The following is a 706,075-nucleotide window of genomic DNA, read 5'->3' on the forward strand; positions in this document are numbered from 1 at the left end:
ATGGAAGAAAGAATCAAAGAAATCATCGAAGATTATCGTCCTGAAGAATATCAGGATGAGTGCATCGCCGCTTTCCAACGCATCAAAACCCGGATGCCACAGGATGTCTCGAAACAGATTGAAGAGGATCTGGAAACAGGTGAATTTGCTTCTGCTGTGCGTCTGTTGCTGGAGTTTTATTACGATTCCCGCTACAAGCACACCGGCCTTCAATATCCGGACCAGCAAAAGAAAGTACTTCAGGTCCGTAACCTGGAAGAAGCGATCGAAGCGATAAAAGAGCAGATTCCCGAACCTGAAAAGTCTTCGGTAAGCTGAGTCCTATCAAAATTGTAAGCGGGCTGTCCCATAAGGTCATGAAAAATGGCTTTTAGTGGGCAGCCCTTTTTTGCATACAAAAAAGGGCGATTGTCCATTTCGACGGACGCTTTCCGCGGGCACGGCCTCAGCCGGTTGCACCGTCTTCACCACGCGCTGTTCCCGCAGGAGTCGCCGTCTCCATTTCCATCCGCCAGAAAGCATCCGCCTAGCGCGCAGAATCTGGTTAAAAATAATGAAATTTATAATCATGCGCTAAAGCATATAAGTATTTTTTAGGTGAATCACAAGTGCAAACTAAAAGTAAGCTGAGTTGATTCACTCCAGGCAGTCAGTGATAATGAAGAGAACAGCAAAATTCTACAACTGTTTCCGGTATTCGGACATATACAGGAAGGAACTGGCCTTATGAACTTCTCACTTAATGAAACAAAAATAAAAAAATTATGCGGTCAGGCTGCTTTCAAAAAGGGCCGGGCTTTTATTCAGGCAGGCAAAATCCAGTTATCGCCGGATCCGAATGAAGATCGGCTGATGAAAGGGGTCGTCAGCGGACGCAATGAATTTTACGTCAGCGTTAAACAGGAAGCAGACGGGGAAATCCTGGCTTCCTGCAGCTGTCCGCCAGTCGGGTTTGTGTCGACTTATTGCCATCATATTGCCGGCGTCTTGTTGGCGATTGAGGACATGCAGCAGCGTGAGAATCCGGCTATGAAAATGCTCAGTGTATTCATGCGGCAAACAGCCGGCACAAAAGGAAGACGGCAGTATTTCGACAAACGGCAAACGCTTCAAATTGAATTCAGCATCCTGCCGGTTTTAATGGGAAAATCGGGTTATATGCTGGGTCTGCGGATTGCTGGGGGAATAACGAACCTGGAACCGATTCGTGATATAGGAGGGTTCTTGGCTGCGGTAAGGACGGAAGAAGCGTATAGTGAATCACCGGGCTTTTCTTACGCACCACCGGACCACCGCCTTGAAGATGACACTGAAAAAGTCCTCGATTATTTGGCGAAAACCCGAATGGCCGGAGTTGGAAATCTTGAGCAAACTGATTTATTGGTGATGGCTGCATCGGATTGGGAGCGGCTGCTGCCTTTAATGCAAGCCGCACCTAACGTCAAACTTATAGGGGCAGGACGGATTATCGAAGGCATCCGTATCGAAAAGGAAATGCCGCTATCTTTCCATTTCGATAAAAACCGATCAGGTGGATTTCGGCTGGATGTAGAAGGGCTGGAAGAAGTGCTGATTCTGAAGGCTTACGACATGGCAATTGCGGATGGCGCTCTATACCATTTGGCTGAAGAAGATGCCAGGCGCCTTGCGGAACTGAAGGAAATGCTGCCTGGCTCAATCGACCAGCTGATCATTCCATCACAGGAAATGGATCGATTTATGGCGACGGTTGCCCCTGGGTTGGAGCGTTTAGGAAAAGTGCATATTTCAGATGCCGTAGCAGAGCGGCTGGTGGAAACCCCTCTACGCGCCAAACTGTTTCTCGACCGCATCAAACACCGGCTGCTGGCCGGAGTGGAATTCCATTACGGACATTTGGTCATCAATCCATGTGAAGAGCCGGAAGACGAATTCCGCCATTACCCGGGAGTCCGCAGACAGCGAGAGCAGGAACAGGAAATCCTGCGAATCATGAAAGACAGTGCATTTACACAAACTGAAGGCGGCTTCTACATGCAGGATGAAGAAGCGGAATACCAGTTTCTTTATCATGTCATTCCAGTACTGGAAGAATTGATGCAAATTTACGCAACGACAGCTGTGAAGCTGCGAGTCCAAAAAAATTATGGCGGCCCTAAAGTGAAAGTTGAAATCAGTGAACGCACTGATTGGCTGGAGTTCCGTTTCGACCTTCAGGATATACCGGAAGCAGAAATCAAAAAGATTCTAAAGACATTGGAGGAAAAGCGGCCCTATTACCGCATCCCTAACGGAACGTTAATGTCTTTGGAGACGGCAGAATTCCTTGATTTAAGTGAATTTCTGCGTGAATTGGATATCACCGCAGCCAATTTTGGCAGAGAAGAGATCCGGATTCCATTGGTTCATGGGCTGCATTTGGCCGCATCATTGGATGAGGGACAGCTTCTTGATCCCGGAGCCGGCTTTGCGCACCTTCTGCAAAATTTGAATCGTCCGGAAGAGCTCGATTCAGACATACCGGAAAGTTTGAACGGTGTACTCCGCGATTACCAGGAAGCGGGTTTCCGTTGGCTCAAGCTGTTGGCCAAGTATAAATTCGGCGGAATCTTGGCTGATGACATGGGACTCGGCAAAACCTTGCAGAGCATCGCTTTCATCGTATCGATGCTGTCGGATATCCGTAAGCGTCAGCAGCCTGTGCTTGTGGTTGCGCCTTCATCGCTCGTTTATAACTGGTTGAACGAACTGACGAAGTTCGCACCAGCTGTAAAAGCCAAGATCATCGATGGCAATAAAACACAGCGGGCATCTTTGGTTAAAAACTCACAAGAGATGGATGTCATCATCACTTCCTATCCTTCCTTGCGCATGGATCAAGTACTGTACCGGGATCAACATTTTCATACGGTATTTTTTGATGAAGCACAGGCGTTTAAGAATCCTGTGACACAAACGGCGAAGGCCGTCAGAGGGATTCAGGCGGATTATCGCTTTGCGCTTACCGGTACGCCGATTGAAAATTCGCTCGACGAGTTATGGTCCATTTTCAATGTGGTGTTTCCGGAGTTGTTGCCAAACCGCAGGCTGTTCAGCGAGATGAGACGTGACAGCATCAAAAAGCGGGTGCGGCCATTCATTCTGCGCCGCATCAAGACGGAGGTTTTAACGGAACTTCCGGATAAAGTAGAGACAATCCAATTTTCGGATCTTCAGAAAGAGCAGAAGAAATTATACGCGGCTTATTTAGCTGAGTTGAAACAGGATGCACTGAAACATTTGAACAAAGACAGCTTCCAAAAGAACCGCATCCGAATTTTGGCCGGATTGACCAGGCTGCGCCAACTTTGTTGCCATCCCGCATTATTTGTGGAAGGTTATGAAGGAGGTTCCGCCAAATTTGATCAGTTGATGGAGATTGTAGAGGAATGCCGTCTTTCCGGAAGGCGTGTGCTGGTATTTTCGCAATTTACTCAAATGCTGGGCCTCATTGGCCGTCAATTGGCAAAAGAAGGGGTGCCTTATTTTTACTTGGATGGCCAAACGCCGCCTATGGAGCGGGTGGACTTATGCAGCCGCTTCAATGAAGGGGAAGGCGATTTGTTTTTGATTTCCCTGAAAGCCGGAGGGACAGGCCTGAATCTGACGGGCGCTGACACAGTCATTCTTTACGACTTGTGGTGGAATCCGGCTGTCGAACAGCAAGCTGCTGACCGGGCACATCGCATGGGACAGAAAAAGGAAGTGCAAGTGGTTCGGCTTGTCGCGAAAGGCACCATCGAAGAAAAGATCAATGAGTTGCAGATGAAAAAGAAAAACCTGATCGATGATGTCATCCAGTCAGGAGAAGAACCGCTGAAAGCCATGTCAGCTGATGATATCCGGGAAATTTTGACGATGTAATCCTATGAGTGTTGCTTATTTATGCCGTTTCAACGGTCAGTGTTATGAAAAATCCCCGCTGACCGAATTTTTTATGGATTCAACTAAAGAGCTTCTTCGAAAAGGAATTATTGTGTGGGTTTTGGTAAAATGGTTGAAAGAGAGCCGAGGTGTTGATATGGATCCGAAAAGCATGCTGGAAAAAGTGAAAAACCGGGTTCCTGATGTATTAGGGAATAAGGATTTTTCTAAATACGCCATTCTTTTGCCCCTTATCGAAAAAGAGGGAGAAATTCATGTCCTCTTTGAAGTCCGCTCATACGATTTAAGAAACCAGCCAGGCGAGATTTGTTTTCCAGGCGGCAAAATCGATTTCCAGGATCAGACCGAAGAAGACACGGCGGTCCGGGAAACGATTGAAGAACTGGGAATCAAAAGAGAAGAAATTTCGAATATCTTTCCATTGGACTACATCGTTTCGCCTTTTGGCATGATTGTCTACACATTTGCGGGCATTATCGATCCTGAAGCCGAATTCAGCCCGAATCCGCCGGAAGTAGATAGCATCTTTACGGTGCCGCTGTCTTTTTTCCTGGAAAAAGAACCGAAAGTGTACAGCATCAACTTTGATATCCAGCCGGAAGAAAGCTTTCCCTATGATTTGATTGCCGGAGGAGAAAATTACAATTGGCGGACGCGCCAGGTTGATGAGTTTTTTTATATTTATGACGACAAAGTTATTTGGGGATTGACCGCAAAAATACTTGCCCACTTTATTGAGATCATTCGCTGAATGGTCTTTTTGTTTTGGAAGAAAACGGGTCTTTTATCGTAATTTTTGAATTATGGCTGCCGAAGCTTTTAAAGGGCGGCAAGAACGTGTATAATTATTCATATTACTGATAATTATAATTATTTTCACAAAAGGAGTCCTGACGATGACTACATATCAGCTTGAGGTTATTGAAAATACCAGCAAAAAAGAAAAACCAGTGAAAGATCAAGTACCATTCGGGACTACGTTCACAGATCATATGTATATCTTGGAATACGAAACTGAAAAAGGCTGGTATGATCCAAAAATCGTTCCGTACGGCCCGATCAGCCTGGATCCGGCAGCGATGATTTTCCATTATGGCCAAACAGTCTTTGAAGGAATGAAAGCTTACCGTACAGAAGATGGCCGTATTTTATTGTTCCGTCCGGAAAAGAACTTTGAGCGTCTGAATCTTTCAAGCGAGCGCTTGAGCATTCCGCCAATTGATGAACAACAAGCTTTGGAGCATTTGACGCAATTGATCAAGCTTGAAAAGGAATGGGTACCGAAAACACCCGGAACTTCCCTGTATATCCGCCCTTATATCATTTCAACAGACGCCAACCTGGCAGTCGGACCGTCTCAAACCTATAAATACATGGTGATCTTGTCACCGGTCGGATCTTACTTCCCAGGTGGCCTTCAGCCGGTTGTCATCCATGTGGAAGACAAGTTCACCCGTGCTGTAAAAGGCGGCACCGGTATGGCCAAAACCGCCGGAAACTATTCATCGGGTTACCAGGCTCAAGCGAATGCCAAGAAAGAAGGCAACGCGGATGTCCTGTGGCTGGACGGCGTCGAGAAAAAATACATTGAAGAAGTCGGCAGCATGAACATTTTCTTCAAGATCAACGGCGAAGTGGTGACGCCTGAATTGAACGGCAGTATCTTGAAAGGCATCACGCGCATGTCCATTATCGAGTTGCTTGGCACATGGGGAATTAACGTAACAGAAAAACGCATTTCCATTGATGAACTGTATGAAGCCTATGAAGCAGGCCAAGTAGAGGAAGTCTTCGGCACCGGAACAGCTGCTGTTATTTCTCCGGTTGGAGAATTAAACTGGAAAGGCCAAAAAATGATCATCAACAACCATGAAATCGGTGAACTGTCGCAAAAACTATATGACACGATCACAGGCATCCAGACTGGGAAAGTTGAAGATACACTCGGTTGGACCGTAGAAGTAAAATAACAGCGAAAAAGTAAATCTGAAGCCCGTCGCTGCCCGGTTATCCTTCGTGATAACTTGGCAACGACGGGCTTTTTATTGTGTTGAGCCAACAGCGATTCATAAATTAATGAAAATCAGCACATCATTGAAGAAAGACAGGAATTATTATGATATGGTAGAAAACAGCAATTTACCCTTGAGCCGGAAATCCAAACTTGGATCGACCTGCTTATTTTGACAGGAAAAGGAGTGTGTAAAGCAGTGAAAAGCATAACCGGTTTAAAGCGCGTCCATTTTATTTTGCTGATGGGCGCGTTAACATCCTTGATTCCGTTCACGATTGATATGTATTTGCCGGCATTTCCAATCTTAGCCGACGTCTATGAAACGAATGCCACTTCTGTTCAATTGAGCTTGACCGCTTGCCTGCTTGGGCTGGCACTCGGCCAATTGATCGCCGGCGCACTCAGTGATATGCAGGGGAGACGCAAGCCGTTGCTAATTTCCCTGGTTGCTTATGCAATAGCGTCGGTAGCCTGCATTTTTGCTCCGAACATCTACATATTTATTCTTTTGCGCTTTGTACAGGGATTTGCGGCTTCAGGCGGGCTGGTTATTTCACGGGCAATCGTACGGGATGTCAGCAGTGGAGCGGAATTGACCAGATTGTTCGCTTTACTGATGGTCGTAAACAACCTGGTGCCATTACTGGCGCCTTCTGTCGGCAGCGGAGTGCTGTTGTTTGCCGACTGGCGCGGAATTTTCCTGGTGCTGACCGTATTGGGGATCGTCTTGCTGCTGATTTCGGCTTTCCGCTTAAAGGAAAGTCTGCCTCCCGAAAAGCGCGTCCCGAGCAACTTAAAATCGACGTTCAGCAATTTCGCGGGAATTCTGAAGAACCGCCAGTTTACCGGTTACGCATTGGCGCAAGGCTTTCTGATCGGAGGTGTTTTCGCCTATGTGTCTGGAACGCCTTTCATCTATCAAAATATTTACGGCGTTTCACCTCAGGTGTTCAGCCTGTTGTTTGGTATGAATGGCATCGGTTTGATCATCGGAAGTTACGCTGTCGGCCGGTTCTCGCATGTCTGGTCTGAGAAACGCTTTCTGGAAACAGCTCTATACGGCGCAACTGCCGCTGGTGCGGTTCTGCTGGCCGTTGTTTTACTGGACGGGCCTTTGTGGGCAGTTGTCATTCCGATTTTCTTTTTCGTCATGTCGATCGGTGTGGTCGGAACGGCCGCATTCACACTCGCTATGGAAAGCCAGGGCCATGTAGCTGGAAGTGCTTCTGCGCTATTGGGGCTGTTGCCTTTCGTTTTAGGGGCTGCGACAGCTCCACTTGTAGGGATTGCTGGAGAAAATACCGCAGTGCCAATGGGACTCGTCATTTTCTCTATGTGTGCTATCGCCTTATTGGCTTATCTCCTATTGGTGAAAAATTCAACTTCAACGATTTAAACTCACGAAAGCCCAGAGATTTCTGGGCTTTTTGTAATGCGTTTAAATGCCTATTTTAGGGAATTTACAGAAGCTAAACATGAGCTTCATGAAGGCTTAATATTCAGACCCTACACTGAACTTGTTCATCAAATGACTGGAGGGAAAAAAATGATACATAGAAACTTGAAGATGAAAGTACTTCCGATTGCTTTAGCTTCAGCAGTAGCTTTAACAGGAGTAAGCTCCTTCTCGTTATCAGCAGAAGCGCATGGCCCCGGCAACAATCAAGGAAAAGCTCCCGAGCACAGTCAAGGGAAGGGCAAAGGCGGCCATAAAAAAGATAAAGTAAAAAACGTCATTTTCCTGATCGGTGATGGTGTTGGGACATCGTATACATCTGCTCACCGGTATTTGAATGACGATCCTTCTACTAAGATGGTCGAAGCTATGTCGTTTGATCCGTATTTGGTTGGACAGCAATCGACTTATCCGGAAGACCCGGCGCAAAATATCACCGATTCGGCTTCAGCTGCAACCGCCATGTCTGCCGGCATCAAAACGTATAACAACGCCATTGCTGTCGATAACGATGAAAGTGAAGTGAAAACAGTCCTCGAGGCAGCCAAAGAAAAAGGCAAAGCGACAGGATTGGTTGCAACTTCTGAAATCACGCACGCCACACCGGCATCATTCGGTGCACATGATATTGCCCGGAAAAACATGAACGCTATTGCCGACGATTATTACGATGAATTGATCAATGGCGAGCATAAAGTCGATGTATTGCTGGGTGGAGGCGTCGATTTATTCGATCGTCCGGACCGTAACCTTACGGAAGAGTTCCAGAAAGACGGCTATAGCTACGTGACAGACCGCGACGAATTGCTGAGCAACGATGCAGAGCAGGTACTTGGGTTGTTTGCGCCGGCTGGCCTTCCGAAACTGATTGACCGTGATGACAGCACGCCATCATTGGCGGAAATGACAACGTCTGCAATCGACCGATTGTCTGAAGATGAAGACGGCTTCTTCCTGATGGTCGAGGGAAGCCAAGTAGATTGGGCAGGGCATGACAATGACATTGTGGCTGCTATGAGTGAGATGGAAGACTATGATCGAGCATTCCAGGAAGCGATCAAATTTGCTGAAGAAGACGGCAATACATTGGTCGTCGCGACTGCCGACCATTCGACTGGCGGCTTCTCCATTGGCGCAGACGGCATCTACAACTGGTTCGCTGAGCCGATCAAAGCAGCAAAGCGCACTCCGGATTTCATGGCTGAACAAATCGTCAGCGGAGCGGATGCAGAAGCAACTTTAAAGGAGTTTATCGACCTTGAACTGACAACTGATGAAATTGCTGCTGTGAAAAAAGCAGCGGCTGGCGGCAAGTATACGGATGTCGACAATGCCATTGAAAAGATTTTCGATAAGCGCTCGCATACCGGCTGGACAACTGGCGGCCACACTGGGGAAGATGTTCCGGTTTATGCATACGGCCCCGCAAGCGATAAATTTGCTGGACAGCTCGACAATACCGATCACGCAAAAATCATCTTTGATTTGCTGAAAGCGAAAGTGGAGATCAACGATAAATAATGTTCTTGAAATAAAGGATGGAATGGGGAACTGACATGAAAAAAACCGTTTATTTATTGGCGCTCTCCGCGCTATTGCTGGGAGGATGTTCAGAATCGGATGATTCGACAATGATCGCTTCGGCAGCCGATCAGACAAACGATATTCCGGGTTATTATGATGGTTATGTTCTGAGCCCGCAGGTGACAGATGACCGTCTGCTGCAGGAAACCGGCCAAAACAAGCGGGATGCCAAAGGAGAGGCAACAGTGAAGGCGGTGAACATGGACAGTGAAACCTATAAGGCGGGTCCGGTGGAGCTGATTGTGGCAGAATCGAAAATCCTTCAGCTCGAACCGGATTATAACCTGATTGATTTTTTTCATTCCTATACACATGAACAGGAATTTGAAGTCGTGAAGATGTTTGTGGAAATCACCAATACCTCCGATGAACCTATCCATTTTGCACCGGTAGCGTTACTCGAAACTGCTGAAGAAGAATTGAAGCTGTGGGAAGATGATATTTATCTGGAAGAATTGAATGGTGAATTGGCTCCAGGTGAAACCAAGACAGGCAATGTCGGATTTATTATCGAAAAAGGTGGAATTGAATCGATAAATATCACCACCAGTGATGTCTTCGACAGCAAGGACAAACAAATCGCCAAAGCAGTAGAATTCAATACGCAGTTCGAATAATATCGGGTTTTTGTAAAATTTTTTTAGAAAAAAAGTAATTATTAAAGTTTGGCAGGCTCTATTCCAGAGCCTGTTTTTCTATTTTTAAAATTGACGGAAAATAAAGAAAATATGTTTTTAAACAGATTGGAACAGTGTATGATAGAAGCAATTAAAACGGACGGAATAGGAAATTTCTTTACTAAAAGGAGAGGTTCGCCATGAAGCTGGTGGAACTGTATATCAGGGAAGTAACAAGAAGGCTGCCGGAAAAAAAGCGTGCTGAAGTTGAAGAAGAGCTGCGGACGATTATTGCGGAGAAGCTGCCGGTTGACTGCATGGAACAGGATGTGAAAAATGTGCTTGCCGAATTGGGCCATCCAGCAGTTTTGGCGAGCCGATATGCGGATCGGCCCATGTATTTGATCGGTCCAAGGTATTATGATCTTTATCTTCAGCTGTTGAAGCTTGTCTTGCCGATTGCCATCACTGTAACGACCATTGTCATTTTGATTGTCACGATTGTTTCAGGGGCAGGAGAGGAACCGGTCTTCACCATCATCGGAGAATTGATTGGACGAATCATTTCCGGAATCATCAATGCAGTGGTTCAAGCGGTCTTCTGGCTGACACTGGTTTTGGCATTTGTGGAACGCGCAGAGCATTCGAAATCGCAAAGGCCGTTGGGATTGAATTTTGAAGAATGGACACCGGATGACTTAAGGGAATTCCCAGAGCGTCCGCACATTTCCAAAGAAAAACGGATTCCCCGAAGCCAAATATTCGGCAGCCTGATTTGGACGGCTATTTGGACGACCGTTTATTTTAATGCAGATAAGCTGCTTGGAATTTACCAGCAAGGGCGGCAAGGCGGACTGGAATTTACCACACCCATCTTCAATCAGGCTGTTCTTGTTTCCTATTGGCCCCTGATTATCCTGGTCGTCGTACTGGAAATCACTTTGGCAGTCTATCAATGGCGGGCTGTACAATGGACCAATAAACTGGCGCTGTTCAATGCTTTTGTCCAAACGACTTCCGTATTGGTATTTGTTCTGGTATTCACCAATTCCAATTTAGTCAATGAAGCATTCCGCCAATGGCTTACTGATCTCTTTGGCGGGACGGCCTTCCTTACTTGGCTTATTGGCAGTATTTTAGTGGTGGTCATCATTTCTTCTGCTATAGATGCCATTCAAGGCATCCGAAAAGCCAGGATCCGTTCCCGATAGCAGTGGGCTGCACTGAATTCAACCACAAGGAAATCAACGATGGCGCAGGGAACTTTTCCCTGCGTTTTTTTGATGGAACAACCAAGGACTTTAATAAAGACATAATGATTTTGTAAACGCATTCTTTAATATACTATTCAATTCTTATGAAAATATTCCTAGTAAACGCCGATAAATAAGGGAATGTAAATTATTTTGATGAAAAATAGTTATTTTACAGTAAATTTGTTTTTTTCTAAATATTATGTTTATATATTTAAAAAACATGGTATCATAATTTATGCTTTTAACCACGACATCAGGAGGAACGTTCATATGATTACATTTTTTGCTGCTTTGGCATTACTTATTTTAGGATATGTTTTTTATTCGAAATTTATTGAGCGTGTTTTTGGCGTCGATGACAATACACCAACTCCGGCCTATGCCAAAACAGACAAACTGGATTATATGCCAATGAGCTGGTGGAAAGGCAATCTGATCCAACTGTTGAATATCGCTGGCCTTGGTCCGATTTATGGAGCAGTTGCCGGAGCGTTATATGGTCCAGTCGCTTTTGTCTGGATTGTGCTTGGCTCTATTTTCGCAGGAGGCGTGCATGATTACTTTTCGGGCGTCATGTCCATGCGCCATGGCGGTGCCCAATTTCCGACATTGGTAGGGAAGTACCTGGGTAAGAACGCCAAAGTATTTATCAATGGCCTGTCTTTAGTTTTGATGCTGCTGGTGACTGCAGCGTTTACTGCAGGACCTGCCCAGTTAATTGCCCAAATTACGCCAATTAACTTTATGACTGCTTTAATCATCATTTTCTTCTACTTTATCCTGGCGACGATTTTGCCGATAAATAAAATAATTGGCCGTATTTACCCCCTGTTGGGCGCCATTTTATTGTTTATGGCGGTAGCTGTAGCGGTAGCATTGGTCTTCTCGGGAAAACCGATGCCAAACTTGACATTTGCCAACCTGCATCCGGGTGATCTGCCGATTTGGCCATTGCTGATGGTGACCATTTCATGTGGCGCCATATCAGGATTTCACTCTACACAAAGCCCGATCATTGCACGCACGATGAAAAAAGAAACCGATGGCCGAAAGATTTTTTATGGTGCTATGATCATTGAGGGAGTTATCGCCTTAATATGGGCAGCAGCGGGCATGACATTCTTCAATGGTACGGAAGGCTTGGGAGCAGCGCTTGCTGCTGGAGGGCCATCAGGCGTTGTCAACGAAATCTCCATTTCCCTATTGGGTACGATGGGTGGACTGCTGGCGATTTTCGGTGTCATCATCCTGCCTGTAACGACTGGTGATACGGCGTTACGGTCTTCACGAATGATCTTGACGGACATCCTTTCGAAATTTGTAAACATGGAAGGCAAAGTGAAGGTCCTGCTGGTGACGATTCCACTGGCGATTCCAACCTTCTATATGGCAACAATCGATTATACTTTCTTGTGGAGATATGTCGGCTGGACGAATCAGCTGGTGGCGACATTCATGTTGTGGACAGCTGCAGTTTACCTGATGAAGAACTATAAGTTCCACTGGGTGGCTGGAGTGCCTGCCATGTTCATGACCGCCGTAGTCTCTATGTATATCTTCTATGCACCGGAAGGCTTGAACATGGATTATCAAATTTCCGCCATTATTGGCGCCTGCATCACTTTGGTGGTGTTGCTATGGTATGTGGCACAAATTATCAAATACAGAAGCTTGAAACAGCTACAGGCGGATTATCGCCCACTATAACCAAAACTCCCACAGGGCCTGGCTCTGTGGGAGTTTTTCTGTCTATGAGGGAATCATGTGAACATAGAATTTATTTACAGTATAGTAAAATAAGAAGCATTTTTGATATTCAAGGAGGAGAAATGGATGGTTGCATTGATAAAAGGACAAAAAGTGGATTTAACGAAAACACATCCACGCTTGAAGAATTTAAAGATTGGATTAGGATGGGATGTCAGCCAGACGGCTTCATCGATTGATTTGGATGCAGTGGCGTTGCTTGTGGATGCGGAAGGCAAAGTCGCTGGAAAAGAACATCTGGTCTACTACAATAACCTGTCGGACACAGCCTCTGCGGTCAAGCTTACAAACGATAATCAGACAGGAGCTGGGGATGGAGACGACGAACAAATCACTGTTCAATTGGATAAAATTCCAGGCGGAATCAAGAAAATTGCCGTAGCGATCAGTATTTATGAAGGAAAGGCAAAAAAACAGGATTTTGGCCAGGTGGCAAATGCTTATGTCCGGATTGAAGACGCCGACAGCCAAAAAGAATTGTGCCGTTACGATTTGGGCAGGGACTTCAACCAGGACCTGACGTTATTGACAGGAGAAGTGTATTTGCATAATGGAGAATGGAAGTTTTCCGCGATCGGCCAAAGCGTTTCCGGTGATCTTGGGGAACTGTGCAGGCAATTCAATCTGGAGCTGCCAGCGGAAGCATTCCTGAAAAAGGCTCAGGCTGTGAAAACAGAGACACCGAGCGCTAAATCTGCTCCGGTGAACTTAAAAAAAGTGGAGCTTAAAAAGACCGGCGACAAAATCAATTTGAACAAAACCGAATCGCCTTTAGGTGAAATAGTGGTTAATTTAAATTGGACGCAAAAAACGGGCGGAGGATTTTTGTCATCGGTTCTCAACGCCGGCAAATCAGTGGATTTGGATTTGGGCTGTCTGTTTGAGTTGGAGGATGGTTCCAAGGGTGCTGTCCAGGCGTTAGGCAATGCTTTTGGAAACTTGAAGCAACAGCCCTATATCGCGCTTGACCATGACGATCGGACAGGTACGTCCAAAAGTGGAGAAAACCTTCGCATTAATGGAGATCAGCTCAAGAAATTCAAACGTATACTGGTTTATGCTTTTATCTATGAAGGAGCGGCGAATTGGGCAGAAGTGGACGGGGTAGTGACTTTGAAGCAAAAAAATGGCCCGGACGTCGAAGTCCGCTTGGATGAACACCGCAAAGGCAAGCGGATGTGCGCCATCGCTTTGATCGAAAATGAGAAAAACCAAACCTTGAGCGTCAAGAAAGTGGTCGAGTACTTTGCCGGCCACAGGGAAGTGGACAAAGCTTTTAATTGGGGCATGACCTGGAGCGCAGGATCTAAATAAAAAGGGGAAAAGAGCATGGAACCATTCCATGCTCTTTTGTTTTGGCCGAAATCGTTCTGATTTGTCGGACTGATCGCGGGTTAATTTAAATAATTGCTTGTTGAATCCTGCTGTAAAAAGATCAGTGAAACCTTGTTTAAACTCTCTGCTTGTCTTTCAGTCGGCCCGTTCCGTCAAAAGTGCCGTTTGCGGATGGTGGGATTTGTGATAGACTGGCATTTCAACTTAAAATTAAAATTTTCAATTTAGTTTGAATAAATAATCCTTTTGAGTTCTTAAAGCTTGTTGCATAAGGAAATAAGAGATTTAAACTTTCATTAAAGTGAATAAATATTCAACTTTGTTGCATATTTAGATTGAGGAAATGTATTTATAGAGGAAAAAACATTTTATAACATTGACTTAAAATGCAAAACAGTGCATAATAACTCTATTAAATAGATTCGGGAAAGAAATGTTGGAAACAATGTCACGGAGGCAAGGTTCTTCCGTTTTTAGATGAAATGGAAGAATTTTTTTTATTTATCAAAATCGGGTGGTGACTGCACGTGGAGAAGAAAAGAATTGTTGTGAAGATTGGCAGCAGTTCATTGACAGATGAACGTGGCAAGCTGTCGATTGAAAAATTACGTGAGCACGTGGATGCGCTGGCTCGCTTAAAAGAATATGGGCACGAAGTCATTCTGATATCGTCGGGAGCAGTGGCGGCAGGGTGCACAAGCATGGGTTATTTATCGCGCCCTGATACGGTGGTCGATAAGCAATCAGCCGCCGCGGTCGGACAAAGCCTGTTGTTGCAGGCTTATGCTGATGAATGCAAAAAACATGAGATCGTGGCAGCTCAGCTGCTGTTGACGAAAGATTTGTATAAAAATGCCAATGCGACCATTTCAAAATTACTGGAAAGAAACGTCATGCCGATTATCAATGAAAATGACTCTGTTTCTGTAAAAGAGCTGACATTTGGAGACAATGATATGCTGTCGGCATTGGTCAGCGGGCTTGTCCATGCGGACTTCCTAGTGATTCTGACAGATATTAACGGCATTTATCAAGACAACCCAAGAACCAACCCACAGGCTCAAAAATACCTCCATCTTCAGGAAATCCCCGATGAATTAATAGAAGCTACCTCCTCGGAAGGCTCTGAAGTCGGAACAGGGGGCATGAAGTCAAAAGTTGAAGCCGCAAGAACGGCTTTGGCTTTAGGCGTCCAAGTGTTCATCGGTTCCGGGACAGGCAGCGAAAAGTTAGTCGACATTTTCCAGGGCAGAGGCGACGGAACCTACATCGGTGTCAAAACAGAACTGAGTGTTTAAGCAAAGGGAAATCGAAAGGGGCATCAGGAATGACCGAACTTCTACAGGAACAGCAAACTGAAAGCGAACTTCTCCAAAAGGCTAAGCAAGCGAAACAAGCTGCAGCCACATTGGCGAAATTGACGACCAAGCAAAAAAATAACGCCTTGCGTTTGATTTCAGCTCAATTGCTGGAAGAACAGGTCTATATCTTGGAAGAAAACAGCAAGGATGTTGAACAAGGACGCCAAAACAGAATGAGTGACTCCTTGGTCGACCGTCTTCAACTGGATCAATCCCGCTTGAAAGACATGGCGGATGCGCTGGTTCAATTGACAAAGCTGGCAGATCCCATAGGAGAAGTGCTGGAAAAATGGGAACGGCCAAACGGTTTGACGATGTCTAAAATCCGCGTGCCTTTGGGCGTTGTCGGAATGATTTATGAAGCGCGTCCGAATGTCACGGTTGATGCGTCCAGCTTATGTCTGAAAACCGGGAATTCTGTCGTGCTGCGCGGCAGCTCCACAGCAATCCACTCCAATAAAGCCATTGTTGCCGTTATTCATCGGGCACTCCAGAAAAGTGAAGTTCCAGTCGAATCCGTGCAATTATTGGAAGATACGAGCAGAGAAGCAGCTTCCCATATGTTTAAATTGAATCAATACCTGGATGTCCTCATCCCGCGAGGCGGTGCAAAACTCATTCAGACGGTCGTCCAAAACTCCACGGTTCCCGTCTTGGAAACAGGTGCAGGAAACTGCCATATATATATTGATGAGACAGCGGATGTAAAAATGGCGATTGAAATTGCGTTGAATGCCAAAACGCAGCGCCCTTCAGTGTGCAACTCCTGCGAAAGCATTTTGGTCCACAAAACTTGGGCAGACAAGCATTTAGCGGAGTTGTTTTCCGCTTTGCAGAACAAGCAGGTTGAAATCCATGGGGATGAGTCTATCCAACAACTCTCTCCTACGGTCATACCTGCAGAAAATGCAGATTGGGGAACGGAATACTTGGGTCTGGAAGTGGCAATGAAGACGGTCACTGGTGTGGATGAAGCGATTCAGCACATCAATACTTACGGAACCAAGCATTCTGAAGCGATCATTTCTTCCAATTCTGCAAATGTCGATCAATTCTTCATGGAAATTGATGCAGCAGCAGTCTACCATAACGCTTCTACGCGCTTCACAGACGGCTTTGAATTTGGGTTTGGCGCCGAGATTGGCATCAGTACACAAAAGCTTCATGCGCGGGGGCCTATGGGCTTGCCTGCATTAACTTCAACAAAATACATCATCCGCGGCAGCGGCCAGATAAAGTAAACTATAGAAAAAAGACCGGAGGCATTTGCTTCCGGTCTTTTTTGTGTCAGGCCTGTGCTTTTGTTCGGTTATGCTTCCACATCAGGTAACGGTAGCGGACAGTGCAGCCGATGCAATAGCCCATCAATGCAACTCCTGCTGCAAGTATGACCATAATGCTGAAGGCATAAGCAGCCAGTTGGATGCCTAAAGAGAAGAAAAGGAGTGACAGCCCCAGGCAAATCGTTGCAATCCATTGATTGAACAATTGCTGGTCTTTGTCTTCCTGCTGGTAGCTCGCTGACGGCTTTTTCAGAAAGCGGCGGCTAAAGTGGATGACAGGATTTTTCTTGGTGATCAATGTATAGGCTCCAACCGCAAACGGCAACAGCAAAATGGCTGGATGGAACAACAATGCTGCCAATACGGTGACGACGATGAAAGCTTGGTTTATTTGGACAAGGGGTTTGGGAATGGTCATGAACTCTCCTCCTTCAATTAAAACTTATTATACCTAGTAAATTACTAGGAACAAACCTAATTGCTCAGAAAGAGAGTCATTCGATTCGTTTTCTACATCAGCTGGGTAATGAACAATGTAGCCATGCCAAAATAGATCAATAAGGACAAGATGTCATTGATTGTCGTAATTAGCGGACCGGAAGCCACAGCCGGGTCAATATTGAATCGATAAAGAATCAAGGGAATGATTGTTCCGGCTAAGGTCCCGATAATCAAAGTCATCAGTAGCGAACCGCCGACCACAATGCCCAGCACAAAATTGCCTTGCCATACATAAGCAATCAATAAAATGAGAACAGAGCAGATGGCTCCGATGATGATGCCGACCCATAATTCCCTGATGACCAGCTGGACGGTCTGTTTAAAATTCAGCTTCTGGGAAGCCAATCCACGGACCACAACGGACAGCGACTGCGTACCCGTATTTCCGGTCATGCCGGCAATCATCGGCATAAAGAACGTCAGCGCTACAACAGTCTGAAGCGTTTCTTCGAATCGGCTGATGATGCCGCCGGAAAACAAGCCGATAAACAACAGGAGAATCAGCCAAGGCAGACGGCGATAAGCCGCAATCAAAGCAGGCGTATTAAAGTCGATTGACTTACCGGAAGCCGACAATTTTTCAATGTCTTCATTCGCTTCCTGCATGACGACATCGATGACATCGTCCACCGTGATGACCCCGGCAAGCGTATTGTCTTTTTCAACAATCGGCAACGTGACGAAATCATAGCGGCTGATCAATTGGGCGGCCTCTTCCTGGTCGGTCAGGACGTCGGCTTTGATGACGCGGTTGTACATGACTTCTTCGATTTTGTCCTCAAGGTTTCCAAGAATCAAATCCTTATAAGAAAGAACGCCAAGCAGCTTTTTGTCTTCGTCCACTACATAGAGGTAGTTGAGGTATTCCGCTAATTCGGCAAATTGCTTGATCTTATCGATAGCTTGCCGAATCGTGTAATGCCGTGGAATCCATACATAGCGGTTATTCATTAAGCGTCCCGCTGTTTCAGGTGGATACGTCATCGTATTGTGGACAAATCGGGAGTCGTCCTGATTGATCTGCGACAACAGCTCTTCAATGCGTTCCGGTTCCAAGTCGGCCAGCAACAAAGCCAAGTCGTCGTTGTCCATACGATCGAGGACCTTTGCCGATTTTTCTATACCCAGCTTATGAAGAATATCAATTTGTTCATTTTTCGGAAGTTCCTGCATCAGTTCCGTCAGTTGGCGGATCGTCAAATAGAGGAGAAACTTATTGCGGTGTTTGTCCGGCAGATGCCGGTACTGGATCGCCATATCATACGGCTGGAGCTCATCCAGGATGTCCTGGAATTCAATTATTTTTCCTTCTTTCATGGCCTTGATCAACGCCAATGTAATTTCGTCTTCAAGCAATGCTACAGTCATGGGGCTCACTCCTTCTATGCGGAAAATCCAGAAACTCTATTGTTGATTATTGCCTTAAATGCATGATTTGAAAAGGGGAGAAAAAAAGATAGCAGAATTGAATTAATTGACATATAATAATGAAAATCTGAAAAGGCAAACTTCACCGAAAGGGAAGGACGCAAAGCCATGAGCCTAACCGTTGAAAAACGCAAGGTTGTCAGGTTGCCTGGGTCTCGTTCTGTGAGCCACGGCCAGCAGAATGGGAGGAATAGAGATATGAAAAAATTAATGATGGCAGGTGTGTGGTTATTGTTTATGCTGACACAAACCGGTTTTCAGGCTCAAGCGGCTGAAGTGGATGTCAAAGCCACTTGGTTGTGGAATCCGTGGATGATCTACGAAGATGAAGCGGGTACGATCGCTTTTCTCGAAAGCAAAAATGTAAACAAAGTATATGTCCAGATTGATGCGGATATTCCGGCTGGTGTATACCAGAGCTTCATCGAAAAAGCTGGAGCTGCGGGCATGGCCATTTACGCGTTGGATGGAGCGCCTGACTGGGTGGCAGCAAAAGGATTTACCAAACAGGACCGGTTGATGTCTTGGTTGTCAGCCTATCAACAAAAGGCTGCCTTGACGCAGAAGTTCGCCGGTGTCCATTTGGATGTGGAACCTTATTTATACAGCGGTTGGAACACCAATCGTGCAGCAACAGTCAAAGCTTATCAAGCCTTGCTGATGAAAGCCGTATCCAGCACAACCGCGTTGAACTTGCCTCTGGAAGCCGATCTTCCTTTCTGGTTCGACGAAATTCCATATAAAAACACTTACGGTAGTGGCATACTTGCCGAATGGGTCATCGCCAATACGCACAGTGTCACGCTTATGGCTTACCGGGACTCAGCAACCATGATAACAGAACTGGTAAGAAATGAAGTGGCCTATGGAGTGAAATACGGAAAAACGGTTGTGGTGGGAGTTGAAACAGGCCAAACCGATGAAGGTGAAGCTATCTCCTTCTATGAAGAAGGCGAGGCTTTCATGAACAATGAGTTAGCTGCTGTTTCTTCTCATTATGCCTTTTCCAAAGGCTTTGGAGGAATCGCAGTTCATCACGTGGACAGCTGGAAGACGATGGCTCCGTAAAAATTAGTCCACAACGATTTCTTTATTTTCCTAACAAGGAAACAGCAGACTCAGTTTAAATAGCTGAATCTGCTGTTTTTTTCGTAGAGTTAAGTCAAGTGAAATATGGTACACTATCCATAAATTATGAAACAATAAGGTTTTTAATAGAAATATTTTACTTTAAAAACGATGGCTTCAAAAAAGGGGACTGGCAAATGATTGAGTTATTTATATGGGCGGTTTTGGGTTTATTGGGAATTCAGTTGCTGATTCTAGCTTTGCTGATCGGTTGGAAAAGAAGGAATTTAGCCGATGAAAGAGTGATAGAAGAAGCATTAGCTACGTTACAGCCACAATTCCGAGAATATATAGAAGGTACTAGGGAAATGGAACCTGCGTTGCCGCCCGGAAAAAAACATCGTTTTAAATTGATGGAAACGATGCTGGATGAGTTTTCAGCTGAAGATTTTTCGGAGATGCAGTTTTTGAAAATGCACAGGCTAGCGGAAAAGTATTTGGCAGAGCCTTACCGCCTTGTTTTGAAAAAAGGCCAATGGGCAGAACGTGTCAATGCGTTGTATTTTATTGAAGACTTCCGGCTTTTTTCGTTGAAAGAAGATGTCTATCAGCATTTCCTGAGAATCAATAAACGTGACGAAGAGTACCGCCAGTGCATCCGCGTCTGCGCTACACTGCAGGAAGTACGGCTGATGGATGCAGCTATTGAAAACAGGAGCTTGTCATTCGGAATGATCAAAGAATTGCTGCACCGGCTGGAAGATGATTTATTGAAGGTGACAGCGGAACGGATGCAGGCTAAAGAGGATATTTCCGAGAACATGCTTAATGCCTTTATTACATTCAGTGGGGAACGCCGGATGGCCATGTTATTTCCTTTTGTCGAACAGAAGTTGCGCGATGAACGAAAGGAAGTGCGTCTGAAAGCCATGAGCAGCCTATGCCATTACGGAAAGATGACGGATCCTTCAATTCTTCTGGAATTTTATGATTCCGAGCATTGGCAGGAACGGATGTATGCGGCAAAACTGACGGGTGCCTGCCGTTTTGAGCAGTACAAACAAAACCTGGTTGACCTGCTGTCGGACAATGTCTGGTGGGTCCGCTTTGCAGGTGCTGAGAATATAAAAGTCTTTAAAGGCGGCAATGCCATTCTTGAGCAGGTATCAATCGAACACACGGATGCCTATGCACGAGATATTGCCAAACATATGCTGACAAGAGAAGGCGGGGAGCTCGCATGAATGGAGCTGGAATTACAGTAGTCATTGAAATCATTTCCTGGGCAATAATAGCTTATATGTTGGCTGCCGGCGCGATTTACTTGATCCTTTTCTTTGTCGCTAGCCCAAAGATAAGCAAAGAGAAGAAATTGAACCGCCAGGAGCAGATAGAAGAACTGTCGATCAATAAAGATACGTACCCCATTTCTATTCTGGTCCCTGCTTACAATGAAGAAGCAGGTGTGGTCAGCACTGTCCGATCATTGTTGAACCTGAACTACCCTCAGTATGAAATCATCGTAGTGAATGATGGTTCCACAGACAGAACCAGTGAAAAAGTGCTTGCCCAATTTGGAATGGAGCCGATTGAACTGGCGATCCGGACATATTTTAAAACAGGGGAGATCAAGCGGGCTTATCGATCGACACTTCACCCCAATCTTTTTCTAATCGAAAAAGAAAACGGCGGGAAGGCAGATGCTTTGAATGCAGGCGTCAATTTCTCGAGATATCCGTACTTTGCGGCGATTGACGGAGATTCGATTTTGGAACAGGACGCTTTGCTGAAAACCATGAAACCGATTGTGGATTCGAGTGGCCTGGTCACAGCTACAGGCGGGACTGTGAGAATCGCCAATGGCTGCAAAATAAACCGGGGTGTCATCGAACAGGTGGCATTGCCTAAGAAACCGCTGGAAATTATGCAGATTATCGAATACTTCCGCGCGTTTCTTATTGGGCGCCTCGGTTTTAGCCGGGTCAATATCCTGCTGATCATTTCAGGCGCGTTTGGCGTCTTTGAAAAAAGCCGTGTCATCAAAGTGGGTGGCTATAAAACCGATACGGTCGGGGAAGACATGGAACTCATTGTCCGATTGCACCGTTCCATCAAAGATGAAAAGTCGAAACAACGGATCGAATACATCCAGGACCCTGTTTGCTGGACAGAAGCACCCAGTACTGTGGCTTCCCTGCGGGCGCAACGGATCCGCTGGCAACGAGGTCTGGCGGAAACGCTGTGGACTCACCGGGGAATGATGTTCAATCCGAAGTACAGAGGGATTGGTTTGTTTTCGATGCCTTATTATGTGTTTATTGAATTGTTGAGCGCAGTTTTTGAAGTGATGGGGTATTTTATCATTATCGGCGGCTTTGCGTTCTCCTTCATTGAAACCGATATTGCGGTAGTGATGCTGCTGGTAATGGTCCTGTATGGCTCCTTGCTGTCCGCGCTTGCTGTGCTGCTGGAGGAATGGACCTATCACAAGTATCCGACCGTCAAAAGCATTCTTGTGCTTTATATTTATGCATTGACTGAGACATTCTGGTACCGCATCCTAATGAACTTTTGGCGCGTACAGGGTCTGTTCTACGCCTTCAAGAAAAAATCAGTATGGGGAGACATGGAGCGAAAAGGTGTGTTCTCTGATGAAGAAGCAGAAGAAGGAAGCCTGTAAAAGGCTTCCTTCTTTTGGTTTCTATTTAATTTTTCTCGCCGAAGGTCTTTTGAAGAATGTAATAAGATTGCTTCAGCCGCTCTTCGGATTGCGGCAGCCCCCAAGTTTCCCATGAGTACCGGGCCGCTTGAGAGGCTTCAAAAGTTTCAACAGCCTTTCCGTCGCTATCGGTCAGGCTGGCGGCGATGTCCAGCCCTTTGATCGTTTCGGAGGATTCGATGCCATCTTTCCAGAGATCACCGATGAATTCGCGCTTAGCCGGATCTTTAGCGTTCAACAACATCCACGGAATACGGATTTCCATGATTCCCGTCTTCTTGTCGTAATAATAATCGTTCAAGGAATCGTAATCCTCGTGCTCAGGATTGGCAATGCCAAAACGGAAGACGCCAGTTTCATAGGCATCGAACGGATAAGTTTCGCCTGTATCCGGGCGTACGAATTCTTTGTTCAACGCAAGGCGGATCGGGTGGAATGTCGACTCGATATCCTCTTCTGCCGGAATCATCTCTAGGCGTTCATGGTAATCATAATAGAAGCTGTCGTAATCGCCCGCTACCTGGAGCTGTGCTTTCTCCAATCCTTCCACCTTCAAGTGGAAGTCTGCCAGAAACTCTGTTTTCTCCAAGGCATCGACCGCGATGCCTTGGCCTTCACGGATGCTGAAGTAAAGGTTGAAATCCTGGTTGTCCCACCAGTTTTTATTGGCTGGGTCGAATTGGGCTTTGATGTAGACATAACGTTCGTCCGAATCCATGGTTAAGGTTCTGAGTGCTCCATCCTCTTTTTCATAAAGGGTTTCGTCCTCTGTCCAATCATCTTCACCATCCACTTTGACTTTGTGGCGATCAAAACTCAGCAAGCCAAATTGCTGCTCGTTGGTTTGGGCGTTGGACCAAAATGGACGCTCGTCCGGATTGTCATAATCCATCGTATTCCAAGTACGTTTAAACCACTCATCCTGCCAGGTGAAGACCATACCGCCCAGCATGCCTTCTTCAAGAATGTCTTCATACATATGGGTGACGATTTCCCCTTGCTGCCGTTCAGAAATGAATCCTTGATTCCAGCCGAATGGATTTTCGTGAGTCATGCCGCGGGAGGCCGGAACCCCGAATTCGGCGATGACGATCGGCATGTCGTGCGAATCATTCAAGTCCTTCAAGTAACCGGCATAGTTATTGAATTCGCCGCGGTGATCAACAAATTCAGTATAGCGTTCCTCCAGATTCAGAAAATCGGGATAGTACGGATAGACATGGTAGGAGGCGAACATGCCGACCGTATCTGTGATGCCTTTGGTCTTGATGTGATTCGGATCGACGGTGGCCATGTCTTCCTGTTCACTCGGTTCTGCAGGCTGATCGATGTTGTCTGTCGTTACCCAGTTGGTGAAGCTGAGAGGGCGCATGCTTTGGTATTCGTCCAACTCGTAGGCGGCCAAAAAGTCCAATTGCTGTGCCAGCCAATGCTCCATTGGATTTGCCTCTTCTGTATAGACATAGGTGCCTTCAAAATCACCCAAGTCCGGATAATCCTGCTCCATTTGATCGACTGTTAAAGGAAACCATTCAATGCCAATCATCCAACCGATGACATAGGGAGAAATATCAGACTTATAAGTTCCGTAAGCGTGGCCCGGTTCCTGTTCAACTACAGCATCGCCGTGGATCACATCGACAATTTTCTCGACTTCAGTTTGAAACCGTTCTGTGATTTCAGGAGTAAAAGCGTCCAATGTCTCCACCAGCGGCTCTTCGTCAATCCAAACCCCGTGATACAAGTAAAGCGGCTCGTCAGCGCTGGCATTGTAAGCAGCGAATGCTTCGTAGAAAGCCGGCGGATGGAGCGTATAGACACGGATTGCATTGGCATTCATCTCGCCGATTGCCTTGAACCACCGGTCGTATTCTTCGCGGGTGATGGCCGCTTCTCCTGGAAACGTTCCGGGTTTGGCCATTCCCATATTGACGCCTTTAATAGTGAAGGGCTGCCACTCGCCATCCTCATAAACTTCAAACGCTTGCCCATTAATGCGGGAAGGATATGCGATCCCCTCTTTCGTGGCGGCAGTAGCTTTAACTGTTTCAACTTGTTTTTTCTTCTGTTCTGCATTCGCCAAAATCGTTTCCATCATAGGTACGTAAGTCTGCCAATAAAAACTCTTTTCGCCATCAAGCGATTCCATGGAAAGGAATGAACGCAGCTTCGAGAATCCTGAATAGCGGTAGAAGTTTGGCGTGTCATCCATATCGACAAAATCCCCTGCAAAGTAATAAAGATCCGCTCCGTGTTTCGATTGATGAAAGACAGCTGGAAAATCCAACGGAATATCTGCTGCTTTCAATTTGTCGCTGCCTTTAGTTTCCAGGTTCCATTGGTAGTCTGCTAAGACCTCGGTGCCTGACTGCGCTTGGTTGATATCAAACCAATAATCAAAAGAAGGGCTTTTCTTCAACTCGAATTGAGCTGTACCTTGTTCAGTGAAGGCAAGGCGAAGCCCGTCAGTACCGACTTCTCCGGCATCTTCAGAAAGGACCACGATTTCACCTTCAGCATCATTGACCAAGACAAATCCGGCCCCTTCAAAATTCCATTCTCCATCATTTCTTTCATAGTTCTCAATAATCCATTGAGGTACTTCGCCGTCAGTAGAATGGAGGTCTGCGAAATGGCGTCCACTCCAGCCGCTCCATTCCAATCCTAGGAATTCGTTCATGTCCTGGGTGACTTCTTCCGTAGTTGGGGAGGCGAAGGTATTGAATTCTACAACCAAGTCCGTGCCTTGGGACTGCACCTGCTTTTTGATGGTTTGCCATTCAGCCATTTCAAGCCCACCGGAAAGCATGGATGAAGTGCCCGGCTTTTTCTCTGCAGACTGCCAAGGAAGATCTTCTTCATAGACTCCATAAGAATCCGCTAAATAAATCAAGTCCGTTCCAGATAGATCTTGAGGCAACTCACGGGTTGTATAGCTTTCCGCTTGTTCATCCGGAACAAAGCCGTAATAATCGGACTCTGCCTGATAGGGCTCCTGGGATTCTGTTACATAGCGATGGTGATTCAACAGCCAGGTCAGTCCTTTATGTTCCCGGTAGCTTTCAGTCGGTACTGTTTTATCGAGTATGGCTATGTTTACTATTTTTTCTTCTTTAAAGAACCAGACAAGAACGGGCAGCAAAAGCAGAATAATAATTGCTGTTATAGATAGAAGCGTTTTCTTCATTCATATCACTCATTTCTATTTACAAAATATAACTCAAAAGACATTATAGCTTAAAAGACATTAAAAATAGAAAAAAATTACCTGTTTTTCAAAATAAAAAAGACTCGATTACTCGAGTCTTTTTGAAAAATTATTAGCTTTGTACACTGCCTTCTTCCTGGTAAACCGGTACCCATCCTTCAGTCGTTACAAAAATACGGATAGCTACGACTTTGCGGTCGTCAGCAAGTGTAAAGTAATGGGTGATGTTTTCAGGAACCGAGATTAAGTCGCCTGGCGTCAAGTGAACTTCAAAAAAACGTTCGTCTTTTCCTTGGATGATGAAGACGCCGTGTCCGCTGACGATGTAACGGACTTCGTCATCTGTGTGAATATGCTTGCGCTGGAAGTTTTTCAGGAGCTCATCCAATTTCGGATTAGAGTCAGACAGGGAAATGATATCCGCTGCCTGGTAGCCGCGGCGCTCGGAGATGTCATCGATTTCTGTTTTGAATGCCTGAAGGATTTCGTCTTTGTCAGCATCGCTCAAATCAAATTTTTCGCGCAGGTTCTCCGGCAATTTAGTGTTGTCCCAATGCTCATAAACGACTTCCTGCTGCTCCAGAAATGCCGCTACTTCGTTTTGTGCCTCGATTGTTTCGTTTGTTCCTTGAATTTTAATGATCGCCATTTAAATCTTCCTCTCTTATTTTAACTGTAGTTGTAACGCTAATTGGTATTGAAATAAAAATTCGCTGGCTTCAAGCAGCTTCTTTGCTTCAAAGCCGTCTTTTCCCCAAACGGTGATGCCGTGGTTGCGGATCAGCACCGCTCCTTTATCGGCAGTGATATAAGGTTCAAAGGCTGCGGCAAGCGTCGGGATATCGGCGTGATTTGGAATGATCGGAATGGTCAATACAGCATCTTCTTCCCATAATCCAAAGGCCTTGATCAATTCCTGTCCCTGGAAATCGATTTTTCCGGCATCTCCGTATAATTCGGAAATGACGTTATTGGCTACCGTGTGGACGTGGAGGCTGCAGCCGGCCCCTGTCTTTCCATATATCGCACAGTGCAACAAAGTTTCTGCAGAAGGCTTCAATAGAGTCCCGGCAGCCGGCTGTCCATCGGCATCCACAAGAAGGAAGTCTTCGTCAGTGCGTTTTTTCTTGTCTTTGCCGCTGGCGGTAACCAGAAATTCAAGTGGCTCGTCCGCCACTTTGATGGCGAGATTTCCGCTGGTTCCCATAAACCAGTCACGAATAGCCAGTTCATCTTTGACATCGGCCAGTTCCAGCCATTTATCGTGCAATGCCGTCATGACTTCACCCCTGTATAGTCATCCACAATGGCGATGACTTCATGGAAAGTTTCAAACGGTTTATAATCGATGTCCGCTTCCTGGCATTTTTCAGCCAGCAGATCCCGGGCAATGACAAAATCAGCTTGTTTGGCGGCTTCCCAGTCACTGATGGAATCGCCGATGACGATACTTTTGGCGCTGCTGCCTAGAAGATCCCGAATGACGGATGGTTTGCAGCAGCCACAGCCTTGGCTGGTACAGGTTTCGTCACAGCCATGTGGAAATACCAGTTTGATGGTGTCTCCTGAAAAATCGGCGCTGTTGCAATAAATGCCGTCAAAAGGTCCAAATGGTTCAAGCAGCGGGTAAACAAAGAAATCGATGCCGCCGCTGACGATGTACAAAGGAAGTTGCTGTTGCTTTGTATAAGCGACAAAATCGCTGAAGCCTTCGCGTATTTCCGCCTGCTCCAGCACATATGAAATGATGTCGTCTTTTGCCTCGACCGGAAGGAGGGAGAACATTTTCGCAACACCCTCACGTATCGAAATGGATTGGTCAAGAATCTGGTCTTTGACGGTTTCCCAGCCCGGCGGATTAAATTTCTTCATAATGGCAATGATGTTGTCATTGGCTGTAACGGTGCCGTCAAAATCGCAAAAAATAATCGGTTTACTCAAGTTGTTCACCCCCATAGCTCAAGTGCTGTTTGTAGTTCTTGATGTTGTTTGCCTGCCGCCTGCAGAGTTTCCCCCTGCAGGACCGCATCGATGGCCTGCCTGAAAGCCTGTCCGCCGCCAGCTGCACCAGCGGGATGTCCATGGACACCGCCGCCGGCATTGATGACACTGTCGATTCCATAATCAGCCATCAGCAATGGCACAAGACCAGGGTGGATGCCTGCAGATGGAACGGGGAAGCTGCGCTTCAGAGGGCTGTCTATCGTCAGTTCTTTGCCGAGCGCAAGGGCCGCTGTTTTCTCCAACGCAACACTGCCGTAAGGAGAAGGAAACAGGGAGAAGTCAGCTCCTGCATAGCGGATCAATTTCCCGAGTGCGAGCGGTGTAGCGAGACCATAGAAAGCGGAAGAAGTGAAAGCGCCGCTGAAAGCCGGATGTGCCATGAGCGGCAAAGCAATTTCATCATCTTCAGCCAGTTCCTGCAGTACATCGAGCCCATACGCATGAACATTGAACAGTAAAGCATCCGCTCCAAGTTCACGTGCTTTTCGTGCTTTTCCTCTCAGTTCGGAAGTTCGCCCTGACAAGTTCACCGCATAAAGTGTACGATGGCCTGTTTCTTCATAAACGCTTGTCAGTACGTCTTTGCCAGTGGTGATTCGTTTTTCAAATGGAGTCAGTGGATTGTCGAATAAAATTTCATCGTCTTTGACCAAGTCCACACCACCCAATGCCTGTTCACGCAATTGAGCAGACAGAAAATCCAGATCGCGGCCGATGACGCCTTTGAATATGCTCATCAGAAGCGGTCGTCCGGCTACGCCAAGTGTGTTGCGGATTTCTTCAATGCCGAAGCGTGGGCCGGGAAAATGGCTGAGCAAGTCGTGGCTGAAATCCAAATCCACTAACTTCACTTCTCCGTCCAATGACAATTTTCCGAAAACCGTGGTCAAGATGGCCGGAAGGTCAGCAGAGAAATTGGCGGACGGATAAGCGACAGCAACTTCCGCTTTGACCAGTTCGGGTTTCAATGGATGGTTGATTTCTTCAAATTCCTTAACGGAAACGACGTTTCCTTTATGGTGTTTCAGCTGCTCCTGTTCGAGGAGCGGCAAATCGGTCCAGGAGCCGATCGTCAGACCCAAAGCGATGCCTTCCGCCTTTTTCTCAAAAGAACCAGGCTTTCCGTATAATTGATAAGTAGCAGTCAAGATGCTCATGTATTCAACACTCCCATGCAATTTTAAAAAATAAAAAACCTCTTCAAATAAGAAGAGGTTAAGGGCTTTAACAACTTCTTATTTCTCAGCCATCGGTTCTGGCTGCAAGAATTAGCACCGTGTCCACTATTGGACCGGTTGCCGGGTATCGTAGGGCTTGTCCCTCCACCTGCTCTGAATAAGAAAGATATGAAATTGGGTAAGTTTTTTGGGCTGGTCCTACTTATAGAATCTCAGCGTAAAAAGAAATGATCGTTCGAAATGATAGAACTGCTTTAATAGAGTAAAGTAATTCTGATTATTTCATGCGCACCGAAATCTGTCAACAGCATTGTTGCAAAATTGTTTTTATTTAAAAAATGTGATTGACAGTCAATTCTGAATCGTGATAGGATTCATTTCAGAACTTAATAGCACGACAAGCAGTACTCTTATCAAGAGCTGGCAGAGGGATTTTGGCCCGATGACGCCCAGCAACCGACCGTAATACCGTTGTGAGACGGGGCGCTTTGGCGCCAGGATGAATATCCTGTAAGGCACGGTGCTAATTCCATCAGAAATTTATTTTCTGAAAGATAAGAGGCATGGGATCTCTTATTCTGGCCTCTTTCTTTTGGAAAGAGGCTTTTTATATTGCAGAGAAAGGGAGATTGACCATGACACTTACGGCTCCAACCACCTATAAATCATTAACCGAAGAAGCTGCCATCGAATTGGCGAAAACTATTCAAGCATTTGATCATAAAGCTCAATTGACGTGCCGGGAAATCGGCGACGGCAATTTAAATTATGTTTTTCAAATTGAAGAGGCAGCCACAGGCAAGAGGCTGATCATCAAGCAGGCTTTGCCATATGCCAAAGTCATCGGCGAAAGTTGGCCGCTGACATTGAAGCGTGCGACGATCGAAGCCAATGTTCTGAAGAAGCACGGCGAGTTTGTGCCGTCTTTGGTGCCGGCCGTCCATGCAACGGACGAAGCATTGGCTATAACGGTGATGGAAGATTTATCGCATCTCGAAATTGCGCGGGAAGGCTTGATCAACGGCCGGCAATTTCCAAGGCTGTCACAGGATATCGGCGAATACCTGGCACAGACTTTGTTCCACACTTCTGATTATGGGCTGCATCCTTTTGAGAAAAAACGCTTGGCTGCTGAGTTTTCCAATCCGGAACTATGCAAAATCACAGAAGACCTGATTTTTACCGATCCATTTTTTGATGTTGACACCAATGATTACGAACCACAGCTGCAGGCAGCAGCAGAAGCGATTTGGAACGACCGCAAACTGCAGCTGGAAGTGGCGAAATTGAAGAAGAGTTTCTTGACTGAAGCGGAAGCGCTGCTTCACGGAGACCTTCATACCGGCAGTATTTTTGCGGGGCCGGCCGAAACGAAAGTCATTGACCCGGAGTTCGGCTTTTACGGCCCGATCGGCTTTGATGTCGGATTGTTTCTGGCCAACCTGATTTTCCAAACGATTACACGGGAAGGCGAGGAGCGCCAGGAAATCGTAGCTCACATTGAAAAAACATGGGAAGTATTCGCTTCTTCATTCACGGAACTGTGGCAAACGCAGAGCGTTGAATCGTTCAAGGAGACCGAAGGATATCTTGAATATGTCCTCGGCAAAGTACTGGCCGATGCCGTCGGTTTCGCCGGCTGCGAATTGATCCGCCGGACGATTGGCCTGGCGCATGTCAAAGACCTGGACAGCATCGAAGACAACGATAAGAGAATTTCCTTCAAGAAGCAGGCATTGCAGAGTGGGCGGGAATTAATCCTGAAGCGTGAACAAACTGCTTCGATCAAAGACTTGGTGGAAATTCTGAAGGAGGCACGCATATGAGCATTCCGTTATCCATCAAATGGGACGGAGAGCAGCTGACCATCCTGGATCAGCAGAAACTGCCGCATGAGATTGACTATTTAACGCTTGAAACGGTAGAAGATGTATATAACGCGATTTTCTTCTTGAAGGTGCGCGGAGCTCCGGCCATCGGCATCACGGCTGCATATGGCTTAGCGATAGGAGCACAGCGGCACGATGCCGTTTCCTTGGAAGCTTTTCAGCAATATGTCGAAAAAGATGCGGCGTACCTGAATTCTTCACGGCCGACTGCCGTTAACCTCGGCTGGGCACTCAGCCGCTTGAAAGACAAGGTGCAAGAAGCAGAGAACGTGCAGCAGGCGAAATTGCTGCTGCTTGCGGAAGCTGTGAAGATCCATAAAGAAGACGAAGAGTCCTGCCGCAGCATTGGTGAACACGCTTTGGTATTGCTGCAAGGAAAGACGAAAGTCATGACCATCTGCAACGCCGGTTCAATCGCTACGGCTAAATACGGTACGGCTTTAGCGCCATTCCATCTTGGCAGCGAACGCGGCCGTGAGTTTGAAGTGTTTGCCTGTGAAACCCGTCCGGTTTATCAAGGCGCACGTCTGACAGCTTGGGAGCTTCAGCAGTCAGGGGTTGATGTCACATTGATCACCGACAGCATGGCGGCGCACACCATTGGAGCCAAAGGAATTGAAGCCATCATTGTAGGCGCGGACCGCATTGCAGCCAACGGCGATACGGCCAATAAAATCGGGACGTATAACTTAGCTTTGTTGGCCAATGCTTTCAGCATCCCATTTTATGTAGCGGCGCCGGCATCAACATTCGATTTGTCGATTGAGGACGGAACCGTGATTCCGATCGAAGAACGAAACCCGGAGGAGATTACCCATACGAACGGACAGCCGGTCGCACCTCTTGGCACGAAAGTGTTTAATCCGGCATTCGACGTGACGCCGGCACATCTCATCACCGCCATCATCACCGAAAAAGGTATCATCACTGCAGAATACAAAAAAAACATCCCTGACTTGCTTGGTGCATTTACAGGAAAAGGAGAAACACGATGAAAAAACAATCTATTTGGCTGCTTGCCGCACTTTTATTTATCAGTATTTTATTAACCGCTTGCCAACCAAAAGGGAACGTCAGCGAAGAAGAAACTTCTTCAGATACGAAGGCTGAGGCTTCAGACCATCCACTTGCCGGCAAAGAAATTGCCTTGATTATGCAAATCAATTTAGGGACATTCAGCGCCCAATACATAGCGGGTGTGGAAGAACAGGTTGAGAAATTCGGAGGCAAGGCAACTGTTTTCACTTCTGAAGGGGATTTGGCGAAAATGGCCTCTAACCTGGATGCAGCCATCAATCAAGGTGTCGATGGCATTTTGATTGACCATGGAACAAAAGAAGCATTGAACCAAGGTGTTGAAAAAGCGCTTGAAGCCGGAATTCCGGTTGTGGCGTTTGATGCAGGCATCGATGTTGAAGGTGTGGTTTCTTTGGAGCAAGGCGATCAGCAGATGGCCGAGATGAGCTTGGAAAAACTGGCGGAAGACAATAACGGCGAAGCCAATATCGTTAAAATATGGACAGCGGGCTTTGCACCGATGGAAAGACGCCAGATAGCTTATGAAAAATTCCTATCCGACAACCCCGGCATCAAGGAAGTGACAGCATTCGGTGCCGCTACCAATAATACGGCACTGGACACGCAATCACAGATGGAAGCAGTTTTGAAACAATACCCGAACGAAGGGGAAATCACTGCAGTATGGGCCGCGTGGGATGAGTTTGCGAAAGGTGCTGTCCGTGCCATTGAACAAGCAGGGCGTACAGATATTAAAGTATACGGCATCGATATGAGCGATGAGGATCTGCAATTGATGCAAAAAGAAAACAGCCCATGGCTCGCTTCGGCAGCAGTGGATCCGACGGATATCGGACGCATTCAAGTTCGTTACTTATATCAGTTGTTGAATGGCGAACAGCCGGAAGAAAAAGTGATTTTGGAGCCGGTTTTTGTTGAGGCGGAAAGTTTGCCGGAAGAAACGGTGACAACTGATAAGTTAAGCGAATACGTAGAAGGCTGGGGCGCAAGCGAACAGGGCTACACGGATGAATTGCGCGAATTGGAAGGACAATAATCTTCATCATTTCGAGCTGTCCTGAAAGATGGGGCAGCTCTTTTATCAGAAAGGAGGCGTTTCTATGGCACAAGCTTTACTTTCGATGACCGCGATCGGCAAAACTTTCGGTGCAGTGAAGGCGTTGCAAAAAGCCGAGTTCCATTTGGAAAAAGGAGAAGTCCATGCCATTCTAGGCGTCAATGGCGCCGGGAAAAGCACATTGATCAAAATCCTGTCGGGCGTTTACCAGCAGGATGAAGGAACGATTAAATTGGATGGCTCCGACATCCGGCTGGAATCGCCGAAGGCAGCCAAAGAACAGGGGATTTACTGTGTTTATCAAGAAGTGGATACAGCCATTGTTGCTGAGCTGACTGTGGCAGAAAATATCCTCCTCGACACATTCGCAGGGAAAGGCAATTTATTCGTTTCCAGACAAAAAATCAATGAACGCGCACGTCTTGCTTTGCGCGAGCTGCAGGCAGACAACATCAATGTCCAGCAGAAAGCGGCGAGACTGACTTTGGCGGAAAAGCAGATGGTGCTGATTGCCAGAGCCTTGGTCCATTCGGCGAAAATCATTATATTTGATGAACCGACAGCTCCGCTGTCTATCCATGAATCAGAGAAACTATATACTGTCATTGCAAAGTTAAAAGCACAGGGCGTCGGCTGCGTCTTTATTTCCCATCGCCTGCCGGAAGTATTTGAAATCAGCGACCGGATTACAGTGATGAGGGAAGGGACGCTGGTCAAAACCTACGATACGGCAGAAGCCGATCAGGATAGAGTGATTGAAGCGATGCTCGGTGCAGCGCTGAGCCATGAATTGGAGCCGAGGGTGCATGCGATTGGAGCCCCTTTGCTGGAAGTGGCGAATTTATCGGATGGCCAGAAGCTCAAAGATCTGTCGCTCGCGGTTGCAGCAGGTGAAGTAGTGGGTGTCGTCGGATTGGTCGGCGCCGGTAAAACGGAGCTTGCCAAAGCCTTGTTTGGAGGAACGCCTTTAACATCGGGTACGGTGAAGCTTTCGGGGAAAACAGCTAAAATCAACCATCCGGCAGACGCCATCAAAGCAGGAATGGCGTTGATTCCGGAAGAACGCCGAAAAGAAGGGTTATTTGTCCAGGAATCACTGGAAACCAATGCATCATTCCCTAACCTGAAAAAGTTTTCTAAGAATTTGTTGATGGACCGGAAAGCCGAAAAGCGCTTTGCTGATGAAATCATCGAGCGTTTGCGCATCAAAACCGACAGTACAGAAACGCCTCTCGTTCATTTGAGCGGAGGAAACCAGCAGAAAGTGGCGATCGGCAAATGGATCTCCCTCGATTCGGCCTTGTACCTCTTCGATGAACCGACAAAAGGCGTCGACATCGGAGCCAAAGTGGATATTTTTAAATTGATCCGCCAATTGGCTGAAAGCGGCAAAGGCTGTCTGTATTTTTCAAGTGAAATTCATGAAGCCATCGGAATTTCCGATCGGATTCTCGTTATGTACAACGGTCAAATCGTGAAGGAATTATCACGACAAGAAGCGACCCAGGAAAGGATTTTATTGTATGCAAGTGGTGGAAAAGAAGAACTTGGGGAAACACAAAAGCTCGGTGAAAGACAACGCGATTCAGTTTCTGTTTAAATATGGCGCCATCGCATTACTTATTTTCATCATTTTTTACTTCAGCACAATCAGCGATGCTTTTTTCGCATACGGTAACTTCACAGACATCCTGCGTTCCATTTCCATTGTCACGTTACTCGCTTTGGGTGTCACGTTCACGCTGGTAGTGGATGGTTTCGATTTATCGGTAGGTTCGACGATGTCTTTATCGACAGTCGTTTCCGCATCTCTGATGGTTTGGTACGATATGCCGCTATGGCTCGTCCTTCTCCTGCCGCTATTGATCGGGGTGCTGGTCGGAGCGGTCAACAGCTTTCTTATTGTGGTCATCGGCATTCCGGATTTGCTGGCGACGCTGAGCATGATGTACATTGTTGCCGGTTTGCACCGTACGTACACAGAAGGCTACTCGATCTACAACAATATGCCATTGACTTCAGGAGGAACCGCACCGGGGCAATTGTCGGAAGCGTTTCTGTGGATTGGGCAAGGACAGATGCTGGGCTTGCCGGTTCCGGTTTGGATCATGCTGGTGATGGTCCTGGCTTCCTATGTAATTTTAAACCATACACGCTGGGGCCGGGTGCTTTACATGACCGGCGGGAACGCCGAAGCCGCGACACTGTCGGGCGTCAGCGTCAAAAAAGTGAAATTTGCCGCTTATGTAGTATCGGGTATTTTTGCTTCAATGGCTGGTATTTTGTTTACTGCACGCGTAGGTTCCGGACAAATTGATGCAGGGGCTCCGTTGATGATGGAGGCAGTTGCGGCAGTATTTGTCGGTTACTCGGTGTTAGGGGCGGGCAAACCGAATGCGCTGGGCACATTTTTTGGAGCTGCAGTTATCGGCATTTTGTTGAACGGCTTAACGATTCAGAATCTCCCTTATTATGCTTTTGATATTATCAAAGGAGGCGTACTGGTTGCTGCACTGGCAGTCACTTATGTTTACGCCAAAAAGAAATTCAGCAAAAACTAAGCACAAAAAAGAAAGCCTCCCGTTGCAGGAGGCTTTCTTTTTCTGTTTTATTTGTCTGGTGTATAACTGGCAATGAGCACACCTGAATCTGTTGAACGGATGTCCTGTAAGTTGAACATTTTCTGATCAGCATTTTCCTTGAAAAGCCGTTTGCCTTCTCCCAAAACGAGCGGAAATGTCATCAAATGAAGTTCGTCGACCAAATCATGTTTCAGCAAAGTTTCAATGAGTTCAGCGCTGCCATAAACCAACAGACGTTGTCCGGTTTTTTTCAGTTTGGCGACTTCCTGCGCTACATTGCTGGTAATCAGGCGGGCATTCCATTCCGTGCGCTTCAGAGTGGTGGAAGCTACATACTTGGGTATTTTATTCATCCGGTCAGCAAACCCTTCTTCATCTTCAGCAGCGGGCCAAGCGGCTGCAAACCCTTCATATGTCACCCTTCCAAGCAGCAATGCGTCACTGCCGAACAGCAGATCCAGCTGGAACTTCGCGATTTCGTTATCCCAGTAAGGGGCAGTCCATGACGGTTCTTCCATAACCCCATCAAGCGTCAAATACATCGCAACAACGATTTTTCCCATGATCATTCTCCTTTGTGAATGAAATAACAGCGGGCCGTTCTTTTGAGATGGACAACAATTCGGATAACCTAGAGCAGTTTCTTTTGCCTGTTAAACGATGAACGGCAAGTTAATGTATACATTCTTCACCGTCGAAAAAAAACCTCTTTTTCCGACGGTTAAATCATCATGTAACAGATGCTTCAGTTGTGCTAATAAAACAAGAACAACTCTTTTCCCATTAGCGATTTTTTATTTTTTGTATAAAATTGTTAACTATTAACTAGTGAAATAAAGTAAAATGGAACTACCAAAATTAAGGAGGAAATGGACTTGCAATGCAATAATTGCTCCGTAACGGAGTTGAAGTTTGAGATCAAAATAGAAGGCAACTCCAATATGTTGGCATTGCCGCAAATTTATAGCCATTTGAATAGAAGAGACATTGACATAGTGACGACAGAAAATGGACTGATTGTAGATGAAGCAGGAGCCAAAGAGCTGATGGATTTTTGCCGTCATTTTATGGATTTGGAACAAGTCGTTTTCCGAATAAACCGTGAAGCGTGGAAGCCGTTTTCTGAAATTGAAACCGTGTTGGATATGCAATGGATTGATAAAGTGATTCAAAAAGAGCTGATTTCCTGCCATTATCAGCCAATTGTGAATGGAAATGAAGAGATTTTTGCATATGAAATGCTGGCGCGTTTCCAAAATGAAGACGGATCGATGATCTACCCGAATGAAATTTTTCCAGCTGCCAAAATCCGCGGGCGCCTGTATGCATTGGATCGGGTATGCAGAATGACAGCTGTAAGGTATGCAGCCAAACTTAAAGGAGAGAAAGCGTTCATCAATTTCATTCCGACTTCAATTTATTCCCCTGAATTTTGCTTGCGTTCGACAATTTCTTTATCAGAACAGCTAGGGGTGGATCCAAAATCCTTAGTATTTGAAGTGGTGGAAACGGAAAAAGTGGATGATTTGGATCATTTGAAGAAAATCTTGGCTTACTACAAGGAAAAAGGATTCGATTACGCGTTGGATGACGTGGGTGAAGGTTACAGTACGATTGAAATGCTGGCAGACCTGAAGCCGAAATACATGAAGTTGGATATGCAATATGTCCAAGGGGTGGCAATGGATCCGGCAAAGCAGAAAGTGGCGGAAAATTTTTTGAAGAAAGCGCTGGAAATCGGCTCCATTCCTTTGGCCGAAGGCGTTGAAACACGCGAAGACTTTAAATGGCTTAAGCAGCGGGGGTACCAATTATTCCAGGGTTATTATTTCGGGAAGCCGGCGGCAATGCCTCTGTATAAGAAGAAAATCGAAGTATGAAGAAGAAGGAAAAGTAACTGGAAAAAACGTTGAGGATATGAATCCTCAACGTTTTTTTAATGATTGATTGGTTTGCCGCATTTATTTAATGAAACTTAAAATATGCTCCACGAACGGTTCGGTCTTCTCGATCTGCGTCCAATGACCGCATTCGTTGAAGACGTGCAGTTCGGCGTGCGGCAACATTTCGATCAGGCGGTAACTCGTTCGCTCGATCGGAATGACCTGATCATTCAGGCCGTGGAACAGCAGCGCCGGGATTTGGATGTTGCGAATGGCGTCGTCCGACAGCGCAAGTTCATCCAGTTTTTGCTGGCGCGGTTCGGGGAACATCGCTTCGAAGGACTGTTTGACATCCGGACGCATGCTCGCTTCATAGCGCAGGCGGACCAGTTCTTCGTTGTTGGCAGCTTCCTGGTTGTACGAGAACAGTTTGATCAGTTCGCGCATTTCTTCCAAGCTCGCTTCGTAGCCCCAAATCCGGTCCAGTGCTTCCGAAATCTCGTGGTGGTTGCCGACAGCCCCCATCAGGACCAGTTTTTTCACGAGGTCCGGCCGTCGGGACGCGACATGCATCGATAACGCGCCGCCCATCGAATTACCCACCAGGTAAACAGGGCCGTCCGCTACTGCTTCGATAAAGCCAATCAAATGCTCCACCCACAATTCCACCGGATAGTCGCCGTTTTCCCGTTTGTCCGTTTCGCCGAAGCCGATGATGTCGGGGGCGAAGACATGGTAGTTCTCGCTGAGTGGCGGGATGATCAACCGCCAATTGGCATAGGCGGAAACGCCGGGACCGGATCCATGAATCAGGATAATCGTTTCTTCCCCGGTTCCTTCCTCGTGGTAGTGCGTGTTGATGCCGTTAACTTCCATAAATTTTGAAGAGATGTTTGCAGTTGTTGTCATCATTATTCTCCTTTCATTCTGGGAAAGAAGCCAGAAGAACCTATTACGGGTTTCCTCCAGCCCCTATCAGCCTATCCTCGAAAATTTAGCTTCGTTTCGTTATTAGACATTTTCCACGGGTGATTTAGCACGCACCGGCGTAGCGTATTCAAAGAATTCTGCTGGCAGGTTCGAGCCGTGCCAGATGATGGCATGCTCCAGGTCGGCGCCTTTCCACTCGACAGTTTTCCATGCCGGATCAAAGATTTGATAGCCGGAATCACCGAACAATTCCACGCGGTTGCCGCCTGGTTCTAAAACATACAGGAAGTTGCCTTGGGTCACGCCGTGCTTGCCGGGGCCCGCTTCAATTTGGAATCCGCCTTCAACCAACAGGTCGGCCACATCCATCAAGTGCTGCGGATAGCCATACCAATAGCAGATATGGTGCAAGCGGCCTTTTTCGCCTAACGCATCGCCCATAATAGCCACGTCGTGCACCAGGTTGGAGACGCTCATCCAAGCCGCAATGTCCTTGTTGTCTTCATCCAGAATGCGCTCGCGCACTTTAAAGCCCAACGCTTCTTCCAGAAATTCCACGTTTTTGTTGGTTTCGCTGGCCATCAAGTTGACGTGGTCAATGCGGCGTACCGGCACGCCGCGGTTTGGACGTTTTTGAGGACGGTTCAATAGCGGTGTTTTCTGGTCTTCCGGCGCTTCGTAGTACTCGACATCCCATAGGATTTCCATCTTGTGGCCGTCAGGTGTCTTGAACTGATACGCGCGGCCATGCCCGACATCGCCGTCAATCCAGCCAATCCCGTAGCCGAGTTCTTCCAGTGCCTGGACACGGCGCTCTAACGCTTGCGGAGAGGTAGCCCGCCAGCCGATATGGCCGAGACCTGCTTCATCGCTTGCCGTAATGATCAAGGTATTGTGATAAAAATCTTCATATGCACGCATGTAGACGGAATTGCCTTCGCGTTGTGATTCTTCCATCCCCAGGATTTCCCGGAAAAATTTTACCGAACCTTCCAAGTCTGTGCTGTAAATTTCTACATGGGCTAATTGTGCAACGTCTAAAATCGGTTCTTTTGTCATTTTATTTGCCTCCTCAGATTTTTTTACCACGTTGGGTTTCCTTCAAAGCCGAAAATGGATTTTCCGTAAGCTGCTAGAGAATCTTCGTAAAGATGTGTCGGGTGGACAGCAGCTGTAATCAGGTCACGAACAAACATCTCTGTTGGATCTGTTTTATAAACGGAGTTTCCGCCGAGTGTCAGCATGACGCGCAACGCCATTTCTGCGGCGCTTTTCGCAACGTATCCCCGAATGGCGAATAGCTTCTCGCGCTCTTCTTCTTCCAAAGTAACCATGCTGTTTTTTTGGTAATACGTTAGCTTCTCAACATATTCATTCGATAACCCTTTTAGTGCACTCAACTGGATCTTCAATTCTGCCAAAACGCGCTGGCTGCTGGCTGCCTGTTTTTCATTTTGTCCCTTGTTGAAAATACGGATGCGATTTTCTGTTTTGTCCTGGAAAATCTGCATCAAGCGTTCGATTCCGCCGATTTGGATAAACTGGAAGCCCATCAAGAAGAATTGCATATAAGGGACATTCGCGATTTGATAGTCCGGATCGTAATTGTCTTCCCCAAGCCCTTCTCCGGCCATAACGCGGGCCATTTTGAACACGCGGTTCGGTTCGATGTAGACATTATCCACGAGAACGCCGTTGCTGCCTGTGCCTCGCAGCCCTAACGTATCCCAATTGTTGACGATCTCAACTTCGTCTTTGTGGACGATGAACATGCTGTATTCCGGTTCTGAACGGTCTTTTAATTTCGCGACAGCGCCGAGTGCAATCCAGTCGCTCCATAAAACGCCGCTGCAGAAGTTCCATTGTCCGGATAGGCGGTAACCTTCACCGTCATCTGTAACTTTTCCGACAGGAGCAAAGACATCGGCCATCAAGCCGCCTTGATTGAAGAGTAAATCCCGGCTTTCTTTTGGCAGGAAAGCGGGCCATGTTTCATGTATAACGAAGAAATAGCTTAACCAGGCTGCTGGCACACTATGGTAAGCGATCGTGCGAATCATTTCTCCGAATGTGAAATAATCCAGATCCTGGCCACCATATTCTTTCGGGCGCAGCAATTTATGGAATTGAGCCTCTTTGATTTTTTCGATAACCTCATCGGAAAGCTTGGCATTTTTTTCTGCTTCAGAAGCATACTTTTCAGCAATCAGTCCAATCGCTTTCGCCTTTTCGAGTAGTTCCTCCCGATTGAGCGTAGTTTGTTGAACTTCCAATTGATTGATTGACATTTCCATTCCTCCTTTTGGTAAGCGTTTTCAAAACCCGTTTGTCAGCGGTTTGGAATTAAATGAATCATAACAAACAGAAAAATCTGAAAGTAGGTATGAAAGCTATGGAAAATATAGAGGTTTTGAAACGTATTCATCTAAATGGTTTTTTAATATATAAATTAAAATTATTAAAGCCGAAAAAAACTTAATTAAATAGGTTTTTAAAGATTTTGATGAAAAATTATACTTTATTGATATAATTATATTATCAGATAATTTAGAATAAAGATGATGGTAACATAAAAAAAACCTTGCCCCGAGTGTTATCTGGGGCAAGGCTTAGGGGTTTAAATACGGATATTCCCTTTAGATTTTAGAATATTGATGGCTAAGTAAATCGAAAACACAGCCTGGGTGTCAGTCAGGTCCTGTTGAAGGATTTCACTGATTTTGGCTAGCCGGTAACGCAATCCGCTGATGGACATCGATAATTTTTTGGCAGTGTTGTTGATGCTGTTGCCATTGTCGATGTATGCGTAAAGCGTCCGGATCAAATCGAACTCAACGTCTATCGATAACAGTTTTCCGATATGCTGATCTACAAACCGGTCAATCAATACTTCGTCCTGTATTTGGAACAGGACACTTTCGATGCCTAATTGCTTAAAGTATGAAATAGTGGATTGTTCATTGGTGGAGCGCAGAGCAGCCAAGGTTTCTTTATAGAGCATAGTGATGTCCATGAAATCCTGAATCACTGTGCTGACGCCAATGCAGAAACGGTAGCTGGCAAATCGGCGCAGACAGTGTTTCAATAATTGGTCGATGAATTTCTCCTGGCTCATATTCAAATTCTCAAAGGATGGATACTCAATCAGCACAATGATCTTATCGAGCTTCTGCGAAACAATCGTATTGATATTCCGCTCATTCAAAAACAAATTGATATAACGGATCAGTTCTTCGTTAAACTCAATTTCATTTTCCTGATCTTTTTTGTTTCGATCAATCGCCAACATCCAATAGGAGGAAGAGGAATCGAAATTCAGGTAATAGGAAACTTTGTACATTTCTTCTTCCGTTAACCGGCTTTCCAAAAGATCATTCAAAAAGCTTCGTTTGATGTTTTGTTCCGTATTGATCTTGATATTTTCATTCAGCAGAATAATCGAAGAGGTCAATCCTGCTTTCTCGATAATCAGATAATCGAGGTCGTTCGGCTTCTCTTCATTTGGATATACAAATGAACAATAGCCTTTTATCTGCTGCTCGTAGAAAATAGGTGTCCGCAATAAGGAAAAATCTTTTGAATAAGGAGAGAAGGTGGTCTGCTTTGAAGCAAACTTCTGCAAATCAAGCGGTTCCTCCAGATGGCCGGCATGGACAAGGACATGGTGATTTTCATTTTCAATAAATGCCGTCAAACCCGTAGTTTCAAATAGAATATCAACAATCTTTTGGATGCCTTGCTTGGATAGCAATTCCTCGATCAATTGTTGATGGATATCGTTGGCTTTGTTCAAGTGGTCGCGTTCAGTTTTAAGTTTTTCCGTCATTTCATCGAGTTCATTGATCATGCTGGTAGCCTGATAATAATCCTGTTCACTGGAGATTTCGTCTCCCCATTTTTCAATTGGCATGCAAATACATTTGCATTGTTCATGCCCCATAGCGCGGCATTCAATCTCTTTTACTAATACTGGCTGGCCAAGAACTGTCGACAGATAGCCACTCGCATAGCCACATAACGTATGGCAGACCGGCACCTCACTTGTTGGATGCGCTTTCAAATGTTGTTCTGCTTCGAATGTATTGACCCACAGTACTTCAATAAACTCCAGTTGTTCCTTGTCGATGCGCATCTCCAGAATTTCCACTTTATCCAGATAACCGTGCAGCTTATGGAATTTTGGGCCGGCATATACGGCTTCCCAGACGTTTTCCCATTTGAATAGCTTGGATTTTTCTCCATCACCTACCCCGCAATGCCACCCGTAGCGGGTAAAAACGCCTTTCGTCCGATCTTTCCCGATGACGGCAAAGAGTTCTTTTTTCAAGGCGGTTCTGGCTTCGATCGGAATGGTGATGACCCGATCATATAATTCCGTGATAATGGTTTCTTTAGTTGAATCAAAGACATCTTTCAAGTGCAGTTCTTTAGGATTCATAGTAATTTCCCCCTCATCAGATGCAAATTCATTTACCGGGACATAGAAATAAGAATCGGAGTTTGTGGCTGGACATCAACTTCCGATTTTCAGATAAATAACTATACTAAAAAACCTTTTAAACATTTTAAACTAAAATTCAGCAAAAATTGCTATTAGTTGATTGTATTTTCAGATTTTTTTAAATGCTATTCTCAAGGTGTAAGATTTTCAATTCAGTAAATACTAAATTCTATGGAGTGTCAACACCCAGAAATAAGAAGTAAGCGGTTACAAGAATGTAGCCACGTTACCATATCACAGTATAAAGGAGAATGTAAAATGGACGATTTGTTATTCAGACAAGCAATGGGCAAATTCGCAACTGGGGTGACAGTGCTGACCACAGCTCACGAAGGGGACGTTCATGGAATGACGGCAAATGCTTTTATGTCGGTATCTCTGGATCCTAAATTAGTAGTCATTTCAGTCGGACATCGTGCACGCTTTTTGGAGAAAGTAACACAATCTCAGCGTTTTGCAGTCAATATCTTAGCCGAGGATCAGGAACTGATGTCCAAACATTTTGCTGGGAAGCCGCAAGGTGAAGTCCAGTTTGCTTCTTTGGATGGACTGCCGGTGATTGAAGGTGCGGTGGCGCAAGTAACATGTGATGTGGCTTCAGTTTATGAAGAAGGCGACCATACTTTATTCATTGGAAGAGTGACAGACATCAAATTACAGGATAAAAATCCATTGCTCTTCTTCAGCGGGCAGTATTGTGAAGTAAAAACACTAGAAGCAAATAAATTATAAGCAGGTGAGCTAATGGAAATTCAGACAATCGCACGAAAGTTGCTGGATGCAGAGCTGTTCAAACAGCCCATTGCTCCATTAACTGAAAGCGAAGCACAGATAACAGCTGATGATGCTTATCGCATCCAGCTGCATCAAATACAGCAAAAAGTAAGTGAAGGAGCCATTGTCAAAGGGCTGAAAATCGGCTTAACGAGTAAAGTGATGCAGGAAATGCTGAACGTCCACACGCCGGATTACGGATTTATTCTGGACAGCATGGTTTTTCCGGAAGCGGATAGAGTGGATCCCGAGCGATTTATCCAACCTAAAGTGGAATTTGAAATCGCATTTGTCTTCAAAAAAACCTTGAAAGGTCCGAATGTGACAGTAGAGGATGTCATTGAGGCGACGGATTACGTGGTTCCGTCCATTGAAATCATCGACAGCCGGATAGCAGATTGGCGCATTAAATTCGAAGACACCGTAGCAGACAACGGCTCGTCGGCAGGCGCAGTATTGGGTTCGCAACGAACATCCCTGTCAGAGATTGATATCGCCAACGTCGGGATGTCGGTATACAAAAACGATGACTGCATCGACACGGCAAACAGCGATGCGGTATTGGGAAATCCGTTGAACGCTGTCGTCTGGTTGGCCAATGAAGTGAGCCGCTATGACATCAGCATTCAGCCTGGCATGTTCGTCTTATCGGGAGCCTTGTCAAAAGCGCTGCCATTCACAAACGGCGACAGCTTCAAGGCGGATTTTGGTGAACTGGGCGAAGTCAGCATTTCATTTCAACCGGCAGAGGTGAAAAAATGAGTAAATTAAAAGTGGGCATCATCGGTTCCGGAAATATCGGGACGGATTTGATGTATAAAATCGAACGGTGCGACTCTTTGGAAATGAGCGTCATGGTTGGTATCGACCCGGATTCTGAAGGGCTGAAACGTGCCAAGGATGCAGGCTATACGACAATTTCCACAGGCATTGACGGACTGATGGAGCAGATCGATTTGGTGGATATCGTTTTTGATGCGACAAGTGCATATGCGCATCAGGCACATAGCGATCGGCTGACCGCAGCCGGCAAGAAAGTCATTGATTTGACGCCGGCGGCAATCGGACCATTTACCGTTCCTCCTGTGAATCTAAAAGCGAACTTTGCATCAGAAAACGTCAACATGGTGACATGCGGCGGGCAGGCAACGATTCCGATGGTTTACGCCATCAGCCGTGTAGCGCCTGTAGAATACGCTGAAATCGTGGCGACAGTTGCCAGCAAGAGTGCAGGTCCCGGAACACGGGCCAATATTGATGAGTTTACGCATACGACAGCCCGTGCCATTGAAGCGGTTGGCGGAGCAGCGAAAGGAAAAGCCATCATTATCTTAAATCCGGCAGAACCCCCAGTAATCATGCGGGATACAGTCAATGCTTTGATTAAAGATAAAGGTTTTGAAGAGGCGGAAGTTGTAGCTTCGATCGAGAAGATGGTGAAAGAGGTTCAGGAATATGTTCCCGGCTATCGCTTGCGCGGCACACCGCAATTTGATGGACAGCGGGTATCGGTCTTCTTGGAAGTGGAAGGAGCAGGGGATTTCTTCCCGGCCTATTCGGGCAACTTGGATATCATGACGGCTGCAGCTGCCAAAGTAGCCAATGAAATGGCAAGAGAGTTAATAGCGGCAAACGCGTAAGGAGAGGAACAAATGGACAAGAAATCATTTGAACTATTAGACGTAACACTCCGTGATGGAAGCCATGCGATGTCTCATGCCTTTACTCCAACACAAGTGCGTGAAACGGCCCGTGGGCTGGATGCAGCGGGCATCCGCTATTTTGAAGTATCCCATGGCGACGGGCTCGGCGGCTCGTCTTTGCAGTACGGCTTGTCTGCACATGATGAATTGAAGTTGATCGAAGCAGCGGCAGATGAATGCACACAGGCTGAGGTATCGGTCCTGCTGATTCCAGGCATCGGCGTTAAAGGCGACCTGCAGAATGCGGTCAAAGCTGGTGCGAAAATGGTCCGGGTGGCGACTCACGTCACAGAGGCGGACGTTGCGGCTCAGCATATTGCTTTAGGGCGTGAGCTGGGTTTGAAAACAGTCGGGTTCCTGATGATGGCGCATATGGCGAGTGTCGAAAAAATTGTGGAACAGGCAAAACTATTTGAAAGCTACGGCGCCGAAGTCATTTACGTAACCGATTCCGCCGGTTACATGCTTCCTCAAGATGTCACCGATCGCATTTCGGCATTAAAGCAATCCGTCGGCTGCGAAATCGGTTTCCATGGACACAACAACCTGTCGATGGCCATGGCGAATACCGTTGCGGCAGTCAAGGCGGGTGCCACTTATATCGATGGCAGCCTGCGGGCTTTGGGGGCCGGCAGCGGAAATACGCAGACGGAAGTAATGGTTGCGGTTCTGGAGCGACTCGGTTACCAAACGGGCATTGATCTCTATAAAATCATGGATGTGGCAAACGATACAGTGGCGCCGTTCATGCCACGGCCGCAGGAAATCACCGGGGCGAGCCTGGTGATGGGTTATTCCGGCGTCTACTCCAGTTTTCTGCTGCATACCAACGTTGCCGCCAAGCGCTTTGGCGTCGATGAACGCGACATTCTGGTGGAGCTGGGCCGCATGAAGGCAGTGGGCGGACAGGAAGACTTAATCTATGATGTAGCGCAAGGGCTGGCAGTAAAAAATTAAGCGGGAGGGTTTTTTATGCAAACAATTCATTTAACAAGTCAAAACATGGCACAATGGCAAAATCAATTTCAGCAGCAAGTGTTTGCAATTGGCTTTTTTGATGGTTTGCATAAAGGCCATTTATCCGTGATTGAAAGAGCGAAACAGCTGGCTGGCAAAAACGGAGTGCCGACAGCGGTCATGAGTTTTTTCCCTCATCCGAAAACGGTTATTGGAGATCCGGATAAGCCGTTTCAATATTTGATGCCGCTTGAAGAAAAGCAGGCGGTGCTTGAAGAGCTTGGTGTCGATACTTTATTCCTGGTTCATTTTGACCGTGACATTGCAGGTTTGGCGTCTGCTGATTTTGTCCAACGTTTTTTGATTGGTTTGAATGCTATCCACGTGGTTTGCGGTGTGGATTTCCATTATGGCTCCAAAGGAAGCGGCTGCACGAATACATTGCAGAAGCAGGGCGAAGGGCATTTCGGCGTATCTGTCATCGAACTGATGGAATACAATGGAGAGAAAATCAGTTCCACCCGTATTCGCCAGGCGTTGGCGAAAGGAAATATTTCGGTCCTCCAGAAATTACTGGGGAAATTCTATGCAGTCAATTGGTGTCCCAAAAACGGGCTTCTGCCATTCTACTCTTTGCCGGCGCCCGGCCGGTACGAAGTGAAGTTGCATATAAACAACGAAACCGTGGTCTGCAATGCACAAGTGTTAAATGAAAAAGAAGCCAGCTTTACACATAATTTCAACAACTGGACAAACGCTATTAAAATAGAATGGATTCGCTCAGTGGAAAGCGCGTAATTTCTGCTTCTGGGCAAATAAAAACACAGTCAGCTCCGTGAAGAGGCTGACTGTGTTTTTGTCTGTTATTTTTTCAACAGCAAGTAAATGAAATATGGAGCTCCGATCAATGCAGCCATGATGCCTGCTGGGATTCCGGAAGGCTCGAGCAGGTTTCGGCCGACGGTATCCGCCAGCAGCAGCAGCCAGCCGCCGATCAGGATGGCTAGCGGCAAGAACAGCTGATGGCGCGGACCTACGATGGATTTAGCGATATGAGGAGCCATCAGGCCAATGAAGGCGATTCCTCCGGTAACTGACACAGCGGAAGCCGCCAGCGCGACAGCTGCAAGCAACAGGACGACCCGCTCTTTCTCAATGGATACGCCGATGCCGACAGCAACAGGATCGCTGAGGCCGAGGACGTTCATTCGATTGGCTTTATACAAAGTGAACGGAATGAGCACCAGCAGCCAAGGAAGGATGGCTACAATAAATGGCCAATCGGCTCCCCAAATATTACCGGCCAGCCAATTGGCGATGAAATCGACTTTTTCCGGTTCCGCTGAAGAAATCAAGACAATCATGACTCCTGACAAGGCCATGGAAAACCCGATTCCGACAAGCACGAGGCGGATCGGCTGCAAGCCTGTGATGCGGGAGTAAGAAAAGGCATAGATCAATGCAGCGGTCGCAAGTGCTCCACAAAATGCCACAATTGGCATCAAATAGACAAAAGATCCGGCCTCTACCGGAATGAACAAGAAGAAAACTGCAATGGCGACGCCGGCACCGGAATTGATGCCGATGATTCCCGGGTCTGCCAGGTCATTTCGCGTTACGCTCTGCAAAATCGCACCCGACAAAGCCAGTGCCATCCCGGCGAGAAGCGTGATCAAAATGCGCGGCAGCCGGATGGAAAACAGAATAAATTCTTCTTTAAATGTGCCTTGGCCAAGAATAGCCGGCACCAATCGATCATAGGAGATAGGGGAGTAGCCAAGCCCCATGCTGGCAATTGCTGTCACTAAAATCAATGCCAGCAATGAATAATACGAAATTCGTTGTTTTTTACGTAAGCTTGGGTGCATCATGCGAATGCTTTGCCTCCTTTACGGACAATGATCAGGAAGAACGGCAAACCGATGATTGCAATAATCGCTGCTACCGGTGTTTCAAACGGTGCATTGATCGTCCGGCCAATCAGGTCAGCCAGCAGCATGAAAATCGCTCCTGCCACTGCCGACATCGGGATGATGAAACGGTAATCGGTCCCGACGATTGCCCGTACCACATGCGGAATCATTAAGCCGATAAACGCCATATTGCCGGCAAGCGCAACGGCAGCACCCGCAAGGAGCGTAATGACGACAAAGAGAATCGCCTTGACCTGAGCCGTTTTCTGGCCGAGGCCGATGGCGGCTTCTTCACTTAAGCTGAGGATGGTCAGCTGGCGAGACAGCAGCAGCGCAATCACCAAGGACACGGCGATAAACGGAACCACTACCTGCAGCTGGCCCCAAGAAGTGCCGATCAATCCGCCGGCTGTCCATTGGGAAACATTTTTGGAGATATTGAAATACAGGCCGATTCCTTCAGCAATCGCTGTCAGGAAGGCAGATATGGCTGCACCGGCAAGAACAATCCGGAAAGGCGAAAATCCGCCTTTTTTTGCGGCACCAATACCGAACACTAAAGCAGCACCGGCTGCAGCTCCGATAAAGCAGGCAATCATGATGCCGAAATAATTGGCAGCCGGAATGAAAGCCAACGTGAAGGCTAACGCCGCGTTAGCACCTGCGGTCAAACCGAGAAGACCCGGGTCAGCCAGCGGATTGCGGGTCATGCCCTGCATCATCGCACCAGATACAGCAAGAGCAGCGCCGACAAAGATGGCGGCAATTTCGCGCGGCAGCCGGATCTCCCGAATGACCCCAATGCCGTCACTGGAGCTAGTTGAAAATAACGCCAGCCCTACTTCTTTCAGACTGATATCCGCCGCTCCAAAAATCAAGGAAATGACCAGTGTCAGCACTAGCAGGAGCAGGCTTAAAATAAATTTAATGGGAAAGGAAACTTTAGGGCTCATTCATCATCATCTTTTCCTGAGAATAAAAGAGGAATTCTAAAATCAGAATTCCTCTTCTTTGGTATAGAAGTTTAGTTTTTGTTAGGTTTACTCCTTTTAAATCCGATTCTAAAGGAGTTGCAAACCAGATTTAACGTAAAGCAGCTGGTTACTCGCCTAAAAAGTTTTCAATGAAGAATTCCAATTGGTATTCCAATGTAATCGGGTCATTGAAGTAGAACTCTTTAGCATTGGCTTCAAAAATTTGGCCGTTTTTAGCTGCGGGTGTGTTTTTGTACAGGTCGGTTTCCTGGAATGAGTTGTCCTGTGTGCTGTCTTTGCTGAAGATGACATAGTCACCCATATATTCCGGCAAGACTTCCTGGGACAGCATATAATAACCGTCTGCTAAAGCCATTTGTTCCACTTTTGCAGGCATTTTCAATTTCATTTCCTGGTAAAGGATTTCAGTTCCGCGTCCCCAGTTGTCTCCGAATACATACAATTGCTTGTCGAAGTTCTCAATAACCGAAACGGTTGCGTCTTCACCGATTTTCGCACGGATATCTTCACCGGCTTGCTGTGAGCGTTCCTGGAAATCTGTAATCCATGCCTGTGCTTCTTTTTCTTTGTTCAACACTTTACCAATTTCCAAGTGTTGGTCCAAGTAGCCCAATTTGCCGTAAGTGAACGTGACAGTTGGTGCGATTTCTTTCAATTTGTCGATGTTGTTGATGGTTGAACCGCCAAGGATCAAGTCAGGTTCCAATTCGATGATTTTTTCAAGATCTGTATCTGCTACTTCTTCCACGTCTTTCAATTGTTCTTCAAAACGCGGGTTGTTTTTGGACCATGAATCGACGCCCACTAAAGGAACGTCCAAGGACATGACGTCACCGCCATAAGTAGAAAGAACGATGACGCGCTGTGGATCTGCAGGCACTTCAACAGGTCCGTTTTCAGATTCGTATGTAATGGTTTCAGGTGCTTTGTCAGCTTCTGCAGCGTCTGCTTCTTCAGTGGTTGACTCAGAATTGCAGGCACCCAGGATCAGCAGCAAAGTTAATAGGAAGAAAGGCAAGAATAATTTTTTCATGTCGGTTAGACTCCTCTGATTAAGTTGTAGGTTGTGCACATCGGTTTTTGTGTACGCGGATCCAAGCCGATTTCTGCATCGATCCGGAAAACTTCTTTTAATACGGGTTGTGTAATGACTTCGTGGCAATTGCCGGCTTTGACGATCTGGCCGTCTTTCATGGCGATGATATGATCGGCAAAACGTGCTGCCTGGTTCAGGTCGTGAAGCACCATGATGATGGTCCGTTCCTGTTCCCGGTTCAGTTGCTGCAGCAGTTCTAAAATCTCCAGCTGGTGAGCCATATCCAGGTAGGTCGTCGGTTCATCCAGAAAAATCATTTCCGTTTCCTGTGCCAATGCCATCGCAATCCAAACACGTTGGCGCTGACCGCCGGATAATGCGTCAACCGGGTGGTATTTAAAGAATTGCGTCCCCGTAACATCAAGTGCCCAGTTGATGATTTCGTAATCTTTCTTGGACAATCGCCCAAAGCCTTTCTGATAAGGGAAGCGGCCGTAGGAAACCAGTTCACCGACCGTCAATCCGGCGGCGCTGTCAGGTGTTTGTGGAAGGATGGCCATTTTTTTCGCCAGCGATTTCGTGTTTTCCTGGGCAATATTGCTGCCATCCAATACCACGGATCCGGATTGATGCGAGATCACCCGAGTAATCGCTTTTAACAGAGTCGATTTGCCACAGCCGTTGGAACCGATGATCGTTGTAATTTTCTTGTCCGGAATTTGGACCGTCAAATCTTTGACAATCAGCCTGTCTCCATAACTGATATTCAGCTCCTCGGTGAATAAACGCACCATTCAAAAACCTCCTTTTCAAAATTAATACTTTTTATCATTGATAATGATTATCATTTTCAGTACAATCAACACTATAAGACTAATTATTTTTATTGTCAATAAAAATATGGATGGGCAGGAGTGAAGATAGATGGGGGAAAAAGAACTTTTTGATGTAACAATTATAGGTGGGGGCCCAGCAGGATTGTATTCAGCTTTTTATAGTGGTTTACGTGAAATGAAAACGAAAATTATCGAATTTCAGCCGGAATTGGGCGGCAAAATTCATGTCTACCCGGAAAAAATGATTTGGGACGTTGGGGGACAGCCGCCGATTCAAGGAGCTAAGCTCATCGACCAATTGGTTGCACAAGGGCTGACATTCCACCCGAAAGTCGTATTGAATGAAAAAGTTGAGTCCATCGCAAAAAATGAAAAAGGCATCTTTGAAATGATCGGTTCTTCCGGTGAAGTGCATTTATCAAAAACGGTGATTGTCGCAGTCGGTGGAGGCATCCTGAATCCGCAAAAATTGCAGATTGAAGGAGCGGAGCGTTTCGAAGTGTCGAATCTGAATTACACCGTCAAATCATTGGAACGATTCAAAGACAAAACGGTCTTGATTTCAGGTGGCGGAAATTCTGCTATCGACTGGGCAAATGAGCTGGAACCGATCGCTAAGCAAGTATACGTCACCTACCGCAAGCCTGAGCTTGCAGGACATGAAGCGCAGGTTACGCAACTAATGAATGGATCTGCCATCTGCTGCCTCCATACGAATATCACGCGTTTGATCGCTTCGGATGGCCGGGATGCCATCGAGTTTGTTGAATTGACGCATCAGGAAACGAATGAAAAACAAGTTCTGCCGATTGATGAGATGATCATCAACCACGGCTACGAGCGCGACATCAGTCTGCTTGGAAACAGTCCGTTGAATATTGAAATTGCCGACGATTACTACATCGCGGGCACGCCAAGCAGCGAATCATCAGTTGAAGGCCTCTATGCAGCGGGTGACATTCTGCAGCACGAAGGCAAATTGAATCTGATTGCCGGAACATTCCAGGATGCAGCGAACGCAGTCAATAAAGCCAAGCACTACATCCAGCCGGACGCGAATAAAATCGCCATGGTGTCTTCTCATAATGAAGTGTTCAAAAAGCGCAATAAGGAATTGGTCAAGCAGTTATTGGTATAGCAAAGAACCTTTCCGGATAGTTTGAGACGGCTGAGACTGAGGTATAGAAGGCTGTGAAGATAATTCGGAGGAGGAATTGGCTATGGAACTAAAAGATTATGGAGCAGAATCGTTTGTAGTGAATATCGAAGAGGCGACCAAGCAAAATGACACTTTCCGTACTGCTATATGGACAGGCAAGAACCTGCAGGTTACCGTCATGAGCATTGAAGTGGGGGATGACATCGGCCTGGAAGTCCATGAAGGCGACCAATTTCTGCGGATTGAAGCCGGAAAAGGCTTTGTCCAAATGGGGGACAGCGAAGACAACCTGACCTTTGAAGAAAATGCTGAAGACGATTACGCCATCATGATTCCAGCAGGAAAGTGGCATAACGTCACAAACAAAGGCGATCAACCGTTAAAAATATACTCCATTTACGCGCCGCCGGAACATCCTCATGGCACCGTGCATGAGACCAAGGCGATTGCTGAGAAAGCTGAAGAAGAAGAGGAGTAACTGATCCGATAAATAAGCCGGATTATTAGCAGTGTGCAATGGTAAAATAGGATATAGAAATGGCCATCAATTCGTAAGTGAATTGATGGCCATTTTTTATTTCTAAACCAATGCCGCTGCTTCTGCACGTTCTTTTTTGCCGTGCATCAAATAATACAAGACGGCAGTTGCAAGCACCGCAAAGCCCAGGATGCCGTAAAGTGAACTGTAACCAATCAGGGGGATGACAAAGCCCAGCAAGTACGGGCCGAAGCCGAGCCCGGCATCCATTGAGATAAAGAATGTCGAAGTGGCAAGGCCCATACGGTGAGGCGGCGTCAGCTTGACCGCGACTGCTTGCGTCGTCGATTGCATATTGCCGAAGCCCAAACCAATCAAAGCACCGGCAACCAATAACCCTGTACTGCTGCTGGTGACGCTTAACAGGAAAAGTCCTGCTGCAAAAATGGCGAAAGCAGGATACATGACGAAGTTTGCGCCTTTCAGGTCCATCAGTCTTCCGGTGAACGGCCGGGAAACTAATATCGCAATGGCGTAAACAAGGAAAAAGTAGCTGGCTGCCTGCACTAAATCTTCCTCCATCGCAAAGAAGTTGATAAATGACAGAACGCTGGAATAGCAAAGGGCGATGGCCAGACAAACGAGTGCAATCGGTACAGCTTTCGGTTCGATGTAATCTGAAATCTTAAACCCTTTCGTTTCGTCAGTTGCAGGTGGCGCAACGACTGGCGGTACATAAACAAATAAAGATACGGCCAAGCTGACCACGCCGAGCGCCAAGCATACCGAAAAAATCATTTCATAGCTGCTGTACTGGCTCATCATCAACCCGATGAAGGGGCCAAAAGCCGTCGCTAAAGTCGAACTGAGGCTGAAATAACCGATCCCTTCGCCTTTTCGTCTCATTGGAATAATTTGAGCAACGATGGTTCCGGCTGCCGTGCTGGCCATTCCCAACGTCATCCCGTGAAGAAAGCGATTGAGCATGAGGAAAGGAAGTCCGAAATTCAGGAAATAGAAGAATGTAGTCAAAGTGAATAGCGCAAGGCCGATGACCAAGGTCTGTTTGCGGCCAATTTTGTCGATTGTACGGCCGATGACCAGCCTTCCCGCTAAAGCGCCCAGAATGAAAATTCCGGTAACCAGGCCGGCTTCGCTTGTTGAAGCCCCATATTCCTCAACAGCATAGACGGCGATTGTGACCATCAGTAGATAGAAGATAAGAACTAAGAAAAAATTCACTAAAGCAGTGACGATAAAGTCTTTTGTCCATAAAGGAGGATTGTTTTTATTCATTTGGAATTCTCCCTGCTGATTAAATTCATGCGTATGGTTTTCATCATCTCAATCCCTGCAAGCTGATCTTCTTCCGGGATATGAGCCAGAATTTCTTTTTCAAATTGATCGATAGTGACACGAACATCCTCGTATACTTTTTTCCCGTGGGTAGTAAGCTGCATCCGTTTTTCACGTCTGTCTTTGCCGGGGATGTGCTCTAAGTAACCTTGCTCTTCCAATCGGGTTACGGTGCGTGTCACGGTCGGTTTTTCAATCCGTTGATAATGGGCAAGCTCAACTAACGTTGCGGAGTCATTATTGGCTATATAATACAAAATTGACCATTGAGCCCGGTAGAGCCCATGCTTGCCAAGTTCGTTATTCAAATGATGTTCAAAAGGCCTGGACAGTAAAAGAAACTGATGGAAAAACTCTTGAAAAGCTTTAATGAAAAACACCTCTTTATAATGTTGATGACGTTTGTTATCAAGGGTAACCATATCAAAAGATAGAGACTGAAACAATGTTTTAAATCATAAAGAAAGTGAAAGCTTCTGTACTTTTGTTAAAAACCCTGTATAATAATTAGTTATCTTGGGTAACTAATTTACTTCTGTAATGGATAGTAATTGTCTAGAAATCATATGGAGGCAGGTGAGTAAGAAAAATGGAACAGAAAAAAGAACCATTATGGACAAAAGATTTTCTGCTTGTTTTTGGCGTGAACTTCTTATTGTTTTTAAGTTTTTATTTATTGGTAGTCATCATTCCGGTTTATGCAAAAGGGGAGTTTAATGCCTCCACCAGTATGGCCGGTTTGGCTTCCAGTATTTTTGTGGTCGGTGCATTGATGGGCCGGCTGTTCGGAGGATCAGCTATTGAACGGATAGGAAGAAAAAAACTGTTGTTTATCGGCTTGGCTGCGTTTCTCGTACTGACGCTATTGTATTTCATCATCAACAGTTTGGCCGTGCTCTTGTTTATCCGCCTCTTCCACGGTATCGCGTTTGCGCTGGCTTCTACAGCTACAGGCACGATAGCCGCTAGCCTGATTCCCAATTCCAGACGTGGGGAAGGGACGGGGTATTACGGCGTCAGCATTATCATCGCCTCTGCGATCGGACCGTTTATTGGTCTACTGATTACGGACCGTATTTCGGCAGAAGCCAATTTCATTATTTGTAGTGTGCTGGCGCTTGTCACTTTGCTTGCTGCATTGTTCATGAATATTCCGCGTCTTGTATTGACCGCTGAACAAATGAAAGAAATGAAAGGACTTAAATTGTCCAATTTTCTGGAACCAAAAGCTGTCCCAATTTCAATCATCAGTTTTGTCATGGCCTTGGGCTATTCAAGTGTACTCTCCTATCTGACCTTTTATGCCAAGGAAATAGATCTTGTCGAAGCCGCAAGCCTATTTTTTATTGTCTACGCTGTGGTGGTAATCCTGTCCAGACCGTTTACGGGCCGCTTATTTGACGTTAAAGGCGTCAATATTGTGATGTATCCGGCAATCATCGCTTATGCCATTGGCATGGTACTATTGAGCCAAGCACATAGCGGGATCATTCTGCTCCTTGCAGGCGTATTTATTGGTCTTGGATACGGTACATTGCAGTCCAGTTCTCAAGCCTTGGCGATTAAGCTATCGCCCGCACATCGAATGGGGCTGGCAACCTCCACTTTCTATATTTTTGTGGACATCGGCATCGGTTTTGGACCGTTTGCACTCGGGTTCATCACGCCGCTTGTCGGATTTAGGGGAATGTATTTATTGATAGCGGCCATGCTTGCTGCCAGCGTGGTTTTATACCATCTGCTGGTTGGCAGACAACAAAAGAACGGCTGGGAAAAAGCCGAAGGCGTCTCGGTCGAATAAAAAAAGATCAATTGAACACTGTCTCATTTTAAAAGTGAACATCAAAACAGGCACTTTCCCGATAACGGGAAAAGTGCCTGTTTTTACATTAAAGTTTAAAGCAATTCATTTCTTATGCTTGCTTTTTCGGTGTAGCTTCGATAGTAGAAGCCACTTTAGCGATGACCAATTCACTGCCAAGCATTGGAGATTCTTTTGGTGGTTCATTGGAGTTTTCTTCCGGACGCTTATGGGATTGTTTGAAAGCGTCACTTGATTTCCAAGCTTCAAAGCTCTCAAGGTTCTCCCAATACATATTGACGTTCAATTCATCGTGTTCTTCCAAGTTCTGAGTGATGGTCGCTTCAACTTTAACGAAGCCTTCCATTTCCTGCAAAGCACCTGGACGAGTGAAGTTAGGAGCCATCTTTTCTGCAAATCCTTTTTTCATTTTAATGCGGTTGGTTACGATATACATCAAGAATCTCTCCTTTGGGGTTAGGTTTTTTGTCATTCATTGATATTAACTTTACCACATTCTTCAAATCGATGTGTGTACTGCGGGTGTCATACAAGATTTTCTGTCCAATCTGATAGGTGTCCATTATAATTGTGAGAATATCGGGGAAGGGGTTTTTACATGACAAAACAAAGAGCGTCGTTCAGTTGGTTCGGCAGTGAGCGTCGCTGCCTTACTTATCCAAAATCCAAAAAAACCACGTCCGTGACAGCACGACAGTGGTTTTCTGGAAAGTAAATATAGAGGAAGCAGCTAGTAAGGCCAGTAATCAATAGCTTTCACTTTTCTGCAAATGGATGGTGCAATTATACAATGAGCAATTCCACTGGCTTTCGGCATTTTTTAAAATCGTGATGGACGTATTGTCCATGGAAGTTTCCTGGAACTTCTCCGGCATAAGTTTTTTTAACGTCAAGCCGATCAACGCTCCGTGGCTGACAATCAGTACACGCTGTCCGCTGAAATTTTCCAGTATATCTTCAATGCACGCCAGTCCGCGATCGGCTGCCTCTTCTCGGCTTTCCATCGCCAAATCAAGTTCGCGCCAATCAGCTCCCCATTTTTCCAGACGTTCTTTTTCCGTCGTGCCTTCGATTTTGCCGCCGCTTCGTTCACGCAGCCGCGTGTCAAAATGGCTGACCGGCAAATGAAGCTTTTTGCCGATGATTTCCGCTGTCTCTTTGGCGCGGGACAAATCACTGGAGATGATCAGATCCCAATCCTCTTCTCTCGAAAGCCGTTCTGCAAGCGCATCGGCTTGCTGTCTGCCGGTTTCATTCAATGGAATATCCGCCGACCCTTGCGCGATGCCTTGTATGTTCCAATCCGTGATGCCATGCCGTACCAACCCAATTGTCGTCAATAAAGCCATCTCCTTTGGTGTGTTACTTAACAGGATAGCGAAATGCGTTTGTCAGAACAAGTTGAAAGAATAATAGGCCCTAAAAAAGGCTGCCGGAAGGGCAGCGTTTTTCGGAGTCATGCAGTTTTTCGTTTCTTTTCATTTTTATCAATTACAGTGGTTCCTACCAAGTCACCGGTTACGTTCAATGCCGTACAGCCCATCCCAACCAGTGCATCGATGGCCGTCAGCAACGCGACAGCTTCCATCGGCAAGCCCAGTTGGACGAAAACAGTGGCAATCATGACAATCCCAGCTCCCGGGACGCCGGCGGTTCCAATGGAAGCCAAAGTACCGACCAGCACAACCAGCAACATCTCGGAAAGACTTAAAGGATCTCCGACGAGGTTCGCGGCGAAAACAGCTGAAACGGCAATGCGGATGGCGGCTCCGTCCATATTGATGGTTGAGCCGAGCGGCAGGCTGAAGCCGTACAGACTCTTCGACAGACGGAGATTTTTAGCGGCAGTCAACGTCAGCGGCAGCGTTCCAGAGCTGCTTTGAGTAACAAAAGCGGTCAGCATCGGTGTGCGCGCCTGCTTGAAAAATTGTCCCGGTTTGACTTTGAACAGTACCAAGATCAAGGTATACAACAAAATCTGGACGATCAAGGCAACGTAGAGGACGAGCACCATTTCACCAAGGGACAACAGTGTATCGAAGCCCTGGTTGCCGACAGTCTCTGCCATGATGGCAAAAATTCCAATCGGCACATACTGGAGAACGGCTTTTAAAACCAACAAAGTCAGTTCATTCAAGGCAGTGACGGTTTTATACAAATGATCGCCGAGACTTTCAAATTCACTGGATTGGCGCATATAGGACAGCGCGATGCCAAAAGCGAAAGCAGTGAAAATGATGCCAAGCAGATTAAGTTCCGTAAAAGCGGTGAAGATGTTGGAAGGGACGATGTTCAACAGAACACTGACAAGCCCTGGATTTTCCGGAACATCGAAAGTTTCATTGCTCTGCAGCTGCATGCCGGTTCCAGGCTGAAAGAAGCTGGCGACGGCCAAACCGACAATAATGGCAAACGCGGAACTGAGGGTATAGTAAATGAACACTTTACCGCCCATACGTCCGAGATCCCCAATCGAGGATTGGTTGATTCCGACCATCATGGTAAAAAGAATCAAAGGGATGATCAGAAAGGTCAGCAGATTCAGCAATAAGTCACCGAAGGGCGCTAACACAGCAGCCTGCTCTCCAAAGATAAGGCCGACAGCGATGCCGAGAATGAGTGCAATCGTGATTTTTAAAATTAATGAGGCATCGAGATACCGTTTCCATAAAGTTTTCATTTTCTCTCTCCTTTTCCAAGAAATAATAATTCTTATAAAATCTATCGGAATTGACTTCATTAACTTATACCAGGAGAAGGAGAGGTGTCAAAACCCCTGCTTCGCTTTCTGATAAAACGTTGCAGGTTCAATTCGGCCGTTTCAATCCGTTTTCCGATTTATCGAAGCAGCAGTAAAAGCAGGCAGCCTTGATGGAGGGCTGCCTGCTTGAGGTTAAAAATTAAAATTGTCCGGGTCTGGTCCAATACGCTTGTTTTCATTCAATGCCGAAATTCGTTCCATGTCTTCGTCTGTCAGTTCAAAATCAAAGACCTGTGAGTTTTGAATGATTCGGGCTTCTTTGATGGATTTTGGGATGGTCACCACGCCATTCTGCAGGTCCCAGCGAAGAATGACCTGTGCGACTGTTTTTTCAGTTTTCGCAGCGATCTCCACGAGCACCGGGTGATCCAGCAGCTTGCCTTGCATCAATGGGGACCAGGCTTCCAGTTGAATGTCATGAGCTTTGCAGAATGTATGCAATTCCGCTTGCGTCAGGAAAGGGTGGTACTCCACTTGATCAACCATCGGGGTGATTTCCGCATCTTTCAGCAATTCCTCTAAATGATGGATATGAAAATTGCTGACGCCGATCGCTTTAACACGATTTTCTTTATACAAGGTTTCGAGTGCGCGCCATGCTTCTTTGTATTTCCCTTCAACTGGCCAATGGATCAAATAAAGATCCAAGTAATCCAAGCCCAGATTTTTCAGGCTGGTTTCATAGGCGGCAAGGGTCGACTCGTAGCCAAGATCGGAATTCCATACTTTTGAAGTGATAAAAAGTTCTTCTCTGGTAATGCCGGCTTCCGCCAATCCTTCACGGATGCCTTGGCCAACGCCTTCTTCATTGCCATAAGCGGCAGCTGTATCGATGCTGCGGTAGCCATTGATGATCGCGGTTCGGACTGCATCGATAACTTCTCCTCCTTCGCTGACTTTGAATACACCCAGACCGAACCAGGGCATGTTAACTCCGTTATGCAAAGTGGTGGTGTCTTGTAAGGTTTTCATTATTCTCATCCTCCATAAAATTAGTTGATTGATGTTTCATGTAAATTTCGTAAAATGGTTTTGCTGCTGGTTTCTTTGTTCTCAAGATGCCGGCTCCAGCCGCTCAATAAGACCGCACCGAACACCATGAGGGCGCCAATCCATGAAGTATGGATAAGCCCTATCGAATCGGCGACAACTCCACCGACAAATGCGCCGATGGCAATTCCTGCGTTAAATGCTGAAATGTTGATGGCTGATGCAACATCCACGGCAGTTGGTACATACCGTTCTGCCAGCATCACTGCATAAACTTGAAGGCCCGGAACATTCATGAAGGCGAAGAGGCCCATGACGATGATAGTGATTAACCCTGCAATTTTGAATGGAGCAGTGAAAGCTAAAATCAATAAAATGCCGGATTGGATCAAAAACATATAAAACAGTGCTTTGATCGGGTTCTGATTGGCCAGCTTTCCGCCAATTGTATTGCCGACGGCTATGGCAATGCCGTAGGCCACTAATATGAGAGTGACAGTTCCCGCCTGAAATCCTGTCACTTCCTGCAATAATGGCGACAGATAGGTGAATACTACAAAAGTTCCTCCATAACCAAGGGCTGTAATGCTGAAAACCAGCAACAGCCTGCCGTTCGTCACCAGTTTGGCTTGATCCCGGAAAGAAGTACGGACAGCTTTTTTTAAGTCAGAAGGAATCCATATACTGTTTCCGATAAATGCAATGATGCCGATAACGACAATGGCCATAAAAGCAGCACGCCAGCCAAATTGCTGCCCAAGAAATGTACCAAAAGGAACACCGGTGACAGTAGCAACAGTCAAACCCGTAAACATAATCGCAATAGCACTGGCCCGCTTGTTATCAGGAACCAAATCTGCGGCGATAGTAGCACCGATAGCCATAAATACCCCATGGGCAAGAGCTGAAACTACCCTTGCTATCAATAATACGCTTACGGTAGTGGCAGTCGCTGCAAGTACATTGCCGATGATAAAGACCACCATAATCCATAGCAGCAAGGATTTTCTGGACATATTGGCAGTAACTGAAGTCAAGACAGGAGCACCGAACATTACGCCTAAGGCATACAGAGATACCGTCAGTCCGGCTGTCGTTACACTGATGGTTAAATCCTCCGCGATCATCGGCAACAGGCCGACACTGATGAATTCGGTGGTGCCGATGGCAAAGGCGCTGAGTGCCAGCGCCAATAAGGCTAAGTTGCTTCTTTTTTTATCTAGAGACATATTTTTCTCCTCCAACTAGTTTTTCTATCGATCAATTCCAATCGATAAATGTTAGTATGTGTTATGGAGTAAATTAAGGGAAGTACGCACTTTAAAGTGCTGTAGGTACTTTTTAGTACCTATAGAAAGGGGAGAAGGCCGTTGGACAAGAAATACAATATATCCGTAGAAGCGACACTGGAGGTCATCGGCGGGAAGTGGAAAACCGTCATTCTTTGCCATTTGATGCGCGGCAAAAAGCGGACCAGTGAATTAAAACGGCTCATGCCTGACATCACCCAAAAAATGCTGACCCAGCAATTGCGCGAATTGGAAGCAGACGGTGTCATCAACCGCATTGTCTATAACCAGGTCCCGCCAAAAGTGGAGTATGAGCTCAGTGAATACGGCATCAGTCTGGAAGGTATCCTAAATTCCCTTTGTTCTTGGGGAGATATGCACCTCACGAAAGTCTATGGAGACAAATCTGCAGTGTTGCAGGAAGGCATTTTGAACGAATAAACACTAAAATAATATGTACAAGCATTGGGGAAAAATGCTAGGATATAAAAAACAAAATGCCTTGAAGAGAAGAGTAGATTAATCCATTCTTTCCAGAGAGTTCCGGCAGCTGAAAAGGAACAGGTATGGCTGATTGAAGCAAAACTCTGAGCAGCACATCGGAACCGGACTAAGGGGATGGTGTGACAGGAGCTCCTGTTATCGAGCTGAAGTATACGCAGGTACCTCTGCCGTACTTGATGAGTTCGATATGGTGACATGTCGAAACAACTGGAGTGGCACCGCGAAACCGATTCTCGCCTCCAAGACAATGGTCTTGGAGGTGGGATTTTTTTATTTTCCAAATAAAAAGGGGAGCGGGGAATGAAGGATGAAAAACTGGAGAGCGCCAGTGATTATGCTGATGGCCATTGGAATAGCGAATATCGGGGCTTGGATTTACCTGATTGCCATGAACCTGCTGGTGCTGGAGATGACAGGAGGATCGGCCTTGGCGGTAGCTGGCCTTTACTTGATGCACCCGGCAGCGGCATTGCTGACAAATTTATGGGGAGGAACGTTAATCGATCGAATGAACAAAAGATCGATTCTCGTGGCTCTTGATGTTTTGCGGGCCGTGTTAATCGGTGCATTGCCTTTTTTTACATCACTGCCTGCAATTTACTTGATGGTTTTTCTGATTGGAATGGGAAGCTCAATCTTTCAGCCGGCTTCAACGACTTATATCACGATGCTCTTGGACCCGTCACAACGAAAAAGGTTCAATTCTTTCAGAAGCCTGATGGATTCAGGCGCTTTTCTGGTGGGACCCGCTGCAGCCGGGCTGCTGTTCCTGATTGGAACACCAAGCTTTGCCCTCTATATCAATGCGGCCGCCTTGTTGATTTCAGCGCTGCTTACCTTGTTGCTGCCGAATCTGGAGAAAGGACAGCCTGTCAAAGAATCTTTTTCCATCCGTTTACTGCTCGCGGACTGGCAAATCGTCAAGGAGTTTAGCCGTCAGAACCTTAGCGTTATGGCAGTATATCTTGTTTTCAGCAGTTTTCTCGTGATGACAGCAGCACTGGATTCGTTGGAAGCTGCTTTTTCCATTACCGTTTTGGGGCTATCCGAACAGCAATACGGACTGTTGGTCAGCTTGGCCGGGCTTGGCATCATTGCCGGTTCAATCATCGTTTGGATAGGAGCAAATCAATTCTCAGCCGCTTTTCTGATGGCCAGCGGTGCTGTGCTTACTGCAGTGGGCTACTTGCTTTATGCCGTTTCCAGCAGTTTTGAAGGAGCAGCATCTGGATTCCTGGTTCTGGCATTTTTCTTGGCTTTCGCCAATACCGGATTCCAGACGTATATTCAGGACAATATCCCGGTTTCCGTAATGGGCAGAGTCATCAGTGTGTACGGCTTGCTGGAGGCAGTATTTCTGATTGTCCTGACTGTGCTTGCGGGAGCGGCGGCGGAGCTTTTTTCCATACGGCCCGTGATCATTTGCGGATCTGTCGGCATGCTGTTCATTGGTGCGCTGGTTGTTTATATATTATTGGACAAAGGAAGAACACAACTCGGACATCTGGGTGAAGCTAATAGATAGCAGATTTCAGAGAGGGTGAGTGGACTGTACTCTGCTTTGGGGTAGTGTGAGGTGTCTAAAGAATAGATAGATAAAAAAGCTCGTTCCTTTATAGTAGGAACGAGCTTTTTCACGGCTATAACCGCTTGCGCGACATCGCTTCACGCATATCCTGAAGGGATTTTTTGCCTTCATTGCCACGGGCGATCATCAGATTGGTATAGAGCGCATCAATCAAACTTAATTGCGCAATGCGGGATGACAAGGCTTCAGAACGGAAATCGGTTTCTTCTGACAGCGTGTATAGGGCGATATCCGCTTCTTTGGACAAAGGGGATTTGGCGAAATTGGTGACGCAAATGATGGTGACGCCTTTTTCTTTCAGAATCCGCAGCACATCCAGAACATCAGTGGTAGAGCCGGAATGGGAGATGACAATCGCTACATCGTCCGACTGGAGCTGGGAAGCGGCCATCAGCTGCACATGAGAATCAAGATTCATGGAAACATGAAGGCCCAAGCGGATGAATTTATGGTATCCGTCCATGGCCACCATGGCTGAACCGCCATTTCCGTAAAAATCGATTTTCCGGGCGCTCATCAATTTTTCAATTGCCGAATTCATCGCTTCTGCATCAACAATCTGAAGAGTGTCCTCAAGCGTTTTGATATTGGAGCGGAATACTTTTTCAGTGACAGCACTGATGCTGTCGCCTTCTTCAATTTTCTCATGAATGTCCTTTAAAGGAGCCACAACTTCTGCGGCGAGCGAAATCTTAAAAGCCTGGAAGCCCTTAAAACCAATCCGTTGGCAAAAGCGGAAGATGGTTGATTCAGCCAGCCCCAGCTCATCGGCAATCTGGTTAATGGTCAAATGAATGATATTTTTTGGATCGTTCAAAACATAATCGGCGATCTTTTTTTCTTTTTCACTGAAATGGCGGTAACTACCGCGTATGGCAGCCAGCGCAAATTGCTGTTCTTTCATGATGCGCGCCTCGTTTCTAGGGAAGTATTTTCATCTATTATACTTTAACATGTTGCGTACGGAAAAATATTTGATACAATGTACGAAATAAGGAAAAAAATTCTTTTATTCTGAAGGAGGATTCCACAATGGAAATTGGAATTATTGGGTTAGGCAAAATGGGATTGAACTTGGCACTGAATTTAACGGATCACGGCCATAAAGTTATCGGTTACGACAGCTACGCAGCAATCGAAGAAAGCGGTTTTACGCAAGCTTCTTCTATTGAAAAAATGGTGAAAGAGATGAAAGCTCCCCGTACGCTTTGGCTGATGGTGCCGGCTGGCGAAATCACCGAATCGGTTATCGGACAATTAATGCCTTTGCTTGAAGAAGGAGATACCATCATTGATGGCGGAAATTCGAACTACAAAGACACAGTGCGACGGGCGGCGACTTTGAAAGAGCACGGCCTCTTCTTTTTTGACTGCGGAACGAGCGGAGGAACTGAAGGAGCCCGCCACGGGATTTGTGCAATGATCGGCGGCGATAAAGAAAAGTTCAAAACCATCGAACCGCTATTGAAGGATATTTCTGTACCGGATGGCTATTTGTATACAGGCGAAGCGGGCAGCGGACATTTCCTGAAAATGATCCACAACGGCATTGAATACGGCATGATGCAGTCGATTGCAGAAGGGTTTGACATCCTCAACAAAAGCCCGTTCGACTTTGATTACGAAAAAGTGGCTGACGTTTGGAACCACGGATCCATCATCAGTTCGTATTTGATGGAAATGACGAAAAACGCATTTTCAAAAGACGCCAAACTGGAAAGCATCAAAGGCGTCATGAATTCTTCAGGTGAAGGCAAATGGACTGTAGAGACGGCGCTTGACTTGAATGTTCCGGCACCGGTCATCACTTTGTCGCTCATGATGCGCTATCGCTCATTGGAAGAGGATACCTTTGCAGGGAAAGTCGTGGCAGCACAGCGCAATGAATTCGGCGGCCATGCAGTAGAGAAAAAATAATACCGGTTTAATCAGCAATTAGTCATTGCCAAAAATAGTTTGCGCAGACATACGCTGGCGCATCCGGGGGATGAACGCCAGCCAGGCTAAAAGCGAAGGAAAAAATTTCTGATTCAGCTGAATAGGCTGGAGCTACATAATAAGGGGGAGAAGATTTGTCAGGTTCAATGTTGATCATGGTCGCACTTGCAGGTATATTCTTATTATTATTTTTGGTCATCCGAACTAAATTGCATGCCTTTGTGGCTTTGCTGCTCGTCAGTTTGCTGGTGGGGATAGCCGCTGGCATGCCGCTTGGCGAAGTGATTAATTCCATCCAAAACGGCATGGGCGGCACACTCGGCTTTGTTGCGGTAGTGGTCGGCCTGGGTGCCATGTTCGGTAAAATGCTGGAAGTGTCGGGTGGTGCGGAGCGTTTAGCTGCTACGATGATCAGCAAATTCGGTGAAGACAAAGCGCAATGGGCGTTGGGCGTCACCGGCTTTATCGTGGCGATTCCAGTATTTTTCGATGTCGGTTTCATTATTTTGGTGCCGATCGTTTATGGTTTGGCAAGAAAAACGGGCAAGTCGCTGTTGCATTACGGGATTCCGCTGTTGGCAGGATTGGCCGTTACACACAGTTTTATTCCGCCGACTCCGGGACCGATTGCGGTTGCGGAACTGGTCGGGGCAGAACTTGGATGGGTCATTCTGTTTGGGGTGCTTGCGGGGATTCCGGCGATGATTTTAGCTGGACCGGTATTCGGGCGTTTCATCGGCAAAAAGATTCATATTGCGATTCCGGATTACATGGAGTTGGAAGAAAAAGAATACGATAAAGAGTTGCCGAGCTTTGGCATGATCACGTCGTTGATCCTGATTCCTCTGATTCTGATCCTATTGAATACTTTATCCGGTGTTTTGCTGGATGAAGGGAATATGATACGTGAAATCCTGACATTCCTCGGGCATCCTTTCGTTGCATTGACGATTGCGACGATGTTGACGTTCTATTTGCTCGGAACAAAGCGCGGCTATTCGCGTCAGGAAGTGCAGGATATCGCGACCAAAGCGCTTGAACCTGCCGGGATCATCATTCTGGTAACAGGCGCAGGCGGTGTTTTCAAGCAAGTGCTGATCGACTCTGGAGTCGGCGATGTATTGGGTGAAATGATGGGGGATTCGGCTTTGCCGCCAATCGTTCTGGCATTTTTGATTGCGACTGCTGTACGTGTAGCGCAAGGTTCCGCAACGGTTGCCATGGTGACTGCGGCCGGTTTGATCACACCGCTTCTTGAAATGGTCGGAATGACCGGACCGGCGTTGGGCTTGATCGTTATTGCCATTGCTTCAGGCGCAACGGTCTTATCCCACGTCAATGACTCAGGCTTCTGGCTCGTTAACCGTTACTTCGGCATGGACGTCAAGGATACCTTGAAATCCTGGACCGTCATGGAAACCATTATCGGTCTCACCGGGTTCGTGGTAGTGTTAATCATAAGCTTTTTTATCTAAATTAAACCTGAAGAGAAAAAGGAAAGATTCCTTTTTCTTTTTCTGCTATATAGAGGAGGGCTCTTATGCCTGAACAGTCATATTATTTGGGAGTAGACATCGGTACCACTTCCACAAAAGCCGTTTTGTTCAATAAAGCGGGCGCAGTATTAGAAGCCGACACCGTTTTTTATGCACTGGAAACGCCAAGTCCACTGATTGCGGAACAAGATCCGGAAGAAATTTTTCGTGCAGTATTGACCGCTGTGCGCAAAACCATCCGCCAAAGCGGCATTGATGCGCAACAGCTGAAACTGGTGTCATTCAGTTCAGCGATGCACAGCCTGATTGCGGTGGACGCAGCAGGAAATCTGCTGACACAAAGCATCACCTGGGCTGACACAAGAAGCTCGAAGCATGCCAAGCACATAAAAGAACAGCTGAACGGCCATGAAATCTACTTGCGTACAGGGACACCGATCCATGCGATGTCGCCGCTCTCAAAGTTGGTCTGGCTGAAAGAGGACAAGCCGGAAGTATATGCGCAGGCAGCGAAATTCATTGGCATCAAGGAATTTGTATTCCACCACTTATTCGGCGAATACGTCATCGACCATTCCATTGCTTCTGCAACCGGGCTCTTCCACCTCCAAGAACTGGATTGGGACGAAGAAGCGTTGGCGGTCGCTGGTGTTGCGCCTGCACAATTATCGCGGCCGGTTCCGACAACACACCAATTGAGAGGACTCGCTCCGGAACATGCCTTGTTTATGGGAATTCCGGAAGAGATTCCGTTTATCATCGGCGCAAGCGATGGCGTCTTGGCGAACCTTGGCGTTGATGCCATTGAACCAGGTGTACTGGCCGTCACAATCGGCACGAGCGGCGCTATCCGCACCGTGACTTCGGAACCGAAAACGGATCCGAAAGGGCGGACTTTCTGCTATGCATTGACTGAAAACCACTGGGTGGTCGGCGGGCCTGTCAACAATGGCGGCATCGTCCTGCGCTGGCTGCGGGATGAGTTCGCTTCATCCGAAGTGGAAACGGCGAAACGCCTCGGCATCGATTCCTATGACGTGCTGACGAAAATTGCCGAGGGCGTCAATCCTGGAGCAGACGGCTTGTTGTTCCATCCGTATTTGACTGGGGAACGGGCGCCATTATGGGACTCGAATGCCCGCGGATCGTTTTTCGGGCTCAGCATCCATCACAAAAAACAGCATATGATCCGTTCTGTGCTGGAAGGCATTGTCTTTAACTTGTATACAGTGCTGCTGGCTGTCGAAGAACTTACCGGGGAACCGGTGCGCATCCAGGCATCAGGCGGCTTTGCCCGTTCGGAAATGTGGCGCCAATTGCTTGCCGACGTGTTCGGCAAGCCGGTGGTCATTCCGGAGAGCTTCGAGAGCTCCTGCCTCGGCGCTGTTGTTCTCGGCATGTACGCCACAGGGGAAATCGAGGATTTCAGCATCGTTTCCGAAATGATCGGTCAGACGCATACGCATGAGCCGGATGAAGCGGCGGCGAGTGTCTATCGGGAACTGTTGCCGATTTATATCCGTTTATCGCGCCTGCTGACAGAAGAATACGAAAGCATTTCAGACTTCCAGCGGAAGCATTTGGAATGAGACGCAACACCCGGGACCAGAAAGCTGGTTTCGGGTGTTTTTTAGGTTGATTGGTTGGAAATATTTTCTTTATTTATTCTAATAGAATCGGAAAATTGCTTTTGCCTAATCTTATGCACGCTCAGTAAATTATATGCACGTTCAACATAAAATGCGAATGCTTGGCAATCTTTACGCACGTTTAAAATAAAATACGCACGCTCTGCAGAATATATTCCTGTAATAAATCAAACAATCAGAAAACAACTAAAAATATCTATAATTTTCCAAACCCGCATGATACGATAAAGACAAACTTCAAACTATGGGGAGTTACTCCTCAAGATGGAACAACAGTGCTTAATCATTCAACATCAAGGGGGATGTACGGATGGAATTTGATGCGATTATTGTGGGGGCAGGCCTTGCGGGGCTTGTGGCGGCAGCGGAAATCGCTGACGCAGGCAAAACAGTATTGCTGTTGGATCAGGAGCCGGAAGCGTCTTTTGGCGGACAGGCGTGGTGGTCGTTTGGCGGCCTGTTTTTAATCGATTCGCCTGAACAGCGGCGCATGGGCATCAACGATTCAAAAGAATTGGCTTGGCAGGATTGGCTTGGGGCAGCCGGTTTCGACCGGGAGCAGGATGAAGATTACTGGGGTAAGAAATGGGCGGAGGCTTATGTGGATTTTGCAGCAAATGAAAAGCGGAGCTGGCTCGCCGGAATGGGCGTCAGATTCTTTCCAGTCGTTGGCTGGGCTGAACGCGGCGGTTATTTGGCGGAAGGGCACGGCAATTCGGTGCCGCGCTTCCATATCGTCTGGGGAACAGGACCGGGAATCGTTGAGCCGTTTGAACGGCGGGTACGCGAACATATGAAGAACGGACTGATTGATTATCGGCCGAGACATCAAGTGGATGAATTGCTCACCAAAGATGGAGTGGTGACCGGTGTAGTGGGGTCGCTGCTGGAGCCTAGCGATGCCAAGCGGGGAGAAGCCAGTTCGCGGCAAGTAGTCGCCAATTTCCGATGCGAAGCAAAGGCCGTCGTCGTAACAAGCGGCGGCATCGGAGGCAACCATGACTTGATCCGGAAAAACTGGCCGAGCCGCATGGGGAAAGCGCCGGAAGCCATGTTGTCTGGAGTACCCGAGCATGTCGATGGCAGGATGCTCGCCATTACGGAAAAAGCCGGCGGGCGCATCGTCAACCGGGACCGGATGTGGCATTATACCGAAGGCATCAAGAATTGGAATCCGGTCTGGAGCAAACACGGCATCCGGATTCTGCCGGGGCCATCTTCCATGTGGTTCGATGCCACAGGGGAACGTTTTCCTTCACCGAATTTTCCAGGGTTCGATACGCTTGGAACACTCGAGACCATCCAGAAGACCGGCTATAGCTATTCCTGGTTCATTTTGACGCAAAAAATCATCGAAAAGGAATTTGCGCTATCAGGTTCGGAACAAAATCCGGATTTGACGGGCAAAAGCATTCCACAGGTATTATCGCGTGTCCGTGCCGGAGCGACGGCACCGGTGCAGGCCTTTATGGACAAAGGAGAAGATTTTATTGTAGCGGATACACTCGAGGAACTGGTCAAAGGAATGAACAGCCTGACTGGGGAAGAGCTATTGGATTTTGAACGAATCAAAGAACAGATCGAAGCGCGTGACCGCCAGCTCGACAATCCCTTCTCCAAAGATTTGCAGATCACAGCGATGCGCGGCGCACGGAACTACCGGGGAGACCGGCTGATCCGCGTAGCGGCACCTCATAAATTGCTGGACCGTAAAAAAGGGCCGCTTATTGCGGTTCGCCTGAATATTGTCAGCCGCAAAACCTTGGGCGGCTTGCAGACGGACTTATCCGCTCGTGTGTTGAATGAAGCCGGAGAGCCGGTGTCTGGTCTGTATGCCGCTGGAGAAGTGGCGGGATTCGGCGGTGGCGGTGTCCACGGCTACCGGTCATTGGAAGGGACTTTTCTTGGCGGATGCCTGTTTTCGGGCAGAGTAGCAGGCAGAGCTGTGGCTCAAAGGGGAGGTTCTTGAAGTGTTGTTTGAAGGCATAGGATGGCGCGTGATTCTTTTTATAATGGGAGTCGGAGCCAGTACTTTCTTAGTGAATTCAGTCTTGCGAAGAATTTTCGGGGTGGAGAGAAAACCGTTCTTTTCCAAAGATGAAGAGTATGAGGGCCAGAAAAAGTGGGACAGGATATTTAACGGGCTATCCGCGGTTGCGGCGTTTTCCGTGCCGTTGCTGGTCTACGAATACGGCGCTGCCAGCCTTTATGTTTTGTCGATTTCGATTGTCATCGGCGCAGTCCAGCTGATAATCCGCGCAGCATTTCAGAAAAAGCATGCAGAAAACCCGCATGAGTATATGTATACCTTATTGGAATCGCTTACGGGTGCCGTTATTTTCGTTACTTTTGGGTTAAGTTTATTCCCTGAGTTTTTGGAATACGTCTACAATATCTAAACGGATTGGAGGAGAGAAGAATGGGAGATATAATCGCCGCAATCTTTATTTTAGTACCCGCTTTTATTGCTGCATTCGCATTGAGATGGATCAGAATCATGCGCATCAATTCAGAAAAACAGGTGGAGCAGAATGAAGAAATCATTAGCTTGCTGAAAGCGGGCGCACGGGAAGGCAACCGTTAAAGCCGCAAACTTGTTTCACGTGGAACTTTGTCACGCAAAGGAGTGATCCAGTGAAAGGCGAAAAGGTGTACGTCAGGTTTTTGCGTTCCTCCGATGCAGCGGAAAAGCTAAAACTTGAGATAGAAAACAGGGGGTTTTTCGAGGCGTACGCGATGACCCGTTACCCTGACTTTTATACGCTTCCGCTTCAGCGGGAATTGATTGAAATTTATGCGGAGCAGAAAGAAGATGACCAGGCTTACAGCTTTGGAATCTTCGAAAATGAAACAGATCGATTGGTTGGAACCATCAGTCTCGTGCAGGTGATGCGGGGGCCGCTTCAAAGTGCAGTTCTCGGATATGCCCTCGATCAGAAACATAATAATAAAGGCTATACCACGGAAGCGGTAGAGCTGGTTGTAGGCTATGCTTTTCGGAAGCTGGCGCTGCACCGCATTGAAGCGGGTGTCATGCCGGGAAATGATGCATCTATTCGGGTTCTGGAAAAAGCTGGTTTCCACAAGGAAGGAATTGCGTTGCAGAACGTCCAGATAAACGGTGAATGGCAGGATCATCAAGTGCTGGCCATCATCAATCCGCGGGATCTCTGAAAGACAGAAGTGAGAGAAGGGTGGTTCTATGCACATTCAATCGGATAGGCTCCAGTTCCGAAATTATACAGATGAAGATTTCCAGTTTTTATGGTCGCTGTTAGCCGATCCGGAAATGATCCGCTATATCGGCAAAGGGCAGACGCGAAATAAAAGCGAAGCTCTCGAATTCCTCTACTGGATTTATCGTTCCTATAAAGAAAATCCGAAGAGTGGCTTAATGCTGCTGGTACGGAAAGAAGACGGCAAGCGAATCGGCCATGCCGGACTGGTGGCTCAGACCATCGAAGGAATTGATGAATTGGAGGTTGGCTATTGGATAGCTAAGGAATTTTGGGGCCAGGGTTACGCCAAAGAAGCGGCAGAGGCTTTGCGCGACTATGGGCTGCATCAGTTAGGAGAAAAACGCCTCATTTCTTTGATTCAGCCAGGGAACACCGCTTCACACAAAGTGGCACAGCATATCGGCATGACAATAGAGAAAGAAGTTATCCTGTCCGGACAAAACGTCTGTGTCTACGCAATTGAAAAGGAGGGACAAAATGGACTTCCCGCAATTGGAAACGGAAAGGCTGTTGTTAAACAGGATTGAGGAACGTGACGCTGAAAGGTTCTTTGATATCATGTCGCGCGATGAAGTAACAATTTATTGCGGCATGGATAGTCTGGTCCACTCCGAAGAGGCTGTTGAAATGATCCGTTCCTTCCAAACCAGTTTCAATTTAAAAAGAGGAATGCGTTGGGCAATCCGTCTGAAGGAGACTGGCGATTTTATCGGAACTATCGGTTTGAACAATTTGTATCTGGGCTCCAAAAAAGCGGAAATCGGCTATGAACTGCATCCGGATTATTGGCGCCAGGGGTTCACGCAAGAAGCGATTCGCGGCGTATTAAGCTACGCTTTTGGAGAACTTGGCCTGTACCGGATCGGAGCTGTGACCTTTCCGGAAAACAAGTCATCAAACCGGCTGTTGGAAAAGCTCGGCTTTACGTGGGAAGGGCGATTGCGCGGCTATCTGCATCAGCGCAAGCAATCCCATGACGCTTTTATTTTCTCAATTCTCAACAGGGAATGGATAGGGGAAGAAAAAGTTGAATGATGAATAGGGAATTTTAAGGAAGGAGGAAAGAGCTTGATCGTTGAAGCACTCCTATTATGTTTGGGTTATATTGTCGTCAACTTTTTTATAAGGCGTTATGTAAGAAAACGCTGGGACATTACAGAGCGCAAAGAATGGTTGTATTGGCCCTTGAACCGGATTCATGCATTGGTTGAAGCATTCTTGATGATTGCTTTCCTGGTCGGGGCATTCACGTTGGGGAATCAATTAATGGGGACCATCAATTGGGTGTATTACCTTTTTCTCTTTTTCTTCATCAGTCTGGTCAGCCGCGCTTTTATGGAATGGAAATACGCTAAAAGCGATAATATGTGGATCAGCCAATTATCGGAAGCAGGTATTGTGGCAATCCTGTTGCTCAGTTTCTTTGTACTCCCCTAAAGGGGAATCAATTTCGGCCTCTTTTTTGAACGGCTGTAGAGGGTTTAATGCCCGAGGATAGGGGAATAGCATCTTCAATATGCTCCATCCCACCGAAAGGAGAGAGGCCGTTATGAAGAAAGAAAAGACTACTGAATCAGAAGTAAGTGGTTATATTTCAGGGTTATTCCGGACGCATTTCGGGAAAGGCCCAGCCTCCGTATTCGTTGCGATCCGTAAACCGTTCGTTGTCATTCATTTGCGTGAATTCCTGGCTCCGACTGAAAAAGTACTGATGAGCTAAAAAGAATCGGTCAGAGTACAAGAAATCAGGGATTTGCTTATGAGAGATTTGAAAGAACAAATTAAGCTGGATTTGCTGAAGTCAGCAGAACTGGAAATCAAAGAAATTCATGTGGATTGGAATTTGGAGAATAAAACGGGATTATTGATTCTGGTGTTGAATGGAGAAGCTGAAGAAAAAGCGCAGGAATGGCCGAAAGACATCGACAAAAAAGCTTTTTATCAGGAAGTGGCGGATGCCAGCAAGAAAGCTCAAAAAGAACCGGATAAGACAGAAGTCGTTTGGCTGAATGAGCGGACGGTATTGATCCGAAGAGAAGGAATTTTGATTGAGATTGAAAAGGAATTGATCAGGAATAACTTCACGGAACAATTGAAATTGGCCAAGCGCCCACTGGAAGCAAAACTCATCTATAATTCCTCGTTGGAGCAGCTGCTAAACAGGAAAATAACCGAGGCCTTTACCGATTGGGATTTTAAAGACGATATCGGTTACATGGTGCTGCTGATTGAAGCGAAAAAGTGAACAAGAAATCCTGAATAATAAAAAGAGAAGCGCCGCATTAGGCGCTTTTCGCGTAGGTTCACTCGATTTCGATCATTTTTTTCATCAGTGGCATAATCTGTTCTTTATCTTTTACTTGTTCTTCCATCCAAAGGTATTCTTGTCTCAACAGCTGTCGGATCTGCGAAGCGGCTTGTGCATGATCTGCCGGGGTCATCTTACTGGAAATCTGTTCGATTTCTGAAAAGACAGCTGCCGGCAATGAACGGCTCACTGCTTTCAAGCCTAATTGCGTCCGTTCTGGGGCGTATCGGTACAATAAGACCCGCGCCAAATGTTCCAGCACATGCGACAGCATCTTCACTGCCCACACCCCGTTTCCTCTGGCACCCGCTTTTCGGTACTGAAATAAAAACCACGCGACATCAATGACATGATCTTTATACTCGGCTGGAGTGATTTCCAGACTCTGCGATTCTGTGAATTGTTCCAGCAGGTTTTCAGGGTCATAAACGACTCTAAAGAAATCTTTTGCCGTAAATGATTCCGCTGTCACCGTAAACAGGTCGACGTGCAGCAAATTATCAAAGACCGCTATAAGCTGCGGAGCAATGATGAAAATGTCATCCTGAAAAAGCACCGGCCGGTATGCTTGAAGATGCGCGAGGCGCTCAGCCAGGAAAGCTTCTTCCTGCTCTTTTTCGACAAGGCAATACAAATCAATATCTGAATGTTCGTCGTGTTCATTTCTGCCCATGGAGCCTTTTAGGAAAACAGCTCGAACATGAGGGCTTTGTATCAAACTGGCTGTGATTTTTTCTACCGCGACTTCCTGTACAAGCATAAGAATCCCCCGATGGCTGATTTTTTTTCTTATTACTATAGCATAGAAGGATAAACCTTCCAATTTGAAGAATAAAGAGAAAAAGAAACAAAGAAAGGTGAGAAATATGCGTCAAATTATTGCTATGGGCGGTGGAGGGTTCTCGATGGAACCTGATAATCCATTACTTGACCGATACATATTGAAGCAAGCCAATAAACCCTGCCCAAAAATCTGCTTTATTCCGACAGCGAGCGGAGATGCAGACAGCTATATCGGAAAGTTCTATGATTTTTTCAACCAGCAGAACTGCGTGCCAAGCCACCTGTCTTTGTTTAAACCGCCGACACGGGATTTGGAACAGTATGTACTGGACCAGGACATCATTTATGTAGGCGGCGGCAATACCAAAAACCTGTTGGTGCTCTGGAAAGAATGGGGATTGGACAAAATGTTAAGAAAAGCCTGGGAGCAGGGAATCGTCTTAGCTGGCCTCAGTGCCGGCTCGATCTGCTGGTACGAAGAAGGTGTTACGGACTCCTATGGAGATACACTCGAACCGCTCCAGGCATTGGGGTTCCTGAAAGGCAGCCATTGCCCGCATTATGACGGAGAAGCCGATAGAAGGCCGGCGTACCGCGAGTTCATCACTCGAGGAAACATGAAGGCAGGTATGGCGGCGGATGATGGAGCCGCTATCCACTATATCGGCCAAAATATCAAACGGGTCGTCAGTTCAAGGCCAAAAGCCAAAGCTTATTGGGTGAGTACGGACGGGGAAGAAGCGTTGGCAGTGGAGTATTTGGGGCAATAATAGAAATAAAAGAGAAAGTGGTGCCCCTATGAAAATAAGATTGGAAAAAGCGACTGCCTTGGATGCTCCCGCTATTCTGGCCATGCAAAAAGCGGCTTTTCTGCCGTTGTTGGAGCAGTACCAGGATCATGACACCAATCCAGTAAACGAAACACTGGAACAGGTACTCGGCAGAATCAATGATCCTGTTTCAATTTACTACAAGATTGTCGCGAAGGAATACATGGTCGGAGCAATCCGGATCAAATGGGAGGAAGAATGCCGGTTTTGGGTCAGCCCGTTATTTGTGAACCCTCTTTATCAAGGGCTTGGCATTGCACAGAAAGCGATGGAACAGGCAGAACTTCTGCATGCGGAAGCGGAAACTTGGGAACTGGCCACAATTTTAGAGGAGGAAGGGAATTGCCGGTTCTATGAAAAATTGGGTTACCGGCCAACTGGTGTCACTAATCAGCTAAACGATAACGCCACTCTGGGTTATTTCAAAAAAACAGCAAAGGACGTCGTCTAAATGAAACTGACCGCAGAGCTTTCGCGATTCAAAGTCAAACAAGGGAAAATGGAATCCGTCGAACAATGGATGGCTTTTTTGAATGAGCATATGGGCCATGTGCTGCTGACACTTGATGATGAAAAGATGTTCGTCGAAACCATCTTCAAAGAAGAACGGGACGGTGAAACTTATTTATACTGGTATTCGGTGCAGGGAGAAGGCGGAACCGAATTGGAGAACTCCAGCCACGAAGTGGATAAAAAACACATGGCGTTCTGGAATGAATGCATTGATTCTGCCTATGGTTCAGTGGACATGGAGCCCCAGGTTGTCATGATTCAAGAAAAAGTAAGGGCAGCTATGGAATAGATCCGTTTGTATGGAATTGGCCGCAACTTCGTACATAAACCATATCCCAACATCCAAGCTTCTGCTATAGTGGCAATAAGGGCGGTATCATTGTTGAACTGCACCCGTATAAAGACACTCAACAATTGCATAGTTCTGCCTTGATCTTACATCGACAGGGACGGAGAAAACCACTGATACTTATTCTGCCCGTCTGTCCAGTTTTGGAATGGATGGGCTTTATTTCGGTTTTCCTCCCAAAAGGAGAGAAAAAAATGAAAAATACAGCCTCACTCATCAAAATGAAAGCACAAAACGAAAAAATCGCCATGCTCACCGCTTATGATTACCCGTCAGCCAAACTTGCTGAACAGGCCGGCGTGGATGTGATTCTGGTCGGCGATTCTCTTGGAATGGTCGTCCTGGGATACGATTCCACTGTGAAAGTGACGGTCGATGACATGATCCATCACGGCAAAGCAGCCCGTCGCGGTGCTCCCGATACGTTCTTGGTGGTGGATATGCCTTTCGCTTCATTTCATGGCAGCCTGGAACGCACACTGGATAACGCAGTCCGTATTTTCCAGGAAACCGGAGCGGAAGCAGTAAAGCTTGAAGGGGCAGATGAGGTCGTGGAGGTAGTGAAATTACTGACACGCACCGGCATTCCGGTTGTCGCGCACCTTGGTCTGCTTCCACAGACAGCGGGTGTGCTGGGCGGCTATAAAGTACAGGGGAAAACAGCAGACGCCGCGCAAAAGCTGATCGATGATGCACGGGCATGTGAAGCGGCAGGAGCCTGCATGCTCGTTCTCGAATGCATTCCTTACCAATTGGCGCAAAAAGTCACCGCAGCATTGACGATACCGGTAATCGGCATTGGAGCCGGCAGTGAAACAGACGGACAAGTCTTGGTTTATCACGACGTCCTGAAGTACGGAACCCATCATTTGCCGAAATTCGTGCATTCTTACGCGGAAACCGGGGACTTGATGAAAGACGGCCTGACCCAGTACGTCGACGAAGTAAAAACCGGCGCTTTTCCTGCAGAAGAACACCGCTTTACAATGAAAGAAGAAGAACTTCAACAATTGTACGGAGGAAAAGAATAGAAAGAAGAATACCCGGCATCTTGAAAAAGATGCCGGGTTTTCATGTGTTTTTATTGAAGAACCATATACGGATTCTTATGTAATAATAGCAAGAAATAAAAATATTATTTTATTAAGTATAAGTTTACTTTACTTTTATAAAGAATTGATTTATTATATTTTCTAAGAGGTGATGATCATGAAGAAAGATTTTGGGGACTCGATATCCAATAAGGTTTATGAATATCGGGTGCTCGCCAGAATGTCCCAGCAAGAATTAGCGGAAAAAGTGGGAGTTTCCAAACAAACCATCTTTGTTATGGAAAAAGGGAATTATGTTCCAACCTTGCTGTTAGCTTTCCGAATTGCCGACTTTTTTAAGGTTGATGTAAACGATGTTTTTACTTATTTAAAAGGAAATGGTCAAAATGAATGATTTTTTCGCGAATATCCATCACGCTATTTTCGATCCTTTTAGGGCTTGGGCTGAACAATCTACTGGGAATTGGAATATTCTCATCGGGATTGGGTTTTTACTGCTCATGGGCAGTCTGATTCTTCTTTATGTGTCTTATAAGAAGATGGGGGAAAGCGATGAACGGACAAATCAATTGTCTTTAAAGAGCTGCTACTGGATGCTGTTGGCCATCATTTTATGTGACATCATCTTTCCGAAAGAGTATATGTGGACAATCTTTTTCCTGTTTAAATATTCGTTGGCATTTTTAGCTGGCGGTATCTGTCTGACTGTCCAGTATAAAAGGGATTTTGCATAAAAACTATTAGACATGGATAGAGGGGAGAAGATGTGGATCGACTACATTCTCTCTTTTTTTTGTTTCTTAAAGGCCATCCTTTACTAGTTTTGATTTTAATTAAAAAAATATTCATAGAACTAAAGATGGGAAAAATCTATGGAATGATAAGGGAAAGAAAATTTATTAAAGGATTTTGTAACGAAATAGATGGTGGCGGTATTAATACTAAGAACAGCAAGAAAGCGAGGGCAGTGATGAATAAGCTTAATGAAGAATACGAAAAACTTCACCCAAAAATCTATGCGTTTTTCTATGCGAAGACCGGCAATCAGGCGACGGCTCAAGACCTTTGCCACGATACCTTTTATGAAGCGTGTAAAAGTATTGCGTCTTTTAATAACCATTCTACACTGTCCACGTGGATCTTCTCGATTGCGAATAACTTACTGAAAAAATATTATCGAAAAAACAAGTATCAGCAAAGCTTAATGCAAAAATTCGCAGAGATTCCAGAGGCTGAAATTCATTCGCTAGAAGAGTTGGTAGAAATCAATGAAGACACAAAACTACTGTTGCATCACATTTCAAAACTGGATGATGCTTCAAGAGAAATCGTGTTGCTTCGGATATATGGAGAGCTGAGTTTTGCAGATATCGGTGTCTTAATCGGCAAATCAGAAAATTATGCGCGTGTAACATTTCACCGTTTGAAATTAAAAATTCAAAAACTGCTGGAGGTGACGTTATGAAGAATGAATGTGCAATTGTGCAAGATCTTCTGCCTTTATACGAAGAAGAGTTATTGCAGGTAGAGACCAAACAATTTATCGAAGAACATTTGAAAAGCTGCAAAGAGTGCCGTCTTCTTGCGGAACAATCACAAATTCCGTTGCCCGCCAAAGTAGAACCGGGAGAGCCTTCGAAAAAGATGATCCGTAAAATAACCTTACGGCTGACCACAATTCAGATTTTCTTTGTGGCGATTGCCTTTATGTTCGCGATGGGTACAACCATTATGAATGACAATGCGGGTTTTATTCTGACCTACACTATCTTGGGGCTGGTCACGTATCTCTTTTACCGGTCGGTCCTTATTGCTGTTCTCCTTGCAGGCGTGCCGAACTTCATCTGGAATTGCCTGTTGTACATGACGGATCTGCTCGGTGAGTTCTATGCGGAAAGTTTTTGGGAAGCACTTCAATTAGCGCTGTTTTCACTAACCATCCATCTAGTGTTTACGATGATCGGCATCGTCATCGGTTTCTGTATTCTTAAAATAATGGAGGAAAACTAATATGAAAAAGAAAATAATATACGGTGTGATCGCGATTTTATTGATTGCTGGGGTCGTGTTTGCTTATATACAAATGAGCGGGAATCCATTCGAAAAAAACAGAGCGCAAGAGAGCTTGGAAACGTTTTTAGACCAAACGTATCCGGACATGGACTACAAGATCAAGCGGTCGGCAGATTATGGATGGACCGATGCCACTTTTCGTTTTACCGTAATGGAAACGGAAGCGATAGGAGTGGAAACGGCTTATGAATACGATGTCTCTGCTATCGAACCGTATGAAATTCTGGGTGATACCATTCACTTCTCAAAGATCGACAAAGAAGCTTCGAAAAAATTAAATACCGAGGCAGAGCAATACATTCTGGCGCTTCTTCAGAAAAAAGTTCCAGAAGTCGGCGATGTGGCCACAGACGTAGAGGTTTACGACAAACAAGCAGAAGAATGGACACCCCAAACGAAAACACCCAAACCAATTTTGATTATGCTGGAAATTGAAAAAAGGAATTTGTCTAAAGAGCAAATGCTGCAACAGAGTCGGGAAATACAAAAGCAATTGAACAGTGAATCCATCGATTATTATCTAGCTGAAGTAGGATATCACCGCGTTGTTGAGGGCGAAGAAATTTATGACTACACCAGCTTTACGCCAGAGCAGGAATTAACGATAGACGATGTAAAGTAAAAAGCTGCCAACATATTGAAAAAGAGGAGGTTGAAAAACTTCTTCTCTTTTTTTGCAGTTCTTCTTCAAAATAAAAAAACTTCTCTAAAATAGAGCAATTCCTCTTTTAAATGGGTATAATAAGAACAAATGTTCTTATTCAAGGGAGTGTAAGATATGGAGCAAAGAAGCATTACCGGCAAAACAAATGAAAGAAGACAAACAAGGTGGGATGGCCTTTTCGTATCGGAACATGCATGGAATTCCATTAATGATCCGCAGCCGATGCTCAGCGCCGATGAACAAGGGGCTATCATTGATATGTTGATAGTAGCCTGCGAACGGCAGTGCACGGTATTTATCCAATCCTGGCAGGACCGTCATTTCCACTATCACCGTTGCATAATTCAAAAGCTGGACCAAGAGCAGTGGACCATCACCTATGAAGATGCGTTCGGCGAGTGGCGACTGCCAATCGGTATGATTATATCTATACATATGCTTGATTGAATGATAAATTCTTTAAATCTATATAAGTTGAACTAAAGAAATAACATTTTATATACCACTTCGACTCTGAGAAAAAACTCTAAAGATATGGAGTAAAACAGCGAAGACTCCTGCGGCTTAGCGAGACGACCGATACACCGCAGGGAGCGCAGCGGACGAGGAGGATTGGGCGCGAGCCCGCTGGAAAGCGTAGCTGTTTTACGGAATATCGGCTCCTACAAATCATTAGTTCAACTTATATAGAACTTATTAGCGTAATGAAAAGATGCAGTTAAAGTAAAACTTACAGTAAAGTAACCTTGAATTTTAGGAGGAGAAAAATGCATAGAATCAGCAAACAGGAAGAAAACGAATTTCCGCTATTTACTACTCATGAAGAAGCGATAACTTATTTTGAAGAAAAGTATGGAGAGAAGTTTGTATTTGAAGAGTCTTCGGATACCAGTGATGAATTGTGTTTCTTCTATCGGTTAATTACAGACGAAGAGGCCTATATAAAAGGGATATCAGAATTGAATTCTACTGGATACATAGGAATTGAGTTTAAAAATAGCTATCAACCGATCCAAATTATGGAGAACGGCAGTATACAAATCGATCATTAAGAAAAATTGTTCGATTAAAACATCCATCCAAAATGCTTAGGCTATCCGATAAAGAAAATTGAAAGAAAAAACCGGCATCTCCTGAGAGAAGCCGGTTTTTTAGCATGTTATCGAACGTAAGGAGCAGGGTTGACCGCATTTGAACGTGCGCCATTCCAAGGTCCTACGTGAATTTCAAAGTGAAGATGTGTGCCTGTAGAACGGCCTGTGTTACCCATGCCGCCTACTTGCTGACCTTGTCCAACTGATTGTCCAACAGATACGTTGATCGAGCTCATATGGCCATAAACGGTAGCGTGTGTCTGGCCGTTGATGGAATGTGTAAGGATGACAACATTCCCGTATCCGCCCATATTGCCGGCGTAGGACACCATACCGCTCGCTGCGGCAACAATTGGTGTTCCAGGTGAGTTCGCGATATCCATTCCAAGGTGTGATTCTGCTCCGGCTCCGATGTCACGGCCGCCGAATCCAGAAGTGAAGCGTCCTGTTGAAGGAAGGATGAACGTTGAGCTTCCGGCTTTTGAAGACACAGAAGCTTGTGTAACGGTTGCAGCAGGTGCTGATGCAGAAGCTGCTGCCTGGCGTTGAGCTTCCGCTTTACGTGCAGCGGCTTCTTTAGCCAATCGTTCCTGCTCTGCTTTTCTGGCAATTTCCGCAAGACGTGCTTGTTCTGCGCCAATTTTCTTCTCGAGGTCTGCATTGATGTTCATCGTTTTCGCATGTTCTGCTTGCAGCGATGATTTTTCGTTAGCTAAGCGTGCCTGCTCTGCTTTCAAATCTTTCTCAAGCTGAGCCTGTTCGTTTTTCTGTGCATCAAGTGAATTTTTCAAGTTGACCAATTCGGCTTTTTTAGCTTCCTGTTCCGCTAGTTTTGTTTCCACTTCCGCTTTTTGTTCAGCCAAAAGTTTTTTGTCGGCTGCTTGCTCACGCATGATTTCGCGATCTGCTTCGATTAAGATGTTGACGGCTGAAAAACGGTCAATGAAATCTACAAAACTGTTTGCTCCAAGAAGTACATCTATGTAATCAACTGAACCTCCGCTCAACTGAATAGCACGTGCGCGTTCTTTCAAAAGCTCTTCACGTTCTGCAATTTTTCTTTCCAATTCTTCAATAGACTTTCTCAATTCATCGATTTCGATTTTGGTTTGGTCGATTTCTGCTTGAGCAACGTCGATTTTGGTTTGTGTTTCGATGATTTGGTTATCTAACTCGCGGATTTTTGCGATGATTTTTTCGAGTGTGGATTGGTTTTGAGAGATTTCGTTTGTTTTCTGTTGAATCCCGGAATTCAATTCACTTTGTTTCTGTTGGATTTCTTGTTGCTTTTTCTCTAAATCGCTTAGTTTATCAGCGCTTGCAGTTGGTAAGAACATGGTTAGCGCCAGTAAAGCCGATAATGCGATCATCAGACATTTAGCTAATGGTTTCAAACTCTTGTGCTCCTTTCGATTTCCGTGGCTATTTATAATTATCGTGAAAAATTATTATGAGTCGATTGATTTTTCTTGGCGGTTGCCAAATGAAAAATCCAGCAGACCCATTGTAACACCACATAAACGTCTTTATTATTACAGTTTCTTATCATTTTGACTGCTAAAATGACAAAGTGTCTGATAAAGGGCGCCAAAACAATGATTTTTAATATAAATATGACATTTTGGTGAAATATTAATTTAAGGCGATAAAACTTTGGTGATTATTTGCTTTTTTTTGGTAGTAGATTTACTGGAGGAAGGAAGTAGCGGAAGGTAAAGTAGGAAAAAAGAACATAAAAAAACCTTTCCCTTATTATCTTTTAGGGAAAGGTTGCTGTTTAGTTTTCAGTAAATAAGTCTTCCTGGTCTCTGCGGACAACCAATACGTCGCATTTTGCTGTGCGGACAATTCGTTCGGAGACACTGCCCATGATAAAGCGTTCAGCTGCGTTCAGACCAGTAGCGCCACAAATGATGACATCGACATTCAATTTAGGAGCCAACTCTTTAGGGATGGCAACTTTAGGGACACCGTATTCAATGATGACGTTTACATTTTCAACACCTGCTGCTTCTGCTTCTTGCTTGTACTTGGAGAGCAATTCCTCAGAATTTTTCATCGTGCGATCAGCAATTGTGCGGTCATAGGCTTCAATTGAACCGAACGACCGGTTGTCGATAATATGTGCCAAGTGCAAAGTTGCATTGTTGCGGACCGCTGCGGCCGCCCCTTTTTTAAAAGCTAATTCTGATTCTTTGGAACCGTCTACCGCTACCAGTATGTTGGAATATTTTAAAGTCATTTAGCATTCCTCCTCAATCTCTATACTAGGAACTTCTCTACCGGAGAATAAAGTTCCTTCTTATTTGATATATTCTTTTGGCAACAAGTGTCGGAATGATGAATTTGTACCTTTCTAGAAAGAAATTCATGGTAAAATCATTTTAATAGGAATGATTGTATAACGGGAAGGCGGTTGCACTTTGAAAATGGGTACCGGGAACGCAGAGGCATTGATGGATATGAAAGAGTTATTGTCTGTACGCCATCAAGTTAAGGAATTAAAGAAAGACAATTATTTGTTTCGTGAAGGTGATGCCATCGGCGGTGTTTACATCATCCGGTCCGGTAAAATCCAAATTGAAAAAGTGACGCCGAACGGCCGTGAACTTACGTTGAAAATTTGTGGTCCAGGGCAGCTTGTTGGAGAAGTGACCCTTTTTTCTGATAGGCCCAAATACATGCTGGATGCACGTGCGGTCGAAGATGCAGTATGCCTGCATATTTCAATTGATGATCTGGAAGAGGCCTTGTTATCGAACGCCCGATTGTCTGTCGCTTTTATGAAATGGATGGGAATCGATCAGCAGAAAACCCAGACGAAATTCCGTGATTTAATGCTTCATGGCAAAAAAGGGGCACTGTATTCAACCTTGATCAGGCTTTCCAATAGCTATGGGGTGAAAAAAGAGAATGGGGTGTTGATTGATCTCGTATTGACCAATCAGGATCTTGCTAATTTCTGTGGAATGACACGGGAAGTGGTGAACCGGATGCTGGCTGAGTTGAAAAAACGCGGCGTTCTGACATTGAGTGAAGGAAAAATACTGCTTCATGATATTCAGCATTTAAAGGAAGAAACCAATTGTGAAGACTGTCCAATTTATTTATGCAAAATCGATTAACAGGAGAACTTGCCCATGGGGCAGGTTCTTTTTTTGTCTAAAATTTGTCATTTCATTAAAAAAAGACCTTGAGTGTGAGAAATGTCACAGTGCGGGAGAGGCCGATAGAATAGGCTGAAAGTAAGAACAAAACGCGTAAGAGGTGAGAGGAAATGGGTCAAGAGAACCGGGAGCCGGAGACCAATCTGAAAGGTACATTAGTCAGTGTTTTTGTAGTGGGGCTGATCATTATTGTCATGTGGGTCGCCGTTTATTTATTGTATGTAGCCCGTTAAGGCGGAATGAGAGGAGAAGACTAAAATGCATCTTCATAAATATGAAAAAATTTGGCTGGTGTTCGGTATTGCATCGCTGATTGTATTTTTAAGCGTTGTTGGGGTAAGCGCATTTTCACAGGACCATACCCCTGCAGGAGGAATGGAAACAATCGATCCCAAAAAAGTAAGTGAAACGGCACCTTTTGATAATCCGGGAGTCACGCAATTGGACGACGATACATACCAGGCGACGATTGTGGCTATGGCATTCGGATATCAGGCACCGGAATTGAAAGTTCCGGTTGGAAAAGAAATTATTTTTAAAGTAACCAGTACCGATGTAGTCCACAGTCTGACGATCGATAATACAAAAGTCAATATGATGGTCGTTCCAGGCCGGATCACGACAAAATCCTACACGTTTGAAGAACCGGGCACATATTTGATTCTTTGCAATGAATACTGTGGAACGGGCCACCATATGATGTATACAGAGATAGAGGTGTATGAACAATGATTGCTGTGCAAGATCGAAAAATTGCTTTATGGAATATCGGCGTGGCGTATACCGCCTTTTTAATCGGCACCTTATGTGGGCTGCTGCAAGTTTTTATCCGCAATGACGCGCTTCAATTACCGGCTTGGCTGGACTATTACCAAATTCTGACCGCACACGGCGTTTTACTCGCACTTGTATTTACGACATTTTTTATTTTCGGCTTCTTTATTACCGGTATGAGCAAGAGCCTTGGAAGTTTCGGTCCGAAAGTCCGTTTGTTTTCGTGGATCGGCTTTTGGGTGACCTTGCTTGGAACAGTTATGGCAACAGCGATGATCGTGGCCGGAGAAGCTTCAGTGCTGTACACCTTTTATGCACCGCTGAAGGCAAGTGGCTTTTATTATGTAGGTCTTGCTTTGGTGATTATCGGTACGTGGATCAGCAGTTTTGCGCTGGTCGGACATTACAGAGTATGGCGGAAAAATAATAAAGGGCAGTTGAGCCCACTTTTCGCTTTCATGACCATCACGACCATCATCATGTGGATCATTGCATGTCTGGGCGTCGTGGCAACGGTCCTTTTCCAATACATCCCTTGGGCATTCGGCTGGACCGATACCATTGATGTAGAACTCAGCCGCACCTTGTTCTGGTTTTTTGGCCACCCATTGGTGTATTTCTGGCTGCTGCCGGCATACATGGCCTGGTACGTTATCGTACCGAAAATCCTGGGTGTAAAAGTATTCAGTGATTCATTGGCACGTCTGTCTTTTGTTCTTTTCATCCTGTTTTCCATTCCTGTCGGTTTCCATCACCAGCTGACAGAACCGGGGATTTCGAACTTCTGGAAATTCCTGCAGGTGGTCTTGACGTTTATGGTCATCGTACCTTCCTTGATGACGGCATTCTCGATGTTCGCGACATTTGAAATTGCCGGACGCAAAAATGGCGGGAAAGGCCTGTTTGGCTGGTTTACAAAATTGCCTTGGAAAGATATCCGCTTCACTTCTATTTTCATTGCCATGGCGTTCTTTATCCCCGGTGGAGCTGGGGGAATCATTAACGCAAGTTTCCAATTGAATGAAGTGGTCCACAATACCTTATGGATTGTCGGGCATTTTCACATCACTGTCGGCACTCCGGTAGCGATGACGTTCATGGGCTTGACGTTCTGGCTGATTCCATATTTAACAGGCAGAAAATTCACCAAATCCATGAAAGTGCTTGGGCTTGTCCAAATCATTACTTGGTCGTTCGGCATGCTGCTGATGTCAACAGCGCAGCATCTGCTGGGCCTTCTCGGAGCGCCAAGAAGAACCGCTTATTCCGGCTACAACGATCACCCCGCTGCATTGGAATGGTTTGACGGAATTCTGACCAACCATGTGACGATGGCCATCGGCGGCAGCATCCTGTTCGTCTCGGCAATGATTCTGATCTATATCGTCGTCATGACGATGTTCCTTTCGCCTAAAGCGGTTGAACCGAAAGACATCGTAGATTTCCCGCTGGCGGAAAGCGACATGTCCCGTACCCCGAAATGGCTTGAAAACTGGTGGATTTGGATCGGGCTTGCACTGGCGCTCATTGTCATCGCCTATGCGATTCCAATTAGCCAGATGATTCACCATGCACCACCAGGTTCAGAAGGATTCAAAACGTGGTAGGAGTTGAAGGATAATGTTCACAATGGTGCTCTCGTTAATGGTTGTTTTCATCGCATTCACTGCGATGCTGGTCGAAATCTCTTCCATTGAAGATTAAATGGGAAGCTAAGCGGGGGAATTTGATGTAAAGACGCCCTGCAGCTACAGTTTTCACCTTTTTAAAGAAAAGATATAGATAAAATGTAGTGAAGGAGTGCTTTGCCAGGTGGGCAAAGCGCTCTTTTCTGGTTTCACGCTAGTCGTCCAAGTTTATTTGGCAAGGGGTAGAAATTGTATTGTTTCGAAATGTTCTATATATTGGAAGGAAAAGAACAGGAAGTTGAGGCCTCTTTTATGACGATGATTGAATGGATTTTTACAGCAATAAGCTTGTTTTGGCTCAGTGAATTTCTGATTTTCCGAAATCGCGGCATCGGCCAAGGTGACCCATTGGAAAAACGGACATTCTTCACCATCTTTGCAGTTTTGATCGCGACCATTCTTATCGCGGCGGTTTTGCAGGAATTGATGGCGTTCGAGACGATAGCTAGGATCAGTCAAGCAGTGGGAGTTATTTTGCTGGCTTCAGGGGTTTTCCTGCGGTTTTGGGGAATCGTCCATTTGAAATCACAATTCACACGTTACGTGACCGTTCGTGAAGGTGATGAAATCGTCAGCACCGGACCTTACCGAAAACTTCGCCACCCGCTTTACACCGGGTTGTTGTTCATTACTCTCGGAATGGCCTTGTTTTTCACCAGTGCAATTGCTGCCGTTCTTGGTGGCCTGGCAATGGTATGGGCTTTGCTGAAGCGAATAAACTATGAAGAGCAGCTGCTGATTGAGAAGTTCGGACCGGATTATCAGCAATGGATGAAAAAGCGTGCACGCTTGATTCCTTTTCTTTATTAGAATCGATCTTTCCCAAAAGACTTTATTCGCCAGGACGGTGAATAAAGTCTTTTTTCGTGTGAGCATATGTATTTACATCGCGTACGATTCAGTTTAAAGTAGATCGTGTAAGATATATATGGACGGAGGAAAACACATAATGAAAACACTATTCGAAACAACAATGATCAATACAGGCGGAAGAGACGGTGCGGTTTATTCACCGGACAATATTTTTTATTTGGATGTAGCAAAACCACAGGCTCTTGGAGGTTCAGCAACAACGGCAACAAATCCGGAACAGCTATTTGCTGCAGGTTACAGCGCATGCTTCAACAGTGCATTGGAATTGGTGCTGGAAGCTGGTAAAGTGGAAATTGAAAAGAGTGAAGTAACAGCAACTGTTGCCTTGATTGGAGATAAAGACAACGGCGGCGTTAAATTGGCGGTGAAACTTGTCGTCGATATCACAGGCATCGATGAAGAATTGAAACACGAATACGTAGAGAAAGCGCATCAGTATTGCCCATATTCCAAAGCAATCAAAGGATCTGTGGATGTGGAAATCAGCGTTCTATAATAATTAGCATAGGTGAGATGCAAATGGAAAAACCAACGAAACTCGAACAACAACTGTGCTTCGAAGTCTATAAAGCCTCCAGCAATTTTTCAAAAATGTATGCAAAAGCGCTGGAGCCTTTCAATCTGACGTTTCCACAGTATCTGGTGCTTCTTGTCTTGTGGGAAGAAGACGGACTGTTGACTAAAAATATCGGTGAACGGCTGGGGCTTGGAACCGGAACTTTGAATCCGATCATCAATCGTATGATCGAACAGGGGCGACTGGTTAAAGAACAATCCCAATCAGATAAACGTGCTTTTACGATTTCATTGACGGAAAAAGCCAAAAGCGAACAGGCGGCAGTCGAACAGGCTGTCCTCGACAAACTCATCAGCTGTGACTTTATGGGAGTCAACGCCATCACCTTGATGAAAAACTTGAAAGAGCTAAATGCTTCTTTTAAAAACATGAATTTGTAATAGAAGAATAAATAAGGAGAGATGCCGCATGAATATTTACGATATTGCCGTACCAAAGCCGAACGGGGAAGAATACCACTTAAGCGAATACAAGGGCAAAGCCATGCTGATAGTCAACACAGCGACAAAATGCGGTTTGAGAGATCAATTCGACAGTTTGGAAAAAATGTACGAAGAATACAAGGAACAGGGATTAGTGGTTCTGGGCTTCCCGTCTGATCAATTCGGCCAGGAAAAAGGCAGTGGAGCAGAAGCACAGGAAGCTTGCCGCATGACGTATGGCGTTACTTTCCCTATGCACGACCTGGTCAAAGTTAACGGCAAAGAGGCACATCCACTGTTCAACTATTTGACCACTAACACAAAAGGATTTTTATCAAGCGCCATCAAGTGGAACTTCACAAAATTCCTGATTGATCAAAATGGCAATATCGTTTCACGGTTCTCTCCAAAAGATAAACCCGAATCATTTGAAAAAGACATTCAGAAAGTACTTGGCAAGTAAGGGCAGGAGAGCGAGCGAAACCTCAAACACAGAGGTTTTGCTCTTTTTTTATGGTTTGATGTGACAGCGCGTCGCTTCCCAGTGGACATGTGACACAGTGTCATGTTAAGCTTGCTTTACGAAATGTGACACGGTGTCATTCGAAGATTATAAGCAATAAATAAGTGAACGTTATGAAAAAAGGGGACGACGAGATGGAAGCCGGTTTTACCGATGATCTACGGAAGATGAAGGGCTTAAAAAAAGAGATGATGCGATTTATGATGGGCTATAAATTCGCTCTGGAAGAAATCAATACAAAAATCAGTATACTGCAACAGGAATTCCACTATATTCATGACTATAACCCGATCGAAAATGTCAGTTCCCGTTTGAAATCTCCTGAAAGCATCATGAAAAAAGCCGGCAAAAAAGGAGTCGGCCTTTCTTTAGTGAATATTAAAGAAAATGTTAGAGACATTGCGGGTGTTCGAATCACTTGTTCATTTGAAGCTGATATCTACCGATTAAGCGCCATGCTGCAGAACCAGGATGATTTGAAGGTTCTTGAAGTGAAGGATTATATCCAGAATCCCAAGCCGAATGGTTACCGCAGTTTGCATTTATTGCTGGTGGTGCCGATTTTTATGTCGGACCGTGTAGAAGAGATTTGCGTGGAAGTACAGATTCGTACCATCGCCATGGATTTCTGGGCAAGCCTTGAACACAAAATCTACTATAAATACAACAAAGAAGTGCCCGCTGACATTATCCTTGAACTGAAGGAAGCAGCGGATTCTGCGACCGAATTGGACCGGAAAATGGAAAAGATCCAATTGCGGATGAACAGGCTCAAGGATCAGGTGAGTGCTGACGAAGATTTCTCTGAAATCTTGATTGATAAAGAACGTTTTCATTTGCCGAATAACTTTATCCTAAGTGGACCTGATAGCACAGACCGATTGAGAGGAAGAGAAAAGTGCCAAAACTGACCTTTTATAATTTGCCAAAAGAAAAACAACAGCTATTGATCGAAGCGGCACAGCAGGAATTTTCGAATGCCTCTTTGTCTGAAGCCTCCATAGCCAATATCGTCAAAACAGCCGGAATTTCCCGTGGAAGTTTCTATCAATATTTTGAAGGAAAAGAAGATTTGTACTTCTACTTGTTGAATCGCTATACTGCCAGGCGCAAACGGCTCTTTAAGGCGACGCTGGAAAAAAACAGCGGAGATTTATTCCAGACGATCAGGGAGTTTTATATTTCCACTGTGAACGAAGATGAGCTTCTAGACTTTAAACGGAATGTCCTATTGAATATGACAGAACAAGTCGAAACAAAATTCATCAAAATCGTCAATGAAGAAGAGTCTGAAGAGGAATTCAACACAATCAGCAGACTTATTGATGTGGACAAGCTGAATGTGTCAGGGAATAAGGAATTGTACCATTTGCTGAAAATCCTTATGACCGTAACTATCAGAAATTGGATCGAACATTTCGCCAGAAACTTGGCTGTGGAAGAGTCGATTGCAAACTATGAACTGGAACTGGAGCTATTGAAAAAAGGGCTTGCCCGTTCGTAAACGAACATTTCTGTTTCACTCTGAGCCTTGATGTGATAAGCTGTACATCATCGTAGCAGTAATGGAGTGATTATAATGAGCAAAGCAAAAGCAAAAGCGAAAAGCGGTACAGGCCAGGGAACCGGCAAAAAAGGATGGACGCGCTGGAAAGCAGGAGCCAATAAAGCCAATAGTTTTAAGCCTTACACCAGCAAAACCAATAAAAAAGCCGACGAACCAAAAACAGAGAAAGAAATAGCTTCTCAATGGGTCGATGCATAAATAGCAAGGTAAAGGTTGTCCAAATGGGCAACCTTTTTTTTGCCCTTTATTCCTTTTTGAAAAAACCCTTTACTCCGCGAGTAATGGGTTTTCTGCAGGTCCTTCTATTTCTTTGGCAACGGGTTGTTGGATGGAAGCTTCTTTTTTCGGCGGGTCTGCCAGCAAAGCTGCCACGATACCGAAAATCGGGAAAATCATCAATGCCCAGAGGATTTCGGTATAGCCGCCGAATAAATCGAAAGCGATGCCGAGCGGCAACGGACCGAGCGCAGATCCCGTGACGACCATCGCCATCGAGATGCCGCTGATGCTGCCGATGTGCTTACGGCCGAAATAATTGGGCCAGACAACAGCCATGACAATCCGTTCGATTCCCATGCTGACGCCCCAGACCAATCCGAAGACCATGGCAGTCGCCAAAAAATCAGCTTTCTGCAGAAGAAATAACGACACTAGCTCGCCTGCAAATACCAGTGTCAGCATATACTGGACTTTTACTTTTTCCAGCAGAATTCCTGTGATGAAAGTGACTGGCAAGCCGATCAATGCCGTTAAACTTAAAATGCCGGCTGCAGTTTCAAGAGACAGGGACTTTTCAGCGAAAATGGAGACCAGGTGGAAGGTCAAACCGGTATTGACGATGCCCGGGATGGCTGCACATAGCAGCAACAGCCAGAAAGCACGGGTTTTTGAAGCTTCTTTCACTGACCAACTGACTTCTTTTATGAGTTTCTTTTCAGGCTCCGCCTTAAGCGCAGCGCCGTTATCCGGCAGCAAGCCCATTTCTTCAGGAGAGTTTTGAATGAGGAAAAGAGCAAGCGGCGTAAAGCAAACAATGATGATGATTCCTAAAATCAGCCATGAACTGCGCCAGCCGAATGACTCGATCAGCCAAACGTTCAGCAGGGGAAAAGCGGCAGAACTGACTAAGCCGCCGATTGCGGCAATGCTGATGGCGCGGCCCCGTTTTTTGACAAACCATTGCGGAATGAGTGAGCTTGATATAAGTGCCATAGAGCCTTGGCCCAACAAGCGAATAAAAAAGAAGCCGATAAACAGCATGACGAGACTTGTTACGAAGCTGTTGAAAAAGCAGGCGACGGCAAGGGCGACGGATACGGCAACGGCCATTTTACGTGAGCCGTTTCGGTCAATCAGGCGCCCGACGAAAAACAACAGGAATCCTGCCGTCAATGTCGCAGCCGAGTAGATACCGGAAACCGTGGAACGGCTCCAGCCAAAATCTTCTATATAATAATCGATAAAAATTGAATTCGAATAAGTTTGTCCGGGACCAGAGAAAAATTGAGACAAGGCCGCGATCGCGATAATGACCCAGCCGTAGTGAAAAGCGTTTCCTGTTACTTGTTTCATCGTGCATCTCCAATAACTCTAACCTTAAGGTAGCGTATTTCCAAAAACGGCATCTAAAAATATGTTAAAATCACAGCTTATTATCATAACATAATATTTTTCCTTTACAAGATTTGAAATAGAACTGTAAAGAAAAGAATCATTCAGAAATCTTGAGGCTTTTGCCGCGACTGAAAGTTTTTCTGAAAAAGTGTAGAATAGAGGAACTGGCAGTTTCTTAGTCAAAAGGAGTGAAAGAAAATGCTAAATGCAGTACCTGAAAGACCCTTGGGCATTAAAGAAAAAGAAGAAATTTACCAACAAATCACGGAGTATTCCGATGAAACAACCATTATTCATTCGAATCAGAAAGTCTTATATATAAATCAGCCCGGATCGGAATTCTTCAAAGCCGATAAGGATACGCTTATCGGTGCAAACATCGTGGATGTGTTTACGGATGATTACAAAGAATTCATTGCGAAACGCATCCGTACAGGCATGGAGGATCGCACCATTGGAGAATTGGTTGAGACTACTGTTAAGCGTTTTGACGGAACTCAAGCCGATGTCGAACTGTATTGCTACCCGGTCCAATATGGAGAAACGGTCGCAATCCAGTCCACTATCCGCGACATTACGACGCAGAAGAAAACTGAACGAGATCTAATGCAATTAAAAAATGAGATATCAACTCCCATCGTGCCGATTATTGATGGCTTGGCAGTTTTGCCGCTCGTAGGTTCAGTAGATGGGGATCGCAGCCATCTGCTTCTTGATATCATTCCGCAAAAAATTCAAGGAGAAAATCTGCATTGCCTTATTATTGACGTGTCCGGCATCTACAATATTGATAATGTCGTGGCAGAATTTCTTTATAGAATCGACCACATTATGCGCTTGCTCGGAATCAAACTGATTTTCACGGGAATCCGTCCCGAACTCGCATTAAAAGCGATTGAAGCGCGTGTGGACTTTAGCCAATTGACGACGATGGGCACGGTGAAACAAGCCTTGAAGCGTTATTTGACGACTGACTGAAACTTTGACTTAACGGCAGGAATGAAGAAGTTCTTGTCAAAGGCAATAAAGTGATTTATAGTGTATGAATACAATATTTAGTGATTGATTAAAATTATTCACTATATATAGTAGAACCGATAACGAAGGTGCCTGAAAAGGCTTAATAGGGAATCCGGTGAAATTCCGGAGCTGTTCCCGCAACTGTAAGTGCAGACGAACTATCGCAATCCACTGTCCAACGGACGGGAAGGAGATAGCAGAGGATGACGCACAAGCCAGGAGACCTGCCTTCGTTATGAGTTTATGATCTTCTCCGGGAGCTGAGAGGGATAACGAAGGTATTATGCATGGGATAGCTGTATTCTGCTTCCCATCCGATATTCTGCGTATCTAAACCCCATCCTCCCTGAGAGGATGGGGTTTTTTCTTGTATATCAGAGATGGAGGAATGGATACTCATGACAAAACCATTAGCAGCAGGGGTGGCCAGAACCATTCAGACACGATTGGTCCTACCCCCGGACACCAACCACATGGGGACCATATTCGGCGGCACCGTATTGGCGTACATAGATGAAATCGCCGCCATTACAGCCATGAGGCATAGCGGAAAAGCAGTTGTGACCGCTTCGATCGATACGGTGAATTTCCTATCTTCGGCAAAAGTTGGGGATATCCTTATTTTGGAGGGAGTGGTGATCTCAACAGGCAGAACATCTATGGAAGTGTATGTTAAAGCTGAATGCCAACAAATCGAAACAGGCACAAGGAGTTTGACGACTACAGCCATTCTGACAATGGTGGCAGTCGACAGCGATGGCAAGCCGACACCGGTGAGCGGTGTAGTTCCGGAAACGGCTGCCGAAGAAAAACTATTTAAAAGCGCCCAAGATCGCAAAGAGCGCCGCATGAAAGTGAACGAATACGCAAAGGAGTTGTGTTGATATGAACATGAAAATCGAAGAAACAGAAATAAAGACAGTGGAAAGAGCGCTGCAGCGGGCAACAGATGTATATGGACTAGATACGCGAGAACTATTGGAGCGGACAGCGAACTTAGCTGAGCAGGCAAAAGGAGAGCAGTCCTTGTTGTATGCGCTGAACCGTATCACGATGGACGAGCCTGATTGGACGTACACCGCAGCAGAATTGTATGCTGGCGACTTATACAAAAAAGCTGGAGACAGCCGCAACTTTTCCGCTTCCCAGAAATATGGCGACTTCTATCGCCTTATTGAAAAGCTGACAGGGATCGGCATTTATTCAGGAGAGCTTCTTGCGGCTTATTCGAAAGAGGAAATCATCTTATTGGGTGAGGACATCGAACCGGAACGGGATCTTTTGTTCAACTACATCGGCTTGTTCCTGTTGGCTGACCGCTACTTAGCAAAAGACTATGAAGGAAGATTATATGAGCTTCCGCAGGAGCGTTTTCTTGTCATTGCGATGACGTTGATGCAAAACGAACCAAAAGAGCATCGCCTCGAGTTGGTGAAAGAAGCTTACTGGGCAATGAGCCAGCTGTATATGACAGTAGCCACGCCGACTTTATCGAATGCCGGTAAAAGTTTCGGACAATTGTCCTCCTGTTTTATTGATACTGTCGATGATTCACTGGACGGCATCTATCTGAACAACTGGGATATCGCACGCCTCAGCAAAGACGGCGGTGGCATCGGGATCTATTACGGGAAAGTTCGGGCTTTAGGATCGGATATCAAAAAATTCAAAGGCAATTCTTCAGGAGTTGTGCCATGGATCCGTTTGGTCAACGATACAGCGGTCAGTGTCGATCAGCTCGGACAGCGCCAAGGTGCAGTGGCGATTTATTTGGATGTCTTCCACAAAGACATCATGAACGGATTCCTGGATTTGAAAACCAATAATGGCGACGAGCGCCGCAAAGCGCACGATATTTTCACCGGCGTGTCGATTCCGGACCTGTTTATGGAGCGGCTGCAGGAAAAAGACGAAAACGGCCGCAGCATCGGCGAATGGCATACGTTCTGTCCGCATCAGATTAAGCAAGTGATGGGCTGGACAGATAAAAACGGCAATGCGCTTGGGCTTGAAGATTTTTACGATGAAACCGGTGAAAAATACTTCAGCGACAAATACCAGGAAGCTGTGGATCATCCATTATTGCCGCGCAAAACCTACCGCGCGATGGAAATCATGGCACGCATCATGGTGTCGCAGCTGGAAACCGGCACACCTTATATGTTCTACCGGGACGAGGTCAACCGCCAGAACCCGAACAAGCACACAAGAGGAAGAGGGCTGACGTCGATTTACTGCAGTAATTTGTGTACGGAAATCATGCAGAACATGTCAGCGACAACCATCATGAAAGAATATACGGATGAAGACGGCAACCTTGTCATGGTCCGCAAACCGGGTGATTTCGTTGTCTGTAATTTGTCTTCCATCAACTTGCCAAGAGCGGTCAAGGCGGACGTGTTGGAGCGGGTGATACGGGTTCAGGTGCGCATGCTGGATAACGTCATCGACCTAAATACGATTTCCGTCGGACAGGCCGATGCCACGAATAAAAAATATCGCGCCATTGAGTATCCAGTGGCTTAAGGGGGTAACCCTTTAAGAAAACCCTGTTAAACGGGGAAACTCTCAGACGAGACAATCCCGTGCTAAATTATCTCAATTGAATCTAAAGGAAAGGAGGACAAAATAATGAAGGGAATTTATTCGATTTTAAATAACGTAACGGGTAAGTATTATATCGGAGAAACTGTAAATTTAAATAGGCGGAAAATTTGTCACTTTTCTGAACTAAGAAAAAATAGACACAAAAACGATCACCTTCAAAAAAGTTTTAATAAGTACGGAGAAGAAGCTTTTGTTTTCACTGTAATAGAAGAAAATGAAAAGTTCACCCAAGAAGAACTTTATACTCTTGAGGCATATTATGTCATGAAATATAACAGTTTTGCTCACGGATATAACTTAACTTTAGGTGGTACAGGAACAAAAGGTCGGCTATTTTCTGAAGCAGAGCGAAGACTCAAATCAGAAAAAATGACAGGAAGTGGAAACCATTTTTATGGGAGAAGCCACTCTGAGGAAGTTAAAAAGCTACTCTCAGAAAAAGCTTCTTTAAAAACAGGAGAAAAAAATTCTTTTTTCGGGAGAACTCATGTAAGTAACTGGAAAGAAATAAGAAGGCAGCTGTATAAAGAAAAAAGTATAAGCGGATGGGTTTCAAGTAATAAAGGAGTTCCTAAGCCTAAGTTGGCTGTGGAAAGTATGAAAAAAAATATGCCTCATAGAAAAGAAATCTTAGTTGATGGAATTTGCTATCTAAGCATATCTGAATGTACAAAATTAACCGAGATTAAGCGTACTACTATCCGAGCTAGACTAAAAAACGATAATTTCCCAAATTATTTATATAAAACAGTTGAGGTATAAAAGCCTAACGACTATCGAAACCACTCCTCATAGGAGATAAGGGAGTAGAGTACACTATAAGTTTATGATAGTGGAAAAGCAGGGGTTCCTTAAAAAAGGAACGTGATATAGTCTAATCTGCATGGTGACATGCAGCAGTTCATAAGAGAACGGATAAAGGCTTACGACCTTTATTGAATAGAAATGAGGATTAGGAACTTTCGGTTGGCACCATCTCTTGGCACTTGAAGGCATCCATTGGGAAACGGAAAAAGCCGTCGAGTTTGGGGATACGCTGTACGAGGAAATTGCCTACCAGACCATCCGCGCTTCGATGGAGCTAGCTAAAGAAAAAGGAGCCTTCAGTCAATTTGCAGAATCTGAATGGCATACAGGCGAGTACTTTGAACGCCGGAACTACAGCAGTGAACGCTGGAACAAGCTGCAGCAGGAAGTTGCATCGACCGGTGTCCGCAACGGTTGGATGATGGCGGTCGCACCAAACTCATCGACCGCCAAAATCGGCGGTTCGACAGATGGCATCGATCCCCTTTACGCCGTTGAATATGCGGAAGAGAAGAAGAACTTCAAATTTAAGGTGACAGCGCCTGACCTGGACCACAACACGTACGATTATTACCGCCGTGCACGCCACGTGCTGGACCAGAAATGGAGCATCCGCCAAAACGCGGCGCGTCAGCGGCATATCGATCAGTCCATCAGCTTCAATTTTTATGTGCCGCATACCATCAAAGCAAAAGAATTGCTGGAGCTTCATTTGGAAGCATGGAAGCAACACTTGAAAACGACTTATTACGTCCGCAGCACATCACAGGCGGAAATCGAAGAATGCGAAGCATGCCAAAGCTAAAGGAGGATTTTCATGACCATACATGAACCGCTGACAAAGATTAAATTACTGAATCCGGAACATCCGAACAAATCGACTGGCGTCTTGAACGGCCAGTCTTCGGGCTTGTTGAACTGGAACGATATTGCTTACCCGCAAATGTACGATTTGTATCAGGCGCTATTGGCCAACTTTTGGAAAGCCCAGGAAATCAATATGCAGGACGACATCAAGCAATGGGACAGCTTGAGTGATGCCGAGAAGGATGTCTTTTTGCGCATCAACACGCAGTTGGCATCGCTTGACAGCCTGCAGACCCCGACAATGAGCCAAGCGATGGATTACGTCACCGATTCCAGCTTTAAAGCTATTTTTGCGGTCATTTCCCAGCAGGAAGCGGTCCATACGGAGTCGTATTCCTATATTTTGAGTTCGCTGGTCTCGGTGAGCGAACAGAATGCGCGCTTCGATCAGGCGAAAAGCGATCCGGTTGTGCAAAAAAGAAACGGCCTGATTTTGGATGCTTATGAAGCGTTCCGGCAAAATCCGACGCCGCAGAACCTGTTCAAACTGAGCGTCAATTCCATTAACCTGGAAGGCATTTATTTCTATGCCGGATTTGCTTTTTTCTATCATTTGGCGCGTCAGCAGAAAATGCTGAAGACCAGTACGATGATCAGTTATATCCAGCGCGATGAAATGCAGCATGCGTATTTTATTGCCCAGTTTATCCGGATCATGCTGACGGAAAATCCGGAGTTGAATACGAATGAAAATATTCAATACATCTACACGACCGTCGATCAGGCTGTGCAGCTTGAAAAAGAATGGGCGCATTACATTCTGGCGGATATCGATGGGCTGGATCTTGAGGAGTTTGCCGGTTATGTGGAATATTTGGCCAACAAGCGCTTGCGCCAGCTTGGATTGGATAATCTATACGAAGAACGCAACAATCCAATGCCATGGATCCAAGTATTTGGAGACGACATGATGAACGAAACGAAATCCGACTTTTTCGAACAGAAATCCCGGACCTATACAAAAGTGTCGCAGTCCAATGGCTTTGACGAACTCTAACCCCAGACTGGCGATTGTCTATTCCTCGGTTACCGGCAATACAGAACAATTGGCGGAAATGGTGCAGGAAGCTGCACAGAATCAAGGCATAACTATTGAGCTGTATCCAGTTGACGAATTTCCATTGTCCCAATTACAATGGTTGGACGTAGTAATGATCGGCACCTACACGTGGGGGAGCGGCGAAATTCCGGAAGAAATGCATTCCTTGTATCAAGCCATCGAAAAGTTGGGCCGAAAAGAGCTTCGGACAGCCGTTTTCGGAACCGGAGACAGCTTTTTCGCAGAATTCTGCGGCGCTGTCGACCGGTTCCGGGACATGTTGTATACCCAAACTAAATTGGTGGCGACTTTGAAAGTGGAATTGATGCCGCAGCCAAGTGATGAGGCACGCTGTGAAAAGCTGATCGAGCTGATGCACTCTCAATGATGTTTTTCCTGAAAAGCAAAGGGTATAGAAGGAAGGCGAAACGATGTGCTGAGGAGGAATAGAGATGATACAGGCAAAATGGCTGAAAACTGGAGCTGCATTATTTTTATCTGTAGGCATGCTTGCAGCCTGCGGAAATGAAGAACCAAACGAAGAAGATAATGGCGATTCGGAAATGCAGAATGAAGAGGATTCGAATTCAAATGATACGGATTCTGAAAATGATTCCTCCAACGATGAAGACGACGATGAGGAAGATGATTCCGAAGAAGATTGAGGGTCAGGTACTTACAAAAGTGAAAATGAGTTTTTTTAAAAATCGCCGAAAGGCGGTTTTTTTTTAAGTTTTTAATTCTGAAAAAGAGGTATATAAAGGCTAAGAACAAAATTTGATTTTGTGTTTTCTGCTTGGTGAATGCGCTTCAATGGTTTTACAACTTCTCCAAAAGGTGTTAAGTTGGAAACGAACGAAAAACGACTGAGTTTTCGTTAAAATCCATTTTGTACGTAATTGATCGCTTAAAAATAGATAAACAATCGAATAACCATTTGGCTGGATGCAACAGACAATTAGGGCTGTAAACAACGCCGAAAAGAATTCAACGATTCTTTTCGGCGTTTTTGTATGCCAGCTAACTTATTTATCCATTTTCCGGAAGTGTTCTGGAAAAAAAAGAAAGGATGAGAAGGATGGAACAATTAGAGCAGTTGGCTGAACAAGTGGGCATGCTCATGAACTCGAAGGTTGAACTACAAGCAGGTGAATGTTTAATCAAGAGAAAAAGAACCATTGACATATCCTCCCACGGCAAAAATTTCAGTTGTACGTTGGATCACGATATTTCTTTTAAAAACTTAAAAGATAATGGAAAAGCCATGAACCGAGCGGAAATATTTCTATTGCCGAGTGAACTGGCATCCTTTATGGATGCGCTTCACTGGCATCCGATTCCTTTGCCGACCAATTACCAACAACGGATGGACGTCAATCCGGATATCATTTGTGTTTATTTGGCGTCAGAAGAAGCACCAGAAGATTTCGCCGGAAGATTGTCTGCCGCTTTTAATGCCATCGAACAGAATACGCTGGTTTGAACAGCTGCTGAAGGAAAGGAGATTCCAATGCTGACCAGATATAAACGCTCGCACGAAAAAATCGCAATGGGCCTGTTGTCATTCATGCCTAGAGAGCGGGATGTAAAACAATTGAAAAAAACCATGGAGCTATATAATGAACGTCCGGACTGGCAACTTTTTCTCTGGAAAGCCGGCGATGATTATATCGGCGCTATCGGCATTCATATAGAAGATGATGAAAGTTTCACGGTTCAGCACATTTCCGTAATTCCTTCGTATCGCGGAGAAGGGATCGGGCATAGAATGGTCGAACGTGTTGAACGGCTGATGAATGGCAGGAGACCCAAGCCAAGTGAAGAAACCATGCCATTCCTGATGAAGTGCAGGGTTTAAAATACAGATTAAACTATTAAATCAACTAACGATTCAGTTTATAAAAAGGCAGAAACCCGACTTCTCGGTATTTCTGCCTTTTTTCGTATTTTATACATTTACGTTCTCAATAATTGTAGCAATGCCCATGCCTCCAGCGATACACAACGTGACCAAACCATATTTCTTTCCGGTACGTTCCAGCTCATGTGTTAATTTCGTTAAGAGAATCGCGCCTGTTGCACCGATAGGGTGGCCCATCGCAATCGCACCGCCATTTGGATTGACCTTGTTGCGGTCCAGTCCTAGTTCATTGATACAGGCAACGGATTGGGAAGCAAAGGCTTCATTCAATTCGACGATATCGATGTCTTCCACCTTTAAGCCCGCTTGTTTCAAAGCCTTGAAACTTGCTTGAACGGGACCCATTCCCATCAGTTCAGGAGAACAGCCGACCGAGGCTTGGGCAAGAACGCGAGCTTTTGGCTGATAGCCACGCTTGGCAGCTTCATCTTCCGACATGACCAATAATGCTGCAGCTCCGTCATTCCGTCCGCTGGCATTTCCTGCGGTAACAGTACCGCCTTCTTTAAAGACGGGCTTTAAGAGCGATAATTTCTCTAGCGTAGTTTCACGTGGATGTTCATCCGTTTTGAACTCAATGGTTCCTTTTCTCGTTTTTACCGGATACGGTGCAATTTGCGCTTCAAAATATCCTTTTGAAATGGCATTCGCTGCTTTTTGCTGACTTTCCAAAGCGAATTCGTCTTGTTCCTGGCGGGAAATACCGTATTTTTCTGCAACATTCTCTGCCGTGATGCCCATGTTCAGTTCGCCGTAAGTTTCACGGGGCTGTGAACCCGGTTGGCTTGCCGTATTAGGATCTTTCAACAGGACATCTCCGGATTTCGTACCGAATCGCACACTGTTCACATAATAAGGAGCAGTGCTCATTGATTCGGCACCTCCGGCGATGATGATGTCGCTGTGGCCGGTCTGAATCTGCTGGGTTGCTGAGTTCAATGCCTGTACACCCGATCCGCATTGGCGGTGGATGGTATAGCCAGGCACTTCAATGGGGATGCCTGCGCGCAGCATGGAGACTCTCGCCAAGTTGGAAACATCCGCACTTTGCTTAGCCTGACCCAAAATGACTTCTTCAACTGCGGAAGGTTCGACTTGTGTCCGGCGAAGCAATTCTTCAATGACGTGGGAACCCAGAAAATCGACTGTCTCATTTCCGATGCCGCCGCCTAACTTGCCGATTGCCGTCCGGACTGAATCTACTATCACTACGTTTTTCAAATCGTCATCTCCGTTTCTGATTGGAACTTGCGTGCGTAATGCTTCACTTTTTCTTTGTCGATTTCCATTCCGAAACCCGGACCATCCGGAACAATCACTTCAAAGTTTTCAAAGCGGATATCGTTGAGCGTAAGGTTGTCTTTAAAAAGCAAAGGGCCGAATATTTCGGTTCCAAATTTCATTTCAGGAAGAGTGGCATATAATTGGGCACACATGGCTGTCCCGAGGCTTGATTCAATCATTGTGCCGCCATAGAGGCCAAGTCCAGCTGCTTCCGCAATGCCGGCTACTTTTTTCGTTTGCGTCAATCCGCCATGCTTGCAAGGCTTCAAAGCGATGGAATTTCCGGCGCGGTATTTGGCTATCCGGAAAACGTCCTGGATGCTGGTTGCCGCTTCATCTGCCATGATCGGCACTGTGAATTTAGAAGTCAAACGGGACATGCCTTCAAAGTCCCATGCCTGCAGTGGCTGTTCTACCATTGAAACACCGGCATCCTGCAGGGAAGCGATGCAGTAATTCGATGTATCCTCGTCCCACGCCTGATTGACGTCGACAGTCAAGCGTACCTGGTCTCCAAGTGCTTGCTTGATTTTCCGGACATGCTCCACGTTTTGGTATGGATCGCCTTTGCCGATTTTCAGCTTGAAGATGTTGTGCCGTTTCTTCTCTAGCATCTCTTTAGCTTCTTCGATATCCGTTTCCGTATTTCCGCTTGCCAGCGTCCAAGCAATGGGCAATGATTTATGAATTTGCCCGCCGAACAATTCAAAAGCAGGAATGTTTTTGGATTTGGCTGCCAAATCGACAATGGCACCTTCGACCAAGGCTTTCGCAAAGTAATTGCCGCGAACCAGTTTTGATACGTCGTTCATGATTTTATTAAAATGGATGGGGTTTTGCCCAAGTACCAGTGGTGTGATGTAAGCATCGATATTGGCTTTGATCGCTTCAGGGGTAGATTCTCCATAGGAAGCTCCACCGATTGTCGCAACTTCTGCCCAGCCTTCGCGTCCATCTTCGTCTGTAACACAGCCAAGCAGTATTGTTTGCGAGACAATGGTATGCATGGCTAATTGATGTGGACGGATCGTGGGAAGATCTACTATATAAACGTCAAACGAATGAATTTTCATGCGTATAAACCCTCTTTCTTTTTACTCAGTAAAAGCGGCTTCAGTTTTTTCGCGGACTTCTTCGATTGTCACGCCAGGCATCAGGTCAACTAACTTTAACTGGCCGTCTGTTACTTTGAATACCGCGAGTTCTGTAAAAATCATGTCAACTTGGCGCGTTGACGTAATTGGATAGGTGCATTTTTTCAATAGTTTGGAACTGCCGTCTTTGGATGTATGGCTCATCGTCACAAATACTTTTTTTGCACCGACCAGTAAATCCATTGCACCACCGACACCCATGATGTTCTTGCCAGGTACGGCCCAGTTGGCGATCACTCCGTTTTCGTCTGTCTGAAGAGCACCGAGAATGGCTACATCCACATGCCCGCCGCGAATCATGGCAAATGAATCCGAGCTGTTAAAAAAGGATGCGCCAACTGCTTCGCCGACCGGCATTTTGCCGGCGTTGACCAGGTTCGGATCGATTGCTTCATCGTCTACATCCGTTACTCCGAGCAACCCGTTTTCCGTGTGGAGGTAAATATTGTCCTCTGTCATATACTCCGCCACCAACGTCGGAATTCCGATTCCCAGATTGACGATGCACGGCCCTTCCAATTCCTGTGCCACGCGTTCGGCAATGGCATGCTGCATTTCTGATTTGTTTAGTTGGACAGTCATACAGTTACCACTCCTTCTTTCGTCAGCACTTGTTGGGCTTTGACGATTGTATCGATATAGATAAAGGGTGTTACCACTTCTTCCGGGTTCAATTCGCCCGCTTCAACGATTTCATCGACTTCCACAATGACGGTTTTCGCTGCGGTAGCCATTAACGGGTTGAAATTGCGTGCCGTTTTGTAATAAACCAAATTCCCCAGAGTGTCCGCTTTATGGGCGCGAATCAATGCAACGTCTGCACGAATCGCTTTTTCGAGAATATAAGAGATGCCGTCGATTTCGCGTTCTTCTTTGCCAATCGCCAAATCTGTGCCGACACCTGTCGTTGTATAGTAGCCACCAAGGCCAGCGCCGCCTGCGCGGAGTGATTCAGCAAGTGTGCCTTGTGGAAGCAGCTCCAATTCAATTTCGCCGTTCTGGTATTTATCGCCGACATCGCGGTTGCTGGTGAAATAAGAACCGATCCCTTTTTTGATTTTATTTTGATTCAGCAGAATCCCCAACCCTTTGCCTGACTCCCCCAGGTTATTGCTGACGATGGTCAATTCGTTGACATCACGTTCAGTCAAGCCGTCGATCAAGGTAAGCGGAGCTCCGATTAAGCCGAACCCTCCGACTAAAACCGTGTCTCCAGATTTGATGCAGTCCAGAGCTTGCGTAATATCTTGCTGTATTTTTGACATCTGTAATCCTCCATTCGGTGATTATTCGGTTGTTTTCAGTGAGTCACTCAATTCGAACCATGCGGGAATGCCGGCAGTCAAAATACAGATGTAGCCGATATCCGCCAGGTCCGCTTCCGATGCGCCGGCTATCCGCGCTTTCTCTATCCAAGGGCCAGCGCCTTTGCCGTTCAGTTCAACGATGAAGTTGCCTGCCATGTTCAAATGTTTTAAGCGGGAAGACAGCAGTCCATCTTGCAAAATTCGGGCTTGCACATCCTCGGCATTCCCTGAGAGGAGGAGTGCCAGAATTTCTTCCAGGTAAGTTGTGTCTTCGGCGTCGAGCCAGTCAATGATCAGCTTCAGTGAATCAGTCGCCAGTTCCGGAGCTTGTGCTGGCTGGACAGCCGATTTCCCCTGCAATTCAAGTGCATAGGAAACCGCTTCAAGTGCCAATTTCAAGGCGGCATCGCCTTTGTATAAATAGGAAGTCAGGAAAAACTCAACGAGCTCCGGTGTTGTGTATCCAAAGTCGATGGCTCCTTTTGTATGAAACAGCATGCTTCGGGAATACAAGCGGGCTGCGTTCATACTAGCGATCAGTGCATCCTTTTCCTGACGGGACAAAGCACCGTTCTGCATAATTTCACCGCGTATTCCTGTGTAGGTGTCCAAGACAGCTGGACTGTAATCGTGCATCTTCTGGACCCATCCAGGCACCTCATCGTACACTTCTTTGAAATAATCTAACGCTTTACTCATATTCTCACTCCTGTTTTTTATTTTAAACTGTCCGGATATTCGTGCTGGTTAATGCCGAATACGACAGGAAGGATGAAGTAGACAAATACAACAATCAGAATGAAAGCCAGTACCGTCAGTCCTGAGCCTTTTCTCAACATGTCAATCATCGTAATTTTTCCGGTCGCAAAGATGATGGCGTTGGATGGAGTACCAATCGGAAGCATGAACGCAAAACCGGCACCCATTGCAACAGCGGTCATCAATGGCAATGGATGGACATCGATCGCCAGGGCAAGTGCAGCAGTAATCGGTACAAGAATCGTTACTGTCGCCGTATTGGGCGTCACTTGCGTCATAGCGATGCCAAGCAAAGTCGTTACAGCGAGAATCAGCAGGTAGGAAGTGCCTTCAAGCAACAGCAATTGGCTGCCGATCCAAGAAGCCAGGTCCGTGCCATTAAAGCCGGATGCCAGTGCAAGACCGCCACCGACCAACAGCAGAACGCCCCAAGGCATATTTTTCAGTGAATCTCCATTTAGAATCCGTTCACCCGAATCGCCTGAGGCGGGAATCAAGTGAAGAAGAATGGCCGCAACCATTGCAATCATGGTGTCGCTCAAACCTGGAATAATGTCGCTCCAGATAAAGGTTCTTGTCATCCACATAAAAGCAGTAAAGCTGAAAATGGCTAAGACAATTTTTTCTTCGTAGCCCATTTTGCCAAGCTCTTTCTTGCGTTCAACGACAAATTGTTTGCCGTTTCTGATGTTTTTAACTTTCATCGGATAGGCGATTTTTGTAATATAGAAAATCGAAACGATCATCAACAATGTTACAAGTGGAAAGGCGAAAATGAAGAACTGTGCGAAAGAAATTTCAATACCGAGCAGTTCACTCGCTAATCCGGCAAGCACCAGGTTTGTAGGAGTTCCAATCAAAGTAGCACTGCCGCCGATCGTTCCGCCAAAACCGATGGCAAAAATAATGGACTTGGTGAATTTTGTTTCTTCTTCTTTCGTGTAGACGTCATCTTCTTTCATTAACGTGACGACTTTCGCGATAATGGCCAAGCCGATTGGAATCATCAGCATGACCGTAGCCATATTGGAAACCCACATCGACAGGAAGCCGGTTGCCAGCATAAAGCCGAGTACCAGGCCTGACGTGCTGGCGCCCACTGCGCTGATGATGGACAAAGCGATTCGTTCATGGAGATTCCAGCGTTCCAGCGCCAAAGCGAGAGCGAATCCGCCGATGAACAGGAAAATCAGGTTATCGCCATAGCTGGAAGCGACAACACCGGCTTCTACTGTCTGAAGCAAGGGAAGAAGCACCAGCGGCATCAAAGACGTAATTCCAAGCGGCATCGCTTCAAGAATCCACCAGACTGCCATCCAGGCAGTTACGGCCAATACTGCTCGGCCTTCTGTGCTGAGTCCGGGAAGAGGCAGTAAGAACAAAATCAGCAAAAATAAAGCGGGTCCTAAGAAAAGGCCGATTTTTTGAGACAGGTTATAGGATTTCTTTCGGAGAACTTTTTCGCTTCCCTTATCGATGGATTCATTCCCCGGAAACTCCGCGGCTGCCACCCCAGCACCGCCTGAATTTCGCAGCTCTGCCATTGTCAGCAGATCTTTCGTTTGCTTGTGTGATTTCCACATACTTTTGTTTAATGTCTTCAATGAAGATTTCATAGATGATTTCCCCCCATACACACCCCTTTGCAGGATGCTGTTCTACAATTTTTTCAGGAAGCTGTCGGCTGCCTGCAGAATCTCTTCGCGTTTTTCAAAAACCATAGTGTAATGGTTGGCGCCTGAAACGATGGTCTCGATCCGCTTCGTGTGTTTTTGTGTTTCTTCGTAATCTGACAGGTAAAATAGAGGCGGCATGGAGCCAATCTTTCCTTCTGCGTATACCAGCAGGACAGGGCACTCGATCTGCGGACATATTTCTGCTGGATCAAAAGAATAAAAACTGTCGAAATCCATCACGATGCGCGACTCAGTGGCTTTATTTTCCCAATGGCCATCCACGGGGCCGACTTCGTATTCCGCTGTCTCCCGCAATATGTCATTCCACTGAATTCCAAGATTCGCGTAAATCTTTTGGATTTCTTCCGTGTAATGCTGTTGAGAAGTGAATTCGCGGCTGATTCTACCAAGGGAAGGCTGGACAATTCCTCTTTGGTGTTCGGATGCCTTTGCAGCCCCGTCGAGCAAAATCAGCGCTTTGACTGATTGGAGCCTGCTGGCGACAATCGCTGAAATGAAAGCACCCATCGAATAGCCGAGCAAGATCGGATTGACGATCTTCAATTCTTCAATCAAGCCCAAAATATCATCAGCGTGCTTGAAGATGGAGGTGTCGGAATCCGCTGCCGCGCTGTTGCCGCGTCCGCGGAGATCTAACGAAATAAAACGATATTCGCCTTTAAACTGTTCGGCATAATAATGCATATTCTTGTGCGTCCCCGTTAATCCGTGTATCGCGATGATCGTTCCTTTTTCCCCTGGATAATCGGCTACTTGAATTTCGTTTCCATTGACTTCTATTTTAAAAAGTTCCACTTAAATCCACTCCAGTTTATATTTGTAAGCTTCTGTATTAAAAAGAAGCAGCTGCCAGAAAGATTCCAGCAGCTTTTTAATTGGCTTATTCAGTTCTCATGACAAAATTCAATGAGGCCTCTTTATGATCGCCATGGTCTTCAAGCTTCGTTAAAAGAGAAGAACGGACGCCGCCGGCAACATCTGTCTCGAGCCATTCATCGCCTTCGAAAAATACTTGCGTGATCAAGGTCTCGTGTCCTTCATGCTCGAACTTGATGTGGATATGGGCTGGACGGTAAGCGTGGTAGCCGGCTGCAAAAGTGAATTCACCCGTTGGGCCGCTTGTCGGGATCTGGTAAGGAATTGGTACGATTGAATGCACTTCAAAATCACCGTTCTCGTCTGTATGGAACTGGCCGCGCAAATTGAAGTCCGGCGCAGTTGAATCATAGTTTGAATACAAGCCATCTGCATCATCCTGCCACCATTCGACTTTCGTTTTTGCCAAAGGTCCGTTGATGGAGCTTACATTTCCGCGGAACGTCAATTTGTCGCCAGGTTCGTCTTCTCTCTGCGGCATCACAAACGGTGATTCCTCAAGAACAGGCGCTCCTTCTTCGTAATAAGGTCCAAGCAGAGAAGGTTCAGTTCCTGGAGAATTTTTGTATTTAGATTCCAGTACATGGGTTTCCACAAAAACATCAAGGAACAAAGGAATCTCTCCGCTGCGTCCTAAGCGATCGGCCCATTCAACGAATTTCGTGTATTCTTCATGATTGAATTGCTGCTCATCCAGGAAGTTTTTTAAATGCTTAACGAACCCTTCATAAGCTCCTAACACGCGTTCGTTTACTACTGTTTTTTCTGTCATCTTAAATTCCTCCTCATAATGGGATAGTATTTTAAGTGTGAAGACGAGAATGTAAACGCCTTCACAACTGGTGAAAAAATAAAATGCTTGCAAGTAAATGAAATAAATTGTACGATATACGTACAATGTATCGTTATGCGTACAATGTCATCTTAGCATAGGGGGTAGTGGTTTTGTCAATAAAAGAATCAGACAATTTTAAAAATAGTGGGGATTATATTCAGTCATTGGACCGGGGATTGCAGGTAATTCAAGCTTTTTCACAGCAAGACCGATCGCTTACTGTAAGTGGTGTTGCAAAGAAAACTGGCTTAAGCCGCCCGACGGCCCGCAGGATTCTGTTGACCTTGGAACATTTGGGATTTGCGGAATCAGAAAACAATGCATATTCACTGACAGCACGGACTTTGTCACTCGGCTATGCTTATCTATCATCGAATAACACATGGAGTTTGGCTCATCCCTTCATGAGAGAATTCGTTGCAAAGACAGAGGAATCGTGTTCGATTTCCATTTTGGACGGCACCGACGTTCTGTATGTCGCTCGGGTTTCGACGAAACGCATTATGTCCATCAATCTGGATGTCGGTTCACGTCTTCCAGCCTATGCCACTTCAATGGGGCATGTGCTTTTGGCTTATTTGGAGGAAGATGAATTGGAGAAATACATGGATGCCATTAATTTTGAACAGTATACAAGCAAGACGATTACGGATAAAGAGCAATTGCGTCAAGTTCTGGCTGAAGTGCGCGAGCGGGGCTGGGGAGGCGTAGATCAGCAGTTTGAAGAAGGTCTTCGTTCCATAGCAGTTCCTTTGCGCAATGAGACAGGAAAAGTCATTGCAGCAATCAATTGTTCCGCACATGCTGGCAGAACCTCAAAGGAAATGCTTCGCGAAGAATTTTTACCGATCCTTAAAGACAGCGCTGAAAAAATCAATCAGGCAATTGCGGCTACAAATACTGCAAATTTACTTTAACCAATGTGAAAAAAAACCGCTCTTGAGGCGGTTTTTTTTTTTGAATCATAAGGGATGAAAGTTGACATTCCTATGGATAAATTTCCATTCATACACGTGCACAGCGTATAATCAAAATAGCTGACCCATGCAAGTAAAGTGTAGAGTAAAGAGGTGCCATCCATGATCATCATCATCGATAACCAGGATTCATTCACCTATAACCTGGTCCATTATTTTGAGCAGCTGGATCAAAGCGTGCTTGTTTTTCAAAACGACGAATTGACTGCAAAGCAAATAGAAAAGTTGATGCCGGAACTGGTTGTGCTGTCCCCGGGTCCGGGCCGGCCAGTTGAACAAGGGGCAAGCCGGGAAGTGCTGACAGAATTGAGTGGAAAGATTCCGGTACTGGGCGTTTGCTTAGGGCATCAAACCATCATTGAACATTTCGGGGGGCGGATCGTCAAAGGGCACCAGCCTATGCACGGAAAAGTCTCTGTGCTGGTGCATTCGGGCAAAGGCATCTTCCAAGGCATTCCCAATCCAACGACCGTGACCCGCTACCATTCACTGGTTGCGGAAGAAGCTGCCTTGCCTGCCTGCCTGGAAGTGACAGGCCGTTCTGAAGATGGAGCTATTATGGCTGTCCGTCATCGAAAGCTGCCGATAGAAGGCATCCAGTTTCATCCGGAATCGATTCTGACGGTGGAGGGTTTCAATATGTTGAAAAACAGCTATGAATTGGCGAAACAGTGGAAAAAAGACAATAAGGGAGGTGACGGACATGCCAAACCCTTACCTATTGTATGAGTTCCGGAATGAAGATGGAGAGGTGGAACCACTTTTTTTCACCGACCCTCTGGAAGTTCTCGAAACTCATGTACTTGCCGAAGTGCCGGCAATCCTGGAAAAACTGGAGCAAGCGGTTAGCAAGGGATTTTATGCGGCCGGTTATGTGTCCTATGAAGCAGCACCTGCCTTTCAGGTAGAGATGCAGACACAGCCGGCAGGCGAAATGCCGCTAGTCTGGTTCGGGATTTTCAAAGAACCTCAAAAAGCAGCTGTTTCATCAGAAGAGCAGCAGCCATATAAAGTTTCAGAATGGAAAATGGCCAGCTCTTTGGAACATTATCAAAAAGGCATTCAGCAGATCAAACAGGCGATAGAAGAAGGCGATACCTACCAAGTGAATTATACAGAGCGTCTGTCCGCGGAATTTGCCGGCAACGATTTGGCATTCTACCGCCAGTTGGCCAGAAATCAGCAGGCGGATTACTGTGCTTATCTGAATCTTGGCAGGTTCCGGGTGCTTTCTGCGTCTCCGGAACTGTTCTTTAAAGTCCGAAATGGCCAGCTGACCGCCAAACCGATGAAAGGCACAGCGCCTAGGGGGCGTACGACCAAGGAAGACCAGGAACAGGTTGCGGCTTTGCTGGCTTCCAAGAAAGAGCAGGCCGAAAACCTGATGATCGTCGATTTGCTCCGCAACGATATGAGCCGGTTGGCCAAACGGGGATCAGTTAAAGCCGATCCGCTGTTTACGGTGGAAACCTATCCGACAGTCCATCAGCTGACTTCGACCATTGAAGCGCAGTTGGACAAAGAAACGACAGTTTTGGAATGGTTTCAGGCTTTATTTCCATGCGGTTCAATTACCGGTGCACCTAAAATCAGTACGATGAAGTACATCGCCGGATTGGAACAAACTCCGCGGGAAGTCTATTGCGGCGCAATCGGTTTCATTACGCCTGGTAAAGATGCTGTTTTTAACGTGCCGATCCGGACGGTCGTCATCGATCGGGAAAAAGGCATGGCCCGTTATGGGGTGGGCGGAGGAGTCACGTGGGACTCGACTTCTGAAGGGGAATACAAGGAATTGCAGACAAAAGCGGAAGTGCTGACCGCTAAACGGCCAGTCTTCAGCCTGCTTGAATCGCTGAAACTGGAGAATGGGAAGTACCCGTTGCTCGACTACCACTTGGCCCGTCTGCAGGATTCTGCAAATTATTTTCATTTCCCGGGAAATATTCAACAAGCTGAAAGTGAATTGATGAAACTCGCAGAAAAAAACCCGCAAGGCATTTACAAAGTCCGGCTGTTGCAAAATAAAGCAGGCAAACTAGAGCTGGAAGCGCAGGAAACTGCGGCCATTGGGCAGCCGGTTAAATGCGCACTTGCCCTTTCTTCAGTGGATAACAAAAATCCTTTCCTGTTCCATAAGACTACCCATCGCGAGGTATACAACAAGGCAAGCGATGGCTTGCCCATAGACGTATTTTCGGTTCTGTTATGGAATGAAAAGCAACAGCTGACGGAATTTACGATCGGCAACTTAGTGCTGGAAAAGAATGGCCGTTTTTTCACACCGCCGGTTTCCTGCGGGTTGCTGGCTGGTACGTTCAGGCAGCAGCTCTTGGATCAGCAGCGGATCGAAGAGAAAATTCTCGGTAAAAAAGACTTGGAAACTTGTGATGCCATCTGGCTGATCAACAGTGTGCGCGGCTGGCTGAAAGTAGAGTTGATAAACCAGCCTTCCGAGATCATTTAATTGAATCTGCAAAAAGCCCAACCGGATAGTTTCCGGCTGGGCTTTATTTTTATTCGAAATCGAGTTTGTAATCGGAGGCTTTGATCATTTTCAGCTTGCGTGAAAAGACGAACAGCAAACCGATGTTCAAAAGGATCGGCAAGACCAGGAAGGTGCTGACCATGACGGTGATATTGCGGCCGTTCCAGCCGCCTTCCGCAAGATTCATGTAATTCAATGGTCCAACAAGGCCGGACAATCCGAAACCGGCACTGTAAGGTGTGCCTTGTATGTTCAGGATTCCTGCGAGTGCACCGAGGACAGATGCTGTAATCAGCATGGGAATGGCAATCTGCGGTTTCATCAGAAAGTTTTTCATCTGAATCTTTGGAGATCCCAATACATGCGCGAGTGCTGTTCCCATGGAATTGGCTTTGTAGCTGGAAATGGCCAGTCCGACACCCGCTGCAACGATTCCAAGATTCGCAGCGCCTGCCCCGATGCCCGAAAGCATAATGACCGTGGCGACACCGACCGTTGAAATCGGCAGCAGGATAATGGTACAGAAAATCATCGCAATCAAGGCTCCCATCACTACCGGTTGCAGTGAGGTGATATGCGCAACTGCTGTTCCGATTATGCCCGTTGATTGTTTCATGAACGGCAGCAGCAGGTAACCGACCATTCCGGGAATGAGGATGCTCAAAGTAGGCATCAGGAGAATGGCGTAGGCCTTTAGTTTATCTCCGAGAAATTGGACAAACAAAACAGTTAAGGCCGCCGTGATTCCGATATTGATGACAATGCCGATGCCGTTCAAGGTCATGACGCCTTCAGCGGTCTTCTGAATGACGCCGCTGCCGACCATGGAAGCAATCCCGACACTGGCTGTCTGGATCGGCGTCAATTTAAACGTGATGCCGACCATGACGCCGATCAGAACAGGCAATAAACTCATGGTGAAAACCGTAATATCAAAAAGATGCTGCAGGGGAGGGAAATGGGGAATCAGTAATTTCAGTATTTCTCCTAATAATGCGTTTGGAATCAAAGCCACGACAATACCAATGCTCATTCCGTTCAATAACTTACTGATGAATTCTTTCATAGCTGCAGCTCCTGTCTAAGTTGTTTAAAATATGTTACTACTATAATGAATATTCTGAAATAAATCAACAAAAAGTTTGTTGCATTAACGCGTTGGTGCGCGAAAGTGTTTTGGGGATGGCAGCCTTGTAAAAAATAAGATAAAATCTGAATCGAAAAAAATTGGAAATAGCGTATAATGGCAGTGGAAATAGACAGGGGTCTGAAAAAAGGGGGACTTTATATTTCAGTTGATAAAGAAACACGAATTTTGGACGAACTGATGGGTAAAATTTCATCAAAGCAATTTAAGGCCGGTCAAAAATTGCCGTCGGAGAACGAATTGGCAAACCATTATGGAGTCCCGCGAATGACAGTACGTGCGGCACTGACAAAGCTGGAAGAACGTGGCCATATTTTCTCAAAGCAAGGAAAGGGACGTTTCTTAAAGAAAGAGTCTATTCAGATCCAACTGCATTTAACCGGAAAAGTGAGCTTTACGGAAAAAATGGAGCAGGCCGGCTATGATTTGGAAACGCGTCTTGCCGGCTGTGAAAAAATCGGATATGACGAAAGAATCTACCGTCTACTGGAATGCGACCCGGCTGACGATGTCTATAGGGTTTCAAGAATCCGCTTTATCGATAGGCAACCGATTGCTATACACAATTCCTATGTGAGTGAGAAAATGTTTCCTGAAATAGCAACTGAAGGACTCGGTATCCGTTCGATGTTCGCTTATTACAGGCAGCATGGGTATACCGAATTTGCTGGCAGCAAAACCTTCTTGAGCGTTGCATTTCCAACTTCGGCAGAACAACAGCTTTTGCAATGCAAAAGCATGGTTCCGCTCTTGATGGTGGAAAACGACTGCATCGATGAAGCAACTGGAAAAGTGCTGGAGCATAGCAAAATTCTGTATCGCAGCGATAAATTTAAATACGACATCACCATGGATTAAAACAGGCAAAGGAGCACGCATCCTTTGCCTGTTTTTTGTTTAGGAAAAAATGTAACTTCGAGTTCTTCATTTATTTTCCAGACTCCGGCAAATCTGCATAGGTGCTTCCGCTTTTCTTCCCTCATTGTGAAGGGTATTTACATAAGCTTTACGAGAGCTTAAAACACAGCCACTTGGCGACAAGTTACGATGAAATCACAGACAAGGAGGCAGAGATTATGAAAAGACGCAGAAGAACAGAAATACTCATTCAAGGAGATGGGCGTTTGGCAACCAAATTGGCAGACAGCATTGCAGAGAAGTACGAATGCCGTGAAGTTACTGCGCCCGAGCAAGGAATGATTATGGTCAAAATGAGGGAGTCAGCAAAAAACTCCTTGTTTTATATGGGAGAAGTCCTGATAACAGAAGCGAAAGTAGAGGTTTCAGGAAAAATCGGAACGGGCTTGCTGGTAGGCATGGATGAACAGCGCGCAAGGGATTTGGCGGTCATTGACGCTGCTTATAAAGCCCAGTTACCGGAAGCATCTGAATGGGAATCTCTGCTTTTGGCAGAAGAACAGCAAATCATTAGAGGCAAAGCACAGCAGCAAGCAGAGCTTTTCGAAACGAAAGTCAGCTTTGAAACGATGGAAGTTTGAGAAAAAATTAACTGAGCAGGAGAGATGATATGGCGATTGATCAAATTCATGACTTGCAACAAGTTTACCGGAAACTACTACATAGTATGTCACGGCCAGGAACCATCTCGTCGATGGACCAAGAGAGCGGAAATGTGGATGTGGATTTTGAATGCGCCAATGCGTTGATGTTAAGCGCAATGACGCTGTTGGACGCGGAAGTCACTTTCCATGTTTTATCGGAAACCCGGCGGGATTTGATTGAGAAGATTTCAGAATACACTTCAGCCCGTCACACTCCATTGCAGCAAGCAGATTTCATTATTGTGCTGCAGGAAGACGAAGAGTCGAAAGTTTTAGAGGCCATGGCACAATGCAAAATAGGCAGCTTGATCGATCCACAGCAGTCCTCAACGTGGATCATCGAAACACCGGCTTTATCGAATACAGGCACATTGCTGCTGACAGGGCCGGGAATCGAAACAGAAGCCCGTTTGTCGACGGGTCAGCCGACTGGATTCTGGCAAGCCCGGAACAGCCGCATCAAAGAGTATCCGATGGGCATCGATATAATTTTTGCGGATGGTTCGTCTCAGATTGCTTGTCTGCCGAGAACGGTTACGGCAATTCCGATGGAGGTGGAATAAATGGGCTATGTTCCTGTTAAAGGCGGAACCCAGGCAATTGACGCTTCAATCATGCGCCTGACTTATGAACGTTTAAAAGGCCAAGAAATTTTAGAACTTGATACGATCCTGGCGACGATGGGCAGCCTGGTGGACCAGGTGATGTCGGAAAGCAGTCTGTATTCGCCGGAACTTGCGGCGTTGGCCATCAAACAAGGAGAAGGCAGCATGGAAGAGGCGGTTTTTCTGATGCGCGCGCACCGTTCAACGTTGCCGCGGCATTATTACAGTGAGACCGTCGAAGCGGAAATGATGCTGGTTGAACGGCGGATATCGGCAAGCTTCAAGGACATTCCAGGGGGCCAATTATTGGGGGCCACGTATGATTACACACACCGGCTATTGGATTTTGGATTATTGGAAGAAAGCCCGGAAACAAACCATGCATGGCTTCAGGAATACAAAAAGAGCCTTTCGGCTGTTCAAAGCTCAAAAGAAGTGGTTTATTTTCCGAAAGTTGTCGATTACCTGCGCAAGGAAGGTTTGTTTGAGACCTATGAGCCGGACGATGCACCTCCGACTGATGTCACCAAGCAAAGCCTTGAGTTTCCAACGACAAGAAGCGCCCGGCTGCAGGTGCTGACACGGGGACAGACAGGTGCGGTCACTTCATTCGGTTATGCATCGCTAAGAGGATACGGACAAGTACATCCCACTGTCGGTGAAGTCCGCGTAGGCAAAGTTCCGATTTACACCAGACATTCGAACGAGGTGGATCAGGATCCTGAAGATCAGTTTTATGTCGGCGAAATCCGGCTGACGGAAGTGGAGTCCTTTGTACCGGTAAGCAAAAAGAATGATGAAAATGAAGATGCACTGGATTTTGAAATCGGTTATGGCGTCTGTTACGGGCAAAACGAAACAAAAGCAATCGCCATGAGCATCCTGGACCAATGTTTGGAACATCCGAATTCGACATTTCCGACCCACGATGAAGAATTTGTCTTATTGCACATCGATTCAGTGGAATCCAGCGGTTTTATTTCCCACTTGAAACTCCCACATTACGTTACGTTCCAGTCGAAGCTGGACAGTATCCGCCAAGTAAAGAAAGGAGTGGCAGAAATTGAAAGCTAAAAAGCATTTTGCATTTTTTGATGAAGGATCCAAGAAAGAGATTCGGCGGGCTACACTAAAAGCCGTCGCTATTCCAGGCTACCAAGTGCCCTTCGCTTCACGGGAAATGCCGATTGCACGCGGCTGGGGAACAGGCGGCTTGCAGCTGACCCTTTCATTGATCGGCAAAACAGATGTGCTGAAAGTCATCGACCAAGGTGCCGATGAATCGGTCAATGCGGTCAGCATCAAAAAATTGGTCCAGGAAACAACGGGTGTCCAGCTCACGGATCAAACCGAAGAGGCGGATTTGATCCAATCACGCCACCGCATTCCGGAAACACCTATGACCAAAGATCAGATTCTGGTCCTTCAAGTTCCCATGCCCGAACCTTTGCGTCCTGTTGAAGCGCGTGAATACATGACCAAACGTATGCATGCAGAAGACGATTACAGCGGTGCCTGGCTGATGCTGTTCGAGCAGATCGTCAAATACGGTAAAACAGCGACTGCTGCGGATCATCCGGTCTACGTCAATGGGCGCTATGTGATGGCACCAAGCCCGATACCGCGGTTTGATAATCCAAGAATGCATCATTCAGAAGCGCTGATTCTGCTGGGGGCGGGACGCGAGAAAAAAATCTATGCCGTTCCACCTTATACAAAGGTCGAATCGTTGGCTTTTGAAGACTATCCGTTTGCTGTCGAATCGTTTGAAGGCAAGGAATGCCGATTGTGCGGTTCGGCCCATGTCTTTTTGGATGAATTGGTTGACTCTGAAACAGGGGAGACCGTCTATCAATGCAACGATACCAGTTATTGCATGGAGCAATTGAACAGCAAGGAGAAAGCTGAGGTGGAGAGCAGCTATGCATGAAGAACCGATTTTGAAAGTACGCAACTTGCGCAAGCAATTCGGACCCGGCTGTAGTCATTGTGTGAGTTTGGAGTCTGATCGATTGGAGAAAAACTATTGCACGGTATGCGGAACGGTTTATGCGGTTCGTGATGTGTCACTTGATTTATATCCCGGTGAAATACTGGGAATTGTCGGAGAAAGTGGCAGCGGCAAATCCACATTGATGCAATGCCTATACTTCGACACTGACGTTGCGTCAGGAGAAGCGTATATCCAGACACCGGCTCTAACGGGACAGAATGTCTTTGAGTTGTCTTCGCAGCAAAAGCGCTCGATCCGCAACCACGAGTATGGAATGGTGTATCAAAATCCGGTACAGGGCTTGAAGATGAATTTTTCCTCCGTGGGGAATATCGCGGAAAAGCTCATTGCAGCAGGCAACCGGAATGTCGGCGATATGGAAGCAACAAGCAAAAGGCTGCTGGAAAACGTCCATATTCCATTGCATCGCATGAAAGAAGAGCCTCGCAATTTTTCAGGCGGCATGCAGCAGCGTGTCCAAATAGCTAAGGCGTTATCAAATAACCCACCCATCCTGTTTTTGGATGAAGTGACGACTGGCCTTGATTTATCGGTTCAGGCAAATGTTCTGGATCTGATCAAACGAATTCAGCGAGAGCTTGGCATCAGCATGATTGTGGTATCGCACGACTTGGCGGTGATCCGCATGCTGGCTGACCGTACTGTGGTCATGCTGAATGGCGAAATCATCGAACAGGGCTTGACTGACCAGGTATTAGAAGACCCACAACATGCGTACACGCAACAGCTTGTGTACTCATTACTCTAGGAGGAGCGATACTTTGTATATTATCCATAATGGCAAAATCATAACCGAGCAATCAATAGCCGAGGGATACGCAGTCGTAGTGGAAGGGGAAATCATCCAGTCGCTCATTCCAGAAGAACAGGTAGCGGATTATCCGGATGCTGTCCTGATCGATGCCAACGGCGGCTATATCTCTCCGGGATTTATCGACATCCATTCCGATTACATTGAAACCATCGCTTCTCCGCGTCCGACCAGCATGATGAATTTTGATATCAGTTTGCGTGAAGCGGAAAAGATTCTTATCAGCCACGGCATCACGACGATGTTCCACTCACTGTCATTCTACAAGGAAGATGTTTTTTCCCATAAACCGATGCGCAATCCGCATAATATCCAGCGCATGGTGGACGCCATTGAAGCAACGCATAACCGTCTGCACTTGATCCGCCACCGGCTGCATGCCCGTTTTGAAATCGACAATATCGATGAAGTCGATCAATTGGTCCAAAATATTGAAGACGGCAAAGTGCATCTGTTGTCATTTATGGACCATACACCCGGACAAGGGCAATACCGTAACTTGGAAGTCTATCGCGAGACGTTGAAAGGCTACCGGGAAATTTCGGATGACGACGTCAATGTCCTCATTGCAGAGCGGCAAAGCACCGAATGCCTCGCTGCGGAAAAGATCAAAGAAGTAGCGGATATTGCTTTGGCTCGCGGAATTGCTGTCGCTTCACATGATGACGACGATATAAAGAAACTGGATGTGGTGAAAAGCTTCGGCACCACCATCAGTGAATTTCCCATCACGCTCGAAGTCGCCATCAAAGCGAAAGAACTGGGGATCTTTACAATCGCGGGAGCTCCCAATGTGATGTTGGGTGGCTCACATTCCGGCAATCTATCAGCTGCAGAAGCCGTCAGCCACGGCTGTATGGACATTCTGTGCAGCGATTACTACCCGCCTGCTTTGCTTCATGCCGTCTTCGATCTGCATGAAAAATACGGCAATGACCTGCATGCGATGTTCATGATGGTCACGTTGAATCCGGCAAAAGCAGTGAAAATGGATAACGAACTGGGTTCCATCAAGCCCGGGAAAAGAGCCGATCTCCTGGTAATTGAACGCATGGATGACGGCTATCCGATGCTGACGGCGACAATGGTCAATGGAGCTTTGATCACCACAACCAACTATCGAGTTAAATAAGAAAAGCGGAAGCACCCGTGTAGCTTTGCCGGGCATAAGACGATCTGGCGAAGCGGCGTGTATTCAGCCGCACAGGCAGAGTGGCTTATGACCCAAAAAGCTGGGTGCTGGAGTCTGGACAAAGAAAAGCGGAAGCACCCGCGTAGTTTTACTGGGTGTAGGATGATTGGAAGGGGTTAATACAATGACGATGCTGGAAATAGCGGGCTTCGAGAAGCGGTTTACCATTCACCATCTAAACAAAACCATGCCAGCCATAAAAGACATCAGTTTTTCTTTAGAGGCAGGTGAATTTATTGGTGTCGTCGGAAAAAGCGGCAGCGGAAAATCGACGATCCTGAAAAGCATCTATCGTACCTATCTGCCCGATCATGGGAAGATTCTTTACGATTCTGCGGCGTTCGGAGTCGTGGATCTGTCACATATAACAGAACGCCAAATGCTGCATTTGCGGAAATACGAAATCGGTTATGTGTCCCAATTTTTAAATGTGATGCCGCGGACGACCTGCCGCCAATTGGTGACCAACGCTTTATTGGAGATGGGTTCGACGGAAATTGTGGCTGCCAAAGAAGCAGAAAAAGCACTGGCCCATTTTGAAATCGATCCGCAATTGTGGGACAGTTACCCGAATACATTTTCAGGCGGCGAAAAACTGCGTCTGAATATTGCGATGGCGACTGTTAAAAAACCGAGGCTGTTGCTTCTTGATGAACCGACGGCGAGTCTGGATCATCAGTCCAAACTGAAAGTCCGTGAAATTATTGAAAAACTGAAGGCAGAAGGCACAACGCTTGTCGGAATTTTTCATGACATCGAGTTTATGGAAGGGCTTTGCGATAAAGTGTACGACATGCAGACGAGAACGTTGACCGTTGCCGAAAAAGTGGGTGTTGGCGCTGAAAGCTGACCTACATGTCCATAGCCGATATTCAGATGGAGCGGACTCGGTGGAGAGTGTCATCAAAAAAGCGAAAAAAGCGGGATTAAAGGCCATCAGCTTTGTCGATCATGACACTGTAGCGGGGTGGCAGGAACAGCAAGAAATTGCTGAAACCTATGGCATCCAGGCGATACCGGGAATTGAAATTTCAGCTTATGATTTCAAGCGACAGCGGAAAGTGCACATCCTTGGCTATGATTTCAATACGGAAGCACCTGCGATTACCCGCTTGTGCAAAGACCTGCTGGAACTTCGCCACCGCCATTCACTTTGGCAGATGGCCCAAATTAAAAAAACAGGATTCCACCTTGATGCCAAATTGGTGATCGAGTCGGCTAAACCGTCAGCCACTGTCTATAAGCAGCACATTATGGCCCAATTGACGGATGCGCCTTATACGTCCGAAGAATATCAATTCCTTTATAGAAGTTTATTCAAAGGGAATGGTGTCGCAGCAGGCGATATTGAGTACGTGGCTGCTGAAGATGCGGTACGGGCCATTGTCGCTGACGGCGGCCTGGCTGTTGTGGCGCATCCTGGACAACTTGATTCCTATGAGCTGGTACCGGAATTGATTGGAGCGGGATTGGGCGGGATTGAACGCAACCATTTCGACCATTCGGCAGAAGATTATCTGAAAGTGGAAAAGCTGGCCCATCAATATGGGCTGGTGATGACCGGTGGCAGCGACTATCACGGAGCTTTCGGCATCACGATAGAGCCGGGAGATATCGTCAGTCCGGAGGATGTAAACAGCGTTAAGAGACTGTGAAGTTCCTGTAAATTTCAGTATTTCGCCTCGGAATTGTGTTGTAATGGTACTGACAAAGCAGGGTCTCCTGCTCATTCCAGTTAGACAAAAAGGAGAATCGACCATGACAAAGAAAAGTTCAGCATTGGCAGTGTTAATGGGGGCAACTTTATTATTGGGTGCTTGTTCGGATGGAAGCGCGGAAGCGGGAAAAACAGAAGTCGATGATGTGATTAAAGTGGTTTGGTACCCAAATGAATCAGGATCGGACATGACCTCTTCCCGTGATGAGATTGGAGCAGCCATCGAAAAAGCCACCGGCAAAGAAGTCGAGCACCAATTGACGACGGATTACGCCATTGCGATTGAAACTTTGGTCAATAACAATGCAGATATGGCATTTATGGGAGCGCAGGGCTATATTGAGGCAAAAAACGGTAACGATGCGATTGAGCCATTGGTGGTACCGACAGGCGAATCGGGAACACTCGATGACGCCATTTACCACAGCTGGTTGGCCGTCAATGTCGACGATCAGGAAAAATTCAAAAAAGACGGCGAATTCTCACTTGATACATTGGAACAGAAAAAAATGTCGTTTGTCTCCAATAGCTCCACATCCGGGTTTGTCGTTCCTTCTTCGACCATTATCAGCCACTTTGCTGAACAATCCGGCTATGAGGATCTGGTCGCAGAAGACTTAATGGAAGGCGGTCCATTATTCTCTCAAGTATTATTCGGAAACTCGCATCAAGGTGCGGCTGTCAATCTGCTGAATGACAGCGCAGAAGTAGCAGCATTCTGTGATACCTGCGTTGATAACTATGTGGAAGTCACCGAAGGCGAAGCCAATAAAGTAGGTTCAGTCTATAAAGTCAAAGACGATGCAGCTGAACCGTTTAATTCTGTGGCAGGCAGCGAGTTTGCATTGATGGCTGTTACGCCTGTCCTGAATGCACCCTTTGTAGCCAATATGGAAGTGCTTGGCCAGGAAGATTATGATGCTTTGGTAGAATTATTCACTTCGGATGAAATTGCGAATAACAAAGAAATTTTTGTTCCTGAAGATTCGGGTGAGCCAGGACTGTTCTTCAAATCGGGAGATGAGCGTTTTGCTCCAGTCGAAGATGCTTGGTTCGAGCCTATTCGTGAACTATCGAAATAATCCCCGCAGATGATGGCGCGTTCCTTTCCAAAGGGAATGTGCCGTCTGGCGAAAAGGAGATGGCGAATGTGTCTTTACTGCAAATCAAAGATCTCGGAAAGTCTTATAATTCGAATTCGAAAGTGTTGGATGGATTGAATTTCGAAGTGAAATCGGGTGAATTTCTGTCAATCATCGGACCTTCCGGCGCCGGGAAATCAACGCTTCTCCGCTGCATCAATCGGATGGTGGAAATTGATGAAGGTCACATTATCTTCAATGGCCAGGATGTTGGTGGATTAAATAAAAAAGAATTACGGAAGTTGCGTACAAACATCGGAATGATTTTTCAGCATTACAATCTGGTGCCTCGTTTGTCAGTAATTGAAAACGTCCTGCATGGCCGCTTCGGCTACAAAACTACATTTCAAGGGATTATGGGGCGCTATACGGAACAGGAAAAAGAGCATGCCTTTTTCCTTTTGAAAAAGCTGGGCATCGAAGAACATGCCTATAAACGCTGCGATCAGCTGAGCGGCGGGCAGCAGCAACGTGTCGGCATTGCACGTTCGTTGATTCAGGAGCCGAAAATCGTTTTATGTGATGAGCCGATTGCGTCGCTTGACCCCAACGCTTCAAAAGTGATTATGGACCACCTGAAATCCATCACCCAAGAGCTTGGCATCACCTGCATCGTTAACTTGCACCAAGTGGACATTGCCAAAGACTACTCGGATCGAATTATCGGTTTGAACAAAGGCGGCATCGTTTTCGACGGACCGAGTTACCGGCTGCATCGGAACCAGACCGACCAGATTTACGGCACAGAGGCGCAAGCAACCCCGGAAATCAGAGAATTGATCATGGTTTAAGGAGCAATTACAGTGAATGAGAAAAAAATGAAAGCCAGCCGGAAATGGCAGACCCTCTTTTTTGTGCTGTTGATTATCGGAATGACGCTTAGTTCTTCTGCCATCACCGGATTCAACATTTTCCACGGCCTTGCCACCTTGCCAAAAGCCGGCACGTGGATGTTCTCGAATTTATTGATCAACCAAGAGTCATTGGAACGCCTGCCGACGATTTTGGAAAAATTGCTTGAAACGATCCTCATGTCAATTGCAGCAACCACAACGGGGACAGCCGTTGCTTTTCTCTTAAGCCTGATGGGGTCGAAAACCACGGGAACCAGTAAAGTTTTCGGTGTATTGGCCAGATTTGTCGCCTCGGCGTCAAGAAATATCCCTGTTGTGGCTTGGGCATTGATTCTCTTGTTGTCATTCGGCCAGAATTCGATGACGGGTTACCTGGCTTTATTCGTGGGATCTGTCGGATTTTTAACAAGAGCGTTTATCGAATCGATAGACGAAGCAAGCCAAAGCTCTGTTGAAGCGCTGCGTGCAACAGGGGCTACATACTTCCAGATCATCTTCAAGGCTGTAGTTCCGCAATGCCTGCCGCAGATGATCAGCTGGATTTTGTTTATGATCGAAACCAATATCCGGAGTGCCACGTTAGTCGGAATCTTAACGGGCACCGGCATCGGTTATGCCTTTGATCTGTATTACAAAACCATGAATTACAATGCTGTTGCTCTCGTTACCTTCAGCATCATACTGGCGGTTATTGTCATCGAGCTGATGTCGAACCATATTAGGAAGGTGATCATTTAATGGAAGCAAGCAGCTACATAAAACGCGAAGCCAATGGCCGTATAGCTATCAAAATGGGTAACCGGCAGGAACGTGTCATGACATGGACAGTCACCATGCTCGTCGCTTTGACAGTTCTGGCTTTCCTGTTCTTTGATTATACCGGGCTTGATTTGGCTAAAGCGATTCCCGAAACTTTCTATAACCTGAAGACGATGTTCTTGGAACCCGCCCTTTCCCATTTCACTTGGGGACAGGCCTTTTACCAGGTAGGGGTTACATTGGGCTTGGCATTTTTATCGACAATCCTTGGAGCGGGAATCGCTTTTTTCCTGGCACTGATGGCAGCATCAAATTTATCGAAAGCCTGGATTTCGAAGACAGTGCGAATCGTCGTGGCTTTCATCCGAGCAGTTCCTACTGTTCTTTGGGTGCTGATTTTCGCCATTGCAGCGGGGTTAGGCAGTGAAGCGGCGGTGCTGGGCATGCTGTTCCATTCCATCGCTTACCTGGTTAAAGCATTTTCAGAGGCATTTGAAGAAGTGGATCAGGGCATCATTGAAGCGTTGCGTGCAACAGGAGCAAATTGGTGGCATATTGTTGTGCACGCCGTTTTGCCATCGACCTTCACCTATCTGTTGTCCTGGACTTTTCTCCGGTTCGAAATCAATTTTTCAGTTGCAGTGGCAATGGGTGCGGCAGCAGGGGCAGGAGGTATTGGATTTGAATTATTCATGGCTTCCGGTTTCTATTTCGATTTACGCGAAGTGGGAATGATTACTTATATGATATTGATTTTCGCCATTGTTCTGGAATTCCTTTCGACCAAAATGAAGGACCGCTATTTCCCGGCGACAATGAAGTAAAGACAGAGGTTCTGCTGATGCACCCTAATAGATGTTGTAATATTCAGACCACTGGGGTTTAATAAGAGTGAACATTTTTTTCAACACAAGGGGGCAAAACAGATGGAATTGACAGGGAAAACGGCAATTGTTACAGGTGGAGCATCCGGCATTGGTTTGGCGACAGCGAAAGCGTTTCTTGAAAAAGGGGCAAAAGTCGTCATCGCGGATTTCAATGAGGAAGGCGGTAAGCAAGCTGAGCAGCAACTGAAGCAAGGAGATGCTGAAGTGGTCTTCGTCAAAGTGGATGTGGCCAGCGAGGAATCGGTTGAACAATTGATAGCTGGAACAGTCGAACGTTACGGAAGAGTTGACATCATGGTCAACAATGCCGGTGTTGGCGTCTTGGGTGTGACGCATGAGCTGACGTACGAGGATTACCATAAAGTAATTTCCATCAACCAGGATGGGGTCTTTTTCGGTGCCAAGCACGCCATCAAGAACATGCTGGAAAATGGGGATGGCGGCGTCATCATCAACACATCTTCGATTCTTGGAACTGTTGGAGAAGGCGGTGCTTTTGCCTATAACGCAACGAAAGGCGCGGTCAACCTAATGACCAAATCATTGGCTTTGCAATATGCTGAACATAACATCCGCGTCAATGCCGTGGCGCCGGGCTATGTGGAGTCAGGCATGGTCAGCAAAGAAGCATTGGGTGATTTTTACGATGCGTTGGTTGCTAAACATCCTGTCGGCAGACTGGGTCAGCCGGATGAAATTGCCCATGCAATCGTCTTCCTGGTGGAAAATGAATTTGTTACAGGCAGTACATTAATGGTCGATGGCGGATACACCGCTCAATAAAATGGACGATAGGAGAGCTGCAGACTGCAGCTCTTTTTTTATAGACGTTTTACTTTTTCTGAAGAGGGAAATTTTAAGCAAGGATGTCTTTAAATGAAATTCATCATCATGATAGAAAAAAGAATAATCAGGAGGGGCGGCATGAAAAAACTTGGCATGATTGGTGGTACGGGACCCGAGTCGACGGTTGATTATTACCAATCCATTATCAGTAGATTCCAGGAAGACACAGGCAGCAAGGAAAGCCTGCCGGAATTATTGATTTACAGTATCAACATGTACAAAATATTTGATCTGCTCCAAAACAATCAGGAAGAAGAACTGGCGGAATATTTGGCTGCCGCGGTGTTGAGCCTGGAAAGGGCTGGAGCGGACTTCGCGGTCATTTCAGCCAATACACCGCATATCGTTTTCGATAAGGTCCAGCAAAAAGTGAACATTCCGATGATCAGCATTGTGGAAGAAAGCTACCGGACAGCCCATCAGCTGGAAATTCATAAGATTGGCTTGCTGGGAACCAAATTTACCATGGAAAATGATTTTTTCAAAGAACCATTCATGGCGAACGGAAAAGAGATTTTTGTGCCGAATGAAGAAGACCAACAGTTTATCCATGAAAAAATTGTTAAGGAACTGGAACAGGGAATCGTCAATGAGGAAACGAAGAAGGAATTTCTGGTTATTGCTGAGCGGATGATCGAACAACATGACATTGAAGGGCTGATTCTTGGCTGTACTGAGCTTCCAATGATCTTTAAACCGCAGGATCTGGATATTCCACAATTGAATACAGTAGAGATTCACGTTGCTAAAATCGTCGACATGATTACAGCAGATTGAAGAGCCTAAAAAGAAAAGGGACTTTCCTCCGGGAAAGTCCCTTTTCCCGTTTTTCCAATGAGAAAATAAAAAAAAAACCGGAAATTCTGTAACCCCTTTCTTTATGATAACACCAGCTATTTTTCCCAAAACCCTTGGCACAGCACGCAAATTTTGCCATTGCCCATACAAAATAGAATGTATATAGTGGACCATATGAACCGAATACGGAAGATTTAGACAAATTCTTTTTTCGGTGGTCTACAGACTAATTAAACGGCAGAGAGGGTGTACGGATGAGCAAAGTTATGGAAACAGCCAACAGTTTACCGCTTTGGATTATTGCAGGATTGGTGGTCAGCATTGTTATTTTTCAAGCCATCACGTTTATCAGGTTGGCTTCACGGACAGCTTCAACTGTCGGGATGAACAAGCTCGAAGTTAAGACAGCCCTCAGAACAGGTGCCATCAGTTCCCTTGGACCTTCTTTCGCTATTTTGATCGTCGCTATTTCCTTGCTGACACTGATCGGCAATCCGGTCACCTTGATGCGCATCGGCATCATCGGTTCAGCGCCGGTTGAAACAATCGGGGCGACAGTGGGAGCACAGGCAGCAGGATCTGACCTCGGATCAGCAGAGTTCACCCATCAAGCCTTCACCAACGCAGTATGGGTCATGTGCCTGGGTGGAGTCGGCTGGCTTTTAGTAACCGCGCTGTTCACTAAATCGCTCAGCAAAGCTCAAGCGAAAATTGCCGACAATGGCCAGAAAAGCGTGACGCTGTTAAAGGTGATTTCAACAGCTGCTTTACTGGGCGCTTTCAGTTACCTGGGAACGACACAAGTAATCAAAGGGATGAACGAAGCGATGGTGTTTCTTGCTGCATTTGCAGTCATGCCGCTCATCCTTTGGTGCGCTGCCAGATTCAAGCTGAACTGGCTCAGGGAATGGTCGCTCGGCTTGATTATCCTTGTGGGAATTTCAGTCGGTTATTTCATATCCTAAAAAGAAAAGAGGAGACGGCGTATGACCTTGAATAAGGAAGTGCAAAATGAAACACTGGAACAGGGACTTGAAGGGCTTAGAGAGACAGCAGGAGTCAAGACCATCAGTTTCGAGAAATTCCATGACCGTTCCCATTTTTGGGGAAGGCTGACCATTTGGGCAGTTATCGTCCTTTCCCTGGCATTGCCGTTATACTTATCCTATGGCCTGGGTTTTCATCCGGGCTGGTCGGCGATATTGTCAGGTTTTCTGGCCTATGCCGCAGTCGTAGGGGTTTTATGGTTTGTTGAACCGATCAGCTATTACCCGATTTTAGGGATTTCCGGCACCTACTTAGCCTTTCTGACAGGGAATATCGGCAATATGTGTTTGCCGGCAGCTTCTATCGCCCAATCAGCCGTAGGCGTAGAACCAGGTACGAAAAAAGGTGAACTGACGGCTACACTTGCCATGGCAGCTGCATCAATCGTCAACATCGTCATGCTGCTGTTCATCGTACTGGGCGGCTCATATGTCGTCACTTTATTGCCGCAGTCGGTTGTGGATTCGCTGGTATTCGTCTTGCCGGCGATTTTCGGAGGGCTTATTGCGCAACTGGCTATGCAAAAGCCATTGTGGGGAGTGATCGGCATCGCTTTGGCGTTGGCCGTCAATCTGGGACCGGTACCGACTTCATTGAAAGCCTTCTGCTGTATTTTCGGCCTGGTGATTATCTGCCTGCTGCTGGAAAAACTGAAACAGACCAAAGAAATCGCTTGAATACATCAACAAGGAGGAAGATAAAATGGTACAGCAAGCCCATTCATCCCAGCTCAAGGAGCAGTTATTGAAGAAGCTGGAAAGCCGGAAGGAGGAAATGATCCAAATCCGCCGCCATCTTCACCAGCATCCTGAGCTGTCATTTAAAGAGGAAAAAACCGCGCAGTTTATTGCGGATTTCTATAAAGGAAAAGACGTTGAAGTCCAGACACATGTTGGAAACGGCTATGGCATCATCGTCACTATCAAAGGCGGCAAGCCTGGCAAAACCATTGGCTTGCGTGCGGATTTTGATGCACTGCCGATTCAGGAAGAAGTGGATGTTCCATTCAAATCACAGAATGAAGGCGTCATGCACGCCTGCGGCCATGATGGCCATACCGCCTATATGCTGGTACTGGCGGATTGCCTGATTCAATTGAAAGAAGAATTAGCCGGCACCATCAAAATCATCCACCAGCATGCGGAAGAAACGCCGCCGGGCGGAGCGAAAAGCATCATGGAATCCGGAGTGCTTGATGATCTGGATGCCGTCTTTGGCACCCATTTGTTCCCGACTCATCCCGCAGGCACCATCGGCTACCGAAGCGGCTATGCCATGGCGGGAAGAACGTATTTTAAACTGAAGATCCAGGGACGCGGCGGCCATGGATCGTCTCCGCAAAACGCCAATGACCCGATTGTCGCCGGTGCCCATTTTATCACTGCCGTGCAGACCGTCGTCAGCCGCCGCCTGAACCCGTTTGAAATGGGCGTCGTGACCATCGGTTCTTTTGACGGCAAAGGGTCCTTTAACATCATCAAGGACAGCATCGAAATCGAAGGTGACGTCCGATACATGAACGACAAGACGCAGCAGCTGATCGACCGGGAAATCCATCGCATCGTCAGCGGCATTGAACTGCAGTTTGATGTGGCGTGCGATTTGGTCTACACTGCCGATTATCCGCCGCTTCGCAATGATGAAGCCGTAACGGAAGAAGTCGTCGCCATACTGAAAAAAGCGACAGATCCTGATATCAAGGAAGTCGTCGAATATCCGGTGTTTTCGGGTTCGGAAGACTTCGCTTATTACTTGGAGAAAACGCCGGGCCTATTCTTCAATATCGGCTGCAAACCAAAAGGCCGGGAAGAAGTCTTTTTTAACCATCACCCGAAATTCGATATCGACGAAGACGCTTTGCTGGTTGCCGCTAAAGCAGTCGCTTACGTGGTTTGTGATTACGGAAGATCTAATTGAAGTGAAGCATAGCCGTTCCCATCAAGGGAGCGGTTGTTTTTTGTGATGATTTTCACTGTATCTGGATGCAATCCCTTGGATGGAAAATGGCCGCTGGATAAAGTATGATAAAAAGAAACTCAATCAGTGGGGATTTCCATTCCCCCACTGATTGTTGGTTGATCCAATCGGACTTATAGGGTCAGCAGATCTCCCGTAAAATCGGAAGTCTTACTGACCGTTAAAGCGGGATAAAAACACAATCAAAACCCCTATCTTCAAAGGAGGTGGTATCAGGTGACAATCGCGGTTCAATTGTCAGCGTCAGGAAACACTCATGCAAAGCCTGGTATTTGGAATGGCGATACTTTGCATGGGGAGATAAGCAAATTTTAATCGCTCCCGCAATCCCCAGCCGTTCTTTATGCCGGGCTTTCTTCCTTATACATCCGGTAAATAAAACATAAGGAGTGGGCTCAAATGATCCATACAAAAGAAACGAACGACAACACTGGCAGCACGGCGGAAAATCCAAAAGCGTTTATCCGGAACGACCAATACAATTTCATCAAAGACCAGGCAAAAATCCTGGTGGCAGGGCAAGCCAGCGTCAATGATGCAGAGGTGCTCAACGTCCTGCGGCACTTGGCGCATGAGAAGGTCTATAAATTATTCCCGTCATTGACCGAGGAACAGAAGAAAATCCTCAATCCATTGGTGCAAGTGAAGGAGCTTGGCGAGGCAGAAGCATTTCTGGAAAAACTCCAGCCCTACATCATTCCTTTTAAAACAGTCAGCGCTCCAGGACTGAAGAAGTTGTTCCCAAAAGCGAAAAAGTTCAAGGGGCCGAAGCTTGAAACGATCAATTTCAACAGAACTTCTTACCTGGCTTGGACGGAAAGTTCCAATCTGATGTATTTGGTCGCTGAAGAAGACGACCAGTTGATCGGCATTCAAGGCAGTTTTACACGCAGCGGCAAGCAGGGCATCTGCACCATCTGCAACCGCCACAGCGAAGTCGGCATGTTCATCGCCAAGACGAAAAGTTCGGGGCAGGATCAATTTATCAAGCGGGGCAATTACATTTGCCAGGATACTGCAGCCTGCAACGACCATGTGAAAAAGTTGGACAAGCTGCATGAGTTCATTGGCCGCTTAAAAAAATAATAACAAACGAAAAGCTTTCCGGCCTGCCCGGAAAGCTTTTTTATTTCCAGAAATACTGAGAAACCTAATAAGATCAATCGTTTCACTGCTTAAGTCATCATTTAATTCCATTTTTTATAAGTTTAAATCATTATTTCGACAATAATAAAAAACGCGTTAAATAATTTGAATTTTCTATTATTTATGTTGATTTATCAGATATCTGCTCTTATAATAGGTGGTAATAGCAAATGTCACGGAACTGAACATATGTAAAGGGGCGATGAATATGTGGGGATGGTTCATTGTTTTGTTTGCTGCAGTCTGGCTGCTCCAAATTTGGATGGCTAAAGCGCAGCTGAAAAACTACCACGGCACGATCAGAGAGTTGAGCAGAAGGCCATCGGGCTATTTGGGGGTAGGGATTCAAAAACAGAAGCTGGGAATAGGTGCAGTCGCCATTGTGGTGATCGATGACACCGGAACGGTTGTTGAAAGCCGGTTGATGAGGGGGGTGACGGTCTTCAGCCGATTTGAACCTTTTCCGGAATACATCGGCCTGCCGCTGGATGCGCTGAAGGCAAGTCTGGGAGAGGAGCCTGAGGATCGAGCTTTTAAGATGGCCATTGATAAAATTGAATCCCAAATGACCGGAAACACAAATCTAGCAGTATAGGGAGGAAGAACAAATGGACTTTTTAGTTAGGCTGGCAGAAGGGTTTATCGGCATGTTCCAGGAAGGCGGCAATACCTTTGTAGGCCTGGTAACGGGCATTATTCCATTGCTTATCGTCCTGATTACGGCCGTCAACGCATTTATCCGATTGGTGGGGGAAGAACGGATCAACAGGCTGGCGCGCAAAAGTACGAAGTACATGCTATTGCGCTATACGCTGTTTCCCGTCCTGGCGGTTTTCTTCCTGACCAACCCGATGGCCTATACGTTCGGGAAATTCTTGCCGGAAAAACAGAAACCGGCATTTTATGATTCGGCCGTTTCGTTTGTGCATCCGATCACGGGCTTGTTCCCGCATGCCAATCCGGCAGAGTTATTCGTGTACCTGGGCATTTCCGCAGGCATCACACAATTGGGCTTTTCGTTGGGGCCATTAGCGATCCGTTTCTTTCTCGTTGGGATCATCGTCATCCTGATACGGGGCATCGTTACGGAAATCATCACGGTCCGCATGATGAAAGCAAGAGGCATGGAAGTCTGATCATTTGAGCGGTTTAAAAAAGGGAGGCAAAGAAAATGAGCAGCATTCAAACGCCGTTGAATTTTAAGCCAGTAACAATAACTAAAGGAAGAGGCGGTTGGGGCGGTCCGCTGACCATTCGGCCAAATGAGCAGCAGCGCTACATTGTGTCGGTGACAGGAGGCGGCATCCATCCGATCGCTGAGGAAATCGCCAAGCTGACAGGTGCCGAAGCCGTGGATGGTTTTAAAGGATCCTATGATAAAGAAACCATGGCCTGTGTCATCATCGATTGCGGCGGGACAGCCCGTTGCGGAGTTTATCCAAAGATGAATATTTTGACGGTCAATGTCAATGCCACTTCGCCGTCCGGTCCGCTGATGAAGTTCATCAATGAAGAAAATTTCGTTTCCGGAGTGAAGCTGGAAAACATCAGTGCCGTGGCTCCATATGAAGACCAGGATGCTGTAGAGGATGCGGTCGAAAAAGTGGAAAGTCCGGCGGCCAGCCCGAAAACAGCACAGGAAATCAAAGAAGAGGCGAAACAAAAAGCCGCCGGCTATCAGCAGAAGCCCCAAAAAATGAACATCATTGAAAAAATCGGCCGTGGAGCCGGTAAAGTGGTCGGGATTTTCTATCAGGCCGGACGTGAAACCATCGATCAGGTACTGAAGAACATTTTGCCGTTCATGGCTTTTGTCAGTATGCTGATCGGGATCATCGTCTACACGGGCATCGGTGACTTGATCGCCAACTTCGTCTCCCCATTAGCCGGAAATATTGGCGGCTTGCTGATCCTTTCGGTGATTTGTGCCTTGCCGATCCTATCGCCTTTATTGGGTCCGGGAGCGGTTATTGCACAAGTAGTCGGTGTGCTGGTCGGCGTTGAAATCGGCCGCGGGAATATTCCGCCGGCATTGGCGCTGCCTGCATTGTTTGCAATCAACCCGCAAGTGGGGGCGGATTTCGTACCAGTGGGGCTAACGCTTGGAGAAGCAGAACCGGAAACCATTGAAGTCGGCGTGCCGGCGGTCTTATTGTCACGTGTCATAACAGGGCCATTGGCGGTTGTCATTGCCTACTTGTTCAGTTTCGGTCTGTACAGCTAAAAATAAGGGGGCAGTCAGGTGGAGGATATGATGACAAAAAAATACGAAGCGAAAATAACGGAAATCGGTGAAGAAGTGGATGTTTTTATTGAAGAAAACATGTTGGTCATTTTTAATGACACCGTTCCGGATTCCTTGCGGTCAATCGGCGTGATCCATGAACGGGCAGATCTGCTCGACAAGGTGATGGCAGGTGATGTGCTGGAAATCAATGGGCAGCGCTATGAAATTTTATTCGTCGGAAGCAAAGTCAATGACACGTTGGATGAAATCGGCCATTGCACGATCGCTTTCAATGGCGAAACGGAAGCCAGCCTGCCCGGAACGATGTGCGTGGAAAAGAAGGCGTTGCCGAACTTGAAAGTCGGTTCGGCCATCCGGATCATCAAGCCTGAATAAGAGGGGGTTAATTCATGCTGGGAATAAACAGGAAACTCGAAGAACTGGAGCGCAGCGGCATTATGATCAAGGTAGGGCTGGTGGGAGCTGGCCAAATGGGGCGTGGAATGATTTCCCAAATAGAGGGGATGGCGGGCATGCGTGTCGTCATCACCGCAGATATTCAACTCACTAATGTCACGTCCGCTTACGTGAAGTCGGGTGTGCCGGGTGAGCAAGTAGTGGAAACCAATAATCCGCAGCAGGCGGAAGCGGCCGTCAAGGAAGGCAAAGTCGTGGCGACTACGGACGCACAGCTGGTGACATCATTGCGGGAAGTGGATGTAGTGGTGGACGCCACCGGAATACCGGATATCGGAGCGAAGATTGCCTGGGATGCCATCTTGAACCGCAAACACATTGTCATGCTGAATGTGGAAGCTGACGTTACGGTAGGGGTTATCCTCAAAAAAATGGCGGATGCCAGCGGTGTGGTTTATACAGGATCTGCCGGTGACGAACCGGGAGCGATTATGGAACTGTACGATTTTGCCGATGCGCTGGGATTTGAAGTGGTGGCGCTTGGGAAGGGCAAGAACAATCCGTTGAACCTGGCGGCCAATCCCGATACGGCGGCGGAAGAAGCTGCCCGAAAAGGCGCCAGTCCGAAAATGCTCGCATCTTTCCAGGATGGCACCAAAACCATGGTGGAAATGACAGCAGTGGCCAATGCGACCGGTTTCCTGCCTGACAAACCGGGCATGCATGGCTTTGTCAGCGATGTAAAAGGCCTTCCGGAAATCTTCAAATTGAAAGCGGAAGGCGGACAAGTCGGCAACAAGCGGATCGTTGAATACATCAACGGCATCGCCCCTGGTGTATTCGCCATCATCGCTTCTGAAAAAGAAGAGGTCAACCATGAATTGAAGTATCTGAGTATGGGGGAAGGGCCAAATTATGTACTGTACCGTCCGTATCACTTAACCAGCCTGGAAACGCCGATTTCCATCGCGCGTGCCTATATTTATAACGAAGCGACCATCGCTCCGTGGCACGGACTTCAAGCTGAGACGGTAACCGTAGCCAAAACCGATCTTGCGGCCGGTGAGTTCCTGGATAGCATCGGTGGATTCACCGTCTACGGCCACATCCTTACTGCCCAGGAAGCGCGTCAGCAAAAAGCATTGCCGCTCGGGCTGGTCGATAAGCATGTCCGCTTGAAGCGTGACATCAAAAAAGGTGAAGTGATCACCTATGATGATGTCGAGCAAACGGTGGATTCAACAATTTGGCGCCTGCGCCGCATGCAGGACGACACATTTAAAGCGGAAACGGAAAAACAGGTTCCGCTGCAAGCATAGACGGACAAAAGCGCCACGAGCAAACAACCCAATCATAGTGAATGGGAAGGTGTCTAGCATGGAAATCAAAACCATGGAAGCGGCTTTATTCTGCAACCATTGCAGGGAAGAAGTGAACCATGAAATCACCTATATCAACGATGACATCAAAAGCATCCGCTGCGAGCAATGCAATAAAACCAAACAGCTCAAAGTGGACGTCAACCGGAAATTCTACAAAGAAATCTACGATCGGATTTCGTCCAAACCGACACGCATCACAAGTGAGTACCGGGAGGATCTGGGGCATCTGCTTTTGTCGCTGCCGGTGCGGACGATCAGCAAACCTTACCGCCTGCTGAAAGACGTCAATGCTTCCCGGAAAATCCTCAAACAATACAAACCGAAAAAGAAACCGAGTTGAATACCGGAACTGTCCAAGGGCCAGACTTCTCCATAGCCAGTTGAGAGGGCTGGTTCTTTCAGCTAACGGGAGCAGAAAGCGGATCTCATCCGTTCAGCCATGCAAAAGGAGGAAGACAGATGACGCAGAAACTGAAATTGCCGCCTCAAGTGAAGACAGAGGAACTGACGGGTTTGTACAAGCAGATGTGGTTGATCCGTTTTTTTGAAGAAAAAGTGGACGAATTTTTTGCCAAAGGGATGATTCATGGAACCACTCATTTGAGTGTTGGACAGGAAGCCTCAGCAGTCGGTTCCATAGCGGTTCTCGAAGATCAGGACAAAATCACCAGCACACACCGGGGACACGGCCATTGCATTGCCAAAGGAGCGACGGTCAATGGCATGATGGCCGAACTGTTCGGACGGACCACCGGCTACTGCAAAGGAAAAGGCGGATCGATGCATATCGCGGATGTCGACAAAGGCAATTTGGGGGCCAACGGAATTGTCGGCGGCGGCTTTGCGATTGCAGCTGGAGCGGCGCTGACTTCACAGATGAAGAAAGCAGGTTATGTCGTGTTGTGCTTCTTTGGAGACGGAGCATCGAATGAAGGCAGCTTCCATGAAGCAATCAATCTGGCGTCCATCTGGAAATTGCCGGTCGTCTTTATTTGTGAAAACAATCAATACGGCATGTCGGGGCCGGTACGGGAGATGATCAACATCGAAGACATCGCCGCACGGGCGGCAAGCTACGGCATCCCGGGGAAAGTGGTCGATGGCAACGATGTATTCGATGTCATGAACGGAGTCGGTGAAGCAGTGGAACGTGCGCGCAACGGGGAAGGCCCTTCCATTATCGAAGCCAAGACTTACCGTTCCAAGGGACATTCGAAGAGCGACGCCAAAAAGTACCGGACGCGTGAGGAAGAAAAGGAATGGCTGTTGCGGGATCCGATCAAGCTGATGGCGGAAGTGCTGATTGAAGAAGGGATTTTCACGCAGCAGGAAGCGGATGGAATCAAAGCGGAAGCGAAAAAAGAAATTGAGGAATCCGTTGAATTTGCGAAAAACAGTCCGGAACCCGAGTTGGATGCATTATTGGAAGACATTTACGCATAAGGCGGAGCAAAGGAGAATCGAGGCATGAGAGAGCTGACATATTTAGAAGCGGTAAGAGAAGCCATGAGCCAGGAAATGCGTGACAACGAAGATGTCTTTGTGCTCGGGGAAGATATTGGTGTTTACGGCGGGGCCTTCGGTGTGACGCGCGGAATGATTGAAGAGTTCGGTCCGGAGCGGATCCGCAACACCCCCATTTCAGAAGCGGCCATCTCAGGTACTGCAGTCGGAGCGGCTTTGACGGGGATGCGGCCGATTCTGGAATTGCAGTTTTCCGATTTCATCACCATCGCCATGGACAATATGGTCAACCAGGCAGCGAAGATCCGGTATATGTATGGCGGAAAAGGAAAAGTGCCTATGGTGCTCCGCACGCCTGCCGGTTCCGGAACGGGTGCCGCAGCTCAGCATTCACAAAGCCTGGAAGCGTGGATGGCGCATATTCCTGGGCTTAAAGTGGTCCAGCCTTCTACGGCCTATGATGCCAAGGGATTGCTGAAGGCGGCGATTGATGACGACAACCCGGTCATCTTCTATGAACATAAATTATGCTACCGGACGAAATCAGAAGTTCCCGAAGAAGCCTATTCGATTCCTTTAGGGCAGGCCGACATCAAAAGGGAAGGGACGGATGTAACGATCGTCGCTACAGCCATCATGGTCCATCGGGCGCTCGAAGCAGCGGAAGAGCTTGAAAAAGAAGGGATTTCTGCCGAAGTGGTCGACCCAAGAACATTGGTGCCGCTTGATATCGACACCATCGTCGAGTCCGTCAAAAAGACCGGGCGCCTGGTCGTGGTCCATGAAGCGGTGAAGCGCGGCGGTTTTGGAGGAGAAATCGCCAGCTTGATTGCGGAAAGTGAAGCCTTCGACTATTTGGATGCGCCCATCAAACGGCTTGGCGGCAAAGCGGTTCCGATCCCTTATAATCCAGAGCTGGAAAAAGCGGCGGTTCCGGGAATGGACGATATCGTTGCAGCAGCCAAAGAAACGCTAAACCGCCTGTAGGGAGGAGAAATGATGGCTAAAGAAATTTTCATGCCGAAGCTGAGCAGTACCATGCAGGTCGGCACATTGCTTCAATGGTTCAAAGAAGAAGGGGACCCGGTCGAAGTGGGGGAACCGCTGTTTGAGATCATGACCGATAAGATCAACATCGAAGTCGAGTCCTACGAAGAAGGGATTCTGCTGAAACGCTATTTTGAGGAAGACGATGAAGTACCGATCAACCATGTCGTCGGCTATATTGGGGACGAAGGAGAGGAAGTTCCCGATTCGCCGCCGGGAGAATCCGGTGTCAGCAGCAAACCAGCCGCTGTAGAACCGACAGAATCGCCTGAACAACAGCAAGCAGAAGCAGAATCACCGGGGCAACCCTCTGAACAGCCGGAAAAAGTCCGGGCAACGCCGGCTGCCAGACGAATTGCCCGGGACAACGATGTCCGACTCACAGAAATCGAAGGATCAGGTCCGAAAGGGCGGATTCACCAGGCAGATGTTGAAAAATTTGCCGCCACCGCCACCGCTTCCCGCAGTGTTACGCCGCTTGCTGAAAAAGTAGCGAGCGCTCAAGGCGTAGACCTGCAGGACGTTACAGGTAGCGGTCCGCGAGGCAAGATTTATCGGGCAGATGTAGAAAAAGCCAAACAGCCGGCAACTGCCTCTCAAGCTGCACCGGCTAAGCGGGTGAAAATGTCCGGAATCCGGAAAGCCGTAGCGGACCGGATGCTCCACAGCAAGACGACCGCACCGCATGTCACACTCAACAGTGAAATTGACATGGCTGAAGCGGTCGCGCTGCGCAAACAATTGCTGGATCCGATTGAAAAGCAGACCGGTTACCGCATCAGTTACACAGAAATCATTTTGAAGGCGGTTGCCCATGCCTTGAAGCGCCATCCGAACATCAATATTTCATTGGAAGGCAACGAAATCGTCCATCACGCATCCATCAATATTGGACTGGCTGTAGCGCTTGAAGATGGCTTGATGGTTCCAGTGATCAGAGATGCCGACCAAAAAGGCCTGGCTGAATTAACGATAGCCTGCAAAACAGCAGGACAGGCAGCGAAAGGCAACAAACTGAAACCGGATCAATTGTCAGGAGGCACTTTTACCATCAGCAACCTCGGCATGTACGCAGTCGATACGTTCAACCCGGTCATCAATCAGCCGGAATCGGCGATTCTTGGAATTGGACGAATCAATGAAAAGCCGGTCGGTGTGGAAGGACAGATTGTGTTGAGGCCGATGATGGGAGTCGGGTTGTCCTTTGATCATCGCGTCATCGATGGTGCCCCGGCTGCGGCTTTTTTGACGGAGTTGAAGTCACTGCTCGAACATCCATTTGAATTACTCATATAAGGGGTAGATCCTATTGAAGACTTATGAAGTGGTGGTCATCGGAGGCGGGCCGTCCGGATATGTGGCTGCCATCAGAGCCGCGAAGCTCGGCAGAACAGTGGCGTTGGTGGAAGCGCGGGACCTTGGCGGGACCTGCCTGAACCGCGGCTGTATTCCGTCCAAGACTCTGCTGCGGCATGCCGAAGTCATCGACAGCATCGAGAAAGCCAAAAGCTGGGGCATTGAGACGGGACCTGTAAAGGTGACGTTGTCCAAAATGATGGAGCGCAAGGACCAGGTTATCCAAACATTACGGAACGGCATCGGCCATTTGATGAAGCAGGGAAAAATCGATGTGCTGAACGGTTATGGGGAAGTGGAGCCGGATGGGATCGTTCGGGTGGACCAAAACGGCAGCGAGGAAACGATCAAAGGCGACAAACTTATATTAGCGACCGGTTCGAAGCCGATTGTTCCGCCCATTCCGGGTCTGGAAGAAGGGCGGTTTCATACCAGTGATACGATTTTTGGCATTACGGAGCTGCCGGAATCGCTGGTCATCGTGGGCGGCGGCATCATCGGTGTGGAATTTGCCTGTATCTTTGCTGCTCTTGACGTACAGGTGACCATCGTTGAAATGGGCAGCCGCATTGTTCCGAGCGAAGATCCGCAAGCTGCAAAAGTATTGGCCAAATCATTGAAGAAGAAAGGGATTTCGATCCTGACAGCGACCAAAGTGACAGCAGTGGAGCAGGGAGAGAACGGCCAGACAGTTCACGTTGAAAGTGAAAAAGGACAGTCGGGAGTACTGGACACCGGTATGGTTCTGCTGTCGGTCGGCAGGTCTCCGAATCTGTCGGCGTTCGATTCCCTGAAGTTGGAGATGAACGGGCCGTTCGTGAAAGTGGATGAGCACATGGCCACCAGCTTGCCGAATGTCTATGCCGCTGGTGATTTAGTCGGCAACTGGCAGCTGGCACATGTAGCGAGTGCGGAAGGATTGGTGGCGGCAGCCAATGCGGCAGGTGAGGAAGAAACAATCGATTATCATGTGGTGCCGCGCTGCGTCTATACCAGTCCGGAAATCGCCAGCGTCGGCATGACCGAAGAAGAAGTGGAACAAAAAGGCATTTCGTTTAAAGTGGTGAAGATTGATCATGCCGGCAACGGCAAGGCGTTGACATTAGATGAAAAAGAAGGGTTCACCAAATTGATTGCGGATACCACCTACGGGGAGATCCTGGGAGTCTCGATGGTCGGATTTCATGTGACCGAAATGATTGCGGAACCTTCCGCCTTTATGCGCCTTGAAGGAACGGTTGACGAACTGGCCACCATGATCCATGCTCATCCGACTGTGACGGAAGCTCTTTATGAAGCTGCCGCTTCCTGGCTTGGAAAAGGTGTGCACTACTAAAAAAACCAGTTGTTGAGCCATCTCAACAACTGGTTTTTTTTGGATAGAAGCTATCGTGTTATTCTGAAGGACGGAGCAACAAGTCTGCCGTTACGTCATCGATAACGAGCACGTCCAGATAGCCGCCTTTCAATGCGGCTCTGATGCTTTCCACTTTATGGGCGCCTTCCACAATGCCGACAACTTGCGGGATTTTTTTGAACTCCTCCAAATCCAGGCCGATGACCAAGTCGTTCAAAGGATGCTGAATCTGGTTGCCTTCCGCATCATAAAAGCGCGAACCGATATCGCCTGCAGCTCCAGCCAGTTTCAATGACTCCAAATCCTGTGGAGTCAGATAGTTCATATCGGCCATCGTCGAACCTTCAAAAGGGTTGCCAAGTCCCACAACCGCCATGTCCACATTGCGTCCTTCTTCCAGCACCATCGCGATGTCTTCCGATTGGATGAGGCGCTCTTTCAGTTCACTGGATTCCACCATGGCGGGTGCATACAGGTAGGAGCAATAAGAGTTCATTTTCTGAGCCAATTGATACGCCAGCAAATTTGAATGGATGTCCACGAATTTCCGGCCCATTCCCCCAACTAACGGAACAATCTGCAAATCCCGATGCTGTTCATACGGATATTCCTGAACAAATTTGGACAAGGTGCTGCCCCATGAAATGCCCAAAGAATGGAGGCCATCGACGTTCTTGGATACATAAGAAGAAGCTGCTTTTCCGAGTGCGTGCTTGATCATGTCGGTGCTCAAATTGGCTGCCGGCACAACCAGCGCTTCCTTCAGGCCATATGCTTTCTCCAGCTGCTGTTCAAGTTCCACTGTATGGGCGTTTTCGTCTTTAATGTAAATTTCCACAATGCCCATTTCCCGTGCCTTGTTCAGCAATTTTGAAATCACCGGGCGGGAAACACCCATCTTGCTGGCGATTTGCGCTTGGGTTTGGCCATCAAAATAATAGAGGTTGGCGACCTTTACGATTTGTCTGCGTTCATCCCAATTCATCATCGTTGCACCTTCTCATCCGAGTCCGATTAGCGGCTGCGTAATTCAGTATATTCACCGCTTTCATGCCCCTATTATACGATTAAGGACGTTCATTGTACACCATCCAGAAAAGGAAGAAGCTGTCTATTTTACGGTTAGAAACAGGAAGGCGCAGCAAATTTTCATACAATAGATAAATAAGTGAATTTTCTGTTATCATTATTTTGGAACAGTGAAAACTAAGGGGGAATGGACAGATGCGTTTAGCGACCATCAGACAGGGAAATCAGGAAAACGCAGCGTTGGTGCTTGAATCTGGAGTGGTCCCGCTTAAAAGATTGAATGAAATCTTCAACCAGCGATGGGCAACTGATTTGTACGGATTAATCGAATCAACCCAATTGGACGCTTTGAATCATTGGTATCGGGATGAATTTCAGCAGAAGATAAAAGAGGAAGCCTTTAAGGAAATGATTGTTCCGTTCGATCGGGTCACTTATGCGCCGCTGTATCGGCAGCCGCGGAAAATTTGGGGTATTGGTTTGAATTATATGGAACATGCCGCTGACTTGCACGAAGTGTCCCCCAATACCGAACCGGCAAGCTTTATGAAACCTGATACGGCGATCATCGGTTCAGGCGACACCATTCAAGTGCCTATGCAGTCGGAACGAACCACTGCCGAATCCGAATTGGGCATCATCATCGGCAAAACATGCAAAGATGTATCGGAAGAAGACGCGCTGGATGTCGTGGCAGGCTACACGACAATCATCGGCATGACGGCGGAAGACATCCTGCAGAAAAATCCACGTTATTTGACGCGCGCCAAAAGCTTCGATACATTTTTCAGCTTTGGTCCTCAGCTGGTTACGCAGGATGAAGTGGACGATGTCCTTGAACTGAAGGTGGCGACCATCATCAACGGCAGCGTGCACCGTGAAAATACGGTTTCGAATATGACGTTTCAGCCGCAGTTCCTGATTTCATTCCATTCCAAAGTCATGACCTTGTTGCCAGGGGATATCATTTCAACCGGAACGCCGGGTGCGGTGGTGATTCGACAAGGGGACATCGTGAGCTGCCGGATCGACGGTTTTGAACAACTGGACAATCCGTTGGAGGACCTAAAGGAGGCTGGAAAGTAAGACTGCTGAAAAAAAGACCGCTGTTTCTCCCGTAAGATAGGAGTACAGCGGTCTTTGGCATGATAGGGAGCAACCTTTTAAAATGCATATTGGAATAAAGCGTAATAGAGAGGGCCAAGGAGAACCAGCATCATTACACCCGAAATGACGGTCATGGACGCACTTCCGGCTTCCGGTTCGGCTTCCGTAAAATAAGCCTTGATAAAGAAGAAAAACAATAAGTCCCACAACACCACAGCTGCAAGAACCACTTGCCAGACGAATGGCGTGAAAATCTGGTAATGGGTTACAAAACCGAACAGGCCGACCCAGGCGATAACGGAGAATGCCAAATCAATCAGGAAAATAGGGCTCTTATAGCCGCCGTGAATGAAGAATCCGATTGTGGACGTAGCCAAAAATGCAGCGTATATGTACCAAAAAATTTGTATCATGAGCATAATCCCTCTTTCATAGACATCTTATCCATTATAAGAGATGGGGGCAGGAAATAAAATTCTTCCGCTTGTAATTTTTTTCGGACTATAAAGATAAGATTGAGGAGGCATAGGGCAACTGAGCATTATAGAATGAAGAAAAGGAAAAGCCGAAAGCTGAAGAAAGTCGCGTACCGGCATATAATAGAGGAAAGGACAAGACATCGTATAGGCAGTTCAAGTGGAGGAGGGATAGAGATGGAAAGAGCTTATTTTACTTTTGATGAAATGTGGGAAAAAATCATTGCCTGCGACCGGAGATATGACGGCCTTTTTTATACAGCTGTTAAAACGACCAAAATCTATTGCCGGCCTTCCTGCCGCTCGCGGAAACCTAAAAAGATCAACGTCGAGTTTTATTCGACTATGGCCGAAGCCGAAACGAAAGGATTCCGTGCCTGCAAAAGATGCCGGCCTGAAACCGACTATACGCCGGATGAAGAACTCGTCCACAACGTAATGGCTTACCTGACCGCCCGTTATAAAGAAAGCATCAGCCTGCAGGACATCGCAGTTCATGTCGGCCTAAGTCCATCTTATCTGGAACGTGTGTTCAAGCAGGAAACAGCGGAAACGCCGCATGCCTGCCTGGAGAGAATCCGGATAGACAAGGCAGCGCATCTGCTGACACACACCCGTTTATCCAACCTTGACGTCTGTTTTGAAGCGGGATTCCAAAGCCCGTCCAATTTCTATAAAATCTTCCGCAAACGCAAAGCCCATTCACCGAGCGAGTTCCGCAAGTTGAGCGAGGCTGTTCCTTCATGAAGAGAGTGCACGAAGAACAGTATTCAGAGATTGCAACGCCCGCGGATTTTAATTTTGAGGAATGCCTGGTTCATCTCGGCAGGTCGTCGCAGGAGAATTTGTACCGGCTTGATGACAGCGGGATCACGAAACTGTTGAAAATCGGCGGACAGCTTGTGTTGTTTCGCATCGTGCCGGCAGCCGGTGCCTTGCGAATCGAATTTCCTCTTGGCGTGCCGGCTTATCAGGAAAGAGACGAGGTTGCTGCCTATATCGAGGATTGGTTCGATCTGCAGACGGACCTGCAGGGATTTTATGCCATTGCGGAAACAGATCCAGTGTTGAAGAGTGTGGTCCGGCAGCATTATGGTTTGCGGGTCATCGGCGTACCGGACTTGTTTGAAGCGCTGGTCTGGGCAGTAATGGGCCAGCAGATCAATCTGACATTTGCTTACACATTGAAGAAACGGTTCGTTGAAAATTTCGGGGAATCCCTGTTTTATGAAAATGAGCGTTATTGGACATTTCCAAGTGCCGAGAAAATCGCCTCGCTGAACGTCGCTGATTTGCGTGCCTTGCAGTTGACCGTCAGAAAATCCGAGTATATTTTGGGGATTGCGCAAGCGATGGCGAGGGGCGAATTGCAGAAGCAGCGCTTGCTTCAGGAACCGGACATGGAACGCGTGTTACTGGAAATCCGGGGCATCGGCGCCTGGTCAGCCAATTACGTCATGATGAAATGCCTGCACAGCCAGTCGGCCTTTCCGCTCGCGGATGTTGGTTTGCACAATGCATTGAAAGCCCAATTGCAGCTCGACCGAAAACCGACACCGGCAGAAATCATGGAGCTCGCGAAAAATTGGGAAGGGTGGCAGGCATACGCCACATTCTATCTATGGAGGTCTTTATTATGAATCAAATACATCGTGCAGAATTCCAATCGCCGATCGGCATCGTGGAAATCACCGGAACAGATAGAGCAATCCTCTCCATTCTGTTCAGCGAAAAAACCGACGTGGAACATCCAATCGGTCCGGACAGCCCGGCGGTCATCGTAAATTGCCAGCGGCAGCTGGAAGAATACTTTAAAGGAGAGCGTACAGAGTTCAGCATTCCCTTCACTTCTGCAGGCACTGAATTCCAGCAGAAGGTCTGGTCGGCTTTGACCAGCGTGCCGTACGCGGAAACCGTCTCCTACGGGGCAATCGCTAAAGCGATCGGCAGCGATAAAGCCGTGAGGGCAGTAGGGAACGCCAACAGCAAGAACAAACTGACCATCGTCGTGCCTTGCCACCGCATCATCGGGTCGAACGGCAAACTGACCGGCTACGCCGGTACGCTGACCCGCAAAGAATGGCTGCTCCGGCACGAAAAAGAAGTGGAGAAAAAGCGTCAATCTGCTGGTTTGGTATAACGAAATACATGAAGAAAAAACGATAAGACCGCCAATTCGCAGCTGAATTGGCGGTCTTAAAATGTTGTCGAATTGAAGCCTTTATTCCTGTATGGCTTGATTCAACCCATCCTGGTCATCGAATTGGATTTTTCCGATCTTTCCTTTTTCCGGAACAATGGAGTTGCCTTCGAAACTGTAGACACCGGTTTCGCCGGACTCATTTTCATAGTTGACATCGAAAGTGAAATTATAAAGCGTAGGTTCGTTTTCGCTTTGTGTAATTTCAAGGTCATCGGTGTTGAGTGTGTAGTCCTTTTCAGAAAAACTATACGCAAAAGCACCCGTTCTGCTGAAGGTTTCGTATGCATTCGCAGTGAAATAAGGAGCATACGTTTCTTCCATGTAATTCAGCAGTTCCTTGTATTCAGGCGTTTCCTGGAAAGCGTTATATTCTTCCTCATCCATGTCATCTGTCTGGAAAGCCATTGCGGCTTCCCACAATTCTCTGTACTTTTTGTCAGGGCCATTAAACTCTTTCTCGATGACCGCCTGAATCGCTTCTTTATTTTCATCAGCAACATTGTTCTGCTGGGCTTTCCCGCTTTGCGAACAACCGGCGACAGCCAGAGAAACGCAGGCCAGAAGCAGTATAAGCATTGATTTTCTAAAAGATAACTTCAAACCATTCATCACAATTCCCCCTTTTAAAGAATAGGTTAAAAATAAAACCAACCCGCTAAAGCTAAGAAGATGGCACTTAAGATCAGCTTACTGATCAAAAAGGCTTTCTTTTTCTTAACAATCAGCTTCTTTTCCATATTTCCAAGAAAAATAATCATCAACCAAAGGCCTGCGAAAGTCAAAATATACCCTGGGCTGTCCTGGATTTTTAGGAATCGAAGTGCGCCCAAACCGATAAGAAAGAAACCTGCATATCCGATAAGAAAGGAGAGCATAGGGTCCTTTTGTCTCTTTTCCATCAGCGTCCTCCTTTTTTAGTATCCATACCTTTAATACGAATGGAGTCCCAAGAAGTTCCATTTAACATCAAATCAAAAAAAGAACACACTCAGTCCGCGTTTCAGGTTAATGAAAACCATGCGGACAGGGGTGCTCTTTCAATTATTTGGTTGTTTACTTTACCTGGGCTTGCGCTTTTTCGGACTCGTTCAAATCGACATCAACCGAAGTGACGAAATAGCGTTTGGCCTCATCCGTTTTGAGTTCGACTTTCTTTCTGTCGAACAAGGAAACAGTTTCGATTTTCTTCATTTCGCCTGTCTGGATATCTTCTTCATAGATGCGGTAGCCGATAATGGCGTCATCACGCACCGCATGCCAGGAAACATTAAACGCCGTAGCTACTACGTTTTCTGGAGGTGCTGGCTGAGTTGTTTCAAGGCTTGAATCGGAAACCAGCTCGGCGGTCACCACCAGGCGCTCTTCATGGGAGCCGATGTCGCGGTTAAAATCACCCGTACACGTAATGAGATTGATCATCCGTTTGTCCGAGTTGCCGAAAATCTCTTCAATCGGTGCTTCGTCCGTTTCATAGCTGGTCAGGTTTTTTACCTCAAATACCATCTCGCGTCCATCCGCATCCGTCAGAATTACGGTTTCTCCAACTTTTACATCTTTCAATTCATAAAAGACAGCCGGCCCCGTCAAACTGTCGACATGGCCAGCCAGCACGGCATGGCCTTTGGCGCCGGCTTTAAAGCCAGGTTCAAACCAGCCGACCTGATCGACATCTTCCGGCACACCCATTTCGCCATTGTCCAGAATGCCAGTCGCTTCGATCTTTGCCTTTACTCCGATGGAAGGAACTTCAATCTGGGCAGGTTCCATGCCTTTGATGCTTTCCTGGCGTTCCCGCTGCAGCATCTCCAATTTTTCCCGCTGTTCCGGAAAGATCGGAAACTCCGCAATCTTATCTGTGTCACTGCCGGAAGCTGTATCCTCAGCTTCTGCTTTCTCACTTTGTTCTTCGGGTTCAACAGCTCCGGCTTGTTCTTCAACAGTCGGACTGGCGGCTAAAGGCTTTAAAATAATAAACAGCACCAGGCATAGAACGATGGCTGTTCCCATGGTGATAAGCTGCTTCATCTGCGATCTCTCCTTCCCAATCAGGAACAGAGAGAGCCAACTTGGCCCTCCCTGAACAATTATTGCTGGTTTTTACTTTGACGATAAGTGATGGTGCCAGCTGCCAATAAAATCATCAGGCTCAATGTAATCCAAAGAACCATGGTGTTTGTTTGTCCAGCTGTGCCGCCAAGCCCTGTTGCCGGCATTTTTTCAGGTGCGGTGTTCTCGAAGTTCTCAGGGAATTGATCGACCACTGCGCCGCTCAATCCTTTGCCGATATCAAACATGATAGCATAGCCTGTGCGGTAACTTTCATAAGATGCTGTGTAATCTCCCGCTGCGTATTGCTGGAACGTGTCAACAACAGATGTTTCATGTGCCTGTACACCGGCAATGGTTTCATCCAAAGGCATGCGGTCTTCAGTTGCGCTGTTCAGGAAGGTGCCAAGGTCAGTCGCAAATGTGCTGGTCAAAGTAGAAGTAGCTTCTTCAACAGCGGCTTGATCGTCAGCTGCTGCAGCGGTAGCCAAATCACCTTGAACGGAAATGTGTTCGTTATTCCACAGCTCGGCAAATTGATTGCTTGCTTCTTCACCGTAGACAGAAGCAAGTGCTGCACGGAATTCCTCGGTGTTCTGATCTTGTGCCCAATCGGCAAAATCAAAGTCATCAGATCCGTTATAGCCTTTGGTCATGCTCAGTTGCGCCAAGGCGAAATGCTCGGCCGCAATGCGGTTCACCGTCGAACGGAAATCACCGGCTGGCGTGTTCGGATCGGAAAACTGGTCAGGAAACTGAGTGGAAATAGCTCCGCTGATGGCACTTCCTGCTCCAAAGATTTGTGTGAAACCTTCCAGGTAAGAAGTATAAGCGGCTTCAAAATCACCGGCTGCGTAAAGGTCGAACGTGTTCTGAACAAAATCTTCGTGTTGGCGAAGCGCTTCAGTCGCTCCGTCTTCCGGCAGGTTGCCTTCAGTTGCTGTGCCAAGGAAGGCACCCATGTCATCAACGAATGACTGGATTTCGTCCAACGCTTCCCCCTGCATCTCTTCGTCGCCAGCTTTAACAGCTGCGGCGTAATCGTCGGTGCCTGTATTGTGCTTGTCAAAAATCTCTACAAAAGCGGCTCCGCCTTCTTCACCATAAACAGAAGCGATGACCGGCTCCATATCTGCTGTGTTGGCATCAAGTGCTGCCATCGCTGCTTCTGCCGCTTCGTCTTCGTCATAAATCTTCATCATCGAATCCACAGCCAGCGCGTAATGCTCCGACAATAAAGAATCCAATGTAGCGCGAAGTTCCACGCCCGTCGTTTCCGTCGGCGGAAGTTCATCCGCGAATGCCGCCGTTCCCATGCCAGGCACTAAAAGTGCGGCTCCCAATACAGGTACCATTACTTTTTTCCAATTCATCTAAACCACTCCTCATTTTTTAATTCTTACAGACATAACGGAGTGGATTGGAAATTAGATCACATTTTTTGCGAGAAAAAGAAGGGTGTTTCGTCCGTGAGCGGATTTTGCTCACGGACACAGGCAGTTTGCTGGGGCAAACTGTTTCCATTCGGGTCTTTTCTGTTGGGAATTTGGGTTTTTCTAGGAAATTGGGCGTTTGGAAAGTATTTAGACTGTATTGGAAAGTAAGGAAGCGGTTTTGGAAAGTATTTCGTCTGGAATGGAAAGTATTTAAGGGATTCCAGAAAGTATATCCAATTAACTGGAAAAACCGCTCTCATATAAAGGAATAAAAGATAAAATTTCAGCTTCCAGCAAATAACCTCCCAATATGAAATGAAAAAACCGCCACATTGGGCGGTTTTTTTCATTTTGAACGGACATCTTCGAAGGCATCAAGCTTCTGGACATCTTCTGGAGAAATGCTGAAGTCCAATTGGCTGTTTTCAATGATTCGTGCTTCATTAGTCGATTTCGGAAGCGGCAATGTCCCGTGTTCCAGGCAATAGCGAATGCACAATTGAGCAGGCGTTACGCTATATTTAGCAGCCATTTCTTTGATTTCAGCACTGTCTAAAATCTGTCCGGTTGCGAGTGGGGAGTAGGCTTCGACAACAATATTGTGTTGTTTGCAGAATTGCAGCAGCCCCGCTTGATCGCGGCCGATATAGAATGGAATCTGGTTGGCCATCGGTACAATGTCGCAAGTATCCAGAAGTGCCTGGATATCGCTTTCGGAAAAATTGGAGACACCGATTGCCCGGATCTTGCCGTCTTTGTACAGCTTCTCCATCGCTTTCCAGGATTCAATATTGCCTTCCGTACAATCCTTGCCGATTTCATCCCATGGCCAAGGCGCATGAATCAAGTAAAGATCCAAATACTCTACACCGAGATTCGAAATGGTTTCTTCAAAAGCCGACAGTGTTGCATCATAGCCTTTGATTTGAGCCGGCAGTTTGCTGGTGATGAAGATATTTTCCCGGGAAATATCGAAATCCCGGATTGCTTTGCCGACGTTTTCTTCATTCTGATAAGCTAAAGCCGTATCAATATGTGTATAGCCATTCTTAAGGGCAGTCGTCACTGCCGCATATGCCTCTTCATTCGGAATCTGCCAAGTGCCGAATCCGATATCTGGAATTTTCACCCCATTGTGGAACGTGAAAAATCTGTCGTTTGCCATAGAAAAATTTCCTCCCCTTTGCTCAACGTTCTTTCTAATTTTACTTCTCATACGGTAAAAGGGTCCAGAATTTAGGACGCTGTAGCGAATGAAATCTTCGGAAGGCGAAACTTCCACCAACCTGAACCGTAAAGTTAGATACAGATCTATTGAAAGGGAGGTGGCCGATCATGTGGCCAACTATATTCACCATAGTAACGCTCATCGTGTTTGGATTCTCCATTAAGAAGATCATCGCCAAAAGGAAAGAAGCATTTATTACAGGATGGAAATCCCTCGGAACTTCTATCTGCTTTTTCCTGATTGCCGCAATCAACTTATTGGCATACTGGTTTGATTTTAGCGGAATCATCTCACTGTTCCTGACAATCCTGCTGTTGGCGGCCGGAGCATACTTTACACGATATCTGCCGGATGAAAGGAAGTGGAACAATGCCAAACTGTGAAAACTGCGGCCGGAAATGGCAATGGAAGACGATTGTCTCAAAAACATTGAAACTCACCAATAAAGTAACTTGTCCATATTGCGGAAAACCCCAATACATCGTACCGAAGTCCAGAGTCCTCACCGGTTTTTTCAGCTTTTTGCCCACTTTTATCATCATCATGATCGGAATGGTTTTTGACATTAATGTATGGCAGGTCTTGTTGAGTGCGGCGGGGCTGCTGCTTGTGTTTTTGGCTATCTATCCATTTACCATGAAACTCGCCAGCGAAGATAAATCACAAACTCTTCTTTAGAAAAAGCCGTTCCTGAATCAACAGGAACGGCTTTTTTCTTGTTTCATTCATCAGTTTCAGGAAACTGCTTTTCATAAATAAACTGGACCATGGCATAATCTTCGTCCCATTCAGCTTTGGCGTCAGCCATTGCCAGCCGCTTGGCTTCGGTATCAAGTGTTTGGGCTTCAATCCACTGGTAAGCTTGAAGCTGCCGTCTATATTCATGGCGAATTACAATGTAATTGTCGGGGTAATCTACTTTAGCTATCTCAATCAATCGTTTTTCGAGAGGCGGAAGACGGCTATTGTTTATTTCCTCATAAGCTGCAAGTTGATCCATGTACTCGGAATGCATATTGCGGAAACTCGGCACCATTTCCTGGATGGCGTTGTTCAACAGCGTTTCTTTATGCGGTGCATCGATTTCCATTGCTGACAGCTCCGACAAAGCGGTCATTTGCTTTTCGCTAAAGTCGTCCTGTAACCGTCGGTTGTCAGGCCATTCCTCTTGAGCCAATTGCTTAACAGCAAGGCTTGCTTCGGATGAATTGATCAAAGTGAGCGTATTGACCAGTTCATCGGCTCTGTATTGTTCCTGGCGAATTTTTTGGGCCTCCGCCACTTGTTCTTCAATGGTCGAACTCGCGGACAACGGTTCCGATTCTGCCATATCGCTTTTATCCAACTCCTGCAATTGCGTGTATAACAAACCGATCCCCATTAGAAAAACCAAAGCGGAAATGCCGGCGACACGTCCGCCGTAATGAGGCTTTTTCGTGACGCTCCCGACAATCATCCAACCGATGCCGATTAAAATGCCGACGATTCCTACCAGTAAAAGCATGAGTATTAATTCCATCAGACCAGCCATGCTGCAGCTCCTCTCAGAAACGTCTATTGAACTTAACCTTAGAGAGTTTTAACGGATTCCGCAACAGAAATTGGCAATAATTTCTTTCTTCTTTCAAATTAAAAGAATATTCAAAACATCATATATTTGAAAAAAAGAAGACATGGATGTTTGGAAATGAAAAATGAGGAGGAATTATGAAAGGGGTATTTTCTTTTAAATTGTTTAAGAGAGGCTTTTCTGCCGCTTCCTGACCAAATCAATTGATGATTCGAAGTCTCTCATCAAAAGCAAAAGGACCAAATTATTATTTTTGGAAAGAAAAGTACTATTTTCAATTAAACCAATAAAATGGAAAAAACTTTGTGATACCATTTTTTACGTAGTCATTCTATTTCGAGTAAACATTCATGAGGGACTGCAAAACTAAAAAATGGGGGCAAGACACATGAGAAAAAGAATGGAAAAATGGTTGATCGCATTAACTGCTTTATTCTGCTTGAACTTTGCGTTTGTGCAAGGAGCATCTGCACAATCTGCGGGTGGAACAGAATTACAGCTTTCGGATCTGACTGCGGAAAAATTAGAAGCATTAGGCAACAGCATTTATTTTGATGTCGACAACAGCTTGAAAATTGATGAGAAAAAAGCACGCCAAGCGTACAAGAAATTTACTGGAAAAGAACTGAAAAGCATTGCCGGACAATTAGCGGCGATCCCTGAAGAACGCGTTCTTGAGTTAAAGCAGATTGCTTTGGCTGAACAGGCAGCAGGCGAAGGCGAAGTTCAAGTAATGGCCATTCCATTGATTGTTTGGGCAGGAATTGGAGTAGCCGGCATTTTGGCAGGCGGTGCAGCCATTTACTTTACCGGTAAATACATGAGCTGGCAGGAAAAGAAATACTTAGTGGACACTTGCTATGCAGCGGGCGGACGTCCGATTCTTGATAGTGGGGATACAGCCGGCATTAATTCGGCTCCTAAAAAAGCATGGTGGAAATTCGGAAGCACGTACAGCTTCGAATGTGCAAAATAAGTCAGGACATGAAAAAGCCCTTTCCCTCAACAAGCAGGGAAAGGGCTTTTTGAATCCACTTTTAGTTTTGGCTGCAGGTCACGGAATTGAGTCCGTACCAATTGGTTTCTTCACTGACAACAGTTCCACCATTATCCAGGCATTTTTCTGCCTGCTCCAGGTTGGCTTCATGGGTACTCTTCATTTGGAAAATGGCAGTGGCGGTAATCGCTGCTACGAGAACGAGTATACCTACAACGACCAAAGGAGCAGTCTTCCGCAGATTCTTTTTCGTCTGAACCGGCTTTTTAGGCGCAGGCGTGTCATCCGCATAATCGGTATCGCCTGAGAAGTATTTGCGGACTTCCAGGTAATACAGCAAGTTCTGGATGATGAACACCAGGCATAAAGCGACGATGAACACGTAGCGGTTGAACGGAAAGAGCATCAGCAAAATGATCAAGGGCAGGAATTGCCAATAGAACACATATACTTTTCGTGTGGCATTTTGCGTCACTTGCTGAAGCATTTCATCGTCATCGATAAACTCACCGGGTTTAAACAAGGAAAAGCCATCAATCTGCTGGTGAGGGTACCGTTTATTGTGCTTATGTATTTTCACTGCATATAGAACAAGGAACAGGAGCATTAGGAAAGTTCCGCCAAATAAAGCGGTGATTGCGGCAACGTTCCAGTTGTGGGATTCCAGCCCGTTCAGCAGAAGGTCCACGGCATAGATCACCCCGTAGGTCCAAATCATGAAAATGAACCATAACGCGATATTCCATAAAGGGAATTGGACACGAAAATCGTTGTTATTCATCAAATTCCTCCTCTTCCAACCAAAAGATATCATCCACTTTTGTCTCCAAATGAACCGCTAGGCGAAGCGCCAATGCAACAGAAGGCGAAAATCCGCCTTTTTCGATAAAGCCGATCGTTTGACGGGTGACGCCTACACGTTTCGCCAATTCAACCTGAGAAAACCCGTGGCGTGCCCGCAATTCTTTTACACGATTTTTAAGCATAATGGAGTCCTTTCGATTTGGTATTGGTTAATTATACTATTCATAATGTATAGTATAATTAACATAATGTCAAGAATACTTGTCCTGCTACCTTAGAAAAATCTCTCACAACAAATAAAAAAAGCTTTTCCAATCCACTTGGAAAAGCTTTTTTAAAACTAAAATTCATTAACGATGCTTCTTGATTTCCTGCGTCAATTCATTGAATCGCCGGTCAAGCTCCCCGTACTGAGGATCTTTTGCTGCCATAAAACTCAATTTTCCCAGCACTTCCTGCCGCTCCGTTTCAAGCCGCATCAGCAATTCGCCCGTGTCATCGCGCTCCGGAGCCGGAGCATCGAGCTGCTTCTCAATCCGGTGATCTGCGATGACCAATTTGCTGGTGGTGGTTTTCTCGCGGAACGCCTGGTCATGGGAGACAACCAGCAAAGTGCCCGTATAGTGGGACAGCGTTTCCTCAAGCTGCTCGCGTGACGGCAAATCAAGGTGGTTGGTCGGCTCATCCAGAATCAGCGCATCCCGTTCTTCCAGGATATAGAGCATCAACTTGCATTTGATGCGTTCGCCCATGCTCATGGCGCTGATGGGCTCGTTCCACTGCTCCGCCGTGAAGCCGAGATGCCTCATGAGGTTCTGGACCTTTCCGCGCGCTTCGAAGGTTTCCTTATAGAACAGCTCTGCCGGTGTTTCCTCAAGCGGCAAGTCAAACACTTCCTGCGTCAAGTAGCCGACACTCGCCGAAGGGGACATCCAGACTTCGCCGTCTGCGGTTTCCTGTCCCAGCAGAATTTTCAGCAACGTCGTTTTGCCGCTGCCGTTTGGGCCTTCAATGGCGACTTTTTCACCGTGGAGAATGGTGAAATCCGCTTGATCGAACAGCAGATTCCCGTCAAATGATTTCGACAACCCCTTCGCTTCGAGAAACCGCTTGCCGGTTTTATGCGTGGCTTTCATGGAGAAGTTGACTTCGTATGCCGGCTCGAGCGGTTCAGCGTTGATTTTCTCCAACTCTTTTTCCAGCCGCTTCTGCTTGGATTTGACCTGCTTGTCCATGCGTTTCGCTTTCAGGCGGTAATGTTCTTTATAGCCTTCCTGTTTGGTCGATTCGGCATGCGCTTTGTGCGACCAGGAAGTCAGCTCGTCCATCTGCGCTTCGATGCGCCCGACCATTTTCTGCTGCTGGTCGTATTCGCGCTGCTGGGCCAGCCGTTTTTGCTGCCGCGCTTCCATATAGCTGGAGTAATTGCCTCGGTGCTCGATAAGCTTCCGGTTTTCCAAGGACCAGATCTTGGTTGCGACAGCGTCCAGGAAATGCCGGTTATGCGACACCAGAATGAGAGTTCCGGGATACTTGCGGATCTGGTCCATCAGCAGCTCAATGCTGCCGCTATCAAGGTGATTGGTCGGTTCGTCCAGCAACAACAGGTGGGCATTTTGTGCAAAGCCTGCAGAAAGCCGGGCTTTCAGTTTTTCCCCGCCGCTGAGAAGCGAAAAGTCGTGTTCCGGCACCTGCCACCTGTGCAATAAAACCGTTTCGGAAGCGGACACCTCATCGAACGAGTGGGTTTCCGTTTCCTGTTCCACAAAAACAGTTTCCGTATTTGGCTGAAGCCAGTCCAACTGGCCGCCTGATGGAACCAATTCTCCGGCGATCAAGCGAAGCAAGGTCGACTTGCCGGCACCGTTTTTGCCGATGATGCCGATCACATCGCCTTGCTGTACGCTCGCATTCGCTTCTTCAAAAATCACCAGATCCTTTATTTCATACCGTACATTCTGCAGTTTCAGCAGTTCTTTCATCCAATCAATCCCTTCAGGAGAGGGAGAATCAAAAAATCCTCCCAAATAAATTTGGAAGGATTAGCCGCATTATGCCCGAACTTAATAAACCATAAAAGGACAATGGTTCGACAGTTGGTGCAGATGGGCAGACTAATCCTATTTCGCGTGAGTTGAAATCTACAATTTCAGCCGCTAAAACAAGATTAGTTACGCATCGTCCACCCATCAGCCTTTCTGTCGTTTGATAAGGCCAGTATAACATAAGAAATCATCCTTTTACAGCAGGGCTGCCCATCCCAATCCGCTGTTTTGTAAAGCAGGCCAACGGGTAACCTAAGACTGTCTTGTTTTTAAAAATACAGTTTTCAGGAGGCTATCATGGAATACATCTATCTCGGAAATTCAGGTTTGCGGGTTCCGAAGTACATACTCGGGACGGTCCCTTTCAGCGGAACAAACGGTTTTGAAGCAGCCGGCAATATCGATGACAAACTGGCGCGCCGCATGGTCGACATGTCACTCGAAGCGGGCATCAATATGTTCGATACGGCGAATCTCTATTCGAAAGGGGATGCGGAACGGGTCTTGGGTTCAGCCATCAAAGGCCGCCGTGAAGACGTATTGCTGACATCGAAAACCGGTTTCCATATGGAAGACAACCCTAACGCAAGAGGAGCTTCAAGAAGCAACATCCTTCGTTCCATCGAAGGGTCGCTTGAACGTTTGGGAACAGATTACCTCGATTTGTATTTCGTTCACCTGTGGGACGGGCAGACACCGGTCGAAGAAACTGTCGAGACGATGACCAGTCTCGTGAAGTCCGGAAAAATCCGCCATTGGGGCGTTTCCAATTACAGCGGGTGGGCACTGGCACGGACGTTCACTGTCGCAGAGCAAGGCGGCTACATCCCGCCGATCACACAACAGATCTATTACACGCCGGAAGCGCGGGAAGCGGAATACGAACTGCTTCCGGCAGGCCAGGAGCTCGGCATCGGCTCGATGATTTGGAGTCCGCTCGGTGAAGGTCTTTTGAACGGCAAAATCGGGCGCAACAAACAGGCGCCTGAAAACACGCGCCAAGGCGCCGGATGGCCGGAGCCTTGGGTGCAGGACCAGGAGCGGCTTTATCAGGTCATTGATGCATTAGAAGAAGTCGCGGCCAACCACAATGCTTCCGTGCCGCAGATCGCTTATGCGTGGGTGCGCGACCGTCCGAACGTTGGGCCAATTGTCATCGCAGCGCGCAACGAAGAACAGCTGCAGGAAAACATCGCTTCTTTCGACATCAAACTGACGCAGGAAGAACACGATCAAATCGAAGCCGTCGCACGTCCGGTGCCGATCTACCCGAACTGGCACCGTGCCATGAGCTCGCTGGACATGAGCAGTTCGTCCGAGAAAGTATATTTGGAAGGCTATAAGAAATCAATGGGAATAGAGGAATAAGAAAACGCACCGATCTTGAGCACTAACCGGCTCTGGATCGGTGCGTTTTTGATTTTGTAACTTTTCATCCGGGGAAAGGTCTACTGGATGCAAAGGGGGAAGGAAATGAAATTCAAGCAGTTAATTGCGGTCGTTGGCATCCTGCTGGTACTCGCAGCATGCTCAGAAGAAAAGGCGGCAAAACCCGCTGATCCTGTCATGGAAAGCAGAAAGGACCTGGAAGAGGCACTTCCAATCCTTGACGTAACGATAGATGGAAGGGAGCAACCGACTATCCGGGGCGGCTATAGCTGGAGCTTCTTTGACGAGAAGGAAAACGTATCGGCAACAATCGAAACGGAATCCCTTTCGCCTTTGGAATTGGCCGAGAACCAGAAAGCGCCGAAAGTAAATGAAGAAACGACGATCGATCTCCATTTCGACAAGCAACCGGACAGCTGCTATGTGCAAATCTGGGATTCGGAAGGCGTTACCAGAGGACCTTTTGATGACATCGTGCTGGATGAGCCTAACGGGAAAACGGTGTATCAGATTATTGCGGAATGGGAGCAGGGGACAGCTACTTATGTTTTCTCGCTGACGGTTGAATAGCAGATGTTCTCACGTAAATATAGAGTCTTTATAGAGAAGAGAAGGTGTCAGAAAATTTACAGTTTGAAAGGTCTGGCTGTGATAAACTGGAATAGGGAGAGGCATATTCACCTGAAATGAAAACCGGGATTCGAACTGGTACCGGCAAACAATCGATTATTGAATTCAACAAAGGCAAGCATGGTAAAAAAACAAGCGAAAAGGGGTTGGGACGGATGGGCGAAAACGAAGACTTGTTCAGCAGAAAACCGAAAGAAGAACGCAGATTAGGGGAACCGACCGGGGCGTTCAAAGGCGCAGCCTGGGGCTCATTGCTGATCGGGGTGTCGGCGTATTTGATTGGACTGTACAATGCGCTGATGGAATTGAATGAAAAAGGCTATTATATTACTTTACTAATTCTTGGGCTTTATGCCGCAGTTTCCCTTCAAAAAGCAGTCCGCGACCGCGACGAAGGAATCCGGGTCACCAACCTGTATTTCGGCATCAGCTGGTTTGCACTGATTGCCGCGATAGCGTTGATGGCAATCGGCCTGTTCAATGCCGGAAGCATCACCTTGAGCGAGAAAGGCTTTTACGGCATCTCGTTCGTCTTGAGTTTGTTTGCCGTCGTTACTGTGCAGAAGAACGTGCGGGATACGGAAGAGGCGAATCAGGATAAATAAGCCGTTACCAGCAGGGATGTTCCATGAAAAAATACAGTAAAAAAACACCTGACTTTTTTCGAGTCAGGTGTTTTTTGTGAAAACTTAAGCTTCGAGCGTCAACACGCCGTCTTCCATGCGGTAGATTTTATCGCAAAACTCAAGCATGCGCTCATCATGTGTCACCATAATGGCTGCTTTGTTGCGGTCTTTCACTTCTTTACGGATTTGTTTCACGACTTCAAAAGCGCGGTTCGAGTCCAGGCTTGCCGTAGGCTCGTCCGCAAGAATGATGTTGGAATTGTTGACGAATGCCCGGGCAATTGCAACGCGCTGGCGTTCCCCACCGGATAATTCATTCGGGAATTTCCCTAATTTCTGTCCCAGCCCTAAATCATTCAATAGGGTTCTCGCAAACTCCATGTCTTTGGGAGCGACTTTGCCTTTCATTCTGCGAACTAATAACAGTTGATCCAATACGTTCAAGTACGGGATCAAGTTCGCTGTCTGCAAAATAAAGCCGATGTCCGTCAGACGGAATGACGAAAGCTCGGTTTCTTTCATCTCGCCGATATTGGTGCCGTTCACCAGCACTTTGCCTGTTGATGGCTGCAAAAGCGCACCGGCGATGGACAATAAGGTACTCTTGCCTGAACCGGATGGGCCGATAATGGCGATAAAATCGCCGGGTTCGACAGTCAATGAAACATTTTTCAGCGCATCGACTGTGGAGTCGCCTTCTTTAAAGGATTTGGTTACGTTTTTTAAAGTTAAGCCTGTCATTTATTCCACTCTCCCAATTGCTGTTAATGGATCGATTTTCGTCACTTGACGCGCTGAAATCATGGAGCCCAGAACAGAAACAATCAATAGAACCACGCCATAGATCAAAACCATTTTAAAGTCCAGGTTGAACGGCATGCCTGCTGGGAAGACCAGCGCCGTCAAATAAGTCAACACGATACCGGCAATGATGCTGACCAATGACAGCACAAATACTTGGGAAACAATGGAGTTTTTGATAAAGCGGTCAGAAGCGCCAATCGCTTTCATGACACCGAATTGCTGCGTTTTCTGCAGAATGAATACATAGAAGAACACGGCAATGATCACCGCTGAGATGGCAAATAAGAAAGCAAGCATCATGTAGATCGTCGCGCTTTCTTCTTTATAGCCCGGCATGCCCATGACGGCTTCGGATTTCGTGAACGTTTCAATCGCATCGTAATGGCCGTTGATTTGATTGCCGTCGATCGATTCGCCCTGAAGCGCAATCATCGTTACCGGGTTTTCAAGGCCATTGTCAGACCCGGGTGCGGCAAATGCATACGACTGCCACGTTTCAAGATTTCCGAAGACCGTCGGCAAATGGTTGAACGTTTCGCCTTCTGTGAAACCGATGACTTCAAGTTTGATATCGGAGCTGGTAACGACGATGGTATCGCCGAGCTCATAGCCTTTTTCGTGCAGGGATTCATCGATCACAACACCGAATGGGTCGTTGGCATCAAGTTGTTGGCCTTCTACAACTTCCGGCTCGATAAACTTGCCGGGTTCGATCCCGATAAAAGTGACATCATTTTTTTCTTTTGAATCTGAAACGACTTCATTCTGGACAATGATCGTGGATTGTCCAAATTTCGCAGCGTTGTCGACACCGTAGTTGCCTTCGATATCGTCCGCAATCGTGCCCGCCACTTTCGTTTTCATCATCGCTGCTTCAGAGCCTTCTTCATAAACGAACAAGTCCCCGTCAATATTTTTCATCGTGGCAGCTGCCAAGGTCGATAACCCATTGCCCAGTCCCGACAAAATAAAAACAAGCCAGGCAATCAGCATAATGATGGCGCCGATCATCGCAAAGCGTGTTTTTGAATGCTTCATTTCTTTTATGGCTAAAAACATTCCATATTCCTCCTGTTTGATCCAGATCGAATCCAAGCTCTTAGATTCCCCTGCCGCCAGAGAAGGTAAGCATGTGAAAACAGGTTATCCATCTTTAAAAACTATCTTCAAATAATACGTGTAAGACCTAACTGAATATAGCTTTTTCAAGCACGGACAAAGTGTTCTTTTGATTCGTCTTGGATATTATACATCTTCAATATCAATGCAATATAAACTTTTGGTGGGGTTTAAAGAAATATTTAAGGAGAATTATTTTTAAATAACTTTTTATTCTTAGGCAATTCGTCAATATTAATTAGAGTAATATTTCTTAGAATGAAGTTAGACGATATATAGCAAGCAAAGATAAGAAAAGAACCTATATGTTAAAATAATCTAAATAACTATTTACATAAAGGAGCCTACCGATGCCCATCTATAATAAATTAGTCCGCGATGCTATACCTGAAATAATCGAAAAAACCGGCAAAGATTTTTCAATTCGCACTCTGGAAGAAGACGAGTATAAGACCGAAGTCAAAAAGAAACTAGGCGAAGAACTAGAGGAATATAAAGAAGCCGCAACTAACGAAGAAGCCGTTGAAGAGTTAGCCGATATTCTTGAACTTCTTCATGCAGCTGTGAAAATTCATGGTTCTTCTATTGAAGAGTTAGAGCAAATCCGCCAGGCAAAAGCCGAGAAGCGTGGCGGTTTTGACAAACGCATATTTTTGATTGAGGTTGAAGATGACTAAGCTGGAATTGGTGACTTCCCAACTTGTTTCGCATTTGGAGAGGCTATCAAAAGAGGCGGTTGAGATTCAATGGATCACTGCGTTTGCGATGAAGTCAGGGGTCGAAAAAATTTTACCGTTCCTTCGAAAAGCAGCGGACAGAGGAGTGCCGATTAAACTACTGGTAGGCGATTATCTGTTTGTGACGCAGCCGGATGCCCTGCAGTTGCTCCTGGAAAAACTGCCTTCTGCAGAAATTCGGATATGGAAAAGCGGAGGGGCTTCCTTTCACCCGAAATCCTATCTGTTCCGTGGAATAGACACATCCCATCTGATTGTCGGATCTTCGAATTTATCATCGTCTGCGCTCACGACAGGGGTGGAATGGAGCTTGATTGCCCCGACTTCTGTTGATGCAGAAGTTTTTGAAGAAGCGGTTACCCAATTTCTGAAATACTTTTATGCCGATCAGACAGTATCTTTAAATGCAGAGACACTTGCAGAATATCGGTCATTACATAAAGCGGCAAATCTTAAGCACCCGATCAGTCCGATATGGTCCGAAGCGGAAGAAGTCGAAATGACGGTCGGCCCGGCTCTGCCGCAGCAGCCTGAAGTGGCAGAAGCACAAACGCTTTATAGTGCGCCCATTTCTCCAAGGCCTGCACAGCGTGAAGCATTGGAAGCACTGGATAATGTACTTGCTGAAGATTACAGCCGGGCTATGGTGGTACTGGCGACGGGCTTAGGCAAAACCTATTTAGCCGCTTTTTTTGCAGAAAAATTCAAGCGGGTATTATTCGTTGCACACCGGGAAGAAATCCTTTCTCAGGCGAAGCAGTCATTCGAGCATCTGCACCCGGACAGATCGAGTGCTTTTTATAAAGCTTCGGAAAAAGGAACAGATGCGGATTTTATTTTTGCTTCCATCTATACCCTGGGGAGCCAGTATCATTTAGATCAATTTGAAAAAGACGCTTTTGATTTAATTGTGGTAGATGAATTTCATCATGCAGCAGCGCCGACCTATGAACGTCTGTTGAATCATTTTGAACCCAAGTTCTTATTGGGCATTACAGCTACGCCCGATCGCATGGACAATAAAGACGTCTATGCGTTATGTGATGGAAACGTGGCGATTTCGATTCATTTCCTGGATGCCATTGAACGGGCGTGGCTTGCACCGTTCAATTATTACGGCGTATATGATAACACGGATTACTCCGCTATCCCGTGGAGAGGCACCCGTTATGACGAGCAGGAATTGCTGCAGGTCCAGTTGCGTGAAGAGTTTGCAGAAAAGATCTTTAAAGAGTGGAACCGTTACAAGCAGACAAGAACAATCGTCTTCTGCTCATCCGTAAAACAGGCGATATACATGAACAATTTCTTTCAGCAAAAAGATGTCCGTTCGATTGCACTCCATGGTGAGTCTCACCCCAGCGAGCGTAGAACTGCCCGTTCCAAGTTGGATTCGGGAGAACTTGAAATTATTTTCACAGTTGACCTGTTCAATGAAGGCGTCGATATTCCGAAAGTGGATACGCTCCTTTTTATCCGGCCCACAGAATCTTTATCTGTTTATACGCAGCAAATTGGCCGCGGCCTGCGAATTGCGGAAGGGAAGTCGCATTGCGTCATCATCGATTTTATCGGCAATTATCGAAACGCGGACTTGAAGCTGGCTGTATTTAATAAAGAAGAGAGCAAAGCATCAAGTAAAACGATAAATCCGCTTGTGCCTGCAGTATGCGGATTTAATTTGGACCTGCAAGTGATCGATTTGCTGGAGGAAATGCGCAGAAAAAGAGCGCCGCGCAAAGAAGCACTCGTTATGGCGTATAGTGATTTGAAAAAAGAAATGGGCAGGCGCCCAACGTATCTGGAATTTCATCTTCACGCCAACCTCGACTCCAAAACTGTAAAACAGGAATTTGGCAGTTACATTGGTCTGCTTGCTTATGCAGACGAACTGATGGAAAGCGAACAAGACGTGTGGCTGAAATTCAAAGCGTGGTTTATAGAGGTCGAAAAAACAGCAATGAACAAAAGCTATAAGATGGTTGTTTTGAGTTATATGCTGTCAAAAGGTGAAGAAAGATGGCTTGAGCCGATAACTGCGGAAGAAGCGGCACCTTTTTTCCATAACTACTTAACAGAAAAAGAATACCGTATGAACATCGACTTCAATGATGTCCAGGGTAAGCGACTGCGTAAATATGATCGAAAGAAAGTGGCAGACTTGATTGCGCAGATGCCGATGGCGAAGTGGAGCGGGAGCGCGAAAGACGGCGTCGTTTCTTTTGAAGAAGGAATCTTTATGTTCCAGCTGCAGCCTTCTATAGAAGAAAATGAACTCTTGTATAAATGGACTCGGGAAATAGCGGAGTACCGCCTGCATGTTTATTTCGAAAGGAAAGCAATTTCTGCAAAAACGAACTGAATTAAAAGATAAATTCAACGTTTTTATGTACAGTACCTTTAATCTATTGGCTATTCTCCCGTAAACAGGTATCATAAAACCAACTACTAAAGGTCATCTGCCAGTCAGGTGGCCTTTAAGCGAGCCAGAAAGCTGTCAGGTTCCACAAACTAATCTTCACGGAGGGGGATTCGAAATTGCCTTATCAATTACGAAAAAACTTTAAGCTGTTCACTTTGAATTCAAACCCGGAATTGGCACAGGAAATCGCAGACTTGCTTGGCTGCGAAATGGGTAAAAGCTCCATTACCCGCTTTAGCGATGGGGAAGTCCAGATCAACATAGAAGAAAGTGTCCGGGGAGCAGAAGTCTATCTGGTCCAGTCGACATCGCAGCCTGGAAACGAACACGTGATGGAGCTTTTGATCATGATCGATGCGTTGAAACGGGCGTCTGCGGAAGCCATCAACGTGGTTATTCCGTATTACGGCTATGCGCGCCAGGACCGGAAAGCGAGTTCACGTGAACCGATTACGGCCAAACTGGTAGCGAATATGCTGGAGACGGCTGGGGCGACCCACGTCATCACCATGGATCTGCATGCGCCCCAACTTCAGGGCTTCTTCGATATGCCGGTTGACCAGTTATTGGGCGGAACGGTCTTGTCGAAGCATTTCGCTGACAAGGGCTTGGAAGATGCCATTGTTGTGGCGCCGGATAACGGGGGTCTGGGAAGAGCCCGTAAACTGGCCAATTACCTGGATGTGCCGATCGGCTTTATCGACAAACGCCGGATGCAGCCGGATGAACCTGAAATGATCAATATTGTCGGTGACATCAAAGGCAAAAACGTCATTATCATTGTGGACATCATTGATACGGCAACGACCATCTCATTGGCTGCCAACGTGCTCGCTGAAAATGGCGCGAAAGCCATTTATGCCTGCTGTACGCACGCCGTCTTATCCGGACAGGCGGTTCAACGGATTGAAGAGTCGGCTCTGACGGAACTGGTGGTCACCAATACCATCCATATTCCAGAAGAAAAACGCACGCCGAAAATCAAAATCCTTTCCGTCGCTCCTTTATTGGCGGAAGCAATCGAACACGTTCATAACGAGAAACCGGTAAGTCCGTTATTTGAAAACATTCCGGTCAGCGATCAGTAAAGATCTCCTGATAAATAAATCCATAAAAAACACCGCAGAAAACTTTCTGCGGTGTTTTTGCTGTCTTCTAGACACGTTGGCTTTGTTTCTTATGGAGCATATAAAAGAATGCGGCAATGGCTAAGGAAGCAATAAAGGCGCCGATTGTGACTTCACCTGGAAGCAGGAACATCAAAGCCAAAAAAGCCACTCCGACTCCCACCATGACGATAGACAATAAGAGATTTACATTCACAGACAGTTCCTCCGTTCAATCAGACGTTTCATCTATCAATCCATTCCCCTTTTTCGAGAAAATAAAAGTAATAACTAAAATCTATGTCATAATAGCTTTATACATAAATTGAATTATTAGTAAATTGAGGAGGGGGAGGCAGATGGATTCACAAAGGACAGCAAAAGAAAACAGGGAACGTGACCGGCAGAAAGAACTGAAAAACAATCCTGGAGGATCTTTGCGTGATGGAGTGGACGGTGGAGCAGGAAATGGCAACGTGACCGACATCGCAGGCGATATGGGCTGGAAAGGCACGGCGCTGTTGATTGTTCTTTTGATTGCAGGCTATGCCATCTACCAACTCTTCTTTAGTTGAAATAGGATTAGGGGAGGAATTGCAATGGTGTGGTTGAAAATCGGCTTGTCTCTGGTGATTTTATTCGCCATAATGGCAGTAGTAAAATTTACATTAAGAAAAATCTTTAAGATTGAGAAACTAAAAAAGGAATGGTTTTCTTATAATCATATCAACAAAAACCATCAAAAAGTCGATTGGTTTGTCAGAATTCTGTCGACGATCGTACTGATTGCCATTTCATATCTGGTTATTTTCAAAGAGTATTCCATCATCTTTTATCTCATTCCACTTGTGCTGCTCATGGCACTAGACTATATTATTAGGGCATTTTTTGAGTGGAAATACTCGGATCATCCAAAGCAGGCGATCTTGACGATCGGAGAGATGGTGGTGATTGCAACAGCACTGGCTTTAACTATCCAGTATGATTTACTGAATTTAGGCTATTAAACAGAACGATTTAAATTGAGTTTCTACTATAATATAAACTGCAAAATGAAAAAGACTCCAACGGCCTCATTTCAGCCACCGGAGTCTTTACTTGTTTTTATGATTTTATTACATGGCCTTCCGAATTATAGACAGTTTCTTTCTTATCCCACCAGCGGTAGAACACTTTCATCAGCGGCATAATGATGATGAAGATGAACAGCAGCCTGAAGGTTTGGAACATCGAAATCAGTGAGACATCTGCTTTTACCGCATCAGCAAGCAGTACCATCTGATCCAAGCCGCCTGGAGCGGTGCTCAGAAAACTTGTCGCGAATGTCGTCTCCAGCGCAAAGGACATGAGGAAACTTGAACCGAACGTCAGCGCGATCAATGCCAATGCACTGAAGACACCGCCCAACAGGACGCGCATGGGCAGCTTGATCATATCGGGTTTGAGCATCAACCCGATATGGGCGCCGATGAGCAGCTGTGCGACGACCATAACGATGCCCGGTACGGGAGGCATGGCGATGGGGGTTGTAAGCTGGAGCGCAATCAAGAGAATGATGGGTGTGATGAAAAAGGCGACCGGCAACTGGATGCGCTTCATCAGGTGAGAACAGCCCAAAGCAAGTGCGATGAGCAGCATCAGGCTGATCGTCAGCTTCGCATCCGAAGGCGGCTTGCTCATGACCTGGCCAGCGACGATAAATGGAACGAATACGACGACCAGTAATAGCCGGATGACCTGGAAATAAGAAATGATGCCAATTTCCTTTACTTTTTCTTCTTCGGCAAAGACGATGATCTGGCCCAAGCCTCCGGGGATGGCGGCCAGTACAGCAGCCCTCAGCGGAATCTTCGCCCATTTTCCTGTCAAATAGGCAATGCCGATGGCGCCGCCGATTAAGATGATGTTCAAAACGATCATGTAAAACAAGATCGAGCCCATCATGCCGAACAAACTGATATTAAATTGTACACCAATGACCGTTCCGACCATGACGACGCCCAGGTCGCGCATTTTTCCAGACCATTTGAGCGGCCCTTTATAAACGAATTGGGTCAACATGACGACAACAATCGGACCAAGCATCCATGGAATCGGGATGTGCAGCAGGCTGAAGAGATAACCGCCGATCAGTGACAAGGCCAATACTCTTAACATCGCGATCAAACGTAACACCCCTTTCTCCAATCTGCATTGAGTATTTAAGAAACCACCAGCGCCCATTCTCATGAATGCTGGTGGTTGGCAATTATGATTTTGCTAGTTCTTTCACTTGTGCTTCACGGTCGACGTCGTCGCGTCGGCGATCGCCCCAATAAGAAGAACCGTTTTTCAGGTATTCTTCGTATGTCCATTTGATCGGCTCCCAGTCCGGTTCGAAGATCAGGTAGCTGTTCGTGAAGATCTCCAGGCGCAGTCCGCTTCCTGGATCTTTTACATAAATGTACATCGCTTGAGAAATACCATGTTTACCAGGACCGACGAATGGCACTTCAGCTTCGCACAAGATGTCGGCTGCACGAAGCAAATCCTGTGAGTTGTCGAGCCAGTATGCGATATGGTGCATCTCGTTCGGCGCTTTTGAACGTGGTGTCGACATGATGGCGACGTCATGCACCAAGTTTGTTACTGATAACCAGCTTGCAACAGGGATATCGTCCGGGTTGACGAAATACTCCCGAAGTTTAAAGCCCAGTGCTTCTTTTAAATAGTTTACTATCTCTGTATTGTCTTGGGAAGTCTGCAAGTTTACATGGTCGATGCGGCGTGGAGAGACGCCTTTTGCCCATGATTTATACGTTTGGTTTTTAAGCACGGATTTCCGTGATTCGTCCCCTGGTGTTTTGTCCATATCGTAGTAAAGCTCGAAGCGGTGGCCGCTCGGCAATTCAAAACGTACGGCTTCGCCTTGTGCAACTTCTTCGCCAGCTTGTACCCAGCGGATATCCGTGCCGGCGTCTTCCAATAGTCGGGCGAAAGTCGCTACGTCCTCAGGGCGTTTGGTGCGCCAGCCGATGTGGTCGATGTACGAAGTTTCCCCTTGTGCAATGGACAGGGTGTGATGTTCAAAATCGCCCCAGGCGCGCAGGTAATGGACACCGTCTACAACTTCTGTCACTTCCAGGCCGATGGTATCACGGAAGAATACCAAAGATTTTTCAAGGTCTTCCGATACTAAAGCTACATGTCCAAGTTTTGCGATTTCAGGTGCATAAAGAAATTTTTCCATTTAATTTCACCCCATAGTTTTATTTTTTATTTGAATTGCTATGTAAAATGCGGACAGGATCTTGCTCTTCCGCATTTTATGCCGGTTTTACCCTTGGATTTTGGTATCCACACCGAATAGGTGTCTGCCGTAGCCTAAAATCCCATCTTCGTATAGAGAAGTGATATGTGTTCCGATCGCCATCAAATCACGGGTGAACATTTCCACCGGATGACCTTTCAATAAAGCGTGCCCGCCTAATGTCAGCAAGGCTTTAACAGCAATCTGTATGCACGTATCGATGATTTTAGCGCGGATTGCTTTGTATTTTGCCCCTTCGTAAGCACCGTCTTTATCGGTTTCCATCATGTTGATGTATTCAGTCATCAAGCCTTTGGCTGAAATCAGATCAAGCTTGAGCTCCGACAGGACACGCTGGCTTGTGGGCGATTCTTTTTCGTTTACACCAGAGAAGCGTACGCGGCCTGCTGTGTGTTTTTCGAATTCAGATACCACACGTTCTGCGCCGCCGATGGCCATTGCCGCAAATCCTACATAGAAGCCAGGGTAGAACGGTGTGTTGTAATACAAATAGTCCTGATCGAACTCTTCATATGGGGGCTGGCTCTTTTCGATGATTTTGCTGAAGCGCAAAATGGCATCCGGCTTCACAAAAACATTATCGATGATCAACGTGTTGCTTCCTGATCCGCGGAGGCCCAAGGAATCCCACGTTTTCACGACTTCCAGGTCAGAAACTTTGAAGAGGATGCCGACACGTTCAGGCTTGTCGTTGTCTTCAAATTTCATCATGGCGCCAACCCCGACCCAATCGGAATAGTTGATACCGCTTACAAAATTGTATTTACCTGAAACGATATAGCCGCCTTCGGTCGGTTCCACTTGGCCGATGGGAGCAAAGACGTCAGCTACAAAGCCGCCTTGGTTAATGACTTCATCGCGGATGTGCTTTGGATAATAGCAAACCCAAGCGTTGTGCGCAGAGAAGAAGAACGTCAGCCAGGAAGCGGATAGGTTGTGATAGCCGACTGTGCTTACCATATCAACGAATGTGCGCCAGTCCAGCTGCGGATGGCCGAATTCTTTCGGCAAGATCAAACGGTGAATTTCTTCTTGGCGAATCAGATCTGCGATGCGCGGGGAAATGGTCGAATTATGGTCTGCTTCAATCGCTTCCAATTCCGCTGCTTCACCGATTCGTTTTGCTTTTTGCATAATTTCTTCATAAAGCACTTTATTTTCACCTAATGTAACCATGTGATCATTCCTTTCAAGAATCATTTATTGTGCTGCAACTGCTTGGTTTTTTTCTGCTGCCAGGAATTCCGTGACAAGGTTATTGACGATTTCCGGCTGGTCCGTTTGTGCCTGGTGGCCGCAATTATCGATATACTTGAATTCAATGTTCGGCAATAGTTTTTCAAGTTTGTATCCGGTTTCGACAGGCGCCACTGCGTCCTGGTTGCCCCAGATGAAGATGCCTGGAATTTTTAGTTTCGGCAAAGAGTCTTTGATGCAATAACGATCCCATAATTTTGGCTGTTCGTTCATTTTCTCCAGGTAGGCAGCGAATGCCTCGTTGGATTCTTTAATGCCCGGGCTGGTTGCAGCGCGGTGGCGAAGCTGGATCAATTCTTCTGGAATCGATACTTCATCCGTGGAGTTGCGGTACATGAACTTGCGCAATGATTCTTCTGTATAGTCATAGCCGATGACGTCCAGGAATGAACGCATCTTTCTTTCAGGCACTTCCTGCATCGCCTGATAAATGGTGTTGCTGCCGATGTAAACGACTTTGTCTACTTTTTCAGGATGGTCGATGGCGTATTTGGCTGCCACGTAAGCACCTTGGGAGTTGCCGATCAATGAAACTTCATCCAGGCATAAGGCTTCGATGAAATCATGGACATGATCCACTAAGCTCTGATGGCCGTTTACTGGCCAAGCGTGAGGACGTGCATCTGTGAAGCCCATCGATAGTTGGTCTACTGCGTATGCGCGGAAGCCAGCTTCAGCCAATGCCGGCAGCATATGGCGCCATCCTGCCGCACCGCAAGCGCCGGGTCCTGCACCGTGAAGCAGGATGACAGCGGGTCCTTCTGTTCCGGCCCATGAATAATGGGTGCGTACACCGTTTGCCAATACATAGCTATTATGGAATCCTTCAAAAATTGTCATTGTTATACCTCCTTGTGGTGTGGGTAGCTCTTGTAATTTCTGTTTTGAGTATAACTGTTAGAAAATTTCAATATCATAGTGATTTTTATTGAATAAATTGATTTAATCTTTAAAAAATATTGAAAAGTAATTTTATTCTTGTAAGATTAGGAATAGAAATCAAAGGAGTGGATTGTGATGAATGAGGTTCTATTTGATTCCAACGAGACGCAAAACATCTTAATGTCAGCAAATGCCTTTCATACTTTAAAGAATAACTTGTTTAATAATATCGGTTCCTATAAAACAAAAGGCTTCTTGTTTCGGCTGGGCAAGGAATTCGGGCTTGAGTCAGCCAAAAAAAATCTTCAAAACCAGCAGACGGAGAAAACGGTCGGCAAAAGGCATTCCCGTTTGGGGCATGTAAAAGATGTCATTTTTATGGGGGAGATTGTGCGCCATCCGGACGGCACTATAGAGTGCAAGGATACATGGGGCCAATGGGTGGAATCTTTCGAAGCACAATTGCATTTGAAGAATTCGGGCTTGGCGGATGAATGCGTATGCCATATGCTATGCGGTTTTGCGAGCGGTGCGTTGACTTATGAGTTTGGCGAGTCGATTATTGCCGTAGAGCATAAATGTGTCGCAAAAGGGGATTCGGCCTGCGAGTTCGAAGTCCGTTTGGAGCGTGATTGGCTTGAGGAAAAAGGGGACTTGATCCACCTTTACCAAAACGACAATATCTTGTCCGAGCTTGAAATGACTTATGACGCGCTTGTCCACCATAAGCAAATGCTGGAGAAAATCTCACTGTTCCAGGGACAGTTGACACAAAAAGTGACAGAAAAGCATTCGATGGATGAAATTGTGGAGACAGCCTATGAGCTATTGAACATTCCCATCCTGATCGAAGACATCCACGGCAATCCGTTGAGCCAAATTGGATTTACGGAAGAGCAGGAACTGCTCATTAAAAACACAACGGCAAAATTATCGCATATCAGCGATAAACACAATGTTTCGCATTACGAAGGCGAAAAGTATTGGAAATTGACAGCGCCTGTTCTGATCAATAAAAAAGATTACGCCACTTGTTCTTTCTTTTACTTTGACGGGAAGCAGATGGATGAAAACGACCACCTGTTTTTAGGGCGCATATCGACGGTCGTCGCGTTATGCATTCTGTATGAAGAAGCCCAATTCGAAGAGCAGCAGCGGATGCGCAGCTCGCTGTTGGAACGGTTGATCCATAACCGGAACATCAAATACATTGAATCCTACTATAAATTCTTGCCGTTCAAGTTTCAGCCGCCGTTTTCTACAGGCATCATCCATATCAAAAAGAAAAAGAAAACCAATGAAATGATCGATGTCCATGACCAGATGACGCAATTGGCGAAAGTGGCCAGAGAATGGGACTTGCCTTGTATTTTTGCAGTGCTGGGAGAAGAGATTGCTCTCCTTAACTCACACAATAGCGACAAACAGGAGTGGAAAAAGAAAGTCACGAAAATTTTTCAGAAGATGGAGAAGCATAACGGCAATTATGAATATTCGCTTGGGATCAGCGGAACATTCAGCAACTTTAAGGATTTTGAGCACTCGCTGAAAGAAGCGCGTGTGGCCCAACGTTTTCCGAATGAAAAATTGCTGACGGATTACGAGGAGCTTGGAATGATCGGCGACATCGTCAAAAACATGAGCATTGACCAATTGCAGGAAATGGCGAAAAAAACCTTGAAAGACTTGTACAACTTCGATGATCCGCGTAAAAAGGAATTGCTGCACACGCTCTACGTCTACCTGCTGAACAGCCAACGCCTAAAGGAAACGACGGATGAACTGGCGCTATCAATCGGCGGCGTCCAGTACCGCATCAAGCAGATTGAAGAACAGATGCAGATTTCACTGAAGAACGCTTCAACCGCTGCCTATATTTTATTGGTCATCCAAGTGCTGATTCTGACGAATAGCCTGAGCTTCGAGGAATTTTCAAAATAGCGATCGGGCAATGAATAAACCTGTAATAAGCAACAAAAAACGGCCAACCTGCTCATTTCGAGTAGGTTGGCCGTTTTTATATGGGCCTAATCAATCGGATTCTGCTGCTACGCGTTCTTTTATTGCTCGACAGCGACTTTCATTCTTTCTTCTTCGTCTTCAGCAGCACGGAGCGCGTCTTCTTTTTCAGTAGCTGTAATCTTCAACTTGCGTGTCAACAGTAACACGGTAGCCGAGACGACGTATAAGCTAACGATGACCACTACTCCTGAATTGAAGCCGGCACGGATATCATCGCCTGCAAGTGTGATCAAGTAACCGGTCGCCCATGGTCCGATGATGCCTGCCATACTGGCAATCGACAAGGAAATCCCTGTGACACTGCCGACCAGGTTTTTCGGAATGACCAGTGATTTAATCGTCGTGTTCAAAGGCAATAGGCTGGTATTCATAATTAGACCGATTCCCAGGAACACGCAAGCCAAAATTGGTGAAGCGACAAGAGTGGTCATGGCGAAAGATAGAGAGCCAATAACCAATACAGTGATCAATACACGGTCATAGGATTTGATAAGGCTTTTCTTTCTCTTGAACAATCCATCAGTGAATTTACCGATGCAGATGGCGAATACTGTTCCGACAATCCCCATTCCAGCGAAAATCAAGCTCATGCGCGTGGGTTCAAGGCCAGCAATTTGGATCAAGTAGGTAGGAGCCCACGTGAGCACCCAAGTGGTGATCCACATCGAAACGAATCCGACAACGACGATGGAGAGCACGTATGGGTTTATAAATACTTTCACAATATCCTTGAACGGTACATTTTTATTGGAAGCCAAGGATTTGACGTCTTCGATCAACGGCTCATCCGGCTCTTCTTTCATAAAGAAGAAAGCGATCGCCCATAGTAAACTTGCTACCCCCAGCAAAGCAAACGTGTGGCGCCATCCGACAGTGGTGATGCCTGCCACCAAGGCTGGTGCTGCCAAGTAGGTTCCGACAGTAGTACCGGAAGTCATGATGGCAACAGCGAACCCGCGTTGTGAACTGGTGAACCAGCGCGCCAAATGCACAATGGATAACCCGAGCGTAGAACCTTCGAAGAAACCTAAGACAACCCGCAATAGAATTAGATGGGCCAGTGTTTCAACAAAATAGGCACTTGCCAATGAAACTGTCCAACCAACAGCAATCATCATCAATAGGTATTTTGAGTTAAACCGATATGTCAGTGTGCCCAGCACAATACTTCCGACAGCATATGCAGCGAAGAAGCTGCTTCCGACCAAACCGAACTCGTCATAGGACAACCCGAGTTCGGACATGATCGGTTCTGCTGCTAACCCTAAAACTGATTTATCCGTGTAATTCAAAACAGCGAGTAAGAAAAGAAACACCAATACCATCCAACGCATGTGCATATAAATCCCCCTTTTGATTTTCGATTATTCCCCATCCACCCTGGAAAAAGAAATGTAAGCGCTTGCGAAATTTTAGTAGAATAACTTCCTCCTTTCATATACTTTTTAAAAGTTTCTTCAGTTCGGCGTCAGCCTGCTTCCTGCCTGACAAGTAACCAGTGCAATGGAATAAAAAGGAAGAGGTGTCTTGCCGTTGAAATGAATTCTATGTGAAAAGAAATAGTTTTACAAGGGGAAAAATTATCGAAGAACACAAAATTGATTTTAGGACTTTGAAAAATAAATTGAAATTCCATTCTGGGAAATCTCTTTCTTCACTCGAAGAAAGGTTGGTAAATCTGATTTTCTCTAAAAAATCTTTCTGGCGGAATTGAAATTCAACAGCCTATTGTTTTTATGGTTTCTATCAGAATTTTCAATAAAAACCAACATGATAATTTTAAAACGACTGCTTTATGATTGAATTATTCGAAAAATGAATGGAGGAATTAGCATGGATGATCGTTTATTCAGAGATGCAATGGGGAAATTCGCAACAGGGGTCACGGTGTTGACGACTGAAAATGAAGGCGTACCGCACGGGATGACAGCCAACGGGTTTATGTCCGTATCGCTGGATCCGAAACTGGTAGTGATTTCAATTGGACATAAAGCAAAGTTTTTGGAAAAAGTAAGCGCTTCAAAAAAATTCGCTGTCAATATTTTGAGTGAAGACCAGGAACAATACTCCCGCCATTTCTCCGGCAGACCTGGAGAAGAGCCGGTCCTGTTTGATTCATTGGAAGGTCTACCGGTTTTAGATGGCGCGTTGGCGCAGATCGCATGTGAAGTGGTCTCTTCCCATATTGAAGGAGACCATACGTTATTGATTGGAAAGGTTCTGGATTTGAAGCTTGAAGATAAGAGCCCGCTCTTGTTCTTCGCTGGAAAATACCGCGAGTTAGCTCAATTTGAAACTGTGAAGTAGGGGGAGACGCATGAATATTCAAGAGGCCGCACAGCAACTATTGGAAGCGGAACGCACGAAAGCACCAATCGCGCCGCTGACAACTACCTATAAAGAAATTTCCGCCCAACAAGCGTATCATGTCCAGCTTGCAGGGATTGAGGAAAAAGTGAAAAATGGAGCAACGGTCAAAGGCTTGAAGATCGGATTGACCAGCAAGGCGATGCAGGACATGTTGAATGTCCATACACCTGATTACGGCTTTATATTGAACACGATGATTTACGGAGAAGAGGAAGCGATTACAGCTGACTCGTTCCTTCAGCCGAAAGTGGAATTTGAAATTGCTTTTGTATTTAAAAAGGCATTGTCCGGAGCAGGCGTAACAGTCGAAGACGTCATCGATGCAGTTGATTATGTGGTACCTGCCGTTGAAATCATCGATAGCCGCATTGCAGACTGGAAAATCAAATTCGAAGACACCGTGGCAGATAACGGTTCATCAGCAGGCGCTATCCTCGGCAGCCAACGGACAAAGCTGGCTGAAATCGAAGACATCACAGCCATTCCCATGACGGTTACTAAGAACGGCGAATGGATGGACGAAGCGACAAGCGCTGCAGTATTGGGCAACCCACTGAACGCGGTGGTTTGGTTGGCACAGGCGTTGGATGAATACGGCATCTCGATTGAACCGGGCATGTTTGTCCTCGCCGGCGCTTTATCGAAAGCCGTGCCGTTTACAGCAGGAGACCGGTTTGAAGCGGACTTTGGCGTATTAGGAAAAGTCAGTACGAACTTTGCGAAAGAAGTGATGATGAAATGACCAAGCTAAAAGCAGGAATTATCGGTTCCGGTAATATCGGGACGGATCTCATGTATAAAATCGAGCGCAGCGATGTACTGGAAATGAGCGTCATGATCGGCATCGATGCAGCATCTGACGGCCTGAAGCGCGCCAAAGACCGCGGCTATGAAACGATCGCGACCGGCATCAATGGCTTAATGGAACGCTTGGACTTGGTGGACATTGTGTTTGATGCGACAAGCGCCTATGCCCATGAGGAAAACAGCAGGCTGTTGACAGGAGCAGGCAAAAAAGTGATTGATCTAACACCTGCCGCGATCGGACCGTTTGTAGTTCCGCCGGTAAACTTAACGGAGCATCTGGAAAAGAACAACGTCAACATGGTGACCTGCGGCGGGCAGGCGACCATCCCGATGATCCATGCAATTTCACGTGTCGTACCAGTGGATTATGCAGAAATCGTCGCAACCATCTCAAGTAAAAGTGCCGGTCCGGGAACACGGGCGAACATCGACGAATTTACCGTCACGACGTCGCGTGCCATTGAAGTGGTGGGCGGCGCGAAAAAAGGAAAAGCCATCATCATCCTGAATCCGGCTGAACCGCCGATTATCATGCGTGATACAGTGCATGCACTGGTGGCAGAAGAAGGACACGAAGAAGCGATTCGGGATTCCATTCTCGAAATGGTGCAGGACGTCCAGAAGTACGTACCGGGCTACTCGTTGAAAGCCGACACCGTATTCGAAGGCAAAAAAGTTTCGGTGTTTCTGGAAGTGGAAGGCGCTGCAGATTACTTGCCGGCCTATGCAGGGAATTTGGATATCATGACTGCTGCAGCGGTGCAAGTCGCCAATGAACTGGCGCGCCATCTGCAACGCGCGAAGGAGGTCATCTCATGACAGTGAATATTTTGGATGTATCGTTGCGTGACGGAAGCCATTCGGTCCGCCACGCGTTTACAGCAGACCAAGTACGCGAAGCAGCAAAAGGAATGAATGCAGCGGGGGTTCGTTATTTTGAAGTTTCCCACGGAGATGGACTCGGCGGCTCTTCCCTGCAATACGGCTTGTCCGCAACCGATGAACTCAAACTCATCGAAGCGGCTGCGGGCGAATGCACGACTTCGGAAGTTGCCGTGCTGCTGATTCCGGGCATCGGCACAAAAGGAGATTTGCAGGCTGCTGTTAAAGCTGGCGCGAAGATGGTACGGGTTGCGACTCATGTTACCGAAGCGGACGTTGCGGCCCAGCATATCCAGCTGGGCCGTGAACTGGGCTTGAAAACCGCGGGATTCTTGATGATGAGCCATATGGCTTCTGTAGAGGAAATTGTGAAACAGGCATCGTTATTCGAAAGCTATGGGGCGGAAATCGTCTACGTCACAGATTCAGCCGGTGCCATGTTGCCGAAAGATGTGACGGAGCGGATCTGTGCATTGAAACAAACGCTTCAATGTGAAATCGGATTCCATGCCCATAATAACTTGTCCATGGCTATGGCGAATACGGTTGCTGCAGTTGAAGCGGGAGCGACTTTCATTGACGGCAGCCTGCGCGCACTGGGTGCAGGAGCGGGCAATACACAGACCGAAGTGATGGTTGCCGTACTTGAAAAAATGGGCTATGAAACCGGGATTGATTTGTACGAATTGATCGATACGGCGAATAACGTCATTGCGCCCATCATGCAGCAGCCACAGGAAATCACTGGTGGCAGCTTGATTCTCGGACATTCAGGCGTCTATTCCAGTTTCTTGTTGCATGCCCAAAAAGCGGCCAAGCAATTCGGTGTCCACGAACGGGATATTCTGAAGCAAATCGGCAAGCTGAAAGCGGTTGGCGGACAAGAAGATTTGATTTACGAGGTCGCGCAAGACCTGGCAAGATAACAGAAAAGGAGAGGATCATCATGCAAATACGCTATGTGAACGCGAAAAACTTACAGGAAATCAGGAAGTCAGCACCTGATTCAGCCATGGCTCTTGGCTATTTTGACGGTGTCCATTTAGGGCATCAGAAAGTCATCCAGACGGCAAAGGAAAAAGCGGACGCACATGATTTGGCTTTGGCGGTCCTCTCCTTTTTCCCTCATCCGAAATCGGTCTTGTTTCCAGACAAGGAAGTCGCTTACCTGGAACCGTTGGAGCAAAAAGCTGAAAAGCTGGAAAAGCTTGGTGTGGACATATTTTATGTGGTGGAATTCACGAAGGAACTGGCGAAAGTGGAACCGGATGATTTTCTGTCGGACTACATCACCGGCTTGAACGCCGAGGAAATCGTTTGCGGGTTTGATTATACGTACGGTTCCAGAGCAAAAGGAACGGTCGAGACATTGGCGGTTTATGCAGACGCCCAGCAGGCAGGATTAACGGTCGTCGAAGAGTTGAAGTGGAAGGAACAGAAAATCAGCTCCACGTTGATCCGGAAACATTTAACGGAACGGAAACTGAATGAACTGCCTGGTTTATTGGGGGCATTTTATCAAACCAAGCATTGCCAGAAGAACGGGTTATTGCCCAATTATTCGCTGCCGAATGTCGGCACGTATAAAGTGCGGATCGAAAGTTGGACATCAACGATTGAATGTATAGCCACGGTCAAATGCAAAAAAACCATTCAGTTGGACTGCGAAATGGCCATGTTGCCGAATTTATTGACCATTCAATGGGTGGATCAATTGGAAGCGGTGCCAAGCTGATTCCCATCATTTTTATAAAATAGGAAGATCCGGCAGGCCATTCGATTGGTTCTGCTTTTTTATTTGGGCGGTGTTCTTAAACTTTTTTGAGCTATATAAGTTGAACATAAGAATCATCATTTCATACACCACTTCGGACGCTCTGGGCATTGCTCCGCCTAGCCCGTGGACGCGCCGGTGCTGGATATGCTCTTTGAGAAAAGGAAACGCTATCCGTTTCTGCAGTACTATCTGAGATATGGAGCAAAACAGCGGAGACTCCTGCGGCTTAGCGAGACGACCGATACACCGCAGGGAGCGCAGCGGACGAGGAGGATTGGGCGCGAGCCCGCTGGAAAGCGTAGCTGTTTTACGGAATATCGGCTACTATAAATCATTAGTTCCACTTATATAGTTAATCAGAAGCTATTTCTTCATCTTCCCATTGACCGTTAAAGTGGGATAAATTGAAAAACTCCATAAAAACACACCAGCCCTATCAAAGGACTGGTGTGTTTTTATCTTTTATTTAACGACTTCCCGGTTGTTTCTGATAAACAGGGAACCGATCAAGCCAAGAACTGCAGCAATCAATACCGCATAGAACGCGTGATGGGTGCCGAATGCCAAAAACTCAGCAGGGTTGACGGCGCCAAATTCCGCGATGTAATTCTTTTGGCCGGCTGTGAACAAGGTGATGGCGATTGCCGTACCTGCAGCTCCAGCGACCTGCGTCAGTGTGTTCATCGCAGCTGAACCGTCTGCATACAGATCCCGCGGCAACTGATTCATGGCATGGGTCTGTGCAGGCATGATGGTCATGGAGATCCCGAGGAACAGGATACAAAGAGCGCCAATGACCTGCCATACCGGTGTCGTAGCTGACAAAATCAACAGGAAGACAATGGCTCCCACGGTGATGAAGGAAAAGCCCAGGCGTGTAAAGATGCGTGCGCCCACTCGGTCAAAGTTGGAACCGACGATCGGCGCCATGATGATGTTCAATAGGTTCGCCGGCAGCATCAACAAGCCCGCGGCGATGGATGTATAGGCCAGGACACTCTTCAGGTAGATGGGAATCAGGATCGCCACGGAAAGGATGACAAACAAAGTGATGACCATCAATACTGTGCCGAGTGCAAACATCGGGTACTTGAAGACGCGCAAGTCGACCATCGGCTCCGGCATCTTCAGCTGGCGGAAGATGAACAGCCCAAGTGCTGCAACGCCTGCCAGAAGCGGTGCCCAGACGGCCGGATTTGCAAAAGGTGTTTCGGCCAGTGTCGATAAGGCATAGATGAGGCCGCCGAAAGCGACCGTCGACAGCAGAAGCGAGCCGACATCAATTTTCGGTTTAGAGATATCGGAGACATTTTCGATGTTCAAGGCGCTGATCAACAACATCACATTCAAAATCACCATCACCCAGAAGATATAATGCCAACTGCTGGCACTGATGATCAATCCGCTTAACGTAGGGCCGAGAGCAGGGCCGGCAGTAATGACCAGACCGACGATGCCCATCACCGCTCCGCGTTTTTGGATCGGGAAAATCAGCATGATGACACTGAACATAAGCGGCAGGAAAATCCCTGTGCCGATCGCTTGAACCAGACGGCCGGTCAACAGCACGGCAAAGCTTGGTGCCACTGCGGCAAGTGCAGCACCGAGTGAAGAAATGACCAATGCGGCGACAACCAACTGGCGTGTCGAAAACCAGCGGACCAAATAGGCCGATAAAGGAACCAGAATTGCCAACACCAATAAATAGCCGGTTGTCAGCCATTGTGCAGTCCCGGCACTGATGGCGTAGTCTTCCATAATGTTGGTCAGCGCCATATTTAACGCTGTTTCACCAAACAGGCCGATAAACGCGCCAAGCATCAGAATAGCTGCCATCGTTTTCGGTTTTTTTACTTGTACATGAGAATTCATAAATCGGTTTCCTTCTATCTATATGTAATTTTAACTTGCCGGCTTTCCCGGACATTCCCTTTTATTGAAGAAATGCTTTCACTAAAGCCGTTGAGTCACTTTGCAACTATACAAAAACTCCTGCAGGAACTCAATACTATTCGCATGATTTCAGAAGTGAATATGGAAATTCAGACACATTTTCTTCCAAAAAATCGCAATAGCTTACCTGTCAAATAAAGAAAATACAGGGAAACGAGTGGAGATAAAAAGTGAAAGCCGCTTTTATTTATAGGAAATGCTGCGTTTTCGAAAAACCAGCAACAGCTGCGAAGTAACAGCGAGAACCGGCAATTCAAGCAAAGGGCCAATGACCAAGGTCAATGCGATCAGCGGCTGCTCGGGAAATGCAGTCATGGCAATCGCCAGTGCGATGGGTGAGTTTCTTGCCAAAGCGACAAGGCTCAGGCTGGCTTTGTCTTCATAGGAAAACTTCAGCAGGTTGGCGGCGTTTTGCGCAATGATGAAATTCACCACAAAAAACAGCAGGATAGGGACAAGGAGCTGAGCCAATAAATCCAAATTGCCGAGCAGCAGTCTGCCTTGTGAAGCAAACATCGCTGTGATGGCAAGGGCTAGAAAAATCATAGGCAATGCACTCAATTTAGCTGTCAGGCTTGCATTCAGCCAGGTATTGTTTCTAAAAAGCCTTTTTGTAGCGATGGCCAGCAATAACGGAAGCGCCAATACGGCAACCACGTTCTCCATTAAAAAAGAAAGTTCGAGTGCACCGGCTGTTCCGCTGAAAAGTAGTAAATAAAGCGGCAGCAGGATAATCTGAAGGATCAGGTTCACCGGGAGAATGGCAGTGGACAAGGCCACGTTTCCCTTGGCGATTCCAGTGAAGACCAAATACCAGTCCGTACAGGGTGTCACCATCAGCATAATAAACCCGATGTACAGGGCTAGCTGGTCTCCCAAAAACAGCGAAGCCAGGAACCAGGCAAAAAGCGGTGTCCACAAAAAATTAATCAGCAATGAAGCAGAGGCGAATTTGGCATTGCCGAAAGCCTGTTTCGCTTGTTGGAGCGGGATTTGCAAGAACGTGAGATAAAGCATCACCATCAGTAAGGGAACGATGAAATGCTCCGCGTTTTCCTGAATCATCTCAATGCGCCCTGCGCCAATGCCGATCACCGCAGCAGATAGAATTATGACTGTATATAGCTTTTCGACTATGTTCATCGCTTTTCCACACCTCGCTGGATCGGAATATTCCGTAAAGCTTATATTATCATAATAGACAGAGGCAGCAGATTGACAAGACAGGACAAAGTGCTTTTACTATAGAAGAAAAAAGTTGAGGGAACTGAAATCATTCATTGCCTCACTGATTTACGTAATTATGAACTTAAGCGAGTTATTGATTTTGTGGTATAGTAACACTAATTACATAACGTGTAGGAATAGGTGCTTATGCAAATAAGCTTAAAAGGGAAGCTTGGTGAAAATCCAACACTGTCCCGCAACTGTAAATTCGGAGCGAGTCATAACAAGCCACTGTGAAAATGGGAAGGCATGATGAGCGTAGATGAAAAGTCAGGAGACCTGCCTTATTCCAGTACACACCAAATACCTGCGTGGAAATAGGTGGTGCTTTGTGCGAATCTGACGTTTATTGAGATTTTAACGTTTTTTTCTTATGCATAAAAAGTGGAAGGCTATTTCTGGAAAACAGAAATGGCCTTTTTTATTTGGGTTATGTAAAAAGAAAGAGGAGGAATAAAATATGTCGTCACAATCAAGTGCTTTTTACGAAGAACAATTCAGGGTATGCGTTATGCAAAGAATATCAGAAGGCAAATCCACAGACTTAAAATCGTTCCAGCAACAGTTGATTGATGAAAACAAAAAAGAATATGCAACAATTAATTCTGCTTATCTGAAAGTGAAAAAAGAATTACTGGGTTAAGGAAGGTGAGGCAGCGGCTGTACGCTGCTTCTTTTTAAAAAGGGTAGAACAGAAGAAAATCAAAAAATACGTTTATGGATATTTTTGGTATGATTGTTTGAAATAATATTGAAAGGAAGAAGCGGATGAAATATCTGGTGAACGAAGACCACTGGGATTTAGTGGGTTATGCAGAACAGAGAGAAAAAATTCTGAGCAGATTCAATCAAGAAACAGCGGCCTTTTTGAAGAATGATTCATTTCATGACGGCAAGGTTGTTTCGATTGATATCGTGAATCAGGAAAATGGAGAGATGAAAGATCCGACATCCATCAAGATGGTGATTGAGCATTACAGTGGAGGAATTTATGAAATTCATTGGACCCATGTCCGGAAGTTCTTTATGGATTATGATATTACCCGAAATGTATACGGCAATGCACCTCATAAAATCGCTTTTGGCGGGAGACGAGGTCTCGATGAATGGGGCTATGATGAACTTCTTCCCTTAAGCAAAAGAAAACTCCAGCATGAGATTCTGTTGTTTTCCCGGACAACGATCATCATCCATTGCGCAAATGTGAAAATCAGAAAAATCAAAGCCTGACTGCAACTTAATGCGAATTCAACCGTAAGTAAAAGAAGGGGTGTTCGCCCTCTGTTACTGCGTTTTTTAGAAGATACATAAACAGGATAGCGATAAATGGAAGGGGAGAATAAATTGCTTAACATAGGAGATATCATTTACACCGTCTTATTTTTCATCGCGGTCGTTTTTATTTTTAATTTGGTGAAAAGGAAAATGTCGAGGTGATGCAAGGTGAATAGGAAAGTTTTGAAATGGTTTTTGGTGATTCTGGGGCTGTCTGCATCTTTAGTGAGCATCGGAATCGGTATCTATGTCTACAGCAATCCGTTGGCTGACAACGCGCAATTCTTGCTGCAGCTTCCTTTTTTGCTGGTTACGGTCACGCTAGCTTCGGCCATCGCGGTTAATGGGTTAAGAAAGACCGAAAGGAGACGCATCGATTAAATGGCGGTGCACATCCAAAAATGGATTTAATGCGTCTCTTTCCCGGTGATGAAGTTTCGTACAAAAGAAATGACACCCATTGTAAAGCATAGAAACGTTGACATGAAAACTTCAGGCCATGAAGAACCTATCGCACGAAACCATACAACAGCTAAAATCCCTGTAATGAAATAGACGGGTATAAATTTTTTTGACAGCAAAAATTCAATCACACGTAAACAACTCCTTAAAACAAAAATGGCGGTCAGAATGCACCGGCTTTAATTAGTGTAACGGAAACTTGCGGCCGAAATCTATGGGAGGTGACGACGATGTTCAATGAAAGTCCAAAATGCTCTGTATGCGGCAAGGAAATTGAAGGGGATGAAGTGGTCTTCATCAAAATGCGCTACCCGAAAAGAAAAGGCTTTACGGAAGTTAAAGCGTATTTAAAGAATGAAGGCCAGTTTATCTGCGAAGGCTGCTACGATAAAAAGTAAAGAGATCGATTGGTCGTATACCTGAAAAAGCAGAGAAGGAAAGACCCTTCTCTGCAGCTTGGTTATTCTTCCTCTTCTTGTTTCTCATCTTTATTGTCTTTGAGATCAATCGTGAATCCGTCTTCTTGCTCCGGATCTGCATCACGCACTTCAAATGAACAACCGGCCAATAACAAGGCTGCTAATCCCACTAAAAAAATTTTCCTCATCGGACATCCCTCCTTATTTTATATTTCCGAAATGGTATTACTGGAGAATACGGATGGATTCCTAAAAAGTTTCCAATTGACTGGAAATAGTTTTTCCGGATTTCGGTTTCAGTTGATTAGTTTTGCTGTGTTCTGCAAAGCGATGGAAACCGGGTATATCGAGCTTAGAAGTTTAAGGAGGCCATACTTTGTCGGCGAAATTGAAAATTATTTTCTCGTTTTTTATTTTATTTGGCGCAGTGCTGTTGTTGGCGAAAGTCGATCAAACCTTCAATCTTTATAACGCGCCTTCCATTCTGATAGCTGCCGGTGTGATTGGCCTGATTTTTTCTTTGCTGGCCACCAACAAGGAAAGCAGTTTGTTGTGCCGGATTGGTTTGCATAAGTACAAACGGGGCCAACGAGATAGCGAAGTGCCGGCCATGTACGTCTACACATGTGAAAGATGCGGCAAGAAGAAAAAAGCGGCTTCGGTTGTTTAATGAAAAGAATGAGGTGAACAAGTGGAATTTACAGATTTTATGCAAGAGAATTTTCCGGATTTAGAACTCACGCCACCTTTGTTTTACAACTGGGATGTTGGCATCCGCTTCGAATTAGGGGTGGATTACAAACGGGGCGAGTGTTCCCCGAACAGTGCATATCTTAAAGGTGTTTACCACAGGGCTATCACGCTGTTCAATTCCCTGCATCTTCAAGAGGATGAAATTTTTCTGGTCGTAAACGTACATGATTTCGGGAAGAACACGAGCTTAAGACGCAAACTGAATATTTTCTCCAAGTACACAAAAAATCAATCGGCTTTGAACAAATTGAAGCACCTGACACTGCCTTATATCATTCCGGAAGACGATGAAGATGGAAATTACCGGACCCATCGATTTGTCCTGAAATGCAAAGTGTCGGACCTCAGGTACATGCCTTTGTTAAAAGCAATCTGTAATACCGATATGGGATACAAGCCGGCTATCCATCATGATGTTTTCTTTATCAGCCTTAAAAATAAAACCATTTTCCATGTATATGATGACAGGGGCTGTGACTTGGTGGCGGCATCAAAGGAAGACATTCGCCATATTTACAATACGCATAACGATTGGATATTGGATTATGACAGAGATGAGATTGACCAGGTGTTTAGGTGAGGAATGATTAGGCAGTGGGACTTGGAAGATGGAAATTAAATTCAATAGGAAGAGGTGAATGGGATAGTGGGAGATGGAAACAAGTTAAACCCAGTTGAAGCAGCAAGGCTCTTTGTAAACAAGTATTTCCGCATTGTGAAGGAGCTTTATTGGCTGGCAGTGTTATTCGAGGGGAAGCAACGGAAACATCTGATCTTGATATTGTTGTATTCGATAAACAATTTCATACTTCTTATAGGGAATCAATGGTCGCTTTTGGATGGAGAATCGAAGCATTTGTACATAATTTAACTTCTTATAAAGAATATTTTTTCAGTGATTATGAGAGAGCTCAGCCTTCAATGCCGAGAATGGTAGCAGAAGGCATAATTTTAAAAGATGAGGGAGTCATTGGTCCGATTAAAGAGGAAGCTAAAGAATTGCTGGATAAAGGGCCTAAAGAATGGTCAACAGAACTAATAAATACAAAGCGCTATTTTATTACGGATGCATTGGATGACTTCATTGGGTGCACTAATCGAGCAGAGGCGATTTTTATAGCCAGTAGCCTGGCAGAATCAGTAAGTGAATTTGTATTGAGAATTAACAAACGATGGGTTGGTACTTCTAAATGGATCATACGGTCATTAAGATACTACGATGTTGAGTTTACCAATCAATTTGTCGAAGCTTTTGACGAATTTTATAAGAACGAAGACAAGCAAAAGATTATCCAACTCGTTGATGAAGTGTTGGAGCCCCATGGGGGACGTTTATTCGAAGGCTTTTCTCTAGGGAAAATCAGAAGGGAGTAAGTACATGAAAAGTTTAGCAATGCATTTTGCGTTGGACCCAATCTTAACCTTAGATAAGAAGCTGGTTCGTCAAAAGAACGGAAAACTTTTGACCGATGTTCAGGGAGAATTAAAGATTATGCTTGAGGAGTCATGCTTCTTTCACGAGCCATCTCTGGCGCTTCTCGAGCTGGGAATCAGTTTGAAAACGTGGAGGACAAGAGATCCGGGAGCGGCACAGCGTTTTGAGTATTTCACGATGGAACATGATGAAAGAGAAGGCCCCATTTTAGCCTTCATCAAGAAAGGCGAAGACGAGTGGCAACTCTTTTCCATTTGGCAGGAGTTTGAACACAAAGATACTGTCTCTCTTAATGTATTGCTGGGGGCAGTAGACCAATATTTATCTGAATTGGAAGAGCTGTTGATGAACAGATTCCGTATCAGGTATTCTGATTTTGCAAAAGTATAGAATGAGAACCGCGTTCAAGCGCATCACCTCCACTGCGAAGAATTGAGACTAAGTTAAAAGAGGAACAAGTATCCACTCAATGAACCACTTGAGGAGAAACATAAAAACAGTCACAATTACTACTCCAGCTAAAAAGTAGAGGCTTAATCTCGAATTGTCTATAAGGGCACCGGTCAAATCCTTCAAAAAACTGATCATGGTTTATGCCTCCAATTTTATGGATTTGAATTTCTTTAAAGAAGTCAGTTAAACAGTAATTAGTACCTACGATGACGAAATCAGAAAATAAGAGTTTCTTTATTAATGATCATTTTAATCATAATTGGTCTGTCATCATTCTTTCAGCCATTTTATTGGTAAGATGGATCATCAAGGAAAAAACTAATTTTTAAAAAAATATTAGACTAACAAGTTTTCATCAAAACCTCCCAATCTTAATCAGACTGGGAGGTTTTTTTAGAAGTTTTTCTTCGCGATTTGTCTGTGAAAATAAAATAGAAAATAGTGATGAGCAGCGATTGCATAAAGTTATCCAACCATTCGAATGAACCAATTTTAAAATAATCGAAGGCCATGAGAATAGAAAACACGCCTATAAATGACAGTAAATAAAAATAGGGGCGACTGATTTTCATTTTCCTCACTCATTTCTTTAGGGTTTTCCCGGTGTTCTATTCTTCTTTTTTCAAGTAACGATTGCCTGTATTGATATAAATGATGCCAACCAAGATGATGACGACCATCAAGACAACCCCGGCAATGATGAGCCCTTCCACTTGGAATAACTCCCCTAAAAAGATGAAAACCGTGGAAAACGTAATACCGAACATCATTTTTCCGGTCGCTTTGCATAAAGCCTTTTCGTCGTATTTTGCCTTTTCCTCATCTGAAAGTGTATTGTACCCGGCGATTAGCCAAGCCCCTTTTCCTTGCAGCAGCGCAATACCCAGAATCAAGAGCAATATCATTCCAACCAGTGGAATAAGCATTTCCATCATAATCACCTCCTGAAGAAAAATGGCCTGTATGTACTATACCGATTTGTTTCGGATAAAGTTTCGTTTTCTATAAAAAGATACCAGTTAAAATGTTCTCGGAATTTCCAATCCACCCCGCAAAGAGTCTGAGTTTCCATACCGGCTGACAAAAAAAGAACTCCGTGGCGAGTTCCTTCTTGTTAATCAGCATAAAAGCGCAATTTGATAATACTTAGCGGCCATCTTATAAGCGCGAACTTCGTTATAATGTTCTGCTAGTTCGGTACTGATTTCTTTGGCCAGCAATGAATACTTGCCTTTTTGTGCCAACTGAACCGCCTGCTGCAGTTCTTTCTCATAGGAAGGAAAATCAAAGCGTGCTTTGTAGATCTGGGATCTCAAGTGCAAAAGCTGAATATAGGAATTGGGCAGGTTATACAAAGTGGTCAGGCGAAAGCCTTTCTTTAAATAGTCATCAGCTTCTTCCCAATTCTTTCTTTGAATGCTGATATCACTTAGAACTTCAAGGGCATGAATGGTTTCTTCTTCTTTATCTGCGTTTATGTCATATTCAATGCTCTGGAGCATGTATGCGGCCGCTTGATCGAATTGCTTCTGTTTTTGATAAACGCGTCCATAATTATAAGCCAAAATGGGTGCATAATAATCTTTATTAAACCCCTCCGAGAACTGGAAAAGTTCATCCAAAGTCTTCAATGCGTCATCATATAAATCGTTTCGATGGTATTGGATGGCTAATTGGGCCAAAGAATTTGCGATTCCCCCTTTAAAATCCTGGTCTTTGAAGATTTGCAAGGCCTTTTTCGTATACAGTCTTGCCAGTTCTAAATCTTCATCCATTTTTGTTCGGACTTGAGCCAAGTTCAAATAAGCTTTTGCTGCCCGCAACGATGTTTCTTCGTGTTGTAAGGATTCAAGATGAAGATTCGCGTAAAACAAAGCTTCTGAATAATTCTTATTCGTGTTGAAATATTTGTAAAGGCTATGGAAGTAATAAGAAGTTTCATTCTCGAAAGTGGGTTGGGCAGGTGAAATAATGTTCTTGGCTTGTTCGACTATGGGATGGGCTTCTTCCATATCATTTGCGGTGTAATACGAGATCAACACATAGTAGATTTTAATCAAAGTGAAATTCGAATGGTTTTCCTTCGAATGGAGTTTTAATAAAGCGAGGTCCTGGGAATTGATTTTTCTGAAACTGATATAACTTTCGTAAATCCGGTGGACGTCCGGCTCTACATTCTTCATATTCATATCAAGCAGAAACTCGGCGTCCACTTCCAGTACCTTGGCAATTTTCGTGATGAACGAGTAGGAAGGCTTGGCTTTGCCGCTCTCGATTTTGCTTATGTATGTATTGGAACAAATTCCTTTGATCAACTCTGTTTGAGTCATTCCTTTATGTATCCTGACCTGGCGTATTCTTTCTCCTATTTCCATTTCTTCACCCTTTTCGTTTCAATCTAATGTCATTCTCTCTCTGTTTGACAGCTTACAAAATCAATCATTGTAAAGAAAATAAATTTACAAATTTAGTTGTTTATTTTTTATTATACAATATTTTGCAATATTGCGTAGTGTTAGAAAATTCAGGTACGTAATAATATGAATGTAGCAAGACCACACCAACCAAAAAGAGGAGATGACTTCCATGTCAAGAAAAGAAAAAATCAATGCTTTGAAAAACCCTGAAATCCGTAATCATGAAATTGAAAATCCGGTAGGGAAAACAATGAATGAGCTATCAAGCGATGAGTTAGCTGGAATCCAAGGAGCTTCTGATGTGAATGCAGAAACAACTCCATTGTGCATCGCAGCATCTATTGGCGCAACTATTATCTTTTCAATGAGAAATTGCTAATCTAACCTAAACTAAAAAAATTGGAGGAATTAAAAATGACTAAACAACAAATTATCAATGCGTGGAAAAACCCTGAAATTCGTGATGGTGTTGAAAAAGTAACGCCTCATCCATCTGGAAAAGCATTTAACGAATTGACGTTGGACGAGCTTGCAGAAGTGCAGGGCGCCTCAGACGTAGCGCCTGAAACTACTCCAGCTTGTGTGGCAGCATTTGCGACGGGCTTGCTTTTCTCAATCAAATTTTGCTGATCAACTTTTAATAGTGGAGGATATTCCTCCACTATTACTTTTTAAAAATAATGAATTTGAGAATGTCTATGACCAGTCGTATGCATTCTCAAATTTATCATGAAAAGGAGTGGAAGAGATGGAGAAAGTATCAACCCGAACAAACCATAGTGATTACATCCATGCCCTGTTTAGTTACGAGAGAAGCCGTTTTTTAAAGGAGGAAGGAATTGATCCGGCTCCAGCTATTAATAAATGGAGAAAACGCCTTTCCATGACTTCGGATGCCATTTTTCAATCTAAACTAGCTGTGGCAGGCCTTTCTGAACAACAATTTGCGGAAATGATTACGCCGCTTAGTGAAAAGAACCTGGACGAAAAGCAACTTCAAGAACTGGCAGCCTTCTTAAAATCAGAGATGAACTTAGACCTTGTGATAGAAGGGTTGAATCTATCTGAGCAAAATGAAAAAATGAAAGAACAACTCGATTTGGGATTGTTTATCCGCCCGTTCCTTTCTTATATCTCCAATCGGCTTGATTTGGCATTGGAAGAGCTTTCGCGCACCCAACCTGCCAATATCGAAAAGATCAAAGAAACGCTGATGTTTGCCATTGGCACCCAATTGATCACTCAGGCGTCCCGATCGATCGTTTTGGAAATGCATGTTTCCAAGTTGAAAGATGAACTTTACGGTTCGACAGCAGAAGAAAGATTCCAGTCGTTCATCAGAGAAAAAGCTTTAAATCCTTCAGAATTGATGAAGTTTTATGAGGAATATGCCGTGTTGACCCGAATCCTTATTCTCCGGAGTGAATTTTTTGTTGAAAATATCAATCTTACCTTAGCAAGATATATGGATGATTTCGATTCCATGTCAAATGCGTTCGGTTTAGACAACGACGAGCTGGATTCCATTGAATTTGGACTGGGAGATACCCATCAGAAAGGCAAGACAGTCGGTAAATTTGTGTATAAAAACGGAAAAACAATCATCTACAAACCGAAAGGGCTTTCCATCTCCTTAAAATACCACGATTTATTGGATTGGATTGCAGAAAGAGCGGAATTCCCGACATTGTCTCCTTATAAAATTCTGGATTTTGGAACACATGGCTGGGAGGAATGCGTATTATACAGCAGCTGTCTTACGCAGCAGGAAGTGAAGCATTACTACCAGCGATTCGGTGTTCTCTTGGGGATGATGCATTCGATCAAAGGCGCTGATTTCCACTTGGAAAATATTATAGCAGGCGGCAACACGCCGTATATTATTGATCATGAAACTTTATTTCACCAAAGCCCGAAACTGGATTTCCCGGATTCCGTTGAAGTTGACTTGAAGTATGAACAGGCCAATTCTGTAGTGGGCACCGGGCTGCTTCCGATTGCCATGTTTAAGAATGCGGAAGGAAAAGGGATTGATCTCAGTGCGCTCAACGGAAAAGAGCAAGAGCTGCCTTTTAAGGTATTGAAGCTTGAAAATGCCATGACCGATGATATGAAATTTTCCATGCAGTCTGAACGCTTCCGCGGCGCCAATAATCTTCCCACTTTGAATGGGGAAGGTGTCGATGCAGAAGAGTATTTGGAGGACATTTTAATCGGATTTGAAAATATTTTTAATTTCTTTATCGATTATAAAGATGAACTGCTGGACTCCAAAGGGCCGATTGAATCATTTCGCAATGAGAAAATCCGTGTTGTAGCGAGGGCTACTCAGCAGTACTTCAACTTTCTCAATGAATCCAGCCACCCGGATTATATGAGAGATGCGCTGTATTTGGAAAATCTGTACGATCGTTTATGGTTTTATCCTTATCATGACAAGCGCATCATCCCCCATGAAATTTTGGATCTGATGGCAGGCGATATTCCGTTCTTTAACTCGCTGGCTGATTCAAGGGATCTTTATTCGAGTACTGGAGTGAAAATTGACAATGTGTTCGCCCAAAGCGGGTATGAAATAGTGGTCGACAGAATCCGGAAATACGACCTTGATGAACTTCAAACCCAGCTTGGATGGATCCGAACCTCGCTTGTCGGATCAAAAAAAGAGGAAGCGGACGTTCAAGAAGAAAAGTGGGCCGACGAAAAAGTGCCGAGTGATGTTGATTTGCTTTTTTTGCATGAAGCGAAATCCATTGGAGAGGAAATTTTGAGCAAGCTCCGCTATTCAAAGGCGAAAGACAAAGCTTCTCTCTTGTGCTTGTCGCCGAATAGCGAAGGAACCTGGTCGGTAGCGCCTGCCTTGCAAGGCCTTTACGATGGGCTGGGCGGCATTTCCCTCTTTTTCCAATACTTATGGAAAGAAACGGGGGATGAGCGTTATAAACTGGCTGCTGAAGCCACGCTGCAATCAGCTGCTGCGCCGATGGTTGAAAACCAGGGACTGGTTTCTTCATTCACTGGATCCGCTTCTCTTTTGTATCCGATCTTGCATTTCCATAAAAACTTCGGCAGCAATGAATATGAGTGGAAAGTCGACGAAATCAAACAAAAACTAAAGCAGAACGTTCAAAAGGATGAAGTTTTTGATTTCCTTGGCGGAGCTGCAGGGGTTTGCCACGTATTGATGAATTCTTTTGAATGGACAGGTGACCGCGAGTATTTAGAAATAGCGGAACTGTATGGCGAGCATTTGTTGGCAAACCGCCATTCTCCGGCTCCTGGCCAAGCAGCTTGGGCATCAGGAGAATCCGGCAATTATTTAGGCGGCTTTTCACATGGCACAAGCGGCATTGCCCAAAGTCTTTTCAGACTATTCTATCTGACAAAAGACCAGAAGTATCAAGAAGTTGCAGAGAAAGCTTTGCGCTTTGATCAATCGCTGTTTGATAGTGAAAAAGGGGCTTGGAAAGACAACCGGCGCTCTGAAGGCCAATATGCCCATCACTGGTGCCATGGGTCAATGGGGGTTGGGTTAAGCAGAATCATGATGTCCGATTATACCGCCAATTCCACAGTTGGGACGGAGATAAACCAAGCGCTCCAAAATCTTCGGAATCACGGCTATAAGAGCTCGGACTCTTTATGCCACGGAAACTTTGGAGACACGGAACTATTCTTGCAAGCCGGCATGCACTTCCAGGATTCCAGCTTGTCAGAAGAAGCGAAACAAAGAGGATATAATTGTGTGCTGCAAAAAGAAGCGCGCGGCTTTTATCAGGTAGACGGGCCGAAAGGGTTTATCCAGCCCGGCTTATTTACCGGCCTTGCCGGAGTTGGCCTGCAGTTGCTGAGGTTATCGAATCCGAAAGAGGTACCGTCCGTCTTGTTATTGGGTTAACTAGTACAGAAAGAATAGAAAAAGCAGTTCAGTCAAGGGGGATCCGTCCATTGCCCTTATCGATTGAACTGCTTTTTATTATTGATTCTTCATAAAAACCATATAAAGGGAATTTGGTTAAAAGGAGCAGGGTTAGACGGCGTTTTTTCACGCCTTACTTACTGTTTTTTTACCTGTTCTATTCACCTTTCCCGATTCTTTATAGTTAACTTAACAAAAAAATTAAGTTACTAATGGAGGGATAAAACGTATGGTGGTCAGGAAATTAAGCACCAGAGAACGTGAAGTTGCTGTCTTAGTCGCTAAAGGGAAAAAAGATGTGGAAATAGCAACTCTGTTATTCATCAGCCGAAGAAGAGTAGGGGAATTGATTTTTAATATTAAAGAAAAGTGGGAGATTACGTCCCGAGTGGAAATCGGGATCGGTGTGTATCATTTCGGTTGGCTGCACTCCCAGGAAGAGCGTTCGATGGAACACGCTGCCCCCATTCCGTTTTACGCAACAGATCATTATAGGGAAGTCCGAATTTAGAAAGGGGAGGGTTGTATGGCTAGTAAAGTACCCTTCATTGAGCAAATGGAACACAGTGAGTGTGGACTGGCGAGCTTGGCTATGGTATTTGCCTTCCATGGGAAATACGTTTCATTGGCCGAATTGCGGGAAAGCTTCGGGGTGCCCAAAGGAGGGACATCGCTGTATCAGTTGATGCTCATCGGAAAGCATTACGACATGAATGTAAAAGGGTTTAAAGTGGAAAAAGAGGCTTTTAAAGACATGGCACTCCCGGCCATCATCCATTGGGAAAACAAGCATTATGTTGTGTTGGAATCCATTTCTAAAAAGCATATTGTGGTTGTGGATCCGGCTTTGGGCAGAAGAAAAATCCGCCACGAAGAGTTTGATGAAAAATTTACCGGCTTTGTCCTTTGTTTAACTCCAACGGAACGATTTGTGAAAAGCAAAGGGCCTTCGCACATTAAATTCTTTTTATCGTTTGCACTCGGAAAGCCGAAATTGATTTTTCTGATCCTGTTTGGCTCTTTGGTGCTGCAGCTTTTCACTCTGGTGGTGCCATGGATGACCACTTGGATAACGGACAATATCATCGTACCGAAGAATGGGAATGCGATGAGTTCCATCGGAATTGGCCTCTTTGTATTATTCATCAGTTTCCAGATTCTTTCGTGGTTTAGAGGCTTTCTCGTCGCTAAACTTCAGACGACCATCGATCAATCATTGATGGAGACGTTCATCGGGAAGTTATTGACATTGCCGTACAATTTTTTCGAAAATCGTTCGGTCGGTGAATTATTGTTTCGGGCCAATTCCAATGTATACATTAGGCAAATCCTATCCACAAAGGTTATTTCCTTTCTGATAGACGGCATTTTGGTATTCACTTATTTAGCCATCATGTTCCACTATTCTGTCCGGATGACCACAACAGTGCTGCTGATTGGCATTACCGTCTTTACCTTGCTGGTGGCCAGCACAAAAGTTTCGAAAAAGTTATCGGATCAAGATGTATCAGCGCAATCAAAAGTCCAAAGGATCTTATCGGAAAGCATCAATGGCATCAGCGATATTAAAGTGATGGGGCTTGAGAATATAGTGTTCTCTGAATGGAACGGACTTTTCCATGACCAATTGAAAACTGCAGAAAAGCGCTCGATTTGGGTGTCGTCGGTCAACACGGTCGCTTCCTCTGTCCAATTCATCCTGCCGGTTTTTCTTTTATGGTACAGCAGCTCCGCCATTTTGAGCGGTTCAATGACTTTAGGCACTGTACTAGGATTTAATGCTTTGGCGATGGCTTTCATCACACCCATCATTTCTATTGGCAGCGGCTACGGAGAGTTGACTTACCTAGGTTCGTATCTCCAACGCTTATATGATGTCATGCAGGCAAAATCAGAAGTCGCAGATCCGGAAAGCGAAGCATTGAAAATACAAAATTTGGCGTTCAAGGGAGACATTGAATTTGAAAATGTGTTTTTCCGGCATAATCATTTCAGCGAAATGGCTATCAAGGATGTGTCTTTCAAAATAGCGGCTGGAGAGAAAGTGGCTATCGTTGGATCTTCCGGATCCGGAAAAAGTACGATCGTCAAACTGCTTTTGGGCCTCTATTCCCCTACAGCGGGAAAAATCAAATTTGATGGGCGAGAGAGTTCGATGATCAATCTCGCAGCGCTGCGCAAATCCATGGGAGTCGTATTCCAGGAAGCACGGCTCTTCAATAAAACGATAGCTGAAAATATCACTGCCCAAAGAACAGCCATTGAGAAGGAAAGCATCATCAAGGCTGCCAAAAAAGCCAATATCCATAAAGAGATTATGGAGCTTCCATTGAACTTTGATACCACTGTCTCTGAATTTGGCGCAAACTTTTCCGGAGGGCAAAGGCAGCGGTTATTGATCGCGCGGGGGTTAGTCGCAGATCCGCCTATCCTTGTTCTCGATGAAGCGACCAGTGCCTTGGATACCTTATCAGAAAGCATCATCGATAATGAGCTTAACTATATGTCGTGTACGCGTGTTGTTATTGCCCATCGATTAAGCACAGTCCAGAACGCCGATAAAATCATCGTGATGGATGAAGGGCAAATCGTGGAAATCGGCAATCATGAAGAATTAACAAAAGCCAAAGGCTATTACTACAATTTATGCAAAGCACAAACCTTGATAGGAGAGTTGAAAAATGAACGTTCAGCGTAACGCACCAAAAACTTTTTTAGTGATTGCTTCTTTAGCCGTCAGCATGAGCTGCTTAGGGCCGGCTGTACAAGCTTCCGAACCTTCTGCACCATTCAGGCAAGCAGAAGAAAGGGAGTCCTCCATGATTTACTTGTTTCAGGAAGGGACTGATCTGGACGCGGTTGCCGAAGATATTCAGGAAGTTGACGCCAAGGCATCCGTAGCACTGATGAACGAAATTGACACCCTGACCGTCCAAGCTTCCGGGCATGCCCAAAGTGAGGAGATTGTGGAACTTGTCCAGCGTAAATACGGATCACTCGTTGCAGAAAAAGGGGAAGACCAGACGGTTAATGCCGGCGATGTCCAACCGGATGGCGTGCCGCTGATTTCGCCATTGGCACCGATGCTAGTAAGCCGCCAAGCTGCAGCTTCCGCAAATCAGGACCCGGAGGGCGGGGAAAGCTCCGCGTACCAGAAATGGTTATGGGATATTGATTTAGTCACCCGAAACGGGGCAAGCCGGGCCATGCAAAGTGGAAATCACAGCGTGAAAATCGGAATTGTAGATAGCGGCCTGGATTTCAATCATCCGGATTTAAAAGCCAATATTGTGTCGAAAGGCCGCTCTTTTATTGAGGGAGTGGCAGATACGCAGGATTACATGGGACATGGCACGATGGTGGCCGGATCGATTGCTGCCAACGGCCATATAAAAGGAATTGCCCCGGACATCGGAATCGTGCCTTATAAAGTGTTCCACACCGGAAATGCCGATTCCAGCGATGTCATCGAAGCGATCGTAGCCGCAGCGAACGACGACATGGATGTCATCAACTTAAGTTTAGGCGTTTATAAGTCCTTGAAAAACAAGGAGGAAAAAGCTGTGTATGAAGCTTATAAACGGGCATTGAAATATGCAGAAAAAGAAAACAGCTTCGTAGTCGCTTCTTCCGGTACAGAAAATGCAGGATTTGATATTTTTAATGCGAAAAAATTGGCAGTTGCCCGTGGCTTCTCGAAAGATGCCCAGCTCCATATGCCTGGAGGATTAGGCCATGCCTATACAGTAGCTGCAACAAACAAAGAGAATGCTTTAACTTTCTACTCCAATTATGGAAAGAACGTCTCAATCGGAGCACCAGGGGGGGACTACGGGCCTCTTGCGGATCAGGGACTTTATGATGTGAGGCATATGACCCTCACCACCTATCCGACTAATCTGGCGCAGTCAGTGACTAGCCAGTACGCCGGGTTTGAAAAAGGTTATGAATTCATGACAGGTACGAGCTTGGCGGCGCCTAAAGTGTCCGCAACCGCCGCCCTGGTAATTGCGGAATACGAAGAAGTACATGGGAAAAAGCCCAAAGTACGTGAAGTTGAAAAAATCCTGGAAAAAGGCGCGGTGAAGGGAGACTCCAAAAAGTTTGGAGCTGGAATTGTGAATGCGCATGATTCACTCCAATTAATCGGCCAGAAGAAAAAATAAAAGGAGGGACCAAGATGAGAAAAAAATTCTTTGGCTTTTTGCCCAAAAAAGAAAGTGCATCAAAAACCAATTATCATGCAGCTGAACTTTCGGAAAAGGAAATGATGGGAGTTGAAGGAGCTTCTAGTGCCTATTTAGAACATTTTTACGAACAGGATAAAGTGAAAGGTGTATTGGATCCCATTTATCAAAAAGCATTTTAAATAAAAGAAGTCATTCAGCAATTAAACTGAATGACTTCTGATCAATAGAGATATTAGTAACCTTCAGGTTCTCGGTCGAATAACCCGATAATCTCCTTCACATCTACTTTGATGGCAACTTTAGGCGACTCGGTTTGCGGTGCATCAGAGGCTTGAAAAGCAGATGCAGAATCAGTGGCTGTGACAAGAGAAGCAAAAAGTGTAAGGGAAACGAGTAATTTTTTCATGAATGATAATCTCCTTTTTGTTGGATATTTTTTTCTTATATCCATCATAAGGCGGGAGACTGGTTGAAAAAAATTGGTAAAATTCGCTCTTTTATTCTTGATGAAATCTTGGATTTAAACAGGTTTTTTTACCCGAAAACTGTTAAGTAACTGACGCAATGAGCAAAATGCTAAAAAAACTTAAGGAAGGAGGATGCGCAATGGAGATTGCCTTTCCATTTACCATTTACACAGACACGGAAACTGACATGCACTTATCGAACAACAAGCCGCTGATCCACTTGAATACACTGGCCCAAATCTGTTTCCGCGCTTTTTCCCAGGCATCGGGTCTGCCAAAGCCTGAAATTGTCATTCTCGATGATAAAGCTGTAGAAGGGGTTAGCCAGTCGGGTCGATTCGAGATGGATTTTGATCACAATTACTTTAAAAAAGTAGGGGAAATCAGTTCAGAGCTTGCAAAAGAAAAAAGATTTCGATTGGGCCTTTTGTATGAAAAGAATGCCGAAGAAGAACAAGTGATTGAAAGCTACGAAAAGGCGGTTCTTCTGCACGGAGAATTAACAATTGTCCGCGAAAGCAAACAACTGGATTCAAAAGAAACAGCCATTCAATGGATTACAGACTAAGGAGATGATTTCATGAACAAGCTATTGCAATATGGACTCTTAGCGATTGCGGGTGTACTGGTAGTCGTAGTGTATAAAACATTTTTCTAAAGAGAGGAAGATAGATGATGAACCTGACAATAAACGATGTGAACAAGCATTTCGGACCGTATCATGCAGTAAAGAACTTGTCTTTATCAGTAAGCCAAGGCGAAGCCGTGGGACTGCTGGGACGAAACGGCGCAGGAAAAACGACGACGATCCGGATGATTCTCGGGTTATTGCAGCAGGAAAGCGGAAGCATCGAATGGGGAGGAAAGTCATTCTCACGGAAAGAAGTCAAACTGGGCTATTTGCCTGAGGAAAGAGGGCTTTATCCGAAGATGAACATGATGGACCAACTGGTTTATTTTGGCCAATTGGAAGGCATGAGCAAGCGTGCTGCAAAGCAGGAGGCGATGAAATGGATTGAACGATTGGAAATAAGCCAGTATATCAAAAAAGACACAGGAGATTTATCGAAAGGAAACCAGCAAAAAATTCAATTGATCGCTGCGCTTATGCATGATCCGGATTTGATTATTTTGGATGAACCTTTCAGCGGACTTGATCCTGTTAATGCCCAAATGTTGGAGCAGGTGATAGAAAGTCTGATTCAAGAGAAAAAAACCTTAATCTTCTCAAGCCATCGAATGGAGAGCGTTGAATCATTTTGCGATCGGGTCTATTTGATGAAGCAAGGCGAGGTCGTGCTTTCAGGATCCATCTCGGATATCAAGACCCAATACGGATTTAAGTATGTAAATATCGAATCTACCCAGCCCCTGGAAGAATATTTGATGGGCTTGCAAACTGAGTTTATAAAAAAGGGGAAAGAATATCAATTACAGGTAAAAACCATGGATCAAGGGTTATACCTCATCGAAAAAATAAAAAGCTTGGTTCCGATTCGGAAAATCGGCATCGCCGATCCATCATTAAACCAAATCTTTATTGAAAAGGCAGGGGATTGAGATTGAGAAATTTTTATCTGGTCTTTAAACAATCTTTTCGGGAAAGAGTGACTTCGAAGTCCTACCTTACGACAACGTTTGCGTTGATTCTGATTTCCATATTCGCCATTTCATTGCCCAGCATCTTGGAGAATTTTGCGGATCCGAAAGAAGAAATGGTGGTTGTATCCAATGCCGCCGATATAACTGTCTCGGAACTGGAAAAGCAATTGACCGATTGGGAGTGGAAAGAAGGGGCACAACAGCAGATAGAATCTTTGAAAAAAGAAGCGCAGGAAGGAAAAATTGCTGGCTTATACCTAATTGATGACAATGCCAGCAATTATTCTGTGACCTATTTTTCCAAATCGAATGACGTCGCTTTAAATTCGTCTCTGTCCCAGTATCTTCAGGCGAAGAATACGCAAAGAATTGCCGATAGCAACGGTATGTCGGAAGCGGATCAACAGTCCTTGTTCGTTCCGGTTGCCATGGAAAAAGGACAATTCACTTCAGAGAATGAAGTATCGGTGTTTGTGATTTACTTGATGCTGATGTTCATTTTGATGGCAGTTATGATGTATGGCACAACGATTGCAACCGGCGTCGCCTCAGAAAAAGCTTCACGGGTCATGGAAGTAATGGTGACAAAAGTAAACCCGCTGGCGATGATTTTCGGTAAAATATTCGGAATCGCTTTAGCAAGCCTCATGCAGTTCGCCGCTTTCTTTGGATCTGTTGCGTTGTACTTGAAATCAGGGCTTGTGGAACCCGCACAAAGTTTAGGGAATTTTGACTTGAATCTATCGGCGCTGACAGCCGAGCATTGCGTGTACTTCTTCATCTTCTTTTTATTGGGGTATTTATTATATGCTTCTCTATATGCGGTGTTCGGTTCCATGGTCAGCCGTCCTGAAGAACTGAACGGAACGACGATGCCAATTTCTATTCTCTTGATGGTCAGTGCTTTCTCGGGAATCCTTTTTGTCATGGATGACCCTGCATCAACGCTATCCAAGTTCATGGCAACATTTCCGTTTACCTCACCATTCAATATGATTATTCTGATCATGAAAGACGCTGCATCATTTGGGGAAATCGCTCTATCCATCGGCTTGCTGGTGATCACCACCTTTGCATTCGGTTATTTTGCAGCAAAAGTCTATCCGAAAGGCATCCTTCACTTCGGAGAAAATTTGAAACTGCGTCAGCTTATTATGAGGAAGTCATAAATTGCTTCTCTGGTTGTGTTTGCAAAAACGCGCTTTTGCGGTAAGCTAAATGAAAGAATAATTGAATAACCGTAACAGGTGCCCTTCGGGGAGAATAGGGAATGAAGTGAAAATCTTCAGCGGTCCCGCCACTGTAACGGGGAGTTTTACAGATTTGCCACTGGAGATTGGTCCGGGAAGGCCTGTAAAACGGTGATCCGGAGCCAGGAGACCTGCCTGCTTACGTTCTGCTGATAGATCATGGAAAAGTCTTTAGTTTATTTGTTCACGCAAATAAACTGGAGGCTTTTTCTTTTTAATTCAGAAAGGGGAAGAGAAAGATGAATTTATTGCAGCAAACAATGGAGCGTATTCAAGGGTTGGACCAGGAAATGGTGGGAAAAGCGCGGGAGCGTGTGGACAGCCTGATCAAGCCGCCGCACAGTCTCGGCAAGCTGGAAGAGCTCGCTGTGCAATTGGCTGGAATTTCGGGAGAATTGTATCCAGAGTTTGATCGAAAAGCGATTATCGTGATGGCTGCCGACCACGGCGTTTATGAGGAAGGGATTTCTTCCAACCCGCAGGAAGTGACATATGCGCAAACGATGTTCATCGCAAAAGGCATCACCGGAGTCGGAGTTTTGGCGAAAACAGCGGGAGCGGAAGTGGTCACCGTCGACATCGGCGTTAAAGGAGACTTTCCGAATGATGCAGGGGTGATCGGCCGGAAAATCAGGCAAGGCGCAGGCAATATTGCGACAGGGCCGGCGATGACGATAGAAGAAGCGATCCGCTCGCTGGAAACGGGGATTGCCATTGCAGAAGCGGAAATCCAAAAAGGCGCCAATCTGCTGGGGACCGGCGAAATGGGCATCGGCAACACCACGCCAAGCACCGCCATTTTATCGGTGCTTGGAAACATTCCATCTGAAGAGATTACCGGCAAAGGTGCAGGAGTCGGCAGTGGAGGAATCTCGCATAAAGCCCAAGTCATTAAGAAAGCGATTGAAACGAACCGGCCGGATAAAGACAATGCCATCGACGTTTTGGCCAAAGTCGGTGGACTGGAAATCGGCGGCATGGCAGGTGTCATGATCGGAGCGGCAGCAAACCGCGTGCCGGTTGTACTGGATGGGTACATCTCCACCATTGCGGCGCTGATAGCGGTGTCGATCGAACCGAAAGTGAAACATTACCTGATTGCTTCGCATGCAAGCGCTGAACCGGGCGGGAAAAAAGCAAGTGAATTGCTGGGCATCCAGCCGGTGCTGCATATGGAGATGTGTTTAGGTGAAGGGTCGGGCGCCGCTTTAGCATTCCCACTTGTAGATGCGGCCTGCCGGATAATGAAAGAAATGGCCACGTTTTCGGAAGTTGGCCTTAAGATTTGATGAAGAGAGGAGAAAAAGATGTTTACTGAAGAAGAAAAAAGAGGTGTATATAAAGCAATTTACACTAGAAGAGATATTCGCAGCTTTTTGCCGACGCCTGTCCCGGAAGAACTGATCACCACTATTCTGGAGGCTGCACACCATGCGCCGTCCGTAGGATTCATGCAACCCTGGAATTTCATTATCGTATCTTCATCTGAAACAAAAGAAAAGCTGGCCTGGGCCGCAGATAAGGAGCGGCGGGCACTGGCCATTCATTACGAAGGGGAGAAAGAAAACAAGTTTCTCGGATTGAAAGTAGAAGGCATAAAGCAGGCGCCCGTAACGATTTGTGTAACTTGTGATCCGACAAGAGGCGGCTCTCATGTCCTGGGGCGCAATTCCATTCCTGAAACAGACGCCTTATCCACGGCCTGTGCCATCCAAAATATGTGGTTGGCTGCCTGTGCAGAAGGCTTAGCGATGGGCTGGGTAAGCTTCTATAAGAAAAACGACGTCCGGGACATCCTGGACATTCCGCCGCATATCGATCCGATCGCCCTTCTGTCGCTCGGTTATACGGAAGATTATCCTGATAAGCCAATTCTGGAAGCAGCGGGATGGGAAAAAAGACGTTCGTTAAAAAACCTGGTTTTTGAGGATATATGGAGTGGGAATTAGAGCTTTTATAAGTAATGAAACAGCTGATGATAAAAAAGAAAAGCCATTTAAAAAGGGAAAACTTTTTCAAAAGTTTTCCCTTTTTTATAGACAGTTATATCACTTAATGATATATTATTTTCAGACATATCACAAAGTGATATAAAGGAGTGGGAATATGAAATCATTAGAGCAGCTGACGGATTCCGTTTTTTACATTATGGCCGCTTTCACAACACCGAGGCACGGCTACGCAGTAATGAATATAGTGGAGGAGATAACGGATGGAGCGGTAGTGATCGGACCGGCATCCCTGTATACGATCATTAAAAAGCTGACAAATGAAGCGTATATCGAGCTTTACGAAGATGCGGATTCCAGGCGCAAAGTCTATATGCTGACAGCTTTGGGAAGAGAAGTCTTAAAGCAGGATATTGAACGAAGAAAAACGATGGTCCAATTTGCGGAAACAGGATTACAAGGAGGAGAAGCCTGATGAGAAACAAAAAATACATGATGTCCGGTGGATTAGCATTTTCAGAACAAAGTGATTTGGAAAAATTGCGGGAAAAGGCGGCGCAGGGCTGGAATGTTAAACGCTTTAAATTTATGGGATACCAACTGGAAAAAGGCGCACAGGAAGACGTGATTTTCAGCATCGATTATCGTGATTTTAAAAAAGGCGAAGAAGAGGAATACTTCGAGATGTTTGAAATGGCTGGTTGGAATCATGTCAGTTCAAATGCCGGCATCCATTTGTTTAAAGCCTTGCCGGGCACAAAGCCGATCTACAGTGACAAAGAATCGTCTGTCGATAATCTGGTCCGCCAGCAAAAGCCCTTAATTTCCATTTCCATCGTTTGTGTATTGATCACAATCATCAGTTATGTACTGTCCCAAATGGGTCCGGATCTCGTTCAAACTGTTTTTCATGTGCTGTTTCTCAGCTTTGTGGTGCTTACTTTCCCGGTATTGATGACCGCGGGTGCCATCACATTTCAGCTATGGAGAGCAAAACGCGTTCACGTATAGAAAAAATGGATGTAAACATAAAAAGAACAGGCAACGCGTATCCAATCGCGTCTCCTGTTCTTTTGAAGTTGGAACTGTATTGTTTACTGATTGACTGGACCTTTATTGATTTCCGTCAGTGCAGAATTGACTTCGAAAATCTTGGCATGGACCGGTGAAATGCCAAACCCGGCTAAGCGCTTAGTATGCATATCTACGTATTTTTCAGCGGTCTCTTTTGTTTGGAAAAGATATATACCGCCGGCTTCCTTTGTTTTCGGGTTTTCAGTCCAAATCTTCCACAGAAAGCCCTTTTCCTCGTTGATGCTTTTCGCCAGTTCTGTGAACGACTCTGCCATTTCATCTCCGAAAGGGCCATCCATCTTAAAATCTACTTGAAGAATATATGCCATGGTGTTTCCTCCTTATTTTGTAGCTGGTGTGAAATACGATTCCCCTAAAATTTCATGGGCCTGATAATGGCCAGGGGCGAGTTCTTTTTCAATAAATGCATTTATCTCTGCTGATTCCACATCGTACATCACTTCAATTTCCTTGGAAAACAGCAGTTGTTCTTTTTCCAGCAGCTGAGAAAGTGCAGGTTGCGGTTTGGCTTGCAGGTCTTCCTGATTCAGCACTTGCTTCAAGCCGTCCACATAGGATTCGAACGGCCGACCGCCGACAAGTTTGACGCCTTTGTTGTCTTCATTGACCATGATGATGGAAGGGAAGCCGCGGGCACCCAAACTTCTGGCCAGTGCAAAATCTTCATTCAATGCCTGCTGTCCGGCTGGTTGTTCCGCCTGCTGCACAATGGTTTGACCATCAAGGCCCATCTGATTGACGATGTCGATCATAACGGAAGCCTCTGAAATGTTTTGGTTGAATGCGAAAAGGGCTTCTCTTGCGCGCCGCAAGTATTCATTCGCCTTTTCTTCGCTATGGACATCCTGAATCACCTTGAAGACGCGGGAAGGAGGATAAGACGACTGGACAGGATTGTCGATCATCAATGTTCCGTCAATCGGCATTCTTGAATGGTCGCCGACTTCTCTCCAATGGCCTGCGACGTCGGCTGGCTTATAGATGCCATTTGCAGGATCAATGGGCCCGTCATGCCACTTCTCTAGCAAGCCGCCCATAACGGTCTGGGAGTTGAAATGTTCACCGTACTGTTCTGTGAATCGGCGCAACACCGGTTCGATGGCCCAGCAATGGGAACAGATTGGATCTGTTACATAATAAAGGGTAACTGATTTTTGAGGCTTGCTGAAATCAATGAGTCCGGTTTCCTCTTCTTCTGCAACGCCGCAAATGCCTGTTTCGATATCGCACATCAGATTGTTATTTTTCATTTTTATTTCCTCCTCTTGAATTGGCTATGACTGAGTGTTTTCGGTTAGCTTATTTGCTTTACAATTCGATCTTAAGCCATAATGAAAGCAATCAACACCAATAGTTCCGGTGATTTGTCGCTTATGCAACACATTCCGGAAATTGTCGGAAAAGGAGTGAAAGGCGAATGACGCAAACCAAGACGGACCCACGCGTGATCCGAACCCGTAAATTGATTATGGATTCCTTCATCACGCTTTCAGAAGGAAAAGAGTTTAAGGATATTACGGTAAAAGACATCACAGCCGAAGCCATGATTAACCGGGCGACGTTCTATTACCATTTCGAGGATATATACGATTTATTGGAGAAGGCCTTATCGGAAGTTTTATTGGTGAATCTGGATTCAGACACTTACCGGCACGATGAACTGAACGAAGAAACGTTCGTCAAAATCTTCGAAGCGGTCACCAATTTTCAAACCTCCCTCTCGAACCGGTGCCACCGGGGATACGAAGATACCATCGCCCGGATTATACGGGAGCAGCTCGAAGTCCTGTTCCATAAACTATTGGTGAAGCAAAAGGGAATCGGGCAAGAAGGAGCCCTTAAAACTACTGCGGTCATGCTCAGTTGGGGAATCTACGGGGCATCGGTGGAATGGAAAAGGAACAGCCAAGCCTCTCCGGAAGAATTCATCAAAGCGGCTGTCCCTTATATCGAGCATGGCATTCATTTTAATAAGTAAGGAATGAAAAGTGGGGAGGCGATGGGATGGCAAGCATCCAGGACGTTGCCAGAATAGCAGGCGTCTCTGTTGCGACTGTTTCGCGTGTATTGAACAATCATCCATATGTGAAAAAGGAAAAAGTGGAAGCAGTGGAAAAGGCTATTGCAGAAACAGGATATATCCAAAATATCAATGCCATCAATTTGAAAAAAGGCAAAACAAACCTGGTGGGTGTGGTGCTGCCCATCGTGGATCATCCGTATTTTTCGCAATTGATACAAGGGATTTCCCAATCAGCGGCAGATCAGCACTATAAGCTGGTTCTTTACCAGACCGGTTATCATGAAGGCCAGGAAATGGAAGCATTGGAGATGTTGAAGCTTAAGCAAATCGACAGCCTGATCATTTGTTCGAGAAAAGTTTCGCTGGAGACCATCGAGCGCTATCGCCAATACGGCACGATCGTGTTATTCGAAAATGGCGGAACTACGCCGTTGAGTTATACCTTCGTTGATCATTACGCCTGTTTTATGAACGCACTGGCTTACCTGTATGACAAGGGGCACCGGGAGATCGGATTCTCCATCAATCGATCCGATGGCACAAACAGCAGATACCGGGAACAGGCGTACCAGGATTTTCTGAAAATGAAGGGCTTGCCTTATCATGAAGAATATATGGTGAGGGATTGCCTGTATCTGGAAGACGGTGAACGCATATTACAGCGGTTTTCACAACTTCAGCGCCGTCCGACAGCTCTGCTGGCAACGAGTGATCAAGTGGCGGCTGGCATTGTGATTGCCAGCTCCAAATACGGCATCTCCATTCCGAAAGATTTGGCGATCATCGGATTCGATAATCACCCGATCGCCAAAGCGATGGATATCACCACCATCGGCATCCCCTTGAATTCCATCGGCCAGCTTCTGTTCGGCCAGACCTTGTCAAAAGAGGTATCACACGAAGAAGTTGCCGTCCGCTTGATTGAAAGGCGGACTGTTTGAAGAGCTTTTGTATACGACAAAAAGCAGCGTGGTCGTTAAACAGTAAGGGCAAAAAGTCTGGTGCGATCATGCCCCCGGAAAGGGTTACACTCACAAAAGACATCTCCAACTGCCACGAATCAACGAAAGCTGCTTCTTGTTTTCAGCATACGGTATGATATCGTTCTCAGGTCAAGGGAATTCCTGCAATTCTTTTAATAATTGAGGAGACTCATTGAAACCAACAAAACAAGAAGCTGTCTCGAAAGTTAGTTTTGCTGACTTTCAGGATAGCTTCTCTTTTTTTCATAGCTGAATTTTGGATAGAAGTGCCGGTTGCCGATTGGAGAAGCCACTCGGACGCTTTGGGCATGGCTCCCGCCGAAAGCTGAGCACAGACCGCTCATCTTCCTGCTTCGCCCAGCCCTTGGACGCACCTCGCTAAGTGAAGGGATTCAGGAGGATCTAAGAAAAGCTGCAGCTGCTTCTACTCCTGGGATGGAAGAAATATTAGGAAAGCGTCCGGTTGAAGCGGAAGAAACGGCATGGAATCTTTCAAAAAAAGAAGCTGTCCTTTTGTCATTCGTGAATGACAAAAGGACAGCTTTTTTCATTTATACGTTGTGTTTGTCTTCCACTGGCGTACCTAGATTATGCTCCATGTAATCCTTGCCCCATTCATACATCGAGTCAAGAATGGGAATGAGGGTTCTTCCTTGGTCGGTGAGGGAGTATTCCACTTTCGGCGGAACGACCGGATAGATTTCCCGGTGCACAATCAGGTGTTCTTCCAGTTCGCGCAATTGAGTCACCAGCATGCGCTGTGTAATGCCGGGCATCAGGTTCTTCAGTTCACCGAACCGTTTTGTTCCTTCTTTGCCTAAATGCCACAAGATCAACATCTTCCACTTGCCACCGATGATGGAAAGGGTCAGTTCTTTTTCGCAATTAAAGCTTTTTTCTCCCAAGTTGGGCATGCTCTTCGCTTCCTTCCTGCGTTATGCCAGCGTTTGCGGGTTCCAATATAAATTTATCGATGGCGTACATTACACCATCGTCATTGTTCGAGTGGGAAACGAAATCGGCCATGTCTTTTACTTCCTGAACAGCATTTCCCATGGCGATGCCGAGGCCCGCTGCCTTCAACAGTTCGGCATCGTTGTGGTTGTCGCCGATGCCGATGATTTCCGAACGGTCGATGCCCAGCTTGTTTGCCAGGAATAACAGCGCACTGCCTTTATTGGCTTCCGGATGCGTCACTTCCAGGTAGTTCTTTTTGGATTTTTCGATATAGGCGGATGCGCCGAACAATACCTGCAACTGCTTTTGCAGCAGCGCCAACACATCGGGTTCGTCGATAAAGAGCAATTTCGTAAAGCCTTTTTGGGCCAGTCCCATCAAGTCAGGTTCCACCGTATACGGAACCTGGACGGCTTTCGCATAAGCGATGAGCTTATCCGTTTCTGCGGCACCATAGAGAATGTCGTCCTGGTACACTTGCAGATGGATGTTTTGGTCCCGTGCGATGCTGACCAATTTTTGTGCAATGTCAGGGGAGACGGCGCGTTCATACAGTGCTTCTTCTTCGCCCGCCGTTCGGATCATGGCGCCCTGGTAAGTGATCAGTGGAACATCGATGCCGAGCTGTTCGGCAATCTGTTTGGCGGAGGAATACATTCTCCCCGTCGCGATCGTCACCACGGTTCCAAGGCTGATCGCCTTCCGGATGGCTGTAATGGTGTTTGGTGAAATGGTCAGCTGGTCTGTTAAAAGCGTCCCATCCAAATCAATCGCAATCATTTTATACATAAGTTCTCTCCTTGCCGATTCTTTTTGTAAAACAATTAAAAATGCAGTTCATCAAACAGCAGTACCCTGGCAGGCGAGGCATCCGTGCCGGTCAGCTTCAAGGGCGCCGCCACCATAAAATAGTCACCTTGTTCCACTTCTTTCAAACGCAACCCCTCGATAATGATGATTCCGCCGGCAAACAGCGCTTTATGTGTCGGGTGGCCTTCCTGGCTGCGTTCAATGCCGAGCGCATCGGTCCCGACTCCGCGAATCCCAAGCTCTGAAAGATAGGCGGCCCCGTCTTCGGCAAGGTAGACAAAATCAAAGTTGAAGTTTTCCTCAAAAGAGTTTTTCGTTTTCAATAAAATAAAATCGTCCTGCTGAATATCAAATCTTTTCAGGTCCGCTTTTGAAATGCCATTCTCGGCAGCTGTCAAATCCAGCACTTTGCATGGTCCCACAAGCTTGTCCAATGAGATCGACTCGAAGGTCTCTCCGTCCATCATCATATGGCGAGGAGCGTCGATATGGGTCCCGGTATGGACATTCATCTCCAATTGCGTTTCAGTGACTTCGCCGGTCGTCTGCGGATTCATTTTCGGCTGTTTTTCCGGCTTGTCTTTATAGACAGCCATGCCTTCAAAGATTGTGCCTGTCACATCATGCATTTTCATCTGATCAACCCTTTCGTTACTGGTATTTTTTCAGTGGTCTGTTCAGCTTGGCATGCTTTTCAGTCGTCTGTCCAGTGACAATGCTTGAATGAATTCCGGTTCCGCATCAAAGGACAATAAAAACACGCCTGAGCATCTAAATTCCCAGCTCAGGCGTGTTCGTTGTTATTCTAAATTCGCGTGCCTGCCGTACATGGTGCCGGACTTCAACCCTTTTTTGTCCATAAACCGCAGAATCACGGCATCGTAGAACAGAAGGAGCGACTGCTCGAACAGGGAACCCATCGGCTGGATGGATTTTCCGCTGTCACCGTCTGCTTTGGCTTGCGCAGGAATTTCAATGTGAATGTCTCCAAGAAGGCCGATGGTCGAATCGGGATTGGTGGTGATGGCCACTACTGTCGCGCCGATGTCTTTTGCTTTTTTCGTCATCGCTGCAAGGCTCTGGGTTTCACCGGAACCGGAACCGACGATGAATAGATCATCCGGTTCCAAGTTCGGGGTCACTGTCTCTCCTACGACATATGCATCCAGACCGACATGCATCATGCGCATGACGAAAGCTTTCGCCATGAAGCCGGAACGGCCGCCGCCTGCCACAAATACTTTCTTTGCCTGCAGGATGCCGGCCACCAGTTTTTCAGCCTGCTCATCATCAATATGCGCAAGAGTCTGTTGCAGTTCAGCCAGAATTTCTTCTGTAAAGCCTTTGGTGTTCATGTTATGCTGTCACGCTTTCTTTGATCAACTGTTGGATTTTCTCAGCTGCTGCGCCTTTGTCTTCTTTGCCAGTGATGCCGCCGCCGACGATGATCAAGTCGGGTTGTGCTTTGATCACTTCTGGCAATGTTTCCAGTTTGATGCCGCCTGCAATGGCTGTTTGGGTATTTTTCACGACGCTCTTGATGGTGCGCAAATCTGCAAATGAATCTTTGCCTTCTGCCTGCAAATCGTAGCCAGTGTGGACACAGATATAATCAGCTCCAAGCAAATCAAGCTCAGCAGCACGTGTTTGGATGTCTTTAACAGCGATCATATCGATCAGGATTTTCTTGCCTTGTTTTTTCGCTTCTTCAACTGCGCCTTTAATGGATGAATCTTCTGCTTGTGCAAGGATCGTCACGATGTCCGCTCCTGCAGCAACCGCATTCGACACTTCATAAGCTGCAGCGTCCATGATTTTCACATCTGCAAGAACTTCCAGGTTCGGGAAGGCTGTTTTCATTTCCGAAACGGCTTTCAGGCCTTCTTTGTTGATGACCGGTGTTCCGATTTCAACGATGTCGATAAAAGCCTCTACTTCTTTTACTAATTCAAGTGCCTGTGGAATGTCTACCAAGTCTAATGCCAATTGTAATTTCATATATATGAATCTCCTCGATTTTTGATTTTCGGTGCCTGCTCAGTGTAATCCTTGCTGTCAATACTGTGAAGTACGCACTTTAATCGCACATACTGACAAAAAGTATACTGTCACTGTTCAACTGCTCCATTTTAAGACAAGGTTTAAGGCTTGGATGTTTTAAAGGAATATTCGGACATTTTGTTTGAAGCCGAGAGAAATTTATCTTATGATGAAGGGGCATCAATGAGTGAAAGTTCACAGAGCTAAGGCAGCATCACAAATTGAGGAGGAATTTATCCATGACGAAGATTGGTATTATTACAGGAAGCACACGCCCTGGACGCAATAGCATCCAGGTTGCAGAATGGGTCAAAAGCATTGCGGACAAACGCGGAGATGCTGAATACGAAATCGTGGATTTGAAGGACTTTAACTTGCCGATGTATGCAGAGCCGATTTCAGCAGCTTATAGCCAGGATTATCAAACACCTGAAGCGATTCCGTGGTCTCAAAAAATCGCGGAACTCGATGGTTATGTCTTCATTTGCCCTGAATACAATCATGGCGTAACATCAGCTTTGAAAAATGCCATCGATTACCTGTATGTGGAATGGAACAATAAAGCGGCAGGCATTGTCAGCTACGGTTCTTCAGGGGGAGTACGGGCAGCCGAAGCTCTCCGCATTATCATGGCGGAACTGCAAGTGGCTACAGTCAGAGCCCATCCGGCGATGTCCCTGTTCACGGATTTCGTCAATATGAACGAATTCAAACCGGCGGACGTCCACGAAGGTTCGGTCACGACACTGCTCGATCAGGTCAACGCCTGGACGAATGCGTTTGAACCTCTTCGGAACAAATAAAGAGAAACTTCAATCAGTGGGGGTTTTCTTCATCCCCCACTGACCGTTAAAGCGGGATAAATCGATAACGTACCTTTATAGATGAAAGAGCGATCCGAAACATGCGGATCGCTCTTTTTTTGATGAATCAGTAGCCGGTTCCGGTTAGTCGAACTTGTGGCAGGTTGACAAGCAGTTTTTCAAGGAGTATATTCGGATTAATAAATATTCAAATAATCAGATATACTATAAAGGAGAAAAGAAGGTCTTCATATGGAGAAAAAGTCGATGTTTACTGGAAGATACGCGGGCTATTCATTCCAAAGCTTTAAAAAAGACTTTTTGTCGGGCGTTGTGGTAGGGGTAATCGCGATTCCGTTAGGCATGGCTTTTGCCATCGCTTCCGGAGTGAATCCGGAATACGGGATCTACACCACCATCATTGCTGGAATTTTGATATCGCTGCTCGGCGGATCGAAATTTCAAATCGGCGGACCTACCGGAGCCTTTATCCCGGTGCTGTTTGCCATCGTTATTGCCTACGGTTATGAAAGCCTGCTGCTGGCGGGATTTATGGCCGGCATCATCCTGCTCTTCATGGGGATCTTTAAACTGGGTTCGTTGATCCAATACATTCCCCGGCCGGTCACAATCGGTTTCACCTCGGGGATTGCCGTCATTATTTTCGTCGGGCAGATTGCGAACTTCCTGGGATTGACCGGTGTGGAAAAGCATGAATCCTTTTTGGCAAACACAAGAGAAATCTTCATGCATATCGGCACGATTAACGTCTACAGCGTTATAATTGCCGCTGTCTGCCTTGCCACTATGTTGCTGACGCCCAAATTTATCCCGAAAGTTCCAGGCCCTTTAATCGGTTTATTGGTTTCCACGGTAGCAGCGAGTGTTTTTTTCGCAGGTGAAGTGGCTACAATCGGTTCAACTTTCGGAGAAATCTCAAACTCCCTACCGAAATTCCAGTTTCCAGAGATCACTTTTGAACGGATTCAGCTTCTGATCGGCCCAGCCTTCGTCATTGCCATGCTGGGAGGAATCGAGTCCTTGCTGTCCGCTGTCGTGGCGGATGGCATGACCGGCAGCAAACACAACAGCAACCGGGAACTGGTCGGACAAGGAATCGCGAACATGATCACTCCTTTATTCGGGGGGATCCCAGCTACCGGTGCCATCGCCCGGACAGCCACCAATATTAAAAATGGCGCTGTTTCTCCTTTTTCGGGTGTTATCCATGGCGTGGTTGTTCTGTTGGTTCTGTTGCTTTTTGCGCCTTATGCTTCAGTGATTCCACTGGCCAGTATGGCGCCGGTACTGATGATCGTCGCCTGGAATATGAGTGAAAGGCATACATTCATCGATCTTCTGAAAATGAAAACCGCGGATTCCCTGGTTTTGGCTGCCACTTTTTTATTGACCGTCTTTGTCAGCCTGACCGTTGCTGTCCAAATCGGTTTATTATTCGCTGTCATCTTATTCACCAAACAAATGAGCGAGTTGTTGGTCACGGCCAAAGCGTTGCCGGACCCCGACCATAAAGATGAAAAAATGGCGACCCATATGGTGACGGATATCCATGATTGTCCGCAGATTAGCATTTATAATGTGGAAGGGCCTCTCTTTTTCGGTTCTGCCCAAGCTTTCGAACAATCCATTATGAATACAATCAATTACAGACCCAATGTGCTGATGCTCAGAATGGGAAAAGTGCCTTATATGGATACAACCGGGGAATCCTATTTATCGAGCATCATTAAGGATTTTTCAAAACATGGAACGGTTGTAATCACCGGCATAAAACCGCATCCCATTAGTGTAATGAAAAAAACAGGATTGTATGACTATACTGGAGAAGAGCATTTCTTTGGACATACCGGCGAAGCCATCGATTTTTCATTAAACAAACTCGACAGAAACAAATGTCTGGGCTGCCAACATTTTGCCTTTAAGGAATGTACGGCTCTTTCGGCTGGATTGGAGTTCCGTAAAATAGAAACAGCCGGAGTTGAAGAAAACCTGAAATAGCTATAGAAAGGAAGGGATAGAGTTTGGATATGGAAATGCAGCAGTTCAAATCTGAATTTTTTAAAGCACTGGCACACCCGCTTCGTATTCGAATTCTGGAGATTTTGGCGGAAGGGGCTAAAAGTGTCAATGAAATCCAACAGCTGGCGGAAAGCGAAGGATCGACCGTCTCCCAACAGCTGACAGTCTTAAGGTCGAAGAACATCGTCACAGGCAGCAAGGAAGGAAACCGGGTCATTTATTCATTACGGGATCCGATGATCATCGAATTGCTGGATGTGGCCAAAAGGATTTTCAACAATCAGCTATCGGAAACCATCACGATATTGGACCGGCTCAATTACACGGACAAAGCAGAATGACCAAAGACAATTGGAAGGCTTTTAGTAAGCCGCCGATAGAAGGAAGTGAGAAAAATGTGCTCACTTCCTTTTTATATGGATTGAGAAACGTAAATGTAGATAGGAAGCTTGTTCGAAGAACAAAAAAGTTAATTCAGCCGAAATGGTTGACGTCCCAAAATACACATGTTATGATTATCTCGAATTAAAGATATATTAATTAAGAGTAAATGAGGTGAAACGCATGAATATGCCAAATCTCAACTTGAAAGCATTGACTGTATTGGTTCGAGCCGCTGACGCTCTTCATGAATTGATCAAAAAGGACGTTGCGCAATACGGATTGAACCCGACTGAATTCTCGGTATTGGAATTGCTTTACCACCGCGGCAGACAGCCGATTCAGCTGATCGGCAAAAAAGTGTTGATTGCCAGCAGCAGCATCACGTATGTCATCGATAAACTGGAAACGAAACAATACGTCGTCCGGCAAGCATGCCCAGAAGACCGGCGCGTGACTTTTGCGGAACTGACCGATCAAGGCCGGCAATTGATGGATGAAATTTTCCCGAAGCATGAACAAGTGATCAATCAGGCATTCGAGGGAATGGAACAGCAGGAAATGGAAGAGATGATTGAGACGGTCAAAAAGATCGGCTACCAGTCACAGCGTGTTTAAATTTTTTTAATCTTATATCTCGAAATCGAGATAATAATACTTATACAAAAGGAGAGATTTACGATGAACGAATTAAAAGGGATTCACCACGTAACCGCCATCACCAGCAGTGCAGAAAAGAACTACGAATTTTTCACCTACGTCCTGGGCATGCGTCTGGTCAAGAAAACTGTGAACCAGGACGATATCCAGACCTATCATTTATTCTTTGCCGATGACAAAGGTTCGGCCGGAACGGATATGACCTTCTTTGATTTCCCGAACATCCCGAAAGGCACTCACGGCACGAATGAAATCTACAAAACGGCTTTCCGCGTACCGACCGACGAAGCATTGGCTTACTGGATTAAACGCTTTGATAAATACGATGTGAAGCATAAAGGCATTCAAGAGGTCTTCGGCAAGAAAACCATTTCATTCGTCGATTTCGATGATCAGCAGTACATGCTGATTTCAGATGAACACAATGAAGGCGTAGCATCCGGAACACCGTGGCAGAACGGTCCGGTTCCACTGGAGTTCGCCATCACGGGACTCGGCCCGATCCATATCCGAATTGCGGAATTCGATTATTTCAAGGAAGTATTGGAAAAAGCCATGCTGATGCGCCAAGTCGCAAAAGAAGGATCCTTCTACTTGTTTGAAGTGGGGGAAGGCGGAAACGGTGCGCAGGTGATTGTTGAGCACAATAAGCTGCTTCCTCAAGGGCAACAAGGTTTCGGTACTGTCCATCATGCCGCATTCCGTGTAGCTGATACCGGCGTCTTGCAGGAATGGATCGACCGCATGCAGCAAATGGGCTTCAGCACATCCGGCTATGTCGACCGTTTCTTCTTTGAATCATTGTATGCACGCGTAGCACAAGGCATCTTATTTGAATGGGCAACTGACGGTCCGGGCTTCATGGGCGACGAACCTTACGAAACCGTAGGAGAAAAATTGTCCTTGCCGCCATTTTTGGAACCGAAACGCGACCAGATCGAGAAATTGGTCCGTCCGATTGATACTGTACGAAGCACGCGCACCATCGAAAAAGAATATCTGTAAAAAGGGGGAAAAAAACTTGAGCATTTTCAGTAAATTATTCGGCAAACCACAAACAGAACACCAACAGGAGGAAACAACAATGACAAAATTGAACATCGGCATCATTTTAGGATCGACACGTGAAGGGCGCTTAAGCCCGCAAGTAGGAAACTGGGTAAAAGAATTGGCAGACAAACGCGGAGACGCGAACTACACAATCATCGATATCGCAGATTATAAATTGCCGCTGTTAGGCGAAAATGGCGGTGACGCATCAGGTGCAGCGGCATGGTCTGAAGCAGTCGCAAAACAAGATGGCTTTGTCTTCATCGCACAGGAATACAACCACTCCATTACAGGATCGTTGAAAAACGCACTCGATTACCTGCGTGTGGAATGGAACAACAAAGCTGCCGGGATCGTATCCTACGGTTCAGTCGGCGGCGCACGTGCTGCAGAACATTTGCGCGGCATCCTGGGTGAATTGTCAGTGGCAGACGTACGCGTCCATCCGGCATTGTCCTTGTTCACGGATTTCGAAAACGGAGCTGAACTGAAAGCGGCGCCTGTACAAGCAGATTCAGTGAACCAAATGCTGGACCAGGTCATCCCTTGGTCAACAGCATTGAAAACCATCCGCTAGTTTTTTTACGATATAAGTTGAAGTAATAATGCAACATAGTCGATATTCCGCAAAACAGCTGCGAAGACATTAGCCGTAGCTTGCGAGGAGAATGTCTTTGCGACGTAGTGCGCAGCACGAAGGAGCACGGTTTTAAAAGCTACGCTATGGAGACGGGTATGGTCTTCGCTGTTTTGCTCCATATCTTTAGAGATTTCTCTCAACGCCGGCGCGGCTCATCACTGGGCGGGCGCTTTGTTCATAGTACCAAAGCATTTTATATATTATTTGTCTAATTCAACTTATATAATCACAGAGTGTGCAGAAACACCCGCACATTCTGTTTTTTTCGCTACAATGGAGAAATAGAGGGAATGGAATAGAAAATGGCTTATCGTATTTCTTCGTGCGTTTATTAACACATCCCATCAGCAAAGGAGCAGGTAAACATGATTTCAATTGATCCGGAACAAAACGAGGAACGCGACAATTACAAGCTGTTGGTCGGTTCGATCATTCCGCGCCCTATCGCCTTCGTCACCACACAGTCCGAAGAGGGCGTCGTCAATGGCGCACCGTTCAGTTATTTCAACATCGTCTCTTCCAATCCACCGATGGTTTCGCTATCGATTCAACGGCCCACAGGCGAGCGGAAAGACACGGCACGCAATATTTACGGGAACGGTGAATTTGTGGTGCATATTGTGGACCGGGACAATGTCGGAAAGGTTAATGAAACTGCGGCTTCCTTGCCGCCATCGGAAAGTGAAGTGGACATGGCTGGACTGACAAAGGTACCGAGCACTAGGGTGTCGGTTCCAGGCGTCAAAGAATCAAAAATCCGCATGGAATGCCAGTTGGTGGAGTCTGTCCCATTTGGCGGCGACGGCCCGGGAAGCGATTTGTTCATCGGCAAGATCGTCCAGTTCCATGTGGACGAAGCCATTTACGAAAATGGCCGCATCGACCCAAGAGGGCTGGATGCAGTCAGCCGATTGGCCGGTTCCAGTTATGCGGCAATCGGTGACATCTTTTCATTGGAGCGGCCAAAATAAAAATGGGGTGAACCAGATGAGTCTGGCAAGTTATATCGGCTGCAACATCGAAATACCGGAAACAGATGAAGATTCGGATGACGTCCTCTATATCGGCAATTGCTTTTCGGAAAAATACAATCGGAAAGCTGTAAAAAAGCATCAGTTTTCGACGCCATTTATATATGAGATTTCCACCGATTGGGGAATCGAGATTTCTGCGGATATGCCCAGGGAAAGTTGCGTGGAATCCAAAGTGAAATTGCTGCGGCTATGTGAAGTTATGGATAGTTACCTTCGTGAAGGGGACTTCTTTGAACTTTACAGTTACTGGATTGGGGAAGAAGACGACGACCGCGAAGGAGAAATGACTTTGCAGCTGGGTGCTTTTGATGTGGACCAGCTTGAAATGCCCGAAAAGACATTGGTGCGGTTCGTAAAGTGATGCGGATTTCATAGCGGCAATAAGCAGATCAATTTGGGTTCAAGAAACAGGCGTCTATTAAAGTAGAGTTGAATAATAAAAAGCAGTTGATTTCTCAACTGCTTTTTTGCGTTTAAATTGATCTGACAGACTGCAGGCCATTCGCCAGCAGGTGAGTGAACTTGTCGGCTGGCAGCGGCCGGCTATAGTAATACCCCTGGATTTCATCACAACCCAGTTTTTTCAGCAGCGCCAGTTGTTCAGCAGTTTCCACCCCTTCAGCAACCACTGACATGTCCATACTATGGGCAATGAAAATCATGGCTTCGACAAGCGCCTTATCGTAAGGGTTGGAGGCCATATCCTGCACGAATGGCTGGGCGATCTTCAAATGGTTCAGCGGGAATCGCTTCAAGTAGTTGAGCGACGAGTAGCCGGTGCCGAAATCATCGATGGCAATGCGGACTCCCAAGCTTCTCAGTTCCTGCATACGGGTAATGGCTTTTTCCGCATCATCGACAGCGACGCCTTCCGTAATTTCCAATTCCAGTGAAGACGCCGGAAAGCCGGTTTTTTCAAGTGCCTGGCGAATCATGCTCATCAAATCATCGTCAAGAAACTGCAGAGGCGATAAATTCACCGCCAGTTTCAGTTCAGAGTAACCGGAGTCATGCCATTGTCTGGCTTGCCTGCAAGCTGTAGAAAGCACCCATTCGCCCATGGGAAGAATCAGGCGGGTTTCTTCCGCGAGCGGAATGAATTCTCCGGGAGAAATGGTTTTGCCCGATGGAGTCTGCCAGCGGATCAAAGCTTCCATGCCAATGATGTCGCCTGTGGCGGCTTGGATCTGTGGCTGGTAATGCAGGATGAACTCTTCATTCACGAGAGCCCGGCGCAGTTCATTTTCGAGTGCGATTTTTCGGGAAGCGATAAAAGCCATGTCATCTGAGAAAAACTGAAAATTGTTTTTGCCTTTTTCTTTTGCATGGTACATGGCGCTGTCTGCGTGTTTCAGCAGTTCATCCGGCGTTTCGCCGTCTTCTGGATAAACAGCAATGCCGATACTCATGGAAACATGCAATTCCTGTCCTTGGATAGTCAGGGGGTTTTCAAAAGCAGCCTGCAGCCTGCGGATCAGTGGAACCATATCCAGCTGTGAATCGAAGTTATTCAAAATCAGTGTGAATTCGTCGCCGCCCTGCCGGGAAATGGTATCGTTGGAGCGCAGGTTTTCCTGCAGCTTTTGGGCGAATTTCTGCAGCAGTAAATCGCCGAATTCATGGCCGAATGTATCATTGACGTTCTTAAAACGGTCCAAATCAATGAACACCACAGCGACTTTCTGGGAAGTTTGCTTAGCAGCCTTCAAGGCGCTTTCCAACTTTTCGAGATAGAGCCTTCTATTTGGCAAGCCGCTCAACGCGTCATGATAAGCCATGTGTTTCATTTGATCGATGGCTTTTTCCAATAAATCATTTTTGGAAGTGACTTCCATTGTCCGTTGCTCCACTTTGTGCTCCAGAACAGAGGTCAATTGGTGGTAGCGCGCCAGTAGCTTTCGGTTATCCCGTAACGTGAAGACCTGTCTGGTGATGATGAGGATGACCGATACACCGGCTCCCGCGATTAAGCCGTTCATGTCTCCTTTTTGTTCGAAAATCATGACGATAAACAACAGCACCATACTGAAATAAGGAAGCAGCAGGCGCAGGGAAATCCGCTCGTCATCAATCCGTTTGGCAACTTTCTCGGACGATGTTTCTGTACGTGCTTCCAGTGCATACAAACCGGCAAGGGCCATCAACAGCAGGCCGAGAGACCATAACGGATCGTAAATACTGCCGCTGTTATACCCGCCGTTAGCAGTTGAAAAAAGATAAGCGGTATCTGCCAGAACTTGAACGATTAAGCTCGCTGCAATCAAGCACAGGACCCTGCGCTGAAAGAAATAGGCAGAACCGATGTAGAAACTGACGGCACCAAACAATAAGAACAGATCTCCAATCGGGTAGCTGATGGATACAACGAAAAGAATAGGGGATACAGAAACTTCTTTTATTAAAGGCTGGATCAGAAAATGCCAGCTTAATGCTGTGGATACGGCGATAATGATGGCCATATCGAAAAGAAACTTAATCTGATAGGAGTTTTCCTTCCTTTGTATAAGCTGGTAAGCGAAAGCTGCTATGTAAAAAAAGATTTGAAGGAAGAAAAACAGGTCAGCCCATCCGGGATAGCTGACTTCCACATGTGCAATATCACGGCTATAGAACCAAATGCCTTCGGCGACTGAAAAGCTGTAACACCCGAGTGATATCAATAACCAAAAAAAGCGGTTCTTGCTGGAAGATTTCAAAAAGACCGTGAATAGAACCGTTCCGGCAATCACAGGAACCAGGGGAATCAGCCAAGACATAAGACTGGCTCCCGACAAAGGCATAAAGCTGCTGTCCGAACCAAGTAAAATCCAAGTATAGTAAAATAAAATATAAATGAAACTGAAACAGATGAACGACTTCTGGATTTTGGAAAGAGTGATCGCTTTCACCTCATTAGGTCTGAAAAGAATAGAACATCAAATTCTGAATTTATTAACATTTCCTCTATTATAGACAAGTTCCTTCTATAAAGGAACAGTGTTCTTACAGATAATAACAATTTTTGGAGAGTTAGGTAGAAATGCTGAAACGAAGACTGACTGGACAAGGAAGCAGTAAATTTGTAACTGTACTCGAAAAACGGGATACTGGGTCTAGATGCAGAAAATGCAGCAGGTCGGGTTTTGGGCAGCCGAAAAAAGCGCAAAATTGACGAAGCCTGCAAAAAGGGGGATACTCAATGTCGATTTATTCATTTCAGACAACATTATCGAACGGGGAAGAAATGCCTCTCGAGACTTTAAAAGGTGATGTCCTGCTGATCGTCAATACTGCAAGCAAATGCGGATTGACTCCTCAGTATGAAGAATTAGAAGAGCTGTACAAAAACCATAAGGAAAAAGGTTTGCAGATTGTCGGTTTCCCATGTGACCAGTTCGGCGGACAGGAGCCCGGTACAGATGAAGAAATCTCGGAATTCTGTTCCGTCAACTATGGCGTCAGTTTCCCTCTTTCCCAAAAAATCGAAGTGAACGGCGAAAATGCTCACCCGATTTATGAGCACTTGCGCAGCAAAGCGCCAGCGGATGCAGAATTCGATGAAGCAGGTGCTTTGCAGAAAGAAGACCGCGACATGCTGGAAAGTTCCGATATCCAGTGGAACTTCACTAAATTCCTGGTCGACCGCAAAGGAAATGTCGTCCACCGTTTTGCGCCGACCGTAAAGCCGAAAGCGATGGAACAGATTATTGAGCGATTATTGGAAGAGTCTCGCTAAAAGGCAGAGCAAGATGAACAGAAAAAGCACAGCCGAAACAGGTTTTACTCCTGTCTTGGCTGTGCTTTTTGATTTGTTTAAGCTTCATTTAAAGAATGGTATACAACAAGGAAATCACTGCATACGAAACCAGCCAGATCAGCAAGGCGAATGTGAAATTCATTTTATAGGCGATATAGACAGATGACTTTCTGCTGATGGCGGCGAGCAGCAGGTTCAACCCCGAAAACGGTGAGGTCATAATGGCCAGCATCCAGCTGGCGAACAAGCCGACACCCAAATACAGATGGTCTTCCGCAAATAGCGGGGAGTTGCTCAAGGTGATGGCCAGGATGGTAGCGGTAATGATGGGATGAATGCCAATCCACGACGGAATGGTCATCAGCACTGCCAGGACCGGAAGCAGCAGCAGGACATGGGTGATGTTCAAGCTCTCGAGAAGGTAACGGATCCAATCATCAGCTCCGTTGTTTAGAAGAGCAGTGCCGAATGCGCCAGCCATGATGAAAATCGATAATTCATTGCCCATAGAAGCGACTTTTCCGGTCGCATAGCCTTGCAGGTTTTCAACCAGCTCGCGCGGCGTGCCCAGCAACAATGACCATACGAAAGAGACCGCGATCGCCGCTAAAGGAACAATCGTCAATACCGACAACTCGGTCAGATTTTCGATGACGAGAATCATCGCAGTGACGGCCAGCAGGATCAAAGCGAGTTCAAATACTTTTCTTTTAGCAAGCTTCAATGGGACCGTGCTCTTTATGGAAGAGGCTTCTGGAATAGGACGGCTTTTTCGCCGTTCATTCCAAAAGCCGAGAACCATCATGATTACGGTGATGGCAAGGCCAATCGGGAAAAGCTGAAGCCAGCTGACTTCAAAATAGGAAAGCACCAATGCCATGGAAATAAAATACGGCGACCACATGAACGCCATGACGAATCCTCTGCTCATCGCTTTTAGACGGACTTCGTCAAATGGTTTGAAGGACGGTGTATCAGTCAGGTCGTAGAGAATCGGCAAAGTCCCGACGTTCATGACGGCGCCGATGCTGCCGGCAGCCACAGTCGAGAACAGGTACAGATGATGCGTTTTTTTGATGTAATGAGCAAAAATGACTTCTATGTATTTCAGGTACTGACCCTGCTGGATGGGAACGGACAGCAAAGGGACGAAAATGAAAATCGCCAGCAAGTTGATGTTGGTCTGAAGCGCCATGAAAAATTCCCGGATGCCTGCTGAGGTTGGTTCCAACAATAATCCGACAGCAAACAGCACCGAAATCAGGATTTTAGGCATCCGCGGAAGCGTCGGGAAATAGGAAACGAGCACGGCCAGCGCAAACAGGCTGATCAAAAAAGGTGCATAAGGGATGGGGATGAAGAATGACAGCAAGTAGATGCCTCCCATAAGCAAGGTGCTGAGAGGGCGGATAGCCGGTTTCATAGAGAGGACTCCTTTGCGAGATACTGTAGTGTGTTTTTTCTCAGTTTGACAGAAAAATTCCAGGGCGTCTTGGGAAATGCATCGATTTCAGCAGCCGAGCTAAGTGTTTTTCTGAATATCCATTGTTTCCATCGCATGACATAAGAAAAAGCCGAAATCTGAGAATAACAGATTTCGGCTTTCTTATGTTCTGGAAGAGACGGAATTTACAGCTTCATCAGCATGCCGTCCAATGGGCGTTCCATTTGAACCTGCATCCACTCGGCGGTTTCGACGAGCTTCTGAAGGTCGGTGCCGGTTTCTGCGCCCATACCTTCAAACATATTGACCATGTCTTCCGTGCAGACATTGCCGACAGCTTTTGGCGCGAACGGGCAGCCGCCGAGGCCGGCGATCGACGAATCGAAACGGCGGACACCGGCCTGGTAACCCGCCAGCACATTGGCAAGGCCGAGGCCTCTGGTGTTATGGAAATGAAGGCCCAACTTGATGTCGCTGCCGAACTGGCCTTGGAACTGCTGGACCAGATCCTTGACTTGCAAAGGATTGGCCAATCCGGTCGTATCGGCAAGCGTGATTTCCGTGGCGCCGGCGCGGGCGAAGCGTTCGGCAATTTCCAATACGCGGCTGGCCGGTACGTCTCCTGAAAATGGACAGCCGAAGCTGGTGCCAAGCACCGCGGCCACATTTTTCTGTGCACCGGTTGCTTCTTCAATTACCTTGAGCAATTCCGTTACGTTTTGGTCTACTGTTTTTCTGGCGTTTTTGAGGTTGAAGGCGTCGCTGGTTGCTGTAACGACATGATAGGTATCGACTGCGGTTTCGAGTGCCCGTTTCAAACCCGAATAGCTGAGAATCAGTCCGGCATATGAAACGCCGTCGATTTTCGGGACTTGCTTCATCACTTCTTCAGCATCTGCCATCTGCGGCACCACTTTGGGATTGACGAAAGAAACGGCTTCAATTTTTCGGATGCCGGCGTCGATCAGCCGGGTGATCATTTCAACTTTCTGTTCGGTGCTTACCTGTTTTTTTTCATTTTGCAGCCCGTCACGGGGGCCGACTTCACAGATTTCAATCATTGCGCTTCCCCTTTCCATAATTCGATTTGCGGGTTGTTCAATTGAATCAGCACATCATCGCGCCCCTGGTATATGTGTTCTTGCATCGCAATCTTAGCGCGTTCAGGTTCCTGGTTTTCAATCGCGTTCAAGATGGTTTTGTGTACTTCGAGAGAACGGAGCAGCTGCCGTTCGTTATACCAATAGAATGAACGGAAGACGAGTGGAACCACGACCACTTTCGAAATCAGCAATCGCAGATGTTCATTTTTGGCTGCTTTGAAAATCTCTTCGTGAAATTCCTGGTTGGTCTGCTGTATATGTTTAATGGTAGCGATGTCCGATCGCTTCCACTGCGAAATCGCTTTTTCATACTCCGCATTTTTAGTGCGTATCGCTTCGACTTCTTCTTCGGTCCGGTTTAAAGCGGCTTCGCTGGTTCCGTGGCTTTCGAGCAGAGCGCGTACATTGTATATTTGCCGGATGTCGTCTGTAGAAAATTCCCTGACGATATAGCCTCTTCGTTTATAGGGCACGATCAATCCGTCCGTTTCGAGCATTTTGATGGCATCCCGGATCGGGGTTCTGCTGACTTGCAGTGTTTCGGCCAATGCTTCTTCCGTCAGCCGCTTTCCGGGAGGGAATTTGCCGGTGACGATTGCGTTCTTAATATAATTATATGGATTCATAAACCTCACCTCTAACCTCATTGTATACAATAAAGAATATTCAATCAATAATTTATTTATATAAATAATTAAAATCCTTTTAAAACAGTGTTCTAATTTGATTTTAAATAAATGGTGAATTTATTGTTGACTGAATGTATACAGTGTGATAATTTTTTAACTAATCAAACTATTCGGAAGAGTAGTGCGCCAAGCTTGTATGATTTTAGCGGAAGGAGGATGGGAAACTCATCGCAACGTGACGGAACGCACTGAAGAAGCTGCAGATAGGAAGACGCCAAAAGGGGAGAATCCAAAAAAATGAGGGATACGATGGGAACTGATCAGTTCGAAGGATTCGGGCATTCGACAGGAATGGGAAACAGTCCGGCAATCGTAGTGATTGATTTTATGAAAGGCTTTACCGATCCGGCCTCTCCACTGGGTGCGGATTTTTCGAAAGAAGTCCAAGCGACCAAAGAACTGCTGGAACGAGCGAGGGAGACCGGCGTCCCGGTCATCTTCACCACGGTTATTTATGAAAGCCATTTCAAAGATGCCGCACACTTCATCGAAAAAGTACCGGCATTGAAAGGGTTGACGGCAGGCAGCGAATGGGTGGAAATCGATCCATCGCTGGAAAGAGATGAGGCCCGGGAAGCATTGGTCGTCAAAAAATTTGCAAGCGCTTTTTTCGGGACCAGCCTTTCTTCTATGCTGGTGTATGAAAAAATCGATACGCTGATTATCACAGGCTGTACGACTTCGGGCTGCGTCCGGGCGACGGCCGTCGACGCATTGCAGCATGGCTACAGAGTTGTCGTTCCGGAAGAGTGTGTGGGTGACCGGTCAACAAAAGCGCATGAAGCCAATCTTTACGATATACAAACGAAATACGGGGATGTTGTAGGCGTGGGAGAAGTCAAAAACTACTTGCTGAATCTGAAAGGGGATAAAAGACATGTATAGAGTTGCTGTGGATGTAGGAGGAACTTTTACGGATATCGTTTTGCAGAATGAGGAGACCGGAGAAATTTACGGCACAAAAACACCATCGACAACGGAAGACCAGTCCATCGGGCTGATGGCGGGGATCAAGAAGGTATGCGAAGAAAGAAATGTCAGCATCGAAGAGATCCGTTCCATCATCCATGGAACGACTGTCGCCACCAATGCTGTTCTGGAGGAAAAGGGAGCGAAGGTCGGGCTGATCACGACTGAAGGATTTGAACAGATTCTCCATGTTGCCCGTTCCTGGACACCGGCGCCGATTTCGGCCTGGATGGGTTTCCATAAACCGGATCCGCTTGCTGATCTGATTTTCACCAAAGGGGCACAGGAACGTATGACGGCCCAAGGGGAAGTCCATCTGGAATTGGAAGAAGAGGATGTCCGTGCGAAAATCACCGAGCTCTACGATGCGGGTGTGGAAAGCCTGACGGTCAGCTTGTTGAATTCCTATGCCAATCCGTCCCATGAAAAGAAAATTCAAGACATCGCCTTATCGGTGAATACGAAAATCCCAGTGACGATTTCCTATGACATCCTGCCGGAATTCCGTGAGTATGAGCGGACGTTGACGACAGTCATGAATTCCTACGTCCGTCCGCCGATGCAGCATTACTTGACCAATATCGAAGCCAAACTGACCAATGAAAAAGTGAAGAGCCGAATCAGCATCGTCCGTTCGGATGGCGGACTCATGAGCATCGCAGCCGCTTCTTCACGTCCGGTCCATACCATGCTTTCCGGTCCTTCCGGCGGTGTGACCGCTTCGGCGATGATCGGCGTTCAAGCTGGTCATGAAAATGTCATTTCATTCGATATGGGCGGCACTTCAACGGACGTGTCATTGACACATGCCGGACAGCCGAAAGTGTCCCGTGAAACGAAAATTGGTGTATTTCCGGTTAAAGCGCCTTCGCTTGAAGTGGAAAGCATTGGTGCCGGAGGAGGATCGATTGCCCATGTTCCGATGACGGGCGCCCTTCGTGTCGGACCTCAAAGTGCGGGTTCCACACCAGGCCCTGCCTGCTACAGCCGCGGCGGAACAGAACCGACTGTAACGGATGCCAATGTGGTTCTAGGGTATCTTCCACCGAGTCTGGTGGGCGGCGAAATGAAGTTGGATGTGGAAGCATCAAAAGCCGCAGTCAATACAATCGCTGAAAAACTGGGTGTCGATATCTATACAGCCGCTAAAGGGATTTATGACATCGTCAATGAAAACATGTACGGAGCCACCCGCGTGGTGTCTGTGGAGAAAGGCTATGATCCGCGTGAATTTTCGCTGCTTGCGCTCGGCGGAGCAGGTCCGCTCCATGCCAATGCGCTCGGCAAGCTGTCCGGCAGCTTCCCGGTGATCATTCCGCCGATGCCTGGCGTCCTTTCGGCTCTCGGTTTCCTGCAGTCGGTCATCCGCAATGAGTTCTCGAAAACATTCATTCATCTATTGAGTACATTGGATAAAAAGACGGTGATCGATGAATTGAGAGAGCTTGGAGACAACTGCAACGGGTGGTTAACCGAAGAAGGTGTTCCAGAAGAGCAGCGGACAATTAAGCACGAAGTTGATGTCCGTTACTACCGCCAGGGGCATGAAATTCCGATTGAAGTGCATCTGGAGGAGATTGAAGAAAAAGGATTGGTTTCCATCAAAGAGCGGTTCGACGGCATCCACGAAAAAACGTACGGCTTCAAAATGGATTCAGAAGTGGAAATCGTCAACATCCGTGCAGTGGCGCTCGGGGAAGTCAAAGCGTTGAAACTGCCGACCAATGAAGCGGGAAGCGAAGATGCCTCGGATGCAATCGTCGACAAAGACCATCAAGCCTATTTTGAAAAAGAATTCCTGAACACACCGATATACGCACGTGAACTGCTCAAGCCAAACAATAAAGTTTATGGACCGGCGATCATCATCCAAAAAGACAGCACGACTTTGGTGATGCCCGGCAATGTAGGCATCGTGGATCAGTATATGAATCTTCTAATCAAAGAGGGGGAATAAGCAGATGACGAAAATCGATTCGATTACAGTTGATATCATCGAAAACGCTTTGAAGAACATCAAGGAAGAAATGGATGTAACGCTGTTCCGTTCGGCCATGTCACCGGTAATCCGCGAGCAGCATGACTGTTTTCCGATGATCACCGATGCGGAAGGGAAAATGGTGGTCGGAAATTTCGGCTCCCACATTCCGGAAGTGACGAGACAATTTCCAGAAGGCATGCACGAAGGGGATGTCATTTTCGTCAGCGACCCCTACAGCTGCGGCGGATCGGTATCTCACGTCAACGACTGGATGATCATTTTGCCGATCTTCCATAAAGAACAGCTGGTCGGCTATTCCTCCATGTTCGGCCATGTCATCGATGTCGGCGGACCGGTACCGTCAAGTATGCCCGTGACGGCCACCAGCATTTTCGGGGAAGGCATTCGCTTTCCGCCGGTCAAGCTATACGACAAAGGCGTGCTGAATGAAGCCATCATTAAAATCATCAAAGCGAATACACGCACGCCGCTGGAAAATTACAGTGACCTGATGGCACTTGTGGCTTCCTGCCGGACAGCGGAAAAACGCGTAAAAGAACTGTGTGAACGGTTTGGGGCAGATCCATATTTTGAAGCGCTCGATGCTTTGCTCGATCGCACGGAAAAAATGATGCGCCACCTGATCACCAATTTCCTTCCGACAGAGCCGGTGTCGTTTGAAGATTACATCGATGATGACGGCCTCGGGAACGGTCCGTTCAAGATGAAGCTGACGATGTGGCGGGAAGGCGATCATGCCTATTTTGACTGGACTGGTACGGATAAACAGGCACCGGGCCCGATCAACTATTATCTCAGTGAGCCGATGTTCAAAATGTTTATTGGTTCGTTTCTGATCTCGGTCTTTGACCCGGCCATCAACTTCAATGACGGTTTCTACGACCTGCTTCATATCGAGACACCGGAAGGCACATTGATGCGTCCGAAGTCTCCTGCAGCGTTAGGGTGCCGCACCCATGCATTGAGCCGATTATTCGACGTATTGAGCGGCGTGCTTGCCATCAACTCACCGGAAAGCAGCCCGGCTGCAGGATATGGGACAAGCCCATACTTCATTTTCTCCGGTGAAGATGAAACTGGCCGATCCTTCAACTTGATGGAAGTCATGTACGGAGGGTTGCCTGGAAGACCGATTGGAGACGGATTGGATGGCCATTCCTGGTGGCCGGCATTCGTCAACATTCCGACGGAGTACCTGGAAACCTATTACCCGCTAATGGTCAATTCCTATAAGACAGGAACGGATTCCGGCGGCGCCGGAAAACATCGCGGCGGCAACTGCAACGAAAAACTGTACACGATTCTGGCATCAGGGTCGGTATCAATCCATGATGACCGGGAGAAAATCCAGCCTTGGGGAATCAATGGCGGAGAACCGGGTTCGTCATCTTCAAAACTGCTGATCAAAAAAGACGGCACACAACTTCCGTTGCCTTCGAAAGTCGATAACGTGGAAGTTGAAAAAGGCGATCAGATTCTCTTTATTACCGGAGGAAGCGGCGGTTGGGGGGATCCGATTGAACGGGAGCCGGAAGCGGTCAAACTGGATGTGGCACGTGGACTGGTCAGCAAAGAAAAAGCGCTGAACGCTTACGGTGTCCAACTGGGTGAGGACTTGGCAGTCGATATGGAGAAAACAGAAGCGGTTCGCGCGAAGATGAAAGAACAATTGGGAGACCGCGAATCCTTTAATTTTGGAGACCGCGAAAAAGCGTTGGTCTAACATTTACAGAAGCGGGCGCTTTGCCGGAGAAAAGCAAAGTGCCTTGCTTTCATTCAGATAGTGGAGGTGCGGAAAATGACAAAAGTGACAGAGACGACAGATACAAAAAATACACAAGAAACTTCAGAGAGACTGCCGCTTGAAGGCGTTCGCGTGCTGGAATTGGGTACATTGCTGGCGGGGCCATTCACCGGCCGCATGCTGGGGGACTTTGGAGCGGAGATCATCAAAATCGAAGCACCCGACAAAGCGGACCCGATGAGGCAATGGGGCAAGCAGAAAGACGGCGAAGGGTTGTGGTGGCCGATCCAGTCCCGCAACAAGAAATCGGTGACCTTGAATTTGAGAACACCGGAAGGGCAGGAAATCTTCAAGGAACTGGTCAAAGAAGCGGATATCATCATCGAGAACTTCCGTCCGGGCACCATGGAGAAGTGGAACCTTTCTTATGAACAGCTTTCGGAGATCAACCCGAAAATCATCATGACAAGAACGTCCGGCTTCGGCCAGACGGGACCTTACAGCAAACGTGCAGGGTTCGGCAGTGTCGGCGAAGCGATGGGCGGCATCCGCCACGTCACCGGATTCCCGGACCGGGCACCTTCAAGAATCGGTGTGTCCCTGGGCGATACGTTGGCGGCTTTGTTTGCGACCATCGGAACACTGACGGCATTGAATGAACGCCATCATTCCGGCAAAGGCCAGATGGTCGACACGGCAATTTACGAATCGGTATTTTCCGTCATGGAAAGCACGGTGCCAGATTACCTGTTGACGGGGTATATCCGCGAGCGGATGGGCAATATTCTGCCAGGAGTCGCACCGTCCAATATCTATTTGACGCAGGAAGGCACCTATATTGTGATCGGCGCCAATGCAGACGGTGTGTTCAAACGGCTGTGCGAAGCGATGGGCCGTCCGGAACTTGCGGAAGATCCACGATATCAGACACATCACGCCAGAAGCGACCATATGACGGAACTGGACCAATTGATCGAAGAATGGACGAAAACACAGAAAACAACAGAAGTACTGGAGCTGCTTGCTGAAAAAGGCGTGCCATCCGGGTTGATCTATTCGGCTAAGGACATTGTGGAAGACCCGCATTACGCCGCACGTGACATGATCATCAAAACCGAACATCCGGTACTTGGCGAATTCCCGATGCCTGGTGTGGTGCCGAAACTCAGCCGGACACCTGGGAAAGTGAAGCATGTGGGAGCGGAGTCCATCGGCAAGGACAACGCAGCCGTCTACGGGAAATTATTGAACTATGACGAGGAAAAATTGAAGGAGTTAAAAGATAAAAAAATCATCTAAGCGAAAGAAGGGAGCACCTATGGGAAAAACGCTTTATGAAAAGATCTGGGACCGTCATGTGGTGGTGGAGCAGGAAGCGCAGCCGGACATCATTTACATTGATCTTCATTTGATCCACGAAGTCACGTCACCTCAAGCTTTCGATGGGCTCAGGCTGGCAAATCGCAAAGTCCGCAGACCCGACCGGACATTGGCGACGATGGACCATGCCATCCCGACGACGGACCGCCACCTGCCGTTCGAAGACAAAATAGCAGAAAAGCAGGTGGAGGCATTGCGTCAAAACTGCAAGGATTTCGGCATCAAATTATTCGATCTGTTCAGTGCCAGACAAGGAATCGTCCACATCATCGCGCCGGAACTGGGCCTGACGCAGCCCGGCCAGACGATTGTCTGCGGGGACAGCCATACAGCGACGCATGGGGCTTTCGGGACATTGGCGTTTGGAATCGGCACAAGCGAAGTGGAGCATGTCCTGGCCACCCAGACGCTGAAGCAGTACAAATCCAAGACGATGGCAGTGAATTTCAACGGAGAGCTGCCGATCGGTGTCACAGCCAAAGATTTGATCCTTGCGCTGATCGGAAAATACGGCCATGATTTTGCGACTGGCTACGTGCTTGAGTACCGCGGCGAAGCCATCCGCAGACTGACGATGGAAGAACGGATGACAGTCTGCAATATGTCCATTGAAATCGGGGCACGCGCCGGGCTGATTGCGCCGGATGACACCACTTTCGACTACTTAAAAGGAAAGGAATACGTGCCGCAGGGAGCAGAATGGGAAGCGGCACTCGAAGACTGGCGCCAGCTCCAAAGCGACGAAGATGCCCGTTTTGACCGGGTTGTTGACTTTGATTGTTCCGAAATCGAGCCGCAGGTGACATGGGGAACGAATCCGGGGCTGGTCGCCAGTGTCAACGGCACAGTGCCGGGGCCTTCGGACGTGCCGGAAGAAAAACGGCAAATGGTTGAAAGCGCGCTGGCCTACATGGATTTGAAGCCGGGAACGGCCATAACAGATATCGCCGTCAATACGGTCTTTATCGGATCCTGTACAAACGGGCGCATTCAGGATCTGCGGGAAGCAGCAAAAGTGCTCAATGGCCATCATGTGGCTCCGGGAATCCGCGCTTTGGTCGTGCCGGGTTCACAGTCGGTCAAGCAGCAGGCGGAAGACGAAGGGTTGGATAAAATCTTTACGGATGCCGGCTTTGAATGGCGGCAAGCCGGATGCAGCATGTGCCTCGGCATGAATCCGGACATCGCGAAGCCGGGCGACCGGATCGCCTCTACATCGAACCGCAATTTTGAAGGGCGGCAGGGAAGAGATTCCCGGTCGCACTTGGTCAGTCCATCCATGGCAGCTGCGGCTGCAGTTGAAGGCCATTTTGTCGATGTCCGCAACTGGCCGGCCAAAATCGGGGAAGGGGTGTAATCATGGAAGCATTCAAAACACATACCGGGATTGTGGCGCCGTTGGACCGTGCGAATATCGATACGGACGCCATCATCCCGAAACAATTTCTGAAACGCATTGAAAAAAGCGGATATGGCCAGTATCTGTTCTATGACTGGCGCTATAACGACCATGAAGAAGAAAACCCGGATTTCCTGCTGAACCGGCAACCCTATCGCAAGGCGACGGTTTTGTTGACGCGGGAAAACTTCGGCTGTGGCTCGTCACGCGAGCATGCCCCTTGGGCCATTGAGGATTTCGGCTTCCGTGCCGTCATTGCGCCGTCATTCGCGGACATCTTCTATAATAACTGTTTTAAAAACGGGATTTTGCCCCTGCGGCTGCCGGCGGAAGATGTGCAACGGCTGTTCGAAAAAGCCGCATCCATTCCAGGCTATCAACTGACGGTCAATTTGGAAGAAAACGTCTTAACTGACGAGCAGGGCTTTGAACGCGAATTTGAAGTGGATGAATACCGGCGCGAGATGCTGCTGAAAGGCTTGGATGAAATCTCGTCAACGATTCAACATGAAGCGGAAATAACAGATTTCGAAGCAAACCATAAAATCCATTACTCGCTGTGACAGAAAATCGCGAATAAAAGCAGCACTCATTAAATTTAAGTACGCAGAAAAGGGGCTATCATATGAACCATAAATCAATCAAAGAACCGATCCGCAAAAAATGGATCTGGGTTGTTCTCGTCTTAATCGTGCTCGGCAACGTTCCATGGTATATGCCGGTCGGATCCTATGAGCCGCTGATTTTAGGGATTCCCTACTGGGCGTGGATTATTGTCGGTTTTTCTCTCTTACTCTGCGCTTACTTGAGCTGGGCGACATTGAAACAATGGAACATCGTGGAGGACGAGGAAGAAGAGGAGAAGAGGGGGAAGCTAAATGAATGAACTAGTCTTTTCGGGTTTGGACGGTGTCCTGATCTTGTCTGCCTATGCCGTCATCATGCTGCTGATCGGGTATTTCTCGGGGCGCGGCGATAAGACGCTTCATGACAGCATGAGCAACTACTACCTGGCCGGAAAAAATCTCGGCTTTATCGCTTTGTTCTTCACACTGTACGCGACGCAATACAGCGGCAACACCATCATCGGCTATGCCCCGACCGCTTACCGGACCGGTTTTGCCTGGCTGCAGTCCATCACGTTCATGACCATTATCATCGGGGTGTATTTACTGTTTGCACCGAGGCTGTATGTGGTGTCCAAACGGCTGAACTTCATCACACCGGCGGACTGGATTACATATCGCTTCAAATCAAAGGCAGTGACCATTCTCGCTGTCCTGTTGATGCTCTGGGGACTGGGCAATTACCTGCTTGAACAGCTGGTGGCAATCGGACAGGCGGCCTCAAGCCTGACCGGCGGAACCATTCCGTATCAGGTTGCCGTGATTGCTTTTGTCCTGGTTATGCTGATCTACGAATGGCTCGGCGGCATGAAGGCAGTTGCTTTCACAGACGTCATGCAGGGACTGGTGCTGATGGTGGGGATCGTAATTTTCCTCATCGGAGCCGTTTATCTGGTTGGCGGAAACTTTGCAGGGGCCACACAGTTCATCGCTGAAACGGAACCTGCCAAGCTTGGTGTTCCGGATATGATGACCTCGGTCAACTGGCTGAGCATGATCCTGCTCGTCGGTTTTGGCGCCGCCATCTATCCGCATGCCGTCCAGCGGATTTTCGCTGCTGAAAGCGAACGGACGTTGAAGCGTTCGTTCTCCCGTATGGCATGGATGCCGCCGATTACGACCGGACTGGTTTTCGTCATCGGAATTTTAGGGATCGCGCTGATTCCGAATTTGGATGTTGCAGGATCGGAGCAACTCGTCGGTATGATGGCCAATGAAATTGCCGGCATCAATGGCTTCTTTTATTGGATCATGATCATTTTCTTCGGTGCGATTGTCGCAGCGATCGTCTCTACCGCCGATTCCGTGCTGCTCAGTTTCTCATCGATTGTATCAAACGACATTTACAGCCGCTTCATCAACCCGAATGCACCGGAACGCAAAAAAGTGCTGGTCGGTAAAGTCACCGGTGTCCTGGCTGTTGGGATTCTGCTGTGGATCGCCTGGTATCCGCCGGCGACGCTGTATGAAATTTTCGTCCTGAAATTCGAGCTGCTGGTTCAGGTGTTCCCTGCATTTGTGCTCGGGTTGTACTGGAAACGAATGTCTGCGTCTCCGGTATTCTGGGGCATGCTTGTCGGGGCAGTCATTGCCGGCGTCCTTACGTGGACCGGCCATAAAACAGTATTCGGCGTCCACGGCGGCGTCATTGGCCTGGCTGCCAACTTCCTGATCGCGGTGGTCGGCTCTTACCTGGTGCCGGTGACTGTAACAGAGGAAGAAGCGGAAGACTTGAAGAAAATCGACTTGGCCTGACGGAAAGGGTTTTCTGTTGGAGACCAGTAAAAAGAGATGACTGCGCATGAATAAAACCCTTGTTCAAGATAACGCAATCGTGAATATCAACCCGTGGCGCATGCTCACTTGGCTGCTGATTGCCCAGATTATGGTGGCATTTGTCGGCCGAAGCCTTGCGCCATTGGGAGTGCTGATTGGAGAAGATTTGACGCTGACCAAAGCGCAGATCGGCATGCTTCCGGCAGCATTATTTCTGGGGCAGTCTTTGGTGGCGATTCCGGCCGGCTTTATGGCCGACCGGATCGGCTCAAAAAAACTGCTCTTTCTTTTGTCTTTGTGTCTGGGACTGTCTTTCATCCTCATGACCGTCACTTCGATTTATGCGGTGGTGCTGTTCCTGGTGGTGCTCGGCGGAGTTGGCTATGGGACCATGCACCCGACGTCCAATAAAGGCATCATCTACTGGTTCGCCGAAAAGCGTGGAACCGCCATGGGCATCAAGCAGATGGGTGTCACGCTCGGTTCCGCCCTCGCCGCCCTCTTGATGCTCCCGGCTGCGGTAGCCTGGGGCTGGCGACCGGTGCTGTTCGGCGCCTGCGCGTTGTTGATCATCACCGGCATTCTTGCCTGGAAGTTCTATCAGGACCCTCCCGCCGCAGAGAATGTCGGCACGGAAAAACCGGCTCGTTTGCTTGCTTCGATCGTTCAAATGTTCAAGGAAAAGCCGTTGGTGCTGGTCAGCCTGGCCGCGATGGGGCTGAGCGGGAGCCAGCTTATTTTGAACACTTACATTGTGCTGTTCGCCTATGAACACCTGGGCATCAGTTTGGTGCTTGCGGGCATGCTGCTGGTCATTTCCGAAGTCAGCGGATCGTTCGGGCGCGTTGCTTGGGGGATCATCAGCGATAATTTATTTGCCGGCAAGCGGATCATCGTCTTGGTCATCATCGCATCCTTGTCGATTCTGACTTCACTGGTCATCAGCCAGCTGCCGCATGGAACTTCGTTTTGGGTAATGGTGCCGATCACGGTGGTGTTCGGTTTCTGCATCTCCGGCTTCAACGGCATCTGGATGAATGCTGCAACGGAGCTGGTGCCGATTCAGCAGGCAGGCATCGCCAGCGGTTTCAGCCTGATGCTCGGTTCATGGGGCGTCGTCATCGGCCCGCCATTGTTCGGCTATATCGTCGATGTCACCGGCACCTTCACATTCGGCTGGCTGTTCCTGGCGCTTATGCTCGCAGCTGTCATTGTGCTGCTGCTTATGGCGATGGCCATCGTGAAAAAAGAAAAGCAGAACCGGGAAACTTGAAAGTAACGCCCACGAACTTCAAATGGAGGAATTCGCATGAATATAGACCTGAGGGAAATCGATACACAGCAAGCTTATAAATTGATGTCCGGTTCCGTCGTGCCCCGTGCCATTGCCTGGGTTTCGAGCATCGATGCGGAAGGGCAGCGCAACCTTGCGCCGTTCAGCTTTTTCACCGTCGCTTCCCGTAATCCGCCCATGCTGTGCATCTCGGTCGGGCCGGGTGTCGGGGAACGGGAAGGCACCATCAAGGACACACTGGAAAATATCCGCTCGCAAAAGCAGTATGTCATCAACATCGTCAATACCGAACTGGGCAACGAAATGCACGAAAGCGCCAAAAATTTCCCCAGTGACGTGGATGAATTCGAAGCCGCCGGTGTGACCGCCGCTGACAGCGTATCGGTCGTTCCACCGCGTGTCGGGGAAGCGCCCATTTCCTTCGAACTGGAACTTGATCGCATTATCGAACTCGGCAGCGACCACCTCATTCTTGGCAGGATTGTCCATTACCACATCAAAGACGATTACTACCTCGGCAACTACAAAGTCGATCTGGAAAAGCTGAAGCCGCTCGGGCGTCTGGCCAACCGCTATAGCGAAATGCAGGGGCTGTTTAGTTTGCCGAGAGAAGAATGAAGAGAGGCGGCAACTGTGGGAAAGCTGGAATCATTCATTAAAGCGAAGGAAATGAAAGTGCTTCTTTAAACAAATTGGTTCAGAAAAACTTCATTTTCGTAAACCTGGAAAAGCCCAGCTGGAGCGGTTGATCGCCGTCCCAGCTGGGCTTTTCAGGAGATTGTAGCATGAGAGACGAAAAGCCCTAAATTTTAGCCGCCCAAATCTCTATTTCAACTTTGATTTCCGGCAAGCCTAATTCCGTAAGATATCCGATCGTCATTGCAGGGTAGTCTTCGCCGAACAACTGCGACCATTCGGTATACATAAAGTCCCAATCAATCTTTTCTGTCGCCCATATGTTAACTTTAATGATATTTTCCGCGCTGAGCTGTTCTGCCTGCAAAACTTTTTTGATGTTATCGAACGTATTGGTGAGCTGCAGATTGAAGCTCTCTGGCAGTTCTCCGGTTGATCCGGTGCCGATTTGTCCGGAGGTCACATACAGCTCTGCGTTTCTGGGGATTTTAGTGATATGCGTGTAATTGCCGACGGGATCGGGCATGCCTCCGGGATTTCTTCGGGTGATCTTGTTGTCCATATCCATTAGCTCACCTTCTTCATCTTATTTATTCCATATTGAATTCGTCTGCTCCTTCTCATTCACCGTCAGCTGAAAAACATCCGGACGTGAATAATGGCCGGATACGTCAAAGTCGAACTGGCTTTCAGCGATTTGATCCAGGTCGAGTTCCGCGTATAGGATCGCTTCTTCTCCGTATACCGGTTCAACGATCAGTTCACCCAGAGGACCGGCGATGCAGCTGCCGCCGCGGGACATTTCTTCGGGCAGCTTTTTGAATTCCTCGCGGGAAGTGATTTCTTCCGGATACATGGATTTTGTCGAATACTGGTTGCAGGACAGCACGAAGCAGCGGCCTTCTGCAGCCACATGGCGAACGGTGGCTGTCCATGTGTCACGCGCATCGGCAGTGGGCATGACATAGATCTGAATCCCTTTTTCGTACATGGCGGCACGCGCCAAAGGCATATAATTTTCCCAGCAGATCAAAGCACCGAGGCGTCCGTACGGTGTATCAAAGACCGGCAACGTGCTGCCGTCTCCCTGGCCCCAGATCAAGCGTTCGGACCCCGTCGGTTTGAGTTTTCGGTGCTTGCCGAGCAGTTCGCCATCGGGTCCGAAAAACAGGGCGGTGCAATACAAAGTACCCTGGCTGCCGGCTGTATCTTTTTCGATGACGCCGATGACAACATAGGCATCTGCTTGCTTCGCCGCTTTGCCGATTGTTTCTGTTTCAGGGCCTGGTACGGTAATGGAATTATCCCAATAGCGCCGGAAATCTTTGCGGCCTTCCGGGGAGCGGCTGCCGACGACGGCACCGAATGACATGCCGCGCGGATAGGCGGGGATGAACGCTTCAGGGAAAACAATGATCTTTGCGCCTTGCGCTCCAGCTTCTTCGATTAACCGAACCGTCTTCAACACGCCTTTTTCCTTGTCCATGATTTCAGAGCCGGCTTGGACGACGGCTACTTTGAATTTCTTGTCTTTTTCCATCGATCTCATCCTTTCGTAACTTATTCCATTCTATCATTGTTATAATATTCATATAACTAAGTGAATAATTTTATTCAATGAAGGAGAATCCATATGAAACCCAAAGTTTATCTTGCACGGCCAGTCTCAAAAGAAGTGGAAGCATATATAGGCAAGCATTGTGATTACCGGAAGTGGGAAGGAAAAGGAAAGATCCCGCAGGATGTCTTGATTGAAGAGCTAAAGGACGCGGAAGGGGTGCTCGTGCAAAATGCATCCGTGACGAATGAATTGCTGGAGCAGGCGCCGAAGTTAAAAGTCATCAGCAATTCAGCGGTCGGCTACGATTCTTTTGATCTGGAAGCCATGAAGCAACACCGGGTACTCGGCACGCATACGCCATTCGTACTGGATGAAACGGTAGCAGATCTGGCTTTCAGCCTGGTGCTTGCCACAGCAAGGCGGGTACCGGAGCTGAACAATTTCGTCAAACAAGGAAAATGGGGAAAGCAAAGGGATTCCCGGCAATTCTTCGGCACCGACGTGCATCACGCGACGATGGGCATTGTCGGCATGGGCCGCATCGGGGAAAAGATTGTCAGACGGGCAAGGCTCGGCTTTGAAATGGAGGTCCTCTATAACAGCAGGACTCCGAAACCTGAACTCGAAGAGAAGTATGGCATCGCCTACAGCGATCTGGAAAACATCTTGGAAAAATCCGATTTCGTCGTGCTGATTGTGCCACTGACACCTGAAACGCATCATTTGATGGGAGAAAAACAGTTTGAAACGATGAGAGACAGCGCGATTTTGATCAATTGCGCCAGAGGGGCAGTGGTGGATGAAAAAGCCTTGATCGAAGCTTTGGAAAAAGGGGAGATTTCCGGAGCGGGACTCGACGTTTTCGAGCAGGAACCGGTCTCACCGGACAATCCGCTCCTGCAGATGGATCAGGTCGTCGTCCTCCCGCATATCGGGTCAGCGACAGAACAGACCCGTGCTGCCATGCTGATGAAAGCAGCGGAGAACTTGGTTGCGGGCGTGACAACCGGGGTTCCTGAGAATGTCGTGAAGGAATTGCAGGGGCTGTTGGAAACGGAATCTTAACTCCATATGAAAAGGCCAAAGAGCGGATCGCAGCTTCTTTGGACTTTTTATATGCTTATGTATCCTCTGCTTCTTTTTTGGAAGCCCGTACATACTCCAACCAGAAAATCCACAGCGTCACAGCAATGGCAATCCAAAGGGAAGGGCTTGTGAGCGAAATGCTGTTGCGGGATTCTCCGCCCAGCAATGTCAAGATGGCCAGCACAATCAATGGAACCACAATCATCAGAACAGGGAAGATCATCATGTAACGTTTCTTCTTTCGCTGCGGTTTAAGGGTCACGCCGCTCAGCACCACCATAAGTGCGATGACTGCGAATAGAATCCACGGAGGTATGCCGAGCGCAGCCAGTGTTCCGGGGAAATAGTCATTGACCAAAAGAGTACATAAATTAACCAATAGGATGGCAACAACAAGCCAATAGATTTTCAAACTAAAAATCCTTTCGATAAACACATATTAGATCTGCCTTTTATTAAGTGTAACAAAAAATATTGGATATTACAGGTAATTGATTGACTGGAGCAAAATACAGTTTAGTTAATAATGGAAAGAAAATGATAGAATAAAGAAAATTGAGTGTTTGATTTTCAAGAATCACTTTAAATTTTGAGAAGCAGGTGAAGAGTTGTTATGAAGAAAAATATACGTGTAGTTGGAGCAGTAATTATAGATGGTGACAAAATTTTGTGTGCGCAGCGGGGAATGGAAAAAAGCTTGCCTGGCTTGTGGGAATTTCCTGGTGGGAAAATCGAAGAAACTGAAACGCCTCAATCAGCACTGCAAAGAGAAATTCAAGAAGAAATGCATTGTCGGGTAGAGATTGGCGAACAGGTGGAACATACCGTATATGAATACGATTTTGGTATCGTCCATTTGACCACATTTTATTGCCAACTAGTTGAAGGCACACCGGTGTTAACAGAACATATAGAAATTCAATGGTTGAAGGCGGATGAACTTGAACAATTGGAATGGGCGCCAGCGGACATTCCGGCCATACAGAAACTGAAACGGACATATCAAATTCAGAAATAGGAAGAGTAGTTAAAGGAAAAGCGGGGGACGAAAATGAACTTTCTGCAGAATTTAGAAGACTCTTTATACAAAGGTTTCATCGATCAAAGAAAACCAAGTGGTGAGCGCTTTAAACCCACTTTACTGATCAACAACACCAAGACAAATGAAACCGTATTGAATTCGATTGTTGAGGAACTCGATAGCTGCCAATCATTTCTCTTTTCTGTAGCTTTCGTGACTGAAAGTGGCTTAGCGACTTTAAAAACGCATTTATCGGACCTTGAACAAAAAGGAATCAAAGGCAGAATTTTAACGTCGACTTTTTTGAATTTCAATCAACCCAAAGTATTTAAAGAACTCATGAAAATAAATAATGTGGAAGTCCGATTATCAAGCATGAAAGGATTTCATTCAAAAGGCTATATTTTTTCGCATGAGACGCATCAAACCTTGATCGTGGGAAGTTCCAATTTAACAGCGCAAGCTTTAAAGGTGAATTATGAATGGAATATTAAACTGAGTTCCCATGAAAATGGCGAATTAGTTTCTCATTTCTATCAGCAGTTCGAAGAGGTGTGGGAAAACGCGCAATCGCTGACTGAACAATGGATTACCAATTATGAGCAATCCTATGTCCCCATGGAATACAGAAAAGAATTAACCAATGTAGCCGAATTCCCGGAAGTGTATACAGAAAATCCGTTGGAAGAAGCCATTAATATCAAACCGAATAACATGCAAAAAGCTGCTTTGCAGGAAATCCAGTCAGTGCGTGAATCAGGAAAGGACAAGGGGTTGGTTATTTCAGCGACAGGCACTGGGAAAACCTATCTATCTGCTTTTGATGTGCGGAACTTTGCGCCAAAAAGAATGTTGTTTATTGTTCATAGAGAACAAATTCTTCAAAAAGCGAAGTCTGATTTCATTCGAATTCTGGGTGGAATAGAAAAAGATTTTGGGATCTTGTCGGGCAACCTTCGCCAAACAGATGCACGTTATTTATTTGCGACAATCCAAACGATTTCAAAAGAAGAAACGCTCCAGCAATTAGACCCACAAGCGTTTGATTATATTTTGATTGATGAAGTGCATAAAGCGGGAGCCAAGTCGTATCAAAAAGTCATTGAGCATTTTCAGCCAAAGTTCCTAATGGGGATGACGGCAACGCCTGAACGGAGCGATGATTTTAATATCTACGAGTTATTCGATTATAATGTGGCTTATGAAATTCGCTTACAAGAAGCACTGGAAGAAGACATGCTTTGCCCATTTCATTATTTCGGGGTAACAGATGTTGAGTATGAAGAAGGTGTGATTGACGAAGCGACGGTTTTTACGAAGTTGATCACCGAAGAACGTGTGGATCACATTTTACAGAAAATCAATTATTATGGACATTCGGGTGACAAAGTGCGAGGCCTTATGTTTTGCAGCCGAAAAGAAGAAGCGATCAAACTTTCAGGAGAACTGAATCAGCGCGGATTAAAAACCGTTGCCTTGACTGGCCAACATTCGCAGGAAGAACGCGTTTTACAAGTAGACCGGTTAGAAAATGGCGTCATCGATTATATTTTGACTGTGGATATTTTCAATGAAGGCATCGATATTCCAAGCGTCAACCAAGTGGTCATGCTGAGACAAACGCAATCGAGCATTATCTTTATCCAGCAGCTTGGACGTGGACTTCGAAAGCATGGGTCTAAAGAGTTTGTGACAATCATCGATTTTATCGGAAACTACAAAAACAATTACTTGATTCCCGTAGCGTTGTCCGGGGAACGTTCGCAGAACAAAGACAATATCCGCCGGCGAATGAAAGACACGAGTTACATCAAAGGGATTTCCACTGTGAATTTTGAAGAAATCGCGAAAAATCGGGTCTTCTCCGCGATAAAACGAAGCAATTTAAACGATATGAAAATTCTTCGCGAAGCTTATGTAGAGTTGAAAAACAGAATCGGGCATATTCCGCAGCTCCAGGATTTTATCCATCACAATTCCATCGACCCGCTGGTGATTGTTCAAAAATACACGACCTACCACCAGTTTTTATTGAAGCTTAAAGAAATTGATCCCTTGGTAAATGGCTATGAAGAACAGGTGCTGACGATGCTGTCATTGGAAATTCTGAACGGCAAACGGCTGCATGAAATCCTGTTGCTCGAACTATTGCTGGAAAACAAACAAGTCACGATGGAAGTCTATAGACAATACATAAGTTCTCATAACTGCTCTACCGATCCAGACACCTTGGCATCGGTGCAACGGGTTATGGACTTAAGCTTTTTCAATCAGGGACCTCGAAAAAAATACGGCACTAAACCACTTGTGGTCTTTGGAGCGGCGGGGATCCAACTGAATGAAGAAATTCAAGAAAGCCTTGAGCGGAATTCAAACTTTAGAGCAATGCTGGTTGATCTGGTTGTGAGCGCGAAAGAGTTAAGCAAAAGCTATGTATGCAATCAAGCTCTGACGCTTTATAAAAAGTATACGCGCAAAGATGCATGCCGTTTATTGAATTGGACAAGGGATGAAAGCTCTACAATCTATGGATATAAAACGAAGCATGGCACCTGTCCGATCTTTGTTACCTACCATAAAAATGATGAAGTAGAGTCGAGTGTGGCATATACAGAAGGCTTTGTGAGTCCAGAAATTTTCAAATGGTCGACACGGAGTAACCGTACGTTAGCGTCTGCAGAAGTAAAGACCATCATAGACGCCGCAAAAAATAACATTGACCTTCATCTATTCATCAAAAAAGACGACGATGAAGGTGGCGATTTTTATTATTTAGGACAGGCGCTTCCAGATAAAGAAAGTGTGGAGCAAGCGTTGATGAAGGATAAGAATTTAAGAGACATCCCGGTTGTTCATATGCATTTGGCTTTGGAAAATACGGTAGAAGGAAAGTTGTATCGCTATATTGCCAGTGAAGAAGGTTAAGTTAAATAGAAGACAGCGTATGTTAGCGGCAAGGTTCGAGGATTGCACAATTGGAAAGAAACGTGAAAAAGCGGAAAGGCCAACGTCAGCCTTTCCGCTTTTTGTATTTTTTAGTTAGAACCGTTATTGCCTGTACCTACAACTTAACAATCGTCCGCCCTAAATGCTGCCCATTCTTGATGGCGTCAATCGTCTCAGCCAATTCTTCAAGCGGAATTTCTTTCACCAGCGTCGTTTGGGTGATGTTCCAGTCTTTGGCCATCTTCTCCCAGATGCTGCCGCGTTTCTCGATCGGAACGCTGACCGAATCGATGCCGAGCAGGTTGACCGCTCTCAGGATAAACGGCAACACCGTAGTGTTCACGGGAAGGCCGCCTGCGTTGCCGCACATGCTCATGCTGCCGCCGTAGGAAATCTGCGGAATCAATGCAGAAGCGACGTCTCCGCCGACTGTGTCCAAGACAAAGTCGAAGCGGGTCTTGGCGAGTGGTTTCTTAGCGTCTCCCAGTTCGTTCGCAAAAATGACCGTATTTGCGCCGAGTGTTTTGGCGACGTCCACCTGATTCTCTTTCCGCACCAATGCGGAGACGTTTTTATAGCCGATTTTCGAGAGGATCTGCACAGCGATGCTGCCGACTCCTCCGGTTGAGCCTGTCACCAAGATTTCCGGGTTGTCTGCAACGTCCATTCCGTTCTTCTCAAGTGCAAGAATGGAAAGGGCCGCCGTGAAACCGGCCGTGCCGAACACCATGGCATCCTTTAAGCTTAAGTTCTCCGGCATCGGCACGATCCATTCCGCAGGGACGCGTGCATATTCTGAAAAGCCGCCGGTATGGCTCATGCCCATCGCAAAGCCGGTGACGATCACTTCCTGTCCTTCTGTGAAGCGCTCGTCTTTTGATTCGGCGACGGTACCGCTCAAATCGATTCCGGGAATCATCGGGTAATTCCGGATAACGCCTGAATTTTTCTGGACTGCCAGCATATCTTTGTAGTTGATCGACGAATAGGCGACTTTGATCAGCACATCCCCTTCAGAAAGCTGATCGGTGTTGATCTCCTCCAAGCCATAGACGACCTGGTCTTCCTGTTCCTTAACTCTGACGGCTTTGAATGAATTCACCATAATTGCCCCTTCCTGTATCTTGATTTTGCAGTGAAACTGCTGTAATACAAAATCTACCATTGTAAAGCGGACACCGTCAATTCAAAGAGACTGTACGACATTGTCTTTTCTGACTAGCACGGCATGAAAATGATAAGCTGCACACCGGAAAATGGTATATTTACATTAATTCAATTTATACAAAGAGGAGAGCCGATTATGGAAACAGTTTACTTGGCGGGCGGATGTTTATGGGGTGTCCAAGCTTTTGTGAAGACTTTGCCCGGAGTCAAATCCACAGAAGCAGGAAGAGCGAATGGAACGAGTCAGACGCTGGAAGAGGATTATGACGGATACGCGGAATGCGTCAAAACGGAATTTGATCCGTCGGTTGTCAGCATTCAGGAACTGATGGGGCACTTATTTGAAATCATCGATCCTTACAGTGTGAACAAGCAAGGGGAAGATGTTGGCGAGAAATACCGGACAGGCCTGTACAGCGAAAATCCCGTCCACTTAAAAGAAGCGCAGGCTTTTATTGATAAAAGAACTGATTCCGAGCGGATCGCTGTGGAAGTCTTGCCTCTAACCAATTACGTGAAGAGTGCAGTGGAGCATCAGGATCGGCTGGCCAGATGTCCGGATGATTATTGCCACATCCCGGAAGAAATAATGAACCGTTACAAATAAAAAATTACCCTTCTCTCAAAAAGGTGAATTTAATTGAGAACAATTATCATTCGTAGTATAGTAGATAAATACAGAGAACGATAATTGAGGGGGAAAATAAATCATGCAAATTTATTGGACAAAAATCAATAAAATCATTGAAGAAACACCTGAGGTCAGAACGTACCTGCTTGACCGACCGGAAGATTTTACTTGGCAGGAAGGTTCCCATACCCATTTTGCGCTGGAAGGCTTTAATGCGGGGGAAAAACCGAACCGCGGATTGATCCGCCACATGTCGATCTCCACGCTGCCGCATGAAAATTCAATCGGCATCACCACACGCATCAAAGAGCAATGTTCGGAGTTTAAAGCGACGTTGAGAAATCTGGAAGTCGGCCAGGAAGTGGCGATCTTTAAAACACATTCGAATGTGCCGCTGAAACGGGAAGACAAAAACGTTTACCTGCTGTCATCCGGTGTCGGCCTGGCAACGTTCAGACCATTAGTGCTTGATTATTTGGAGCGCGCTGACAATGTCAATCAAATCCATTCCCTGAATATCGATTCATCAAAACAGTTCTTGTTCACAAATGTCTTTGAATCCGCACCTGACAAGAAATTCACTTCGCAGTTTGTCGATAACCGCAAAGACTATTACGAAGAAGTGAAGAATCTTGCCGCAGACAAAGACGGATTGTTCTATATTGTCGGCAGTGATGAATTCCTTGTGCACAACATTAAAGCATTGCGTGAGCAGGGCATCCAGCCGGAACAGATTATGCTCGATAAGCGTGAACAGTCGATGGCAGAATTTCTGCCGGTTGAATTGGCAAATTAAGTACGGCTGAAGTAATTTTCAACTTTAACATCAAAAGCCTAATCCCATTTTGAAAGGGGATTAGGCTTTTTGGTTTTCATCTCAGTTTCTTCTTCAGGCTCAGCTGCTTCTTCTTTTTCTTCTCGGAAACGAGCGGCTTCGGAGCCGGATTGAAGTCATCATCGTACAGGCCGGTGTAGGTCTGGTACCAGTTGAACAAATGCACCAGGATAACCTTGGCGACAGCGTAAGCGGGAATTCCGAGAATGACACCCGGTATGCCGAAGAGATTTCCAGCCGTCAACAGGACAGCGATGATGGTGACGGGATGGATGTTCAGGTTGCTGCCGAGAATGAGCGGCTGGATAACACGGCCTTCAAGCGTCTGCTCGATAAAAAAGACAACCAGCACTTTGACGAGCATAATCGGCGGATGCAGCACTATCGCGATAATGACAATCGGGAAGAATGCGATAAAGGTCCCCAGAAAAGGAATCAGGTTCAAGGCGCCGGCTGTAATGGCGAGGATCAAGGCATATTCGAGGCCGATGATACTGAAGCCGATCCAGAACAGCAGGCCGACGAAAAAGGCGACGAGCAGCTGGCCGCGGATATACTGGCTGATCTGCAGGTTCATTTCGCGCAGCAGCAGGTAAGTATGTTCCCGCATCTTGGAAGGCACCAGCTTCATGATGTGATAAGGCAGGTGATGGCCGTCTTTCAACAGGTAAAAAAGAATGAATGGTGTCGTAATGATTGCCAGCACAGTGGTCGACAGGATGCCGAAGACACTGCCGATGCCGGTAACGGTTGTATCAACAACGTCATCTGCCTGATCGGTAATGGAAGTGGATAAGCTGTCCTCTTCTCCGGTCAGCTGCATTTGCAGTTGTGACAGGATATCGCTCTGGAAAAAGTTGTCGATTTGCGAGATGAAGCTGGTCAAATAATTTTGCCAGTTGTCGAGCAGACTCAGGGACTGTTCGCGAATGATTGGAATCAGAGTCGCAATGCCCCAGGCCAGTAATCCGAGAATCACCACAAAGACGATGGAAATGCCGCCGGCACGTGAGATGTTCTTCGTTTCCATCCAGTCGATGAGCGGATTCAGCAGGTAATACAAGACGCCCGCCATAACCAGCGGCAGCCCCATGACGTTAAAAAAAGCGATAAAAGGCTGAAAGATGAAACTGACTTTCGGAAGCAGGAATAAATTCAGCAGAATCAACAAAATAATGAACAGTACGGATACCGCCTTGTTGTTCAGGACCCATTTCACAAACCAGGAAGCTGCATGGCTCAGTGCGCTTTTGTTCTGCTCCATCACGTGCACCTCTTTCCCCATATCAAATTGCTTCAATGCCGGTCAGACCATAATTTCTTCTACCATTAAAATACCCTCATCGTTCATTTCTCACACCAGCACTTCCAAAACTATGGCATTGTGGAAATGTTTTTTCATTTAAATTTAAAAAAATCTTATCCACATGTGGATAAGATAATAAGAGTGACGAAACGGCAAAGTTATCCCCGTTTCGGAGCCGAACCATCCACATATCCAAGATCTTGTGGGATAAATCGATGACTTTTTCAGTTGTTGTCGATTTTTTTCGATGATTAGGGGATAACCTGTTGAATCCATCCGATCGATTTGGCTCCTTTTCAATAATCTTTTGGAACTTCCACCTGGCATGCCCGTAGAATAGACACAGGCTTTGGAGGTGCGATATGGAAATATTAATTATTTGGCTGGCCATTATTTTTGGTTTTGGATTTTTAAGGATGTTCTTGAGAAAGCGGTTTGGCATCGCTGAGGAAGAGCGGGCGGGCATAAATGTAAGAAGATTTGAACGCTGGAACGGCTGGGTGATGCTGGCGGGAATTATTGTGTTGTTTTCGATGTTCCCGGACTCGCTGGAAGTGTTTTTCTCTTGGCTATTGATTATTTTCTTGATAGTGAATGGGGTACAGGTCTTTCTGGAATGGAAATACTTGAAAGGATCCCGGAAATGTCAGGCATCGCTTATCTATTTTGCCATCACTGCAGTGGCTGTCGGTTTCATTCATAAGCGGTGTATTCTGTCTTCAAAGCCTGAACTGGGTCAAAACGACCAGCGGCAATCGGAAATTCAGAGAGTTTACTGGAATCAGCTATCCATCGTTCGCTTCCAAATTGTTAACTGGCAGGAAGATATCTCATCGAGGCATTTTTAAAGACCGTCATTATGAAATTCCGGAGGCATTTTAGCTCGTGGACAGTAGTATGCCGAGTTTGGACTGTATTTCATGAGTTTGGACAGTATTTTTCGTATTTGGACTGTATTTCATCCAACTTGGACAGTAAGCTCTATTAATAGAATAAAATAATTCTTTTTTTCAAATAGAATCCAAAAAGACATTGGCCTACGAAAGCAGCTCGCATCTGCAAGCTGCTTTTCAAGGGAAAACGCATACAAAGAAAAAACCACTGAAGAAAAATCAATCCTTTTTCTCCAGTGGTTTTATTTTTGGGGACTTGCGGGACCGCTTTTTTTTGTCATTTTCCATCTTCAACCACAACAGCGCCATCATACATTTTGCCATGAAGCGTCGCCAGTTTTCCGGCCATGGCTTCGGGAGACTCCTTGAAATCTTCTTTGATCCAATAAAGGAAAAAGCCGAGGCTTCCATATGTCATGAAATAATTGAGCGTGGGAATTTCGATATCACTGTCTTCCTCCAGTCGCAGCTCGGTTGCGGCCACTTGAGCGAGGCTTTCGCAAAATTGATTCTGCGATCCCGGCAGCACTTCACCTGTAATAATCAATCGGAAGATGAACTGATGCTGATGGATGTATTCAAAGATAGGCAGGTGACGCTGTACGTCCGTTGAGGAAAAGCGTTCCATGCCTTGAAAACTTTTGCGGAAATAGCTGACCAGTCCATCCAGGTGTTCTTCAACGACAGCCGCCAATAGTTCATTTAAATCTTTGTAATGAGAGTAAAAGGTAACGCGGTTGCAATCTGCCTGTTTGGTGACTTCCGTGATGGTCAACTGTGGCAGGGATTTTTCTTTCAAGAGATCAACTAATGCGGTTTTCAGTTTTTTTTGTGTCCGCAAGATGCGGCGATCTTCGGTGCCTTTCATCGCGATATCCTCCTGTATGTCCGAAATATGGACAAGCTTGTGAATTAAGTATGACATGAATCCTTTTCGATGGACAAACAGAATGGTTTTCTGTTAATTTACATATGTAGTTTATTTATGGGCAGAATTTTAGGAGGAACAGAAAATGGCACGTTTAGCAGGTAAAGTGGCAATCATTACAGGGGCAGCTCAAGGCATGGGAGCATCACACGCGAAAAAATTCATCGATGAAGGCGCGAAGGTCGTTTTGACGGATTTGAATGAAGAAAAAGGGCAGGCGCTGGCTTCAGAACTTGGAGAACATGCTGCATTCGTCAAACACAATGTAACCAATGCAGAAGATTGGGCAAATGTAGTAGCGCAGGCTGAAGAGAAGTTCGGTCCGGTCAACGTACTGGTCAACAATGCGGGCATTACGATGGCAAAATCGATCTTGCAGACGACGGAAGAAGAATACCGCCGCATCGTTGACATCAATCAAGTTTCGGTATTTTTGGGCATGAAGACAGTCATCCCATCCATGCAAAAAGCAGGTGGCGGATCAATCGTCAACATTTCTTCCATGAATGGCTTGGTGGCTGGGGCAATCGGCTATACGGATACGAAATTTGCGGTCCGCGGCATGACAAAAGCAGCAGCAATGGAGTGCGCCAACTACGGCATCCGGGTAAATTCCGTCCATCCAGGCGTCATCGCCACACCGATGGTTGTTCAGGAAGATACTAAAGCGGCAGTCGAGGAATTCTCCAAACATATCCCTATGAAGCGTGTTGCACAATCGGAGGAAGTTTCCAATATGGTCTTGTTCCTGGCGTCTGATGAAGCCAGCTATTCTACGGGTTCAGAGTTCGTGGTAGACGGCGGAATGACAGCTCAATAAGCATTGCAAAAAGGCCATTACGCAATTTCCAGCGTAATGGCCTTTTTAGTGCTTTTAAAGAGTCTGGTGTTTCTTGTTAACAAACAACACCAGCACCGGTCCGATAATCGGAATCCAGGCGAGCGCTTTGAATTTGGCTTGTGGATAAAAGCGATAGGTCGTATAAACGGATAATCCCCATAGCACAAACCAGTCGACGGTCATGACAGATACGAGGCCAGATGCGAAAAAAGCTTCGCGGTAGGCGGCGAATGAAAAACCCTGCAGCAGCGTCAGCCCATTGACGGCCCACGACAGCATCAGAAGGATCAGCCAAAAGCGCGAACCGAGAAAACGCACGAGCCAGTGAGGCGTCCGCAGTTTTCTGCCAGCCTTCCGGTCGCCGAAAGCAAAATAGAGCAGCAGTGAGAAAGCTCCGACAACGAAAGACAGAAGCGCGAACGGCCAGGCCGGCCATTTCTGCCGATCATTCAACAGCAGCAACGTCAGAAACACCATCGGAAACAGACCGAGCGAATTGAAGACGGCGAGCACCAACGGATCGATTGCTCCAAGATTGCCGCTGAATATGTTCGACAGGATGGGGTCGGTCTCGCCGCCCGGTGCCAGAAAAACGGCGTAGCCAACCAACAGCAGCCACACGATAAAAAAGATCACAGTCATTCCCCCTCTTTCAACTTATTCCATTACCTCATGGGTTCCCTGAAGGATCCACCGGCAAACCGTCAGCTGACTGCTTGAAAAACCATAAAACTTATTAACGCGAACGTAATCAAGCTTTTGATTTTACTGGTCTTCCATATAGAGGCCGTTGAAAGATTCTGCTTAATTTCCAATGTTGACTAAAGAAGGGGAATAAGTCCAAAATGGAGAGGTAAACTATTCTGGAGGTTGTTCCATGCACTCAGTCACAATCATCGGATTCATTGTAATTTTTGTGGCTTATTTCCTTTTTATCGGAATCTACCTCAGAAAACGTCGCGGCATCAAAAGCTTGGGAGGAAGCATTTTCCTGAAGGACAGAAACCTTTTGGGGATTGTACTTGAGGCAGCGCTTTTTGTCGGCTTTGTTTGTGCCTTGATCGCTATCAACATGAAAGATGACGGTGCCGGGATTTCTTTAACTGCCCGTCTCAGCCCTTTTGCGGCGTTGTTTTTCCTGCAGACCTTATTTCGGGGAATCGGGGAATGGCGTGCGCACCGGGAAGAACAACGCTATTGGTATGAATGGTCAGCATCTTTGACCGTCCTGTCAGCGTTTACTTTATTACTCATTTTGGAAGGATGAATTAGATGAATGAATTGATGAAAAAACGCACGAAGGCACTCCTGATCGACACAGCCATTTCCACAGCCGTATCGTTTGCTGTTGAACCTTTATTAAAAAGAAAAACGAAAAGCAGCTTTGTGTACACGGTAGTGTCCCCAACCGTGATTTTCTGGGGCTTGGAATATGCGCAAATGCGGCTGAAAGGCCAGACCATCGGACATAGAATGATGGGGATCGAAGTTCAAAACGAAGCGGGCGGCGAACCGACGCCTGAACAAATTTTGGAGCGCATGGTACACCGCGACACAGTCAGCCCGTTCATCTATTTGAAAGACCGCGCCCAGTACGATGCGTACGAAGGCGACAGATTCCCACACGATCTGTATTCGTACACAGTCGTTAAAGAAGTCGAATGAAAACAGCCCTCCTTGAGATAAGGAGGGCTGTTCTTATGTAAGGCAGTGAGGGGTCTAGACAAGGCTAAAAGCCAAAAACAGCCCCATGATAAGGACCGCGCTGAGTATCGCGATCCCGTTTCCCACATTCTTTTTCACGTTGAGTTCTTCGTAACCCAGAACAGTAAACAACAGGACCATTATTCCAAAGGCATAGATCATCAAATCGAAGTTCTGAGAGACAAGAATAACTGTGAAAGAGGTCAGCGAGACGATTTGCAGAAACACTTTGAGTATCCCCAATCCGATTTCATCCACCTCCTTTTAATGATTATCCTAAATTTTTTCGTTTTCAGTGGTAGGTAGCTGCCGCGCCGTTCTCTTTAAACAATTCTTTAAGTTCGCTTGGCGAATCGGATTTGATTGCAACGAAATTATATTCTTTTTCAATTCCCATAAACAAAACGACTTTTTGCGGTGTCTTCATTTTCAAAATAAAATCCGGATAGACTTTTTCGAAATCCCGTACGGCAAAGTCGATGGTGTCTTTGGAAAGCTTTTGTTCAAGGATCGATGCGTCCTCAATGATAGATTCCACGTTCGAATAATCGATTTGTGCCCGTTTCATTAAACCAAGTGACAAATAGACTGCGTCTTTATCGGAATGAATCGGGTTCAATCGCAGAGCCTGGATATCGGCTAAGAAGAAAATGACCGAGTAAATATTCAGCAGCAACAAAATAATCGAGAGGATCGGTGCTTTGTCATGGAGCCAATAATGAATGCCGATCGTTTCGATGACGATGGCGTGGATCATCATAATCTGTAAGGCGATATAGCTCGATTTCTTGTACAGGGTGATTCCGGAGCGCGGTGCCTTTTTCCAGCTCGCGAATGCGTAATAAAACATCAGCGATTCGGAACAGACCACTTGAATAATGGGATGGGTGCGCACGTATCGATCAACGGCCTGTGAAAATGAAAATACAACCGGAAGCGGGCTTTTCTTGACATCAGCTGTAATTTTAGGCATATACCGGACAAAAGCCACAATCAGCAACAGTTCCAGGAGAACAAGGCTGCCTTCTGCCAGAATCCCGATCCAGGTGATGGTTTCAAATGGTTCCAGCAATGAAGAAGGGATAAGGAATCGGAGCAGCACACAACCGAGTGCAGAAAGCGCAATCGTTGTTTTTAAGGTGAATTTATTGAGGTAAAGCATTGTGAAAAGAGGCGCCAGGATAACGAGGTCCAACAGGGAACCCAGCACAACATATTGGGTTTCTTCAGGCATGATCGTAAGCCCGAAGGAAGTCTGGTACAACAAGAAATTACCGGTGAAAATACCAACAAGCATCAAAAACCAAATGGGTTTTGCTTTCTCTATCCAAGTCATTTTATTCACTCCTTGTCTGTAGTAACATCTTCATTTGCATGAAATTCTTCTATCGTATAATCATTTTGAATTTCCTCAATTACCATTTCATTTTCATCCAGAAAGTAGAAGGAAGACTGAAGGGTGTCCTTTTCCAGCTCTTGAGGGAAGTCCCAGAGAATAAGATCTTCAAAAGTAGATTCGGAAAAATAATCTGCCAAAGAGTGGACTGGATAGGGAGCTTCATATTCCAACGGCCATGAATTTGTTAAATGTTCTACCTCTTCACTTTTCAGGAGACCGTAAGCATGCTCCCACTTCCCAGGTGCGTTTAGAAAAGCGATATTTTGGTCAAGGTCCACATCAAAGACATTCAGATTAGTAGGCGAAATTTCAAAGTCTGTGTAAAGGGTGGTGATCAAGAAGCCGCGTTCGGGAATCATGAGCGCAAGGGAAAGTTCGCCGTTTTTATCAATCAGGACAACATGACTCTCATCCACCATCGGTATAAGCGTCGCATCTGTTGATTGCTGCAGTTCCTCGAATGCGCCTTCCGGAGTGGTATGGTATCCGGTTGCGAGCCAGATAACGACTAAAATTAGGGCAATACCGGTGATCCACAGAAGAGTCTTTTTCATTTTCCAGCTCCTTTTTTTGTATCATCAAATCAATTTCCGGTTAAATTCATTATAGTTTAAAAGTCCTAATCAAACTATAAAAATTGAACTGAAGAAATAGCATTTTATAGACTACTTTGAATCTGAGAAAAATTCTAAAGATATGGAGCAAAACAGCGAAGAAGAGCGTACTGCTCCTGCATCGCTTCGCTGCTTCGTCGCAAAGACGTAGCCTCGCAAGCTTCGGCTACTGTCTTTCCTGCGGCTTAGCGAGACGACCGATACACCGCAGAGAGCGCAGCGGACGAGGAGGATTGGGCGCGAGCCCTTGGCGGCTGACGTCGCGACGTCCTGTCGCGCCAGCTGCATGACCCACATCCTGTGGGCCCGAAAGCGTAGCTGTTTTGCGGAATATCAGCTACTCCAAGTCATTAGTTCAACTTATATAGTCGCTATTTTCTTTTAAATATATAAATCACTTTCTGCGAAACTTCCGCCCATCCGCTATATAATAAAAGAAAAATCGGAAGGGTGAGTCCGCATGAAGCTGTACAAGGAACTGGCAACATGGTGGCCGTTATTGTCTCCGCATACGGAATACGAGGAAGAAGCCCATCTTTTTCTGAAAATCATCCGACAGTATCATCCTGCAGTCAAAGAAGCGTTGGAATTTGGTTCGGGAGGAGGCAGCAATGCCTTTTACCTGAAAAAGTATTTTTCGATGACGTTGACGGACTTGTCGCCGGACATCCTGGAAGTCAGCCGCGAGCTCAATCCGGATTGTCCGCATATGCAAGGGGACATGCGAACAATCGAGGTTGGCCGCCAGTTTGATTTGGTGTTCATTCACGATGCGATTACGTATTTTACGGATAAGGCCGATTTGCTGGCCATCATGAAAAACGCCAAGAAGCATCTGAAACCGGATGGCCTGTTGTTCATCATGCCGGACGAGTACACGGAAACGTTTGAACCCCGGACGGATCATGGAGGAGTCGACAAGGGTGGACGGGGCATGCGGTATTTGGAATGGACCTATGACAGCGACCCCGAAGATCATATGCTGGAAACGGAATATGCATACGTTATGCGGGACAGGGACGGAAAAGTGACCCATGAGCATGACAGCATGAAAGGCGGCTTGTTTTCCATGCCGGAATGGGAAGAGCTGCTGAGGGAAGCGGGGTTCCAGGCTCATTTCGAACGGGTTGTGTTTTCGGACGATCCCCGTTCCTTTTTCGGAATTGCTGCGACACAACCCCATTAAAAGAGTGGAGAGTGTATCAGACTGTTCGAATTGCTTGGGTGCGAAGAAGAAATTTTGATGAAAATAGAAAAAGAGGGTTCTGGCATCTAGCCAGAACCCTCTTTTCACTTTAACGATTTATTTTCACTGAAGCCACATACTCAAGAAGCTCCGTCAAAGGCATATCCGCCATCGAATCCAGCCGGTGCTCGACTTCACAGAAATCCATCGTACTGGTGATTTTGTTTGGTACGATGACGCATCCCATGCCAGCCCGTTTGGCGGCCGTCGCGCCGTGAGCCGAGTCCTCGAAAACCAGGCAGTTTTCCGGAGCCAGTTCCAAACATTGCGCCGCTTGGATATACAATGCGGGATCAGGCTTCACTTTTTCCACATGGTCCGAAGTCCGGATGCACTGGAAGTAGTCGTACAATCCAAGGTTCTTCAAATGGCCCGAAACCCAGCGGTAGCTCGAACTGGAAGCCAAACCGATTTTCAATTCCATCTCTTGTGCCATCCGCAGGTAATCTTCCACGCCGTCGCGGGCTTTCTCCTGCGCCAATGTCGAAAGGAATTTTTCTTCGTACTGTTTCTCAAGCAGGGCGTGCTCGACCTGTTTCCCGGTTTGTTCCTCCATGTAATGGAAAGGGGAAAAGCCGCTGTCGGTGCCGACTTCGTTTTGCCACAACGCCAGCGGCAACTCACTGCCGTGTTCGCTGAACATTTCCTGAAGAATATGGTATTGATGCGTTTCTGTATCAAAAATCAAACCGTCAAAATCGAATATGATTCCTTTTATCATAAGATAGGCACTTCCTTTGCTGTTCAATTGGATAAGTTGAGCAATCAAGTTGATTTTACATACTGATTCTATCGTTTCGGGCACGTTTCCTTGGACTAATCGTTCACACCAGCAGTTCCATTACTTCCCGTGAAATGGCATGGGTGTTAATGGATGATTCCAACAGTCCGTTTTTCACACAGTTGATGAACTCCGCCAACTCGTAATACATCGTATCGAATTCATGTGCTACAGACAAATTCTCTGTCCGGCCGTCTCTGTAGTTGATGGTGATGTTTTTCGGGTCACTGATCCGGTCAATTTGAATCGTACCGTTCTCGCCCTGTATTTCACTTGGTAAAAACGAATCCGAAATCTTCGAGTACATAATGATGGCTTCCATGCCATTGTAGTTCAAGATCATACTGCCTTGTCCATCGGCACCTGTCGACAGAAGGTAATCATTTTTCCATGCCGACTCCGGTGCTCCCGCTAAATGAACAACCGGCGCGATGCCGTAGACACCAAGGTCCATTTTGGCGCCGTTTCCGAGTTCCGGTTTAAAGGCATTTTCAATGATGCCGTTCTTGTAATTGTCGTAGCGTGATGAGTATTGATTGTAATGGAAGACGAAACGGCGGATCGGTCCGATCTTGTCCAAGTTCTTTTTCAAATTCAGGAAAGAAGGGGTCACCGTTGATTTCATCGCTTCCATAAAGGTTGTGTTGTGCAGACGGGAAGCTTCGATGACGCGGTCCATTTCCTCAACGGACGTGACCGCCGGCTTTTCACATAGGACGTGGATGCCGTGTTCCATAGCCAAAATGCTTTGCTCGGCATGGAAGGCGTTGGGGGATGCGATATAAACAGCATCGATGTCACCGCTGCCGAACAGCGCTGTTAAATCCGTGTAAACTTTCTCCACGCCGTATTTTTCCGCAAATGCGCTGCCGGTCTCTGTCGAACGGGAATAAACTGCGCCGATTGTAAATTCAGGATGCTGATTGGCCGCTTTAATAAAGCGGTCGGTAATCCAATTCGTTCCGATAATGCCAAATCTCATTGTGACTCCTCCTAGTGACTGTTGTATGCTTATCTTCTATTCTAACGCAGATTTCCAAAAAATGAGTGGTTACTCTTTTCCTCCATGAAGCGGAAAAATAATGAGTAGAGTTGTAAGCGGTTTCAATCTAAACTGAGTTTATAGTCGAATATTTCAGAAAACTAAAGGGAGAGGGGTTATACAAATGAAGAATATTTTATTGGCGTGTTCAGCAGGAATGTCCACCAGTCTATTGGTTACCAAAATGGAGGAAGCGGCGAAAACAAAAGGACTTGATGTGACCATTTGGGCGGTTTCACAGGACAAAGCAACGAAAGACATGGAAAAGGCGGACGTTCTGCTGATCGGTCCGCAAATGAGATTTCTGAAAAAGAAATTCGCAAAAGTGGCGGAAGAAGTCGGTATCCCGTTAGAAGTTATTGACTCAATGGCTTATGGCAGACTGGACGGCGAATCCGTATTGAATAGAGCAATGGAATTAATCGAAACCTATTAACAGGAGCGGAGGAAAGAAAATGGAAAACAATAAATTCATGCAGTTTCTGGAAAGCTTCTTGCTGCCATTGGCGGATGCACTGAACAACAATCGTTACCTGACGGCTTTGCGTGATGGCTTCATGGTTGCTTTGCCTTTAATTATTTTTGGTTCCATCTTTGTGGTTATCGCCAACCTGCCATTCCTGGATCGTGTCATAAGTCCGGAAGCTTATACAGCCTATCAAAATGTGTTGGGTCCGGCATCTGCTGCAACGCTCAGTATCATGGGGATGTTCGTCATCATTGGCATCGGCTACAAGCTGACTGCCCATTACGGCCAAGACGCCATCTATGGCGGAGTTGTCGCCCTGGCGGCTTTCCTGATTTTGACACCGCAGATTTTGGAAGATGTACCAGGCGTGATTCCAACTTCAGCTCTTGGCGCACAAGGGATGTTCCTTGGGATTTTCACAGCATTTCTTTCGGCAGAGCTTAACCGCTTTTTCATCGAGCGTGGCTGGACCATCAAGATGCCGGCCGGTGTACCTGCAGCGGTATCGAAATCATTCAGTGCCTTGATCCCGATCACGTTAACCTTATCGGTTTTTCTGCTCATCCGGGTACTGTTCAGCTTCACTTCATTTGAAACGATGCAAAACTTCATTTTCACGATTATCCAACAGCCGTTGACGATTCTCGGAAGCGGTTTGCCGGCGACGATTATCATCGTCCTGTTGACACAGGTTTTCTGGTTTTTCGGTTTGCACGGGCAAATCATCATCAACTCGGTATTCGATCCGATCTGGTTTACACTCAATGACCAGAACCTGGTGGCTTTCCAAGCCGGAGAAGTACTGCCGAACATTGTGACCAAACAATTCATCGATTCATTCCTCGTCGGAATGGGTGGAACGGGAATGACGCTTGCTGTCATCGTGTTGATTTTTGCCATCGGAAAAAGCCGGCAGCTCAAAGAGTTGGGGAAACTCGGAGCACCAGCAGGCGTTTTCAATGTCAATGAACCGATTATCTTCGGATTGCCGATCATCATGAATCCGCTGATCATCATCCCATGGATGTTGGCACCCGTTGCAGTAACAGTCATCACTTATTATTCGATGGCGACAGGGTTGGTTCCAAAACCTGCAGGCATTATCGTGCCATGGACGACACCTCCTATCCTCAACGGCTTCCTGGCAACAGGAAATGCGTGGCAGGGCGGGGTGCTTCAGGCAGTTAACATGCTTGTCGTCATGGTGATCTGGTGGCCGTTCCTGCGGATTCTGGACAAAAATTATTATGATACTGAACGGGAAGAAGCTTGATCATTTTCCTGAAAACTACTAGTAGAGGTGACAGCACATGCAAATGGACACAATAACAGAAATTGCTTTTCAGATAATCTTGAATGCCGGAAATGGCAAATCAACCGCAATGGAAGCGATACAGGCTGCAAAAGCCAATGATTTTGAAGAAGCGGACAGACTGTTGGCTGAAGCGGGCGAAGAACTGGGCAAAGCTCATACGTACCAGACCCAATTACTGCAAAAAGAAGCCAGCGGAGAAGAAAATACCATTACGGTCATGCTGATTCATTCACAAGATCATCTGATGACTTCGATGACTGTCCGGGATCTGGCTGTCGAAATCGTTGAAATCTACCGGAATAAATAAAAAAATTGCACTCAGTGGGATATTCAGATCCACTGAGTGTTAACTGAACTAATCGGATTTTTACGGACCGTTAAAGTGAAATAGAACCAAATGGAGGTCATGGAATGGCTTTACAGTATAAGTTTCCAAAAGGATTTTGGTGGGGGAGCGCGACTTCTGCCACCCAGATAGAAGGTGCTGCAGATGAAGGCGGAAAAGGCCGCAACATATGGGATCAATGGCATGAAAATGAACCCAATCGTTTTTTTGATGGCGTAGGCCCGGCATCCACTTCTGATTTTTATCATCTATATAAAGAAGATATTGGGTTAATGAAGGAAATCGGCCACAATACATTCCGGCTGTCCATTTCCTGGTCCCGCCTCATTCCAGGAGGGCGAGGGGAGATCAATCCCGAAGCGGTGGCTTTCTATAACAATGTCATCAATGAATTGATTGCGCAGGAAATCGAGCCCTTCGTCACGCTGTACCATTTTGACATGCCGTTTGAACTGCAGGAGGAAGGCGGATGGGAAAACCGGGAAGTAGTAGAAGCTTATGCGAAGTATGCCGGAGAATGCTTCCGCTTGTTCGGTGACCGGGTGAAGAAATGGTTTACGTTCAACGAACCGATTGTACCGGTCGAAGGCGGCTACCTGTACGATTTCCACTATCCGAATGTCGTCGACGCGAGACGCGCTGTGCAAATGGCCTATCACACCATGATTGCCCATGCCAAAGCGGTTGGTGTGTTTCGGGCAGCCGGAATTGAAGAAGGCCAGATTGGCATCATCCTGAACTTGACGCCTTCCTATCCGAGGAGCCAGCATCCGGCCGATCTGAAGGCTTCCGACGCCGCAGATCTGTTTTTCAATAGAAGTTTTCTGGACCCGGCGGTTTTAGGAGAGTATCCGGAAGAGCTGGTGGAAATGCTGAGGGAGCATGGCCAGTTGCCGCATGCCGAAAAAGGCGATCAGAAGCTGGTGAAATCAGGAATTGTCGATATTTTGGGCGTCAATTACTATCAGCCGCGACGTGTCAAAGCCAAAGAACATCTGCCGAATCCATACGGGCCGTTCATGCCCGACTGGTATTTCGATAATTACGAAATGCCCGGCAGGAAAATGAACCCGTACCGGGGCTGGGAGATCTATGAAAAAGGCATCTATGACATCATGGTCAACCTGCGGGACAACTACGGAAACATCCAGTCGTATATTGCTGAAAACGGCATGGGGGTCGAAGATGAGTCGCGTTTTATTGAAAATGGTGAAATCCAGGACGATTACCGCATCGAATTTATCAGCGGGCATTTAACCTGGCTGCATCAAGCGATTGAAGAAGGCTGCAATGTCAAAGGCTATCACTTATGGTCGTTCATGGACAATTGGTCGTGGATGAATGCCTATAAAAATCGCTATGGCTTCTTTTCAGTCGATATTGAAACAAAAAAACGGACACCGAAGAAAAGTGCCCATTGGATCAAAGAGGTAGCTGAACAAAATGGCTTCAACAGGACTTGAAACGGGAGGAGTGAATAAATGGAAGGCATTAAAATAGTGACAATCGGCGGCGGCTCCAGCTACACGCCCGAGCTGATCGAAGGCTTCATTAAACGCTACCCTGAATTACCGGTCCGGGAATTATGGCTCGTCGATATTCCGGAAGGACGGGAAAAGCTCGAGATCGTCTCAGCGCTTGCCAAACGGATGGTGGAGAAAGCAGGAGTGCCGATTGAAATCCATACGACGCTTGACCGCCGGGAAGCATTGCCGGGAGCGGATTTTGTCACCACACAAATTCGCGTCGGCCATTTGGAGGCCCGTGCCAAAGATGAACGGATTCCATTGAAATACGGAGTGATTGGCCAGGAAACCAATGGTCCGGGCGGCTTATTCAAAGGGTTGCGTACCATACCGGTCATTTTGGAAATCTGCAGGGACATCGAAGAGCTATGCCCGGAAGCCTGGTTCATCAACTTCTCGAATCCTGCCGGAATGGTGACAGAAGCTGTCCTGCGCTACAGCGGAATTACGAAAACGATCGGCTTGTGCAATGTGCCGATTGGGATGCACATGGCTGTGGCGGAAATGCTGGAAGTTGAACAAAGCCGCATCCACATCGACTTTGCCGGATTGAACCACATGGTCTTCGGCCTGGAAGTCTATTTGGACGGCAAAGCGGTCATGGGCGAGGTGCTGGATAAACTGGCAAGCGGGCCGTCGATGACCATGAAAAATATTGTCGATGTCGGTTGGGAAAAGGATTTCATCAAAGCTTTGAACCTGCTGCCATGCCCGTATCACCGTTATTACTACCAGACGGAGAAAATGCTTGAGCAGGAACAGCAGGCGCTGCAGGACAAAGGAACGCGTGCTGAAGTGGTGCAGGAACTGGAAAAAGAATTATTCACTTTATACAGCGATGAAAATCTGGCGGTCAAACCGAAACAATTGGAAGAACGGGGCGGTGCATTTTACAGCGATGCGGCCTGCAACCTCATCAACTCCATCTATAACAACAAACAGGATATCCAGGTGGTCAATGTCCGGAATAATGGAGCGATTTCCAGTCTTCCGGCGGATTCAGCGGTAGAAGTCAGCTGCATCATCACAAATGAGGGGCCAAAACCGATCGCTATGGGCGGCATGCCGGTTGCAGTCAGCGGCCTGGTCCAGCAAATCAAATCATTTGAGCGCCTGGCTGCTGAAGCGGCTGTGACGGGAAGCTACCATACCGCTTTGCTGGCAATGGCCATCAACCCTCTTGTTTCATCGGACAGCACCGCCAAACAAATTCTGGACGAAATGCTGGAAGCGCATAAAGAATACTTGCCTCAGTTTGAAAAGTCTTATGCAGGTTGAAGCGATTTAGGGAAATGATTTTAACCTAGCGCATTTCTTGTGAAAGCAGAAATTTATGTCGGTGCGAATTAAATATAAGCAAAAAGAATCATTAATAATTGATTAGGTAAGGTATATTAGACTTAAAGTAACAGAGGGAAATGGATTGAAAAGCGATTGTAAGGAGAAGTGGTGATATGTTGACCTCGCGAATGAAGAATATTTTCCGTGAATTGATGGCTGCGGAAACGCCGATTACAGGGAAATACCTGGCCGTGCTCAATCAGGTGTCTTCACGGACCATCCGTGAAGATATAAAAGCCCTGGATTCGCTGCTGATTGATCACGGGGCTTATATCGATTCGGTCATGGGGCAAGGCTATAAACTGGGAATCATGGAAGAGCCGCTTTTCCGCAGCTATTTGAAAAAGCTGTCGACAGAAGATGCGGAACTGGAAACCATCATCCCGAAAATGCCCGAGGAACGCATCGCTTATTTGGTCAAACGGTTTTTATTGAGCGACGGTTATATCAAGCTTGAGGAATTGGCCGACGAAATGTATATAAGCAAATCGACTCTCCAAAATGATTTGAACCAGGTGAAAAAAATGCTGGCGGTCTATGATATCCGACTGGAATCGCGTCCGAATTACGGATTGCGCGTCAATGCCGATGAACTAAAGCGCCGCTTTTGTATGGCGGAATATATATTTGTCCGCGAAGAGCCGGTAAATGAATTGTTCAAGCCCCATTTCTCCTCACTGTCACAGGAGGAACTGGATTCCATTCTGGCGGTCGTCATGGAGCAGATTCAGGAAAATAAGGTCTTGGTATCTGACATCGCCATCAATAATTTGGTGATTCACCTGGCAATTGCCTATAAACGAATCAAGGAAGGCTATAACGTTACGTTACACTCATCCGATATTGATGAAATCTTGGAGCAGAAGGAATACAAAGTAGCCCAAAATATCGTCCGGAAAGTACAGGAGAAATTTGCCGTTCATTTTCCTTTGGAAGAAGTGGCATACATCGCCATGCATTTGCTGGGCACCAAAATAGCTGCGCATCCCGAAGCCGGCGAAAAAGCGGTCCAGCAAGTGATCCAAAAAGAGATCTCCGGATTGGTGATCAAAGCATTGGAGAGGATTGAGTCTAAGCTGAATCTGGGCATTCAGAATGACCAGGAATTGATCATTGCCTTGAGCCTGCATTTAAAGCCCGCCGTCAACCGCTACCGGTACGGAATGAACATCAGAAATCCCATGCTTGAGGACATCAAAGTGAATTACCCCGTCGCGTTTGAAGCCGGAATCCTGGCAGGGATGACGATCAATGAAGCGATTGGCGCAGTGATCGATGAAAACGAAATTGGGTACTTGGCGCTTCATATAGCCGCTGCCATTGAACGGAAAAAATCAACATCCGTTCCGAAAAGATGCCTGATCGTTTGTGCATCCGGATTGGGAACGGCCCAATTGATTTACTACAAATTAAAATCCCAATTCGGCGATGGCCTGGAAGTGGCCGGCACGACCGAATATTATAAGCTGAAGAATTGTGAGCTGGCCGGTATTGATTTCATCATCAGCTCCATTCCCATCCAGGAAGAACTGGCGGTGCCGGTGATTGTGGTCAATGCCATTCTGGGAGAGCCCGATATCCGGAAAATCGAAAAATACATCTTGAAGGAACAGCAGCATATTTCCGCCTATTTCCAAGAAGAGCTGATCTTTCTGGGGCAGGAGCTGCGCACAAAAGAGCAGGTGCTGGAATTTCTTCATGAAAAATTGATCGAACGCGGGCTGGTGGATGAAGGCTGCCTTCAGGCTGTATACGAACGGGAAAGAGTGGCACCGACATCCTTTGGCAACCTGGTGGCAATTCCACATCCCATTACACCGCATTCCACAACGACTTTTTTAACGGTCTGCACACTGAAAAAGCCGATTATGTGGAAAGAAAAGCCGGTTCAGTTTGTCTGCCTGCTGAATGTCATGAAAGACAGCCAGGAAGATCTGCAGGTCATGTACGACCTGCTCGGCAGAATCATCCACGACAGCGCAATTGTGGAACGGCTGACCAAAGCCAAAACCTATGAGGAATTTATGAAAGTGATTGCTTTGTAGAATGGTTCGACTTCTCTATTTATCCGGTATCTGACGAAGGTGCCGACTCTTCAAGTCAGGAAGTGAAAAGATGAACTATGCCATTGGTGTTGATATTGGCGGAACAAAGGTGGCCGTTGCGGCCGTGAATGAGCAAGGGACCATCATCAGCCGGTCAGTCATTCCGACAAACCTGGACATTGCACCCGAAGCGATGATTGCTGAAATTCAACAGGAAATCAGAAGAATCATCGAAAGGTCAGGTGTTCACATGGACCAGGTGGTGGGAATCGGCATAGGCGCACCGGGTCCGCTGGACAGCAAGAACGGCCTCATCTCCTGCCCGCCCAATTTGCCGGCATGGGTGGATATTCCGATTCGGGACTTGATCGGGCGCGTTTTCCCCGTTCCGGTTCTGTTGGAAAACGATGCGAATGCTGCGGCTCTTGCCGAGAAATGGATCGGTGCCGCAACCGAAACCGACAACTTCATCTATATTACGGTCAGTACAGGAATCGGTGCTGGAATTATTTCAGAAGGACAGCTTCTCAAAGGGATGAAGGGGAACGCTGGAGATATTGGCCATGCAGTCATCGATCCTTCTTTTGGAGAATGTGTCTGCGGACAATCGGGCTGCCTGGAATCGATCGCCTCCGGAACGGCCATTGCGAAGAGAGCTTCAGCAATCGTCGGCAGAGAGGTAACAGCGAAAGATGTTTTTCACCTTTATAAAGAAGGACATCCCGACATAACAGCTTACATGAAAGATGTGTTCAACGTGCTTGGGGTGGCTTCTGTCAGTATGATCAATACCTTCGATCCCGAAAAGATCGTTTTTGGCGGTGGCGTTTCTGAATTCGGAGAGCCGATGTTTGAATCGATTCAGCAGTACGTCCGCCGCTATGCCTTGAATCCGACTGGGAGAAAAACAGAAATTGCTGCGGCCAAACTTGGCCAAAATGCAGGTGTCATCGGAGCAGCAGCCCTCTGTTTTCACAATGGATCATTTCAATAAACAGGAATCGGAGGAACTTCAGATGTACGAAGAACCTATATTTTTGGAACCGGTCTTCCAGGACCGAATCTGGGGAGGAAAGAAACTCCATACCCTGTTTGGCTACGATATCCCTTCTGATAAAACGGGGGAAGCATGGGTGATATCAGCCCATGAAAAAGGTCCGTCCATCATCGCTAACGGTCTATTGAAAGGAAGGAATCTGTTGGAAGCCTGGAATGACAATCCGACACTATTCGGCAAAAAGCAGAAATCTGGAGATTTTCCGCTGTTGGTGAAAATATTGGATGCCAATGAAAGCTTATCGGTCCAAATCCATCCGGATGTTGATTACGCTCAGGAGATGGAAAACGTTCCGTATGGAAAAGCGGAATGCTGGTATGTATTGGATTGTGAACCGAACAGCCGAATCATTTTGGGGCACCGGGCAGAGAGCCGCGAAGACTTCCGAAAACGCGTGGATGCAGAGCAATGGGATGAACTGTTGTTGCCGGTGCCGGTTAAAAAAGGAGATTTCTTTTACATTCCGAGCGGGACAGTCCATGCTATTGGAAACGGGATTATGGTCTTGGAAATCCAGCAAAGTTCCGATATCACCTATCGTGTTTATGATTATGGCCGGAAGACCGGGGAAGGAAAGACGCGCCAACTCCATATTCAATCAGCGATCGATGTCATCAATTTTCCTCATCATTCTGTCCGTCTTTCCCAAAATGCGATGAACAGAGGGGATTTAGCCAGTACACAATTAATCAAAGAACCTTATTTTACTGTCTATCACTGGGACATCAAAGGAAAGGTGGAAACGCCATTGAAAATGGATTATCTGCTGGTCAGTGTGATTGACGGATCAGGAGAAATCTCAGTAAATGGGAAAGCTTTTCCGTTGGTGAAAGGAAGCCATTTCATTTTGCCCGCCATGGTGGAGTCATATGGAATCGAAGGCGATCTTGAACTTATGGTCACCCACGAATAAGCTGGCCTGTATAAGTTACAAGTACAGCAGCAAAGAACGGAATAAATCCGCTTTTATAAGACTGATTATTCAGTCTAAGTTAATTAGTTAATTGATAGAGGAGCTGGTCAGAATGGTTGAAAAACAATTTACGATTACAGATACAGCAGGAATCCATGCCCGCCCGGCAGCAATTTTAGTAAACCTGGCAAGTAAATTCGATTCAGAAGTAAACATTGTCCATCAAGAGAAGAAAGTGAATTTGAAATCCATTTTAGGGGTCATGTCATTAGGGATTGCCTATGGCACCGAGTTTAAAGTAAATATCGAAGGAACAGATGAAGAAGACGCCCTGAGAGAACTTGAGAGCATGATGCAAAAAGAAGGATTGGCTAAATAACGCATTTCTAAAAAGGGCAGTCCAACAAGTCCCACAAAAAACGGACGGAGAAAAGTATTCTTTTTCTCCGTCCGTTTTTTGAATGGGAATGTTTTTCTGAAAAAAATTGGCGGGAGAGGGAAGCTGATGTTTTCATGGCTTCTAATTGTCGGCTTTTATTTTAATCTTTGTTACTAACGCTTATGTATTCAGGTTTGCACTGTTACAAACTTCCTTCGTAAAACGATTGTTTCCTCTCATTTACCCGAAAAGCGTTCGTAAATATGTATGTAATTTCGCGAACGTTCGTAATGTGTTCTAACACGTTTACGAACGTTCACTTTGCCGTTTTTCAGCCTTTTTTCAACCGTTCGTAAAAGTGTACTTTTACGAACGCTTTTATCTTGTATACACTTTAAATATAAGAAATTAGGATTGAGTTAATAATAAAGCTGTTCGACTCAAATGAGATATTCTAAAGGAAGCTAACCAGTCGAATTCAATTGCTTAGAATGGAAGAGAATTGTTGAATTGTAAAATCCATATATTGAGGATTACTGGTTTGGAAACATCGACATTTGGAACTTCGTTAGCGAAAATCTTGCTTTCCAGTGCTGTACCAAGTAAGTTTGAGTATGAAAGAGCTGTTAAAAGAGTTAAGACTTAATGATTTGGCATCGTTGCTAATTTATCAAAAAAGGACTGGTATATATGGATTGGAGACCTGATAAAAAAGCAAAGAAAGCTATATATAAACAAATTGCTGAGTATATAGAAAATGGAATAGCAGATGGTACCTTTCCTCCAGATAAATTTTTGCCGTCTGAAAGGCAGTTGGCTAAGGAACTGAACTTAAATAGGAGTACGGTAGTTTCTGCCTATGATGAATTGGAATCAAATGGACTCATCCAAAGAAATAGAGGGAGCGGCACTACCATCAGTAAAGATATTTGGGGAATTACTAAGAAAAGAATTCCAAGTTGGAACAGGTATATTGAAGCGGGATCTTTCTTACCTAATTTGCCTGTTTTACAAAGAATAAGAAAAGAATCGATTGACCATGAAGTAGTTAATTTAGCAAGCGGAGAATTGTCGGAAGACCTTTTCCCAACAAATTTCTTTCGAGAGATAACTTCTTCACGTTCCTTTATCGGAAGTTTAGGCTATGGTCATCCCCAAGGGAACACTATACTACGAGATACTCTAGCAAAACATGTAAAAGAATATAGAGGAATTGAAACGGATTCTTCTTCAATACTCATTACATCAGGGGCGCAACAAGCCTTACATTTAACTGTTCAATGCTTATTAAAACCCGGCGATGCAATTGCGATAGAAGATCCTTCCTATGCTTATAATCTTCCGATTTTCGAATCAGCAGGGTTAAAGGTATATTATTTGCCTGTTAATCAAGATGGTATAAATCCAGAAGATTTACTTTTGTTATATAAAAAGCATCGAATACGAATGATTTTTTTAAATCCGACTTATCAAAATCCGACAGGTTCTCTAATGAGTGAAAAAAAAAGGAAAGCTATTTTAAAGTTATCATCTGAGAATGGCATTCCTGTAGTGGAAGATGATCCGTATAGTTTGACTTCTTTTACAGGAGAAAAAATTCCTACTCTAAAATCCATGGATGTTCATGGAAATGTTTTGTATATTAGCTCCTTATCAAAAATTGCTGCTTCTGGGTTAAGGATAGGCTGGATTATAGGACCGAAATCAGTTATTGAAAGATTAGCGGATGCAAAACAACAAATAGACTTCGGCCATTCGAGCTTCACACAATGGATTGCCAATGATTTTATAGAATCAGAAAAATTCCATTCTCACATTGAAAATTTAGTAAAAGAATTAGTGAAACGGAGAAATCAAATTGTTACAAGCCTTAACTTTTATTTAAAGGATCAGGTAGAGTTTCTAGTTCCACAAGGTGGCATCCACATATGGGTTAAAATCAAAAAAGACTATAATGAGATGAAATTATTAGAGGAATCCATTCAGAGAGGCATAATTTATGTTCCAGGATCAACTATGGGTTCTAAAAAGGGGTATGTACGTTTTACTTTTGCCAAGGAAGATGAGAAATCCATTGATGAAGGAATTAAACGTTTTGCAGAAGCCCTTCAACTATTTTAACATCCATGATAATTCAAGACTTTTTTAGAATCAGGAATAATTCCTGATTCTTTTTCTTTTTAATGCTAACTGGATGGTGAAAAATTAAAACAAGTGGATGGTGTGTTAATCAGGTAATGTAGTAAATTAACTATAGTAAGTAGAGTTCTGAGGAACATACTTTAATAGATTCTTAACCACATGTTAGACTTAATTTGGAGGTAAAAATGGCTACTTCATTAACATTAATTATATTTTTTGGAATCGTTTTGTTGATTTCGACTCTATGGGTAGTTTTGAGTATGGAGACAAACTATACTACGAAGAAAAAATAACAATAATTAAATCTCAAGTATTCTTAAGTATCCGGGTTAGAAGTAAGAGATAGTTATAATTGATTCCTCTAATAAATACTTCAAACTAATTTCTACTCATTGGATAAACCTTGTATTACCAATTACTAAAGAATCTAAAATGAGGATTTTTTAAAAGAAACTAACGAGATATCAAACCTTTAATCATTTAAATTGATATAAGAAGAAAATATATCATATTAAAAACTGATCGCCGTAAATGAACTGCCCCGTTAATATGAGGCCCAGTAAAAACACCTAAACTGCCATTGTCCGATATTCAATCGGAGAGTGGCAGTTTAATTTTTAGAGGACGAATGCAGTTGTAATAATATATATAATTCAAAGTAACTTCCTCTTTAATAAATTCCATCTTACGTATCTTTATTGGACTCAGAAGCTATCCGATTTGCTTTATCATCCAATGTATGAAATTATTGAGGCGAAAAATACTTCTTGTATGTAAACCAATAAATATACTTTAGAGAATGAAGGGAACTACCGCTATGGACCAAAATATAACTGTTTTAATCTGTGACGATAATATCGCTGTCCATGAGAGCATCAACGCTTATCTAGAGGCAGAGGGCATGAAGAGTGTATCGGCTTACGACGGTGAAGAGGCACTCCGACTCCTTCAAGAAAACCATTACAATCTGGTGGTGCTTGATATCATGATGCCTGGCATCTTTGGGACCGACGTCTGCAGGGAAATTCGCAAAACGAGCGATATTCCCATTATTATGCTTAGTGCAAGAAGTGAAGAAATGGACCGCATCATCGGCCTTGAAATTGGGGCGGATGATTATCTGACTAAACCTTTTTCTCCGCGGGAAGTCGTCGTGAGAATTAAAAAGATGCTAAAACGGGTGCAACCGAAAAAAGAAAACGCTCACTACTTGAAGGCTGGAAATTTGTCGATTGATCTTGACGGATATGAAGTCCTCGTCAATAACCAGGAAATCGAGTTGACCCCAAAAGAAGTGGAGGTACTGGCGTTCCTAGTCAAAAATTCTGGGAAAGTAATCAACCGGGAAGAACTGCTGCACAAGGTCTGGGGATATGATTATGCAGGCGATACACGTACAGTGGATACGTTGATCAAGCGCATCCGTCAAAAAGTGGCTAAAGCCTCTCCCGATTTTTCCATCAGGTCCGTCTACGGTGTCGGCTATAAGTTTGAGGTAGGCGTATGAAGCGGTTATTTTCGAGCAAGCTTTGGATTGCCATTGTCATCTTAGCTATTTTTATAGCTGGACAACTGCTGGGGGCTTTCGCCATCAAGCATTACTTTACCCAATCCAAAATCGAGGAACTACAGCCGTCCCTTTCACTGATCGAGGAAGAAGTAGCGAATGGAGAAAAAATAAGCAGAACCGAGGATTATTTAATCAAAGCCTATGATGTCTATGGCCAGGAGATCGCTGTCTATCACGATGCCTCTGTCGCATCTGGTGCGGATGCCAAAGTAAATAAGAAATTAACTTCCTATTTGCCAAAAGTCATTAGCGGCAAAACCGTCGTGGAATTTAAGGAAGTGCCGGGATATTCGGCACAAGCCATCCTGATTGGGCAACCGCTCGTCCAGGATAACAAGGTGATGGGCGGCATTTATATATTAAAAGAGGCACGCGCTTATCAAGCGGCATTGAATGGTTTCTACCTCGTCTTCTTTGTAACGTTGGCTATCGGGACGATCATCATCTTGGTTTTTCTGGCATTGTTCATCAAAGAGAAGAATCAGCTGGAACAAATGCGCAAAGACTACGTAGCCAATATCAGCCACGAACTGAAAACGCCGCTAGCCTCCATCAAAGCGTTGACCGAGACCCTTTCGGACCATGTCGTGACCGACCCGGAAAAAATCGACCAATACTACAGCATCATCTTGCGGGAAAGCGCCAGATTGGAAAAGCTGATATCCGATTTGCTGGAATTGTCGAGGCTGCAGCACAAAAAAATGGCATTCGCGAAATCACCGATGAACACCCGAGAGGTGATTAAGAAGGTGGCAGAACCGTTTGCCATCTTAGCAGACGACATGGATCTCCAATTCCATATCACGGAGCGGGCGAAAAACTTGCCTATGACCTTTTCAAATGAAGACCGCATTACACAAGTGCTGACTATTTTGCTGGATAATGCGTTTAAGTTCACGCCGGAACAGGGGACCGTGACAATTGACGCCAAAACGACAGCACGGAAAGCGGAAATCATGGTTACCGACAACGGACCAGGAATTTCAAAGGAAGTCCTTCCTCATATTTTCGGACGGTTTAACAAGGAGGATCTTTCGCATACGAGTGCCGGAAGCGGCCTTGGGCTTTCCATTGCGCTTGAAATCATGGAACAGCTTGGGGAAAAGATCAGTGTTGACAGCCAAAGCGATTCAGGAACCACTTTCACAATCACACTAAAAAAAGCCTGAAATACTCGGCAGAAAAACGTGCGTTTTACCTCGTTTTTCTGCCATTTTTGTGCCACATTGTTTTGTTATGATCAATTTGTCGAAAGAACAAACAAAACAATTAGGAGTGATTCGAAGTGAAAAAAGCAACATCGACTCTTTTATCCATAACCCTTGCAGCAACATTGTTAGCCGGATGTTCAACAAGTGATTCTGAAAATAAAGCAGAAACAACTGAAACAACGCAAGCCGCAGAAACAAAGCAACAGTCCCCTGAGGCAGAAGCAATTGATGCATCATCTATTGATAACAAGCACTTGGATGTCGAATACGCCGGCCCGTTTAGCGCGCAAAAGCTCGATATCTATTTGCCGAATGAAGGCGAAGGGCCATTCCCGGTCATTGTCGCCATCCATGGCGGCGGCTTCATGCGAGGGGATAAAACGGGACCAGACATCGCGCCGATGTTGGAAGGGGTCAATCGCGGATACGCGGTCGTGTCGGTTAATTACCGACTGTCAGGCGAAGCGCTCTTCCCTTCAGCCATCAGTGATGTCAAAGCCGCAATCCGTTATGTGAAAGCAAATGCGGAAGAATACAATTTGGATCCCGAGAAAGTGGCGGCATGGGGAGGCAGTGCAGGCGGAAACTTGGCGGCACTAGCTGGGACGAGTGGCGATGAGGATTCATTGAATGGCAGACACACCGAAAACCTGGAGTATTCTTCTGAAGTACAAGCGGTCGTTGATTGGTACGGCCAGATCGACTTTTTGAAATTGGATGAGCAGTTTGAGGAATCGGGAATTACGCCAAAAATGGGTAAACGAAACAGAGATGAATCCCCGGAAAGCAAGTACATCGGCGGCAATATCACCGAGAAAGTGGAAGAAGTGAAAAAAGCGAATCCGGCAACGTACATTACCGAAAATGATCCGGCCTTTTTCATCCAGCATGGAACCGCGGATCCGAACGTGCCGACGCAGCAATCCATTGATTTCGCCGAAAAACTGACCGCTGTATTGGGAGAGCAAAAAGTGGAACTTACACTTATCGATGGCGCTGTCCACGGTGGGGAGCCATTTAATTCTGAGGAAAACTTGGAAAAAGTATTCGATTTCCTAAACCAAGAATTAAAGTAAATGAAGTGGGTGGCGAAGTTGCCGCCCGTTTTTATTTGGCTTAGTAAATGTTGTCGTTCTTAACAGGCCATACACTGGAAAGTACACCAGCTACCGACTAGTAAATGATAGAAACTAAATGCTAATATTTTCTCTTTAGTTAACATATGAGGGCTTATCAGAAGGCATTTAAATATCATGGGAGAAAAGATATGCTGGGATCAGCCTCTTTTCTCCCTTTTTGTCTGTGAACGTGTACTTTTACGAACGGTTAATTAAGTATTAGTTATAAAGTATCTCTCATTCCCTATGATAAAATCAGTTCCCGGAAGTCGTTAACCCCAAATTTAAGCACATAAAAAAGGTTCTCCGTCAAATGTTGGGGTGAGGTGAAAATCTCTTCACCCTAACCAACGTGAACTCCAATGTTCTTGTACTTGTGTGTCAAAAGTATTTTAGCACGCGCGCGTTCGAAATTCTGAAAACCGAACGCGTTCCGTTTGATGACTTTCGTCAGGTTATTGATGCCTTCCAGAAATCCGTTGGAATAAGGGAACGCAAAACTGTTCAAAATCTCGGTTTGCCAATTCCGGAACGTGCCGATGGCTTTCTGGAACTCCGGAATGCCGGACGCCGTCACCAGCTGATAAAATTCAAGTAAGCCTGTTCTGGTCTCGAGGAGCTCCTCGGGATCTCTTTTTTTGCTTGCCTGGAACCAGAGGCAATACGCTTCCTTCAGTTCGTAAGCTCGTTTGAGCTCATCGTCCATTTCGAGATATCGCTTCAAGTACCAACGGTCCTCTTCCGTTAACTTCGCGCTGTTTTTGTAAAAGACATAGCGCATCCGTTTGCCCTTTTTCCGATCATAGTCGTTCCAGTTTTTCTGTACGCGCCGCCGGACCCCATCCAGGGCCCAATAGATGTACCGGCAGAAATGGAAGCGGTCAGCGATGATCACCGGTTTGCCAAGTGCTTGGCGGACCGCGGCCTTAAAGGAAGGGCTCATGTCCATGATGACGATTTTCACCGCTGCCCCGTGCTGTTGGAGGTACTGTTTGATGGTCGCTTTTTTCCGGTTGGGCAGGATATCGATCGGTTCTCTCGTTTCGCCATTGGCGATAATCAGCTGGTATTTTCCTTCCCGCGTGTCGCCTTTGTATTCATCAATGGCGATGACGTGCGGCAGTTTTGCGGTTTCCGCGACTTCCTGCAGCGCCACCCTGTCGAAACGCCGAACGATGGTCGAAGCGGAAGCGCCGTATTGCCCGGCCACTTCCTTGAATGTTTTCGCTTTGACGCTGCGCACCTGGACGGCCTGGTTCCACTCTTTGGAGAACCGCTGGTAACGCTCGATGAACGGGTTCTGTTCGGCGAACTTCTTACCGCACGCCCCACACACGTATCGTCTCTTTTTGTAGAACAGGTAGGTCAGGCGTTCAAACCACTTGAGGTGCTTGATCTTCTGGATTCGGTAATCATGGACGCGCCGGGTCTTCTCCTGGCAGCGCGGACACCGGTGTAGCTGCACCTCCAGCTCCACATGCAGGGCCACACGGTCCTCCACTTGTTCCATTTTTGTGATGATCACATCTTTTAAACCGGGAATATTCATGGTAAAATTCATGTGCACGCATCTCCTCTTTTTTTACTTGTTACTCGACATTTCAAGTATAAAAGAAGTTGGAGATCGCGTGCCTTTTTTTGGTTAAATTGTGTGAACACCCCAATATTTAGTGTAGAACCATAAAAAAAGACCCTACAGTTGTAGGGTCTTTTTTTAGCTATTATTAAGCTTTTTGAACATTAGTAGCTTGTAGGCCACGTTGTCCTTGTTCAATTCCAAACGTTACATTTTGACCTTCGTCTAAAGATTTGAAACCTTCGCTTTGGATTGCTGAGAAATGTACGAATACGTCATCTCCTGCTTCACGCTCGATAAATCCAAAACCTTTTTCTGCATTAAACCACTTAACTTTACCTTGTTCCATAATTGTTGCCTCCTAGTGCGGCTATCCACACAATGTGTTACTACCCTTGCTCAAATACCTTAGACGAAAAACAAACTTTATTCTCAATCTGAGAATGAACAAAAATAATTCTTTTTTATAATAGCAGATAATTCACAAAATTGATAGCAAAGGACATCGATTCAATTACTCAAATAGTTTGTATCACGTATATACACCAGGTTAACATATCATAGCGTTATCGGAAGCTGCAAAATAGAAGGGAGACATTTGGTGATTTCTGAATGTCTCCCTTCTATTTAGTACACACCAACAATGAGTGTAACCAATGCCTGTAACCATTCGATTAATGGGAAGAAAGAAGAAACAACAAATTCAAAATCCATCTTCCAAGAGCTGCATTAACAGGAAAACGACGCCAAAGCTTCTGGTGCCAACTGTTCAAGAGATGTTGTTTAATTCATACTTGGCGGAGCTCATTGCTTTAATCCATAATTAACGAGCTTTCCCTTAGTTTATAAATTAGGAATGTAATTATGGAGACATTGACCAATAAAAGAAGATGAAATGTGAAACTGAAATCCAGTATGATTAAAATCCCGGTAATAGAGAGGAGACATGTACTGAGAATAGCGGTGATTATAGTGGATTTACCCTGCTTGATTACTTCCATCTCACTGGACCAGTTGTAATTAGGGAATTTCAAATTGACAAAGAAGCCTAACATGCTAATAAGCAGTAAACTAGTGAGTGTAAAAGAAATGAAGAGCAGTGAATCCAATAGCGATGAACTGAAATTTTGAGTATAGACCAAAATAGCACAAGCTAATCCTGGTACAAAAAGCAGCACGTTTAATGCCATCTTGGCTTTTGCAAGGTCCATCAAAGAGAGCGGAGACGTCAACAAAATCCAGATGCTTTGGCCTTCAAAAGATAGGCTTGATGAAGTGGTTGTGGTCAAAAGAGTACATACAGTCGTAAATAGAATGAAGATATACTTGCTTGATAACGTGATAAAGGACAGTTCCAAGGTAGTGTCATACAAAAGAGGGGAGATATTGAACAAGTAAGCCAGGCTGCCAATTAGTAATAGCGCAGGTGTAAGGACTGTATTGCTGACATAGGTGATAGAGGATAGATATAGTTTCAGCTCTTTTGAGAATAGACTTTTAAATAAACTATTGGAAGAAAACGTGCTGGAATCACGTGCTTTTCTTTTTGACGAAGTAGAGTAGCTTGCAGCTAAGAAAGCATGCCTTTTAATAAATAGGTATCCGGTTATGAAAACAAGAACGAGGGTTATTGTTAGTAAGCTCACCGAGTTAAAGAATCCGAATTCTGATGTCGAGTTGCTAATGATGCCGAACAAGTAGAGTGGGGAACTAGTAGAAAAAATGTCTTTGTAATTCAATGAAGCAGAGGTGTACGTGATATACAAAAGAGGTGAAAGGAATAAAAAGATTGTAAGCAAAGCTTCGATCACATTACTATGGATTCTTAAAAAATTAAGGAGAACTTTTACTGCTAATGAAATGATGAATGTTGTTGCGATAACTAGTAAAGGGAGGATCACAACAAGAAGAAGACTGGATAATAGTACGAACCAGAAGTCGGGAAGAATGAACATATGCAACAAGATGCCAGCAAAAACGGCTATTGCAGCAATGGGTAAATAAAGGATCAGGAGTTTGATTACATTAAATAGCTTGGCTTGCCACAATGGCATGGGCAGGCTGAAAATAAGTTCAGTATCTGAAGAAAAAATCAATTTTTTAAGGCCGCTTAAGATGGTCCAGAACCCCAAGGCCCAAAACAAAATGGACGAAAGAATCGGAAAAAACAACATGGATTCTTCGCGGATGTACAAATCAAAGGCGATATAGACAATATAGCCAATGGCCATGACAACAGCGGCACAATAGCCCGCCAACGTAAGAACAGCATGCTTTCGGTCGTCCTGATTAGTGGATGATCCCAATCTGTAAAACTGAAAATCATTTGCTAAGCTATACTTTTGCAATTGGATGAGCTTACTCATGTGCTGTGATGCTCCTGAATTTTTCACTTAAGCTACTTTCGGACAATAGATTGATCATCGTATCATTGACGACCACTTCGCCGTTGTGGATCATGACCACTTTGTTGCAGAGCTTTTCCGCTACTTCTAAAACATGAGTCGAATACAACACAATGGATCCTTCAGCTGCCCGTTTCTTCATTTCTTCCTGTAAAAAATAAGTGGCGTTCGGATCCAATCCGACAAAGGGTTCATCCAATATGATCAGTTTTGGATTGTGCATAAGGATGGAAATGAGCACCAGTCTTTGTTTCATGCCATGCGAATAGGTAGAAATCAACTCATGGATAGCACTGCCGAAATTGAGCTTTTTCAGCAAAGTGTTCAATTGCTCGTTTATCGTCGCGTTATCAATTTGATAAATGCTTCCAATGAGTTCCAAGTACGAATACCCCGTCATGTTTCCGTAGAGTACAGGAGTGTCGGGCGAATATCCGACCATCTGTTTAAATTCTTGTGGGTTTTTCTTTATACTCACGCCATCTAATTCAATATCTCCTTGATCGAAGCCATGAATGCCCACGATGGATTTTATGGAAGTCGTTTTTCCTGCCCCGTTCATGCCGATGAAAGCGCAAATATCGCCTTTAACCAAATCTAAGGTTAAGTTCTTAATGCCTTTTTCAGATCCTTTGTATAACTTGGTCAAGTTGTTAATCGATAACATTTGAACCAGCCTCCTTCAATTATGCCTTTTTCAGATTCCTACTGGCCCATGAGAGATTCAGTGAAATGAATGCCAAACAAGTTGCAATACTGAAGTAATTCAAGTCGTGGACCGACAGCAACTGGTTCTCCGCCAGATTTAAGATGCCGCCTGGGGATAGCTGGAACAAGAGGTGGTTGAACCCCTTGATCAGAATAAAGAAAATAGAAGCAGCGATTGTTGTGACGGCGATCAGGATGGGGCTCTTCACAAAGGTACTGATCAAGATGGCAAGACTCACGACGAAAAGGATCCACAAACTGTACAACAGCAGAAACAGCACAAAGTTTGAAAAAGAGAAAGAACCGAATAAGAAGATGGTGTAAACATAGGAAACGACTGCCCCTATGGAGATGCTGAACATGCTGATTATCCAATGGCCAGCCAGCTTTGACACTAGGTAGGAGCGCAGTGAAACAGGGCGGGTCAATATGAAATCTTGCATACCGCTATTGCGGTCGGCTGCAATCAGCCCCATTAAGCTAATAATCAGGATGATGAGTCCGATTTGATTGAATTGGCCGGAAATGGTGGACAGTAGAACTTCAGCAGAACTTGGTACCGGCCGGTTCGGATCGATGGTGATGCCATCTGCGCCGCCAACATTTTCAAGTATAACGTCCATGTATTTAGTGATCAGCGGTTGAGTAAGGCCCAAAATCACGAAAAACAGTGTTAACCAGATGAACTTAAATTCTTTTGCGGCTTCTACTAGTTCAGTGCGCGTTAATGTATAAAAGTTTGTCATGTGTCCGACACCATCTCCAGGAAAATTTCTTCTATCCCTCTTTCATAAAACTCAATGGACGTAATATCCATTTCTTTTGCAGCGAAGTCGTTTACGACTTTATTTAAATGCAATTCTTCAGCTCCCGTTAAAAGAAAGGTGTTCGGTGATAGGCATTCAACGCCTTCAACCTCAGAGCTTTTCAAAGCTTCACTTGTTTTTGGGACATTCCCCATCTTCACAAGGATTTGTTTACGCTCTGTTTTCTGAAAATCGTCATTTATGTTTCCGACAATCCTTCCATTTTTAATGATGATAAACCGGTCGCAAAATTCGCTGGCGTCATCCAATATATGGGTCGAAATGATGACGGTCGTCCGCTTCTTTAAGCGAGCAATCAATTTTTTTACTTCATTCCGGCCGATCGGATCCAACGCAGAAACCGGTTCATCCAAAATCAGCAGCAGCGGCTGGTGCAAAATGGCCTGGGCGATCCCTAGCCGCTGCTTCATGCCGCCGGATAATTGTTCCACTTTGTAATGTCCCTTTTCCTCAAGCCCGACTTCTTTTAAAACCGCTGAAATATTCCCCTGTAAAAACTCCTTATCCAAGCCCGACAATTTTCCGAAGAAAAAGAGCGATTCTTCACAGGTCATCCACGGCTTGAAGTCCGTCTGCTGGGACAAATAGCCAATGCTTTTCTTGTGCTGCACGATGGGTGTGGAATTGAACGTGATGGCTCCTTGTTCATGTTGCAGAATGCCGGTCATGCATTTAATGAGCGTCGTTTTTCCGGCTCCGTTCGGTCCCAACAAGCCCACACACTCGCCTTCGGCAATTGAGAAGGTGACATCGCTTAAAATTTTTCTTTTTTTGATGGTCTTATGAAGCTTCTCGACTGTAATCATTTCGGATCATTCTCCTTCCAATCACTAAATACAGTATCGGTCCGAGCAATTGGAGCAATAGAATGATGACCAGCCAAATATAGGGGGAGACAATCAGCACTTTTCTTTTGTACCAATCATAGAGTGCAACTCCAATCAGTAATAAGTTGAAGAAAATAATTGGCAAGGCGAAAGGGAGAATCTGTGCCCAATCAATTTCCAGTAGAGCAGACATATCTGTATTCATCTGAATCACTCCTTCAATTATCATTATCAATAATGATAATTGAAAAGTCAACCATATTATTGTATTTTAGATACAGACTCAAAATACATTAAAGAGTAATATCATTTTTTATTGTAAGAAAATCCTGATATAAATGGTGACAAGAAGTTGGTAATCCCGAAGAAAGACTATATAACAGCTCACTAATCATAAATAAAAGGGGATCGAAATAGATGGAATTTGATTTATTTAAAAACCAGGTCAGGTTTAAAATCGCTTTGGAATTAATAGATGTCGATGAAGGATACTCGATTATGCAACTGAATAAACTATTGAAAGAAGTATCGCAAGCGACATTGTACAGACATGTGAACTCAATGGTGGATGACGATCTATTGAAAGTCGTTGGCATAAATCGAATTGGAAAAGTTGAAGAAAAGCTGTATGCCCTGAATACCCAAGCCTATAAGATCAGTGAAGAAGATTGGCAGTCTGCAACATACAGCGATAAAATAAAATTTGTAACTTACTTTTTTATGTATATTCTTCAGAACTACAAAGACTATCATGAGAACAGAGTTGGCGAAGGTACTCAAGATCAAGCGACATTTTCCTTAGTGAAATTGAACTTAACAGATGATTCATTCGAAGATTTTCAGTCGGAGTTAAGTACGTTAATGGAAAAATACTATAATAGAAAAGAAGATAAAGATGGAACAGATCGTACGATTTCGATGGTGATTATTCCGTAATTTCTCTTCTTTGAGAAGAAAATGTGCTTTAATTAATTTTGTTTACATATGAGGGATTATCGGTAGTAATGGTATTCTAATAGCAAAACAAAAAGAGGATGATAAATGCCGATTGGCACTTATCTTCCTCTTTTTTCTATAAAAGTGTGCTTTTACGAACATTCTTTAATAAACTCGGATTTTTTCAATCTTGATGTTTTTATGATTCTTACAGCATCGAGAAGTCCGTTGATTGAGAAAACCTGAGTGAACAAAAGCCAAATCAACGTAGGGTGGCCTAACGGAGGATATAGCCAAATCAGAACTCACAATTATCCTCACTACGAACTTAGCGTTCAACGGAAACCACTTAATTGAAGTCAATAGAATTATTACAGTTACTTACCGTGATAGTACTTAAAATGTTCCATATGTCTTTCCATACTATTTCTTGCCCTTGTTTCATCTCCACTTTTAACTGCTTCGAAAATTTCTGGCAAGCCTTCTAATATAGATTTTTTTTCCGCTTCACTGATAAAAATATCTAATTTAAAATATGCATATACTAAAGATTCCACGAGTGTCTTGGCTAACGGATTATGAGTGCATTCAGCTAACTTGATATGAAATTTAGCATCTGCCTCAAAAATTTCAGGGACACTTCTTGTAAGTACTTCTGAGTTTGGTAACAGCATTTCTAATTCCTTGAGATCCTCTTCGGTTCTGTTATTTGCAGCTAAAGCAGCACAAGGAACTTCAATCATTTCTCTAATTGCAAAGAGTTCCCATTTGGTTAACGTATTAAAAGTTAAAGATAGTAATATAATGTCTTGTACGCTTTTCAATGCTTTATCCGGATGGAAATTAGCGATGATATAACTTTTTGATTTAGAAGATTCCCGTTGTATTAACTGAGATTCTACTAACAGATCGAGTGCTTCTCTGATAGTAGGTCTACTTACCACAAAGAACTCCGCTAATTCTTCTTGCTTTGGCAGGCGGTCTCCTGGTTTCAATTCTTGCTTGTATATTTGCTTTTGAATTGCACTTGCAATTTGTAAAGGAACTGATTGCAATTCAAAATCTTTTAACTTCGTAAAGAGCTCCATAACATCCCCCTCAAACTTTCTGTAATTTTTCTTTACATGAAACTTTATTGACTTTAAGTTTCTCTTATCATACATTGGAGTCAAATCAATGTACAGAATTTTCTCAATAATAAGATACATGAGATTCTTTGCGTCGATTTACTTAATATTGGAAAAGGGGAGAATAAAATGCCGAATAAAATTATTGAAACTTACAATGAACAGGAAGCAGTAAAATACCGTTGGAATCAATTGGATTCATTAATGGAAACTGAAAACCTTGATGTAGTCGTAATTTACGGTAAAGGGATTATTACTCAATATGGATTCCTTTACTATTTCGGAGGATATTATCCAATTCTAAGACCAGGTTTTATTATTTACGCAAAAGAACAAAAGCCAATTGCATATTACACTACGAGAGCAGATAGCTACTTAGCAAAACAGATGGGCTTTATAGATGATGCTCGATTTTTAGGTACAGGAGATGTTATTCACTCAGAAGCTGACTTATACAAGCACATCGGTGATTTAATTAATTCGTATGAACCAGACAAAATTGGTGTTGTTGGATTAGAATCCATGATGAGTAGCAGTCAAAGTTCTATGCTGAAAAATTTATTGGATGCTGAAGTACTGGATATAACCGAAAACATTGAAAAAATTAAAGGTATTAAGTCTCCAGATGAGCAAGAGGGAATTCGACAATCTTTCTCTTTAGCTCTTGAAAGCTTTGAAGAGTTTAAAAATGCGATCAGACCTGGCAGAACTTCGGCAGAAATTGCTGCAGATATTGAAAAAGTCGCACGGGCAAAGGGTGCAATTGACACTTTGATTTTTATAGAAGAAGGACCATATTTTCTGAGAAAGCCGACTTCTGCCAAAATCACAAATAACTCCTTGGTAACTGCTTATGTAGAGTTAATTGATGAAAATGGTTATTGGGTGGAAAAAGGCGGATTATTCATAGTAGGGGAAGTCTCGGAAGAGGAATTAGAACTTGCACAATCGTGTGTAAGCGCTATCAAAGAAATTCAACAGACTTTGAAACCAGGGATTCCAATCAATACCGTAGCGAAGATCATTGATAAACATACCGACAAACTGGATGTCAATATAGGTATCTGGCACGGGCATGGAATTGGTGTAGATCACGATTTGCCGATTTTAACAGATTCCGATACAAGTTTGTTCGAAGAAGACATGGTTATTAGTGTACATCCAAACTACTCTGACAAAAAAGAAAAGTATGGAGTCAGTATTGCAGATGTTTTTATCATCACTAAAGACGGAGCGGAATCACTCAGCCAAGGTGAATACGATATTATCAAACTTTAAGGGGGATTACATTATGTCGAAATTTACAATGGGCATTGACGTTGGAGGTACCTTCACTGACTTTTTATTTCTGAATTCCGAAAATGACCAGCAGTTGATTGAAAAAGTGTTGACGACACCCCATGATCCTTCGGAAGGTGTATTGACTGGAATCAGTAATATTGCTGCCAAATTAAATCTCACTGCCCCACAGCTCTTGCAGGAGACCAATTTGATTGTTCATGGAACGACCGTAACGACCAACGCGGTTTTAACTGATAAAGGAGCTAAAACCGGATTGATCACAACGGAGGGTTTCAGAGATGTTCTGCAGATGCGCCGTGGTGTACGCAGCAAAGAGCATCTTTATGATAATAAATATTCGGCACCCAAGCCTTTAGTTCCAAGGCACTTGATATATGGTGCAAAAGAAAGAACCCATCTCGATGGATCGATTTTAACTGAAGTTACAAAAGAAGATTTAAAAAACGCTGTCGAGCTTTTCAAGGAAGAAGGAATTTCATCTGTCGCCATTTGTTTCATGCATTCTTATGCCAATCCTCAAAATGAAATTTTGGCGAAGAAATATGTTGAAGAATTGATGCCAGGCGCCTTTGTATCTATTTCCACTGATGTGGCATCTGTAGTAAGACTTTATAACCGTGTGAGTACAGTTGCGATGAATGCATATGTCGGCCCTATTCTAAAGAATTACATTGGGCACCTTGTCGAAGAATTGCGCAGCCGCAATTTTGAAGGTGAGTTGCTTATCATGCAGTCTAATGGTGGCGTGACAAATCCATTGAATGTGGTTGAAATTCCGGCGACGACTGTTTTATCAGGCCCTGCAGGGGGGCCGGTAGCAGGCAGTGTGTTTGCTAAAACGAGCGGATTCAATGATGCCATTGTTGTTGATATGGGAGGTACATCTTTTGAGGCTTCTATCATCGATAAAGGAGAAATAAGTATCAAAAAAGAAGGAGAAGTCAAACGCAATCTCATTTCCTTGCCTATGGCGGATATCCACACAATCGGCTCGGGGGGCGGAAGCATTGCCTGGATAGATGATGGAGGCTTATTGAAAGTAGGTCCGCAAAGCGCAACGGCAGTTCCGGGGCCGGCATGTTACGACCGTGGCGGGGAGTTGCCCACGTGTTCCGATGCCGATTTAGTATTGGGTTATCTGAATCCGGAATTTTTCCTGGGCGGAGGCATTTCGCTGAACCTGGAAAAGGCACGTCAGGCTGTGTCAGAACATGTTGCCAAGCCGCTAGGGTTGAGCATTGAAGAAGCAGCTCTGGGAATTTACGAAATCTCCAATTTAAATATGGCAAACGGTATCAAGGAAGCGACAGTGCTGCAAGGTCATGATCCTCGTTCGTTCCCGTTGGTGGTAGCGGGAGGCGCTGGACCGGTGCATGCGGCCATGATTGCAAAAGAGCTGGACATTAAAGAAATTGTCGTCCCTAAATTCTCTTCAGTGCTCTGTGCGGTGGGCATGCTCGCTTCCAACTTGAGACATGACTATGTTAAGACTTACAACAAAAACTGGAAATCTGCACACTTGTCCGAAATTATGGACGTGTTGAATGAAGACAGAACACTTGGACTGAAAGCCTTGTTGAACGAAGGTGTCAAAAAAGAAGAAAGCGCATTGGTCTACGGTTTGGACATGAGATATCTCGGTCAACACTATGAAGTGACCATTGAAATCGCAGAAGAAGATATGACGAAGGAAAACAAAGCAGAAATCGCTGGCAAGTTCCATGCTGAACATGAAAGGCTGTTTGGTTTCAGTCTATTGAACAGCGACTTGGAAATCATGAATATCCGTTTAACATGCAAAGGTAAGCAATCAGAATTCAAAGCTCAGACAATTGAAGAAGCAGGGGAGCATGAAGAAGTCCAAGCTAAAAACAAACGCAAGGTGTTTGATCCAGTGACGAAACAATTGCTCGAAACCAATGTATACGATGGCGAGGCGATGAAAGCCGGATCGGCTCTTCAGGGACCGGCAATTATTGAGTTGACTACGACGACTATCGTAGTGCCAACTGGCTTCAATGTCGATTTGAATAAACATGGTAATTTCATCATCAGAGATTCAGCCCTTACACTTCAAACACAAGAGGAGGAAAAAGCATGGATCAAATCCTAGTTTCAATATTGTCAAACCGTTTGAAAGCCATTGGACGCCAAATGGGGGTTGTGATTGAAAGAAGTGCGCATTCGCCTTTGCTTGTAGAGGGACGAGACTTTTCATTAGGAATCTACGATTTCCAGGGGAATTTGATTGAACAGACCGAATACATCCCGATTCTTGGTTATGCAGCGAGTCCAGGTGTCAAAGAAGTGGTGAAATATTTTGGCGATGACGTTTATGAAGGGGACGTCTTTCTCCACAACGATCCGTTTACTGGAGGCAACCAAAACTCGGACTGGAAAGTATTAAAACCTATTTTCCATAATGCGGAGTGTGTGGCATGGACGGTCATTACAGCCCACCAAGCGGATGTAGGAGGCGCTGTTCCAGGTTCCTACAATCCCAATGCCACGGATTTATGGCAAGAAGGCTTGCGAATCACCCCATTAAAAATTTATGAAAAAGGGAAGCTTCGGTACGATGTATGGGACTTGATTATCGGAAATGTCAGATTACCGATAGTCGGAGATGATATCCATGCGATGATAGGCGGCTGTACAGTTGGTGAAAGGGAATTGAAAGTATTGTTTGAACAATATTCAAAAGAAGTGATTTATGAGGCTGTTGATGAAATTTTCAATTCCACTGAAAAGATGGCAAAAAAAATCATCAAAGGAATGCCGAACGGCAATTACAAGGCGTCGTGGAAAGTCAGAGATGACGGCCATGACCATGACGCGGAAATGGTGATCAAAGTTGATATACAAGTGGAAGACGAACACATCACGTTTGATTTTGAAGGGACATCCCCTCAAACGAAAGGATATGTCAATGCACCGTATCCTGTAACACTTTCTTCTGTAATGATTACATTCTTTATGTTAAGCGAACAGGAGATTGCTCACAACGAAGCTGTTCAACGATGTATTACGCTGAAAGTCCCTGAAGGAACCATGCTGAACCCTAAATTTCCTGCAGCTACAGGATTCGGAAACCATTTGAGCGACCAGGTTTGCTCAGTGATCATGTTGGCCTTGGAGGAGGCGCTTCCTGAACGGATTACTGCAGGATGGAATACGTTATTGTGTTCCATAGTCAACGGTTGGGATTCCAGAAGGGAAATGCCGTATGTGGATATTTTGCTGAATGGCACGAAAGGCGGAAGCGGTGGTACTTATGGAACGGACGGCTACGATCACATTGGATTAATTGCTTCCGGTGGGGCATTGGCTGCCCAAGACCCGGAAATGTTTGAAATGGTCAATCCGGTTTTCCTGACCAAATACGAATACTGCATAGATTCCGCTGGCGCTGGTCAATGGCGCGGTGGCCTGGGAGTCGAAACGAATTTCACTTTCCTGGATGATAAAGGCCAAGCAAGTGTTTTCGGGGACGGCGGAACAGAAGATACGAGAGCTCCCGGCATATTAGGCGGAGAGCAGGGAAGCATCAATGCCATCGAACTGCATTACCCGAACAATGAAAAATATATTGCCCATGTCAAAGACCTCATTTCCGATATCCCTAAAAATACGGTCTATAAACAATTGGCCGGCGGCGGAGGCGGCTACGGGCATCCAGCGGACCGGGCAGTTGAGAAAGTGGCATTTGATGTGAGATGCGGTTATGTCTCGGAACAGGTCGCTTTGGAACAATATAAAGTTGCATTCAAAGATGCCAAACGGGGCGTTGTGGACACGGAACAAACCGAAAAACTGAGACAGACGGTCTGACTAGTTGAATAACAATGAGCCGGCGAATTTTATGGAATACAGTGGTTTGCCGGCTCATTTTTTTAACTAACTAAATTGAAACACGGGGAGTGGCCAGCTAATGAAGAATAAAAATTATTTTCTCGTTGTCACCTGTATGATTCTGATGTTCATTCTGTCAGCCTGTGGATCCGAGAACGCTGCGTCAGGAAAAGATATATTGAAAATAGGAGTATCCATTCCGGCCGGCTCAAACAATACGGTAAAGAATTGGTATGAAGCAATCAAAACAAGTGGGGAAGAACAAGGGTTTGAAGTTATTGGTATTGATAGTCAAGGAGATCCTAGCAAACAAGTAGGAACCATTGATAATCTGCTGACACAAAATGTAGATGCCCTCGTTGTCTGGCCTTTAGATGCCAATACCGTGCAACCAGCGCTTGACAGAGCACTAGCAAAAAATATTCCGGTCCTCGGCGTGGATTTCAATGTAGCAAAAGGTGGAGACGGTTATAACCTGACAAGCCAAATAATTTTTGATCGGGGAGCGTCTGCTACAGAAGCGGCAAAGCTTTTCGCTGACGCGTTCAAAGACCAAGACGTGGAAGTTGCAGGAATCGGCATGGCCATTCCAGTGCCTGGAAACATCTTTGTCATGTCCAAGTTTAAAGAAGAGACGGAAAAATATAATAACCTAAAGTGGGTGGAGCAGCAGGACAACCCGACTGATAATATTGCTGGAGCGGCTCCGATTATGGCCAATATCCTCACGAAAAACCCAGATGTACGGGCTGTTTTTACTTACAATGATGAAACCGCAATAGGAGCGGCCCAAGCTATAAAAAACGCCAATAAAACTTTATACGAAGAAGACCCAGAAAAAGGAATCATGATTATCGGCGTGAACGCTGAAAAAAGCGGCATCGAAGCGCTTGAACAAGGAAATGTTCATGCGACATTCAACTTAAATCCCATTAAAGCAGGCGTTGAAGCGGTCAATTTTATAAATCAGCATTTTAACGAAGGTACAAAATTGGAAGAACTACCTAAAGAGATTGTGATTCCGGTTCCTATGGTTAATAAAGACACAGAGGACTTCGTTTCATGGGAAGAAGAGCTGAATTCGATATCAGCAGACTAAGGAGCAATGGGAGTGTGAGTTATGAAAAAAGGCGAGGACGCGGTTGAATTCAATAATATTTCCAAATTCTATCCGGGAGTCAAGGCACTTTCAAGCATAAACTTCTCGATTAAGTGGGGGACAATTCTTGGGCTGGCAGGAGAAAACGGTTCAGGGAAGTCGACTCTTCTAAAACTTCTGACAGGAATTGAAAAAGCAAGTGAAGGTGACGTCAAAGTAAGGAGTGAGACTATCACCTCCATAAAAAGTGCACGTCGCCAGAAAATCGCCATGGTCACGCAAGAGCCTTCTTTGGTGGATGAGTTATCTATCGCCGAAAATGTCATCGTGAATGAAAGCGGTAAGTGGTTCGTGAACTGGAAGGAAAAGGAGAAAAAAACTTCCTTCTATTTGGGAAAGCTCGGACTGGATCTCAATGTGAAAAAGAAAGCCGGCAAGTTGTCTCCGGATCAACAGCAATTAGTTTCCATAGCGAAAGCATTGGCAACAGAGCCGACCATTCTGCTTTTAGATGAAGCGACCAGTTCTTTGACAGACGACCAAACAGAATTAGTATTCGAGTTGCTGCAGGAGTTCAAGAAAAACGACAATATTGTTATCTTCATCTCACATAAGCTAAAGGAATATTTAAAAATCTGCGATGAAATCATTGTGCTTCGGGATTCTCATTATATATCCCGGATTTTGCCACCGCACTGGACAGAAGAAAAAATCATCTCGTCGATGGTCGGTAGGGAGTTATCGAATCTTTATCCGATGAAAAAGCAAGCTCAGCACTCGAACATCATGCTGAGCATCAAAAACCTGATAATAAAAAATTCCGCCAACAAATCTTTGGACATCAATATCAGAAAAGGAGAGATATTCGCCTTCTCTGGATTGGTAGGCTGCGGAAGAAGTGAAATCTTGCGGGCGCTTATAGGGGATATGGAATCTGATGGGCACATCGATCTGGATGGAAAAAACTATCCTTGCCAAAACGCGGTAGAAGCATTGAAAAGAGGTGTCACCCTTATTCCTGCTGAAAGGAAATCTGAAGGAATCATCGGCCATTTATCCGTTTATGAAAATGCTGTACTAGGTGTCCGGTCCCAAAAGTCCTTGTTCGGGTTGGTAAACAGGAAAAAGGAAGAAAAAGTCGTTGAGAAGATTATAGCGGATCTGGGTGTGAAAACCGCTTCCGTTCATACACATATTGAACATTTATCCGGAGGCAACCAGCAAAAAGTGATTTTGGGAAGAGCATTATCGATTGCGCCACAAGTGCTACTGCTGGATGAGCCGACACGCGGCATCGATGTCGGTGCAAAATCAGAAATCTATCACCTGCTCCGAAAACTTTCGGATGAAGGGTTAACGGTCATCATTTCCTCTTCCGATTTACAAGAGGTGGTAGGAGTCGCAGACAGAGTCGGTGTCATGTTCAGGGGAGAACTGAAAACGATTTTAACCAACCATGAGGTTACCGAGGAAAACATTATGTACTACGCCACAGGTAACGATTAGAACGGAGGTAACTATGGAAACTGAAACTGCCTTAAAAACCGTCGAAGAAATCAGCCCGAAAAAGATGAACTACAAGCAGTTATTATTGAAATTTTCCGGGATTGGACCACTATTGATTCTGCTATGCATTACAGTGAGTATCATCAACCCGGCATTCCTGACCGTTCAGAACTGGATCAATCTGTTAACAGCAAGTTCCGGAATATGGATTATGGCGATGGCAATGACGCTGGTATTATTAACAGCGGGCTTCGATTTATCGGTTGGCTCCACGATGGCTTTAAGTGGCGTCATGCTCGTTACCTTACTGTCTACCGGGATGCCACAAATCTTGAGCATCGTGGTAACCATAGCAGCTATTACCGCAATAGGTTTTCTCATCAACGGCCTATTGATTGGGAAAGTTGGATTGAATTTCTTTGTGGTCACCCTTGGAACCTTATCGCTGTTTCGTGGTATCGTCTTTGTTTGGACGAACGGGGAAACGAAATATGTTTCTGAGTATCCATTGATCATGGCACTTGGCAACGGAAAGCTCGGTGCGATTCCTTATCCAATCATCATCATGCTGGTTGTTTTTCTCGCATCGTTTTTGTTTTTGAAATACACCAGTTTCGGTCGCTCCATCTACATCGTCGGAGGCAATCCTCATACGGCGAAGCTGTCCGGCATTAACGTCACTTTGGTGATTACCGTGGTTTACGCAATTAGCGCCATGTTTGCAGCATTAGCCGGCATCATCGAAACCGGAAGATTAGCTTCTGCTGCACCAACTATCGGCACAAGCACGGAATTGCTCGTTGCAGCGGCTGTATTGCTCGGAGGAACGAGCTTCAAAGGAGGAGTCGGTGGAGTTGCAGGAACCGCATTAGGCGTCTTGTTCATCGCCGTACTGCAAAATGGACTAAGCTTGGCAAACGTTTCGTCATATTGGCAAAACGTCATCACCGGTATAATTCTAATACTGGCGATATTCCTGAATCACGTTAAATCTAAAAACCTCTAATGCCCACCTATAGGTATCCAGTTAAAGGAGCTTCTTTATCTAAGGAGCTCCTTTTGTTGGTGTGCCCGGCATGGGCGTAATCTATAGGGTGCAAGTCCCGAACTGTGAAGGCAGAAGTAACAGTTAGCCAAGCGCAAGGGTGTCCACGGTGACGTGGAATCTGAAGGAAGCGGGCGGCAAACCTCCGGTCTGAGGAACACGAACTTCATAGAAGGCTATGTGCGATTGGGTGAGCCTGCCAAACAAGGCAAAGCCCTTTCTGCCGAAGGTCGCATGCAGTAAATGAAGCAGATAGATGGAGGGAAAGATTGCGTTCTTACCCGGGGAGGTCTGGTTGGAACGCCAAGTACCCTTGGTAACCTGCCCAGTGATGGGCAGCTGAACAACCAGAAGTCAGCAGAAGCCATAGTACCATCTCGTCTCGAGACGGATGGGAAGGGCTGAACGATTAAGAGAGAACAACATCTTGGCAGGCAGTTTCTGCGTTGAACACAGACAACCCGTGAGGGCTTACTTGACTGGAGGACGTGGTGAATTCCACTGGGGACATCAAGAGGGTGGAGCAGAAACTGGATAAAGAAGAACCGTTGTTCACGGAAAGAGGCATAATGAATGTTAATGGAACAGATTCTCTCACGGGAAAATTTAATACGTGCCCTGAACCGGGTGGTTCGGAATAAAGGAAGCCATGGTGTCGATGAAATGCCTGCACAAAACCTGCGAGCGCATGTCATCGAACACTGGGATACCATGAAAATGGAACTTCTGTCGGGAACCTATCAGCCACAGCTGGTCCGCAGGGTCGAAATCCCGAAACCTGACGGCGGCGTGCGACTGCTTGGCATCCCTACCGTGATTGATCGTTTCATTCAACAGGCGATTGCCCAAGTGTTGTCGTCTATCTATGACCCCACTTTCTCTGACCACAGTTATGGGTTCCGCCCAAATCGGAGTGCCCACGGGGCGGTCAAGAAAGCGAAAGGCTATATCGAAGATGGCAACCGCTGGGTAGTCGATATCGACTTGGAGAAATTCTTCGACCGGGTGAACCATGACAAGCTCATGGGGCTTCTGGCGAAGCGAATCGAGGACAAGCACCTGCTTCAGCTCATCCACAAGTATCTGAAGACCGGCATCTTGATAAACGGAGTCGTTATGAACAGTGAGGAAGGCACTCCGCAAGGAGGTCCTCTCAGCCCGCTGCTCTCGAACATTGTCCTGGATGAACTGGACAAGGAGCTCGAAAAGCGTGGTCACTCGTTTGTCCGCTACGCCGATGACTGCAACATCTACGTGAAAACACCGAAAGCAGGCAACCGGGTCATGAAGTCGGTGACTTCATTTATAGAAGGAAAGCTGAAGTTGAAAGTGAATACCAGCAAATCAGCTGTAGACCGACCATGGAAGCGGAAATTCCTTGGCTTCAGCTTTACTTCCCATAAAGAACCGAAGGTGCGGATTGCGAAAGCGAGCATAAACCGGATGAAAGACAAAATCCGGAACATCACCTCACGAAGTAAACCGTATTCAATGGAAAAGCGAATTGAAAAGCTGAACCAGTACCTGACGGGTTGGTGCGGTTATTTTGCGTTGGCGGATACGCCAAGCGTATTCAAAGACCTAGAATCGTGGATTCGAAGAAGGCTCCGCATGTGCATGTGGAAAGATTGGAAGAAGCCGAGCACGAAAGTGAGAAAACTCATCGGAATGAGCATCCCGAAAGGGAAGGCTTATGAATGGGGCAACTCGCGAAAGAGTTACTGGCGAATTTCAAATAGTCCGGTATTGCATAGAGCCCTCGGAAACTCCTACTGGAGTTCCCAAGGGCTCAAAAGTCTGATAGCACGTTATGAAACTTTGCGTCATACATCTTAATTGAACCGCCGTATACCGAACGGTACGTACGGTGGTGTGAGAGGTCGGGAGTTAATCGCTCCCTCCTACTCGATTGTGCCCGGAATGGGCATAATCTACAGGAGGGAAGTTTCGAACTATGAAGACAGAAGTAAAAGTTCGTTAATTTTAGATATACCGATGTCGAATACAGAACAGCTCCCAAAAAGTAAGCATTTGAAAAGTGACTCTATCGGGGTTCAGTTGACTAAAGCCACCGGTTCTTTTACTTACAGCAACTACTATTCTCTGTATTTGTTTATTTTAGTCGATTCTCTTCCATACGTGTCAACACCTGCTCATTGTCCTTATTGGACAGGTTGGTATAAAGAGAAGTGGTTTCGATGTTGCTATGGCCCAATTGATCCCTAAGGAGAACAATGCTTCCGCCATTTCGGATGAAGTCCGCCGCAAAACTATGTCGGAGCTTGTGAGGACTCATGCCTTCTCCTTGCGCGAATGCAGCAGTGTACTTGGTCACCAAATTTTCAATCGCACGCCGCGACAAAGGACGGGCAATAGCTCCGTAAAGGGAAACGAAAAGGAAAGGGACTTCCTTCGAACCAGGATAACGACTTTCCCGAATGTCTAGGTAGACTTTCAAGTGCTGGATCGCCTGGTCCATGACGCGGACCGTGTCTTCCTTAGCACCTTTCCGCTTGATGTCGATGAGTTGTTTCTTTAAATTGATTTTCTTTACAAGAACGCGGGCGGTTTCACCGAGACGAATGCCGCTGCCGAGGAAAAGGGAGAGGATGGCCAGATCCCGTTCCTTGTCTCGGTTGAACCGTTGTCGTGCAAGTCCACTTTCCAAAGTAGGTTCGTATGCATGTTCGACGAACTGCAGAAAATCGTGGATTTCATGTTCATTCAAAATGACGGAACTGATTTTCTGGGCACGACGGCTGGCCGTCTCTTTTTTCGTGTGCAACATAATTTTGCTCATGACATTTCGGTAGAAGTACGCTTCCCCGTCTTCATCCTCGGTCTCTTTCGTCAGGTAGTTAAAAAGTGACTTTAACGCGTTAACGGAAAGGGCCACGACCGCCTGGCCACGCTTCTTAACCGACTCCTTCTCATATGGGATGGATTCTTCCTTCAGAAATTCAATATACAGTTCAATATCCTGTTTCTTCAGTTCTGCCAGTATGGAAAAGGGAATAGATGCCACATCTGTTGCCTCAGTCAGGTTTTCTCGGAGCAGCCACTGGAAGAAATGCTGGTACCGGTAAAGGTACTGCAATAAGGTATCGGCCGAAAGCCCGGCCCGCTTTTTAGAACGGACATACTCGACAACGTAGAAGGGCATGTCGTTCAGTTGGTTTTCAATCCGCTGGAGGACTTGCAGTTCTTCAGGTGTTAACGCCATACTTTATGGGCCTCCTTGTAGTAACTAATTTTTATATGTTCGCAAAATGTAATTTAAGCGAACAAATGAATGTGAAAAGCGATTTACAAAATCGCTTTTAAGTAATTGGTTAAGCTTTCTTCTACACAACCAGCAATTAAATGGATGAATGGTTGGACTTCGTTTCTCATGCTAGCCATTTCCAGTGTTTCGTAATAGTTTAGTCGCTGTTCATCTTCCGCTTTTACAATAGCAGGAGGGAATCCGTGGCTCATAAGAATCAAATTCATCAACAATCGGGCTGTCCGGCCATTGCCATCAGCAAACGGATGGATATAAACGAATTTAAAATGAAATAAAGCGGCCAGCTCTACGGGATGAAGACGGTCTTTCTCTTGTTCATACCAAGCGAAGAGGTTTTTCATTTCATTATCCACCTGTAGAAAGTGTGGCGGTTCATGCTGACTACCGGAAATCCTAACGTTGATTGAGCGGTAGGTACCGGCATTTTCGTCATCAATATTCTTTAGAATCAAGTGATGAATTGTCTTTAGCGTCCGTTCATCAAGCGGCTCTGTCCGATTGACTTGATCCTCAATGAAGCTGATCGCTTCTGAGTGATTGATGACTTCGAAATGCTCCTGCAGGCGCTTGCCGCCAATGGTCAAGCCGTCCTCCATGACCACCTTAGTCTCAATCAAAGATAAGGTGTTTCCTTCGATAGCATTTGAATTGTACGTCCATTCCACCCGGTACACGTCGCGCAAGTTTTTCACCGCTGCAGGCGGAAGCGGGCGGTGTTGATCCAATTGATTTTTCAATACATCCACGCGATTAAAATAGCTCATTGACTAGCACCTGCTTCTCATAGGATAAAATTAGTTCGGTTATATGATCCGGTTGATTTTTGAGTAGTACAAAAAGAACTGTGTAAGAGATTTTCTTAATGTTTTATTTTTAATGATTGTCCCGTTAGTGAAGAGGTAATGGATCACAAGCCGAATTTATTTTTGCGCGCCATTGATTTTGAATAACCAAAACACTCTCTAAATAACTTCCTGCCGACATAGTGGTGAAAATTAGTGTATTCATGTCTGTAATACTCGTTCCAATAGCTAATCATTCGGTTATAGCTTTTGCAAAAGGACTCTCTATTTTCACTACAAAAGTTCTTAATCCGCTCCGTATCTTGGTCTTTTAAAATGTTATAAGTCATTTCTACGATTTCCACGACATATTCATCGCAAATTTTCACGATATAAGGAATAGTCCAATCTCCATAATCCATCTGAAGCAACAAGTGCATATGCTTTTGGCGAACAAATCCTTCACAACTTCGTGAATAGATACAATGTAAAATCATTTTTTGTTGTTCACTTAAACCTTTTGTAAAATCATTTGAGTTATCCATATAGTAGATGCGGTACGGAAACATGATGACTTCATGGTCTTGATGATACTGAATAATGTCCTCGGAGACATCAATGGTGACATTATTGTATGTTTTATCAGCCATCAATCCAACCACTTTAGTCACTTCATCTTTTAAAGCGTATGGAAACCTACTTTGAAACATACAATCACACCCTTGCTTCAACCCATTTTAACTTTAAGTAAGTCTAATATTCTCATTTTACCATAAGCCTACTCTATTTGTTCGTTAAATAGGTATTTTGCGAACAATTAAAATTCTATATAAAAAAGCCAGTTCTGATGGGCTAACTTTTTTGGAGAAAGCAGCTAAAAAATTTATGTTTACACATGAGAGGTTTATCGGAAGCTGCCATTCATTCTATATATGATTTAAAGAACCCATCAACCTTCACATGAAGGATTAGATTGATGGGTTCTTTGAAATAATACGAAATATAAAGTTCTAAATTGATGCAAGTTATCTCTTAAAGTGACAGTTCAATTATCCTGGAATCATAAGACTGGCCAGAGTCAGTCAAAATCTTTTTTCTCCCATTCGTCTTCAGGGATTTCCAAGTCTTCGCCGGAAAAGCGCTCTTCCTGAAACGGGTCGCCGTTCATGTGGAAACCGTTCTGCTCCCAAAAGCCCGGCTGGTTTTCATCGATGAATTCGATGCCTCGGACCCATTTGACACTTTTCCAAAAATACAGATGGGGTACGATAAAACGCAGCGGGTAACCATGCTTGGCGGTCAACGGTTCGCCGTCAAGTGAATGGGCAAGCAGCACGTCTTCCCGGTCCAAATCGGATAATGCGACATTGGTGGTGTAATCGTAGTCACCGTGAAGCATCACATAGCCGCTTTTCGGCGTTACGCCCAATTCTTTTATCAGGTCAATAAAACGGACGCCGGTAAAGGTATTGTCGAAGCGGGACCAGCGTGTCACACAATGGATGTCGCGTGTTATTGTCGTTTGCGGCAATTTCAGCAGATCTTCATAATGCAGCGTGATTTCCTTATCAACCTGGCCGAAGATTTTCAATGTCCAAGTGGCCATATCGTAAACCGGCACCTCGCCTTCGTGCAGGACAGGAAAGCGCTCGGTCAACACCTGTCCAGGCGGGAGGCGTTCAACCAGAGAAGGATCCACTACAGGGACCCGCGTACGTTTGATTCGTTCGGCTTTGCTCAGCTTCATGTGATCACTCCTTAAAATAAATAAAACTCTTCCACTGAAAAAGGGAAGAGTTGGGTCTGCTGGTGAAATTCTCTTCCTCATCTTTCAGAACATCGTGGTTCTGTTGGATTTGGCACCATTCCAGTTTGTGAACTGGCGGTTGCCGGGCGTCATCGGGCCATTCCCTCTGCCTCTCTTGATAAGGATAAAGCGTATTTAATTTTTGGTATGACTTATTTTACCGAAACCGCTTATTTCTTGCAAGATTATTCGGAAAATAATTCAGCTTCTCTCCGGCTGGCGTTATACTGATAGTACGTGGAGAATCACGTGCATAGCAAGCGTCACTTTTTGTTTATAAGGAGTCCTGCAAAATGAAAAAAATGATCGGCATTATAGGAATGGCCGTACTGTTGAGCGGCTGCACCAACACAACAGCAGAAAACGGCGATGAGCTGCTTGTTTCAACAGCTTCAAGCCTGACAGAAGTGATGAAAAAAATGGAAGAGGAATTTCATCAATTGGAGCCGGATATCGAGCTGTCATTCAATTATGGATCATCGAGCAAGCTGCGAAGCCAAATTGAACAAGGCGCACCGGCAGATTTATTTTTATCGGCCAGTGAAAAGGATATGGAACAGCTGGAATCCGAGCAACTGGTGAAAGCCGAAACTGTGGTGCCTTTTGCTGAAAATCGTCTTGTGCTTGCTTCATTGGAGGAATTTCCGGAAACTGCAGATTTTACAGAAATAGTGATGAATGCAGAAGAAACCATTGCGGTCGGAGAGCCGGACAGCGTACCGGTTGGAAATTTCACAAAGCAGGCGCTGGACAGCCAAGGGTTATGGCAGCCGCTTGAAGGGCGCCTTATCTACGCAAAAGATGCACGGCAAGTGGTGACGTATATCGAAAGCGGAAATGCCGGACTTGGCATCGTCTATTCCTCGGATGCGGTTATTTCCCAGGAAATAAAAGGGGCGCTCGAAGTGCCGGGGCAAGAAAATCCTGTCGTCTATCCGGGAGCGGTCGTAGCGGATTCAGAAAAACAGCAGGCGGCTGTAGCTTTTCTGGATTTTATAACGGGTCCCAAAGGACAGGCTATCTTCGAACAATATGGATTCTTGCCGGCAAATGAGGCAACGCCATGATGCCGTATGATTTGTCGCCGCTTTGGTTATCGCTGAGAGTTGCGGTTATTTCCACTCTATTTGTGTTTTTGGCTAGCTTAGCGCTTGCACGGTTGATGAGCAGACGTGAATTTTTCGGCAAAAGCCTGGTGGAAGCGTTGATTTTGCTGCCATTGGTCTTGCCGCCGACTGTCATCGGCTTCGGCTTGATCGTCTTGTTTGGCGCCAATGGACCGCTTGGGATTCTGCTTGAACAATGGTTTGAATTTCGCGTGGTCTTTACCTGGATCGGGGCAGCGATCGCTTCCTTCGTCGTGTCACTGCCGCTGATGTATCAAAGCGTTATGGCCGCTTTTGATAAAGTGGATCCGCGCTGGGAGAATGTGGCGCGGACGATGGGCGTATCCGAATGGCGGATTTTCCGGACCATCACCTTCCCGCTTGCCTGGTCAGGTATTCTGGCAGGTTTGATTTTGGCATTTGCCCGTGGCATCGGTGAATTCGGAGCCACATTGATGATTGCAGGTTACATTCCAGGCGTTACAGAGACCGTGCCGCTAGCGATTTACTTCGCTTATGAAGCAGGGGATATGGAAAAAGCCCTGTTTTGGGTGCTGATCATTTCGTCGCTTGGAGTAGCTGCCATCACATGGGTCAATTATTGGCGAAAAAAGAATGCTGTACGCATCGGAAGGGAGTGAGTCCATGCTGAAAGTGGATTTTCAAAAACAATTGGATCATTTCAATTTGGAGATGCAATTCGAATTGGATAAAGAAATTCTGGCATTGGTCGGCTCTTCCGGTTCGGGCAAAACAACTTTATTGAACTGCCTAGCAGGCATTGTCCATCCAGATGCAGGAACGATTCTGTTAAACGGCCGACATTTTTATAAGGAAGGACAAAAGCCGCTGAAAATTCAAAAGAGGAAAGTCGGTTATTTATTTCAGGATTATGCACTGTTTCCGCATCTCACTGCCGAAGAAAATATTCTCTATGCACAGCCCGGAAGAACGGGTGTATCGCATATCACCGAACTGACCAAAATTCTTGGCATTACTGGGCTTCTTGGAAAATATCCGCATCAGATTTCAGGAGGCGAAAAACAGCGTGTTGCGTTGACGCGGGCATTGGCTGCACAGCCGGATATCCTGTTGCTGGACGAGCCGTTTTCGGCTTTGGATGATGCCAATCGAGACCGTTGCCAAGAGGAGTTACTGCGGATTCATGAACAATGGCAAATCCCCATCATTTTTGTGACACATCGGATTGCGGATGCTGAAAAATTGGCAGACCGCATTATTCGGGTCGAGAAAGGGCAAATGGCTGAAGAAGCTGTGGTTTGATGTCTGCTGCAGTTTGAGAAAAGCCGTGGTACAGTGATAGTAACGAGTAAACCGTTTGGGTCGCCAAGCGGAGGGAAAAGGGGGAACCAATGTGGATGAACGCTATTCAAGACAGGTCTTATTCAAACCGCTCGGCCAAACCGGCCAGCACAAGCTGGAGTCATCGACCGTCACGATCGTCGGCTGTGGCGCTTTAGGTTCCGCCATTGCTGAAACACTGACACGCGCGGGCATCGGGACCATCCACTTGGTCGACCGGGATTATGTTGAGCTGTCGAATTTGCAACGCCAACAGCTTTTCACCGAAACAGATGCCCAGCAGATGCTGCCGAAAGTCGCGGCTGCCGAGCAAAGGCTGAAAGCGATCCGCAGCGATCTTCAGTTGTTCACGTATTTGGAGCATTTGGATGCGGCAGGGATGGAGAAACTGGCGGCTGTCAGCGATTTGATCCTGGATGCCACGGATAATTTTGAAACGCGCTTGTTGATCAACGACGCTTCTGTGAAATTTGGTGTGCCGTGGATCTACGGCGCCTGTGTCGGCAGTTCAGGAGTGGTTTTTCCATTCATTCCGGGAGAAAGTTCATGTTTCCGCTGCCTGCTGCCGGTGCTTCCCGCAATCAATGAAACCTGTGATACGGTCGGCATCATCTCGCCGGCTGTCCAAGTGACGGCGGCACTTCAATGTACGGAAGCCTTGAAATGGCTGAGCGGCAACCGCGAGGCAATACGGAAAAAGATCCATCATTTCAATCTTTGGGACAACAGCCAGTTGGATATCGGCGTGTCGCGCATCAAAGATCCTTCCTGCAAAACCTGCGGACCGGCTGCCGTGTTCCCGTCACTCAATGAAACGGGTGCGAGTTCCTATGCCGTTCTATGCGGTAGGGACGCGGTGCAGATTCTGCCCGATCCGAACCGTCCCATCACACTGGACGATGCTGAAAAAGTCGGAGCCCGTTTGGAAGCTGGAGTAAAACGGACGCCTTATTTCGTCGAACTGAAGGTCTTCAATCACCGCATGGTGCTGTTCGGAAATGGCCGGTTGCTGATACACGGAGTCCAAAATGTGGCAGCCGGCCGGAAATTATATCATCAAGTATTCGGTTAATCAAAGGGGGAAGTTAAATGTCAGAATCATTCAAAGGGGATCAACAGGTTCGTGTCGCGGTACTGACGATCAGTGATACACGGACAAAAGAAACGGATACGGGAGGCCAGTTCGTGCAGCGGCTTGCCCGAAATGAAGGGCTGGAACTTGTGGAGTACGATGTCGTGGAAGATGACATCGCGTCTATTCGCGTCATCCTGTCGGAATGGTTGGAGAATGAGGAAGTGGATGTAATTATTACAACGGGAGGGACAGGAATCGCCAAACGCGATGTCACGCTCGAGGCGGTCAAACCGTTTTTCGAAAAGGAAATTGACGGCTTCGGCGAGCTCTTCCGTTACGTCAGTTTTTTAGAGGATATCGGCACAAAAGCGCTGTTAAGCCGTGCTGCAGCGGGTATTGCCAACGACAAAGCCATCTTTGTCCTGCCAGGTTCCCGTGGAGCTGTAAAACTGGCGATGGAACGATTGATCTTGCCGGAAATCCAGCATATCCGCTCCGAATTGACCAAGCATCAGCAATTGGATCGTTAAGTGGTTGACGAGTGCTAAAATCATCAATCTGTAAAATGTAAAGCCCCCGGATTTGTCAGTGTATGACAAGTCCGGAGGCTTTTTTTGTTTAATGGATAACTTTGAAATTACTGCTGACCATGTGGTCAGTTGGCTGTTTTCAGTAAATCAAATGCCGTCAACTGCGCTCGTAATCGCCTGATTTTCCGCCGGTTTTCTGGAGCAGCATGGTCGGCCCGATGACCATTTCCTTACCGGCTGCTTTGCACATATCGTAGATAGTTAAAGCAGCAGCTGATGCGGCCGTGAGAGCTTCCATTTCGACGCCGGTTGGCCCTTTTGTTTTGACTTCGGCAGTTAACAGCACTTCAAAATGATGGGCGTCTTCATCGACGTTCCATTGAAATTCAATATCGACACCGCTCAGCGCCAAAGGATGGCACATCGGAATGATTTGCGCAGTATTTTTGGCAGCCATGATGCCGGCAACTTGTGCCACGGCAAAGACATCGCCTTTTTTATTGGTGCCTTCTTTGATCTGCTGGTAAATTGCTTTATTCAGCAGTACCGAAGTGGTGGCGCGGGCTGTACGGACACTGTCCTGTTTGTCAGAGACGTCGACCATTTTGGCGCGGCCCTGGGCATTGAAATGAGTTAGTTCAGACAAAGAAATCATCCTTTCGTTATTGAATGATTTCAGTATAGCACGGCTGGCGGAAGCCGCTAATGAGCCTAATAAAACAAATAAAAAGAATCTTTCTCTAAGATAAAAGGAATAATCTCTGTGGCTGTTACAGAGATTATTATGACGACTTTTCACTCCTTCAAAAACTGTAGCACTTCTTCGCCGGTTTCTTCAGGAGCCTCTTCTGCAAGATAATGTCCGCAATCGATGCCGCGCCCTTTGACGTCATCCGCCCAGTCTCTCCAAACATCCAGCACCTCGTACCACTTCGGTAATGCTCCTTTCTCACCCCACAGGACGAGGACGGGACAGATGATTTTATTTGTTCCCCGGTCGTCTTCGTCCAGTTCATAATCGACGGTGGCACCGGCGCGGTAATCCTCGCACATGGCGTGGATTGTTCCAGGATTTTGGATGCCCCGCCAATATTCGGCAAGCGCCTCGGGACGAAATAGGTGGCGTGTGCCTTGGAAGTAAAAGTTATGAGGATTTGCCTCGATGATCCGTTCTGGAAAGTCAAAAGGCTGGGCAAGGAAAAACCAATGCCAATAGCCTATAGCGAATTCTTTATCCGCTCTTCTAAAGGCTTCTCCGGTTGGAATGATGTCCATGACTACAAGCTTTTCCACCGCATCAGGAAAGTCCAGCGCTAAACGGTAGGCGCATCGGGCTCCCCGGTCATGGCCAATGACTGAGAAACGGGAAAAGCCGAGCTGTTTCATGACGGCTACTTGGTCTCTGGCCATCGCCCGTTTGGAATAAGTTGAATGATCAGGAGAAGAGGCAGGCTTGGAACTGTCACCATATCCCCGCAAATCCGGCATTATCACGGTATAATCCTTTGCCAGCCGTGGCGCAAGCAGATGCCACATTACATGGGTTTGCGGATGTCCGTGGAGCAGAAGCAGTGGAGGGCCAGCTCCTCCATAACACACATAAATCTCCGCCTCGCCAGTGTTAATTGTCGCGGTCTGAAAATTTTCAAGCAACATAGCTTCTCTCCTTTCTTTTTAATACTCCCATTTCCCTCAAAAAGACTTTCCGAACCCCTCTGCAAATACGTTTTCGTTATGGTGAAAGGGGTAGTTAGTAAGCAAACAAAGCGAATTTATTTTCCAGACAGGGGGAGAAGGAGTGGGCCGGAAAAAGGATCGGCACGGATTGACTGTAGTTGTCACTGGAGCTTCGAGCGGTTTTGGCCGGGGCATTGCCCAGCAGCTGGCAGCGGATGGCGCCAATGTGGTGCTGGCGGCCAGGCGGACCGGCTTGATTGAGGTACTTGCAGCAGAGCTCGGCGACCGCACATTGGCTGTAACGACGGATGTCAGCGAGCCAGAGGAAATGGCCAGGCTGATGGCTGCGGCGGAATCCCGTTTCGGCAAAGTGGATGTCTGGATCAATAATGCGGGGCTCGGCATCATGGGATCGTTCACGGACGTTCCGCTGGATGACATGTTGCGTTTAGTGGATATCAACTTGAAAGGCATGATTTATGGCAGCCACTGCGCCCTTCACCACTTTAAAGAGAACAGAGCTGGAACCCTGATTAATATGTCTTCTTTTATCAGCAGCGTGCCGCTGCCGTTCGGCGCTGTCTATTGTGCAACGAAATATGGCATTGCAGGACTGACTGCAGGCCTGCATCTGGAAATGGAGATGGAAGGGTGGAAAGATATCCATGTTTGTATGGTGCATCCGTGGGTTACCGACACACCCTGGCCTGAGCATTCCGGAAACTACAGCGGCCACGAAATTACGTTGGGGCCGGTCGATGATCCAGAAACTGTGATTGCCGCTGTTATTGACTTGATTGAACGGCCGCAGGAAAGTGTGGAAATCGGCATCAAATCAAAAGCCGCCATTGTCTCCAAGCAGATGATGCCCCACATTACGGAGAAATTGAATGGCGCTTTATTGCTGGAGATGCTGAAGGCAGCGCCGATCGCCAAAAACACTTCGGGCAGCATCCATTCACCTCGGCCGGAAGGGATAGCGGTCTCTGGAAATATGCGGAACCGATTGAAGCAACAGCTTCGAAAAGGAAAGCAACACTGAAGCCAGTTTTACGGATAGGAGGAATAGACATGGCAACTGAAGTAAAACGTGCAGGACTGACGGTCGTCATAACGGGCACCTCGAGTGGCATCGGCAAAGGCGTGGCACAGCAGCTGGCCGCGCAAGGAGCCAATGTTGTAGTAGCGGCACGCCGCACCAAGGAAATTGAAGCACTGGCGGACTCCTGTGGCCCGAATGCCATTGCAGTGACGGCGGATGTCAGCCGGGAAGAAGACGTCGCTAAGCTGTACGAAGCAGCGATGGAAGAGTTCAGTAAAATTGATGTCTGGATCAATAACGCAGGGATTGGAACATATGGTTCATTCACGGATAGACCGCTAAGGGATTTGAACCGGACGGTGGAAATCAATTTTCTTGGCACTATTTATGGCAGCCACTATGCCTTGAAACAATTCAAGAAGCAAGAGTATGGAACGCTGATCAACGTTTCCTCTTTCGCCAGCAAAACGCCGCTGCCTTTTGGAGCCGCGTACACAGGCAGCAAATACGGTATTTCAGGCTTAAGCAACGGCTTGCATCAGGAGATGAGAATGGACGGCTTTGACGATATCCATATCTGTTCAGTGGATCCATGGGTAACCGATACCCCTTGGACAAAGCATGCGGGCAATTACAGCGGCCATGAAATTCTTGTCGGACCGGCAGATGATCCGCAAAAAGTGGTGGATACCATCATCGGGCTCATTGATAATCCGAAAAAATCAGTGGAAATTGGCGCTAAATCCAAAGGTATTGCGATTGCCGGTTCGTTGATGCCGAAAACGACTAAAGGATCGACCGGACGCACTCTATTTAATATGATCCAGGAAGCCCCACCTGCTCCGCCGACATCCGGCAGCCTGTATGAATCCAGTCCTGAAGGGACAAGCGTGTCAGGTGATTTGCGTGAGCGGCTGAAAACCAAAACGTGACTCAATGCAGAACTGAGGAGGAATGAAAATGGCAAAAAAGAAATCCCATGAAGGAGTGACGGTGGTCATCACTGGTGCTTCCAGTGGATTTGGAAAAGGTGTCGCAAGGGAACTGGCTGCACAAGGAGCCAATGTCGTGCTTGCCGCACGCCGTGTGGGCCTGCTTGAAAAGCTGGCAGAAGAACTGGGTCCGAATGCGGTTGCGGTGAGGACAGATGTCAGCCTGGAAGAGGAAGTGGCGCATCTCTTTGAAACGGCGTTGGCACGTTTCGGGAAAATTGATGTGTGGATTAACAATGCCGGAGTCGGCGCAATTGGTCCGTTTACTGAAATCCCGATCAAGGACTTGGCGCGGGTGGTCGATGTCAATGTCAAAGGCACCATCAATGGCAGCCACTTTGCCTTACGCCATTTCAAAGAAGTGAAACGGGGCATCCTCATTAATATCGGTTCCATCACAAGCGAAATCGCTTTTCCTTATTACACCGGATACAGTGCCAGCAAGCATGCTGTGCTGGGGCTCAGTGCTGCGTTGAATGAAGAAGTGAAACTGGAAGGTTTTGATGATATCCATGTCTGCACTGTGCTGCCATGGGCGACTGATACCCCCTGGTTTGAACATACGGGAAATTACACAGGGCATGCCGCTGAAATGAAGCCGATGGATGATCCGGAAATCGTCATTGAGGCAATCATTAGCTTGATCGATAAACCGCAGGAAACTGTGGCAGTCGGTGCGAAATCCAAAGCATCGGCCGTTTCCAGCCATATTCTGCCCGGTGCTACTGAAAAAATGAATGCGAAATTTGTTCAAAAAGTGATTGAAGATGCACCGCCGGCCGGTCCGACTAACGGCAGCCTCTATATTCCGATGGAAAAAGGAACGGAAGTGGAAGGCGGAATCCGGGAGCGGATGAAACGAGAATAAGTGATAGGCTCAAATGAAAGAAGATTCACTCCTCAGAGCGGATCTTCTTTTTATGTGTCAGTAAAAATATGGTTTTTTAATTATTAATGGAGATTTGTTCTATCATTTACATTATTCTTCCAGTATGTTTGAATAAAGGAAGAACAATAAGACAAAGGTGGAGACAGAATTGAATGATGTTGAAAAATATGAAAAGCTAAACCCGTTTACGGCCATTTGGACCCGTCCTCGTGCTGCAGTGCGCCATGTGATTGAAGAAAAATCGTCCGGATTCATTTTTCTGTTGATTGTCCTTGCAGGATTTGCTGCCGGCCTGCTCAGCAGCCTGGATTCAGAACAATTCCTGCCGGTCGGGGGAATGATCCTGATTGCTCTTTTCTTCGGACCAATTGGCGTGGTGGTAAGCACGGTCATCGGCGCCGGTATCTATTTGCTGATTGGCAAGCTGTTTAAAGGGAAGGGCACCTACACGGAAATGTTCCGGGCAATTCTGACCGGGCTGATTCCACAGATCTGGCTTATTCCGATAATCCTTTTATGGATGCTGCTGTTGCCGGAAACCTATTTCCTGCAAGCAGATGACATGCTGTTCGCTGAACCTGATTTTCTTTCGCTTGTCTTCCTGATCATCCTTGGGGTCATCTCTGCTTGGACTTTCTTTGTCCAGTGCAAGGCGGTTGCAGAAGCACACAGGTTTTCTGCCTGGAAAGGCTTTTTCGTCATCATGATTCCGACAGTTCTGGTCATCGGTGTAATTATCGGGCTGATCGCATTATTCTTTACGATGCTTCTTCCTGCAGTGGGTGGCAACTAATCAAGCAGATATGGAAAATAAAAAGAACAAGGCTGCCCTTATGGCCGCCTTGTTCTTTTTATGGTTTTTCTGTTTTATGGACTGTGCCGTTTTCTTCAATGTCCGCCGTCTCCCGGCGCACGGTTTCATTGATGACCTGCACATCTTTGACTTTGCGCTTGCCGATAACGATTTCTTCGCGGACCACTTTCTTTTTGCCGATGTCCAGACGTTCTTCAGAAAGGGGGATGTAGATCGCATCTCCTTTTTCGTAAGCTTCTTTCGGAGACAGCACCTGACCGTCTTCTGCGGCTTCTGCACCTTCAGAAATTGGTCGCCGGTCAATGACGATTTCCTCACGCTCTACCGGTACTTGGATTTCTTTGTCTTCTTCCACCAATTGCTTTTGGACTTGGACTTCGCCAGTCTGCACGCGTTCTTTCTCGATATCCAGACGCTCTTCATGCAGAGCGAGTTTCTGCTCTTCTACAGGAAGGCCATCTTTTGAATCAACAGATATGGCCGTTTCCGGCTTAGCTGCTGGCAGGCTGTCCGTATATAAAAGCAGCTTTCCAGTTTCCACCTGCTGGAAATAGTAATCAGTTTCAGATTCATCCAAACCCATTCGGTTGAAAGCGTCTTTCGTGATGTCTTCCCCAGATAAAAAAGCGATGACTTTGCCTTTGAAATTATCGCGGTCTTCTGTATCGACATGGACAGCGGTGTGTTCAATGATCAAAGGAATCTGTTCATCGTGTTTGGCTACCAGGTATAAAGTTTCCTCTTCATGTCCTTTTGCTCGTAATTCACCGATCTGAATCAATACTTGCGCTTGTGCATCAAAAAGCCCGACAAGTTTGTTTCCTTTTTTCTCCATAGTTAATTCCCCCCATGTCAGTTGCACCAAAAAACTTGTTACCGCTAATTTACCCTTAGTCGCATGTTGGATAAACCTGCGGGAGTCCAGTCCCGAAAAAAAGGCATCTCCGGAGAAATCATCCGGAGACGCCTTTGCTGTTTTTTTATAGGGAAGTGCGTCCGTCTTTTTTCGCTTTTACGTTTTCGTCAATATCCGCTTCTTCACGGCGGACGGTTTCATTCACCACTTCGGTATCTTGGACTTTGCGTTTGCCGACGACAATTTCTTCGCTGACGACGTCTTTTTTGCTGACCTCCACGCGTTCCTCGGAAACCGGAACATGAATAGAATCTCCATCGTCATAGACGCCTTTATCCGCCAATCCGCCTGTGCCCGGTGAAACTTCCTCGTTGACCGCACGGCGTTCCACATATACTTCTTCGCGCTCAACCGGTACTTCGATGGTCTGCTGTTCTTCGACCACATGTTTGCCGACATTCACTTCGCCAGTCTGTACGCGTTCTTTGTCGACATTCAAACGCTCTTCGTGAAGGCGCAAATGTTCCTCTTCTTCATGGCTGCCGGCAGTTGCCGTTCCGGTTGCTGTCTGCGCGCCCGAGTATTGCTTATAAGAAGTGCCATAGTCGCTGTTCACGTAAAGAACCAGCTTGCCATTTTCGACTTGGCGGTAGTATTCATCCGCTTCGCCGCTGCCTAATCCCATTTGAGTGAATGCATCCCGTGTGGAATCTTCACCTGAAATGAACGATTTGAATTTGCCCATGAAGTTATCGTCTTCTTGTGTGTTTAAGTGCACGTCCGTCTGGCCTTGGACCATGGACAGTTGATCGTCATGTTTCGCGATTACATACATGTCTTCTTCGTTATAGCCTTGTGCTTTTAATTCGCTTATTTTATGCAGAACTTCTGCTTGTACGTCATATGCTTGGATAAATGTGTTTTTATTGTTTGTCATTGTCAATTCCTCCTAATAGTGATAAATCACCTGTGAAGTAAGGTACTGTCTGTCTACCCCGTAGTTTTTTGAAATAAACCATGAAAGAGTAGGAGAGGGATTGAAACATCTTCTTTTCTGTGCGGATGACTATGCTTGGAAACTGCATGGTGCCAGGCACCGGAACAATTCCGGAGACACAACTATTTTATAAAATAAAAATCTTATCAAATGAATAGAAAGAGACTATAAAGCACTCTCGGTTTCATTTGAAAAGCAGATATTTATCTGCTTTCTTTTAATTGTATAAGATGGCGGTACAAAAGAATGGAATCGATAAAATTAAGGGAATCCTTACTTTATAAACAGTAAGATTGAACTATTAATGCTATGATTAAGGCGTATTTTACTTTTATATATTCGAATTTAGCCTTAGGGCGGCAAGTTCACAAGGGATGGGATGACAATGGGGATTGATGTTTTGCAACGCAATAACGTCCGAGTGACTGGACAAGGGAAAAAAACAATAGTATTCGCACACGGCTTTGGCTGTGATCAACAAGTGTGGAATAATACGATTACCAATTTCGAACAGGATTATCGGGTCGTCACTTTTGATTATGTAGGAGCTGGAAACAGTGACAAGACAGCGTATTCCAAAGAGCGTTACAGCACTTTGGATGGCTACAAACAGGATCTTTTGGAGGTTTGTGCATCACTTGAGATGGAAGGATTCCTATTTGTCGGCCATTCTGTCAGTGCCATGATCGGTATGCTGGCGTCAATTGAGCAACCTGGATTGATGGAGAAAATGGTCATGATCGGACCTTCTCCTTACTATATGAATGAGCCTGGCTATAATGGCGGGTTTGAACGGGCAGACATTGACGAATTATTGGATATGATGGAAACCAATTATATGGAGTGGGCTAAATACTTGGCGCCGGTCGTCATGCAGAATGAGCAGCGTCCTGAGCTCGCCGAAGACTTTGAACATCTTTTATGCTCGAATGATCCGATGATTGCGCGGCAATTTGCTGAAGTGACGTTTACTACGGATCTTCGCGATCAATTGGATAAAGTGGCTGTACCCACGCTGATTCTTCAGACCAAGTTCGACGCTATTGCACCGGCGGAAGTCGGGCAGTATGTCCACGACCACATCCAGGGGAGCCGACTGATTGTGATGGAAGCAGTTGGCCATAATCCGCATTTAAGCGATTCTGATGAAACAGTGAAACACATCAAGGCCTATTTGGCGGAGTAGGGAGAGAAGACAGTGGAACAGCAGCTTGATCGAGCGCCATGTGGATATTTGATATTGGATCATGAATTGCGCATCGTGGAAATGAATAAAACCTTGCAGCTCATGACAGGTGCGCAACAACCAAAGCACATGCATGATTTATTGACAGTCGCTTCACGGGTTTACTTCCAGACCTACTTTACTCCTTCCATCAAAATGCATGGCACTGTAAACGAAATGTTTTTGACATTGAAAAGCGAGACGGGTTCCCTGCCTGTCTTGATGAATACGATAGAACGCGACGGCTCCTACGAATGTGCGTTGATTCAAATGAGTGTCCGCGGGGAGTATGAAAAGGAATTGCTGCTGGCAAAGCGCAATGCTGAAAAGGTCAACCGTGAGACGGCCGAAGCATACGAAAAGCTGAAAACAGTAATGAATGAAGTGGAATGCAAACAGCAAGAATTGATGGACCTTAATTTCAAACTGCAGCAACTGGCTACAACAGATCCGTTGACGGGATTGAAAAATCGCCGTTACCTGACCGAACAATTGGAAGAACTCTTGCTTCAGGCTGAAACTGGCCGGGAAGTGGCCTTGTTGGTCATAGATATTGACCATTTCAAGAAGGTCAATGATTCACATGGCCATCAGATGGGCGACGCGGTCTTGCAGGAACTGGCCTGGCGTTTGGAAGCGGAAACCGGATCCGCTGATATCGTGGCTCGGCTCGGCGGTGAAGAATTCGTGGTGGTCATGCCAAACGCTGGACTGAAGGACGGCCTGGCCATGGGCAATGCATTATGCAAGCATATGGAAACAGCTGACTGGCTGCATGTCCCTATCACTGTCAGCATCGGAGCTGCGGTTTATATGGCTGGAGAAGGAATGGAAAGTTTGCTGTCACGGGCGGACGAATTTCTTTACAAAGCCAAAGCCAAGGGCAGAAATTGTGTGGTTGGAGACGAATAAAAAATTGCTTTGGCTCTCCAATTTCCATCCAGCTAAATCAATAAAATAAAACCCTTACATTCTTTGGAGCAAAGGCTATAATAGGCATATATAAATGTCTTCGTCTTTGGGGGATTCCGATGGAAAAAGATATTCGATTGTTGGGTGGACGGGTAAGCGAGGATAAGGAATTAATTGCTCAATTGGTCCATGAAGAAGTGGTGAAAAATGTTCCGGCAGCACAGCTTGAAACGAACAAAGCCTTTATCGAAACTGTCACTAAGACCCGGATCCATTTTGTGGAACTGATCGGAGAGTCGATCAGCAATAGCTGCGACGTTCGAAAGGTCTATGCAGATATTCAAGAGTGGGGAGAAGAGACGGGAAACTTCTTTCTTGAAACCGGAAGATCGCTGGAAGATGCGTTGGCGGAAACGTCTCTTTACCGCAAACATATCGGAACCGTCATCAAGACAGAAGCGGTCCACAAAAAGATGGAGCTGCAGCTTCTCTTTGATGTCATGGAATTTTTCCATTCCTTGTTGGACCATGCCGCATACTCATATACACAGGCCTATACAGCATCGTACCAGCGGAAACTGAAATCAGCCAGGAAGGAATTTCTGGAGCTTTCAGCCCCCGTCGTGCCGGTCAGTGACCACATCGCAGTGTTGCCTTTAGTGGGGAATATTGAAATTGACCGCGCCCGTTATATTCTGGAGAAAACACTGTTGGCCGCGAATCAGTTGAAAATCAGCGTGCTGATTGTGGATTTATCAGGAGTGGTGCGCGTGGATGCGATGGTAGCTGAACAAATCATCAAAATCATCCAGTCGTTGAAATTGGTTGGTGTCCGCTCGATTTTAACCGGAATCCGTCCCGAAATCGCTACAACGTTAACTGAGATCGGAGTTGACTTGAAAGTGCTGGAGGTCGGCGGCAGCTTGAAGCGGGTTTTGGAACAAATGAAAGTCAATTGATGAAAAAAACGCTGAAGCTCTGGGCTTCAGCGTTTTTTATCTTGTATCAGTTAGTGACGGCTTCGGAATGGACGTCAGGCAATGCCTTACGCAAGGTGATGGTTTCTTCTTCGGTCAATGGAATCATCGGCAAGCGCACGCCGCCGACTTGAACACCAGTCAGCGTAAGTGCCGCTTTGACCGGAGACGGGTTTGGCGCAGCGAACAATGCTTTCATTGTCGGCAATAATCTGCGGTGGATAGCCGCCGCGGTCTTTACATCTCCTGTTTTAAAGCTGGTAATCATGTCCTGCATATCGTTGCCGATGATATGCGCGGAAACTGAGACAATGCCGGTGCCGCCGATTGACAGCATTGGAATTGTTAAGCTATCGTCTCCACTGTAAACAGAAAATGTATCCGCTGTTTTTTCGATGATTTCTGCAGCTGCGTCCAAGTCTCCACTCGCTTCTTTAACAGAAACGATATTGTCGATCTTGGACAGGCGAATGATCGTTTCCGGAGATAGATTGACCACGCTGCGTCCTGGAATATTGTAGAGCATGACCGGCAGGCTTGTAGACGCGGCAATCGCCTGGAAATGCTGGAACATGCCTTCCTGTGAAGGTTTGTTATAGTATGGTGTGACCAGCATGATGCCATCAACGCCCGTTTCTTCTGCTTGTTTTGTCAAGGAGATGGAAGCGCGTGTATTATTGGAACCTGTTCCTGCAATGACTGGAATCCGTCCGGCTACTGTATGGACGGTAAACTGGAACAATTCAACTTTTTCCTCTGCCGTTAAAGTCGGAGATTCTCCGGTTGTCCCTGCGACGACCAGGCCGTCTGAACCGTTTGCTATCAAATGCTCTATCAATTGTTGTGTTGCCGGAAAATCAATGTCTCCATGTTGATCGAATGGCGTCACCATTGCTGTAATTACTTGGCCAAAATTCATAAAGAACACACCCTTTTCTAATTTTTGTCGTAGCTTAGAGGTGAGGGGCCTAGTCAGGAATAAACAAAAAAGCAGCAACGAGGGACTCGTTGCTGCAGTAGAAACAATGTTTACCAATCGTTCCTGTGCATCAGATAGCCCTCCATATAGTTCCCTATATGACAGTCCTGCATTTATTGAATGCAGACCCAGCGCACGGAAATATGAGATTTCCGCCACTTCGGCAAATCCCCCTTTCGGCAAACGTCAACGGAGCCCATACTCCTCGTTTTGCGTACTGATGGTTTTTGCGCCTCTATCCTACTCCATAAAAGCTGGAGCAAGAAATATTGAATTAGCTGTACTATAACAAATTTCACTATTAATTGCAAGGTCATCAGAGTAAAATTTTATGCCGAAGGAGTGATTTGGGATGGAAGAGCAGGAATACGACCGCCGGTTGAATATCGAAACCGGTGGAAATCAGCGGGGCTTTACGGATTCCCTTCACCACAACCGCTATGAGCCGACTCCTTACAAATTGCTGGACAGGTTGTTCGAAAACTACAGCCTGTCTCCCGGTGGCCGTCTGGTGGATGTGGGCTGTGGCAAAGGGCGGTTGAATTTTTATGCTCACCATGTATTCGGTGCAGAAACCGCTGGAATCGAAATGAATCCCGTATTTTATGAAGAGGCCCTTGAAAATAAAAAACAGTATGTGAAAAAGCATAAAAATGCTGAGCAGAAGGTGGCATTTTATAATTGCCTTGCACAGGAGTACCCAATAACGGCACGGGACACTGTATTTTATTTCTTTAATCCGTTTTCGGTCCAATTATTCATTGCATTTATCAATAAAATCCTGCGGTCTGCCGAAACAAATCCACGAACCATTGAGGTAATTTTGTTTTTTGCTTCACAGGATTACAGCGATCACCTGGAAACACGCACCGTTTTTGAATTAGCACAGGAAATTCAGCTGCCAGGTTTTCATAAGGATTCACGGGAACGTTTTTTAATTTACCGTTTGCCTGAAATGGATTAGAACAGGCGTTGCAACGGGTATGGGTAAACAAAAAGCATTTTGAAACGAGGGAGTCCTATGGAGTGGAAAGGCAGAAAAGCCAGTAGAAACGTAGAAGACCGAAGAGGCAAAGGCGGTGCAATGGTGGCAGGCGGCGGAATCGGCGGTATTCTGATTGTGCTGCTTGTAGCGTTTTTAGGTGGCGATCCGGGTGTCATCCTGGACCAATTGGGAGGCTCAGGTGGAACAACGTCAAATCAGCCTTATGAAGCAACACAGGAAGAAGAGGAATTGGCTGAATTCGTTTCAGTTGTCCTCGCGGATACCGAAGAAGTTTGGACAGAAGTTTTTGCCGAGGAAGGCATGGAATATGTGGAACCGACATTGGTGCTGTATACCGGAAGTGTTGAATCCGCTTGCGGGACGGCAGGTTCAGCAGTCGGTCCGTTCTATTGTCCGGGCGACTACAAGCTCTACATTGATTTGAGTTTCTATAATGAATTGCAGACCCAGTTCCAGGCGCCGGGTGATTTTGCCATGGCTTATGTAGTGGCGCATGAAGTTGGGCACCATGTCCAGAATTTGCTGGGTGTTATGGAAGAAGTGCAGCCTCTGCGCAATCAATTGAGTGAAGAAGAATACAATAAATTACAGGTTCGCCTGGAGTTGCAGGCGGATTATCTGTCAGGTGTCTGGGCGCATCATGCGCAAGGCATGGGCTATTTGGAAGAAGGGGACTTGGAGGAAGCGCTGACAGCGGCGAGTGCGGTGGGGGATGATACTATTCAGCAGCGTTCACGCGGTTATGTAGTGCCGGAGAGCTTTACGCATGGGAGTTCAGAGCAACGGAAGCGCTGGTTCTACAAAGGCTTCCAAGCCGGCAACCTGAAAGAAGGCGACACTTTTAATGCCACTGATTTATGACCCGGACCTTCTTTTAATGGAAATCCAAGGGTGCGGCATTGATATTTTCGCTATTGTAATCCATTATAAAGAATAGACAGTCTTTTCATTTATATATGGAAAGAAATTCAGTTCTATAAAGGAAGTACAACATGACGCAAGATAATATTACTCGCATAGAATATGAAGGAAAAGAATTGATTTTGATTGGGACTGCACACGTATCAAAAGTGAGTGCAGAACAAGTGAAAAAAGTTATTGAAGCGGAGCAGCCTGATTCGGTGTGCATCGAATTGGATGCGCAGCGCTATGAATCGGTCATGCAAGGCAGCAAGTGGAAAGAGACCGATATCTTCAAAGTCATCAAAGACAAGAAAGCCAGTCTGCTCTTGATGAATTTGGCGATTTCCTCGTTTCAGAACCGCCTCGCAGATCAGTTCGGCATCAAGCCTGGCCAGGAAATGATCCAGGGGATCGCTTCCGCTAAAGAAGCCGGAGCGGAACTTGTGCTGGCAGACCGCAATATCCAAGTAACATTTTCACGCATCTGGGGGAATATCGGCTTCATGGGCAAGGCCCAGCTATTAACTTCGGTTTTCTTCAGCATTTTCAGCAAAGAAACCATCTCAGAAGAAGACTTGGAGAAGATGAAGTCACAAGATACCTTAAATGCAGTCATGAACGATTTCACCCAGTCTTTCCCTAAACTGAAAGAGCCATTGATCGATGAACGCGACCAGTATCTGGCGCAGAAGATCAAAGAAGCACCGGGTAAAAAAATTGTGGCAGTTCTTGGTGCTGCCCATATTCCTGGGATTGTAAAAGAAGTCCACAATGAACACGATTTGGCGGAATTATCGAAAGTTCCTCCAAAATCAAAATGGCCAAAAGTCATCGGCTGGGCCATTCCGTTGGCGCTTGTTGCCATGATTGCTATCACCTTCATGAATAACCCGGCAGCAGGAATCGACCAAACCGTCAGCTGGATTTTGTGGACGGCATGCCTTGGGGCAATCGGCGCCGCTGCTGCATTTGGCCATCCATTTGCCATCTTGACAGCGTTTGTGGGTGGCCCAATTGGCGCACTTCATCCGCTACTGGCGGCCGGCTGGTTTTCGGGATTAGCTCAGGCTTATGTCCGCCGGCCGAATGTCGGCGATTTTCAAACCTTATCCAAAGATGTTTTCACTCTGAAAGGATTTTGGGATAATAAAGTCACGCGGGTTCTGCTGGTCGTTGTACTGACCAATTTGGGGACTGCAGCCGGCAATGTCATCGGTGGACTTGATGTTATCCGCCTATTCTTCCAGAATCTATAACAGAAATTTTAAGGCAGCCTATATGGCTGTCTTTTTTTATGAAAAGTAGATGTTTATTCTGCAAAATGGGGTATAGATAAAGTGAGAGATTGATGACGACAGGGAGGCGTGTTGTGGTGGGCTTCTTTTTGGTTGGGATTGTATTGTGGTCTCTGGTCATTGCGTCGATTGTGCTGGTGATTATCGGTCTCTGGAAAAGGTCTTGGAAAGCCATCGCGTGGAGCGGAATTGCTTTGCTTCCACCCATGTTGCTCATCTTTATGGGTGGAGAAGGAATCTGGTTCCGTTTATGTATTTTGCTGCCGCTGGTCTTGTTGATTGCCGCTTTTTTGATGAAACAGCAAAAATACAAAGCTTGTAGAACCGGATGGAAACTCATCCGGTTTTTCTATGCTTTTTACTGGTCTTTTCAAATACATAGTTATACAATAGTTATACAAAACGCAGAGGAGCCTCGCCCATGAATTATATTTTAGAACGCAGCAAACTTTTTATTTTTCTGATTTTGATTTTCTCTATTATAGGGGCATACACGTTTCTGACTTTGCCGCAACGTGAAATTCCAGAAACACCCCCTAGCCTGGTTTTGGTCTCGACGATTCTGCCGGGTGCAGGACCGGAGGAAGTGGAAACATCGATAACCAATCCATTGGAGCGTGAAATCCAAAAAGTGGACGGCATTACATCGATGCAGTCTGTTTCTTCGAATTCCGCTTCTATCATCACTTTGGAATTGGAGGATGGTGAGAATCCCGATGAGCTGATTAACAGCATTCAGCAGCAGGCGAGCAATGCAACAGCGGGATTCCCTGATACCGCTCAGGAGACATCGGTTGAGAAATTGGACCTGACTTTCCCGTTGGTGTCGTATATGTTCTACGGGGATGAAGAAGAGTTGGCTGATATGGACAATGCTTTATCCGATTTATCGGAAAGAGTGGAGGCTGTCTCTGGAGTTGCTGGAACCACAGTGAAAGGCCTGGACACGCAACAGGTTCTTGTTGAACTGAACAGCGAAGAACTGGCTGCCAACAATCTTCAGCCATTTGAAGTACTCGAATCGCTTCAGCAGGCGAACCAGCCGCTGTCGCTCGGTACACATGACAATGGCAACGAACAGGTCAGCTTGACTGTGCAGCGAAGCGAAGGCATCGAAAAGCTGGAGCAGCTGCAGGTGGGTGCCGCCGCCGTCCCTTTGGCTGATGTTGCGGCGATTGAAATGGTAGATCAGGAAACTACCGATATCGTTACATTTGAAGGGGAACAGGCCATTTCCTACACCGTTTTCCTGCAGACTGAGCAGGATGTTCCTTCTGTAGATGAAAATGTATCTGAAATCATTGAAGCTTTTGCAGAAGATCTGCCAGCTGGAGTTCAGGCTGAAAAATACGAATCCCAAGCGGATAATGTCAATACGATTTTTGACAGCTTGTATGTTTCTTTGGGGATTGCTGTATTGGCTGTTTTGATTGTCACAACGGCAGGCCTTACCTTGTACGGCGCATTAGCCGTTGCTTTGACAGTGCTTGCTTCCGTGCTGATCGGCATGATTCCAATTCCGTTCATGGGCGTCGATTTGAATCAGATCTCGGTCATCGGCCTAATTATCGCTATCGGTATTTTGGTGGATGACAGCATAGTGGTCAACGACAATATCCAGCGGCGCTATAAACTGGGTGATTCTGCACTGGATGGAGCCGTAACAGGTGTGCGGGAAGTATACCCATCGATCATTTCTTCCAGTTTGGCAATCGTTGTGACATTTTCGCCGTTGCTGCTGTTATCTGGTGGAAATGGTGCGTTCATCAAAGCGTTGCCGAGTATTCTGATTACGACAATTATCGCTTCGACGGTGCTGTCAATCACATTGGTGCCGATGATGCAATACTTGAAGACGAAACGAAAAGCGAAGAAAATTTCGGATACTCCCGGATTTTTAGGAAAGCCGCTTGAGAAAATTGCGTTGTTTTATTCGAATAAAGTTCTGCGTGGCGTATTAAAACGCCCGCTTCTGGTAGGCCTCGGCGGCTTGCTGGTTGCAACAGGCCTGTTGTCGCTTGCGCTCTTTACGCCGTTTGAATTTTTCCCGGCCGCAGACCGTGAAGAAGTGACGATGGATGTCCGCCTTGCAGAAGGCACGACCATTGAAGAAACCGATGCCTTCCTTGCGGATTTGACGGAACAGGTCATTGCCGAAGATGAGCATGTTGCTGAAACAGCTGTCTTTGCCGGTGAAGGCTTGCCGAACTTGTTCTCGGCCTCAATGGACAATACAGGCAGCAACACAGGCCAAGTGGCGTTCCGCATCGACCGGGAAAATACGACAGCTGCTGATTTCATCAATAAATGGCAGCCGGAGCTGCGTGAACGTTTCCCGGAAGCTGAAATCTTCCTGGATACGATTGTACAGGGTCCGCCAGTCGGCGCTCCTGTCACTGTAGATATTAAAGGTGAAGACATTGAAGAATTAGAGTCGCTTCGTGACAGGCTGGAAGGACAGCTACTTGAAAACGGCGCGGACATCGTTACCGATAACCTTGGGGAACCGGTGCCGGCTATAGAATACGTGCCGAACCAGGATGCGCTGCAGACCAACAACATAGCTCTCAGCACAGTGACGAATCAGCTGCAGCTTTTGACGCAGGGTGTACCGCTCTACACGATTTATGATGGCCAAGTGCCATACGAAGTTTTCCTGAAACAGTCAGGCATTGAAGATGGAGAGCCAATCGATTTGTCTCAGTTCGATGTCCCTTCACTTAGTGAACAGGGACCGCCGCAATTGATTCCGATGGATCAATTGTTGACGGCTGAAGAAACCGAAACATTAGCACAGATTCCGCATCAACAGGCGGATCGTTCGATTACGCTTCGTGCATTCGGCGAAGTCGACGACTTTGAAAACAAAATGCTGGATGTCGTGGATGCAGAACGTAAATCCTTGCCGGAGGGTTATGAACTGTCTACCGGCGGAGAAAACTCGGATCAGGAAGCTTTCTTTGCTGAAATCGGCGTGTTGTTCCTGGTTGTGCTCCTGCTGGTTTACCTGGTCATTGCGTTCCAGTTCAAATCGTTCAGTTTGCCATTCCTTGTTTTGATCGCGGTGTATCTAGGGATTTCGGGTGCGATCCTGGGCTTGTTCCTGACACAAACGCCGCTCAGCTTCCTGGGAGTTATGGGAATCGTTTCCCTGACGGGGATTGTTGTGCGTAACGCGGTTGTTCTGATCGACTTTGTAGAAGCGCGCCGCTTGTCGGGCGACTTCGACATCAAAGAAGCCATTATCGAATCAGGATATGCCCGCATCAAGCCGATTCTTCTGACATCGATTACGTCGATTATTGCACTCGTGCCGGTCGCGTTGTCGGGAGATCCTCTATTTGAACCGTTGGCCGTCACGATTATTGCCGGATTGGCATTCTCAAGCTTGTTCACTTTAGTGATGATTCCATCGCTTTACTTGGTGTTCTATCGCGTGAACCGCAGAAGAAATGGTGTAACCGAATAATTAAGGACTGCGTGGCCCTCGGGCTGCGCAGTTTTATTTTTATTCGGGAATAATTGAAAAGCGAGCGGGTAAGCAAAGGAGTAAAGGGGGAGCGGGAGATGGCCGAAATCCAAGAAAAGAAAACCGGAGCAGGTATGGCAAAAGGGCCTTTCCTGGCAGTGCTGATGGCTGGTGTCTTTGTGGCCATACTGAATCAAACTTTGCTGGCGACCGCTTTGCCGCATATCATGGACGATTTGAGCATTTCCGCCAACACGGCGCAGTGGCTGACCACTGTTTTTATGCTGGTCAACGGCGTCATGATCCCAATTACCGCTTTTCTAATCGGAAAATTCTCCACACGCAATCTGTTTTTTGTCGCGATGGGCCTATTTGCGGCAGGTACGATTATTTGCGCGTTTGCACCTGGCTTTGCAGTTCTAATGGTCGGGCGGATTGTCCAGGCTGCAGGCGCAGGCATTATGATGCCGTTGACGCAAACCGTCCTGTTCATTGTTTTTCCTGTGGAAAAGCGAGGGCAGGCGATGGGCTTATTCGGTTTGATCATCTCTTTTGCCCCGGCGATCGGACCGACGCTGTCAGGATGGATTGTGGGCCAATACCCATGGCGCGCCTTGTTTTACATCGTCATTCCGATTGCGCTGCTGGATTTGCTGCTGGCGTATTTTTTCCTGAAAAATGTCACCAAGCAAACCTATCCGACGCTGGATCTCCTGTCGATTGGCCTGTCGACGATGGGATTCGGCGGAATTCTTTACGGTTTCTCCAGTGCGGGGTCGCTTGGATGGGGGAGTCCGGCAGTAGGCGTTTCCATTGTGGTGGGTCTCTTTTCGCTGCTGTTCTTTATCCGCCGCCAGTTCCGGCTGGATCAGCCAATTCTGGAATTCCGGGTATTTTCCTACAGCATTTTCACATTATCCACTATTTTAAGTGTCATCGTTTTTATTTCGATGATCGGAAGCGCCACGATCCTGCCAATCTATATGCAGAACATGCATGGCTTTACAGCGCTTGAATCGGGGCTGATGCTGTTGCCGGGGGCTATCATCATGGGATTGATGAATCCCATCACCGGCAGAGTCTTTGATAAAGTCGGTGGAAAGTGGTTGGCGATAGTCGGCTTATCGATTGTCACTGTTTCAACTTTCCAGTTCACGGTGCTGACGGCGACCACTTCTTTCTTGTACTTGACCGTTATGCACGCGATCCGCATGTTCGGCGTTTCCATGGTGATGATGCCGGTGACGACGGCAGGCCTAAACCAATTGCCGGAGCGGCTGATTCCGCATGGCACGGCCATGAGCAATACCATGAGGCAAGTGTCCGGATCCATCGGGACGGCGCTTTTAGTGACCATCATGACCGGCACTGCCTTGGATCCTGAAGAATATGGCGTGCAAGGATTGATACGCGGTGTCAATATTTCGTTTATCGTTGTTGGTATTTTAAGTGCTATTGGTGTGTTTTTAGCGTTTTTTCTACGGAAAACCGGGGCTGGAACAGAAGAAGAAAAACTGCAGGAATGATGGGGAGGCGCATGGCGATAAAGCCGCCTATGAATGCGTTATCATTTTGTCACACGATAGCCATTTACTTCTCTCTTTAGATTTGGTAAGATGTCTGACGACAGTGGAGTTAAACAAATAATTTGCTTAATTTTCTGATAAAAAATATACCGATGAGGTGAAGTTGTGAATTTATTGTGGGGCATCTTTGGCGTATTCATTGTTCTCGGAATCGCCTTCCTATTATCAAGCGGCAAGAAGTCTATCAAGCCACGGACAATTCTCGGCGGATTAGCCATCCAAATCACATTTGCATTTATGGTGCTGGAATGGGATTTCGGAAGAAAAATGTTATTGGGTCTTTCGAATCTAGTCCAGAACGTCATCAACTATGCAGGTGAAGGGATCGCCTTCGTGTTCGGCCCAGCAGCTGACACCGAAGGATTTGGTTTCGTTTTTGCTTTCCAAGTATTGACGATCATTATTTTCTTCTCTTCTTTAATTTCAGTCCTTTATTACCTTGGTATTATGCAAATCATCATCAAACTTCTGGGAGGCGCGTTATCGAAGCTTCTTGGAACGAGTAAAGCGGAATCGATTTCAGCTGCGGCCAACATTTTCGTCGGCCAGACGGAAGCGCCGCTTGTTGTACGTCCGTTCATCGCGGGAATGACTAAATCTGAGTTGTTCGCAGTGATGACCGGTGGACTGGCATCTGTTGCCGGTTCAACCTTAGCGGGTTATGCGCTACTCGGCGTACCGCTTGAATATTTATTGGCAGCAAGCTTCATGGCTGCACCAGCCGGTTTGATCATGGCTAAAATGATGATGCCGGAAACAGAGGAAGTCGAAGAAAAAGACTTCGTTATGGAAAAAGACCAGACTTCGGTCAACGTGGTGGATGCTGCAGCACGTGGTGCATCTGACGGACTTCAATTGGCGTTGAATGTTGGTGCCATGCTTCTTGCATTCATCGCATTAATCGCTTTATTGAATGGAGTACTCGGCGGAATCAGTGGGATCTTCGGCTTTGAAGGCTTGACTATCCAAGCTATTTTGGGTGTCATCTTCGCGCCGCTTGCCTGGGCCATCGGTGTACCTTGGGCAGAAGCTGTCCAAGCTGGTAGCTTCATCGGACAAAAATTGGTGCTCAACGAATTCGTTGCGTACACGGCGTTTGCTCCTGAAATTGCTGACTTGTCACCAAAAACGGTTATCGTTGTCAGCTTTGCGCTTTGTGGATTCGCTAACTTGAGTTCACTCGCAATTCTTCTTGGCGGACTTGGTGCAATGGCGCCAAGCCGCCGTCCGGATATCGCCCGCCTCGGCATTCGCGCCGTTGCGGCAGGTATGCTTGCATCATTATTGAGCGCAGCTATTGCCGGGATGTTCGTCTAAACTTCAAACTATAAGGGCCTGCAGCTATTGCAGGTCCTTTTTATGTGGTTTTCGTGCTTTTCGCTTGCGGAAAGCGGGCATTTTGGGTGTTTTAATGGTGGGACTGGCTGAAGAAGCTTTGAAACAAGGCGCATCCATCTTTATGCACGCTTAATCAAAAATACGCACGCATCGGCGGTGGTTATGCACGTTTGGAGAAATTTACGCACGCTCAGGAAAAGGTTACGCACGTTCAATGAAAAATACGCACGCATCGAATCATCAAAACAAAAAAGCTAAAAGAGCCTCTCACATCAGTGAAAGGCTCTATCGCATTATTCCCGCAAATGGTACGAGCAGGCTTTTGATTCTCCAATTCTTTCTAGATTGAGCTGGCCCAGCAATCTTGTGGCTACTGCCCGAGACCCGAATCCACAAAAATCCCGAAACTTTCGATTGGTGATTTCTAGCTCCACGAAAGTGAAGTATTCCTGGATCGCCAAATAGTGGGCGGAGGGATCGCGCAAACTGCATCTGCTGCAGATCCAGCTGCGCTTATCCCGCTGCATCGTTAGGGACTTGCATTGTCGGCAATAAACGCCAGGCTGCAAATCTTTTGGGTCAATAAAATAGTAGGTGCATAAAGGGGATGATTTATAAGGGGTTTGATTAGCCAAAAGCATTTTTTTGATCTTAGATAATTTAATATTTTCGGCTTCGTGGGGGAAAGCCTGCAGTATCTTCAGGAGATATTCGATCATTTGATAGGTTTTGCAGATAGAGGCGCGATGCGGCTTGGACGCGAATTCGCAATCTTTGGCGGTAAAGACAATCAGACCGGATACCGGCAGATTGATTTTTTTCATCTGGAAGAACTGTTTCAGAAAACGGATATGCTTATTCAACTGAACTCGAGGGTCTTCCATGACGGTTTTTTCTCCAGCCGGATTAATGCGGAAAAATTCGCCCGTCTTTTCATCAAAATAGAGCTGGCCATTGATGTTTTTGGACTCGATGATTATTGCGCAGCGCTCAGTGAGCAGCAGGCCATCCATCTGAACGGACCAGGTACCGATTTTCAGGCTGACGTCCCAAAGAATCTGGAATTCTTCATCCGTATAGAACTCGCAAAACTTTTTCTGCAGGCGGCTTTCTCCTCTTATTCCGGCAGTGGTCCAGTGGAGTTCCCGTTCAAGAAACGGTCGCTGTGGGTGTTGGTCTTTGAGTCTCGCGAGCAACATTTCCAATGCTTGTTCCCGTGGCAATAAATCAATTTGTTTTCTTATAGTAACTCCTCCTTTTCTGAATTAAAAAAAGTATAGCATTCCTGGGTATTGTCTCGCTATCTTATTCTCAAATCCGGTGAAAAAACCAGAATACCGGCTTTTCGCAGGCGAAAAGCGATTAAGGCAAGCAGTTCTTCATCTTGTGCACGTTCAGTGAATAATACGCACGCTTAAAGAAATTTACGCACGTCCAAACAGAAATATGCCCAGTCAGGCTATCTTACGCACGCTCACTCTAAAATACGCACGTTCATGCTCGAAGCCATGGCACAACAGCTCTAGCCTACAGCCGATCTTCATCAAGCACATCCCCTTGACAGCGCTATCTTTTTGGATTACACTCCTATCTTGGCTTACCTATTTCGATAGGCAGAGCGGGTAGGGAGAGGGCTAATTTAATAGAAGGTTAGAACTATGTTTAATTGGATGGACCGATATTTCGGTCTACAGGAAAGTGGGACAACAGTTAAACGGGAAATGACGGCAGGACTGGTCGGCTTTTTCACGGTAGTGTACATTATTGCCGTCAATTCGCTGATCTTGTCTGAAGCGGGCATGCCGATTGAAGCGGCGATTGTCGCAACGATTGCGGCTTCGGTCTTCGGCTGTTTAATCATGGGCTTCTGGGGCAACGCGCCGATTTTGCTGGTGCCTGGTATGGGAATCAACGCGTTGTTCTCCTATACGATGGTTCAGTCGATGGGCTTGTCGTGGCAGGAAGCGCTGGCCGTCGTTTTTGTGTCGGGTATTATTTTTGTAGCAGTGGCGTTTACGCGGTTTGCTAAGCTGTTGAGTGCAGCAGTACCTCATTCGCTGAAAGAAGCGATTACGGTCGGATTGGGTTTATTCCTTATGCTGATCGGCCTTGAAAAAGGCGGCATTGTCGAGCGCGGGACGAGTTCAATTCTGGCACTCGGTTCGCTTGCAGAAGCACAGGTGCTGGCGACAGTGCTGACGTTCCTCATTGCGATTGTGCTGTTCATCCGCAATGTACCGGGAAATTTCCTGATTACAATTGTGGCAGGGACGGCGATTGCATCGTTTTTCGGCCTCATCGACTTCAGCGGCCTGAACGAGTCCTCAATCACTGCAGCAGAAGCTTTCGAGGTGTTTGGTGCATTGTCTTTCGGCAATATCCTGTCGATGACGTTTTGGGTGGCGGTGTTCTCGCTGACGATGGTGCTGGTGTTTGAAAACATCGGGCTTGTCCATGGGCAAGTGGCATTCATCGAGCGTCCGGAGAAATTCGGCCGTGCATTTCAAGCGACTTCGGTGTCTGCAATGACTTCCGGTATTTTTGGCACAAGCCCGACCGTGGCAACGGTTGAAAGTGCAGCCGGTATGACTGCAGGTGGCCGGACAGGCTTGACGACGATTACAGCCGGTTTGTTGTTTCTGGTCGCGTCGTTCTTCATTCCGGTCATTAAATTGATCCCGGACAGCGCCATTGCACCGATTCTGATCATTATTGGCGGACTGATGCTGCAAAACATCAAGAACCTGGATCTGGCGGATATGACCGAGAGTTTCCCGGCGTTGCTGATTGTGGCATTGATTCCGTTTACGTACAGCATTGCAGACGGCATCGCTTTCGGATTCATCTTGTATCCGATTTTGAAAATTGCAACCGGCAGATGGCGTGAAGTTTCACCGACCCTGTTTGTCATTGCCGGCTTATTCCTGGCGAATTTCGTGTTTCATTATGTAAGCTGAGGCTATTAAACAAGTAACGCACTTGCAGAGGCAAGTGCGTTTTTTCTTGCGGCGGTGTACAATAAAGAGAAGAAGATCCAAAAGGAGCGGATAAAATGAAATACACCAAATCCAAAATGGAGCAGTTGGTCAGCGATCATCCGGAATTAAAAAAGCGGTTGAAAGTGTTGATGAAGGAAATGGAATTGGAAAAAGGCTTTGCGTTAAAGGCTCTTTACCATTCAGAAGTGACGGACAACGGACCTTACCAGAAGGATTATCAGGACCTGGACTGGGAATAAAGTTATAAAAAAACTATACAAAAACGCCCTCAATTCAATAATTGAGGGCGTTTTTGACTGCCTTAAAAATTTTGTTCATCCAGCCATTGCTGCCATACTTTCAAATCGCTGCCCAAATACCAGCGGTTGCCTTCAACTTGTTCGCAATCGACCCCTTGCCCTCCAAGAATGAAATGGAGTTCAGGTTTGGCGATGGCCAACGCATCAATGTATTCATTGGCTGTTTTCAACAACTTAGGCGAAGCGATGGACATACAAACCATTTTAAAGTTTTGTTTAGCGACCATTTCTTCCAAACCGTCAAGCGGTGTATCCGGTCCGATATAGATGACAGGATAGCCATTTTCCCGCAGGAATAACGTGAATAACAACAGTCCGAGCTGATGCTGCTCGCCGCTTGGGCTGAGTGCCATCACCTTCGGCAAATTCGGTGAAATCGGGAAAATCCGGAAAAACTGGTTAAAACGCTGTTGGACAATATGGGTGATCATGTGCTCGTGGGCGACGCTGATGACACCATCTTCCCAAGCCTCTCCGATGCGCACCATCAACGGGGCAATAATATAAAAAAAGACTGTTTGGTGATGGAATAAGGAAAAATGCAAATCCAATAAATAATTGAAGCGTTCGGTATCCATCTCGGCCGCAGCCTGGAAAAGTTGTTCTATTTGTTCGTCGTATTCCAAAGCTTCCCGTTTCGGAAGTTCTTTATTGGGGACGATGAATTTTTTGCGTGAAGCATGAAGCTGTTTGACGGCTTCGCTGATTTTCATGCCGTTTTCCTGCACTTGTATTTTGAGCCATTTCAAATCTTCCAGATTTTGATCCGAGTACAAGCGATGACCGGATTCTGTTCGTGCAGGAGTGATCGCTTCGTAGCGCGTTTCCCAGGAACGAATCGTCACTTTCGGCATATCTAAGATTTTGGCAGCTGCTTTAATGTTATACATAGCATTACCTTCATTCTATAGATTTTGTAGTTGGCGTTGTACAAATATTATACAACGTATAAACAGATGCGTAAAGTTCTAGCCGTTATCCTACAAAAAGAAAAAACGGGCTCTCCTAAGAGAACCCGCAGCATTATTCATTAAAGAGCTTCAGAAGCTTTAACGGCACGTGAACGTTGCCACGCCACAGTGATGAACATGGTGATGATCAGCATAATTAATCCTAGAATGAAAGGATAGATGATGTTGATGTCATAAAGGACGCCGGCCAGCAACGGCCCGATCACATTCCCGATGCTCATATACGCATTGTTCATGCCCATGGCAAAGCCGACTTCACCGTCAGCCATTTTCGAAATCAAGGTGTTGAGGACAGGACGCAAGATGGAAGTAGCCATAAAGATGATCAATGAAACGGCGAAGAACATAACGTAACTTCCCGCAAACAAGGACATCAGGAAACCGAAGGCTGCGACACCGAGAAAAGAAACCAGAATGGCCACTTCACCGTAACGGCGGACAATGCGGTCAACGATAAACAATTGCACAATAACGCTGACGACTCCCGTTGCAGTAATCATAAAGGCGATGTCTTTAGCAGTTGAATTGAATTGGTTATCCAAGTACAGGCCAACTACTGACTCGTAAGCCAGCAAGCCAAAGCTCATGACGAGCGTAATGATCAATGGGATAAAGTACGGCATCTTGGTAGAGCGGCCGATTTTTGTGAACATGGATTCTTCATCCGTTAAAGTAGCGGCCAGTACAGGATTAGCGTCTGTCGCATCCTGTTCTTTCAGCCAGATGACAGAAAAGAGAACCGCGCCTAAAGAGACCAATGCTGAAACAAGGAAAGGCAATTTCAGGCCATAATCCGCAAGGAAGCCACCGATTCCGGGACCTACCACAATTCCCAGTGACATTGCAGCAGAAACGAGGCTTGTGCCTTTAGCACGCTGGTCAAAAGTCGTAATATCAGCGATATAAGCAAAAATTGCAGGAATCAGCATAGCTGCTCCCACGCCGCCGATGACGCGTGACAAATACAATACCCAAATGGCATCAGAAGCATAAAAAACGAACATGGAGATGGTTAAACCAAGAAGCCCGTAAATGATCATTTTCCGGCGTCCGTATTGGTCGGCCCATTTTCCGGCAATTGGCGAGAAGACGAATTGGGCAGCCGCAAAAATGGCGATCATCAAGCCTGCAGCCATGCCGCCTTGATTAATCGATTCCAGATAAGAAGGCAGGATTGGAATGACAATCCCAAAGCTCGCGATGGCGATGAACATATTGATCATCAAGATAAAAATTTTCTTTTTTTGGTCTGGAGACATGACAAGTACCCTCTTTTCTTCTATATATTGTTACGAAGTTTTTTTCTTCAGCTTTTTTATATTATTTGAGCTTCCACTTCTTGTCAAAGGAACAGACTTGAATTTTTTACCGCTTTATAACCTTGTAAGTAAACAGAATCTCTAGACTGGAGCTTCAGCTTCAACAGCATGATTCATTGTCATTAAATAGAGCGTTTTCTATCCCGATGTATGATGGCTGTATCTTCTGAAGAATAGTTATTGAAGAAAGTGAAAGCAGGGGATTGGTTTATTTTCAGATAATAGGGAATAAGGGATACTAAAAGATTGATCAAAATTTGAGACTGCTGAAGGTGATAGCTATGGATGAAAAACTTCAACGCATCAAAGCGATCGAATTACAGAATCGCATGGTCACAGCTGAAGAGGCGGCATCTTGGATAAAGGACGGGATGACGCTTGGACTGAGCGGATTTACACGAGCAGGCGACGCCAAGGCCATACCGTATGCATTAGTCCGCCGCGCAGAAACGGAGCAGTTTAAAGTAGATGTCCTCAGCGGAGCTTCACTTGGTTCGGGTGTCGATAAATTATTGGCGGAAGCAGGCATCGTCAATAAGCGGGCACCGTTTCAGGCTGAACCGGCCATGCGGAAAAAAATCAATGAAGGTGAAATGCTGTTTGTCGATCACCATTTGTCCCAGACTGCCGAATGGATCCGTGCCGGCGTCATTGGACCGATTGATTTTGCAGTAATTGAAGCTTTGTCTATAACAGAAGACGGTATGATCATTCCCACGACATCGGTCGGAAACTCATCAGTTTTTGTCGAGCACGCCAAAAACGTCATAATTGAAATCAACCTTTCACAACCACAATTATTTGAAGGAATACATGATATTTATGAGCCGGGCATGCAAGGGCAGCGATCGCCGATTCCGTTGACAAAAGTCGATGACCGAATTGGCACAATCGGAATTCCAGTCGACCCTGAAAAGGTCCGCGGCATCGTCTTTACGGCGCAGGAAGATTCGCCTTCGACCATTCTGCAGCCGGATGCTGAATCTAAAGTGATGGCCGAGCATCTTTTGGATTTTCTCCGGAAGGAAGTGGCTTCGGGGCGGTTGAGCAACCGGCTTGCACCTTTGCAATCGGGAATTGGTTCAGTAGCGAACGCGGTTCTTCACGGCCTCATAGATTCCGAATTTGATAACCTGGAAGTCTATTCGGAAGTGCTCCAGGATGCAGTGTTCGATTTGATCGATGCTGGGAAAGTGAAGTTTGCTTCTGCATCGTCCATCACGTTGTCCGAAGAAAAGATGAAGAAGGTGTTTGGGGATTTCGGCACATACCGTGACAAGCTTATTTTGAGGCCGCAGGAAATTACCAATCACCCAGGCCTCATTCGCAGGCTTGGGTTGATTTCCATCAACACGGCACTGGAATTCGATATTTACGGCAATGTTAACTCAACACACGTATCCGGTACGAAAATGATGAACGGCATCGGCGGTTCGGGCGATTTTGCCCGCAATGCCCGCTTATCGATCTTTGTCACTAAGTCGACTGCCAAAGGCGGCAGCATCTCGAGTGTTGTGCCTTTCGTATCGCATGTGGACCACACGGAGCATGACGTCGATATCGTTGTGACTGAACAAGGGTACGCCGATTTGCGTGGGCTAGCTCCGCGTGAGCGGGTTCCTTTGATTATTGAGCGCTGCGTCCATCCAACGTATCGGGAGCAGATGCGTTCATATTACGAAGAAGCACTTCTTCGCGGTGGGCAGACGCCTCATGTATTGGAAAAAGCTTTTTCCTGGCATAATCACTTAGCCGCCAACGGCACAATGCATTTATCGGAATAAATAATACGAAACCAGTCCTCCTGCAGGACTGGTTTTTAAAATATTGGATAGACTTTTGATGTATAATCAAAATATTGAGTTGAAACAGGAGGGTTACTATGGAAAGCATTAAGTTGGATGCGCTGTTGGATGTCATTGGGGAATTGTTCTCTGATGAAATTTCAATAGCCGTCACAAACACAAAGGAATACATTTATTACAGGCCGAGCAAACGGGTCGATTTGAAAATAAAACCAGGCGATCCTGTAAAGCCAGGGACGATTGCCCATAAAGCATTGCAGGCAAACCAAAAAACCTCGGAATTTATCAACCGTGAGCTTTTCGGCGTCCCGTACCACGGCATGGCAGTGCCATTTGAGCATGAAGATGTCCTGCAGGGATGCGTCATGGCGATTTACCCAGCATTTACCGAGGGGAAATCAGTGGTTACCGTGAAAAGTCCAGATGGCTGGAAGCCGATTCCTTTTACAGAAGTCAAATACCTGGAAGTGAAAGACCGCAAAACCCATGTCCATGCTGAAGGTTATTCAGGAACCAATAAAAATTCTCTTCAGGAATTTGAATTTTTGCTGCCCCGCGAATCATTTATTCGATGCCACCGGTCATTTATCGTCAATGTCCATCATATAGAAGAAATTTATCCGGATACCCATTCGACATTCGTACTTGCGATGAATAATGGAGAGCGGATTCCCGTCAGCCAATCCTACTCCAGCTATTTCCGGAAGCTTCTTGGATTTTAATGAATAAAAGCAATGGCGTCCCTTAGCGGCGCTTTTTTTTATGCGTGCAGTAAAAGACTTGAGAACACCAATGTTTAAATTACGGATAATTAAGAAAATATCGTTTTTTAAAGGTCCGATTTGAACCTTTTAATAAAATGCTGCTTCAGACATTCCTTTCTCTGCTTCGCGTCATTAAACTCTTTTCCAATCTTCAAAGCTCAATAACCTGTCAAAACAAGTTAAAATTATCTAATAATTAAGTTGTTAATAGATAATGAAAAACTATACCCTTTTTGCAAGAATCGCGATTTTTAACTGAGCGACCGCTCATGAAAACGCTTTATCAATTAAATATTATTAAAAACTAAAAATTGAAAGAGAGTGATTAGCATGGAAAAGAAACTTTCACGCATTAAAGCGGAACAATTACAGGATCGAGTAGTTACAGCAGATGAGGCAGCTTCATGGATCCAGGATGGCATGACTCTTGGACTTAGTGGATTCACGCGCGCAGGAGACGTTAAAGCGATTCCCCAGGCATTGGTTAAGCGTTCAGAAACTGAAAGTTTTAAAGTAAATGTCTTTACAGGTGCTTCTTTAGGTTCAGACACTGACCATATCTTTGCAGAAGCAGGAATTGTCAACAAGCGTTTGCCATTCCAGGCAGAGCCTGCAATGCGCAAAAAAATAAACGAAGGCGAAATGCTATTCGTGGATCACCATCTTTCCCATACAGCGGAATGGATCCGTACGGGCGTTACAGAGGCAATCGATTTTGCAATCATCGAAGCATTGTCCATTACAGCAGACGGCATGATCATCCCGACGACTTCTGTAGGAAACAACGCAATCTTTGCAAAGCATGCTAAAAACATCATCGTTGAAATCAACATGGCACAGCCTGAACGATTTGAAGGCCTTCATGACATTTACGATACTGGCAAACAAGGCGAACGCTCGCCGATTCCATTGACAGAGGCGGATCAGCGCATCGGCACTATCGGAATTCCGATTGATTTGGAAAAAGTGAGAGGCATTGTTTTCACTGACCAGTTGGATTCACCATCAAACATCTTGCCTCCAGACGAAGAAACGAAAATCATGGCCGATCATTTGCTTGAATTCCTGCGCTCAGAAATCCGTGCAGGCCGTTTAACAGAGAAATTAGCTCCTCTGCAATCCGGAGTTGGATCTGTAGCGAATGCTGTTTTGCACGGCATGATTGATTCTGAATTTGAAGACTTGGAAGTATACTCGGAAGTCCTTCAGGACGCAGTCTTCGATTTGATCGATGCAGGGAAAGTCAGCTTTGCTTCTTGCTGTTCCATGACTTTGTCGGAACCGAAAATGAACCAGGTTTTTGCTGATTTTGAAAACTACCGCGACAAAATTGTGATGCGTCCTCAAGAGATCTCAAACCACCCTGAATTGATTCGCCGACTCGGCTTGATTTCAATCAACACGGCTTTGGAGTTTGATATGTACGGAAACGTCAACTCGACACATGTATCCGGTACGAAAATGATGAACGGCATCGGCGGTTCAGGTGATTTCGCACGGAATGCACGTCTGGCGATTTTTGTAACCAAATCAGTTGCTAAAGACGGAAATATCTCAAGCGTAGTACCGTTTGTTTCTCACGTAGACCACACAGAACATGACGTAGATGTAGTCGTAACAGAGCAGGGCTATGCAGATCTTCGCGGCTTGGCACCACGTGAACGTGTGGAAGTCATCCTGGCAAATTGTGTACATCCATCATACCGCGCTCAACTTCGCGAGTACTATGACGAAGCATTAACACGTGGCGGACAAACACCGCATGTGTTGGAAAAAGCTTTCTCATGGCACGCTGACTTGGCGAAAAACGGCACAATGCTTCAGAAAAAAGAGCAATTGGTGTAAGAAAAGCGAAAGCTGCCAAATCAATCAAAAAACCAGGACGCTTAAAAGCGCCTGGTTTTTATTATTGGTTTCCATAAATTTCAGAAGTACTGCGCGTGTATAATTCAATGATATGGCCAAAAGGATCTTCAGCGTAAACCAGGTAATGAGATTTGCCTTTATTGATATTCCATATTTTGCTGCGTTGCTTGCCGCCGTACTGGACAGCTTTTTCAATGGTCCCAACCAGATCATCGACTACCAGGCAAATGTGAAAAAATCCGGCATGAGGTGAATAAGATTCGTTGTAGTATGTAGGATCCTGAAATTCAAACAGCTCAATGCCAACGCCACCAGAAGACATCAAGTGGACATTTCGCATTTTCTTCAATTCCTCCCCCTGCAAATCCAATGTCATCGCATCCGGACCTTCATCTGCCGCATTAAAGTTGAAGGGACCTGCCAGTATATAAAAATCAAATACTTTTCTGTACCAGTCGATGGCCTGATCCAAATCTGGAACAGCAAGCCCTACATGGGTAATCGCACTCATGAACCCCACTCCTTTCTATCTTTCTGTACCCAGAGAAAAGGAAAAGTAAGCAGTTATTTAAAACAGAGTTTTCTGTCTAAATAAAAATAGTTGTTGTCAAGCGTTATTTTTAGTATTATAATAAGCAATTGTGAAATTTGAAATGAGGGTCTGAAATGAAAAATTCCATCTATGGATTAACGATAGAACAGTTAAAAGAATGGTTTTTAGAAAACGGCCAGAAAAAATACCGTGCTGAACAGGTATGGGACTGGTTGTATATTAAACGTGTCACTGAATTCGCCGAAATGAACAACCTTTCGAAGGATTGTATTCAATTGCTTGAAGATAATTTTACAATCCGTACATTGAAAGAGACAGTCAAACAGGAATCTGCGGATGGTACAATCAAGTTTCTTTTCCAGATGCAGGACGGCAACTTGATTGAAACGGTATTGATGCGCTTCAAATACGGAAATTCCGTTTGCGTAACGACGCAGGTCGGCTGTAACATCGGCTGCAGTTTCTGTGCCAGCGGACTTTTGAAAAAGAGCCGCGACTTAAACGCGGGCGAAATCGTAGAGCAGATCATGCAAGTACAAGCGCATTTTGATGCACAGCAAAAAGATGAGCGCGTCAGTCATATTGTGGTAATGGGTATCGGAGAACCATTCGATAACTACACGAACTTGATGGGCTTCCTGAACATCGTCAACTCGCAAAAAGGCTTGGCTATCGGTGCTCGCCATATTACCGTATCAACAAGCGGTATCGTACCAAAAATCTACGATTATGCAGACGAAGGTTTGCAGGTCAACCTGGCGATCTCTATCCATGCGCCAACCAACGAATTGCGTACACGCATCATGAAGATCAACAAAGCGTACCCGATCGAGAAATTGATGGCGGCAATCGATTACTACTTGGAGAAATCCAACCGCCGCATCACGTTCGAGTATATTTTACTGCGTGATGTCAATGACCATGTGGAAGAGGCGAACCAACTGGCGAAACTGCTGGAAGACAAACGCCATCTATCATACGTCAACTTGATTCCGTATAACTCAGTTGATGAGCATGACCAATATCAGCAGAGCACACCGGAAGCCATTTCTGCTTTCTATGATGCATTGAAGAAAAAAGGCATCAATTGCGGCGTACGCCATGAGCAAGGCGCCGACATCGATGCAGCTTGTGGGCAATTGCGAAGCAAGCAAATCAAAAAAGAGAAAAAAGAAGTAACTGCATAAGGCGATAATGAAAAGCGTTCCTGATTAATTTCAGGAACGCTTTTTTATGTCTATAATTGGCAGCTTGCGCTTTTATTGATGTCTAGCTTCAGCAGCCAGCCTCTCGAGTCGCTTCAGCTTTACCAGGAATGGCAAAGAGCGCCATTACCGGTAAAGCTTCCAGCGCTTGTCGAGACTGAACGGCAGCTTGCGCTTTTCTTATTTCCCGCCAGATTGCAGGTTGATACCTTGTATAAAGTATTTTTGGAAAAAGAAGAACAGCAAAATTACCGGCAAGAGGACAAGCAAGGATCCTGCCATCAAATAATTCCATTGTGTGTTCATCTGGCCTTTGAAAACCTGCAGCCCGATTTGCAGGGTGTAGAGGTTTTCATCGTTCAGATACAAGAGCGGTCCCAGAAAGTCGTTCCATGCCCCGTTGAAGGAGAATATCGCTACTGTTGCAATCGCTGGTTTGGTCAAAGGCAATCCAATTTTCCACCAGATATAAAAATGATTGGCGCCTTCCATTTTGGCAGCTTCGACCAGCTCGTTTGGAATGGTCATGTAAAACTGCCGCAACAGGAAGATGTTGAATGCACTTCCGAAAAATGCGGGTACGACCAATGGAAAATAGGTATTAACCCAATTTAATTTTGCGAACAGGACATACTGCGGTATCAAGGTGACAAATCCTGGAATCATCATAGTGGCCAGGACAATGGCGAACAGCACATTTTTTCCGCGGAAAGGGATCTTTGCGAATCCATAAGCGATAAACGAATTGGACAGCACATTGCCGATGACGACCAATGTCGTAATGGTCAATGTATTGATCGTGTACTGCGTAAATGGCGCGGCTTCCCATGTGCGGATATAGTTTGCCCAATTCCAGGACTCCGGAAAGAATGTCGGCGGAAAGGACATGACTTCGGCCATGGTTTTAAGAGAAGTCGAGATCATCCACCAAAGAGGGGATAAAATCAGCAGGCTTCCTGCTGCCAACAAAACGAAATTGATGAGTTTCAGCATATTTTTTCGATTTCCGCGATGTTCAAAGTACCCAGGGTTTTCATTTCTGCCGGAGAGGGTTTTCAGGCTTTCTGCTTCTTCGACATAAGACGCGTCATCCGTGGTTTTAGCCATTTATTTTTCCTCCCCTTCATAATGCACCCAGCGCGGAGCAAGTTTTAAGTTGATCAAGGTCAGTACGAATACGATGACGAATAAAATCCAGGACATCGCCATGGCATAACCCATGTTAAAGTTTTCGAATGCCTGGCGCCACATATAAAGATTGTAGAACAACAGCGAGTTGGCAGGTCCGCCTTCGCCGTTGCTGGACATGACGTATGCTTCCTGGAAAATCTGGAAGCCGCCGATCAGGCTCGTAACCACATCGAAAAAAATGACAGGTGTGATCATCGGAAGGGTGATATGCCGGAATTGTTTCCAGGTATTCGCTCCATCAATTTCCGCTGCCTCATATAAGGACTTGGAAACCCCTTGCATACTGGCCAAGTAGAGCAGCATCGAGCCGCCAACACTCCACATCTTCATTAAGATGAGTGACGGTTTTGTCCAGTCCGGATCAAAAAGCCAATTCGGCCCATCGATATTAAACCAGCCCAGAATCAGATTTACCATGCCGGTTCCAGGGTCCAGTAATTGCATCCATAGCAAATAGACGCCTACGCCAGAAAGTACAGCCGGCAAATAATACAGCGTACGGAAAAAACGAATGCCAGGAATGTCCTGATTTAACAAAGCGGACAGCAAAATTGCGCCGATGGTGGTTAAAGGAACCGAAAAAGCTACAAAATACAAGGTGTTCCATAAAGAAGTCCAGAAAAGATTGTCTGCTGTAAAAAGTCCCTGATAATTCTCAACACCGATAAAGTCCATTCGGGAGGTGATGTTGTAATTCGTGAAACTTGCCATGAATGAAAATACCAGTGGCCCGGCAGTAAAGGCCAGAAAACCGATAATCCATGGCAAAACGAACAGGTAACCGTAAATGCTTTCCTTACGGCGCATCGTCAATCTTTTTTTCCCCAAAGGATTCCCCCCCTTACTGACTATTCTTTTCTACCAGACTTTCCACCTCGGCCTGTGATTTGGCCAATGCTTCTTTGGCTGTCATCGAGCCCAGGAAAAACTCCTCGATATTTGGATTAATGTAACTTGTGAAATCAGGTGCCACAACAGGAACCGGAGTCAAGAGCGTATATTCCATATTGTCGACAGCCATTTGATAGACCATTGAACCGTCATCTGTAAATTCATCGGTTTCTGCAGCTTTTTCCGCTGCTTCAATATTGGCCACATTATCGAAATTCTGGACAGCCCAATATTCCTGTGCGTCTACATCTGTCAGGTATTTAATGAATTCAAAAGAAGCTTCTGGATTTGCTGCGCCTTCCGGAATTTCAGCTACAAAACCGCCGCCCCAGCTGGTATGCCCGCTGCCGGTTTCAAATTCAGGGAGAGGCGCTACTCCGAAATTCAGGTCTTCCGCGTAATCACGGATTTGTGTATAGAAAGTAGGAGTGATGGCATACATCGCCAAACTGCCATTGAAGAACGGATTTCCTTGTTGGCTGTCGATCTGCGCTTTATAGGCGTTGATGACATTATCCCCGTATCTTGTCTGCCAGGTTTTCAGCCATTCGAGGGTTTCCAGATTGGCTGGTGTATCAATCTGAACATTGTTGTCTTCATCAAAATAATTTTGGCCATCGGAATTCAGCATCCAAACGTCGAAATCGATGCCCCATCTCGGATAAAAACCGATCCGTTCGTAATCATTGCCGTTTTTAACATCGAGCTTTTCTGCATATTCTTCGAGTTCAGCCCAAGTAGTGGGCGGCTTCTCCGGATCTAGACCGACTTCTTCAAAAGCATCCTTGTTATAGAAAAGGACACGCGTGTCGGTATTGAAAGGGATGCCGTAAGAATCTCCTTCGTGAAGTGTAGCGTTCCACAGTTCCGGATAGAAACGGTCTGAGATATCGTCTTCTTCAAGAAACTCTGAAAGATTCATTGCCTGGTTTTCCTGGCCACGAAGTGCTGTTGAGTTGATATCGTTTATTACCACATCAGGCGGATCCCCAGCAGCTATGGCAGCTAGCTCTTTTGTCCAAATATCTCCAAAAGGAAGATACGTGTGCTTTACTTCAATCTCATCCTGCGATTCATTGAAATCGGCAATAATCTGCTCGATTACCGGACGGCGAATTTCAGAACCCCAGAATGTCCAAAAGTCGATGACGGTTTTTCCATCTTCGTTGACCGCATTGTCATCATTATTGCTGGTCTGAAAGCCTGCACACCCGCTTAATGTCAAAGCCGATCCCATTAAACCAATTAAAAACAAGCGTTTTTTCTTCATTTCTTCCTCTCCTTTTCTGTTTTGATGGGCACAAGCTGGGGTATCTATAGAATGCATTAACTTCGACTTCCGAAGATTTAAATGGAATGCCCCAATAGCTCTTTTAGATTCGTTCCCCTTTCTAAAGGATTAAAAATCCCTCTAAACAAGCTTTTGCAGCAAGAACTCGCAATGTGAGTGCGTTTACATGATAATAAAAATTTGTAATTGACGGACAATTAACTATACTTAAGAAAAACATTCAAAAAGGGAATGCGGAATGGCAGAGATCAAAATCGAAAAGCTCGGGAAAAGATACGATAATGGTGCTCTTGCTGTATCAGATTTTAACCTGAATATCCAGGATGAAGAGTTTATCGTCTTTGTCGGCCCGTCAGGATGCGGGAAATCCACGACTCTCCGGATGATTGCAGGCCTGGAAGAAATAACAGAAGGTGAGTTTTTTATAGACGGCAAACTCATGAATGAAGTCCAGCCGAAAGAACGTGACATTGCGATGGTTTTCCAGAATTATGCCCTTTATCCGCATATGACCGTGTATGAAAATATAGCTTTTGGATTGCAGCTGCGAAAGTTCAAGAAAGCGGAAATCAAGCGGCGTGTCAATGAAGCCGCCGCTATTCTGGGATTGGAAGATTATTTAGACAGAAAACCGAAAGCATTGTCAGGCGGACAGCGGCAGCGTGTAGCTCTTGGGCGTGCGATTGTCCGTGACGCCAAGGTCTTCCTGATGGATGAACCTTTATCCAACTTAGATGCCAAACTGCGCGTTCAGATGCGTGCCGAAATCGTTAAGTTGCACAGACGGTTGAAAACCACAACTATATATGTAACCCATGACCAGACAGAGGCCATGACGATGGCTTCTCGAATCGTGATTATGAAGGATGGGCTGATTCAGCAGGTCGGCTCTCCAAAAGAAGTCTACAATTTTCCTGAAAACCGGTTTGTGGGCAGTTTTATCGGTTCTCCTGCCATGAATTTTTTTGAAGGAAGAATTGATAAGGGACGTTACGTGATGGGGGACAAAATGCTGGACATCCCACCACAGATGATGGAAATGCTGAAAAATGAAGGCTATGAAGGAAAATCAGTTACGCTGGGAATCCGGCCGGAACATATTCATGTGAACAATGAAGATCTGTCGAATATTCCAACCAGTGAGTTTGAAGCAGTCATCACGGTTTCTGAACTGACAGGAGCAGAAACGATTCTTCATGCGGTTTATGCCGAACAGGAATTCATTGCTCGCGTAGAAGCTACCACGACTATCGAGCCGGGCCATACGGCAACGCTTGCATTCGATATGGCTCACGTCCACTTCTTTGATGATGAAACGGGAAATCGGATAAAAGCTGTAGAATTTTCTGAATCTATGCTATAGTGATTTCGAAAACACAAATAAAAACACCACTAGGGGAGCCGGATATCGGCTGAGACAGGCATAAGCCTGGACCCTTCGAACCTGATCTGGATCATACCAGCGGAGGGAAGTGGCGACCGTCTGCTATTTTCTTTTACAATCGCAAACGCCGCTTCCCTTTGCCGGGAAGCGGCGTTTTTATTTTGTGAAAAAAGTTGCAGTGCTTAGCCACTTGCAACTGGATATAGAAAAAGGGAGATGGAGAAATGACATTTTGCAAAGAAGTAAGAAAAGAATGCGACAGCCTGTGGCAGGCAAGTTTCGATCATCCGTTTGTGAAAGGCATAGCAGATGGAACCTTGCCGATCGACAGATTCCGTTTCTATGTTATGCAGGATGCCTATTATTTATCGCACTTTGCGAAAGTGCAGGCGCTTGGTGCATCAAAGGCCAAGGATCTGGAAACGACACAACGTTTTGCATTCCATTCTGCACATACTTGCAGTGCTGAGCTGGCATTGCATGAATCGTTCATGGAAATTTTGGAAGTCACTAAAGAAGAGTGGGCTGCTTTTGAACCGTCTCCAACTGCATATGCCTATGTTTCGCATATGTATCGTTCGTCAGAAGGCGATCTGGCCGATGTGTTGGCCTCTATTTTGCCTTGCTACTGGCTTTACTTTGAAATCGGTGAACGTTTGAAACATGCCAAACCGGACCACCCTATTTATAATCGGTGGATTGAAACATACGGTTCCGATGAGTTTGCTTCACTTGTCAACGAACAGATTTCGCGCATGGACAAGCTGGCGGAAGGACTGCCGGAAATACGGAGGCAGGAACTGAAAAATCATTTCCGGAAAAGCAGCTACTATGAATGGAATTTCTGGGAACAGGCATGGAAAAAAGAATCCTGGGCATTAGAGACTATTAAAGAAGTAGGTGTGTAACATGTTCAGCCAAATAAAACGTGAAAATCCGCTGATCCATTGCATCACCAATCATGTAGTTTCGAATTTTCAAGCCAATGGCCTATTGGCGATCGGCGCTTCTCCGATCATGGGAGAAGCGCCTGAAGAAGCAGCTGAACTTGCCCGTTTGGCGCAGGCCTTGTCATTGAATATCGGAACCTTGCATGCAGAATCGCTGAAAAGCATGCTGACAGCCGGAGAGGCGGCCAACCGGCTGGGTATTCCTGTCGTACTGGATCCTGTCGGGGCAGGAGCAAGCAATTTCCGGAAGAAGGCTGTAAAAAAAATTTTGGACCTGGTTGACGTTAGCGTCCTTCGGTGCAATGCAGGAGAGCTCGCAGCGGTAGCCGGGAAACAATGGCAGTCGAAAGGTGTGGATGCAGGAGAAGGGCTCCTGGAAGTCCGGGAGCTTGCCGTCACCACTGCAAAAAGATTTAACTTTGTGGTAGCGGTCACTGGAAAAACGGATATTGTCACTGATGGAAAACAAGTGATTGAAATTCCTTTTGGAGATCCGATCATGGCTTCGATTACCGGTACGGGTTGTTTGCTTAGCAGCATTGTGGCTGCTGCGATGGCAGTCCGGCCAGAAGACCCTGTAAAGACTGTCAGCAACGCATTGCGTTTTTATGCAATCGCCGGTCAGCTGGCTGCGAAATCAACGAGTCTTCCGGGAGATTTTCAAGCGGCTTTCATTAATCGTTTGGCCAGCCTGACGGATAGCGGTGTGGAAGAACAGATCTATTTACAGGAGGGATTACGATGAGCAGAATTCCGCAGACTTTAACAATTGCCGGATCGGATTCCGGAGGAGGTGCGGGCATCCAGGCAGATTTGAAAACGTTTCAGGAACTGGGAGTTTACGGAACGTCTGTGGTCACCGCCGTGACTGCCCAAAATACGACAGGAGTCACCGCCATTTATCCCATGTCTGCCCAAGCCGTGCAAACGCAATTAGAAGCTGTCGGCAGCGATTTTAAAATAACCGCTTTAAAAACCGGCATGTTGTTCAATCCGGAAATCATCAAAGAAACTGCTGCCGCGATCCAGCGATTCAACTGGAGGAATGTGGTTGTGGACCCGGTGATGATCGCCAAAGGAGGAGCCAATTTACTGCAGCAGGAAGCAGTGGAAGCATTAAACCGCCATTTGCTGCCTGTGGCTTTACTGGTCACGCCAAACATCCCGGAAGCAGAAGTGCTGACAGGCATCCCCATTACAGATGTCTCGAGCCGCCGCCTGGCTGCTGAAGAGATTCTGGCAATGGGAGCCAAGTCAGTTGTCATTAAAGGCGGACACGGAACAGATCCGCAGTATGCTGAAGATTACTTGCTGCAGGCAAATGGGGAATCGCTGCTGTACCGCTCAGCGCGGATTGCGACTGGACAGACACATGGCACCGGCTGTACATTTGCGGCGGCAGTGACCGCGCAGCTGGCTAGAGGGCAAGAATTGCAGGATGCAATCCATACAGCCAAGCAATTTATTCACGCTGCACTCAGCGAGCCCTTGAATATCGGCTCAGGCCATGGGCCGACTAACCATGCTGCGTATAAAACGGTGTTAGCCGAAAGCAAGGAGGCTGCGAACATTGAAGTTTTCCGATAAGCCCTCCATTTATTTTATTATGGGATCCAGGAATTCAGGAGACCGCAATCCTTTTGAGGTATTGAAAGCGGCGTTGGAAGGTGGAATCACACATTTTCAGCTGCGCGAAAAAGGTGAGGGTGCATTATCGGGCACTGAATTGCTGGCGTTTGCTTTGCATTGCCAACTATTATGCAACGCTTACAAGGTTCCCTTCATTATTAATGATTCAGTCGAGCTGGCCTGCCAAATTGGAGCAGACGGTGTACACATCGGGCAGGATGATCTAAGCGCCTCCCAGGCACGCAAACTAATCGGCAAGGAGAAAGTCTTGGGCGTCTCTGTCCATTCTTTAGAAGAAGCGAGAAAAGCTATGGAGGATGGTGCGGATTACGTCGGGATGGGCCCGGTATTTGGGACAACTTCAAAAGCTGATGCAAAAAAGCCGGCAGGTGTTAAAGGGATTCTGGCAGTCAAAAAAGAATTTCCTGAATTGCCGGTAGTGGGCATCGGAGGCATCACTGCTGAAAATGCAGGTCTTGTATGGGCGGCGGGAGTTTCTGGAGTTGCCGTCATCTCAACAATAACTGAAGCGAAGGATATTGCGGGGCAGGTTGCTGCCTTGCAAGCTGCCAATAAAGAAGGTGTTCGAAAATGAAAACTAGAAAACTGGTTCTGATGGCGATGTTTGTCGCTATTGGAGTGGCTGGTTCCGCTTTTGTTTATTTTCCCGCTGGAATTGCCCGTGCATATCCCATTCAGCATGCCATCAATGTCATCGCTGTAGTTCTTTTTGGTCCGGGTCCAGCGATCCTGATCGCTTTTTTGACAGGTGTCGTCCGAATCTTGACCGGTACCGGATCGTTGCTGGCTTTTCCAGGCGGGATGATTGGAGCGTTGTTGGCGGGGATGATGTATGCGAAGTTCGGGAAAATCTGGTTAGCAGGCTTAGGGGAAGTAGTGGGTACTGGAATCATCGCATCTTTGGTTGCGGTGCCCTATGCGCGGATTTTGCTGGGTACTGAATTTGGCGCTTTGTTTTTTGTGCCGCCCTTTTTCATTTCCAGTTTGACCGGTGCCATTTTAGGAGGCATATTGGCAATGCGCCTTGCGAAAGCTGATCCTTTAAAAGCATGGTGAAAATCTCGGAATTTTCTTGCAGGTGTTTATAAATTCTCAATTGAGGGGAAACAGTGCAATATAGACTTTTAAAAGGGAGTGGACAGATTATGGTGAAAATTGCAGTTGAACATCCATTTACATCAGTACGTGAAGCATTGGAGAAAAAAGGATATCAGGCGGAAATGCTTGAAGACAAATCAGATTCAACCGACTATGACGTCATTGTTGTGAGAGATCAGGAAGATTTAGCTGATTATCATATGAGTGTATCACTTGTTGAAGCTAAAGGACGGACCTTATATGAAATCGTGGAAGAGGTGGAAGAGCGCCTCGTACGTGGCGGCAAAATCCAATCTCCACAGCCTACTGAAGCTGAACGCAAGGAAAGTGGCGGAGGCGGTGGTTTCTTAGCCGGCGCAGCAACAGGCGCAGTTATCGGAGCGGCAGCTGGGCTATTGTTCGCACCGAAAAGCGGGAAAGAGCTTCAAGAAATCGTTAAAGAAAAAACAGCCAGCTCGAAAGATCCGAACGCTGAAAGTTCAGGCGGTAAATTAGATCAAGTGAAAGAAAAGGCCAACCAATTGAAAGATAAAACAAGTGGCCTTACCGATAAAGCAAAAGAAACAACATCTGGAATTACAGAAAAAGCTAAAGGTAAAGCCGATGAGCTGAAAGCGAAACGTGTAGAAAAGCAAGAAGAAAAAGAATTGAAGAAACAAGAAAAAGTGATTGAAAAAGAAGTGAAAGAACAGGAAAAAGCTCAAAAAGAACATGAAAAAGCTGAAAAAGCTGTAGAAAAAGAAATCAAAAAAGCTGACAAGGAAGCCGACAAAGAAAAAAGCGGCATCGAAGTCGTTGAATTAGGCGATGCATCTGTCGAAAAAGACAGCACTGGCAGCGTAACTGTAAAAGCTGAAGATAAAAACAAAAAATAACAATATAAAAGGTGTCCGCCAGATGGATTGGCGGGCACCTTTTTGCGTTCATTCGAATAATAGCTGTTTTATGTCAAAACTATGCGGCCATACAGCTTTACTCCGGGGCAACTTTGTCTATTGGTTCATGAGGCGTTGGTTCCGGTACGCGGGAAAGGACGACAAGGCCGATCACAAACAAAATGACCAGGCTGAAGACACCCATGCTCGAGTTGCCGGTTACTTGTGAAGTGACCGCTACAAGCAAGGGGCCAGTGATTGCAGCAAACTTTCCAAAGATATTATAGAAACCGAAGAATTCATTGGAGTTCTCTTTAGGTACCAGTTTTCCGAAATATGAACGGCTGAGTGCCTGGATGCCGCCTTGGCTGGTGGCCACAAGCATTGCCAAAATCCAGAAATCCGTAATGGTTTCCAAGAAGAAGGCGTAAATGCAGACCACGATATACACGCAGATTCCTACGTACAGCATTTTTTTGCCGGTAAATCGATTTGCCAAACGGCCGTAGAGAATAGCAAAGGGAGCGGCCACCACTTGGGTGACAAACAAGACAATCAGGAGACTTGTTGCACTTAGCCCCAAGTCAGTGCCGTAGGCCGTTGATAATGAAATGATCGTCCCAACACCATCGATGTAAAAGAAATAAGCGATCAGAAACAGGAACAACGCCCGGTACTGACGGATTTCCTTTATGGTTTTTCCAAGCCGTTTAAAGCTCTGATGAACAGGATTGGGTTCGCGTTCGATATAGTGAAGCTGTTTGACATGGCGGAACATCGGCAGTGAAAAACAAACCCACCAGATCGCTGTAATGAGGAAAGCGATACGGCTCGCGGCCGTGGCCGAAATTGGCAGCACTCCATTTTGAGCCAGTAAAATGATGGCGATCGACAGGATAAATGGAATGGTGGATCCAATGTAACCGAGTCCATAGCCGAATGCCGAAACACTGTTCATCCGTTTTTCTGTCGTTACATCAACAATGAAAGCATCGTAGAACAAATTAGCGCCAGTGGCACCAAGAGCTGCAAAAACGTAACAGATCAGCATCAACAGCCAATTGTCGCTTGGTACGAACGCTAACAAGGCGGTGGAAATAGTGCCCAACAGGAAAAAGGCAGTGAAAAACTTTTTCTTCATGCCCTGGTAATCGGCGATAGTTCCGAGTATGGGTCCGATCATCGCCAAAATAAACGTAAAAATCGCAATGGTGTATCCTAAATAAGCCGTTGAATCAGATAAACTAACACCGGCTTCAGTGGCTGATGCTTTGTAGTAAATCGGAAAAACTGCTGTCGTGATGATGATGGAATAAGCAGAACTTCCCCAATCGTATAAAGCCCAACTTTTCTCTTCTTTTGAGAATTTTTTCATCGCCCTATCCCCTTTGTCCCGCTTTGGCAATCAATAGTCTAAAACCATGAACTCCACTTTCCTCTGTCAGATAACTTTATCCCGCTTTAACGGGCAGTAAGACTCCCGCCTCTAAAAGCAGGAGCTCCACTGACCGTAAAAGTCCAATTGGATCGGGCCGACAGGATGTCGGTTACATAGGCGCTGCCGCAGGACGCGGCGCGTTTAGCCTATGTTCTGCTTTTTATCAGTAGGGGATTAAGACCCTCCACTGATTGAAGTTTCTCTTTATTGTACAAGAAGACAATAAAAAATGATGCAGAATATTTAAGAAAATACAGAAATTTTACATTTCGAACGGATTGTTTTGAAAACAGAAACCCCATCGCATTTGTTGAGTCCTACTTAAGCTTGCATTAAACTTATAGAGAAGAAGAAAGAGGGATATGTTTTGAAGTTAATTTCGTGGAACGTCAACGGCCTTCGTGCAGTCATGAAAAAAGGCTTTATGGATTTTTTCGCTGAATCAGATGCCGATGTTTTTTGCCTGCAGGAAATTAAACTGCAGGAAGGCCAGATTGAAATGGATTTGCCGGGATATTATACATATTGGAATTATGCACATAAAAAAGGCTATTCCGGAACCGCAATTTTTACAAAACAAAAGCCGTTATCGGTCCAATATGGCCTTGGGTCTGAAGAACATGATACGGAAGGCCGAATGATTGCGTTGGAATTCGAAGGCTATTATGTGGTGAATGTCTATACACCGAATTCTCAGCATGGTCTGTTGCGATTGGATTATCGTCTGTTGTGGGAAGATGCCATTTTGTCATTTGTGAAAACCCTGGATACTCACAAACCCGTTATATTATGTGGGGATTTGAATGTGGCCCATGAAGAAATCGATTTGAAAAATCCGAAAGCCAATAAGAAAAATTCAGGATTTACACCTGAAGAACGTGGGAAAATGACACGGTTTTTAGCAAGTGGCTTTGTAGATACTTTCCGTCACTTCCATCCGGAAGAATCGGGTTTTTACTCTTGGTGGTCCTACAGATCCAATTGCCGTGAAAAAAATATCGGATGGAGAATCGATTATTTTATCGCCTCCCAAAAATTGCTGCCGAATTTATGCAGTGCAAAAATCCACGCAGATGTTTGGGGATCGGATCATTGTCCCGTTGAATTGATGATGGAACTATAAAAAAACACACTCGGTTTCCGAGTGTGTTTTTAAAATTAAAATCATTTGGAATAGTTTCACGTGAAACTATTAAAGTCCCATAACGCGCTCTGTGAGGCGTTTGCAATTGTCTTGGTCAAAATAATCGATATAGTCGCTCGCTTTAGGGTACCATTCATTGTAGGTTATTTTTTCTTCAATAATTTTCTTCAGGTATTCATAAACATGATCGATTGAATCCGCTTTGTAACCGTACAAATCACTGTCCAGATTCAAGTAAGTTCCTCTTTTTTCGAGGTATTCCTGCTGGTCGAACATGTAGAAGATAATTGGTTTATTGAGGTAGAGAAAATCCCAGGAAACACTGGTGATATCCGTCAAAAGCATATCATTATGATCGATTGAATACTCAATGGTTTCCTGATTGAAATCCAAAAATTTGATGCCGTGTTCATTGTCTGTCAGGCCAGTAAAATAACTTTCGAACTTTTTCATAAAAGGATGCAAGGCGATATTCAAGTGGAGATTATGGTCGGTAAGCAATTGCTGGATGCCTTGATGCTTCAATAAACCTGTGGTGTTCTTAAAGTAAGGACTTTCGATAAATTCTTCTTTTGTCAGATCAAATAGCCACTCACGCCACGTCATCATCATCAGGATATTCTTCACTTCTTTAGATGGTTGATTTGGCGGATACCGATCGAATCGCGGAAAGCCGGTGAGGATCAGTTTCTTTTCGGGAATCTTCCATTTGTTGAGTTTCAGTTCATATTCATACTGAGAAGCGCAGTTGAAGTAATCCGTGCGTTTCAACAATGGCACATCTTCTTTTTGGATCAGGATTTTCTTGAACCCTTCAATTCCGTGACTGACATGAGTAATGATTGTTTTTCGGTTGAGAAACAGAAACTTGTCAGCTGAAGGAACGATGTCATAAAGAAGAGAGTGGCCATGAAACGTATAATCAGCCTGGAAAAAGAGCAAATAGTTTTTAAAGCTGCCCAGTGGAACGGCGTTTTCAATTTTTTGGTCTTTTGCATAAGAGGTTTTTGGATCATACATCCAATAGGCGGTTACCTGGTCTTTGTGGTTATTCAATAAGTACTTATGATAAACCGCAGCATTGTCTTCATATTTTTCACCGAGGTTTCCTCCGACAAGGGCAATTTTCTTTCCGCTTTTTTTCTTTGTGAAAAAAGAGAGGAGGTATGCGGCTGAGACTTTTAAAAATACTTTCAAGGGATCCCATCGCCCTTTTTCTTTTAATTCTACACTCATCTAAAAGCCCTGCTTTCTACTAGTTGTCATTACTTTAGTTTTTCATACAACGCTGGTTTTGTCTATCTCCAGTTAATAAACTAATATTTTAATTTACTTTATAAATAAGGTGTTTATTTTTGAAGGAAAATGGGAAGAGTATTAGGTGATAGCACATTGCAGAGGAGGATATTCATGAAGGAAAATAATGAAGAGTTAAAGAAGAAAATGGGTACAGGCGAAAGTGAAGAGTCATTGACAGACCGTCAAGGCCATCCGATTAGAGATAATCAGAACATGCGAACTGTCGGTAACCGTGGCCCTGCTACACTTGAAAATTATCATTTCATTGAAAAAATCTCGCATTTCGACCGTGAAGAGATTCCGGAGCGAATTGTCCATGCGCGTGGCGCTGGTGCATTTGGTTATTTTGAAACTTATGGTAAAGTCGGCGATGAGCCGGTAGAAAAATATACACGCGCTAAAGTATTTTCAGGTGCGGGAAAACAGACGCCGTTAATGGTGCGTTTCTCAACGGTGGCTGGATCAAGACATTCTCCGGAAACCGACCGCGACCCTCGTGGATTCGCCGTTAAAATGTATACGGAAGATGGCAACTGGGATTTGGTCGGAAATAACCTTAAAATATTCTTTATCCGTGATGCAATGAAATTCCCGGATATGATTCATGCCTTTAAAACTGACCCGGCATCGAATATTGCTGATCCGCAGCGAATGTTCGATTTTGTTGCCCGTTCTCCGGAAGCAACGCATATGATTACGTTTCTGTTTTCACCGTGGGGCATCCCGGCAACGTACCGCCATATGCAGGGATCTGGAGTAAACACGTACAAATGGGTCAACGACAAAGGTGAAGCTGTATTGGTTAAATACCATTGGGAGCCGAAACAAGGCATCCGCAACTTGACTCAGAAAGAAGCTTCTGAAATCCAGGCGGAAAACGTCGGACATGCAACGCAAGACCTTTATGAAGCCATTGAAAACGGAGATTATCCGGAATGGGAGTTGTTCGTTCAAATTATGAGCGACGATGAGCATCCGGAATTGGATTTTGATCCGTTGGATGATACAAAATTATGGCCGCAGGATAAATTCCCGTTCCTTCCAGTCGGGAAAATGGTGCTGGACCGCAATCCGGTCGATTACCATGCTGAAATTGAACAAGCAGCGTTCGGTACAGGAGTTCTTGTAGACGGTTTAGATTTCTCTGACGATAAAATGCTGCAAGGTCGGACTTTCTCTTATTCCGATACACAGCGTTATCGGGTTGGAGCCAACTACTTGAAACTTCCGGTTAATGCTCCTAAGAAGCGTGTCGCAACCAATCAGCAGCGAGGGGCGATGGATGTGAAAAATCCTTATGAAAACCCTTCAAATCCATCTATTAACTATGAACCATCTGTTCTTGGTGGATACAAAGAAGCGGATTCGAGCGAAACGCCTGCTCACGAACCAGCATATAACGCAAAAGTAGTATCAGCGCCAATTGATCGTACCAACAATTACGGGCAAGCGGGTGAAACATACCGCAGCTTTGAGGATTGGGAGCGCGATGAACTGATCAACAATTTGGGTGATGCATTATCGGTCTGTGATCCTCGCATCCAGGAAGAGATGATCCATCACTTCACACAGGCGGATGAAGACTATGGCCGCCGTGTACGTGAGAATATGGAAGAGAAGATGAAAGCGAATGAAGAAATGAAAAAATCAGGTCCGAAAGTATATGGTCAGCCTGCTGCCAATAAGGTGGCACAAGGTGCAGCTGCAAAAGGCCACGAAGCAAAACCATATTAAAATTCATCAAAAAACCGGTAGCCCTCAGTGGCTTACCGGTTTTTTAAATGGAACTATTCTTCACTGATTCTTGTTCCTCAAAGAGGAGTGGTTGACCCCAAACACTTTTTCGACATCTATGAGAAAAGCGATGCCTTTACCCGGAGCGTTCAAATCGACGGCTTGTTCAATGCTCGCGACCACATTTTCTGCATAACTGCTCGGAACAAGCGTCAGCACTACGTCTTTTTCTGGGTCAATGGTGAAATTCATGAACTTCTGCTGTTCGTTGACTCCTGTGCCACGCCCGTTTAAGATTGTACCGCCTTCTGCCCCTGCTTTCGAAGCGGCTTTAACAACTCTTGAAGAGTCGCCAGAATTGACAATGGTGACAATTAATTGAAAGTCCTTCAGTTCTGATTCCAAATCTGTAGCCCCCCTCTTTCTTTTTCGGTCGTCCTGGCGTTGGGATAAATGCGGCACTCCAAGCAATTTACTTAAATGAATAGTAAAGCCCAATCCATAACCTGGCTTTCCCAGTTTCCCCACTTTAGTGACCGCTTCTGCAACGGCTTTTTCATTGTCTCCATCCAGTGCAAAAAAAATCACATCTTTTTCATGGGTGGCTGGAAGACCAAAAAATGTAGGTTTTTCATTTCTTCCCATGCCTTCGCCATATACAATAGTCGCCCCATCAACGCCCGCTTTTTTTGCTGCTGCAATCACTTCGCGGGAATGGCCTCTTTTGACAATGGCGATCATCAGTCTATGATTAAGAATCATTGGTTTTCCCTCCGCTTTTTTTAGTGAAAATCAGCCCGAGTATCAGTACTGCAATGATAGGTGTCAGGGCTACAAGTGCGATCATTCCAAATCCATCGGTTAAAGGATCGCTGCCTTCTATGGCAGTCGAAATGCCTACTGCCACAGCAACGACAAAAGTGACGGTCATTGGTCCGGTTGCCACGCCTCCCGAATCAAAAGCGATACCGATAAAAGTCTGCGTTGAAAAAAAAACAAGAATGAATGCCAATAAATAACCCGGGATAATGAAGTACCATAACGACCAGCCCGTTAGAATTCTCAGCATGGACAAAGCGATGGATACGCCGACGCCTGTCGATAATGTATAAAGCATCATTTTACGGGAAATGTATCCGCCGGTCTCTTGGTCGACTTCATCTGTCATAATACTGACGGCCGGTTCGGCAAATGTGGCAGCGAATCCAAGAACAAAACCAATCGGAATCAGCAGCCATTTGTTATACCAACTGCCAAGCGTTTCACCCATCATTGTCCCTACAGGCATAAATCCAACATGTACACCTTGAAGGAAAAAAGAAAGGCCGAAGAAAGCTAAAATAAAACCAATTCCTACCTGAAGTACGCGCTGCATCGGCAATTTAAGCATAAACACCTGGAAGGCTGCGAAAAATAACAAAAGAGGGAGAAGTGCCAAACTGACTTCCAGCATCACGGTTGGAAAACCTTCGAAAACATGAATGTTCACCTGAACAACACCCCCAGCACCATAACAGCCAGAATCGGTCCAATGGATGCCAAGCCAATCAAGCCAAATTTCTCGCCAGAACTATCATCTTCTGAGCGCAATACAGAAGCAACACCAATGCCAAGTGCCAGAATAAATGGAACTGCCATCGGTCCGGTTGTAACACCTCCGGAATCGAAGGAAATGGAAATGAAGGCCTCGGGGACAAATAAAGATAGCAGAAAGACTAAAGCGTAACCGCCGATGAGTAAATAATGGAGGGGAATTTTAAAGATGGTGCGGACCATGGCCAACGCCACAAAGATAGCCAGTCCGAGGGAGACGGATAGAATCAGAATTGCTGCACTTACAGTGCCTTCAGAGACTTCATCAATTTGCTTCGCCAATACCCGGACATCGGGTTCCGCGACTGTAACGGCGATGCCCAGTAAGAAACCGGTTGCAATAATGAAACCTGCTTTTTTTGTGCTGGGCAGCCTTCGTCCAATCATTTCACCGATAGGCAGAAGGCCGGCGTTGACACCGATCAAAAACAGGAAAAAACCGATACTGACAAAAAGAACACCGACAAGAAATTGAATCACTGCCTCGAAAGGCATTTTGATGAAAACAACCTGCAGAAGAATAACAACAATAGTAACCGGGAGGATGGCGGCAGCGACTTCTTTAAACGTATCTCTTACGTTTTCCATCGAGAGTCTGTCCCCATTTCTGTTTTTTTACTCTTATTCCCCCCCATAAGCAGGCGTAAACTTTTGCTTTATTAACAAAAAAAGAGCGATGCCCACTTTTCTGGAGTGGCCATGCTCTTTTAGCACTAACATAATTCTCGTTATTTCTTAAACAGTTCTTCCAATGCGTCTTCTGTAGAAGAGTCAGCCAATTTGACGTTTGAACGGTAAGCGGCCCTTGTGATCAGATGTCCCGCAACCGGTGCAGTCAAAAAGACAAAAATAATGCCCAGAATAAGCCGAACGCTGATAAAGTTTTCGGATGCCCAGAAATAGATGAATGTTCCCGACAGCGACAATAGCACGGCTAAAGTAGAACTTTTAGTAGCTGCGTGTGAACGGGTATAAACATCCGGCAACCGAAGGATACCGATTGCGCTGATCACCGCCATGATGCTTCCGATCAAAATAAGAAAAACGCCGAAGTACTCAACGATCGTGTTTATGTTCAACGATATCGCCCCTTTCAACAAAACGCGCTAAAGCCAGTGTGCTGATGAATGCCAGAATTCCCACAATCAGGATGACTTCGAGAAATGCATGCGTGTTGAGGACAACAGAAAATACAGCGACTCCTGAAATCAGGTTAACGCCGATCATGTCCAGGGCCACAACGCGGTCGGGCATGGAAGGGCCGCGGATAATCCGATAGAGGGCCAGGATGATTGCCAATATGAAAAGGGACAAGGCGATGGTCAGTATCGTATTAATCAATTTCTCGTCACCTCCATAATCGCTTTTTCAAATACCTTGATGGATTTCAGTACGGAATCCCGGGAACTTTCCACATCCATTGCATGGATATAGAAAACTTTTCCGTCCGGCGATACTTCCATCACCACGGAACCGGGTGTCAATGTCAGCAGAAGGGCTAGCGTAGTCAATTCGTAATCGCCTTCCATACTATGTTCATAAGTAAAGATGCCGGGTTTTATATTGAGTTTTGGGCTGAGGATCTGTTTCATGATCAGCAAGCTGGATTGTGAAAGTTCCGAAATGAAAATCAGCAATAACTTAAGCGCGGAGAAGACGCGCAGTAAATAGAACTTGGTCCCGAAAAATCGGTGCATCAGAAAAAGGATTCCAATACCGATCAAATAACCGGTCAGAAAAGTCGTCGGATAAAAAGCGTCTTCATCCATCAGCAAGGTCCATAGAAAAGCAATGGTGATATTTAAGAGGAACTGAGCCGGCACTTTGATTCACTCCTTTCAATGATTAATAGATTACTGAATCAGCCCTAGAACCGCATCAATGTAAATCCCAGGATTCAGTAATGTTTCAGCTGCATCTGTGACATAGGGCGCCATGCCTTCGGTACCCAGACCAATGCCGATTGTCAAAAGGACAAGAGCCAGGCACGGCCATAAAACGCCTTTTCGCAATGGCGGTTGTTCTTCTTTACTGACGATGGTTTCACCCCAGAAGCAATTTTTGAAGACGCGAAGCAACGAGTAAAGAACGAAGATGCTGGAAAGGAGAGCCAGTGCCAGCAATACGTAAGAACCGCTATTGATGGCTGCGCCTGAAATCAGCACTTTCCCGATAAAACCGCTGAGTGGCGGGATTCCTGCAAGTGACAGCATGGTAACGAAGAAAGACCATCCCAATAATGGATAGTTCTTCATGAGTCCACTCATGCCCGCCATTTTAGAAGTTCCGCTTAGTGTGATCATGGTACCGACAAGCAGAAACAGCAAAGCTTTGGCGACCATATCATGGATCAGGTAGTAGATGGATCCTTCAATGGATGCTGGAGTGGAAATCGCCAACCCAACCAATATGAAACCGACCGCAATAACCACGTTATAAGCCGCAATCGTGCGGATGTCGTTAAAGGCAATGGCCCCGAGGCTGCCGCCGATTAAAGTAAGTGCAGCCATGATGCCAATCAGCAGATGCGTAGTTTCCGGCTGATGATAAAAAATCAATGAGAATGTACGGAAGAGGGCATAAATGCCAACCTTCGTCAATAACGCGCCGAAAAGAGCGGACGTCACAATAGGCGGTGAGCTATAGGATCCCGGTAGCCAGGAGTACAGAAGCAATCCGGCTTTTAAGCTGAAAACGATCAAAAAGACGATGCTGATAGTGGTCAGAAGAGGGGTTTGTCCTACTTCAGCAACCCGTTCAGCCACATGCGCCATATTCAAAGTACCGACCGCTCCATAAAGGAAAGCCAGTGCGACCAGGAAGAACCAGGACGAAACGATATTGATGGATACATACTTGATGGCTTCCCGCAGTTGGCGTTTGGAATTACCCAAAGTCAGAAGTACATAGGAAGACAGCAGCATGACTTCAAAGCAGACAAACAAATTGAACAGATCGCCTGTCAAAAAAGAACCGTTGACACCGGCTATAAGAAACAGCACGGAAGGATAAAAATACATCGTCTGCAATTCTTTGCTAGTGGAGATTAAGGCATAGCTCAGGCAAATCGCCGTTACAATGCTGGAAGTCAGCACTAGCAGAACAGAAAAGGAATCGGCAACGAACAGAATGCCGAAAGGTGGCTCCCAACCGCCGAAATCCAAACGGAAAATCCCGTCGGTCTGGACTTTATGCAAAAGGTAAACTGAAATGCCTGATGTAACCAGCATGCTGGCAATGCTGATCCACGCTTGGACTCGGCCGTACGTACGAAGGAAAATCAGCAATACACCCACAACAATCGGAAGCAGCATAGGAAGCACTAAGAGATTATTCATCATCAGAACCTCTCATTGCGCTTAGATTGTCCGTTCCCAGTTCCTGATGGGCGCGGTAGGCAAGCACCAGGATAAACGCCGTCACCGCAAAACTGATGACAATGGCAGTTAAGATTAATGCCTGCGGCAATGCATCGACATAGGTTTCGGCTTCTTCGCCAAGCAACGGCACCGCTCCTAATTTAAGGCCGCCCATCGACAAGATCAACAGATGGACTGCGTGGGACAGAATCGCTGTCCCCAATATGACACGTACAATATTTTTGGATAATACAAGATAGATGGCGACCGTGGTAAGGACGCCGACCAAAATAATGATCAATGATTCCACAGGCTACTCATCCTCACTTATGCTAAGAATAATATTCACGACAACGCCGACTACAGTCAACGCGATGCCGGCTTCAAATACGGTGACGGTGGCAAGTTCGGTTTTGCCGAATATCGGCAAGTCGAAATAGCCGAAGCTTTGGCTTAAGAAAGCCCCGCCGAAAAACATCGGGGCTATTCCGCTGATCATTGCCAACAATACACCAAGTGCAGAGAGCTTCTTGAAATCGATGGGCAATGCTCCGCTGACAGTTTCCGAATCGTAGGATAGGAACATCAGCACAAATGCCGAAGCAATTACCAATCCGCCGATAAATCCTCCTCCCGGTTCATTGTGGCCGGAAAAGAACAAGTAAATGCCGAAAGTTAAAATAATCAAAACAACGGCTTTCGATACGGTTTTTAAAATCACATCATTGATGTTCATCTTTTCCCGACCCCTTTCCAACTTTTAAGCGGATCAATGTATAGACGCCAAGTCCGGCAATGAACAGAACAAGTGATTCCAGCATAGTATCAAAAGCGCGGAAATCGCCCAAAATGGCATTGACGATATTCTCTCCTCCTGCAAGTTCATAGGAATCTTCGAAGTACCCGGAGATGCTTTCGAATAATTCCCCGCTGTTGACGGTCAAGCCGATCAATGTAACGGTCACTCCGCCGCCGATGGCAATAAGTGCGTTCCGAATTTTTGTCCGTTTTGGAGAATCTTCTTTTTTCCATTCAGGCAAAAAGTTAAAGCACAGCAGGAATAATGTGGTGGTCACCGTTTCGATGACCAATTGCGTCAATGCCAGATCCGGTGCGCGGAACAACACAAAGAAAATGGCGATGGAGAAGCCAAGCACACCATTCAGTAAAATAGCTGTCAAGCGGGACTTGGCAAATAAGATGCTGACTGCTGCAACTGCCATTACGGCTACAAGCATGCCCTCATAAATGCTGATGGGTGAATCGGCCATCAAATCCACGGATAACGCACCAGTGATGAGAAGTGCGCCGCCGGCTGTGGCAATAAAGAAAATGAAGATATAGGCAAAGTAAGCTGGCAAGTGGCCAGTCATATAATGGGTTGTGATCCAATTGGCAACTCTTTTCAAATCCTTCAAGAAAGAATTATAAAGCACGGTGAACGTCCAATCTGCAGGCTGCAGGCGGTAGATTTTAAACCAGCTGCGGAAAGTAAGGAAAAGAAGCGTCCCTACAATTACGATTCCCAACGTCATAAACAATTCAGTGTTAAAACCATGCCATGCCGAAATCTGAGGTGCTGCACCTGAAATTCCAGGGATTACACCGTTCAATGCCGGCCGAAGCAGATAGTCCCCCAATAGATTAGGGGCGAAAAACAAACCGATGATCAATATACAAAGGATGGCAGGTGAAATGAGCATACCGATTGAGGGTTCTACAGGCTGTTTGTCCAGCTTTTTCAGCTGAGATGAACCGAAGAACGTGCGGAATACCAAAATCATGCAATAAACGAAAGTGAAGACCGAAGCGATCCAGGCAATAACAGGAATGAGCACGCCCCATGCAGAAACGCCGAAAGCTGGGAGTCCGGCCGCATTGACCGTAGCTGTGAAAAACATTTCCTTACTTAGGAAACCGTTGAAAAACGGCAGCCCCGCCATTGAAAAGCTGCCGATGACAGCAAATGTGAACGTGATCGGCAAGAAGGCCATCAAGCCGCCCAGACGCCGTATATCACGTGTGCCGACCTGGTGATCGATGATACCGACTGCCATGAAAAGTGCACCTTTAAATGTGGAATGGTTGACGAGGTGGAACAAGGCTGCAAAAATGGCTAAACCGTATAAAGCCCCTTGTTCACCGTCGCCGAAATACATAGCTGCTGAGCCAAGTCCTAACAAGCTCATGATCAGACCCAGTTGGCTGATCGTTGAATAAGCGAGCAGGGCCTTTAAGTCCGTCTGCCGGACGGCACAGAATGCCCCCCAGAATAAGGTGATAAGCCCGACAATAGTGATGGTCCAGAACCAGGAAGCGTTGCCGGCAAAAATCGGTGTGAAACGGGCAACTAGATAAAGCCCCGCCTTTACCATCGTGGCAGAATGCAGATAGGCACTGACCGGTGTCGGTGCTTCCATCGCATCCGGCAGCCAGATATGGAATGGGAATTGTGCTGATTTAGTGAACGCGCCAAGAAGCACTAAGAACATCGCCGGATAAAACAGCGCATGGTCTGTGTACTGGCCGATGACAGCGATAATTTCCCGGATGCTGAAGGTGCCGGTCATGGAATGCAGCATCATGAATCCAGCAAGCATCCCCAATCCGCCAAATACAGTGATCAGCAGAGATTTTTGTGCGCCGTAGCGCGAATTTTTACGATGGTACCAGAAAGCAATCAGCAGGAAAGAAGAGATGCTGGTCAATTCCCAGAAGACATAGAGCACAAGGAGGTTATCAGATAGAACGACACCGAGCATAGCCCCCATGAATAACAACAGGTAAGCATAGAAATGCGGGAAGGAGTCGGATGGTGAAAGGTAGTAGATGGAGTAAAGAACGACTAGGCTCCCCATACCGGTTATCAGTAAAGCCAAAATCAAACTGAGTCCATCAAGATAAACGGTAAAGTTGATGCCTAATGAGGGAATCCAATTAGCTGTCTGGTTAAGGACTTCGCCAACTGAAATAGCAGGAATTTGCAAGGCGAAAATGATGAACAATGCAGTAGGTACCAGCAGAACGAGCCAGCCGATATGCAAACTGCCTATGCGATTATGTATAAGTGGAATCAAAGCGGTAGCAATGAAAGGAATTAAAATGGCGATAATCAATAAATACACGGCAGAACCTCCTGAAATGAGTTAAAAATCATTAATGAATGGAAAAATCAATGAGCGGGTATATAATAAGGGAAAAAGGTTTCGCTTTTCCTGCAATATGATATGATAAGGGCTCCCAAAGCAGTCAATGTAAATTATACAGGAAATCCGGGGATTTTTCATTTCTCAGCTAGCGCCAAAGTGGAAAGAAGAGAATTCTTTTTGAGAACTGTAATTTGAATGTGCACAAAAGCCCTTGATTTTTTAAAATAGAAGAAGTATAATTTCATGGTTTTGAATTTCAGGATAGACATTATATTTTCAGGGGGGTGAACATAAATGAAAAAAATCAGAGGACGAATGGATGAAAGTATCCTGGTATGTGTGTTTTATGGTCCTAATGGCGAACGATTAATCAGCCGTGGCCATCGACTTGCCAGCATGCTTGATTGCCCGTTGTACATTTTAACGGTGGATCCGACATCTATTAACGAATTTGACGCTGAAAAGGCTTCTTATATTGAACGATGGAAAGAGCTTGCGGAAGAATACGAAGCTGAAGAGTTTATTGTTCGTGATAATGAAAAACGCCCCTCTGCAAAAGTGATTGCAGAAGTGGCTCATGAATTCAACATCACGCAAATTATCATTGGGCAAACTGCCAGAAGCAGATGGGAAGAAATCACAAAAGGATCATTCCTCAATATGCTGCTTCGCGAAATTCCATTTGTTGATCTGCATGTTGTCTCAGTGGCTCGCACAGTCAAAGGCGTTGAAGGGGACGAATTCGAGAAAGGCGTACGCTGCTACCTGGTGAAAGATGGGGACAGCTACAAAATCAACTTTACGCAATCGAAAAAATGTCAGATTGAAGGGATTTTCTTTAAAGAAATCGGTACTGATTTTGATAACGGGATCTTTAAATTCATGCATGACAATAAATTATATCAAGCGGAAGTGACAGACGACCGTATCGATTTGCCTGAAATTATTGATGCTTGCCTGGACAAAGAATTAGTGAAAAACAAATAGCTTAAACAAGGCTGCTTCGCCATCGAGGCAGCCTTTTCTTTGCTTAAAAGGAGAATATTGATGAAGAAATCTAAAAGATTGACGCCGCTTATCCCAAAGGAATTGGAAACCCGTACTTTCTCAACAGCCCTAGATGATAATTACATAAGCAATTGCCGGGTCTCTCAGGAAACGATCGACTTTGCCACTGAAGAAGCACTTCATATCGACAAGGTGGTATTTGAGAATGTCAATTTTCTGGAGACAAGTTGGCCACGCTCGGAATTTGTCGATGTCGTGTTTCTGAACTGTGATCTGTCAAATGCGGACTTGAGTCGTGCAGTTTTCCATCGGACTGAGTTCCGAAACTCCAAATTGCTTGGAGTTAATTTTGCGGAAGCAGGAATCCGCCACACTCTTTTCGAAGAATGCCTGATGAATTACGCGACCTTCGGCTTTACTTTATGCAACACCGTTTCTTTCGTTTCCTCCTCGCTGCGTTTTGCAGACTTTTATCAAATGGAACTGAAAAACAGCGAATTCCAAATGTGTGAATTGAATGATGTCAATTTCACGGAAACCAGTCTTAAGGGCATCGACCTTAGCACGAATTCCTTCGAAAGCATTCAGGTTTCGATTGAAAAACTTCAAGGGTGCAAAGTGTCTCCAAATCAGGCGATCGCTTTTGCACGGCAAATGGGAATGATTATAGAAAACTAATATTATAGAAGAAACATGAAAAAATGCCCGGCAGTTTTAAGCTGCCGGGCATTTTTTTTGAAGCTTTTATTGGTGTATTGATGTTCGTTAATTGATGTCGAGCTTGTTTGCGCTTTTCTTATTGTCCAGTTCCAGCTGCCAGATTCTAGGGTCATAAGCCACTCTGGCTATGCGGCTGAAGAAACGCCGCTACGCCAGTGCGTCTTATGCCCGTCGAATCTACATGGCAGCTTGCGCTTTTCTTGTTAACGGACACCTTTCATGAATTGCTGAATACGTGGAGCGAAGATGAACAATAGGATACTGAGGGCGATAGAAGCTCCCCCGATGATTCCAAAGTACATCATTTCGTTTTCCACTGTATAGAATTTAACCAATTGTGCGTTGATTGCCTGAGCGGCAGCGTTGGATAGGAACCACAAACTCATTGTCTGAGCTGAGAAAGCAGCAGGCGCCAATTTGGTAGTTGCTGATAGTCCCACCGGAGATAGGCAAAGTTCACCCAGTACAACAATGAAATAACTCAAGACAAGCCAAAGGGGATTAACCAATGCTGCTGGTCCTCCAAAGTAGGCCGGCAATAGGATAACTAGGAACGATAAGCCGGCAAACAGCAGGCCGAGTGAGAACTTCTGTGGAATAGACGGCTGTCTGCTTCCCAATTTAACCCAAAGCCAAGCGAAAACAGGAGCCAGCGTAATGATGAACAAAGGATTCAAAGATTGGAACCAGGCAGGGGAAATAGTGATTCCCGCAAATTCAAGGTCCGTACGCGTGTCTGCGTAAGCGGCAAGAATAGTTGATCCCTGTTCCTGGATTGCCCAGAACATAACGGATGCAATGAATAATGGAATATAAGCCAACAGGTGTGAGCGTTCCACTTCTGTTGTTTTTTTGCTGCGGTACATAACCGTGAAATAAGCGATTGGAATCAAAATACCAAAGATACCGACAAGTGCAACAAAGCTGTTAAAAGTCAATAGACCTGTTGGAATTCCGATAGCGACTGCCGCTGCAATAATCACAGTAGCAATAGTGAAGATCAGAATTGTTGTTTTGCGTTCTGAAGGCAATAATGGGTTCGGTACAACTGTTCCTGCCAATCCAAGATTTTTCTTCTTTGTGGCGATAAAAATTACTAAACCGAGGAACATACCGACTGCTGCAATACTGAATCCCAGATGGAAGTTGATATCCATGCCGACAGTACCGACGATTAAAGGTGCCAGGAAGCCACCCATATTAATACCCATATAGAAAATGCTGAAGCCGGCATCACGTCGGTCATCATTGTCTGCATAGATTTCACCGACAACACTTGAAACGTTCGGTTTCAATAACCCGGTACCAAGGACAATCAAGACCATGGAAACAAAGAACAAAGCGAGATTTCCAGGAATTGCAAGAGCGATATGCCCAAGCATGATCAGGATACCGCCATAAAATACAGCTTTTGAGGTTCCGAATATCCGGTCTGCCAGCCAGCCGCCGATAATTCCGGACATGTAAACAAGAGAACCGTAAATAGACATGATAGATAAAGCGGTTGTTTGATCAAGGCCGAGTCCGCCATCGGAAATTTCGTAGTACATATAGAAAACCAGAATGGCTCTCATCCCATAATAGGAGAACCGTTCCCAGAACTCAGTAAAGAATAGCGTAAAAAGTCCTTTAGGTTGACCAAAGAAGCCTTTTTGAGGAACGCTATCGACAATCTCTTGTCGAGAATATTTTTCTGACATTACACTAACCTCCATTTGTTTATTCTAACATAATACTTTTTTTAGTTAAAAAAATCAAAATAAATTTATTATCTAGTAAAATAGACCTTTTTCGATAACTGAATCCAGGATTATCAACGCGAAAAAATGGAAATATGTTTTATTGGAATAATTATTTAATTCTGATTAGAATGATATTTCGCGAATGGACATAGGTGAAGTGGCACTAGAGCGGTTTTCCAAGTTTGACGTGCCTATTTACCTGCAATTTCAAATAATTAATAATGTGATAAATTAAGTAAATAAAATATCCTATTAAATTTCCATAATTAGTAATCATTAGTTAGTGTTCACTAATTATTCACACTTTTTTAAAGAATTATCCAAAAAAGATTGTGAAAAAGCGCAAGGTGCAGTATATTTAAAATAGTTAGAATATTATTTAGGGAGCAGGAGTATAAATGAAACAATTAAGCAAACGAATCAAGGACTTAAGAGAAGCAAAGGGTCTATCTACTGAAGAATTGGCAGAAGAAATCGGCTTTGCAAAAAGCACGGTTTGGGCTTATGAAAGTGGAAAGAAACAAGTGTCTGTAGTGCATCTCGAGAGACTTGCCGATTATTTTGAGATATCAGTCGACAGTTTGTTGGATCGCAGCGAACGGACAATCAATGTGGATCTTCAAAATACAAGTTTTTTAAACGATTACAATCTAATGTTGGATGACCAGCCGCTTAATCAGCATGAAATTGCGGAAGCTGCATCTTTCATTCAAGTTAAACGCCGTATGGGCAGTTATGGAACCGCAACTAACTGATTGCCTGAAGGCCCAATATAACCAAAACGCCTATTCCTTAAAGGGGAATAGGCGTTTTGATTTTTCGGAAACGACTAAGCCAGCAAGAGGAACTGCCTAAAGCGATATTCCCTGTTTTCTTGTTTATTCCAAATGCTTCCGGGAAGACATAAAGTAAAATGGATTATGGAGGATGAGACTATGAGCAAAACAATCTTTATTACAGGAGCAGGAAGCGGGTTGGCGAAAGGAACAGCATTCGGGCTTGCAGAGCAAGGGCATAAAGTGATTGCGCCAGTGGAAACAGCTCCTCAAGTAACGGCTTTAAAGGAAGAAGCCCAAGCAAAAGGACTTGATTTGGATATATTTAAAATGGATATCAAAAATCCGCAGGACTTGGCGCAAATGCTTGAATATGATTTTGATATTTTTGTAGCCAATGCTGCTATAAATGAAGGCGGTGCCCTAGCAGAAGTGCCGATGGCGAACTTCAGGGAATTATTTGAGGTCAATGTTTTCAGTACTTTAGAAACAGCTCAAATTGCTGCGCGGAAATTTGTGGATAAAGGAAAGGGCAAGATTATTTTCATGTCTTCTATGGCAGGGATTATGTCGACTCCTTATGTCGGTCCTTATACTGCAACTAAGCATGCGATCGAAGCCATTGCCACAACGATGCAAAAAGAGTTGGAAAGCCACGGAGTTCAAGTGGCAACCATTAATCCAGGAGCTTTTGCGACAGGTTTTAACGATCGCAGTGCAGAGGCTAAATGGAAGTGGTTCGATGAAGAAATTCATTTTACGCGGAAAGAAGATATGGAAGAAGCTGATCGTGCATTAGAGAGTCAATATGATCCCGCTGAAATGATTGCGAAGATGATTGAAGTTATACCTCTTGATCACCATAAATTCCGTACAGCTTTTCCTGAAGAAACAGAAAAGCAAATGAAAGAAGAAGAGGCGAAACGATGGAAAATGGAGATTTGAAGGAGGGGCGAAGATGGAGCGCCAAGCAGAGTTGGTTGCCATGCTGGAAAAAGGAGAAGCGGATCTTCATGCTGCTTGCCAATTATTTGATTCGTTGGAAACGGTTGATCTGGAATCGCTTCTTGGAACTTGGAGAGGAAAAGAATTCCTTACTGGCCATCCGTTAGACGGTGTCTTAAAGAAACTAAATTGGTATGGGAAAGCATTCCATGATACAGAAAATGTGGATCCGTTGCTGTTTGAAGTGAAAAAAGGAAAAGTGATCGCAGTCGACCCAGTTCCTTTTATGGGAAAACAGAAGTTAACAAAAGCGGTTGGCGGTGAAGCCCGTATGCGGATGGTGGAGTATCGCGGGAAAATGAGTGCGGCGATGATCTATGACCATTTGCCGATCCTTGACCACTTTCGGAAAGTGGCAGAAGGGAAACTGCTTGGCATGATGGACCTGAAGGGAGACCAGCAGCCCTTTTTCTTCCTGCTTGAAAAAGTGCAAGATGAAAAACTGTCCTGAGAGCGTATGCTTGAGGACAGTTTTTTTATTTGTCTCGATCTCCATAGTTTTTCTCGGTATTTCGTCAAAGAAAAAGGCGCAAAAATGTGGTAAGCTAACTCATACGATACGAGTATTAGGAGTGTTCTATTTTGTTGGAAAGCGCGAAAAAATTATTGAAGTCCCATTTTGGCTATGAATCCTTCCGGATCGGCCAGGAACAAGCCATTACCCAGGTATTTGAAGGGCATAATTCAATTTGCGTCATGCCGACCGGCGGAGGCAAGTCCATGTGCTATCAAATTCCGGCACTGGTCATGGAAGGGACCACCATTGTCGTGTCGCCTCTGATCTCATTGATGAAAGACCAAGTAGATGCACTTTTGGCAGCTGGGATTCCAGCTGCTTATATAAATAGCTCCCTCGATTTTGATGAAGTGCGGGAAACGCTTATCGATGTGCAACGCGGTGCCATTAAGCTGCTTTATATTGCGCCAGAGCGTCTAGACTCAGAAATGTTCCTGAATGAACTTCAGGGAGTCCATGTTCCGCTGATTGCTGTTGACGAAGCACATTGTATTTCGCAATGGGGCCACGATTTCCGTCCAAGTTACCGTTTGATCAGCCGGATGACGGAGCTGTTCCCGAACAATCCGACTGTATTGGCGTTGACTGCTACTGCAACGCCCCAAGTGCGTGAAGACATTTGCCGGATTTTGAATATCGAAGAAGAACACACCATTATGACTGGTTTTGAACGGGCAAATCTAACATTTTCCGTCATTCGCGGCCAGGACCGGGAACGTTTTGTAAAAGAATACGTGGAAAAAAACGAAAAAGAAGCGGGGATTATCTACGCCGCCACTCGAAAGACAGTGGACTCGGTATACGAAATGCTCATAAAAAAAGGCATTAAGGCTGCAAAATACCATGCCGGCATGCCTGACAATGAAAGAAAGATCGGCCAAGAACGGTTTCTTAATGATGAAGTGACTGTCATGGTGGCGACAAACGCCTTCGGCATGGGAATCGATAAATCCAATATCCGATTTGTTATCCATTATCAATTGCCTAAGAACATGGAAAGCTATTATCAGGAAGCAGGCCGTGCAGGCCGTGATGGGCTGCCGAGTGAGTGTATCGTATTGTATGCTTCCCAGGATGTCCAAACACAGCGTTTCTTAATTGATCAGGCCCAGGATCCAAGCCGAATTCCGGGGGAATTGGTGAAGTTGCAAGGGATGGTTGATTATTGCCATACTGAAAATTGCCTGCAGCAGTTTATCATTCATTATTTCGGTGACACGGCGGCTGAACCATGCGGCCATTGTGGAAGCTGCTTGGATGACCGTGAAAGCATGGATGTTACGAAAGATGTCCAAATGGTTTTGTCCTGCGTCATTCGGATGGGGCAGAAATTCGGCAAGGCTATGACAGCGCAGGTATTGACCGGTTCCCGCAATAAAAAAGTGCTGGATTTTGGTTTCGATAAATTGTCGACCTATGGAATTCTTAAGCACCAAAATGCCAAAGAAGTATCGAATTTAATTGAATTCATGATTTCGCAGGAGCTGTTGGCGGTTGAACAAGGTTCGTTTCCGACCATCTATGTTCCTGATGGTGGCAGAGATGTATTGCTTGGCAAACGCCAAGTTTTGAGAAAAGGCGCGGTTGTCACCAAGAAAATTTCCTCTAATGATCCGTTATTTGAAGAACTCAGAGTGGTTCGGAAAAAGCTGGCTGATGAAGCGGGAGTGCCGCCTTTTGTTATTTTCTCCGATAAAGCATTACAGGATATGGTGGCGAGACGCCCTAAAAATGAAGTGGAATTTTTGGAGGTCAACGGTGTAGGTGCCAACAAACTTGAAAAGTATGGACAAGCCTTTTTACAAGCGATTCATTCTTTTGATGCCATAAATAACTGAATAAATATAAGTTGGAAAACCCCGTATAAAACGGGGTTTTTTTATTTGGTGAATTAATTAGACTGTATATTTATACATTATATTCCGGAGTAAACGTTTGTTTTTCCTGCAATAAAAATGGAAGCGTTTGCAATGTGGATATAAGATTTCGGCTTTTATTTTTGATATTTTTTTACTTGGGGGAATTGTATATATATTCAGACTTATGATATACTATCAAAACATTATGACACATGAGTGTAATGAAGGAGGCGGTTTGATGAGCAAGAAAGAGTATCCAATCCCACAGGGACTATATCATCCAGATCAGGAACACGAGGCGTGTGGAATCGGGATGATCGCCAATATTAACGGAGAAAAATCACATGCAATCGTTCAAAATGCGATCAACATATTGTGCAACCTGGAGCACCGAGGCGGCCAATCATCTGACACGAGCACAGGAGATGGTGCAGGGATTCTGACGCAAATTCCCCATCGTTTTTTCCTGAAGCAATGTGAAAAAGAAGGCATTACTTTGCCTGAAGAAGGAAAGTACGGCATTGGTATGCTCTTTATGCCAAAAGATTATGATTTGCGTATGAAAACCAAAGAATTGATCCACCAAATTATCCAAGAAGAAGGCCAAGTCTGTCTTGGATGGCGTCCGGTTCCGGTCAACGATTCGTTTGTCGGTAAAGTCGCTTCAAAAACCAAGCCTGTGATTCGCCAGGTATTTATCGGTGCTGCACATGGATTGGAAAACCGTATTGACCTTGAGCGCCGTTTATATGTCATCCGCAAACGGATTGAACAGGAAATGGTCGGCAAAGAAGAATTTAAAGATGTGTATTTCAGCAGCCTTTCAGCAGGTACGATTGTTTACAAAGGCATGCTTATCCCGGAACAACTCGATTCGTTTTATATAGACCTCAACCATCCCGAATTCAAATCAGCATTGGCTCTCGTCCACTCTCGCTTTAGTACGAACACCTTCCCAAGCTGGCAACGTTCACACCCTAACCGCTACTCAATCCACAACGGTGAATTCAATACCCTTAGAGGAAATGTCAATTGGATGCGTGCTCGTCAGATGCTTTGCACATCTCCCGCTTTCAATGAAGAGGACCTTCAAAAAGTACTGCCTGTCATAGACGAAACCGGCAGTGATTCTTCAATGTTCGATAATTGCTTTGAATTCCTGCATTTGTCTGGAAGATCGCTTGCCCATACAGCCATGATGATGGTGCCGGAACCTTGGGTCAATGATCCAACCATCAAACAGGAAAAAAGAGATTTCTATGAATACCATAGTACGCTTATGGAACCGTGGGACGGACCGGCTGCATTGGTCTTTACAGATGGCAAACAGATTGCGGCTTGCCTTGACCGAAACGGCCTGCGGCCTGCACGTTATTATGTGACGAAGAGCGGTATGATCGTCATGGGCTCAGAAGTAGGCGCACTTGATATATTTGCAGATGACATCATTTATAAAGACCGTCTTCGCCCAGGGAAAATGCTGCTGGTGGATTTAGAAGAGGGCAAAATTATTCCCGATGAAGAAATCAAGCTGCAGATTGCAGGAGAGTTGCCATACAAAGATTTCATCGAGAAAAATATGTTTGATTTGGAAGATTTGCCGGAGCCGGTCAAACCTACAAACTCTGACGATGCGCAACCTTTGATTAAACGCCAGCTCGCTTTCGGCTATACAATGGAAGAAGTTCAAAAAATTATCAAGCCGCTAGCAACAGATGGGAAAGATCCTGTTGGTTCGATGGGATATGATTCGCCTTTAGCAGTCTTGTCTAAAAAACCTCAGCTTCTCTACAATTATTTCAAGCAATTGTTCGCTCAAGTTACGAATCCGCCAATTGACGCGATTCGTGAACATATTATTACAGCAGCCCGTACAACCATTGGTGCAGAAGCGAATCTGGTTCAACCGACTCCTGAAAGTGCCCGCCATATCCGCCTGGAAACGCCGATTTTGACAGATATGGAACTTGAAAAATTGCGTCAGCAACATGTTCCTGATTTCAAGACCGCAACCATCTCTATACTGTTTCCGAAAAATGATGGGGAGCAAGCAATGGAACAGAGGTTGGAAGCTGTTTTTGCGGAAGCCGATCAGGCGATACGAGAAGGGGCGAAATTGCTCATTTTATCCGATCGGGGAGTGAATGAGGAGTTTGCAGCGATTCCTGCGCTATTGGCTGTTTCAGGTTTGCATCATCATTTGATCCGTGAAGGCACCCGAATCCAAATGAGTATTTTACTGGAATCTGCAGAACCGCGAGAGGTCCATCATTTTGCGGCGTTGCTCGGTTACGGAGCAGAAGGGATAAATCCATATTTGGCTTTCGATACAATCAAAAATTTGATTGAAATAGAAGATATTCCGAATATGAATTTCGAAGAAGCGGAACAGACTTATGTTAAAGCTGTTACAGACGGCATTATTAAAGTTCTATCCAAAATGGGAATTTCAACGATTCAAAGTTACCGTGGTGCGCAGATTTTTGAAGCTGTCGGTATTCATATGGATGTAATCGATAAATACTTTACACGAACTTCTTCACGATTAGGCGGAATTGGTCTGGATATCATTGCTAAAGAAGTTCTTATGAGACATGCGGCAGCTTATCCGGTTGCTCAAGGAGACGACCAGGCCCTGGAATCCGGCGATGAATTCCAATACCGTGAAAATGGAGAAAACCATCAGTACAATCCAAAGACAATCCACACACTCCAGCATGCATGCCGGACTAATAACTACGATGTCTTCAAGAAGTATACGAACTTGTTGACGGATGAAAAGGCCAATCTTCAATCGCTGCGCGGCTTGATGTCCTTTAAGAAACGGACGCCTGTGCCGATCGAAGAAGTGGAAACAATAGAAGAAATCTGTGCGCGCTTCAAAACAGGCGCCATGTCGTACGGTTCCATCAGCAAAGAAGCACACGAAGCATTAGCGGTGGCAATGAACCGCATCGGCGGAAAGAGCAATTCCGGAGAAGGTGGAGAAGAAGTTTCCCGTTTTATTCCGGACGAAAATGGCGACAATCGCCGCAGCTCCATTAAACAAGTGGCATCCGGCCGCTTTGGCGTAACGAGCCATTACCTAGTGAATGCCGATGAAATCCAAATCAAAGTGGCCCAGGGAGCGAAACCGGGAGAAGGCGGACACTTGCCTGGCAAGAAAGTTTATCCTTGGATTGCTGAAGTGCGCGGCTCTACGACCGGTGTTGAATTGATTTCACCGCCGCCGCATCATGACATCTACTCAATCGAAGATTTAGCTGAATTGATTTTCAACTTGAAGAATGCAAATCCAGATGCGCGAATCAGCGTTAAATTGGTATCCGCTGTTGGTGTCGGTACGATTGCTGCAGGTGTTGCTAAAGGCCGTGCGGACGTTGTCTTGATCAGCGGCTATGATGGCGGTACAGGAGCGGCTCCTAAAACAAGCCTGAAACATACAGGGCTTCCATGGGAAATCGGCTTGGCTGAAACGCATCAAACCTTGCTGTTGAACGGTCTGCGTGATCGGATTGTCGTAGAAACAGACGGCAAAATGATGACCGGCCGCGATGTAGTGACAGCGGCTCTGCTTGGCGCTGAAGAATTCGGATTTTCCACTGCACCGCTTGTTGTACTTGGCTGTGTCATGATGCGCGTCTGCCATTTGGATACGTGCCCTGTCGGCATTGCAACTCAAAATCCCGAACTGCGTGAAAAATACGGCGGCGATCCGGAGCATGTAGCGAATTTTATGCGCTTTATCGCAAGAGAAACACGTGAACTGATGGCTGAACTGGGCTTCCGTACCATCAATGAAATGATTGGACGGACAGACGTTCTTGAAGCCAATCAAGCTGTCGATCACTGGAAAGCCGGCGGCATTGATTTGAGCGCCTTATTGTATCAGCCGGACCTGCCTGAAAAAGTAGGCCGTTATGCGACGGTTAAACAAAACCATGAATTGGAACAGACATTGGATTACCAGGAACTGTTGCCGCGTTGCCGTAAGGCGATTGAAAATGGCGAGCGGGTTGAAGTGGCAACGGCAATCCGTAACATTCACCGTGCGACAGGAACGATTGTTGGGAGTGCCATTTCAAAACGTTACGGTGCAGAAGGCTTGCCTGAGGACACTGTTAATTTGAATTTCCAAGGATCGGCCGGACAAAGTTTCGGTGCATTCATTCCAAAAGGAATGTCGATGAACCTGATCGGCGATGCCAATGACTTTGTCGGAAAGGGATTATCGGGTGGTAAGATTACGGTTTATCCGGCACTCGATTCAACTTTCCTTCCTGAGAAAAACATCATTATCGGAAATGTATCATTCTATGGCGCCTCTGCTGGCGAAGCATATATCTATGGAGTGGCTGGCGAACGCTTTGCTGTCAGAAACAGTGGAGCGAAAATCGTTGTCGAAGGTGTAGGCGACCATGGTTGTGAATATATGACGGGAGGACGGGTAGCGATTCTTGGGAAGACCGGCAAAAACTTTGCAGCTGGTATGTCAGGAGGCGTAGCTTATGTTCTCGATGAAGAAGGTACGTTCAGTGAGCGCTGTAATGCCGAAATGGTCCATTTGCAGCCGCTTGCCGACCCTGCAGAAATCGAAGAATTACGCGAAATGATTCAAAAGCACGTTCATTACACAAGCAGTGCAAACGGCACGCGCTTGTTGGCTCACTGGGATATTTATTCCGCAAAATTCGTCCGGGTTATTCCTAAAGCTTACCTTCAGATCAATGAACGAATCAATAAATTACAGAGCAGCGGCATGGCCAAGTCCGAAGCGGAAATGGCCGCTTTCGAAGAAAGCAAAATGGCCGGTGCCGGGAAATAAGAAAAGCGGAAGCAGCCGTTCATGTTCAAAAGTGCTGTGATTACAACATGAGAAATCGTGAGTAGGAGGGGAAACAATGGGGAAACCAACAGGATTTATGGAATATGGCAGACAAACAGTCAAAGAGCGCCAACCGGCTGAACGGACAAAGGACTGGAATGATTACACAATTCCTTTGTCGAATGAAGAAGTGGCAAAACAAGGCGCGCGTTGTATGGACTGTGGAGTGCCGACATGCCATACCGGAATGGAATTGGATAATGTAACGACCGGTTGCCCTGTAAACCATCTCATCCCAGAATGGAATGATCTTGTTTATCGTGGCCAGTGGAAAGAAGCCTTGCACCGTGAACACTTGAAAAACAACTTCCCTGAGTTTACAGGAACGGCTTGTCCGGCACCTTGTGAAGGAGCTTGTGTACTCGGCATCAATGAACCGCCAGTAGCGATTCGTACAGTAGAACGGTCGATCATTGAGCGTGGATTTGCGGAGGGTTGGGTTGTGCCTGAGCCACCCAAAACACGTACCGGCAAAAAAGTAGCCGTAATCGGCTCGGGGCCGGCCGGACTTGCCGCTGCAGCCCAGTTGAACAAAGCCGGGCATATGGTGACGGTATTTGAAAAAAGCGATCGTGTAGGCGGCTTGCTGACGTACGGAATTCCAGAAATGAAGTTGTCCTATGATATGGTAACCAGACGTGTGAATATTCTTGAGCAGGAAGGAATTACTTTCATCACAAACGTAGAAGTCGGAAAAAATTACCCTTCTGCGAAACTGAAAGATGATTTCGATGCAGTAGTCATGTGTACGGGTTCAACAGTTCATCGTGATATTGATGTGGAAGGCCGGGAGTTGGAGGGTGTCCATTTCGCTATGGATTTCCTTCACGCCAGTACAAAAAGCCTTCTGGATTCAAATTTTGAAGACGGCAATTATATTTCGGCCGAAGGCAAAAATGTCATTGTCATCGGTGGTGGAGATACAGGAACGGATTGCTTAGCGACATCAGTTCGCCATGGTTGTGAAAGCCTTGTTCAATTTGACGTTTATGACAAAAAAGGTGCAATCCGCGACGAAAAAGGCAATCCATGGCCACAATATCCGAAAGTGCACCGCGTGGAATATGGCCATAAAGAAGCAGCGGCCACTTTTGGTGAAGATCCAAGAGCTTACGCAGTTATGACCAAGAAGTTTGTCGGTAATGAAAACGGCCAAGTCAAAGAAGTCCATACGGTCAATGTGAAATTGAAGATAGACGAAAACGGCAATCGGATCCGCGAGGAAATTCCAGGCACCGAAAAAGTATGGAAAGCAGATTTAGTGCTGATCGCCATTGGCTTCAGTGGACCAGAACAAGACTTGATCCAGCAGCTGGAGTTAGAAACAGAAGTGAATTCAAGAGTAAAAGCGGAATATGGAAAATACACTACAAACGTAGAAGGTGTTTTTGCAGCGGGGGATGTCCGCCGTGGCCAAAGCCTGATTGTTTGGGCCATCAATGAGGGTCGTGAAGCAGCGCGTGAATGCGATCGTTACCTTATGGGGACTACTGTATTGCCGTAATAAAGAAGGTTAATAATATGGTTTAAGGAAAGCTGCAGTTAAACTCATCTTCGAGTTCAACTGCAGCTTTTTCTGTGGAAAGGATGGACGCGAACGAAGAGAAATTTTAAGGGGAGGGTCGTCGATGAATGGCCGTCGCTATTTTCGTTTAAAGTAGAAAAATGAGGTATAATTTATGGACCATAGCAGCCTTGTAACAGCTATTTGATAATCCTTCATTACAGTAATACTTTATCACTGTAACCTATAAGTCTTTTATCTAAATAATACAATATTTGATTGTGCAAAAGACCTATGAAGGATATACTATATTAGGTCAGGGATGGTATTTTAAGTTAATTTAAAGTGAAAAGATAGTTAATTTTTGCTTCTAAAGTATTTAAATCTCACTACCTGCTTACAAATTGGAAATAGGAGGAATACGGATGTTTAAAAAGAGTTTAATCGCTGTATTATTTTCATTCATTATGGCAATAGTATTAGGTACTAGTGCGTTTGCAGTGAATAATGGTGAAGTTCTCAAAGCCGACGTTACAACAGAAATGACTCCGGAAATTGCTTCGGCATTGCTGGAAGTAGAATTGACAAATGCAAAAATTCACACTGAAATTGATAAAGCAGTAGCTAAATCTGAAAAGATGCATACTAAATTTCTTGAACAGCAAGCAAAACAAACTGATCCAGCTAAACAAGCTAAGTTGAAAGCAGACTACGATAAGAAGTACGAAAAACTCATTGCTGATTTAAAAACAAAGGCTGAAAAAATGACGCTTAAAGGAATTGAAAAGGCTGAGAAAGCCGGGTTGGTCGTTGAGATAGAATTCGTAGAAGTTTCATTTCCTAAGGGGCCAGAATCGATTGATCCTATTCTAGTAGTTGGTTGGTAATTATCTTGTTCATACAACAATACATGAAGTAATATTAGAGTATAGAGAGTTTTCTATACTCTCGTATTTTTCTGCAGAGGATGTGTGTCTGTGAAAGGCTTGGACATATTAACAGACGGTTATCTTGAAAAAGTGAATAATGGTGCAACGACACTGAGTCTTTTGGGACGTGGAAACGGAATTGAATTAATGAAACAGACAGTTTTATCAGATAGTATATTTATTCTTTTTCCCAGCCAAGATGAGGATTCGCAAGAGTTTTTTTATATACTGTCTGGTGAAATTGAAGCTGATATAAACGGTGAAGTTAAAAGGTTGGGGCCAGATACCTTTCTCTCTGCTAAGAACTTAGAAGGTACAGTGCAATTTAAAACTCTGACTGATTTAACTTTTCTGTCAGTTTCTACTGTTCCTGTATTCCATTATTTAAGCAATATAGTAAGTAAGTTAAAGAGTATTGGAGAAGCTGTCGAGAAAAAAGATCGTTATACATTTAATCACAGCTCTCGTGTCGCTAACTATGCGGTTAAGACTGCTTCTAAAATGAAATTGAGAAAAGAACAGATGGAAAATTTATTGTTAGCTTCCATCCTTCACGACATCGGCAAAATCAACATTCCTGAAGAAGTATTGAAAAAGCCAAGCAAATTGACGGACGAAGAATTCGAGTTGGTGAAAAAGCATCCAGGCGATGGCGCTGCCATGATCCGGGACACTCCTTATGCAGACATCGCAGATATCGTCGAACAGCATCACGAGCGCGTGAACGGAAGAGGCTATCCTTTTGGCTTGAAAGGCGATGAGATTTTAGTGGAAGCTAAAATTATCGGCGTGTGCGATACGTTCGATGCGATGACCGAAGACAGAGCTTACCGAACCGCATTTTCTCCAGAATACGCGATGGCCGAAATCAACAATCTGGTTGGGGTTCAATATGATGAAACAGTCGTCAAGGCTTTCGAACAAGTTTTGAAAGAAGAAGGAAAGCTAAGTTCATAGATGCTGGAACCAGACACCCAGACTTTTCGAGGTGTCTTTTATTTTGCCTAAAATGTTTAAAAATCAGTGATTTAGTCAATACTTTATACACAGTGATTATACAAAAACGAAGAGGAGAGATTCAAATGGCCAGAAATTCATCAGGTGGTATGTTTGGAAAACTTGTATTGATCGGCCTTGGTGCTGTAATCGGTGCAGCAATGACTCAGCAGAAAACGCAAACAGGCGAAACCTCTCAAACCAGCAAAGCAGATATGAAAGCGAACATTAAAAAAGGGCTTGATCGCTTAAATGAGCAATCAGGCGGTATGGTGGACAAAGTGAAGCCGACAGTCAATAAAGCGGTGGAAAAAGTGAAAACGGCAATTGATGCACAGCAGGATATGATGAACAAAGAAAAAGATGCTTTGGATAAAGCGAATAAAACATTACAGGATGATGTTGGCGGCAATGTCGACAAATCGAGCAGTTCATCAACTGATCAGTCAAAGACGAGCTCTACCGGCAATGTTTCCCCTAACACCAATAAGCCGACAGGCGGCGTTTATGGAGGAAGCACGGAGTATACAGAATCCTTGAAAAAAGATGTTGATGATTCGTCGAGTACGGACAGTTCTACATTCGGCAGCACTGGATCTACCGGCAATACTTCTTCTGAAGCCAATAAACCATATGGCGGAAGCACGGAGTATGCGGATTCTTTGAAAAAAGACTTATCGAACCAGTCGAAGAAAAAAGACGATTCTTCTTCAAATGATTCCACATTCGGGAAGTAAATTAGGTATAATGGAACAAAGTTAGCTATGCGCGTTTCCAGAAGCGGCATAGCTTTTTCTTCATTTATTTTTGTCTGAATATTCTACGTATTAGGGGGTTGTTTATTTGTTTAAGATGTATTCTACAGGGGCGTTTTTTGATGAAATGTTTACACCGAATGGAAAGCCGAAGTCTCATTATCAAAAGTTTTTCGATGTACTTCAGAAGTTTTCGAAAGATGAGCTGCGTGAAAAACATGAAACAGCTCAACTGTCTTTTCTGAGGCAAGGCATCACTTTCACTGTTTATAACAACAATGTCGGAACGGAAAGAACCATGCCTTTTGACTTTGTGCCCATCATCATTCCATCTGAAGAGTGGGAAGTGGTGGAAAAAGGAATGGTCCAGCGCGCGGAAGCGCTCAATCAGTTTTTGGAGGATGTCTATCACGATAAGCGCATCCTGAAGGATGGGATTGTTCCCAGACATTTAGTTGAAGCGAATCCATATTATTACGACGAACAGGTAAAAGACATCGACATTCCGCTGAAAAATCATATTTTTCTAGCCGGTATTGATTTGATCCGTGATGAAAACGGGAAATATCATGTGCTTGAAGATAATTTGCGTAATCCATCAGGGTTGTCTTATGTGTATCAAAACCGGTACGTCATGCGTCAGGTTTACCCCGAGTTTTTCGCCAGCCAATCGGTTCATACCCTCGAGCATCAGCTTTCCCATCTCCATCAGGCGATATTGGACCATGCGCCGGAATCCAGAAAAGACAAGGCCTTTGCTGTTCTGCTGACTCCTGGGATGTACAATTCCGCATATTATGATCATGTCTTTCTAGCGCAGCAGATGGGCATCGATTTGGTGGAGGGCCGAGACCTGATCGTTAAAAAGAACATTGTCTACATGAAGTCAATCCGGGGGTTGAAACGAGTCGATATCATCTACCGCCGGATAGACGACGATTACCTGGACCCCGAAGCGTTTCTCGCTGAATCTGCGTTAGGGGTTCCTGGTTTGCTGCTGGCTTATAGAAAAGGCAATGTAGCGATTTTAAATGGCATTGGAAATGGAGTGGCAGATGACAAAGCCATCTATGCCTATGTGCCGGAGATGATCCGGTATTACTTGAATGAAGAACCGATCATCGATAATGTCAAAACCTATCTATTGGATAAACCGGAAGAGCGGGAGTGGGTGCTCGATCACTTGCATGAATTGGTGGTGAAAAATGTCGGTGCTTCGGGTGGCTACGATATGTTGGTCGGACCGCATGCATCAGAAGAATTGATTGAAAAGTTCCGTGAGAAAATCATTGAAGCCCCTCATCAGTATATTGCCCAGCCGACCATTAAACTGTCCAGGGCCCCTGCGTATCAAGGAGAAGATTTTTATCCTTGCCATGTCGACTTAAGGGTTTTTGTCGTTCGGGGAGTAGATACGCATGTTATGCCAGGCGGGCTTTCACGTGTTGCCTTAAAAGAAGGGTCCCTGGTTGTGAATTCTTCGCAGGGTGGCGGCGGGAAAGACACATGGGTGTTTAAGAAAAGAGAAGAAGAGGGGGACGCCTAATGCTTAGCCGCGTGGCAAATTCTTTGTATTGGATGTCGAGAAACGTAGAGAGGGCAGAGAACAACGCCCGTATTTTGGATGTACAATTGCTTCAGATGATTGAAGCGGCAGACGAAGAGTTGATTCGGGATAGCGATTGGAAGTTGATTTACGAAATATGCGCTTCGACAGCAACGATGGAAAAGATTAAGTCTCTGCCAAGCTATCAGGAAGACCAGCTTGTCCACTACTTGGCTATGGAAGAAGCTAATTTTAATTCAGTAGCGAGTTGTGTGAGAGTCGTCCGTGAAAACGCCAGAATCAGCAGGGACCACATTCCGGATGATTATTGGGAAGCCTGGAATGGCTGTTACTTGATTTTGCAGGAAATGGATCAGCAAAGCTGCACTGTCAAAGAAATGCGTGAATTTCTTCAACATGTCAAGCTAACCTCGCTGACCACACAAGGAATCGTGGAATCCTCCATGTCGAGGGGAGTCGCTTACCAGATTATCAAAATCGCCAAATGGCTGGAACGCGCAGAAAAGACAGCCCGAATTTTAAACGTCGTTTGTGAACGTACGAGAGAGCGGGTTTTGGAAGCGCAATCCGAGGATTATTATTATTGGCTGGCTGCGTTACGGATGACCAATGGCTACAATGCTTACTTAAAAGTGAATCCCCCGCAGATGAACCCGAAGAAAGTATTGACTTTCCTGATTGCCGATACGAATTTTCCGCGTTCGATCCGCTATTGCCTTACGCATGTCCGCAGAGCAATCGATGAGTTGGAAGGCGGGAAAATTTCTCATTATTCATGGCAGCTTTATGCGAAACTGGACCAGCTCCAGGAAGAATTTGAAGCCATCAATATTGATGAACTGAACTCAGATGAAATTATGGATTTTCTGAATGATTTTCAGAATGGCTGCAATGAAGTTGGCCAGATTTTTTCAAAAACCTATTATTTAAGCGATTCCGAGACCAAACCGATGGAGTCCAGCCAATCACAGAGCATGGGCGCGAAAGGAATAACATCTATGAAATATAAAGTTGAGCATACTAATATCTTTCAATACGAAACAATTGTAGACCAAAGCATGAACTCGATCCGGCTAAAGCCGAGAACGGATGAATGCCAACGCTTATTGTCCTACCGGGCGGAGATTACACCGGCTTCCCTCACCAAAGAGCATATCGATATTTGGGGCAACCATGTAGAAACTTTTTTTATCGCTGAGCATCACCAGCATTTAGAAGTGAAGACGACATCCATCGTCAGCATCCAAAAAAGTCCCTTTATTCATCGGATTGATTATTCGCCAGAAATGAGTGCCATTTTTCATTCGCAATTATTCGGAGAACATTACCTGGCCTTTTTGAGTAATACAGCGTATACGTATTTATCAATGGAGCAAATGAGCCAAATCGACCGTGAGCTGGGCATTATGAAAAATCCAGTGCAATATGCGATCGACGTGATGGAGTATATTCACCAGCATTTCACTTATGACGGTGAATCAACGACGGTCAATACAAAAGCGGAAGAATCTTTTGAATTAAGAAAAGGGGTTTGCCAGGACATCACGCATGTCATGCTCGGCATTCTTCGCAGCAAGTACATACCGGCCCGTTATGTCAGCGGCTATTTGTATGTGGGGGAAAATTCGGCACTTGTCGGGGATGCTGCGAGCCATGCATGGGTGGAAGTGATGGTCCCTGGCATTGGTTGGGTAGGTTTGGATCCAACGAATAATGTAGAAGCTCTGGAAAATCATATTCGTGTTGGCGTAGGGCGGGATTATAATGATGTCAGCCCGGTGCAAGGGGTTTATCGCGGCGGCAGCCAGTCCTTGGATGTTAAAGTTTCAGTGAGCCTGATGGATCAATAACTGGAAACCGTAGACATGGGAATTTTCTTCAGCACCATCGATTTTTAGAGCGGGATAAAACTTAATAATCGTTTAACAGCAGAATTTTCTAATCCGTGCGATAATAGGAGAACCTGAAATTTTTGAACGGAGATGGAGAGCAAACATGAATACGAAGCAATTTAAAGAATACGGCATAAGTGAACCGATCGTGAAGGCCCTTGAGGGGCTTGGATATACCGAACCGACAGAAGTACAAAGAAAAGTCCTTCCTGTCGCATTTTCAAAAACTGATATAACGGTGAAGTCTCAAACAGGAAGCGGGAAGACAGCTGCATTCGGAATTCCGATCTGCGAATTGGTCGATTGGGAAGAAAACAAACCCCAGGCCTTAATTTTGACACCGACACGGGAATTGGCGGATCAAGTGAAAGAGGATATAACGAACATCGGCCGATTCAAACGCATCAAAGCAGCGGCGGTTTATGGCAAACAGCCTTTTGCTTACCAACAGGCTGAACTCAAGCAGAAATGCCATGTGGTTGTTGGGACGCCGGGTCGTGTGCTGGATCATATTGAACGTGGTACGTTGAACTTGGAACGCATCGAGTACCTGGTTCTTGATGAAGCGGACGAAATGTTGAATATGGGCTTTGTGGAACAAGTGGAAGCAATCATCAACAAATTGCCGAAACAGCGCATGACTATGCTGTTTTCAGCAACATTGCCTGAAAACGTAGAAAATCTGCAAAAAAAATACATGATTGATCCGAAGCATATTGAAATTGCTTCAACGGAAACTTTAACCGCTCGAATCGATCACTCCTTGTTTGTTGTAGCGGAACAAAAGAAATTTTCATTGTTGCGGGATGTGACCATTGTTGAGAATCCGGACAGCTGCATCATTTTCTGCCGGACCAAAGACAATGTCGATTTTGTCATGGAACAGTTGGAAAAACATTATTACACGTGCGATAAATTGCACGGCGGCATGATGCAGGAAGACCGTACTGCTGTTATGAACGATTTTAAACGAGGTGAATTCCGTTATTTGGTGGCGACTGATGTTGCTGCCCGTGGGATTGATATCGACAGCATTACGCACGTCATCAACTATGACTTGCCGATGGAAAAAGAAAGCTATGTACACCGTGCAGGCCGCACAGGACGTGCCGGAAAAACAGGGAAAGCAATTTCATTTGTGACACCACATGAAGACAAATTCCTGGCTGAGATAGAAGAGTACATCGGCTTTGAAATTCCGCGCAGAACGGCACCTTCACCGACTGAAGTGGACGGAGCTATGCTGGACTTCACTGAGAAACTTGAAAGCCGTCCAAAGCTGAAGAAAAACAAAAATGAGCAAGTCAATAAAGATATCCTCAAGTTGTATTTCAATGGCGGCAAGAAAAAGAAACTTCGTGCTTTTGACTTTGTGGGTACATTAACAAGCATTCCGGGAGTGACAGCTGAAGATATCGGGATTATTAAAATACAGGATTCGGTGACATACATTGATATTCTGAATGGCAAGGGTCCGATGGTCTTGAAGGCGATGAAAGATAAAACCGTTAAAGGTAAAACACTAAAAGTGCATAAAGCCAATAAATAAGCTGGGACTGCGAGCCAAAAAGGCTCGCAGTTTTTTTATTTCCAAAGAAATAAAAAAGCGATGTACCATATGGTATGGTATAAAGAGTCTTGTTTTTTTACATAATTTAGGTTTAAAATAAGGACATCATAATTCATATGTCACAAAATGAAGCGGTATTGTAATGAAACATGCCCTTTATTGTTACATGCCTGTAATATTCCCGTGCTATTTTAATTGTACTTAGAAAAAGCAAAGGGGATAGCAGATTGAAAAAACTATTGGCAGTCTTAAGTTTTGCACTGATTTTATTCCTAGCAACTTCGATTCAAAGTTCAGCGGCATCAAATGTATATACAGTAAAAAGCGGGGACACATTATATAAAATTTCAAAATCTCAAAAAGTATCAGTCAGCAATTTGAAAATCTGGAACAATTTAAAGTCCAATACGATTCATCCAAAACAGCAACTTAAATTGAAAAAACCGGCTGCTAAAACAGTTTCGAAAAAAACGACTCCTTCACGTTCAACAAGCGGAACAGTCGCAAAGGAATTCACAGTGAGCGCCACTGCATATACAGCTTCGTGTAAAGGATGTTCAGGCATTACACGCACAGGGATTAACTTGAAAAAGAATCCAGGGCTGAAAGTCATTGCAGTGGATCCAAAAGTTATACCTCTAGGGACGAAAGTTCACGTGGAAGGCTATGGATATGCTGTTGCAGGTGATACCGGCGGTGCTATCAAAGGGAAAAAAATCGATGTCTTCATTCCGACCCAAAGCAAAGCGCTTAAGTGGGGACGCAAAAATGTTAAATTAAAAGTATTGAAATAAGTGAAATCCGGCTCATGAAAATGAGCCGGATTTTTTTGCGTTCAGCAATTGACTACTGGGGAATTGCGGGTAAGTAACTTCACAGAAAGATTTAAAAAAATTGGAAATAGGGTAAATTCAAATGAATAGTCTTTTTTAAGGTTAGGCGGTATAATATTTGTATAATTAATGTAGAATATATAAGGCAATTTGAAATGGAGGCATCTTTATGTCAGAGAGAATGATTGTGATAGGGGCAGGGCCTGGTGGATTAGCTGCAGCTATGTTGTTGGCCAGCAAAGGATACCAAGTGGATGTCTACGAAAAACAGCCATGGGTAGGAGGGCGAAATGCAGAACTGCGTCTTGGCGATTTTACTTTTGACACAGGCCCTACCTTTTTGAGCATGCTGCATTTAGTGGAAGAGTTGTTTGAAGCAACAGGCAGAAACTTAAAAGACTATATGGATGCCGTTGAATTGGATCCCATGTACGAATTGATTTTTGAAGATCAAAATTTGGTTATGACCCGAAATAACCAAGAAATGAAAAAACAAATCAATGAAAACTTCAAAGGCGATGGCGAAGGATACGAGCGGTTCATGAAAGATACCGGCAAGAAATTGGAAGCTCTGTCTCCCATTCTGCAAACCAAGATGGATAGTTATTTCAGAATGGTCCAGCCGAAAGTATTGAAGGCTTTGCCTGAACTCGAAGTGAATAAAACATTATACGATGTATTGTCCCGGTATTTTAAAGATGAACGGCTGAAAATGGCCTTTGCTTTCCAATCCAAATACCTCGGTATGTCGCCATGGGAATGCCCTGGGGCTTTTTCCATTCTTTCCTACATGGAACATGCGTATGGCATTTATCACCCGATCGGCGGGGTAAATCAATTGTCGCAGGCTATGGCAAAAGTAGTGGAAGAACTGGGCGGCCGAATCCACACCAGCACAGGAGTCAAAAAGTTGTGGATTGAAAATCGTGAAGTGAAAGGCGTAGACCTTGAAAATGGACAACGCAAGGAAGCGGATGAAGTAATTATTAACGGTGACTTCGCTCATGCCATGAACCATTTGGTCGAACCAGGGATTTTGAAAAAGTACACTCCTGAAAAATTGGCGAAGAAGAAATATTCCTGTTCCACGTTTATGCTTTATTTAGGGCTTGATAAAAAATACGATCTTTCCCACCATACGATTGTCTTTTCAAAAGATTACAAGAAAAATGTGGAAGAAATGACAAAAACGCAAATTCTTTCTGCAGATCCATCCATTTATGTCCAAAATGCCAGCGTTACCGACCCTACGTTAGCGCCTGAAGGGAAATCAGCCTTGTACATTCTAGCCCCGGTGCCGAATAACTTCAGTGACATCGGCTGGGAAAACGAGCAACATGCTTTCCGTGAACTGGTGTTGGATATTATTGAGGAAAAGACAGAGTTCAAGAATTTGCGCGACCATATCGAAGTCGAAAAAATGTTGACGCCGATGGGCTGGCAGGAAGATTACTCAGTCTATCAAGGAGCGACGTTCAATCTGGGCCATCAATTATCTCAAATGATGGTCTTCCGTCCCCACAATAAATTTGAAGAACTGAAAAACTGCTGGTTGGTTGGTGGAGGCACGCATCCAGGAAGCGGCTTGCCAACCATTTTGGAATCGGCACGCATCACAGCCAATGGCATTCTTGAACAGCATGGCAAAAAAGGGATCCCGGTGTTGCCGCTTCCTGCATTGGAGGGCTTTGCATGAAGATTGCAATGATTGGCGGAGGCGTCGGCGGGATGATGGGCGCTTTGTATTTAACGAATATGGGCTTTGATGTCACGATTTTTGAAAAAGAGGAAAAGCTTGGAGGCCGTTTAACGTTTGTTGAGCGAGATGGCTTTAAAGTAGATCAGGGGCCCACCATTGTATTATTGCCTGAGATGTTTCAGGATCTGCTTCAGCAAGCAGGGATTCCTGCTGAAGATATCGAATTATTATTATGTGATCCGCTTTATTCAATTCGCTTTTCGGATGGCACTGTTTATACTAAGTATCCTGATATCAATCGCCAGTTGGAAGAAATTGAAAATGTTTTTCCGGCTGAAAAAGAAGGATTTCTTCGGTATATTTCAGAAGGCCGCAAGCGGTTTGAGATCGGCAAATCTTCATTCTTAGAGCATTCATTCGTCAATAAAGCCGATTTCTTTACCGCTGGAAACGTCAAGAAATTGTTGAAGCTCAAACCTCAGCAGTCTGTCAAAAAACTGACATCCAATTATTTTCGGGACGAACGGCTGCAGTTGGCTTATTCGCTGCAATCTTTGTATATCGGTGGAGACCCGTTCCGTGCACCGGCCATGTACTCGCTTGTCCCTTTCAGTGAACACGAACATGGGGTATATTATTTGAAAGGCGGTTATGGAAGCCTGATTCCAACGTTGGAAAAAGCACTTCGGTCACGTAATAATCTGACCATCAAAACAAATACGGCAGTTCAACAAATTGTTACAGAAGAAGGTAAAGCTAAAGGGATTGAAACGGCAGAAGGCTATGAAGCGTTTGATGGCATTGTCTATAATGGCGATTTTCCAGGTATTGAAAAAGTATTGCCTGAGCAGAAAAAGAAAAGTTATACCGCCTCTTCAGGATGTGTATTGCTGTATTTTGGCTTGAACAAAGTGTACGAAGAAGGAAATGTCCATCAGTTTTTCATCGGTGACAGTTACGAAGACCATATGGATGATGTGTTTGTGAAAAAACGGAAAACTGAAAATCCGGCAATTTATACTTTTCATCCATCAAAGATAGATGATTCATTGGCTCCTGAAGGAAAGGGTGTCCTTTATGTATTGGTTCCGGTTCCTTCAGGAACGGATATCGATTGGGCAAATGATTCAGCCTGGATCGAAAAAATCATCGATCGTATGGAAGATTTAGCTTTTCCTAATTTCCGGGAAGCGGTAGAATGGATGGAAGTCCGGACACCTACAGAGGCAGAAGCATTCGGTCTGTTCAAAGGAGGAAGTTTCGGAATTGGCCCTACATTGTTCCAATCCGGTGTTTTCCGTCCTCAAGTCAAGCCGTTCAAAACCGATCGCTTGTATGCAGTAGGTGCATCTGTCCATCCTGGCGGAGGCATTCCAATCGTCATGCAAGGGGCAAAGCTACTGGCAGAGCAAATCCAAGGCGATTTTGCAAAGGAAAGGGGCAGTGTATGATGAATTTAAAAGATGCTTATGCTTCCTGTGAACAAGTCATTGCTATGCATTCTAAAAGTTTCTATAAAGCATTCTCCTTGCTCCCTAAGGAAAAACGAAAAGCTGTTTGGGCTGTTTACACATTTTGCCGGACTGTAGACGATATTGTGGATGAAGGATTGAATTCAGAAGAAGAACTTGAACAATTCAAAGTGGATTTCGAAGAATTTTTAACAGGAGCCTACGACAATGATAATCCAATGTGGGTAGCACTGGGACATGTCTTTGAAAATTACGAGATGGACGTGGATGCGTTTTTCGGGTTGATTAGAGGGCAAGAAATGGATTTGACCATCCATCGCTATCGGACAATGGAAGAGTTGCTGAACTACAGCTATCATGTGGCCAGTACAGTTGGCCTCATGCTGTTGCCGATATTGGCTCCCGGTAAAACAGGTATCCTGAAAGAAGGCGCTATTTCACTTGGCTATGCCATGCAGATCACAAATATTCTGCGTGATATCGGCGAAGATCTGGAATTAGGCCGCATCTATTTGCCTGAAGAGATTATGGGCAAGTATGAATTGTGTGAAGATGAGCTCCGTTCCGGAATTGTCAGTCCTCAATTCATTGCGGTTTGGGAAGAATTGGCGGAAAAAGCCGAATTCCATTACAAAAAAGCATTTGAAACGATTCAGGATTATCCTTTGTCTTCAAGAGTCCCTGTTAAAGGAGCCGCACTTGTCTACCGTGAAATTCTTTTCACAATCCGTTCGAAGCAATACAATGTCTTCCGCGAAAAACATTATGTGCCCGAAGAGTCGAAACAAGCCATATTGGCTTGTTTGTAAAGAAAAAAGCAGAAGTGCCCGTCGGACCTGGGCGCTGGAGCTGGACAATAGAGAAAAGCGTCATCGCCTATTGTCTTCTCTAAATACAAAAAGACAGCTTCATCATTTCGATGAAGCTGTCTTTTTGTATTTAGCGATTATCTTATTTGCTACATTCAAACCGCTCAAGACTACCATTGGCGAACCGCCGCCGGGGTGGCTGCTGCCGCCGACGAAATAAAGATTTTGAATATCGCGGCTGGCATTGGGCGGACGAAGAAAGGCATCTTTCGGGCGGTTGGAAGAAGGGCCATATAAAGCTCCCCGGAAAGCGCCGAACTTATCCCGAATAAAAGCTGGAGTGAAGATTTTCTCTTCAGCGATATAACTGCGTACATCGATTCCGTAACTTAGAAGAAAGTCATAAATGCGTTCTTTATATGTTTCTGGATCAATCTGCAGCTGTCCTTCTTTAGTCAGTGCAGGTGCATTGACCAGAATAAACAGGTTGTCGCCATCAGGTGATACGCTTGGATCTGTATAGGAAGAGTTGCTGATATAGACGGTGGGCTCATCGCTGTATGCGGAAGCATCGAATAAATCGCTGAATTCCTTCTGGTAGTCTGAAGAGAAAAAGACGTTATGATGCTTCAGGGCATCAAGACGTTCTGTTAATCCGACCGTAATGACAAAGGCCGAAATAGATGGTTCAAAGGCTGCCACTTTGGCATCAGACAACGATGGCCGATGTTTTTCTTCGACCAAAGCGGGAAAGGCCGACAGCAAATCGCCGTTTAAAATGACCAGGTCAGCGTCGACCCGTGTACCATCTTTAAGCTCGATGCCTTTTGCCTGACCGTCATCAGTAAGTATTCTTGTCACTTCTTTTCCGGTTTGCAGAACAGCACCGGAATTTCTGGCAACAGCTGAGAAAGCTTGGGCAATACCTGTATTTCCTCCTTTTTTGTAATAGACGCCTTCCACCAATTCCAGGTAAGCGATCATGGAAAAAGTGGCAGGTGCCCGGTAAGGGGAAGAGCCGATGTATGTGGCGTACCGGTCAAATGCCTGGACCAGCAAAGGGTTCTTGAAATACCGCTTGAAAAAATGGTGCATCGATTCTGCGGGACGCACCTGCAGCAGAGCAAAGCCGAGAGAAGGAGACAAATAATCGCGCCAGGATTGAAAGGTTACTGGGAAAAAATAACGTTCAGAGAAATTATAAAGGCGGCTGATTTCCTTGATGAATGCGGGGTATTTATTGGCAGCATGGGTATCGAAAACGTGAAGCTGCTGAATCATTTTTTTCTGGTCGACGGTGAAATCGAATGAACTGCCATTCGGAAAATGATTTCGGGTATGAACTTCCAAAGGCATAAAGTCCAAATAATCCTGTGGGTTTTCACCGGTTTGGGCAATGACTTTTTCAAAGACAGCCGGCATCGTAATCGTGTTCGGACCGAAATCAAAAGTATAGCTCCCAAGTTCCACAGGCATCAGTTTGCCGCCGAGATGATCATTCTTTTCAAAAAGCTCTACTTCAAACCCTGCGTGGGCAAGCGTGACCGCGGAGGCAAGTCCGCCTAACCCGCCACCGACTATGACAATTTTTTTCATGAATAATGCCTTCCTTTCCATGAATAAGGCTGTTTTTTAAAGGATTTCCGCATCGATTCAACCAAAACTCCGAGCATCGCTGCTGCCTGGAGAGGAATCAGGAACGACAAGTACCAGCGTTGGTTGGTCACCATATCCACATACCAGCGTTGTATTACTGTCAGCACGTAAGGGATCATCCATGAGTATAAACCATTAAATACTCCGTAAAGGGCCAAAAAAGGAGGAAGGATGTAAAAGGTTGAATAAAAAAGGATGAGCACACCTGCAAGAAAAGGTGACCGTCCGATGCCGGCGTAACTGTTCTTCAAAAACCCTTCCCATACTTCAGTGTTGGTGTCGTACATCCGGCATTTTACTGACATGGTGATATTCGCCAATACGACCTTATAGCCATGTGCTTTTATTTCCCGGGCAATATGGACATCCTCGACCAGTGAGTTATAGACGGCCGCGTGGCCGCCGATTTTTTGATAGCTGTTTCTTTCAAACATCATCCACATGCCATTGGCGGCTGTCGCGGCTTTAAATTTCGTATAGTTGGCCAAAGCGATCGGCAAATGAAATAAAATAACAAAATGGAGCATCGGCACGAGCAGTTTGCTGAGAAAAGGAGCCACATCAAAAGCGGGGAAACCAGTCAATAAGTGTGCTTTTTTTCGCTCCATTAATGCCAAGGACTGTTCAATCGCTTTCGGCCGGAAGCGGACGTCAGCATCGACAAACAATAAATAATCGCCGGAAGCGGCTTGCTGAAGCTGATGGCAGGCATGGACTTTACCGACCCATCCTTCGGGAAGTTCTTTGCCCTGCAGGATTGTGAACCGGGAATCCCCTTCGATTGTGCGCTCCAGCTCTTTTTGTGTGCCATCTGTCGATTGGTCATTTAAAAGGATAAATTCCATCTGGTCATAGGATGAATTCTTTAAGGATTTTATCAGGACTTCGACATTTCGCTCTTCATTCCGCATCGGCACGAGAACGGATACCAGGGGTCTTCCAGAAAGCTCCGGTTGCTTCGGCAATGCCGGAAGAAACAGGCGATTGATGATGATCCAGCCTAAAAATGCCAGATGAATTGCGATATAAAGGGCCATAATTATTTCCCCCTTTTTCCGAGCGATTGAAACGCTTCACTGTTTTCGCTGATTACGGTACTCTTCAATGAATCTAGCTGTTCCGTACAAAGCTCTTGCAGGTAGAGGGTCTTTTCTTTACGGTTCAGATGTTCCAGTGTTTTTGTCGCTACCTGTGGATGTTGCTGAATCCACAGTTCAGGTTTTTGCTGATGGCCAAATGAATAATAGAAACTAAGAGGCACCACAGGCACTTCCGGACAATGTTCCATCAAGTAAGCCACTCCCGTCTGGAAATCGAGAGGGCGCGTTTCAAGGTGGAATTCATCCCCTTGGGGAAACAGAACCACGGACTTTCCTTGTTTCAATAAAGCTTCAGCGTACTGAAGTGAAGTCAGAATTTCTTTTGGTTTTTTTCGGTTGATGGAAAATGCGCCAAGGTAACGAAAATAGGAATGTTTTTTCAGTCCCTCTTCATGCATCATCATGTGTATATCGTGCCGCCAGACCGTGCGGTTCAAATAGAAAAACACAAGGCCGTCCCACCAAGAGCTGTGGTTTGCGATAAACAGCACCGGTTTCTCTGGAATGATTTTTACTCCCTGGCCAAGTATTCGAGAAAAAGAAGAACGGATGAGCGGCGTTAAGTATAGATTAAAGCCGAATTCGAATAAACTGGATTTTTTCGCATCGATCATACAGGTTGCCTCTTCCAGGCCAGAGCGACAATCAAGACAGTTAAAGCAGTCGTCAATAGCACAGCCAGCCATAATCCGCCGATTGCTCCCAGCATGATAAACATAGCGATCATCAATACGTATAAAAGAAGCATCCGCTTTTCTGGAAGGTTTGAAGTAATCGTCAACGATTTTTTCTTCATCGTTAGGTCAATCACCAAATGCAGGACAAATGCCACAACGAACCAACCGAAAAAATTAGTCCAGGGAATATTATAGTAAAGTCCGGTATCCTCCCAAATCCAATACTGTTTTACTTGATAGGCGACCGGATCGATGATCAGATCAATGATCACTGCACCTATCCCCCCCACGATAGCGTAAAGTAAGCCACCGCCTGGAACAATCCAACGTGCCACCACATGGGTGGTGGCCATGACCATAAGCCAAGCGAAACCGATGGCAATAGGAACCCCAAATACGTTTGGCGCAAAACGGTCTGTGTAGTCATACGAGCCGAACAGAAAGCCGCTGTCTGCTCCTGCCCACTCGACAATGAATGTTGAGAAGAAGATAAGGACACCGATTGACGCCCCGGGAATTGCACCGAAACGTTTCAGGAAGTATAGAAAGCCGAGCGTTCCGGCGAGTATGAGGAAGAATGCGTTTGCCCACTCCAGCCAGGAAGGCAGAAGGTCAAAGCCGACTAGGATAATTCCGCAAACATACCAAAAGATGAAAAGTTTGAATATCCGATTTTCCCACACAAAAAACAGCCCCTTAGATAATTTTCTTATACAAAGATTATACAGGAGTTGCGTCGAAATATGAAAACATGAGACGCAGCTTCACAAAGATAGTCAGCTGCAGGCAACTATAAAGAAATGTAAAGTTTCGAATTTACAAAATAAGGGGATAAATTCTTATGTCCATAAGTCTGCATAGTAGAAAATAATTAATAATAAAACCAATAGTTTCAGACGAATAGGCTAGTTACTTAGAGTAAATTTTAAAAAAATGTTAAATTTATCTCCAGCTTTATTTTTTCTTAAACCCTTTGTTAGAAGGCTTTTGAATGGTTTTTTAAGTATTCAAAGAATCCGGTTAATATTGAATTTTCGGTAAACTATTGCAGGGTTTCCTGCATGCTTGTATACTTTAGGAAGAGTATTTAAGTGTGTTCTTCAAGTGGAGGCGTTAATATGCAGGATTTACTGCGCAGTGTGTCAGATTCATATCCGGAATTTAGTTCAGGCCAGAAAAAAGTCGGAGATTTGTTTTTCAAAGAACCTATTTTCTTAGCTTTCTCTTCTGCACTTGAAGTCGGCAGACGCGTCAACGTCAGTGAATCGACAGTCATACGCTGGACACAAAAGCTGGGTTATAAAGGATATGCTGAATTTCAGCATGTCGTACAGCGGAAACTGGCGGAAGAACGACTGGAAAAAGCAGAACAGAAAATAGTTGAGCCTGCTGCCCAACAATCTTTTTTGATGAATTTGCTGGATGCCGATATTTCAACGATTGAAAAACTGAAAGAATCGATCAACGAAAAGGAACTTCTGCAGGTTGTCGATAAAATCAGTCAGGCTAACCGGATTTTCGTTACCGGCAATTTCTTCGATTACGGAATCGCCCATTGGTTTTCCAACTGGCTGAATCTTGCGCTTGGTCACTCAGAAATGCTTTACCCTTCAACTGGAGAATATTACACACAGCTCTCCAAAATGGGCAAAGGGGATTTAGTCATTGCTTTCGTATTTCCCCGTTACACAAACCTAATCATCGATGCATTAAAAAGTGCCAAAGCACAAGGTGCGGATGTGGTTGTTTTGACTGATTCAACAGAATCTCCAGCTCTTGCCTATGCGGATTGTGCTCTTGCAGTGTCCGTGAATTCAAGTTTGAATATTGATTCCTACACCTCCGTCCATGCACTTTTGACATCGATCATGCGATTCATTTATGTCAAAGATCAAGAAAAAGTAAATGGCAATTGGGCAAAAGCAGAAGAAGTATACAAAGAGCGGAATCTTTTTATTTAAGCAAGCCAATGTATTGGGAAATTCCGAAACGCCTCGGCGATTTGGTCAAATAAAAACGAAAAGGGGAGAAAAAGATGAAAAAGAAATTATCATTTTTAAGTGTAGTTTTTTCCGCGGGAATGTTATTGGCAGCTTGTGGAGGGGATGACTCATCCAGTTCGGAAGAAGGATCAAGTACTGAGGGCGGAGGCAGCGATCTGAATTTGCTTGAAGAAGGTAAATTCACGACTGCATCAAGTGGTTTATACAAACCGTTCAGTTTTGAAGAAGGCGGAAATCTGGATGGATTTGATATCGATATCGGCAATGCCATTGCAGAAGAAATGGGGCTTGAGCCAAATCCGGTCACTACACCATTCGAAACCATCATTCAAGGGTTGAATACAAACCGCTTTGATGCAATTATCGGATCAATGTCTAAAACCGCTGAACGTGCGGAACAAGTCAGCTTTTCTGATCCATACTATTATTCAGGTGGAGCCATTTTCGTGCGTGAAGGAACTACAGATATCCAATCTGTAGAAGATTTGACGGATAAGAAAATCGGTGTAGTTGGTCAGACTACATATGATACGGTTGCTCAAGAATACACAGAAGACATCCAATACTATTCAAGTGACGTTGTTGCTCTGCAGGATTTAGCAATTGAAGGCCGCTTAGATGCTGTTATTACAGCAGACGTGGTAGGGTTTGAAGCGCAAAATGAAGGACTGGCAGTCGAAATGATCGGCGATCCGCTATGGGTCGAACAACCATCAATCGCTGTTCGCAAAGATGATGAGGCATTGCTTGAGGAAATTAATAAAGCCTTGGATACTATCATCGAAAATGGAACTTATGATGAGATTTCACAAAAATGGTTCGGCCGCAATCTCCTCGACATAGATCTTGAAGGCGTTGAAGTTCTCGAATAATTTTTTGAGATAAAGAGGAGTGGAAGGTATGCCAGAGATAATTACAACAGTTTACGACGTATTTATGCGCACGTATCCTGGATTTTTAGAAGCGACCGTCGTTACTTTGCAATTGACAGCTATTGGTGTCATTTTGGGAACGGTTATCGGACTTGTTTTCGCGCTGATGAAAATCTCAGGCTCTAAAATTTTACAGGCCATTGCCAACATTTACATCACAATTATTCGCGGTACTCCGCTGATCGTACAGATTATGTTCCTATACTTCGGGATTGTTGAACTTTATACAATGTCGAATTTCTGGGCCGGCGCTATAGCGCTCGGTGTCCATAACGGTGCTTATATCGCGGAAATTTTCCGGGGCTCAATCCAGGGTATTGATCCGGGACAGCGGGAAGCCAGTATGTCGCTGGGTATGGACCGCCGCCAGACAATGAGTCGAATCGTTTTTCCACAGGCTTTACGCCGTTCGATTCCGCCGCTTGGCAACCAGTTCATCATTACATTGAAAGATTCATCACTTGTTTACATCATCGGGGTAGCGGAAATCTTCTCACTTGGAAACCGTGAAGCCGCACAATCTTACCAGCCATTTGAATCGTTTTTGGTTGTTGCGCTCTACTACCTGGTGCTCGTAATGATTTTCACATTCCTATTGCGTTTGTATGAAAACAAACTCGATGTCGACAGAGCCTAAGGAGGGACTAACATGATTATTGGTGAAAACATTCATAAATCCTTTGGTGACCTCGAGGTACTGAAAGGTGTAGACCTTCATGTCAAACCCCAGGAAGTGGTTGTACTTGTCGGAGTCAGCGGCTCCGGAAAAAGTACGCTTCTCAGATGCTTTAATTTCCTGGAAATGATCAATGACGGAAAAATTACGATTGATGGCCATACGGTCAATCCGAAAAAGGATAATTTAACGAAAATACGTGCCGAAGTCGGCATGGTATTCCAGCATTTCAACTTGTTTCCTCATAAAACGGTACTGGAGAACGTCATAGAAGCTCCAATCACCGTCAAAAAGATGAAGAAAGAAGCGGCTAAGAAGCTGGGAACAGAATTGCTGGAAAAAGTAGGCCTGGGTGATAAAGCCAATGTCTACCCGAGCAAACTTTCTGGTGGGCAAAAGCAGCGCGTTGCGATAGCACGTTCGCTTGCCATGCAGCCAAAAGTTATGCTGTTTGATGAACCGACTTCTGCACTCGATCCCGAACTTGTCGGAGAAGTGCTGCAGGTTATGAAGCAGTTGGCTGAAGAAGGAATGACCATGGTCGTCGTCACCCATGAAATGAAGTTCGCCAAAGAAGTGGCGGATCGCATCATTATGATTGATGAAGGCAAGATCATTGAATCGGCAGATCCGAAGAATTTCTTTGAAAATCCGCAAAATGAGCGAACCAAGCAATTTATTCAGCTGGTCGAATAATCAGTCGCCATGCGGGATGAAAATACTAGGTGAAAAGGAAGGAATCGGTTCAAAGGAACTGATTCCTTCTTTCTTGTGGTATTTAACGTTTGCTGAGGAGGAATTTGGTTAAGTTATATAGTAATGGGAAAACTTGAGGAGGCAGAAGGGATGAAAATCAAAGAGATCATGACGACCGATGTCGAAACGTGTATGCCCGAATCAACGCTCCAGGAAGTTGCCTTAAAAATGCGGGAAATCAACGTGGGGTCTATTCCGATTTGTGAGGATGGTCGTTTGGTTGGAATTGTTACTGACCGAGATATTGTTGTCCGCGGCTTGGCTGAACAAATCCCTAGTGAGGCGCCTATTTCGGAAATTCTGTCAGCGGAAGTCGTTACGGGAACTGTAGACTTGACTGTTGAAGAAGCGGCTGAGATGATGGCCACGCATAAGATCCGCAGATTGCCTATCGTGACAGGAGAACAAGTAATCGGCATTGTTTCATTGGGGGACTTGGCAATAAGGGACGTTTCAGCAAACCATTATGCAGAGAATACCATTATTGAAATCTCGGAAGTGGAATAATAATAATCAAAAAAGCCGATTCGCAGTGAATCGGCTTTTTGAGGGAGTTTATTCAGCTTTTTCGATAAGAGAAGCAGAAATCATAGGCATCTCTTCTTCGGCCTTGCCTTCAAAAATGCCATCTGCTGTAATGCGGTCTCCGACTTCAACGGGAGTTTCCGCCATATTCCGAACATAAACCTGGCTTTCGCCATCTCCTACAATGAAGGAAGGAAAAGCGATGTCATCTGCCAGTTCTTCAACTGTTCCTTGAATCGATACGCCTGCGCCTTCTTCAACGTTTCCGGAAGACAGTTCATCAAAGCTTACAAATTCTGCATTCTCAGCTTCTGCTGGGGCCGTAGGATCCAACTCTCCTTTTGGAGCAGTCACTTCTGTCTGGGTTTCTTCTGTAACATCGGGTGCTGTCCCTCCGCAAGCAGTTAATAAAAAGACCAGACTCACTGGAATTAGAACTTTGTACATAAACTCACACTCCTTAATAAATACGGTTAATTGACTTTACCCTTTACCGAATGCTTCCTAACACGGCCGGCGAAGTTGCGGTTTTCTTTTCATTTCCCCGTGTTCAGTGTATGGTGTGGAAAAGGGGTGAGGTGAAGAGATGGAATTGATTGAAACACCCAATCTGCTGGAAGAGAAAAACAAACATATTCATAAAGCGTTAAGTTTCGGCAAAACCAAAGTCGTGAACATGCAATTGCAGACAGGCGAAAAGATTGCAGAGCACGATTCAGCAGCTGATGTGGTCATTATTGTACGGAGCGGAAAAGTCTCGTTTAATGTGGAAGGACAAACGGTGGAAGTAACACCTGATACCATTCTGCATCTGAATCCGAAAGAAAAACACAGCCTGGCAGCAATGGAACCCAGTGATTTACTGGTCCTGCAAATCACTCCATGAAAAAAGCTCACGCATTTGCGTGAGCTTTTTATGTGAAGTCCACAGGAGGCGAATCAGCTAACCGTTGCGGCAGGAATTCCTACACTAAGGTCAGCTTCTGCAATTGGCTGCTTTCGCTTTTCTGATTGTCCAGCTCCAGCGCCCAGATTCTAGGGTCATAAGCCACTCAGGCTGTGCGGCAACGAGCGCCGCTTCGCCCGTGCGTCTTATGCCCGTCGAATCTACATGGGCGCTTTCGCTTTTCTGGTTGTCCAGCTCCAACGCTTGTCGGAGCTAAACGGCTGCTTTCGCTTTTCTTGTCACCATTCAAAGTCTTCTGGATACTCCGCTTGGACAGTGATTTCATGTATCGACTTTTTATGGGGGGCAGCGGCAGCTAGAACCTGGTTGCGGAAGGCAGTATAGTCCTGGTCCTGCACTGCAATTTTCATGGCAATGGCAGACAGGCTTTGTTCCCGCTGCTGTTTGGTCATGCCGATGTATTTCAGGTTTAAAAAGTCTACGTATTGGATGGCGTAGTCATTTACAGTAACCGGCTGGTTAAAGGATTTCAGGATCATAGCGAACTCCTCTTGAGGAACGTGCCCTTGCAGGCAGTCGAGTACCAAAGACTGGAAGCGGGAAATGACCGGTAAATGGATGTCCCACAGCGGAAATTGTTTTTCTTCCTGGTAGAACTTAACAAAATCCTTCAAGGCAATAACCGCATATATTAATTCCGGCCAAAGAATTTCGGTTGAAAAGTAAATATTCTTATCAGGAGCGATAAAGCCATGCTGTTTCATCGTATGATCGTGAAGACCATTGAAAACGAAGTCAACATTGCGGTCGCCTTGAGCTGCATGGCGGATTTCATAGGAAATGCCTAGAATCCGCATCCGGGATCCCTCATAACCGTAATACTGGTCTTCTTGCCCGATGACTCTGTAGATCGCCTGGTTCAGTTCATCCAAATCGAAATAGTCACCGCTGATTTTAACACCTGTATGGTTTGGCGTGCTTTTCATGGTCAACATGGCAATGTCCTCCTCAGCGTTTTGGTGTGTAATCGAGTTCAGCAAACAACTCGGTGCGTTCAGCATCGGTTAAATCGCGCCATTCACCCACAGCAAGATCTCCGAGCAGTATGTTCATGATGCGGACCCGTTGTAAAGCTCGGACTTCATAGCCGAGTGCTGTGCACATGCGGCGAATCTGCCGGTTCAATCCCTGCCGTATCGTCAGTTTAAAGGTATAAGTGGAGAGCTTTTCGGCTTTCGCCGGAAGGGTCTTTGTATCGAGAATTTCCACCCCTTCCTCCATTTTTGCCAAAAACGATTCAGTGATCGGCATATCGACTTTGACGATATATTCTTTTTCATGCTCATTTTCAGCACGAAGAATTTCGTTGACGATGTCGCCGTCGTTGGTTAATAAGATCAGGCCTTCTGAATCTTTATCGAGGCGGCCGATATGAAAAATGCGTTCGGAGTGGTTGACGAAGTCGACAATATTTCCTTCGATATGGCGTTCGGTCGTACTAGTGATGCCAACTGGCTTATTCAAAGCCAAATAAACATATTGCTGTTTCGGCTGTTCAATAACTTTTCCATCTACCTGGACTGTATCTCCAGCTTCGACTTTACTGCCGAGTTCGGCAGGCTTTCCATTGATGGCCACACGTCCCGCTTCGATGAACTTATCGGCTCCGCGACGGGAAGTGATGCCTGTTTCGCTTAAAAACTTATTGATTCGCATAATAAATTCCTTTCAATTCCGTATTTCCTGTTCTCGTTCTCATTATACATGAACTATAGGATGAATAAAAAATTTCGGTGTTCTACAGTTGCAATTTTTAGATTAGTTTGACAATATAGAGGGGAAGCTGTTATTGATGCGCCAAGGGGTATTGATTAAATGTAAGCGCGTACATAATGGTAAAAAGAAAAAGGGAGAGATGAGAATGGTCTATGCAATGCCAAACACGGAAGGTTCGAAAGTTACGTTTAAAGATAAGTACGAAAACTTTATAAATGGGGAATGGAAAGCGCCGGTAAAAGGCCAATACTTTGAAAACGTGTCACCGGTCACGGGCAAGAAGTTTACGGAAATCGCCCGTTCGACTGCTGAAGACGTGGAGTTGGCGTTGGACGCAGCGCATGCAGCCAAAGATGCCTGGGGGAAAACGTCGGTCACGGAACGGGCCAATGCCCTGTTGAAGATTGCGGACCGGATGGAACAGAACCTGGAAATGCTGGCCGTTGCGGAAACGTGGGATAACGGCAAAGCCGTGCGCGAAACCTTGAATGCCGATCTGCCATTGGCCATTGACCATTTCCGTTATTTCGCCGGCGCGATCCGTGCGCAGGAAGGGTCACTGAGCCAAATCGATAACGATACCGTCGCGTATCATTTCCACGAGCCGCTTGGTGTGGTCGGACAGATCATCCCGTGGAACTTCCCGATCTTGATGGCGGTCTGGAAATTGGCCCCGGCTTTAGCTGCCGGCAACTGTGTGGTATTGAAACCCGCAGAACAGACACCGGCAAGCATTTTGGTGCTGGCTGAATTGATCGGCGATATTCTGCCGCCGGGCGTACTGAACATCGTCAACGGTTTTGGCCTTGAAACCGGCAAGCCGCTTGCTTCGAGTCCACGCATCAGCAAAGTCGCATTTACCGGTGAGACGACGACTGGGCGTATGATCATGCAATACGCTTCCCAGAACCTGATTCCGGTCACGTTGGAACTGGGAGGCAAATCACCGAACATTTTCTTCAAAGACATCATGGACCAGGACGATGCGTTTCTGGATAAAGCCATTGAAGGATTTGTCATGTTCGCCTTGAACCAAGGGGAAGTCTGTACCTGCCCGTCCCGTGTACTGATTCAAGAGGACATTTATGACGAATTCATAGAACGTGCACTAAAACGCGTAGCGGCCATCAAAACCGGGAACCCGCTTGATCCGGAAACGATGATGGGTGCGCAGGCTTCCACGGAACAGATGGAAAAAATCCAGTCCTATTTGGACATCGGCAAACAAGAAGGCGCCAAAGTGCTTGCAGGCGGCGACCGCAACATGTTGGATGGAGAGCTTTCCGAAGGCTTCTACATCCAACCGACTGTATTTGAAGGGCATAACAAGATGCGCATTTTCCAGGAAGAGATCTTTGGTCCGGTCGTATCTGTGACAACGTTTAAAACAAAAGAAGAAGCACTTGAACTGGCAAACGATACTTTATATGGTTTGGGCGCCGGAATTTGGACGCGCGACACCAATACGGCTTACCGTTTTGGCCGCGGCATCCAGGCAGGGCGCGTATGGACGAACTGTTACCACCAGTATCCGGCCCACGCCGCGTTCGGCGGTTACAAAATGTCCGGATTCGGCCGTGAAAACCATCTCATGATGCTGAACCATTACCAGCAGACAAAGAATATGCTCGTCAGCTACAGCGAAGACAAGCAAGGTTTCTTCTGATCCCAAGGAATAACCAACCCACAGGAATTTCGAAGATTACCGGAAAGTAGGGATAGCAATGGTCGAACGCGTAATTGCGACAGATGCTGCTATTGAATTGATTCAATTGCTCAAGGAAAAGCACGGTCCGGTCATGTTTCACCAATCGGGGGGCTGCTGTGATGGCAGTTCTCCGATGTGTTATCCTGAAGGCGACTTGTTTATCGGAGATCAGGACATTCTGATGGGCGTCATCGGGGACAGCAAATTCTATATGCACAAGAACCAATTCGACTACTGGAGCCACACGCAATTGATCATTGATGTCGTGCCAGGGCGAGGCGGAATGTTCTCTTTAGAAGGAGTCGAAGGCAAGCGATTCCTGACAAGGTCACGAGCTTTCACTCCTGAAGAGGCCAAGGAACTGCAGGAACAGGTTTAAAGGAAACCGGATGCTGATGCATCCGGTTTTTTAATGCCGATACATATTGAAAAAGTATAGAAAACCTAGATAAATCAAGGGGTGAAGATAGAATTTATGCTGGGGAAATGGTATAATTGCAGCATGAAAGGTGGTCGTACAGTTGACGAAATTAGTGAACCGAGTTTCCCATGAACAAGCCAATCACGCGATTTCCTGCGCTTCACATTCTCTTGTTACGGAGGGGTTTGATGTAACAAATGAGGATGAGAATTTCGTTCGGTCGGTATTGACTGGTGAACGGACGGAGGCACAATTCCATCAGGCCATCAAAAGGAAGTTCGATGTCTAAGTATCAGCATACTTCAATGTATTGCTATCCTGGAACTGATGTATTGATTAATTTGTTTGATGTACAGGACGAAGAAAAACTGAAGGAGCTGGAGAAAGTCTATACACTGTTCCGCCTTTCGGAACTCCAGTTGCAGAAACCGGCAGATCCTGTGGATGCAAAGGCATTTTTGGCCATTCATCGATACTTGCTCCAGGATGTCTATCCATTTGCTGGAGAGTTGCGCCAAGAGATGATTTCAAAAGGTTCTTCATCTTTTGCGCATCCGAAACACATTGAGACGCATCTCATGAAAATTTTTGAAGAACTGAAAGCAGAAAATTACTTAAAAGACTTGCCGCGAAATGGGCTGGTTTCCCGGCTTGCCTATTTTCTGTCTGAGTTGAATGCCCTTCATCCTTTTCGGGAAGGCAATGGTCGCAGCATCCGTGAATTTGCGCGTCAGTTGCTCTTGAATGCAGGATATCGGCTGGATTGGGAAAAAGTACTGGAACCTGCAGAGATCATCAATGCTTTTGTCGATTCATTCAATAAAGACAACAACCGTCTGGAAAGGCTGTTGGATGAAATCATTACGCGGTAAAAATGCCAGCTGCTCAAAGAGCGCTGGCATTTTACGTGCTTTCTGGTGCCGGCTGAGTGCGAAGCCAGTCAATTCCAAATTCGACCAGAGGTTTCATTTCCGCAAGACGGATTTGGGCTTGTCCGAGCGATCCTTCGACAATGTTGCCAGGAAAGGCTTTCGCAATTTCCGGAAAACGATCCGAATCCATTTCTACGCAGTCATAGGTCTGCCAGACCCTTTTTCCGTCGAGCAAAATAGCGGCGCCTTGTGGAGAAGTGACGCGGTGTTCCTGAACAAATTCAGCATAATGGAGAGCGGTGCATGAATCGAAACCGACGCCGATCAACAGAATTTTTACATGTGCCTGCATCATTTTTGCGAGTGGGGAGCGTTTGCCGAAGGAATCGTCAATCGGCTGTTCACTCATCCAATCGGCTGCCTGTCTGCCCCATGCGATAAAGGAGTGGGATGGATGCGGGCTTCGGATGGTCAACGGATGACGATGGAAACATTCCGCGATTTTTCCCATTCCGCGCATTCCACTTAAAAAAGGATCGAACGCAGGAAGTTCATCACGGATCGGCTGATGCCAATTTTCAGGGACCGGAGGCTCCATCCAGTAAACAGGGTCTGAGTTGTCTGCAGACTGTGCGGGCATAATTAATGTGCCCGCATCAGTGACAGTCTCCATTAAAGCTTCCACGACGGCTTGAGCGCCTCCAGCGACCCATCCCATGGACTTTAGTGAAGAGTGGACCATCAATGCGTCTCCAGAAGTGATGCCAAGCTGATGAAGCTGGCGTTTTAATGTTTCTTTCGATTGGAATTCAGGTGTGTTTAAAATATTCAATAACTCTGACATAAAGTATCCCTCCGATTTCACTATATTATAAAGGAAAGCCTGTTGTTTTGGGAAACCTCTGTCGACAGGGCAAATGAGAAAGGAATGAAGGCAATGGAAGCAAGATTTATGAAAGAATCCAGAACAATCCAAACGAAATTGGTGCTCCCTCCGGACACCAACCACATGGACTCCATATTCGGCGGAAAAGTATTGGCTTATATCGATGAGATCGCAGGAATTACAGCGATGAAGCATGCACGCCGCAAGGTAGTGGTGACAGCATCAATCGACTCGGTGGATTTTTTATCTTCGGCACGGGTCGGAGATGTATTGGAGCTTGAGGCGAACGTCACTTCAACGGGCCGGACATCTATGGAAGTATATGTTCGGGTAAAATCACAAAACCTGCAAACGGGGGAAGAAAAACTGACAACGGAATCATTCTTGACGATGGTAGCAATGGGGGACGACGGGAAACCAACTCCTGTGCCGGCTGTTGTGCCGGAATCCGAAGGGGAAAAGCTGTTTTTTGAAACAGCGCCCGCAAGACGTGAACACCGGAAAAATCGAGTGAAAACACCAAGATGATAAAAAGGTGCCTGGATGTTTGTCCATGCACCTTTTCTATCTTCCGACTGATTCCTTGGAATTGACGTTTTCCAGCGCATTGCCCGGTTCGTTGCTTATGACCGACAGGCTGCCGTCTGTTTCCAAAACGACAGCTGCCACTTTTTCAGTAGAACCTGAGCCAGAGTTGCGGATAGCCTGCAAAATTTCAATTTCTTTGATGCGTTCTTTTTTCATAGCGCTTCTTAAAAATTGGCCGTTCAGAAACAATAGGCGTGGCTCCGACTTAATGACGTTGTTGAACCAGTTGGAATGGACCGAAAGAAAAGTGATGACATACTGCAATAGAATCAGTAAAGCGAATGCAGTCAGCCCTTCAAGCAGGCTGATGCTGCTGTCCAGTAGAATAGTGGCCAATGTTGAGCCTAAAGCCACCGTTACGACTAAATCAAAAGCGTTTAATTTAGTCAACGTGCGTTTACCGGAAATGCGTAGAAAAATGATTAAGCCGATATAAGCAAGAAATCCGACTGTGACGATCCGAATAAAGCTGTCGAGAGTAATTTCGAACATTTTATCCCCCCTTCTGAAAAGGATTTTGATAATTTTATCCACATGTTGATAAGTTTTATTTATTCTTAAATATCAACAAAATTCAAACATCTTATCCACATAGCACACATTTTTTGTTGGTTTATTGTGTATAAGCATAAAAATATGGAGTTTTTTATGCAAAAATGCAGGATTGTGGACAATTCTGCTGTTACTCGTTATGATTCCCTGTAAGTTATCAACAAACGCCAAAAACCTAAATTGCTGAACTCCTTCCTATTTTGGAAGGGAAGACATACATCACTTGAATTTCAGTTGGGAGTGATTGAGGATGGCATCGGTTTTGAATGTACTTCGCCTTTTGGGTCTGGTGATTTTTGCTGCAGGACTCGGTCTGTCTTTGCTGACGCTGGCCAATTTTGTTTTCGGCTTTACCGACGGTTTATGGCTGCGTATCTACTTCATACGCTTTTATTTATTTTTGGCAGTTTCCGGTATTCTGTTGTACATCCTCATTACATTCCGAAGAAAAGACGATGAAAAAAAGGAGTAGCCGAAGCTACTCCTTTTTGCTGCTTTAGCAGTCATGAAGGAAAAATCCCTCAAGCTGGTTAAAGCTTATTTTTTTGCTAGCAATTCTTCGAAATAAGCTCCGAATTCTTTTGAACGCTTCAAGATTGTGCTTGAAGACACGCCGAATTTTTCGCTTAAATCTTTTGCAGATAGCATAGGGCCTTTGATCAGCTCATGGTCCTGCAGGAATCTCCAATATCCGGCTACAAGAGCTTCCGGTTTTTGGACAGTCGGCTGCTGGCTGACAAGATAGCTGTTCAAGATGCTTGTAACATTGCTGACGGTCTCTTCATCAAAATCCGCCTGCTCAATATGCTTATCCAGTTCTGCCATAACAGAATCGTGTTCAGGAGAAAGCTGAATGCTTTCTTCTACACTTCCAGTTGAATACTTAACGATTTGTTCGACAACTGCTAAGTAGTTGTCACGCAGGTAGCTTTCATCCTGCGAAGCATTTTCAGAAGCGATTTGAGCTTTCAACTGCTCGAAGAACGGTGCGAATTCACCGACAACCGTCAAATAACCGTTGAGGAATAGTACACCTTTTTCTCCCACGCGAGAGTCCGGAAGCAGGATGGCCAATAAGCCTTGCCCGTTTTCCATATCTGTTGGAGGCTGATCGGCCATTTCAAGTGTTTCGTTTGTAAAGACATCGGTGAACTGTGCTTTTTCCGCATCGCCCTTAACATATTGGCCAAGGAACACTTTCACGTCTTTCCAGTCTTCCAGCACTTCTTTGGTCGAAGGACGCTGGGCAAGTTCGATTTGTTTCGCTAAGAATTCTTCCCATAGTTCAGGTTTTTTCATGAACAGGAAGTTTTCGATTACGAAAGCCTGTGCATCGTTTTCAGCCATTGATTGCATCAAGCGTGGCTGCCATTCTTGCTGAAGTTCACGGAATTCTGCAAGTTGTTCCTGGTTTGGATTTTCCGAGAAGAACTGTTGGCGTACTTTGAACAGTTCATCATTCACCAAATCATTGATGGATACAGTTTGCTGTTTTCCGTGACATTTTTTGTATTTTTTGCCGCTGCCACATGGGCATGGATCATTTCTTCCTACCATTCTAATCACCTACATTTTTTATTGAGTGTAACATAAAATTGCGATACGCTCAAAAGTCTGACGATTCAGACGGGAATCGGCCGTATGAAAAAGGGTGTAAGGCTGCTGATGCTGTACCGAATAAGGAGTTGGGCAACAGACAATTCGGACTGGAAAAATCTTAAACACTTTTGGGATTCATTAGGTATTAGAGAATCGAAAGTATGCACAAATTGGCATGCGTATTATAATTAAGAAAGAATAAGCAGGAGCAGGAGGGGACGATGTGTTTGAAGATCCGGTAAAAGAGTTTATTTCCTGGATGCGGGTCATCTTTTTGACTGTGCTTATCGTCTTGGGATCACGGTATTTTCTGTTTGAACCGGTAGCTGTCCATGGAGAATCCATGATGCCCACGTTCGAAGAAAATGACAAAGTCATGCTTTTTAAGATTCATACGATAGAAAATTTTGACATGATCGTCTTCAAAGCACCCAATGGCGTCAATTTCATCAAACGGGTAATCGGTGTTCCAGGAGACCGCATTTCAATGAAAGACGATCAGCTGTATGTGAACGGCACTCCCCAAGCGGAACCTTATTTGGATAAGAACCGGAAAGCGGCGGAGCAAGAAGGATTGATGCAGCTGACTGAAGATTTCCAGGAATTTGTCGTACCTGCCGAATCTTATTATGTATTAGGGGATAACCGCTTAAATAGCATGGATTCCAGGGTTTTGGGTTTTGTTTCTAAAGACTCAGTCCTTGGTGAAGTGAAAATCAGGTTGTCGCCTTTCGAGCATATCGGTTTTGTGAAATGAATCAGATGTGGACAATCTTCTCAATTTTTAAAAGGACAGCAGCCCCGTATTGGGACGCTGTCCTTTATGCACTCTAAAATAATTTCAAAGCTTCGATGCGATTGACCGCTTCAATGATGCGGGTTTCATCAACCAGTAATCCGACACGGACAAAACCTTCTCCAACATCGCCGAAACCACTGCCTGCCGCAACTGAAATATCTGCTTTCTCAAGAAGGAAGTCGGCAAATTCCACGCTGGTGAAACCTTCTGGAACCGGCAGCCAGGCAAAGAAAGAGCCTTGTGGTGCTTTGATGTTCCAACCGATCCGCGCGCATTCAGCCACCAGGACGTTGCGGCGTTTTTCATAAAGGCCGACCAATTCATCTACGCATTGCTGGTCGGCATTCAACGCCTCTGCCGCAGCCAATTGGACGGCAGGGAACAAACCGGCGAAAAAATGGTCCTGGATCAAGTTCAAGGCTTCAATCATTTTGGAATTGCCGACAGCAAATCCGATGCGCCAACCTGCCATGTTGTAAGTCTTCGATAAAGTGTACATTTCGATGCCAACTTCTTTAGCCCCTTCAGATTGAAGGAAACTGACCGGTTTTTTTCCGTCAAACCCGACAGCTCCATAAGCGAAATCATGGACAACCGCAATGCTGTTGTCCTTGGCGAATTTGACTGTCTCATCAAAGAATTCTTTAGTCGCTACTGCACCGGTCGGATTGTTCGGGTAGTTCAAATACATCAGTTTGGCGCGTGAGCGGATGCTTCCAGTCAACTCGGCATAATCCGGCAAATAGCCATTTTCCGGATTCAGCCTCATCAGCTCATACCCGATATCTGCAAGCGGGGCTCCCGACAGGTAATCCGGATAACCGGGATTCGGCAGAAGTAATAGATCATCCGGATCCAACAGAGCCAAGGGCAGCTCAACAAGTCCGATTTTCGTTCCTGCCAAGATTGCAACTTCGAGGTCAGGATCGATATCCACACCATACTCGCGTTTGTAAAAATTCACAGCGGCTTGACGCAGTTCCGCTATGCCGCGAAAAGGTGAATATTTATGCGTTTTTGGATCGGCTGCAGCGGTTTGCAGGGCTTTGATAATATGATCGGGCGTCGGCTGGTCGGGATTGCCTTGGCCAAGATTGATGACATCGCGTCCTTCAGCGATTGCTTTGCTTGTTTTGGCCACCAGTGAAGCGAAAAACTGCGTGGGCAAGTTTTGGAGCCGTTTTGAAAAGTCCATGTGATTCTCCTTATTTTCGAAATAATTGCACTTCTACTTCAAATCTTATAGAGTTGAAGGTAACTTGTCTAGTGGAGGAGAAACGAATGAAAATTGCATGCGTTCAAATGGATATCGCTTTTGGTCAGCCGGAATTGAATTATCGGAAGGTCCTGGATTATTTAACGGAAGCGGCAAGCAATGGAGCGGAGACGATCGTCTTGCCTGAAATGTGGAATACAGGATATGCATTGACCGAACTGGATACATTGGCAGACAGCACAAACCGGACAGTGGAATTGCTCAAAAGTTTTGCGAAAGAGCATAAAGTCAATATTGTGGGTGGCTCTGTTTCGACTGAAAAAAACGGAGGATTCTATAATACGATGTACGTTGTCGACAAAGACGGCGGGCTGGTTTCGGAATACGATAAAGCTCACCGTTTTTGTTTAATGGATGAACATATCCATCTTGAAGAAGGCGATACACTTGGCACATTCGAATTGGATAATCAGACATACGGAGGCGTCATTTGTTACGATATCCGTTTTCCTGAATGGATCCGTGCCCAGGCGCTGAACGGTGCAAAACTTGTATTTGTATCAGCGGAATGGCCCGAAGCGCGGATTGATCATTGGCGCATCTTGTTGCAGGCACGCGCCATCGAAAACCAAATTTTTATTGTCGCCTCGAACCGTATCGGCAGTGATCCAAACAATGAATTCGGCGGCAGCACGATGGTGATCGCTCCCTGGGGAGAAGTTCGTTTGGATATGAAGAAAGAGGAAGGCATTGGTTATGCAGAAATCGATTTGGATGAAGTAGAGGAAGTCCGGAAGCGCATTCCGGTATTCGCCGATCGCCGTGAGCAATTGTACGAAAAATTCAAAAAGTAGATTGACACTCGCTGGGGATGCCTGTAACATAAAATTCAATTAAATAACTTAAACTTATCAAGAGAGACTGAGGGACAGGCCCTGTGACGTCCGGCAACCCCCGATTGGGAAGGTGCCAAATCCAACGGAACCCAATGTTCCGAAAGATAAGTCGAGAAACTAAATTTTTCGATGCTTCTTTCTTGATGAAAGAGGCATCTTTTTATTGGCGGGAGGAAGCTATGATACAGATTGAGAAATTGACGAAAACTTACACAACTAAGCATGGCACCGTCACTGGAGTGGATAATGTTTCATTGGAAATCGGAAAAGGTGAAATTTTCGGCATCGTCGGCTATTCAGGTGCCGGCAAAAGTTCGCTGATCCGTTGCATCAACTTGCTTGAACGGCCGACTTCCGGCAGCGTCACAGTAGATGGCAATGATTTGACCAAACTACACAGTGAAAAATTGAGAAAAGCCCGTTTGAAAATCGGCATGATTTTTCAGCATTTCTACCTGATCAGCCAAAAGACGGTGTACGAAAATATCGCTTTTGCGCTTCGGGCTGCAGGCACTCCATCTAAAAATCTGAAAGGCCGCGTGGAGGAATTGTTGGAAATGGTCGGTTTATCAGATAAACGCGATGTTTATCCAGCTCAATTGAGCGGTGGACAGAAACAGCGTGTCGGCATCGCACGGGCATTAGCCAACAATCCGGCCGTTTTGTTATGTGATGAAGCAACATCGGCACTGGATCCGAATACCACATTGTCCATTTTGCGTTTATTGAAAGACATCAATCTTAAATTGAACATCACAATTGTACTGATTACGCATGAAATGAATGTCGTCAAGGAAATCTGTGACCGCATGGCCGTCATGCAAGGTGGCCGTGTCATTGAAGAAGGTCAGGTCTACGACATTTTTGCAGATCCTCAAAAGGAATTGACTAAGGAATTCATCTCCAGCGTCGTCTCTTTCAATGTTCCGGAACATCTGTTGAGCGAATTTACGGGTACAGTAGTGAAAGTGTTGTTCAAAGGGGGAGTGGCCGGAGAAGGCGTAATTTCCGATATGCTGCAGAATTATCCGGTCAAAGGAAACTTTTTGCATGGAGCAATTGAGTACATTCAGGAAAGGCCGCTTGGCGTTTTTATCATGGAGTTGAAAGGGACTTCTTCTGACGTCATGGATGCATTGAAGTATATGGAAAGCAGATCGGCAATTGTGGAGGTGATTCCGAATGGGCGTTGAATGGGGACGAATTATTGAATTATGGCCCGAAATACAGACTGCTTTTTTTCAGACACTGACAATGATCGGGATTTCCTTGGCAGTGGCTTTGATTGTCGGCCTGCCTTTGGGAATCTTGCTGTTCATTACAGACCGCGGCTTATTTCTTGAAAACCGGCCGGTCAATGCTGTGATTGGTTTTATCGTCAATATTGTACGCTCTATTCCGTTTATCATTTTGTTGGTGGCACTTATTCCACTGACGAAACTTATTACAGGAACAACCATTGGCCCGATTGCGGCGAGTGTGTCCCTATCGGTTGCGGCGATTCCGTTTTTCGCACGTATTGTGGAAAACTCACTGCGTGAAATCGATAAAGGCGTCATTGAGGCAGCGATTGCCGTGGGTGCGACACCATGGATGATCATCAAAGACGTTCTGCTGCCGGAAGCGAAAGCAAGCATTATCCAGGGGGTGACATTGACCATCATCAGCCTGGTCGCCTATTCTGCGATGGCAGGCGTAGTAGGCGGCGGAGGCATTGGAGATTTGGCCATCCGCTTCGGCTATTACCGCTACGATAATACGATCATGATTGTTACTGTTGTCATTTTGATTGTGTTGGTCCAATTGATTCAACAAGCTGGCGACTATACGGCGAAAGCCATCGATAAACGATAAGGGGAGAATGACATGAAAAAATTAGGATTTATTTTAGCAGCAAGCGCATTGGCTTTGGCAGCATGCGGCAGTGGAGAAGAAAGCGGCTCTGAAGGAACTGGAGGAGAAGCTTCGAAGGACATTAAACTAGGGGCTACTGCAGGTCCATACAGCGACATGCTGAGCAAGGCGATTGTGCCTGGACTTGAAGAAAAGGGTTACACAGTGGAATTGGTGGAGTTCAGCGATTACATTCAGCCGAACGTAGCACTCGATGGTGGCGATATTGATGCCAACCTGTTCCAGCACACGATTTACCTGGAAAACTTCGAAAAAGAGAATGGCATGGACCTATCCGCACTGATTACGGTGCCAACAGCGCCTATGGGCCTCTACTCGAACCAATACGATTCTTTGGAAGCAATTGAGGATGGAGCAACCATTGCGATTCCGAACGATCCGGTCAACGGTGCACGTGCTTTGCTGATGCTGCAGGATGAAGGCTTAGTCGAGTTGGATCCGGAAGCTGAAGTGCTGCAGGCGTCCGAAAGAGATGTTATTACAAATGAGAAAAACTTGGAATTTCAGCCGATCGAAGCAGGCCAATTGCCGCGGGCAGTTGATGGTTCTGACTTGGCGGCTGTACCCGGAAACTTTGCAATAGCTGCTGAAATGGATCTATTGGATGCATTGGCACTTGAAAACATGCCGGATCAATACCGCAATGTAGTGGCGGTCAATGCAGAAAATGAAGACAGCGAATTAGCAAAGGATTTAGTGGAAATTGTGGAATCGGCTGAATTTGAAGCAGTCATTGATGAAGAATTTGAAGGATTCGGCAAGCCGGAATGGATGGCTGAATAAAAATTTCGATACAGAAAGCCGCTCCAGCGAAAAAATCTGGAGCGGCTTTTTTATGTTGAACAATGTCAGGAAATGGTCTTGACCATATGATGGAAAGGCTCACCGATAATGGTCCAAGGCTCCGTTATGGAATAGCCCAGGCGTTTGTAGAGGCGGATCGCTCCTTCTTTACCAATATCCACATTCAACGAGAGTTTGCCGCCTCCTTCAGCCAACACGCGTTCTTCTGCGAATTCAAATAGCTTCGAGCCGATTCCTTGCCCCTGGTAGGCTGGATCGACTGAGACAGTATCGATATACCATTCGTCAAGATGGGCTTCCGGTTCAATGGAACGATCATGGCCTTGCTTTTTCAGTTGATCAATTAAATAGCGGTCCAGGGCTTCAGCTTGATTGCCGTGATAGAGCACCAAGGCGCCCGCAATAGTGCCATTGACTAAAGCGGTGTAGGTATAGTGATAGCTATGGCGTGTATGTTCCCCGCGTACCATCTCCGCAACTTTTTCCAATACGGCCCCTGGCTCTTTTTGTGCCGTCATATGATCGGCGATTTCACCGATGGCATTAATAATGAGCGGCGCTACGTTTTCTGCGTCTTCTGGCCGTGCTTGTCGTATAATGACATTCATACGGTATTCCTCCTTTTCTTACTCAACAATTAAATTATAGCAAGGAAGAAGCCATTTAACATGAAGGAGGTCAACAGATGGTAAAAACAAAGCACGTCCTGACATACGGAGATGCATTTGTGGATTATATCGCAGCGGATACTGATAATTCTTCGTTCAACCGCCATTTGGGTGGAGCGACAGTGAACGTGGCTGCAGGCATCAGCCGGTTAGGCCTGTCCTCGAGGTTTATCACCATAACAGGGGATGATGAGACATCGGCTTTTGTACGCAACGAACTATTGAAAGAAGGCGTGGATTTATCGCACGCTATTCAGGTGCCTGAAAAGCGGGTAAGCGGTGTTTATATCCACCTGACACCTGAATTTGACCGTGTGTTTGCAGATTATGTCAATGAAACGCCCGATCTTCAAGTTGGAGGACACGAACTGGAGAAAAAGGCTTTTGAAAAGGCCAGCATTTTTCATTTTTGTTCGGGAACCCTATTCCATCCCGAAGCGAGGGAGACGACCCGGAAAGCTCTGGAACTGTCAAAAGAACATGGTGTCCTATGTTCATATGATGTCAATATTCGTCCATTGCGCTGGGAAAGTGAAGAGCTTTGCCGTGAAACAGTTCTCGAATTTCTGCCATCAGCAGATATCGTCAAACTGACGACAGCAGAATTGGATTTCTTAATGGAAACTGAGTCTATGGAGGAAGGGCTTGAACGGTTGTCCGGTTTTGCTATTCCTTTGGTTTTTGTAACGGATGGTGAAAATGGGACGCATGCTGTTTTCCAGAATAAAGTTCATCATGTGCCGGTTGTTCCGGTACAGCCAGTGGACACTACGGGAGCAGGAGATGCTTTTATGGCAGGTGTCATCCGCCACGTCCATTTGCAAGGCTTGCCTGGTACGGAGCAGGAGGTCATTGCCTGTGCTGATTTCGGCAACAAATTGGGAGCGCTTTGTGCGACAAAGGCCGGTGCGTTGACGGCGATGCCGCGCATTGAAGAAATAGCAAAAATCACTAATCAAGGGAGTGGAGCGTTATGACATTGCATAGCTTTCATTTAAAAGCAGATTGGCCAGGTCTCCGCAATGATGTGGGAGACATTGAAGTCGGGGGGCTAAAAACCCAAATATCCATTCCGCCTGAAATGGATGGACCGGGAATTGGTACAAATCCAGATGAAATGCTGTTGGGCGCTGCCGCCACTTGTTACATTATTACACTTGCCGCAATGATGGAACGCAGCAAATTGGAAAAGCAGTCTCTGACGATGGAATCGGAAGGGATTGTTGAGGTGGAGAAAGGCGTCATCACGTACAAACGCATCATCCATAAACCACTTGTGGTCCTAAAAGCCGATGCTTCCGAAAAAGATTTGGCTTTGGCACAGAAACTGGCCGAAAAAGCTGAAAGCTCCTGCATGATTACACGGGCCATCAAAGGCAATGTAGAAATTGAATTGCAGGCTCAGATTACAACAGGCAACTGAATTTCGAGAAATCCTTCATCCTTTATAGATGAAGGATTTTGTTTTGGCTGCCTTTTGCTCCCATGTTTATAAGAATATATACCGGGTAGGGTACTTAGAGAGTGATACTAAAAAGGAGGAATAGGATTATGTTCAATTACACAGTGGATACATCAAAGACAGTCAATGAGGCGGTTGAAGCTTTAGAAGAGAATTTAAAAGCAGAGAAATTCGGGATTCTCTGGAACTTTGATTTAACTGCCAAGCTCCAGGAAAAAGGAGAAGATTTTGATACCCCCTACACTATTCTGGAGGTCTGCAACCCGAAAGAAGCGAACCGTGTGTTATCCGAAAACTTGATGATCGGCTATTTCCTGCCATGCAAAATCGTTGTCTATAAAGAAAGCGATGGAGTGAAAATCGGAATGCCGAAGCCTACTGCCCTAATCAGCATGGTGGAAGACGAGAACATCAAATCGATTGCTGAAGATATTGAAGAGCGATTGATCAAGTGCATCGATCAATCTGCATAACTTGCTGCGCGGTCTGCGGACAGTTGATTTAACCATGTTTCTTAAATCGATTTTATTGCGAGCTAATAGGTTGACTTAATACCCTTAGGGGTATAATATAGGGGTTAGTTAAACATCCTTATATTATTTATGGGAGGCATAGTTAAGATGAAATACGACAAACTTGTTGAGAATCGATTGAAAAGAATAGAAGGCCAACTTCGCGGTGTCATCAAAATGGTTGAAAATGATGGAGAATGCAGAGACGTAGTCATGCAACTGTCCGCGGTAAGAAGCGCAGTTGATCGCGCCATTGGTGTTATTGTCAGCGATAACCTGGAGACATGTGTACGCGAAAGCATCGAAAAAGGCGAAAGCACTGAAGGCATGGTAAAAGAAGCTGTCGACTTGCTAGTGAAAAGCAGATAAAGAAATTCTTGTTTGACTTTCAGAAAGACATGATTTAATATACCCTATAGGGTATGAAAGAAGTGCGGCGCCACTATAAAACGTCATTTTTTTTCGAAATAAAATATACCCCCACGGGTAATTAAGAATGGAGGCAATAAAATGGCACAAGAACAAAAGAAGACGACAATCGTATTATTCAGCGGGGATTACGATAAGGCAATGGCAGCTTACATTATCGCCAACGGTGCTGCTGCATACGATCACGAAGTGACAATCTTCCATACATTTTGGGGATTGAATGCATTACGGAAAGAAAATCCGCCAGCGTTGAAAAAAGGGCGTCTGGAAACGATGTTTGCGAAAATGATGCCAAGAGGTGCAGATAAACTTGGTTTATCGAATATGCAGTTCGGCGGAATGGGACCTAAAATGATCAAGCAAGTCATGAAAAAGCACAATGCACTGACCTTGCCTCAATTAATTGAAATGGCAGAAGAACAGGACGTAAAAATGATCGCTTGTACGATGACGATGGACCTTCTTGGTTTGCAGAAAGAAGAACTATTGGATGGAGTCGAGTATGCAGGAGTCGCTGCTTATCTTGGAGATGCCGAAGACGGCAACGTCAACCTATTCATCTAATCGCATTTACAGCAGAAGGGAAAGGTGCAGCATGGAATGGATACTATGGGTTCTAATTGGAGCGGCAGCTCTTTGGATAGCTTACCGATTTACTTCACCGGCTAAAGGAATTCAGTCGATATCTACAGAAGAAATGAAAACGCAGCTTGGCAAGAAAGATAAGCAGTATATCGATGTTCGGACACCGGGAGAGTTCAAAGGGAACCACATTAAGGGTTTTAAGAACATCCCATTAAATGAGTTGCCAAAACGGATGAATGAACTGTCAAAAGAAAAAGAAGTACTGGTCATTTGCCAAAGCGGTATGCGCAGCAGCAAAGCCAGCCAATTATTGAAGAAGAACGGATTCACCACCATCACAAATATTAGAGGCGGTATGAGCAGCTACCGCGCATAAAGGAGAAATTATAATGAAAACAATGACAACTCAGCAAGTTCGGGAATTAGTGGAAAGCAAACAAACAATCAATTTGATTGATGTTCGGGAAACCAATGAAGTTGCAGCCGGGAAGATTCCAGGCGCTATCAATATTCCTTTGGGCTTACTGGAATTTCGGATGAATGAGCTCGATAAATCGAAAGAATACATCATGGTTTGCCGTTCAGGCGGACGCAGCGGACAAGCCACCAGCTTTCTTGAAAATCAAGGGTATAAGGTGACGAACATGGATGGTGGAATGCTGGATTGGAATGGCGAAACCAACTAAAGAACTGCCGAAAACAGATGAATTTTATAGGGGGAACTTAAATGGTACAGACTGACGTAACATTAGATGCAAAAGGGCTTGCATGCCCAATGCCGATTGTGAAAACAAAAAAGATGATGAAGACGATGGATTCAGGAAAAGTATTGGAAATCCTTGCAACAGATAAAGGTTCAACAGCTGATCTGCAAGCATGGGCAAAGAGTTCAGGCCATCAATATATCGGCACTGAAACCGAAGGGGACGTCTTACATCATTTCCTTCGCAAGGATGGAGCAGGAGCTCCGGAAGAAACCATCACTATTCCAGAAATTTCACTGGCTGATTTCACTCAAAAGGTGGAAGCTGATGAACACATGACAATTTTGGATGTCCGTGAAAAAGATGAATTTGAAGAAGCCCATATTCCGGGAGCAATCCATATCCCTCTAGGCGAAGTCGAAGCACGAATGGATGAATTAGCCAAAGAAGATGCAATTTATATCATTTGCCATTCAGGCAGAAGAAGCGGCATTGCAGGAGATATGATGGCCAAAAATGGTTTTGGCACTTTATACAATGTAGTACCTGGTATGAGCAACTGGACAGGGAAGACAGAGTAAAAAAATTTAGAAAAATATATACCCCTGGAGGTAATTCTAATATGACTGTAAAAGCGATGAAAGCAAGTGAAGTAGCAAAGAAAGTAGTGAACAATCAGCCATTGTTCATTCTGGATGTACGAAATGGAGATGCCTTTGCTGATTGGAAAATCGAAGGCGGGAATATCCAGTATATAAATACACCTTATTTCGATTTATTGGACGGCGTCGAAGAAGTGGTTTCAGAATTGCCGACAGATAGAGATATCCTGGTAGTCTGTGCAAAAGAAGGCTCTTCCGTCATGGTGGCAGAAATGCTGTCAGAGGAAGGCGTTGACGTGGCCTATCTTGAAGGCGGCATGAAAGCTTGGAGTGAGCACCTGGAACCAGTGAAAGTCGGTGAATTGCAAGGCGGCGGCGAATTGTATCAATTTGTTCGTCTTGGCAAGGGATGCCTGTCGTACATGGCCATCTCTGAAGGGGAAGCCGCTGTTATTGATGCAACCCGCATGGCAAATATCTTCTTGGACTTCGCGCAGGAAAAAGGCGCAACGATCAAACATGTATTCGATACACATTTGCATGCGGATCATATTTCCGGTGGCCGTGCAATTGCAGCAGCAACAGGGGCAAGCTATTATTTGCCGCCTAAAGATGCAGAAGAAGTAGTGTTCGACTACACAGCTTTGGAGAATGGCTTGGAAGTGGCAATCGGAAGCTCGAAAATTGAAATTGAAGCGTTGTATTCACCGGGGCACACGATTGGATCTACATCATTCATCGTAGACCAACAATATTTGATGACAGGTGATATTTTATTCATCGACTCTATCGGCAGACCGGACCTTGCCGGCTTGGCTGACGACTGGGTTGGAGATTTAAGGGAATCATTATACACACGTTATCAGAAATTGGCGGATGAGCTCATTGTATTGCCTGCTCATTTCATGATCATCGAAGAATTGAACGAAGATGGCAGTGTCGCTAAAAAACTGGGCGATCTGTTCAAGGAAAACCACGGCTTGAATATCGCAGATGAGCAAGAATTTCGAGATATGGTTACCTTGAACTTGCCGCCGCAACCAAATGCTTATCAGGACATCCGCAAAACGAATATGGGAAAGATTACTCCTGACGAAGAAGTACAGCGTGAAATGGAAATCGGGCCAAACCGTTGTGCAGTTCGTTAAGCAACGATTTATGGCAATCGATATTCCGCAAAACAGCTGGCTTGCCTGGTGGCCTGTGTTGCTTTGCTTCATATTCAAGTGGCAGCTAAGCACCGAATCTTATAGAAAAAGAAACTTAACATTAAATAAAACCCAAAAGGAGAGATTTTGATGAACGCAGATAAAGTATTAGACGCAAAAGGGCTGGCATGCCCGATGCCGATCGTAAAAACAAGAAAAGAAATGAAGGAAATGGAAAGTGGGCAGGTTCTTGAAATCCTGGCAACCGACAAAGGCGCAAAGGCGGATCTGGTTGCATGGGCAAAATCAGGTGGACATGAGCTGCTGGATTCGCAGGAAAATGGCGATGTCTTTACATTCTGGATCAAGAAAGGCTAAGAGCCGGATTAAAGGGCATCGCCATGATGTCCTTTTCCCTTTTAGAGAGGTGAAAAGAAATGAGTCTGGACTTTATGATTGTCATTTTTCTCATTGGTTTTGTAGGTTCCTTCATCTCCGGAATGGTAGGAATCGGCGGTTCGATCATCAAGTATCCGATGCTGCTCTATATACCGGTGATGCTGGGCTTTACTGCATTCAGCGCACACGAAGTTTCGGGCATCAGTGCCATCCAAGTCTTTTTCGCGACCATTGCGGGGGTTTGGGCCTACCGTGGCAGCGGTTATTTAAATAAAACCTTAATCGCTTATATGGGGGGCGCCATTTTAGTGGGCAGTTTCATCGGCGGCTATGGTTCGACTTTGCTGTCTGAGCAGGCCATCAATATTGTCTATGCAGGATTGGCCACCATTGCAGTCGTGATGATGTTCATGCCGAAAAAAGGCGTCGATGACATCCCGCTTGACCAAGTGTCTTTCAATAAATGGCTGGCAGCAGGATTGGCGTTTATCGTCGGTATTGCCGCTGGAATTGTGGGGGCGGCTGGGGCCTTCATCCTTGTGCCTATCATGCTTGTTGTCTTAAAAATTCCAACTCGAATGACAATTGCGACGTCGCTTGCGATTACGTTTTTGTCATCCATTGGTTCGACAGTCGGCAAAATCGTTACGGATCAGATCCTTTATGGACCGGCAGCTGTCATGATTGTTGCAAGCATACTCGCAGCACCCCTTGGAGCGAAGCTGGGACAAAAAATGAACACCAAGTATCTACAGTGGATTTTGGCCTTGCTGATTTTAGGCACAGCCATTAAAATTTGGACAGATATCCTGTAATGCAAAAGAGAGGGCGCCCTTTAAAGGCGTCCTCTCTTTTTCGATCAGTCGATGCTTTTGGAACTTATTTTCTCGATTCGGTCCGATGGATAGGTATAATTGCCGGTCCGTTCGATTTGAGCCACTTCATACATAGCGAGCGCGACGTCCCTTGCTTCGACAGGTTTGTATTTCTTCATTTTCCCTTTCAACAATTTGCTGATGGCGGGGCTTAAGACAGTTGCGGCTTTTTCGCCTAAGCGGAATTCCTGGCGATCGCCGAGCAATAAAGAAGGCTGGAAAATATGAAGAGCAGTCAAACCGATTTTCTTCAAACGCACTTGAAGTTGTCCCTTGGTGCGGCTGTAGAAGACTTTTGACTCCGCATCCGCTCCTAAAGCCGTAATGATCAGAAAGTTCTTCACCTGCTGTGACTTTGCCAATTCAGCCATCTTCAATGGATACTCATAATCGACTTTTTTGAATGCATCCTGTGAACCTGCTTTTTTAATGGTGGTGCCAAGGCAGCAATAGACATCATCCACATCAAAGTGATGGGCATAGTCGTCCAGGCTATCAAAATCTGTGGCCACTTGTTCTAATTTTTCATGGGTTATGTCCAGTGGACGGCGAACCAGAATTTTCACTTCTTTGTAATGAGGGCTGTCTAAAAGGATATGGAGCAATTCGTTACCGACCAGTCCGCTTGCACCTGCCAGTAAAGCAGTTTTGTTAGTCATAGTGAACGACTCCTTTTTCAATGTGTTCTTTCTGTTAGAACCTACTATACCCCAATTTGCATGGAATTGTCTTTTTGCTTTTATTCTTTGGCTGAAGCAGTACAATAAGAATAAGACCGAAGGGGAGGAAGAAGTGCATGAAACCAGTGATAGTCGCTGAAAAACCAAGCCAGGCCAAAGCCTATGCCGAAGCGTTCAAGAGCGTGAAACGCGATGGCTATATTGAAGTCGCTCCCGATGCGATTTTTCCGGAAGGCGCCTATATCACTTGGGGAATCGGACACCTTGTGGAACTGAAAGAACCGAAGGCCTATGATCCGAAATGGGCCAGATGGTCGCTGGCTGCGTTGCCGATTTTGCCGGATACCTACCAGTTTCAAGTGGCAAGAGGCAAAGCCCAGCAATTTGGCATCATCAAAAAATTAATTTTTCAAACCGATACGGTCATCAACGCTTGTGATGTTGACCGGGAAGGATCCAATATATTCTATAGCATCTACTACCAGACGGGTGCAAAAAATAAAAAGATTAAACGATTGTGGATCAACTCGCTGGAAGCTGATGAAGTACGGAAAGGTTTCCAGGAATTGCGCGATAACCAGCAGGACCTGCTATTGTACCAGGAAGCCAAAGCGCGTCAGATCAGTGATTGGCTGGTGGGGATGAACGGATCCCGCCTGTATTCCTTATTGCTTCAGGAAAAAGGAATACGTGAAGTATTTGCGATTGGGCGTGTCCAGACGCCGACTGTATTTCTGATCTATCAGCGGGAAAAAGAAATTGAAGCATTTGTGCCGGAGCCTTTCTATGAAATTGAAGGTGTATTCGATGCCGAAAAAGGCCGCTACAAAGGCAAGGCGAAGTTGCGGGCCAAAGAACGGAAAGAAGCGGAAGAGCTTTTGGCTAAACATACGATTGCTGCAAAAGAAGAAGGCGTTGTCACACAGGTGAAAACCACGGAAAAGCGTACACCGCCGCCACAGCTCCATTCTTTATCAACGTTGCAGGCAGCAGCCAACCGGAAGTGGAAATACAGTCCGGCGAAGGTATTGTCTGTCATGCAGGGCCTATACGAAAAAAAACTTGTCAGTTACCCAAGAACCGATACCCAGCATATTACGCCGGGCGAGTTCAGCTATTTGGCAGGGCAAGTTGAAAAGTATCAGAAGCTGATTGATATGCCTTTTCCGATCGCCTCCAAAGCACCGAAAAAGCGTTTTGTGGACAGCTCCAAAGTCCAGGAGCATTATGCCATCATTCCAACGAAAACCATACCGACAGCCAGAAAACTGGAAGGATTGGCGAAAGACGAACGCAATCTGTATGAAGAAGTTCTGCGGACGACGTTAGCGATGTTCCATAAAGATTACCGCTATGCTGAAACAAAAGTGACAACGGATGTTAAAGGGCTGGCATTTTTCACAACCGGCAAAACCGAACTCGAAAAAGGGTGGAAAGAGCTTTTCCCTCCTGCCAAAGAAGCAAAGGCAGAACCGTCTTTGCCCGAACTGAGGGAACAGGAACGGGTGAAAAGCAAAGTTGATATAAAAGAAGGCATGACAATGCCGCCAAAGCCTTATACAGAAGGCCAATTGATTGCCATGATGAAAACTTGCGGAAAATTTGTAGAGGATGTCGAAGATACGGAGATCCTTAAAGAAATTGAAGGGTTGGGAACGGAAGCGACAAGAAGCGGAATCATTGAAACGATCAAGCGGCATGAATATATTTCGGTCTCTAAAAATATCGTTTCAATTACGGAAAAAGGTCGAATCCTATGCCAGTCTATTGAAGGAAATTTATTGTCCAGTCCGTCGATGACTGCGAAATGGGAGACGTATTTAAAGAAAATCGGCAGAGGCGAAGGGTCAGCTGAAGTTTTTCTGGCCACCATCGGCAAATTTATCCAGAAACTGCTTGATGAAGTGCCAGGGCAAATGCAGAAAAACGGGTTGCCGGCACAGCTGGCGATGCCGAACGCCAAAGACGAAATTGCCCCTTGCCCAAGATGCAAAACAGGCATGATCGTCTCGAGAAGAGGCTCTTACAACTGCACGGAACACGCCAATGGATGCAAGCAATCGTTTCCAGCAATTTTCCTGAAGAAACGATTGACCGCTAAACAGATTGAATATCTATGCACGAAAGGCAAGACGCCGGTCATTAAAGGTTTTGTTTCAAAAAATGGCAAAAAGTTCAACGCCAAGCTGGTGTTGGAAGACGGTAAATTGAAAATGGAGTTTTAAGCAGGCAAGCGGATTTGCGAAAGGGCCAAAAGCCTGATTGGTTGCAATGGTTCTAGTCTTTCTTTGATAATGAAAGTGAAGATAAAGCACAATGTCCAGAGGAAAGGGAGTTTCGCATGAAGTATAATTTTGATGAAATCGTCAACAGAAGAGGCACTTATTCCATGAAGTGGGATGGAGGAGAGCTGATCAAACAATTCGGGCTTACAGAAAGATATGACGAAGACACCATTCCGTTGTTCACCGCTGATATGGATTTGCCGGTTCCCCAGCCATTGGTGGAGGCATTGCATAAAACAGTAGATCATCGAATCTACGGTTACTCTGTCTTTCCGGATGAATACTTTGAGGCCATCCAATCCTGGCTGAAGAAACGGCATGGCTGGAAAGTCGAAAAAGAACAAATCGTCTATAGTCCGGGAACTGTGCACGCGTTGAATATTGCGGTTAAGGCATTTACAAATGTGGAAGACGGCATCATCATCCAACGTCCTGTTTATCCTCCGTTCACTTCAGTGATTGAAGGAAACGGCCGGAAAGTAGTCAATAACGCATTGAAACAAGAAGCTGATGGCTATTATTCCATCGATTTCGAGGATTTTGAAGCCAAAGCAAAGGATGACCATACGACAATGTTCATTCTCTGCAATCCACATAATCCTACGGGCAGACTGTTTAATGAAGAAGAGTTGAAAAAAATGGCGGCCATCTGCCATGAAAACAATGTATTGATTGTAGCGGATGAAATCCACGGAGACTTGCTGCGCCGTGGCAAGGAATTTATTCCGATGGCAAAAATAGCTGACCATACGGACCATATCATCACCTGTACCGCCATCAATAAAACATTCAATGTAGCGGGACTGCACTGCACCAACGTCATTATTTCCGATGAAGAGCTGCGGACTAAATTCGCTACTGAAATGGGTATGCAATTGGCGTCTCCATTCGCCATCTCCGCTTTGATTGCGGTTTACAACGAAGGTGAAGATTGGCTTGAGCAGTTGAAAGACTATGTCGATGGGACAATGGCATATATCAAGGAGTTTTTAGCTGAAAAGATGCCTGAAGTGAAAGTGGCCATTCCGGAAGGCACGTACATCATGTGGCTGGATTTCAGCGGCTATGGCATTTCAGCGAAAGAAATTCACGACCGCATCTACAATAAAGCCAATGTTTTATTGGAAGACGGCAGTATGTTTGGTGAAGAAGGGGAATTCTATCAACGAATCTGTACGCCTTCCCCTCGGCCGCTCATTCAAGAAGCATTGGAAAGAATCGCTAAAGAATTCGAAGACCTATCCGGAAAAGGCAACAAATAAAACGGATTTCTGAATTTACACTCAATTGAATATGCTGATAACTTTACCTTGGATAAGAAGCCTAGTATAATAAAAACACTTGGAAAACAAATAGTGTTTCCGACTTTGCACACAATTTCTCTGCCCATTCTATTGCTTACTTACACATTTGGTAATTTCATACGATGGTTAAATATTTCAGACAATAGAGCTGACATAAAAGCCGAAAAGAATCCTTTGAAAAAGGGGGTTCTTTTCGGTTTTTTCTATTTCTGAAAAAGAAAGGAATGAATGGTATGTATTATTTCATTGACCATAAGAAAAAGAAAATTCACCAACGGCAATTTGCCGGCGATCGTTGTGGTTTCGTAGAAACACCTGTGGAAAAAAGAGAATTTACGGATGAGGTCGAATATATTGAGCAGCTGGAAGAAAAAAACTCTTATGAATTTTGCCCCTATTGCCAATCAGCTCAAACCATCAGCAGCTAGAAATAATTTTTAGAGAGCCAAAGTTGCTGTGCCAGCTGATCAGGCTCCTTATAAAAAAAGACTATAGACAGCTCGAACTCTTCGAGTTTGTCTCTAGTCAGCAAAGCCGGCTGGACAGCTGGCTTTTTTTATTTAGGCGTTTCCAGCAACAGCACAATATACCCTTTATCCGTTATGAAATTCCAGTCAAGGAATACCTCCATAATGGGTTGCCCTAAGATGGCTTCAATCTGGGTCTGCAAAATCAATCGGCGTTCCAACGGCCGCTTAACCAATTTCAATTCTTCAATAAAGCCGCCTTTGATCAGCTCTTTTTCGATTTCCACAAAAATTCCCGAGCGCTCAATTAATAATGTTCGGTTATTCAACCAATACAGTTCAGTGGACTCCGGTGTTTTTTGTGCTTTACGGCTGGCTTCCATGACTTCCTCACGAATATTCTCCACTTGAATGTCCGAATCCCATTCAAAATCAGCTGCAGGCGTCTTATCAGGCATAATCGCCAAAATCATGCCTGTTTGATCATCTAAATTCCAGTCTGCATAGACATCTTCAATATCGATTTTGCCGATCTTCCATAATTCCAATTTGATATCGGAGACCAGTTGATTCATCAGAAGGTCACGTGTTTCCAACACTCTTCGGTGCTCTTGCTGCTTCATTAGGATTTTTTCAGTGGGAGCCAAAAATCCACGAAGATGTATGGTAATAAAAGGAGGCTTGACTGTTACGAAGACCGATGTTGGGCCTTTTCCGAAATGGTCACGCAGTAAAGTGGAAATATAACTGCCGACTTCAGTGTGGATTGTTTTTTCATTGGGCATAATCTGCTCTCCTTTTATTCGTAAGTAGGCCGAGTTGGCCACTGGCGGCTAATTGGCTTCATTATACGGGATTCATCAGATTTATTAAAGAAATCGGATAGCAATAGCGGAATTACGCTGAATTTGATTGTGTGACAAGCTGATATAAAGAGTGTAGATTTTTTGGTCTTATTGGCTCATGATTTTGGTTTTCTTATTGCGGTGATTGTTTTAGGCCTACAGAATAAGGGTATTATTTGGAAAAAGCTGAAATCTATGCTTATGAGTTCTCAAAAAGCCGATTTAATCAGAAAGGAGGATTCCATGCCTTCAACTACAGTCAAAACCACTGACTACACAAAGGAAAAAAACCGGAGAGTCCATGCCAAAAGAAACGTTTGGTCAGGCTTCCTGTTTGGAGTCGGGTTGGTGGCTTTCATTGATGAAACGGTCTTTCATCAATTACTGCATTGGCATCATTTTTACGATAAGTCTACAAGCGATGCAGGATTGGTATCAGATGGTTTTTTTCACGCCTTCAGCTGGTTTGCGACCGTAGCTTCCTTATTTCTCCTTGCTGATCTTCAGCGCCGCAAAGCCTGGTGGCCCAAGCGCTGGCTGGGAGGAATGCTGATCGGCGCAGGAGCTTTTCAGCTTTATGACGGCCTTGTCCAACATAAACTTTTGGAGCTCCATCAAATTCGCTATGGAGTAGAGCTGCTGCCCTATGATCTTATATGGAATATAACAGCAGCTGTGATACTGGCTTTGGGGATATTCCTGCTATATAAAACGCCCAATACACCAGTAAAGTCGAATGGAAACAGAGAATAGAGTCGAGACAATGAATCTAGGATCTGGAGAAGTATATTTTCATCCTTCATACTTGCCTTTTAAAGGGACGAATAGCACTTCATTCAGCAAAGTCGTATGGATTTTGCCCTGGTCATCCTTTTCAATCAACCGTAATTCCTGGCTGAAAGAACTTCCGACCGGAATGACCATTTTTCCGCCAGTCTCTAATTGTTCGAGAAGCTCTGTTGGCACTTCTGCGGCAGCGGCTGTCACCATGATCCGGTCATATGGAGCGGACTCTTTCCACCCTTCACTGCCATCCCCTAATTTAAAATGAACATTTTTGAAATTCAATTGAGCTAACCGTTCTTTTGCACGAGCATGCAGTTCTTCGATTCGTTCGATGGTATAGACGGATTCTGAGAAGGCAGCAAGCAAAGCAGTCTGAAAACCTGAACCTGTGCCCAGTTCCAATACTTTTTGTTCTGGCTGAAGGTCAAGAGCCAGAGTCATTTCGAGAACCAGGGAAGGCTGTGAAATCGTTTGTTCAAATCCGATAGGCAGGGCTTGGTCAAATACGGCCAGGTCTTTATTGGAGTCCATGAAAAAACTGCGGTCCATTTGCTTAAAGTAAGAAATGATTTCCTTTCTTTGGCTTTTCATCATGCATCCCCGCTTTCTTTTGCTTTTGTTCTCTTATTTGAGTGCCTATGCCATGCATTTCCGAGTGGGGCTTGTTACATTAATTTTAAAGGAAGTAACCGGAGACTGTATAGTATTTGCTCTGCGCTTTCTTTCGCAGCAGCAAAAAATAAGAAAGGTGGAAGCTCAGCCGATGGATATTGAAACAATCGAGAAAGGTCTTTATCAAAATGGGGGACAGCTGGAGCTGGCCACTTTTGGAATGGGTTGTTTCTGGGGGCCGGAAGCACGATTCGGCAGCCTGCCCGGAGTTATGCGCACTCGTGTCGGTTTTGCCGGCGGCCAGACAGCAGCGCCTACATATCGAAAAATGGGGGACCATACGGAAACCATCCAGATTGAATTTGATCCCTCCATCATCAGTTATACAGAGGTGCTTAAAGAATTTTGGCAGAACCATTATACAAATCGCGATAATTATAAAGGAAGACAGTATATTTCATTGCTTCATTACCATACAGAACAGCAGCACGAACTTATTGCCAAGGTCAAAAAAGAAATGGAAACTCAATTGGGAGAGGAGATTGAAACGGAAATTTCACCTTTCATCGATTTCACCATAGCAGAAGGCCGCCATCAAAAATATTACTTGAAGCGCTATCCCAAGGCATTGGAGCAATTGTCAGAGCTGTATCCGCATCAAGAGCTGCTGGCAGATTCAACTTTTGCAGCACGGCTGAATGGCTTTGTGAAAGGCTACGGAACAAAAAAAGGGATAATCGATGAGCTGGAACAATGGAGCATCGGAAAAGCAGAAAAGCTGTTTTTAATCGATCTCTTTTCAAAGATGAAGTGGTAAAGCGAAAAGGGAGTTTCTGCTCCAGCTCTGTCTGACAAGTCAGGAGGGATACAATGGACTTGCTGCCGACAGATTATGTGGAGATTGTGACCCGTTTGCTGGCTGCGGCTTTTTTCAGTGGGCTGATCGGTATCGAAAGGGAAGCGAAAAACCAGCCAGCGGGACTCCGGACGCATCTACTGGTAGGGATAGGTTCGTGTCTGATGATGATTTTATCGATAACCGGCTTTGATTCCTTTATCAACAGCGACAATAGTTCAATCCGGTATGATCCTGCACGTATTCCTTCCTATGTCATCAGTGGCATCGGTTTTTTAGGAGCGGGTACCATCATTGTCCATCGGGGATCTGTCAGAGGCCTGACGACTGCTGCATCTGTCTGGGTAGCGGCAGGCATTGGGTTGACCATTGGAGCAGGAATGTACTATTCGGCAGTACTGGCTACGATTATCGTCCTGCTGACTTTGTATGTGCTGTATCATATCGAAAATAAGTTTTTTAAAAATCGGTTGCAAAAAAATATTTCGGTAACAGCTGCAGACCGGGAAAACCTGTTTTCAGAGCTGGTTGCTGTTTTTGAAGAATCGGAAATGGATATCCATGAATTCCAGATTGAAAATGCAGTATCCTATGGCGGTGAAAGCTTTTCTACCTATAATTTCACAGTCAGCGAGAGTAAAATCAGCAATGAAATCAATTTAGTCAAGAAATTGCAGGAAATTGATGGAGTAACGAAGATCATGATGTAAAATAAAAGGAAAAGGCCGAACGACTACCAGCTTCGGTTTTTTCGTGTTTTCAATAAACACTGACAGCAGCAAAAAGTTTCAACGCGGGAAGTTATTTTTATAAATACGATGGCGAGGAGAAAAACATGGATCAAACAACAATGCTTCTGGCTTTATTGCCAATATTTCTCATTCAAATTGGCTTAATGATTTTCGCTATAGTAGATCTAATCAAAAATCCAAATCCAAACGGGCCAAAATGGATGTGGGGCATCATCATTGTCGTCGTTAATATTATTGGCCCCATTCTTTATTTTGTTGTCGGGAGGAGAAATTATTGAGCTTAGTCGAAGTCAACAACCTAACGAAGCAGTATGGACAGGAACTGGCAGTTGAAAATCTTACTTTCAGATTGGAAAAAGGAACAGCGACAGCTTTAATAGGGCCGAATGGTGCAGGAAAAACGACAACTCTGTCCATGTTGGCTGATTTATTGTCTCCTTCGAGCGGTGAAATCAGTTTGGCTGATGGCTTGACAGTCGGCTTCCTGCCGCAGTATCCGCAATTTTTCCCTTGGCTGACCGCACTGGAATTCACTGAGATGGCTGCCAAATTAAGTGGAGTCGGCGCAAAGAAAGCAAAGCTGCAGGCAATCCGTACATTGGAATTTGTCGGGCTTGAGGGAGCCTTGTACAAAAAAACTGGTGCTTTTTCTGGCGGGATGAAACAGCGATTGGGTCTTGCGCAAGCTATTGTCCATCAGCCTAAACTTCTTTTGCTGGATGAACCGATTTCAGCACTTGATCCCACCGGTCGCCGGGAAATCATGGATTTACTGAAATCGCTGCAGCAAGACACAACAATTTTATATTCCACCCACATTTTAAACGATGCAGAAGAAATGACAGATCAGCTGCTATTTATGAAGGATGGGCACTTGATCGAACATGGATCTTTGGAAGAAGTCAAAAGCAGGCATGCCAATCCCCGTATCCGCATCCGATTCCATAAACCTGCCGAAGCGGTGAAGTTTGCTGAGGAACATTCATGGAAAATGCAAGTGTTAACAGATTCTGTTTATCTCTCTGTCGATAAAGAAGGCTCCAGCATGCAGCAAGTGCTCCATACCTTATCTTCAGAAAAGCAGGACATCTTAGGAGTGGAATTTCAAACAGCTTCTTTGGAAGAAATCTTTTTGAAGGTGGTTGCTGGCCAATGAAGCAATTTAGTATTCTATTGCAAAAAGAATGGCGAGAAAATATACGGAATTATAAAATCTTCTGGATTCCTTGTGTTTTTATTCTATTGGGAATCACTGAACCTGTTGTAAACTACTTTATGCCTCAGATTTTAGAGGCATCCGGTGGTTTGCCGGAAGGGGCGGTGTTTGAATTTCCAACACCATCACCTGAACAGATTTTAATGGCGGTCATGGGGCAATTTCAAACAATCGGTATAGTTGTGCTGATTTTGGCTTACATGGGAACAATCGCTGGAGAGCGGAAAAGCGGAACAGCCACTTTGCTGTATGTGCGTCCGCTGTCTTTCCTTTCCTACTTTTTAAGTAAATGGACAATGGCGGCCGCGATTTCTCTAATCAGTTTGTGGATTGGGTTTTTGGCAGGGTATTACTATACGTCATTGTTTTTTGAAACACTTGAATTTAGGGGTCTTCTGCAAATGATGGGATCCTATAGTGTTTGGATTGTACTGATTCTTACACTTACACTGGCTGCCAGCGCCATTTTACCAAATGGTGGACTTGCAGCGGCTGCGGCATTCGGCGTATATGTGCTCGTGCAGTCAGCTGATGGTTTGTTTGGAACGAATTGGGCGTTTTCTCCAGTTAAGCTGCCCGAATATGCAGCAGCCTGGCTAACTGGAAGTCCAAATCTTGGTGATTTCGGCGGGGCGATTGGGCTTGCTGCCCTGGCCATTTTAGGGTTGATGGGATTAGGCAGTTGGGCAGCCCGGAAAAACAAAGCGAAAACCAAAATCTAATCAAGTGCAGATGAACGAACACGGGAATCTTTAAGTTTCCAATGCTTCATTTCTTTCAGGCCTGTTAAAAGTGAAAGCGTGGATAGGTATTGCTTCATATCGAACTGAACGCTTTAAACGTCTTTACATATTGCTTTTCACCGAAAAGAAACAGCACTAAATCACTTGGCGTTCTATGCGGCGTCGCGCGCGCAAGTGGACGCCGTGAGTAAAAAAGTGCGACAATGGGGAGCGCGCATCTTTTATGGAGAAACCCTCTTTATGCAGGAGGCCTTTATTACTAAGCGGTTTTTACAAAAGATCCTCATTGCTTGAAAATTAAAGTTTCTACACTTAGAGAAACCGCATAGTGTAGGCAAGTTTAAAGCGCTGTATATCAGGGTCGCCGGTAGGTGAACCATAAAGAAAGAAAAGATTAGTGGGCTTTACAGACACAATCGACTTAAACAGAATCGAATAGAGGTTAAGTTTTATGAAGAAACTCGCAGTATTCATACTGCTCGTACTATTAGTATGGGGCGGAATTTGGGGCAGCAACAACTGGGTGCAAACCACAGAATATACAGTAGCGTCTGAAGAACTGCCGCAAGCCTTTGATGGGGCAAGAATTGTACAGGTCTCGGATCTGCACAATGCTACATTTGGCAGAAACCAATCTTCATTGATTGAAAAGGTGGAAGCAGCCAGTCCGGATGCCATCTTTTTGACTGGAGATCTTGTTGACAGCAACCGCTATGATTTGGATTCCAGTTTGGTCCTGGTAGACGCCCTTGTAGAAATGAGCGAAGTCTATTACGTTACCGGAAACCATGAAGTGGCATCCAATAAAGTTGAAGAAATCTTGGGAGCTCTGCGGGAACGTGGTGTGACAGTCTTGGAAAATGATTCGGTTGAGTGGGCGAAAGAAGGGGAGTCGGTTCAAATTGCAGGAATCGATGATCCATTGATGGAGCCGGATATCCATGAAGGAGAAGCTACACAGCAAAGCCTTGCAAATGCTCAGATGACAGAAGATTTCACGCTTCTGCTGGCACACCGGCCGGAGTACTTTCCGATTTATGCCGATTACGGCGTGGATGTAGTCTTTTCTGGACATGCCCATGGCGGCCAGGTCCGTATACCGGGAATTGGCGGCTTGATTGCACCTGGGCAAGGCTGGTTTCCAAAAGTGACTGAAGGCATCTTCGAAGTGAACCAATCGCAAATGGTTGTAAGCCGGGGACTTGGCAATAGCACCTTTCCTGTGCGGATTTTCAACTTGCCGGAAATTGTCGTGGTGACGCTGGAAAAAGGCTAAAGTCGGAATAGGGTATTTGGCGCGCTAGTTATCCAGCCATTTTTCCGCAGCTGAATTTAAATAGTGGACGAATTAAAAGTGAATGTAAATAAGGAGGCAGCTTCATGTGATTAAGAAAAGAGAAGTTACATTGCACCGCTATTCCTCAGGAGTATCGATTGATTACGATTTGCCGTCGGATCAATTGGAATTTACCCGTTTGCCCAAGGAAATTGTTGAAAAAGATGCAAAAGACCGATCGAAACATTTCATCATCATAAAAGCGCGCGGCGAAGATGCCGGTTTCTTTGAACTGGATGAATCAGAGGACAGAAAAAAGTATTCAGATAATCCAAAGGCCTTATTGCTGAGAGGATTTTCGGTGAACCCCAAATTTCAAGGAAGAGGCATCGCAACTGGCTCCATTTATGCGCTTCCTGAATTTATGAAAACGGAATTTCCGGATTTTGATGAAGTGGTGTTGGGCGTCAATGCCCGCAATTTTCCAGCTCAACGCCTTTACCAGAAAGCCGGATTCAAAGATACAGGAAGACGGATTATGCGCACTAAAGGCGAACAGTATGTAATGTCCCTATACTTGGATGAAAAGGAGTGAGAGCAGAAATGCTCCCACTCCTTTTATTTTGTACCTGAACATTCAAAATATAGGTGTTTATGCAAGCTGCACCCCGGGTTGAATAGAGATGAACAGGAAGGACAGGTTGAAGCGCAGGCTAAATAGTCTTTGACCGACAGTTCGTGTCCGCACGTTCCGCATAGTACCGCCTTTTCATCGAACTGGTCTTTGGGCCAAACTTCATGCTTGCCGCAGCCTTCCGCTTGGTGGCATTCAAAGCAGGGAAAGTATTCCTGGCAGCAAAAAAACTTAATGGCGATCCGGTCGATTGGAGAATGGTAATGTGCACAACGTGTTTCAGCATCGACTTTAATGCCCTTAACGATTTGATGATGAGCCATATTCAAAACATCCTTTCTGCAGTATGAGTTTGGCCTGATAAGGCTTCATAAAACGGTACATCGTCTACTGACCGTAAAGTCCGATTGGAAGGGTATCGGTTACATAGGCGTTGCCGCAGGACGCAGCGTTTTTAGCCTATGCTCTGCTTTTCTTTAGCGGGGGATGAAGAACTCCATGCTGATTGAAGTTTTTCTTTATATAACTCAGTTTCTTTCTATGCTACTATGAAAGGGACGAAACTACGAATCTAATTCTTCGGGGCAAGGTGAAATTCCTTACCGGCGGTGAGCAGGGAACTGCAAGTCCGTGACCCGGTTAAGCGAATGCAGGCATAGGCCACTATGTTTAAAGCGCTTAAGCGGTGGAGCTGGTGAAATTCCGGCACCGACAGTTACAGTCTGGATGGGAGAAGAATTCAGAGATCGGTTTCGTTATGTGCCTCTTCTTTTCAATCGTTTGAAATTGAAAGGAGGAATTTGTATGACCAAAATACCTGAACAGGGACCCGTCTCTGGAAATGCAACACACCGATCTTTAATGCTGCTCTTTTCCTCCGCGGAAACCGGGCTTTTTAAAGGTACCCAAAATTGTCGGGAAACCGGCCAGCTTGTTAAAGAAGCAAGGCACATGCAAACAACCTTCAGCGCCATCCTTTCCTCACCACCCATACGCCCCATGGTGGAAAGCACCCAACTACTTGTACGAAAACGAATTAAATCTGCTCCGGCGACCGGAATGGAGGAGTGTGCCTAAATGTTTACAGGTATAGTCGAAGAAGTCGGCCGCGTTGCGCAAGTCCGCGCAAAACCGCAGGCTATGGAACTGACGATTTCCTGTGTGCTGATTTTGGAGGACATGAAGCGTGGAGACAGTATTTCCATAAACGGAGTGTGTTTGACTGTTTCTTCCTTCGATGCTCAAACGTTCACAGTCGATGTCATTCCAGAAACGGTCAAGTCTTCAACAATGAAGGAATTAAAAACAGGAGCGCGCGTAAATCTCGAGCGTGCCATGCCAGCCACCGGCCGCTTTGGCGGCCATTTCGTCAGCGGCCATATCGATGGCGTCGGCGTGATCCGTTCAGTGAAGAAAGAAGCCAATGCTGTCACCAAAACAATTGAACTCGATCCTCAGCTGATGAAATACATGATGCTGAAGGGTTCGATAGCAGTTGATGGGACTTCATTGACGATTTTTAAACTTGGCCACAATACGGTTGCCATTTCCCTCATCCCGACCACACGGGAGGATTCGTTATTAGGCGAAAAAGGGATTGGCGATAAGGTCAATATTGAGTGTGATCTCTTGGCGAAGTATACCGAACGAGTTCAAACCGCAGAACCGAAAATCAGCAGAAGCTGGCTTGCGGAAAATGGATTTTAAAGGGAGATGCTGAAATGATGTTCTACACTGTAGAAAAAGCCGTCGAAGATTTAAAGGCTGGAAAAGCAGTTATTGTAATCGATGATGAAGACAGAGAAAACGAAGGCGATTTTATCGCATTGGCAGAGTTTGCTTCACCTGAGATTGTCAATTTGATGGCGACGGAAGGGCGAGGATTAATTTGTGTCCCGATTGCCGGTTCCATCGCACAGCGATTGGAGTTTGGCTTGATGACTGATCAAAATACAGATGAATTCGGCACCGCCTTCACCATCAGCATTGACCATAGAGATACAACCACGGGTATCAGCGCTTTTGAGCGTTCCCACACCATCACCAGCCTGATCAAGCAAGAAGCGAAGGCTGCAGACTTTAAACGTCCGGGCCATATTTTTCCATTGATTGCGAAAGATGGCGGCGTGCTTGAACGGGCAGGCCATACGGAAGCGGCTGTCGATTTGGCGAAGCTTGCGGGATCTGCTCCGGCAGGGGTCATCTGCGAAATCATGAACCCAGACGGCACGATGGCCCGTGTGGATGATTTGGAGAAAGTGGCAGAGCGGCTCAACCTTGGGGTGTTGACAATCAAGGATTTGGTTGTGTATCAGCAGAAAAACCAGCATACATCAGCGTATTAATTCAATAGAGGAGATGGAAAAATGACTGTTCATTTTGAAGGATATTTAAACGGTGAAGGGTTGCGGATCGGCATCGTGGTCGGACGCTTTAATGAATTTATCACCAGCAAACTATTGAGTGGAGCAGAAGACGCATTAAAACGCCATGGCGTTGGAGAAGATGACGTCTCGATCGCCTGGGTACCGGGAGCTTTTGAAATTCCCCTGGTGGCCAAAAAGATGGCGATGAGCGGGAACTATGACGCCGTCATTACTCTTGGCACAGTCATCAGAGGTGCGACGCCTCATTTCGACTATGTCTGCAGTGAAGTGGCAAAAGGCGTTTCACGGGCCAGCGACCAAGCCAATATCCCGGTCATTTTCGGGGTTTTGACCACGGATTCCATTGAACAGGCCATTGAACGTGCTGGCACAAAAGCCGGCAACAAAGGCTGGGAATCTGCCGCAGGCGCCATTGAAATGGCCAATCTTATGAAAAAATTATAATCTACTGGCACCTGGGCTTTTGTCCGGGTGTTTTTTTGATTAAAAGATGAAGTTTAGGGGAAAGGGATGTATAACGACCTTAGGACTGGAGGATCAGTAGGATGATGTATATAGAAATAGCTTCAAAACTATTTTTTGGCTTAATTGCATTATTGCTGATTACTCGTATCTTGGGGAAAAAAGAAATGTCTCAGTTAACTCCCTTTGACTTTATTTATTCCATTGTGCTAGGCGGGATTTTGGAGGAAAGCATATATGATGATAAAGTAAACCCTTTGCATGTCTGGTTTGCGGTTGCTGTATGGGGAATCATGCTGTATATTATCGAAAAAACGACTCAAAAGAATGATAAAATAAGGAAACTTTTAAAAGGCGAGACCTCCATTTTAATTCAAGACGGCGAATTCAATATAGACGAATTAAATAAGAATCACCTGGAGATGGAACAGCTTCGCGTGATGCTTCGCCAACAAGGTGTTTTTTCATTGAGCGAAGTTTGTGATCTGTTTTTAGAATCAGGTGGAACAATTAGTTTAAAAAAATATGCCAAGTATAAAGAGGTAACGCCTGACATGCTGAATCTGCAGGCAAAAAATGAATCGATAAACTTTTTGTTTGTGGACGAGGGTAAAATAAATGAAGGGATTTTAGAATATGTTGGGAAATCAAAACAATGGCTGTATGACTCCCTTGCCGAGGAAGGTTATCCAAACCTCAAGGAAGTGTTGTATGCGGAATGGTCAGAAACAAATGGATTCTACATTAAGGGATACGATAAAAGTAAAGAGAACATCAAAAAAGTGAACTAGGGTGGAGAGTATGAAAAAAACAATTTACTTGATCAGGCATTGCCAAGCAACTGGCCAGGCACCGGATGCAGAGTTAACGGAAACAGGCAGGCAGCAAGCGCATATATTGGCGGATTTTTTGGGAAATCAGAGAGTGGCCCATCTTGTCGCCAGTCCATTTACCCGGGCCATCCAATCCATTGAACCGGTGGCGGATCGATTAGGTTTGCCGATTGAAGTGGATGACCGATTGGCTGAACGCGTGTTGAGCACGCAGGACTTGCCGGACTGGATGGAAAAACTGGAGGAATCGTTCGGTGATGAAGAGCTGAAGCTTGCGGGAGGCGAATCGGGAAAAGAAGCGGCTGACCGCGCAATGGAAGTGATGAGTGAAATGAAAGATGGGACGGCAGCGGTGACACATGGAAACTTATTAGGTCTGCTCTTGAAAAAAATCGATTCAGGCTATGGGTTTTCAGAATGGCAAAAGCTGACGAATCCGGATGTCTATAAAGTGGAAGTGGAAAATGGCCATTCCTCAGTGGCGCGGATATGGAAATGACAATTTAAAAAGGCCAACAGCTGAGGAGGCTGTTGGCTGTTTAGCGGAATGTCATTCCAGCGTATTTCCTTCATTTGGAATGGGATTATTCTTGAGCAGTCCAGCTAAATGATAGGTATTATAAGCAAGCCGCTGAATTGCGGATTTGGTGAATTCATTGTTGCGCCCGGCATCCATATAAGAATCGCCGGGTCCTGCTTCACCGACCCAATAAGCATCAACATTCGGCGGGATAACAAAACCGATATGGGAAAGCCCGTATAGAATGGAAGCCGCTGAATGTTTTGCTCCATCTTCGTTGCCGGTTACAACCACGCCGCCAACTTTATTGTAGAAAACGGCTTGCCCTTTGTCGTTGGTGACGCTGCTGCTTCCATAAAGGCGTTCAATGGCTTGCGTCGCCAAGGAACTTTTTTCGCCTAGCCAAATGGGGGTGCCGATAATGACAATATCTGCAGCCAATACTTTCTCAAGGATTTGGGGCCATTCATCACCGTCGCCCATGTCTTCCTGGACGCCATAGGCGATGGAGTAATCAGCCAAACGCAAGGTTTCAGATTCTACTCCCAATTGATTATAATGGTATTGAACATCCTTGATAAACCCTTCTGTATGAGAAGGTTCTTTGGAATTTTTCAACGAAGTGTTAAGGAAAAGTGCTTTTAAGGGTTGCATTTTATCGCTCCTTTTATATTTTCGTTTCTGTTTAGTCCTTGTTTTCCCTTTTACCAGGAATATATGCAACAATCGATTCGAGCAATCGTCTGAAGAAAAGAGGTGTTTCAAATGAAAAAAAATGATGCCCTGCCCTATATACTGATTTTCCTCTTGTTGCTAATTAAAGTGAGTGCTTTTCGTGTGCTTATTTTTGATACAAAATCGATTTTGCATATTGTTTTGATTGAATTTCCAATGTGGGCCCTTCTGTTATCTGCTGTTTTGCTGCTGGCAAAAAAACGGATATGGTTGGCTGTTTTTATTTTTAATCTGCTGACTTCCGTCATTTTCTTTACTGTCACGTTGTATATACGCTATTATTCCACCATCCCTTCTTACTACGATTTACAGCAGCTGACGCAGTCGAGTTCTGTCAGCAATACCATTTCGATGCTTGCAAATCCTTGGGATTTCCTGTTCTTTCTAGATGTTATTTTGCTGGTGTTCATTGCCCGCCGCTTCGAAAAACCGGTGAAAATTGTTGCCATGAAATATACGGCAGTCACTATGGCCGCGATTTGTGCGATTACCATTGTGTATGCGCTGCAACAACCGATCATTGATGTTTCTTATTTTGCGAAAGAAAATGGATTTTTGCAGTCTCAGCTGGCTCAATTGTATAATCGTTCCACAGAAACCGCACATGCCTCTTCCAGCAAGCTGTCAGCTAAAGAATTGGAAGAGTTGAAAGGCAATAAGTATGTGGAAGTCAGTAAACACGACAATTTTGGAATCGCGGAAGGGCGGCATTTATTCGTCATCCAAGTAGAATCACTGCAGAATTTCGTGATTGGCCGAACCTTGCACGGCCAGGAAATCACACCAAACCTCAATAAGCTGTTGAGTGAAAGTGCCTACTTCTCCAATGTCTTCCAACAGGTGGGCGCGGGGACAACTTCTGATGCAGAATGGATGGCCAATACCGGACTGTATCCGCAAGGCATGATTCCGACGGCCAACAGCCTCACCGGAAAAGAAGTGCCTTCCCTGGCCCGTACATTAAAAGACGAAGGTTATGGATCTGCCACCTACCATGCGGACGATGTGACATTTTGGAACCGGGATGTGCTTTATCCGGTTCTTGGTTACGAAGAGGTCTTCTCGATCGATGACCTCCCAAATATCAAAACTGTCGGCTTCGGTCCGGCAGATGAAGTGCTGTTTGATTTTGTAGCAGGAGAGCTGCCGCGCCAGCTCGACACTTACGAGCGTATTTATGCCAACATCGTTACAGTCACCAGCCATACTCCATTTGAAATGCCGGGTGCTATGGAGTATCTTAACCTCCCAGCAGAATACGAAGGCATGTACATTGGGAACTATCTGCAATCCATCCGCTATGCAGACGAACAAATCGGCTTATTTATACAGGAACTGAAGGACCGGGGAATTTATGATGAATCCTTAATTGCCATTTTTGGAGACCACTCCGGTATGCACGGCACTTTAGTGACGGAAGAAGACCGGCAGCTATTAAGCAACTTCTTGGGGCATACGTATTCTTTAAAAGATCAATTTACCATTCCGCTGATTTTTACAGGTGGAAATCTGTTTGAAGAAGCTGAAATGACACGTCTCGGCGGCCAGGCCGACATTATGCCGACATTATTGGCGCTGCTTGGGGTTGAGCACGACGAGCCGATGATGGGGCACAATCTGTTCCATTACAAAAAAAATCTGCTGGGCATGCGCTATTATATGCCTGGAGGGTCCTACATCCAGTCGGAACAATTCTATAAAGCGCCTGGAGCCAAACTGCCTGAAGTGCTGTACGATTTAAAGAGCATGGAAAAGCGCAGTAAAAACAGCGAAGCTAAAAAACATATCCGGGATACGGAAAGCTTGATGAACTATGCGGATACGTTATTAAAAGACTATATCGAGGAATAATTCCATCCGGTATAGGGAAGTCGTTATAATAGACAGTAAGTATGAAATGAGGGGGAAACCGGTCTATGGTAAAAGAATTTGAAAAAGAAGTCATGCAGGCAATGGACAAGATGTTTGAAAATGAAATGAAAAAAGTCAATGATGCACTGGATCAAGATCTTCTGATTTCCTTAATCGGAGAAGTGAACGCGGGCAAATCATCCACCGTCAATAAAATCATCGGTGAAGATATTGCCAGCACCAACCCGATGCCAGGGGAAACGGTCAGTGTGGATCCCTATAATATTCATGGCCTGGAAAATATCAAATTTATGGATACACCGGGCTTAAACGATCCGAATGATGAAAATCCCAAGAAAACACTGGAGTTCGTCCAGAAATCCGACGTCGTGCTGTTCTTCCTGAATGCAGCAGGAACGGTATTCTCTGAAAGCGAAAAAGAGAAATTCAATGAAATTGAAAAACACAATAAAGATATTTTAATTGTCTTGAATAAAATCGATGCAGCAGAGAATATTCCGTCCATTGTCCAGTTCGTCAAAGAGCATACCGCCCATAAATACAAAGTCATTCCGATTTCTTCGAAAACAGAAGAAAATCTGGAAACCTTAAAGAAGGAAATCCTTTTTTTGCTCGAAAAGAAAGGTAAAGACCTGCTCTTCGCCAAAAGCATGAAAGAAAAGTCTTCAGCTGCCACACGCTGGATCATTGGGGCTGGCGTTTCAGCTGGTGTGATCGGTGCATCGCCGATTCCAGGATCTGACGTGTTGCCGTTGACTACCTTGCAAGTTGGGTTGATCATCAAATTATCGAACCTTTACGATAAGCCATTAACCAAAAAAGCGGCAAAAGACATGATTGTCATTACGGCTACTCAAACCATCGGCCATACAATTTACCGCCAAGCCTTGAAATTCATTCCTGGAGCAGGATCCATTATTGGAGGGACTGTTGCTTCATCCATGACCTTGGCACTGGGTTATGGTGTCAAATATGCGTATGAAAACAATATCGCCATTGATTACGACATGATCGGCGATATCTTTGAGAAGCTTAAAAACCGTGAAAAAAAAGCCTGATCGCTTGCTGAACCGCTCTTCGAACGTTGAAGGGCGGTTTTCAAGTTGCTTGCGTCATTTGGATTTGTCATTTACCTTTAGGAGAAAGAACGACGGAGGTGCAGGATGAAGATATTGGTGGTGGAAGATAACCCAAGCGTCAGTTCCATGCTGGAGCTGTTCTTTTCAAAAGAAGGCATACAAGGTGAATTCGCAGCTGATGGACTGGAAGGATACCGTAAATACAAAGACGGAATATACGACCTGCTGATCTTGGACTGGATGCTTCCCGGGATGGATGGCATTGCACTATGCCGCAAAATCCGGGAGGAAGGAAACACGGTGCCGATCATCATGCTGACGGCAAAAGACAGTGAATCCGACCAGGTCATCGGTTTTGAAATGGGAGCAGACGATTATGTCACGAAACCATTCAGTCCGCTAACGTTGATGGCGCGAATCAAAGCGGTTACACGCCGAACACAGAAAGTCGAGCCTGTATCGGACTCCATCCAAACCGTCCATTTCATCGTCAACAAAGAGACGCGGGATGTACTGAAGGATGGGCAGGCGGTAGACAGCTTGACCCCGAAGGAATTCGATTTATTGCTGTTTTTCCTGCAGCATCCGAAGCAGGTGTTCAGCCGTGAACAATTATTGGAACAGGTATGGGGCTATCAGTTTTACGGCGACGAGCGGACAGTAGACGTTCACATCAAACGGTTGCGCAAGAAAATCGATGGCGGAGACAAGCTGTTCCATACGGTATGGGGAGTTGGCTATAAATTTGAAGAACACGCGAATTAAGTATTTCTATCAGCTGATTGCCAGCCATATGAGCATTTTGCTGATCGCATTTTTGATATTGAGTATTTTATTCGTCCGCTATGTGGATGATTTTGCCTATGATGAAAAAGCGGAAGAACTCGAGAATTACGGGGAACAGATCATCGCTGAACTTGAACGGGCACGCCCAGGCACTAATCTGCAGGCTTATGTATCGATCCTGGAAGCGCAGAACATCAGTTTCATCGTTTTTGATCAGCAGAGTCGGATTTTGTATCCAGTCTCAGGTTCGTTCCCGCCCGTAGAACTGACACAGGAAGAATGGAGTGTCATCGAACAGGGAGAAACACTGGTTGTCAATCGGGATGTCGAACGATTTGAACTCACAGTGACGTTTGTGGCTATGCCTTACTTTGAAAATAATCAGTTGGCAGGCGGTGTCCTGCTTGCTTCGCCCGTCAGCGGCGTCAGCGAAATGATTGCCGAGTTGAATAAAACCTTGATTACAACGATTTTGATCGCTTTTGCAATTGCCCTGCTGTTCAGCTTATGGCTGTCGAAAATGCATGTCAGCCGGATCCAGCGGATGCGAAAAGCGACTTCCATGATCAGTGAAGGGCATTATGACGTCAATCTGCCGGAATCGAATTTCGATGAGTTTGGCGATTTGGCCCATGACTTCAACAAGATGGCGGCCAAGCTTCAGCAATCCAATGAAGAAATCGACCGCCTTGAAAACCGGAGGCGCCAGTTTATGGCGGACGTCTCGCATGAAATGCGGACGCCTTTGACGACGATTGCCGGCATCATTGAAGGGCTGCGCAACAATATGATTGAAGAAGGGCAAAGGGAAAAAGGCATTCGATTGGCAAGTGAAGAAACGAAGAGGCTGATGCGCCTGGTCAACGAAAACCTGGATTATGAGAAAATCAGATCCAATCAGGTGGAGCTGACTAAAGAAGAAATCGAAGCGGACGAACTTCTGGAAATTATCCAGGAACAGTTGTATCTGCAGGCAAAGCAGAAAGGGAATCTGATTGTGGTCAATACCCAGCCAGGTGATGTCATCTATGGCGATATGGACCGCCTGATTCAAATTCTGATGAACATCACTAAAAATGCGATCCAGTTTACCGAAAACGGCACGATTTCGCTTTCTACTTTCTCAGAGGGTGATGACATGGTGATCACCGTGGAAGACGACGGGTCAGGAATCGATGTCAAAGAAATCGATATGATTTGGCGTCGTTTCTACAAAGCGGATTTGTCACGCGGCAGCGGGCAATTTGGGCTTGGTTTGTCAATCGTCAAGCAATTGGTGACGCTGCATGACGGAGAAGTTCGCGTTGAAAGCGAAAAAGGGAAAGGGACGAAATTTATTATCCGCCTCCCCTACAAAAAGTAACCCTGGGATTTTCCCTCGGGTTATTTTTTGTGCCGAACTTTCTCTTTCTGTTAAAACTCTGGTCATAGTTTATTCATAACTGCTTGATAAGCTTTGTATAACGGCTTAAGAAAAGAGGGAACAGAGATGAAGAAAGTTTACTATATCGCCATTGGTGCGGCAGCGGCAGCGGTTATCTTTATGCTGGTTGCATTTTCAGAAGATGAAACAGTGGCTTCAGTAGGAGACACGAAAATTACAAAAGATGCACTATATGAAAAAATGTTGGCTTCTTCGGGGCCTGCGGCACTGGATGTTTTGATTTCCAATGAAGTGGTCAATCAGGAAGCGGATAAAGCGGGAGTCAAAGTGACGCAGGAAGAGCTGGATGCGGAAATGGCAGTTTACGAAGAAAGCTATGGCGGGACAGAAGCGCTTGAACAAGCTCTTGCTGCCAGCGGCATGGCGATAACGGATTTGAAAGAGGAGATGGAAATTTACTTGAAGGTCGAGAAAATCGTCGGGCCTGATATTAAGATAAGCGATGAACAGATCAAAACCTATTTCGAAGAAAATAAGGATGCATTCAATCAGCCATCACAGGTGGAAGCGAACCATATATTGGTAGCTACTCAGGAAGAAGCCGACGAAGTCAAAGCCAAGTTGGATGACGGCGGCGACTTCGCTGAAATGGCGGCGGAATATTCGACAGATACAAGCAATGCTGAAAATGGCGGTGCATTGGGAGCTTTTGGTGCCGGTGAGATGGCCCCTGAATTCGAGGAAGCTGCATTCAGTATGGAAGTAGATGAAATCAGTGAACCTGTCCAAACAGATTATGGATTCCATATTATTCAGGTGACAGGAAAAACCGCTGCAGTCGAGGCGAACTTGGAAGACAGCAAAGAGCAAATCAAAGAAACTTTATTTGATGAAGCGTTGAATACGAAATACGCAGAATGGCTGGCCGAAAAAACGGAGTCATACGACATCGTTAATACGTTGGCAGAATAAGGAGGACATATGATGGGATATTATAATTCGAATGACAAGAAAACGGGCAAACGAGGCTATTTCGCTTCGAGCTTTACAGGATTGATTGCAGGGGCGTTATTGGTGGGAGTCATTTTGCCTGGCGTAACAGACGCAGAACCGGAAACGGCTGTAGGAGCAACAACAACCGAGTCGGTCAGTGGCGTGCAGACAACTTCCACAGTGGTCACTTCGGATGTGACGGAAATTGTAGAACAGACCAACGATGCGGTCGTTGGCGTTTCAAATTTGCAGATGGCACAGCAAAATCCATTTTCTGCCCCAACTGCCACAGACAATGAAGCGCAGGAGGCCGGTGCCGGATCTGGGGTGATCTACAAGAAAGACGGAGACACTGCATATATTGTCACCAATAACCATGTTGTAGAAGGTGCCGAAGACGTCATGGTCACCTTGTCAGATGGAACTGAATTGGATGCAGAAGTGCTTGGGACGGATGTATGGACTGATTTGGCTGTTTTGAAAGTTCCAAGTAAAAGTATTGAAACAGTTGCTGAATTTGGAGATTCTTCAGTCTTGAAAGCCGGAGAACCGGTAATTACAATTGGTAACCCGTTAGGCCTTCAATTCTCGGGATCGGTGACCACAGGGGTCATTTCGGGAACCGAGCGCTTGATTCCGATTGATGTAAACCAGGACGGCACAGAAGATTGGCAGTCGGAAGTTCTTCAAACTGATGCTGCCATCAACCCGGGCAATAGTGGGGGCGCGCTGATCAATGCTAAGGGTCAATTGATCGGCATCAACTCCATGAAAATTGCGCAAGCAGCAGTAGAAGGAATTGGTTTGGCCATCCCAATCAATACCGCTATCCCGATCATTGCAGATCTGGAGACCGAAGGCGCAGTTGAGCGCCCTTCGATGGGTGTCGCTATATTGGATTTAGCTGAAGTGCCAGCACAGTATCGCACTGGCCAATTAGGGTTGCCCGCAGAAGTGGAAGGCGGCATTGTCGTCCAATCCGTGGTCGAAGGATCCGGAGCGGCAACAGCCGGAATGGAAGCATATGATGTCATTGTTGAACTGGACGGCAAGCCGGTGAAATCAATTCTCGAGCTTCGCCAATACCTTTACAACGAAACGGAAGTTGGGGATACGTTGGAAGTGAAGGCTTATAGAGGCGGCGAACTCATGAGTTTCGAATTGGAATTGACGGAAAGCATGTAAGTGGAAAAGAGAAAGGATTTGGCATTGAAATAAAGGCTGCGAGTTTTTGAACAGCATAAAAGCTTCCCAATTGCGTGGGAAGCTTTTTGTGTGGGAATTTCTAAATGGCTCATGTAAGAAAGGGATCAGTTGAAAATTCCGAACCAATCTGTTGCAATTCCAAAACCGACAAGGATGAGAACGAGCACAACAAAAATAATGATGCCCAGCTGCAAAGGCTTGTAGCCTGTGGTTCTAGGTTCTTGCAAACCTTCTTTTTCTTCGTTCGGACGGCGCTTCGCTTCTTCTTCGGTTTCTTTCATGTAATCGTCTTTTTCATTATTGCTCATTTGAATGCCTCCTTGGACTTACCGTTAATAGTCTTTACCCTTAAAAATAAGGGTTCAATCCACTAATTTTTCTTCTGTTTTCAGTTCGCGCTGTGTCAATTTTTGTGCCAGTTCACGGCCAAAAAGCTGTGAAGATTGCGGATCTCGACCTGTCAGGATTTGTTTGCTGCCCCAAACAACATAGGCATCCTGTTCTTTTTCTTCATGGTAATCTGCGATTCTGCTCAATTCATCCTCTAAGCTGAAAGGCAGCAAATCCACCACTTCTTCAGGCTCATTTGCATTGGGATAGCCGGTTACTTTCAGCCCTTCAAGAATTCCGCGGCCTTCTCTGGTTTTCGTATAGATGAGTGGTGCCGGCCCGTGGCAAACTGCAGAAACGATGCCACCCAATTCATACATAATATTAATGACAGCATGCAAATCTTCATTATGCGCCAAATCGAACATGGCTCCATGTCCACCAACAATCATGATGGCATCGTAGTCACTGGCTTTGACGTCCACAATCGGAGTTGTTTTATCTGCCATACCTGATTCATATTGTTTTTTATAAATTCCATCTGGATCATAATCTTTGCTGAGGCTTAATGGATCGACGACGGGTTTTCCGCCATCAATAGAAGCGAGTCCTACGGTATGGCCTTCTTTTTCAAGTTCCAATGCAGGTGCGAAAAGTTCTTCTGCCCACCAACCTGTTACATAATTATGCTCTTCATCTGTATAACCATTGGATAACACTGCCAATACTTTTGCCATGGTATCTTCCTCCTACTTTAAAAAGTCCTTGTTTCTTCATTTACCCTGTAAAGGAATCCTGAAACGTGGCAAATGAGCAGTTCGTGGATTTGGTCAGGGGAATTATGCTACGATTATTGCATGAATTGAAAGAAGAGGTGGACCACTTGAAAGAACTCACACAAGAAACGCAAGTAACCTTGCTGGAAGCCATGCTCGATGGCAGTAAAGTGGGGACGATCGTAACGGATCCGTCGCAACAGGATAATCCGATCATCTACACCAATCGAACGTTTATTGAAATGACAGGATATACACAACAAGAAGTAATCGGAAAGAACTGTCGATTTTTGCAGGGGCCAGAAACCGATAAAGAAGATATAGAGAAAATGAGGAAAGCTATTGCTGCTGAGGAAGCAATTACATTGACGTTGCGGAATTACCGGAAAGACGGTTCGCCGTTTTGGAACCGTTTGGCCATTGAACCCGTCCAAATAGAGGATAAACTGTATTTCATCGGTACGCAGACAGATATCACGCTGGAACGTTCCCAGCAACAGGCGATTATGGCCAATGAAGATGAAATCGAAAAGTTGATGCTTCCTATTCTATCCATACAAGAGAATGTAGCTACTGTCGCGCTGGTCGGTACGATGAATCTTCAACGTTTTGAAACCTTGAAGGTAAAAATCTGCGAGTATGTGCAAGAACATCGAATTGAGCACGCCATCATTGATATTACAGGCTTGTCCTGGAATGAAAAATCACCGCTTTATTGGTTCCAGCAGATTTACGAAGCGCTTCGGATTATGGGAAGCAATCTCTATGTAACCGGAATCTCTCCGGCCGCTGCACAGCAATTTGCCGACGACTTAGATCGGAACAGCCAGCTGATTACTTTTTCCACAATTGAAAGAGCTTTGAGTTTCATTACTCAAAAAACCACTGGAGAAAACCATTTCAGTTGACTAAGGATTGCCATAAGAGGTAAGTTTTAAGTGTTCTCAAATACAAATCAGGAAAGAGGTTGGAAAAATGTCAGCATTATTCACAACATCTGTAACAGCCACTGGTGGCCGTGAAGGAAGAGTCATTTCCGAAGACAATGTATTGGATCTTCAATTGGTTTCGCCGAAAGAATTGGGCGGTCCCGGAGGAGAAGGCACAAACCCTGAACAATTATTTGCAGCAGGTTACTCCGCTTGTTTTGACGGAGCATTGAACTTAATCATCAAAAGAGAAAAAGCAGATGTCTCCAGCACTTCCATTAAAGCGGATGTTCACTTCCTGAAAGATGAAGGAAATGACGGTTTTAAAATCGGTGTTACTTTAAATGCTCATTTAGAAGGTGTGGATGAAGCAACAGCGAAAGACCTTGTAGAAAAAGCACATGCGTTCTGCCCATACTCCAAAGCAACAAGAGGCAATGTCGACGTAGAATTGAAAATCGTATAAAAATTAGAAAAAGCCGGAAAGCTTCACTTTCCGGCTTTTTTTTATGGTGAAAAACTGAAGTAGTTGCAGTGGGAAATACAGAATATGGTTTTAAAAAAATAGAGCGGGGTAGAAAGATAATGCAGAGTCATAACGAAAATAGAGGATGATGGAGGGAATGGATAAAGAACAGAGAAAGCAGCAGACTTCAGAAGACAGCAAAGTTACTGACCAAGATTCAAATGAATCGGCGAATCAGTTTAATGCAGGTGGTAATGACTCTGATTATGATGGTGGGCATCCAGGAGATGCCTTGAATGAAGAACAAAAGAAAGAACAGCAAGAATATAAAACCGGTACTTCCTATAATTCAGGTGGAAACGACTCTGATTACGACGGTGGGCATCCAGGAGATGTCGAGCCTGAAAGTAAGGGACACGTGGGTTCTAAAGACGAAAACTAAAATTATACAGGAGGTTTTATTTATGTTTTTTCACACAGGAGAACTTCAATACCACGCAAAACCGGATGCTCCAGATCCAGTCTTCGCTAAACAAGTACAGGAACTGATCGGCGGGCAATTCGGTGAAATGTCAGTTGCTATGCAATACTTATTCCAAGGGTGGAGCACAAGAGGGAACGAAAAATATAGAGATCTTCTGATGGATACTGGAACGCAGGAGTTGGGGCATATTGAAATGCTCGCAACAATGGTGGCCAGACTCCTTGAAGGGGCACCTGTTTATGAACAGGAAAAAGCTGCAAGCGATCCGATTATAGGCGCAATCATGGGTGGCATGAATCCGCAGCATGCCATTGTCCATGGATTAGGCGCTTCTCCAAAAGACAGCAATGGTGTGCCTTGGAACGCGGGATATATCGTAGCAAGCGGAAACCTGTTGGCGGATTTCCGCGCTAACGTCAATGCAGAATCACAGGGCCGTCTTCAAGTAGCCCGCCTTTACAGCATGACAGACGACAGAGGCGTAAAAGATCTGTTCTCATTCTTGCTTGCACGTGATACCATGCACCAAAACCAATGGCTAGCTGCTATAAAAGAATTGGAAGCGAAGGAAGGCCCGATTGTGCCTGGAACACTTCCTCCAGAATGGGAAGCGACAGAATTCTCCCACATCCTTTACACGAACTCAGAAAGCAGCAAAGAGCTGAAATGGATGAACGAGCCAGCACCGGATGGCCATGAATTTACATTCGGTAAACCAGAACCGTTGAGTGAAAAACCGGTGTTGAAGCCAGCTCCTCCAGAAGCACATAATTCATTGCCGGAAGATGAATTGAAATAATCAGCCCAGGCTGTCCCGAAGTCACCACTATTGGCTTTTAGGGGCAGCCTTTATTTTTTTCCAGAACATTTGCTGGGGAAGGAGGGGAAGAAGTGGCCGCAAGACCTTGGCTCATGAAACAGGAATGGAAAGACGTCGTTTTTCTGCATTGGCCTGTAAAACCTGAATGGCTGCGCCGATTTGTTCCCGATGAGCTGGAAATCGATTTATATGACGATCAAGCTTGGCTCGGAGTGGTTTTTTTTCAAGCGAAAGCGACACGTCCACGATTTCTGCCTCCAGTTCCGGGAACACGTTCTTTTTTGGAGCTGAATGTCAGGACTTATGTGAAGTATGGAAACAGGAGAGGCGTGTTTTTCTTTAGCTTGGATGCCAATAGCCTGCCTGCAGTGAAAGCTGCTTCTTATAGAGGTTTTTTGCCTTATCGCTACGCCGAAATAAGCGTGACAAAAAAAGCCGGCAAATGGAGGTTTTCCAGTCGGCGAATCGAAGCGGGACGGTTCCCAGAATCTTTCGATATGAGCTATAAACCTGCTTTTACACCCATTGCATCCAGCCCCATAGAGCACTGGCTAACGGAACGTTATTGTTTATGGACTAAACCTGAAAACCGGCTTTACCGGGTTGATATCTCGCACTCGCATTGGACATTGCATTATTTAAAAGGACATATCGATCAAAATACAATGGCATCCTATCTTCCGGTTTCTTTGCATCGACAACAGCCAATGGCTCATTATTCACGGCAGCAAACAGTATGGTTTTATGCACCTGTGAAAGAGTAGGAAGAGACTGGTTGCGGGAAAATAGACTTGGCTAATTTGAAGTTTAACTAAAAACTAAACACACCGAGGCGGCTGCCCCGGTGTGTTTTTTGAATGGCATTATTTTCGGTTGGGTTCTTGTTTTAATGTATAGGAAGTCTCTTTTTGTTCCCAGACACGCTTTGTTAAATAAATATGGAAAAACCATTCGCCGACAGCAATAAGCAAGGCTGAATAGATTGCAGGCATGACAAGCGAAAAATCAGGATTATTAATCAGCCATAGCCCACCCAGCCAGACAATTAGAAATACCAGCACAAAGTCACCTCCGGTTGCCACTTTGTTGGAGGTTTTCGGATAAATAGTTAAATCACCAATAAAGCCGACAGCGGTGATGATCAGACTGAGGATGAAAATTTCAAAGACTTCCACTTCATAAGCAATGCCAAGTATGACAAACAATACGGAGAAGACCATAGCAAATTTAATCAAAATTGCCTCAAGATACTTCATGCTTTCCACCTCCTTGAAAAAGCTGTTGTTACTTTTCGTATACCCGTTTCAATCGATTCAATTCATAAAACCTGTAAAAAAAGACAAAAAAAGACCCGGCTTTTGCCGGGGCTGCCACGGGTCAGGAACTGATGAAATCGCCGCCATTTACATGGATTGCCTGGCCTGTCACATAGGTTGAGTCTTTGGAAGCCAAGTAAACATAAGCAGGCGCTAATTCGGAAGGCTGTCCACGTCGCTCCATTGGGGTGTCGCCACCATGTTCGCCCACTTTTTCTGCTCCAAAGGTCGCTGGAATCAATGGCGTCCAAATAGGGCCTGGAGCCACTGAGTTGACGCGTATACCTTGTTCAGCGATATTGGCTGATAAGGAACGTGTAAAGCTGGTGATTGCGCCTTTTGTAGATGAATAATCAATCAGCTCCGGAGAACCGCGATAAGCCGTGACCGAAGATGTATTGATGATGCTATCGCCTTTTTGGAGATGCGGCAATGCAGCTTGCGTCAAATAGAACATGCTGAAGATATTAGTCGAAAAAGTCTCCATCAACTGATCTGGACTGATAGCCAAAAAATCATCCTGTGGGAATTGTTTTCCTGCATTATTGACCAAAATATTCAATTGGCCGAATTCGGAAATGACGTCCACTACCAGTTGATTGCATTTTTCTACATCGCTGACATCTGTAGCGAATTTTGCACCTTTGGCTCCATAAGATTCAATTGCTTTTATCGTTTCGTCAGCATCTTCGTGCTCATCTAAATAAGCAATTGCGACGTTGGCGCCTTCCTTCGCATAAGCTACTGCCACAGCACGGCCGATTCCACTGTCGCCTCCTGTCACCAGCGCAACTTTGCCTTCCAGTTTTCCAGAACCTTTGTAGTCTTTATCATCATAAATCGGTTCCGGACTCATTTGCTCTTCAGAACCAGGCTGTTTGGATTGCTCCTGCGGTTCTACCTGTTCATCGATTTCTTCAAATTTATCTTTAGCCATAATGAATCCTCCTCTAATTAAGTAGCATGTTTTCCTTATTCCCGTTGATGGCTTGCTTAAACGCAATCTCCAATAATATGGAAGGCGGTAGGGGAGGTGATTGTTTTGGTTTAGGAATAAAATAAAAAACGGAAACACCAGTCTGAATGAGGTGTTTCCGTTTGGGTTATGGGTGTTTTAAAACATGATTAAGATTCTCCTGTGACTACACCACAGGCAATTCGATCGCCCGAGTCACCGGAAGGGTCCGTCGTTTGATCATCTTCAGCGGCGTGTATAACAAGTGCTGTACCGCCTTCTTTGAGCAATGAGTTTTCTTCACCGATAGCGAGCGTGACATTTTCAGCTGTGAACTCCTGTGAAGCGGTGCCGTCAGAGCTGGCTTCAATATTCGGTAAATCACCGGCGTGAGGACCGTCGGGGTTGTCCATACCATGCATGGCATCGGCCGGATTGAAATGGCCGCCAGCCGTTTCGAAGTCAGGTCCTTCGCACATTCCGGTTTCATGGAAATGGATGCCGTGCATGCCTTCTTCCAAGCCTTCAACTTCAAGTGCTACCTTAACTCCGGCATCTTCTTCAGATAATTCCGCGGTGCCGATGGCATTTCCATCACTGTCCATCATTTCAACAGTAAGCATCAAAATTTCTTCACTGCTGCCTTCCTCTGTTTCCGCTTCATCCGCTTCTTCACCTTCGGGTGGACTTTCTTCTTCTCCTTCAATATCTTCAGTGTTTTCAGCCGGTGCACCATCTGATTCTGTAGGTGGATCTTCTGTGCTTTCATTGCCGCAGGCTGTTAAAAATAATAAGAAAGCCAGTACCAAAACAAGCATAAGCCATCGCTTCATCTGAACTCCTCCTCGAAATCGTGTTATTCTACATTACACTTAATGGCTGATGAATAAACGCAATTTTCTGAAATGGATTCTTTTGTAGGAGAAAAAGAGCTATTCTTTTCTTTTACGGAATACGAACATCAGTCCAAGCAAGGCAGACAGAACACTGATGATGAGTGCAGGTTTGAAGAAAGGTGGGCTGTAGCTCAACGAAACTTGATTATCTCCTGATTCTAAAGGTACCGCGATAAAAGCAAAATCCGCCTTTAACACCTCCACTTTTTGGCCATTTACAGAAGCCTTCCAGCCCCGCTCATAAGGGATCGGCAACTTCAAGTAACCCTCATTTTCTGGATTGGCGTAATTCAGGCTGACATTGCTGCCGTCGATAATCAGGTTGCTGGATAAATCAGGCTGATCAGCTTGCTGCCGCAGGGTCTTATAGTCTTCGGCAGAGAGCTGGATTCCGGTTAACTCGTAATCGCCTTTCGGAAGGCGGATTTCGATTTGTTGTTCAGCAGGAATACGGATTGTGAGGTCATCTACAAATGTTTTGTAGACAGACTGGTTGGATTTTCTGGTCGTGTGATAATCATTGACAGCAAGCGGAAATCCTTTGTCTGCAGCTTTGTTTTCCAAGTGGAAGGAGACGAACAAATCGTTCACGGATTCGGGAAGAGCTTCTATGTCTATGCTTAAGCCTCCGCTTTCTTCCGTAACCTGCAGATGATTGCCGTCATAAGACCCGCCCATCGCTGTCACGTCAAAATCAGGGGAGGCGCCAGCGTCTGCTTCGAGTACCTCCGTGCCTTTTGCTTGCTCGAGAATGATACCTGTGAGCATGGCCTGTTCGCGCATCAATGGAGACATTTCCAACACTTGCTGTTCTTCATAGACTGTCGAAGTAGAGCGTGCAAATGGCAAGACATGATTGTTTTCGAAGACAGCGAAATTTTCTGTCGCATAAATTTCAGTGAAGCCGTATGGAACATTGTCATCCCCGTGCGGGCGGATGACGTATTTCCCCTGCAGCATGCTGTGCAGATTAGCACGGTTGCCAAGCGTTGCGTAACGGCTCACGCTTTCACGCCCCATGTCTATTTCAAGATCATATAAGTAAAAGTACAAGAGGTTTTTATTCAAAATACTGGAATAGGCACTCAAGCCTTGGAAGTCCTGGACAATGGGTGTGTTGTTTCGGACGCCTTCCATCCATTCAATGCGGTAAGGGCCGCCGGTTTCTTTGGCCTGCACATCATCCAGCAGTTCCTGGATTTCAGGGTCATCATAATCCGCCCCGGTCATCAGTTCTTCACCAACTTGAGCAATATCACCATCGTAAAGAATCTTCTCGACTTGGTAGGTATTTGCGAACAGCAAAGTCCATGCAAATAAGAAAGCCATCAAAAAACCTTTAAACACAGGTTTTTTGAATTGAACGTAAAGGAATAGCAGGAACATCGTGATCAGCAGGTTGATGAAAGTGAGAACCGAAACCCGCGAACCAATCGCTAATAATTCATCGCTCCAAGCATACAAGGCAAAACAGAAAGTCGCCCCAACTGCTGCAATTGCAAATCGCCGCATTGTGAATTGGTGCAAGTGGTCAAATGCAACGGCAACTGCACCACCCATCACCAGCGACAAAAAGTATTCCCAGCGGTATTGAGGAGCAGAGAAACCATTAAAAACGCTGCCGATCAAGGGACTGTGGTGCATGATAACTCCGGCGATGCCAAGGATTGCAAACAAGCGGAAGGTTTTATGACGATACAGGAAACCACAAAACAGCAGCAAGACGAAAAATGCGGGCAAGACGATAAAACGGCTATTGAACAAAATATTGTCAGTTAGATCAAGCCACGGAATGTCCTGCTGAAATGGCGGCCGGTGATTGTTCAAGTAGGCATAGACGGCAGGGATGAAGGAAACAGCACTGATGCCAGCTCCAATAAGCCCTGACACGACGAAGTTCAGCAATATTTTCTTTTTGTCTCTTTCACTTTCAGTCAACGGGATGAACAGCCGGACCAGAATATAAATGGCAGCCAGCAAAAAATTGATGTAGGCAAAGTAAAAATTGTCGATCATCGAAATAGCGACTGCTGCCAAAAACCAGCCTGGCTTTTTTTCGCGGAAAATCTTTTCGGCACCGAACAATAAAATCGGCAGCCATATAAAGGCATCAGCGAAAAATTCCCAATAGGTCACATGGCGGAAATACATACCTGAAATGCCGTATAGGGAAGCACCGAGAAGTGCTGCGTATTTCGAGATTTTCATATACATAAAAAAACGTGTTGTAATGAACAAGACAGCAGCCAAGCGGATGATGCTGATAAAGACAGCGGCATTCGCCCAAAACAGTACATCCGTTGTCTGGATGATGTTGATTGTTTTTAAAATGAAGACAATGGCGACTGAAATCAGAAATACGATAGACGTGGAAAAGTAATAAGACAGTTCACTGAATGTGCCTGCTCCAAGTCCGAAATCAAACGAGTAGAAAAATTCCCCACGGGTATATTGTTCATATAGAAGATGCTTGAAAGGCATCATCTGTGAAAGACCATCGTTGATTCCCACCATAAAATGGCCGTGCGACCATTGATACAAGAAAACAGCATGCCCGATTGCTGATAAGATTAAACTGAATAATAACAGAAGAAGTGCAGGGCGTAGCTTTTGCATAGAGTCACCGTCTTTTTGGTTATTTTGGATGGACTTTATCTTTGAGAATTTTGCTTGATACCACAAAAGTTATCGGAACTGTAAACAATACGGCGGCAAAAGGCGCAATATTGCTGTTCAGGTGAAGAAACTCAACGAAAATGAAAATAAGGGCTGTTGAAACGGACATATTGACAACCTGAGTCAACGGGAAGTACAGGTACTTTTTAAGCGTAGGCTTGATCCGGTAAGTCACATAACAGTTTAAGAAAAAGGAAATGTTCAAACTGATGAGAAAGCCGACAATATGGGCCAGCAGATAAGGCAGTGCAAATACATTATGGAGCACCAGGTAGATGCTGTAATAGCTTATGGTGTTGACCACACCAACAAAAATGAAGCGTGTGAACTCGGTGTTTAATGTTTTAAGGCTCATCGTATTCATCCACGTTGCTGATGTCTACAAGAAAATGCGGACGCTGTTTGGTTTCATTATAGATGCGTCCGATGTATTCGCCGATGACTCCGAGACTGATCAGCTGGATGCCTCCGAGCAAAAGAATGGCTGTAATTGTTGTAAAGTAACCGGGAGCACCGATGCCTTCACGCAGAATATTGTATAAGGTGAAGAAAATATAGATGAGTGACAGGAAAAGAACGAGAAAGCCCGTATAAAAACAGACGCGCAACGGCTTCATATTGAACGAAATGATGCCATCGATGCCGTAATTGACCAAACTGTTGAATGACCATTTTGAATCACCGTCAGTCCGCAGGACATTTTCATAGTTGATCGTCTTTTTGCTGAGGCCGATCCAAGAAAACAGCCCTTTGGAAAAACGGTTGCTTTCACTCAATGCCAAAATCGCATTAATGGCTTTGCGGCTTAATAATCGGAAATCGCCTTCGCCATCCTGCAAGTCGACGTCGGTGATTGAATTGATCAGTTTGTAGTACAGTGAAGAAAACAGGGAGCGGATTTTGGAATCGCCGGTGCGTGAGCGCCTTGCCACAACTTGATTGAATCCTTCTTCGTAACCTTTGACCATTTCACCGATCAGAGTAGGCGGATGCTGCAAGTCGCTGTCCATGACAATGGCAGCATCGCCTTTGATGCGTTTCAAGCCGGCGAGCATGGCGGACTCTTTTCCAAAATTCCGCGTCAGCGAAATATATTTAACGGTGTCATGCACTGCTGCCAATTTTAAAATTTCCTGCAATGTACCGTCACTGCTGCCATCATTGATGAACATAATTTCATAACGATATGGAAGCTCCTCAAGTTCCTTCACCAATTTGGCATACATAGAAGCGATATTGGCTTCTTCGTTAAATGCCGGAATTACAATGGAGATAAGCTTCATGTTTAATTCCCCTTTCAAACTGCTTCTGAAAAATCTTCTTTAGTTTTATTACCCGGGCCATTTAATAAGTATGCCTGACGAAAATGAAACTTCCTGGCCCTCAATACGTATTAGTATACGTCAGGTGTTTTGAGAAAACATTTGTCTGAAAATTCAGCGGGTTTTCGCCGATGCTTACGGGCTTGAGGCAATTGGATTTATTACGCTGGAGACTGGGAATCGGAGTCTGACGATAGGCTTTATTCGTTGAATTTTACTTGTTGGACCGATACCATTAAAATAGAATACATACTGATGAATGGAGAGTGTTAAGAATGGCGATCAATCTCGTAAAAGGTCAGAAAATTGATTTAACAAAAGGACGTTCATCGCTTTCAAGCATCATGGTTGGCCTTGGCTGGGATCCTGTTGCAACTAAAAAAAGCGGCGGGTTTTTAAGCGGCCTGCTAGGCGGCGGTGGCGGAGCTGACGTTGACTGTGACGCATCCGTATTGCTGCTGGATGAAAACGGCAAGCTGACAGCTAAAGAAAACCTGATTTATTTCGGGAATAAGAAAAGCAAAGACGGCAGTGTCGTCCATTCCGGCGATAACTTGACCGGTGAAGGCGAAGGCGACGACGAAGTGATCAACATCGACTTGAAGCGTATTTCACCGTCTATTCATCGTTTGGTTTTTGTTGTGAATATCTACAATGCGAAACAGAAGAAACAGGATTTCGGCATGATTGAAAATGCCTTTATCCGTCTGGTCGACAACCAGTCGAAAGAAGAATTGGTTCATTACAATCTTACTGATAATTATGCAGGCAAGATGTCGCTGATTACAGGGGAACTCTACCGTCAAGGCGCAGAATGGAAATTTTCAGCAATAGGCGAAGGTGCTTCAGAACCCGATATTGGATCAATTGCAAACAAATATTCTTAAGGAGTGAAATGACGAATGGCTATTAACTTATCAAAAGGGCAAAAAGTAGATTTGACGAAAAGTAACCCAGGTCTGTCTAAAGTGATCGTAGGACTAGGCTGGGATACCAATAAATATGATGGAGGACAGGATTTCGACTTGGACTCATCGGTCTTTCTGTTGAACAGTGAAGGGAAAACGGCTTCAGAAGCCGACTTTATCTTCTACAACAATACAATAGGAGCCGGCGGGGCAGTGGAACACACTGGAGATAACAAAACCGGAGAAGGCGAAGGAGACGACGAACAGGTTAACGTCAACCTTTCAGCTATTCCGGCATCAATCGAAAAAGCGACCTTCACCATTACCATCCATGACGCTGAAGCACGCGGGCAGAACTTTGGCCAGGTCAGCAACTCATATGTCCGTATCATCAATGGAGACACAAACGAAGAATTGATCCGCTATGATCTGGGAGAAGATTTTTCAATTGAAACAGCAGTCGTGGTCGGCGAACTTTACCGTCACGGTGGAGAGTGGAAATTCAACGCCATTGGCAGCGGTTATCAAGGCGGCTTAGAGTCTCTTGTTAAGGACTTTGGCTTAAACAGCTGAGGAAACGATGGAAAAGCAAGGAGACTTTCTCCTTGCTTTTTCTCCATTCATATATGAAATGATAATTTGAACGGGCTGTAGGCAGCCGCATGCCGGGAGGATCACACATGAGACATTTTAACGTATTGACCGATTCTGATTTAAAGACCTTTTTTAAATATTCCCCGGCAGAATTCAACCGTGATACGGAACGGGAGACCTTAGCATTGGCATTGGGCGCAGCACTTTATACACCGGGATCCAAAGTGGATTTTGCCCAGAAGATTTTAAGTGGAAATTACAGTACAAAAGCATTTGCAGGTTTGACGACATTGATCATCTGTCTGGAAGATGCAGTTGCCGATTCGGAACTGGGGCAGGCAGAAGAGAATGTTGTCGGTGAACTGAAAAAGCTGGCTGCAGCAAATGCTGAACAACTTGCCGCCGGACCGGTACTTTTTTTGCGCGTCCGGACCCCTGAACAATTGGATATGCTGATTGACCAGGCGGGAGATGCATTGAGTGTATTAACGGGAATTGTGTTTCCAAAATGTCTTCCGACCACCTTGCCGCTGTTTTTCGAGGCATTGGATCGTGCTAGCGAAAGAGCCGGCAGAAAACTCTATGCACTGCCTTTACTTGAAACCAAAGAAGTGCTGTACAGTGAACTCCGGGAACAGACATTAGCAGAGCTGCATCAAATTATGCAGTCGGAAGCTGACCGGATTTTGACTGTTCGGGTAGGAGCGACTGATTTTTCCAGTTTATACGGACTGCGGCGTCCGGCAGAACGAACAATTTACGATGTCCACATCATCCGTGATTGCCTGACGGCCATTTTGAACCGTTTTGGCCGCGCAGAAGATGGTTTTACGGTTTCGGGTCCTGTGTACGAACACTTTTCCGGCGGAGAACGCCTTTGGCTTTCCTCTAAGCCCGAAGCGACGCTGTGGGAGGAAGTCCAACTGGATATACTAAATGGGTTTAAAGGGAAAACCTGCATCCACCCATCGCAGATTTCCATTGTCAATGCGGGGTATATCGTCTCGCTCGAAGCTTACGATGATGCTAAAGTGATTCTAAATGAAAGTGCCAAGCGCAACGGTGTTCTGCAAAGTCCAAAACGCAATAAAATGAACGAAGTAAAACCGCATTTGAGCTGGGCAAGGAAAATTGCCGCTCAAGCGGAAGTCTATGGGGTGCTGAATGAAAACTATCAACCAATTGACGTCCTTAACCATATCCGGGCAAAGCAATTATCAAATCAATACTAAGTTGTGGGACAATCTGGATATCAACATTTCCATAAAGAACGCTTATCCCGGCCTGTCACCGGAATCGCTTTTTTCTGTAGCGCTGCGTGTCAACAAAAAACGTCAATTTCTGTTTGTCAGCAAGCTGATTGCCAAGCATTTGGCTGTCCATCCTTCTTTGGCTCTTGGGACAGGCACTTTACTGGCGTCGCTGTTGGTGGAAGAAATGGGGCTCGAAAGCTTTCCTGATACGGAAGCTCTTGTGAAAATGATTGAAACTGGAGCGGCTGACCGTGAAACGACTCTCACATCGCTCCAATTTAAAGAAATCCTGCCGAAGAAAACTGTGTTTATTGGCATGGCTGAAACGGCAACGGGCCTTGGCCATTCAGTTTTTCAGCATTTTGACGAGGCTGCCTATATTCATACGACGCGCGAAGAAATTATCGGCATGACCCCATCTTTTGTCTTTGAAGAAGAACATTCCCACGCAACATCCCATAAAGTGTACGCGCCGTCCGGTATGCTGGAAGACGCGGATACTATCGTCCTGATTGATGATGAAATCTCAACAGGCAATACCTTATTGAATCTGGTTTGTGCACTTGACGATCAGTTTCCGGGGAAAAACTATGCTTCTCTTTCGATTCTCGATTGGCGAAATGACAGCCAAAAAGAGAAAATGGAAAAAATAGCTGCCGATCGGAAAATCAACCTGACTGTTTTGTCTTTGATGGCAGGCCATTTCGAATTGGTCCACAGTTCGGCTCCAGAAGAACCTGAACAGGCTGTTTTAACCGGAGGAGGTTCCAGGATTCCGGATATCGAATTGGCTGGAGAAAGGCTCTCTGTCGGTTCAAAGACTAGACAGCATTACATCCCGTATACAGGCCGTTTCGGCATCAGCAGCAAACAGCAGGATGAAATTGGTGCTTGGGCTGAAGCCGCTGCAAAACAGGTCAAATCCACGAGCCAACAGGCATTGGTTATCGGTGTAGGTGAAAATATGTACCTGCCTTTGCGTTTCGCTTTGGCGCTGGACGGCAATCCACTTGTCCAAACCACGACCCGCAGTCCGATTTTTGCTTCTGAGACAGCTGGCTATCCGATCAAGGAAAAAGCAAAGTTCGAGTTGCCTGATGCTGAGGAAACGAGCCAATTCATCTATAATTTGAATAAATTGGATATTGACCGAATTTATTTGTTGGCTGAATCTGTCGTCGAACAATCCGAATGGCAGCCGCTGCTTGCTTATTTGGAGAAAAAAGCGCCAGTGGAATGGATATCCCTGACAACCACCAAAAGGAGTGACAGAGTCGAATGATAACAACCGGTCTAGTGAAAACGAGTTATCCGAAAGAAGATATCACCTTCCTCTTGAAAGATGTAAGTGAGGAATTTGTTGAAAGTACGTTGGAAGAGCGGGAAAAAGCCGTTCAGACAGGAGCGCATTATGCAGAACGGCTTCCGATGGAATATCGTCCTTCTGATGAATATACCAATCTGTATCATGAAACAGTAATCAAGACCAAGAAACAATTGGCATATCTGGTAGGGTTAGTGACACGCCGGATCTTCATGAATGCCGGAACGGATGATGTTGTCCTTGTGTCATTAGCGCGTGCTGGCAGTCCAATCGGGATCTTAATCCGCCGTTATGCCCAGCAAATGATGGGAATGGACTGGCCGCATTACAGCGTATCGATTTTACGGGATAAAGGCATTGACGAAAAAGCGATCAATACGATTCGCGCTGCCCACCCGAACAGCCGCATCCAATTTGTGGATGGCTGGACAGGAAAAGGCGCTATCCAAAAAGAGTTGACGAAATCGGTCAACAGCCTCAATGAAGAAAAAGACATGAAACTGCACGATGACATGGCTGTATTGGCAGACCCGGGAGCATGTGCCGTATTGTTCGGGACACGTGAAGACTTCCTTATTCCAAGTGCTTGTTTGAATGCGACCGTCTCAGGCTTGGTAAGCCGTACGATCCTTAACGAGCTTTACATCGGTGAAGACGATTTCCACGGTGCCAAGTTTTACGGGGAGTTGCTGGGAGAAGATTTGTCGAATGATTTTGTCGATCAAATCACAGAATGCTTTGCCGAAACGCGCGGCCAGGTCGAAACGGATGCTGTTTCTTCGCCGGTGACTGCGGAAAGAACCTGGCAGGGCATGAAAGAAGTCGAAGCGATCGGCCAAGAAATGTACAGCGAAACCGACTATCATCTGATTAAACCGGGAGTCGGTGAAACGACACGTGTGCTGCTGCGCAGAAGCCCATGGAAGGTGTTGGTCAACAGCCTTGATAACCCCGACGTCCATCATATCCTCATGTTGGCAAAAGAAAAAGAAGTGCCGGTGGAAGTCGTTCCTGACTTATTCTATCGTGCCATCGGCTTAATCCGATCAGGTAAAGAAATATGACGGTATTATTCGCCAGTGACTTGGATCAAACTCTAATCTATTCCCGCAATTCGATGGGGATGGATGTGTCAGAAGACGAATTAGTGGAAGTAGAGCGCTATGAAGGAAAACCGTTGTCTTACATGACCAAAAAAAGTCAGTCAGAGCTATGGAAAATCAACGAGTCTGCATTCTTTTTGCCGGTGACCACACGCACGCAGGCTCAGTACGAGCGGGTGACGGGAATTTTTGAAGGCAAGGCTCCGCGCTTTGCCGTCATTTCAAATGGTGCCGTCATTTTGGAAAATGGCCAGCCGATCAAAGAATGGTCGGATGGGATTCGTCAGCAATGCGTCAGCCGAAAAACCATAATTACGGAATTGTTGCCGGAAATCGAACGCCATTTTTCAGAAGACTGGGTATTGAAAGTACGGGAAGCGGACGATTGGTTCGTTTATCTGATTGTGGACCGGGCCCGTTTCCCGGAAGACAAGTTGGATTTCTATACCGAGACGTTCAAAAAACTTGGATGGGGAATGTCACTCCAAGGCAGAAAACTTTATTTCATGCCGGAAAGCATCACGAAAGCAGGCGCCATGGAGTATATCAAAAAACATCTGGAAGCAAGCTATGTCATTGCTGCTGGTGATTCGCTGCTGGATCTTGATTTATTGGAAAGCGCCGATTATAGTATGCTCGCTTCCCATGGCGAAGCGGTGAGAAGTGCGGTGCCCGTATCCGGACATGTTCATAAAACGGAAAAACACGGCATCAAAGCAGGAGAAGAAATTTTGGCCCGTGTTGCCGAAATTTCATTGCAGCGCAAGTAAGCAACAAAGCAAGGAGAGATTCCGATGGTTCAATTGCATCCGATCCCCGCAAAAACCTGGGATCCAGAAAAAATTGGGGAATGGCTGAAAAAACCGATTGTGGATCACAGTGAGACAAAAATTGAAGAAGACCAGATTACGTATCCGCAGCTGCTTGGACAGGTTACAGGGATGCCCCTTGATGCCGATGAATATTTTGCAGCCATCTATGATGTCATCGAAGCATCGGAAGGACGGCTGATCCGGCTTTCCGATAAAATGGACAAGCACATTGAACAGGACCGGCTGCGGACTTTGCAGGATTTGTTTGAAATGAATAAAAAAGAAAAAGGCCTGTCGCCAAACCGCATGGTGGCATTTCTTGACGGCAAAGGGCTGCTGCCAAGATTGAAAGATCCAGGCCTTAACAGAAGGCTGCGCATTGTACTGATTGATATCCTGAAAGCGTTTCAAGAGCAGTCCAGTGGAAATACGACCCATTCTTCCTTCCGCCGCGTAACGACTGATTTAGTCAAATGGATGTTCAACCATATAGAGCCTGAAATTGAAAAGCTGGATCTGGAAAAAGGATTGCCGGGCTTTCTATGGTACGGCAGTGCTTCGGAAAGTGAAACCTGGTTCTTGAAGCTGTCAGCCGCTTATGGCTTCCATGTCATCGTCTATGATCCAAAAGGAGAAGGGTGGTTGGAGCAGGCACTTGGAAAAGAAGGGCTGCACAGCCATAGCTTCCAGGTAAATGCCGAGTCGCTCCTCCCATTCCCGGAAGAAAAGCCGAAGCGTGTCGGGACAGTGGCTTATCGGGCTACTCAGGAAGTGGACCGGCTATTGCATCATGATGATTCTGGACTTTATAAGCCATTCCAATTCAAATCTTATCGGACGCATTCAGTTCGCCTGAAAACGACGATGGATGAAGCTTTCATGCTTGCCAAAGAACGCGCGATGGTTCGCCCATCGTTTTCAGTAGCGAGCGGAAGCGTCAACATTCCCGTAGTCTTCTCCAAAATGATGGGCATCGAAAAAGACCGCAAGCGCTTCTGGGATAATGTCCATAACCTGACCGAGCGGGAAGATACGAAGCTGGTGCGCAGCTTTCCGTTTATAGAAGAGCGAAAAGGCAACCAGCAATTCCATTACCGGGCTGCGCTTGGAAGAGACGGGCGCCTCGACCCTGAAAAAATGAAAGCCGCCCATTGGTGGAAATACAATAAATTGCCGGATGGGGTACAGACGGCAATCGCAGCGGCAATTGCAAGACATGTAGAGAAACCGATTCTGCTGCCTCAAAACGGCGAATCGTTTGAAGAATTGCAGCTCTATGCTTTTTCTCAATCGATGTCGTTGCCGGATTCGGTGATTCAACTGATTCAGTTATTCGATTATCCGCAATTCGTACCGACTATGTTGTTCTACAATGAAGAAAAAGATGGCGAGTTGAGTCGTGCAGACGCGAATGCGATTGCCTTGATCCACATATTCGGACTTGATGTCATCATCATCAATCCACAAGGGCATCAAGACATTGAACGCTGGGTCGACCCGGAATCGTTCGATACCCATTGGTTGGATGAGCGGAGCTTCAACGAGCCTTACCGTGAACCTTCAGTCGTGAAAAAAATATTCAAAAAATGGCTATAGCCAAAAAGGAGTGAAATGGGATGACCAATATGCCAGATCAAATCGAACAGCAAGAATTGGTGATGAAAGATGAAAACCAGCTTAAAGTTCAATTGAAGAAAGATCCAGAAGTCCTTCAATTGGCTTCGAAGATCGATCCGAAAAACCAAATCGCTTTATTGGAATTCGGCCGCGAGCCTGCCAATGAAATTTCTGCTTTTACAGGAAAAGTGTTGAATTCCGTACAGGCAAACAGCATGGAAGAATCCAGTGAATTGCTGAAGCAGCTTGGTAAGATCATGGACAAATTCGACAAAAAAGATTTTGTTGAAAAGAAAGGCTTCCTCAATAAGATCTTCAATAAAGGCAATAAAGTGATTGAGCAGCTGTTCAATAAATACCAGACGATGGGTACGGAAATCGATAAAGTATATGTTGAAATCACCAAGTATGAAGGCGAAATGAAAAAATCGACGACCACTTTGGAAGAGCTGTATAACCAGAACTTCAACTATTTTATGGAGTTGGAGAAATACATTGCGGCCGGCGACATCAAAGTCGAAGAACTGAAAGCCCAGGAACCGGCTGTCCGTGCAAAAGCGGAATCTGGTGACCAAATGGCCCTCATGGAGTTGAACTCTCTGCAAAATGCCATCGAACTTCTGGAACAGCGCGTCTACGATCTTGAAATGGCGAAACAGGTTTCCTATCAATCAGCGCCTCAAATCCGCATGCTTCAGCGTGGGAATACAAAGTTGATTGGGAAAATCAACTCAGCTTTTGTGACGACCATTCCGATATTCAAAACAGGCTTGATCAATGCCATTGCAGCCAAACGGCAAAATCTGGTAGCTGAATCGATGAGCGAGCTGGATCGCCGCACCAATGAAATGCTGTTAAATAACGCCAATGACATTTCACGCCAAAGCGTAGACATTGCCAGAATGTCTGGACAGCCAAGCATCAAGATTGAAACCATTGAACAGACATGGGAGACTATTATGCAGGGGATGAACGACACGCGGGAGATTGAGCAGGAAAATCGCAAAATGCGTGAAGAAGGACGTCTCCGCATCGAAGAACTGCAGAAAAAGTACGAAGACACACAACGTAAAGCTAAATAATCGGAGGAGGAAACAATATGTCAACAATCAACCTTTCAAAAGGGCAGAAAATCGACTTAACGAAAACAAATCCAGGGCTTACTAAGGTGGTCGTCGGTTTAGGCTGGGACACCAATAAATACAGCGGCGGCGGAGACTTTGACTTGGACGCTTCGATTTTTCTTGTAGGGGAAAACGGTAAATCACGCGGACCGGAAGATTTTGTCTTCTACAACAACCTTGAAGGCGGAAATGGTTCGGTTGTCCATACAGGCGATAACCTGACAGGAGAAGGAGAAGGCGATGACGAGCAAGTAATCGTTGATTTGCCGAACGTACCTGCAGACATCCACAAAGTGGTATTTACAGTGACGATCCATGAAGCAGACAGCCGCGGACAAAACTTTGGCCAGGTGTCGAATGCCTTTATCCGTATCGTCAACGAAAGTTCAAACGAAGAATTGATCCGCTATGACTTGGGAGAAGACTTTTCGATTGAAACAGCTTTAGTGGTCGGTGAATTATACCGCCACGGAGGCGAATGGAAGTTCAACGCAATCGGCAGCGGTTACCAAGGCGGCCTTGCCTCATTGGTAAATGATTTTGGCTTAGGTTGATTAATAAACCGTTTATCAGTTCAACAACTGATAAACGGTTTTTTTATTGTATTACACGGGACAAAAACAGATGTAATGGATTAATTTCAAATTCGGAATATGTATATTAATTCTTCACTTTAAGTAATCATTCTATTTTTCTGTAAGGAATAATCTAGCTTGCCCAATTCTCTGTAATAGACTATTTTCATTGAATTGTGAAAATATTTTTAGATTTCCTTAGAGCGGCGCGGCTTCAACGTTTATAAAGAATGGAAACGCTTGCAAAGAAGTCAAAAAATTTTTTATATATTGACAACGATTTTTAGGCTGTATATGATGGAATCAATTCAAGAATACAGATTAACTATTTTGATGAAGATACGCTTTGCACAGGGAAATCTTAAGAGAGCTGATGGTTGGTGAGAATCAGTGGTTTCGGTGTCTGGCAGCACTTCTGAATAGATGGGCTGAACTTTCAGTAGGCCTTTCCGCTTCATGTCCGTTAAGCATGTGAACCAATGAGGCTGTCAGTTTGATGACAGTGAATTAGGGTGGTACCGCGAAATGGAAGACTCTTCGCCCCTTGCATCTTTATGTAGGGGCGGAGAGTCTTTTTTGTCGTCTTTACACACACTTTGCCCGCAAAAGCGGGAAATCGAGAGGGGAATGAACTCATTATGCTGACAGACCAACAAATTTTACGAATCCCAGGACCAACTCCAATTCCGCCGAGCGTACAACGCGCGATGGCACAGCCGATGATCGGACACCGCGGACAAAGCACCTCTGAAATGATCAGTGACATCAGACCAAAATTGCAGCGTGTGTTTGGAACCAAGCAGGAAGTCATGATATTAACAGGAAGTGGTACGGCGGGACTGGAAACAGCCGTGGTCAATACAGTTGCTCCGGGTGAAGAAGTTCTGGTTCTCGTAACTGGCGCATTCGGCGAACGTTTTGCGAAAATTTGTAAAGCATATGGCATTCAGACCCATGTTTTCGATGTCGAATGGGGCCTTGCTGTTGATCCGGAGGCAGTCAAAAACTTCCTTGTGGAACATCCTGAAATCAAAGTGGTCTTTTCGACTTTCTGCGAAACATCTACCGGCGTGTTGAATCCAATCAAAGAATTGGCAGCTGCCATTAAAGAGGTATCGGATGCACTGGTGATTGTCGACGGCGTTTCTTGTGTGGCAGGAACTGCTACGGAGATGGACAAATGGGGCATCGATGTAGTGGTCACCGGATCACAAAAAGCATTTATGCTTCCTGCGGGCCTCTCATTTATAGCAGCCAGCGAACGCGCTTGGAAGAAAATCGAAGCCAATCCTCAACCGCGCTTTTATCTGGACCTCAAAAAACACAGAGACAATATTTTAAAAGATACAACACCATTCACTCCGGCATTATCCATCTTGTTCGGATTGCAGCAAGTGCTTGAGCTGCTGGAAGAAGAAGGGCTGGAGCAAGTATACGCAAGGCATCATCTGATGATGAAAATGACACGGGCCGCTTTTAAAGCATTGGACATCCCATTGCTGGCTTCTGATAAAGATGCATCGCCAACAGTCACAGCTGTAAAACCTGAGGATTTTGATTCTGAAGAATTCCGTAAAATAATGAAAAAAGAGTTCGCTTTGGAAGTGGCGGGCGGCCAACAGCATTTAGCGAAAGCTATATTCCGTATTGGCCACATGGGCTATTGCTCACCAGCAGATATGCTGCAGGCAATTGCTGCAATGGAAATCGGATTGGTTAAAGCAGGAAAAGAGATTGAACTTGGCAAAGGAATTGCCGCTGCACAGCAAGTCTTTTTAACAGAAGGGAAGGAAACTAAATGACTTTTCATGTATTGATCAGTGATCCACTCAGCGAAGAAGGGATTTATCCGTTGCGCCAGGCAAATGGCATAAACATTGTCATGGAGACCGATTTGACTCCTGAACAATTAGGAGAGCGAATTGAAGGCTTTGATGCCCTGCTGGTGAGAAGCCAAACGCAAGTGACACGGGAATTGATTGAAAAGGCATCGAACTTGAAGATTATTGGACGCGCCGGTGTCGGCGTCGATAATATCGACTTGGAAGCTGCAACCGAACACGGCATTATCGTTGTCAATGCCCCCGATGGCAACACGAACTCTGCTGCCGAGCATACGATGGCGATGCTGATGTCAATGGCGCGCAAAATTCCACAAGCATTCCATGCACTGCGCAATCAAAACTGGGACCGCAAATCGTATGTCGGAGTCGAGCTGAAAAACAAGACCCTCGGAGTCGTCGGTTTTGGCCGGATTGGACAGGAAGTAGCGGCGCGTGCCAAAGGGCAGCGCATGAACGTCATTGCCTATGATCCGTTCCTGACTGCCGAAAAAGCAGATAAACTGGGCGTGGATTTTGGATCGGTGGAAGATGTCTTGAAAGTGGCGGATTTTGTCACTGTCCATACACCTTTATTGAAAGAAACCAAGCACTTGATCAATAAAGAAGCATTCGAAATCATGAAAGATGGCGTTCAGATCATCAACTGTGCACGAGGTGGAATCATTGATGAAAATGCGCTTTACGACGCAGTGAAATCAGGGAAAGTTGCAGGAGCAGCCCTTGACGTTTTTGAACAGGAGCCGATGGTTGATTTCCGTCTGTTGGATTTGCCGGAAGTTATTGCAACGCCTCACTTAGGTGCCAGCACATTTGAAGCTCAGGAAAGCGTAGCAGTGGATGTCAGCATGGACGTTGTCAGCTATTTCACGACTGGAACTGTCCGCAACTCAGTCAACTTGCCATCTGTGCCGAAAGAAATCATGAAGAAAATCGAGCCTTACTTTGATTTGTCAGAGCGTTTAGGTGCATTTTTGACAGATTTGACAGGTGTGGCTGCAGAAGAAGTCAATATCCGCTACGCGGGGGACTTGGCCAATATGGAAGTCGGGCCATTAACACGCAATATGCTGAAGGGCCTGCTGAAGCGTCATCTTGGCAAACAAGTGAATGACGTTAATGCTATGTACATCGCCAATCAAAAAGGGATTGTGGTCAATGAGCAAAAGACTACCGAAGCGAAAGGGTTTACGAGCCTGATCACTGTGGAAGTGAAAACAGCAAAAGGAACAAGAAAAGCAGCCGGAACTTTGATGAACGGACAAGGTGCGCGCATCGTTAAAGTGGATGATTATCTGGTAGATGTTGTGCCAGAGGGCCATTTGCTGTTTGTGCGACACAATGACCGCCCGGGAGTTATCGGGCGTGTTGGAACCTTGCTTGGACAGGAAAATGTCAACATTGCCACAATGCAGGTTGGACGCTCAAATGCTGGTGGAGATGCGATTATGATGCTGTCAATCGATAGACCCGCCGAAGCAGGCAGCCTGGAGCAATTAGCGAAACTGGAAGAAATCCAGGGAGTCACTCCCATCAATCTATAAATGACAGAAAAAAGGCCCTCGCTTAGAGGGCCTTTTTTTAGGGTTGTATTTGTTCCAATAACTGAAGTAGTTCTTCCAAATGCTGAATTTCGTATGTCGGGATGATGGATTCATGTGGAGCTTTCTCTTCACGGTTAATCCAAACTGAGCGAATACCGGCTTTTTCAGCACCGATGATGTCGGTCATGAGATTATCTCCGACCATCAGCACTTCATCGGCGGAAAGGCCGAATTTTGATAAGGCATGATGGAAGATGTCGGGATCTGGTTTGCCTTTTCCGAACGCGCCCGAGATGATGATGTGGTCAAAGAAAGGAGCTATTTCCGGTGTGATTTCCAGTTTAATCTGCTGCAGGCTTGGAGATCCGTTGGTCAACAACAACAATTCATAACGGCCTTTTAAATCTTCCAATACTTTTAAACTTTCCTCGTAAAGGATAGGGTTTCTTTTGCGTGCTTCCGGGAAGTACTCAGCAAGCTGGCTGCCGATATCTGGATTGTCGATGCCGATTTTTTTCAATCCAACTGTCCAAGATTCCCGGCGGTAAGCCGGAACAATGGCTTTCATCTGCTGGAAATCAGATCCTTCATCATCGAAAGTGCCCCATAAGCCTTCGAAAGGGTTAATGCCGATCATTTTGGTGAAGTCGTATGTATTATATCCTGCATAGAGTTCAGTTGCCGCAGCTCTTACCGCTTCTTCCAAGCCGGAACAGTCCTGGCCGGTTAATTCTTCAGCTAATCGGCACGTTTCCTGGAATGCTGTTTCAACACTTTTCTTATCCCATAACAAAGTATCATCTAAATCAAAAAAAATCGCTTTGACCATCGGTATGTGCTCCTCCTGACAATATCTTTACTTTGCTCTAGTGTACTGGAAAAAAGGACAAAAACATAGGGAGTTCAGAGTTCTGTCACTGAAAAGAACAAGGGACAGGTGATATGATATGGGCAAGGAGTGAATACAATGACGCTAAGCAATTCGACGATGCTTTTACTGGAAGAAGCCACTGAGTTTATAGGGATTTGTTACGATGAATTGGGAAAATGCCAAGACCAGAAAGCCGAGAGACTGCTTGAAATCAAAACGGAAATTGAACGGACAGGAACCTACACCCACAGCTTTGAGGAATTGGAGCATGGAGCACGCATGGCCTGGCGCAATAATAACCGCTGTATTGGCCGTTTGTTCTGGAATTCACTGACGGTATTTGATGAGCGGCATCAAACAACAGCTGAAGGGATTTTTAATGCTCTGATACAGCATATCGACTTTGCTGCAAACGACGGGAAAATCCGTCCGGCTATCACGGTGTTCCGCGCTGCAAAAGAAAATGAAGATTCATTGCGTTTGTGGAATCATCAATTGATCCGCTATGCCGGTTACGAAACTGCGGATGGTGTCATCGGTGATTCAAGTTCAGTGGAACTTACTAAGCGATGCCAGGATATTGGGTGGAAGGGAGCTGGAACAGCTTTCGATATTTTGCCTTTGGTCATCGAGGTTCCAGGCAAAGCGCCTTTTCTAAAAGATGTGCCAAAGCAATCGATTATCGAAGTCGAAATCGGTCATCCTGAAATTCCGGCGTTTTCAGAGCTCGGCATCAAATGGTATGGGATTCCTATTATTTCAGATATGTTACTGGAAATTGGCGGGATTGAATACAAGATGGCCCCTTTTAACGGCTGGTACATGGGAACTGAAATCGGCGCCAGAAACTTGGCGGATGAAGACCGTTATAATTTTCTGCCTGCAGTAGCGGAACTGATGGGGTTGAATACCCAAACGAATCGCTCTTTATGGAAAGACAAAGCGTTAGTCGAATTGAATATCGCTGTTCTGGAATCCTTCCAGGAAGCAGGGGTGACCATCGTCGACCATCATACAGCAGCTAAGCAGTTCAAGAATTTCGAGAAAAAAGAAGAAACGGAAGGACGGGACGTCACCGGCAACTGGGCATGGCTGATTCCGCCAATGTCTCCGGCCACCACCCATATTTTCCATAAGCCTTATAAGAACAACTTGGTCAAACCAAATTACTTCCATCAAAAAGCTTCCTATCACTCATAAGGAGAGGATTCTGATGAAAGAGTTCAAAGTGACTTATTTTTTCGATGAAGAGCATTATATTCGCCGCTTTATCCACGTGGATTCACAGGAAAAAGCGGAAAGACTGGTGCAAAGCGAACGGGATCAATATATTTCGTTTCATGACAGCCGCGGAATTTACCATGAGCTGAATACACGGAATGTGCGGATCATCCAGATTTCTGAATATCATCGTACGGATAAAGTATAAAAGAAGCGGTGCTGCCTTAAAGGGCAGCACTGTTTTTTCATGAATGGAAGACTGCAAATTCCTGTGGAACGTCCACACATCGGTCTATACGCCCGCGAGCGCCCACAAATCTATATGAAGCACCCCCTCCCTAAGAGCTGAAAACAAATAAGCCCCCTTTGCTAGGCCGGCAAAGAGGGCTTTCAAAGAAATAAAAAGAGTTCCTCACTCATTCCGAAAAAATTTGCTCGTGGAACGAACAAGCCTGAAGCAAAATGGACACTTGTAGACATTTTCGGCAAGCTGAAAAACAACAGCACCGCTATTTTTATTTGAAGCTTAAGAAACCATCGTCCACTGCGACAGTAGAGCCGTTGATGGCTGCCGCTTCTTCAGAGAACAGGAACTTGACGACATTGGCCACTTTTTCGGGTTGGATAAGCTTGTTGTGCATATGGAGAGCCGATAAAGCTTTTTTCATTTCCGGGTCGTCTCCAAGAATCGGCGTGTCGATAAAGCCAGGTGCGACGCCGACCACGCGAATGCCATGCTCGGCAAGTTCCAGTGCGCCCGATTTCGACATCATGACGACTGCGGCTTTGGCTGCGTTGTAGTTAAAGCTGCCTTTAGCGGCCATCGATCCATAAATCGAGGCGGTGTTGACGATCGTTCCAGTTGTGCCAAGTTCGACCATTTTTTTCGCGCCGTAATAGATTCCGTAGTAAACGCTATGCTGATCGACATCAATCACTTTGTGGTAGGATGCGGGATCCATTTCAAGCAAGGGCTTGACCAGTCCGATGCCGGCGTTATTGAAAATGCCATTCAATGTGCCGAATTTCTCAACAGCAAAATTCACCATCGCTTCCACTTGCTCGGCTTTTGATACATCTACTTTAAACGCTGCCGCTTTGCCATTTTCTGATTCAATATGGGAAACTGTGTCATTTGCACCTTCTTCGTTGAAATCGGCTACTACGATGGCGTAGCCCTCTTTTGCCAGTTGGTAAGCTGCATGCCGGCCGATTCCGCTTGCGCCGCCAGTGATGATCAGAACTTTACTTTCTGCCATAATGAATTCCTCCTTCTGGATTTGAACTATTCTCACAATTAAACCGTACACCTTCCTTGTCTTTAAATCAAAGCATTTGATTAGATGAAAACTATGATTTTTGACTGCAAAATACGTTACATCTAAAAGATTTGTACTATAATAGTACATAGTGAATATCATTCCGAAGGAAACTTTATAGAGAGAAGGAAATTTAATGGGACGCAAATGGAATAATATTAAAGAGAAGAAAGCATCTAAAGATGCCAACACAAGCCGAATCTACGCAAAATTCGGGCGTGAAATATATGTAGCTGCCAAACAAGGTGAGCCGGATCCGGAATCGAATCAGGCATTGAAAGTGGTGTTGGAACGCGCGAAGACTTACAGCATTCCAAGAGCGATTATTGACCGGGCAGTGGAAAAAGCCAAAGGCGGATCTGAAGAAAGCTACGATGAATTGCGCTACGAAGGATTCGGTCCAAATGGTTCTATGGTAATCGTGGATACCTTGACCAATAACGTCAACCGCACAGCTTCGGATGTCCGTGCAGCATTCGGCAAGAATGGCGGCAACATGGGCGTCAGCGGATCTGTTGCCTACATGTTTGACCATACGGCGGTATTCGGCATCGAAGGCAAGACAGCTGACGAAGTGCTTGAGCTGATGATGGAGGCGGACATCGACGTACGTGACATCATGGAAGAAGAAGACGGCGTAATCGTGTACGCGGAGCCGGATCAATTCCATATGGTGCAGGAAGCATTTAAAAGTGCCGGCATTACTGAATTTACAGTAGCGGAATTGACGATGCTTGCACAAAATGAATTGCCGTTGCCGGAAGACGCGCAAGAGCAATTCGAGAAGATGATCGATGCGATTGAGGATTTGGAAGATGTACAGCAGGTCTACCACAATGTGGATCTAGGCGAATAAAACAAAAAGGCGCTTTGATAAACTCAAAGCGTCTTTTTTTATGAAAAGTATTCTGATAATTAGAAATTTGACTTGTAATTCAAAAAGAGAACGATTATACTAACTTTGAAGCAAAAGTATAATAATTCTGACTATTTATTTTTTGACTCTTTATGTAAGGGCTTTCATTTCGGGGTAAAGAAAGGAGGCGTTTTATGGAAATTCAGGAGATAAGTCTATTTGGCCGTGAAAATGTGAAGGTATTTAAAAAACGTCCGAAAACCATTGGAGAAATTATTCAGAGAAGCAGCGAGCTTCAAGGAGATAAGCTCGCCGTCGTCACCGAAGATCAATCTCTAAGTTATCGGGAATTAGAAGATCAATCAGATGCAATCGCGGCTAACCTTCAAAACCGCGGAATTGCAAAAGGGGATCGTGTTGCAGTTGTCGTCGGCAATCGTGCTGAATTTCCTCTGTTGGTCCTCGCATGCGCAAAAATTGGAGCGATCATGGTTCCGATCAATGTCAAATTAGCAGAGGAAGAGCTGCAGTATATCTTTGGTCATTCCAAGCCGAGCATAATCATCAGTGAAGTAGAGTTTTTTCATAAGGTAGAAAAAGCAAACCAAGGCGCCGCTGCGGTGTCCCTGGAAAACATCTTCGTTATCGATGGCCAGAATTCATATGAACAACTGTTGGTGAAAGGTGGACCTTATCGACAAACGGATGTGGGCGAAGAAGACGGCGTTTTCATCCTGTATACATCCGGAACTACCGGACGGCCCAAGGGTGCGGTGCTGACACATATCAATGTCGTCCACAGTTTGATGAATTATAAATCAGTTTTTGCAACCGATGATACATTTAAAACCCTTATTGCGGTGCCGATGTTCCATGTAACTGGACTGGTCGGCCAATTGCTGCATATGTTCTATGTCGGAGGGACAGTTTACAGTATGCGGCGCTATCAGAACGAAGAATACATCAACCGCATACTTGAACACAAAATCAATTTCCTTTTTAATGTACCGACCATTTTCATCATGATGTCCACCAGTGAAGAATTTCAAAAACACTCGTTTGACTTTGTGAAGAAAGTGGCTTTTGGGGGTTCGCCGATCTATCAGCAAACCTTTGCGATGCTGAAGAAAGCATTTCCGAATGCGCAGTTGCACAATGCCTATGGGGCGACAGAAACCACTTCTCCTGCAACTTTAATGCCATTGGATTATCCCGATTCCAAAGTGACGTCAGTCGGCCTTCCAGTGGAAGTGGGCGATATCAAAATCGTTGATGCGGAAGGAAAAGAATGTCCGACTGGCGAATCCGGTGAGCTTTATATCAAAGGGCCGATGATCATCAAGGAATACTGGGATAACCCGACAGCCAATCAAAGCAGTTTCACAGATGGTTACTGGCATTCCGGCGATTTAGGGATTCAGGACGAAGACGGCTTTATCTATATCCGTGACCGCAAAAAAGACATGATCAACCGCGCAGGCGAGAAAATATTCTCGATTGAAGTGGAAGATGTCTTGAAAGCTCATCCTGATGTAGTAGAAGCTGCTGTCATCGGTGAGCCGGACCCGGTTTTCGGGGAAAAAGTGAAAGCGTTTGTGGTGGGTCCTAAATTGGATGCCGAAGATTTCAGTGCTTTAAAAGAACATTGCCGAAAATCATTGGCGAAATTCAAGGTGCCAGAGGAATTTGAATTGATTGATAGCCTGCCAAGAAATGCTTCCGGCAAAATTTTAAAAAATACATTAAAAACCATAGGGGGAAAAACAAATGCTTAAAGAATTATCACCGAAAGCTGAAGAACTACGAGGAAAATTACTGAAATTCATGGATGATTATGTGTATCCGAACGAAGCGACTGTCGAAAAGTATCTGCAGGAAGCAGAAGACCGCTGGACAATTCCACCGATTATCGAAGAGCTCAAAGAAAAAGCAAAAGAACAGGGCTTATGGAATTTATTCTTAGACCATCCCGAATACGGAGCGGGGCTGTCCAATTATGATTACTCACATCTATGCGAAATTATGGGTCGTTCCCTGATTGCGCCGGAACTGTTCAATTGCAATGCACCGGATACCGGCAATATGGAGGTCTTCGTCAAATATGGAACGGAAGAACAGAAAAAACAATGGCTGGAGCCTTTGCTGCGCGGAGAAATCCGTTCTTGCTTCTCAATGACCGAACCGGCTGTCGCTTCTTCCGATGCCACCAACATCCAGAGCAGCATCGTTCGTGACGGCGATGAATATGTCATCAATGCGAAAAAATGGTGGACTACCGGCGCCATGGATCCTCGCTGTAAAATTGCCATTGTCATGGGGAAAACAGATCCGAATGCAGCCAAGCATCAGCAACAGTCGATGATCCTCGTACCTTTTGATCTACCGGGAGTGGAAATTATCCGTCCGTTGACAGTCTTCGGCTATGACGATGCACCGCAAGGCCATGCTGAAGTCCATTACACCAATGTCCGTGTACCGGCATCGAATATGCTGCTGGGTGAAGGGCGTGGATTTGAAATCGCACAAGGACGCCTAGGGCCGGGGCGCATCCATCATTGCATGCGTGCCATCGGAGCAGCTGAGCGGGCACTGGAGCTGTTATGCAAACGCGCTGACAGCAGAGAAGCATTTGGATCAACTTTAGCGGAAAAGGACGTTATCAGAGAAATCATTGCTGAAAGCCGAATCGAAATCGAACAGGCGCGTCTGTTGACCTTGCATGCGGCCCATAAGATTGATATGGAAGGCGCTAAGGCAGCGCGTAAAGAAATTGCCATGATCAAGATTGCCGCACCGCGCGTTTCGTTGAATGTCATCGATCGTGCCATGCAAGTATTTGGAGGAGCCGGCTTAACGGAAGATTTCCCGCTTGCCGCACATTATGCCAATGCACGCACACTTCGTTTAGTTGATGGTCCCGATCAAGTCCATTTGCGTGACGTCGGGCGCCTTGAACTGCGCGAACAACTCAAAGAAAGTTCAAATGTAAAATAAAGGAGGGGTTTGCAGATGAAGGCTTGGACCGTTGTCCGTATAGGAGATCCACAGGAAGCACTTGAACTTGCAGAGCTTCCGAATCCGGAACCAAAAGCCGGCGAAGTGCTCGTGAAAGTGGAAGCAGCTGCCTTGAATTTTTTTGATATTCTCCAATGCCAAGGGAAGTATCAGGAAAAGCCGGATTTGCCGTTTACACCGGGTGCTGAAATAGCAGGGGTTATTGAAAAAGCAGGAGATGGAGTAGATATCCAACTCGGACAGCGTGTTTTAGCTACTCCTCAATTGCCGAGTGGCGGCCTTGCCGAATGGGTGGTTGTGAAGCAAGAAGGCATATTCCCGATTCCCGATTCACTGTCTTACAGTGAAGCCGCTTCTTTATTCATCACATATCAGACGGCATACTTCGCATTGCACCGGACAGCACGCCTTCAAAAAGGGGAGACATTACTGGTGCATGCGGGTTCAGGCGGCGTGGGTTCTGCAGCAATCCAGCTTGGAAAAGCGGCAGGAGCTACTGTTATCGCGACAGCCGGCAGTGATGAAAAGACAGCCGTTTGCAAAGAACTTGGCGCCGATCAGGTCATCAATTACCGGACGGAAGATTTTGTTGCCATTGTTAAAGAAGCTACGGGAGGAAAAGGTGCCAATGTCATCTTTGATCCTGTAGGCGGTGACACCTTTGACCGATCCAGAAAATGCATCGCCTTTGAAGGGCGTTTACTGGTCATTGGCTTTGCAGGCGGCCGAATTGCGGATGCGCCGACCAATCACGCATTGATAAAAAATTATTCTGTCGTAGGCGTACATTTCGGCCTATTCCGCAATTTGTATCCGGAAGAAGTAATGAAAGCCCATCATGAATTAATGGCTTTGTATGAAAAAGGCGCTATTCAGCCGATGATCTATGAAGAATATCCATTTGAACAGGTTCCGGATGCTTTGGACTTATTAGGTGACCGCAAAACTTATGGGAAACTCGTCGTAAAACCATGAGGAGTATCGACCACAGAGTCTGGACAAAGAACAAAAAATTGCTGCAGATATGGAAACCTCAAGAAGCCATTTCAGAAAAAGTTTTCTTCAATTTAATGGGAAATAGGATTGGTCTTTTGTAAGTGGATGCAAAAAGGTCTTCACAATCACTACATTAAACGGATGGAGGGAAAAAGATGAAATCAAACAAATTTCGCTTTTCAGCAGCTGGTCTCGGTTTAGTGCTTTTATTGTCAGGATGTGGGGGCGGTGGGGATTCGGGCGGCTCTTCATCAGAAGGTGAAACAATTACGCTGCGTGCGGCTACCGGACTCAGTGCCCAGCATGCTTGGTGGGAAGCTTCAATGGTGCCATGGATGGAACGAGTGGAAGAGCTCACTGAAGGCCAAGTCCAATTTGAATCGTTCACCGGTGGAGAACTGGTAGCAGTTCCCGATGAAGCGGAAGCGTTGGAAACAGGTACAGTGGACGTTGCGATCGTCCTGCCGATTTATCAGCCGGATCAATTCCCGATGGCGGAAGTGACAATGTTGCCGCTGAACCATTCGGATACACTGATTGCTTCAAATGCATGGAAAAAACTTCTCGAAAGTGAAGAGGAACTGGCAGATGGCCAGACCTACACCGAAATGCAATTTGGTGATTTCAAAGTATTCCCGATTTCCACTACACAAGAATACTCAATTTCCACAACTGGCCATGAGTTTAAGGCAGTCAGTGATGTAGAAGGCACTTCGCTTCGCACGCCGTCCCGCATCCATGAAATGTATGCTGCAAAGACGGGCATCAACAGTGTAACGATGCCGGCTGTGGAAATTTATGATTCTTTGAGCAGAGGTACATTTGAAGGTGCATTTTACAGCATTGCCGATTGGACAGGCTATGGCTTCCAAGATTTGTTCCGGTACACGTTGACGGGCATCAATTTCGGGCATTTCAATGCGTTTATTGGAATGAGCCAGGAGAAATGGGACGAAATGCCTGACAATGTCCAGGAAGCGATGACACAGGCAAACGAAGAGATTTTTGAGCCTGGTGCGCAGGAGTGGATTACCCGTTCAGAAGAAATCATACCGGAAAATGAAGCGAATGGCGGAAAATTCGTGGATTTTGCGGACCTGGATCCAGCAGTCCAAGACCACTTTAACCAAGGGATTGAAGAAACATGGACAGACTATGCAAAATTGCTTGAAGACAACGGCATGCCAGGAAATGACCTGGTTAAGATGTGGAGAGATCTTCTAATTGAAGAAGGCGGTGAAGTGCCAGAAGCCATTATGAATCTGGAATAGCCGTTTGGGAAAAAGGAATAGCTTATTATCCAAAAGCCATTCCTTTTTCTTTTTATAATTTGATGCAAGGAGGTCTTGAAATGGATAACTTATTGGTCATAGGAATTATTCTGGTAATGATGATAATCCTGTTGGTAACGGGATTGTATATACATTCAGTACTCCTTGCCAGTGGAATAATCGGCTTAATCTTATTGGAAGGCTTTGGAATTCTTCCGGGGCTGCTTGGAAATGAACCCTTTAACCGGGTGGCCAGTTATACGTTAACGACCATCCCCCTATTTGTATTGATGGCTCAGTTTATTCTTCAGTCCGGTTTGGTCCAGGACATTTTTTATATGGTCCATAAGGTTTCTAAAGGGAAAAACAGTTTGCTTGGTGTTTTGACTTTGATTATTGGAGGCATGCTGGGGGCAGTTTCAGGCTCAGGAACGGCAACCTCGGCTTCATTGGGGCAAGTGGCAATTCCGGAACTGCGCAAGCACGGTTACAGTGCACCGCTTGCTGGAGCCATTGCAGCATCAGGGGGCTCTTTATCTGGAATTATACCGCCGAGCATAATTCTGATCCTTTATGGAGTAGCGACTGAGACGCCTGTAGGCAGTCTTTTTGTGGGCGCTTTTATTCCAGGGATATTGACCATGGTTGTTTTTATCCTGGTGATGTTGGTTTACTTCCAAATGGACAGAAAAAAGCACACACAAATTGAGGAACCGGAAATCAAAGATGCACCGTTGCCGGAGAAACTATCTGCTATCCGTTTGATTGTTGTAAGCGTAATTGCTGTCATCATCGTCCTCGTCATATTCGGCGGCATCTATTCGGGTATCTTTACGCCGACTGAGGCGGGAGCTGTGGGTGCTTTTGTCGGTTTGCTTGCGGCATTGGTTCTGGGGAAAGTCAATTTCCAGTTTTTCAAAACCTCGGTTGTTGAAACTGTAAAACTGACAGGAATGGTCATGATCATCATGATCGGTGCGCAAATTTTTGGGCGCTTTGTTTCTTTATCGCTGTTGCCGAGGCGCTTGATTGAATTGATCGAACCAATTATGGATACACCGGTATTGGTGCTGGTTGCTATTTCAGTTGTGCTGTTCATCATGTTCATGTTTATAGAAGGTGCTGCTGTCATTTTGATGTCAATTCCAGTAATCCTGCCCATCATTCAAGAATTGCAAGTCGATATTCTCTGGTTCGGTGTCTTCGTCGCTGTTATCTGTACGATTGGCTTAATTACTCCGCCTGTCGGTTTGAGTGTCTATGCAGTTGCCGGTGTCAGTGGAATCAGTTCAGGATCAATATTCCGCATTGCCATGGTCTTTGCAATCGTCGCTATGGTCATCGTCTGCGGTTTGATGATTGCGTTTCCAGGGCTTGCCACGTGGCTGCCGAATTCCATGTAAGCGATTGAAGGGAGTGGATTTGAATGAACGGTGTATGGAAAGCTTATAAAATATTTCATTACATTAAACTGGCAGGAATCTGGATCAGTGGCATCAGTGTGCTGGTGATGATGCTGTTGATTGTGTATGACGTTGCCATGAGAACCTTCTTTTCGAGCTCGATACGCGGAGGATTTGAGATTATCCAGAATTACATGATGCCTTTGGTCGTCTTTCCGGGGCTTGCCTACGTCTATGCGTCAGGCGTGTTGCCGAAGATGGATTTGATCTTGGAAAAACTGAATGCCACAGCACAACGAATTCTGATTTTCTTCATGTTGCTGCTTGAGTTGTTTGTTCTCGTGCTGATTGTACAATTCAGCTGGGAATATGCCATGAGTGGCCTTGAACGCAAGACCGCGTTTCCCGCTGCTGGAACCTTGTATCCACTGTATCCGCTATTCTTTCTGATTCCTATCGCTTTTGCCATGATCGTGATTGAAAATGTCTTTATTTTAATTAAGAATATTTTAGTCAAAAAGCCTTCTATGGTAATGATTGAAACCGAAGCAAAGCCTGAAGAACTGCTTTGATACTGAAAGAATGAGGTGGTGTCATGAGTCTCCGGGAACGAAAAGTGGCCAAGAAAAAAGAAGATATTCTTCGTTCTGCGAGTTTGGTTATATCACGGAATGGCTATCAGAACGCAACCATGGAAGACATTGCAGCTGAATTGCTGATGACCAAAGGTGCCCTCTATTATTACTTCAAAAATAAAGAGGAAATTCTATACAGTTGCCATGACTTGATTTTGTCGGCAGCCATGGAACAGATGGAAGCGATCTATCAAGAGGAATTATCTTCTATGGACAAAATGAAAAAAGCGATTAAAACGCATCTGGACATTGCGATACGGGAAAAAGAGGTTTTTAACCTGATCGTAAAGCCAGAACAACTTTTTTCGGAGGACAATATCGAAGAAATTATTGAAAAACGTGATCAATATGCACGGATTTTCGACAAGATCATAGCTGAAGGCGTGAAACGGGGAGAATTTACGGTTTCCGATAAAAAGATGGCGCGCATGATTATACTAGGAGCTACGAACTGGGTACAGGTCTGGTATTCGCCAGAAGGAAAGTTCAAGAAAGAAAAGGTAGAAGATATTTATGCTGAATATTTTTTGAAGATGTTGGCTTAAACAAAAACATCCATCCGTGAAAAATATGATGGCTTACAGTCATATCAACCCATTAACAAGATATAAATTCAAAGGAATTGATCGAGATGAGGAAAATCCATGTCATTACCCAAAAAGAAGCGGTGGCAGAAGAAAAGCTAAAAGGCTGTACTGCCGTGGTCATCGATGTTCTTCTTGCGACTTCGACGATTGCTTTTTTGCTCGAAAATAATTTCGAACCGATTTATGCAGTGAAGGACAGTACCCAGGCGATAGAGTTGTCCAAACAACATAGCGAACCCCATATTCTTCTTGGAGAAACTAAAGGGGAATCCATCCACGGGTTTCAATATCCTGATCCTTGCCTGATCAAGCTAAGCGATGCTAAGCAGGCGGCCATCATCTGTTCCACGAATGGCACCATCGCCATTGAAAAGGCGAGCAAGGCAAATGTGCTTTTTATTTCATCCCTTGTGAATGGGCACGTAATTGCAGAGCGAATCCATCTGCAGCAAGATGGTTCGTCTATTGTTCTGGTCTGTTCAGGAAATGATGACCGTTTTTCAATGGAAGACTTCATTGGAGCGGGACAAATTGTGGAACACCTGTTGCGCAAAGGAAGTTACGAATTATCCGATTCCTCGAAACTGGCAAGAGAGGCTTATCTTCATGCACAGGAAAATTCATTCAAGGAGTTATATGAATGTGAAACAGCGCATTTATTAAAACGCTTCAACTTTACAGACTCAGTGGAATTTGTGCTAAGGCATTACGAAACAGTGGACGTGGTCCCGTTGTTTACTGACGGAAAAATTGTAAACGACCATCAAAAAGTACCCACTAAAAGACTATGAGGAGGAAGGCCGGTGCAGAAAGAACAGTGGACAATGATTGAGCTCGAGCGCCAGGAGATGGTGGCAGTGCTGACTTTGAACAATCCGCCCTTGAATGTGCTGACAGACGAATTGCTGAACCAGTTGAACGAAGCTATTAGTGAAATCGATCAGGATCAAGAAATTCGGGCGATCGTGCTTCGGGCAGCTGGAGAAAAAGCCTTTGCGGCCGGCGCTGACATTCGTCAATTTCCGAGTTTGACGAAAGACAGCGGCATAGAACTGGTGGAAAAAGGAAAAAAGATGTTTGATAAGCTGGCAGGCGGAAAACCGGTTGTTTGTGCAGTACATGGCTTGGTTTTAGGAGCAGGGCTGGAATTGGTGCTTGCCTGTGATATCCGGATTGCTGAAGAAAATTCAAAATTAGGTCTGCCGGAAACCGGACTTGGTATTTTACCAGGGTACGGTGGCACACAACGTTTGGCGCGCCTTGTCGGTGCCGGAAAAGCAAAAGAACTGATTTTATCAGGTGAACTTTTGTCAGGCACAGAAGCATACGAAACGGGCTTGGTGGAAAAACTGGTGCCGCAGGGACAAGCGTTTGAGAGCGCTGTAAAGTTGGCAAAGTCAATAGCATTGAAGGCGCCGTTGGCAGTCGCGAATGCTAAGAGAGCAATCGATGAAGGATTGGAATTAAGTTTAGCCGCAGGCCAGGATCTGGAGACGCAATTGTTTTCAGAACTTGCTGAAACACAGGATATGCAAGAGGGTGTCAAAGCGTTTACTGAAAAGCGAAAGGCTGATTTTCGTGGACACTAAATTTTGAAGGGAGATGGAGCGATGAAGAGCATTGCGATTGTGGGTGCAGGAATTATGGGGAATGGCATCGCCCAGGTAGCTGCAGAAGGGAATTATAAGGTTTTCTTGTATGACGTGAATGCCGAAGGGCTGGAAAAAGGGATAGCGAGAATCGAGAAGACCTTAAGCAGGAATGTCGAGAAGAAGAAAATCGATCAAAGCCAAAGCGATGAAATTCGCGGAAGAATTACACCGACGGGAAATATCAATGATTTGAAAGATGTCGATTTGGTCATCGAAGCGATCATCGAACAAATTGAACCCAAAAAGAGTTTGTTGACTGAACTTGATGGGATCTGTAAACCTTCTACTATTTTCGCATCCAATACATCAGGGTTGAGCATTACCGAAATGGCCAGCGCTGTAAGACGGAGCGATAAAGTGATCGGCATGCACTTCTTTAATCCGGTACCGGTGATGCAATTGGTTGAAATTATAAGAGGTGAACAAACGAGTGACGAAACGTTTAAAATTGCGCACCAAGTGGCCGAACGTTTCAATAAAACTGCGATATCGGTTAAAGAAGCACCATTATTCGCAGTCAATCGCATATTGACGCCGATGATCAACGAAGCGATTTTTGTCCTATCGGAAGGCATCGCATCTGCAGAGGATATTGATAAAGGAATGATGCTGGGTGCCAGCCATCCGATCGGACCGTTAGCTTTAACGGATTTGATCGGTTTGGACACGATGTTGTTTGTAGCAGAGACGCTCTATAACGAAACCAATGATTCGAAATACCGCCCAGCACCGCTTTTGAAGAAATACGTGCGGGCCGGCCGTTTGGGACGCAAATCAGGACAGGGATTTTTTACATATGACTGATAATCAGGGAGTGGATGGAATGAGTGCGACAGAAAAAACGGTGGAACCGATCGACTGGAAGAAAGTCGAAAATTACTTGCGTAAGTCGATACCGGGATTGCCTGAAGGGAAAATGGACGTTCAGCAATTTTCGGAAGGGTATTCAAACTTGACCTATCTGGTGCGGATCGGCACTTGGGAAGGCGTCCTGAGACGTCCGCCTTTTGGGGAAGTGCCGCCGCGTGCCCATGATATGGAAAGGGAATATCGGATGCTGGAGAAAGTGAATCCGGTCTTCCCTTTGGCACCGAAGCCATATATTTATTGCGAAGATCCAGAAGTTATGGACAAGCATTTTTACGTTATGGAGAAAAAGCAAGGTGTCGTAATCGACGATCAACTTCCCGAATCCTACGGAAGTTCAGAGCAGGTTGGGGAGGCGATTTCAAAAAATGTAATCAGAACCCTTGTTCAGCTGCAATCCATCGATTACCGGGAAGCAGGACTGGCCAGTATGGGCAAGCCGGAAGGATTCATGGAACGGCAGGTAAAAGGGTGGATCAAGCGCTATAGCCAATCCAAAACAGAGGAAATTCCGGCTTTGGAGGAATTGGAGCAGTGGCTGTCGGCGAATATCCCGGTCAATCCGGAAACGACGATTGTCCATAATGATTTTAAATTGAACAATATGGTTCTCGACCAAGAAGACCCGGGGAAAGCCGTCGGCATATTGGACTGGGAATTGTCGACCATCGGCGACCCGTTGAGTGATTTGGGGTCTACGGTAGCTTACTGGGGTGAACCGGATGATCCGGATATGGGCATCAACATCGTTACAAGCCAGCCCGGGTTTTTCAGCAGGAAAGAATTTATTGAAGAGTATGCCAAACAAAGCGGCCGTGACGTTTCAAACGTGAATTACTATGTGACATTCGGTTTTTATAAACTTGCCGTTATCTTGCAGCAAATTCATTATCGTTGGAAAATTGGAGAAATCGACGACGACCGTTTCAGCAACTTGAACCAAGCCGTTTCAAATTTAATGGATATGGCTAACCTGACAAGAAACGGCCAATTGATTTAACGACAACTCATAAAAAGCAGGTGGGTTCATGAGTGCGCAAGGGATGGTTTTTGACTATGCTCCTTTTACGATAGAAGCAGGGAAGATAAGAGAATTTGCGAAGGCGTTGCAGCTGGGAAATCCGGTCTATATGGACGCTGAAGTGGCTAAAGCAGCAGGGTATCGGGGAATACCGGCTCCTCCTACTTTTATGACGGTTATCGACTATTGGAATGAACGCAATTTCTATCAACTTTTTTCAGAATTCCTCAAGTTGGATCCAAATAATGTGCTTCACGGCGAGCAAACATATGATTATCACGAATTGATCGTGGCCGGCGATGTCATTACAGCGCAAGTGTCTGTAAAAGAGCAGTTCCATAAAAAAGGAAAGAACTTCTTCTTATTGGAGACGGTTTACAGAAACCAATGGAATGCAATAGTGGCAACAGGGCGAACGACCCTCATTGAAGTGCTGGAGGTGAGCATATGACAGAGCTCCCGGCCATCATTAAAAAACCCCTTGCTGCGATTGATCTCGTGATATACTCCGGTGCTTCGGGCGATTTCAATGAAATCCACACCGTTCCTGCTGTTGCCCAAGAAAAAGGGCTGGCTGATATTATTGCACATGGCATGTTCGTCATGGGCTGGGCAGCTGCGGCAATCGAGGAATGGTTTCCAGAGCGGGAGCTGCAATCTTTTAGCGTTCGCTTTCAGGCTGTCACGCATCCGGGGGCAGAACTCGTCATCACCGGGTCTATGCGGACTGAAAACGAAGGGGAAATCCATATTAAAGACTCGCAGGGCCAACCTAAACTAATGGGTACATTTGTATTAAAGAACGGCTCTGCCTAGTTAAAAAAGACGGAATTTTCTTTCAATGGAAAGGGGAAGGTAAAGATCATGGAAAACTATACGTACCCGACATTTGATCTCACCGGTAAAAAAGCGCTGGTTACCGGAGGAAGCAAGGGGATTGGGTTAGCGATTGCTGCTGGCTTGGCGCATGCAGGAGCCGAAGTGCTCATAACCGGAAGAAATGAAGCAGCCCTCAGAGAAGCAGCTGAAGGAATTAAAAAACAGGGGCATCAGATTTACTGGAAATCGTCGGATGTGACTCTAAAAACAGAAGTGGAAAAGCTATTTGAATACATGGATCAGGAGTTTGGCCAAATTGATATCTTGGTTAACAATGCAGGAATGAATATCCGAAAGCCGCTGGTTGAAGTGGAAGAAGAAGATTGGGACAAGGTGATTGGAACCAACCTAAAGGGGATTTTCCTGGTGGGACAGCAGGCAGCCAAGCGAATGATTGACCAAAAAAGCGGGCGCATCATCAACATTTCATCCATTCTCGGCAAAATCGGCAATCCCCTGCAGACCAGTTACGCAGCCAGCAAAGGCGGAATCGACCAGCTGACGAAAGTATGGGCTGCTGAACTTGCGGAACACGATATTACGGTTAATTCCTTAGCGCCAGCCTACATAATTACACCTATGACAGAACCGTTTTTGCAGGATGAAGAGCGGTTTGAGAAAATCATTAACCGGACCATGATGAAAAGAATGGGAAGAGCGGATGAAATGATTGGACCGGCTTTGTTTTTTGCCTCGGATGCTTCTACTTATGTGACTGGCCAAGTTCTTTATATCGATGGAGGATGGACGGCTAATTAATGGAGAAAGATGACAGAAACAAGGGGGAGACAAATGAAATACGCAAATGTTGCAGAGCTGCTTGCATCAAGGTGCAAAGAAAATCCGGATAAGGAATTTCTGGTAGTCGAAAACAGAGATGGTGCTGTAGAACGAATGACTTACCAGCAGTTTTATGAACAGGTAGGCAAGCTTGCCCAGGTACTGCAAAGCAAGGGCATCAAACAAGGTGACAAAGTGCTGCTGCATCTGCCGAATGGCAGTGCTTTCATGAAGTCCTGGTTTGCGATTTTGTCTATCGGTGCTGTAATGGTTCCGACGAATGTTTTGTCGCCTGAAGAAGAAATGAAATACCTGGTAAGCCATTCAGAAAGTAAGTTGATCATCACTGAAAAAGAGTATGAGCAGAAATTCTCAAGCTTTGATTTGCCTTTGTTATTTTCACGATTAGGAGAAGGGAAACAAGGAAGCTGGCTGGAGGCAGATATTGATCAGGCGGATCCCCTCTTGGAAATGCCCAAGCTTAAGCCACAGGATGAAGCGGCAATTCTCTATACGTCAGGGACGACTTCAAAACCGAAAGGCGTAGTGCTGACGCAGCGGAATTATTTGCATACCGGGAAGCAGATGGCGGAGACGCTTGGCTATCGGCCGGAAGATCGCGTATTGATTGTATTGCCGATGTTCCATGGCAACGGCCAATACTATATGGCGATGCCCGCTCTTTATGCCGGTGCCGGCATCGCCATCACCGAGAGTTTCAGTGCCACCAATTACGTCAAGCAGGCTAAACGGTTGGAGGCGACAATCGGTTCGCTTTTTTCAGCTCCTATAAAAATGATCTTGAAAAAAGACTACGATCCCGAAGATCGACAGAACCCGCTCAGGCTGATCATCTATGCACAGGCATTGACAGAGCAACAATACGAAGAGTTTCTGAAAAGATATGATGTAGAGCTCCGCCAGCTGTACGGCATGACCGAGACCGTCGCCATTCCTTTAATGAATCCAGTGGACGACTTGCAGGATCCCATCAGCATCGGCATGGAAGCCTGCGGGTATTCAGTTGCTTTAAGAGATGAGAATGGCCAGGAAGTTGCTGCGGGAGAAGAAGGGGAAATTACGGTCAGAGGAGAACCGGGCGTAACGATCATGAAAGAGTATTTCAAAAATCCGTCTGCCACTGCGGAAACGATTCAGGATAACTGGCTCTATACGGGAGATATGGCAAAAATGGATCCGAAGACCGGCCTTTTCTATTTTGTCGACCGCAAGAAAGACATGATGAAACGGTCCGGAGAAAACATAGCGGCTGGAGAAGTTGAAGCCGTCATCAATGAACATGATGCTGTATTTGAAAGTGCAGTCGTTTCTGTACCGGATCCGGTATATGAAGAAGCCATTCATGCTTTCGTCATTTTAAAAGAAAATCGAGACCTGGCGCCTGAAGAGTTATTGGACTGGTGCAGGGAGCGCCTTGCCAAATTCAAAGTGCCGCAGGAAATTCATTTTACGGAAGATTTCCCGCGTACTTCAGTCGGCAAGATCCAGAAACAGCAGATGAAAAAATGGGTGTAAGGGGGAGCAACGATGACCAAAGTGAAAAGTGCTGAGGAATTGGAACGGGAAAGAGTGTTGAATGCGAACAAAAACAACCCGCTTGCTAAAGTAGCAGGGGTGTTTGCACGCATTGCAGAAAGATGGTTGCCTGATGCATTTGTATTTGCCATCATCCTGACGGCCATCGCTTTTATTGCTGGCGTCATTTTCACAGATTCAAGCCCCTTCGATATGATGACGTATTGGGGTGACGGAATGTGGGGCTTGCTGACGTTTACAGCACAAATTATTACCACCTTTGTTTTGAGTTATGCTCTTGCACTAACGAAGACCGTTTCGCGGACACTTGAAAAAATTGCGGCTATCCCAAAATCTCCGAACTCTGCTATTTTGATGGTGACATTCACAGCATTGGGTGCTTCCTTGATCAGCTGGGCATTTGGATTGGTGGTAGCTGGGATTATCGCGAAGATGGTGGCCAAAAAAGTCCTTGATGTAGATTACCGTGTGCTCGTTGCTGCAGGATATTCCGGGTTTTTAATTTGGGAAGGTGGTTTGTCTTCCTCTCCAGCTTTATTTGTTGCAACAGCCGACCATATTTTTGAAGGTGATATCGGATTAATTCCGATCTCAGAAACCTTATTATCTGCTCTTAATATTGCTATTGTGGTCATTTTGTTCTTTACTTTGCCGTTTGTTATGCGCTTAATCCACCCGAAAAATCCGAAAGACCGCTATATTGTGGAACAGTCACGCTTGGAAGAACCGGTAGTGGAGGAAGATGCCAAAGAAGAAACCAATTATCCAAATGACAAAATTGAAAAGACACGTTTGATTCCGCTCATTGGTGGATTTTTGGGATTAAGTTATTTGATCAATCATTTTATCGCCAACGGATTTTCACTGGATTTGAATACCGTCAACTTAATATTCCTGACAGCGGCTTTGTTGTTGTTCTCGAATGTGCGGGAACTTGCTGAAGGATTATTGAAATCCGTCAGCAGCGTCGGACAATTCGTTCTGCAATATCCATTTTATGCAGGGATCATGGGCATGCTGAGTGCTTCCGGATTAGCGGTATTGATTTCCAACTTCTTTATTGATATTTCAACAGACAACACCTTGCCGCTTTGGACGTTCTTGTCGGCTGGAATCCTGAATGTTTTTATTCCGTCGGGAGGCGGACAATGGGCAGTTCAAGCGCCGTTGGTCATTCCTGCTGCACTTGAAATGGGCGTCGATCCCGCTAAAGTTGTAATGGCTGTAGCTTGGGGCGACAGCTGGACGAATATGATCCAGCCTTTCTGGGCAATTCCTTTGCTGGCGATTGCAGGCTTGAAGATTCGCGACATTATGGGGTATACGATGATTGCGCTGATCTATGGCGGTTTAGTGATCGGAGCTTGTATGTTGATTTTCTGATTTGAACAGGAGGTGCATTATGAAAGCAATTGTCGTCAGAGAAACCGGGAAGCCTGATGTGTTGGAGCTGCAAGAAGTAGAAAGACCAAAGGCTGCTGCAGATCAGGTGCTGATCCGGGTCGAAGCGATCAGTGTCAACTTTGCAGATATCAAAGCACGGCAAGGACAGTATCACGGTGTGGCAGCAGATGCCGTATTTACGCCAGGACTGGATTGTGCAGGAGTGGTCGTGGAAGCTGGAGCAGATGCAAAACGCTTCAAGGCGGGGCAGCGTGTGATGGCCTTTCCATCTGGTGGCTCTTATGCTGAATTTGTTGTGGCCCCTGAAAGTTTGGTTTATCCAATTCCTGATGGGCTCAGCAGCGAAGCGGCTGCAGCTTCTTTGACTGTCGGTGTCACTGCCTATAATGTCATTCGAAAGATGGCCAGGCTTGAACAAGGTGAGAGCATTTTAATTCATGCAGCGGCTGGGGGAATCGGTTCTACAGCCATTCAATTGGCGAAGCTCTTCGACGCTTCCCGAATCATCGGCACTGTCGGCAGCGATGAAAAAATGGAGAAAGCCAAATCCTTTGGGGCGGACGAAGTCATCAATTACCGGACAGATGATTTTGTAGAGAAGATCAATAAACTGACAAACGGAAAAGGTGTGGATGTCATTCTGGATACAGTGGCCGGCGAAAACTTCGAGAAAAGCCTGAAATGCTTGGCGCCATTTGGCCGGATTGTCTCTTTCGGCCATGCCAATGATGGTTCGGTGCCGGGAATCGCAAAAACCGATGATCTTCATTCAAGTTGCCGGTCGGTCATCGGATATAGCACGGGCACCTACAGGAAGCACAGGCCTGAATTTCTTAGGGAAGGTGCGGAAAGAATAACTGAATACTTGCTCCAGAAGCAATTGGAAATTGTAATTTCCAAACGTTTTGCATTAAAAGATGCTGCACAGGCACATGCCCATATCGAAAGCAGAATGAGCATCGGGAAAGTGCTGCTGATTCCTTGAGTTACTAGGTTGTTTTAGGAGGCAGAAAAATCTTCATGTTTTTTCAAATAAATTACTAATAATAAGTAAGCTGTTGATAGACGAAGTGAAAACGGTGGAAGGGGAAGTTGGAATATGAATAATGTCTACTTAATAGATGGAGCAAGAACGGCTTTTGGAGGATTTGGCGGATCATTCGCCAATACGGATGCCACGGAACTGGGAGCGGCGACGGCAGTTGAGGCTTTAAAGCGGTCGAACGTTAAAGCGGAGGACATCAACCATGTTTTTTATGGAAATGTCATCCATTCCAGTTTGAATGCCGCGTATATCGCTCGCCATATCGGATTGAAAGCGGGTGTGCCGAAAGAAGTGCCGGCGTTGACCTTGAATCGTTTATGCGGCTCAGGCGCTCAGGCGGTCGTTACGGCAGCGCAGCATATTTTGTTAGGAGAAGCTGATTTAGTATTGGCTGGAGGGGCCGAGAATATGTCGATGTCGCCATACTCCAGTTTTGACCAGCGTTTCAGCAAGTCGAAAATGGGCAATCTGCAATTCGATGACATGCTGACTACGACATTGACGGATCAGTATACAGGAAGCGGCATGGGGATGACCGCAGAAAAACTGGCGGAGCAATACGATATCTCTCGCGAAGAGCAGGATGCATTTGCGGTGGAATCCAATCAAAAAGCTGCCCGGGCGACTGAATCCGGTGTATTTGCAGAACAGATCGTCGGCGTGGAAGTCAAGACGCGAAAAGGTGTTGTGGTGGTCGATAAAGACGAGCACATTAAACCGGATGCCAATCAGGAAGCTTTATCGAAACTTCGCCCATCGTTCAAAAAAGAGGGGACAGTCACAGCAGGCAATGCGTCTGGAATAAATGACGGAGCGGCATCGCTTGTCGTGGCGAGCGAGGAAGCGGTAAATAAGCATGGCCTGAAGCCAATGGCACGAATTGTTTCCTGGGGAGTGGTCGGAGTGGATCCGACCATTATGGGCATCGGGCCTGTACCTGCGATCAAGCAAGCCTTGGAACGGGCGGAACTGACGCTTGACGACATTGACTTGTTTGAACTCAACGAAGCATTCGCTGCGCAATATTTAGCGGTGGAGAAAGAGCTTGGTCTGGACCGTGACAAGGTCAATGTCAATGGCGGCGCGATTGCATTAGGCCATCCGGTAGGGGCGAGCGGTGCACGGGTCTTATTGTCGCTTGCCTATGAGCTGAAGCGCCGCGGCGGGAAATATGGAGTAGCCAGCCTATGCATCGGCGGCGGCCAGGGGATTGCGGTGGTGATTGAACATGCTTAAACTGCCGGTTATCGTGGCGCCGATGTTCTTGGTGTCAACACCCAAAATGGTTATTGAAGCATCGAACGCAGGAGTGATCGGTTCTTTTCCGCTGCTCAATGCACGTCCTGTGGAGACTTGTGCTGAATGGCTGAAAGAAGTGAAAGAATCACTCGGAGAAAAGCCGTGGGCAGTCAATTTCATTTGCCACCGTGGCTCCAATAAACGATATGAAGAGGATTTTGAATTGATTCGCCAATATGAACCGCCGATTGTCATCACGTCTCTCGGATCTCCTGCCGATGTTATCGAGATCGTCCATGCTTATGGAGGACTGGTTTATTCGGATGTCGCCAATATTCGGCATGCGAAAAAAGCGGCTTCCAGTGGAGTGGATGGCCTGATTCTTGTATGCGCAGGAGCGGGAGGGCATGGAGGCACAATCAACCCATTCGCTTTTATTGCGGCAGTGAAAAAATTCTATAATGGAACGATTATTTTATCAGGCTCTTTGTCTACAGGAGCGGATGTGGCTGCAGCTAAATTAATGGGGGCGGATTATGCCTATATGGGTACGCGTTTCCTGGCAGCCGAAGAAAGCAGTGCGCCGGAAGACTACAAACAGATGGTCATCGATTCATCAGTGGAAGATGTCCTCTATACCGATTCCTTCAGTGGAGTGCCGGTCAATGTGTTGATTCCGAGTTTAATCAAACAAGGCATCGATCCGAAAACCTTGAAACCGAAAGATGAAATCGATTTGTCGCATCTGGTCAACGCCAAAGCTTGGCGGGATATCTGGTCAGCTGGCCACGGCGTAACGACCATCACCAAACGGGAGACGACCAAGGCAATTGTGGATCAATTGCTTGCTGAATATGAGGAAGGGGTGGCTGGGCTTGTACGAAACGATTAAAACAGATCTTCAGGACGGAATCCTTACTTTAACTTTGAACCGTCCGGACAAAATGAATGCCTATACCGAGCAGATGAACGAGGAGCTGCTGCAATTCTATAAGGAAGTAAACAATGATGATAACGTGCGCGTCATCGTGGTGACGGGAAGCGGCCGGGCTTTTTGCGCCGGTATGGACTTATCCGAAGGGGGATCCACTTTCTCTTCCGAACAATCTTCCGAAGACTACAGGGACCTTGGCGGCCAGGTGAGCCTGGAGGTATACAAAGTCAACAAGCCGATTATCGCTGCCATCAATGGTCCGGCTGTCGGCATCGGGATGACCATGACGTTGCCGATGGATATCCGGATCGTCAAAAAAGACACTAAGATCGGCTTTGTGTTCGGCCGCCGCGGCATCGGTCCGGAAGCAGGATCCGGTTGGTTTCTGCCGCGTGTTGTAGGAATCGGCAAAGCACTCGAATGGACCCTCACCGGACGTTACATCCCGACTGCTGAAGCGGTTGAAGCGGGATTGATGCAATACGAATCGGAAGATCCATTGGCGAAGGCTTATGAAATTGCTCGTGATATCGTTGAAAATACAGCTGCAACTTCCAATAGCTTTACCCGCCAGCTGTTGTGGAAAATGCTGGGGCAGGAGAATCCGCTTGAGTCCCATCTGATTGAATCGAAATTCCTGCACTGGGCAGGACAAAATGCGGATGCCGATGAAGGGATTCAAGCATTCGTCGATAAGCGAAAAGCGGAATTCCCAATGAAGGCCAGTGAACTGCCAAGTTTTTTTGAAGAGCAGCAATAGAGAACTGATGATGCAAAGGTTGGATTCTGATGCCACAAAAGTGGCGACTGGATCCAACCTTTTTATAGTTAACCAAATGAAATCTCTTTGATAAGCAGAATCTTTTACAATATATACCCCGGGTGGTATATTGATATCAATAAATGACTGAAAGGAATTGATGATATGCTATTGAGATATTTCTATGATGAAAATTTAGCGCATGCTTCATATGTAGTCGGCTGCCAAGCAACAGGGGAAGCGGTAGTGATAGATCCAATGCGCAATATTACTGCTTATGAAGAGCTTGCTGCGAAAGAAAACTTGAATATTGTTGGTGCTTTGGAAACGCATATCCATGCTGACTTTGTTTCAGGGTCGCGTGAATTGGCGAACCGCTTTGGAGCTGTCCTCTACTTATCTGATGAAGGTGACGCAGATTGGAAATATGAGAATCTCGAACATATCAATCATCAATTATTGAAAAATGGGGACCAGTTCAAGATAGGGAATTTGGTGTTTGAAGTGATGCACACACCTGGGCATACACCAGAAAGTATTTCCTTTTTATTGACGGACCGTGGCGGCTCGGCAGATAAAGCGATGGGGATTTTCACCGGTGACTTTGTATTTGTTGGTGATGTAGGAAGACCGGACCTGTTGGAAAAAGCGGCAGGTATGCAAGGGACTTCTGAAGCAGGCGCAAAAGAGCTGTTCAAGTCACTTGAGCGCTTTAAAAAGTTGCCCGATTATCTTCAAGTATGGCCAGCTCATGGAGCGGGAAGTGCTTGCGGAAAAGCGCTTGGTGCTGTGCCTTCAACTACAGTCGGCTATGAAAAGTTGTTTAACTGGGCCTTGCAATATGATGATGCCTTGGCATTTCAAAAAGAATTATTGGATGGCCAGCCCGAACCGCCTTCCTATTTTGCTGTTATGAAAGCAGTGAATAAAACCGGCTTAGAATTGGTGAAGGAACTTTCTGAACCTGCAGAAATAGATTCGATAGAGGAACTGGAAAGTTTGATTGCAGAAGGGCATCAGGTTTTGGATTTGCGCCCGGCTTCTTCATTCAGCAAAGGTTATATTCCCGGATCCATCAATATTCCATTCAATAAATCATTCGCCAATTGGGCCGGCTGGATCGTAGACTATAAAAAGCCGCTCTATCTTTTGTTGGATCCGGAATCAATGGGTCCGGTGCTTGAAGTTCTGCATTCAATCGGTATTGACGATATAGCAGGCTATACAGATGTTTCAAAAGCGCTGAATGAGGCTGCAAAGCTGGATTCATATGAGAATGTAACACCGGAGCAGGCGAGGAAACTGATTGAAGCAAAGGAAGGCTATGTGCTTGATGTACGCAGCCAAACTGAGTATGATGAAGGACATATTAACGGGGCTGACCATATTATGGTCGGTACGTTAAAAAACCGGCTGGACGAAGTCGATCCGAATAAAACCGTTATCGTCCAATGCCAAGCAGGTGCACGTTCAGCCATTGCAGCAAGCCTTCTTAAAGCGAGTGGCTTTGAGAACCTCGTTAATCTGACTGGTGGTTACGAGAAGTGGAAAGAAGAAATATCAGTTTAAGGTTCTTGAAGATTGAAAGGAAAGTAAAGTGGATTTGATTCCAATTGCTGAATTGGAAACAAGGATTTTTTATAGAAGAAGGAGTAATGAAATGGTCACAAGTTTAATGTTGATTGGCGTCCCGGTTTTCCTGACAGCCTATGGCGTTTATAAAAGAACTGTTCCTGTTCACGGAGTAGCGCATGAGGCTCTGGGCCAAGTTGATAGTGAAGTTTATACCTTGCTCGATGTTCGTGCCTATAATGTCTCTTATAAAGAGCCGCTTCCAGAAGCCTTTAATTTGCCGATTTCGTATTTTACAAGAGGATATAAGGAAATACCGAACAAACCAATCCACTTGTTTGCAGAAAATCAGTCGGAAAAAAACCTGGCAATCCGCCTGCTCCATCAAAAAGGTTTTCAAGTGGCAAGCTATAGCTTGATGGGAGAAAATAACGAAGATAAAATGCATACCGCTTGTTGTTAACCAAAAGCCTGTATAAATGGTTCGCCATTTATACAGGCTTTTTTCTTATTTTAAAATAGTTAATTTATTTTGAAGATACTGTAGATTCGGCGAATTACTTAAAAGTTGTCATGAATATACACTTTCCTATAAAATGTTTTTATGTCTAGAAACGAAAGAGGGAAATGAATGAAAAAACCTGGATTAACGGCAAAAGTACTGAGCGGACTTGTCTTAGGTGCACTTGTTGGTTTACTGATCAACTTATTCGCACCTGACTCCTTTGAAGCGTTGAATACATATTTATTTGTGCCGCTTGGCCAAATATTCTTAAGTTTGATTAAAATGTTGGTCGTTCCACTTGTGTTATTTTCTATCATTCTTGGAACCGCTGGACTTGGCGATCCTGCTAAGTTAGGAAGAATTGGTATTAAGACTGTTGGTTATTTTTTAATTACTACAACAATTGCTATCGTTATTGGCTTAGCGCTTGCAGCTGTGGTCCAGCCTGGATTGGCTGGGGATTTTGATTTATCCAGTGCTTCTTTTGAAACAGAAGAAGCCCCATCTGTTGGAGAGACGTTATTGGCAATGATTCCTGATAACCCGATTGCGGCTCTGGGAGAAGGCAATATGCTGCAAATTATTGTATTTGCTGTCTTTATCGGTTTGGCGTTGACGGCTCTTGGTGAAAAAACGAAAGGTCTTGTCCATTTATTCGAACAGGGCAATGACGTCATGATGTATTTGGTAGGCATCGTTATGAAATTTGCTCCGTATGGTACATTTGGCTTGATTGCCACGGCTGTAGGGTCTCAAGGATTCTCAGCAATGAAAGCCATGGGATCTTATATGCTGGTCATTCTAGCAGCTCTCTTTGTCCATGCAATTTTCACTTACGGAGGAACCATCAAGTTTTTGGCGAAGAAAAGCCCAATTTGGTTCTTTAAGAGCTTCGCACCTGCAATGAGTGTAGGATTCAGTACGTCAAGCAGTACGGCGACTTTGCCGATTTCAATGGAAGTGGCACAGGAAAAACTAGGTGTGCCGAAATCCGTCAGTTCTTTTGTGCAGCCTCTAGGTGCCACGATCAACATGGACGGTACAGCAATTATGCAAGGTGTTGCAACAATGTTCATCGCCCAAGCATATGGCATTGATTTATCAGCGATGGATATGGTAACGGTCGTGCTGACAGCTGTTTTAGCAAGTATCGGTACAGCGGGCGTTCCAGGCGTAGGCTTGATTATGCTGGCCATGGTATTGAGCAGTGTCGGTTTGCCTCCTGAAGGCATCGGCCTGGTTATCGGAATCGACCGTCTGTTGGATATGACACGGACGGCGGTTAATATTTCAGGTGATGCTGCATGTGCGGTTTATGTAGCAGAAACTGAGAAAAACAGAGATTTGCGTATGGAAAATATGAATGCTTAAAAAAACGGGTTCCCTTTAACTTAAGGGAACTTTTTTTATAGAAATGAAAGAAAAAATCGTATTTACGGCTTATTTTAGGTTCAAAAGACTATCGTAACTGGTAAATGTTCACATTGACAGATGAGAGGGTGCATTATATATTATGTGTAACCGGTTACACATTGCAGGAGAAACGGAGTCGTTTTAAATGACCACTATTAAGGATGTAGCAAAAAAAGCAGGGGTCTCTGTGGCGACGGTTTCCAGGTTCTTAAATGACAGCGGGTACGTCAGTGCAGATGCGGCAAAAGCGGTAACGGCTGCAGTAGACGAACTTAAATATGAATTAAATCCCGTTGCACGTTCTCTCAATACGAAAAAATCGAATTTGATCGGATTGATTTTGCCGGATATCACAAATCCATTTTTTCCGGAACTTGCACGTGCAGTTGAAGATGTTGCGTTGACATATGGTTACACCGTCGTATTATGCAACTCAGATGAAAATCCTGAAAAAGAAAAGAACTATATTGAAACATTAAAGAAAAAATATATTGCAGGATTTATCGTGACTTCCAATCAGTTGGATGCACCGCATTATGCCAATGCCAATGTGCCGATTGTAGCACTTGACCGTGCAATCAACGATAAGATACCTGTCGTTTCCTCGAATAACAAGGAAGGTGCAGTCATTGGCACCAATGCGCTTCTCGAAAGAGGATGCCGGAATGTCCTTTTCTTAAGAGGTCCTGAAGAATTGAACCCGGCCAATGACCGGTATGCTGGCTTCATGGAAGCGATTCGGCAATCAGACGCGGATTACCAGGTAGTAACCTGCCCATTCCATTTTGCAGATTCACAAAAAGTGGTGGAACAGGCATTGCAGGATAATCCATCCATCGACGGCATCTTTGCCAGTAGTGATGTGTCAGCTGCGGGGGCTTTAAAGGCCGCAGGTACGATCGGAAGGCAAGTGCCTGATGATCTGCAGATTGTTGGCTTTGACGGCGTGGCGATGGGTGAGATGCTGTCTCCGGGATTGACCACTGTCGCACAGGATGTTTATAAGATGGGCGCAGTTGCAACCCGGGTCCTGATCAAACAAATTGAGAATAAGAAAATTGAACAGAGTTTTTATGAAGTTCCCGTGAAATTAGTGATTCGTGGAACAACAAGGAGTGTAGCGGAATGATTACAGTAGTCGGAAGCATCAATATGGATTTGGTCGTCCAAACCGATCGTTTTCCAAAGCAGGGCGAAACAGCTTTGGGAAATCTATACAAAACAGTCCCTGGAGGCAAAGGAGCCAATCAAGCAGTGGCAGCGGCAAGGCTGGGAAGCGATGTCCACATGATCGGAGCAGTTGGGCAAGATGCATTTGGAACTGAGCTGCTGACCGGATTGGAGACCGAGGGGATTCAAGTCCAAGGGGTCAAACGGATCAATGGGGCAAGCGGAATTGCCAACATCCTGCTATCGGAAGGAGATAACCGCATTATTGTCGTGCCAGGTGCGAATTATAGCGTGACAACTGGAGAAATTGAGGGATTCACGAAGCAATTGGCAGCCAGCGATTTGGTGATGATGCAATTGGAAATGCCGATTCCAGTCATTCAACGAACCTTGGAAATCTGCCATGAGAACGGTGTTCCGACTATTTTGAACCCGGCGCCGGCAAGCGGATTTACCGCTGACTTTTTGCCCTATTGTACGTACTTAACGCCAAATGAAACCGAAGCGGAAGAGATTTTTGGCGGCAATTGGGAGCAGGCCTTGGAGGAGTATCCAAACCGTCTTGTAGTGACGCTTGGACAAAAAGGCGCCCAATTTTTCGACGGAGAAAAGCATGTTATTGTCGAAGGATTTCCTACCGAAGCGGTAGATACAACCGGAGCAGGCGATACATTCAACGGAGCATTGGCTGCTGCAATAGCGGAAGGCCAAGATTTCGAACAAGCTGTTCGCTTTGCCAATGCCGCCGCTTCCTTATCTGTAGAAAAATTCGGTGCGCAAGGCGGTATGCCTGAACGGGATGCAGTCCTTGGACGGATGGGCGGTGCCCGCTCATGAAAAAACATGGCATCATCAACCGTGACATAGCGTCAGCTTTGGCTGCTTTCGGCCATACGGACCTGTTGGTCATAGGCGACTGCGGTTTACCGATTCCGAAGGGCGTTCCGTGCGTTGATTTGTCCTATAGAATAGGCGACCCTGCGTTTTTGACCATCCTGGATGCAGTCCTGGATGACTTTGAAGCAGAAGCAGCGTTTATTGCCCAGGAAATAACCAAAGGCAACCCTGAAGTAGAAAATGAAATTCTAAAGAAAATGAAGGCAGACTATATAACACATGAAGAGCTGAAAGATCTCAGCAAACAGGCGAAATTGATTATCCGCACTGGAGAAGCGACACCTTACGCTAATATTGTCCTTCGCTCCGGCGTCATCTTTTAAAGAAGGCAGGTGAACACCATGATTAACATGACTGATATTTCGAAGTCATTCAGCGGCAATAAAGTTTTGAAAAATGTGCACTTCACATTGGAAAAAGGTGAAATCCATGCACTTATGGGTGAAAACGGTGCTGGGAAATCGACTTTAATGAAAATTATGTCTGGCATTTATACGCGGGATTCTGGAACCGTTGAAGTAAAAGGAGAACAGGTCAACTTTACTTCCCCCAAGCAAGCGGAAGAAGCAGGGATTGCAGTTATCCACCAGGAACTGAACATCCTGCCTCATCTGTCAATCGCTGATAACTTATTTCTTGGGCGCGAAGAGACGATTGGCCGCACCGGAATTTTGAAAACCAAGCAGATGGAAAAAAAGACACGCCAAATTCTTGGGGATCTTGGCTTGGATATCAATCCTTCGGACCCTGCCAGTACGTTATCAGTGGGCAAGCAGCAAATCGTTGAAATTGCCAAAGCATTGTCAGTGGATGCGGAAGTGATCATCATGGACGAACCGACTGCGGCATTGACGGATCGGGAAATTGACAGCTTGTTCAAGACCATACGTGAACTACAGAAGCGCGGTGTATCTTTCATCTATATTTCTCACCGGATGGAGGAGATTTTCTCACTGTGTGACCGGATCACCATTTTGCGGGACGGGGAATTTGTGGGGGAACGGAAAATCAGTGAAACTTCTTTTGATGAAATTGTGCAAATGATGGTAGGACGTGAATTGGGGGAGCGTTTCCCTGAACGGAATTCGGAGATTGGTGAAGTAAAACTTTCTGTCAAAGGTTTGAAGCGAAAAGATTGCTTTGAAGATATTTCGTTTGAACTCCGGAGAGGCGAAGTGTTGTCGATTGCCGGACTCATGGGTGCAGGGCGTACAGAAGTGGCGCAATCGCTGTTTGGCTATAAAAAGTTGGATGGAGGCACTATTGAATTTGACGGCAAGCAAGTTAAAATCGATACACCGAGAAAAGCCAAGGAAATGGGCATCGGGTATGTAACGGAAGACCGGAAATCAGAAGGGCTCGTTGTGGACTTTTCAGTAGAGGAAAATGTCAGCATGACCAATTTTGCGGCTATTTCCAAAAACGGCCTGATTTCCAAAGACAAAGAGCGCAAGCTTTACGACACGATGGTTAAACGCCTCGGAATCCGGACATCAGGTCCAGATCAGGCAGCTAAGTCTTTGAGCGGCGGCAATCAGCAAAAAGTAGTCATCGCAAAATGGCTTGGTATTGAACCGAAACTGTTGATTTTGGATGAGCCGACGCGCGGTGTTGACGTTGGAGCGAAAAAAGAAATTTATTCGATCATCAATGAACTGGCTGAACGCGGTGTTGCCATTCTGATGATTTCTTCGGAATTGCCGGAAGTGATCGGTATGGCTGATCGGGTTCTAGTGATGCACGAAGGCAAAATTACAGCAGATTTACCGAAACAGGAAATGACACAGGAACGAATTATGCATTTTGCAACAGGAGGTGGAAAACTTGCAGTTGAAGACCAATAACCAATCTATGCTTCAGAAGATAGCTCCCTTTATCGGGTTGATCCTTATTATCGTAATTATTACGGCTTTAAACCCCGGGTTTTTATCCGTCTCCAATTTAATGAACGTGCTTCGGCAGGTTTCCATTAACGCTTTGATTGCCTTTGGTATGACTTTTGTTATTCTGACAGGAGGCATCGATTTATCGGTCGGGGCGACTCTTGCCTTAACAGGAGCGGTCACAGCAGGAATGATGGCCAGTGGAATAGATCCGATTTTCGCCATGCTGCTGGGCTTATTGCTCGGTGCAGTATTAGGTGCCATTAACGGATTCATTATTGCCAAAGGGAAAGTGGCGCCATTTATCGCAACCTTGGCGACAATGACCATTTATCGTGGCTTGACGCTTGTGTATACCGACGGACGTCCGATTTCCGGATTAGGCGACAGCCTGACGTTCCAAATGCTCGGCAAAGGATATTTCCTTGGAATTCCGGTACCGGTAGTGACGATGATCATCAGTTTTGGAGTTTTGTATTTCATTTTGAAGAAGACGACATTTGGCCGTCGTGTCTATGCAGTTGGCGGGAACGAAGAGGCATCGATCCTGTCTGGGATCAATGCGGACCGCATCAAAATTTATGTTTATTCCTTGCTTGGCCTGTTGGCAGCATTGGCTTCCTTGATCTTGACATCGCGCCTGAATTCGGCTCAGCCGACCGCCGGTGAAATGTTCGAACTGGATGCTATCGCAGCAGTTGTGCTTGGCGGCACAAGTTTGACCGGTGGCCGTGGATGGATTGTCGGCACATTGATCGGTGCGCTGATCATCGGTGTATTGAACAACGGTTTGAACTTGATTGGGGTTCCGTCCTTCTTCCAGCAAGTAGTGAAGGGTGCAGTCATATTATTAGCGGTTCTTCTGGACCGTAAAAAAACAGCATAAGGGGTGCAGGAAAATGAAAAAAATGCAATTAGGGTTCATCTTGTTGGCAATGATGATTTTGGCGGCTTGTTCGATGGAAGCTCCAGGATCAAGTTCTGAAGAGGAAAGCGGCGATGGCGGCGAAGCAAGCGGCGATTACACAATCGGTTTTTCTGTTTCGACATTGAACAATCCGTTCTTTGTTACGTTGAATGAAGGCGCTGAAGAAAAAGCTGCAGAGCTTGGCGCAACTTTGACAGTAGTGGATGCACAGGACAATGCTTCAAAGCAAGCAAGTGATATTGAAGATTTGATTCAACAGGAAGTGGATCTGATTATGATCAACCCAGTCGATTCTGAAGCGGTTGCAGCGGCAGTCGAATCAGCGAACTCGGCAAACATTCCGGTCATCACAGTTGACCGCAGTGCTGCAGGCGGAGAAGTGGTTTCCCATATCGCATCTGACAATACAGCAGGCGGCGAAATGGCAGCAGAACATCTAACTTCAATCGTAGGTGAAGGCGCTGCAGTTGCAGAGCTTGAAGGCGTACCAGGATCTTCAGCTGCACGTGAACGTGGAGAAGGATTTAACAAGATTGCTGCTGAAAGCTTGGATGTTGTGGCTAAACAAACAGCAAACTTCAACCGTTCTGAAGGCTTGTCCGTTATGGAAAATATCCTTCAGGCAAACCCAGACATTAAGGGAGTATTTGCTCACAATGACGAAATGGCATTAGGTGCTCTTGAAGCGATTGAAGCTTCTGGAAAAGACATTGCTGTTGTCGGATTTGACGCTACAGATGATGCAGTGAAAGCGGTGGAAGATGGCCGTCTGGATGGAACAATTGCTCAGAAACCTGAAATGATTGGTGAAATGGCTGTTGAAGCAGCTGTTCAGTCACTCGAAGGCGAAGAAGTGGAAGCATCGATTCCAGTAGAATTGGAATTGATCAAGTAAAAAAGCAACAGAATAGATTGATATAACGCAGGCTATAGATGTACTCGAATCATTCGAGTCGTCTATGGCTTTTTTCATTTGAAGAATACCTTCGTTTCAACCTGTGGCTTTTCCCAATAGCAGAGATTACCTCAGGTGCATAGTGGTTTTCTATTTCTGTTATACTGGTGTCAAAAGCAGGGACAGGGGGCCAGGTCATGAAGGATATTTGGGTAGTCAAGTACGGTGACCACACCATTCGAGTCGTCAATACATGGACCAACGAAAAATTATTTGTGGATGGAGTTTTACAGGATGAACAGGTGGGTCTGCATTTTACTTCCCGCTTGTTCGGGAAAGTGAAAAACGAACAAGGGGAATTTGAAGAAATCAAAGTATCGATCGGCACTTGTTTCTGTAGGATGGAATGCCGGATTTTTGTGGGAGATCAATTGGTTTATACAACGGAAACGCAATGGGGAGGGTGAAGCGGGAACAGGAATGTTCGTTTTGTGGAAATTCTATAACTAATATGATTCAGCGGAAGCTTTTACAGTTCTGCTGAATTTTTTATGGAACGCTATGGGTGCATCGAGCTAGTAGCGGATGTAAATAAAACAATGCTTGAATTCAGGATGGATAATATCCCTATATTGACAAAAAAATCCTATGAAAAAAGATCTGTTTGTGAAGTTGTCTGATAACTTAAGCGGTTGTTATGGTACATTCTTTAACAGATTAATGGATAGGGGATGGAATCATGACAGGCAAGAAATTTTTGGCAGGGGCAATATTTTTAATGGTGACAGGGGCATTGGCGATTTCCCCCCTACAGTTTGCGGAGCGAGAAATAACAGCAGGGGCGGATGATGAATATGCATCTTTGGCGAATGAAATCAATCAGATCCTGCAGGATGAACGGTTGGATGGTGCTTTGGCAGGAGTCAGCATCAGGGAGGCGGAGACAGGTGAAAAAATCTATGATCATTTTGGAGACACGCGTTTGGTTCCAGCTTCGAATACCAAGCTCATCACTGCCGCAGCAGCTTTTGAAACTTTAGGGGAAGACTATCGCTTTACTACGGAAATACATACAGATGGAGCAGTAAAAGGGAAAATGCTTAAAGGCAATCTCTACTTAAAAGGGAAAGGAGATCCTACACTTCTACAGGAAGACTTCGAGGAGTTCGCACAGGAATTGAAAAGCCAAGGGATTCAAAAAATCAAAGGCGATTTGATCGGCGATGATACGTGGTATGACGATGTCCGGTTGTCAGAAGACATCACCTGGCAGGACGAAATTTATTATTACGGTGCACAGGTTTCTGCATTGACTGCCTCGCCCAATGAAGATTATGATGCGGGCTCTCTTATTGTTGAAGTGAATCCGGGTGATTCAGCCGGTATAGAGCCGAAAGTATCGCTGTCACCGAAAACTGATTATGTAACAATCGTCAATCGGGCGAAGACAGTAGCGGCAGACCAACCCAAAACAGTAGCCATCAGCCGCGAACATGGAACCAACCAAATTGTAGTGGAAGGGAATATCCCGGTGGAGGGATCACGGACGCGGGAATGGATTGCTGTTGATGAACCTTCAGGTTATGCCCTCGATTTGTTTGAAAATGCGTTGCTGGCTGAAGGCATCGAGTGGGCTGGAAAACATACACTGGAAATGGGGGAAACGCCGGACGACAGCACCCTGTTGGTGGAGCACGAGTCGATGACGCTGGCTGAGCTTTCGATTCCTTTCATGAAGCTCAGCAACAATGGCCACGGTGAAGTGCTGGCCAAGGAAATGGGCCGCGCGGTAAAAGGAGAAGGCAGCTGGGAAGCCGGACTGGAAGTAATGGAAGATGTAGCAGGAACACTGGGCGTCAATACCGACACTATCCTGCTTCGTGATGGTTCGGGCATGTCCCATGTGAATTTGATGCCAGTAAATGAAATATCTCAATTGCTGTTTGGAGTCCAGAGCAGACCATGGTATGGCAGTTACCTGAATTCGCTTCCGGTTGCGGCGGATGCAGAGCGGTTCGTTGGCGGCACATTGCGGAATCGGATGAAAGAAACAGCCGCTCAACAAAATGTCAAAGCAAAAACGGGAACGTTGACAGCCGTCTCCGCTTTGTCTGGATACGCCACCACCAAAGACGGCAAGCCGTTGATTTTCTCGATCATCATCAACAACGATTTAGCTTCGGTTACCCCGATTGAAGACGCTATTGCGACAGCAATCGCTGAATCAGGAAAAGAACAGTAAGAACAAAACGGAAAGCTTTCGGGCTTTCCGTTTTTCTGATGAACTCTTCCAATTAATAAAGTTGGGAGATGAACTAGTATTCCACCAGTAAATTCTGTATGTTTATTATATTCAGTTTTTAAAAATGGGAGGGTATACATAGATGAAACCGATTATTGGCCTTACGGCATCTCTGGAATTGGGACGCGATGCATACGATATTGAACTGGCGGACTCAGAAGCGATTTTAGCCGCAGGCGGCTTGCCGATCATGCTCCCACACTTGATGGAAGAGGCGGATATCGATGAAATTGCTGAACATATCGACGGGCTTTTCCTGGCGGGAGGTTATGACATTGATCCGACTTTATTCGGCGAGGAGCCGCATCCGAACCTTGGCGTAATTATTCCTTCACGCGATGTATTTGAGCTGGCTCTAACGAAAAAAGTTCTGGAATTGAAAAAGCCGATTCTTGGTGTGTGCCGGGGAGCACAAATTTTGAATATTGCGGTCGGAGGCGATATGTATCAGGACATCACCACACAAGCAAAAGCAGATTTGCTGCAGCATCAGCAAAAAGCACCGCGGTTCCACGGTTCTCATTTTGTTGAGGTAACAGAAGGATCGCTGCTGCACCGCTTAACTGGACTCAAGCGCCTGAAAGTTAATAGCCGCCATCATCAAGCTAACCGCCAGGTGCCTCAGCCGATGATCGTCAGCGGTGTATCAAGTGACGGCATTGTGGAAGCGATTGAAAGTACAAAACATCATTTTGCGTTGGGTGTGCAATGGCATCCGGAAAACATGGCAAGAGCTGCCGATTCGGCGTCGCTGGGTATCTTCCAAGGCTTTATCGAAGCCTGCCGAGAAGAAGGAGATGAGTAGATGAAGATTTTCGATACACATTGCGATGCGCTGCTGAAACTGCAGATTGCAAAACGGAATACGTTATTCGACGGGGAAATGTTGGACTACCGGAAGTCGAATGACCTCGAGACCAATTTTGAACGGCTGCAGGCAGGCGGTGTAAAAGTACAGTTTTTCGCCATCTTCATCCATCCGGAATTTCCTTCTGATGAAAAATGGCAGCACGCTCTCGAGCAAGTGGATTTATTCTACAGCGAAATCCTCGGGAAAAATCCATTGATGAAGCATATCAAAGAATGGAAGGACATTGACCAATTAAAGCCAGATGAAATTGGCGCTGTTTTGACCTTGGAGGGAGCCGATGCGTTCGGCAATGATTTAACAAAGCTGCGCCACCTCTATCGTCTGGGTGTGCTTTCAATCGGACTGACTTGGAATAATGCCAATCTTTGTGCGGATGGTGTCGGAGATCCGAGAGGTGCGGGATTGACGGTCTTGGGGAAAGAAGTGGTCTGCCTCAATAACGAACATCATGTGTTTACGGATGTGTCCCATTTATCCATCAAGGGATTTTGGGATGTCATGGACCTTGCAAAATACCCGATTGCCAGCCATTCCAATGCCCGGTCTCTTTGTGATCATCCACGGAATCTGAATGATGAACAAATTCGGGCGATGTTCACCAACAATGGCATGATCGATGTCGTATTTGCTCCGCAGTTTATCAATAAAGACAGTGAACAGGCAACGATATCGGATTTGGTCCGCCACATCGATTATCTCTGTTCGCTTGGAGGAATTCAGCAAGTCGGCATCGGATCGGATTTTGATGGAATTTCTTCGCACATTACAGGGCTTGGAAATGCATCGGAATTCCCTAATTTGATCAACGAATTGCAAAAGCAGTATACGGAAACAGAAGTGGAAGGGTTTGCGTACCGCAACTTTCTAAACCACCGCCCAGGAATGTGAATAAGGAGGACCGGCATGAAAAAGACACCGAAACAAAAAGTAGAAGAAGTGTTCGGGAAGAACGCTGATAAATACGTCACCAGCAACAGCCACGCAAAAGGGGATGATTTGCCGTTGCTTGTTGACTGGCTGAAACCTGAAAAAACGTGGAAAGTGCTGGATATTGCAACAGGCGGGGGACATGTGACAAAAACATTGGCGCCACATGTGGCCACAGTATTTTCTACGGATCTGACGAGAGCGATGTTGGAAAATACAGCAAAACATCTGCGGCACAACTTCGACAACATCGAGTACGTGGTGGCGGATGCCGAAGCCTTGCCATTTCTCACAGAAACCTTTGATGCAGCAGTATGCCGGATTGCACCGCATCATTTTCCGCAACCAGACCGCTTTATCTCCGAAGTAGCGAAGGTTTTGAAGACAGGCGGCAAGTTTATTCTGATCGACAATGTCGCACCAGCCGATCCCGAATTGGCGAAGTTTATGAATACGACGGAACGATTAAGAGACCACAGCCATTTTCGGTGCTTATCAAAAGCGGAATGGGCCACGCTGCTGAAGGAAAATGGAATGAAAGAACTGAAGTCGGCCGATCGGCGGAAGACGTTTGACTATCCTTCATGGGTAGCACGTACTGCTGAAAGCGAGGGGCAGATGGAAGAGGTTTCCCGGCACCTGACCGGGGCAACTCAGAAAGCCATCGACTATTTTGCGATCAATGGCCAAGATGGCAAGATCCAGGACTTCACAATCGACGAATGGATGGCTCTTTTCGAAAAAGTGGATCAAAAATGAACTGATAAAAAAGCCCCTTCACCTTTTTCGGTGAAGGGGCTTTGTGGTTTAGTATTTGTTCATGGAAGACTCTGTGTCTTTCGCTTCTTTTTGATTTGCTTCGCTTTGCGCAACAGGGTCAGAAGAATCTGCTCCTTTCGCATTTTTGCGTCTGTGCAGAATAGCATTGATTTCAGCACCGATAACAAGAATCAATCCTGTCAGGAAGAACCAAAGCATCAGGACAATTAGTCCTCCAAGACTTCCGTAGGTCGCTGAATAGCTGCCGAAGTTAGCAACATAGATGGAGAATCCGAATGACACAACTTGCCACAGGACTGTTGCGATGACAGCGCCGATAATAACTTCCTTGAATGGGAAATGTTTGTCAGGAGCGAACTTGTACATAAGAGCCAATACAATACTCATGACTGCGATGGAGACAACCCAACGCAATACTTGGAAAATAATTTCGGTTTGCTCTGGCAAGTTCAAAAATGATTTGATCATATCGATAATCGTACCACCGAAAATCGGCAAAATAAGGGCAACGATGACCGCAACCAGCATGCCAAGCGTCAAGACGATAGCTGTTGCTTTCAGCTTGATGAATGAACGGCTTTCTTCGACTCCATAGGCTTGGTTGGTGGCATCGATAAAAGCAGTCAATGCGTTTGATGCAGACCAAAGCGTACCCAAAATACCGAATGTCAACAAACCGCCTGAAGGGGTGGTGACAACACTGACGATGGTATCCTGGAATGTTGTAGCCACTTCTCCTGGAAGAATGGTACCGATGAAATCCACGGCTTTCTGTGGATCAATCTGAAGATAAGGCAAAATAGCCAGCAGCAAAATCAATAAAGGAACAATAGCGAGTAGATAGTAATAAGCCTGTGCTGCAGCCAGGGTCGTTGCTTTATCTTTTTTGAATTCACTGCCAAGTTCTTTGACGAACCCCATAGCTTTACTCATAGAACAACCTCCATTTTAGAATTAGTTATTCTTTATATGCCCTATTGCACAGCTGGTTAACCCTAAAAACGAAAACAGACGCATTTATAAAATGAAGCTAGATTATTTGGAACACAAAAAAAGGATGTCCGCAGGCGGACATCCTTTTTAAGATGATTTTTGCAACAGGTCACAGGCAACTTTCAGAATGTGGTGATTTTCCATTTCCACAATCGACCACTGGCAACCTTCTTTTATGAACTGGTCGCCGGTTTCGGCTTCAATCAATTGATGCTGAATCCAACCAGCGATTGTGTCGATGTCTTCACTGTCTTCGAATGTAAAGCCGAAACGTTCTTCGAGATCTTTTAAAAGGACACGTCCATTCAGAAGATAGCGGGTTTCGCTTTCCTTAATAATTTCCTCATCTTCCTCTTCATCAAATTCATCACGGATTTCTCCGACGATTTCCTCTAATATGTCTTCCATTGTAATCAGACCTGAAGTTCCACCATACTCATCAATGACCAAAGCGATATGCGTACGCTCTTTTTGCATTTTCACTAAGGCATTTTGAAGTGGTGTGGTTTCATGAAAATAAGGAAGGTCATGTATCAGTTCTGACATTTCAAATTGGCCGTTGACGGCATAATGCGTCAACACTTCTTTGGCGTTGATAAAACCGACAAGATCGTCTTTGTCCCCGTCTCTGGCGATAGGATAACGTGTAAAACGATGCTCACGGATTTCCACCAGAAGCTCCTCGTTCGTCAAATCATCAGAAAAAGCGATCATTTGAGTACGGGGAATCATTACGTCTTTTGCACTGCGCTCATCAAAAGCAAAGATGTTCTGCATGTAGGAAAGTTCAGTTTGATTAATTTCCCCACTTTGGAAACTTTGCGCCATGATGATCTTCAGTTCTTCTTCTGAATGGGCTTGTTCTTCTTTGGCAGGTTCTACACCGAAAACCCGTAAAAGAATACGAGCCGAACCATTCAGGATGAAAATGAACGGGTACATGATTTTGCCGAACCAATAAAGGAATGGCGACAGCGTCAAAGTCATCCGTTCAGCAAATTGAAGTGCCAATGATTTGGGGGCCATTTCTCCGATGACCACATGAAGAAAAGTCACCAGTGAAAAAGCCAGCACAAAGGAAATGATGGTAGAAGCAGATGCAGGAACACCGAGCGTTTCGAATAAAGGATGCAAAAGCCGTTCAATAGTCGGTTCACCTAACCAGCCAAGTCCGAGGGCGGTAACGGTAATGCCAAGCTGACATGCGGACAGGTAGTAATCAAGGTCACTGGTGATTTTCTTGACCAATACAGCTTTTTTGTTTCCTTCATCAATCAATTGGTCGATGCGCGACATCCGGACTTTAACGACGGCAAACTCTGATCCGACGAAAACAGCCGTTAACGCGATTAATAAGACGAGCAAAACTAAATTCAATAAAAGTATGGGGTCCAATAAATTCCCTTAAATAAGGGATTCACCTCCGAAAGTATTTGTTGAAGTTAAATTTACCATATTTTGAGCTTGAAATATATACTGAAGCTTTAATGTTCAGCAATGATCTGGCGCGTAATCTCTTTTACATCGATAGCTGTGTCTTCGTTGATCACATCGCCAAGCATGACATCTCTGAAATAAGCAATGCTTGCCGGCAAAGGCAGATCCAGTATTTTAGTCAAAGCAATCCGGTACATCACCACAAATTCTTTGTCGGTATTGCCGCGTTTCAACTCCGCGAATGCTTCATAGAATTGGTCCAGTTTATCCGCCAGTTCCAGCAGCCGCCCTTCTACAGTCGCGTCTTTCCCTTCTTTCATGCGTTCGAAAAAGACATCTTGAAATTCTTCCGGAATCTCACGCAGGATGAACTTTTCCATCATGCCTTCCTCCACTTTTGCAATCATTTCTTTCAGCTCAGGTGAAGCATATTTGACCGGTGTTTTAATGTCGCCGATAAACACTTCAGCAAAATCATGGTTGATGGTCTTTTCATATAATGCCTTCCAATCAACTTCACGTCCGGCGCGTTCTTCGATCGTGGCAAAAAACATGGCGTATTGGCTCACTTTCCACGAATGGGCTGCAACATTATGTTCTTCAAATTTAAATCTGCCAGGTGCACGGATAATCCGCTCTAAATCATTCAATGATGTAAAAAAACGATGAATTCCCATAATGACGCCTCCTTTTAATTAGGTTGAAATTAAGAATGAATGCTCAAACCTGTACACGGAAAGAGATTCTTAAGCAATCGCTCCACGAGTATTTGGTTTTCAGAAGCTGATTTGCGGAATAACTACAGCAGAATAATACCCATTTAAGTGAGTAGCTTAACTTAAATAATTCATTCCCTTGTCTTCAGCATACACAACTTTTTAGTATAATAAAAATAGCACTATTAAAGGAGAGAAGAAAGCATGACAGGCAAGACACACATCCTAGGCGGCATAACAGCAAGCCTTGCCTTTGCACAAATTACGAATTATGAACCGGTGCTATTGCTCGGGGCAGGCGTCATCGGATCGGTGATCCCCGATATCTGCCATGGCAGCAGCAAAATTGGCCGTGCGTTGCCTGTTCTTTCCAAGTTGATCAATGGTCTATTCGGACATCGGACATTCACCCACAGCCTGCTGTTTTTGGTATTATTCGCGGTTCTGCTGAATAACTTCATGCCAGTGGAAGCCATTTCAGCAGGCCTGCTTGTCGGTATGGCCAGCCATATTGTCTTGGATATGGCGACAAAAAGAGGAGTAAAACTGTTCTTTCCCTTCAAGTGGAATGTCCGTTTTCCTGTGACTGCTACGACTGGCGGCACTTCCGAATACCTGGTTTTCGCTCTTTTATCACTTTTGTCTGTCTACTTTGGCTATGGAGTTTTTATCCCTCTATAAAACGTTTTACTTTATGTTAGAAGGGAAGTAGAGGGGTAACTACTTATGGGAGGAATGATGGTATGGCTAAAAATGATTTCTCAAGAGACGCGAATCCGCAAACGAAACAGAATCGGCGGCAGCGTGAAGAGTTTGAAAGCATTGATCAAGAATCACGGGAAGATGGAAAAAGTATGGAGAAAAGTGGAGCTCACAGCAATACTGGAGTTGGAGATGAACGAAATCCAATTGGCGAATCAGAAAATCAATAATACACCGCTAAAAACGATTGAGAAATTCGAAAGATAAAGGGCAGGGATGCATTGTTCCCAGCCCTTTTTTGTGTCCATTTTTCAAAATGGTTCGATTTTGTCATTTATCCGCTTGTTTGCGAACATATAAACCTATACAATTATGACAGTAATTGTTGAATAATTCTTTTTTTTTAAGAAAGTGGAGGGATAGTATGATTTCTGCTACATGGAACTGGATGTGGGAAAAACATGACCAGGCAAAAGACACGTTCCGTTTATTTACTAACCCAGGAGCGGGCATACCGGAAGGCCGTGATCGGGCTGAGGATGCCGGATCTTATGACGAACGCAAAAAAAAGCGTAGTTACAACACACCGCAGTTAATTGGCTTATTTTTGGGGCCGCTTCTTTTTGTCTTAACTTTAATCTTTGTTAATCCCGAAGGTTTACCGCCTGAAGCAAAAGCCATTTTGGCAAGTACAATTTGGATTGCCACTTGGTGGATTACGGAAGCGATTCCGATTCCGGCCACTTCGCTTCTGCCGATTATTCTGTTTCCAATGACCGGTGGTCTGGATGTCAGCTCCACGACATCTGCCTATGGAAATGATACAATCTTCCTCTTTATGGGCGGCTTCATGATTGCCCTGACGATGGAAAAATGGAACTTGCATAAGCGCATTGCCCTTACCATCATTTCAATCATCGGAACCAATACTGAACGAATTGTACTGGGCTTCATGGTGGCTACCGGATTCCTATCCATGTGGATTTCCAATACGGCCACTGCCATGATGATGGTGCCGATTGGTTTGGCCATCATCTATCAAGTATCGGATGCCTTAAAAGACGACCCTTCCATCGATACTTCAAAAGAGAACTTTGGTTTTGGTAAAGCATTGATGCTCGGAATTGCCTACTCTGCCTCACTCGGCGGAATTGCGACATTGATCGGAACGCCGCCGAACACGTTATTGGCAGGGGCGGTCAATGAAATTTATGGCATTGAAATTACATTTGCACAATGGATGCTATTTGGTGTTCCGTTAGCATGGATTTTTATTTTGGTTGCTTGGGTATATCTAGTGAAATTTGCTTACCCGCAAAAATTAAAGCACCTGCCTGGCGGAAGCGAAGTGATACGCCAGCAGAAAACCGATTTGGGCGCTGCTTCATACGAAGAAAAAGCAGTATTTGCCGTCTTTATAGCGGTAGCACTTGCTTGGATCAGCCGCTCGTTCATCCTAGATGCTTTTGCGCCTGACTTGGAAGTGACGGACGCGATGGTCGGATTGATTGCGGCCATGATCTTGTTCATTGTTCCTTCCAAGAATAGAAAAGGGGATCATTTATTGGATTGGGCAACGGCTGTTAAACTGCCTTGGGGCATTTTGCTGCTGTTCGGTGGAGGGCTGGCCATCGCTGCTGGCTTTACGAACTCGGGTCTGTCTGAATGGATCGGAAGCCAATTGATCGGCTTGCAGGGCGTCAATGTCCTGATCATCGTTCTGGTAGTCGCTGCACTTGTCTTGTTCTTGACTGAAATTACGTCCAATACGGCAACGGCTTCTATGATGTTCCCGATTATGGCGTCACTGGCTGTAGCGCTCAGCATCCATCCTTATGCTTTGATGGTCACTGCAGCTGTTGCTGCGTCCTGTGCATTCATGTTGCCGGTTGCGACACCGCCAAATGCGGTCGTCTTCGGCTCTGGGTATTTGCGGATTGCCGATATGGCAAAAGCAGGATTGGCCTTAAATATATTCGGCATCTTTTTTGTTGGACTTGCGGTGTTCTACTTCCTGCCGCTCGTTTGGGGACTTGATCTGCTATCAATTCCAGCGGAATTCCTTGAGTAAAGAAACATTCCAAAAAGACAGCAAAAAGCAGGCTCACCTCGCGGTGGAGCCTGCTTTTTTTCTGAATAGGGTAATGAACGTTATGTATAGGAGCGGTAAAATTGCAGTGAAGAGAACCAATCCACTCCATCCGGCAGCTGTCCACAACGGGCTCAGCAAGGAGCTTCCGGCTGCCACCCCAATGTAATAAGAAACCAAATACAAACTGGAGGCACTTCCTTTATGGTGGGCAGCCTGCTGGCCGACAGAGGCGGCTGTCAGGGAATGGGAAGTGAAGAATCCCAAGCAGGTTACACAGAGGCCGACAACAATCATCCAGAGATAAGGGCTGAGTGTCATGAAAATGCCGGCGGATAAGATAAAGACCCCAGCCAGCCGGACATTGCGCAGGCCGAATTTCTCGGCAGCCCGGCCGGCTAGCGGAGAGCCAATGACACCAATTCCATAGGCAAAGAATAAATAAGAGATGGCCTGCAGCGACATCGAATAGGGAGGGGCTTCCAGATGGAAAGGAAGATATGTCCAAATGCCCGTAAAGGATACCTGCAATATGGCACCAAGCCCAAAAACGACGAGAAGTGCGGGATTCTTTAAATGGAATAGGAACCCTTCAATATCTTTTGCAAAACTTAAGTGACTGGACTTGAAATTCTGTGATGGCGGCAGCAAGTACACCACTGCTGCAAATAAAAGAAGACCTGTGACAGCAAAGGCGTAGAATGAGAGTTGCCAAGAAAAGTGGTCAGTCAGGTAGCCTGTCAGGACACGGCCGAGCATGCCACCCAGCGCGTTGCTGGAAATATACAAAGCGGTTGCATACGCGATATTCTTGCGATCGATTTCCTCACTGATGTAGGCAAGAGCGGCGGCTGGTACACCGGCCAGCGCGAATCCTTGAATAAAGCGAAGAATCAACAGCACCGCAAAGGAATCTGTCAGCGGAATAATGAAAAAAGGGATAGCTGATCCCAATAGAGAATAGATGATGTAAGATTTCCGGCCATTGCGGTCAGAAAAAAATCCGAGAACAATCAATCCCAGGATCAATCCGATGATGGTCAATGATAAAGCTAAACTGGCTGTCGAAACAGACACTTGAAATTCGTCCACAAAAACAGGGAGCAAAGGCTGAACAGCATACATGTTCGCAAAAATAAACAAAGATGCAAACAAAAGGCTGATGATGATTTTCCAAAACTGGCGGTCTTTTACGGTATATCGTTGAGTAGCCATGGGTCACTTCCAATCGATAATCACTTTCCTTGTACAGCAACTGTATTTTAAAAGGTTGCCACCCCAAGAAATTCATAATATTCTTCATATTAACATGTTAAGCAGAAAATCCATACAAAGGATAAAAGAATAAAGAGAAACTTCAACTAGTGGGAGTTCTTTATCATTTACTGACTAAAAGTGGAATAAAAAAACCCGCATGCACTCCGGCAGCGGGAAAAGATTATATTTTCTTGAAGAAAGATGCAATCTGTTTTTTTGTAGGCTCCTGCAAACGGTAACGCAGTTCCTTATTCTGTGTATTGACGATATGGTAAGCTGGATTTTCAGCAACTGTGAACTTCCAATGAGGTTTCGTATTTTTCTTTTTAATTTGGAGTTCAGGAAGCATCATTTTTTTCGTGAAGCTTTCAAGCTTTGCCATTAAAAAGGTGTCCATGTACCGTACGAGCAAAAAGCCTTGTTGGCGTTCAGGATCGAACTTTGCCAAATTGAATTCACTGACGTCAAAACCTTTTTCATATCGCTGAACAGATGGGGATAATACAAAACAATCTTCATTCATAAAGATAGTTGAGTTTCCTTGTTGTTTCAGCCCTAATTCTTCAACCAGAAAATCCTTGTTGACCAGACTCATTTCGCGTGCAGTAGCCATGTAATTCCTCCTAATATAACTCGTTGTTCTTCTATTATAACACTATTTAGCCATTTAAGGGGCTGTAACGTATTTTCCTTGGATTTTGAGTCTTAATGGATGCAAAGGCTTAGGGCTATCGATTTAAAGGAATAAAGATAACTGAAAAAATCTATCGAAACTGCAAGACGTATGGACAAGAAAATGGACAGTTTCAGGTCTTTTAAAAAGGTTTGATATTATCTGAATACTTCGGGTAAACAAGGCAATTGAAAAGAAGAGAGCCACTATTTCTGGTATATTAAAAGTATAAAACATACAGAGAAAGGCGTGATGAATGTGTGTGGAAGGTATTCATTATTCACTGATTATGCGATTTTGATTGACCGTTTTAATGTTGAAAAAATGGCTGTAGATGAAGGTGAATACACACCAAGCTATAATGTGGCACCTTCCCAGCAAATCATTGCGATTATCAACGATAGCCATAAAAACCGACTGGGTACACTCAGGTGGGGACTGATTCCGCCTTGGGCAAAGGACGAAAAAATCGGCTCTAAAATGATCAATGCGCGATCAGAGACAGTGGCGGAAAAGCCAAGTTTCCGTAATGCCTTTAAAAAGAAGCGTTGTCTGGTAGTTGCAGACTCTTTCTACGAATGGCAACGTAAAGGCGGTGAAAAAATCCCGATGCGCATCAAATTGAAAAACGGAGAACCTTTTGCTTTTGCCGCTTTATGGGAATCGTGGAAAGCGCCCGATGGCAAGACGGTCAATACGTGTTCCATTTTGACAACTGAGGCCAATTCATTGATGAAATCGATTCATGACCGCATGCCGGTTATTTTAACGAAAGAAGAAGAGGAAATGTGGCTGGATCCAAATGTGGAGGACGTCGAAAGATTGAAAGGCCTATTGAAGCCCTATAAAGCTGAAGAAATGGAAGCATACCGTGTTTCGGAAGAAGTCAATTCTCCAAAAAACAATAAACCGGAATTGATTGAAAAAGTCGGTTGAGTTGACCGGAGCCTGTGGTTGATTCAACCAGCAGGGGGGATTCAGATGAAAAGTGGATTGATCCTGGAAGGCGGTGGCATGCGTGGTGTTTATACAGGAGGAGTCCTCGAAAAGTTGTTGGAGGAAGAGATTTTTGTCGATTACGTCATTGGGGTGTCAGCGGGCGCTTGCCATGCTGCATCCTATATTTCCAGGCAAAACGGGCGGAACCGGGAAGTGACCATCGGCTATGTGAACCATCCGGAATATATATCGGTTAAAAATTTATTGGTGAAACGGGAATTGTTCGGGATGGATTTAATCTTTAATGAAATTCCGAACAGCCTCGTGCCTTTTGATTATGAACGCTTTAATAATGCGACAGAAGAATTTGTCGTAGGGGCAACGGATTGCCTGACAGGAGAAGCGGTTTATTTTGAAAAACAAAATCGGCCAGAAGATGTATTGGCGATTGTGAGAGCTTCCAGTTCTTTGCCTTTAATGTCAAAACCGGTGGAGTTCGCGGGGAAATTATTGATGGATGGCAGCATTGCAGATCCGCTTCCCATCCGAAAAGCTTTATCCGATGGTGTCACCAAACCAATCATTGTGTTGACGAGAGAAAAAGGCTACCGCAAAAAGAGGAGCCGATTTGCACGCATCTTGCCTGCTTTTGTCCGCCAATATCCGGCTATCGCAAAGAAAATGGAAAGCCGCCACCTTTATTACAACGAAACAATGGATTTTATTGATCAATTGGAGCAGGAAGGTTTGGCAATGGTGATTCGGCCAATGAATTTGTATAAGATCCGAGGGATTGAACGCGATCAGGAAAAGCTGGAAGTTTTATATCAGCAAGGATATCAGGATGCTACAGCCCGTTTTGATGAATTGATCGATTTTCTTCAAAAATAAAACACACAGGCATAGAAGCTCATGGTTTGATTAAATCAGCTGGAGGAGAAATACATGATTGGAGAAATCAATCACCGCAATAAGCAGGTGGCCCAGGAGATATTGGAAATCCAACTTCCTGCCTACGGCATAGAAGCTGAGCTTATGGATTTTTACGAAATTCCTCAACTTCATGAAACGGCTATCGATATTCAAAACAGCGGGGAATTATTTGTCGGTTTCCAGGAGGAAGAACTGATGGGAGTAGTATCGTATAAAATGGTGGACGGACTTGTGGATATTCACCGACTTATCGTAAATCCGGCATATTTCCGCAGAGGCATCGGCAAAAGGCTGTTGGAATATTTACTGAAGCGCTATAAAGGCTATGAGTTCATCGTCAGCACGGGAACTGCCAATAAACCGGCGATTGCCTTATATCAAGCATTCGGTTTTCAGGAACAGCGGAAAGTTGAAGTGGCTCCGGGAATCGAGTGTACAGTGTTCGGTTTAAGAAACTGACTGTTGATAAGATAGAGCCCTGCTGACCGCTAATGCGGTCAGCAGGGTTTTGCTTTGAAAGCAGGAAGTTACTGGTTTTTTTAAATGGGAATATTCCGTATTTTTAGTTTATCGAGTGGAAATATACTACTGGATACTTTATACTTGGGGTTATTCTTGTTTTGTTATAGTGAAATAAAGCTTAGTCACAAGCAGACCACAAAGTGGACTGTCTTTGGATTTCGATTGAATAGATTTATACCGAGTAGTGGAATAAAGGTTCTGCTTGATGGTGGGGCATAAAAGGGATATTGGGAGAAAGGGAGGATATAGAATGGACTATTTGCACAATCCGTTTGCATCACAACGGCAAACCGTATTTTCAAAAAAAGGAATGGTGGCGACTTCTCAGCCGCTTGCAGCACAGGCCGGTATTGAAATTATGCAAAATGGTGGGAACGCCATTGATGCAGCGATAGCAACCGCTGCGGCTTTGACAGTTGTGGAACCGACTTCGAACGGCATTGGCGGAGATGCTTTCGCCCTGGTTTGGGTGAAAGATAAATTACATGGCTTGAACAGCTCAGGGCCTGCACCGAAAAGCATTTCTCCAGAAGCAGTCAAAGCGCTCGGTTTCGAGAAAATGCCGACATTCGGTTTGGTTCCCATAACGGTGCCGGGAGTGCCGGCTGCATGGGCCGAATTATCACAGAAATTCGGCAAATTATCATTGGCGGATGCATTAAAGCCTGCAATCCGCTACGCGGAGGAAGGCTATCCATTGACGCCGATTCTCGGGAAGTACTGGAAAGCTGCTTATTCCAAATACAAAAATACATTTACGGACGAAGAATATAAAGGATGGTTCGATACCTTTGCACCGAACGGCCGTGCACCTGAAATCGGTGAAATATGGTCGTCTCCTGGACATGCGCGTACATTGATTGAAATCGGGCAAACCGATGCACGTTCTTTCTACGAAGGAGCAATCGCTGACAAAATTGATGACTTCATGAAAAAGCATGAAGGATTTTTAGCCAAAGAAGATTTAAAAGCATTCAAGCCGGAGTGGGTGGAGCCGGTTTCAACAAATTATCGGGGCTATGATGTATGGGAGATTCCGCCCAACGGCCAAGGTATGGTCGCTTTGATGGCTTTGAATATCTTTAAAGAATTGGGAGAGCCGAAATGGCAATCTGCTGATACGTATCATGAACAGATTGAGGCCATGAAACTGGCATTTACAGATGGAAAAGCGTTTATAACTGAGCCGGAAAATATGCCGGTCAGTACGCAACACCTTTTGTCGAAAGAGTATGCAGCAGCACGGGCCAAGACGATCGGCGAAAATGCCTGTGACCCGGAACCTTATGAATTGCCGAAAGGCGGAACGGTTTATTTGTCGGCAGCAGATGAAGAAGGCAATATGATTTCCTATATCCAAAGCAATTACATGGGCTTTGGCTCAGGCATCGTCATTCCGGAAACCGGCATCAGTCTGCAGAATCGCGGAGCGGATTTTTCGTTGGATCCTGAGCACCCGAATGTATTAGCTGGAGGCAAGCGTACATTCCATACCATTATTCCAGGGTTCCTGACAAAAGACGGAAAAGCTGTCGGGCCATTTGGTGTAATGGGCGGCTATATGCAGCCGCAAGGCCATTTCCAGGTAGTCACCAATACCATCGACTATTTGATGAATCCTCAAGCGGCTCTTGATGCCCCCAGGTGGCAATGGATGGAAGGGAAAATTGTTCTTGTGGAACCGACTTTCCCGAATTACCTGGCACAGGCCCTATCCCGCAAAGGCCATCAAATTCAAGTAGCGACCGATGGCGGCAGTTTCGGAAGAGGACAAATCATTTGGCGCAATCCTGAGACAGGTGTCTTGGCCGGCGGCACCGAATCACGTACGGATGGTGCAGTGGCCGCCTGGTAGGCTTTGAAAAGTGGAGGAAAAGAAATGGGACAATCCAAATTAAAAACAAACAAAGATCTTTTTGCCGCTTTTTTTCGTGTCGGCCTATTGGGGTTTGGTGGTGGACCTGCTGCAATTCCGCTTTTTCACCGTGAAGCCGTGGTCAATTATAAATGGATGACAGAAGATGAATTTGGCGATACCTTAGCCTTGGGGAACACCATGCCAGGACCGATTGCCACAAAGATGGCGGGTTATATCGGCTACCGGGTCAACGGAGTGATTGGCTGCCTTATTGCCTTGGCCGCATCCGTTATTCCGACAGTGGTGTTGATGATTCTTCTGTTGGGCATCTTGCAGAAGTATAAAGAGCTGGATTGGGTCAACAGCATGTCCGCCGCTGTCGTACCGGTTGTCGGGGTCATGCTGGCAGTGATGACATGGGATTTCTTTCAGAAATCTGGCCAAGCTTTGGGGATTGGCCGAGCGATTCTGTTTACGGGAATCGCCATCGTTCTATTAGAAGTATTGAATATCCATCCGGCTATCGTGATAATGGGAATTTTGATTCTTTCCTTAACTTCCTTTAAGAAAGGGGAAAGGTCGAAATGATTTACTGGTACATTTTCTTGGCATTTTTTATTCCGGGCATTTTAGGATATGGCGGAGGCCCGGCTTCGATTCCACTGGTGGAAAACGAAGTGGTGGACCGCTACGGGTGGATGACCACCCAGGAATTCGGTGAAGTCCTGGCTTTGGGCAATGCGTTGCCAGGTCCGATCGCTACGAAAATGGCAGGCTATATCGGCTATATGGAAGGCGGCGTTTTGGGGGCGATCGTTGCTTTATTCGCTTCAGTTGCGCCTTCTCTTATTCTGATGGTGCTGTTGATGGTGACCTTGTTGAAATACAAAGATTCGCCGAAAGTCAAAAATATTACGAGGTTGGTCCGACCGGTCATCGCCGTGCTGCTCGGTGCCATGACATTACAGTTTTTCATGACTTCTGTCGATACTTCAGGCACTGTCCAGACAGTTATCCTGATCATCATCAGCTACTGGCTGTTGGAAATCAGGAAGATCCATCCGGCAATGGTCATTCTACTGGCGCTTGTCTATGGTGCTATATCGGGCATTTTTTAGCTGGTTCTGCAGCTGGCTAATTTTTATCCATTCCACATCAAAGGGGGCTGTCCCAAAAGGTCATGAAAATGACTTTTGGTGGCAGCCCTTTTGTCGTTCCCGAAAGACCCGGCAGATGTCCATTGCGGCGGACGCGTTCCGCGGGCACGGCTTCTGCCGCTTCCCTCGCTGCGCTCAGTCCAGTGGCTCCAGCCCGCGCTGTTCCCGCTGGAGTCGCCGCCTCCATTCCCATCAGCCGGCTACTCCCAGAAAACGTATTCCCCATCCAAAAACAGCCGGAGAGAAAGGCTTTCTTTCTCTCCGGCTGTTTTATTTTAGAGACTTATAGGACAGCCCCTTTTTCTATGTCCGGAATAAGCAGGCATATTTATTTACTTTTAATTCGAGATAGTTTATCGTGGATAACGAGGATAAATTTTATCCTTAATTGAAAGAGGGTGATTTGGGTGCACATGAAACCAGGTGTAGAACAATCGGTATATGCGATTTTATTATTGAATATGCTTCCTGATAAAGCGGTGCTTCCGGGTGAAGCCATCAGCCAACAGATCGGCACTTCTCCGACCTATTTTCAGAAGCTGTTGAGAAAACTGGTCAGTGCAGGCTTGATCACTTCTGTGCCAGGAGTTAAAGGCGGGTTTAAACTTAATAAAAAACCGGAAAACATCAGTGTTTTTGATATATATGAAGCGATTGAGGGACAGCAGGCACTGTATTCTCCAAGTGGCGTGCTCGGTGATTTGCTTGAACTGGAGGAACCGGAGCGTTGCTGTCTGTTGACGGATTTGATGCTTGACGCAGAAAATGCCTGGCGCCTCCGGATGGAACAGGAAACCATTGCTTTGCTTTCTGAGAAAATGAATGAACAGCGTTTTCATGAAAAAACGAGAAAATTAAACGAATGGCTGGCACAAAAGCTGGTCGGATAGAGAAACTTCAGACAGGTTCTTTAACCCCTGCTGATTGTTGGTTGATCCATTGCCCGTTAAAGCGGAACAAAAAGGGAAAGAGGAGAAGAAAATGATTGCCATCTTGCCGCGCATTAATCAATTAGCGAAAAAAGCACGTGAAGAAGGATTGACCAATGCAGAAAAAGTCGAGCGCCAAGTATTGCGTGAAGACTATTTGCGGTCCATTCGCGGACAGATTGAATCCACCGTCACCAATATGACGGTCATTGACCCGTTAGGCGATGACATCACTCCGGACAAAGTCCGTGCAAAAAAACAAGCCATCCAAGAGTAGAAAGCTTGATAGAGAAAGGGAGAACAAAATGAACGATTACTTAGTGAAAGCCTTAGCCTTTGATGGGCAAGTGCGCGCCTATGCGGCACGCACAACTGAAACTGTTGGAGAAGCGCAGCGCCGCCATTATACATGGCCGACTGCCTCTGCTGCACTTGGCCGTTCCATGACAGCGAGTGTCATGCTGGGTGCCATGATGAAAGGCGAAGAAAAATTGACGATCCGAATAAATGGAGGAGGTCCAATCGGAACAATTCTGGTGGATGCAAACGCCAAAGGGGAAGTCCGTGGATACGTATCCAATCCTTTGACCCATTTTGATTTGAACGAGCAAGGCAAACTGGATGTCAGAAGAGCGGTCGGTACGGAAGGCACGTTGGCAGTTTCCAAAGATATTGGCTTGCTTCAGCCATTTGTAGGGCAAGTTCCTTTGGTGTCCGGTGAACTCGGCGAGGATTTTACCCATTATATCGTTACTTCTGAGCAGATACCTTCTTCTGTCGGTGTTGGCGTTATCGTCAATCCTGACAACACCATCCAAGCTTCTGGCGGATTCATCATCCAATTGCTTCCCGGGACAGAAGAAAAAGTCATCACGGATATCGAGGAGCGTCTGAAAACCATTCCGACCATTTCCAATATGGTGCGGCAGGGAATGACGCCGGAAGATATCTTAAATGAAGTATTGGGTGCAGGCAATGTTAAAGTGCTCGAAGAAATGCCTGTCCAATTTCAGTGCCAATGCTCAAGAGACCGGATTTCCAGAGCGATTCAAGGCTTGGGCGCTGCAGAAATCGAAGATATGATCGTGACCGACGGCCAAGCGGAAGCACAATGCCATTTCTGCAATGAGAACTATTTATTCTCCAAAGAAAATTTAGAGGACATGCTGCAGTCTGAAGCCTGATAACAGCAAGAGGCCCATGCACATTCGTGCTATGGGCCTTTTCTTTTGAAGGAAGAAAAGATTTATGGTATTATTATCTTGAATTCGAGATAAGTTTCTGGTTAAATTAATTAGGGAATAGAAAAAAGGCATAGAACTCTTAAGTAAACTAAATGCTAATACGTTTCAAACTACAGAAATTTGCTTCTTCATTTCGACTTATCGACATTATAATTGGAGGTTCTCAACTAATGAAACATATTTTTCAACAAGGCAGCAATCCTGAAAAACCGACTTTTCTTATGCTTCACGGAACAGGTGGAAACGAAAACGACTTATTGGCCATTGCCGCTCATATTGATCCGGAAGCGGCTGTATTGAGTGTTCGTGGAAATGTGTCGGAAAACGGCATGCCGCGCTTTTTCAAACGCTTGTCAGAGGGTGTCTTCGATATGGAGGATTTAAAAATCCGTACAGAAGAACTGCATGAATTTATTGGTCAAGCGTCTGAAGAACATGGTTTTAATCGCCGCAACGTTATTGCCATCGGCTATTCAAATGGTGCCAATATTGCAGCAAACTTGCTGTTTACGTATGCGGATTCGCTGAAAGGGGCTATTTTGCATCACCCGATGGTGCCGAATCGTGATGCCGAATTGCCGAATTTAACGGGTGTACCGGTGTTTATTGCGGCAGGCACCAACGACCCGATCTGTCCGGCAGAAGAGTCAACAGACCTGGAAAAATTATTGGCTGGCGCAGGGGCGGACGTCCAATTGCATTGGGAAGACTTTGGCCATCAATTGACGATGCCTGAAGTGGAAGCCGCTAAAGAATGGTACGATAAGCTTTAATAAAATCTTTTATGACAAACTGCACCTTGAGTGAACCATCACTTGAGGTGCAGTTTGTCTTTGGTTAAGAACACATCTATTGGTTGACGTGTTCTCTATGCAGGCCAGTGGCTTTTGACAAAGGCTGTTGCTTTCATTCATGATAGGAAGAAAGTAACTTAAGGAGGGATGGCAATGCAAACCAATCCGCATATTCAAGAACAATTAGAAGCTTGGGTTCAAGAAAACAAAGGCCATGCTGTATTGGGGACGACTGCCCAATACATACCGGCACTAGGGAAAGAAGATCCGAGCCAACTGGGGATCTGCATGGTTGATGATGAAGGAAACTATTATTGCGCAGGGGATACGGATAAAGAATTTACCCTCCAGAGCATTTCAAAAGCATTGACATTCATCGCATTGAGCTGCCATTACGGTTTGGAATTTGTACTGGAACGGGTGGATGTCGAACCGACCGGAGAAGCATTCAACTCGATTATCCCATTTGAAATCCACCGGCCGAACAAGCCCTTCAATCCGTTTATCAATGCGGGAGCTATTACGATATCAGCCTTGCTTCCGGGACAAACAAGCCAAAAGAAATATGAGTATCTCCTGCATTTTCTGGAAGAACTGGTCGGCCATCCGTTGGAATTGGATAAGGAAGTGTACGATTCGGAATGGCAATCATCCCACCGTAACCGGGCACTCGCTTATTATTTGAAGGAAGCTAAATTTCTGGATCTTGAAGTGGAAGAAGCGTTGGATATTTATATTCGCCAATGCGCCATTAAAGTGAGCACCAAGGATTTGGCGCTGATCGGCTTGATCATCGCTTATGACGGATACAATCCAATCACGAAAGTAAAACATTTTTCGGAAGAAATTGCTCAAGTGGCGAAAGTCCTCATGGTGACATGCGGCATGTACAACTCTTCTGGGAATTTTGCAGCGCATGTCGGGATTCCGGCAAAAAGTGGTGTATCAGGAGGCATTATGGCTGCTGTTCCTCCCAAACTTCATTCACAGACTTATGAATTCCGTGCAGGAGCGGGAATTGGTGTCTATGGCCCCGCGATTGATGTGCAGGGAAACAGTGCAGCAGGAACGATGATGCTGCGGCAAATATCAAAAGAATGGGATTTAAGCATTTTTTAATAAGGAACTCCGCAGGCTCTCCAAGCTTGTGGAGTTTTTTATTGGAGAAAATCTAAATTGAGGTGTGCTGCGAAAGAAGACAGGGTAGTAAAAGAAAGAATATAAAAACAAAAGGAGTGGCAAAATGGCGAAAAGTCCTGAAGTGAATGAAAACAGCAAAGATGAACAATTGGAGCAATATCGGACAGATGATTCCGGAAAAAGCCTGACGACCAATCAGGGGCTGAAAATGGCCGAAGACGAGTTTTCATTGAAGGCTGGAGAACGGGGCCCCACTTTGATGGAGGATTTCCATTTCCGGGAAAAAATGACGCATTTTGACCATGAACGCATTCCTGAGCGCGTAGTTCATGCTAGAGGCTATGCAGCCCATGGTGTCTTTGAAGCATATGATTCCTTAGAGCATTTGACGAAAGCCAAGTTCCTTTCTGAAAAAGGCAAGAAAACGCCTGTTTTCGTACGGTTTTCCACTGTTGCCGGGTCAAAGGGCTCTGCAGAAACCGTCAGGGACGTAAGAGGGTTTGCGACGAAGTTTTACACAGAAGAAGGAAATTATGATTTGGTCGGCAATAACATGCCGGTGTTCTTTATCCAGGATGCCATCAAGTTTCCAGACTTTGTCCACGCTGTGAAACCGGAGCCGCATAACGAAATGCCGCAGGCAGCCAGTGCACATGATACCTTATGGGATTTCGTCATCAATAATCAGGAAACGGCTCATATGATGATGTGGCTGATGTCTGATCGCGCGATTCCGCGCAGTTTCCGTATGATGGACGGCTTTGGTGTACATGCTTTCCGTTTCGTCAATGCAGAAGGCAAGTCGCATTTTGTCAAATTCAATTGGAAATCAACACTGGGCACTCATTCGCTCGTATGGGACGAAGCACAGAAAATCGCCGGAAAAGATCCGGATTTCAATCGCCGGGACTTATACGATTCCATTGAGCAAGGGGATTTCCCAGAATGGGAGTTGGGTGTTCAGATTGTACCTGAGGACGATGAATACAAGTTTGATTTTGATTTGCTGGATGCTACGAAATTGTGGCCGCAGGAAGAAATTCCAATCCAAATCATCGGTAAAATGACGCTGAACCGCAATGTGGATAATGTCTTTGCGGAAACTGAACAAGTGGCATTCCATCCTGGACATGTAGTGCCGGGAATTGATTTTTCAAACGATCCGTTGCTTCAAGGACGTCTGTTCTCCTATACAGACACTCAACTCCTTCGGTTGAACGGTCCGAATTTCCATGAACTTCCGATCAATCGGCCGGTTTGCCCTTTCCATAATAACCAACGGGATGGTGTCGGACGCCAAACGATCAATAAGGGACGGGTTTCTTATCAAAAAAGTTCATTCACCAACAGTACACCTGCTCCAGTAAGCGAAGCGGAAGGCGGCTATTCTCATTATCAGGAGAAAGTGGATGGACGCAAAGTACGTGCGCGCAGTGAAAGTTTTAACGATCATTTTTCTCAAGCCACAATGTTCTGGAACAGTATGACTTCCCCAGAGAAAGAGCATATTATTGAGGCGTTCAGTTTTGAACTTGGAAAATGCCAGGAATCTTGGATTCGTGAAGGTGCTGTTGAGATGTTCACTAACGTCAACTTGGAAATGGCACAGGCAGTGGCCAAAAACATTGGAGTTGCACCTCCGGCAAGCGGAGGTTCGAATGTCACAAAGGCCTCGCCGGCACTTAGCCTGGAAAATACAGTAAAATCTCCGGCAACTCGTAAAGTGGGTGTACTGATTGATAATGGCTTTAACGAAGAAGAAGTGTTGAATGTCCTTAAAGAGCTGCAGGCGAAAGGTGTGCAGTACGAAGTGGTCAGTGAAATGCAAGGCGAACTGAAAGGTACGGGCGGCAAGGGAATCACCGCCGACCATACTTTCAATACCACAGATCCGGTGCTGTATGATGCCATTTATGCAGTAGGCGGTCCGGATGTCAGCAGAAAATTCGCCAAGGAAGCAGCACGCTATATCGGTGAAGCATTTGATCATTACAAACCGATTGGTGCTACACACGATGGCCAGCAATGGCTGGAAGCAGCACATATCGAAAACCAGCCGGGGGTAGTCGCAGCAACTGCTGGATCCGAATTTGCTTCATCTTTCGTTGAAGCGATTACCGCCCATCGCCACTGGAACAGACAAATCGACTAAGAGAAAAAGTTTACGGAAATTAAATTCTTAAATATCAACATGTTTAAGAAAAGTCCTGTCGGGTATTTTCTAAACTAAGCAAGCATTTTCAAAATACGCATAAAAAATTGGAGGAATAGAAAATGGCCAACAATAAATTTATGGGAACGTTCGACAGCGAAACGGAAGTATTAAGAAAAATCGAGGAACTGAAAGCACAAGGTTCCCGCGAAGAAGATATGTACGTAATGGCACGGGACAAAGATCAAATTTCAATGGTCCGGGGACGCACAGATGTAGATTACAAATCATCTGAAGGAAACTGGATGGATAAGTTCATGGGCTTCTTGTCAGGTGATGAACCTACACGCCAGGCATTCTCAGGAATGGGTGTAGATGAAGCAGAAGCTGACCGTTATTACAAAGAAGTACAGAACGGCAAAATCTTATTATTTGTAGACCGTGAATACGGCGCGAACTATGAAGGTAAAGCACCATACGACAATACGTCTACAAGCGGTGCAGCTGGCACAATGGGCGCAGCTGGAGCTGCCGGAGCTTCTGGATTAGGATCAGCCAGAACTCATAAAGACGATGAGGCAGTAGGAAGAGACGGCTTAACAGTCGACACAAATGAAGAAAATGGTGTTTACTACAATAAAAAAGACGATAAATTCAGCAGTGGCACCTCAGAAACTGCAGGTGTCGGAAGAGATTCAGGCACAGGCTTCGGATTAGGATCAGATCGTACGGTGGACGACGTCAACCGCACAGACCGATTTGATGACACAAATCGTGATTTGAACCGTACAGATACAGACCTTAACCGCACAGGCACGGAAGAAGAGAAACTTCGCTTGCATGAAGAGCGTTTGAATGTTGACAAAGAGCGTGTACAAACCGGTGAAGTAAATGTCGGCAAACACGTTGTTGAAGAAAATCAAACAATCGAAGTGCCTGTAGAACGCGAAGAAGTCTATGTAGAACGCCGGCCTGTAAATGAAGAAACGACAGGAAATTCGTTTGATAAAGATTCCGGTTTAACTGGAGACGCTTATCAAGAAGGCGAAAACATCCACATTCCAGTAACAGAAGAACGCGTCGAAGTAACGAAAAAAGACGTAGTTGCTGAAGAGATTGTCGTAGGCAAGCGCAAAGTCCAGGACACGGAAACTGTCAATGAAACTGTACGCCGTGAAGAAGCGGATATCGATGAAGATACCAATTTGACGGATGATGAGTTAACGCGCAAAAACCGTACAGACCGTACAGACCGCGATCGTTTATAATCGTTGGAATGCTTGAAGGCGGGGGATATTCCCCGCCTTTTTATTATGGATTTTTGGAAGTTTGAGGGCGCAAAGAGCGGGTGACGGCAGAGCAAAAGATTGATGGCCATTATTGGTTTTGATTTGAAGAATTTTGTTCAGCTGTTAGGAATAGCGTATGATAGAAGAAAGCAAGGAGGGATAGATATGGACGGTAAAAAAAGAAGTGATGTAAAACCAGGGATTGAAGTGAATGTGATTTTAAAGCAGGATCAGCGTTCTGGTAAAAAAACACGTGGTGTGGTCAAAGATTTATTGACCAACTCGGCAACTCATCCGCATGGCATCAAAGTGCGTCTGGAAGACGGACAAGTCGGACGGGTTTGTGAGATTCTTTCCGGAAAGTAGGCATTGTTTCGCACTCCTTGAGTGAGGGTAAAATACAGTAACCCCTTAAAGGAGCGATGATGATGCCAAATCGAATTATCGAAACGTATGATACGGAAGAAAATGTTCTCCAGAAAATCGAGGAACTGAAAAAAGACGGTTATCTGGAAAAAGATATGTATATTATGGCTAAATCCGACAATCAATTGTCGCTGGTCAGAGGAAAGTCAGATGTAGAGGCCCACGCCTCTGAAGGTGGATGGGCAGACCGATTTGCCACATTCTTAACTGGTGATCAAAAAGTCCATCAAGCATTTTCAGATATGGGCATTGATGAAAGTGAATCCGAACATTATTACCGCGACGTGCAGAATGGCAAATTACTGCTCTTCGTCGATACAGATGCACAGGATGCGTTTGAACTGCCGGAAAATGAGAAAACCGCAATTCAAGAAGACAAGCTCGAATCAGAAGGACCCCGTGTCATAGAAGAAGAACGGGAAGAAAAGGCTGTTGAACTGGATGACCGCCATTACGAAGACCCGGCATTCAGAAAAGACAAACGAAACGCAGATCCAATCAGCAAACCAGACGAAAAGAACTTTATTTAATAGAAAAGCGGAAGTGCCTGTCCAGCTCTGCCGGGCATAAGGCAGACCAGCGAAGTGGCGTTCTTTGCCACATAGCTGGGTTGACTTATGACCCAAAGAGCTAGGCACTGGAGTCTGGACAATATAGAAAAGCGCAGGCAGCCGTGTAGTCCCGACAAGCGCTGGAAGCCTTGCCGGTAATGGCGTTCTGTGCCATTGCTGGAAAGGCTGAAGCGACTCGAGGGACTGGCTGCCGGAGTCTGGACAATGAAGAAAAGCGGAAGTGCCTGTCCAGTTTTGCCGGGCATTAAAACTAAAAAAACATTGTATTTCATCTGCTTGAAGAGAAACGGACCCGTTAATTGGGGTCCGTTTTTGTGTTAATATAAGGGTATTGAAAAATGAAGGAGTCTCTTACAATGAGCCAATTCTTTGAACGCAAAAAACAGGAACTTGGAGTCCAATTAAATAAGATACAACGAAAAGCGGTAGAGCGAACAGAAGGGCCGTTGCTATTGCTCGCTTGCCCGGGATCTGGCAAGACAACGACAATGATTATGCGTATCGGTTACCTCATCGAAGAAAAACGGGTATCGCCGCACCGGATCAAAGCCATTACTTTCAGTAAAGCCTCAGCAAATGACATGCTCGAGCGGTATAAACGGTTTTTCCCTACTTTGCAGCCGATTGATTTTTCGACGATCCATAGCTTAGCGTTTCAGATTACCCGTGATTATTTTTCAGGGTCACGGTACGTCATGATAGAAGGCAGTGAAACGAATGGCCTTCATAAGAAAAAGTTGCTTCGTGAAATGTACCAAACTGAAAATGACGAGCCGATCACTGATGATCAATTGGAGGAATTGATTTCCTTTATCAGTTTTGTCAAAAACAAAATGCTTCCCAGAAAACAGTGGACCAAACTGAAGGAACCTTTTCCAGGAGCCATCGAAATTCTAAAAACATACGAAGCCTTTAAAGAAAACTATGACGTAAGGTTAGTTGATTTTGACGATATGTTATCGCTGGCTTTTGAGGCACTTGATAAGGATAAAACCTTATTGGCAAAATACCAGAATCGCTGGGATTACGTCATGACGGATGAAAGCCAAGATACTTCGTTAATTCAGCATGCCATCGTGGAAAAACTGGTGGCCCGCCATAAAAACCTTTGTGTCGTCGCCGATGATGACCAGTCCATTTATACATGGAGAGCTGCCGAACCGACATATCTGTTGAAGTTCCGAACAGTTTATCCCGATGCTTATATTATGAAAATGGAACGCAATTACCGGTCTTCCCAGAACATTGTCCACACCGCCAACCAATTTATCAAAACCAATACAAAACGCCATGACAAAAATATGTTCACTAAGCAACCCGAAGGCGATCCCATTGTGTTAAAGCGGTTGAGTTCTGAAGAGGCCCAGTTCAAATACCTGATGAAAGAGCTCAAGGAATTAAGTGATTACGGAGATGTAGCCATTCTTTACCGCAACAACTCATCTTCTACGCTGCTGATGAGCGAGCTTGAACGCTTAGGTATCCCTTTTTACATGAAAGATGCCGATAACCGCTTTTTCTCTCATTGGATTGTGGAAGACATGCTGAATTTTATGCGCTTCAGCTTAAAGCCCGAACGCATTGACATCTATTCTAAAGTCGCTTCGAAAACCAATGCCTACTGGTCAGGCAGCCAGCTGAAGATGCTTAGCCGCATGAAACCGACAGGCAAGAATGCTTTTGATGAAATCAATTTGACCATCACTTTGAAAGATTACCAGTTACGCATTTTGGCTGAGCAGAAAAAATGGTTCGCTGCGCTGAATGGCATGAAGCCATTGAAAGTTATCCGAACGATTCGAAGCGAAATGGGCTATGACCAGATGCTGGCAAGCCGAGCCGAAAAATTCGGTATGAAAATGACATACTTGGCACAGATTTTAACGACATTGGAACAAATTGCAGAACCGCTTGAATCCATGACAGCTTTTGCGAAACGTTTGAAACAATTGGAGCAGGTGACGCAGCAGGCTAAGGTTGAAAAAACCGACGATATGCTGACCTTGTCGACTTTCCATAGCTCTAAAGGTTTGGAGTTTGAACGGGTATACATGATTGATTTAGTGGAAGGCGTCATTCCGGCAGAAGAAGATGCGGAAACACCTGATACGTTGGAAGAAGCGCGCCGTCTGTTTTACGTGGGAATGACGAGGGCTAAAAATCATTTGGAACTGATCAGCTACGACAGCGAATCTCGGTTTGTGGGGGAAGTGCGTAACTTGATCATCCCTGAAAAACGGCAAGTGAGCCCACAGCGCACAGCTGTCAAAACACCGATTAAAGTAAAAGTACCGGATAATCCGAATGCCATCGATTCAGAAGATGACTTGCGTGAAGGAGTCCAAGTCCGGCATCGTGTTTTCGGTGCGGGAAAAATTATTGAGCGCGACAAAGAACGGATCTCCATTCAATTCGCCAAAGAGCGAAAAGACTTGATGATCGATATTTGCTTGAGCTACCGATTATTGGAGCTGATGTAACAGCACCTCTGTCAAAACAGTGGTGACATAAAGACGAACGTGGGGAAACGGGAATGAGATTGAAGGATTGGGATCGAAGTTTAAAAGTTCGCCTTGTAGGCGAATTTTTCATGAATACAAGTTATTGGATGGTATTCCCGTTTTTAGCGATATATTTTGCGGAAGAGTTCGGCAAAGGGACAGCGGGTTTGCTGCTGGTGATTTCTCAAGTGTTTTCTGTGGCGGCAAACCTGGTGGGCGGCTATTGCGCGGATCGCTTTGGACGCCGGCGTATGCTGGTGGTGGCTTCCGTCGCTCAAGGATTGTCGTTTCTGATTTTCGCATTTGCCAATTCACCTTGGCTGCAATCTCCAGAACTCGGATTTGTGGCATTTACGCTTGCTGGAATGTGCGGATCTCTTTATTGGCCGGCTAGCCAAGCCATGATTGCGGATGTTGTACCGGAAAAATACCGCAGTGATGTTTTTGCCATTTTCTATACAACCTTGAATATTGCGGTTGTAGTAGGTCCGCTTTTCGGCGCCGTGCTGTTCTTTTCTTACCGTTTTGAATTGTTGTTGGCCGTTACAGCCATTTCGATGATGTTGGGCCTAGTGCTGAGGTTATTGACAAAAGAAACCTTGTCGCAGGCAATGGTGGACAAATGGCAATCCCAAACGGCAACAGGGTGGGTCGGAGCAATTTCGAAACAATTTAAAGAGTATGGACTGATCTTTAAAGACCGGTTGTTTTTATTGTTCATCATCGCAGGAGTTTTAGGAGCCCAGACCTTTATGCAATTGGACTTGCTGATTCCGGTCTACTTGAAAGAAACGATCGACAGCCAGACGGTTGCCTCACTTTTTGGGCGTGAGTGGTCCGTCACAGGAGAAACTTCCTTTGGTATTTTATTAGCTGAAAATGGATTGTTTGTGGCGTTGTTGACGGTGATTATCACCCGGTGGATGACCAAGTTCCCTGAGAAATGGGTGTTCTTCACTTCGGCTGCTTTCTACGGATTGGCAATGTGGCTGTTCCCGTTAACTTCTTGGTTCTGGATGTTCGTGGTTGCGATGGCTGTCTTTACTTTTGCAGAATTGATGGTGGTCGGGCTGCAACAGAACTTCATTTCCAAATTGGCGCCAGAGGACATGCGCGGCCAATATTTCGCAGCGGCGAGTCTGCGGTATACAATTGGCCGGATGATTGCACCTTTATCAATTCCGATGACGGCCTGGTTCGGTTTTGCATGGACGTTTGGTGTGCTGGGCTTGCTTGCGCTTGCCAGCGGTTTTGTTTACTTGTTGATGTTCAAACTCTATGAAAAAAGGCCTTCCCATTGAGGAAGGCCTTTTTATGATTTAGTTTTGCTCTTTCGCCAATTTCACAAGCATGTGTGCGAGCATATGCTGCTGTTCTTTATCGCCAACCTGCCATAAGCGCTGCAATAAATATTCTTCACTGTTTTTCGGATCTTCTTTTTTAGCTAAATATCCAGCTACTTTCTCGGCCAACTGGGCGATGCGTTCTTCACTCAAGCCCATCTTCTCACCGATTTCCACCTTATCGCCCAAGTAATTGATGAATACGGAGAAGTCAGCTAAGATCTGCTCTTTTTTCTTGTCATCTGTGTTCTTTAATTTGTCTTCAACTTGTTTGTTGATGTTTTCCATTCTATTACACACTCCCTTATAGTTTTTTGTCGTACTTTCTATTTACCACTGCTCGAAGATTTTAAACGTTGTTCTGATAATCATTCAGAAGATTCGTTTAAATAAAGTTCTTCAGGGTAATCAAGTAACAAGGATGGAATACAAGGAGGATGATGAATGAATGACTTTATACGACGAAATCCAGGAATTGAAAAGTTTTGAATGTCCAGACCGTTGCGTGTTAAGTGTTTATCTGAATACCAATCCAGCTGATTTGAATGCCCAAAACGGGGCTTGGAAAATCCATCTGAAAAATGGATTAAAACGATTAGACGAATATTTAAAAGCATCCAATGATGAAAAAGAAATGCAGGCTTATAAAACCTTAAGAAAAAAAGTGGAGAAGGAAATTTTGGACAACCAAAACGACCTCCAAAAGGGTGTCGTTATTTTTGCATCACCGCATAATGATCTCTGGTCCGTGCACTATGTGCAAGTTCCAGTTAAAACAAGTTTTCATTGGGAAACTAAGCCAGTTTTAGAAGAGCTTCGATATATGTATAAAGCTTATCCTTACGCGGGCATCATTTTGCCCAGCTTTAAGGGAATCCGTGTAATTGATACTTCAATGGGGATCATCAACGAAGAATTCTTCTATGAGTTTGATGCTGGACTAGAAGTATGGACAGAACAGAAAGGCGTACGCAGTTCCGGCCGTATCCAGGGAAGATCAGGAGCTGGTTCGACTGGCGGTGGTGCAGCTGGCGGCAACAGTCCGGTTATTGGCGGCAGCGGCGGCGGAAGCCCAGTTGATGAGTTGGACCATCGCTTAAAAGAGAATCTCGAACGTTTTTACAAAGACATGGGCAGCAAAATCGAGAAATTGAAGAAAGAACGCAAATGGGAAGAAATCCATGTGGTTGGGGAAGCAGAACATGCCAAATCATTTTCAAAAGCGCTGCAAAAGAAACCGACCAGCTGCGTATATAAAAATTTGATCAACAACGACCCCGGTAAAATCCTTCATGAAGTATTTGAAGTCTAATTAAAACACCTCAGCATTTTGCTGAGGTGTTTTAATTAGGTTTTGGACAAAATGTACAGGTATCAAAAGACGGCAATTCTTTATATAAGCAGCACGTTTTGCGAAGGGGCTTGGAAACGGCTTGCTGCAACGATTTATCACCAAGGAGCTTGGCCATATAAGAAGTTTTGACGGGTTTCCAATTTGCGGAATCCAATAGCCAATCCATATCTTCGGCAGCTTTTCGTGGATCCCGGGACTCCATTCCGGCGTAAAACCATAGAACTGAGCCCAGCACATTCTCCCAGCAAGTGATGGGGGATATTTTTATGTATGTCTTGAATTCATTCAGCAACTCATCGACTTGCCGGTAGAGAATTTCGTGAAATGCTTGATGTCTTTCATGTGGTGCAATCATTTGGAAATCTGATGATTGTACATGTGTCTGCAGAAGCGGCAAACCGTAGTTATGGACACGATCAAATTGCAGTTCGCGCCAAGGAACCGAAAAATAACCGCCATACTGATGAATCAGCCCGAATTGGGCAGTGACAAACAAGGAATACTGGCGAAAGAAAAAAGATACTGCTACTCCGGCATTATCGGTTCCGCACCAAGTTTTCAATTCTTCGATCATAGCCGGGATGTCTTGGCTGAGCGGTTGTTGCAGGGGGCGGTCCACTGCTACTGATTGGTTGCTCAATGCATAGCGGGCTTGTTGGGGAAGTGTCATCTGAATCACCTCTTTATTTTTCATGCTACGGCAAAATGAGATCGTTTGCAAAGTGATAGGATTATCTTATGGCAAATCTTAAAAACAATTGCATATTCTTTTTAAATTAAATTAGCTAAACTTGTGGAGAGGGAGTGATAAGATGGGATTTTCTATTTTACGAATCGATCACGTACAAGTCGCGGCGCCTGCAGGCGAAGAAGCGGCCGCCAGAGAATTCTACGCTGGCATTCTGGGCATGCTGGAAATTGAAAAACCGGAGCCTCTTAAAGGAAGAGGCGGAGTATGGTTCCAGTTCGGCGAGCAGCAATTGCATGTGGGGGTTGAAGAACCTTTTGCGCCAGCAAAAAAAGCACATCCTGCATTCCGTGTAAGGGGCTACGTTGAACTGAAAGATTATTTGACAGCCAACGATGTTGAAGTGAAGGAAGACGACAGCATTTCCGGAGTCGAACGTTTTTTTATTTTCGATCCATTCGGCAATCGGCTGGAGTTTCTGAAATAAGGACGTGAAAGATACAAAAGGAAAACGCCCTGCTCAACAGCGGGGCGTTTATTTTCGTAAAGGGCAATAAGGGCATTTGTCTGTTTCGGGCAACTCTTTGTAGAGGCAGCATGTGACGCGTTTGTACTCGGCTTGTGACTGTTCCAGACTGTGTCCGTCCAAAAACTGCTTGAAATGCGATTTGCGCATTTCGGGCTGCCAAAATGAATCCGTCAATAAATCCTGGAGATCTTGTTGTGCCTGTGCTGAATCTTCCATGCCATACATCCAGATAACATATCCCCAGATGTTCTCCCACAAAATCAGTTTAGAAACAGGTCCGATTTTTCGGAACTGCTCTACAACTGGCCATCCATATTCCTTTAACACCATTTCGAGGTCGCCTTCCTGGCGTGGCCTCATCCACTTCCCATCCAGTTCGAAAGCAATGCCATATTCGGCGTCAGTCAAATGGATTTCATCGAGCGGGCCTGCCCATACTTGCTGATGTGCCAATAAATAGAGCTGAGCGGACATGAAAAAACCGAAGCGCCGCATGAAGACAGACGTTGCTACGGCTTCAGTGGGTGCTCCGGATTCTTGGCGAACTTTTGCGATCAGTTCAAGAGAACGATTTTCCATACCTTCAGATAAATTCATAAATCCAGTAGCATTCGGTCGGAGATGAACTTGAAAAAGATCGAGTTTCTCCATTATTGGGCACTGCTCAATGCTTGCCGGATTTCAGGAACGATGCAGCGTCCTCTGCCGAACGGAACACAGTGGGGAGTGCCGAATAATGGATCTTTGGATACTTGGCATTCCATTCCGAAGACCGAACGCACCAAGTCACAATTGATGACGTTTTCTGGTGTGCCCTGCCCGAACACTTCACCGTCTTTAATGGCGATAATATTATGTGCATAACGGGAAGCCAGGTTCAAGTCATGAAGAACCATAATAATGGTGCGTCCCTGCGTTTCATTGAGCTCGAACAGCAAATCCAGAATTTCAATTTGATGTGTCATGTCCAGATAAGTAGTCGGCTCGTCCAATAGAATAATCTCTGTGTCCTGTGCAAGCGTCATCGCGATCCAAGCACGCTGGCGCTGGCCACCCGACAATTCATCAACTGGCTTGTCGCGGAATTCATCGACGCGAGTCGCTTTCATAGCGGCTTCAACTTTTTCCGTATCTTCTTCAGTCCAGCGTTTTAGCCACGACTGATGTGGATAACGGCCTTGTTTGACCAAATCATGTACTGTCAGACCTTCCGGTGAAACCGGTGATTGGGGAAGGATGCCCATCTTCTTCGCAACTTCTCGTGAAGACATGTTGTGCACTTCTTTGCCTTCCAATAATATAGAACCTTCTTGAGGTTTAAGTAAACGCGCAATCGAGCGAAGAAGCGTTGACTTGCCGCAGCCGTTGCTGCCGACAAATACCGAAATCTCGCCGCGCGGAATCGATAAATTCAAATTTTCAAAAAGCAGATTATCGGTATAGCCAATTGATAAATCGTTGGTTTTGACCGCTGTTGTCATTGCAGAATTCCTCCATATCTAGTGCTGTAATCTCATTGATAGGATTTTCGTTACCGTTACTATAGCATAAATTCTTATCAAATGAGAACAATTTTCACTACGTTTGCTAGAAAACACTTTACAAATGTGACAGATAGACCTAGAATAAAGACGTATTGAGAATCGTTATCAAAACGCTTGGGGGATTACAAAATGAAACAGCGATTATTACTGGTCATAGCAGCATTTCTTATACTTATATTAGCAGCTTGTTCATCAACTGAAGAAGAAACAGCAACGCCATCGAAAGAAGCGGAGCCAGTGACGATTCAAGGAACCAACGGTGAAGTGACGTTGGATGCGCCAGCTAAAAAAGTGGTTGTTCTTGAATGGACGTATGCGGAAGATTTATTGGCAGTCGGTGTCCAGCCGGCGGGAATGGCCGATATTGCGGAATACGGGGATTACGTAAACATCGAACCGCAATTGGATGAAACCGTTGTCGATGTCGGTGGGCGGCAGGAACCGAATCTGGAAGCCATCGCTGCATTGGAACCGGACTTGATAATTGGTGTAAGCTTCCGCCACGATGCAATGATCGAACAATTGGAGACGATTGCTCCAACTGTCATTTTCAATCCTTATCCTGAAGATGAAAGCATCGATCTGTATCAGGAAATGGAAACGACTTTCCTTGAAATCGCTAAAGCGGTAGGAAAGACAGCCGAGGGCGAACAGGTCTTGACTGACCTGGAAGCGCAATATGAAGAAAAGGCTGCTGAAATTGAAGCGGCGAACTTAAAAACAAAAGATGTTATTTTAACGCTTGCCTACAGCGGAGCACAGGCTCCTGAAATTCGTGTCTTTACGCCTAACTCAATGGCTTCCATCATTTTAGAGCGTATCGGTCTGAATAATGTCCATCAGCCGGATCAATTTGAAGTCTTTGGTTCCAGCACATTCAATGTAGAAGGATTGGTGAAATACGAAGATGCCAACTACCTCTATACAGTTCCTGACACAGACAATATTTATGAAAACCAGCTTAAAGGAAACCCGGTCTGGGAAAATCTTGCCTTTGTCAAAGAAGGCCGTACGTATGATTTAGGCGCGGATACGTGGCTTTATGGAGGACCGTTGTCTGCTGAAACATTGATGAACCAAATCACTGATGTGTTGGTGACTGACTAATGCTCCGAAGATTAATGAACAAGTCCACTGTCTCTCTGACAGCGGGCTTTTTCCTGCTTATTGCGCTGTCTATTATCCATTTGACACAAGGACAGGCTGATTACACCGTTAAGGAATTGCTGACAGGCGTGTGGACAGAGGGAAGAATTCAGGACATTGTGGTCTCGTTCCGGCTTCCGCGCCTTGTCATCGGCTTGCTTGCCGGTGGAGCTTTAGCTGTGTCAGGAGCGGTTCTTCAAACCTTGACGAACAATCCATTGGCGTCTCCGGGGACATTGGGCATCAATGCCGGAGCATTTTTCTTTGTTGTTATTTCCACCATTTTTTTTCCGGGTTTGGTCGGTGGATTTCCGTTCATCACGGCTCTATTAGGGGCGGTACTCTCTTCTTTAATGGTTGTCGGACTTGCCGGCAAACAAATGGAACCGGTGCGTGTGGCGTTGACCGGGATGATCATCTCGCTGCTTTTTGCTTCGATTACAGGAGCGCTTCAATTATTATTTGAAAATCAAACTAATGGCTTGTTCTTATGGGGTTCAGGAACCTTGGTCCAATTGAATTGGGAAGGCGTCAAATTTGCGGCACCAGTGATTCTGCTGATGTTTATTGGTGCGTTGTTGTTGGCTAAACCAATGGATATTTTATCGCTGGGAGAAGACATTGCGTCTTCCCTTGGGCAAAATGTCCGGTTGGTGAAACTTGTCTCATGGGGCGTCGCCATCGTATTGGCGGCTGCGACAGTCAGTGTAGTGGGGCCGATTGGTTTTATCGGCCTGATGGCGCCTCACATTGTCCGGATGATGGGCATACGCGGGCATCTCCAGATCTTCATCCATTCCTTTATTTGGGGCAGTGTCTTTTTAATCGGTGCTGACGTGTTGGGAAGGTTGATCCAGCCTGGCCAGGAAGTGCCGGTAGGGGCGATGACTGCATTGGTCGGTGGCCCTTGGCTTTTGTATTTGGCATGGCGCACGGCCAAATCGATGAAGCACGGAGAGCGGCAAATGGGCGGCACCACGAAGCCAATCCGCTTGAAGTTCATTGTACCGATTTTGGTAGTAATTATTTTAGGGATTACGGTGCTGGCATTAAGCTTTAACGGTTCTGCCTGGACATTCGCCTGGATGGAGCCGGTTGTCTGGAATTTCCGGGTGCCGCGTGTTTTGACTTCCTTCATTGTAGGAGTGATGCTGGCAATCACTGGCGTCATACTGCAAGGCGTGCTGCGAAATCCATTGGCTGATGCCAGTGTGCTCGGGGTTACGTCCATGGCAGGGGCCGGAGCGATGCTGCTATTGGTCATTTTTCCAGCCATTCCGCCTGAATTCATGCCACTTGGTGCAACTGTCGGAGCGGCACTGGCGCTTGGCATCATTCTTGTAACAGCCTGGAAGAATAATTTCCAGCCAATGCTGGTTGCCTTGATGGGCATCGCCATTTCCGCTTTCGGCTCGGCAGCGACACAAGTCTTTATTGTCAAAGCGAAATTGGCAGTGGCCAGTGCATTGGTATGGCTGTCAGGAAGTACGTACGGCAAGGGGTGGGAAGATGTCCAATTCGCGTTGATTTTGTTGGCCATTTTCGTATGGCCGGCCATTTATCTGACGCGCAGTCTGGATACACTGACTTTTGGTGATGATGTTGCAGCTGGCCTGGGACTAAACATCCGGTCTACACGCGTGTGGGCACTGATTATCGGGGTCGCCATTTCAACGGTTGCTGTATCGATTGTCGGCACCATCGGCTTTGTAGGGCTGGTGGCTCCGCATATTGCCCGACGCCTGGTTGGTTTCAGGCATTTGCCGCTGATGCTTGCTTCGGGCTTGCTTGGTGGTCTGCTGCTGGTGACGGCTGACTTTGTCGGACGCATCCTGATTGCGCCGAAAGACATTCCGAGCGGCTTGGTCGTGGCATTGATCGGAACCCCTTATCTTCTTTACCTGCTGCGCAAAATGAAATGAAAACAATAAAATAATCGTTAAAAGGACCTGTCAATTTGACAGGTCCTTTTAATTTGAATATACAAGCTGTCCGATGAATGAACGGACAGCTTGTTGTTGAATTATGCTGTTTGCAAAGCTACGGCTGGACCGAAGAATTCAAAGTGGATCTGTTCTTCTTTCATGCCAAGTGACCGAAGTTCTTGGATCATGGCTTCCATGAAAGGCACGGGACCGCATACATAGACATCGCCTGTGATGTCGACATATTCTTCTAATAGCGCTCGTGTAATATAGCCTTGGGGCTGATCGGAATAAAGCGTTTTATAGCTCGCATTATCCATAGCTGCAACGTATTTTTGGATATCTTTATCGAAAGCATGCAAGGTTTCATTGCGCGCTGCATGAAGGAAAGCAGTTGGACGCTCGGGAGTCAATGTAGCCACAGTTTCGAACATGCTCATCATCGGTGTGATGCCGACACCGCCGCTGACAAATGCTACCGGCGTATCTTTTTTAGTATCAAGGACGAATTCTCCAGCAGGCGCGCTGACTTCAAAGCGATCGCCGACATTCAATTCGTCGTGGAGATAGACGGATACACGGCCATTCGGATCGTTGTCCGCATCGCGTTTCACGGAAATGCGGAACTCATCTTCCCGTGCAGCTTGCGAAAGGCTGTACTGGCGGTTGAACAAATACTCTTCACCCGGAATGGACATGCGGACAGAGATGTATTGGCCTGGCTGATAAACCGGAACATTTTTTCCATCAGCTGGCTTCAAATAGAAAGAAGTGATGTTTTCACTTTCTTTCTCTTTGCGGACAATAGTGAACTCTTTAAAGAAGCTCCAGCCGTTTTCTTGCGTTTCCATTTTCTCATACATGTCTTTTTCAACGCCGATAAAGGCATCTGCGATGACGCCGTAAGCCTCTGCCCAGGCATTGATGATGTCATCAGTTGCGGCATCTCCCAATACTTCTTTGATCGCTTTCAACAAATATTCACCGACGATTGGATAATGTTCAGGTTTTATTCCTAAACTTACGTGTTTGTTGGCGATTTGCACAACTGCTGGAAGAATGGCTTCCAAATTGTCGATATGGACGGCTGCGGCATAAACCGTGTTTGCCAATGCAGCCTGTTGACGCCCTTTTTTCTGGTTAGCGTGATTAAAGATATTTAAAAGTTCAGGATGCGCTTCAAACATATTTTTGTAGAATACAGTAGTGATTGCTGTTCCGTGCTGTTCCAATACCGGTACTGTGGATTTAATGATTGTTCTTGTCTCTTGTGATAACATGCTCAATCTCTCCTTTTGTTTTCTATATCTTGACTATACGCCCATATCCTTTTTAAAGATATATTTAAAATACATCTTTAAAATTTAGACACATTTAACTTCACAGAAAAGTCACAACACGGAAAAGTGGAAGCGCCCGTGTAGATTTGACGGACATAAGAGAGAAGAGGAATTTGTTCATATTTAATTACATAAAAGAATTGGTCGTTTCTATTTATTGGCTATACTTTCCGATTTCCCAAAAATACTTTCTATTTGGGCAGAAATACTTTCTAATTGCATTAAAATACTTTCCATAACGATTGAAATACTTTATGAAATAACTTCAGCCTCTGGAAAACACAAAAAAAGCCCGGCATAAGCCAGGCCACTGAATCTCCATTAACTATTAGTATTCAAATCCATTGCAGGACCGAAGAACTCATAATGGATCTGCTCTTCCGGAATGCCCATGCCGTGCAGTTCCCGAATCATGATTTCCATGAAAGGCGCCGGTCCGCAGACATAGACGTCACTTGCCGGATCGACGTATTCCTCGAGCATTTCCCGGGTAATAAAACCATTTGGCTCATCAGAGTAGACGGTTTTGTAACGGGCATCGTCCATCATCATGGCATATGCTTGGATATCGTCATCAAATGCTTGCTGCAATGGATTCCGTGCGCCATGAAGGAACGTGGTTGGACGTGCAGGCGTCGAATTTGCCACAGTTTCGAACATGCTCATCATTGGTGTAATCCCTACACCACCACTGATAAATGCAACGGGTGATGTCTTCGTCGCATCGAGGACGAAGACGCCGGCAGGTGCACTCACTTCAATGCGATCGCCCTCGTTGATGCTGCTGTGCAAGTAGTTAGAGACCACTCCATTCGGATCGTTGTCGTTTTCGCGTTTAACGGAAATACGGAATTCATCCGGCTTTGGTGCTTGTGAAAGGCTGTACTGGCGAATCACTAAAAATTCTTCACTAGGCATCGCCAGCCGCACAGAAATGTATTGGCCGGGTGTATAAGGGGGAACATTGGATCCGTCAGCAGGTTTCAAATAAAAGGAAGTAATAACTTCGCTTTCCTTCACTTTCCGGGCGACGATGAAATCCTTAAAGAAGTTCCAACCGTTTTCCTGTTCCGCCGTTTGTTGATACATATCCTTTTCAACACCAATAAAAGCATCAGCAATAACTCCGTAAGCTTCTGCCCAAGCCTCAATAATTTCATCAGTTGCCGCATCACCCAGAACTTCTTTCATCGCTTTCAGCAAATACTCACCGACAATTGGATAATGTTCGGGCAAGACACCGAGAGAAACATGTTTATGGGCAATCTGGACAACTGCCGGAAGAATTTCTTCCAGGTTATCGATATGCACAGCAGCTGCATAAACAGCTTTGGCCAGTGCTGTCTGCTGACGGCCTTGTGCTTGATTGGCATGGTTAAAGATATTCAGCAATTCAGGATGGGCTTCAAAAAGGTTCTTGTAGAACCTTGTCGTAATTGCTACTCCATGTTCCTCCAGTACGGGGACAGTGGATTTAACAATTGTGCGGGTTTCTTCTGATAGCATAATGATCTACTCCTTTTCCAGATAGATTCTATTAGGTTCAATTACTTTGAGACTTCTTGAAAAGCCGTTATAATGAACATGCAGAAGAGGTGAAAAGAATGAGATTGACCATGTATACAGACTTCTCATTACGCGTTTTGATTTATTTAGGCACCAAGGAACCAGATAAACTGACGACGATACAGGAAATTTCTGAAGCATATAATATATCAAAAAACCATCTAACGAAAGTTACCTTTGAACTGGGCAAAGCCGGTTTTATTCAGACGGTCAGAGGAAGAGGGGGCGGCATCCGCCTTGCCGACCTTCCACAAAACATCAATGTTGGAACTGTAGTGAGGCGAATGGAAGACGATTTCAATTTGGTGGAATGTTTTGATTCAGCGACTAACCGCTGCCCAATTTCGCCGATTTGCGGTCTGCGCGGTGTTCTGGGCAAAGCTCTTCACGCTTATCTGAGTGTCCTAGATGAATATACACTCGAAGATCTGTTATTCAACAAAGAAGGGCTTCGAGAAATTCTTCAAACATAAAAAACGGCTCAAACAATTGAGCCGTTTTTTATTTACAATTCCAACACTTGCGGCTCTTGTCCCTTTTTATTCATTAAACGGACACGGTCAGGTTTGATGGCTAAAATAATCAAGTTTGGATCGTCGGGCCCTTCAAACCAGCCTTCCAGATGCTCATTCCATACTTTGTCGATCATTTCGCGATCGTCGTTCAGGGACATGCTGCCTTCGATTTCCAGGAAGGTATCGCCGACCCCTTCGCCGTCATAGCCTAAAAGAATATGGGCATGCGGATTCGCTTCCAGTTCATCTACTTTTTGTGTCTTTTTACTTGTTGCCGTATAGAGTGTGAAATCATCGTTAAAAAAAGTCATATAGCGAGAATGGGGTTTGTTTCCTTTAATTGTTGCTAAAGTACCGATGTAACTGTCCTCTAAAATCTTTAATGCTGCTTTTTTTACGTCTTCCTGATTCATCCATACCACTCCTTTTGTCTTTGTACTTATCTATTCCTTTTTAAGTCCGAACTAAACATAAAGCCAATTACGGCAGACGGAATAAAAAAGCATGAAAAAAAGCCTGCTATGCAGCAGGCTTAAATCTGTTCGACTATTTTGGGCGTCCGATTAAATACACTTGGCAGCACCATGCCGATTAAGATAATGAAAATCCCAACAATTTGAAGAGGTGATAGCACTTCGTTAAGGATAAGAACCGATGCGATTACAGCGACCGGCAGTTCCATGGCGCTCAATATGGAAGCAATTCCTGAGCCGACGTGCGGCACCGCGACGGAAAAGAAATAGATGGGCATGATGATACCGAAAAATCCGAGCAACAATCCGTAAACCCATAGGCCCTCATTGAACAATTGCCCGTTCCAAACGATCTCAGGTGTTTGGAACAGGCCGACAACGATTGCTGCAAAGAGTGATACGTAAAAAAGGCGGGCTGACGTATCCATGCCTTCGATCTGCTTGCCGTTGACAAACATGAACGCTGAAAAACAAAAAGCCGCAGCCATTCCCCAAGCCCATCCTTGCCAAGGAATGCCGCTCAAGTCGGTTCCGATAATGCCGGCTGCCAATAAGGTGCCGGCAAATAAAAAGATCAATGAAATGACTTCTGTCCGTTTCAGCCATCTGCGATGGACAATGCAATCGAGGAACATGCCGATCCAAGTAAATTGGAACAACAGGACTACAGCAAGTGAAGCCGGCAGGTAGTTAAGCGAATGCGCATAGACCATCCCGGTAGCAGCTGTAAAACTGCCTGACAGAACCAAAATCTTCCATCCTTTAATTCTGGGCATTTTGCGTTGGGTAATAAAAAATAAAAGAGCCGCTAAAACGAACCCTATAAAGTATTGAGCGGTTACTGCTTCTGCAGCAGTAAATCCATTTTTCATAGCCACTTTGATAATGGTCGAAAGCACACCGTAGCAGCTTGCTGCTATGACTACCATAAGTGGATAAATCCAGTTTTTCATCTTCATTCACTCCTGTTCAAATGAGAAGCATAGCATAAAAAGACCGCTGAGCATAGCCTCAGCGGTCTTTTTTGAAAGCATTCACTTTTACGAAAATTCATATTGATTACTCAGGAAACTTCTCTTCGCTGGAAGAATTATTCTTCGTGGCACGCGGATTTTTTTCTTCCTGCTGTTCCTGTTTTAAATCTTCAATCGGAATGGTATCGACATTCATTTCCTCTTCATGCATTTCGGAAAGGCTTTTTTTATCTGTTTTTGACTGTTCTGGATTATCCATAGAAGCACCGTCTCTTGTTTTGCGGTCTTCCTGATCGAATGGTTTTTTGTCTGACATGTAAAGCACCTCTTCCTTTTAGTGTTATTCTCTGTATTCCTTTAAAGAAATTTTTTAAAACATGAAGCTTATTGGCGTTTCCTGTATTATTGTATGAGCAAGTATGGATATCTAGTAGAATATTTATCTGGATTGGAAAGAAAATTTAAGGAAAGATTAAAAAATAGCATGATGGCCATAAGCTATATAACCAATGTGGTAAAATAGAACCAATGAACGAAAGGGGCTTCAAAATGGATATAAAACCAGCAATAACAGTAGGCGGCTTGAATTTTGAATGGGATTTGGCTGAAGGCCGTTTCTTATTTGAAGGACAGGAATCTGTTCTTTTTTGGACTGCATCAGCCATGAAAATGTTTTTTGATTCCATAGAAGAGATTTCAGGGAAAGACGCGGCAAACGTCGTACTGGAATCAACTGGATTTCGCCAAGGGCTTGTAGTGGGAGAATATTTCCAGGGCATGAAAGGCGTTTCTATAGAAGAGGCTGCAGGCCTGATCACCAATACATATGCATCTGCAGGATGGGGATTAGCGGAAATTAAAGAACTTAACGAAGAAACCCAGACACTTGAAGTGCATCTGAAAAACAGTTGGGAGCACACCATTAACATCGCGCAAAGGAAAGAGCAAGGAGGCAGTTTCCTGCCTGCCCATTATGCAGGTATTTTCTCCTCATTGTTCAAACAGAATATTTGGTATAAAGTTGTCCATCATCAATTGGACGGTTTTGAAGAAAGCGTTATTCAGTATTTCCCTTCGGAAGAGACGATTGAAAAGAACATCCATCATCTGTCCCGTCTGAAAGAAGCGGAAAAAATCAATGAGCTGGAACGATTGGTGGATGAAAAAACGCGGGAACTAAATGAAATGATCAAAGAGATTTCATCCCCGCTCATCCCGGTTCTTGAAGACATTGTAGTGGTTCCGTTATTGGGCAGTTATGATGAAGCGCGGGCAGAAGAGCTGTTAGTGAAAACCTTGCAGAACCTGCCGACGCATAAAGCCAAGTATTTAATATTGGACCTTACCGGATTAAACAACAATTTTACGCAGCCTGCTGCGATGCTGATTGAAAAACTCGGATTGACAGCAGCCATGATCGGGACACAAACGGTATTGGTAGGGATTTCAGCGAAGATGAGCATGACCATTACAGAGTCGGCCATCGATCTGTCGAAATTCAACTGTTTCCAAACCTTGCAGCACGGCATTCATTACGCACTGGCGCAAAACGGAAGAAGTATTATCTAAGAAAAGCGGAAGCGCCTGTCAAGAACCGACAGGCTTAAGGCAGTTTGCCGAAGCGGCATGTTTTCAGCCGCACAGGCAAGCGGACTTAAGACCCCGAGGTTCTAGGCGCTGAAGCTGGACAATAAAGAAAAGCTGATTCGGCCGCTTAGCTCCGACAGGCATAAGATGGATTGGCGAAGCGGCGTGTTTTCAGCCGCACAGCCAAAACAGCTTATGTCCCGAGGAGTTGGCCGCTGAAGCTGGACAAAGAAAAGCGGAAGCGCCCGTGTAGCTCTGCGGAGCATGACCAGGTTGGCTTATGGTTCAAACAACTGTGCGTTGGAGTTTAGAAAAATAAAACTAAATCAAAAAAGGCGTATGGGATCCAGTCCAATACGCCTTTTTGATGCTGTTTTTATTTAGCGGATTTCACGATTTCAATGATGACCTGCGTTGCTTTTTCCATGTTTTCAGCAGAAATGAATTCGTATTTCCCATGATAGTTCTCTCCACCTGTGAAAATGTTTGGAGTGGGAAGACCCATGTAGGACAATTGAGAGCCGTCTGTACCGCCGCGTACAGGCACAATGTCCGGTATGATGCCCAATGCCGTCATTGCACGTTCTGCATTATCGACGATTTCCATGACCGGTTCGATTTTTTCACGCATGTTATAGTATTGATCTTCGATTTCCAAACGCACAGCCTCTTCTCCGTATTGCTGCTGGAGTTTTTCGGCAACTGCCTGCATATGCCGTTTTTTGTCTTCAAATTTTTCTTTGTCGAAATCACGGATGATGTAAGTCAATTCCGCTGTTTCCACATTGCCGATAAAGTTGTTCAAGTGAATGAATCCTTCATAGTTCTCGGTCAATTCAGGAACTTCCTTTTTCGGCATTTCCTCTTGGAATTGAATGGCGACTGTTTGGGCATTCACCATTTTGTTTTTTGCAGATCCCGGATGGACGCTTTTGCCTTGGACAATCAACTTGCCGCTTGCGGCATTAAAGCTTTCGTACTGTAATTCGCCAAGAGGACCGCCGTCCATGGTGTAAGCGTACTTAGCATCAAAGCGCTCCACATCAAATTTATGGGGGCCGCGTCCAATTTCCTCATCAGGTGTAAAAGCAACACGGATGGTTCCGTGTTCAATTTCAGGATGGACATTCAAATATTCCATAGCGGTCATGATTTCAGCAACCCCGGCTTTATTGTCAGCACCGAGAAGAGTTGTCCCGTCTGTGGTAATCAAAGTATGGCCGACGTAATTTTTAAGCGCCGGAAAATCCGATACTGTCATCGCAATGCTGTCGTTCAAGGGGATATCCTGGCCGTCATAATTGTCGATGCGTTGAGGGTTGACGTTTTTTCCGGTAAAGTCTGTTGCGGTATCAACATGTGCCAGGAAACCGATGACCGGAATTTCCCGATCTGTATTGGCAGGCAGTGTACCGAACAGATACCCGGCTTCATCCATGCCGACGTCCGTAAGTCCGATTGTTTTCATTTCCTTTTCCAGTTCATGAAGCAGGTCCCATTGCCCTGCGGTAGAAGGGGTGGATTCGCTATTGAAATCAGATTGTGTATCAATTTTTGCATAACGGACCAGCCGTTCGATCAAGGTTTCCAACATGTAAAATTCCTCCTAAATTAAGTGCTAATCATATTTTAGCATGAAGTAGGAAAATGATGAAAACTCTGGACACAAATAAAAAAACGATGCCCCTTCAGGACATCGCTCCATTACTTCTCTTGTTTTGCTTTCACGGCTTCGGCATGTGCAGCTTTCACCTGATCCAGAAGAACAGTTTCTGTCAGAAGGCGATAGCCGGTATGGGCCAATGCTTTAGCGCCTTTGATCAAAGCTCTGTCGCCATCCTCAGATTTAGCGGCTTCACGGAAATCTTCGGTGTGGGCAATCAAACTTTCAGGGCCGATTTTGATATAGCCATGGGCAGTGGGGACTTCATAGCTGATATTTCCGGCATCGGTGGAACCAAGGCCGGAAATGCGGGAATCTGCCACCGTCTCGCCTTGTGCTTCGAGTTCGCTGCGGACAACTGCATCCAAAGCAGGGGTGATGACCAAATCACGTACTTCATTCTGGAACCGTTCGATTTTCACGGTCGTACCGGTTGCCAGAGCAGCGCCTTCTGCAATCGCCCGGATCTTGCGGGCTGTATCCGATGTTTTCTTCCAGGAATCTCCGCGGATATAGAAACGGGCAGCCGCGTATTCCGGAATGATGTTCGGTGCATCGCCGCCATGGGTGATGATTCCGTGAACCCGAGCGTCAGAAGGCAATTGTTGACGCAATGCATTGATGCTGTTGAACAATTGCAGCACTGCATCCAACGCATTGATGCCTTCTTCAGGCGAGCCTGCTGCATGAGCTGGTTTGCCGTAAAAATGGAATTCCAAGGGATCGACTGCAAGAGAAGGGCCTGTGACAGCCGAATTTCCGGAAGGATGGAGCATCAAAGCAACATCAATGCCTTCGAGCAGGCCGTGTTTGACGAAACTGCCTTTGGCGCTGCCGTTTGGTCCGCCTTCCTCTGCAGGAGTTCCAAGAACAACCACACGGCCGCCGGTTGACTCTAAGATTTCTGCGAGTGCGATGGCCGCAGCAACGCTGGTTGTTCCAATGATATTGTGGCCGCAGGCGTGGCCAATTCCAGGAAGTGCATCATATTCGGCAAGATAAGCAATTGTCGGACCGGGAAGTGTGCTTTCCTTGCTGGCAAAAAAAGCAGTGTAATGCCCGGCGACACTTTTATCGACATTAAATCCAGCGTCTTCAAGCCGTTTAATCAATAACGAACTGGCGAAAATCTCTTGGTTGCCGATTTCCGGGTTTGCGTGGATCGCTTGGCTTGTTTCAATGTAAATCTCGCTCTTGGAATCGATGGACTGGGAAATGGATTGGGCTGCTTCCTTGATAAGTGTCATTGGAGCTCCTCCTAAGTTAGGTTTTGTTTTATTGGTAATCGACCAGTTCATCAACTGTCACGACAGTCGGAATCTGAGCGCCTTTTGTATGTTCGATGATGAAATCAGCTGTGTCTTCTTGCTGATACAATTCAACGATTTTCAAGTAAGCTTCATTATCGGCATCTTCCGCATTTGCGGCAATCAAGTTGATATAAGGGGTAGCTGTATCACTTTCACCGGCAATCGGATCTTCTGTCGGATTCAAGCCGGCATCAACTGCGACACCATTATTGATGACCGATCCTGCGACATCTGGCAAAGCACGAGGGGTATGGCCGGAAACCATCGGCATGATTTCAATGTTTTTTGGATTGTCGATGATATCTTCTGCTGTTCCGGTAAGGCCGGCATCTTCAGAAAGCGTGATCAATCCCGCTTCATCAAGCAGCAACAGGGCACGGCCCATATTGGTGGCTTCGTTCGGCATTGCGATTTGGGAGCCTTCAGGAATTTCGTCAATCGACTCATATTTATCGGAATACAGGCCCATCGGCGCAATTACCGTAGAACCGATCGGAACAATGTCGATATCGTGTTCTGTGACGAATTCATCAAAGTAAGAAATAGTTTGGAATGCATTCAAATCAAGTTCGCCTTCGGCAAGTGCCAGGTTCGGCGCGACATAATCAGAAAAGGTTTGAATCTCCAAATCGATTCCTTCTTTTTCTGCCTTATCAGCAATGTAATCCCAGATAGTAGTATCGGAACCGCTGATGCCAAGCGTCACTTTCGTGTTTCCTTCTGAACTGCTGTCGTCTCCGCAAGCTGCCAAGACCAAAGCTGAAACTGCCAATAATGCGGATGCTGTAATTTTTTTCATGAGTAATTCCTCCAGTTTTTTTCTAGGTTATTTTTATTTTTTAATTGCGTCTGACAGTTCGTGATAATACATTGCCGAGCGATTGGACGCCTTGTACGAGTACGACGAGAATTGCGACGGTGATGAACATCACAAGCGTATCGAATCGTTGGTAACCGTAAGTGATGGCCAAATCGCCAAGGCCTCCGCCCCCGATAGCGCCTGCCATTGCGGACGCTCCGATCAGGCCGACAATCGCAATGGTCAAGGCCAGAACCAGTGAACTCAAAGCCTCAGGAATGAGGAAGCGGAAAATGATCTGTATCGGCGTGGCTCCCATGGCTTGAGCTGCCTCGATGACCCCTTTATCAACTTCCAACAAGGAGTTTTCGATAAGTCTTGCAATATAAGGTCCTGCGTAAAAGACCAGTGGGACGATGGCGGCTGCAGTTCCGATGGACGTGCCGACGATCAGGCGAGTCAACGGAATGATGGCAACCATCAAGATGATGAATGGAACTGAGCGGAATATGTTGATGACGATATTCAATACTTTGGAAACCGGTTCATTTTCCAGCAGATGGCCTTTGCGGGTGACCACCAGCAGGATGCCAAGCGGGAAGCCGATCAATAGGGAAAAGCCGAATGCCGCGCCGGTCATGTAAATGGTTTCCCATAAAGCTTCTAAAATCTGATCGTAGTTAACGGACATAATCATTGACCTCCTCTATATCAATATTGCTTTTCCGGATAGAGGACAAAGCCAATTGGATTTCGCTAGGTTCGCCGGCAAATTCGACGATCAAGTTGCCGTATGGAACACCTTGCAACTCGGTGATGTTGCCGAACAGCACGTTCAAGTCAACTTTAAATTCACGCGAGACACGGGACATGAACGGTTGGCCGACGGAATTTCCTGTAAACTGCAGTCGATAGATCGCGTTATCGCTTTGGGCATTGCGGATTTGCGCAAGCAGGGTTTCCGGAAGTTCATCGTTCATGACAGAACGGACAAACCGTTGGGTGGTCGGCTGCTGCGGATTTGAGAAAATGTCGAAGACGCTGCCTTGTTCGATCACTTTTCCTGCTTCAAGCACAGCCACTTTATCGCAAATTTCCCGGATAACTCCCATCTCATGAGTAATGAGCAGGATGGTGATATTGTATTCTTTATTGATTTTGCGCAATAGGTCCAAAATCGACTTGGTCGTTTGGGGGTCGAGCGCTGATGTTGCCTCATCGCATAACAGAACGGAAGGGTTGGTTGCAAGCGCTCGGGCAATGCCGATGCGTTGCTTTTGTCCGCCTGACAGCTGGTCGGGATATTTTTGTGCCTGATCGGCCAGTCCGACAAAGTCCAGCAGTTGCTTCACTTGTTCATCAATTTCATTTTTCGATGTCTTAGCGAGCAGCAATGGCATCGCGACATTATGGTAAACCGTTTTTGAACTCAACAGATTGAAATGCTGGAAAATCATGCCGATGTCCTTACGGATGGTTCGGATTTCTTTGCTGGATAGAGTGGAAATGTCTTTCCCTTGGATTAAGACGCGTCCTGCAGAAGGACGTTCAAGCAGGTTCACGGTGCGGATCAATGAACTCTTTCCGGCTCCGCTAAAGCCGATGACTCCGTAAATCTCGCCGGTTTCGACGGTCAAATCAATCCCGTTCAAGGCATGGATTTCTTGTTTCCCGGATTGGTAGGTCTTGGCGACGCCTTCGAATTGAATCATGGTGATTGAACCTCCTCATGCTGTAATGGATCTTATTAAATCGACGGTGTCTCACATTCTTCTGAGAAAATGGAAAAGGAGCCCTCTTTTTTCTCATCCATAAGAAAAAAGAGGGCTCCTGTTGAAACCATCTAATTCTCATCTTCCAAATGCTTTAGAGCATCTGCAGGAGTTGGCACAGTTTTTGCTTTTAAACAAATCTGCTGCCGAAACGTCTTAGGGCCTGTCCCTCGGTTTCTCTTGATAAGAAAGTGATGTATGCTATTCGATTCGTGGTTCTTACTTTATGGTGAAATAACAAAAAAGTCAAGGGAATTATTGATATTTATTTCACAATCTTTGAAATGAAGAGAATAATGAGTTTGGAACCGCTTTCAGACTGGTTTTGTTGGTTTCTTTTTGAAAATGGAGGAAACTTTCTTCTCTTCTCCATTTTTTATTCGAATAATATTTTCGCTATGTTTCCATATGGCCATAGCAAATAAGGCACAAGCTGTCAGCAATGGCCATGGTCCGACGGCAGGACCGAAAGCGATAACAAAATAGACTGCGTAAAGGACCAGTACACCAATGACCAAATAATTGGTCGCAAGCGAAACACCGATGAGCAGTGCCAGGCCAACCAGCCCGAGCTTCCAGTCCAGTGCCAGCATGACACCGATCACCGAAGCCGTGCCTTTGCCGCCATTGAAGTTCATATAGAATGGGAAATTATGGCCGAATACGACACCGGCACCTATTATAAATAGAAAAGTCCAAATGATTTCGGGGGAAAAGGCACCCTTTTCCAGCAGAAAACGACAAGCTGCGACAGCGGCAAAGCCTTTAATAATATCGATCAAAGCAACCAGCAAACCGTATTTCCAACCCAGCACGATGGCGGCATTGGAAGCACCGGAATTTTTGACGCCTTCTTTTTTGACATTCACCCCAGATAAAAATTGTGCTGCGAGGGAACCGTGCAAACAACCGATTCCATAGCCTGCGATAAACAACAGCAGAACCCATCCAAGCATATTCATTCCTCCTTCTATACTAGAAGATAACGTTTGGGAAGAAACAAGGTTTCAAAATTTTTTGACTAATAGGGTTGACAAACCTTGTTAAAATTTTTATACTTCTCAACAAGACTAAAAACTAAATTTAATAACTCTTATCAAGAGTGGCGGAGGGATAGGCCCTGTGATGCCCGGCAACCAACAGACGACCATGTCTGGAAAGGTGCTAATTCCTACAGAACCGAACGATAGGTTCTGACAGATGAGAGGAGGTAACTCCGTAATTTACGGCCCTCTTCTTAGCGAAGGGGGCTTTTTGCTGTCCTCTTCGGTGATTTTCATGAATAAAAAAATTAGGGGGAATAGAAAATGACAAACTTAAAACCAGAAACTTTATTGCTGCATGGCGGACAACAGGCGGATCCAACAACAGGATCGAGAGGGGTGCCGATCTACAAAACCACTTCTTATGTGTTTAAAGATACGCAGCATGCACAAGACCTTTTCGGTCTGAAAGACACCGGCAATATCTATTCACGCATCATGAATCCGACAGTTGATGTATTTGAACAGCGCGTGGCGTTATTGGAAGGCGGGACTGCTGCAGTCGCATTATCTTCAGGAATGGCGGCAATTGCGTTCTCCATTTTAAATATTGCTGAAGCAGGAGACGAAATCGTAGCGGACAGCAACCTGTACGGCGGCACTTATAATTTATTCGCCAATACGTTGCCGCGTTACGGCATTAAAACCATATTTGTTGATGCAACCAATCCTGAAAACTTTAGAGCGGCAATCACCGATAAGACAAAAGCGGTATTCGGAGAAATTATCGGCAACCCGAGCCTGAACGTTTTTGATGTAGAGAAAGTAGCGGCAATCGCCCATGAAAACGGGCTTCCCTTATTGATTGACAATACATTTGCTTCACCATATGGCAGCAACCCGATCGAGTTCGGTGCTGATGTGGTCATTCATTCCGCTACAAAATGGATTGGTGGACACGGCACGACCATCGGCGGTGTTGCGGTGGATGCAGGAAAATTCAATTGGGACAATCCACGTTTCCCGAATTACACACAGCCGGATGAAAGCTATCACGGATTGCGTTATGGCATCGATGTACCGGATGCTGCATTTGCGACAAAACTGCGTGTCCAGCTGCTTCGTGACTTCGGTCCTTCATTGAGCCCGGAAAGTGCACATGCCTTGCTCCAAGGACTGGAGACTTTGCACCTGCGTATTCCGAAACACAGCAGCAATGCTCAAATTGTTGCAGACTACTTGAAGCAGCATCCGCAGATCGAATGGGTCAACTTCCTTGGATTTGAAGATCATCCATCACATCAATTGGCTAAAAAATACTTGAAAAATGACGGTTTCGGATCGATTGTCAATTTCGGCATCAAAGGCGGACGGCAGGCGGGCCGCAAAGTAATCGACAGTGTGGCTCTCTGGTCCCATGTTGCGAACGTAGGAGATGCCAAGTCGTTGATCATCCATCCGGCTTCAACTACACATCAGCAGTTAAATGATGAAGAGCTGAAATCGTCGGGTGTAACGGAAGAATTGATCCGCTTATCGGTCGGTTTGGAAAATCCGGAAGATTTAATCGCCGATTTGGAGCAGGCCATTCAGGCCGCAGTTTTGGAAAACGTTTAAGGAGGGATTTGAATGGCGACAGTATCCATTGGCTCATTAACCCTGGATTCAACGAAGACGATAAATCATGTAGAGCTGGCATACGAACGTCATGGAGATGAAAATGCTCCAACTGTGCTGGTCTGCCACGCATTGACGGGCGATCAATATGCAATAGGATCCGAAGAAAACCCGGGATGGTGGGCAGGGTTAATCGGACCAGGCAAGCCGGTGGATACAGATGTTTTTCAAGTGATCACTTTTAACGTGTTGGGAGGCAGCCACGGATCGACAGGCCCACTGACCATTAATCCGGAAACGGGCCAACCATATCGTGCAGACTTTCCGACTCTGACGATACGTGATATGGTTCGCGCAGAATACTATGCATTGCAGAAATTGGGGATCAACCATCTTGCAGGAGTTTTGGGAGGTTCGCTTGGAGGCATGAAGGCCCTGGAATGGGGGAAACTGTACCCGGAATTTGTGGATGCAATTCTCCCCCTGGCCGTTACTCCCTACTACAGCGATTACGGTTTGGCTTTCAATCATATCGGTATTCAAGCCATAGAAAGCGACAGAGATTTTAATGGCGGAAATTATGAAAGCTCAGCTGACCTGAAAGGATTTCAAGTAGCCCGTATGGCTGGTATGGTCACATATCGCAGCGGGAATATGTTCAATCAGCGCTTTGGACGCAGCAAAGCCGGAGAAGAATTCAATGTGCAGTCTTATTTGAATTACCAAGGGAAGAAGTTGGCGGGGCGGTTTGATGCCAATAGCTACCTGTTGCTGCTGAAAGCAATGAACACACACGATATCGGAGAAACCATTCTTGATGTTCCGGTTTATGCTCTATCATTTACGCATGACTTGCTGTATCCGAGTGAATTGCTGGTTCCTTGGCTTGAAGAGCAAAAGGATGTGAGTTGGGAAATCATTGAAACCGAATTTGGCCACGATGGTTTTCTTGTGGAATTTGAAAAATGGGGCGGCTTTATCGAAGAAAAATTAAAAAGCTTATTAGTGCCAGAGCTTACCCGCTAAGCGGGATTCGATGAAAAAGCACCTGAGGCGGGAATCCGATCCCACTTCAGGTGCTTTTTTAGTTAATCCTCGTCCTTGATATCCACATCGTCTGGTATCGGAGTGGCTCGCCATTCCTCCAGCGCTTGCTTGGCCTGTTCCAGCTGTTGGAAATGTGTTCCGAACTGAGAGGTGTTGATCATGTACTGCTCCCCATCATGGACTGCGCGAATACGGCCTTCCAATACATAGCGATTGACTTGTTCTTCAGGCATGGATAAAAATGCGGCAGTTTCCTGGACTGTCATATACATGGGATCTCCTCCTCTTTTCTTTTATTATAATAGAAGAAGACAGCTATCTCAAACCATTGACGCCATGGTATGTTAGAAGAAGAAGTTCAAGAACAGGGGTGTTGATGTTGAATTATATGGCGTATTTATTGGTTTTGCTGGCTGCAATTTTATGGGGAACCACAGGTACAGCCCAGTCTTTTTTTCAAGGGGCAGTCCATCCGCTATCAATCGGCGCTTTTCGTTTAGCAATTGGCGGTTTTTCTTTACTGTTGTTCGTAATTGTAGCCAGGAAACTATCGGTCCGGACGATTCCATGGCCTGCCACTATTCTTGCAGCCATCAGTATGGCGCTATTTCAACCTTTATTTTTTTCTTCCGTCCAGATGACTGGAATTGCTATCGGCACCGTTGTCACGATCGGAAGCGCACCTGTACTAACAGGATTGATCGAGTGGATAGCCTTAAAACAAAAACCTGACCGAATCTGGGGAAGTGCGACGCTTCTGGCATTAACCGGCTGCGTGCTATTATTTTCCAATAAAGGCCAGCAACTGGTGGATCCAGTGGGCATCGCTATGGCTTTGGGCGCTGGATTTTCCTTTGCAGTTTATGCGCTGGTAAGCAAATCTGTACTCAAGGCGATGGAGACTGTTTCTGCAGTCGCTGTGATTTTTTCATTGAGTGCTTGCTGCCTGCTGCCATTTTTATTGCTGTTTGATGTAAGCTACATCACCGTACCGCTCAATTTTTCTCTGATCATCTATTTAGGGATTGGAGCAACCAGTCTATCCTATCTGCTTTTTTCTTTTGGATTAAAGCAGATTCCCTCTTCTTCTGCAGTCACTTTGTCATTGGCTGAGCCACTGACAGCCGCTGTTTTAGGGGTAGTGGTTGTCGGAGAAGTGCTAAGTGGACTGTCGTGGCTCGGAGTCATGCTGCTTTTAGGCGGCATTTTGATATTGACGATCGGCAAGCGAAGAGAGGTTCCTGCTTCTTAAAAACCTTTCTTTGTGTTTTAAAAACCGTCCTTACGTGGACGGTTTTTCTTTTGGATGCCAAATAGCCTCATTGGAAGTTTAGGAGTGGAGCACTGAGGGGATAGTAACTAAAGATATAAAAAAATAAAAAGGAGTTGAGTATATGAACGATGTGGGCAATTCTTTCAGAGGAGTCGGCAACACGATCATCGATTATATTCCAAACGTTCTGGGAGCATTATTATTACTGCTCATCGCATGGATAGTAGCGACGATCGTTCGGGCCATTTTTACGAAAGGATTAAAAAAAGCAGGGGCAGACCGAGCTATGGTGAAAGGCCATATGGCTAAAACAAAAGAAGATGCGGACAGCAAACTGGATTCTATAGGGAAAATTCTTTATTACCTCATCTTTATCTTGTTTATTCCAAGCGTGCTGCAGGCACTGGACATGAACAATGTTGCACAGCCAATCTCGAATATGATGGACAAATTGTTGGCATTCTTGCCAAATCTGTTCATGGCTATCATTATTGTGGTCATCGGCTACTTTGTAGCCAAGTTTGTTAAAAATCTGGTATTCAGCCTTTTGACAGCGATCAATATCGATAAATGGTTCAACAAATTCACCAACAGAACTGGTGGTGCTTCGACAGGGACAGCGAGAATGGATGCTGGCGATAAATCGACATTGGCCAATGTTTTGGCAAATGTAGTTTTCGTTATCGTATTGATTCCTATCTTGACGATTGCATTGGAAACCTTGAATATTCGTTCAATATCTGAGCCGATCGTCAATATGCTTAACCAAGTATTGAACATGATCCCGAATATTTTTGTAGCGATCATCTTAATCTTGGTAGGTATCCTGATCGCTAAATTTGTAGGCGATCTATTGATCAGCCTCTTGAATGGAACAGGCATCAACCGCTTTTCGACTTACTTGAATCCTGATAAAACCAAAACGCCAAGCTTTGATATTGCGAATATCATCGGCAAAGTGGTGCAGGCAATCATCATCATCTTCTTTACAGTAGAAGCGATGAATGTCCTGCAGTTGGATGTATTGAACGGCATCGGTGAAGCAATCATCGGTTACTTGCCATTGCTTATCAGTTCACTGATTATCCTGGGCCTTGGATTGATTGGGGGCAGCGTGCTTGGAAATTACATCAAGCAGGCTTCCGGCAACCGTTTCCTTGGAGCCATTGTCAAATACGCAATTATCATCATTGCTGTATTCATGACTCTTGATCAGTTGAATTTCGCAACCAATATTGTGAACTTGGCATTCTTGTTTATCATCGCCGGGCTTGCCGTAGCCTTCGCCATTTCCTTCGGTATTGGCGGCCGCGAATTTGCGAAGCGCCAGCTTGAGAAACTGGAAGCCAAAATGGATAAGGAAAATAACAAACCAAATCTATAAGTTGATTATCAAAACCCTGAAGGGCCATTGCTGCCCTTCGGGATTTTTTTATTCTCAAAAGCTTTTCCGCATAATTATTCGGTTTTATTATTTAATGGGAATTAATTCAACTATTTATAAGGCAATAAAAAGTATATTGAAATACAGAAAAAATCTACATTGTCTAAGAATATACATATTTAATGCTGTTTATACATATGTTATTAGTCTTTGAAAGAGAGTTGAAATAGCTTTTAGGAAAGTAATAATACTTCTGATATAGTTATTTAAATAATTTAAAAATTCTGTTGACTTGTTTTTATGCAAGCGGTTACAATCAAAGAAGTTATTATCTAAATAATATTTGAAGGGAGAGCAGCATTCTACAGTTGAGCGAACGCTCAGTAGGGAGACTTAGAACAATCAAAACGAAATGGGGGGATACGATGAAAGCGTATAAAAAAGAAGTCCAATTCACCATTTGGATGACAGCTGCCTTTATTTTAGTAGGGAACGTAGGATTAGTCTTTTCCATTTTCCCGGTAGATGCTATGTTGCTTGGTTTTCCAGTTATGTATATCGTGCCGATCTTAATGGGATGGTTCGGCGTTTTCTTTTTGACGATTGTAGCTGGGAAAATCGGTAATCGCATCGATGATGAGATCGATAGTGAAAACGATGCGCTCGGAGTTTCCGACGAAGTAAAGGATGTGTAGATGATGGAAACAGAAAACTGGCAATTATCCAATCCGATTTTAGGGTTAGCAGTCGTGGGAGCAACATTTTTATTGTTCTATATCGTGGGATTTGTATCCAACCGAAAAAGTTCATCTGCTAAAGATCTTTACACAGGCGGCGGAAACGTCGGAGCTTTTACTAACGGATTGGCGATGGCTGCAACTTACATGAGTCTGGCGACTTTCCTTGGCATTACGGCCTTGATCCTCCAACTCCAGGTTCCATTCATCATGTTGTGGATTCAGCTGATTCTGGCAATACCGTTGATTACAATTATTTACGGGACAAGCCTTCGCCGGATGGGCGCTTTCTCGCCTACACATTTTATCCGTGACAGATACGGAGTGACAGCTTCCATCATTGCGGCTCTTTTCATGATTTTGGTTTCCATCATGTATGCACTCGGCCAGATGATCGGAATTGCCATTACGTTTGAAACGTTATTGGGTATTCCTTATTTAACTGGACTTTTTGTTTTTGGAATTATAATTGTCGGTTATATCACAATCGGCGGAATGGCCGGAGCAACAAACAACGCAGCGATTCAGATGGTTATCATTGCCTTGATGTTCATTTTGCCGCTTGGCGCCATCATGAAAGCGGTGGGAGCAACAGGCTGGTATTTCCCGCCTCTGTTCTATTCGGACATGGTTCCAGCGATGCTCGAATCTTTGCCGACGTTCTTTGATTACCAGTTCTCACCAAAATGGTATTTCTCTATTATTCCGGCACTGACAATCGGAGCTTTGGGCCTTCCTCACTTAGCGATGCGGGTTTACACAGCTTCTAATCTGAAAAGTGCGCGTTCGGCGATGGTCTGGTTCGCCTTTATTCTAGGTTTGGTTTTCTCGGCCACATACGCCATGGGCTTCGTTGGTGTTTATGCCACCGCCACTCAAGGCCTAGTCATTTCAGATGGAGATGCTGATAAATTGACGATCATCCTGAACTTGGTCTATAACCCGGAATGGGTGACAGCACTTGTTATTGCTGGGGCGATTTCTGCTGGACTTTCAACATTGAGCGGAAACTTGCTGGCCATTGGTGCCTTGATTTCACAGGACATTATCGCTACCTTAAAGCCGAATATTCCTCAGCGTTTAAGTCTGCGAATCGGTTTTATCGCGATTTTTGCCGGAGGATTGGTCAGTATCTTGCTGGCAATCCAACCGCCAGCTTTCCTGGTCGTCAGTATACTCTGGGCATTCGGTTTAGCAGGAGTTACGAATGCACCTTTGATTATCGTTGGAGTTTGGTGGAAAGAAGCCAATAAATTCGGAGCCATTGCAGCATCTGTTGTTGGTGGAGCCATCTACATCATCGTGTCTCCTTTCGTCTTTCCAAGCATCGTTTTGACGGGACATGGAGTGACGGACGGTATGGGCTTGTCCGGTGCCATGCTTGCTGTGCCGATCAGCTTTATCCTGCTGATTGTCGTTTCTTATATCACGAACCGTATGCCAGGTCTGCAAAGTAAATTGACTAAGCAATCGGATATTGAATTGATTGAACGCATCCACGGATGGAAGGATATCAAGTCGTATCGCTATAACAGTACGGTAGGCGCCGGAATCACGGTAGTCGTTTCTGCTGCTGTTGCGATTTGGGCATTGATGCCTTGGGGGATGTAGACAATGAAAGAAAGGGTGAGCAAAATGGTCGGGAAAATGGTTGCTTTGAATGATTCATCTTTTCGATCATTTTTAGAATTGCCGAAAACCCAATGGGTGAGCAATCTGCTGCTGCTCATCGTTGGCACAGGCTATGGCGCGATTTCAATCGCGTCAAATGCCTCATACATAGCAAGTTTCGATTCTGCACTGCTGCAAAACTTCATTGTGCCGGCAATTTTCATTCTGTTTGGCCTGTTGATGGCTTTCATCACGAAAATCGGCTTGGCATTGCTGCTTTGGGCAGGATCCAAGGGACTTGGCGGAAAAGGGCTTTTGCGGGACATCAACAGAGCGGCTCCCGTCGCTTTATTGCCTGGCTTGCTCGGTGCTCCTTACTTGGCGGAAGCCGGGAATGGCCATCCATTGGTCTATGTGCTGTTGGCAATTGGTGTTGTCTGGATGTATCTGGTATGTGTGAAAATCATTAAAACCACGCAAAGTTTCACTGCTAAAAAGGCATATCTGGCAGCCTTGGCAGCCTTTGTTTTCTTAGCGAGTGTCTATTACCTGATCATTCCACCGGCATGAAGAAAAAGAGATAGGAGGCTGACATATGGATTTCAAAGATTTAATTGCTCCGGAGCAGTACAATATCACTTCGGAATTGGAGAAATATAAAGAAGAAAGCGACCGGTTGGCGATTCGCTGGCTGGACAGCGAAGGCAATCGTGAAGACATGAGTTATAAAGAACTGGTCGGCAAGATGAATCAATACGCACAAGCTTTACTGAAGCTGGGCATTGAAAAAGGGGATCGGATGCTGATCATCCTTCCGCGGATTCCTGAAGCATATATCACGTATTTAGCTTGTCTGCGTGCTGGAATTGTCGCGATTCCATGTTCGGAGATGCTTCGAAAGAAGGATTTGATTTACCGGATGCATCATTCAGGAGCTAAAGGAATCGTGGCGCATTACAAAACCACTGCGGAAACCAATTCCATTGATGAAGAAGCGGCTGCACTGAGCAATAAATTGATTGTTGGGGGCATAGAAGAAGGATGGCAGTCTTTTGAGGAATTAGCAGAAAAGGAATCACCGGATTTCGATGCAGTCCCGACTCACCGGGAAGATATGGCCTTCCTGTCCTATACATCCGGAACCACCGGCAATCCAAAAGGCGTGGTCCACGTCCATGGATGGGGCTATGCGCATGTCCGGACAGCAGCAACAAAATGGCTGGGCGTCCAAAGTGGAGACGTGGTTTGGGCAACTGCCGCTCCAGGCTGGCAGAAGTGGATTTGGAGTCCGTTCTTATCGACGATTACATTGGGTGCAACGGCCTTTGTTTACAATGGGCCGTTTGATGCCTTGAAATACCTTGAGTTATTGGAAAAAGAAAACATTAATGTCCTGTGCTGTACGCCGACAGAATACCGGATCATAGCAAAAGTGGAGAATTTAGCATCATACAAGCTGCCGGCATTAAGGTCTGCAGTGTCTGCGGGGGAACCATTGAACCGTCAAGTCATCGAAGCTTTTCAGCAGGCATTCCATATTAACGTCCGTGACGGCTACGGCCAGACGGAAAACACCTTGCTGGTTGGAACGCTTCAAAATATGGAAGTAAAAGCTGGATCGATGGGCAAACCGACGCCTGGCAATCCGGTTGACATCATCAATGATGAAGGACAGCCGACAGCTGTCGGAGAAGTGGGAGATATCGCGGTCCATCGCGATTGTCCGGCTTTGTTCCGGGAATATTACCGGGATCCCGAGCGGACGCAAGCGGCATTCCGCGGAGATTGGTATTTGACAGGCGATCAGGCGACGCGCGATGAAGATGGCTATTTCTGGTTTGAAGGAAGAAGTGATGACATCATCATCAGTTCAGGCTATACGATCGGGCCTTTCGAAGTCGAAGATGCATTGATGAAACATGAAGCCATTCAGGAATGTGCCGTCGTAGCAGCTCCGGATGAAATCCGTGGCAATATCGTCAAAGCCTACGTGGTACTCCGCAACCCGGACAATTTTAAAGATAAAGACGCTTTGACGAAGCAACTGCAGGATCATGTAAAAGAAATTACGGCGCCTTACAAGTATCCACGTGTCATTGAATTTTTGGATGAACTGCCGAAAACAGCTTCCGGAAAAATCCGCCGAGTGGAACTGCGCAAATTAAATGCATAATGAGAAAAGCGAAAGCGCCCATTTGAGGAACGTAAGCTAAAGGCGCGACTTCCTGTCGCAACGCTTACATGATCCGCATCCTGCGGACCTCTGCCGGGCATAAGACAGGCCGGCGAAGCGGAGCTGTTTGCCTCATAGTCGTGTTGGCCTATGACCCAAAGAGCTGGGCGCTGAAGTCTGGACATTGAAAGAACAGCAGAAAAATTATATTTCTCTAAGTAAAGAAGCCGGACAGCGTAAAAGCTGTCCGGCTTTATTCATGGTTTATTTAGGTGGAGAAATCAGCTTATGCTGGAAGGCATAAATGACTGCTTGCGTCCGGTCATGGACTTCCAACTTGGCCAGGATGTTGCTGACATGGGTTTTGACGGTTTTGAGGGCGATGAATAATTGATTCGCGATTTCCTGATTGGTCAAGCCGCCTGCAAGCAGCAGGAGGATTTCCATTTCCCGTTCGGTCAAGTCATCGTGAAGGACGCGTTCATGGCGCATCTGTTTCATCATTTTGCTCATCACTTCCGGTTCGAGAACCGGTGTGCCGTTCATCGTTTCGCGAATGGAGTCGGCAATTCGTGAAGCTTTGGAAGTTTTTAATATGTAGCTGACGGCTCCCGCTTGAAGAGCCGGATAAACTTTATCGTCGTCGAGAAAACTGGTGACGATCATGATCTTTGCTTCTGGCCATTGGTCGACAATGGCTTTTGTCGCTTCCGCACCATTCATGATGGGCATCACCATGTCCATCAAAATCAAGTCTGGGCGCAGCTCCAATGCCATTTCAACCGCTTCCTGGCCATTCGATGCTTCGCCGGCTACTTCCATATCCTTCTGGGATTGGAGATAAGCTGAGACTCCGATGCGGACCATTTCGTGGTCATCCACTAATAAGATGCGAATCATGGGCTTTCTTCCTTTCAATCGGAACTTTTACTTCCACAATCGTACCTTCGGAAGGGACGGAAACAATTTTGCTGGTCGCGCCGATTTCGATGGCGCGTTCTTCGATATGTTTCAACCCGTAAGAAGTTGATTTGGATTGTTCGCTTTCAAAACCGACGCCATTGTCCTGAATGCGCAAAATCGCAAAATTATCGCGCTCAATAAAAAGGATATGGACTTCGGTCGCTTTGGAATGGCGCAGTGTATTTGATAAAGTTTCCTGTGCAATGCGGAAAAGGTGGTCTTCTGCGCCTTTTTGTAGAGGTACTTCTTCCAGTTTGTGCTCGATTGTAAAATAGACTTTTTCCTTTAATTCACTGACCAGTTCAAACAGCCCCTGGCGCAGGCTCTTGTCATGCAGGGCGGCAGGACGCAAATGCAAAAGCAGTGCACGCATTTCAAGTTGTGCCTGCTGGACCATCTTCTCCGTCTGCAATAGGCCGGGCTGCACATCTTCGTTTTCAGTCATGGAAGACAGCAGCATGGAAGCGGCAAATAACTGCTGCGATACAGAATCATGCAATTCCCTGGCGAGCCGCTGGCGTTCCATGATCAGGCGTTCCTGTATGATTTGATCCTGTGTTTCAGCCCGTTCATTGGCGATGCGTGTCAGGCTTTTCCGTTGTGATTCCAACAGTTTCTGCAGCTTCAAGATGGAGCTGGATAAATTGCGCGGCAGGGTTTTCATTTGAGCTGCCTGGACGACTGTCTTGTCTTCATTGCGCAGAAGGGCTTGGAAAATTTCTTCAATCTCCTGAACTTTTGCCCGTGATAAGGACTCGGTCCACCACGAGATGCCGACAGACAACGCCAGCATCAAGACAAGCAGCCAAATGCCCAAAGGCAAACCAGCGATAAAATCTTCCCACAAGACGGACCAGCTGTTGACCGTTGGCAGTCCGAGCAATGCAAAAAGGATGCTGAAGACGATCAATGCGAATAACAATATGAAAAACAGGCTACGGGGCAGAATCTGTTTCATCTGCGGATCACCTCGACATCTCCCATCCATGTAGTGACGGAAATGATCAATTCGACTTTACTGCCCTCATCTGCGGGATAGCCGTCTTCCGCATGGATCGTGCCATTCACAATCCGTTGTTTGTTTCCAGTGAAAAACCGGGCTTCTCCCAGGAGTGTCGAATAGAAGATGCGTACGGGAACTTCATAAGGCACGACAACCTGGACTTTCCCGAATCCTTGACGAATGGAAACTAATGAGGTCTTTTTTGGCAATACGGTGTGGGTGGTATCGACCAGGATATCCCCGATAAAGCCTTGTACATGAATATCTTTCCATTCATAGGACTCGATCGGTGTGCTTTGGGCGGACATGACTTTGTTTTGGATTAATCCTTTATCAGTAGAACCGTAAAGAGGCGCAGTCTGCAGCCACTCTTCGCCTTTCCATAAACGAAGCAGGAGGTAGATGGCCAGTCCGAAAACCATCAGCCGCAAACTCCACATCGACAGGATGGAAACCCCGATGAGAAAAGCACCTGTCCAAAAATAAGAACGCCGGTATTTCACATTATTTCGCAACGCATAATAAATGGTTCCGATACCAAGAAGAATCAAAAACACACTGCCGTTTCCAAAGAAGGCAGCTTCTACGAATATCAATAATAAAGCGCTCAACAGAAAAAACGCTTGCCTGTTTGTTGAAAAATGCTGCATAGCTTTTGCCTCCTTCTTTGTATCAGAAAAAATGAGAAGAAGAAAAGCTTCTTCTCATTTCAGTTTAAACAATTTCTTTGTGGTTTGCGCTATTTTTTTCTAAAGATTCAAGGCGGCGTTCCATTGCCGAACGTTCGTGGCGTTCTTCAACTTTAGCGCCCAGTGTTGTGATATAGGAAGCCATGTCATCGAATGAACCGATGCGTTCGGCGACGAGCTCAGGGCTCAGTACTTTATCCATCTGATGATGAGCACGTGTTGCATTTTCCTTGCCCATCAATTGCAGCTGTTTCACTTTCATGTCTTTCACTTTATGCTTCATTTCCTCGTAACGGTGTTCAAGGCCAGTGAGTTCAGCGATGTTTTCATCCAGGTTTTGCTGCAAAGTCTTGACGCGGTCGCTGTAAGCCTGCACTTCCATTGCGGCAAAATCAGCAAGGTCGGATTCGCCGGAAGCTTGCGCCAATTCCAATTGGTTTTGGCGTTTGTCGAGCATAGCAGATGCCTCAGCCAGTTCTTTCTCCAGTTTACCATTGAGTTGGGACTGGCGCTCTACCCATTTCCCTGTAGCCGTTGTCTGATTTTCAGCTTCTGTGATGTAGCGGTTCAATAATGCGAGCGGATTCTTTTCCTCTTTCTTTGCAACGACCGCATCCAGGTCAGTTGCGACGGCAAATTTGAAACGTTCCCATAAAGTTGTCATATTCGTTTCCTCCTTATTTGTTTAATTTATTCCATTGCTGTTCAAAGTTCGTAAATGGATCGCTTTCTTTCACAGCTTCAAGTGAAACGCTTTGGCCATTCCATTGGCGGTAGATCATCCACAAGCCAGCAAGTGCAGCGGCGCCGATCAATGCAGGCACATTCGAGATGGCTGCAAGTCCGCCGATGACACCAACAAATGCCCACCAGAATTTCGCCAATGCCGTGGTGCTTCTTAAGTAATAATGCACCCCCGCATAGACAATCACTAACGATACTGCCAGTCCGATCATTGGGCCCAGGTTGGAAAGTGCGACGATTCCGGCAATGATGCCGAGGGTAATTAACCAAAATTTGTTCATCTTTTTTCCTCCTCTCAATTTCTAACCTAATCATACTAAGCATGCGCATTTTCCAATACGGTCTCTGACTGCATCTTTTACTAGGACCTGAGGCGTAGAAGCGTCTAAGTACCGCAAATTGGGAGGTGAAGTGCTATACTATTTTCTACTCCAATAAAACATTAACCATTTCAAATGGGGTCTATTTTATAAGAAGAAAGAGGGGGGTCCTCTATGAAAATACTGGCTGGCATCGGTGGTGCCTTATTGGTATATACATCACTCGTTGCGTATCTTGGCTGGGCAGTCTATAGCTGGCTGGCCAGTTTTTGGGAAGGGGCGAATCCATGGGTTTTTGCGGTTCTGTGGCTGGTTGTTGCCTATAGTTACATCATTGGGCGAATCGGCCACAAGTGGTTGAGTTTCACGATTCTGGGTTCCTATTGGTTCGTATTTTTACAGTATGCGATCCTGGTGATTCCGGTTGCGAATGTCCTCGTACTGGCAGTTGAGTTTATGGACGATGTGTTCATTATCGGCAGTGCTGCTGCGATAATATTGCTGGTGATATTTATTGTGGGCACTTATTTGGCTTATAGTCCGGTCGTCCGGAACCTGGAAATCACAGTAGATGGAAAAGAAGCCGATCCTTTGCATATGGTCATCGGCTCCGATTTTCATCTGGGGGTTTTATCAGGGAAAAGCCATTTGCAGCGTTTCGTGGACAAGACCAATGCGCTCGATCCGGATGTAGTGTTTTTAGCTGGTGATCTCGTGGACGATGATCCGGTCTGGTTTGCCCGCTATGGCATGGGTGAGGTAATGGCGCAATTGCAGCCTTCACTTGGTGTTTACGGAGTATTGGGGAACCACGAATATTACGGCAAAAAAATTCCTTTGCTGGTAAGGCTGATGGAAAAATCCGGAGTAAATATATTAAGAGATGAAACTATTCTTGTGGGAAATCGTTTCTATTTGACGGGGCGTGAAGACCGGACGAACGGCAAGCGCCATCCGCTGGCTCAGCTGAAGCCGGAAAAAGGCGGAATGCCGTGGATCATCATGGACCATACACCTTCTGATCTGAAAAAACCGGTGGAACTGGATGCCGATTTCCATATGTCAGGCCATACCCACAAAGGGCAGATGTGGCCCAATCATTTATTGACAAGAAGGATTTTTGAATTGGATTACGGGTATCGGTTAATAAAGAAGACGCATTTCGTGGTATCTTCGGGTTTCGGCTTTTGGGGACCGCCTTTGCGCATTGGAAGCCGCTCAGAACTATGGTCGGTGAAAATGAATTTCCGGCCTTCTTCGTAAAAAGGAGTGTTTAGATGGAAGATTGGATTACATCAGTCATGTCGGATTACGGCTATTTCGGCATCTTTCTGCTGATTATGCTGGAGAATGTTTTTCCGCCGATACCGTCAGAAGTGATTTTGACGGTCGGTGGATTTATGACCACAACGACTACGATGACTATACCGGGAGTGATCATGGCCTCGACTGCCGGGTCGGTTGTGGGTGCAGTTGCTTTATACGGTGTCGGTTTGTTGCTGGATGTGGAGCGATTGGAAAAAATCATTGATAAGTACGGCAATTGGTTGCGTGTGAAAAAGGAAGATATACATAAAGCGGATGCCTGGTTTGATCGTTTCGGAATTTGGACAGTGTTTTTTGGCCGGCTCATCCCTTTGGTGCGCAGCTTGATCTCAATCCCCGCTGGTATGTCGAATATGAGGTTCTGGCTGTTTATCGGCTTTACGACACTGGGGACTTTGCTGTGGAATACCATTTTGGTCTTTGTTGGAGAAGCGGTAGGGGAAAACCGGGAGAAGATTATGCAGCAGCTGGAGCTTTATTCCAATGTAGTTTATGCTTTGATCGGTCTGGCTGCAATTCTGGCAATCTGGTATTACATCAAAAAAATAAGAGCACGCAACTAACAGGAAACTGCTGGCAATTGCCCGCAGTTTTTTTACTTGCTATAATCAGGGCATAACAGAGGATGGGGGATTTCTATGAAGCCGATTGTATTCATCACACAAAAGCTGCCGGATCAGGCAGTAGCTGGATTACAGGAACAATACGAAGTCCGGATGTGGCCGGAAGAAGACACCCACGCACCACGCGAAAAATTGCTCGAAGAAGCGAAAGAAGCGCATGCGCTTTGGACGATGCTGTCCGACCAAATCGACAATGAAGTGTTTGAAGCAGCACCTAACTTGAAAATTGTCAGCAATCTGGCAGTTGGCTACAACAATATCGACTTGGAGGCAGCCCGCAAGCATGGTGTGACGGTCACCAATACACCTGACGTCTTGACGGAAGCTACTGCTGACCTGACCTTCGCCTTAATCCTGGCAACAGCCCGCAGAATCATCGAAGCGGAAAAGACGGTTCGCTCAGGTGAATGGAAATCCTGGACGCCGATGGGGATGACGGGCCAGAATGTTGGCGGGGCAACGCTTGGAATCATTGGCATGGGACGTATCGGCGAAGCGGTGGCTCGCCGTGCACAAGGATTTGGCATGGACGTCCTGTATCATAACCGGACGCGGCGAAGCTTAGAAGATGTGCGTTATGCCGGATTCGAAGAATTGCTGAAGGTTTCGGATTATGTCGTGATCTTGACGCCGCTGACACCGGAAACTGAAGGAATGATCGGAGCGGATGAAATAGCTTTGATGAAAGAAACCGCTTCTTTGATCAATGTTGCCAGAGGCGGCATTGTCGATGAAACGGCTTTATATGAAGCTTTGAAGGACAACAAGATTTGGGGCGCCGGCCTCGATGTCTTTGAGCAGGAACCGGTGCCGCTGGATCATCCGCTGCTGACATTGCCGAATGTTACGGTATTGCCGCATATCGGCAGTGCAACAATTCAGACCCGACTGGAGATGATGACATTGAATGCAGAAGCAATCAGCGCTTGTCTGGAAAGCCGGTCGGTGAAAAATAGGGTCTGCTGATGGCGGGCAGGACAAGGCGGCTGTTATTTAGCTGCCTTTTTTCGTGCGGAAAATCGAAAATGAGTTGTTGAAGTTGGATAAAACGTCTTTCCTATGGGAGGGAAAGTTGAAATTTGCGGTTATTTATTGTAAAATGATTGAGGTTTTTACTGCCTTTTTGGCAACGAATCAAATAGAAGAAATAGGAGGTATGATTCATGCAAAATCATACACACAACGTCTTACTTTATTATCTATATACACCGATTGAAGATCCGAAAGCTTTTGCGGCTGAACATTTGGCGGCATGCAAGGAGCTTGAGCTGAAAGGGCGTATCCTTGTTTCTGAAGAAGGAATCAATGGTACATGTTCAGGAACTATTGAACAAACTGAGGCTTACATGGAAATGGTGAAAGGCGATCCACGCTTCTCAGACATCGTTTTCAAAATTGATGCTGCTGAAGGCCATGCATTCAAAAAAATGCATGTTCGTGCGAAAAAAGAAATCGTTCACCTTGGACTTGAAGAAGATATCAACCCGAATGAACTGACAGGCACTTACTTGGAGCCGGTTGAATTTTACAAGCAGATGCAGCAGCAGGACACTATCGTCTTGGATGCGCGCAATGATTACGAATACGATCTTGGGCATTTCCGCAACTCGGTCCGTCCGGATATTGAAAACTTCCGTGACCTTCCGGAATGGATCCGTGACAACAAAGAACAATTCGAAGGCAAGAAAATTTTGACGTATTGTACAGGCGGCATCCGCTGTGAAAAATTCTCAGGCTGGCTGAAAAAAGAAGGCTTTGAAGATGTTGCTCAATTACATGGCGGCATTGTCACTTACGGTAAAGACCCTGAAGTGAAAGGCGATCTATGGGACGGACAACTGTATGTCTTTGATGAGCGTATTGCCGTGCCGGTAAACCAGTTGGAGCACGTCGTTGTCGGAAGAGACCATTTTACAGGTGAACCTTGTGAACGCTATGTAAACTGTGCCAACCCTGACTGCAACGCGAAGATTTTAGCTTCCGAAGAAAACGAACATAAGTATATGCGTTCATGTTCAGATGAATGCCGTGAACACCCGCGCAACCGTTATGCTTTTGAGCATGGATTGACTGGAGAACAAGTGCAGGCACGTCTTGATGCATTGAAAGAAACGACTAACGTTTAATGGAATACAAAAAAGCTGCCGATTCGGCAGCTTTTTGTTTTATGTTCAATTTATTTTTCTACTTCTTCCTGGCAGTCAAAACAGACCAGTTCTCCATCAACATAAACTCCATCGAGAAATCCATCACGGCAATAGACGTCTTTACCACAATTGCTGCAAGGCCCGATGAGTTCACGCATCCTGTAAACCTTCAGCATAGACATACATGGCTTCTTTAAGGTACTTGGCCAATCCTTCGCCATGCTGATCGATATTGTTGGCGAAACGGCTATCGGATGCATACAAGTCACCCAGGCCCCGGAACATTTTCGGCGAACACTCATAGAAGCGGTTCAAAAGCGTATAGTAAGCCTTCATTTCCGTTTGGACAGCAGCAGCCTGTGGAGGCAAATGCATCAAACTGGCAACCGTATTGTAAATGCGGTCTCCTTCACGGTTGATTTCGTCCAAATCCTCTTCTTCTTTTTCCACTTTGACCGGTTCGCTGTAAGCTGTTGCAGCTTCAGGTTCTTCATGCAAAGCTGTTTCAACTGGAGCAATCGCAACGGCAACCGCTGAGTCCTCTTTGTCATAACTCGGTACAGCTTGATAAGTTTCCATCGGTGATTCACTCTGCTCTGGGACAGGGATATCCATGTCAGATTTGTGGTATTTCTTAAGCAGGTCTTCCTGTTTTTGGCTTGTGAATGCGGAGAAACGTTCTGTATCCGACAAACTCTGCAACCCTTGCAGTTCCAGTTGAGTTTGCTGTGCATTTTCAATCAGGCTTTCAATACGCTGTTTCTTTTGTTCGAGCAATTCAATGTGCTGGGACAGGGCATATTCCTGGTCAAAGCCATCAGCCACAAGTTCCTGGATTTTCTTCAGTGAAAAATCCAATTCTTTCAAGAATAAAATCTGTTGAAGCAACTTCAAATCTTTTCCATTGTAGTAGCGGTAACGGTTGGTGCCGATATTAGACGGTTTCAATAAACCGATGCTGTCATAGTGATGGAGGGTCCGAACACTGACGCCCGCTATTTTTGCCACTTCTTGTACTTTGTACAATCTAATCACCTCTCTCTCTAAAATACACTATAACGCACCGTTAGTGTCAATAGTTTCGAGAAAAAGATGCTGAAATGTATTATTTCTGCTTTAAAACTGTGTAATTTAGAAAATAATAAAAACAGACATTTCAGAAACTTCCTAGGATTTTCTAGTTATCTATGGAATAATGAAAATGAAAGCGTTCTCAAAAGTCGAGTGATGAAAGGGGCAATGATGATGAAATTGACCAATTTCGTGAACGGCCAATGGCAACAGGCAGAGCAGGCAAAATTCAGGCCAGTTTTGAATCCGGCAAATGGAGAAGAGCTGGCTCAAGTAAGAATGTCCACTGCAGAGGATGTCGACTTGGCAGTGCAAGCAGCACAGAAAGCACAGAAAAGATGGGCGAAAGTGCCGGCACCCAAACGTGCAGCTTATTTATATGAAATCGGGCGGCTGATGAAAGAACGAAAAGAGCAGCTGGCTCAAGTATTGACGAAAGAAATGGGGAAAGTCATCGAAGAAGGGCGCGGTGAAGTGCAGGAAGGAATTGATATGGCTTATTACATGGCTGGGGAAGGCAGGCGGTTATTTGGTGAAACGACACCATCAGAACTGGCGGATAAGTTTGCCATGAGCATCCGTTCGCCAATCGGCGTTGTAGGATTGATCACGCCTTGGAATTTCCCAGTGGCGATTGCCACATGGAAGTCGTTTCCAGCTATTGTGGCAGGCAATACATTCGTTTGGAAACCGGCCACCGAAACGCCAATGATGGCTTACGAAATGGCGAAAATATTCGAAGAAGCCGGGCTTCCGGAAGGAGTCGCCAATATTGTCTTCGGATCGGGCCAAGAAGTCGGGACAGCTCTTATTGAGCATCAAGGCGTTCGCGTCATTTCATTTACAGGATCTACAGAAACCGGGCGCAAAGTGGCAGAGGCAGGTGGCCGCAACCTGAAGAAAGTATCGCTTGAAATGGGAGGCAAGAACGCTGTAATCGTCATGGAAGATGCCGATCTGGACTTGGCGGTGGAAGGGATTCTGTGGAGTGCATTCGGAACCGCCGGCCAGCGCTGTACGGCATGCAGCCGGGTGATTGTTCATGCAGGCGTTAAAGAAGAGCTGCAGAAGCGTCTGCTGTCCAAGATGGAAGCGCTGACGATTGGAGATGGAATGGACGAGTCCGTCAAAGTGGGGCCGGTCATCAATCGCCAGGCACTTGAAAAAATCCATTCCTATATTGAAGTCGGCCGTCAGGAAGGAGCTACACTGCTGGTGGGCGGCGAGATCCTGACTGGGGGCATCTATGATAAAGGGAACTATTACGCTCCGACATTGTTTACAGATGTTAAGCCGGATATGCGCATTGCACAGGAAGAAATTTTCGGGCCCGTCGTGTCAATAATTGAAGTATCAAGTTTCGAAGAGGCGATCGATGTCAACAATGGCGTGATTTATGGGTTATCCAGTTCCATTTACACCGCTGATGTGAATCGGGCATTCAAAGCGCAGCGTGATTTGGATACTGGAATCGTTTATATCAATGCTGGTACGACAGGAGCGGAAATCCACTTGCCGTTCGGCGGGACAAAAGGAACAGGCAACGGGCACCGCGATTCGGGAGTTGCTGCCTTAGATGTCTTTACTGAATGGAAAAGTGTCTATATCGATTACAGCGGAAAATTGCAGCGTGCTCAGATTGATAATGACATTTAATGGCGAAAGGGGATGCGGGAGATGAAAATCGTCGTATTAGGCGCAGGATTGATGGGCAAACAAGCGGCTCGGGACCTGGTTGAAGAGGAAGCGGTGGAACGAGTCTTTTTAGCGGATCGCAACATCAGCCAGGCAAAATTGTTCTGTGAGCAGCTTGGCAGCGATAAACTGGAAGTACTGAAACTAGATGCTGCTGATGATGCTGCATTGGCAGAAACTATCAATAAAGGCGACATTGTCATCAATGCGCTATTTTATACTTTCAATGAAAAAGTGGCGGCCACCGCCCTTCAATACGGGGTTCACGTTGTCGATTTGGGTGGCCATATTGGAGGTGCTACAGATGCTGTCCTGGACATGCACGAAAAAGCCCAGCAACAAGGAGTCACGCTGATTCCTGATCTGGGCGTGGCTCCAGGAATGATCAACATCCTGACTGGCTATGGTGCGGGCAAACTGGACCAAGTATCAGATATACGGTTGTATGTCGGAGGCATCCCGCTTCATCCAGAACCGCCTCTTGAGTATAATCATGTCTTTTCATTGGAAGGGGTCTTTGACCATTACACAGATAAATCCCATGTCATTCGCAGCGGCAAGCTGCTGGAAGTTGAATCATTATCCGAAATCGAACATGTCACTTTTGAGGATTTTGGTGAACTGGAGGCCTTCCATACTTCGGGCGGGACTTCGACTTTGACGGATACCTTCAGTGATGTCGATTCTTTGGAATACAAAACTTTGCGCTATAAGGGGCATGCCAAGAAATTTAAGCTATTGGTGGATCTCGGTTTTACCGATCGTAAAAAAACCGTGGAAGTGGATGGACGGGAAGTGAACCTTCGCGCTGTTCTAAAAGCGGTACTTGAACCGATAACCGCACTTGGAGACAAGCAGGATGCCGTCGTCTTGCGGGTGTTGGTATCAGGAGTGAAAGAAGGAGAGGAAATCACCTACGAATACAATATGGTGACCGTGAAAGACCCGAAGACAGGTGTAACGGCAATGGCCCGTGCGACTGCCTATACGATTTCAGTCGTAGCGCAGATGATCGGCAAAGGGATTATTGATAAACGGGGCGCCTATCCGCCGGAAATGATTGTCCCGGGAGATGCGTATATCGAAGAAATGGCCAAGCGCGGAGTAAACATTGAGGAGACTGTCCATCGTTCGGCTTTCCAGAGTTGATGGACTCAGTTCTGGCCGTTTTAAAAGCGAACAGTGAAAAGGCACGGTTCCTATTGGAGCCATGCCTTTTTTCGGCTTATATCAGTTCTTCTGCTCGTTTGGGCACCAGCATTTTCAAACTGCCCGGCTGAATTTCGATATCGAGCGGCGTCTTTAAGTAGATCTCACCATCGGTATCGACATCCAATTCTTCTGTTGTTTTGATGGAAATGGATTTTCCTTGGTAATGGACGATATGCTCCAGTTCTTCAGCCACCACTTCGGGCTGCGACAATGAAAACCATTCACGCAGTGCAGCCAAAGAAGATGTTTGGATAATAAATAGATCCAGTAGGCCATCTGCCGGATCGATTGTGGCCAGCGGGAAGTTATGCGTACCGATCGACTTGCCGTTCATGACAAGAACCAGCACGCCTTCTTCCGCATAGGTGATGCCATCAATCTTCAGCTGTACTGGGAATGGCTCTGCCTGTCGCATGGATTGCAGCGCACTCATAAAATAGCTCAGCTTGCCATAACGCTCTTTTAGATGAGGATCAATATTTGAAGACGCATCCGTGATCAGCCCGATGCCAGCAAAGTTAAGGAAAGATCCACCATTGATCCGACCCGTGTCGATATCCCGGAATTCCCCATTGACCAATTCTTCCGCTGCCAAATTCAAGTCTAAAGGGATATTCAAGGTGCGTGCAAAATCATTGCACGTGCCGCTTGGCAATATAGCCATCGGGGGAGGGGCGGGAATAGCTGATAAGGCACGGACTGCAGAATGGACCGTCCCATCGCCTCCAGCGATAAACAAAATATCTGCATGGGTTGCAGCTGTCTGGCAGGCATTTTCGAACTCTTCGGGTGATCCAGTTTGGATAAGTTCGAGTGACTTGGAGGCTTCAGCCAAGTGCGGAACGGCCATTCGCAGTACGGAGTCTATCGTAGACGCTCCTGCGTTGCCGTTATACAATAAAACGGAACGATTGAACTTAGGCATTTCATGTGCCCTCCTGTACTTCTATTTATATATCTATTCCCACTAAGACAGATCCCGTAAACTATGGCAGACTACAAAAAATGAGGTGTCAGCATGACGATGAAATTATATTATCAGGATTCGGAGATTTCAGAAGCAATGGTAGAAGTGATAAAGACTGGAAAAGATAAAGCAGGCTCTTATGCTGTTTTGGACCAAAGCTGTTTCTATCCAGAAGGCGGCGGCCAACCGGCAGATACCGGCAACATCGGACCGGCAAACGTACTGGATGTCCAGACAGTGGAAGGAGAAATCCGCCATTATACCGATGTCGAGCTTCCAAAAGAACGTTTTGCTGCAAAATTGGACTGGCGAAAAAGATGGGATCATATGCAGCAGCATGCCGGACAGCATGTATTAAGTGCATTGTTTGATGACGTATATGGTTTGAAAACGCAAAGTTTTCATTTAGGAAAAGAACGTGTCTCCATCGATCTGGATTTGGATACAGTAACAAAAGAACAGCTGCAGGAAGTCGAAAAAATGGCCAATGAGACGATCCGTCAAGGGCTCGCAATTGCTGCATACTGGGTCAATCCTGCAGAAGCAAAGGAATTAAATCTTAGAAAACCACCGGCTGTGGAAGGAGATATCCGATTAGTGGAAATAGAAGGAGTGGATTTAAATCCATGCGGAGGCACCCATCCTAAAAATACAACAGACATCGGCCTGTTGAAGATCATTTCCACAGAAAAAGCGAAAGGCGGCACACGGGTTTATTTTTTATGCGGCAATCGGGCTTTAACGTATTTTAACTTTTTGATGGACACCACTGACAAATTGGTTGTTCAGTTGAATGCGCCGGCTTCTGAATTGTCCCAAGCTGCCGGGGCGTTGCTGGCTGAAAAAGCCACCGCTGATAAAACAATCAAAATCCTGCAGGAACAATTATTGAATCTGGAAGCGGAAGCGATTCTCCCAGACGATGGCGTTGTGGAAAAATTGTTTGAAGACCGGCCGATCAAAGAGCTGCAACAGCTCGCCCGTTATGTAATCAGCCGGAATCATGCGGCGACCGTGCTGTTCATCAGCCGTTCAGGGGATGATGTGCGTTTTGTTTGTGCAAAAGGTGAACAGGCGCCGGGCGATATGCGGGAAGTGCTGAAGCAACTGCTGGCATTGACGGATGGGAAAGGCGGCGGCAATCCTCAGTTTGCACAAGGCGGTGGAAAGACTGCTGAAGCACCAGAAAGATTCCAGGAGATTTTTCGGACAATGGTAAAGAATTTCGGATAAACTGTGTAACTTTTCCAGCGCATTGCTGTCTAATGGGAAAAGGGATGTCTGAAAGGGCGTGAAGCATCATGAAGAAGAAAATCTGGGCCATTGCAGCTGTCGTGGCTACAGCGCTTATTCTAGCTTTTGTTTTTCTCAATGATAAGGTGTCGGTGAGCGCATCTCCGGTGGCGTTAGCGGAGCAGGGCTGGAAAGCTAATTTTTCTTCTGCACTTCAGCAGGATGCTGTAAATAACGGCGATCTGTACATCACGGATGCAGAAGGTGAAAACATAGCTGCCGAAATGATCATCCACGCCAATGGCAAGACCTTGGAAGTGCCGGGGCTGGCCACAGGCGAATATCGATTGCATATCAAAAAAAAAGCCTTACAAAACAGTTTTGTAAAAAGCTTAGCAGCTACTGAAATAACGTTCGTTGTTCAGGAACAATTGGAAAAGCTGTCAGAGGAAGAAGAGCTGCGCATGTACTTTTCCCGGCTGATGGAAATGCAGCGAAATAATCCGCGATACGGTGGGGCCGTTGCAGAGAACAGTGAAGAGACGGCCGAATCCTCCGACTCTGCAGCAGGCGAAGCTGAAGGTTCTGGTGGAGGTCATTCAAGCACCAATAATCAAGTGGATGGGGTGGATGAAGCGGACCTGGTGAAAACGGATGGTTCGTATGTCTACTCGATCAGTGAGTCTCGAGTGGTGATTTCGGATGTCCGAAATCCGCAGGGAATGACAGTGGCTGCCGAGCTGCCATTTACAGAAGAAACTTATCCGCAGCAGCTTTTCTTATCAGGCGACACCTTGGTGGTTATGGGCAGCCGCTTTTCTGCCATGCCAACAGATGACTTTCAGCTGCCGGAGAACCAGTTGCCGCATTTGAACGTCACATCTGTTTCTTTATACGATGTCAGCAAGCCCACTTCACCTCAGCTGATCCGCGAGTTTGGCAGTGAAGGGAATTTGAACGGTGCAAGGCTAACGAACAATGTCCTTTACTTTGTCACCAATGTTTACCCGGATTATTGGATCTTGGAAGAACAGGGTGAGCCTGAACTCCGGCCGCATCACTATGATTCGAAAGAAGGCGGGACCCTTCAACCGCTCCCTTACGACAGTATCGCGATTCTGCCTGGAACGATGGAAGGCAGTTATAGCGTCATCACGGCGATCGACCTTGCTGCACCTGAAACCAACGACATTTCGACAGAAGGTTTTTTGGGCGGCAGTGAGCAGCTTTACATGAATGAAGAAAATCTGTATCTGACCGCTTCTGCCTATGTTCCGTTGGATGATGAATCGGTACGGAGCGGCAGAGAAACAATGATTTGGATTCCGGAACAAGCCAATACCGAGATTTTTAAATTCGGGCTGAACGGGACGGCTGTGGAGTTCCTGGCTTCTTCAGAAATAACGGGCTCTCTGCTTAACCAATTTTCCATGGATGAGCACAACGGCTATTTCCGAGCGGTGACCACAGAAGGGATTGCTTGGGATCTCACCACACCATCGAAAAATCATCTGTTCGTTCTGGATGGACAAATGAAGCAGGTTGGATCAGTGGAAGATTTGGCGCCTGGAGAACGGGTTTATTCCGCTCGCTTTATCGGAGATAAAGCCTATATGGTGACTTTCAAAGAAACCGATCCCCTTTTCGTCATTGATATTTCGGCGCCTTCTTCTCCGCAAGTGCTAGGAGAATTGAAAATACCGGGCTTCTCAAATTACTTGCATCCTTTGGATGACAATCATTTGATTGGTTTCGGCTATGATACGAAACTGGTGCCTGAAAAAAATGGAGAACCGCGCGTAGTCACAGGGGGCATGAAAATTTCTTTGTTTGACGTCAGTAACTTTAATGCCCCAGTAGAGAAAGATATGGAAATCATTGGAGGGGCAGGCACTTACTCAGCGCTTCAATACGACCATAAAGCGCTGTTTACGCATAAGGAGAAAAACTTATTCGGTTTTCCAGCTGCCATTTATAAAGAGACTACAGGCGATTACGTGGAATTTGAAGGCGAAGGTGCGTTGATCTACACCATCACGGACCAAGGCATTTCACAAACCGCAAGCTTGGTCGAACAAAGCGACAATCAGTACGAAGATTGGAACACTGCTGTACAGCGGATCCTCTATGTTGGTGACACGCTTTATACAGTCGCGAATGGTGAAATTAAGAGCTATGGTCTGGAGACATTTGAACCCATCAGCATTCTGAAATTTGATCAGTAGCAAAGAAGAGGCGGATTTTTATCCGTCTCTTTTTTTTATATGTTTTTAATTAGCAGAAAAAGGGAAGTTGAGAAGTATTCTGAAAACTATAAATGGAGGGATATCGATGAAAGCCGTAACATTCCAAGGAACAAAAAACATGCAGGTGAAAGAAGTAAAAGATCCTGAAATCCAGAAAAATGATGATATTATCGTGAAAATAACTTCCACGGCTATATGCGGAACAGATTTGCATATTTATCAGGGCGCTTTGCCGACGACAAAAGATACAGTCATTGGGCATGAACCGATGGGGATTGTCGAAGAAGTAGGGTCAGGCGTCACCAAAGTGAAAAAAGGAGATCGCATCGTACTTCCTTTCAACGTCAGCTGTGGCCATTGTTTTTATTGCAGCCATGAAATGGAGAGCCAGTGTGATAATTCAAATGGCAACCCCCATTTCGACACAGGCGGCTATTTCGGCTTAACGGAACGCTATGGAGATTATTCTGGTGGACAAGCTGAATATTTGCGTGTACCTTACGGAAATTTCATGCCGCTTGTCATCCCGGAATCCTCTGAGTTGGAAGATGAATCACTCCTGTTCCTGTCTGACGTTCTACCGACTGCTTGGTGGAGTGTCGAAAACGCAGGAGTGAAAAAAGGCGACACGGTTGTTGTGTTAGGCTGTGGTCCTATCGGGCTCATGACACAGAAATTCGCCTGGATGCAAGGCGCCAGCCGCGTAATTGCGGTGGATGAAATTCCTTACCGGATGGAACTTGCTAAAAAAATGAACAATGTCGAAATTGTTGATTTCAGTAAACATGACAATACAGGGGCTTTAATCCATGAAATCACGCAAGGCGGGGCGAATGTTGTCATCGATTGCGTAGGGATGGATGGCAAGAAATCGCCGGCAGAAGCAGCTCAGCAAAAATTGATGCTGCAAGGTGGTACTCTCAGCGCAATTGATATTGCAAAAGACGCCGTCAGCAAATTTGGTACGATTCAGCTCACAGGAGTTTATGGCTTGACGTACAATATGTTCCCTCTTGGAAATATGTTCGAGCGGAACGTCACCTTGAAAATGGGACAGGCTCCAGTTATTCACCTAATGCCGATGCTTTACAAAAAAATCGAAAACGGAGAATTCGATCCGCGTGAAATCATTTCACATATTGTGCCGCTGGAAAGTGCCGCAGACGCATATCAGATTTTCAACGACCATCAGGATAATTGTACAAAAGTCGTCTTGAAACCATAATTATCGATTCATCTCCAACACACCATTAAACGACCCGACGACCCGGGGCGTTTAATTTTTTGTCCATGTGCGTTATGATGAGTACAGAAACCGACCGCGAGAGGAGAGAGACATGTGGCGCAAATAGGAGAGACCCGGCGCGAACTCGCGTTGGATTGTTTTTTGCTGGCGGGCAGAATCATGATGGAGAGCGGGGCCGAAACCTATCGAGTCGAGGACACAATGATCCGGATGGCGGTATCGCAAAATATGGTGAACTCCCATTGCTTTGTTACACCAACAGGCATCATGTTTTCTCCAAGTGAAGAGCTGGCAACTCGATTTGTTCGAATCAATAACCGGAGCACCGATTTGGAACGGGTGGCACTCGTCAATTCCGTTTCACGAAACCTGGTGTCCGGTGAATATACATTGCAACAGGCTTATGATGAAATGCTGATGATTGATCAAACCAATTATCGATCCAGTATATGGGTGCAGACCCTGGCCGCTTCAGTGGCGAGTGCCTGCTTTTTTATTTTATTGGGCGGCAGTTGGATCAACCTTCCATTTGCTTTTGTAATCGGAGGAATCGGCTTCATCATTGTGGAAAAGATCCTGGAAGAAACGCGTGTTAAGATATTTGCTGAATTTATCGGAGCTTTTGTAATCGGGATACTTGCATCCCTCGCTGTCTATTCAGGGATTGCGACCAATTTGGATACGCTGATCATCGGTTCTATCATGCCGCTCGTTCCGGGATTATTGATCACAAATGCTGTACGGGATTTGATGGCGGGCCATTTTGTATCCGGCTTGTCCAAGGGAGCTGAGGCATTTTTGACGGCCTTTGCCATCGGTGCAGGAATCGCTTTAGTCATATCGTTTTAAGGAGGAAATCAAATGAATTGGCCATTGGAAGCGCTACTTAGTTTTTTGGCGGCAGGCGCATTTGGCGTCATCTTCAATGCCCCGCGCCGGACCCTGGTCAGTTGTGGACTGGTGGGCATGAGCGGATGGCTCATTTACCGCAGCTTCTTTCTGATCTTTGAGGATTCGGTCCAAGCCTCTTTTGCTGGAGCCTTTGCTGTTTCAATTGTGGCACATTTGCTGGCGAAGAAGTTCCGGATGCCCATGATCATATTCAGTATCGCGGGAATCATTCCATTGGTTCCGGGAAGCAAAGCATACAACGCTATGCGCAACATCGTTGAAAACAATTACCTGGAAGCTATCGCTTTCGCATCCGAAGCGTTAATGATCTCCGGAGCTGTGGCAATGGGACTGGTTTTTGCAGAAGTGATGATGCAACTGTTCTTCAAGCGGCAGGCAAAAAGAATACAAAGAAAAATGGGCCTGACACAAGAGTGATTCTTGTTAGTCAGACCCATTTTTAATTTGTGGAAATGAGAGATTGAACAGGCGTTTCCGCTTTTCTTTGTGTCCAGCTCCAGCAGCCAGCCCCTCGAGTCGCTTCATCCTTACCAGCAATGGCTGAAAAATGCCATTACTGGTAAGGATTCCAGCGCTTGTCGGGGCTAAACGGCTGCTTCCGCTTTTCTTTGTCCAGCTCCAGCGCCTAGCTCTTTGGGTCATAAGCCAACCCAGCTGCCGTGGCAAAAAACGCCACTCTGCTGGTCTGTCTTATGCCCGGCAGAGCTACACAGGCGTTTCCGCTTTTCTAGTTAGTTCAACCATTTCTCCAAATCTGCTGCTGTCATCGGATGGCCGATGATGTAGCCTTGAAGGCTGTCGCAGCCCATGGCGCGCAACAGTTCAAACTGTTCATTGGTTTCAACGCCTTCAGCGGTTACTTGGAAGTCGAGTGATTTGCCGAACTGAATCATGCCGTTGATCAGTTTTTGTATTTTTTCCTGTTTAGTGATGGATTGAATAATCGTTTGATCTATTTTTAATGAAGAAATTGGCAGCATAAGCATATAGCGGAATGAGGCGTAACCTGTTCCGAAGTCATCTAACGCAAAACTGATGCCTTCTTGTTGAAGAGTCTTCATTTGAGACATAATCGAACGTTCCGCTTCTGCTTCAAGTGCAAATTTCTCTGTGATCTCGATCATCAAGGAACTTGCTTTGCAGTCATTGATTTTTAATTGTTCAAGTACCATCTTCGCCATGTCTTTGTCTCTGAACTCACGGATAGAAGAGTTGATGCTGATTTGCAAGTCGATGTCCTTGGTTTGCCATTCTTTTAATTGACGGCAGGCAGTTTCGACGACAAAGCTGCCGATTTCATTGATCAAGCCATTTTCTTCAGCAATCGGAATCAGTTCGTCCGGTGTAATGACACCGATTTCCGAATCAGTCCAACGCACCAACGCTTCTACGCGCTCCACTTTGCCGTTGTTCAAATTGACCTGCGGCTGGTAGAGGAGCTGTAAGTTCTTGCGGTCCAAGGCATAGATGAGCCGTTTTTCGATAAATGCTTTACGGTTCAGCCGCTCGTGGTCATCAGATGTCAGTGCGGCAATGGCACTGCCTCCACGGTCTTTCACTTTTTTGATGGTCGCATAGGAAGCTTTGATCAAATGCATGAAATTCTGCTGATCTTCAGGGTATTTCGTGATGGCACCGCTGATGGTCAATGGCACTGCTGTACCTTGAAGGTAAATCGGGTGCTGCTTCAGGTAATGAAGGAAGCCTTCGATAAACCAGTTGCTCAACGGTGTAACCAATGCAAATTCGTGCAGGCCAGCACGCGTGATGATCGAATCGGAAAAATACATCCGAAGGCGCTTAGTGAACTCGATGAGCAGCTCGTTTTCTGTATCCGTATCCGAGACGTCGCGCAATGTGTAAAAACGGTCAATATCCAGGAAAACAAAGGAGAAATGACGTTCTTCTTCTATGTATTCATTTACGACCTGTTCAAGGCGATGGCGATTCTCAAGGCCGGTGACCGGATCAATAAAAGCAATTTCTTCGAGATGCTGCTGGGCTTTCTTATTGGCGGTTATGTCTTTTTCCAGGAAAATGTAATAAGTATCATCACCGGAAAGCTGCATCGGAATGGCCGTTAAGTCCACCCAGTAGATTTCTCCATCTTTTTTCACTTTTTTCGCTTCACCGTTCCAGACATTTCCTTGTCTGAGAGTGGACAAAATCGAATCGACAAACTGAACGTCTTCTTCACTGTCTCCGAACATATGCCAAACAGGCTTGCCCAAAATACGTTTTGGTGTCCACTTGCTCAACTTCAAAAACAGTGGGTTCGCATAGGTAATCAAAAATTCCTGATCGAAATAAAGCAACATGAAAGAGTCGTCCAGACCGTTCCGCAAATGGTTTAATTCTTTAGCGGGAGAACCGTCTTCATCGGTTTCGTCCAGTTCGTAGATGGTCATGACATACTGCTCGTCGTCGGCTGTATAGGATTTGGCTACAACTGTTGTATATGCTTTTACTCCGTCGCCCATTTCGATTTCCACATCTTCAAATCTGACCGGTTCCTTAGTCTTTAGTAACTTGTCCCAGGACTGCTTGTTCAACGCTGCTTTTTCGGGATTCATATAAGGAGAGAGCTGTCCTTTGACAGCTTCGGATTCTATTTGGAAAACACGTTCAGCATGCTGATTGCACCATGCAATGAACCCATTTTTATCCATGATAATGATGGGGAATGGAATATGGTTGAAAACGAGGGTATCGGCTAATTTTCCTTGCAATTCGCTCATTCTTTGACGCTCCTTAACCGTAGTCTATTCTTATTATAGAGAAGAAAAGGTCTATCGTCATCCTTTTCAAAATAATCTCTATGACAAGTTTATGGTTTTTTCACTATCCTTTAGCCGATAATCGTGAGAGAATAGGCATAAATCATAAGAAAATTGAGGTAAGAGTATGTTAAAGAAAATTTTTGTATTATTATTCCTGATTTTTATAATTCCTTTTTCAACTCTGGCACATACGACTCTATTGTCATCGACACCTGCTGAAGGTGAAAATTTGACGGAAGCCTTAAAAGAGGCGGAACTGGTTTTTGGAACAAGAATTGAAGAAGGCAGTACGATGACAATTGAAGGAGAAAACGGTTCTTTTGAATTCGACAGTATTGCTATTGAAGGGGATACAATGAACGGCATTTTCAGTGAAACCTTGGAAAATGGATCTTATCGTATTCTTTGGAATATCATTGGAGAAGATGGACACCCGATAGAAGGGGAAATCGCTTTTGGGGTAACTGTTGAAGAAGAGGAAGCTCCGGTTGCCGCTGAAACAGCCGAAGAGCCGGCAGAGGAATCTGCGGCACCTTCAGAAGAAGTGGTAGAACAACAGCCTGAAGAAGGCGGCAATTTACTGGTAACGATTCTGCTTGTGGCGGCTGCTGTTTTGGTCGTCTACGGAATCTTTAAGTTGCTCAAGAAGAAAAAATGATGTCTTTCTCCGCAATTGCCGATGTCTTGCTGTATGTCGCTTTTTCGTATCTCGCAGGCTCGATTGTACTCCAGTTTATCCCGGATGACCGAAAGCCATCGCTATCCACTTCCAAAATTCTGCTGCTGCTCAGTACGGCCGGTGTTATTGTGCTGTCCTTTATGCCGGTCTATGAATTGGCTTTATTCCTGCAGAGCAGCCAAGGATGGGGCGAGGCTTATCAGAATGCCATTACCGGGTTCCGGGTAGGGCAAGGCTGGTTGATCACAGTGCTGCTCAGCATCATTTTGGGAATCTCCATCTATTTGGGGGGCAGCCGGTATATTCAGGCGCTGTACTTATTTTTACTTATTTTGACCGTGGGCTTTTACAGCCACATTTCCACGCTTGATTTGTGGGCCGGCTTCGCTCTTCATTCCATCCATGTTCTTTTCATGGCAATGTGGGCGGGGGTTCTGCTCCATGTAAGCTGGTTCGCAAAGGATGGCTCAAATTGGCGGCGCTTTCTGTCCTGGTTTACGCCTTTTGCGTTTTTCTGTGTGGCAGCCGTCATAGGCAGCGGCATCATTATTATGTTCTTTTTTGTGGCGCCGGCCGATTATGCGAATTCCTGGGCATTGCCTTATGGCCAATTGCTGTTGCTGAAGCACCTAAGCATTATTCCGGTGCTGTTGGCGGCTTTGATCAATGGCTTTCTCAATAAGCAAAAAGTTTTCCGGCAGTCTTGGCTAAAACTTGAAAGTACCCTGTTGCTGCTTGTTTTTGTTTTTACTGCGTTTATGAGCAAACAGGCTCCTCCTCATGACGTTAATGACACACTCCGGATTGAAGGCGGAGCTTGGTTTTTGGAGGGATTGGCGGGACCATTATATATCCCGCTGGCAGCCGGATTGGATTGGACATTGAACGGCTCACTGCTGATGGGGCTTGGCTTGCTGCTATTGGCTATGATGCTGTTGAGTTTTTTCCGACAGCTGAATGCTTGGCTGTCATTGCTGTTCAGTCTCGGCTTTATCATTTGTTTCTACGTGGGCTTAATGATGAATCTGTCATTCTAAATAATTAATGGCCAATCTTTCGGGATTGGTTTTTCTATTGGAAGGAAAGGAGAGCTGATATGGAACGTCTAAAAGGAATAGCCATGATATTAATCGGAGCGATGCTGTGGGGAGCCTCGGGTCCTTTGATGGAATGGACCATGGAAGTTTACGGGATTTCCGTTCCATTTCTCTTAACTATACGATTGACGGTGGCGGGCCTTTTCCTGCTTCTTTTCTTGAAGCTGAAAGGCGTGCGGATTACGGCCATTTTCCGCAACAAAATGTGGATCCGGCCTTTGCTGATATTTTCCGTATTGGGAATGTTGGGTGTCCAGTATAGTTTTGTCGCTGCCATCGAAGCAAGCAATGCAGTAGTCGCCACTTTGATGCAATTTTTGGCGCCTGTCTATATTATTGCTTTTGTTTCTCTAACACATAAAAAATTGCCGCCGGTCTACCAAATTATCGGAATGGCAGGAACATTAGCGGGATTGTTCCTGTTGCTGACCAATGGCAGGCCTGACCAACTGATTATTAGCGGAGAAGCATTCTTCTGGGGAATTCTCGTCGGACTGGCTTTCACATTTTATACGCTTTACCCTGCACAGCTTATGCAGGAATGGGGCGTCCTGCTCGTTGTCGGCTGGTCGATGCTTTTTGGCGGAATTTTTTTAGGGCTGGTAAATCCTATCTTCCTTTCAGATGAATGGCCGGTCTTGGCCCAATGGCCGGTAATTGGATCCATATTTGCCATCATTGTCGTCGGCACAGCTGCCTTTATCTTGTTTCTAAGCAGCATGCGCTACATTACGGCCGTCGAAACCAGCATTCTTTCATCCATGGAACCGTTGACAGCAATGGTCATCTCCGTGTTCTGGTTCGGGCAGGTGCTGTCGCCGATTCAATTGTTTGGGGCATTCGCCATGCTGGTGTTTGTCACCTGGTTGTCGCTTGCCGGCAATCCAAAGAAGAAAACTGCACAGGTGAATTAGCATAAGGATTCGGTTCTTTGGCGCGGATCAATATGATCAATAAAAGCAAAATGGTAATGAATGATACCTATCACCTGAAAAAGCGATGCCCCTTAAAAAGGCATCGCTTTTCTGGCTTATTCCGCTATAGCGATCAAAAGGAATGAAGAATCGGGCTGCTTGATGTTTGCTTTAAAATAGAAATCTCTATTCGATATCTGAAAATTATGGCATACTAGTCAATATAAAGGTTCGAGTTTCGAAACGTTTAGGAGGCACTCCCATGAAAACAGTTTTTTCATATGCCAAACCATATAAATTTTATATCGTCATTGCATTGATTTTGATGCTTCTGGAATTGACAGTGGAGTTGCTTCAGCCGCTTGTCATTGCGAGCATTATCGACCAAGGGATCGTGGCGAGAGATCAGGACGTTATCATTCAATTGGGCTTAGTGCTGATGGGCTTGTCGGTCATCGCCTTTGTATCGGGCATCGTCAATTCGTATTTTGCAGCACATGCCTCGCAAAGTTTTTCGTTTGATCTTCGGCAGGCTCTTTATGGGCGGATCCAATCATTTTCACTGGCTATGTTCAACAAATTCCCGGCTTCGGGTTTGATTACACGATTGACCAGTGATGTCACGTTGGTGCAGCAAGTCCTCTATATGGGGCTTCGGATTATGCTGCGCGCCCCTTTGCTTGTCATCGGAAGCATGATTATGGCATTTGTCGTTAATCCGAAACTGGCCTTTTATTTGGTGATTGTTTTTCCATTCTTATTGATATTCCTGTATGCCATGGTCAAAAAAGGAGTCAGCTATTTCGGTTTTGTCCAAAAGCGTCTGGACCGGGTCAACCGGATTGTTCAGGAAAATCTGCAGGCTGTGCGTTTGATCAAAGCCTATCTGCGCGGAAAATATGAAACCAACCGTTTTTCGGAAGTGGCAGGCTCATTGAAAATTGATACAGTAAAAGCATTTCGCATCATGGAAATCATTTTGCCGATTTTATTGTTCGGCATGAACTTGTCCTTATTGGCTGTTTTATGGTTTGGCGCCTTTGAAATCCGCAGTGGCGGTGCCCAAATCGGTGAATTGGTCGCCATTGTCAATTACGCGATGCGGATGACGGGTGCTTTCACCATGTTCTCTTTCATCATCATGATATTTGCCCGTGCGAAAGCATCCTCAGAGCGCATTGAGGAAGTGCTGCTGGCAGAGGATGTCCGTGAAAAAGATGAGAGCGGCGAATCCAAAGAAGTGCACCGCGGTGAAATCCGTTTCGAGAATGTTTCGTTCATGTACCCGGAAACTTCAAGGCCGGTGCTGCACAATATTTCCTTCCATTTGAAAGCCAATGAAAAACTGGCAATTATGGGAGCGACCGGCTCCGGCAAATCTTCTTTGCTGCAGCTGATTCCGCGTTTCTATGACGCCACCGAAGGAACGGTCTCAATCCATGGCAGGAATGTAACGAAATGGCAGCTGCGGGCTCTGCGAAAAACGATCGGCATTGTGCCCCAACAATCGCTCCTTTTTACAGGGACCATTTCCAATAACTTATCTTGGGGGAAAGACGAAGTGGTGCAGGATGAACTGGCTGACGCGGCGATCAAAGCGCAGATCCACGAAACGGTCGAACGTTTTCCGAAAGGCTATTACACCCGCGTGGGTCAAAAAGGCGTCAATTTATCCGGCGGCCAAAAACAGCGTCTGTCGATCGCCCGCGCTTTGGTGCGCAAACCGTCCATTTTGATTTTGGATGACAGCACAAGTGCACTGGATGTTAAAACCGAAGCAGCATTATGGGAAGAGTTGGAACAGGAACAAGCGACAATGCTGGTGGTTACGCAGAAAATCAGGACCGCTATGAGGGCGGACCGGATTCTGTTGCTGGAAGATGGCCAAATTTCCGGTTACGGCACCCATGCCGAGCTCTTGGAAAGTTCTGTGCTGTATCGCCAGATTGCGATGTCCCAACAGGAAGAGGAGGTTGATGAATATGTTTAATGCCATTCGCCGCCCATTCGGCCATGAACCGCTTTTTTCGAGAGAAGACTTGAAGAAAAAGGATGAGAAGAAGAACGAACGTGCAGAAAACTGGAAATCAACCTTGCTGCAGATTTGGAGACTGGTCGACGAGCAGCGCTTCCTGCTGATTGTGGTCTTGTCGCTGGTGTTCGTCAGCTCGGCTCTTGCCTTGCTGGGACCTTATTTGATCGGCTTCATCATTGATGAATACATCGTTCCCCAGAGTTTTAATGGCATGGGCATCGTCGTCGCGTGGTTGATTGTCGTCTATATCGGGCATTCCGTTTCGCTGTATCTGCAGAATTTCTGGATGGTGGGAATCGCCCAGCAAGTGATTTTCCGCATGCGGACGCGGCTCTTTTCACATCTTCAGCGCCTGCCGGTATCGTTTTTTGATAAACGGCAGCATGGGGAACTGATGAGCCGTATGACCAATGATATCGAAAACGTTTCTTCGACCTTGAATACGTCTTTTATCCAGGTGTTTTCGAGTATTTTGACTTTGACCGGTACGGCGATCGTCATGCTGACCCTGAGCCCGTTGTTGACGTTGTTGACCTTGATCATCATTCCGCTTATGTACATTTCGATCCAATGGATCACCAAACGCACTGGCAGGCTCTATAAAGAACAGCAAAAAGCAATCGGTGAATTGAACGGCATGATCGAAGAAACGATTTCCGGACAAAAAATCATTAAGGCGTTTTCACAGGAACCCCGTGTCATGGAAGAATTCCGCGAAAAAAGCGAACGGCTTCGGCGTGCCGGTTTTTGGGCATGGACCTATGCCGGCTTTATTCCAAAAGTCATGAACTTCCTGAACAACGGCAGTTTTGCCATCGTGGCAGGTGTCGGAGGCATCCTGGCGCTTAACGGGTCCGTGTCGATCGGTGTCATTGTCATTTTCACAGAGTACTCCCGACAATTTACCCGTCCATTAAACGATTTAGCCAATCAGTTCAACACCGTTTTGTCTGCAATTGCTGGAGCTGAACGGGTTTTCTCGATTATGGATGAAACAGAAGAAAAAGACGACCAGGTCCTCAACGTGGAAAAACAGTTGGAAGGCGAAGTGGTTTTCGACCAGGTGTCGTTTAAGTATGAAGGCGCAGAAGAAGATTGGACCATTCGTGATGTCAGCTTTTCCGTCGGCATCGGCCAAACTGCAGCACTTGTCGGTGCGACTGGGGCAGGCAAGACGACAATCATGCAGCTCTTGGCGCGTTTCTATGATGCCAATGAAGGCGAAATTCGTCTTGACGGCACCCCGATTGCAGAGATGCCGCGTGAAACCTTGCGCAAACAGATCGCTTTTGTGCTGCAGGATCCGTTTCTGTTCGAAGCGAGTGTCAGCGACAATATCCGTTACGGGAAATTGGATGCAACGGATGAAGAAGTAGTGGAGGCAGCAAAAGGTGCCAATGCCCATGACTTTATCGAGAAGCTGCCAGATGGTTATGACACGATCCTGACAGGAGACGGCTCCATGATCAGCCAGGGACAGAAGCAATTGCTGTCGATTGCCCGTGCGTTGATTGCCGATCCGGTTATCCTGTTGCTGGATGAAGCGACGAGCAGCATCGATACGGTTACCGAACTGAAAATCCAGGAAGCGCTGGAGCACTTGATGGCAGGGCGAACCAGTTTTGTCATCGCCCACCGATTGAATACGGTGCGAAAAGCCGATATGGTCTTGGTTATGGAAATGGGAAGATTGGTGGAATCAGGAACGCAGCAGCAGTTATTGAACGGAAATGGCATTTACGCCAATATGCTGGCTGATGCGAAATTATAAAGAGAAACTTCGCTCAGTGGGGGTCTTCCCCACTGAGCGTTAGTTGAACCAATCGGACTTTTACGGTCAGTAAACCCCCGTTGAAAAGTGGGGGGTGTACTGCCCGTTGAAGCGGGATAAAGAGAAATTTCGCTCAGTGGGGTCTTCCCCACTGAGCGTCTGTATCGGATAACTAGAAGGCCTGTTCCGGAAAATTCGGAGCAGGTCTTTCTGATTGAAAAGGTCTGTGTTTTTCTTTCTTTTCAAGCTCGATTTGTCCAGTTGATGTGATAGGATGAAAATACAGAGAAATACTGAAAAAACGAGAGCTATTCCCGCGCATTGCATTAGCAGGATATCGTTTACAGGAGGTTGAAAAATGGATTTATCGCTATCGATCGTTTCATTTCCGATAGATGAGCAAACTGCCAGCGACATGGCGCAATTGCTCGAACATCTGCCATCCGAGAATCGGACAGTTCTCCATCCATCGCTATGGAGAGCGGATGAATCCAGGGGTTTCGCAGTGATTGCCTATACCGCTGAGGATGAATTGATCGGGTTTGCTGCGGCAGCGGATATGGTGGGCCTTCACCATTATGAGTGGTCGCTTTTCGTCCATCCGGATTACCGCCGGCTTTCGCTTGGAACAGCGCTGGCAGACGGTGTGGCTCATGCTTTGGCGCAGCGCCAGGCGGAAAGTGAACTGGCGGCTTTCGTCAACAATTCGGACATCGCTGCATTTATGGAAAGCCTTGGCTTCCGCCCGGATTTCAAGGAGATCCTGCTATCTGCAGAACCGCTGCCAAGCAGTAGCCTGCCGGAGGAGTTTCAGGTGGTTCCTTATGCAGGAGAAGCGGAGGAATTGACTGAGTTGCTGGCTAAGGCATTCGACGACAGCATTCTGCCGATATTGGAGCATAATATGGAGGCTTCGGAAAGAGAAATATGGCTGTTCAAGAAAGATGGGCAGCCCCTTGCCACGGCAACGCTTTTGACAGAAGAAGGTGCATTATGGGTAACGGCATTTGCTGTCCATCCGGATCAGCAGGGGAGAGGCTATGGCAAGCTGTTCTTGAAATGGTGCCGGGAACTGGCTTTCAAGCGTAACCTTGAAAAAGTCCTTTTGGATGTCGAAACAGAGAATGATGCGCTCCATGTCTATGAGAAATCAGGTTTTCACAGACTGCAGACAATTTCATATTGGAAACGGGAAACAGCTTAGAAAAATGAAAAACCATCCGCTTATGCGAATGGTTTCCCTGTCGGCAACAGCTGCTTTTAAATCAATTGCCGGTTTGTTTATATTCTTTATCGGTGCCGTCCGGATATCTGACTTCAATTTCGATTTCGGTATAACCACTATCGATGCCAAAGGCTTCGACGACCTGTGAGATGGCTTCATCATCGGGAGTGTCCGTTGTCAGTTCCAATTGGCTGAGGCCGGGTTCGATTTCATCCATGGCATCATTTCCTGACAAATTCGTTTCCGTCATTTTGTTTTGGTATTCAGCTTCCACTTTGTCACGGTCTTCTTCATAATTGATTTCAATCATGTCATCCATGTCGGGGAAATCGACATTAACATCAAGTTCAGTAAAGCCGAATGTTTCACCGCCGATGCTACCTTCGTCCAGGCCGCCTTCAGGAGAAGCGTTGCTGGTTCCACCGGCATCAGCAGGCTGTCCTTGATTTTCATTATTTACAGGCTCAGTCACTTGTTCGTCATCCCCACAGGCGGCAAGAAGCAGCACCGAAGAAAAAAGTATGGGAGCCAATAGATTTTTTTTGTTACTAGTCATTTGCTAACATCCTTTCGGGGAATTGGTATAGTAAGCACTTTCCCGTTTTTTTGAGAATTTAATCATTTGCAGACGAAACGGTAAAACAGACCAGCAGAGCCCAAGCCGAGAATGAACGGAGCAACTTTGATGAACAACTATGAAAATGGACAGAATATCGCCGCTGCCGCTGAGAAGAATATCCGCACAGATTTTAAGGAAAGCATGACATATGGTGACTATCTTCATCTGGACAAGCTCTTGACGGCACAAGATGGCGTCAGTGGCCATCATGACGAAACCTTGTTTATTATCATCCACCAAGTATCGGAACTGTGGATGAAGCTGATCTTGCATGAACTGCAGGCAGCTATCGACAATATCCATAAAGATGATCTTCAGCCGGCGTTCAAGCAATTGGCCAGGGTCTCACGTATCCAATCCCAGATTATCCAGGGCTGGGATGTGTTGTCGACATTGACGCCTGCTGAATACATGGAGTTCAGGGACGATCTCGGCAATGCCAGTGGATTCCAATCCTACCAATATCGCATGATTGAATTTGCACTTGGTTATAAAACCAAACATGTGTTGAAAATCTACGAAAAAGATGCGCCGCTTCATGCCGAACTTGAAAAAGCTTTTAACGCTCCAGGGCTCTATGATGCAGCGATTCAAAAACTGGCCAGAAGCGGGTTTGCTATCGATAAAGAGATATTGGAGCGGGATGTCAGCATGGTCTACGAATCGAATGAAAGTGTACGCGATGCCTGGAAAACGGTTTACCGTGACGTGGATACGCATTGGGAACTGTACCAGCTGGCTGAAAAACTAGTAGACATTGAAGATTGGCTCCAGCAATGGCGCTTCCGCCATATGAAAACAGTGGAACGTATCATCGGTTTCAAACAAGGAACGGGCGGTTCGTCGGGAGTCAATTACTTGAAAAAGGTTCTGGATCAATACTTTTTCCCGGAATTATGGGAGATACGAACAGATATTTAGGAGGGGTTTTGTGAAGATTTACGCACATAGAGGCTGCTCAGGGGCCTATCCGGAAAATACATTAGTGGCCTTTCGTGCAGCAGCTGAATTGCCGATTACAGGCGTCGAAATTGATGTGCATTTAACCAGAGATGGAGAAATCGTCGTCATCCATGATGAAAAAGTCAACCGCACCACCAACGGCAAAGGCTATGTAAAAGATAAGACCTTAAAAGAACTTCGTGAATTGGATTGCGGTTCCTGGTACTCCGAAGAATGGAGCGGCGAAAAGATTCCGACACTGGATGAAATCTTTGATATTTTTGAAGAGACCAACCACAGGCTGAATATCGAATTAAAGACCGATGTCTTTCCTTATGATGGCTTAGCGGATAAAGTTGTCGACCTCGCTGCAAAACGCGGGTTCACGGATCGTGTGCTGATTTCTTCTTTCAACCACGAAGATATTCTATCGATTGTGCAGGACAAACAGGTTGAAAGCGCCATCCTGACTTTTGAAGTGCTGGTTGACGTTTACGACTATGCCCGCGTTATCGGAACAAAACGCATTCATATTTCCTTGCCATCCGCTTTCAGAAGAATGACAACAGACGCTTTGCGAAAAGGCGCCATCGTCTATGTTTATACGGTCAATGACCTGAGCTACGCGGAAGAACTGCAGAAAATCGGCGTCCACGGAATTTTTACCGATCATCCCGAAAAGATGCTGGAACATTTCGGACAATAGAGTCGGAAGTAACAGGAGTCGGGCTTTCAAAGACTAGGGTGCAGAAAAAAATAGTGCCACTAAAGAAGGCGAAAAAAGACGAATTGGATGTTTCTCCAATTCGTCTTTTCTTTTTACCATTTAGCGTAATGCTCCTCGATGGAACCGAGAAGCCGGGTGATTTTCAGTTTTTTGCCATCGGAATAACGGACATAACCATTATAATAGCCGATTAGTTGATGGACTTCCGATTTGACGAGGCGTACATCGGTTTTGGAGACGCGTTCAAAAAATGGAGAGAACGTCAGTTGGACATCATCAGAAAATTTGGTATGGATCAGCCAGGGTTTCTTGTAATCTTCTTTGTCGTAATGAAACAAAATGTCTTCATGGATCTTCGTCATTTTGCCATTGACGAAAAAAGCGTTTTCCGTCATTCCAGTCCCATCAGTCCATTTTCCGCCTAAATTCAAGCCAATCACTTTCCCGAGTGAGCGTTGGGAAGCCATACCCCAATTCCAAAGAGATTCCCGAGGCCAAACCCCACGGCCATAATCCAATACCGCAAAACTGTCGAGTTTTTCAAACTCAAACCGTTGGCTGCCGATTTTCACCATGCCATTGACTGGCAGTGACGTATGCTTCCCAGTGAACTGGAAAGTTTGGCGATTCCATGGGACAACAACATTCAAGGATTCGTATTCTTTAGGATGAGAAATGACCAGGATCGCTTCCAAGTCTTCTCCATCAAAATCCTTGACGCTGACTGTTAAATGGGTCGCATCCTGGCTGTATATGGATTCAATCGTCATGGTATCGCTCCGGAAATAACAGGGATCCAAAGCATTTTCAGACAACTTCACGTGACGTGTAAAAGGAAGCACGACTGTTTTTTCATAAAAGCGCTGGGTTTCGTAATTAAGGAAATACACAAAGCAGACAGTCGCGTAATCCAAATGGGAAATAGTGGCTGAAAACAGGATTTCATCCCCGAATACACACCAATAATTCCATTTTTTCTTACGCATGAAATTTCCGCTTAAATTGCTTTCCACCAAAGGCTGCTTGGCATAACCAATGGCTTTTGGATTTAATTGGCCTCTTGCATCACAAAGTTTTACGTACTCAGTAAGCTCTCGTTCAACATGTTGCATTAAATCCACCTCACCATCAATCTTCTCCTCTTATTGTAGCAGAATAGAGATGGAATAGCCGTCCAAGAACGGTCAGTTTAGACGAAAAGTCTGAAAATTCTTATGGACTATGTGTCATTAGTCACGGAGAAGCTTTACGAAACTTCCCGTCGCCATTGAAATGCCAATGTTCCTTCCCCGGCATGGACAGCAAGAGAAGAACTTAAATCGCCGATTAAAATTTCAGCTTCCGGCATTTCCTGAAGCAAGACCTGTTTCAGGTTTTGGGCTTCTTTCACAACATGGCCGTGCATGATCTGGAAACGCCGCACACCGTGCTCATCGTAATCTTTTTTGGCGTGGTTGATCAAATACTGAATCGCTTTTTTATGTGAACGAACTTTATCGATCGGCTGAAGTTCGCCATCGGAAGTGAGCTGGACAATCGGTTTAATCTGCAGCAGGCTGCCGATATAGTACTGGGCGCCACTCATGCGGCCGCCTTTGTAAAGCTGTGTCAAATTGCCGATCAGAATGTAATTGCGGAAATTAGCGGTTTCTTTTTCCAGGTGTTGGGCGATTTCTTCTGCCTCAACTCCTTGTTCCTGGAGTTTGAGCCCGCGTTCAATCAACCCAGATAAACCGTAAGACAGCGCCAGAGAGTCAATGGCGTAGACCTTGAATTCACTCATCTCGGCACCGGCAGTGGAAGATGCGATAGTTCCGCTGAGCTTCGCCGATGCATGCACGGCGATGGCGCATTCATATTCTTCTTTCAATCGGTCATAGAGCTCTGCAAATTTTCCTGCAGCAGGCTGTGAGGTCTTAGGGAATTCGGTTGATTCTTTTATGCGCCGGTAAAGTTCATCGTTCGTCAAATCCACGCCATCATCAATAAATTCCTCTGTGCCAAAATGAATATTCAACGGCACAATATAGACATCCGGATGAGCTTTAAATTCTTCGGTGACAAACCCGGTTGTATCCATTACCCATGCAATCGGTTTCTTCATAAAAAAACTCCCTTTTCTGTTAGAATAGTTCGAATACAAAAACTATAACACGGATAATATTTCTGCGGTAGCAATAGCTGTAAAAGCAGAAGTTCCTATAGAGAAGAAGAGCGGAAACGCCCATTGAACGATTCCTCGATATCGGTTTTATGTTTAATCACAATAATAATTATGGCTCCAATCAATGGCCAAATGACTAACCAGACATGGAGGATTACGGCCATTGCGATAAACCCGGCAAAGCTGGCAAGCATCGACAAAGTCGCACTTTTAAGCCAAGGAAAAAATGCCAGGAACAATATGAACATCGCCAAAAATAAATCTGGTGTTAGACAAAATGTGACACCGATGAAAGCGGCGATTCCTTTCCCCCCGCGGTACTTGAGCCAGAAAGGGAATAAGTGGCCCAGGACAACGGCGAGGCCAGCCACAGCAATTTCCCAAATGGAAAAATGGTAGAAGAAGCCGATCCAGACAACGAGGGCACCTTTACCGGCATCGCCAAGAAAAGTCAGGACAAAGGCGGTTTTGCCGAGGATAGCACCAGCATTTCTGGCGCCGAGATTGCCGCTGCGCTGCTGGCGCAAATCAACGCTTTTCCATTTGCCGATCCACCAGGCTGTCAGGAAATTGCCGATAATATAGGAAAGTAGCCAGTATACGATCATAAGCGGGACCTCCAATTTCAAAATAAAAGCAGAGTAGAAAGGCCTTCCCGATACGCTGGGAAGGCCTTTATGGGAAAATCAGTCCAGCTCTGCAACTTGGTATAGGTAATCGCTGATGACACGAAGCCCTTTATCGAAGTTTTCAAGATGGAAATGTTCATTGGGTGCATGGAAATTTTCAGATGCAAGACCGAAGCCCATCAAAACCACGGGCAGGCCAAGAATTTCATCAAAAGCGGCAACGATTGGAATGGATCCGCCCATGCGTGTGAAAGCGGTCGGTACGCCATATACTTTTTCATAAGAGCGGCCGGCTGCCTGAATGGCAGGATGGTCATAAGGCGTTAGGAATGGTTTGCCTTTGTCGAACTCAGAAATCTCGACGGTTACCCCTTTAGGCTTATGGGATTCAACATGTGCTTTCAATTTTGCGACGATATCATCAGGGTCCTGGTTTGGTACCAGACGGCAAGTGATTTTTGTGCTGGCTTCTGCAGGCAGCACGGTTTTGATGCCTTCGCCTGAGAAACCGCCTGTAATGCCGTTGACTTCAAGAGTCGGACGAATCCATGTACGTTCGACGAAGGAATAGCCTTTCTCGCCAAAATCCTCTGAAATGCCGATTTCCTGTTTCTCGTGTTCCAGGTCAAACTCAAGCGCCGCAAACTCTTCCCGTTCTTTGTCGGAAACTTCGAGTACGTCGTCGTAAAACCCTTCTACTTGAATCAATCCTTCCTGGTCGCGGAACGATTGAAGGATCTCCACGATGGCATGAAGCGGATTCTGTACCGCGCCGCCGTATAGTCCGGAATGGAGATCGCCTTTTGGCCCTTTGACATCAATTTGGATGCCGGCAAGACCGCGCAAGCCATAGCAAACAGCCGGGCGTCCTGGCCCTTGCATACCGGTATCCGAAATGACAATAATATCGGATTTCAATAATTCCTGGTTTTCTTCCACGTATTTCGGAAGGCTTGGGCTGCCGATTTCCTCTTCGCCTTCAATGATGAATTTGACGTTGACCGGCAATTCACCGTTCAATTGCAATAATGCTTCAACAGCTTTCAGGTGCATGAATACTTGGCCTTTGTCATCGCTTGCGCCGCGCGCATAAAGTTTGTTGTCACGGACTTGCGGTTCAAAAGGTGCGGATTCCCACAGGTGAAGCGGATCGACCGGTTGTACATCATAATGGCCATATACCAGTACGGTCGGTTTGCCTGCTGCGTGTAGCCAGTCGGCATACACCACAGGATGTCCGTCGGTCTCATCGATTTTTGCATTTTCCAGTCCAGCGCTTTCCATTGCGGAAATCAGCCATTCGGCGCCTTTGCGCATATCGGCTTTGTGTTCGGATAAAGAGCTGACGGAAGGGATGCGCAAGAACGTTTTTAATTCTTCCAGATGTGTTTCACGGTTATCTTTAAAGTATTGATCAACTGCTTGAGCGTTCATCAGGATCCCTCGCTTCATTGGATTTAACTATGAAAAAATTATAACATACCAGGTTTTGGTTTTCGACAAGTGGAAATTAGCTATGGTATAGTGTTTAATACGGAAAGAGTTCGTAAAATTTTGTGTTTTTGACACTGGAGGAAATGAAATTGTTTATAGCTTTAGGTATCTTTCTATTCATGTCGTTCTTCTTATCGGGAAGCGAAACGGCATTAACGGCAGTAAATAGGATGAAGGTCCATCTTCGCGCCGAGCAGGGTGACGTCAAGTCTCAGAAACTGCAGAAGTTAATTGCGAAGCCGGACCGAATGATTACAACAATTTTAATCGGTAATAACATAGCGAATATTATGCTGCCTACATTGGTGACGACGATTGCCATTACAAGAGGATGGGAAGTTGGACTTGCAACAGCTATTTTAACGGTGATCTTGATTATTTTCGGTGAAGTGCTGCCGAAAACCATCGCGGCGACTTTTGCTGACAAAGTGGCTTATATTGTATTCCCGGTCATCAGCTTTTTGGTCGTTCTTTTGACGCCGTTAACATGGCTGCTTGCACAGTTCACCAATATCTTCATTCGCATCATCTCCAAAGGAACAGTTAAAGAAGCGACCATGACCAAAGAAGAGTTGCGGACGATGGTCGACATCGCTTCAACTGAAGGGACGTTCGAAGAGGATGAATCCGAACGCATTAAAGGCGTTTTGGATTTCCCGCATAAAGACGTTTCGGATGTCATGTCCACCCACAGAACCGATACGGTAGGGATTGCCATCGATTCCACTTATGAAGAGGTTCGCGACCTGATCCTGGATTCTTCGTATACCCGTTATCCAGTCTATGAAGACAGCATGGACAATGTTGTAGGCTTGTTCTATTCGAAGAAACTGATCGAATGGTCGATGAATCCGAATTTAACGCTAGAAGAGCTGATGGACGATAATCCATTGTTCGTGGTTCAATCGGTCAGCGTTGAAAAAGTCTTTAAAATGATGATGGCGAAGAAAAAGCACATGGCTGTCATTTTGGATGAATACGGCGGCACCCTTGGTATTGTCACCCATGAAGACATTATTGAAGAAATGATCGGCCAGGATATTGAAGATGAAACAGATGAAGAAGACGACGAACTGGTCTTTGAAATGACCGACACGACTTTGTCTTGCCACGGCCGCTTGGAAATTGAAGATGTCAACGACATGTTCAAAGTGGAAGTGCCGAATGACCATGACACCATTGCCGGTTTCGTCATGCAGCAATTGGGACATGTTCCGGACGAAGGTGAAGAGTTCTCGTATGAAAATCTTCACGTGGAAATCAACGAGATGGACCGTAACCGTATCGTACGCTTAACCATTACAAAAACAGATAAAGAAGAAGCGCTAGCATAGAAAACTCCTGTCCTTGGACAGGGGTTTTTCCTTTTTAACAACTGGATTTTGAAAAAGTTCCCTTTATTACACCTTTGTAAGGAAAATGAAAGCAGAAGCGATAGAGTGAAAGATGGACTTCCGTCATTATAAGGTTATAAGAGAAAGCGAAAATCACTTCGCTGGACAAGCAGAACGGACGGGGGCACGATCATGGAAACGTTATACACAGAATACAATCGCTATATTTATCATTTATGCTTGAAGCTGACACGCAATAAAGCCGAAGCGGAAGATTTGATGCAGGAAGTTTGGTTAAAAGTTGTACGCTACGAATCTTCGATTGCTGAAGTGGATCATGTAAAGGCGTGGTTGACGACAATCTGTATGAATACGTTCCGTGATCGTTACCGCAAAAATGTACGGCGAAGCAAGCATCTGATCCAGCAGCCGGAAGGCTTGGATGTTTCCTTGCTTGACTTGATTCCTTCAGATTCAACAGGTGTCTCTGAATTATTGGAAAAACAGGATGTCTCTGTGATGATCCGCCATAAGATTGCCGAGCTGGATGCGATCTACCGCACGACCATTCTTTATTTCTATGTCCACCAATACTCACTGATTGAAATTGCCGATGCGATGAAAGTGTCAATCGGCACAGTGAAATCCCGTTTGTTCCGAGGCAAGCAACGCCTGAAGGACATGCTGATGGAAGACGATCGGACACGTGAATACGTAGTGGCAATTTAATTTACCTGAAACAACCGAATTTTCGGTTGTTTTTTTTATGGAAAATATTAAAAGAATTTTTCTCTGGAGCAGGTATAATAGAACCACGAGGAGGAAGATTCATGAAAAAGAGAAAGTTTCAGGATTGGAGCAAAAGGCGGCGAATTACCATGGGCAGCGTCGGCATTTTGGCATTCCTGTATATTACGGTCATTGTTTGGCATACTTTCAAGCCATTGCCTGAGGGAATTTCAGTCGCAGGCGACCTCCATGCGGCCGAAGAGGTGGAAATGATCTATGATTTATCCTATGCACAAGATAAAGAAGGTACAAAAACAGAAAGCGAACTGCGGATCTTCAATGAAATAAACGACATGATCGATCAGGCAGAAGAATTCATCGTCATCGATCTCTTTCTCTTTGACAATTACAATGACCAGGACATGGATTTTCCCGCAGTAGCGGAAACCTTAACAGATCATTTATTGGATAAAAAAGCTGAAAATCCCGATATGCCGATTTATTTCATTACCGATCCATTGAATTATGGCTATGGTTCCTATGAAAATCAGTTTTTGGGTACGCTGGAAGATGAGGGAGTCGAAGTCATCACTACGGATCTGGACAAGCTGCGAGACTCCACGCCGCTTTACTCCGGATTCTACCGCGTGATTTTTCAATGGTTTGATGCAGGAGGCCGAGGCTGGGTTCCGAATGGCATGTCGAGTGATGCACCTGATTTAACGGTATCTTCCTACTTGAAAATGATGAACATTAAAGCCAATCACCGAAAAGCGGTGATTACGGAAAAAGAAGCGTTGATCAGTTCAGCGAATCCTCACAATGCCAGCGGTTTGCACGGCAATATGGCCTTCAAAGTCAGCGGCCCAGTAGTGAATGACATCCTGGAGGCTGAAGAAGCCGTATCCCGTTTATCGGGAGGGCCCGATTTGCCTAGAGTAGAAGTAGCTGAACAACAAGGGGACTACCAGGTGCAATACCTGACCGAACGCAAAGTGCTCGATGCCCTGCTTTCCGATATTGAAAAGACGGCAAAAGGGGATGCCATCCGTTTGGCGATGTTTTACATTGCAGAAAGCAGTGTGGTGGACGCCTTATCAGAAGCTGCCAATCGCGGAGTGGATGTCCGTTTGATTCTTGATGCCAATGAAAATGCCTTTGGAACCGAAAAGACCGGTTTGCCGAACCGGCCGGTGGTCCATGAGATGTTGGCGGAATCAGATGAGCATCTGCAAGTCCGCTGGTACAACGCTGTGGTCGGGCAGTTCCATACTAAATCGATCATGATCCAAACCGACAAGGAAACCATTGTCTCAGGAGGCTCGACCAATTACACGGAGCGGGCATTCAATGACTACAACCTGGAAAGCAATATCCGGATTGTGGCTCCAAACGACAGTGAAATGACCCAGGACATGGAGGCGTATTTTGATCGCTTATGGAATAACGAAGACGCTCTTTACACGCTGGAAACCGATGAATACCAAAACGATTTCACTTTCTGGCAACGCGGAATCTACGGCTTCCAAAGATTGTTCAAATTAACGACCTATTAAAAAAACGCCTCTTCTGAAAAACAGAAGAGGCGTTTTTGTTTTTATTCGATTAAGCGGTACTTTACGATTGCACGGGTTTGCCGGCTGAAATCCATTCTTCGACATTCCAGACTTTCGTAGCCAGTCCTTCGTAGAAATCAGGTTCGTGGCTTACCAGAACGATGGTGCCTTTATAGGCCTGCATAGCGCGTTTCAATTCTGCTTTGGCGTCGATGTCCAAGTGGTTGGTCGGTTCATCGAAAATGAGCCAGTTGCTTTCTTCCATCATCAATTTGCACAGACGGACTTTGGCTTGTTCGCCACCGCTCAGCTGTGTCATCGGACGGGAAATGTGTTCGTTCTTCAATCCGGTACGGGCAAGGGCACCGCGAACCTGGCCTTGGTCCATGCTTGGATAAGCAGCCCAGATTTCGTCAAGCGGCGTATGCGTCGGCGCTTTGACTTCCTGTTCGAAATAGCTTGGCGTCAAGTATTCACCGCGAAGTACATCGCCGTCCAACGGTTTGATTTTGCCGAGCATCGTTTTCAACAACGTCGATTTCCCGACACCGTTCATGCCGACAAGCGCGATTTTTTCGCCGCGCTCAATCATAAACGTCAACGGCGGCAGAAGCGGTTTATCGTAACCGATGGAAAGGGCTTCCGCTTCAACTACGTAACGGCTCGGGCTGCGTGTTTCTTTGAAAGCAAATTGCGGTTTTGCGGCAATTTCCGGCTTGTCGATGCGGTCCATGCGATCCAATTGTTTCTGGCGGGACTTGGCACGGCCGGTTGTCGACGCGCGCGCTTTGTTTTTCGCAATGAACGTCTCGGTTTTCTTGATCATGTCTTCTTGTCTTTCATAAGCATCCAAATGCTGCTGCTTGCTCAATTCAGCAAGTTCGATGAATTTTTCGTAAGTGGCTGTGTAACGCGTCAGACGTGAAAATTCCAAGTGGAAAATAACGCTGGTGACGCTGCTCATGAATTCCGTATCATGCGAAATCAATAGGAACGCATGCGGATAGTTTTTCAGGTAGTTGACGAGCCATTGAATATGCTCTTCATCTAGATAGTTGGTCGGCTCATCCAAAAGCAATACTTTCGGCTTTTCAAGAAGCAGCTTCGCCAACAACAATTTTGTGCGCTGTCCGCCAGATAAGGCTTCTACATTACGGTCAAGGCCGATGGCATCAAGGCCTAAACCGCGTGCAATCTCTTCCACTTTGCCGTCCAGCGTGTAAAAATCTCCAGCGTCCAAAGCGTCTTGCGCTTCCGCCATTTGCTCAAGCAATTCTTCGAGCCGTTCAGGATCGGCATCGCCCATTTGCATGGCGATATCGTTCAATTCCGCTTCTTTTTTATAAAGAGGCAGGAATGCATCCTGAAGGGTTTCGCGGATTGAACGGCCAGGCTGCAGTTGCGTGTGCTGATCCAAATATCCGTAATGCGTCCGTGGCTGCCATTCAACGCGGCCATCATCGTGGATGATTTTGCCCGTTAAAATATTCATCATCGTCGATTTTCCGACGCCGTTCGCTCCAACCAATCCGACATGCTCGCCTTCTACCAATCGGAAAGATACATCGTTGAAAAGGGTCCGGTCACCGAAAGTGTGGCTTAAATTTTCTACTGTCAATAAACTCATTTAATAAATTCCTCCATTATCATAAAAAAAATCGCGGTTACAGATCCGCGAGTTTTTGGTTTAATTCCGCAAGTTGTTGTTCCATTTTTTCCAAACGCAATTCCGCTTTCTCAACCATTCCGGCATGTCCAGTCGTTTCCAGCTTTTCGATATCGCCTTGGTGGCGGACATAATCCATCTTGAGCTCAGCAATCGCGTATTCCAATTCCTGTTTGTTCACAAAATCACCCTTATTTTTCTATCATTGTAACACAAAAACACAAAATTTGAATCTATTACGATTTTCATTCACAATATAAAACCTGTATAATTCCAAAAAAGAACCAAAGGAAGTGATTTGCCATCGACACCTTATTATTCGATTTAATGCTCATTATATTTTTGGGAGTGCTTTCCCAATGGATTGCGTGGCGTCTTCAGCTTCCTGCAATTGTACTGATGTCGATTGCCGGCCTCCTTGTCGGTCCGATTTTCGAAATCATCCATCCTGCTGAAAGTTTCGGCGAGTTGTTCAACCCTTTTATTTCATTGGCAGTGGCAATCATCTTGTTTGAAGGGAGTTTGAACTTGAATTTCAAGGAAATCCGTACCTTCAGCAAGCCGATTTTACGGATCGTCACACTGGGCGCATTCATTGCCTGGATCGCCGGGTCCCTGGCTGCGCATTACATCGCCGGTTTATCGTGGGCAGTGGCATTTGTTATCGGCGGGCTGTTTATCGTAACCGGGCCCACCGTTATCCTGCCGCTATTGCGGCAAGCAAAGTTAAAATCACGCCCGGCAGCCATCCTGAAATGGGAAGGCATCGTTGTCGATCCTTTCGGGGCGTTGCTGGCTTTATTTGCATTCCAGTTTGTATTGTTTGCCAATGGTGACGAAACAGCGGCCGCCTTTGGCCTGTTTTTCCTGGCATCCCTTTTTGCAGCCGCACTTGGCGCAGGAGCAGGGTGGCTGATGGGGATGATGTTCGAGAAAGGGCAGGTTCCGGAATTTCTGAAGGCGCCGATGGTTTTTGGCATGGTGCTGCTGACTTTTGTCGTGTCGGATTTGATTATGCATGAAACGGGACTACTGGCTGTAACGGCAATGGGCATGATGATGGCCAATATGAACATCGCTTCGATCAATGATATGCGCCATTTCAAAGAAAATATTTCCGTCTTGCTGATTTCCAGTATTTTTGTGATGCTGACTGCGTCTTTAAGCCTTGAAGTCCTGATCGGCATCTTCAATTGGCAGATTGTTTCATTCGTCCTGGCGACGCTGTTTGTCGTCCGGCCTTTGTCGATTTGGCTATCGACGATCGGCACCGATTTGACGATTCAGGAAAAAACCTTGGTCGGCTGGATTGCGCCGCGCGGCATCGTGGCTTTGACGGTTTCCGGTTATTTTGCGGGCGTTTTGCTGGATGCCGGCTTTGCGGATGCGGAACTGCTGACGGCGCTGACTTTTGCGCTGGTCTTTTCGACCGTTATCGTACACGGCTTTACTATCAGCTGGCTTGGCAAAAAGCTTGGGTTGGCAACAGCGGATGACCCAGGTGTCATCATTGTGGGAGCCAGCCGGTTTGCCACAAAGCTTGGTGAAGCACTGGCAGATTTCAATAAAAACGTACTGATTGTGGATCCTTCCTGGGGTCGCCTGCAAGGGGCGCGCCAAGCTGGATTGAAGACATATGCTGGTGAAATCCTGTCGGAGCATACGGATTATGAAGTGGAGTTAACGCCTTACGAGACGATGATTGTTGCTACAGAGACCGATTCCTACAACTCTCTTGTCGTCAATAATTTCGTTCCGGAACTGGGTCGTACGAACCTTTACCAGACAGCGATCCATATTGGGGATCCGTCTGACTTTCATGTTTCCTTGAGCGGGCGGACGTTATTCGCAGAACAATGGAATATCCATGAACTGGAGGCGAAGACCGAAGAAGGCTATACGATGCGCAAGACGCAATTGACGGATCAATTCAGCTTCGAGGACTTCAAAGGAAAATGGTCAGATGAGATGATCCCGCTCTTTATTCAAAGGTCCCAAGGGAAAATTGAGTTCTTTGAGGGCAGCAATAAACTTGAACCAAAAGCTGGGGATGTAGTTGTCAGCTTTACTTCTCCTGCACGCCAATCGGACCGCACGCAAGAACGTTTGGAAAACAAACGGGTTAAAATTGCGACTCAGTCTAAAGAATGAAATCATCCATATGTAAGCTTTTCGATGCGTAATGTGAAACGGGGTTTGTTATGATTGGAACAAACGGGTTGCTGCGGATTTAGTTGCAATAACGTGGATTTACACACATACAACCGATTCGTTACTTACGCATTTTGAGGAGGACATAGAATTATGAAAGTTTTATTAGTAGACGGAACGATTCTTGGACGAAAAACCGGTGCCATTCTGGAACAGGTGCAGACTTACATCAAGGAATTCGCTCCTGAAATGGAATTAACGATATTGAAGCTGGCCGATTACGACCATCAGTTTGTCGATGGCCGTCCACTTGGTGAATACAATGACAGCATGCAGGAAATTGTCCGCCGCTTTGAAGAAGCCGACGGCTATATCATTGCCTCGCCGATTTTCCAGGGTTCGATTCCAGGTGTCCTGAAGAATACATTCGACATGCTGCATCCGCGCACCATGCGCTACAAGCCGGTATCGATTGTGGCGAACGGCGGCACTTACCAGCATCACTTGGTCATCGAAAACCAGCTCAAGCCGATTCTCGATTACTTCCGCTGCCTGGTGACGCCCAACTACGTCTACACCCACAGCAGCCATTTTGACGACACCAACACCATCACCAACGACGACGTCCACAACCGCCTGCGCGAACTGGCGCGCGTATTCGTGCAATATGCGGAGATGAGCAAGCACCTGTCGAAGGAAACGTTGGATAATCATTGATTGAAGGAAGAAACCTCCCTGTGTGGGAGGTTTTTTTGGTGTCATTTTGGATTTTGTTTGAAGAAATGATTTGTTTTATTCCATTAAAAGAGCTTACTTTCTATTAAGAGTCAAATACTTTCTGTTTAGGAGCAAATACTTTCCGTAAATGATTGAATACTTTCTAATAAACTCTAAATACTTTCCATGCCTTCAAAAAGTTCAGGAATAGCATATATTCGATCTTTATAACTTCCTGCAAAGGGCATATTCGTTGATTTTAATAGCTTGGAGGCGGTGGTAGTGGAGTGAAGTCCAGTAAACTCCCGGAATTCCCGATTGCTGATCGTCGTATTGGCCAGTGTCCGGTATTGCAACAATGCTTCAAGATGAGCGACCGGGTCACCATGGGCGCACGTTTCGCAGCGCCACTTCCCCCGGCGGTAACTCAGTAAGCGGTCCGAGCAATCAGGACAGAATATACCTTTCAAAAGTGAATTCGAAAGACCCAGAGGTGCTGAAGGTTTTGAAGAATGAAGCTCCAACAATTTATGGGCGATTAATTCTGTTTTCTTCTTTGATAAGATTTCTTGCGGATGTTTTTCCAACAATCGATCCATTAGGTGGGGGAGGCCGGAAGCCTGGACCATCAAACGGTTTCCGGCTCGCGATTGAACGACCGATGAAGGATAAGTGAAGACGATGACGCCGATGACAGGCAACTTTACCCGCTGCTGGAATAAAAACTGTTCCAGCCATTTTTCGTGGCGGCGCAATTGGTCATCCGGGTTTTTCATGCCGTCGATGCTGCCGTCTTTATTGGTACGGGAAAATTGCCTCAGTTGGGGATCGAAGTTGAGCAGGCCGGAAATGCTTTTGATTTCCAATGCCAATATGAAACGGCTGGTGATGAGGACGCTGTCAATCTGATGGGAAGACTTCTCTTTTTGGATGAATAAGTCGTGGATGAAGTAATGCGGCAAAGGGAGATCGATTTCGTGCCAAAGGGAGTCGACGCGCAATTCGCCGTGGTAACCGGCAGTGATGCGGCGGAGTTTTTCGGTCCAGTAGGGAGCTTGGGGATGGACGGGTGATATGCGCTGGAGCAGGCTTTCGAGCTGGAAGATTTCTTGCGGTTTGTTTCGATCTTTAAAAATCAATTTATCCTCTCCTTTTTTATAAATCTGCTCCAATATAGCGTAAATTCTTAGGGATAGCAATACTGTTTCAAGGATTCTGGAAGTTATTTGGAAATGCTTTCTGTTTGGGTCAAAATACTTTCCAAAAGGCTATAAATACTTTCCAATAAAATGAGTTTACTTTCCATTGGAAGCTAAATACTTTCCAACCGACAAAAACCCCTCCCAAAAGCCAGCTTCAACAGAAAATGTTACAATAATCACATCAGAAATGAGGGTGAATTTAAATGAAATCAGTAGTTTTAGCAGAAAAGCCATCCGTGGCGCGTGATATTGCGCGTGTTCTCGGATGCGAACAAAAAGGCAATGGATATTTGGAAGGCAAGCAATATATCGTCACGTGGGCACTTGGCCATCTGGTGACGCATGCGCAGCCGGAGCAATACGACAACGACTTCAAGGAATGGAAAATGGATACTTTGCCGATCATTCCAAAGCCGTTCAAGCTGGTGCCGATCAAACAGTCAATGAAGCAGTTTAACGCGGTCAAATCCCAGCTGCAGCGCGGCGATGTCAAAGATGTCATCATCGCGACAGATGCTGGACGCGAAGGCGAGCTTGTGGCGCGTTGGATTCTGGAGAAGACCAATACGCGCAAGCCGGTGAAGCGCCTGTGGATTTCGTCCGTTACCGATAAAGCCATTAAAGACGGCTTCAACAACTTGAAAGACGGCAAGGCTTACGAAAATCTCTATGCAGCAGCTGTTGCACGTGCGGAAGCGGACTGGGTAGTCGGCATCAACGCGACGCGCGCGCTGACCGTCAAATACAATGCGCAATTGTCAACTGGCCGCGTGCAGACACCGACGCTGGCGATGATCGCCGAACGCGAAAAGCAGATCCGCAATTTCCAGCCGAAGCCGTATTACGGCATGCAGGCGATTACCGACAAAGCGGCATTCACCTGGACGGACGGCAACTCGACGCAATCCTTCGACAAGGACAAAATCGACCGCTTGTTCAATAAACTCCAGAACACCCACGAAGGCACTGTGACGGATATCAAGATTACGCCGAAACGCCAGCCGGCACCGCCTTTATTCGACTTGACCGAACTGCAGAAAGAAGCATACAAACGCTATAGCTGGTCGGCGAAAGAGACGCTCAACACGCTGCAGAATCTGTACGAACGCTACAAAATCGTGACGTATCCGCGGACCGACTCGAAGCATTTGACGAGTGACATGCGCGATACGCTGAAAGACCGTGTCAAAGCGGTACAGATGGGTCCATACCGCAGCCTGGCCGCGATGATCTTGAAAAATCCGGTAGCGCCGCAAAAAGGCGTGATCGACGATGCCAAAGTTTCCGATCACCACGCCATCATCCCGACGGAAGAAACGCCGCCGCTGCATGATCTTTCCGATAAAGAGATTAAATTATACGACATGATCGTCAAGCGCTTCCTGGCGGTATTTTACCCGCAGTACGAATACGACCAGACGACCGTCAAACTGACTGCCGGCGGGGAAACGTTCCAGGCAAAAGGCAATACGATCCGCAATGAAGGCTGGAAACGCATCTACAAAGATGACGATGACGACAACGATACCACGCTGCCGCCGTTTGAAAACGGACAGAAGCTGGCGATCAAAGGCATCGCGCTGACGGAAGGAAAAACCAAGCCGCCCGCTTTCTTCAATGAAGGGACGCTTCTTGGCGCTATGGAAAATCCGGCGCAGTTCATGAGCGGCGAGTCGAAAGAATTGATCCAGACGCTCGGCGAAACCGGTGGACTGGGTACGGTTGCAACGCGTGCCGACGTCATCGATAAATTGTTCAATACTTTCCTAATTGAGAAAAAAGGCAAAGACCTGACGATCACATCAAAAGGCCGCCAGTTGCTGGAACTTGTGCCGGAAGACTTGAAGTCGCCCAAGCTGACAGCGGACTGGGAACAACAATTGACCAAGATCGCCAAAGGCCAATTGAAAAAAGAAGAATTCATTAAAGAAATGATCGTCTTCGCTGAAAAATCCGTATCGGATATCAAGAAGAGCGACAAAAAGTTCAAGCACGACAACATCACCGGCAAAATGTGCCCGGATTGCGGCAAACCGCTTCTTGAAGTGAATGGCAAGCGCGGCAAAATGAATGTCTGTCAGGACCGCGACTGCGGCTACAAAAAGCAAGTGGCAATGCAGACCAATGCGCGCTGCCCAAACTGCCACAAAAAGTTAGAGATGCAAGGTGAAGGAGACGGCAAGATTTTCGTCTGCAAATGCGGACATCGCGAGAAGCTGTCAGCCTTTGAAAAACGCAAAAAATCCGGCCAGTCCAAAGCCAATAAGAAAGATGTCAATAAATACTTGAATCAGCAGGAAGAAGCGCCGCAAAATACGGCGATGGCTGATGCACTGAAAAAATTATTGGGCCAAACCGAATAGAATCCCGCTGCTGATGATGGTATGCTGTGAAGAAACAAGTTTTCAGATAAGGAGAAAACGCCATGGCTAAAAAAATTGCAAAAACCAATGCAGCCCGTATGCTGGACAAAGAAAAGATCCACTATGAACTGCTTCATTACAGTGCCGAAGACGGCAAAGTGGACGGCGTTTCTGTCGCTGCCAAAATTGGCCATTCGGCAGAACTCGTCTATAAAACTTTGGTGGCCATTGGTGCCTCCAAGCAGCCATATGTGTTTGTTATTCCGGTTGCGGCAGAACTGGACTTGAAAAAAGCGGCCAAAGCGGCCGGCGAAAAGAAAATTGAGATGGCACCGGTGAAGGATATTCTTGCACTCACCGGCTATATTCGAGGCGGCTGTTCGCCTGTCGGGATGAAAAAGCCCTATCCGACTTTCGTGTCAGTTGAAGCGGAGCAATTGCCTGAAATGATTGTCTCTGCCGGTAAAATCGGCATGCAGTTGAAACTGGCTCCTGCGGAACTGGCCGCTGCGACAAAAGGCCACTTTGCGGAATTGACAGCTCCAGGTCAATGAAGCTTCCATCCATTCGTTTTGAATGGGTGGATTTTTCATATCATAATAAAAGAAAGAAGGATTTGGATGAAGCGTTCGCTGTTTTACCGTTGGCTGTTTTTTATTGTCGGATTGATTGTTCTCGCACTTGGGTTTACCATGACCATCAAAGGCAGCAAGCTGGGCATCGGGCCATGGGATGTGCTGCATGTCGGCCTGTATCTGAACTTCGGGTTGACCATCGGCACGTGGTCGGTGATCGCTGGATTTGCGCTGATTGCCAGTACCGCTATCTTCACACGGAAAGTACCACAGATCGGCACTTTTTTGAATATGTTGCTGATCGGTGTCTTTATCGACATTTTCAATTTCCTGATTCCGGACATCCATACGCTGGTCGGGCAAATTTTGATTTTGTCAGCCGGAATCGTCGTGTCAGGCTATGGCGTCGGCCTCTACGTGTCGCCGAAAATCGGAGCGGGACCGCGGGACAGCTTGATGATGATGCTCGTTGAAAAGACCGGGCTCAGCATCAGCGTCGTTCGGGCAGGGATCGAAGTCGGGGTGGCGTTGCTTGGTTGGATGCTCGGCGGACCGGTTGGCATCGGCACTATCGCGGTCGCGTTGCTGACGGGCAGAATTGTCCAAGTATCCTTGCCGCAATTTGAAAAACTGCTGGTGACGCTCATCGGTAAAAAAGAAGACATTCCGCCAGTCCTTAAGGTTTAAATGAATGGCCTAAAAGCTAAGTAAAGCCAGAGATCGGGTACGTGCTCAGTCTCTTGCTCTACTATGCTAAAACCCAAATCTCATGACCATTGTCATTAGTTGAATCCTTTCTGCCAATATGTTATAAATAAAGCCGAGTAACTCTATTGGTTTTATTGAATATAAGAAAAGGGGCTTGAACAATGGGACGCGAGTTTGTGGGAATTTTTGATGAATGGGTTCATACCTATGATGATTCAGTAAGTGGAAAAGATGAGGAATACAAAGATGTATTCATGAAATATAACGAAATCTTGCAGGCAGTGGCTGATGCAGCGATTGGTTCGGTTATAGAATTCGGTGTCGGCACCGGCAACTTGACGGAAAAACTTTTAAGCCGTGGCTTGGAAGTGGTCGGAATCGAACCAAATCAGGCGATGCGTGAATTAGTTGCGGAAAAGATGAAAGAATTGACTGTCATGGACGGTGATTTTTTGGAGTTCGAAACAGCAATCAAACCACAAAGCTTTGTCAGCTCATACGCATTCCATCATTTGACGGATACAGAAAAAGCACAGGCTTTTCAACTATACGCCGAGCAATTGCCGGCGGGCGGCAAAGTGGTTTTTGCAGACACGCTTTTTGCTTCAGAAGCAGCCAAAAAGGAAATAATTGCATTTGAACAAGCAAGAGGTCATGCTAATCTAGTAGAGGACTTGAACCGTGAATATTACACAACGGTTCCTGTGATGGAAAAACTGATTACGGATGCAGGGTTTACGGTGGAATTGTCGAAGATGAACAATTACGTATACTTGATTGACGCAACTAAAAAATAAGAAATAGGGAGCGATTGGAATGAAAAAAATGAATGTTGAAAGCTTTAACTTGGACCATACAAAAGTAGTGGCGCCATATGTGCGTTTGGCAGGAGAAAAAACCGGCGCAAAAGGCGATACGATCCGCAAATACGATATCCGTTTTAAACAGCCGAACAAAGAGCATATGGATATGCCTGCGCTTCATTCCCTTGAGCACATGATGGCTGAACACAGCCGCAACCATTCGGATAGCATTGTGGATATTGGGCCAATGGGCTGCCAGACAGGTTATTACCTATCGGTTATCAACCATGACGATTTCGAAGATATTCTGCGCATTTTGGAAAACACCTTGAAAGATGTCATTGAAGCGGACGAAGTGCCGGCATGCAACGAAGTGCAATGCGGATGGGCTGCAAGCCATAGCTTAGAAGGCGCTAAAGAACTGGCGCGTGAAATGCTGGCGAAAAAAGACCAATGGAGCCAAGTCTTCGCGGATGAAGCGATCTAAGGAGAATTACGATGAACTATGTAACTGAAATTCAGCAATTGATCGGCAATACGCCGTTGCTGGAACTGACACACAGCAAAATTCCGAACGGCTGCCGCATCTTTGCCAAACTGGAATATTTCAATCCCGGCGGCAGCGTCAAAGACCGATTGGGTGTTTCATTGATTGAAGATGCAGAAAAGCGCGGAGTGTTGAAACCGGGTGGCACGATGATCGAGCCGACGGCCGGCAATACCGGCATCGGCCTGGCTATCGCAGCCATCGGCAAGGGCTACCGCGTGAAGTTTGTGGTGCCTGAGAAATTCAGCCAGGAAAAACAAGGGTTGATGCGTGCCTTAGGCGCAGAAGTCATCAACACGCCGACTGAAAAAGGCATCAAAGGCGCCATCGAAAAAGCCAAGGAATTGGTGGAAGCAGAAGGGGCATTTTCCCCTTCCCAATTTTCCAATCCGGCAAATCCCGAAACCTATGTACGAACGCTTGGACCCGAAGTCTGGGAAGCGCTTAATGGAGAAATCGATGTCTTTATTGCGGGAGCAGGGTCCGGTGGCACATTCATGGGGACTGCGCGTTACTTGAAATCAAAAAAACAAGCCATTAAAACAGTAATAGTGGAACCTGAAGGCTCGATTTTGAATGGCGGACCATCCGGACCACATTTGACTGAAGGCATCGGCATGGAATTTTTGCCGGATTACATGGATGACCGTTATTTCGAAGCGATCTACACAATCACGGATAAAGAAGCATTCATGGCAGTCCGGGAATTGGCGAAAAACGAGGGTTTATTAGTCGGAAGTTCCTCCGGCGCCGCTTATGTGGCAGCGTTGCGGGAAGCGGAAGCTGCCAAACCGGGAAGCCATATTGTCACCGTGTTTGCGGACTCGAGTGAACGCTATATGAGCCAGGATATTTATGGCCGAACTTTTAAGGAGGATCAGGAATGAAACCGAAAACAAGATTAATCCATGGGGGCATTGTCGGCGATGAAGCGACAGGCGCCGTATCTACACCAATTTATCAGGTCAGCACCTACAAGCAGGAAGCTGTCGGTAAATTCAAAGGCTACGAATATTCACGTACAGGAAACCCGACACGCCACGCGCTCGAAGAGTTGATTGCAGATGTTGAGTTCGGCCACGCCGGCTTTGCATTCGGTTCAGGAATGGCTGCCATTTCGTCTGTCATGATGCTGTTTTCTGCGGGAGACCACGTCGTTCTGACAGATGATGTCTACGGCGGAACTTACCGCGTCATCAATAAAGTGCTGAACCGTTTTGGTTTGGAGTTCACATTTGTTGATACGGGGAATTTGGAAGAAGTGGAAGCGGCGGTCAAAGAAAATACGAAAGCGATTTTTATTGAAACACCAACCAATCCACTATTGAAAGTGACGGATATTGAAGCTGTCTCAGCCTTTGCGAAATCGAAGGGCTTGTTGACGATTGTCGATAACACCTTCATGACGCCTTATTTGCAGAATCCGATTTCGCTGGGCGCTGATATTGTTGTGCATAGCGCGACGAAATACATCGGTGGCCACAGTGATGTTGTAGCAGGACTGGTAGTCGTCAATTCAGCGGAACTTGCGGAACAAGTGCATTTTGTGCAAAACTCCATCGGCGCTATTTTAGGGCCGCAGGATTCATGGCTGCTGATTCGCGGGTTGAAAACATTGGGCTTGCGCATGGAAGAAGCCAATTCGAATGCACAGAAAATTGCTGAATTCCTGGAAGCGCATGAAGCGGTCGGCAAAGTCATTTACCCAGGACTTGAAAGCCATCCGGGATGTGATTTGATGCAGAAGCAGGCTAACGGATTTGGCGGTATGATTTCATTTGATGTAGGCAGCAGAGAGAAAGCTGGAGAATTATTGGCCAAACTGAAATACTTTACCTTAGCTGAAAGCTTAGGAGCTGTTGAAAGCTTGATTTCTGTACCGGCCCAAATGACCCATGCTTCCATTCCTATCGAACGCCGTGCAGAACTGGGCATTGTCGAAGGGCTTGTGCGCATTTCAGTCGGGATAGAAGATGTGGAAGATTTGATTGAAGATCTGGAAAATGCTTTAAAATAAGTGACTAACCGCCCACTTCAGGCGGTTTTTTTATGTTCTTTTAAAGTTATTGAAAACATATGGACTAGTTGATTGTTAGAAAAAACAACCATATTACCTGAAATTTCGTAACTCGAAATACATCTTATAGCCTATTCTTCTGACTATTCTGTCATGGTAAGATTTTCAAAGAAATAATATTCTGACAGTTCGGAAGGGGATTCAACATGAAAAACAGCAAATGGGTATCGATCTTATCGGCTAGTGCGTTAACCCTATCTTTATTCACGCCAGCAGCTGCAGCGGCACCGACCGAAGCAGTGCCATCAATGAACGACTGGAACAGTGAACGATACGGGGACCGGATCGATATCGACCAAAGCCTGAATGAGTTGACGCAAGATGAAAATTTCAAAAAAGAAGCAGATAAAAAGATAAAGGCGCAGGCTGATGAAGTGGCAGGCGGAGAGTCTGATTCAAAAGCAGACAGCGCATTTACAGAAGACCATGGAACGAAATTATTCCTGGACCGCAACTTAAGCTTTAAAGAATTTACTTTGCGCAGCATTGGCGACAATGTGGAAATCTGGGTAGCCAATGATTTGGCTTATGGACCGAACAACCCAAAACCAGCCGATGTGGTAACACAAGCGCAGGTGGATAAATTACGTGCTGAATTCGACAGCAATATCTATCCGGTAGCGACGGATTTCTTTGGAACACCGGACCAATTGGACGGATCAAAGGCTACTGTTCCAGGTATAGTAGGACTACCTGATGACTATTACGAAGGATCTGACAAAGTCATCATGCTGGTCGACAATGTCCAGGATGAAGGCTGGAACGACCCGAGCTATCCATTCTTTGTTGCCGGTTTCTTCTGGCAGACGCTTGAAAACTACACAGACCGCAACATCATCACCATCGATACGAATTCATGGGAAACGCGTTTGGAGAGCACATTCTTCGGCACAACCATCCATGAGTTGCAGCATTTGATCCAAGCCGACAACGACGGCGCTGAGGAAACCTGGTTGAACGAAGGCATGTCGACATTCTCTGAATTCCTGGGCGGTTATGGCCATGGAGAAGGATCGATCAACTTCTATTTGGATCACCCGGAAAACTCATTGGTCAACTGGGATGAGCATGGAACAGCAGCAACTGGCCCGGAAACAATTGCAGATTATGGCCAGGTCTACCTGTTCACTCTATACATGTACGACAAATTCGGACAGGAATTTATTCGTGAATTGGCAACAGACGGCGACAGCCAAGGGATGGCAAGCGTCGACAAAGTGCTGAAAGATTATGGCACTGGTAAAACATTCACGGAAGTTTACCAGAACTTCATGACGGCATTGACGTTGGATAATTCAAACGTCAGCAGCGACTACAATATCGACAGCATTGATCTTCGCAAACTGCCAGTTGGCACTGCAAGTGAGGTAAGAGGCAAAACTGTAGACTTTGAAAAAGCGAAAACATTTGAAAAAGAAGGCGTTCCAGCATGGGGCGGTGACTTTAAAGAGTTCAACTTCGGCAAAGATGTCCGCGGCCTGAAGTTTGACGGCGTAGATTTCCTGCCATTGCAATGGAAAACTGTAGCAGATCCAAAAGGTTCTGGTGCACAAGTATTGCATGCAAATAACGGAGACGAAGCAGATCAGGAATTGATCTTTGGAGCAACAGTGCCTGCTGCCAACGCGGCTTTGACGTTCGAGCACTACTACGATATTGAAGAGCAATGGGATTTCGGCATGGTTCAAGTATCGACTGACAATGGCGATACATGGACTTCTCTAGAAAACGCCAATACGCGCAGTGACGTAGTGGCAGAAGGCTACCCGACCATCAAGGAAAACGTACCTGGCTTCACGGGAACAAATGGCGACTGGGCAACAGAAACATTTGACTTGTCGGCTTACGCAGGAAAAGATGTCCTGGTTTCATTCCGCAACTTGACTGACTGGGGTTCCAACAACCCAGGCTGGTTCATCAAGAACATTAAATTAGGTGATTTCTCGGCTAACGGCACGTCAACGGAGGTTTTCCAGTCATTGGGGCAGTTGAAAGGTGACTACGTCAACTTTACGACAACATTCATCCAAACCAAGAAAAATGGCAAAGAACGCGTCTTCCACGTAGATCCGTATAACGTGACGGAGAAACAAGCCTTGGATCTTCAACAAGTTCTCCGTGAAGGCAATGTGAAAATGATCACTTCTTATGCTGCTAAAGAAGGGCAAAAAGAAGCGAAAGAATTCACTTATGAAGTCGTCTACAAAAAGGACAACCCGAACAAAGGCAAAGGCAAGAACAACGGAAAAGGCAATAAATAAGGCAAAAGCGGACCTCGGTCCGCTTTTTCTTTTGGAGAAAATGCCCCTTATGGTAAGATGGAAACTGAGATTGTTTGTGAAAGGAAGAGGACATTGTCGAAAAAATTAGATGCATTTTTAGATGAGAACTTAACAGAATTAAAAGAGCAGGGCCTCTATAATGAAATCGATCCGGTTGAAGGACCGAACGGCGCGATCATCAAAGTGCGCGGCAAGGAACTGATCAACCTTTCTTCAAATAACTACTTGGGGCTTGCGACCAACGAAGACTTGAAGCAAGTGGCAAAAGACGCCATCGACAAATACGGTGTCGGCGCAGGGGCAGTCCGTACAATCAACGGAACGTTGGATCTGCATGTGAAGTTGGAAGAAAAGTTAGCTGAATTCAAAGGTACAGAAGCGGCTATTTCTTATCAATCCGGCTTTAATTGCAACATGGCGGCCATTTCAGCTGTCATGGACAAGAACGATGCGATTCTTTCTGACCAGTTGAACCATGCATCCATCATCGATGGCTGCCGCTTGTCGAAAGCGAAAATCATCGCATTTAAGCACTCGGATATGGAAGACCTTCGCCTGAAAGCGAAAGAAGCGACTGAATCCGGCCTTTACAATAAAGTCATGGTCATCACAGATGGCGTCTTTTCGATGGATGGCGATATTGCCAAGCTTCCGGAAATCGTAGAAATCGCCAAAGAATTCGACTTGGTCACGTACGTCGATGATGCGCACGGTTCAGGCGTTACCGGCAAAGGGAAAGGCACCGTGAAGCATTTCGGCCTTGAAAAAGAAATCGATATGCAAATGGGTACTTTATCCAAAGCAGTCGGCGTTGTCGGCGGTTATGTAGCCGGCAAGAAAAACCTGATTGATTGGCTGAAAGTTCGTTCGCGTCCATTCTTGTTCTCGACAGCGGTGACTCCAGGCGACGTTGCAGCTATCACAGCGGCTGTCCAAATGATCATCGATTCAACGGAATTGCATGATAAATTATGGGACAACGGCGATTATTTGAAAAAGGGTCTGGATCAATTAGGCTTTGATATCGGCCATTCAGAAACACCGATCACTCCTTGCATCATCGGCGACGAAAAGCTGACGCAGGAATTTTCGAAGCGTTTGTTCGAAGAAGGCGTCTACGCGAAATCAATCGTCTTCCCAACGGTTCCAAAAGGTACTGGACGCGTCCGCAACATGCCGACAGCTGCCCATACGAAAGAAATGTTGGATGAAGCCATTGCCACTTACGAAAAAGTCGGGAAAGAATTAGGCGTCATCAACTAAAACACGAAAACACGCCCGGCTTTATGCTGCCGGGCGTGTTTTTATTTCCAAATATAGGATATACAGTCCTGGTTGGGTGAAATACAGTCCAAATTGGCGAAGCACTGTCGAAATCAGCTTACTTACTGTCCAAAACAGGCACAATATTGTCCAACGCCAATTTCTGCTCCTCAAAATAAATCGCAGCGAACATTTCCGCTGTCACCAGCATAGCGGTTTCATTAAAATCGAAGTTTTCATGGTGATGCGGGTAAACAGTCTGTTCATCATCCATTTTCGCGCCGACAAAGAAATAGGCGCCGGACTTGGCCTGTGTAAAATAAGTGAAATCTTCGACCGGCATGACCGGATCGATTTCCACCACATTTTCAACTCCCACTACCCCGCGTCCGGCAATGCGGACACGATCGGTTTCAGCTGAATGGTTCCAAAGAGAATCGTAGCCATTTTCGATGATCACTTCTGCGGTGGCGCCCATGGCGATGGCGACGTTCTCGACAACGGTCCGAAGGCGCTGGCTGGCGAGCGCGCGGAGTTCGGGATCGAATACGCGAATTGTGCCTTCCAGCACTGCTTTGCTCGAAATGACGTTATCGGCATCGCCGGCATGGAATTTGCCGATTGAGACGACCAGTTCTTTCAATGGATCGGCATTGCGGCTGACGATGGACTGCAAAGCAACCATGATATGGCTCGCTGCCAAAATCGGATCGACGCCGTTGTGCGGTTCTGCCCCGTGTGTTCCAGAACCGTGGACGATAATTTTGACGGTATCTTCAGAAGCCTGAAGGAATCCGTCGCGCACATAAATCCGGCCGCTGTCCATCTTGCTTTGCAGGTGAGCACCGTAGACCGCATCGACGCCTTCCAGGCAGCCATCTTCAATCATGGCGCGTGCACCGCCTGGCGATAGTTCCTCGCCGAATTGATGGATCAAGACAATTGTGCCCGGCAGTTCTTCCTGAATGGCCACCATCGCTTTGGCGAAGCCCAGCAAAGCGGCAGTATGGCCATCATGGCCGCAGGCGTGCATCACACCCGGAACCGTGGACTTATAAGAAACGTCTTTTTGGTCATCGATCGGCAAAGCATCGAAATCTGCACGGAATGCAATCGTTTTGCCAGGCTTTCCGCCGCGGATCGTCCCGACAACACCACGTCCGCCAACGTCCCGGCGAACTTCTATACCCAATTTTTCCAAACGATCCGCAATAAAAGCGGGCGTGGCGATTTCTTGATGCGACAATTCGGGGTGCATATGCAAATATCTTCGGGTCTCCACCATTTCGCCGTAGAGCGACCGGATCTGTTCAGTTAACGTCATTTGTCAAAACTCCTTTGTGATGAAAATAAAATACCATTCATTCGAGAATTTCACTATAGTAGTAAGTATACAATAAGTTAAATTTAATGGAGGCTGTCAAATGAAAATCACAAAAGCATCATTGCATGCGGTCAGATTTCCACTCAACGAACCATTCATCATTTCCTATGCGACGTACCCGGATATGCCGGCATTGATTCTAGTACTGGAAACCGACAATGGATTGGTTGGATACGGAGAAGCCGTTCCGGATGAACATGTAACTGGAGAATATTTTACGGCAGCTTTTGAGGTGTTGAAAGAACTGTTCCTGCCGGCCATTATTGGCATGAACCCGTTTGACATCGAATCGATTCATTCAAAAATGAACGCATTGATGGCACGGAACCCTGCAGCCAAAGCTGCTGTGGATATTGCCTGCTACGACTTGATGGGCAAGGCGGCTGGCCAACCAGTATACAACCTGATCGGCGGACAGGCGACGGAACATCTTGATTACCCGAAAGTGCTCAGCATTGAAGCGCCTGAAATCATGGCGGAGAAAGCTCGGAAAGCTGTTGAAATGGGCTATGCGTCTCTTAAACTGAAAGTAGGAAAAGGGCAGGCGCAGGAAGATGTGGACCGAATTTTGGCAGTTCGTGAAACGGTCGGCAAGGACATGCCGATCCGCGTGGATGTCAATCAAGGATGGAAGTCCTCAGGGATAGCGGTTGCAGCCATTAAACAACTCGAAGGAGCGAACATTGCCTGGATTGAACAGCCGATCCGCATGGGCGATATTCGCGGATTGGCCGAAATCCGTTCGAAGACCGCTGTACCAATCATGGCAGACGAAAGCCTTCAGTCAATGGAAGACCTCTTGGAAATCATCCGCTTGCAGGCGGCGGACGTCATCAATATCAAGCTGATGAAATGTGCGGGCATTTTCCATGCGGCCCAAATGGCGAAAACCGCTGAAGCAGCGGGCATGAAGTGCCAAATCGGCTCCATGGTGGAATCTTCCGTCGGATCTGCCGCTGGCTATCATGTAGCCATGTCGCGCATCAATATTGAAAGCACGGAACTGACGGGACCGCTGCTGTTCAGCGAGGAAATCGGTGATTTGACTTATAAACATCCATACGTTTTCTTATCCGGCAAACCCGGATTAGGCGTAGAAGTGGATCCAGTACAATTGGAAAAACTGACGGTCAAGAAATGGACTATAGAAAAATAAACATAAAAAACTCGCGGGCCCATTGGGTCCGCGAGTTTTTAGATGACATCCGTTTTCTGGATCAAACTTAAGAAACGTTTTGTCCGTTCTTCTGTCGGATGGTTGAAAATGTCTTCGGGCTTGCCGCGTTCGATGATGCGTCCTTCGTCCATGAACAGCACTTCGTCCGCGACGCCTTTGGCAAAACGCATTTCGTGAGTCACTACGACCATCGTCATGCCTTCAGCGGCCAAATCTTTCATGACCTGCAGCACTTCGCCGACCAATTCGGGGTCGAGCGCGGAGGTCGGTTCATCAAAAAGCATCACTTTTGGCTCAAGTGCCAGTGCCCGGGCGATGCCGACACGCTGTTGTTGCCCACCGCTCAGCTGGAACGGGTAGTCATTGATCTTTTCGCCGAGCCCGACTTTCGTCAGCAGCTGCTCGGCTTTTTTTCGGGCCAGCTTTTTATCCTGCTTCTGGACAGTAACGGGTCCTTCCATGACATTTTCAAGAGCGGTCATGTGAGGGAATAGGTTGTAGTGCTGGAAGACCATGGCCGACTGCTTGCGAAAAGCCATAATCTGCTTTTTCGACAAAGGTTTGGAGAAGTCGGCGGTCTGTTCGTCGATCGTTACAGAACCGGAAGTGGGTGTTTCTAATGTATTGAGGCAACGGAGAAATGTCGTTTTACCTGAACCGGATGGGCCGATAACTACAATTGCCTGGCCTTTTTGGACATCTGCATCAATGCCTTTCAATACTTCGAGGTCACCGAACTTTTTATGCAAATTTTTGATTGAAATCATATCGGACTCCTTACTGCAATCAGTGAACTGCTTGTATTATCGGGAAACGTAGCGGTCAAAGCGATGTTCAAGCCGTCCTTGGACCAGCGACAAGGCAAAGCAGATGACCCAGTAAAGCAATGCCGCCTGCCCGTACAGCAGCAGGAACTCGTAGTTGGTTGCGGCGATTTGCTGGGCGACCCTGAACATCTCGGTAACCAAAATCAGCGATGCCAGTGACGTATCTTTGATCAAGCTGATAAACGTATTGGACAAGGGCGGCAATGAAACACGTGACGCCTGAGGCAAAATAACGCGGCGCAATGATTGTATATAGGACATGCCGATCGTGTCGGCTGCCTCCCATTGGCCTTTTGGAATCGACAGGATCGCTGCCCGGATCACTTCGGAAGCATAAGCTCCGACGTTCAGGGAGAAGCCGATCACTGCCGCAGGAAACGGATCGATGGTGATGCCGAGTGTGGGCAATCCGTAAAACAGGATGAATAATTGAACCAATAAAGGCGTACCGCGTATGATCGATACGTAAACACGGGCAATGATCTGGAAAATTTTAACCGTCGAAATCCGCGCCAAAGCAGTCAAAATCGCCAAAATCAATCCAAAAATAAAGGAAATGATCGATAAAGGCAACGTGAATTGCAGCGTGGCTTCGATTAATGGAAGAAATGAGGATTGCGCAATATCCACAAGCCGTTCCATTCTGACCGGATCTGAGAAAATACTATTCAAGTACATTTTCACCAAACCATTTTTCGGAAATTTCATCGTACGTGCCGTCTTCGATCATATCAGCCAACGCTTTATTCGCTTCATCCACAATTGCGCCACTGTCTTTTCTGAACAATAATGCACTTTGTGCAGCATCTCCGGATTCATCGACAACTTTCACTTTTGCATCCGGGCGCTGTTTCAGGAAATCCAAAACGGTCAAGTTATCATTGACGGTCGCATCAACGCGGCCGGAATTCAGTAATTCAATCGCTTGGTTAAACCCTTCGACGCCTTCAAGTTCCGCGCCGTAAGAAGTGGCTGTTTCAGCATAGTTGCTTGTCAATGATTGTGCAGACAATTTGCCATCCAAGTCTTCAAAGCTTTGGATCTCCGTATTGTCTTCAGCAACTACCAAAACCGCAGTGGAAGTGATGTATGGATCTGAAAACTCATAGCTTTCCTGGCGCTCAGGGTTGATTCCGACCTGGTTGGCGACCATATCAAAGCGTCCGGCGTCCAATCCTGCAAACATGGCATCCCATTGGGTTTCAAGAAATTCAGCTTCGACACCCAGGCGCTCGGCGACTTCGCGTGCAATTTCAACATCAAAACCAGTCAATTCTCCGGAAGCGTCATGGAAAGTGAAAGGAGGGTAGGTTCCTTCCGTACCGATGACCAATGTTCCTTCTTCCTTGACCTTAGCCAGGACATCTTCTCCGGATCCTCCGTTGTCCGCCGCATCATCCGTCGTCGGGTCTTCTTCAGGGGATCCACCGCCACAGGCAGCTAAAACCAACATTGCTAAGACTAATAAAAACGCCAAACTGAATTTCTTCATGTAAATCTCCTCGTTTCGTTTGTATTTTGTTTCCGAGACTCCTTGCTGGCTTTCATTCTCTTTGATTTAATCCAAATAAATGAAATATCAATAAAGCCATTATAACCAACTGGATTAGTTGGTTTAAGGATTAAAAAAAGGAAAATCCGTTTTGAAATCCAACAGAAATCCTAGAGCTGATTTATTATAGCACGCCTTCGCAACAGTCTCAAATGAAGTGAACGGCAGAAAAAAATAGCTTTTCAGGCTGTCTCTAGGATGAAGGAAGGAGATTTTCACCCACACTTTCCGATAAAGTGTTTGTGTTTTTAAAGAGAACAACTTATAATAGCTAGATAATAAAGGTTTGATTAGCAAGGTTTACAAGCTATTTTTTGTTTTTTTACACAGGACAAATGTTTTCCGGAAAAGGAGTGTTGAAAATGGAACGAATTATGATTACAGGTGCTTTAGGACAGATAGGGTCGGAGCTTGTCGGGAAAATGCGTAGCATCTACGGCAACGACAATGTATTGGCGACGGATATCCGCCAGTCTTCCGATCAATCAGGACCTTTTGAAATTTTGGATGTTACCGATGCACAGAGAATGCATGACCTGGCAAAAGATTTTGGTGCCGATACAATGGTCCATATGGCGGCTTTGCTGTCAGCGACTGCTGAAGAAAAGCCTCTTCTTGCCTGGAACTTGAATATGGGCGGACTTGTCAATGCGCTTGAAGCCTCTCGTGAACTCGGCATGCAATTTTTCACACCCAGTTCCATTGGCGCTTTCGGTCCGTCAACGCCTAAGAAAAACACACCGCAAGACACGTTGCAGCGTCCGACAACTATGTACGGCGTTAACAAGGTGGCTGGTGAATTGCTTTGTGACTATTACTTTACAAAATTCGGAGTGGACACGCGCGGCGTCCGTTTCCCAGGACTGATTTCCAACGTAGCTCAGCCGGGCGGCGGAACGACCGATTACGCAGTCGATATCTATTACAAGGCGATCGAACAAGGCAGCTATACGTCTTACATTGCAGAAGGCACCTACATGGATATGATGTATATGCCGGACGCGCTGCAGGCCATTGTTGATTTGATGGAAGCAGACCCAGCCAAATTGATCCACCGAAATGCGTTCAATGTAACAGCGATGAGTTTTGAGCCGGAACAAATTGCCGCTTCCATCCGCAAGCACATTCCTGATTTCAAGATGTCTTATGCGGTCGATCCGATCAGACAGGAAATTGCAGACAGCTGGCCGGATAACATCGATGCTTCTGCTGCCCAGACCGAATGGGGCTTTAAAGCTTCTTACGATTTGGATGCCATGACATATGACATGCTGGAAAAATTAAAAAAAAAGCTCCAGCCCGCTTGAGTGAATTTCATTAAATGAATAATAAGAAACGCCATCCGCAGTCTAATCTGCGGATGGCGTTTTTTTCGTTTTTTATTTGATTAGAATAGTAGATGTGCGACGCCCACAACGATCGGCAATGCAATGATTGTGCGAAGCAAGAAGATGATGATCAGGTCCAGGATATTTACAGGAATCTTGGAACCTAACAGCAAGCCGCCAACTTCAGACATGTAGATCAATTGTGTAACGGACATGGTGGCGACAACAAAGCGCGTCATTTCAGATTCGATGCCTGCACCTAAAATAGCCGGCAGGAACATATCGGCAAAACCGACGACCATCAATTGCGCAGCTTCAGCCGCTTCTGGCACGCCCAGCAAACGCAAATACGGTTCGAACGGTGTACCCAGAATCGTGAACACCGAAGTGTATTCAGCCAAGATCAATGCGACAGTACCGAATGCCATAACAACCGGTGCAACACCAATCCACATATCCAATACGTTTTTAAAGCCGTCTTTGAAGAATTTGCTGACTGAGCGGTTATCTTCCGCCTTCGTCAAAGCACTTTCGATGCCGTGCGAAGTGACACTATAACCAGCCGGCACGTCTTCTGACTGGGATTCCTGTGGTGAACCGTCCATGAAAGTGGTCGGCTTGTTCGTTAATGGGTAAATCCGCGGCATAATAAGTGCAAGAATGACGCCTGCTAAAATGACCGTTGCGTAATAAGGGAGGAAGTAGCTGCCGAGACCAATTTCCTGAATGACGACAATCGCAAACGTGATGGAAACGACGGAGAATGTTGTTCCGATAATCGCGGCTTCACGCTGCGTGTATTTATTCGCTTCGTATTGCTTGCTTGTCAGTAGGACCCCAATGGTGCCATCTCCAACCCACGATGCCAAAGCATCAATGGATGAACGGCCAGGCAGGCGGAACAGCGGGCGCATGATTTTCACCATCATCGTGCCGAAAAATTCCAATAAGCCAAAGTTCATCAATAGAGGGAGAAGCAGGCCAGCAAAAAGGAAAATGGTGAAAAGGAAAGACAGTAAACCGTCGCCGGCAAGAAGGAGCCCTCCTGTATTTTCATTCCAAATAGGTTCTGGCCCAACTTGGAACAACACCATGACTGCAAATACTGCTCCAAGAATCCGGACAATGGTCCAAAAAAGATTGACGTTAAAAAGCTTGTCCATAAACGGAACATAATCTGTTTCGTTGACTTTTTTGGTGATGAAAACCAATGAACCTAAGGCCGCTACAATTAAAATGCCCATCATGATCCACGGTACGATGGATTCGATGGATCCCGCCATAAGGTTGGCGAGGACTGCTATGGTCACCATCCAGCCTTCGTCTGTTGGAATTGGTACCAAAAACAGTATGATTCCGAGTAGAGAAGGAATCAAAAACAGCAGCCAGGTTGAGATAGAAAACTTTTTCACAAATAAATCCCCTTTTCTGAGTGTATGAATACACATAATTATAACTGATTATACAACGCTTTTCCCCTATGAAAGCGCTCCACAACCAATGTTTATATTATCTGAAAACATCCATAAAAAATACCCCCTCAATAAAGAAAATATTGAGGGGGTAATATTTAGAAGGATTCTTCAAAATCCTCATGCCAGCGATAATTATAAAAGCGTTCTTTCGTCAACCAGTTTTCGGTCTCTGTATCGCCTTGCTGCAGCTTGTGCTCCATCTCGGCAAGCATCCAAGCAGTTTGCGAGATGTGCGCTTTCATGGAATTCATTTTCTGCTCACGAACATCCTGAATATCGTAAACGACATCCGGTTGGCCAAGCATCTCCAGTGTATTGTTCGCAAAAGCGACACAATGCAAGGTCGGGCGGTCCTTCATTCGGCGGACTGCACGGACAACCGCGCGGGCAGTTGCTTCATGATCTGGGTGGACAGCATAGTCCGGATAGAAGGTGATGATCTTCGACGGGTTCAATTCTTCGATCAGCTCTGCCATTAGGCCAACCATCTTCTCGTCGTCTTCAAATTCGATGGTTTTGTCGCGCAATCCCATCATCCGAAGGTCAGTCAATCCCATCGCCTCTGCAGAAGCTAGAAGTTCCTGCTTGCGGATGACCGGCAATGATTCTCTTGTAGCGAATGGCGGGTTGCCGAGGTTGCGGCCCATTTCGCCGAGTGTCAGACACGCGTATGTAACGGGTGTGCCCTGGTTGATATGTGTGGTGATCGTTCCGGAAACACCGAACGCTTCATCGTCCGGGTGAGGGAAGACGACCAGCACATGGCGTTCTTGTGGAATTGTCATGGTAAGTTCCTCCCTTAATAACTGAACGGTGTTTCGCTGATCTCCAGCGCCACCGCCAATTTCCCAGTGCCGTCATGCCCTGCAAGCAAAAGGCGGCCCTGTTCATCCAATTCGTAATGTGTGATGCCTTGTGCATAGACCCAGCCATGCGGCAGTTTCAGTCCCACGCGGTGCGGGCTGTCGCCGACCACTTTTCCAAGCTCGTAATTGATGACCACGTTGCGGATGAACGCGCCGGCATTGAAAAAGCCTTCGTTGAAATGCGTCGCATAAGAGCCGTTTGTCGTTTCCAAATGAAGGTAGACATCTTTGCCTGCAAATGCGTCCAATTGTACTTGCAATTTTTTTACTTCGACTAGTTCCATGATGTTCCTCCTAAAGAATCGGTATTCTTTCAGTATAGGGAAATATGCGGGATATTGCGATTAGGATGCTTTGGCAGATGAAACTCTATTGCCCCGTTTGCTTTCTGTTTTTGAGAAAGATGAACAACATGACAAGAGCCAAACCGATATAGAGAGTGGAAGAACTGATGATCAGTTGCTGTGTAACGGTTACATCAACAAAATGCATGGCGAAATCGGGACCAACTAAAAGAATGGGGATGATGATAGTGAACCAGGATTTACTCCATAAAGCGCCTGCAATAAAAGTAGCGATTCCTGCAGCTGCGATGACCCACATGATTTCGCGCGAAGGAATATAAATATACAGCGGATCTAAAATGAAAGTATCTAAAAACAACACGGCTAAAAAAGAAATGCTTATGACAAATTGAACCGTCATAAGAATCACCATTGTTTTTTTAGTAGACCATGTGCTGATGCTCATTTTTCGCATGAAGTAAATATAAGAAACGACGCCGAACAGAGTGATTACTGGATAAGCGATGATCGACAATAAAGAAAAACTCAAATCTCCGCGTATAGCTGAACCGGTGATGAAATAAGCTGCCAGTAAGAGAATCAGCATCGGCAATACTTTTAAGATGCCAAAAACATCAAACTTCATTTCGCTGCTGAGGTTTTTCAAATATGTTTCAGGAGAACCGCCGGTGACACTATCCACCGTTTTCCCGCGGCTTTCTGCATCTTCCAGGTGATCTCTTAATTCTTGCGAGATTTCATGGATCTCTTTTTCATTTTTCCCGGAAGTCATCAAGTACATTTTTAAGTTTGCGATGAACTCTTCGCTTTCTTTTGACAGCATCATTCTATTTCCTCCTCTACGAGTCGATTGACTGAATGGGACAATTCATTCCAGCGCAGCTTAAACTCTTCGTATTCTTTTTGCCCCAAGTCGGTGAGTGTATAATATTTTCGCTTTGGCCCGCTTGGAGACGCTTTCAGGACGGATTGCACAAATCCTTCTTTTTGCATGCGCATCAGTACAGGGTAGATGCTGCCTTCGCTAATCATCTGGAATCCGTACGCTTCCAGTTTCTCAATCATTTCATAACCATACGTTTCGCCTTTTTCAATGATGCCGAGAAGGCAACCTTCGAGTATACCTTTAAGCATCTGGCTTGAAGACATTGTGTCATCTCCTTTGATCAATATTTTGCTGGGGTAAATACATCAGCTATGTTGCAATACAATATAGCATTTGGTTGTGCGGGGTGTCAACTAGGTTGTTTAACAAGTTAGCTGTGGTGAAAATGTACAGTATGAATGCTGAACGTGAAGAAGCGAGGAGGCCATTGGCAAAATCAATAAAAAAAAGGCTGTCCACAGAAAGTCATTTTCATGACTTTTCGGGACAGCTGAAGGGGGTGTATTTTACAATTCAGTTACTTCAACTTCAGGTTTTGTGAATTTCGATGCGGCGCCGTGCATAACCGGTCCGACGTATTCGTTCAGCTTCCAGCCGTGTTGGATGGCTGTAGCAACAAAGATTTTAGCATTCAAGACCGCATCTTTAACCGATTGGCCGTTAGCTAAGTTAGCTGTGATTGCTGCTGCGAATGTGCAGCCGGCGCCGTGGTTATAAGATGTATCCGTTTTTTCAGAAGTCAGCAAATAATGTTTTTTGCCATCGAACAGCAAATCTGCTGCTTTATCGTGCTTGAGTTGTTTGCCGCCTTTGATGACAACAAATTCAGCGCCGTGGGCATGGATTTTTTCTGCTGCCGCTTGCATGTCTTCTACTGTCTGCAGCGTTCCTTCGCCTGATAATTGCCCTGCTTCCACCAAGTTTGGTGTAACGACTTTCGCGTTTGGCAATAAATACTTGATCATGGCATCTACATTTTCAGGGAACAAAACTTCGTCTTCCCCTTTGCATGCCATAACTGGATCGATGACGACATCTCTGATGCCGGAATCAGCAATTGCCTTGCCCGCCATTTCGATGATATCAACAGTCGGCAACATGCCGGTTTTTAATGCGTCAACGCCTGTAGAAAAGGCGGTTTTCAACTGGGCGTCCACAGTATCTAATGCAATAGGGTGAATGCCGTGGCTCCAGCCATTTTCAGGATCCATGGTTACGATGACAGTCAATGCATTCATGCCGTACGTTCCATGTTCCTGGAATGTTTTAAGGTCTGCTTGTATGCCTGCTCCGCCGGAAGTATCTGATCCGGCGATAGTTAGTGTTTTTTTGAGTGTCATGCGTAAATCTCCTTTAAGTGGATTATGTCTTTGTTCTCATTTTAACAAAAATTCATACATTTACAACGGATTGCGCTTATTCGGCACGAGCAGGAGAACTGCCGTAGCAACACAGATAAGCAGGAATACAGTAGTGAAAATTCCCATTAAGACAAAGCCGCTTTTGAAAAGACCAATGGTAATGAGTAATGTTAGAATGGAAACAGCTACGATAATAAGTCCAAGGCAGCCTAATCCGGCGCGTTTCGCGCCTTCTGGAGCAGTTGTTCCCTTGGTTTTTGAAACACTGGTGATTTTTTCGCGCCAATCGGCCATGCTGATCGCTCCTTTAGATAATCGTAACATGAAGATAGAGTGAATAGAATACAAGAAAGTAGGGGTTATGTTGGCGAAAGATCCAAAATTGACGGAAATCGAACGTTTATTGGAAGAAGTGAAAGGGCAAGGAGAAACAAAAGAGTCCGGCTTCTGGAAAACAACCAAATTGATGATGAGTGTCTGGCGGAACTCTTTTCTTGTATTGATTGCCATTTTATTGCTGTTGTTGGTGGCTTTGCCGCTGGGTACGTTTTGGATGATCAAAGGCAGTACTGCAACTGAGAGCAAAGGTGCGTTTTTGGAACAGATCCAGGAATTGAATGAACTCTCGACTGCCGAAGCTTTTTCGAAAGTCATTATTGAGCGCCAGGACAATGCGGTATTCGGCCAGGAAATCGGTCTGGACCTGCCCGGTACGAAACGCCAATTGCTGGTGGTCATTCCGGGATCGGTTCGTGCCGGCATTGATTTTTCAAAAGTATCAGAGGGCGATATTGTACTTGACGAAGAAGCGAAAACAGCGACATTGACGTTGCCGCCGGCCGAATTTTTAGGAGGACCGGAATTGTTCATGGATCAGGTGGAGGTTTATTCATATGAAGGGCTGTTCCGCAGCGGTGCCGATATTTCAGAAGCCTACGAATTGGCTGAAGAAGCCAAAAAACTGATGTTGGCAGAAACGGAAGGGCAGGGTGTGCTGCAGACGGCAGAAGACAATGCAGCGCGCTCGGTCCAGGAAATGTTCGGTCTGGTTGACTATGACGTTACAGTAGAATTTGAGGAGTGATGAATATGGGAAAACAGATTTTTCAAAACGACTGGCAAGAGGTCGTGGGTCAGGAATTCGACAAACCGTATTATTTGGAGCTGCGCGAGTTTTTAAAAGAAGAATACGCCAATCAAACCGTCTACCCGGCCAAGGAAAACATTTGGTCGGCTTTTAAACATACAGCGTATGGAGATGTCAAAGTCGTCATCTTGGGACAGGATCCCTATCATGGACCCAACCAGGCGCATGGGTTGAGTTTCTCGGTCCAGCCGGGAGTGCCTCATCCGCCAAGTCTGCGCAATATGCTGAAAGAGCTGAAGGAAGACATCGGCTGCGACAAACCGAAAGACGGCACTTTGACGAAATGGGCCGACCAAGGCGTTCTGATGATGAACACGGTGTTGACAGTGAGGGGCGGAGAAGCGAATTCCCATCGCAATAAAGGATGGGAAACATTTACGGACGAAGTAATCCGCAAATTATCTGAACGTGAAGAACCGGTCATTTTCGTCTTATGGGGCAAGCCTGCCCAAACGAAGAAACGGCTCATCGACCTGGACAAGCATGATGTACTCGAAGCGCCGCACCCGAGTCCGCTCAGTGCCAGCCGCGGATTTTTCGGCAGCCGTCCTTATTCAAAAGTGAACAGTCTGTTACAAAGCCGCGGGCAGGCGCCCATCGATTTCTGTTTGGACTGACCTGCGGCAGAATTGCATGGTAAACTGGAATTAATCTAAATCGGAGAGGGGGCTGGAACATGGCCATCGACAACATGCGTATTTTAAATGAAATCGACAGGCACACGACGCGAGCGCGAAACGGCGATCCGGCGAAGGTGCGTGACTCAGTTGCAGCAATCCGGGCTTTATGCGATTTGCTGCTGGAGGACGATCAACCGATGATCAATCATCAAACACCGCGTGCCGTGCCGCTCGATTCCCCTCAGCCGCAGACGGTATCTGCCGTCAACAAGCTGAAAGAAGAAGACGCGAACGGCGATTCGCTGTTTGAATTTTAAATGGAAAGAGGAAGTTACTTATGAAGTTTTTCTTGATTGCCGGAGCGGTTAACGCTCTTCTGTCTGTAGCATTTGGTGCGTTCGGTGCACATTTGCTGGAAGGGCGCGTTGCGGACAAGTATTTGGATACATGGCAAACGGCCGTGCAGTATCAGATGTTCCATGCAGTCGGGTTGATGGTCATCGCCATCTTGATGAGCTCATCTCTGCTTGGGCCGCTTAGTTCATTGAACTGGGCAGGTTATTTGATGCTTGCTGGAATCGTCATTTTTTCAGGGAGCTTATATGTCCTGAGTTTAACAGGCATCAGCATTCTCGGTGCCATCACGCCAATCGGCGGCGTTGCATTTATCGCCGCTTGGGTGATGATCATCGTTGCCGCAGTGAAAGCATTGTAATGATAGAAGGAGGGCCATCCGTTTTACGAGGATGGCCCTCTTTTTGTTATAGAAAGTAAATACGGTTTAATGGAAAGTAATTCATTCACTTTGGAAAGTATTTGTGCCAATATGGAAAGTATTTTGCGTAGAACAGAAAGTATATCCAACTAACTGGGAAATATCCCTTAAGAAATCCACTTTCCATACAAATCAAACAAAAAAAGCCGCCCAAAGAGGCGGCTTTCAGCATATTTTGATTAAACTTCCAAGAACTTAACGGTTCTTTCGGCATCCAGGCGTGTGCCTACATAGAATGAACCGAATTCTGCGTAACGCGCGCTGACTTCGTCAAAACGCATTTCGTAGATCAATTTCTTGAATTGAAGAACGTCGTCTGCGAACAAAGTAACGCCCCATTCGTAGTCGTCAAAACCGACAGATCCAGAAATGATCTGTTTTACTTTGCCGGCATAGCTGCGGCCGATTTTGCCGTGTGACAGCATCAATTCTTTGCGGGTATCCATCGGAAGCATGTACCAGTTATCGTCGCCGTCGCGGCGTTTGTCCATCGGGTAAAAGCAGATGTACTGTGAACGCTGAAGTTCAGGGTACAAACGCGCGCGGACATGCGGGTTCTGGTATGGATCTTCGTCTGATTTGCCAGCCAGATAGTTGGAAAGCTCAACGACAGAAACGTAAGAGTACGTAGGAACCGTGTAGGCAATCAACGTCAGCTTGTTGTATTCTGTTTCAAGTTCATTCAATTCGTCCATTGTTTCACGCAGCATCATCAGCATCAAGTCAGCTTTTTGGCCAACAATTGAATACAATGCGTGTGCGCCGGTTTTATTTTCATCGGCTTGGTTGATCTTGTCCATAAATGCCTGGAATTCATCGATCGCGAATTGGCGTTCTTCTTCCGTCAGCATTTTCCACGTTACCCAGTCCATCGAACGGAAATCGTGCAGGACGTACCAGCCGTCTAATGTAATCGCTGCTTCATTCATTAATCAAACACTCCTTTAATGTAAATCTCTCACCATTCAGTTTATCACAACGCCTCACCAACTTCCTGCAAAACTACCGGCTGTCACCAATTTGACATGACGCGCACGGGTTTTCAGCGGGTCTGTAAAAGGGTAAACTGAAGTCAAGGAATTGCAGAAAGAGGAGAAGCAGCATGCCGTTATTTTTTGAAGAAACATCCTGGCGTTTTTGGGACCAGTCCTTGAGCGCCAAAAACCGCTCAGCACTGGAATCATTTGCAGCAGACGACACACTTTGTGAATTGGTGGGGAGCGAAAAAAGTGAACCGGCCGTCCGCACATGGGTGCATGATGACACAGTGGTGTTGGGCATCCAGGACCACCGCCTGCCCCATATCGAGGAAGGCATGGAGGTCTTGAAAGCGCACGGTTTTACGCCGATTGTACGCAACTCGGGTGGACTGGCGGTGGTATTGGACGCCGGTGTCCTGAACATTTCGCTGGTGCTGTCGGAAAAAGAGAACGCCATCGACATTCCAGCCGGGTATGAACTGATGCTTGAACTGGTGAAGGAATTATTTCCGGAAGCTGACATCGAAGCCTATGAAATCGTCGGCTCGTATTGCCCGGGATCTTATGACCTCAGCATTGGCGGCCGGAAATTCGCCGGCATCTCTCAACGCCGGATCCGCCGCGGTATCGCAGTGCAGGTTTATCTATGCGTTGAAGGCAGCGGTTCGGAACGTGCAGAAATTATCCGTGAATTTTACGAAGCGGGACTGCAAGGCGAAGAGACAAAATTCACCTACCCGGAAATAAAACCTGAAACGATGGCGTCGCTCAGCGAGCTGCTTGGCAGACCCATCACTGTCCAGGAAGTGGTGCTCGACCTTCACGCTTTGATGGGCGCACCGGCACCTATGCCGCTGCAGCCGGATGAGACGGAATTGTACGGATTTTATTTGGAACGGGTGGTTGAACGCAACCGCAAAATGCTGGAACGTCCTCTTGAATAGAGAAGAGGCGCTGGTGTAGAATAGCTGTTACATGAAAAAAACGGAGGTGCGCAAGTGAGCTACGCAACGCAAAAATTAGCTGAAGAAAAAGTCTTTAAAGATCCGGTCCACCGATATGTCCACGTGCGCGACCAAGTGATTTGGGATCTGATCAATTCGCGTGAAGTTCAGCGTTTGCGCAGAATCAAGCAATTGGGCACCTCGTACTTAGTATTCCACGGCGCAGAACACAGCCGTTTCAACCACTCACTGGGCGTATACGAAATCGTCCGGCGGATTTCGGATGATATTTTTCATGGCCGTCCGGAATGGGACGAAAGTGAACGCTTGGTGGTTTTGTGCGCGGCACTTCTTCATGATCTGGGCCACGGGCCGTTCTCTCACTCATTCGAAAAGGTTTTTGCGCTTGACCATGAAGCCTTTACACGAAAAATTCTGCTTGGAGACACGGAAGTCAATGAAATCTTGTCCAAGGTATCCACCGGTTTTCCGGAAAAAGTGGCTGAAGTGATTGCCAAAACCTATTCGAATAAACAAGTGGTGTCGTTGATTTCCAGCCAAATTGACGCGGACCGCATGGATTACCTTCAGCGCGATGCGTATTATACAGGGGTTTCCTATGGCCATTTCGATATGGAGCGGATTCTTCGTGTCATGCGCCCGCTCGATGACCAGGTTGTCATCAAGTCGAGCGGCATGCATGCGGTTGAGGATTACATCATGAGCCGCTACCAGATGTATTGGCAAGTGTATTTCCATCCAGTTGCCCGCAGTGCAGAAGTGATTTTGCGGAAGATACTTCAGCGGGCCAAGGAATTGCATGGTCTCGGCTATAAATTCGCACAGCCGCCGACCCATTTCCTGTCGTTTTTCGACCGCAGCTTTACGCTGAAAGAGTATTTGGCTTTGGACGAAGGCGTCTTGATGACTTATTTCCAATTGTGGATGACGGAGCGCGACCCGATCTTAGCGGATCTGTGCGACCGTTTCGTCAACCGCCGCCTGTTCCAGTACGTGGATTTTGATCCGGGCAAAGATTACAAAAAGCTTGGCGAACTTGCTCAGCTGTTTCATTCTGCAGGCATCGACCCGGAATATTATTTGATCGACGATTCGACATCCGATTTGCCTTACGATTTTTATCGTCCGGGAGAGGAAGAAGAGCGCCTGCCGATCCATTTGCTGATGCCGAACGGCGACATCAAGGAATTATCGCGTTTGTCCCAAATTGTAGACGCCATTTCCGGCAAACGCAGAACCGATTATAAATTGTATTTTCCAGCTGAGCTATTGATCGATGGCAAGAAAAAAGCCATCAAGCAGCAGATTTTGGAGATGCTTCGAGAAGGAGGGGTATAGTTGCTCCAGGAACACGCAAAAATCGTGGACTTTATTGCCACCGCGGAAGGTGTAACCGGCCGCAAGAAATTGCAGAAAATGATTTACATAATGAAAAAGATGGACATTCCGTTCCAGGAAAAATACGAGTTCCATATTTATGGGCCGTATTCTGAAGAATTGACTGCCCGTGTACATGAATTATGCGACATGGGTTTCTTGTCCGAGGCCTTGGAGGACAAAGGCTCTTACGTTCAATATAAATATAGCGTCACAGAAGAAGGCCAGGAGTTCCGCAAAGTATTGGGGAAATCCGTTTTGGATAACCCGTTGACGGCAGAGAAGCTGAATGCCAAAAGCGGTCGCTTCCTGGAATTGACCGCGACGCTCCTGTATTTTGATAATTTAAACCGCGGGGAACAAATCGATAAATTGCATGTCGTCAAAGGAAAGCTGAACTTTACGGCTGAGGAGATCGATGAGGCATTTGCATTTATAGAGGAACTGCGTTCGTAAGCGGTGGGAATGAAAAAAACTCCCATTACGGGAGTTTTGAACGGCCATTTTCACTTTTCATGGGATCCAGTTGCAGTGCCTAGCTCTTCAGGTCATAAGTCAACCCGGTGTCCAGTTGCAGTGCCTAGCTCTTCAGGTCATAAGTCAACCCAATGTCCAGTTACAGTGCCTAGCTCTTCGGGTCATAAGTCAACCTGGCTGTGTGGCAAAAAGCGCCACTTCGCCGGTCTGCCTTATGCCTGTCAGAGCTGAACAGGCACTTCCACTTTTTTCATTGATCTGAAAAAAGTTTGCCTTTTGTGCCGTAATCGGTTTTTTTCATGTCTTCGATAAAAACGGTGACGTTTTCAATCGGTGCCCCTGTTGTTTCAGAAACGGCTTCAGATACCTTTTCGACAAGTGCGCGTTTTTGATCTTCTGTGCGCCCTTCGAGCATTTTGACAGTTACGTATGGCATAATGGATACAGCTCCTTTTCTTGAGAATACTATCATCATAGCAGAACGGAGGATTCAGACAATGGCGAACGAAGAAAAACCAAAACAAAAAGTAGGCTTTACCATCATAAAAAACGATCCGACAGACGGCCATAAAGGCTACGGCATCGGTTCCTTGTCTCTGGAGAACGTTTCTCCGCTGTTCATCGACGTGGAAGAGCAGGAAGCTTTTATCGATATCGGCGCCATGCATGCCCGCAGTGAAGTGGAGCGCGGCATCAAGTTCACCACCAACCCGGAAGACTCTGCCGGAGGCAAAGATTATTGGCTGGTATGGATCACCATCGACTTCAATCCGGAAGGTCCCTATTACGCAGGAGTCGCAGCATGTGAAATGGTGGTTAACCGTGAGAAACGCAGAGGCTATAAAATTTTGGCCGACCACGTCAACCGGATGGATAAATCGATGAAACGCAAAATTCTCGTCGATCAAATGGATGAACCATCGAAAAAAGTGCTGGCCAACTACCTGGAAACCCATAACCCGGAAATGTGGCAGCGCAGCTCGGAACAGCTTCATCATGATCTTGGCCGGAAGTAAGGAAATCCGCTTGGCCAATAAATAAAGGTTTTGTCAAAGTGAGATTTACAGAGAACAACCAGCTTTTTGAACAGAATGTGACATTTCAATTTGCTTCCAACGGATGGTTGAAGTTGTCTATAAAAGGCAGTACACTAGAACTACAGCTTTTCAATAGAAAGCTAGGACACCTGATAGCGAGCAAGTGCCGTGAGCCATTGCGAACAAACCCAAGCCAATGCCTCATGTCTCTTTCTTCGCACCATCAGGCTTTTAAAAAGGTTTTCTGTGAAGGGAAAAATTCCCTGTGCAGAAAACCTTTTTATTTTATGTGTAACGAAGTTTAGCCCGGGTAAAGAGGAATAGGAAAAAAATATTGCACTTTTACCGAAAACACTTATACTTTTTTAGGTGGATTTTATTTAGATTGAAAAGGAGTTTGATTATAGATGGCAGGATTTTGGTATACAGAAAAACAGACAGAGAATTTCGGGATCACAATGAAAATCAACAAGACGCTTCATACGGAGCAAACGGAATTCCAATACCTTGAAATGGCGGAAACCGCGGAATGGGGCAATATGCTGTTTTTGGACGGCATGGTCATGACTTCTGAAAAAGACGAATTCGTCTATCACGAAATGGTTGCACATGTTCCATTGTTCACGCATCCGAATCCGGAAAAGGTGCTGGTTGTCGGTGGCGGCGATGGCGGCGTCATCCGTGAAATCCTGAAACACCCGTCTGTCAAAAAAGCGACGCTTGTCGACATTGACGGCAAAGTGATCGAGTACTCGAAAAAATTCCTGCCAAGCATTGCTTCTGGCCTGGAAGATTCACGCGTGGAAGTGATCGTCGGCGACGGCTTCATGCACATCGCAGAATCGGAAAACGAATTTGATGTCATCATGGTGGATTCAACTGAACCGGTCGGACCGGCAGTCAACTTGTTCTCAAAAGGCTTCTACGCAGGTATTTCAAAAGCGTTGAAAGAAGACGGTATTTTTGTGGCTCAATCTGATAACCCATGGTTCAAAGCAGATTTGATCAAGCAGGTACAGAGCGATGTTAAAGAAATCTTCCCAATCACCAACTTGTACTTGGCGAATATCCCGACTTACCCAAGCGGTCTGTGGGCATTCACCATCGGTTCGAAGAAATACAACCCATTGGAAGTTCCGGCTGAACGTTTCCATGAAATCGACACGAAATACTATACGCCTGAGCTGCACAACGCCGCTTTCGTGTTGCCGAAATTCGTGAAAGATTTGACAGGAGAGTAAATGATGAGATTTGACGAGACTTATTCAGGAAAAGTATTCATCAAAAGCCATCCGAATTACGAAGAATCAAAAGCCGTACTCTACGGCATGCCGATGGACTGGACAGTCAGCTACCGTCCGGGATCCCGTTTTGGCCCGAATAAAATCCGTGAAGTGTCCATTGGTTTGGAAGAATACAGCCCATACCTTGACCGCGAGCTCGGGGACGTGAAATTTTTTGATGCAGGTGACATTCCTTTGCCGTTCGGCAATCCGGAAAAAAGCTTGATCGAAATCGAGACTTACGTCCACACCCTGTTGGCTGATCATAAAATCCCAATGGGCATGGGTGGCGAGCATTTGGTGTCATTGCCGGTTATGAAAGCAGTCGCCAGTAAATATGACGACTTGGCGATCATCCATTTTGATGCGCACACCGATCTTCGAGAAAACTACGAAGGCGAAGAATATTCCCATTCAACGCCGATCCGTAAAATTGCGGACCATATCGGACCGAAGAATGTCTATTCATTCGGCATCCGTTCCGGCATGAAAGAAGAATTCGAGTGGGCCAAAGAACAAGGCATGCACATCTCGAAATTTGAAGTGCTTGAGCCGTTGAAAGAAGTATTGCCGACTCTTGAAGGACGCAATGTCTACGTGACGATCGATATGGACGTCTTGGATCCTGCACATGCACCGGGTACCGGTACAGTTGACGCAGGCGGGATCACATCACGTGAACTGCTGGCTTCAATCCATGCAATCGCAGCATCAGGCGTCAACGTCGTTGGTTTTGATCTTGTGGAGCTTGCTCCTGTCTACGACCATTCCGACCAAACCGCAAACACAGCCAGCAAGCTGATGCGTGAAATGATTTTGGGTTGGGTTAAGTAGAGAAAAGCGGAGGCAGCCGTCTAGCCGCGACAAGCGCTGGAAGCCTTACCGGTAATGGCGTTCTGTGCCGTTACTGGAAAGGCCGAAGCGACTCGAGGGGCTGGCTGTTGGAGCTAAACAATAAGAAAAGCAAAGGCACAAATTTATATCAATCAATATAATTGCAGCAAGAGCCAGCTTGGAATTTTCCAAGTCGGCTTTTTCTATTGTATTTTACGTATCGATTCACAAACCATTTGGGATCTTCAAAGCAACATAAGCTCTCCAAAATAGAATCTTTAATTTAAAACCGGTAAGATAGATGGAGACTACTTATCTGGAAGAGGTGCTGACAATGGAATTGTATAAATGGACAGGCCATCGCGATCAGGCGGTGATGCTGATGGCAAATTTGGCAAATGCGCGGCTGATTTATCTGGTCAATGACGACGAAGCGGTATTGCTCTATGAAGCAGAAGGCGGTCCTGGTTTGCAGGGCGCGGAAGCTTACCAGGTACTGAATGCTGTGGGAGACATCAATGATGGCTATTACGCCGTATTCAATAACGTTCCGGTGTCGGAGGAAGGCCGTGAGCTGTTCGAGTCGCGCTTCCAGAACCGGGCAGGGATGGTAGAGAAAGAACCAGGATTCGCGGCAATTCGCGTACTGCGGCCGGTGAATTCCGATACGTACGCCATTCTGACCTTGTGGAAAGACGAACAATCGTTTAAAAACTGGCAGGAATCGCAGGCATATGGACATGCCCATGCCAAGCGCGGCACAGCGGAAGGCATCGACAAACGCCCGAATATTTTCCCGCGCCCTTCTTTTGTCACAACCTATACAAGATGAGCAACGACACATTAAAATGAACAATTGATGAAAGACCACGTGCATTCAGCTGAGGCTGAAACATGTGGTCTTTTGCTTAATCTGCAGTTACCGCCAATCCTTCATTGAAAAAGACAGTCGAGTCAAGCTATAATATAAAGGTTATCAAAGGACGGGGAGGCGGAGAGCCATGCAAAAGACAGTGACGATCAAACTGACGACGACGATCCGTCAGCCGGATATGGAAGAGCAAGTGATGGTATTGGAATCTCATGGAACCTTGACGGAGAAAAACGAGCTGCGTTACCTGCAATATGCCGAACAGCAGGACGAACTCGAAATCCGGACAACGGTCAAACTTCAAAAAGACGAAGCGGTGATTATGAGAAGCGGCGGCCTGCAGATGCGGCTCCCGTTTTTATTACATAAAGAACAGACGGGAAATCTGACGAATGAACAGGGGTCATTTATGCTGACGACAAAGGCGCATGAATTGTCGGTCAGCGATACGCGGTTTAAAGTCCGATACGACCTTGCACTGGGCTCGGATCCTGTCGGTGAATACGAAATGGAAATACAGTTTATGGAGGCTAAATGATGAACGCAGTAGAAAAAGTCCAACAGGCAATTAAAACGGCATTTACGGAAGCAATTGAAAAAGCGGAATTGACAGCCGAACCGGTTGAAGTTCGTTTAGAATCACCAAAAGACAAAGCGAACGGCGATTACGCCACAAATATTGCGATGCAATTGACGCGTTTGGCGAAAAAGCCGCCCCGCGCGATTGCAGAAGCGATTGTAGCAAACCTCGATAAAGACACAGCGAACATCCAGACAGTGGAAATCGCCGGTCCCGGATTTATCAACATCACCATCAAAAAGGATTACTTACAGGACGTCGTCAAAACCGTGCTCGACCAGAAAGCGGATTACGGCCGTTCAACTGCAGGTGCAGGCGAACGCATCCAAGTGGAATTTGTATCAGCCAACCCGACAGGCGACCTGCATTTGGGCCATGCCCGCGGATCTTCAGTCGGCGACTCGCTGTGCAATGTATTGGACCTTGCAGGATATGACGTATCACGCGAATACTACATCAACGATGCCGGCAATCAAATCAATAATTTGGCATTGTCGATAGAAGCCCGTTATTTTGAAGCACTTGGCCAAGGCGACAGCATGCCGGAAGATGGCTACCGCGGACAGGATATTAAAGATATTGCGGACGCGTTGGTACAGGAACATGGCGACAAATTTGTCAGCATGACTCATGAAGAGCGTTTTGAAGAATTCCGCCAGCACGGATTGAAAGTGGAATTGGCGAAATTGCAGCAGGATCTGGCGGATTTCCGTGTGAAATTCGATGTATGGTATTCTGAATCGTCTCTTTACAAAAACGGCAAGATTGATGAAGCTTTAGCTAAATTGCGTGCCAATGGCCATGTTTTTGAAGAAGACGGAGCAACGTGGTTCCGTTCGACAACGTTCGGTGACGACAAGGACCGTGTTTTGATTAAAAATGACGGTACATATACGTATTTGATGCCCGATATCGCTTACCATGAAGATAAATTGCAGCGTGGCTTCGAAAAGCTCATCAATGTTTGGGGAGCTGATCACCACGGCTATATCCCGCGCATGAAAGCGGCGATTGAAGCACTTGGCTATGACCGCGACACGCTTGAAGTCAGCATCATCCAAATGGTGCAATTGTACAAAGACGGCGAAAAAATGAAGATGAGCAAACGTACGGGTAAAGCAGTAACAATGCGCGAGCTTGTCGAATTGGTCGGCTTGGATGCTGTGCGTTATTTCTTCGCCATGCGTTCCGGCGATACGCATATGGATTTCGATCTGGATTTGGCTGTGTCACAATCCAATGAAAACCCGGTCTTTTATTCGCAATATGCGCATGCCCGCATCTCTTCGATTTTGCGTCAGGCAGAAGAACAGGGATTGACGGTTTCAGAAGACCAGTTGAACTTATTGACTTCTGAAAAAGAAATCGATGTTCTGAAGAAAATCGGTGATTTCCCGCAAGTCATTGCGGATGCAGCCAAGCAGCGTGCACCTCACCGAATCACGACATACATTCATGAATTGGCATCTAATTTCCACAGTTTCTACAATGCCAACAAAGTCTTGGATGCCTCTAACCCGGAATTGACCGGTGCCCGTCTGGCATTGATCATGGCTGTGAAAACAACCTTGGCCAACGCGTTGAAGACAGTCGGCGTCGCAGCTCCGGAAAAAATGTAAGAGACAGACAAACGTTTACGTGTATAATAAAGAGAAACTTCAATCAATGAATCTATCGCTTTTAGAAGCGGGATGAAATGAAGAAACAGAATATGAGAACCATTCATAAAGGTGCTTATGTCTAAGAACATGAGTTAAAAGGGAAGCCGGTTTAATTCCGGCGCGGTCCCGCCACTGTATGTGAGAGGAATCTGCAAAATGCCACTGAAGCAATGCTTTGGGAAGGTGCAGAAACCGAAGACCACAAGCCAGGAGACCTGCCTTTATGACGACACACCCAAACGCCTGCGAGGAAAGGCTGGATGCGCATGCTTTTTTATGGCGTCCTTTCCATCCCCCGCAGTTTGCTGCGGGGGATTTTGTGTTCTCAAGGAGATTTCTTCAAACTTTCTGCATCTGAATCATTTGAGAAATTATTTATATCGTATATAAAAATTGCTAGATAAGTTGAACTAAAGAAACTGGCTTTTACCCAATGCTTCGGACGCTCTGGGTAGAGCGAAGACGATTGCTCCTGCGTAAGCTCGTCGCAGATGAGGTCCCAGGAATGCCTGTTCCCTCATTTGCACCCGCAAGAAGCCAGGCAAAGGACACCTGTCTTCTCGCTTCGCCTAGCCCTTGGCAGCTGGCACCGCGACGTCCTGTCGCGCCGGCTGCATGACCCACATCCTGTGGGCCCGAAAGCGTAGCTGTTTTACGGAATATCGGCTACTACAAATCATTAGTTCAAAAAGCACTACACACAACAAGGGGGATTTATTCATGAAGAAGATTTGGAAGTTTGGTGCAACCGCAGGATTGGCCGCGGTATTGATGGCGGGTTGCGGAGATACGGCGACGCCCGTAGAAGAACAGGATACTGAAACACCGGCGGAACCGCCGACGGAAGTTGCGGATGTAGAATTTCCAGTGACGTTGACGGATGCAGTAGGCGAAGAAGTGGTGATCGAGGAAGAACCGGGAGCCATTGTTTCGATGGTGCCATCAAATACAGAAATCGCTTATGAACTTGGCGTTGGTGACAAATTAGTCGGCGTTTCGGATTTTGATAATTATCCGGAAGAAGCGATGCAAGTTGAAAAGATCGGCGGCCAGGAATTCAATGTGGAAAAAATCATTGGCCTGCAACCGGATTTGGTGCTTGCGCATGAATCGGGATTGGGTGTTGGCGACGCTGGGCTTCAGCAGTTGCGTGACGCTGGACTCGAGGTCTTTGTAGTCAACAATGCCGTCAGCTTTGATGAAGTCTACGATTCCATTACAGTGATCGCACAAGCGACAGGCACCATGGAAGAGGCGGAAAGCATCGTTTCTGAAATGGAAGTCCAAGTGGCGGAAATCGAAGAATTGGCAAGCACAATCGAAGAGCCGAAGACTGTCTTTCTGGAAGTCGGAAGTGAACCCGACATCTACACGACCGGAAAAGGCACGTTCATGGATGAAATGTTGACGCTCATCAACGCTGAAAATATAGCGGGCGATTTGGTAGGCTGGGCAAAAATGGACGCAGAAGCAGTCGTTGCAGCTGATCCAGACGTCATCATCACAACAGAAGGCGGCTATATCGAAGATGCAGTCGACCAAATCAAATCGCGCAATGGATTTGCGGAAGTGACAGCTGTCAAAGAAGATGCTGTCTATAACCTGGATTCGGACATGCTCACCCGTTCAGGCCCACGTTTATCAGAAGGGCTGATGGAAATGGCGAAAGCTGTTTATCCTGAAGTGTTCAATGAGTAAGAATGTACTGGCATACAGCGTCTCGCTGCTGATTTTAGCAGGCGCCATTTTGCTGGGGGTGACGGTCGGAACGGTTTCCATTTCGCCCGTCGTGTTATGGAATCCGTCTTCGGATGAGGCAGCAGCCAATATTTTATGGAATATCCGCATGCCCCGTGTTATTTTAGCCGGGCTTGTCGGAGCGGCACTGGCGATTGCCGGGGCTGCGTTCCAAGGGCTTCTGAAGAACCCATTGGCCGATCCTTACACCCTGGGAGTGTCTTCCGGTGCCTCAGTCGGCGCTGTGATGACGCTCTTTTTTGGCATATCCATCCCATTTTTAGGACCATTCACTTTGCCGGTCATGAGCATGATCGGGGCGTTGCTCACAATGCTCGCCGTGATGAGTTTCGCAAAATTGGTGGATCGCTCCATGAAAATGGAAACCGTCATTTTAACAGGCATCATCTTCAGTTCTTTTCTGGGCTCAATCATCTCCCTGATGATTGCATTGACCGGAGAAGAGCTGCGCCAAATCATCGGCTGGCTGCTGGGCAGTGTGTCGATGCGCGGATGGCCATATGTACGGATGGCGCTGCCGTTTGTTTTGATCGGTTCATTCGTCTTGTGGCTGAAACGCAGAGAATTGAACGCCATGCTGTTTGGTGAAGAACGCGCACAACATTTGGGCGTCGATGTCAGAAAGAGCAAAATGATCATCTTAATCGGCGGTTCGGTACTGACAGGAGCAGCCGTTTCAGTTTCCGGAACCATCGGCTTTGTCGGTCTGGTGGTGCCGCATATGACCCGCTTATTATGGGGATCGGATCATCGCCACGTCCTGCCATTATCGTTCATCAATGGAGCCGCGTTATTGATCATTTGTGACTTGGTGTCGAGAACAATCATCTCACCGACGGAATTGCCGATCGGTGTCATTACCGCATTTATCGGAGCACCGGTATTTGCATTCATCTTTTTCCGGCAACGCAAAGGAGGGGTATGACCATGCTTGAAATAAAAGGAATAACAGGCGGCTATGGCGAGAAGAATATCGTCAACGACGTATCTTTTACTGTCAATAAAGGCTCGATCCTCGGGATTTTGGGACCCAATGGAAGCGGCAAATCTACCTTGATGAAATTGATCAGTGGAGTGCTTCCCGCTGCAGGTGGAGAAGTCCGGATTGACGGCAAACCCATGGCTGATTTTACGGCGAAAGAACTGGCCAGGAAAATGGCGGTCTTGCCTCAATTGCATGCACACGCTTTTGCCCATACGGTTCGTGAAACGGTTTCACTTGGCAGGTATCCGCATCAAAGCGGCTGGTTTTCTTCCTGGTCGGATGAAGACGAAGAAGCTGTTGTGGAAGCGATGGGGTTGATGGACATCAGCCAATATGAACAGACACAAATCGATCGGATGTCGGGCGGCGAACAACAGCGCGTCTTCGTGGCACAGGCTCTGGCACAAGATGCAGGGATCCTGCTTTTGGATGAGCCGACCAACCATCTGGATATCAACCACCAGAAGGAATTGCTCGATACCATCAAAAAGCAGGCCATTGAAAAAGACTTGACGATTGTCTCTATTTTTCATGATATCAACCTGGCTTCCATGTATTGCGATCAATTGCTGCTGATGGATGGAGGAGGGGTCGTCCGGATCGGCGAACCGCATGAAGTGGTTCGGGAACAAGATATTGAAACCGTCTATCATACACGCGTCAGCAACCACCCGCATCCGGAACTGCCTAAACCGCAGATCACTTTATTGCCGGGCGTCGAGCGCGAATCCAGTGAGGCAAGCATACGGGCAAAGGACTTCCGGATTTCCAAAGACATGGTGCTCTACCAGAGTCCGATTCCGTTAAAGACGGTATCATCCGCAGTCGTCAATGCAGGCTCCGGTTGGTTCCGCAATTTCATGAACCGCCATGTGGATGCATTTTACAACATCAACAACAGTGTCCAGGAAATGTCCGAGTATATCGAAGAAAGCGGACTGAAAACGACGGACACTGTAGGGATGATGACAGCTGTCCAAACGGAAGATGCCATCATTAAAGAGTATGAGGGCCCATTCGGCTCAGTGGTGATTGCTGTCACTGCTGGTGTTGGAAACGGCGTTGACGTCTCAAAAGCGGTAGAGCGCACCTTGCGTGTCGGGACCATCAATACCTGGATCCTGGTCAATGGCATCTTATCCGATGAAGCGTTTATCCAGGCAATGATCACTGCAACAGAAGCGAAGACCAAAGCCCTTCAGCAGGAGCAAGTCAAAGATCCACTGACCGGCACGATCGCGACCGGCACGTCCACTGACAGCTGCCTGGTAGCAGCCACGCAGCAAGGCGAGGAGTTGCCTTATGCCGGCCCCATCACCGAACTTGGAAAATTGATCGGCGTCGGTGTTTTCGAATGCACTATTGAAGCGCTCAAATTGTATCAGTTGGCGAAAGCGAAAAGCCTATGATTTCGCATCTGATTGCTATTGCGCTGGGCCTGGCCATCGACCGTATGATTGGTGATCCGCCCAATTGGCCACATCCTGTCCGCTGGATCGGGACTGCGATCCGCAAGTTGACCAAACGCTGGAATCACGGACCGAACGCTTTCCGGAACGGTTTTTGGCTGCTGGGAACGATTGCTGTGACCATTTTTCTGCTCGTTTACGCGGTTGTTTTTTGGGCTTATTCTTTAAATGCGTTTTTGGGAATTGCTGTAGAAGCCGTATTGATCGCTTCCGGGCTTGCACAGAAGAGCCTGAAAGACGCAGCGATGGAGGTCTACGATCCATTGACGAATAAAAACTTTGTCCTGGCACGTGAAAAGTTGTCCTGGATTGTCGGCAGGGATACAGAAGGTTTAAATGAAAGTGAAATTACAAGAGGCGTCGTGGAGACGGTGTCGGAGAATACCAGCGATGGTGTCACTGCACCGCTGTTCTGGGCATTTCTGCTCGGCGCTCCGGGCTTGTGGCTGTATAAATCCGTCAATACACTTGATTCGATGGTCGGCTACCGAAATGAAGAGTTTGAGCAGTTCGGTTTTGCCTCTGCAAAAGCGGATGATGTACTAAACTTCATTCCGAGCCGCCTGACCGGATTTTTGATTTTAATCCTCACATCTAACAAACGATCACTGACCATGCGTCAGCGTTTGGCGGAATGGCTGCGGGACGCACCAAAGCATCCGAGCCCGAACAGCGGCTGGCTGGAGGCGGCGACAGCCGTGCAATTAGGTGTAGAACTGGGCGGATTGAACCGCTACCGTGGAATCGAGTCGGAGCGTGCACGTATGGGTATGCCGGTTTATCCACTGGAAGCAAGCCACATTAAAGAAGCTGTCAGACAGATGCAGACGGCCACCACTGGTTTTTTCATCATATTTGCTTTAGGAGGAATTTTGTTTGGAATTGCCTAATCATGGAGCCAATCCACTTCGTTTATACAAACAGGCAGGCATCAGCCCGCCGCCACAGATTTTAGATTTCAGCGAAAATGTCCATCCTTTTGGCCCACCGGCTTTTTTGGAAGAGATTTGGCCCGATATGCTGGGTTTGACCGGTTCTTATCCAGATCCCGATGGAGAACCGTTCCGTACGGCAGCTGCCAAATTCCATGATGTGGCGGCCGGTGAAGTCGCTGCAGGCAACGGGGCAGCTGAAATTTTCACTTGGCTGGCCAGAAGATATCGGAGCCGGCAGGTTGTCTTGATCGAACCGGCATTTTCCGAATACCGCCAAACGCTGGAAGCGGAAAATGTCCAGATCAAAGCGCTGCAATTGGTGCCGGAAAACGGCTGGCAATTGACCGTTCAAGATGTCCGGAACATAATCCCGGGATGCGCAGCGCTGTACATCTGCAATCCGCATAATCCGACAGGTACGTTACTGGACACCGACACCCTTCAGGAAATTGCGCAGATTTGCCTGGAACACCACTGTGAACTTGTGATTGATGAAGCTTTTATTGATTTTATTGGAGAAGAGGCTTCCTTTATGCCGTTCTTGCCGGCTTTTCCGAATGTTTTCATTGTCCGTTCGATGACCAAAATGTACGCCATTCCAGGGTTGCGCCTCGGCTATGTGGTCAGTGCGGCAGAAAAGATCGGCCAATTGAAGCAAGGGGCAGCGCATTGGAACGTCAATGCCTTATCGGCTGTTATCGGAGCCAAGTGTTTAGGAGAAGCAGATTACCGCCGCAACGTCATCCAAGCCGCTTCCGGGGAACGTCGAAAAATGCAGCAGTTTTTAGCAGCAAACAATTGCCGGAGCACTGATTCCGCAGTTAATTTCCTGTCATTCCAATTGCCGGATTCAAGTTGTTCTGCAGCATTTTTTACAGATTTCTTAAAAGCTGGAATCGTCCTTCGCCATACCGAATCATTTCAAGGAATGGACGGCAACTGGTTTCGAATCGGCATGAAATCAACGGAAAACATGGCGAAATTGCGGGAGGCGATTAAGGAGTGGCTCAAGGCCAATTGATATTTATCAGCGGCGGAGTCCGAAGCGGCAAAAGTGCCTATGCGGAATCTGTCGTCCGCGCTGCGGGAAGCGCGCGGAAAGTATATATAGCCAGCGGGCAAGCTTATGATGAAGAAATGAAGAAACGCATTGAACGCCACCGTCTAGATCGTTTTCAAGACGGTTGGCATACCATTGAGCAAGCTTACCGCATGGAGAGTGTTTTAGAAAAACTGCAGCCGGAAGACATGGTGTTATGGGATTGTGTGACGACGTGGCTGGCTAATGAGCTTTACGAGGGCTGGGAGACGGGCAATATGTGCGCCGATCAACCGGGGTGCATGGAAGAGAAATGGAACGGCCTGCAGCAGTCGATTCTTGCCATGCTGGATACCGTTGACTTGTTGACAGTCGTTTCGAACGAAGTGCTGGACGATTTCGTGCGCGACGAACTTTACCAAAGCTGGCTCGGGCGTATCCACATCTGGCTTGTGCAGCAAGCCGATCAGGCCATTGAAATGGAAAACGGCCTGGCATTCAGAAGGAAGTGACAAGATGCGCGGAATTATGATTCAAGGAACCGCTTCAGATGTCGGGAAGAGCATGATCTGTACGGCCTTATGCCGGATAATGTCCGATCAGGGAATAAAAGTAACTCCTTTCAAATCACAGAACATGTCGAATAATTCCTATGTGACAGTAAAAGGCGAAGAAATCGGCCGTGCCCAGGGTGTCCAAGCCGAAGCGGCACGGACACTGGCGACAGTGGATATGAATCCGATTCTGCTGAAGCCGGAAAGCGGCATGAAATCTCAGGTCGTGCTGTTCGGCAAAAAACTGGTGACGATGGATGGCATGGATTACCGGACCCGGTTTTATGAAAAAGGGCTGGAGGTCATCGATCAGGCACTTGCCAACCTTGCCAAAGACTTTTCCCATGTGGTCATCGAAGGAGCCGGAAGCCCGGCTGAAGTCAATTTGAACGACCGGGAGCTGGTCAACATGGCGGTGGCAAAACGGGCGGATGTGCCGGTGATTTTGGTCGCCGACATCGAACGCGGCGGTGTGTTTGCCTCGATTGTCGGAACGCTCGCTTTGATGCCTGAACCGGAACGGGTCAAAGGCTTGATCATCAATAAATTCCATGGCGATGCGCAGCTCTTTAAAGACGGCGTCCAGTTTCTGGAATCGTATACAGGCATTCCGGTGCTCGGGGTCATCCCGTACATGGCCAGCCATGAAATCGAACAGGAAGATTCACTTGGTGTGCAGGCCGTACAGCGGATAGCCAGAGTGGAAAATCCTATTGAACTGGTCATCTGCAGGCATCCTTACATCTCGAATTTCACAGATGTAGAACCGTTTCTGAATGAACCGGATGTGACCATCCGCTGGGCGGAAACGGTCGAAGACATTGGACAGCCGGATATCTTGTTGCTGCCAGGCACAAAAAGCACGATTGCAGATTTGCGCTATTGGAGAAAGCAGGGGCTTGGCATAAAACTCCAGGAATTGAAGGGGAATACATGGATTGTCGGCTTATGCGGCGGATTTCAGATGTTGGCTGAAACCCTGGCGGATCCCGAAGGCCATGATGGCATCGCAATAGAAAGAGAACGGGGATTTGGCTTGGTGCCGAATATGCATGTCCAGTTCGAAAAACAGAAAGTGGTCCAACGAAAGAACGGCCTCGCTGCATTTTCAGATGCGAAAGTTTCTGTCACCGGCTATGAAATCCACCACGGCAACGTGAAGCAAACAGACTATCCGCTCATAAGCAGTGGAAGTTCTGCAGAAGGCTATTTCCATGAACAGGTGCTGGGCACGCATCTGCATGGATTTTTCCGGAATCGCGAGTGCCGGACTGCCTTCTTGGCACCTATCCGCAAGCGGAAAAATTTGCCAGTGCCATTACCCGAAGCTGTGGCAGACTCATTTGACCGCTGGGCACAACATGTCAAGAGCCACTTGGACTGGCAGAAAGTCGAAGAAATCATGGAGGCGAGTTTATGAGCCGGCAGTTAGGGACAGGATTACTATTGGCGCTTCAATTTTTCTCGGTGATTCCGGTAAAGAAACAGCTGCCGATGGAAAAAGCCCATATCACTGCGATGTATGCGATGTTGCCTGTACTGGGTGTGCTTTTTGGCAGTGCCTTGGCCGGAGCAGTATGGCTTTTGAGAGAAACAACGGATGTCAGTTCGCTGTTGATCGGATTTACCGTCGTAGTCATTGGCATGGTACTGACCGGGGGACTCCATATGGACGGCCTGGCGGATACCGGGGATGCTTATTTTTCCTATCAGGACCGGGATAAACGGCTAGACATCATGGGAGATCCGCGGATTGGCGCTTTCGGCACCATGATTTTGCTGCTGGCAATTGTCGGGAAAATCATCGTGGTGGCGGAATCGGTACAGGCTGTTTCGCTGGTGCTGATTTTATTCATTCCGGTGTTAGCCAGAATCGGCTTGCTGGCATTGTTCAGCTCGACCCCTTCAGCAAAACCAAAGGGATTGGCGGCTTTTTTTCAACAACGGGCAGATCATAGACAGCTGTTCATAGCTGCCCTTGTTTTTATTGCCATCGGTTTCGGGGTATTGAGTTGGAGCACAACCTTCTGGATTGCGCTGACATTGCTGGCGCTAGTGGCCGGATCGCTTTGGCTGTTCCGCGCCTGGTGCCTTCGGAATTTCGGCGGCGTGACGGGTGATTTGTTCGGTGCGTATGTGGAAGGAGTGGAGATTTTATTATGGATCAGCCTTTTATTCTTCGTTTAATTCGCCATGCCCCTACAAAAGGCAATCAACAAAAGTGTTATATCGGTTGGACCGATGAAGCGATCCTTCCGTTTCAGACACAACCTGACCTGAAACTTCAAACCGTTATGGGCAGTGACCTGAAGCGGTGCCGCCAGACGGCAGCGATACTGTTTCCGAATGCAGTCTACAGAGCAAACCGGGATTTACGGGAATGCCATTTTGGCCAATGGGAAATGAAAACCTATGAAGAGCTGAAAGACATTGAACTGTACCGCAACTGGATAGATAATCCTTGGAACAGCAAGCCTCCTGGCGGTGAAAGCCTTACGGACATGGCTCAGCGGATTGAACAAGGCATCCGAAAACTGCCGGAAGGCAATACAGTTACATTGGTTCTCCACGGCGGTCCGATTCGTTACCTAATGGCTCAGGCATTGAATGAAAAATTTCAAGATCAAATTGCGCTGCACGGGGGCTGCCACATTTTAACGTGGCCAAACCGCCAAGCGTTCGAGGAGCGGGCATTATGCACATCGTTTTCGGTGGAGCCTTTAACGGCAAGCGGCAATATGTGAAAGACCGGCTGGAAGGCCAGGCAGCTCAATGGAATGAAAGGCGGTTGCCAGAACCTTCAGCTACAGAAATAAATATAGTCATTGCCGGTTTAGAGCTGTGGGTCAAACAGCAGCTGGAACAAGGTTTTTCAGAAGAGTATTTAATGGAGCAAGTAAAAAAAACGATCGGTTGGGAACAAACGCAGCAAACCTGGATTTTAACAGATCTCAATCGCGGCATTGTGCCGACTGAGCGGATTGAACGGGAAATGCGCGACGTTCTGGGCAGGATCTATCAGTTCTTATTTGCTGAAGCAGACAGCATTACACGCATTTGGTATGGGATTCCAGAAAAACTGAAGTAAAAATTCATTCCGTGAAAGCGGAAAAAGGGGCAGATGAACATGAAAATTTACACAAAAACCGGAGACAAAGGGCAAACCAGTTTAATCGGAGCACGCACTGACAAAGATGCACCACGCGTTGAGGCTTACGGCACCATTGATGAAGTGAATTCATTTATCGGCAAAGCGATGACCGAATTGGCACCTGACTTATACGCCGACTTGTTGGCGGACTTGGAAGCCATCCAAAACGAATTGTTCGATTGCGGCGGCGACTTGGCCGATGTCCGTAAAGAACCCAATTACAAAATGACGGAAGAACCAGTGGAAGTTTTGGAAAAACGCATCGATGAATTGATGGAAGAGCCTCCATTGCTGGAGCGCTTTATCCTGCCTGGAGGTTCGCCGGCGGCGGCAACTATGCATATTGCACGCACGATTACGCGCCGTGCTGAGCGCCAGACAGTAACGTTGATGAGAGCAGGAGAAGATTTTCCGCCTGTAGTCCAGCGCTATTTGAACCGCTTATCCGATTACCTGTTTGCTGCAGCACGTGTCGTCAATTCACGTGCCGGCGTTCCGGATAATGAATACGTACGCAGCGCTAAAGTTTTCAAGAACGGCGGGCGCAGCAAAAAGTCGGTGGAATAGGATGACGGCTCAGAAACTGGCGCTGGCGGCTTTATTCATCAGCTTATCCGCAATTGGCGGCATGATCAAAATTCCGCTCGGCATTGCATCCATTGCACTTGATTCAATGCCGGCCTTGGTAGCCGTGTTGTTTTTTTCAGCACCGCTCGCAGGGACCATCGCGGCATTCGGCCATTTGATTTCGGCTTTGTTTGGCGGCATGCCGCTCGGACCGTTTCATCTGATCATTGCGTTTGAAATGTGGGCAGTCGTCTGGCTGTTCGCGATATTGCATAGTGCGGGAAAACGGTGGTTGAAATGGCCAGCATTCATCGTTGGCAACGGTATGGTCGCAGCCGTTCCGTTCTACTTTCTTTTGTCGCCGGCATTTTTCTATGCTTCGGTACCGGGTCTGGTAATTGCGGCTTCCATTAATGCCGGAGTGGCTGCTTTGCTGATGCCTTACGTGCTGAGAGTACGTGGAGGTTTACTGCATGCGTCATGAGATTTCGATAGATGGTTTTGTCATCACTTCAGATAATTCTGCAGCCATCGGTGAAAAACAGCAGGATGTGGTCCAGGCTCCAGATTCCATCACGGCTAAATTTGCCGCACGGGTCGCGTTGCTTGAACAATGGGCATCCGGCAGCGAACCGCAGGCAGTGTTGCTTCACAATTTTAGTGGTGCTGCTCATTGGGATGCCTATGCGGCGGGCATCGCTGACCTTTTTGCTGAAGCCGAAACCCGGCTGCCGCCGATTTCGGGCAGCACGGAAACCAATATGGCCACTTTACAATCCGGAATCGCCGTGACGATAATCGGAAAACAGTCTCGCAAACAAGCAGCGGCTGGATCTTTGAACTGGTTTGTCTACGGGATTCCATTGGTCGGAGAAGACGTCCTCACGAAGGCCGATCAAATCGCTGATTTGGCTGCCATTAAAAAAGCTTTGGAATCGGAGCTGATCGAACGTGTTTGGCCAGTCGGATCGAAAGGCATTGTGCATGAAGCAGAATTGCTGATGGGCAATGCCGTGGAATTTTCTGCGGATCTTGACGTCGGCAGCTCCGCCGGACCGGCAACTTGCGTTCTGGTCGGTGCAAAGCCAGAAAAGAGAAAACATGTTCAAGATTATTTCGGAGAATATCTTTTTTCGATTGATTTTCAATAAAGCAGAGCCATCATCCATTTATGGATGATGGTTTTTTATCGTCCGGCAATTATTCTCCATACAAAAGAACTGTAGATTTTAAAATCGTTAACTGGTATCTTATGTGTAGCAAACATTCAATGCTTGATATTTGAAAACTCTTTTAAATTTAGGTTGACTGAATGCTCATTCATATTTTAAACTAGAACATAGTATCGACAATCTATTAGTGTTCACGTAAACTTTAGGTAGGGAATTTTTAGAATATACACACAAGGGGGATATCACGATGGAGCCATTGCTCATTGCAAACTGGGTTTTATTCATAGCTGTAACCGCTTACGCCATCTATCTCTTCATTTATTTATTGAAGTCGAGATATGATTTCATCAAGCTTGGCCAAAAGGTCGAGTTTGAGGAAAACTTCAACGAGCGCTTACGGAAAGTTATGGTCAATGTTTTTGGACAAAAGAAATTAATGAAAGATAAGAAGAGCGGAACGATTCACGTGATGTTCTTCTATGGCTTCTTGTTGGTTCAGGCGAGTGCCATTGATTTCATCATCAAAGGTTTGTCGCCGGATTCACATTTGCCGTTAGGACCGCTTTACCCGGCTTTCACTTTCTTCCAGGAAATCGTCACGTTGACGATTCTGGTAGCGGTGGTCTGGGCGTTCTACAGACGTTACATTGAAAAGCTTGTCCGTTTGAAGCGCGGATGGAAATCAGGGCTAGTGCTTATTTTCATCGGTGGATTGATGGTAACTGTATTAATCGGCAACGGAATGGCCATGCTTTGGCACGGACACGAAGGTGCTTGGACTGAACCAGTCGCTTCACTTGTCGCTGCTGCATTCTCTTGGTTGCCTGAAGCTGCAACTGTAACGATTTTCTATGTTATGTGGTGGGCACACTTATTGTTCCTGCTGACATTCCTGGTTTATGTTCCACAATCGAAACACGCTCACTTGATCTTCGGACCGGTCAATACATGGTTCCACCGAGTGGACCATGTCGGACGTTTGAAGCCGATCAACTTTGAAGAGATGGAAGATGAAGAAGATCCGGATGCTGTGCCTTCGTTCGGTGTCGGAAAAATCACCGACTTTACACAAGGGCAGATGATCGATTTCTACGCCTGTGTAGAATGTGGACGCTGTACAAATATGTGTCCGGCAACCGGAACAGGAAAAATGCTGTCTCCGATGGATCTTATTACAAAACTTCGTGACAACCTGACGAATACAGGTGCCGTCATGACACAGAAAAAACCATGGGTGCCGGCAATGGCATTCAACAATACGCAAGGAAACCAATTGGCGATGGCTGCAGGCGCTGAAGGAATCAGCATCGACGAGCTATACAGCCCGAGCTTAATCGGAGACGTCATCACAGAAGAAGAAATCTGGGCATGTACAACTTGCCGTAACTGTGAAGACCAATGTCCGGTTATGAACGAGCACGTCGACAAAATTATCGACCTTCGCCGTTACCTGGTAATGACGGAAGGGAAAATGGACAAAGATGCTCAGCGTGCGATGACAAACATCGAAAAGCAGGGGAATCCTTGGGGACTTAACCGTAAAGAAAAAGAAAACTGGAGAGATGCACGTCCAGATATTTCAATTCCAACTGTTAAAGAAATGAACAAAGCCGGCGAAGAATTCGAATTCCTGTTCTGGGTTGGATCAATGGGTTCATTCGACAGCCGTTCACAAAAAATCGCCTTGTCATTTGCCCGTTTGATGAACGAAGCAGGAGTGAAATTCGCGATTCTGGGCAACAAAGAAAAGAACTCGGGTGATACGCCACGCCGTCTCGGAAATGAATTCCTGTTCCAGGAACTGGCGACAGGCAACATCAAAGAATTCGAAAAAGCGGAAATCAAGAAAATCGTCACGATTGACCCGCATGCTTATAACATCTTTAAAAACGAATACCCGGATTTCGGCTTTAAAGCAGAAGTCTACCACCATACCGAAATGCTGTTCGAACTGGTCCAAGATGGCCGTTTGAAACCGCAATTCCCGGTAAACGAACGAATCACGTTCCACGATTCCTGTTACCTCGGCCGCTACAACGATGTCTACGACGCACCGCGCGAGATATTGAAAGCGATCGAAGGCGTGGAATTGGTCGAAATGGTCCGCAACCGCCAAGACGGCATGTGCTGTGGAGCCGGCGGGGGAATGATGTGGATGGAAGAAGATGCAGGCCATCGCGTCAACGTTGCCCGTACGGAACAAGCACTTGAAGTCAATCCGACCATGATTTCTTCAGGCTGTCCATACTGCCTGACAATGCTGTCAGATGGTACGAAAGCGAAAGAAGTCGAAGATGAAGTTGGAACATACGATGTAGCTGAGCTATTGGAAATGGCCGTTCTTGGCAATGAAACACCAATGCCTGAGCCTGAGTCAGTGGTCCAATAAGCTGAAGCTCCACTAAGAAACACCAATGAGTAAATAATAATTGCCAAATGACAGAAAATTAAGTAGAATAACAGCATAAGCAAGAAAAAAGAAAGGGAGTGAAGTACTCCCTTTTCTTTTGCACTCATACCGAGCGAGCGTTCAGTCAACTTTATGGGCTGAATAAAATTCAGCTTGTGGAACTTGCGACTAAGCTAGCGCAGCGATGCAGGAACAATGTTTTTAACCGCTGCTCATTCAAAAGTAATTAAATGATGTATAAAAGAAAAAGCAGAAAATGTTGCTTGGAGCGACTTCTTAAACCCTGCTCTACTTTCACCATTTATATTTTTCACTATACTTGAAACCGTTTACAAGCAAACGCAAAGGGGAGGAAATCATCATGGCAAAAACAGTTATTATCGATGGGGCACGCACAGCATTCGGGAAATTTGGAGGAAACTTGAGCACGTTATCGGCAAGTGAATTAGGGGCAGAAGCGATCAAAGCGGCAATGAGCCGGGCGGATATCCAGCCGGAAGACGTCCAGGAAGTCATCATGGGCAACGTATTGCAGGCAGGGCAAGGGCAGATCCCTTCACGCCAAGCCGCGAAAAAAGCCGGCATTCCTTACAGCGTCAAATCTGAAACAATCAACAAAGTCTGCGCATCCGGCATGCGCAGCGTCACGTTGGCAGACCAGATCATTCGCTTGGGCGATGAGGAAGTAATTGTTGCAGGCGGCATGGAATCCATGTCCAACGCACCCTATTATCTTCCGAAAGCACGTTGGGGACTTCGCATGGGAGATGCCCAAGTAATTGACGGCATGGTCCATGACGGATTGTCGTGTTCGTTCCACCCGGACAAAGTCCACATGGGGACTTACGGAAACTCAACCGCTGAAGATTTCAATCTGACGCGTGAAGCTCAGGATGAGTGGTCGGCACGTTCGCATGAACGTGCCATCAAAGCGAAAGGTCTGTTCTCTGAAGAAATCGTCGCGATCGACATTCCACAACGCAAAGGGGATCCGATTACAGTTGACGTGGACGAAGCGCCACGCGCCAATTCCACTATTGAAGCATTGGCGAAACTGAAACCGGCATTCGGCAAAGACGGAACAATTACTGCTGGAAACGCACCTGGCATCAATGACGGTGCAGTTGCACTTGTACTGATGAGCGAAGAACGCGCACAGAACGAAGGAAAAAACGTATTGGCGCACATATTGTCCCATACGGAAGTGGCGATCGAGCCGCACCGTTTCCCGGAAACGCCGGGCATCGTCATCAACGAGTTATTGAAGAAAACCGGCAAATCTCTGGATGACATCGATTTGTTTGAAATCAACGAAGCGTTTGCAGCAGTGGCGCTGGCAAGTTCGAAAATCGCTGATTTGGATGCTGAAAAAGTGAACGTCAACGGCGGATCAGTAGCGCTTGGACACCCGATTGGTGCAAGCGGCGCACGCATTATCCTGACATTGGCTTATGAATTAAAACGCCGCGGAGGCGGCATCGGCATCGCAGCCATCTGTTCAGGCGGCGGACAAGGCGACGCAATCATGATTGAAGTTCCTAAGGAGGCAAAATAAGCATGTCGATTCAAAACGTAATGGTCATTGGCGCCGGACAAATGGGTTCCGGCATCGCGCAAGTTTGCGCACAGGCAGGATTGAACGTGAAACTGAATGATATGAAGCAGGAAGCATACGACCGTGGGATCGGGACCATCACCAAGAACCTGTCCCGCAATGTTGAAAAAGGCCGCATGACGGAAGAAGAAAAGAATGAGGTCCTTGGACGCATTACACCGTCGCTTGATCTTAAGGATGCTCATGATGTGGATATCGTCATCGAAGCAGCTGTTGAAAACATGGCCATCAAACACAGCATCTTTAAAACGCTGGATGAAGTGGCGCCACAGCATGCTATTTTGGCAACAAACACGTCATCTCTTCCAATTACAGAGATTGCGGCAGTCACCAACCGCCCGGAGCAAGTAATCGGCATGCATTTCATGAATCCGGTACCGGTGATGAAACTTGTGGAAATTATCCGCGGCTTGGCAACTTCTGATGAGGTTTATAAAAAAGTGGAAGAAATGACGGTTCAGCTGTCAAAAACACCAGTGGAAGTGAATGATTTCCCAGGATTCGTTGCGAACCGCATCTTGATGCCGATGATCAACGAAGCGATTTTCACACTTCAAGAAGGGGTCGCCACCAAAGAAGCAATCGACGACATCATGAAACTCGGCATGAACCATCCGATGGGACCGTTGCAATTGGCTGATTTTATTGGCTTGGATACTTGCCTGTACATTATGGAAGTGCTGCATGAAGGGTTCGGCGACAGCAAGTACCGCCCAAGCCCGTTATTGCGCCAATACGTCAAAGCAGGATGGCTAGGCAAGAAAACCGGACGCGGTTTCTATGACTACACTTAATATTAGGGGGAAAACCGCAATGGATTTGCACTTTACAGATGAACAGCTTATGATGCGCAACATGGTGCGAGATTTCGCGAAAGAAGAGATTACACCGTTTATCGAAAACATGGAAAACGATGAATTTCCAACGGCGATTTTAAAGAAAATGGGCGAGCTCGGATTGATGGGAATCACAGCTCCTGAAAAATACGGCGGTGCGGAAATGGACTTCACTTCCTATATCACGGCTATCCACGAATTATCGAAAGCGAGCGGCGTGGTAGGAGTTATCCTGTCAGTCCATACGTCGGTCGGCACCAACCCGATCCTCAATTTCGGATCACAGCAGCAAATCGAGAAATACGTACCAAAACTGGCGAGCGGCGAATACCTTGGCGCTTTCTGTCTGACAGAACCGGCGGCAGGTTCGGATGCAGGAAGCCTGAAGACAAAAGCGGTCCTAGACGGAGACCATTACGTTTTGAATGGCTCGAAAGTCTTTATTACCAATGGCGGCGCAGCGGATACGTATATCGTCTTCGCTTCGACAAAGCCTTCTGCAGGCTCCCGTGGAATTTCGGCTTTCATTGTTGAAAAGGATACACCGGGCTTGGTCATCGGCAAAAACGAAAAGAAAATGGGTCTCCATGGTTCGAAAACGGTCCAATTGACCTTTGAAAATATGCGGGTACCGGCTGGAAACTTGCTGGGCGAAGAAAATAAAGGATTCAGCATCGCCATGGCGAATTTGAACGTCGGACGCATCGGCATCGCGGCACAAGCGCTCGGCATTGCTGAAGCGGCCTATGAATATGCTGTGGCTTACGCCAAAGAACGCGAACAGTTCGGCAAACCAATTGCCCAGCAGCAAGGCATCGGCTTTAAGCTGGCGGATATGGCGACACAGGTGGAAGCCGCGAAACTGCTGGTCTACAACGCGGCGGACTTGTATTCACAAGGCAAGGATTGCAATAAAGAAGCTTCCATGGCTAAACTTTTCGCTTCGAAAGCGGCGATGGATGTCACGATTGAAGCCATTCAAGTGTTCGGCGGCTATGGTTATACAAAAGATTATCCGGTCGAGCGCCTGTTCCGCGACGCTAAAGTAACGGAAATTTATGAAGGCACCAGCGAAATTCAACGCATCGTCATCAGCAAACAACTACTTAAATAATTTATTGGAGGAATGGAAAATGAATTTTCAACTGTCTGAAGAACACGAAATGATCCGCAAAATGGTAAGAGATTTCGCTAATAAAGAAGTGGCGCCAACAGCGGAAGAGCGTGACGAAGAAGAACGCTTTGACCGTGAGATTTTCGATAAAATGGCTGAACTTGGCCTTACGGGTATTCCATGGCCGGAAGAATACGGCGGAATCGGCTCGGATTATTTGGCGTACTGCATCGCAGTTGAAGAATTATCACGTGTCTGCGCATCGACAGGCGTTACATTATCTGCCCACACGTCTCTGGCAGGATGGCCGGTTTATACATTCGGAACGGAAGAACAAAAACAAAAATACCTTCGCCCAATGGCGGAAGGCACGAAAATCGGCGCTTACGGCTTAACGGAACCCGCTTCAGGATCGGATGCAGGCGCTATGCGTACTTCAGCGAAAGAAGATGGAGACCATTATGTATTGAACGGTTCGAAAATCTTCATCACCAACGGCGGAATTGCGGACATCTACATCGTATTTGCGGTAACAGATCCGGAATCGAAGCATAAAGGCACGACAGCATTCATCGTTGAAAAAGACTTTGAAGGTTTCTCGGTCGGCAAAAAAGAGCGCAAGCTGGGCATTCGCTCAAGCCCGACAACTGAAATCATCTTCGACAACTGCCGTGTACCGAAAGAAAACGTTTTGGGCGAACTTGGCCAAGGCTTCAAAATCGCTATGCAGACGCTTGACGGTGGACGCAACGGCATCGCGGCACAGGCTGTCGGAATCGCACAAGGAGCACTTGATGCATCAATCGACTACGCGAAAGAACGCGAGCAATTCGGCAAGCCGATTGTTGCCAATCAAGGCGTGTCATTCAAGTTGGCGGATATGGCGACTTCAATCGAAGCTTCCCGTCTATTGACTTACCAGGCAGCTTGGTTGGAATCGAATAAATTATCTTACAGCAAAGAGTCGGCGATGGCGAAATTGATGGCCGGCGATACAGCGATGAAAGTAACGGTTGAAGCGGTTCAAGTCTTCGGCGGCTACGGCTATACGAAAGATTATCCGGTTGAACGCTTTATGCGCGACGCGAAAATCACTCAAATTTACGAAGGCACACAGGAAGTTCAGCGTCTGGTTATTTCCCGGATGGTTACGAAATAAGCGGAGGGTTGCCTTATGAACAAAAAGCGTGAAATAGCGTCCTCCGTGAAAGACGAAAGCTTGATTGAAAAGCGCCGCGAACAGATGATTCGCGGTGCTGTCACGCTTTTTAAAGAAAAAGGCTTTCACCGGACGACGACACGGGAAATCGCCAAAGCCGCGGGTTTCAGTATCGGTACTTTGTATGAATACATCCGGACCAAGGAAGATGTGCTGTACCTCGTCTGTGACTCCATTTATGACGAAGTGCACACACGTCTGGACCGGCTTGATATCGAACAGGGTTCCATTAATGTCCTTGTGACGGCGATCGAGCATTACTACACCTTGATCGATGATATGCAGGATGAATTCGTGGTCATGTACCAGGAATCCAAATCGTTGCCGAAGGACGCATTAAGTTATGTACTGAATAAAGAAATTGAAATGGTGGCGCTTTTTGAACGTTTGCTGACGCAATGCGTCGACAACGGGGAAATCAAAATGACGCCGAAAGAAGTGGTCATGGCTTCCCATCATTTATTCGTACAAGGCCAAATGTGGGCTTTCAGACGCTGGGCGTTGCGCGACTTCACCATTCAGGAATTTATCGACATGCAAACCAAATTTCTTTTGCAGGGGATGGCAGGAGAAAACATTTCAATACAGGGGGCTTGATCATAATGGCTACAATCGAAGAAACGAAAACCTATCAGCCGAAAAACCATATTCGCTTTGTCACGGCTTCCAGTCTTTTTGACGGCCATGACGCGTCCATCAACATCATGCGCCGGATTCTGCAATCAAGCGGTGCCGAAGTGATTCACTTGGGCCATAACCGCTCGGTTGAAGAAGTGGTCAATGCGGCTATCCAAGAAGATGTTCAGGGGATCTGCATTTCGTCTTACCAAGGCGGCCATATGGAATACTTCAAGTATATGTATGATTTGCTGCAGGAAAAAGGCGCATCGCATATCCGGATTTATGGCGGAGGCGGAGGCGTTATTTTGCCGCGTGAAATCAAAGAACTTGAAGAATACGGCATTGCCGGCATTTTCTCACCGGAAGATGGCCGCAAAAAAGGCCTGCAGGGCATGATTACGGAAATCGTTGAGGAATGTGATTTCTCGACGGTGAAACCGGATCAGAAAATCGAAAACCTTTCTGCCGACGAACCGGTAGTACTGGCAAACCTGATTACGGCTGCGGAAGAAGCGCATACGCGCGACACCGATACCGACGAATTGTTGAGAGCGGTACGGGAACAGACGAAAAACACGCCGGTCCTCGGCATCACCGGAACAGGCGGAGCTGGGAAAAGCTCGCTGACCGATGAATTGATTCGCCGATTCCTGTCTGAACTTCCGGACAAGAAAATCGCAATTCTGTCGATCGACCCGACCAAACAGAAAACAGGCGGCGCGCTTTTGGGTGACCGCATCCGCATGAACGCCATCTTCAATAAACGTGTCTTTATGAGAAGCCTGGCAACACGCGGTTCACGCTCAGAGCTGTCCGGTGCAATCGGAGATGTTTTGGACGTCGTGAAAGCGGCGGATTTCGATTTGATTGTTGTGGAAACAAGTGGGATCGGCCAGGGAGATGCGGAAATCGCCAACTTCTCGGACATTTCCATGTACGTCATGACCAGTGAATTCGGTGCACCGTCACAGCTTGAAAAAATCGATATGATCGATTACGCGGATTTGATTGTCATCAATAAATTCGAACGCAGCGGTTCGCAGGATGCGCTTCGCCAAGTGCAGAAGCAGTATCAGCGCAGCCATCTGCTATGGGATAAAGACCTGGATGAAATGCCGGTCTACGGCACAATCGCCAGCCAGTTCAACGATAAAGGGACCAACTCCCTGTTCGCGGCACTTGTGGCTACGGTCAATGAAAAATGTGGAACCGACTGGGAGACGGATTACGATAAATTCGTCAAAACCCAGAAAGAAAACTTGATCATTCCAAATGATCGCCGCTATTACTTGCGTGAGCTGACCGATACGGTCCGTGGCTACCACGCAAAATCCAAAGAACAAGCCGCCTTTGCGCGCCGTCTGTTCCAATTGGAAGGCGCCATCGAAGCGGTAAAAGAAAAAGCACCGGATGATGCATTGGTCGCTTCACTCGAGTCGCTGGCTGACGGCGTCCGTGAGGAATTGACTGCTGAATCCAAACGCATTCTCGCTAATTGGGTTGCGTTGAAAGAAATGTATGCCGGAGACGAATTCGTCACATCGGTACGAGACAAGGAAATCCGCACGATCCTGCGTACGGAAAGCCTATCCGGCATCAAAGTGCCGCGTGTGGTATTGCCGAAATTTGTTGATTACGGCGAGATCCTGTCTTGGGTTTACGCAGAGAACGTACCGGGTTCATTCCCGTATACGGCAGGGGTTTTCCCGTTCAAACGCGAAGGGGAAGATCCGAAGCGCCAATTTGCGGGCGAAGGAACGCCTGAACGCACGAACCGCCGTTTCCATTATCTATCGAAAGATGACGATGCGAAACGCTTGTCTACAGCTTTTGACTCGGTGACACTTTACGGCGAAGACCCGGATCACCGTCCGGACATTTACGGGAAAGTCGGCGAATCAGGTGTATCAATCTGTACGCTTGATGATATGAAGAAACTTTACGCAGGATTTGATCTGTGTGCGCCTTCGACTTCAGTTTCCATGACCATCAACGGACCGGCACCGATCATTTTGGCGATGTTCATGAACACGGCAATTGATCAGCAGGTCAAGTTGAATGAAGAAAAACTGGGCCGCACGTTGACTGTCGAAGAATTTACAGAAGTCCGTGAAAGCACGCTGCAAGTCGTTCGTGGCACCGTACAAGCCGATATTTTGAAAGAAGACCAAGGGCAGAACACCTGCATCTTCTCGACTGAATTCGCGTTGCGCATGATGGGCGATATCCAGCAATACTTCATCGATCACAAAGTGCGCAATTACTACTCTGTATCGATTTCGGGCTACCATATCGCCGAAGCGGGAGCGAATCCGATTTCCCAATTGGCCTTCACACTGTCCAACGGCTTCACGTATGTGGAATATTACTTGAGCCGCGGCATGAACATCGATGACTTTGCGCCGAACCTGTCGTTCTTCTTCTCGAACGGGCTGGATCCGGAATATACCGTCATCGGCCGTGTGGCACGCCGCATCTGGGCAGTTGTCATGCGCGATAAATACGGCGCCAACGAACGCAGCCAGAAACTGAAATACCATGTACAGACATCCGGGCGCAGTCTGCATGCACAGGAAATTGATTTCAACGACATCCGCACAACGTTACAGGCATTGATGGCGCTGCAGGATAACTGCAACTCGCTTCATACCAATGCTTACGATGAAGCGATCACGACGCCGACCGAAGAATCGGTTCGCCGCGCGATGGCGATCCAGATGATCATCACCAAAGAGCATGGATTGTCGAAAAACGAGAATCCGCTGCAAGGCGCGTTCATCATCGAAGAAATGACGCAATTGGTGGAAGAAGCGGTATTGACCGAGTTTGACCGCATCAACGACCGCGGAGGCGTTCTGGGCGCAATGGAAACACAGTACCAGCGCGGCAAAATCCAGGAAGAATCCATGCATTACGAAATGAAGAAACACACAGGCGAATTGCCGATCATCGGAGTCAATACCTACTTGAACCCGAATCCGCAATCAGACGACGACATCAACGCGATGGAAATCGCCCGCGCCACAACCGAAGAAAAGGAAACACAAATCAACAACTTGCGCGCCTTCCAGGAGCGCAACGATTCGACCGAAGCATTGGAGCGCCTGAAGCAAGTTGCGAAGACGGGCGGCAACATCTTCGAAGAATTGATGGACACCGTAAAAGTCGCAAGCTTAGGCCAAATCACTACAGCTTTATATGAAGTCGGCGGGCAGTATCGACGGAATATGTAGGTAGAAAAGCGGAAGCAGCCGTTTTGCTCCGACAGGCGTAAGAGGGTTTGGCGAAGCGGCGTGTTTCCAGTCGCACAGCCAAAGCAGCTTACGACCCGAGGGGCAGGCTGCTGGAGCTGGACAAAGAGGGAAGCCGAATGAAATACAATAAAGTAAGCGGAATCCGATTTCAAGTGGATTTTGCTTACTTTTTTTGTGGGGATGCGAGCTGGATCAGATTTGCAGGCGTTCTGCCGAGTTAAGGCCTAAAAGCTGAATGGATCAAAACACGAAAAAAGACGAAAACCCGCCAAAGCCGGGATTTTCGCTTTTTTGAGAAGAACTAAAGAGCTGATTTTGAAATCGACGAAGGTTTTTATTAATTTAAAAAGCGATACGCACGCTTGGAGAAAAATGCGCACGTTCAGCAGAAAATATGCACGCTTGGAGAAAAATACGCACGTTCAGCAGAAAATATGCACGCTTGGAGAAAAATACGCACGCTTATAAGAAAATGCGCACGTTTAGCAGATAAAACGCTAATTTATTTAAAAAACATCCAATAATATATTTTATTAAGAAAAAATTTCCAAGCAGATGCAAAAACAATCTTCATAAAGCCCATTCCACACGCTTATCCAGTCGATATCTCCACCCTTTTTCTGTATAATGAATGAAAACACATCCCAGAAAACAAGAAGGATGATCCTATGCGTAAAGCTGTGCACTACATAATTATCCTAATCTGTGTCATACTGATTTTCTTCCTGTACAATAAAGCTTTGGGATCCATTCCTTTTATGATCTTGGCGCTCTATTTGTTTTACTTCGGGTGGATGCAATTAGATCCGAGAAAAAAGAAAACACGGTAGCGGAGACTAGGTTGTTTGTATATAATGGATTAAGTTAAGAAAGAAGAAGGGACGTGCACGGAATGAAAATTCGTGAATTATCTAAAGAAGAACTAATAGAAGAGTCATTTGTTGACTTGACATATGCAATGCTAGAAGAAACACATGAAACGAAAACGTATGCAGAATTGGTTGAAGAAATCGAGAAATTGCTCAACTTATCAAAAGAGGAAATGAAAGATCGTCTGGTTCAATTCTATACAGACTTGAATATCGACGGCCGCTTTTTGATTTTGGGCGAAAACCGTTGGGGCCTTCGCGAATGGTACCCGGTAGAGCAGATCGAAGAAGAATCCGCTCCGACTGTTAAAGCACGTAAGAAGAAAGCGAAAGTCGCTGACGATGAAGGCTTTGACGATTTGGATGAATTGGCATTGGAAGACGAGTTGGAATTCGAAGACTTCGGTGAAGACGACGATGACGACGAGGATGATGATGACGAAGTGATCAAATCACCTGTCGAAGTGGAAGTCCTGGATTTCGACGCAGACGATGAGGACGAAGAAGACGTCGATGTTTTGGTAGAAGATCTGGATGGCAACATCATCGACGACGAAGACGAAGACGAAGACGATGAAGATGAAGAAGACGATTTGAAGTAATTTGAACATTTTATTACCTTGACTTATTAGGCTAGACTGGATAAGATTTTACTGGGCTCCTTAAAATAGGAGAGATGATTCGTACAGTTTACGCGCTCCCCCTGCATATGCAGCAGGTGGAGCGCTTTTTATTTTTACCATTCGAGGAGGAAACAGGCATGACGAAGTATATATTTGTGACGGGTGGGGTTGTATCATCACTCGGTAAAGGGATTGTAGCAGCGTCTTTAGGGCGTTTATTGAAAAACAGAGGGTTGAATGTAACGATTCAAAAGTTTGATCCGTACATCAACATTGACCCAGGAACAATGAGCCCATACCAGCACGGAGAAGTTTTTGTGACGGATGACGGCGCGGAAACGGATTTGGACCTTGGCCATTACGAGCGTTTCATCGACATCAACTTGAACAAATACTCTAACGTAACAACAGGGAAAGTTTACTCGACTGTTATCCAAAAAGAACGCCGCGGCGATTATTTGGGTGGAACCGTTCAAGTAATTCCGCATATCACCAATGAAATCAAAGACCGTCTATTGCGTGCTGCGAAAACAGCCAACGCGGATGTCGTCATCACGGAAATCGGCGGAACCGTCGGAGATATCGAATCATTGCCATTCCTCGAAGCAATCCGCCAGATGCGTTCAGATCTTGGGCGCGACGAAGTCATGTACGTACACTGTACGTTGATTCCGTATCTTGGAGCAGCAAAAGAAATGAAAACCAAACCTACGCAGCATAGCGTAAAAGAACTTCGCAGCCTGGGCATTCAGCCAAACCTGATCGTTGTTCGCACAGAACACCCAGTGCCACAGGACATGAAAGATAAGATTGCCTTGTTCTGCGACATCAAGCCGGAAGAAGTAATCGAATCACGCGATGTTGACGTGATCTATGAAATGCCGCTCCGCCTTCAGGAACAGCATATGGACCAAATTGTCCTTGATCACTTCGGAATTGAAGCGCCAGAGGCCGATATGACGGATTGGGGCACACTTGTTGATAAAGTGAAGTCGCTTAAAAACACTGTGCGCATCGGTCTTGTCGGAAAATATGTGGAACTGCAGGATGCTTATATTTCTGTAGTAGAAGCTTTGAAACATGCCGGTTTCGCATTCGATTCTGAAATCGAAGTCGAATGGATCAACGCCGAACACATCAATGCTGACAATGTGGCAGAATCATTGAAAAACTGCGACGGCATTCTCGTTCCGGGTGGCTTCGGCGACCGCGGAGTTGAAGGGAAAATCCTTGCTACTCAATTTGCACGCGAAAACAAAGTGCCATTCTTCGGTATTTGCCTGGGCATGCAATTGGCATCTGTTGAATTTGCACGCAGCATCATGAACCTTGAAGGCGCACATTCTTCTGAATTGAACGCTAAAACGGCTTACCCGGTCATCGACCTGTTGCCCGAGCAAAAAGACATCGAAGATTTGGGCGGCACGCTTCGCCTTGGATTGTATCCTGCGAAACTTGAAAAGGGATCGAAAGCCCATGAAGCTTACGGCGAAGAATTGGTTTACGAAAGACATCGCCACCGTTACGAGTTCAACAACGAATACCGGGAAGCTTTTGAAAAAGCCGGATTTAAATTTACGGGCACAAGCCCGGATGGCCGCCTGGTGGAAATCGTTGAAGTCGCTGACCACCCATGGTTCTTGGCTTGCCAATTCCACCCGGAGTTCATTTCACGTCCGAACCGTCCGCAGCCATTGTTCCGTGAATTTGTAAAAGCGTCTATTGCCAATAAATAAACGGAAAAGCCTTCCCTCATAAAAAAGGGGAAGGCTTTTATGCATGGAAAATTTAATCGGCCAGCAGTTGGTCGATGCTTGATTTGACAGCGTGGTAGACATAGAGTGCGGTCATGGCATGTGGAACTATCATGGACAGAGCATCGTCCTGTAACCGTGCTCCTTTCTGCTTGTCCAATGGAAGAAAGGCATCGGCTAACTCGCTGTTGCCGGAATCCGGTGCCATAAAAGCGAAGGGGATGCCCGCATCCGAAAGCCGTCCAGCAAGTTCATCGCCTTCTTCATCCGCTGCCAGTATCCAAACGCGGTCGCTGCTGGTGACAATGCTTGCAGGCGACCATTCGGCCGCAGAAGCCAACGGATCTTTGCTATGAAAGGCAACGGAGTCGACGGCTTTCATTTCACCGAACGCCGCGATGAAAATAGTGCCGCCTGCAACAGCAGCTTGTGCCAAAACACCAGCTACAGCGTCAATGGCTTCCTGCTGTTTTGCCAGGTGCTCAAACAGCGGAGTTAATTGTGCAGTTAACAGTTCCATAAAACTCACCTCGTAAAAAAGTATAGCAGACAAAGGAGTGGTTCTTCTTGAAAACCATTTTAATTGTAGACGACCAACCGGGAATCCGGCTGTTGTTAAAAGAAGTGTTCAGCAAAGAAGGATACCAGACGTTCACTGCCGGAAGCGGCAAAGAAGCACTCGAATTGGTGCAGGAAGTGTGCCCGGACCTGGTGTTGTTGGATATGAAGATTCCAGGTATGGACGGCATTGAAATATTGAAGCGATTGAAGAAGAACAAGCCCTCAGTCCACGTCATCATGATGACCGCATACGGCGAATTGGATTTAATTAAGGAATCGATGAACTGGGGAGCTGAGCGCTATTTTACCAAGCCTTTCGACGTCTTTGAGGTGCGCGATGCCGTGAATGGTCTATTGCAGCAGTAAACAGCGAAGAAGTAGCGTAAGTACAGGGTTTTTGATATAGTATAAAGGATATTTGCTTTAAACATTGCTGAGGAGGAATTCTAAATGCCATTGGTTTCAATGAAAGAAATGATGATAAAAGGAAAACAAGAAGGATATGCAATCGGTCAATTCAATTTAAACAACCTGGAGTTCACACAAGCCATTCTTCAAGCTGCACAGGAAGAGAATTCTCCGGTAATCTGCGGAGTTTCAGAAGGAGCAGCACGTTACATGGGTGGATTCACGACAGTTGTTAATATTGTCAAAGGATTGATGCATGATTACAAAATCACCGTTCCCGTGGCAATCCACTTGGATCACGGTTCGAGCTTTGAAAAATGTAAGGAAGCGATTGATGCAGGATTCACTTCCGTAATGATTGATGCGTCTCATCACCCGTTTGAAGAAAACATTGAAATCACTAAACAAGTTGTAGAATATGCGCGACAACATAATGTATCCGTGGAAGCGGAATTGGGAACTGTCGGCGGACAGGAAGACGACATTATTGCTGATGGCGTTATTTATGCCGATCCAAAAGAATGCAAGCAGCTGGTTGAACAGACTGGAATTGATTGCTTGGCGCCGGCTCTTGGTTCAGTCCATGGCCCTTATAAAGGCGAACCGAATCTTGGGTTTACTGAAATGGAAGAAATTTCACAGCAATGCGACGTTCCGCTTGTATTGCACGGTGGTACAGGAATTCCAACTAAAGATATTCAACGTGCCGTTTCTCTTGGTACATCGAAAATCAACGTCAACACAGAAAGCCAGATCACTTCAGCACAAGCCGTACGCGAGGTTTTGAACAACGACGCGGATGTCTATGATCCCCGCAAATACATGGGACCAGCCCGCGAAGCAATCAAAAAGACTGTAATCGGCAAAATGCGTGAGTTTGGAAGTTCAGGAAAAGCATAATAACGACACAAAAAAAGATGGGAGAGAAGCGTCCGAAAGGCGCCTTCTCTTTTTCCCGTCATACTGGAGGAGAAAAATAATGAAATTTTTCATCGATACAGCAAACTTTGACGAAATTAAAGAAGCACACGCCTGGGGAATCCTTTCCGGCGTTACAACAAACCCATCTTTGGTAGCAAAAGAGAAAAACGTTTCATTCCATGACCGCCTGAAAGAAATTGCGGCGCTTGTTGATGGTTCAATCAGCGGAGAAGTGATTGCCCTTGATGCAGAAGGAATGATCAAAGAAGGCCGTGAATTGGCTGATCTTGCGCCGAACATCACAGTGAAATTGCCAATGACACCAGACGGATTGAAAGCTTGTTCAGTACTTGCTTCAGAAGGCAAAAAAGTTAACGTCACATTGATTTTCAGTGCAAACCAGGCATTGCTTGCAGCGCGTGCCGGAGCGGCATACGTTTCGCCATTCCTTGGACGCCTGGACGACATCGGACATAACGGCATGGACCTGATTTCAACAATTGCTGAAATCTTTGCTATCCATGATATTTCTTCAGAGATCATTGCTGCTTCAATCCGCCATCCACAGCACGTAACGGAAGCTGCATTGAATGGTGCACATATCGCTACGATGCCGATTAAAGTAATGCACCAAATGTTCAAGCACCCGTTGACAGATCAAGGAATCGATGCATTTTTGGCTGACTGGGAAAAACGTTCAGTAGAAGACGGTGTAAAATAAGAACATCAAGAGATTTCCCGCTTTTAGGGCGGGAAATTGACTTGCCTTTAATGGCAGGAAAAACCCAAGTTGTGATCGGCAGCCGACTGGCATGCTGAAGCAATGGAACTTTTGCGGCCAACTATACTGCCGGGAAAAGTGGATAAAGAGAAACTTCAATCAAAAGGGGCTTGCCCCGTTGATTGTTAGTTGATCCAATCGGACTTTTACGGTCAGTGGATCTTCCGCTTGGATAAGCGGAAATCGTACTGCCCGTTAAAGCGGGATAAAGGAGAAAATTTATGGATGTATATAAAGTAAGGGGCGGTAAGCGCCTTTCCGGAACAATCAAAGTCAACGGTGCTAAAAATAGTGCGGTGGCATTGATTCCTGCATCGATTTTGGCGAATTCGCCAGTAACGATCGAAGGATTACCGGGTATTTCCGACGCATGGACACTGAAAAGTATTCTGGAAGAAATCGGCGGGGAAGTAACATTTGAAGACGGAACAATGAGCATCGATCCGACGAAAATGATTGATATGCCTTTGCCGAACGGCAATGTGAAAAAACTGCGTGCTTCCTATTATATGATGGGCGCGATGCTGGGCCGTTTCAAACATGCAGCAATTGGCCTTCCGGGCGGTTGTTTCTTAGGGCCTCGCCCAATCGATCAGCACATCAAAGGTTTTGAAGCATTAGGTGCGAAAGTCACGAATGAACACGGCGCCATCTACTTGCGTGCCGATGAGCTTCGTGGAGCCAAGATTTATTTGGATGTCGTCAGTGTTGGTGCAACAATCAACATCATGTTGGCAGCTGTTATGGCGAAAGGCCAAACAACGATTGAAAATGCGGCAAAAGAGCCGGAAATCATTGATGTAGCGACGTTATTGACCAATATGGGCGCGAAAATCAAAGGAGCCGGAACAAATGTCATCCGTATTGACGGCGTGGAAGAATTGCATGGCACCAACCATACAATCATCCCTGACCGCATTGAAGCCGGAACATTCATGATTATGGCTGCGGCTGCAGGAGATGGGGTAACCATCGACAACGTAATTCCTTTCCATATGGAAGCTTTGACTGCCAAATTACGCGAAATGGGTGTAGATGTGCAGGAAGGCGAAGAATCGATCTATATTCCAAAATCCAACAACTTGACGGCCATCGACGTAAAAACATTGGTGTACCCTGGATTCCCGACAGATCTTCAGCAGCCATTTTCTGTGCTGATGACTCAGGCTCAAGGAGCTTCAATGATTACCGATACCATCTATTCCGCACGTTTCAAGCATATTGATGAACTTCGCCGCATGAATGCAAGCGGCCGTGTGGAAGGAAGAGCGGCGATCGTTACAGGGCCGACTCCTTTGACTGCGGCAACCGTTGTAGCTTCTGACTTGCGTGCAGGAGCCGCATTGGTCATTGCCGGATTACTGGCGGAAGGCGAAACAGAAATCCGTGAAATCTACCACATCGAACGCGGCTACGCGTCCATCATTGAAAAACTGCAGGGCCTTGGTGCAGATATCCGGAGAGAGACGATTGACCCGGTGGCAAGCATGAAGTCCGACCTTAGCCAGGATGCAAATTAACGGTCTTTTAGCATAAAAATATATGCTACAATATTGAAGGCATAGTTAAAGCTGAACGGGAGGAACTGATAGTATGGAACGAAGTCTTTCGATGGAATTAGTGCGTATCACTGAAGCGGCAGCAATTGCTTCTTCAAAATGGATGGGCCGCGGCATGAAGAACGAAGCGGATGATGCAGCCACCACTGCAATGAGAGTCGTATTTGATACTATTCCGATGCGCGGCGTCGTTGTCATCGGTGAAGGCGAGATGGACGAAGCGCCCATGCTTTATATCGGTGAAGAATTAGGGACAGGCAATGGTCCGGAAGTGGACGTTGCAGTGGATCCTTTAGAAGGAACAAATATCGTAGCAGCCGGCGGTTGGAATGCATTAGCGGTTCTGGCCATAGCTGATCGCGGCAACCTTCTCAACGCACCGGATATGTACATGGACAAAATTGCGGTTGGGCCTGAATCTGTAGGCAAAATTGACATTAACGCACCAGTCATCGATAATCTTCGTGCAGTGGCGAAAGCCAAAAACAAAGACATCGAAGAAGTGGTTGCCACCATTATGGACCGTCCGCGCCATAAAGACATCATTGATCAAATCCGAGCAGCTGGAGCACGCATTAAACTGATCGGTGACGGCGATGTAGCCGGCGCGATCAATACAGCGTTCGACCAGACAGGCGTTGATATTCTATTCGGAATTGGAGGAGCACCTGAAGGCGTTATCGCTGCAGTCGGCTTAAAATGCCTGGGTGGCGAAATCCAAGGGAAGCTTGTTCCGCAAAACGAAGAAGAAGCACAGCGCTGCATCGATATGGGTATTGACGTCAGCAAAGTCCTGATGATGGATGACCTTGTTAAAGGCGATGATGCCATCTTTGCAGCAACAGGCGTAACAGACGGGGAACTTTTAAAAGGAGTTCAGCTGAAAGGCGGTTTCGCAGAAAGCCATACATTGGTGATGCGCGCGAAATCCGGAACGATCCGCTTTATCGAAGGGCGTCACAGCCTTCAGAAAAAACCAAATCTCGTAATGAACGATTAACGATCCTACTTCATAAAATGAGTCCGGCAAATTGCCGGACTTCTTCTTTAAGATCTTCTCAATCATTCACTACCGATCCTCAAACCCTATAAGTTGAATCAATGGTTTAATCAAGGGAAATTAACAAGATGATATGGCGTGAACCGGCTCAGGTTTACCCCTTATTTTATTTCTTATGAAGAGTGCAGCCAATACAACGATGAAAGGCCATAATTGGTTTTAGAAGAAGCTCTGCCTTACGTGAGTTCTTCTGGTCGATGGAAAAAGGCTCATCCATTCATTCAACTTATCTACAAAAAAATAATACGAATAAGAGTGGTGTCCGATACATGGCAACGATAACAATCTCCGCATTGGAGAATATGACATTAAAAGAACTATATAATTTAGCAAAAGAATATAAATTGACCAATTACAGCAAGCTGACAAAAAAAGAACTGATTTTTGCGATTTTGAAGACACGCGCGGAACAGGAAGGCTTCTTCTTTATGGAAGGTGTTTTGGAAATTATCCAATCAGAAGGCTTTGGCTTCCTGCGCCCGATCAACTATTCCCCAAGTTCACAGGACATCTACATCTCGGCATCCCAAATCCGCCGTTTCGATTTGCGGAATGGGGACAAAGTTTCCGGGAAAGTGCGTCCTCCAAAGGAAAACGAACGTTATTTCGGTTTGCTTCAAGTCGAAGCCGTTAACGGCGAAGATCCGGAAGTAGCCAAAGAACGTGTGCATTTCCCTGGGTTGACGCCACTTTATCCAGATCGCCATATCCGTCTGGAAACGACACCGGCTCATTTGTCTACACGCATCATGGATTTGGTTGCGCCAGTCGGTTTTGGTCAGCGCGGATTGATCGTAGCACCGCCAAAAGCCGGGAAAACCATGCTTCTAAAAGAAATTGCGAACTCCATTACAACCAATCATCCCGAAGCTGAATTGATTGTCCTGCTGATTGACGAGCGTCCGGAAGAAGTAACGGATATCGAACGTTCCGTAAATGCGGATGTTGTCTCTTCGACATTTGATGAAGTGCCTGAAAATCATGTGAAAGTCGCAGAGCTTGTCCTTGAACGGGCGATGCGCCTTGTTGAGCACAAACGTGATGTTGTCATTTTGATGGATTCCATCACGCGCCTTGCCCGAGCATATAATTTGGTGATTCCGCCAAGCGGGCGTACACTATCAGGAGGAATAGACCCAGCAGCTTTCCACCGTCCAAAACGCTTTTTCGGTGCCGCCCGAAATATCGAAGAAGGCGGCAGTTTGACGATTTTAGCGACCGCTTTAGTGGAAACCGGGTCACGAATGGATGAAGTCATTTACGAGGAATTTAAAGGGACCGGCAACATGGAATTGCATCTTGACCGATCTTTGGCTGAACGCCGCATTTTCCCTGCACTTGATATACGCCGTTCCGGAACGCGTAAGGAAGAGTTGCTGATCGAGCCGAAACAGCTTGAAAAGCTTTGGTCCATCCGAAAAACTTTCTCGGATTCTCATGATTTCGGTGAACGTTTCCTGAAGAAGCTGGGCCAAACAGATACAAATGAAGAATTCTTCGAGCAATTGGCTACGGAAATGAAGACCCACCGAAGCAACAAGAAGATGATTTAAATGCTTGCAAACGACACAAGAATTTGATATGATTATGAGAGTGAATCAAACCAAAGCTATTGCATATACGGTCTAAAGAACCGTGTAAGGCAATAGTAAAAATAGATTAAACTCTGTTCCAGATGGTTCAGGGCGAGAGGAGAAAACAAAATGAAATCAGGTATTCATCCAGATTACAAACAAGCTACAGTAACTTGCTCATGTGGGAACTCTTTCACAACTGGTTCTGTAAAAGAAAACATCAGCGTTGAGCTTTGCTCTGAATGTCATCCATTCTACACTGGACGTCAGAAATTCGCTTCAGCAGATGGCCGCGTAGACCGTTTCAACAAAAAATACGGCCTTAAAGAAGAAATCAACGAGTAATATTGGAAGAGCATGGACAGGAAGCAGAAATTCCGCAACGAATTTTTGTCCTCCTGTTTACCGCTTTCCTGCATCAATTAAAAATATACCTGCCTAGCGCGAAAACGCCTGGCGGGTATTTTTTTTTCGTTTATTCCTGCTTTTTCAGCAAGTGGATGCCTTATCCACCTTAGATAAAGGAGAAGCTGCCTGATTATGGCTTTCTCCATATTAGAAAAAAACACCTTACATATTCCAAAAAACAGCAAGATGCTGAATGATTTTTGGTATGATTAAACTAACAACAAAGTGTCCGAAAGGGGTCTCACCTATGTACGTCATGAAACAAACAGGATGGGTCGAATTAATCTGTGGCAGCATGTTTTCCGGAAAATCCGAAGAACTGATCCGCCGAGTGCGCCGTTCGCAATTCGCCAAACAAAAAATTATCGTTTTTAAACCAAAAATCGACGACCGTTACAGCAAAGAAGCGGTTGTTTCCCATAATGGAGCAACAGTAATCGCTCTGCCGATCTCCCGCTCAACTGATATGTGGGATCACATTACAGATGAATTTGACGTCATTGCCATCGATGAAGCCCAATTTTTTGATGAAGACATCATCGAAAACATCCAAAAGCTTGCTGATCATGGTTTCCGTGTAATTGTTGCCGGACTGGATCAGGATTTCAGAGGACGTCCATTCGGCCCCATGCCAGCTTTGCTCGCCATTGCCGAACAAGTGACGAAACTTCAAGCTGTCTGTACCGTTTGCGGTTCTCCGGCAAGCCGGACGCAGCGCCTGATCGACGGCAAGCCAGCCGGGTCAGATGACCCAACAATACTGGTCGGTGCATCTGAGGCCTACGAACCACGCTGCCGCCATCATCACGAAGTGCCTGCAGGTGTTACTGTTAAGTGAATAGTTAAGTTGGAATACGGATATTCCATAAACCAGCTCCGCTATCCTGTGGAGTCTCCGCTGGGTGGCTCCATAGCTGAAATATACGGATGACAAAGTATAGCTGCTTATTAAAATTTTTAACCAATCAAGTGAACAGCCATGATGAAGGTTTCAATCCAACACAAAAACGACACAAAATTAGAACTCGAGGTGACACCTATGTTTGATCGATTACAATCAGTAGAAGATAGATATGACCGTTTGAACGAATTGCTGAGCGATCCCGATATCGTCAGCGATACCAATAAACTGCGTGAGTATTCCAAGGAACAATCGGATCTGCAGGAAACGGTTGAAGCCTATCGTGAATACAAAGATTTGACAACTCAATTGGCGGAAGCAAAAGCCATGTTCGACGATAAGATGGACGCCGACATGCGCGAAATGGTCAAGGAAGAAGTCAGCGAATTGGAAGAACAGATTTCAGTGATTGAAGAGCGCCTTCATAAGCTGTTGATTCCGAAAGATCCCAATGATGATAAAAACGTTATTATGGAAATCCGTGGAGCAGCTGGCGGAGATGAAGCTGCGTTATTTGCAGGTGACCTTTACCGCATGTACACCCGTTTTGCCGAAACGAACGGCTGGAAAGTCCAAGTGCTGGATTCGAACCCGACCGGACTTGGCGGATTCAAGGAAATCGTCTTTATGATTACAGGAAAAGGCGCTTATTCGAAATTGAAATATGAAAACGGAGCACACCGTGTACAACGGGTGCCAGAAACAGAATCGGGCGGGCGGATCCACACCTCAACCGCAACGGTGGCTTGTTTGCCGGAAGTTGAAGAAGTGGAAATCGATATCCATGAGAATGACATCCGGACTGACACATATGCATCTTCAGGCGCCGGCGGACAATCGGTTAACACCACGATGTCAGCTGTCCGTTTGACGCACATTCCGACCAATACTGTGGTTACCTGCCAGGATGAAAAATCACAGATCAAAAACAAAGCCAGTGCCATGAAAGTATTGCGTGCACGCGTTTATGAAAAATTCCAGCAGGAAGCACAGGCTGAATATGACGCAGTCCGTAAATCTGCGGTTGGAACGGGCGACCGTTCTGAACGGATCCGGACATACAACTTCCCTCAAAACCGTGTCACCGATCACCGCATCGGATTGACGATCCAGAAGCTGGATCAGATTTTGCAAGGGAAAATGGATGAAATCATTGAAGCGTTGATTGTGGAAGAACAGTCAGCCCGCATGGAAAGCCTGAACAATGACCAAGCTTAAGTATGTTTATGAGGCCCTGAAGAGGGCTTCTTCTTTTTTACTGGAGAACGGCCGTGAAGAAGGAGCTGCACGCATCCTTCTTCAATATGAACTGGGCCTTTCGTATTCGGGCTTGATCGCTGCCATGCGCGATGAAATCAGTGAAACTCAATTTAACCGGTTCTGGGTAAATGTGGAGCAGCATGCCAAAGGGGTTCCAGTGCAGCATTTGACGGGCAGTGAAGAATTTTATGGCAGAAACTTCCTGGTAAATCCGAATGTCTTGATTCCAAGGCCTGAAACAGAAGAACTAATAGAAGAAACGCTGCAGTTGATTGAACGCCATCTTTTCAAGGAAGAATTGGCGATCGCTGATATTGGTACAGGAAGCGGCATTATCGCCATCACGATGAAATGTGAGTTGCCAAATGCGCTGGTAACCGCCACCGATATTTCGCAGCCTGCATTGGAGACGGCAGCATTAAATGCCGAACGCCTTCATGCGGAAATCGATTTCCGGTTAGGTGATTTGACGGAACCGATCAAAGACCGGAAATGGGATGTCGTCTTATCGAATCCGCCTTATATCGGACATGAAGAAGCGCCGAGTTTGTCCGACAGTGTCCGCGATTTTGAGCCCCATAATGCTTTGTTCGCCGATCAGGAGGGCTTGGCTTTGTATGAAAAAATGGCTGAACAGTTTCCGAAGTTGATCAATAAACCAGGTATCATTGGATTCGAAATAGGTTATCAACAGGGGCCGGCGGTCGAAAAAATGCTAAAAAGCGCTTTTCCGGACGCAGTGGTCTATATTAAAGAAGATATCAACAAAAAGGATCGCATGGTTTTTGCGATTATCGAGTAAGTTATGCACAATTTGCGCACAACTAATAGGGAGTTATCCACTTTGTGTGGATAGGACGATAAAAACCCTTAAAAATAGGAGTTGTTCTTGTGGAGACGGAAATTATTTCTGTGGATAAGAATGTGGATGAAAAAGAAAGTTATAAACAGGCTGTGGAAATCATTCGGAATGGTGAGGTTGTTGCGTTTCCGACTGAAACAGTTTACGGATTGGGAGCGGATGCGACCAATTGGGAAGCCGTCAATAAAATTTTTGAAGCAAAAGGACGACCTGCTGATAATCCATTGATTGTCCATGTTGATTCGAAGGAAACAGCATTGACATATGTGCAGGAAGTATCAGCAAAAGCGTTGCAATGCATGGATGCTTTTTGGCCAGGAGCCTTGACGCTGATCATGCAAGCAAAACCTGAAACCTTTGCCGGAAATGTTACCGCAAATCTTGAAACAGTCGGAGTCCGTGTGCCGAATCATCCGGTAGCGCTGAAGCTTTTGCAGGAACTGAAGCTGCCTTTGGCGGCACCGAGCGCCAATACAAGCGGAAAGCCAAGTCCAACCTTGGCTGAACATGTATACCATGACATGGATGGCAAAATTCCGCTGATTTTGGACGGCGGTCCCACGGAAATCGGCATCGAGTCCACAGTGCTGGATACAACTTGTGAGCCGCCGGTTATTCTGCGTCCAGGGAAAGTGTCGAAACAGCAGTTGGAGAATGTCATCGGAACGGTCCGTTTGTCTTCCGACAACAAAAATAACACGCCTAAATCCCCAGGGATGAAGTACATGCATTACGCGCCTGCAGCTCCATTGTATTTGATTGAAAATGAAGAAGGTTTAATTGAAAAAGCGATTGAATATGTCCGGGGAAAAGGGAAACGCGTAGCTGTCATCAGCAAAGAAGAATACCCTGAAGCTGATTTTAATTTTCCATTGTCCATGGCAACTCTTTACGCCAGCTTGCGCAAATGTGATTCAACAGATGCAGATCTGATTTTGGCATCGGTTGAAACCGGTGGGAAAATGGACGAAGCGTTAATGAACAGACTTGAAAAAGCTGCGGACCATAAATGGTTCAGCTGATTGTTTGAAAGGAGGTGCAGGATGAAGATTCTATTTGTCTGTACGGGCAATACATGCCGGAGCCCGATGGCTGAAGCCATCCTGTCAGCGAAAAAAATGCCTGGTATCGAAGTCCGTTCGGCGGGGATATTTGCTGGTGCCGCACCGCTGTCCAGGAATGCCCAATCTGTTTTATCTCAACAGCAAATTTCGTTTACTCATACGTCCAAGCCTCTGGAAGCGGGGGATATGCAATGGGCGGAATTGATTTTGACGATGACCAATTCGCATAAAATGACGCTTCTGCAGGCACAGCCTGAAGCAGCGACAAAACTTTATACATTGAAGGAATTCACCGAAGGTTCGGCAGAAGATATCAGTGACCCGTACGGAGGGCCGCTGGAACTTTATGAAGAGACCTTTCATGAACTCAAAGAGCTGATTGATAAATTAATTGAAAAAATCACTTAACTGAAAAAGACAGGCGAGCCAGTGAGGGTTTGCCTGTCTTTTTTGCGTAAAAATGTTAGAATTAATTAAAAGCGTAATGGCAATTCGGCACAATTCGACAAGAGCGCTTTTGCTGAACCATAAATTTGATTTTAAGAAAAGAGGGTTTACCATGAGAGTGGCAATTTCATCAGATCACGGCGGGAATAACCTGCGCAAAGAAATCGTTAACCTAATGAACGAAATTGGCATAGAATATCAGGATTTCGGTCCGCATACGGATGATTCAGTCGATTATCCGGATTATGCAAAACCGGTTGCTGACCGGGTGGCAAGCGGAGAATTTGACCGTGGGATTTTGATTTGTGGCACAGGCATCGGCATGTCCATCTCGGCAAATAAAGTCAAAGGCATTCGTTGCGCGCTTGTCCATGATGTATTCAGTGCAAAAGCGACGAGAGGGCATAACGATTCAAATATCCTGGCAATGGGGGAACGCGTAATTGGTCCAGGCCTTGCACGTGAAATTGCTCAAACTTGGCTGACAGAAGAATTTGAAGGCGGCAGACACGGAAAACGCATCCAAAAAATCACAGACCTCGAAAAATAAGGAGGAGTCGGCATGCAAACTTTATGGCAATTGCAACTGGAAGAGATTTTAAGCGAATTGGAGCAACAGATCGAGTTCAGGAAAGGCCAAGTGTTTGTAGTCGGCTGTTCGACGTCAGAGGTAGCAGGAAAACGCATCGGAACAGGCGGCGGGTTGGATATTGCAGAAAGTCTGTTTGAACCTTTGGAGAAATTCGCGGCACGCCATCAGCTCTTTTTGGCGTTTCAAGGCTGTGAGCACATCAATCGCGCATTGACGGTCGAGCGGCAGGCTGCTGAAAAATATGGATGGGAACCGGTCTCGGTTATTCCAGTCGCCAAAGCTGGCGGTTCGATGAGTGCATATGCATTCAGCAATATGGCCGATCCGGTCGTAGTGGAAGAGGTCCAGGCCCATGCGGGAATCGATATCGGACAAACAATGATTGGCATGCATTTGAAAAGAGTTGCCGTTCCTCTGCGAACTTCTGTTAAACTAGTAGGTGAAGCGATTGTGGCAGCCGCTACTACCCGGCCGAAATTGATCGGTGGGGCACGTGCGAGCTATGATCGTGAGCTTGTTCAATTACAGGAGGGATACACAGATGGAATTGATTAAGGCGCTAGACCCAGCAGTATATGAAGCGATGAATGCAGAAAAAGGAAGACAGGAAGCGAATATCGAATTGATCGCTTCTGAAAACTTTGTCTCACAAGCAGTTATGGATGCACAGGGATCAGTATTGACCAACAAATACGCGGAAGGCTATCCGGGCAAACGTTATTACGGTGGCTGCGAATTTGTGGATGTCGTTGAGAACATTGCACGCGACCGCCTGAAAGAAATTTTTGGTGCGGAACATGCGAACGTTCAACCCCATTCTGGATCACAAGCCAATATGGCTGTCTATACAGCAGTTTTGGAAAAAGGTGATACGATTCTTGGAATGAACTTGAACCACGGCGGGCATTTGACGCACGGCAGTAAAGTGAATTTCAGCGGTATGCAGTATAATTTTGTCGAGTACGGCGTTACAGAAGAAGAGCAATTGATTGATTATGAAGCAGTCCGCCAGGCAGCGTTGGAACACAAACCGAAAATGGTCGTTGCTGGAGCAAGTGCGTATTCGCGTAAATTGGATTTTGCTAAATTCCGTGAAATCGCTGATGAAGTAGGAGCTTACTTGATGGTCGACATGGCGCATATCGCCGGCCTTGTTGCTACTGGAGCTCATCCTAATCCTGTCCCTCATGCCCATTTTGTTACATCGACTACGCATAAAACACTTCGCGGTCCACGCGGCGGGTTGATTCTTTGCAATGAAGAATTTGCGAAAAAAATCGATAAAACCATTTTCCCTGGAATTCAAGGCGGTCCGCTTATGCACGTCATCGCAGCGAAAGCCGTTGCATTCGGCGAAGCACAGCAGCCTGAATTCAAAACGTATATTGAACAAGTCGTGAAAAACGCCAATGCACTTGCTGAAGGCTTGATTGCTGAAGGCGTTGACATCGTTTCCGGCGGCACAGACAATCATTTGCTGCTGCTCGACCTCCGCTCGTTGAATCTGACCGGCAAAGTCGCAGAGCATGTACTTGATGAAGTCGGTATTACAACAAACAAAAATACCATTCCATTTGATCCCGAAAGCCCATTTGTCACTTCGGGAATCCGTCTTGGGACTGCTGCCGTAACATCCCGTGGATTTAAAGAAGCGGAAATGAAAGAAATTGCTGCAATCATGGCAATGCTCCTGAAAAATCCGGAAGATGAATCCGTGAAAAAAGATGCTGCAGAACGTACAGCCAAATTGACTGCTGCGCATCCATTATATAAATAACTGAATACTGCTGCCGGGTAAACTGCTTGGCAGCTTTATTTTTTCTGCATAATTTGGAGCAGATTTCTTTGCTTTATTAAAATACATAGCAACACAGGAGGGACGCGTCGTATGCACACGCATGAACTGAAGAGAGATAAAAAGGTAATCATGGAGTGGCTGCGCCGTCTCGGTGTTGAATTCCATACATCATTTCTGATCGTTAATTCGGAGATGGAAGACCAGCCCGTCGTTTATGCGAACGATGCCTTTTACAAAATGATCGGCTATAGCGAAGAGGAAACCCTGGGGCGGAATGGTCGTTTTCTGCATGGTGAAAAAACTGCAATGGAAGCGAAAGAGCAAATTCGGAAATGTGTGGATGCCAGTAAGAGCGGCATTGTGGAGATTGTGAATTACCGAAAAAACAGCACTCCTTTTTGGAATGAAATCACTGTGCAGCCTTTATCTTTTCCAGAAAAGGATTTCAAATTCACATTGATGCTCCAGCACGATATCACCGACCGCAAACGTGCAGAAGCCTTGATCAAGCTTCAAAAAGAGACATACACGGGAATCGAAAAAGGCTATATGCTCAGCGCGTTGCTGCAGAATATCTGCACTACCGCCGAATCGTTCTTTATTGATGGAGCGAAATGTACGGTATTGTTGATCGACGATACCGAACTTTATAAAATCGGTGCGGCCAGTTCCATGCCGAAAGGGTTCCAGGATGCCATCGACGGAACGGTGGTTGAGGAAGACATCGGTACTTGTGGTGCAGCATTCCACCGGCAAGAAGCAGTAATCGTGGATGATATGAGCACGGACTACTTGTGGCGAAATCATCAGCAATTAGTGAAAACCTATAACTTGGTGTCCAGCTGGTCAATTCCAATATTTAATGTTGAAGGAAGCGCCATCGGTACTTTCGGAATTTATTTCCCTTCGCCGTTGACGCCGCATGAAAAAGATTTGGCATTCATGGAAGAAGTTGCATCGATCGCTTCGCTGGCCATCAAATATTCCCGTCAGCACGAAGAGGTTTTGCGCTTGGCTTATACCGATGAAAATACGGATTTGCCCAACCGAAATTATTTCAGAACTGAAATCACGGATTTGCTGAAAGAAGGCAAAGAAGGTTTTGTCGCATTTTTGTCGACAGATGAATACGTCAAAGTGGTCGATCAATATGGCCACCGGGCGGGGGACACGATCCTGCGCGAAATCGGCAAACGGTTGATGCTTTCACAGAATTTGTCGGATAACCTGATTGCACGTTTTTCGGATTCAACCCTAGCCATGTACAGTGCGACGCCTTTCACAAAAATTCCGGATTACTTGGATCATCTGCTGAGCGGACTGGTGGAACCTGTCAAAGTAGGGGATATGGAATTGTTCCTGACCTTGAAAATGGGGGTAGCGATCGTAACGCCAAACCAGCAGGATTCCGAGGAGTTAATTCGTTGTGCAGATAGTGCGTTGTCACAGGCGAAACTTCAGACTGGTGAGGCGATCTGTTATTTTGAAAGTGAACATGATGAATTCATGATGAAGGACCTGCGTGTGGCGAATGAATTGACAGCAGCACTGAGACGCAATGAAGTCGGCGTCCATTTGCAGCCCAAAGTCGATTTGGCAACCGGTGAAATCTTGAGTTTTGAAGCTCTGGCCCGTTGGACATCTCCTGAGCTTGGGACCATACCGCCGGACGTCTTTATTCCGGCAGCTGAAAAAAATGGCAAAATCCGCATGCTGGAGCAAAACGTCTTGAAGCAAGTGCTGCAATGGATGAAGAAAAGAACAGAGCAGGAGTTGAAGATTCGGCAAGTTGCCATCAACATCTCTGCAGATCATTTCTTCCATCATTCTTTCGTTCCGTATTTGATGGACATGACGGCCGAATACGGCATTGACCCGAAATGGATTCAATTGGAGATAACCGAGCGAATCGGTTTTGTAGATATCGAAACGGCCAATAAAGTCTTTAGGCATCTGAGGCATTGCGGGTTTACGACATCGATTGATGATTTTGGCACCGGCTATTCGTCGCTCAGCTATCTGCAGAAGCTGCCTGTCGAAGAATTGAAGATCGACCGTTCGTTCATTTCAACTATGCACGAACCGGGAACTTTGGCGATTATCCGGACCATCATTCAGCTTGCGGAGAACCTGAATATGCGCGCAGTGGCTGAAGGTGTGGAAACTGAGCAGGATCGCCAAACATTATTGGCGCTTGGCTGCAAGGTCGGTCAGGGTTATTTCTTCTACAAGCCGATGCCGCTCAATGAAGCGTATTTATTATAACAGAAGAAAAAACGTTTCAGAATAGCGGAAATGGGACACTTTTGAACCCGATGTTGAAATGCATTTAAATGAACAAATGAAACATCTGCTAAGCCGGGGAAATATTTCCCGGTTTTTTTCTTTGGAAAATTAAAGCATAGGCGAAATTAACTGAATAATACCAAAGCAGGATCTGGCCACTAGGGCAAAGAATTTTCTGTTATACTATTTAAGATAATGTTTGAAAAGGAGAGATAGGCCATGGGAAAAGTATACGTTTTTGATCATCCGCTGATTCAGCACAAAGTAACGTACATTCGTGACAAGTCTACAGGCACGAAAGAATTCCGCGAATTGGTTGACGAAATTGCCACATTGATGGCGTTTGAAATCACACGCGACTTGCCGCTAGAGGAAATCGACGTGGAAACGCCGGTCCAAATGGCGAAATCGAAAGTCCTTGCAGGGAAAAAATTGGGCGTTGTTCCTATTTTGCGCGCAGGAATCGGCATGGTCGATGGAATTCTGAAATTGATTCCGGCAGCTAAAGTCGGACATATCGGTTTGTACCGTGACCCGGTCACATTGCAGCCTGTCGAGTACTATTTGAAATTGCCATCCGATGTGCAGGAACGGGACTTCATCGTTGTAGATCCAATGCTTGCTACCGGAGGTTCTGCAATTGAAGCAGTCAACTCCATGAAAAAGCGTGGCGCTACGAAAATTCGTTTCATGTGCATCATCGCAGCTCCTGAAGGTGTGGAAGCACTGCAAGAAGCTCACCCGGATGTGGATATCTACATCGCAGCACTTGATGAGAAATTGAACGAAAAAGGATACATCGTTCCAGGTCTTGGAGACGCTGGAGACCGGTTATTCGGTACTAAATAAGAGGGCGGGGTAAACCAGCTTGACGAAAAAATGGAAAGTAATGACGATATTTGGTACGCGGCCTGAAGCCATTAAAATGGCGCCGCTTGTCTTGGAACTTCAAAAACATCCCGACACCATTGAACCGCTTGTGACAGTGACAGCGCAGCATCGGGAAATGTTGGATCAGGTGCTGGAGACTTTCCAGATCACGCCTGACTTCGATTTGAATATCATGAAAGACCGCCAGACATTGACCGATGTTACGATGCGTGCCATGCAGGGGCTTGATTCGGTTATGAAAGAAGCGAAGCCGGATATCGTGCTGGTGCATGGCGATACGACAACGACTTTTGCTGCCAGCCTTGCTGCTTTTTATAACCAGGTCGCCATAGGGCATGTGGAAGCCGGTTTGCGTACACACAATAAATATTCGCCATATCCTGAAGAAATGAACCGTCAGTTGACGGGTGTCATGGCGGATATTCATTTTTCGCCAACTGAAAAATCCGCTCAGAACCTGCTGGATGAAAACAAGAAGGCAGAAACCATCTACATTACAGGCAATACGGCTATCGATGCGCTTCAAACGACTGTTCGCGAAACTTACACACATCCGATCCTGGAGAAAATCGGTACAGACCGTATGATCTTGCTGACGGCGCACCGCCGTGAAAACTTAGGGCAGCCGATGCGAAATATGTTCCGCGCAATTAAACGGTTGATTGAAGAGCACGATGATATTCAAGTGGTTTACCCGGTTCACATGAATCCGGCTGTACGCGAAGTGGCGGATGAAGTACTGGGCCGTGACACGCGCATCCATTTGATCGAACCGCTGGAAGTATTGGATTTCCATAACTTTGCGGCCCGTTCATTCTTTATTCTGACCGATTCAGGCGGAATTCAGGAAGAGGCGCCTTCACTTGGCAAGCCGGTTCTGGTTTTGCGTGATACCACTGAACGCCCTGAAGGCATCACCGCGGGAACATTGAAGCTCGCAGGCACTGACGAAGAGACGATTTACGGAATGGCTAAAGAATTGCTGACGGACGAATCTGCCTACAAGGCGATGTCCCAAGCATACAATCCATACGGAGACGGCCGAGCATCTGCCCGGATCGTCGAAGCGCTGCATACGTATTTTTCAAAGCTGTAAATAGGATAGACCGTCAATTTCAAATTTTTCGGTAAAATTTGTCGACAATATGTCGGAAGGAAATCGCTTGTGAAGTTTTTCACTTCTACTAATTGACATGATTTTACCCCTATTGTATGCTTACAAAGGGTATGCATGAGAAGGTTTTCTTACATAGATTATGTGGTCTTGAAAGCCTGATGCGACGGCTCTTTTTAAGGGTTTAATGTCAAATCAACGAAGTTCGAGGGGGTTATCATGCGCCCAACAAAAAGTCCCTTACAAGCGATGGCAATTTATAGCGCCATCCTCTCACAACTTGTCGGGTCCGTGCTTATCGGCGTGTTCACAGGTATGTGGCTCGATGACAGGCTCGGAACCGCCCCGTTTTTCATGATCATCTGCCTATTCATAGGCATCACTGCCGGTGTTTGGGCAATGCTTCAGACTGTCCGCAAATTCGAATCAGGAGACAAGTAAAAAATGGAAGGACTTAGGGAGATATATACACGACTAAAAAAGATGATTTTTTTCATCTTGGCGTTCTGCGTTATTGGTTGGGGGTTTACCCCTTATCAAGAAGTGTTCGCCGGTCTCATAATCGGAACTTTGTTCGGCATTTACAACATGTGGATCCTGGTTCGGCGGATGGAGAAATTCGACCGCGCGGTGGCTGAAGGCTCGAAAGTTCGTTCGCTTGGAACGGCATTACGGTTTGCATCAGGTGTTGCAGCTGTGGCGATCGCCATTTTGTTCGCAGAGCACATTCACTTGGTCAGTACGGTAATTGGGTTGATGGTCCCTTACGCTCTGTTATTGGCAGAGCGGATTGTTTATCATGTGAAACACCATTAACAATGTGGAAAGAGAGGTGAAACAATCGTGGAACATGGCGCTCCTATGCTCGAGGTGTTCGGGATCTGGTTTAACCTATCGAACGTTATGATGCTAACTATAGCCGCTCTTATCGTTTTCCTTATTGCTTATATTTCTACACGGAAACTGCAGCTCAAACCAACGGGCATGCAGAACTTCATGGAATGGATCATGGATTTCGTTAAAGGAATAATCAACAGCAATATGGATTGGAAAGATGGTGGCCGATTCCATGTTCTTGGAATCACCCTGATTATGTTCATTTTTGTTTCGAACATGTTAGGCCTTCCATTTGCAATAGTTGTCAACGGAGATCTTTGGTGGAAATCGCCAACAGCTGACCCGACGGTAACGATGACATTGGCCGCAATGGTGCTAATCTTGAGCCATTATTATGGCATCAAGCTGAAAGGGCTCAAAGGATACGCCGGAGGCTATATCAAGCCAATGAAATTCTTATTCCCATTGAACATCATTGAGGAATTCGCAAATACGCTGACACTCGGTCTGCGTCTTTACGGTAACATCTATGCGGGGGAAATCCTGTTGACTTTGTTGGCAGGCCTCGCATCAGCAGGTGCATTTGGATTCGCATCAGCAATCGTGCCTATGATGGCATGGCAAGGATTCTCGATCTTTATCGGGGCAATCCAGGCGTTTATTTTCGTTATGTTAACGATGGTCTACATGTCGCACAAAGTTGCCGACGACCATTGAGTATAAACTGCTCGTAGAGCAAAAAAAAAACAACTATCCTGAGGAGGACACATCAAAATGACAGGTTCATTAGGTTTATTAGCAGCAGCAATCGCAGTAGGTTTAGCAGCACTAGGCGCAGGTATTGGTAACGGTCTTATCGTTTCAAAAACAGTTGAAGGTATCGCTCGCCAGCCAGAAGCTCGCGGAGTTCTACAAACAACTATGTTCATCGGGGTTGCATTGGTTGAGGCATTGCCGATCATCGCTGTAGTTATCGCGTTCATCGTTATGAACCAATAGTATTTAATAGTCACAAAGTTTAATGGTGGGGATGCTACTACATGATTTTCGCCATTTAAACTTGTATGCACCACCTTGCTTTTGAAAATTCATCTTACAGAGTAAAAGATCTTACTATAGAAGAAATTGTATTTTAGGCTCTTGAAGGGAGTGAAACAATCGTGTTTTTTGACCATCTTGTACTCGGTGCAACCGGGGAGTTTTTGAATATCGGAGACATTCTCGCTACACTTGTTATCTTCACCTTGCTGATGGTGCTTTTGAAGAAATTCGCATGGGGTCCTTTGATGGGCGTAATGCAGCAGCGTGAAGATTTGATCAAGAGTGAAATCGAAACTGCTGAAAACAGCCGTCTAGAATCACAAAAGTTGCTTGAAGAGCAGCGCAGCCTTCTTAAAGATGCGCGTACACAAGCACAGGAAATCGTTGAGAACGCTAAAAAGCAAGGCGAAGTTTCGCGTGAGGAAATCATTACGACTGCACGTGCTGAGTCTGGCCGCATGAAAGAAGCAGCGGTTCAGGAAATTGCCAACGAAAGAGATAAAGCTATTTCAGCGGTTCGTGAAGAAGTTGTGGCATTGTCATTGCTTGCTGCTACGAAAGTGCTTGGAAAAGAAATCTCTGAGGAAGACAACCGTCAGTTGATTAACGAAACGATTGCGAAGGCAGGCGAAGTTCAGTGAGTCTAGTTGCAGAACGCTACGCTTTAGCATTGTTTGAAGTCGCTCAGAAGCACGGATCGTCTTTGGATATTGAACATGATTTGCGTGAAGTGAAAAAAGTCTTCGAAATGACTCCGGAACTTTACAATTTGATCGTTTCACCAAAACTTTCTGCTGAGAAAAGAAGAAACTTGATCAATGAAGTATTTAACGAAGCAAATCCGTTTGTGGTGAATACGCTTCAATTGATGGCAGAACGCAAACGTCTGGACGAAGTCGGCTCTTTGGCTGATGAGTTCGTTGCTTTATCTAATGACGCACAAGGAATTGAAGATGCGAAAGTTTATTCTACACGTCCTTTGACGGAAGAAGAACGCGCATCCATCTCTTCCATTTTCGCTAAAAAAATCGGTAAACAATCTTTACGAATTGAAAACATCATCGATCCATCGTTGCTCGGCGGATTGCGTCTTCAAATCGGAAACCGTATTTATGACAGCAGCGTGAGCACGAAATTGGCACGTCTGCAGCGTCAACTAATCGGTTAATTATGAAATTATGAGAGGGTGACATACATGAGCATCAAAGCTGAAGAGATCAGCGGTCTGATCAAACAACAGATTGAAAATTATCAATCAGAGATGAAAGTTGACGACGTTGGTACAGTAATCACCATTGGTGATGGTATCGCGCGCGCTCATGGCCTCGACAACGTCATGGCTGGAGAACTTGTAGAGTTCTCAACTGGTGTCCTTGGTATGGCGCAAAACTTGGAAGCCAACAACGTTGGTATCATTATCCTTGGCCCGTACACAGACATTAAAGAAGGCGATGAAGTACGTCGGACTGGCCGTATTATGGAAGTACCGGTAGGACATGAACTTATCGGACGCGTAGTAAATCCACTTGGACAACCTGTTGACGGTCTTGGGCCGATCAACACGACAAAATCACGTCCAATTGAAAGCCCTGCACAAGGGGTTATGGCCCGTAAATCGGTTCATGAACCACTTCAAACAGGGATCAAAGCGATCGATGCACTTGTGCCGATCGGTCGTGGACAGCGTGAATTGATCATCGGTGACCGCCAGACAGGTAAAACTTCTGTAGCGATCGATACAATCTTGAACCAAGCTGACCAAGATATGATCTGTATCTATGTCGCTATCGGACAAAAAGAATCTACTGTACGTAACGTAGTAGAAACTTTCCGTAAAAACGGAGCACTTGATTACACAATCGTTGTAACAGCTTCTGCTTCACAGCCTGCTCCATTGCTGTTCCTTGCTCCTTATGCAGGTATCACAATGGCAGAGGAATTCATGTTTGAAGGCAAGCACGTGTTGATCGTCTATGATGATTTAACAAAACAAGCATCTGCTTACCGCGAACTTTCACTATTGCTTCGTCGTCCGCCAGGCCGTGAAGCTTATCCAGGGGATGTCTTCTACTTGCATTCACGCCTTCTTGAGCGTGCTGCGAAGTTGAACGAAACTCTAGGAGCAGGATCTATCACAGCATTGCCGTTCGTTGAAACGCAGGCTGGCGATATCTCTGCATACATTCCAACAAACGTTATCTCGATTACGGATGGCCAGATTTTCCTTCAATCGGATCTATTCTTCTCAGGTGTACGCCCAGCGATCAACGCCGGTCTTTCTGTATCACGTGTTGGTGGTTCAGCTCAGATCAAAGCAATGAAAAAAGTTGCGGGTACATTGCGTCTTGACTTGGCTTCTTTCCGTGAACTTGAGTCATTCTCTCAGTTCGGTTCTGACCTTGATGCGGCAACAGCTGCTAAGATCGAACGCGGAAAACGTACAGTTGAAGTCTTGAAGCAAGATTTGAACAATCCGATCAAAGTTGAAAAACAAGTTGTTATTTTCTATGCGTTGACTCGTGGATTCCTAGACGACATCGCTATCAACGACATTTCTCGCTTTGAAGCTGAATTGACAAGCTGGTTGGATTCGAACCACACAGAAATTTTGGATACTATTCGTACAACTCAAGGTTTACCTGCTGATGACGCATTCGGTGCAGCGATCAATGAATTCAAACGCACTTTCGCAAAATCAGAGTAAAGAGAAACTGTATTCAGTTAAGGTTTTTGCCTTACTGAATGCTGGTTGATCCAATCGGATTTTACCGGTCAGTCCATCTCCTGCATATCAATGCGGGAGACATACTGCCCGTTAAACCGGGGGAATCGCTGAGTCGAATATGAAGAAAAAATAATAGGGTGGTGAAATACCAGTGGCATCTTTACGCGATATAAAAACACGAATAACGTCAACCAAGAAAACGAGCCAGATTACACGAGCCATGCAAATGGTTTCGGCATCTAAACTAAGCCGTGCGGAAGTGAATGCGAAAGCATTCGTTCCCTACATGAATAAAATACAGGACGTGGTGGCATCCATCGCAGCCGGGTCTACGGACACCAGCAACCCGATGATGATTGCCCGCCCTGTAAAGAAAACAGCTTATTTAGTAATCACATCGGATCGTGGCCTTGTAGGCGGATATAACAGTAATATTCTTCGTACTGTCATGAGCAGAATCCGTGAACGGCATACATCCAATGACGACTTTGTTATCCTGAGCGTTGGCCGGAAAGGGAAGGAATTCTTTGCGAAGCAAGGAATGACGATTCTTGAAAGTGCAATTGCACTTCCGGACCATCCGACGTTTTCGGATATTAAAGAATTAACGCGCAAAGCTGTTGGTATGTTCGCAGATGGGACATATGACGAAGTTTATATGTACTATAATCACTTTGTTTCAGCTATTCAACAAGAAGTTACAGAGAAAAAAGTCTTGCCGCTGACGGATATTCAACCGACCGGATCAACTGCATCTTACGAGTTCGATCCTTCAGCAGAAGCGATTTTGGAAGTTCTTCTTCCTCAATATGCGGAAAGCTTGATCTTTGGAGCCGTTCTTGATGGCAAAGCAAGTGAACATGCTGCATCCATGACAGCAATGAAGAGCGCGACTGATAATGCGTCTGATTTGATTAATGGACTGACACTTCAATACAACCGTGCACGCCAAGCAGCAATCACTCAGGAAATTACTGAGATTGTCGGCGGAGCAGCTGCACTGGAATAATAACGAAAAGCGACAGCGCCCGTTAAGCTCTGACAGGCATAAGACAGACCAGCAGGGTGGCGTTCTTTACCGCACAGCTGGGTTGGCTTATGACCCGAAGAGCTGGGCCGCTGGAATCTGGACAATAACGAAAAAATTGAAGCGAAGGCGGCCGATTAAGCCGTCGAAGCTTGCAATAAAGTTTCAATAAAAGTAAGACAGGAGGGAACAGCATGAACACAGGACACGTTCTTCAGGTTATGGGACCGGTTGTAGATGTAAAGTTTGCTGATGGCCAACTTCCAGCTATCTACAACGCCCTAACTGTAAATATTGATCGTCCCGGACAAGCTCAAGTCGTTTTGACGCTTGAAGTGGCTCTTCACCTTGGTGACGATTCAGTCCGTACAATCGCGATGGAATCTACTGATGGACTGCAACGTGGTTCAGTAGTAACTGACTTGGGCAGAGCAATTTCTGTTCCAGTTGGAGATGTAACATTAGGCCGAGTATTTAACGTACTTGGTGAAATTATCGACTTAGGGGAAGAAATTCCTGCAACAGAGCGCCGTGATCCGATTCACCGCTTAGCACCTACGTTCGAGCATCTTTCCACAGAAGTTGAGATTCTTGAAACAGGTATCAAAGTTGTTGACTTGCTTGCCCCTTACATCAAAGGCGGTAAAATCGGTCTCTTCGGTGGTGCCGGTGTAGGTAAAACAGTTCTTATCCAGGAATTGATTAACAACATCGCTCAAGAACACGGTGGTTTATCCGTATTCGCTGGTGTTGGTGAACGTACGCGCGAAGGAAATGACTTGTACTTTGAGATGAGCGATTCTGGCGTTATCAAGAAAACGGCAATGGTTTTCGGCCAAATGAACGAGCCGCCTGGTGCACGTATGCGTGTTGCCTTGACTGGTTTGACTATGGCAGAATACTTCCGTGACGAACAAGGCGCGGACGTTCTTCTTTTCATCGACAACATCTTCCGCTTTACTCAAGCAGGGTCTGAAGTATCAGCACTTCTTGGCCGCATGCCATCAGCTGTTGGTTACCAACCGACACTTGCTACTGAAATGGGCCAATTGCAGGAACGTATCACAACTACAAGCACAGGTTCAGTAACGTCTATCCAAGCGATTTACGTACCAGCCGATGACTATACGGATCCGGCTCCGGCTACAACTTTCGCTCACTTGGATGCGACAACTAACCTTGAGCGTAAACTTTCTGAGATGGGTATTTACCCAGCGGTGGATCCTTTGGCTTCAACTTCTCGTGCATTGTCACCTGAAATTGTTGGCGAAGAACATTACAATATCTCACGTGAAGTTCAAGAAACGCTTCAACGCTACAGAGAATTACAAGATATTATTGCAATCCTTGGTATGGATGAGTTAAGTGATGAAGACAAGCTGACGGTTAACCGTGCACGCCGCGTCCAAAACTTCCTTTCTCAGAACTTCCACGTTGCTGAACAGTTCACAGGCCAAAAAGGTTCTTATGTTCCAGTTCAAGAAACGATCAAAGGATTCCGTGGAATTCTTGATGGAAACTATGACCACTTGCCAGAAGATGCTTTCCGTTTGGTCGGACGCATTGAAGATGTTATTGCAAAAGCAAAAAGCATGGGCGTAGAAGTCTAAAACCAGGGACCAGGAGGGAAAAAAATGAAGACCATTACAGTCAATATTGTCACTCCCGACGGCCCGGTATACGATTCAGAAGTATCTATGGTTATTGCAGTTACAGCAACCGGCGAAATGGGCGTTTTGCCCGGCCACATTCCGACAGTCGCTCCTCTTGGAATCGGTGCAGTCCGATTGAAAAAAGAGAACTCGACAGAATTGGTTGCTGTAAACGGTGGATTTCTTGAAATCCGCCCTGAAAAAGTGACCATTCTTGCACAATCGGCTGAACGCGCAACAGACATCGATCTGGCACGCGCTCAGGAATCCGCTAAACGTGCAGAAGCACTCTTACAGGCTAATAAAGATGAAATCGACTTTAAACGTGCAGAATTGGCGTTAAAACGTGCGATGAATCGTATCAACGTTTATGAGGGTAATGTTTAAATAAAAGCATAAGCGTCCGTGTAGATTCGACGGGCATAAGACGCACTGGCGAAGCGGCGTTCTTTGCCGTATAGCCAGAGTGGCTTATGACCCTAGAATCTGGGCGCTGAAGCTGGACAATAAAGAAAAGCATAAGCGGCCGTTCAGCTCCTGCAGGTTTTAAGCCTAAGGAGTTGGCCACTGAAGCTGGATATTTAAAAAAGTGTAGGCAAAAGCGGGCAGAAGGGCAATTGACTTTTGTCCGCTTTTTCTATTTTTTACAGAGTGGATTTAGTTTTGTAGTTCTACAGATCGAGGATGCCGAGACTTTCAAAAGCTGACAACTGATCAGCAAGGAAATTTCCTTGCATGGGTCAATAAGCGATTAACGGGATTCACATCACTGAATAACTGACATTTTTATGAAAGGGTGCATCAGATGGAAACAATGATTGGGCAAACGGCTTTGATTTCAATCTTCAGCCATATATTCTTTACCGGTGTTGCTTTTTATGCGATGCGTGCTGTCATGTTCGAAAAATGGATTCATAAGCATCATGTACTTCAAGCACAAATTCTTTATATTTTTATTAGCATTGCAATCGGGACCATGGTATCTACTTTTTTCCTAAATATTTCATCTTGGTCGCGGCAATTGCCTTATCTTTTTTAAAATTGCCGTTTTGCCATGGCTTTGAACCTCACGGCTATGGCAAAACGGCAAATCTTTATTTCCAGGGAAATAAAATTTCGTATAAGGTTTAATGGTTCTAATGAGGGGAAAAGGTCTACTAGTTGATTTTTAAAACGTGACTTTTTTCCTTTAGCGGACATAAAAACGGAAAACTTTTCGAACAATGTATTGTCCCATGAGATGAATAGCACAAAATGAGAGTAAAGTTGCTTGTTTTTTACTAAAAAACAGGGTAGGATGAGTAAGGTTTTGTTTCTAAATAATGACATTGGACTTTAACGTATATGGGATACATATAGATGACTATTAAACACATGGAGGGCATATCAGTGGATCAAATTATTGTAAAAGGCGGCCAAAAATTAAAAGGGAAAGTACGGGTCGAGGGTGCTAAAAATGCAGTTCTTCCGGTATTAGCTGGAGCGCTATTGGCTTCAAAAGGAAAGAGCATCATTAAAGAGGTACCGAATTTAGCCGACGTCTACACGATTCAGGAGGTTTTGAGAAGCCTGAATGTGCAGGTTGAGTATTTTCCTGAAAAAAATGAAATGCTGATCGATTCTTCAGCAACATTATCAAGCGAAGCTCAATTCGAATATGTACGCAAAATGCGCGCTTCGATTTTGGTGATGGGACCAGTTCTTGCGCGTAATGGATTTGCTCGTGTAGCTTTGCCAGGCGGATGTGCAATAGGATCACGCCCGATTGACCAACACCTAAAAGGGTTTGAAGCAATGGGCGCAAGCATTACTTTCGGAAACGGCTTTGTGGAAGCTAAAACAACTGGCCGTTTGCGCGGAGCAAAAATCTATTTGGATTTCCCAAGTGTCGGCGCAACTGAAAACATCATGATGGCTGCTGCTTTGGCAGAAGGTACTACATTAATCGAAAACGCTGCAAAAGAACCGGAAATTGTTGATGTTGCAAACTACATCAACGAAATGGGCGGCCGCGTAATCGGTGCTGGAACAGATACAATGCGCATTGAAGGTGTAGAAGAATTACATGGTGCAGAGCATTATATCATTCCAGACCGTGTGGAGGCCGGCACATTCATGGTTGCTGCTGCAATCACTGAAGGCGATGTAATCATTGAGAATGCCGTTCCTGAACATATGACGGCGTTGATCTCCAAAATGGGTGAAATGGGTGTAGACATTCAGGAGACAGAAGAAGGATTGCGCATCCGTGCAAACCGTCCACTTCGCTCGATCGACATCAAAACCATGCCGCATCCAGGCTTCCCGACGGACATGCAATCACAGATGATGTCATTGATGCTGACTGCCAAAGGCAACGGCATTTTGACAGAAACCGTTTTTGAAAATCGCTTTATGCACGTGGAAGAATTCCGCCGCATGAACGCAACGGTTAAAATCGAAGGGCGTTCTGTTATTATGGAAGGGCCATCTGATCTGCAAGGTGCAGAAGTTGCAGCAACCGATTTGAGAGCTGCTGCTGCCTTGATTTTAGCTGGACTGGCTGCAGAGGGCATCACTCGTGTTAATGAACTTTATCATTTAGATCGCGGATACGTTAACTTCCACGGAAAACTGGCAGCATTGGGCGCTGATATTGAGCGCGTGTCAGTTGAACAGGCAGAAACGAAAGTCGAGCAATTGGTCTAATCTATTCTTCATAGGCTTGCGGCGCTGGTTTACAGCTCCGTAAGCCTTTTTAATTGCAGGAGCTGAATCCAGGGATTTTTGTCAATGAGATCCTGACTGTGATAAACTATTCAGTTAAGAGAATCATTTAATCAATACATATGCTGTAGAAAAATTAATTCAACAGGATAGATGGTAGAAAAGGAGTGCGGCTTGATGTTTTCTAAAGATATAGGAATTGATTTAGGGACAGCAAATGTCCTGATCTATGTAAAAGGCAAAGGAATCATCCTGAATGAACCTTCTGTAGTGGCGATGGACCGGAAGACGGAGGAAGTGCTGGCTGTCGGCACAGAAGCGCGCAAAATGATGGGCAGAACGCCAAAGCATATTGTGGCGGTCCGGCCATTGAAGGATGGCGTCATCCACAACTTTGACGTTACCGAAGCGATGCTGAAACATTTTATGCATATCCTAAAGCTGAAAGGGTTTATGACCAAACCGCGCATCTTAATTTGTTGTCCGACGAATATCACGAGCATTGAACAAAATGCTATTCGCGAAGTGGCCGAAAAGGCAGGCGGCAAAAAAGTCTATGTCGAAGTCGAGCCGAAAGTGGCAGCCATCGGAGCAGGCCTGGATATCTATCAGCCGAATGCCAGCATGGTCATCGATATTGGCGGCGGCACGACGGATGTCGCAGTATTATCTATGGGAGACATTGTCACAAGCGAAACGATAAAAACGGCTGGAGATTCATTTGATCGACAGATTATGAAATACGTCAAAGACCACCATAAGCTGTTGATCGGTGAAAAAACCGCGGAAAAAATTAAAGTTGAAATTGGGACAGCGTTAAAACATACGGAAGCCAAAGAAATAGAAATCCGGGGGCGCGATATCCTGACTGGTTTTCCCCGGACGCTGAAGATCAACTCCATGGAGATTGGGGAAGCATTGAAAGAATCCGTCAATTCAATTGTTGAAGCGGCGCGGATGGTTTTGGAAAAGACCCCGCCGGAACTGGCTTCAGATATAATTGAAAGCGGAGCCGTTCTTACGGGCGGAGGTGCACTGCTTGATGGGTTAGATCAGCTGCTGGCTGCCCAATTGCAGATTCCTGTGTCCATTGCAGAAAATCCATTGGAATGTGTCGCATTGGGAACTGGACTGATGCTGGAAGCAAAAGAAAACATTTTCCGGAAAAGCAAACAAAGACAAATAGCTGATGCCAAAAACCGGACATTTTAGTATAATGACTAGACATGAGCTTTGCCCGATAGCCGGGAATCCAGCAGAAAGAAAGGTTGACGGAGTGAATGGCTGAACTGAAAAAGAATTTTTCTCTTCGGAAAAAAGCCGATAAAGAAAAAGACACACAGGGCGCTGAAAAGACGTGGTGGGTGCAAATTCGTCTGTTTCCGATATGGCTCCGTATTCTCATTGTAATTGCTTTGGTTGCGTTAGCAGCCGTTCTAGGGGCAATGGTGGGATTTGGCGTCATTGGCGACGGAAAGCCTGCTGATGCGCTGAAATGGGAAACCTGGCAGCACATATTTGATATCATGAGCGGAAAGTGAAGAGGAGATGAATCGATTGTTGACAACAGAACAAATTCAAGCAATTTTACCACATCGTTACCCATTTTTGATGGTGGATCGAATTCTGGAAATTGAAGCCGGCAAGAAAGCGGTCGGCCTGAAAAACGTATCAGCGAATGAAGACTTTTTCAATGGCCATTTCCCGGGTTATCCGGTAATGCCCGGTGTCTTAATTGTGGAAGCATTGGCACAGGTTGGAGCTGCAGCTGTACTTCAGCTGGACGCCAATAAAGGCCGTTTGGCATTTTTCACCGGAATCGACAATTGCCGCTTTAAACGGCAGGTAGTTCCAGGCGATCAATTGCGTCTGGAAGTTGAATTGACAAAACTGCGCGGGTCAATGGGCAAAGGCCATGCAATTGCCACTGTCGACGGAGAACTTGCTTGCGAATGCGACATTTTGTTCGCATTGGGTCCAGTTGCTGAGAAATAATAGATCAATGAAAATAAAGAGCTGTTCTGAAAGTCAAACCTGACTTTCAGAACAGCTCTTTTACTATAGGCTTTGAAATTTATCCTGTTTTTCCGGACAGTGGGTATGAAGAAACTTATGACTTGGCTTCATCTTTTCGCAGGCCGGGGCGCGTACGCATGTCGGTTTCAAAGCGTTCCAACAATTCCTGTCCTTCAAGACCGTCTTCAAGCAGTTCTGAAAGAAGTGTTTCTGCGTATTTTCGGCGGGCCCGTTTCAATGTGCCTTTCATCAATACGGAGGCATGGTCCCCGATGATCTTCACTTTGCGGACAACCACTTCAAAAGGTGCAGGTTCGTTTCCTGGGTAGGAGATGACAACCTGTACATCGATTGTTTCCTCGGAATTCTTCAGTTTTTCAAATATATCCAGGTGCTGAATGTCGACCAGCATTTCAAGGATCCATGAGCGGTCTTTGTTTTCCTGGTTGATGATGAGGCCGTCATGCACCGGATAATCGGTGACTTGATCGTCTTTTTCAATTCCCAATGACAGCATATTAAATGTTTTCATGCGGCAATGCCTCCAATACTAGCTTTGTTTCAGTATAGCATAAGCACGAATTGGCAAGCGAACGGAAAAAGAGGATGTAAAAAAACTGGAATACTATCAAAATCCAGTTTTGATTGGAGCTGTATTGAGATGAAAAGACGCTGAACCTTGCCATTCACAGGAAGAAAAAAAGTTTACTCATGCTTCAAAAATGAAATATGACAGCTCAAAAGCTGCTAAAAATAATTTTTCCGGTTTTGCAAAGAATTCAATCTTCTTAGTATGCTTCAAGTAAGCGAAAGGAGGTGAGAAAATGAACCAAGTCGGAATTGTAGGACGCTTAACCAAAGATCCAACCATGCGCGTATTGAATGAAGGGCGGGTACATACTTCCTTCATTGTCGCAGTTTCCCGGAACTATAAAAACCAGAAAGGAGAAACCGAAACAGATTACGTTCTTTGCTCAACATGGGGCAAGCCAGCCCATAATGTCTCGAAATACTGCATTAAAGGATCACTTGTCGCCGTTACGGGCCGTCTGCAGTCACGTTCGTATGATAAAGAAGACGGGACGCGCATCTATGTGACAGAAGTCCTTGGCGACCAGATCCGCTTCCTCGACAGAAGAAAACCACAAGAAGAAAACGCCCCTCAGCAGGAATCACCGCAGTCTGATGCAGACTTCGATTTCCAACCGCCAGGGACGGAACAAGTAAACGTATAGCCATCAAAAAAGGAGGCACTTAGCGATGCCAAAGGATGTACAGCTGCAACTGGAAGTGCATATGGAGCAATTGATCCGATTGACCGCCTTGCTCCATCAGCGCTTGGCAGAGGCGGAGCGGGAACTAAGTGAACTGAAATCGATCTTCCGTTCCGTCCAAAAAGGGTAAAGTTTCACGTCTAAAAGGGGAATCCGGCCAGGTGGGGACCTGGCCGGATTATTTGAAATCATATTAAGTTATATGAATTGAACTAAAGAATTTACCTTTCAGTTCAATCAGGAGTGAAGAAATGAAGATAAGGTTCCAGGCGGACGCTTTCCGCGGACGAAGCTAGCGCAGTGATGCAGGAACATATCTTTGACCCTTCGCAGCCTTCCACTTTTTCTTCTAATTGTCTTCAAAAAATTAATTGTCAGGATATGGAGCAAACCAGTGGAGACTCCCACGGGAGCAGCGCAGCGACATCTGAGAAATCCACTCGGGTGATTAGCCCGAGTTAGTTCGGCGCAAGCCCTTGCAGCTGACATCGCGACGTCCTGTCGCACCAACTGTATGACCCGCATCCTGCGGGCCTGAAAGCGTAGCTGGTTTGCGGAATATCCATAATAGAATCGTTATTGGTATAGATTATTAGTTTAATTTATCTAGTTATAGCGAATACGTGAACAATTCCTTCAAGTCGTTGTCTGACAGATCGGTCATCCACTGGCTGGACTGAATAAACTCTTCAGACATCGATTGCTTTTGCACCAGCAGGGAATCGATTTTCTCTTCGATTGTCCCGATGGTCACAAATTTATGGACATGGACAAATTGAGTCTGGCCGATGCGGTAAGCACGATCAGTCGCCTGGTTTTCAACAGCCGGGTTCCACCATCTGTCCGCGTGGAGAACGTGTGTCGCAGCCGTTAAGTTCAGGCCGGTGCCACCCGCCTTTAGCGATAGGATGAAGATCGGGAATTTGCCGGCTTGGAAAGAAGCCACCAGGGAATCACGCTGCTGTTTCGGCATGCTGCCTGTCAAGAACGGCACTTCATGGCCATACAGCTCATTGATGGCCTGCTGCAATAGATGCCCCATACCGATGTATTGTGTAAAGATCAAACATTGTTCCCCGCGTTCCGCAATTTCCCCGGCCAAGGTCACAATGCGCTCCAGTTTTTGAGAACGGGGCAGAATTTCAGCAGCGTTCGTATACGGCTCTTTTAAATAAAGAGACGGATGGTTACATAGCTGCTTCAATTTGCTGAGCATTTTCAACACCAGCCCTTTTTTCTCGAAACCTGTGAGCGTCTCCATTTTCTGCACCGTATCCTGGACGAGCCCTTCGTAAAGAGCGGCCTGTTCCGGTGTCAGTGGACAATATTCCAGCTGTTCCTGTTTTTCTGGCAAGTTCAGTTGAAGGTCCGGATCTTTCTTGGTCCGGCGCAGCAAGAACGGCTGAATCCGCTGACGCAATTTTTCTTTCGTTTCTTCAGAATTATCGCGTTCGATCGGAATCATGAAGTTTTCCTGGAACTGTTTGATGCGGTACAAGTAGCCTTTATTGATGAAATCGAAAATCGACCATAATTCAGACAGCCGGTTTTCAATCGGTGTTCCGGTTAAGGCGATATGATGGTCGCCTTTGAATTTCCGGATGGTCCGCGATTGTTTGGTATACATGTTTTTGATGTTCTGCGCTTCATCGAGTGTAATGCTTGACCAGTGCAGGCTCTGCATTTCCTCGTCGTCAGAAGATGCAATCCCGTATGTCGACAACACGACATCCGGTTTTTCCGCCGCTAAAAAGGCATTGAATTCCTCGCCTTTCGGACGGATGCTGCCATAATGGGTCACCACTTTCAAATCAGGCGCAAAGCGCTCCAATTCTTTTTGCCAGTTGCCAAGCACCGAAGTCGGGCAGACAATCAGCGATGGCTGATCCGGATTTTTTCCGTGGACATGCAGCAAATAAGTGATCAGCTGAACTGTCTTGCCGAGCCCCATATCATCCGCTAAGCAAAGGCCAAAGCCTTCTTCACGCATGAACACCAAATAATCGAAACCGATTTTCTGGTAAGGCCGCAGCTCCGTCAATAAATTGTTTGGCAGCGGTGTTTCCGGCAAATCACGTTTATCCAATAATTTATCAAGCAAGGTCTTTAAAGATCTATTCAAATGGAATTCCACAAGTGGATCCTCTTCATCCGCTGTTTCATCGAGCATGATTTCCGGTACGTTCTGGAACAACATGTCTTTGATCGTCCAGTCTGCATCTTCGGCTTCTTCGATCATTTTCCGCAGTTGCATCAACAAATTCGAGTCAACGCGCACCCATTCGTTCCCGATGCGAATAAACTCCTTGTTCTCGGAAACAAGACGCTGGAAATCCTGCATGCTCAGTTCATGGCCATTCAATGAAAACTGCCAGTCAAAATTGATGATTTGGTCAAGCCCGACGACCGACGCTTTCTTAATCGGCGAATTGACATTGGCTTTGACGCGGATCTTGGATTCCTGAACGGCTTTTAACCAAGACGGAATCGAGACTTCGACACCGAAAGCCTGAAGAATTTCCGCGTCGTTGCGCAGGAATTCAAGAATTTCGGCATCTGTCCATTCCGCATGATAGAAGCGGTCTTCGTCGAACCTATCGACAGAAGGGCAGAGGCTTAAGAACAGCGATTGGCGTTTCTTGATGTCTTCCGCAAAGGGACGCCATTTCTCCGGCAATGCTTTGTCGATCGGTTCATCTGCTCGGCGCTTGGAAGGGGACCAGTATACACTGCCCCGTTTCGAACGCATGACCACTTTAAAGGACCAAAATTCATCGGCATCCGGCTCACTCAGCTGGACAGCGACAACATAGTCATCGGCATCCGCCAAGCCTTCCCAGCCAGCTTCTTGGACAAAGCCTTGAATGTAAGGCAGTTGGCCAACCGATAAGCCTTTTTGGCGCAATTGATGGTGGATCGTATCGGCAAGGAATGTGCGGATTTCTTCATCGCCGTATGTATCGTTGATGGAAATTTCGCCACCGTCAACTGATACATGATCCCATAAAAGAGGATCGTTGAGAGAATCCGCTACTTTACCGGCAAGTTTCAGCCAAGCTTCGTCTTCCGCACGTTGTCCTGCAAATGTTACATAATGATGCGGTTCGCGCTGGAACAGCCGGACAAAATCAGCAGGCGTCACTATCAAATCCAAGCCATCTGTTTGTGCAGTCAATCCGAAAAAGCTGTCTTTGTCCAGAAAATACAAATATGGCTTCCAGATTTCCGGTGGAATCCGGTTGCCGGCTTCATTGGTCGCCTGGATGCGGAAAAGTTCTCCGCGGCTGATCGTTAAATAGTAGAGGCGGCTTCCTTCAGTTTGGAATTGATTCATATCAGATTTCCTTTCTCGATCTCTTCCTGGAGTGCACGCAGGCGTTTATTCTGTGTGCGGATTTCATTGATGTACGCAGTCCAGAACTCCATTTGACCACTTTTCTTGCAGGCAGCTTTCATCTTCTTCCAGATTCGGACGGCCTGCTTGTAGCTCGGACGATTGCGCTCTTCCAAATAAGCCAGCGCATAGCGGTGCAACAAAGGCAGCACGTAATCAGGCGCTGATGACTGCACTTCCTTCAGTCCACATTCCTCTGCAAAGTAAAGAGGAGAGTTATGCAGATGATGCAGTTCGGCCCATTGTTTGTATAAACGCTTTTCGATCAAATACGCCGAATAGGCGGGAAGGCCGTAATGGCCAAATTGTTTGAATAGATCTTCCCAGTCCAATTCACTCAATTCGATCTGTGAAAACAAGCGGCTCAGCGTCCGCACATATTGGTGCCGGTATTGCGTATACAGGCCTTCAAACAGGAAGGTTTTTACGTGCGGCTTAATTGCTGACAATATATTGGCCAGTGCCTGCGGATGATTTTCAGTTTCCGCAAGAACTGCCAGCTCAACCCAGTCATGGGCTTCATTCGGTGAAATTTTCTTGATATCAAGATCTTTCTTTAAACTGATCGCAAAAAAGGCTTTCAGCCGTTCATCGGGATTTTTCAAGGCAGCCAATTCTTCTTCGCGCAACCTGCTGGTGGTGAACAAATTGGTCCAGAACAGCTGATAAAGAGCAAAACGCTGCGAGAACGAACCGTCCTTCACTTCCATGAATTCACGGATGAGTGTCTTTAAGTATTCAAAAAAAGCATCCGCTTCAAATGTCCGGTGCTGGCCACGCAGCTGGCCAAGCAAGTCGCGCAATTCATGCAGTTCGTCATCGAACCAGGTCTTGAAGAACGAATGGTGCACCTCCTGGGTCCCGGAGATGAAGGTAGCCCAGACTTCCGTCAATGAAATGAAATGGGCATAAGTGCGATAAAGCACTTTCCATTCGCGTTCCAAAGGCACATACGACATCGCGTTTTTCAAACGGCCATCGTACATCTGCTCGAAATAAAAATAATTGCGGGTCGTGTAATCCGGAATCGCTTCGCGCCAGACGCTGCGGATCAGTTTTGTCCATTGCTCAGGAGAGCGCTTCTCGGACAATAAGGTCAGCTGCTTGTTCTCAGGCTCGCGCCATGACGCCACCCATTCGGATAACGAACCGATTTTTTGATAAAGGGCAAAAATAACTGCCAAACGGTGGCGGCACATTGTTTCCTGCGGACAGGCACAGATGGCCGTCAGTTTATCGAAATTAAGAATGACTTTAACTGCATGCGCGTCTTTAACGACGGCTTCGAGCAACAAGCGCTCTTCGTTGAACGACTGAATCTGCACGCCGTCGTGGCGCACTAAAAAGACTGCTTTTCGAACCATTTCTTCATCCAACGCACGCGTCGGGAGAAGGGATTTGTCGATAGCAGCCATATAATTGTGAATCGTATCTTCGAATCTTTTCGCCAGGGATTGAACCGTAGCCATATGCATCGCCCCAAAATAGACTTTCCCTCTATTATACGACTTTCTAAGGACTCCGTAAACGATGAAGAAAAGTTAATCGGTTTTCAACTCGCAGAATCATTACTTTATTTTCTGATAATCCTTGTTTTATGTAAAGTAAATGGTATTATAAAAGTATAAAAGACCTAATTACAGCGTTTCGGATAGGAGAATGATAGTTGTTCAATTCGTTTGTTTTGGAAATCCCCGACTTGCGTTCCGTTTTGCAGCCGAAAGACGTGGTAGCATGGGAAGTAGTAGACGCGAGAGCGGACTTGGTGTTTGGCAAAATCAGTTGGCAAATTTCATCAGAAGGTGAATGTTACAGCGTTCACAACCCGCGATTGTTTCCGGATCATCTGGAGCAGGTGCAGGTCGATTTCAAAATGAACAGGATCATTTTTCATAGAAAGCAAATGAGGGATGAAGAATTTCATATGCTGGTTGCCTATATCATGGACAAAGTATCCATCTATATCAATCCGAACGAAATGCATTTCGTGGTCTCTTCGCCTCGACATCGCCACCAACGGACACGTACCAGAAAATAACGAATTCAATTTCCCAAGTTCTTTGACTGGCTCTTCAGGCAGTTGGAGGGCTTTTTTTTATGTGGCGCCAGAATTGAGGAATGAAGGAGAGGGGATCACCTCGACTGCTTTGAATTGGATGGCATAATCCACTTGCTTAAGACAGACAGTTTAAGCACTTGGCTAAGAAGCAATTTTTTTGTCTTGCAATAATCAAAAAACAATTATTTTATGTCAAAATTGTAACGAAATAATAAGCTTAAACGTCTATTATATAAGGTTATTCTTATGCAATTCTATGTTCGAATAGTGGATTTTATGGTATGATAGTTGTAATCAGAATATTACAAAAAAAGATGGGGGTGAGTCAGATGTTGCATGTGAAGCTCATGAAGCCGTTCTACACGAAGAAAGAAGGGCATTTGGTGAAGTTCGTGTTTGCTTATCAGTACTTCTCTATCATGAAAGACGACGAGCTGTTCCATTTTATTCCTGTGGAAGGCAAGGAGATCATCGTCAACCTCAACACGTTCCAGGTTGAAAACCTCTCCGAAGTCTTCGTCTTCCAGAAAGGCAATCGCTTTATCCGCTTACCTCTCTATCAATTGTTGCTCGTGTCGGATATTCACAGACATCTTCAAGCGATCCTGCAGGAAGAAAGAGCGGAGTTGATCGAAGTGAATGAACAAACTCAGAAAGAAGCGGCCGATGCTATTTATTTCTTGGAACAGGAAAACTACAGCCGAATGATCGATGAGGCATTGAGTTCAGGGGACCGTGAAATGTTCGATGCATTGATTGCCCAACAGCGAGAATCACAACAATTATATGGAGGTTTGTAAAGTGAAATCAGCAGCCTATGGATAGTAACGCCTTGCCAGATACATGGGGAGGCGTTTTTGTATGCAAAAAAAGCACATTAAAAGCTCTTTTCCGTTTGAATGGGAAAAGAGCTTTTAGGTTTCTTCGATATTCATAGGTCACCCCTTACATAAGTGTATAGAAATTGATGAATAGCATAACTGCTGTCGATCCAGCGACTCCGATTGCAAGATCTCCCCAGCCGAGTTCCAGTACTTTGTCAAAATTCATAACGATCCGCTCCTTTTCGATTGGGTTGTGTAAGTGGAAGATCTTACAGGTAAGTAGCAGTGTTTGCTAACTTGTTTTTAGTATAAATGCATCATTCCTAATAAACATCATACGAAATAACTAAAAATTCTAAAAAATAAAATAAAAAGGTTTTATTTGTCCCATTTTGCACTAGAACGGCATTTGAACTTATGGGTTGATATTGGTACATTGATTGATAAAGAGAAACTTCAATCAGTGGGGGTTTTCTTCATCCCCCACTGATAAAAAGCAGAACATAGGCTAAACGCGCTGCGTCCTGCGGCAACGCCTATGTAACCGACATACTGTCGGCCCGATCCAATCGGACTTTTACGATCAGTGGATCTCCCGCTTATAGAAGCGGGAGTCTTACTGCCCGTTAAAGTGGGATAAAGGCTTGTGGAAGTCAGTCGAAAGGGGAATGCCAGATGAAATTTTATTTATCGATGGATATGGAAGGTGTTACAGCTTTGCCGGATTACACTTACGTCGATTCGGCAGAAGCCAATTATGAACGGGGGCGCCGCTTGATGACGGAAGATGCCAACGCCGTCATCTGCGGTGCAGTTGATGCCGGCGCAACGTCATTTTTGGTCAACGACAGCCATTCGAAAATGAACAACCTCATTGCTGAGGAACTGCATGAAGAAGCGGATTTGATCAGTGGAGGCGTGAAAACGTATTCGATGGTCGAAGGACTGGACAGCAGTTACACCGGTGCTTTTTTTGCCGGCTACCACGCACGCGCTGGACAAAAAGGCGTGATGGCCCATTCTATGATCTTTGCCATCCGATCGATGTGGATCAACGAAGTGGAAATCGGGGAACTGGGATTTAATGCGTACGTGGCGGGTTATCATGGGGTTCCGGTTTTATTGGTGGCGGGAGACGATTGTGCTTGCCGTGAAGCGGAGGCCTTGATCCCGAACGTTACGACAGCGGCAGTCAAAAAATCATTATCGCGTTCAGCCGTTCAGACATTGCATCCGAAAAAAGCCCACATACTTTTGCATGAACAAACCATTCGTGCCATCGAGAATCGTGCCAATGTCAAACCGCTGGTGCCGCCGGAGTCGCCGCTATTGAAAATCGAGTTCACCAATTATGGCGAAGCGGAACTGGCTGCCATGATGCCCGGCTGTCATTTGGAAGAAGGCACGACCATCGTTCATTTTCAGGCGAAAGATATTCTGGAAGCCTACCGGGCTATGCTGGTGATGGTCGAACTTGCCATGCAGGCGAAGTTTTGCTGAATCGTGAGTTGATAATGCTTGAGGCATTTCAGGTTATAATGGGAAAAGCATGAATACAGAAAAAGAGGAGTAGATCATTTTGCGGAAATTGCCAAAACGACTGAAAAAAGGGGATACGGTCGGCATCATTGCGCCTTCCAGTCCTCCCAACCAAGAAAACCTGCAAAAAGCATTGCCGTTTTTGGAAGAACTGGGCTTAAAAATCAAACTGGGTAAATCAGTGGATGCGGCCCATGGCTATTTAGCCGGAACAGATGATGAACGTTTGGCTGATCTTCATGCCATGTTTGAGGATCCGGACGTGTCGGGCATCATCTGCGCGGGCGGCGGTTACGGCGCAGCACGTTACGCAGACCGGATCGATTACGCGATGATCATGGAAAATCCGAAAGTGTTCTGGGGATATTCCGATATTACTTTTTTACATACGGCGATCGGGGAATACGCCGAGATGGTGACGTTCCACGGTCCGATGTTGGCATCTGATGTCGGCAAACCGGAATTCCATGAACGGAGCGGCCGCATGTTTGGCCAATTGTTTGAACCGTTTGAGCTGCATTACACAGAGGAAGTAGCGCCGCTTGAAACTATCGTCGGCGGAATTGCGCAAGGCGAACTGGTCGGCGGAAACTTGTCGCTCATCCGCAGCGCAGTCGGCACCAAGTTCGATTTGGATGTCAAAGGCAAGATTCTATTGATTGAAGACATCGACGAAGAGCCTTATGAAGTGGATGAAATCCTGAACCAATTGCGTTTGGCACGGAAATTTGAGGAAGCGGCAGGCATCGTCATCGGCGATTTCAAAAATGTCAGTCCTAAAAAGCGTAAGCCATCACTGACCTTGGATCAGGTATTCAACGATTACTTCAGCGACTTGAAGATTCCGGTAGTGAAAGGCTTTAAAATCGGCCATTGCGAACCGCATTTCTCTGTGCCGCTCGGCGCACTTGCACGGCTGGATGGCGACGCCAAAACCTTGACCATCCTTCCGGGAGTTGAATGAACGAACAATAGAAACGGAGTGAAGAATTTGCTGCAGACAGAATCTACGACGTGGGTATGCAGTGTGCCGGTTGCGACCGTGTGGACGGCGCCGGAAAAAGCGCGTCCGGTCGACGCGGAAGGCATTGCGGAAAATCCCAATATCAATAAATGGCTCCAGGAAATGAGCCGTGAAGACAATAAAGACCTGACCGACAGTGGCCGAATCCAAACACAGCTTCTCTATGGGGAACCTGTGGTAATCGAAGAAGTGGTGGACGGTTGGGCTAAAATTATCGCATTGTGGCAACCGTGCCGCAAAGACGAACGGGGCTATCCGGGATGGGTACCGATGGCTCAGCTGAAGGAAGTCGAAGCGCTGACCGAACTCGGCTATGCCCGTGTAACGGCAAATAAAGCTCAGCTTTGGACAGAAAGCTTCACGCCTTTGAAAGCTGTATCTTTTAATACGCTGCTTCCGGTTAAGGAACTCGGCGAATTCGTCCGCCTGCAAACACCGGATGGCGACGCTTTGGTCATGGCAGATGCGGTGGAAATTGTCGCTGCCTATAACCAGAGTCCAAGAGGGAGCGGCCTGGACATCGCCAAACTAGGCGCCGGATTTTTGGACCTGCCTTATTTATGGGGCGGCATGTCGAGCTACGGTTATGATTGTTCCGGTTTGACCTATAATTTAATGAAGGCAAATGGCGTCATCATTTCGCGCGATGCTGTTGACCAGGCGCTGGAAGGGCGGGAAATCGACCAGGCCGACCAGAATGCCTGGCATATCGGCGATTTGCTGTTCTTTGCTTATGAAGAAGGAAAAGGGAATCTCCATCACGTTGGGATTTACTATGGCAATGGATTAATGCTACATTCCCCGACGCCGGGAAAATCGGTGGAAATCATTGAACTGGCCGGCACAAAACACGAAACGGAGTTATGCGCAGTCCGCCGATTCATGAAAATGGAAGACCATGACTAAAGAAGAGATATCCTCTCTATATTTTCCAAAAGCCTTCTGACACCAGCTTTGTGAATAAAATCATTTGGATCGGGTGTTGGCTGAGAGGTGAAATGGGTGGCAAAATGTGTTATAATGTATAGATAGTGTTTTAAAAAGAGAGGCGTGGTAATGATGGCATTCCAACCCCATGAAAAAGAAGTATCAGAATTCGTAGCAGCCCGCTACATTGGCGAATGGATTTCTTTCACTCGCAACGGCGTCGATGTTAACGGCACCATCTTTAAAATTATGGACAACTCGGTGATTGTTGAAATTTCACCAGAAGACGCAAAAGAAATTGGTGCGGCATCCAACATGACCGTAATTTCACATAAGAAATACCGTATCATCGAAGAATAATTTCAGATGGGAAGAAGGCTGTTCGCCAAGAGCAGCCTTCTTTTTTTATGGTTTTTGAGTGATTCTGTAAGTAGCTTCGACTGCTCTGGAGTGGGTTTCCGCGATAAGCCAGGCAGAAAAGAGGGAGATAATAGCTTTGTAGTGTCTCTATAAATCGCTTCGGCTGCTTTGGGATGGGTTCCGCGATAAGCCAGGCAGAAAAGAGGAAGATAATAGCTTTGTAGTGTCTCTATAAGTCGCTTCGGCCGCTTTGGAGTGGGTGGAGCAATAAGCCAGGCAGCTGAAGATCGCTGCCAGTCTTATTGCTCCACCCACTCTGGGGGCGCGGCTCAGCTGGGGGATGGGGTGATACAAGCATCTGTTTTTGTATGGAATAAATAGGCAGTGAGTGGTTCTGGAAACGCTCGGCAGCGGTGGTGCACGCGCCTTTGCTTAGGATGTGTGAGGCTACATGAGGTTTTGTAGTTGTACAGAATAAGTTTGGGGTTCTACATGAGCTATTCGGCTTTCTACAAGAGTAAGTCATGCTTCTACCTCAACTAGTTTCTGCTCTACATGAAGTTTCTTAGTTTCTACATGAATATCATGGAATTGTGTGCGTGCCAGGCACGCACACAATTTTTCCCGCTTATTCACTTCAACCAATTCCCTATGCCTTTCGGCTCAAACGTTTTAAATATTGTAAAATGTACCAGCTGATGCGTTCCAAAGAGGTTGGTTTTTTGGTAAAGTATAATGAAGCAGAACGTTAAATGCCTTGAAAGGACCAACGCGCATGATATCAGACTTTAAATTCTGGCACTTTTTCCCAAAACAAGGGCAACTCATACATAATTTACAAAACACCGAAATGCGCAATGTCAGTAAACGCATTGCCTGGATTATTGCGATCGGCTTGCTGGTTTTCGCTCTCGGGGAGATTTGGGGCATGAACACAGAATCGCTGACGCCGTTACTGGCAGCGGGCATGTGGGATGCGTATACATTGGCACGCTGGACTTCACTTGCCGGAACACTGCTGTGGGCGGGCTTCTATTTGGCTTTCCATCTTTACATCGCTGCTTTTTTATTCAGCAAAATGCTGAGGATGCCATGGCGTGCAGCGATTGTCATGCAAACTTATGTGACAGCTTTGCTGATTATTGAAAAAGGATTGATTTTCCTGCTGTTTGCCTTGACGGGCTTCACGATGTCCGTATCGATTTTTTCATTCGGACCGATTGCCTCGACGTTTCTGGACAACGAATTTTTAATTTATTTCTTCAACCAATTGACGTTATTCACGTCTTTGATCATTGCGATTCAGTACCGGTTTATTCGTAATTTCACGAAAATCAATCCAAAGCTGATTTTGCTTGGTTTGATTCTGCTTCATATTGTTGCAGCGTTGATCGTAGCTTCATTTAGCCTGATTCCGGTGGACGATATGCTGAGAGGTTTTATGGAAGGGGGCAATCCGTTTGAATAGATTCTTTTTCGTAGGTTTGTCTATCGCGGTCATTGCCTTTTTGACGGCAAATACTTTACTGATGTTCGGTGAGAAAAGCATTTTGCCAAAAAGCGTCTATGTCGGCGAATATCAACAAACGTATGCGCGTACATACGACACCCATTTGTTCAAAGAAGCATTGACAGCACCTCAAGGGACTGTGGAAATCTATGTGCAGGACCACGAAGCGCTTCAGCAGTGGATGGTTAATGAAGGCGACAGCGTAACGGCCGGGTCGGAACTTGCCAGTTTGAACGAAGCGGAATCCGAGGAACAGCGCAAGGTTTGGGAAACACAAAAGACTGCTTTGGAAAGCCAGCGGACTGAAGTGCAAAGTTCACTCACTGCGCTTCAACAGGCACGGGCTGCTCAAGGCGGACCTGTATCACAAGACAAAGCCGACAATTCCGAAATCACCAATGAAGACGATGAAACCATCAAGTTCGACGTGAATGTCTCTGTCGGTGTCGCGGTTCCACAAGATGGATCTTATGCGGCGGGCATTGCGCAGGCGGAACAGCAATTGGCTTCGATCGAATCCCAATTGGCGGTACTCGATGCTCAATTATCGCAAAGCCTGTCGAACCCGTCAGTCATCAGCCCGGTAGATGGAACGGTTTCAAAAATCAACCGGGATACAGAACCATTAAGCATTGAGATCTATTCGAATGAAAAAATATTCCTCAGCTATGTGCTGGCAGATGAATGGCCATTGGTTGAAGTTTCGGACCAAGTGGATATTGAAGGGCAAGGGATCGAAGGCATTGCGACTGGAACGGTTATCAGCGTTTCCGAGATGCCTGCTGAAGAGTCCAAATGGCTCGAGGCCTATCACCAATTAGATCCAAAAGAACAGACCAACCCGCTGGCCTATTACGAAATCCGGATTGCAGCGGATGCTCCGGTTGAAAGTAAGATGCCGTTTGGCAGCAACGTCAACACCGCTATCGCCTTGGAAAAAGCGGAAGATGCTGTTGCCCTTCCGATAAACTGGCTCTTCGACTACGATGGCAGCGCCGGGAAAACCCATACCTTGAACATCAATGGCCGTCCGGATGTCCTGCCGGTCGCCACCAATTTTGAAGTAAGCGGCAAAGCCGTGCTGACTGAAGGACCGGAAGCGGGAATTCTGGTTCTCAATGAAGAAAAGCTTGAGAACTTCACTGCACCGCCTAAAGTCTTCATGCCGTTTCCAAATCATCAGCCGAATTTCGACTATGCCAAGAATACGAATTGGCGTGCGTATGTCGAATATGTACTGGCCCGATAAAATTGAGCTACTCGACCCGAAAGCAGCTGCTTTCGGGTTTTAAATTGGAAGAAAAGCGGACAAATGGGGTTAATCTGCAGCGGGCAATGGTGTACGATAGATGCAGATGAAAAAAGCGAATGAACGGAGTGTATGAAATGGAAGAAACGGATTGGCGATTTAAAGTTGCCCACCGGGAAGCAAAAATCGGCGTCGGCTTGGCGTTGTTCAATTTTGTCTGGTGGTTCGGCTTTGCGTACGGCATGGGCTCACGGCCGGTAGAGGAATACAGCTACGTCTTCGGCTTGCCGGATTGGTTTTTCTACAGCTGCGTTGTCGGATTTTTGGTGATTGCGGTTCTGGTGATCGTCATCGTGAAGTTCTTCTTTACAGATGTGCCATTTGAAGAAGAGGAGGACCTGCAATGAATTACGCAGTTTTAGTGCCGATGATCGTCTTTTTATTGATCATCTTCTTTATCGGCTACTGGGCAAGCCGGAAATTATCAACCACCTCCAACTTTGTCAGTGATTATTTCCTTGGCGGCCGTGAACTTGGCGGCTTTGTACTGGCCATGACCATGGTCGCGACTTACGGCAGTGCTTCCAGTTTCCTGGGGGGACCGGGCACTGCTTACACGATGGGATTCGGTTGGGTATTGCTTGCCATGTCTCAAGTGGTCACCGGTTATTTTGTGCTGATGATTCTCGGCAAGAAATACGCCATTATGGCACGCCGCTACAAAGCAATTACAATGATCGATTTCCTGAAATCCCGTTATGACAGTTCAGCCGTTGTGCTGCTGTCGGCGCTCAGCATCATTATTTTCCTGTTTTCCGCTATGGCCGCTCAATGGATAGGCGGCGCTCGCCTGGTGGAATCACTGACTGGCTTATCGTATAACTCGGCTTTGTTTTTATTTGCGATCAGTGTGCTTGTCTACGTGACGATCGGCGGTTTCCGTGCCGTCGCCTTGACGGATGCTGTGCAGGGAGCGGTTATGCTGATCGGGACGCTGATCTTGCTGATTGCCGTCATCATTGCGGGCGGAGGCATTCCGAATATCGTCAATGACCTCATCAATGAAAACCCGAATTTGGTGACGCCGTACGGAGCAGAAGGCGATTTAAGTGCTGCCTATGTGTCGTCGTTCTGGATTCTGGTTGGTGTCGGCGTTGTCGGCCTGCCGCAGATTGCAGTGCGGGCGATGTCTTATAAAAACTCGCGCTCGATGCACAGAGCGCTGATTATTGGAACAATTGTCACCGGTTTTATTATGCTGAACATGCATTTGATCGGCGTTTTTGCCCGTCCGGTTATGCCGGGCATCGAGATCGGCGATAAAGTTATTCCTCTCATTGCGTTGGAAACTTTGCCGCCTTGGGTCGCAGGCATCGTTCTTGCCGCGCCGATGGCTGCCATCATGTCGACGGTCGATTCATTGTTGCTGCTGGTCAGTTCATCCATTGTCAAAGACGTCTACTTGAATTACATAAAGCCCGATGCTGCCATCAAAACGATCAAACGTGTATCATTTGGCGTCACCGGAATTTTGGGGGTAATCGTCTTTTTGCTTGCCTTAGATCCCCCTGATTTGCTGATTTTCCTGAATTTATTCGCATTCGGTGGGTTGGAAGCAGCCTTTATTTGGCCGATTGTGCTCGGGCTGTATTGGAAATGGGGCAATAAATACGGGGCGATCGCTTCGATGGCTACGGGCATCATCAGCTATATCGGCTTGCATTTCTACAACCTGGAAAACGGCAATTTGTTCGGCGTACATACGGTGACTTTGCCGGTATTGCTGTCGCTTGTGGCGTTTATCGCTTTCAGTTTGCTGATCGGCAGGAAAGCTTATAATTACAACGCATCACCGATTAAATAAAGTTTTAGGCGTTTACAGATAGCTGAAACAGGCGTAAAATACAGGCTTATATTCGGATAGTGGAAAGAAGGTCTTCGCGAGTGAATCAGTGGAAAATTTACGGCATCCTGACAGCAGTTATGATTGTCTGGGGCTTTAACTTAGCCTCTGTTAAATACATGGTAGCGTTTGTGGATCCGGTCACATTGACAGCGTTTCGGATTTTGCTGGCAGGCATGTCGGTCATCGGTATCCTGGCGGGTTTCAAAATGCTGCGCTGGCCGGCTAAAAGCGACTGGAAATACATCTTTCTCGGTTCGCTTCTGAATGTCGTGGCCCACCATTATTTCCTGTCGAACGGGCTTAGTCTGACCACTGGCTCGAATGCCGGGTTGATTCTTGGGACAGGCCCGATGCTGACAGCGGTGCTGGTTTCATTGATCATGAGAAACGTGCCGTCTCGCCTACAATGGCTGGGGGTAGTGGTAGGTTTTGCGGGAGTAGCCGCGACCGTACTGGTGGGAAATGGCGCAGCCACTGGTTTGAACCTCGGAGACATTTTCGTCTTCCTGTCGATTCTGGCACAGGTGCTTAGTTATATCGTCATCGCCAATGCCGCACGTTCGCTGGATCCGCGCTTGCTGACAGGCTATATGTTTATTGTAGGAGCTGTGGTTCTGTTCATCATCTCGCTCATTCAAGAACCGGGGGAAATCCGCGCGTTCGCTGCTGTACCAACATCATTTTGGGTCGCGTTCCTGTTCTCAGCCATGCTTGGGACAGCGGTCGGCCATATGCTCTATAATTATTCCATTGGCCAGGCTGGCCCGACCAAAGCTGCCATCTTCATGAACTTGAATACGTTATTCTCCTTAGTGGGAGCCAGCGTGATTTTGAATGAACAAATCACTGCCGGCCACATTTACGGACTTGTCCTGATTGTCATTGGGGTATTGTTCGGTTCCGGTGCAGCAGAAGATTTATTGAAGAAACGCAAAAAACGGCTCTCGAAATGAGCCGTTTTTTTTATGGATCAAGCATGTATGCTTTTTTTCGCGCCCTCTTTTTATTTTCAGGCAAGTTCACTATAATAGAAGAAAGTTAGACAGCTATGAACAATCAGAGGAGTGAACATGCCGTGGCCACATTATGGGGAACACCGGAGAAATTACAGGAATTATTGTGTGAACTTGTCAGTTGGAAAAGCCTGACTTTGACCGATGGAGAAGTGGAGTTTGCCTATAAGTTGAAGGATAAACTCATGGAGCTTCCGTATTTCCAGGAACATCCGGAATATATCGGAATGGGTGAAGTGAATTGGGAGCGCCAAAACGTAACAGCTCTCTACAAGCACCCGGAAGCGGTCGACACCATCGTCCTGCTCAGCCATTTCGACACGGTCCATACAGGAGAATACGGAGATCTGGAACCCTTGGCGTGCAGTCCTGATAAACTGGCAGAGGCATTTAAGCTGATCCGCGACGAACTGGATGCAGATACCTTAAGCGACCTCGATTCCGGCGAATACCTTTTCGGCCGCGGCACCATGGACATGAAAGCAGGCTTGGCGCTGCACATGGCATTGATCGAAAAAGCCTTCATCGAAGAATGGCCGATCAATTTGCTGCTGATGACCGTACCGGATGAGGAAGTCAACTCGGCCGGCATGCGCTACGGTGTTTCCAAGCTGCTGGATCTTGAACGTGAACACGGACTTGAATTTATTCTGTTCCTGAACGGCGAACCTGTTTTTGCAATGAAACCCGGCGACAAGGCCCATTACCTCTACACGGGATCAATCGGAAAAATCATGCCATCGGCGCTGTTCTACGGCAAAGAAACGCATGTCGGTGAACCATTGTCAGGCATTACATCAAGCTACATCTCGACTTATCTGACACATCGCATGGAATGGAATCCGAATTTCAAGGAAGTCGTCTATGGTGAAACCACGCCTTTGCCGGTAACCTTGACGCAACGTGATTTAAAACTGTCTTATTCTGCGCAGACGCCTTATCGCACGGCTGCCATGTACAATGTCTTTATGATGGAACGTACGGCGGAAGAAGTTTTCGAGATTTTTGAGACCGTTGCCAATGAGGCGGCAGCACACTGCGAGCGCGACTACCACGCGATGTGCGAACGCGAAAACATCGAACCGGTCGGCAGTATCCGTGTCATGCGCTACGAAAAGCTGATGGAATATGCACTCAATAAATTCGGCAATGACTACGTCACCGATTTGCTGCGTGATACGCTGATGCATCCTGAATGGGATGTGCGGGAAAAATCGATGCATGTCACCGACATCCTGCTCATCAACTGCCAGGAACTGACGCCAGCCATCGTGCTGATGTACGCGCCGCCTTACTACCCACCCGTCAATTCATCCGAAAACGAGCTGGTGAAGCTATGCGTCGCGCAAGTGACAGCCAACGCCAAAGAAAAATTCAACCTGGACATCGAACAAGTCCATTACTTCAACGGCATTTCAGACCTCAGCTACGTCAACTACAACGACCAAAGCGACGGCTGGATCACCTATGAAAACAACACACCTGTCTACGGCGATCCCTACAGCATTCCGTTCCAGGCAATGAAACAATTAACGGCGCCCGTTTTGAACGTCGGCCCTTACGGCAAAGACGCCCATAAACGCACCGAACGCCTCCATATCAAAAACACATTCGAGGAAATGCCTATTCTCTTAGAAGAAATGATTCTCTCGATCCCTGTAAAAAGCCACCGTTGAGGTGGTTTTTTTCTTTGGCTAGAAAAGATTACAGGGCAGCAGTGAAAACTAAAAATGGGAGAATAATGAGAGCAAGCAAACTGCTTTCATCGTTTTAGTTCAAGGGCTGTTTTGTGGCTTTTCGCGCGCGAAAAGCGTGTTTTGGGGTTGGCATATGGGGTGTTGG

709 protein-coding genes, 5 pseudogenes, 14 riboswitches and 2 other annotated features (1 of these 730 running past the window's edge) are annotated in these 706,075 nt (G+C 46.0%); of the genes and pseudogenes, 509 read left to right on the forward strand and 205 right to left on the reverse strand.

The genetic code is table 11. The annotated features are described in order from the left end of the window. The 12 genes from mnmH to QMA04_RS00590 form a co-directional block, all read left to right on the forward strand. On the forward strand, nucleotides 1-318 hold the final stretch of the coding sequence (gene mnmH, locus QMA04_RS00535) for a tRNA 2-selenouridine(34) synthase MnmH (protein ID WP_203340345.1). It extends 732 nt beyond the left edge of the window; only the last 318 of its 1,050 coding nucleotides appear in the window; the start codon falls outside the window, past its left edge; its stop codon occupies nucleotides 316-318. A 408-nt stretch (nucleotides 319-726) separates the two neighbouring features. Then, entirely contained in the window at nucleotides 727-3,882 is a 3,156-nt protein-coding gene (locus QMA04_RS00540; protein WP_290183589.1) for a DEAD/DEAH box helicase, read from the forward strand. Between the two features lie 157 nt (nucleotides 3,883-4,039). Next, nucleotides 4,040-4,654, forward strand: a complete 615-nt coding sequence (locus QMA04_RS00545) for an NUDIX hydrolase (RefSeq protein WP_191715066.1) — start codon at nucleotides 4,040-4,042, stop codon at nucleotides 4,652-4,654. Nucleotides 4,655-4,799: 145 nt separating this feature from the next. Next, entirely contained in the window at nucleotides 4,800-5,873 is a 1,074-nt protein-coding gene (locus QMA04_RS00550; protein WP_191714593.1) for a branched-chain amino acid aminotransferase, read from the forward strand. A gap of 240 nt (nucleotides 5,874-6,113) precedes the next feature. Beyond that, nucleotides 6,114-7,313, forward strand: coding sequence for a multidrug effflux MFS transporter (locus QMA04_RS00555; protein ID WP_203340341.1), 1,200 nt, complete (start codon nucleotides 6,114-6,116; stop codon nucleotides 7,311-7,313). A 150-nt stretch (nucleotides 7,314-7,463) separates the two neighbouring features. Then, a complete protein-coding gene (locus tag QMA04_RS00560; RefSeq protein ID WP_191714595.1) occupies nucleotides 7,464-8,894 on the forward strand; it encodes an alkaline phosphatase in 1,431 nt (476 codons plus the stop codon). 35 nt (nucleotides 8,895-8,929) lie between these two features. Continuing rightward, complete coding sequence (locus QMA04_RS00565; protein ID WP_290183590.1) at nucleotides 8,930-9,574, forward strand: hypothetical protein; 645 nt, start codon at nucleotides 8,930-8,932, stop codon at nucleotides 9,572-9,574. 200 nt (nucleotides 9,575-9,774) lie between these two features. Next, nucleotides 9,775-10,785, forward strand: a complete 1,011-nt coding sequence (locus QMA04_RS00570) for a hypothetical protein (RefSeq protein ID WP_290183591.1) — start codon at nucleotides 9,775-9,777, stop codon at nucleotides 10,783-10,785. A gap of 315 nt (nucleotides 10,786-11,100) precedes the next feature. Next, the gene (locus QMA04_RS00575; RefSeq protein WP_290183592.1) at nucleotides 11,101-12,537 is read left to right on the forward strand and encodes a carbon starvation CstA family protein; all 1,437 of its coding nucleotides are present in this window, start codon (nucleotides 11,101-11,103) and stop codon (nucleotides 12,535-12,537) included. Nucleotides 12,538-12,663: 126 nt separating this feature from the next. Then, on the forward strand, nucleotides 12,664-13,911 hold the full coding sequence (locus QMA04_RS00580) for a TerD family protein (RefSeq protein WP_290183593.1): 1,248 nt from the start codon (nucleotides 12,664-12,666) through the stop codon (nucleotides 13,909-13,911). 548 nt (nucleotides 13,912-14,459) lie between these two features. Beyond that, nucleotides 14,460-15,230: a glutamate 5-kinase gene (gene proB / locus QMA04_RS00585; protein WP_191714600.1), complete on the forward strand. Its 771-nt coding sequence runs from the start codon at nucleotides 14,460-14,462 to the stop codon at nucleotides 15,228-15,230. A 29-nt stretch (nucleotides 15,231-15,259) separates the two neighbouring features. Further along, on the forward strand, nucleotides 15,260-16,534 hold the full coding sequence (locus tag QMA04_RS00590) for a glutamate-5-semialdehyde dehydrogenase (protein ID WP_290183594.1): 1,275 nt from the start codon (nucleotides 15,260-15,262) through the stop codon (nucleotides 16,532-16,534). A gap of 46 nt (nucleotides 16,535-16,580) precedes the next feature. On the opposite strand, the gene QMA04_RS00595 is transcribed toward QMA04_RS00590, so the two are convergent. Together QMA04_RS00595 and mgtE are read right to left on the reverse strand one after the other, a co-directional pair. After that, a complete protein-coding gene (locus QMA04_RS00595) occupies nucleotides 16,581-16,994 on the reverse strand; it encodes a DUF4395 domain-containing protein (protein ID WP_191714602.1) in 414 nt (137 codons plus the stop codon). Between the two features lie 92 nt (nucleotides 16,995-17,086). After that, nucleotides 17,087-18,445 carry a magnesium transporter gene (mgtE, locus tag QMA04_RS00600; RefSeq protein ID WP_191714603.1) on the reverse strand — a complete coding sequence of 453 codons (1,359 nt, stop codon included), beginning with the start codon at nucleotides 18,443-18,445 and terminating at the stop codon, nucleotides 17,087-17,089. A gap of 124 nt (nucleotides 18,446-18,569) precedes the next feature. Continuing rightward, a riboswitch (cyclic di-GMP riboswitch) is annotated at nucleotides 18,570-18,657 on the forward strand. A gap of 46 nt (nucleotides 18,658-18,703) precedes the next feature. Between mgtE and QMA04_RS00605 the strand changes: the two genes are divergently transcribed. The 3 genes from QMA04_RS00605 (at nucleotide 18,704) to QMA04_RS00615 (ending at nucleotide 22,253) form a co-directional block, all read left to right on the forward strand. Beyond that, nucleotides 18,704-19,573, forward strand: coding sequence for an amidase (locus QMA04_RS00605; protein ID WP_290183595.1), 870 nt, complete (start codon nucleotides 18,704-18,706; stop codon nucleotides 19,571-19,573). Between the two features lie 197 nt (nucleotides 19,574-19,770). Next, nucleotides 19,771-20,817, forward strand: a complete 1,047-nt coding sequence (locus tag QMA04_RS00610; protein WP_290183596.1) for a HEAT repeat domain-containing protein — start codon at nucleotides 19,771-19,773, stop codon at nucleotides 20,815-20,817. Continuing rightward, nucleotides 20,814-22,253: a glycosyltransferase family 2 protein gene (locus tag QMA04_RS00615; RefSeq protein WP_290183597.1), complete on the forward strand. Its 1,440-nt coding sequence runs from the start codon at nucleotides 20,814-20,816 to the stop codon at nucleotides 22,251-22,253. Before QMA04_RS00610 ends, QMA04_RS00615 begins: the two co-directional genes overlap by 4 nt. Before the next feature lie 25 nt (nucleotides 22,254-22,278). On the opposite strand, the gene QMA04_RS00620 is transcribed toward QMA04_RS00615, so the two are convergent. The 5 genes from QMA04_RS00620 to mtnW all read right to left on the reverse strand — a co-directional run bounded on the left by QMA04_RS00620 (nucleotide 22,279) and on the right by mtnW (nucleotide 28,661). Beyond that, nucleotides 22,279-25,479 (reverse strand): hypothetical protein, encoded by a 3,201-nt coding sequence (locus QMA04_RS00620; protein ID WP_290183598.1) that lies wholly within the window; start codon nucleotides 25,477-25,479, stop codon nucleotides 22,279-22,281. Nucleotides 25,480-25,612: 133 nt separating this feature from the next. Further along, complete coding sequence (locus tag QMA04_RS00625; protein ID WP_290183599.1) at nucleotides 25,613-26,149, reverse strand: 1,2-dihydroxy-3-keto-5-methylthiopentene dioxygenase; 537 nt, start codon at nucleotides 26,147-26,149, stop codon at nucleotides 25,613-25,615. 15 nt (nucleotides 26,150-26,164) lie between these two features. Next, nucleotides 26,165-26,779 carry a methylthioribulose 1-phosphate dehydratase gene (locus QMA04_RS00630; protein WP_191714609.1) on the reverse strand — a complete coding sequence of 205 codons (615 nt, stop codon included), beginning with the start codon at nucleotides 26,777-26,779 and terminating at the stop codon, nucleotides 26,165-26,167. Continuing rightward, on the reverse strand, nucleotides 26,776-27,441 hold the full coding sequence (locus QMA04_RS00635) for a 2-hydroxy-3-keto-5-methylthiopentenyl-1-phosphate phosphatase (protein WP_290183600.1): 666 nt from the start codon (nucleotides 27,439-27,441) through the stop codon (nucleotides 26,776-26,778). Before QMA04_RS00635 ends, QMA04_RS00630 begins: the two co-directional genes overlap by 4 nt. Nucleotides 27,442-27,446: 5 nt before the next feature. Next, nucleotides 27,447-28,661: a 2,3-diketo-5-methylthiopentyl-1-phosphate enolase gene (gene mtnW / locus QMA04_RS00640; RefSeq protein ID WP_290183601.1), complete on the reverse strand. Its 1,215-nt coding sequence runs from the start codon at nucleotides 28,659-28,661 to the stop codon at nucleotides 27,447-27,449. 75 nt (nucleotides 28,662-28,736) lie between these two features. After that, a riboswitch (SAM riboswitch) is annotated at nucleotides 28,737-28,846 on the reverse strand. 243 nt (nucleotides 28,847-29,089) lie between these two features. Continuing rightward, nucleotides 29,090-29,243, forward strand: a riboswitch (SAM riboswitch). Nucleotides 29,244-29,317: 74 nt separating this feature from the next. Between mtnW and mtnK the strand changes: the two genes are divergently transcribed. The 5 genes from mtnK to QMA04_RS00665 all read left to right on the forward strand — a co-directional run bounded on the left by mtnK (nucleotide 29,318) and on the right by QMA04_RS00665 (nucleotide 35,227). After that, entirely contained in the window at nucleotides 29,318-30,508 is a 1,191-nt protein-coding gene (gene mtnK, locus QMA04_RS00645; protein WP_290183602.1) for an S-methyl-5-thioribose kinase, read from the forward strand. Further along, on the forward strand, nucleotides 30,505-31,566 hold the full coding sequence (mtnA, locus tag QMA04_RS00650; RefSeq protein ID WP_290183603.1) for an S-methyl-5-thioribose-1-phosphate isomerase: 1,062 nt from the start codon (nucleotides 30,505-30,507) through the stop codon (nucleotides 31,564-31,566). Before mtnK ends, mtnA begins: the two co-directional genes overlap by 4 nt. After that, on the forward strand, nucleotides 31,563-32,645 hold the full coding sequence (locus QMA04_RS00655) for a sugar ABC transporter substrate-binding protein (protein WP_290183604.1): 1,083 nt from the start codon (nucleotides 31,563-31,565) through the stop codon (nucleotides 32,643-32,645). The genes mtnA and QMA04_RS00655 overlap by 4 nt, the downstream gene beginning before the upstream one ends. Nucleotides 32,646-32,709: 64 nt before the next feature. Then, nucleotides 32,710-34,266: a sugar ABC transporter ATP-binding protein gene (locus QMA04_RS00660; protein ID WP_290183605.1), complete on the forward strand. Its 1,557-nt coding sequence runs from the start codon at nucleotides 32,710-32,712 to the stop codon at nucleotides 34,264-34,266. Beyond that, a complete protein-coding gene (locus tag QMA04_RS00665) occupies nucleotides 34,190-35,227 on the forward strand; it encodes an ABC transporter permease (RefSeq protein WP_290183606.1) in 1,038 nt (345 codons plus the stop codon). Before QMA04_RS00660 ends, QMA04_RS00665 begins: the two co-directional genes overlap by 77 nt. Before the next feature lie 47 nt (nucleotides 35,228-35,274). Here QMA04_RS00665 and QMA04_RS00670 read toward each other — a convergent pair whose 3' ends face one another. Continuing rightward, nucleotides 35,275-35,811 carry a dihydrofolate reductase family protein gene (locus QMA04_RS00670; RefSeq protein ID WP_203340322.1) on the reverse strand — a complete coding sequence of 179 codons (537 nt, stop codon included), beginning with the start codon at nucleotides 35,809-35,811 and terminating at the stop codon, nucleotides 35,275-35,277. Between the two features lie 306 nt (nucleotides 35,812-36,117). Here QMA04_RS00670 and QMA04_RS00675 point away from each other — a divergent pair, with 306 nt between their 5' ends. Then, on the forward strand, nucleotides 36,118-37,128 hold the full coding sequence (locus QMA04_RS00675) for an EAL domain-containing protein (protein ID WP_483313706.1): 1,011 nt from the start codon (nucleotides 36,118-36,120) through the stop codon (nucleotides 37,126-37,128). A gap of 81 nt (nucleotides 37,129-37,209) precedes the next feature. Here QMA04_RS00675 and QMA04_RS00680 read toward each other — a convergent pair whose 3' ends face one another. The 4 genes from QMA04_RS00680 to QMA04_RS00695 all read right to left on the reverse strand — a co-directional run bounded on the left by QMA04_RS00680 (nucleotide 37,210) and on the right by QMA04_RS00695 (nucleotide 42,499). Continuing rightward, complete coding sequence (locus tag QMA04_RS00680) at nucleotides 37,210-38,040, reverse strand: alpha/beta fold hydrolase (RefSeq protein ID WP_483313709.1); 831 nt, start codon at nucleotides 38,038-38,040, stop codon at nucleotides 37,210-37,212. A gap of 102 nt (nucleotides 38,041-38,142) precedes the next feature. Continuing rightward, a complete protein-coding gene (locus QMA04_RS00685) occupies nucleotides 38,143-39,120 on the reverse strand; it encodes a catechol 2,3-dioxygenase (protein WP_290183609.1) in 978 nt (325 codons plus the stop codon). Between the two features lie 23 nt (nucleotides 39,121-39,143). Continuing rightward, entirely contained in the window at nucleotides 39,144-40,349 is a 1,206-nt protein-coding gene (locus QMA04_RS00690) for an acyl-CoA dehydrogenase family protein (protein ID WP_290183610.1), read from the reverse strand. A gap of 329 nt (nucleotides 40,350-40,678) precedes the next feature. Further along, nucleotides 40,679-42,499 (reverse strand): helix-turn-helix domain-containing protein, encoded by a 1,821-nt coding sequence (locus QMA04_RS00695; protein ID WP_290183611.1) that lies wholly within the window; start codon nucleotides 42,497-42,499, stop codon nucleotides 40,679-40,681. A 321-nt stretch (nucleotides 42,500-42,820) separates the two neighbouring features. Here QMA04_RS00695 and QMA04_RS00700 point away from each other — a divergent pair, with 321 nt between their 5' ends. From QMA04_RS00700 to QMA04_RS00720, 5 genes are read left to right on the forward strand one after another with little or no spacing between them, the layout of a single operon-like run. Then, nucleotides 42,821-43,294 (forward strand): flavin reductase family protein, encoded by a 474-nt coding sequence (locus QMA04_RS00700; RefSeq protein ID WP_290183612.1) that lies wholly within the window; start codon nucleotides 42,821-42,823, stop codon nucleotides 43,292-43,294. A 12-nt stretch (nucleotides 43,295-43,306) separates the two neighbouring features. Then, nucleotides 43,307-44,098, forward strand: coding sequence for a 2-keto-4-pentenoate hydratase (locus QMA04_RS00705; protein ID WP_290183613.1), 792 nt, complete (start codon nucleotides 43,307-43,309; stop codon nucleotides 44,096-44,098). Then, nucleotides 44,095-44,976 carry an acetaldehyde dehydrogenase (acetylating) gene (locus QMA04_RS00710; RefSeq protein ID WP_290183614.1) on the forward strand — a complete coding sequence of 294 codons (882 nt, stop codon included), beginning with the start codon at nucleotides 44,095-44,097 and terminating at the stop codon, nucleotides 44,974-44,976. The genes QMA04_RS00705 and QMA04_RS00710 overlap by 4 nt, the downstream gene beginning before the upstream one ends. A gap of 12 nt (nucleotides 44,977-44,988) precedes the next feature. Beyond that, nucleotides 44,989-45,996, forward strand: coding sequence for a 4-hydroxy-2-oxovalerate aldolase (dmpG, locus tag QMA04_RS00715; protein WP_290183615.1), 1,008 nt, complete (start codon nucleotides 44,989-44,991; stop codon nucleotides 45,994-45,996). Between the two features lie 15 nt (nucleotides 45,997-46,011). Further along, nucleotides 46,012-46,794, forward strand: a complete 783-nt coding sequence (locus tag QMA04_RS00720) for an FAD synthetase family protein (protein WP_290183616.1) — start codon at nucleotides 46,012-46,014, stop codon at nucleotides 46,792-46,794. Between the two features lie 65 nt (nucleotides 46,795-46,859). Here the strand turns inward: QMA04_RS00720 and QMA04_RS00725 are convergent, their stop codons facing one another. The 4 genes from QMA04_RS00725 to QMA04_RS00740 form a co-directional block, all read right to left on the reverse strand. Then, nucleotides 46,860-47,867 carry a FecCD family ABC transporter permease gene (locus QMA04_RS00725; RefSeq protein ID WP_290183617.1) on the reverse strand — a complete coding sequence of 336 codons (1,008 nt, stop codon included), beginning with the start codon at nucleotides 47,865-47,867 and terminating at the stop codon, nucleotides 46,860-46,862. Continuing rightward, on the reverse strand, nucleotides 47,864-48,862 hold the full coding sequence (locus tag QMA04_RS00730) for a FecCD family ABC transporter permease (protein ID WP_290183618.1): 999 nt from the start codon (nucleotides 48,860-48,862) through the stop codon (nucleotides 47,864-47,866). The genes QMA04_RS00725 and QMA04_RS00730 overlap by 4 nt, the downstream gene beginning before the upstream one ends. A 148-nt stretch (nucleotides 48,863-49,010) precedes the next feature. After that, a complete protein-coding gene (locus QMA04_RS00735; RefSeq protein ID WP_290183619.1) occupies nucleotides 49,011-49,937 on the reverse strand; it encodes an iron-hydroxamate ABC transporter substrate-binding protein in 927 nt (308 codons plus the stop codon). A gap of 5 nt (nucleotides 49,938-49,942) precedes the next feature. Continuing rightward, on the reverse strand, nucleotides 49,943-50,734 hold the full coding sequence (locus QMA04_RS00740; protein WP_191714622.1) for an ABC transporter ATP-binding protein: 792 nt from the start codon (nucleotides 50,732-50,734) through the stop codon (nucleotides 49,943-49,945). Between the two features lie 130 nt (nucleotides 50,735-50,864). Here QMA04_RS00740 and QMA04_RS00745 point away from each other — a divergent pair, with 130 nt between their 5' ends. Together QMA04_RS00745 and QMA04_RS00750 are read left to right on the forward strand one after the other, a co-directional pair. Next, a complete protein-coding gene (locus QMA04_RS00745; protein ID WP_290183620.1) occupies nucleotides 50,865-51,914 on the forward strand; it encodes an NAD(P)/FAD-dependent oxidoreductase in 1,050 nt (349 codons plus the stop codon). 82 nt (nucleotides 51,915-51,996) lie between these two features. Then, nucleotides 51,997-52,413, forward strand: a pseudogene (locus QMA04_RS00750) (cupin domain-containing protein); the annotation flags it as partial. A 102-nt stretch (nucleotides 52,414-52,515) separates the two neighbouring features. On the opposite strand, the gene QMA04_RS00755 reads toward QMA04_RS00750, so the two are convergent. After that, nucleotides 52,516-53,709, reverse strand: a complete 1,194-nt coding sequence (locus QMA04_RS00755) for an MFS transporter (protein WP_191714625.1) — start codon at nucleotides 53,707-53,709, stop codon at nucleotides 52,516-52,518. After that, nucleotides 53,706-54,077, reverse strand: coding sequence for a MarR family winged helix-turn-helix transcriptional regulator (locus QMA04_RS00760; RefSeq protein WP_356780697.1), 372 nt, complete (start codon nucleotides 54,075-54,077; stop codon nucleotides 53,706-53,708). The genes QMA04_RS00755 and QMA04_RS00760 overlap by 4 nt, the downstream gene beginning before the upstream one ends. Before the next feature lie 281 nt (nucleotides 54,078-54,358). On the opposite strand from QMA04_RS00760, the gene QMA04_RS00765 reads away from it, so the two are divergent. Next, nucleotides 54,359-55,570, forward strand: coding sequence for an MFS transporter (locus QMA04_RS00765; protein WP_191714626.1), 1,212 nt, complete (start codon nucleotides 54,359-54,361; stop codon nucleotides 55,568-55,570). Between the two features lie 112 nt (nucleotides 55,571-55,682). Here QMA04_RS00765 and QMA04_RS00770 read toward each other — a convergent pair whose 3' ends face one another. From QMA04_RS00770 to QMA04_RS00790, 5 genes are all read right to left on the reverse strand, one after another. After that, nucleotides 55,683-56,027: a heme oxygenase gene (locus QMA04_RS00770; RefSeq protein ID WP_290183622.1), complete on the reverse strand. Its 345-nt coding sequence runs from the start codon at nucleotides 56,025-56,027 to the stop codon at nucleotides 55,683-55,685. A gap of 310 nt (nucleotides 56,028-56,337) precedes the next feature. Then, nucleotides 56,338-56,931 (reverse strand): histidine phosphatase family protein, encoded by a 594-nt coding sequence (locus QMA04_RS00775; RefSeq protein ID WP_290183623.1) that lies wholly within the window; start codon nucleotides 56,929-56,931, stop codon nucleotides 56,338-56,340. 116 nt (nucleotides 56,932-57,047) lie between these two features. Continuing rightward, nucleotides 57,048-58,271: a dicarboxylate/amino acid:cation symporter gene (locus QMA04_RS00780; RefSeq protein WP_290183624.1), complete on the reverse strand. Its 1,224-nt coding sequence runs from the start codon at nucleotides 58,269-58,271 to the stop codon at nucleotides 57,048-57,050. Nucleotides 58,272-58,484: 213 nt separating this feature from the next. Then, nucleotides 58,485-59,327, reverse strand: coding sequence for an aldo/keto reductase (locus QMA04_RS00785; RefSeq protein WP_191715068.1), 843 nt, complete (start codon nucleotides 59,325-59,327; stop codon nucleotides 58,485-58,487). Nucleotides 59,328-59,344: 17 nt separating this feature from the next. Next, nucleotides 59,345-60,571, reverse strand: coding sequence for an MFS transporter (locus tag QMA04_RS00790; protein WP_290183625.1), 1,227 nt, complete (start codon nucleotides 60,569-60,571; stop codon nucleotides 59,345-59,347). A gap of 141 nt (nucleotides 60,572-60,712) precedes the next feature. Here QMA04_RS00790 and QMA04_RS00795 point away from each other — a divergent pair, with 141 nt between their 5' ends. Continuing rightward, nucleotides 60,713-61,072, forward strand: coding sequence for a winged helix-turn-helix transcriptional regulator (locus tag QMA04_RS00795; RefSeq protein ID WP_191714631.1), 360 nt, complete (start codon nucleotides 60,713-60,715; stop codon nucleotides 61,070-61,072). A gap of 52 nt (nucleotides 61,073-61,124) precedes the next feature. Further along, nucleotides 61,125-61,379 (forward strand) — a binding site (T-box leader). A 63-nt stretch (nucleotides 61,380-61,442) separates the two neighbouring features. After that, the gene (locus tag QMA04_RS00800) at nucleotides 61,443-62,660 is read left to right on the forward strand and encodes an MFS transporter (RefSeq protein ID WP_290183626.1); all 1,218 of its coding nucleotides are present in this window, start codon (nucleotides 61,443-61,445) and stop codon (nucleotides 62,658-62,660) included. Between the two features lie 115 nt (nucleotides 62,661-62,775). Here QMA04_RS00800 and QMA04_RS00805 read toward each other — a convergent pair whose 3' ends face one another. Continuing rightward, entirely contained in the window at nucleotides 62,776-63,627 is an 852-nt protein-coding gene (locus QMA04_RS00805; RefSeq protein WP_290183627.1) for a MurR/RpiR family transcriptional regulator, read from the reverse strand. Between the two features lie 128 nt (nucleotides 63,628-63,755). Here QMA04_RS00805 and gnd point away from each other — a divergent pair, with 128 nt between their 5' ends. From gnd to QMA04_RS00865, 12 genes are all read left to right on the forward strand, one after another. Continuing rightward, complete coding sequence (gene gnd, locus QMA04_RS00810; RefSeq protein WP_483313707.1) at nucleotides 63,756-64,640, forward strand: phosphogluconate dehydrogenase (NAD(+)-dependent, decarboxylating); 885 nt, start codon at nucleotides 63,756-63,758, stop codon at nucleotides 64,638-64,640. A 155-nt stretch (nucleotides 64,641-64,795) separates the two neighbouring features. Beyond that, the gene (locus tag QMA04_RS00815; protein ID WP_290183628.1) at nucleotides 64,796-66,136 is read left to right on the forward strand and encodes a GntT/GntP/DsdX family permease; all 1,341 of its coding nucleotides are present in this window, start codon (nucleotides 64,796-64,798) and stop codon (nucleotides 66,134-66,136) included. A gap of 65 nt (nucleotides 66,137-66,201) precedes the next feature. After that, on the forward strand, nucleotides 66,202-67,746 hold the full coding sequence (gene gntK, locus QMA04_RS00820) for a gluconokinase (RefSeq protein ID WP_290183629.1): 1,545 nt from the start codon (nucleotides 66,202-66,204) through the stop codon (nucleotides 67,744-67,746). A gap of 370 nt (nucleotides 67,747-68,116) precedes the next feature. Then, nucleotides 68,117-69,775, forward strand: a complete 1,659-nt coding sequence (locus QMA04_RS00825; RefSeq protein WP_290183630.1) for an FAD-binding dehydrogenase — start codon at nucleotides 68,117-68,119, stop codon at nucleotides 69,773-69,775. 1 nt (nucleotide 69,776) lies between these two features. Beyond that, nucleotides 69,777-70,205 (forward strand): DUF4181 domain-containing protein, encoded by a 429-nt coding sequence (locus tag QMA04_RS00830; protein ID WP_191714638.1) that lies wholly within the window; start codon nucleotides 69,777-69,779, stop codon nucleotides 70,203-70,205. A gap of 20 nt (nucleotides 70,206-70,225) precedes the next feature. Beyond that, the gene (locus QMA04_RS00835; RefSeq protein ID WP_191714639.1) at nucleotides 70,226-70,390 is read left to right on the forward strand and encodes a hypothetical protein; all 165 of its coding nucleotides are present in this window, start codon (nucleotides 70,226-70,228) and stop codon (nucleotides 70,388-70,390) included. Nucleotides 70,391-70,440: 50 nt separating this feature from the next. Next, the gene (locus tag QMA04_RS00840; protein WP_191714640.1) at nucleotides 70,441-70,980 is read left to right on the forward strand and encodes a GNAT family N-acetyltransferase; all 540 of its coding nucleotides are present in this window, start codon (nucleotides 70,441-70,443) and stop codon (nucleotides 70,978-70,980) included. A gap of 28 nt (nucleotides 70,981-71,008) precedes the next feature. Continuing rightward, nucleotides 71,009-71,572, forward strand: coding sequence for a GNAT family N-acetyltransferase (locus QMA04_RS00845; RefSeq protein ID WP_290183631.1), 564 nt, complete (start codon nucleotides 71,009-71,011; stop codon nucleotides 71,570-71,572). Beyond that, nucleotides 71,523-72,080, forward strand: a complete 558-nt coding sequence (locus tag QMA04_RS00850) for a GNAT family N-acetyltransferase (RefSeq protein WP_290183632.1) — start codon at nucleotides 71,523-71,525, stop codon at nucleotides 72,078-72,080. Before QMA04_RS00845 ends, QMA04_RS00850 begins: the two co-directional genes overlap by 50 nt. 33 nt (nucleotides 72,081-72,113) lie before the next feature. Further along, nucleotides 72,114-72,482, forward strand: a complete 369-nt coding sequence (locus tag QMA04_RS00855) for a DUF4181 domain-containing protein (RefSeq protein WP_290183633.1) — start codon at nucleotides 72,114-72,116, stop codon at nucleotides 72,480-72,482. 112 nt (nucleotides 72,483-72,594) lie between these two features. Next, a complete protein-coding gene (locus tag QMA04_RS00860; RefSeq protein WP_290183634.1) occupies nucleotides 72,595-72,765 on the forward strand; it encodes a Na-translocating system protein MpsC family protein in 171 nt (56 codons plus the stop codon). Between the two features lie 39 nt (nucleotides 72,766-72,804). Continuing rightward, nucleotides 72,805-73,290: a Na-translocating system protein MpsC family protein gene (locus tag QMA04_RS00865; protein WP_290183635.1), complete on the forward strand. Its 486-nt coding sequence runs from the start codon at nucleotides 72,805-72,807 to the stop codon at nucleotides 73,288-73,290. Nucleotides 73,291-73,348: 58 nt separating this feature from the next. Here QMA04_RS00865 and QMA04_RS00870 read toward each other — a convergent pair whose 3' ends face one another. Next, nucleotides 73,349-74,113 carry a nucleotidyltransferase domain-containing protein gene (locus tag QMA04_RS00870; RefSeq protein WP_290183636.1) on the reverse strand — a complete coding sequence of 255 codons (765 nt, stop codon included), beginning with the start codon at nucleotides 74,111-74,113 and terminating at the stop codon, nucleotides 73,349-73,351. Between the two features lie 106 nt (nucleotides 74,114-74,219). Here QMA04_RS00870 and QMA04_RS00875 point away from each other — a divergent pair, with 106 nt between their 5' ends. The 11 genes from QMA04_RS00875 (at nucleotide 74,220) to QMA04_RS00925 (ending at nucleotide 80,669) form a co-directional block, all read left to right on the forward strand. Further along, nucleotides 74,220-74,906 carry a Type 1 glutamine amidotransferase-like domain-containing protein gene (locus QMA04_RS00875; protein ID WP_290183637.1) on the forward strand — a complete coding sequence of 229 codons (687 nt, stop codon included), beginning with the start codon at nucleotides 74,220-74,222 and terminating at the stop codon, nucleotides 74,904-74,906. A gap of 28 nt (nucleotides 74,907-74,934) precedes the next feature. Further along, nucleotides 74,935-75,417: a GNAT family N-acetyltransferase gene (locus QMA04_RS00880; RefSeq protein ID WP_290183638.1), complete on the forward strand. Its 483-nt coding sequence runs from the start codon at nucleotides 74,935-74,937 to the stop codon at nucleotides 75,415-75,417. A 6-nt stretch (nucleotides 75,418-75,423) separates the two neighbouring features. Then, nucleotides 75,424-75,768, forward strand: coding sequence for a DUF6176 family protein (locus QMA04_RS00885; RefSeq protein ID WP_290184018.1), 345 nt, complete (start codon nucleotides 75,424-75,426; stop codon nucleotides 75,766-75,768). A gap of 254 nt (nucleotides 75,769-76,022) precedes the next feature. Beyond that, nucleotides 76,023-76,859 (forward strand): 3-methyl-2-oxobutanoate hydroxymethyltransferase, encoded by an 837-nt coding sequence (gene panB / locus QMA04_RS00890; protein WP_290183639.1) that lies wholly within the window; start codon nucleotides 76,023-76,025, stop codon nucleotides 76,857-76,859. A gap of 178 nt (nucleotides 76,860-77,037) precedes the next feature. After that, a complete protein-coding gene (locus QMA04_RS00895) occupies nucleotides 77,038-77,274 on the forward strand; it encodes a helix-turn-helix transcriptional regulator (RefSeq protein WP_290183640.1) in 237 nt (78 codons plus the stop codon). Further along, on the forward strand, nucleotides 77,267-77,614 hold the full coding sequence (locus tag QMA04_RS00900) for a DUF2178 domain-containing protein (protein ID WP_290183641.1): 348 nt from the start codon (nucleotides 77,267-77,269) through the stop codon (nucleotides 77,612-77,614). The genes QMA04_RS00895 and QMA04_RS00900 overlap by 8 nt, the downstream gene beginning before the upstream one ends. A gap of 32 nt (nucleotides 77,615-77,646) precedes the next feature. Then, entirely contained in the window at nucleotides 77,647-78,345 is a 699-nt protein-coding gene (locus tag QMA04_RS00905) for an RNA polymerase sigma factor (protein ID WP_290183642.1), read from the forward strand. Next, entirely contained in the window at nucleotides 78,342-78,890 is a 549-nt protein-coding gene (locus QMA04_RS00910) for a zf-HC2 domain-containing protein (RefSeq protein WP_290183643.1), read from the forward strand. The genes QMA04_RS00905 and QMA04_RS00910 overlap by 4 nt, the downstream gene beginning before the upstream one ends. Before the next feature lies 1 nt (nucleotide 78,891). Beyond that, nucleotides 78,892-79,575, forward strand: coding sequence for a YfjL-like protein (locus tag QMA04_RS00915; protein WP_290183644.1), 684 nt, complete (start codon nucleotides 78,892-78,894; stop codon nucleotides 79,573-79,575). Between the two features lie 156 nt (nucleotides 79,576-79,731). Continuing rightward, complete coding sequence (locus QMA04_RS00920) at nucleotides 79,732-80,064, forward strand: YolD-like family protein (RefSeq protein ID WP_290183645.1); 333 nt, start codon at nucleotides 79,732-79,734, stop codon at nucleotides 80,062-80,064. A gap of 320 nt (nucleotides 80,065-80,384) precedes the next feature. Continuing rightward, entirely contained in the window at nucleotides 80,385-80,669 is a 285-nt protein-coding gene (locus QMA04_RS00925) for a hypothetical protein (protein ID WP_290183646.1), read from the forward strand. A gap of 107 nt (nucleotides 80,670-80,776) precedes the next feature. Here the strand turns inward: QMA04_RS00925 and QMA04_RS00930 are convergent, their stop codons facing one another. Next, a complete protein-coding gene (locus QMA04_RS00930; RefSeq protein WP_290183647.1) occupies nucleotides 80,777-82,105 on the reverse strand; it encodes a murein hydrolase activator EnvC family protein in 1,329 nt (442 codons plus the stop codon). Nucleotides 82,106-82,488: 383 nt separating this feature from the next. After that, entirely contained in the window at nucleotides 82,489-82,953 is a 465-nt protein-coding gene (locus QMA04_RS00935; RefSeq protein WP_191714656.1) for a universal stress protein, read from the reverse strand. 187 nt (nucleotides 82,954-83,140) lie between these two features. Between QMA04_RS00935 and QMA04_RS00940 the strand changes: the two genes are divergently transcribed. The 11 genes and pseudogenes from QMA04_RS00940 to QMA04_RS00990 all read left to right on the forward strand — a co-directional run. Next, the gene (locus QMA04_RS00940) at nucleotides 83,141-83,836 is read left to right on the forward strand and encodes a Crp/Fnr family transcriptional regulator (protein ID WP_483313710.1); all 696 of its coding nucleotides are present in this window, start codon (nucleotides 83,141-83,143) and stop codon (nucleotides 83,834-83,836) included. Between the two features lie 152 nt (nucleotides 83,837-83,988). Continuing rightward, complete coding sequence (locus QMA04_RS00945) at nucleotides 83,989-84,111, forward strand: cytochrome C oxidase subunit II (RefSeq protein WP_191714657.1); 123 nt, start codon at nucleotides 83,989-83,991, stop codon at nucleotides 84,109-84,111. 25 nt (nucleotides 84,112-84,136) lie between these two features. Continuing rightward, nucleotides 84,137-84,610 (forward strand): cytochrome c oxidase subunit II, encoded by a 474-nt coding sequence (locus QMA04_RS00950; RefSeq protein WP_191714658.1) that lies wholly within the window; start codon nucleotides 84,137-84,139, stop codon nucleotides 84,608-84,610. Beyond that, a complete protein-coding gene (locus QMA04_RS00955; RefSeq protein WP_191714659.1) occupies nucleotides 84,607-86,259 on the forward strand; it encodes a b(o/a)3-type cytochrome-c oxidase subunit 1 in 1,653 nt (550 codons plus the stop codon). The genes QMA04_RS00950 and QMA04_RS00955 overlap by 4 nt, the downstream gene beginning before the upstream one ends. 270 nt (nucleotides 86,260-86,529) lie before the next feature. Then, on the forward strand, nucleotides 86,530-87,150 hold the full coding sequence (locus QMA04_RS00960; protein ID WP_290183648.1) for a methyltransferase family protein: 621 nt from the start codon (nucleotides 86,530-86,532) through the stop codon (nucleotides 87,148-87,150). Between the two features lie 139 nt (nucleotides 87,151-87,289). After that, nucleotides 87,290-87,709 carry an organic hydroperoxide resistance protein gene (locus QMA04_RS00965; protein WP_191714660.1) on the forward strand — a complete coding sequence of 140 codons (420 nt, stop codon included), beginning with the start codon at nucleotides 87,290-87,292 and terminating at the stop codon, nucleotides 87,707-87,709. A gap of 23 nt (nucleotides 87,710-87,732) precedes the next feature. After that, nucleotides 87,733-88,170: a MarR family winged helix-turn-helix transcriptional regulator gene (locus QMA04_RS00970; RefSeq protein WP_290183649.1), complete on the forward strand. Its 438-nt coding sequence runs from the start codon at nucleotides 87,733-87,735 to the stop codon at nucleotides 88,168-88,170. 28 nt (nucleotides 88,171-88,198) lie between these two features. Next, a complete protein-coding gene (locus QMA04_RS00975) occupies nucleotides 88,199-88,675 on the forward strand; it encodes a glutathione peroxidase (RefSeq protein WP_290183650.1) in 477 nt (158 codons plus the stop codon). A 194-nt stretch (nucleotides 88,676-88,869) separates the two neighbouring features. Then, the gene (locus tag QMA04_RS00980) at nucleotides 88,870-89,646 is read left to right on the forward strand and encodes a GTP pyrophosphokinase (protein ID WP_191714663.1); all 777 of its coding nucleotides are present in this window, start codon (nucleotides 88,870-88,872) and stop codon (nucleotides 89,644-89,646) included. Continuing rightward, on the forward strand, nucleotides 89,634-90,239 hold the full coding sequence (locus QMA04_RS00985; protein WP_290183651.1) for a TetR/AcrR family transcriptional regulator: 606 nt from the start codon (nucleotides 89,634-89,636) through the stop codon (nucleotides 90,237-90,239). Before QMA04_RS00980 ends, QMA04_RS00985 begins: the two co-directional genes overlap by 13 nt. A gap of 75 nt (nucleotides 90,240-90,314) precedes the next feature. Next, nucleotides 90,315-90,446 (forward strand): annotated as a pseudogene (locus QMA04_RS00990) (DUF3934 family protein); the annotation flags it as partial. A 123-nt stretch (nucleotides 90,447-90,569) separates the two neighbouring features. On the opposite strand, the gene QMA04_RS00995 reads toward QMA04_RS00990, so the two are convergent. Then, entirely contained in the window at nucleotides 90,570-91,874 is a 1,305-nt protein-coding gene (locus tag QMA04_RS00995) for an MFS transporter (RefSeq protein ID WP_191714666.1), read from the reverse strand. Between the two features lie 240 nt (nucleotides 91,875-92,114). Between QMA04_RS00995 and QMA04_RS01000 the strand changes: the two genes are divergently transcribed. From QMA04_RS01000 to QMA04_RS01045, 10 genes and pseudogenes are all read left to right on the forward strand, one after another. After that, nucleotides 92,115-92,894, forward strand: coding sequence for a PAS domain S-box protein (locus QMA04_RS01000; RefSeq protein ID WP_290183652.1), 780 nt, complete (start codon nucleotides 92,115-92,117; stop codon nucleotides 92,892-92,894). Nucleotides 92,895-93,003: 109 nt separating this feature from the next. Continuing rightward, nucleotides 93,004-93,182, forward strand: a riboswitch (cobalamin riboswitch). A 152-nt stretch (nucleotides 93,183-93,334) separates the two neighbouring features. Beyond that, nucleotides 93,335-93,820 (forward strand): acyl-CoA thioesterase, encoded by a 486-nt coding sequence (locus tag QMA04_RS01005; protein WP_290183653.1) that lies wholly within the window; start codon nucleotides 93,335-93,337, stop codon nucleotides 93,818-93,820. 1 nt (nucleotide 93,821) lies between these two features. Further along, a pseudogene (locus QMA04_RS01010) lies at nucleotides 93,822-95,444 on the forward strand (ribonucleotide reductase N-terminal alpha domain-containing protein); the annotation flags it as partial. Between the two features lie 123 nt (nucleotides 95,445-95,567). Then, entirely contained in the window at nucleotides 95,568-96,305 is a 738-nt protein-coding gene (locus QMA04_RS01015) for a GIY-YIG nuclease family protein (protein WP_290183654.1), read from the forward strand. A 187-nt stretch (nucleotides 96,306-96,492) separates the two neighbouring features. Continuing rightward, a pseudogene (locus QMA04_RS01020) lies at nucleotides 96,493-97,155 on the forward strand (ribonucleoside-diphosphate reductase subunit alpha); the annotation flags it as partial. A gap of 12 nt (nucleotides 97,156-97,167) precedes the next feature. Continuing rightward, nucleotides 97,168-98,214 carry a ribonucleotide-diphosphate reductase subunit beta gene (locus tag QMA04_RS01025; protein WP_290183655.1) on the forward strand — a complete coding sequence of 349 codons (1,047 nt, stop codon included), beginning with the start codon at nucleotides 97,168-97,170 and terminating at the stop codon, nucleotides 98,212-98,214. Next, nucleotides 98,195-98,644, forward strand: a complete 450-nt coding sequence (locus QMA04_RS01030) for a flavodoxin domain-containing protein (protein ID WP_290183656.1) — start codon at nucleotides 98,195-98,197, stop codon at nucleotides 98,642-98,644. Before QMA04_RS01025 ends, QMA04_RS01030 begins: the two co-directional genes overlap by 20 nt. Nucleotides 98,645-98,708: 64 nt before the next feature. Then, a complete protein-coding gene (locus tag QMA04_RS01035) occupies nucleotides 98,709-98,921 on the forward strand; it encodes a hypothetical protein (protein WP_290183657.1) in 213 nt (70 codons plus the stop codon). Nucleotides 98,922-99,334: 413 nt separating this feature from the next. Continuing rightward, the gene (locus QMA04_RS01040; RefSeq protein WP_191714673.1) at nucleotides 99,335-99,739 is read left to right on the forward strand and encodes a DUF1259 domain-containing protein; all 405 of its coding nucleotides are present in this window, start codon (nucleotides 99,335-99,337) and stop codon (nucleotides 99,737-99,739) included. Between the two features lie 27 nt (nucleotides 99,740-99,766). Beyond that, nucleotides 99,767-100,114, forward strand: coding sequence for a GNAT family N-acetyltransferase (locus QMA04_RS01045; RefSeq protein ID WP_191714674.1), 348 nt, complete (start codon nucleotides 99,767-99,769; stop codon nucleotides 100,112-100,114). A gap of 90 nt (nucleotides 100,115-100,204) precedes the next feature. Here QMA04_RS01045 and QMA04_RS01050 read toward each other — a convergent pair whose 3' ends face one another. The 8 genes from QMA04_RS01050 to QMA04_RS01085 form a co-directional block, all read right to left on the reverse strand. Further along, nucleotides 100,205-101,398: a thiolase family protein gene (locus tag QMA04_RS01050; protein WP_191714675.1), complete on the reverse strand. Its 1,194-nt coding sequence runs from the start codon at nucleotides 101,396-101,398 to the stop codon at nucleotides 100,205-100,207. Continuing rightward, on the reverse strand, nucleotides 101,395-102,534 hold the full coding sequence (locus QMA04_RS01055; RefSeq protein WP_290183658.1) for a muconate cycloisomerase family protein: 1,140 nt from the start codon (nucleotides 102,532-102,534) through the stop codon (nucleotides 101,395-101,397). Before QMA04_RS01055 ends, QMA04_RS01050 begins: the two co-directional genes overlap by 4 nt. Nucleotides 102,535-102,555: 21 nt before the next feature. Further along, complete coding sequence (locus QMA04_RS01060) at nucleotides 102,556-103,197, reverse strand: 3-oxoacid CoA-transferase subunit B (RefSeq protein ID WP_191714677.1); 642 nt, start codon at nucleotides 103,195-103,197, stop codon at nucleotides 102,556-102,558. After that, the gene (locus QMA04_RS01065; RefSeq protein WP_191714678.1) at nucleotides 103,194-103,880 is read right to left on the reverse strand and encodes a CoA transferase subunit A; all 687 of its coding nucleotides are present in this window, start codon (nucleotides 103,878-103,880) and stop codon (nucleotides 103,194-103,196) included. The genes QMA04_RS01060 and QMA04_RS01065 overlap by 4 nt, the downstream gene beginning before the upstream one ends. A gap of 21 nt (nucleotides 103,881-103,901) precedes the next feature. After that, nucleotides 103,902-104,621: a carboxymuconolactone decarboxylase family protein gene (locus QMA04_RS01070; protein WP_290183659.1), complete on the reverse strand. Its 720-nt coding sequence runs from the start codon at nucleotides 104,619-104,621 to the stop codon at nucleotides 103,902-103,904. 17 nt (nucleotides 104,622-104,638) lie between these two features. Continuing rightward, nucleotides 104,639-106,297, reverse strand: a complete 1,659-nt coding sequence (locus QMA04_RS01075; protein WP_290183660.1) for an SLC13 family permease — start codon at nucleotides 106,295-106,297, stop codon at nucleotides 104,639-104,641. Nucleotides 106,298-106,339: 42 nt separating this feature from the next. Further along, complete coding sequence (locus QMA04_RS01080) at nucleotides 106,340-107,173, reverse strand: alpha/beta fold hydrolase (protein ID WP_290183661.1); 834 nt, start codon at nucleotides 107,171-107,173, stop codon at nucleotides 106,340-106,342. A gap of 85 nt (nucleotides 107,174-107,258) precedes the next feature. Next, complete coding sequence (locus QMA04_RS01085; RefSeq protein ID WP_290183662.1) at nucleotides 107,259-108,026, reverse strand: dioxygenase family protein; 768 nt, start codon at nucleotides 108,024-108,026, stop codon at nucleotides 107,259-107,261. A 173-nt stretch (nucleotides 108,027-108,199) separates the two neighbouring features. Between QMA04_RS01085 and QMA04_RS01090 the strand changes: the two genes are divergently transcribed. The 3 genes from QMA04_RS01090 (at nucleotide 108,200) to pabB (ending at nucleotide 111,533) form a co-directional block, all read left to right on the forward strand. After that, nucleotides 108,200-109,006: an IclR family transcriptional regulator domain-containing protein gene (locus tag QMA04_RS01090; protein ID WP_290183663.1), complete on the forward strand. Its 807-nt coding sequence runs from the start codon at nucleotides 108,200-108,202 to the stop codon at nucleotides 109,004-109,006. Nucleotides 109,007-109,168: 162 nt separating this feature from the next. After that, a complete protein-coding gene (locus QMA04_RS01095) occupies nucleotides 109,169-109,795 on the forward strand; it encodes an anthranilate synthase component II (protein ID WP_290183664.1) in 627 nt (208 codons plus the stop codon). Continuing rightward, nucleotides 109,770-111,533 carry an aminodeoxychorismate synthase component I gene (pabB, locus tag QMA04_RS01100; RefSeq protein WP_290183665.1) on the forward strand — a complete coding sequence of 588 codons (1,764 nt, stop codon included), beginning with the start codon at nucleotides 109,770-109,772 and terminating at the stop codon, nucleotides 111,531-111,533. Before QMA04_RS01095 ends, pabB begins: the two co-directional genes overlap by 26 nt. Before the next feature lie 49 nt (nucleotides 111,534-111,582). On the opposite strand, the gene QMA04_RS01105 is transcribed toward pabB, so the two are convergent. Further along, nucleotides 111,583-112,620: a PTS sugar transporter subunit IIC gene (locus tag QMA04_RS01105; RefSeq protein WP_290183666.1), complete on the reverse strand. Its 1,038-nt coding sequence runs from the start codon at nucleotides 112,618-112,620 to the stop codon at nucleotides 111,583-111,585. Between the two features lie 177 nt (nucleotides 112,621-112,797). On the opposite strand from QMA04_RS01105, the gene QMA04_RS01110 reads away from it, so the two are divergent. From QMA04_RS01110 to lpdA, 29 genes are all read left to right on the forward strand, one after another. After that, nucleotides 112,798-113,559, forward strand: coding sequence for a GntR family transcriptional regulator (locus QMA04_RS01110; RefSeq protein WP_356780734.1), 762 nt, complete (start codon nucleotides 112,798-112,800; stop codon nucleotides 113,557-113,559). A 218-nt stretch (nucleotides 113,560-113,777) separates the two neighbouring features. Then, complete coding sequence (gene phnG / locus QMA04_RS01115; protein ID WP_290183667.1) at nucleotides 113,778-114,200, forward strand: phosphonate C-P lyase system protein PhnG; 423 nt, start codon at nucleotides 113,778-113,780, stop codon at nucleotides 114,198-114,200. A gap of 29 nt (nucleotides 114,201-114,229) precedes the next feature. Further along, nucleotides 114,230-114,826, forward strand: a complete 597-nt coding sequence (gene phnH / locus QMA04_RS01120; RefSeq protein WP_290183668.1) for a phosphonate C-P lyase system protein PhnH — start codon at nucleotides 114,230-114,232, stop codon at nucleotides 114,824-114,826. Continuing rightward, entirely contained in the window at nucleotides 114,827-115,942 is a 1,116-nt protein-coding gene (locus QMA04_RS01125; RefSeq protein ID WP_290183669.1) for a carbon-phosphorus lyase complex subunit PhnI, read from the forward strand. After that, entirely contained in the window at nucleotides 115,932-116,798 is an 867-nt protein-coding gene (locus QMA04_RS01130; RefSeq protein ID WP_290183670.1) for an alpha-D-ribose 1-methylphosphonate 5-phosphate C-P-lyase PhnJ, read from the forward strand. The genes QMA04_RS01125 and QMA04_RS01130 overlap by 11 nt, the downstream gene beginning before the upstream one ends. Continuing rightward, complete coding sequence (locus tag QMA04_RS01135) at nucleotides 116,791-117,630, forward strand: ATP-binding cassette domain-containing protein (RefSeq protein ID WP_290183671.1); 840 nt, start codon at nucleotides 116,791-116,793, stop codon at nucleotides 117,628-117,630. Before QMA04_RS01130 ends, QMA04_RS01135 begins: the two co-directional genes overlap by 8 nt. After that, a complete protein-coding gene (gene phnM, locus QMA04_RS01140) occupies nucleotides 117,593-118,825 on the forward strand; it encodes a phosphonate metabolism protein PhnM (protein ID WP_290183672.1) in 1,233 nt (410 codons plus the stop codon). The genes QMA04_RS01135 and phnM overlap by 38 nt, the downstream gene beginning before the upstream one ends. 184 nt (nucleotides 118,826-119,009) lie before the next feature. After that, entirely contained in the window at nucleotides 119,010-119,735 is a 726-nt protein-coding gene (phnL, locus tag QMA04_RS01145; RefSeq protein WP_290183673.1) for a phosphonate C-P lyase system protein PhnL, read from the forward strand. Continuing rightward, nucleotides 119,725-120,540, forward strand: a complete 816-nt coding sequence (locus QMA04_RS01150) for a PHP domain-containing protein (protein WP_290184020.1) — start codon at nucleotides 119,725-119,727, stop codon at nucleotides 120,538-120,540. Before phnL ends, QMA04_RS01150 begins: the two co-directional genes overlap by 11 nt. Before the next feature lie 103 nt (nucleotides 120,541-120,643). Then, nucleotides 120,644-121,684, forward strand: coding sequence for a PhnD/SsuA/transferrin family substrate-binding protein (locus tag QMA04_RS01155; RefSeq protein ID WP_290183674.1), 1,041 nt, complete (start codon nucleotides 120,644-120,646; stop codon nucleotides 121,682-121,684). A 68-nt stretch (nucleotides 121,685-121,752) separates the two neighbouring features. Further along, nucleotides 121,753-122,535, forward strand: coding sequence for a phosphonate ABC transporter ATP-binding protein (gene phnC, locus QMA04_RS01160; protein ID WP_290183675.1), 783 nt, complete (start codon nucleotides 121,753-121,755; stop codon nucleotides 122,533-122,535). Between the two features lie 12 nt (nucleotides 122,536-122,547). After that, entirely contained in the window at nucleotides 122,548-123,336 is a 789-nt protein-coding gene (gene phnE / locus QMA04_RS01165; protein WP_290183676.1) for a phosphonate ABC transporter, permease protein PhnE, read from the forward strand. Then, entirely contained in the window at nucleotides 123,336-124,181 is an 846-nt protein-coding gene (gene phnE / locus QMA04_RS01170) for a phosphonate ABC transporter, permease protein PhnE (RefSeq protein ID WP_290183677.1), read from the forward strand. The genes phnE (QMA04_RS01165) and phnE (QMA04_RS01170) overlap by 1 nt, the downstream gene beginning before the upstream one ends. A gap of 102 nt (nucleotides 124,182-124,283) precedes the next feature. Continuing rightward, the gene (locus QMA04_RS01175; RefSeq protein ID WP_290183678.1) at nucleotides 124,284-125,027 is read left to right on the forward strand and encodes an SDR family NAD(P)-dependent oxidoreductase; all 744 of its coding nucleotides are present in this window, start codon (nucleotides 124,284-124,286) and stop codon (nucleotides 125,025-125,027) included. 141 nt (nucleotides 125,028-125,168) lie between these two features. Further along, entirely contained in the window at nucleotides 125,169-125,867 is a 699-nt protein-coding gene (locus tag QMA04_RS01180; RefSeq protein ID WP_290183679.1) for an aspartate/glutamate racemase family protein, read from the forward strand. Between the two features lie 275 nt (nucleotides 125,868-126,142). After that, on the forward strand, nucleotides 126,143-126,853 hold the full coding sequence (locus QMA04_RS01185; RefSeq protein ID WP_191714688.1) for a DUF5058 family protein: 711 nt from the start codon (nucleotides 126,143-126,145) through the stop codon (nucleotides 126,851-126,853). Between the two features lie 21 nt (nucleotides 126,854-126,874). Continuing rightward, nucleotides 126,875-127,612, forward strand: coding sequence for a small-conductance mechanosensitive channel (locus QMA04_RS01190; protein WP_290183680.1), 738 nt, complete (start codon nucleotides 126,875-126,877; stop codon nucleotides 127,610-127,612). 25 nt (nucleotides 127,613-127,637) lie between these two features. Then, entirely contained in the window at nucleotides 127,638-128,852 is a 1,215-nt protein-coding gene (locus QMA04_RS01195) for an amidohydrolase (RefSeq protein WP_290183681.1), read from the forward strand. 459 nt (nucleotides 128,853-129,311) lie between these two features. Further along, nucleotides 129,312-129,998: a FusB/FusC family EF-G-binding protein gene (locus QMA04_RS01200; RefSeq protein ID WP_290183682.1), complete on the forward strand. Its 687-nt coding sequence runs from the start codon at nucleotides 129,312-129,314 to the stop codon at nucleotides 129,996-129,998. A gap of 268 nt (nucleotides 129,999-130,266) precedes the next feature. Then, entirely contained in the window at nucleotides 130,267-130,653 is a 387-nt protein-coding gene (locus tag QMA04_RS01205; RefSeq protein WP_203340267.1) for a transcriptional regulator GutM, read from the forward strand. A gap of 13 nt (nucleotides 130,654-130,666) precedes the next feature. Beyond that, entirely contained in the window at nucleotides 130,667-131,194 is a 528-nt protein-coding gene (gene srlA / locus QMA04_RS01210) for a PTS glucitol/sorbitol transporter subunit IIC (protein ID WP_290183683.1), read from the forward strand. Between the two features lie 35 nt (nucleotides 131,195-131,229). After that, nucleotides 131,230-132,282 carry a PTS glucitol/sorbitol transporter subunit IIB gene (gene srlE / locus QMA04_RS01215; RefSeq protein WP_290183684.1) on the forward strand — a complete coding sequence of 351 codons (1,053 nt, stop codon included), beginning with the start codon at nucleotides 131,230-131,232 and terminating at the stop codon, nucleotides 132,280-132,282. A 27-nt stretch (nucleotides 132,283-132,309) separates the two neighbouring features. Next, nucleotides 132,310-132,681 carry a PTS glucitol/sorbitol transporter subunit IIA gene (locus QMA04_RS01220; protein ID WP_290184021.1) on the forward strand — a complete coding sequence of 124 codons (372 nt, stop codon included), beginning with the start codon at nucleotides 132,310-132,312 and terminating at the stop codon, nucleotides 132,679-132,681. Nucleotides 132,682-132,695: 14 nt separating this feature from the next. Beyond that, a complete protein-coding gene (locus QMA04_RS01225) occupies nucleotides 132,696-134,021 on the forward strand; it encodes an NAD(P)H-dependent oxidoreductase (protein WP_290183685.1) in 1,326 nt (441 codons plus the stop codon). Between the two features lie 58 nt (nucleotides 134,022-134,079). Next, the gene (locus QMA04_RS01230; protein ID WP_290183686.1) at nucleotides 134,080-134,424 is read left to right on the forward strand and encodes a bh protein; all 345 of its coding nucleotides are present in this window, start codon (nucleotides 134,080-134,082) and stop codon (nucleotides 134,422-134,424) included. Between the two features lie 119 nt (nucleotides 134,425-134,543). Continuing rightward, entirely contained in the window at nucleotides 134,544-135,527 is a 984-nt protein-coding gene (locus QMA04_RS01235; protein ID WP_203340261.1) for a thiamine pyrophosphate-dependent dehydrogenase E1 component subunit alpha, read from the forward strand. 24 nt (nucleotides 135,528-135,551) lie between these two features. Next, complete coding sequence (locus QMA04_RS01240; RefSeq protein ID WP_290183687.1) at nucleotides 135,552-136,535, forward strand: alpha-ketoacid dehydrogenase subunit beta; 984 nt, start codon at nucleotides 135,552-135,554, stop codon at nucleotides 136,533-136,535. Nucleotides 136,536-136,547: 12 nt separating this feature from the next. Next, complete coding sequence (locus QMA04_RS01245; RefSeq protein ID WP_290183688.1) at nucleotides 136,548-137,891, forward strand: dihydrolipoamide acetyltransferase family protein; 1,344 nt, start codon at nucleotides 136,548-136,550, stop codon at nucleotides 137,889-137,891. A gap of 13 nt (nucleotides 137,892-137,904) precedes the next feature. Then, the gene (gene lpdA / locus QMA04_RS01250) at nucleotides 137,905-139,287 is read left to right on the forward strand and encodes a dihydrolipoyl dehydrogenase (RefSeq protein WP_290183689.1); all 1,383 of its coding nucleotides are present in this window, start codon (nucleotides 137,905-137,907) and stop codon (nucleotides 139,285-139,287) included. A gap of 58 nt (nucleotides 139,288-139,345) precedes the next feature. Here lpdA and QMA04_RS01255 read toward each other — a convergent pair whose 3' ends face one another. Beyond that, a complete protein-coding gene (locus tag QMA04_RS01255; protein ID WP_290183690.1) occupies nucleotides 139,346-140,296 on the reverse strand; it encodes a sugar-binding transcriptional regulator in 951 nt (316 codons plus the stop codon). A gap of 236 nt (nucleotides 140,297-140,532) precedes the next feature. Between QMA04_RS01255 and QMA04_RS01260 the strand changes: the two genes are divergently transcribed. After that, the gene (locus QMA04_RS01260) at nucleotides 140,533-141,423 is read left to right on the forward strand and encodes a fumarylacetoacetate hydrolase family protein (protein ID WP_290183691.1); all 891 of its coding nucleotides are present in this window, start codon (nucleotides 140,533-140,535) and stop codon (nucleotides 141,421-141,423) included. A gap of 77 nt (nucleotides 141,424-141,500) precedes the next feature. Here the strand turns inward: QMA04_RS01260 and QMA04_RS01265 are convergent, their stop codons facing one another. Next, nucleotides 141,501-141,857: a hypothetical protein gene (locus QMA04_RS01265; protein ID WP_290183692.1), complete on the reverse strand. Its 357-nt coding sequence runs from the start codon at nucleotides 141,855-141,857 to the stop codon at nucleotides 141,501-141,503. Nucleotides 141,858-142,097: 240 nt separating this feature from the next. Here QMA04_RS01265 and QMA04_RS01270 point away from each other — a divergent pair, with 240 nt between their 5' ends. From QMA04_RS01270 to QMA04_RS01280, 3 genes are read left to right on the forward strand one after another with little or no spacing between them, the layout of a single operon-like run. Beyond that, a complete protein-coding gene (locus tag QMA04_RS01270; protein ID WP_290183693.1) occupies nucleotides 142,098-142,667 on the forward strand; it encodes a bifunctional transcriptional activator/DNA repair enzyme AdaA in 570 nt (189 codons plus the stop codon). Further along, entirely contained in the window at nucleotides 142,664-143,560 is an 897-nt protein-coding gene (locus QMA04_RS01275; protein ID WP_290183694.1) for a DNA-3-methyladenine glycosylase family protein, read from the forward strand. Before QMA04_RS01270 ends, QMA04_RS01275 begins: the two co-directional genes overlap by 4 nt. Continuing rightward, nucleotides 143,557-144,060 (forward strand): methylated-DNA--[protein]-cysteine S-methyltransferase, encoded by a 504-nt coding sequence (locus tag QMA04_RS01280; RefSeq protein WP_191714696.1) that lies wholly within the window; start codon nucleotides 143,557-143,559, stop codon nucleotides 144,058-144,060. Before QMA04_RS01275 ends, QMA04_RS01280 begins: the two co-directional genes overlap by 4 nt. Nucleotides 144,061-144,141: 81 nt before the next feature. Here the strand turns inward: QMA04_RS01280 and QMA04_RS01285 are convergent, their stop codons facing one another. The 5 genes from QMA04_RS01285 to QMA04_RS01305 form a co-directional block, all read right to left on the reverse strand. Next, nucleotides 144,142-144,732: a hypothetical protein gene (locus QMA04_RS01285; RefSeq protein ID WP_191714697.1), complete on the reverse strand. Its 591-nt coding sequence runs from the start codon at nucleotides 144,730-144,732 to the stop codon at nucleotides 144,142-144,144. Between the two features lie 26 nt (nucleotides 144,733-144,758). Then, nucleotides 144,759-145,022 (reverse strand): hypothetical protein, encoded by a 264-nt coding sequence (locus QMA04_RS01290; protein WP_191714698.1) that lies wholly within the window; start codon nucleotides 145,020-145,022, stop codon nucleotides 144,759-144,761. A gap of 154 nt (nucleotides 145,023-145,176) precedes the next feature. Beyond that, nucleotides 145,177-146,148 (reverse strand): class F sortase, encoded by a 972-nt coding sequence (locus QMA04_RS01295; protein WP_191714699.1) that lies wholly within the window; start codon nucleotides 146,146-146,148, stop codon nucleotides 145,177-145,179. 59 nt (nucleotides 146,149-146,207) lie between these two features. Continuing rightward, the gene (locus QMA04_RS01300; RefSeq protein ID WP_290183695.1) at nucleotides 146,208-147,542 is read right to left on the reverse strand and encodes a hypothetical protein; all 1,335 of its coding nucleotides are present in this window, start codon (nucleotides 147,540-147,542) and stop codon (nucleotides 146,208-146,210) included. A 409-nt stretch (nucleotides 147,543-147,951) separates the two neighbouring features. Further along, entirely contained in the window at nucleotides 147,952-148,770 is an 819-nt protein-coding gene (locus tag QMA04_RS01305; RefSeq protein ID WP_290183696.1) for an aldo/keto reductase, read from the reverse strand. A 170-nt stretch (nucleotides 148,771-148,940) separates the two neighbouring features. Between QMA04_RS01305 and QMA04_RS01310 the strand changes: the two genes are divergently transcribed. Both QMA04_RS01310 and QMA04_RS01315 read left to right on the forward strand, forming a co-directional pair. Beyond that, nucleotides 148,941-149,216, forward strand: a complete 276-nt coding sequence (locus QMA04_RS01310; RefSeq protein ID WP_290183697.1) for a hypothetical protein — start codon at nucleotides 148,941-148,943, stop codon at nucleotides 149,214-149,216. Further along, entirely contained in the window at nucleotides 149,203-149,511 is a 309-nt protein-coding gene (locus QMA04_RS01315; protein ID WP_191714706.1) for a TIGR04104 family putative zinc finger protein, read from the forward strand. The genes QMA04_RS01310 and QMA04_RS01315 overlap by 14 nt, the downstream gene beginning before the upstream one ends. Before the next feature lie 43 nt (nucleotides 149,512-149,554). On the opposite strand, the gene QMA04_RS01320 is transcribed toward QMA04_RS01315, so the two are convergent. Then, the gene (locus QMA04_RS01320; RefSeq protein WP_290183698.1) at nucleotides 149,555-150,364 is read right to left on the reverse strand and encodes a hypothetical protein; all 810 of its coding nucleotides are present in this window, start codon (nucleotides 150,362-150,364) and stop codon (nucleotides 149,555-149,557) included. A gap of 427 nt (nucleotides 150,365-150,791) precedes the next feature. On the opposite strand from QMA04_RS01320, the gene QMA04_RS01325 reads away from it, so the two are divergent. Further along, nucleotides 150,792-151,379 carry a hypothetical protein gene (locus QMA04_RS01325; RefSeq protein ID WP_191714708.1) on the forward strand — a complete coding sequence of 196 codons (588 nt, stop codon included), beginning with the start codon at nucleotides 150,792-150,794 and terminating at the stop codon, nucleotides 151,377-151,379. A gap of 61 nt (nucleotides 151,380-151,440) precedes the next feature. On the opposite strand, the gene QMA04_RS01330 is transcribed toward QMA04_RS01325, so the two are convergent. The 3 genes from QMA04_RS01330 to abc-f all read right to left on the reverse strand — a co-directional run bounded on the left by QMA04_RS01330 (nucleotide 151,441) and on the right by abc-f (nucleotide 154,186). Beyond that, entirely contained in the window at nucleotides 151,441-152,181 is a 741-nt protein-coding gene (locus QMA04_RS01330) for a hypothetical protein (RefSeq protein ID WP_290183699.1), read from the reverse strand. Further along, on the reverse strand, nucleotides 152,174-152,386 hold the full coding sequence (locus tag QMA04_RS01335) for a helix-turn-helix transcriptional regulator (RefSeq protein ID WP_290183700.1): 213 nt from the start codon (nucleotides 152,384-152,386) through the stop codon (nucleotides 152,174-152,176). The genes QMA04_RS01330 and QMA04_RS01335 overlap by 8 nt, the downstream gene beginning before the upstream one ends. A gap of 168 nt (nucleotides 152,387-152,554) precedes the next feature. Beyond that, nucleotides 152,555-154,186 (reverse strand): ribosomal protection-like ABC-F family protein, encoded by a 1,632-nt coding sequence (abc-f, locus tag QMA04_RS01340; RefSeq protein WP_290183701.1) that lies wholly within the window; start codon nucleotides 154,184-154,186, stop codon nucleotides 152,555-152,557. Nucleotides 154,187-154,546: 360 nt separating this feature from the next. Between abc-f and QMA04_RS01345 the strand changes: the two genes are divergently transcribed. The 3 genes from QMA04_RS01345 to yiaA all read left to right on the forward strand — a co-directional run bounded on the left by QMA04_RS01345 (nucleotide 154,547) and on the right by yiaA (nucleotide 156,873). Next, on the forward strand, nucleotides 154,547-155,617 hold the full coding sequence (locus QMA04_RS01345) for an aldo/keto reductase (RefSeq protein WP_290183702.1): 1,071 nt from the start codon (nucleotides 154,547-154,549) through the stop codon (nucleotides 155,615-155,617). 105 nt (nucleotides 155,618-155,722) lie between these two features. Continuing rightward, complete coding sequence (locus QMA04_RS01350) at nucleotides 155,723-156,208, forward strand: hypothetical protein (RefSeq protein ID WP_290183703.1); 486 nt, start codon at nucleotides 155,723-155,725, stop codon at nucleotides 156,206-156,208. Between the two features lie 215 nt (nucleotides 156,209-156,423). After that, nucleotides 156,424-156,873, forward strand: a complete 450-nt coding sequence (gene yiaA, locus QMA04_RS01355; protein ID WP_191714714.1) for an inner membrane protein YiaA — start codon at nucleotides 156,424-156,426, stop codon at nucleotides 156,871-156,873. An 84-nt stretch (nucleotides 156,874-156,957) separates the two neighbouring features. Here yiaA and QMA04_RS01360 read toward each other — a convergent pair whose 3' ends face one another. After that, the gene (locus tag QMA04_RS01360; protein WP_290183704.1) at nucleotides 156,958-157,635 is read right to left on the reverse strand and encodes an ABC transporter ATP-binding protein; all 678 of its coding nucleotides are present in this window, start codon (nucleotides 157,633-157,635) and stop codon (nucleotides 156,958-156,960) included. Next, nucleotides 157,636-158,757 carry an ABC transporter permease gene (locus QMA04_RS01365; RefSeq protein ID WP_290183705.1) on the reverse strand — a complete coding sequence of 374 codons (1,122 nt, stop codon included), beginning with the start codon at nucleotides 158,755-158,757 and terminating at the stop codon, nucleotides 157,636-157,638. Nucleotides 158,758-159,167: 410 nt separating this feature from the next. On the opposite strand from QMA04_RS01365, the gene QMA04_RS01370 reads away from it, so the two are divergent. From QMA04_RS01370 to QMA04_RS01380, 3 genes are all read left to right on the forward strand, one after another. Continuing rightward, nucleotides 159,168-159,494, forward strand: a complete 327-nt coding sequence (locus tag QMA04_RS01370; RefSeq protein ID WP_290183706.1) for a nucleoside triphosphate pyrophosphohydrolase — start codon at nucleotides 159,168-159,170, stop codon at nucleotides 159,492-159,494. Further along, nucleotides 159,487-161,916: a DEAD/DEAH box helicase family protein gene (locus QMA04_RS01375; RefSeq protein ID WP_290183707.1), complete on the forward strand. Its 2,430-nt coding sequence runs from the start codon at nucleotides 159,487-159,489 to the stop codon at nucleotides 161,914-161,916. Before QMA04_RS01370 ends, QMA04_RS01375 begins: the two co-directional genes overlap by 8 nt. A gap of 176 nt (nucleotides 161,917-162,092) precedes the next feature. After that, nucleotides 162,093-163,064, forward strand: coding sequence for a ribose-phosphate diphosphokinase (locus QMA04_RS01380; protein ID WP_203340226.1), 972 nt, complete (start codon nucleotides 162,093-162,095; stop codon nucleotides 163,062-163,064). 67 nt (nucleotides 163,065-163,131) lie between these two features. Here the strand turns inward: QMA04_RS01380 and QMA04_RS01385 are convergent, their stop codons facing one another. Further along, complete coding sequence (locus QMA04_RS01385; RefSeq protein ID WP_290183709.1) at nucleotides 163,132-163,299, reverse strand: hypothetical protein; 168 nt, start codon at nucleotides 163,297-163,299, stop codon at nucleotides 163,132-163,134. A 142-nt stretch (nucleotides 163,300-163,441) separates the two neighbouring features. Between QMA04_RS01385 and QMA04_RS01390 the strand changes: the two genes are divergently transcribed. Together QMA04_RS01390 and QMA04_RS01395 are read left to right on the forward strand one after the other, a co-directional pair. Further along, the gene (locus tag QMA04_RS01390; RefSeq protein ID WP_290183710.1) at nucleotides 163,442-163,657 is read left to right on the forward strand and encodes a DUF6366 family protein; all 216 of its coding nucleotides are present in this window, start codon (nucleotides 163,442-163,444) and stop codon (nucleotides 163,655-163,657) included. Nucleotides 163,658-163,681: 24 nt separating this feature from the next. Continuing rightward, the gene (locus QMA04_RS01395; RefSeq protein WP_290183711.1) at nucleotides 163,682-164,089 is read left to right on the forward strand and encodes a DUF4181 domain-containing protein; all 408 of its coding nucleotides are present in this window, start codon (nucleotides 163,682-163,684) and stop codon (nucleotides 164,087-164,089) included. Between the two features lie 97 nt (nucleotides 164,090-164,186). Here the strand turns inward: QMA04_RS01395 and QMA04_RS01400 are convergent, their stop codons facing one another. The 4 genes from QMA04_RS01400 to QMA04_RS01415 all read right to left on the reverse strand — a co-directional run bounded on the left by QMA04_RS01400 (nucleotide 164,187) and on the right by QMA04_RS01415 (nucleotide 168,489). Then, nucleotides 164,187-165,239 (reverse strand): AbrB family transcriptional regulator, encoded by a 1,053-nt coding sequence (locus QMA04_RS01400; protein ID WP_290184022.1) that lies wholly within the window; start codon nucleotides 165,237-165,239, stop codon nucleotides 164,187-164,189. A 91-nt stretch (nucleotides 165,240-165,330) separates the two neighbouring features. Beyond that, nucleotides 165,331-166,311 (reverse strand): VOC family protein, encoded by a 981-nt coding sequence (locus tag QMA04_RS01405; RefSeq protein WP_290183712.1) that lies wholly within the window; start codon nucleotides 166,309-166,311, stop codon nucleotides 165,331-165,333. Nucleotides 166,312-166,398: 87 nt separating this feature from the next. Then, nucleotides 166,399-167,568 carry an acyl-CoA dehydrogenase family protein gene (locus tag QMA04_RS01410; protein WP_290183713.1) on the reverse strand — a complete coding sequence of 390 codons (1,170 nt, stop codon included), beginning with the start codon at nucleotides 167,566-167,568 and terminating at the stop codon, nucleotides 166,399-166,401. A 24-nt stretch (nucleotides 167,569-167,592) separates the two neighbouring features. Beyond that, on the reverse strand, nucleotides 167,593-168,489 hold the full coding sequence (locus tag QMA04_RS01415) for an alpha/beta fold hydrolase (RefSeq protein WP_290183714.1): 897 nt from the start codon (nucleotides 168,487-168,489) through the stop codon (nucleotides 167,593-167,595). 177 nt (nucleotides 168,490-168,666) lie between these two features. On the opposite strand from QMA04_RS01415, the gene QMA04_RS01420 reads away from it, so the two are divergent. After that, on the forward strand, nucleotides 168,667-170,472 hold the full coding sequence (locus QMA04_RS01420; RefSeq protein ID WP_290183715.1) for a V4R domain-containing protein: 1,806 nt from the start codon (nucleotides 168,667-168,669) through the stop codon (nucleotides 170,470-170,472). 119 nt (nucleotides 170,473-170,591) lie between these two features. Here QMA04_RS01420 and QMA04_RS01425 read toward each other — a convergent pair whose 3' ends face one another. Next, nucleotides 170,592-171,893, reverse strand: a complete 1,302-nt coding sequence (locus QMA04_RS01425; RefSeq protein ID WP_290183716.1) for an MFS transporter — start codon at nucleotides 171,891-171,893, stop codon at nucleotides 170,592-170,594. A gap of 493 nt (nucleotides 171,894-172,386) precedes the next feature. Between QMA04_RS01425 and QMA04_RS01430 the strand changes: the two genes are divergently transcribed. From QMA04_RS01430 to QMA04_RS01450, 5 genes are read left to right on the forward strand one after another with little or no spacing between them, the layout of a single operon-like run. Continuing rightward, on the forward strand, nucleotides 172,387-172,860 hold the full coding sequence (locus tag QMA04_RS01430; RefSeq protein WP_290183717.1) for a flavin reductase family protein: 474 nt from the start codon (nucleotides 172,387-172,389) through the stop codon (nucleotides 172,858-172,860). Between the two features lie 10 nt (nucleotides 172,861-172,870). After that, nucleotides 172,871-173,665 carry a 2-keto-4-pentenoate hydratase gene (locus tag QMA04_RS01435; RefSeq protein WP_290183718.1) on the forward strand — a complete coding sequence of 265 codons (795 nt, stop codon included), beginning with the start codon at nucleotides 172,871-172,873 and terminating at the stop codon, nucleotides 173,663-173,665. Next, a complete protein-coding gene (locus tag QMA04_RS01440) occupies nucleotides 173,662-174,549 on the forward strand; it encodes an acetaldehyde dehydrogenase (acetylating) (protein WP_290183719.1) in 888 nt (295 codons plus the stop codon). Before QMA04_RS01435 ends, QMA04_RS01440 begins: the two co-directional genes overlap by 4 nt. Beyond that, complete coding sequence (gene dmpG / locus QMA04_RS01445; RefSeq protein ID WP_290183720.1) at nucleotides 174,546-175,538, forward strand: 4-hydroxy-2-oxovalerate aldolase; 993 nt, start codon at nucleotides 174,546-174,548, stop codon at nucleotides 175,536-175,538. The genes QMA04_RS01440 and dmpG (QMA04_RS01445) overlap by 4 nt, the downstream gene beginning before the upstream one ends. A 20-nt stretch (nucleotides 175,539-175,558) precedes the next feature. Further along, nucleotides 175,559-176,347 (forward strand): FAD synthetase family protein, encoded by a 789-nt coding sequence (locus tag QMA04_RS01450; protein WP_290183721.1) that lies wholly within the window; start codon nucleotides 175,559-175,561, stop codon nucleotides 176,345-176,347. Nucleotides 176,348-176,851: 504 nt separating this feature from the next. On the opposite strand, the gene QMA04_RS01455 is transcribed toward QMA04_RS01450, so the two are convergent. After that, complete coding sequence (locus QMA04_RS01455) at nucleotides 176,852-178,261, reverse strand: DHA2 family efflux MFS transporter permease subunit (protein WP_290183722.1); 1,410 nt, start codon at nucleotides 178,259-178,261, stop codon at nucleotides 176,852-176,854. A gap of 264 nt (nucleotides 178,262-178,525) precedes the next feature. Continuing rightward, the gene (locus tag QMA04_RS01460; protein WP_290183723.1) at nucleotides 178,526-179,485 is read right to left on the reverse strand and encodes an arsenic resistance protein; all 960 of its coding nucleotides are present in this window, start codon (nucleotides 179,483-179,485) and stop codon (nucleotides 178,526-178,528) included. A 206-nt stretch (nucleotides 179,486-179,691) separates the two neighbouring features. After that, a riboswitch (cobalamin riboswitch) is annotated at nucleotides 179,692-179,871 on the forward strand. Between the two features lie 158 nt (nucleotides 179,872-180,029). Between QMA04_RS01460 and QMA04_RS01465 the strand changes: the two genes are divergently transcribed. From QMA04_RS01465 to QMA04_RS01480, 4 genes are all read left to right on the forward strand, one after another. Next, nucleotides 180,030-180,212: a hypothetical protein gene (locus QMA04_RS01465; protein WP_191714733.1), complete on the forward strand. Its 183-nt coding sequence runs from the start codon at nucleotides 180,030-180,032 to the stop codon at nucleotides 180,210-180,212. 125 nt (nucleotides 180,213-180,337) lie between these two features. Next, a complete protein-coding gene (locus QMA04_RS01470) occupies nucleotides 180,338-180,799 on the forward strand; it encodes a hypothetical protein (protein ID WP_290183724.1) in 462 nt (153 codons plus the stop codon). Between the two features lie 213 nt (nucleotides 180,800-181,012). Then, entirely contained in the window at nucleotides 181,013-181,225 is a 213-nt protein-coding gene (locus QMA04_RS01475) for a hypothetical protein (protein WP_290183725.1), read from the forward strand. 311 nt (nucleotides 181,226-181,536) lie between these two features. Next, nucleotides 181,537-181,704, forward strand: a complete 168-nt coding sequence (locus QMA04_RS01480; RefSeq protein ID WP_191714737.1) for a Fe3+ hydroxamate ABC transporter substrate-binding protein — start codon at nucleotides 181,537-181,539, stop codon at nucleotides 181,702-181,704. 62 nt (nucleotides 181,705-181,766) lie between these two features. On the opposite strand, the gene QMA04_RS01485 is transcribed toward QMA04_RS01480, so the two are convergent. Next, nucleotides 181,767-181,913: a lipoprotein gene (locus tag QMA04_RS01485; RefSeq protein WP_191714738.1), complete on the reverse strand. Its 147-nt coding sequence runs from the start codon at nucleotides 181,911-181,913 to the stop codon at nucleotides 181,767-181,769. Between the two features lie 188 nt (nucleotides 181,914-182,101). On the opposite strand from QMA04_RS01485, the gene QMA04_RS01490 reads away from it, so the two are divergent. From QMA04_RS01490 to QMA04_RS01505, 4 genes are all read left to right on the forward strand, one after another. Continuing rightward, nucleotides 182,102-182,395 (forward strand): hypothetical protein, encoded by a 294-nt coding sequence (locus tag QMA04_RS01490; RefSeq protein WP_191714739.1) that lies wholly within the window; start codon nucleotides 182,102-182,104, stop codon nucleotides 182,393-182,395. 21 nt (nucleotides 182,396-182,416) lie between these two features. Further along, nucleotides 182,417-183,058: a DUF3885 domain-containing protein gene (locus tag QMA04_RS01495; RefSeq protein WP_290183726.1), complete on the forward strand. Its 642-nt coding sequence runs from the start codon at nucleotides 182,417-182,419 to the stop codon at nucleotides 183,056-183,058. Nucleotides 183,059-183,207: 149 nt separating this feature from the next. Next, nucleotides 183,208-183,852 (forward strand): nucleotidyltransferase domain-containing protein, encoded by a 645-nt coding sequence (locus QMA04_RS01500; protein WP_356780772.1) that lies wholly within the window; start codon nucleotides 183,208-183,210, stop codon nucleotides 183,850-183,852. 4 nt (nucleotides 183,853-183,856) lie between these two features. Further along, nucleotides 183,857-184,303: a DUF7878 domain-containing protein gene (locus tag QMA04_RS01505; RefSeq protein ID WP_290183727.1), complete on the forward strand. Its 447-nt coding sequence runs from the start codon at nucleotides 183,857-183,859 to the stop codon at nucleotides 184,301-184,303. 671 nt (nucleotides 184,304-184,974) lie between these two features. Here the strand turns inward: QMA04_RS01505 and QMA04_RS01510 are convergent. Both QMA04_RS01510 and QMA04_RS01515 read right to left on the reverse strand, forming a co-directional pair. Next, complete coding sequence (locus tag QMA04_RS01510) at nucleotides 184,975-185,301, reverse strand: DUF3784 domain-containing protein (protein ID WP_191714742.1); 327 nt, start codon at nucleotides 185,299-185,301, stop codon at nucleotides 184,975-184,977. 183 nt (nucleotides 185,302-185,484) lie between these two features. Next, on the reverse strand, nucleotides 185,485-186,741 hold the full coding sequence (locus QMA04_RS01515) for a helix-turn-helix domain-containing protein (protein WP_290183728.1): 1,257 nt from the start codon (nucleotides 186,739-186,741) through the stop codon (nucleotides 185,485-185,487). A 211-nt stretch (nucleotides 186,742-186,952) separates the two neighbouring features. Between QMA04_RS01515 and QMA04_RS01520 the strand changes: the two genes are divergently transcribed. The 7 genes from QMA04_RS01520 (at nucleotide 186,953) to QMA04_RS01550 (ending at nucleotide 195,071) form a co-directional block, all read left to right on the forward strand. After that, a complete protein-coding gene (locus tag QMA04_RS01520; protein ID WP_225218419.1) occupies nucleotides 186,953-187,162 on the forward strand; it encodes a mersacidin family lantibiotic in 210 nt (69 codons plus the stop codon). A 35-nt stretch (nucleotides 187,163-187,197) separates the two neighbouring features. Then, a complete protein-coding gene (locus QMA04_RS01525; RefSeq protein WP_191714745.1) occupies nucleotides 187,198-187,413 on the forward strand; it encodes a mersacidin family lantibiotic in 216 nt (71 codons plus the stop codon). A gap of 118 nt (nucleotides 187,414-187,531) precedes the next feature. Then, on the forward strand, nucleotides 187,532-190,681 hold the full coding sequence (locus tag QMA04_RS01530; RefSeq protein ID WP_290183729.1) for a type 2 lanthipeptide synthetase LanM family protein: 3,150 nt from the start codon (nucleotides 187,532-187,534) through the stop codon (nucleotides 190,679-190,681). A gap of 250 nt (nucleotides 190,682-190,931) precedes the next feature. Next, nucleotides 190,932-191,213, forward strand: coding sequence for a response regulator transcription factor (locus QMA04_RS01535; RefSeq protein WP_225218420.1), 282 nt, complete (start codon nucleotides 190,932-190,934; stop codon nucleotides 191,211-191,213). A gap of 15 nt (nucleotides 191,214-191,228) precedes the next feature. Then, nucleotides 191,229-193,400: a peptidase domain-containing ABC transporter gene (locus QMA04_RS01540; RefSeq protein WP_290183730.1), complete on the forward strand. Its 2,172-nt coding sequence runs from the start codon at nucleotides 191,229-191,231 to the stop codon at nucleotides 193,398-193,400. Beyond that, nucleotides 193,384-194,868 (forward strand): S8 family serine peptidase, encoded by a 1,485-nt coding sequence (locus QMA04_RS01545; protein WP_290183731.1) that lies wholly within the window; start codon nucleotides 193,384-193,386, stop codon nucleotides 194,866-194,868. Before QMA04_RS01540 ends, QMA04_RS01545 begins: the two co-directional genes overlap by 17 nt. Before the next feature lie 14 nt (nucleotides 194,869-194,882). Continuing rightward, complete coding sequence (locus QMA04_RS01550; protein ID WP_191714748.1) at nucleotides 194,883-195,071, forward strand: hypothetical protein; 189 nt, start codon at nucleotides 194,883-194,885, stop codon at nucleotides 195,069-195,071. A gap of 53 nt (nucleotides 195,072-195,124) precedes the next feature. Here the strand turns inward: QMA04_RS01550 and QMA04_RS01555 are convergent, their stop codons facing one another. Beyond that, on the reverse strand, nucleotides 195,125-195,298 hold the full coding sequence (locus QMA04_RS01555; protein WP_191714749.1) for a hypothetical protein: 174 nt from the start codon (nucleotides 195,296-195,298) through the stop codon (nucleotides 195,125-195,127). Nucleotides 195,299-195,498: 200 nt separating this feature from the next. Here QMA04_RS01555 and QMA04_RS01560 point away from each other — a divergent pair, with 200 nt between their 5' ends. The 7 genes from QMA04_RS01560 to QMA04_RS01590 all read left to right on the forward strand — a co-directional run bounded on the left by QMA04_RS01560 (nucleotide 195,499) and on the right by QMA04_RS01590 (nucleotide 201,171). After that, the gene (locus tag QMA04_RS01560; protein WP_191714750.1) at nucleotides 195,499-195,927 is read left to right on the forward strand and encodes a hypothetical protein; all 429 of its coding nucleotides are present in this window, start codon (nucleotides 195,499-195,501) and stop codon (nucleotides 195,925-195,927) included. A 107-nt stretch (nucleotides 195,928-196,034) separates the two neighbouring features. Beyond that, entirely contained in the window at nucleotides 196,035-196,919 is an 885-nt protein-coding gene (locus tag QMA04_RS01565) for an ABC transporter ATP-binding protein (RefSeq protein ID WP_191715079.1), read from the forward strand. A gap of 2 nt (nucleotides 196,920-196,921) precedes the next feature. Continuing rightward, a complete protein-coding gene (locus QMA04_RS01570) occupies nucleotides 196,922-198,130 on the forward strand; it encodes an ABC transporter permease (RefSeq protein WP_191714751.1) in 1,209 nt (402 codons plus the stop codon). Between the two features lie 59 nt (nucleotides 198,131-198,189). Further along, a riboswitch (cobalamin riboswitch) is annotated at nucleotides 198,190-198,364 on the forward strand. A gap of 86 nt (nucleotides 198,365-198,450) precedes the next feature. Further along, on the forward strand, nucleotides 198,451-199,500 hold the full coding sequence (gene cobT / locus QMA04_RS01575; RefSeq protein ID WP_290183732.1) for a nicotinate-nucleotide--dimethylbenzimidazole phosphoribosyltransferase: 1,050 nt from the start codon (nucleotides 198,451-198,453) through the stop codon (nucleotides 199,498-199,500). 18 nt (nucleotides 199,501-199,518) lie between these two features. Then, nucleotides 199,519-200,160, forward strand: a complete 642-nt coding sequence (gene bluB, locus QMA04_RS01580) for a 5,6-dimethylbenzimidazole synthase (protein WP_290183733.1) — start codon at nucleotides 199,519-199,521, stop codon at nucleotides 200,158-200,160. 157 nt (nucleotides 200,161-200,317) lie between these two features. Next, nucleotides 200,318-200,635, forward strand: coding sequence for a PadR family transcriptional regulator (locus QMA04_RS01585; RefSeq protein ID WP_203340209.1), 318 nt, complete (start codon nucleotides 200,318-200,320; stop codon nucleotides 200,633-200,635). Next, nucleotides 200,635-201,171 carry a DUF2812 domain-containing protein gene (locus QMA04_RS01590; RefSeq protein WP_290183734.1) on the forward strand — a complete coding sequence of 179 codons (537 nt, stop codon included), beginning with the start codon at nucleotides 200,635-200,637 and terminating at the stop codon, nucleotides 201,169-201,171. The genes QMA04_RS01585 and QMA04_RS01590 overlap by 1 nt, the downstream gene beginning before the upstream one ends. An 83-nt stretch (nucleotides 201,172-201,254) precedes the next feature. Here QMA04_RS01590 and QMA04_RS01595 read toward each other — a convergent pair whose 3' ends face one another. Both QMA04_RS01595 and QMA04_RS01600 read right to left on the reverse strand, forming a co-directional pair. Further along, complete coding sequence (locus QMA04_RS01595; protein ID WP_290183735.1) at nucleotides 201,255-201,563, reverse strand: monooxygenase; 309 nt, start codon at nucleotides 201,561-201,563, stop codon at nucleotides 201,255-201,257. A gap of 12 nt (nucleotides 201,564-201,575) precedes the next feature. Continuing rightward, nucleotides 201,576-202,505, reverse strand: coding sequence for a DsbA family protein (locus QMA04_RS01600; protein ID WP_290183736.1), 930 nt, complete (start codon nucleotides 202,503-202,505; stop codon nucleotides 201,576-201,578). Nucleotides 202,506-202,672: 167 nt separating this feature from the next. Between QMA04_RS01600 and QMA04_RS01605 the strand changes: the two genes are divergently transcribed. Continuing rightward, on the forward strand, nucleotides 202,673-203,233 hold the full coding sequence (locus QMA04_RS01605) for a TetR/AcrR family transcriptional regulator (RefSeq protein WP_290183737.1): 561 nt from the start codon (nucleotides 202,673-202,675) through the stop codon (nucleotides 203,231-203,233). A gap of 26 nt (nucleotides 203,234-203,259) precedes the next feature. Next, on the forward strand, nucleotides 203,260-204,219 hold the full coding sequence (locus tag QMA04_RS01610) for a LacI family DNA-binding transcriptional regulator (protein WP_290183738.1): 960 nt from the start codon (nucleotides 203,260-203,262) through the stop codon (nucleotides 204,217-204,219). A 593-nt stretch (nucleotides 204,220-204,812) separates the two neighbouring features. Here QMA04_RS01610 and QMA04_RS01615 read toward each other — a convergent pair. From QMA04_RS01615 to hxlA, 5 genes are all read right to left on the reverse strand, one after another. Next, a complete protein-coding gene (locus QMA04_RS01615) occupies nucleotides 204,813-205,175 on the reverse strand; it encodes a winged helix-turn-helix transcriptional regulator (RefSeq protein ID WP_290183739.1) in 363 nt (120 codons plus the stop codon). Further along, entirely contained in the window at nucleotides 205,147-206,007 is an 861-nt protein-coding gene (locus QMA04_RS01620; protein ID WP_290183740.1) for a Cof-type HAD-IIB family hydrolase, read from the reverse strand. The genes QMA04_RS01615 and QMA04_RS01620 overlap by 29 nt, the downstream gene beginning before the upstream one ends. A 35-nt stretch (nucleotides 206,008-206,042) precedes the next feature. Beyond that, nucleotides 206,043-206,663 (reverse strand): cyclase family protein, encoded by a 621-nt coding sequence (locus QMA04_RS01625; protein WP_290183741.1) that lies wholly within the window; start codon nucleotides 206,661-206,663, stop codon nucleotides 206,043-206,045. Between the two features lie 165 nt (nucleotides 206,664-206,828). Next, complete coding sequence (hxlB, locus tag QMA04_RS01630) at nucleotides 206,829-207,383, reverse strand: 6-phospho-3-hexuloisomerase (protein ID WP_290183742.1); 555 nt, start codon at nucleotides 207,381-207,383, stop codon at nucleotides 206,829-206,831. Between the two features lies 1 nt (nucleotide 207,384). Continuing rightward, a complete protein-coding gene (hxlA, locus tag QMA04_RS01635) occupies nucleotides 207,385-208,026 on the reverse strand; it encodes a 3-hexulose-6-phosphate synthase (protein WP_290183743.1) in 642 nt (213 codons plus the stop codon). 281 nt (nucleotides 208,027-208,307) lie between these two features. Between hxlA and QMA04_RS01640 the strand changes: the two genes are divergently transcribed. From QMA04_RS01640 to QMA04_RS01675, 8 genes are all read left to right on the forward strand, one after another. After that, the gene (locus QMA04_RS01640; protein WP_290183744.1) at nucleotides 208,308-208,871 is read left to right on the forward strand and encodes an NADPH-dependent FMN reductase; all 564 of its coding nucleotides are present in this window, start codon (nucleotides 208,308-208,310) and stop codon (nucleotides 208,869-208,871) included. 252 nt (nucleotides 208,872-209,123) lie between these two features. Next, nucleotides 209,124-210,890, forward strand: a complete 1,767-nt coding sequence (locus QMA04_RS01645) for a SulP family inorganic anion transporter (protein ID WP_290183745.1) — start codon at nucleotides 209,124-209,126, stop codon at nucleotides 210,888-210,890. A 23-nt stretch (nucleotides 210,891-210,913) separates the two neighbouring features. Then, nucleotides 210,914-211,252, forward strand: coding sequence for an ArsR/SmtB family transcription factor (locus tag QMA04_RS01650; protein WP_290183746.1), 339 nt, complete (start codon nucleotides 210,914-210,916; stop codon nucleotides 211,250-211,252). A gap of 223 nt (nucleotides 211,253-211,475) precedes the next feature. Continuing rightward, nucleotides 211,476-211,910, forward strand: coding sequence for a MarR family winged helix-turn-helix transcriptional regulator (locus tag QMA04_RS01655; protein ID WP_290183747.1), 435 nt, complete (start codon nucleotides 211,476-211,478; stop codon nucleotides 211,908-211,910). 63 nt (nucleotides 211,911-211,973) lie between these two features. Then, the gene (locus tag QMA04_RS01660) at nucleotides 211,974-212,957 is read left to right on the forward strand and encodes a ring-cleaving dioxygenase (RefSeq protein ID WP_290183748.1); all 984 of its coding nucleotides are present in this window, start codon (nucleotides 211,974-211,976) and stop codon (nucleotides 212,955-212,957) included. 79 nt (nucleotides 212,958-213,036) lie between these two features. Next, nucleotides 213,037-213,579 (forward strand): NADPH-dependent FMN reductase, encoded by a 543-nt coding sequence (locus tag QMA04_RS01665; protein ID WP_290183749.1) that lies wholly within the window; start codon nucleotides 213,037-213,039, stop codon nucleotides 213,577-213,579. 428 nt (nucleotides 213,580-214,007) lie between these two features. Beyond that, the gene (locus QMA04_RS01670; protein ID WP_290183750.1) at nucleotides 214,008-214,613 is read left to right on the forward strand and encodes a flavin reductase family protein; all 606 of its coding nucleotides are present in this window, start codon (nucleotides 214,008-214,010) and stop codon (nucleotides 214,611-214,613) included. Between the two features lie 16 nt (nucleotides 214,614-214,629). Continuing rightward, nucleotides 214,630-215,037, forward strand: a complete 408-nt coding sequence (locus QMA04_RS01675; RefSeq protein ID WP_290183751.1) for a hypothetical protein — start codon at nucleotides 214,630-214,632, stop codon at nucleotides 215,035-215,037. A 112-nt stretch (nucleotides 215,038-215,149) separates the two neighbouring features. On the opposite strand, the gene QMA04_RS01680 is transcribed toward QMA04_RS01675, so the two are convergent. Beyond that, nucleotides 215,150-217,564: a DUF4084 domain-containing protein gene (locus QMA04_RS01680; protein WP_290183752.1), complete on the reverse strand. Its 2,415-nt coding sequence runs from the start codon at nucleotides 217,562-217,564 to the stop codon at nucleotides 215,150-215,152. Nucleotides 217,565-217,854: 290 nt separating this feature from the next. On the opposite strand from QMA04_RS01680, the gene QMA04_RS01685 reads away from it, so the two are divergent. Further along, a complete protein-coding gene (locus tag QMA04_RS01685; RefSeq protein ID WP_290183753.1) occupies nucleotides 217,855-218,391 on the forward strand; it encodes a glutathione peroxidase in 537 nt (178 codons plus the stop codon). An 88-nt stretch (nucleotides 218,392-218,479) separates the two neighbouring features. Here QMA04_RS01685 and QMA04_RS01690 read toward each other — a convergent pair whose 3' ends face one another. From QMA04_RS01690 to QMA04_RS01700, 3 genes are all read right to left on the reverse strand, one after another. After that, complete coding sequence (locus QMA04_RS01690; protein WP_290183754.1) at nucleotides 218,480-219,835, reverse strand: hypothetical protein; 1,356 nt, start codon at nucleotides 219,833-219,835, stop codon at nucleotides 218,480-218,482. Between the two features lie 206 nt (nucleotides 219,836-220,041). After that, a complete protein-coding gene (locus QMA04_RS01695; RefSeq protein WP_290183755.1) occupies nucleotides 220,042-220,917 on the reverse strand; it encodes a hydroxymethylglutaryl-CoA lyase in 876 nt (291 codons plus the stop codon). Beyond that, on the reverse strand, nucleotides 220,914-221,585 hold the full coding sequence (locus tag QMA04_RS01700) for a GntR family transcriptional regulator (protein ID WP_290183756.1): 672 nt from the start codon (nucleotides 221,583-221,585) through the stop codon (nucleotides 220,914-220,916). The genes QMA04_RS01695 and QMA04_RS01700 overlap by 4 nt, the downstream gene beginning before the upstream one ends. A 312-nt stretch (nucleotides 221,586-221,897) precedes the next feature. Between QMA04_RS01700 and QMA04_RS01705 the strand changes: the two genes are divergently transcribed. The 10 genes from QMA04_RS01705 (at nucleotide 221,898) to QMA04_RS01750 (ending at nucleotide 233,456) form a co-directional block, all read left to right on the forward strand. Continuing rightward, the gene (locus QMA04_RS01705) at nucleotides 221,898-222,533 is read left to right on the forward strand and encodes an isochorismatase family protein (protein WP_290183757.1); all 636 of its coding nucleotides are present in this window, start codon (nucleotides 221,898-221,900) and stop codon (nucleotides 222,531-222,533) included. Further along, nucleotides 222,526-224,574 (forward strand): hydantoinase/oxoprolinase family protein, encoded by a 2,049-nt coding sequence (locus QMA04_RS01710; protein WP_290183758.1) that lies wholly within the window; start codon nucleotides 222,526-222,528, stop codon nucleotides 224,572-224,574. The genes QMA04_RS01705 and QMA04_RS01710 overlap by 8 nt, the downstream gene beginning before the upstream one ends. 4 nt (nucleotides 224,575-224,578) lie before the next feature. Beyond that, the gene (locus QMA04_RS01715) at nucleotides 224,579-226,342 is read left to right on the forward strand and encodes a hydantoinase B/oxoprolinase family protein (RefSeq protein WP_290183759.1); all 1,764 of its coding nucleotides are present in this window, start codon (nucleotides 224,579-224,581) and stop codon (nucleotides 226,340-226,342) included. 75 nt (nucleotides 226,343-226,417) lie between these two features. Next, nucleotides 226,418-227,662, forward strand: coding sequence for a CaiB/BaiF CoA transferase family protein (locus QMA04_RS01720; protein WP_290183760.1), 1,245 nt, complete (start codon nucleotides 226,418-226,420; stop codon nucleotides 227,660-227,662). A 19-nt stretch (nucleotides 227,663-227,681) separates the two neighbouring features. Further along, nucleotides 227,682-229,100 carry a 3-isopropylmalate dehydratase large subunit gene (gene leuC / locus QMA04_RS01725; RefSeq protein WP_290183761.1) on the forward strand — a complete coding sequence of 473 codons (1,419 nt, stop codon included), beginning with the start codon at nucleotides 227,682-227,684 and terminating at the stop codon, nucleotides 229,098-229,100. 2 nt (nucleotides 229,101-229,102) lie between these two features. After that, complete coding sequence (gene leuD, locus QMA04_RS01730; RefSeq protein WP_290183762.1) at nucleotides 229,103-229,705, forward strand: 3-isopropylmalate dehydratase small subunit; 603 nt, start codon at nucleotides 229,103-229,105, stop codon at nucleotides 229,703-229,705. A gap of 62 nt (nucleotides 229,706-229,767) precedes the next feature. After that, entirely contained in the window at nucleotides 229,768-230,028 is a 261-nt protein-coding gene (locus QMA04_RS01735; RefSeq protein ID WP_290183763.1) for a hypothetical protein, read from the forward strand. Continuing rightward, a complete protein-coding gene (locus QMA04_RS01740) occupies nucleotides 230,021-231,523 on the forward strand; it encodes a sodium:solute symporter family protein (protein WP_290183764.1) in 1,503 nt (500 codons plus the stop codon). Before QMA04_RS01735 ends, QMA04_RS01740 begins: the two co-directional genes overlap by 8 nt. A 46-nt stretch (nucleotides 231,524-231,569) precedes the next feature. Then, the gene (locus QMA04_RS01745) at nucleotides 231,570-232,817 is read left to right on the forward strand and encodes an MFS transporter (protein ID WP_290183765.1); all 1,248 of its coding nucleotides are present in this window, start codon (nucleotides 231,570-231,572) and stop codon (nucleotides 232,815-232,817) included. 36 nt (nucleotides 232,818-232,853) lie between these two features. Beyond that, nucleotides 232,854-233,456, forward strand: a complete 603-nt coding sequence (locus tag QMA04_RS01750; protein ID WP_290183766.1) for a flavin reductase family protein — start codon at nucleotides 232,854-232,856, stop codon at nucleotides 233,454-233,456. Nucleotides 233,457-233,640: 184 nt separating this feature from the next. On the opposite strand, the gene QMA04_RS01755 is transcribed toward QMA04_RS01750, so the two are convergent. Both QMA04_RS01755 and QMA04_RS01760 read right to left on the reverse strand, forming a co-directional pair. Continuing rightward, nucleotides 233,641-234,036, reverse strand: a complete 396-nt coding sequence (locus QMA04_RS01755; RefSeq protein ID WP_290184023.1) for a RidA family protein — start codon at nucleotides 234,034-234,036, stop codon at nucleotides 233,641-233,643. Between the two features lie 24 nt (nucleotides 234,037-234,060). Next, a complete protein-coding gene (locus QMA04_RS01760) occupies nucleotides 234,061-235,014 on the reverse strand; it encodes a carbon-nitrogen hydrolase family protein (RefSeq protein ID WP_290183767.1) in 954 nt (317 codons plus the stop codon). 93 nt (nucleotides 235,015-235,107) lie between these two features. Here QMA04_RS01760 and QMA04_RS01765 point away from each other — a divergent pair, with 93 nt between their 5' ends. Further along, nucleotides 235,108-236,100 (forward strand): 2-hydroxyacid dehydrogenase, encoded by a 993-nt coding sequence (locus QMA04_RS01765; RefSeq protein ID WP_290183768.1) that lies wholly within the window; start codon nucleotides 235,108-235,110, stop codon nucleotides 236,098-236,100. Nucleotides 236,101-236,155: 55 nt separating this feature from the next. Here the strand turns inward: QMA04_RS01765 and QMA04_RS01770 are convergent, their stop codons facing one another. Beyond that, nucleotides 236,156-236,533, reverse strand: coding sequence for a hypothetical protein (locus QMA04_RS01770; protein ID WP_290183769.1), 378 nt, complete (start codon nucleotides 236,531-236,533; stop codon nucleotides 236,156-236,158). A gap of 201 nt (nucleotides 236,534-236,734) precedes the next feature. Here QMA04_RS01770 and QMA04_RS01775 point away from each other — a divergent pair, with 201 nt between their 5' ends. Further along, entirely contained in the window at nucleotides 236,735-237,139 is a 405-nt protein-coding gene (locus QMA04_RS01775; protein ID WP_290183770.1) for a (deoxy)nucleoside triphosphate pyrophosphohydrolase, read from the forward strand. A gap of 33 nt (nucleotides 237,140-237,172) precedes the next feature. Then, nucleotides 237,173-240,067, forward strand: coding sequence for a DEAD/DEAH box helicase (locus tag QMA04_RS01780; RefSeq protein WP_290183771.1), 2,895 nt, complete (start codon nucleotides 237,173-237,175; stop codon nucleotides 240,065-240,067). Nucleotides 240,068-240,203: 136 nt separating this feature from the next. Here the strand turns inward: QMA04_RS01780 and QMA04_RS01785 are convergent, their stop codons facing one another. Further along, nucleotides 240,204-241,190, reverse strand: a complete 987-nt coding sequence (locus tag QMA04_RS01785; RefSeq protein ID WP_290184024.1) for a YhdH/YhfP family quinone oxidoreductase — start codon at nucleotides 241,188-241,190, stop codon at nucleotides 240,204-240,206. Between the two features lie 201 nt (nucleotides 241,191-241,391). Here QMA04_RS01785 and QMA04_RS01790 point away from each other — a divergent pair, with 201 nt between their 5' ends. Together QMA04_RS01790 and QMA04_RS01795 are read left to right on the forward strand one after the other, a co-directional pair. Then, complete coding sequence (locus QMA04_RS01790; protein ID WP_290183772.1) at nucleotides 241,392-241,862, forward strand: peptide-methionine (S)-S-oxide reductase; 471 nt, start codon at nucleotides 241,392-241,394, stop codon at nucleotides 241,860-241,862. 103 nt (nucleotides 241,863-241,965) lie between these two features. Continuing rightward, nucleotides 241,966-242,682 (forward strand): FAD-dependent oxidoreductase, encoded by a 717-nt coding sequence (locus QMA04_RS01795; RefSeq protein WP_191714780.1) that lies wholly within the window; start codon nucleotides 241,966-241,968, stop codon nucleotides 242,680-242,682. 76 nt (nucleotides 242,683-242,758) lie between these two features. On the opposite strand, the gene QMA04_RS01800 is transcribed toward QMA04_RS01795, so the two are convergent. Beyond that, entirely contained in the window at nucleotides 242,759-243,985 is a 1,227-nt protein-coding gene (locus tag QMA04_RS01800) for an AI-2E family transporter (RefSeq protein WP_290183773.1), read from the reverse strand. Nucleotides 243,986-244,389: 404 nt separating this feature from the next. Between QMA04_RS01800 and QMA04_RS01805 the strand changes: the two genes are divergently transcribed. Further along, nucleotides 244,390-244,875 carry a hypothetical protein gene (locus QMA04_RS01805; protein WP_290183774.1) on the forward strand — a complete coding sequence of 162 codons (486 nt, stop codon included), beginning with the start codon at nucleotides 244,390-244,392 and terminating at the stop codon, nucleotides 244,873-244,875. Nucleotides 244,876-245,197: 322 nt separating this feature from the next. On the opposite strand, the gene QMA04_RS01810 is transcribed toward QMA04_RS01805, so the two are convergent. Then, nucleotides 245,198-245,788, reverse strand: coding sequence for a TetR/AcrR family transcriptional regulator (locus QMA04_RS01810; protein WP_290183775.1), 591 nt, complete (start codon nucleotides 245,786-245,788; stop codon nucleotides 245,198-245,200). Between the two features lie 145 nt (nucleotides 245,789-245,933). On the opposite strand from QMA04_RS01810, the gene QMA04_RS01815 reads away from it, so the two are divergent. Beyond that, nucleotides 245,934-246,668 (forward strand): glucose 1-dehydrogenase, encoded by a 735-nt coding sequence (locus QMA04_RS01815; RefSeq protein WP_290183776.1) that lies wholly within the window; start codon nucleotides 245,934-245,936, stop codon nucleotides 246,666-246,668. Nucleotides 246,669-246,722: 54 nt separating this feature from the next. Here QMA04_RS01815 and QMA04_RS01820 read toward each other — a convergent pair whose 3' ends face one another. After that, nucleotides 246,723-247,331 carry a hypothetical protein gene (locus QMA04_RS01820; RefSeq protein WP_290183777.1) on the reverse strand — a complete coding sequence of 203 codons (609 nt, stop codon included), beginning with the start codon at nucleotides 247,329-247,331 and terminating at the stop codon, nucleotides 246,723-246,725. Between the two features lie 235 nt (nucleotides 247,332-247,566). Between QMA04_RS01820 and QMA04_RS01825 the strand changes: the two genes are divergently transcribed. Together QMA04_RS01825 and QMA04_RS01830 are read left to right on the forward strand one after the other, a co-directional pair. Further along, nucleotides 247,567-247,956 carry a DUF4181 domain-containing protein gene (locus tag QMA04_RS01825; RefSeq protein WP_290183778.1) on the forward strand — a complete coding sequence of 130 codons (390 nt, stop codon included), beginning with the start codon at nucleotides 247,567-247,569 and terminating at the stop codon, nucleotides 247,954-247,956. 5 nt (nucleotides 247,957-247,961) lie between these two features. Then, on the forward strand, nucleotides 247,962-248,354 hold the full coding sequence (locus tag QMA04_RS01830) for an RDD family protein (protein WP_191714787.1): 393 nt from the start codon (nucleotides 247,962-247,964) through the stop codon (nucleotides 248,352-248,354). 54 nt (nucleotides 248,355-248,408) lie between these two features. On the opposite strand, the gene QMA04_RS01835 is transcribed toward QMA04_RS01830, so the two are convergent. Genes QMA04_RS01835 through QMA04_RS01845 form a run of 3 tightly spaced genes read right to left on the reverse strand, consistent with a single transcriptional unit; the run spans nucleotide 248,409 to nucleotide 250,346 of the window. Further along, complete coding sequence (locus QMA04_RS01835) at nucleotides 248,409-248,636, reverse strand: hypothetical protein (RefSeq protein ID WP_290183779.1); 228 nt, start codon at nucleotides 248,634-248,636, stop codon at nucleotides 248,409-248,411. 49 nt (nucleotides 248,637-248,685) lie between these two features. After that, nucleotides 248,686-249,729, reverse strand: coding sequence for a beta-carotene 15,15'-monooxygenase (locus QMA04_RS01840; protein WP_203340156.1), 1,044 nt, complete (start codon nucleotides 249,727-249,729; stop codon nucleotides 248,686-248,688). Nucleotides 249,730-249,734: 5 nt separating this feature from the next. Then, the gene (locus QMA04_RS01845) at nucleotides 249,735-250,346 is read right to left on the reverse strand and encodes a hypothetical protein (protein WP_290183780.1); all 612 of its coding nucleotides are present in this window, start codon (nucleotides 250,344-250,346) and stop codon (nucleotides 249,735-249,737) included. Nucleotides 250,347-250,866: 520 nt separating this feature from the next. On the opposite strand from QMA04_RS01845, the gene QMA04_RS01850 reads away from it, so the two are divergent. Continuing rightward, nucleotides 250,867-251,592 (forward strand): class I SAM-dependent methyltransferase, encoded by a 726-nt coding sequence (locus QMA04_RS01850; RefSeq protein ID WP_191714791.1) that lies wholly within the window; start codon nucleotides 250,867-250,869, stop codon nucleotides 251,590-251,592. Nucleotides 251,593-251,701: 109 nt separating this feature from the next. Here the strand turns inward: QMA04_RS01850 and QMA04_RS01855 are convergent, their stop codons facing one another. Both QMA04_RS01855 and QMA04_RS01860 read right to left on the reverse strand, forming a co-directional pair. Beyond that, nucleotides 251,702-252,373 (reverse strand): HAD family hydrolase, encoded by a 672-nt coding sequence (locus tag QMA04_RS01855; RefSeq protein ID WP_290183781.1) that lies wholly within the window; start codon nucleotides 252,371-252,373, stop codon nucleotides 251,702-251,704. 103 nt (nucleotides 252,374-252,476) lie between these two features. Then, entirely contained in the window at nucleotides 252,477-253,415 is a 939-nt protein-coding gene (locus QMA04_RS01860) for a Gfo/Idh/MocA family protein (RefSeq protein ID WP_290183782.1), read from the reverse strand. 184 nt (nucleotides 253,416-253,599) lie between these two features. Between QMA04_RS01860 and QMA04_RS01865 the strand changes: the two genes are divergently transcribed. The 13 genes from QMA04_RS01865 (at nucleotide 253,600) to QMA04_RS01925 (ending at nucleotide 268,865) form a co-directional block, all read left to right on the forward strand. Then, a complete protein-coding gene (locus QMA04_RS01865; RefSeq protein ID WP_290183783.1) occupies nucleotides 253,600-253,911 on the forward strand; it encodes a PTS sugar transporter subunit IIB in 312 nt (103 codons plus the stop codon). A 19-nt stretch (nucleotides 253,912-253,930) separates the two neighbouring features. Beyond that, the gene (gene celB / locus QMA04_RS01870; RefSeq protein ID WP_290183784.1) at nucleotides 253,931-255,217 is read left to right on the forward strand and encodes a PTS cellobiose transporter subunit IIC; all 1,287 of its coding nucleotides are present in this window, start codon (nucleotides 253,931-253,933) and stop codon (nucleotides 255,215-255,217) included. Between the two features lie 43 nt (nucleotides 255,218-255,260). Next, nucleotides 255,261-255,566 (forward strand): PTS sugar transporter subunit IIA, encoded by a 306-nt coding sequence (locus QMA04_RS01875; RefSeq protein WP_290184025.1) that lies wholly within the window; start codon nucleotides 255,261-255,263, stop codon nucleotides 255,564-255,566. 104 nt (nucleotides 255,567-255,670) lie between these two features. After that, nucleotides 255,671-257,068, forward strand: a complete 1,398-nt coding sequence (locus QMA04_RS01880; protein WP_290183785.1) for a glycoside hydrolase family 1 protein — start codon at nucleotides 255,671-255,673, stop codon at nucleotides 257,066-257,068. Nucleotides 257,069-257,086: 18 nt separating this feature from the next. Next, nucleotides 257,087-258,409: a 6-phospho-beta-glucosidase gene (locus QMA04_RS01885; protein ID WP_290183786.1), complete on the forward strand. Its 1,323-nt coding sequence runs from the start codon at nucleotides 257,087-257,089 to the stop codon at nucleotides 258,407-258,409. Between the two features lie 176 nt (nucleotides 258,410-258,585). Further along, nucleotides 258,586-260,517 carry a BglG family transcription antiterminator gene (locus QMA04_RS01890; RefSeq protein WP_290183787.1) on the forward strand — a complete coding sequence of 644 codons (1,932 nt, stop codon included), beginning with the start codon at nucleotides 258,586-258,588 and terminating at the stop codon, nucleotides 260,515-260,517. 70 nt (nucleotides 260,518-260,587) lie between these two features. Next, a complete protein-coding gene (locus tag QMA04_RS01895) occupies nucleotides 260,588-261,511 on the forward strand; it encodes an ROK family protein (RefSeq protein ID WP_290183788.1) in 924 nt (307 codons plus the stop codon). Between the two features lie 22 nt (nucleotides 261,512-261,533). Then, on the forward strand, nucleotides 261,534-262,487 hold the full coding sequence (manA, locus tag QMA04_RS01900) for a mannose-6-phosphate isomerase, class I (RefSeq protein ID WP_290183789.1): 954 nt from the start codon (nucleotides 261,534-261,536) through the stop codon (nucleotides 262,485-262,487). A 112-nt stretch (nucleotides 262,488-262,599) separates the two neighbouring features. Further along, nucleotides 262,600-262,866: a phosphocarrier protein HPr gene (locus tag QMA04_RS01905; RefSeq protein ID WP_191714801.1), complete on the forward strand. Its 267-nt coding sequence runs from the start codon at nucleotides 262,600-262,602 to the stop codon at nucleotides 262,864-262,866. A gap of 690 nt (nucleotides 262,867-263,556) precedes the next feature. After that, a complete protein-coding gene (gene pdxR, locus QMA04_RS01910; protein ID WP_290183790.1) occupies nucleotides 263,557-264,987 on the forward strand; it encodes a MocR-like pyridoxine biosynthesis transcription factor PdxR in 1,431 nt (476 codons plus the stop codon). An 838-nt stretch (nucleotides 264,988-265,825) separates the two neighbouring features. Then, entirely contained in the window at nucleotides 265,826-266,515 is a 690-nt protein-coding gene (locus tag QMA04_RS01915) for a response regulator transcription factor (protein ID WP_290183791.1), read from the forward strand. After that, nucleotides 266,512-267,747 carry a sensor histidine kinase gene (locus QMA04_RS01920; protein ID WP_290183792.1) on the forward strand — a complete coding sequence of 412 codons (1,236 nt, stop codon included), beginning with the start codon at nucleotides 266,512-266,514 and terminating at the stop codon, nucleotides 267,745-267,747. The genes QMA04_RS01915 and QMA04_RS01920 overlap by 4 nt, the downstream gene beginning before the upstream one ends. 116 nt (nucleotides 267,748-267,863) lie before the next feature. Then, entirely contained in the window at nucleotides 267,864-268,865 is a 1,002-nt protein-coding gene (locus QMA04_RS01925) for an alpha/beta hydrolase (protein WP_290183793.1), read from the forward strand. A gap of 385 nt (nucleotides 268,866-269,250) precedes the next feature. Here QMA04_RS01925 and QMA04_RS01930 read toward each other — a convergent pair whose 3' ends face one another. The 7 genes from QMA04_RS01930 to QMA04_RS01960 form a co-directional block, all read right to left on the reverse strand. Beyond that, nucleotides 269,251-270,474, reverse strand: a complete 1,224-nt coding sequence (locus QMA04_RS01930) for an ISL3 family transposase (protein WP_290183794.1) — start codon at nucleotides 270,472-270,474, stop codon at nucleotides 269,251-269,253. A 157-nt stretch (nucleotides 270,475-270,631) separates the two neighbouring features. Then, nucleotides 270,632-270,832, reverse strand: coding sequence for a cold-shock protein (locus QMA04_RS01935; protein ID WP_290183795.1), 201 nt, complete (start codon nucleotides 270,830-270,832; stop codon nucleotides 270,632-270,634). Between the two features lie 463 nt (nucleotides 270,833-271,295). After that, nucleotides 271,296-272,849 carry a hypothetical protein gene (locus tag QMA04_RS01940; protein ID WP_290183796.1) on the reverse strand — a complete coding sequence of 518 codons (1,554 nt, stop codon included), beginning with the start codon at nucleotides 272,847-272,849 and terminating at the stop codon, nucleotides 271,296-271,298. Further along, nucleotides 272,842-273,555, reverse strand: coding sequence for an ABC transporter ATP-binding protein (locus QMA04_RS01945; protein ID WP_191714813.1), 714 nt, complete (start codon nucleotides 273,553-273,555; stop codon nucleotides 272,842-272,844). The genes QMA04_RS01940 and QMA04_RS01945 overlap by 8 nt, the downstream gene beginning before the upstream one ends. Before the next feature lie 19 nt (nucleotides 273,556-273,574). Further along, entirely contained in the window at nucleotides 273,575-274,342 is a 768-nt protein-coding gene (locus tag QMA04_RS01950; RefSeq protein ID WP_154749360.1) for an ABC transporter permease, read from the reverse strand. Then, nucleotides 274,339-275,229, reverse strand: a complete 891-nt coding sequence (locus QMA04_RS01955) for an ABC transporter ATP-binding protein (RefSeq protein WP_290183797.1) — start codon at nucleotides 275,227-275,229, stop codon at nucleotides 274,339-274,341. The genes QMA04_RS01950 and QMA04_RS01955 overlap by 4 nt, the downstream gene beginning before the upstream one ends. Next, a complete protein-coding gene (locus QMA04_RS01960; protein WP_290183798.1) occupies nucleotides 275,204-275,455 on the reverse strand; it encodes a hypothetical protein in 252 nt (83 codons plus the stop codon). The genes QMA04_RS01955 and QMA04_RS01960 overlap by 26 nt, the downstream gene beginning before the upstream one ends. A gap of 212 nt (nucleotides 275,456-275,667) precedes the next feature. On the opposite strand from QMA04_RS01960, the gene QMA04_RS01965 reads away from it, so the two are divergent. Continuing rightward, nucleotides 275,668-276,186, forward strand: a complete 519-nt coding sequence (locus QMA04_RS01965; protein WP_290183799.1) for a helix-turn-helix domain-containing protein — start codon at nucleotides 275,668-275,670, stop codon at nucleotides 276,184-276,186. A gap of 377 nt (nucleotides 276,187-276,563) precedes the next feature. Here QMA04_RS01965 and QMA04_RS01970 read toward each other — a convergent pair whose 3' ends face one another. Further along, nucleotides 276,564-277,274 carry a FadR/GntR family transcriptional regulator gene (locus tag QMA04_RS01970; RefSeq protein WP_290183800.1) on the reverse strand — a complete coding sequence of 237 codons (711 nt, stop codon included), beginning with the start codon at nucleotides 277,272-277,274 and terminating at the stop codon, nucleotides 276,564-276,566. Nucleotides 277,275-277,442: 168 nt separating this feature from the next. On the opposite strand from QMA04_RS01970, the gene QMA04_RS01975 reads away from it, so the two are divergent. The 7 genes from QMA04_RS01975 to ltrA all read left to right on the forward strand — a co-directional run bounded on the left by QMA04_RS01975 (nucleotide 277,443) and on the right by ltrA (nucleotide 287,953). Further along, entirely contained in the window at nucleotides 277,443-278,591 is a 1,149-nt protein-coding gene (locus tag QMA04_RS01975; RefSeq protein ID WP_290183801.1) for a M24 family metallopeptidase, read from the forward strand. A 13-nt stretch (nucleotides 278,592-278,604) separates the two neighbouring features. Beyond that, nucleotides 278,605-280,728 carry a hydantoinase/oxoprolinase family protein gene (locus QMA04_RS01980; protein ID WP_290183802.1) on the forward strand — a complete coding sequence of 708 codons (2,124 nt, stop codon included), beginning with the start codon at nucleotides 278,605-278,607 and terminating at the stop codon, nucleotides 280,726-280,728. Continuing rightward, nucleotides 280,713-282,446: a hydantoinase B/oxoprolinase family protein gene (locus QMA04_RS01985; protein ID WP_290183803.1), complete on the forward strand. Its 1,734-nt coding sequence runs from the start codon at nucleotides 280,713-280,715 to the stop codon at nucleotides 282,444-282,446. The genes QMA04_RS01980 and QMA04_RS01985 overlap by 16 nt, the downstream gene beginning before the upstream one ends. 100 nt (nucleotides 282,447-282,546) lie before the next feature. Then, the gene (locus QMA04_RS01990; RefSeq protein ID WP_290183804.1) at nucleotides 282,547-283,566 is read left to right on the forward strand and encodes a sugar ABC transporter substrate-binding protein; all 1,020 of its coding nucleotides are present in this window, start codon (nucleotides 282,547-282,549) and stop codon (nucleotides 283,564-283,566) included. A gap of 21 nt (nucleotides 283,567-283,587) precedes the next feature. Further along, complete coding sequence (locus tag QMA04_RS01995) at nucleotides 283,588-285,072, forward strand: sugar ABC transporter ATP-binding protein (RefSeq protein ID WP_290183805.1); 1,485 nt, start codon at nucleotides 283,588-283,590, stop codon at nucleotides 285,070-285,072. A 13-nt stretch (nucleotides 285,073-285,085) separates the two neighbouring features. After that, nucleotides 285,086-286,078, forward strand: a complete 993-nt coding sequence (locus tag QMA04_RS02000; RefSeq protein WP_290183806.1) for an ABC transporter permease — start codon at nucleotides 285,086-285,088, stop codon at nucleotides 286,076-286,078. A 612-nt stretch (nucleotides 286,079-286,690) separates the two neighbouring features. Next, entirely contained in the window at nucleotides 286,691-287,953 is a 1,263-nt protein-coding gene (gene ltrA / locus QMA04_RS02005) for a group II intron reverse transcriptase/maturase (protein WP_290183807.1), read from the forward strand. 277 nt (nucleotides 287,954-288,230) lie between these two features. Here the strand turns inward: ltrA and xerS are convergent, their stop codons facing one another. The 4 genes from xerS to QMA04_RS02025 all read right to left on the reverse strand — a co-directional run bounded on the left by xerS (nucleotide 288,231) and on the right by QMA04_RS02025 (nucleotide 291,926). After that, complete coding sequence (gene xerS / locus QMA04_RS02010; RefSeq protein ID WP_290183808.1) at nucleotides 288,231-289,340, reverse strand: tyrosine recombinase XerS; 1,110 nt, start codon at nucleotides 289,338-289,340, stop codon at nucleotides 288,231-288,233. Between the two features lie 83 nt (nucleotides 289,341-289,423). After that, entirely contained in the window at nucleotides 289,424-290,167 is a 744-nt protein-coding gene (locus QMA04_RS02015; RefSeq protein WP_290183809.1) for a Fic family protein, read from the reverse strand. Between the two features lie 143 nt (nucleotides 290,168-290,310). Beyond that, a complete protein-coding gene (locus QMA04_RS02020) occupies nucleotides 290,311-290,895 on the reverse strand; it encodes a hypothetical protein (protein ID WP_290183810.1) in 585 nt (194 codons plus the stop codon). Between the two features lie 368 nt (nucleotides 290,896-291,263). Then, nucleotides 291,264-291,926: a sulfite oxidase-like oxidoreductase gene (locus tag QMA04_RS02025; RefSeq protein ID WP_290184026.1), complete on the reverse strand. Its 663-nt coding sequence runs from the start codon at nucleotides 291,924-291,926 to the stop codon at nucleotides 291,264-291,266. Between the two features lie 80 nt (nucleotides 291,927-292,006). Continuing rightward, nucleotides 292,007-292,117: riboswitch (SAM riboswitch) on the reverse strand. A gap of 168 nt (nucleotides 292,118-292,285) precedes the next feature. Here QMA04_RS02025 and modA point away from each other — a divergent pair. The 5 genes from modA (at nucleotide 292,286) to QMA04_RS02050 (ending at nucleotide 296,026) form a co-directional block, all read left to right on the forward strand. Then, the gene (gene modA, locus QMA04_RS02030; protein ID WP_290183811.1) at nucleotides 292,286-293,059 is read left to right on the forward strand and encodes a molybdate ABC transporter substrate-binding protein; all 774 of its coding nucleotides are present in this window, start codon (nucleotides 292,286-292,288) and stop codon (nucleotides 293,057-293,059) included. Continuing rightward, a complete protein-coding gene (gene modB, locus QMA04_RS02035) occupies nucleotides 293,056-293,739 on the forward strand; it encodes a molybdate ABC transporter permease subunit (RefSeq protein WP_290183812.1) in 684 nt (227 codons plus the stop codon). Before modA ends, modB begins: the two co-directional genes overlap by 4 nt. Before the next feature lie 4 nt (nucleotides 293,740-293,743). Further along, complete coding sequence (locus QMA04_RS02040) at nucleotides 293,744-294,382, forward strand: ATP-binding cassette domain-containing protein (protein ID WP_290183813.1); 639 nt, start codon at nucleotides 293,744-293,746, stop codon at nucleotides 294,380-294,382. A gap of 91 nt (nucleotides 294,383-294,473) precedes the next feature. Beyond that, nucleotides 294,474-295,493: a ThiF family adenylyltransferase gene (locus tag QMA04_RS02045; RefSeq protein WP_290183814.1), complete on the forward strand. Its 1,020-nt coding sequence runs from the start codon at nucleotides 294,474-294,476 to the stop codon at nucleotides 295,491-295,493. Nucleotides 295,494-295,510: 17 nt separating this feature from the next. After that, nucleotides 295,511-296,026 (forward strand): MogA/MoaB family molybdenum cofactor biosynthesis protein, encoded by a 516-nt coding sequence (locus tag QMA04_RS02050; RefSeq protein WP_290183815.1) that lies wholly within the window; start codon nucleotides 295,511-295,513, stop codon nucleotides 296,024-296,026. 157 nt (nucleotides 296,027-296,183) lie between these two features. On the opposite strand, the gene moaC is transcribed toward QMA04_RS02050, so the two are convergent. Continuing rightward, nucleotides 296,184-296,672: a cyclic pyranopterin monophosphate synthase MoaC gene (gene moaC, locus QMA04_RS02055; RefSeq protein ID WP_290183816.1), complete on the reverse strand. Its 489-nt coding sequence runs from the start codon at nucleotides 296,670-296,672 to the stop codon at nucleotides 296,184-296,186. A gap of 149 nt (nucleotides 296,673-296,821) precedes the next feature. Next, a complete protein-coding gene (locus QMA04_RS02060) occupies nucleotides 296,822-297,625 on the reverse strand; it encodes an alpha/beta fold hydrolase (protein ID WP_290183817.1) in 804 nt (267 codons plus the stop codon). A 199-nt stretch (nucleotides 297,626-297,824) separates the two neighbouring features. Between QMA04_RS02060 and QMA04_RS02065 the strand changes: the two genes are divergently transcribed. From QMA04_RS02065 to QMA04_RS02080, 4 genes are all read left to right on the forward strand, one after another. Further along, complete coding sequence (locus QMA04_RS02065; RefSeq protein WP_290183818.1) at nucleotides 297,825-298,745, forward strand: SDR family NAD(P)-dependent oxidoreductase; 921 nt, start codon at nucleotides 297,825-297,827, stop codon at nucleotides 298,743-298,745. A 29-nt stretch (nucleotides 298,746-298,774) separates the two neighbouring features. Further along, nucleotides 298,775-299,677, forward strand: a complete 903-nt coding sequence (locus QMA04_RS02070) for an SDR family NAD(P)-dependent oxidoreductase (protein ID WP_290183819.1) — start codon at nucleotides 298,775-298,777, stop codon at nucleotides 299,675-299,677. Nucleotides 299,678-299,705: 28 nt separating this feature from the next. Further along, nucleotides 299,706-300,605, forward strand: coding sequence for an SDR family NAD(P)-dependent oxidoreductase (locus QMA04_RS02075; RefSeq protein WP_290183820.1), 900 nt, complete (start codon nucleotides 299,706-299,708; stop codon nucleotides 300,603-300,605). 169 nt (nucleotides 300,606-300,774) lie between these two features. Next, the gene (locus tag QMA04_RS02080; protein WP_191714845.1) at nucleotides 300,775-301,419 is read left to right on the forward strand and encodes a Yip1 family protein; all 645 of its coding nucleotides are present in this window, start codon (nucleotides 300,775-300,777) and stop codon (nucleotides 301,417-301,419) included. Nucleotides 301,420-301,477: 58 nt separating this feature from the next. Here QMA04_RS02080 and QMA04_RS02085 read toward each other — a convergent pair whose 3' ends face one another. Then, nucleotides 301,478-302,275, reverse strand: a complete 798-nt coding sequence (locus QMA04_RS02085) for a YsnF/AvaK domain-containing protein (protein ID WP_191714846.1) — start codon at nucleotides 302,273-302,275, stop codon at nucleotides 301,478-301,480. Between the two features lie 145 nt (nucleotides 302,276-302,420). Further along, nucleotides 302,421-303,233 (reverse strand): YsnF/AvaK domain-containing protein, encoded by an 813-nt coding sequence (locus QMA04_RS02090; RefSeq protein ID WP_191714847.1) that lies wholly within the window; start codon nucleotides 303,231-303,233, stop codon nucleotides 302,421-302,423. 445 nt (nucleotides 303,234-303,678) lie between these two features. On the opposite strand from QMA04_RS02090, the gene QMA04_RS02095 reads away from it, so the two are divergent. The 3 genes from QMA04_RS02095 (at nucleotide 303,679) to QMA04_RS02105 (ending at nucleotide 306,389) form a co-directional block, all read left to right on the forward strand. Next, entirely contained in the window at nucleotides 303,679-304,479 is an 801-nt protein-coding gene (locus QMA04_RS02095; protein ID WP_290183821.1) for an alpha/beta fold hydrolase, read from the forward strand. Between the two features lie 12 nt (nucleotides 304,480-304,491). Beyond that, nucleotides 304,492-305,430, forward strand: a complete 939-nt coding sequence (locus QMA04_RS02100) for a GGDEF domain-containing protein (RefSeq protein ID WP_290183822.1) — start codon at nucleotides 304,492-304,494, stop codon at nucleotides 305,428-305,430. A 119-nt stretch (nucleotides 305,431-305,549) separates the two neighbouring features. Then, nucleotides 305,550-306,389: an STAS domain-containing protein gene (locus tag QMA04_RS02105; RefSeq protein ID WP_290183823.1), complete on the forward strand. Its 840-nt coding sequence runs from the start codon at nucleotides 305,550-305,552 to the stop codon at nucleotides 306,387-306,389. A 46-nt stretch (nucleotides 306,390-306,435) separates the two neighbouring features. On the opposite strand, the gene dapA is transcribed toward QMA04_RS02105, so the two are convergent. Continuing rightward, on the reverse strand, nucleotides 306,436-307,326 hold the full coding sequence (gene dapA, locus QMA04_RS02110) for a 4-hydroxy-tetrahydrodipicolinate synthase (protein ID WP_191714851.1): 891 nt from the start codon (nucleotides 307,324-307,326) through the stop codon (nucleotides 306,436-306,438). Between the two features lie 127 nt (nucleotides 307,327-307,453). Continuing rightward, nucleotides 307,454-307,632, reverse strand: a riboswitch (Lysine riboswitch). Between the two features lie 106 nt (nucleotides 307,633-307,738). Here dapA and QMA04_RS02115 point away from each other — a divergent pair. From QMA04_RS02115 to QMA04_RS02145, 7 genes are all read left to right on the forward strand, one after another. Continuing rightward, nucleotides 307,739-308,350: a class I SAM-dependent methyltransferase gene (locus tag QMA04_RS02115; RefSeq protein WP_290183824.1), complete on the forward strand. Its 612-nt coding sequence runs from the start codon at nucleotides 307,739-307,741 to the stop codon at nucleotides 308,348-308,350. Between the two features lie 57 nt (nucleotides 308,351-308,407). Continuing rightward, nucleotides 308,408-309,253: a KPN_02809 family neutral zinc metallopeptidase gene (gene ypfJ, locus QMA04_RS02120; RefSeq protein ID WP_290183825.1), complete on the forward strand. Its 846-nt coding sequence runs from the start codon at nucleotides 308,408-308,410 to the stop codon at nucleotides 309,251-309,253. 131 nt (nucleotides 309,254-309,384) lie between these two features. Continuing rightward, on the forward strand, nucleotides 309,385-310,551 hold the full coding sequence (locus QMA04_RS02125; RefSeq protein ID WP_290183826.1) for a TraB/GumN family protein: 1,167 nt from the start codon (nucleotides 309,385-309,387) through the stop codon (nucleotides 310,549-310,551). Nucleotides 310,552-310,643: 92 nt separating this feature from the next. After that, nucleotides 310,644-311,015: a hypothetical protein gene (locus QMA04_RS02130; RefSeq protein WP_290183827.1), complete on the forward strand. Its 372-nt coding sequence runs from the start codon at nucleotides 310,644-310,646 to the stop codon at nucleotides 311,013-311,015. Further along, nucleotides 311,012-314,059, forward strand: coding sequence for an efflux RND transporter permease subunit (locus QMA04_RS02135; protein WP_290183828.1), 3,048 nt, complete (start codon nucleotides 311,012-311,014; stop codon nucleotides 314,057-314,059). Before QMA04_RS02130 ends, QMA04_RS02135 begins: the two co-directional genes overlap by 4 nt. 98 nt (nucleotides 314,060-314,157) lie before the next feature. Continuing rightward, nucleotides 314,158-315,585: a DHA2 family efflux MFS transporter permease subunit gene (locus QMA04_RS02140; RefSeq protein WP_290183829.1), complete on the forward strand. Its 1,428-nt coding sequence runs from the start codon at nucleotides 314,158-314,160 to the stop codon at nucleotides 315,583-315,585. 165 nt (nucleotides 315,586-315,750) lie between these two features. Then, a complete protein-coding gene (locus tag QMA04_RS02145) occupies nucleotides 315,751-316,962 on the forward strand; it encodes a NupC/NupG family nucleoside CNT transporter (protein ID WP_191714857.1) in 1,212 nt (403 codons plus the stop codon). 314 nt (nucleotides 316,963-317,276) lie between these two features. Here the strand turns inward: QMA04_RS02145 and QMA04_RS02150 are convergent, their stop codons facing one another. Continuing rightward, on the reverse strand, nucleotides 317,277-318,182 hold the full coding sequence (locus tag QMA04_RS02150; protein ID WP_290184027.1) for a nuclease-related domain-containing protein: 906 nt from the start codon (nucleotides 318,180-318,182) through the stop codon (nucleotides 317,277-317,279). A 459-nt stretch (nucleotides 318,183-318,641) separates the two neighbouring features. Between QMA04_RS02150 and QMA04_RS02155 the strand changes: the two genes are divergently transcribed. Next, nucleotides 318,642-319,940 carry an NCS2 family permease gene (locus QMA04_RS02155; protein WP_290183830.1) on the forward strand — a complete coding sequence of 433 codons (1,299 nt, stop codon included), beginning with the start codon at nucleotides 318,642-318,644 and terminating at the stop codon, nucleotides 319,938-319,940. A gap of 95 nt (nucleotides 319,941-320,035) precedes the next feature. Then, nucleotides 320,036-320,221 (forward strand): hypothetical protein, encoded by a 186-nt coding sequence (locus QMA04_RS02160; protein ID WP_142826756.1) that lies wholly within the window; start codon nucleotides 320,036-320,038, stop codon nucleotides 320,219-320,221. Nucleotides 320,222-320,283: 62 nt separating this feature from the next. Here QMA04_RS02160 and QMA04_RS02165 read toward each other — a convergent pair whose 3' ends face one another. Both QMA04_RS02165 and QMA04_RS02170 read right to left on the reverse strand, forming a co-directional pair. Further along, nucleotides 320,284-321,171: a MerR family transcriptional regulator gene (locus QMA04_RS02165; RefSeq protein WP_290183831.1), complete on the reverse strand. Its 888-nt coding sequence runs from the start codon at nucleotides 321,169-321,171 to the stop codon at nucleotides 320,284-320,286. 140 nt (nucleotides 321,172-321,311) lie between these two features. Continuing rightward, nucleotides 321,312-322,511, reverse strand: a complete 1,200-nt coding sequence (locus tag QMA04_RS02170; protein WP_191714860.1) for an MFS transporter — start codon at nucleotides 322,509-322,511, stop codon at nucleotides 321,312-321,314. A 341-nt stretch (nucleotides 322,512-322,852) separates the two neighbouring features. Here QMA04_RS02170 and QMA04_RS02175 point away from each other — a divergent pair, with 341 nt between their 5' ends. The 3 genes from QMA04_RS02175 to QMA04_RS02185 all read left to right on the forward strand — a co-directional run bounded on the left by QMA04_RS02175 (nucleotide 322,853) and on the right by QMA04_RS02185 (nucleotide 326,985). Continuing rightward, on the forward strand, nucleotides 322,853-324,355 hold the full coding sequence (locus QMA04_RS02175) for a succinyl-CoA:acetate CoA-transferase ScpC (RefSeq protein WP_290183832.1): 1,503 nt from the start codon (nucleotides 322,853-322,855) through the stop codon (nucleotides 324,353-324,355). A gap of 98 nt (nucleotides 324,356-324,453) precedes the next feature. Beyond that, nucleotides 324,454-325,098 carry a LytTR family DNA-binding domain-containing protein gene (locus QMA04_RS02180; RefSeq protein WP_191714862.1) on the forward strand — a complete coding sequence of 215 codons (645 nt, stop codon included), beginning with the start codon at nucleotides 324,454-324,456 and terminating at the stop codon, nucleotides 325,096-325,098. A 372-nt stretch (nucleotides 325,099-325,470) separates the two neighbouring features. Then, complete coding sequence (locus tag QMA04_RS02185) at nucleotides 325,471-326,985, forward strand: succinyl-CoA:acetate CoA-transferase ScpC (protein WP_290183833.1); 1,515 nt, start codon at nucleotides 325,471-325,473, stop codon at nucleotides 326,983-326,985. Between the two features lie 61 nt (nucleotides 326,986-327,046). On the opposite strand, the gene QMA04_RS02190 is transcribed toward QMA04_RS02185, so the two are convergent. Beyond that, nucleotides 327,047-327,517 carry a VOC family protein gene (locus tag QMA04_RS02190; RefSeq protein WP_290183834.1) on the reverse strand — a complete coding sequence of 157 codons (471 nt, stop codon included), beginning with the start codon at nucleotides 327,515-327,517 and terminating at the stop codon, nucleotides 327,047-327,049. A 155-nt stretch (nucleotides 327,518-327,672) separates the two neighbouring features. Here QMA04_RS02190 and rlmN point away from each other — a divergent pair, with 155 nt between their 5' ends. Continuing rightward, entirely contained in the window at nucleotides 327,673-328,746 is a 1,074-nt protein-coding gene (gene rlmN, locus QMA04_RS02195) for a dual-specificity RNA methyltransferase RlmN (RefSeq protein ID WP_290183835.1), read from the forward strand. A gap of 198 nt (nucleotides 328,747-328,944) precedes the next feature. Here rlmN and QMA04_RS02200 read toward each other — a convergent pair whose 3' ends face one another. From QMA04_RS02200 to QMA04_RS02210, 3 genes are read right to left on the reverse strand one after another with little or no spacing between them, the layout of a single operon-like run. Next, complete coding sequence (locus QMA04_RS02200) at nucleotides 328,945-329,871, reverse strand: carbohydrate ABC transporter permease (protein WP_356780852.1); 927 nt, start codon at nucleotides 329,869-329,871, stop codon at nucleotides 328,945-328,947. Beyond that, the gene (locus QMA04_RS02205) at nucleotides 329,872-330,783 is read right to left on the reverse strand and encodes a carbohydrate ABC transporter permease (RefSeq protein WP_290183836.1); all 912 of its coding nucleotides are present in this window, start codon (nucleotides 330,781-330,783) and stop codon (nucleotides 329,872-329,874) included. Between the two features lie 13 nt (nucleotides 330,784-330,796). After that, nucleotides 330,797-332,116, reverse strand: coding sequence for an ABC transporter substrate-binding protein (locus QMA04_RS02210; RefSeq protein WP_290183837.1), 1,320 nt, complete (start codon nucleotides 332,114-332,116; stop codon nucleotides 330,797-330,799). A gap of 259 nt (nucleotides 332,117-332,375) precedes the next feature. Here QMA04_RS02210 and QMA04_RS02215 point away from each other — a divergent pair, with 259 nt between their 5' ends. The 7 genes from QMA04_RS02215 (at nucleotide 332,376) to QMA04_RS02245 (ending at nucleotide 338,094) form a co-directional block, all read left to right on the forward strand. Then, complete coding sequence (locus tag QMA04_RS02215) at nucleotides 332,376-333,500, forward strand: ABC transporter ATP-binding protein (RefSeq protein WP_191714866.1); 1,125 nt, start codon at nucleotides 332,376-332,378, stop codon at nucleotides 333,498-333,500. A gap of 21 nt (nucleotides 333,501-333,521) precedes the next feature. After that, a riboswitch (TPP riboswitch) is annotated at nucleotides 333,522-333,625 on the forward strand. Between the two features lie 120 nt (nucleotides 333,626-333,745). After that, nucleotides 333,746-334,429, forward strand: coding sequence for a thiaminase II (gene tenA / locus QMA04_RS02220; RefSeq protein ID WP_290183838.1), 684 nt, complete (start codon nucleotides 333,746-333,748; stop codon nucleotides 334,427-334,429). 1 nt (nucleotide 334,430) lies between these two features. Further along, nucleotides 334,431-335,216 carry a hydroxyethylthiazole kinase gene (gene thiM / locus QMA04_RS02225; RefSeq protein ID WP_290183839.1) on the forward strand — a complete coding sequence of 262 codons (786 nt, stop codon included), beginning with the start codon at nucleotides 334,431-334,433 and terminating at the stop codon, nucleotides 335,214-335,216. Continuing rightward, nucleotides 335,213-336,058: a bifunctional hydroxymethylpyrimidine kinase/phosphomethylpyrimidine kinase gene (gene thiD, locus QMA04_RS02230; RefSeq protein WP_290183840.1), complete on the forward strand. Its 846-nt coding sequence runs from the start codon at nucleotides 335,213-335,215 to the stop codon at nucleotides 336,056-336,058. The genes thiM and thiD (QMA04_RS02230) overlap by 4 nt, the downstream gene beginning before the upstream one ends. Then, nucleotides 336,042-336,695 (forward strand): thiamine phosphate synthase, encoded by a 654-nt coding sequence (thiE, locus tag QMA04_RS02235; RefSeq protein ID WP_290183841.1) that lies wholly within the window; start codon nucleotides 336,042-336,044, stop codon nucleotides 336,693-336,695. The genes thiD (QMA04_RS02230) and thiE overlap by 17 nt, the downstream gene beginning before the upstream one ends. Beyond that, nucleotides 336,692-337,177 carry an energy coupling factor transporter S component ThiW gene (thiW, locus tag QMA04_RS02240; RefSeq protein WP_290183842.1) on the forward strand — a complete coding sequence of 162 codons (486 nt, stop codon included), beginning with the start codon at nucleotides 336,692-336,694 and terminating at the stop codon, nucleotides 337,175-337,177. The genes thiE and thiW overlap by 4 nt, the downstream gene beginning before the upstream one ends. Before the next feature lie 89 nt (nucleotides 337,178-337,266). Continuing rightward, nucleotides 337,267-338,094, forward strand: a complete 828-nt coding sequence (locus QMA04_RS02245; RefSeq protein WP_191714872.1) for a YkuS family protein — start codon at nucleotides 337,267-337,269, stop codon at nucleotides 338,092-338,094. A 97-nt stretch (nucleotides 338,095-338,191) separates the two neighbouring features. Here the strand turns inward: QMA04_RS02245 and QMA04_RS02250 are convergent, their stop codons facing one another. Then, the gene (locus QMA04_RS02250; protein WP_290183843.1) at nucleotides 338,192-339,469 is read right to left on the reverse strand and encodes an MFS transporter; all 1,278 of its coding nucleotides are present in this window, start codon (nucleotides 339,467-339,469) and stop codon (nucleotides 338,192-338,194) included. A gap of 430 nt (nucleotides 339,470-339,899) precedes the next feature. On the opposite strand from QMA04_RS02250, the gene QMA04_RS02255 reads away from it, so the two are divergent. Beyond that, nucleotides 339,900-340,655, forward strand: a complete 756-nt coding sequence (locus QMA04_RS02255; RefSeq protein WP_191714874.1) for an exodeoxyribonuclease III — start codon at nucleotides 339,900-339,902, stop codon at nucleotides 340,653-340,655. Nucleotides 340,656-340,724: 69 nt separating this feature from the next. Here the strand turns inward: QMA04_RS02255 and QMA04_RS02260 are convergent, their stop codons facing one another. Next, entirely contained in the window at nucleotides 340,725-341,912 is a 1,188-nt protein-coding gene (locus tag QMA04_RS02260) for a CDP-glycerol glycerophosphotransferase family protein (RefSeq protein WP_290183844.1), read from the reverse strand. Between the two features lie 174 nt (nucleotides 341,913-342,086). On the opposite strand from QMA04_RS02260, the gene QMA04_RS02265 reads away from it, so the two are divergent. Next, nucleotides 342,087-343,709: a catalase gene (locus tag QMA04_RS02265; protein ID WP_225218427.1), complete on the forward strand. Its 1,623-nt coding sequence runs from the start codon at nucleotides 342,087-342,089 to the stop codon at nucleotides 343,707-343,709. Nucleotides 343,710-343,769: 60 nt separating this feature from the next. On the opposite strand, the gene QMA04_RS02270 is transcribed toward QMA04_RS02265, so the two are convergent. The 10 genes from QMA04_RS02270 to QMA04_RS02315 all read right to left on the reverse strand — a co-directional run bounded on the left by QMA04_RS02270 (nucleotide 343,770) and on the right by QMA04_RS02315 (nucleotide 351,786). Continuing rightward, entirely contained in the window at nucleotides 343,770-344,471 is a 702-nt protein-coding gene (locus QMA04_RS02270; RefSeq protein ID WP_290183845.1) for a P-II family nitrogen regulator, read from the reverse strand. After that, nucleotides 344,461-345,198, reverse strand: a complete 738-nt coding sequence (locus QMA04_RS02275) for a DUF1538 domain-containing protein (RefSeq protein WP_290183846.1) — start codon at nucleotides 345,196-345,198, stop codon at nucleotides 344,461-344,463. The genes QMA04_RS02270 and QMA04_RS02275 overlap by 11 nt, the downstream gene beginning before the upstream one ends. After that, entirely contained in the window at nucleotides 345,195-345,890 is a 696-nt protein-coding gene (locus QMA04_RS02280) for a DUF1538 domain-containing protein (protein ID WP_191714878.1), read from the reverse strand. Before QMA04_RS02280 ends, QMA04_RS02275 begins: the two co-directional genes overlap by 4 nt. A 140-nt stretch (nucleotides 345,891-346,030) precedes the next feature. Beyond that, the gene (locus QMA04_RS02285) at nucleotides 346,031-346,381 is read right to left on the reverse strand and encodes a Na+/H+ antiporter subunit G (RefSeq protein WP_191714879.1); all 351 of its coding nucleotides are present in this window, start codon (nucleotides 346,379-346,381) and stop codon (nucleotides 346,031-346,033) included. Next, on the reverse strand, nucleotides 346,359-346,643 hold the full coding sequence (locus QMA04_RS02290) for a Na(+)/H(+) antiporter subunit F1 (protein WP_191714880.1): 285 nt from the start codon (nucleotides 346,641-346,643) through the stop codon (nucleotides 346,359-346,361). The genes QMA04_RS02285 and QMA04_RS02290 overlap by 23 nt, the downstream gene beginning before the upstream one ends. Further along, entirely contained in the window at nucleotides 346,640-347,125 is a 486-nt protein-coding gene (locus QMA04_RS02295) for a Na+/H+ antiporter subunit E (RefSeq protein WP_191714881.1), read from the reverse strand. The genes QMA04_RS02290 and QMA04_RS02295 overlap by 4 nt, the downstream gene beginning before the upstream one ends. Before the next feature lie 30 nt (nucleotides 347,126-347,155). Further along, nucleotides 347,156-348,640 carry a Na+/H+ antiporter subunit D gene (locus QMA04_RS02300; RefSeq protein WP_290184029.1) on the reverse strand — a complete coding sequence of 495 codons (1,485 nt, stop codon included), beginning with the start codon at nucleotides 348,638-348,640 and terminating at the stop codon, nucleotides 347,156-347,158. Further along, entirely contained in the window at nucleotides 348,633-348,971 is a 339-nt protein-coding gene (locus QMA04_RS02305) for a Na(+)/H(+) antiporter subunit C (RefSeq protein WP_191714882.1), read from the reverse strand. Before QMA04_RS02305 ends, QMA04_RS02300 begins: the two co-directional genes overlap by 8 nt. Before the next feature lie 3 nt (nucleotides 348,972-348,974). After that, complete coding sequence (locus tag QMA04_RS02310; RefSeq protein WP_290183847.1) at nucleotides 348,975-349,397, reverse strand: Na(+)/H(+) antiporter subunit B; 423 nt, start codon at nucleotides 349,395-349,397, stop codon at nucleotides 348,975-348,977. Next, on the reverse strand, nucleotides 349,384-351,786 hold the full coding sequence (locus tag QMA04_RS02315) for a Na+/H+ antiporter subunit A (protein WP_191714884.1): 2,403 nt from the start codon (nucleotides 351,784-351,786) through the stop codon (nucleotides 349,384-349,386). Before QMA04_RS02315 ends, QMA04_RS02310 begins: the two co-directional genes overlap by 14 nt. A 318-nt stretch (nucleotides 351,787-352,104) precedes the next feature. On the opposite strand from QMA04_RS02315, the gene QMA04_RS02320 reads away from it, so the two are divergent. Together QMA04_RS02320 and QMA04_RS02325 are read left to right on the forward strand one after the other, a co-directional pair. Further along, nucleotides 352,105-352,797, forward strand: coding sequence for a universal stress protein (locus QMA04_RS02320; protein ID WP_191714885.1), 693 nt, complete (start codon nucleotides 352,105-352,107; stop codon nucleotides 352,795-352,797). 60 nt (nucleotides 352,798-352,857) lie between these two features. Next, nucleotides 352,858-353,496, forward strand: a complete 639-nt coding sequence (locus QMA04_RS02325) for a pentapeptide repeat-containing protein (RefSeq protein WP_191714886.1) — start codon at nucleotides 352,858-352,860, stop codon at nucleotides 353,494-353,496. A 245-nt stretch (nucleotides 353,497-353,741) separates the two neighbouring features. On the opposite strand, the gene QMA04_RS02330 is transcribed toward QMA04_RS02325, so the two are convergent. Next, nucleotides 353,742-355,238 carry a peptide MFS transporter gene (locus QMA04_RS02330; RefSeq protein ID WP_191714887.1) on the reverse strand — a complete coding sequence of 499 codons (1,497 nt, stop codon included), beginning with the start codon at nucleotides 355,236-355,238 and terminating at the stop codon, nucleotides 353,742-353,744. A gap of 440 nt (nucleotides 355,239-355,678) precedes the next feature. Between QMA04_RS02330 and QMA04_RS02335 the strand changes: the two genes are divergently transcribed. The 16 genes from QMA04_RS02335 to QMA04_RS02410 all read left to right on the forward strand — a co-directional run bounded on the left by QMA04_RS02335 (nucleotide 355,679) and on the right by QMA04_RS02410 (nucleotide 378,348). Then, nucleotides 355,679-356,035 carry a helix-turn-helix domain-containing protein gene (locus tag QMA04_RS02335; RefSeq protein ID WP_191714888.1) on the forward strand — a complete coding sequence of 119 codons (357 nt, stop codon included), beginning with the start codon at nucleotides 355,679-355,681 and terminating at the stop codon, nucleotides 356,033-356,035. Between the two features lie 180 nt (nucleotides 356,036-356,215). Then, a complete protein-coding gene (locus QMA04_RS02340) occupies nucleotides 356,216-357,001 on the forward strand; it encodes an SDR family oxidoreductase (RefSeq protein WP_290183848.1) in 786 nt (261 codons plus the stop codon). 13 nt (nucleotides 357,002-357,014) lie between these two features. Then, nucleotides 357,015-357,512 (forward strand): DUF4334 domain-containing protein, encoded by a 498-nt coding sequence (locus QMA04_RS02345; RefSeq protein ID WP_203340084.1) that lies wholly within the window; start codon nucleotides 357,015-357,017, stop codon nucleotides 357,510-357,512. A gap of 131 nt (nucleotides 357,513-357,643) precedes the next feature. Further along, entirely contained in the window at nucleotides 357,644-359,416 is a 1,773-nt protein-coding gene (recQ, locus tag QMA04_RS02350) for a DNA helicase RecQ (RefSeq protein WP_290183849.1), read from the forward strand. A gap of 259 nt (nucleotides 359,417-359,675) precedes the next feature. Further along, entirely contained in the window at nucleotides 359,676-364,262 is a 4,587-nt protein-coding gene (gene gltB / locus QMA04_RS02355; protein ID WP_290183850.1) for a glutamate synthase large subunit, read from the forward strand. A 76-nt stretch (nucleotides 364,263-364,338) separates the two neighbouring features. Further along, entirely contained in the window at nucleotides 364,339-365,826 is a 1,488-nt protein-coding gene (locus QMA04_RS02360; RefSeq protein ID WP_191714893.1) for a glutamate synthase subunit beta, read from the forward strand. Nucleotides 365,827-366,251: 425 nt separating this feature from the next. Next, a complete protein-coding gene (locus tag QMA04_RS02365) occupies nucleotides 366,252-366,713 on the forward strand; it encodes a hypothetical protein (RefSeq protein WP_290183851.1) in 462 nt (153 codons plus the stop codon). Nucleotides 366,714-366,803: 90 nt separating this feature from the next. Further along, on the forward strand, nucleotides 366,804-367,712 hold the full coding sequence (locus tag QMA04_RS02370; RefSeq protein ID WP_191714895.1) for an HD domain-containing phosphohydrolase: 909 nt from the start codon (nucleotides 366,804-366,806) through the stop codon (nucleotides 367,710-367,712). 125 nt (nucleotides 367,713-367,837) lie between these two features. Next, nucleotides 367,838-368,488, forward strand: a complete 651-nt coding sequence (locus tag QMA04_RS02375; protein ID WP_191714896.1) for a hypothetical protein — start codon at nucleotides 367,838-367,840, stop codon at nucleotides 368,486-368,488. Nucleotides 368,489-368,594: 106 nt separating this feature from the next. After that, nucleotides 368,595-370,052 (forward strand): circularly permuted type 2 ATP-grasp protein, encoded by a 1,458-nt coding sequence (locus QMA04_RS02380; RefSeq protein ID WP_191714897.1) that lies wholly within the window; start codon nucleotides 368,595-368,597, stop codon nucleotides 370,050-370,052. Then, nucleotides 370,052-371,923 (forward strand): alpha-E domain-containing protein, encoded by a 1,872-nt coding sequence (locus QMA04_RS02385; RefSeq protein WP_290183852.1) that lies wholly within the window; start codon nucleotides 370,052-370,054, stop codon nucleotides 371,921-371,923. The genes QMA04_RS02380 and QMA04_RS02385 overlap by 1 nt, the downstream gene beginning before the upstream one ends. A 145-nt stretch (nucleotides 371,924-372,068) precedes the next feature. After that, entirely contained in the window at nucleotides 372,069-373,514 is a 1,446-nt protein-coding gene (locus tag QMA04_RS02390; protein WP_191714899.1) for a DEAD/DEAH box helicase, read from the forward strand. Nucleotides 373,515-373,762: 248 nt separating this feature from the next. Then, nucleotides 373,763-374,329 carry a 3D domain-containing protein gene (locus tag QMA04_RS02395; protein WP_483313708.1) on the forward strand — a complete coding sequence of 189 codons (567 nt, stop codon included), beginning with the start codon at nucleotides 373,763-373,765 and terminating at the stop codon, nucleotides 374,327-374,329. A gap of 208 nt (nucleotides 374,330-374,537) precedes the next feature. Beyond that, nucleotides 374,538-376,064 (forward strand): phytoene desaturase family protein, encoded by a 1,527-nt coding sequence (locus tag QMA04_RS02400; RefSeq protein ID WP_191714901.1) that lies wholly within the window; start codon nucleotides 374,538-374,540, stop codon nucleotides 376,062-376,064. Next, nucleotides 376,061-377,518, forward strand: coding sequence for a phytoene desaturase family protein (locus QMA04_RS02405; RefSeq protein WP_191714902.1), 1,458 nt, complete (start codon nucleotides 376,061-376,063; stop codon nucleotides 377,516-377,518). The genes QMA04_RS02400 and QMA04_RS02405 overlap by 4 nt, the downstream gene beginning before the upstream one ends. Continuing rightward, a complete protein-coding gene (locus QMA04_RS02410) occupies nucleotides 377,515-378,348 on the forward strand; it encodes a phytoene/squalene synthase family protein (RefSeq protein ID WP_191714903.1) in 834 nt (277 codons plus the stop codon). The genes QMA04_RS02405 and QMA04_RS02410 overlap by 4 nt, the downstream gene beginning before the upstream one ends. 102 nt (nucleotides 378,349-378,450) lie before the next feature. Here QMA04_RS02410 and QMA04_RS02415 read toward each other — a convergent pair whose 3' ends face one another. From QMA04_RS02415 to QMA04_RS02430, 4 genes are read right to left on the reverse strand one after another with little or no spacing between them, the layout of a single operon-like run. After that, nucleotides 378,451-379,944: a phytoene desaturase family protein gene (locus QMA04_RS02415; RefSeq protein ID WP_191714904.1), complete on the reverse strand. Its 1,494-nt coding sequence runs from the start codon at nucleotides 379,942-379,944 to the stop codon at nucleotides 378,451-378,453. Beyond that, nucleotides 379,941-381,041, reverse strand: a complete 1,101-nt coding sequence (locus QMA04_RS02420) for a glycosyltransferase family 2 protein (RefSeq protein ID WP_191714905.1) — start codon at nucleotides 381,039-381,041, stop codon at nucleotides 379,941-379,943. Before QMA04_RS02420 ends, QMA04_RS02415 begins: the two co-directional genes overlap by 4 nt. 2 nt (nucleotides 381,042-381,043) lie before the next feature. Further along, complete coding sequence (locus QMA04_RS02425; RefSeq protein ID WP_290183853.1) at nucleotides 381,044-381,718, reverse strand: lysophospholipid acyltransferase family protein; 675 nt, start codon at nucleotides 381,716-381,718, stop codon at nucleotides 381,044-381,046. Continuing rightward, nucleotides 381,715-382,464, reverse strand: a complete 750-nt coding sequence (locus tag QMA04_RS02430) for a carotenoid biosynthesis protein (protein WP_191714907.1) — start codon at nucleotides 382,462-382,464, stop codon at nucleotides 381,715-381,717. Before QMA04_RS02430 ends, QMA04_RS02425 begins: the two co-directional genes overlap by 4 nt. A 435-nt stretch (nucleotides 382,465-382,899) precedes the next feature. Between QMA04_RS02430 and QMA04_RS02435 the strand changes: the two genes are divergently transcribed. The 5 genes from QMA04_RS02435 (at nucleotide 382,900) to QMA04_RS02455 (ending at nucleotide 386,655) form a co-directional block, all read left to right on the forward strand. Beyond that, nucleotides 382,900-383,742 (forward strand): MurR/RpiR family transcriptional regulator, encoded by an 843-nt coding sequence (locus tag QMA04_RS02435; RefSeq protein WP_290183854.1) that lies wholly within the window; start codon nucleotides 382,900-382,902, stop codon nucleotides 383,740-383,742. Between the two features lie 74 nt (nucleotides 383,743-383,816). Continuing rightward, nucleotides 383,817-384,656: a transporter substrate-binding domain-containing protein gene (locus tag QMA04_RS02440; RefSeq protein ID WP_191714909.1), complete on the forward strand. Its 840-nt coding sequence runs from the start codon at nucleotides 383,817-383,819 to the stop codon at nucleotides 384,654-384,656. Between the two features lie 28 nt (nucleotides 384,657-384,684). Then, complete coding sequence (locus tag QMA04_RS02445) at nucleotides 384,685-385,353, forward strand: amino acid ABC transporter permease (protein WP_191714910.1); 669 nt, start codon at nucleotides 384,685-384,687, stop codon at nucleotides 385,351-385,353. A gap of 12 nt (nucleotides 385,354-385,365) precedes the next feature. Further along, the gene (locus tag QMA04_RS02450; protein ID WP_191714911.1) at nucleotides 385,366-386,088 is read left to right on the forward strand and encodes an amino acid ABC transporter ATP-binding protein; all 723 of its coding nucleotides are present in this window, start codon (nucleotides 385,366-385,368) and stop codon (nucleotides 386,086-386,088) included. Nucleotides 386,089-386,238: 150 nt separating this feature from the next. Beyond that, complete coding sequence (locus QMA04_RS02455) at nucleotides 386,239-386,655, forward strand: CBS domain-containing protein (protein WP_191714912.1); 417 nt, start codon at nucleotides 386,239-386,241, stop codon at nucleotides 386,653-386,655. A gap of 48 nt (nucleotides 386,656-386,703) precedes the next feature. On the opposite strand, the gene QMA04_RS02460 is transcribed toward QMA04_RS02455, so the two are convergent. Beyond that, on the reverse strand, nucleotides 386,704-387,120 hold the full coding sequence (locus QMA04_RS02460; RefSeq protein ID WP_290183855.1) for a hypothetical protein: 417 nt from the start codon (nucleotides 387,118-387,120) through the stop codon (nucleotides 386,704-386,706). Between the two features lie 139 nt (nucleotides 387,121-387,259). Between QMA04_RS02460 and QMA04_RS02465 the strand changes: the two genes are divergently transcribed. Continuing rightward, nucleotides 387,260-387,559 (forward strand): cupin domain-containing protein, encoded by a 300-nt coding sequence (locus tag QMA04_RS02465; protein ID WP_290183856.1) that lies wholly within the window; start codon nucleotides 387,260-387,262, stop codon nucleotides 387,557-387,559. A gap of 299 nt (nucleotides 387,560-387,858) precedes the next feature. Here the strand turns inward: QMA04_RS02465 and QMA04_RS02470 are convergent, their stop codons facing one another. Further along, nucleotides 387,859-388,575, reverse strand: a complete 717-nt coding sequence (locus tag QMA04_RS02470; protein WP_290183857.1) for a DUF6904 family protein — start codon at nucleotides 388,573-388,575, stop codon at nucleotides 387,859-387,861. 13 nt (nucleotides 388,576-388,588) lie between these two features. Continuing rightward, nucleotides 388,589-389,296 carry a 23S rRNA pseudouridine(2604) synthase RluF gene (gene rluF / locus QMA04_RS02475; RefSeq protein ID WP_290183858.1) on the reverse strand — a complete coding sequence of 236 codons (708 nt, stop codon included), beginning with the start codon at nucleotides 389,294-389,296 and terminating at the stop codon, nucleotides 388,589-388,591. Nucleotides 389,297-389,501: 205 nt separating this feature from the next. Here rluF and adh point away from each other — a divergent pair, with 205 nt between their 5' ends. From adh to QMA04_RS02495, 4 genes are all read left to right on the forward strand, one after another. Beyond that, entirely contained in the window at nucleotides 389,502-391,022 is a 1,521-nt protein-coding gene (adh, locus tag QMA04_RS02480) for an aldehyde dehydrogenase (protein ID WP_191714917.1), read from the forward strand. 58 nt (nucleotides 391,023-391,080) lie between these two features. Then, nucleotides 391,081-391,443 carry a DUF779 domain-containing protein gene (locus tag QMA04_RS02485; protein ID WP_191714918.1) on the forward strand — a complete coding sequence of 121 codons (363 nt, stop codon included), beginning with the start codon at nucleotides 391,081-391,083 and terminating at the stop codon, nucleotides 391,441-391,443. Between the two features lie 142 nt (nucleotides 391,444-391,585). Beyond that, complete coding sequence (locus tag QMA04_RS02490) at nucleotides 391,586-391,774, forward strand: hypothetical protein (protein WP_142826824.1); 189 nt, start codon at nucleotides 391,586-391,588, stop codon at nucleotides 391,772-391,774. Further along, nucleotides 391,767-392,357 (forward strand): Fic/DOC family protein, encoded by a 591-nt coding sequence (locus QMA04_RS02495; protein ID WP_290183859.1) that lies wholly within the window; start codon nucleotides 391,767-391,769, stop codon nucleotides 392,355-392,357. The genes QMA04_RS02490 and QMA04_RS02495 overlap by 8 nt, the downstream gene beginning before the upstream one ends. Nucleotides 392,358-392,388: 31 nt before the next feature. Here the strand turns inward: QMA04_RS02495 and QMA04_RS02500 are convergent, their stop codons facing one another. Next, nucleotides 392,389-393,201: an AAC(3) family N-acetyltransferase gene (locus QMA04_RS02500; RefSeq protein ID WP_191714920.1), complete on the reverse strand. Its 813-nt coding sequence runs from the start codon at nucleotides 393,199-393,201 to the stop codon at nucleotides 392,389-392,391. Between the two features lie 93 nt (nucleotides 393,202-393,294). On the opposite strand from QMA04_RS02500, the gene QMA04_RS02505 reads away from it, so the two are divergent. After that, nucleotides 393,295-393,771, forward strand: coding sequence for an acyl-CoA thioesterase (locus QMA04_RS02505; protein ID WP_191714921.1), 477 nt, complete (start codon nucleotides 393,295-393,297; stop codon nucleotides 393,769-393,771). 36 nt (nucleotides 393,772-393,807) lie between these two features. Here the strand turns inward: QMA04_RS02505 and QMA04_RS02510 are convergent, their stop codons facing one another. Further along, nucleotides 393,808-394,323, reverse strand: a complete 516-nt coding sequence (locus tag QMA04_RS02510) for a DUF421 domain-containing protein (protein WP_290183860.1) — start codon at nucleotides 394,321-394,323, stop codon at nucleotides 393,808-393,810. A 310-nt stretch (nucleotides 394,324-394,633) separates the two neighbouring features. Here QMA04_RS02510 and QMA04_RS02515 point away from each other — a divergent pair, with 310 nt between their 5' ends. After that, nucleotides 394,634-394,855 (forward strand): hypothetical protein, encoded by a 222-nt coding sequence (locus QMA04_RS02515; RefSeq protein ID WP_290183861.1) that lies wholly within the window; start codon nucleotides 394,634-394,636, stop codon nucleotides 394,853-394,855. A 65-nt stretch (nucleotides 394,856-394,920) separates the two neighbouring features. Here QMA04_RS02515 and QMA04_RS02520 read toward each other — a convergent pair whose 3' ends face one another. Continuing rightward, a complete protein-coding gene (locus QMA04_RS02520; protein WP_191714924.1) occupies nucleotides 394,921-395,940 on the reverse strand; it encodes an SEC-C domain-containing protein in 1,020 nt (339 codons plus the stop codon). A gap of 265 nt (nucleotides 395,941-396,205) precedes the next feature. On the opposite strand from QMA04_RS02520, the gene lepB reads away from it, so the two are divergent. Further along, a complete protein-coding gene (gene lepB, locus QMA04_RS02525; protein WP_290183862.1) occupies nucleotides 396,206-396,739 on the forward strand; it encodes a signal peptidase I in 534 nt (177 codons plus the stop codon). A 73-nt stretch (nucleotides 396,740-396,812) separates the two neighbouring features. Here the strand turns inward: lepB and QMA04_RS02530 are convergent, their stop codons facing one another. Next, nucleotides 396,813-397,976, reverse strand: a complete 1,164-nt coding sequence (locus QMA04_RS02530) for a pyridoxal phosphate-dependent aminotransferase (RefSeq protein ID WP_191714926.1) — start codon at nucleotides 397,974-397,976, stop codon at nucleotides 396,813-396,815. A gap of 86 nt (nucleotides 397,977-398,062) precedes the next feature. On the opposite strand from QMA04_RS02530, the gene QMA04_RS02535 reads away from it, so the two are divergent. The 4 genes from QMA04_RS02535 to QMA04_RS02550 all read left to right on the forward strand — a co-directional run bounded on the left by QMA04_RS02535 (nucleotide 398,063) and on the right by QMA04_RS02550 (nucleotide 401,590). Continuing rightward, on the forward strand, nucleotides 398,063-398,851 hold the full coding sequence (locus QMA04_RS02535; RefSeq protein WP_191714927.1) for a carbon-nitrogen family hydrolase: 789 nt from the start codon (nucleotides 398,063-398,065) through the stop codon (nucleotides 398,849-398,851). Nucleotides 398,852-398,902: 51 nt separating this feature from the next. Next, a riboswitch (SAM riboswitch) is annotated at nucleotides 398,903-399,004 on the forward strand. 68 nt (nucleotides 399,005-399,072) lie between these two features. Next, on the forward strand, nucleotides 399,073-400,086 hold the full coding sequence (locus tag QMA04_RS02540; RefSeq protein ID WP_290183863.1) for a methionine ABC transporter ATP-binding protein: 1,014 nt from the start codon (nucleotides 399,073-399,075) through the stop codon (nucleotides 400,084-400,086). Further along, on the forward strand, nucleotides 400,076-400,747 hold the full coding sequence (locus QMA04_RS02545; RefSeq protein WP_191714929.1) for a methionine ABC transporter permease: 672 nt from the start codon (nucleotides 400,076-400,078) through the stop codon (nucleotides 400,745-400,747). Before QMA04_RS02540 ends, QMA04_RS02545 begins: the two co-directional genes overlap by 11 nt. Nucleotides 400,748-400,759: 12 nt before the next feature. Beyond that, nucleotides 400,760-401,590, forward strand: a complete 831-nt coding sequence (locus QMA04_RS02550; RefSeq protein WP_203340061.1) for a MetQ/NlpA family ABC transporter substrate-binding protein — start codon at nucleotides 400,760-400,762, stop codon at nucleotides 401,588-401,590. 65 nt (nucleotides 401,591-401,655) lie between these two features. Here QMA04_RS02550 and QMA04_RS02555 read toward each other — a convergent pair whose 3' ends face one another. Continuing rightward, on the reverse strand, nucleotides 401,656-402,219 hold the full coding sequence (locus QMA04_RS02555; protein ID WP_191714931.1) for a GNAT family N-acetyltransferase: 564 nt from the start codon (nucleotides 402,217-402,219) through the stop codon (nucleotides 401,656-401,658). 77 nt (nucleotides 402,220-402,296) lie between these two features. Here QMA04_RS02555 and QMA04_RS02560 point away from each other — a divergent pair, with 77 nt between their 5' ends. The 11 genes from QMA04_RS02560 to QMA04_RS02610 all read left to right on the forward strand — a co-directional run bounded on the left by QMA04_RS02560 (nucleotide 402,297) and on the right by QMA04_RS02610 (nucleotide 408,935). Beyond that, nucleotides 402,297-403,256 (forward strand): carbohydrate kinase family protein, encoded by a 960-nt coding sequence (locus QMA04_RS02560; protein ID WP_290183864.1) that lies wholly within the window; start codon nucleotides 402,297-402,299, stop codon nucleotides 403,254-403,256. Continuing rightward, nucleotides 403,253-403,702, forward strand: coding sequence for an OsmC family protein (locus QMA04_RS02565; protein ID WP_290183865.1), 450 nt, complete (start codon nucleotides 403,253-403,255; stop codon nucleotides 403,700-403,702). Before QMA04_RS02560 ends, QMA04_RS02565 begins: the two co-directional genes overlap by 4 nt. 128 nt (nucleotides 403,703-403,830) lie before the next feature. Then, entirely contained in the window at nucleotides 403,831-404,214 is a 384-nt protein-coding gene (locus tag QMA04_RS02570; RefSeq protein ID WP_203338850.1) for a DUF302 domain-containing protein, read from the forward strand. A gap of 147 nt (nucleotides 404,215-404,361) precedes the next feature. Next, complete coding sequence (locus tag QMA04_RS02575) at nucleotides 404,362-404,622, forward strand: metal-sensitive transcriptional regulator (protein ID WP_191714934.1); 261 nt, start codon at nucleotides 404,362-404,364, stop codon at nucleotides 404,620-404,622. A 141-nt stretch (nucleotides 404,623-404,763) separates the two neighbouring features. After that, nucleotides 404,764-405,246 carry a DsrE/DsrF/DrsH-like family protein gene (locus tag QMA04_RS02580; protein WP_191714935.1) on the forward strand — a complete coding sequence of 161 codons (483 nt, stop codon included), beginning with the start codon at nucleotides 404,764-404,766 and terminating at the stop codon, nucleotides 405,244-405,246. 31 nt (nucleotides 405,247-405,277) lie between these two features. Beyond that, entirely contained in the window at nucleotides 405,278-405,643 is a 366-nt protein-coding gene (locus QMA04_RS02585) for a rhodanese-like domain-containing protein (RefSeq protein WP_203338851.1), read from the forward strand. 13 nt (nucleotides 405,644-405,656) lie between these two features. Beyond that, a complete protein-coding gene (locus tag QMA04_RS02590; protein ID WP_191714936.1) occupies nucleotides 405,657-405,953 on the forward strand; it encodes a rhodanese-like domain-containing protein in 297 nt (98 codons plus the stop codon). Nucleotides 405,954-405,994: 41 nt separating this feature from the next. After that, nucleotides 405,995-406,552, forward strand: coding sequence for a sulfurtransferase TusA family protein (locus QMA04_RS02595; protein WP_191714937.1), 558 nt, complete (start codon nucleotides 405,995-405,997; stop codon nucleotides 406,550-406,552). A 41-nt stretch (nucleotides 406,553-406,593) separates the two neighbouring features. Next, on the forward strand, nucleotides 406,594-407,721 hold the full coding sequence (locus QMA04_RS02600) for an MBL fold metallo-hydrolase (RefSeq protein WP_290183866.1): 1,128 nt from the start codon (nucleotides 406,594-406,596) through the stop codon (nucleotides 407,719-407,721). Between the two features lie 150 nt (nucleotides 407,722-407,871). After that, nucleotides 407,872-408,099: a sulfurtransferase TusA family protein gene (locus tag QMA04_RS02605; RefSeq protein ID WP_203338855.1), complete on the forward strand. Its 228-nt coding sequence runs from the start codon at nucleotides 407,872-407,874 to the stop codon at nucleotides 408,097-408,099. A 59-nt stretch (nucleotides 408,100-408,158) separates the two neighbouring features. Then, the gene (locus QMA04_RS02610; RefSeq protein ID WP_191714940.1) at nucleotides 408,159-408,935 is read left to right on the forward strand and encodes a sulfite exporter TauE/SafE family protein; all 777 of its coding nucleotides are present in this window, start codon (nucleotides 408,159-408,161) and stop codon (nucleotides 408,933-408,935) included. A 44-nt stretch (nucleotides 408,936-408,979) separates the two neighbouring features. Here the strand turns inward: QMA04_RS02610 and QMA04_RS02615 are convergent, their stop codons facing one another. Then, nucleotides 408,980-409,654: an NAD(P)H-binding protein gene (locus QMA04_RS02615; protein WP_191714941.1), complete on the reverse strand. Its 675-nt coding sequence runs from the start codon at nucleotides 409,652-409,654 to the stop codon at nucleotides 408,980-408,982. Between the two features lie 137 nt (nucleotides 409,655-409,791). On the opposite strand from QMA04_RS02615, the gene QMA04_RS02620 reads away from it, so the two are divergent. The 3 genes from QMA04_RS02620 (at nucleotide 409,792) to QMA04_RS02630 (ending at nucleotide 413,692) form a co-directional block, all read left to right on the forward strand. After that, nucleotides 409,792-411,900, forward strand: a complete 2,109-nt coding sequence (locus tag QMA04_RS02620) for a type IA DNA topoisomerase (RefSeq protein ID WP_290183867.1) — start codon at nucleotides 409,792-409,794, stop codon at nucleotides 411,898-411,900. 116 nt (nucleotides 411,901-412,016) lie between these two features. Beyond that, nucleotides 412,017-413,222, forward strand: coding sequence for a MalY/PatB family protein (locus tag QMA04_RS02625; protein ID WP_191714943.1), 1,206 nt, complete (start codon nucleotides 412,017-412,019; stop codon nucleotides 413,220-413,222). 275 nt (nucleotides 413,223-413,497) lie between these two features. After that, nucleotides 413,498-413,692 (forward strand): hypothetical protein, encoded by a 195-nt coding sequence (locus tag QMA04_RS02630; protein WP_290183868.1) that lies wholly within the window; start codon nucleotides 413,498-413,500, stop codon nucleotides 413,690-413,692. A 128-nt stretch (nucleotides 413,693-413,820) separates the two neighbouring features. On the opposite strand, the gene QMA04_RS02635 is transcribed toward QMA04_RS02630, so the two are convergent. Beyond that, a complete protein-coding gene (locus tag QMA04_RS02635; RefSeq protein ID WP_290183869.1) occupies nucleotides 413,821-414,516 on the reverse strand; it encodes a Na-translocating system protein MpsC family protein in 696 nt (231 codons plus the stop codon). 303 nt (nucleotides 414,517-414,819) lie between these two features. Between QMA04_RS02635 and QMA04_RS02640 the strand changes: the two genes are divergently transcribed. Next, nucleotides 414,820-415,329 carry a DUF2243 domain-containing protein gene (locus QMA04_RS02640; RefSeq protein WP_290183870.1) on the forward strand — a complete coding sequence of 170 codons (510 nt, stop codon included), beginning with the start codon at nucleotides 414,820-414,822 and terminating at the stop codon, nucleotides 415,327-415,329. A 39-nt stretch (nucleotides 415,330-415,368) separates the two neighbouring features. Here the strand turns inward: QMA04_RS02640 and QMA04_RS02645 are convergent, their stop codons facing one another. Beyond that, on the reverse strand, nucleotides 415,369-415,956 hold the full coding sequence (locus tag QMA04_RS02645) for a protein-L-isoaspartate(D-aspartate) O-methyltransferase (protein WP_356780900.1): 588 nt from the start codon (nucleotides 415,954-415,956) through the stop codon (nucleotides 415,369-415,371). 169 nt (nucleotides 415,957-416,125) lie between these two features. Between QMA04_RS02645 and msrA the strand changes: the two genes are divergently transcribed. The 7 genes from msrA (at nucleotide 416,126) to QMA04_RS02680 (ending at nucleotide 421,412) form a co-directional block, all read left to right on the forward strand. Continuing rightward, entirely contained in the window at nucleotides 416,126-416,791 is a 666-nt protein-coding gene (gene msrA, locus QMA04_RS02650) for a peptide-methionine (S)-S-oxide reductase MsrA (RefSeq protein WP_290183871.1), read from the forward strand. Between the two features lie 53 nt (nucleotides 416,792-416,844). Further along, complete coding sequence (locus QMA04_RS02655) at nucleotides 416,845-417,540, forward strand: MgtC/SapB family protein (protein ID WP_290183872.1); 696 nt, start codon at nucleotides 416,845-416,847, stop codon at nucleotides 417,538-417,540. 125 nt (nucleotides 417,541-417,665) lie between these two features. Continuing rightward, nucleotides 417,666-417,860 carry a PLDc N-terminal domain-containing protein gene (locus tag QMA04_RS02660; protein ID WP_290183873.1) on the forward strand — a complete coding sequence of 65 codons (195 nt, stop codon included), beginning with the start codon at nucleotides 417,666-417,668 and terminating at the stop codon, nucleotides 417,858-417,860. Further along, nucleotides 417,857-418,738: an ABC transporter ATP-binding protein gene (locus tag QMA04_RS02665; RefSeq protein ID WP_191714951.1), complete on the forward strand. Its 882-nt coding sequence runs from the start codon at nucleotides 417,857-417,859 to the stop codon at nucleotides 418,736-418,738. The genes QMA04_RS02660 and QMA04_RS02665 overlap by 4 nt, the downstream gene beginning before the upstream one ends. Next, on the forward strand, nucleotides 418,735-419,520 hold the full coding sequence (locus QMA04_RS02670; RefSeq protein WP_290183874.1) for an ABC transporter permease: 786 nt from the start codon (nucleotides 418,735-418,737) through the stop codon (nucleotides 419,518-419,520). The genes QMA04_RS02665 and QMA04_RS02670 overlap by 4 nt, the downstream gene beginning before the upstream one ends. Before the next feature lie 472 nt (nucleotides 419,521-419,992). Next, nucleotides 419,993-420,817 (forward strand): metallophosphoesterase, encoded by an 825-nt coding sequence (locus QMA04_RS02675; RefSeq protein WP_290183875.1) that lies wholly within the window; start codon nucleotides 419,993-419,995, stop codon nucleotides 420,815-420,817. 106 nt (nucleotides 420,818-420,923) lie between these two features. Next, nucleotides 420,924-421,412, forward strand: coding sequence for a GNAT family N-acetyltransferase (locus QMA04_RS02680; RefSeq protein WP_290183876.1), 489 nt, complete (start codon nucleotides 420,924-420,926; stop codon nucleotides 421,410-421,412). A gap of 23 nt (nucleotides 421,413-421,435) precedes the next feature. Here QMA04_RS02680 and QMA04_RS02685 read toward each other — a convergent pair whose 3' ends face one another. Beyond that, nucleotides 421,436-421,774, reverse strand: coding sequence for a CHY zinc finger protein (locus QMA04_RS02685; RefSeq protein WP_290183877.1), 339 nt, complete (start codon nucleotides 421,772-421,774; stop codon nucleotides 421,436-421,438). 248 nt (nucleotides 421,775-422,022) lie between these two features. Then, nucleotides 422,023-422,193: riboswitch (FMN riboswitch) on the forward strand. Between the two features lie 62 nt (nucleotides 422,194-422,255). On the opposite strand from QMA04_RS02685, the gene QMA04_RS02690 reads away from it, so the two are divergent. From QMA04_RS02690 to QMA04_RS02715, 6 genes and pseudogenes are all read left to right on the forward strand, one after another. Beyond that, a complete protein-coding gene (locus tag QMA04_RS02690) occupies nucleotides 422,256-422,528 on the forward strand; it encodes a hypothetical protein (protein WP_191714956.1) in 273 nt (90 codons plus the stop codon). Next, complete coding sequence (gene ribE, locus QMA04_RS02695; protein WP_290183878.1) at nucleotides 422,529-423,158, forward strand: riboflavin synthase; 630 nt, start codon at nucleotides 422,529-422,531, stop codon at nucleotides 423,156-423,158. Nucleotides 423,159-423,175: 17 nt separating this feature from the next. After that, a pseudogene (gene ribB / locus QMA04_RS02700) lies at nucleotides 423,176-423,766 on the forward strand (3,4-dihydroxy-2-butanone-4-phosphate synthase); the annotation flags it as partial. Nucleotides 423,767-423,817: 51 nt separating this feature from the next. Then, nucleotides 423,818-424,282, forward strand: coding sequence for a 6,7-dimethyl-8-ribityllumazine synthase (ribH, locus tag QMA04_RS02705; RefSeq protein WP_191714958.1), 465 nt, complete (start codon nucleotides 423,818-423,820; stop codon nucleotides 424,280-424,282). Nucleotides 424,283-424,383: 101 nt separating this feature from the next. Further along, nucleotides 424,384-425,091, forward strand: a complete 708-nt coding sequence (locus QMA04_RS02710) for a DUF421 domain-containing protein (RefSeq protein WP_290183879.1) — start codon at nucleotides 424,384-424,386, stop codon at nucleotides 425,089-425,091. A gap of 10 nt (nucleotides 425,092-425,101) precedes the next feature. Beyond that, nucleotides 425,102-425,632, forward strand: coding sequence for a histidine phosphatase family protein (locus QMA04_RS02715; RefSeq protein WP_290183880.1), 531 nt, complete (start codon nucleotides 425,102-425,104; stop codon nucleotides 425,630-425,632). A 51-nt stretch (nucleotides 425,633-425,683) separates the two neighbouring features. On the opposite strand, the gene QMA04_RS02720 is transcribed toward QMA04_RS02715, so the two are convergent. After that, on the reverse strand, nucleotides 425,684-426,307 hold the full coding sequence (locus tag QMA04_RS02720; protein WP_290183881.1) for a flavodoxin family protein: 624 nt from the start codon (nucleotides 426,305-426,307) through the stop codon (nucleotides 425,684-425,686). 111 nt (nucleotides 426,308-426,418) lie between these two features. On the opposite strand from QMA04_RS02720, the gene QMA04_RS02725 reads away from it, so the two are divergent. The 6 genes from QMA04_RS02725 (at nucleotide 426,419) to QMA04_RS02750 (ending at nucleotide 433,687) form a co-directional block, all read left to right on the forward strand. Next, nucleotides 426,419-428,239: an LTA synthase family protein gene (locus tag QMA04_RS02725; protein ID WP_290183882.1), complete on the forward strand. Its 1,821-nt coding sequence runs from the start codon at nucleotides 426,419-426,421 to the stop codon at nucleotides 428,237-428,239. A gap of 65 nt (nucleotides 428,240-428,304) precedes the next feature. Further along, complete coding sequence (locus tag QMA04_RS02730; RefSeq protein WP_191714963.1) at nucleotides 428,305-429,318, forward strand: YcjF family protein; 1,014 nt, start codon at nucleotides 428,305-428,307, stop codon at nucleotides 429,316-429,318. Nucleotides 429,319-429,423: 105 nt separating this feature from the next. Further along, complete coding sequence (locus QMA04_RS02735) at nucleotides 429,424-430,104, forward strand: response regulator transcription factor (protein ID WP_290183883.1); 681 nt, start codon at nucleotides 429,424-429,426, stop codon at nucleotides 430,102-430,104. After that, the gene (locus tag QMA04_RS02740) at nucleotides 430,085-431,488 is read left to right on the forward strand and encodes a sensor histidine kinase (protein ID WP_290183884.1); all 1,404 of its coding nucleotides are present in this window, start codon (nucleotides 430,085-430,087) and stop codon (nucleotides 431,486-431,488) included. The genes QMA04_RS02735 and QMA04_RS02740 overlap by 20 nt, the downstream gene beginning before the upstream one ends. Before the next feature lie 126 nt (nucleotides 431,489-431,614). Then, nucleotides 431,615-432,481, forward strand: coding sequence for a peptidylprolyl isomerase (locus tag QMA04_RS02745; protein ID WP_290183885.1), 867 nt, complete (start codon nucleotides 431,615-431,617; stop codon nucleotides 432,479-432,481). 12 nt (nucleotides 432,482-432,493) lie between these two features. Next, on the forward strand, nucleotides 432,494-433,687 hold the full coding sequence (locus QMA04_RS02750; protein WP_290183886.1) for a S1C family serine protease: 1,194 nt from the start codon (nucleotides 432,494-432,496) through the stop codon (nucleotides 433,685-433,687). Between the two features lie 125 nt (nucleotides 433,688-433,812). On the opposite strand, the gene QMA04_RS02755 is transcribed toward QMA04_RS02750, so the two are convergent. Both QMA04_RS02755 and QMA04_RS02760 read right to left on the reverse strand, forming a co-directional pair. Continuing rightward, nucleotides 433,813-434,016 carry a hypothetical protein gene (locus QMA04_RS02755; protein WP_191714967.1) on the reverse strand — a complete coding sequence of 68 codons (204 nt, stop codon included), beginning with the start codon at nucleotides 434,014-434,016 and terminating at the stop codon, nucleotides 433,813-433,815. Nucleotides 434,017-434,070: 54 nt separating this feature from the next. Continuing rightward, nucleotides 434,071-434,775 (reverse strand): type 1 glutamine amidotransferase domain-containing protein, encoded by a 705-nt coding sequence (locus tag QMA04_RS02760; protein ID WP_191714968.1) that lies wholly within the window; start codon nucleotides 434,773-434,775, stop codon nucleotides 434,071-434,073. Nucleotides 434,776-434,879: 104 nt separating this feature from the next. Here QMA04_RS02760 and ytvA point away from each other — a divergent pair, with 104 nt between their 5' ends. The 5 genes from ytvA to QMA04_RS02785 all read left to right on the forward strand — a co-directional run bounded on the left by ytvA (nucleotide 434,880) and on the right by QMA04_RS02785 (nucleotide 438,277). Next, the gene (gene ytvA / locus QMA04_RS02765; protein WP_290183887.1) at nucleotides 434,880-435,722 is read left to right on the forward strand and encodes a YtvA family blue-light photoreceptor; all 843 of its coding nucleotides are present in this window, start codon (nucleotides 434,880-434,882) and stop codon (nucleotides 435,720-435,722) included. Nucleotides 435,723-435,789: 67 nt separating this feature from the next. Then, the gene (locus tag QMA04_RS02770; protein ID WP_191714970.1) at nucleotides 435,790-436,209 is read left to right on the forward strand and encodes an organic hydroperoxide resistance protein; all 420 of its coding nucleotides are present in this window, start codon (nucleotides 435,790-435,792) and stop codon (nucleotides 436,207-436,209) included. A 157-nt stretch (nucleotides 436,210-436,366) separates the two neighbouring features. Then, on the forward strand, nucleotides 436,367-436,651 hold the full coding sequence (locus QMA04_RS02775; RefSeq protein WP_290183888.1) for a hypothetical protein: 285 nt from the start codon (nucleotides 436,367-436,369) through the stop codon (nucleotides 436,649-436,651). Nucleotides 436,652-436,673: 22 nt separating this feature from the next. Then, entirely contained in the window at nucleotides 436,674-437,492 is an 819-nt protein-coding gene (locus QMA04_RS02780; RefSeq protein WP_191714972.1) for a manganese catalase, read from the forward strand. Nucleotides 437,493-437,584: 92 nt separating this feature from the next. Next, a complete protein-coding gene (locus QMA04_RS02785; RefSeq protein WP_290183889.1) occupies nucleotides 437,585-438,277 on the forward strand; it encodes a YqjF family protein in 693 nt (230 codons plus the stop codon). Nucleotides 438,278-438,376: 99 nt separating this feature from the next. Here the strand turns inward: QMA04_RS02785 and QMA04_RS02790 are convergent, their stop codons facing one another. The 6 genes from QMA04_RS02790 to QMA04_RS02815 form a co-directional block, all read right to left on the reverse strand. After that, nucleotides 438,377-438,769, reverse strand: coding sequence for a DUF2512 family protein (locus QMA04_RS02790; protein WP_290183890.1), 393 nt, complete (start codon nucleotides 438,767-438,769; stop codon nucleotides 438,377-438,379). Between the two features lie 121 nt (nucleotides 438,770-438,890). Then, entirely contained in the window at nucleotides 438,891-439,766 is an 876-nt protein-coding gene (locus tag QMA04_RS02795) for an SDR family oxidoreductase (RefSeq protein ID WP_191714975.1), read from the reverse strand. Nucleotides 439,767-439,954: 188 nt separating this feature from the next. Continuing rightward, a complete protein-coding gene (locus tag QMA04_RS02800; RefSeq protein WP_290183891.1) occupies nucleotides 439,955-440,617 on the reverse strand; it encodes a superoxide dismutase family protein in 663 nt (220 codons plus the stop codon). A gap of 99 nt (nucleotides 440,618-440,716) precedes the next feature. Next, nucleotides 440,717-443,296, reverse strand: a complete 2,580-nt coding sequence (locus QMA04_RS02805; RefSeq protein ID WP_290183892.1) for a YfhO family protein — start codon at nucleotides 443,294-443,296, stop codon at nucleotides 440,717-440,719. Nucleotides 443,297-443,315: 19 nt separating this feature from the next. Then, nucleotides 443,316-443,711: a GtrA family protein gene (locus tag QMA04_RS02810; RefSeq protein ID WP_203338887.1), complete on the reverse strand. Its 396-nt coding sequence runs from the start codon at nucleotides 443,709-443,711 to the stop codon at nucleotides 443,316-443,318. Further along, a complete protein-coding gene (locus QMA04_RS02815) occupies nucleotides 443,701-444,639 on the reverse strand; it encodes a glycosyltransferase family 2 protein (protein WP_290183893.1) in 939 nt (312 codons plus the stop codon). Before QMA04_RS02815 ends, QMA04_RS02810 begins: the two co-directional genes overlap by 11 nt. A gap of 314 nt (nucleotides 444,640-444,953) precedes the next feature. Between QMA04_RS02815 and QMA04_RS02820 the strand changes: the two genes are divergently transcribed. The 11 genes from QMA04_RS02820 (at nucleotide 444,954) to serA (ending at nucleotide 457,373) form a co-directional block, all read left to right on the forward strand. Further along, the gene (locus QMA04_RS02820; RefSeq protein WP_146555821.1) at nucleotides 444,954-445,565 is read left to right on the forward strand and encodes a TerD family protein; all 612 of its coding nucleotides are present in this window, start codon (nucleotides 444,954-444,956) and stop codon (nucleotides 445,563-445,565) included. A 15-nt stretch (nucleotides 445,566-445,580) separates the two neighbouring features. Beyond that, the gene (locus QMA04_RS02825) at nucleotides 445,581-446,159 is read left to right on the forward strand and encodes a TerD family protein (protein ID WP_191714980.1); all 579 of its coding nucleotides are present in this window, start codon (nucleotides 445,581-445,583) and stop codon (nucleotides 446,157-446,159) included. Nucleotides 446,160-446,266: 107 nt separating this feature from the next. Beyond that, nucleotides 446,267-447,412, forward strand: coding sequence for an HpcH/HpaI aldolase/citrate lyase family protein (locus tag QMA04_RS02830; protein WP_191714981.1), 1,146 nt, complete (start codon nucleotides 446,267-446,269; stop codon nucleotides 447,410-447,412). Next, nucleotides 447,345-448,715 carry a phosphoribosyltransferase domain-containing protein gene (locus QMA04_RS02835; protein WP_290183894.1) on the forward strand — a complete coding sequence of 457 codons (1,371 nt, stop codon included), beginning with the start codon at nucleotides 447,345-447,347 and terminating at the stop codon, nucleotides 448,713-448,715. The genes QMA04_RS02830 and QMA04_RS02835 overlap by 68 nt, the downstream gene beginning before the upstream one ends. Then, on the forward strand, nucleotides 448,712-449,821 hold the full coding sequence (locus QMA04_RS02840; protein ID WP_290183895.1) for a cysteine protease StiP family protein: 1,110 nt from the start codon (nucleotides 448,712-448,714) through the stop codon (nucleotides 449,819-449,821). Before QMA04_RS02835 ends, QMA04_RS02840 begins: the two co-directional genes overlap by 4 nt. Further along, on the forward strand, nucleotides 449,818-450,630 hold the full coding sequence (locus tag QMA04_RS02845) for an HAD hydrolase family protein (RefSeq protein WP_290183896.1): 813 nt from the start codon (nucleotides 449,818-449,820) through the stop codon (nucleotides 450,628-450,630). Before QMA04_RS02840 ends, QMA04_RS02845 begins: the two co-directional genes overlap by 4 nt. A gap of 24 nt (nucleotides 450,631-450,654) precedes the next feature. After that, nucleotides 450,655-452,268 carry a YceG family protein gene (locus QMA04_RS02850; protein WP_290183897.1) on the forward strand — a complete coding sequence of 538 codons (1,614 nt, stop codon included), beginning with the start codon at nucleotides 450,655-450,657 and terminating at the stop codon, nucleotides 452,266-452,268. Between the two features lie 20 nt (nucleotides 452,269-452,288). Then, nucleotides 452,289-453,371 carry a toxic anion resistance protein gene (locus tag QMA04_RS02855; RefSeq protein WP_290183898.1) on the forward strand — a complete coding sequence of 361 codons (1,083 nt, stop codon included), beginning with the start codon at nucleotides 452,289-452,291 and terminating at the stop codon, nucleotides 453,369-453,371. A gap of 17 nt (nucleotides 453,372-453,388) precedes the next feature. Then, entirely contained in the window at nucleotides 453,389-453,967 is a 579-nt protein-coding gene (locus tag QMA04_RS02860; RefSeq protein ID WP_191714987.1) for a TerD family protein, read from the forward strand. Between the two features lie 342 nt (nucleotides 453,968-454,309). After that, nucleotides 454,310-454,536 (forward strand) — a binding site (T-box leader). 90 nt (nucleotides 454,537-454,626) lie between these two features. Continuing rightward, nucleotides 454,627-455,790, forward strand: a complete 1,164-nt coding sequence (locus tag QMA04_RS02865; protein WP_290183899.1) for a pyridoxal-phosphate-dependent aminotransferase family protein — start codon at nucleotides 454,627-454,629, stop codon at nucleotides 455,788-455,790. Then, the gene (gene serA, locus QMA04_RS02870; protein ID WP_290183900.1) at nucleotides 455,787-457,373 is read left to right on the forward strand and encodes a phosphoglycerate dehydrogenase; all 1,587 of its coding nucleotides are present in this window, start codon (nucleotides 455,787-455,789) and stop codon (nucleotides 457,371-457,373) included. The genes QMA04_RS02865 and serA overlap by 4 nt, the downstream gene beginning before the upstream one ends. Nucleotides 457,374-457,410: 37 nt before the next feature. Here the strand turns inward: serA and QMA04_RS02875 are convergent, their stop codons facing one another. Then, the gene (locus QMA04_RS02875) at nucleotides 457,411-458,202 is read right to left on the reverse strand and encodes an HAD family hydrolase (protein ID WP_191714990.1); all 792 of its coding nucleotides are present in this window, start codon (nucleotides 458,200-458,202) and stop codon (nucleotides 457,411-457,413) included. A gap of 138 nt (nucleotides 458,203-458,340) precedes the next feature. Between QMA04_RS02875 and QMA04_RS02880 the strand changes: the two genes are divergently transcribed. Beyond that, a complete protein-coding gene (locus QMA04_RS02880) occupies nucleotides 458,341-459,444 on the forward strand; it encodes a nitric oxide synthase oxygenase (protein ID WP_290183901.1) in 1,104 nt (367 codons plus the stop codon). A 13-nt stretch (nucleotides 459,445-459,457) separates the two neighbouring features. Next, a complete protein-coding gene (locus QMA04_RS02885) occupies nucleotides 459,458-459,673 on the forward strand; it encodes a hypothetical protein (RefSeq protein ID WP_290183902.1) in 216 nt (71 codons plus the stop codon). 307 nt (nucleotides 459,674-459,980) lie between these two features. Here QMA04_RS02885 and QMA04_RS02890 read toward each other — a convergent pair whose 3' ends face one another. Then, nucleotides 459,981-460,724 carry an SDR family NAD(P)-dependent oxidoreductase gene (locus QMA04_RS02890; protein WP_290183903.1) on the reverse strand — a complete coding sequence of 248 codons (744 nt, stop codon included), beginning with the start codon at nucleotides 460,722-460,724 and terminating at the stop codon, nucleotides 459,981-459,983. A 196-nt stretch (nucleotides 460,725-460,920) separates the two neighbouring features. Between QMA04_RS02890 and QMA04_RS02895 the strand changes: the two genes are divergently transcribed. From QMA04_RS02895 to QMA04_RS03065, 35 genes are all read left to right on the forward strand, one after another. Continuing rightward, nucleotides 460,921-461,640, forward strand: a complete 720-nt coding sequence (locus tag QMA04_RS02895) for a YebC/PmpR family DNA-binding transcriptional regulator (RefSeq protein WP_290183904.1) — start codon at nucleotides 460,921-460,923, stop codon at nucleotides 461,638-461,640. A 194-nt stretch (nucleotides 461,641-461,834) separates the two neighbouring features. After that, a complete protein-coding gene (locus QMA04_RS02900; protein WP_203338906.1) occupies nucleotides 461,835-463,415 on the forward strand; it encodes a class I adenylate-forming enzyme family protein in 1,581 nt (526 codons plus the stop codon). Further along, on the forward strand, nucleotides 463,408-464,634 hold the full coding sequence (locus QMA04_RS02905; RefSeq protein ID WP_203338907.1) for an acyl-CoA dehydrogenase family protein: 1,227 nt from the start codon (nucleotides 463,408-463,410) through the stop codon (nucleotides 464,632-464,634). The genes QMA04_RS02900 and QMA04_RS02905 overlap by 8 nt, the downstream gene beginning before the upstream one ends. A gap of 15 nt (nucleotides 464,635-464,649) precedes the next feature. Continuing rightward, on the forward strand, nucleotides 464,650-465,630 hold the full coding sequence (locus tag QMA04_RS02910) for an NADPH:quinone oxidoreductase family protein (protein WP_290183905.1): 981 nt from the start codon (nucleotides 464,650-464,652) through the stop codon (nucleotides 465,628-465,630). Nucleotides 465,631-465,806: 176 nt separating this feature from the next. After that, nucleotides 465,807-466,922 (forward strand): TRAP transporter substrate-binding protein DctP, encoded by a 1,116-nt coding sequence (gene dctP / locus QMA04_RS02915; RefSeq protein WP_290183906.1) that lies wholly within the window; start codon nucleotides 465,807-465,809, stop codon nucleotides 466,920-466,922. A gap of 80 nt (nucleotides 466,923-467,002) precedes the next feature. Further along, entirely contained in the window at nucleotides 467,003-468,325 is a 1,323-nt protein-coding gene (locus QMA04_RS02920; RefSeq protein WP_203338910.1) for a TRAP transporter large permease, read from the forward strand. A gap of 23 nt (nucleotides 468,326-468,348) precedes the next feature. Then, the gene (locus QMA04_RS02925) at nucleotides 468,349-468,897 is read left to right on the forward strand and encodes a TRAP transporter small permease (RefSeq protein ID WP_203338911.1); all 549 of its coding nucleotides are present in this window, start codon (nucleotides 468,349-468,351) and stop codon (nucleotides 468,895-468,897) included. Between the two features lie 23 nt (nucleotides 468,898-468,920). Continuing rightward, complete coding sequence (locus tag QMA04_RS02930) at nucleotides 468,921-469,505, forward strand: TetR/AcrR family transcriptional regulator (RefSeq protein ID WP_203338912.1); 585 nt, start codon at nucleotides 468,921-468,923, stop codon at nucleotides 469,503-469,505. A gap of 86 nt (nucleotides 469,506-469,591) precedes the next feature. Then, nucleotides 469,592-470,338, forward strand: coding sequence for a 2-phosphosulfolactate phosphatase (locus QMA04_RS02935; protein ID WP_290183907.1), 747 nt, complete (start codon nucleotides 469,592-469,594; stop codon nucleotides 470,336-470,338). 12 nt (nucleotides 470,339-470,350) lie between these two features. Then, nucleotides 470,351-471,136 carry an enoyl-CoA hydratase/isomerase family protein gene (locus tag QMA04_RS02940; protein WP_290183908.1) on the forward strand — a complete coding sequence of 262 codons (786 nt, stop codon included), beginning with the start codon at nucleotides 470,351-470,353 and terminating at the stop codon, nucleotides 471,134-471,136. Between the two features lie 21 nt (nucleotides 471,137-471,157). After that, on the forward strand, nucleotides 471,158-472,003 hold the full coding sequence (locus QMA04_RS02945) for a 3-hydroxybutyryl-CoA dehydrogenase (RefSeq protein ID WP_290183909.1): 846 nt from the start codon (nucleotides 471,158-471,160) through the stop codon (nucleotides 472,001-472,003). 19 nt (nucleotides 472,004-472,022) lie between these two features. Beyond that, nucleotides 472,023-473,066 (forward strand): phosphotransferase family protein, encoded by a 1,044-nt coding sequence (locus QMA04_RS02950; protein WP_290183910.1) that lies wholly within the window; start codon nucleotides 472,023-472,025, stop codon nucleotides 473,064-473,066. 28 nt (nucleotides 473,067-473,094) lie between these two features. Next, nucleotides 473,095-473,538, forward strand: coding sequence for an FAS1-like dehydratase domain-containing protein (locus tag QMA04_RS02955; protein WP_290183911.1), 444 nt, complete (start codon nucleotides 473,095-473,097; stop codon nucleotides 473,536-473,538). Next, complete coding sequence (locus QMA04_RS02960) at nucleotides 473,535-473,903, forward strand: MaoC/PaaZ C-terminal domain-containing protein (protein ID WP_290183912.1); 369 nt, start codon at nucleotides 473,535-473,537, stop codon at nucleotides 473,901-473,903. Before QMA04_RS02955 ends, QMA04_RS02960 begins: the two co-directional genes overlap by 4 nt. A gap of 48 nt (nucleotides 473,904-473,951) precedes the next feature. Then, on the forward strand, nucleotides 473,952-474,725 hold the full coding sequence (locus tag QMA04_RS02965) for an SDR family NAD(P)-dependent oxidoreductase (protein ID WP_290183913.1): 774 nt from the start codon (nucleotides 473,952-473,954) through the stop codon (nucleotides 474,723-474,725). Between the two features lie 33 nt (nucleotides 474,726-474,758). Further along, the gene (locus QMA04_RS02970) at nucleotides 474,759-476,282 is read left to right on the forward strand and encodes a class I adenylate-forming enzyme family protein (RefSeq protein WP_290183914.1); all 1,524 of its coding nucleotides are present in this window, start codon (nucleotides 474,759-474,761) and stop codon (nucleotides 476,280-476,282) included. 12 nt (nucleotides 476,283-476,294) lie between these two features. Then, on the forward strand, nucleotides 476,295-477,686 hold the full coding sequence (locus QMA04_RS02975) for a short-chain fatty acid transporter (protein ID WP_203338920.1): 1,392 nt from the start codon (nucleotides 476,295-476,297) through the stop codon (nucleotides 477,684-477,686). Nucleotides 477,687-477,705: 19 nt separating this feature from the next. Continuing rightward, nucleotides 477,706-478,692 carry a quinone oxidoreductase family protein gene (locus QMA04_RS02980; protein WP_290183915.1) on the forward strand — a complete coding sequence of 329 codons (987 nt, stop codon included), beginning with the start codon at nucleotides 477,706-477,708 and terminating at the stop codon, nucleotides 478,690-478,692. Between the two features lie 114 nt (nucleotides 478,693-478,806). Next, nucleotides 478,807-479,988, forward strand: coding sequence for an acetyl-CoA C-acetyltransferase (locus QMA04_RS02985; protein ID WP_290183916.1), 1,182 nt, complete (start codon nucleotides 478,807-478,809; stop codon nucleotides 479,986-479,988). After that, entirely contained in the window at nucleotides 479,981-480,883 is a 903-nt protein-coding gene (locus QMA04_RS02990; protein WP_203338930.1) for an NAD(P)H-dependent flavin oxidoreductase, read from the forward strand. The genes QMA04_RS02985 and QMA04_RS02990 overlap by 8 nt, the downstream gene beginning before the upstream one ends. After that, complete coding sequence (locus tag QMA04_RS02995) at nucleotides 480,867-481,685, forward strand: enoyl-CoA hydratase-related protein (protein ID WP_290183917.1); 819 nt, start codon at nucleotides 480,867-480,869, stop codon at nucleotides 481,683-481,685. The genes QMA04_RS02990 and QMA04_RS02995 overlap by 17 nt, the downstream gene beginning before the upstream one ends. Nucleotides 481,686-481,850: 165 nt before the next feature. After that, nucleotides 481,851-483,254 carry an MBL fold metallo-hydrolase gene (locus QMA04_RS03000; protein ID WP_290183918.1) on the forward strand — a complete coding sequence of 468 codons (1,404 nt, stop codon included), beginning with the start codon at nucleotides 481,851-481,853 and terminating at the stop codon, nucleotides 483,252-483,254. 91 nt (nucleotides 483,255-483,345) lie between these two features. Further along, nucleotides 483,346-483,720 (forward strand): rhodanese-like domain-containing protein, encoded by a 375-nt coding sequence (locus QMA04_RS03005; protein WP_191714999.1) that lies wholly within the window; start codon nucleotides 483,346-483,348, stop codon nucleotides 483,718-483,720. Between the two features lie 168 nt (nucleotides 483,721-483,888). After that, nucleotides 483,889-485,133 (forward strand): dicarboxylate/amino acid:cation symporter, encoded by a 1,245-nt coding sequence (locus QMA04_RS03010; RefSeq protein ID WP_191715000.1) that lies wholly within the window; start codon nucleotides 483,889-483,891, stop codon nucleotides 485,131-485,133. 187 nt (nucleotides 485,134-485,320) lie between these two features. Next, entirely contained in the window at nucleotides 485,321-486,304 is a 984-nt protein-coding gene (locus tag QMA04_RS03015) for a LacI family DNA-binding transcriptional regulator (protein WP_290183920.1), read from the forward strand. Beyond that, complete coding sequence (gene rbsK, locus QMA04_RS03020; protein WP_191715002.1) at nucleotides 486,301-487,182, forward strand: ribokinase; 882 nt, start codon at nucleotides 486,301-486,303, stop codon at nucleotides 487,180-487,182. The genes QMA04_RS03015 and rbsK overlap by 4 nt, the downstream gene beginning before the upstream one ends. Continuing rightward, nucleotides 487,179-487,565 carry a D-ribose pyranase gene (rbsD, locus tag QMA04_RS03025; RefSeq protein ID WP_191715003.1) on the forward strand — a complete coding sequence of 129 codons (387 nt, stop codon included), beginning with the start codon at nucleotides 487,179-487,181 and terminating at the stop codon, nucleotides 487,563-487,565. Before rbsK ends, rbsD begins: the two co-directional genes overlap by 4 nt. A gap of 18 nt (nucleotides 487,566-487,583) precedes the next feature. Continuing rightward, complete coding sequence (locus QMA04_RS03030) at nucleotides 487,584-489,086, forward strand: sugar ABC transporter ATP-binding protein (protein ID WP_191715004.1); 1,503 nt, start codon at nucleotides 487,584-487,586, stop codon at nucleotides 489,084-489,086. 7 nt (nucleotides 489,087-489,093) lie between these two features. Further along, on the forward strand, nucleotides 489,094-490,011 hold the full coding sequence (locus tag QMA04_RS03035; RefSeq protein ID WP_191715098.1) for an ABC transporter permease subunit: 918 nt from the start codon (nucleotides 489,094-489,096) through the stop codon (nucleotides 490,009-490,011). Nucleotides 490,012-490,024: 13 nt separating this feature from the next. Beyond that, the gene (gene rbsB, locus QMA04_RS03040) at nucleotides 490,025-490,948 is read left to right on the forward strand and encodes a ribose ABC transporter substrate-binding protein RbsB (RefSeq protein ID WP_191715005.1); all 924 of its coding nucleotides are present in this window, start codon (nucleotides 490,025-490,027) and stop codon (nucleotides 490,946-490,948) included. Nucleotides 490,949-491,145: 197 nt separating this feature from the next. Beyond that, nucleotides 491,146-491,415, forward strand: coding sequence for a hypothetical protein (locus QMA04_RS03045; RefSeq protein WP_191715006.1), 270 nt, complete (start codon nucleotides 491,146-491,148; stop codon nucleotides 491,413-491,415). Between the two features lie 272 nt (nucleotides 491,416-491,687). Then, on the forward strand, nucleotides 491,688-493,190 hold the full coding sequence (gene dacB, locus QMA04_RS03050) for a D-alanyl-D-alanine carboxypeptidase/D-alanyl-D-alanine endopeptidase (protein ID WP_301610813.1): 1,503 nt from the start codon (nucleotides 491,688-491,690) through the stop codon (nucleotides 493,188-493,190). A 142-nt stretch (nucleotides 493,191-493,332) separates the two neighbouring features. Beyond that, complete coding sequence (locus tag QMA04_RS03055) at nucleotides 493,333-494,055, forward strand: gamma-glutamyl-gamma-aminobutyrate hydrolase family protein (RefSeq protein WP_191715007.1); 723 nt, start codon at nucleotides 493,333-493,335, stop codon at nucleotides 494,053-494,055. After that, nucleotides 494,056-495,009, forward strand: a complete 954-nt coding sequence (locus QMA04_RS03060; protein WP_191715008.1) for a dipeptidase — start codon at nucleotides 494,056-494,058, stop codon at nucleotides 495,007-495,009. A gap of 15 nt (nucleotides 495,010-495,024) precedes the next feature. Beyond that, complete coding sequence (locus tag QMA04_RS03065; RefSeq protein WP_290183922.1) at nucleotides 495,025-495,807, forward strand: class I SAM-dependent methyltransferase; 783 nt, start codon at nucleotides 495,025-495,027, stop codon at nucleotides 495,805-495,807. 48 nt (nucleotides 495,808-495,855) lie between these two features. Here QMA04_RS03065 and QMA04_RS03070 read toward each other — a convergent pair whose 3' ends face one another. From QMA04_RS03070 to QMA04_RS03080, 3 genes are all read right to left on the reverse strand, one after another. Then, nucleotides 495,856-496,761: a YihY/virulence factor BrkB family protein gene (locus QMA04_RS03070; protein ID WP_191715010.1), complete on the reverse strand. Its 906-nt coding sequence runs from the start codon at nucleotides 496,759-496,761 to the stop codon at nucleotides 495,856-495,858. Nucleotides 496,762-496,908: 147 nt separating this feature from the next. Continuing rightward, the gene (locus QMA04_RS03075) at nucleotides 496,909-498,216 is read right to left on the reverse strand and encodes a hemolysin family protein (protein ID WP_225218432.1); all 1,308 of its coding nucleotides are present in this window, start codon (nucleotides 498,214-498,216) and stop codon (nucleotides 496,909-496,911) included. 89 nt (nucleotides 498,217-498,305) lie between these two features. Beyond that, entirely contained in the window at nucleotides 498,306-498,935 is a 630-nt protein-coding gene (locus QMA04_RS03080; RefSeq protein WP_191715011.1) for a YfbR-like 5'-deoxynucleotidase, read from the reverse strand. 243 nt (nucleotides 498,936-499,178) lie between these two features. On the opposite strand from QMA04_RS03080, the gene QMA04_RS03085 reads away from it, so the two are divergent. From QMA04_RS03085 to QMA04_RS03095, 3 genes are all read left to right on the forward strand, one after another. Continuing rightward, nucleotides 499,179-499,655 (forward strand): metal-dependent hydrolase, encoded by a 477-nt coding sequence (locus tag QMA04_RS03085; protein ID WP_191715012.1) that lies wholly within the window; start codon nucleotides 499,179-499,181, stop codon nucleotides 499,653-499,655. A gap of 45 nt (nucleotides 499,656-499,700) precedes the next feature. Further along, complete coding sequence (locus QMA04_RS03090) at nucleotides 499,701-499,943, forward strand: hypothetical protein (RefSeq protein WP_191715013.1); 243 nt, start codon at nucleotides 499,701-499,703, stop codon at nucleotides 499,941-499,943. Nucleotides 499,944-500,100: 157 nt separating this feature from the next. Then, nucleotides 500,101-501,747, forward strand: a complete 1,647-nt coding sequence (locus tag QMA04_RS03095; RefSeq protein ID WP_191715014.1) for an SLC13 family permease — start codon at nucleotides 500,101-500,103, stop codon at nucleotides 501,745-501,747. Nucleotides 501,748-501,780: 33 nt separating this feature from the next. Here QMA04_RS03095 and QMA04_RS03100 read toward each other — a convergent pair whose 3' ends face one another. Continuing rightward, nucleotides 501,781-502,980: an MFS transporter gene (locus tag QMA04_RS03100; protein WP_191715015.1), complete on the reverse strand. Its 1,200-nt coding sequence runs from the start codon at nucleotides 502,978-502,980 to the stop codon at nucleotides 501,781-501,783. Nucleotides 502,981-503,203: 223 nt separating this feature from the next. Then, nucleotides 503,204-503,635: a hypothetical protein gene (locus QMA04_RS03105; protein ID WP_191715016.1), complete on the reverse strand. Its 432-nt coding sequence runs from the start codon at nucleotides 503,633-503,635 to the stop codon at nucleotides 503,204-503,206. Nucleotides 503,636-503,953: 318 nt separating this feature from the next. Between QMA04_RS03105 and QMA04_RS03110 the strand changes: the two genes are divergently transcribed. The 6 genes from QMA04_RS03110 (at nucleotide 503,954) to QMA04_RS03135 (ending at nucleotide 509,065) form a co-directional block, all read left to right on the forward strand. After that, nucleotides 503,954-504,631, forward strand: coding sequence for an SOS response-associated peptidase (locus QMA04_RS03110; RefSeq protein ID WP_290184032.1), 678 nt, complete (start codon nucleotides 503,954-503,956; stop codon nucleotides 504,629-504,631). Between the two features lie 39 nt (nucleotides 504,632-504,670). Further along, nucleotides 504,671-505,525, forward strand: coding sequence for a patatin-like phospholipase family protein (locus QMA04_RS03115; protein ID WP_290184033.1), 855 nt, complete (start codon nucleotides 504,671-504,673; stop codon nucleotides 505,523-505,525). 54 nt (nucleotides 505,526-505,579) lie between these two features. Further along, complete coding sequence (locus QMA04_RS03120) at nucleotides 505,580-506,026, forward strand: GNAT family N-acetyltransferase (RefSeq protein WP_191715018.1); 447 nt, start codon at nucleotides 505,580-505,582, stop codon at nucleotides 506,024-506,026. A gap of 313 nt (nucleotides 506,027-506,339) precedes the next feature. Beyond that, nucleotides 506,340-507,944, forward strand: coding sequence for a gamma-glutamyltransferase family protein (locus QMA04_RS03125; RefSeq protein ID WP_290183923.1), 1,605 nt, complete (start codon nucleotides 506,340-506,342; stop codon nucleotides 507,942-507,944). Nucleotides 507,945-507,968: 24 nt separating this feature from the next. Beyond that, nucleotides 507,969-508,535, forward strand: a complete 567-nt coding sequence (locus tag QMA04_RS03130; protein ID WP_191715020.1) for a chromate transporter — start codon at nucleotides 507,969-507,971, stop codon at nucleotides 508,533-508,535. Next, on the forward strand, nucleotides 508,532-509,065 hold the full coding sequence (locus tag QMA04_RS03135; protein ID WP_290183924.1) for a chromate transporter: 534 nt from the start codon (nucleotides 508,532-508,534) through the stop codon (nucleotides 509,063-509,065). Before QMA04_RS03130 ends, QMA04_RS03135 begins: the two co-directional genes overlap by 4 nt. Before the next feature lie 37 nt (nucleotides 509,066-509,102). On the opposite strand, the gene QMA04_RS03140 is transcribed toward QMA04_RS03135, so the two are convergent. Continuing rightward, nucleotides 509,103-509,297, reverse strand: a complete 195-nt coding sequence (locus QMA04_RS03140; protein WP_191715022.1) for a hypothetical protein — start codon at nucleotides 509,295-509,297, stop codon at nucleotides 509,103-509,105. A 214-nt stretch (nucleotides 509,298-509,511) separates the two neighbouring features. On the opposite strand from QMA04_RS03140, the gene QMA04_RS03145 reads away from it, so the two are divergent. From QMA04_RS03145 to QMA04_RS03195, 11 genes are all read left to right on the forward strand, one after another. Next, complete coding sequence (locus QMA04_RS03145) at nucleotides 509,512-509,994, forward strand: RrF2 family transcriptional regulator (protein ID WP_290183925.1); 483 nt, start codon at nucleotides 509,512-509,514, stop codon at nucleotides 509,992-509,994. 91 nt (nucleotides 509,995-510,085) lie between these two features. Continuing rightward, nucleotides 510,086-510,310 (forward strand): DUF896 domain-containing protein, encoded by a 225-nt coding sequence (locus tag QMA04_RS03150; protein WP_203338949.1) that lies wholly within the window; start codon nucleotides 510,086-510,088, stop codon nucleotides 510,308-510,310. Between the two features lie 28 nt (nucleotides 510,311-510,338). Next, complete coding sequence (gene hslO / locus QMA04_RS03155) at nucleotides 510,339-511,217, forward strand: Hsp33 family molecular chaperone HslO (protein ID WP_191715025.1); 879 nt, start codon at nucleotides 510,339-510,341, stop codon at nucleotides 511,215-511,217. A gap of 230 nt (nucleotides 511,218-511,447) precedes the next feature. Then, the gene (locus QMA04_RS03160; protein WP_191715026.1) at nucleotides 511,448-512,050 is read left to right on the forward strand and encodes an alpha/beta hydrolase; all 603 of its coding nucleotides are present in this window, start codon (nucleotides 511,448-511,450) and stop codon (nucleotides 512,048-512,050) included. A 174-nt stretch (nucleotides 512,051-512,224) separates the two neighbouring features. Further along, nucleotides 512,225-513,190, forward strand: a complete 966-nt coding sequence (locus QMA04_RS03165; RefSeq protein WP_290183927.1) for a glutaminase — start codon at nucleotides 512,225-512,227, stop codon at nucleotides 513,188-513,190. Between the two features lie 124 nt (nucleotides 513,191-513,314). Continuing rightward, on the forward strand, nucleotides 513,315-515,363 hold the full coding sequence (locus QMA04_RS03170; protein ID WP_290183928.1) for a catalase: 2,049 nt from the start codon (nucleotides 513,315-513,317) through the stop codon (nucleotides 515,361-515,363). Nucleotides 515,364-515,485: 122 nt separating this feature from the next. Further along, nucleotides 515,486-516,631 (forward strand): DUF2382 domain-containing protein, encoded by a 1,146-nt coding sequence (locus QMA04_RS03175; RefSeq protein WP_290183929.1) that lies wholly within the window; start codon nucleotides 515,486-515,488, stop codon nucleotides 516,629-516,631. Between the two features lie 186 nt (nucleotides 516,632-516,817). Then, nucleotides 516,818-517,018 carry a YwbE family protein gene (locus QMA04_RS03180; protein ID WP_191715030.1) on the forward strand — a complete coding sequence of 67 codons (201 nt, stop codon included), beginning with the start codon at nucleotides 516,818-516,820 and terminating at the stop codon, nucleotides 517,016-517,018. A gap of 62 nt (nucleotides 517,019-517,080) precedes the next feature. Then, complete coding sequence (locus tag QMA04_RS03185) at nucleotides 517,081-517,608, forward strand: YflT domain-containing protein (protein WP_290183930.1); 528 nt, start codon at nucleotides 517,081-517,083, stop codon at nucleotides 517,606-517,608. A gap of 398 nt (nucleotides 517,609-518,006) precedes the next feature. After that, on the forward strand, nucleotides 518,007-520,130 hold the full coding sequence (locus tag QMA04_RS03190; protein ID WP_290183932.1) for an ATP-dependent helicase: 2,124 nt from the start codon (nucleotides 518,007-518,009) through the stop codon (nucleotides 520,128-520,130). A 53-nt stretch (nucleotides 520,131-520,183) separates the two neighbouring features. Then, nucleotides 520,184-521,452, forward strand: coding sequence for an MDR family MFS transporter (locus QMA04_RS03195; protein WP_290183933.1), 1,269 nt, complete (start codon nucleotides 520,184-520,186; stop codon nucleotides 521,450-521,452). Between the two features lie 18 nt (nucleotides 521,453-521,470). On the opposite strand, the gene QMA04_RS03200 is transcribed toward QMA04_RS03195, so the two are convergent. Beyond that, nucleotides 521,471-521,782 (reverse strand): DUF3243 domain-containing protein, encoded by a 312-nt coding sequence (locus tag QMA04_RS03200; RefSeq protein ID WP_191715034.1) that lies wholly within the window; start codon nucleotides 521,780-521,782, stop codon nucleotides 521,471-521,473. Nucleotides 521,783-521,942: 160 nt separating this feature from the next. On the opposite strand from QMA04_RS03200, the gene QMA04_RS03205 reads away from it, so the two are divergent. Next, nucleotides 521,943-522,806 carry a VLRF1 family aeRF1-type release factor gene (locus QMA04_RS03205; protein ID WP_191715035.1) on the forward strand — a complete coding sequence of 288 codons (864 nt, stop codon included), beginning with the start codon at nucleotides 521,943-521,945 and terminating at the stop codon, nucleotides 522,804-522,806. Nucleotides 522,807-522,837: 31 nt separating this feature from the next. On the opposite strand, the gene QMA04_RS03210 is transcribed toward QMA04_RS03205, so the two are convergent. Further along, nucleotides 522,838-523,518, reverse strand: a complete 681-nt coding sequence (locus QMA04_RS03210; RefSeq protein WP_191715036.1) for a (2Fe-2S)-binding protein — start codon at nucleotides 523,516-523,518, stop codon at nucleotides 522,838-522,840. A gap of 142 nt (nucleotides 523,519-523,660) precedes the next feature. Here QMA04_RS03210 and QMA04_RS03215 point away from each other — a divergent pair, with 142 nt between their 5' ends. Continuing rightward, nucleotides 523,661-524,023 carry a VOC family protein gene (locus QMA04_RS03215; protein WP_203338960.1) on the forward strand — a complete coding sequence of 121 codons (363 nt, stop codon included), beginning with the start codon at nucleotides 523,661-523,663 and terminating at the stop codon, nucleotides 524,021-524,023. A gap of 48 nt (nucleotides 524,024-524,071) precedes the next feature. On the opposite strand, the gene QMA04_RS03220 is transcribed toward QMA04_RS03215, so the two are convergent. Next, nucleotides 524,072-524,716, reverse strand: coding sequence for a hypothetical protein (locus QMA04_RS03220; protein ID WP_203338961.1), 645 nt, complete (start codon nucleotides 524,714-524,716; stop codon nucleotides 524,072-524,074). Continuing rightward, nucleotides 524,716-525,546, reverse strand: coding sequence for an ABC transporter ATP-binding protein (locus QMA04_RS03225; RefSeq protein WP_191715039.1), 831 nt, complete (start codon nucleotides 525,544-525,546; stop codon nucleotides 524,716-524,718). Before QMA04_RS03225 ends, QMA04_RS03220 begins: the two co-directional genes overlap by 1 nt. A 192-nt stretch (nucleotides 525,547-525,738) precedes the next feature. Between QMA04_RS03225 and QMA04_RS03230 the strand changes: the two genes are divergently transcribed. Together QMA04_RS03230 and QMA04_RS03235 are read left to right on the forward strand one after the other, a co-directional pair. Further along, nucleotides 525,739-526,716, forward strand: coding sequence for an ABC transporter substrate-binding protein (locus QMA04_RS03230; protein ID WP_191715040.1), 978 nt, complete (start codon nucleotides 525,739-525,741; stop codon nucleotides 526,714-526,716). Beyond that, nucleotides 526,716-528,677 (forward strand): iron ABC transporter permease, encoded by a 1,962-nt coding sequence (locus tag QMA04_RS03235; RefSeq protein WP_290183934.1) that lies wholly within the window; start codon nucleotides 526,716-526,718, stop codon nucleotides 528,675-528,677. The genes QMA04_RS03230 and QMA04_RS03235 overlap by 1 nt, the downstream gene beginning before the upstream one ends. Nucleotides 528,678-528,778: 101 nt before the next feature. On the opposite strand, the gene hmpA (QMA04_RS03240) is transcribed toward QMA04_RS03235, so the two are convergent. Both hmpA (QMA04_RS03240) and hmpA (QMA04_RS03245) read right to left on the reverse strand, forming a co-directional pair. Next, entirely contained in the window at nucleotides 528,779-529,960 is a 1,182-nt protein-coding gene (gene hmpA / locus QMA04_RS03240) for an NO-inducible flavohemoprotein (protein WP_290183935.1), read from the reverse strand. Between the two features lie 381 nt (nucleotides 529,961-530,341). Next, nucleotides 530,342-531,526: an NO-inducible flavohemoprotein gene (gene hmpA, locus QMA04_RS03245; RefSeq protein WP_290183937.1), complete on the reverse strand. Its 1,185-nt coding sequence runs from the start codon at nucleotides 531,524-531,526 to the stop codon at nucleotides 530,342-530,344. A gap of 98 nt (nucleotides 531,527-531,624) precedes the next feature. On the opposite strand from hmpA (QMA04_RS03245), the gene QMA04_RS03250 reads away from it, so the two are divergent. Next, the gene (locus QMA04_RS03250; protein ID WP_191715043.1) at nucleotides 531,625-532,059 is read left to right on the forward strand and encodes an RrF2 family transcriptional regulator; all 435 of its coding nucleotides are present in this window, start codon (nucleotides 531,625-531,627) and stop codon (nucleotides 532,057-532,059) included. Nucleotides 532,060-532,091: 32 nt separating this feature from the next. Here the strand turns inward: QMA04_RS03250 and QMA04_RS03255 are convergent, their stop codons facing one another. The 3 genes from QMA04_RS03255 to QMA04_RS03265 all read right to left on the reverse strand — a co-directional run bounded on the left by QMA04_RS03255 (nucleotide 532,092) and on the right by QMA04_RS03265 (nucleotide 533,864). Beyond that, complete coding sequence (locus tag QMA04_RS03255; protein ID WP_191715044.1) at nucleotides 532,092-532,514, reverse strand: pyridoxamine 5'-phosphate oxidase family protein; 423 nt, start codon at nucleotides 532,512-532,514, stop codon at nucleotides 532,092-532,094. Nucleotides 532,515-532,633: 119 nt separating this feature from the next. After that, a complete protein-coding gene (locus QMA04_RS03260) occupies nucleotides 532,634-533,527 on the reverse strand; it encodes an EamA family transporter (protein ID WP_191715045.1) in 894 nt (297 codons plus the stop codon). A 106-nt stretch (nucleotides 533,528-533,633) separates the two neighbouring features. Next, nucleotides 533,634-533,864: a hypothetical protein gene (locus tag QMA04_RS03265; RefSeq protein WP_191715046.1), complete on the reverse strand. Its 231-nt coding sequence runs from the start codon at nucleotides 533,862-533,864 to the stop codon at nucleotides 533,634-533,636. Nucleotides 533,865-534,097: 233 nt separating this feature from the next. Between QMA04_RS03265 and QMA04_RS03270 the strand changes: the two genes are divergently transcribed. Further along, nucleotides 534,098-535,117 carry an STAS domain-containing protein gene (locus QMA04_RS03270; protein ID WP_191715047.1) on the forward strand — a complete coding sequence of 340 codons (1,020 nt, stop codon included), beginning with the start codon at nucleotides 534,098-534,100 and terminating at the stop codon, nucleotides 535,115-535,117. A 394-nt stretch (nucleotides 535,118-535,511) separates the two neighbouring features. Here QMA04_RS03270 and pepT read toward each other — a convergent pair whose 3' ends face one another. From pepT to QMA04_RS03300, 6 genes are all read right to left on the reverse strand, one after another. Next, nucleotides 535,512-536,729, reverse strand: coding sequence for a peptidase T (pepT, locus tag QMA04_RS03275; protein WP_290183938.1), 1,218 nt, complete (start codon nucleotides 536,727-536,729; stop codon nucleotides 535,512-535,514). A gap of 110 nt (nucleotides 536,730-536,839) precedes the next feature. Further along, nucleotides 536,840-538,045: a M20 family metallopeptidase gene (locus QMA04_RS03280; RefSeq protein WP_290183939.1), complete on the reverse strand. Its 1,206-nt coding sequence runs from the start codon at nucleotides 538,043-538,045 to the stop codon at nucleotides 536,840-536,842. Nucleotides 538,046-538,073: 28 nt separating this feature from the next. Next, nucleotides 538,074-538,907, reverse strand: a complete 834-nt coding sequence (locus QMA04_RS03285) for a MetQ/NlpA family ABC transporter substrate-binding protein (RefSeq protein WP_191715050.1) — start codon at nucleotides 538,905-538,907, stop codon at nucleotides 538,074-538,076. A 40-nt stretch (nucleotides 538,908-538,947) separates the two neighbouring features. Next, entirely contained in the window at nucleotides 538,948-539,598 is a 651-nt protein-coding gene (locus QMA04_RS03290) for a methionine ABC transporter permease (RefSeq protein WP_290183941.1), read from the reverse strand. Further along, complete coding sequence (locus tag QMA04_RS03295; RefSeq protein WP_290183942.1) at nucleotides 539,588-540,619, reverse strand: methionine ABC transporter ATP-binding protein; 1,032 nt, start codon at nucleotides 540,617-540,619, stop codon at nucleotides 539,588-539,590. Before QMA04_RS03295 ends, QMA04_RS03290 begins: the two co-directional genes overlap by 11 nt. 135 nt (nucleotides 540,620-540,754) lie before the next feature. Beyond that, a riboswitch (SAM riboswitch) is annotated at nucleotides 540,755-540,869 on the reverse strand. 124 nt (nucleotides 540,870-540,993) lie between these two features. Continuing rightward, nucleotides 540,994-541,635: a glycerol-3-phosphate acyltransferase gene (locus QMA04_RS03300; protein ID WP_191715053.1), complete on the reverse strand. Its 642-nt coding sequence runs from the start codon at nucleotides 541,633-541,635 to the stop codon at nucleotides 540,994-540,996. 134 nt (nucleotides 541,636-541,769) lie between these two features. Beyond that, a riboswitch (SAM riboswitch) is annotated at nucleotides 541,770-541,886 on the forward strand. Between the two features lie 100 nt (nucleotides 541,887-541,986). Here QMA04_RS03300 and QMA04_RS03305 point away from each other — a divergent pair. Continuing rightward, nucleotides 541,987-543,279: an O-acetylhomoserine aminocarboxypropyltransferase/cysteine synthase family protein gene (locus tag QMA04_RS03305; protein ID WP_191715054.1), complete on the forward strand. Its 1,293-nt coding sequence runs from the start codon at nucleotides 541,987-541,989 to the stop codon at nucleotides 543,277-543,279. A gap of 12 nt (nucleotides 543,280-543,291) precedes the next feature. Next, nucleotides 543,292-544,305, forward strand: coding sequence for a homoserine O-acetyltransferase MetX (gene metX, locus QMA04_RS03310; protein WP_290183943.1), 1,014 nt, complete (start codon nucleotides 543,292-543,294; stop codon nucleotides 544,303-544,305). A gap of 62 nt (nucleotides 544,306-544,367) precedes the next feature. Here the strand turns inward: metX and QMA04_RS03315 are convergent, their stop codons facing one another. Continuing rightward, a complete protein-coding gene (locus QMA04_RS03315; protein WP_191715056.1) occupies nucleotides 544,368-544,598 on the reverse strand; it encodes a helix-turn-helix domain-containing protein in 231 nt (76 codons plus the stop codon). A gap of 104 nt (nucleotides 544,599-544,702) precedes the next feature. Here QMA04_RS03315 and QMA04_RS03320 point away from each other — a divergent pair, with 104 nt between their 5' ends. The 6 genes from QMA04_RS03320 to mbcS all read left to right on the forward strand — a co-directional run bounded on the left by QMA04_RS03320 (nucleotide 544,703) and on the right by mbcS (nucleotide 551,504). After that, nucleotides 544,703-545,578, forward strand: a complete 876-nt coding sequence (locus QMA04_RS03320; protein WP_290183944.1) for a DMT family transporter — start codon at nucleotides 544,703-544,705, stop codon at nucleotides 545,576-545,578. Between the two features lie 142 nt (nucleotides 545,579-545,720). Continuing rightward, nucleotides 545,721-546,983 (forward strand): mechanosensitive ion channel, encoded by a 1,263-nt coding sequence (locus QMA04_RS03325; protein ID WP_290183945.1) that lies wholly within the window; start codon nucleotides 545,721-545,723, stop codon nucleotides 546,981-546,983. A 425-nt stretch (nucleotides 546,984-547,408) separates the two neighbouring features. After that, complete coding sequence (locus tag QMA04_RS03330) at nucleotides 547,409-547,678, forward strand: hypothetical protein (RefSeq protein WP_191715059.1); 270 nt, start codon at nucleotides 547,409-547,411, stop codon at nucleotides 547,676-547,678. Further along, nucleotides 547,679-549,331 (forward strand): solute symporter family protein, encoded by a 1,653-nt coding sequence (locus tag QMA04_RS03335; protein WP_225218436.1) that lies wholly within the window; start codon nucleotides 547,679-547,681, stop codon nucleotides 549,329-549,331. 3 nt (nucleotides 549,332-549,334) lie between these two features. Beyond that, on the forward strand, nucleotides 549,335-549,901 hold the full coding sequence (locus tag QMA04_RS03340; RefSeq protein WP_290183946.1) for a YIP1 family protein: 567 nt from the start codon (nucleotides 549,335-549,337) through the stop codon (nucleotides 549,899-549,901). A 25-nt stretch (nucleotides 549,902-549,926) separates the two neighbouring features. Beyond that, the gene (mbcS, locus tag QMA04_RS03345; protein ID WP_290183947.1) at nucleotides 549,927-551,504 is read left to right on the forward strand and encodes an acyl-CoA synthetase MbcS; all 1,578 of its coding nucleotides are present in this window, start codon (nucleotides 549,927-549,929) and stop codon (nucleotides 551,502-551,504) included. Nucleotides 551,505-551,768: 264 nt separating this feature from the next. Here the strand turns inward: mbcS and QMA04_RS03350 are convergent, their stop codons facing one another. The 5 genes from QMA04_RS03350 to QMA04_RS03370 form a co-directional block, all read right to left on the reverse strand. Beyond that, nucleotides 551,769-552,404, reverse strand: coding sequence for a response regulator transcription factor (locus QMA04_RS03350; protein WP_290183948.1), 636 nt, complete (start codon nucleotides 552,402-552,404; stop codon nucleotides 551,769-551,771). After that, nucleotides 552,379-553,425 carry a sensor histidine kinase gene (locus QMA04_RS03355; protein ID WP_290183949.1) on the reverse strand — a complete coding sequence of 349 codons (1,047 nt, stop codon included), beginning with the start codon at nucleotides 553,423-553,425 and terminating at the stop codon, nucleotides 552,379-552,381. The genes QMA04_RS03350 and QMA04_RS03355 overlap by 26 nt, the downstream gene beginning before the upstream one ends. Next, nucleotides 553,422-554,120 carry a cell wall-active antibiotics response protein LiaF gene (liaF, locus tag QMA04_RS03360; RefSeq protein WP_203338981.1) on the reverse strand — a complete coding sequence of 233 codons (699 nt, stop codon included), beginning with the start codon at nucleotides 554,118-554,120 and terminating at the stop codon, nucleotides 553,422-553,424. Before liaF ends, QMA04_RS03355 begins: the two co-directional genes overlap by 4 nt. A 64-nt stretch (nucleotides 554,121-554,184) precedes the next feature. Further along, nucleotides 554,185-554,823 carry a PspA/IM30 family protein gene (locus QMA04_RS03365; RefSeq protein WP_191713451.1) on the reverse strand — a complete coding sequence of 213 codons (639 nt, stop codon included), beginning with the start codon at nucleotides 554,821-554,823 and terminating at the stop codon, nucleotides 554,185-554,187. Between the two features lie 13 nt (nucleotides 554,824-554,836). After that, nucleotides 554,837-555,184 carry a lmo0954 family membrane protein gene (locus QMA04_RS03370; RefSeq protein WP_290183950.1) on the reverse strand — a complete coding sequence of 116 codons (348 nt, stop codon included), beginning with the start codon at nucleotides 555,182-555,184 and terminating at the stop codon, nucleotides 554,837-554,839. A 213-nt stretch (nucleotides 555,185-555,397) separates the two neighbouring features. On the opposite strand from QMA04_RS03370, the gene QMA04_RS03375 reads away from it, so the two are divergent. From QMA04_RS03375 to trhO, 4 genes are all read left to right on the forward strand, one after another. Further along, complete coding sequence (locus tag QMA04_RS03375) at nucleotides 555,398-556,486, forward strand: metallophosphoesterase (protein WP_290183951.1); 1,089 nt, start codon at nucleotides 555,398-555,400, stop codon at nucleotides 556,484-556,486. 14 nt (nucleotides 556,487-556,500) lie between these two features. Further along, nucleotides 556,501-557,112, forward strand: a complete 612-nt coding sequence (locus QMA04_RS03380; RefSeq protein ID WP_290183952.1) for a DedA family protein — start codon at nucleotides 556,501-556,503, stop codon at nucleotides 557,110-557,112. A 75-nt stretch (nucleotides 557,113-557,187) separates the two neighbouring features. Continuing rightward, the gene (locus QMA04_RS03385; protein ID WP_290183953.1) at nucleotides 557,188-558,138 is read left to right on the forward strand and encodes a 2-hydroxyacid dehydrogenase; all 951 of its coding nucleotides are present in this window, start codon (nucleotides 557,188-557,190) and stop codon (nucleotides 558,136-558,138) included. A gap of 197 nt (nucleotides 558,139-558,335) precedes the next feature. Then, nucleotides 558,336-559,298 (forward strand): oxygen-dependent tRNA uridine(34) hydroxylase TrhO, encoded by a 963-nt coding sequence (trhO, locus tag QMA04_RS03390; RefSeq protein ID WP_290183954.1) that lies wholly within the window; start codon nucleotides 558,336-558,338, stop codon nucleotides 559,296-559,298. A gap of 50 nt (nucleotides 559,299-559,348) precedes the next feature. Here the strand turns inward: trhO and QMA04_RS03395 are convergent, their stop codons facing one another. Together QMA04_RS03395 and QMA04_RS03400 are read right to left on the reverse strand one after the other, a co-directional pair. Further along, on the reverse strand, nucleotides 559,349-559,477 hold the full coding sequence (locus QMA04_RS03395) for a hypothetical protein (RefSeq protein ID WP_006829150.1): 129 nt from the start codon (nucleotides 559,475-559,477) through the stop codon (nucleotides 559,349-559,351). Then, nucleotides 559,470-560,345: a MerR family transcriptional regulator gene (locus QMA04_RS03400; RefSeq protein WP_290183955.1), complete on the reverse strand. Its 876-nt coding sequence runs from the start codon at nucleotides 560,343-560,345 to the stop codon at nucleotides 559,470-559,472. Before QMA04_RS03400 ends, QMA04_RS03395 begins: the two co-directional genes overlap by 8 nt. Before the next feature lie 219 nt (nucleotides 560,346-560,564). Here QMA04_RS03400 and QMA04_RS03405 point away from each other — a divergent pair, with 219 nt between their 5' ends. Continuing rightward, nucleotides 560,565-562,046 (forward strand): aldehyde dehydrogenase family protein, encoded by a 1,482-nt coding sequence (locus tag QMA04_RS03405; protein WP_290184034.1) that lies wholly within the window; start codon nucleotides 560,565-560,567, stop codon nucleotides 562,044-562,046. A 21-nt stretch (nucleotides 562,047-562,067) separates the two neighbouring features. Next, nucleotides 562,068-563,234: a saccharopine dehydrogenase family protein gene (locus QMA04_RS03410; RefSeq protein ID WP_290183956.1), complete on the forward strand. Its 1,167-nt coding sequence runs from the start codon at nucleotides 562,068-562,070 to the stop codon at nucleotides 563,232-563,234. Nucleotides 563,235-563,310: 76 nt separating this feature from the next. On the opposite strand, the gene QMA04_RS03415 is transcribed toward QMA04_RS03410, so the two are convergent. After that, nucleotides 563,311-564,222, reverse strand: a complete 912-nt coding sequence (locus QMA04_RS03415; RefSeq protein WP_290183957.1) for a diacylglycerol/lipid kinase family protein — start codon at nucleotides 564,220-564,222, stop codon at nucleotides 563,311-563,313. Between the two features lie 93 nt (nucleotides 564,223-564,315). Here QMA04_RS03415 and QMA04_RS03420 point away from each other — a divergent pair, with 93 nt between their 5' ends. The 5 genes from QMA04_RS03420 to QMA04_RS03440 all read left to right on the forward strand — a co-directional run bounded on the left by QMA04_RS03420 (nucleotide 564,316) and on the right by QMA04_RS03440 (nucleotide 570,318). Beyond that, nucleotides 564,316-565,497 carry an alanyl-tRNA editing protein gene (locus tag QMA04_RS03420; protein WP_290183958.1) on the forward strand — a complete coding sequence of 394 codons (1,182 nt, stop codon included), beginning with the start codon at nucleotides 564,316-564,318 and terminating at the stop codon, nucleotides 565,495-565,497. Between the two features lie 68 nt (nucleotides 565,498-565,565). Continuing rightward, nucleotides 565,566-567,722 (forward strand): beta-propeller domain-containing protein, encoded by a 2,157-nt coding sequence (locus QMA04_RS03425; protein WP_290183959.1) that lies wholly within the window; start codon nucleotides 565,566-565,568, stop codon nucleotides 567,720-567,722. Between the two features lie 106 nt (nucleotides 567,723-567,828). Beyond that, nucleotides 567,829-568,968, forward strand: a complete 1,140-nt coding sequence (locus tag QMA04_RS03430) for a zinc-dependent alcohol dehydrogenase (protein ID WP_191713462.1) — start codon at nucleotides 567,829-567,831, stop codon at nucleotides 568,966-568,968. A gap of 114 nt (nucleotides 568,969-569,082) precedes the next feature. After that, nucleotides 569,083-569,838, forward strand: coding sequence for a threonine/serine exporter family protein (locus tag QMA04_RS03435; RefSeq protein ID WP_191713463.1), 756 nt, complete (start codon nucleotides 569,083-569,085; stop codon nucleotides 569,836-569,838). Nucleotides 569,839-569,850: 12 nt separating this feature from the next. Further along, a complete protein-coding gene (locus QMA04_RS03440; protein ID WP_191713464.1) occupies nucleotides 569,851-570,318 on the forward strand; it encodes a threonine/serine exporter family protein in 468 nt (155 codons plus the stop codon). A 314-nt stretch (nucleotides 570,319-570,632) separates the two neighbouring features. Here the strand turns inward: QMA04_RS03440 and QMA04_RS03445 are convergent, their stop codons facing one another. Then, nucleotides 570,633-572,639 (reverse strand): bifunctional diguanylate cyclase/phosphodiesterase, encoded by a 2,007-nt coding sequence (locus QMA04_RS03445; RefSeq protein WP_191713465.1) that lies wholly within the window; start codon nucleotides 572,637-572,639, stop codon nucleotides 570,633-570,635. A gap of 166 nt (nucleotides 572,640-572,805) precedes the next feature. Here QMA04_RS03445 and QMA04_RS03450 point away from each other — a divergent pair, with 166 nt between their 5' ends. From QMA04_RS03450 to QMA04_RS03475, 6 genes are all read left to right on the forward strand, one after another. Further along, nucleotides 572,806-573,339 carry a copper resistance CopC family protein gene (locus QMA04_RS03450; RefSeq protein ID WP_191713466.1) on the forward strand — a complete coding sequence of 178 codons (534 nt, stop codon included), beginning with the start codon at nucleotides 572,806-572,808 and terminating at the stop codon, nucleotides 573,337-573,339. Beyond that, nucleotides 573,336-574,397 carry a copper resistance D family protein gene (locus QMA04_RS03455; RefSeq protein ID WP_191713467.1) on the forward strand — a complete coding sequence of 354 codons (1,062 nt, stop codon included), beginning with the start codon at nucleotides 573,336-573,338 and terminating at the stop codon, nucleotides 574,395-574,397. The genes QMA04_RS03450 and QMA04_RS03455 overlap by 4 nt, the downstream gene beginning before the upstream one ends. A 59-nt stretch (nucleotides 574,398-574,456) precedes the next feature. Further along, nucleotides 574,457-575,371, forward strand: coding sequence for a DMT family transporter (locus QMA04_RS03460; protein WP_290183960.1), 915 nt, complete (start codon nucleotides 574,457-574,459; stop codon nucleotides 575,369-575,371). Nucleotides 575,372-575,633: 262 nt separating this feature from the next. Beyond that, nucleotides 575,634-577,361, forward strand: coding sequence for an ABC transporter ATP-binding protein (locus tag QMA04_RS03465; protein ID WP_290183961.1), 1,728 nt, complete (start codon nucleotides 575,634-575,636; stop codon nucleotides 577,359-577,361). Further along, nucleotides 577,354-579,177, forward strand: coding sequence for an ABC transporter ATP-binding protein (locus tag QMA04_RS03470; protein ID WP_290183962.1), 1,824 nt, complete (start codon nucleotides 577,354-577,356; stop codon nucleotides 579,175-579,177). The genes QMA04_RS03465 and QMA04_RS03470 overlap by 8 nt, the downstream gene beginning before the upstream one ends. A gap of 358 nt (nucleotides 579,178-579,535) precedes the next feature. Beyond that, nucleotides 579,536-580,381, forward strand: a complete 846-nt coding sequence (locus tag QMA04_RS03475; RefSeq protein ID WP_290183963.1) for a GNAT family N-acetyltransferase — start codon at nucleotides 579,536-579,538, stop codon at nucleotides 580,379-580,381. A 61-nt stretch (nucleotides 580,382-580,442) separates the two neighbouring features. On the opposite strand, the gene QMA04_RS03480 is transcribed toward QMA04_RS03475, so the two are convergent. Continuing rightward, the gene (locus QMA04_RS03480; protein WP_191713472.1) at nucleotides 580,443-580,958 is read right to left on the reverse strand and encodes a YusW family protein; all 516 of its coding nucleotides are present in this window, start codon (nucleotides 580,956-580,958) and stop codon (nucleotides 580,443-580,445) included. A gap of 129 nt (nucleotides 580,959-581,087) precedes the next feature. Between QMA04_RS03480 and kynA the strand changes: the two genes are divergently transcribed. Then, on the forward strand, nucleotides 581,088-581,942 hold the full coding sequence (kynA, locus tag QMA04_RS03485) for a tryptophan 2,3-dioxygenase (RefSeq protein WP_191713473.1): 855 nt from the start codon (nucleotides 581,088-581,090) through the stop codon (nucleotides 581,940-581,942). 10 nt (nucleotides 581,943-581,952) lie between these two features. Then, nucleotides 581,953-582,669 (forward strand): glycerophosphodiester phosphodiesterase family protein, encoded by a 717-nt coding sequence (locus QMA04_RS03490; protein WP_191713474.1) that lies wholly within the window; start codon nucleotides 581,953-581,955, stop codon nucleotides 582,667-582,669. Between the two features lie 113 nt (nucleotides 582,670-582,782). Here QMA04_RS03490 and QMA04_RS03495 read toward each other — a convergent pair whose 3' ends face one another. From QMA04_RS03495 to QMA04_RS03510, 4 genes are all read right to left on the reverse strand, one after another. After that, entirely contained in the window at nucleotides 582,783-583,802 is a 1,020-nt protein-coding gene (locus tag QMA04_RS03495) for a DUF2804 domain-containing protein (protein ID WP_290183964.1), read from the reverse strand. A gap of 134 nt (nucleotides 583,803-583,936) precedes the next feature. Further along, nucleotides 583,937-584,794 carry a DegV family protein gene (locus QMA04_RS03500; RefSeq protein ID WP_290183965.1) on the reverse strand — a complete coding sequence of 286 codons (858 nt, stop codon included), beginning with the start codon at nucleotides 584,792-584,794 and terminating at the stop codon, nucleotides 583,937-583,939. Between the two features lie 95 nt (nucleotides 584,795-584,889). After that, nucleotides 584,890-585,462 (reverse strand): glycerol-3-phosphate acyltransferase, encoded by a 573-nt coding sequence (locus QMA04_RS03505; RefSeq protein ID WP_290183966.1) that lies wholly within the window; start codon nucleotides 585,460-585,462, stop codon nucleotides 584,890-584,892. Between the two features lie 78 nt (nucleotides 585,463-585,540). Beyond that, on the reverse strand, nucleotides 585,541-586,917 hold the full coding sequence (locus QMA04_RS03510; RefSeq protein ID WP_404825513.1) for a dipeptidase: 1,377 nt from the start codon (nucleotides 586,915-586,917) through the stop codon (nucleotides 585,541-585,543). A 149-nt stretch (nucleotides 586,918-587,066) separates the two neighbouring features. Between QMA04_RS03510 and QMA04_RS03515 the strand changes: the two genes are divergently transcribed. From QMA04_RS03515 to QMA04_RS03525, 3 genes are all read left to right on the forward strand, one after another. After that, a complete protein-coding gene (locus QMA04_RS03515; protein WP_290183967.1) occupies nucleotides 587,067-588,311 on the forward strand; it encodes a CNNM domain-containing protein in 1,245 nt (414 codons plus the stop codon). Nucleotides 588,312-588,503: 192 nt separating this feature from the next. Then, entirely contained in the window at nucleotides 588,504-589,040 is a 537-nt protein-coding gene (locus tag QMA04_RS03520; RefSeq protein WP_290183968.1) for an RNA polymerase sigma factor, read from the forward strand. 101 nt (nucleotides 589,041-589,141) lie between these two features. Continuing rightward, a complete protein-coding gene (locus tag QMA04_RS03525) occupies nucleotides 589,142-590,596 on the forward strand; it encodes a phospholipase D family protein (protein WP_290183969.1) in 1,455 nt (484 codons plus the stop codon). Nucleotides 590,597-590,657: 61 nt separating this feature from the next. Here QMA04_RS03525 and QMA04_RS03530 read toward each other — a convergent pair whose 3' ends face one another. After that, nucleotides 590,658-592,223: an ABC-F family ATP-binding cassette domain-containing protein gene (locus QMA04_RS03530; RefSeq protein WP_191713480.1), complete on the reverse strand. Its 1,566-nt coding sequence runs from the start codon at nucleotides 592,221-592,223 to the stop codon at nucleotides 590,658-590,660. Between the two features lie 37 nt (nucleotides 592,224-592,260). Beyond that, complete coding sequence (locus QMA04_RS03535; RefSeq protein WP_203339013.1) at nucleotides 592,261-592,443, reverse strand: SE1832 family protein; 183 nt, start codon at nucleotides 592,441-592,443, stop codon at nucleotides 592,261-592,263. Nucleotides 592,444-592,589: 146 nt separating this feature from the next. On the opposite strand from QMA04_RS03535, the gene QMA04_RS03540 reads away from it, so the two are divergent. Then, nucleotides 592,590-594,413: a cation:proton antiporter gene (locus tag QMA04_RS03540; RefSeq protein ID WP_290183970.1), complete on the forward strand. Its 1,824-nt coding sequence runs from the start codon at nucleotides 592,590-592,592 to the stop codon at nucleotides 594,411-594,413. Nucleotides 594,414-594,566: 153 nt separating this feature from the next. Next, entirely contained in the window at nucleotides 594,567-595,130 is a 564-nt protein-coding gene (locus QMA04_RS03545) for an NADPH-dependent FMN reductase (protein WP_191713483.1), read from the forward strand. Between the two features lie 173 nt (nucleotides 595,131-595,303). On the opposite strand, the gene QMA04_RS03550 is transcribed toward QMA04_RS03545, so the two are convergent. Beyond that, on the reverse strand, nucleotides 595,304-596,269 hold the full coding sequence (locus tag QMA04_RS03550) for a nuclease-related domain-containing protein (protein ID WP_290183971.1): 966 nt from the start codon (nucleotides 596,267-596,269) through the stop codon (nucleotides 595,304-595,306). A gap of 266 nt (nucleotides 596,270-596,535) precedes the next feature. On the opposite strand from QMA04_RS03550, the gene QMA04_RS03555 reads away from it, so the two are divergent. From QMA04_RS03555 to QMA04_RS03595, 9 genes are all read left to right on the forward strand, one after another. Further along, entirely contained in the window at nucleotides 596,536-598,695 is a 2,160-nt protein-coding gene (locus tag QMA04_RS03555; protein ID WP_290183972.1) for a DNA topoisomerase III, read from the forward strand. Between the two features lie 62 nt (nucleotides 598,696-598,757). Next, the gene (ybaK, locus tag QMA04_RS03560; RefSeq protein ID WP_191713486.1) at nucleotides 598,758-599,249 is read left to right on the forward strand and encodes a Cys-tRNA(Pro) deacylase; all 492 of its coding nucleotides are present in this window, start codon (nucleotides 598,758-598,760) and stop codon (nucleotides 599,247-599,249) included. A gap of 66 nt (nucleotides 599,250-599,315) precedes the next feature. Continuing rightward, nucleotides 599,316-599,957 (forward strand): YczE/YyaS/YitT family protein, encoded by a 642-nt coding sequence (locus tag QMA04_RS03565; RefSeq protein ID WP_290183973.1) that lies wholly within the window; start codon nucleotides 599,316-599,318, stop codon nucleotides 599,955-599,957. A gap of 182 nt (nucleotides 599,958-600,139) precedes the next feature. Beyond that, complete coding sequence (locus QMA04_RS03570; protein WP_290183974.1) at nucleotides 600,140-600,775, forward strand: class I SAM-dependent DNA methyltransferase; 636 nt, start codon at nucleotides 600,140-600,142, stop codon at nucleotides 600,773-600,775. Nucleotides 600,776-600,794: 19 nt separating this feature from the next. After that, the gene (locus QMA04_RS03575; RefSeq protein ID WP_191713489.1) at nucleotides 600,795-601,268 is read left to right on the forward strand and encodes an S-ribosylhomocysteine lyase; all 474 of its coding nucleotides are present in this window, start codon (nucleotides 600,795-600,797) and stop codon (nucleotides 601,266-601,268) included. 11 nt (nucleotides 601,269-601,279) lie between these two features. Next, nucleotides 601,280-602,215, forward strand: coding sequence for a PLP-dependent cysteine synthase family protein (locus QMA04_RS03580; RefSeq protein WP_290183975.1), 936 nt, complete (start codon nucleotides 601,280-601,282; stop codon nucleotides 602,213-602,215). Next, nucleotides 602,212-603,345, forward strand: coding sequence for a bifunctional cystathionine gamma-lyase/homocysteine desulfhydrase (locus QMA04_RS03585; RefSeq protein WP_290183976.1), 1,134 nt, complete (start codon nucleotides 602,212-602,214; stop codon nucleotides 603,343-603,345). The genes QMA04_RS03580 and QMA04_RS03585 overlap by 4 nt, the downstream gene beginning before the upstream one ends. 206 nt (nucleotides 603,346-603,551) lie before the next feature. Next, nucleotides 603,552-605,666, forward strand: a complete 2,115-nt coding sequence (locus tag QMA04_RS03590; protein WP_290183977.1) for a M6 family metallopeptidase — start codon at nucleotides 603,552-603,554, stop codon at nucleotides 605,664-605,666. Between the two features lie 93 nt (nucleotides 605,667-605,759). Then, the gene (locus tag QMA04_RS03595) at nucleotides 605,760-606,950 is read left to right on the forward strand and encodes a glycine C-acetyltransferase (RefSeq protein WP_290183978.1); all 1,191 of its coding nucleotides are present in this window, start codon (nucleotides 605,760-605,762) and stop codon (nucleotides 606,948-606,950) included. 118 nt (nucleotides 606,951-607,068) lie between these two features. On the opposite strand, the gene QMA04_RS03600 is transcribed toward QMA04_RS03595, so the two are convergent. Next, nucleotides 607,069-608,274, reverse strand: coding sequence for a M20 metallopeptidase family protein (locus tag QMA04_RS03600; RefSeq protein WP_290183979.1), 1,206 nt, complete (start codon nucleotides 608,272-608,274; stop codon nucleotides 607,069-607,071). 100 nt (nucleotides 608,275-608,374) lie between these two features. Here QMA04_RS03600 and QMA04_RS03605 point away from each other — a divergent pair, with 100 nt between their 5' ends. Further along, complete coding sequence (locus tag QMA04_RS03605) at nucleotides 608,375-609,490, forward strand: mandelate racemase/muconate lactonizing enzyme family protein (protein ID WP_290183980.1); 1,116 nt, start codon at nucleotides 608,375-608,377, stop codon at nucleotides 609,488-609,490. A gap of 38 nt (nucleotides 609,491-609,528) precedes the next feature. On the opposite strand, the gene QMA04_RS03610 is transcribed toward QMA04_RS03605, so the two are convergent. Genes QMA04_RS03610 through QMA04_RS03620 form a run of 3 tightly spaced genes read right to left on the reverse strand, consistent with a single transcriptional unit; the run spans nucleotide 609,529 to nucleotide 611,830 of the window. After that, entirely contained in the window at nucleotides 609,529-610,278 is a 750-nt protein-coding gene (locus QMA04_RS03610; protein WP_203339025.1) for an amino acid ABC transporter ATP-binding protein, read from the reverse strand. A 36-nt stretch (nucleotides 610,279-610,314) separates the two neighbouring features. Continuing rightward, nucleotides 610,315-611,016: an amino acid ABC transporter permease gene (locus QMA04_RS03615; RefSeq protein ID WP_290184035.1), complete on the reverse strand. Its 702-nt coding sequence runs from the start codon at nucleotides 611,014-611,016 to the stop codon at nucleotides 610,315-610,317. After that, complete coding sequence (locus QMA04_RS03620) at nucleotides 611,003-611,830, reverse strand: amino acid ABC transporter substrate-binding protein (RefSeq protein WP_203339026.1); 828 nt, start codon at nucleotides 611,828-611,830, stop codon at nucleotides 611,003-611,005. The genes QMA04_RS03615 and QMA04_RS03620 overlap by 14 nt, the downstream gene beginning before the upstream one ends. 422 nt (nucleotides 611,831-612,252) lie before the next feature. On the opposite strand from QMA04_RS03620, the gene QMA04_RS03625 reads away from it, so the two are divergent. Beyond that, on the forward strand, nucleotides 612,253-613,197 hold the full coding sequence (locus QMA04_RS03625) for an L-threonine 3-dehydrogenase (RefSeq protein WP_203339027.1): 945 nt from the start codon (nucleotides 612,253-612,255) through the stop codon (nucleotides 613,195-613,197). An 80-nt stretch (nucleotides 613,198-613,277) separates the two neighbouring features. Here QMA04_RS03625 and QMA04_RS03630 read toward each other — a convergent pair whose 3' ends face one another. The 7 genes from QMA04_RS03630 to QMA04_RS03660 form a co-directional block, all read right to left on the reverse strand. After that, nucleotides 613,278-614,630, reverse strand: coding sequence for a YjiH family protein (locus tag QMA04_RS03630; protein ID WP_290183981.1), 1,353 nt, complete (start codon nucleotides 614,628-614,630; stop codon nucleotides 613,278-613,280). Nucleotides 614,631-614,788: 158 nt separating this feature from the next. Further along, a complete protein-coding gene (gene bshB2, locus QMA04_RS03635; RefSeq protein ID WP_191713500.1) occupies nucleotides 614,789-615,478 on the reverse strand; it encodes a bacillithiol biosynthesis deacetylase BshB2 in 690 nt (229 codons plus the stop codon). Nucleotides 615,479-615,492: 14 nt separating this feature from the next. Continuing rightward, a complete protein-coding gene (locus QMA04_RS03640; protein ID WP_191713501.1) occupies nucleotides 615,493-615,843 on the reverse strand; it encodes a YojF family protein in 351 nt (116 codons plus the stop codon). An 85-nt stretch (nucleotides 615,844-615,928) separates the two neighbouring features. After that, entirely contained in the window at nucleotides 615,929-616,690 is a 762-nt protein-coding gene (locus tag QMA04_RS03645; RefSeq protein ID WP_290183982.1) for an HAAS domain-containing protein, read from the reverse strand. Further along, nucleotides 616,687-617,013: a PadR family transcriptional regulator gene (locus tag QMA04_RS03650; RefSeq protein ID WP_290183983.1), complete on the reverse strand. Its 327-nt coding sequence runs from the start codon at nucleotides 617,011-617,013 to the stop codon at nucleotides 616,687-616,689. Before QMA04_RS03650 ends, QMA04_RS03645 begins: the two co-directional genes overlap by 4 nt. Nucleotides 617,014-617,256: 243 nt before the next feature. Then, nucleotides 617,257-618,090 carry a bifunctional hydroxymethylpyrimidine kinase/phosphomethylpyrimidine kinase gene (gene thiD / locus QMA04_RS03655; protein WP_290183984.1) on the reverse strand — a complete coding sequence of 278 codons (834 nt, stop codon included), beginning with the start codon at nucleotides 618,088-618,090 and terminating at the stop codon, nucleotides 617,257-617,259. A 60-nt stretch (nucleotides 618,091-618,150) separates the two neighbouring features. Beyond that, nucleotides 618,151-618,405, reverse strand: a complete 255-nt coding sequence (locus QMA04_RS03660) for a hypothetical protein (RefSeq protein WP_290183985.1) — start codon at nucleotides 618,403-618,405, stop codon at nucleotides 618,151-618,153. A gap of 70 nt (nucleotides 618,406-618,475) precedes the next feature. Here QMA04_RS03660 and QMA04_RS03665 point away from each other — a divergent pair, with 70 nt between their 5' ends. From QMA04_RS03665 to QMA04_RS03680, 4 genes are read left to right on the forward strand one after another with little or no spacing between them, the layout of a single operon-like run. Continuing rightward, on the forward strand, nucleotides 618,476-619,195 hold the full coding sequence (locus QMA04_RS03665) for a DUF4230 domain-containing protein (RefSeq protein WP_191714459.1): 720 nt from the start codon (nucleotides 618,476-618,478) through the stop codon (nucleotides 619,193-619,195). A gap of 5 nt (nucleotides 619,196-619,200) precedes the next feature. Continuing rightward, a complete protein-coding gene (locus QMA04_RS03670; protein WP_191713506.1) occupies nucleotides 619,201-619,875 on the forward strand; it encodes a uracil-DNA glycosylase in 675 nt (224 codons plus the stop codon). 59 nt (nucleotides 619,876-619,934) lie between these two features. Continuing rightward, the gene (locus QMA04_RS03675; protein WP_191713507.1) at nucleotides 619,935-620,195 is read left to right on the forward strand and encodes a YwdI family protein; all 261 of its coding nucleotides are present in this window, start codon (nucleotides 619,935-619,937) and stop codon (nucleotides 620,193-620,195) included. Between the two features lie 20 nt (nucleotides 620,196-620,215). After that, nucleotides 620,216-620,593 carry a DUF423 domain-containing protein gene (locus QMA04_RS03680; protein ID WP_191713508.1) on the forward strand — a complete coding sequence of 126 codons (378 nt, stop codon included), beginning with the start codon at nucleotides 620,216-620,218 and terminating at the stop codon, nucleotides 620,591-620,593. A 239-nt stretch (nucleotides 620,594-620,832) separates the two neighbouring features. On the opposite strand, the gene hemQ is transcribed toward QMA04_RS03680, so the two are convergent. After that, nucleotides 620,833-621,582 (reverse strand): hydrogen peroxide-dependent heme synthase, encoded by a 750-nt coding sequence (gene hemQ, locus QMA04_RS03685; RefSeq protein WP_191713509.1) that lies wholly within the window; start codon nucleotides 621,580-621,582, stop codon nucleotides 620,833-620,835. Nucleotides 621,583-621,755: 173 nt separating this feature from the next. On the opposite strand from hemQ, the gene lipL reads away from it, so the two are divergent. Genes lipL through QMA04_RS03700 form a run of 3 tightly spaced genes read left to right on the forward strand, consistent with a single transcriptional unit; the run spans nucleotide 621,756 to nucleotide 624,431 of the window. Beyond that, nucleotides 621,756-622,577, forward strand: coding sequence for an octanoyl-[GcvH]:protein N-octanoyltransferase (gene lipL, locus QMA04_RS03690; RefSeq protein WP_290183986.1), 822 nt, complete (start codon nucleotides 621,756-621,758; stop codon nucleotides 622,575-622,577). A gap of 54 nt (nucleotides 622,578-622,631) precedes the next feature. Further along, a complete protein-coding gene (locus QMA04_RS03695) occupies nucleotides 622,632-623,936 on the forward strand; it encodes an HD domain-containing protein (RefSeq protein ID WP_191713511.1) in 1,305 nt (434 codons plus the stop codon). Beyond that, nucleotides 623,937-624,431, forward strand: a complete 495-nt coding sequence (locus QMA04_RS03700) for a YwgA family protein (protein ID WP_191713512.1) — start codon at nucleotides 623,937-623,939, stop codon at nucleotides 624,429-624,431. 271 nt (nucleotides 624,432-624,702) lie between these two features. On the opposite strand, the gene QMA04_RS03705 is transcribed toward QMA04_RS03700, so the two are convergent. Continuing rightward, nucleotides 624,703-624,888 (reverse strand): 2-hydroxymuconate tautomerase, encoded by a 186-nt coding sequence (locus QMA04_RS03705; protein WP_038704761.1) that lies wholly within the window; start codon nucleotides 624,886-624,888, stop codon nucleotides 624,703-624,705. A gap of 61 nt (nucleotides 624,889-624,949) precedes the next feature. Here QMA04_RS03705 and QMA04_RS03710 point away from each other — a divergent pair, with 61 nt between their 5' ends. The 28 genes from QMA04_RS03710 to QMA04_RS03845 all read left to right on the forward strand — a co-directional run bounded on the left by QMA04_RS03710 (nucleotide 624,950) and on the right by QMA04_RS03845 (nucleotide 656,645). Next, entirely contained in the window at nucleotides 624,950-625,468 is a 519-nt protein-coding gene (locus QMA04_RS03710) for a YwhD family protein (protein WP_191713513.1), read from the forward strand. A gap of 428 nt (nucleotides 625,469-625,896) precedes the next feature. Next, nucleotides 625,897-626,730 (forward strand): spermidine synthase, encoded by an 834-nt coding sequence (speE, locus tag QMA04_RS03715; RefSeq protein WP_290183987.1) that lies wholly within the window; start codon nucleotides 625,897-625,899, stop codon nucleotides 626,728-626,730. 3 nt (nucleotides 626,731-626,733) lie between these two features. Beyond that, complete coding sequence (speB, locus tag QMA04_RS03720; RefSeq protein ID WP_191713515.1) at nucleotides 626,734-627,606, forward strand: agmatinase; 873 nt, start codon at nucleotides 626,734-626,736, stop codon at nucleotides 627,604-627,606. Between the two features lie 334 nt (nucleotides 627,607-627,940). Then, nucleotides 627,941-628,438 carry an antibiotic biosynthesis monooxygenase family protein gene (locus QMA04_RS03725; RefSeq protein ID WP_191713516.1) on the forward strand — a complete coding sequence of 166 codons (498 nt, stop codon included), beginning with the start codon at nucleotides 627,941-627,943 and terminating at the stop codon, nucleotides 628,436-628,438. A gap of 169 nt (nucleotides 628,439-628,607) precedes the next feature. Continuing rightward, nucleotides 628,608-629,015, forward strand: coding sequence for a YwiB family protein (locus QMA04_RS03730; RefSeq protein ID WP_191713517.1), 408 nt, complete (start codon nucleotides 628,608-628,610; stop codon nucleotides 629,013-629,015). Beyond that, a complete protein-coding gene (gene argS, locus QMA04_RS03735) occupies nucleotides 629,015-630,676 on the forward strand; it encodes an arginine--tRNA ligase (protein ID WP_191714460.1) in 1,662 nt (553 codons plus the stop codon). Before QMA04_RS03730 ends, argS begins: the two co-directional genes overlap by 1 nt. 92 nt (nucleotides 630,677-630,768) lie before the next feature. Further along, nucleotides 630,769-630,955, forward strand: a riboswitch (cobalamin riboswitch). A 483-nt stretch (nucleotides 630,956-631,438) separates the two neighbouring features. Next, nucleotides 631,439-632,416 (forward strand): ABC transporter substrate-binding protein, encoded by a 978-nt coding sequence (locus tag QMA04_RS03740; protein WP_191713518.1) that lies wholly within the window; start codon nucleotides 631,439-631,441, stop codon nucleotides 632,414-632,416. Continuing rightward, nucleotides 632,409-633,401 (forward strand): FecCD family ABC transporter permease, encoded by a 993-nt coding sequence (locus QMA04_RS03745; RefSeq protein WP_191713519.1) that lies wholly within the window; start codon nucleotides 632,409-632,411, stop codon nucleotides 633,399-633,401. The genes QMA04_RS03740 and QMA04_RS03745 overlap by 8 nt, the downstream gene beginning before the upstream one ends. Nucleotides 633,402-633,403: 2 nt before the next feature. After that, nucleotides 633,404-634,870: an adenosylcobinamide amidohydrolase gene (locus QMA04_RS03750; protein WP_191713520.1), complete on the forward strand. Its 1,467-nt coding sequence runs from the start codon at nucleotides 633,404-633,406 to the stop codon at nucleotides 634,868-634,870. After that, on the forward strand, nucleotides 634,867-635,820 hold the full coding sequence (gene cbiB, locus QMA04_RS03755) for an adenosylcobinamide-phosphate synthase CbiB (RefSeq protein WP_290183988.1): 954 nt from the start codon (nucleotides 634,867-634,869) through the stop codon (nucleotides 635,818-635,820). Before QMA04_RS03750 ends, cbiB begins: the two co-directional genes overlap by 4 nt. Next, on the forward strand, nucleotides 635,807-636,886 hold the full coding sequence (locus QMA04_RS03760) for a pyridoxal phosphate-dependent aminotransferase (protein WP_290183989.1): 1,080 nt from the start codon (nucleotides 635,807-635,809) through the stop codon (nucleotides 636,884-636,886). Before cbiB ends, QMA04_RS03760 begins: the two co-directional genes overlap by 14 nt. Further along, nucleotides 636,868-637,416: a bifunctional adenosylcobinamide kinase/adenosylcobinamide-phosphate guanylyltransferase gene (locus QMA04_RS03765; RefSeq protein ID WP_290183990.1), complete on the forward strand. Its 549-nt coding sequence runs from the start codon at nucleotides 636,868-636,870 to the stop codon at nucleotides 637,414-637,416. The genes QMA04_RS03760 and QMA04_RS03765 overlap by 19 nt, the downstream gene beginning before the upstream one ends. A 4-nt stretch (nucleotides 637,417-637,420) precedes the next feature. After that, nucleotides 637,421-638,878 carry a cobyric acid synthase gene (locus QMA04_RS03770; RefSeq protein ID WP_290183991.1) on the forward strand — a complete coding sequence of 486 codons (1,458 nt, stop codon included), beginning with the start codon at nucleotides 637,421-637,423 and terminating at the stop codon, nucleotides 638,876-638,878. After that, on the forward strand, nucleotides 638,875-639,645 hold the full coding sequence (gene cobS, locus QMA04_RS03775) for an adenosylcobinamide-GDP ribazoletransferase (protein ID WP_290183992.1): 771 nt from the start codon (nucleotides 638,875-638,877) through the stop codon (nucleotides 639,643-639,645). Before QMA04_RS03770 ends, cobS begins: the two co-directional genes overlap by 4 nt. Further along, nucleotides 639,618-640,202 carry a histidine phosphatase family protein gene (locus QMA04_RS03780; RefSeq protein WP_191713526.1) on the forward strand — a complete coding sequence of 195 codons (585 nt, stop codon included), beginning with the start codon at nucleotides 639,618-639,620 and terminating at the stop codon, nucleotides 640,200-640,202. Before cobS ends, QMA04_RS03780 begins: the two co-directional genes overlap by 28 nt. After that, nucleotides 640,154-640,546, forward strand: a complete 393-nt coding sequence (locus QMA04_RS03785) for a bifunctional adenosylcobinamide kinase/adenosylcobinamide-phosphate guanylyltransferase (RefSeq protein WP_225218302.1) — start codon at nucleotides 640,154-640,156, stop codon at nucleotides 640,544-640,546. Before QMA04_RS03780 ends, QMA04_RS03785 begins: the two co-directional genes overlap by 49 nt. A 39-nt stretch (nucleotides 640,547-640,585) precedes the next feature. Next, nucleotides 640,586-641,176, forward strand: a complete 591-nt coding sequence (locus QMA04_RS03790) for a cob(I)yrinic acid a,c-diamide adenosyltransferase (protein ID WP_191713527.1) — start codon at nucleotides 640,586-640,588, stop codon at nucleotides 641,174-641,176. A 1-nt stretch (nucleotide 641,177) separates the two neighbouring features. After that, entirely contained in the window at nucleotides 641,178-641,660 is a 483-nt protein-coding gene (locus QMA04_RS03795) for an ECF transporter S component (RefSeq protein WP_290183993.1), read from the forward strand. Further along, nucleotides 641,650-642,327, forward strand: coding sequence for an alpha-ribazole-5-phosphate synthase (locus tag QMA04_RS03800; RefSeq protein WP_290183994.1), 678 nt, complete (start codon nucleotides 641,650-641,652; stop codon nucleotides 642,325-642,327). Before QMA04_RS03795 ends, QMA04_RS03800 begins: the two co-directional genes overlap by 11 nt. Nucleotides 642,328-642,595: 268 nt before the next feature. Beyond that, the gene (locus tag QMA04_RS03805; RefSeq protein ID WP_191713530.1) at nucleotides 642,596-644,737 is read left to right on the forward strand and encodes a (Fe-S)-binding protein; all 2,142 of its coding nucleotides are present in this window, start codon (nucleotides 642,596-642,598) and stop codon (nucleotides 644,735-644,737) included. A 382-nt stretch (nucleotides 644,738-645,119) separates the two neighbouring features. Beyond that, nucleotides 645,120-646,313: an acetyl-CoA C-acetyltransferase gene (locus tag QMA04_RS03810; RefSeq protein ID WP_191713531.1), complete on the forward strand. Its 1,194-nt coding sequence runs from the start codon at nucleotides 645,120-645,122 to the stop codon at nucleotides 646,311-646,313. 2 nt (nucleotides 646,314-646,315) lie between these two features. Then, nucleotides 646,316-647,167 carry a 3-hydroxybutyryl-CoA dehydrogenase gene (locus QMA04_RS03815; protein ID WP_191713532.1) on the forward strand — a complete coding sequence of 284 codons (852 nt, stop codon included), beginning with the start codon at nucleotides 646,316-646,318 and terminating at the stop codon, nucleotides 647,165-647,167. A 19-nt stretch (nucleotides 647,168-647,186) separates the two neighbouring features. Next, nucleotides 647,187-648,323 (forward strand): acyl-CoA dehydrogenase, encoded by a 1,137-nt coding sequence (locus tag QMA04_RS03820; protein WP_191713533.1) that lies wholly within the window; start codon nucleotides 647,187-647,189, stop codon nucleotides 648,321-648,323. Nucleotides 648,324-648,342: 19 nt separating this feature from the next. After that, entirely contained in the window at nucleotides 648,343-649,482 is a 1,140-nt protein-coding gene (locus tag QMA04_RS03825; RefSeq protein WP_191713534.1) for an acyl-CoA dehydrogenase, read from the forward strand. Between the two features lie 15 nt (nucleotides 649,483-649,497). After that, nucleotides 649,498-650,139, forward strand: coding sequence for a TetR/AcrR family transcriptional regulator (locus QMA04_RS03830; protein ID WP_203339052.1), 642 nt, complete (start codon nucleotides 649,498-649,500; stop codon nucleotides 650,137-650,139). Nucleotides 650,140-650,144: 5 nt separating this feature from the next. Beyond that, nucleotides 650,145-653,396 (forward strand): fused isobutyryl-CoA mutase/GTPase IcmF, encoded by a 3,252-nt coding sequence (gene icmF, locus QMA04_RS03835; RefSeq protein ID WP_290183995.1) that lies wholly within the window; start codon nucleotides 650,145-650,147, stop codon nucleotides 653,394-653,396. A gap of 913 nt (nucleotides 653,397-654,309) precedes the next feature. Continuing rightward, entirely contained in the window at nucleotides 654,310-654,888 is a 579-nt protein-coding gene (gene rpoE, locus QMA04_RS03840) for a DNA-directed RNA polymerase subunit delta (RefSeq protein WP_203339054.1), read from the forward strand. Between the two features lie 158 nt (nucleotides 654,889-655,046). Beyond that, nucleotides 655,047-656,645, forward strand: coding sequence for a CTP synthase (locus tag QMA04_RS03845; protein WP_290183996.1), 1,599 nt, complete (start codon nucleotides 655,047-655,049; stop codon nucleotides 656,643-656,645). Between the two features lie 52 nt (nucleotides 656,646-656,697). On the opposite strand, the gene QMA04_RS03850 is transcribed toward QMA04_RS03845, so the two are convergent. Continuing rightward, entirely contained in the window at nucleotides 656,698-657,183 is a 486-nt protein-coding gene (locus QMA04_RS03850) for a DUF2529 family protein (protein ID WP_290183997.1), read from the reverse strand. A 47-nt stretch (nucleotides 657,184-657,230) separates the two neighbouring features. Here QMA04_RS03850 and QMA04_RS03855 point away from each other — a divergent pair, with 47 nt between their 5' ends. From QMA04_RS03855 to fabZ, 33 genes are all read left to right on the forward strand, one after another. After that, nucleotides 657,231-657,590, forward strand: coding sequence for a response regulator (locus tag QMA04_RS03855; protein WP_203339057.1), 360 nt, complete (start codon nucleotides 657,231-657,233; stop codon nucleotides 657,588-657,590). Nucleotides 657,591-657,674: 84 nt separating this feature from the next. After that, nucleotides 657,675-658,532 (forward strand): class II fructose-bisphosphate aldolase, encoded by an 858-nt coding sequence (locus QMA04_RS03860; protein ID WP_191713541.1) that lies wholly within the window; start codon nucleotides 657,675-657,677, stop codon nucleotides 658,530-658,532. 79 nt (nucleotides 658,533-658,611) lie between these two features. Continuing rightward, nucleotides 658,612-659,274 (forward strand): fructose-6-phosphate aldolase, encoded by a 663-nt coding sequence (gene fsa, locus QMA04_RS03865; protein ID WP_191713542.1) that lies wholly within the window; start codon nucleotides 658,612-658,614, stop codon nucleotides 659,272-659,274. Nucleotides 659,275-659,555: 281 nt separating this feature from the next. Then, entirely contained in the window at nucleotides 659,556-660,854 is a 1,299-nt protein-coding gene (locus QMA04_RS03870; RefSeq protein ID WP_191713543.1) for a UDP-N-acetylglucosamine 1-carboxyvinyltransferase, read from the forward strand. A 73-nt stretch (nucleotides 660,855-660,927) separates the two neighbouring features. Next, nucleotides 660,928-661,893, forward strand: coding sequence for a class II fructose-bisphosphatase (glpX, locus tag QMA04_RS03875; RefSeq protein WP_191713544.1), 966 nt, complete (start codon nucleotides 660,928-660,930; stop codon nucleotides 661,891-661,893). Between the two features lie 329 nt (nucleotides 661,894-662,222). Next, nucleotides 662,223-663,506 (forward strand): transcription termination factor Rho, encoded by a 1,284-nt coding sequence (gene rho / locus QMA04_RS03880; protein WP_191713545.1) that lies wholly within the window; start codon nucleotides 662,223-662,225, stop codon nucleotides 663,504-663,506. A 150-nt stretch (nucleotides 663,507-663,656) separates the two neighbouring features. Continuing rightward, nucleotides 663,657-663,872: a 50S ribosomal protein L31 gene (gene rpmE, locus QMA04_RS03885; RefSeq protein ID WP_191713546.1), complete on the forward strand. Its 216-nt coding sequence runs from the start codon at nucleotides 663,657-663,659 to the stop codon at nucleotides 663,870-663,872. Nucleotides 663,873-664,182: 310 nt separating this feature from the next. Beyond that, complete coding sequence (locus tag QMA04_RS03890; RefSeq protein ID WP_191713547.1) at nucleotides 664,183-664,773, forward strand: thymidine kinase; 591 nt, start codon at nucleotides 664,183-664,185, stop codon at nucleotides 664,771-664,773. A 201-nt stretch (nucleotides 664,774-664,974) separates the two neighbouring features. After that, complete coding sequence (gene prfA / locus QMA04_RS03895; RefSeq protein WP_191713548.1) at nucleotides 664,975-666,054, forward strand: peptide chain release factor 1; 1,080 nt, start codon at nucleotides 664,975-664,977, stop codon at nucleotides 666,052-666,054. Next, complete coding sequence (gene prmC / locus QMA04_RS03900) at nucleotides 666,041-666,898, forward strand: peptide chain release factor N(5)-glutamine methyltransferase (protein WP_290183998.1); 858 nt, start codon at nucleotides 666,041-666,043, stop codon at nucleotides 666,896-666,898. The genes prfA and prmC overlap by 14 nt, the downstream gene beginning before the upstream one ends. A gap of 89 nt (nucleotides 666,899-666,987) precedes the next feature. Further along, nucleotides 666,988-667,980, forward strand: coding sequence for an L-threonylcarbamoyladenylate synthase (locus QMA04_RS03905; RefSeq protein WP_191713550.1), 993 nt, complete (start codon nucleotides 666,988-666,990; stop codon nucleotides 667,978-667,980). Between the two features lie 21 nt (nucleotides 667,981-668,001). Further along, nucleotides 668,002-668,430 carry a low molecular weight protein arginine phosphatase gene (locus tag QMA04_RS03910; protein ID WP_290183999.1) on the forward strand — a complete coding sequence of 143 codons (429 nt, stop codon included), beginning with the start codon at nucleotides 668,002-668,004 and terminating at the stop codon, nucleotides 668,428-668,430. 151 nt (nucleotides 668,431-668,581) lie between these two features. After that, on the forward strand, nucleotides 668,582-669,019 hold the full coding sequence (rpiB, locus tag QMA04_RS03915; protein WP_191713552.1) for a ribose 5-phosphate isomerase B: 438 nt from the start codon (nucleotides 668,582-668,584) through the stop codon (nucleotides 669,017-669,019). Between the two features lie 12 nt (nucleotides 669,020-669,031). Next, nucleotides 669,032-669,616, forward strand: coding sequence for a TIGR01440 family protein (locus tag QMA04_RS03920; RefSeq protein ID WP_191713553.1), 585 nt, complete (start codon nucleotides 669,032-669,034; stop codon nucleotides 669,614-669,616). Beyond that, nucleotides 669,603-670,838: a serine hydroxymethyltransferase gene (gene glyA / locus QMA04_RS03925; RefSeq protein ID WP_191713554.1), complete on the forward strand. Its 1,236-nt coding sequence runs from the start codon at nucleotides 669,603-669,605 to the stop codon at nucleotides 670,836-670,838. The genes QMA04_RS03920 and glyA overlap by 14 nt, the downstream gene beginning before the upstream one ends. A gap of 111 nt (nucleotides 670,839-670,949) precedes the next feature. Continuing rightward, nucleotides 670,950-673,124 (forward strand): EAL domain-containing protein, encoded by a 2,175-nt coding sequence (locus tag QMA04_RS03930; protein ID WP_290184000.1) that lies wholly within the window; start codon nucleotides 670,950-670,952, stop codon nucleotides 673,122-673,124. Between the two features lie 240 nt (nucleotides 673,125-673,364). Beyond that, nucleotides 673,365-673,994: a uracil phosphoribosyltransferase gene (gene upp / locus QMA04_RS03935; RefSeq protein WP_191713556.1), complete on the forward strand. Its 630-nt coding sequence runs from the start codon at nucleotides 673,365-673,367 to the stop codon at nucleotides 673,992-673,994. Nucleotides 673,995-674,013: 19 nt separating this feature from the next. Continuing rightward, nucleotides 674,014-675,132: a non-hydrolyzing UDP-N-acetylglucosamine 2-epimerase gene (gene wecB / locus QMA04_RS03940; RefSeq protein ID WP_290184001.1), complete on the forward strand. Its 1,119-nt coding sequence runs from the start codon at nucleotides 674,014-674,016 to the stop codon at nucleotides 675,130-675,132. 237 nt (nucleotides 675,133-675,369) lie between these two features. Next, nucleotides 675,370-675,591 carry an AtpZ/AtpI family protein gene (locus QMA04_RS03945; RefSeq protein WP_142827136.1) on the forward strand — a complete coding sequence of 74 codons (222 nt, stop codon included), beginning with the start codon at nucleotides 675,370-675,372 and terminating at the stop codon, nucleotides 675,589-675,591. A gap of 3 nt (nucleotides 675,592-675,594) precedes the next feature. After that, nucleotides 675,595-675,966, forward strand: a complete 372-nt coding sequence (locus tag QMA04_RS03950; RefSeq protein WP_191713557.1) for an ATP synthase subunit I — start codon at nucleotides 675,595-675,597, stop codon at nucleotides 675,964-675,966. 27 nt (nucleotides 675,967-675,993) lie between these two features. Next, nucleotides 675,994-676,704: a F0F1 ATP synthase subunit A gene (gene atpB / locus QMA04_RS03955; protein ID WP_191713558.1), complete on the forward strand. Its 711-nt coding sequence runs from the start codon at nucleotides 675,994-675,996 to the stop codon at nucleotides 676,702-676,704. Between the two features lie 57 nt (nucleotides 676,705-676,761). Next, nucleotides 676,762-676,986, forward strand: a complete 225-nt coding sequence (atpE, locus tag QMA04_RS03960) for a F0F1 ATP synthase subunit C (RefSeq protein WP_006829234.1) — start codon at nucleotides 676,762-676,764, stop codon at nucleotides 676,984-676,986. Between the two features lie 161 nt (nucleotides 676,987-677,147). Next, on the forward strand, nucleotides 677,148-677,669 hold the full coding sequence (gene atpF, locus QMA04_RS03965; RefSeq protein WP_191713559.1) for a F0F1 ATP synthase subunit B: 522 nt from the start codon (nucleotides 677,148-677,150) through the stop codon (nucleotides 677,667-677,669). Beyond that, nucleotides 677,666-678,196 (forward strand): F0F1 ATP synthase subunit delta, encoded by a 531-nt coding sequence (locus QMA04_RS03970; protein WP_191713560.1) that lies wholly within the window; start codon nucleotides 677,666-677,668, stop codon nucleotides 678,194-678,196. Before atpF ends, QMA04_RS03970 begins: the two co-directional genes overlap by 4 nt. A 27-nt stretch (nucleotides 678,197-678,223) precedes the next feature. After that, nucleotides 678,224-679,732: a F0F1 ATP synthase subunit alpha gene (gene atpA, locus QMA04_RS03975; protein WP_191713561.1), complete on the forward strand. Its 1,509-nt coding sequence runs from the start codon at nucleotides 678,224-678,226 to the stop codon at nucleotides 679,730-679,732. A 172-nt stretch (nucleotides 679,733-679,904) separates the two neighbouring features. Next, nucleotides 679,905-680,762 (forward strand): ATP synthase F1 subunit gamma, encoded by an 858-nt coding sequence (gene atpG, locus QMA04_RS03980; RefSeq protein ID WP_191713562.1) that lies wholly within the window; start codon nucleotides 679,905-679,907, stop codon nucleotides 680,760-680,762. A gap of 212 nt (nucleotides 680,763-680,974) precedes the next feature. Continuing rightward, on the forward strand, nucleotides 680,975-682,390 hold the full coding sequence (gene atpD, locus QMA04_RS03985) for a F0F1 ATP synthase subunit beta (RefSeq protein WP_191713563.1): 1,416 nt from the start codon (nucleotides 680,975-680,977) through the stop codon (nucleotides 682,388-682,390). 24 nt (nucleotides 682,391-682,414) lie between these two features. Further along, a complete protein-coding gene (locus tag QMA04_RS03990; RefSeq protein ID WP_191713564.1) occupies nucleotides 682,415-682,819 on the forward strand; it encodes a F0F1 ATP synthase subunit epsilon in 405 nt (134 codons plus the stop codon). Nucleotides 682,820-683,237: 418 nt separating this feature from the next. Then, nucleotides 683,238-683,471 (forward strand): DUF1146 family protein, encoded by a 234-nt coding sequence (locus tag QMA04_RS03995; protein ID WP_203339063.1) that lies wholly within the window; start codon nucleotides 683,238-683,240, stop codon nucleotides 683,469-683,471. 350 nt (nucleotides 683,472-683,821) lie between these two features. Continuing rightward, complete coding sequence (murA, locus tag QMA04_RS04000) at nucleotides 683,822-685,120, forward strand: UDP-N-acetylglucosamine 1-carboxyvinyltransferase (RefSeq protein ID WP_191713566.1); 1,299 nt, start codon at nucleotides 683,822-683,824, stop codon at nucleotides 685,118-685,120. Between the two features lie 195 nt (nucleotides 685,121-685,315). Continuing rightward, nucleotides 685,316-686,350, forward strand: a complete 1,035-nt coding sequence (gene mreB / locus QMA04_RS04005; RefSeq protein WP_191713567.1) for a rod shape-determining protein — start codon at nucleotides 685,316-685,318, stop codon at nucleotides 686,348-686,350. Nucleotides 686,351-686,418: 68 nt separating this feature from the next. Continuing rightward, a complete protein-coding gene (locus QMA04_RS04010; RefSeq protein WP_191713568.1) occupies nucleotides 686,419-686,679 on the forward strand; it encodes a DNA-directed RNA polymerase subunit beta in 261 nt (86 codons plus the stop codon). 16 nt (nucleotides 686,680-686,695) lie between these two features. Further along, complete coding sequence (gene fabZ, locus QMA04_RS04015) at nucleotides 686,696-687,133, forward strand: 3-hydroxyacyl-ACP dehydratase FabZ (RefSeq protein WP_191713569.1); 438 nt, start codon at nucleotides 686,696-686,698, stop codon at nucleotides 687,131-687,133. A 115-nt stretch (nucleotides 687,134-687,248) separates the two neighbouring features. Here fabZ and QMA04_RS04020 read toward each other — a convergent pair whose 3' ends face one another. Beyond that, entirely contained in the window at nucleotides 687,249-687,686 is a 438-nt protein-coding gene (locus tag QMA04_RS04020; RefSeq protein ID WP_191713570.1) for a YwpF family protein, read from the reverse strand. A gap of 292 nt (nucleotides 687,687-687,978) precedes the next feature. Here QMA04_RS04020 and QMA04_RS04025 point away from each other — a divergent pair, with 292 nt between their 5' ends. Beyond that, nucleotides 687,979-688,389, forward strand: a complete 411-nt coding sequence (locus tag QMA04_RS04025; protein WP_290184002.1) for a single-stranded DNA-binding protein — start codon at nucleotides 687,979-687,981, stop codon at nucleotides 688,387-688,389. A 25-nt stretch (nucleotides 688,390-688,414) separates the two neighbouring features. Next, on the forward strand, nucleotides 688,415-688,558 hold the full coding sequence (locus QMA04_RS04030) for a hypothetical protein (RefSeq protein ID WP_191713572.1): 144 nt from the start codon (nucleotides 688,415-688,417) through the stop codon (nucleotides 688,556-688,558). A gap of 480 nt (nucleotides 688,559-689,038) precedes the next feature. Here QMA04_RS04030 and QMA04_RS04035 read toward each other — a convergent pair whose 3' ends face one another. Both QMA04_RS04035 and QMA04_RS04040 read right to left on the reverse strand, forming a co-directional pair. Next, the gene (locus QMA04_RS04035; RefSeq protein WP_203339066.1) at nucleotides 689,039-691,762 is read right to left on the reverse strand and encodes a DEAD/DEAH box helicase; all 2,724 of its coding nucleotides are present in this window, start codon (nucleotides 691,760-691,762) and stop codon (nucleotides 689,039-689,041) included. After that, nucleotides 691,759-693,291 (reverse strand): hypothetical protein, encoded by a 1,533-nt coding sequence (locus QMA04_RS04040; RefSeq protein WP_290184003.1) that lies wholly within the window; start codon nucleotides 693,289-693,291, stop codon nucleotides 691,759-691,761. Before QMA04_RS04040 ends, QMA04_RS04035 begins: the two co-directional genes overlap by 4 nt. Nucleotides 693,292-693,488: 197 nt before the next feature. On the opposite strand from QMA04_RS04040, the gene QMA04_RS04045 reads away from it, so the two are divergent. The 12 genes from QMA04_RS04045 (at nucleotide 693,489) to QMA04_RS04100 (ending at nucleotide 705,909) form a co-directional block, all read left to right on the forward strand. Beyond that, nucleotides 693,489-693,860: a hypothetical protein gene (locus QMA04_RS04045; protein WP_290184004.1), complete on the forward strand. Its 372-nt coding sequence runs from the start codon at nucleotides 693,489-693,491 to the stop codon at nucleotides 693,858-693,860. Between the two features lie 350 nt (nucleotides 693,861-694,210). Continuing rightward, the gene (locus tag QMA04_RS04050; protein WP_203339069.1) at nucleotides 694,211-694,681 is read left to right on the forward strand and encodes a transcriptional regulator; all 471 of its coding nucleotides are present in this window, start codon (nucleotides 694,211-694,213) and stop codon (nucleotides 694,679-694,681) included. Between the two features lie 699 nt (nucleotides 694,682-695,380). After that, nucleotides 695,381-696,205: a M55 family metallopeptidase gene (locus QMA04_RS04055; protein WP_290184005.1), complete on the forward strand. Its 825-nt coding sequence runs from the start codon at nucleotides 695,381-695,383 to the stop codon at nucleotides 696,203-696,205. A 79-nt stretch (nucleotides 696,206-696,284) separates the two neighbouring features. Beyond that, nucleotides 696,285-697,208, forward strand: coding sequence for a S66 peptidase family protein (locus QMA04_RS04060; protein WP_290184006.1), 924 nt, complete (start codon nucleotides 696,285-696,287; stop codon nucleotides 697,206-697,208). Between the two features lie 27 nt (nucleotides 697,209-697,235). Beyond that, a complete protein-coding gene (locus QMA04_RS04065) occupies nucleotides 697,236-698,174 on the forward strand; it encodes a C40 family peptidase (protein ID WP_290184007.1) in 939 nt (312 codons plus the stop codon). 150 nt (nucleotides 698,175-698,324) lie between these two features. Beyond that, complete coding sequence (locus QMA04_RS04070; protein ID WP_225218304.1) at nucleotides 698,325-698,555, forward strand: DUF2187 family protein; 231 nt, start codon at nucleotides 698,325-698,327, stop codon at nucleotides 698,553-698,555. A gap of 775 nt (nucleotides 698,556-699,330) precedes the next feature. After that, complete coding sequence (locus QMA04_RS04075; RefSeq protein ID WP_290184008.1) at nucleotides 699,331-700,023, forward strand: hypothetical protein; 693 nt, start codon at nucleotides 699,331-699,333, stop codon at nucleotides 700,021-700,023. Continuing rightward, entirely contained in the window at nucleotides 700,016-701,314 is a 1,299-nt protein-coding gene (locus QMA04_RS04080; RefSeq protein ID WP_290184009.1) for an efflux RND transporter periplasmic adaptor subunit, read from the forward strand. The genes QMA04_RS04075 and QMA04_RS04080 overlap by 8 nt, the downstream gene beginning before the upstream one ends. A gap of 137 nt (nucleotides 701,315-701,451) precedes the next feature. Continuing rightward, nucleotides 701,452-701,721 (forward strand): YhdT family protein, encoded by a 270-nt coding sequence (locus tag QMA04_RS04085; RefSeq protein ID WP_191714464.1) that lies wholly within the window; start codon nucleotides 701,452-701,454, stop codon nucleotides 701,719-701,721. Continuing rightward, the gene (panF, locus tag QMA04_RS04090) at nucleotides 701,718-703,178 is read left to right on the forward strand and encodes a sodium/pantothenate symporter (RefSeq protein WP_290184010.1); all 1,461 of its coding nucleotides are present in this window, start codon (nucleotides 701,718-701,720) and stop codon (nucleotides 703,176-703,178) included. The genes QMA04_RS04085 and panF overlap by 4 nt, the downstream gene beginning before the upstream one ends. Nucleotides 703,179-703,258: 80 nt before the next feature. After that, on the forward strand, nucleotides 703,259-704,173 hold the full coding sequence (locus QMA04_RS04095; RefSeq protein WP_290184011.1) for a DMT family transporter: 915 nt from the start codon (nucleotides 703,259-703,261) through the stop codon (nucleotides 704,171-704,173). 122 nt (nucleotides 704,174-704,295) lie between these two features. Further along, complete coding sequence (locus QMA04_RS04100) at nucleotides 704,296-705,909, forward strand: M20/M25/M40 family metallo-hydrolase (RefSeq protein ID WP_290184012.1); 1,614 nt, start codon at nucleotides 704,296-704,298, stop codon at nucleotides 705,907-705,909. Nucleotides 705,910-706,075 lie beyond the last annotated feature (166 nt).

The organism is Planococcus sp. APC 3900 (assembly GCF_030407735.1).
GTDB classification, from domain to species: domain Bacteria; phylum Bacillota; class Bacilli; order Bacillales_A; family Planococcaceae; genus Planococcus; species Planococcus notacanthi.

Excerpts from the sequence above, each read along its gene's own strand:
- QMA04_RS00870 (WP_290183636.1), bottom strand. The coding sequence starts at position 74,113 with ATGCTTGTACAGGAAGTCGCGGTAGAAAAAATCACAGCCAGTTTGATA.
- QMA04_RS01675 (WP_290183751.1), top strand. The coding sequence starts at position 214,630 with ATGAGTCTGGCAAGTTATATCGGCTGCAACATCGAAATACCGGAAACA.
- QMA04_RS03210 (WP_191715036.1), bottom strand. The coding sequence starts at position 523,518 with ATGACACTTCCCCAACAAGCCCGCTATGCATTGAGCAACCAATCAGTA.
- QMA04_RS01625 (WP_290183741.1), bottom strand. The coding sequence starts at position 206,663 with ATGAAAATGCATGATGTGACAGGCACAATCTTTGAAGGCATGGCTGTC.
- QMA04_RS01975 (WP_290183801.1), top strand. The coding sequence starts at position 277,443 with ATGCCGAATAAAATTATTGAAACTTACAATGAACAGGAAGCAGTAAAA.
- QMA04_RS01025 (WP_290183655.1), top strand. The coding sequence starts at position 97,168 with ATGACCATACATGAACCGCTGACAAAGATTAAATTACTGAATCCGGAA.
- QMA04_RS03410 (WP_290183956.1), top strand. The coding sequence starts at position 562,068 with ATGAAAATCGTCGTATTAGGCGCAGGATTGATGGGCAAACAAGCGGCT.
- QMA04_RS01065 (WP_191714678.1), bottom strand. The coding sequence starts at position 103,880 with ATGTCAAAAATACAGCAAGATATTACGCAAGCTCTGGACTGCATCAAA.
- prmC (WP_290183998.1), top strand. The coding sequence starts at position 666,041 with ATGACCAAGCTTAAGTATGTTTATGAGGCCCTGAAGAGGGCTTCTTCT.
- QMA04_RS02965 (WP_290183913.1), top strand. The coding sequence starts at position 473,952 with ATGGAAAACTATACGTACCCGACATTTGATCTCACCGGTAAAAAAGCG.
- QMA04_RS03010 (WP_191715000.1), top strand. The coding sequence starts at position 483,889 with ATGAAAAAACCTGGATTAACGGCAAAAGTACTGAGCGGACTTGTCTTA.
- QMA04_RS00595 (WP_191714602.1), bottom strand. The coding sequence starts at position 16,994 with ATGACCATTCCCAAACCCCTTGTCCAAATAAACCAAGCTTTCATCGTC.
- QMA04_RS03850 (WP_290183997.1), bottom strand. The coding sequence starts at position 657,183 with ATGGAACTGTTAACTGCACAATTAACTCCGCTGTTTGAGCACCTGGCA.
- hmpA (WP_290183935.1), bottom strand. The coding sequence starts at position 529,960 with ATGTTATCACAAGAGACAAGAACAATCATTAAATCCACAGTACCGGTA.
- QMA04_RS02855 (WP_290183898.1), top strand. The coding sequence starts at position 452,289 with ATGACCAATATGCCAGATCAAATCGAACAGCAAGAATTGGTGATGAAA.
- QMA04_RS02755 (WP_191714967.1), bottom strand. The coding sequence starts at position 434,016 with ATGAGCAATAATGAAAAAGACGATTACATGAAAGAAACCGAAGAAGAA.
- QMA04_RS03090 (WP_191715013.1), top strand. The coding sequence starts at position 499,701 with ATGGGAGGAATGATGGTATGGCTAAAAATGATTTCTCAAGAGACGCGA.
- QMA04_RS01205 (WP_203340267.1), top strand. The coding sequence starts at position 130,267 with ATGTGGGGATGGTTCATTGTTTTGTTTGCTGCAGTCTGGCTGCTCCAA.
- QMA04_RS02500 (WP_191714920.1), bottom strand. The coding sequence starts at position 393,201 with ATGTCAGAGTTATTGAATATTTTAAACACACCTGAATTCCAATCGAAA.
- QMA04_RS02470 (WP_290183857.1), bottom strand. The coding sequence starts at position 388,575 with ATGTTGACCATGAAAAGCACGCCAAACCATACAGGTGTTAAAATCAGC.
- QMA04_RS02815 (WP_290183893.1), bottom strand. The coding sequence starts at position 444,639 with ATGAAGCTTATCTCCATTGTAATTCCGGCATTTAACGAAGAAGCCAAT.
- QMA04_RS04055 (WP_290184005.1), top strand. The coding sequence starts at position 695,381 with ATGAAATTTTATTTATCGATGGATATGGAAGGTGTTACAGCTTTGCCG.
- QMA04_RS01780 (WP_290183771.1), top strand. The coding sequence starts at position 237,173 with ATGAACTTTCTGCAGAATTTAGAAGACTCTTTATACAAAGGTTTCATC.
- QMA04_RS01830 (WP_191714787.1), top strand. The coding sequence starts at position 247,962 with ATGAATGAATTGATGAAAAAACGCACGAAGGCACTCCTGATCGACACA.
- QMA04_RS03385 (WP_290183953.1), top strand. The coding sequence starts at position 557,188 with ATGAAGCCGATTGTATTCATCACACAAAAGCTGCCGGATCAGGCAGTA.
- QMA04_RS01965 (WP_290183799.1), top strand. The coding sequence starts at position 275,668 with ATGGAATTTGATTTATTTAAAAACCAGGTCAGGTTTAAAATCGCTTTG.
- QMA04_RS01395 (WP_290183711.1), top strand. The coding sequence starts at position 163,682 with ATGGTGTGGTTGAAAATCGGCTTGTCTCTGGTGATTTTATTCGCCATA.
- rpiB (WP_191713552.1), top strand. The coding sequence starts at position 668,582 with ATGAGAGTGGCAATTTCATCAGATCACGGCGGGAATAACCTGCGCAAA.
- QMA04_RS02090 (WP_191714847.1), bottom strand. The coding sequence starts at position 303,233 with ATGACAAACAATAAAAACACATTTATCCAAGCATATGACGTACAAGCA.
- pdxR (WP_290183790.1), top strand. The coding sequence starts at position 263,557 with ATGGATTGGAGACCTGATAAAAAAGCAAAGAAAGCTATATATAAACAA.
- QMA04_RS00710 (WP_290183614.1), top strand. The coding sequence starts at position 44,095 with ATGAGTAAATTAAAAGTGGGCATCATCGGTTCCGGAAATATCGGGACG.
- QMA04_RS03465 (WP_290183961.1), top strand. The coding sequence starts at position 575,634 with ATGAAAACAGTTTTTTCATATGCCAAACCATATAAATTTTATATCGTC.
- QMA04_RS01045 (WP_191714674.1), top strand. The coding sequence starts at position 99,767 with ATGCTGACCAGATATAAACGCTCGCACGAAAAAATCGCAATGGGCCTG.
- gntK (WP_290183629.1), top strand. The coding sequence starts at position 66,202 with ATGCCTGAACAGTCATATTATTTGGGAGTAGACATCGGTACCACTTCC.
- QMA04_RS03825 (WP_191713534.1), top strand. The coding sequence starts at position 648,343 with ATGAATTTTCAACTGTCTGAAGAACACGAAATGATCCGCAAAATGGTA.
- QMA04_RS01585 (WP_203340209.1), top strand. The coding sequence starts at position 200,318 with ATGAAATCATTAGAGCAGCTGACGGATTCCGTTTTTTACATTATGGCC.
- mreB (WP_191713567.1), top strand. The coding sequence starts at position 685,316 with ATGTTTTCTAAAGATATAGGAATTGATTTAGGGACAGCAAATGTCCTG.
- QMA04_RS01645 (WP_290183745.1), top strand. The coding sequence starts at position 209,124 with ATGGAGAAAAAGTCGATGTTTACTGGAAGATACGCGGGCTATTCATTC.
- QMA04_RS03405 (WP_290184034.1), top strand. The coding sequence starts at position 560,565 with ATGAAATTGACCAATTTCGTGAACGGCCAATGGCAACAGGCAGAGCAG.
- QMA04_RS02400 (WP_191714901.1), top strand. The coding sequence starts at position 374,538 with ATGTCAGAGAGAATGATTGTGATAGGGGCAGGGCCTGGTGGATTAGCT.
- QMA04_RS03120 (WP_191715018.1), top strand. The coding sequence starts at position 505,580 with ATGATTGGAGAAATCAATCACCGCAATAAGCAGGTGGCCCAGGAGATA.
- QMA04_RS02970 (WP_290183914.1), top strand. The coding sequence starts at position 474,759 with ATGAAATACGCAAATGTTGCAGAGCTGCTTGCATCAAGGTGCAAAGAA.
- QMA04_RS02875 (WP_191714990.1), bottom strand. The coding sequence starts at position 458,202 with ATGGTCAAAGCGATTTTTTTTGATTTAGATGATACTTTGTTATGGGAT.
- QMA04_RS03430 (WP_191713462.1), top strand. The coding sequence starts at position 567,829 with ATGAAAGCCGTAACATTCCAAGGAACAAAAAACATGCAGGTGAAAGAA.
- QMA04_RS01335 (WP_290183700.1), bottom strand. The coding sequence starts at position 152,386 with ATGCTTAAAAATCGTGTAAAAGAATTGCGGGCACGCCACGGGTTTTCT.
- QMA04_RS00615 (WP_290183597.1), top strand. The coding sequence starts at position 20,814 with ATGAATGGAGCTGGAATTACAGTAGTCATTGAAATCATTTCCTGGGCA.
- QMA04_RS00765 (WP_191714626.1), top strand. The coding sequence starts at position 54,359 with ATGGAACAGAAAAAAGAACCATTATGGACAAAAGATTTTCTGCTTGTT.
- QMA04_RS02790 (WP_290183890.1), bottom strand. The coding sequence starts at position 438,769 with ATGAAGTATCTTGAGGCAATTTTGATTAAATTTGCTATGGTCTTCTCC.
- QMA04_RS00860 (WP_290183634.1), top strand. The coding sequence starts at position 72,595 with ATGAAGAAAGAAAAGACTACTGAATCAGAAGTAAGTGGTTATATTTCA.
- mtnA (WP_290183603.1), top strand. The coding sequence starts at position 30,505 with ATGAGCATTCCGTTATCCATCAAATGGGACGGAGAGCAGCTGACCATC.
- lipL (WP_290183986.1), top strand. The coding sequence starts at position 621,756 with ATGCCGTTATTTTTTGAAGAAACATCCTGGCGTTTTTGGGACCAGTCC.
- QMA04_RS02405 (WP_191714902.1), top strand. The coding sequence starts at position 376,061 with ATGAAGATTGCAATGATTGGCGGAGGCGTCGGCGGGATGATGGGCGCT.
- QMA04_RS00865 (WP_290183635.1), top strand. The coding sequence starts at position 72,805 with ATGAGAGATTTGAAAGAACAAATTAAGCTGGATTTGCTGAAGTCAGCA.
- QMA04_RS00770 (WP_290183622.1), bottom strand. The coding sequence starts at position 56,027 with ATGTATATCGTAACCAACCGCATTAAAATGAAAAAAGGATTTGCAGAA.
- QMA04_RS02775 (WP_290183888.1), top strand. The coding sequence starts at position 436,367 with ATGGATAAAGAACAGAGAAAGCAGCAGACTTCAGAAGACAGCAAAGTT.
- QMA04_RS03445 (WP_191713465.1), bottom strand. The coding sequence starts at position 572,639 with ATGAGCGAATTGCAAGGAAAATTAGCCGATACCCTCGTTTTCAACCAT.
- QMA04_RS03285 (WP_191715050.1), bottom strand. The coding sequence starts at position 538,907 with ATGAAAAAAATTACAGCATCCGCATTATTGGCAGTTTCAGCTTTGGTC.
- QMA04_RS01405 (WP_290183712.1), bottom strand. The coding sequence starts at position 166,311 with ATGGAAAAATTTCTTTATGCACCTGAAATCGCAAAACTTGGACATGTA.
- QMA04_RS01995 (WP_290183805.1), top strand. The coding sequence starts at position 283,588 with ATGAAAAAAGGCGAGGACGCGGTTGAATTCAATAATATTTCCAAATTC.
- QMA04_RS01825 (WP_290183778.1), top strand. The coding sequence starts at position 247,567 with ATGCACTCAGTCACAATCATCGGATTCATTGTAATTTTTGTGGCTTAT.
- QMA04_RS02560 (WP_290183864.1), top strand. The coding sequence starts at position 402,297 with ATGGTAAAAACAAAGCACGTCCTGACATACGGAGATGCATTTGTGGAT.
- QMA04_RS02750 (WP_290183886.1), top strand. The coding sequence starts at position 432,494 with ATGGGATATTATAATTCGAATGACAAGAAAACGGGCAAACGAGGCTAT.
- QMA04_RS03320 (WP_290183944.1), top strand. The coding sequence starts at position 544,703 with ATGTTGAATTATATGGCGTATTTATTGGTTTTGCTGGCTGCAATTTTA.
- QMA04_RS03105 (WP_191715016.1), bottom strand. The coding sequence starts at position 503,635 with ATGGCTACTGCACGCGAAATGAGTCTGGTCAACAAGGATTTTCTGGTT.
- QMA04_RS03705 (WP_038704761.1), bottom strand. The coding sequence starts at position 624,888 with ATGCCATACGTAACTGTCAAAATGCTCGAAGGGCGCACAGAAGATCAA.
- QMA04_RS00690 (WP_290183610.1), bottom strand. The coding sequence starts at position 40,349 with ATGTCAATCAATCAATTGGAAGTTCAACAAACTACGCTCAATCGGGAG.
- QMA04_RS03085 (WP_191715012.1), top strand. The coding sequence starts at position 499,179 with ATGACAGGCAAGACACACATCCTAGGCGGCATAACAGCAAGCCTTGCC.
- ypfJ (WP_290183825.1), top strand. The coding sequence starts at position 308,408 with ATGGAGTGGAAAGGCAGAAAAGCCAGTAGAAACGTAGAAGACCGAAGA.
- QMA04_RS00630 (WP_191714609.1), bottom strand. The coding sequence starts at position 26,779 with ATGACGGCATTGCACGATAAATGGCTGGAACTGGCCGATGTCAAAGAT.
- QMA04_RS03610 (WP_203339025.1), bottom strand. The coding sequence starts at position 610,278 with ATGATTTCAATCAAAAATTTGCATAAAAAGTTCGGTGACCTCGAAGTA.
- msrA (WP_290183871.1), top strand. The coding sequence starts at position 416,126 with ATGGATATTGAAACAATCGAGAAAGGTCTTTATCAAAATGGGGGACAG.
- QMA04_RS01085 (WP_290183662.1), bottom strand. The coding sequence starts at position 108,026 with ATGACAGAAAAAACAGTAGTAAACGAACGCGTGTTAGGAGCTTATGAA.
- QMA04_RS02860 (WP_191714987.1), top strand. The coding sequence starts at position 453,389 with ATGTCAACAATCAACCTTTCAAAAGGGCAGAAAATCGACTTAACGAAA.
- QMA04_RS01345 (WP_290183702.1), top strand. The coding sequence starts at position 154,547 with ATGGAATACATCTATCTCGGAAATTCAGGTTTGCGGGTTCCGAAGTAC.
- dacB (WP_301610813.1), top strand. The coding sequence starts at position 491,688 with ATGACAGGCAAGAAATTTTTGGCAGGGGCAATATTTTTAATGGTGACA.
- QMA04_RS00730 (WP_290183618.1), bottom strand. The coding sequence starts at position 48,862 with ATGAGCCCTAAAGTTTCCTTTCCCATTAAATTTATTTTAAGCCTGCTC.
- QMA04_RS04040 (WP_290184003.1), bottom strand. The coding sequence starts at position 693,291 with ATGGCTACGGTTCAATCCCTGGCGAAAAGATTCGAAGATACGATTCAC.
- QMA04_RS03930 (WP_290184000.1), top strand. The coding sequence starts at position 670,950 with ATGCACACGCATGAACTGAAGAGAGATAAAAAGGTAATCATGGAGTGG.
- QMA04_RS02265 (WP_225218427.1), top strand. The coding sequence starts at position 342,087 with ATGAAGGAAAATAATGAAGAGTTAAAGAAGAAAATGGGTACAGGCGAA.
- hemQ (WP_191713509.1), bottom strand. The coding sequence starts at position 621,582 with ATGAATGAAGCAGCGATTACATTAGACGGCTGGTACGTCCTGCACGAT.
- srlE (WP_290183684.1), top strand. The coding sequence starts at position 131,230 with ATGAGCAGCATTCAAACGCCGTTGAATTTTAAGCCAGTAACAATAACT.
- QMA04_RS01515 (WP_290183728.1), bottom strand. The coding sequence starts at position 186,741 with ATGGAAATAGGAGAAAGAATACGCCAGGTCAGGATACATAAAGGAATG.
- QMA04_RS00620 (WP_290183598.1), bottom strand. The coding sequence starts at position 25,479 with ATGAAGAAAACGCTTCTATCTATAACAGCAATTATTATTCTGCTTTTG.
- mgtE (WP_191714603.1), bottom strand. The coding sequence starts at position 18,445 with ATGACTGTAGCATTGCTTGAAGACGAAATTACATTGGCGTTGATCAAG.
- prfA (WP_191713548.1), top strand. The coding sequence starts at position 664,975 with ATGTTTGATCGATTACAATCAGTAGAAGATAGATATGACCGTTTGAAC.
- QMA04_RS03340 (WP_290183946.1), top strand. The coding sequence starts at position 549,335 with ATGAAAGAAAGGGTGAGCAAAATGGTCGGGAAAATGGTTGCTTTGAAT.
- QMA04_RS00875 (WP_290183637.1), top strand. The coding sequence starts at position 74,220 with ATGCGTCAAATTATTGCTATGGGCGGTGGAGGGTTCTCGATGGAACCT.
- QMA04_RS03355 (WP_290183949.1), bottom strand. The coding sequence starts at position 553,425 with ATGAAACAGATTCTGCCCCGTAGCCTGTTTTTCATATTGTTATTCGCA.
- QMA04_RS01600 (WP_290183736.1), bottom strand. The coding sequence starts at position 202,505 with ATGAAAAATAACAATCTGATGTGCGATATCGAAACAGGCATTTGCGGC.
- QMA04_RS03730 (WP_191713517.1), top strand. The coding sequence starts at position 628,608 with ATGCAAAAGACAGTGACGATCAAACTGACGACGACGATCCGTCAGCCG.
- gnd (WP_483313707.1), top strand. The coding sequence starts at position 63,756 with ATGGAAATTGGAATTATTGGGTTAGGCAAAATGGGATTGAACTTGGCA.
- QMA04_RS01795 (WP_191714780.1), top strand. The coding sequence starts at position 241,966 with ATGCAAATTTATTGGACAAAAATCAATAAAATCATTGAAGAAACACCT.
- QMA04_RS02865 (WP_290183899.1), top strand. The coding sequence starts at position 454,627 with ATGCTGACAGACCAACAAATTTTACGAATCCCAGGACCAACTCCAATT.
- QMA04_RS01195 (WP_290183681.1), top strand. The coding sequence starts at position 127,638 with ATGGTACAGCAAGCCCATTCATCCCAGCTCAAGGAGCAGTTATTGAAG.
- QMA04_RS02365 (WP_290183851.1), top strand. The coding sequence starts at position 366,252 with ATGTTTAAAAAGAGTTTAATCGCTGTATTATTTTCATTCATTATGGCA.
- QMA04_RS02930 (WP_203338912.1), top strand. The coding sequence starts at position 468,921 with ATGAGTCTCCGGGAACGAAAAGTGGCCAAGAAAAAAGAAGATATTCTT.
- QMA04_RS01075 (WP_290183660.1), bottom strand. The coding sequence starts at position 106,297 with ATGAAATCTTCATTGAAGACATTAAACAAAAGTATGTGGAAATCACAC.
- QMA04_RS01640 (WP_290183744.1), top strand. The coding sequence starts at position 208,308 with ATGACGAAGATTGGTATTATTACAGGAAGCACACGCCCTGGACGCAAT.
- QMA04_RS01755 (WP_290184023.1), bottom strand. The coding sequence starts at position 234,036 with ATGGACAACAAGATCACCCGAAGAAATCCCGGAGGCATGCCCGATCCC.
- QMA04_RS02020 (WP_290183810.1), bottom strand. The coding sequence starts at position 290,895 with ATGTTTCAAAGTAGGTTTCCATACGCTTTAAAAGATGAAGTGACTAAA.
- QMA04_RS03370 (WP_290183950.1), bottom strand. The coding sequence starts at position 555,184 with ATGAACAAATTTTGGTTAATTACCCTCGGCATCATTGCCGGAATCGTC.
- QMA04_RS01510 (WP_191714742.1), bottom strand. The coding sequence starts at position 185,301 with ATGATGGAAATGCTTATTCCACTGGTTGGAATGATATTGCTCTTGATT.
- QMA04_RS01225 (WP_290183685.1), top strand. The coding sequence starts at position 132,696 with ATGCTGGGAATAAACAGGAAACTCGAAGAACTGGAGCGCAGCGGCATT.
- QMA04_RS03815 (WP_191713532.1), top strand. The coding sequence starts at position 646,316 with ATGTCGATTCAAAACGTAATGGTCATTGGCGCCGGACAAATGGGTTCC.
- QMA04_RS00845 (WP_290183631.1), top strand. The coding sequence starts at position 71,009 with ATGCACATTCAATCGGATAGGCTCCAGTTCCGAAATTATACAGATGAA.
- QMA04_RS03605 (WP_290183980.1), top strand. The coding sequence starts at position 608,375 with ATGAAAATCACAAAAGCATCATTGCATGCGGTCAGATTTCCACTCAAC.
- QMA04_RS01695 (WP_290183755.1), bottom strand. The coding sequence starts at position 220,917 with ATGATTGAAATCTGTGAAGTCGGCCCCCGTGACGGGCTGCAAAATGAA.
- QMA04_RS01690 (WP_290183754.1), bottom strand. The coding sequence starts at position 219,835 with ATGAAACCGGCTATCCGCCCTCTCAGCACCTTGCTTATGGGAGGCATC.
- QMA04_RS02015 (WP_290183809.1), bottom strand. The coding sequence starts at position 290,167 with ATGAGCTATTTTAATCGCGTGGATGTATTGAAAAATCAATTGGATCAA.
- QMA04_RS01715 (WP_290183759.1), top strand. The coding sequence starts at position 224,579 with ATGACGAAAATCGATTCGATTACAGTTGATATCATCGAAAACGCTTTG.
- ytvA (WP_290183887.1), top strand. The coding sequence starts at position 434,880 with ATGCTACGATTATTGCATGAATTGAAAGAAGAGGTGGACCACTTGAAA.
- QMA04_RS01740 (WP_290183764.1), top strand. The coding sequence starts at position 230,021 with ATGAATGAACTAGTCTTTTCGGGTTTGGACGGTGTCCTGATCTTGTCT.
- QMA04_RS01300 (WP_290183695.1), bottom strand. The coding sequence starts at position 147,542 with ATGAATTGGAAAAAAGTAATGGTACCTGTATTGGGAGCCGCACTTTTA.
- QMA04_RS02770 (WP_191714970.1), top strand. The coding sequence starts at position 435,790 with ATGTCAGCATTATTCACAACATCTGTAACAGCCACTGGTGGCCGTGAA.
- QMA04_RS01390 (WP_290183710.1), top strand. The coding sequence starts at position 163,442 with ATGGATTCACAAAGGACAGCAAAAGAAAACAGGGAACGTGACCGGCAG.
- QMA04_RS00625 (WP_290183599.1), bottom strand. The coding sequence starts at position 26,149 with ATGGCGATCATTAAAATTCAAGGAACAAACGAAACAATCGAGGCACAA.
- QMA04_RS03095 (WP_191715014.1), top strand. The coding sequence starts at position 500,101 with ATGATTTCTGCTACATGGAACTGGATGTGGGAAAAACATGACCAGGCA.
- QMA04_RS03330 (WP_191715059.1), top strand. The coding sequence starts at position 547,409 with ATGAAAGCGTATAAAAAAGAAGTCCAATTCACCATTTGGATGACAGCT.
- QMA04_RS01750 (WP_290183766.1), top strand. The coding sequence starts at position 232,854 with ATGAATATAGACCTGAGGGAAATCGATACACAGCAAGCTTATAAATTG.
- QMA04_RS00800 (WP_290183626.1), top strand. The coding sequence starts at position 61,443 with ATGAAAAACTGGAGAGCGCCAGTGATTATGCTGATGGCCATTGGAATA.
- QMA04_RS01540 (WP_290183730.1), top strand. The coding sequence starts at position 191,229 with ATGGCTAGTAAAGTACCCTTCATTGAGCAAATGGAACACAGTGAGTGT.
- QMA04_RS02385 (WP_290183852.1), top strand. The coding sequence starts at position 370,052 with ATGCTTAGCCGCGTGGCAAATTCTTTGTATTGGATGTCGAGAAACGTA.
- QMA04_RS03505 (WP_290183966.1), bottom strand. The coding sequence starts at position 585,462 with ATGATCGTATACTGGCTACTTTCCTATATTATCGGCAATTTCCTGACA.
- QMA04_RS02390 (WP_191714899.1), top strand. The coding sequence starts at position 372,069 with ATGAATACGAAGCAATTTAAAGAATACGGCATAAGTGAACCGATCGTG.
- QMA04_RS01035 (WP_290183657.1), top strand. The coding sequence starts at position 98,709 with ATGATACAGGCAAAATGGCTGAAAACTGGAGCTGCATTATTTTTATCT.
- rbsD (WP_191715003.1), top strand. The coding sequence starts at position 487,179 with ATGAAAAAACATGGCATCATCAACCGTGACATAGCGTCAGCTTTGGCT.
- tenA (WP_290183838.1), top strand. The coding sequence starts at position 333,746 with ATGACATTTTGCAAAGAAGTAAGAAAAGAATGCGACAGCCTGTGGCAG.
- QMA04_RS02845 (WP_290183896.1), top strand. The coding sequence starts at position 449,818 with ATGACGGTATTATTCGCCAGTGACTTGGATCAAACTCTAATCTATTCC.
- QMA04_RS03830 (WP_203339052.1), top strand. The coding sequence starts at position 649,498 with ATGAACAAAAAGCGTGAAATAGCGTCCTCCGTGAAAGACGAAAGCTTG.
- QMA04_RS03770 (WP_290183991.1), top strand. The coding sequence starts at position 637,421 with ATGCGCGGAATTATGATTCAAGGAACCGCTTCAGATGTCGGGAAGAGC.
- leuC (WP_290183761.1), top strand. The coding sequence starts at position 227,682 with ATGGGAAAAACGCTTTATGAAAAGATCTGGGACCGTCATGTGGTGGTG.
- QMA04_RS02530 (WP_191714926.1), bottom strand. The coding sequence starts at position 397,976 with ATGGACTTTTCAAAACGGCTCCAAAACTTGCCCACGCAGTTTTTCGCT.
- QMA04_RS02645 (WP_356780900.1), bottom strand. The coding sequence starts at position 415,956 with ATGATGAAAAGCCAAAGAAAGGAAATCATTTCTTACTTTAAGCAAATG.
- QMA04_RS01800 (WP_290183773.1), bottom strand. The coding sequence starts at position 243,985 with ATGGAGCAGAACAAAAGCGCACTGAGCCATGCAGCTTCCTGGTTTGTG.
- QMA04_RS02330 (WP_191714887.1), bottom strand. The coding sequence starts at position 355,238 with ATGTCAGAAAAATATTCTCGACAAGAGATTGTCGATAGCGTTCCTCAA.
- QMA04_RS01190 (WP_290183680.1), top strand. The coding sequence starts at position 126,875 with ATGACCTTGAATAAGGAAGTGCAAAATGAAACACTGGAACAGGGACTT.
- QMA04_RS02840 (WP_290183895.1), top strand. The coding sequence starts at position 448,712 with ATGATAACAACCGGTCTAGTGAAAACGAGTTATCCGAAAGAAGATATC.
- ribE (WP_290183878.1), top strand. The coding sequence starts at position 422,529 with ATGTTTACAGGTATAGTCGAAGAAGTCGGCCGCGTTGCGCAAGTCCGC.
- QMA04_RS02440 (WP_191714909.1), top strand. The coding sequence starts at position 383,817 with ATGAAAAAGAAATTATCATTTTTAAGTGTAGTTTTTTCCGCGGGAATG.
- QMA04_RS02105 (WP_290183823.1), top strand. The coding sequence starts at position 305,550 with ATGGAAAAAGATATTCGATTGTTGGGTGGACGGGTAAGCGAGGATAAG.
- QMA04_RS03220 (WP_203338961.1), bottom strand. The coding sequence starts at position 524,716 with ATGGAGAAACTCGATCTTTTTCAAGTTCATCTCCGACCGAATGCTACT.
- QMA04_RS03950 (WP_191713557.1), top strand. The coding sequence starts at position 675,595 with ATGGAAGGACTTAGGGAGATATATACACGACTAAAAAAGATGATTTTT.
- QMA04_RS02895 (WP_290183904.1), top strand. The coding sequence starts at position 460,921 with ATGGGACGCAAATGGAATAATATTAAAGAGAAGAAAGCATCTAAAGAT.
- QMA04_RS02660 (WP_290183873.1), top strand. The coding sequence starts at position 417,666 with ATGGATCAAACAACAATGCTTCTGGCTTTATTGCCAATATTTCTCATT.
- QMA04_RS03250 (WP_191715043.1), top strand. The coding sequence starts at position 531,625 with ATGAGATTGACCATGTATACAGACTTCTCATTACGCGTTTTGATTTAT.
- QMA04_RS01960 (WP_290183798.1), bottom strand. The coding sequence starts at position 275,455 with ATGAATACAGATATGTCTGCTCTACTGGAAATTGATTGGGCACAGATT.
- QMA04_RS03495 (WP_290183964.1), bottom strand. The coding sequence starts at position 583,802 with ATGCAACATGTTGAACGAGAGCTTACTGAGTACGTAAAACTTTGTGAT.
- modA (WP_290183811.1), top strand. The coding sequence starts at position 292,286 with ATGAAAAAAATGATCGGCATTATAGGAATGGCCGTACTGTTGAGCGGC.
- QMA04_RS03065 (WP_290183922.1), top strand. The coding sequence starts at position 495,025 with ATGAAAAAGACACCGAAACAAAAAGTAGAAGAAGTGTTCGGGAAGAAC.
- QMA04_RS03380 (WP_290183952.1), top strand. The coding sequence starts at position 556,501 with ATGGAAGATTGGATTACATCAGTCATGTCGGATTACGGCTATTTCGGC.
- QMA04_RS00910 (WP_290183643.1), top strand. The coding sequence starts at position 78,342 with ATGAAGAATGAATGTGCAATTGTGCAAGATCTTCTGCCTTTATACGAA.
- QMA04_RS00940 (WP_483313710.1), top strand. The coding sequence starts at position 83,141 with ATGGGTACCGGGAACGCAGAGGCATTGATGGATATGAAAGAGTTATTG.
- QMA04_RS02310 (WP_290183847.1), bottom strand. The coding sequence starts at position 349,397 with ATGAACATCAATGATGTGATTTTAAAAACCGTATCGAAAGCCGTTGTT.
- serA (WP_290183900.1), top strand. The coding sequence starts at position 455,787 with ATGACTTTTCATGTATTGATCAGTGATCCACTCAGCGAAGAAGGGATT.
- QMA04_RS01290 (WP_191714698.1), bottom strand. The coding sequence starts at position 145,022 with ATGGAAAAGAGACAAAAGGACCCTATGCTCTCCTTTCTTATCGGATAT.
- speB (WP_191713515.1), top strand. The coding sequence starts at position 626,734 with ATGAGATTTGACGAGACTTATTCAGGAAAAGTATTCATCAAAAGCCAT.
- QMA04_RS03745 (WP_191713519.1), top strand. The coding sequence starts at position 632,409 with ATGAGTAAGAATGTACTGGCATACAGCGTCTCGCTGCTGATTTTAGCA.
- rluF (WP_290183858.1), bottom strand. The coding sequence starts at position 389,296 with ATGCGAATCAATAAGTTTTTAAGCGAAACAGGCATCACTTCCCGTCGC.
- QMA04_RS03055 (WP_191715007.1), top strand. The coding sequence starts at position 493,333 with ATGAAACCGATTATTGGCCTTACGGCATCTCTGGAATTGGGACGCGAT.
- QMA04_RS02345 (WP_203340084.1), top strand. The coding sequence starts at position 357,015 with ATGGAGCGCCAAGCAGAGTTGGTTGCCATGCTGGAAAAAGGAGAAGCG.
- phnL (WP_290183673.1), top strand. The coding sequence starts at position 119,010 with ATGACGATGCTGGAAATAGCGGGCTTCGAGAAGCGGTTTACCATTCAC.
- QMA04_RS00955 (WP_191714659.1), top strand. The coding sequence starts at position 84,607 with ATGATTGCTGTGCAAGATCGAAAAATTGCTTTATGGAATATCGGCGTG.
- QMA04_RS03545 (WP_191713483.1), top strand. The coding sequence starts at position 594,567 with ATGAAAGTTTTATTAGTAGACGGAACGATTCTTGGACGAAAAACCGGT.
- QMA04_RS01285 (WP_191714697.1), bottom strand. The coding sequence starts at position 144,732 with ATGAATGGTTTGAAGTTATCTTTTAGAAAATCAATGCTTATACTGCTT.
- QMA04_RS01280 (WP_191714696.1), top strand. The coding sequence starts at position 143,557 with ATGAATCAAATACATCGTGCAGAATTCCAATCGCCGATCGGCATCGTG.
- QMA04_RS01895 (WP_290183788.1), top strand. The coding sequence starts at position 260,588 with ATGAACTATGCCATTGGTGTTGATATTGGCGGAACAAAGGTGGCCGTT.
- QMA04_RS02575 (WP_191714934.1), top strand. The coding sequence starts at position 404,362 with ATGAAATACGACAAACTTGTTGAGAATCGATTGAAAAGAATAGAAGGC.
- dmpG (WP_290183720.1), top strand. The coding sequence starts at position 174,546 with ATGACAGTGAATATTTTGGATGTATCGTTGCGTGACGGAAGCCATTCG.
- QMA04_RS03030 (WP_191715004.1), top strand. The coding sequence starts at position 487,584 with ATGATTAACATGACTGATATTTCGAAGTCATTCAGCGGCAATAAAGTT.
- QMA04_RS03230 (WP_191715040.1), top strand. The coding sequence starts at position 525,739 with ATGAAACAGCGATTATTACTGGTCATAGCAGCATTTCTTATACTTATA.
- panF (WP_290184010.1), top strand. The coding sequence starts at position 701,718 with ATGAATTACGCAGTTTTAGTGCCGATGATCGTCTTTTTATTGATCATC.
- QMA04_RS03795 (WP_290183993.1), top strand. The coding sequence starts at position 641,178 with ATGACGGCTCAGAAACTGGCGCTGGCGGCTTTATTCATCAGCTTATCC.
- QMA04_RS01175 (WP_290183678.1), top strand. The coding sequence starts at position 124,284 with ATGGAATTGACAGGGAAAACGGCAATTGTTACAGGTGGAGCATCCGGC.
- thiD (WP_290183840.1), top strand. The coding sequence starts at position 335,213 with ATGAGCAGAATTCCGCAGACTTTAACAATTGCCGGATCGGATTCCGGA.
- QMA04_RS02455 (WP_191714912.1), top strand. The coding sequence starts at position 386,239 with ATGAAAATCAAAGAGATCATGACGACCGATGTCGAAACGTGTATGCCC.
- QMA04_RS03455 (WP_191713467.1), top strand. The coding sequence starts at position 573,336 with ATGATGTCTTTCTCCGCAATTGCCGATGTCTTGCTGTATGTCGCTTTT.
- QMA04_RS00825 (WP_290183630.1), top strand. The coding sequence starts at position 68,117 with ATGGAATTTGATGCGATTATTGTGGGGGCAGGCCTTGCGGGGCTTGTG.
- QMA04_RS01775 (WP_290183770.1), top strand. The coding sequence starts at position 236,735 with ATGAAGAAAAATATACGTGTAGTTGGAGCAGTAATTATAGATGGTGAC.
- QMA04_RS02200 (WP_356780852.1), bottom strand. The coding sequence starts at position 329,871 with ATGGCTAAAACCACGGATGACGCGTCTTATGTCGAAGAAGCAGAAAGC.
- QMA04_RS01660 (WP_290183748.1), top strand. The coding sequence starts at position 211,974 with ATGAACGAATTAAAAGGGATTCACCACGTAACCGCCATCACCAGCAGT.
- liaF (WP_203338981.1), bottom strand. The coding sequence starts at position 554,120 with ATGCAGCATTTTTCAACAAACAGGCAAGCGTTTTTTCTGTTGAGCGCT.
- QMA04_RS00850 (WP_290183632.1), top strand. The coding sequence starts at position 71,523 with ATGGACTTCCCGCAATTGGAAACGGAAAGGCTGTTGTTAAACAGGATT.
- QMA04_RS02885 (WP_290183902.1), top strand. The coding sequence starts at position 459,458 with ATGAAAGAGTTCAAAGTGACTTATTTTTTCGATGAAGAGCATTATATT.
- cobT (WP_290183732.1), top strand. The coding sequence starts at position 198,451 with ATGAATTTATTGCAGCAAACAATGGAGCGTATTCAAGGGTTGGACCAG.
- QMA04_RS01950 (WP_154749360.1), bottom strand. The coding sequence starts at position 274,342 with ATGACAAACTTTTATACATTAACGCGCACTGAACTAGTAGAAGCCGCA.
- QMA04_RS03150 (WP_203338949.1), top strand. The coding sequence starts at position 510,086 with ATGATTGCCATCTTGCCGCGCATTAATCAATTAGCGAAAAAAGCACGT.
- atpA (WP_191713561.1), top strand. The coding sequence starts at position 678,224 with ATGAGCATCAAAGCTGAAGAGATCAGCGGTCTGATCAAACAACAGATT.
- QMA04_RS03555 (WP_290183972.1), top strand. The coding sequence starts at position 596,536 with ATGAAATCAGTAGTTTTAGCAGAAAAGCCATCCGTGGCGCGTGATATT.
- QMA04_RS01590 (WP_290183734.1), top strand. The coding sequence starts at position 200,635 with ATGAGAAACAAAAAATACATGATGTCCGGTGGATTAGCATTTTCAGAA.
- QMA04_RS03540 (WP_290183970.1), top strand. The coding sequence starts at position 592,590 with ATGCTCATTATATTTTTGGGAGTGCTTTCCCAATGGATTGCGTGGCGT.
- QMA04_RS02085 (WP_191714846.1), bottom strand. The coding sequence starts at position 302,275 with ATGGAGAAAAAAGGAAACAAACTTGTCGGGCTTTTTGATGCACAAGCG.
- QMA04_RS00655 (WP_290183604.1), top strand. The coding sequence starts at position 31,563 with ATGAAAAAACAATCTATTTGGCTGCTTGCCGCACTTTTATTTATCAGT.
- pabB (WP_290183665.1), top strand. The coding sequence starts at position 109,770 with ATGCCAAACCCTTACCTATTGTATGAGTTCCGGAATGAAGATGGAGAG.
- QMA04_RS02635 (WP_290183869.1), bottom strand. The coding sequence starts at position 414,516 with ATGCCCAATGAAAAAACAATCCACACTGAAGTCGGCAGTTATATTTCC.
- QMA04_RS03945 (WP_142827136.1), top strand. The coding sequence starts at position 675,370 with ATGCGCCCAACAAAAAGTCCCTTACAAGCGATGGCAATTTATAGCGCC.
- QMA04_RS01235 (WP_203340261.1), top strand. The coding sequence starts at position 134,544 with ATGACGCAGAAACTGAAATTGCCGCCTCAAGTGAAGACAGAGGAACTG.
- QMA04_RS02435 (WP_290183854.1), top strand. The coding sequence starts at position 382,900 with ATGCAGGATTTACTGCGCAGTGTGTCAGATTCATATCCGGAATTTAGT.
- QMA04_RS02175 (WP_290183832.1), top strand. The coding sequence starts at position 322,853 with ATGGATGAAAAACTTCAACGCATCAAAGCGATCGAATTACAGAATCGC.
- QMA04_RS03820 (WP_191713533.1), top strand. The coding sequence starts at position 647,187 with ATGGATTTGCACTTTACAGATGAACAGCTTATGATGCGCAACATGGTG.
- QMA04_RS02495 (WP_290183859.1), top strand. The coding sequence starts at position 391,767 with ATGTCTAAGTATCAGCATACTTCAATGTATTGCTATCCTGGAACTGAT.
- QMA04_RS03790 (WP_191713527.1), top strand. The coding sequence starts at position 640,586 with ATGAAAATTTACACAAAAACCGGAGACAAAGGGCAAACCAGTTTAATC.
- QMA04_RS02675 (WP_290183875.1), top strand. The coding sequence starts at position 419,993 with ATGAAGAAACTCGCAGTATTCATACTGCTCGTACTATTAGTATGGGGC.
- QMA04_RS00580 (WP_290183593.1), top strand. The coding sequence starts at position 12,664 with ATGGTTGCATTGATAAAAGGACAAAAAGTGGATTTAACGAAAACACAT.
- QMA04_RS00915 (WP_290183644.1), top strand. The coding sequence starts at position 78,892 with ATGAAAAAGAAAATAATATACGGTGTGATCGCGATTTTATTGATTGCT.
- QMA04_RS03165 (WP_290183927.1), top strand. The coding sequence starts at position 512,225 with ATGCAAACCAATCCGCATATTCAAGAACAATTAGAAGCTTGGGTTCAA.
- QMA04_RS00675 (WP_483313706.1), top strand. The coding sequence starts at position 36,118 with ATGGACTTGCAATGCAATAATTGCTCCGTAACGGAGTTGAAGTTTGAG.
- rpmE (WP_191713546.1), top strand. The coding sequence starts at position 663,657 with ATGAAATCAGGTATTCATCCAGATTACAAACAAGCTACAGTAACTTGC.
- QMA04_RS01940 (WP_290183796.1), bottom strand. The coding sequence starts at position 272,849 with ATGAGTAAGCTCATCCAATTGCAAAAGTATAGCTTAGCAAATGATTTT.
- phnG (WP_290183667.1), top strand. The coding sequence starts at position 113,778 with ATGAAAAGACGCAGAAGAACAGAAATACTCATTCAAGGAGATGGGCGT.
- QMA04_RS02745 (WP_290183885.1), top strand. The coding sequence starts at position 431,615 with ATGAAGAAAGTTTACTATATCGCCATTGGTGCGGCAGCGGCAGCGGTT.
- QMA04_RS03750 (WP_191713520.1), top strand. The coding sequence starts at position 633,404 with ATGCTTGAAATAAAAGGAATAACAGGCGGCTATGGCGAGAAGAATATC.
- QMA04_RS02950 (WP_290183910.1), top strand. The coding sequence starts at position 472,023 with ATGAGTGCGACAGAAAAAACGGTGGAACCGATCGACTGGAAGAAAGTC.
- QMA04_RS01265 (WP_290183692.1), bottom strand. The coding sequence starts at position 141,857 with ATGATACAAATTTTTTGGTACATATACGCTGCATTTTTGGCTACGTCC.
- QMA04_RS03190 (WP_290183932.1), top strand. The coding sequence starts at position 518,007 with ATGAGCCAATTCTTTGAACGCAAAAAACAGGAACTTGGAGTCCAATTA.
- QMA04_RS03520 (WP_290183968.1), top strand. The coding sequence starts at position 588,504 with ATGGAAACGTTATACACAGAATACAATCGCTATATTTATCATTTATGC.
- QMA04_RS04025 (WP_290184002.1), top strand. The coding sequence starts at position 687,979 with ATGAACCAAGTCGGAATTGTAGGACGCTTAACCAAAGATCCAACCATG.
- QMA04_RS03170 (WP_290183928.1), top strand. The coding sequence starts at position 513,315 with ATGGCGAAAAGTCCTGAAGTGAATGAAAACAGCAAAGATGAACAATTG.
- QMA04_RS01560 (WP_191714750.1), top strand. The coding sequence starts at position 195,499 with ATGGAGATTGCCTTTCCATTTACCATTTACACAGACACGGAAACTGAC.
- QMA04_RS03995 (WP_203339063.1), top strand. The coding sequence starts at position 683,238 with ATGGAAACAATGATTGGGCAAACGGCTTTGATTTCAATCTTCAGCCAT.
- QMA04_RS02570 (WP_203338850.1), top strand. The coding sequence starts at position 403,831 with ATGTTCAATTACACAGTGGATACATCAAAGACAGTCAATGAGGCGGTT.
- QMA04_RS02130 (WP_290183827.1), top strand. The coding sequence starts at position 310,644 with ATGACGACAGGGAGGCGTGTTGTGGTGGGCTTCTTTTTGGTTGGGATT.
- QMA04_RS01920 (WP_290183792.1), top strand. The coding sequence starts at position 266,512 with ATGAAGCGGTTATTTTCGAGCAAGCTTTGGATTGCCATTGTCATCTTA.
- QMA04_RS01255 (WP_290183690.1), bottom strand. The coding sequence starts at position 140,296 with ATGATGAATTGGGATGAACGCAGACAAATCGTAAAGGTCGCCAACCTC.
- QMA04_RS02280 (WP_191714878.1), bottom strand. The coding sequence starts at position 345,890 with ATGGAAAACGTAAGAGATACGTTTAAAGAAGTCGCTGCCGCCATCCTC.
- QMA04_RS01945 (WP_191714813.1), bottom strand. The coding sequence starts at position 273,555 with ATGTTATCGATTAACAACTTGACCAAGTTATACAAAGGATCTGAAAAA.
- QMA04_RS00610 (WP_290183596.1), top strand. The coding sequence starts at position 19,771 with ATGATTGAGTTATTTATATGGGCGGTTTTGGGTTTATTGGGAATTCAG.
- rbsK (WP_191715002.1), top strand. The coding sequence starts at position 486,301 with ATGATTACAGTAGTCGGAAGCATCAATATGGATTTGGTCGTCCAAACC.
- QMA04_RS02000 (WP_290183806.1), top strand. The coding sequence starts at position 285,086 with ATGGAAACTGAAACTGCCTTAAAAACCGTCGAAGAAATCAGCCCGAAA.
- QMA04_RS01935 (WP_290183795.1), bottom strand. The coding sequence starts at position 270,832 with ATGGAACAAGGTAAAGTTAAGTGGTTTAATGCAGAAAAAGGTTTTGGA.
- QMA04_RS03475 (WP_290183963.1), top strand. The coding sequence starts at position 579,536 with ATGGATTTATCGCTATCGATCGTTTCATTTCCGATAGATGAGCAAACT.
- QMA04_RS02795 (WP_191714975.1), bottom strand. The coding sequence starts at position 439,766 with ATGGCTAAAGATAAATTTGAAGAAATCGATGAACAGGTAGAACCGCAG.
- thiM (WP_290183839.1), top strand. The coding sequence starts at position 334,431 with ATGTTCAGCCAAATAAAACGTGAAAATCCGCTGATCCATTGCATCACC.
- cobS (WP_290183992.1), top strand. The coding sequence starts at position 638,875 with ATGAGCCGGCAGTTAGGGACAGGATTACTATTGGCGCTTCAATTTTTC.
- QMA04_RS01450 (WP_290183721.1), top strand. The coding sequence starts at position 175,559 with ATGCAAATACGCTATGTGAACGCGAAAAACTTACAGGAAATCAGGAAG.
- glpX (WP_191713544.1), top strand. The coding sequence starts at position 660,928 with ATGGAACGAAGTCTTTCGATGGAATTAGTGCGTATCACTGAAGCGGCA.
- QMA04_RS01860 (WP_290183782.1), bottom strand. The coding sequence starts at position 253,415 with ATGAGATTTGGCATTATCGGAACGAATTGGATTACCGACCGCTTTATT.
- QMA04_RS02410 (WP_191714903.1), top strand. The coding sequence starts at position 377,515 with ATGATGAATTTAAAAGATGCTTATGCTTCCTGTGAACAAGTCATTGCT.
- QMA04_RS03860 (WP_191713541.1), top strand. The coding sequence starts at position 657,675 with ATGCCATTGGTTTCAATGAAAGAAATGATGATAAAAGGAAAACAAGAA.
- QMA04_RS03565 (WP_290183973.1), top strand. The coding sequence starts at position 599,316 with ATGAAGCGTTCGCTGTTTTACCGTTGGCTGTTTTTTATTGTCGGATTG.
- QMA04_RS01030 (WP_290183656.1), top strand. The coding sequence starts at position 98,195 with ATGGCTTTGACGAACTCTAACCCCAGACTGGCGATTGTCTATTCCTCG.
- QMA04_RS03590 (WP_290183977.1), top strand. The coding sequence starts at position 603,552 with ATGAAAAACAGCAAATGGGTATCGATCTTATCGGCTAGTGCGTTAACC.
- QMA04_RS02825 (WP_191714980.1), top strand. The coding sequence starts at position 445,581 with ATGGCTATTAACTTATCAAAAGGGCAAAAAGTAGATTTGACGAAAAGT.
- QMA04_RS03295 (WP_290183942.1), bottom strand. The coding sequence starts at position 540,619 with ATGATTCAATTCGAAGGCGTCGCCAAGACCTACCAATCCGGGAAACAA.
- pepT (WP_290183938.1), bottom strand. The coding sequence starts at position 536,729 with ATGTTGGAAACCTTGATCGAACGGCTGGTCCGTTATGCAAAAATTGAT.
- QMA04_RS01240 (WP_290183687.1), top strand. The coding sequence starts at position 135,552 with ATGAGAGAGCTGACATATTTAGAAGCGGTAAGAGAAGCCATGAGCCAG.
- QMA04_RS00805 (WP_290183627.1), bottom strand. The coding sequence starts at position 63,627 with ATGAAAGAACAGCAATTTGCGCTGGCTGCCATACGCGGTAGTTACCGC.
- QMA04_RS02605 (WP_203338855.1), top strand. The coding sequence starts at position 407,872 with ATGAACGCAGATAAAGTATTAGACGCAAAAGGGCTGGCATGCCCGATG.
- QMA04_RS02445 (WP_191714910.1), top strand. The coding sequence starts at position 384,685 with ATGCCAGAGATAATTACAACAGTTTACGACGTATTTATGCGCACGTAT.
- QMA04_RS01440 (WP_290183719.1), top strand. The coding sequence starts at position 173,662 with ATGACCAAGCTAAAAGCAGGAATTATCGGTTCCGGTAATATCGGGACG.
- QMA04_RS02180 (WP_191714862.1), top strand. The coding sequence starts at position 324,454 with ATGGAAAGCATTAAGTTGGATGCGCTGTTGGATGTCATTGGGGAATTG.
- QMA04_RS00755 (WP_191714625.1), bottom strand. The coding sequence starts at position 53,709 with ATGAATAAAAACAATCCTCCTTTATGGACAAAAGACTTTATCGTCACT.
- QMA04_RS02620 (WP_290183867.1), top strand. The coding sequence starts at position 409,792 with ATGAAACCAGTGATAGTCGCTGAAAAACCAAGCCAGGCCAAAGCCTAT.
- dapA (WP_191714851.1), bottom strand. The coding sequence starts at position 307,326 with ATGAATTTTGGCCAAGTAATTACAGCAATGGTGACGCCATTCGATCAA.
- rlmN (WP_290183835.1), top strand. The coding sequence starts at position 327,673 with ATGAAAAATTCCATCTATGGATTAACGATAGAACAGTTAAAAGAATGG.
- QMA04_RS01555 (WP_191714749.1), bottom strand. The coding sequence starts at position 195,298 with ATGAAAAAATTACTCGTTTCCCTTACACTTTTTGCTTCTCTTGTCACA.
- QMA04_RS02170 (WP_191714860.1), bottom strand. The coding sequence starts at position 322,511 with ATGTCTCCAGACCAAAAAAAGAAAATTTTTATCTTGATGATCAATATG.
- QMA04_RS01005 (WP_290183653.1), top strand. The coding sequence starts at position 93,335 with ATGACAAAACCATTAGCAGCAGGGGTGGCCAGAACCATTCAGACACGA.
- gltB (WP_290183850.1), top strand. The coding sequence starts at position 359,676 with ATGAGCAAGAAAGAGTATCCAATCCCACAGGGACTATATCATCCAGAT.
- QMA04_RS02075 (WP_290183820.1), top strand. The coding sequence starts at position 299,706 with ATGGCAAAAAAGAAATCCCATGAAGGAGTGACGGTGGTCATCACTGGT.
- QMA04_RS03180 (WP_191715030.1), top strand. The coding sequence starts at position 516,818 with ATGGACGGTAAAAAAAGAAGTGATGTAAAACCAGGGATTGAAGTGAAT.
- QMA04_RS03450 (WP_191713466.1), top strand. The coding sequence starts at position 572,806 with ATGTTAAAGAAAATTTTTGTATTATTATTCCTGATTTTTATAATTCCT.
- QMA04_RS02415 (WP_191714904.1), bottom strand. The coding sequence starts at position 379,944 with ATGAAAAAAATTGTCATAGTCGGTGGCGGGTTAGGCGGACTTGCCTCC.
- QMA04_RS01365 (WP_290183705.1), bottom strand. The coding sequence starts at position 158,757 with ATGTTTTTAGCCATAAAAGAAATGAAGCATTCAAAAACACGCTTTGCG.
- hslO (WP_191715025.1), top strand. The coding sequence starts at position 510,339 with ATGAACGATTACTTAGTGAAAGCCTTAGCCTTTGATGGGCAAGTGCGC.
- metX (WP_290183943.1), top strand. The coding sequence starts at position 543,292 with ATGGCGACAGTATCCATTGGCTCATTAACCCTGGATTCAACGAAGACG.
- QMA04_RS03615 (WP_290184035.1), bottom strand. The coding sequence starts at position 611,016 with ATGTACTTGAATAGTATTTTCTCAGATCCGGTCAGAATGGAACGGCTT.
- QMA04_RS00965 (WP_191714660.1), top strand. The coding sequence starts at position 87,290 with ATGAAAACACTATTCGAAACAACAATGATCAATACAGGCGGAAGAGAC.
- QMA04_RS02050 (WP_290183815.1), top strand. The coding sequence starts at position 295,511 with ATGTCAGAATCATTCAAAGGGGATCAACAGGTTCGTGTCGCGGTACTG.
- bluB (WP_290183733.1), top strand. The coding sequence starts at position 199,519 with ATGTTTACTGAAGAAGAAAAAAGAGGTGTATATAAAGCAATTTACACT.
- QMA04_RS01325 (WP_191714708.1), top strand. The coding sequence starts at position 150,792 with ATGAGAAAAAGAATGGAAAAATGGTTGATCGCATTAACTGCTTTATTC.
- QMA04_RS02460 (WP_290183855.1), bottom strand. The coding sequence starts at position 387,120 with ATGTACAAAGTTCTAATTCCAGTGAGTCTGGTCTTTTTATTAACTGCT.
- QMA04_RS01245 (WP_290183688.1), top strand. The coding sequence starts at position 136,548 with ATGGCTAAAGAAATTTTCATGCCGAAGCTGAGCAGTACCATGCAGGTC.
- QMA04_RS03725 (WP_191713516.1), top strand. The coding sequence starts at position 627,941 with ATGGAATTGTATAAATGGACAGGCCATCGCGATCAGGCGGTGATGCTG.
- QMA04_RS02165 (WP_290183831.1), bottom strand. The coding sequence starts at position 321,171 with ATGTATAACATTAAAGCAGCTGCCAAAATCTTAGATATGCCGAAAGTG.
- QMA04_RS02210 (WP_290183837.1), bottom strand. The coding sequence starts at position 332,116 with ATGAAGAAAAAACGCTTGTTTTTAATTGGTTTAATGGGATCGGCTTTG.
- QMA04_RS01875 (WP_290184025.1), top strand. The coding sequence starts at position 255,261 with ATGGACACAATAACAGAAATTGCTTTTCAGATAATCTTGAATGCCGGA.
- QMA04_RS03195 (WP_290183933.1), top strand. The coding sequence starts at position 520,184 with ATGAGATTGAAGGATTGGGATCGAAGTTTAAAAGTTCGCCTTGTAGGC.
- QMA04_RS01295 (WP_191714699.1), bottom strand. The coding sequence starts at position 146,148 with ATGAAGCAGCTTATCACCATGGGAACAGCCATCGTTCTATGCCTGGTG.
- QMA04_RS02945 (WP_290183909.1), top strand. The coding sequence starts at position 471,158 with ATGAAGAGCATTGCGATTGTGGGTGCAGGAATTATGGGGAATGGCATC.
- atpD (WP_191713563.1), top strand. The coding sequence starts at position 680,975 with ATGAACACAGGACACGTTCTTCAGGTTATGGGACCGGTTGTAGATGTA.
- QMA04_RS03200 (WP_191715034.1), bottom strand. The coding sequence starts at position 521,782 with ATGGAAAACATCAACAAACAAGTTGAAGACAAATTAAAGAACACAGAT.
- QMA04_RS03350 (WP_290183948.1), bottom strand. The coding sequence starts at position 552,404 with ATGATTCGCATCTTATTAGTGGATGACCACGAAATGGTCCGCATCGGA.
- QMA04_RS03660 (WP_290183985.1), bottom strand. The coding sequence starts at position 618,405 with ATGGCCGATTGGCGCGAAAAAATCACCAGTGTTTCAAAAACCAAGGGA.
- QMA04_RS02095 (WP_290183821.1), top strand. The coding sequence starts at position 303,679 with ATGGGGATTGATGTTTTGCAACGCAATAACGTCCGAGTGACTGGACAA.
- QMA04_RS01970 (WP_290183800.1), bottom strand. The coding sequence starts at position 277,274 with ATGGAGCTCTTTACGAAGTTAAAAGATTTTGAATTGCAATCAGTTCCT.
- QMA04_RS01000 (WP_290183652.1), top strand. The coding sequence starts at position 92,115 with ATGCTAAATGCAGTACCTGAAAGACCCTTGGGCATTAAAGAAAAAGAA.
- QMA04_RS01655 (WP_290183747.1), top strand. The coding sequence starts at position 211,476 with ATGAATATGCCAAATCTCAACTTGAAAGCATTGACTGTATTGGTTCGA.
- cbiB (WP_290183988.1), top strand. The coding sequence starts at position 634,867 with ATGATTTCGCATCTGATTGCTATTGCGCTGGGCCTGGCCATCGACCGT.
- QMA04_RS03530 (WP_191713480.1), bottom strand. The coding sequence starts at position 592,223 with ATGAGTTTATTGACAGTAGAAAATTTAAGCCACACTTTCGGTGACCGG.
- QMA04_RS02425 (WP_290183853.1), bottom strand. The coding sequence starts at position 381,718 with ATGATCGATGCGAAAAAATCCAGTTTATTCGAATTCGGCTTTAATCTA.
- QMA04_RS02985 (WP_290183916.1), top strand. The coding sequence starts at position 478,807 with ATGAATAATGTCTACTTAATAGATGGAGCAAGAACGGCTTTTGGAGGA.
- QMA04_RS01040 (WP_191714673.1), top strand. The coding sequence starts at position 99,335 with ATGGAACAATTAGAGCAGTTGGCTGAACAAGTGGGCATGCTCATGAAC.
- QMA04_RS01520 (WP_225218419.1), top strand. The coding sequence starts at position 186,953 with ATGTCAAGAAAAGAAAAAATCAATGCTTTGAAAAACCCTGAAATCCGT.
- QMA04_RS03265 (WP_191715046.1), bottom strand. The coding sequence starts at position 533,864 with ATGTCAGACAAAAAACCATTCGATCAGGAAGACCGCAAAACAAGAGAC.
- QMA04_RS00790 (WP_290183625.1), bottom strand. The coding sequence starts at position 60,571 with ATGTCTCTAGATAAAAAAAGAAGCAACTTAGCCTTATTGGCGCTGGCA.
- QMA04_RS02690 (WP_191714956.1), top strand. The coding sequence starts at position 422,256 with ATGACCAAAATACCTGAACAGGGACCCGTCTCTGGAAATGCAACACAC.
- QMA04_RS03740 (WP_191713518.1), top strand. The coding sequence starts at position 631,439 with ATGAAGAAGATTTGGAAGTTTGGTGCAACCGCAGGATTGGCCGCGGTA.
- QMA04_RS02140 (WP_290183829.1), top strand. The coding sequence starts at position 314,158 with ATGGCCGAAATCCAAGAAAAGAAAACCGGAGCAGGTATGGCAAAAGGG.
- QMA04_RS02820 (WP_146555821.1), top strand. The coding sequence starts at position 444,954 with ATGGCGATCAATCTCGTAAAAGGTCAGAAAATTGATTTAACAAAAGGA.
- QMA04_RS01220 (WP_290184021.1), top strand. The coding sequence starts at position 132,310 with ATGATGACAAAAAAATACGAAGCGAAAATAACGGAAATCGGTGAAGAA.
- QMA04_RS01110 (WP_356780734.1), top strand. The coding sequence starts at position 112,798 with ATGGCAGTGGAAATAGACAGGGGTCTGAAAAAAGGGGGACTTTATATT.
- QMA04_RS03070 (WP_191715010.1), bottom strand. The coding sequence starts at position 496,761 with ATGAGTAAAGCTATGGGGTTCGTCAAAGAACTTGGCAGTGAATTCAAA.
- QMA04_RS03125 (WP_290183923.1), top strand. The coding sequence starts at position 506,340 with ATGGACTATTTGCACAATCCGTTTGCATCACAACGGCAAACCGTATTT.
- QMA04_RS00975 (WP_290183650.1), top strand. The coding sequence starts at position 88,199 with ATGAATATTTACGATATTGCCGTACCAAAGCCGAACGGGGAAGAATAC.
- icmF (WP_290183995.1), top strand. The coding sequence starts at position 650,145 with ATGGCTACAATCGAAGAAACGAAAACCTATCAGCCGAAAAACCATATT.
- QMA04_RS01855 (WP_290183781.1), bottom strand. The coding sequence starts at position 252,373 with ATGATAAAAGGAATCATATTCGATTTTGACGGTTTGATTTTTGATACA.
- QMA04_RS03060 (WP_191715008.1), top strand. The coding sequence starts at position 494,056 with ATGAAGATTTTCGATACACATTGCGATGCGCTGCTGAAACTGCAGATT.
- rho (WP_191713545.1), top strand. The coding sequence starts at position 662,223 with ATGGCAACGATAACAATCTCCGCATTGGAGAATATGACATTAAAAGAA.
- QMA04_RS02720 (WP_290183881.1), bottom strand. The coding sequence starts at position 426,307 with ATGCAACCCTTAAAAGCACTTTTCCTTAACACTTCGTTGAAAAATTCC.
- QMA04_RS02835 (WP_290183894.1), top strand. The coding sequence starts at position 447,345 with ATGAAAACTATCAACCAATTGACGTCCTTAACCATATCCGGGCAAAGC.
- QMA04_RS01530 (WP_290183729.1), top strand. The coding sequence starts at position 187,532 with ATGGAGAAAGTATCAACCCGAACAAACCATAGTGATTACATCCATGCC.
- QMA04_RS03215 (WP_203338960.1), top strand. The coding sequence starts at position 523,661 with ATGGGATTTTCTATTTTACGAATCGATCACGTACAAGTCGCGGCGCCT.
- QMA04_RS04035 (WP_203339066.1), bottom strand. The coding sequence starts at position 691,762 with ATGAATCAATTCCAAACTGAAGGAAGCCGCCTCTACTATTTAACGATC.
- QMA04_RS03280 (WP_290183939.1), bottom strand. The coding sequence starts at position 538,045 with ATGACACTTATCAAGGAAGCAGCCCAATCCATTTCCCAGTCCATCGAT.
- QMA04_RS01720 (WP_290183760.1), top strand. The coding sequence starts at position 226,418 with ATGACAAAAGTGACAGAGACGACAGATACAAAAAATACACAAGAAACT.
- QMA04_RS00970 (WP_290183649.1), top strand. The coding sequence starts at position 87,733 with ATGGAAAAACCAACGAAACTCGAACAACAACTGTGCTTCGAAGTCTAT.
- QMA04_RS03205 (WP_191715035.1), top strand. The coding sequence starts at position 521,943 with ATGACTTTATACGACGAAATCCAGGAATTGAAAAGTTTTGAATGTCCA.
- QMA04_RS02260 (WP_290183844.1), bottom strand. The coding sequence starts at position 341,912 with ATGAGTGTAGAATTAAAAGAAAAAGGGCGATGGGATCCCTTGAAAGTA.
- xerS (WP_290183808.1), bottom strand. The coding sequence starts at position 289,340 with ATGGCGTTAACACCTGAAGAACTGCAAGTCCTCCAGCGGATTGAAAAC.
- QMA04_RS01915 (WP_290183791.1), top strand. The coding sequence starts at position 265,826 with ATGGACCAAAATATAACTGTTTTAATCTGTGACGATAATATCGCTGTC.
- QMA04_RS02920 (WP_203338910.1), top strand. The coding sequence starts at position 467,003 with ATGGATAACTTATTGGTCATAGGAATTATTCTGGTAATGATGATAATC.
- QMA04_RS02565 (WP_290183865.1), top strand. The coding sequence starts at position 403,253 with ATGACATTGCATAGCTTTCATTTAAAAGCAGATTGGCCAGGTCTCCGC.
- QMA04_RS02655 (WP_290183872.1), top strand. The coding sequence starts at position 416,845 with ATGGACTTGCTGCCGACAGATTATGTGGAGATTGTGACCCGTTTGCTG.
- QMA04_RS02805 (WP_290183892.1), bottom strand. The coding sequence starts at position 443,296 with ATGCAAAAGCTACGCCCTGCACTTCTTCTGTTATTATTCAGTTTAATC.
- QMA04_RS03510 (WP_404825513.1), bottom strand. The coding sequence starts at position 586,917 with ATGAACGCTCAAGCAGTTGATCAATACTTTAAAGATAACCGTGAAACA.
- QMA04_RS01015 (WP_290183654.1), top strand. The coding sequence starts at position 95,568 with ATGAAGGGAATTTATTCGATTTTAAATAACGTAACGGGTAAGTATTAT.
- QMA04_RS02555 (WP_191714931.1), bottom strand. The coding sequence starts at position 402,219 with ATGAATGTCATTATACGACAAGCACGGCCAGAAGACGCAGAAAACGTA.
- QMA04_RS03100 (WP_191715015.1), bottom strand. The coding sequence starts at position 502,980 with ATGGCTACTCAACGATATACCGTAAAAGACCGCCAGTTTTGGAAAATC.
- QMA04_RS01470 (WP_290183724.1), top strand. The coding sequence starts at position 180,338 with ATGAAATATCTGGTGAACGAAGACCACTGGGATTTAGTGGGTTATGCA.
- QMA04_RS01610 (WP_290183738.1), top strand. The coding sequence starts at position 203,260 with ATGGCAAGCATCCAGGACGTTGCCAGAATAGCAGGCGTCTCTGTTGCG.
- QMA04_RS01330 (WP_290183699.1), bottom strand. The coding sequence starts at position 152,181 with ATGAATAACAACGATTTTCGTGTCCAATTCCCTTTATGGAATATCGCG.
- QMA04_RS00880 (WP_290183638.1), top strand. The coding sequence starts at position 74,935 with ATGAAAATAAGATTGGAAAAAGCGACTGCCTTGGATGCTCCCGCTATT.
- QMA04_RS00900 (WP_290183641.1), top strand. The coding sequence starts at position 77,267 with ATGAATGATTTTTTCGCGAATATCCATCACGCTATTTTCGATCCTTTT.
- QMA04_RS01375 (WP_290183707.1), top strand. The coding sequence starts at position 159,487 with ATGACTAAGCTGGAATTGGTGACTTCCCAACTTGTTTCGCATTTGGAG.
- QMA04_RS01905 (WP_191714801.1), top strand. The coding sequence starts at position 262,600 with ATGGTTGAAAAACAATTTACGATTACAGATACAGCAGGAATCCATGCC.
- QMA04_RS02890 (WP_290183903.1), bottom strand. The coding sequence starts at position 460,724 with ATGGCAGAAAGTAAAGTTCTGATCATCACTGGCGGCGCAAGCGGAATC.
- QMA04_RS01425 (WP_290183716.1), bottom strand. The coding sequence starts at position 171,893 with ATGCACATGCGTTGGATGGTATTGGTGTTTCTTTTCTTACTCGCTGTT.
- QMA04_RS01685 (WP_290183753.1), top strand. The coding sequence starts at position 217,855 with ATGTCGATTTATTCATTTCAGACAACATTATCGAACGGGGAAGAAATG.
- QMA04_RS00565 (WP_290183590.1), top strand. The coding sequence starts at position 8,930 with ATGAAAAAAACCGTTTATTTATTGGCGCTCTCCGCGCTATTGCTGGGA.
- QMA04_RS03845 (WP_290183996.1), top strand. The coding sequence starts at position 655,047 with ATGACGAAGTATATATTTGTGACGGGTGGGGTTGTATCATCACTCGGT.
- QMA04_RS01180 (WP_290183679.1), top strand. The coding sequence starts at position 125,169 with ATGAAAAAACTTGGCATGATTGGTGGTACGGGACCCGAGTCGACGGTT.
- QMA04_RS03620 (WP_203339026.1), bottom strand. The coding sequence starts at position 611,830 with ATGAAGAAATTCAGTTTGGCGTTTTTATTAGTCTTAGCAATGTTGGTT.
- celB (WP_290183784.1), top strand. The coding sequence starts at position 253,931 with ATGGAAAACAATAAATTCATGCAGTTTCTGGAAAGCTTCTTGCTGCCA.
- QMA04_RS02925 (WP_203338911.1), top strand. The coding sequence starts at position 468,349 with ATGAACGGTGTATGGAAAGCTTATAAAATATTTCATTACATTAAACTG.
- QMA04_RS02545 (WP_191714929.1), top strand. The coding sequence starts at position 400,076 with ATGGGCGTTGAATGGGGACGAATTATTGAATTATGGCCCGAAATACAG.
- QMA04_RS02505 (WP_191714921.1), top strand. The coding sequence starts at position 393,295 with ATGGAAGCAAGATTTATGAAAGAATCCAGAACAATCCAAACGAAATTG.
- QMA04_RS03225 (WP_191715039.1), bottom strand. The coding sequence starts at position 525,546 with ATGACAACAGCGGTCAAAACCAACGATTTATCAATTGGCTATACCGAT.
- QMA04_RS01320 (WP_290183698.1), bottom strand. The coding sequence starts at position 150,364 with ATGGCTGGTCTGATGGAATTAATACTCATGCTTTTACTGGTAGGAATC.
- QMA04_RS02935 (WP_290183907.1), top strand. The coding sequence starts at position 469,592 with ATGAGGAAAATCCATGTCATTACCCAAAAAGAAGCGGTGGCAGAAGAA.
- mbcS (WP_290183947.1), top strand. The coding sequence starts at position 549,927 with ATGGATTTCAAAGATTTAATTGCTCCGGAGCAGTACAATATCACTTCG.
- QMA04_RS01815 (WP_290183776.1), top strand. The coding sequence starts at position 245,934 with ATGGCACGTTTAGCAGGTAAAGTGGCAATCATTACAGGGGCAGCTCAA.
- QMA04_RS00995 (WP_191714666.1), bottom strand. The coding sequence starts at position 91,874 with ATGAAACAAGTAACAGGAAACGCTTTTCACTACGGCTGGGTCATTATC.
- QMA04_RS01810 (WP_290183775.1), bottom strand. The coding sequence starts at position 245,788 with ATGAAAGGCACCGAAGATCGCCGCATCTTGCGGACACAAAAAAAACTG.
- QMA04_RS03645 (WP_290183982.1), bottom strand. The coding sequence starts at position 616,690 with ATGATGCTGTCAAAAGAAAGCGAAGAGTTCATCGCAAACTTAAAAATG.
- QMA04_RS03480 (WP_191713472.1), bottom strand. The coding sequence starts at position 580,958 with ATGACTAGTAACAAAAAAAATCTATTGGCTCCCATACTTTTTTCTTCG.
- QMA04_RS03580 (WP_290183975.1), top strand. The coding sequence starts at position 601,280 with ATGAACTATGTAACTGAAATTCAGCAATTGATCGGCAATACGCCGTTG.
- upp (WP_191713556.1), top strand. The coding sequence starts at position 673,365 with ATGGGAAAAGTATACGTTTTTGATCATCCGCTGATTCAGCACAAAGTA.
- QMA04_RS03135 (WP_290183924.1), top strand. The coding sequence starts at position 508,532 with ATGATTTACTGGTACATTTTCTTGGCATTTTTTATTCCGGGCATTTTA.
- QMA04_RS03525 (WP_290183969.1), top strand. The coding sequence starts at position 589,142 with ATGAAAAAGAGAAAGTTTCAGGATTGGAGCAAAAGGCGGCGAATTACC.
- QMA04_RS03365 (WP_191713451.1), bottom strand. The coding sequence starts at position 554,823 with ATGACAACTTTATGGGAACGTTTCAAATTTGCCGTCGCAACTGACCTG.
- QMA04_RS03785 (WP_225218302.1), top strand. The coding sequence starts at position 640,154 with ATGCACATCGTTTTCGGTGGAGCCTTTAACGGCAAGCGGCAATATGTG.
- QMA04_RS03290 (WP_290183941.1), bottom strand. The coding sequence starts at position 539,598 with ATGTCCGTTAACTACGATCAGATTTTAGAAGCTTTATGGGAAACCATT.
- QMA04_RS03270 (WP_191715047.1), top strand. The coding sequence starts at position 534,098 with ATGGATATAAAACCAGCAATAACAGTAGGCGGCTTGAATTTTGAATGG.
- QMA04_RS02900 (WP_203338906.1), top strand. The coding sequence starts at position 461,835 with ATGGAAATTCAGGAGATAAGTCTATTTGGCCGTGAAAATGTGAAGGTA.
- QMA04_RS02185 (WP_290183833.1), top strand. The coding sequence starts at position 325,471 with ATGGAAAAGAAACTTTCACGCATTAAAGCGGAACAATTACAGGATCGA.
- QMA04_RS01885 (WP_290183786.1), top strand. The coding sequence starts at position 257,087 with ATGGAAGGCATTAAAATAGTGACAATCGGCGGCGGCTCCAGCTACACG.
- QMA04_RS03395 (WP_006829150.1), bottom strand. The coding sequence starts at position 559,477 with ATGCGTGAACTCATCGGGCCTTGCAGCAATTGTGGTAAAGACGTCTAT.
- QMA04_RS00700 (WP_290183612.1), top strand. The coding sequence starts at position 42,821 with ATGGACGATTTGTTATTCAGACAAGCAATGGGCAAATTCGCAACTGGG.
- QMA04_RS04010 (WP_191713568.1), top strand. The coding sequence starts at position 686,419 with ATGGCTGAACTGAAAAAGAATTTTTCTCTTCGGAAAAAAGCCGATAAA.
- hmpA (WP_290183937.1), bottom strand. The coding sequence starts at position 531,526 with ATGCTATCAGAAGAAACCCGCACAATTGTTAAATCCACTGTCCCCGTA.
- QMA04_RS03600 (WP_290183979.1), bottom strand. The coding sequence starts at position 608,274 with ATGACGTTAACTGAACAGATCCGGTCGCTCTACGGCGAAATGGTGGAG.
- QMA04_RS03420 (WP_290183958.1), top strand. The coding sequence starts at position 564,316 with ATGACGATGAAATTATATTATCAGGATTCGGAGATTTCAGAAGCAATG.
- QMA04_RS02730 (WP_191714963.1), top strand. The coding sequence starts at position 428,305 with ATGGTAAAAGAATTTGAAAAAGAAGTCATGCAGGCAATGGACAAGATG.
- ybaK (WP_191713486.1), top strand. The coding sequence starts at position 598,758 with ATGGCTAAAAAAATTGCAAAAACCAATGCAGCCCGTATGCTGGACAAA.
- QMA04_RS03500 (WP_290183965.1), bottom strand. The coding sequence starts at position 584,794 with ATGAAGAAACCGATTGCATGGGTAATGGATACAACCGGGTTTGTCACC.
- QMA04_RS01955 (WP_290183797.1), bottom strand. The coding sequence starts at position 275,229 with ATGATTACAGTCGAGAAGCTTCATAAGACCATCAAAAAAAGAAAAATT.
- speE (WP_290183987.1), top strand. The coding sequence starts at position 625,897 with ATGGCAGGATTTTGGTATACAGAAAAACAGACAGAGAATTTCGGGATC.
- QMA04_RS03335 (WP_225218436.1), top strand. The coding sequence starts at position 547,679 with ATGATGGAAACAGAAAACTGGCAATTATCCAATCCGATTTTAGGGTTA.
- QMA04_RS03425 (WP_290183959.1), top strand. The coding sequence starts at position 565,566 with ATGAAGAAGAAAATCTGGGCCATTGCAGCTGTCGTGGCTACAGCGCTT.
- QMA04_RS02830 (WP_191714981.1), top strand. The coding sequence starts at position 446,267 with ATGAGACATTTTAACGTATTGACCGATTCTGATTTAAAGACCTTTTTT.
- QMA04_RS03140 (WP_191715022.1), bottom strand. The coding sequence starts at position 509,297 with ATGGGAATGGAGGCGGCGACTCCAGCGGGAACAGCGCGGGCTGGAGCC.
- abc-f (WP_290183701.1), bottom strand. The coding sequence starts at position 154,186 with ATGAAAGAACTGCTGAAACTGCAGAATGTACGGTATGAAATAAAGGAT.
- adh (WP_191714917.1), top strand. The coding sequence starts at position 389,502 with ATGGTCTATGCAATGCCAAACACGGAAGGTTCGAAAGTTACGTTTAAA.
- QMA04_RS02715 (WP_290183880.1), top strand. The coding sequence starts at position 425,102 with ATGAAAAAAACAATTTACTTGATCAGGCATTGCCAAGCAACTGGCCAG.
- ribH (WP_191714958.1), top strand. The coding sequence starts at position 423,818 with ATGACTGTTCATTTTGAAGGATATTTAAACGGTGAAGGGTTGCGGATC.
- QMA04_RS02320 (WP_191714885.1), top strand. The coding sequence starts at position 352,105 with ATGAAAAAAATCAGAGGACGAATGGATGAAAGTATCCTGGTATGTGTG.
- QMA04_RS02115 (WP_290183824.1), top strand. The coding sequence starts at position 307,739 with ATGGAAGAGCAGGAATACGACCGCCGGTTGAATATCGAAACCGGTGGA.
- QMA04_RS01460 (WP_290183723.1), bottom strand. The coding sequence starts at position 179,485 with ATGAACATAGTCGAAAAGCTATATACAGTCATAATTCTATCTGCTGCG.
- QMA04_RS02590 (WP_191714936.1), top strand. The coding sequence starts at position 405,657 with ATGAAAACAATGACAACTCAGCAAGTTCGGGAATTAGTGGAAAGCAAA.
- QMA04_RS00685 (WP_290183609.1), bottom strand. The coding sequence starts at position 39,120 with ATGACAAAAGAACCGATTTTAGACGTTGCACAATTAGCCCATGTAGAA.
- QMA04_RS03570 (WP_290183974.1), top strand. The coding sequence starts at position 600,140 with ATGGGACGCGAGTTTGTGGGAATTTTTGATGAATGGGTTCATACCTAT.
- QMA04_RS01485 (WP_191714738.1), bottom strand. The coding sequence starts at position 181,913 with ATGAGGAAAATTTTTTTAGTGGGATTAGCAGCCTTGTTATTGGCCGGT.
- QMA04_RS03315 (WP_191715056.1), bottom strand. The coding sequence starts at position 544,598 with ATGTATATGACAGTCCAGGAAACTGCCGCATTTTTATCCATGCCTGAA.
- QMA04_RS03255 (WP_191715044.1), bottom strand. The coding sequence starts at position 532,514 with ATGAATCAGGAAGACGTAAAAAAAGCAGCATTAAAGATTTTAGAGGAC.
- QMA04_RS00680 (WP_483313709.1), bottom strand. The coding sequence starts at position 38,040 with ATGACAACAACTGCAAACATCTCTTCAAAATTTATGGAAGTTAACGGC.
- QMA04_RS01305 (WP_290183696.1), bottom strand. The coding sequence starts at position 148,770 with ATGGCAAACGACAGATTTTTCACGTTCCACAATGGGGTGAAAATTCCA.
- QMA04_RS01435 (WP_290183718.1), top strand. The coding sequence starts at position 172,871 with ATGAATATTCAAGAGGCCGCACAGCAACTATTGGAAGCGGAACGCACG.
- QMA04_RS04085 (WP_191714464.1), top strand. The coding sequence starts at position 701,452 with ATGGAAGAAACGGATTGGCGATTTAAAGTTGCCCACCGGGAAGCAAAA.
- dmpG (WP_290183615.1), top strand. The coding sequence starts at position 44,989 with ATGGACAAGAAATCATTTGAACTATTAGACGTAACACTCCGTGATGGA.
- QMA04_RS03670 (WP_191713506.1), top strand. The coding sequence starts at position 619,201 with ATGGGAAAACAGATTTTTCAAAACGACTGGCAAGAGGTCGTGGGTCAG.
- QMA04_RS00665 (WP_290183606.1), top strand. The coding sequence starts at position 34,190 with ATGCAAGTGGTGGAAAAGAAGAACTTGGGGAAACACAAAAGCTCGGTG.
- QMA04_RS03235 (WP_290183934.1), top strand. The coding sequence starts at position 526,716 with ATGCTCCGAAGATTAATGAACAAGTCCACTGTCTCTCTGACAGCGGGC.
- QMA04_RS04020 (WP_191713570.1), bottom strand. The coding sequence starts at position 687,686 with ATGAAAACATTTAATATGCTGTCATTGGGAATTGAAAAAGACGATCAA.
- QMA04_RS03045 (WP_191715006.1), top strand. The coding sequence starts at position 491,146 with ATGAAGGATATTTGGGTAGTCAAGTACGGTGACCACACCATTCGAGTC.
- QMA04_RS01200 (WP_290183682.1), top strand. The coding sequence starts at position 129,312 with ATGATCCATACAAAAGAAACGAACGACAACACTGGCAGCACGGCGGAA.
- QMA04_RS03080 (WP_191715011.1), bottom strand. The coding sequence starts at position 498,935 with ATGGGAATTCATCGTTTTTTTACATCATTGAATGATTTAGAGCGGATT.
- QMA04_RS00670 (WP_203340322.1), bottom strand. The coding sequence starts at position 35,811 with ATGGGAAAAATCGTTGTTGCGATGTATTTGACGCTTGATGGGGTTATG.
- QMA04_RS02975 (WP_203338920.1), top strand. The coding sequence starts at position 476,295 with ATGACCAAAGTGAAAAGTGCTGAGGAATTGGAACGGGAAAGAGTGTTG.
- QMA04_RS01605 (WP_290183737.1), top strand. The coding sequence starts at position 202,673 with ATGACGCAAACCAAGACGGACCCACGCGTGATCCGAACCCGTAAATTG.
- QMA04_RS02550 (WP_203340061.1), top strand. The coding sequence starts at position 400,760 with ATGAAAAAATTAGGATTTATTTTAGCAGCAAGCGCATTGGCTTTGGCA.
- QMA04_RS02960 (WP_290183912.1), top strand. The coding sequence starts at position 473,535 with ATGACAGAGCTCCCGGCCATCATTAAAAAACCCCTTGCTGCGATTGAT.
- QMA04_RS02485 (WP_191714918.1), top strand. The coding sequence starts at position 391,081 with ATGGTCGAACGCGTAATTGCGACAGATGCTGCTATTGAATTGATTCAA.
- QMA04_RS01985 (WP_290183803.1), top strand. The coding sequence starts at position 280,713 with ATGGATCAAATCCTAGTTTCAATATTGTCAAACCGTTTGAAAGCCATT.
- QMA04_RS01315 (WP_191714706.1), top strand. The coding sequence starts at position 149,203 with ATGCCAAACTGTGAAAACTGCGGCCGGAAATGGCAATGGAAGACGATT.
- QMA04_RS01260 (WP_290183691.1), top strand. The coding sequence starts at position 140,533 with ATGCGTTTAGCGACCATCAGACAGGGAAATCAGGAAAACGCAGCGTTG.
- QMA04_RS02685 (WP_290183877.1), bottom strand. The coding sequence starts at position 421,774 with ATGGCTCATCATCAAATCGTTAAGGGCATTAAAGTCGATGCTGAAACA.
- QMA04_RS03910 (WP_290183999.1), top strand. The coding sequence starts at position 668,002 with ATGAAGATTCTATTTGTCTGTACGGGCAATACATGCCGGAGCCCGATG.
- QMA04_RS02540 (WP_290183863.1), top strand. The coding sequence starts at position 399,073 with ATGATACAGATTGAGAAATTGACGAAAACTTACACAACTAAGCATGGC.
- QMA04_RS01880 (WP_290183785.1), top strand. The coding sequence starts at position 255,671 with ATGGCTTTACAGTATAAGTTTCCAAAAGGATTTTGGTGGGGGAGCGCG.
- QMA04_RS03870 (WP_191713543.1), top strand. The coding sequence starts at position 659,556 with ATGGATGTATATAAAGTAAGGGGCGGTAAGCGCCTTTCCGGAACAATC.
- QMA04_RS01135 (WP_290183671.1), top strand. The coding sequence starts at position 116,791 with ATGCATGAAGAACCGATTTTGAAAGTACGCAACTTGCGCAAGCAATTC.
- QMA04_RS01350 (WP_290183703.1), top strand. The coding sequence starts at position 155,723 with ATGAAATTCAAGCAGTTAATTGCGGTCGTTGGCATCCTGCTGGTACTC.
- QMA04_RS01665 (WP_290183749.1), top strand. The coding sequence starts at position 213,037 with ATGACAAAATTGAACATCGGCATCATTTTAGGATCGACACGTGAAGGG.
- QMA04_RS02515 (WP_290183861.1), top strand. The coding sequence starts at position 394,634 with ATGGCATCGGTTTTGAATGTACTTCGCCTTTTGGGTCTGGTGATTTTT.
- QMA04_RS01400 (WP_290184022.1), bottom strand. The coding sequence starts at position 165,239 with ATGTTAAGAGTATTGGCCTTGTCACTGATCGGCGGTTATCTCTTCAGC.
- QMA04_RS01710 (WP_290183758.1), top strand. The coding sequence starts at position 222,526 with ATGTATAGAGTTGCTGTGGATGTAGGAGGAACTTTTACGGATATCGTT.
- QMA04_RS01415 (WP_290183714.1), bottom strand. The coding sequence starts at position 168,489 with ATGACAATTTTTGAAGGATTCCATAATAGCTATGTATTGGCAAACGGT.
- QMA04_RS02155 (WP_290183830.1), top strand. The coding sequence starts at position 318,642 with ATGTTTAATTGGATGGACCGATATTTCGGTCTACAGGAAAGTGGGACA.
- QMA04_RS00950 (WP_191714658.1), top strand. The coding sequence starts at position 84,137 with ATGCATCTTCATAAATATGAAAAAATTTGGCTGGTGTTCGGTATTGCA.
- QMA04_RS01070 (WP_290183659.1), bottom strand. The coding sequence starts at position 104,621 with ATGAGTAAAGCGTTAGATTATTTCAAAGAAGTGTACGATGAGGTGCCT.
- QMA04_RS03005 (WP_191714999.1), top strand. The coding sequence starts at position 483,346 with ATGGTCACAAGTTTAATGTTGATTGGCGTCCCGGTTTTCCTGACAGCC.
- trhO (WP_290183954.1), top strand. The coding sequence starts at position 558,336 with ATGCAAAATCATACACACAACGTCTTACTTTATTATCTATATACACCG.
- QMA04_RS02580 (WP_191714935.1), top strand. The coding sequence starts at position 404,764 with ATGGCACAAGAACAAAAGAAGACGACAATCGTATTATTCAGCGGGGAT.
- QMA04_RS02980 (WP_290183915.1), top strand. The coding sequence starts at position 477,706 with ATGAAAGCAATTGTCGTCAGAGAAACCGGGAAGCCTGATGTGTTGGAG.
- QMA04_RS03575 (WP_191713489.1), top strand. The coding sequence starts at position 600,795 with ATGAAAAAAATGAATGTTGAAAGCTTTAACTTGGACCATACAAAAGTA.
- QMA04_RS01845 (WP_290183780.1), bottom strand. The coding sequence starts at position 250,346 with ATGAAAAAGACTCTTCTGTGGATCACCGGTATTGCCCTAATTTTAGTC.
- QMA04_RS02800 (WP_290183891.1), bottom strand. The coding sequence starts at position 440,617 with ATGAAGCGATGGCTTATGCTTGTTTTGGTACTGGCTTTCTTATTATTT.
- QMA04_RS01430 (WP_290183717.1), top strand. The coding sequence starts at position 172,387 with ATGGATGATCGTTTATTCAGAGATGCAATGGGGAAATTCGCAACAGGG.
- QMA04_RS00550 (WP_191714593.1), top strand. The coding sequence starts at position 4,800 with ATGACTACATATCAGCTTGAGGTTATTGAAAATACCAGCAAAAAAGAA.
- QMA04_RS02070 (WP_290183819.1), top strand. The coding sequence starts at position 298,775 with ATGGCAACTGAAGTAAAACGTGCAGGACTGACGGTCGTCATAACGGGC.
- manA (WP_290183789.1), top strand. The coding sequence starts at position 261,534 with ATGTACGAAGAACCTATATTTTTGGAACCGGTCTTCCAGGACCGAATC.
- QMA04_RS01270 (WP_290183693.1), top strand. The coding sequence starts at position 142,098 with ATGGAAAGAGCTTATTTTACTTTTGATGAAATGTGGGAAAAAATCATT.
- argS (WP_191714460.1), top strand. The coding sequence starts at position 629,015 with ATGAACGCAGTAGAAAAAGTCCAACAGGCAATTAAAACGGCATTTACG.
- QMA04_RS02625 (WP_191714943.1), top strand. The coding sequence starts at position 412,017 with ATGAAGTATAATTTTGATGAAATCGTCAACAGAAGAGGCACTTATTCC.
- QMA04_RS03990 (WP_191713564.1), top strand. The coding sequence starts at position 682,415 with ATGAAGACCATTACAGTCAATATTGTCACTCCCGACGGCCCGGTATAC.
- QMA04_RS02300 (WP_290184029.1), bottom strand. The coding sequence starts at position 348,640 with ATGAATAATCTCTTAGTGCTTCCTATGCTGCTTCCGATTGTTGTGGGT.
- QMA04_RS02325 (WP_191714886.1), top strand. The coding sequence starts at position 352,858 with ATGAAGAAATCTAAAAGATTGACGCCGCTTATCCCAAAGGAATTGGAA.
- QMA04_RS03305 (WP_191715054.1), top strand. The coding sequence starts at position 541,987 with ATGACAAACTTAAAACCAGAAACTTTATTGCTGCATGGCGGACAACAG.
- QMA04_RS02610 (WP_191714940.1), top strand. The coding sequence starts at position 408,159 with ATGAGTCTGGACTTTATGATTGTCATTTTTCTCATTGGTTTTGTAGGT.
- QMA04_RS02340 (WP_290183848.1), top strand. The coding sequence starts at position 356,216 with ATGAGCAAAACAATCTTTATTACAGGAGCAGGAAGCGGGTTGGCGAAA.
- thiW (WP_290183842.1), top strand. The coding sequence starts at position 336,692 with ATGAAAACTAGAAAACTGGTTCTGATGGCGATGTTTGTCGCTATTGGA.
- QMA04_RS03415 (WP_290183957.1), bottom strand. The coding sequence starts at position 564,222 with ATGCCTAAGTTCAATCGTTCCGTTTTATTGTATAACGGCAACGCAGGA.
- srlA (WP_290183683.1), top strand. The coding sequence starts at position 130,667 with ATGGACTTTTTAGTTAGGCTGGCAGAAGGGTTTATCGGCATGTTCCAG.
- QMA04_RS03440 (WP_191713464.1), top strand. The coding sequence starts at position 569,851 with ATGAATTGGCCATTGGAAGCGCTACTTAGTTTTTTGGCGGCAGGCGCA.
- QMA04_RS01615 (WP_290183739.1), bottom strand. The coding sequence starts at position 205,175 with ATGCCCAACTTGGGAGAAAAAAGCTTTAATTGCGAAAAAGAACTGACC.
- QMA04_RS00605 (WP_290183595.1), top strand. The coding sequence starts at position 18,704 with ATGAAAAAATTAATGATGGCAGGTGTGTGGTTATTGTTTATGCTGACA.
- QMA04_RS03185 (WP_290183930.1), top strand. The coding sequence starts at position 517,081 with ATGCCAAATCGAATTATCGAAACGTATGATACGGAAGAAAATGTTCTC.
- QMA04_RS04050 (WP_203339069.1), top strand. The coding sequence starts at position 694,211 with ATGTTGCATGTGAAGCTCATGAAGCCGTTCTACACGAAGAAAGAAGGG.
- QMA04_RS00720 (WP_290183616.1), top strand. The coding sequence starts at position 46,012 with ATGCAAACAATTCATTTAACAAGTCAAAACATGGCACAATGGCAAAAT.
- QMA04_RS02670 (WP_290183874.1), top strand. The coding sequence starts at position 418,735 with ATGAAGCAATTTAGTATTCTATTGCAAAAAGAATGGCGAGAAAATATA.
- QMA04_RS02245 (WP_191714872.1), top strand. The coding sequence starts at position 337,267 with ATGGTGAAAATTGCAGTTGAACATCCATTTACATCAGTACGTGAAGCA.
- QMA04_RS03000 (WP_290183918.1), top strand. The coding sequence starts at position 481,851 with ATGCTATTGAGATATTTCTATGATGAAAATTTAGCGCATGCTTCATAT.
- QMA04_RS02725 (WP_290183882.1), top strand. The coding sequence starts at position 426,419 with ATGAAAAAAAATGATGCCCTGCCCTATATACTGATTTTCCTCTTGTTG.
- QMA04_RS00895 (WP_290183640.1), top strand. The coding sequence starts at position 77,038 with ATGAAGAAAGATTTTGGGGACTCGATATCCAATAAGGTTTATGAATAT.
- QMA04_RS02135 (WP_290183828.1), top strand. The coding sequence starts at position 311,012 with ATGAATTATATTTTAGAACGCAGCAAACTTTTTATTTTTCTGATTTTG.
- QMA04_RS01545 (WP_290183731.1), top strand. The coding sequence starts at position 193,384 with ATGAACGTTCAGCGTAACGCACCAAAAACTTTTTTAGTGATTGCTTCT.
- QMA04_RS02585 (WP_203338851.1), top strand. The coding sequence starts at position 405,278 with ATGGAATGGATACTATGGGTTCTAATTGGAGCGGCAGCTCTTTGGATA.
- QMA04_RS03890 (WP_191713547.1), top strand. The coding sequence starts at position 664,183 with ATGTACGTCATGAAACAAACAGGATGGGTCGAATTAATCTGTGGCAGC.
- mtnK (WP_290183602.1), top strand. The coding sequence starts at position 29,318 with ATGACACTTACGGCTCCAACCACCTATAAATCATTAACCGAAGAAGCT.
- rbsB (WP_191715005.1), top strand. The coding sequence starts at position 490,025 with ATGAAAAAAATGCAATTAGGGTTCATCTTGTTGGCAATGATGATTTTG.
- QMA04_RS03640 (WP_191713501.1), bottom strand. The coding sequence starts at position 615,843 with ATGGAACTAGTCGAAGTAAAAAAATTGCAAGTACAATTGGACGCATTT.
- QMA04_RS00925 (WP_290183646.1), top strand. The coding sequence starts at position 80,385 with ATGCATAGAATCAGCAAACAGGAAGAAAACGAATTTCCGCTATTTACT.
- QMA04_RS00935 (WP_191714656.1), bottom strand. The coding sequence starts at position 82,953 with ATGACTTTAAAATATTCCAACATACTGGTAGCGGTAGACGGTTCCAAA.
- QMA04_RS03710 (WP_191713513.1), top strand. The coding sequence starts at position 624,950 with ATGGCGAACGAAGAAAAACCAAAACAAAAAGTAGGCTTTACCATCATA.
- QMA04_RS01700 (WP_290183756.1), bottom strand. The coding sequence starts at position 221,585 with ATGAATCCATATAATTATATTAAGAACGCAATCGTCACCGGCAAATTC.
- phnH (WP_290183668.1), top strand. The coding sequence starts at position 114,230 with ATGGCGATTGATCAAATTCATGACTTGCAACAAGTTTACCGGAAACTA.
- QMA04_RS01420 (WP_290183715.1), top strand. The coding sequence starts at position 168,667 with ATGAATGAGGTTCTATTTGATTCCAACGAGACGCAAAACATCTTAATG.
- QMA04_RS03325 (WP_290183945.1), top strand. The coding sequence starts at position 545,721 with ATGAACGATGTGGGCAATTCTTTCAGAGGAGTCGGCAACACGATCATC.
- QMA04_RS02335 (WP_191714888.1), top strand. The coding sequence starts at position 355,679 with ATGAAACAATTAAGCAAACGAATCAAGGACTTAAGAGAAGCAAAGGGT.
- QMA04_RS03585 (WP_290183976.1), top strand. The coding sequence starts at position 602,212 with ATGAAACCGAAAACAAGATTAATCCATGGGGGCATTGTCGGCGATGAA.
- QMA04_RS00590 (WP_290183594.1), top strand. The coding sequence starts at position 15,260 with ATGACCGAACTTCTACAGGAACAGCAAACTGAAAGCGAACTTCTCCAA.
- QMA04_RS02520 (WP_191714924.1), bottom strand. The coding sequence starts at position 395,940 with ATGGTAGGAAGAAATGATCCATGCCCATGTGGCAGCGGCAAAAAATAC.
- QMA04_RS02150 (WP_290184027.1), bottom strand. The coding sequence starts at position 318,182 with ATGTTGCTCGCGAGACTCAAAGACCAACACCCACAGCGACCGTTTCTT.
- QMA04_RS04075 (WP_290184008.1), top strand. The coding sequence starts at position 699,331 with ATGATATCAGACTTTAAATTCTGGCACTTTTTCCCAAAACAAGGGCAA.
- QMA04_RS00575 (WP_290183592.1), top strand. The coding sequence starts at position 11,101 with ATGATTACATTTTTTGCTGCTTTGGCATTACTTATTTTAGGATATGTT.
- QMA04_RS02040 (WP_290183813.1), top strand. The coding sequence starts at position 293,744 with ATGCTGAAAGTGGATTTTCAAAAACAATTGGATCATTTCAATTTGGAG.
- QMA04_RS01705 (WP_290183757.1), top strand. The coding sequence starts at position 221,898 with ATGGGAACTGATCAGTTCGAAGGATTCGGGCATTCGACAGGAATGGGA.
- atpE (WP_006829234.1), top strand. The coding sequence starts at position 676,762 with ATGACAGGTTCATTAGGTTTATTAGCAGCAGCAATCGCAGTAGGTTTA.
- QMA04_RS02125 (WP_290183826.1), top strand. The coding sequence starts at position 309,385 with ATGACGCAAGATAATATTACTCGCATAGAATATGAAGGAAAAGAATTG.
- QMA04_RS01735 (WP_290183763.1), top strand. The coding sequence starts at position 229,768 with ATGAACCATAAATCAATCAAAGAACCGATCCGCAAAAAATGGATCTGG.
- leuD (WP_290183762.1), top strand. The coding sequence starts at position 229,103 with ATGGAAGCATTCAAAACACATACCGGGATTGTGGCGCCGTTGGACCGT.
- QMA04_RS03625 (WP_203339027.1), top strand. The coding sequence starts at position 612,253 with ATGGAACGAATTATGATTACAGGTGCTTTAGGACAGATAGGGTCGGAG.
- QMA04_RS01185 (WP_191714688.1), top strand. The coding sequence starts at position 126,143 with ATGAGCAAAGTTATGGAAACAGCCAACAGTTTACCGCTTTGGATTATT.
- QMA04_RS01670 (WP_290183750.1), top strand. The coding sequence starts at position 214,008 with ATGATTTCAATTGATCCGGAACAAAACGAGGAACGCGACAATTACAAG.
- QMA04_RS02270 (WP_290183845.1), bottom strand. The coding sequence starts at position 344,471 with ATGATTCTTAATCATAGACTGATGATCGCCATTGTCAAAAGAGGCCAT.
- QMA04_RS02595 (WP_191714937.1), top strand. The coding sequence starts at position 405,995 with ATGGTACAGACTGACGTAACATTAGATGCAAAAGGGCTTGCATGCCCA.
- QMA04_RS03805 (WP_191713530.1), top strand. The coding sequence starts at position 642,596 with ATGGAGCCATTGCTCATTGCAAACTGGGTTTTATTCATAGCTGTAACC.
- QMA04_RS01105 (WP_290183666.1), bottom strand. The coding sequence starts at position 112,620 with ATGAAAGAATTCATCAGTAAGTTATTGAACGGAATGAGCATTGGTATT.
- QMA04_RS00695 (WP_290183611.1), bottom strand. The coding sequence starts at position 42,499 with ATGAATCCTAAAGAACTGCACTTGAAAGATGTCTTTGATTCAACTAAA.
- QMA04_RS02810 (WP_203338887.1), bottom strand. The coding sequence starts at position 443,711 with ATGAGCCTTAAAACATTAAACACCGAGTTCACACGCTTCATTTTTGTT.
- QMA04_RS00735 (WP_290183619.1), bottom strand. The coding sequence starts at position 49,937 with ATGAAAAAATTATTCTTGCCTTTCTTCCTATTAACTTTGCTGCTGATC.
- QMA04_RS01760 (WP_290183767.1), bottom strand. The coding sequence starts at position 235,014 with ATGGAAAAAGACAAGAAATTCAAAGTAGCCGTCGTCCAAGCCGGCTCT.
- QMA04_RS01230 (WP_290183686.1), top strand. The coding sequence starts at position 134,080 with ATGGAAATCAAAACCATGGAAGCGGCTTTATTCTGCAACCATTGCAGG.
- QMA04_RS03810 (WP_191713531.1), top strand. The coding sequence starts at position 645,120 with ATGGCAAAAACAGTTATTATCGATGGGGCACGCACAGCATTCGGGAAA.
- QMA04_RS02880 (WP_290183901.1), top strand. The coding sequence starts at position 458,341 with ATGACGCTAAGCAATTCGACGATGCTTTTACTGGAAGAAGCCACTGAG.
- QMA04_RS02850 (WP_290183897.1), top strand. The coding sequence starts at position 450,655 with ATGGTTCAATTGCATCCGATCCCCGCAAAAACCTGGGATCCAGAAAAA.
- QMA04_RS01850 (WP_191714791.1), top strand. The coding sequence starts at position 250,867 with ATGAAGCTGTACAAGGAACTGGCAACATGGTGGCCGTTATTGTCTCCG.
- QMA04_RS01060 (WP_191714677.1), bottom strand. The coding sequence starts at position 103,197 with ATGACTGTCCAACTAAACAAATCAGAAATGCAGCATGCCATTGCCGAA.
- QMA04_RS00705 (WP_290183613.1), top strand. The coding sequence starts at position 43,307 with ATGGAAATTCAGACAATCGCACGAAAGTTGCTGGATGCAGAGCTGTTC.
- QMA04_RS02360 (WP_191714893.1), top strand. The coding sequence starts at position 364,339 with ATGGGGAAACCAACAGGATTTATGGAATATGGCAGACAAACAGTCAAA.
- QMA04_RS00835 (WP_191714639.1), top strand. The coding sequence starts at position 70,226 with ATGGGAGATATAATCGCCGCAATCTTTATTTTAGTACCCGCTTTTATT.
- QMA04_RS01310 (WP_290183697.1), top strand. The coding sequence starts at position 148,941 with ATGTGGCCAACTATATTCACCATAGTAACGCTCATCGTGTTTGGATTC.
- QMA04_RS03160 (WP_191715026.1), top strand. The coding sequence starts at position 511,448 with ATGAAACATATTTTTCAACAAGGCAGCAATCCTGAAAAACCGACTTTT.
- QMA04_RS00545 (WP_191715066.1), top strand. The coding sequence starts at position 4,040 with ATGGATCCGAAAAGCATGCTGGAAAAAGTGAAAAACCGGGTTCCTGAT.
- QMA04_RS02420 (WP_191714905.1), bottom strand. The coding sequence starts at position 381,041 with ATGGCCCTTTATATCGCAATTCATCTGGCATTTTTAGGCTGGATCATC.
- QMA04_RS03375 (WP_290183951.1), top strand. The coding sequence starts at position 555,398 with ATGAAAATACTGGCTGGCATCGGTGGTGCCTTATTGGTATATACATCA.
- QMA04_RS01095 (WP_290183664.1), top strand. The coding sequence starts at position 109,169 with ATGATCATCATCATCGATAACCAGGATTCATTCACCTATAACCTGGTC.
- fsa (WP_191713542.1), top strand. The coding sequence starts at position 658,612 with ATGAAATTTTTCATCGATACAGCAAACTTTGACGAAATTAAAGAAGCA.
- QMA04_RS02450 (WP_191714911.1), top strand. The coding sequence starts at position 385,366 with ATGATTATTGGTGAAAACATTCATAAATCCTTTGGTGACCTCGAGGTA.
- QMA04_RS03680 (WP_191713508.1), top strand. The coding sequence starts at position 620,216 with ATGAAGTTTTTCTTGATTGCCGGAGCGGTTAACGCTCTTCTGTCTGTA.
- QMA04_RS01820 (WP_290183777.1), bottom strand. The coding sequence starts at position 247,331 with ATGACTGTGATCTTTTTTATCGTGTGGCTGCTGTTGGTTGGCTACGCC.
- QMA04_RS01505 (WP_290183727.1), top strand. The coding sequence starts at position 183,857 with ATGAAAAGTTTAGCAATGCATTTTGCGTTGGACCCAATCTTAACCTTA.
- QMA04_RS01565 (WP_191715079.1), top strand. The coding sequence starts at position 196,035 with ATGAACCTGACAATAAACGATGTGAACAAGCATTTCGGACCGTATCAT.
- QMA04_RS03460 (WP_290183960.1), top strand. The coding sequence starts at position 574,457 with ATGGAACGTCTAAAAGGAATAGCCATGATATTAATCGGAGCGATGCTG.
- QMA04_RS03470 (WP_290183962.1), top strand. The coding sequence starts at position 577,354 with ATGTTTAATGCCATTCGCCGCCCATTCGGCCATGAACCGCTTTTTTCG.
- QMA04_RS02990 (WP_203338930.1), top strand. The coding sequence starts at position 479,981 with ATGCTTAAACTGCCGGTTATCGTGGCGCCGATGTTCTTGGTGTCAACA.
- QMA04_RS01745 (WP_290183765.1), top strand. The coding sequence starts at position 231,570 with ATGAATAAAACCCTTGTTCAAGATAACGCAATCGTGAATATCAACCCG.
- QMA04_RS03130 (WP_191715020.1), top strand. The coding sequence starts at position 507,969 with ATGGGACAATCCAAATTAAAAACAAACAAAGATCTTTTTGCCGCTTTT.
- panB (WP_290183639.1), top strand. The coding sequence starts at position 76,023 with ATGAAAAATACAGCCTCACTCATCAAAATGAAAGCACAAAACGAAAAA.
- QMA04_RS00920 (WP_290183645.1), top strand. The coding sequence starts at position 79,732 with ATGGAGCAAAGAAGCATTACCGGCAAAACAAATGAAAGAAGACAAACA.
- QMA04_RS00660 (WP_290183605.1), top strand. The coding sequence starts at position 32,710 with ATGGCACAAGCTTTACTTTCGATGACCGCGATCGGCAAAACTTTCGGT.
- QMA04_RS03675 (WP_191713507.1), top strand. The coding sequence starts at position 619,935 with ATGGCCATCGACAACATGCGTATTTTAAATGAAATCGACAGGCACACG.
- modB (WP_290183812.1), top strand. The coding sequence starts at position 293,056 with ATGATGCCGTATGATTTGTCGCCGCTTTGGTTATCGCTGAGAGTTGCG.
- QMA04_RS02640 (WP_290183870.1), top strand. The coding sequence starts at position 414,820 with ATGCCTTCAACTACAGTCAAAACCACTGACTACACAAAGGAAAAAAAC.
- QMA04_RS02190 (WP_290183834.1), bottom strand. The coding sequence starts at position 327,517 with ATGAGTGCGATTACCCATGTAGGGCTTGCTGTTCCAGATTTGGATCAG.
- QMA04_RS00570 (WP_290183591.1), top strand. The coding sequence starts at position 9,775 with ATGAAGCTGGTGGAACTGTATATCAGGGAAGTAACAAGAAGGCTGCCG.
- QMA04_RS01840 (WP_203340156.1), bottom strand. The coding sequence starts at position 249,729 with ATGACTTGGATAGAGAAAGCAAAACCCATTTGGTTTTTGATGCTTGTT.
- QMA04_RS00725 (WP_290183617.1), bottom strand. The coding sequence starts at position 47,867 with ATGATGCACCCAAGCTTACGTAAAAAACAACGAATTTCGTATTATTCA.
- phnE (WP_290183677.1), top strand. The coding sequence starts at position 123,336 with ATGGAAGCAAGCAGCTACATAAAACGCGAAGCCAATGGCCGTATAGCT.
- QMA04_RS04070 (WP_225218304.1), top strand. The coding sequence starts at position 698,325 with ATGATGGCATTCCAACCCCATGAAAAAGAAGTATCAGAATTCGTAGCA.
- QMA04_RS01275 (WP_290183694.1), top strand. The coding sequence starts at position 142,664 with ATGAAGAGAGTGCACGAAGAACAGTATTCAGAGATTGCAACGCCCGCG.
- QMA04_RS01890 (WP_290183787.1), top strand. The coding sequence starts at position 258,586 with ATGTTGACCTCGCGAATGAAGAATATTTTCCGTGAATTGATGGCTGCG.
- QMA04_RS01370 (WP_290183706.1), top strand. The coding sequence starts at position 159,168 with ATGCCCATCTATAATAAATTAGTCCGCGATGCTATACCTGAAATAATC.
- QMA04_RS01455 (WP_290183722.1), bottom strand. The coding sequence starts at position 178,261 with ATGAATTCTCATGTACAAGTAAAAAAACCGAAAACGATGGCAGCTATT.
- QMA04_RS02215 (WP_191714866.1), top strand. The coding sequence starts at position 332,376 with ATGGCAGAGATCAAAATCGAAAAGCTCGGGAAAAGATACGATAATGGT.
- yiaA (WP_191714714.1), top strand. The coding sequence starts at position 156,424 with ATGGGCGAAAACGAAGACTTGTTCAGCAGAAAACCGAAAGAAGAACGC.
- QMA04_RS03015 (WP_290183920.1), top strand. The coding sequence starts at position 485,321 with ATGACCACTATTAAGGATGTAGCAAAAAAAGCAGGGGTCTCTGTGGCG.
- QMA04_RS02510 (WP_290183860.1), bottom strand. The coding sequence starts at position 394,323 with ATGTTCGAAATTACTCTCGACAGCTTTATTCGGATCGTCACAGTCGGA.
- QMA04_RS02735 (WP_290183883.1), top strand. The coding sequence starts at position 429,424 with ATGAAGATATTGGTGGTGGAAGATAACCCAAGCGTCAGTTCCATGCTG.
- QMA04_RS01055 (WP_290183658.1), bottom strand. The coding sequence starts at position 102,534 with ATGAAAATTCATTCGTTTGACGTTTATATAGTAGATCTTCCCACGATC.
- QMA04_RS02905 (WP_203338907.1), top strand. The coding sequence starts at position 463,408 with ATGCTTAAAGAATTATCACCGAAAGCTGAAGAACTACGAGGAAAATTA.
- rpoE (WP_203339054.1), top strand. The coding sequence starts at position 654,310 with ATGAAAATTCGTGAATTATCTAAAGAAGAACTAATAGAAGAGTCATTT.
- hxlA (WP_290183743.1), bottom strand. The coding sequence starts at position 208,026 with ATGAAATTACAATTGGCATTAGACTTGGTAGACATTCCACAGGCACTT.
- kynA (WP_191713473.1), top strand. The coding sequence starts at position 581,088 with ATGAACAACTATGAAAATGGACAGAATATCGCCGCTGCCGCTGAGAAG.
- QMA04_RS02780 (WP_191714972.1), top strand. The coding sequence starts at position 436,674 with ATGTTTTTTCACACAGGAGAACTTCAATACCACGCAAAACCGGATGCT.
- QMA04_RS01620 (WP_290183740.1), bottom strand. The coding sequence starts at position 206,007 with ATGTATAAAATGATTGCGATTGATTTGGATGGGACGCTTTTAACAGAC.
- QMA04_RS02375 (WP_191714896.1), top strand. The coding sequence starts at position 367,838 with ATGGCCAGAAATTCATCAGGTGGTATGTTTGGAAAACTTGTATTGATC.
- QMA04_RS01595 (WP_290183735.1), bottom strand. The coding sequence starts at position 201,563 with ATGGCATATATTCTTCAAGTAGATTTTAAGATGGATGGCCCTTTCGGA.
- QMA04_RS02465 (WP_290183856.1), top strand. The coding sequence starts at position 387,260 with ATGGAATTGATTGAAACACCCAATCTGCTGGAAGAGAAAAACAAACAT.
- QMA04_RS02760 (WP_191714968.1), bottom strand. The coding sequence starts at position 434,775 with ATGGCAAAAGTATTGGCAGTGTTATCCAATGGTTATACAGATGAAGAG.
- QMA04_RS03650 (WP_290183983.1), bottom strand. The coding sequence starts at position 617,013 with ATGTCTTCAAGCCAGATGCTTAAAGGTATACTCGAAGGTTGCCTTCTC.
- phnM (WP_290183672.1), top strand. The coding sequence starts at position 117,593 with ATGCGTACACGCAACAGCTTGTGTACTCATTACTCTAGGAGGAGCGAT.
- QMA04_RS01765 (WP_290183768.1), top strand. The coding sequence starts at position 235,108 with ATGAAACCCAAAGTTTATCTTGCACGGCCAGTCTCAAAAGAAGTGGAA.
- QMA04_RS00740 (WP_191714622.1), bottom strand. The coding sequence starts at position 50,734 with ATGGTGCGTTTATTCACCGAGGAGCTGAATATCAGTTATGGAGACAGG.
- QMA04_RS04030 (WP_191713572.1), top strand. The coding sequence starts at position 688,415 with ATGCCAAAGGATGTACAGCTGCAACTGGAAGTGCATATGGAGCAATTG.
- QMA04_RS00945 (WP_191714657.1), top strand. The coding sequence starts at position 83,989 with ATGGGTCAAGAGAACCGGGAGCCGGAGACCAATCTGAAAGGTACATTA.
- QMA04_RS00745 (WP_290183620.1), top strand. The coding sequence starts at position 50,865 with ATGGGGGAAAAAGAACTTTTTGATGTAACAATTATAGGTGGGGGCCCA.
- QMA04_RS01805 (WP_290183774.1), top strand. The coding sequence starts at position 244,390 with ATGGAAATATTAATTATTTGGCTGGCCATTATTTTTGGTTTTGGATTT.
- mtnW (WP_290183601.1), bottom strand. The coding sequence starts at position 28,661 with ATGAGCATCTTGACTGCTACTTATCAATTATACGGAAAGCCTGGTTCT.
- QMA04_RS01535 (WP_225218420.1), top strand. The coding sequence starts at position 190,932 with ATGGTGGTCAGGAAATTAAGCACCAGAGAACGTGAAGTTGCTGTCTTA.
- QMA04_RS02600 (WP_290183866.1), top strand. The coding sequence starts at position 406,594 with ATGACTGTAAAAGCGATGAAAGCAAGTGAAGTAGCAAAGAAAGTAGTG.
- QMA04_RS01525 (WP_191714745.1), top strand. The coding sequence starts at position 187,198 with ATGACTAAACAACAAATTATCAATGCGTGGAAAAACCCTGAAATTCGT.
- glyA (WP_191713554.1), top strand. The coding sequence starts at position 669,603 with ATGGAATTGATTAAGGCGCTAGACCCAGCAGTATATGAAGCGATGAAT.
- QMA04_RS01550 (WP_191714748.1), top strand. The coding sequence starts at position 194,883 with ATGAGAAAAAAATTCTTTGGCTTTTTGCCCAAAAAAGAAAGTGCATCA.
- QMA04_RS01465 (WP_191714733.1), top strand. The coding sequence starts at position 180,030 with ATGTCGTCACAATCAAGTGCTTTTTACGAAGAACAATTCAGGGTATGC.
- QMA04_RS03800 (WP_290183994.1), top strand. The coding sequence starts at position 641,650 with ATGCGTCATGAGATTTCGATAGATGGTTTTGTCATCACTTCAGATAAT.
- QMA04_RS01155 (WP_290183674.1), top strand. The coding sequence starts at position 120,644 with ATGACAAAGAAAAGTTCAGCATTGGCAGTGTTAATGGGGGCAACTTTA.
- QMA04_RS00780 (WP_290183624.1), bottom strand. The coding sequence starts at position 58,271 with ATGAAAACTTTATGGAAACGGTATCTCGATGCCTCATTAATTTTAAAA.
- dctP (WP_290183906.1), top strand. The coding sequence starts at position 465,807 with ATGAAATCAAACAAATTTCGCTTTTCAGCAGCTGGTCTCGGTTTAGTG.
- QMA04_RS02955 (WP_290183911.1), top strand. The coding sequence starts at position 473,095 with ATGAGTGCGCAAGGGATGGTTTTTGACTATGCTCCTTTTACGATAGAA.
- QMA04_RS02615 (WP_191714941.1), bottom strand. The coding sequence starts at position 409,654 with ATGACTAACAAAACTGCTTTACTGGCAGGTGCAAGCGGACTGGTCGGT.
- bshB2 (WP_191713500.1), bottom strand. The coding sequence starts at position 615,478 with ATGACAATTCCACAAGAACGCCATGTGCTGGTCGTCTTCCCTCACCCG.
- QMA04_RS01410 (WP_290183713.1), bottom strand. The coding sequence starts at position 167,568 with ATGGTTACATTAGGTGAAAATAAAGTGCTTTATGAAGAAATTATGCAA.
- QMA04_RS01990 (WP_290183804.1), top strand. The coding sequence starts at position 282,547 with ATGAAGAATAAAAATTATTTTCTCGTTGTCACCTGTATGATTCTGATG.
- QMA04_RS01125 (WP_290183669.1), top strand. The coding sequence starts at position 114,827 with ATGGGCTATGTTCCTGTTAAAGGCGGAACCCAGGCAATTGACGCTTCA.
- QMA04_RS03780 (WP_191713526.1), top strand. The coding sequence starts at position 639,618 with ATGGATCAGCCTTTTATTCTTCGTTTAATTCGCCATGCCCCTACAAAA.
- QMA04_RS03920 (WP_191713553.1), top strand. The coding sequence starts at position 669,032 with ATGCAAACTTTATGGCAATTGCAACTGGAAGAGATTTTAAGCGAATTG.
- QMA04_RS03260 (WP_191715045.1), bottom strand. The coding sequence starts at position 533,527 with ATGAAAAACTGGATTTATCCACTTATGGTAGTCATAGCAGCAAGCTGC.
- QMA04_RS02160 (WP_142826756.1), top strand. The coding sequence starts at position 320,036 with ATGAAATACACCAAATCCAAAATGGAGCAGTTGGTCAGCGATCATCCG.
- QMA04_RS02710 (WP_290183879.1), top strand. The coding sequence starts at position 424,384 with ATGATGTATATAGAAATAGCTTCAAAACTATTTTTTGGCTTAATTGCA.
- QMA04_RS01790 (WP_290183772.1), top strand. The coding sequence starts at position 241,392 with ATGGAAACAGTTTACTTGGCGGGCGGATGTTTATGGGGTGTCCAAGCT.
- QMA04_RS00540 (WP_290183589.1), top strand. The coding sequence starts at position 727 with ATGAACTTCTCACTTAATGAAACAAAAATAAAAAAATTATGCGGTCAG.
- QMA04_RS02250 (WP_290183843.1), bottom strand. The coding sequence starts at position 339,469 with ATGAAAAAATTCTCAAAAGAAGAGAAAAGTTGGGCTTTATACGATTGG.
- QMA04_RS02535 (WP_191714927.1), top strand. The coding sequence starts at position 398,063 with ATGAAAATTGCATGCGTTCAAATGGATATCGCTTTTGGTCAGCCGGAA.
- QMA04_RS03175 (WP_290183929.1), top strand. The coding sequence starts at position 515,486 with ATGGCCAACAATAAATTTATGGGAACGTTCGACAGCGAAACGGAAGTA.
- hxlB (WP_290183742.1), bottom strand. The coding sequence starts at position 207,383 with ATGAACACCAAAGGCTTTACAGAAGAAATTCTGGCTGAACTGCAACAG.
- QMA04_RS00560 (WP_191714595.1), top strand. The coding sequence starts at position 7,464 with ATGATACATAGAAACTTGAAGATGAAAGTACTTCCGATTGCTTTAGCT.
- QMA04_RS02910 (WP_290183905.1), top strand. The coding sequence starts at position 464,650 with ATGAAGGCTTGGACCGTTGTCCGTATAGGAGATCCACAGGAAGCACTT.
- QMA04_RS01480 (WP_191714737.1), top strand. The coding sequence starts at position 181,537 with ATGTTCAATGAAAGTCCAAAATGCTCTGTATGCGGCAAGGAAATTGAA.
- QMA04_RS02630 (WP_290183868.1), top strand. The coding sequence starts at position 413,498 with ATGTATTATTTCATTGACCATAAGAAAAAGAAAATTCACCAACGGCAA.
- QMA04_RS03035 (WP_191715098.1), top strand. The coding sequence starts at position 489,094 with ATGCTTCAGAAGATAGCTCCCTTTATCGGGTTGATCCTTATTATCGTA.
- ltrA (WP_290183807.1), top strand. The coding sequence starts at position 286,691 with ATGTTAATGGAACAGATTCTCTCACGGGAAAATTTAATACGTGCCCTG.
- QMA04_RS01360 (WP_290183704.1), bottom strand. The coding sequence starts at position 157,635 with ATGACAGGCTTAACTTTAAAAAACGTAACCAAATCCTTTAAAGAAGGC.
- QMA04_RS03300 (WP_191715053.1), bottom strand. The coding sequence starts at position 541,635 with ATGCTTGGATGGGTTCTGCTGTTGTTTATCGCAGGCTATGGAATCGGT.
- QMA04_RS00980 (WP_191714663.1), top strand. The coding sequence starts at position 88,870 with ATGGAAGCCGGTTTTACCGATGATCTACGGAAGATGAAGGGCTTAAAA.
- QMA04_RS01980 (WP_290183802.1), top strand. The coding sequence starts at position 278,605 with ATGTCGAAATTTACAATGGGCATTGACGTTGGAGGTACCTTCACTGAC.
- thiD (WP_290183984.1), bottom strand. The coding sequence starts at position 618,090 with ATGACACTCAAAAAAACACTAACTATCGCCGGATCAGATACTTCCGGC.
- QMA04_RS01865 (WP_290183783.1), top strand. The coding sequence starts at position 253,600 with ATGAAGAATATTTTATTGGCGTGTTCAGCAGGAATGTCCACCAGTCTA.